The following is a 922,746-nucleotide window of genomic DNA, read 5'->3' on the forward strand; positions in this document are numbered from 1 at the left end:
TACCTTTAAAAAGTGCTGATATACGGCGCTTTTTTATACATAGATAATGGACGAACTTGAATTATTAATATAAGGTATGGATATTTTCCATACCTTTTTTGTTCTTTGCTATTTATAAATAGAGTACGCTCATGTTTGCTTTGCATAATAGCACTTTAATGGCACTTCTAGAAGAAATAAAAGCTAGTTTAATGAAAAAATAAGTTTCTTAGCGTCTTCAGAGCTATTCAGGATAATACTATTCGAATACATTAGGAAATAAAGTCCACTTCCACTAATCCTTAGCCAATGTTCCTACCAGCAAAATTTTACTCGTTGGAGTCATTGAAGAAAGGAGTAGATTGATGAATCACAAAGTTAAAGAAGCACCCAAGAATGATATAGGCATTATTGCTCTATTATATATATTTAAAAATTTACTAAACGTTGTTTCAAAGCTACTTAGTTTTCATAAAATATTTTTTGTTTCCGTTGGAATGGATAGGCTTTAATCTCATCTGTATCTAAATTTTCATGGAATAAATGAATGGCTATAATTTGTCTACAATCGTAGGTATGATAATAATATGTTCCAGACTCCATACACATTACACTTGTATAAATGGTATTATCTAATGCACCTTCTTCTGTTATTACTCCACCTTTAGGAACCTCGCAATTTGATAAGATATGAAATAGGGCCGATACTCCCTCTTCTTCACTATCTATACCTTGAATGTTTTGTTTGCCATATGCTGCCCGCACAAACCTTGATGGCGGGGTGAAATCCCCTGGAAGTCCCATTGAGCCTGAACCTTGACCAAAAGCACTTAATGGTAAGTTACTCCACTCAGTTGGCGCGAATGGCTGCGATTTAAGGCCAATATATTGTCTTAAATTTTGCAAATGCCAATTAAACTCCGGACTATTCGTCATCACTCCTAGTGGGTTGTCATACATTTTTAATCCTTCATTTGTCGGCTCCAGTACGATGCAATCTCCCCATTTATCCGCTAAAATCCAATGTAGTGGTGGCGTAAGTCCTAAATCCGGTAATGGTATATCCAAAAAGGTAAGGCTATCTACAGATTTCTTTAACTCTTTGACAGAATTGAATTGTGTCAGACTCCAAGTCACAAAATCAAATGGAGCTAAATTCGTTTTGTTGTCATCTATGCTTTGACTATAAGTAGCGAATCCTGGAAAATAGAGTGTTGCACATGTCATACCTGCTTCATTTACTCCGTCCGCCATAATGATCCTTCCTTGATGATTAATCCCCATTCCGACCGTAGCATGTTTCGTATTAATGATTTCACCAGTTATATTATTCCACTGGTAATGTCGAGGAATGATTATTACTTCTTGATTCAAATCTAATGTGAAATCCATCGTTCTTGCAAAAAGATGCTGACCATTTTTTGTCTGTAATGTCAAACTAGTACACATAAAGAACACCCCATTTTATGGCTTTATCTACACTTTACATAATTCTGATAAATCTGTAAATTAAAAACCCTTTCCTTACAAAAAAATAAAAAAACACATATAAATTACAAATAGGTTATCTCTAGTTTATAAATGAATTTTTAAAATATAGTTGCAAAAGAATTATATTAAAAAGGAGCGATTTGTTACTATCGCTCCTTTTTATTTCTCTCAATATTTTATTAAAATAACTGTAAAGAACATTGCTATTACATATTTATTTTCTTTCAACACATATAAATAATACTAGGCACTTTCAAACCGTTTCAAATAACTGGGAACGAACTTTTTCTCTTTGGACATTAACCCTACATAACCCTCTTAAACATCTTCTCCAACTCATAAGTAGAATGATGCACAAGAATTGGTCTTCCGTGCGGGCATGTGTATGGATTTGTTGTTGTACGTAGTTCTTCAAGTAAAGCAAATATTTGATCGTTCGTTAAATATTGATTTGCTTTAATTGAAGCTTTACAGCTCATCATAATCGCTGCTTCTTCGCGTAGTTTTTTTATATCTACTTTTTTCAGTTTTACAACTTGCTCCATCATTTCATCAATGATTTCTGTTTCTTGTCCTTTCGGGAACCACGTTGGGTGCGAGCGGACGATAAAGGATTGATGGCCAAACTGTTCTAAAAATAGTCCAACTTTTTTTAATTCTTCTAACTGCTCTTCGACACGTAAAAATTCAGTAAGAGATAAGTCAATACGGTACGGTACAAGTAGTTCTTGTACTTCTTGCGCTACTCTTCCTACTTTATCACGGAAATATTCATAATTGATACGTTCCTGCGCTGCGTGCTGATCAATCATATATAACCCATTATCATTTTGAGCAAAAATATATGTTCCGTGCATTTGTCCAATTGGATAAAGCGGTGGTAAATCATTACCGTTCATTTCAATCTCTTTTATTTCGTGAACTTCTTCTTCCAATTCCTCTAATTCAAAATCGTCATCGTTGCTAGTCCATTCCTTTTCCTCTCGAACCGTTTTTTCTATTACCGGCTTAGAGGATGGCTGCCAGCTTTGTTCTTCTCTTACGAGCGACTGTGGTGGTTGCCATTCTTGCTTCGGCGGTTGCCACAGTTGTGCTGGCTGTTTTACTGCCAGTGGTTCTTCTCGTTTTTCATCCATGCCCGTCGGTAAAATGATGTCCGGCATAGATGGCTCTTTCGGCTTCGCATGCTCAAATTGGAACTGTCCTTGCACACTTTCATCTTTTTCTTTTTTCTTCGTTGTTACACCTGCATCTGGAATGAGCTGTATTTTTTTAAATGCTGCTTGCAACGTTTCTTCGATAAGCTTTAGCAATTCTTGTTCTTTACTAAAACGAACTTCTAATTTCGCTGGATGTACGTTAACGTCAACAAGCATTGGATCCATTTCAATCGATAAGAAGCCTATTGGATATCGTCCAACTGGCAGTAATGTATGGTATCCTTGCTGAATAGCTTTCATTAATACGAAATTTCGAACGTAACGGCCATTCACGATCGTTGACATATAATTTCGAGATGCTCTCGTTACTTCTGGTAATGTTACATAACCTTTAATTGTGAAATCTAAAGATTCAGCTTCAATTGGAATAAGCTTCTTCGCAACTTGAATACTGTAAATCGATGCAAGTACTTGTCTTACATCACCATTTCCTGATGTGTGAAGCAATTTCTTTTCATTATGAAACAGCTTTAACGATACTTCTGGGTGTGACATTGCGATACGATACACGATATCTGTAATATTCCCAAGCTCTGTATGAATGGTCTTCATATATTTAAGACGCGCTGGTGTATTAAAGAATAAGTTTTGTACTGTAATATCTGTTCCTTTTCTGCTCGCTGTTTTCTCCTGCTTTATAATGTCTCCACCTTTAATCATAAGGTGTGTACCAGGCGCATCGCCTGTGCTAGTGATTAATTCTAATTCACTAACTGAGGCAATACTCGGCAATGCCTCACCACGGAAACCGAGTGTTCTGATGCGAAACAGATCGTTCTCATCTTTAATTTTGCTCGTCGCATGTCGTTCAAAAGCGACGATACAATCTTCTTCTGCAATGCCATCTCCATTATCAATGATGCGAATTTTCGATAAACCAGCTTCTTCTAAGTGGATTTCAATAGATGTACTATTCGCATCGATAGAATTTTCCACAAGTTCTTTTACGACTGAGGCAGGGCGCTCTACTACTTCCCCTGCCGCAATTAAGTTAGAGAGTTGGTCATCGAGTTTGCGAATTTTCCCCATCTACTTACTCATCCTTTCTTTAACTTTTTCTGCAAGCGATACAGTTCGTTCATCGCCTCTAAAGGTGTCATATCAAGTAAATCAATTTTTTTAATTTGCGCAAGTACTGCCGTTTCTTTTGCATCTAGAACTGAATTGTCTTGTTTTTTTGAAGACTGTTCTCCACCAAAGAATGATAATTGCGATTCTTCCTCAGTCTCTACTTTCGTCTCTTGTATTTCTGCTGGTTCTTCTTTTACAACAGCTGGTTCTGGAGCAACTTCTTGTACTTTCACTTCTGTACGCTTTGGAATAATAATTTCTTCTTGTCCTTCTAGTTGCGCTAACACTTCTTTCGCACGAGCGATTAAGCTATCTGGAAGCTCCGCAAGTTGCGCAACGTGAATTCCGTAACTTTTATCAGCTGCTCCATCTTGAATTTTATGAAGGAATACTACTTTTCCGTTCTCTTCAATAGCTGAAACGTGTACATTTTTTAGTTGGTCTAAACTTTCTTCTAACACCGTTAATTCATGATAATGTGTAGAGAATAATGTTTTCGCACCAATTTGGTCATGAATATGTTCAATGATTGCTTGTGCAAGTGCCATACCATCATACGTAGATGTACCGCGTCCAATTTCATCGAATAAAATTAAACTTCTTTCTGATGCATTTGCAATTGCATTTTTCGCTTCTAACATTTCAACCATAAATGTACTTTGACCTGAGATTAAATCATCCGCTGCACCAATTCTCGTAAAGATTTGATCGAATACAGGTAATACCGCTTCTGTTGCTGGTACGAAACAACCGATTTGCGACATAACAGTTACAAGTGCTAATTGTCTCATATACGTACTTTTACCAGACATGTTCGGTCCTGTAATTAAAAAGACATCCATCTTCTCCGGCATAATACAATCATTCGGTACATACAATTTCCCGTTCAATACTTTTTCAACGACAGGATGACGACCATCTTTAATAAAGATTTCGCGCTTAGTTGTTAAAACAGGTTTTACAAACTGTTCTTCTTCACTAACTGTCGCGAAACTTTGCAGTACGTCTAATTCACTAATTACTTTCGCTAAATGCTGTAATTTCGGAATAAATACTTTTACTTCTTCACGAAGCGCTGTAAATAAATCGTATTCTAGTTGTACAATTTTTTCTTCTGCTTCTAAGATTAACGTTTCTTTTTCTTTCAGCTCATCTGTTATGAAACGTTCAGCATTAGCAAGTGTTTGTTTACGCTCATAGCGGCCTTCTGGTAATGCTGCAAGGTTCGCTTTCGTTACTTCAATGTAATAACCGAAAATACGGTTGTACCCGATTTTTAATGATTTAACTCCTGTAATATCACGCTCTCGTTTTTCAAGCTCAGCGATCCACGTTTTTCCATTTTTACTAACGTAACGATATTGATCAAGCTTGTCATTATAACCGTCTTTAATAATATCTCCATCTTTAATAGAAAGCGGTGGGTTTTCTTGAATACTTCTTCCTAGTAATTCAGTTAAGCTCTCACATGGATCCGCACCTTGAATTAACCTTGCTGCATAAGCATTATCTAACAAACTAATCGCTTCTAAAATAGCTGGTACTTGAAGTAAAGATCGTCTTAACTGTAATAAGTCCCGTGCATTCACATTACCAAATGCAACTTTCCCTGCTAAACGTTCTAAATCATATACTTCTTTTAACTTTTCTTTTAAATCTTCACGTAAGAAGTAATCATTTACAAACGTTTCAACCATTTCTAAACGCTCTTCAACTTTTTCTTTTTGAATAAGTGGGCGTTCCATCCACTGTTTTAACATTCGACCACCCATAGCTGTTTTCGTTTTATCTAATAGCCATAATAATGATCCTGTTTTTTCTTTTGTTCGAAGTGTTTCTGTCAGTTCTAAATTTCGCTTTGAATGCACATCAATTTTCATAAATTGGTTCGTATAATAAATTTCCACTGGTTGCAAGTGATCTAATGAACGTTTTTGTGTTCTTATCACATAGTTAAATAAGCGTCCAATTGCTTTAATTAACTTTGCTTGTGAAACATTTTTCACAAGGTGTTCTAATCCTTCAGGAATAGTTATTGCATCTTCATACGAAATCGTCATTTTTAATGTTTCAGTTAATTTATTTAATTCATCTTTTGAAAATGTAGAGTCTACAACAATTTCTTTTGAACCAGTTGCATACACTTCTAATAAAATGTCTTCTACTGAACCTGTTAACAACGTTACTGTATTTTGTCCAGTCGTTAAATCATTACAAGCTAAAGCATACGATCCATCTTCAAAATGTGTTAATGCTGCTAAGAAGTTATTTTCTTTCTCATCAATCGTACGCCCTTCCATCATCGTTCCTGGCGTAATGAGTTGTACGACTTCACGGCGCACTACACCTTTAGCTGTTTTTGGATCTTCCACTTGCTCACAAACAGCTACTTTATATCCTTTTTCAACAAGTTGCTCAATATAATTTTTAGCTGCATGATGTGGTACACCGCACATCGGTATACGATCACTACTACCACCATCTCGGCTCGTTAATGTAATTTCAAGTTCATGAGCTGCTTTAACCGCATCTTCAAAGAACATTTCATAAAAATCACCTAATCGGAAAAATAAAAAGGCATCTTGATAGTCTGCCTTAACCTTTAAATATTGCTGTATCATAGGCGTATATTGCGTCATACTTATCCTCCATAATTCTTACATAATAATCTATATTCATATATGTCACACTTCACGGACATCCATATCTCCTATTTCAGGAGTCTTTCTTCATTATAGCACATTTCATAAGGAATCATGGTCATTCAAGCACTACTTATGTAAAGTAAAAAGCTAGGAAGAACTTCTCCCTAGCTTTCTATTACTCTTCTTCTGCATCAACGATAAAGTTCGGATCTAATTCTTCAAACTCATCATCATCGATTTGGAAATCTTCGTCTGATTCTACACACCCTTCAGGATTTACACTTACACAAATTTTCGTTTCGCCAACTACTTCTGTTACAAATTCACGTTCTACAGTCACAACGATTTTATTACCATTTGGTGATACAAGAGCTTCTAAACAATTTGGTGGCTGAATGACACGAGCAATAATTTCTAAATCATCACCAGAAAAGTTTTTATCACGATACCCAATACTCACTTCATCAGTGTAGTTCACACGTTCTGTTACAACTTCTGTCTTTGTATTACCATCAAACGAATACCAAGTGTTCACATCATAGAAACCTTCAATTTCCACATGCTTTCCATTCTTTCTTGCTTCGTACGAGTGGTTAATTACCCAGCACCCTAAAATACTTGTTGGCTCATTATTCGATTCACATGTATGCGTTGACTTTGTATACTTACGTCCTTTTCCAACCACTGCTTTTGTAATAATCTCTCTAAATTCGGACATTCGTAACCCTCCTCAATCACTATTCACTTAATCATATGCGTGACAATAGCGGAATGTGTCATTCTTTTTTCGAGAAGAACTTACGTTTAACCTACTAAAAAAAGAGATGTCAATTCGACATCTCTTTAACAACCACAATTTCCTTTTTTACTTTCTACCTCTGCGCCCGTTTCACCCTTCAATACATCACCATTAGTTGAAATTAATATTTCATCTGTTACGTTGTTAGAAATCGTACTGGCAACTAGCTGTAGTAAGTCATTTACATATGTTTGTGAAGATTTAAATTCTTGTACAACTGGGATACTATCCAACTTATCTTGCAATGCATCAATTTCAGCTTCTACTTTTTTCAAAGCTTCCCATTTCCCGTAATGCTGCAAGTTTACTGCTTGCTTTTGCAGTGCTTTAATTTCATCAATTGCGCGCTTTACATTTTCATTTTTATGAATTTGCGCCTCTGCTTTCTTAAAGAAATCAACTTCTTCTGTTTCAGAAATCATTTTTGCTAATTCTTTCGCTTGCTCAACAATTTCATCTTTCGTATATACTTTCATCTATTATTCCACCTCAATCGGCTCTTCAACTAATTCTCCGTTAAGAGACCAAGTTTTCGCATCCGTTACTTTTACTTTCACTAGCTGACCAATTAAAGATTTTGGCGCAACGAAGTTTACAAGTTTATTCGTACGAGTATAACCTGCAAGTACTTCCGCGTTATTTTTACTTTCCCCATCAACTAACACTTCTACAATTTGACCTTTATAACGATCATTCTTTTCAACTGCCAATTTATTTACTAATGTATTTAAGCGTTGAAGACGTTCTTTCTTCACTTCCATCGGTACATTATCTTTCATCTTCGCAGCTGGTGTACCTTCGCGCGGAGAATAAATAAAGGTAAAGGCAGTATCAAATCCTACTTCACGATATAACGACATCGTTTCTTCAAATTGCTCATCAGTTTCATTTGGGAAACCGACGATAATATCAGTCGTTAATACCGCGTTTGGAATTGCTTCTTTAATTTTTCTTACAAGCTCTAAATAATGCTCACGTGAATATTTACGCGCCATAATTTTCAACATCTCTGTGCTTCCAGATTGAACTGGTAAGTGAATATGTTCTACTAAGTTTCCACCTTTTCCAAGCACTTCAATTAAGTGATCATCGAAATCGCGTGGATGGCTCGTTGTAAAACGAATACGGGCAATATCAACTTTACGGAGTTCGTCCATTAAATCGCCAAGTCCGTATTCAAAATCTTCAAAGTCTTTACCATATGCATTTACGTTCTGTCCAAGTAACGTAATTTCTTTATAACCATTCGCAGCTAAATGGCGGATTTCTTGGATAATGTCTTCTGGACGTCTGCTTCGCTCTTTTCCACGTGTATACGGCACAATACAATATGTACAGAACTTATCACAGCCATACATAATATTTACCCAAGCTTTAATATCGCCACGGCGTACTTTCGGAAGGTTTTCAATTACATCCCCTTCTTTTGACCAAACTTCAACTACCGTCTCCTTCGAAAACATTGCATCCTTTAGAATGTACGGTAATCTATGAATATTATGCGTTCCAAACACCATATCTACATGCTGATTTTTTTGCATAATTTTATTTACAACGGATTCTTCTTGCGACATACAACCACATACACCAATTAAAAGGTCCGGATTTCTTCGTTTTAATGACTTTAAATGACCTAGTTCACCGAACACTTTATTTTCAGCATTTTCACGAATGGCACAAGTATTTAATAACACTACATCTGCATCTTCAGTTGAAAAGGTTGGCTCATATCCAAGTGCGGTAAAAATCCCCGCCATTACTTCCGTATCATGTTCATTCATTTGACAACCATATGTACGAATATAGAACTTTCTTCCTGTACCAAAATTGCGAAACTCTTCAGGTAAGCCAAAATCCCGTTCAATTTTAACTTCTTCTTTCCCTCGTTTTTTCGCGTCTTTTAAGGAAGGTGGTTGGTATACACTTTCAAAGTATTTACTATAATCTTTCTCTTCTTTTTTCATAGAGGAATTTGCTTGTTGACTTGCTAATCGTTGTTGCTCGTTCATCGGTAATCTCCTTTCACCCTTAACTATACACATTCTATAGTCCATTTTAATGCGCTTTGACTCACCTCAAAAATGGTTAGATAGCTTGAGAGATAACTTGTCCTTTGAAACTTGAGTAATCAATCTAATCATTCATAAGAATGAAGTCTTCCCCACACACAAATAGACATTCCCTTTTAACATTTCTTTTTGTCCTACCCAAAAGCATATTGCTTTATCCTTATAAACATTACCATAGTATGAAGCGTTTCGCCAATTTTAACAAGAAAGAGGCTCTGTTTGGATCTTACATTTCATATACAATGAACTCACCATTTTCATACAACGATTTATATATTATTTTACCATTCTGAATTTTCTAAGTAAATAAGACTGCCTTATATTTTTCTCATGAAAAAAGGTTGCCACATGGCAACCTCCTCTTCTTATATTACATAAATTCAGCAACAAGTTCATCAAACATTTTCTGATCCATATTTAAATCAGCTTGCACTAAAGGCTTCTCGCTATAGCCATTTACAAGTTCTTGGTAAGAAGGTTGCTTTGTATTTTGATAAATTAAACCTGTTACTAACCCGTTCTTTTCCATTAATGTTTGCATAGCCATCATGCGATTAGATGGATCATATCCCTCTACTGTACTTAGTTTCGTTAAATTCTCTTTAAACCAATCATAAGTATTTACTTTATTGTAAGTAACACATGGACTAAATACGTTAATTAATGAAAATCCTTTATGATTAATGCCAGCTTCAATAATTTGTGTTAGTTCTTTCAAATCACTTGAAAAGCTTTGCGCCACAAATGTCGCACCAGCTGTTAAAGCCATTTCCATAACATTTAGTGATGGTTCAATTGAACCTTGTGGTGTACTTTTCGTTTTAAATCCAGCTTCACTTCGTGGTGAAGTTTGACCTTTTGTTAATCCGTAAATTTGGTTATCCATTACAATGTACGTAATGTCAATGTTACGACGAATAGAATGGATTGTATGTCCCATACCAATCGCAAAACCATCACCGTCACCACCGGATGCAATAACTGTTAAATCACGATTTGCCATTTTCACACCTTGTGCAATCGGAAGAGCACGCCCGTGAATACTATGCAAACCATACGAATTAATGTAGCCTGAAATACGACCTGAACAGCCGATACCAGAAATAACAGCTAGCTCATCTGGATTTAAACCAACGTTAGCTGCCGCACGTTGAATCGCAGCCTGCACTGAGAAGTCTCCGCAACCTGGGCACCAGTTTGGTTTTACACTGTTACGAAAGTCCTTAAATGTTGCCATTTAATACAACCCCTTTTTTGCATTCGTTGTAAATCTCTTTCGGTAAGAATGGATTTCCGTCATATTTTAAAAGACTAGAAATTTTCTCACCATTACCAAGATTCATTTTCATAATGTTAGCAAGCTGACCAGTTGCATTATTTTCTACTACTACAACACGCTTCGCTTTTTTCACAAGTGGATCGATTTCAGCTGTTGGGAACGGATGAATTAAACGTACATGGGCATGGTTTACTTTCATTCCTTCTTGTTCCAAACGCTGCATTGCCTCTTCGATCGCACCACGAGTTGAGTTAAAGCCAACTAACAATACGTCTGCTTCATCATGCTTAGCATTTTTGTAAATAGGGGTATTAAACTGCAAGTTCGCCATTTTACGGAAACGTTTGTCCATTTGTTCTTTACGATTTAACGCTGATTCAGATGGTTTACCCGTTTCATCATGTTCTACACCTGTAACATGGTGAATACCATTTTTCATACCAGGTAAAACACGTGGTGAAATTCCATCTTCTGTTACTTCATAACGCTTGAAGTATGCTTTATTTTCACGTTCTGGTAATTCTACTTCTAAATCAAGCTTACCGCGACGAATTTCAACTTTATCTAACTTAAGTGGTTCTACTGTTTGCTTTCCTAAAGAAAGCTGTAGATCTGTTAAGAAGATAACAGGCACTTGATATTCTTCTGCTAAGTTAAATGCTTCTACAATATCATAGAAAGCTTCTTCAACTGTGCTTGGCGCCATTACGATTTTTGGAATTTCACCATGCGTTCCGTAAATCATAGCCATTAAGTCAGACTGCTCTTGTTTTGTTGGTAAGCCCGTACTTGGACCACCACGTTGTGTATCAATGATAACTAGCGGTGTTTCAGTAATACCTGCTAAACCTATTGCTTCCATCATTAAAGAAAGACCAGGACCAGCAGATGCTGTTAATGTACGAACACCAGCGTAGTTTGCGCCGATTGCCATTGTACAAGCTGCGATTTCATCCTCAGTTTGGATTACTGTCCCGCCGACTTTCGGTAACTTTTTAATTAAGTATTCCATAATTTCAGATGCAGGTGTGATTGGATATGCAGACATAAAGCGAGCACCACCAGCTACTGCACCAAATGCGATTGCGTCGTTTCCAATCATAAACATGCGTTTCTTACCGTCAGCTTTTTCAAGCTGCATCATGTTTACTTTTTCACCAAGCAATTCTTTCATATATTGAGAGCCGCGTTTAATGGCTTCCATATTCTTTTGAACGACTTGCTCTCCTTTACGACCAAAGATTTCTTCAACAACATCTAAATACGCTGTTTCGTCTAATCCTAATACCGCACTAGATGCCCCAACAGCAACCATGTTTTTCATTAATGATGTGCCTAACTCTGAAGCAATATCTGTAAACGGTATCACATATAGATTTACATCTGTATTATCAGGTATTGTTGGATTAAATTTCGCATCCGCAACTACAATTCCACCCGGACGTAGTTCGTGGAAGTTAAAATCAATTGTTTCTTGATCAAAAGCAATTAAAATATCTAAATCATCTGAGATCGCACGTACTTCTGTTGTACTTACACGAATTTTATTATTTGTATGGCCGCCTTTAATACGTGATGAGAAGTGGCGGTAACCGTATAGGTAATATCCTAATCGGTTTAATGCAATACAGAAGATTTCCCCTGTACTTTCAATTCCTTCACCTTGTTGGCCTCCAACTTTCCATGAAAGTTGACTAATCATCTCCTACACCCCTTTTGGCTGCATTCATTGTAGTGTATTTTTTTACAGTATTAGTTTAGCATTTTTTATACAAATAAACTACAATGGACGCAAATTATGCCTCTTCTGATTTCCCTGAATCTTTAGTATAAAGCTATTTCGTTTTCCATTCTAGTATTAGGTCTTAAAAAAATCAATAAATTCAAGTGAATTTATTTTAATTTTTCTGAATTTTTAAAACGCAATCTTTAGAACGTTACACAGTCAACAAAATTTTTATACAAAAATCGATCTACAGTTGATTCACTATACTTTTTACACAGGTGATTAATTATATTTTCATAATCCCTGTATGCTTCTACACCTACAACAGTTTCTAAAATCCCATCAAAATCCGAACCGAATCCTATATTTTTTTCTCCACCTAATGAACAAATATATTCCACATGTCTTAATATATCTGCTATATTCGCTTGTCTTTCATTCGTTAAAAACTGCGGTACGAATGTAATACCAATAATGCTATTTTTCTTTATGAGAGCTCTTATTTGTTCATCGGTTAAATTGCGTGGATGCCCACAAAGTTGATAACAGTTTGAGTGAGATGCAATTGGGTTTTTAGCTATATCTATAACATCCCAAAAGCTTCTTTCATTTAAATGAGACACATCGGTCCATAAATCTAACATATTAAGTTCTTGTACAACTTGTCTACCAAATGTAGTTAAGCCTGCACCACGTGTCTCTAGCGCCCCATCAGCTAATAAATTAGCATAGTTCCATGTTAATCCAAAGGAACGTACACCTAAGCGATAAAACAAACGTAATCTCATCGCTTCTTTTCCAATCGCTTCGCATCCTTCTAATGTTAATAACGCTCCAGTCTCGTCCTGTTTTAGCATGTTAATATCGTTTTTTGTCTGAATAAACTTCATTCCTGGTAGCGATAGAATTTCACTATGAAAAATATCTATCATTTGCAGTGCAACTTCAAAGCGCTTTTCATACGCTACTGTTTCTGGTACATATATCGCAAAGCATTGTATACTTCCTTTTCTTTTCTTTAATTGTTCAAATGTAATATGTAATTGTGAATCGTTTTGAAAGTCTTTTTTTCCCTTTGCACTCCATAACTGAAAGAGTACATCGCAATGAGCATCAAAAATTTTCATATTCATTCCTCCACTATAAAAACAACCTGTTTGCATACATGCAAACAGGTTGTTTCAACTTAACGAGGTTCTACAATTAATTTTATTGCTGTACGCTCTTCGCCATCAATCATAATATCTGTAAACGCTGGGATACAAATCAGATCCAAGCCACTAGGCGCTACAAATCCTCTTGCAATTGCTACTGCCTTTACCGCTTGGTTCAATGCACCTGCACCAATAGCTTGAATTTCTGCTGTTCCGCGTTCGCGAATAACACCTGCAAGTGCACCAGCTACAGAATTAGGGACCGACGTTGCTTTAACTTTTAATATTTCCATTCCGCGTTTCCTCCTCGTTTTTATAAAAAGTAATAGCAATTATTTCACTTTAACTTATATTCACGAGGAATGGCACGTATTCCTGCTAAATTTCTGTAATTTTTCTAAAAAATTAAAATATAATGACTTCTCTAACTTTTCGTTAAAAATTACTCAAAAAACGGCTGATCATCATTAATTAAAATGCGTTCAATTTTCTTCGCTTTCCCTGTATTTGGATCCACATCGATTAAAACTGCACTTAATTGCGTTCTGCCATTCGTTACTTCAAAACGTACTGGTAAGTTCGTTAAAAACTTCTTCAATACCGCTTCGCGATCCATGCCTAAAATACCATCATACGGTCCTGTCATACCAACATCTGTAATATAAGCTGTTCCGCTTGGTAAAATACGATTATCAGCTGTAGGAACGTGTGTATGTGTACCTACTACAGCTGTAGCACGACCATCTACGTACCAACCTAACGCCTGCTTCTCACTTGTTGTTTCAGCATGAAAATCAACAAAGATAATATTCGTACGTTTTTTTGCAATATTGATTAATTCATCCACTTTACGGAATGGACAATCAATTGGAGGAAGGAAAGTACGTCCTTGTAAGTTAATTACCGCAACTTCTGTTCCGTTACAGTTCACAAAGATAAGACCTTTTCCTGGCGTTCCTTCTGGGAAGTTAGCTGGTCTTGCAAGATATTTAGCATCATCAATAAATTCAAATACTTCACGATTATCCCAAGCATGGTTTCCAAGCGTAACTGCCTGTGCCCCGCACTCCAAAAAGTTTCGATATATTTTTTCCGTAATTCCACGTCCACCCGCAGCATTTTCTCCATTAATGATTGTTACTGTAGGTGTATATTTTTTCTTTAATGCCGGTACGTACTGTTGAATCATGTCTCTACCAGGAGATCCTACTACATCCCCAACAAATAATATTCTCATATGTCTTACCCTTTCTATGTACTACATTTTTTATTGCCTTACTCTAACAAGCAATTTCCTTATAATATTAAAATTTTACCTATTATAAGTTTCTTTCACTTGCATACTTCTCATAAATAATTTTCTTTATTTTACCCAATTCCAACACAAAAAAATAAAGTGGTATTTCACCACTTTATTTTGCGTATTCCACTGCACGTGTTTCACGAATAACAGTAACTTTAATATGTCCTGGATAATCCAGTTCATTTTCAATACGTTTTCGAATATCACGAGCTAAACGATGAGCTTCTAAATCATCAATTGTATCCGGTTTTACCAGAATACGAACTTCACGTCCTGCTTGAATTGCGAAAGATTTTTCTACGCCTTCATAAGACTCTGAAATTTCTTCTAACTTTTCAAGACGACGAATGTAGTTCTCAAGTGTTTCACTACGAGCTCCCGGTCTTGCAGCTGATAATGCATCTGCTGCTGCAACTAGAACTGCAATGATAGAAGTTGGTTCTGTGTCACCATGGTGAGATGCGATACTGTTTATTACAACAGGGTGCTCTTTATATTTCGTTGCGAGTTCAACACCAATTTCAACGTGGCTACCTTCTACTTCATGATCAATTGCTTTTCCGATATCATGTAATAGACCAGCACGTCTTGCTAGTTTTTCATCCTCACCAAGCTCCGCTGCCATAAGTCCAGTTAAATATGCAACTTCCATAGAGTGTTTTAAGACGTTTTGTCCGTAACTTGTACGGTATTTTAAACGACCTAAAATCTTAATTAAATCTGGATGTAAGCCATGAACACCCACTTCAAACGTTGTTTGCTCTCCGACTTCACGAATATACTCGTCCACTTCACGTCTTGATTTTTCGACCATCTCTTCAATACGCGCTGGGTGAATACGTCCGTCTTGTACTAGTTTATCAAGAGCGATACGAGCTGTTTCACGACGAATCGGGTCAAATCCAGATAGAATTACCGCTTCTGGCGTATCATCGATAATAAGGTCAATACCTGTTAACGTTTCTAGCGTACGAATATTACGACCTTCACGTCCGATAATACGTCCTTTCATTTCGTCGTTTGGAAGATTTACAACCGAAACGGTTGTTTCAGCAACATGATCAGCTGCACATCTTTGCATTGCAAGAGATAAAATCTCTTTTGCTTTCTTATCCGCTTCTTCTTTCGCACGAACTTCACTTTCTTTTACCATAACGGCAATTTCATGAGAAACTTCACTTTCTACTTTACCAAGAATAATTGCTTTCGCTTGTTCGCGTGTCAGATTGGAAATGCGCTCTAATTCTGTTTGTTGCTTTTGAACTAACTCTCCCACTTTGCTTTCCAACTCTTCAATCTGTTGTTGTTTCGCTACAAGAGAATCCTCTTTCTTTTCCAACTGTTGCTCGCGCTTATCGAGCGTTTCGTCTTTACGATCAAGGTTCTCTTCTCTTTGCATTAAACGATTTTCTTGTTTTTGTAATTCGCTTCTACGGTCACGAATTTCTAATTCAGCTTCTGTACGAAGTGTATGAATTTCATCCTTTGCTTCTAAAAGCGCTTCTTTCTTAAGTGCTTCTGCCTCACGATTCGCTTCGTCTAGAATACGTTTCGCTTCATTAGTTGCACCATTAATCTTCGCTTCAGCAATAGACTTTCGAACAAAAAAGCCAACAACTGCACCGACTGTTGTTGCAAGCAAAATGGAGATGAGTATCCAAACTGTACTACTCATGATTTCACCTCCCCTTGCTATGAATGAAAAAAGACTGTCGGCATGTACATTGAATAGCAACGTACAGCAAAGACCGTCGTCCCGCTTTTTTAAGGGACTTTCTTCATTTCACAATTAAAATGTCATATTATTATTTCGGCAAGATTTAAGTCTTACTCCGAATATTACTTCTCTTCTTGAGAAGAGTATATCGTATATAAGAAAAAATATACATTCTCATTGTATCTATCGCAATTTTCATTGTCAAGCGTTGTCTACTTTTACTTTCTTTACCTTCAGCCCTGAATCTTATCTGAATTCGAAAAGTAGGTAGCATATTATCCTGGAAAACCTTAGTAAATCCCATTGTCTTCACGTAAAATATATGAATATTCCTCTTTATACATAGCCTTTTGGATAGAATAAATATTTTATCTCCAACTATATACAACGCTTTCATAGCGAATTTAAAAATAAAAGACACGATTCCGTGTCTTTTATTTTTAATCTTAAAGGGTTGAATCTTCCGTGTCTTCAACACCAGAGTCTTCACCAATTCCATGATGTTCACGAACAAAGAAGGCAATTTCCTCTCTTAAATCCGTATTCTCTTTTAAGAATTGCTTCGAATTCTCACGACCTTGTCCTAAGCGTTCTTCATTATAAGAGTACCAAGCACCACTCTTTTGCACGATATCAAGTTCAGAAGCCATATCTAAGATTTCACCTTCTCTTGAAATACCTTCTCCGTACATAATATCAACTTCAGCAACACGGAATGGTGGTGCTACTTTATTTTTAACTACTTTTACTTTCGTTTTATTACCAACGATGTCGTTACCTTGTTTTAACTGCTCAGCACGACGCACTTCAAGACGGACAGTTGAATAGAATTTCAACGCACGACCACCTGGAGTTGTTTCTGGGTTTCCGAACATAACCCCAACTTTTTCACGAATTTGGTTGATAAAGATTGCGATTGTTTTTGATTTGTTGATTGCACCTGAAAGTTTACGAAGTGCTTGTGACATTAAACGTGCTTGTAAACCAACGTGAGAGTCACCCATGTCCCCTTCGATCTCAGCTTTCGGTACAAGAGCTGCTACAGAGTCAATTACGATAATATCAACCGCGCCACTTCGTACAAGTGCTTCTGCGATTTCTAGTCCTTGCTCCCCTGTATCAGGCTGTGATAATAGTAATTCATCGATGTTAACACCTAATTTTTGTGCATAAACAGGATCCATCGCATGCTCCGCATCGATAAATGCTGCTTGTCCACCTTGTCGCTGTACTTCCGCGATTGCATGTAATGAAACTGTTGTTTTACCTGAACTTTCAGGTCCGTAAATTTCAATAATACGGCCACGTGGGTATCCGCCTACCCCTAGTGCCACATCTAGTGCTAAAGAACCACTTGAAATTGTAGAAATTCTACGCTCCGCTTGTTCTCCTAATTTCATAATTGAACCTTTACCGAATTGCTTCTCTATTTGTTTTAACGCCATATCTAATGCCGCTTGACGATCACTCATTCATAACTCCTCCTTAACTGAACTGCTAATCTTATTATACCTATTTTCAATTCAATTTGCCAACAAAAATCGAACATTTATTCGATTTTTTTATTTTATATCGAATCAAACTAGATTTTCCCACAAAAAAAAAAAAACCAGAAGAAACTTATATCTCTTCTAGTTTTTTGTATAAATGATAAAACCCATATTTTGTAGAGCGCTCTCTAATTTGTTGACGACTTCCACTTAAATTAAGAGGGAAGACTTCAGTCGGTTCATCCTTAATCGCCAATCCAACAAATACTGTTCCTGGTTCTTTATACTCTGAAGCATCAGGTCCTGCCACCCCAGTAAAACTAATTCCGATATCTGCCTTTAACAGTTCCTTTACATTTTCAGCAAGATAACGAGCACATTGTTTACTAACCGCGCCGTCAGTACGTAACACTTCTTCAGGTACATGTAAAATTTGTTGCTTTACTTCATTTTGATAACAAACGACACCGCCTTTAAACACAGACGAAACACCCGCATTTTCTGTTACTTGATTTCCAAAGAGACCGCCTGTTAAACTTTCTGCACATGCTAAAGTTAACCCTTTTTCCTTCAATAACTCTATTGCCTTGTAATGAAGAAAATCTTGGTCATATCCATAGAAAAATTCTCCTACTCTTTCTAAAATCAAATTTTCCACATGTTGAATTAGTTTCTCCGCCTCATTCGCATCATGATGTTTTGCAGTTAAACGTAATGTCACTTCTCCATCATTTGCGAGTGGTGCAATGGTCGGGTTCGTTTGTCCATCAATTAAATCTTGAACTTTTACCTCTAATTGAGATTCCCCAATACCGAAAAAGCGAAGAACGCGAGAATAAATATTTTCCCCTGTTGTAAAGTTACGTAAAAAAGGCTCTACGTAACTTACATACATCGGCTTCATTTCTTTTGGTGGCCCTGGTAATAAAATATAAACTTTTCCGTTTTTATTTAACCCCATGCCAGGCGCCATACCGTGATCATTCGCAAACACAGTCGATCCACTTAGAACGAGCGCCTGCTTTTTATTATTTTCCGTAAATTCACGGCCTGTACGCTTAAAATAATCGCTTATAGATGTTAATGCTGTTTCATCATACACAAGCTCTTCACCTAAGCTAGACGCTATTGTTTCTTTCGTCAAATCGTCTTTTGTCGGCCCTAATCCGCCCGTAAAAATAAGCATATCAGCGCGCTCTTCAGCCAATTCAATTGCCTTTTGTAATCGCTTGTTATTATCACCCACAACAGTATGATAGTACACATTTATTCCAATTGAAGCTAACTTTTCAGATAAAAACTGGGCATTTGTATTTGCAATTTGTCCAAGTAACAATTCAGTTCCAACCGCAATAATCTCAGCATTCATCCCAATTCCCCCATAAAACTTCTATTTTGAGTTTACAAAAGCAGCCCTATTTTTCCAGAAATAATCCCATCCTGAAATAACAGTAAAGATTAATGCAATCCATATGAAAATATCAGCAACTGGGATATGGATTAAATTTAAAGGTACATCGTGTAATAAATACGCTGCAATCGCAATAATTTGTGTCCATGTCTTAATTTTCCCTAACTGATTTGCTGCCACTACTTCCCCTGTCCCAGCAAGTACAAGGCGTAAACCTGTTACTGCAAACTCACGGCTTATAATTACAATAACGATCCAAGCAGGTACATATTGCATTTCTACCAATGTGATAAGTGCTGCCGAAACAAGTAATTTATCCGCTAACGGGTCAAGGAATTTCCCTAAATTCGTTACAAGATTATACTTTCTTGCATAATGTCCATCAATCCAATCTGTAGCCGAAGCAATAATAAAGATAAGTGCCCCTACTAAATGTTGAATTGGTAACTCTACATCACCAATTATTAATGAGCCCCACTCAAAGGGCGCTAACATAATTACCATAAAAATTGGAATTAAGAAGATTCTAGATATTGTAATTTTATTTGGTAAATTCACAGCTATTCCTCCATCATATCAAAAACATTTGTTCATTGAAAAAAGTCATCGAAGCGATGACTGTTATTGTGCAGGTTGCCCTATCCCTTGGTTTTTTATCACCAATCTTTGGTGATATTCTTTTTCTGGATCCAATGGGAAAGCAACCACTTGGCCATTCAGTTTAATTTCAACATTCGGTGCACTTCCGATATTAAGTCGCACTTCTTTTACTGTTGATAAATCACGTTTTTCTGTTTGACCACCTTGTACTGTAGTGTTTAGAATTTCGTTACCCGCATCATCTTTAACATCTACATAACTCGCACCTTTACCCGATATTTCCAGTTCTAATGTTTTATTATTATGAATTTCCAAAGTAGATACCTTACCAGTTGTTCCAACTACTTTTATCTCTTGCTGTCCAGTTGGTTGTGCTGGTTGTTCCTCTTTCTTTGGCTCTTCTTTCTTTGGCTCTTCTTTTTTTGGTTCTTCCGCTTTCTCTTCATCTTTCTTCGTATCTAGCGGAGAATTTTTTGCTTTTTGAACTTCAATTTTCTCACTTTGAGCATTTGGAACGTGCCTATCATCTTTTCCAGTTAACGCTTGAATAACAAACCAGACTACCACTCCAAATGCAATTACTAATAACGCAATCAAAATTTTTGGCATATGATCTGCAATTGGCCATGATGAAGATTTTTGCATTGTTTCTTGTGTTTTCTGTCCAGTTGATACTTGTGGAACATCGTGTTTTTCAGATTGTGGTATCGTACTCTGATATTCTACAAGCAGTTCCTCTCCATTTAACCCAACCGCATCTGCGTGTTGTTTAATGAATGCACGCGCATAAAAAGCCCCTGGCAATACATCATAATTGCCTTCTTCAATCGCTACTAAATGGCGTTTTTGAATTTTTGTAATTTCATGCAGCTGATCAATAGACAAGCCTTTCGCTTCTCTTGCTTCTGTCAGCTTTTGTCCTAATTCCGTCACTACTAACACCTCAATATTTCTTTAAAAGTCAAACATAGAGAAATTATTTTGCGTACCTTGCTCAATTTCATCTACTAAATTATATTGAATTTCTTCATCATAATCGTTACGCAATTCGATAATATAATCAAAATCATCCAATGTGTATTCCGACTGACTCACAAATACATCTGGATGTTCCACAACTTTCGTTGCAGGCAACCTCATGATTTCACGAACAAGCTGCCAATGTCTTTCATTTGCACGCTTTGTTGATACAATTCCATCTAGTATGAAAATATTATCGTCGCTATACTCATCTTCAATCAATTGGCTACGAACAGTTTGCTTAATAAGAGTCGATGATACGAATAGCCATCTCTTATTTGCACAAACACTTGCGGCAACAATGGATTCTGTTTTTCCGACACGAGGCATTCCTCGTATCCCAATTAGCTTATGACCTTCTTTTTTCATTATCTCCGCCATAAAGTCTACAAGTAAGCCTAATTCATCACGTACAAATCGAAATGTCTTCTTATCATCTGCATCTCGTTGTATGTACCTACCATGTCTAACTGCTAGCTTATCTCTAAGCTTTGGCGGACGATATTTCGTTACCGTTATATTATCCATCGTATTTAGAATTGATTCAAGTCTAGAGATTTGCTCTTGATTATCACACATAAGTAGAAGTCCACGTCGTGCATTATCTACACCATTAATTGTGACAATATTGATGCCAAGCATACCGATTAACGAAGAAACGTCACCAAGTAAGCCAGGTCGGTTTTTATGTATTTCATATTCAAAATACCATTCAATCATCCAAGATCACTCCCCCACGCTTACTTTACACCTACGTACTATATTATATGATTTCACCTTAATAGGGAAGCTAAATGTATAATCTATCCCTCTTAATTATTATACAAAAAAAGTAGAGAGGAGTTTCTCCTCTCTACTTTTACTTATGTTGTACAAACTTCACCATTAAATTTGCGATCGTATGTTGCTCTTGTTCATCAGCAACTTTCCAAAGCTCAGACAATAATTTTTCTTGATCGTTGCGCGCTTCTACTTCATTTGCTAAATAATCACCAACACGAAATGCCATATCTGATACGGCACCACCATCAAGCCCTTTTCCTCCCGCTTGTTCTAAACGTTCTCCTAAAAAGCTCTTCCACTGATCAAAATTATCTAACACTGACATGTTTAAGCACCTCACTACTTAGTAATAGAATCATGCTTAATTTGTACATTTTTTTATTTTTTATGTAAGAAATTTTTAACAATGCCAACCGCCATTCACTCCAATAATTTGTCCAGTTATGTAAGATGCTCCTGGTGATACGAGGAATGATACCGTTTTTGCTACCTCTTCTGGTAATCCCAATCTACCTAATGGAATCTCTTCAGCAATTTCATTCTTATCCTCTTCTGAAAATACACTTAACATTTCCGTTTCAATTGCTCCTGGTGATACTGCATTAACACGTAATCCACTTAATGAAACTTCTTTTGCTAAAGCTTTTACATAAGAATTTTGCGCACCTTTTACCATTGAGTAAAGCACTTCACATGATGCGCCGATTTGTCCCCATATAGACGAAATAAGTACAATGTTACCGCTTTTTCGCTGAATCATTGGCGGAAGTGCCATTGATAGTAGTTTATAGATGCTCTTCACTTGAAGTTCCACCATATAATCCAATTCATCGTTTGTTACATCTGTTACTAGCCCAAAGATACTCTTCCCAGCTGCGTATACGATAACATCAATGGGATGTTTAATTTGTCCCCACAACTGCTCTGCTCCATCACTAGAAGCTAAATTTGCTTGAACAGGAATCACTTCAGCCCATTCCTTCTGTAACTCATTTACCTTCTCTTCACTGTTATTGTAATGAACATATACTGTATATCCATCCTGAATTAATTGTTTTGAAATAGCAGAGCCGATTCCTCCGCTCCCTCCAGTTACTAATGCATATTTTTTCATAATTTCCCTCTCTTATCTCTACAAGCTCATTTTTCATACAACTAAATAATACCCTCATCTTATAATTTATCAATGATAAGATGAGGGTATTATTATGAAACCTTTTATTTTTTCGGTAAAACTTGACAAACACTCATTTTTTCTTCTGATAATAATAATTTTGCTACTTCTTGTAAATCTTGAACAGTTAGACCTTCTAATACAGTCAATGCATCAAACAAGCTAGATTCATTAAACGCATATCGTGTAAATTGATTTGCAATATATTCCGGTGAATTCAACGATCGTAAAAAACCACCAATTTTCTTTTTCTTTACTCGTTCTAATGCTGCCTCATCTAATTGATCATAATTTGTGTTTAATAAAATACCTTTCAAACGCTCTTCCAATTCATCAGGTTGCTTCGTATCACCGCCAACCATTGCAAAACCGAAGTTATTCTCTTCCGTATAGTCATATGAGAACGAATCATCAATAAGCGCTTCATTATATAAAGCTTCGTAATGAACAGAACTTTTTCCAAATAAATAATCTAAAAGTAACGTAAGCGCAATTTCTTGTTTTAAAAGGGCTTTCCCTTTTTCTTGTAAATTCGTTGCTTTAATACCGACTAAACATTTTGGAGTTTGAACAGGCATTAAAATAATCTTTTTCTTTTCATTTACTTCTTCTGGTTCCTCTTCAAAAGAACGAACGATTTCCGGTTGGTTTTCGTAATCTTTTTTCTCTTGATTTTCACGAACTAAATCCATTGTTTTTTCAGGATCAATCGCTCCAACAACAAACAATAACATATTGCTTGGATGGTAAAAAGTCTCATAACACTCATACAATAGGTCTTTTGTAATTTTACTAATAGACTCAATCGTCCCTGCAATATCAATTTTAATTGGATGTTTCACAAACAAGCTATCGATTAATCCAAAATATAAACGCCAATCTGGATTATCTTGGTACATTTGAATTTCTTGGCCGATAATACCTTTTTCTTTTTCAACCGTTTTTTCCGAGAAATACGGTTCTTGAACAAAATTTAACAACGTATTTAAATTTCGCTCTACATTTGATGTACAAGAAAAAAGGTAAGCAGTTCTCGTAAAGGACGTAAAAGCATTTGCTGAAGCACCTTGTTTACTAAACAATTGAAATGCGTCATGGTCCTCCTTTTCGAACAATTTATGCTCAAGAAAATGAGCAATCCCATCTGGCACACGAGTCATTTCTTCTTTTCCAAGTGGGACAAACGTATTATCAACAGAACCGTACTTCGTCGTAAATGTCGCAAATGTTTTATTAAATCCTTGTTTCGGTAAAATGTATACATCTAAACCATTCGGAAGTTTTTCATAATATAGTGTCTCTTTTAATTGCTCATACACAATTTTCTCCATCTATTCTCCCTCCGTTCCATGTAAAAAGTAAATTGTATCTAGTTCAATATTTTTAGCAACTTTCACAATCTCTTCTTTCGTCACACTTTCTATACCCGTAAGCCATTCTTCAACTGGACGTGTACGATCTGAAATAACGCCATGATATAGCATTTCCACAAATCCACGCGGTGTATCAATTGCCTCTAATACTTGATTTTGAATGACACTTTTTGTTTGATGCATCTCTTCTTCAGAAAAATCACCATTTTGCATCGCTAGCATTTGTTCTTTTATAATTTCAACTGCTTTTTCATAATTTTTCGCTTCGATTCCTGACATAACAAACAACAAGCCTTTATGACTTTCAAAGCGTGATGCTGCATAGTACGCTAAACTATTTTTTTCACGCACATTTACGAATAGCTTCGAATGAGAAAAGCCTCCAAATAACCCATTGAACAATTGCAGTGCGAAATAATCTTCATCTTTATATGTGACAAACGTACGATAACCGATGTGTAATTTGCTTTGTTTTAATTCTTGTTTTTCAACAACTTCTTTTTCTTCATTATTTCGCTTATGAAGGAGTACATTTCTTTCTCTCACAGGACGCGCTGAAATAGAAAAATACTTACTTACAAGGTCAACTGCACTTTCTGAAATATCACCAATAATATATAGATCCATTTCATCTTCTGCTAACACTTTTTGATAATATTGATATAGACTTTCATTTGTAATAGAAGCAACACTCTCTTTTTTTCCATTTGCACTTAATCGATACGGTTCTACTTTGCACATTTCTTCGATTAAACGCTCGTTTGCATAGCGCATTTTATCATCATAAGTAGCTTCAATTCGCTGCAAGAGCGCTCTTTTTTCACTTTCTACGATAGAAGGTAGGAAACTATTCCCCTCTGTTGCTGGATGTAAAACAATATCTGATAACATAGAAAGCGCTTTTTCAAATAACGGTGGTGCATCATGTAAATATACTTCATTTGCGATATCTACATAAATAGAGATGATATGGTCTTCCCCTTTTTTACTTACATCTACCGCTAAAGAAGATCCATATAATTCTTCTAAATATTGACGAAGACGAATTACAGAAGGCAGTTTTTCTGTCGCACTTTGCAATACGTATGGCAATAGGGCACGCTCTGTCACCGTCTCCTCATTTAAAGGTGCTTTAAAACGAAATACAAAGGTATTTGTTTTATATTTATCAGTCGGAATAATATGTACTCGCAAGCCACCTAATTCATGTAGTTGCTGTTCCATTAGTTTCATTAATAGCCCTCCTTTACGTATGTAGGAATATTCCTCTTCAATATACAGTTTTTAGAAATAAAAAATCAACTTTTCTTCCTTATTATGCTTACATTTGAGTCTTTCTAAAAACTTTAATATGTAAGGAACATAGTAAATTTCCGTATTAAATATATTCTATGTAAAAAAGCCCGCACTAATGTGCGAGCTTTTCTTATACTTTCTAAATACTCATCGTTTTCCTTTTTCATAAGGCGTTCCTAATGCTTTCGGAGCTTCAGATCGGCCCACAAAACCAACAAGTGCTAATATTGTAAATACATACGGTAATATCGTTAAGAATACACTTGGAATTTCTTTTAATACAGGAATTGTACCACCTGTTATCCCAAGTGATTGAGCAAATCCAAAGAATAGAGCTGCTCCAAGGGCGCCTAGTGGATTCCACTTACCGAAAATCATAGCTGCTAATGCTAAGAAACCTTGTCCAGTAATTGTAGCACCTGAGAAGTTACCAGAAATCGACATTGCGAAGACCGCACCACCCACTCCTGCAAACATTCCAGATATACAAACTGCAATATAGCGCATTTTATATACATTAATCCCCATCGTATCTGCTGCCATTGGATGTTCACCAACTGCACGAAGACGAAGACCGAACGGCGTTTTATAAATAATGTACCAGACAACAAAAGCTAAAATAATAGCAATATATGATGTTAACGGTACATTTGAGAAAAAGATTTTCCCGATTACCGGAATATCTGAAAGTCCTGGAACATCAATTTTTTCAATACGGTATTGAATAAAATCAGTTTGTCCTTTACCAAAGATTTTCTTAATCGCAAATACAGTTAAACCGAGAGCCAAAAAGTTAATCGCTACTCCACTTACTACTTGATCCGCACGGAATGTAATAGATGCTACTGCGTGAAGAAGTGCAAATAACCCACTACCAATTGCTGCAAATAATAGTGCAATCCAAGGAGTCATCGCTCCCCACGTATCACCCATTAATAACGTTGTAACGATACCAGTAAATGCACCAAATAACATTAAACCTTCTAACGCTATATTTACAACTCCAGAACGTTCACTGAACACCCCACCTAACGCCGTAAAAATAAGTGGCGCTGCCGTATATAACGTACCAGTCACAAGAATGGCTAAAATATCAATAAAGCTCATTTATTTCCCCTCCTTGCTCATGCGTGTAAGTGCCCAGCGTAAAACATAACTGCAAGCAACAAAGAAAATAATGCATGCGATAATAACATTAATTAACTCAGAAGGTACATCTGCTTCAAAATTCATTTGCGGGGCTGCACTTTTCAAACCACCGAACAGTAAAGCCGATAATAATATACCAAACGGATTATTTCCTCCAAGAAGAGCTACCGCAATCCCATCGAATCCAATACCAGTAAACGACGTCATTGCTGTCATACTTTGGAATGTTCCTAGACCTTCCATTGCCCCACCAATTCCAGCAAAAGCACCAGCAATTGTCATTGATAATACAACATTACGAGAGACTTTCATCCCTGCATATTGCGATGCATTTTGGTTAAAACCAACCGATTTCAACTCATATCCTAACGTAGTTCTATCTAACAAGAACCACATTACAATAGCAATTATAATAGCTACAACAATTCCCCAGTGCAAACGAGATCCATCTGTCAATGAAGATAGCCAATCAGAAGCTAATGAAGCACTCGCCTGTACATCATAAGATTTCTCGTTACCTTCATGTATAAAACGTTTAATAAGGTCATACGTAACATAAAGCGCAATGTAGTTCATCATAATTGTTACAATTACTTCATTTACTTTAAGCTTTCCTTTTAAATATCCAGGTATAAAACCCCATAAACCACCAGCAATCGCGGCTACTAAAATAGATAATGGAATATGCAAAAATGCCGGTAGCGATACTGCATAACCAAACCAAACAGCGGCAAGCCACCCAACTAATAATTGTCCTTCTACCCCAATGTTAAAAAGACCGGTACGAAATGCAAATGCCACGGAAAGTCCTGCTAACACAAGCGGAATCATCGTACGTAACGTTTCACCAATCGCTTGCGGATTCCCAACCATTCCTTCCCAAAGCGCTGCATACCCAACAATTGGATCATATCCACTAACTAACATTACAATGGCACCAACAAGTAAACCAAAAATAACGGATAATACGGGAACTAAAATATTAATTGTTCGCTCCGTTAAAAATTTTTTAGCCATTTGTATTCACCTTCTCTTTCTCCGTTCCGCCAGCCATCAACAAACCAAGCTGTTGTTCATTTGTTTCTTTTGCATCGACAATCGCTACAATTTTCCCTTCATATATAACAGCAACTCGATCGCTAACATTTAAAATTTCATCCAGTTCTAACGATAGAAGTAATACCGCTTTCCCATTATCTCTCTGCTCGATTAACTTCTTATGAATAAATTCAATCGCACCTACATCTAAACCACGTGTTGGTTGCGCTGCAATTAATAAATCTGGATTACGATCTACTTCACGTGCAATGATAGCCTTCTGCTGATTTCCACCTGATAGAGCACGCGCTAATGTTTGTTCGCTAGGCGTACGTACATCAAACTGTTCAATAAGCGCCTTTGCTTTCTCTGTGATTTTACTAAAGTTTAAAATCCCCTTCTTTGAAAATGGATTTTTATAGTACGTTTGCAAAACTATATTGTCTTTAACAGAAAAATCAAGCACTAGCCCGTGTTTATGACGGTCTTCTGGAATATGACCAATTCCTTCCTCTGTAATTCTTCGAACAGGCCAATTCGTTATTTCTTTTCCTTTAATTGCAATAGAACCTGACTCAACTTTTCGTAAACCAGTAATCGCCTCTATTAATTCACTTTGTCCATTTCCATCAATCCCTGCAATCCCAACAATTTCTCCTGCACGAACAGTTAAGTCAAGGCCTTTTACAGCAGGTAATTGGCGTGCATCATGAACGACAAGATTCGCAACAGACAGAACCTCTTCTTTCGGTTTGGCCACTATTTTTTCTGTTTTAAAATTCACTTGACGTCCGACCATTAATTCTGCAAGTTTATGTTCATCCATTTTCGCAACGTCAACTGTACCAATCCCTTTACCTTTACGAATAATTGTACAACGATCGCAAACTTCCATAATTTCTTTCAACTTATGTGTAATAAGAACGATAGATTTCCCTTCTTGTACAAGTTTTTTCATAATTTGAATCAATTCATTAATTTCTTGAGGGGTTAACACCGCAGTAGGTTCATCAAATATTAAAATCTCCGCACCACGATAAAGTGTCTTTAATATTTCAACCCTTTGCTGCATCCCAACCGAAATATCTTCAATCTTTGCATATGGATCAACAGCTAAACCGTACTGTTCAGATAATTGTTTAATTTCTTTTGCAGCCTCTTCAACAGCGATTTTCCCTTTTCTCTTCGGCTCATTTCCTAGAATAATATTCTCTGTAACTGTAAAATTATGAACAAGCATAAAATGCTGATGGACCATCCCAATTCCAAGGTCATTTGCTATGTTCGGATTTGTAATTTTTACAGGTTTCCCTTTAATTTTAATCTCTCCCTGTTCTGGTTGATACAAACCGAACAGTACATTCATTAGCGTTGATTTCCCTGCACCATTTTCTCCAAGTAAAGCATGTATTTCTCCCTGTTTTACTTGCAGCGTAATATCATCATTCGCCACAATGCCTGGGAATACTTTTGTAATATTGTTCATCTCAATTACGTATTCCATTTTGTTCCTCCTTCTAGCAGGGAACACTCCCCAATTACACTCTATTAAAAGTAATTTTATATATACAAAGGTTAGTTCTAAGAACTAACCTTTGCTATTTCTCTATCATTATTTCTTTAGAGAAGCTTCGTATGCTTTATATTCCTCATCTGTCGCAGGTACTTTAATTTCACCAGCAGTAATTTTCTTCTCAAATTCTTCTACTTTTGTTAAAATTTCTGGGTTTACTTTTTTCACATTGTCAGTTGTTTTCGCAATACCGACACCTTCATCTTTTAAGCCAAACTCTTCTACTTTACCTCCTTTTAACTTACCATCTTTCGCTTCTTGTGCCACTTTTGCAACTGCAATATCAACACGTTTTACCATCGAAGTTAAAGTTACATTTTCAGGCATACCTTCTTGGTTTTGGTCACGGTCAACACCGATTACCCAAACGTCTTCACCTTTTTTCTTGCGGTTTTTCGCTTCTGTGAATACACCGTTACCAGTTGCACCTGAAGCGTGATAAATTACGTCAACACCTTGACCGTACATTGCTGAAGCTAATACAGATCCTTTTTCTGGCTTATCAAACGCATCAGCATATTGCGATACAATTTCGATATTTGGATTTACTGCTTTTGCACCAGCTTTAAAACCTGATTCGAATTTTGTAATTAATGGACTCTTCACACCACCAACAAAACCTACTTTATTTGATTTTGTTGTCATTGCTGCTACAGCCCCAACTAAGAATGAACCTTCATGGTCTTTAAATGTAATACTTGTTACGTTTGGCTTATCCACAACTGTATCTACAATCGCAAACTGTTCTTTCGGATACTGTTCAGCTACTTTTGTAATTGATTTTTCCATTAAGTAACCAATACCAAATGTTGTGTTATAATTATCTTTCGCAAATTTCGTTAAATTCGGGATATAGTCTGCATCTTTACTTGATTGAAGATAACGGTATCCTTCATTTTTCTTTAAATTGTTGTCTTTACCAAATTTCGTTAAACCTTCCCAAGCTGATTGGTTGAATGATTTGTCATCAACGCCCCCAACATCTGTAACCATACCAACCTTAAACTCTTTATCCCCTTTTTTGTCACTATCCGCTTTATCCGAGTTACCACATGCACCTAACACTGTACTTGCTGCTAATGTTAACGATAATAAAAGACCTGTTTTTTTCTTCATACTAGAAACCCCTCCTGAAATGTTTTGTCTAATGATTCATACGCTGCTGTCCCTTACTTCTTGCTGTCACCTCCCTAAAAAGGAACTTCCCTACATACGTTTTCTTAATACGTGGAAGCTAAATTTATCAGCTCTAAAGTAATTAATAGAATATAAGATTGGCTCATCATTTTGATCATAGTGCATTTGTTTTAAAACTAGCAGTGCCGTTTCAGGTTCACATTCTAAAATCGGTGAAATTTTCGGATGATAACCTATCGGCTCAATGTGAGCAACTGCGTATGTGATTCGCTTGTGCGTATTATTATGTATTACTGTAAGCAGCGATTCCTCATTGTATCCCGATAAATCTGGTAATATCTCTTTTGCCAGTTTATCAATGCAATATACAACTGGTTCCCCATCCGCTGTACGAACACGCTCGATCATTACTGCACTAAAGCCATCTTCACAATTAAACTTCTCTTTTTCTTCTTCTGTTAAAGTTGTTGTAGATGATGATAAAAAGATTGTTCCTGGTGTTTTCCCCACACTAGAAATCATATCTGTAATACTAGAAAGTTGCTCTATTCCAGAAGAAAATAACGGCTTCGCATTTACAAACGTCCCTACACCATGTCTACGAATGACAACATTTTCTTCTTCTAAAATACGCAGTGCTTCCCTTAAAGTTGCCCTACTTACACCAAGCTCTTTCGCTAGATCAAACTCTGAAGGTAACTTTTGCTTTTCTTTATAAGCCCCATCTTTAATTTTTCCTTTGATGTGATCAATCACCCGTAAATATAGGTGACGACTATCGGATTTTACTGACATAAGACTCCCCCGCATTTCAATTATTCGACCTCTGATGTAAGACTTCTTTTCTCTTTTTTCAACTTATAACACAGCATAATTACTAAATACTAAAAATAAGTGTAATTATCGAACAAATATTAATAATTTTTCAAGATGAAATTTTCACTCTTTATTCCATAAAAAAAACTTTGCACCATAAACATTCCTCATATCGAGAAAAAGTTCGGCACAAAGATACTTTACATCCTTTGTTACACACTTTTCCCCCATAGTCTAGCAATTCATGGTTGCCAGGTAGAAACTTATGGACCTTATCTCCAAGATTATATGAGGCAGTGATTCTTTTCGAAGTAATCTTACCACTTGCTCCCATATGTGTCAACAGAATTCAACATTTTTCTACATTAAATATCGAACGTTTCGAAAACCAAAACAATAAGCATTCGTATTCTAAAGAGCACCCGGTTATGTAAGCCCTTTCTTTTATATTGACTATAGTATATAACAAAAATAGCATATAAAAAAGCCTAATCGTAAAAACAATTAGGCTTTTTTTCAAGAACTTTTTTCTTGCACATCTTTAATGAGTACTTCCCTCGGTTTACTACCTTCATAAGGACCTACTACACCATTCATTTCCATAGCATCGATTAAACGAGCCGCTCGCGTATATCCTACTCTAAATCTACGTTGTAACATAGACACAGATGCTGTTTGCATTTCTACTACAAGTTGAATCGCTTCATCGTATAATTCATCTTCTACTTCCTGCTTTGTTTCAGGAACATCTTGCGGAATCATATCCTCTTGATATTGCGCTTTTTGTTGCGCAACAACATATTCTACGACTCTCTCAACTTCATCATCTGATAAAAATGCTCCTTGTACACGAACAGGTTTCGATGCACCAATTGGTATGAACAACATATCTCCACGCCCCAGCAGCTTCTCTGCACCACCACCGTCAAGAATCGTTCGAGAGTCTGTTTGGGAAGATACAGCAAATGCAATACGCGATGGAATATTCGCTTTAATAACACCTGTAATTACATCAACTGACGGACGCTGAGTCGCAATAATTAAATGAATACCAGCAGCACGTGCCATTTGAGCTAAACGCATAATCGCATCTTCTACATCAGAAGAAGCAACCATCATTAAATCAGCTAACTCGTCCACAATTACTACAATATATGGTAATTCAGGTTGTTTCGCTTCCGATTGGCTATTATGCTCTTTAATATGATCGTTATACCCTTCAATGTTACGCGTACCGCTATGCGCGAATAATTCATAACGACGCTCCATTTCACTCACAACTTTCTTCAAAGCCTGTGACGCTTTTTTCGGATCAGTTACAACTGGCGTTAATAAATGCGGAACACCGTTATATACATTTAACTCTACCATTTTCGGATCAATCATCATTAATTTTACTTCATGCGGTTTCGCACGCATTAAAATACTTACAATAATTCCATTAATACATACACTCTTTCCGCTACCAGTCGCACCAGCTACTAATAAATGGGGCATTTTATTTAAACGTGCCAATACAGCCTCTCCTGTAATATCACGTCCAAGACCGATTAATAACTTCTCTTCTGGATGGTTATTCGCCTTTGAATCAAGAACTTCTCTAAGCGTTACCATAGAAACTTCTGAATTCGGAACCTCAATCCCAACAGCTGATTTCCCGGGAATAGGTGCTTCAATACGAATGTCTTTCGCTGCTAAAGCAAGCGCTAAATCATCACTTAAACTAACAATTTTGCTTACTTTTACTCCCATATCAGGATACACTTCATACTTCGTAACTGCGGGACCTCTATGTACTTTTGTTACTTTCGCTTTCACACCAAAACTTTGGAATGTACGTTCCAATTTACGAGCATTTTCATAAATTTCCGCATTTTCATTTGTAACTTGCTTATTTTTTGGAAACTTTAATATATCAAGCGAAGGAAGCTTATAATCTTTATTTTCCACATTAGAAAATTGCATAGGAGGCGCTTTCGTTTCACCTTCTAGAGATTCAACGATTTTTTCTCCTCGTTTCTTTTGAGGGTGCTCTTCTGGTGTAGCCGGAACTGTCTCTTCAATAAACGGAGGAGTGATTAAATCATTTTCATTTTCTTCTATCCGCTTTTCCGTCTCTTCACTTACTGGATAATTCTCAGTAAAATTTGAAATAATTGGCGGTCCGATTTCTATCTCTTCTACTGGCTCAATAGCCTCTTCTTGTTCGGCAACTCGTTCACGCCTCTTACTTCTTGTTGTTTTTGTCTTTTCAGTTTGCTCAGCGACCCTTTTAGATCTCCAATCTTTATAATCCCCTTGCATTACTTCGAATTGACTTCTAAGAATTCGCCCTACAGGAGCAAGTACTTCTCCAATATGCTTATTTGTTATACACAGTATTCCGAGTATAACTAAAATAATTCCAATGATATATGCTCCTACTTCGTCAAATAAGAAATAACACGTTGCGAACATAAGCGCACCGAACATACCACCACCTAAATGAACACTATCTGGGCCCTTTTTCATTTCAAGGAAGAAGTAATCTTTTGTACTAACAATTACAGAAGTATTTTGCACAGCTCCATCTTTCGTAAGAAGATTAAATAATGTAATATGACTAAACATTAATATTGCTAATACAATTAAATAAACACCTATTAGCCGTTTATTTAAAAGGTTTGGCCATCCACGCTTTATAACAAACGCAACAGATAAAGCTATTACACCTAACACACCAATTATGTACCACTCACCAAAGAAGAAGCGAAAAAATAACACAAACGATTTCCCTACTACACCTAGCTGTAAAATCGTAATAATTGAAAGTGCAAAAAGAGTCAACCCGACGATTTCATAATACAAAGTTGGCTTTATCGTACGCCTTGCTTTTGCCTTCGTCCCTCTTTGCTTTTGTTTTGCCATTTCTTCACCTCGTGTTCTAAAAATTAAGTACAACTTCCTAAAAAAGCTCTACTTATATGTCTTTCTCTCTATTTTTCTGGTCTTTATATCTTCTATTTTTACACTTCTTGTAAAATGTTAAATAAACAGAAGAAAGCAGCCTACTCATGGCTGCTCAACCGTCTTGTTTTTTATATTATACCATAGCTTCTAAACAAAATCCTTCTTTTTGCTAAAAGGTAATTTTCTGTCCAGGCTCAAACTCTAGGTAGTGAGACGGATTCGTACTTAACACACGTACAATCGAGTAACATTGATTATCCTCCTCAGAAACCATTAATTCCACGCCATTTACATTCACAACTTTTTGACTTTCGCATTGTGAATAATCGGCCGGATATACAAGTTGCTCTGGCATAATTGTATATAAAATCATTGTAGCATTGTCCCTTCTGTCTGATTGTCCCCACGCGTATCAATTAATTCGTTTAACTTCCGCAGCGCGCTACCAATACCACCGACATCATCTATAAGACCATACTTCACTGCATCTCCACCTATTACATTCGTCCCAATATCTCGCGTCAAATTCCCTTTTGCAAACATAAGCTCTTTAAAACGATCTTCCGTTACTTTCGAATGCTTTGTCACAAATCGAATGACTCTTTCTTGCATTTTATCCAAATACTCAAATGTTTGCGGCACACCTATAACAAGACCTGTTAAACGAATCGGATGAATTGTCATCGTCGCTGTTTCGGCAATAAATGAATAATCAGTTGAGACCGCAATCGGTACACCAATTGAATGCCCTCCTCCTAAAACAAGAGAGACAGTTGGTTTTGAAATCGAAGCCACCATTTCAGAAATTGCTAACCCAGCTTCAACGTCACCTCCAACTGTATTTAATATTAAAAGTAAGCCTTCAATTTTCGGATTTTGTTCGATCGCGACAATTTGCGGAATGATGTGCTCATATTTTGTTGTTTTATTTTGTGGCGGCAACTGAATATGACCTTCCACCTGCCCAACAATTGTTAAACAATGAATACGCGATTCATTCATTTGCGGTACATTCGTCTGTCCAAGTTGTTGAATTTTCTCCACTATAGAAGCTTCTTTCGGAATTTCTTTCGGCTCAGCTTCTTTTTCTTCATTTGTATAACGATCACGTTCTGTCATATCGTATCCCCTTTCACTCGTATATAACTATTATTTCTTAAGTTATAAATTTCATTCGATAGGGTCAAAAAAGAAAAAGATCACCCGTAAAGGTGATCTTTTTTATACTTCCATAATAATCGGTAAAATCATTGGCTTTCTCTTCGTTTCTTCGTACAAGAACTGCCCTAATAATTCACGAATATTTTGTTTTAACATAGACCATTCAATTGAATATTCTTTAATAGATTGTTCAACAATCATACGTACAATATCTGTAGAACGTTCGATCAATGCTTCTGATTCACGTACATATACGAAACCGCGTGAAATAATTTCTGGACCAGAGATGATTTTCTTTTCATCTTTACCAAGTGTCACAACAACAACTAAAATTCCATCTTGAGATAACATCTTTCTATCTCGAAGAACAATATTACCAACGTCGCCAACACCTAATCCATCAATTAAAACATTGCCAGCTTGCACTTTACCAACTAAGTTTGCTTCTTCATCGCCAAAAGCAATTACATCGCCTTTTTCTACAATAAAGATATTTTCTCTCGCAATACCTACATCTTCCGCTAAATATGCATGTGCTTTTTGCATACGGAACTCACCATGTACGGGTACAAAATATTTCGGCTTCATTAAATTCAACATCAGTTTTAATTCTTCTTGGCTACCATGACCTGAAACGTGAACTTTTCTTTCACCGTAATAAATAACTTCAGCTCCAGCTCTAAATAACAAATCAATAATTTTCGATACAGATATTTCATTCCCTGGAATAGGAGAAGCTGCAATAATAACCGTATCACCTTTACGAATTGAAATTTGTTTATGAGCTTGCTTCGCCATTCTAGAAAGGGCTGCCATTGGCTCACCTTGACTACCTGTTGTTAAAATAGCTACCTTTTTCTCTGGGAAATTGTCCACTTCTTGTAATGAAATAATCATACCTTCTGGAACCTCTAAATAACCAAGACGTCTTGCAATGTCTACCACTTTTACCATACTGCGTCCTACTACCGCTACTTTTCGTCCTGTTTCACCAGCTGCATCAAATACTTGTTGGATACGATGTACATTCGATGCAAATGAAGCAACAATAATACGACCTTCTGCACTATAGAACACTTTTGAAATCTCTATACCAACTTCTTTTTCTGAACCTGTATAACCAGGACGTTCAGCGTTTGTACTATCAGATAGTAAGCAAAGCACGCCTTCGTTTCCGATTTGCGCCATTTTCCCAAGATCTGCTCCATTATTTCCAATTGGAGTTTGATCAAATTTAAAGTCTCCTGTATACACTACAGCACCTTTTGATGTATGGAAACAAACACCAACAGAATCCGGAATACTATGTGTCGTTCCAAAGAATGACACAGTTGTTGAATTAAACTCTATAGTTGAATTCGAGTCAATTGTTTTTAAGTCTACACGGCCTAACATCCCCGCTTCGCCAAGCTTTTCTTGTATAAGCCCTACCGTTAATTTCGTCGCGTATACTGGAATAGATAATTTGCGAAGTACATAAACAATTCCACCAATATGATCCTCATGACCGTGAGTAATGAATAATCCTTTTACTCGCTCTTGATTTTCTACTAAATATGTAATGTCAGGAATAACAATATCAATTCCAAACATTTCATCTCCCGGGAACATCAATCCTGCATCTACAATAAAGATTTCAGAATCAATTTCAACACAGTACATGTTTTTTCCGATTTCACCTACTCCACCAAGAGCAAATACTTTAACAGACTCATTCTCTTTTCTCTTCATGTTGTTGCCTGGTTTAAAAATCTTGCAAACACTGATTTCACCAAAATTGCAGAGACACCAGGGGAAACTCTGCAACCACCATATATTCACCGTCCAAGACGAATGTCCTTACCGTTATGCGATATCATGTTCTTGTTTATTTTTTAAACCAGGTTTCACCTCTCTTTCATTATATAAATCAAATATCTTATTCGATATGATATGAAAATTTCATTAAATCATAATTTTTTCCAATTTTGCTAAGCATACCCGTACTAAGCTACTTAGCCATATTATACCTGATACAAGAAATAGAACACAAGTTAAATTATGCGAAAGACAAGAGAAGACACTAAAATGAGGTTATAAATTACGAGGGCGAAATTCATATCATCTTTATTATTTTTCCTACTCCATAAGAGTCTAATGGAAAAATATTCATGCGATTTCTTTGCATGAATATTAAACTCTATGCACTAAAATGTTTCATAATATATTAACTCTGCAATCAGTTTATAACAAATTAAATGTTATTTCTGCTTCCCCTACAACCTATTAACTCTAGGTGAATTTACTTCACATAATTTAAAAAATAAAAATGACCTAGTTTCACACTAGGTCATTTTTATTAACGAGGAATAGATTGCATTACAGATTGTAACGTTACTCTTTCTTCTTCTGTTAATGGAAGAAGTGGTAAACGTACCGAACCTACATCTAATCCAACCATTTGCATTGCTGTTTTTACTGGTGTTGGGCTTGGCGCCATAAATAGTGCATCTGTTACTCTTACTAGTAATTGATGTAATTTCTGCGCTTTTTTGAACTCTCCAGCTTGGAATGCAGCAATCATTTCTTGCATTTCATTGCCGATAACATGAGATGCTACAGAAACAATACCTTTTGCTCCAATTGCCATAGCTGGTAACGTTAAACCATCATCACCGCTGTATACTGCAAAGTCGTCCGCTGTTTTTTCAATGATTTCTGTCATTGTTAGCACATCGCCGCCTGCATCTTTAATCGCAACAATGTTTTCTATTTCTGATAAACGAACAACTGTATCAACGGAGATTTGTACAATAGATCGTCCTGGAACGTTATATAGCATAACCGGAAGCGGAGTGCTTTCAGCAATTGTTTTAAAGTGCTGATACATCCCTTCTTGGCTCGGTTTGTTATAATACGGTGCCACTAGCATTACTGCATCAACACCAACTTCAGTCGCCTTTTTTGTTAGCTCAACAGAAGCATGCGTATTATTGCTACCTGTTCCAGCGATTACGGGCACCCTTTTATCGACAACAGATACGACATGGCGATATAACGCTACTTTTTCTTCTGAAGTTAATGTAGGAGATTCACCTGTCGTTCCTCCTACCACGATTGCTGTTGTACCGTTATCAATTAAATAATTTACCAATTTCGTTGTCTTTGCAAAATCGATATTCCCGTTTATATCAAACGGTGTTACCATCGCGGTTGCAATTGTCCCAAAATCTATCATGGTCTCACTCCTTATTGTTCCAGTTGCTTTTCTTTTGAAAGCTCAAACGCACTATGTAATGCATTTACAGCCTCCACTAAATCGGTTTCTTTTACAAGAACCCAAATTGTCGTATGACTATCTGCTGATTGCAGAATTTGAATACCTTTTTCCGCTAAAGCTGTAACGATTTTCGCAGTAACCCCTGGGTATCCTGCCATTCCAGCTCCTACAATAGATACTTTTGCACAATGCTCTGTCACAATTGGCTCATATCCAAGATTATTTAATAATTCAACTGCACGACTTGATACATTATCACTCACCGTATAAGCTACTCCAGTAGGTGAAATGTTAATTAAATCGACACTTATTCCTTCATTCGCCATTTCTTTAAACACATGCTGTTGCAAATCATATGCCGTTTCTTTTGCAAGCACTTTGATTTGCGTCACATTTGATACGTGAGCGATACCTGTAACAGGCCGTTCTTCTACATCACGGCCTTTTGTAGCACCGTCAGATGCTGAAATAAGCGTACCTTCACTATCAGAATACGTAGAACGTACACGAAGCGGCACTTTTGCATGCATCGCAATTTCAACTGCACGTGGATGAACGACTTTTGCACCTTGATATGCCATGTTACAAATTTCATTGTACGTTACAGTTTGAAGATGGCGTGCATCTTTCACAATACGAGGATCCGCAGTCATAACACCTTCTACATCTGTGAAGATATCGATATATTCAGCATGAAGCGCAACACCTAACGCTGAAGCTGAAGTATCGCTACCTCCGCGTCCAAGTGTTGTCGTATCACCTTTTTTCGTTTGTCCTTGGAATCCTGTAACGACGATTACATCTACATTTTTTAACTCTTCATGTACGCGATCACAATTCATTTCAATAATCTTAGCATTCGTAAAATCATCATTTGTTACAAAACCAGCTTGTGCACCATTTAACGCTGCTGCTTTTATACCGTTCTCATTTAACATATTAGAGAAGACGATTGCTGAGATTAATTCTCCGCATGATAATAATAAATCTTGCTCACGATTAGAAATGTTAGATTCCTCTTTATTTACAAGACTTAACAAAGTATCAGTTGCATATGGTTCACCTTTACGGCCCATAGCAGATACGACAGTAACTACTTTATAACCCGCATCTAACGATTTTTTTATATGATGAAGCGCATGCTTACGTCCATTTTCATCACGTACTGATGTGCCACCAAATTTTTGAACAATTATTTTCATATTTTGCACCTTCTCTTAGCCGTTTACACTAATTGTAATTTTACTAAGCGCTCTGCAATTTGAACCGAATTCCATGCAGCGCCTTTTAATAAGTTATCAGATACGACCCAAAGGTGGAATCCTTTATCGTTATTTAAATCTTTACGGATTCTTCCAACGAATACTTCGTTTTTACCTACTGCAGTAGCTGGCATTGGGTATAATTGTTCTGCTGGATTATCTTGCAGTACAATCCCTTCTGCATTTGCAAGTAAGTTCTTTAATTCTTCTACTGTAACGCCTTCTTTTTCCACTTCAATGTACACAGATTCCGAATGACCTGATACAACTGGTAAACGTACACATGTCGCAGCTACTTCTAGTTCTGGCATATGCATAATTTTTTTCGTTTCATTAATCATTTTCATTTCTTCAAATGTAAATCCATTATCTTGGAATTTATCAATCTGTGGAATAGCATTAAAAGCGATTTGGAAATGCTTCTCATCACCTGATACAGGTAAAACATTCGCTTTAACTTCTTCTCCATTTAAGATTGCTTGTGATTGTTCATGAAGTTCTTCAATAGCTGCTGCACCAGCACCTGATACAGCTTGGTATGTGGAAACGATTACTCGTTTTAAACCATATTGCTGACGAACTGGCTCAAGAGCTACTACCATTTGAATTGTAGAACAATTTGGATTTGCAATGATACCATTATGCTCTTTTAAGTCATTTTCATTTACTTCAGGTACAACAAGTGGCACGTTTTCTGTCATACGGAATGCGCTTGTATTATCAACAACAATTGCACCGCGCTTTGCTGCTTCTGGCGCTAATTGTTTCGATACAGATCCACCTGCACTAAATAGTGCAATATCTACTCCTTCAAAACTTTCAGGAGTTGCCTCTTGAACTGTAAATTCTTCGCCTTTAAATACAAGTTTCTTACCTGCAGATCGTTTAGATGAAAGTAACGTTAACTTCCCAATTGGAAATTCTCGTTTCTCTAAAGTATTTAACATTTGTTCACCAACTGCGCCGGTTGCTCCAACTACAGCGACATGAAAAGTTTTTTGCTTTTCCATCACTATGCCCCTTTCTAGATACCAATCCTTCTATAACTTAGAATTAGAAGGAGCTAAAAATGCCCCTCCCAATCTTAATAACGTTAATTTTATCATATTCTACAGTAAGAATGATGGTTTCATCAAAAATTGTCCGTTTTTTTTCGTTTTTTAATTCATATATCTGAATTTTTCTACAACAACAGGTTGCAATTGTTTCCCTTGCAGTGCTTCTAATACTGTATCTTCAAGTAACTCCATACGAGCTACCATTGAGTTCGGTTTTTTCTCTGGTGCATCTTGGCCGAATGGGACGAAGTAGATGTTTTTTGTAGCCATTAGGCGCATGAGGTTCACCCCATTAAGCCCTAAAGCATCATTCGTCGAAACAGCTAACACAACAGGCTTTCCATTTCTTAGCGTCGCTTTTGCTGCCATTAGTACTGGAGAGTCTGTCATTGCATTTGCAAATTTACTCATAGAATTTCCTGTTAGTGGTGCAATCACCATGCAGTCTAGTGGAATTTTAGGTCCTAGTGGTTCTGCGCCAACAATTGAATTAATTGCCTTAAAACCTGTTATTTCTTCAATCTTTTTAATCCACTCTTCTCCTTCTCCAAATCTAGTATTTGTTGATTGAACAGTGTAAGAAACAACGGGACGTACTTCTGCTCCCTCAGCAATTAATTTTTCTAAATGAGGCATCACTTCCTCATACGTACAATGTGAACCTGTAAAACCAAATCCTATTCTTTTCCCTTTTAAATTCATTCCCCATTCTCCTTTCTTGCTATTGCACCTTCTGCTAGTAACTGAGAAAGAACGTTCGCTAAAATTTGTCCGGCTGTTTTCGGAGCAACAATACCCGGCAAACCAGGTGCTAACAACGCCTTGACTCCTCTTTTTTCCGCATATCTAAAGTCGGTACCGCCTGGTTTAGAAGCTAAATCAATTACTAACGTATGAGCTGGCATTTTTGAAATAACATTCGCTGTCACAACGAGATGCGGAATTGTGTTAATCACAATATCGATATTACCTACTTCTTTTTCTATGTCTTGCATATGAAAAGGAGAAAACATCATTTCTGTAATACGAGCAATATGTTCCGATCGTCTCGCTCCTACTTTGACATGTGCTCCTAATGATTGAAAGGCTCTTGCTACACTCATACCAGTTCTACCAAACCCTAAAACCATTACATTCGATCCATGAATTGTATAATCAGTATGTTGAATAACCATCATTAGTGTACCTTCTACAGTCGGAATAGAGTTATAAATTGCAACATCATCACGATCAAATAATTTTACAAGTTTTCGATTCGTAGTAGATACAAGATTCTCCAAATAAGGTGTTCCGATACCTGAATATATAGTAAAGTGTTCTGGTGTCTTTTCAATTTGCTCTTGCGTTATAGAAACTTTTTCATTTGAAAAAATAGTATCTACTTCTCCTTTGGCATTCGTCCCTGCAACTGGCAAAATAATGGCATCTAAAGCAGCGAAATTTAAATCCTGTATACTTTCTTTTGCTGCCCCAGTGAAGCCATGATCTAGCTGTTCAAACCCTATTAATGAAAGTTTCGCATCTAGTTCAACTAACTTGCGAATTACTTCTAGCTGCCGTGCATCTCCTCCTATGACAGCGATATGCATCTCAGTCAACATTCCCTAATTCACCTTCTTTTTCTTTCATTTATAAGAAAAATGCCTACTTTTTCTTTTTCCTCCACATCATATGTAATGTACGAGTTTGAGGTGATTGAAAAACAAAAAGCACACATGATTTATCTTCTTTATATAAAGATAAAAAAAAGACAACCAAAATGGTCATCTTTCACTCTGATTTTGAATGGTTTGTAAAATCACAAAGTATCATATCATGTCCCACTTTCTTAATTTGGTTCCATTCGACCCTCACTTCTTGCTGTTCTCTTTTAAAACCTCCCCACTTCCCAGCAGGTATAATAAGAGCTTGTATTCGTCCATCTCGTTCATTAATTTCTAAATCTGCGTGTCCTAAAACTCCCATTCTTTCCGCTCTTTCTAAATCCACAATCTCTTTACCACTTAATTCACTTAAACGCATGAAATCTCCCCCTTATCTTTTTTATCAAAGCCTTCCTATAATAAGTACCTATTCTGCATATATAAAAAAAATAACCATATCTCCTTTAAAAGAGATACGGTTATTTCTGAAAACAAATGAATCACAACACCAATTAAAGTTTCATTCCTTTTGGTAGTTTTCCATCCGGACTAATAAGTGCTGCAGAGAATTCATCTGTAAACATGTTACGAATTAATTCGTCTACATTTTGTTTTGTTACAGTGTTTACACTTTCAATAATCTCATCAAGAGAACGATGTTTACGAAGAAGTAGTTCGTTTTTACCGTTACGGCTCATACGACTATTCGTACTTTCTAAACTTAACATTAAGTTTCCTTTTAATTGTTCTTTACTATTAACAAGCTCTTTTTCTGTAATACCTGTATTTTTCAACGTATTTAACGTCTCTTGCATTGTTTCATACAGTGTATCTAATTGTTGGCTACCTGTTCCACCGTAAAGCGTTAACATCCCTGTATCTTCATAAGAAGAGTGATAAGAGAATACTGAGTACGCCAATCCACGTTGCTCACGTACTTCTTGGAATAAACGGCTACTCATACTACCGCCTAAAACATTATTTAATACAATTAAGTTATAAATATCTTCGTGTCCCATTTGCAAGCCTTTATATCCTAAACATAAATGAGCTTGTTCTGTTTCCTTCTTACGTGCTACTTTATTGAAATGGAAAATTGGGCTATGTACTTGTTCACGATTTGTTGTACCTTCGTAATTACCGAAATATTGCTCTACAATTTGTAAAAATGATTCATCAATATTACCTGCAATTGATACAACTACATTTTCAGGTGTGTAATGATCTTTTATATATTGACGTAACGTATCACCTGTAAATGTTTCAAGTGTTTCTTCTGTTCCTAAAATAGGATATCCAAGCGGATGCGTTTCATATGTCGCTTTCGTTAACATATCATGCACAATATCATCTGGCGCATCTTCGTACATTTTTATTTCTTCACATACAACATTCTTCTCTTTTTTCAGTTCTTCCTCATCAAATGTTGAATTAAAGAACATATCTGCTAAAACGTCTAACGCGTATTTAGCGTGCTCATCTAACACCTTTGCATAGTAACATGTATATTCTTTTGAAGTAAAAGCATTTACTTGTCCGCCAATGCTATCAAATGATTCTGCAATTTCTCGCGCGCTACGTGTTTCTGTCCCTTTAAAGAACATGTGCTCTAAAAAGTGCGAAACCCCATTGTTTTTTTCATTTTCATTTCTTGAACCTGCATGGATCCATATACCAATCGCAACTGAGCGTACAGTTGGAATATTCTCCATAACAATTCTTACACCATTTTTACACGTATATTTTTTAATCAAAAACTTTCCTCCTAATGCCAGTTTCTCTAAATAATTGCTATTATTTAATGATAACAAGTTTAAGGATGAATGTCATGCAAATGTATTTAATCTACACGTTTTTCATCCAGTAATTCTGTTATATTCCCCACTTTATATCCTTGTTCCTTCAAATTTTTAATCATAGTTTCTAATGCTTCCGTTGTAGATGAAGTAGGATGCATCAGCACGATAGCACCTGGATGTATTTTCCGCATTACTCTCTGCAATAGTACGCCTGGTTCTGGTCGCTTCCAATCAATTGTATCTACCGTCCACATAATCGTACCCATTTGAAAATCATCTGCTATCTTTACTACCTCATCCCGAAAACTTCCACTTGGAGGAGCAAACCATCTCACCTTTTGATTCGTAGCTACTTCTATCATTTGATTCGTTTTTTGCAATTGCTCTCTTATTTCCTCCGAAGATAACGTTTTCATATTCGGGTGTGTGTAAGAATGATTTCCTACTTCTTGATTCGCATCTACAATCATTTTTGCAAACCTCAAATTTTCTTTCACCCAACGTCCTTCTAAAAAGAAAGTCGCCTTCACATCATGTTTTTTCAATATCTCTAATATACGAGGCAAATACTCATTGCCCCATGCCACATTAATTGTTAATCCCACCATTTTTTTATTTGGGTGCCCTCGATAAATGGGAGCTGGTGGTAAATCTTTTAGATGAACACTCGGTGATACTTCCTTGAATTTAAGTTGTTGTTGATCAAACTTCTTGAGCGTCTTCATATTATTGTAGGATGCTTCTACATCCACTTGTCTTCCATTATATCCTGGTGTCGCTTTCCAAATCTTATCAATCACCGCATTTTGCGGGACAACCTCATACTGTTTTGCATGTTTTTGAATTTCTTCATACAAACTATCTTGAGCAAAAACGGAATAAGAGCCTAAACCAACATATAAAGAAAATATTAATATGTATGCAAATATACGAACTTTCATATAAACCCTCCCATTAACTATATAAAAAGAAAACCATTTTCTTCTTATCTTTGTTAATTTGAGCGTTATGATGAAAACTATACCTATACTGACATAAAAATATATGCAAATCATGTTTTTTACATAACAAAAAAAGCCAGTTTAACTGGCTTTTACTTATTGCTGCTCTTGTTTATTTTCTTCTTTCGCAGCTTCTTTTTCTTGCTCTTCTTTTAGCAATACTTTTCTAGATAAGTTCACACGACCTTGCTTGTCAATCTCGATAACTTTAACTGTAATTACATCACCGATTTTCACAACGTCTTCTACTTTACCTACACGCTCAAGTGCCAGTTCAGAAATGTGGACTAATCCATCTTTACCGCTGAATAATTCAACGAAAGCACCGAATTTCTCAACACGTTTCACTTTTCCTTCGTAGATTTCACCTACTTGTACTTCACGAACGATATCTTCGATAATTTTCTTAGCTTTGTCATTCATTTCTTGATTTATTGAAGAAATGAATACTGTACCATCTTGCTCGATGTCAATTTTAACGCCAGTTTCTTCAATAATTTTATTAATTTGTTTACCGCTCGGTCCAATAACGTCACGGATTTTATCTGGGTTAATTGTCATTGTAATAATCTTTGGAGCATACGCTGATAATTCAGTACGTGGCTCTGCAATAACAGATAACATATGATTTAGAATGTGCACACGACCAACTTTCGCTTGTTGTAATGCCTCTTCTAAAATTTCACGAGATAGACCATCGATTTTAATGTCCATTTGCAGTGCAGTTACACCTTTTGCTGTACCTGCTACTTTAAAGTCCATATCACCTAAATGATCTTCCATACCTTGAATATCAGATAAAATTGTGTAATGCTCACCAGATTTAACTAGACCCATTGCAATACCAGCAACTGGAGCTTTCAGTGGAACACCCGCATCCATCATTGCTAAAGTACTACCACAAATACTTGCTTGTGAAGTAGAACCATTTGATTCTAAAACTTCAGATACAAGACGTACTGTATATGGGAAATCTTTTTCAGATGGAATTACAGGCTCAAGAGCACGTTCTCCTAGTGCACCGTGACCAATTTCACGACGACCTGGTCCACGCATCGGTCTTGTTTCACCAACACTAAATGATGGGAAATTGTAATGGTGCATAAAGCGTTTTGATTCTTCTACACCAAGACCATCTAAAATTTGTACATCGCCTAATGCACCTAATGTACAAATACTTAATGCTTGTGTTTGTCCACGTGTGAACAGACCAGAACCGTGTGTACGAGATAAAATGCCAACCTCTGATGCTAATGGACGGATTTCGTCACCTTTACGGCCATCTGGGCGGATTTTTTCAACTGTAATAAGACGACGTACTTCTTCTTTTACAATTTTATATAAAATCTCATTTACTTGTCCTAATGTGTCAGCGTCAGCTTCCTGCGCTTCGTAATGTTCAATTACACGCTTTTTCACTTCGTTAATTGCATTTTCACGTGCATGCTTTTCATGTACTTGAATCGCTGAATGCATATCTTTCTCAGCCATTTCACGTACAGCTTGATTAAGATCAGCATCAACTTCATAAAGTTTTACTGCTAATTTCTCTTTACCTACAGCTTGTACAATCTCTTCTTGGAATGCAATTAGACGTTTAATTTCGTCATGACCAAACATAATTGCTTCTAACATTGTTTCTTCAGGTACTTGATCTGCTCCTGCTTCAACCATGTTAATTGCATCTTTCGTACCAGCTACAACTAGGTGAATATCACTTTGTTCTTGCTGTTCTACTGTTGGATTAATAACGAACTCGCCATTAATACGACCAACTGTTGCACCAGCGATTGGGCCTTCAAATGGAATATCTGAAATCGATAACGCTAATGAAGAACCAAACATAGCTGCCATTTCAGAAGAACAATCTTGATCAACACTCATTACAATGCTGACAACTTGTACTTCGTTACGGAAACCATCTGCGAAAAGTGGACGAATTGGACGGTCGATTAAACGACTTGCCAAAATTGCTTTTTCACTTGGACGGCCTTCACGCTTAATAAAGCCGCCTGGAATTTTTCCGACTGCATATAAACGCTCTTCATAGTTTACTGTAAGCGGGAAGAAATCTACATTTTTTGGCTCTTTTGATGCAGTTGCTGTAGATAGAACTGCTGTGTCGCCATATCTTACTAATACTGCTCCGTTCGCTTGTTTTGCAAGCTGACTTGTTTCAATTGTTAGCTGACGACCAGCTAAATCTATCGAGAAGACTTGCTTTTCCTGACTCATTTAAGTACCCCTCTCAATTTAAAATATTCAATTCTTCTATGTAAATGGATAGTATATCACAATATTCTTTCCTCTAGTATTGCCGAAAATTTAATAAGCTATAAAGAGTAGAAGATATATTTTTACCTAACAAAAAAGCGGGAATATTCCCGCTTCTCTGACTATCGACGTAAGCCAAGCTTTGTGATTAATTCACGGTAACGTGTGATATCGCTATTACGAAGGTAAGTAAGTAAGTTACGACGTTTACCAACCATCTTTAATAGACCACGACGTGAATGATGATCCTTCTTGTGAGTACGTAAGTGCTCGTTTAGAGTGTTAATTTGCTCCGTTAGGACAGCAATTTGAACCTCTGGAGAACCAGTATCAGTCTCATGAGTTCTAAATTGTGCAATGATTTCATTTTTACGCTCTTGTGTTAAAGCCATCCTATTTCACCTCCTAATAATTAAACCCCCAATTACCTAGCAAGCGTCGGTGAGTCGCAATGCCAAGCAATGGTTGTCATAAAGTACATAACATAGAATACTACTTTTCATTTGAAAAAGCAAGTATATTCTTTGCGCTTGAAAAATATTCTTGGGCGATTTTCTTATCTTTCGCAATTTGTGCAACTAACTCATCAATACCATTAAACTTTTTTTCTTCTCTTATACGCATATGCCACTCCACCGTGACACTTTGATCGTATATATCTTTATTAAATTCAAATAGATGTACTTCAATAGATAATTGGCGTTCATTCTCTTTAAAAGTTGGTTTATATCCAATATTACATACGCCATCGTGCCATTCATCGTGAACTTTTAATCTCACTGCATATACACCTACAGGTGGGAGTAGATATTCATCACTTAAACCTACATTTGCAGTTGGAAAGCCAATTTGGCGTCCACGCTTATCACCGTGCACAACTGTTCCTTCTACCGTATAAGCTCTCCCTAAAATAGATGGAATCTGCTCCATTTCTCCATTTCGAATTAACTTTCGTAATGAAGTAGAACTTACTTTTTCTTCTTGATATTCAACTTTTTCGATCACGGTCTGTGTAAACTCCCCTCTTGCATGAAATGGTAAAGTCTCCATCTTCCCTTTCCCTAAACGTCCATATGAATAATCAAAGCCTGCTACTACATGCTTTACGTTTAAATCAATAATATAATCATCTACAAATTGTTGTGGTAATAATCCTGCAAATGATTCATCAAATTTAATAACATATAATATATCGATTCCTAAACTTTCGACTATTTTTTCTTTATCACGCATTGGTGTAATATACTCCACATGCGCTTCCTTTTTTCCTAAAACAACAGATGGGTGAGGATAAAATGTCATAACTGCACTTTTATATCCCCGTTCATCCGCTATTTGCTTCGCAGTTCGAATCACACATTGATGTCCTAAATGAATGCCATCAAAAAATCCTAATGCCATTACAGTAGGTGGTAATTCTAATTTATTTTGTTCATGTGGATGAGTTAAATGAATAAGTTTCACGCTTGAATTCACCTTTTTCTGTAATAATCCTTCCGATAATTCATTATAGCTTTAGTTCTTGATTATTCACAAGTACTTTCATTGGCTTTAGCATACCAGGGTGTTTTGGATGATGCTCATAAATCGCTAAGCAACAATCATTTTTATCAAATACTGTAATAAATGGTGCTGTTATTTCTAATTCATTCTTTAAGAACATACCATTTTTTATTTTTTCTGCTTGCTTTTCATCTACAACCATTTTTGGAAACTTACTTAACGCTTCATCGATTGAAATGAAGATAGACTCTACTGTTCCATTTTGCACGTTTTCTTCAATTTCTTCAAATGATATGCAATCTTCTAGTAAAAATTCACCAGATGCCGTTCTTACAAGATGGGACATGTGTGATGGAAAACCAAGTTTTTCACCAATCATTACTGCTAGCGTTCTTACATATGTACCTTTACTACACGTTACACGGAAACGGAATGAAATGTTTTCCCCTTCAAAAACTTCACGTTCATCAAGTAATACAAATTCGTGAATTGTAATTGTACGAACTGGACGTTCAACCTCTTGACCTGCTCTAGCATATTCGTATAGTTTTTTCCCGTTTACTTTTACAGCTGAAAACATCGGTGGCATTTGTTCAATTGTTCCTGTTAACTTTGCAAGAACATTTTCTACTTCTTTTCGTGTAATAACACGATCCACATTTTTCGTTTCTACAACTTCACCCGAAGCATCTTCAGTCGTCGTAGAAAATCCTAATGTTACTTCACCTTCATACGTTTTCGTCTCACTTGTTAAAAATTGTGCAATTTTCGTTGCTTTACCAACACAAATCGGTAATACACCCGTTACATCTGGATCTAATGTTCCCGTATGACCAATTCGTTTCTCACGTAAAATCTTTCTTAATTTAAATACACAATCATGTGACGTCATGCCTTTTGGCTTATGTAATAATACTACACCTTCCATATATGTTCACCTCATCATAATTCTTTCATAATAAATATCCAAAACTTATTTTGCATTGAAAAAATGGATAGACATATGTCTATCCATTATTCTTCACGTTTACCTTCTTTATTAATTTCATGTAAAAGTGTATCAATTCGATGACCATATCCGATAGACTCATCAAATTCAAAGGAAATTTCCGGTGTTTTACGAAGACGAATACGTTGGCCAATTTCTGAACGAATGAAGCCTTTTGCCTTCGCTAAACCTTTTAATGTACTTTCTTTCTGTTCTTCATCACCTAAAACAGAAATATATACTGTAGCAATTTGTAAATCTCCACTCACTTGTACATCTGTTACTGTAACAAATCCGACACGTGGATCTTTAATTTTACGACTGATTATGTCGCCTAATTCTTTTTTCATTTGCTCGCCTACACGGTTTGCACGTAATTTCATAATTCTTCACCTCATTCAGTACCATTCCAATTGTGTTATCGTACGTTCAATTTCAGGAAATGAATCGATGTACTCAAGTACACGATTCATTTCTTTTTCACAGATAACACGATTTGAGGATACGGAAACAATTGCAATTTCTGTACGTTGCCATACATCTTGATGCCCTACTTCTGAAACAGCTACGTTATAACGCTGCTTCACACGAGTTAGCACCCTTTGCAAAATTGCTCGTTTCTCTTTTAAAGAATGCACATCGTAAATCATACACTCGAATGAGAGTGAAGCGATAATCATCGCTTCACTTCTTCCATAATGTACGCTTCAATGATGTCCCCTTCTTTAAGATCATTATATCTCTCAATTGTAATACCACACTCATAGTTTTGTGCAACTTCTTTTACGTCGTCTTTGAAACGTTTTAACGTATCAAGTTGTCCTTCGAAAACTACTACGCCATCACGGATAATACGAACGCCACTATCACGTGTAATTTTACCGTCGATTACGTAACAACCTGCGATTGTTCCAACTTTTGTTACTTTGAACGTTTGACGTACTTCCGCTTGACCGATTACTTTTTCTTCGAATTCTGGATCCAGCATACCTTGCATTGCTGATTCGATTTCTTCGATTACTTTATAGATAATACGGTGTAAACGAACATCAACGTTCTCTAATTCAGCTGTACGCTTCGCATTCACATCAGGGCGTACGTTAAATCCAATTATAATTGCATTAGATGCAGAAGCTAAAATAACATCAGATTCTGTAATCGCACCTACGCCTGTATGGATAATTTTTACTTTTACGCCTTCAACATCAATTTTACGAAGTGATGCTGCCATTGCTTCTACAGAACCTTGTACGTCTGCTTTCACAATTAAGTTAATTTCTTTTACATCGCCCTCTTGGATTTGTTGGAATAAATCTTCAAGGCTTAATTTAGATTTCTCACCACGTTGAGCAAGTAACGCTTCTTGTGCACGTGATTCACCGATTTGACGAGCTTTCTTCTCATCAGCGAATGCCATGAAACGATCTCCGGCTTGTGGTACTTCATTTAAACCTGTAATTTCAACAGGAGTTGATGGACCAGCAACTTTTACACGACGACCAATATCACTTACCATCGCACGAACACGACCGAATGATGTTCCAACAACAATTGGATCTCCAACTCGAAGTGTACCGTTTTGAACAAGTAATGTCGCGATAGTTCCTTTACCTTTATCAAGCTGCGCTTCAATTACAGTACCAGTTGCATAGCGATTTGGATTTGCTTTATATTCTTCTACTTCACTCACAAGAAGAATCATTTCTAGCAAGTTGTCAATTCCCTCGCCTTGAATCGCAGAAATTGGTACGAAAATTGTGTCTCCGCCCCAAGCTTCTGGAACTAATTCATATTCTGTTAATTCTTGCATTACACGATCAGGATTTGCCGCTGGTTTATCCATTTTATTCACAGCAACAATAATTGGTACTCCAGCTGCTTTCGCATGGCTAATTGCTTCAACTGTTTGTGGCATAACACCGTCATCAGCTGCAACAACAAGAATTGTAATATCCGTTACTTGCGCACCACGAGCACGCATCGTTGTAAATGCTGCGTGACCAGGCGTATCTAAGAATGTAATTTTCTTATCATTTACTTCAACTTGGTATGCACCAATATGTTGAGTAATTCCACCCGCTTCGCCAGCAGTTACTTTTGAATTACGGATAGAGTCAAGTAAAGTTGTTTTACCATGGTCAACGTGTCCCATAATTGTAACAACAGCTGGACGCTCTTTTAAGTTTTCTTCATCATCTTGCTCATCGATGAATGTTTCAAATTCAGTTTCACTTACAACTACTTCTTCTTCTACTTCAATACCGTAATCAGTAGCAATTAACTCAATTGTATCTTTATCTAAGTCTTGGTTAATTGTTGCCATAATTCCTATCATGAAGAGCTTTTTAATAATTTCAGATGGCTCTTTGCTTAACTTTTTAGCAAGTTCACCTACTGTAAGGCTTCCAGAGAAAGTAATTTTATCTGGTGTTTCTACTATTTGTGTTTGTTGTCTTCCAGCAAAGTTTTCTTGACGTTTGTCTTCATTTCCTTTGCCTTTTTTCTTCTTCTTATTGCTGTTCTTTTTACTGCGAACAACTTTCTCTTCTACTTCAAACTCATCTGCAACAGAAGGTTTTTCTGCCCCAGTGTTATATTGATTATCTAATTTGTTTACTACTTCGTCTTCTAACATTGTCATATGATTCGAAACCTCGATATTCATCTCTTTTAGTTTTGTCATAAGATCTTTACTTGAGATATTATTTTTTTTTGCATATTCATGTACTCGAATTTTACTCATACCTTCACCCCCGGTAATTTGTATCGAGCATGCTACGTAGCTTTTTCGCAAAGCCTTCATCTAACACAGCTACAACGACTCGCTCGTCTCTCCCAATCGCATGCCCTAATTGTTGTCGATTTTCGACTTTTCTCATTGGTATGTTGTAGTACGTGGTTTTATCAATGATACGTTTTGTAGTGTTCGCTGACGCATCTTCAGAAAGCAATACTAGCTTTGCTTTGCCACTTCGTACTTCTTTTAAAACGAGTTCTTCACCCGAAATAATTTTTCGAGCGCGGTTTGCTAGTCCTAAAAACGATTTCCAATCGGACACTTACTTCGACTCCTTCTCAACAAGCTCAAGAAGCTCTTCGTACAGAGAACTGTCGATTTTCGCTTTTAGATGATGTTCCAAAATATTTTTCTTTTGGGCTTGAATAATGCATTCTTTATCTTTTGACAAATATGCACCTCGTCCTGATTTTTTTCCTGATAAATCAATAGACACTTCGCCCTCTTTGGAACGAACAATGCGAACGAGCTCTCGTTTTGATTTCATCTCTTGCGTCGCAATACATTTTCGTAACGGAACTTTTCGATTGCTCATACTCATCACCTCTATTCGATTTCGTCTTCAACTGAATCGAATCCGAATGCGATTACGCTATCTTCATCTGTTACAATACCAAGTTGTTTCGCATCAGACTCACTTTTAATATCAATTTTCCAGCCTGTTAATTTAGCTGCAAGACGTGCATTTTGTCCACGCTTACCAATTGCTAATGAAAGCTGGTGGTCTGGAACAACAACAGTTGTTGCTTTTTCTTCTTCATCTACAAGTACTTTAACAACTTGTGATGGACTTAAAGCATTTGCAACATATTCAACTGGATCATTTGACCAGCGAACGATGTCAATTTTTTCGCCTTTTAGTTCATCTACAATGCGTTGTACACGTTGTCCTTTCGGTCCTACACAAGAACCTACTGGATCAACATCGATATTCTCTGCATACACAGAAATTTTCGAACGATCGCCTGCTTCACGCGCTACAGAGCGAATTTCTACAGTTCCATCATAAATTTCTGGAACTTCCATTTCGAATAAACGTTTTAAAAGACCAGGATGTGTACGTGATACGTAAATTTGTGGTCCTTTCGTTGTTTTTTCTACTTTTGTAATAAATACGCGAATACGATCATGTGGTTTATATTGCTCATTTGGCATTTGCTCACTTACAGGTAATAAAGCTTCTACTTTCCCTAAGCTTACATAGATGAAACGAGCATCTTGGCGCTGTACAATACCAACCATAATGTCTTCTTCACGATCACTAAATTCTGAATAAATAACACCACGTTCCGCCTCACGAACTCGTTGTGTTACAACTTGTTTTGCAGTTTGTGCTGCAATACGACCAAAATCTTTTGGCGTTACTTCAATTTCTAGTACGTCGCCATCTTGGTAGTTTGGATTAATTTGTCTTGCCTCTTCTACAGAGATTTCAAGACGTGGATCAAACACATTATCGACAACGTCTTTACGTGCTAAAACTTGAATTGTTCCCACTTCTGGGTTAAAGCTCACACGAACGTTTTGTGCTTGGTTAAAATTGCGTTTATAAGCAGAGATTAATGCTGCTTCAATTGCATCAATAATAATATCTTTGCTAATACCTTTTTCTGACTCTAAAACGAGCAAAGCATCTAACAACTCAGTGCTCATGAAGATCCCCCTTCTTACTAAAACGTAACAGCAAGTCGCGCATTGGCAACTTTATCCATTGGAATTTGGATTTCTTTTTTACGTGTTTTAATTGTTAATAGTAGTGTAATTGTAATACCGTCGTAGGAAAGTAGCTTTCCTTCAAACATCTTTTCACCATCAATCGGCTCATATGTTTTAATTGCCACTTGTTTCCCTACCGCTTGCTGGAAGTCTTTCTCTTTCTTTAATGGGCGTTCCGCTCCAGGAGATGATACATCCAAAAAGTAAAGATGAGGAATTGGGTCCTCTTTATCTAAAGCTTCGCTTAAACGTTCACTTACCGCACCGCATTCTTCAATGTCGACTCCCTTTTCAGAATCGATGAATACGCGTAAGAACCAGTCTTGTCCTTCTTGCACATACTCTACATCTACAAGTTCAAGATTTAACTCTTCAACGATCGGCTGCGCAAATGCTTCTACAACTTCTGTGACTTTCTTATCCATAAACAGCCTCCTTCCTGCCGCCATGTACCATTTACAAGAAAAGATCCCGTTCATTAAGACGGTCTATCTTATTCTTTCTCGTTAGCTAACAAAAGCCCCTGCCGTTAAGCAGGGAATATCTGTCTTAGTATTACCAAATTTAAGAAGTAAAACTTGTAACAAAATATGTATATACGACAGAAATATCTTTACTATCCACATAAATAAAATGTAGATAGTAACACGAAAGAGTGGGTTTCCCCACTCTCTTTTTCACAAAATATACATGACATGGTTATCTCGGTTTATAGTATACCATAGCAAATATTGATTTGCAAAGACTTTTCCTACCTGTTAGAACAGTGATAATTGGTTTTGATCCGGTAAATCTCCTAGACAACCTTGACTATCTAAATACTCAATAATTGTTTTTGAAACCTTACTGCGCTGCTGTAAGTCTTCTTTTGATAGGAAGTCTCCATTTTTACGTGCTTCTACAATACTTAAAGCTGCGTTTGTACCAAGACCAGGCACTGCATTAAATGGAGGAATTAATGAGTCTCCATCAATAATAAATTCTGTTGCATGCGAGCGGTATAAATCAACCTTTTGGAATGAGTATCCACGCTCACACATTTCAAGTGTCATTTCTAGTACAGTTAATAAACTCTTCTCTTTCGGCGCTGCATCCAATCCTTTTTGAGCAATTTCGTCAATTTTTACGCGTATGGATGCTGAACCTTTCGCCATCGCTTCTACATCAAAATCATCTGCACGAACTGTAAAATATGCCGCATAGAATAAAAGTGCAAAATGCACTTTAAAGTACGCGATACGTACAGCCATAAGTACGTAAGCAGCCGCATGGGCTTTAGGGAACATGTATTTAATCTTCTTACATGAATCAATATACCAACCTGGTACATTATTATTTTTCATATCCTCTTCCCATTCTTCCGGTACACCCTTACCTTTACGAACCGACTCCATGATTTTGAAGGCTAACGATGGATCTAAACCTTGATAGATTAAATATACCATGATGTCATCACGACAACCAATAACTTCACTCAGCGTACATGTACCGTTATAAATTAACTCGTTTGCATTACCAAGCCATACGTCCGTACCATGTGATAATCCAGAAATTTGGACTAACTCAGAGAATGTCGTAGGTTTCGTCTCTTCTAACATCTGCCTTACGAATTTCGTACCAAACTCTGGTATACCAAGTGTACCTGTTTTACAGTTAATTTGTTCCTCCGTTACGCCTAACGATTCTGGCCCAGAGAAAATTTTCATTACTTCTGGATCGTCCGTTGGGATTGTTTTCGGATCAATACCACTTAAATCTTGTAACATACGAATAACGGTCGGATCATCGTGTCCTAGTATATCAAGTTTCAATAAATTATCATGAATCGAGTGGAAATCAAAGTGTGTCGTTCTCCACTCAGCACCTATTGAATCTGCCGGGAACTGAATTGGTGAAAAATCAAAAATATCCATGTAATCTGGCACAACGATAATACCACCTGGATGCTGTCCGGTTGTACGTTTTACCCCTGTACAACCTGCAACTAACCGATCTATCTCTGCATTTCGAATCGTTAAGTTATGATCATTTGCATAACCTTTTACATAACCATAAGCAGTTTTTTCCGCAACTGTACCAATCGTTCCTGCACGATATACATAATCTTCACCGAACAGTACTTTCGTATAGTTATGGGCACGTGGTTGGTATTCCCCGGAGAAGTTCAAATCGATATCGGGTACCTTATCTCCTTTAAATCCAAGGAACGTTTCGAACGGAATGTCATGTCCATCTTTTACATATGGAATATTACAAGCAGGACATTCTTTATCCGGTAAGTCAAAACCAGAACCTACAGAACCATCATTAAAGAATTCTGATTGCTTACACTTCGGACATACATAGTGTGGTGGTAATGGGTTTACTTCTGTAATTTCCATCATCGTTGCAACAAATGATGATCCTACCGATCCACGCGAACCTACTAAATATCCGTCTACTAACGATTTTTTCACAAGCTTATGTGAAATTAAATAAATTACGGCGAATCCATGCCCAATAATACTTTTTAATTCTTTTTCTAAACGTGCTTCTACAATTTCCGGTAGCTCTTCACCATAAATGCTACGCGCCATTTTATAACTCATATCACGCGTTTCATCATCAGCACCTTCAATTTTCGGTGTGTATAGATCGTCTTTTACTGGATGCACATCACCAATTAATGACGCAACCTTTTGTGTATTTGTTACAACAACTTCTTTCGCTTTGTCTTCACCTAAGAATGAAAAACATTCTAACATTTCATCAGTTGTACGGAAATGTACTGGCGGTAATGAATGTCGATTTAACGGATTGGCTCCGCCCTGCGAACTGACTAAAATTTTACGATACATTGCATCCTCAGGGTCTAAATAATGCACGTTTCCTGTAGCAACAACTGGTTTATCTAACGTCTCACCTAGTTTTACTAAGTTAGAAATAATTGTTTTTAATTGACCTTCATCTCGAACAAGTTCACGTTCTACTAAATGACGTAACACCTCTGGAGGCATTACTTCAATGTAGTCATAGAACTGGGCAATTTCTTCTACCTCTTCAGGTGCCTTTTGCATCATTGCCTCGAACACTTCACCTTTATCACAAGCCGTTCCTACTAAAATTCCTTCACGGTATTTTTTTAATAGTGACCTCGGCACACGTGGTACACGGTAAAAGTAATTTAGATGCGAATAGGAAACAAGTTTATAGAGATTTTTTAACCCCACATCCGATGTGGCAAGTAATGTCATATGACTTGGACGGCCACGCTTATACGCATCCCCTTGTCCCATGCTATCATTTAATTGATCATGATATTCAAATCCCTTTTCAATTACGTCTTTCAACATTTTCACAAGTAAATATCCCGTCGCTTCTGTATCATAAATCGCACGGTGATGTTGCGTTAATTCAATATCAAGTTTTTTACACATCGTATTTAATCGATGATTTTTCATCTCTGGGAATAGGAATCGTGCAAGTTCTAACGTATCAATAACTGGGTTATTCGTTTTTTCTAGTCCAGCCTTTTTAAAACCTACGTTAATAAAGCCCATATCAAAGCTCGCGTTATGGGCAACAAGTGTATGATCGCCCATCCATTCCTCAAACTTTTTAAACACTTCGTCCACTTCTGGTGCATCGGTTAACATATCATCTGTAATACCTGTTAATTCAATAATCGTCGCTGATAATGGTTGATGTGGATTTGCGAAAGATTCAAAGCGATCAATGATTTCGCCACCCTTTACTTTTACGGCAGCCAACTCAATGACTGTATCGTATACAGCTGATAAACCTGTCGTCTCAACGTCGAAAACAACATACGTTTCCTCTGCAAGTAAACGATGCGCTTCGTTATACGCTATCGGTACACCATCATTAACTAAATTCGCTTCTACACCGTATATAACTTTAACTCCAGCCTTTTTCCCCGCAGAATATGCCTCCGGGAACGACTGAGCCACAGCATGGTCTGTAACCGCAATAGCTTCATGTCCCCATTTACCTGCTTGGGCAACAAGCCTAGAAACAGGAGTAACAGCATCCATTTGGCTCATCGGAGTGTGAAGATGAAGTTCTACACGCTTTTCGCCTTCTGGCGCTTTATCTTTACGAGACGGCCCTGTTATTTCATTAATATCATTTGCAATCATTACTAAATCACGAACGAATGTATCGTTTTGAACAGAACCACGCGCTTTCACCCACATTCCTTTTTTCAAGGATTGCAGCATTGGAATATCTTCTTTGTCACGCGAGAACATTTTGATCATAATAGAATCCGTATAATCCGTTATTTTTAAAGTTAATAACGTACGTCCACTACGAAGCTCTTTTGTTTCTACATGGAAGACATATCCTTGAACCGTTTTTCTTCTTTCTTCATCTTGAATTTCTCGCATCGGTGTAATCTCTTCATCTGGCTTAATAAGATACCCGAGTGTAATCGGTCCTTCATACACAACGCTGCTTTCTTCAGCTTGCTTCTTCGCCATTTCTTCCATAGCTTGTATAACACGCTCGCGGTCTTCTTGCTGCGTTTGCTCACGAAACTTTTGCATTTCTTCTGTATTTTGCTGTATATGTGTGTCTAACTGGAAACGCGGGAATCCAAAAACTTCGTATTGATCCCCTACTGGTTTCGCAACGTTTTTCTTTAAAGCAGTAGACTCCAGCTCATTATTCACATTTATTAGCAACTTCACTCCATTCACCTGTGGAAGCTGCTTCTTTAAGTATGCGAACATAGGTGAAAATGTAATTCGTTCCGTACAAAGCGGCCAATACGCCCTCACTTCTTCTTCTGTAAATTGTTTATTCTCTGTTTCTAATGCAAATGTTGTTCTTGCAATATGAGAAAATGATTGCTTAAGCTTTGTTTCTAGCAATTCATATAATTCTGTAGGCAAAATACGTGGCACTTGTAAATCAAAATGCCAACTTTTATTCGCTTTATCAATAACGAGCCTTTCAATACCACCGCCTTGTAAATATTGATTTATAAGGTCGTCTGGTATTTGCAACTGCTGGAGCAAAATTTGAAATCGCTCTTGTTGTTCATTTGTTAATGACATATGCACTCTCCTTCCATTTGCTATTATAAATTGAATCGTACTACAAAGAAAGATTTCTCCCTTCTTCTTTTACGAAATACGTTTACAAAGAAAGAGAAGGTACCTCATAACGAGGTACCTCTTCTTATTTTAAAATATTAGCAATATATGTTTGAAGTTCTTCTACTTTCACTTCTACAGACTCACCTGTAGCACGTACTTTCACTTCTACAATACCTTCATCCGCTTTTTTACCAACTGTAACACGAACTGGAAGGCCGAATAAATCTGCATCAGCAAATTTAACACCTGCACGTTCTGCACGATCATCTAGTAATACTTCGTATCCTTGATCTTGTAATGAGTTGTAGATGTTTTCACCCATTTCACGTTGTGCATCAGATTTCATGTTTACTGGAATTACATGCACATGGAACGGTGCGACAGCTTTAGGCCAAACTAAACCGCTCTCATCATTAAACTGCTCTGCAATTGCTGCCACTGTACGAGATACACCGATACCGTAACAACCCATAATAAGTGGTTGTGTTTTCCCGTTTTCATCTAGGAATGTTGCATTCATTGCTTCGCTATAACGAGTTCCTAATTTGAATACGTGACCTACTTCAATTCCGCGTGCGAAAAGAATTGTTCCGTTTCCGTCTGGAGATTGGTCTCCTTCTTGAATGAAGCGTAAATCTGTATATTGACTTACTTTAAAGTCACGTTCTGGATTTACATTTACATAATGGAATCCTTCTTCGTTCGCTCCTGAACATCCGTTGACAATTGTTGCTACAGCATGGTCAGCAATAATTTCGATATCACCTGTTACACCAATCGGTCCTAAAGAACCAACTTCACAGTTTAATAACTCTTTTACTTCTTCATGCGAAGCAAGCTCAACGACTGAAGCTCCGTATAGATTCTTCACTTTTACATCATTGACTTCATGATCGCCACGAACAAGTACAACTACTAGTTTCTCATCTACTTTAAACACCATAGATTTAATGCATTTTTCCGCTGCAATATTTAAGAATGCAGATACTTCTTCAATAGCCTTTTGATCCGGAGTTGCTACCTTTTCAAGTGCTTGTTCAGCATCATCACTTTTCGTATACGTAGCAACAACAGGAGCCATTTCAATATTTGCCGCATAATTAGATGTATCAGAATACGCAATTGTATCTTCACCTACATCAGATAATACCATAAATTCATGTGTATCTTTTCCACCCATTGCTCCCGAGTCAGCAATAACAGCACGGAAGTTCAAGCCACAACGAGCAAAAATGTTAGAGTATGCATTGTATAAGCGATCATACACTTCATCTAAGCTCTCTTGCGTAGCATGGAAAGAATATGCATCTTTCATTAGAAACTCTCTTCCACGTAATAGACCAAAACGAGGTCTTTGTTCGTCACGGAACTTTGTTTGGATTTGGTATAATGTTAACGGTAATTTTTTATATGATTTCACTTCATCACGTACAAGATCAGTAATTACTTCTTCGTGTGTAGCTCCTAATGCAAATTCACGAGCGTTACGATCTTTCATACGCATTAATTCAGATCCGTAAGAATACCAACGCCCTGACTCTTGCCATAATTCCGCAGCTTGCATAGCCGGCATTAATAATTCTACAGCTCCTGCACGCTCCATTTCTTCACGAACAATACGTTCTACTTTGTGTAATACTTTTAAACCAAATGGTAGAAAACTATAAATACCAGAAGCATTTTGACGCATAAACCCTGCGCGAAGTAATAATTGATGACTTTTAATTTCAGCATCAGCTGGAACTTCACGTAATGTAGGACTGAATACCATACTTTGTTTCATTTATTCGCACCTCTTCATTTTACTCTTACACGCAACAAAACCCCTCACCTCGAGTTAGGTGAGGGATTTTATTGTACGAGCTCTATTTCATTATAAACTTCTTCTTATTTTACAAGAAAAACTTACGGATGTCATTCCATGTTACAACTAACATAAGCAACATTAATAATGCAAATCCAATAAAGTGAACCATTCCTTCTTTTTGACGATCAATCGGTTTCCCTCTTAATGCCTCAATTAAGAAGAAGAACAAACGTCCACCGTCTAAAGCTGGAACTGGTAATAAATTAAATAAACCAAGGTTAATACTTAAAACTGCCGCTAAACTTAGTACACGCGTAAATCCATAATCTACAACTTGATCTGTTAGATTATAAATTCCTACTGGACCTGACAACTCATTAATAGAAAATTGACCAGTTACTAATTTCACAAGAGAATCAAAAATTAGTTTCGTCCATTCGTACGTTTGTTCAAAACCTGATTTAATAGAACCCATCACTGTTTTCTCTACAGGAGAGTAAACACCAATTCTACCAACTTCTTCTTTTCCTTCTTTATCAACCGTTGGCGTTACTTTCACATTAATCTGTTCACTATCACGCTTTACTTGTAACGTAATTTCTTTATTCGGGTTTTCACGTACAATGTTAACAACATCTTTCCATGTACTTGTGTTTTTCCCATCAATAGCTTGAATTGTATCATTTTCTTTTAATCCAGCTTGCTGTGCTGCACTATTATCCATTACTTTTCCGACCATTGGTTTATCAACGGGAACCCCTTGTACAAATCCAAGAATCACAAAAATAACAAATGCTAGAATAAAGTTCATTGCAGGACCTGCAAAAATTGTTAACGCGCGTTGACCCAATTTTTTAGAGCCAAACTGTCTGTTAAACGGAGCGATTTGGATTTCTTCTCCCGCAGATATGATACGAGCTTTTTCATTCACTCGGAATGTTTGCAGCTCTTCCTCGTACTCTTCATATCCCGAAATTGTAAGATTATGCTCCAAATCAGCTTGTTCGACTTCAATAACACGAACATTTGGATATTTTTCATATCCATCAAAAACTAATTTCACAGCTTCGTCTTTTTCATTTAGCACAAGGCCAACCTTTTTCCCTGGCTTTAACTCAACTGTGTCCGCATCCTCGCCAGCCATTCTTACATAGCCACCAAGGGGCAGTAATCGAATCGTATACACCGTTTCATTCTTTTCAAATGAGAATATTTTTGGACCAAAACCAATCGCAAACTCGCGGCATAAAATACCCGCTCTTTTTGCGAAATATAGATGCCCTAGCTCATGGAAAAATACGAGTGCACCGAAAATTAATATAAAGGCAATCGCTGTATTCAATTCCATAACCACCTTTGCTAAATTTGTTCCATCACAAACCGTCTTGTGGCTGCATCAATTTCCAGAATTTCCTCTAAGCTCGGACGTGCAATGACATTGTGATGGTTCATTGCTTTTTCAATGAGGTCTTCCACTGTTAAGAAACCAATTCTCTTTTGTAAAAAAGCTTCAACAGCTACTTCATTTGCAGCGTTCATTACAGCTGGCATACTTCCACCTGTTTTCCCAGCTTCATACGCAAAACGTAGACAACGGAAACGTTCTTGGTTCATTTTTTCAAAATGCAATGTTCCCATTTCCCATAAGTTTAACTGTTTTGTGTCTGAAAGAGGTAATCTATCAGGATATGTAAGCGCGTATTGAATTGGTACTCGCATATCAGGTGAGCCAAGCTGTGCCATTACACTACGATCTTCAAATTCAACCATAGAATGAATAATACTTTCTTTATGTAAAACAACATCAATTTGCTCATAAGGGATACCAAAAAGCCAATGTGCTTCAATTACTTCTAGTCCCTTATTCATCATTGTAGCAGAATCAATTGTAATTTTCGAACCCATTGACCAGTTTGGATGTCGAAGCGCATCTTCTACGGTCACATGATGCAATTCATCTCTCGTTTTATCACGGAAACTTCCGCCAGAAGCCGTTATAATGAGTCGAGAAATTCTTTTTTCATTTTCACCATTCAAGCATTGAAAAATAGCTGAATGTTCACTATCTACTGGAAGTAACGAAACATTATGTTTTCGTGCCGCTTCCATTACTAGATGCCCTGCAGTTACTAACGTTTCTTTATTTGCAATTCCAATTGTTTTTTTCGCCTCAATTGCACGAAGTGTTGGTAACAACCCTACGCTACCTACAACGGCATTTACTAAAATCTCCGCATCTGGATGTAATGCTACTTCTAAAAGACCTTCACTACCATATACAATTTTTGTATTACCAGAAACAGCTTGTAATTTTATAACATCTTCTGCTCTTTGCACAGAAACAATTTGCGGAGAAAATTCTTGAATTACTTTTACTGCGTAGTCAATATTTTTCCCTACAGAAAAAGCAACGAGACGGAATTGGTCTGGGTGCGAGCGTAACACATCTAAAGTTTGTGTACCAATTGATCCGCTTGCACCTAATAAACTAATATTTTTCATGACTCCAACCCCTCGTTCATTTATTAATTGTATTGTAATAAGAAGTAGAGAATTGGTAACACAAATAACCAACTATCTGTTCGATCTAATATACCACCATGTCCAGGTAAAATTGTACCTGAATCTTTTACGCCATAGTGACGTTTAAATGCAGACTGTACTAAATCACCAATTTGTCCAAAAATAGAAATGATAATCGTCAGCACAATTAAAATCCCTACATTTGCTTCAACTGGGAAGAACATATTGTAAACAAGTGCAACAATAACTCCACAAACAATACCGCCTAATGAACCTTCAATTGTTTTATTTGGACTAATTTCTGGCCACAACTTTCTTTTTCCTAATGCTTTTCCTACGAAATATGCGCCTGAATCAGTAGCCCATATAACAAATAATGCGCAAAACACATATTTAATTCCTAATATTCTCGTTTCATTTAAATATAAGAATCCCATTGCAACATATGTCGTTGCCATAAGTAAAAATGAAGCATTATCAAAAGTAAATGTATTCTTAGAAAGGACTGTATATGATAAAAGTAATAAAACAATCACAAACGTAATTTCTAATTTACCTAATCCAATCCACCTAAACAGTTCTGATGCACTACTTGGAACTAAAATAACCCATAATAATACCGCAGCTAAAACTGTTGGTACCGAAATAAGCGTAAGCTTGTTCATACGAATTAATTCATATAAACCTATAGAAGCAAGTGCATACACTAAAACCGTAAAAGGCACGCCACCGTAAATTACGATGGGAATGAATAGCGCGGCAGCAACCACTCCAGTAATAATTCTCTGTTTCACTACCAAACCCTCTCTTTCTACACGCCTCCGAATCTGCGCCCTCTATGTTGAAAGTCTGTAATCGCATTAAGCAAATGTTCTTCCGTAAAGTCTGGCCAATACACATCCGTAAACCAAAATTCTGAATATGCAATTTGCCATAACATAAAATTACTAATACGTAGCTCTCCGCTTGTACGAATTAACAACTCTGGATCAGGTAAAGAACTCGTCATTAAGTAGGAAGAAATCATTTCTTCACTTATCTCTTCAGCACGAATTTTTCCTTCCTCACTATCTTTCATCATATGTTGCACAGCAGAAACGATTTCATCTCGACTTCCATAGTTTAACGCGAAATTAAGAATTAATCCCGTATTCTCTTGCGTATCTTCCATGGCTTTTTCCATCGCTCTGCGTGTATGCGTAGGAAGACGATCTTTTTGCCCTATTACTCGGACTTGTACGTTTTCTTCAATCAATTCTGGTAAAAATGTACCTAGAAATTCTTCTGGAAGCCTCATTAAATAGTCAACTTCCTTTTTCGGTCTTTTCCAGTTCTCAGTTGAAAAAGCATAAAGAGTTAACACTTTCACATTAAGCTTACTTGCAAATTTTGTAATTTTCTTTACAACTTGCATGCCTTCATGATGTCCCGCAATACGAGGCATAGCTCTCCTCTTTGCCCATCTTCCATTGCCATCCATAATGATGGCAATATGTTCTGGTATATATCCTTTTTTCACTTCTTCAACGAGATGATCAAACGATGCGTCCTTTTTACTTTTAAAAAAAGGAAAGTTTTTAAACATCATTCATACCCTCCAGCAAGCAGACGTATGCCTAAAAGTGTAAAAAGACCCCCTTAAGAAGAGGGTCATATTTGCGAAGTTATCGCTATTACACTTCCATGATTTCTTTTTCTTTGTTTTTTGCGATTTCGTCAACTTTTGCAATATATTTATCTGTTTCTTTTTGGATATCTTCAGTATATCCTCTTAAATCATCTTCCGTAATATCGCCAGCTTTTTCAAGCTTCTTAAGATCATCGTTACCGTCACGACGTACGTTACGAACCGCAACTTTTGCTTCTTCAGCATATTTTTTCACAACTTTTACAAGATCACGACGACGCTCTTCTGTTAATGCAGGGAATGCAATACGAATTACAGTTCCGTCATTAGAAGGGTTTAATCCTAAATCTGCTTTTAAGATTGCTTTTTCAATATCACCGATAGAAGTTTTATCATAGGGTTGAATTACAAGCAAACGTGCTTCTGGAACTGTAATGTTCGCTAATTGCACAACTGGTGTTGGTGCACCGTAGTAATCAACTTGTACCTTATCTAATACAGACGAGCTTGCACGACCAGCGCGAACTGTTGCTAATTCACGAGAATAAGCAGCAACTGCTTTTTCCATTTTTTCATTTGAAGACTTCAATACTTGTTGTCCCATATTTATTTCCCCCTTACAACTGTTCCAATATTTTCGCCTAAAACGGCACGTTTAATGTTACCTTTTTCCATAACTGAGAATACAATTAATGGAATATCATTGTCCATACATAAAGAAGAAGCTGTAGAATCCATTACACCTAAACCTTCTTTTAATACATCTAAGTAAGTAAGTGTTTCGTACTTTGTAGCAGTTGGATCAATAGATGGATCTGCACTATATACGCCATCCACATTATTTTTTGCCATTAAAATAACGTCCGCTTCGATTTCCGCTGCACGTAATGCTGCTGTCGTATCTGTAGAGAAGTATGGGTTACCAGTACCTGCGGCAAAGATAACAACACGTTTTTTCTCTAAGTGACGAATTGCTTTACGTCGAATGTAAGGCTCTGCCACTTGACGCATTTCAATTGAAGTTTGAACGCGAGTTTGAATTCCAATATTCTCTAAACTATCTTGAAGAGCTAGTGAATTCATAACTGTTGCTAACATGCCCATGTAATCTGCTCCTGCACGATCCATACCCATTTCGCTTCCAATTTTCCCACGCCAAATGTTACCGCCACCAACAACAACAGCAACCTCTACATCAAGTTCTGCAATTTCTTTCACTTGTTCCGCAACTGACTTAATAACAGTTGGGTTAATTCCAAATCCTTGCTCGCCAGCTAAAGCTTCTCCGCTCAGCTTTAAAACGACACGATTATATTTCGGTTTACTCATAATGAACCTCCAATTGCTTACATCTTTATTTTAAAAAAGGGAACACAATGTGTTCCCTAATCTGTATTAGTTGTTACCTTTTACTTGGTTCATTACTTCTTCAGCAAAGTTGTCTTCGCGTTTTTCGATACCTTCACCAACAGCGTAGCGAACGAATCCTTTTAATGTTCCGCCTTTAGACTCAACGAATTGACGAACTTTCATATCAGGATTTTTAACGAATGCTTGGTCAAGTAAGCAAATTTCTTCGAAGAATTTGCCAAGACGGCCTTCAACCATTTTTGCAACGATTTTTTCAGGCTTGCCTTCGTTTAAAGCTTGTTGTGTTAATACTTGACGCTCATGCTCAACTTCTTCAGCTGTTACAGCATCACGGTCAATGTATTTAGGGTTAACTGCTGCAATGTGCATTGCTACATCTTTAGCAGCTGCTTCGTCAGTAGAACCTTCAAGAACTGTTAATACACCAATACGTCCACCCATGTGTAGGTAAGCGCCGAATGCATCAGCATCAGTTTTTGATACGATTTCGAAACGACGAAGTGTAAGTTTTTCACCAATTTTAGCGATTGCTTCATTGATGTGCTCTTCTACTGTTTTACCGCCTTCAATTGTTTGAGCCATAGCTTCTTCAACGTTAGCTGGTTTGTTAGTTAATAAGTGAGCAGCTAATTCTTTAATTAAAGCTTGGAAACCTTCGTTTTTCGCAACGAAATCAGTTTCAGAGTTTAATTCTAAGATTAAACCGTCGTTACCGTTTGTTTCGATGAAAGTTAAACCTTCAGCAGCGATGCGGTCTGCTTTTTTAGCAGCTTTCGCAATACCTTTTTCACGTAAGAAGTCAATTGCTTTCTCCATGTCGCCGTTAGTTTCAGTTAAAGCCTTTTTGCAGTCCATCATACCTGCGCCTGTTTTTTCACGAAGTTCTTTTACCATTTGTGCAGTGATTGCCATGTTTTTCATCCTCCTAAAATATGTATTTATACCTTTTAAAAAGGTTTTTATACCTTAAAAAAGGTGATAAAAGGCCGAACCCCTTATCACCTTTCCAAATTTGTTACGCAGTAACAGTTTCTTCACCTTGTTTTGCTTCAAGGATCGCGTCTGCCATTTTAGATGTAAGAAGTTTTACAGCACGAATTGCATCATCGTTTGCTGGGATAACGTGATCGATTTCGTCTGGATCACAGTTTGTATCAACGATACCGATGATTGGAATGTGTAATTTGCGTGCTTCAGCAACTGCAATACGCTCTTTACGAGGGTCTACTACGAATAATGCACTTGGAAGACCTTTCATATCTTTAATACCGCCTAAGAATTTCTCAAGACGCTCTAACTCTTTTTTAAGTTGAACAACTTCTTTCTTAGGAAGTACTTCGAAAGTACCATCTTCTTGCATTCTTTCGATGTCTTTAAGGCGCTTGATACGCTTTTGGATTGTTTGGAAGTTTGTTAAAGTTCCACCTAACCAACGTTGGTTAACGAAGTACATACCAGCACGAGTTGCTTCTTCTTTAATAGCTTCTTGTGCTTGTTTTTTAGTACCTACGAATAAAATGTCTCCACCTTCAGCAGCGATGTCGCGCATCGTTCTGTAAGCTTCCTCAACTTTTTTCACAGTTTTTTGTAAGTCGATGATGTAGATACCGTTACGCTCTGTGAAAATGTAACGCTTCATTTTTGGGTTCCAACGACGAGTTTGATGTCCGAAATGAACACCAGCTTCAAGCAATTGCTTCATAGAAATTACTGACATAATTTAGTTCCTCCTAAATGGTTTTTGATATCCTCCGTTTACTTCATCTCTAAGCGAAACTACAAACGTAGCACCAACACTTAAATCAGTAAACGTGTGTACTTTGTACTGACACCACTGCTTACTATATCATACTGAAATATTACAATCAAGTCGAAAATGCGAACAATGTAAAACTTTCTTTTTTTCACGCTCAAATTCTAGTATTTCCAACCTTCACTTCCTTTAAGCAAGGAGGTGAAGGCTAATTAATAGTTTTCTAATGAACGCTGTCATGACGCCTTACGTAAGCAAAATCATTCTCTTAAAAAACAAAAAACTCTCCTCAACTGAGGAGAGTTTTTATATAAATTAGTTTGTTTTTAATTTAGCAAGTTCCTGTAGAAACTTGTCGTTTAGTACTTTAATGTATGTTCCTTTCATACCTAAAGAACGAGACTCAATAACACCAGCACTTTCTAATTTACGTAGTGCATTTACGATTACAGAACGAGTAATTCCTACGCGATCAGCAATTTTACTTGCAACAAGTAAACCTTCTGTTCCATTTAATTCTTCGAAGATATGCTCGATTGCTTCTAACTCACTGTAAGATAATGAGCTAATCGCCATTTGAACAACAGCTTTACTACGTGCTTCCTCTTCGATTTCTTCTGCTTTTTCACGTAAGATTTCCATACCTACTACAGTTGAACTGTATTCAGCAAGGATTAAATCATCGTCTAAGAACTCTTGACCAAGACGAGCTAATACTAACGTACCTAGACGCTCACCGCCACCAACGATTGGTACGATTGTAGTTAAACCTTGACCGAATAATTCTCTATTTTCTACTGGGAATGCTGTGTAAGCACTGTTTACATCTAAGTTAGAAGATGTTTCTGTAATGTTGAATAAGCTTTGTGTGTATTCTTCCGGGAATTGACGCTCTGCAAGCATTTGTTTCATACGCTCATTCTCAATTTGTTGGTGAATTGCATAACCTAGTAATTTACCACGACGGCTTACTACGAATACGTTCGCTTCGATTACTTCACACATTGTGTCAGACATTTCTCTAAAGTTTACAGGCTTTCCTGCTGCGCTCTGTAATAACGCATTTAATTTTCTTGTTTTTGCTAATAATTCCATTTCAAAAGTTCCTCCTACATATTACTCACATATTTTTTCATCACTTGGAAACTAGGGCGAGTCACCTGATGACACAATTACAAAATAAACTGGCTCACATCTTTATTTTTAGCAATCGTTGCTAATTTCTCCTCAACGTATTGAGGTGTTATCGTTATTTTTTCTAACGTAATTTCAGATGCTTCAAACGATAAATCTTCAAGGAGCTTCTCCATAATCGTATGAAGTCTTCTTGCTCCAATATTATCTGTATCCTGATTAACTTGATAAGCAATCTCAGCAATCTTACGAATAGCTTCGTCTGAAAATTCAATTTCTATACCTTCAGTCGCTAATAAAGCCATATATTGTTTAATTAACGCATTGTCAGGCTCGATTAATATTTTAACAAAATCATCTGTCGATAATTTTGTTAATTCTACTCGAATCGGAAATCTCCCTTGCAATTCCGGAATTAAATCCGACGGTTTAGACATATGAAACGCTCCAGCTGCAACGAATAAAATATAATCCGTTTTTACTGATCCGTATTTTGTCGCAACATTCGATCCTTCTACAATTGGTAAAATGTCACGTTGCACACCTTCGCGTGATACATCTACGCTATTCGACTGCTTACCAGCAATTTTGTCAATTTCATCAATAAAAATAATCCCGAGCTGTTCAGCACGATAAACAGCCTCTTGTGTAACTTCATCCATATCAATTAAGCGCTGTGCTTCCTCATTTGTCAAGAGTTTTCTTGCTTCTTTTACAGAAAGTTTACGTTTTTTCGTTTTTTTCGGCATAAAACTTCCTAATGCATCTTGGAAATTCATTCCCATTTGTTCCATGCCAGTTCCTTGTAACATATCAAACATGGAAGACTGTTGTTCAGTCACTTCAATCGATACAATTTCATCTTCAAGAAGTCCCGCAGCAAGCTTTCTTTCCACGTCTTGGCGTTTCTTTTCGATTTCAACATCTTCTTGTGTATCAGATGTTTGATTCGAATTTTGAGTACCGCCAAAAAGCATTTCTAATGGGTTTTTAAATCCAGATTGCTTCTCCGGACTCGGCACTAAAATTTCAACAAGACGTTGGTTCGCTTGCTCTTCTGCTTTATCTTGAACTTTAACTACCATTTCTTCTTTTACGATGCGTACTGACGTTTCTACAAGGTCACGTACCATCGACTCTACATCTCTACCTACATATCCAACTTCTGTGAATTTCGTAGCTTCAACCTTAATAAAAGGTGCTCCAACGAGTTTCGCCATTCGTCGTGCTACCTCTGTTTTACCAACACCTGTCGGTCCAATCATTAAAATATTTTTAGGTGCAATTTCATCACGTAAATTTTCAGCTAGTTTACTGCGACGATATCGATTTCTCAGAGCTACAGCAACCGCTTTCTTTGCATCTTTTTGACCGATGATGTATTGATCTAATTTTTCCACAATTTGGCGCGGAGTAAAATGTAAATGCATATAAAATGCCTCCCTTACGATTCTACAATTCTTCAACAATTATGTTGTGGTTCGTATAAACACAAATATCGCCTGCAATTTCTAAACTCGCTTTCGCAATCTGCTTCGCAGTTAAATGTTCACTTGCATATTGTTTTAAAGCACGACCTGCAGAAAGTGCATAATTTCCACCAGATCCAATTGCTAAAATACCATCATCGGGTTCAATTACTTCTCCTGTACCCGAAACAAGGAGCATAGTTGTTTTGTCCATGACAATGAGCATCGCTTCTAACTGACGCAGCATTTTATCCCCACGCCATTGTTTCGCCATTTCAACTGCAGCTCGCTGTAAGTTCCCGTTATACTCTTCTAATTTCCCTTCAAACATTTCAAAAAGAGTAAATGCGTCCGCAACTGAACCTGCAAAACCAGCTAAAACTTTCCCTTGGAAAAGTTTACGGACTTTACGAGCTGTATGTTTCATTACAACTGCATTTCCCATTGTCACCTGACCATCTCCAGCCATTGCACATTCTCCATTATGATGAACTGCAAATATCGTTGTAGCGTGGAAATTTCCCATAGAAAAAACTCCTTTATATGTTTTTATAGCTTTAAAAGCAATTTATGCCCGCGGGTGATGCTTCATGTAAACAGAACGCAATCTTTCTTTAGAGACATGCGTATAAATTTGTGTCGTCGACAAATTCTCATGGCCTAATAGCTCCTGGACAGTACGTAAATCCGCCCCTTCATCTAACATATGTGTAGCAAATGTATGCCTTAACATATGGGGACTTATCCGCATTGTCAGCGAAGCCTTTTTAATGAGTTCGTTTAAAACATAACGAACTCCACGACTTGTTAGCGGCGTACCTTTCGCATTTAAAAATACCATATGAGAGTCTTCATCAGTCTTATTAACTAACTGTTTTCTCCCATTCTCTATATAAGTAACTAAAGAATCTTGCGCATAGCTTCCGAACGGAATATACCTTTGTTTTTTTCCTTTTCCCATTACTAAAACTGTTCCCACCGCAAAGTCAATATCGGTAAGTTGTAAATTGACACATTCACTCACACGGATACCAGTCGCATACATCAACTCTAATAATGCTTGATTCCTTTGACCTAATGGTGTTTCCGCGTCAGAAACTTCAAATAATTCCTCTAACTCTTCAGCATATAAAAACTTTGGGATTGACAATTCTTTTTTGGGGAGTGACGCAAGTGCAAACGGATTATCTTTTTGATAACCTTCTCGCATCAAAAAACGATATAAACTTCGTAAACTTGATACTTTTCTTGCGACAGATTTACGGGCTAACTTTTCATCGTGCAACGTCGTTAAGTATAAACGAACATCCGCGTATGTAACATCTAAAAAAGAGGATATGCCTTCTCGCTCCATAAATTGCACAAAATGTTCTAAATCATTTTGATAACTTGCAATTGTATATTTTGAATAATTTCTTTCAATTTGTAAATATCCTACGAATAATTGTAACAATTTCTTCACATTCACATAACTCACCTCAATAAAGGCTACTAAATCGTATCACAACTTAGTAGCCTTTGCAAGAAATTTAACTAAATATTTACAAAATTTTGAATCGTTTCTAAAGCGCGTGTAGCATACGCTTCATTTCGCTCTTGTTTCTTTTTAATTTTCTTCTCTAACGGTGCAAATAGCCCGAAGTTTGCATTCATTGGTTGGAAGTTTTTCGCATTAGTCGCTGTAATATAATTTGCCATACTTCCCATTGCAGTTACAGATGGTAGTACAACTGGCTCTTCACCTTTTACAAGTCGAGCAGCGTTAATACCTGCCAGTAATCCTGACGCTGCCGATTCAACATATCCCTCTACTCCAGTCATTTGACCGGCGAAGAATAAATCATCGCGTTGTTTATATTGATATGTTGGACGAAGTAAGTTAGGCGAATTAATAAACGTATTACGATGCATTACACCATAACGTACAATTTCTGCGTTTTCTAGTCCTGGAATTAGCTGCAATACTTCTTTTTGTGGCCCCCACTTTAAATGTGTTTGGAAGCCTACAATATTGTATAACGTTCCTGCCGCATCATCTTGACGTAGCTGAACAACTGCATATGGTGTTTTTCCTGTTTTCGGATCTTCTAATCCAACAGGTTTCATCGGTCCAAATACTAACGTCTGTCTTCCTCTACTTGCCATAACTTCTACTGGCATACAACCTTCAAAGAAAATTTCTTTTTCAAATTCTTTTAAAGGCACTGTCTCAGCAGCAATTAATGCTTCATAAAAGCGATCAAACTCTTCTTCTGTCATTGGACAGTTTAAATATGCAGCTTCACCTTTATCATAACGAGATTTTAAATATACTTTATTCATATCAATGCTGTCTTTCTCAACAATTGGTGCTGCAGCATCATAGAAATAAAAATAATCTTCACCTGTTAATTCTTTTAATTGTGCAGCAAGATCAGGAGACGTAAGTGGACCTGTCGCGATAACAGTAGGTCCTTCTGGAATTTCAGTGATTTCTTCATTCATCACAGTTACGTTTGGATGATTTTTCACATACTCAGTTACCTTTGCCGCAAATTCATGACGATCTACAGCTAAAGCTCCTCCTGCTGGTACAGAGCACTCATCAGCTGCACGAATAATAACAGAATCCATTAGGCGCATCTCTTCTTTAATAACACCAACAGCATTTGTTAATGTGTTTGCGCGAAGCGAGTTACTGCATACTAGCTCTGCAAATTTATCTGTGTGATGAGCTGGCGTTTGCCTTACTGGTCTCATTTCATATAATCTTACTTGGACACCACGTTTTGCAATTTGATAAGCTGCTTCGCTTCCTGCAAGACCTGCGCCAATGACGTTTACTACTTGTGTTGTCATATATATCACCTTTCCTTTTCTTCCCGAAAAAAATGTGAGCAGTTACGCTCACATTTGTTGTTCTTCTTCATAATCACACGAAATACATTGTACTTGCACGCCTTTTTTCAACTTCTTCTCTACAAGCATACCTTCGCACTTCGGACATTTACGGCCAATTGGCTTATCCCAAGATACAAAGTCACACTCTGGATACGTACCGCACCCATAGAAAAGACGTTTCTTTTTATTACTTCGACGTTCAATAATCTGTCCTTTATCACACTTCGGACAAGTAACACCGATTTCTTTCACAATCGGCTTTGTATTACGACAATCAGGGAAATTCGAACATGCCATAAACTTCCCGTATTTACCCATTTTAAAGACCATTGGGTGCTCACATAATTCACAGTCTTCCCCAGCTGGTTCATCTTTAATTTCCACTTCACGCATTTCTTTTTCCGCTTTCTCTAAGCGCGGTTCAAATTCTACGTAGAAATCATCAACAATTTTCACCCAATTCGCATTTCCTTCTTCTACTTCATCAAGGCTTTGCTCCATATTGGCAGTAAATTCAATGTTAATAATTTCCGGGAAAAACTCTAAAATAAGTTCGATTACTATTCCACCAAGTTCAGTCGGAACGAAGCGTTTATTATCTAAACCAACGTATCCACGTTTTTGAATCGTTTCAAGTGTCGGTACATATGTAGAAGGTCTCCCAATTCCAAGTTCCTCAAGTGTTCTTACTAGACGAGCCTCTGTATAACGCGGCGGAGGTTGTGTGAAATGTTGCTTCGGTTCTATATCTTTTGAAAATACAGTTTCCCCTACTTCTAAAGGTGGCAACATTTTATCTTTTTCTTCCGCACCATCATCTTTCGACTCTACATACACTTTCATAAATCCTGGAAACTTTACAACCGATCCACTTGCACGGAACTGAACATTGTTATTAATGAGTTTCGCTGTAACAGTATCCATTATAGCAGATGCCATTTGACTTGCAACAAATCGCTCCCAAATCAGTTTATACAAACGTAGTTGATCACGACCTAAGAAACTTTTTAGTTCCTCTGGCTTTCTCATTACCGAAGTAGGACGAATCGCCTCATGCGCATCTTGTGCATTCGACTTTTTCGTTTCTTTCTTCTTCTCTGTCCCTATGTATTCCGCACCGAACGACTCTGTAATATAAGTACGAGCCTCTGTTTGAGCTGTTTCTGAGATCCTTGTTGAATCGGTTCTCATATACGTAATAAGACCTACAGTCCCTTGCTTTCCAAGATCTATCCCTTCATACAATTGCTGCGCAAGCATCATTGTTTTCTTTGCTCGCATATTTAATTTACGTGCAGCTTCTTGTTGCAAGGAAGATGTTGTAAACGGTAATGCCGGATTACGCTTTCGCTCTTTTCGCGTTACATTTTCAACCGAAAACGCATTATCTTTCATCTTTTCGATTATTTCGTTCACTTGTTCTTCGTTCGTTAATTGAACTTTTTCACCATCTACACCGTAAAAGCTTGCTTCAAATGTGTCTTTACCTTTCACAAATTCTGTTTTAATTGTCCAGAATTCTTCAGGTTCAAAGTTTTGAATTTCTTTTTCACGTTCGATAATTAAACGAACTGCTACAGATTGTACGCGTCCTGCACTTAATCCTTTTTTTACTTTCTTCCATAATAAAGGACTAATATTGTAACCAACAAGACGATCGAGTATACGCCTTGCTTGTTGCGCATCTACTAAATCCATATTAATTGCCCGAGGATGTTTAAATGATTCTTTTATTGCATCTTTTGTAATCTCATTAAATACCACTCGGCAATCTGATTCAACGTCCACATTTAACGTATTCGCTAAATGCCAAGCAATTGCTTCCCCTTCGCGGTCTGGATCGGCCGCGAGATAGACTTTCTTTGCTTTTTTTGCCGCTGATTTTAAATCTTTTAAAACGGGACCTTTACCACGAATGGTAATATACTTCGGGGTGAAGTTATTCTTTACTTCTATCCCCATTTGGCTTTTAGGTAAATCGCGAACATGTCCCATGGACGCAACGACTTTGTATTTTTTCCCTAAATATTTCTCAATGGTCTTCGCCTTAGAAGGCGACTCCACGATTACGAGGTAATCTGACATGCTAGTGCCTCCTTAAGAGGTGGATTCAAGTCTTCATTAATCTTATTGATTTCTCTTGTTTTTGTCAATCAAGAATGAATATACCATACAGTGACAATCTACCATTTGTCAATAATTGTTTAATAAAAACATAAAAATATAAGGTTAATTTATAATTTCCTCCAGGATATCCTCTGCATTTCGTACTAATTTTGCACCTTGTTGAATAAGATAATTCGTTCCTGATGCACTATCTATAAATATTGGTCCAGGAAGGGCAAATACCTCTCTATTTTGCTCTAATGCAAGGTCTGCAGTAATAAGTGATCCACTTCTCGATTTTGCTTCTACAACTAAAACCCCTTTACTTATTCCACTAATAATTCGATTTCTTTTTGGAAAATACCATTTTTTCGGTGCATAATGCGGAGGATACTCTGTCAATAGCAATATATAGTCTTTGCACGTGTCATATAAACGTCTATTCTCTTTCGGATACATATAAGATAATCCATGTCCTAAGATTGCAATAGTCGGGCAACGTTGACTTACTGTAACTTCGTGAGCAATTGTATCTATTCCTCTTGCAAACCCACTAACAATAAGCCATTCCTTTTCAAGTAAAGGGTGTAAAATAAATTCCATACTCTTCTTTCCGTATAAAGACGGATCTCTCGTCCCAACAATCGCTAATTTATTTACTTTACTAAGAACAGCCCTCTCCCCCTTTCCATATAAAATAAAAGGAGGATCTTGTATTTCTCGCAATAATTTTGGATAATCCTCATCCCATATAGTCATATAAAACATTCGATTTTTTTCTAAATAGGAGATATATTGCGGGAGACTTGCATTCTGAAGAAAATTTACTAGTTCTGAAGATTTTTTCGAGGATATTCCAGCGTAATATTCAAATTGCTTTGCACTAAAAGTGTACATCCCATTCAATTCTGGATCAACATATAGTATCCTCTCCATCGCTTTCCAATGATCCGCCAACATGTAATGTAGGTGCAATAATCGTTCTCTTTTCATCCCAATTCTCCTTACCCATAATTTTTATTATGTAAACAGAAAAAGTATAAAAAGACACCCTCAAACAAGAAGGTGTCTTTCAAAAAGATTAATAGTTTTTACAAGTTTCAAATAATCCCTTTTCTTTTAAAACAGAGATTAATGTTTCACCCATAACAGCTGGCGTTTCAGCTACTTTAATACCACAAGCTTCCATTGTTTTAATCTTTTCCGCAGCAGTTCCTTTACCGCCAGAAATGATTGCACCGGCATGGCCCATACGTTTACCTTCAGGCGCAGTTTGGCCACCAATGAAGCCGACAACCGGTTTTGTCATATTAGCTTTTACCCACTCAGCTGCTTCTTCTTCTGCCGTACCGCCGATTTCACCAATCATAATTACAGCATGTGTTTCTTCATCTTCATTAAATGCTTTTAGCGCATCAATAAAGTCTGTACCGTTAACAGGGTCCCCACCGATACCTACAGCAGTAGATTGGCCAATGCCTTCTTGTGTTAACTGATGTACAGCTTCATACGTTAATGTACCAGAGCGAGATACGATACCCACATGACCTTTTTTATGAATGTATCCTGGCATAATACCAATTTTACATTCATCAGGTGTAATGACACCAGGACAGTTTGGTCCAAGTAAACGTGTATGTTTACCTGCCATGTATCTCTTTACATTTACCATATCTAATACAGGGATTCCTTCAGTAATACATACTACTAAATCAATCTTTGCATCAACTGCTTCCATAATAGCATCAGCCGCAAAAGCGGGTGGAACGTATACAACTGAAGCATTTGCGCCTGTTGCTTTCACTGCATCTTCTACAGTATCAAATACTGGTACACCTTCAATATCAGTGCCACCTTTACCTGGCGTTACACCACCGACAATTTTCGTACCATATTCAATCATTTGTTTTGTGTGGAATAATCCTTGAGAACCTGTAATACCTTGAACAATAACTTTTGTATCTTTATTAACTAATACGCTCATTTTTCTCCCCCGCTTTCTATTAGCCCACTAGTGAAACAATTTTTTGTGCACCGTCTGCCATAGATTCTGCTGCAACAATATTTAAGCCAGACTCATTTAAAATCTTCTTACCTAACTCTACGTTTGTACCTTCAAGACGTACAACTAAAGGTAACTCAAGACCCACTTGCTTCGTTGCTTCAATAACACCTTCTGCAATAACATCACACTTCATAATGCCACCAAAAATGTTAACGAAGATACCTTTTACATTTTTGTCAGAAAGGATAATTTTGAATGCTTCTGTAACTTTTTCAGCTGTCGCGCCGCCACCAACATCTAAGAAGTTAGCTGGATCACCATGGTAATGTTTAATGATATCCATTGTAGCCATTGCTAAACCTGCACCATTAACCATACAACCGATATTTCCATCTAAAGGAATGTAGTTTAAGTCATATTTAGAAGCTTCAATTTCTTTTGAATCTTCTTCATCAAGATCACGAAGTTCTAAAATGTCTTTATGGCGATATAACGCATTAGAATCGAAGTTTAATTTCGCATCTAAAGCCATAACTTTACCGTCACCTGTTGTAACAAGTGGATTAATCTCAGCGATAGAGCAATCTTTTTCGATAAACGCACTATATAAGCCCATCATAAACTTCACAGCTTGTCCTACAAGCTCTTTTGGAATATTGATGTTAAACGCGATTCGACGTGCTTGGAAACCTTGTAAACCTACTGCTGGATCAATATATTCTTTAAAGATTTTTTCAGGTGTTTTTTCTGCTACTTCTTCAATTTCTGTTCCACCTTCTTCAGATGCCATTAAAACAACTTGAGAAGTTGCACGATCTAACACAAGACCTACATAATATTCTTTTTTAATATCGCAACCTTCTTCGATAAGTAAGCGTTTTACTTCCTTACCTTCAGGACCTGTTTGATGCGTCACAAGTGTAGTTCCTAAAATGCTTTCTGCATATGTACGAACTTCTTCTAAATTTTTCGCAACTTTTACTCCGCCAGCTTTGCCGCGTCCACCAGCGTGAATTTGCGCTTTAACTACACATACTTCCGTTCCTAATTCTTTAGCTGCTTCTACAGCTTCTTCTACTGTAAATGCAACCTTCCCGTTCGGAACGCTAACCCCATAGCTTCTAAGGACTGCCTTACCTTGGTACTCATGGATATTCATGGTCCCATCCTCCCCTGTTTTCCTGTTTTACTCGAAAAGTTTTTTAATGTTTAAAAAACATTACATTGCCATTGTATAAGATGATTGGCACGCTGTCTACAATAAAGTGTCAGAAAACTGAAATCGCTTTATTCTTTTTCGAAAATAATAATGTTCATATACCAAAATAAAAAAATAAGCTGTATATTCACAGCTTATTTTTAAATCATACCTTTAATTGGCGCAAATGATTTCCGATGTTCCTCTAACACTCCATGTGATTCAATCGCTTCTAAATGCTGTTTCGTCCCATATCCCATATGTTGTTCAAATCCATATGCAGGATACTTTTTACCTAACTCTTTCATTATACGATCTCTTGTCACTTTCGCAATAATAGATGCAGCTGAAATAGATATACTTTTCGCATCACCTTTAATGATTGATGTTTGCGGAATTGATGTAGGCAACTTCATCGCATCGATTAATAAATATTCTGGTGTACATGATAAATTGGCAACTGCATCTAACATCGCTTGCTTCGTTGCTTGATAAATATTGATTTCATCAATAATTTGTGGTGATACAATTCCAACTCCAATTGCAATTGCATGCTCTTTAATTTCATCATAAAAACGCTCTCGTTTCGCTTCACTCAACTTTTTCGAGTCATTTAACCCTGGAACATAAAACTCTTCTGGAAGGACAACAGCAGCCGTCACAACAGGTCCAGCTAACGGTCCTCGTCCCACTTCATCAATGCCAGCAATGTACATGATTCCTTTTTCACGCAAAGCATGTTCATACTTAGACATTTCTAGAAATTTTTCTTTTTCCTTGTGTGCTAACTCTTTTTGTTTATACCACTTCAAAATTAATTTTTGAACACCTTTTCTCTCGTCTTTCACTAACATTTGAAAACGCTCATCTTCTTCATTTATAATTTCTTGTAGTAAACATTCGGCTTCTTGTATAGTCATTTTTTGCATCTATCTACACTCCTTTTTAAACGTATCCAAAAAGAAAAGACGCACATACGCACGTCTTATACTTCTTCTACTTTTTCCACATCTTCTACCTGCTCTGCATACTCTTCTGGTGTTTCAAACGTCATTTTTCCAAGTTTACCACCACGAAGCTCACGAAGTACAAGTTCAGATGTTTTATCATAGTCAATCATGCCGCCGCCCATTAGGCAACCTCTGTTTTTTCCGATTGCATCAAATAACTCCACAATATCTTCTGGAATGTCATTTAAATTATATCGCTCTTTTAATCGTTCTGGATAATGTTTCTCCATAAAACGTAATGCATAAACAGCTACATCTTGTAGATTTAAAATAGAGTCTTTAATTGCACCAGTCGTAGCTAGACGTAAACCAACTAATTGATCTTCAAATTTAGGCCACAAAATACCCGGTGTATCAAGTAACTCCATTTCTTTTCCAACTTTAATCCACTGCTGAGCCGTAGTTACTCCAGGACGATCTCCTGTTTTTGCGATATTCTTCTTCGCTAATTTATTAATCAAAGTAGATTTACCAACATTTGGAATACCTACAATTAAAGCACGAATCGCTCTCGGTCTAATACCTTTAGCAACCATTTTATCAAATTTTTCTTTAACAAGTATTTTACAAGCTGCTGCAATTTCTTTCATACCTTGTCCAGCTTGCGCGTTAATTGAAATTGCCTTATGGCCCTTTTCTTTAAAATACGCGATCCATTGTTTCGTTAAACGATCGTCTGCCATATCTGCCTTATTTAAAACAACCAGTCTCGGTTTATGTGTAATAATTTCATCAATCATCGGATTTCGAGAAGATAAAGGTAATCGAGCATCTACAAGCTCAATTACAACATCGATTAACTTTAATTTTTCTGTTACTTGGCGTCTAGCCTTTGCCATATGTCCTGGGAACCATTGAATTGCCATGTTGCCACCTTCTTTTTCTGTTATTTCACAATACGTGCGTCTTTTAACGGCCAATATAACATATTTGCATTACCAATTACTTGGTCCACTGAAATGGTACCAATTGTCCGGCTATCTTTACTAAAACGGCGATTATCACCTAAAACAAATAATTGACCTTCTGGGACAGTTTTCTTTCCAGTCATTTCTTCAAGAGTAAAATCATATGTAAGCGGTCCGTCAGAAATTTGTTTTTTCTGTTTGTCTAAATACGGCTCCTCATAAGCTTTTCCATTAACGTATAGCGTATCATTACGATATTCGATTTCATCGCCTGGTAAGCCGATAATACGCTTAATATAATCTTTTTCTTCCGTCGCTCGAAATACAATAATATCAAAGCGCTTCGGATCACCTATGTGATAACCTATTTTATTAACAATCATTCGATCACGGTCATGTAAAGTTGGTGACATCGATACACCATCTACGAGAATTGGCGCAAAGAAAAACTGTCTAATAACGCCCGCTAATACAATAGCAATCAAAATTGCTTTGATCCATTCCCAAAGTGAACTCTTTTCTTTCTTCATGCATTTCCCCTCCACAATTATGTAAGCTGCTCGTATTATATCAAAATTTTATATAGATTGGAAAAAGGGAGCTTGTGCATTTACAAGCTCCCATACATGTCTTATCGAATTTCTTTAATACGTGCTTTTTTACCGCGAAGGTTACGTAAGTAGTATAACTTAGCACGACGTACTTTACCACGGCGAAGTACTTCGATGTTCGCGATTCTTGGCGTGTGAACTGGGAATGTACGCTCAACACCTACGCCGTAAGAAATCTTACGAACTGTGAATGTTTCACTGATTCCGCCACCACGACGTTTGATTACAACACCTTCGAAAAGCTGAATTCTTTCACGAGTTCCCTCAACTACTTTTACGTGTACACGTAAAGTGTCTCCAGGACGGAATGAAGGAAGGTCAGTTTTTAATTGGCCTTTTGTAATTTCTGCGATTAATTGTTGCATATTAAATTCTCTCCTTTAAACAGATGCTCTTATAAAGTCTTAATAAATTACAGCGGAACATCGTTAATACGGCTACTGATTTCAGTAGCACAAATGTTATAATAGCATATTGCTAGGACTGTTGCAATAGAAAATATATCAAGCCCTTATTGGTCTTTTTTAATTTGCTCCAGCCATTTCTCTTCCTGCTTAGGTAATTCTCGCTCTTCTAGTAAATCTGGTCTACGCGTATACGTGCGACGCAAGGATTCTTTATGGCGCCATTCATCAATGTTTTTATGATTTCCTGACATTAATACATCCGGTACCTTCATACCACGAAAATCAGCAGGACGTGTATAATGTGGATGTTCTAACAAGCCTGTGCTAAAAGAGTCTTCCACTTGTGACGTTTGATTCCCTAGCACTCCTGGCAGGAGACGTACAACACTATCAGTAATCACCATTGAGGCTAATTCTCCACCGGTCAATACGTAATCACCAATAGAAATCTCATCTGTTACAAGATGTTCACGAATTCGTTCATCGTACCCTTCATAATGGCCACATACAAAAATAACATGCTCTTCTTCAGCAAGCTCTTCTGCCTTCCTCTGCGTAAAACGCTCTCCTTGTGGACACATTAAGACGATTCTCGGTTTACGGTCTGTTTCCTTCGTTAACTCTTCCACCGCATCAAAGATAGGCTGAGGAGTTAATACCATCCCAGCTCCCCCACCATACGGATAATCATCTACACTATTATGCTTACTAGTTGTATAATCACGGAAATTGACAACACGAAGCTCTACCGCTTCTTTTTCTTGTGCTTTCTTTAAAATTGAAGACCCAAACACACCCGTAAACATATCTGGAAACAATGTTAAAATGTCAATTTTCATTATAGCAACCCTTCCATTACATGAATGGTTACTAATTTATTCTCAATGTTAACTTGTAGTACAACGTCATCGATATAAGGAATTAAAAGATCTTGACCTTTTGGACGCTTAATCACCCATACATCATTCGCACCAGGAGATAGGATCTCTTTGATCGTTCCTAACGCTTCTCCTTCTTCCGTTACAACACTGCAACCAATAATTTCATGATAATAGTATTCACCTTCAGCTAGTTCGCCTAACCGCTCTTCTGGTACTTTTATTAAAGAACCTTTCAACTTCTCTACTTCATCTACATTGTTGTAGCCTTCCAATGTTAATAAATCAAATGTCTTATGTTGACGATGAGAATTTACCTTCACTGGAAGATAGTCTGTACCTTTCTCATTACATATGTATAACGTGTTTCCTACTTTATATCGCTCTTCCGGAAAATCAGTACGAGAAATTACACGAATTTCTCCTCTTACGCCATGAGTATTTACAATTTTCCCTACGTTAAACCATTTTGTCATAAATAGTATGTCACCCCTGGTTTCTATATAAATTAAGCATCTCCATTTCATATATGGAACATGCAACTTCTCTTTAAATGTTAAAAAAGGGAGAGGAATTAACTCCTCGCCCTTTTTACGTTTATTGAATTTCCAGTGTTACTTTTTCATCATTATGATGTCCCACTGAATACAAGAGCATTCGAATTGCTTTCGCAACCTTCCCTTGCTTTCCAATGACTTTTCCAACATCCTCAGGATGTACAGTTAATCGATACTTTATCTCTCCGTTGCAAAGTTCCTGTGTAACTTTTACATCTTCAGGATGATCGACAAGAGGCTTGACAATCGTCTCGACTAACTTCTTCATAGTCATTGCCTCAATTACTTACCTTGTTTAGATAAGTGGAATTTCTCCATGATACCTTGGTTAGAGAATAGGTTACGAACTGTATCAGATGGTTTAGCACCGTTTCCTAACCATTTTAATGCTGCTTCTTCGTTGATCTTAACTTCAGCTGGTTGAGCAACCGGATTGTAAGTACCGATTTCCTCAATGAAACGTCCGTCACGAGGAGAACGAGAATCTGCAACAACTACACGATAGAAAGGAGTTTTTTTAGCTCCCATACGTTTTAAACGAATTTTAACTGCCATTTATAAAGCACCTCCGAATTTATTTCACACAGATAATTATATTAGCAAAAAGACTATTGCTTTGTAAAGTATTTTTTCTTAACAGAGCCATCTTTTTTCCTTACATGAATGGAAACTTCAATCCACCTAGTCCTTTTTTCTTACCTTTTTGCATTCCAGTCATCGTCTTCATCATTTTTTTCATATCATCAAATTGCTTGATTAGACGATTAATTTCTTGTACGGTTGTACCGCTACCTTTGGCAATGCGTTTTTTACGACTAGCATTGATTATTTCCGGTTGTTCTCGCTCTAATTTAGTCATAGAACGAATAATTGCCTCAATATGCCCAATTTGTTTTTCATCAACTTGTGCATTTTTCAGCCCTTTAATTTTATTTGCACCAGGAAGCATTCCTAACAATTCGTCAAGCGGTCCAAGTTGACGCACTTGTCCAAGTTGTTCTAGGAAATCGTCAAGCGTAAACGAAAGCGTACGCATTTTTTGCTCAAGTTCTTTTGCTTTCTCTTCATCAACTGTAGCTTGCGCTTTTTCAATTAATGTTAAGACGTCGCCCATCCCTAAAATACGGGATGCCATACGTTCTGGATGGAACGCTTCAATCGCATCTAGTTTTTCGCCCATACCAGCAAATTTAATTGGTGTGTTTGTTACAGCCTTAATAGATAATGCCGCACCACCGCGCGTATCACCATCTAATTTCGTTAATACAACACCTGTTAAACCTAACTGCTCATGGAAACTTTGTGCTACATTTACCGCGTCTTGTCCTGTCATCGCATCGACAACAAGGAAAATTTCATCCGGTTTCGCAACTTCTTTAACTTTCGCTAATTCATCCATTAGTTCTTCATCAATATGCAGGCGACCCGCTGTATCAATTAAAACATAATCGTGATGATCTTCTTTTGCTTTTGCAATCGCTTGTTTCGCAATTTCAACTGGACTTACTTTATCTCCTAAAGAGAAAACAGGCATGTCCAATTGCTTCCCTAATGTTTCAAGCTGTTTAATCGCTGCTGGACGGTAAATATCTGCTGCAACAAGCATCGGTTTACGATTATACTTTTTACGAAGTAAATTCGCAAGCTTACCTGTTGTCGTTGTTTTACCCGCACCTTGCAGACCAACCATCATAATAACAGTCGGTGGCTTATTAGCAACAGCAATTTTGCTTTGCTCTCCGCCCATAAGTTCTGTAAGTTCTTCCTGTACGATTTTAATTACTTGTTGTCCAGGTGTCAAACTTTTCATTACATCTTGTCCGACAGCACGCTCAGACACACGCTTTATAAAATCTTTTACTACTTTAAAGTTAACATCTGCTTCTAAAAGAGCTAGACGAACTTCTCTCATCATTTCTTTCACATCGGCTTCAGAAACTTTTCCTTTGCCGCGGATTTTTTGCATTGTCTGTTGAAGTCGGTCGGCTAATCCTTCAAATGCCATATTGCCGCCCTCCTAATCTAATTTTTCGATAGCTTCAACAACTTGTTTCATTTCTTCATTCACATGCTCTTCTTCGCTGATTAGCTGTTTTAGCTTTGCAACAAGTCGCTGTCGCTCTTGAAACTTTTGAAGTAATACTAATTTATCTTCATATTCTTCAAGCATCGCTTCAGTCCGTTTAATGTTATCATACACGGCTTGGCGGCTTACATCAAATTCTTCCGCAATTTCACCAAGAGATAAATCATCTAGATAATAAAGCGACATATAACTTCTTTGTTTTTGCGTTAACAACGATTGATAAAAATCAAATAAATAGTTCATTCTCGTTGTTTTTTCGAGCATGTTGGATCATCCTTTGTTAAGTGATTTCCCTTTACATGAATTAGTTTACATGGAGTATAAAAGAGTGTCAAGTTTTTTTCTTAACATCACATATTTTTTATAGAAAAAGAAGCGGAAATACCGCTTCTTTCACTTACACTTCTTCAGTTTCTACCAAGTTCGCGAATAAGCCATACACATATTGTTCTGGATCAAATTGCTGCAAGTCATCCATTTGCTCTCCTAGTCCAACAAATTTCACCGGTACATCCATTTCGTTACGAATTGCTAATACGATACCACCTTTAGCAGTTCCGTCTAACTTCGTTAAAACAATACCAGTCACATTTGTTGCCTCGCGGAATGTTTTCGCTTGACTTAAACCATTTTGTCCTGTTGTTGCATCAATAACAAGTAATACTTCATGAGGAGCTCCTGGTACTTCACGCTCAATTACACGCTTCACTTTCTCTAACTCTTTCATTAAGTTGACTTTGTTTTGCAGGCGTCCTGCTGTATCACATAGCAACACATCCACTTTACGAGCCTTCGCTGCCTGTACAGCATCGTACATAACAGCCGCTGGGTCAGACCCTGATCCTTGTTTAATTACTTCTACACCAACACGATCGCCCCATACTTCTAATTGTTCAATCGCCCCAGCACGGAATGTATCTCCTGCCGCCAATAGGACAGACTTACCTTCCGATTTAAATTTATGTGCAAGCTTACCAATTGTCGTCGTTTTTCCTACACCATTAACACCAACAAATAAAACAACTGTTAATTGATCCTCTTGTATATTAACTTCATTACTAAAGTCGCTATCACCTTTGTAAATTCCCACTAACTTCTCAGAAATCACAGCCTGTACTTCTTTTGGATCTTGAATGTTACGACGTTGCACTTCTTCTTTCAACTGATCAATTAATTCCATCACTGTCGAAACTCCAACATCTGCACTAATTAATATTTCTTCTAATTCCTCAAAGAAGTCTTCGTCTATTTTACGGTAACGATACACTAAATCATTTACTTTATCAGCAAATGAATTTCTTGTTTTTTCCAATCCTTGTTTAAACTTCTCTGTTACTGTATCCGTTTGTTTTGAAATCTTTTCTTTTAATTTTTTAAAAAAGCTCATACTTCCCATCCTTCCTATTTACTTGCTACAAGTTCTTCACCATCACCTAAACGAACAGAAACAAGCTTAGATACCCCTGATTCTTGCATTGTTACACCGTACAATACATCAGACTCTTCCATTGTACCTTTTCGGTGTGTAATTACAATAAACTGCGTTTCATCACTAAATTTCTTTAAATACTGCGCAAAACGAGCAACATTAGCCTCATCAAGAGCCGCTTCTACTTCATCTAGCACACAGAATGGGACTGGGCGTACTTTTAAAATACCAAATAAGAGCGCAATTGCCGTCAAAGCACGCTCTCCACCTGAAAGTAAACCTAAGTTTTGTAGTTTCTTCCCTGGCGGTTGCGCCACAATATCAATACCAGTATTTAATAAATCTTCTGGATTTGTCATTACTAAATCCGCTCTTCCGCCTCCGAATAATTCAGAGAATACAGATTGAAACTCCGTTCGAATTCCTTCGAATGTAGTAGAAAAGCGTTTTTTCATCTCTTCATCCATTTCCGTAATAAGTTGATGTAACGTCGATTTCGCTTCTTCCAGGTCATCTCTTTGCTCTAGTAAGAATGTATGACGTTCTGCTACACGTTCGTATTCATCAATTGCCCCTAAGTTTACTGCGCCTAACTCTTCAATGGATAGTTTAATTAATTTCACCTTTTTACGCGCATCTTCTGCAGGCATCGTCATTGTATACTTCAGTTTTGCTGCTTCAAATGAAATAGTATAAGTTTCACGTAAATGTTGCAATCTATTTTCCAACTCTACATCAAGTCGGTTAATTTTCACTTCTTGATCTTTCAACATCTCAAGAATATATTTATGTTTACCTATTGTTTCTTTCACACCGCGTTCTAAATGCTCCACTCTCTCTTGCAATGATACGCGTTGTTCACGACGCGAACGAATTAAATCCGAAGTTTGATTACGATCATACGCTTTCTTCTCTATCATATTCGTAATTTGGTCTTCGCCACTTGAATTAGACGTCATCTCTTGTTTTAAGAACGCTAAATCTTCTTTCGTTTTTACAAGTGTCGTATCAGTCTCTTCTTTTTCCTTCGTTAATCGTTCAACTTTTTCTTTTTGATTAGATAAACGTTGTTGTTGTTCAGCTGCTTGTACTTTTAGCTCAGTCATTTCCTTTTGAACTTTTTCTTTTGAAGAATGTTGCTCACTTTTTTGTTTCGTTAATGCGACGATTTTGCCATCTAATTCCGAAATCTCCGCTTGAAGAGTTGCTAAAATCTTTTCTAACTCTCCTTTACGCCCTTGCATTTTCACTTGATCTTGTAAAAATCCTTCTATCTCTAAATCGTATATAGATAAACGATCATTAATTCGATGTTCTTCTAATTCTAATCGATTAATTTCTTCTCTTAATTTCTGTTCATCTAAACGCTCAGTTTCTACGCCTTGGCGTAGTTCACGTATTTGTACTTCTTTTTCTTGAATCTCTTGCTTTACTGCTTTAACAAAGTTTTCTAGCTTCGTTGTTTTTTCTTCCATATCAGCTAGCTTTTTAGTCCATTCTTCAAGTTCACGCTGGCGCCCTAATAAAGAAGATTTCGCCTGTTTTACAGCTCCACCAGTCATAGAACCACCAGGATTCACTACGTCACCTTCAAGCGTTACAATACGATAGCGATATTGTAATTGTTTCGCTAATTCATTTGCACCGCGTAAATCTTTCGCAACAATAACAGTACCTAATAGGCTTGAAACTACATTCTCATATTTATTGTTGTACTGCACAAGTTCTGCCGCCACACCAACAAACGCTGGATGTTGATTCACAATACGTAATTGTTCAAATGATAACGATCTACTTTTAATAACAGCTTGAGGTAAAAACGTTGCACGACCATGTTTATTTTGCTTTAAAAATGCAATTGCATTACGAGCATGTTCTTCTGTTTGTACTACGATATGTTGCATCGCTGCCCCAAGGGCGATTTCCATTGCAATTTCATATTCTTTCGGCACAGTCAGAAGTTCTGCAACAGCTCCCTCGATACCTTGCAATCTATTTTCTCTAGCCTTTAATACTTCACGTACCCCTTGATAGAAACCAGAATAGTCCTCTTGCATTTCTTCTAGCATTTCTTTTCGAGAACGCGCCTGTTGCACAAATTGATACGCTTGATACAGTTTCGTTTCATTTTCACTATACTGAGACTTACATTTCCCAAGTGCCGTTTCTGTCTTCTGTATGTTAGAAATAATGCCAGCTACTTTCTCCTTCACTTGCTCATAACTTTCTACAAGTTTCGCTTTTTTCGCTGTAATTTCCATACGCATCTGTACATATTTTTCATTTTCTTCATCAAGGCGTTCATTTTTAGAATTTTGCTGTTTAGATTGTTCTTCAATCATAGATAATTCATTACGAAGACTTGCTTGTTGATTTAAAAGTTCAATATAATCACCTTTTAAATTCTCAATCTGTTCCTCTAGATTCACGGCAAAAGTTGCAAGTAGTTGCTCATTATCATGCAATTTCTTCTCCAACTCTTTTACTTGATTCACAAATTGCATTAACGCTTCGGTACTTGTTTCAATTTCGCCATCATAACTTTTAGCTTTCTCTACCAATTCAACAATTAGCTTTTCAAGCTGCGCACAATGCGTCGTCGCATTTTGCTTTCTTTCCTTTAACAACTCACGCTGCCCTTCTAGCTTTTCTAGCTCTTTACTAGAAAGAAGAAGAACTTCTTGTAAAGAGTTTACAGATTCATCAACCGCTTGTAATTGTCCGCGTAATTCCTCAAGCTCTTCTTCACTTTTTTGTAAATTCGTCGACATTTTAACTTCTTCATCTTTATTATGCCCAAATTGATTTCGAAGCGCTTCCCACTTTTCATGTAATTCTTCAATTTCATGTACAATAAGCGCCGCTTCTACTTTTTCTAATTCTTCTTTTTTCTCAAGAAAATCTTTCGCTATAGAAGCTTGTCTTTCTAGCGGCTCTACTTGACTACTCAATTCATGTATAATATCTTGCACACGATTTAAGTTTTCTTGTGTTTCTGCTAATTTCCCTTCGGCTTTCTTTTTACGAAGTTTGTATTTCAGCACACCCGCAGCTTCCTCAAATACCCCTCGACGTTCTTCCGATTTACTACTTAAAATCTCTTCGACTTTCCCCTGGCTAATAATTGAAAAAGCTTCTCTTCCCATACCAGAGTCCATAAATAAATCAATAATATCTTTCAGTCTACAAGATTGTTTATTAATATAAAAATCACTATCACCCGAACGAGATACACGACGTGTTACACACACCTCGTTATATTCAATCGGTAATCGTTGGTCTTCATTATTTAAAGTTAATGTTACTTCAGCAATATTAACCGCTCTTCTCGTATCACTACCTGCAAAAATAATATCCTCCATTTTTGCACCACGTAATGACTTTGCAGATTGTTCACCAAGTACCCAGCGAATCGCATCAGTAATATTACTTTTCCCGCTCCCGTTAGGTCCTACTACAGAAGTTACACCTGGAACAAAATCGACAGATACACGCTCAGCAAAAGATTTAAATCCTGCTATTTCTAATCTTTTTAAAAACACGAAAGGCCTTCCTCCTATTCTCCGTTGTTGTAAACATTGTCTGTACGAAAACAAGCTACTATACGGATTTCCCACTCCTTTTATTTATAAACAAAAGGAAAGTTTCATTCTATGCATAAGGAATCCCCCTCATTCAAAGGGGGATTCCTCATAATTGTTCTTTTAATTTTTTCAATGCTTCTGCAGCAGCTTGTTGCTCTGCCTCTTTTTTTGACTTACCACTCCCAAGACCTAATGCCTCATTATTTAAAGTTACACGTGACACAAATTCTCGGTTATGGGCCGGTCCTTTTTCTTGCAAAATTTGATACTCAATGTTCCCACTACCATCACGCTGAATCAATTCTTGCAATTGACTCTTATAATCCATCACATGAGAAAAAGCACCTTCATTAATTTTCGGATATACAACTTCTTTTAAGAATCCCCAAACTGTTTCAAGCCCTTGATCAAGATAAAGGGCACCAATAAACGCTTCAAAGACATCCGCTAATAAAGCTGGTCGTTCACGTCCACCCGTCATTTCCTCACCTTTCCCTAATAAAACAAGGCTACCAAATGACAATTCGTTTGCAAAACGAACAAGAGATGGTTCACATACAATAGCTGCACGTAGTTTTGTTAACTCTCCTTCGCTCATTGTCGGATATTTTTGAAACAGATACTGTGATACAGTGAGTTCCAATACAGCATCACCAAGAAATTCAAGACGCTCATTGTCCTCATGCGGTTTTTTTCGATGCTCATTCACATACGATGAATGCGTAAATGCTTGAATCAATAATTTTTCATCTGAAAACGTAATACCTATCTCTTCTTGAAATACTTTAAACGCTTCACGATATTTTATTTCGTATTTTTTTTCTCTATGTTTTCGGTACGGCATAGGTCCCTCCAGATATAAGCCGAGAAGCCCCGCTAAAAAACGGGACTTCACTTAAGCATTATAGATGACTCTCTATGTAAGTCACAGCATCGCCAACAGTAGCAATCTTTTCAGCATCTTCATCAGAAATTTCCATTTCGAATTCGTCTTCCAATTGCATTACAAGTTCTACTACATCTAGGGAGTCTGCGCCTAAATCTTCTTTAAAGCTAGCAGCCGGTACTACTTCAGTTTCTTCTACACCTAAACGATCAACGATGATTTTTGTTACACGCTCTAAAACATCTGCCATTCCATTCACCTCCCCTCAAATATTATATAAAATATTGTCCAAAAAAACTAGGTGAAATCGATTCTTTTATTACATTACCATTCCGCCATCAACATTTAACGTTTGTCCTGTAATATATTTGCTTTGATCAGCAGCAAAAAACGTTACAGTATTTGCGATATCTTGCGCTTCACCAAACTGAGCTGCAGGAATTAATTTTAACATTTCGGCTTTTATATTTTCATCTAATACATCCGTCATATCAGTCGCAATAAAGCCTGGAGCAATTGCATTTACAGTAATATTTCGGCTCGCTAATTCTTTTGCTGATGTTTTTGTTAATCCAATTACACCAGCTTTAGCAGCAACATAGTTTGCTTGTCCTGGGTTTCCTGTTACTCCGACAACAGAAGCGATATTAATAATACGTCCATGACGTTGACGCATCATATAACGAGATACTGCCTTCGTACATAAGAAAACACCTTTTAAGTTTGTATTAATAACTGTATCCCATTCTTCCTCTTTCATACGCATTAATAAATTATCTTTTGTTACACCAGCGTTGTTTACAAGAATATCTACTTGTCCAAACGTATCTACAGTTTGTTTCACCATACTCGTAACATCTTCAGCATTTGCAACATCTGCTCTTACTGCAATAGCATCTGAACCTAATTTCTTTATTTCATCGACTACTTCATTCGCCTTTTGCTCATTACCAGCATAATTTACTACAACATTTGCCCCTTGTTTTGCTAAATCAATCGCAATCGCACGACCAATTCCACGTGAAGCGCCAGTTACTAATGCTACTTTCCCTTTTAACATCAGTTTTCTCCTCTCAAATTTGAAATGGTATCTTTTAATGTCTCTTCGTCATATATCGCATATGCTTTCACAGAAGAGTCAATCGACTTCATAAGACCAGCAAGTACTTTTCCAGGGCCGATTTCAATAAATGTATCTACCCCTTGATTCACCATATACTCAATGGATGGATACCATAATACAGGCGAATAGAGCTGTTCAATCAGCTTTTCTTTAATATCTGTACCACGTGTAATAACGTCCGCTGTAACATTTGCAATAACAGGAATATTCGTGTCTTGAATTGTAATTTCATTTAAAACACTTTGGAATCTCTCAGCAGCTGGCTTCATAAGTGAGGAATGAAATGGTCCGCTTACTTTAAGAGGAATTGCTCTTTTAGCACCATTTTCTTTCGCTCTTTGAGAAGCAAGTTCTACTCCTTGATTTGTTCCAGAAATAACAATTTGCTTCGTGCTATTCATATTAGCAATTTGCACCGCATATCCTTCACTTGTTACTTCTTCTGTAACTTGTTTCAGCATTTCCGGATCAGCACCTAAAATAGCTGCCATTGCACCTTCCCCGCCCGGAACCGCTTCTTCCATATATTCCCCGCGTTTCCTTACAGCATATACAGCATCTTCAAAAGTTAATGCACCCGCTGCTACAAGAGCGCTATATTCACCTAAACTATGTCCCGCGACAAAATCCGGTATAATATCATACTCCTTCAAAGCTGTTAAAATTGCAAAACTCGTTGTTAATAAAGCAGGTTGTGCATTTGTCGTTAATGTTAGTTTTTCCTGTGGCCCTTCAAAAATCACTTCTGAAAGTGAATCTTGCAGCACCTCATCCGCTTTTGCAAACACTTTCGCAACCTCGTTATTATTCTCCGCTAACTGTCTACCCATTCCAACTGCCTGTGAACCTTGGCCCGGAAAAAGAAATGCTAGTTTTCCCATTTCAAATCCTCCTCTTATTGAAGCGGCTCTTTCTCCATTACATTTGAAATTGTAGGAATTACTTCTTTCGCTACCATTTCTCTTGTTTGACGAATCGCACTAAATATCGATTGGTCATTTGAAGAACCGTGAGCCTTAATGACAGGAGCTTTTAACCCAAACAATGCCGCTCCTCCATACTCCGAATAATCCATTTTATCTTTTAATACCATAAGTTTTGGTTTTAATACCGCTGCTGCTAATTTGCTCGTAAACGAACTCATTAATTGCTCTTTTAACATAGAGAATAATGCAAGTGCTGTTCCTTCTAATGATTTTAGAGCTACGTTACCTGTAAAACCATCACATACAACAACATCTGCTACACCTTGCAATAAATCTCTTGATTCAACGTTTCCAACAAAATTAATTGGTGCATCCTTGAGCATAGCAAAGACTTGTTTTGAAAGCTCGTTTCCTTTGCCATCCTCTGTTCCAACGTTTAAAAGTCCAACGCGAGGATTTTTAATTCCTCTTACCTTCTCTGCATAAACAGAGCCCATTACTGCATATTGATATAAATGGATTGGTTTTGCATCAACGTTTGCTCCAACATCTAACATCACAAAACCTTCTCCATCAACAGTTGGCATTGTAGGTGATAAAGCTGGTCGTTCAATTCCTTCCATACGACCAACAACAAATAATCCAGCTGCCATTAAAGCTCCTGTACTTCCTGCTGATATACAAGCATCCGCTACGCCGTTCTTTACTTGCTCTGCTGCCAGTACCATTGAAGCTTGTTTTTTTCGGCGAACCGCTCTTACTGGTTCATCTGTCGATTCGATTTTTTCGTCTGTATGAAGTATAGTAATTCGCTCTTCACTCGTTAAGTATTGACGAATTTCCTCTTCTTTCCCTACTAACGTAATATGTAAATCTGGGTATTCCTTAATAGCTTTCATTGCTCCTAATACTACAGCCTTTGGAGCATGATCGCCGCCCATTGCATCTATTGCGATTTTCATAAGTTGTTACCTTCCTCACTATAATTACTAGATCGATACATTTCAAAAGTGCCTGTGAAAACAAGTTCTTCTCCAACAAAGCTACGCACTTTGACAACCGTCCGTCCTTTATCATTCTCTACATCTTCAACACGTGCTTTTGCAACAACACGCTCTCCTAATTTTACAGGACGAATGTATCGAATGGTAGACTTTGCAGTTAAAGCTAATTCTTCATCAATAACCGCAACAGCTAGTGAGTTTGCTTGTGCAAACAAATGATGCCCACGAGCAATTTGATTTCTTTTAAATACATGTTCTACCTTTACTTCAAAGATAGAAATCGCATGTCTATCTAATTCTATATCGATAATTTCTCCGACAACCTCTTCTAACGGTAAAGATTTCACATCTTCTTCATGTTGTTTTGTAGCCACATGCTTAATTCGTTCTCTTAATTCAGGAATAGATAATTCCATACGATCAAGACGAACAGTTTGTATGCTCACTTGAAATTTTTCCGCTAAATCTTCATCCGTTATAAAAGGATTCGTTTCTATTGTTTGTTGTAATAATTCTTGTCTTTCTTTTTTACTTCTTCTTTTTTTCATACCGCACCATCCATTTTTATGACTAGGTACTAACAGTAGTATATAATCATTAAAAGTAGAATGCAACAAAAACTTTTGCAGACTACTCTTAGTCGAGCTTCTCTCCCTGGAACACACCTGTTCCGTCAAGATAAGCACGCAACGAAGCATACTGATCATTGCGCCAAAACGCTTCTGAATCAACTAGTATCGCCGCATCTTGTCTCGCTGTTTCTAACGCTCGATAATCATGTACCATATCAGCAACCTTAAACTCTGGCAGACCACTTTGCTTACTTCCAAAGAAATCTCCAGGACCTCGTAACTCTAAATCTTTTTCTGACAATACAAATCCATCATTTGTTTCAGTCATAATGCGCATTCTTTCTTTTCCCGTTTCTGATTTCGGGTCCGCAATTAATAAACAATATGATTGTTCACTACCACGCCCAACGCGCCCCCTGAGCTGATGAAGCTGCGATAAACCGAAACGCTCCGCGTCATAAATAACCATAACAGTCGCATTCGGTACATTCACACCTACTTCAACAACTGTTGTCGATACAAGAATTTGCACTTTATTTTCACTAAACTGTCCCATTATCTCTTCTTTTTCTTGAGATGATAGTCTCCCATGCATTAATCCAACTTGACATTTCCCTTGATAATGATGAGTCAGCATACTATGTAAGTCGATAGCATTTTGTACATCAAGCTTCTCAGACTCTTCAATTAGAGGACAAATAACATATGCCTGTCTTCCTTTTTTTATCTCTTTCTCCACAAAACCGAGAACACGATCTAACATATCATGTTTTGCCCAGTGCGTTTCGATCACCTTTCTACCAGCTGGCATTTCATCGATAATAGAAACGTCCATCTCTCCAAATGCAGTGATAGCTAACGTACGCGGGATTGGGGTCGCCGTCATAAACAACACATCTGGACTTTCACCTTTCTCACGTAAAACCCGGCGCTGCGCTACACCAAATCGATGCTGTTCATCAGTAATAACAAGACCTAACCTATGAAATATAACTTCATCTTGAATTAAAGCGTGCGTCCCAACAAGGATATCTACTTCCCCTTGCTCTAATCTCGCCAAAATTTCTCGACGTCTCGCACCTTTAACAGAACTTGTTAGCAGTTCAACCTTCATACCGAAATGTGAAAACGTCTCAGCGAGCGACTGATAATGCTGTTCAGCTAAAATTTCCGTAGGAACCATCATAGCACCTTGATAATGAGCTAATTTCGCTCCATAAAGGGCAATCGCAGCAACAACTGTTTTCCCAGAGCCTACATCCCCTTGCAATAATCGATTCATGCGATAGGGAGATGTCATATCTTTCATTATTTCATCTACAACCCGGCTTTGTGCGCCAGTTAACGGAAACGGAAGTGCATCAGTAAACTCTTGCAATTCTACTGACGAAATTTCTTTTTTCGTGCCCTTTGAATTTTCCCTTTCCATTTTCCGTAATGTTTGCATTTTCAACTGGAACAAGAAAAACTCCTCATATACAAAACGGCGCCGCGCTTGCTTTAAGTCTTCCTGTCCCACTGGAAAATGTAACGCCCTGAGCGCTTCATAACGTGGTAATAATTTATACCTACTTAACAAACCGTCAGGTAACACTTCAATTATAGAGTCTCCATATTCCTTTAAAGCCTGGGCAATAAAACGGCGCATCTGCTTTACTGTCAACTTCCCTTTCACTGAATACACTGGCTCTACTTCTTGTTGACGCACAACCGGTCCAAAGTGAAGTTCTGATACAGCGATCGTTTGGCGATGCTGATCCCATTTACCAGTAATCGTTACCGTCTCATCTAGCTTTAACTTTTGTTTATAATATGGTCTATTAAAACATACGGCTGTAATTAAATAACGCCCGACAAGAACACGAACTGTAAGACGCGACTTTTTCTTTCCATAATATTGAAGTAAAGGAGCGCTATGTACTTTCCCTTCAACCGTCACACGCTCATCATGCTTCACTTCAGCAAGATCTTTCATCGCATAGTCTTCATAACGGTACGGAAAATATTCTAATAGATGAGAAACTGTATAAATTCCCATCTCGTGTAATAACTCAGATGTTTCTCCTCCGATTCCCTTTACATCCGTAACAGGAACTTGTACAACTTCATTCAAGATTCTCACGCTCCGTCACATTATTTTCTTCGATTCATTCTATAGATTCTCCATTAACATCATCGACATCTATAATCGCTCTCTTTCACCCTATATATTCTATCATAGGCATTCTAAGAGAAACTACTCTAATCCCTCTATATAAAGTGAAACTATAATCAGTGGGGGGGTTGTTCATCCCCCACTGATTATTAGCCCTCACCAATCGGGCTTTTACGGGCAGTTAATCTCCCACCTAACTTCTTTGCTCCAGCCGAATTTAGGGGCGGAAATTTTACTACCCACAAATAGAGGGACAAAACAAAGATATACAACACGTAAGAAAAGAGCCTCACTATTAGCAGCAAGGCTCTTTTCTATCATCAATATGCTAGCCTTTTGAATAAAAACTAGTAATAAATTTCATATCACTACTTTTCATCCATTAGCAAGTAAGTAATCCATTTATTTTTAAAACGAATCTTTTCTTATTCTACAGAGAAGATGAAAGAATACACCGGTTGGTTCCCTGCATGTACTTCTACTTCTGCATCTTCAAAGTTCTCTTCAACAAACGCAACTAATTCAGCCACTTCTTCGTCTGTTGCATCTTCACCTTGTAGAATCGTTACGATTTCAGAATCCTCATCAATTAGTGCTTCTAGTAATTGCTTCGCAGCTCCTACTTTTTCAGCGTTTGTTGATACGATTTTTCCATCTGCAATACACATGAAATCATCTTTTTGAATTGCCACACCGTCAATTTCCGTATCACGAACAGCATACGTAATTTGACCTGTTTTCACATGAGATAAAGCTTCGTTCATGTTTTCTTTATTCTCTTCTAACGTTCCAACTGGATTAAATGCTAACATTGCAGCCATACCTTGAGGAACTGTTTTCGAACGAACAACAATCACTTCTTGATCTACTACTGAAGCTGCTTGTTCTGCTGCCATTACGATATTCCCGTTATTTGGTAAAATGATGATTTTTTCAGCATTCGCCTCTTCAATCGCCTTCACGATATCCTCCGTACTTGGATTCATCGTTTGGCCACCTTCGATAACTTTCGTTGCGCCAATGCTCTCAAATAAAGTTTTAATACCAGATCCCATAGCTACAGTCACAATACCATACGGTTGTTTCTCTTTTGGTTGATTCGTTTGTTCAGGCTCCATAGCAGGTTCATCTAATAAAGCCGTATGCTGTTCACGCATATTTTCTACTTTGATCTTAATTAGACTACCGTAGCGTTGTCCATAGTTCATAGGATCTCCAGGATGTTCCGCATGAATATGAACCTTAACAACCTCATCATCTGATACAACAAGTAGTGAATCTCCGTACACACTAATATCTTCACGGAATTTTTGTTCAGAGAAATTATGTTCCTTCATTTTTTCAGGCTCTAATTTCACCATGAATTCCGTACAATATCCATACTTAATATCTTCTGTACTCAATTGGCTTTGTACACTACGGTGATGTTCTGCGCGTACCATGTCATTCATAGATGGTTGCGTCTGCACATTAGAAGAAATAGTTTCTCCTTTTAAGTCAGCTAAAAATCCTTCATATACAACAACTAGACCTTTACCACCGCTATCTACAACGCCAACTTGTTTTAATACAGGTAATAAATCTGGCGTACGATTTAACGATGCATTCGCTTCTTTTACAACGTCTTCCATAAACAAAACAAAGTCGCGCTGTTTTTTCGCAACTGTCACTGCATATTTACCCGTTTCTCTTGCAACCGTTAAAATCGTTCCTTCAATTGGTTTCATAACCGCTTTATATGCTGCCTCTACTCCAGCTTCTAAAGCTGCAGCAAAATCAACTGTTGTTAATTCTTCTTTTTGTTCAATGGATTTAGAAAAACCACGGAATAACTGAGATAAAATAACCCCAGAGTTACCACGAGCTCCCATTAATAATCCTTTGGCTAAACTTACGCCGACTTTACCAGCATGCTGTGAAGGGTTTTCTTTCACTTCACGTGCGCCTGAAGTCATTGATAAGTTCATGTTTGTACCGGTATCGCCATCTGGAACTGGAAATACGTTTAATGCATCAACAAGCTGAACATTATTTGTTAAATTATTTGCTCCTTGAATGATCATTTGTGATAAACGTTTTCCATCAATTTTTTGAATTGACACAGATTTTCCTCCTTAATGCACATTACAAGTTTATTACTTTAACTCCTTGTACGTAGATGTTTACAGAATCTACTGCTAGTCCTACAGTTTGATCTAATGTATATTTCACTTTAGTCTGCACGTTATGTGCTACTTCTGAAATTTTCGTACCATAGCTCACAATAATATACATATCAATATGTACTTCATCTTCATCTTTACGAACAATAACACCTCTAGTGAAGTTTTCTTTTCGTAAAATGTCTGTTAATCCATCTTTTAACTGATTTTTTGATGCCATACCTACGATACCGTAGCAATCTACTGCGGCACCTCCAGCAATTGTTGCAATTACATCTGTACTAATATCAATTTGACCGTACTTCGTTTTAATTTCAATTGACATCTCGTTTCCCCCTTCATAAATGGTGAAAGTGAGCTAGACTACTTTAGTTACTATCATATAATCTTTTTAAAGAAAATTCCATCGTTCTTTCTTTTCACTCTCATATTTTATGTTTATACTACACTTTTCTATGATGAGCAAAATAGTCCATTGTTATTATACAACATGTACCACTATAATATGTCAAGCAATTTTTCTTGATTTCAGCTTTTCTTCATTGATATATGGTGTCAAGTAATTTTTCTTGATTTCTTTTTTCTACGGTGTTGCATTCTCTTTTTAGTTGTGTTAAATTATAGTAGTGTTTTTAGCATCGCAAAAAAGGCTAACATTGAAAAATTACGCATGGTAAGGTATCAAGGGAGGGAAATATAAATGGCTCGTGTTTGTGCTATCACTGGAAGAAAAGCTCGTTCTGGTAACTCTCGTTCTCACGCAATGAACGCTACAAAACGTAAATGGGGCGCTAACCTTCAAAAAGTTCGCGTACGCATCGACGGAAAAGTTCAACGTGTTTACGTTTCTGCTAGAGCATTAAAATCTGGCAAAATCGAACGTGTTTAATAATAAAAAAAAGAGCCGCTAGGCTCTTTTTTTATTATACCAATGGAAAAAGCACCGGTAATAGGTGCTTTTTTTAGTCTTTTTTGAAGGTATTTAACATCGCACGTACAATTCCACCAAGAAATTTAGGTAACTTAATTGTATAAAATCTCATGGTTTCCCTCCTAATCCCCATTACTCCACTTGTTTACTATATGATGCAAGGAGCAAAATTGTTTCTTCAATCAGTGCTTCTTATCATCATTAATATGCCAGAAGTAAATGAAAAATTACCTTTTTCCACAATGAGTTCATTACTAATACAAAGTGTCGATCCCCACTCTATTGTTTTGTTAGTAAGAGAGTACTTAAATCCACGTAATGTAATACCTTCAACTATTTCAGTAACCGGTACAAAGGATACATAAGGAAAGTTTTCATTTTCTTCAATTATATGTTTACCAACTTTTTTTACTGTTATTTCATTTTTATTGTCTACAATACACATTTCTATCTCTGCCGCTAAACCTTTTAAAAGCATTTGTATATTTGCCAAACCATGATCAAGCCTTCCACCAGTCGCGCCAAAAATACGAATGAATTTCGGTTTTTGTTCTAAAGCCCAGCTAATTGCAATTTCTAAATCTGTTTGATCTTTTTCTCGCGGAACAATATGTAACTCATTTGTTTGCTGCCTCATCCATGCTAACTCATCCTCAGTAACCGAATCGTAATCTCCAAATGCAACGGCTGGAGTGATTCCACTTTTTAACAAACGGTACACTCCCCTATCAACCGCCGCCCACACTACTTCTTCATTTTCATATCGAGAAAAATCTGCGCAGTATTCTACAGGTCCTCCTGCCAAAATATGAACAATCATTTTTTCTTCCCTTTCTATTGTAAAAAGGCAATCTGCCATTCGGTAGATTGCCTTTCTCCTTATTTTTCGCTCTATCCTGTATAAAATAGTGAAGTCTTAATTAACTAGATGCTTCACTAGAATAAAGGCCATTCATTCTTTATCCACGAATTATACGAATTGCTTCACCGCGGTCTTTTTGATTGTATACTGCTGATCCCGCTACAAGAACATTCGCTCCTGCTTCAACACAAAGTCTTGCCGTTTCAGCGTTTACACCACCATCAACTTCAATTTCTACTTCTAGATTTCGCTCTTTAACCATTTCTGCAACTTCTTTAATCTTCGGTAATACAGAATGAATAAACTTCTGTCCACCAAATCCAGGATTTACTGTCATTAGTAATACCATATCTATATCTTCTAATACATGTTCAATCACCGAAACTGGCGTATGCGGATTCAATACAACCCCTGCTTTAATGCCATGAGATTTAATTAACTGAATTGTACGATGTAGATGAGGACACGCCTCTACATGAACAGTAATAATATCCGCTCCCGCTTTTGCGAAAGTCGGGATATAGTTATCAGGATTTTCAATCATTAAATGTACATCTAATGGTAATGATGTAATCGGACGGATAGCTTCTACAATTAATGGTCCAATCGTAATATTTGGTACGAAATGTCCATCCATTACATCGACGTGAATGTAATCAGCTCCACCTTTTTCTACATCTTTAATTTCTTCCCCTAATTTTGAAAAATCTGCTGATAAAATCGATGGCGCAATTTTAATCATGACTAATACCTCGGCTTTCTCTCTCTAATTTCTTCTACGAATTGTTTGTAATTCTTATAACGATACTCGGTTATCTTTCCTTCTTCAACCGCAACTTTCACCGCACATTTCGGCTCAGAAAGATGTGTACACCCTCTAAATTTACAGTATTGGCTCGCTTCTTTCAACTCTGGAAAACAATATGTAAGATCTTCTACCTCTATATCTATGAAATCAAGCGAACTAAAACCAGGTGTATCCGCAACAAGTCCGCTCCCAACTGTAATTAATTCCACGTGTCTTGTCGTATGTTTCCCGCGCCCTAAATGTGAAGAAATATCATTTGTTTTCAATTCTAAATCTGGACGTAAAACGTTTAACATTGAAGATTTTCCAACACCAGATTGTCCTGCAACGACAGAAACACAGCCCTCTAAGAATGGTTTCAAAATATCGATACTTTCCGATGTATTTATAGAAGTAAACAATACATCATAACCCATTTCACGATAATCATTTGCAAAAGCTTCAACAGTTTCCTTCATTTTTTCATTCACTAAATCCATCTTACTAATACAAATAATCGGCTTAATATTATGATATTCAATTTGTACTAAAAATCGATCTAACAGTCCGGGATTAAAATCTGGTTCTACTGCAGAGAAAACGAGAATCGCTTGATCAACATTAGCAATAGGAGGTCTAACAAGTTCGTTTTTTCGATCAAATACTTCTAACACATATCCTTCACTCGGATTATCTGCTTGAAAAACGACTTGGTCTCCTACAAGTGGCGTAATTTTATTCTTTCTAAATACACCACGCCCGCGACATTGTGTAATTCCTTCTTCATGCTGCACATAATAAAACCCACTTAGAGCTTTTACAATTTTTCCTTCTGGCATATAATTCTCCTTTATTTTGTATAAAGTGAAACTGTAATTAATAATGAATTGACTAGAGTTCTTTAAACAATTATTTAAAAACTAACTAAATATACACCCAGTTAATATATTTAAACTACCATCACATTCAAAATATTATTCACAATCATATCACCTTTATAGCTTTTGAATCATATATTTTTGCCTGCTATACCATCCATTATATAGACAGATAACAGGCAAGAGTAATAAAGTGAAACTTTGATCATTGGGGTTTTATCGATCCCCTCTGATTAGTAAAAGCCCTCACCAATCGGGCTTTTACGGGCAGTCAATTCCTGTCTACCTTCTTTGCTTTACAGCCGAATTTTGAGGCGGGAGTCTTACTACCAACAGATAGCAGGACAAATTCCATCCTCTATTAAACAAGAATGGAATCCATTATTATTGAGCTGGATATGGTACTTCTTTTTCTATAATCGTTACTCCATCTCGAACAATTTTATAATGTCCCTTTGAACCTTCTTGAATTACAAATTCTAAAGAAATAGTCGCTGACTCAGTAATCGTTCTCGTTTCAACTGGTCTATCCATTTTTTGCTGCATATCTTCTTTATAAATTTCTATTGTTTGCGGTTTTTTCTCACCTGTTGCAGAAGCTTCATATGGGATAGAAATATTATCCACTTTTACTGTTTTCGTCACTTTGGGCTTCGGACCATCAGAGATAACAATCGTTACTTTATCTCCTTCTTTTAAAGGTGTCCCAGGTTTTGGAAATTGAGAAATAACAAGTCCCTTTTCAACAGTATCTGAATACTCCCTTTTTATATCAGAAACAAGCTTTCTTTCATTTAAGTAACCTTTTACACTATTTTCAGTCCATCCTGAAAAATCACCTGGCCTAATTTGATAAGGCCCTTTACTTACCCAAATCTTCAGTTCTTGTTCTGCCTCTACTACCATTTGATCAGGCGTTGGTATTTGCTCTACGATTTCACCTTTCGGCTTATCATTTTCAATAAAATTAATGGTAACCTGTTTATATTTTTCTTCTAACTCAGCTCTTATACTCTCGAAATCTTTTCCTGTGAAGTCACTCATTTTACTTTTCTTTTTTCCACCTGATTGATAGATAGTGATTTTAGAGCTTTCTTTCACTACTCTTCCGGCTATTGGATCTGTTTTTATCACTTTTCCCACTTCAACATTATCTGTATATACAATGTTAGGTTCTGTAACTTCAAAGCCTTTTTCAACTAATGTATTTACAGCTGTCGTATACTTCATACCAGCCACATCAGGAACCTTCACATCTTTCGGAATAAAGAAGCCTGGAATAACAGTAAGCGCTAATGTTATCCCTATCGCTAAAAGTAAAAATGTTGTAATTAAAACCTTCAGCCATTTGTTACTGCGCTTTTTCTTCTTACCTGATTCGGTCTCTTCTTTTCTTGCTTGTTCATCCACTTTACTTCCTTTTAGCACAATTGTTTCATCACTCACATTTTGGAATAATTGTTCTTGTTGAATGATTGGAATCGCTTTCGTTGCTTCCATATCTTCTGGTATGTAAAATGGTTGTTCATTTATTCTTTCTGGATATAGCGCTGTTTCAATATCCCGTTTCATCGCGTTAGCAGATTGATATCGATGGAACGGATCTTTCGCAGTTGCCTTTAATATAATATTTTCAACACTTTGTGGAATATTTTCATTCCATCTTTTTGGAGATGGTATTTCATTTTGTAGATGTTTTAAAGCTATTGCAACAGCAGATTCACCCGAAAACGGTTGTCTTCCTGTTAACAATTCAAACATAACAATCCCAAGTGAATAAATATCTGATTGTTTATTCGCTATACCACCACGTGCTTGTTCTGGTGATAAATAATGTACAGAACCGAGCACCGAATTTGTATGTGTAATTGTTGTTGCACTTGTAGCTGTCGCAATTCCAAAGTCTGTGACTTTTATCACTCCATCATCTCGAATCAAAATATTGTGCGGCTTTATATCACGATGCACAATCTCAAAATGATGGGCGTGTGCCATGGCGGACGTTAACTGCTCCATTATATCAAGAGCTTCTCCTATCGGTAACATCCCTCGATCAATTATGTATTGCTTCAATGTTCGTCCAGGTACATATTCCATTACAAGATAATATATACCATCCTCTTCCCCAACATCATACATATTCACAATATTTGGATGCGACAACGTTGTAACAGATTGCGCTTCTCGATGGAAACGTTTAATAAACTCTTCATTATTTGAATAGTCGAGTCTTAATATTTTTACCGCTACATCTCGGCCAAGTATTTCATCATGAGCTAAATATACATTGGCCATTCCTCCACCGCCAATCATTTTCAGCAGCTTATAACGGTCATTTAAGCGTTTTCCAATCAGCACGTTGCACTTCACCTACTTTCGTTTGCCGAATCCGCATAATCAATAATAACGAGGGTGATATTATCTTCTCCACCACGATCATTTGCTAATTGAATGAAATGCTCTCCCTTCGCCTCGAGCTGTTCATTCAATTGTAAAATTTGTTGCATATCAGCCATAGGGACTTTGTTAGACAATCCATCAGAGCAAAGAAGCAATTGATCATCTTCTTCTAGAACTAATGTTTTAACATCTAATCCAACTGTTTCTTCTGTACCTAACGCTCTTAATAGAACATTCTTTTTCGGGTGATATTCTGCATCTTCTTTTGAAATTTCACCGTGCCTAACAAGTTCATTTACAAGTGAGTGATCTTCCGTTATAAGCGACATTTCTCCCTCTGATACCATATAACAACGACTATCTCCTATATGACCTATTGTTACAAAACTAGGTGTACAAATCGCTACGATAACCGTTGTTCCCATGCCATTACATTCAACATGCTGCTTAGAGTAAGCATATATACGCTCATTAATAATTCCAACGTTAGTATGTAACCACTTTTCTACTTTTTTAGGCTCATTCATATTATGCGTTTGCTTCCAATAATCATGGAATAATTGAATAGCCATCGAACTAGCTACATCGCCAGCTCGATGACCTCCCATTCCATCTGCTACTACCGCTAAAATATTTCCATCTAAATTGTGAAAAACTCCTGCACTATCTTCATTATGTTGACGAACTTTCCCTTTATCCGATAGAAACACGGCTTTCATCTCGTCACCTCGTCTCTTCTTTGCGCTCCTTTGCACGCAACTGACCGCAGGCTGCATCAATATCATGACCTTGTTCACGGCGAATTGTTACATTCACTCCACGATCTTTTAGCGTCTTTTCAAATAAGAAAATTTGCTCTCGTGGCGTACGTACATAATCACGTTCTGGCACGTAGTTTACCGGAATTAAGTTTACATGACATTTTACACCTTTTAAGAGCGCAGCAAGTTCTTCCGCTTGCTCAACTTGGTCATTTTCCCCTCCAAATAAGCCATATTCAAACGTAATACGACGCCCTGTTCTATTTACATAGTATTTAACAGCTTCCATTAAATCTGGTAGCTTATAAGCACGGTTAATCGGCATTAATTTTGAACGTAACTCTGTATTTGCAGAATGCAATGAAATCGCAAAATTGATTTGCATATCTTCTTCAGCGAACTTATAAATTTTTGGAACAATTCCACTTGTTGAAACTGTCATATGCCTTGCGCCAATATGAATTCCTTTTTCATGATTTACAATGCGTAAGAATGACATTAAGTTGTCATAATTATCAAACGGCTCTCCAATTCCCATAACAACAAGAGAACTTACACGCTCTTCTGTTTCATCAAGCGCACGCTGAACTTCTACTACTTGCGCTACAATTTCTCCAGCTTCTAGGTTTCGTTTTAGCCCACCAAGTGTAGAAGCACAGAACGTACAGCCAATTCGGCAACCAACCTGTGTTGTTACACAGATCGAATTTCCATATTCATGTCGCATTAATACCGTTTCAATAGAGTATCCATCGTATAACTGGAATAAGAATTTAATTGTTCCATCCGAAGACGTTTGTTTTACTAATGTATTTAAAGTAGTAATATCAAAGGAATTCGACAATTTATCGCGCAATCCTTTAGAAAGGTTTGACATATCCTCATAATTTTTTACACGTTTTTTATATAACCAATCAAAAATTTGCCCTGCACGGAATTTAGGTTCCCCTTGTTCCTTTAACCAATCTTGCATTTCATGAAGTTGTAAAGAGTAAATTGACGGTTTCTTTGTTTCTAGATTTTTCTTTTGTTTTTTTACAGTTGTTTCCATGATGCTACACCTTCTTTCTTAAACAAGCAATATAAAAGCCATCTGTTGCAAAATAATGCGGTAAAATTTGTACTTGACCTTCATCAATGTACGGACTTAATTTTTCTGGCATACGTTCTTTTATCGTAGTATCCCACTCAAATTCAGGATGCTCTTGTAAAAAACGTTCTATTACTTGTTCATTTTCTATTTTTTCAATTGTACACGTACTATAAACAAGGCGACCACCTTGTTTTAATAATGGTGCTATTTTGTCTAATATCGCAAATTGAATCGTTGATAATCGTTCACTATCGCCCTTATCTTTCCCTAACTTAATATCAGGTTTACGTCTTATAACACCGAATCCTGAACATGGCGCATCTACTAATATTTTATCAAAGGTTTCATTTTCAAAATGCTCTTGAACTTTTCTAGCATCTAATGCCTTTGTTTCTACATTTTCTAGACCAAGTCGATCTGCTTGTTGTCTAATTAAACGCACTTTATGTGCATGTAAATCAAGGGACATTACCTTACCAGTTCCCTTTAATCGCTCTGCAATATGCGTTGTTTTCCCGCCTGGGGCAGCACAACTATCAAGGACTGCATCGCCCTCATTTGGTTCTAAAGCACGTGCCACCAGCATAGAGCTTTCATCTTGAATAGAGAGAAATCCTTTTTTAAACGCTTCTGTATGCGCTACATTCCCTCTTTCAATTTGAATTGCATCATCTGACAAATCGCCACGTTTCGCTTCTATACCCTCGTTTGCTAATAGCCCAATCGCTTCTTCCACCGTAACTTTATCAACATTCACACGTGCTGTCGGTACAGGTGGTAACATATTTACTTCACACATTTTCCCTGCTGTCTCTAAACCGTATTCAGATACCCAGTCTTGTACAAGCCAAGCTGGATGACTCGTTGTAATCGCAAGACGTTCTACCGGATCCTTGATTTCTTCTAACGACGGTACACCTTCTCGCTGAATTGAACGTAATACTCCGTTCACCATGCCTGAAATCCCTTTATGCCCACGACGTTTCGCAATCTCAACAGCTTCATGAATAGCCGCTCTTTCTGGAACTCGGTCTAAATATAGCATTTGATATAAAGATAGGCGAAGCAACACTCTTACCCAAGCCTCAACCTTCTTTTTTAAAAATGGTTGTAAATAGTAGTCTAATGTGTCACGACGTTGAATTGTTCCATATACAATTTCAGTTAATAAGCCTATATCTTTTCTATCAATTGCACTTTTTTCAATCAGGTTATTTAAAAGTAAGTTGCTATATGCGCCACTTTTTTCTACTTGAATTAAACCATCAAGAGCTAACTCACGAACATTTTGTCTCATTCATTTTCTCCTAACTTCGTGCCAATTTCAGGTTTTGTTCCACGTAAAAACTGTGAACAACTCATGCGCTTTTTACCAGACGGTTGTAATTCAGTAATTTTAACACCTGTCTCATTACCTGTTGCAACAACAAATCCATCTTCTTCATGAGCGACTATTGTACCTGGTTCAGCTTTCTCTGCCATAGAAACTTTCTCTCCCCACCATACTTTTACAACTTGTCCTGCTAAAGTTGTATAAGCAACTGGCCATGGATTCAATCCGCGAATGTGATTGTATACTTCTTCACCTGTTTTTGTCCAATCAATTTTCTCTTGCTCACGTTTTATATTATATGCGAACGTTACTTCATCTTCATTTTGTTTAATTGGTTCTAGCTTACCTTGGATTAATAAAGGTACTGTTTTAGATAGAAGATGTGCACCTGCTTCACTTAACTTATCGAATAACGAGCCCGTCGTTTCACGCTCGTCAATTTCCACTTCTACTTGCGTTAAGATATCACCAGCATCTAATTTTTCTACCATATACATAATTGTAATGCCTGTTTTCGCTTTTCCTTCCATAATCGCATAATGAATCGGTGCACCACCGCGAAGCTCTGGAAGTAATGATGCATGGACATTAATACATCCGTACTTTGGTGCTTCTAAAATTTCGTTTGGTACAATCTGACCGAACGCAGCTGTTACAATTAAATCTGCCTCTAGTGCTAATACTTTTTCATATTCGTCTTGTTCACGAATTTTCAGTGGCTGTAGCACCGGAATACCATGTTTCTCTGCTTCAACTTTAACTGGAGTAGGCGTTAAAACCTTTTTTCTACCTACTGGACGATCCGGTTGTGTTACAACACCCACTACGTCATATCCATCCTCGATAAGACGACGAAGCACCGGTACAGAAAAGTCCGGTGTTCCCATAAATACTACTTTTATCATTCAAAAACCGCTCCTTTTAACACCTATTCTAATTCGTTTTCTTCATAATATCTCGTCACTTTAGATGTAAATAAAACACCATGTAAATGATCGATTTCATGCTGAATCGCACGCGCTAAGAAGTCTTTTGCTTCTAATAAGAATATTTTCCCACGACGATTTTGCGCACGCACTTTAATGTAATCTGCACGCTCCACTTCACCATAAAGTCCCGGAAAGCTTAAGCAGCCTTCGGGACCTACTTGTTCACCACGTTTTTCTAAAATAACCGGATTTATTAATTCTATTTTACCCGTATCATCACCGATATCAACAACAGCAACTTGTAAGCTCACACCTACTTGTGGTGCAGCTAAACCAACGCCATCTGCAATTAACATTGTTTCATGCATATCTTTTAACAATTTCACTAACTTTTTATCAAAGTTAATTACTCTTTCGCATGGTGTTTCTAATACTTCATTTGGATGCTTTACAATTTCTAAAACTGCCATATTTCCCTCCGCTACATTAACATTGTTGGATTAAAATCAATTGAGATTTGTAGCTCTTTTTGCATTTCTGCTTGATAATGTTCATTTACCATTTTGAGCACGTTCTTTAAGTTTGGTTCCCGTTTGTATTTTATCATGCATTGGTAACGATATCTATCTTTTATCCTTGGAATCGCTGAAGCAACTGGGCCTAATACCATTGTTTGCTGTGAGCAATGCGTTCGTAAATGACCGACAATTTTTTCCGTCACTTGGACTGCCTTTAATAATTCTGGATGAGATACGGTTACAAGCACAACGTAATAATACGGCGGATATTGTCTTGTTCGTCTCATTTGCATTTCATGTTCAAAAAACACATCATATTGCTGATTCTTTGCTAATTCTACACTGTAATGTTCCGGTGTATACGTTTGAATTACAACTTCCCCTGGCAATTCATGCCTTCCAGCACGTCCACTCACTTGCGTCAATAGCTGATAGGTCTTTTCACTCGCTCGGAAATCAGGTAAGTGCAGCATCGTATCTGCCGTTAATACACCTACAAGCGTCACTTTCGGAAAATCAAGTCCTTTTGCAATCATTTGTGTTCCCAGTAATATATCTGCTTTCTCTTCCCCAAATGCCTTTAGTAATTTTTCATGCATTCCTTTACGGCTTGTTGTATCTACGTCCATTCGAATGACTCGCGCCTGTGGAAATAGTTTTGTGATTTCTTCTTCTACCTTTTGTGTACCAGTACCAAAAAAACGAATGTATGTACTATTACAAGCCGGACACTCTGTTGGCATACTTTCCTCATGGCTACAATAATGACATTTTAAACGATGATTCATTTTGTGGTATGTCAACGAAATATCACAATGCGGACATTGTACGACATATCCACAATCACGGCACATCACAAACGTAGAATGTCCCCTTCTATTTAAAAAGAGAACCATTTGTTCTTTCTTTTCTAATCGATCTGCTATTTTCTCATGTAGTGCCTTTGAAAACATTGAGCGATTTCCATCACGAAGTTCTTCACGCATATCTACAATTTCTACGGTCGGCAAAGCTTGTTCATTCATACGTTTCTCCATCGTCAGCAACTCATAGACACCCTTTTTTGCTCTAGCAAATGATTCAAGTGTTGGGGTTGCACTTCCAAGAACGATTGGGCACTTATGATATTGCCCTCTCCACACCGCTACATCTCTTGCATGATATCTCGGATTATCTTCTTGCTTATAACTCGATTCATGCTCTTCATCTATAATGATAATTCCTAAATTTTCAAAAGGAGCAAAAATAGCTGAACGTGCACCAACTACAACTTTCACTTCTTTTCTTAAAATCTTTCGCCATTCATCATATTTTTCACCAACTGAAAGCGCACTATGAAGAACCGCAACTTGCGAACCGAACCTACCTTTGAAACGATCTACCATCTGAGGCGTTAACGCGATTTCCGGAACAAGTACAATAGCTTCTTTTCCCTTTTTCAACACCGCTGCTATAGATTGTAAATATACTTCTGTCTTCCCACTTCCTGTAACACCATATAGTAAAAATGGATTATAAGTTTCATTTGCAATTGATGATAAGATCGGTGTAATAACTTGCTTTTGCTCCTCAGTAAGCGGAAATGGTTTCGTTTGTTCAAAATCATCATCGTCATATGGATTCCGATATACTTCCACATACTTTTCTGAGATTAGTCCCTTTTTAACAAGTGCTTTTATTGGAGCATCTGTTATTTGCAACTCTTCTGTTATCACTTTCAACGGTACACTTTTATAATTTTCCACAAAATAATAGAGTACATCTTGTTGTTTTTTACTTTTCAGTTCAAATGCCGCTAATTCTAATTTATCTTCTGGCAACTCCGGCTGTACTACTCTTTGTTTTTTCTTTTGCACTTTATCCTTTACCTGATAAACAACTTCAATCGTGCCATTTTTAATTTCTTGTTGAATAGTGCGGTATAGATGCGGCTGCGTCTCAATCGCTTCCCAATCTATCGCCTCTTTGTTTTGAAATAAAAACAGTAGTTCAGGTGCTACTTCTTCTTGTTTACGAAGTTGTATCCGTTTTTTATACGTCGCTTTTATCGCTGTCGGAAGCATCACTTGAAAAGCTGAAATCATATAACATAACGTTTCACTTGTAAGCCAATATCCAAGCCTTAATAATTCCTCATTTAAAACCGGAGTAACATCTAATATTTCATGGAGTGCCTTTAATTTTTTACTTTCTACCTCAGCCGAGTCCTTTATGCCAATAATAAAGCCTTGCAATTTTCTTGGACCGAATGGAACTACTACACGCATTCCTGTTTGCACGATATCTTCCCATTTTTTAGGGATGATATAATCAAACGGCCGATCTGTTTGACGTGCTGGTACATCAACAATTACACTTGCAAACTTCATACACAATCATCTTCTAACATCATTTCGATTTGCTTTAATATTTCACGAGCCACTTCTTTCTTTGTTAAAAGTGGTAACTCAATAATCTCTCCATCTTTTCTATACATTGTTACAATATTCGTATCTGTACCAAAGCCAGCTCCTTGCGCCTTCACATCGTTCGCAACAATCATATTTGCATTTTTCTCGCGTAATTTTTTCGTCGCATATTCTTCTATATTCGTCGTTTCAGCTGCAAATCCAATAAGTAACTGTCGCTCTTTTTTCTCACCTAATGTTCTTAAAATATCTACTGTTCTTTCCAATTCAATAACAGCATCGCCATTTTGCTTTTTCATTTTATTATCGTGAACATATTTTGGGCGATAATCTGCAACTGCCGCTGTCTTGATAACAACATCTACATTCTGATAATGTTGAAGAACTGCCTCTAACATATCTTGTGCAGATTCTACTTGTCTTGTTGTTACATGTAATGGCGGATTTAATGCTGTCGGTCCTGACACAAGTATGACATCAGCACCTAAGCTTGCTGCAACTTCTGCAATCGCATACCCCATCTTTCCAGAAGAAAAATTCGTCATAAAACGGACTGGGTCAATCTTTTCACGTGTCGGGCCAGCCGTTATTAATATTCGCTTTCCTTGCAATGGTTTTTGTTCTGAGAAAACCTCTTCTAACCTTCCAATAATCACCTCAGGTTCTTCCAGTCTTCCCTTAGCTACATAACCGCATGCTAAAAAGCCTTCGCCAGGCTCAATAAATGTATATCCTAACGCTTTTAACGTCATCATATTTTTTTGAACAATTTTATTTTCATACATATGCACATTCATAGCAGGCGCAATCCAAACTGGAGCTGTAGTAGCCAACAACGTAGTCGTTATCATATCATCCGCAATACCATTCGCTAACTTCCCAATGCAATTCGCTGTAGCAGGTGCCACAAGTACAACATCTGCCCAATCCGCTAAATCAATGTGAGCGATAACCGCTGAGTCTTTTTCATCAAACGTATCCGTATATACATCGTGGCGAGAAAGCGCTTGAAATGTAAGAGGTGTAACAAACTTCATTGCCGATTCACTCATCATTACTTTTACAGTAGCACCCGCTTGTGTCAATTTACTCGTTAACGCAGCTGCCTTAAAAACTGCAATGCCTCCTGTTACACATAGAAGTATCTTTTTCCCTTTTAGCATATGACTCGTCCTCTTTCTTTTTCAAACTTATTCTACTGAAATAGAATTTTCAGCTCGTCAGTACCAATATGTTGTTCCACCTTGTTACGATTATTTCTTCCCTATCGTAAAAAAATAACAACCTACTTGTAAATAGGTTGTTACCGTTACATAGAAAATTATAAAGTCTATGTTTTAATTTGTCGAAAAGAATGTCTTAATCGATGATTTTGTCTTCACTTGGTACATATTTTAATACTTCTGCATCGATTTCTTCTAATGATTTACCTACACATTTATGAGAAACAGGTTGCTCAATAACACAATTGTTCGCAAGTTGCATTTCACGCGCACGCTTCGCAGCTACTGTTACAAGCGTATATTTAGAATCGATTTTTGTTAATAATGAATCAATTGATGGATTTAACATAATTATAGACCCTCCGTCATTTCTTTATAATATTTTGCTACTCTTTCGCGGCGGCAATGTTCGCCAACCACAATTGCTTTAATTCTGTCGCAAGCTAATTCAACTTGATCGTTTTCTACAACATAGTCATAAGCGTCCATCATTTCGATTTCTTCTTTCGCTACAGTTAAACGATTTTCAATAACATCTTCAGTTTCTGTACCACGACCGACAATTCGGTTCTTTAGTTCAGATAAACTTGGAGGTGCTAAGAAAATAAATACACCTTCAGGGAAGGCTTTCTTAACTTGAATTGCTCCTTGTACTTCAATTTCTAGGAACACGTCTTTTCCTTCTTGTAATGTTTTTTCAACATAATCAATTGGTGTTCCGTAATAATTACCAACAAACTCAGCCCATTCAAGTAACTTTTCATTACGAATCATTTCCTCAAATTCTTCTCTCTCTTTAAAGAAATAATCCACACCATCTACTTCACCTTCACGCGGTTTACGCGTCGTTACTGAAATAGAATACTGAAAACGTGTATCCTCATGGCTAAATAGCTCTTTTCGAACCGTTCCTTTTCCAACCCCAGAAGGTCCTGAAAGAACGATGAGCAATCCTCTTCTACTTCTCATAAATATGTAAAACCTACCCTTCCTCACTTAAATCTTCTTTATTATTCAAACGATGTGCAATCGTCTCTGGCTGAATTGGACTTAATACTACATGCCCATCATCCATAACAATAACCGCCCTTGTTTTTCTCCCATACGTAGCATCAAGCAAAGCATTATGTTCACGTGCTTCCTGTACTGTTCGTTTAATAGGAGCTGACTCCGGACTTACAATAGCAATAATTCGATGAGCAGATACAATATTTCCGTATCCAATATTTAAAAACCGCATGGCCATAGTTTGCGCCTCCTAGTAAGTCTATCCGATTTCTCCACCACGTATAACTTTATATATTTTTTGAAAGCTACTCAATATTTTGTACTTGTTCACGAATTTTTTCAAGGTTATTTTTCATTTCTACAACATATTTTGAAATTGTTAAGTCATTTGCCTTAGAACCAATCGTATTAATTTCTCTATGCAGCTCTTGCACGATGAAGTCCATTTTCCTTCCAACAGGCTCTTCAATCTGCAGTGTTTCACGAAATTGATCTAAATGACTTTGTAAACGAACTAACTCCTCGTGAATATCACAACGCTCTGCAAACATTGCGACTTCTGTTAGCAATCTTTGTTCATCTAAATCTTGATTATGTAATTCTTTTAAGCGATTTTCTAATCGTTCACGATATTTTTGTGTAACAATTGGTGCATGTGGAATAATTGCATTTACACAATTGTGAATCTCTTGCAAACGATACGCTATATCTTTATGTAATCGTTCTCCTTCGCCATCTCTCATCGTTTTTAACATATGAGCAGCTTGGCGAACAGCCTCATATAAACTGTTTTCAAATTGTTCATTTACATTTTCTATTTCTTCAATTGCCGTTACTTCTGGCATTCCCATTAGTTGCCCGATTGTAATAGAATCTTGTAATTGAAATTTCCCTTTTATATCTTCCATAATGGATTGGTACTGCTTGAGAAGCTCCCAATTCACACTTAATTTTCTTTCAACAAGCCCTTCACCTGTTATACTAATAGACACTTCAATACGTCCACGGCGAACTTGTTCTGCAATTATTTTACGAATTCTGTCTTCAAACACCATCATTTGCTTCGGAAGTCGAATACTCATTTCTAAAAAGCGATGGTTCACCGACTTCATTTCTACTGTTATTTGAAAAGTATCATTTTCTACTTTCGACCTTCCAAATCCTGTCATACTACAAATCATCTTTATCACATCCAAGCCATGAAATAACTCAATGAAAAAGGTAATAGAGACAAGGCTCTACTACCTTCTGTAAATTATATCATATTTTCATATCATTGACTATTTCAAGTTTAGTCCCTTCTTATATAACAGTGGCTTTTTCTTTTTATCCTTCGTTCTTGTTAATAAAGATCCTACTAATAAGAAAGTCGGAATAGATGATAATCCTCCAATTAACAACCAATCTCGTGCTTGTATCGGCATTGTGCTAAAAATCGGCTGTAATGGTGGATAATATATAACTACAAGCATTAACAGTAAAGAAATAATAACCGCCCCTACTAAATATATATTTCCAAACGGGTTACGATGAAATATAGAATGTTCACTACGACAATCAAATACATGAATAAGCTGAGCAAGTACTAATGTTGCAAAAGCTACCGTTTGTGCATACTTTAATTCATTTGGATGCTGGTTAAATGCAATAATAAACGCTACTAACGTCACTGCTCCGATTAGAAAACCACGACTTATAATTTTCCACGCAAGCCCTCTAGCGAACACCCCTTCTTTCGGATGGCGTGGTGTTCTCTTCATGACATCTCCTTCAGGCTTATCCAAACCTAATGCCATCGCTGGTAAACCGTCAGTAACTAAGTTCACCCATAAAATTTGAATTGGAACCATCGGCAATGGCAGTGCAAGTAACATCGCAAATAACATAACTAAAATTTCACCAACGTTAGATGCTAGCAAATATCGAATAAACTTCCGAATATTTTCATATATGTTTCTACCTTCTTTAATCGCCGATTTAATCGTAGCGAAGTTATCATCTAACAAAACAAGTGAAGAAGCTTCTTTTGCAACATCTGTCCCTGTAATTCCCATCGCAATCCCTATATCAGCTGTTTTAATAGCTGGAGCATCGTTCACTCCATCACCTGTCATAGCTACTATATGCCCCTTATTTTGCAGCGCCTTAACGATTTTCAATTTATGCTCAGGAGACACTCGAGCGAATACATACGTATCTTCTACAATATCTTCTAATGCCTCTACATCCATATTCGCAAGTTCTACACCTTCAACAACGCGTCCACCAGCTGGTAAAACCCCTAACTGTTCCGCAATTGCCATTGCTGTCACTTTATGATCTCCCGTAATCATTACCGTTCTAATACCAGCTTCCTTACACTCCTTCACCGCTTGCGCCACTTCTGGTCTTGGCGGATCTATCATTCCTTGTATTCCAACAAGCATAAAATCCTGCTCTACTTCTCTTTCATGCTCAATTGAATCTGTAGCTTTTAACGGTTTAAATGCCACCGCAATCGTTCGTAAAGCTTGACTTCCTAGACTATGAATCGCTGCCTGCACTTCTTTTCGATACATTTCACTTAAAGGCTGCTGTTTATTCCCCCATAAAATCGTTTGGCTCATTTGCAATAGAACATCTGGTGCTCCTTTTGTAATAACAAATTTTTTCCCTTCACGATCACGAACGATAACGCTCATCATTTTTCTAGTTGAATCAAAAGGAAATTCACGAATGACTTCAAATTTCCCTTTAAGAGCTTCACGTGATATTCCCGCCTTCATTGCAGCAGCTACGAGAGCTCCCTCTGTTGGATCTCCATCTAACACATACGTCTTTTTCTTTTGAATAACATTCGCATTATTACATAAACAGCCAAATGTGAGTAGTTGATACAGTGATTTCGTCTTAGTAGGGTCAATTACTTCTTCACCTTTCATAAACGAACCCGTTGGCTCATAGCCTTGACCTGTTACTTTCCACAATTCTCCGCCTGACCACATATGTGTTACCATCATTTTGTTTTGTGTCATTGTTCCTGTTTTATCTGAGCAAATAACAGAAGCACACCCTAACGTTTCTACAGCTGGCAACTTTCGCACAATTGCTCTCTTTTTAATCATGCGCTGTACACCAAGTGATAGCGCAACTGTAACGATAGCTGGTAATCCTTCCGGAATAGCCGCAACTGCGAGCGAAACCCCAGCCAAAAACATGTGATACACTTCATTCCCCTGATATACACCAGCTAATACTACAAGAGCTGTCAAAATAAGAGCGACAATAATTAAAATTTTCCCTAGCTGTTCTAACCTTCTTTGTAATGGTGTTTCCATTTGCTCAGCATTTTGCAACATATTTGCAATTTGGCCCATAGCTGTATTCATTCCAGTCGCTATGACTACCCCTGTTCCAGCACCTCTCGTTATCATCGTCCCCATAAATGCCATGTTTTTTTGATCACCAATTGAAACATCTTGGCCTTGTAATGCTTCTACCTTCTTTTGTACCGGTACTGACTCCCCTGTAAGAGCAGACTCTTCGATATATAAACTTGAAGATTCCACAAGACGAACATCCGCGCCAATACGATCACCACTAGAAAACTTAATAATATCACCTAATACAAGCGCTTTAGACGGCGCTTTTACCCACTTCCCATTTCTTAGCACCGTAACTTGAGGAGCTGCCAACTCTTTTAAAGCTTCCAACGATTTTTCAGCTTTCCTTTCTTGGAAGAAACCAAGGATACCATTGATAATAACGATTGCAACAATTGCAATTGAATCGATATATTCTCCTAAAAAAGCTGAAATAATTGTTGCACCAAATAAAACAAGTACCATAAAATCTTTAAATTGCGCTAAAAACACCATAAGTGCAGAAGGCCGCTTTGCTTCTTGCAATTCATTTGTACCAAATTTCCTTAATCGCCCCTCTGCTTCTTGCTCTGTAAGACCTACCTCCACATTCGTATTCGTTCTTTCCTCCACTTCATGTGCTCGCATTTCATACCAATTCATCCTGCCATCGACCTCCTGATTCCAGACATACTCTAATGAAAGCTTATTCAGCCTCGTCCAAAAAAATGCTATAATTAACTTTTAGTTAGAAAGGAGTGTTCATTTATGGCATTCGATGGATTATTTACAAGAGCGATTACACATGAAATTGCAAATTCTCTTTACACGGGAAGAATTTCCAAAATATATCAACCTTCAAAATACGAGATTTTATTACATATTCGCGCAAACGGAAAGAATCAAAAACTGATTCTCTCCGCTCATCCGACATATGTACGTTTACACTTAACAAACCAAAATTACGATTCACCCGCACTTCCACCAATGTTTTGTATGCTTCTCCGCAAGCATTTAGAAGGTGGTTTCATTGAAAAGATTGAACAAATTGATTTAGAGCGCATTATTCAAATTACAGTTCGCAGCAGAAATGAAATTGGTGATGAATCGCTAAAGACATTAGTAATTGAAATCATGGGACGACATAGTAACATCATTTTAGTAGACACAAAAACAAACAATATTTTAGATAGCTTAAAACACGTTTCTTTAGCAGTAAACCGACATCGAACTGTATACGCTGGAGCTGAATATATTGCACCACCAGCACAACATAAAATTAACCCGCTTCAGATTGAAACAGATGATGAATTTATTAGACCGCTAGACTTTCTATCTGGAAACATGGATAAACAGCTTGTCGGCACCTTTACGGGAATATCACCGTTATTCGCAAAAGAAGTAGTGAAAAAAGCAGGTTTGGTAAATGAAAAAGCATTATCTGAAGCATTTTTCTCCATACAAAAGCCATTACTAACTCATACATATTCACCAACAATGAGTACTGCAAACGGGAAAGAATTCTTTTATCTTTTCCCTCTTACGCACTTACAAGGAAAAGAAAAAACATTCTCATCAGTAAGCGAATTGTTAGATCGCTTCTTCTTCGGTAAAGCAGAGCGCGATCGTGTAAAACAACAGGCGCATGATTTAGAGCGCTTTATGCAAAACGAAAAAAATAAAAATGAGAAAAAACTCATTAAACTAGAAAAAACATTACAAGATGCCGGGAAAGCAGATAAATATCAACTTTTTGGAGAGCTACTTACAGCCAATATGTATGCTTTGAAAAAAGGTGACAAAGATATTGAAGTCGTTAACTATTACGACGAAAATGGTGGGACTGTAAAAATCACATTAGATCCTTTAAAAACACCATCCGACAATGCACAACGCTATTTCCAAAAATATCAAAAAGCAAAAAATTCAGTTGTTGTTGTAGAAGAACAAATCGAAAAAACAAATGAAGAAATTCTTTATTTTGATAGCTTACTTCAACAAATGGAAGCTGCTTCTTCAAAAGACATCGAAGAAATTCGCGAGGAATTAGCCGAAGAAGGTTATATGCGCAATCGCAAAGCAAAAAATGCTAAGAAGAAACCAACTAAACCGGTATTGGACAAATATTTAGCTAGTGATGGAACAGAAATTTTCGTCGGCAAAAACAATAAACAAAATGATTATTTAACAACGAAATTTGCCCGTCGTGATGAAATTTGGTTACATACGAAAGACATACCTGGCTCTCATGTTGTCATTCGTTCTTTGGAACCCGCTGAAGAAACTTTACTAGAGGCTGCAAAAATCGCCGCTTATTACAGTAAAGCAAAAGAGTCTAGCTCTGTACCTGTTGATTTCACGAAAATACGTCATGTGAAAAAACCGAGTGGTGCAAAACTTGGCTTTGTTACATATGACAATCAGCAAACTGTATATGTAACACCGGATGCTGATACTGTAATGAAATTAAAAGCATAAATATTAAAAAATGCGTTGCTTGCAAGCGACGCATTTTTTATATGGTTTCAATTCAGTTCATATATCCATTCACTAATTCATAACATCTTTCTTCCCTTCAATATTGTCAAAAAAATTGACAGTGTCATTTCACATCTGTATAAATTTTTTTACAATATGTATATAAAGTGCACCTTCAATCAATATCTTTTCATCCCCCCACTGATTATTGAAGTAATCTTGACTTTATGAACAAACCGCCTCCCACAAATAGCGGGCTAATTTTTTATCTCCCCTAAAACACATGTAGTTCCTACTATCTTTTCTTCAAATATACATTTTGGCACGCTATTTGCTTTATTCAATACTGTGAAAAGGGGGAAATTAACATGACTTTAAGAATTAATAAAATCCAAAATCAACTACAAAAATATGAAATTGACGGATTACTTATTACAAAAAAAGAAAATCGTCAATATGCAACAGGCTTTACAGGCAGCGCTGGCGTCGTCTTAATCTCTGCGGATAAAGCGGTTTTTATAACTGATTTTCGCTACGTAGATCAAGCGAAATCACAAATAAAAGACGCTGAAATTGTTATGCATAAAGGAAATTTAGAGAAAGAAGTTGCAAATCAAGTATCGAAATTAAACATTCAAAAACTTGGAATTGAAGAAAATAACATGACATTACAACAATATAAAAACTTACAAAAATACATACATGCGGAAATGGTGCAAGTGTGTGAAATTATCGAAGATATTCGTATTATTAAAGACACACCTGAAATAGAAACAATGAAAATTGCGGCTAATATTGCTGACGACGCATTTCACCACATCCTTAAGTTTCTAAAACCGGGAATAAGTGAACATGATGTACGAGATGAGTTAGAATTTTTCATGCGAAAAAAAGGTGCTACATCCTCATCATTTCAAATTATTGTAGCTTCTGGCGTTCGTTCTTCACTTCCTCATGGAGTTGCATCAAATAAAATAATCGAACGAGGCGACATCGTTACATTAGATTTCGGTGCACTTTACGACGGATATTGTTCCGATATTACACGTACTGTAGCAATAGGGGAACCATCAGAAGAATTCAAAAAGATATACAATGTTGTACGAGAAGCGTTAAAACGTGGGACTGAAGCGATTAAGCCTGGAGAAACTGCGAAAAGTATCGATGATATAACGAGAGATTACATTACAGAACATGGATACGGTCAATATTTCGGTCACTCTACTGGTCATGGTCTTGGGTTAGAAATACATGAACCGCTTCGCCTATCCCAAGAAAGTAAGGCTACTTTAGAAGAAGGTATGGTTGTTACAGTTGAACCAGGTATTTATATACCAAACTGGGGCGGTTGTAGAATTGAAGATGATATCGTCATTACAAAAGACGGATATGAAGTTATTACAAAATCAAATAAAGAGCTAATTGTTATTCCTTGTTAATAGTTTAAAGTTTTTAACAGGATTTTTTCATTGCACATAAAATTCCTTCTCTGGGGTATTCATTTAAAGAGGGGGCATTTAAATTGAATTTTGTAATTGATAAAATAGATGGTTTACAAGTTGAATTTTCAAAACTTGTTTCCATGATGAATTACGCTCGCTATACAACAATGCAGGCTGTCGAAGGCTTAACAATTGAAGAACTTGATTATTTATATGATGATGAAGCAAATTCAATTGGTATGTTATTGTACCCTATGGCCGCTGTTGAATTTTACTACCAGATTCATACTTTTGAAGACCGTGAACCAACGGAAGCTGAATTAGAACGTTGGTTACCTGGTATTGAGTTAGGTGATCTTGGACGTGAGAAAATAAAAGGAAACGCTATAGAATTTTACATGCATACATTACAAGAAGTACGTTCCAAAACAATCGAAACTTTTCAAACGTTACCTGATGAATGGTTATTTAAAACGACAGAATTTTGGTATGACAAACCAGCAAATAACTACTTTAAATGGTTTCACGTATTTGAAGATGAAATCAATCATCGTGGACAAATTCGTTTAATTAAAAAGATGCAAAAAGCTCATGCAGTAAAATGAGAAAATGCCACCGAATAAGGTGGCATTTTCTTTTATTCATTAACGAATAGCTTTTCGTTTACTGTTTTAGTGACTACCGCTACCAACATTAAAATGCATATTAAATATAGCAATTTTGCAATAAATAACCACCCTTGAAACATTACAATTCCATCTATTATCTCATTTCCTTTCAATAACAAAAATGGAATCGTACCAATTATAATGACAAACTCGATACTGAAAACAATTTTCTTTTTTCGACTATATGCTTTCCATTCATCCCAGCGATACATGGGAGCAAAAATCAATACTCCTATACATAATATAACGCCTATCCATTCACTTTTAAGAAATTGTCCTGAAATGACTGATAATATTAAACAACCGAGCACACCATAATACCCTATTTTTTCTCTCATTCGCACTCCCCCCGTTCTATTCGCTCTTTAATATGTAACTCCCTATTCTTATCATGACTCCTAGAAAAATGACGACTACAATTACAAGATAAAGACCTTTCGCAGACGACATCCATTCTTGAAAAATAGACATTTTCTCCATTTGCCTTTGCCCCTCTATTAAAATAAACCCTACGACAAATGAACAAACAACAATGATACCTATCATAATTCCAATACTTTTCTTACTATATTGTTTCATGTCATCCCAACGATATAACAGTATAAAAACAAACCCGAGAACAGGTATAATACTTATCCATTCATTCTTTGTAAATAGATTTAAAATGATTAATAGACTACAAGATATAATAAATCCCCAAAAACCAATTTTTTTGTGCATAGCCCCTCCTTTAATTCCATTTTTAGGATTAATTGTATTGTAACATCCATTTTTAAGTCTTACCATTACAGTACATGAAATTTTATTTTTTTCTTTTTCCTATACTCACATACTTTCACTGCTTTCATACAATGAACTACACGAACGCCTAAGGATGTGAATGTTATGGGAGTTGAATTAACGCTTTTACACGCTCTCTATATTCTTTGTTTACTCACTATTATTACCTTCTTTATTTTTAGAAAAGATACGACGATCATTTGTATCGTTTTTATCTTTTTACTGGCATTAACCGCAACAAGTTCTATTCCTCTTGCCATTAGCGGTATTTTTCAAAGCTTCATCTACGCCATTACTGAACTATTACCAACTATATTAATCATCTCCATTATCGTATCCATGAGCAATCTACTCGTTCATACTGGCATAAATGATACAATGATTTCACCATTTACAAAGATGATTCGTACCCCTACCCTCGCCTACTGGATTATCGGCCTTTTGATGATGACAATTTCTTTCTTCTTTTGGCCCTCTCCTGCTGTCGCCTTAATGGGAGCAATTTTATTACCTGTCGCTGTACGTGTAGGCCTTCCGCCAATTGGGGTTGCGATTGCTATGAACTTATTCGGACACGGCATCTCCTTATCTGGTGACTTCGTTATTCAAGGTGCACCAAAATTAACCGCTGACGCTGCTGGGTTGCCTGTTTCTAGCGTTGTTTCTGCCAGTGTTCCCCTCGTTATCGTTATGGGTATTGTAACAACTTCTGTCGCATTCTTCTTCTTACGAAAAGAATTTCATACAGGCTTATCTATACAAGAATCTATTCCATCAACTGAGTCTTCTAAAACGCTCACTTCATTATCTTCTCGGACAACAAAATGGCTCGCTATTTGTATTCCGATCGTATATGCCATCGATATTCTTTGCATGATTCAATTTAAACTACAAGGAAGCGACGCAACAGCACTTATCGGCGGGACGACTGTTATTATGATTATCATCATTTCTCTCATCGCCTACAAAGGAAATGGACTAAATAAAACGACCGATTATTTTATAGAGGGGCTCCAATTTGGATTTAAAATTTTCGGGCCAGTTATTCCAATCGCTGCACTCTTTTATTTAGGAGATAGCGGCTTTGTAAAAATTATCGGGGACTATTTACCGAAAGGTTCACACGGAATTATTAACGACTTAGGAATCGCCTTATCTCAAACGGTTCCTTTAAATCAATATGTATCCGCAGGAACATTAACTATCGTTGGTGTTATAACAGGGTTAGATGGATCAGGTTTTTCAGGTATATCACTTGCTGGTTCGATTGCAAATCTTTTCGGCACAGCACTTGGTCATGGAACAGCTACATTAACAGCACTCGGACAAATTGCAGCTATATGGACCGGGGGAGGAACGTTAATTCCTTGGGCACTTATTCCTGCCGCTGCCATTTGTAAAGTTGATCCATTTGAACTTGCACGCCGAAACTTTTTACCGGTTGTGATTGGCTTAATTGTCACCACGATCGTTGCGATGTTTATTTTATAACGTAAGCAATTGTTCTCTTGCTTACGTTTTTTATTGTGAAATCCATCATGTATTACTGACTTTCAAAAGGGATTACGTATATGTTAGCGAAATTATATTAAGAGAGTATTTATTTCAAAACGTTTACGAGAAACAGATTACTTCCATTAGAAAAGGGGACATAACTATGAATGAATTGATTTTCGTCTTATTAATTTGTCCATTACTTATCTTTATCGTTTCTGTTATTGGAACACGTAGAACGAAAACGTATTACGTAATGCCGATTGTAACGTTTGCTAGTTTTTTAATAATAGGTGTTATCGCCCTTACTCCAAAATTTTTCTTTTGGGTTGGTATGTACAGCATCTTCTCATTTATTGTTTCTTATATGACTCTATTGTTTGTAAGAGGATATGAAGTTGCAGAAAACGCTAAATAGTTATTAGCAAGGAGATTATAATATGATTTTCTTTGATGTCGATGGAACTTTACTTGATTATGAGACTGCTGAGAAAAATGGTATCTCGCATTTCTTCCAACAGTATAATGATATTTTTTCAGGAAACGAATTAGAGGCCTCGAAACTATGGCATGAATTATCCGAACAATATTTCAACAAATTTTTATCCAAAGAATTATCTTTTCAAGAACAACAAGGGATGCGAATGTATCATTTATTTAAAACATATGGAGTAAACTTATCACCCGGGGAATCTCAGCACAAATTCAATCAATATATAGAACTATATAAGAACAACTGGACCGTGTTTGAAGATGTACTCTATACATTACAATCCTTACAGCAAAGAGGATATTCATTGGGCATCATTAGTAATGGCGACTATGAACAACAAATCGAAAAGTTAACTGCTCTAAACATTCTACAATATTTCAAATACATATTTACTTCTAGTGAAATTGGTATTTCGAAACCAGACCCAGAAATTTTCCACAGAGCCGGATTACAATCGAATCTTGAAATGAAAGATTGCTATTATATTGGCGATCGATTAGAAACAGATGCAATTAGTAGTACAATAGCTGGAATGCATGGGATTTGGTTAAACCGGAACGACTCACTGCTAAAATACGATGTGCCCACAATACGTTCTTTACGCGAATTTTTAACAAGGATATAAAAAGACGACCGCGTTCCCCCGCAGTCGTCTTTTTTCATATTACGCTGTAACCCAAGCCTCGTCCGCTGGATTTTTACGCCACTCTTGTAATTTTTTCGTTTCAGCTTGTCCAATCATACCTTTTTCTGCTGCAACTTCAGTTAATGCACTGTAATCACTTAAAGAATATGACGCTACGTTAGCTGCTTCTAATTTTTCTTTTCCTGACTCTAGCTCGTATGTGAAGATTGATACGATTCCTAATACTTCACAGCCAGCTTCGCGAAGTGCTTCTACACATGTAATTGCACTACCGCCAGTTGAAATTAAGTCTTCTACTACTACTACTTTTTGACCCTTTTCAGCTTTTCCTTCGATTTGGTTCCCTTTGCCGTGACCTTTTGCCTTACTACGTACGTAGCACATTGGTAAATCCATACGATCGCTTACCCATGCAGCGTGCGCAATACCAGCAGTTGCTGTTCCTGCAATAACTTCTACAGTTGGGAAGTGCTCTTTAATTAACTCTTCTAATCCAGCTGCAATCGCTTGACGTACTTTTGGATAAGATAAAGTTAAACGATTATCACAATAAATTGGTGATTTCATACCAGAAGACCAAGTAAATGGATCATTCGGTTGTAAAAATACTGCTCCAATTTCTAATAAATGCGATGCGATTTCTTTTTTCATACTGTTACACCTTCCCACTGTTGTTTTACTGTTTTATACGCTTCAAGCGGATTTTCTGCTTTTGTAATACTACGTCCAACTACGATGTAGCTTGAACCAAGTTCCCTCGCACGTTTCGGTGTTGCTACGCGCACTTGGTCATTTACATCATCGCTTGCAAGACGAATCCCCGGTGTTACTGTTACAAATTCATTTCCGCATACTTCACGTAATTTTGGAACTTCAAGTGTTGAACAAACAACTCCATCAAGTCCACTTTCTTTCGTTAATTTTGCATAATGAGCAACCGCTTCTTCTAACGTTTTCTCAATGCCGATCTCTTTTTTCATCATAGCTTCCGAAGTGCTTGTTAGTTGTGTAACTGCAATACAAATCGGTCTCTCTTTTCCTTCTTGCTTACCTTCCTCTAATCCCTCAATCGCAGCTTTCATCATACTGCTTCCCCCAGCAGCATGAACATTTACCATATCAACTTCTAGACTAGCTAGGCTACGCATAGCGCTTTTTACTGTATTCGGAATATCATGAAGTTTTAAATCTAGGAAGATCTTATGCCCTTTTTCTTTTAAGTACGTAATAATCGCAGGGCCTTCTTTGTAAAATAACTCCATACCAACTTTGACAAATAACTCTTCTCCTTCAAAGTGGTGTAAGAATTGTTCTACATCTTGTTTCCCTGGAAAATCTAGTGCAACAATTAACGACTGTGACATGTTTGCTTCCAGCTCCTTCCTTGACACTCCGAAATGTGATCAAATCCTAATTCATCTAGTAATGCTGGTAACTCTTCAATAATTGTCGGACATACAAACGGGTCTATGAAGTTCGCTGTACCTACTGCAACCGCGCTTGCACCAGCATAGAAGAATTCAATTACATCTTCCGCAGTTTCAATACCACCCATTCCGATAATCGGAATGTTAACCGCTTGACTTACTTCATGTACCATACGAATTGCTACTGGCTTAATCGCTGGCCCTGATAGTCCGCCCGTACGGTTTGCTAAAATCGGTTTTGCAGTTTTTAAATCTAGACGCATACCAAGCAATGTATTAATCATCGTTAAACCGTCCGCACCCGCATTTTCAATTGCTTTTGCAATCTCCACAATGTTTGCCACGTTGGGTGACAATTTCACATATACCGGTACTTCAGAAACCTCTTTTACTCGCTTCGTTAAATCAGCAGCAATTTCAGGATTTGTACCAAAAGCGATACCACCCGTTTTTACGTTTGGACAAGAAATATTTAATTCTAGCGCATGAACATTAGGTGCCTTTGAAATTTCCTTCGCAACTGCTACATAATCCTCAGCTTGTAAGCCAGCAACATTTGCAATAATCGGAAGATCAAATTGCTCGAGAAAAGGTAATTCAGAATTCATTACCTTTTCTAATCCAGGATTTTGAAGCCCGATTGCATTTAGCATTCCGCCTGGTGTTTCAGCAACACGAGGTGTTGGGTTTCCGTAACGAGGCTGTTCTGTTGTCGCTTTAATCATAATTGATCCAAGTACACTTAAATCATAGAACTGTGCATACTCACGACCAAATCCGAAGCAACCAGATGCTGGGATGATTGGATTTTTTAATGATAACCCTGGTAATTCAACTTGCAATCTGTTCATAGTACAACCTCCCCGATTGGAAATACTGGTCCGTCGCTACACACCTTCTTGTAAGAATGTCCACTCGGATCTGCTTGCAGATGGCATACACATGCGAAACATGCTCCAATACCACAGCCCATACGCTCTTCTAATGAAATGTAGGCTTTTCTCTCTTTATAGCGTCCTTCTAATGCACGAAGCATCGCTAAAGGTCCACATGAGTATAGAATGTCAAAGTCAATTCCATAGCTATCAATTACATCTGTTACAAAGCCTTCTGTACCATGCGTACCATCAACTGTTGCAACATACGTATCACCAAGCTCTGCGAATTTCTCTTCATAGAAGACAACATCTTTCGTTTGGAAACCTAAGATGTGAATAACGCGTACTCCCTTTGCTACAAGACGCTGTGACAATTCATATAGTGGTGGTACACCAATTCCCCCTCCAACTAATAGAGCCGTTTGTCCAGCTTCCGCTTCTTCTACAGGAAAACCATGTCCAAGTGGTCCTAACACATCTACAAGTTCGCCTTGTTTTCTTTTTGCTAATGTTTTTGTTCCTTGTCCTTCCGCACGATATAGCATTGTAAATTCGTTCTTATCTTGATCGACATTACAAATACTAATTGGGCGGCGCAGAAGGGGCGTGATGCCCTCTGCTACCTTAATGTGTACAAACTGCCCTGGGTCGTTCATTTGCTGCACAAGATCCCCTTGAAGCACTAATTCGTAAATATTTTTTGCGATTTCTTTTTGGTTAACGACGATCATATTTTGCTTTTGCATCATGCATGTACCACCTCGTGACGCTTCGTTTGCGTAATTTCTTTCATTGAATGAGCTGAGAATGTCATAGATTCTAATACTCGTAAGATTGCTCTCGTTGTATCAAGTGATGTTAAGCAAGCCACACCATTTTCTACTGATTCACGGCGAATGCGGAAACCATCACGCGCTGGTTGTTTGCCTTTTGTTAATGTATTGATTACAAACTGTGCTTTTCCTTGACGGATAATATCAAGTAAGTTGTAGTCTTCAGAATCAATTTTGTTTACAACTTGCACTGGGATATTTTGCTCTGCTAATGTTTGTGCCGTTCCAGCTGTTGCTAATAAATTGTAGCCAATTTCGTGGAAACGTTTTGCAATTTCCATTGCCTCTTCTTTATCTTTATCCGCTACAGTAATGATTACTGATCCGTGCGTTGGAATGTTAATTCCTGAAGCAACTAACCCTTTGTATAATGCTTTTTCAAGAGTTAAGTCTTTACCCATTACTTCCCCTGTTGATTTCATTTCAGGTCCTAATGTTGTATCAACTGAGCGTAGTTTCGCAAATGAGAATACCGGTGCTTTTACATACACTTCCTTCTCTTCTGGGTGATAACCAGTTCCATATCCTTGTTCTACAAGGTTTTGCCCTAAAATAACTTTCGTTGCAACATTCGCCATCGGTACGCCTGTAATTTTACTTAAGAATGGTACTGTACGGCTCGCACGTGGATTTACTTCAATTACATACACTTCATCTTTGAATACTACAAACTGAATGTTTAGTAATCCAATAATGTTTAATCCTTTTCCAAGTGCAATTGTATGTTCAATAATTTGTTCTTTCAGTTTTGCAGATAAGCTTTGTGGTGGATATACTCCGATTGAGTCACCAGAGTGAACTCCAGCGCGTTCAATATGTTCCATAATACCTGGAATGAATACATTCTCACCGTCTGAAATTGCATCTACTTCAATTTCTTTACCAACCATGTAACGGTCGATTAATACTGGGTGATCTGCGTGAACTTTAACCGCATTTTTCATGTAGTGCAGCAGTTCTTCTTGACGATATACGATTTCCATCGCACGTCCACCTAGTACGTAAGATGGTCTTACTAATACTGGGTAACCAATTTTGTCAGCGATTGCTACTGCTTGCTCTACAGTCGTTGCTGTTTTACCAACTGGTTGCGGAATACCAAGCTGTGTTAGAGCTGCTTCAAACTTATCACGATCTTCTGCACGGTCTAAATCTTCAAGTGATGTTCCTAAGATTTTCACACCGTGAGCCTCTAACTTAGCAGCTAAGTTAATTGCCGTTTGTCCACCGAATTGGACGATAACACCTTCTGGCTTTTCTAAATCGATAATGTGCATTACATCTTCGATTGTTAATGGCTCAAAGTATAATTTGTCAGAAATACTGAAGTCTGTTGAAACTGTTTCTGGATTGTTATTAACAATGATTGCCTCATATCCAGCTTCTTTAATTGCCCATACAGAGTGAACTGTTGCATAGTCAAACTCAACACCTTGACCGATACGGATTGGACCAGACCCTAGTACAACAACACTCTTACGATCTGTTATAACCGATTCATTCTCGTCACCATATGTGCTGTAGTAGTATGGTGTTGCAGATTCAAATTCTGCCGCACAAGTATCTACCATTTTATAAACAGGAGTTATATTGCTTTCTTTACGCATATCGTAAATTTCACGCTCTGTTTTGCTCCAAGCATTGGCGATGTAATGGTCACTGAAGCCCATTTCTTTCGCTGATTGTAATACTTCCATATTTCCTGCATTTGCTTTTACTTCGCGTTCCATGTTTACGATATTTTCAACTTTTTGTAAGAAGAAGAAGTCCATTTCACACCAATCGTTGATTTCTTCTTTCGTTACACCTTGACGGATTGCTTCTGCTACAATAAACAGTCGCTCATCATCAGCTTTTATAATGCGTTTTTTCATTGTCTCTTTATCAAGATCTTTTAAATGCTCTAACTCTAAGTGATAAACGCCAAGTTCTAAAGAACGAACCGCTTTTAATAATGATTGCTCTAAGTTACGTCCGATTGACATAACTTCACCAGTTGCCTTCATTTGTGTACCAAGCGTTCTGTTTGCTGATTCAAACTTATCAAATGGCCAACGTGGAATTTTTGAAACAACATAGTCTAATGCTGGCTCGAAACAAGCGTATGTCTTTTGTGTTACTGGGTTTATAATTTCATCTAATGTTAAACCGACTGCAATTTTTGCCGCTAATTTAGCAATTGGATATCCAGTTGCTTTAGATGCTAGTGCAGATGAACGACTTACACGCGGGTTTACTTCGATTACATAGTATTGGAAGCTATGTGGATCAAGTGCAAGCTGAACGTTACATCCGCCTTCAATTCCTAATGCACGAATAATTCTTAATGAAGTGTTTCGTAACATTTGATACTCACGGTCACTTAATGTTTGGCTCGGTGCTACAACGATAGAATCACCTGTGTGAACCCCAACTGGATCGATATTTTCCATGTTACATACTACAATCGCGTTATCATTCGAATCACGCATTACTTCATATTCAATTTCCTTGCAACCAGCAATACTCTTTTCTAATAAACACTGTGTCACTGGACTATGTTTTAAACCACCTGATACGATTTCAATTAATTCCTCTTCATTACTACAGATTCCGCCACCTGTTCCCCCCATTGTAAATGCCGGGCGAACAATAACTGGATAACCAATTTCTTTTACAAATTCATGTGCTTCTTCTAGCGTATGAATAATCGTACTAGATGGAATTGGTTCATTTAATTCCTGCATTAATGTACGGAATAAATCACGATCTTCCGCTTGCTCGATTGCTGATAATTTTGTTCCTAAAATTTCAACTCCACACTCTTCAAGTATGCCTGATTTCGCAAGTTCAACAGCCATATTTAGACCTGTTTGACCACCTAATGTTGGTAGGATTGCATCTGGACGTTCTTTACGAATGATACGGCTTACGAATTCTAATGTTAACGGTTCTATATATACTTTATCTGCTGTTGCAGTATCTGTCATAATTGTTGCTGGGTTAGAGTTAACAAGGATTACTTTGTAACCTTCTTCTCTAAGAGATTGACAAGCTTGTGTACCAGAGTAATCAAACTCTGCGGCTTGCCCAATTACAATTGGTCCTGATCCGATTACTAAAATTGTGTTAATGTCTAGGCGTTTTGGCATAACTCTTCCCCTTCTTTCTTGAAGTTTTCAATCATTTCTAAGAAATCTTCGAATAAATCATTTGCATCTTCTGGTCCTGCTGAAGCTTCTGGATGATATTGTACTGTAAATGCTGGGAACTTCGTATGACGAAGACCTTCTACTGTTCCATCATTTAAAGCGACATGTGTAATTTCAAGTTCTGTATTTTCAACTGATTCTTCTTCTACTGCGTAACCATGGTTTTGAGATGTAATTGCTACTTTTCCAGTTGTAAGGTTTTTTACTGGATGGTTTAAACCACGGTGACCGAATTTTAACTTACTTGTATTCGCACCAGATGCTAGTGCGAACAATTGATGTCCTAAGCAAATTCCGAATAAAGGAACTTTACCGATAATGTCTTTTAGCATTTCAATCGCTTCTGGCACATCTTTTGGATCTCCAGGTCCGTTACTTAACATAATTCCATCTGGGCTAAGGCGTAAAATCTCTTCTGCTGTTGTATTGTAAGGTACTACAATTACATCACAATCACGCTTATTTAATTCTCTTAAAATACCATGTTTCATTCCGAAGTCTACAAGTACAACTCGGTGTCCACGGCCTGGACTTGGGTATGGGTCTTTCGTTGATACGCGTTTCACGTGATCTGTAAATACTGTCGCTTTTAATTGACTCACGATGTATTCTACATCTGCATCCATGTTACATAGACGTCCACGTAATGTACCGTATTGACGAATTTTTCTCGTTAATTTTCTCGTATCAATTCCTGCTAACCCTGGGATGTTTCTTTCTTTTAAGTAATCATTTAACGAAATTTCATTACGGAAGTTTGATGGGTGATCACAAATTTCGTTTACGATTAAGCCATTTACAGATGGGTGAATCGATTCAAAATCGTCACGGTTGATGCCGTAGTTTCCGATTAATGGGTACGTGAATGTTACGATTTGACCGCAATATGATGGATCAGATAATGTTTCTTGATATCCAGTCATTCCTGTTGTAAATACAACCTCACCTGACTTTTCGATTTCTCCTCCGAAACCTTTTCCAATTAATACTGTTCCATCTTCTAAGATAAGTTGTCTTTTCATACTAATGCACTCTCCTTTTGCCATGCGATCTTACCACCAACGATTGTCATTACCGGCCACCCTTGGCATTTCCAACCTGCGAATGGTGTATTTTTTCCTTTTGATAAGAATGTTGTTGGATCAATCTCTTCTTCTTGTTCTAAATCAATGATTGTAATATCAGCTGTTCTACCTTCTTTCAGGCGACCTGCTTCTAAGCCGAATGTATCAGCTGGCTTTTCTGTTAAGAATTGAATTAACTGCTCTAATGTAATAATTCCTTTTTTCACAAGGTTTGTGTATAGAAGTGGGAATGCTGTTTCAAAACCAGTAATTCCGAATGGTGCTCTTTCAATTCCTTGTGCTTTCTCTTCCGCTGTATGCGGTGCATGATCAGTTGCGATCATATCGATTGTTCCATCTAATAGCCCTTCAATTAACGCTGCGTGGTCTTCTTTTCCACGAAGCGGTGGGTTCATTTTAAAGTTAGGATCAGCTGACGGGATATCATCTTCACATAACACTAAGTGATGCGGTGTTACTTCTGCTGTTACTTTGATTCCAGCGCGTTTCGCATCACGGATTACACGTACAGATCCTTTTGTACTTACGTGACATACGTGATAGTGACAATCTGCCGCTTCAGCAAGCAGTATATCCCTTGCAATATGTACAGATTCACATACTGATGGGATACCGTTTAGTCCGTGTTTCTCAGAAAACTTCCCTTCATGTACACAACCTTTATTAATAAGTGTATTCTCTTCACAGTGTGCAACTACTGCCATATTCAATTTCGCTGCACGCTTCATAGCAGCTAACATCATGCTCGCATCTTGTACGCCTACGCCGTCATCAGTGAAAGCAAATGCTCCAAGTTCTTTTAACGTTTCGAAATCTGTCATTTCAGAACCCGCTTGGCGTACTGTAATTGCTCCGTATGGTAGTACGTTGACATGTGCTTTTTCTTTAATACGTTTTTGCAAGTCTTCCATATGTTCTCTGCAATCTGGTACTGGGCGTGTATTTGGCATTGCACAAATTGTAGTGAATCCACCTTTTGCTGCTGCAAGTGTTCCTGTTTCAATTGTCTCTTTATGTTCACCACCTGGTTCACGAAGATGTACGTGTACATCTACTAATCCAGGTGCGATTAACTTTCCATTTACGTCGATTACTTCAGCATTATCTGCCGTAATATTTTCTGCTACTTTCGCAATTTTACCGTCTTGTACGAGAAGATCTGTTGCTACAATGTTTCCTTCTTCATTCATATAACGACCATTTTTAAACAAATAATTCATGTTTCATTCCTCCTAATACATTTGGTAAGGCGCGTTTTAGTACAGCCATTCTTACGTAAACTCCATTTTCCATTTGTTTGAATATGCGCGAACGCTCACACTCAACAAGTTCACTTGCAATTTCAACATCACGGTTTACAGGAGCTGGATGCATAATAATGCTTCCTTCTTTCATACGTTTTTCTCTTTCAACTGTTAATCCATGTTGCTTGTGATACTCTTTCATAATGTCTGTTTCATAATGATCATGACGCTCGTGTTGTACACGAAGTAACATCATTACATCCACTTCTGGAACAAGTTCATCTAATGATTTGTATGTTCCAAATGTGTTATCTTCATCTTTCCACTCTTCTGGGCTTGCAAAGTAAATTGTCGCGCCCAGTTTCGTTAATGCTTCTGCATTAGAACGTGCTACTCGGCTATGTCGAACATCTCCAACTATTGCAATCTTCAAACCTTCAAATCTTCCAAACTCTTGTTTAATTGTTAGAAGATCGAGCAGACATTGCGTTGGATGATTTCCACATCCATCTCCAGCATTCAAGATTGGAATGTTTACTTGATCTTTCAGCTCATCGAAGTAACGATCTTGCTCATGGCGGATGACTACCGCTTTTGTTCCGACTGATTCTAGTGTTCTTATCGTGTCGTATAAAGTTTCTCCTTTTTGTACGCTAGATGCATCTGCTGAAAAGTTTAAAACATCAAGTCCTAATCTCTTCTCAGCAACTTCGAAGCTAAATCTCGTTCTCGTACTATTTTCAAAAAACAAGTTTGCTACAAATGTTTGCTCTGTTGTTTTGCTCTCTTTTCCATTCGCAAAATCTTCTGCGTCTTTTAGGATTTCTGAAATTTCTAGTTCCGATAATTCACTCATCGTTAACAAATGGTTCATCGTCATCCCTCATCTTTCTGATTTTTATGTTATCACTTTTGTATTTATATAACAATATCTGTATAAAAATACCCTAGTCATGTGAGACTAGGGTGCAAGGAAGAAGCCACCCTTTTCTGTCTCACAGGACTGATTTAAAAGGTTGTTTTTATGAAGCAATCTGCTTAGATTGTTTTATTTGTTTTGTTTCTGGTAACAGTAGATTTAACAGTACACCTACAATCGCTGCTAGTGCCATTCCTTCTACTTGGAACGATTCTCCTACGTGAAGTACCGCTCCACCAATGCCGATTACTAGTATTACTGATGCAATCATTAAGTTTCGTTTGTCGCTTAAGTCTGTTTTATCATCTACCATCATGCGTAATCCGCTTGATGCAATTACACCGAATAGTAAGATTGATACGCCACCCATAACTGGTGTTGGTATGGAGTGGATCAGCGCGGAAATCTTACCGACAAACCCAAACACGATTGCGAATACTGCTGAACCGATGAATAAGTATACACTATACGCTCTCGTAATTGCTAGCACACCGATGTTTTCACCGTATGTTGTATTCGGTGGTCCACCGATCAGTGATGCGATTAATGTTGCTACACCATCACCGAATATCGAACGATGTAAGCCTGGTTTTTCAATTAAATCTCTTTTAATAACATTTCCAAGTACAATTTGATGTCCGATATGTTCTGAAATTGTTACTAGTGCAACTGGTACCATTAAAAGTACGATCTTCCACGAGAACTCCGGAGTGTATGTTACAAACGGTACTGTGAAATCTGGTACAACAAACCATTTTGCCTCAGCTACCGGCTTTAAGTCTACTAGCCCTTGGAAGTAAGCAAAGATATATCCGCCGATGATGCCAAGCAGTACTGGTATTATGCTGAAAAATCCTCTTCCGAATATAGAGCAGATAATTGTAATTGCTAATGTTACTAATGCTACTGAAAAGTGTGTAATGCTATACTTACCATCCGCACCGTTCATCGCCATGTTCACCGCTGTATGTGCTAAAGCTAAACCGATTACCATTACGACTGGTCCAACTACGATTGGCGGAAGTAATTTCATTATCCACTCTGACCCAGATTTCTTAATTCCGAGTGAGATTAAGATGTACACAAGTCCCGCTAGTAAACCACCAAGCATTGCTGCTCCCGGTCCACCTGCTGTTTTTGCTGTAATAATCGGTGCGATAAAGGCGAATGATGATCCTAGATAGGCAGGTACTTGACCTTTCGTTATAAGAAGAAACGCTAACGTTCCTAATCCACTTGATATTAATGCTACTGACGGATTCAATCCTGTTAAAAACGGAACAAGCACTGTTGATCCAAACATCGCGAACAAATGTTGTATACTTAAAAATAACCATTTTCCCGGTTTCGGTACTTCATTAACGTCTAACACTGGCTTTTGTTCCATTGTTACATCCTCCTTCAGTTTAATTCTTTGCAATAAAAAAACTCTTTGTGCCTGTGCACAAAGAGTCCTACACTTTCGTATGCCAAATTTGACATATGAAAGCCAAGACCCTTTGGCAGCCTCACAGGACTACATTTAAAAGGGCTTTACTTATCGTATATGCTTACTCGATCTTGTTGATCTGTCTCTTGCAAATCAACTTCGATACGCTCTTCACTAGATGTTGGAATGTTCTTTCCTACATAATCAGCGCGAATTGGTAATTCACGATGACCTCTATCAACAAGAACAGCCAATTGGATTTGTGATGGTCTACCTAAATCCATAAGAGCATCCATTGCTGCTCGAACTGTTCTTCCTGTATATAACACATCATCCACAAGGATAACTTTTTTCTTCGTAATATCTACAGGAATATCAGAACCTTTTACAAGTGGTTCTTTATGTTTCGATTGTAGTGTTAAATCATCACGATATAACGTAATATCTAACTCTCCTACTTCCATCTCTTTTCCTTCAATTTGACCAATTCGTTCTGCCAAACGTTGTGCAATAAAAATTCCACGTGTTTTTATTCCGACAAGAACACAGTTATCGACACCTTTATTTCGTTCCACGATTTCATGACTAATTCGTGTTAAAGCGCGGCGAATCATTTGGTCATCTAAAACGACAGCTTTCTCTTGCATGCTCTACACCTCCAAGCTTATTTTCTTGCGTGAGAGTAATGGTATAAAAAAAGTCCTCTCAGCGTGTGCGAGAGGACTTTTGAAAAAAGGGTACAGCATACCCTAAGTATTTCAAACCGTTACCTTCTCAACCTCACGGGGCTGTGTTAAAGGATCATTATTTAACTGTTGTCAGTATCTCAGTTTTCTTACGATTTGTCAATACTATTTCCGTAAAATATTTAGTGCTTCTTCAAACACTTCTGGAATCGGTGCTTCAAACTCAATATATTCACCAGTACGAGGGTGATCGAAACCTAAAATCCCTGCATGAAGTGCTTGCCCATTCATATCTAATGTTTTCTTCGGACCATACTTTGGATCTCCCGCAAGTGGATAGCCAATATATTTCATATGAACACGAATTTGGTGCGTACGTCCTGTTTCTAAGCGACATTCTACAAGTGTGAAGTCTTTGAAGCGCTCTAACACTTGGAAGTGCGTAACAGCATTCTTACCATTTTCATCAACTGTCATACTTTGACGCTCTTTCTTATCACGGCCAATTGGTGCATCTATCGTTCCCTTATCATGCGGAATAACACCGTGCACAATCGCTTTGTAACGTCTTGTTACTGTTTTTGCTACAAGTTGATTTACAAGTGATTCGTGCGCCATATCATTTTTAGCAACCATTAATAGTCCAGATGTATCTTTATCAATACGATGAACGATACCAGGACGCATTACACCATTAATACCTGATAGGTCTGTACAATGATGCATAAGTCCGTTTACAAGCGTACCACTTGTATGTCCTGGTGCCGGATGTACAACCATACCACGTGGCTTATTTACAACGAGTACATCTGCATCTTCATAATGAATTTCTAAATTCATATCTTCCGCTTTAATATCAAACTCTTCTGGGTCAGGAATTGTTACTGTAATTTCATCATTTCCTTTTACTTTATAATTCCCTTTAACTGATTTCCCATTTACTGTGACAACAGCATCTTTAATCCATTGCTGTACTTGTGAACGTGACCATTCACTGTTTATTTCTGCAACGAATTTATCAATTCGCTCGCTTTTTTGTTCTTCTGCAACTGTTACTTGTACTACTTCACTCATTCAATTACTCCTTCGTTTTCTTTCCTTCTAATACTGTTTGAATAATAATTAATACAACTCCAATACATAATGCTGAATCAGCTATATTGAATACTGGATAATTGTACGAGAAAATATACACGTGAATGAAATCCACTACTTCTTGTCTAAATACACGATCAATAAAATTACCAATTGCTCCGCCTAAAATCAGACCTAATGAAATACCTAGAAGTTTGTCCGTTTTTGCATATTTTTTCATATAAAATACGATAAATGCTACGAAAACGACTGTAATAATGTAGAAAAACCACATTTTATTTTCTAAAATACCCCAGGCAGCTCCTCTATTTCGATGTGATGTTATGTATAATACATTATCGATAATCGGAATGCTCGTACCCAATTCCATGTTCTTTACAATTAGCCACTTCGATATTTGATCGATGGCAATGACAAATAACGCTATTACATAATATATCATTTTCATTTCCCCCACAAAGACAGTGTACCTCAAAATTTTAGCATAGCTGCTACCTTTTCACAATGAACCTTTATAGAAGAATAAAATAAATTAAAAAAAGGTAATATAATATCGTTGTGCGCACTCATACATTTACCTTTTCATAGAAAAATTCATGAATCGTACGGGCAGTCGGCATTGTTTTCATTTGTTTTGTAGGAATTGCTCTCCCAGTTTCTTCACAAATACCGTACATATCTATTTCCATTTTAAACAATGCACGTTCTACATCTTTTAAATCCTCTTTTATATCATGTAATAGCAGTTTTTTCTTTATCTCTTCCTTAATTTCATATCCAAGCTCCCCGCTAAACTCTGTATCATATTTGTGCATGACTTCTTTAGCTAGTCTCTCTTGCAACTCTTTTCTCATCAATTGCAATTCTTCTTTTATTTCCATATACATTTCATTCACGTGTACATTCCTCCCAGCTGCAATGTACGATTAGTGTGTCCGAAATTCTCAGGCTTACCTCACACACATTTTTCCTTCATAGGAAAGAGAGTGAAAGTTATTTCAATATATTATCAACGAAAAAACAAAAAACTGACTGCACTTACGCGCAGTCAGTTTTTTATTATTTTACATAGTTTTCTTTAACAACTGTTGCACAACGCTCACATAATGTTTCATGTTCTGCATCTTTACCAATTGTTTCTGAAACAACCCAACAACGTTCACACGTCTCACCTGTCGCCTGTGCTACAACTACAGCTGTATGCTCATACTTTGGTGCTTCTGTTGGCGCTTCTTCAATTGTACCACCAAGTTTATACTCAGAAACGATGAATAATTGCTTTAAGTCTTCACTAATAGACTCTAACATAGCCTTCATTTCTGCAGTCGGATATAGCGTAATGCTCGCATTTAATGACTTACCAATTACTTTCTCATTACGAGCTACTTCTAACGCTTTTAAAACGTCATCTCGTAATGTCATAAATGCATCCCATTTTGCTCTTAACGCTTCTGAACCCTCTACTTCTGTAGCTTCTGGCATATTAGTTAACTGTACGCTTTCTTCTTCTGCACCAGGAACATATGGCCATACTTCATCAGCTGTATGAGGTAAGATTGGTGTTACAAGTTTCGTTAATGCAACAAGAACATCATATAATACAGTTTGAATTGCACGACGATCCGCGTGATTTGCACCTTCAATGTATAAAATGTCTTTTGCAAAGTCTAAGTAGAATGAACTTAGATCAATTGTACAGAAGTTGTGAATTGCATGATATACAGCAGCAAAGTCATATGTTTCATATGCATCTTTTACTTTTGTAATTAAGTCATTTAACTTCACTAACATGTAACGATCTACTTCACGAAGTTCAGCTACTGCTACTGTATTTTCACTTGGATTAAAGTCATCTAAGTTTCCTAATAAGAAACGGAATGTGTTACGGATTTTACGATACACTTCTGCTACTTGTTTTAAAATATCATCTGAAATACGTACATCAGATTGATAGTCAACAGAAGATACCCATAAGCGTAAAATGTCTCCGCCTAATTGATCCATAATTTTCTTCGGTACGACGATATTTCCAATCGACTTACTCATTTTACGTCCTTCACCATCTAATACGAAACCGTGGCTTAGTACGCCTTTATATGGAGCTTTACCTGTTACAGCAACCGCTGTTGATAATGAAGAGTTAAACCAACCACGATACTGGTCAGATCCTTCTAAATATAAATCAGCTGGACGTTGTAAGTCTTCGCGCTCTTCTAATACCGCTTGATGAGAAGAACCTGAATCGAACCATACATCCATGATGTCTGTTTCTTTACGGAATTCACCATTTGGGCTACCTGGGTGTGTAAAGCCTTCTGGTAATAGATCTTTCGCTTCACGCTCGAACCATACGTTAGAACCGTGTTCACGGAATAAATCTGCTACGTGGTTAATTGTTTCATCCGTAATAATTGGATCGCCATTCTCAGCATAGAATACAGGAATTGGTACACCCCATGCACGCTGACGAGAAATACACCAGTCACCACGGTCACGAACCATATTATGAAGACGAGTTTCTCCCCACGCTGGTACCCATTTCGTTTCCGCAACAGCTTCTAATAACTCTTTACGGAATGCTTCAATAGATGCAAACCACTGTGCTGTCGCACGGAAAATAATTGGTTTTTTCGTTCTCCAATCATGTGGGTATGAATGCGTAATGAATGTTAGTTTTAGTAACGCGCCTACTTCTTCTAATTTTTCTGTAATTGGCTTGTTAGCTTTATCATAGAATAAGCCTTCAAATCCAGGTGCTTCCTCTGTTAATACACCTTTATCGTCAACTGGACAAAGTACTTCTAATCCATACTTTTTACCAACAATAAAGTCATCTTCTCCGTGTCCTGGTGCTGTATGAACACAACCTGTACCTGCATCTGTTGTTACGTGATCTCCTAGCATAACTAATGAATCACGATCGTAGAATGGATGTTTTGAGACTGTGTACTCAAGTTCGCTACCTTTTACCGTTTTCACAACTTCAGCATTTTCCCACTCTAACGTTTTTGCAACTGTCTCAAATAGTTCAGAAGCAATAATATATTTTTCATCATTTACTTTTACGATGCTGTATTCAAGTTCTGGGTGAACAGAAATACCTAAGTTTGCAGGTAACGTCCAAGGTGTTGTTGTCCAGATAATAAATTTCTCATCACCTTCTAATACGTTCTTTCCATCTTTTACAGGGAATGCTACGTAAATAGATGCTGATTTTTTATCTTGGTATTCAATTTCAGCTTCTGCTAAAGCTGATTCACTCGTTGGAGACCAGTAAACTGGTTTTTGCCCTTTATAGATATAACCTTTTTTCGCCATATCACCAAACACTTTAATTTGTTGTGCTTCATAAGCTGGCTCTAAAGTAATGTATGGGTTATCCCAATCAGCACGTACACCTAGACGCTTAAATTGTTCACGTTGACGTTCTACTTGTTCATATGCATACTCTGCACATAACTTACGGAACTCAGCAACTGTCATTTCTTTACGCTTTACACCTTTATTTGTTAAAGCTTGTTCAATTGGTAAACCGTGCGTATCCCAACCTGGAACATATGGCGCAGAGTAACCAGTCATAGATTTATAACGAACAATAAAGTCTTTTAATACTTTATTTAATGCATGTCCCATATGAATGTCACCATTCGCATATGGAGGTCCATCATGTAGTACAAATAAAGGACGACCTTTTGTATGTTCTTGTACCTTTTCATAAATATTCATTTCAGCCCACTTTTCTTGCATTGCAGGCTCACGTTTTGGTAAATTCCCACGCATTGGGAACTCTGTTTTTGGCATTAGTAATGTATTTTTGTACTCCATGCTCAATTCCTCCTTACATGTATAAAAGAAAAGACCTAAAAAACGGAATAAAAAAGAGACTTTCTCATCCCAAAAAGGGACGAGAAAGTCTCCCGCGGTACCACCCTAGTAGATCCTATACGCATGTATACAATCCTCTTTATATTCTTAACGCGAATATAACGCCTACGCTTACTCTATTTGTTCAGCGCGGAACTCCAGGGTGATATTCCCATAATCTCCTTATCCTGAGCTTACACCATCCTCAGTTCGCTATATAAGGTATGAAAAAGGTACTTATCCCTATCTTCGTTTTTCTTAATAAATATGCTGTTTAAAATTATATGTAATAATGGGAAAAACGTCAAGCTTACACTGTTTCTTCTTTTTTCAACAGCTCGTCCACTTCGTCTTCTAACTCAATTAGTTTATCCCAATCATCGTTGTTTAACATTTCAAGCTGTGTTTCTAATAGCATACGGAAACGAGTACGGAATACTTTTGCTTGTTTTTTTAATTCTTCAATATCAAATGCCACTTTTCTTGATTTTACTAGCGCTTCGTTAATGATACGATCCGCATTCTTTTCCGCTTCACGTACGATTAATTTCGCTTCTTTTTGCGCATTACGTTTCACTTCTTCCGCTGCTTCTTGTGCAACAACGATAGATTTGTTTAGCGTATCTTCAATATTAGAAAAATGATCTAACTTTCCTTCTAATTGCGCAACCTTTTCTTCTAAAGTTTTTTTCTCACGAATGACTAATTCATAATCTTTGATAATTTGATCAAGAAACTCATTTACTTGATCTTCATCATAGCCACGGAATCCGCGACCAAATTCTTTGTTATGAATATCTAATGGTGTTAACGGCACAACGCCACCTCCAAGTAGTTATCTAAATTTCCTCTTTCAATTATATCTTTTCTTCGACAAAATAGGAGGATTTCCTTCTAAAAAACCAATCATTTTAGTATACCATACAAAATTCTCCATTTGTCGCGCTTCGTTTTACCTTCTACAGAAAATATTTTACTTCTTCCGTATCCTCTAACCGAGAATACATCTCCTGGAAAACATTCATACGCAGTTTGTTCTACTGTTTTCCAATTGACTTTTACTAAGCCACCTTTTATAAGAGGCTGTACTTTCTGCCTGGATATATGTAGCATTTCAGCTAACAAAACATCTAGACGAAGTGATGAAACTGTTCCAGATTTTTCTCCCCACTTTTCACCTACACACAAAATTTGTTCTGCTTGTACAGGCGTGAGAGATACTTTCACTTTCCCTATTGATTGTAAGTTCATTTCAATATAAGATGCAACTTCTTTTGCAACTGCAATTTGGGCACGATTTTCTTGAAGCAAAATATCACCACATTTTTCTCTGGTTAAACCAAGTGACATAAATGCACCTAATATTTGCCTGTGTTCTAGCGTATAAAATTTGGAAGGATAGTCAATTTCTAATACTTCTACTTGAAATTCTTCTTCATTTAATTCTAGATAGTCTGGATAAATTAGTGCTCTTTTTCGTTCAGATTCAGGCATCGCACCATCAAAGCGTACAGCAACCTCTCCTTGCCCTATTACCATAGAGACAATTTGTTGCTGTCTTGGATCAAGAAAATCTGTTAACTTGACTTGATGATACTCAGCCTCCTGTTTCCACTCTAATACTTTATCCACAAAGACCTCTTCATCAGGTCTAAAATGCTCATAGATGCTCATGTAAGTAACCTCTTATTATAAGAAATAGCGGAATAAACTTACTAAACCATTTGTAGCAAGCTTTAACGCAAGAATCGCAACGATTGGAGAGATGTCAATCATACCAAGCGGCGGAATAAACCTGCGAAATGGTTCTAAATACGGTTCACAAATACGTGCAAGAAACTCTCCAAAAGTTGATTCCTTTGCACCAGGAAACCATGATAGGAGAATGTAAATAATAAGTGCCCACGAGTAAATCTCGATAGCATAAAGTAAAACTGTTAAAACTGTTCCCATGGCGTATTACCACCTCTTTATATTTGTTTCTTCTTCTTCACCGAACAACTCTGAAATTGCACCAACAATATCTACATTTTCAGGTGTACACATAAATGTTTTTGGGCCTATCTTTTGAATATCCCCGTCTATAGCGTATACAGTACCACTTAAAAAGTCAACGATACGTACAGCTTGATCTGTAGACATTCTTTGTAAATTAATTACAACAGCTCGTCTACCTTTTAAGTGATCCGAAATGCCTTGTGCTTCCGAATATGTGCGTGGTTCTAGTAAAACAACTTTTGAAGATTGCTTCGCTGTTTCAATACTCACTACATTTTGCTTCGGTTGCATTTTCGCAAACGGAACATCTTGTTTTTCAGGGGGGTCTTGTTGTTTTTTCATGTCTGTTTGCTCCTTTTCATAACTATATTGAGCTGCTTCTTTTTCTTCCGGTGTGTCAAAAAAGAAGTATTTTACTTTTGACCAACTCATAATAACTTTCTCCTTCCTCTTACGCTTTTCCTACTAAAACCGTTCCCAAACGAATATATGTAGCGCCTTCCTCAATTGCAATCGTGTAATCATTTGACATTCCCATTGATAATTCTTTACATGGTGCATGTAATAATTCTAGCTCTTGCACCTCTGTTTGTAGCATGCGCAATTCCTTAAAGCAGCGACGAATCTCTTCCTCTTCTCCTGTAAACGGAGCCATTGTCATTAATCCTACCACTTCAATCTTATCCAATTCTTGCAAACTTTGAATAAAAGAAATTGTTTCTTCTATCGCCAATCCTTGCTTTGATTCTTCAGATGATGTTTTCACTTGAATAAAGCATTTAACTTTCTTATCAGCACGTTTTTGAATTTCTTTTGCAAGTGAGAGACGATCTAATGAATGTAAATAATCAATCTCATTAATGATTTCTTTTACTTTTCTCGTTTGCAATGAGCCAATAAAATGCCAATTCACGTTTGAACCGAAATGCTCGTATTTTTGTGAGAAACCTTCATTTCTATTTTCACCTAAATCAATAATTCCTGCTTCAATTACTTCGCTTGTTTTTTCAATTCCTACAGTTTTTGTAACTGCAACGAGCTTAATATCTTTCATCGAACGTCCAGCTCGTGCACAAGATTCTTTAATTGCTTCGTTTACACCTGCTAAATTCCCTTGCACTGTCACTTGCTTCACTCCTCCTTAAAACCTATGAAACTCAACATTCTCCCCGTCTTACCTTGATCACGACGATGAGAGAAAAATAATTGTTCTTCACAGCTTGTACAAAGAGATGACATTACAATATGTTCTTCTTTTATGCCTGCTTGTACACATAATATACGATTAACTTCTTTTAAATTAATTGCATACTGACCATCAGAAATTACTTTATAAGGAACAGGTCCGTTTACTACTTGCTGTGCTGCTGTTAATACACGATCATCAACAACATAACAACATGATCCGATCGCCGGCCCAATTGCGACATGAATTTCATCACTTGAAACACCTTCTGCATTCCACTTTTGAATCATTTCTTTCGCGATCTCTGTTACAGTCCCTTTCCACCCAGCATGCGCAAGTCCTATCATATCATGTGATGGTGCATAAAAATAGAGCGGAACACAATCAGCGTAACAAGATGTTAAGAGAACATCTTTGTTCGTCGTATAAATGCCATCCGTTTTTGGAATACCGTCTTCATATGAATAAACGCCTTTCCCTTTTTCTTGCAATCCTACTTTCTCAACATGATGGTCATGAACTTGTTCAGAGCAAATCCAGTTTTCTAATGGTTTTTGTAACTTATTTGCTAAAATGCGTCTGTTTTCATGAACGTTCTCCACGATATCATTCACATGTAATCCTAAATTCATCGCATGAAAGGAGCCTGTACTTACTCCACCATCTTTTGTCGTAAATCCAACAGTAATGTTTCCAAGTTCTTTCCACGCTTGTAAATACAGTATACCGTCCACATATTTAAATGGTTCTCTCATAACAAAGCGGCTCCTTTTAATTAAAATAACATAAAAAAGCATGGTACTTCCTGTCTATTTTACCATACTTTTATTTTTTCATAATGACAACTGAAAAAAAAGAGGAATTTGTAATATTCTTTAAGAAATTGTCGGTGTTTGTATTGATTCTGTTACAGAATTAATATTATCCACCCTCACAAGTATGACATCTTCCCCAATCTTCATAATTTGCTCCCAAGGAATTACAAATTCTACTTCCTTTCCAAAGAGTCCAAGCATTCGTGTCTGCTTGGAAATAATAACTGCCCTAATCTTCCCTGTGTCTATATCAAAATCAATATCTCCAATATTTCCAAGCCTTTTTCCATCTAAAACATTCACAACATCCTTCATTTGAAACTCCGAAATTCGAATCATATTCATCCTCTCCCTTATATCATGAATTGTAAGTACGCTCTCAAATAAAGTGCAACCTTAATCAGTGGAGATATTGCCCATCCCTACTGACTATTCCCCCATGCCAATCGGACTTTTACGGGCAACATGACTTCCACCTAACTTCTTTACTTCAGCCGAATTTAAAAGCGAATAAGCAGTATATAACTGCTACTAATAGAACATCCATTTTATTTTCATTATATGAACCGATCTACTTTACTATGAGCGCAAAATATTATATAAAAAAGGCCTCACCATAACTGGTGAGGGCCTTATCCTTGAATCGTCTTATTCATTTGCTTAATAGCAGACTTCTCCAAACGTGATACTTGCGCCTGAGAAATCCCAATTTCTTCGGCAACTTCCATCTGTGTCTTTCCTTGGAAGAAACGTTTTCGAATAATCATTTTCTCACGATCATTTAAACGTTTCATCCCCTCTTTCAACGCTAGTTCTTCAACCCACTGCTCGTCCTTTTGTTTTTCATCACTTAACTGATCCATAACAAAAATAGGATCTCCTCCATCATTATAAATCGGTTCAAACAATGAAACTGGGTCTTGAATAGCATCTAACGCAAAAACAATTTCTTCATGTGTCACTTCAAGAACTTTGGCAATATCCATTGCTGTCGGTTCTTTCGAGTTTTCAGCAATCAATTTCTCTCTTACTTGCAATGCTTTATACGCAATATCTCGTAACGACCGAGATACGCGAATTGGATTGTTATCACGCAAATATCTGCGTATTTCCCCAATAATCATCGGCACAGCATACGTTGAAAATTTTACATTTTGGCCTAAATCAAAATTATCAATGGATTTCATAAGTCCAATGCAGCCAACTTGAAATAAATCATCAACATATTCTCCTCTGTTATTAAATCTTTGGATGACGCTCAGTACAAGACGTAAGTTTCCATTCACTAATTTCTCTCTTGCGCTTATCTCTCCACTTTGCATTTCACGAAATAATTTACGCATCTCTTCATTTTTTAGTACTGGAAGTTTAGCTGTATCAACACCGCAAATTTCTACTTTGTTTCTCGTCAAAGTGTTCCCTCCTATCGGGAGTTGCTGTACAGTGTAAAGTATTTCCTTTGAAGGGGATTTTATGCATGTGGTTTTTCCATCATTTTTCACAAACATCATATTTCCTAATGCACAAAAAAGAATAGGACCAGTCTAAATACCGACTGGTCCTATTCTTCACACCATTTTATTAAATTCTTTTCGTAATCTTTTTATAATTCTTTTTTCCAAACGAGAAATATAAGACTGTGAAATTCCAAGCATATCAGCCACATCTTTTTGTGTCTTCTCTTCGCCACCAGCGAGTCCAAACCGAAGCTCCATAATTTGTTTTTCACGATCATTTAATTGATGCAATGCTTTCATTAAAAGATGACGATCTACTGTAGCTTCTAAATCTTTTGTAATAATGTCATCATCTGTACCTAAAACATCTGATAATAACAGTTCATTTCCGTCCCAATCAATGTTAAGAGGTTCATCAAACGAAACTTCCGAACGATTTTTATTATTTCGACGCAAATGCATTAAAATCTCATTTTCTATACAACGAGATGCATATGTTGCTAATTTAATTTTCTTTTCTGGATTAAATGTATTCACTGCTTTTATAAGACCAATTGTTCCTATACTAATTAAATCCTCAATATTTATCCCTGTATTTTCAAACTTTCTTGCTATATATACAACAAGCCGTAAGTTACGTTCAATAAGCAGTGACCTCGCCGCTTGATCTCCCTTTGGCAATTTATTCAAAAGAACTTCCTCTTCTTCTTTCGTTAACGGTGGTGGCAACGCTTCACTTCCACCAATATAATAAATTTCATCGGTCTTAATTCCTAATTTCAGCAATACTTTATACCAAAGGTATACCAAATAAAATTTTAATTTCATCATATTATCCCGCCTCTCATAATTAAGCTATTACCATCTTTTGCGAAATCAACATTTTCGGATGTACAATGCATTGATACTCTCCATTGCTAGATAATTGTTGTGTATTTAATCCAATCAATACTTTATTTACAACAATCGAACTATCTTCATGATAAACTTGCACACAATCTGGCTTAATTGCCCATAAAAATTGATTCTCTACTCCTACTGCTCGGAAAGGAATTAAACGCAGTTTCGTTGCCCATCCGGAATCATTTTCTGGTATTTGAGGAATTTCTGTTTTGGAATAAATTTGTTCTGTTAACCAAACTGGCAAACAATGTTCTAATGATGAAATATGCATAATCATAACGGGTGTTTTTGTTAACGGATCATAAAGTTGGTTCCCACTATCAATTAGACCTGCTAGTTCCAATTCCTCTCCAACTAATTGAATTTTCACTTTCACGATTTGATCATAGTGTATCTTTGTGACTTCTACGCTTTCTATACGCTTTTTAGAAAAGTAATAAATTACTGGAAAACCAAAAATCACAAACAACCAACTAATTGGATCACCGTAAGAAACTGATTTAGATTGAACTAATCCATTTACCATTTCGTTCGTTTGCAAAAAGAAATGAGTTCCAATTAATCCTCCACCAACCATAAAAGTGACAAAGTAAAAAGTAAAAACAGTTTGTGCATAATTTCTAAATGTTGAAAACCCAAATGCTGTATACACAATAAGTAACGAGTACAACAGTTTCATAATTGGATGTGTCATCATAGAAGCAAAAGGAGTAAAGGCGAAAATAACAATAGTTGAACCTATAAATGCTCCTAACACAAGCCTCCATCTTTTGATTCTCTTTTTTAACACGGTGGCTGTTAATAAAAGTAAAAGAAAATCAATGCAGGCGTTTAACAACCAAACAATGTCGGCGTAAACAACCAAACAATTCACCTCTTTTTTTAAGTTGAGACTAGTATAATGCATATCCAATAGGAAAGTGTGTCAATTGGTGGAGGGGTTTTTTTGTTATTTTGTGATTTCTAGACATAATCTGTCGGTAAAAAATAAAAGTGTATTTTTCATAGAATAATATGAATTTCTTACTTATATACATAATAATTGAATTATATGTAAGCAAATTTACATCCTCTTTCTCACAACTTCATCTACAAATAAAAAAAAGACCTGCTAAGCAGATCTTTTTCATTCCAATAATAAAAAAGGAGCATGAAAGCTCCTTTTCTTTTATCGTCTACGACGGTTACGTAAGAATGCTGGAATATCGATGTCATCTGAATCTGTATGACGATCATGCACAACCGGCTCTTCACGTTTCATTTCACGCTTAACTTCACGTTGTTTTGAAGGTTGAGCTACTGGTTGTTGTTGCTGTTGCGTGTGATTCGCAGTCGGACGAATAATTGGTTTTGGCGGCTGCGTCGCAGCACTATCATCAAAACCAGTTGCAATTACAGTGACAACAATATCATCTTTTAATCCTTCATTAATAACAGAACCGAAGATCATATTTACTTCTGGATCCGAAGCTGAAGCTACAATGTCTGCTGCTTCTTGTACTTCGTATAAGCTTAAGTTCGCGCCGCCCGTAATGTTCATAATAACACCTTGAGCTCCATCAATAGATGTTTCTAGTAATGGACTAGAAATAGCTTTCTTCGCAGCTTCAGCAGCACGATTTTCACCATTACCAGAACCAATACCCATTAAAGCAGAACCTCTATTAGACATAATTGTCTTTACGTCTGCAAAGTCTAAGTTAATTAAACCTGGTGTTGCAATTAAATCAGAAATACCTTGAACACCTTGGCGTAATACGTTATCAGCTTCACGGAATGCTTCTAACATCGGCGTATTTTTATCAACAATCTCTAATAAGCGATCGTTTGGAATTACAATAAGTGTATCTACATTTTCTTTAAATGCCGCAATACCAGATGCAGCTTGCGTCGCACGTTTACGTCCTTCAAATGTAAATGGACGTGTTACAACACCAACTGTTAACGCACCTAATTCTTTTGCAACTTGAGCAACAACTGGAGCTGCACCAGTTCCAGTTCCGCCACCCATACCAGCAGTTACGAATACCATATCTGCACCACGAAGTGCTTCTTGGATCTGTTCTTTACTTTCTTCCGCCGCTTTTTTCCCTACTTCAGGGTTTGCGCCTGCACCAAGTCCACGCGTTAATTTTCCACCAATTTGCATTTTTGTTTCAGCTTTTGATAGATTTAATGCTTGTGCATCAGTATTCACAGCGATAAAGTCTACACCTTGTACACCGTGTTCAATCATACGGTTTACAGCATTGTTTCCGCCGCCGCCGACACCGATAACTTTTATATTTGCTAATTGATCTTGAGTAGTATCAAACTCTAACATGTCGAAATCCCCCTAGAACCTCATTTTTCGTGTCCAATTTTAATCCCATAAATAACGGAATACACGTTTTACTTTTGACATCATACGGTCATCATTTTGATTATTATTGTTTTGATTACGAGTTTTTTGTTTCGCAGGTTGCTGTTGTACCGGCATTGGTGCTGGCACTGGTTCAAAATGCTCTTGCTTTTCCTGCACATTTTTTCCACGTAATTTAGCTTTTTGATATGAGTGTTTAATTAAGCCTACTCCCATTGTATATTGTGGCTCACGCACACCAATATAATCGGGAGTTGCTATACGAACATTTTCATGTAAGATATCATATGCAAGATCAAGAACACCTGGCATAGAAGCAATTCCACCAGTTAGTACATAGCCAGAAGCAACTTGCTTTATTCCTAACTTGTGCACTTCATCTTGAACAAACATTAAAATTTCCTCTACACGAGCCTCGATAATATCCGATAATTCCAATTGTGAATACTGTTCTGTTTGATCGCTTCCCATAATAGGAACCGTAAACATTTCTTCTTCAGATGCTGTATCATAAAAAGCATGTCCATATTTTAACTTAATTTGATCTGCATTTTCAGTTGAAGTTTTCAACCCAATCGCAATATCCTTCGTTATATGGTCTCCACCTAATGGTAATACGCTCGTTGCTTGTAACTCTCCATCTTTAAAAATAGATAAAGTTGTAGAGCCTCCCCCAATATCAACAAGGGCCACTCCTCTATTTTTTTCATCTGAAGATATTGCAACTGTTGCAGCCGCTAAAGGTTGAAGACAAATATCAACAATTTCAAGACCTGCTTTTTCTACACAACGAAGTAGGTTATGTAGTAAAGTTCTCGAGCCTGTAATAAGTGTACCTTCCATTTCTAATCTTACACCGATCATCCCGCGTGGATCGTTAATCTCGTCAAGACCGTCTACAATGAACTGTCGAGGTACCACATCAATAAATTCACGTTCAGGAGCAATTGACACAACTTGTGCTGCATCTAGAACGCGTAAGACATCTTCATTTCCGATTTCACGATCTTCATTTGAAACAGCGACTACTCCATGACAAGGAAGTAGCTGTACCTGGTTTGCATTGACACCCACTACAACTTGCTCAATGTGGATTCCCACCATACGCTCAGCTTGTTCAATTGCTTTTTTAATTGATCGAACAGTCTCATCTATATCGACTATCGATCCCTTCTTTAAACCATTTGATTTTACATTTCCAACACCAATTATGTTTAAGCTGTCATTAACCATTTCACCAATGATGACTTTAACATTGGATGTACCGATGTCAAGACTAACATATATTTCATTGCTGTTCATTCTTTGGCACCTCCTTCTTTATTTATACCATACAACTCAATATATGGAACAACAATCGCAACTTTACTATTTATAAGAAAAATATTCAACGTCTTTATACGTTTCCCTTTTTTAACCCTATATTTTTCTTATTTTTATTTAACATTCATTTAAGAATATCGCAGTAAACTGTGAATAACTGCTTATCTTGAAATAATTCTATTTCAAGTGTAAAGATTACCGCCAAGTATAAGTCTACACTAAGATGTACTCATAGAAAAGTGAAACTTGTACCAATCCTAGTATGAATCTAATAATTTTTACATATTTTTCATCAAATTAAGCATTCTTGCAAATTAGCATTCATATAAAAGAACATTCGTTTCATTTTATACGTAATAACGCAGTGAAAACTATCATTCTATTCTTTCTTTTCTTCAGCACCTAGTTCCTTCGTATAAGCCCCCACTTCTAAGTCAATTAATACCTTCTTACCAGGTTCAATTGTTTTTATAATAAGTGGATAAGCTTCCATTCGCTTTGCGAAATTTTGAATAGTAGTGCTCACTTCATATCCTTCATTCATATATAAAGTAAGATGATCTTCATTTGCGTTCGTTGGTGTATAACGAATTTCAGAAATAGACCTTAAAATAGTCGGCGTTAATTTTTCTAGTTCTGCAATTAACTCCTTCATTTTTTCCTCTTTAAACGGTTCAAAAATTGGTGCTGCAACTGGAAGTTTTCCATTTCGAAGTACATCTAGTGTTTTCCCATTTTCTAATAACGGTTGTAATTTCCCATCTTTGTTTATATAGCCGATGGTTAAATATTCTTCTATATGAACATCAATTTTGTTTGGGAAACGCTTTTTTACATTTACCGCTTTAATTTCTTTTCGTTTCGTTAAGTTTTCTTCTGCTTTATGTGCTGTTACTCGGAAATAACTCGTGTCATATGTCACACCTGATTCCTTCATAACTTGTTCATCTGTCATATAATGATTTCCAAACACACTTATCTTTTTTATATTACTAAGTGGAGACCGAAAGTAAATTAAAAAGAGTACTAATAAAAATAAAATCGATATGTATAAAATTAACCGATGATTAACAGGTTTTTTATTCTTTTTCTTTTGATTCTTTAGCTTTGGTACACGATCTTGTAGTTTAATCACTTTACTATTTTTCATGTACGATCCCCCTATGTAACATAAAAAACGGCATGTTCCTCATGCCGTTCTTATCTTCTTATTATAACATAAATGATAATGAGCGGAACGAATAACCGTTATCTTCCAATTATTTCTACTTCGGTATGCATATCAACACCAAATTTATCCTTAATTGTACGCTTTATCAATGCAATCAAGTCTAATACATCTTGCGCTGAGGCCACACCAGTATTAACAATAAAATTCCCATGCATTTCAGAAATTTGAGCCCCACCAATTGTATAACCACGAAGCCCTGCTTTTTCTATTAAATCTCCTGCAAAATATGGGACTGGATTTCGAAATATACTTCCTGCACAAGGATGATTCCAAGGCTGTGTTTCACGGCGATAATCTTTATTCTTTTGCATGCTTCTTACAATTTCCTTGCGTTCGCCTACCTCCAATTGGAATTCAGCTTCCAAAACAATACCAGGGCGCTTCGTTTGCAATACAGATGTACGATAAGAAAACCCCATTTCGGTATTCGTCAACCAATTAATTGTTCCATTTTCAAACAAAATACGAGCTTTCGTTAGTACACTCGATATATCGGACTTATGAGCGCCTGCATTCATATACACTGCACCACCGACACTTCCTGGAATACCACTTGCAAATTCCAAGCCAGCTAATCCCTGTCGACTAAGTAAAGTTGACAATTTAATAAGGGGATATCCAGCACCAACTCTTACTTTATGTTTTTCGACTTCTAAGTGGTCTAATCCTTCTCCTAAACGAATAACCACACCTTCTATACCTTGATCAGATACAAGAAGATTTGAACCACGACCAATTACAGTCCACCCTGCCTTGTACTTCTTTACTAACTTTAGCGTTTTCTCAATATCAGCAACATGCTTTGGCACAATTAAAATATCAGCTGGTCCACCTATTTTCATAGTCGTGTAACGCGCTAACGGTTCATTAGCTAACACGCGACCAACATTTGCTTCTAAAAGCTCTTTTACTAATTGTTCCATAGACAATCTCCCCCATATTAAGTCTCCTTATTACAGTAATATGCAGGGCGTTCACCTAATGTTATTTTTTAATAAGCTTGTTCATTACCTCATATAGCTTATTTGCTGCATCTGGAATACCAAGTTGCTTAGCAGCCAGTTTCATATTTTGTAATGTTTGTGTATCCAATAAAATTTCATCAATATCACGAATAAGCGTTTCAGATGTTAAATCTTTTTCAAGTAGCATTTTAGCTGCTCCTTTATCAACAACTGATCGTGCATTTTTTTCTTGATGATTATTTGTTACATACGGACTCGGAATTAATACACTTGGCTTTCCTAATGCCGTTAATTCTGCAAGCGTTGTAGCCCCTGCTCTTGAAACAACAAGATCTACACCAGTCAGTACCTCTGGCATATTATGAATAAAAGGTTTAATAATAACATTATTCGGATTCCCTTTTTGTTTCACAGCTTCCATAACTTTATCATAATGTACTTCGCCTGTTACATATAATACTTCGTAACTTTTATTCCCAAATTGTTCAATCGCTTCTACAAAAGCATCGTTAAGCGGTCTAGCCCCACGACTCCCACCAAAAATAAGCACGGATTTTTTAGAAAGGGATAGTCCTACCGAACGTTTTCCTTTCATTCCATTTTGGTCCAATACTTCTGATGCACGTGGATTACCTGTCATAACCACTTTTGACTGTGGGAAATGTTCTGCAGCTGCTTCAAAGCAAACTGCAACTTTATCGACATAACGACTTAAAAATTTATTCGTTACACCAGGTACACTATTTTGTTCATGTACAATAGTCGGAATACCTAATTTAGCCGCAGCATATACAACTGGCCCACATACATATCCACCCGTACCGATAACAATATCAGGATTAAAACGACGAATATATCGTTTACTATCTTGAACACCTTTTAGGAAACGCATCACCGTTTTTACATTATCAAGAGATATTTTCCGTTTAAATCCACTTATAACAATAGATTGGAACGGAATACCCGCTTTCGGTACGATGGTACTTTCTAATCCATTCTCTGTACCAATGTATAAAAACCTTGCTTCCGGATTTAATTTTTTTATTTCTCTAATTAAAGCAAGAGCTGGATAAATATGTCCTCCAGTACCCCCACCACTTACTAATACTCGCACTACTAATTCCTCCACTTCCCTGTTCTTATTCAATCGTATTTATTTCTATATACATATTGTATTTTCCACACATACGAAAAACCCTGTCTTTTAAACAGGGTTTAATAGCGAGAATGGCGACTTATATTCAATAATACACCTACTGCCATTAACATTAAGGTCAAACTTGATCCACCATAACTTAAAAATGGCAAAGTAATACCCGTAACAGGCATCAGTCCTGTTACAACACCAACATTAATCATTACTTGAATCGCAATCATCGCCACAATACCTACTGCTAAAAACGTACCATATAAATCTGGCGCTCCTAATGCTATACGAATCCCGCGCCATAGTAATAGACTAAATAATAATAACACAAATGAACCGCCAATAAAACCTAATTCCTCGGATAAGATTGCAAATATAAAGTCTGTTTGTGGTTCAGGTAAATAAAGAAACTTTTGTCTACTTTGTCCAAGTCCAAGCCCAAATAAACCACCAGGTCCAATTGCGAGTAACGATTGAATAATTTGAAATCCACTTCCAAGCGGATCCGACCACGGATCTAAATATGATGTGATGCGTTTCATTCGATATGGTGCTGATGCAATTAATCCTACAAATCCCGCTGCACCAAGCAAACCAAACATTGCAAAGTGAAAGACCCTTGCTCCCGAGATAAATATCATAATAATACATGTCCCAACCATTACCGTTCCCGTACCAAGATCTGGCTGTAACATAATCATCCCAAAAGCAAGAAATACAAAACTTAGAGCAGGTAGTAATCCACGTTTAAAAGATGTAATTAATTTTTGTCGTTCCGCTAAAAATTTTGCTAAGAAAATAATCATCGCGAATTTCATAAACTCTGACGGTTGAATGGAAAATGCCCCGATTCCAATCCAACTTCGTGCTCCCCCGCGAACGAGACCCACTCCTGGAATTAAAACGAGAATAAGAAGAACGAAACAAACTAGCAAAATTACTTTTGAATACGTGCGCCACACCCAATAATCAATTTTCATTATAAAAAACATAGCCACTACACCAATACTCGCAAACAACAACTGTCTTTTTGCAAAAAAGAATGAATCCCCCATTTTATAAGAGGCCCAAACTGCACTCGCACTATAAACCATAATCATTCCGATTGTTAACAACGCAAGTGTAACGATGATGAGAATAAAATCAGGCGTTTTCTTCATTATCCATGAACACCACCTCTTTAGGCAGAACCCTTTGCCCTATGTAACAAAACATCAGTAGGTGTTAGCCTACTGATGTTTTGATTTACTTTATATAAGTTTATGCACAGCTTGTATAAAAATGTCTCCTCTTTCTTCAAATGTTTTAAATTGATCCCAGCTTGCACATGCTGGTGAAAGAAGAATTACATCGCCATCCGTAGAATGAGCGTAAGCTTTCACTACTGCCTCACCTAAAGTATCGACACTTTCAATTACATCTAATCCTGCTTTTTCAGCCGCTCTTACTAATTTTGGCGCAGTTTGTCCAAATGTTACAATCGCTTTGACATGTTTAAAGTATGGAATTAAATCGTCAAATTCATTTCCGCGATCAAGTCCGCCAGCTAATAAAACAATCGGTTGTGTAAATGCAGACAATGCTTTTTCTGTTGCTAGCATATTCGTCGCTTTTGAATCATTATAAAACTTACGATTATTAATCGTTGTTACATATTCTAAGCGATGCTTTACACCTGTAAAACTTTTTAACACAGCAGTAATTGCTTCATTAGAAACACCTAGTAGCTTCGCAATACTCATCGCTGCTAAAATATTTTCTAAATTGTGCTTACCAGGTAAAACAATATCGCTTACTTCAACCACTTTTTCGCCTTTAAAATAAAGAGCGTTTTCTTTTATATATGCACCATCTTCAATTTCTTTCGTAGTCGAAAATAGTACTTTTTGTCCTTTACTTTGTGCCGATAACGTCATTACATCTGCATCATCCGCATTAATTACACTATAATCTGTTTCAGTTTGGTTTTTGAAAATATTCGCTTTTGCCAAACCATACTCTTCCTTCGTTCCATGGTAATCTAAATGCGCTTCAAATAAATTTAAAAATGCAGCAATTTTAGGTTGGAACGTCTCTACTCCCATCAACTGGAATGATGAAAGTTCTGTAACTACAACTTCATTTTCTTTTGCAGCTTGTGCAACTTCACAAGCTACTGTTCCGATATTTCCCGCAATAACAGGGTGCTTTTTGCCTTCTTTTAACATTTCAAACGCAAGCATTGTCGTTGTTGTTTTACCGTTAGATCCCGTAATTCCAACAAATGGAGCTTCTGAAATACGATATGCTAATTCAACTTCAGTGACAATCGGAATTTGCTTTTCTTTCGCCGCCACTAGTAGTGGATTAGAATATGGAATCCCTGGATTTTTTACGATAAGTGAAATGTTTCTTTCCAACAATTCTAACGGATGTCCACCACAAACAACATCCATACCCTTCGCTTGCAATTCAGCTGCAGGCACGTTACCCGCTAATGGTTTCCCATCATTTACAATAACGTTTGCACCTAATTCGTTTAATAAAGCAGCTGCTGCATAACCACTTTTAGCAATACCTAATACAAGAACATTTTTATTTTCAAATTCAGTTATAGTTTTCAATTACATCCACACCCCGATATAAATTCCTAACACAGCTAGTAAAAATCCTACAGACCAAAACGTTACAACAACGCGCCATTCTGACCAACCACATAATTCATAATGATGATGTAATGGACTCATTTTAAAGACACGCTTTCCTGTTGTTTTGAACGAAATAACTTGGATAATAACAGATAAAGTTTCTGCTACGAATACACCGCCAATAATAACGAGTAACAATTCTTGTTTTAACAAAATCGCTACAGCCGCAATTGCTCCCCCTAAAGCTAGAGATCCTGTATCGCCCATAAATACTTTCGCTGGATTCGCATTGAATACTAAAAAGCCTAGTACAGCTCCTACAACTGCCATACAGAAAATCGCTACACCAAATTGTTCTTGAGCCACAGCAATAATACTAAATGCCCCGAATGCAATAGCAGCTGTTCCTGATAATAAACCATCTAAACCATCTGTTAAGTTAACCGCATTCGATCCACCAATAAGCATAACTAATACAAGAACAAAGTATGCCCAGCCTAATTCGAATTCAACATCCGTTCCTGGAATCATAATATAAGTGTGAAATGCTTGCCCTTTTCCAATTAAAAAGAATGCAATAGCAATTACAAGCTGACCAATCAATTTTTGTTTTGATGTTAAACCAAGATTTCTTTTCTTAACTACTTTTATATAGTCATCTAAAAATCCGATTAATCCATATCCAAATGTAACTAATAATAATAATGATACTTCTGCACCTAAATTGTTAAATTTAATCGCCATAATGAGCGTAGTTACCATCATGGATACATATATGACAATACCACCCATCGTTGGTGTCCCTGATTTCTTTTGGTGTGACTTCGGTCCTTCGTCACGAATACTCTGTCCGAACTTTAACTTTCTTAAAAATGGAATAAATAATGGCGAAAGGGCAACAGAAATTAAAAATGCTACCCCGGCCGTTACTAATAAACCTTGTTCAAGCACATGTAGTCCTCCTCTCATGCTGTTACTCTTTGTTGTTTAAACGCTCCGTGATTGCTTCTTTAGCGACTTCACGATCGTCAAAATGATGAACTTCCTTACCAATAATTTGATATGTTTCATGCCCTTTACCAGCAATAATAATTATGTCAGCATCTTTTGCTTTAGCAATTGCACAATGTATCGCTTCTTTTCTATCAATAATTACCTCGTAATTATTCCCATTTGCACCATTTACCATATCATCTAAAATAGCCTTCGGATCTTCACTTCTTGGATTATCTGATGTATAAATTGCATGCGTTGCATATTCTGTTGCGACACTTGCCATTATCGGTCTTTTCGTTCTATCTCTATCACCACCGCAACCAACGATACAATATACATTCCCTTTTGCAAATTGTTTTGCTGTTTTAAGTACGTTCTCTAAGCTATCAGGTGTATGTGCATAGTCAACAATAACTGTGTAATTTTGTCCACCATCAACAACTTCAAAACGTCCAGGAACACCAGCAAGCTCTTTAATTACACCAATAATTGTTTGTAAGCTCACTCCTGAAACAAGACCTGCTGCTGTAGCAGCTAACACGTTGTATACATTAAACTTACCAATTAATTTCATCGTAACATTGACAGTTTCATACGGTGTTACAAGTGTAAATGTTGTACCGCCACTCGTCATTACGATATCTCGTGCCATAATGTCGCTTGCAACATCTATACCGTATGTTACAACAGTAGCTGCTGTACTTCTCATATACTCCTCTGCTACTGGATCATCACTGTTTAATATAGCGTATTTTTCACGATTATGATGATAACTATTGCCAAGCTGTGCAAAAAGCAACCCTTTCGCATGTTTATATTCTTCCATCGTTTTATGATAGTCTAAATGATCTTGTGTTAAATTCGTAAATACTGCAACATCATAATCACATCCGTGTACACGGCCAAGATCTAAAGCATGAGACGAAACTTCCATTACTGTGCTATCCACACCTTGTTCAACCATTTTTGAAAACGTCTGTTGAAGTGTTAGTGCATCTGGTGTTGTATTTTTCACCTCAAATGTTTCATCACCGATTTTCATATTAATCGTTCCAATTAGCCCTGTTTTATGACCATGTGCGCGCATAATTTCATCCATAATATGCGATGTTGTTGTCTTTCCATTTGTACCTGTAATACCGATTAAATGTAACTTGTGTGTTGGTTGGCCATAAAAATAATCAGCTAAAACCGCTAGCGAACGAAAAGTATTTTTCACAAGTACAACTGGAACGTCAACATCAATTGGTCTTTCCGCAACAATAGCAGCCGCTCCTTGTGCGGCTGCTTGCTTAGCAAAGTCATGGCTATCAACCGTATATCCTTTCATACATATAAATAAGCTTCCCTCTTTCACTTTACGTGAATCCGCTTCAATAGATGTTATTTCTGGATTTTCTTTTGGAACAACTGGAAAATCATGCAAACATGATAAAAGTGTATGCAACTTCATTTCACTAAACCCTCTCTACATTGTTTATTTATCTCTTATTTTAGCAAGTAACACGTTACCTCCTAGTTATATAAAAATAGGAGGTAAGTGCTACTATAGTCTAATCAATAGATTTATTTATTAATGAGACACATATCGTCTCAAATAAAGCAATTTTCTTATAAAAAACTCACTTCCACCAATTGTACCATAAAACACAATCAGTTACCTTTAATTCCCGAAGTAAATTCTAACTTTTGAACCCTCTTTTACTTTAGCTCCTGCTTCTGGTGATTGTTTAATTACTTTCCCACCATCACCACTTATATCAAGCTTCAAGTCTACAAGTTGCGTTTGTAAATCTTTCTTTTTCATACCAATTAAATTCGGAACTTCCACAGTTGGTGTATCGCCCCATTTATATTCTTTCTCAACTTGCTCTTTTCTCGGTTCCACTCCCATTACAGGAAGTGCGTCACGAAGAATATTCCCAACAATAGGTGCTGCTACAACTCCACCAAATTGAGTGACTCCTTTTGGGTTATCCACAGCTACATAAACAACAATTTGCGGATCGTCGGCTGGAGCAAAACCGATAAATGATACAATATAGTTATTATCTAAATATTTTCCGTCTTTTACCTTTTGAGCAGTTCCAGTTTTTCCACCTACACGATATCCATCAATATAAGCTCCTTTACCAGAACCTTTCGCTACAACATTCTCTAATGCGTAACGAACTTTCTCTGAAGTTTCCTTGGAAATAACTTCCCTTTTCGCAACAGGTGTCTTTTTGCTGACAACTTGATTATTCTTCGGATCAATAAATTCTTTCGCTATATATGGCTGATACAAAGTTCCACCATTTACAGCGGCCGCCACAGCTGCTACTTGTTGAATCGGTGTAACAGAAACACCTTGCCCAAATGAAGTCGTCGCTTGCTCGACTGGACCAACTTTATCTAAATTAAATAAAATCCCGCTACCTTCACCTTGTAAATCAATTCCGGTCTTCTGTCCAAACCCAAAATTGCGAATGTATTTAAACAATCGATCTTTACCAAGACGATCACCGAGTTCAATAAATCCTGGGTTACAAGAGTTTTGAACTACCTCTAAAAACGTTTGGCTACCATGGCCTCCAGCTTTCCAACATCGCAATCTAGCTCCACCAACTTCAGCTGCCCCATCATCATAAAACGTATCTTTCTCTAAGTCTACTAAATTTTCATTCAAGGCTGCAGCTAATGTAATAATCTTAAATGTTGACCCTGGCTCATACGTACTCCATACAGGTAAGTTTCTGTTATATACTTCCGGAGAAACACTTTGAAAATCTGCTGGATCAAAACTTGGCCGACTTGACATACCTAAAATTTCACCATTTTTCGGATTCATTGCAATTGCTATCATACCGTCGGGATTATACGTCGATTCTGCAATATTCATTTCTCTTTCCATAATCCTCGTAATGCGGGCATCAATTGTTAACCCTAAATTCAAGCCGGCTTCTGGTTTTTTGAAATCATCTCCAACGTTAGGCATTCTCTGTCCTTTCGCATCTGCAAAAAATCGCACATGACCTTTATCGCCATTTAACTCTTTATCATAATATTTCTCTAGTCCCATAAGCCCTTGATTATCACTGCCCGCAAATCCTAATACGTGTGATAAAAAATTACCGAATGGATAGTACCGGATAGAATCCTCAGCGATATACACACCCTTTAAACTTAATCCGCGTACTTCTTTCGCTTTGTCATGCGATATTTTCCTTCCGCCTTTATCAAGCCTTACAATCGACTCTTTTTTTGTAATCCGCGTATAAATATCATCTTTTTCCACACCTAATACTGCAGCTAACTTCTCTGCAGTCTCTGCTGGTTTTTCAATTTGCCTCGGCACAACAAAGACGGTCGGTGCACTTTTATTCGTAGCAAGCTCCACACCATTTCGATCTAAAATCTTCCCTCGCTCTGGTTCAAAAGTAATATTACGACTCCATGAATCCTTCGCACGATCTGTTAACATATTTCCAAGAAAAAATTGCACATATCCAAGACGAATATCGATGATGGTGAAAATGAGTATACCCGATATAAGTATAAAAATAAGTCGTTTCCTAACTGTTACATTTGATACACGCATATTGGAACAAGCCTCCCTTACGCCTAGCTTGTTCCAATATATGCTTGTACTTATTTAATTAGAACTTCTTCCCTATTACCATTATGGCTTTTCCGCTTCTTGCTGTGGCTCAAGTGGTGGTACGAGTGTTACACCTAGTTCTGTACCAGGTTGCAACAATGTTCCTTCCGCCACACTTTGTTCCGTTACATATCCTGTACCAGAAGGTTTTAAGTTAAGCTTTAATGTTTTTGCTAAATTCATAACATCACGCAGTGCCCATCCCTGTATATTTGGCATTGTAGGCTTATCTCCTACTAAGAAGACTCGATCACCTTTTAATGTTTGTTCAGTTGCTTTTGGCACTTGCTGCTGTACTTTCCCTTCACCTAATACAATTGGACGAAGTTTTGCTTTATCAATTGCTTTTTTCGCTTCATCCATCGTTTTTCCTGTTACATCAGGAACGACAGTTTGTTGCTCTTTCACATATTTCTTCGGATCCTTTACTTCATTTGGCTTAATCTTTAAATACTCTAAACTATTTTTCGTTACATATTTAAAGATATCAGCTAAAGGTTTAGCCCCGTTTTCATCATCTTTTAATTTCGGCTGTTTAACGGCCACATACACAACAAGTTGTGGATCGTCCATCGGTGCCATACCTAAGAATGAGAATATATAATTCTCTCTTCCTGTCATATAGCCACCTTTCCCGTCAGGAATTTGTGCTGTACCTGTTTTACCACCGACTGAATAGCCATCAATTTTATATGCAGTCCCTGTTCCTTTCGGTGATGTAACAACACGTTCTAGTAATTGTCTTACTTGCACGGCTGTCTCTTTGGTAACAGGTTTTCCTACTTCTTCTGGTTTATGCTCTAACTGTACTTTACCTGTTATTGGATCCACAATTTTATCAACTGTATAAGGTTTCATCATTTTACCATCATTTGCAATCGCTGTTGCAGCTTGTACAAGTTGAATTGGTGTAACTGTAGAACCTTGTCCAAATGCCGTTGTTACTTGTTGTATTTGTTGATCAAATAAAATTGTATTTGACCCTTCACCAGATAAATCAATGTTTGTTTTCTCATCTAATCCAAAACTGTGAATATATTTTCGAAAACGCTCTGCACCAAGTTTTTGATCCCCTAAAATTGCGAACGCTACGTTTGAAGATCGCTCTACCCCTTCATCAAAAGTAATAGAACCCCATCCAGCGCCGCCGTTATGATCTTTTATTTTGCGATTACCAACTTGATATGTACCAGACTGATAAAAATCTTGCCCATTGTATACACCTTCATTAATGGCCGCCGCTAATGTGAAAATCTTCATTGTTGATCCCGGTTCAAACGCATTTGCAATGGCGTCGTTGAAGAAATATTTAATTTGACGATCATTAGGGTCATAACTAGGTTTACTAGACATCGCTAATATTTTCCCTGTCTTCGGATCCGCAACAATCCCTATTAAATTTTCTGGTTCATAATGTTTACTCGCTTCTTTCATTGCGTCTTCTAAATAACTTTGAATACGTTGATCAAGCGTTAAATACACATTATCTCCATTTTTAGGTGCCTTTACATTCACTTTCCCACCGTCAAGAGATACTCCTTTACGGTCACCTGTATAAGCTACCTCACCATTAGAAGCACCTAAATATTTATCCAAACTCTTTTCTAAGCCAAATTGACCGACTGAGATTCCATTTTCATCAGGTTTCGCATGACCTATGACGTAAGATGCGAAATCACCGTTTGGATAAACTCTCGCATTTTCGGTAATAAAAGATATTCCCGGCAATTTCAATGCTTCTATTTGTTCTTTCTTTTCTTTCGTCAAGTCCTTACCCAATGTTCCAAATTCCACTTGACTTTTGCCTTCTTTATTTAAAGTAGCTAAAATTTTATCTTCATCTTTTCCGAGTACTCCTGCAATTTTCTTTGCAGTATCCTCTTTATCCTTAACGGCGTTGGCTCCTTTTAACTCGGCTACAAGTTTATAAGAATTTGCATCTTGCGCTAGGACATGACCATTTTGATCATAAATGGTTCCTCGATTCGCTTCGAGAACTCCCTTTTTACTATGTTTCTGCTCAGCAAGTTTCTTTAAATCATGATTGTCCACTGTTCCTGTTACTTGTATGTAAAAAAATCGGGCTAATAACAGCAAAAAGAGCAGGAGGAAAAATATCATAAAATAACCTGCTCCCTTATTGGTATGAAATTTGGTCATATTTCTCTTCATCTTTTCTTCACACCTATTTGCCTTACTTTAGGCCTTTCACGTTATTCGCATTAATTTCTAGCCCGTGTTTTTTTGCAACTTCAGCGATACGCTCATAACGACTTAACTTCTCTACTTCAGCCTGCAATTCTTGATTTTCCTTTTGTTTTTTCACAATTTGTTCTTCTATTGTCGCTGCTTCTACATTCACTTGATAAAGACCCGCTTTATTCCCAATAAAAGCTACACAAGCATATAATAAAAACCCAATAAACGTTACATACAATAGCTTTTCAATTCTTGTAATTTTCGCTTTAACTTTTGGCTTAACCATCTGCTGTGGCGGCGTTTGAATTGTTACCTCTTCTTGCGCCTGTTGTTTATACTTTACAGCTAAATTAGTCATACCTCTCTCTCCTTTTTATCGTTTTTCAGCGATTCTCAACTTCGCAGAACGCGCTCGATTATTTTCTTCTAATTCAATGTCAGAAGGTAAAATCGGTTTTCTTGTAATAAGCTTTAATTTCGGTTTAAATTCATCCGGAATAATAGGTAGTCCCGGTGGTAATTGTGGCGTTGTGCTATTTCGCTTAAACGTCGTTTTACAAATACGATCTTCTAAGGAATGGAACGTTATAACACTAACTCTTCCACCAGGCTTGACCATATCAATTGCAGACTCCAATGCCTCTTCAAATACTTTTAATTCATCATTTACAGCAATACGAATCGCCTGGAATACTCGCTTCGCAGGATGTCCACCTGTTCTACGTGCCGGAGCTGGAATACCTTCTTTAATTAATTCTACTAATTCTCCTGTCGTTTCAATAGCCTTATTCTCGCGATACGCTTCAATTTTCCTTACTATTTGCTTTGAAAATTTTTCTTCGCCGTATTGGAAGAAAATTCTTACGAGTTGTTCATATGACCAGCTGTTTACAACATCATATGCTGTTAATGGGGCATCTTGATCCATCCGCATATCTAACGGTGCATCATGATGATAACTAAAGCCACGCTCTGGTGTATCTAATTGTGGGGATGAAACACCTAAATCGAATAAAATCCCGTCTACTTCTGTGATACCTAATTCATGTAGTTTTTCAGATAAATAACGGAAGTTGCTCTTCACTGTTATAAATTGTTCACCATAAGAAGAAAATTTTTCCTTTGCATTTTGAATCGCTATTTCATCTTGATCAAATGCTATTAATTTTCCACCATCTGTTAGCTGGGATAATAAATAAGAACTATGTCCTCCTCCACCCAGTGTACAATCTACATATGTACCACTCGGCTTTATATCTAAGCCATCTACTGTTTCTTTCAAAAGTACTGTTACGTGTTTGAACATTGCTGCACCTACTCTTTTTCCAATTAATTATGTTAAATACATTTCTCACTCTACAAACATTATTTACTACTAGAGGATGAAATGCTAATAAAGAACGACTCATTTAACTTCCAACAAGGTAGCCTGCTATACAAATCGCTATTTTATTTTATTATATACTAAATTTTATCATTTTTTGCGGGAATTTAAACAAAAACCTGTCGAAAAAGATATTAATCCGTTTACATTTTGTGCTATTTTGTTATATATATAAACCTGGTACATAGCGATTCATTACACCAATATAAGATAGATAATTCAGAAATAATTCACTTCACAGTTAATTCAACGGAATAAAAATAAAATCCTGCTCAAAAGAGCAAGATTCTATAGTTTTATTACATGATGTTTTCCGTCCCACAAAAATGATTGTTCCATTACCTGGTCCACAAAATCAAGACCGAATTGATTTAAATAATAACAAACATTCCACACACGTTCTTGTGGTGCTCCTAATGGACGAAGCGCAAATTGCACCCGTCGGAATTTATTTAGTTGAACCTCATGCTTCTTCTCAACATTTCTTTTCAACATTTTTTCTAACAGTTCAATTTGTTCATTAATTTTCAGTTCATTTTTCCCTGCAAACTCATTTAATCCTGGATCTATTTTTTTCACGAATAGTTGTAATGATGTATGAATATCCATTATTTCTTTTTTCGCTTCTAGAAATCGTTCGTCTATCGGTTCCTCTATTTGATTAGAAAGCCAATTGTCACGCAAATTATCTACTTTATTTAGAAATGGATCAATTTCTTGCAAATCTAAATCGTATAAATCTGTCGCTATATCTCGCTCCATATAAGTAATCGTAAGCCGAGGAACGACAGGTGGCATTTGGAAACCGACAGTATGAAACACTTGTTGCAATTCACTCCAATAAGCCAACTCCCCCGGACCACCAATAAACGCTAACGTAGGAAACACATACTCTTGCATAAGAGGACGCGTTACAACATTATTACTAAAACGTTCTGGACTTCTTTCCATCTCTTCCATCAATTCTTCATACGAAAATGAATGCACTCCATCTTTCCCAATAAACTTCCCCTGATTCTCTTCAAGTAATACTCGCTCATTATCAATTTCCATAAATATATGTACTGCATTTGCCTTCGTTTCAATAATCGGTTTAAATCCTAATTCCTTAATTACTTCCTGTTGATTATGAAGGCCTACTTGAATTTCTTTATATTTACTTATTATTTGTTGTAAAAACGGTACTTCTAATTTTCTTAATGCAGGGTGATGGGAATCTACAAGAATTAAACCAGAATTTACGAACATTTTTGTAATAAGGTGCGCAAAGAAATCTACATATGTATGCGATTTATCTAAAGCATCCTCAACAAATTGTAATACATCCTTTGTAAAGTTCGTTTCCGGATATGTTTTAAAAATCTCTTCAATCCATTTTCTACAGTCTTCAATAGAAAGCTCTGACTCAGAAGCACTCGCTTTTTTCGGATGGCGATCATGAAAAATGGTCTTTTTTATTTTTTTATTTTTCGTTACAAATGTATGATTAATTTCATCCATATCATGATCTTCACCAGCAATCCAAAAGACCGGAACAACTCGAATCCCTAAGCTCTCTTCTTTTTCTTTTGCAAGCTGTAAAATCGAAATGACTTTATGCACTGTATAAAGTGGTCCAGTTAACAATCCAGCTTGTTGTCCAGCTATAACTACATATGTATTTTCATCTTCAAGCGCTTTTATATTTTGAATTGTAGATTCTCCCGCTTGCAATTGTGTATTATATTCTAATAAATGCGTTACTAAATCTTGACGGAAAAACTCTCTCTCACGTAAATCATGTAAACGCTGTTTAAAAGCATCTTCTGTTAACAAATAGTCAAAACATGACTCTATCTCTTTTTTACCGTTCACATAGTCCGCTACAACACCTTGTAGTGGAACAGAGATTTCTTTTATCTCCATATAATTCTCCCTTTCGTATCCTGTTCTCTCACCAACCCACATTGTAGTCAATGTTTCCCGTAAAAGCAAAGAAAAACACTTATAATTCCATCCCTTTTATTGCATCATACAAAAATTGAAGTGTCGGAACGGATTGGTGTCGTCCCTTCGCTTCTTCTAATACGTATCCGACAATCGCATTAATTTCCGTTTGTCTATTCTCTCTTACATCCGCTAACATAGATGATGTATTACGAGCTGTTTTTTCACATACTTGGCATACCATTTTCCATACCATTCTTTTGTCCTCTTCTTTAATAAGAAATGCGACTTCCTGAAATACTTGCTCCATCATTTGATAAAAAAACGGATTTGAAATTAACTCTCCGTTCTCAACCCGTAATAATGCGGTCAGTGGATTAATACATACATTCACCACTAATTTATTACACATAATCCCATTCCAATCATCTTCTACTTGAATTGGAAAATAATGAGAATAAAAATGATTCAACACCTTTTCAAAACCATTAGATTGACCACGCACTACACCAAACTTTGTAACACCTATTCCAGTATGATGAACTGTATGTTGCCCTTCTTTTTTCGCACCATGCTCCACGATCCCAACCGCTATACGTTCATTCCCTAATTTTTGCATAATGTGAAGGTGAGACATTCCATTTTGCAAAAAGATTAATGACGATTCAGCCTGCACAAAAGGTAATATGTCAGTTATATGATACTGCTTTACAGCAATAAATGTATAATCCAACTTCTCATCTCGCATACTTTCTATCGGTAACACAGTTGGAAATACCGTTTCACTTTCCCCATTTCTAATACAAGTTACACCTGTTACATTCAATTCCTCAGCCTGCTTAGCCGTCCTTGTAAACAACGTAACATCTTGATTGTTTTTTTGTAAATAAAATGTATATAGGAGACCAATAGCCCCTGGTCCAACAATTCCAATTTTCATCCTCACACAAGGAACTTATATTAAACAAGTGATGTAAGTTCCCTTGCTCTTCCCCCTTTACAGCTTATTAAATTATCTTTTAACAAATGCAACCTCTTCTTTCACTATGTATATACTACTTATATACATAGTTCTACTCTTAGTTTAGCAAATCCTCAAAAAAATAATGAAAGAAATATTCTATCTTCTTCATAAAAATTTAAAAATGAGTTATAATATTATTATAAATATTTTAATTTTTCTGCATTCAACAAGATATGAAAAGGATGTGATGTAATGGGATTCCCAAAAGTTGAGCGCTTGCTCATCAATTATAAAACATTAGATGAATTTAAAAAGTTTAAAGGTTGCGGAGCTCAAGAGCTATCCATGTTGGAAGAATTAGAAGCAAACATTATTGAAAATGATAGCGAATCTCCATTTTACGGTATTTATTACGGAGGATCGCTAATCGCACGTATGAGTCTATACATGAAAAGGAACGGCGGAGAACCATTTGAAATTACAGGACCTTACCTAGAACTTTATAAACTTGAAGTGTTACCGACTTTTCAAAAACAAGGATTCGGACAAATACTTGTTAACTATGCGAAGCAACTGAAATTCCCAATTAAAACGATAGCACGTATCCATTCAGCTGGTTTTTGGGATAAATTAAGTTTCCAACCAGTATCAGTAACTGATGGCGATTTTTATATTTGGCTTCCAGAAACAAATATGAATGCGGTTACAAATGGAGAATCTGCATAAGAAATAAAAAAAAACAGCTGCGTAACAGCTGTTTTTTTATTTCTTTACCTTCTCTAATTTCCCATTCGAGCAAGCACCATTTCTTTCCGCTACCATTACACTTCTTTTTTGATCGATATAATCAAGTAATGTTCTATATTCTTCCTCATATACTGATAATCGCTCCAGAAGACGTTCTCGCTCTGTTTGTAACGATTCAATTTGTTGTTGCAACACCATTAAAGAGTTTTCATCTTTATAATTTCGTAAGAAATCAATAACATCATTCAACGTAATAGATTTCGGCTCTAATACCTTTGTCTCTTTCACTTCATAATTTTCTACCTTACGAAGTTGCTTTGCTTCTTCAATACGTTCTTTATACTGCTTTCTAACGTAAGAATTCCACCTAAATCCACAAGCTGCAGGTGTACGAGACAAATGTCTCCCCACTTCTTTAAAAGCAGACAGTTGGGTCCCACCTTCACGAATATGCCGGAGTACTACTTCTGCCAGAAGCAAATCTTCATCATCAGTCCAAGCATCTTGTCTTGTTGTCGCCATCTCTCTAGTCCTCCCTATGCATTTTTTATTAAGCATATGCAGTTACTAGAAAAGATAGAATACAACAAATAAAGAATAAGACAAAAAAAATAAACGCAGAAGATATCTTCTACGTTTATTTCCCCGCAATTACTTGCTGATTACTTCTTTACCTTTGTAAGTACCGCATGCTTTACATACACGGTGAGCTAATTTCGCTTCACCACAGCTTGGGCACTCTACCATACCAGGTACTGATAATTTGAAATGCGTACGACGCTTTCTTTTTACTGTTTTAGAAGTTCTTCTAAAAGGTACAGCCATTCTTCCCACCTCCTTAAAAGAAATAGTTATTTTCATATGAAGGCCTAAACCAGTCTTCCGATTATTTGTCAAAAAACTTTGCAAGTCCTGCTAATCTTGGATCAACAGTCTTTTCTTTGTTTTCTTCCGAAATCACTTGCCAGTCTTGACCTTGCATCGGTGCTCCACCAGAAACATCATCACTGAAAATTTGCATTGGAATCTCCAAAAGTATATTTTCCTTGATTACGGGCAGTAAGTCAAGTACTTCTCCTTCTAAACAATGAATTTCAGCTTCTGTTTCAAATTCTTCTTCTGAAGTTTGGAACACCTCAGTTGTTTTAATGTCAAATGGTAATGTCACATCTACTAAAGAGCGAGAACATGGTAAAACCATGCTTCCAGTTATATGTAGATGAAACGTAAACTTACCGGAGCCAAAATCAACTCTTCCTGTTACATGAACGGGATTAATTTCACGAATATCTTTCTCGACCTCTTTTAGCTCACTTACATCTACCATTTCATTCAATGTCAATCCTTTATTTCTCAATTTATTCAATTGATGGATGGACCATTTCATATCATATCACCTCAAGGCAACAAACAAAATTATAGCTAGCCATTTTATATTTGTCAATGTTTTTTCTTTACACCTCTAAAGAAGCATTGTGTCCATTATGTGTTAAAACGTGCGTTTTTGTCCAGCTATATTTTCTATTTTAGACAAAATGGACATAAAGTATATAATAAATGTGGTACAAGTTGTGGTCAATGTGGTTTATGTGGTCAAAAGAGAGTGCGCATTTTATATGCCACTCTCTTCTTATATATATGACCACTGATTTTTTTTGATCTGTTTTTGGCCACATTCACTCACCTTTAATATCCGCGCTTTTTTCTCTTTTATTTATAACCGACAATACTCGAATGCTTAATTTATAGTTATCATAATCAATCCTAACAGGTTTATTTAACCCCTCACTCACAACATCCTCGACCTTCTGAATAATTTTACTCGGCATACCTACAGGTAATGTGTAAACATATGTTGTGCTGCGATCATCATCGACTTGTTTTTGAAACTTTGGGTAATGTAGTTTATCTTCTCTTTTAATAGCGATTCCGCTTACTTCAAAAAAGACCTGAATCTTCCTTTTATCATCATCTTTCCGTTTGAACTTATCACTTATTAATGCGTAAGTTAATGCTGCTGTAGGAACCATTAGTAACTCCAACATAAACATTCCCCCTTAAATATCCTATAAGGATATCATTGCACTCTTTTGGAATATAACGGGACGGGCATTTTCTTATGCCTTCCCTGTTGTCCCGCCCTTCCACGTTGTATTCCTTCATAGAAACATAACTAGAACATAACGTAGAAGATATAAGAACGAGCCTGTGAGCGTTGTGTACAATGTGATGCGTGGAAGCCAATATGGAACACTCTTCCCCATTTTTTCTGCTGCCTTCATCGCTATTACTGACAGGCCTGTTGCCGTCCAAATAATTATCGCTTCTCCTGCAAGTGTCATGATTATTCCTCCTCTTCCTTTTCACGAAATGAAATACCTTTTCTTGTAAGGACGACATCATAACAATCCATTAGAATTTCCCAGTTTAAAACATCTTCTTCCTCACCGTATAGATCCTCTTCGATAACCTGTGATAAACTGAAATATCTTTTATACTCCTTGTTATTAAACACTTCATGATTTTTCATGTGATTCATAATTGATTCTGTTTCTGCTCTTGATCTTGATTCATTGTACATACCCTTTAATTCTTTTGAAGGATGTAGATATGGTGTTGTGTTCAAGTGGTTATACTGCCAACGCATGTAACCATCTCCCCTTTTGATGTCCCTAGTTCCACTTGGTATTCCTCGTGGTCTTGATATAGGTATATGACTTAGAAGGAGTTATATTGCCTGTCCATTTAAACTTTTCTAAATGTTCGTTGATTAAATTAAAGGAGGACACATTTCCATATGCGAATTGTATATAATTAAAGAGGTGATATTGTGCGATTAAAATGTAAACTTCGTGTTATTTTTGCTGAAAGAGAAATACGTCAAAAGGAATTTTCAAATCTTATTGGAATTAGTCAAACTACAATGAGCTCCCTTGTTAATAACACGACGCTCCCTAGTTTTCTTACAGCTTACAAAATTGCAAAAGAATTAAAATTGCACATGGAAGAAATTTGGATAGAGGAGGATAATGAAAATGTATAAAAAACTTATAAGTCTTTGTGTCGGAAGTACCCTATTTTTAGGTCTAACAGCTTGTGATTCTTCCAAACAAAATGAATCAAGCGAAAAAACAAACGTCAAATCTCAACAAGAAACTAAAAAAGATTTAACATCTCAGGATGAATTAAATAAGAAGATAAAGCAAGATGCTGAAAAAGTTAGTTTTGTTAAAGCAAATGGGGATCAATACGAAAAAGGAAAAAGACTTAAAGCTACGGGAACGGTAGATTTATTACTTAAATCTTCAGCGCTACCTTCTTTTGTCATAAGTACAAATGAAAATGATGGAAAAGGTATGTACACTATTCAAATTGCACAAAGTGGTGTGCAATTAAACGAAAATGAAATAACACTCAAAAGCGGATTAAAAATATCTAAAGGTTCAACAGTAACGATTTATGGCGCCTACGATGAAAAAGATAAAACAGGAATGCCTAAAATTAGTGCAACAGTAATTGAACAATAAAAAAAGATGTAGGATGTGAAAAACTTATTTTATACAATCTAACACGTTGTGAAAGATCGGGCGATATAGACAACAGCTTTCGTAGCATATTGAATAGCTGTGTTTGTGAAGAGTGACATAGCCAATTTGTTAATATATTCTATAGTTGTACTACATACAATTATATCGACACCATAAACTATATAAAAAAACATCTCCCTCAGGAAGATGTTTTTTTGCTATCCTTACTGTACACATACCTAGTTTAGCAACGTGGAAGATGTAAGAAGTGTATAATTGCATTAAGAATCTGGTCTAATATTGGTGTAGTCATGAATTTCATCCCCTTCATTACTTTTTAACATTAATATGATCTCATAATTAACATATTAAATCCACATCATGTGGATCTATTCTATATTTATCAACAAAAGACAGATTTATTAGATAAAACAGATACTTTTAGAACAGAAAAACGAATACAACAGGGAGCATTCCTCCCTTAGAAAAAAATGCTCCTTGTTGTAAATATTGGAGTACCCTGCAAAAAAACTTCCTTAGCGATAATGCATAATGGATTGAACATGAAAAACTTTTAATCCCCGTTTCTTTATGTGCGGACATTAAAAGATTAAAATTGTAGAATATCTCCCTCTCCATCGCATATGTTTAAGAGTACTATTTTTCATGCATGACTATGTATATTGCGATTGTTTTTTACAGTTGCATCTCAGTTACCTGTATACCATGTTAGTAAGTTGTAAGATACATCCAAAAAGGAGAGGATATGAATGAAAAAAAGAAAAATTGCTTTGATGGTAACGATAGGCGTAGCATTAAGTGGTTTATCTATATCTCATGCGTTCGCAAAGAATAACCCTCAAAACTTTCCATCTAATGTGATATCAGCCGAAAAATTCAATAAAAAAATCGGATCACCAGAATTTAAATCAGGTCTACTTACAGAACCTTCTTCCAAAAGTCCAGAATCAATTGTCCTAGATTACTTCAATGCAAACAAAAACGTCTATAAATTCGGAAAAGGATCTGCTGAAGCATCCTTTAAAATAATATCGCAAGAAAAAGATGAGTTTGGCAATACAATTGTTCGATTACAACAAATGTATAATGGAGTTCCCGTATTCGGTTCCACGCAAGTGGGGCATGTAAATAAACAAGGGGTATTAACAGTAGTATCAGGATCAGTTATTCCAGACTTAGATAAACAAGCCAATTTAAATGCTGTATCAAAACAAAATGAAAAGGAAATAGTATCCATAGTTCAAAAAGATTTAGGGTACACACCAACGTATACTCAGGAACCAAAAGTACAATTAGTGGTATATACACATGAAAAAACAGCTACATTTGCATATCAAGTAAGTTTACATTTCCTTTCCCCAAAACCAGGTAACTATGATTATTTTATTGAAGCGAAAACAGGTAAGATTTTGAACAAGTATAATAAAATTCAAAACCCTACCAAAATAAAAAAAGAAAAAGATAGTAATAAATCAACCACTATACAAGAAACCTCTCTATCTCCTGACTTAAAAACGATAACTGGGACAGCTACAACAGGTACTGGAATTGGTGTACTTGGGGATACGAAAGCATTGAATATGGTAAAAAACACCAACGGATATTATTTACAAGACAATACACGAGGTAACGGGATTTTCACATACAATGCCAAGAATCTTACATCATTACCTGGTTCTTTATGGGTAGAGAAAACAAATCACTATACAACAGCATCTGATAGAGCAGCGGTAGATGCCCACTTTTATGCTGGTGTCGTATATGATTATTATAAAAAAGCATTTAATCGTAATTCATATGACAATAATGGCGCAGCGCTAAAATCTACTGTACATTACGATCAAAATTATGATAATGCATTCTGGGATGGAACAGAAATGGTATATGGAGATGGAGATGGCACAATGTTTACTGCTTTATCTGGTGGAATAGATGTGATTGGTCATGAATTAACACATGCAGTGACGGAACGCACTTCAAATCTTACCTATCAGGATGAACCAGGTGCTTTAAATGAAGCAATATCAGATATTTTTGGAACATTAATCGAGTTTTCTTATAAAGGGAATAAAGGGAATTATGAAATCGGAGAAGATGTGTATACACCAAATACACCAGGTGATGCGCTACGCTCGATGAGCGATCCAACGAAATACGGTGATCCTGACAACTACGCAGATCGCTACACAGGTACAGATGATAATGGTGGAGTTCATACGAACAGTGGTATTATTAACAAAGCCGCATATCTTCTAGCAGAAGGTGGAACGAGCTACGGTGTGACAGTTCCTGGTATTGGAAAAGATAAGCTTGGAAAAATTTATTACCGTGCAAATACAACATATTTCACTGAATCTACAACATTTAGTCAAGCTCGTGCAGCACTTGTGCAAGCCGCAGCTGACTTATATGGTTCCACGTCAGCTGAAGTGAATGCTGTGATATTAGCATATGATGCAGTTGGAGTAGAATAAGAATAGATTTTGATCGTACAGCGATTAGTATAACCCCATACTCAGAAAAAATAAGTTGGAAACTATTCTTCCTATGTGCTTATGGTCGTAAAATATGATTATGTAGCATACATTAAAAAGACACTTAGACTATAATAAGAAAAGGAGCATCTCTCCTTCTTTGGAAAGATGCTCCTTTCTATGCGAACGAATTGTTGGAGTGAGATGAGTTTACTTCACATACACATAAGCTCCATTTGTAGTTACATAATATGTTTGCCCTTTGTTGTGCACTTTAAATTGTGGTGATCCACTTACATTTACCTTCGCATCAATTGTAAATCCTTCTCCTACATCTACAGAAGCAACTATGCCTATATCAGCTCGTAAAAAATCATTCATAAAAGTACATGTTATTTATCTCAAAAACGTATTTGCTAATGTTAAATGTCCATTTTTGGAAAAGCCCACACTTTTCTCTTCTATTTTGTATATCCTGTAAAAGAGATATCAATATATCTCACTATTATTTCAATAGAACAACATATCAGAAAGGATGAATGAAATTTGGACAAACAAAGTAAAAAGGAAAACTATCTACAAAAACTTTTAGGCAAACGTGCAAAAGCACAATCTGCAGATAATTCTCTTCAAAAGAAAAAGGACTTAGACGATATTCTAGAAGAACTCGTAGCAGCTTTTCCTCCTGGATGTTTCTGTCCCCCATCCCAACAAACCATCACACAAATCGAAAACGCATTGAATGATTTATTAATATGGAGCACAACTGCACCTATTAGTTCGAGTTTAAAACTGGAATTACAAGATGCAGCTAATGCGGTGATAACTCAATTAAACGCAAATCCATTTTCATGCTGTGACACCATCAAAGCATTACAAGAACTTGAAGTGGTATTAAATAAAGTGGTATCAGCATTGCCTTCAGGACAACAATTGCATTTACTAGGTCTAGCACAGCAATTACAATCACTCTTTGTTGGTTATATAGCTTGTTTGGCTTGTACACCTGGGCCGACTGGACCAACTGGGCCGACTGGACCAACTGGGCCGACTGGACCAACTGGGCCGACTGGACCAACTGGGCCGACTGGACCAACTGGGCCGACTGGACCAACTGGGCCGACTGGACCAACTGGGCCGACTGGACCAACTGGGCCGACTGGACCAACTGGGCCGACTGGACCAACTGGGCCGACTGGACCAACTGGGCCGACTGGACCAACTGGGCCGACTGGACCAACTGGGCCGACTGGACCAACTGGGCCGACTGGACCAGGAAGAGTTGCATATGTGACAAATTCAAATGATAATACGGTCTCTGTCATTGATACTACCACAAATACCGTTGTTGGTTCTCCTATCCCTGTTGGAAGTCAGCCAACGCAAATCGCGATTGCAAATACATCTAGCGGAATTTTTGCTTATGTAACAAATTTCGGTGATAATACGGTCTCTGTCATTGATACCGCTACGAATACACTGGTTGGTTCCCCTATTTCTGTTGGGACTGAACCAAATGGAATCGCAATTGCATATAAATCAAATGGGGTTTTTGCTTATGTGACAAGTTTCAATAATAATACGATATCTGTCATTGATACCGCTACGAATACACTGGTTGGTTCTTTTAATTCTGGTGGGGTTGATTCAATTGGAATTGCAATTGCATATAAATCGAATGGGGTTTTTGCTTATGTAGTACTTGATGTTGATAATGCGGTATCCGTCATTGATACTGCTACGAATACACTAGTTGGTTCTCCTATTTCTGTTGGAAATGTACCAATTGGGATAGCGATTGCAAATACTGCTAGCGGGATTTTTGCTTATGTAACAAATTTAAATGATAATACGGTGTCTGTCATTGATACCGCTACGAATACACTGGTTGGTTCCCCTATTTCTGTTGGAAGTCAGCCAACGCGAATCGCGATTGCAAATACATCTAGCGGGATTTTTGCTTATGTAACAAATTTTCATGATAATACGGTGTCTGTCATTGATACCGCTACGAATACACTGGTTGGTTCCCCTATTTCTGTTGGGACTACACCAGACGGAGTTGCAATTGCATATAAATCGAATGGGATTTTTGCTTATGTGACAAATGTAGGGGGTACTACTGTATCTGTTATTGATACGGCTACAAACGCTGTTGTTGATACAATTTCTGTTGGTAACAGGCCTTTCGGTATAGCTATTAAGTAAACCTTGTATGTACAATCCAAAATTTATAGCACTCGATCTCTAGCATATCCGGTCAGTTTATTTAAATTTTGATTTCATAAAAACATTCTACAAATCATGAGCATATGCTAAAATGTTCAGAGAATCACCAACAGTTTAATACAATTAGAGTATCTTTCACTCTAAGATGCTCTTGCTGATAATTATTTAACGACTTTTTTTGCTGATTTGAGGTTATATGATGTAATTTTTTTGCATATATATTTAACAGGTTCAAGGGAAACCAAAGGAAAAAGAGTACGCCCTGGTCAGGCATACTCTTTTTCTGCTTTTACTTCACACATACAAAGGCTTCATTTGCTGTAACATAGTATGCTGCGCCTTTGCTATTGTGTACTTTGTATTGTGGCGAGCCATCCACAATGATTTTCTCATCAACGGTAAATCCATAACCAGCATCCACAGTACCCACTACATCTTCACTACTCCAAGAAGGACGATTGCGGAAATTTAGCCCGTTTACTTTGGATTCCACTCGTTTTCCTGCTACAGAGGAGAGGTTTGTTTGACCTTCCTTTTCAAAGCGAATATATGATGGATCGTTCTTAATCCACTGATCTCCACCAAGATTCAACCAACCATCCTTTTCAGCCCCGACAACATAAGATTCTGGTTTATTTAACTGACGAATCTTAGAATAACTTGTATCTGGCCCTTTACGTAAATTGACGTTGTAACCTTCAATATAAGCAATTCCGTCTGTTACTGCTGTCGGTACTTCTGCTGGTTTAGATGGCTTCTCAGGAATAGAAACATCTACACTAGAATTATTGTATGCTCGTTGTACGTCTGCTCTAAATTGAGCTTCTGAAACGCCATGAGACTTTAAGTAATCAAGGGGGTCTTCATGATCTGTACCGCCGAGATGATGCGTTACATCTCTATGCGTCCACAATCCTTTTTCTACAGACAAACCACGATCACGAAGGATTTTAGCAAGCAACTTCACATATTTATCATAGCTGCGTTTGAATTTTGTATAGTCCGCTGTTTCGCATAACTCAACATGTACAAATCGTTTATTAGCAGCAGGACCCCCACCATAAGCAATGTATTTTGTATCAGCAATTTGGATTGTTTCGTCCCAATCGACTGCATAGTGAACAAATGCATTTCTCCATGTACGAGACTCATATTTTTGAATGTTAATAGCTGGCGCTTCTGGTGTTGCTGTAGAATGTGCTACAACACCCTCATATGCACCTACACCATAGCGGTATGGCGTTTTAGGCAATCCATCAATAAGGAGTGTCCGATTAGCAAAAGCCCCTGTCGAAAAACTTAACAGAAGCATTAGGGTCATACATAAAGAGAAAACGAGTTTGATTGATTTTTCCATATTATTTCTCACCTTTCGTTCCAAGAATTTGTTTGATTTCTGATACTTCTTTAGATAAAGAACCGAATGCTTTTGCTTGTTCTTCGATGACTTCCTGGTTCTTTTCAATCACTTGTTGATACTTATCTTCACGCTCTTTATTTTCTTGTCGTGTCGATTCTAACAATTCTTTACTCTCCTTACGCGTGGAAAATAAAAGCCAAACAAAAAGAGCGCCAAAAGCGCCCTGTGATAGCATGACATTGAAAACTTGTTCTTCCATATCTCTCATCCCCTGTCAAAATAATAAGAGGAACAGTTAATTGTCCCTCTTTTGTTATAAAAGCCGTATTTTGTTAGAAATTATTTATTAAGAGCATTAACATGGGATGGTGTTTTTTCATAATTTGCACTCATTTTTTTCAGATATTTATATGCATCTAATATGAAACTATTTTCTCTAGTTTTTGTTTGTTTAAGTTTTTTTCTTTCCTCTACATTTTGCTTATCAGGAAATGGAATAACATTCATCACACTCACCTCACCTTATTACAAGCCTATAGATTTGATGTTTATATCAGCAATTTCCGAAATTTCTCTTTCAAGATGTGATTTTGCAAACTTCATTGTCTCCTTTTTATGACGAGAATTCCAAATTTCAAATAATTCTATGATATTACTAAAACCACTAGTTGAATTTTCTTTAACTCTATAATTACATATAACCGGATACAGGAAACAAACTACTGAACAATAAGGTTTAACAATAGGTTTATAAACAATTTCTTCATCAGCTAATCCATTTAAGACAGCTGCACTGAAGAATTCTAGACTATTCAACATATCTATAGCATCATTATTGTGTGCTTTTGCAATAAACGCTTGAACTTCTTTTGTTTTATGACTTTCATCAGGAAGGAACATTGGATTAATTGGATTTATTTTAACTTCCACATCATTGTCATCAAACTCACTTACCATCTTACTAAATTTTGGTAAATAGTCTGAAGAAAACCATTTAAGATATTCTATACTTTTTTCGACAGCTGCACGTTGATTTCTGGTATTCATATCTTTTTTAACAACCTGTAACTGTTTTAATCCAATTATTACAGTTGCAAATAGGCCAATGCTAGCAAGATAGTACAGTGTTTCTAATATTGGTTTAATTGAATTTAATACGTTTGTTAATAGCTCCATTTTTAGTTCTCCTTTTTCTTATAGAATGTTATTCTAATTTTATAAGAAAAAGGATGAACCTTCCAGTTAATATATATATAAATTATTTCATTTTTTTAGTCACTTTCACTTTACTTCATGAGCTTCTATATAATATTCATACTCTGATTCCGGATGTTTTTTTAATTTTTTACTATCATTAAGGTTTACAATGTAATTGCTCGCGTCTTCTTCCTCTTTAAATATCGCTACAATCTCACTTTCCCTGTAAATTGTTTGAATAACAATATACACCATCATATACATCCCTCATTTCATTCACTGTTAACCTTCTTCATAAACATCCACTGTACCTTGAAACTATTAAATTCTTACGCTTGTCCTTCTTCAAATACAGCGATTGCCCCTTTAAATTCATCTAATGTATTGGTATATAAATACGCTTGCTTGATAAAGTTTTGAGAACCGATAAGCACACTTGGTACGAAATGATACGCTCTTTGTTCCAGGTATGGTTTTCCTGATAGAAACGCTTCTCTAGACACGTAATAATTAAGTGTGAAATTTAAACCTAGCTTTGAACCATAAATACTATCAATTCGTCCATAAGCGCCGTCAACATCTAATCCAATATCTAATTTCTTGTTTATTTTTATACCCATGAAAACACTCCTTATTTTTTAAATTGATATTTGACCATAAGCTTTCCATACACCAGGTGTTCCGCCCACGATACATTTCCACCCTTCTTCTTTTCCGGCTACAGGAGGGAATTTTTCTATTTTATCCCCTGCCTCCCATGTACCCAAAGTAGGCGGTCTATCTCGCTTTAAAAATTGTAAATTACGTAACTTATTTTTAATTGTGGTTGCATAGTGAATATGTTCACGGCGAACTTCAATATATATCGTAATACGTTTGAATCGATCGCTATCTAACACTGTTCCTGGTTTTAAGATCATTCTAAATGTTGACGCATTCGCTGAAGTAACTGCAAATTCCGTACTCCCTATATTATTCAAGAATTTTTGTTTCTTATCTTCGCTATCCCAAATAGATCCAGAAGCATATATGGAATCTGATTCATTTAGAAGATTTCCCGACTTGTCATACGCTGCGACTTCCGGTCTGAAATAACTTCCATCTGTGGTATAACCAATCCTACGAATATATTGAGTTTCAAATGTCTGATTGAAAAATTCGCGCCATGAAAGCATTTGATATCCGTTATTTTGCTTTGTTAAAGCTTCGTAGTCTGGTATTTTTTGTTCACATTGGCCATGCCGAAAAAATGTATCTTCATCTAAAGTAAAAATAGGAATACGATAGTAACTTTGCTCGATTCTACTCATTACAAAATTTTCGAAACCATCATCTTTTTCTACTACACCCGCACCTTTTGCAAATTGTGGATTCGGAACGTAGTTGTCATAAATAACATTTCCACGAGTTTTTTTGTGAAAATAAAATTTTGTTTCGCCCTCTGTTCTCACATCATTAAAGATATTTCGATTACCTGAGAAAATACGAATAACCCCATGTTCTACACAAGGTTTGTAAAAGATATTATTGTTATGTGCATATCCGGTTCCAGAAGGGTTTCCAATTTTAATTTCTTTATATCGCCCACCGTAAAAATTGCAATCGGTAATCCAAGAATCCTGATCTTCACCATACAAATCAAGTGCATCTACCTTCCCGAACGCAAAATCACTATAGGAAATAGAAGTGATCCCTTCTATTTTTGCATTCGCATAAAGTTGCGTGTAGAAATCGTACATGATGGTTATTTTTGCATTTTTTGCTCCGATAATCTTAACACCAATATCATCAGAATTAAGCGCGTTTCCTTTTATTACCCTCGCAATATACGCCTGAATTGCTTCTGTTTTCGAACTATGGCCACCAATAATAATTGCGGGTTTATGATCAACAAACGATTTGATAGTCCCTTCTAGAGAAACATCAAGAATATCACTGAAATCCACCGTGCCATAGACCGCGATTAACATATTTTTAGGAATGAAGACTCCTAGTTTGTATGTTTTTGCGAAATCTGCTGCTTTTTGAAGAGGTATAGTCTCATCGCTTCCGTCACCTTTTATGCCGAACCATGAGACGTTAATACGTCTTTCTTTCAAATCCTTTTCGATATAATCTAATCGTGTACTTAAAAGCGGAAATTTTATAGATAGTAAGGAGCTATACCTAGAATCAATTACCTCTGGGTTGCTGTTGCCAGAACCTTCAATAACTAAGTTATCAATACGTTCATTCTGTGTTTTGACTGAGCCTTCCATATATTCCGTTTGATTATTGATTGCTTCCATTGTACGCACTTTATTCTCATTTTCTTTGTTTCGAAAATCTCGACCAAACGTTGCGTTCGTTGGAGTGATATGCAATTCCAGTTTATTCAAAATCGACACACCTCCCATTTTTTTGATTAAATTCGTTTTTTAAACTGTTTTATTTCCTTCTAACACTTTCACGCGATCATCTATTTTTTGTAGTTGTTGCGTTATTGTGAGGGTACCTTGCTCCAAACTACTGATTTTTTGCACTAAAATAGACAAGTCCACTTCGGCTTGTCCTGTGTATTTTATCTGATTCAGTTTTTTCTTATCAGCTGCACTCATTAATCCGTCATTTTTTTCGGTTGCAACTCCTGGTATGACAGGAATTTCTATACCGCCGACACTAGTTTCTAACTTGCTTACAGTCTGTTTAAGAGTTCGAATATCTCCACTTTGTTCACTGACATTTCTATTAGTCGTTTCGATGGAAGCTTTTATTTCTTGTAAACCTCCAGTAGTTGTTGAAACATCTTGTCTTACTTGCTCAACAGCTTGCTTCGTTTGTATTACGGTTACCTTTGTATCACCAATTTCTTTTTTTGCGGCTTGTTGTGAAGCTTTTAAGTCAACCATTATATCTGAAGTCTTACGCCTAATTTGTCCTAGTGTATAAATTGAAGATTTATTTCCATTGGAAAAATCCTCAACTTCAACAACACGTATACGTACATCTAAATCAAACGGATCGATAATACACCATACGTAATCACCTTTGTTAATATATTGCCAACCTAATTCTTCCGCTTCTATTGCTGTTAATTGAACTGAGATATCTATACTATCATGTAACTCGCGAATAATTCTTTGTTTTAAACTATCGTAATCTGTATATCTTTCATCTCGTACAGGTTTAGCGTGTTTGATACCATAAACTTTAGCAAGTGAACTCGTATATTCGGCTGTAACAACATAAGATCCATCTTCGTTTGGCTTACCATATCCCTTTATATATGTTGCAAATGAATTCGTATCAATATCTTGAGAAGGTTCTTTAATATTGAAGTAATATCGAAATTGTTCATCTGTATATGCGCCGATTTCTTTTGTAATGGTGATTTCATTCCCTTTGACTTCAAACTCTGCACCAAACTTCTCAAGTATTTTTTTCATTAACGCCAATGAGTTATCATCACCAAAGTTTTCTACCTCGACACTTAACGGTAACTGATTGTTGTATATAACAATCCTGTATCCTGTACCTTTTAAAGCGAACTCCAGTATTTTATCTAGCCGGAAAGTTCCACTTATTTGATCGTAAATATAGTTATCCGTTAAATCTTCAAACATACGATGAATCGCCTTACAAGTTCGTACTACTGTATTACCAATCGTTCTTTCATTAAAGTTTTTAATAATGTATTCGTCATCCTCATAAATAAAGATATTTTGATTGTAAACCAACGAATATGCGTGTTCATTTGTTTCTGTTTTAATAACTTTCACATCTATCAATTTATCCCCATTTACACCGTCTTTTCTTGAAACTTCAAAATCCGTTAACATTTCTTCAGTTCCGCTAATACTTCTGATATATAAATCAGTCATAACATCACCACTTATAAATAATAAAATCGAAAATCGAACTCAATTTGAAAAGCCCCTGATATACCCGACACAATAAAGTCGTTCCATCCAGGAGCTAACCTAATAACTTTTTTATTTGTACTTGTGAATACTGTATTTCCGTTTTTAAACACCCTGACTCGATTTAATTCAACTATATCACTTGTTGCTGTTGGGATATTGAGTTTAAATACATCACCTGTCGTTCGATTTGTGATTGTCAAACCATTTGTTGCACCTTTAATCCTAATGATTAATGGTAATTGCCTTGGATCAATTTCAATATAGCCAGCGTTATAAATGCGAAATGATGAAGTTTTATGTTTGTACTGTACATCTTCTGCAATTAACCCCTGTCCTAGTTGCCATAAACCAGAATCAAAAGTGAAATCATCTAATGTTGTACCTATAGATTCACAAAAAGGGGATGCGGATTTAAATATAATGTCAAACACACCATATTGTCCGAATCCCTGTGGCTCGATTTCATAAGTATTTGCAACCCTGACTTTCCAACGCTTTCCGGGTTGTCTATTGGTAATAATATAAAATGGTTCTTGGGAAGCGAACAATTTAAAGATTTCATCACGAAACAGATAAAAATCCCAAATGTCTTTTGCATAGAAAATGATTTTAGTACGAATGTTATCTCTTGCATCGAAACTCCCACCTAAATCGATTTGTCCATGGCTTCCGTCAATTTTTTCGTATTGAGCATTGTAAAATGGGGATGGTGGAAGAAAGTTTAATACTTCCATGTCAGTATTAGTTTCAATAATAAACTCTTCCCCATTATTTTTTACAACAGTTAAAGTTTGAGGGATCACTTACTTCCCTCCTTGCATAAACAATTGAGTACTGTACTGATTGTTTTGTAACAAATCTAATGGAGACAATAATATTTCTGCCAATGTCATCCCATCAATGTTAATTTGTATTGGATTTTTCTGCGCTAACTCTCTCTGAGTATACGGCATATTTTGTCCTCTATTCGAATTATCACTGTTAGATTTATATTGAACAACATTAGAATTATCTGATATCACTTTTCTCCATCTAGAAAGATTGCTCGCATCATACATTTCAATACCTTCAGAACTAAATATTTCTTTCGGATTTACCGAATGAATTCCCTCCATAGCGCCTGATACTGTATCTTGTAACGCATCTCGTACCAGAGAATATTGGCTTTTGATACCCGAAGCAATTCCTTGCGCCATTTGAACACCAGCAAATGCCAAATTGTTAGGATGTAGCGTATTTATAAGGGACTTATGAGCATTTTCACCAAGAGTACGGCTTTCATCTTCAGCCATGTAGGACATTTTTCTTATACCAAGTGCAAAACCTTCGCTAAAAGGCTTACCACCTTGATCACGTGTTAATTTCGATGGAGAGTTTACATCTAACGTGGCTTTTAACGCTTCAAATGCGCCTCGTGCCAAACTTGCTGCTACGTTTTGCACATTCCATTTACCATTAGAAATACCGCTAGCAAATCCACTAGAAAACGCTTCACCAGGGCTTATAGAACTAACACTTTTCAGACCAGAATTACCGCTTTCCGCTACATTAGAACCACTCGATCTCGCTTGTCCCCTTGTATTTTCCATTCCTTCAGCAAACTGGCTCCCGCCTTTTTGCCCTTGCGGAGTACCGTTGATTGTATTAAAGCCTCCATGAGCCGCGTTTACAGCTTCTAAAGCACTTCCTCTTATATAACCGCTTTGATTAACAATTCCACTACCAACACCTTGTCCACCTTGATTACCAGCTGGATTTCCATTAATAGTATTAAAAGCACCATGAGCACTAGCAACTACTTGCAAAGCACTTCCCCTAATATAGCCATCTTGGCTAACTATGCCTTGTCCTAGTTCACTACCACTCTTATTACCACCGCCACCATCAGTTGTACTACCCATAATTCCTTCCACAGCTTGCTTCTTCCCTGTTGCTGCTGTTTCAGGAGCTGTATTAGTAGATATCCCATTAGCTTGAGTTTGACTTATATCAAATCCAACTTGTGTTAAATCTAACTTTGCTCCATTTTCAACTAACAATGAAATTGCCTTCGCTGCTAGTTCAGCATTGATAGAACCATTTTGCATACCTTGAACAAGCGTCTGAACATTAAATTGTCCTGCTTCCCCAAGATCAACTTGAACATTGCTTTTAATATCTAATCCCATAGTCTGTGCGACTTGTGGTAATGATAACGCTCCAATTTGCATTCCGTTAATTAAGGTTTGTATGTTATTCTGACCTTCTTGAGTAGCATCAACTTTCATACCATTCTTAACATTTTGTTGAAAGAATTGGAATACAGTATCAAACGACAACGTTCCGGTTTGAAGACCTGTAATCCACGAATCCATCGTCATCTTTCCGTAGATTCCTAGATCGATAGTGGTATCACCTTGCATATTTTTATTTAAAAACTCTCTCACTTGACTGGTATCCTTTGTTTTAATACCATCAATCCATTTTTGCATGGATTCAATACCACTTTGTGAAAGATCTACTTTATAAACATCTTTCAATTTATTTGCATTCGCGGTTGCTACAGCTGAAGAATCTAATTCGCCTTTTTGAAGTTTCTGTAAGAAGGTATCGATCGTAAATTGCCCAGCTGGTCCTAAATCAATTTTCATTTTACCGTCAATTTCTGTTGCCATTGATTCCGCTAACAATCTAGACGACTCTGTACCTTTTTGAAGCTCAGAAAGATACATCCCTATGCTTTCAATCTTTGATTTTCCATATTGCAATTCATATCGAAGTAATTTATCTTGGTAATCTTTTTCTGCTTTTTCTTGATCACTTCTAAATCGTTGTTCTAAGTCAGCAGATTTTTCCCGGTATCCATACGCGGCTTTGAATCGTTCGCCCCATCCTTTGTCCTCCGCTTCAATTCTTTTAGCTTGTGATGCTAAGGTCTCTGCATCCTCCGATTTTAAATGTTGCTGTAACACTTTAAATCCATCGTTCCTGATTCCTTGTAGATCATTAACATGTTTTGATTCGTAAAGTGCAATAGCATCTAATGTAGCTTTTCTTTCCTCTGGTTTAATTTCACCAAGTTTAAAAGCCTTCTCTACATTTTCACGCCAACCTTTAGTTTGTTTTTCTAAAGATTTAACACCATCATCATATACTTTTATGATGCTTTCGAAACGCTTTTTACCAGCATCTAAAGATAACATTCCACCTGATTCAATTTCTTTTGAAATAGATGCTATTTCTTTAGATTTTGTATAAAACTGTTGGACATTCTTATCAGCAACCTGTAGAGCTTGATCAAACTTCTGAGCAAAATCTTTCGGCATTTTCATGGTATCTCCCTGATACCTTTTAATCCCCTCTTCTAAAATCTTCTCTGCTTGTGTAGCGACTTCGATTTCTTTATTTATAGATTCAATTACATTATTCTTAACCTGCTCTAAAGTTTCTTTCGCACTTTCAGGTACTGTTCCCATCAACTGACTAAACATCTTATTAAACTCACTTTTCTTTCCTTCTAACTCTTTGATGACTTCATTCGTCATTCTTTGAAAAGCTTTAATGGTTTCGTCAGCTGCTTTATTTGCTTCTTCACCTGTTTTAAGTTTCAAATCCATCATATTATTAATAGCTTTATCTTTTAAATCGACATAAGCACCAGCTGCTTTGCTTGTAGCATCACTTACATTCTGACCAAACTTAGCCATATTTGTTTGAGCTTGATTTGATTTTTCATTTAGATCAACTATTGCTATGCCAAGCGCTCCTACAGCAAGGACTGCTCCTGTAATCGCTAGAGCAATTGGATTTGCCAACAAAGCTCCGACACCCATAGCAAGGAATCCTACAGCTGCTGTTACTCCTGCTATCCCAAAAGCTAATAAAGAACTTTTAGCAATCATTTGTTGTGTAGATTCATCTAGATTATTAAACCAATCTACGACACCTTGAACACCGGATACTACATCAACTAAAATAGGTAACAACGCATCACCAAATGACTTTTTAAGAGTATCTACAGCACCACTTAATTCTTCAATCTTTCCTTTTGTTGTATTCATCTTTGTCTCAGCAACTTCTAATGCTGTTACCTTTGACATTTCTGTATACATATTTTTCACACCATTTGAGCCCTCTTTATAAAGAATATTAGCGGCACGAATAGCATCTGATCCAAACAATGTATACATGTATGATTGTCTTTGTTCTGCGGTTAATCCTTGCATTGCCATTTGAAGAATTTCAGCTATATCAGACATTTCTTTTAGGTTTCCATTTGAATCAAAAAAGGCGTTTGTCATAATACCAGTTGAAAAAGTTAACTTCTGGAATGCTTTTTCTGCCTTTTCAGATCCAACTTTTACACCAGCTTGTTTAGCCGCATATTCTGATAACGCTCCTGTTACATCTTTAAAGGAAGTTGAAGTTGGTTTAATCCCTTTTTCTCCGAGAAACTGCATTGCTTTTCCAGTATCAATTGTGATTAATCCTAATTCACTAAACATATCGTAAGCTTCATTAGATTTTGGTATTAAGTTTGCTAACATGGTTTTCAAAGAAGTACCTGCATCTGATCCTTTTAAACCATTCTGTGCAAATAAAGCTAATGCTGTTGTTGTATCTTTAAAACTAAGTCCCACACCAGCTGCAACCGCCGAAACCATTGATAACCCAAACTTCATTTCTCCAACACTAGTTGCTGAAGCATTTGCTGCACCAGCTAATAGATCAGCTGCTTGGGCTACTGATAAGTTATCATCCTTAAATGCATTTAGAGCTGTAGAAGCAATTTCTGCTGCATCCCCCAATTCTAATTCCCCAGCTGTCGCTAAGTTCAAGGCACCTTCTAAACCACCATTAATAATGTCCGTTAGGCTTACCCCTGCTTTAATTAGCTCTTCAATACCTTGCCCTGCTTCCACAGATGAGTATTTTGTTTTTTCGCCCATCTGTACAGCAAGTTCGCTAATTTTCTTCATTTCATCGCCAGTTGCACCAGAAACTGCTTGAATATCAGCCATCTTCTGTTCAAAGTTCATTGATTCTTTCACAGCCATCGCAAGTCCAGCACCAATAATCCCAGTCATGGCTGCAAAAGTAGTCCCCACTTGTCCGCCAACATCCTGCATTTTATTGCCTGTATCACGCATTCTTTCTCCAGTACGGTGAAGACGATTCTGTTGCTCGGCTAATTCACGGTTCGTTTCTCTTATTTCATTTTGAATCCGCTCTTGAGCTGTTTCAGCACGATTCATAGCAATCGTATTGTTATCGATTTGCGTATTTAATCGTTGAAGCGCTTGACCGTTTGACGTATATTCAGCTTGAAGTTGTTTTAATTCTTGCTTTAATTGTTTGGCTTCCTGGGAGTTACGACCGAAATTTTGTACAGCCTGATTATACTGCGTTTCAAGACGTTCCATCGATGCCGCTAATGTTAAATTTGAAGCTTGTAATTGCTCTTGTTTTTGTTTTGCTTGTTCAATTTTTTGACGATAATGCTCTACTTTTTGTCCCTGCAAAGTGAATTTTTCATTTAAATGCGTTAATTTATTTTGTAACTGCTCTACGGAACTTCCAAGTAACCTAGCCCGTTCGCTTGTTAAATTAAACTCGGAATCTAGTAATCGCAAACCACGATTAATCCCCGCAACACCATTTTCAAAACGTTGTGTATCAAGCGTGACCCGAGCTCCAATCTCCATATCTCCAGCCATTTATCTCACCTACCTTTATAACCAATCCGGGGCCTGATTTGCTGTTCGAACTACTTGTCTATCATCTTGATTTTTCTTATAAGCTAAAGTTTTAAAGAAAAGCACTAAATCCATTTGATTTATATCTGCTTGAGATATACCAGCATCTTGAAGCATGCTATAAATACCAAGCATCATTTCTGTTGGTTTGAATGGTTCCTTTTGTTTCTCACTCTCTTTTTTTTTGGTGAATTCGTCTTCGAATCAATAGCACTAATAATAGCGACCGCTTCCGCAATACGCCCTACAATTGCTAGACAAATAGAATAAATAGTTGATGTTAAAAACCAAGCGTGTATACCATCAAGGAAATCCTCTACGGTAAAACGGTTACCAAATACTTTGACGATAAATTGAGTAGCTTCTTTTAATAAATCGAATGGAACAGTTTCAGCACTTAATTTTTCTGTCCACTCTGCCGCTGCAAATGCATCAGTGGCTGAAAGAAAATTAGGTAGAAAGAACGTTTTTTTACCCGCGGATAAATTTAAAATTAATTTAAACGTTTCTGTTTTTTGTGTTTCTTGCATATTTTAATCTCCTTTCATAAATAAAAGGCACAGCATTTAGCTGTACCTTCTCTATGTTTTTATTTAGATGGTGCTGCTTCCGTTGGTGGTGCTGGAACTGTTTTAAACCAACTTGATGCAACCGCTGTATCGTAACCAATTTCTTCTTCATCTAGACGATGTCTCCAATTACCATCAGATCGTTGGATTGCTTTACACTTAATTTTTGCTGATTGGAAAGTTGGCTTATCCTCCGCTGTCTTATGCTCATCTTCTGGAATTTCGAATTTTGTTTTATAGTAGCAATAAAAACGATTTTTTCCATTATCTTTCGGTAAACGATATAATAATGCCACATATGGAGCGACATCATTTACGTTATCAATTACCTGCCCTTTAATTAGTTTCTTCCCTAACAACTCTGCGTAAGTAGTTAATGAAATATCTGCTGTTTCCAATTCAATTTCTACCCCACCAAACGCACTTGCTGTTGCTAGCGGTCCACCTTCCGCGTAGAACGTAACAGATTCATTTTTAGGAGAAGCTTTACCACTTACCGCATCTCCAATTTTTTTAGGTGTAGCATACGTAAACTTACCATCTGCTGCCTCTGTTAAAATTGCATAATGTAAATCCCTAAAATCGACTGCAATTGCCATACTTATTTTCCCCCTATACTTTTAATTCCGTACGAAACCTCATACCATAATGATATATTTTCGTATCAGATTCATATAAATTTGCTGTTGTAATACGCTTAAAGCCTATATTTTTCATAGAAGTGTTTACTGCTTCTTTTAGATCAGCCTTAACAGGCATAAAAGACCAAATATCAACTTGAAATAAAATAGTGCTGGTAGATTCCGCTCCTTCAGCGTATCTTCCAGCACTATTATCTAATTCAGAATAAGTGATCCATGTTTTGCCGTTGTCATCGCCACGAATCATGTTATAAATGTATTCTCCACCCAGCTTTTCCACAATAAAAGGAGTCGTAAGAGCACGTAACACATCTTTTTCTAGAAATCTCATACGATATGCAACGCCGCTACAAAGACATTTCTCATTTCATGAATTGCCTTTACTTCTGTATGGGTTACTGTTTTTTCTATAAATCCTTTATGCGGTGGATGTGGCATTTTACTGGTTCCCCAGTTTTGAAATTTCATATAAAAGTGTGGGGAATTATCATCTTTTTCCCATCCTACACTAATTGATTTGACTCCATTTCGAGTCTTCACTTTACCAACAAGAACTTCATTTTTTGCATGTTTCCCTGTTCGCCAAGATTCTTTGGGTGAAGGCGGTTTAGGAGATGCACTGACTGGACTTTCTACCTCTAATGCATCTTTCACTACTCCAGCGCCCTTTTTTAACGCTGCGTTTTCAATGGTTTTTACGTTTCTTCCTAACGCTTCGAAACGCTGAATAGCTTCCTGGATTCCAAAGGTCGTTACTTCTGCCATATGGACCGCTCCTCACACACTAAACAGATTTCTTTATGTTCTTCATCAACATCTACAACAGCTTTGATTTCAAAGAGCCTTCCAGCATATAGGACTTGCATTTTCGAATCGATTCCCCTGCGAAATCGCATAAAAAAATTCACTGTTCGTACCGCATTTTCGGTATTTCCAGCGAATATTTCATAGTTAAATCCCTTTCCAAATGGTGTTTTTGCTCTTGCCCAAACAGTGACAAGATCTTTCCATTCTGACGGAACTGGATTCCCATCTTCATCTTTTTTATTTGTTGTTTCTTGTTGAATTGTTATTCGTTTATTTAATTTACTTGGGTTCATGATTATCACCGGTATTATAGTCCCTTAATTGGAGTATAGTAGTTTCTAATGACTGTTTTAATGCAGGGACATTTAATGATTTATCTTGATTCTCATAGTTTAATAAAACATGTGTTATTACCGCAATCTTATATAGTGCCTTTTCACTTTCAGGAACACCAGCTCCTAATAAGGATTCTTTTGCTCCATCTATTAGAAGTTGAATATCTGTATCCTCTTCATCTCCATCGATTTTCATTTTTCTTTTTAATAGCTCTAACATATAATCACCTATGATCCTGAAGTATTGGTTTTCGCTGATAATTCAACGCTTAAAGGAGAATTTAATCCGTTATTTCCAACTACTTTCACTTGATAAGAATATGTTGTATCACCAGTTAATCCTGTGTCTTTATAGGTCGCCGTTACTGATGTCCCTACTTGTTTTCCATTGCGAAGTATTTGATATTCTTTAATGCCCCCATCGTACACAACAGGAGACCAACTAATGTTGGCCGTTGTTACTGTTGTAGAATCAACTTTTAATCCTGTTGGCGCTTGGGGTGGATTAGGGTGTAACTTTGACTTCTGCAATGCGGAATGCTGATTTCAGTTTAATTTTATGGTCAAACCAAGCTGTTAAAACAAATAGTTCAATGCCTGTTTTCACATCTTTATCGCGATCATAAATCATATTAGGATCATAGTTGAAGTGAGAATATCTGAAATCACCAACAACAGGATTTACCGCCGAATCACAAAATTTAACTGGCTTTCCTAAAACTTGCTCTGGTTGCGCATTATATAACGTAGCGCTACCATTAGCCAGCGTTTTAATGATTGCCATGTAGTCCGCATAACGCATTTCAATTGTTGCATTTTCACGGAAATCCTCATGCAAGTCTGCAACTGCTGCTGTAATAGCTTCATATAAATTCTGACCATTAACAGATTTAATGCCAGCTTTATAGAATGACATAGACTCTTCCCCAGCTTTAGGTGTTGTAGCAAATGCTACTTTCTTCTCTTTTGCTGCTAAACCACTTTCTAACGCTTGATCTACAGTTTGTACTAAGTTTGTATCAGTTGCTGCTAAAACAGTCTCTGAAATAGGCACAAACACCTTAAATTTATTACGTCCGAAAGTTACAACATCACCTTCTGCTTTCAATTCCTTTGCTGTTGCTGTATCAGCAATAAAATCATCATCATCTAATGTAAAAGTAACCTTAGGAATTTCAAGGTTTGTTACACTGGTAAATGTAGATACATCTCTTAACGGGTTTTTGACAAATGGTTCATGCAATAATTCATTTGTCATTGTAGTTGGAAGAATCTTTTCACCACCTGTTGAATTTTTATCACCAAGAGCTGCTCGTGCTTCTTGTGACAAGGTACCTCCACGAATTGTAGCTCGAACCAATTCTGCTTTCGCTGCAACTACCTTTTGTTTTGGATCTTCAATAGATTGCAAACCAGTTCGATTTTGAAATTGTGCTTTTTGTTCAGCTTCCATCGTGTCATGTTGTTCTTTAATTACATTAAAACGCATTTGAAGATCTTGCTTGGATTGTTGTAAGGCTTTAAGACTTTCCATAGTTGTAGATGGATCAATCGCATTCTGCGAAAGCTCACTCTCTACTTTTTGTAGCTGTTGACCAATAGTAGATAAATTTTGTTTTAATTCAAATAATGTATTTTTTGAAAAGTATTGAAAGTTACCAAGAGATAATCGAAAATTTTTTTTCATTTTCATGAATGAATTCCTCCTAAAATTGTCTTTATATAGTCCGCGTTAGCTTTCGCTTCTTCGGCAATTTTTTGTCGTTCTAACATTTCGTTTGGTGATATATTCGCTTGCGTATTTGCTAATTGTTGTGGAACATTTTTGTATTCCTTCATCCACTTTTCATCTAGACATGCTGCGGCATTATTCGCTGAGATAATTTCATCACAAAGTCCATACTCCATAGCCTCATCAGCCGATAACCATGTCTCTGCATCTAGTAATTGTTTTAATATATCTTCATCTAACTTATCACCAGCACGAGTTAAATAGTGTTGCACCATCGATTGGTTAATACGTTCGATGTCATCCGCTGCTTTACGTAGCTGATCAGCATTTCCTGATGCATATGTCCACGCATTGTGTACCATCAACATTGAATTAGCATACATAATGATTTTGTCTGAAATCATCGGTAATACTGATGCACAAGAAGCACCTATGCCATCAATATAGGAAATAACCTTCGCTGGATGTCGTTGTAACATTGCGATCATAGCCATTGTTTCAAAAACAGATCCACCGGGACTATTGATATATAGGTTAATCGTTTCAATTCCATCACCTAGTTCATCCAATTCATTTTTGAAAGTAATAGAAGATACTTCTCCATATTCCTCCCAGGCATACTTTGTAATTTCTCCATAAATAAAAACATCGGCCGATTTACCATTGGCAGATGCTTTCATTTGAAAAAACTTATTCTGTTTGTTCTTTGCCACCGTTTTTCACCCCCTTCCGTTGAGTTGGCTCCATGTCAATTGGATATAGATCACCACTTACCCAAAGTTTCGAAGCATTACCACCAACAGGTGGCTCGTCTTCTTTTTGGCGCACATCATCTTGTGATAACCATCCACTCCTAATTGCGGCTTGATAATAAGCTGTTCTTGAAGCTGTATCACCTCTTAACAGCCCTCCAAGGTTAAATTTAAAATAATGTCCCTCTTGCCGTTCTTTTTTATTCAGCAACTTACGGTTCATTTCTTGCTCATACTGACGAACAATAGGAGTTAGAGTCATTTGAACAAACTGAATCATCAACTGTTCATTACTGCTGTAACTTTGTCCTTCTGTATCATTTAAAAATGTGACTGGAACATTAAAAACGTTAGCAACTCGTGAACGTGTAATTCGTTCTGATGCTAACGTGTCTGAAGCAAAGTATTTCCGCTCCATTTCATCTATATTTACACCTGGTTCTCTAAATAAAATACCGCCATTTTCTTGGTAAAAACGTCTAAAGTCATCAATAATCCTTTGTCTCTTATCACTATCCACGTTTGCTCCATACTCTAAAATGAAGCTATCCTTCTTCTGCATTTCTGACAAACTAAATTCTTGTACTGCCTTATCATATTCAAGAGTATTTCGTAAAACATCAATTGGGCAAATACCTTTCCATCTTGAAATACCTGTGATGTGTTTTACATGAAACATGTTCATATTGTGGATGTAGTACGTACCTTCAATCCCACGTACCTCATACCACAAATTATTATCATCCGTGTTTAAAAAAGGCGTTACATAAGCGGATTCAATAGGGATTAATGATTCCACTTGAAATCGAATATCACGAATGATAGCTGCATATCCATTTCCAGTTTCATTTCTTGAAACTTCAATTTTATTTATCCATTCAAATCCCGTCATGTTTGGATTAGGTTCATTCATCACAACATCAGACACTTGATTAACAACAGTGTCATAATCCTTATAAAGCTTTAATGGCAAAGATGCTACCGTATTAGATAATCTACTAATCACACTAAAAATCGTCTCATTTGTAGCTAGCTTTGCATTATCAATACCCCAAAACTTTCTTCCAAACCATGAAGAGAAGTCAAATCCCGCGCCTTTCCACCCGGCGGCCGCACCTTTTAGTGCTCCCCTCACACGATCTAACATTTTCAATTTCTCACCGCCTTTCTATTTAAAAAGATCGCTAACTGATACAAATTCAATATTTCCATCACCTTGCAATTGAGTTAACATCGGGATTACTTCTGTGTGAGCATTTAGAAATGCTGCAAACCCATCAATCTTCCGGTATTTACTCTGTTTAGATGGTAAAAAGTTTCCATTACGATCTTCCACGAGTTTTACATTGTTCATGTACCAACGGAAAAGACGGTTTTTATTACTGATTATTTTTCCATCCAATAATAATTCTTTTACATCCTTTAATGCTGGACTTAAAGTTAAATGCCCTTGTCGAACTGATTCTGTATTAAATCCATATGCCTTCAAATCTTCATTTAAACGATACGCATTTGCTGGGTCATAAGTAATTTTCTTTATGAAATACTGTTCGGATTGTTCGACAAACCAATCATAAACATACTCATACTTCACATACTCACCAGGTATAATGGTGAGCCAACCTTTGTCTTTAAACTCTTTAAAATTAATATTCTCGTTATCACGATCTACTTTAGCTTGTGGAACCCAACTATGTGATAGTACAAAAACATTTCCATTATCTAAAGGAAACTCTAAACAAGCACTTGTAAAATCTTCTGTTGCAGATAAATCATAACCTGCAACACATTCTTTACCAGCTAATACCTCTATATCTATAATTTCATCGTTTCTTTTTAATATATCAATACCAACAAATGACATTTCATCATTATCGACAAAGATGTTAAATTGTTTTGTAATCCAATCGTTCTTTTCTGCATCTGTATGTTTGTCAGTATTCCAATCATCAATAAGCGATGGAAGGTCTAGTGAAACTCCCATATTAGGATTTGCTTTAATCCATAGTTCAGGGTTCTCAATTTCATCCACATTATCCATTTCAGCCATGAAATAGAACTTTCTATCTTGGTCAATAACCCCTTCCAAAACATCAGCTGCAATTTCATAGTATTGAACAAGTGGTCCTTCAAGCTGATATCCTGCCGTAGTGATGTAAACAATCATTGGCTGTTTACGTGCACCACGTGATTTTTTAATAACATTAATTAACTTAAAGTTTTTAAATTCATGTATTTCATCAAAAATACCAAGGTGTGTGTTTAATCCGTCAAGTTTCTTACTATCTGATGCACGAGGTTCAATTTTAGAATGAGTTTTATCATGAAAAATCCCTTTCTGATTTTCGCGTAAATGCTTCCGAAGAAAGGGGGATTTTTGAACCATTGCACGACTTTCATCAAATAATTCTCCAGCTTGTTGTTTTGTATTTGCTAAAACATAAACACGAGCACCTGGTTCATTATCTTTAACAACAGCATAATTAGATAAACCAGAAATCATTGTTGTTTTTCCGTTTTTACGGCCAATAAAAATAAGACCCTCACGAAAGCGCCTATAACCTGTATCTTTATGAATCCATCCATACAAAGAACCTATAACAAAATGCTGCCACGGTTGTAGAACTAACCTTTTATAGTCACCTTTTGACGGGCGACAAAACTTTTCAATATATCGTATAGGTCGATGAGCTTTTTCTTCATCGAATATCCAAGGAAACTCCTCAGTACCCTGTCTCTTCAAATCATTTAGATGTCGTTGACAAGACAAGATATTTTTCTTACTGGCTTTTATGTTTCCTTTCACAACTTGCTCTGCATACCAAGTTGTTCTTAGTTCAGGAGACGGATCTACTAAAATATAAAAATGCCTTATCTGTTCATTTCGCCAATTTTTATACCACTTGGCTATTTCAGATGGCTTAGAAGTCGTCGAAATCATCATCAGAGTCTCCAGTTAGCTCTTCCTGAAGCTTTTTACGGCTTGCCCCAGTCAATCCTAGCTCCCCTAAATATTGACGAATCTGCTGTAAATACTTAGGTATCTCTGATATCAAAGGGTGCTTAGTCAGATTTGTAGCATTGGCTTTATTTGTATGCTCCATTGTCAGCCCTTCTTTTTTAACATTAGCTGCCATCTCTCTAAACATTTGATAACTGAAGGCAATCGCTTCAACTACAATAGGATCATTGATATCAGCCTTCCCTTCACCTTCTAACACAGACCAAATACGAATCCAAGTATCTTTTCCTACCTTTTTTAAATGGGTAGGCGGTTTCCTCTCAATCAATCCTTTATCCACGATATCACCTCACTTACATTTTATGGATAAAAAGTACCTATTCAAAAATAAAAATCTCTTATTTTCAGGCTTTACCCCCCTTTAGAAAAATCACTTGCGCTACCCACGAAGGAGGCATCCGGTCTGGGCGGAAACGGCTCTCAACAATAAAAGGAGGGGGGCTATATAAATTCTTTGTTCGCTTTTACTTTTACGAACTGAATCTTCCTTTTATTTTTCTTTTTACCTCCACCCTTTTCAGGATGTTCTTTGTTATGACATGCATTACATAAACTAATTAAGTTATCTAATGTTAATGCAAGTTCAGGATAATCACTTCTTTCTTTGATATGATGAACCATATCAGCAGGTACTGGTATCAATGGTTCATGCTTCATACACTCTTGGCATCGGTAGCTGTCTCGTATAAGTGCGAGCTCTCTACACCTTCGCCAGGCTGTGCTGTCATAGAACTTCTTTGCTTCTTTATCCCGATTGTATTTATCGTAGAACTTACATTGTTGCTTCACTTTGCATCTTTCCATCGCCATAGTAAAACTCCACTTCCTCTTTTACAATTGGGTGATTATGTTGAATAATCTCAGTATTACAACGCTTGTTATCCGGTGGTATATGCTCAATATGAATGTATGTCTTATTGATTTTATCAATCGATCTCGTTTCCCAATCAAACCCGACTCTTACTTTCTTGTCTATCCATTCACCTTTGTAATAAACATCAGGTACAGAATCTATATCCGATAATGTAATTGTTACTAAAGGTTCTGGTTGCTTCATTTTATTAAGTAACTTTCTCAAAGCTTTCCCGTTTACTTCAGCATTAGGAATAGGTTCCAAGTCTAATAGTATCCTAGCTTCATTGACGTTCAACTTTCCTTCTTCAATCTTACTTTGGATAAGTTCAGCTTTATTCACACATCCTCACTCCTTATCATCACTGTCCGCATATAAATTTTCTTCCTTCATAGGCTTCACTAATATTGGCGTACCGAATATCCCATCCTCATTGCGTACAGCAAAATAGATTTCTTTTAAAACATCTTTAGTTGGCATCACTCATCCTCCTCCAAAATAAAAAGCACCCTAATGGATGCTTTTCTATCAATCATTTATTTATATTTCAATTTCGGTACGTGAAGTTTTATTCTTTTTCCAATCACCTAATGTTTTTACATTTATGTGTGCCAACATTATTAAGTAACTGGAAGAAGAGCAAAAGCCCCTCTCCGTTTACACAACAGATTTGATTTCGGAATCGAAAACAAGAAACAACATCTCATCCAATCCTCAACCATCACCCATAGCCTAACGATCCATTTGAGTTATAAAGGAATGTGAAAAATGTTTTCCGCCACTTCTCACAATACAAATATATCATGTTAAAAACCAAAGCGTGTCCGTAAATAGTTCGCAAATTGTCCGCGAATAGTTCGCGAAAATTGGTAAATCAATTCAACAACTTCTTATAATCTAGGATTTAATCCTGCCGCTTTCAATTCTTTAATTAATTCATAACCAACTTCTTCTACATTATGTTGTACTTTTTTATATACTAGTCCACTTATATCGTTAGGTGGTGTTACTCCTTCTTTATACAAGACGCAAACATTCCCTCTTCCTAACTTTCCGATAAAGAAGCCTAATTCAAATACAACGTTTTGCCTAGCTCTAAGCTCATATTCTTCAATAGGCTGGTCCTTATTTTTCACACTGCATCCTAGGTCATCAGGTGTTAGTAATACAATTGCATACTTAACATCTGAATGCTTCTCAAACTTCTCTAAAATTGTAAGACCCTGATCCGCTTGTTTATGTAGAATAATCGGCTTCAAGTCAACATCATTCAAAAATGACTCTACTTGATGCTTCAAAAGTTCATCATGACCATGTACAACGAAAACCTTAGACTGACTTTGTTCTATTTTACTAGTAACTACTGGTTCATGTGTAATCTTATCTTTTTCATAACCAGGAGGTCCTAAAATTATTTCATCCGTTATATCCTTTGTTCGATCTGCTGCTTCCCATTCTGTTGGATAACCACCAATAAATACAAAAGGACTGTTTTGCTCCTCACGTCTAACCTCGTATACTTGCTCTTGGAATTCTCTTTCTGTAGAGGTGTTAATTATTATTTGTTCTATATCCTGAGGATTTATAGTCCTACCGTTAAAGGTAAATCCATTGCCTTTTCGATAATCTGATAGATATCGATTTTCCAGCTCAGATTCTAATAACTTATATTTCGCTTCGTATGCTCCACTCTTCAACCTTAATCGCATATGATAAACATTCACAATACCACTCCTTCCTTTTACTATATTACATTATATAAAATAAACTTCTTTTAAGTAATTAAAATAGAACAAAAAACTATACTTTTTATCTATTTACATTCATATTTTATATTTTTGAATTAGCTATAACCTAGATTGTGTTGAGTTAGCCTATCCTGTTTTTTCTTAGAGCTATCAAGGTTTCTAGTATTTCATCAAAATGAATTTGACACTTTCAGTTTAAAGCTAATTCAATAAGTGATAAAAAAATAAAGGAATTAGATTCTAAATTTCCTTTGATAATCATTTAATGTATCTTGTTGGATTCCTATATATCTTAAAGTCTCTTTCTGATCTGTATGATTTAACATTTGTTGTAAAGCAACTACATCTTTAAACTGTTTATAATGATGGTACCCATATGTCTTTCTAAGCGAATGAGTTCCAATACGTTCTAATCCAAATTCTTGTGCTGCCTGATTCAATATGACATATGCCATCGATCTTGTAATAGGTCTGTTCTTTCCATTCCTACTTTTAATGAGAAATTCATTCTTCGGTTTTCCTTTTGTATAATCTCTTAATGCTTTCTTTAAATCAGAAGGCATCTTAACATCTTTAATTTTATTAGTTTTCTTTTCACGAATAAAAATATTCCACCCTTCAACATCACGTACTCGTAAACGTAGAATATCTGAAATGCGTAATCCTGTATTAATACCAAGAAGGAACAGAATGTAATTACGTTCATTCTGTTCCTTAAAATATTCTTTTAGTTCTTTAATCATTTCTTTATCTCGAATCGGTTGTACAATGTTCATACACTTTGCCCCTCTTTTTGTTTACGTGTTTTTAGATATACCTCTTTCTTTAGATTAAAAGCTAAACGTAATATCGCGCGTCCCTTTAACTTATAATACTTTGTTTTACCTATACCTAAATCCATCCAGATATCGGGATCGTATCCAATATCATCTTCCATATAAAATTTCACGATGACCTCTCGTTCATCATCTCTTAGACGATTCACAGCATCATACAACCAATTCATAAATTCATTTCTTTCTTGTTCATACTCAATTCTTTCAATTGCAATATTTTCAGTTGAACTATTAAACTCATTTGTAGTTGATGGAGGAACAATAGAATATGATGCTGTTACTTTTGGCAGCATATCACATGGCATTGTTGCTAAATACTTACGATACTCGTTGAATACTTTTTCAATTTCTTGTTTTGTTCTTTTCCCATCCACGATTGGCATTTTAAATGATAATTGTTTATTCATATTAAATTCCTCCATTGTTATTATTTTTGTCTTAAAGCTCCACGTCTACGTTCATAACGTGGTCCACGAATTCCCATTAAATCTTCTATGTCACGAGTACTTAATTTCTCTTTTCGTTTTTTCTTGCTTTTCTTTTTCGCTTGATTCGATTGCTTTTTCCATTCACGTAGCTGATCCTTTAACCCCTTCATTTCCCCATCTCCCTTTTCAAAATAAAAAGGACACCTATTCCTAAAACAGCTTTAATTGCTGCTTTAATGAATTGGTGTCCTCTAGTTTTCTAGCCGGACGATATTATTTTTTATTTTAAAATACCAGCTTGTACAAAGATGTTTCTCCAAGCTTTATTAACTTGATACTTCTCCACTTCTTTTGTGCGACGATCAATTGCTTTTCTGATTTTTCTTTTCTTTAAACTAGCCATTTCTCTTAACCTCACTTTCTATTTTCGACCGTATCTACATTTGGGAACATAGATAACACTGGTACCCTATAACCGCGTAGTTTAAATTCATATTTCTCTCCAGTATTAACTTTCGCCTGAACATCTGCTGAATCGAATTTCATCATAAACACACTATCTTTATTTACAATTACTTTTTCTGAACTATCATCTTGTTTTACAACAATATAAAATTTATCGTGATCGTTACTTCTCTTAGTATATTTATCAATTACTTCACCTTTAACTGTTGTTACATGCGTATAATTAATCACTTCAAAAACAATTGAAAACAATATTATTACAGCAATTGCTATAAGACCAAACCACTCTTTACTCTTCATCTTGTAACCTCACATTCTATTCAAAGGATTATTTTGTTGAGTTTTTGATCAATTCAGGATTTTTATAGATATTACCTATAATCTCTACATTGTCGTAATAATTATCGTGTTTATCTTTCGTCCCATGTAATCTCCACATCTCTCCGTGTTGAAATGCAGGGAATAAAATGAAACATGGCGCTCCTTCTTGTCTCCAACGAACTTCGAATGTACCGCACGAACCAGTAGACCAAGCTTTTACAATGTCACCCTCATAGATATCTGTTCCGTTTTTGTCTTTTAATCCTGTGTATTGAGTTACTTCGTATTCTTGATTGTCAATAAATTCACCAATATGGTAATCTCTGATAAGGTCTCCTTCGTGAAAATGTTTATATACTTTATCCCATGCACGAAACTTAATTTCTTTCATTTCCCTATCCCCCTGAATAAAATTCAATATTCCGTCAATACTGTAGACAACCCATTAAGTTACTTTCTCCTTGTTCCCCCTTGGAGATGAGCAGTTAGCTTTTGCTAGCTGCTTTTTTATGCTAATTCTGAAGTAATTAAAACTGTTTGGTTTTCATGACCATTAAAATCATTCAAATAATCTTGTAAGTTCTTACCTTTATTTTCTTCTAAATGAGCGACTGCATTTAAAAATTTCCCGAATGCAATTTCTTTTGTAACCTCTGTAATATCACCTTCACTTATAACACTTTGTGTTCCATTACCTGCAACTTCCTTCGCATATACTGTGTAAGCTCTACCTTTTGTTTCCGCCGCTACTAATGCCCAATATTCATGTTTATCAAACTCAAAGTATTTCATGTCCATTCTCCTTTTCTACAAAATGAAATTTTTGTTCGGTTTACTTATACCAGCATTCGTTTATGTGCCAAGCTCTATGCCATTCATCATTCATGGTTTTTAAAACTTTGTTATGGTCGTTAGGATCGACTGGCAAGAAATAAATTTTTGCATCATCTGGATCGTTTTCCTCATCTTCAATTTCAATTTGAGTAACTTTCAAATGATATTCCTCCATGGCATTATCAAAAACATCACCAACTGCAATATGCCAACCACTTGTTTCTAACTCTTCAACATATTTCATCTTCCATTCCCCTTTTCGATTAAAATAACGCTTTTGTTTAAAACTATCCCCAGATTTTCCACCATTTCTTTTTAGGTTCTTCCTTCTGTTTCTTCTCTAAAGGAGAAATCTCGATTCCGCACTGTTTCATTTTCTTTCTCATACATTCATGGCAACAGAACCATTCGTCACTCCACTCTTCTGATTTCGTATAACGTCTACCAGGCTCATATTCTTCCTTGCACCATTCACATCTATAGAAAGCTGTGTCCCAGTACATTGAATCCCCCCATTTCTTAACAAAATTCAAATTTGGCCTTACTTTACATCTACACGTGCTTGGCTTGCTTCTCGACTAAAACCATCCGGATATCTTTTAGCTAATTTTGCAATATTCATTTGAGCAATATCTTCTAAGGTATATCCCATTTCGTGAGACATGATCGAAATGTAGTACAAGATGTCTCCCAACTCTAAAGCGATTTTATGCGTATTCCCTTCTTCTTCTCCTGGACAATGAGCCGGATCAAATCCATGACCATGGAAAATAGCTTTTTTTACAATGTCAGCAACCTCACCAGATTCTCCCGAAAGTCCTAATGCTGCATTTAAAACACGCCCACCAAAATCCTGATTTGTATTCCATGTGCGTAATGCCGCTTCTTGATATTGATCTAATTCACAAATTTGATTGTTATTCATTAAGGTTTGTCCTTCCTTTGATTTACTGATTAATTTAGTTACTTCCATAACACTGTTTTTCATTGCTTTCATTTTGATTTCCCCTTCCTATTTAGCAAATTCCTAATCCTATCGGACGATTTTCAATCAAATACTTATCAGCCTGATCTATAACAAGGAGCGCAACCTCCGCTTGGTGTCTCCTTAGTTCTTCTGCCATCTCTGGTAAACTCATACCTTGATTCCACATTTCACGAAAACGAATTACATCTCTTTCATCCCAAATGAAGTTAGCTTCTTCTAAAGCGATGTATATTTTTAAACGTGACTCCTTCATCGCCTCGTGATTTCTTGCTACACTCATAAGCGAACCTACTTTCTAAAAATGATTATTTTATCTTTTCAGTAAACTTAGTATCCACACGATCTACTTTACCGTTTACCCAAACCGCGACTTGCTCACCAAATCCGCTCATTGGTGGATTTACTGCTGTTACATTTCCGTCCTTCACTATTAAAAGCTTGTTGCTGCTAACATCAATTTCTATTTTTTTCATATGTCCCTCTCCCTTTTACTACCGCATGTACTCGACAACATCAGGTTTAAAGCCACTTCCCAAATAAATCCGTACAGGAATAACTTCTTTTTTATCCCTTGCTGCCTTACATAACTCTTCCGCTGTATCCCAATTAAAAAACTTATCTACAGCCCGTTGGAATCTCCAAATTGCCATTACATATTGTTCAAAGATGTCATAACGATCATCTTGTTTAGTTGTGCGTGGTAATTCATCCGTACTTTTTGCATTATTTGGAACTTGGACGCGTACATCGGCGTATGTATTGCGCCCAGTTCCCTTCTTAACATTGGCTTTCATTACATCGAACTCACAAATCGCTGGCTCTACATCGAAAATATTTAGTTGCTTAGGCATGTACCTTCACACTCTTTTCAAGAGCATCAAGTAACTCACTTGCTCCCGCCTTACTCAAAAACATTCGACCTCCCAGTAATTCCATGTTTGATTCGGAAACCTCACCTGTTACAAAGCATGACTTTTCTTGTTTTCTTAAAACAATATTTTCACCCTCAACATGAAATCCCAGTGCCGTTCCTTCAGCAATCCCCAAAGTTCTGCGTAACTCAACTGGAATTACTACACGCCCTAGCTCGTCCACTTTTCTTGCAACACCTGTGTTCTTCACAGCTTTCTCCCCCTTGTTAACTAACTTTTTGTTCTTTATTACGTTGTAACTCTTGTTTCATTGATTCGAATTTTATTAACCATGCTTGCCAACGCTTATCATTTTCTGCTTGCTGTTGCTTTGCTACTTCACAATTACAACCGTTCGTTTCAACCACGCCTGGATAAGTTTCTTTACGAATAATTCCTGTATCATGACATAACACACACATGCTTATTCCTCCTTTTTAAAATTTCGTAATCTATAATTATCCCCATACATTTCTAACATTTCAGCGTTTTCCATCATCCGACTAAAATCACGTTCCCCATACATTCCTGCTAATTCATCGACCGTAAAATTAGTAGTAAATAATGTACTTTTACCTATACGGCTATCTACAATTTCATTTGTTTTCGTTTGTTTCCAAGTGACGCCTTCTTTATCTTTCTCTGTGAATTCCGCTCCAAAGTCATCGATAATCAAGACATCAACCTTCGCAAGAAGAGACATAAGCTTGTCCTCTGTCATTTCACTATTTTTATTCCAAGTTGATTTGATTTTGGTGAAGAGTTTATTCATTTGAATAAACATTGCGCTGTGACCTTTTTTCATCAGCTCTTTTGTAGCTGCCACACACAAATGACTTTTCCCTACTCCATAATCACCAGTAATAATCATGCTTGTTGGTTCTTCTTTATTGAATGAAGCAACAAAATTCATTATTGTTGCTTTTGCATCAGCTAAGTCTCTTTTGGTAGGTACATAATTTTCAAATGTAGCTTTTTTGAGTTTGTCATTTATTAAACTGTTATCAGCAAATGAATCATATAAATGAATGATTTCATTTTTCTTTTTTATAGCTAGTGTCTCTATAGCTAATTTCTGATCTTCCTTTTCGACCGATCTGCATTGAGGACAAAATTCCTCGTTTGTTTCTATATCTATCAACATGCGTTTACTGCAAACATCTTTAAATTTTTCTTTTCCTACTAAAAATACATTCGTGCATCTATTAGGCGACAACACATATCTTTGACTAGCGTTTCTTGAAGTCGTATTTGTTGATGAAGCTACTATCTTTTTGATCGCTTGCATTAGTTGAACCTCCTTTATAGACTCCTTTTCGTCGTATAGGTTTTTCATTTAAATAACTTTCGAATTTAGTTCCAAATAAAGTGATAGGTCTCAAATAGCCACTCATTTCCGTATTATCAATCCATTGTGAAGCCTTGATGTCAATTACCTGTTGGAAATGATTTAATCTGAAACCCTCTTTCCATCTTGTCCTAATTAAATCTTGTGTTTTTTTAGATGTATATTTGTAATTGGTTTTTGCTTTCATATTGAGATAATCAACAATTTCTTGATATGGAATAGATTGAACGATGTCCTGAGGTTTTTCAGGACTATAATTCTTTTTTATTTCTTTATCTAAATCTTTATCTAAATCTTTATCTATGTCCGTTACGTCATCGTTACATGTAACGTTACAACTAAGTGTTTGTTGTTTTTTTCTTTCTCGGTGTGCCGCTACGCGTTTTCTAGTGTCTTCCTTTATCTTTTCTAAACGGTCTAGATTCTGATGATTTCCCCAATTAACGACGTTGATGTAATGATTATCGTCAATATCAATCATTCCGAAATTTTTAAATACACCTAGTGCCATCCGAACTGTATTTAGAGGTCGATTGAATAGCGTTGCTAGCATATCTTCCGTATATGGGATATTCTCGTTTAAAAAAATATAACCACTTGCATTTGTTTTACCAGCTTGAGCTAATAACTTAATCCAAATGATTAATAATGTATCAGCTTCGGGCATGCTTTCAATTAGGCGTATTTTTTCATCCTCAAACATAGTTGTTGAGAGTTTAATCCATTTCACTTTTACTTCAGACATAGTCCTTACCTCCTCGTGCAAATTGCTATATGTGCTTGTCCATTTTTAATAATCCGTTGAATTTCATAATGCGGATAACCAATTTTGAAATACTGTTCAATCATTTGTTTTAATTCTTCTTTGCTTTTTGCTAAGTCCCAGAACTTATTAGGTAATAGCACTTGATATTCGATTAAATCCATGTACTATTTCCCTACTTTCCGTGATATACTTATAACAAGTGTTTTTTCTTAAAGGACCCACTGCTATGGGTCTTTTTATTTTGTTTTACATCACTCCAAGCCCATCGTTTTATTGGTTCGTAAGTAATGTAAAGCAACAATACACTGCATGCGATAAACATTGCGAATATAACTAACGATGTTGTATCTTCCACTAAATCACCTCCTTATTTATCAAACAGTAATTTTAACTAGCATTTGCTCCCACCTTTTGTGCTTCCACCCATTTAAGAAAATCTTCCGCTTTAACGCGCTTGCTTTTTCCTATCACAATCGTTGGGAAATCCTTTCGTTTCATAAGTGCATATGCTGCTGATCGAGAAATATTTAAGAATTCTTGTACATCCTCTGCTTTCAGTGAGAATGGTAATTGTTTTATTTGGTACATTTTATTCAGCTCCTTTTCAATTTTTTATATAAGACATAAACACTACATTTGAACTTCCTGAAATTAAGTTTGAGATTCTTGAACCTCAACACCTGAAAAAAGGTTATATATGTCTTCTTCTAATATTTGTGCTATTTGCATTGCATCATCTAATGCTGGAGTTGCGTAGCCAGTTTCCCAATTACTGATTACCGTTTTCTGTTTATTTATCAATGCTCCTAGTTGTTCCTGTGTGAATTTTTTACGCTTACGAGCTTTAATTAAATTATTTCGTTTCTTTCCCATGATGACACCTCCTAAAATCCAACTTTCTTGAACTTGTTACACTTATTATATGTCCAACTTTTTTGGACTGTCAATATTAATATTTGAGTTTTTTGTACTTTTAAACAAAATTTTAAAAAACTAATGCAAAACTTTTACAAACAAAGTACAATTTAGTTGTACTTTTAAATTTGAAATGCAGTTTACAGTTTTGGATATAATATATATACGGGGTGAGTTTGTGACTATTTTAGGGCAGAGGATAAAACTTTCTAGAAAACAACGTGGATTAACACAAGATGCTTTAGCGTTAAAAATAAAAGAAAAAATAGATACAGAAACTAAAGTAACAAAGACTACAATTTCTAATTATGAAACAGGCTATAGTTCACCATCTAATGAAACTTTAGTTATCATTTCAGATGTATTAAATGTATCTGTTGATTATTTATTAGGTCGTTCTGATGATCCGGAATTAAATGCAGTTCAGTTCACTGAATTAAGAAAAGAATTTAACGAGCTAATTGACATGTTAGAAAAAATGCCTAAAGAAAAACAAGATATGTTATTAGATATGATGAAGGCTGCTGTAGGCCATAACAAAAAATGATTGTCAGCAATTGGGCTAACAATCATTTTTTTCTTTTCTAACTATATTTTTAATACTTTCTACCACTTTTTTTTCATTTTCGTCTGTAGTTAATACTTCTAATTTCAACATTTCCCATAATGTGCTCTCTAGTGCATTACCCATTATCGTTCCCCCATCACCCTTAATTATTCAAAAATATCAAAATGTAGAAAATGAATAACCCTTTAAACGTACGAAATGCCATCGCATCCTTAGATGCAATGGCATTTTCATTTATTTATTATCCTAAAGTACCGGGATCCATTTTCATTAGTTGTACTTCTTTTACTTTTTCTGCGGCTTGATTCTCTTTATTCGGTACCGATCCAATCGACAACACTGATAATGCGAGCGTACATACAATAACCACCCTAGCAACTATTTTCTTCATTCTCACTATCCCTCACTTTAAGATATCAAAAATTTTTATGTAGAATAAGTTTCCGTCTTTTAAGAATCGATGATATGCTTTTCTGCGCAATTCTTCATCATTTGTTGCAATAGATAAATAAAAATCTTGAATTGCAGTTCGATTACTAATTTGATTTAATACTTCGCAAGCTTCATCGTTTTTATGTTGATGAATATACTGTAACGCAATTTCAGCATTATCATGTATATATTCTGATTTTACATGAACATTATGAATAATACAACAAAAAGCAGCTGTATTTTCCACTAATTTTCTTTTAAGTAATGATTTGTTATTTTTTATCTTCCTTAATTCTGAAAGCGAGAGTTCAAAAAAGTGCAACGCTTTATCAGGCTCACAGAAAATATAACTTTCAGCAAATATACTAAGAGCTGTAGCTTTCAACAAACGCGGAATCTCTTGTTTTTCTAGTACCTTCTGTAATAATTCTCTAGCCATTTTTACTTCGTCTTGCATTAAATATGCATATGCACAGATTATATTTAATTCTGCTTCGTTTAATGTCTTCTCCAATCCTCTTGGCATTTCATTAATTTTTTCTTGTATCATTCCTTGTAGCACTGTTAAAACGTTGTATGCGCCTAAATCGAAATAACCGTATATACTTAAAGAGTTTACAAGTATATTCACACCTGGTTTATTTAAATTTATCTTTGTGCGTAATTTTTCAATTTCTTTAAGAAATGCTCCTGATCTTAATGAATGAGTTTGTCTATCTAAACAGACACGGAATATATCTCTGTAATTATTAGTTACCGATTGTTTATATTCTTTCTCAACAAGATTGTGAAGTAATTCGGTATAACCTGAAAGATATAAATAATACATTGCAATTCTTATATCTGCCTCTTTATCTGTATACTTTAAAAATTCTTTAACTACTTCCATTTTCTGATTTTCAGAATCAAGTCCACTTAATATCTTAACTAATTTTGCGAAAGTCATAGGTACTTTCCCATTCAGTGTCTTCCACAAATTTGATTGTGATAAATTTGTTATTTTTGAAAGCTTTACTGAATTTAAGTCATCACCTGAAACAATGCCGCCTAAACTAGCTACCTTATTCATAATGAAGCCTCCTTTGAACGCGAGACACCTTCCCTGAATTTTCTCAATAGAAAAACTATACCATCTAAGTTTTTTAAAAGTTAATATGTTATACTTGTGCTGACTCATGGCAAGTGTTTTCCCTACCGTATTAGGGGAACAGCATAAGAGTGGCTGCACACTACTTTTGCTGCGCTATGGGTCTTTTTTGTCCTTATTTTTTCTTTAAAATCAGTTTATCACAAGATTAAGAATCTTCATTCCATTTATAGTCAAATCATGTTGAGAAAGTTTTTTTCGAAAAGTCCATTTTTTCGCTAAGAATATTTTACCACTAAAAGAACGTTTGTTCTATACTTTTTCAAGCTCGTTATCAATTTACGTGACAATTACTATTATACAGACAAAATTCATGACATATATAGTCTAAAAATTCTCCTGTATTTATACTGAAACTATGAATACATTTGGAGAAAATTTAAAAAAGTTTAGAGCAAGTCGTTCCCTTACTCAATCAGAGTTTGGTGAAAAAGTGCAATTAAGTCGTAGTCAGGTTGGCAATTTAGAGATTAATTATAACCAGCCTGATCTCGACACTTTGAATCGTATTGCATCATATCTAGGTGTATCTGTTGATGCTTTAATGGGAAGAACAACTACACCAAACGAGGAAAATATAACACATGCTCTCAATGAGATTCAAACGGTTTTCGCAGGCCTGGATGAGTCTCATCGAGAGCAATTCTGCAAGCAACTCGTTTTATATGCAAAATTTCTTAAAAATCATAACGAGCTGTTATGATTTGATTTTAGAAGAAATGATTTCCAATCGCAACGGTAAAAATTAACAAATTTTTATCAAAAAAAAAAGAGAGCCCTTAGCTCTCTTTTTTATATTCCCGTTCCTGGGTCTTTCATGTATCCTCCACCTGCACCAGGATCATACATACCCATTCCGCCACCTGGGTCTTTGGTATATCCTCCGCCCGGATTCGGATCATACTTCAACTGATTACCACCTAAACCACCTGGGTCAGTTGTATATCCACCGCCCGGTCCTGGATCGGAAATCCCCATACCTGTCCCTGGATCAGAAATCATCTTTGAACCACCTGGATCTTTTATGTACCTTTTCATTTCGTTATCCCCCTTTTCTTATATACCTGTCCCTGGGCCAGAAATCGTTTTCCAATCCGTCCCAGGGTCTTCGTTGTATTTCCAACCGCCACCGCCTGGTTCATTGTGCCAACCTACACCAGGATCAGCAACTTTATGACCACCAGGTTCTTTTGTAAACTCTCCCATTTTTTATCCCCCTTTCTTTTTTGTATATAAATATTGTAGCTCACTTGTTCTATATCTGTAAATTTCCTTTTACAGAAATTAGGCTTACATGCTATCATTTCTTATACCACTACCACATATCACAGCTTGTATCTAGAAAACGATTATGACGAGGTGAAAATCATGGCATACTTTCGCAAACGTGGTGAGAAGTGGTCTTTTACTATGGATGTTGGCAAAGACCCGCTCACAGGTAAACGGAAACAAATCACTAAAGGTGGTTTTAAAACAAAGAAAGCTGCTCAAGAAGAAGTGGCTAGAGTGACAAATGATTTAGCAAATGGGGATTATGAGAATAGTGATATTCGCTTTTCTCAACTCGTAGAAATCTGGATGCAAGAGAAAGAATCATCATGTAGACCTTCAACGTTGTATCAGTACAAACGTATTCTACGCTCGCGTGTCATGCCTGAATTTGCCGACAAGAGGTTATCTGATATAAAACCTCTAACAGTGCATAATTTTCACCAGAAGCTGCTTAAAGAGGGTCTAACCACAAAATACATTTCATCCGTTGATGTTATGTTAAAGCAAATCCTTGATAAAGGTGTAGAGTTAGAAATGATTAACTCTAATCCTGCTAAGAAAGCAAAGCGGCCAAAAGTTAAAAAGAAAGCGCAAGCTAGTTGGACAGTTGATGAAGCAATGAAATTTATGGAGTATGCAAAAATACAAGGAAGCTACTATATTACATTTGTTTTAGCGTTGCATACTGGCATGCGTATCGGCGAAGTATTGGCTCTACAGTGGGATGATATTAATTTCGAAACCAAGACTATTCATGTACAAAGAACGTTAACACTTGTGGATGGTAAGTATGAATTAGGTGAAACAAAAACTGAAGCATCTAATCGCATGATCCCAATGACAGAAGAATTAATGGAAGAGTTGTTAGAATATCGAAAGCACAAAAAGGAGAATTCTTTCGACCTATTAATTTGCACAAGAAATAAAAAAATCGTGCATCCATATACGATACGCTACCAAATGAAAGCTTTGTGCGAAGCAATTGGCGTACCGTATATTAGATTCCACGATATCCGAAGAACGTTTACAACTATTTTAATCGATTCTGGTGCAAATGCAAAGGTTGTTTCGAAATTACTTGGTCATACAAATGTTTCTACAACTTTAAATATTTATACTGATGTTTATGAAGAACGTCAAATTGAGGTAACTGAAATGCTAGGAAATGTTTTAAAAAGTGGTCGAAGTGGTCAAAAAGTGGTCAATGATGAAACTAAAGAGGGTTAAACCTCATGGTACAAGTGATATAATGCATATATAGTGTAAGTTTTTTCTTTACACTATAATGAAGTCATCATAGGAAATAATATATAGATTATCACGTTTTCCAAAAAGATGCTACATCGAAAGGAGAGATTACCATAAAAGCCAGTGGTATTGTTGTTGAATATAACCCTTTTCATAACGGTCATGCTTATCATGTGCAACAAACAAAAAAGTTAACACAGTCTGATATTATTATCGCCGTTATGAGTGGTCCTTTTTTGCAGCGCGGTGAGCCAGCACTCATCTCCAAATGGTATCGTACTAAAATGGCCTTAACAAACGGCGTAGACCTTATTGTAGAGCTTCCGTATGCATTTGCAACACAAAAGGCTGAAACATTCGCAAATGGCGCAATTTCCATTTTAAACGCCCTTCGTGTTTCTGAAATTTGTTTCGGTAGTGAAGATGGGCAAACTGAAAATTTTTATAATACCATTTCTGTACAAAAAAATGAAGAAGAGACTTTTAATCGTCTTGTAAAACAATTTATGAACGAGGGAAATAGTTACGCAAAAGCAACATCTGAAGCCTTTCTACACATTTTACCATCCGAAAAAAACATCGATATGTCACAACCGAATAACATTTTAGGCTTCCAATACATAAAAGCGATTCTCTCACAAAATAGTTCTATGCAATCACAAACTATAAAAAGATTTGCCTCTCATTATCATGATGAAACGTTTAATGACCAACATATTGCAAGTGCAACGAGTATTCGTAAACAACTTTTTAGCGAGAATGGTTCATTTACAGCAATTGAGCCTTTTATCCCGAAAGCAACCGCTTCTCTTTTAGCAAATTATAAACAAAACTACGGGTTATTACATAATTGGGAACAATACTTTTCATTTTTTAAATACAAACTCATGACGATGTCTCCAGAGGACTTACGACATATATATGAAATAGAAGAAGGTTTAGAGCATCGTATTTTATCAAAAATACAGGACAGTTCATCTTTCTATTCATTCATGGAAGCATTAAAAACAAAACGTTATACATGGACTAGATTACAAAGAGCTTGTACACATATTTTAACTAATACAACAAAAGAAGAAATACATAAAGCAAATATAGAACAGCATGCACCGTATATTCGTCTACTTGGCATGTCACAAAAAGGACAAACTTACCTTTCAAAAAACAAGAAAAAAATAGAGCTTCCAATCCTTACCCATACAAAAACATTTGACCATCCTACTTTAGATATAGAGCGAAAAGCAAATTCTGTATATTTCTCCATAATACAAGAACCATTACGGACACAACTACTAAAACAAGACGTAACACACCATCCAATTCGTTACAATGAAACAACTACAACATTTCTATAAGAAAAACCTCTCTATTTCAGAGAGGTTTATTTTTTCTTACCCATTTTTTCCAAATACATTAACGCATCATCCAGTGTATCCACCGGTACAATTTTCATCTTTGTTTTAATATCTTTCGCAGCCTCAAGAGCGTCTTTATAATTCGATTTCTCCGCACCCTTTTCATTTGGCGCAAAGAACACTTCAGCTCCCGCATCACTAGCAGCTACTACTTTTTGCTGAATACCACCAATGGGACCAATTTCTCCTTTTTCATTGATTGTACCTGTTCCAGCTATTTCATGTCCGTTTGTTAAATCTTCTTCAACGAGCTGATTATAAATTTCTAAGGTAAACATTAAACCCGCTGATGGCCCCCCTATTTCATGGGAATCAATTTTCACTTTCGGATCTACCACTAACTCTCTTTCTGTAACGATAGAGACACCTATTCCAACGCGGCCATTTCCATTAGGAATTGTCTTTACATTTAAATTTTCTTTAAACTGTTTTCCGCCTCTCTTGTATTCAATATTTACTGTATCTCCCTCTTTTTTCCCTGTCATATACTCAATAAATTGTTCCGTCTTTTCGAATGTTTTTCCGTCGACAGCTATGATAATATCTCCAAGCTTAAGTTTCCCTTCTGACGGCATTCCCTTTGCCACACCAGCAACTAGTACCCCTTTATTTTCAAAAGATACGGAACGATTTGCACGTTTATATGCATTATAAATTGCGGCGTTTTGTGAATCTTTCATTGCATAATTTTGACGAAATTGATATTCTTCATCACTCTCACCTTTTTGCAATATTTCTTCCGCCTTCGAAACGTGTGTATATTTATTAAATTGCGCGGCTATTAAATTCACAACATTTGCAGGCCCCATTGAGACTGTGACAAGCATAAAATCACCCGACTCTTTAGTTCCCCCATCAACTTGCACGTACGGCGCTAATTTCGCGGCCATACCTGGTTTTGTCACAAAGTATGGCAAACGCACATAAACAAGTAGCATCGCCAATATAACCCCTATTAAAATTGCATATATAAACCGAAAACGCTTAAACATTATGTTTCTCCTTCCACTGCTCAATTAGTAAATAAATGTTTGAAATATGTTTTTCTGCTTCCACTTCTCCGACCCTAATAATGTCTTCAATATGTGTAAAAGCACGCGAACTAAATTGTTCTACTGCTGGCTGCATCATTAAATCTGATGCTATTTGCCGATTCATCACAAGTTCATGTTGCATGATTTCAATACTCTGCATAATTACATCATAAATCGATGTAATCTCTCCATTCACCTTAATTGGAGATACATCAACAGCAATAACAATATCAGCCCCTAAATCTTTTACAACTGATACGGGAATACGGTCAATTACCCCTCCATCCACTAATAAGCGGCCATCTATTTTCTCTGGAACAAACACCCCTGGCACAGATATACTAGCTCGAACCGCCTCCGCAATCGGACCGCTTGTAAAAACAACTTTTTCCCCCTTCAAAATGTCAGTAGCCACAACAGCCGTCGGGATATCTAACTCTTCTAAATTTTTATTATATGTAAACATTTTAATCATATCTTTGATACGTTTTCCAGCAATAAATCCCATTTTAGGAACTGTCAAATCCAAATAATATTTCCTTTTAAAAACAGCGGCCAATCTATACAGCCTTTCAACGTCACAACTCGCTGCATAAAATGTACCAATTAATGCTCCTATACTACTACCTGCTACCATATGAATAGGGATGCCAGCTTCCCTTAACACTTTTATTACCCCTATATGAGCAAAACCTTTTGCACCTCCGGATCCAAGTGCTAAACCGATTTTTGGTTCCTTCATTTTTCTCACCCTTTAATTTTTTTCATTCCTTTTTCATACTTATGGTCTAAATTCACCACATATCCACGTATACTGAAATGAACGTTTTTGGGACAAAGGGGGATTTTCTTACATGTACGAAAAATGGAAAACTGCTTTTCTTACCATATCAATGCTGTTTTTAACCTTTTCTCTTGTACTCCACCCCCAAGCTGCTTTGCAAGCTTCAATTCGAGGGTTAAATATATGGTGGGAAGTTGTATTCCCTTCACTACTACCGTTTTTCATCATTGCGGAACTTCTAATCAGTATTGGTATTGTAAAATTTATCGGCGTTATATTAGAACCACTAATGCGTCCATTGTTTCGTGTTCCAGGGGTAGGCGGGTTTGTTTGGGCAATGGGAATGGCTTCAGGATTCCCCGCTGGCGCCAAATTAAGTGCTAGACTACGCAAGAGCAATCAACTAACACAAATTGAAGCGGAACGACTCGTATCTTTCACAAATTCTTCTAATCCGCTTTTTATTTTCGGAGCGGTTTCTATTGGTTTTTTCAATAATCCGAAATTAGGGCTCGTATTAGCAGCAGCACATTATATAAGTAACTTTACCGTCGGGTTACTGATGCGCTTTTATGGTAGTAACGATACTTACATAAAAGAAAAACATACGAATCAAAAACGTGCCTTTCAAAATCCTTTTTCCATTCTCCACCAAACACGTATGCAAGAAAAAAGGCCAATCGGAAAACTACTTGGTGACGCTATCGTTTCTTCTATTCAAACACTGCTCATGATTGGTGGGTTTATTATTTTATTCTCTGTTTTAAATAAAATGATTATTGTTTTCGAAATTACAGAAGCGCTTTCTTTTATTATGCAACATATTTTATCATTCTTCCAACTTACTTCCCAATTTAATATTCCGATATTATCCGGTATTTTTGAAATGACGCTTGGAAGCCAAATGATTAGCCAAATAAATGAAACAACACTTCTTCAACAAGCGATGGTAACAAGCTTCATTTTAGCATTTAGCGGTCTTTCTATTCAGGCACAAGTAGCAAGCATATTAGCGGAGACAGATATCCGTTTTAAACCATATTTTTTAGCTCGAATTATCCAAAGTATTATCGCTCCTATTTTCACTTTTATATTTTGGGAACCATTTTATGAAAAAGTTCATTCTGTCTCGCCTACACAAGAAGATATTCCCGTATTTTTATTGAATCATTCTTTTACACTAAATGATATTTGGATAGCATTTATACACTACGGACCAATCTTCACCTTATTTTGTTTATATTTATATGTTATCTTATTGTTTTTACGTATTTATAAAGAAAAACCCCGTTCACTTTAACGGGGTTTGAAACTTTTCTTTTAAAGCTCGCTCTACAATCGGAGGAACAAGGTCTACTACACTTCCTCCATATCTCGCAACTTCTTTCACAATACTTGAACTTAAAAATGAATATTGATTGTTTGTCATAATAAAAAAGGTTTCTATATTTTCATCTAATTTTCGATTCATTGAAGTAATTTGCATCTCATATTCAAAATCAGAAACCGCTCGCAAACCACGTAATATTGCATTTGCATTACGCATTTTTGCATATTCCACCAATAATCCACTATGTGAATCAACCTTTACATTCGGAATATCCTTTGTCGCCTCTCGAATTAACTCTAAGCGTTCTTCTACCGAAAAGAATGGTTTTTTTGATGAATTATTTAAAACAACTACATATACTTCATCAAATACTTTTGCTCCCCTTTTAATAATATCCAAATGTCCAAGGGTAATTGGATCAAAACTCCCTGAAGAAATAGCTATACTTGTCATTCCGTCCCCTCACCTTCATACTTATAAATCGAAATTGCTGTAATCCCATAGTTTTCTGCTCGTACTTTTACAAGTTCTCCTATAGAGTCAGGTAAAACCACGTCATCCCCATGCTCCGCCATAATGATTCCATCTTTATTTAACAATCCATGTTGGTCCATCACACTAACTAAAGACACAATTTTTTGAGCTTTATATGGAGGGTCTATTAGTATAAGATCGAATGATATTTCACGCTTTATAAGCGCCTTTACCGCACGTTCCGCATCATTTCGGTACACTTCAGCTTGTTCTTGTAGTCTACAGCTTTCTAAATTTTGATGAATGACTTTTATCGCCTTACTATCTCGGTCAACAAAAATCGCTTTATCAATCCCTCTACTTATGGCCTCAATTCCAAGACCACCGCTACCACCAAATAAATCAAGAGCGATACCACCATCATAATAAGGACCTATCATATTAAAAATAGATTCTTTCACTTTATCTGTCGTTGGACGCGTTGTATTGCCAGGTACCGCTTTAAGTGGGTGCCCTTTACATTTTCCTGAAACTACTCTCATCTGTTGTCACTACCTTTATTTCAATCTATAGAGCGATTACAGCAAATTCATTTCAATTCGGTAACCGCTACCAATTCATACTATTTCATACATTTTTCATTAATCTGTCGTTCGACTAATTGAAAACCTCAGTTAAAATAACTGCTCGCTACTTCTTCCAAATTCATTTCACTATTTGCAAGCAACAACCCTCTATGTATATCAGTTCCACTTTACCTTTTTTATCCTATCATAAAATAAAAAAAAGAAAAATAAAAAGCCTAACATAAATTTTTATTTCATTATGTATATCTTCATTTAGATTGGACATAAATAAATATAACAACATCACCTTCGATGTTGTTGCCAACCGCGGAGAAGACTTACGTTTCCCCATAAGTTCTTCCTCCGGTTTCTCCTCTCCCTTTGCCTTCTTGCTAGTTCATACTAGTATAAGAAGGGCCCTGCATTGCAGGGTTTTTTTCTTTGTCTACTTTTCATTTAAAAAGTGAGATGGTACAGTAAAAGAAAGAGGAGGAAAAAATATGATTCAACGCTTTATAGAACTCGGAGAAGGCTACTCTGATTTATATGAATTACTTGAAATTGCCAAAGCAAACAAAGAACGTATAACACATATGTTACAATTTGAAACTGTAAAAAACGAAAAAAAAGTGTGTTCACTTGTTGTAATACTAAAACCTACAACTACTGGTGATTTCCAGCCATTATACATATGTCGTGAAGGCATTCCTGTACTTGAAAATAAAAAAAGCAAACGTGTTATTTTATTTGAAGAAATGGCAGAACAATTAGGGAAAAAGGTTACTACCTTTACTGTAAAACCGTCGACAACTTTCCCTGAAAAAGAACTATTTTTTAATCATCTAATTGGTATTTTACGAATGAACAATTTCATTCCTCCAATGAAGTAACACGTTATTTTAAGTAAAAAATCCCCCGCTAAATTTAGCAGGGGATTTTTTTATTAGCTATAATCGTATTCCTTTGCCCGATCAGGACGTGAATTTTCGAATTCCGTTTTTAAAAATGGGCGATACGACTGTTCTACTTTTTTTACAAAAGGAAGTTTATTCAATTTTTGCATCATATGCTCAATTTGTTCCATATCACAATATACAACTGCATATTTCAATCGTTTTGATATGTAATGAATGTTACCATATTTCCTTAAAATCTTGGCATGTTTCAATGAATGTAAATAAACAATCATACTTTGTCGTTGCCCGAACATAATCTTCTCCATCTTCTCCTTTTAAAAACTTATATTCTTGTATTTTATGAAAACCAATCAGAAATTTATGACATTAAAGGACAAACTCTGTATACGTTTTCTTCTATATTCTAAAAAACAGGGTAAATTACCCCGTTTTTTTACAACCACAACCGCCTCCGGTACCACAACCACCGCCACAGCCACCCGCATCAAAAAACGGATTTCCTGTTGGAACTTTAACGGAAGGAGATACCTCAGAACCAATTGCTACACTAACTTCATCTAATAACTTTTGTAAAGCAGTTTCTGCTCTTTTAAAGGCTGCAACCTTATCATGCATATCTACAGAACGCTTTAATTCCCTCATTTTCGTCGAAACGAAAGTATAATCAGGATGATATTTACCAAAGCGTTGCACTTCTTCATATCGCTCTTTCATCGCTGTAAATTGCTGAATTAGCGTCTGGACTTCTATATCTTCTTGTAAATCCTTATAATACTTACGATAATCTTCTGCTATATCTGAACAGATAATCGCTTTTGCAAGCTGCTCTGCCTTATCTAAAATCAATACGCTTTCCAGCGTCGCTACAATCATGAGAGACACCTCCGAGTATTCATCATAACACATTTAGAACAGAACTACTAATTGAAGTGTCTCACCTAAAAGAAAGATATGATTCTAACTACTTTTCATACAATCCCCTTACACTCTTTATACACTAATATGCTCCGCAATATTATATTTAAGAACATCCCATTTCCCGCTATTCTCTTTCACATAGCTAATACATGCGTTTTTTAACGGCGTTTTAAATGTAATTTCATCTGGTGCAATTGCGTGTAAAATAGCTTTTATTGCATGTGAATGTGCAACAATGATAATACGTTTATCTCCATGTGCTGCTGCAACCTCTTGTAAAGCCGTAAAACAGCGCTCTACAATTTCTTCATCCTGCTCCATTCCTTCTACATTACCATCTGCAATTAACTCTCTAACGGCCGCAACTGGTTTCCCAGAAGCTTCCCCAAAATTACGTTCCATAAATCGCTCATCTAATAAAATAGATGGTAATCCAATAGCCCCAGCAATTTCCTTAGCTGTTTCTTGCGCTCTAATTAACGGGCTACTTATAAGGACATCCCACGATTCCGCTTGCAGGGCAGCTGCGCTTTGACTCGCTTGCTTTTTCCCAACTTCGTTAAGCGGAATATCTTCGCGTCCTTGAATAATCTCTTGAAAATTCCAATCAGTTTGTCCATGTCGTACTAAACAAATTTCCGTCATGCTGCAACTCCTTTTTAAATAATCCGATTCTATTGTAACAAAAGTTTTGCATGACGGACATAGTTTTCACCTTCCAATTACGTCACATTTTGCTGCTTCATATACTGAAACATATCAATCATAATTGAAGCCACCGCTAATTGGTTTTGAAATTTTTCCACTTTATCCGGTATTGTTTTTTTGAAATGCTGCATAGCAGCTAACTCAAAGGCTTCTTTTTCTTCTGGATTACGCGTTAATTTCCGATACCAGTACGGCTGTTCCCGGATATAACGAGTTAAATCCTCATCAGCTTTTATAAACTCCATAATATCTGCTCTCATCCTCTTTCCTCCTAATCCTTTTGAAAGAAAAATGGATTATTTTCAGAAGTACTTTGTTCTTCTTGCGCGCGGTTTCCTTGAAATTGTTGTATAACTTGTTGCACACTACCAATCGCACTCGTTACATTTGCTAAATGTTGCTGCATTTGTTCTACGTCTAGCTTTTTAAAAAAAGAAAGCATTTGTCCCATCACATCAGCAGTTTTTTCTTCTTCAGTTTTTTCTTCTTCAGTTCTATCTTCTTTTTTCTCTTTATTTTTTTTCACTGAAGAAAAAGTAGGTGCTCCATCAGGTCTATACGCTGCCCATATTCGATCCTCTTCACCGAGTAAGTACCATTCTTCATAAAATTGCTGCCAAGTTTTTTGGCCACCTCTAACCTCATGAACCATTTTAGGGTGATGGTTTACAAATTCTTTAAACTGCTGAACCGATGGATGCAACGGCCCTTTTGTTGTCGGCATAATCCTCACCTCTTCATGTATATCTACTATATTGTAAGAAAAAAAAGGCGCATGGTTCGCCCATTTTTAGACGATTCATGCACCTTTTTATTTTCGAATAAAGTTTTGAGTATAAAACTTATCGTATACCCCAACACCTAATCCAGTGAATTGCTCATTTAATAAATTTTTTCTGTGACCTTCACTATTTAACCAGCCTTGTACCGCTGCAATTCCATCACTATGTTGCGCCGCTATATTCTCACCAGCAAGTTGAAAAGCTACTTGACCACGTTGCAAGCGATCTCCTAACGTACCAAAAGTAGGCGAGTCATGGGAAAAATAATTATTATCCTTCATATCTTTACTATGGCCAAATGCAACGTCTGCCGTTTGTTGATCCCATGTTAACAATGGTAATTCATGACGACTTCGAATAATATTTGTTAAATCTAGAATTTGCTGCATATTTCCATTTTCTACTTGCTTCACTTTTTCTGGAGTCAATGGTTGTTCCGCTATTAATTCTCCTGAATAAACAAGCTGATAGGGTCTTTGGCGTAATAAAGTTTCATCATCCATATAACGAACACCAACAAGCTCATGAGTAAAATGATCAAAGTATAATTGTGCCCATCCATCTTCTACAGGTATTAGTGGTTGTTCCATTACTTCTGTATCAGATAACTCAAATTGATAACTATTTTTCCCTCTTTTTAATGAAATCTCATGTGAAATCGGATTCTTTTTATATACTTCTTCATACTTTTCATTTATATGATAAGGTGTCACCTTAACTTGTTCACCAGCAACATACGCCGTTACAACTTTACGTTCAGCAACTCCAAATTGAACATACTTAGTTAAATCTTGATTATATACCCACCATTCATATCCATAAGCAGACGGCTCTATTCGAGACGGTTCGCCCCACTTTGCTAATAAATTCTCAGAGTCCCCACCAATCATATTTAAAACTGTGTCTGAGGTTTCTTCATTTATTTGCTTTTTCTTTTTCACAATTTTATTTTCTTGCTTAGAGTGAGATGGGGTTAATATATATTGCGAAACGAGTAATTTCCCGTATAAATCCACAGCTAAAATTAAAAATGTAATGATTACGATACGTAATACTTTTTTCAAATGATATACCTCCTGAACAAAACATAAAATTGAGATATACACAAATCCTTTTCTTTCCTTTTTTGTGTGTACCGTACTCTTTTCACTATATCATATTTTCACGAAAAAAGTCTGGATTATCCCTTTTCTCTCAATATGAATTGCACTTTCTTATTATTCATACTATTATAAAAATAATAGTATAACATTAAGGAGGAGGTATTTTATGCAATTTACAAATACGAAGTTTAATGATGCAGTCGTAGATTTAACTCTTTTAACTGAAATCATGGAAAACAACCATTTTGTACTCGCTGGACAGTGGGATTATGAACGCATTACATATGATTATAAATTTGAAATCTTAAAGGATGTTTATTATTTACGTGTACAAGGTTTTGCTGTTGAGGGTGACATCGGCGGTAGACACGCTCAAGTAAAACTATTACCCCCCTTATTAGGAAAACATTATTATCCTCATGGCGTTGAATATGGTGATGATGAGATTTTCCCAACGAATGTACTTCAAAAAAGCGAACAACTCCTACAAAATATTGAAAAAGAATTGAAAGAATTTCAGATTATTGAATAACAAAAAACGAGAGCATCAATAAGATGCACTCGTTTTTATTTTGTCTGCAAATAAGGCGGTAACTCTTGCAACTGCTCTTTATCCTTTTCACGCTCTCTACGTGCCCATTTAAAGAACACATAGCCGATAATCGTACCGTACACTATTTCCTGGACAATTTTCATAATGATACCGCCTGTTTGTTGGTCTTGTACTACTGGCATCCAATGTAAAAATTCTGGTCCGGTTATATTTAAATCTGATAAAGTACCCGCTGGTACACAAAGTTCCATCGCCTTCATCCAAGCGGCCGGATCCGTATATGTTGCAAATAATGGTGCAGTCGCAAAAATTATTAATGCACAAGCTGGTGTTAATAAAATACCATTAGCAAACATGTAACCAAGCTTCTTTATATCACTTAACGTTTGATATTCCGGCAATGGATTCAACATCGGCCACCACATCATTATTGCTGCAAAAAACAATATAGCAAGGCAAATAGGATGCGCTATTTGACTTTGTTTTACTGTATCAAAAACAACTGGCAAATGATAAAAGGAAAACAGACCGTTAAATACGAACAACGCAATAAGCGGTTTTGCAAAAAACTTTAGCACAATTTGAACGAACTTAAAAGAAGTAATATATTGATATAACCATACAGGTATACCTAGCAGTAATAACGGGGGAACTGCAATATACATTATTGCCATTTCGAACATATGCGCGCTAAATATAATATGACCAATTAAATCAATAGGTCCTCCCTTTACAAAATACAAGAGGACAATCCCAGTCGTAAAATAAAAAATTTGCTTCTTACTTACCTTCGTCGCATTTTCAAATCGCGTTCTATATGGTCCAATAATTAAAAAGTACCCAATAAGAATCGAAAGCATAAATAATAAAAAGATCGGACTCCATAGAGCTTGAAAACCAAATATCCACAAGTTACTCATTGTCACACCCACCTTCTTAAGGTTATCCTTTCACATAATGTGAAGAGGGAGCTGTGACAACACAAGCTCCCTTATTTTTCACTTTTCAAATCCACACGATCGTCATAAAAGCTAAAATTGTAATTAACCCTATTAACAGACCAGAATAAAGAAAGAAACTTGCTGCTTCATGTCCTTTATGACTCATATGCATAAAATAATACAATTGAAAAATTACTTGTACCACTGCTAATAGTAAAATAAACGGTACAGAGAAAGTCGGACTAAAAGTTTTCGGATATGCAACTGCTACAAATGCAACTAATGTTAAAAAAATCATTAATGTAAACGTAATAACTTGATGCTTCATCTCCTCCGCACTTTTTCTCTTCCGATAAACAAGATCAACTTTAGGATTATTCGTTTGCCTTATCGCCATTGTTTATCCCACCATTCCCATTAAATATACTACAGTGAAAATAAACACCCAAACTACGTCAATAAAGTGCCAATAAATTGATGCAACATAAAACTTTGGTGCGTTGTATAAATTTAAACCACGCTTCGCATTTCTAAAGATTAATGTTAAAATCCAACATAATCCAAACAACACGTGGAGCCCGTGTGTACCAACAAGAGCATAGAATGCAGAACCAAATGCACTACTTCTCATAGTATGCTTAAATTCATGCGTATAATGATAAAACTCATATATTTCAAACCCCAAAAATCCTAAGCCTAGCAGCACTGTTACAAGTAACCAAAGTTGCATTTTCTTAAAGTTGAAATTTTTCATATGATACATTGCATATACACTCGTTAAACTACTTGTTAACAAAAGCATCGTCATGATGAAAACGAGTGGCATTTGAAACATCTCTTGAGATGTTGGTCCGCCATTTGTAGAGTTCTTTAACGCTAAATATGTGCCGAATAAGGAAGCGAACAACACCGTTTCGCCTCCAAGAAATAACCAAAAACCGACAAACTTATTTTTCCCCTCAAGGGTTGCTTTTTCAGGCTCTGCTGGAAATGTTTCATTCGTTAATTTTTCATCTACATGCATTATGCCTTGCCCCCCTTATCCTCTAAATCTTCTTTATGAATATGATATCCATGATCATCGACTACTGAGCGAAGGAACATTGTGCCAAATGTAATGATTAAACCAATAATTGCTACTAACAACCAAAACTTATCTTTTCCACCCTGCATATACATCGCACCAAACGCGGCTATAAATAAACCTAAAGAAATGATAAACGGTGAAAACGAAGGGTTTGGCATATGAATATCACCAACTGGTTCCGCAGCTGTCATCTCTTTATTACCTTCACGTTTTTCAATCCAAAACGGATCTAATCCGCGAACAAATGGTAATTGTTTGAAATTGTATTCCGGTGTAGGTGCTGGCATTGTCCACTCTAATGTACGTGCATCCCATGGGTCACGACCAGCCTTCTCTTTTGACACTGTCGTTTTAATTACATTGAATAAAAGAACGATTGTGCCAAGAGCCATAAATACTGCTCCAATAGAACTAATCATATTCCCCATTTCTAATCCTTGTCCCTCTAGGTATGTGTAATAACGACGTGGCATACCAATTAATCCAAGGAAATGCTGAATAAAGAACGTTAAATGGAAACCGATAAAGAATAACCAAAATGTTATTTTTCCTAGCGTTTCATTTAATACCTTATTAAACATAAGTGGCCAATAATAATGTGCACCTGCAAGTAAACCAAATACAACACCGCCGACAATTACATAATGAAAATGTGCTACTACAAAATAATTATCATGAAATTGATAATCAGCTGGTGCAGATGCAAGCATAACGCCTGTAACTCCACCCATAACGAATGATGGAATAAAAGCTACCGCCCACATCATTGGTGTCGTAAACCTAATACTTCCACCCCACATTGTGAAGAGCCAGTTAAATATTTTAATACCTGTCGGAACTGCAATTGCCATTGTTGCAACTGAAAAGATAGCGTTCGCGACAGGACCAAGACCAACTGTAAACATATGATGCGCCCATACCATAAACCCTAAAAAACCGATTAATACAGTCGCGAACACCATCGATGAATAACCAAATAATCTTTTTTTCGAAAATGTGGCGAAGATTTCTGAGAATATTCCGAAAGCTGGGAGTATAAGAATGTATACTTCTGGGTGACCGAAGATCCAGAATAAATGCTCCCATATAATTGTATTCCCGCCCAATGCCGGATTAAAGAAACTTGTGCCAAATAAGCGATCTAGCATTAAAAGACCTAATCCTACAGTTAATGGAGGAAATGCGAATAATATAAGTGACGATGTTACAAATGTTGTCCATGTAAACATCGGCATGCGCATATAGGTCATTCCTGGCGCTCGCATATTAATAATTGTAACTAGGAAGTTAATACCTCCAATTAATGTACCAATACCTGATATTTGCAAGCCGAGTACATAAAAGTCAACACCATGCCCTTTTGAGGCTAAAGCTAAAGATGCATACGATGTCCAACCTGCATCAGGTGCTCCTCCTAAAAACCAACTTAAATTTAAAAATACTCCACCAAAGAAAAATAACCAGAATCCGAGTGAATTCAAAAACGGGAACGCCACATCACGTGCTCCAATTTGAAGTGGTACTGCGGCGTTCATAAATGCAAACACGAGTGGCATAGCTGCGAGGAAAATCATTGTTGTACCGTGCATCGTTAATACTTGATTATAAGCATCCCCAACAAGAAAAGCATTGTTAGGAATCGCTAACTGAAGGCGAATAAATAGCGCTTCTATTCCGCCTATTATAAAAAATACTCCACCTGCAATTAAATAGAGAATGGCAATCTTTTTATGGTCTACTGTCGTTAAATAATCCCATATGACAGCACCCACCCCCTGTTTTTTTGCTACAGAACTCACGTTTTCAACCTCCCCTTCGCAAATGATCCCTCTTTACTTTTCAATCTTTAACGTTTGTAAATATGCATTTAATGCATTAATTTGATCATCCGTTAAGTTGCCATATTTACCAGTCATTTTATTACCTGGCTTCATATTTTCAGGATCTTTGAGCCATTTTTTTAAGTTCTCTTCATTGTTTTCGGCAATACCAGCAACTGTATCGCGATCTGCAAAGTTTGCTAGGTTCGGTGCGATACGAGCAGAAGGTGGTCTACTATCATTTGATCCAACCGCATGACAACCAATACAGCTTTTATTAAATATTTCTTGGCCTTCTTGCGCCTTTGTAGAAGCTACTTCTTTTTTTCCATCAATCTTCTTCATATCAGCAAGCCATTTTTTGTACTCGCTTTCATCCAGAGCTTTCACTTTGAATTGCATTAAAGAATGTGATGGGCCACAAAATTCTGTACAAAAACCATTATAAGTGCCCGATTTATCTGCCTTTAACCACATTTTGTTTACATTATCTGTATTTGTATCCATTTTCCCAGCTAAAGATGGAACCCAAAACGAATGTTTAATATCGGCACCCTTCAAATTCAAATACACTTTCTTACCTGTGGGGATGACTAAATCTTGAGAAGTTACTATTTTTTCTGATTTATAAGAAAATTCCCACCAATAAAGATTCGCTGTTACATCAACAACGATAGTATCTTTATCAATATTCTTTTTCTCCATCGCACTTACATCAGCAAGCTTGAATGTATATGTAACCGTCGGAACAGCCAAGATTAACAAAAGAATAATCGGAATAACTGTCCATATAATTTCTAGTTTGTGATTTCCTTCAACTTGCTCTGGAATATAATCTTCCTCACCCTTTTTTTGTCGGAAACGCACAATTACATATAAGAAAATAATAGTAACTACAAGTACTACTCCTATCATGATTGCACTCGCTAGTAAGAGCAAATCATATTGCATTTTCGCTACTTCTCCTTGCGGAATTAAAGTAGATTGAAAGGCTTTACCGCATCCCCCTAACAGTAAAGCCAGCAGTGAAACGAACGAAAGCAGTCGCCACTGTTTCTTCATACAAACAACCCCCACTTTCTTTGTGAATTAGATTGTACTTTATAGTTAAGTAAAGTAAATCTCAACGTAAAGAAATCCAATCATGTCGTTGTCTTAGAAGAATGTAACTACAATCATTGACACAAATAAGATTGTTAAGTAATTCAGGGAATAAACAAACATTTTTACGGACCATTTGATGTCATCTTGCTTACGGAAGCCATAAAACCCTAGTACGATCCATCCGATGTTAAGCAATGTTGCAATTACCATGAATGTTATTCCAAGCCCACTCATATAAAATGGTAGTGGTAATAAACATACTGTCCAAATCATAATCTGACGTTTCGTAATATCAAATCCCTGTACAACAGGAAGCATTGGGATTCCTGCATTTCGATATTCATCAACACGTTTCATCGCTAATGCGAGGAAATGTGGGATTTGCCAAATAAACATAATTAAAAATAACATCCAAGCAATTGGATGATTTAAAGACGGATCAATTGCCGCCCATCCAATTAAAGGTGGAACTGCTCCTGATATACTACCTACAACAGTATTTAATGTATATTTTCTCTTCGTCCATAACGTATATAAAACAACGTATGTGAAGGCACCAATAAATGAGATGAAGACTGCCATTGGTGTAGTAAGTAATAAAAATGCAAATCCAAGTAGTAAAATTACAAGTCCAAATGCCAGTGCAAATCCAGGTTTATATTTACCTGTTACCGTTGGACGATTTTTTGTTCTTTCCATTAATGGATCGATATCTCGGTCAATGTAGTTATTTAAACAACATACCCCTGCCATAATTAATGCAGAACCAACGATTGTGAAAAATAGCTTATCTAGATGGTCCATAACACTTAATCCATTAAAATGTAAAGCCAGCCAAAATCCTGTAAATACAGTAAGTGTATTTGAGTTTACAATCCCCATTTTAACGAGTGCTGATAAATCTTGTAACCGAGTTGTTTCCGGTACACTTGAAACAGCTGACTCATCATGCAGCTCACTTGTTGCATGGTTCATCACTTTAACCCCCTCTTAAACCTATCATCTTTCTTAGCTTTTATTTCATATGAAATATTTCGCTTTATATAGCAATATTATTACAGTAGAAATATTGTTAACCCATTCTACTACTAATCTACGCCCATACTCCAATATATTAAATCATATTTCCCGAACATTTTGTGAAGAAAACATGAACTTTTTGTGTCGAATGTTAAAAAACTTTATTCTACTCTATCCTTATCATAACACGATGTTATCTTCTATAATAAACTATTTTGTCATATTTAGCATGTATTCTCCCTATTTCTTTTTAAAATCTCCTTATTTTCCCCTAAAATATGTATGTTAATCCCCATTTTTTTCTTCGCGATACGTACATTGCCCACACCCTTCATTTCTTTGCTATTTTATTATTTTTTATATATCATAGGACTGTAGCACGTTTTATTCTATACATAATGGAATGAAAATATTTCGCAATAACTTCATAGCAGAAAGATGGTGAAAGAGATTGCAACGCTTTATTAAATGGTTAGCAGTCATTACAAGTCTCGATTTACTAATAGTTTTACTAGGAGGCGCTTTAGTTACAAAAACAGGGTCAGGCCAAGGATGCGGTAAATCATGGCCACTTTGTAACGGTGAATTGATTCCATCTAATTTATCAATGGAAACTATTATTGAGCTAAGTCACCGCCTTACATCAGGATCAGCAGGAATCCTTGTTACTCTTCTTTGTATTTTGTCCTGGAAATATTATAAACATGTGCGCGAAACAAAGACGTTAGCAATTTTATCCTTCGTATTTTTAGTGGCCCAAGCATTAATGGGAGCGGCGGCAGTTGTATGGGGACAAATGCCTGCTGTATTAGCTATCCACTTTGGTATTTCCTTAATTTCATTTGCTTCTGTTATCTTGTTAACGTGTCTTATTTTTGAAATTGATCAAAAATTCGATGCACGTTCTCTTATTATGGACAAAAAAATGAAATTTCATATTTACGGTGTAACAATTTACAGTTATATCGTTGTCTACACAGGAGCTCTAGTACGTCACGAACGAGCTAGCCTAGCCTGTCCAGACTTCCCTTTATGTAGCAAAAATAGACCTATGCCAACTCAACTACATGAGTGGGTTCAAATGGGACATAGAGTTGCAGCGATGTTAATTTTCGCTTGGATACTATATGCGATGATTATCGCTATTCGCCATTACAAGCAGCAACGTGTAGTATACTGGGGATGGATCATTTCATTTATCCTTGTTACACTTCAAGCTGTAGTAGGAGTTTTAGTCGTATTTACAAATGCTAGTTTAGCAATGGCATTATTACATTCACTCTTCATTTCTTGCTTGTTTGCTGTACTATGCTATTTAGTTATGTTAGGTACAAGAAGTACAGTCAATGCAAAAGAAGCTGAATTGACTTCCAAGCAAAATAAAACAAAGTAAAACTTTAATACCTTGCCGAATTGGCAAGGTATTATTTGTAATAAAAAAAGAGCTGCTTTCACACAGCTCTTTTTCTTTATTTTAATGATCTAATTCAATAAGTAAATCTCCCGTTTGAATTGCATCTCCATCATTTACATATACTTTTTTCACTTTACCATTAAATGGCGCTTGAACTGTCGTTTCCATTTTCATCGCTTCTGTAATTGCCATAGAATCGCCTTTTTTCACTTCATCGCCTTCTTTTACAACTACTTTAATAACTGTTCCCGGCATTGTTGCACTAATATGGTTTGGATTTTCACGATTCCCTTTCACACGTTGTGCAACTGTTGCTTTTACACTTTCGTCTTTCACAACAATCTCACGTGGTTGGCCGTTAAATTCCAAGTAAAGCACACGATTTCCATCTGGCTGAGGCTCTCCAATTGATACTAGTTTAACCATCAATGTTTTACCTTGTTCGATTTCCACATCGATTTCTTCACCTAGTCTCATTCCATAGAAGAATGTCGGTGTATCAAGCACAGATACGTTTCCATAAAGCTCAGCAACTTTTTCGTAGTCCATAAATACTTTTGGATACAACGCATATGCGACTACATCAAAAATCGTCACTTCGCGTCCAAGTTTATGGAATAACTCTTCTTGTAAAGCATCGAAATCTACTGGCTCTAATAATTCACCTGGTCTTACTGTTAATGGCTCTTTCCCTTTTAAAATTATTTCTTGTAATTTTTCCGGGAAACCACCATATGGTTGTCCTAAATCTCCCGAGAACATTTCAACAACAGATCCTGGGAAGTCCATAGAATGTCCACGCTCTAAAATATCTTGTTCTGTTAGGTGATTTTGAACCATAAATAATGCCATATCACCGACAACTTTAGATGATGGTGTTACTTTTACAATATCGCCAAACATATCATTAACACGGCGATACATCACTTTAACTTCATCAAAGCGATCTCCTAAGCCAACTGCTTTTGCTTGTTGTTGAAGATTACTATACTGTCCGCCCGGCATTTCATGCATATACACCTCTGTGTGAGGAGCATTCATACCACTTTCAAATGGAGCATAGTATTTTCGTACATCTTCCCAATAATGAGATAGTTTTTCTAATGAGTCTATATTAACATCTGGCTGTCTTTCGTTTCCACCTAACGCATAGTATAGTGTATTCGCACTTGGTTGTGACGTTTGACCAGCCATTGAACTCACCGCTACATCGACAATATCAACACCTGCTTCAATCGCCTTTGTATACGTTAAAATACCATTTCCACTCGTATCGTGTGTATGCAGATGAATTGGAATCGACACCGTCTCTTTTAATGCTGAAACTAAATCATATGCTGCGTTTGGCTTTAGTAAGCCCGCCATATCTTTAATTCCTAAAATGTGAGCTCCTGATGCTTCCAACTCTTTTGCTAAGTTTTTATAATAATTTAAATCGTATTTACTACGTAACGGGTCATGAATATCTCCTGTGTAACACATTGTTGCTTCTGCAATTTTACCAGTATCTCGTACAGCATCAATCGCAACTCTCATACCTTCTACCCAGTTTAAGCTATCAAAAATACGGAACACATCAATTCCAGCTTGAGCAGAACATTCCACAAATTTTTGAATTAAATTATCTGGATAGTTTTTGTAACCTACTGCGTTTGAAGAGCGAAGTAACATTTGGAATAAAACGTTTGGCATTTTTTCACGAAGATCTAGTAATCGTTCCCATGGATCTTCTTTCAAGAAACGATATGCAACATCAAACGTTGCACCGCCCCACATTTCTGCTGAGAATAAGTTTGGTAACATTCTCGCTGTCGGCTCTGCAATGTGATGTAAATCTTTTGTACGAACACGAGTTGCAAGTAATGACTGATGTGCATCACGGAATGTTGTATCAGTTAAAAGTACACGCTTTTGATCTTGTACCCACTTTACTAATCCATCCGCTCCACGCTCATCCAAAATTTGTTTCGTTCCATTTTGGATTGGCTCTGAGTGTATCACATTTGGTATACGAGCATCTGGGAAAATTGGTTTCTCTTTTTTCCCTACTCCTGGGAAGCCATTTACTGTTACTGTACCAATATAATTTAACATTTTTGTTCCACGGTCTTTACGTTTCGGGAACAAGAATAGTTCAGGTGACGCGTCAATAAATGAAGTGTCATATTCTCCTGATAAGAAGTTTTTATGTTTTACTACATTCTCTAGGAATGGAATATTTGTTTTAATACCACGAATACGGAATTCTTTTAAGTTACGTTCCATTTTTGCAGCAGCTTGTTCAAAAGTAAGTGCCCAAGTAGTAACTTTTACAAGTAAAGAATCGTAGTACGGTGTAATAACTGCACCTTGGAAACTATTACCTGTATCAAGACGAACACCAAAACCACCGCCTGATCGGTACGCCATAATTTTCCCTGTATCCGGCATGAAATTATTTAGTGGGTCTTCAGTCGTTACACGAGATTGGATTGCAAATCCGTGCACAACCACTTCCTCTTGCTTAGGAACACCTACCATTTTACTATGTAATGCATGTCCATCAGCTATTAAAATTTGCGATTGAACAATATCCACTCCTGTAATCATCTCTGTAATCGTATGCTCAACTTGAACACGTGGGTTTACTTCAATGAAGTAAAACTCATCACCTTTTACAAGGAATTCTACCGTTCCTGCATTTAAATAGTTTACATTTTTCGTTAACTTAACAGCAGCATCACAAATACGTTGACGCAAATCATCTGAAAGCGACACGCTTGGTGCAATTTCAACTACTTTTTGATGGCGACGTTGCACAGAACAGTCACGCTCGAATAAATGAACAACATTACCTTCTTCATCTGCCAAAATTTGTACTTCTATATGTTTAGGTTTTTCAACGAATTTTTCAACGTATACTTCATCATTACCAAAGGCTGCTTTTGCTTCTGATTTCGCGCGATTATACGATTCTCTTAACTCTTCACTAGCACGTACTATACGCATACCGCGACCACCACCGCCAAGCGATGCTTTAATAATAATCGGGTAATCATACTTTTCAGCAAATTCTGCGACTTCTTCTAATGAATTTATTGGACCATCACTACCAGGAATAACTGGAATTTGTGCTAACTGCGCTTGTGTTCTTGCTTTAACTTTATCTCCAAACATATCTAAGTGCTTACTTTTTGGACCGATAAAGATAATTCCTTCTTCTTCACAACGTTTTGCGAATTGAATATTTTCTGACAAGAAACCATATCCAGGGTGGATTGCATCTACATGATTACTTTTCGCAATCTCAATAATGCCTTCAATATCTAGATAAGCATCAATTGGTTTTTTCCCTTCCCCAACTAAATAGGACTCATCGGCTTTATAGCGATGATAAGAACCGCTATCCTCTTTCGAATAAATTGCAACTGTGTTTAATCCAAGTTCTGAACATGCTCGGAACACACGAATCGCTATCTCTCCACGGTTAGCTACCAATACTTTTTGAATACGTTGCAGCTTTGTCATGATTTTCCCCCTCTATTTTCCTACCACTCTAGAGATAAAATACATACACACTCTAAAGAGCGTGAAGTTCTTCACTTTCTACATTATATTATACTTAGAAAGCTTCACTTTATTTTTATCCATCATACCTTATTTTTCAACAAATGATAAGTTTTCTGATCAATTTGTTTCACAAAAATAGTATAGCATACCTCTTCCTTTTCTAACAACCTTATTGTATATCACATTATTTTTAATGTGATATATCTTTAATCGATATGACGAAATAGTATATCACATTAAAAATGAACGAAATAAAAAGCACACTGAGTTCTTCATCCCAGTGTGCTTTTTATTTTACAACAACAAGATGTGGTCCACCTTGCCCTATTTCTGTATTCATTTCATTCTGTAGTTTCTCTTGTCGTTTTACATGACTAGCAATATTTAACAGTATACCCATTGCAAGCAGATTAGCTAATAAAGAACTACCACCATAACTTACAAACGGTAATGGTACCCCTGTAAGTGGTATTAACCCAGACATACCACCGACATTAATAAAAGTTTGAACTCCAAACAAACTTGCAATTCCAATTGCAATTAAACTTCCAAACGGATCTTTACACTTTTGTGCAATTCTAAATGAACGAATAATAATGAGTAGTAAACAGATCAAAATGACAGCTATACCTATAAAACCAAGCTCTTCAGATATAATTGCCATAATAAAATCTGTTTGCGGTTCTGGTAAGTATCCATATTTTTGTACACTGTTTCCTAATCCTCGACCATTTAGCCCTCCTGAAGCAATTCCAATAAAAGAATTTATTAATTGAAACCCATCATTCTGAGGATCGTTAAATGGATCAAGAAAAACTGAAAAGCGAGCTTTTTGGTATGGACTTAACTTATAATTCCCAATAAAATATAGCGCTGGAATCCATATTATAGACGTTAAGAGGAATCGCTTTATACTTAAATTAACATTAACTCCTGAACAAAAGAACATAATCAGTACAGTTCCACCTATTAGTATATCGGTCCCTAAGTCATTTTGAAGTAAAATTAATCCCATCGATCCACCGACAACAGCTAGAGGAGGAATTATCCCTTGTACAAAAGGTGTTTGCGTTTCTTGTTTCTTAGCAAAAAAGTTTGCTAACGTAATAATAACCGTTATTTTCACAAACTCAGCTGGTTGTATACCTAATATCCATCCTTTTGCACCATTTACGTCCTTACCGAAAATCAAGGCTGCTAATAATAGACCAATACTCCCTATTCCCATTGCAATCAAAGCTATTCGCTTTCTCCACAACTTATAAGGAATAGCAACGATAATCGCTAACATTATCGTTCCAATAGCTAGAGCAATTAATTGTTTTTTAAAAAAGTAATTTGCTGGCCAGTTATGCCTCGAAATCGCAACAATGGAACTAGAACTATATACCATTATAACTCCCAACACACATAAGATAACAAGAGGAAGTAATAATGAATAATCCATTGATTTCCATACTTTTTTCATTTCATTTCCTCTTTCTGTTTCAATTTAATTATTGTTGTATTCCATATGTATATAGGTTCTTCCTGCTTTATTATACAAATAAAAAGCCCAAACTATTTCAGTTTGAGCCCCCTTATTTGAACCCGTTATTGTTGTTTGTTTGTAAATGCTTCATGAAGTGCAGACAACTCACGTTCGAGCTCTCCTAACATTGCTTTCCCTTGTTCTTCTGCAATAAGACCAAGGCGAACCGCAAAATCGACCTCGCGGGATAGTCCAAACATTTGTGTGTCTAAAACTTCTTCATATAATGGACATTGCGGCATTGTAAGATTGTCCATTTGTACCTTAATAAGTCTTAAAATCTTCTCTGCATCCGCTTGTAGAAGGGCTAGTGCCTTTTCCTGATGATTTGATACTGTCTCAGACGCCAAATTGATTCCCTCCGTTTCCGTCCTACTCTCTCATATCTATTAATATTAGCGATAGTTTTAATAAATTGCAATAGAAACATTTTTTGTGACAACAGTGTCTAATACTATTATACTGAAAAGTGGGAGTATAACACAAATGGGGGAACAACAATGAGCGAAATTTTATTTATTAACGGAAAAGTACGTTTTCCAATCACTATCGATCCAACTGTTTGGATTTTTGATGATCGAAAATTAGATTTGACAACTTACTTTGATGAAACTAGAGAAGAATCATCCGAATTAGAAACATACTTAAAACATACTTCAGAGCATTGGGATCGCGAAATCCGTGATGGCGCTGCCTTCCCGCCAATCCAACAAAGCGTAAAGAAATATAAAAAAGAACAGCTTATTAACGGAACATTTGGCATACCACTTCAGCCATTTCTTAAAAATGCTGAAATTTTAGAATGTGCTACTCAAGTCGAAATTGAAACTACAGACAATTTGATTACACTTCCGTTAGAAACAGCCAATCAAGCAATTCTCGGTTTTTCAAAAGAAGGTAAACCATTAAGAGAAGACGGGCCTGTTCATCTATATTTCCACGATGGATCTAATAGACAAAATCCGATTCGTAACATCCGTAAATTTACTATCATTTAAATTGTATAATTAAAAGGCAAAAAAGGAGTGAGCTGAGGCCCACTCCTTTTTATAATAAATCCGCTGCTAGTTGAGCTAAATTAGAACGCTCTCCTTTAACAAACTTTACATGACCACTAATACGTTGCTCTTTAAACTTCTCTACAACATATGTTAAGCCATTATTATATTCATCTAAATACGGGTGATCAATTTGCTGAGGATCTCCCATTAATACAATCTTACTTTTTTCGCCTACTCTTGTTAATATCGTCTTTACTTCATGCTTCGTTAAATTTTGTGCCTCATCAATTATAATGAACTGGTCTGGAATACTTCTCCCACGTATATAGGTAAGCGCCTCTACTTCAATCGAACCCATTCCAGCTAAAATAGCATCTAGCTCTCCAGGCTTTTTCGTATTAAATAAATACTCTAGATTATCAAAGATCGGCTGCATCCACGGTCTTAATTTTTCTTCTTTTTCTCCTGGTAAATAACCGATATCTTTTCCTACTGGAACGATTGGTCTCGCAACAAGTAGCTTTTTATATAACCCTAAATCTTCCGTTTGCATGAGCCCCGAAGCTAATGCAAGTAACGTTTTTCCTGTACCGGCTTTCCCTGTTAACGTTACGAGCGGGATATCTTCCCGAAGCAACAATTCTAATCCCATAATTTGCTGCACGTTTCGTGGGCGTATCCCCCACACTTGCTCATTGTGAAAAATAAGTTTCTTTACCTTCTTACCTAAATGATCCACAATCCCAAGTGCAGAACTAGAGCCCCCTAGCGCATCTTTCATTACAACAAACTGATTTGGATAAAAAGGATGATTTGCGATTTCAGATAAAGGTAGTTCACCTTTTTCATAAAAATAGTCTAACTGTTCTTTTGATATATATCCTTCTAAAAACCCTGAATATATATTTTCCACTTCAATTACTCGATCACTTAAATAATCTTCAGCCTTCAAACCAATTGCATCAGCTTTTACCCTTACGAGCACGTCTTTACTTACTAAAATAACAGACTTCCCGTCCTCTTTTTCTTGTTCTTCTAAAGATAGGTTTTTCGCTACCGCTAAAATTCGATTATCATTTGTTTTTTCTACAAAAATATCTTGCAGTTGAACAAATGAGCGATGATTTAATTCAATACGAAATGTACCGCCGTTTTCTAACGGAATACTTTCATGCAGCTTTCCTATTTCGCGAAATTTATCTATTAACTTAGACACATAACGAGCATTTCGTCCTACTTCATCCATATAACGTTTTTTCGAGTCAACCTCTTCTAATACAACTGCTGGAATCACTACTTCATTTGTTTCAAATGAAAAAATAGATAAAGGATCCTGCAAAAGTACATTCGTATCTAACACATAAATTTTATCCAACCTGTTACCCCCTGACTCCACTTTTAAATTTGTAGAACAAGGGTTTCATCCATAAAATATGGACGAACCATTGTTATAATTATATGTAACGTATAAACGAGGTAGAATCGAAATTCATAGAAATTAAACCTTTTCTTTATTTTTTATTCATTTCTATTCAATATATTACTTTTAATTATTATTTTTCACATTAAATCACAATACTCGATTACAAAAGTTAATGAACGACTTTCCTATTCATCCCATTTATAACTCTTTCATTCCTACCAACACTTGATTATCCAGCTTTTTCGCAGCTCGAAGATCATATGTTTTTTCATATACTGGTTCTGTAGTAAGTTTGGCTCCATAAAACATAACATCACGAACTTCTTGCACATTCACTTCTATTACAGTTAATTTTAGAGGAATCCCTTCCATTCTATCTGTTAAAATTTCACCTTCACCACATATGGAAAATACGGATTCATTCGCCAATATAGTCAATACTACCCCTATATTGCGCCGTATATTTTCCACAATACGTGAGCGTTGATCTACCGCAAATCGAATACTAGTTTCACTCACTGCATATACCCAAGAAATAGCACTTACGTTAGGAATTTGTTTTTCGAAATCTGTCGTTGCTACCATAACGATACACTCTTTACGTAACGATTGTACTAAATCATCTGTCAATGTAGGCTCTACTACATTCGCCATATCTCCACCTCCAAATAATCTTTCTATATCCCTATCATAACTTATTTTTCGAATTGCGAAAATATTATTTTTTCCTGCTATTATTCAAAAACATTATGCTTCCATGATATACTTATACTGATAGAATTCGTATTGAGGTGACGAAATGAGAGTCAGATGTATGATTTGTGATAAAAAAGATATGTTAGATGACGAAAATCCTATGGCAAAAAAACTGCGTAATCGCCCTATTCATACATATATGTGCATGGAATGTACGGAACGCATTGCAGAGCGTACTATGGAACGCCATGCAAGTGGTAATTTCCGATTATATCGTGATAAAAAAGTAGAAGACGATTGGTAAACCGTAAATAAGTCCTTAATCATATAGATAAGGACTTATTTGTATTTTTCTGGTTCACGATTCATCTGATCCAAAAAACAATCAATTGCTTCTACTGGAAATCTTGCACACCTTATTTCTCCATCAATTTCATATGTAATTAAATACATTTCCTCGTTCTTTTCCACTTCTACATTTCGTAATTTATGCTCTTCATATATCATATCTCGAAATAATACATATGTTTCTTGTGCAGCGCTATCATCTGGACGCGCTTCCGCAACAGTTTTAATTGTTAACCAATTATATAGTGCATCTTGTACCGAGCGCATGAAGCTCCCCCTTTTCACCCTGCTTTTTGTTGTTTTGCTTGATGTAAACGTAATCTATAAATTCCAAGTACAATTGCCGCTACAACAAGCCCCTCCCCCACAGGTAAAAAAACTGCAAAGAACGTTAAAACCGTACATCCAATCGCTAATGATATGTATATCACTATATTTTTTATTATCGACAGTTTTCTTGCGAATCCCAAGTTATACACAAGCGCACTTAATATGATAATGATGCCATACAGTAACCACATCCCTAGTTCTGGATTTTCGTCAACTTTACACAATTTCGCAAAAAACGACATTCTTTCTAACACTATTTATCCCCCTTCTCATAAAAAATAAAAACTCTTTATGTACTTAATACAAGAGTAACCCGCGAAAAAAATACTGTCCACAAAAAAGAGTAAATATTCTAAAAAATATACATAATAAAAAACAGCTACCTTTATCAAAGGTAGCTGTTTTATTATTTTACGCTTCTACAGATTTCTTTTTCTTAGCAGCTCTTTCGCGCTCGCTCTTATCAAGAATCTTTTTACGTAGACGAATTGATTCTGGAGTTACTTCACAGTACTCGTCTTCGTTTAAGTACTCTAATGACTCTTCTAAAGTCATTAAGCGTGGTTTTTTCATTGTTGAAGTTTGATCTTTCGTCGCAGAACGAATGTTAGTTTGTTGTTTCATTTTTACAACGTTAACTGTTAAATCATTTTCACGTGTATGTTCTCCGACAATCATACCAGCATATACTTCTGTACCTGGTTCAACGAAGATTACACCGCGATCTTCAACTTGCATAATACCGTATTGTGATGCTTTTCCTGTTTCAAGTGAAACTAGAACACCTTGGCGACGTCCACCAACTTGTCCAGCATGTACTGGTTGGTAGCAATCGAATGTGTGGTTTAAAATACCGTAACCACGAGTTAATGTTAAGAATTCTGTTGTGTAACCAATTAAACCACGTGCTGGAACCATGAAAGTAAGGCGAACTTGACCGTTTCCGTTATTCACCATATCTAACATTTCACCTTTACGTGCACCCATAGATTCCATAATAGAACCTGTGTATTCTTCAGGCACATCGATTTGTACGCGCTCTACAGGCTCACATCTTACGCCATCAACTTCTTTAATAATTACTTCAGGCTTAGATACTTGTAGTTCATAACCTTCACGGCGCATGTTTTCAATTAAGATAGATAAATGTAATTCTCCGCGTCCAGATACGATCCATGCATCAGGAGAATCTGTATTATCTACACGCAAACTTACATCTGTTTCTAATTGTGAACGAAGACGCTCTTCAATTTTACGAGATGTAATGAATTTACCTTCACGACCTGCAAATGGGCTGTTATTTACAAGGAATGTCATTTGTAATGTTGGCTCATCGATACGTAATAATGGTAAAGCCTCTTCATGCTCAACCGGACATACCGTTTCACCTACGTTAATGTCTTCCATACCTGAAACAGCTACTAAATCTCCAGCTTTTGCTTCTTCAATTTCTTGACGCTTTAATCCAATATAACCAAATAATTTAGTTACACGGAATTGTTTTACACTTCCGTCAACCTTCATTAATGCAACTTGTTGTCCTACTTTCATTGTACCACGGAATATACGTCCAACCCCGATACGACCAACATAGTCATTGTAATCAAGAAGCGCTACTTGGAATTGAAGTGGCTCTTCGCTATTATCAACTGGTGCTGGAATATGTTCAATGATTGTGTCAAACAATGATTTCATATTCTCTTCTTGATTTGCTGGATTTGAATCTAAGCTTGCTGTTCCGTTCATTGCTGATGCAAATACAACTGGGAACTCTAATTGATCTTCGTTTGCACCAAGTTCGATGAATAAGTCAACTACTTCATCAACTACTTCATCAGGGCGAGCGAAGTCACGGTCAATTTTGTTTACAACAACGATTGGCGTTAAGTTTTGCTCAAGAGCTTTCTTTAAAACAAATCGTGTTTGTGGCATACAACCTTCATATGCATCAACAACAAGTAGAACACCATCAACCATTTTCATGATACGTTCTACTTCTCCACCGAAGTCAGCGTGACCAGGTGTATCTAAAATGTTAATTCGTTTATCTTCATAGTGAATCGCCGTATTTTTTGCTAAAATTGTAATACCGCGTTCTCTTTCTAGATCATTCGAATCCATTGCACGTTCTTCAACGTGTTCGTTTGCACGGAAAGTCCCCGCTTGACGTAATAACTGGTCAACAAGTGTTGTTTTACCATGGTCAACGTGGGCAATAATTGCTATATTTCGTAAATCTTGTCGTTTTTTCAACATGTCCAACTCCTAATGTCTTTTTAATCCTTCTCTATTATAAGAGCGAAGGGGATACTATGGCAATCAAAATAAAATCAAGAATGAAAATATAGTTGTATTCTTACTTTTGTGAAAGTAAAATGAGATTGGAGGGTGAAGAAATGGAACACATTCAATATCGCTTTTTATTAACTGCAATTATCGGTGTTATTTTCTTAATTGGTATCGGTATTATGATTGCTGAAAATAGTCCCATCGGTGTTATCATTTGCATTATCGGCACATTTGTTACAGTTGGATACGGTTTTGTAACAAAAAGAAAAATGCGTAAATCGCAATAACGTTAAAAAGTAAGAAGCTTCTTTTATAGCCTCTTACTTTTTTTGTTACTGCGATACAAATGGTAATAACTCTTCGTATACTCCTGGTTTTGCAACTAACACACTGCTCTTCTCTATGATAGAAAGAGGAGTTCCAGAGAAGGTTGTTACTCTCCCGCCAACTTCTTCTACAATAATCTGTCCCCCGCCAAAGTCCCATGGCGATAAACGCGGTGTTACATACGCATCTAATCTTCCCGTTGCAACATATACCATTTCTAGCGCAGCACAACCATAAGACCTCGTTCCTCTTGCTTTCTTAACAAGCCTCATCATTTTTTTCGTATTCAGCAATGGATTATCAGTAAGCCATATCGCATTTAGAGCTATAATTCCCTGTTCTATTGTTCCTTCTTCTAGCATGGGAATAGGTAAATCATTACAAAAGGCCCCTTCTCCCTTTATCCCATGATATAATTCATCATGAACTGGATCATAAATAAGGCCAATTTTTCCGATACCGTTCTCATAAATTCCAATTGAGATTGCGAAATTTCTTTTTTGGTGAACAAAGTTCATCGTGCCGTCAATTGGATCAATTAACCAAACAACCCCATTAGAAGAAGTGATTTCATCTCCATAGCCTTCTTCTCCTAAAATATTATGGGCCGGGAATGTTTCTTTAATTCTCCCAATTAAAAACCGCTCCGTCTCTCGATCCATGTTTGTTACTAAATCCGCTGCATTAGATTTTGTTTCTATAATAAGTGCTTTTTTCAGCGATCCCATTAAACGTTCTCCCGCTTCTCGAATCCACTGTTTTGCGTGTGTATCAATATCTTTCCATATCTCGTGCATGTTTAAACACTCCGATCTATACTGTTCACAGAAAAAACGAACCCTTTATAAGGTTCGCACCAACTAATTTTTTATTCATATACTATTATTACGCTTCTAAACGAATCATTTCAAGTCTTAACACTTCTAATTTTTCTACGCACTCTTCTTTTTTCTGTTTGTCATTCTCCATCATTGCATCATATAAAGTTGCTAATTCATAATCTAGCTCCAAACGTAGCACCGGAATTCTTTTTTCAGCATCTGTTCTCTTTAACGCATTAATCACCTGTCTCATATTATTTGCCTCCTCCCAATATTCGTTTGCCCTCGGACTAGAATTGATTCAATTTTCTGATTTTTTGTTTTATACTATACTATGTTGGATAAATCATCTATGCAACAAAATTATATTTTTTTATTAAAATTTTTTTGTGCTGTTTTTTTTATGAATAGTACAAGCTATGCTAAAATAAAACAAAATAGGAGTTGGAGGAACAATCATGCCACTACAAACATTCACATCAACTGATTTTGAAGTTTTTACTGTTGATGGTCTTGAAGAACGAATGAGCGCAATTAAAACGAATATTCATCCTAAGCTAGAAGCTTTAGGGGAACAGTTTGCAGAATACTTATCAAAACAAACCGATGAAAACTTTTTCTACCATGTAGCCAAACACGCACGCCGCAAAGTCAATCCACCAAACGATACTTGGGTTGCTTTTTCAACAAATAAACGTGGATATAAAATGTTACCACATTTTCAAATTGGTTTATGGGGTACTCACGCTTTCATATACTTTGGTTTAATCTATGAGTGTCCACAAAAAGTGGAGACGGCTCACGCCTTCTTAGAACATTTAAATGATTTAAAAACGAATATTCCAAATGACTTCGTTTGGTCCATTGACCATACTAAACCAGGTGTAAAATTACATAAAACGCTTGAAACGGAAGACTTACAAAAGATGATTGAACGTTTAGCTACTGTGAAAAAAGCAGAATTATTAGTTGGTATTCATATATCACCAGAGGAGTTTTCAGCAATGACCAACGAACAATTCCTTGCTAAGATTGAATCTACGATGCAATCACTCCTTCCTTTATATGCGATCTCTAATCGATAAATCGATAGTAGAAAACGGACAATTTATATTGTCCGTTTTTAGTTGTTATCACATTATAGCACTTTGTATTTTATTTTTCAAAATATTTTTACATTTTTACAATCTTTTTTTCCGCTACTTCTTTTGTCTTTTGAATCGCACGATATATAGAATATCCACTTACTTCTTGAAATTCTTTATCAATTTTTTTCTCCGCTGCCTTCGATGGCACAATCTCTTTAAAACGACGATATAATTCCATCAAGTCTTCTCTCAAAACTCCTTTTTCATATACCTTTTCAATCGCTTCATAAAACTTTACAACTGCTACCATTTCTTCATTTGACCAATCGTAATCAAGTGGATATTGATATTCCATTTTTGCACCTCATTCAGTATTCTTTCTTTTTTCATTATGCTACCTTTAAAAGAACCTTTTATTCTTCACTATAGCCACTCTGCATTATACACCATTTATCCATTTCAATGGAATTGTCTTCCTCTTTGCGGTATTTAAAATATAACCATTAAACATACTCACCTTGAAAATGAGATTTTTCTATACATCTATAATTATTGGTGATATAATGCTTTTGTTTTATAGAAAGTAAAGTGAGACTACCATCCCCAAAAAAGCTTTTGTGAATGGCAGGAAAACAAGTCACGTTCTAAAAGTTAGTCATCTTAAATTCCTTTTAGAATGAGATGAAATCATATAAAACAAATTCTAATAAATATTACGAAGAAGAAGGGGTGTATAGATTGTCCCAATACGAAACACCATTGTTTACCGCTTTAGTTGAGCACAGTAAGCGAAATCCCGTTCAATTCCATATTCCAGGTCATAAAAAAGGACAGGGCATGGATCCAACATTTCGCGAATTTATTGGGCATAATGCATTAGCAATTGATTTAATTAACATTGCGCCACTCGATGATTTACATCATCCAAAAGGTATGATTAAAGAAGCTCAGGATTTAGCCGCCGCTGCTTTCGGTGCAGATCATACTTTCTTTTCTATTCAAGGTACAAGTGGTGCAATTATGACAATGGTGATGAGCGTTTGCGGCCCTGGTGATAAAATCCTCGTGCCACGAAACGTGCATAAATCTGTAATGTCAGCTATTATTTTCTCAGGTGCAAAACCGATTTTCATGCATCCTGAGATTGATCCGAAGCTTGGTATTTCACACGGGATCACAATGCAGTCTGTCAAAAAAGCTCTCGAAGAGCACTCAGATGCAAAAGGCTTACTTGTTATTAATCCAACATACTTTGGGTTTGCTGCAGATTTAGAGCAGATTGTAAAATTAGCTCATTCTTATGATATTCCTGTACTTGTTGATGAGGCTCACGGTGTTCATATCCATTTTCATGATGAACTACCAATCTCGGCTATGCAAGCAGGTGCAGATATGGCAGCAACAAGTGTTCACAAATTAGGAGGGTCTTTAACCCAAAGCTCTATTCTTAATGTAAAAGAAGGCCTTGTGAACGTAAAGCATGTCCAATCCATTATTAGCATGCTTACGACAACATCAACTTCTTACATTTTGTTAGCATCCCTTGATGTTGCTAGAAAACGTCTTGCTACAGAAGGAAAAGTTCTCATAGAACAAACAATACAATTAGCTGAACATGTTCGTGATGCTATTAATGCTATTGAGCATCTTTATTGTCCTGGAAAAGAAATGCTAGGAACAGATGCTACTTTTAACTATGATCCTACAAAGATAATTGTATCTGTAAAAGATTTAGGTATTACTGGCCATGAGGCTGAAGTATGGCTTAGAGAACATTACAACATTGAAGTAGAACTCTCTGATTTATATAACATACTTTGTCTTATCACTTTTGGAGATACCGAAAGTGAAACTGATACACTTATCACAGCATTACAAGATTTAGCAACAACATACAGAAATAGAGTAGATAAAGGTGTTCAAGTACAAGTAGACATTCCAGAAATACCTGTGCTAGCACTCTCTCCTAGAGATGCTTTTTATTCAGAGACGGAAGTCATTCCATTTGAAAACGCAGCAGGTCGTATAATAGCTGATTTTGTTATGGTTTATCCGCCAGGGATTCCAATCTTTACTCCGGGGGAAATTATTACACAAGAAAACTTAGAGTATATTCGTAAAAATTTAGAAGCAGGGTTACCTGTACAAGGACCCGAAGATATGACGTTACAAACATTACGTGTTATTAAAGAGTACAAGCCTATCAGTTGATAGGCTTTTCTTTCACCTTTTTTTCCTTTTCTCATACGATATTAAAGAATGTAACGTATAGGTGGGGATACTATTATGATTGTAATAGGCCGTTCTATTGTACATCCTTATATCACAAATGAATATGAGCCCTTTGCAGCTGAGAAACAACAAATTTTATCCATAATGGCAGGAAATCAAGAAGTTTATTCCTTCCGAACAGCTGATGAACTCAGCTTTGATCTTAATTTACGAGTTAACATTATTACTTCCGCGCTAGAACTTTTTCAAAGTGGATTTCAGTTTCGTACATTTCAACAATCTTTTTGCAACACTCAGTTTTGGGAAAGAACATCACTTGGCGGATTTAAACTACTTCCAAACATACCGCCTTCCATTGCCATCCAAGATATTTTCAAAAACGGAAAACTATATGGAACTGAATGCGCAACCGCTATGATAATTATTTTTTACAAAGCATTACTATCATTGTATGAGGAAAAAACTTTCAACCGGCTATTTGCAAACCTTTTACTTTATACATGGGACTATGATCATGATTTAAAGCTCATAACAAAAACGGGTGGCGATCTTGTTCCAGGCGATCTCGTTTACTTTAAAAATCCACAAGTGAATCCAGCTACAATCGAGTGGCAAGGAGAAAACACAATCTATTTAGGAAATTTCTTTTTTTACGGACATGGCGTAGGTGTAAAAACAAAAGAGGAAATTATCTACTCATTAAATGAACGACGAGTCCCTTATGCATTTATTTCGGCTTTCTTGACTGATACTATTACTCGTATCGATAGTCGTATTATGAGCCACTACAGTTCGCCTAGCACACCACAAACATCAATAGGATTTATTCCAATTAGAGATGATGCAATCGTTGCAACAGTCGGACATACAACTACAATCTATTAAAAAAACGCCTACATGTGTAGGCGTTTTTTCTTCATTATTAAGCTTTTGAGTGTTCCTTTTGGTCACATTCGCAATGAGATCCACATTTCCCATAAAGTACTGTTGATTTTTCATCTTCAAAATGTCCGATTGTTCCTTCACATACTTGGCATACGATTGTTCCCATTTTTCATTTCCCCCTGAGTTTTAATAATAATCTACTTATTTATAATTAAGCTTTCGCATTGTCTCTATTAGCACATTCACAATTTGTACCACATTTCCCGTAAAGCACTGTCGTTTTTTCATCTTCAAAATGTCCGATTGTTCCTTCACATACTTGGCATACGATTGTTCCCATTTTTCATTTCCCCCTAAGTTTATGGTCCTAAAAACTTTTAGCTGTCCATTTCCTATCAATTATTGGGCTTTTGTATGCTCTGTGTGATCACATCCGCAAGATCCACATTTCCCGTAAAGTACCGTTACTTTCTCATCTTCGAAGTGTGCAATTGTACCTTCACAATCTTGACATACGATTGTTCCCATTTTTCATTTCCCCCTAAGTTTATAATCCCAAAAACTTTTTGTAACCGCTTAACTTTCTGTCTTTATTTTAATATGTTATACTTTTTACGTCAATAGGTTTTTAGTATAACACATTAAATATTTTAAAATTAAATTAGTATGCGATATTAACACAAAAAAACAGTCATATCTCATACGTACGACTGTTTCTTGTTAATTATTCTTCATACTCCGCATGCAAAGAAGTAGACGGAACAAGAAATTTAAAAAACTGAGCTAGCTCCTCTGCCTCCTCTTCCGACCCTAACTTAAAAGTTTCTTGTATATAAGGAACATTTTCCACATCATCTCGTCCAAGCAAAGTAGATCTCCCTGTTTGCATACAAACAATAAGTGGCTTTCCAAAAAACATATTTGTATAAATAACTCCAAAATCATAACGTGTATCATGCGTCATAAATCCTAAAAATCGTACCTTCACACTTTCATGCTCATCATACAATTTTTCAAACATCAGTTTCCACCTTTCTCAATAACACTTCCTACTCAATAATATATTAAACAAAAAAAGTAATACTCCTTTTAATTGTCAAAAAATTCAGTAGGATGTAGAATGATATTATTCTACTAAACAAGGGGGTAAATTTGTATGCAACACGCCTTTATCACACTTGTACCTAAATCCAATCAACAATCTGTTTCAATAGAGGATGTCAAACATCTTTTTCATAACTATAAAACCGTTACTTCCAAGACTGGTGATCAAATTAATTACGCCTATACAAATACAGCTTTTCCTTATGAAATATTAGATACATCAGCAACAACATTAAAGCTCCAATCGAGTCACGACCGATATAATTCTATTTATGTGGGGATTGGAATAAAAAAGGAACAATCTTTCATACAGATTTCTTTACCCACCACAGCAACATTTGGCGATAAAGGAAAAGCAAATGAATTTAGCCGTTTTCTAGCGAAGAAATTGGAAGGAGAATTACAATTATTTAATGGAAGAACAATGTATTTCTATAAACGTTAATTTAAAAAATAGAGAATATGATTAAAAAAAGTATGCAATTTGAACACGTAAGGAATAATGCCTGTTTCCTTACGTGTAATACAAAACATGCAATCACATATGCCAAATAAAGAAATACGAAAAAGAGAATTACTTTATAATGAAACTTATCACCATTCGATAATGTTAATACGATGGAAAAACCACTCCATAATAGAAAATGATAAAATATAACATGTAATATTCTCATGGAACCTTCTCCTTTGACATGCTCTATTTTATTAATATATGGGATTAAGTTTGAATCAATTACATATTATATGAAAGTATATACTGCTTTTGGATTAACGTATGTTCTGACGATTCATTTAAAGTATTATATATATTCATTCGACAAGTACATATAAAGACCTTGCAAGCCATTATATTAAAATAAAAATAACCCATCTCTTTAAATAAGAGATGGGTTATTTACATTACTTAAATTATTTTACAATGTGAATTGGCATTCCAAGAGCAACTTCAGCTGCTTCCATTGTGATTTCACCTAATGTTGGGTGAGCATGGATTGTTTGAGCGATATCTTCTGCTGTCATTCCTGCTTCGATAGCTAAACCAATCTCAGAGATAATATCAGAAGCGCCTGCACCTGCAACTTGTGCACCTACAAGAAGACCATCTTCTTTACGTGTTACAAGTTGTAAGAAACCGTCAGTGCTGTTTAATGATAACGCACGACCGTTTGCAGCGAATGGGAACTTAGATACAGCTACTGTCATTCCTGCTTCTTCAGCTTGTTTCTTAGTGTAACCAACAGATGCTAATTCTGGATCAGTGAAGCATACTGCAGGAATTCCGATGTAATCGATAGCTGATGCATGGCCACTAATTGCTTCAACAGCTACTTTACCTTCGTAAGAAGCTTTGTGAGCTAATGGTGGTCCAGGAACGATATCACCGATTGCATAGATGTTTGGTACGTTTGTACGGCATTGCTCATCGATTTCGATGATACCGCGGTCAGTCATTTTAACTCCAACTTGCTCAAGACCGATTTCTTGAGTGTTTGGACGACGACCTACAGTTACTAATACGTAATCTGCTTCTACAGTTTGGATTTCACCTTTAACTTCGAAGCTAACTTTTACGCCAGTTTCTGTTTCTTCAACGCCTTTAGCCATAGCTTTTGTATGGATATTTACGTTACCTTTCTTTTGAAGAGCACGTTTAACAACAGAGCTCATTGCTTTTTCGAAACCAGCTAAGATTTCGTCGCCAGCTTCTACTACAGTAACTTCTGTACCGAAGTTAGCATATGCAGTACCTAATTCCATACCGATGTAACCGCCGCCGATTACAACAAGTTTTTTAGGAATTTCAGGTAAGCTTAAAGCGCCTGTAGAGTTGATAACACGTTTAGAGTATTTGAATCCAGGAATTTCGATTGGTGTAGAACCAGTTGCAAGAACAGCATTTTTAAACGTATAAGTTTGTGCTGCATCTTCAGTCATTACGCGTAATGTGTTAGCATCTACGAAGTAAGCTTCACCGCGAATGATTTCAACTTTGTTACCTTTAAGAAGGCCTTCAACACCGCCAGTTAATTTCTTAACTACGCCGTTTTTCCATTCTTGAACTTTTGTAAAGTCAACTTTTACGTTCTCTGCAGTGATACCCATGTCATCAGAATGCATTGCATTCTCATAACGGTGACCTGCATTGATTAACGCTTTTGAAGGAATACATCCAACGTTTAAGCATACGCCACCAAGGTTAGCTTTTTCAATGATTGCTACCTTTTGACCTAATTGTGCTGCACGAATTGCCGCAACGTATCCACCAGGACCTGCACCAACAACGACTGTATCTAATTCAATTGGGAAATCTCCTACTACCATTGTTATTACGCCTCCATTACTAATAATTGTGGGTCATTCAATAGACGTTTAATTTGGTTTAATGCTTTTTGAGCAGTTGCGCCGTCAATTAAACGATGGTCAAAGCTTAGAGATAATGCTAATACTGGAGCTGCAACGATTTCACCGTTTTTCACAACTGGTTTCTCAGCGATACGGCCGATACCAAGGATTGCTACTTCTGGGTGATTGATAACTGGAGTGAACCATTGTCCACCTGCAGAACCAATGTTTGTAATTGTGCAAGAAGCACCTTTCATTTCAGCTGGAGCTAAACGACCGTCACGTGCTTTACCAGCAAGTTCATTAATCTCGTTAGAGATAGTAAAGATAGATTTACGATCTGTATCTTTAACAACTGGTACTAATAGACCTTTGTCTGTATCAGCTGCGATACCGATGTTGAAGTAATGTTTATGAACGATTTCTTGAGAAGCATCGTCTAAAGCAGTATTCAACATTGGGAATTCACGTAATGCAGATGTTAAAGCTTTTACAACGTATGGAAGGTAAGTTAATTTAATACCTTTGTCAGCTGCAACAGCTTTGAACTTCTTACGGTGAGCAACAAGTTCTGTTACATCTACTTCATCCATTAATGTTACGTGAGGAGCTGTATGCTTAGAGTTAACCATTGCTTTTGCAATCGCTTTACGGATACCACTCATTTTCTCACGAGTTTCTGGATATTCACCAGCTGGGATTGGTTGTGCTTTTGGTGCTTCTTCTTTCGCTGCTGCTGGAGTAGCTTCTACTGCTGCTGGAGCCTCAGTTGCTGCTACAGTTTGTCCACCATTTGCAAATGCATCGATGTCAGTTTTCACAACGCGGCCGTTCTTACCAGAACCAGCTACTTTATGAATATCTACACCTTTTTCACGAGCATATTTACGAACAGATGGCATAGCGATAACGCGCTCATTTACTACTTCTGCAGTTGTTGCTGGAGTAGCTTCCGCTGCTGGAGCTTCTACTGCTGCTTCTTCAGCTGCTGGAGCCGCATCATGATCGTCACCTTTAAATTTAAGGTTTTCGTATCCAGGAGCATCAAATTTAATTAATGTATCTCCTACAATTGCAACTGTTCCTTCTTCTACAAGTACTTCAAGTACTTTACCTTTAACAGGAGAAGGGATTTCTACTACTGCTTTATCATTTTGTACTTCAAGAAGTACATCGTCTTCATTTACTTCATCGCCTGGTTTAATAAACCATTTTACGATTTCACCTTCGTGGATACCTTCACCGATATCTGGTAGTTTAAATTCAAATGCCACGGAATTCAGCCCCCTGATTCATTTCATTATTATGGAATATGTACAAAAGAAACCAGCATGTGCTGATTTCTTTTGCACATGAAAAACTAAAAATTAGAAGTTCATTACTTTGTTAACAGCTTCAACAATATCTTTGTGGTTTGGTAACCATACGCTCTCAGCTTGAGAGAATGGGAATACTGTATCAGCAGCTGCAACACGTACAACTGGAGCTTCTAAGTTTAAGATTGCACGATCATTAATTTCCGCTACAACGTTAGCTGCAATACCAGCTTGTTTTTGAGCTTCTTGAACTACAACTACGCGACCTGTTTTTTCAACAGAAGCGATGATTGTTTCGATATCTAATGGTTGAACTGTACGTAAGTCAACAACCTCTAAAGAGATACCTTCTTTTTCAAGTTCTTCAGCAGCTTTTAATGCAGCGTGAACCATAGCACCGTAAGCGATAACAGATACATCTGTACCTTCACGTTTGATATCAGCTTTACCTAAATCAATTGTGTAATCGCCTTCTGGTACATCTTGACGGAATGAACGGTATAATTTCATATGCTCTAAGTAAATAACTGGATCGTTGTCACGAATCGCAGAGATTAAAAGACCTTTTGCATCGTATGGAGTAGATGGAATAACAACTTTTAGACCAGGTTGTTGTGCCACTAATCCTTCTAAGCTATCAGCATGTAGTTCAGGAGTATGAACACCACCACCGAATGGAGAACGAATTGTTACTGGAGCAGTCCAACGTCCACCAGAACGGTAACGCATACGAGCTAATTGACCAGAAACTGAATCCATTACTTCATAAATGAAACCGAAGAATTGGATTTCTGGAACTGGACGGAAACCTTCAAGTGCAAGTCCAACTGCAAGTCCACCAATACCAGACTCTGCAAGTGGAGTATCCATTACACGATCTTCACCAAATTCAGCTTGTAAACCTTCAGTAGCACGGAATACTCCGCCGTTTACACCAACGTCTTCACCAAACACAAGTACGTTAGGATCATTTTTCATTTCAACGCGTAAAGCATCAGTGATTGCTTGAATCATTGTCATTTGAGCCATGGCTTACTTCGACTCCTTTTCTTTGTAAATTTCATATTGTTCAGCTAAGTTGTAAGGCATTTTTTCGTACATGATTTCCATTAAATCAGTAACTTTTTGTTTTGGAGCTTGGTCAGCCTTAGCAATTGCTTGTTTGATATCTTCTTTTGCTTCTTCGATTACTTTCTCTTCAACTTCTTGAGACCATAGGCCTTTGTTTTCTAAGAATGCACGGAAGCGTACGATTGGATCTTTTTGTTCCCATTCGTTTTCGATATCTTTTGTACGGTAACGAGTTGGGTCATCACCAGCCATTGTATGTGGACCATAACGGAATGTTAAAGTCTCGATTAAAGTAGGGCCTTCGCCGTTTACTGCGCGCTCACGAGCGAAAGCAGTTGCTGCGTATACAGCTAATGGATCCATACCGTCTACTTGAATTCCGTAAATACCTGCTGCTACTGCTTTTTGTGCTACAGTTTTAGCTGCAGATTGCTTTTCTACTGGAGTAGAGATTGCATAACGGTTGTTTTGTACAACGAAGATTGCTGGAGCTTTGAATGCACCCGCAAAGTTCATACCTTCGTAGAAGTCACCTTGTGAAGCACCACCGTCACCAGTGTAAGTAATTGCAACAGATTTTTTACCACGTAATTTCATACCTAACGCAACACCAGCAGTTTGGATGATTTGCGCACCGATAATGATTTGTGGAGCAAGTGCATTTACATTCTCAGGCATTTGGTTACCCATGAAATGTCCACGAGAGAATAAGAATGCTTGATATAATGGTAGACCGTGCCATACTAATTGTGGCACATCACGATATCCTGGTAAGATGAAATCTTCTGCTTCAAGTGCGAAATGACTTGCTAATTGAGAAGCCTCTTGTCCAGCAGTTGGTGCGTAGAAACCTAAACGTCCTTGACGGTTTAAAGAAATAGAACGTTGATCTAGTACGCGAGTATACACCATACGGCGCATTAATTCTTTTAATTGATCATCAGATAATTCAGGCATAGCTGCTTCATTCACAACTTCGCCTTTTTCATTTAAAATTTGTAATGTTTCAAATTGAGCTGCAATAGCTTTCATTTGCTCATCAACATTAAATAGGGTCTTTTTTGTTTTAGTACCCATTCCGTTCACCTCTTCCTCTCTTGAACCATATTCTGAAACGCTTTCACTATCTATTGGCTAGACTGAAAGCGCAACAATGTAAACCAACAAATTTGTCTGTCGGTTGAGAATAATTTTGTGTACCTAACAATCTGTACTAATGTTTTTTCAAAAACATATTAATACAATCTTGATCACGTTTTTTAGTTTACAACTATTCTAATTACGATGTCAATTACTTTGAATACGTTTTTTTATAAATAATATGCAGGTTTCCTCTACACAAACGTGTTTTTATTTTTCACATCTGTATTAGTAAGCAATAACCTACTGTTATATTATTCCCTTTTTAACTTATTTTTTCTCTTAGAATAATATGTAAACGATTTAATTCTCTTTAGTTTTTCTCTCTTCTCAATAAAATTATACAAACACTTCTTCCTTTTATAGGTAAATACCTATACATTTCTGACCCGTCCTCCATACATTATAGTAACCGCAGTATAGCGGGAAATGATAAAGGAGGTCATCTCATGTACGGATACTCATATTGCTATCCAACAACTTGTTCATATCCTTCCTACGGTTATGGCGGTTCTTGTGGCGGGTCTGGATGCGGCTTCGCCTTAATTGTTGTGTTGTTTATCCTTTTAATTATCGTTGGTGCTGCTTGCATTCGCTAATGTAAATTGAAACAACTATGGAAAGAAACAGACGGCTTTGCCGTCTTTTCTTTTTAATACATAACTTATCTATAGAAGATTTGTTTCCAAATAGCTCTTCCTTACTTGCCGATGACTTTTTTTATCTCCTTTGGTAGACTAAAGAAGAAAGGAGAGATTACATATGCTTACAATGAATGAGGTAATTCGTGAAGGAAATCCTATTTTGCGCAATGTCGCAGAAGAGGTCTCCTTACCTGCTAGCGAGAAAGATACAAATACCCTTAAAGAAATGATTGAATTTGTAATAAATAGCCAGGACGCTGAAATGGCTGAAAAATATAATTTACGCCCCGGAATCGGATTAGCGGCTCCGCAAATCGGTATTTCAAAGAAAATGATTGCGGTTCATGTAACTGATACGAACGGTACGTTATATAGCTACGCATTATTTAACCCAAAAATCATTAGTCATTCTGTTGAACGTACATATTTACAAAACGGTGAAGGCTGTCTATCTGTAGACCGTGAAGTACCTGGTTATGTCCCTCGTTACACAAGAATTACAGTAAAGGCAACAACTATTAACGGGGAAGACGTAAAACTGCGATTAAAAGGTTTACCAGCAATTGTATTCCAACATGAAATCGACCATTTAAACGGTGTTATGTTCTATGACCATATTAATAAAGACAATCCATTTGCGGCTCCCGATGATTCAAAACCTCTAGAGCGATAATAATAAAAAGGCGGAAGTTAACCTTCCGCCTTTTTATTATCTGAAATGGGTTCCATATTCACTTATAACAATCCAGCCCATTTTAATCCATGATATATACCGTCTTCACTTACATCGTTTGTCACATGATTTGCAAGTTTTTTCAAGTCTTCATGACCATTTCCCATCACAATACCTGTGCCTACTGCTTCAATCATTTCTAAATCGTTTAAGCCATCCCCAAATGCATACACTTGTTCACGGTTAAATCCTAATTTTTCAATGAACTTCTCAATCCCTTTTGCCTTAGAACCACCATTTGGAATGATGTCCATTGAATACGCATGCCAACGAATAAAATGAAAATCTGGATACTGATTAATGAACTTTTCCTCTTCATTTACTTCACAGAAAAGAAGCGTTTGATAAATATCACGTTTCTCATAAAAATCAGGTTCATATGCCGGATGATCAAATTGCAAGCTTCCAAAACCTTCTTTTACATAATCATGATATTCCACTGACGCTCTCATCTCTTGATGGTCAAGATATACAAGTGGATATCCTTCTTGTTTTGCAAACTGGGTAAACTTATGCAGAGCCGCTGGGTGTAACGGATTATTAAATATTGTCTCACCTTCAAATACAACGTACTGTCCATTAAAACTAACATAATTATGTATATTGAGTTCCTTACGAATATCTTCAAACATAAATGGCGCACGCCCTGTCGCGATTGCTACGTGCACACCTTTTTCTTGTAAATCTTTTACTGCATCACGTGTAGATTGTGGAATTTTTTTATCATGATCTAATAATGTTCCATCAATATCAAAAAAGACAATTTTATCATTCATTTGTCAAAATCCTTTCTGGCACTCTATATTCCTATTTTGATTATCACTTTTCAAATTTCAAAAAAAAGTATAACATATTAAACATCTGTGAAGAAAGCGTTCACTTTCTGACCTTATTTATGAAATATGCATATAATATTAGTAAAAAATGTGGATACTTGTTCGGATGAATTTTCTTTTCTATTCTTCCTCATACTATATCTATAACTAACGGCTACTAATCGTTACTACAGGATAACTTACACTATACTAAAAAGAACAAGATTCACTATTCACTTCTAATCTTCTTTCTTGTACGGGAGACGGAGTTATCATTAGTAACATGCATGTTTAAAATAAGGAAAGGAAGGAGTAATCATGCTGAAGAAGCTGAAGAAAAAGCTCAAGCGTTATTTAAACGATTTAGTCCGTAAGAAGACAATCGCTTAAATTGTGCCCATTTCGGGCTTTTTCTTCATTCTCGTTCGAAAAAACATGAAAATCATGACTGTTTGCTTTATAATAAGTAACAGATAATGCAAAACATAGACAAGGAGAGGTTTTCCCAATGATTTTTAAAGTATTTTATCAAGAAAAATTAACTGAGGTCCCAGTACGTGAAAATACAAAAGTTTTATATTTAGAGGCTACGTCTCAAAAGGATGTTCGTAAAAAATTACAAAAGTTCGCATATAATATCGAGTTCGTTCAGTCTGTTACTGGTGCTCATCTTGAATATGAAAAACAAAACGCTGATTTAATATTAGCGGAGATCGTATAGTCATATGAAATTCCTAAAAAATGATCAAGCTGCCGTTTTTGCCCTCGGTGGTCTTGGTGAAATCGGTAAAAATACATATGCTGTTCAATTTCAAGATGAAATTATTATAATTGACGCTGGAATTAAATTTCCAGAAGACGAACTCCTCGGGATCGATTATGTAATACCAGATTACACTTATTTTGTGCGAAACGAAGATAAAATTAAAGGGTTATTCATTACACATGGTCACGAAGATCATATTGGTGGAATTCCTTATCTATTACGTCAAGTAAACATTCCAATTTACGGCGGAAAATTAGCAATTGCCCTAATAAAAAACAAATTAGAAGAGCACGGATTACTTCGTAAAGCGAAACTTTATGAAATTCAAGAAGATGATGTTATTAAATTTAAAAAGACATCTGTTTCCTTCTTCCGTACAACTCACAGTATTCCAGATTCATACGGAGTTGTTGTGAAAACACCTCAAGGACAAGTCGTTCATACAGGTGATTTCAAATTCGATTTCACACCAGTCGGTGAGCCAGCAGATTTAACAAAAATGGCCGAAATCGGAAAAGACGGTGTACTTTGTCTCTTATCTGATAGTACAAACAGTGAAGTACCAAACTTTACGATGTCTGAGCGTCGTGTTGGTGATAGTATTCAAGATATATTCCGTAAAGTAGAAGGTCGTATTATCTTCGCAACCTTTGCATCAAATATCCATCGCTTACAACAAGTTGTTGAGGCCGCTGTTGAAAACAATCGTAAAGTAGCTGTATTTGGTCGAAGTATGGAAGCAGCTATTGAAATCGGACAAAACCTTGGTTATATCCGATGTCCAAAGGATACATTCATAGACACATCTCAGCTAAACCGCCTACCAGCTAATAAAGTTGTTATTTTATGTACAGGTAGTCAAGGGGAGCCGATGGCAGCACTTTCACGTATTGCCAATGGTACACATCGTCAAATTCAAATTATCCCTGGCGATACAGTTGTTTTCTCTTCTTCACCAATCCCAGGCAATACAATTAGTGTAAGTCGTACAATTAACATGTTGTACCGTGCTGGCGCTGATGTAATCCATGGTAAACTCTCAAATATTCATACGAGTGGACACGGTGGACAAGAAGAACAAAAGTTAATGTTACGTCTTATTAAGCCGAAATATTTCATGCCAATTCATGGTGAATATCGTATGCAGCGTATGCATATGAAATTAGCTAATGATTGTGGTATTCCAGAAGAAAATTGTTTCATTATGGATAATGGCGATGTTCTTGCTTTACGTTCTGATGAAGCAAGCGTAGCTGGGAAAATCCCATCTGGCTCTGTCTATATCGATGGAAATGGTATTGGAGATATCGGGAATATCGTATTACGTGATCGTCGCATTCTTTCTGAAGAAGGACTTGTTATTGTAGTTGTAAGCATTGATATGAAAGAATTTAAAGTTGCAGCAGGACCTGATATCATCTCGCGTGGTTTCGTTTATATGCGTGAAAGCAGCGATTTAATCAACGATGCTCAAACATTAATTACAACACATTTAGAAAAAGTAATGGAGCGAAAAACAACACAATGGTCTGAAATTAAAAATGAGATTACAGACACATTAGCACCATTCCTATACGAAAAAACGAAACGCCGTCCAATGATTTTACCAATCATTATGGAAATATAAGAAAAAGGACAATGCCTCCTCGGCATTGTCCTTTTCTCTTATCTTAAAAAATGCTTAAAACGATCTACTTCATCGTCATGACCAATTACAATTAATATATCTCCCGCTTGAATGTTTTCTGTAGCTCGAGGAGATACGATAACTTCTTTTCCACGTTTAATTGCTACAATGTTCAAACCAAACTTCGCACGAATATCTAATTCAATTAAAGAGTGCCCATCAATTTTTTTATTTGCAATAATCTCTACAATACTATGCTCATCTGAAAGCTCTAGGTAATCTAACACATTACTTGATGCGATATTATTAGCAATCCTTTTTCCCATATCTCGTTCTGGATGCACAATATGATCTGCCCCTATTTTACTTAACACTTTTTCATGATAGTCATTTTGAGCTTTCACAGTAATATTTTTCACACCTAATTCTTTCAAAATTAACGTTGTTAAAATACTTGAATTTAAATTATCTCCAATAGCAACGACTACATGATCAAAATTGCGAATACCAAGACTTTTTAATACCATCTCATCTGTAGAATCTGCAATTACGGCATGCGAAGCTATATTTGCAAACTCATTAATTTTATCCTCATCTGAATCAATTGCCATTACTTCCATACCTAATTGAGCGAGTTCTCGGCAAATACTTCCACCAAAACGTCCAAGCCCAATAACAGCAAATTCTTTCTCTTTTTCGCCCACAGGAATTCCTCCAATAACATCAAATACTATGTACTTTTATTGTAACATACTTTAGATTCGCTACAAAAACCTGTATATAATTCTTATTTTTGTTTTTGCATATAAAAATACTGTTGTAAATAAAATGCGATACCGAAAATTAACATACCGAATACAAATATATTTCCAAATGAACTAAATGTTTCAAAAACGAACAATAACGTTTCTTGTCCGAAAAAAGCAAATAATAATTGTGTAAATGCGAATAACAATGCCAATATATAATGATGTTGATGGAATAAATAATGTGTTGCGCCTAAAAAAGCTATAAACGAAACAATAAAAATCCACCAAGTTTCTAAAAACAGTTGCCAATTAGTAAATTGATATCCATTTACTAATATCGCAATAATTCCTATAACTGCCATCGTCGGCACACTCCATAATAATGCACGCCCTCTAAAGAAGCGTGTACCTTTTGCATCGCCTTTTTCATTTGCAATGTATGTTAGCACGACAGTACTTATATACAAAACAGACAGGATTGTTAAAACAATAATAAGCCAAAAATGTAATTGATAATATTCATGTTCTATATTCGTCACGATTGCAGCTAACATACATGGAATTAGCATTCCCGTCCAACCATCTACTTTTCTTTCATTCCAAAATACCGTATTACCAATCCGAATTCCTAATAGCATAAAAATAATGATACCTAGCACAAATAATGTAGTCTTATTCCCTACTAAGCTCGTTGAGAAAGCAATTAATCCAATAAATAAAAAAAGAACAAATCCATTCATAATTTCTAGTACAGGTGACAAATATCTTTTCACCCATTTGTATGTTTCTTCATATTCACTATTATTCGCTAAACGATAGGCGTAAAAACTTATCCCAAAATAAACCGCCGCAATAATAACATATGCATATAAGACGAAACATAAAATCGCACTGCTAATTTGCACGTAATTCCCCACCCTTTTTTCTATGTATCACATTAATTTTACACACTTTTCATACTAAAAGTAAACATATATAGGTAGTTAAATAATTATCTTCTCTATTAGCAATAATTAATAATGAGCAGTGGCTAAAAACCCCCTGCTCATTATTAAAACACCAAATGTAACTTTACTCATTTGTATGAAAATGTCTAACACTAACAAATATGAAAGTTATTTTCGTCTCGGAACTAAGAAGTCCCCACTCTAAACTGTTGCACAATTAGCGCGGAAGTTCACTTTCGATTTCCCTTCCACTTCACATATTGATTTAAAAATACAATCGCTTTCTCAATAGCCTCTTCGTCTGGTTTTAATTTCGCATGATGTAAACCATATTCTGAATTTACTCCAAGCCAAAACATAAATCCAGGTATCTCTCGAAGCATATAACCAAAGTCTTCACCTGTCATTGCCTCCGTGCATGTAATTACATCTATATTCGTTTGTTCACGAGTAAATTGCATAAACTCTCTCGTTAACTCTTCATGGTTATACACTTGATGATACATCGCTCCGTAGTCAATAACAGCTTCACATTGAAATGCAGCTTCTATTCCCGCAACAATTGCCTCAATTCGGCTTTTAACACGTTTCATTGAATCCACTGATAACGTTCGAATTGTTCCTTCTAAACGAGACTTTTCTGCGATGATGTTTTGGACTGTACCACCAGTGATTTTCCCAATTGTAATTACCGCACTGTCTAGAGGGTTCACATTACGACTAATAACTGATTGTAGTTGTGTAACGAGATGACTCGCTGCAACAATCATATCATTTGCTGTATGCGGATATGCAGCATGTCCACCTTTTCCTTTTAAATCAACGTATAACTCTGATGTATTCGCAAATAATAAACCTTCTTTTGTAGCAATTGTTCCCACAGAGTATTCAGGCGCAATATGAAGCCCAAGAATCATATTCGGCTTCCATTCTTTTAACTCTTCACTTTCTAACATAGGAAGTGCACCACCTGGACCTTCTTCAGCTGGTTGGAATATAAACACAAGATCATCGTCTATTCTTTCGCCTACAGCCGCTGTTAGAAGGCCTAAACCAATTGTTGTATGCAAATCATGCCCACACGCATGCATCATTCCCTCATGGATAGAAGAGAAGTCATATTCCGTTTCCTCTGTAATTGGTAGACCGTCTATATCTGCACGATAACCTATTATTTTTTCTGGATTTTTCCCATTTACTTTAACAATTACACCTGTTTTCCATGTTTTCACTTCCAAATATTCATTAGGAAGCGTTCCTATATAATCTAAAATATACTGTTGTGTTTTCCACTCTTTAAATCCGATTTCCGGAATTTTATGTAAATCTCTACGAACTTGGACAAACTTACTTACTGTCATTTTTACACCTCCATCTATAAAAAGCGTAAGAGCACATTCATGCTCTTACGCTTTTTGTTTTTTTATTTCTCTGGGTTTAATTGACGAAGCTCTTGTTTAATTTCAGTTTTTGCCTTTGTCTTCTCATCAATTTCTTTAATTACACGTGCTGGAGTTCCCGCAACAACTGTATATGGAGGTACATCTTCTGTTACAACTGCACCAGCTGCTACAACTGCACCTTTACCTACTGTAACGCCTTCTAGAACAACTACATTTGCACCAATTACAACATCGTCTTCAACGATAACTGGTTTTGCAGAAGGTGGCTCAATAACACCCGCAAGTACAGCACCTGCACCTACGTGACAGTTTTTGCCAACTGTTGCACGTCCACCAAGCACTGCGTTCATGTCGATCATAGTACCTTCGCCAATTACAGCACCGATATTAATTGTTGCATTCATCATGATAACAGCGTTGTCACCAATTTCAACATTGTCACGAATAATTGCGCCTGGCTCAATACGAGCTGTAATACCTTTTAAATCAAGCATTGGAATTGCAGAATTACGACGATCGTTCTCAACTACATAGTCAACAATGTGCTTGCTATTTTCATCAAGAATTGTCTTAATTTCAGACCATTCTCCGAATAATACACCAGATTTTTTATTTACAAATGCTTGTACTGTTTCAGGGAATGTTACTTCTTTTAAATCCCCTTTTATGTATACCTTTACAGGAGTTTTCTTTTCACTCTTTTGAATAAACGAAATAATTTCGTTAGCGTCCATCATTTTCATTCTTGTTGCCTCCTAAATCCATTTATAATGTTACTCTACCAAACGATAGGGCGAGTAGCAAGACAATAATCTTATTTTTCCATTTGAATTTCTTCTATAATTTCTAAAAATGCTTGCACTTGCTTCAACTGCCTTGCCGAGTCACTCGTCAATAACCATGTTTCTCTCGTTAATTGAACAGGTGTTTTATACATGTTTTCCTGCACTTCTTTTAAAACAGTCGAAGGTAAAAGAGCATAGCCTATACCATTTAAAACAAGCTGTTTGCACGTTTCAATTTGGTCAACTACAATCGTTCGCTTAGGTGGATTGGAAAATAATCCATACCACCAATTTTGTATTTGTCCATAGTAGGTCGAATCACTTTTAAATTGAATAAAAGGTCTATTTGTCTCTTTTAACATTGTAATATCTTTTATTTCTTTATCAACTAAGTATAATTCATCTTCAAATAATTGTTGCTTCTGACCTTTATATTCTTGTGTCCCTCTTAATATGGCGACGTGAACGTCTCCTTCATAAAATTGCTTTTGCACTTCACTACTCCAGCCAGTAAACAGAGATATCTTCACAGAAGGATACTTATGCACAAATTTTTTCAAAACAGGTGGAAGCCAATATTGACCAATGACTGACGCAACAGCTATTTTTAGCGTACCGTAGGTTTCCGTTCTAAAAAGAGCCAGTTCACTTTTAATATCCTCTTCTTTTTGTAACATTTCTTTTGCATAATTTGCAACTTTTTCCCCTTCAGGTGTAATTGTCAATCCTTTTTGTGAACGAATAAAAAATTTCATTCCCCATTGTTTCTCCATAGATTGTAATCGTTGACTAAGCGCAGGTTGGGAAACAAATAAACGTTCCGCCGCTTTTCTCATATTTGATTCCTGAGCTAACACAACCATCATTTGAAAATCATCGATTTGCAACTTTCTCCCTCTTTCCTTAGCTTCCATACACCTAATTTTAATAAGCATTTCATCTTTAATTTAATTGAACAATTTTATACATTAGAACCGTTTGTTAGTTCAAACTTTTCTTATGTTTTATGTCTTTTTAAATATAATACATACACAACTGATATGCACGAAAAAAAGTGACTTCTCCTTTTCTGTGAAGTCACTTTTCCTATGTTATCGATTATGCTGTCTCACTTTTTTATTCAACAATTTTAAAATAGCTCGACGTGTCAAAATACCCTCGAAGTAACCTTCTTCATTGACAGCGCAAATAAAAGGATGATCAATTGTCATTTCTAAAGCTTTTGCAAAGGAATCTTCTAACATAAGAACTGGAATCTCTTCCTTCATCACTTGTTCCACTTTCATATTCTCAAGTCTTTCAAACTCAATGCGCTCTAATCCTAAAATACCATCTAAAATCATAGCAGTACTAATCAACCCATGTAATTTATACGTAGGGTCTAAAACAGGAATCGCCGAATATCCAGATTTCACAAGAACGAGTAAAGCATGTTCTAAACCATTCCCTATTTGGACATGTGCTACTTTTTCTGATGAAATCATTAAATCCTTCACAAGAATTTGTTGAAACTCATCTTTCGGAATACTAATCATGTTACATCCCCCATTTTCCCTTTTTCCTGCTTACATTCTCTGATCCTATTCACATTTTATGATAGCGTTTTCATATTATTATTTTGTCCTGACATTCTTCTAATAAAAAAGATACACAGCTATTTTAGCATACAACATAAAAAAAAGACTACCATTCCGGTAGCGCTTAATACCCTTTATTTTTTAATCGGTAAAACAATCTTGTGATTTTTTTATATTGTGTCACATCTGTCTGTTTTAAACCATTCTCAATGTCTGTAAGCTCCACCGCTAAAATTTCGCTCGCATAATTTTGCTGAAACAGAATATCCAACAATAAATCTTCTTCTTCTCTCGTTAAAACAAATTCCTTTTCCATATGTCCCTCTCCTTGCCCTCACATCATCACTTTCATTATATAAAATTTTCAACTTATTTAATAGATGTAATATTCAGTTTTTAATAAAAGTATTTAATAACTGCGAATATATAGAAACCATTTCACATTATTTCGTATACCTGTTCGCATAACTAAACGCCGCATAAGCATCCGGTTTAATTTTTGCTGTTAATCCCATCGCTTGAATTTTCTTCGTCATATCTAAAATAAATTCTTTTGTTAAACCATCATTCCCAATATCTAAATGAATTTCCATTATGAATCCCGCTCCATCTTGAGCATATGGGTGCAATAAATCCCAGATTGTTTGTATATGATTTGGAGTAAATAGACAGGCAATTTCTTGACTAAACTGTGTTTCTAAATATATTTTCTCTCGCAAAGTTGCTGGCTTATTTTTTACTGATTTGTGATTCAAACATCCCCATGCTCCTTTTCCAACCCGATGAATATGTATCGCTGTAATAAACCTCGTATCCTTTTGATGTGCTTGTGAGTCTGTCCCAATAGATAAGCGATATAAATTTCGCGGATCCTTTTCAATGAAACTACAAATGCGGTTAAATACCATATCAAAATTCAAATGTCTCTCAGAAACATTATAAAATGTATGTTCACCGTCCACATAGTCACGTCCTTTCAATTAGACAGACCTTTCGTATTCTCATTGTATGGGACAAAAACAAAAATTATAACTCACTACCCTTTATTCGTTTCAATATTTCGGATTACATAATGACAAAACCTACACGTATAAATTACATTTTGATTAGACTGAGCAGTTAATACATGATTAATTTCCGCATGACTGTGACAATTAGGACAAATAACAATCGGTAAGCGTTCCATCCTTTTCACCTCCTATTACTATTTACTACCATTGTAGGAAAAATAAAAAATTCCTATACATATACATTTGTGGAAGTTCTTTTGTTTGATTGCGACTTCCACAAATGTATAGCCTATTAATTAATATAACTAAAAAAGGTACTGCCAAATGGCAGTACCTTTTTTATATGTATCAAGAAATGATGTCGTAAATCTCAATTGCAACCATGTCGATGTTGTCGAATTGATACACTTGAGGTTTTTCACCTTGTTGATACACTTCTAACTCATACATTTCACTTTTATCGAAAAATTTCACGCTACATTTGCGCTCACCGTTCACTTCAAAATAGCGTTGTGCTACTTCACCGCTTTCAGCTTGTTCTTGTAGACTAACAAGTCGAGTTAAAATTCCTTGGAGTAGAGACATGAAATCTCTCCTTTCTCTGATCTTCCTACCAATAGGTTTTACAGCTATACTCATTCTATCCGTCATAACAGAAAAAATGTTCCACACTCTAGGATAAAGGTTCTTGGCCAGAAACTCAACTAAAATTTGTCGAAATACGAAGGAAAAAGAAGAAAGAATATCTTTTTCCTTCTTTATTGCTCTTTTTATACTGACAGAATATAATAAAACACAGAAAAAGGGAGGAATTACAATGAAAAAAATTGAGGTTTATACACAGCCTGATTGTCCGCCTTGTACCATTGTGAAAGAATTTTTAAAACATAATGACGTTGCGTATGAAGAATTTGACGTAAAAAAAGACGCCGCTGCACGCAATCGTCTGTTATATGACTATGACTCCTATTCAACTCCAACAGTTGTAATTGACGGAGAAGTTGTCGCAGGTTTTCAAATTGAAAAATTACAACAGCTACTTGGTATAGAATAGGAATAGGGAGAAACCTATTCCTATTCTCATAATTGTTGTAACCTTTTTATTTCAGTCAAAAGTTCCTGACTTTCATGATACCCTGCTAATTTCCATTTCCCATTATCCTTTTGTAATGTCACAATTTGATATTGTCCACTTTTTGCCCGTTCATAGACATATAAATTTTTATGTTCCTCATCATATGACATTTTTGTTTCTGAATTAAAGGAAAACGGAGCTTCTTTTGCTGGAAGTAAATACTCACCACTTTGTTTTTCATTTCTACTGTTTTCATCTGTAAAAACTTGAAGGAAATTATTTGTAAAATATGGTGATAACGTCTCTATCATCTTATTCATTGGTATTTGCTTCCCTCGAATTGAAAATTGCGTCTCATAACCTTTTTGTATCGTTGTAAACACTTCTTTCCGATCCACTTTCACTTCTTCTTTCCCTAAAACAGTTGTGACACTATAGCCAACTAGAAAGGCAACACATATAAATAGAACAAACCATATTCCATATTTCCTCATTTTTTCACCTTCCTTTTAAAAGAGCTTGTCTTTGTAGTATTCATTGTAACAATGATTATGCAAAGACAGGGATGATTTCGTTCGTAAAATCTTTACAACGATAGACAGCATTTTCATTATTATTTTCACTATTACCAATTTATGATAAAAACAAACAAAAAAATGCACGAATCTCTTCGCGCATTAAAATAAAACGTCTTCTTCATATAAATATTCATAAGATAAATCTATAAATAAAAAGTTTTCATCATCAATCGGGAAAGAAAATGTTCGTACCATTTCACCAGTTTCAATATCGGCATATAAATCTGAAAGTCGCGCCTTATTTTCAAAACGCATTTTCATGATATTCTCGAGAAAATACGGACGCCAACTCCAGTTTTTCATATAATACTCCGGCATCACAATCCATTCCCCATCTTTTTTCATAACATTACCTGATTGCTGGAAACCATCTTCATTACAAATAAATATCCGAAAACTACATTGTGATACACTTTGGCTAAATTGTAATAACCAGTCATTTATATCTTCATTCTTTTTTTGTTTTGACAGAACATCACCAATTCGATCACGTAACATCTCTGTTAAATTATAAATTTTTTGCAACTTCTTCTTCTCATGCAGAATAAATTGATGACATTCATTACCAAGTCGCTCTTTTAAAACATTCGTTTCAATAAAATCCGGTAAACATTCTTTTAAATAATTACCTTGATAATATCTACCACCGTTTTTCCAAGCATATTGTAGTTGATAAAAAGCATCAATCTCTTCATATAACAATGTCGCACCAATTCTTCTAGCAAGTAAAGATAAGGAATATAAAATATCTTGATAAGATTGTAAAAGTGCAGTTTGCCTTAGGTTTGTTAAATCTACTTTTAAAATATCCGGTGCTAACACGCTAATACGTTCTAAATTACTTGTACCCGTTCCAACTTTATTAATCGAAATTTGAATACCATATGTACGATAATACATCAGCAAATGATTAAATTGCTCGATATCTTCTTTACATTCATGTTCTGTAATCTCTAAAACAATGTGGTTCAAATTTAAACCTTGTTTTTCATACATCAATAAAAGTTGAAGTAAACTTTCATCTTCATCATTCATTAATACATTAGCATTCCGATGTATAAATAATAATAATTTTTGATCTGTTTCTAAATACCTATTTAACGCTTTTTCTACTATGATATTATCTGCTTCCAGTTGGAACTCACTCGGAATAGAATCATCATGGAAGAAAGATGCTAAACTTTGTATGCCCTCTTCTGTTTGAATACGTCCTACAACTTCATATCCAATTACTGTATGCTCATCAGCACTAAAAATAGCTTGATAATAAGGAAGGACTTTATCCAAGTTACTCATTACATCTAATGCATCTATCAACGTGCTTCCCTCCCTTTACTTTTCAAAAATTATAACACGATATTTACGGAAAAATAATAAAAAATCCCTTCAGTTTTCCTGAAGGGATTAGAGGGGTAAAATGCTAAGGGGAATTAGCAATTCTACTATGAAGAAAAAAGAGGTCTTAAATATACCGTATATATTCCCCTTTGTAAACACCTTTCTCTCACGTGTCACAATTCCGTCACATTTTACCGGAGAAAAATGAATAAATCATTCATTTTTCATCCCTTTTAAAATGGATATTGGTGCAAATGCTGGCCACCATCCATTGTCATACAAGTACCATTTATGTATGCAGCTTCGTCTGAACATAAATAATAGGCTAGACCTGCGATTTCTTCTGGTGTCCCCAATCTACCAAGTGGGACACTCTGTATTGTACGCTTAGCCATTTCTTCTGAAATCCATAATTTATCGGCACCACCCGTACGTTCAATCGGTCCTGGTGCGATAGCATTAACTCGTATCCCATATTTACGTCCCCACTCAACAGCAAGCGTTTTAGTCATTGCTAATACACCAGCTTTAGCTGCTGCTGAATGAATAACCCCTGGCCCTGCATCCCATGCATATGTTGCCACCATGTTAATGATATTTCCTTTTATACCTTTTTCAATCCAATATTTTCCGACAGCCTGGCTACAATAAAATGTACCATTTAATACAATGTTAATTACCGAATTCCAGCCATTCACAGATAAGTCCTCCGCTGGACAAATAAAGTTTCCAGCTGCATTATTTATTAAAATATCAATTCGTCCAAACTTCTCATCAATATGCTCAATCATCTTTTGGATATCATCAGTATTTCGTACATCCATTTGTACAGGTAATACTTGCCCCGGAAACTGTTCAATTTCTAGCTTTGTTTCTTCTAGTTTTTCTTTTGTACGTCCTGTAATAACAACTCGTGCCCCTTCTTTCGCAAAACGAATCGCCATTCCTTTTCCCATTCCACTTGATCCACCTGTTATAATAACTACCTTCTCTTTCACATACATCCCCTCCAAAAAATGAATACACATTCATTTTATCATTTTATTTAACAGAAATCTTTATATTTTTAATATTTTCTGATATTTTAGCGTAAAGAGGTTTCTTTCCGTTCATTTTTTCGTAATCTATACTACTTTTTTAATATCCAAAATATATTTTTAAAAAACTGAAAGGAGATTCAAGTAACCTGTATATGAAAAAAATTACAAGAAGAAATTTTTTAAAAGCTGGAATACGCACTTGTCTATATTCATTTATCACCGCTAGCATCGGCTATTACTATGCTAAATATATAGAACCCTATTTACTTTCTTTTACCCAACACACACTTACATCACAACTCATACCAAAAGGTTTTCATGGTATGAAGATTCTTCAATTTAGCGATTTACACCTGGGATACTATTTCTCTCTCCAACATTTATCTCAAATCGTTTCCAAAATCAATGCTGAAAAGCCAGATATTGTCCTTTTTACTGGTGACCTCATTGATGATTATCAAACTTATACCGAGGCTCCTTTTGTGGCATCCATTTTAAAGAATATACAAGCACCCTTCGGTAAATTTTCCATTTATGGTAACCACGACCATGGCGGATATGGAACTGAATACTATGATCACATCATGCGTGAATCGGGATTTGAACTTTTACAAAATAGTGAAAAGCGAATTCGTTTACTGGATAATAGTGAAATTTCCATTTTCGGGCTCGATGATGTACTACTAGGCAAACCAAAAATAGCGGAAACTTTACAGCAAGCAAAACAAAATATTTATACAATTGTTCTCGTTCACGAACCAGATATCGCGCCACAAATCGCTACATATCCAATCAACCTTCAACTTTCTGGTCATAGCCATGGTGGACAAGTACAAATTCCTTTTTTAGGTGCTATTATTACCCCGTCGCTTGCAAAACAATATATTGAAGGTTTCTATAACATTCAGGATTTGACTCTCTATGTCAATCGAGGTATTGGAAGAACACGTGTCCCATTCCGCTTTATGTCAAAACCCGAAATTACACTCTTCACCCTACAACATTCGTAACAATTCGCCTATTTTCTTACTTATCCTTTCTTGTACTCGCTCATCCACGCTTGGTCTACCATATGATAAAAATGAGTCCAATAAAGGAGGTTTGTTCATGTATCCATATTATCAACCAATCCCAGTTCGTTCAGCACCTATTGGCCCAGCAGGCGACTCACGCTTCTTTCCATTTTTCGGTGTTCCATTTCTAGCCGGAATTGCTGGAGGATTACTCGGTGGGGCATTAGCTTTCGGCCCTAGACCGTTTTATCCGCCTTATCCACCGCCTTTCCCACCACCAGCACCCTTTCCTTGTTACGGAGGGCCTTGTCAGCAACCATACTATTACTAATTAAAAAAAAATTCTTCCAAATCTTATTCTCTCAAGGAACCGACTCATCACACGCTTATAATAAAAACTATTCTCTCTACTCATTCTTCCATTTTAGGAACATATGAGTAGAGAAAAAAAGTAAAAACCTCTTAATTGCACTAAGAGGTTTTTACTATATTCCCACTATTCAGCATCTGTATTTTGATAAGCCATCTTAAATAAACTCACTTGGCTATCAATTTCTTCTACACCACTATTAATAATATAATAATAGTCACCATCTTTATTTTGTTCACGTGTTTTCACATTATCAGCTAAAGTAAGCTGTAAGATTGCCTTTATTCTCGCTTTCATTTCAATATCTAAAATTGGGAAAGATATTTCTACTCGTTTTTCCATATTTCGTGTCATCAAATCAGCTGAAGATAAGTATATTTTCTCATCTCCATTATGATGGAAATAATAAATACGACTATGTTCTAAATATCTTCCCACAACACTAACCACACGAATATTTTCACTTACATTTGGAATCCCAGGTCTTAAACAACATGTCCCTCTAACGATGAGCTCTACCCTTACCCCAGCTTGCGATGCTTCATACATTTTTTTTATTAACGGTTTATCTGTTAACGAATTCATCTTAGCGATAATATATCCATTTCCATATTGTCTATGGTAACGGATTTCCTCATCTATTAAATCCATAAATTGCTCTCTTATATCAAATGGTGCAACAGATAAATGATGAAAATGCGGTTTCGTTGTATAGCCACTCAAATAATTAAAGAAGTTTGTTGCATCTATACCAAAGTCTTTTCGCGATGTAATATATCCAAAATCGGTATATAACTTCGCTGTTGCATCATTATAATTTCCGGTTCCAAGATGTACAAACCTTTCAATCTTTCCGTTTCTTCTTCTTACAACTAACGTAATTTTACTATGCGTTTTCAAGTGACTTACTCCGTAAATAACGTGACATCCGGCCTGTTCCAATTCTTTAGCCCAATGAACATTATTCTCTTCATCAAACCTCGCCTTTAACTCAACCAATACCGTCACTTGTTTCCCTTTTTCAGCCGCTACCTTTAGCGCCTGAATAATCGGAGAATCTCCACTTACACGATATAATGTTTGTTTGATTGCAAGTACATTCGAGTCATCTGCCGCATCACGGACAAAATCAACGACTGGCTGAAACGACTCAAAGGGATGGTGTAATAAAATATCATGTTCTATCGCTTTTTCAAATACATCTTCCTCATCACCTAAATCTTGAGGAGGTTGGGGAATAAGAGCCGGATATACTAGATGTTCATATAAAGGTGCTAGTTTTTTATATAAGGAGAATAAACATGTTAAATCTAACGGTCCATCCATCATGTACACATCTTCATCTTTTACTTCTAACACTTCATACAATAACGCTAACACTCTTTCATCAATGTGTTCTTTACCAACTTCTAAACGAACGGCAGCTCCCCACTTACGCTTTTTCAATTCTTTTTCAATTACTTTTAATAAATCGCGTGCACCTTCTTCATGGATTGTTAAATCCGCATTACGTGTAATACGGAAACGAGTAACAGGTGATACGTTATATCCTGTGAATAATTTATGCGTAAAACCACTAATTACATCTTCTAATAAAATAAATTTATGTTTTTGCCCTTCACTCGGTAAAAATATGAAACGCTCCAGCAAAGAAGGCACTTGGACAATTCCTAACTTCGTGCGATTTTCTTCCTCTGCCTGCTTCTCATCGTATAAAATAGTAGCTAAATTCAGGCTTTTATTTAATAACATAGGAAATGGACGATACGCATCAATAGCTACAGGAGTTAATACCGGAAAGATTTGTTCATCAAAATATTCTTCTATAAATTCTCTCTGCTCTTTCGTCAAATCATGGAATGTTAGACGCTCAATCCCCTCTAGTTCAAGCGCTGGCAATACATAGCCTTTAAACGTGTCATACTGTACAGTCATTAACTCATGAGCTTTTATCGCAATCTTATTTAACTGTTTCTTCGGTGTTAAACCCGCTTTATTTTCTGGCTGATTAAATCCAGCACTTACTTGATCTTTCAAACCTGCTACGCGCACCATAAAAAATTCATCTAAATTTGAACTAAAAATACTAATAAACTTTAATCTTTCTAAAAGTGGATTATTTTCATCTTGCGCTTCTTGTAGTACACGTTCATTAAAAGCTAGCCAGCTCAACTCACGGTTATTATAATAAGCTGTATCATTTAAATTTACTAAATTCCCCTTTAGCAATTCCATTCTCTTCACACTTCCCTTTGAAACTTTTTCACTATAATTTAGTTACTTTTATTTTATCAAATTACTATATTCCAAAGTGTTAATTTTTTGTAAAGACATCCGTACAACTTAACGTTTTGATTCAAATGATAAGTTAATATTCGTTTTCAATACTCTTTCCAGCTGCTTTTTTTGCTTTTCAGCTTGCACTTTTTCTGATAACGCCGATTGCTCACATACAATTCTAAATGTTAATCCTTCTTTACTTTCTGTTATAGATATCGTTTCAACAAGCGATCTTTGTCTCACATTTAAAGCAGCTGAAAATTGCAAAACAGCTCCTAATAACCGAATTTTTTTTTGTTCACTTTTCTCAAACCAACCTTCAAATGGAGCTAAATGTTGTTTAAATAACATTTTTGATTTGTATGAGGCAATAAGCGCTAATCTAACTCGGTCTTTATGCATCATACCATCAATTGTTTTATTCGCCAGTAAATAAAACGTATGTAAGCGGCTCGCTTCTTCATCTATGTACTTCCCAATATTAAATACTTTCGCCGCTTGATGGAATATTTCCCAGTCTTTTTCCGACATAGAAATAAGTCCTACTCCTTCAAGTTGTTTACAAATCAATGTTCCTTGTTTAATAAGTTGAATTACAAATTCCATATCCATTTCGTATTCAAATGATAATAGATGTAAACTTTCTTCTACTACGTTTGGATAGTATGAAATCCCCAAATCTTTCGTTAATTCTTCATAGAAAACACCTTCTCTTAATCCTTTTTTACTCAATACAAATGCCGGTGCCTCTATAACGTTAACCAGTATATGAAAGACTTCGATAGCTGGAATAATCGTATCCGCTCGATCTTTTGCTAACCCCTCTAACTTTTGAAGCTCTATGAACGACAATTCTTTTAATTCCTCTTTTACATGTTGAATATCTTCTTCTTTCATTTTGTATAAATGTAATCCAGCTATAGGATAACAAATTAAATTTTGATGGATTTTCACCAAGTTCCTCGCACTTCCACCAATTGCGATAAGGGGTAATTTTTTATCGATTAACCATGGTAACGTTCGAAATTGATTCCATAAATAGTTTTTAATTTTCTCTAACTCTTCTGTAGTAGGAATATCACCTTGAATAAATTGTTGCTTTAAAGAAAGTGCTCCAAAAGGAAAGCTATGATATTCTAAATTTTCTCTATTTCGGAAGTATGTAACTTCTGTGCTTCCCCCACCAATATCAACTGTAACTCCTTCTGAAAATGAAGTAGAATTCATAACTGCTAAATAACCGTAACGTGCTTCTTCATATTCTGATAAAACTCTAAGAGTAAAATCTGTTTGTCCTTCAACAAGTTTTTTAATTTCATCTTGATTCTCTGCCTGTCTAATTGTTGCCGTTGCGACACAAAGCACATGATGCAACTTATGAAATCGTGTACTTTCTTGAAATTGAAATAATGTTTGTAACAATACTTCTATTCCTTCTTCACTTAATACACCATCTACTAAGTAATTTCTTAACCTAGCGACCACTTTCGTATTTTCAATCTCTTTATAAAAACCTCCGCTTTGTTTTTCATAAATAACTAAGCGCATTGTATTAGAACCAATGTCTATAATGGCATATTGTTGTTTTAATATTTCTTTCAAACTTCTCACTCTTTCATTATCAAATTTCTGAAACATGTTCTATCACTATTATACAAAATAGTTGTTTTTTGTAACAATATTGCTTTAATATTGAAAATATATACAATTACTTTTTGCATATAATAAAAACCCATTTTATTTATGCTATAATAAGGAAAAATTGAAAGGAGATTCAATATGAAACCTTCACAACCACAATCTCAATTACATAACCAACATTCTATTAATAGACTAGCTCAATCTATTTTCGTTGTGAATCGTCATGCTAAAGCTGCAACTAACCCTAAGTACTTATACTGGTTAAAAAAGACTGCTTTAGAACGCTTAATTACTGAAAAGAAGGCTATCAAAGAAGGATTACATTTTTCTAGAAATCCACGTTTTAGTCAACAACAATCCGATGTTCTTATACGTTTAGGTGATTATTTTTTCCATATCCCTCCTACGAAAGATGATTTTCGCACCCTACCGCATCTTGGTCACCTTGAATCCTCCTATCGAAATCCGAAAACAACCTTATCTTTAACAATAGCAAAAAAAACACTGCAAGATTATATTGGTCCTGAAGCATTAAAACAAGAAAAAAAATTAAGCGAACCAGTTCCATGGTATAGTCGTACTTATACAAAAAAATAAAACAGTTTGGCCAAGTGTAGGCCAAACTGTTTTATTTTTTCTCTTCTTTAATTTTAATATTTGCTTGTTTATAAAAAGCTATTTTTTCTGTATTATAAGATTTCGTAAATTCATTAAACTTGTCTTTTTCTGATTCAATATCTTTATAAGATTGATTTACTACTTTTACTTTTTCACTAATATCTTTTAATTTTGTACCTTTATCTTGTAACATTGTATATAATTCTTTTTCTTGTTTTAACGATTTACTATAGCTATCATACATCTTGTTAAATGAATCATGTCGTTTCTCATATGTGCTTTTCACTTTATCCGCTTGATCTTTCAATTTCTTATCTTCAATTTTCTTTACATATTTATCTGCTGATTTCACTTCTTCTTGTGCTTTATTTAAAGATTCTTTTTCTTTTGTAAGCACTTTTTCTCGTTCATCTGTATTTTTCACTGCTTGATTCAGCTTTTCTTTAACAGTTTGATTATTATCTTTTCCTTCTTGAACAATCTGGTTATATAATTCTTGTCCCTCTTTCTCTAAAGTTTCAAGTTTTTTTGCATCTTCAAACATTGTTTTTTCTTGCTTTGCAGCATTTTCAAACGCAACATATAATTCCTCTTCTGGTTTCGGTCCGAAACAACCGGCTAGTAAAGTCAGTGATAATGCAGTTACAATTGCTAATTTATTATATTTCAACATCTTTTCCTCCTATTTAGTAAACGATCATCAATAATTATTTATACTACTTGTACAATTTTAGCATTTGAAATTATGTAATGTCTTAAAACATAAAGGTATTTACTGTAATCTTACCTACTGCAAGAAACACTATAATGTTTCACCTGATAAAAGATAATCTATAACCTCTCACGTCTATCATTCCCTTTCTCACTTTCTACCAAATAACCTCTTTGTCCATTTTACATAGTGCGAAGATGACCTCGCAACTCTTACAAAGATTCTTTTAATTTCTTAAAAAGGAAAAGTGTAGAGCACGTTTTCCTCTACACTTTTAAACTGAAAACATTGTGCAAAATGCATTGATACATCCACACACAATTATATGCTGATTCCATATATTTTTAAAGACTTTTGTTACAAAAAAAGTTTTTCTTGTAACAAAAGTCAAAAAAATGTTACAAAAAATTCTTTATATCATACTTCTTCAAATCAAAATTTCATTCATCACTTTGCAGGTTTCTATAATTATACAATTGATTTTGTGCTTTTCTAAGCAATTCTTCAAAAGTTTTTCCTTCTACTGGATAACTAGCAGCTCCAAATAATAGATTCATACTTAACAAGCCATTTTCTATTTCACTTTCAATATTTTTCATTAATCGGTTTGTTATTGTCGACTTTTCATGTCCGTTATCAATCGCCACAATAACATACTTATTTTCATCCCACTTAGTAACGACATCCCCTTTACGAATTGTCTTTACAATCGTACTCTCCAATTTTTTTCTTGTACTGTTTCTTTTAGTACTTTCCATTCTTTCACAGAAAGAATGTACACTGTAATATTATGAGAATCCCGTTCTGATAATGCAGCTACTTTCTCAAAAAAATCAACTACAAAATCATTACTTGCCATTCCTCCTATTTCCTTATCCATACGACCACTCGCTTTTTTATCATACCAATGTCCAAAATAATAGCTGAGTAACATTTGCAATATATAAATAATAAAGACGGTATAAAATGATCGCGAATCCAGTTTTGTAATTACATCCTGAAGCGCAATCCATTCTGTAACCGCCACTGTATTCCCAAGTAATAACCCACTAATTTTTCCTTTATGTTTCATATTTCCCCTCCTTTCTATACCAACATATGCTTCTATAACAATTATGTTTTTCTACAAAATAAAAAATGTACATATTGGGTGTACATTTCCGCTTAAGCTTGTCTACCATTTCTATTCTATTTCATATATATACTATATATCGTTTTAGAAAGAGGTGACCTATATGCTTCAAAAAGAAAATCTATCAGATATTATACGTTTTCTAGCAGGTTTTCTGTTAGCGTTAAAATTACTATTTAATTCTTTCGGAGTGAACTTTATTACAAACGATCAAATTGATGCTATTGTAAATGTTGCTTCCTTTCTTTTCATTCTATATTTTGGTTATAAAAACAATTATGTAGGAAAAAAAGGAATCGAGCAAAAAAAAGTACTCAAAAAACACAACCTTCACTAAAAAAGGAACCTTTCATACAGGTTCCTTTTTATCATTGCCGCACAACAACTTCATTTGTTTGCAGTGGACCATATGATAATCCTTTATATTGAAATGTATATGTAGCCTGAAATAATGCGTTTTTAAGTGCTTTATCTTTATTTGCTTTTATTTTACAAATTAGTTCTACCTTTTCATTCGGTAATAAATTTTCGATTCGCCACCTTACAAGCTGGAACAGAAACTCACTCATCCCCTTATCAACCTTTAATGAGTTTGGAATATATGCAAAATAATCTCGAATCATATGACTTACTACAACTCGTGAAATCATTTCCATTCCTTTATTTTCAACTTCAATTCGAATAATAAGTATGTCATTTACATCATAGGTCAGTTCATATGAAAATTTTTCTTTATACATACTACGGATTTGTAATGTAACTGCTACATTAGGACATTCGTTTTCCTTTTTTGAGCCATCAATCCATAACACCGGTTGTAGCGGTATTAAACGCCTTCCTTGATCCGAAATTCGTTTCCACATTTTCATAATAATATTCACCCCATTTCAGATGCATCATCCATACGACCTTATTCTGCCTCTCTACACGATATTAATAAAGCTTGTTACAAAAGATATATAGTTATTATTCTTCCTTTTATCCTATTCGACAATATAAAGAAAAAACCATTTTTCCTCTGTTAACAGAAGGTATTCTTACCGAAATATTTTTTTACAATTTCCTTCATTGACTTTATACCAATATTAAGTATTACTCACTCTTTCGCTGTCCATACAACAGAATATTTTGACGGAAGAAAAAGTTTGCCTTTTAGTCAAATTTGACTATAATATTCTTTATGGCTTTGTCAGTGCACTTGTGTAAATTGATTTGAAAGAACTATATTAATTTTTTATGCGCTGCACTCAAAACTTAATATAGTGTACTTATTATTAAAAGGAGGGTTATATTTGGAATCTCAATTATTAAAAAAAGACTCCAACAAGACAAAATTTGTTGTTGCTGGTTTACTACTTGGTATTTTAATGGCAGCAATGGATAATACAATCGTTGCAACAGCAATGGCAACGATTGTTGGAGATTTAGGAGGATTTGACAAGTTCGTTTGGGTCACGTCTGCATACATGGTAGCAACAATGGCCGGTATGCCTATTTTCGGTAAGCTATCTGATATGTACGGACGGAAACGCTTTTATATTGGTGGACTAATTCTTTTCTTATTCGGTTCTGCACTTTGCGGGACAGCGACAAGTATTGAACAACTAAGTATTTATAGAGCCATTCAAGGAATTGGCGGTGGCGCTCTGATGCCTATCGCATTTACAATTATGTATGATATATTCCCACCTGAAAAACGAGGTAAAATGACAGGTCTATTTGGTGCCGTTTTCGGAACATCTAGCGTATTTGGCCCTTTATTAGGCGCTTATATTACGGACTATATAAGTTGGCATTGGGTCTTCTATATTAATATTCCATTAGGGCTTATCTCCTTCTTCTTTATTACTAAATACTACAGTGAATCTCTAGAATTTAGAAAACAAAAAATTGATTGGGCTGGCGCTATTACACTTGTTATTAGTATCGTTTGCTTAATGTTCGCCTTAGAACTTGGCGGTAAAGAATATGCATGGGGCTCTAATGTGATTATTGGTTTATTTTCAACTGTTGTTATTATGCTTATTATTTTCTTCTTCGTAGAAAGAAAAGCAACTGAGCCTATCATTTCTTTCCATTTATTTAAAAAACCTTTATTTGCAGCTAGCCAAGGTGTTGCCTTTTTCTATGGCGCAGCTTTTATCATCTGTACAGTTTATATTCCAATCTTCGTTCAAGGTGTTCTCGGCGGTTCAGCCTCAAATGCTGGATTGATTTTAACACCTATGATGGTCGGCTCTGTAATTGGAAGTCAAACAGGTGGACAGTTAGCTTCTCGAACAAGTTATCGTAACATCATGATGGTGTCTGGTGTTTTCTTCGTTCTTGGTATTTATTTACTAAGCACCTTAACAATGGACACACCACGTGTACTCGTAACGCTATTTATGGTTCTCGCTGGACTTGGTGTTGGTTTCTCATTCTCAGTTTTAAGTATGTCTTCTATCCACAAATTAGAAATGAGAGACCGTGGTTCTGCTACATCAACAAACTCATTCTTCCGTTCACTCGGTATGACCCTTGGTGTAACGATTTTCGGTACCATTCAAAATCATATTTTTACAGATAAACTAAACACTGTGTTCCCTCCTGAACTAGCAAAATTAGCCCCAAAGGGTGGAGACACAAGTTTCTTATTATCACCAGGTGCTACCGATAAAATACCAGCTGAAATATTAACTGGTATTAAAGAAGCTCTTGCTACATCTATTGCCAGTACATTCTTCTGGGCACTTATCCCGGCTGTATTAAGTATTATTTGTATTTTACTTATGGGAAATGAACGCCTCTTTACCGGACCAAAAACGAAGCAAAAACAAAAGCAAGTAAGTTAGTATAGAAAAAAGAAACGGCATACCCTTTATGAAAAAGGGTATGCCGTTTATAATATATAAAGTAAAACTTTAATCAGCATAGGACCATTTCCACTAATTATAATCCCTCACCAATCGGGATTAAGTTTCTATATACAGGAGTTGAAACAGCATGAGCATGAAATTAGTCATTCTCGGCTTGCTACTCGAAGGGGATAAACATCCATATGAAGTGCAGCACATCATGAAAGAAAGACAAATGGATTGTTATATTAAATATGCAAAAGGATCACTTTACTACGCCTTCGAGCAATTAGAAAAGCAAGGTGCAATTAGTATTACAACTATTGTTCGAGATACCAATAGACCTGATAAAACAATCTTTCATATAACAGAAGAAGGAAAACGGTTATTTCACACGTTACTATTAAAACAATTCGAAGCAAAAAATCAAATATATAAACCAATTTATTCAGCACTCTCTTTCGCTCATTTTGGTGATGATCAAGAGTTAATTCCTATTTTAGAAAAGAAGAAAAATGATACCGTTCAATATTTACATAAAATGCAAACTATTTATGATTGTAGCAAAGGAAAAATTCCACGTGCACAACTATATATTTTGCAAAGCGTTATTGAACATATTACAGTTGAATTGCAATGGTTAAACACCCTCCTTACAGATGCAGTTGCAGGGCGACTTTCAGAAATTGATATAGATGAAGGTTAAGCTTGTAAAGAAGAGACTGTAAAAAGACAATAAAGTTATTTAATTTTAAAACCTAAGATAAACATACCCCCGTTCTAATTTAGGACGGGGGTATCATATAGTTGTTTAATTTTCGATATAGGATACTTCACTGTGCTCAAAAATATAACAATAAAATCGTTTGAAAATCTAAGATTTATTCAACAATAGTGTCCTATAATAGAATTTCGTTTCTTAAAATTCTATATAAAAAGGTTGTTGATTTTCATCCAAACTGTATTCAATTCTTTGTCTAAAATTCATAAAACTCACCATTTCTAACGCCTGTTCAATAGGATAAAACCCTACTTCCAAACTTTCTGGTGTAGTCGTTAATTTACCGCCAACTGGTCTAGCTAAAAATAACGTATTACATATTGAATGGTTCACATTTTGAAATACTCCACAAAATTTTAAAACTTCAATATCAATACCCGTTTCCTCTTTAGTTTCCCTTATTGCAGCATCTTTCAAAGACTCTCCTTCTTCAACTTGTCCACCTGGCATTTCCCACCCTCTTTTAGGTCCCTTGATTAATAGGATTTCTTTTTGTTCATTCATTACAATTGTCGCTGCTGAAACTATATGTTTTGGCGGTGAATAAATATTTTGTGTACTTTGTTCCAATTGAAATTCCCCGTTTCTATAAACTTAGTATATGCATCTTTATATAGCTATTTTGTTCTTTTTTTGTGATAACTTACTATTTCAAAATGAACTATCCAATTCCCTTCCTTATTCCAGAATATGGACCGGTTCTTAAATAACATAACTAGCATCTTATCCCTGTACAAGTACACAATTCTTTATAAGTTTAATCCAATTCCCCCCTCATAACTAGTCAGAAAAATAAGAATAATAAAAATAAAAAACTTTGGAATTTTCTTATTTTAAAACAGTAGACAAAATTCTAAAAATTGTGTTAGAATTTGTTTCAATATCATATCGCTTGTTAAATTCCTTTCAAAAGGAAAATGGGTACACGAACATTTTGTTTCGTGTTTAAAAGGGAAGCTTGGTGAAACTCCAACACGGTCCCGCCACTGTAAATGCTGAGATTTCTTTTCTATACCACTGTGAAAACGGGAAGGTGAAAGAAATTATATGAAGCATAAGTCAGGAGACCTGCCTGTTTTAGCAACACTGATAGATTCACGGATGATGATGAGGTGTTAAAACAAAAAGGAAGGCTTATTTTCTATGCCTTTGTACTTTTTGTTATAGGTATTTCCTAGTAAACGGAAATGCTTACTTTCAATTAGGGAGGAATTTGAAATGGCAATTCAAACAAGTAATTTAGGTTATCCACGTATCGGACTACAACGAGAGTGGAAAAAAACATTGGAAGCTTTTTGGTCCAATAAAATCGATGAAGAACAATTTTTAACAACAATGAAAGAAATTCGCCTTCAACACGTTAAAGCACAGCAAGAAAAAGGGATTGAACTCATTCCAATTGGCGATTTTACATATTATGATCACGTTTTGGATACTGCTTATATGCTAGGATTTATTCCATCACGTTTTTCTGAGTTTACATCTTACCTTGATGTATATTTCGCAATGGCGCGTGGCTCTAAAGATCACGTAGCTTCCGAAATGACAAAATGGTTTAATACAAACTATCATTATATCGTTCCTGAATATGAAGAGGGATTACAAATCTCTTTAAAAGATAATCGTCCACTTCGCTTATATGAAGAGGCAAAACAAGAATTGGGAGTAGATGGAAAGCCTGTTATTTTAGGACCATATACTTTCTTAAAATTAGCGAAAGGCTATACACAAGAGCAATTTGCTACGATTTTAAACCAATTAGTTGCACCTTACGTACAACTAATTTCAGAACTACATGCAGCTGGTGCACAAATCATTCAAGTTGATGAACCGATTTTCGCTTCTTTAACGAAAGAAGAAATTCAACATGCAAAAGAAATTTACGAAGCTATTCGTAAAGAAGTTCCAAATGCGACTCTTCTTTTACAAACATATTTTGATAGTGTAGAAGAAAACTATGAAGAAATCATTACATTCCCTGTATCTGGTATTGGATTAGATTTCGTTCATGGTAAAGAAGGAAATCTAAATGCTATTTCAAAATATGGATTCCCAGCTGATAAAATTTTAGCTGTCGGTTGTATAGATGGCCGTAACATTTGGAGAGCTGACCTTGATGAAGTTCTTACGTTATTTACAACGCTACAAAAACAAGTCCAAACGAAAGATTTCATCGTTCAGCCTTCTTGTAGCTTATTGCATACACCAATCGATAAAACAGAAGAAACTCACTTATCGACTGAGCTATTTGATGCGCTAGCATTTGCAAATCAAAAATTAGAAGAGTTAGTTCTTATTCATTCTGCTCTAACTCAAGGTACAGAAAGCCTTAGTAATGAGCTAGAAACATACCGAAACGTACATCATACAATTCGTTCATCTGCTGCACGTAACCGAGAAGATGTTAAAGCAGCACGAACAGCATTAAAAGAAGAAGATTTTTCACGTCCTCTTCCATTTGAAAAACGATATGAATTACAACAAGTCGCACTTCAGTTACCGTTGTTACCAACAACAACTATCGGTAGCTTCCCGCAAACAACAGAAGTTCGTCAAACGCGAAAAGAATGGCGTAACGGTGTTATTTCAAATGAACAATATGAACAATTTATTGAAAAAGAGACAGAAAAATGGATTCGTTACCAAGAAGAAATTGGTCTTGATGTTCTTGTCCATGGTGAATTTGAAAGAACTGACATGGTTGAATATTTCGGCGAGCGCCTTGCTGGTTTCTCCTTTACTAAAAACGGATGGGTACAATCATACGGTTCTCGTTGCGTAAAACCACCTGTTATTTATGGCGATGTTGCCTTTATAAATGGAATGACTATTAAAGAAACTGTATATGCACAAAGCTTAACAGAGAAAGTAGTAAAAGGTATGCTCACTGGACCTGTCACTATTCTAAATTGGTCATTCGTTCGAAATGATATTTCACGAAAAGAAGTTTCATATCAAATTGCACTAGCACTTCGTCATGAAATTGAATTACTTGAATCTTCCGGAATAAGAGTAATCCAAGTCGATGAGCCCGCACTTCGTGAAGGTATGCCGTTAAAAGAGAAAGATTGGGATGCATACATTACATGGGCAGTTCAATCATTCCTTTTAGCAACATCTTCTGTAGCAAACGAAACACAAATTCACACCCATATGTGTTACAGTAACTTCGAAGATATTGTAGATGCCATTCGTGCGTTAGATGCAGATGTTATTTCTATCGAAACATCAAGAAGTCATGGAGAATTTATTGATACATTAAAACATACAACATATGAAAAAGGAATTGGTCTAGGTGTATATGACATTCATAGTCCACGTGTCCCAAGTAAAGATGAGATGTTCGCAATCGTGGAACAATCTTTACAAGTATGTGATCCTAAATATTTCTGGATTAATCCAGACTGTGGTTTAAAAACTAGAAGAGCGGAAGAAGTTATTCCGGCTTTAGAACACATGGTGCAAGCAGCAAAAGATGCTCGTTCCCTTTTAAAAACAAACGCATAACAAAAATGGGTTATCCTCCAAAAGGATAACCCATTTTTTATACTTTACTTTCAAAAAAGAATTCATATTGTATTTTATATAATTCATCATCCGTTGGCTCTTCAAGAGGAATTGCCTGTAATACAACGGTATACTCACCATTTGGAATAGGGATCTGAAATTTATTTGAAAGAATACTCGTTACAACGATACATTCATTTTCAACTGTAAAAGGAACCGCAACCGTTCTAATCACTTCTTCTTTCTCAATATGTTTTCCACAAGTTACTTTTACTTCACAAGTATAATCAGAGAGTGCTTCAAAAATAACAGTTCCATCCGCCTTAGCATAACCTCTTTCAAAATCTTCATCTGTCCAATCTACGTAAGGCTGCTCACCGTCATAGTTCATCAACATTAATTGTGAATAAGAAATTGTTAACTCCATAGTTCCCTTCTCCTTCATTATGAAATATGCAACTACTACTTCACTTCAAATTTCACACGCGTACCATCTGGATATTTGTCTAGCTTATTCCCTACCCAAGAACCTGCACCGCGGTTATCTGCTGGACTTATATATTCAATATGAGCTCCTTTTCCGCCTTCCTTACACATCGCCATCGGCCATTCATCGCGATCATAACCTTTCTTCGTCGGATATGGCGCTAACGATAATTTCCTTCTATCCGCTGCACCATTACGATCAATTGTACACATTTCTGAATGCCCTTCTTTTATAGCATCCGCTATATGTTTCCCGGTCTCTGGATATCGTTCTTTCGGGAACTCTAAAATTTGATCATACGTAGTTGTTTTTTTAGTACTTGTCTCCTCTGGCACAAGTACTTCATATACTGCTACCAAAAGAGAAAGAATTGCAATAATTGAAATGATAATACCTTTTAATTGCTTCATGTGTACCTCCGTGTTCCTACCAATTTCTTTTCCTCAGCTATTATAACAAACTTCTTCTATGTATGTTTTCAGACATTATTTTAGCTCTTCCTCTCCATTCCGCCAAAAACATTCATTTTTCCTCATCTTTTCACTAATGCTGTAGAAAACTAATAACCTTCCGACATTCTTTTTCAAAGGAAGTCCTCATAAAAGATTGAAATGATATATACGATACTTTTTGGGGAGGAAATATCATGGAAGCTATTTATAAAACGAAAGATGTTACAAATAAAACAGGTATCCCAAAACATATAGTCCGAAAATATAGCCAACTCTTAGAGGAACACGGTTATATCATTTCAAAAACAGCTGATGCTCGTATTTATAAATTGGATGATTTAAAACTATTAAAATCTATACATGAAAGAGCTGCTACATTACAAGAAGATATTTCAGAAACAATACCTATTATTTTAAAAGAAAAAGAGGCCCCACCTGTACCTGTTATTCAAGATAAGCAAGAAATACAACCAAAAGAAAAAGAAGATGGGCGTAACTTTGAGGAGTTCATGTTAAAACTTGAAATGCTTGCTCAATTAAATGAAGCAATTATTCATCAAAACTCTACTCTCATTACACAAAATCGTTTAAAAGACGAGAAATTAGATGAACTTATGCAACAAGTTTATGTAAAGGAAGGATCTCAAGAAAAAATGTTACAAGATCTAGTTGATCACGCCGCTCAAACAGATGCACTTCAGAAAGAAAAGATGGACTTATTAATGAATCATATGTATAAGCGAGAATCTAAACAAGAAGAAAAAATGAATAAACTTGTCCATCAAATTTACAATAAAGACAGCAGCCGTGATGCACAACTTATGCAAGTTATTCGCGAAATTCAAGAAACAAAAAAATTAGTCGCCGCCTCAAAAGAGCAAAGCTTCTTTCAATCATTTAGAAGTTTATTCATTCGAACAAAACAAGAAAAAACAAATGAATAAACTTCTGTATATTTTCTAATGCACAATAAAATAAAAAGTTACCTTCTACCGGTAACTTTTATTCCTTATATCGTACAGCTGGCAATATAATAATAGCTTCAGTTCCTTTTCCGCTTTCACTTTTATATTCCAATGTACCATTATGCGCTTGTAAAATACTAAATGTTACCATAAGACCTAATCCTGTTCCTTTTTCTTTTAAAGAATAATACGGTTGTCCAAGCCTTGCTAACTGTTCTTTTGTCATCCCAACGCCACTATCTTTAACTCTTATTATTATCATTTCATCTTTTTGAATAGCCGTGACTTTTAAATACCCTTTGTTTCCTTGAATTGCTTCAATACCATTTTTAACAACATTCATAATAGCTTGCTTCAATTTCGTTTTATCACCGATAGTATAAAGGCTCTCAGAAATCTCAACTTGCAAATAAACGCCCTGCATCGCCGCAAACGATGACATAAGCGTTGTCATTTCAATTAATTGTGCTGATAAACAAATATGTTCTTTTTTTTCAATTTGAGGCCTTGCCAAATTTAAATAATCTGAAATAATCTGTTCAGCACGATCCAGTTCAGCTAATACGAGACGCATATAATCTTTGTTTTTTACGTCTTCCGTACTCTCTAACAATTGAATAAACCCACGTACCACAGTGAGCGGATTTCGAACTTCATGTGCAACACTTGCAGCTAACTCACTTACAATATTAAGTTTTTCTGATTTTTGCATTTCTGTACGTAATAATGCATTTTCGTTTAAATACTCAGTCAAATACACTTGAAACACCATTGTCATAACCATGATAAGTGATGCAAATATATACCCACTATATAGATTAGATATGTACGGTGTAAAACCTGTTTCTAAAAGGACATTCAACATCCCAAATACTAATGAAACAAGAACATAAAATGATGCAATCATAAAAGCTATTATTAACTTCTTATCTCTTGAAAAAAGAGACCATTTCTTTGACAAAAACAATGGAATTATTGAAAGAAATATAACTTCTACGATAGGTAACCAACTGAGCCCCTTAACAATCCATTCATATGCAACAAAAATAATGGCAGGGATGAGCCCAACAATCCCACCATATAAAAAGCCACTAACAATTGGGATTGGATGAAAATTGTATCCACAAATGGTACCAAAACAAATAGAGTATGTCATGGAGAGAACGAGTGTAACGCTAGATAAAAACATAATAAAGTAGCGATTAGGCTTCGGAAGCATTTCTTGATAGCGATTTAAACGAATCGCTTCATATAAAAATAGTGGTAAAATAATGATGGCAATTTGGATCATTAAATCACGAATCAGCTCCATAGCCTCTCATCCCCTATATGTATTTTGATATGATTATATCATTTTATAAGTTGATTTGTTTTAAAATTTTGATTTTTCTTAACATATTTGTTAATTATTTGTTAACAACTAATAATAAATGTTACAGATTTCCGAAATGATTGTAAACCCTGTACCAAATTTCCTTCATGCAGTATACAATGAATACGGATTACAAAGAAATTAAAAAACACTTCACTAGACGGACAACTATCGCAAAATACAGCATATAATCCATACTATCTATGTTTACAAATAAGTGATCATTACTTTAGTAGGAGGAAGATAAAAATGGCGGGTACTACGCTTGTTTTAAAAGAAGAAAATTTGGTTGTGCTAGAAAACGTTGAAAAATCAGTATACGAAGAACTGCAACATAAAGCAGGGGAAGATAACTGCACATGTGCTGTAAATGAATCCGTTGTCCATCTCGGCAAAGTATCTTCCGTACTTTGGAACGAAGATGAAATAGATTGGGAATACGGTTATTAAAAAGTCGCTTTCAGCGGCTTTTTTCTTTTCTCTCTTTCTAAATAACATATGCAAAGCGTAATCATAGAAAATATGATAAAATGGACTTAATTTTCAAACGGAAGAAAGGGAGATACAATGGAACAATTCATTAATCCTAGAGTGAAGGACATCCAAATTTCTGGAATTCGCCAGTTTTCTAATATGATTCAAAGCTATGATAATCTTATCTCTTTAACAATTGGGCAACCCGATTTCCCTACACCTTCTCTAGTAAAAGAAGCAGCTAAACGGGCCATTACAGAAAATTATACAAGCTATACACATAACGCTGGTTTACTAGAATTACGCAAGGCAGCTTGTAACTTTGTAAAGGACAACTACAATTTACATTATTCACCTGAAAACGAAACCATTGTTACAATCGGTGCTAGTGAAGCGATCGATGTTGCATTCCGAACTATTTTAGAACCAGGAACGGAAGTAATTTTACCTGCTCCTATTTACCCTGGTTACGAGCCGATTATTCGACTATGTGGTGCAACTCCTATTTTTATAGATGTTCGTGAAACTGGATTTCGTTTAACAGCTGAAGCATTGCAAAATGCAATTACAGAACGAACAAGATGCGTCGTTTTACCGTATCCTTCTAATCCAACTGGTGTTACCTTATCAAAAGAAGAATTAGAAGATATTGTATCTGTCTTAAAAGATAAAAATATTTTCGTTCTTTCTGATGAAATTTATAGTGAACTTGTATATGAAGAAAAACACACATCTATCGCTCATTTCCCAGAAATACGTGATAAGGCGATTGTCATTAACGGATTATCAAAATCACATTCTATGACCGGCTGGCGTATCGGACTTTTATTTGCTCCAGAATATTTAGCAAAACACATATTAAAAGTTCATCAATACAATGTTACATGTGCTACTTCAATCGCTCAATATGCTGCAATCGAAGCTTTAACAGCTGCTAAAGATGCCCCGAAGATGATGCGCTATCAATACAAAAAACGCCGTGATTACGTATATAATAGACTCATTCAAATGGGTTTAACGGTTGAGAAACCAACAGGTGCATTTTATTTATTCCCATATGTTGGACATTTAACATCTTCATCATTTAATTTTGCACTTGATCTTGTAAAAGAAGCCGGGCTAGCCGTTGTTCCTGGGACAGCATTTTCGGAATACGGTGAAGGCTACCTTCGCCTTTCCTATGCTTATAGCATCGAAACTTTAAAAGAAGGCTGTGACCGTTTAGAAGCCTTTCTAAAGCAAAAAGCTAAGAGTTAAACTCTTAGCTTTTTTCATGCATAACGATCACAAGTTTGACGCTTCAGTAATTTATGTGGAATAATGATACACTTTGCAGTTGACTCCGCATTCTCTACTTTATCAACTAAAGCTTTTGCTGCTTCATATCCTAGCTGATATATATTCACATCAACTGTCGAAAGCGGAGGACTCGCAATTTCTGATAATAAAGCATTATTAAAGCTTACAATAGAAACATCCTTCGGTACAACGAATCCTTTTTTAGAAAGTGCGCTTAATACACCAAGTCCAATTAAATCATCCGTTGCCATAATTGCCGTCGGTGGTTGCTTCAGTCCCATTAACTCCTCAACAGCTTGTTGACCACTTTCCCTTGAAAAATCAAAATGTAAAATATACTCTTTCGGTAATACAATGTCTGCTAGTTTTAAAGCATCACTCATACCGGCTAAACGATCTCTCGTTACAAGTAAATCTGATCCACCACCAATGAACGCGATCTGTTTATGGCCTAGTGAAATTAAATATTCTGCTACTTCTCTTGCAGCCGTATAATTGTCATTATCTACATATGTAATTTCATCTTTTCGATCATATGGTTTTCCAATTAAAACGAACGGGAAGTTTTGGTCATGCAAGTATTGAATAATCCGATCGTTCTCTCTTGAATATAAAAGAATAATACCACCGATTTGACGCCCTTGTACCATTTTTACAACACCATTAAAAATTTCATCTTCCGTTTCACCAGTCGACATATAAAGCGCGTACCCTTCTACATGTGCAAATGAACTAATTCCTCTTATAACTTCTGGGAAAAACGGATTTTGAAAAGCTTTACTTGCAGAGCTCGGCATAACAAGACCAAGTGTCTTCGTCGTTTGGTTCGCAAGGTTTCTTGCATTTAAATTTGGATGATACCCTAATTCACTCATTACTTTTCGAACACGGCGCTTTGTCTTTTCACTTATACTTGGATTATCAGCAATTACACGAGAAACAGTTGATGGTGCTACGTTCGCCTTCTTCGCCACATCTTTAATTGTAACTGTCATAAAAATCCCCTCCTTTCACGTCTCTGCCATTTTCATATATTTTATCCCGCTATTTGCCGGGCAGTAAGACCCCCACCTCAAAATTCAGCGAAAGCAAAGAAGTTAGGTGTGGGGTCGGGCTGCCCGTAAAAGCCCGATTGGTGAAGGCTAATAATCAGTGGGGATGAACAACAACCCCACTGATTAAAGCTTCACTTTATCTTGCACTCGTTGCAAGTCATAGGGTAAGTCATAAACTTTCATTTATTTATTCTATCTTGCAAAACTTATCATATTCTCCCTCTCCATGTATTGTAAGGGATATAGCTCTTTTTTCCTATACTATAATATACTATTTATTTCACTTCTTTTCATATGCGATGTCAAATCTCTTTTCATCTCTCTATAAATTTTTTTATAGAGAGATGAAAAGAAAAATGGGACATAATGTCCCATTTCTCATCCTTTCGTACCTCCAGCTGTTAAACCAGAAATAAAGTATTTTTGTAGTGATAAGAATAAAATCGAAATCGGGATTGCAATTAATACCGAACCGGCTGCAAACGTTGTAAATTCATTACCAAATTTCTTCGCTACCATTTCATAGAGTCCAACTGCTAAAGTATAATTTTCCGGTGTGCGCAAAATAATACTCGCTAAAATGAAATCTGTAAATGGACCGATGAAAGTGAATAACGCTACAACTGCCACGATTGGCTTTGCAAGTGGCATAATGATTTGCCAAAAAATACGGAAATGTCCAGCTCCATCCATACGAGCTGATTCATCCAACTCTTTCGGAATCGTATCAAAATACCCTTTCATAAGCCATGTATTCATAGGGATTGCTCCGCCTACATAAATTAAAATTAATGCAAGATGTGTATCGATTAATCCTGTTAACTGCGCTAATACGTATAGTGCGATTAACGCTGCAAAGTTCGGAATCATTTGCAGAATTAAAAATGTTAATAAACCATTCTTTCTTCCAACAAAACGATATCTCGAAAATGCATAAGCAGTAAAACTAATTGCTAACACTGAGAAAATCATCGTTAAAACACTTACTTTTAATGTGTTTTTATACCATAGTAAATAATTACTATTCTCTAAATCTAATAACTTACGATAATGATCTAACGTTGCATTTTGCGGAATAATACTTGATCCAGATAAACTATCACCCGGATTAAACGATGAGCCAATAATCCATAATAATGGATAGAAAATGATGGCACACATTACGAAAATAACGAAATAACTTAATGAGAGACGTAACATCTTTTGTCTTTTAATATTCATTTACATCATATCCTCTTCTTGGAATGATTTTGTTCTCTTAAATTGCCATAACGCAACTGTAATAACGATTAACGATAAAATCATTGTAAGAGCTGCGGCTTTCCCGTACTGCGCCGAAGTCATCGTTAACTTATAAATCCATGAAATTAAAATATCTGTTCCACCTGCATCTTGTCCAGCTACAGCAGGACCTCCGCCGTTAAATAGATAGATGATACTAAAGTTATTAAAGTTAAACGTATATTGCGTAATTAATATTGGTGCTGTTGCATATAGAACAAGTGGCAATGTAATTTTACGGAACTGTTGCCAAGCTGTAGCTCCATCTACTGTAGCCGCTTCATATAATTCTCCTGGAATCGATTGCAATATACCTGTCGTCATTGCGAAGACGAACGGGAATCCAAGCCACGTTTGAATCATAATTAAAGCGATTTTTGCCCAAAATGGATCTGTCATCCAAGCAATCTTTTCAATTCCGAATAAAGCTAATACTTGGTTATTAATTGCTCCAAATGTTTCATTAAACATACCAGAGAAGACAAGGATAGACACGAATGCTGGAACAGCCCACGGTAAAATGAAAATTGTTCGAATAACAGCCTTCCCTTTAATCCCAGGCTGATTTACGATAATTGCTAAAAAAATACCAAGTGCAACTTGTAGTGTTGTTGCAACGAATGTCCAAATGACAGTCCAAGAGAATACACTTAAAAATGTCTCTCTCCACATTGGTAATGTGAAAATATCAATAAAGTTTTTAAAGCCCACCCAATCTACTAATTTAGCTGGAGGAGAGTGATATAAATCGTAGTTCGTAAATCCAATTAAAATTACGAAAATGATTGGAAATACAACAACAAAGATAAGCAATAGAAAACCTGGTGAAACCATTAAATATGGAAAACCTTGATCTAATAAGTTACGATATTGCTCTTTTACTGAGTTTAATGGTGTTCCTATGTCACGCTTCTTTCCATTTTGGTATGCATCATATAAGTTAAATGCATATATCCCCAGTCCAAACACTATGACGATAAGTGCCAAAATCCCTTCTACTAATAGAAAGACAGAATGGTCACGTGGAACTTCTGTACCGAGTGTTACAATTCCCCATAACCCCATATTTAACAAATCAGCAAATGCTACAATGAACGAACCTGTTAATACTAGAAAAATAAGACCTTTAACATATTGTTTATTATATAGTTGACCAATGCCTGGAATAATTGATAACATGGTCGCCATTTTCCTATGCTTTGAACCGTTTAACTCTTTTGCTGGCTCCATAGATGTTTGCATGTTCCTTCCCCCTTTTTTCTTCCTACTTGGAAGGGAGAGAATTCGTGCCTCTTATATTCGAGGCACGAATTTCACCTTATTTTTTATTGCTGTGGTTTGCCTCAATATTCCCTTTAATTTGCTTCACTGCATTATCAAGTGCTGCTTTTGGTGCTTCTTTATCTGTAACAACTAACTGAAGAGCGTCTCCAGCTGGTTTCCATACTTCTTGCATTTCCGGAATATTCGGCATTGGAACTCCATTTTCTGATTGAGTTGCAACTGCTTTTGCAGCTTCATTATCTTTAATAATTGGATCTTCCATTACTGATTTTACTGGAGGAATTTCTTTTGTTTTCTCAAATCGAATTTTTGCATTTTCTTCATTAGTTACCCACTCAGTGAATTTTGTAGCTAAATCATTTTGTTTAGAGAAGCTTGTTACATGCCATCCTTTTACCCCAACAAATGTTTTCATCGGTTGACCATTTGGTAATTTCGGCATTGGAGCAACACCATAATCAATTCCGTTCTTTTCCATCGCTTGGAACGCCCACGGTCCGTTCATGATAGACGCTGCTTTTCCTTCATTGAATAATCCGTCAGCAGCAGGGCCACCAGATTCACCAATAATACCTTTCGGGAATAACTTTTCTTTGTACCATTTTTGAAGATATTCAGCACCTTGTACTGCTCCACTATTATTCAATCCAACATCACCTGCATTTGGCTTTCCGTCTTTCTCACCAAATACATATCCGCCCATACCTGCCATAAACGCGTTAGCAAAGTAGAAGTTATCTCCTAATGCTAAAAATCCGTACTTGCCATCCTTCGTAAAGTCTTTTGAGAAGTTAAACAGCTCGTCCATCGTTTCTGGTGCTTTTTGCATTAATTTTTTATTGTAAATAAAAACTGGTGTTTCAATTGCTTTTGGTAAACCATATAATTTTCCGTTATATGTCTGTGCTTCTATTGATAAGTCAGTAAATTTACTCTTCACAGCATCATCTGCTTTTACTTCAGAAAGTAAGCCTTCTGTTACTGCATTTCCAATTTGATCGTGTGGCAATGTTACAACATCCGGCCCCGTCCCCGCAGGTCCATCAAGACGTAACTTCTTCACTTGATCTGTCATTTGCATTTCAACAACTTTAACTTTTACTTTATATTTTTCCTCAAAGCTTTTCACGGCTGGTTCTAAACCAACACCTTTTTTATCATCTTCCCAGACGAGAAGGTCATAATCTTTCTTCTCTTTACTTGCTTCCTTTTTCCCTGAATCTTTCGGTCCACATGCAGATAACATACCGATTGACAATGCTGAAATCGTTAATAGTGATAATGCTTTCTTCATCCCAAAAAACCTCCCTAAATTGTCTATGTACCTAAGAAATTGAAAACGTTTGCATTCGATAGTTTAATAGAAGCGCAAACAATATCATAATCTATGAAAACGTTTGCGCTATTTGTCTATCATTATACATCCTTTTATTCATTTTGCAAATATTAATTTTCAAAATAATCTTCTCATACTCTTTATTCATTGACTTTATATAAAATGAATACTACTCTTATAAGCAATATTAAAGTTATGTGAAAGGAAATCGTTTGCAACATAATCTTTATTATTTCGTTTTAGGTAACAATATGTATAGAGATATTAAAGGGGGATTTTCTATATGCTTAAAGAAGCGATCTATCATAGGCCAAAAGATAATTATGCATACGCTTACGACGAAAAAACAATTCACATCCGAATACACACAAAAAGAGATGATGTTCACAGCGCCGCCCTCATCTACGGTGATCCATACGAATGGCAAGATGGGAAATGGATTTCAGCGAGTACACCGATGAAAAAAACCGGATCTACTGATTTATTTGATTATTGGTCGGTTTCAATCGAACCGAAATTTAAACGCTTACGATATGGATTCGAATTAAAAAACGACGTAGACACTCTTATTTATACAGAACGAGGATTTTTTTCTAACATTCCAAATGACGATGTCGGTAACTTTTTCTGCTTTCCATTCATTCATGCAAAAGACGTTTTCAGGGCACCATCTTGGATTAAAAACACAGTATGGTATCAAATCTTCCCGGAACGATTCGCTAACGGGGATAGCGCAATAAATCCGGCAAACACCCTTCCTTGGGGAAGTGCAGAGCCAACTGCTACTAATTTTTTCGGGGGTGATTTCGCTGGCATTCTTCAAAACCTTGATTACCTTGTGAAGCTTGGAATCTCTGGAATTTATTTCACTCCTATTTTCAAAGCTCATTCGAATCATAAATACGACACAATTGATTACATGGAAATCGACCCACAATTTGGGACGAAAGAAACTTTCAAAGAACTCGTTGAAGCATGTCATAAACGTGGTATAAAAGTAATGCTCGACGCTGTTTTTAATCATAGCGGATACTTCTTCGATAAATTTCAAGACGTGCTGAACCATGGTGAGAATTCCGCCTATAAAGATTGGTTCCATATTCATGAATTTCCAATTATAACTGAGCCGCTTCCTAATTATGATACTTTCGCATTTACACCATATATGCCTAAATTAAATACTGCTCATCCAGATGTAAAAGAATATTTACTTGAAGTAGGTCGTTATTGGGTAAGAGAGTTCCATATAGACGGTTGGCGCCTTGATGTCGCAAATGAAGTCGATCACAGTTTTTGGAGAGAATTCCGTAGTGAAATAAAAGCATTAAATCCTGAAGTATATATTCTAGGAGAAATCTGGCATGATGCACTCCCATGGCTACAAGGGGATCAATTTGATGCTGTAATGAGCTATCCTGTTACAAACGCCCTACTTTCTTACTTTGCTAACGAGTCCATTCATGCGAATGAATTCATGAAACAAATTACAGATTCTCTACATTCCTACTCTATGAATGTAAATGAAGCGGCATTTCATTTATTAGACAGTCATGACACACCTAGAATTTTAGCAACATGTAATGGGGATACAAATAAGTTAAAGTTACTCTATGTATTTCACCTTTCTTTCATCGGTTCTCCTTGTATTTATTATGGTGATGAAATCGGTATGGATGGTGGCATGGATCCTGGTTGTCGTAAATGTATGATATGGGATGAAAAAGAACAAGACACTCTTTTATTCACACATATACAAACATTAATTTCATTACGGAAACAATATAAATCATTTGGAGGACACGGTATTTTTCAATTTATCGAAGCAAATGATGAACATAATTATATTTCTTATACAAAAACATATGAAGATGAGACTATCTTTTTCGTTTTAAATCCTACTAACAGTGAAGTTACAGCTTCACTCCCTCTTCATATTACTGGGAAGAAAATACTTAACATTTATACAAACGAAGAATTTTCAGCGGAAGCAAGTGTATTACAAGTTACACTTCCACCGTACGGATTCTCTATTTTAAAATGGTAATAGAAAAAGCCTTATGCCAGGGTGGCATAAGGCTTTTTCTTATTTCAATTTAAATACCATTGCTTCATACGGTCGTAATATAATATTTTCTATCGATACATTTTCTACGTCATAATTGTGTATTAATAACTCTGATTCGTTATAAATAATGTCCTCAGGTAATTCGAATACACATTCATCCGCAGTGAAGTTTGCAATCACCAGAAGCTTTTCTTCTCCATATGTTCTTACATATGCAAAAATTGAAGGATTATTTTCTAGTATTAAATCGTATGATCCATACACAACTATTTCATTATTTTTACGTAATTCAATCAATTTTTTATAGTAATAAAAAATTGATTCTTCGTCTTGAATCGCCTGTTTCACATTAATTTCTTTGTAGTTAGGGTTTACCGCTATCCAAGGCTCACCCGTTGTGAATCCAGCATGTTTCTTATCATCCCACTGCATTGGCGTTCTAGCATTATCTCGGCCCTTTATATAAATAGATTGCATCACTTTATCTATATTTTCACCGTGCTCTATAACTTTTTCTTTATACATATTTAGCGTTTCAATATCTCGATATTCATCAATGGATTCAAATCGAACGTTAGTCATTCCGATTTCTTCTCCTTGATAAATATACGGTGTCCCCTTCATCATATGAAGTACTGTCGCTAACATTTTCGCTGATTCATTTCGATAAGCTCCATCATTCCCGAAACGTGATACAACACGCGGCTGGTCATGGTTATTCCAATAAAGGCTATTCCAGCCTGTTTGCTCTAATGCTTTTTGCCATTTTGTTAAGTTTTCTTTCAGAGTAAGGAGTGAGCACGGTTTTACATCCCATTTCCCACCTTCTCCAGAATCTAAATCCATATGTTCAAATTGGAATACCATTTGTAGTTCTTTTCTAGCTTCACCTGTATATAATTTAGCCTCTTCTGTCGTTACACCTGGCATTTCCCCAACCGTCATAATGTCATAATGAGACAATACTTCTTCATTCATTTCATGCAAATATTTGTGAATGTTCGGACCGTTCATAAAATGTTTATGCCCTGAAACATATCCTTCTTCATCCGTTTCAACAGCTGGTAAACCTTCTTCTTTAGAAATAAAATTAATAACATCCATACGGAATCCATCAATTCCTTTTTCTAACCAAAACTTCATCATGCCATAAACATCTTGTCTTACCTTTGCATTATCCCAGTTTAAATCTGGTTGTTTTTTAGAAAACAGATGTAGATAATATTCGTCTGTCATTTCATCATATTGCCATGCAGAGCCACTAAACGCTGCTCCCCAGTTATTCGGCTCTTTCCCTTCACTTCCAGGACGCCATATATAATAGTCTCTATATTTATTATCTTTCGATTGACGTGATTCAATAAACCAATTATGTTCATCTGAAGTATGATTAACAACTAAGTCCATCATAAGCTTCATATTACGTTTATGCATTTCATGTAATAGTTCATCCCAATCTTCCATTGTTCCGAACTCATTCATAATTTTACAATAATCACTTATATCATAACCATTATCATCATTTGGAGATTCATAGACTGGTGATAACCAAATTACATCAATACCTAATTCTTTTAAGTAATCTAGCTTTGAAAGAATGCCACGAAGATCCCCTATGCCATCACCGTTACTATCCATAAAACTACGAGGATAAATTTGATATACTACACTTTCTTTCCACCATTGTTTTTCCATTATGCTACCCCATTTCATCTATACTATAATTTTTTCTTTTTTAAGGCGCAAACGTTTTCATTACTGAATGATAACAGATTCTATCTTAATTTAAAATAGCGCTTACAATATTTATTCTTCTTTTTCTAAGAAAACGAGCGAAAGTTACTATATTTTCTTGCAAAAATGAAAACGTTTTATTTTTTTCTAGTGTTTTTATTTCTTTTTTGAATCTATTCGTTTATAATGAACTCAAAGAAAACGTTTGCATAAATTTCTAGGGGGAAATATCATGGCAGAACTTAAATTAGAAAATATTTATAAAATATATGATAATAACGTAACAGCCGTAACAGATTTTAACTTACACATTCAAGATAAAGAATTTATCGTATTCGTTGGTCCTTCTGGGTGCGGAAAATCTACCACATTACGAATGGTAGCTGGCCTTGAAGATATTTCAAAAGGAGAATTTTCAATTGATGGTAAGCTAATGAACGATGTTCCTCCAAAAGATCGAGATATCGCAATGGTCTTCCAAAACTATGCTCTTTATCCGCATATGAGTGTTTATGATAATATGGCATTCGGATTAAAACTTCGAAAAATACCGAAAGATGAAATCGATCGTCGCGTTAACGACGCAGCAAAAATTTTAGGGCTTGAACAATATTTAACTAGAAAACCAAAAGCGTTATCAGGTGGACAACGACAACGTGTTGCATTAGGCAGAGCAATTGTTCGAGACGCAAAAGTTTTCTTAATGGATGAACCATTGTCAAACTTAGATGCAAAACTACGTGTTGCAATGAGATCCGAAATTTCTAAATTACACCACCGCCTTGGCACAACGACAATTTATGTAACACATGATCAAACTGAAGCAATGACAATGGCTTCACGTCTTGTTGTTATGAAAGATGGAAAAATCCAACAAATTGGAACTCCAAAAGAAGTATATGAAACACCTGAAAATATTTTCGTTGGTGGTTTTATCGGTTCACCCGCGATGAATTTCTTCCGCGGAAAATTAACTGAAACCGATTTCGTTATAGACAATTCATTAAAAATCAAAGTATCTGAAGGAAAAATGAAATTATTACGCGAACAAGGCTATGTAAATAAAGAAATTGTTTTAGGTATTCGTCCAGAAGATATTCATGATGAACTATTATTTTTAGAAGCTTCGCAATCTACTACTTTCACAACAAAAATTGAAGTTGCAGAGTTGTTAGGGGCTGAATCTATCTTATATATGAAACTTGGAAATCAAGATTTTGCAGCACGTGTTGATGCAAGACATGCTTTTTCACCTGGAGATCAAATTAAACTTGCATTTGATTTAAATAAAGCGCATTTCTTTGACAGTCAAACCGAACAACGTATTCGTTAAAAAATAAAGTTCTATTATAGAACATACAAAAAAACCGTCCACATATATGCTGAGGGCGGTTTTCCATTATTATGCTAGGGCTTCTATTGTATGAAATGATTGTCCTCTCGTGCTAATAACACCAAAAACCGGTAAATCACTGAGCACCACTTCTTCTTGCTGTTTCATAAAAGATGACGTTAATTGTTTTATCTCTATCCAAACGTCATTAATACAAAGTACATTGGAATCGTTCTCTTGTCGGCGGGAAAAAATAGAATCTATTTTATATAGACCAGCATTTTGAAAAAGCATATCAACACGACTGTATGCCTCCATAGTAAAACTGATAACACGTTGCCAATCTCCTTGTTTTCCCATATCATAGGATACAAAAAGCGCCTCTCCGCCTAGATTCATAATTTCTTCCACTGTTGCTTGTCCACTTTCTTGATCAATGTCCGTCACAATTACTTTTGCGCCTTGTTTAGCCAACAAAAGAGCTGTATTACGTCCAATACCGATGCCACCGCCAGTTACGATAGCAACTTTTCCTGCAAGCTTCATTTTCATTACCCCTTCTATATGTCTTACCGTCATTCAGTATACTCCTTTATTAGATTAGTCCGCAAGCAGGAAAAGTTAACCTCATAACTTGTAAGCGATTACTTTTTTGTTTCTTTTTTCTTACTATTATATTGATCAAAGGTTAAACCGATAAAAATAAGAATCCCCCAAAATATTAAGCTACCTCCGGTCATTCCAAATCCCCCTTTGTTATATAACAATATTATTTATATTCATTATATCATTAACTTAATTTTCAATCTATTCAAACAGAAAATAGGATGTTTGAATTAGCCACCGCTTCTTTAAACATCTTCAATAACATGGCGAGTACTATATAGGAGATATCCAGCCTATATAAATTACATTTATCAAATTTCTAAAAAAAAATAAGACTTTTTATATGCAAACAATAAAAAGTCTTATTCCACTATTATAACGTATAATCTGAATGTTTCTTATACTAGACTCATCACTTTCGTTTTTGCAATTAAATCATGGAAACCACAATTATCTTTGCGGAATAACATCATATATACGTTACATATTAATGGAATTCCAAGTAACAATATGCTTGGTAATAACAATACAAAAAATCGTATTATTAATGTTTGTAACGTTAGTTTTTCACTTGTTAATGAAATTATTTTTGTTCTTGTTACCTTTTTACCTACTGTAGAACCGTTCCAAATAAAGGGTAACAAAATAAAATATATAGCCATTAGTATAAAAGCTACCGTAAGGTCATATCTATAGTCACCAAAACTTATATTAAAACGATTGAAAATAGCACTATAGTTTCCGGTGATAACAGCTACTATCGCACCGTACATAACCGAGATTAAAAACATGTCAATAAGGGAAGCACCTATGCGATTCATTACAAGCGCTGGACGATGCATCTTTAACTTCATTCTATGTCGACTCCTTCATATCCTTCTTTACCCGTTTCATCGTACCACTTCTAAAAAACATTGTAAACTAGCGTTTCTCTTACTTTTCTTGTACAATGTGTTACAACAGCACTATAAAGGAGGTTCCCATATTGAAAAGATGGATAATCCTATTTGCCGCACTCTTATTAACAGGTTGTACAGGCAATACAAACCATTTAACCTATACAATTAACGACGAATATGAACTCATACATACTTCTGGAGATGCATTTGAACTTTTCCCATCGCAAGATGCTGTATATGCTACACAATACATTCCTGCAAAAATCACAGAAATTGCTTGGGACGATAAATACATTATCACAAAACAAATTGAGGAAAAATCAGATCCAAATAATCCTGATGCAGCAATTACAAATAAAAAAAGTGAACATTATTGGATTATCGATGTAAAGCATAATAAACGATTCGGTCCTTATAATGAAAAACAATTTAACGAACAAAAAGATGCATTTAAAATTACAGTACCTTTTCAAAGTGTAGATTCATATGTGAAAGAGCTAAAAAAACAGTCAGCATAATTTTTATGCTGACTGTTTTTGTTTAAATACACACCTTACTTGGAAAGTGAGATATTGAAAGTTTGTGGCTCTTTAACAGCTTCATGAGTATCTCCTACCGCTAAATCATCTGTTGTAAACTTAATATCCTTTACCTTCTCTTTTCCATCATCAAGTATTAAACCGATAATTCCGGCTCGTGTCTCACCAGGCTTATAATCTTCCCTTGATACACTCTTTGTCCCCACCAGTGTGTCTTCTTCATATAAAAAGTTTTGAGTCGCTACATTAAAATGTTGTTTATCATTAATAATAACATCATTCATAGAGAAGAATTGCATGTTCTTATCTCCACTATTTTCTACCTTATATGTAATTTCAACATACCGAATCGTATCGCTAATCTCTGTTCCACTTAACGATGCATATAATTCAGCATCTTCTTGACTCACTTTATCTCCCAATCTACGCTTTACTTCTTCAGGAGTTAATGCCGTATACACTTTCAATGTATTTTTTGCATCTTTGCTCATTTGTGATAATGAGATAACTTTAACGTCTTGTACATGAATTTTCATTGGGGCTACTTCAAATGTTTGATTCACAGAATGAATCTGTTCTAATTCAAATGTCCCCCATCCTTTTTCTTTCACTTTTTGTCCTACTTTTTTAAGCTCACGCCCACCATACTCTTTTGTTTCTGGAATAGATTCTTTCTTTTTAGGTTCTGCCTTCTTTTCTTCTTGATGGAAGCAACCACTTAACATAAGAAGAAAACTACATAAAACAAAAATACTTTTCCATGCTTTCATCATTTAATTTCTCCTAACACTATCATTCATTAATATAAAGTGAAACTTTAATCAGTGGGGGTTTTGTCCATCCCCCACTGATTATTAGTTGAACCAATCCGGCTTTTACGGGCAGTTAATCTCCCGCCTAACTTCTGCGCTCCAACCGAATTTTGAGGTGGGAGTCTTACTGCCCACAAATAGCGGGGTAAATTAGTCCCTTGCTTTGTAAACTATAGAAACAATGAGAAGTCCACAAAACGAACTTGTCAGTCCAGATACTATTATACCCCCTATTTGGAAAATATGAAAATAGGGATCTATGAACGCATGAACGATAAATATAATGGCTGCCAAACCAATAGATAAAGACCAGTATTTCCTTTTTTCCGAAGTTAAACTAGTATCTCTATCCATTCTTCTATATTTCCATAGTACATATATTAGTAATAGTAGACCAAAACATGTACTCCCATGCTGTAAAAACTTATAAATCGGTATACTATATACTTCTTGCTGTAACAGCGGCATTTTCATAACAAAATAGCCAGTCTTATGAGTAAAAGCATCCCAAACGACATGCGTCGCCATACCGAATAAAGCAGAATAGCAAAATACAAAAAAATCTTTCCAAGTATAAAGCCCCCACTTCTCATCTACTACATATTTATAGTAACTAGCAAAAGGCTTAGGTAAATATGTTATAAATGGTCCTTTTAAAATACAATGATATACATATGCTAATAAAAAAATGAGTGGTAAATTCAAATATAAGAAACCAGCCCATGTATGGCCAATAATACCGTATGGCCTAAAATGTAAAAAATATTCAAAATCAGGTGCCATACTACCTAATATAAGAGCCGTTACTGAAATGTAACTAGATTTTTTCTTAGCAAAAGGGAGAACAGCTGCTGGATGCGCAAATGTAAACGGCATGTTTTAACTCCTTTTCATAATTTCAATAGAATACATACTATCATAACGACATGAATAATCTCCATGCAATATTTATTTTCACATTGGAATATGATAGTTTAAATGATATAATCCACATGAAATATTCAGAAAATAAAGAGGGGTTCATATGTCGTTAACATTTGTCTTTCTCCTTATTATTCCAATACCTTTAATAAGTGCATACATAGGATTTTTTCGATGGAAGCATTTAAAAATTATAAAGTATATACCGTAGTTGGCTTTATTAACAAGCTGTCTTACACTTGTATTCACTGCTTTTTCAGAATCAAAATCCGTTATGAATTGAGGTTTATATATTGATTGACGTACCCTTTTTAAAAAATGTCACATTAAAAAAAGAAAATATCCCTAGTTTTTCTGCCTATCCTTACTGTCTACCCGCTATCCGATCATTACAATCACTAGCTTTCCACCCAAATGTAACCTTCATTACTGGAGAAAACGGGACAGGTAAATCAACATTACTCGAAGCAATTGCAGTTGCTTTAGGTTTTAATGCAGAAGGTGGAACAAAAAATTTCCGCTTTAGCACAAATGATTCACATTCGTCTTTACATGAATATCTTCGAATTTCCAAAAGTTTCAATACACCAAACGACGGTTTCTTTCTTCGCGCTGAATCATTTTATAACGTTGCTTCTTATATCGATGAAATAGATGCTATAAAATCTTACGGCGGCGTTTCACTTCACGAACAATCACACGGCGAATCATTCTTCTCATTATTTATGAATCGTTTTTCAGGACAAGGTTTATACATTTTAGATGAGCCTGAGGCAGCTTTATCCCCGATGAGACAACTTTCAATGCTCATTCGAATGCACGAACTAGCTGAACAAGGTTCACAATTTGTTATTGCCACGCATTCCCCTATATTAATGGCTTATCCTGAATCTACTATATACTCTTTAACACAAGAGGGGATTCACGAATCATCTTTAGAAGAAACGGAGCATTACCAAACGACGAAACTTTTCTTTGAAAATCGCGATCGATTATTTCATCATTTATTTAAGTCATAAAAAAGAGGCAGCAATCGCTGCCTCTTTTTTATAATGCTTCTATAAATAAAGCTACTCCAATGCCGCCTCCAACACATAGCGAGGCAATACCTTTCTCTAATCCACGTCTTTTTAATTCATGAATTAAACTTACCGTAATACGAGCTCCTGTACAACCGATTGGATGTCCAAGTCCTACACCACTACCGTTTACATTCACTTTCTCACGGTCTAATCCTAACTCTTTCTCTACAGCTAGGTATTGTGCAGCGAAAGCTTCATTAATTTCAAGTAAATCTGCATCTTCTAATGACCAATCTACTTTTTCTAAGCCTTTGCGAATTGCTGGCGCTGGTCCAATACCCATAATTTTCGGATCTACACCCGCTACTGAATATCCAACAATTCGAGCTAACGGTTGTAGCCCTTTTTCTTTCGCTTTTTCCTCACTCATTAATACTAAAACCGCACTTCCGTCATTAAGACCAGATGCATTTCCTGCCGTTACCGATCCATCTTTACGGAAAGCTGGTTTTAATCCTGCTAATTTTTCCGCTGTAATATCTGCACGTGGATGTTCATCTTTCGAAAATACAACTTCTTTTCTACGTTCTTTTATCGTAATAGGAACAATTTGATCGTCAAAGTATCCAGACTCGATTGCTTGCAGTGCCAATGTATGACTGCGAAGCGCAACTTCATCTTGTTCCTCTCTTGTAATTTCATATTGTTCAACTAAATTTTCCGCTGTTTCACCCATCATAATATGATGAATCGGATCTTCTAGCACTTCCCACACCGTGTCACGAATTTCTCCGTGCTGTAGACGTTGTCCCCAGCGGTGCTGTTTCAATGCATAAGGGCTCGAACTCATCGCTTCTACTCCACCTGCAATAACAACATCACTCACACCTAATTGAATTTGCATTGCAGCTGACATAATTGCTTGCATACCTGAAGAACATTGGCGTTGGATTGTATACCCCGTAACTGTGTCAGGAAATCCTGCCGCTAATGCAGCCGTTCTCGCCGTATTTGCTTCATCAGTTCTTTGAATACAATGACCTAAAATTACTTCATCAACTTCATGTGGTTCTACCCCGCCTCGTTTTACAGCTTCCTGAAGTACAGGAACAGCTAATTCTACTGGCGTTACATTTTTTAGCGCTCCCCCAAAAGTTCCAATTGGTGAACGAACTGCAGCTGTAATAACAACATTATGCATTTTGTACTTGCCCCTCTCTTATGTACCCTAGTCAGTTTTTAGGTGAAATTCCATAAGATGTATATCTACAACTATCATACTATAAACATACTAAAAAATCAAAATATTTAATATAATAAAAATAGAAGGAATTAACCTTCTATTCTGTTAATGCGTATAGGAATTTTTGTAAAATCTTCTCCGTTGTTTTATTCAAATTCGGTAACTTATCTACCGGAAAATATTGAAGCTGTAATCCTTCATGATCAAGCTTAACTTCCCCACTCACATGATGACCCTGATACAGATGAATGACATTAAAAATTTCATCTCCATTTGGATATTGGAAGTACACTTCTTTTCCCGAAAGAACCCCAAGAAATTGCATTATTTTTGCACTTAGCCCCGTCTCCTCGAATAATTCTCTACGAGCAGTTTCTTCTGTCGTTTCTCCCAATTCCATTGCCCCGCCAGGCACACCCCAATCATATGTATCTGAACGATATTGAAGCAATACTTCTTGATTATCATTTAATATAATAATTGCTGACCCTACTAAAATAAGTGGTCTCGTACCAACTACTTTGCGTAACTCTTCAATATACCCCAATATGTAAACTCTCCTTTCCTCACCCTTCCTTATCATAACAAAATTCTCTACCTTATGTTGATGTAATTTTCAACAAAAAAGGAAGCTTTCGCTTCCTTTCTTCACCGTTATCCTGCTATTTGCGGGCGGTAAGCCCCCTACCTCAAAATTCAGCGAAAATAAAGAAGTTAGGTGGGGAATAAACTACCCGCAAAAGCCCCATTAGTGAGGGCTGATAATCAGCGGGGGATGAAGAACCACCCCACTGATTAAAGTTTCACTTTATTTCTTAAAGCTTTCGTACTTTACAGCTTCAAAAGCTTCTTCAATTTCCTCATTGCGATAATGGACGTATGTAAAACGCCCTAATTCTACTAATCTCGCTATTTCTTGTAGCGCTTTATGTTGATCATATGTTTCTTCAATTGTAATATGTACATAAAATTTCATTAATGGATGTTCATATAAAGGTTCTCCCACCTCTACAAATACATCTTCAACCCCTTGTACGACTCTTACATAACTCGCAAATTGATAAAGAGCTTCTCTGTCTGAAACGATTTTTAATGTATACATATATTCTCCCCCTTTCCTTTACTATATCAAAAAGATGACCACACTACGTTATAGAACTATGAAATTTTTTCGACTTGTAGTCTATATTTTCATGTAATAAACAAGGCGTTTATCCATACATAGCATCTTTTCCCCACATATATTATAGGAAGAATTTTTTCATTTGAGGTGTCCCTTATGGATCCATACGTCAATATATGTATTTGCATTACTCCAGGCGCTAATATTTCTGACGACCGCATCGCAAAAGATTTAGCAGTTGCAGAATCAATTTGGCATCCCATTACATTTCAAATTCAAGAAGTAATTGTGTTAAATGAGCTTTTCCGTTTTTCTGACCGTGAGATTAGTTATAAAAGTTCCATTCAAAGTCAGGAAAAATTAGCATCCTTTTTCCAAACGTGTGTAAATGAAGCTCCCGAATGTGATCTTTATATTTGTTATATTGGCAGTGATTATTTCAAAGAAACAGCAGTAATTGCCTGCGCCTACTCTTTAGCAAAACAACAACAACTTACTGGTTACATCGTTTTAACAAACTCAGCTGCTCCAATGAAAAATATATACACCCTCGCTCACGAAATTGGTCATATTTTATTTACAAGACGGATTCACGGAAAACTTACTCATGCAGATCCTCATTCCCCAACTGGCTCGGAGCACCATCCTTCCCCATCAAACCTTATGTATCCTATAGTTCCCCGCCCAGAAAACGTCCATATTCATTCCTTATTAACGAACGAACAAAAGGAACTCTCCTTACAAAGTTCTTTATTACAAAGAAAAAAACAGTAACTGTCGTGTTACTGTTTAAAACAACTTATTCCAATCAACAAACCAAATCCCGGCTGCAAAGGATACACTATACATCTAAGCGTAATCTCTCTTAAAATCAAAATATAGTATTTCTTTGGAAATAATTTTTTGCATATCCAGAGCAGCCACTTTTTTGAACTACTCGTTTACACTTTTTCTCTCTTCAATTTTTAAAGACCATCTCATTAATCCATATATACTTCCATACATAAGTAATATCTTTGCAATGCCCCAAAGTACATTTCTTTCTTCTAAGTCTTTAAATATAAACATAATCGCTAAAGGAACAATTAGCACCAGAACACCCATCCAACCAAGAACATACACTTCTCCAATGAAAAGTAATAAAAAGATACTTGCTGCTAATATATATGTTTGTATTGTCGACAATTGCAAAATAGGTGTACCGTACCATTTATCAATAAACATCAATAATACTAATAATAAGATGGGAACCATTACTATTACGTAAATAATCCCGAACTCTACAAACTTATTTTTAAAAGAAGACATTCTAAATGCAACAATTGTTCCAATAATCGTAATGATTAAGACGATAGGATATCCAATTAACTGCATATTCGTTAGTGTAAATTGCTGATTCGGATTATTAAATAAGATATGAGTTAATATCCAATACCCACCAATACCAATTATCATCGCAAGAATACTCTTTATACTCCCGCTTTTATCCTTCTCCATCTCTTTCGCCAATTCTTCCGCATACTCTTTTGGCGAATCACCAAATATATCGCTCACCGTCTTTCCCTTTTTCTCACCTTCTATTAAATGAAGTTCTGCATCTTCTAAAAAAGCGTCCACATCTTCTTCTTTAATTCCCTTCGTTATTAAATACACTTTCGTATCAATTAAAAACTTTTCTCCTTCTTTAGAAACCTTCATTATAACCCCTCCCTTATTAAACAGCTTCCCTTCTATTCATCTTCATCATAATTTCAAGGAAAATTAAAATAAACAAACTTCCATATAAACATATAATTTGAAATAACATTGGCACGAGGTCTTCCGATGTAAATGTTTTAAACACTAACATAATAGAAAGAGGAATAATTAAATATAAGTTTTTAAACCATCCATCAAAATATATATTTATCGCTACTGTGATGACAAATATACCTCCAGCTAATATATAACTTTGCACCCCAGTGAATGTAAACATTTTGGTAGGATATATCACATCTAATATCGTTACAGCCCCTATTAGAAACATTGGTACAATCATGACTAAAGACCACATAGCAAACCATGTTTTTGTAAAACTTGTTACGAAGGTCATTTTACGAAGTAAAAAATTAGGACCCATAACAACTAAAATCAATGAAAAACTATACCCAACGCACTGAATAAGTGACATCTGTAATAATCCGTTATTCACTATTAGGATAGAAGCAATAATCCAAAACGAAACGATATTCATTACTGTAAAACCAATTTGCTTCCACGTTTCCTGTCTATCTCTTTCCATCACTTTTACAAGTTCATTTGCATATTCTTTCGGTGAGCTTCCGAAAATTTCTTCTACACTTTTCCCATCAGTCTCACCTTCTATTAAATGAAGTTCTGCGTCTTCGATAAAGCTTTCAATATCGCTTTCTTTCACACTCTTTGCTGTCAAAAATAATCTCATATCCAATAAAAAATTTCGTGCTTCACTTGATAGCATTATTTTCTTCTTCCCTTCCCTTCAAGTAGACGTTCTACACTACTCTGCATCGCTTCCCAGCGCCCCATAAATTCATCTAGTTCATCTGCTCCCTTTTCTGTTAACGTGTAATACTTCCGTTTAGGGCCAGATGGAGATTCCTTCATTATACTCGTTATTAATCCTTCCTTTTGCATTCGTATTAATAACGGATAAATACTTCCCTCACTTGCCATTGTAAAGCCATACTTCGCTAGCCTTTCACTCATTTCATAACCGTATATTTCACCTTCAGAAATAATAGCAAGTAAGCACCCTTCTAAAATCCCTTTCAGCATTTGACTTGTCGACATAACTCAAATCCTCCCACTATCTTGTTTTACAAGATAGATAAGCGTAAGTATCTTGCTTTACAAAATAGTATAGCAAAGACTATTTTGCAAAACAAGATAGCTAACAATATTTTTCCAAATCTTTGCAGGATTTTTATTATCCACTCTCTAAATAGAGCAATATGAGAACTTTATTACGAAGGGATGTTTTTCATCATGGTTACAAATCAGGTTGTCTTTTTAACAGGTGCTGCAAGTGGGATTGGTTATGAAATGGGAAACGCTTTTGCAAAAGAAGGTGCAAAAGTTGTCATTACCGATCGTCTTGAAGAGCGGGCGAAAGAAGCAGCTAAACAATTACAAAAAGAAGGCTATCAAGCTATCGGTTTAAAATGTGACGTTACATCCGAAGAAGAGATTGCAGCAGCAATTTCACAAACAGTTACTCACTTCGGTTCATTAGATATATTAATTAACAACGCAGGAATGCAACATGTTTCACCGATTGAAGATTTTCCAACTGAAAAGTTCGAGCTGCTAATCAAAATTATGCAAATCGCTCCTTTCATCGCAATTAAGCATACCTTTCCGATTATGAAAAAACAAAAGTATGGTCGGATTATTAATGTCGCTTCCATTAATGGCCTTGTCGGATTTGCTGGAAAAGCTGCTTATAATAGTGCGAAACATGGTGTAATTGGATTAACAAAAGTGGCTGCTTTAGAGGGAGCAACTCATGGAATTACTGTAAATGCCCTTTGTCCTGGATATGTTGATACCCCTCTTGTACGAAATCAACTACAAGACTTAGCAACTACGCGAAATGTACCACTTGAAAATGTTTTAGAAGATGTTATTTATCCTCTCGTACCACAAAAGCGCTTGTTGCAAGTACAAGAAATTGCGGATTATGCTATGTTTTTGGCGAGTGAAAAAGCGAAAGGTATAACTGGTCAAGCTGTCGTTATCGATGGTGGTTATACTGCTCAATAAAGTGAAACTTTAATCAGTGGGGGTTTTACTGCCCGTTAATGTGGAATAAAAAATAAAGTTTGCTCACGAAGAGCAAACTTTATTTTTTATCCCGAGGATCTTTTTACTTTAGTAATTGTTTAGGGAGTTTCTCAATTGCAACAATTACCCCCTCTAATTTACTTTCAATACGATGGAGTAAATATAATGTTACAACAATTGGAAAGCCTACATTACCTACCATCCTGATCCACTCTTCCATCTTTCTCTCCTCCTTTCATTATATAAATAAGAGAAAAGAAGACATTTAGGCATAAAAAAACAAGCTATTATGTATTAGCTTGTTTTTTTAAATAATGATGCAATTTCCTGTTTATAATCTCCTCGTATAATACCTTTCTCGGTAATAATACCTGTAATTAATTCATTCGGTGTTACGTCAAATGCAGGGTTATAAACATCAGTTCCAATTGGTGCCACTTGTTTCCCAAAAATTTTCGTAACTTCTGTTTCATCTCTTTCTTCAATAATAATTTCAGCACCTGTTTGTTTCGTAATATCAAATGTCGATAGCGGAGCTGCAACGTAGAACGGGATATCGAAATACTTTGCTAATATAGCTAAATTCATTGTTCCAATTTTATTTGCTGTATCTCCATTTGCTACAATTCGGTCCGCTCCTACTATAATCGCATTTATTTCTTTCTTTTGAATAGCATGCGCTGCCGTATTATCTGTAATAAGTGTTACATCAATATTTGCCTGTTTTAATTCCCAGGTTGTTAAACGCCCACCTTGTAAAACCGGTCTCGTTTCACACGCATATGCATGTAAACTTACACCTTTTTCTTTCCCAATATAAAACGGTGCTAATGCAGTACCATATCTAGCAGTTGCAATACTTCCAGCGTTACAAATTGTTAAAATGTTATCACCGTCTTTAAAACATATTAATGCATGTTCTCCAATACTCCGGCATACCGCTTCATCTTCTTGCTGAATGAGAAGCGCTTCTTCTTCTAATTTTTTTTGCGCTTCTTTTATTGTAATAGTTTCTCGAATCGATTCTCTCATACGATCGATTGCCCAAAATAAATTGACTGCTGTCGGGCGTGACGTACCTAAATAATTACAATCTCTATTAAACTTCTTTTGAAATTCTTCAATATGTACAGTGTTATATTTTTTGGATGCAAGCGCCAAACCAAATGCAGCTACAATTCCAATTGCAGGCGCTCCTCGTACTTCTAGCATGACAATACTTTTCCATACCTCTTCAATCGTCGTTAATGTTTTGTATTCTGTGCTATGCGGCAACTTTGTTTGATTTAATACTGCAATAGCATCCCCTTTCCAACTGACAGACCTCGGAATAGTAACAATTGTACTCATACTTTTACCCCTCCAGAAACTGTCTGTTGGAATAGTGTTCGGAACAGTTGAATATCAGCGTTCTTGGATTCATATTTTATTAGTTCTTTGCCTAAGGATAACGCTTGCTTCTTAGCTTGAATTCTTTTTTCTTTATTTGCTATTTCATCTAAATCTGCTACATGAGCTAAGCCGATTGTTCTACGAATAAGTTCACATCCAGCAAATCCGACAGCATCAGTAAAGATATTTTGCAAAATAATTGGTAACCATTGTTTTTCTTTCGTATATGCTTCTACACCTTCTCCAATCCATAACCTCGTAAAAGCTTCTACAAAATAACTCCATGTCTTCTCTATATGGAAAAATAGTACATTTCTCTGCTCTTCTTCTCTTGATAAAGCATTTAATAATAAATTTGCAATAAATTGACCGATGTCAAATCCAAAGGGACCGTACGTTGCAAACTCTGGATCAATTACTTTCGTTTCAGAAGGTGATGAAAATATACTACCAGTATGTAAATCTCCGTGTATGAGAGCCTCTTTTCTCGTCAAAAACTTATACTTATACTGTGCTACTTTTAATTTTAAAGTTTTATCACTCCACAGCTCATCAACCGCTAGTTGTAACTCTGGTTCATAATCATTCGTATCATAATGACTAAACGGATCTGTAAACACTAAATCTTCTGTAATTTTGCTAAGGTCTGGGTTTACAAATGTACCCTCTAGTATCCTCTTCTCTTCTGACTGTAAACCGAAATCTGAAGTATAAAATAAAACATGTGCTAGAAAGCGACCAATGTGCTGGGATAAAAGAGGATACTCTTCTCCATCTATTAATCCTTTTCTTGTAATCGTTAGTCTTGATAAATCTTCTATTACTGTCACTGCCAACTCCTCATCATGACTGTATACTTTTGGAACGTATTCCGGTACATACTTCGCGAAAATTTGTAATGCCTTACTTTCAATCGTCGCTCTTTTTATAGACAATGGCCAGCTCTCACCAACTACTTTTGCATATGGAAGTGCTTGCTTTAATATAATCGTCTTTTCTCCATCCTCTAATTTGAACACGTAATTTAAATTTCCATCTCCAATTTCATGACAAACTACATTTGCTTTCTTTTCAAAGTAACCGTGTTCTTTCGCATATTGTATAGCTGTCGTTTCAGTTAATGAATAATATCCCATCGTCTTCTCCCCCTTTTTATTCAGAGGTTTTTCTAAAATAGAAAAACCCCTTTCCACAAAGAAAGAGGTTTGAAGTTTATCTTCTCCCCTCTTATCTGCCAGAAAGTTTTACTTTCTGCTGGAATTAGCACCGTGCCTTTTGGCGTAAATAAACGCCCCATTTCACAATGGTATTACGGTCGGTTGCTGGGCTTCATCGGGCCAAATCCCTCCACCTGCTCTTGATAAGAGTTGTATAATTTTTTGAATTTTTAACTTTATGTTGAAGACTATACCAAGAATAAAAATCACTTGTCAACATTTTATTTGTATAATTCTGGACGACGATCTGCAAAAACTGGAATTCCTTTGCGTACTTCTTTAATTTTCTCAAAATGAAGCTCTCCAAATAAAATTGATTCTTCTTCATTCGCTTCTACAACAACTTCCCCCCAAGGATCGATAATTAAAGAATGACCCGCAAACTCATTATTCGGATCCTTTCCTGCCCTATTACATGCAACAACATAACATTGATTTTCAACTGCTCTTGCTTGCAATAGCAAACGCCAATGTGCTAAACGAACTAATGGCCATTCTGCTACAACAAATAAAACTTTTGCACCTTTAGCAGTATGAACACGCATCCACTCCGGAAAACGAATGTCATAACAAATTGTACCAGCGCACTCTATATCATCTAACTTAAATTCGCCTGTACTATTTCCAGCGATTAAATATTTATGTTCATCCATGAGCTGAAATAAATGCACTTTACTATATTCATTGACTAGCTGACCTTTATTAGTTACAACATACATTGTATTTGTAACACCTTGATCTGTTTGCTTCGCTATAGAACCACCGACAATATGTACACCATATTGTTTCGACCACTCTTTCAGCTTTTCTTTCGTTTCTAATCCATCCCTATCTGCAATTTCAGAAAGCCTAGTTAAATCATATCCTGTTGTCCACAGTTCTGGTAAGACAATAACATCGGGTCTTTCTTTCATTGCTTCACTTATTTTATTTTTAGCATTCTCAATATTTTTTTCTACATCTCCAAAGACAATATCCATTTGAATACATGCGACTTTCATTTTGTCAGCCCCATTCTTAATTTTTTTCTTTACAAAATACTGGAAAGATTATATCATTTGTCACTAGAATTGTAACAACTTTCAAAAGAGGTGGAAAGTATGAAATTATTTCAACCTTCTGAGATATATAAGTCCTCTTTAAAAAATCGACATGTCTGCACGTTGAATACGACTGAGGATTGCCTCAGGATTTTTATCAATAGATTCTATAAATTGATAGATTGAATCCATCAAATGATCCATCGTTTCATGATAACAATTTGCTAATACATTTTCTTTCATTACCTTCCATACACGTTCAATCATATTTAAGTTCGGGGAATATGGAGGTAAAAACAGCAAAGTCAGACGGCGGTTATTTTCTCGCAAAAAAGATTTCAATAGCTTAGCATGATGATACCTTGCGTTATCTAACACAAGCACAACGTGCTTATTTTTATATTCTTTTAACACATATGTTAAAAATTGCTGAAACGTTTCAGCATTACAGCACTCTGCTTTTGTACAGAGAAATTTACCAGTGATTGCATCAATCGTACCGAATAAAGACGTTGAAATACGCTTTCCTAACACTGCAATTTTCTTTTGTTTCCCTTTTGCAAACCATGTAGCATGAACGGTTTGACTATCTCTAAAGTGACATTCATCTTGATATAAGAGTACAGTATTTTCATCAATTAAGTTTTTTTTATCATATCTAATTGTTTTTGAAACTGTATTTGTTTTTCTTTATTCGCTTTTTTCAATACATAAGTAGCATTTGTATAGGAAAAATTCATCCGATGTAACATTTTACGGATGCCTTCACGCGACATACAAATAGCAAATTTCTCTTTGATGACGTATTGGATATTGCGTGTATTCCAGAAAGCTTCTTGACCGAATTGCAACTCCGCTGGAGTTGTATTTAAAATGAGTTGCTTCAATTCTCCCTGTTGTTGCTTAGTTAAATACGGCTTTTTACCTGGGATTTGTTTGCGAGTAAGTAATCCTTCTAGTGCATGTTCTTTGAATTTTTTCACATAACGAGCAACGCTTTGACGATGCATACCAAGTATGGCCGCTACGTCCACCATTGTATATCCTTCCATTACCATTCGAACAGCTGTAATACGTCGTTGACGAGAAGTTTGTTTTTCTTTTTTCTCTAATTTTCGTAAATCTGATATTGTTAAAGGTTGTGATTTTTGTATTTTATGTGGCATAGCGTATCTTTCTCCCCTTATGCTTTTTACAAACATTATCGGGTATCCGGAAACGATTTATACATGATGATATTTTATAGTGGACTTATATAGTAACATCATTGCCAACACAATTTTTCGCTTCACTTGTTGCAAAAGTTAACAAAGTCGTTGCAGCAGGTCACGATGTTATTAATCTAGGACAAGGTAATCCAGATCAACCAACACCACAGCATATCGTAAAAGCTTTACAAGACGCTGCTGAAAAGGCCATTCATCATAAATACCCGCCATTTCGTGGACATGAAAGTTTAAAAGAAGCTGTGGCAACATTCTATAAACGTGAATACGGCGTAGAATTAAATCCAAAAACAGAAGTTGCTATTTTGTTTGGCGGAAAGGCTGGATTAGTAGAATTACCAATTTGTTTTACAAACCCTGGCGATACCATTCTCGTTCCAGATCCAGGATATCCAGATTATTTATCGGGAGTTGCTTTAGCAAAAGCACAATTTGAAACAATGCCGCTACTTGCAGAAAATAATTTTTTACCGGATTATACGAAAATTGATGACACTATCGCTGAGCGGGCAAAGTTAATGTTTTTAAATTACCCAAACAATCCTACTGGTGCTACTGCATCAAAAGATTTCTTTGATGAAACTATTCATTTTGCTAATGAACATAATATATTAGTCGTTCATGATTTCGCTTACGGTGCGATTGGATTCGATGGTCAAAAACCTGTTAGTTTCTTGCAAGCAGACGGCGCTAAAGATACAGGTATTGAAATTTACACTTTATCGAAAACTTTCAATATGGCTGGATGGCGTATTGCTTTTGCTGTGGGAAATGCAAGTGTCATTGAAACAATTAACTTATTACAAGATCATATGTATGTTAGTATTTTTGGTGCAGTTCAAGATGCTGCCCGTGAAGCACTATTAAGTTCACAGTCTTGCGTCGTAGACCTTGTAAATAGTTACGAATCTCGCAGAAACGCTCTTATTTCAGCTTGTCACTCAATTGGTTGGGATGTAGACATTCCAACAGGATCATTCTTTGCATGGCTTCCTGTACCAGAAGGTTATACATCTGAGCAATTTTCTGATATTTTACTAGAAAAAGCACACGTTGCAGTTGCCCCTGGTGTTGGATTTGGTGAACATGGCGAAGGGTATGTCCGTGTTGGCCTCTTACATACAGAAGATAGATTGCAAGAAGCCATTAATCGAATTGATAAATTAAATTTTTTCAAAAAGTCATTGACAACATGAAAAATATCTGACAAAATTCAGTTATCTTAAAAATTTAAACATTTCTAAATACTTCTTATCAAGAGCAGGTGGAGGGACGAGCCCGACGAAACCCGGCAACCGATCTACAATTGTAGACACGGTGCTAATTCTCGCAGCATTATGCTGACAGATAAGGAGCTGGTTGTAAAAAAACCTCTCCTTAGCTGAGAGGTTTTTTTATTTAACTAGGAGGTTTTAACAATGAGCGGAATTATAGCGACATATTTAATCCATGATGATTCACATAACTTAGAAAAAAAAGCTGAGCAAATTGCACTCGGTTTAACAATTGGATCTTGGACTCATTTGCCACACTTATTGCAAGAACAATTAAAACAGCATAAAGGCAACGTCATTCATGTTGAGGAATTAGCTGAACAAGAACATACCAATTCGTATTTACGTAAAAAAGTAAAACGCGGGATTATTAAAATTGAATATCCGTTATTAAACTTCAGTCCAGACTTACCAGCAATTTTAACAACTACATTCGGAAAGCTATCACTTGATGGCGAAGTGAAATTAATCGACTTAACTTTTTCAGACGAGCTAAAAAAGCATTTTCCTGGTCCAAAGTTCGGGATAGATGGTATTCGAAACCTACTACAAGTGCATGAGCGTCCTCTTTTAATGAGTATTTTTAAAGGAATGATTGGACGAAATATTGGGTATTTAAAAACGCAATTACGCGATCAAGCAATTGGTGGTGTAGATATTGTAAAAGATGATGAAATTTTATTCGAAAACTCATTAACACCACTTACAAAAAGAATTGAATCTGGGAAAGAAGTTTTACAATCCGTATATGAAACATACGGACATAAAACGTTATATGCCGTAAATTTAACAGGTCGAACTTTCGATTTAAAAGAAAATGCGAAACGCGCAGTGCAAGCCGGGGCTGATATTCTATTATTTAACGTATTTGCTTACGGACTAGATGTACTACAATCACTGGCAGAAGATAATGAAATCACAGTTCCTATTATGGCACACCCTGCTGTAAGTGGTGCTTACTCAGCATCCAAGTTATATGGAGTTTCCTCTCCACTATTACTCGGAAAACTATTACGTTATGCTGGCGCTGACTTTTCATTATTCCCATCTCCATATGGAAGTGTTGCACTAGAAAAAGAGGACGCTCTTGCTATCTCGAAATATTTAACTCAAGACGATCCATTTTTCAAGAAGAGTTTTTCTGTTCCGTCTGCTGGTATTCACCCTGGTTTCGTTCCCTTTATTTTACGAGATTTCGGTAAAGATGTTGTTATTAATGCTGGCGGTGGGATACATGGACATCCGAGTGGGGCGCAGGGCGGCGGTAAAGCTTTCCGTACTGCCATTGATGCTACTTTGCAAAATACACCACTTCATGAAGTAGATGACATAAATTTACATAGTGCACTACAAATATGGGGAAATCCCTCTCATGGGGTGAAATTATGAGTATTCAAGTATTTTGTGATTTCGATGGCACGATTACAAATAATGATAACATTATGTCCATTATGGAAAAATTCGCACCACCAGAAGCCGAAGAAGTAAAGAATAGAATTTTATCACAAGAGCTGTCTATTCAAGAAGGTGTTTCTCAATTATTTCAATTAATACCTACTAGTCTACACGATGATATGATTCAATTTTTAATAGAAACTGCTGAAATCCGTAGTGGTTTTCATGAATTTATACAATTTGTAAATGAAAATAACATTTCTTTTTACGTTATATCAGGTGGAATGGATTTCTTCGTCTATCCACTCTTACAAGGAATCATTCCAAAAGAGCAAATTTACTGTAATGAAACAGACTTTTCAAGTGAATTCATTACAGTTAAGTGGCCTCATCCTTGTGATCATCATTGTCAAAATCATTGCGGATTATGCAAATCATCTTTAATCCGTAAATTAAGTGATACGAATGACTTCCATATTGTGATTGGAGATTCAATTACTGATTTACAAGCTGCAAAACAAGCAGATAAAGTATTTGCCCGCGACTTCCTTATTACAAAGTGTGAAGAAAATCATATTGCTTATATACCGTTTGAAACATTTCATGATGTTCAAACTGAATTAAAACATTTGTTGGAGGTGAAATCATGAAACAACTTTTTCGTCAATGGTATGACTTAAGCGAGATAAAAAAAGAATTAACAACACGAAATTGGTTTCCAGCAACGAGTGGTAATATTTCTATAAAGGTTAGTCATGAGCCACTCACTTTTCTTATTACAGCAAGTGGTAAAGATAAAACAAAAACTACTCCTGATGATTTTCTATTAGTAGATCATCTAGGGGTTCCCGTATTAGAGACTGAATTACGCCCTTCAGCAGAAACAATATTGCATACACATATTTATAACAATACGAATGCCGGGTGTGTACTTCATGTTCATACAACTGATAATAATGTCATCACAAATTTATATAGTGATGCAGTCACCCTTCAAAATCAAGAAATTATTAAAGCTCTCGATATTTGGGAAGAAGGTGCAACAATTAACATTCCTATTATCGAAAACGATGCTCATATCCCAACGCTTGGAGAAAACTTCCGAAAGCATATACAAGGAGATTCGGGAGCAGTATTAATCCGTAACCATGGTATTACCGTATGGGGCCGAGATAGCTTTGATGCAAAGAAAAGATTAGAAGCTTATGAGTTTTTATTCCAATTTCATATAAAACTATTATCAATTCAAGGAGGCGTTTCTAATGGCGCAAATTCGTATTCATGAAGGAAATACTCGTATCGAAAATGAAGTGGAAGTATCTAAATTTCTACAAGAGGAAGGCGTTTTATATGAGAAATGGAACATTTTTAAGCTTCCTACTCATTTAAATAAAAATTATTCGTTAACAGATGAAAACAAGGCTGAAATATTAGCTGTGTTTTCAAAAGAAATTGCTGATGTTTCAGCGCGCCGAGGTTATAAAGCACACGATGTAATTTCACTTTCAAATAGCACACCTAACCTTGACGAATTATTAATTAATTTCCAAAAAGAACACCATCATACCGACGATGAAGTTCGCTTTATTGTCAGCGGTCATGGCATCTTCGCTATTGAAGGAAAAGATGGTCGATTCTTTGACGTTGAACTTGAGCCTGGTGATCTTATATCTGTACCTGAAAATGCAAGACATTATTTTACCTTACAAGATGATCGCCAAGTTGTAGCTATTCGTATTTTTGTTACAACAGAAGGTTGGGTTCCAATTTATTAAGGTAGCTAGTTGAATAAAAGATTGGAACCCCTTTTCCAATCTTTTATTCACTCTACATATATACATCCTCCTATGGAACAGGCTTATTTCATAACATTGAAGTAAGCCTGATTTTTTATTCACTAAAATAATTTGTCCCTTTCGTTTGTTCAAATCAAATACCTCAAATCACACTTCCACTTTATCAAGTACATTTCGGAACACTTTTTGAACATTTATTGAACTTTTTTGATTTTTTTCTGAAAATTCTGTTTTGCGTATGATATACTACAACTAATAATAAGGAAAAGAATATTGCAAGCAGAGGGGGATAATCATGAGTTTACTTATCGCACTTATACTAGGAGTTTCATGTGGAGCTATTCCTGTCATTTTAGGAGCTATTATGGAAGAATTAGAAGTTGGTGTTTTAGGTTTTGTTGCATCTTGTGTAAGCGCTTTATTTTTCGGTTTGTACGGTGCTATTCCTGTTGCTATCCTGTGCGCATTTTATATAGTACGCCATGCTCGCGCGAAACAGTTTGGTCCTAATCACATTGCACAAGTTATTCCATTCCCAATTGAACGATGCCGCCGCGCTTCCAACCTATAAATTATCCAACTTAAATATTATGCCTGCCTAAATAAATAAAAAGTCCTCAAATGAGGACTTTTTATTTATTTTCTTCTAGAAATTGAAACAATTCTTGCAAATGAAGTGCATCTTCATTATAGCTAACGGATACGTGACATGTCCCTTCAATCTCAGCATGCATATAAAGGGCAATTCCATCTCGATCATATTTCAATGCCAAATAAAACTCCATTTCCTCTAACATCTTTTTTGAAGTTCGGATAACATAATGCCCTTTCTCATCTCGTCCATATTCGAAACTTGGCTCAAAATCGTATTTTTGTTTAAAAGCTTCTTTTTGCTTATCATTAATCTGTACACAAGTTGATTGCTGCACAGCATCAATTATCTCGTCAAATTTTTGGAGATCCATCTCATTTACCCCTTTATGTATTTTTTGTATAATACTTGTGTTCCGCTATTCTCTTCTCCATCTGCGATTAGTTCCTCATACAATTCCTTCGCCAAAGTTAAACCAGGTACTGGTAATTGTAATTTGTCAGCTTCATCTAAAGCAATCTTCATATCTTTCATAAAATGCTTCACATAAAAACCAGGTTCAAAATCTCCCTTTAACATTCGAGGAGCTAAATTACTTAATGACCAGCTGCCTGCTGCGCCTGTCGAAATACTCTCTAATACTTTATCTGCATTAAGCCCGGCCTTTTTCGCATATGCCACCGCTTCACATACACCTATCATGTTAGAAGCAATTGCAATTTGATTGCACATTTTCGTATGTTGTCCACTCCCAGCTGGTCCTTGTAACTGAATATTTGTTCCTAGTTTTTCAAATAACGGTAAACATCTATCATATATGTCTTTCTCTCCACCGACCATAATTGCAAGCCTTGCTTCTTTAGCACCAACATCTCCTCCAGATACAGGGGCATCTAACGTAAATACATTCTTTCTTTTACCAACTTCATTTATACGTTTTGCCAATGTTGGTGTAGATGTCGTAAAATCAATGGCTATCGTGCCTTCATTTGCATTCTCTATAATGCCTTCACTTCCAAAGTAGACTTCTTCAACATCATGTGGATATCCAACCATAGTCATTACAACATCTACTTGCTTCACTAACTCTTTCGGTGTATCACACCAATTTGCACCATCTTGTACTAAAAAATCTGTCTTCGCTTTCGTTCTATTATATACATATACTTTATGACCGCCTTGCATTAAATGATGTACCATACTTTTTCCCATTACACCAATACCGATGAAACCTATTGATAAAGTTTTACGTTCCATTTTCTCATCCCCTTTGTTCTAATAAATCATTTACCATCTTTCGGAACTCTTTATTAAAATCATCATCCATACTATTTTTCACATTTGAAAATAAAATAACAAAAGTCCCTTTTTCTTTATTAAAATTATTGAAAGTGTTCCAACCAGATAATACACCATGATTATGAAAATAGTCCGGATATATATAAAAACTAAATGCATACTTCCGTTCTGCTGAAGGTGTAAACATCGCTTGTATACTTTGTTCAGAAAGAAGCTTTCCATTTATAATCGCTTCATCTAATTTCTTCATATCTCCTACTGTCGTATACATCTCACCAGAGCCATATAACCAGTCCATCCCTAATTTTTGCGCTGGTACAAGTTCTTGATCTTTCTTCACATAACCCTTCGTGAAGTTTTTATCTCCAGGCACCATATTTCCCATACCTGATTCATGCATCTCTGCCTTTGTAAATATATTTTCTTTTATATAATCTCCTAAAGGCTTTTTCGTTATGTTTTCTATAATATAAGCAAGTACCATATAATTATAATCCGTATACTTCCAACCTGTTCCTGGTGGAAAATCTAACTTTTGACTTCCAATCCAATTTATTAAATTGATACGTGAAGCTACATTAACCTTTCCTTTCCCATTTTCCGGTAAACCAGATGTATGCGTTAACAAGTGATATAACGTAATGTTTTTATCTGCTGGAAATGAAGGAATGTATTTATTTACATTATCTTGGATATTTAACTTCCCTTGTTCTTGTAGCTGTAAAACAGATGTAGCAACAACTGTTTTCGTAATAGAACCGATACGATATTTTGTTTGAGGCGTATTTTCTATTTTATTTTGAACATCAGCATATCCATATCCTTTATTCAATATAACATGCTCTTTATCTGTCACCAAAACTGTCCCATTAAATTGCTTTCCTACTAAATATTGATCTAACTTTTGAGATATACTAGCATAATCGATTTTTTGTACTTCTTCTATATTATCCTGTACCTCTGACTCAATAGCGGGAGTTACCTTTGTTGTTAATACTACTTGTTCCTTTAGATCGGGACTATAGAGAAAATAGTATACTCCGCCGCAAACTACAGCAGACAATGAAGCCATAATCATTATTTTTTTTTTCATATTGTTCCTCCATAATTACTTCGTGAAGAATGGTCCCCCACATTCTATTATCAGGCAATAAAAAAAAATCGCAACAATTTGTTGCGAAAAATCACATTTTTTCCTTTCTATATATACATACTTGATTTTTCCCATTTTTTTTTGCTTCATATAATGCAATATCCGCTCTTTGCATTAATTCCTCTTTAGTAATTCCTTGCTCATATAACGCAACTCCAAAACTCGCTGTTAATTTCGAAATTCCAGAAAATTGCTTTGTTTCAATGAAAAATCGTAACGATTCCGCAACTTGAAACGCTTCTTTTTCTACCGTATCTGTCACTAATATTATAAATTCTTCTCCTCCCCACCTTGCAAATATATGTTGATGTTCAAATTTAGATTTCATAAGATTTGCAAGTTGTACTAATGCTAAATCGCCAAAATCATGACCATATGTGTCATTTACTGATTTAAAGTTATCTATATCAAACAAAATAAGTGCTATTTTTTTATCATTACGTATTACATTCTCCCACTCTGTCTCCAATATTTGCTGGAATTTCAAACGATTATATATTTCTGTCAATGAATCTATCATAGCCAGTCTTTCTTGCTCTTGATAGATTTCATCTAATTCTGTAATCTCTGTGCATTTTACTATAAATCGCGATAAGTCTTCTGGTAATGGTGTCGCACGTAATAAAAAGGTAGAAGCTTCCCCTTCATAATTGTGCATCTTAATTCTTCTTCCATTTGATAAAGTATCATCCAGCCATGTTACATCGTGAGTCGTCGAATAATATCCAGTCTCTCTTATAAGATGTTCTGCAAACACTAAATGTTGTTCACGATAGGTAAATAAATTATCATATCCGAAAAACTCTAAAAAATTTGTATTACAATCAACAATCTCATCATCTTCTACTATAAATAATAAATCATTTTGAAAATCAAACATCGTTTGAAGTAATTCCTGTTGTAAACTTACTTGTCGCACTAAAGAAAGCTGATATAAACTCTTATTCACTTCCTCCAGTACTACTTGTGGGGTTACTGGTGCTATAACAATATTACGTATTCCTAACAGTAGTAAATCTGCAAACTCATTGTTTATCTGTTGATCCCAAATGATAATGAATGTGCTCTGTGAATTATATATATTCTTTATATATTTTATTTGAGCAAAATCTGTTACATACATAATTACAATATGCGGTCTAGTTCTATGAAACAACATTTCTCCTTCTTCAAAACTATTTGCTATAAACATACATTTTGGATGGACGTTTTCTATCGTTTGTTGATGTGTACATCCATCTTCTATATAAAGGACATTCAACTGAAGATCTTGTAATACATTTTGGAAAACAGTATTCTCTAATAAAAAATGTAGTATGTTCATCACTAGTCTTCACTCACTTCATATATCTTGTTCTACTGAATTCCTCGCAATCATTTTATAAAAAATAGTTCTCAAAAAAATCCGATTAGTGAGGAATGCATATTAACAAGCTAATTGAGAATGTTATCTTCGCTTATCTACTCTGGAAACTCCTTTTTTAGTGTATGATTATAGGAATTGTATCGTTTGTATGAATGCCCCATCTCGTTACTTAAAACTTGACAATTAAAATAAAGTTATTATATTCTTAAATTCAATAACTTACAAAATGTAAGTAGAATATATTACATTTATTTTATATTAAGTTGATATGTAATTTGGAGGATATATAATGACAAACAATGACTTTTTTAACGTTTTATATGAACGCACATCTACACGTGCATTCAACCCTGAAAAAGAAATTTCATCTACAGAATTACATGAAATTTTAAAAGCCGCTGCACAAGCACCTTCTGCTTGGAACTTGCAACACTGGAAATTCCTTGTTTTCCAAGGCGAAAACGTACAAAAACGATTACATCCAATTGCTTATAACCAACAACAAATTCTTGATGCTTCTGCCGTAGTCGCTATTTTAGGTGATTTAGAAGCATATAAAAATGTTGAACCTGTTTACGGTCCAATTGTTGAACAAGGATTTATGAAAGAAGAAGCAAAAGAGCGCTTAGCTAAAAACATTGAATCTGCATATACTCGTGAGCAATACCCACGAGATGCTGCCTTTTCAAATGCTGCTTTAGCAGCAATGCAACTTATGCTTGCTGCTAAAGCAACTGGTTGGGATACTTGCGCTATTGGTGGCTTCAACCCACAAGCACTAATGGAAGAATTTAATGTTTCATCTCGTTACGTACCAATTATGCTTATTACAATTGGTGAATCCACTTTAAAAGGTCACCCTGCACCGCGCATGAGCGTAGAACAAGTGAGTGAATGGGCGAAATAATAAAAAACGAAGGTAATTTCATTACCTTCGTTTTTTTATATTCTGTTACACATCCGTAATATTACAATGTATTATTCGACATCTATACGTAGAGAAATCGTAATTTTCATGCTATCCCCATAAACAAATATGGCGTTTTGTGTCGAAATTTGTTAAACCACCGAAAGATAACCGTGTGTTTTTGTTACAATTGTGATACAATGATAACAAATAGATAACAAGAGAGGGATTTTCATTGAGTTCATACGGAAGCTTTATCGCACTTTTAAGTTACATAGTAACTGTACTACTGCTATATTTTATTGGCGATGCTGCAAACATATCAGTGTTACAATTCCCAAAAGAAGAAGTGTTCCAATTAGAAGCAGAAAAACATACTGCACGATCCATTGCACCACTACTCCTAGCTCTTCCTGTATATATCATCGTTTTATATAAAAGCAAAAAAGTGTAAAGGCTACCTAATTTATTTCATTTCGGTGGTCTTTACATTTTTTTGTGATATTTCCCCTATTTTAAACATCATTCCATACTAAATACCCACCTAGTCATTTAAAATGAGAAAATCCCCTAGAAAAATTTTCATTATCTGTCCAGTCACCAACTACCGAACTTACATAGATTATAAGTGTGAAGGGGGTGATGAGGATTATGTTTGGATCATTTGGATGCTGTGATAACTTTAAAGAATGTCATCATCGTGAGAGAGAGAGAAGAAGTTAGACCACAACGACCTGCTGTATGTAACGTACTTGCTACTATTTCAGTTGGAACAGAAATTTCTCTTTTAAGTATTAGAGTCCATCAATCATTCCGCAATGTAATTTTTGAAGGATTCTGTAACGGTGTTGCTCTTTTCTCTGCTTTAGCTAATAACAACAAAGATAACAACAATAAAGACGATAAGAACAATCAAAATACTTTTACTGGCATTTTACGTGTATGCCCAACTGATATTATCGCAATCGCTATCTAATTCTGTTCCTTATCCTCTATAGTAAGAAAATAAGATTTACTTTTCTCATAGCAAAAACCTGAGACCGATTTCAAATCGACTCAGGTTTTTTTTTATTATATGCTTTTAACTAATTCAACAACTTCTTCAGCAGTTGACATTGTTAATGCTTTTTCTGCTAATGTTTCCATTTCTGCTTTTGACAATTTGCTTAATTGTGTTCTTGCAGGAAGGATAGATGTTGCACTCATACTGAACTCATCTAAGCCTAATCCTAATAATAATGGGATAGCAAGTGAATCTCCCGCCATCTCACCACACATACCAGCCCATTTGCCCTCTTTATGAGCAGCGTCGATAACCATTTTTACAAGACGTAAAATAGATGGGTTATATGGTTGGTATAAGTAAGCTACTTGTTCGTTCATACGGTCCGCAGCCATTGTGTATTGGATTAAGTCGTTTGTTCCGATAGAGAAGAAATCAACTTCTTTTGCGAATTGATCTGCTAATACTGCTGAAGCTGGAATTTCAACCATCATACCAACTTCAATAGAATCAGAAACAGTTGTACCCGCTTCTACAAGTTTTGCTTTCTCTTCTAATAAGATCGCTTTCGCTTGACGGAACTCATCAAGAGTTGCAATCATTGGGAACATAATTTTTAAGTTACCGTATACGCTAGCACGAAGTAATGCACGAAGTTGTGTACGGAACACATCTTGCTCATCAAGACATAAGCGAATTGCACGGTATCCTAAGAATGGGTTCATTTCTTTTGGTAAATGTAAGTATGGAAGCTCTTTATCTCCACCGATGTCAAGTGTACGAACAACGACAGGTTGACCTTCTTTTACACCTTCAAGAACTGCTTTATACGCATCGAACTGCTCTTCTTCTGTTGGAAGATTGTCACGGCCCATGTATAAGAATTCTGTACGGTATAAACCAACGCCTTCTCCGCCATTATCGATAATACCTTGTACATCATTTGGTGTTCCGATATTAGCAACAAGCTCAACGTGATGTCCATCGCTTGTTACAGTAGCTTGGTCTTTTAATTTTGCCCATACAGCTTTTTGCTCTTCAAATTTCGCTTTCTTTTCTTCAAACGAACGAAGAGTTTCTTCTGATGGATTTACAATTACTTCTCCATCTAAACCGTCAATGATTACGATATCGCCGTTTTGGATTTTCTCCATAACAACTTTCGTACCAACAACAGCTGGAATTTCCATAGAACGAGCCATAATTGCAGAGTGAGATGTACGTCCACCGATATCAGTTGTGAAACCTTTTGCATACTTACGGTTTAACTGAGCTGTATCAGATGGTGTTAAATCTTCAGCAATAATGATTACTTCTTCAGAAATTGTACCAGGATTTGAGAAGTTAATTCCTAGTAAATGTGCAAGAACGCGTTTTGTTACGTCGCGAATATCCGCAGCACGTTCTTTCATATATTCGTTATCCATGTTTTCAAACATAGAAATAAACATTGATGCAACTTCATCCATTGCAAATTCAGCATTTACTTTTTCGCTATTTACTTTATCTTTTACTGGATTTACTAATTCCGGATCATTTAATACTAATAAATGTGCTTCAAAGATAGCAGCTTTATCAGCACCTAACTCAGCAAAAGCGTGGTCCTTAATAGCTTCTAGTTCAGATTTTGCTTTCTCAAGCGCAGCGTCTAAGCGTGCAATTTCAGCAGCTTCGTTCGTAATTGATTTCTTTTCAATGTTAAATTCAGGATTCTCAAGTCTGAAAGCCTTTGCAATAGCAATCCCACTTGATGCAGCGATCCCTTGGATATTAAGAGTCATTATTCTCCTAATCCTTCGTTTTTCATAGTTTCTTCGATAGCTGCTAGTGCTTGAGCTGCATCATCACCATTTGCAGTGATCTTAATTTCCGCGCCTTGTTGAATTCCTAAAGACATAACACCCATGATTGATTTTAAGTTAACGTTTTTTCCGTTATACTCTAAGTTAATGTCAGAACCAAATTTGCTTGCAGTGTTTACAAGTAGAGTTGCTGGACGAGCATGAATTCCTGAATCGCTAGTTACTTTAAAGATTTTTTCCATGATAATTTATCTCCTTTAAATTACGTATTTTTTTAGTTGTATAGACGTGAGTACTACATCATCTATTGTATATAATAGGCGATGTTCGGTCAACCACATCGCCTATTATAATTATAAACATTTTGCGTCAAATTCCTATTGAATGTCAATAATAGCGTTTTCGCCCTTTTTAACATTTCCATCTTTTTTCAATTCGACTTGTTGCCCTTGTTGTAAATTCGTAAAGACGATTGGTGTAATAATAGATGGTGCATTTTCTTTTACAAATGCAAGATCTACTTTTAATAATGGTTGTCCTTGCTTCACTTTATCACCTTGTGCTATAAGCGCTTCAAAGCCTTCACCATTTAATTTTACAGTATCAATACCAAAGTGGATTAAAATTTCTTTTCCACCTTCAGACTGAATACCAATCGCATGTTTTGTAGGGAATACATTTACAATCTCACCATTAACTGGAGAAACTACTGTTCCTTCTGTTGGCTCAATCGCAAATCCATCTCCCATCATTTTCCCTGAGAATACTTGGTCAGGTACTTCTGTAATCGGTAAGATTTTCCCTTCAATTGGTGAAACGATTGTTTCATTTTCATCAACTTGTTGAGGAGTTTCTTCCACTTTTACAGGCTCTTCTTTTTCAACATGAGGTGTACGACCTGACATAATATCATGAATTTGTGATTTTAATGTGTCAGATTTCGGTCCAAAAATAGCTTGAATGTTATTTCCAACTTCAAGTACACCAGCTGCTCCAAGCTCTTTTAAGCGGTCTTTATTTACATTCTTTTGTTCGTTAACTTGTACACGTAAACGAGTAATACAAGCATCTAAAGAAGCGATGTTTTCTTTACCACCAAGTGCTACTAATACTTCACGTGGAAGTTCACCTGCTTCTGTTTTTCCTGCACCTTCATTCGCATTTGCTACTTCACGACCAGGTGTTTTTAAATCCCATTTACGGATTGCAAAGCGGAATCCGAAGTAGTAAATAACTGCTAGTACAAGACCAACAATAATTACCCACCACCATGCTGTACGGCCTGGTAGTACACCGAATAAGATAAAGTCGATTAAACCACCAGAGAATGTCATACCAATTTTAACACCTAAAATTTGCATTGTCATAAATGATAGACCAGCGAATACTGCGTGAATTCCGAATAATACTGGTGCTACGAATAAGAATGAAAATTCAAGTGGTTCTGTAATACCTGTTAAGAAAGATGTTAATGCAGCAGATCCTAAAATACCAGCTGCTAATTTTTTATTTTCTGGACGTGCTTCATGGTACATTGCTAAAGCGGCAGCTGGAAGACCGAACATCATGAACGGATACTTACCAGTTGTAAATGTACCTGCTGTTAATTCCACACCATCTTTTAACTGTGCCATAAAGATTTTTTGGTCACCGCGGATTAATTCGCCAGCTGCATTTGTATACTGACCGAATTCGAACCAGAACGGTGAATAGAAAATATGATGTAATCCAAATGGAATTAATGAACGTTCGATTAAACCGAATATAAATGCTGCTAACGTTCTATTTGCATCAATCATTTGATGTGAGAACGTATTTAAGCCACCTTGAATGTATGGCCAAACGAAGCACATGATAATACCTACTACTAAAGAGAATGTTGCAGTTGCGATCGGTACGAAACGCTTACCTGCAAAGAAACCTAAGTATGATGGTAATTCAATGTTGAAGTATTTATTATAGCAATATGCAGCTACTATCCCGACGATAATACCACCAAATACTCCTGTTTGTAGCGTTGGAATTCCTAATACGTTTGCATATGCTGGATCTGCAAATCCAATTTTCACTGGATCTGTTCCAGAACTTGTTACCTTCACTAGCTTATCTACTTCTAAGAACACACTCATCGTTTTGTTCATAATTAAGTAGCCGACGAATGCTGCTAAACCAGCTACTCCGTCTCCACCAGCTAAACCGATTGCTACCCCAACTGCGAATAATAATGCAAGGTTAGCGAAAATAATATCACCCGATTGTTCCATAATTTTTGCAACCATTACGAACCAATCTGCTTTTAAAGCAGGAATAACATTTGTTAACTGTGGATTTTGAAATGCATTACCAAATCCAAGTAAAATACCTGCTGCCGGTAAAATCGCTACTGGAAGCATGAGCGCTTTTCCGACTTTTTGAAGAACACCAAAGATCTTCTTAAACATGGAAACCCTTCCTCTCTTATCTATATTGATACTTTTCGACAAACGCCAAAAAGGCATGAGGAAAAAAAAGATAGAACGATAGCTATACAAAGGGTAGTATGTCCCTTTATTTAGCTTACATTCCCAACTTCTCTCCACTCATGCCTGATCGAATCAGTAACACGTGTCAAAAATAGGATTACGTATAAGTTCACTATAATTAAGGCAAACGTTTTCGTTACTTACCTTAATGTGTTTGTCGAATTTTGTATAACTTTGCAATAGTTATTATACATAACTATTGTAAGCGATTCAATCATTTTTTTTAACGTTTTCATTTTAGACAAAAATATATGTCTTTTTACACATGTTCTGCTTTCACTAATCGTTGTAAATGCATCGTTAAATAAATACTCTCCGCTTCATATACAGGGAGTTGCAATTCTTTCTGCATTACTTTGACTAGTTTCCACGCCAAATTATAACAAACTGGATATTCCAACTTTAATAAATCAGCAAAACTTTGTGCTTCTTCTACTTTTTCTCCTTTTTTCACCCGCTCAATAGCATATTGTAAATGGCGAATAAGGCGTAAATAATGAATGCTTTCTTGGTCTAATGTAATTTGTAAGCTTGTCTCAATTAAAGACACAAGTTGTGCAATAAGACGGGAATTTTGATTAACAGAAGATAAATCAGAGTTTGTAAGCGAGCTGTAAATGTGAAGTGCGATAAAGCCAACTTCCCCTTCTGGCAATGTAATTTGCAAACGAGAATTTAAAAGTTGCACAACGCCTTCAGCAATTTCATATTCCTCTGGATATAGCATTTTCGTTTCAACTAAAAAAGGATTATCTATTGTAAGTCCTTGTTTCAGCCTTTTAATTGCAAAAGAAATATGATCTGTTAAAGCGATATGAATATGTTCATTTAATGGAGATTCCGCTTTTTCTTGAATATATAACATAATATCATTCATCAATTCAATTAGCTTTTCACTCACATGTGGTACTAAAAGTTTGTATTGTTCTCGATCACGTTCATTTTTTAAAACAAACATTTTCTCAATTTGTTCTTGCTCCAACACATCTTCAGCCTTTTTCCCAAATCCAATTCCTTTACCGATCACTACTACTTCCTCGTGTTCAGGATGGCTAGCAATGATGACATTATTATTTAAAACTTTTTTAATTTCTAGATAATTACTCATATAACACCACCCTCGTACTTAAATAGCCTGCTTTTATGTTACAGAATATTCTTCTTTGTCGTCAATGTAAAACATCTACCATTTAATAAAAATTCATTTTTTAGACATGTTTATATATGATGCGTATAATGTAAGAGCAACTGTACATAGAAAGGAGATAGCAACATGATTAAAATGTTTGTAAGTGATATCGATGGTACAATGATGCAACACGGAGGTCTTATCGACGAACAGGATGTTATGGCCCTACGCAGTTTAGCTGAACAAAATGTAATTCTTTGTTTCGCTTCAGGAAGACTTGATAATGAAATTGCAGATTTGATGAAGGCAGTTAATACAAATTTCCACCGCATTAGTGTGAATGGTGTATTTGTGTATACAAACGATAATAAACAACTACTATCCGCTACATTCGACTCTAGTATTTTACCTGATTTATTAGCGATGACAAAAGAAGATCCTTACTTCCGTTATGTAAGCGATGAACATAATTACTACATTGAAGAGAAGACACCTTTTATACATGAGTTAGAAAAACAAATAACAATGACTTCTATTGAAGAACCAAATTTATTACAAAAAATTGATGATACCATTTATCCAAATAAAATTTCTGTCGGTGGAACGAAAGAGGATTTACAAGTTCTTCAGGAAAAGATTGACGAAAAATTCACTGGAAAAGTTAGTACTTTCATTTCAGCAGAACAATGTTTAGATGTGATGCCACCAAATATTAGTAAAGGTTCTGCTATTTCTATTTTATTAAAAGAATTTCAAATACAACCAGAGGAAGTTGCTTGTATAGGGGATTCTTATAATGATATTCCAATGTTTTCTTTAACTCCTCACAGTTTTGCTATGTCTCAAGCAGATGAGGCAGTAAAAAAGCATGCTCACTATGTAGTAGATACAGTCAAGGATGCTGTTAACCACGTGATTGCTCATAATAAAAATACGACTCGCTCCTTATAAGGATGAGTCGTATTTTTATTTCTTTACATGTTGAAAACATCAAAGTTCACTGTACTTCACAAACTGAAATATATTACTTGTTACGTGCGATGTTCGTAATAAACTTATAACGGTCACCACGATAAATACATTTCACATACTCTAACGGTAACTCACCTTCTGAATAAGACCATTGACGCATTACAAGTACAGGCGCCTTTTTAGGAATATGCAGATGTTCAGCTTCGTTATCCGTTGCAATTGAAGCCTCAATTGACTGAGTAGCGCGAACTAGCTTAAAGCCCAGTTTTTTCTCTAAATGTTCATATAAAGATTGTTGCAATATTTCTTCGTTAATATCTTTCACAAGAGTTGGCGACAAATATGTCGTCTCAAATGCAATCGGTTCGTCATCAGCTAAGCGAGTACGCCTCACCTCATAAACCGATTCTCCCTCTTGTATTCTTAGCCGGTCTGCTATTTTAGCAGTAGCTGGAACTAGGCGGAAACTTAATAACTGGCTGCTCGGTTTCATACCACGAGAAATCATATCTTCTGTGAATCCCGTCATCCCTTGCAACTTTTGCTCCACTTTCGGAAGTTGGACGAACGTTCCAATTCCACGCTTCCGGTATAAATACCCTTGTTCCACTAAGTTATTAATTGCCTGTCTGATTGTCATACGACTCACTTCGAACTTATCACAAAGTTCATTCTCAGATGGAATTTTATCTCCCGGCTTCCATTCGCCGTCCTCAATTAGCTGTTTCACCCACTCTTGAATCTGATAATAGATCGGAAATGGTGAATACTTGTCGATGTTCATCAGCAATCGCCTCACTGCATAAAGATAGAGCTTCTGGATCTGCGATTACGGTTACATTCGGATGACGTTGTAAAACTGTAGCAGGACACGCCTCACTATATTCACCTTGCAATAATTCTTTAATAGCTTCTGCCTTTTTAGATCCCATAGCAACAAGTAGAATTTGTTTCGCTTTCATAATGCTTCCAATTCCCATTGTAATCGCATGAGTCGGCACATCTTCTTCATTTTCAAAGAAGCGAAGATTTGCTTGGCGTGTAGATTCTGTTAATTCCACAATGTTAGTTGGAGAATTAAATGGTGTTCCTGGCTCATTAAATCCGATGTGACCGTTTTCACCGATTCCAAGAATCTGTAAGTCAACTGGGTTAGCTGCTAGAATGCCTTCATAACGCTTGCACTCTTCCTCTAAATCACTTGCCATCCCGTTTGGTACATAAGTTTGTTTAAATGGAAGATGATCAAACAACTGTTCTTGCATGAAATAGTGATAGCTGTTTTTATCTTCATGTGGTAAATTTACGTACTCATCTAAGTTTACAGTGGTTGCATGACTTGTATCAAGTTTATTTTTTCGCATTTCTGCATAAATACCTAATGGAGAGCTTCCTGTAGCCATTCCTAATGTTGGATTTTCTTTTGATTTTACAACCCCTTCAATTAACTTATAACCTGCTTCTGCTAATTCTTCTGGAGTTTTTACAACAAGAATATTCATTTAATTACTTCCCTTCCTTCATATGAATTCCTAAACGCACCGTATCATATACATGTAATTCTTCAGTCATAACAACAAAGTCTGCATCTTTACCTACCGCTAACGCACCTTTATTATTTAATCCAAACTCTTTTGCTTGGTTAACCGATGTCATGAGTACTGCATCCTCGATTGAACATCCTGTAAATTCAATTACATTTCGGAAAGCTTGATCCATTTTCAAAATACTACCAGCTAACGTTCCATCTTCTAATCGGGCACTACCATCTTTTACATGTACTGGCTGTCCGCCAAGCTCATATAATCCATCTTCAAGACCTTTTGCACGCATTGCATCAGTAATGACACTTACTTTTTTTGGTCCTTTTAATTTATATGCTAATTTCACCATATCAGGGTGAATATGAATACCATCTGTAATTACTTCAACCATTACATCTGGATTTAATAACACATGACCAACAACTCCTGGTTCACGGTGATGTAATCCACGCATTTGATTGTATAAATGTGTTGCATGTGTAATTTTTCTATTTTTCAGTTGTGCATCAATCGCATCTGTATGTCCCATTGTGCCAACAACGCCAGTTTCAGCAAGATACTGTTCAAACTCTAACGCACCTTCTTCTTCCGGCGCATATGTTACTAATTTAATTAGATTACCGCTTGCTTCCTGCCATTGTTTAAATTGCTCGATACTTGCAGGAACAATATGTTCAAGTGGTTGTGCACCCGCACGTTTTTTTGAAACATATGGTCCTTCTAAGTGAATATATTCGAAATGTGCTCCCTTATCTTTCGCTTCCTTGGCAGCAGTTAACGCTGCTTCAATCGCTTCTGGAGCTTGTGTCATCGTTGTTGGGAAGTAAGTTGTAACTCCTTCTTTTAACATTTCTTTACCAAGAGTTACTAATCCATCGCTATTTGCATCCATCGCATCAATATCGTATCCACCATGAATATGAACATCAATCATACCTGGAATCACAATCTTCCCTGCCGCATCTAAAACAGTTTCATTTTCTTGTGATACATATTGAGCCATCAAACCAATTTCTTTAATTGTTTCTGCGTAACGAATAAATCCGTTTTCCACTACTTCTTGACCTGTATAAATTTTGGCATTGATGACAACTTGCGTTTTCATTTTCATCGACCCTTTCCCATGAAATACCTACTTGTTATTATTACCTTATTCGCCTAATTCCATCTTAATATACACACGAGTAGTTGTCTATACATTCTAATGAAATTTCCTCTTTGTTCAGCAAAAAAGGAAATTAATTGTTTCTCTCTCAATTATAATATATGTTATTCATTTTTTCCAAAAAGGGAAAATAACCTCTTATATAATTAGTTACTTAAGTAATGGCATCAAGCCGCTCGACCACATTGCAATATGTTCACCATCTGTTTCTATTTCTACTGTTCGTTTGTTTGTTCCATATAGCATTATACCGTGCTGTTTTAATCGTTTCACTACACTTTGGTGTGGATGCCCATACGGATTTCTACTCCCGTACGAAAGAATAGCGAATTGTGGATCTACTTTTTTCAAGAACGTTTCACTCGTTGAAGTATATGAGCCATGATGCCCCACCTTTAATACATCTGCATGTACATCAAATTGCTCTAATATTTCATTTTCCGTCCGTACATCAGCATCACCCATTAATAAAAAGTCCGCTTTACCATAACGAATCTTTAACACAATTGAAGACTCGTTATTCTCATCTTTCGATTTTCCATTGTTCAATACTTGTATAGAAACATGTGGATCTAGCGGTATGTATTGTCCTTCCTTCACTGGAATGAAAGGAATGCCCCTTTTTTTAATGTTATTTCGATACGTATGATAAGTAAATGAACTATATGTTTTTCCGCTATCTAATACGAGGGAAACTGGCATTTGCTCTACAATTGGAATAAGTCCTCCTATATGGTCCATATCAGGATGAGTACTTACAATTACATCTAAATGATTAATTCTTTTTTCAATTAGTTTTTGAATAATGACCTCTCCCGCTTCATAAGGACCTCCATCTATTAACATCGTTTGACCATTTGGCAATGTAATAAGTGTCGCATCACCTTGTCCAACTTTTAAAAAACTCACTTTCATTTTACCAAAATGTTGCCGCTGCATATGTATAGAAGACGCAGTATGAATAGACATCATATATCTTTTAGCCGATGCGCTGTTTAACGAAAAACATAATAAAACAGAAACCAACAATAGAATATTCCGTACACCTCTCATAACTCGTCTCCTTTTTTCATTTAGTATGGCACGCTCTGTAATTGATATACAAAAAAAGCTTAGCAAAATGCTAAGCTTTTATTTTGATAATTCCTGTAAAGAACCGAAGAATAAATCTGCTTCATTCATTTGTTCATTTTCTTCAGAAAGGGCTGGTAAATCATCTAACGTTTTTAATCCAAACGTGTCCAAAAACTCTTTCGTAGTTCCGTATAAGATAGGACGCCCTGGGCCTTCCGCTCTTCCCGTTTCTTTTATAAGCAAGTGCGAAACTAACGTTTGTAATGCCTTGTCTGTTTTCACTCCTCGAATCTCTTCCATTTCTGTCCTTGTAATCGGTTGACGGTACGCAACGATTGCCAACGTTTCAAGAGCTGCTTGAGAAAGTGAAGCCGCTGTTGGCGTATCTATTAATTTTTGATAGTACGAAGCATGCTCTTTCTTTGTTGCAAAACGATATACTTTTGCATATTGCACAATTTGCAAACCGCGATGCGATCCTTCACATTCCTTCTGCATTTCCTCTATACTGTTTATTACTTCTTCCACTTCAATTTCAAGAACTTTCGCTATCTGTTCTGGATAAATACCTTCGTCACCCGCAACAAATAAAAGCCCTTCAATAATCGCTTTTTGTTCTCTTCTATCCATTTTACGAACTCCTTCCTCCTATTTCCCTATAAAAATACACATAAAAAAACCGAATCACAGTAAATGCGTTCGGTTCAATATTTCTTCTCTCGTTCCAAACGATACATTAAAACCTAACATGAGATAAAATATTTCTACCCCATCTTCACATGCTGGCTCTATACGGATTTATTAGAGCTTGATACGAAAATTTCATCAAAATTATGTTCTTGCTCAATTATGATTTGTTGATTTTTCATCAGTTCAAGAACCGCTAAAAATGTTACAACCATTATTTCACGTTCTTCATCAGCAAACAAATCATAAAAGCTTTGACGACCGCCTTTTACTTCTAACTGCTGTAGTATATCAGTCATTCGCTGTGCAATTGGTATTTCTTGACGAGTAATTCGCGTCGTTACGGGGTTCTTTGCTTTTTTACGGCGCATTAGCTTTTGAAATGCCGCTAACATATCATATAACGTAACATCAAGAGGTAAGCTCGTCTCCTCTTCTTGTTGAAATGATGTAAAATCAATTGGCGGACGTGTATATAGCTGTGCTCTTTCTTGTTCTCTTTCTTTTAACTCAGTAGCAACTTGCTTATATTTCTTATATTCAATTAACCTCTCCATCAATTCTTGACGAGGGTCGTCTATAAAGTCATCACCGTTATCAGGTACATCTTCTTCTTGTTTCGGTAGCAACATTTTACTTTTAATTTGTAATAACGTTGCAGCCATTACTAAATACTCACTGGCAACATCTAATTGTAGTTCTTTCATCGTATGGACATAAGATAGATATTGCTCTGTAATTTCCGCTACAGGAATATTATATATATCAATTTCGTAACGATGTATTAAGTGTAACAATAGATCTAAAGGCCCTTCAAAAGCCTCTACTTTAAAATTATACTGCACAAAGCATCCCACCACATTTTTTCTATAACAACATAAGTATAGAGCATACTCATGTTCTATCCAACCTTTTTAAGAAATTTAATTAAAAATAGACCTATGCCCATGTCATAATGCCCACCGCTTCATATGATAACAATGTAGTAAGAACAATGTAGGAGGTCAAAAAACTATGGGTCACGTTGATTGCGGTTTTAGCGGTGGATTCGCATTACTTGTTGTACTGTTCATTTTACTAATCATTGTAGGAGCAGCTTGCTTCTGCTAATATGAAGCAATAAAGCGACTAGGGATATTTCCCTAGTCGCTTATTGTTAATATTTCTATGATACACTGTACATATAACCGTTAGACAGGAGCGAAAAAAATGTATCCTACCGAGTACATGCAATTTTTAATTCATTTTCATGGAGACTATGATTATTTTGAATGTCATGAAATACTAGAAGAGTATTGGAAATTAAAGCCTAGAGGAGAACGTGACAATTACTTAGTCGGTCTCATTCAAATTGCTGTTTCCTTATACCATCATAGACGATCCAATTGGAATGGTGCAGAGAAGATGATAAAAAGCGCAATAACAATTTTAGAAAAGAACAGCGCGCAATTACATCAATTCGGAATAGATCATAAACAACTTACATTCTTATTAAATGAAAGATTACAATCTATCCACAAAAAGGAAAATTTTGCCCCGTTATTTTTACCATTATTAGACGTATCGCTAGAAAAACAATGCATACAGTTATGTAAGAAACAAAACCTCTCTTGGAAAGATGCGAACGTCATTCCTGGTGAATACATCATAAATAAGCACACATTGCGTGATCGAACAGAAGTCATTTCTGAACGACACGAACAACTACAAAAAAGAAAGCAGAGATAATAAACTACTTATCCCTGCTTTCATGAATGTATATTTTGTTCAAGCTCTTTACACTTTTTGCAAAAACTTGCTGTTTGCTCATTTCCGCAAATTGTAAACTCAAGAAATTTACTCTTAAGCTCTTGAACCATCTTCGTCCCAATACCCATATGACGGTGAGACGGATTCACGCTCAAATGCTGAATTTCCAATACCTGATCTTCTTTTTTTATAATCCCCATTATCCCAACAAAATCTTCATTTTGTTTCCACAAATACAATTGCCAATCCTCTTTCGCCTCATACTCTTTCATTGTCAATTGTAATGTTTTCACATCTTTTTCAGTTGGCATAAATGAAAGAAGCCCCATTGCAATTTTTTCATAACTTTTTTTAAAACGAATTAACATAACCCTTATCCCTTCTTACAAAAGTTACAAACTATTTATCCCCTCAGTCACTCTTTTCATATCACATTCATTCTACAATATTTTTAACAGAGTGAGAAGAGGCTGAAACAACTTGATAATCATACAAAGCGTTAAGAAGAAAGTCAAATATATGTTTCCACGCTATTTTTTTCTATTATACCGCTCAGAAAAGAGACAATACTGTATAGAAACTAAAAGGAGAATCCCCCTGCTCATCACATTTTAATTATTTTTGAACGAAATAGTTCTATTAAAAACAATATGTTGAGAGAAATCCATTTATTGAAGCATATAATCGGTACTCCATTCTATGTATTTTGTTAAAATTGTGTTCTCCTGCACAATATATTTTAACGTTAGTAGCCGTCCTATTTGCATCATATATTTCGAAATATATACCAATTACTGTTTATACGAAATAAAAAAAGAGAGCAAAATCGCTCTCTTTTTCTCGTAACTTATTCTTCCCAAACTTTAACTTCTTTCATTACATCGCCTTGACGCATGTTTAATACTGTTTCAATACCGCTTGTTGCTTTACCGAATACAGTGTGTACGCCATCTAAATGCGGTTGTGGCTCATGAACAACAAAGAATTGGCTACCGCCTGTGTTACGGCCAGCATGTGCCATAGAAAGTGAGCCAACAAGATGTCTATGAGGATTTCCATCAGTTTCACATGGAATAGAGTAACCTGGACCACCTGCTCCTGTTCCTGTTGGGTCTCCACCTTGGCTTACGAAGCCAGGAATAACGCGGTGGAATGTTACACCATCATAAAATCCTTGCTCTGCTAATTTTTTAAAGTTTTCTACTGTTTTTGGTGCTTCTTCTGGGAAAAATTCTAAATCGATTTTTTCACCATTTTCCATTAATATGTATCCTAAAGTTTTCATACGTATATGTCTCCTTTCAACTATCTCAGCACTATATTACCACATTCATGACTAGAAACAAAAAGAATCCGACAATCTACATACTTCTTTTTTGAAATGTGGAGAAAGCTAGGTGACAAATAAAAAATATATACTATAATAACTGTGTTGCCCGAAAATTTTAGAAAGAGAAAGGGAGCGATTTTTCGTGAAAACGAAATTACTAGCTCTGCTATTAGCTGTAACGGTATTTATGATGCCAACAGCTTCATTTGCAGACATCATTGAGGGAGAATCAATTGTTACACTAGGAGAAAACTTATCTGAACAACAAAAACAAGATCTGTTAAAAGAAATGAAAGCACCGAAAGATGCTACAATCATTACTGTGTCTAATGCGGAAGAACATAAATTTCTAGAAGGAATTGTTCCAAAAGCACAAATTGGTACGAGAGCAATTTCCTCTTCTATGATTACATACACAAAGCCAGGATCTGGCCTTATTGTACGCTCAAAAAATATTAATTCGATAACAGATGCGATGTACACAAACGCACTTATTACAGCAGGTGTGAAGGATGCAGAGATTCAAATTACTGCACCATTTAAAGTTTCAGGAACTGCTGCTTTAACAGGTTTAATGAAGGCCTATGAAACAACATCAAACAAAGCAATTCCTGAGGAAGTAAAAAAAGTAGCCAATGAAGAAATGGTGCAAACGGCCCAGCTCGGCGATAAAATCGGTGAAGAAAAAGCAGTTCAACTTGTTGCAAAAATTAAAGAAGAAATTGCCAAAGAACAGCCAAAAACGACTGAAGATTTACGTTCATTAATTAAAAAAATTGCGGATCAACTTGGTATTACATTAACGGATGAACAGTTAGATAACTTAGTTGCGCTATTTGATAAAATGAAAAATCTTAATATCGATTGGAATCAAGTTGGCAGTCAGTTAAATAAAGCAAAAGAACACGTTTCTGCCTTTTTAGGATCTGAAGAAGGGCAAGGATTCCTAGATAAAGTGAAAGATTTCTTCTCAAGTATCATTGATTTTGTTAAATCGTTATTCAAGTAAAAAGAAGCTCGTCAGTGACGAGCTTCTTTTTTATACAAGTAACGGCAATTTCATAACAGCTTCTTCAACCGAACGAACAATATGATTTGCCTTCTCCTTCACATATGGATGAGCATGATGAAGAGTAAATGAATGCGGAGTTACTTCAAACATAGAAATATCATTGAAAGAATCTCCAATGCATGCAACTTCATTTGCTTCAATTTGCAAATGTTCCATTAGCCGCCTTAAAGCACTCCCTTTACTTACTCCCCTTGGCATAATGTCAACATAGCGTTTACCAGACATAAAAACTTCTGCTTCGCTCTGAAATGTATCTCGTAACTCTTGATCTAATGCTGCAATTGTCTCTTCTTCTCCAAAAACAAACAATTTCGCAGGATGTACAGTCTTACCAAATTCCTCTTCTAATGCTTCTATCTCAGCAATATGTACGCCCATATACGTTTCAAAATTATGATGATGTTCATTCTTTCTTTTTGTATACCGTTGCTCATTTGCACAAACAATATCTGCTAGTCCCTTTTTATGGATATATCGATATATTTCCTGGGCAATCCCATCTTCAAAACTTGATTCATGAAATATTTTTCCATCCGGTAGTAACATCATCGCTCCATTTAAACTAGTTGTGTAATACGGGAATGCAAACCTATTTACGACTTCATCAATTCGATGAGTAAAGCGGCCAGAGGCAAAACAAATATTTGTCCCTTTTTCAGCTAACCAACAAAGTGCACGTTCATCTTCTTTTTGCATATGATTCACATTGTAAACGAGCGTATCATCTAAATCACTTACAAATAATTTAATCATGTCCTCTTCCCCTCTCATACACAATATCTACTCTAAGTGTACACAAAAAATGTTTGGTTTTTGTTAAAAAAAAATAAATTTTCAATAAAAAAATAAACGGGAGCATAATCCCGTTTATTTTTGTCTTCTTACATTTTGAGGTCGTACAATACTAGGACGCACTTTTAAACTCGACATAGTTGGGCGGAGTAAAATTTTCGTTAACGCACCCCAATCAAATGGTAAAAACGGCCATAAATACGGTGTTTGTAAACTTTTTATGGACGCTAAAAATAAAATCAACATCGTCATTCCGATTACAAATCCCATCTCATGAAAGATGCCGGTTAAAATAATGACAAATAATTTTCCTACCTTATTTCCAAGTCCAAGCTCATAACTCGGAGTTGCAAATGATCCAATCATAGAAACCGCTACATACAAAATAACTTCTGGTACAAATAAACCTACATCAATTGCAATTTGACCAATTAATATAGCTGAAATCAAACCTGCTGCTGACGACAATGGTGTCGGTGTATGAATAGCAGCCATCCTTAAAAATTCAAGTCCAATTTCAGCCATCAAAACTTGTAATAAAATAGGTAAATGTGTCATCTTATTTGGCCCAATGAAAGCGAGTTTCTCCGGTAAAAGCGTTGGATCAAATACAAACACTAACCAAAATGGCAATAAGAATAAGGAGAATATAACACCTAGAAAACGTACCCAACGTAAAAATGTACCTACAGCTGGATTTTGTCTAAATTCTTCAGCATGCTGTAAATGATGAAAATATGTTGTTGGCGTAATCATCGCACTTGGTGACGTATCAACGAGCACTAGTACATGTCCTTCTAATAGATGATTTGCTGCTACATCGGGCCTTTCTGTATATCGAATAAGCGGGAATGGATTATAACTTTGCCTTACAACAAATTCTTCTACCGTTTTATCCGCCATCGTAATCCCATCTACTTCGATGCTATTTAATTCTTGTTTTATAATCTTCACTAAATCCGGATTTGCAACATCTTGTACATATGTAATACAAATATCCGTTTGCGACCTATCCCCTACTCGGATCATTTCATTTCGAAGACGTGGATCGCGTATCCTTCTACGAATTAAAGCTGTATTTACAACGATATTTTCAACAAAGCCATCCCTTGCACCACGTACTACCTTTTCTGTATCTGGTTCTGTCGGTGTCCGGCCCGGATAACTACGAACATCTATTGCAAAAGCTTCCGTTTCACCTTCCACAAATATAATAATGAGTCCTGATAATACTTGAAGCATTACATCATCCATCGTTTTCACTTTACTTACTTGTTGATGAATTAAACGATTTTCTAAAAGCTTTACTGTATCTTCTTCTACATCCCTTATTTCATTTGTATCCACTGCTTCTTCTAAAATAGGGATAATATAATTCGTATCACAAAGTCCATTTACAAATAACACACCGATTTCTTTATTTAAAATTTGAAATTTACGAATACCAACATCGTATGTAACACCTAGTCCAACTGTTTGCTTTAAGTAATTTTCATTATCACTTAAAAAAGATGAAATCGGGATATTCACCTTTTTAGGCTTCGTCATAAAACCCACTCCTTTCCAAAATTAATTGAATCGCTTTTCTAGTAATAGGTGATCCTCTCTCCCATTCATCATTTCCACACATCTTACCAATATCACCGACCCCGACAATGACAGGGACGTTCAGATCATCTAAACAATAAATCGTATCCCCACTAATCCGGCCGATTTCACCATCTGGGAGTCCAAATTTATCAACACCGTATTCTGTCAAATTCCCATTCCGATCTACACTTACATCTACACGCGCCCATTCCCAATGATGTGTATTCGACGCTACTGCTAAAATACCCAGTACATCAACTTGTTTATGTGTTGCAACATACTTTAACGCCTTTTCACCAGATCCTTCTCCTATAAATCCGCTGTCATCAAACATGACAAATACAGGGTCATATGGCGTTTGCATAATAAGCTCAACAACTTTCTTCCCTGTCAATTTGGTCGGATTACTTTGCGATGCTGAAATACACCTTCCCCCAAATTCCTTTGTTAAAAGCTCAATTGTCCGCTTTGCATATTCATCTCCATCTGTGACCAAAACAACCCTTCGTCTCATTTGATTTATCCTTTCGGTTTACATATAAGTGCAACAAAAAATGAAAATAATATCGCCGCTGAAATCCCCGCAGACGTTAAGCTAAACATACCGATTCCAATCCCTAAATATCCATGTTTTTCTGCCGCATGCATTGCCCCGTGCAATAGTGAATGTCCAAAACTTGTAATAGGGACCGTTGCCCCAGCACCTGCAAATTTTATAAGCTTATCATACAATCCGAATCCGTCTAAAATAGCTCCGGCGACTACAAAAGTTGCCATTAAATGTGCCGGTGTTAACTTTGCAAAATCTAGCAACACTTGTCCAATGACACAAATAGCTCCTCCTACAAGAAATGCATATATAAAATCCACAATTCACTCTCCTTTAACTCTTTCAAACACAACACCATGCGCAATCGTTGGAATCGTTTCCTTCTGCTGTATCATCATCGGGCTTAATAAAGCTCCAGTTGCAACGACAAAAATTCGTTGTAAGTTCCCTTTTTGCATTTCACGCAATAAATGACCGTATGTTACAACAGCTGAACAAGCACAACCACTACCACCTGCAAACACTTCTTCTTGATTTGAATTGTAAATCATTAATCCACAATCGTTGTATATATGTCCAAGATTATACCCTTCCTCAAGTAAAAGTTGTTTCGTAATTGGTGTCCCCACAGCTGATAAATCACCAGTAACAATAAGGTCATAATCAGCGGCACTTCTTCTTAAATCTTCAAAATGCTGTTGAATTGTATGAGCAGCAGCTGGCGCCATTGCCGATCCCATATCTAGAGGATTAGCAATTCCTAAATCTTGTACTTTTCCGATTGTTGCTGCTGTTATTTTAATTGCACTTTCTTCATTGCTAATTAATATGGATCCTGCTCCGGTAACAGTCGAGTTTGCTGTCCCAGGCTTTTGTCCCCCGTACTCTGTTGGATTACGAAATTGTCTTTCAGCCGTCGCATTATGACTACTTACTGTCGCTAAGACACGATTCGCAAATCCACCATCTATAAATGCTGATCCAACCGCCAAAGTTTCCATTGACGTCGCACAAGCACTGAACATCCCTAAAAAAGGAATACCACAATCTCGAGCAACATAATTTGCTGTCACTGTTTGGTTTAATAAATCACCTGCTAAAAAAAAATCAATTTGTGATGGTTTTATATTTCCTTTTTGCAACGCTTGTTGAATCGAGTCTGACATTAACCTTCGTTCAGCAAGTTCCCAGTTTTCCTCTCCACAATGTAAGTCTGAATATGAAATATCAAAATCCTTTCCAAGAGGGCCTTCAGCTTCTTTCGGACCGACAGCGGTACCAGTTGCATTCACGAAGATATCATTTTGAAATACCCACGTTTGTTTTCCGGTCAATCTCATACCTATCCCTCCTTTAAGACATTAAAATTTGAAATGTATATCTTATTAATCCGATAATGTATGCACCGACCACTCCAAACACAATGACGCTTCCTGCGAGCTTAAACATGTTTGTAGCGATTCCTAGAACAATCCCTTCACTCCTATGTTCTATCGCAGCACTTGCCATAGAATTCGCAAATCCAGTAACTGGTACTGCTGATCCCGCTCCAGAAAACTGCCCGATTTTATCATAAACACCACATCCTGTTAAAATCGCTGATAGTAAAACGAGAGTTGCAACTGTAGGGTTTCCTGCCTCTTGCTCACTAAAGTGAAAGTAATGTATATAAAATTTCATCAATACTTCTCCGACGGTACAAATGAATCCCCCAACAAGAAATGCCTTCACACAATTTATTAAATAGTTCGGTTTCGGATGGTACTCTTTCACTTTATTTATGTAATCATCTTTCAGTTTTCGCCCTGCCATATATATATTGCCTCCTACTTTACGAAATAAATCCAGTGAAACAATGAGCCTATTACTTTTCCAAGTACAAGAGCAACGAGTAAAATAATAATTTTCCCCTCTACCCCTACCCGTTTCGCTAAAATAGGTAAAACGTTTAACACTTCCGTTAACGCCGCAGCTAGCATTCCAATGAATGTGCCACAAAATAACCCTAATATTACGAGCCAATATTGCGACGTTTGAAATGTAATATTCTTCAAACTACACCAAGCCCCTGTTAAAGTACCTGTAATGACTGCCCACTCAAAATATTGAATATGCTTTCCACTTCTCGTTAATTGAGCTAAACGAGGGATTATACCAAGTACAGCTAAAAACGCGACATATCCGCTACCTACTGCAATCCCTCCAGCTAAACCAATTAAAATCACGAATCCAGACTCAATCATCGGTAAGCTGTTTCATATTATCCTTGTTTTCATGAACAATTACATATTGATCAAGCGACTGTTGATATTGAAACATCTCAACTTCTAACGGACTAGGCTCTTCATTAATTCGCTTTTGAAATACATGATTAAAAAATAAAACCATACCTAACCCAAGACCTAATGAATAAGGAATTTGAAATAACAGTGGTTGCGCCTTAAATTCTCCAGTAATCATGTAATATAACCGTTGGTGTACTTGTTGCATGCTTACATCTTCATGAAAATAAATAATTGCAAGTGCTGCTCCAATGAAGAGTAACAACCATACAAGTCCGAAGAAAACCGGATGCACTTTCTTTTTTTCATATATAATTTCAACAAGAGTTTGTCCAGAACCAAGTAAATTAATTTGTAAGTGAGCCGCTTTTTGTTGAACAATCTCAATCACTTTCATAACATCAATTACAACATGTGTTTTATCATGCGCTGTTATTTTGTAAATTATCTCATTTTGTAACGACTCAACTACCAAAGAATCTCCAGCAAGTTGAGCAACATCGCTCAGTTTTACTTCATACGTAGGAGACACTTTTAATCGATTGCGCATTTTAATATAAATCATTTGTTCCAATTTTCATTCACCCCTTCACTCTTCCTCGTAGTTGTAGTATGGTTATTGGAATTTTTTCTAATACAATTTTTTCATAAAAAAACATCTGTACCGTTTTGGTACAGATGTTTTTCTGCTAAGCCTTTTTCTTAAATAAATTTGCAATGCTTAATGCGAGCCCTCCCCAAATGACTACCATACCTATAACCATCATCATAATCGCTGATCCGCTCATCATGAAACACCTCGATCCTTCCATTCTTTTTCAAGCTGGGCAGAGTCTGAATGTATTTGTGCATTCCATTTCTTCAGACTAATGACTAGTGCAACTATAAGAAATGCTGCTGCAATTGACCAACCATACGTTACAACAAACTCGGTTGGATAATCTCCGTAGTTCTTTTTAATATTTTGGATTGTGCCATCAATTAACATATACCCTAACATAAGCGGGGTAATAACGAGTAAACTCACTCTCCAAAACGTCCCTAACTTTATATCAGATACAAAGTTTGCGTGATTTTGATAAACTGGTAAACGGCGCAATATAAGGCCTATTGCAACTACTTCAGCTAGTGCAATTGTAATCAACCCAAAATTGTTAGCGAAATAATCAACAACGTCTAAGAACATAAGTCCACCACGCGTTGCAAAAACAAGAGAAACTAACACGAGAAGTGTTCCCATAATTCCAATCGTCTTTGGACGACTCAAGCTGAATTTTTCAGATACAGCAGCAAAGCATACTTCCGCAAGTGAAATGAGTGATGTAATTCCAGCAACGGTTAAAGATAAGAAAAATAATACTCCAAATAACGGTGACATCGGTAGTTCATTAATAATTTGCGGGAATACTACGAACGCAAGTCCCACACCAGCACTAGCTACTTTATCAACCGGTACCCCCATGTTATTCGCCATAAATCCAAGCGCTGCAAAGACCCCAATACCTGCTAATAATTCAAATCCTGAATTTGCAAATCCAGTAATAAAAGCATTATTTGTTGTATCTGAGTTTTTCGGTAAATAACTAGAATACGTAATCATAATTCCGAATGCTAAAGATAAACTAAAGAAAATTTGTCCATAAGCAGCGAGCCATACTTTCCCATCAAAAATACGACTCCAATCTGGTTTAAAGAATGCATCTAATCCTTGCATCGCACCTTCCATCGTCACTGCACGAACAACGATAATAAGAAACATAACAACTAATAACGGAATAAAAATGCGGTTAACAACTTCGATTCCTTTCTTAACGCCTTTAAATGCAACACCAAGTACAATAATCCAAACGAGCGCTAATGGAATTAATACTTCCGGTACAAGCCCTCCAAACTGCCCTGGCTTATCTGCAACATGTAAATATTCTTTAAATAAAAATGATTCCGTGTCTTTTCCCCATGCTCCAGTAATCGCAAAGTACGTATACGAAATAGACCAAGCAATAATTACTGCATAATATGTTGAAACGATAAATGTTACACACATTTGCCACCATCCAATAAATTCAGCACGTGGATGAATACGGAAGAATGTAAGTGGTGCCGAACCACGATGACGATGCCCAAGAGCAAACTCGAATGCTAATAATGAAATACCAGTTGTTAATAATGCGAATAAGTACGGTAAAAAGAATGCGCCTCCTCCGTTTTCATACGCTGTATAAGGAAAACGCCATATGTTTCCTAATCCAACGGCAGAGCCGATCGCTGCGAAAATAAATCCAGCCCTCGTTCCCCATTGTTGCCTCGTTTCCATGTTTCCTTCCCCCTTTGTGACAAGTTCATACTTGGATTATATTTTAAATTAACTAAATTATCAATAAATTCTGTAAATTATTTAACAATAGTTGGAATCTTCCCCTTTTCATGACAATAAAAAAAATCGAATAGATAGCTATTCATCTATTCGATCTTTCATCTGTTTCAATATTTTCTTTTCCAGTCTGGAAACTTGTACTTGTGAAATGCCTATGCGCTCCGCTACTTCTGATTGGGTTTGGTCTTTATAGTAGCGCAAATACACAATTAGACGTTCTCGTTCATCCAATTCTCTAATTGCTTCTTTTAAAGCAATTTTATCAAACCATTTCGTTTCCGATTGATCTGCAATTTGATCTAAAATAGTAATTGGATCTCCATCATTTTCATACACAGTTTCATGTATTGATGAAGGAGCACGACTCGCTTCTTGTGCCAGAACAACTTCTTCTGGTGTTAGTTCCAGAGCCTCCGCTACTTCATTAATCGTTGGAGCCCTTCCGAACTCTTTCGAAAGCTCGTCTCTCATCTTTCGAATTTTGTTTCCTGTTTCTTTTAAGGATCTGCTTACTTTCACTGATCCATCGTCACGTAAAAATCGTTGTATTTCACCAATAATCATTGGAACTGCATATGTTGAAAATTTCACGTCGAAAGATAAATCAAATTTATCTACCGATTTTAAGAGCCCAATACATCCAATTTGAAATAAATCGTCTGGTTCGTATCCTCGATTAAGAAACCGCTGCACAACCGACCATACGAGACGCATATTACTTTGAACGATTGTATCTCTCGCTTGTTGATCTCCATCTTGACTTTTTTGAATTAACGCTTTTAGCTCGTGGTCCTTTAACTGAGGTTTCTTCTTCTCTTTTCTGACCTCTATGTCCATTGGCTATTCTCCTTAATTGCATAGAGCGTTACTATTTGATAAGTACTTTGTCAAATGGATTGTTGTCCCGAAAGATTCGTTTGAAATAACTTCTACTTCATCCATAAAATTTTCCATGATAGTAAATCCCATTCCGGAACGCTCTAATTCAGGTTTAGTTGTAAAAAGGGGTTGTCTTGCTTCATCTAAGTTAAAGATACCAATCCCTTCATCTCGAATCGTGAGTTTCACCATTGCTTCTTCCAAAATCACTGAAATATAAACAACACCTTCTGCATTTCCTTCATACCCATGAATAATTGCATTTGTAACCGCTTCTGACACAACTGTTTTAATCTCTGTTAATTCTTCCATCGTCGGGTCTAATTGTGCAATAAAAGCAGCTACTGTAACGCGAGCGAATGATTCATTCTGACTTAACGCTGAAAATTGAAGGTTCATTTCATTTCTCATTTATGCCACCCCCAACGTCGCGAGCGCGTGCGCTTCACTTTCTTCTAAACGAACAATTTTGAATAGGCCTGACATTTCAAATAAACGTTTAACAGGCGGTGAAATTGCACAAACAACCATCTCTCCACCTAATCCCTTTACATGTTTATATCGGCCTAATATAACACCTAAACCAGAACTATCCATAAATGATAAGTTCTCCAGGCTCAAAACAATATGATGAACACCATGTGTCTCAATCATATCTGTTACTTTCGTTCGCAACTCTTCAGCAGTATGATGATCTAATTCACCCTCCAGCCTCACACATAAGACGTCACGTTTTACTTCTAAATGCATGGAAAGACTCACACGATTTCCTCCTTATGCTCAAACTTTACTCATTAACATAAGATTTTCGTGATATAAAATAAGAATCCTTCCTACTGACAAAAGAAGAACTATTTCGTCATAATGTGAAACCGTTCAGCAATTATTCCCGTACATACGAACAGAAAAGCGGCAAAATTTTTGCCGCTATTTTGATGTTGAAAACATCCCAAAACTTCTTTTAAATAACTCCCACCAACTCGCTGCAGCAACATCTTCTTTCGCTACAATAGTTTGTTTTAATAAAACATCTTTATCTTTTTTAATAACAAGTGTGCCAAGCGCGTCACCTTTTTTAATCGGTGCCTTCACTTTCTTTTCAGCGATTACTTCTTGTTTTACTTTGTCCATATTTTCGCCCTTCTTCATAAGAAGAGATACGTTGTCTGACGCAACTAAATCTACTTTTTCTTTTTTCCCTTTTCCTACTTGTACAGTCTTAATTTTTTCACCACGTGTATACAATTTCTTTGTCATATATTGTCCAAACGCATAATCAAGAAGCTTCGTCACTTGATTGTTCCGTTCTTTTGATGTAGGTGCTCCCATAACAACTGAAATAACACGCATTCCATTCTTTTCAGCTGATGCAGTTAAACAATATTTCGCTTCTGTCGTAAAGCCCGTTTTCACACCATCTACTCCAGGATAAAAACGTACTAACTTATTCGTATTAACAAGCCAAAACTTCTTATCCGTATCTTCACGTAAATAGTCTTCATATTTACCTGTGTATTTGCGAATAAGTGGATACTTCATCAATTCTCTCGCCATTATAGCCATATCATTTGCCGTGGAATAATGATCTTTTGCTGGAAGACCTGTTGGATTTTGAAAATGAGTATTTTTCAACCCTAAATCTTTCGCTTTTTTGTTCATCATATTTACAAAACCTTCTTCTGAACCAGCGATATGCTCCGCTACTGCAACAGATGCATCATTTCCAGATGCAATGGCAATGCCCTTTAGCATTTCATTTACGGTCATCTCTTCCCCAGGTTCTAAAAAGATTTGTGATCCACCCATTGAAGCTGCGTGTTCACTTGCTCTAACTTTATCGGTCAGTTTTAGTTTTCCTTTTTCAACTTGTTCCATAATTAATAGCATTGTCATAATCTTCGTCATACTGGCAGGTGGTAACTTTTCATTCGGATTTTTATCAAATAAAACTTTACCTGTATCTTGCTCAATTACGATTGCTGACGACGCTTGTTCCGCTAACTTCGGCGCGGTTCCTTCTGTTTTCTCCTGCTTCGTTTTCTCAGATTGTGCAAAACTAACTGAAGTACCAGAAAGCAATAACATGAAACAAACAAGTATTCCAAAAACTCGCTTCATGACTAACCCTCCATTCTATATCAAACCTATTTTTTCCAATTCTATAATTTTTAATACCATATTTTTCTATTAATTTCAGTTGACAAATAAATTCATTGCCGATATTGTATTAAGTGTATTACACACATTAGTACACCTAATACTCATTAGGAAGGAGACATTGCTCTTGCATATTCAACTTGATCCAAGAAGCAACACTCCGATATGGGAACAAATTGTTCAAAATATAAAAGAACTCGTATTGAAAAACATGCTAGCTCCAAGTGATAAGCTTCCTTCTGTACGCGAGCTCGCTTCATTGCTCGTTATAAATCCAAATACAGTTAGTAAAGCGTATCAAGAGTTAGAACGACAAGGGATTATTGAAACATTACGAGGAAAAGGAACATTTGTATCCCAATCGATTACCCCAACATTAGACGAAAGGAAAATCGCTATGGTTGAAAAGCAATTTCATCAATTACTACTAGAAGCCTCTTATCTTGGGATTACGAAAGATAAAATTCACGATTGGATAGATTCATACTACAAAGAGATTGGAGGAACTATGGATGCTGAAAGTGACAAGCTTGAAGAAAACAATTGATAATCAAACGATTTTAGATAATGTTTCTTTCACATTGCAAAAAGGTAGTATCGTCGGATTACTCGGAAGAAACGGTGCGGGGAAAACAACTTTATTACGAACGATGGTCGGCATTTTAGACCCTGATGCAGGAACTGTTACATATGAGGATACGAATATTCACCAACATCCTGAAACGAAACAAAAAATCGTATATGTTCCGGATTCTACTAACATACTGAACGGATATACAGTGAAAGAAATTGTAAAGTTTTATAAAGCTGTTTACACAGCATTTGATGAATCCTATTTCTACGAACTGCTAGAACGTTTCAACTTACCAAACAAGCGAATTCGTAGTTACTCAAAAGGAATGAAAGCACTACTTGCAATCATTTTAGCCGTTGCTGCAAAAGCAGAATATATCATTTTAGATGAACCGACAAACGGATTGGATCCTATCGTTAAAAGACAAATCCTCCAATTTCTAGTTGGAGAAGTTGCTGAAAAAGAGATTACTATTTTCATCTCAACTCATCATTTAGATGAAGTTGAACAAATCGCCGATACAATCATTATATTAAAAGGCCATACTATAGCTTCTATTACATCACTAGACGATGCAAAATCACGATTTGTAAAAATACAAGTAGCTTACGAACGTTCATTACCTCAAAAACTAGAAAACTTAAGCAATATTAAAATATTAAATCAAACAGGAAAAGTATATACAATCTTAATCGAAGGAAATATTGCTACAACGCTTGAGAAGTTTTATAAAGAGCAACCAATTCTCATTGAAGAATTAACAATGTCGCTTGAAGATATCTTCGTTACGACACTTGAGGAGGATGAGTATGTTTCATAAGGCGTTGTGGATGTGGAATTGGAAGCGCGGGAAATATGCTGTGTTACTCTTCTTCTTTAGTTCGCTTTACTTGTTATCTTTTGGCTACTATAAAAGTGCTCAGAGACAACTTGCTGAGTATTACGAGTTACAAGAAAAAGGTAAACAGTATTATTATTTTTATGGCTTTTCGCCAGGGGAAGGTAATAGTTTTTGGTTAACTGTTCTTATCATTGCTTTAGCCTGCTTATTGATAGGATGGGAACGTAGCAACCAATCTAATACACTACTTATGACGATGCCTTTTAAAAGAAAAGATGTCTTCTTATCTAAATGGGCTTTCGGTTCCTTTTGTATTGTAAGCTCGTTACTTATAAATTGGATTCTTATGTATGTTATTTATAGAACAACTATTCATTTTGATTATCAATCATTTAGTCCATTTCATCGATACTTTCTTTATGCGATTGTTTCTTATGCTGCAGTATATACAGCTGCACTATGCATCGGTACTTTTACTGGAAGCGTTGTTTCGCAGGTTGTTTTTTGTATTCCTTGGTTACTAATGGGGCTTACATTTATTCCACTAGTGTCCACTTTTACGATAAATCACTTAGAAGCTACCGATACTAAAAATTATAAGTTACATGAACAACTTTACAAAATTAATCAAAAAACAAATATAGTTGCACCAATATATAATTTCACGATTTATTACGATTATGATCCTGAATTACGTAAAAAAGAAAAGGACTCAACTACTTTAAGAGATCCAGCATCTTATCACTATTATTCAGCTAAATCGATGTTTGTCCCTATTTTTTATACAATAGTTAATTTGCTACTTGGCGCATATTTATATACACAATCGCCAAATGAAAACACTCAAAAAATATTTATTTTCCAAAAACATTTAAAAATATGGGTATGGGGGACAACCATTTACTTTGCATTACTAGGTGGCTATAAAATAAATCAATTTAGTTTCGTATTTAACTACTATATCGGTTTGTTTCTCGCTGGAATCATTACTTATGTTGTATTATCACGACTAACAAATTATAAAGTTTTTTAAAGGAGAGATCCTATGTTTCAAAAAGCACTATGGCTAAGAACGTATCAACAAAGTAAATATGTTGTATGGCTGTTTTGGTTCGTTAGCTTCTACAATTTGTCATACAAATACTATTTGGCATCGATTGAACAACAACACCTTCTGAAGATGCAAAAAGAAGGGGAATATGTATATCATTACAATTTTGGTTTATCACTTATGGACCCTGTCATCTTTCAAGGTGGTGCACTTATCATTCTGGCCTGTACGTTAATCGGCTGGGAAAGACAAAATAACTCTAGTGACTTGTTATGGTCTATGCCATTTAAACGTTCACACCTTTATATAACAAAATGGTTGTTTGGAATCTGTAATATCGCCACTGTTGTCGTTTTAAACTGGGGACTATTTGCTATTATGAAAAAGTTGACTTTTCATAATAAATATCAAGTATTCTCCCCATTTCATAGTTACTTTATATACATGTTAATTGTATTAATCGCTATTTATACACTTGCCTTATGTGTAGGTACAATTACAGGGAATATTATATCGCAAGGATTTCTCACTGCAGCTATATTAATCTTCCCAGCTTTACTTCCATCACTTATCTCAGGAGTCTTTGCTGTTCACTCAAACACTGACTTTCATGAGAACAATGGCCATATACATGATGTGATGGAAAACATCCGTATCTCTAATCCAGCAGAAGGTTTCAATATTGACTTTAATTATGATCCACAAAGTCATTATACCGATTCAGATGGAGTGCGTCATAACGGACCAAACTTTACAAAGATTCCATCGGTAAAAACATTGATTGGACCTATTGCACATGTCATTATTTTATTACCACTCGGTATATATTTATATGTTCGTTCAGTCAATGAGCGGAATGGTAGTTTCTTACTATATCCAAAGCTTCAAAAGATATTTATGGTCTGCGCTATTTTCTGTATCGGAATTAGCGGCGGTTTAATAATTGGCGGGACCCATTCGTTGCTTAATTTTTACGTTGGTTTGTTCGGAACAAGCATAATTAGCTATTTTCTTCTATCTAAAATATTGAGATTGAAGGTCTCTTGGAATTTCAAATAAAATAACCTCCTCACTAAGAGGAGGTTATTTTATTTTCTCTCTCCTATCTCCATACACCATCTCTTCTTTCATCCCAAACCCATCACCATTTTGCACAATTTGCTCTGTTGGTGCGACTACACTTTCAGCAATTTTCCATTCCCCGCGCTCTTTCATAAATACTTGCAGAAAATAGTTCATGCCATTTAGCTGATATGCATTTTCTTTTTTCACATTATAGTGCACCGCAATGTAGTACACTTGAATGTTTTCTTTCCCTGCTTTTGATACGTATTGCGATAATCTTGGAATGTACATTGATGCTTTCTTAAATGGTAAGTGCTTCGCTTTAACGAGCGATGAACTTGTTACATTACGTAATGTGTCCTGATTACGAATGTTATCACTATGATGAAATAATACTGCATTTTGCATAGAACGAACCCATAATTTCGAATACAAGACAGTATTATCATTTTCAATATACTTCACTTCTTTTTGCACCACTTGAATAGGGGTATCGGCGTACATGAATGTATTAAAGCAGAAAAAGCTTCCAAGTAAAACGGTAAGTGCCGCAATATATTTCATAATCTTTCCTCCGATCTTTTTAATTAAAGTATCGGAGTTTCAAAATATTTTTATTCAAAAGAAAAAGGATAGGAAAGCTCTTGCTTCCTATCCTCATTTATTATAAGACGCGGCCAAATAGTTCTAAAACCATTTCTATCTCTTGGTCGCTCCAACCTTTAAATCTCTCTTTATAATATTCTTTACGCACAGCTTCAAGTTTTTCAGTTACTTCTCGTCCGTTTTCTGTAATTTCTAAGTATACGATACGACGGTCTGAATTTGATCTCTTTCTTTCAACAAACCCTTTTCGCACGAGACGATCTGTTACAGCTGTAATATGACTGGAGGTTACGTTTACTTCACTCGCAATTTGCGAAGCCATCTGTGGACTTTTTAAAAATAACGCACGTAATACAGAGAATTCATTATATGGCATATGCTCTGAAAAACGTGTATTAATATCATTTTGTAATAAACGTATCATCTTTCGAAATGATGCAGATAAATCTAAAATCAGTGTTTCTCTATTTTCGTTCACTAGCCTCGTCCCTTTTTTATCATATTTATACATATTATAATCTATAAATACCTATGTTGTATATGCTTTCTTCCCTTAACATTCTCATTTATGTAACTTTTTTCATACGATTTTCTTTTTTGTTCACACATATACATATAAAAAAGGATGGTGAGCATAAATGCAAGGTGGAATGAATCCGTATTTACATAATATCCGTACGACAAATACTGGTAAAGAAGCTACTATTACTGTACAAGGAGAAGGCATTATAAAAGCCAAACCAAATGTTGTCATATTAACACTAGGCATTCGAACAGATAGTAAAAATGTAAAACAAGCGCAAGAAGAAAATGCAGTTCAATCGAAACAATTGCTTGATGCACTCAAACAGCTAGGTATTGCCGATAAAGATATAGAAACTATTTCTTATACGATTACCCCTCAATACGAATATGTAAATGATAAAGCCTTACTACAAGGCTACCGTGTGGAGCATTTGTATGAAATTACCGTTTTAAATGTACAAAAAGCAGGGGAAGTATATGATATAGCCGTGACGAATGGTGCAAACGTAGCAAAAGGTTTACGTTTTCGAATATCTCATCCAAATAAATATTATGAGCAAGCTCTCATTCAGGCTCTGCACCAAGCAGTAGAAAAAGCTCGTGCTATTGCGAGTACCTACAATTTAAACATTAATCCTGTTCCCCTCTCACTCGTTGAAGAATCTGCCCAATTACCACGGGAGGTTGCATCCTATGCTACTTTACATGCACAAGCAGCCCCGCCCATTCAATCTGGAGAACTAGAAATCATTTCAACCATACGAGCTATTTTTACGTATTTATAAATAATTTCGTTTATAAGTAAACGTTATCATTTTCGTTGTTGTAAAAACATGATGTTCTGATATAATAAAGGACGGTGAGCTCTTATATAAGAGATATCACGGGTGGGAGAGGGATATGAAAAAGAAGGTTTAACATGAAAGGAATACTTGAAAGAACATTTAAATTAGACTTACACCAAACATCACCAAAACAAGAAGTTTTAGCTGGAGTTACGTCATTTTTCACAATTGTTTATATTATGATTGTAAATGCGTCAATCTTATCAGATGCCGGCATTCCTCTTGAAGCTGGAATTTTAGCAACTGTTTTTAGTTCATTTGTCGGATGTCTACTTATGGCATTTTGGGCAAATGCACCTGCTATTCTTGTCCCAGGTATGGGTGTAAATGCATTCTTCACGTACACTGCTGTGCACACGCTCGGTCTAGCTTGGCAAGAAGCATTAGCAGCTGTTTTTATCGCCGGTATTATTTTTGCAATTGCTGCTTTTACACCGATTGCTCGCGTGCTTTCGGTATCGATTCCAAAGTCATTAAAGGAAGCGATCACTGTCGGTATCGGGTTATTTTTAGCTTTCATCGGCTTGCAAAAAGGTGGTTTAGTCGTTTCGCATCCTAATACTGCTGTTGCAATGGGGAAATTAAGTAGTCCTGTCGTTCTTGCAACACTACTTACTCTTATTGTGGCACTTGTGCTATTTGTGCGTAATGTACGTGGAAACTTTTTATGGACGATTGCAATTGGAACTGGTATTGCATGGCTATTTGGCCTTGTTGATACGAGTCAAGTGGGCAATAGTTCGTTTTCATTCGCTAATTACGGCGATGTGTTTGGAGCTATGTCATTTGGGAAACTTTCTTCCTTACCATTTTGGATTGCAACATTCTCCTTAAGCATGGTGCTTATTTTTGAGAACATGGGACTACTGCACGGTTTATTAGAAGATGACCGTAAATTCCCACGTGCTTACCAAGCAAATGCAATTTCAGCAATGACATGTGGTCTATTTGGCACAAGCCCTACCGTTTCAACAGTAGAGAGTGCCGCGGGTATTACTGCAGGTGGAAAAACAGGTCTGACGTCTATCGTTACAGGGTTGTTATTCTTCGCGTCACTGTTTGCACTTCCGTTTGTCAAACTAATTCCTGATAGTGCCATTGCACCAATCTTAATTATTATTGGCGGCCTGATGATTACAAGCATTCAACAAATTCCTCTGAACGACTTTTCAGAAGGATTTCCAGCGTTTTTAATTATCGTTATGATTCCGCTCACATATAGTATCGCTGACGGCATTGCGTTCGGATTTATTGCTTATCCTATCTTGAAAGTTGCTCTTGGAAAGCGTAAAGAAGTCGCACCGTCCATGTATATCATTACATGCTTATTCTTAGCCATGTTCGTATTACACGCTATTGGCTAGTTAAAAAACACCGAGGGAACCTCGGTGTTTTTTACTTAAACCAACCTTTTTTATAAAACCAAGCCATCATGCCCCCGCCAATTAACGCCATAATTAATAGACAAATAAAGTAACTATACTTCCCGCCAAGCTCTGGCATATGTGAAAAGTTCATGCCGTATACCCCTGCAATAAATGTTAACGGCATGAAAATAGTTGAGAAAACAGTTAATGTTTTCATAATATTGTTCATATGGTGGGAATTCAGTGAAAAGTAACTATCTCGAATATCTGCTGTTAATTCACGGCTTGCTTCAATCATCTCTGTCAGTTTAAGCAAATGATCATGTATATCTTTAAAATAAATTTCATGATCGCTTATACCGTAAAAACGAGTTGAATTTAAAATGCGGTACAATAAATCACGCATCGGAATAATCGTACGCCTTAGTTTAGATAAATCTGCACGAATATCAAATACCTCTTCTAGCACACTTCCTGCTGTCTCACCCGTTAAATTATCATCAATTGCATTTAAATGGTCTTCAATGTAATAAACAGGTGCGAAATAATCATCTACAATTTGGTCAATAATTGTATGTGCTACATTTAAAGGGCTCTTCTTAATACGTTTTTTCTCACCGAGCGTTTTCCATACTCTTTCAATCGCATTATTATGAGAGAAGTGGAAAGAGACTATATATCGATCACTAACAAATAAATCGATTTCATGCGGTTCTAATCCGTCTTCTCCGAATGCATGGAGAACTAAAAAGTTATATCCATCATAAAAATCTACCTTTGGTCTCTGTACATACTCTACACAATCTTCAATCGCAAGGGGATGGAACTTGAAGTGATCTTGTAAAATATATGTATACTCCTCTTTCGTCGGCTTATATAAATCAAGCCAATACCATACGATGTTTTCTTTTTTCGTGTCTTCCAGCGAAACATCATATAAAACTTCATTTTTTTTCGTTATTGCACAAATTCTAATCATAATTTCACCCATTATTATTATAAACAAAAAATAGTAAAAAAAGCCAAGGAGAAATACTCCTTGGCTCTTCTTTATTATTTAGTAACGATGCCGTGCACTAGTGTCGGCGTATCTACATGGTCTTTAGCGATTTTCATGTTCTCATAAATTTTCGCTTTTACATCTTCAACATTTTCGCGGTTTGCGTAAATTGTAACAAGAGAGTCACCTTTTTTCACGCTATCGCCTACTTTTTTGCGAAGCATTAGACCAACTGCTAAATCAATTTCAGACTCTTTCGTTGCACGCCCTGCTCCTAAAAGCATTGCTGCTGTTCCGATTTCATCTGCAACGATTTCCGATACGTAACCGTCTTCTTTCGCTTCCACTTCAATTTTAAATTGTGCTTGTGGCAATTTAGAAGGATCATCAACAACAGATGCATCGCCGCCTTGCGCTGATAAGAACGTTTTAAATGATTCTAGCGCTTTACCATTGTTCATTACTTCAATTAACTTTTCACGCGCATCTTCTAAAGATGAAGCTTGTCCAGCAAGGTACACCATCTGACTGCCAAGCGTTAAACATAACTCTTCTAAATCTTTCGGTCCTTTACCTTGTAATGTATCAATTGCTTCTTGTACTTCTAATGCGTTACCAATTGCTTCACCAAGCGGCTGACTCATATCAGAAATAACCGCCATCGTATTACGACCAACGTTATTACCGATTCGTACCATTGCTTCAGCTAAACGTTTTGCATCTTCATCCGTTTTCATAAATGCTCCTGCTCCAGTTTTTACATCAAGAACAATTGCATCTGCACCAGCAGCAATTTTTTTACTCATAATCGAGCTTGCAATAAGCGGAATTGAGTTTACTGTTGCCGTTACATCACGAAGTGCATATAACTTTTTATCAGCAGGTGTTAAGTTTCCACTTTGGCCGATAACAGCAATTTTATTTTCATTTACAAGACGCATGAATTCATCATTTTCAATTTCCACATGGAATCCTGGAACTGCTTCTAATTTATCAATTGTACCACCAGTATGTCCTAAACCACGTCCAGACATTTTCGCTACTGGTACACCTAAAGCAGCTACTAGTGGACCTAATACAAGTGTCGTTGTATCACCAACACCACCTGTTGAATGCTTATCTACTTTTACCCCTTCAATGGCTGATAAATCAATTGTATCACCGCTATTTACCATTGCCATCGTTAAATCCGCACGTTCTTGATCATTCATATCTTGGAAGAAAATTGCCATTGCAAGTGAACTTACTTGATAATCAGGAATATCACCATTTGTATATCCTTCAACAATAAAGTTAATTTCTTCTGTCGTTAATGCTTGTCCATCACGTTTTTTTGCAATTAGGTCCACCATTCTCATTGTGAAGTCACCCCTTCATTTGTTTTACGATTGCTTTTACTAATGCTAAGAAGTTAGCTTTAACACGTTCTGTCGTTTCAATTACTTCATCATGGTGAAGTGGCTGATCTAAAATACCAGCTGCCATATTTGAAATACAAGAAATACCAAGTACTTTCATACCAGCATGACGAGCTACAATTACTTCCGGTACTGTTGACATACCAACTGCATCTCCGCCAAGTGTACGAAGCATACGAATTTCAGCAGGTGTTTCATATACAGGACCTGTCATTCCAACATATACACCTTCTTGTACTTTAATGTTTAAGTCTGCTGCAACTTGTTTCGCCATTTCGCGAAGTTCTGTCGTATAAGATGTAGACATATCAGGGAAACGTACACCCATTTCAGAATCATTTGGTCCAATTAATGGATTCGTACCCATGAAGTTAATGTGGTCTGAAATTAACATAAGATCGCCTGGTTCAAATGATGTATTTACACCACCAGCTGCGTTCGTTACAACAACAGTTTCTACACCTAGTTCTTTCATAACACGAACTGGGAATGTTACTTTTTGCATGTCATATCCTTCGTAGAAATGGAAACGTCCTTGCATTGCTACTACAGGTACACCTTGAAGTGTACCGAATACTAGTTGACCTGCATGTCCTTCTACAGTTGATACTGGGAATTCAGGAATTTCGCTGTAAGGCACTGTTACCGCATTTTCGATTTCATCTGCTAATACACCTAGTCCAGATCCAAGGATTAGTCCTACTTGTGGTGTTTCTTGAAATTTCTCTTTTAAGTATGAAGCTGATTTTGTAATAAGTTCACGATTCATTTGTTTATCCCCCTATTTCTTTAGCTCGTTTAAAAAGCTTGTTCCGTATTCTGGCATTTTCACACCGAAGTTTTCTGCTACAGTTGCACCAATATCAGCAAATGTTTGACGAAGTGCTAATTCTTGTCCGCCTTCTTTCATGCTTGGGCTATATGCTAATAACGGTACATATTCACGTGTATGATCAGTACCAGGATGTATTGGATCATTACCGTGGTCTGCTGTAATTAATAATAGGTCATCTTCTTTTAGTTTTTCGAATACTTCTGGAAGACGTGCATCATATTCTTGCAGAGCTTCTCCATATCCTTGTGGATCACGACGGTGACCGAATAATGCATCAAAGTCAACTAAGTTTAAGAAGCTAAGACCTGTAAAGTCCATGTTTAATGTATCTACAAGCTTATCCATTCCATCCATGTTAGACTTCGTACGAAGTGATTCCGTTACCCCTTCGCCATCATAAATATCAGAAATTTTACCGATAGCAATTACATCGTAGTCACTATCTTTTAATTCATTCATTACTGTGCGACCAAATGGTTTTAATGCATAGTCATGACGATTTGGTGTACGTGTGAATTTTCCTGGTTCTCCAACGAATGGACGAGCGATAACACGTCCTACCATGTACTTCTCATCTAACGTTAGTTCACGGGCAATTTTACAAATTTTATATAACTCATCAAGTGGCACTACTTCTTCGTGTGCTGCAATTTGTAATACACTATCAGCAGAAGTGTAAACGATTAAAGAGCCTGTTTCCATTTGCTCTTGACCAAGCTCATCAAGAATTTCTGTTCCAGAAGCTGGCTTATTACCGATAATTTTACGGCCCGTTTTTTCTTCTAATTCATCAAGTAATTCTTTCGGGAATCCTTCAGGGAATACTTGGAATGGTGTATCAATGTAAAGGCCCATAATTTCCCAGTGACCTGTCATTGTATCTTTACCGGTAGACTTCTCTTGCATTTTTGTATAATATCCAAGCGGTTTCTCTACTTTAGAGATCCCTTTCATTTCACGAATATTACCAAGACCTAATTTCACCATGTTTGGCATGTTTAATCCATTCATATGTTCAGCGATATGACCAATTGTATCAGAACCTAAATCACCAAACTGCTCAGCATCAGGTGCCTCACCGATTCCCACAGAGTCCATCACGACTAGGAAAATACGTTTATATTTATTCATAACTGCGACCTCCTATATGTTCAGTTCTACTTCTTGTAGTATGTTCAAAACGCTATAAAGTGAAACTGTTATCAATGGGAATTATCTTTCGTCCTCATTATTAAACAGTACTGCTTTAAATCATTCTCTAACTTTTTCGTTTTACTTTCAAACGAATCAAAAAAATTTCTAATTTTTTCTAAGTCAGATGTCAGACATCTGATATTGATATCATAACATGTTTACGCTTTCTTTTTAATACATTTTCGTAGAATTTCTTATTTTATTCACACTTCTATTGTAATCCATTCTGCGAAGAAGTGCTAATTATTTTATAACATATTTCCTAATATAAAAATAAAAAGCAGCTCTAAAGAGCTGCTTTTTATTTTACTTCTACTGTTTCTTCTTTGTGTTCATGTAGTTCGCCTTTTCTTACATGAACTTTCACTTTATAAGCACCATTCTCTTTGAAAGTATGCTTACTTTCATATTCGCCTTTATTCCCCTCTTTTGCTGGAATAAATTCATGCTTTTCAACGCCGTCTTTCCAAATTTCAAGTTGTACTTCAGCACCAGTTAGTGCTTCTTCTTTTTGTTTTAAATGAACTTTCATTGTTGATTCAGCATTTGCTTTTATGTCACCAGCCATAAGGTGAATCATTGTGTCACTTTTATGATCGCCGTGTCCTGCACTGTGATCGCTATTTTCTTTTTTCGCATCTTCAACTTTCGCATTTCCCACAGCCACTTTTACTCCCGGCATAACATGCATTTCACGTGCATTTGTATGAGCAATAATATGATATACTCCATCAGTTTCGAACGTTTTCTCTACCGCATAAACACCTTTTCCTTTATGCTTACCATCTAACATCTCGTGTTTTTCGTCGCCTGTTTTCCAAATTTCAAACTTTACATCATCAGCATCTGTTACTTTTTCTTTTCCTTGTGTAACAAGTGCTTGTACTTCTGTTTTTTCACCAGGTTTAATTTCCTTCGGATTCGTTTGAACTGCTACTTCTACAGCTTCAAGTTTCTGTTCTTTTTTCGGTTCTTTTTTCGCTTCTTCTTTGTTTGTATTACAGCCAGCCAATGCTAGCATCGCGATAAATAGCGTCATAATAAGTTTTTTCATCATCATTTCCTCCTTCATACTTTCTTTAGTATAGAGGAAATACATTGTAATATTCCAGTCTTCTGCTGAAAACAATATACGAAATATTTGTGAAGTTTCTGTGAAACGGTTTGCTCTTCTTAATCTATGAAAAAAGAGCATAGTAACTATGCTCTCGGATGAAACTGTTTATATACATCTTTTAATCTAGTTTTTGAAACATGCGTATAGATTTGCGTTGTTGAAATATCTGCATGTCCAAGCATTTCTTGCACGGCACGTAAGTCTGCCCCATTTTCTAATAAATGCGTAGCAAACGAGTGACGCAACGTATGCGGTGTAAGCTCTTTTTCAATATTTGCTTCTTTCGCTAATCGTTTTAAAATTTTCCAAAACCCTTGTCTTGATAATCGATTACCATGATGGTTTAAAAAGAGTGCATCCACTGCTTTTTTACCCATCAGTTCTCTTCTTCCTTTTTCAATATACCTTTGAATTGCTTCCGTTGCTAAGCTTCCTAATGGAATAATTCTTTCTTTATTCCCTTTCCCTATACAGCGGACAAATCCCATAGTCAAGTGTACATCTTCTAAATTTAATGCAATTAATTCTGAAACACGAAGTCCTGTTGCATACAATAACTCCAACATTGCCTTATCACGAATCCCAAAAGCACTCACCGCTTTCGGAGTCTGAAGTAATGCTTCTACTTCGTCAATCGATAATACTTTTGGTAATTTCCGTTCCCCTTGCGGCGTTTCAATATGTACCGATGGGTCATGCTCCACCGCTCGTTCACGAAGTAAAAATTGGTGAAACGAACGAATCGATGCAATATGACGTGCCAATGTTTTTGAAGATTTTCCGTTTTCTTTTAAATACTGCAAAAAGTTAACAATGTGTATACGCGTCACTTCATGAAATGTCTTCGTCTGTTCTACATTTTGCAAATACTTCACATAGCTTTTCAAATCACGTTCATAAGATACAACTGTATTTTTCGCTAACCCTTTTTCAACAATCATATAATGAATAAAATCTTTTAATTGATCTTCCAATATACACTACTCCCCATTTTCATAGAAAAACATCATTCTATTTACGAAAGCATCCTTTGCCGGCTCCTCATTCCCTGATACTTTTTCTACAGTCTCTTCTTTTGGCTTTTCATAACGATGGTAACTTTCATATTCTTCATTTATCCATAGTATAGCGAAATAAAACAAAATCGTACAACTCGTAAATAATAAAAATACTTTCATCCCATCAAAAGTTAATTTTAAAGCTCGGCGCATTGTAAATTCCTCCAAAATATAAGTTATTACAACATATGCCAAGCTTTCACCAATTTATACCTTATTCAAATAAAAAACCTCTTCCTAGTTAAATAGGAAAAGGTTATTTTTCATCCGTTTCATTTTCTTGACAACTTTTACAAATCCCATGGAATGTTAAACGATGATCTTTCACCTTAAAGCTCCAGTCTCGTTCTACTTTATTCTCCACTTCACCAAGTAAATCTTCTTGTATTTCTTGTACAGCACCGCATTGTGTACAGATTAAATGGTGGTGGAAACGCTGTGCACCTTCTTGGCGTAAGTCATAGCGTGAAACACCGTCTCCGAAGTTAATCTTATCGACAACTTTTAACTCAGACAATAACTCTAAAGTTCTATAGACGGTTGCTAATCCGATCTCTGGCGACTTTTCTTTTACAAGGAGGTATACATCTTCTGCGCTTAAATGATCTTCTTCATTCTCTAGCAGCACACGAACTGTTGCTTCACGTTGTGGTGTCAATTTATAGCTCGCTGCATGTAATTGCTTCTTAATTCGTTCAATTCTTTCTTCCATTCGGTACTACTCCCTCCTCGCCACTCTTACACCATTATATCAGAAGAAGGGCTTCTGTCAAAAGAAAAACAATAAAAACAAATTGATAATTATTCTCAAAAAGTATTTATTGTTTATTAATAGCTTCCACGACTTCTTTCATTAAAACTGGTGATGCATATGCTTCGATACTAGAAGCAATAGCTAACACCGCTCCAATCACTAGAAAAAAGCATGTATAGCGAATTAGTAACGGTAATAGTGGCTCGGTTATTTTCCGGATAAATTGGTGCCTAATCATTCTCAAAGAAAAGCTTGCAGCAATTGTTGTCATAACGAGAAATACAGGAATTATAATTAGATTTTGTGGTAATACAGATACAAATGCTAATAATAGTCCATTCCATCCGTGCTGACTTACTAAAAAACCTACTGTAAATCCAACAACTACTCCTTTCAAAAATAGTAAAATAAAAATGAGTGGTAACCCAATAATCGAAATCCCCAAAATCCAAATAAAGCCGATGTATTTTAATTGCGAAAAGTAACTTTCTCGAAACATTTCGCCCGCAATAGCAAATTCTCCTTTAGAAACTTGTCCAAAAAAACGCTGTAAATAAAATGATAAATCTTGCTTTTGGTTTATTTGTAAACTATTCACAAGAATCGCTCCAAATATTACTCCCATCAATAATAAAACAGCATTAAATATATATAATGAAGAGTTTTCCTGTATGTGAGACATTACACGGTCTTGCCAAGTTTTTCGCCACATTTTCCTTCCCTCCGTTCACACTCTTACTAAAAATGTATGAAAGAAAGAAAAAAAGTATGACGAATTAACATTGAAATTCCGCTCTACTTTGCTAAACTAAATAGTAGAGAATAGGAGGGATTTCTCTTGAAACCATTATTATTAGATTTTCCAACATTATTTCAAACTGAGCGCTTGCAAGTACGTAAGCCGTTTCCAGGTGACGGTACAGAAGTATATGAAGCAATCCAAGCTTCTCTAGAAGACTTATTACCGTGGATGCCAATTACAGCTGAAACAGAAGAGAGTGCGGAAGAACTTGTTCGCGAAGCTCACGGACAGTTTTTACTTCGTGAAACACTTGATTTTCACTTATACGATAAAGTATCTGGTACATTCATCGGAGCTATTACTCTTAAGCCTGAAAACTGGGACATTCCAAAGTTTTCACTTCACTTCTGGTTACATAGCGCCTATACAAAACAAGGCTATATGACAGAAGCTGTTAAAGGTGCGATTCAGTTCGCTTTTGATAAGCTAGGTGCTAGAAGAATTGAAATTCGTACTGATGCAACAAACGTGAACGCATGTAACTTAGCAGAACGTCTAGAATTTATTTTAGAAGGTACTATGGAAAATGATTTCCTAGCACCAGATGGTAGCTTACGCGATGCACGTGTATATGCAAAAATTAATTAAAAAACACTCGCCTAAGGCGAGTGTTTTATTTTTGTAATTGTAAATATTGCACAGCGAACATCGTCTTCGCATCATGAATGCGAAGATCTTTCATAAGATCAATCGCTTCTTCTAATGACACTTCCATTAACTCCACAAATTCATCTTCATCTAAAGCTGCTTTATTTTCTTTTTGTTTTAATCCTGTCGCCTTATATACATATAAAATCTCATCTGCAAAACCAGGTGATGTATAAAAAGATGTAATAAGCTCCATATTTTCACATACATATCCTGTTTCTTCTTCTAATTCACGAACTGCTGTTACTTCTGGCTTTTCTCCAGGTTCTAACTTCCCAGCAGGGATTTCCACAATTGCCTTTTCAAGAGCTTTACGATACTGCTCGACAAGTACAATTTTCCCTTCATCAGTAATAGCAATAATAGCAACTGCCCCAGGGTGATTTACGATTTCACGTTTACTCATTTCTCCATTTGGTAATACTACTTCATCAACACGAACTTTTATAACTCTACCATCAAAAATCGGTTCAGTTTTTACTGTTCTTTCTGCAAGACTACTCATACTACTTCATCTCCCTGTTCTATTTCCTAATCGTTCTTCATACATTTTACCACATTGAAAGGAGCGTGATAGAAATGAAAGTTTATATTTTACCAAATCGCGTCACTTTAGTCGGCAAAGCGTGGCAAATTCGTCATAAGCTAAAACAATATGGAAAAGAGTATACAACTGTGCAAGAGTGGATTACAGCAAACAAAAAGTAAACGTTTGTCAACCTCCTTTCCCTTTCGTACAATAAAGATAAGGAGGTTGACCTATGAAAAAACGTCAATTAGGAAACTCAGATTTATATGTTACGGAAATTGGATTTGGCTGTATGTCTCTCGGTACATCTGAGGCTGAAGCTATGCGTATTATCGATGAGGCTATCGATTTAGGAATTAACTTTTTTGATACAGCGGATTTATACGATTATGGATTAAACGAAGAATTTGTTGGAAAATCCTTAAAAGGGAAACGAGACCAAATTGTTCTTACAACGAAGGTTGGAAATCGATGGACAGAAGAAAAAAACGGCTGGTCTTGGGATCCTTCTAAGGATTACATAAAGGCTGAAGTGAAAGAAAGTTTACGTAGACTTCAAACTGATTATATTGATCTTTATCAACTTCACGGCGGGACGATTGAAGATCCTATAGATGAAACAATTGAAGCCTTTGAAGAATTAAAAAAAGAAGGTATCATTCGCCATTACGGTATTTCTTCTATACGTCCAAATGTCATCCGTGAGTATGCCAAACGTTCAAATATCGTTAGTGTACTAATGGAATACAGCCTTTTAAATCGTCGCCCTGAAGAATGGTTCCCACTTCTAAATGAACATCAAATTAGCATTATTGCTCGTGGACCACTTGCAAAAGGAATTTTAACTAACAATAATGCAAGAAAGATAGAAAGAGTAAAAGAAAAAGATTACCTTTCTTATTCTTACGATGAATTATATACGACACTCGCGAGTGTAAAAGAAATAATCGGAGAAAGCTCTTTAACAGGAACAGCTATTCAATATTGCTTACATAACGAAACTGTTGCAGCTGTTATACCTGGTGCAAGCTCTATTCAACAATTGCAAGAAAATATACAAGCTAGTAAACAAACAGAATTAACAAAAGAAGAATATATACTGCTTCAGCAAATTGCTAAATGTGATACCTATACTTTACATCGTTAAAAAGACGCTACCAGATGGTAGCGTCTTTTTATAGCGTATCATATTTATCAGGATTCGTTCCTACATGTAAATTACGATTTAACGTATTAATTTGATCCATCTCTTCTTCAGTTAATGAAAAATCAAAAATAGTAAAGTTCTCTTTAATACGAGATGGCGTAACAGATTTAGGAATAGTCACAATCCCACTTTGAATATCCCACCTTAATATAACTTGTGCAGGTGTCTTTTCATATTTTTTAGCAATATCTTGAATAATTGGATGCTGGAATACTTCGCCGCCCCTCATTAAAGGACTCCAAGCTTCCATTTGAATTTGCTCACCTTGACAGAAATCACGCAATTCAAATTGTGCTAACATTGGATGAAGTTCCACTTGGTTTACCATCGGCTTCACTTTGCAATTTGGTAATAACAGTTCTAAATGATGTTTATGAAAATTAGAAACACCAATGGCACGCACTTTACCTTCTTCATATAGCTTTTCTAGAGCACGGTACGTATCAACATACTTCCCTCTTATCGGCCAATGGATTAAATATAAATCTACATAATCCATTTGTAATTTCTTTAAACTTTTTTCAAACGCCTCAAGAGTCTCCTCATACCCTTGATCGTCGTTCCAAACTTTTGTTGTAATAAACAAGTCTTCTCGCGGGATTCCAGATTCACGAACTGCTTCTCCGACACCGCTTTCATTTTCATATACAGTTGCTGTATCAATCGAACGATATCCAACTTCTAACGCTGTTTTTACTGCTTGTTTAACTTCGTCGCCTTCTTTCGCTTTATAAACGCCTAGACCAATCATCGGCATTTTCACACCATTATGAAGTGTAGTTGTTGGAATATGCACAGTCTTTCTCCCTTTCATTGTTACATTTTTATAAACCATAACTTTATTTCAACAAGATTCATCCAAAAAGTCAAAACATATGTACAGTTTACATAATAATTTTATACCCCTTTAGAAAGTAACATGAACTCAGTCGTTCACGTTACTTTCTATCCATTCTTTCGCTTTTTCATCAACATTACGTACAAACTCATTTTTTCCTTCTGTATACAACGTGCCATCATATGTATATTTTTCAGCTAGTTCTTTCTTTAAAGTCGCATACGCCTCTGCTTCTTCACAATGAACCATCATATAATCACGAAATGCTAAATGCCTTGTAATCTCAGGATTTCCTTTTTCAAACACGTGTAAGTGATACGAGCGTTTTTCCTCGGTTCCATGAATAAAAAAACGACGTCCTGAAATACCATTTTCCCCTTTTACGATGTATCCAAGCTCTTTAAAACGTTCATTCCAATGATCTACTTTGGTGATACTTTCTACTTCCATAATCATATCTATAATTGGTTTAGCTGCCAGTCCTGGCACTGACGTACTTCCAATATGATGGATTTTCACCGTTTCTGGCATTGCCAATTTTAATCTTTCGGCCTCCATTTGAAATTTCTCACTCCAATGATTTTCATACGGAACGACTACAATTTTCCTCATTCTAACTCCCCTTTTCTTACAAACTCGTCAAAAAAATGATCAGTGGCATCTCACTGATCATTTTTTATTATTTAAAGTCTTTCCAAGTAAGGTTACTTTCACTTAACAGTTCTTCAAATGATTTATTCTTTTCACGTTCTTTTTGTTCTTTACGTTTTCTTTCTTGCTCTGCTACCTCTTTTTTCTCTTCTCTCACTTGCAACTCTTTTTTCTTATTCTTTAATTGTTGCATTAACGAATCGTTCAATTGATCACCTAGTGTAAGCGATTCTTTCTCTGGTTGATTCATTTGAGAGTGTCTTTGCATTTGTCTTTGCATTTGTCTTTGCTTCTTTTTCTTCATACTACTCACCTTTTACTTTTTTCTCCATTATAGAGGATACACAGTGAAATCGACAATAAAAAAGGTGTATTACTCCCCGATTCTCTATTATTCTTTTTTTGTAAATATGTTAATTTTTCGAAAAAACTAAATTTTATTGTAGATATAATCCTAGTAATCTATTAAAATTATGTCGTATGATGTCAGATTATAAAAAAAGGAGAAATTAATTATGTGGAAAAAAATTATTCCTGCTGTCGCTATTTTAAGCACCATGACTTTTTCAAGCGTGTTCGCCGCTCCTCCATCTCAGACTCCTGCTGAACAAAACCGATACATAGACGTACAAATGCTTGGTATTAATGATTTCCATGGACAACTAGACACTGTAAAAAAAATTAACAATAAAGAAGCTGGCGGCGCTGATTATTTAGCTACTTATTTAAAAGAACGTAAAAAACAAAACCCTAATACACTTCTCGTACATGCCGGTGATATTGTCGGCGCCAGCCCACCAGTTTCCGCATTATTACAAGACGAACCAACAATTGAATTTTTAAATGACTTAAAGTTTGATGTTGGTACAATCGGAAACCATGAATTCGATGAAGGTATCGATGAAATGAAACGCCTCATTTACGGTGGTTACCATGAAAAAACAGGGAATTTCAAAGGAGCAAACTTCCCTTATGTCGCTGCAAACTTCTATAACAAATCAACTGGCCGCTTATTTTTACCACCATTTACTGTAAAAATGGTTGACGGAGTTCCTGTAGGATTCATTGGAGTTGTTACAACGGATACGCCAAATGTCGTTATGCCTACTATGCTTAAAAATGTAGAAATCACTGACGAAGTAGAGGCTATTAATAAATCAGCGCAACAATTAAAGCGTCTCGGCGTTAAATCTATCGTAGTCCTTGCGCATGTCGGCGGAACAACTGATGAGTCTGGTGTAACAAATGGAGACCTCACTCGAATTGCAAATGAAACAGATCCAGAAGTTGATGTTATTTTTGGTGGACATAGTCATACGTATGTAAATGGTACAGTTAATAATAAACTTATCGTCCAAGCGAACTCTTACGGAACGGCTTTCTCAGATGTAGATGTAACAATTGATCGTAAAACAAAAGATATTGTTAAGAAAAAAGCTGAAGTTATTACAACATATCATGAAGGTGTAGAGCCTGATAAACAAGTAAAACAAAAGCTAGACCAATATAAAGAAAAAATCGCACCGCTTGTAAATGAAGTTGTCGGAAAATCTACAGCAGCTATCGACCGTAAACAAAACGATGCTGGTGAGTCTACTCTTGGAAATGTAATTGCCGATGCACAGCGACAAACAATGCAAGCGCAAATCGCTCTTATGAATCCTGGCGGCATTCGTAATGACTTAGACGCTGGAGATATTACATGGGGCGAATTATACGGTATTCAGCCTTTCGGGAATCAATTAATTAAAGTAGATTTAACAGGTCAAGATATTCGCGAGATTTTAAATCAACAATGGCAAAAAGGTGCAACGAGAATGCTCCAAATCTCAGGTATTCAATATACTTGGGATGCAAATAAACCGAATGGTGAAAAGGTTACTAATATCCGTTTAACAAATGGTGAAGAATTAGTTTCCACGAAAACGTATAGCGTAGTTGCAAATGCTTTCCTAGCTTCGGGTGGTGATGGATTCGTATCATTTAAAAATGGAAAAAATGCTGAAACGGGGCCAAACGACTTTGAAGCGTTAGTCGATTATGTAAAACAATTGAAAGAGCCAATTCAGCCAATTATTGATGGACGGATTCAAAAATTAAATTAAATATTTTTCAAATAACTGTATGTGCTGTAAATGGGAAATGTCGTTCCCTATAAAAGGAGCACTTTTCATTACAAATTATACGCACATACCCTTTAACTTTTTCGTAATATACATGAACCTGAAAAAGGATACTCGTTCTTACTTTGAACATAGTATCCTTTTCTTCATTTATCTAAATGTGATACCTCATTAAAATCATATCGTTGCAAAAATTCCTGTAGTGCCTCTTCTACAATTTTAGACTTTTGAATCCCTTTAACTTCGGATATAACATCTAATCTCGCTAATATTTCCGTATTAATAGAAAAGGTTCGTTTCTTTTTCTCTGAAATTCCACTTATAATCGGCACGCTTACTTCTTCTCTTTTTCTTAACAATTCATAAATACTTTGCAATTGTTCATAAATTAGTAATTGATAATCCGTTTTTGCATATTGAAGGGCGGCAGTAGCTTCTTGGAGTTGCAAATGACGCGGTTCTTCTCCATCGCCTATAAAGACACGCTTTTTCTGCTCCCCATCATATTCATATCCAATCACCCTTAATTTTTTGGATAAAGTATAAGGGCTCATTTCAAGACGTTTCGCTATAATAGCGATTGATTCGCGTCTATTTAAAGAATCAATAATTTCTCCAATCGTCACATTCTCCCTCCTCCCTTAATTACCTAAACTTGAAATCACACCAGTATGTTATGATACAATGATTTTCTAGTAGTATATGCAACAGAAAGAGCCTGTGCGATTCATACCATTTAAGAAAAGGAGGTTTACATATGCTTTTTCGTAGCTATACACCTCAGTTTTATAACGAAAAGAAGCAATTAATCCCTAACAGTATCGCTACGATAGAAAGCGTTATGATTAATGACCGGAAACAATCTCTCCTTATACGCGGGCAAAACGTGGAACAGCCTATTTTATTATGCTGTCACGGCGGGCCTGGTATGGCACAAATTGGCTTTATTCGTCATTTTCAAAAAGAGTTAGAAAAGCACTTTATCGTTATTAATTGGGATCAACGCGGGGCTGGTAAATCCTTTTTATGGCGAGATATCCAAACAAATTTTACGATTAATCAATTTGTTTCAGATGCAAAAGAAGTCATTCAATATCTTCTTAAAAAGTTCAATAAGAAAAAATTAATTCTTGCCGGTCATTCATGGGGAAGTATTATCGGACTAAAAGTCGCTAGTCAATGCCCTGAATATATAGAAGCATACATCGGCATCGGTCAAATCGTACACATGAAGCAAAACGAAGAATTACTATATCAACATTTAATTAGCTCTGCAAAAAAACATGACCATAAAAAAGCATTAGCTTCTCTTTTAAAATTAGGGAAACCGCCCTTTTTAGATACACGACGTCTCATCATTCAAAGAAAGTGGCTTGGCACATTCGGTGGAGCAATCCAAAACGGATCTTCCTTTTCTTTCATACGAAAAGGTTTCTTTTCTCCTGAATATACGCTATTAGATTGGTTCAAATTTCTCGCAGGAAATTTAAAGTCAGGAGTTTTATGGGAAGAGATGCTAACAATCGATTTCTTTTCGTCTATTTCAAGTTTATCTGTTCCGGTTTATTTTTGTTCTGGTCGCTATGATTATCAAACTCCTTACGCACTCGTTCAACAATATTGCGATATTATTCACGCTCCGATAAAAAAAATGATTTGGTTTCCAAACTCGGCACACTCTCCAGATTTAGAAGAGCCTGAACTATTCGCTCAATCTTTACAATCAATTAAACAAGAGCTATCTTTTCAACATGCATAACGACAGGCTCTTTTACATTTCATAAAAAACATTTTATAATAATATGTCGCAAGTATATGTCACTGCAAACATTTGCTTGCCTTAACAGAATAAAAATTAGGGAGATTACATTTATTATGAACGCTGTACTCATCGCAGTAGCAGTCATGCTAGCGCTTAGTTTATTACGTGTCCAAGTCATTGTCGCCATTATCGTTGGAGCTTTAACGGGCGGACTTATCGGTGGACTCGGTATTTCAGAAACAATTAGTACTTTTACAGCCGGTCTTGGGAACAGTGCTCCTATCGCATTAAGCTACGCAATGCTCGGTGGATTTGCTATTTCACTTTCAAAAACAGGACTTCCTGATGCAATGATCCAATCAGCTTTAAAATGGATCGGCAACGAACAAGACACGAAAAAACAAGTCTATTCTAAAATACTCATATTATTTATCATTTTAACAATGGCTTGTTTCTCACAAAATATTATCCCTGTTCATATCGCCTTCATCCCGATCTTAATTCCAGCACTTTTAAAAGTATTAAATGAGCTGAAGGTGGATCGTAGGCTTGTAACATGTCTTATTACATTTGGATTAATTACCCCTTACATGTGGGTCCCAGCAGGATTCGGAAAAATTTATCATGACGTATTGCAAACAAATGCTGCGCAAAGCGGGCTTACATTTGATGTCGCTCTTATTCCAAAAGCAATGACTATTCCAGCAATCGGTATGATTATCGGATTATGTGTAGCGGTTTTCATTACATACCGAAAACCACGTACGTATGAAACGGAACAAGTTCATGCTACACAGAATGAAATCGTTCCCTATACAAAAAGAAGCATTACTTTTGGTTTATTATCAATAATCGCTACATTAACTGTTCAATTAGCAACCGAATCAATGATTTTCGGTGCTTTAGCAGGTATTATCGTCTTATCAGTTAGCGGTAGCCTCCCTCTTAAAGAAGCCGATGCTATTTTAACGAGCGGAATGCGTATGATGTCCTTTATCGGATTTGTTATGATTTCTGCCGCTGGATTTGGCGCTGTTCTTCGAAAAACTGGACATGTTGAATCTCTTGTGCAAACGAGTGCACATATAATCGGAAATAATAAACCGCTTGCTGCATTTCTTATGCTCATTATTGGACTTCTCGTTACGATGGGAATTGGTTCTTCCTTTTCAACCATCCCAATCTTAACAACAATTTTCGTACCATTATGCGTCCAGCTTGGATTTAGTCCAATGGCAACAATCGCAATTATCGGTACAGCTGGTGCACTAGGTGATGCAGGTTCTCCAGCATCTGATAGTACACTTGGACCAACGTCCGGTTTAAATGCTGATGGTCAGCACCACCATATATGGGATACGTGTGTTCCCACTTTTCTTCACTATAATATACCGTTACTTATATTCGGCTTTATTGCCGCAATTACACTATAAAAGGTGCGTTTTATAAACGCACCTTTTACTTTGTCGTTTCTCTCTCAATACATCTAAATTCTGTTTCCAATTCTTCCTGTCCCACTTGTTTCTTCTTTATTTTTCCTATTAACTGCTGAAATGCTATCTCCCCATTTTCTTCGATATAACTTCCAATCGTCGTTAATGATGGGCTTATCCATTCACCCTCTGCACTTCCGTTAAATCCAATGATTTGCAACTTATCTGGTATATGAATATTAAGCGTTTTCGCCGCCCTGATTAGCTCAATAGCGATCTTATCACTTGAAGCTACAACCCCATCTATGTATGGATGTTTTTGTAACAATTCAAGAAACTGTTGATTCGTATACCCTTGTACAATTTCCTCTCGATAAGAAAGTCCTTCTTTCCAAGCAGTATCTAAAAACCCTGCCACATGCTCTTCCATTTCTTCACTTTCTACTCCCTCGCCAATATAAGCAAGAAACTGGCAGCCTTTCTCTTTTAATAAAGAAACAGCTTTCTGCCCACTTTCATAATAACTAGTCAGAGATTGTCGTTCTTCAAGCACAGCGAAAGGCAGTGAGATTTCTCCTATACTTTGAAAAACAGATTTCGTCATTATAACGCCTGCAATGTTATTTTGCACCAACATATCTATGTATCTATTCTTATTTTCTATATTACAAACTACTACTTGATACCCTTCTTTATATGCTATTTCCTCAACGAAACGGAGCAAGGTGATGTATGATGGATTATGCAAATTATCTACCAGTAATGCAATCATCGTTGAAGGTTGCTTAAATAAAGGCTTTGCTGTAGCATTCGGTCTATATTGTAACTCTTCAATTGCTTGCTTTACTTGTTTTACCGTATCTTCATGGACATATCCTTTTTCATTAATAACTCTTGAAACGGTTGCAACTGAAACACCGGCCAATTTTGCAACATCACGTATAGTTGCCACATCGTCACCCCTTAATATGGTAATAGATTACAATTTTAAACTAAACCAAAATATAACATTCGTCAAGAATATTGTTTTATATTTCTGAAAGTTGTTACATAACTTTCACTTTACTTACAAAGTATACTCCAACTGAATTTCATGTGAAATTGCAATATTATCATAACCAATAAACGGAATTTCTTTCTTTATTTTTCGCGCCTCCTTTACGGCATCCATGTATAAGTTCGTCATTATAAAATTACGTTTTTGGTAAAATCGGAGTGCGTTCATATTATCATTCGTCGTAATGAGCCACACTTTTTCACACTCATTTTCCCTTGCCATTTGCAATACACAATCCACCAGTTTTGTTCCAATCCCATTTCCTTCCTCAAAACTATCTAACGATACAATTTCACACATGTTTTTTAGCACTTCACACGTTATAATTCCCACTATTCTGTCATTTTTAAGTGCGATAAAACCAGGTAATTGTTCTAATTGATGCGCTCTTCCTCGCGAGACCATCATTGAACTCCCCCAGTTTTCGCACATAAACCTCCGAATTGTTTCTTTCATTTCTGGTGTGATTTTTTGTATATGAACCATAGACGATTTCTCCCCTTTTTATATCATTGTGATACAATGTAAGTGTATCATATGTAGAGGTATTTGGAGGATGAGGTAAAGTATGAAACGTTTTTTTACAGCATTGTTTACTATACTAGGTGCACTAACTGCGATCGGGATTTTCTTTACAAATAAAGTTATGTACTTGAAGAAAAAAACAGAGGAAGAAGTTTTAGAACGCGAAACGAGAAAACATTTTCATTTGGACGATTTTAACGCGATTCAAAAAGAGGAGGTTCACATCCCTTCTCAATTCGGATATGAACTTCATGGATATTACATGCCAGCTGGTCATTCTAATAAATTTATGATTTTTTGCCACGGTGTGACTGTAAATAAAATGAACTCTGTTAAATATGCAAACTTATTTTTAAGCAGAGGATATAACGTATTTATTTATGATCATCGCCGTCATGGTAAAACTGGTGGTAAAACGACAAGCTACGGCTATTATGAGAAACATGATCTAAAGTCAGTAGTTGACTGGCTAAAAGATCGTTTTGGAACGAATATTACACTCGGAATTCATGGGGAATCTATGGGTGCTGCAACTCTTCTTCAATATGCGGGACTTGTAGAAGATGGTGCCGATTTTTATATTGCTGATTGTCCTTTCTCTGATTTTTATGGACAGTTACAACATCGTTTAAAGGTTGAATTTCATTTGCCAAAATGGCCTTTATTACCTTTAGCAAATGCCTTTTTAAAAGTTCGTGACGGCTATACAATTCGTGAAGTTTCACCAATTGATTGTATAAAAAACATTAATAATCCTGTTCTTTTTATACACAGCAAAGATGATGACTATATTTTATCTGATATGACGAAATCACTTTATGAAGCGAAAGAAAATAATAAGCAACTTTATATTGCAGAACATGGTGCACACGCTTGCTCTTATAATGAAAATAAAGAAGAGTACGAAGCTGCCATCGATCAATTTTTAAACACCTATGTAAAAGAAACAAAAAACAGGCTTGCATAAGCCTGTTTTTTTACTGCGCTAAAACGTCTGTAACTTGTTCCATATTTTCAGAAATCCACTTTATTGCCTCATCTAGCGTCGGAAATTCCGTCGTTTGAAAGGTCACCTCATCTTGCAGTAACCAAACATCTTTCGGTTCTTGTCCTACACCTGCGATTGACCAATGAAGTAAACTATATGGATGATTATCATTCAAAAATGATGCCCACGTGCGCTCATTTGCAATATTTTGTAGTGTTCGTAATTTTTTATCCATCTTTCGTCACCTTACTCTAGTCAGTTATAAAAACTATTATAACACTCTCTTCTCTCTCAAACAAAGTGCTCTTTTTGTCCCGCTATTTGCGGGCAGTAAGACTCCCACCTCAAAATTCGGCTTAGGCAAAGAAGTAAGGGGGGAGATTAACTGCCCGTAAACGCCCGATTGGTGCGGGCTGATAATCAGTGGGGGATGCCCCCCACTGATTAAAGTTTCACTTTATATTGTCAAGTACTCTCCCTGATTATATGATGGGATTAAGCGTTTGGGAAGGAGGGATAAGGTTGGCAAAAGTACAAATTAAAATAAATGATAATGGCTCTTTTCGCGTTACAGGGGACGTGGAATTAGTTGACTCACAAGGGAATCTATTCCCAGCAAAACCAGCATTTTCTTTATGTCGTTGTGGTTTATCGAAAAACATGCCTTATTGCGATGCTTCGCATAAAGGCAAATTCGAGTCTGTTGTTAGAGCACCAGAAGCAGAATAGTTTTGTACGTAACATGCACATTTTTTTGTGCATGTTTTTTCTTTTTAGCAACTCCGTTATATCCCTTCTCCTTACAACATTTCTCATACTTTTTTCCCCATTCCAGCCTACATATATTTTCACACAATTCTTCACATTCGAATATTTTTTTCTAGCCTTTTATTTTTTTTGTGCTATAATTTGAGCAAACAACATCCTTCGGGGTCGGGTGAAATTCCCAACCGGCGGTGATGAAGTGCAAACTTCTAAGTCCGTGACCCGTTTTCAACTCGAAAACGGTGGATCTAGTGAAACTCTAGGGCCGACAGTATAGTCTGGATGGGAGAAGGATATGTTTTCTAGTAATTTTATATAGCGAATACACTTTTATTTCAGTATGCATATTTTTAAAGTTTCATTTTGAACCTTTATATATGTTTTATTTTGTATACTTATGTTTCTATACTGAAATAAAAAGATACGACTAGCGTTGAAAGAATTTGATATTTTGCTAGGTTTTTTTCCTTATGCCAAAATATCAGTCATCGTTAGGTTTCTTTCCTATACTTTCGTATTCGAACTATATTTCTAGAAATCACGTCTCCCAAACCCCAAGGATTTTATATCCTTGGGGTTTTTTGATTTTTTCAGGAGAGGTGAAGAGAATGACAGATCAAGAATATATGAGGATTGCCTTGCAGTTAGCACAAGGTACAACCGGCCAAACAAGTCCCAATCCTATGGTTGGTGCTGTTGTTGTAAAAGATGGAAACATCATAGGAATGGGGGCTCACTTGCGCGCTGGTGAAGAACATGCTGAAGTTCATGCACTTCATATGGCTGGTGAAAAAGCAAAAGGTGCTACCGTTTATGTAACACTTGAACCGTGTAGCCATTTTGGAAAAACACCACCTTGCTGTGAATTACTCATTGAAAAAGGAGTCCAGCGGGTTGTAATTGCTACCCTTGATTGCAATCCACTCGTTTCTGGTAATGGAAAAAGGAGATTAGAAGAAGCAGGAATCGAGGTAACTACTGGTGTCCTTGAGGCGGAAGCAACTTTATTAAATCGATACTTTTTTCACTATATGAAAACGAAACGTCCCTTTGTAACAATAAAAACAGCAATGAGCTTAGATGGAAAAACAGCTACTGTAACTGGTGAAAGCCAGTGGATTACAAGTGAAGAAGCACGTGCTGATGTTCACCAATATCGTCATATGCATGATGCTATCTTAGTCGGTGTGAATACAGTTTTAACTGATAATCCACATTTAACAACAAGAATTCTAAACGGAGGTAAACATCCTATACGTGTTATTTTAGATACCCACTTACGAACGCCGCCATCTTCTCATGTCATAACAGATGGCTTAGCTCCGACATGGATTATTGTCGGTAAGGATGTAAATAAAGAGAAAATAGCGTCTTATGAATCTAACAATATAGTTGTATACCAAATGAAAACACAGCAAATTAAAATACAAGATGTCCTATCCCTACTCGGTGAGAAACAAATTCTTTCTCTGTTCGTTGAAGGTGGTCAAACGGTGCATGCAAACTTCTTAAAAACAAATAGTTTTAATGAAATTGTGACCTATATTAGCCCGAAATTAATTGGTGGAAAAGATGCACCCACCTTATTTGGCGGAGCTGGTTTTTCGAAGTTACAAGATGCACTTTCCTTAACAATTCAAGAGATGAAACAAATTGGTAATGATATAAAAATTGTTGCAACCTTAAAAAGCGAGGTGACAGAATGTTTACAGGAATCGTAGAAGAGTTAGGAACGATATCAAGCATGACTCAAAGTGGTGAAGCAATGAAGCTAACTATTAACGCAAATCAAATTTTATCAGATATCAAATTAGGTGATAGTATCGCAGTTAACGGCATTTGCTTAACAGTAACTACTTTTACGACTACTTCATTCACTGTTGATGCAATGCCTGAAACAATGAAAGCAACATCACTTCGTATGCTAAAGCCAAGTGCCAAAGTGAATTTAGAACGGGCAATGGCTGCAAACGGACGATTCGGTGGACATTTCGTCACCGGACATATCGATGGCATCGGTACGATTTTAACTAAAAAACAACATTACAATGCCATCTATTACAAAATAGCAATTTCTGATGAATTACTACGCTATTGTTTGCATAAAGGATCCGTTGCTATTGATGGCACTAGTTTAACAATATTTGATATAGACGAATCTTCAATTACAATTTCACTCATCCCCCACACAGTAAGCGAGTCTATAATCGGAGAAAAAAAAGCCGGGGACATCGTAAACATTGAGTGTGACATGATTGGAAAATATATTGAACGCTTTATTTCAAAGCCCACAAAAAGAACAGATTCAATGACCGAAAGCTTTTTACAAGAAAACGGATTTCTATAAGGGGGAAGCACAATGTTTCATCGTATTGAAGAAGCTCTAGAAGATTTAAAACAAGGAAAAGTCGTTATCGTATGTGATGATGAAAACCGAGAAAATGAAGGCGATTTTATTGCTTTAGCAGAGTACATTACACCAGAAACGATTAATTTTATGATTACACACGGTCGTGGTCTCGTTTGCGTACCGATTACGGAGAAATACGCAGAACGTCTACAGTTAGAACCAATGGTTTCTCATAATACAGATTCACATCATACTGCTTTTACAGTAAGCATCGATCACGTTTCTACAACAACAGGCATTAGTGCTCATGAGCGTGCTACGACAATACAGGAATTATTGAATCCCGCATCTAAAGGAACTGATTTTAACCGCCCTGGACATATCTTTCCATTAATTGCGAAAGAAGGTGGCGTCCTTCGCCGCGCAGGTCATACAGAAGCCGCTGTTGATTTAGCAAAACTTTGCGGAGCTGAGCCAGCTGGCGTCATTTGCGAGATTATAAATGAAGATGGGACGATGGCACGTGTACCTGATTTACTAGAGTGTGCAAAACAATTTGATATAAAAATGATTACAATTGAAGATTTAATTGCTTATCGCCGCCATCACGAAACACTTGTGACGAGGGAAGTGGAAATTACATTACCTACAGATTTCGGTACTTTTCATGCAATTGGCTATTCTAACTCATTAGATATGAAAGAACATATCGCGCTCGTAAAAGGTGATATTTCAACAGGCGAACCTGTACTTGTACGCGTTCATTCAGAATGCTTAACAGGAGATGTATTTGGTTCGTGCCGCTGTGATTGCGGACCACAGCTACATGCTGCACTTGCTCAAATTGAGCGTGAAGGAAAAGGCGTTCTTCTCTATATGAGACAAGAAGGACGAGGCATTGGCCTTCTTAATAAGCTTCGCGCTTATAAGTTACAAGAAGAAGGGTTAGATACTGTAGAAGCAAATGAAAAACTTGGGTTCCCAGCTGATCTTCGTGATTACGGTATTGGCGCTCAAATTTTAAAAGATTTAGGCTTACAAAGTTTACGATTATTAACGAATAATCCACGAAAAATTGCTGGCTTACAAGGTTACGATTTAGAAGTAACCGAGCGTGTACCGTTGCAAATGCCAACAAAAGCAGAAAATAAAACGTATTTGCAAACGAAAGTAAGCAAATTAGGACATTTACTAAACTTATAATTAAGGGAGAGATAAATTATGGTATTCGAAGGTCATTTAGTTGGTACTGGATTAAAAGTTGGGGTTGTTGTTGGACGTTTTAATGAATTTATTACAAGCAAGTTACTTGGTGGTGCTTTAGATGGATTAAAGCGTCACGGTGTAGAAGAAAATGATATTGATGTTGCATGGGTTCCTGGTGCATTCGAAATTCCTTTAATCGCTAAAAAGATGGCTAATAGCGGAAAGTATGATGCTGTTATTACATTAGGTACAGTAATTCGCGGTGCTACAACACATTACGATTACGTTTGTAATGAAGTAGCAAAAGGTGTTGCCTCTTTATCACTACAAACGGACATTCCAGTTATTTTCGGTGTATTAACGACAGAAACAATTGAACAAGCGATTGAACGTGCAGGTACAAAAGCTGGTAATAAAGGATATGAATCGGCAGTTGCTGCAATTGAAATGGCTCACTTGTCCAAACAATGGGCATAATAAAAAGAGGCTACGGCCTCTTTTTATTTCTTTACCTTTTTTCGTACATCTTTTATTAATTCATCCATCGATTTTCCTTCTGTTTTTATACGAAGAGCTTGTGCCGTTCTCCACACATTTTCTCTCTTTTTCGCTTCTTCTATAATAGAAATTTCCTTCCTCACTTCTTTTAAATCTTTTCCTTCTGTTTCAAGACCAAAATGTTCAGCTTTCGTTCGAAAATGTTGTTCAATTCTTTGTTGCATTTCTTTTTGTTCAGGATTTTCAGCCGCCTTAACTGGATCAGCACTTATCGCTTTTATTAAAATCAGACAAGTCATAATGGCTAATATGTATTTGTACATGTAAAATCCTCCGCCCCGATATAAATTACATTTTTACTATGTACAATTGGGGCTTGGAAAATTCGTCCACAAAAATTATTTTTTTCGCTCAAAAGCCACTACTATCAAGCCTCAATGGCCTTTTATTACATTTTATTTACAAAAAAAGCAAACCCTTTAAAGAGTTTGCCTTTCATCTATGTTATAGCGCACATTCTTCAATCTCAAAACCTAAGTCTTCAATCATACCCCAGTCCGCAGTCGGTTCTTGTCCAGCTGTTGTTAAGTAATCCCCTACGAAAATAGAGTTTGCCGCAAATAAACCGAGTGGCTGTACAGAACGTAAATTAAGTTCTCGGCCACCTGAAATACGAATTTCTTTTGTTGGGTTTACAAAACGCATCATTGCCAGCACTTTTAAACATTCTACAGGCGTTAATTCTTTTTGTCCTTCAAGTGGCGTACCCTTTACAGCGACAAGGAAATTACATGGAATAGAATCCGCATCTAAGCGTTGTAATTCAAATGCAATTTCAGCGCGCTGTTCAATCGTTTCTCCCATTCCGAAAATCGCCCCTGAGCATGGAGAAATGCCAGCTTGCTTCGCTTTTTGGACTGTATCAACACGATCGTCATACGTATGCGTTGAACAAATGCTATCGTAATTATTTTCATGCGTATTTAAATTGTGGTTATAACGATGCACACCAGCATCTGCTAAACGCCCTGCTTGATCTTCATTTAAAAACCCTAAACAACAGCAAATTTTCAACTCTGTTGTTTCACGAATTTCCTTAACTGCTCCAATAACGTGATTTACTTCTTTATCTGTCGGACGACGACCAGATGCAACAATACAATATGTACCTGCTTTACGACGAATTGCTTCGTGTGCTCCTTCAACAATTTTCTCTTGTGTTAACCATGCATATTTATCAATCGGTGCTTCTGAAATAATAGACTGTGAACAATAACCGCAATCTTCAGGACATAATCCAGATTTCGTATTTATAATCATGTTCAACTTTACTTTCTTACCAAAATGATGATGGCGAATGATGTAAGCTGCATTCATAATTTCTAAAACTTCTGTATCATCAGCTTCTAATATTGCAATTGCATCTTCTTTCGTAATCATTTTTTCTTCTACTACGTCGTATGCAAGTTTTTTCCAATCCCTTTTTGTTTGTACTTGTTTCATTTCATCTCTTCCCCTCTTTTGTTATATACGTAAATAAAGCATGATACGTTGCCATTATCCCTTCTTTTCCCGTGAAGTCTCTTTCGTATATACGAAGCATCGTACGAAAGAGTGATGGTTTTTGACAGTAAGACTCTTCATTACTATTGGTTGCCCCTACTTTTCGAATAGAATGTAGAAACTCCCTAACTTCTGTAAAGCTTTCTATGTAACACGTTTCAGAAACATGTACGTTTCCTAATGGATTTTTGCATATATTCACTAACTGTTCTTTCGAAACGAATCGTTGTCCAATTGAAGTACAATTGTGTATCCCCTTTTCTTTCTTAGCGCGTTGAAAAGATGTATGCAATTCTTGGAAAGTCGTATTACCAAACGTTGAAAATAATAATATGCCTTCTTCAGGCAAATAGTTAAATAAATTTTTCACTGTCGTTTTTAAATCATTAAGCCATTGAAATGTAGCATTTGAAATAATGACATCATATGAATCTTCTAATTTTAATTGTTCAATATCTTCACATCGGAACATCACATTTTCCACATTATTTCTAGTTTTCGCGACTGCAATCATCTCATCGGCAAAATCCACAGCTGTAATATGCGCTTTCGGAAATAAATTTGATAATTGCTCTGTTACATATCCTGTCCCGCATCCAAGTTCTAAAATACGTATCGATGATGTTTCACTGTATCGCCCCTTCAATATAGAAAGTAACGAATGCGCCATCTTTTTTTGTACATTTGCATATTGATCGTAGGATACAGCCGCCCCATTAAACCGTTTTTGCAGTAACGTTTTGTTGATCATGTCGTATCCCCTCTACAAATTGAATAATTTCGTTTGCGCAATATTCAAAATTCGTCACGCATAAAGCATGCCCAGCCTCGCTTACTACCTTTAACGTAGCATTCGTATTCTCTGTCATACTATGAGCTGCGGATAATGGACATATCACATCCTGTTCTCCATGAAGAAGTAATAAAGGGACTTTGACACTTGTTAATTCGTTTCTCATATCTGTTTCTATTAAATAATCTAAGCCTAATTGTAAAGACTGAATCGAGTCTCCTTTAAACTTCAGCGCAATCTCTTCAAAACTCGTATTCTCCCTCAGCTCACTTTTTGTAAACATGTTTTCATAGAAACGCTTTAAAGTATCTTCTTTCTTTCTCGTTAAATTCTTTTTCATACGTTCTACATGCAAGGAATTCCATCCATTTGTATAGTCACTTGTATTGGTAAATTTAGCGGTACCACCAATTAGTACCATACCTTGGGCCTTAATCTTTTTATAAGCTTGTACTGCTGCTAACGCTCCTAGTGACCATCCAACTAAAATTACATTCTCATCCTCTGCTACATCTATTATTCGCCCCGCAAATTCACTTTGTTCTTTCACGTTACGCCAATCTATGCATTGAACAGAATATCCTTTAAAATACGGCAGAACTAAAGTCCAAACACCTTCTTCCATTCCCCATCCTGGAATAAAAATAAGCTTTAGCTCTTTCATACTAAAAACCCCTCTTCTTTACCAATGCGTATAATATGCTGAATAGCCCATTTCAAATCGGCTATTGTATTTTGTGACGTAACTGCAAAACGGACTCGAGAACTACCAACCGGAACAGTCGGCGGACGAATTGCAATGGCTGCGATACCTACCTCTTGTAATCTTTCACTAAACCGTAAAGTATTTTCATTTGACCCAACTACAATCGGTACAATATGAGTTGAGCTACTCCCAATATCAAAACCAGCTTCTTGTAAATGCGTCCTGAAATATGCACCATTCTCTATAAGTCGCTCTCTTCTTTCGTTATCTTCTTTCACAATTTCAATTGCTTTTCGTATCGCCCCTAATGTTCCTGGTGGTAAAGCTGTAGTAAAAATAAAGCTTCTCATCATATTTTGTAAATACTCTATATAAATTGCATCGCCTGTCAAATACGCACCATAACACCCTAAAGCCTTACTAAACGTCCCCATATGTATATCAATTTTCCGAGTAATATCCTTTTCTATATGAGCTAATCCAGCCCCGCCAATACCATATATTCCACTTGCATGTGCTTCATCAACTATAATGATTGCCCCGTATTTCTCTTTAAGCTGAACTAAGCCTCTCAAATATGCAATATCTCCATCCATACTAAAAATCGTATCTGTTACGATTAATTTTCTCTTTTCTGGTGACGCTATTTGCAACATCTTTTCTAAATGATCCAAATCATTATGACGATATCTTTTATGCTCTGCTCCGCTTAATATAATCCCATCAACGATACTTGCATGATTTAATTTGTCACTAAAAACAATATCGCGGCGACCAACTAACGAAGAAATCGCTCCAACATTCGCGGTATATCCACTATTTACAATTAAGGCTTTTTCAGTGCCTTTCCAATCGCATATACTTCTCTCAACCTCTTCATACAGTGGATAATTTCCTACAACGAGACGGGATGCTGTCGCTCCAGTTCCATATTTTCTTGTACAGGCAATAGCAGCTTCTTTCAGCCTTTCATCTCCAGCTAATCCTAAATAATTATTCGATGCTAAATTTAGCATCTTTTTCTTATTTCGAATAAGCCATGTCTCTTCGGATCGCTCTGTTACATGTAAATTACGATACTGCCCTTGCTCCTTTAATTGTTCTACTTTAGATTGAAGATGCGCGCGCCACATTTGATCCATTTTGGATGAGCTCCTCTAATTTTGAAATCATAATATGCTCTTTTGCCGATTCTAATAATTCTTCCTTTGTAAACTCTCCTTCAAGGAATGGTAATAACCCTAAAACTGGCACTCCACTTAACTCCTCAATCATTATTTTATTTTCTTGCACTCTTTCTTTTTCATATTCTTTACATCCAGATAAAATTACACCTGCTACTTTTAATCCATGTGCTTTTGCATAAGAAATTGTTAAAATAGTATGATTAACTGTCCCAAGCGTAGGACGCGCTACTACAATAAGAGGAAGCTGTAATTCTTTTGCAAAATCAATCACTAAAGCATCTTCTGTATATGGGACGGCAAGCCCACCAGCCCCTTCTACAAATAGGCTATTAAACTCTTTTAATAGTTCATTATAGTGGTCAGTAATTTTTTTTAACGTTACTGTCCTTCCAGCTCTTTTCATAGCAAGTCTCGGAGCAAGTGGTTCTTCAATGGAATAAGGACAAATTTTATCTTCTTTTGTCGGTACACCCGATAACGCTTTTAATCTTGCTGCATCACCCTCAGGATTTGATGCAACATGTCCACTTTGCAACGGTTTATATACACCAACATTATGTCCACGCTCTCGAAATATACCTGCTAATGCTCCTGTCACTACCGTTTTGCCAACTTCTGTATCCGTTGCTGTTATAAAGAAACCACTCATTACTCTCCCTCCGTAACATCCGAGATTGCTTTATATAAAATGCGTAACATCTCATCAATCTCAGCCACCGTAGATGCAAGAGGAGGCATAAATACAATGGTGTTACCAAGCGGACGTAAAATCATCCCTAACTCTCTTGAGCGTTTACACACTTGAACACCGACTCTTTCTGTCCATTCAAACGATTCTTTCATTTCCTTATTCTTCACAAGTTCAATACCAACCATTAGCCCACACTGACGAATATCTCCTACGTGCTTATATTCATTAAGGGCTTCTAATTGTGCTGCTACATATTCTGCTTTATGCGCAACATCTTCTATTAAATTAGTTTTTTCATATAGTTCTAAATTTGCAATTGCTACGGCACACCCTAACGGATTCCCTGTATAACTATGACCATGGAAAAATGTTTTTTGTTCTTCATAGTCCCCTAAAAAGGCATTATAAATTTCATCTGTCGTTACCGTAATTGCCACCGGTAAATAACCACCTGTTAAACCTTTTCCCGCAGTTAAAATATCTGGCGTCACACCCTCGTGCTCACATGCAAACATTTTTCCGGTACGCCCAAATCCAGTCGCTACCTCATCTGTAATAAATAATACATTGTATTTTGTACATAAATCGCGAAGCCCTTTTAAGTATCCTTTTGGCATTGTAATCATCCCGCCAGCACCTTGCATTAATGGCTCCACAATAATAGCTGCTACTTCTTCATGTTTTTCTTGCAGCAATTCTTCCATTTCTTCTAAATGTTTCTTTACAATTTGTTCCTTATTATCTCCATAAGGAGAACGATATGTATATGGATACGGCATTTTAATTGCCTCAAATAATAGTGAACTATACACTTGGTGAAACAAGTCTATTGCTCCTACTGAAACAGCTCCTATCGTATCACCGTGATATGCTTCTTTTAATGTAACAAATCTTTGTTTTTTCGGTTTTCCTTTATGCTGCCAATATTGAAAAGCCATCTTAATTGCAATTTCAACAGCGGTAGAACCAGAGTCTGAATAGAATACTTTCTTCAAGCCTTCTGGTACAACATCAATTATTTTTTCTGCTAATAAAATAGATGGAACGTTAGCAAGTCCTAACATAGTAGAATGGGCAATTTTATTTAATTGCTCACGAATTGCCTCATCTAGTTCCGGTACTTGATGTCCATGAACATTTAACCAAATAGACGAAACACCGTCCCAATATTCATTTCCAATTACATCGTATAGCTTTCTTCCCTCTCCACGTTCAATAATGACAGGATCTTCTTCTAAATAATCTTTCATTTGTGTAAATGGGTGCCATACGTAATCTTTATTCTTCTTCGATAATTCTTCATATGTATAAGACGATTTTTCACTCGTGTTACTATTAACAGCCACAATTGTCACCCCTAATGTTAACTTGTTTATAAATACAGTTAACATTAAAAATAAATGACTGTCAATTATTTTTAAATCAAATAGTTCTTAAAAAAGAACAACTTATCATACGATAAGTTGTTCTACTTTCCATGTTGTATCTTTCCAATTTCTAAAATGATCTCTTCATCTTTTTTTCCTTCTGTATCAATTCCAAGTTGCTTAGCATGCTCAATTAACAAATTATGGCGCTGCTCAAATCTAGCGGTATCTACTTCTTTCGTAACCTCTTCTTTTGTTTTCCCATCAGTAGAAACTCCTAGTTTCGCAGCTGCTTTTTCCATCGATTTTTTCTCTTCAGTTTCTTTCACTTTCTTCACTTCTGACTGCTGTATTTGCTTTTGTTTCGACTGCTCTGATTCAGCTGCAAAAGCTGTGTAAATTCCAGCACTTCCGCCAACGACTAGTAAGGTGGTAAAAAGAATTATTTTTTTCTTCACTCTTTCCTCCCCTTTCAAATTCATTATAACGCACGTTTTTACAGTATTAAAAACATTTCTCCTTTATTTCCCTAAAAAAATATTGAACATTTTTATTGACATGTAAGACGAATATATGATAAAAATTTAACTAACATCATATGAATCGGCGTTGATAGGATTTAGTAGTATTTCGATTTCTGATTTCAGAGAGCTGGTGGTCGGTGCGAACCAGTACAGAGCGAATTATGAATTACCCCCTGGAGCTTCTTTTACGAAACGTGAGGAGTAGTAAAAGACGGTTATAGACCGTTATGTCTAAAGAGTGGTGAAACGACACTGTTTCACAATTTAGGGTGGTACCGCGAATTTTTCGTCCCTGCATATATTGCAGGGGCGTTTTTATTTTATTAGCGCATATCATACGACCCTTTATTTTGTGATACATTCATTTCACAAGCTAGGGTGGTACCGCGATTTCTTCGTCCCTGCATAATTATATGCAGGGGCGTTTTTTTATTCCGATCTTCATTAAGCGATTATCCTAAAAATTTGAGATAGGAGAGATACAAAGCTTGATAAATCCCGATTATTTAAACTTTATGATGAAAAACAATTACCGGTAATTTGTCACAAAATTCTAAATTTTAGAAGGAAATATACAATATTGGCGAATTTTATATAAAAAAGAGCTATTTTAAATTACTTAGGAGGGAAAAACAATGGTTTCAAAAATTGAATCTGTTCTTTTAACATTATTTATCTTTTTCTGTATTGGCTTTAGTGTTATCAAATTAGAAGTTTCACCACACATCCCAATTTTATTTGGTATTGTTCTTTTATTAGCATTTGGATTTATGAAAAAAATCTCTTGGTCTACTATGGAAAAAGGGATGATCAGTAGTATTTCAGCTGGTATTCCATCTATTTTTATTTTCTTACTTGTAGGCGTATTAATTAGTGTTTGGATCGCTGCTGGAACAATTCCAACTTTAATGGTATACGGCTTCCAGCTTGTATCTCCTAAAATTTTCGTCCCAACTGTTTTTGTTGTTTGTGCAATTGTTGGAACAAGTATCGGTAGTGCCTTTACAACTGCCGCAACTGTAGGACTTGCCTTTATGGGCATGGGTAGTGCTCTCGGATACGATCCAGCTCTGATCGCTGGTGCAATTATTTCTGGTGCATTCTTTGGAGATAAAATGTCTCCTTTATCTGATACAACAAACTTAGCTCCTGCTGTAACGGGTGTAGATTTATTTGAGCATATTCGTAACATGCTTTGGACAACAGTTCCAGCTTTCATTATTGCTTTTATCGCATTTTTCATTTTAGGAGGCGGCACTAGTGGAGACGTTGACTTTACAAACTTTATTAGCACATTAGAAAAAAACGCAACGATTTCTATCGTTACACTTATTCCAATTTTATTACTGTTCCTATTCGCATTTAAAAAAGTTCCAGCAGTTCCAACATTGCTTGCAGGAATTGTGGTAGGAATTATTATTCTCTTTATTTTTAAACCTAGCACTTCTTTAGCTGATTTAATGAAAATTATGCAAGACGGCTACGTTTCTAAAACTGGTATAAAAGACATTGATAGCTTACTATCTCGCGGTGGTCTACAAAGTATGATGATGTCGATTGCCCTTATTTTCCTAGCTCTTTGTATGGGAGGATTATTACAAGGAATGGGTATTATCTCGCAGCTGATGAATATCATCTCTAGCTTTGTAAAAAATAGTACACGCTTAATTATTTCTACTGCTTCAACTGCAATTGGTGTAAACTTCTTACTTGGTGAGCAGTACTTATCAATCGTTTTAACAGGACAAGCATTTGCTAATAAATACGATGAAGTCGGTTTAGAACGTCGTAATTTATCACGAGTATTAGAAGATGCAGGTACAGTTATTAACCCTCTCGTACCATGGGGAGTAAGTGGCGTATTCTTATCGAACGTCCTTGGTGTTCCGACATTTGATTACGTTCCATTCGCAATCTTCTGTTTAGCTTGTCCAGTCTTAACCATTATTGTTGGTTTCACTGGATTTGGCCTTTCATGGAAGAAAGAAAAAGCAGTACCAGTTTCATAATATAACAAAAAGGATTACCTCAATTGGTAATCCTTTTTATATTCCTCTTCTATCTATTTGCTTTCTTTCTTCTAAATAACAGAAGGAATCCTGCTCCAACAAACGCCAAACCTGCTCCAATTGTAGAAACAACACTTGTACCTGTTTTCGGTAAATCACGTTCTTCTTTATTTTCACTTACAGTTGTTGTTTCTTTTGAGTTTTGATTATCCGTTGTAGTTTGTCCAGATCCTGCATTATTTCCATCTTGTTTTGGTTCATTTCCATTATTATCTTCACCTGTTGGCGGTGTCGTTGGGTTTCCTCCATTATTGCCTTCACCTGTTGGTGGCGTCGTTGGATTTCCTCCATTATTGCCTTCACCTGTTGGCGGTGTCGTTGGGTTTCCTCCATTATTACCTTCACCTGTTGGTGGCGTCGTTGGATTTCCTCCATTATTGCCTTCACCTGTTGGCGGTGTCGTTGGGTTTCCTCCATTATTGCCTTCACCTGTTGGTGGCGTCGTTGGGTTTCCTCCATTATTGCCTTCACCTGTTGGCGGTGTCGTTGGATTCTCTCCACCAGTTTCCTTATCATCATTCTTCTTCGTTATATCAATTGCATATTTAGCAAATTCATTTTCAGATGGTCCAACATATGATATTTTCCCATCTTTCTTTATATGCTTTTGTGCATTTGGTGAAGAGTCAAATGTTGTATTTAATTTATCTGCAACAATTGGTTTAAATGTCCAATTTTGATCAGCTGCTGGATCAATAACTGGTGTTTCTTGCATATACTTCACAATGATTTGACGTGTTTCATCTTGTGATTGATATACAACTTCCCCTTTACTTACACCCGGGAACGTTTGGCTACTTCCACGATAGTTATTTGTAGCAACGATGAACTCTTGATTATCAGCTACTGGTTTACCTTCATATGTCATATTTACAATACGATTCGTATTTGCATTTACAACTTTTCCATCTTTATCATATTTCGCCGGCTGTGTCACGTCAATTTCGTATTTTAAGCCATCTAAAATATCAAAATTATATGTAGGATAGCCTACATTTACTAATGGTTGTTCTTCTGTTTTCGCTGCATCAATTTGATTAAACTGACCTGCAGACATTTCAAGCCATTCTTTCACTTGTGCCCCATTTACTTTTACAGCATATAATGTATTTGGATATACGTATAAATCCGCTACGTTTTTAATCGCTAAAGTTCCAGCTGGAATATCAGTATAATATGTAGCACCGTTTCGGCCACCCGCTTTAAATGGTGCCCCGGCAGATAAAACTGGAATTCCTTTATATTTACTGTATTGTCCATTTTCAGCAAATAATTTCTCAACATACCATTTTTGTGCATTTGTCACAAGTTGTACGGAAGGATCATCTTGTACTAATGAAAAATAACTATTAATTGGTGCTGTCGTTTTACCTACAGCTGTATTTACATAATCGATTGTCGCTTGATGATCATCTTTAATTTCATTAACTAATTTTTGATCAGATTCTACTAATGGGTTACCTTTACTATCAGCAATCGGACGAAGTTGTGGCTTAGACTGATCTTTTTGCACTTCCCATTTTCCGTTTACCTTTTTCAATTGCATATCAATAATACCTAAGTTACTACCAAAAACACCAGGCATTACAACTGGAACACCATTAAATATATCCTTCACTTCAGTATGTGAATGTCCCATTAATACTGCATCAACACCAGCAACTCCTGTTAAATAATATGATGCGTTTTCCATTCCAACATTGTATCCACTCTTATCAACACCTGAATGAGCTAGTGCAACGATAACGTCCGCACCTTTTGCTTTCATTTCTGGAACTAACTTTTCCGCTGTTTGAACAATATCTTTCGCTTTTACTTTTCCTTCTAAATTCGCTTTATCCCAGTTCATAACCTGCGGTGGAACAAATCCCATTACACCAATTTTCACTTTTTGTTTTTGGCCAGATTCATCCTCTACTTCTTTTTCAAAAATATGATATGGTTCAAAGTAATGCTTGTCATTCTCTTCAATACCATCATGATCATCTGTATAAACATTCGAGTTAATAACTGGAAATTCTGTTTTACTAATCACTTTGTTTAAATAATCTAAACCGTAGTTAAATTCATGATTCCCAAGAGAGATGACGTCATACTTCATTAAATTCATTAAACGATATAATGGATGTGTATAACTAGGATCCACAGGATTTTTCGGATCATTTATTTTATTCGCTACGTAATCTCCAAGCGGTGTCCCTTGTAATGCATCCCCATCATCAAATAGAACAGAGTTCTTCGCTTCTTCACGCGCTTTATTAACAAGTGTTGCAGTTTGCACAAGACCTACTTTATTATCTGTTTTCGTTTGATAATAATCGTAATTCATTAAGTTAACGTGAATATCTGATGTTTCTAGAATTCGTAAGTTAACTGTACTCTCCCCATTGTTCTCATCTGCATGAGCTGTTGTTGGCATTACTTGCGGTGCTATAACACCAATCGCAAGAGTTGCTCCAGCTAGCATTTTTTTTGACTTTTTCACAAAAAATCCCCCTTATACAATTACCAGAAATAATGAAATGAATCCCTATCTGTCTCTAACCACATACCTTTTTTCTTCTATTAGAGACACAATTTTCATTTCACCCTGCGCTAACGAGTAGTCCCCTTAAACGCCCGATTGATGAAGACTAACAATTAATAGGAAATAAAGCTCCCACTAATTAAAGTTTCACCTTATCTGACATTATCATATCTAAAGTTCTTTCATACCGTCAATATTTTTTGACATACTTCTACAAATTTTCTGTAAAGTTATTGTGAATTTTTCATAAATATATAATATGCCCTTACATTGCTTATACTGCTGAATATGATACAATTACCAATTACAAGGAGGATGAATTTATGAAAAAAGTCATCTTAACAATTGTTTGTCTCCTCCTTCTAATCATTTCTTGTTCTAATTTTGAAAAGAACGATGAAATAGAACAAAAAAAAACTGAAGGAAAAGCAGAAAAAACATCTGCTCCAAGTTGGATTGATAAGCAAACGAACGACTCCTTTTATCATCTCGTATTAGGTGATTCACTCGCCAAAGGATATGGATCTACACAAGGGGGATTTGCCGAATTAGCTTCTAAGCAACTAGAAGGACAAATTCATAAACCAATTATGGTAGAAAATCTCGGTGTAAACGGTCTCACTACAGGTCGTCTCGTAAAAAAAGTTCAGTTAGAAGAAGTACAACAAAAAATTAGGGAAGCCAATATCATTACTATTAATATTGGCGGAAACAATTTATTTCGCTTAAATCGTGATGTAGGTGTTATTGATGGTATTAAAATGTTAAATAAAGAAAAAACTCGTTTTGAAACGGATGTAAAAACTATTGTAAAGACCGTTCGAGATCAAAATCCGAATGCTTTACTCATTCTCTCTGAACTCTATAACCCTTTACAACTCGATGACTCCATCGCAAGTTATGCAGATAGGTTTTTAGATGGTTGGAATGATTCTATTTATTCTATTTCAAAAGCACATCAACCGTCGATTGTTTTACCAATTCGCAAATTAATATCGAATGATAAAAAAGATTTACTATTTGACCAAGTACACCCAAATGATAACGGTTATGCGATTATTGCCAATACATTTACAAAGCAAGTGTTATCCTACAAATATTAAGGCTACCATGAAACAATTCTATTTTTATACCTTGTCTTTTTTGTTACAATGATAGTGGAAGGGGGCCGTTATATGGAATCACGCGAGTGGGAACGTATTGTTGATCATCTTCTTTCGCTAGTGCCTCTTTTTTATCGCAAATTTATGCTTCCTGGAGAGTTTTCTTCTCAAAGACATATGCCGCCATCACATACGCAAGTGTTACTGCTTTTGCATGAAAATGGTACATTAGCAGTTTCAGAAATTGGCAAGCGGCTAGCGATTTCACGGCCTAACATGACCCCTCTATTAAACAAACTTATTCAAGAAGAACTAATAGAGCGTCATTATAGCGAAAAAGATCGACGGGTCATTTTAATTTCCCTGACAACTGAAGGGAAATTACTAGTAAATCAGTATCAGCAATTCATTTTAGACAAACTAAAAGAAAATTTTCAAACATTATCTGAGGAAGAGCGTGAAAAGCTCATTCATTCTCTTAAAACCATTCAAAATTTAATTTTGAAAACAAACGCATAAAGCTGCTTCTAAATAGAAGCAGCTTTATGATTCGTAATAATTACCATAGTATACATTTGAATACGGCCATGTCGTTAAATATGGTTTTTTCTCTTGATTAACCTGTTGCTCAGGTTGTTGTAGTTGTAGTTGCTGCACTTGCTGTGGTTGCTGATACACTCCGAATTGTCTCCTCATATCATGTATCGGATAATATGTTGGATACGAGTATACTTGAGGTACGTAATAATAATACATTCATTCTCTCCCCCTTTTTCTTAAACATATTCAAAGGAGAAAATGAATGTGACATTCTTTATATTTGCACGAGTGGTTCTCTCACCCGTTTCTTTCTTTTCTTCAAACGTAACTTACGATTCTTTTCATATAAATAATGCACAACGAAATATGAAATTACCCCAAACACAACTCCTATTATCGTCATACCAATTAATACATACACTTCACTCTGTAATAAGCTCTTTAACATTGTGAAAATATGGCTCGAAAACAAATCCGATATCGTAAATGGTTCATGGTGTATTTTTTTCACATGAAATGGATAAATCATTTTCCCTAACGCATAAGCAAACGGAAATAAAAATACCGGTAGAAACGATATTTTCCCAATAATATTACCAATAACTGCGGCTGGAAAAGACCCCTTTGCTAACCTGACAATTGGATAAAATATTAAATATACGAGTGATGCCGTATAAATTACTAACATTTCTAACCCAAATCCAATAGCAAAACCTAATGCTACTTTTTTTGCCCCTTCTGGTGATCGAAGCAACTTAAAATATTGAAACTTTAATATTCTCCACATCCGCTGAAAAAACGAATATGTCTTCTTAGTTGTCTTCACAATTATCATCTCTTTAACTATATTTTTTCTATTTAGTATGTCCTTACATCATATGAAAAACAAATTTAGTTTTCTCTTGTTATTATAAATGATATAGAGATGATTAACCAAATATACATCCGACATTTCGATATAAAAAAACCTTCCTTTTTAGGAAGGTTTTCCAGTAGTTTGAAACAAACTCACTAATAACGCTTTTTGAGCGTGCAATCGGTTACCAGCTTGCTCAAAAACGATAGACTGTGGTCCGTCTATAATCTCTCCAGTTACTTCTTCTTCACGATGTGCAGGTAAGCAGTGTAAGAAACGATACGTTTGCTTCGCATTTATAACAAGCTCTTTATTTACTTGGAACGGCTGGAATAAAGTATATTTCTCTTCTTCTCCTTCTTGCCCCATACTCATCCAAACGTCAGTATATATAAAATCTGCTTCACTTACTGCTAATTCAGGGTTATGCAAAATTTCAATTTCAGCCCCTGTTTCACCTGCAATCGCTAACGCTTTTTTTACAATTTCTTCATTCGGCTCATACCCTACGGGAGTTGCAACAGTCATATTCATTCCTACTTTTGCACTCGCTAACAATAGCGAATGACATACATTATTCCCATCACCTACGTAAGCTAATTTAATCCCTTTAAACGTATGAACTTCTTCATATATCGTCATTAAATCAGCCAATGCTTGGCAAGGATGATGATCATCAGTTAAACCGTTAATAACTGGGATACTGGACTCTTTCGCAAGCTCTTCTACATCCGCATGTGAAAATGTGCGTATCATAATTCCATCAATATAATGAGACAGTACTTTCGCAGTATCTGAAACCGTCTCTCCTCTTCCGATTTGCATCTCTTTCCCACTTAAAAACATTCCATGTCCTCCGAGCTGTACCATTCCTGCTTCAAAAGAAACACGGGTACGAGTTGAATGCTTATCAAAAATGAGACCTAATATTTTCCCTTCTAATAATGGTTCATTCTTATTCTTCTTTAAATATATAGCGAATTCAATTAAAGAAATGATTTCTTCTTGCGTCAGTTCCTCTAATGTTAAAAGATCTTTCGTATTTAATTTCGGTACTTGTACAGTTGACATGAAATCTCCCCCTTATATAATTGATACATTTTTTGTACAAACTACTTTTTTTATCATATATACTGCTTGTTCTAGCTCTTCATTCGTTACAATAAGTGGTGGTAATAGTCTTATGACATTAGGCCCTGCTTGTAATACGAGAAGCCCCTCCTTTTCTAATTGTTCTATGAAATTCGAAACTTCATGCTTGCATTCGATTCCTATCATAAGTCCCTTACCACGAATGTCTTGAATACATTCGACATATTGCAATTCATCTTGCAATTTCTTTAATACGTTCTCGCCCTTTTCATTTACTTCTTTAAAAAACGATGGTTCCTTAATTAATTGCAATACTTCTTTCGCTGCAGTCATGGCAATATAATTCCCACCGAAAGTTGAGCCGTGTGATCCAGCAGTAAAAGATGTGCCGAGTTCTTTCCGGCCAATCATCGCTCCAACTGGAATGCCATTTCCTAGTGCTTTTGCAACTGTAACGATATCAGGTTGTATTCCCATTTGCTCATATGCAAATAGCGTTCCGGTTCTCCCTATCCCCGTTTGTACTTCGTCTATAATAAAAAGAGCATTGTACTCATTACATAGCTTTTCAATTTCTTTCAAAAAGGATGGATTAGCTAATATTACCCCACCCTCACCTTGAACAACCTCCACCATTATTGCGGCAACTTCTTCAGTCATCACTTCTTTTAATGCTTGTATATCGTTAAAAGGGGTATGTAAAAAAGACGGAAGTAATGGACCAAATCCTTCTTTTACTTTATCTTGACCTGTTGCACTCATCGTTCCAAATGTTCTGCCGTGGAAAGATTGTTGACATGTTACGACGAGAGATTTCCCAGTATGTTTACGGGCTAGCTTTAAAGCTGCTTCATTTGCCTCCGCCCCGCTATTACAAAAAAACACATAATCCAACGCTGTGTCTTCTGTTAATAACGATGCAACCTCTTCTTGTAAGGAGTTCACGAATAAGTTAGATATATGCCATATGTTTCCGAGCTGTATTTCTACTGCCTTTATAACAGTCGGATGACAATGTCCTAAGTTACATACTCCAATACCAGAAGTGAAATCTAAATATTGCTCACCATTTTTATCAATAACTTTCGCCCCATTGCCCTCTACAAACTCAACATTTCTTCTCCCATACGTTTGAAAAAGATGACTCGTCATACGATACTCACGCCTTTCGTTACCGTCGTTCCGATACACTCTCCCGTAACCTCAGTAAAATCTTTTGTACCATTCACAATACTTACCTTTTGCACTCCCATTTTTAATGATGCCAGTGCCGCCTGTACTTTCGGAATCATCCCACCTGTAATAACTCCTTTTTCTATAAAAGTAGCAATTTCAAATTCATCCGTTTTCTTTACTAAATTCCCTTCATGTAATATCCCATCTACATCCGTAATAAAAATGAGTTCTTTTGCGGATAGCGCAGCCGCAATCCCAGCTGCAGCAGTATCCGCATTTATGTTATAAATTTCATTACCATTTACCCCTATTGGAGCAATAACAGGAATATACTCCATATTTATTAGTCCTTTTAATAAGGCTGTTTCTACATACCTTACTTCTCCCACATATCCTATCTCTTCGCAGATAGGTTGAACTTGAAGTAACTTACCGTCACACCCTGAAAGCCCAACTGCAAGTAAATGATGTTTTTGTAAATTCATTACGAGTTTTTTATTCGTACTTCCGCATAGCACCATTTGAACAATATCCATCACTTCTTTTGGCGTTACTCGTAATCCATTTTTCTTTTCTATCTTGATATTAGAGTTTTCTAACTTGGCATCAATTTCCGGGCCACCGCCATGGACAATAATAACCTTATACTTATTTTGCAATTTCTTTATGCACTCAAAAAACACACTATTTAATCGATTCAACATACTACCGCCGCATTTAACTACAATATAATCGCTCATCTTCTCTCCCCTTATGTACGATAACAAGCATTTATTTTCACATAGTCATAACTTAAGTCGCAGCCCCAAGCTGATCCTGTTTCATCTCCTAAATGCAAATACACATCAATTTTTATTTCGTGTTCTTGTAATTTCTTTGTCATTTCCTCTTCAGAAAACATTTGAGGCTCACTATTTTTTAATACGTCGATAGATTGAAGAGTTATATCAATTGTATTTGGGTTAATAGTTACTTCACTCTGCCCAATACTACTAATAATTCGTCCCCAATTTGGATCCTCGCCGTATATTGCTGTTTTTACAAGACTCGAACCGATTATTTGCTTTGCAATCTTCTTTGCCTCTTCATTTGTTTTAGCGCCTTGCACATTTACTTCTATTAACTTCGTAGCCCCTTCACCATCTTGTGCAATTTTTTTTGCTAAATCTTCACATACCTTCTGTAAAGCGAATACGAAAGTTTCCCAGTCTTTATGTTCCATATTCATCGTTTTCGTTTCTGATAATCCACTTGCCATAACGATGACCATATCATTCGTAGAAGTATCTCCATCCACCGTAATTTGATTAAACGTATGATTCGTAACCTGTGATAATGCTATTTGCAATACATCATGCTCTATATTGATATCTGTTGTAATAAAACTAAGCATCGTTGCCATATTCGGATGAATCATCCCTGAACCTTTAGCAACACCAGCAATCGTCACTTCTTTTCCATCAATGATCATCTCATAGCAAGTTTCTTTCGTTATAAGATCCGTCGTTAAAATCGCTTCAGAAAAAGAATGTGCTTCACTTACTTCCTTCGTCAGTACAAGAGATCCAACTCCCTTTCGGATTATATCCATCGGTAAAGGGACACCAATTACACCTGTTGAAGCTATTGCAACATAGTTTTCTTTCACTCCAAAATGTTCCGCCCCTAATGCGCGCATCTCGTATGCATCTTGTAACCCTTTCATTCCAGTACAAGCATTTGCATTTCCGCTATTGACGATAATTGCTTGTAATTTCCCCTCAGCCGCTATACTATCTTTCGTTACTTGCAGCGGGGCTGCTTGTATTTGATTTGTTGTATAGACAGCGGCGCATGATGCTGGCACTTCACAAATAATTGCACCTACATCCTTTTTCTCCTTTTTCAAACCATTTGCAGTACCGATTGCCGAAAAGCCTTTCGGCGTTACAATTGAACCATTTTCTAATTTTGTAATAGACTCTACTTTAATCATCACGTCCTCCTTATGGATAAAGCGGCATATGCTGTAAACCCGTTGTTTCTTCTAGTCCCGCTAATAAATTTGCATTTTGAATCGCTTGCCCAGCCGCGCCTTTCATCATATTATCTATAACAGAAACGACCGTAACTCTTTCTGTTCTTTCATCATAAGCCATCCCAATATCACAATAATTTGAGCCTCTTACTTCTTTCGGACTCGGAAATTCTCCTTGAGAACGAATTCGAACGAAAGCTGAGTTATGATACGTTTCTTCATACAACTTTTGAAGTTGCTCTATTTCCATTTCCATTTCCTTTTTCACTTTTGCATAAAGTGTAATCATAATCCCCCGTGATATCGGTATTAAATGTGTACTAAACGTGATTGGCTTCATTTCACTATTCCACTCTACAAGCATTTGCTCAATCTCAGGAATATGCTGGTGCTGATTTACTTTATAAATGTGAAGATTATCATATAGCTCCGGAAAGTGAGTCATTGTTGTTGGAGTTTTGCCCGCTCCAGATACACCTGATTTTGCATCAATGATAATCGAATCTGCTTCAATCATTCCGCTACGTACTAACGGTGCTATCGCTAATAATGCAGCTGTCGCAAAACATCCAGGGTTTGCAATTAAATTTGCATTTTGAATCTCAGGTCTTTTCCATTCACTTAATCCATATACTGCTTTCCTAAGGATTTCTGCTTCTGCAGCTGGCCGCTTATACCACATTTCATATGACGAAGGATCTATCATACGAAAGTCACCAGATAGGTCAATCACTTTTAAACCTACTTCTAATAATTGTGGCGCTAGCTCTGCCGATACTCCTGCGGGTGTTGCTAAAAACATCACCTCTGCTACCTTCCTTATTTCATCCACATCAATTTCTTGCAACTTATGAACGAGAATATTTCGCAAATGCGGATATGCATTCGCTATACACTCACCAACTTGCGAAAAAGAGTGAAGAGATGCTATTGAGAAGTATGGGTGTTGCTCTAATAACCTAATTAATTCAATACCCCCATATCCAGTTGCTCCAATAATTGCGACTTTCATAAGCTCCTCCTCATATCGATTCTTTAAATTAAGTATGATTATAATATTGTATAATTATAGAGTCAATTAAATATTTATTAATTTTTAAAACTTTAAAAACTTAATTTTACTAGAAAAACAATATAAACAATTGAATTTTTATACAAAGATAGTGTATATTAGTATTTTCATTTCACTTCAAGTACAATAAAACAATACATGTATACATACAGGCGGGGGAAAACATGAATGAAAAATTAATTGAGAAAATGATTACAAAAAGTTTTCGGCAATATCAATGTAATCCTGTTTCAAAAGAGGATCAGGAAATGCTAATTAAACATATTCAAATGTTAATTCATTCAAATATCAAAATTGATTTATACGAGGCAGTTGAGGATGTCGTTTACGATTATGTGACTGGAAAATAAAAAAATAGGAGATTTCCATATGGAAATCTCCTATTTTTTACTTAATGATTTGCCTGCAACACGTTCAAATAAACCCGGGAATAATGCATAGAGCTTTGGTCCCATTCCCATCCACTTCGGCAAGTTTACTTCACGTTTTTTCGTTTGCATCACCTTTACGATTTGTTCTGCTACATATGTTGGTTTTAACATGTAACGTCCCATATTTTTTACATATGTACCTGATTGATCGGCTATTTCAAAAAAGTTCGTATCTATCGGTCCTGGATTAATTGCTGTTACAAAAACATTTGTATTAGATAACTCCATGCGTAAACTATTTGTAAATCCTAATACAGCATGTTTCGTTGCAGCATAAGCACTAGACTTCGGGGTTGCAATTTTTCCAGCTAATGAAGCAATGTTAATAATTTGCCCTTCGTTCTTTTTTACCATATAAGGTAATACCGCTTTCGTACAAGCTACTAATCCAAATACATTTACTTGAAACATATCCTTTACTTCATCCATTGATGCATCTTGAAACGTTTTAAAGATACCAAATCCCGCATTGTTTACCAATATATCAATACGTCCTACTTCTTGTAATACCTTCGAAAAAACAGATTGTACTTTCGTTTCTTCACTTACATCTAATACATAGTAATAGCAAGGCGTATTATAAGTTGCTTTAATTTTTTCTGCTAATGCTTGTAGCTTCTCTTCTGTTCGAGCCATTAATACTGGCGTCGCCCCTTGCTCCGCAACCTGCATTGCAACTTGCTCCCCAATTCCACTAGAAGCACCTGTAATGACGATTACCTTTTCTTGTAAACGTCCAGTCATTGCTGTCACCTACTTTGCATAATAAATCCATTGTTGTGAAGATTCATCAATCATCACTTGTTGATTATATGCTAAAAAGTCTAATTGTCCAACAGTTTCTGAGATAGTAAGTGGCAATTGCTCTTTATATAATACCGGAAATAATTTTACACATACTTCAAATGCTGTCATTGGCTTTTCCTTTAATAGCTCCAGCACTTTAAAAGCACGTGTCTCTTGCTTTTGTAATCTTGTTTCAATAAGTTGTTTCACATTCAGAACATCTTCCCCATGCCCGGATAAAATGCGTGAAATATCCATTTCACTTAAACGTTTTAACGTTTGATTGTACTGCAATAAAGGACGTGCTCTTTCTGTTTGCCCTTCATATGGTGGTTCTAATATTGGATTTGAAGAAATATGACTAATGAGGGCATCCCCACCAATTAATATCCCATCTGATTCTCTATATAACGAAATATGAGTGGAAGCATGACCTGGGGTTTCAATCACTGTAAATCCAGGTAACGAATCTATACGATCTCCCTCTCTCACAGTATGCGTTAACGACCTATTACAAGAATATTTAAGTGTCCTCGTCGTCAATAACGCCTCACCATTCAAAAATGCTGCTGGAACGCCGAACTGCAAAGCCGTCTCTTTAAAAAATTCATGATACCGCTTTAAAAATTCGGCATTCTGCGTGATCCACGGTTCATTCCAAGGATGTCCAATAATCTTTGCTTTTTCAGAAAATGTATTTAAAAGTCCACAATGATCCGCATGGTGATGCGTAATCACTACCGTTTCAATATCTTCTATCTTATACCCTAATGCACCTAATTGACTTTCTAGTGCCTTCTTTGCTTCTTCTGTATTTGTCCCTGTATCAATTAACGTTAATGTTTCTCCCTCAACTAAAAACACGTTCACTGTCTCAACTGCAAATGGAACAGGAATCTCCATTCGATGAATCGCCGTCATGCTTAGCCCCCCTGTCTTTTTCCGGTTCAAAAATGAATACCTCTTCAGTTTACAACTTCCCTATAAATTTGTCATTATTTTCAGATAAAAAGAGGTGTTTTCCATAAAAAAACGAATGTATGTACATTTACAAGCATTTCTAACCAAATTTAAAGGAGGAACATCATGTCTATTCAAAACATTTCCTTTCTCGGTGCAGGCTCTATTGCCGAAGCGATTATTGGTGGTTTATTAAACGCAAATGTTGTTAAAGGGGAACATATTACTGTAAGTAATCGTTCTAACGAGACAAGATTACAGGAGTTACATACAAAATACGGTGTCAAAGGTACACATAATAAAAAGGAATTACTTGCTGATGCAAATATTCTTTTTCTAGCCATGAAGCCAAAAGATGTCGCAGAAGCGATGATTCCTCTTAAAGAATACATACATAATGACTTGCTTATTATTTCGTTATTAGCAGGTGTTTCTACTCATTCAATTAGAAACCTACTTCAAAAAGACGTTCCGATTATCCGTGCGATGCCAAATACATCTGCGGCTATTTTAAAATCCGCTACCGCTATCTCACCTTCAGAGCACACAACGGCAGAACATATTCGCATTGCAACATCGTTATTTGAAACGATTGGTCTCGTCTCTGTTGTAGAAGAAGAAGATATGCATGCTGTCACTGCATTATCCGGGAGTGGACCAGCTTATATTTATTACGTGGTAGAGGCAATGGAAGGGGCAGCAAAAAAAATTGGTTTAAAGGAAGATGTTGCAAAATCACTTATTCTTCAGACGATGATTGGTGCTGCTGAAATGCTAAAAGCAAGCGAAAAACACCCTTCTATTTTGCGAAAAGAAATTACTTCTCCTGGGGGAACAACTGAAGCAGGTATTGAAGTGTTACAGGAGCATAATTTTCAACAAGCATTAATCTCATGTATTACACAAGCAACGAAACGATCACACGATCTCGGAAAAACATTAGAAAAAATAGCAAAAGAAAAATAAAAAACGGAGCTCAACTTTATTTGAGCTCCGTTTTTACTTTAATCATATGATATGCTTTTAGTTATTACTCTTACCAAAAATCTCTTCTTGCAGACGACGACCTGTCGGTGTTGCTGCAAGTCCACCTTCTGCTGTTTCACGAAGTGCTACTGGCATCGTTTGTCCGATTCTAAACATTGCCTCAATTACTTCATCACATGGAATTGTACTCGTTACACCAGCTAATGATAAATCAGCTGAAATCATCGCATTTGCAGCTCCTGCTGCATTACGTTTTACACAAGGTACTTCTACAAGTCCTGCAACAGGATCGCATACTAAACCTAGCATGTTCTTTAATGAAATCGCCATCGCTGTAGCTGCTTGATCTTGTGTTCCACCAGCCAATTCAACTGCAGCCGCAGCCGCCATTCCACTTGCTGAACCAACTTCAGCTTGACATCCTCCCGCTGCACCAGAAATACAAGCGTTATTCGCAACAACCATACCGAAAGCTCCTGCTGTAAATAAGAATTCAATCATTTCTTCACGTGTAGGATGCAATTTTTCTCTTAGTGCAAATAGTACACCCGGCACTGTTCCAGCAGACCCTGCTGTTGGTGTTGCACAAATAATTCCCATCGCTGCGTTTACTTCATTTGTTGCAACAGCTTTACTCACTGCGTCCAAAATCGTATCTCCAGATAAGCCTTTTCCGCTCTCCATATACGCCTGAACTTTTACAGCATCTCCACCAGTTAAACCAGTTGGTGATTTCACACCGCGAATACCACGTTCTACTGCTTGCTCCATCACGACTAAGTTCTTTTCCATACCAGCAATTACTTCTTCACGTGAAATACTTCTAGTTTCCATTTCACATTGAATCATAATTTCTGAGATTTTTACATTTTGTTCTTTAGCTTGCGCCACTAGTTCCGCTGCGTTCCGAAACATGGTGTGTCCCCCCTGCAATTATTCCATAATAGTTACTTGACAAATATTTTGTTGCGCGTTTATTTCTTCAATTACTTCATCTGCTAATAATTCGTCTGTTTCAATGACCATAAGTGCTCTTCTTCCTTTTTCTTTACGAGAAACACTCATTGTACTAATGTTAATCTCATGCTTAGCAAGAATTGAAGCTACCGCTGCAATAGCACCAAAGCGATCGTTATTTACAATAAGTAGTGCTGGACTCGTGCCTGATAATTGAAGATCGAATCCATTTAATTCTACAACTTCAATTTTACCGCCACCAATTGAGCAAGCAACAACTTCAATTTCTTCCTCACCTTTATACAAACGAATTCTCGCTGTATTTGGATGAGGTGCATTTGCATCTTCTTCAATGAATTCCACTTCAATTTTGCGCTCTTTTGCTATGTCTAGCGCCTCTGGAATACGTAAGTCATCTGTTTCAAATCCTAATATCCCACCTATTAGCGCTACATCTGTACCATGCCCACGATACGTCTTTGCAAATGATCCATATAATGAAATGCTTACTCTTTCTGGTTCATGACGAAACAGCTGGCGAGCAACTTGCCCCATTCTTGCTGCGCCTGCTGTATGTGAACTTGATGGACCAATCATAACTGGACCAATAATATCAAATACTGAGCGATACTTCATCATAACTCCCCCTAAACCTCTATGAAAAAAATTTTACTATTCTATTAAGCTACCGAATCGGTTGCCGTTCCATTCGTACCACGAATTTGTTCCGCTGTACGAATGGAATCGTTTTTGCATAACAGTGAAGCAATATATCCTGAAATAATACTAGTTATCATAATAAATAAGAAACTTAGCATTACCTTCATTTAAAAATAATATAAGCTAATCCACAATAAAGTCTGGTAGCAATCCAAAGTTTAACACAGAACCCCTTACAAGGATAGCATAAACAAGTGAAACTCCCATTGCTTTCACACCTTTTGATGCTTTAAAGCTAAAACGTGAAAAAAGACTTAGTACAAATAATAGTAGTATCCTTCCTATTATAATTTCCCTGTTGCTCTCTCACGATTTAGTCAACTTCACTTGTTACGACAAATGGCTAAAACGCATGTAGCCTACAATAAATTATAATCTGCCCTCATTATAGCTTGTTTTTAATAAAACGCTTACTTTTAATGAATTTTAAAAGTTCTGAATAACAATTTGTTTTTGCTATTTGTACCACTCGTATGTCGTCTGACTTATATAACAGTTTTTCTAAATAATCGGTAATATGTATTTTTATCCTATATCTTCACATCATTAAAACTTTCTGTTTCATCCAATATAGACATAAAATGATAACAGTTTTATTTTAATTTTTTTTAGAAATAAAAAAATGGCAACTTTTCGTCACCATTTTTTCACACCATTATTATCTTTCTACTGGAAATAATTTCAAATCCATAGCTATTTCTGTATTTGAAAATAGCTCTCTTGCCTCTTTCAATAATTCCTTATATGTATCCCCTTGATAACGAGAACTAATATGAGTCAATATTAATCGTTTTGCATTTGCCTGAAGTGCAATACTCGCAGCTTGCTTAGATGTGGAATGAAAATAATCATACGCTTGTTGTTCATCTTCTGCCGCAAAAGTTGCTTCATGAACAAGTACGTCAGCGTCTTGTGCCAGCTCTCTACTCGCTTCACAATATCTTGTATCACCTAAAATAGTAATGATTCTTCCCTTTTGAGGCGGACCAATAAAATCTTTTCCATTTAGTATCGTACCATTTTCTAATTCAACTACTTCTCCATCTTTTAAACGTTTAAAGAGTGGACCGGGTTTCACACCCATCTCCAGCAATTTATCGACTAAAAGAGCACCCTGTATATCTTTCTCTACAATACGATACCCAAAACATTCAATACCATGTGACAATCTTTTCGTTTCCACATAAAATTCATTATCTTCAAACACAGTACCTTCTTCTGTTATCTCAACAACTTCAAGTGGGTATTTCACATGTGTCGTACTTACTGATAATGCCACTTCAATAAATTGTTTAATTCCTTTTGGCCCATACACTGTTAAAGGTGTAGTCCCTCCTTGAAACGAACGGCTTCCTAATAAACCAGGCAATCCAAAAATATGATCACCATGTAAATGCGTAATAAATATTTTTTCAATGCGGCGTGGACGTACTGATGTATGTAATATTTGATGTTGCGTCGCCTCGCCACAATCAAATAACCAAGTCTGTCCTCGTTCTTCTAGCAATTGCAGAGCAATCGCTGAAACATTCCTTCCTTTCGAAGGAACACCTGCACCAGTTCCTAAAAATACAAATTCCACTTTCTTTCCTCCAGCTCTTTATATAATCTACCTTTCATCTTACGGAATGTTATTTCAAATGGCAAATTGAATTTACATAACCAATCATCTAGACAACTATATAACACGAACGTTATACTCGAAAAACTTAGCAACCGTTCGTGTTTTATGTTAAAATGATTATACTACATTTTAAGGGAGCGTTTTATTATGAAAGAAGCATTTCGTTTACAAACTGATTTTTCATCTTCATTTGATCGCTGGGTAAGTTCTTTCGTGTCTGATCACCCAGCACAATTAGAATGGACGACTTTGAAAGAATTAATCCATGAATATACAACAACACATACAAATGATTCGTTACCAACATATATTTCTTCAGCTTTAACATATTACGCACAACGCGTTTCAACTACAAACAGTTCAGAGATTGTTATTTTTGAAAACCCTACAATCTCGTAATCTAAAATAAAAAAGCACTGATTACAGTGCTTTTTTATTTATATCCATTAAAGTATTTATTTTCCCACCTTATTCCCCCCAAAAAAACTCCTCTTATTTCTTACTATATAGCCATCATGAATCTATTTAATTTTTCAAAAAAAGATATTGACACTACAAATCTACAGTGCTAATATTCAACTTGTAATTGAATATGGTCTCTGTTAGGTGAGGCTCCTGTATAGAGAAACGCTGCTGCCCAAAAATGTCGAGAGACGCCAATGGGTCAACAGGAAAGGTCGGAATGAAGGCCTTTTTTAACGTAGCTGGTTTCAGTACCTATGCTATACAGTGCTAAAACTCAACGAGGGAGAGGTGCGTATGTTTTGTCATACACAAAAACTGTTTTTATCTATGTTTAATAACAGTCTTTGTTGTTGACTCTTTTTGACTGCGAATTCAGACCTTTACTCGTTTTGAGTAAAGGTCTTTTTTATATCTTTATGCACCTTACTATGAAACAAACATAGCATATTCAGAAACTATTAAATTGTACGGAGGTGAGGAACAGTGGCAAGTGATGATTCGGCCCAGATACCCATATGTTTTACGTTAATATTTCACCATGTAGGTAGGAAAGAAGCTGTTCCTCCCAATTTTAAATAGTCGAGTAACAGATTGTTTCCTCCTTCATGAAAGAGGAGGAACTACCGATGTTAAATTTACAAAGACAAGAAACGAAGCATGCTTACGATCAAGATAGCATGAAAGCAAATAACGAATTATTAGTGGAAGTTGCAACACAGGATGTATACTCTGCGTTAAAACTCTTAGAAACAACACAAGATGGACTCTCTAAACAAGAAGCGTCTCGTAGACTTTCTTTATATGGTCCGAACGAAATCGCTCATAATAAAACATTGCCGTGGTACATTCAATTTCTGCTGGCATTTAAAAATCCATTTATTTTTGTTTTATTAGCTCTTGGAGCACTCTCTTTTTTCACAGATGACATACAAGGAACAATTGTCGTATCTGTAATGGTACTGCTAAGTGCAACGATTCGCTTTCTACAAGAATTCCGCTCTCAGAAAGCGGCAGATAAGTTAAAGGCTATGGTTCGAACAACCGCGAGTGTCTTTAGAATAGATGGATTTATACATGAAACAAAAAACGTAACGAATTTAAATCGAAATTATACAATAGAAATTCCAATTGAAGAACTTGTTCCTGGCGATATTATTTCACTTTCAGCCGGTGACATCGTTCCAGCTGATGTGCGTATTTTATCGGCTAAAGATTTATTTGTTAATCAGTCTTCCTTAACCGGAGAAGCACTTCCTGTAGAAAAATACGAAAACTGCTACCATACGGAAAATAAACATATATTACCGAAAAACATGAAAAAAAATTACAATCCGCTCGATATGGAAAACCTTTGCTTTATGGGTACAAATATTGTTAGCGGTAGCGCAAAAGCTGTTGTTGTTTCAACTAGTACGGATACGTATTTCGGCTCTTTAGCAAATAAGGTTATCGGAAAACGTGCAGAAACAAGCTTTGATAAAGGCGTGAACAAAGTAAGTTGGCTCTTAATCACATTCATGCTTATTATGGCACCCATCGTCCTTCTCATTAATGGATTCACAAAAGGAGATTGGCAAGAAGCTTTCTTCTTTGCTATTGCCGTTGCAGTTGGTCTTACACCTGAAATGTTACCAATGATTGTAACTGCTAATTTGGCTAAGGGTGCCGTGAACATGTCCAAACAAAAAGTAATTGTAAAACAGCTAAACTCAATTCAAAATTTAGGTGCTATGAACATCCTTTGCACGGATAAAACTGGAACTTTAACAGAAGATAAAGTCGTCCTTGTTCGTCATTTAGATCCTAATGGAAATGAATGCAATCGCGTCTTACAATTTGCGTATTTAAATAGCTTCTACCAAACTGGATTGAAAAATCTAATAGATAAAGCTGTCATTGAACATACAGAGGAAAACCATAAGTTTGATCCATCAACTTTTCAAAAGCTAGATGAAATTCCATTCGATTTCGCTCGTCGCCGCATGTCTGTTATCGTGAAAGATATTTCAGGTGAACAGACAATGGTTTGTAAAGGTGCCGTAGAAGAAATTTTATCAATTTGTAATTACACTGAAGTGGATGGGCAAATTGTCCCTCTTACTGAAGAAATGAGAGCAAATGTAAAACATCTTAGCGAAACTTTAAACAGTGAAGGAATGCGTGTCATTGCTGTAGCATACAAGAAAGATAACAAACCTTATCATAAAGCTTATGCAGTACAAGATGAATCCGCTATGATCCTTACTGGATATATCGGCTTTTTAGATCCGCCTAAACCATCTGCTGCTTCTGCAATTCAAGCATTGCATAAACACGGCGTACAAGTGAAAATCTTAACGGGCGATAACGAAATTGTTACAAGAAAGGTTTGTAAAGAAGTGGGATTAAATATAGGTGAGCCTGTCCTCGGTTACGAAATTGATTCTTTACCAGATAAAGCATTAGCGAAACTGGCAGAAGAAACAACAGTGTTCGCAAAACTAAATCCAATGCAAAAGTCCCGCATCATTCGTGTATTGCAAGGTAATGGTCATACTGTAGGTTATATGGGGGATGGTATTAACGATGCCGTTGCACTACGTGATGCTGATGTTGGAATATCTGTTGATACTGCTACTGACATTGCAAAAGAATCTTCCGATATTATTCTACTTGAAAAAAGTTTAACTATATTAGAAGCAGGTATTTTAGAAGGACGCACTACTTTCGGCAATATTTTAAAATATATAAAAATGACAGCTAGCTCTAACTTCGGAAATGTATTTAGTGTATTAGTGGCAAGTGCTTTCATTCCATTCTTACCGATGCTTGCAATTCATCTATTAATTCAAAACTTACTTTATGATATTTCACAGCTTTCAATTCCATGGGATAAAATGGATAAGGAATTTTTAGAGAAGCCTAGAAAATGGGATACTGCAAACTTGCGTAACTTCATTATTTGCATCGGTCCAATTAGCTCTATATTCGATATTATCACATTCGTTGTCATGTGGAATGTATTCGGTGCAAATACACCTGGAGAACAATCACTATTCCAATCTGGTTGGTTTGTCGTTGGGCTACTAACTCAAACATTAATTGTCCATATGATCAGAACACAGAAAATTCCGTTCATTCAAAGTACAGCATCAATACCAGTTCTTTTATTAACCGCTTGTATTATGGCAATCGGAATTTATATTCCATTCTCACCACTTGGTGCAGCAATTGGTTTACAAGCATTACCACTAAGCTACTTCCCTTGGTTAGTAGGAATATTATTAGGTTATGCTTTCTTAACACAATTCCTGAAAAAACTTTATATTAAAAAATTTCATAGCTGGTTGTAAAAATGAGAATGAGTGGGTATTTCTCACTCATTCTTAAAAAACATAACACATACTTATATGTATGGAGGTGACCATGATGGTATGGTATGACATTGTATTAAGATTATTTATCGCAATTATTGTAGGAGCTTGCATCGGAATGGAAAGACAATGGAGACACCGGATGGCTGGGCTGCGGACAAACGCTCTCGTATCACTTGGTGCCTGTATATTTGTTTTATTATCTGTCATGCTTGATCATGATGCTAGCCCCTCACGTATTGCTGCTCAAGTCGTTAGTGGGATTGGTTTTTTAGGAGGCGGTGTGATTATCCGTGACGGTTTTAGTATTAGAGGTTTAAATACGGCAGCAACTTTATGGTGCGCAGCTGCTGTCGGTACTCTTACAGGCGCTGGTTTTCTCGTTGCAGCTATATTAGGTGCAGCCGGCGTTTTACTAGCAAATATACTACTTCGCCCAATCGCTCTCTTTATGAATAAAAAATCAAAAGAAGAATCACCTGAACAAACAAACTACTTCCTTTCTCTTACTTGTTCAGAAGAAAATGAAGCACATATTCGTTTTTTACTTATGCATATGGTAAGTACAGAAGGTCTCGGTTTAAAAGAGTTATATAGTGAAGATGTAGATTCTAATCAAAAAGTCTGTATACAGGCTACATTACATTGCAAGACAAATGCGGCTATCTTAATTGAAAAAATAGTAAGTAGAATGTTATTAGAATCTGGCGTTACTGCTGCTGGGTGGAAGACCTCTTTAGATTTAGAAGCGAGTTAAATATGAAAGGTGCCATGATATTTACTGCTTCATGACACCTTCTACATAAACTTATTTTCTAACTTTTGTTGAAACGACTTCTCTTGCTTACGCAGTAGTTGACTACCTCTCTGTAAAAGCGGTGTTCCATACTTATCATTAATTTGATCAATGACAGCAAGTAACGGTTCTTTTTTCGCATCCTCTTCAAATGAAAACAAATCTAATTGTTTCACCGATTCTGTCTTCCACTCTATTTCAGTAGCTGTAACACCTAGTAAACGAACGGAATCACCGTCCCAATGTTGCTTCCACAAACGGGATGCAGCTTGAAAAATATCGCATTCTTCCCAAATCGCATTTTTCAATTGCTTACTCCGTGTTACTGTTCGCCTATCATGGTATTTAATCATAATTTGTATATTATAGCTGACAAGGGTTCGCTTTTGTAACCTTTTACTCACTGACTTTGATAAACGTTCTAACATATCAAGTAATTCTTTCTCTTCATCCATATCCTTTGAAAAGGTCATCGAATTACCGACACTTTTATGCTGTCCCATTTGACTCGGATCAACTTCCCTATCATCCATACCTTTTGCACGTCTTTGTAAGTCAACACCGTGCTTTCCAATTTTAGCGCGAATGATATGCTCGTCTCCTCTTGCCAACTGTTCGATTGTCTGTATATGAATATCATTTAATTTTTCAGCTGTTTTCTCACCAATTCCATGCATGGCTCCAACTGGAAGTGGCCAAATTAATTCTGGAATGTCACGTTTTCGAAGCACAGTAATACCAAGTGGTTTTTTCATATCTGAAGCGGTCTTTGCTAGAAAAAGATTTGGAGCAATTCCAATACTACACGGAAGCTGTAACTCTGTTAATAACGCTTGTTGAATCATCTTTGCTATTTCAAGAGGCGAACCTAGTGCATAGCAATCTGTAATATCTAAATACCCTTCATCTATAGAAACTGGTTGTATCTTTTCTGTAAAACGTGAAAGAATTTGAAACATTTGAAATGAGGCTTCGCGATATAATGTAAAATTAGGACGCCTCACAACTAATTGCGGGCATAATCGCTTTGCTTCCCAAAGGGGCATCGTCGTACGTATTCCATATGCTCTCGCTTCATAACTACATGTTATGATAATCCCTTTTCTCTCTTTTTCATTCCCGGCAATCGCTAATGGCTTTCCTTGTAATGATGGGTCATGAGCAATTTCAACAGATGCGAAAAAACAATTCATATCTACATGTAAAATAACACGACCATTTTTCGGATACATTTCTCGCATAATACTCATCTCCTCCAAAGAACATCCGTTCCTTTATTATATCAAATTCATGTACAATATAATAATTACTTATTCTTTTTATCCTTATTTTTGCTATACTTAATACGAATGATGGATATTATTGTAAAAGGAGTGACTTATTATGAAACCAAATAGTAAGCTCAACTATACATTCGTTATTATTATTTTAATTATCTTAATCAATTATTTGCTACTTCCGATGTTCAATATTAATGTGGCTGGACTCCTTCCTCGTTTACTTAGCATCGCAACAACTTATGTACTCCCATGGATTTTCTTATACTGGCTTATCCGTCTTGTGAAAGCAATTGAATCAAAATAAAAAAGCGTGTAAATCACAATTGATTTACACGCTTTTTCTAGTTAATTACTTCGCTACTTCTTCAATAATAGCTACGACTAATTCTGCTGTTTTCGCTAATTCTTCAACAGGAATTTTTTCATTTGTTGTATGAATTTCTTCATAACCAACTGCTAAGTTAACTGTTGGAATACCGTGTCCTGCGATTACGTTCGCATCACTTCCGCCACCACTTTGGTGAAGAGAAGGTGTACGGCCAATGTTTTCAGCAGCGCGTTTCGCAACTTCTACAACGTGATCTCCATCAGCAAACTTAAAACCTGGGTACATAACATTTACTTCAACGTCTGCATGACCACCCATTTCTTTTGCAGTTGTTTCAAATGCTTCTTTCATTTTTGCAACTTGTGCTTCCATTTTCTCATTGATTAAAGAACGAGCTTCTGCAAAAATTTGAACATGATCGCAAACGATATTTGTTTGTGTGCCACCTTCAAAACGCCCAATATTTGCAGTTGTTTCAGAATCGATACGACCAAGTGGCATCTTTGCAATTGCTTTTGCTGCGATAGTAATTGCAGATACACCTTTTTCCGGTGCTACGCCAGCGTGCGCTGTTTTCCCACGAATAATCGCATTCACTTTCGCTTGTGTTGGAGCTGCAACAACGATTTCACCAACTTTTCCATCGCTATCTAATGCGTAACCATACTTCGCTGTAATACGCTCACGGTCTAACGCTTTTGCACCAATAAGACCAGATTCTTCTCCAACTGTAATAATAAATTCAATTTTACCATGAGGGATGTTTTTCTCTTTTAAAACACGAATTGCTTCAAACATTGATGCTAATCCCGCTTTATCATCCGCTCCTAAAATTGTAGTACCATCTGATACGATATATCCATCTTTAATAGAAGGCTTAATTCCATTACCAGGAACTACTGTATCCATATGAGAAGTGAAATAAATTGTATCAACACCGTCTTTTGTTGCTGGTAAAGTACAAATTAAGTTACCTGCACCATGACCAGTCACGCCCATCGTGTCATCCTCAAATACTTCTACACCTAAAGCAGTAAATTTCTCTGTTAACACTTTGCAAATTTCTGCTTCAAATTTTGTTTCAGAATCTACTTGTACTAACTCCATGAATTCATTTACTAAACGTTCTTGATTAATCATAAGACTGCGCCTCCTGCACTACCATTATGTATGTAACAATATTAATTATAACAGAATTTCGCAAAAGTTTCGAAATACAAGACAAAAAACAGATGGTTCATACATCTAGATACCCATCTGCTTTCTATTACTCGTTTAACAACACCCAGCGCATATGATCTTCCCAAACACCATTAACCATTAGCATTTTTCGAGATACACCTTCATATTGAAATCCTATTTTCGTCACTACTTGTATAGATGCTAAATTTCGTGGCATAATCGGCGCTTCTATACGATGTAAATGAAATTCTTTAAAGGTAACTTGAATTGCTTTTCTAAGCGCTTCTGTTGTGTAACCTTTATTCAATTCTTCCCTATCTAATTTATAACCAAGTACACAAGATTGATAAATTCCGCGAACAATTAGATTAAATGAAATACATCCAATAATTTTTGTATCATCACCCTTCTTAAAAATCCACAGCCTGATGATCTTACCTTCCGCGAACTCTTTTCTATCCTTTTGTAACTTTTTCTTTTGATAATCTAGCGTGAAAAAATCCTCCGGTCTATACTCTTCCCACGCTTTTAAAAACTCACGATTTTTGTCGTAATATTGAAGAACTTTTTCCGCATACGACTCATCAATTTCTCTTAAATGTAAACGCTCTGTTTCGTATATTTTCATCATCGTATCTCCATTCTTCATACTTGCATAACAAAAACTAATAATCTACCTTTTAACATATTCTCTACGTATGCTCAAATTTCCTGTTATATTTTGCAACCCCTTCCCGAATTTTGTCCTTTCTCTCCCCTTGTCCACAATTTCATTTCTCGTTACAATGAAATTGTACTGATTTGCAAGGAGGTTTAACGATGCATAAAAAAGCTCAAAAAATTATGGTTTATATAATGCTAATTTCTATGCTTGTAACAACACTACTTACTGGCGCAAGTATGTTTTGGTAAAAAGGACGATTCACTCGTCCTTTTTTTACTGTTTACACATACAAAATAGACCATCTCGAAGTCGAGATAGTCTACCTTCTAATGAATATTTTATTTTATATATAGTACAACTGCTACAATACTAAAGGAAAAAGCCATTACAAGCGCTATTACAAAGCTTGTATATTGTTTCTGCTGAAATGCCCCAATAACAAAAGTAAGATTGAGTAATGCCATAAATACAATCGCTACAACGTAAGAACATATATTAAAAGTTGCCAATATGAATGTAATAACAAATAGAAAACCCACAAAAAACTGCATATAAGAAATTTTCGGATTCCAGTACATATGAGCAACCCCTTTACCTATTTTTATCCCGCTATTCGCGGGCAGTAAGACTCCCACCTCAAAATTTGGCTAGGGCAAAGCAGTTAGGCGAGAGGTCAACTGCCCGTAAATGCCCGATTGGTGTGGGCTAATAATCAGTGGGTAATAACCTCCCACTGATTAAAGTTTCACTTTATCTTTCTATATTTTCATTAACGCATGGTTATGTACACATGTCAAGACAACTTATAATAAAAGAAAAAGCCAACTTTTGTGTCGGCTTTTTCATATGCAATGGCACCTTTTTCTTTTGCTAATTGCTGAAATGATTTTTTAGATTTCACAATCCATACTTTCGTTCCAATTGGAATACGATCAAATAAATATTCCACATCGTTTTTCTTCATTCTTATACATCCTTGTGAAATATACTTTCCAATTGAACTAGGTTGGTTTGTTCCATGTATTCCATATTTACTCCCATCAGTTCCTCTTGCATTAAATCCCATCCACCTTGATCCAAGTGGATTTTTTGGTGACCCACCTGGAATATCCTTTGCAATATAGTACGGATCCTTCGCCTTCATTACAATATCAAAAGTTCCTTCTGGGGTTAATTCATTCGTTTTGCCTGTCGCTACTGGAAAAACCTTTTGGATTTTCCCATCGTCAATATAAGCTAATTTATTCGTCGCTTTATTTACAATAATAAAAGGATCTCCGGTACGCGGATTATCACCAAGAGGCCAGATCGGTGATAAAGAAAGACATAATATGAAAGAGAGAAGATACGGCATATGTAATTCCTACCTTCTATATAAGTTCTTTTATATTATCCTTTCCCTTAAAGCGACTTTTAATGAGTAAATATTGCTCCATTTCATACACAAGTTGAACAAGTTTCGCACGTATTTCAAATTCTTCTCGCGAGACGGGTAAAGGCATTTCTCTAAATACTTCTCGCATTTCTTGAAGTTGCCTTAACGAAATAACCCCTGTACTTTCAGGACGAATAGAGTTCCCTATATTTTCAATTACATCTGCAATCATATCGGCTTGTTCATACGTCCAAGATAGTGACGCAGCTAATGGTATCATGCGCTCCAAAATTTCAAATTGTTGCATGCGCATATCAAAATAACGATAATAATAGTCATCTTCACGCATAAACTCATTCTCAAGTTTTTTAAATGATAAATCTTTTGCTTCTTTCAGCATCCTTTCTGTTTCAATTAATTCGGCTCCACTCCAATTACTATCTCGATTTCGTAAATAAACGACCATTTCAAACAAGATTGTTCTGAAATGCTCTTCTATTTTTTCTTGATACTCTTTCAGTTTATTCTCACTGCTTGGCATGTACATGTTTACTAATAAAGCGACGCTAATTCCAATCGTTAATATAGCAATTTCATTACCAACTATAGACCATGTAATTTGCTTTAATGAATACAGATGCATAACGATAACCGAACTCGTGACAATGCCTTCTTGAATTTTGCACATAACTGCAGTCGGAATAAAGGTAAGCAGTAATACGCTAATCGCAAGTGGTGTATAACCAATCGTTTCAAAAATACAAAACGCAAATACCATTGATAATACACAAGCTAAAAAACGGTGCAACGATACTTGAACGGATTTTCGTTTCGTATTTTGCACGCATAAAATGACTAAAATACCAGCTGAACTATAAAATTCTAATCCTAATAACTGAGCAATAAAAACTGCCGCCCCCGTTCCAAGCGCTGTTTTCACTGTACGGTATCCAATTTTAAACATATCATTACTCCTATATGTATAAATGTATTTAAAGTTAGTATAAAAAAAGGATGACGCGATGTCATCCTTTTCTACTTATTATTCACGTAACCTTTACATATTACAATATTTTTTGCAAAAATTCTTTTGCACGGTCACTTTTTGGTGCTGTGAAAAACTCTTCCGGATTGCTATCTTCTACAAGCTTTCCACCATCTAAAAAGAGAACGCGGTCTGCTACTTCTTTTGCAAATCCCATTTCATGCGTAACGATTGCCATCGTCATTCCTGTCGTAACTAATGATTTCATAACTTCTAATACTTCTTTCACCATTTCTGGATCTAGCGCAGATGTCGGTTCATCAAATAGCATAACTTCCGGTTCCATCGCTAATGCTCTCGCTATTGCTACACGTTGCTTTTGTCCCCCTGAAAGACGATTTGGATATGAATCTTTCTTATCAAGCAGTCCTACTTTATCCAAAAGCTCCTGAGCCTTTTTCTCAGCCACTTGCTTCGTTACTCCTTTTACATTGATAGGAGCATACGTAATATTTTCTAATACAGTCATATGAGGGAATAAGTGAAAATGTTGAAATACCATTCCGACATTTTCACGAACGTGCATAATATTTGTTTTCGGATTCGTTACTTCTTCCGCTCCAATCCAAATGTGACCATTTGTCGGTGCTTCTAGTACATTCATACAGCGTAAAAACGTTGACTTTCCAGATCCAGACGGTCCGATAATTGCAACAACTTCTCCTTTTTCAATCGTTGTTGTAATTCCTTTTAATACTTCATTTTTTCCAAATGACTTATGAAGGTTTTCAACTTTAATCACTTTTCTTCATTCTCCCTTCAATGGCTTTCCCGACTAATGTAAGAATAATTACTAATATATAATAAATAAGTCCAACAAACAGTAATGGTTCAAGATATTTAAATGTTTCACCGCCTACAATGTAAGCACGGCGCATTAAATCTGTTGCACCAATTACAGTTACTACAGCCGATTCTTTCGTAAGAGTCGCAAATTCATTTACAAGTGCTGGTAAAATATTTTTTAAAGCTTGAGGAAAAATAATATTTCTCATCATTTTCCCGTAAGGAATCCCTAAAGCCATAGCTGCTTCTGTTTGTCCTTTATCAACCGCTTGAATGCCGGCACGAATTACTTCTGACATATATGCACCTGAATTTAAACTAAATGCAAGTACAGCTGCTAAAAAGGCTGGTATCTCATATCCAATCATTTGTGGAACACCGAAATAAATAATCATTAATTGCAATACTAGCGGTGTACCACGAAATATTGAAGTATATATATCTGCTGCAATATTTAATGCTCGTATTCTAGCAATTTTGCAAAGTGCTAATAACGTCCCTAAAATAAATCCTGCTAAAGCTGATGCAGCTACAATTTTCAATGTAACTTCTAAGCCCTTTAATATATATGGTATTGAAGGCGTAATTGCTGAAAAATCTAAATTCATCCTTTTCATTCCCCTCACAGAAAAGTGAAAGGCAGCTTATTTTCCGCTGCCAAACCATTTCTTCACTAATTTATCCATTTCTCCATTTTCTTGCATTTTCTTAATTACTTTATTAAATTCTTCTGTTTTATCACTATTTTTTGGAAGAGCAATCGCTGCACCTACTTCTTCTGGTGCTTCTTGAATTTCAATCCCTTGTAGTTCTTTCATTTTTTCCAAATAATTTTTTGCAACCGTGTCTTCTATAATTGCAGCGTCAAAACGACCAGCTTTAATTTCTTGTACGATTTCTGGTATACGGTCACGTCCCTCAGCTTTGAAATCGACTTGTTTCTGAAATTCTTTTGCCTTTTCTTCTTGAATTGACCCTGTTTGTACCCCTACTTTTTTCCCTTTTAAATCTTCTAACGATTTAATATTAGAGCCCTTTTTTGAAACAATCATATTTTTAGCAACAAAATATATATCTGTGAAATCAGCATTATTTTTACGCTCTGCAGTTGGCGTCATACCCGCCATAACGAAATCAATTTTTCCTGAATTAAGAGATGCTAATAATCCACCAAAATCCATGTCTTTCACTTTCACTTCGTATCCAAGTTCTATTCCGATATATTTGGCAATATCAACATCAAAGCCGATAATTTCATCACTTTTTGAAGCTTCCACGTATTCATACGGTTTATAGTCTGCTGAAGTCCCCATAACGAGTACTTTTTTATTTTTGACATTCGCCTTTTCTTCCCCATTACTACAAGCACTGAACATACTTACAATTAAAATAAGTGCAAATGATATTGATAATAACTTCTTCATCTTTCTTCCCCCTAACGATGTATATTTAAAAGTTCAATAGTATATTTATTCGTTGTTTGTATTGTATCAGTACTTTTATTTTTATGCAACATTTAAAATAAAAATAAACACAAAAACATTATTAAGTTCGTTTTATATGCATAAAAACATGCATAAAATAACATTCCTATGCATGTCTAATCATTATAAAAACTAAATAAAAAAGCGGTACGTCCACTTGTTCGTGAACGTACCGCTTTTTCTCTTCCTTATAGTTCTTCGCAATTGTCTTCGAAGTAAGATTGTAGTTTTGCAATTACTTGCATTGGTTCATGACCTTCAATTTCATGACGTTCTACCATCGTTACAATTTTTCCATCTTTCAATAAAGCAAATGATGGAGATGAAGGTGGATACCCTTCAAAATATTCACGAGCTCTTGCTGTTGCTTCTTTATCTTGCCCCGCAAATACCGTTACAAGGTGGTTAGGACGTTTATCATAATGTACGGAATGTGCAGCAGCAGGGCGAGCAATGCCACCTGCACAGCCACATACAGAGTTTACCATTACAAGTGTTGTACCATTTCTTTTAAATGCTTCTTCAACTGCTTCTGGTGTCGTCAATTCTGTATATCCTGCAGATACAATCTCCTCACGTGCTTGACGGACAACATCATTCATAAAAAAGTTAAAGTTAATCAATCTTTTCCCTCCTCTAATTCTACCTATTTGTATCTTACCAGTTAATGTTTAGAGAATACAAGTAAGTTTACTTGTATTTCAGCATAGAAAAGGTGTTAGAGCTCTTGCTCTAACACCTTTTCTTAATGACCTCGATGTTTTTGCTTTGCCTTTTGTACTTTTATTAAACGTCTTCTTTGCTTTTCAGCCTCTCGTTTCTCTTTAGATTGCACTCGCTTTTCTTGTTTATGCAACTCGTAAGATAAACTAATTGCCTCCTGCGCCTTTGTAAAACGTTTTACAGTTACTTCTTTTGCTGCTTGTCGTATGATACGCTTTATACTTTTTGGACGCTGTTTTTCTTTAACTTCCACACCACATCTTGCAAAGTGCTGAAAATATGCTAACAATGGACCATTTACAAATATAAGCACTTCTTCGTCTGACGGTTCCGTTCCAAAAGTATACCTCGCACCATACAATTTACCTTTTTCTTTACATGTAATAATTCCTACAAAAAATTGACCATCATGATATACTGTCAACTCCATCGACAGCCCCTCCTAAAAAATATTAGAAATACTGGACATCCCGGAGGGGGAAGGTTACTGACATGAGATCATGCGTCTGGACTACCAACCAGAACTGTGTTTTTGTATTTCTTCTACTATTGTATCTTACTTTTCCATAATTTTCATATATTCAACAATCATTTTTTTATGCGATCCTACAATATAGTCGGGTAGTTCTGTTACTGGGAAGAATTTAAGCTGAACCGCTTCTTCTTTATTCATAACAAAGTTCCCTTCATATTCATCGGTATAATAAGCTGTCGTTACAGATTGAAATTCATCACCGTTTGCTAATTTTGTAAAATAGTTCGCTCCAGAAAATACATTGATTAATCGAAGGTTCTTTACTTCTATTCCTGTCTCTTCGTATACTTCACGGTAAGCTGTTTCCTCTGGTGATTCACCAAGCTCCATTAACCCGCCAGGCAGCCCCCATTTTCCGTAAGGCTCTGTTCTTTGCTGTAATAATACATATCCGCTTTCATTGATAACGAGTACAACAGCACCAACTAAAATTAAAGGGCGATGACCAACTATTTTTCGTAATTCTTCTACATATCCCATCGAATCGAATCGCCTCCTTTTTTGTTGTCCACACTATTGTATCATATGTATGAAACGACAAAATGCGTATATTTTTCATTTTTTTAACAAAATATTTATTTTATGAGCTTCATCTACTGTAGCTAACATAATGGATTCGACTTCTGCACTCTTCTCTAGAAATTCTCTCGCCCAATCTTCTGTTTTTCCTACTAAAGCAAGAACATCTTGCTGAATCCTCCCATCCTTTACTAGCACAAAAGAAACTGGAGATCTTCTTCCTGCCACTTTAAGATCACGCCGAGAAACTGCTTCGTATTCTGGATACTGAAATATAGAAACAACACCGCTTGCTTCCCATAATGCTAATTTAACCGTTTGAATATCGCTCACATTTCGCATGCGAAGTTCTGAAAATAAATATTCCACCGTAATTCTCGCTTTTTTTAAATTGCTAAAATCAATGGAACCATTATGTATAAGAATAATAGGTGCTGGCTCTAAAAAGCGTCTCCATCTATCCCATTTCAACATTAAAACAGAGCTTATTATGTGAAGTACAACGAGTATGAACGTTGTGATCATCGAACCGAGTAATCCGACCTTTTCGTCAGATAGCGCATTAGAAATATTCCCGCCAAGCAATAACACTAATACAACATCTAAAAAGCGAAGTTGTGCGATAGATCTTTGCCCCATCGCTTTCGCAACTAATATTAAAAATATGTACGCTATAATAGCCCGAGCAACCCATTCACTATTAGAAAGATGCCGTGCCCCTTCAAAAATATGCATATGCATCACTTTGCACTCCTTACCCGTCTCAAACTGCTATTCTGTTTTAGTTTGCAACGTTTAAGAGCATATATGTAAAAAAGCTGATTCGTTTAAAAACGAACCAGCTTTTTTTACTTAACTGAAAACATATATTTTTTATACGTTTTCCGTACCGATAATATGAGTCCCATCATAATCATATTCGAGAATAAGGAACTTCCCCCATATGATAAGAAAGGTAATGCGATACCTTTTACAGGCATTAATCCAACGATCATACCGATATTTTGGAATATTTGAACCGTTAGTATTCCTATTGATCCAGCACATAATAATGTACCAAATAAATTATCAGCAGAATAACCGATAATAATTGTTCGATATAGTAGCAATAGGAACAAGAACACGACTAACGCCGCTACTATAAATCCACCTTCTTCGGCAATTGTAGCGAAAATAAAGTCAGTATGCTTCTCCGGGATATAGACATTCCCTTCGCCAAATCCCTTTCCTTCCATACCTCCACTACCTACAGCTAAAATCGATTGCTGTGTTTGATAGCCTTGATCTGCATTTTCAAATGGATTTAACCAACCTACAATACGCGACTGTTGGTGAGGTTTTAGTAAAGTAACTAAATTATTAAAGAAGAAATCCTCATACCTTACGTAAATAAATATTAACGCGGATAATATGGTCACCGGAATAACTGTACATAACGCTATCAATTTCTTCTGAATACCTGACATAAATAAAATACATGCAATGGCAGCAGCATATAAGAACACCATACCTGTATCCGGTTGGCTATATACAACAGCCGTAGGAGGAATAGCTACTAACATTACCTTCCCTATTAATATTAGGTCTGTTTTAAATGTTCGAACCACATACTGTGCATTATGCTTTACTGCTAAATTTGCTACTAACATAACCAGTGCAATTTTGAAAAACTCCGACGGTTGAATAGATCCAATTACCGGAAACCTAAACCATCTTTTCGCCCCAAGTATCTCAGGTGTAAAGCTTGAAACTGGTAATATCTTCAACAAAATAATCGAAGCAAATGTAGCAATATACAATGGCCAAGATAGTTTTTGTAGCTGATCTGAATCAACACTTGCAACAAGAAGTAACATTACAATCCCAATTATGTAGTTAACACCTTGCTTCAGAGCAAAATTCTCAGCCCCATATTGTCCAGTTTGCTGACTGCTATATATAGCCGTTATACTTGTAACACATAGTGCAAACAAAATTAAAATTAATTTTACATCTAAACTCTTAAAAAACTCGGTACTTCTTTTCATGACATCCTCCTGAAACATTGTTACAGCAAAATAAAAAACCAGGAGTCAACATTCTTCATGTTTTGACGACTGATTACACATTATCTATAAAACACTTATATAGAATAACTCTCTTTTTCATACAATACAATATATTATACTACAGTTTCATCAGTAAGATTTGCCAAAAAAATTATTCTTTTCTTATTTTATATCTATATACCATATATCAGCAATGTATTTTCGTAAATTCCTAATACATAATCGTTCATTGTAAGATTACTGGGAAAAGTTTTGTACATATAGTAGGATGCAGATGAAGAAATAAGATAATAAAAAGCTCGCATAAGCGAGCTTTTTATTAATATACAGATGTATTATTTTCTGACATGTTTTCTAAAATTTCTTTTACACGTCCTAAGAATTTACCACAAATTAAACCATCAAGTACACGGTGATCAAGTGATAAACATAAGTTAACCATGTCACGAGCACCAAACATACCATTATCCATAATTACTGGGCGTTTTACAATTGATTCAACTTGTAAAATAGCCGCTTGTGGGTAATTAATAATCCCCATAGATTGAACGGAACCAAATGATCCTGTGTTATTAATTGTAAATGTTCCGCCTTGCATTTCGTCCGCTTTTAACGACTTCGTGCGTACTTTTCCTGCAAGTTCTGTAATTTCACGAGCGATGCCTTTAATCGTCTTCTCGTCCGCTTGTTTAATTACTGGTACAAATAACTCTTCTTCTGTTGCAACAGCGATAGAAAGGTTAATATCTTTCTTCTGAACAATTTTATCGCCAGCCCACATTGAATTGATTTGAGGATATTCTTTTAACGCTTGTGCTACTGCTTTTACGAAGAAAGCAAAGAACGTTAAGTTAAAGCCTTCACGCTTTTTGAAATCGCCTTTAATTGTATTACGGTATGACACAAGGTTTGTCACATCTACTTCAATCATCATCCAAGCGTGTGGCGCCTCATGTTTACTACGTAACATATTCGCTGCAATTGCTTTACGCACACCTGTTACTGGAATTTCGATATCTCCAGGCATTGTCGGAACAGAAACTGGTTTCGCAGCTTCTACTTTTTGTGCTACCGGCGCTGCTTTTGGTGCTTCTGGACGCGCTTCTACTACCACTGCTACAGCTTCCTCTTTTTTCGCACCAGCTTGCGGAATATTTCCAGATTCCACTAGCTTTAAAATATCTTTACGAGTAATACGTCCATTTGATCCTGTACCTTCTACTAGATCTAAATCAACATTATGCTCGCCCGCAAGTTTTAATACCGCTGGTGAAAAACGTGGTTTTCCATCAGTTGGTTGTTTCGCTTTCGGTGCTTTTTCAGGCGTAGTTACTTCTGCCTTTGGTTCTTCTTTCGTTTTTTCCTCAACAGCTGTTGCAGCTACTTCATCTGCGCCTTCTACTTGAATGACACAAACAACTTCACCTACAGCTAACGTATCACCTTCACCAGCTATTAACTCTTTCACAATACCCGTGAAAGAAGATGGTACTTCGGCATTTACTTTATCAGTCATTACTTCTGCAAGCGGATCATACTTATTTACGTGATCGCCAACATTAACGAGCCATTTACTAATTGTGCCCTCTGTAACGCTCTCCCCGAGCTGAGGCATTGTAATATTTTCTACAGCCATGTATAGTCCCCCCGATTAAAATTCCGCAAGTTCACGCATTGCTTTTTCAACTTTATCTGGATTTACCATAAAGAATTTTTCCATTGTTGGTGCATATGGCATTGCTGGAACATCTGGACCTGCAAGACGTGCAATTGGTGCATCTAAATCAAACAGGCAATTTTCAGCAATAATTGCTGCCACTTCACTTATAATACTTCCTTCTTTATTGTCTTCTGTTACAAGAAGAACTTTACCCGTTTTAGAAGCTGCTTCAATGATCGCTTCTTTATCTAACGGATATACAGTACGTAAATCAAGAATGTGTGCAGAGATGCCATCTTGTGCTAACTTTTCAGCTGCTTGAAGAGCAAAGTGAACACATAATCCGTATGTGATAACGGTAATATCATCACCTTCGCGTTTTACATCTGCTTTTCCGATTGGTAATACGTAGTCATCTTCTGGCACTTCACCTTTAATTAAGCGGTATGCACGTTTATGTTCAAAGAATAATACTGGATCTTCATCACGAATTGCAGCTTTTAGTAAACCTTTTGCATCATATGGTGTAGAAGGAATAACAATTTTTAAACCTGGTTGGTTTGCAAACATCGCTTCTACAGATTGTGAATGATACAATGCACCGTGAACACCCCCACCAAATGGCGCACGTATTGTAACTGGACAAGTCCAATCGTTGTTAGAACGATAACGAATTTTTGCTGCCTCAGAAACAATTTGGTTTACTGCTGGCATGATGAAATCAGCAAACTGCATTTCAGCGATTGGGCGCATACCATACATTGCCGCACCAATTGCTACCCCAGCAATTGCAGATTCTGCAAGCGGTGCATCAAGTGCACGATCTTCACCAAATTGATCATATAAACCGTGTGTCGCTTTAAACACGCCACCTTTTTTACCAACATCTTCTCCTAAAACGAATACTTTCTCATCGCGTTCCATTTCTTCGCGCATTGCTAATGTAATAGCATCAATATAAGACATTACAGCCATGAAACGTTCCCCCCTATTCTGCGTATACGTGCTTCAATGCATCTTCAGGTGCTGCATACGGAGCATTTTCTGCATATTCTGTTGCTTCATTTACGATATGCATAATTTCGTCTAACATTTGTTTTTCAAATTCCTCAGTTAACACGCCAGCTTCTTTTAAATAAGCTGCAAATGTTATAATTGAATCTTTTTTCTTTGCTTCTTCTACTTCTTCTTTATCACGATAAACACGATCGTCGTCGTCACTAGAATGTGCTGTTAAACGATATGATACTGTTTCAATTAAAGTTGGGCCTTCACCACGTCGGCCGCGGTCTGCTGCTTCTTTTACAGCTTTATATACTGCAAGCGGATCGTTTCCGTCTATTGTATATCCAGGCATACCGTAACCAATTGCACGATCTGATACGTTTTTACATGCTAATTGTTTTTCAACGGGAATAGAGATTGCATATTTGTTATTTTCACACATGAAAATAACAGGTAGTTTGTGTACACCAGCAAAGTTTGCCCCTTCATGGAAGTCACCTTGGTTTGAAGAACCTTCTCCAAATGTAACGAACGTTACTAAATCTTTCTTCTCCATTTTTCCAGCTAGTGCAATACCAACTGCGTGTGGTACTTGTGTTGTTACTGGAGATGAACCTGTAACAATACGATTTTTCTTTTGACCGAAGTGACCAGGCATTTGACGACCACCAGAGTTTGGATCTCCAGCTTTCGCGAAAGCTGACAACATAAGCTCTTTAGCTGTCATACCAAACGCTAGTACAACACCCATATCACGGTAGTATGGTAATGCATAATCTTTCTCTCTATCAAGAGCGAACGCTGCTCCAACTTGTGCAGCCTCTTGTCCTTGACAAGAAATTACGAATGGAATTTTACCTGCACGGTTTAATAACCACATACGTTCGTCGATTTTACGTGCAAGTAACATCGTACGGAACATTTCTAATACTTGCTCATCACTTAAGCCAAGCTCTTCATGGCGCTTTTCTTTTACTTCTGCCATTTTTCATAACCTCCTAAATCCACATTTTTATGCGTGTAACGCTTTTCCATCTACAGCTAGTGCTGCTTCACCAATCGCCTCAGATAATGATGGATGCGGATGAATTGTATGTGCTACTTCCCAAGGTGTTGCATCAAGTACTCTTGCAAGACCAGCTTCAGAAATCATATCTGTTACATGTGGTCCAATCATATGAACACCAAGAATGTCATTTGTTTCTTCATCAACTACAAGTTTTACAAATCCATCTGATTCTCCGTATACAAGTGCTTTTCCGATTGCGCGGAATGAGAACTTACCTACTTTTAACTTATAGCCTTTTTCTTTCGCTTCTTGTTCTGTTAAACCAACAGAAGCAACTTCTGGACTGCTATATACGCATTTTGATACCATAGAGTAATCAATTGGTGTAACTTCTTTCCCTGCAATATGTTCTACTGCAACAATTCCTTCATGAGAAGCAACGTGAGCAAGTTGTAAGCCACCGATTACATCTCCAATTGCGTAAATATGAGATTCTTTCGTTTGATAAAACTCATTTGTTTGAATGTATCCTTTTTCCACAACGATATCCGTATTCTCTAAACCAATATTTTGCGTATTGGCTTGTCTTCCTACAGATACAAGCATTTTTTCTGCTTTAAATTCTTTATTCTCACCGTTATGTTCAGCTTGAATTGTTACTCCATTATCTTTTACCAATGTTTCTGGTAATACTTTTGCACCAGTCACCACTTTAATACCTTTTTTCTTGAACAGACGTTGCATTTCTTTTGAAACATCCTGATCTTCTAGTGGTAAAATAGTTTTCGCATACTCTAACACTGTAACTTCTACACCGAAGTCAGCAAGCATCGATGCCCACTCAATACCGATTACACCGCCACCAACGATAATAATCGAGCTAGGAAGCGTTTCCATTTTCAGGGCATGATCTGAAGACATTACGTACTCTCCGTCTAATTCTAAACCTGGTAATGAATTTGGACGAGAACCTGTTGCAACAAGTACATTTTTTGGAATTAACATTTCATTCTCTTCTCCACTTGCAAGTTCAACTGAAATTGTCCCTGGCATCGGAGAGAAAATAGATGGGCCAAGAATACGGCCAATACCTTCAAACACATCAATTTTACCTTGTTTCATTAAATGTTGAACGCCTTTATGGAGCTGCGTTACAATCTTCTCTTTACGCTCTTGTACTTTTGCAAAGTTCAGTTCTACATTACTTGCAATAACTCCGAACTCTTCACTTTTTTTAGCAGTTGCGTATACTTCTGCACTACGTAAAAGAGCTTTACTAGGAATACATCCTTTGTGCAAACAAGTACCACCAAGATTTTCTTTTTCAACAAGTGCTGTTTTTAATCCTAGTTGTGATGCGCGAATAGCAGCAACATATCCACCTGTACCGCCGCCAACGATGACTAAATCATATTCTCTTGCCATTATCTCAACCCCTAGCTACTGTTTGTTTTTCTCTTACAACATACTCTTTCGGCGCTTCTTCTTCACGTAATACACGAAGTGCTCCTTCTGCTAACGCTTGTAACTCATCTTCTCCTGGATGCACAATAACATCTGCAATCCAGTCAACACGTTCTTTTATTTCATCGACAAGAATTTTACTGTATGCAAGTCCACCAGTTAATACGATTGCATCGATTTTCCCGTGAAGTACAGCACTCGCTCCGCCAATCTCTTTTGCAACTTGATATGCCATTGCTTTATAAATAAGTGTTGCTTCAGGATCACCTTTTTCAACCATTTGTTCTACTTTAATTGCATCGTTTGTACCGATTAGACTTACAAGTCCACCTTGTCCGACAAGTTTTTTAACCATTTCGTCTCGGTAATACTCACCAGAGAAACACATTTCAACTAATTGTCCTACTGGTACTGTACCAGCACGCTCTGGACTAAATGGTCCTTCTCCGTTTAAGCCGTTATTAACATCGATAACTTTCCCTTTTTTATGGGCACCAACTGTAATACCGCCACCCATATGTGTAACTAATAAATTTAAATCTTCGTATTTGTGATTTAATTGTTCAGCCACTTTACGAGCAACCGCTTTTTGGTTTAATGCATGGAAAATACTTTTACGTTCCATACCAGCAATACCGCTTATACGAGCAATTGGCTCCATTTCATCTACAACGACAGGATCCACAATGAATGCAGGAATATTTAATCCAGAAGCAATTTCATAAGCTAGAATGCCTCCAAGGTTTGAAGCGTGATGACCGCTGAACCCATTTTTTAAATCTTCTAACATTGCATCGTTTACTGTGTACGTACCGCCTTCGATTGGACGAAGTAATCCACCACGCCCACAAACAGCGTTTAATTTTGAAATGTTAATACCATGCGAATGTAAAACTTCTAAAATCGTTTCTTTTCGAAATTCATATTGATCGATAATTCGCTTATATTTTCCAATCTGTTCTTCATCATGACGAATTGTTTCTTCTAAAACGGGTCTTTCATTATCAAAAACACCAATTTTTGTGGATGTACTACCCGGATTAATAACAAGAATTCGATTTAAGGACAATGTTGCTACCTCCACTAATAAATTCAAAAGGAAGTGGAAACCTCATAAGAGGTAACCACACCTTTTGTAAAAGTTGTATATGAATGATTAGCGACGGCTAATAATGTCGTGACCGTTGCGTAAGTATGTGCTACGAGTGTTTTTCAAGCTTGCAATGCGCTCTTCAGCTAGACGATCTGCTGCTACATAAGTTGCTATGCCATCGCGTTTTGAAATTTCGATTACTTTTGCAATTGTGTCATAAATAGACTCAACACGTTTTAAGGCACGTTCTCTATTGTATCCATATAACTCGTCTGCTACGTTAATTACACCACCTGCATTAATAACATAGTCTGGTGCGTATACAATACCCATTTCATGAATGATGTCGCCGTGACGATCTTCTTTTAATTGGTTATTTGCAGAACCTGCGATTACTTTTGCTTTAAGTTGTGGAATAGTTTCATCATTAACTGTTGCGCCTAATGCACATGGTGCGTAAATATCACATTCAACACCGTAAATTTCATTTGGCTCAACCGCTGTTGCACCGAATTCTTCTACTGCACGTTGTACAGCTTCTTTATTAATATCTGTAACGATTAATTTTGCTCCTTCAGCGTGTAAATGTTTGCATAGGTGATATGCTACGTTACCAACACCTTGAACAGAAATTACTTTTCCTTCTAGACTATCTGTACCGAACGCTTCTTTTGCAGCTGCTTTCATACCACGGTAAACACCGTATGCAGTTACTGGAGATGGGTTACCAGAAGAACCGAATGAAGGTGAAATACCTGTTACAAAGTCAGTTTCTTCGTGGATAATATCCATATCATCTACTGTTGTACCAACATCTTCAGCTGTAATGTAACGTCCGTTTAGTCCTTGAATGTAGCGTCCTAATGCACGGAACATCGCTTCGCTTTTATCTTTACGTGGATCACCGATAATTACTGTTTTTGCACCACCTAAGTTTAAACCAGCTGCTGCATTTTTGTATGTCATCCCTTTTGCAAGACGCAATGCATCTTCAATCGCCGCTTCTTCAGAATCATATGTCCACATTCTTGTTCCACCAAGAGCTGGTCCAAGTGTTGTATCATGGATTGCAATGATTGCTTTTAAACCAGATTCTTTATCTTGACAAAATACCACTTGCTCATAATCATATTTTTCTAAGTATTCGAAGATTTCTAATGTCATTGTCGTTTCCCCCTAATTGTTTTACCCTATTTGGTTTATTTTGAAGCAGTCGCAACTGCCAATGCTAATGAATATACTTTTGTTTCTGCTGAATCAGCACGTGATGTTAAAACAATCGGTGCTTTAGCGCCTGCAATCATCGCCCCTACCTTTGCATTTGCAAAATAGACGAGTGATTTATATAGCACATTTCCAGCTTCAATCGTTGGGACGAGTAAAATGTCTGCCTTACCTGCTACATCACTTACTATGCCTTTATGTTCTGCTGCAATTTGTGATACTGCATTATCTAAAGCAAGTGGTCCATCAACGACACAATTTTTAATTTGTCCGCGGCGATTCATTTGAGTTAACATCGCTGCATCAATTGTCGCTTGCATCGCAGGATTAACAACCTCTACCGCTGCAATTGGCGCTACCTTCGGCAAATCTATTCCTATTGCCCGGGCAACTTCTACAGTATTTTGTATAATAGCAGCTTTTTGTGTTACATCAGGTGCAATGTTCATCGCTGCATCTGTAACAAAAATAAGATGATCGTAATTTGGAACTTCAAACGCTGCAACGTGTGAAAGTACGCTGCCCTTACGAAGTCCCCACTCTTTATTTAATACGGCTTTCAAAATATTTGCAGTTGGGATGTTCCCCTTCATAAGCACATCTGCTTCGCCATTTCTTACAGCTTTAACAGAAAGTTCTGCAGCCTCAGCACTTGACGTTGCTGCAATCACTTCAATATGTTCTGAAGTTTGTAATCCGTGCTCTTGTAGCATCCCCATTATTTTTTCTTGATTTCCATATAGACGAAATTGAGCTAGCTGTAGTTGAATTGCCTTCGCTACAGCTTCAATTACTTCATGATCTTCAGCTACTGCTACAGCCACAGTTTTTTTAGGCTGTCCTGCCGCTTGATCAATTAAATGTTCTAACTTCATATTTTGTAATCAACCCTTTCCGTCGTCCCTCGTCTATTCATTAAGCAAATACCGTGCCAACTTTTAAAAGTGGTCTTACCAATAATGAAAACGCATTCAAAATGCTGTAAAATCAATACTTTGGAAAACAACGAAATATTCTGTCTTGTTTTGTCGCTTTTTGTATACCATGCAATAAATTGCACGGTACGCAATTTATTGCATGCTATTTTTTGCACAGTCGTGCTTTTCTAGCTTGTAATATAAGTTTCGAACTGAAATCCCTAACGCTTTTGCAGTTTTCGTTTTGTTCCCCTCAAATTTCTCCAAATATTCACGTATAATATTCCCCTCAAATTCTGTCACTAAGTGTTCAAGGGCCTTCTCCTCTAATTCAGGTAATAAATTATTTTGTTTCGTCTCCACTTGTTCTTCTTTATGTAATAGGGGTAAATGATGTACATCAATGTATATCTCGTTATAATTCATAAAAATAATTGCTCGCCCTAGAATATTTTCAAGTTCCCTAACATTTCCTGGCCATTCATATGATTGTAAATACGAAACAGCTGAATCGGTGAGCCCTTCTACATTCCGGCCATAATCTTGGTTAATTTTTTGAATTAACCTTTCTGCAATCGCTGGTATATCTCCTTTGCGCTGACGAAGAGAAGGGATTTGAATCGGAATTTTATTTAAGCGGTAATATAAATCTTCTCGGAACTTTCCTTCTAAAATTGCTTTTTCTAAATTCACATGCGTCGCTGCAATTACTCGAACATTAATAGGTATCGCTTTCGTTCCACCTACTTTCACAATCTCTTTTTCCTGCAGTACTCGAAGGAGCTTTGCTTGCGTATTTGCAGATAATTCTCCAATTTCATCTAAAAAAATACTTCCATTGTTCGCTTCTTCAAAGAACCCTCGTTTCCCGCCTCTTTTCGCTCCCGAGAACGCACCTTCCTCATAACCGAATAATTCACTTTCTAATAACGTCTCGGAAATAGCAGCACAGTTTACTCTGACGAACTTATTGTATTTTCGATTACTACCATTATGAATAGCGTGTGCAAACAACTCTTTCCCTGTCCCTGATTCCCCTCTAAGTAGTACCGTTGCTGGTGTATTCGCTCCAAGTTTTGCTTGTTCAATAGCTGCTGTTGTTTCATCTGACTTCCCGACTATATCATCAAATGAATATTTCGCTTCTAATGTTCGGATGATTTGTCTTGCTCTATTTAATTCATTTGTTAATTTTTGAATTTCTGATACGTCACGAATTACCCCGACGCTACCTTTCAATATTCCATCTACAATAACTGGTGCTACGTTTACAATTACGTCGCGCTTCTTTTGCCCAATCTTCATATGTATTCCTCGTACCGCTCGGCGTGTCCGAAGTACTTTCATATGCATACTTTCACCTTCTACAATATCAGTTGTAGCTGGCTGCCCGAGAATATCTTCTTCCGTCAAACCTGTTAGCTTCGTATATGCAGGGTTTATAACTAACCCCCTTCCTTTCTCATCGACAACCGAAATCGCTTCTTCAGATGAGTTAATGATCGCCTCGAGTAGCGTTTGAATTTCTTTTAAGTCTGTAACTTCTTCCGCTAAATCTACAACTTCTGTAATATCTTTAAAAATCGCAAATGCCCCTTGAACCTCTCCGCCTTCTTTTAATATTGGTATACGCGTTGTAATGATCTTCTTGTCATTTTCTAACGTCAGTTCATGGTTCACTTCTATTTGTTTCGTACGTATAATACGGAGCAACTTACTCGTTGGAATAACTTCTAAAATATATTTCCCTACCGCTTCTTCTTTTTTATATCCGATAATACGCTCTGCGCTTTTATTAAACAGACGGACTTTTCCCTCTCGATCAATAACAATCATACCGTCATGTGTAGAATTTAAAATTAATTCTCCTTGTTGCGTTTGTTCCTCTAACTGCCCAATCAAACCTTCCTTCTCATGCGCTAATCTCGTAACAATTTTCGCAATATCCCCTGGTATAAGAAGAGTATCTTTATGCTTTTTCATTAATAAATCTTTATGTAAATCATCGTCACCTGTCATATCAAACATTACATCAATATGCATAGAAAGAAACGACGTTACGCTCTCTCCAATTGTAACCCCGTATTCCTTAGCCATTTGTAATCCTTTTGCAATCGGATTTATATCAATAATCCCTATAATTTGAAATATATTCGAACTTTGTAACAGATTCAGCAGTGTACTGCCACCTTCACCTGCACCAACAATTAAAACTTTTTGTTTCATATATTACACTTCCTCTCGAAGTATCTCTGCAAAATTTTTCACATTCTTATCTTACTCGTTCAGCAACCTCTTGACAAACCCCCATTCCATATAACATCATTAAAATACACAAAATAATCTGAAAAGGAGCGTTATTTATGCAGCGTTACCTCGCTCTATTATTAGCACTCATCCCCATTTCATTAGCCGTGCTTGGTATTAAACTAATGAGAGATACTGTATTTGGGATTTTGTTCTCCCCAATCCCTATATTGTGGTTACAATTTTTAATCGGCGCTCTTTGCTTTGCACTCGGGTTTTATATCTTCGGCGGCTTCGTCTTACACAGGGATCGTAAGAGAAATAAAGTACAAGCACGCTTCAGAAGATAAAACAAAGTTTTCACATATCATAAATAAAAAATGAGACCATTATATTAGGTCTCATTTTTTTATCGGTAATAAAGTTCTTGCTGTTTCAGGATAATCAGTAATAATCGCCGATATATTCATATCAAAATATTTACGCATAAGCGTTTCTTCATTTATCGTGTAAGGACGAACCTCCACACCACTTTCCATCGTTAATTCAGCGATAGCATCTTGAAGATAACGATAATTCGGATGTACTGCAGTAGCACCCATCTTTTTTGCATATGCCCACGGGCTATGCAAACCTTCACGATACAAAATAGCTGTTTGAATATCAGGAGCCATCATATGACACCGCTTCATACTGTAGTGATTAAAAGAAGAAAACACAATCCGATCCTCTAGACTAAACTTACGTACAAGTGTTATAACCTCTTCTTCTAAACCTCTGTATGGGATTTTATTATTTTTCAGTTCAATATTGAGTAGCAATTTCGTTTTTGCGAGCCATTCTAACACCTCTTCTAGAAGAGGTATTTTGCAAAAACCTACTTTGTCACCGAATTTATAACTCGCATCCAACTTGCATAAATCCTCATATAAATAATTTCGAACCGCACCTTTTCCATTTGTTGTCCGATCCACCGTTTCATCATGAATGACGACAACTTTTCGATCTTTCGTGAATTGAACATCGAGTTCAATTCCATCTGCTCCAAAAGCCTCCGCCGCTTCAAATGAAATCATTGTATTTTCCGGATACGTTCCCGCTGCACCACGATGTGCAAATATAAGAGTCATCCTCACTCCCCCAATCTTATGCTATACTATACGAAAAAGGAGGTACTTCTATGAGACCATTACAAATTTCTCCAGACACTGCAGTCCGCCTATCAAAAGCGTTAGGTGTTCCACTTGAACAACTTATGCATATGCCACAGCATATTTTAATCCAAAAGTTAGTTGAATTAGAAAAACAAAATAAAAACGAAGAATAATATAGTCCTGTTTTGCAGGGCTTTTTATTATCATCTATTATATCATGGATAACTTACCCACTAAAATTATGAATGCATGGAACAACAAAATAAAAAGCCTCTATAGAGAAGCTTTTTTCTACAAATTGCAAATTTTAAGTTCCACCAACATATTGAAGGTCTCCAGATTTATGTAATTCACCTGTTACTCCATCTCCAAAATTATTTAAAGAAAAAGTTTGCTCTTCTAGCGAATCCTTTTCGATTTAAAATTCGAAATCAGACAAAAAACACCGCCCTCTCGATAGTTTTAGTAACTACCAAAAGAACGGTGTTTATCACTCAAATGACCGTGTTATTTATCGGTCAAAGATATTTATTGCTCAACGTTCTCTAACGTTAAAGTCGCGTCAGATACTGTTATATCAACATTTAAGAAGCCTTATGTTCAAGTCTTAGCTTATCCGCAACCATTGCGATAAACTCGGAATTCGTAGGTTTTGCTTTTGACATCGATACAGTATAACCAAATAAGGACGAAATAGAATCAATATTCCCACGGCTCCAAGCCACTTCAATTGCGTGACGGATTGCGCGCTCGACACGACTTGCTGTTGTATTATATTTCTTTGCGATATCTGGATATAATACTTTCGTAATAGATCCTAGTAATTCGATATCATTGTACACCATAGAGATTGCTTCTCGTAAGTACATGTACCCTTTAATATGAGCGGGTACACCAATTTCATGAATGATACTTGTAATACTCGCATCTAAGTTTTTCGGTTTTCCATCGATCGTTGTTGCTGATCGGAAAGATGGTAATGGACGTTTAATGGTAGCATTTGCTTTACCACTCACTTGACGAATATGACTCGTTAAATTCTCCATATCAAATGGTTTTAATATGAAATATGATGCACCTAAATCAACCGCTTTTTTCGTCACATCTTCTTGTCCAAACGCTGTCAACATAATAACGCTAGGTTGTCTTAACCTTTCAATATGTCGCATTTTCTCTAGCACAGCTAGACCATCTAAATGTGGCATAATAATGTCTAAAACGAGTACATCAGGCTGCTTGTCTGTCAATAAGTTTAAACATTCTTGACCATTGTAAGCAGTTCCGATTACTTCCATATCATCCTGAGCAGCAACATAGCTCTCTAGCATTGATACCAATTCTTTATTATCATCCACAAGACATACTTTAATTTTCTCCACAGTTTTTCCTCCCTTACCGAATCGATTCTTCCGACATGTGTAAGCTTCTAGGCTACATGAATTGTTCGACAATTGTGTGAAAATTCCCTTTTAAAGTTTCTTACTTTCCGATAAAAACACAAAAAAATATATTTATCGCCCATTTACTTTCTTTCGCAACACATTCCATCATAGAATTACAACGAAACGTTCAACCCTTTTCTTATATTTTACAACAAAAAACAGCTCTTGCGGAGCTTTTACAAAATTTCAACGAATTTTTCAATAGAAAAGCGAGCTAATATGCATTAGCTCGCTTTTTTCTCTTGATCATAAATATTAATTCCAGCCTCATGTAACATCCATTCAATATGAACACCGTATCCTGACGTTGGATCATTTACAAATACATGTGTAACAGCACCAATTACTTTCCCATTTTGTACAATCGGACTTCCACTCATCCCTTGTACAATACCACCCGTTTTTGCTAGTAAACGTTTGTCTGTCACTTTTATAACCATACCTTTTGTAGCTGGGAACTTTTGCGGTACCGTACTAACAACTTCAATATCAAACGCCTCAACTTTATCTTGATCAATAACTGTTAATATTTTCGCTGGTCCTTCTTTTACTTGATGGGATAATGCGATAGGCATTGCTTTATCCATTATGCCGTTTGTCATATTTGTATTTAATTTCCCGAAAATACCATACGGGCTATTTACTGTAATATTACCAATCACTTCACGATCCGGTGAAAATCTTGCTAATTTTTCTCCTGGATTCCCGTGACTCCCTCTTTCAATAGAGGTTACGGTCGAGCGCATAATTTGTCCATCTTCTACTTGAATTGGTTTTTTTGTATCATTATCAGAAATGACATGACCAAGTGCCCCGTATTTCATGGAATCCGGATGAACAAATGTCATTGTTCCAATTCCAGCTGCCGAGTCACGAATATATAAACCAATACGATAAGACGATTCCCCGCTGTCTTTTTGTGGTGTTAACTTAGTGCGAATGTATTTTCCATCTCTTAGCAAAACAAGATTAAGCGGTTCACCTGTTTCTCCACTATTATGAATAAATGGTGCTACATCACTCATTCTTTCAATTGTTTTCCCATTAATTGCAGTAATCATATCCCCAATCTGTACACCAGCTGTTTCACCAGGAGATACTTTACCCTTTTCAGTTTGAATTAAATGATGGCCTACAACAAGTACACCTTTTGTGTTCAATTTCACACCAATCGATTGTCCACCGGGGATAACTTTAAAATCTTTCAATACTTTTACATTTACTTTTTTCACTGGAAAACCAGCGAGTTGAAACACCATATCAGCTTCACCATTTTGGTGAGAATTCACCATAAGCTCTTGTTCATTTGAACTTACTGTAAATACATTACGATTTGTAGATGAAGCCTTAAAAACTGGTAATGATGCTATTTCTGATTGTTGTCCTTCAAAAACAACAAGTTGTTTCGGGGATGAAATAAACGTTCGAAGCGGTTTAAAACATCCAATAAAAACTAAAGAAACAAGGAGACAAAGACCTATTATTTTTCGAAATCTTTCTAATTTCAATTTGTTCACTCTCCTCGCTCCTACCCCACATTCAGCCTCTTGGCTTCACTTTTTAATCTCTCCTTGCAGTGCTTTATTTATAACCGGAAGAATTAAGAAATCATCATTTGAGAAAAAAGCTATCCATTACTGGATAGCCTCTGCTGTCTGTTTGAAATGATGTGCTTGCGTAAGTAACTCTTTCGCATGTTCTGTCGTTAAATCTGTAATTTCTACACCAGAAATCATCCGAGCAATTTCTGTTACTTTTTCATCCGTACTTAGCACCGTAACAGATGTAATCGTCCGATCATTCGCCACTTGTTTTCTAATAAATAAATGCGAGTCCGCCATTGAAGCTACCTGAGGTAAGTGCGTAATACAAAGTACTTGCGAGTTTACCGATACACGATAGATTTTTTCCGCAATAGCCTGTGCAACCCGACCACTCACACCTGTATCCACTTCATCAAAAATAACTGAAGCAACACCTTGATGCTTAGAAAAAATACTTTTTAAAGCCAAAATAATACGAGATAACTCTCCGCCAGAAGCAACCTTTGAAAGCGGCTTTAACGGTTCACCAGGGTTCGTTGAAATATAAAACTCCACGTGATCATAGCCATCCGCCGTAAGTTTCACCGGTGTTCCTTCTACAAGAGGTTCTTCTGCATTTCCTTCCCTCTTCATTATTCTCACTTCAAATTTCGTTTTTTCCATATATAATTCTTTTAATTCTTGATGAATAGCGTTTGTAAGATGGTCTGCCAGTTCATGACGCATATCACTTAACAACGTTGCTTCTTTTAAAATAACACTTTCTAATTCCTTTAGCTGCTTTCTCGTCGTTTCAATATGTACGTCTTTATTTTCAATTGTAAAAATTTCTTGTTCAATTTTATCAGCATACGCTAAAATCTCTTCTACAGTATTTCCATACTTTCTCTTTAACATACGGATTTCATTCAACCTTGTTTCAATTTCATCTAAACGTTTCGGATCATATTCCATCATATCTAACTTTTCTCTAAGCTGATATGCAACTTCTTCTAATAAGTAATAGCTATTTGCAATTGAATCATGGTTTTCTTGATACGCCTCATCTAAATGCGTAATACTCTCCATTTGGCTCATTGCATTCCTTACATGATCTAACCCTTGGCTGTCCCCACTCAACGAACGATACGCATCCCCTAACGCTTTATAAATCTTTTCAAAATTGGATATTTTCAATCGTTCCTCAGTCAATTCATATTCTTCATCCATTTTTAAATCTGCCTTACGAATTTCTTCATGTTGGAATTGAATTAAATCTAGACGATGAGCCATTTGTTGTTCATTTTCACTTAAAGATTTCAACTGTTTTTTTAATTTTTCATAGTCTCCGTATACGTTCTGATATATGTCTAATTGCTTAACAATACGATCTCCATCAAAATGATCTAGCATAAACATATGACGCTCTTCATTCATTAAATCTTGCGTTTCATGCTGTCCATGTATATCAACAAGCGTTTTTCCAATCTCTTTTAATATACTAAGTGTAACAAGCTTCCCATTTACACGGCATACACTTTTTCCGTTCGCAGCGATATCACGTTTCAAAATAATCATGCCGTCTTCTATTTCTATATCTAATTCTTCTGCCTTTGCAATACACGGATGCTTATCATCTTCTACATAAAATAAACCCTCTATTTCAGCCTTTTCTGTTCCATATCGAACAAACTCCGCTGAACCACGGCCGCCAACAAGCAAACTAATCGCATCAATAATAATCGATTTTCCGGCTCCTGTTTCACCACTTAAAACGGTTAAACCTTTTTGAAAAGAAATATTTAATGCCTCAATAATAGCAAAGTTTCTGATCGATAATTCCGATAACAATGCCCCATTCACCTCGTTATAAACTAATCCCCTACTAAGGGCTTTTTTTAAGTACTCTTCATTCAAATAGTTATACTGTATGTTTATATGTATAAATTACTCATCTAACCCGCTCCATTGTACCAAACATTTGTTTTACGGGTCAATCCACCTATTTTCTAACTTTATTTAAAGAAAATATTATATTGCATTTAATAATTCATATTTTAACCAATAAAAATATCTTGTTTACTTTCCACTTTACAGAGGAAAGTAAACAAGATTTTTTTGTTACAGCATATTTAAGAAACGATCAGAGACAACACCTGTATCTTCAGGTGTACGGCAAATAATTAAGCAAGTATCATCACCACAAATGGTTCCGATAATCTCATCCCACTCTAAATGATCAATAAGTGCCCCAAGTGAATGAGCGTTACCAGGCAATGTTTTTAGCACAAGCATATGTCCTGCCGTGTCTAATTTTACAAATGAATCCACTAGATTTCGTTTTAATTTTTGCAACGGGTTAAATCGTTGATCTGCTGGTAAGCTATATTTATAGCGTCCATCATGTAATGGCACCTTAACTAAGTGCAGTTCTTTAATATCGCGCGATACTGTTGCTTGCGTTACATTAAATCCCTCATTACGTAAAATATCAACTAGTTCATCTTGTGTTTCAATTTCTTTGTTCGCAATAATTTCCCTGATTTTAATATGGCGCTGACCTTTATTCATACATTTGCACCTCACACTATCTCTTACCATAGTTTAAACATTGGTATACTTCACTTATTTATGTTAACGTATAATTCGTTTCTTGTACACAATTGTTTTTACAATCATTATACAATTACAACAAAAAGAGGAACAACATATGTTATTCCCCTTTCCCTTTTTGTTTTAGAACGTCATGTGCTTCTGTAACAACTTGCTCAATAGAAACCGGCGAATGGTTTTCGCCATTCTCACGCTCTCCATGCCATTTTAGATGGATTAAAAATTCAATATTACCATCCCCGCCCGTAATTGGCGAGAATGTTAAACCTTCGACATCATAGCCTTCCTTCAGAGCAAAATCGACAATCATTTCCACGACAGCTTCATGTACTTTTCTATCACGAACAATGCCTTTTTTCCCAACTTGTTCTCGTCCAGCTTCAAACTGCGGTTTAATTAATGCAGCTACGTCACCATTTAACATAAGCATTGTTTTTAAAACCGGCAATATTAGCTTTAATGATATAAATGAAACATCGATACTTGCAAACTGAGGTAAACCGCGCTCTAAGTCTGCCGGTGTCACGTAACGGAAGTTCGTTCGTTCCATCACAACAACACGCTCATCTTGACGCAATTTCCACGCAAGTTGATTATAGCCTACATCTAATGCATAAGATAACTTCGCTCCATTTTGAAGCGCACAATCTGTAAAGCCACCAGTTGATGAACCAATATCTATCATAACTTTATCTTGTAAATCAAGTTGAAATGTCTCTAATGCCTTTTCAAGTTTATAACCACCACGGCTTACATATGGCATAACTTGCCCTTTCACCGTAATCTCTGTATCTTGTGAGATTTTCTCTCCTGGCTTATCGAGTCTCATTTCATTCGCATATACGAGCCCTGCCATAACAGCACGTTTAGCCTTCTCGCGCGTTTCTATAAGTCCTCGCTCTACTAATAGTACATCTACTCTTTCTTTTTTTACGCTCATTTGTTACGCCCTTTTTTGTTTTGATGGAATCATTGTATGAATACGGTCTACAACAGCATCTGTCGTTAAACCAATTTCTTCTAATAATTTTGTTACACTACCATGCTCTATGAAACGGTCTGGAATACCCATTCTTTCAATTAATGCACTGTGGTATCCATTTTCAGATGCAAATTCAACTACTCCTGTTCCAAAACCTCCGATTAAACACGCTTCTTCAATCGTTAAAATCGGTATATTTTTCCCTAAAAGCTCATGTAAATATGCTTCATCCATTGGTTTAATAAAGCGAGCATTCACTACTTTGACTGAAACTCCAGCCTTTTCAAGACGCTCAGCTGCTTCCATTGCCATCGGGATTGTCGTACCAAACGTTAAAATTGCTGCTTGTGTGCCTTCTTTTAACGTTTCCCATGAACCAATTGGAATCGCCTTTAATTCTTCATCCATATGAACGCCAAGTCCATTACCGCGCGCATAACGCAAAGCAATCGGTCCATCTTCATATTGCATCGCCGTATAAACTAAATGTTGACCTTCATTTTCATCTTTCGGCATCATAAGCACCATATTCGGCAAGTGACGTAAAAACGCGATGTCAAATACCCCTTGATGCGTTTCACCGTCTGCTCCTACTAATCCAGAGCGATCTATTCCAATGAAAACATTTAAATTTTGACGACAAATATCATGAACAACTTGGTCATATGCTCTTTGTAAAAATGTTGAATAAATTGCTAAGAATGGCTTCATCCCTTGTGTTGCCATACCAGCCGCCATTGTTGTAGCATGCTGTTCCGCAATACCTACATCAATCATGCGATCCGGAAATTCTTTTTGGAATTTCTCAAGTTTCGATCCAACAGGCATTGCAGGCGTAATTGCAACGATACGTTCATCCGTTCTTGCTAGATTAAGTACAGTATCACTAACAACAGCACTCCATGCTGGTGCAACTTCCTTCGGTTTAACGAAGTCACCTGACTCGATTTTATACGGTCCTGTTCCATGCCAAGTTCCAATAACGTCACTCTCAGCTGGTTTATAACCTTTTCCTTTTTTCGTAATTACATGAACAAGTACTGGGCCTTTTGTTTTCTTTGCATATTGCAACGTTTCGAATAACTTTTCATAATCATGCCCATCGACCGGACCTAAATATGTAAAGCCTAATTCTTCAAAAAAGACGCCTGATACTAGTAAATATTTTAGACTATCCTTTATTTTCTCTGCTGTCGCAGCAACTTTCCCGCCAACTGCTGGGATTTTCTTCAATATATACTCTAATTCATCTTTTACCCAATGGTACTTCCCTGCGGTACGTAAACGACCAAGTACATTATGAAGCGCACCGACGTTTGGTGCAATTGACATTTCATTGTCATTCAAAATAACAATCATGTCCGTTTTTTCATGACCAATATGGTTTAATGCCTCTAAAGCCATTCCGCCTGTTAATGCACCATCGCCAATGATTGGTATAACGTATTCTTCCGTTTTCTTTAAATCACGCGCTAGAGCCATTCCCATTGCAGCAGATAATGACGTCGAACTATGACCAGTTTCCCAAACATCATGCTCACTCTCGCAGCGTTTTGGGAAACCACATAGACCTTGGTATTGCCTTAATGTGCCGAATTCTTTCGCACGCCCTGTTAAAATTTTATGTACATAGGATTGATGTCCTACATCCCATAAAAACTTATCTTTCGGACTATCAAATAATTTATGCAGAGCAATTGTGAGTTCTACTACACCTAAATTAGGTGCAATATGTCCACCTGTTTGAGAGAGCTCTTCAATTAAAAATTTACGAATATCCTCACTCAATCCCTCTAGTTCGCTAATAGACATATCTTTCAAAAAACTAGGGTTTTGAATTTGCGTTAGATCCACACGGATCACTCACTTTCATTTCATAATCTGTCAACATGTCAAATATTATAAGAAATATTTACACAACACAAGAAATTCTCTTTCTATTCTTTTTATCTTGTCCTGCTTTCAGAAAACACTTCCATTTTTTTCACTTATCATATTATACATCATATTTCTTTACGCGATGAAAAAAATAGCCGCTAACACGAAGTGATAACGGCAATGTAATCTACATATATTTTTGCCAATAACAAGAAAAGAAAAACCTTTTCCTACATTTATATCATAAAATGATGAATGACTCAACAAATGAAAACGCTGTTATATTAGTTATTACGTTTTGCGATCAAATCACAAATAGATAGTAAATATTCATCTTGTAATTGCAAGGAGCTAATAGAATCTTTTGCTTTTGCAATTTTTTCCTCTAAAATAGATTTTGCTCTATCTACAGTAAATAACGTCGTATATGTACTCTTTTCATTAGAAACATCACTACCAATCGGTTTTCCAATCTCTTCTTCGATGCCTTCTACATCCAAAATATCATCTCTAATTTGGAAAGCTAGACCGATATATTTCGCAAATGCAAGTAACTTCTCTTCCTGCTCTTCTGTAGCATCAGAAAGTATCGCTCCTGCAAGTACAGCAAACTCAAGCAGTTTACCTGTTTTATGCTTATGGATGTACTCTAATTCATTAATTGTAAGTCGTTTTCCTTCAGCTTCCATATCTGCCACTTGTCCAGCAACCATTCCTTCAGGTCCTGCTGCTTTCGCAAGCTCAAGTACAAGTCTTACTTTCTTTTCAGCAGAGATTTCTTTATGCTCATATGCCATAATGACTTGAAAAGCATATGTTAACAAACCATCTCCTGCTAAAACTGCCATTGCTTCACCAAATACTTTATGATTTGTAGGCTTTCCTCGTCTTAGATCATCATCATCCATACAAGGTAAATCATCATGAATTAACGAATATGTATGAATCATTTCAAGGGCACAAGCTGCACCCACTCCAAGATTTTTTTCTTTCCCAAACGCTTGTAACGTTGCAAATAAAAGTAACGGGCGGAGACGTTTCCCACCCGCTTCCAAAGAATATGCCATCGCTTCACGAAGCACATTTGGACATTGTAATTCATTTGCATAGCTTACAAGCTTTTCTTCTACGAAAGTTTTACTCTCTTTCAAAAAAGCATCAAAAGCTATATGTGTCACTATGCTTCATCTCCTAAAGCAGTAAACGGTTTAAGCTCTCCATCTTCCCCAAGGATAACTGCCATTTGTTCTTGTACATCTTTCAATTTCTCATCACAAAGCTTAGATAATTCCATGCCTTCTTTAAAATAAGAAATCGCTTCCTCTAAAGGTACATCACCTTGTTCAAGCTTAGAAACGAGGTGCTCAAGCTGCGAAATCGCTTCTTCAAAGCTTAACTTATTTTCCATTATTCAATTCACGCTCCTCTATGCTTGATACGCTACAATCTAGTATTCCATCTTGTAATTGAACTGAAACAGCATCTCCAAGGCTAACATCTTTCACGCTTTTTAATACTTGTTTCTCTTCATCGTATACAAGCCCATACCCTCTCATCATTACTTTAAGCGGGCTTAATACCTCAAGCTTTTGAGCCGCTCTCACAAATACGAACTCCTTCGTTTGAAGTAATGTTTGCATTTCACGTTGCAACTGCTTTTGCAACGTTTCAATTGCCGTTTTCGTTTGTATAATTTTTTGAGATGGGTGGTGCTTTTCTAAATAAAATGAAAGTTGCTTTAATTGATTTACTTTTTTATCTATATAACGCTCTTTCGCTAAAACAAGTTGTTCAAGAGCCCTGTCTAACTGCTCTTCTTTTTGTTCATACACTTGCCTTGGATAACGGAACGCATAAGATTTTTGTAACACTTGCAGTTTTTCTTCTTTTTTATGTACTCTCTCTCTCATTGCTCTTTGCAATCTCAGAGTTCTTTGTAATACCTTTTCTTGTAACTCTATAATATTAGGTACCGCCAGCTCAGCTGCTGCAGTCGGTGTTGGTGCACGTAAATCCGCGACAAAATCTGCGATTGTAAAATCTGTTTCATGGCCTACAGCCGAAATAATCGGAATCTCACTTGTAAAAATTGCTCTTGCAACTACTTCCTCATTAAAGGCCCATAATTCTTCAATAGAGCCTCCACCACGTCCAACAATTAAAACGTCAATATCTCCCATTTCATTCGCTGTACGAATCGCTTGTACAATCGAGGGAGCTGCTGACTCCCCTTGTACAAGTACTGGAAACACAATAACATTCCCAATTGGGTAACGACGTTTAATCGTTGTAATAATATCACGAATTGCTGCTCCTGTTGGCGACGTGATTACACCTATTGTTTTAGCATACGGAGGAATTATTTTTTTATAAACTTGAGAAAACAACCCCTCTTCCTCTAAACGAACTTTTAACTGCTCATAAGCTAAATGCAAGTTTCCAATTCCATCAGGCTGCATGTCTTGAATATAAATTTGATAAGAACCACTCGCCTCGTAAACAGAAATCTTTCCTTTTACAAGTACTTTCATTCCATTTTCCGGTCTGAATTTAATGTTACGATTATGACCCGCAAACATAACCGCTGCAATTCTTGCATTTTCATCTTTCAATGTAAAATACATATGACCACGACTATGATATTTAAAGTTGGAAATTTCTCCTTTTAACCAAACAGACTGCAAATGCGGATCATACTCTATTTTTGTTTTAATATAGCGTGTTAATGCTGTAACGGTTAAATATTGTTTCTCCATTGCTCTCTCCTCATAGCCGATTCAACTTATTTACAAACAACACCTGCACGCTTTGCGGACTCAACAGTGTTGTGAAGAAGCATTGTAATAGTCATTGGACCGACTCCTTTTGGTACAGGTGTAATGTATCCTGCAACGTCTAATACATTGTCAAAATCAACATCACCACAAAGTTTGCCTGTTTCTAAACGGTTAACACCAACATCAATTACAACTGCACCTTCTTTAATATAATCAGCTGTTACCATTTTCGCTCTTCCAACAGCTACGATTAAAATATCAGCTAACTTCGATAATTCTTTTATATTTTGCGTCTTTGAATGACAATATGTGACAGTTGCATTTTCATTTAAAAACAGTTGTCCCACCGGTTTACCAACAATATTACTTCTTCCGATTACAACAACATGTTTTCCAGAAATATCAAGATTTGTTTCTTTTACTAATTCCACAATACCGTGCGGTGTACATGGAAGGAATGTATCTTGTCCCGTCATCATACGTCCAACGCTGATTGGGTGAAATCCATCTACATCCTTTTCAGGTGAAATTCTTTCAATGATAGCTTTTTCTTCAATATGTTTTGGTAAAGGTAATTGTACTAATATGCCATTAATACGGTCGTCTCCATTTAAGCGATCGATTTCAGCAAGCAAACGCTCCTCAGTAATCGTTTCAGGAAGTTCAATTAGCTCTGAATAAATTCCTACTTGCTCACAGCCCTTTTCTTTTCCTTTTACATAAGAACGCGATGCTGGGTCTTCTCCAACTAAAATAACTGCTAATCCTGGTACAATCCCTTGCTCTTTTAACTTCACAACTTCTTCTTTCAATTGTGCTCGTTTTTTCTCCGCAACTTCATTTCCTTTGATGATTACTGCTACCATTTTAAGATTCCCCCTTAAAGAAATTACAGTGTATCTTTTATATTAGATAAAACGCCGTTAATAAAACGACGAGATTCCTCATCCCCAAATGTTTTTGCAATTTCAATCGCTTCGTTAATTGTTACATTGTGTGGAATTTCTTCCATGTATTTCATTTCATACACAGCTACACGTAAAATACTGCGATCAACAATACTAATACGCTCAAGCTTCCACTTCTTTAAATTTTGACGAATTGCTGCGTCAATCTCTTCTTTGTTGTCTACAAATCCTACAACAAGTGATTCTAGAAACTCATTTGTTTCTTCACCTTCATCTAGCGTATTTTCCACCGCTACTTTCGGTTCTAATTCACCTGTAATATCCATTTGGTATAATGCTTGCATAGCTCTTTCTCTAGCCGTCCTACGTTTCATTGTAACTCTCCTTTATACTTCAAGTCTTTCCTTATGCTTTGTTATATTATTATAATTTATAAGCCGTCAATTCACTTACTCTTGTAGTTTTCATTGATTTTCCAACCTTATAATACAATGATAATAACACAATTTATCGTTTCACACACGGGGTACAAGGCTGAAAAATAATAAAAAGATTAACTTCAAGTTCCATATCTTATCACAATGTACGTTTTTTGGAAAAATGAAACATTCTCTTTTATGTTTCTTATTTTTTGAAATAGTATAATAATTTAGAGGTTTTTAATTTGTGAAGAAATGAAACGATAAAAAAGGCACCTATGTTACTAGGCACCTTTTTCACTCTTACACTGGTTCGATTTCTGTTTTTTGTGTTTCGAATGTTACGCCAACGATGTGAACATTCACTTCTTTTGGCTCAAGTCCTGTCATTGTAAAGAGTGCCTGGCGTATATTGTCTTGAATTTTTTGTGCAACAACTGGAATTGCTACACCAAAATACATAACAACATAAAGGTCAACAATAATATCTTCGTTTGCTAGCTCAACCTTTACACCTTTACCGTGATTTTTCTTACCTAACTTCTCAACAACATCTGTAGCAAAATTACCACGCATTGCCGCTACACCTTCTACTTCAGCAGCTGCAATACCTGCAATTACTTCGATTACTTCTGGTGCAATTTCTACTTTTCCAAGAGTTGTATCTTGACCCATATCTAACATATGTTCAGCCATGAAAAAAACCTCCTTTAATGTATCACTGCGTCACAAGTTCATGCTCTTCCAAAAATTTCGTGTTAAACTCACCTTTTACAAAATCAGGATGATCTAGCAATTGCAAATGGAACGGGATTGTTGTATGTACGCCTTCAATGACAAACTCACTGAGTGCTCGCTTCATTTTTGCAATTGCCTCTTCACGTGTTTTTCCGTGAACAATTAATTTAGCAACCATCGAATCATAGAAAGGTGGAATTGAATATCCCGGATATACAGCTGAATCGACGCGAATACCAAATCCGCCTGGTGGCAAGTACATTTCTACTTTACCTGGAGATGGCATAAATTTTTTGGCAGGGTTTTCCGCATTAATTCGACATTCAATTGCCCAGCCATTAAATTGTACTTCTTCTTGCTGTAACGATAACTTTTCTCCAGAAGCAACACGAATTTGTTCTTTAATTAAATCCATCCCTGTTACCATTTCTGTAACTGGATGCTCAACTTGAATTCTCGTATTCATCTCCATGAAATAAAAGCTTTTCGTTTTATATTCATAAATAAACTCAACCGTACCAGCACCTGTATAATCAACCGCTACCGCTGCTTTAACTGCTGCGTCACCCATTTGCTGACGAATATTTTCATCAAGTGCAGGTGATGGACTTTCTTCTAATAGTTTTTGCAAACGGCGCTGAATTGTACAATCACGCTCTCCCAAATGAATGGCATTTCCATGTGTATCTGCCATTATTTGAATCTCAACATGGCGGAAATCTTCAACGTACTTTTCTAAGTATACACCAGGGTTCCCAAAAGCGGTACTAGCTTCTTGCTGTGTAATTTGAATTCCTTTTACAAGCTCTTCTTCATGGCGAGCAACACGAATACCTTTTCCGCCGCCACCTGCAGTCGCTTTAATAATAACTGGATATCCAATTTGATTAGCAAGCTCGATCGCTTCTTCGGTATTTTTAATAATCCCTTGTGAACCTGGTACAATCGGAACCCCTGCTTCTTTCATTGTATCACGTGCAACGTCTTTTGTGCCCATCTTTGAAATAGCTTCTGGGCTTGGACCGATAAAAATCAAGTTACACTCACGGCACAATTCTGCAAAATCCGCATTCTCTGCTAAAAATCCATATCCCGGATGAATTGCATCACAACCTGTTAATTTCGCAACACTAATAATGTTCGTCAAATTTAAATAGCTTTCTTTCGAAATCGTTGGTCCAACACAATACGCTTCATCTGCAATTTGCACATGAAGTGACTCTTTGTCTGCTTCTGAATAAATTGCAACTGTTTCAATATCCATTTCTTTACAAGCTCGAACAATTCGTACAGCAATTTCCCCACGATTGGCTATTAATACTTTTTTTATCATCACAAAGACTCCCTTATTACGCTTTTACAAGAAATAGCGGTTGTCCATACTCAACAAGCTGTCCGTTATTAACAAGAATTTCAACAATTTCGCCCTCTACATCTGCGTCAATTTCGTTAAATAATTTCATAGCTTCAACAATACATACGATAGAATCTTTCGATACTTTGTCCCCAACACTTACATATTGAGGTGTATCAGGCGAAGAAGAGGAATAAAATGTTCCTACCATCGGTGATGTGATTTTATGTAGGTTTTCATTTTGAACAGCTGTCTTCTCTTCTTGTTTTGGCACTTCTACTTGTGCTGCCGCTACTGTTGTTTCTACTTCAACAGGTGCTGCTGGTTGCATGACTTGTTTCGTTACGGGCGCTTGCACAGTAACTACTTCATTACCACGTTTTTTCATTTTAATTGTTGTACCGTCTTTTTTGTATTCAAATTCATCAATATTAGAGCTATCAATTAATTTAATTAATTCACGAACTTCTTGAATTTTAAACATGTAAAATCCACTCCCATACTCTTGTTTGTCCCGTTTTTACAGATTCTCATCACTAAAACTAGATTGACTGTAAAAATACGATGTATTCTATTAGAAAATTTATTTCATTTACTAATAGAAATATTTACTATTCCCATCTTACGATAAATTTTTTAAACATTCCAATTTATATTTCTTTGTAATAAATCGAAACTCCTGTAAAAATATTATTCCACTAAAAAATTATTACCTAGTAATAATACCAAGTTTCACACAAAATTGGCAAGACCACTTCCTAAAAAAACATTTTTCACTTTTTCAAAACTTCACATTGTAAACACGTAATTCCCTAACCACTCTTCTTTTTTCTAAGATAAAAAACATATTTTTACCAAATATTATTTTTTTGTTTACGTGCCGTTCATTCTTCCTTCATATAAGAATAGTATGTTCAAAGTGTATAAAATTTATTGTAGTGAGGTGTGGACATATGATATGGCTCATTCTATTCTTACCTGCCGTAGTGATTTGGGCATTGGTCCTCTTCATCCACGTCAAATCTGGAAAAAGTAATCACCATTATCATGAACCATTAATCTTTTACTCACAGCGTATTTCCCCGTTTCCAATTGAAAAGACTAAATACAACAACAAAGATGAAATAGAAAAAAGCTATCGAAATCGATAGCTTTTTTCTATTATTCTTTTATCTCATTTGAAACAGCAACACCTATTATAATTTCAATTTATTTTACTGATGGGTCAAATTTCACACCTACATCTTTTGAACCACCTTCACTTCTTACAAGCTGAATAATTTTATTCGCTTCTTTTTGTGAATGCTTTGCCGCTTTAACTGTCACTCTAATGTCAGTTCCATCAGCTCTTACAAGAGCGTCTTTATATCCACCTTGAGACTTAATCACTGTTTCAAGTAATTCTTGCTTCGTTTCCATTGTAGTGATTGCATCTAGATTATCTTTCGCTTTACTCTTTTCTTCTGCTGAAGATTTTGATGAATTCATTACACCTTGTAATTTTTCTTTCTCTGCACTACGCTGATCTTCCATTTGCATACGTAAAGCTGTGAAATTCTCATCGCTTGATTGAACTGATACGTTAGCATCCTTTTTACTTGTCTCTTTTTTAGCATTCTCTTTTTTGTCTGTTTCTTTATTTGTAGTTTCCTTACTTGTATTTTCTTTTGTTGTTTCTTTATTTGTAGTTTCTTTCGTTGTTTCTTTTGTGACTGCTTTGTCAGCACCTTGTTTTTCTTGTCCCATCTTTTCACCCACTGTTGGTGCTGCAGTATTTTTATTCTCAGGAGTTGTCACGTAATAAACAGATAGTACAACAACTAAACTTAACATCGTTAATAGCCAAACTGTTTGTTTTTTTAACACTTTATTTCCTCCCTATCAATTTTTCGGTGATACTGAAACGCGATGAGCTGGCACATCTAACAATCGCGTCACAGCCTCTTTTACCATTGCTTTTATTTGTATATTATCCACTCCCTTTGCTACGACAAGAACACCTCGTACTTTCGGTTTCTCTGTTCGTAAAACAATTGGAGTTTCTTTATCCCCTTCACGTATAATGACTGTTTTTTCATCAAGAGACTCGTCCTCTACTTCTCTTTTCCCACCTGTTTTATCAGTTTCACCTGTTGTTTGTGAACGCTTTACTGTATTTTTCTCTAGTATTTTTTCTTCAGATGAATCTAAGTTTACTTTAATCGTTACATCTTTTACTCCCGCTATCTCTTCTAAAGAAGCTTTCAATTCTTGCTCATACGCTTTTTCATATTTTTCTACATTTGACATATTATCGTTATTTTTTTGTCCGAAAGTTGCTACGTCCTTTTCTTGGTTTTGAGTTTTTTGTTCTTTAAACACAGGTACTTCTTCTTTTCCTGAAAAGAACTTACTAGAAAACATAAGCAAAATCCCAAGTATAAGTAGGACAAGTAAAAACTTAGGTGTTACCTTTTTTCCCTTCTCATTACTTTCTTTTTCATCCCCATTTAATAAGTTGCGGAAAAATGAGAACTTCGAATTTTTATCTTTATTGTCCATTTACTCTACCTGTCCTCCCTTCCATTTGAACTTGGATTTGTTTATCCTCTAGTTGCCACCTGCTTGAAAAGAAACCTTTCATTTCTACATTCGTTTCTTCTATTTTTTTTGGAGGTTCTTTCGTATTAATTTCAACTGGCTTTACTGTTTCAATTGCATCATTTTTACTACGTTCTTTTTCTTTCAACGTCACAACAACAGATTGAATATCTTTCGCTGACTTTACTTCCCCTGCATGTTTCACTGCGACTATTTGTATTTCAGAGACTGTCATACCATACTTTTTCTCAAACTCTTTTCCTACGTCTTTTTTCATTTTGGTAGCCATCTCTTCTAAACTATATGCACGTGTTAGAGCTTGTATTTCTTTTTTCTTCGAATCTATCGAATTTTTTACCGATCCATCTGCTACGTACTTTTCTTCATTGAAATTTGCGATAACTTCATTTACATCTGTTTGTAACAACTTAAATAGAGGCGTTAAAATTAATACAACTAACAATAGACTTACAACGAATTTAACGTACTTTTGTAAATTTGAATTCGGAAGAATAAGATGAAGCATTGTCGCTAAGAGTAAAAAAACGATAATATTTCTAATCCACTCTGTAACAAATTGCATACTCTTCACCTCCTATCGCATCATGAGCGTAATGTTCCCCGCAGCAATAATAATCGTGATACTTAAAAAGAACATAAACGACACGATAGCTAAACAAGCAAATACGTAAATGATACTTCGTCCGATAATATCTAAACATTGAATAATTGCGCCTCCGCCAACTGGTTGCAATACTGCCGCTGCGAATTTATAAATAAATGCGATACAAAATATTTGAATCGCTGGAAAAGCGACAATTAAGCACAGAATGACGAGCCCGATAATCCCGACTGTGTTTTTTAATAATCCAGATGCACTAATAACGGTATCCGCTGCCTCAGTAAACATCCTTCCTACTACAGGAATGAAGTTTCCTGTTACAAATTTAGCAGTTTTCACAGCTATGCCATCAGCAACGGCTGAAGCGGTTCCTTGTACAGATAATACCCCTAAAAAAACCGTCAAAAAGATACCCATAATCCCAACACTAACGTTTTGCAAAAGCTTGGACAATTTCGTAACTTTATATTGATCACTCATCGTACTTACAATACTTAATATAGTTGCAAGTAATAAAAGTGGTAGAACAATATAATTCATAAGAAGACCACTCGTGTTCATTAAGAAAATGATGATTGGATGAAAAAACGCTACAGACACGACACCGCCACCGGTTGCAATGAGTGCAAGTAAAATTGGTAATAATGCTAGTATGAAATCTACCATTGTTTGTATCGTCTCTCTTGCATATGTCATAACAACATAAAAACTATTTAAAGCGAAAATAATAAGTACCATGTATACGACTGCATCCGCAATTTTACTTACACTACTCTTTGAAAAAGAAGATTGTAGTGATTGCAACAATGCACTGAAAATCGTAAGCATAATGAGCGTTCCAAGTAACTTTCCATTTGCAACAAGCTCGTGAAATAAATATTTTAATAGACCTATCATCCACTCTTTTATGGAGAACTCTTTTTCTCCCTTTACAAACTCCATAAAGCTTCCTTTTTGACTCTCTGGTAAATAGCCTCCGTACTTTGTAACAAGCCCGTCCCAAAATTGCTTCACATCTTCAATTCCGAGCTTATCCAATTGTTGATCAACGACGTTTGTTTCTATAGGAGAAGCTTGTACAACAATCGGTAAAGAAAAGAAAAGGAAGCAAGCAAATAGCAGCTTAGCTCCGAACTTCCTCAACATTCACTCCCCCTTATCCCGTAGGTAAAAATCCGAGAATTGTTTCAATTACAACCGTCAAAATGGGAATTGCCATAACGAGAATCAAAATTTTTCCAGCTAATTCAATTTTCGAGGCGATTGCACCTTGACCAGCATCTTTTGTAATTTGTGCACCAAACTCAGCGATATAAGCAATCCCTATAATTTTCAATAATGTTTCTACATATACGTTGCTAACCTTTGCTTCACTCGCCACTCTCTCAATCATTTGCAAGATAGAATGAATTTGATCGATTAAGAGAAGAAACATTACGCTACCAACGAACACAATAAATAACGATGTAATACTAGATTTATGCTGATTTAAAACAGCGGCTAAAAACGTAGCAACGAGGCCTAATCCGACAATTTGTATAATTTCGATTCGAACCGCCTCCTTTACTGGAAGAGAAAGACACTTTTAATCTTGTCGAACAGAGTATTAATTAAAAATGCAACATGAAATAAAATAACGACAAAACCGACAAGGATAACCCAATTTGCAATATCCTCTCGCTTTAATTCTTTTAGTACGGTATGAATGAAAGCTAAAACAATGCCGATTCCGGCGATTTGAAATATTAATCCAACATCAATGGACATCGCCTTTCTCCCCCCTATAGCAGTAAAATTACGATAAGTAGCCCTGCTAGCACTCCTAAACTCTTTATCATTTTTTCGTATTGTAGTTGTAAAGCTTTTGCTTCTCCTTCTTCTCTCTCCAAATGTGTAATACATAACCGAATATGTTTTTGTTGTGATTCACGATCATGTTGTCCAAGTGTTTCACCAAATTGTTGCAGTATTTCATACTCGGTTTGTTTAAACGCCGTTAATGTCCAGTTCTCTTTCAAACTATCGATCCAAGCCTCTCTAACTGTTTGTTCTCCGTTCTCTAGACGCCTCGCAAAGCTTTGAAATATCCAATTTAATGGCTTCGGCATTTGTTTAACCAATCGCTCAGCCGCTTCAGATAAAGGCGTGTGCCCATACATAATTTCCGCTTCTAATGATTGCAATGCCGCTTTCAATAATCTAAGTTGCCGCGGTCTCTCGCTGTATCGTTTAGCGTATGAAAATCCGAAAAAGGTACTGACCGCAACTATTAATACCGCACCAAATATTTTCACCATACGCCTTGAGCCTTTCTATGAGGTAATACTGGTTTTCCATCTCTGTCTTTCACTTGCATAACCGTTCCTGGTCCTCTCGCTTTTGACAATTCTACAAACCTATCAAATACACCAAGTTCCAGCACCGCCTGTAACGATGGACGTTTCACAACATCATCATAAGAAAATCCGTGTGCACTTATAAAAAGCTGAACGCCAGCATGCACCGCCTCCATAATCGCTTCACTATCTTCTTTACGTCCAATTTCATCTACAATTAATATGTCTGGACTCATAGAACGAATCATCATCATCATTCCTTCAGCTTTTGGACAAGCATCTAATACATCTACTCGCGTGCCAAAGTCATATTGCGGGATCCCTTTCACACAGCCCGCAATTTCTGATCGTTCATCCACAATTCCCACTTTACATGAAGGAATTTTCGAAGCACTCACACCTTGACTCATACAGCGTGCTACATCTCTTAAAAGTGTTGTTTTCCCCGTTTGCGGTGGACCAATTACCATCGTGTTTAACCATCGTGATTCATAAAGATATGGCAGGAGCGGCTCAGCAATCCCTATTTTTTGACGGGCAATACGAATATTAAAAGAAGAGACATCCCTAATCATTTTCACCGCACTTTTTTCTGTAATGACTTTTCCGGCTAGGCCAATTCTATGTCCTCCTCGTAGTGTCACATATCCACGTTTCAATTCCTCTTCCATCGTATAAATCGAAAATTGACTTAATTTATTCAATAAGTAGAGTGCATCTTCCGCTGTAGCGATATAGTCATAAAAAAACACTTCTCCATGTGCGATACACTCTAGCGGCCTTCCAATTCGAACGCGAATTTCTTCTAGAGCATCGTATTGCTTACAACCTTCAACTAACTGTTTCATCGTTTTCGGTAATACCTCTAATACTTCTTTCATAAGCTTCTCCCCACTATACTCGACTTACTATTTCAACAACGCGATAAAAATGCAGCCAATTCCAAGCGCTAGAAAAAAGAGTTTCAGGAAAGAAATTTCACTTGCTACACTCGCTATGCCAATTGTCATTGTTAAAATCAATACGGTCGGTCCAACAAACGCCAACATACCATTTATAAACAATGCTTTCTTCGCATCATTCACATAAAGCATAAGCAAAGCGGCGAATATTTCCGCGCTACCTGAAAACAACCGAAGTAATCCCATCACAAGCACGGATGTTTCCATTGCCGCTAGCCACTGTTTCATTCTCTCACCTTCTCCCATAACGGTTACTAGTTCCTTATTCTAAAAAAGAATATATTTGTACAACCATATGCAGAGGTTGTCTATTTCAGAAGTAAAAACATAATTTTCCTATTCCGATCTTATTAGAATCTGAATATTCTTATTTTTTATGATATATTTAATAGAAAAGGAGTATGGACGATGCAGCACGTTACTTTATTACCACTCGATTTTCGCTATGCAAATGTGATTTTCGAGCTATCAAGCAATCCACATGTAAAAAATGCATTAGGGATACAGGTAGAAAAAATCGAAGACACGAAGGCGTTTCTTCTTTTCGCAATAGAAGAAGAACGCCAAAAGAAGTCTTTATCCAGAATGATTGTAAATGAAAAAAATGAAATAATTGGCCTCACCACACTTAAACATATTAATTATGAGAAGAAGCAATCTCATATTGGTAGTTGGATTGGCTATCCATACTGGGGAAAAGGCTATAATGAGGCCGCTAAAAAAGAAATCTTCAAAGTCGCTTTCCTAGACTTACAACTCACATACGTATTCGCGGGTGCTAAAACGACTAACATTCGCTCTTTAAAGGCGCAAGAGAAACTACCTTATATTTCATTGCATGTGGAAAACAAGTTTCCCGGCGAACACGCTGCACTTGAGAAAGAAGTAAAGTCACCTTGCTCACTACATGTCGTATCACGCAAGAATTTTTTAAATTGGCTGGACGTACAAAATGAGGGGGGAAAACATGAAGGTATTGAAAATTAGTTTAACAATTGTAGTAGAATTAGCTATTATTTATCTTTTTTCAAAGATGGTCTCTTGGTCATTTATGGAGAGTTTTTTCCTTGGCAGCTTAGCAATATTTGCAATTACGTGGTTAATTATTATGAGTAACCATAGAAATAACATTACAGATCACGCAGTAAGTAAGACATTAACTGGTGTTGAAACTGGTGAAATAAAACCATTCCAAATCGTTTTCACTCCATATATCGCGGGTACTCTTTCTCTTGTCTTAGTTAGTTTTGTTATAACTGCCATTTACTATCTACCCTACTTTCTATAAAAAAAGCACTCGTGATAATCACGAGTGCTTTTCTACTATGCACGAGAAACGTATTTACCTTCACCAGTGTTGATGATAAGCATTTCGCCTTCGTTAATGAAGATTGGTACTTGTACAACAAGACCAGTTTCTAATGTAGCTGGTTTTGTTACGTTAGAAGCTGTGTCACCTTTAATACCAGGTTCTGTCTCTGACACTTTTAATTCAACAGTATTCGGAAGTTCAACACCAAGTACTTCATCTTGGTATGTCATAATAGATACTTCCATGTTTTCTTTTAGGAATTTTAATTCGCGCTCAATTTGGTTTTCACCAAGTTCGATTTGCTCATAAGTTCCGTTATCCATAAATACGTGAGACTCACCACTCGCGTATAAGTATTGCATACGACGGTTTTCGATGTGTGCTTTTTCTACTTTTTCACCTGCACGGAATGTTTTCTCTTGAACAGATCCTGTGCGAAGGTTACGTAGTTTAGAGCGAACGAATGCAGCACCTTTACCTGGCTTTACGTGTTGGAAATCCATTACTTGCCAAAGGGCATTGTCCACTGAGATTGTTAAACCTGTACGAAAATCGTTTACTGAAATCATGTAAAAAAATCCTCCTGTGTATTACAAAATAATAAGTTCTTTTGGTGATTTCGTTATTACTTCATTACCTTCACTTGTTACAATGATATCATCTTCAATACGTACCCCGCCAACACCTGGAATATAAATACCTGGTTCTACTGTTACAGCCATACCTGGTTCAAGTAATGTATCAGAACGGAACGCTAAACCTGGTGCTTCATGGATTTCAAGACCGATTCCATGACCAGTAGAGTGTCCGAAGTATTCACCATATCCTTTTTCCGTTATGTAATCACGCGTTAATGCATCAGCTTCACGGCCCGTTAAACCAGCTTTAATACCGTTCACACCACGTAGTTGTGCTTCTAAAACGATATTATAAATTTCTTTTAATTTATCAGACGGTTCACCGACTGCAATCGTACGAGTAATATCAGAGCAATATCCTTTGTAATAAGCGCCGAAGTCTAATGTAACGAAATCTCCTTTTTCTATCACTTTTTCAGATGCCACGCCGTGCGGTAATGCCGAACGAAGACCTGAAGCAACGATAATATCAAACGAAGAAGATGTCGCTCCTTGTTTTCTCATGAAAAATTCAAGTTCATTTGACACTTCAATTTCAGATACTCCCGGGCGAATGAATGATAGAATATGCTCAAAGGCAGCATCTGCAATCTGTGCAGCTTCCTTTAATATCTTAATCTCTGAATCAGTCTTTATCAAGCGTAACTTTTCTACAAGCCCAGAAGTTGGGATAAATTCAGCTTCGATCGCTTCATTATGCGTTACGTAAGAGCTATATGTAAGAGTATCTTGTTCAAATCCTAGTTTTTGAATTCCTAGTTCTTTAACTTGTTTCGCAACTTCATCAAGAATTAATCCTGCATGCTGTACAATTTCATATCCAACCGCTTGCTTACTAGCTTGCTCTACGTAACGGAAATCTGTAATAAATAGAGCACGTTCTTTTGAAATTAGTACAACACCAGCTGTTCCTGTGAAATTCGCCATATATCTACGGCTATGTTCATTCGTTAATACGATACCGTCAATACCAGCCTCATCAAAAGCACTTCTTAATCTCTCGATCTTTCCCATTACTTTATGCCTCCCTCAATTTCTCCATTAATGCAAATAACGCTAGCTTATAGCCATAAAAACCAAATCCAACAATTTGTCCTGCACAAACAGCCGCCGTCACAGATTCGTGACGGAACGATTCACGCTGGTGAATGTTAGAAATATGTACTTCAATAACCGGAATCGAAACACTTGCGATAGCATCCCGAATCGCATAGCTATAATGCGTAAATGCACCTGGATTTAGAATGATTCCTTCATATATGTCATCAGCCTCATGAATAATATCAATAATAGCTCCTTCATGATTCGATTGAAAACATTCTAACTCCACTCCCATTTTCTCTGCTTCTTGTTTCATATCTGTTTCAAGCGTCGCTAACGTTCCTTCTCCATATACATTTACCTCTCTGACACCAAGGCGATTTAGGTTAGGACCATTTACGAGGAGTAACTTTTTCATTTTCTTAAAACTCCTTAATATTAAAGAATGTCTATACGACATTTTAACATACGAATCACTTATTTGAATAGTTTGTCTTCTCGAGCCCTTCTCCTCTATTTGTATTGTTCGCTTCGAATGCAACAGAGTATGAAATAAAGACACCATATAATATAAAGATACATGCTGTTGTTACAATTGTTCCTTTCGGTAAATGAAGTGCACTTTTTATAACTGGTGCCATTATCCCCATTCCCAAAAATAATAATGCCCACCAAAATAAACCGTATAGTATACCAGGTAGTACGCCTTCAAACTTTTTAAAAAGAGCTTTATAGAGCAAGGCCACTAAAATTGAAAGAAGTCCCATACAAACGATGCCTAGCATATTTCCCCAAACCCCTTCTTTCCAATCTCCAAACGCAAACGGTAAAAGGAAATAATTAGGTCCAGCTTCTGTAAACGAGAATATATGAAGGAAATACCATATACTTCCCCAAAACAAGCCTCCAAATAAACCAATTTGTACAAAGTTCCTTATCGTTGATTGTTCTTGATTCACATTGACACCTCCGCTCAATAGTATGCCCGAAACTATTTTGAAGCATGTTTAAATTCTGCGAAATTTGTCTATAAAAAGAATAAGAAATGTCCTACTCTCGTAACATTTCCCCTTGTCATCTGCTTGTATTTGTCGATAAAATAAAGGAAACTCGGTGATTGTCTCATTTCAAAATGGCAGGACCAAGTATGACAATTACCTCTTTTTCTACATAAGAGAGAAACAAATACAGGTTGGTGTTAACATGGCAGAAGAGTCAAAACAAATATATGGCGGGCAAGCAGTCATAGAAGGAGTTATGTTTGGCGGTAGAGAATATACTGTTACAGCGGTTCGTCGTAAAGATAAATCGATTGAATTTTATCGATTACCACGCGTTCGTAATAAAGCATTATCTATCCTAAAGAAGATTCCATTTATACGAGGTATTGCCGCTATCGTGGACGCAAGTGCGAATGGAGCGAAGCATTTAAACTTTGCTTCAGAACGATTTGATGTCCACCCAGAAGAAGATGAACAAATTGCAAATAAAAAAGAAGAACAATCAAAATTAACGATGATATTAGGAGTTGCAGCAGTTGGCGTTTTATCGTTCATATTCGGTAAAGTAATTTTCACAGCAGTTCCTGCACTATTAGCTGAACTAACGAGACCGATTTTCCCATCTCATACAGGGCAAATCATTGTCGAAAGTGTCATTAAGCTCATGTTATTATTGAGCTATATATACTTTATTTCTTTAACCCCACTTATTAAGAGGGTGTTTCAGTACCACGGTGCAGAGCATAAAGTAATTAATGCTTATGAGAATAATCTTCCACTAACTGTAGACAATGTTCAAAAGCAAACTCGCCTCCATTATCGCTGTGGCAGTAGCTTTATAATATTTACAGTTATTATTGGAATGTTTGTTTATTTCCTAGTTCCTACAGATCCACTTTGGGCAAGGGTAGTAAACCGAATTTTATTAATTCCAGTTGTTCTCGGCATTTCTTTTGAAGTATTACAATTTACCAATCGATTACGAGATGTCCCTGTTTTGCGAGTACTTGGATATCCAGGATTATGGCTGCAACTATTAACAACGAAAGAACCAACAGATGATCAAGCGGAAGTTGCAATCGCATCGTTTGAAGAATTATTACGTTTAGAAAACAAACAATAATTATTTAAAAATGGTGTTCAACTCCTTTCCTCATCGTTAATATACTAATTTTAATATATGTTTTTAGGAGGTGTCCCTTATGAACGGTCGTTCGTTTACATTCGCTATATTTGTGCTTATTATCGGATTAGCAATATTCGGCCTTGTTTCATCTGTTATTACAGATCCAATGGGAATATTGAAAAACATTGGTATCATGTTAGCTGTCGTCGGTATCTTTTACTTACTCTACAAAATGTTTACAAACTCTAGTGGTTCTGCAAATTCGCAAAGCTCATATAAGCGTGCAGCGAAACAATCGAACCGCAAACACGGGAAACAAAATGTAGCACCCCTAAGTAATTCTTTCTTGAAACGAAATGCTTCTGATGACAAGGGGAAAAAGGGTAATTCTCCATCGTTGAAAAGAAAAAGAAAACAATCTCATTTAACTGTCATTGAAGGTAAAAAAAACAAAAAGAAAGACCGTGCTTCCTTTTAGGAAATACGGTCTTTTTTTATCTCAATTAGTATGGGCAAATAATCAGTGGGGATGAGAAAAGCCCCGATTAATTAAAGTTTCACTTTATATATTGAAGTACTTCTTTCAAACTTTTTTCTTTCATACTTTCGATACGAAGGTGATGGTTTTCAAATTGTAGATTTCTTGTCACATCATTAGGTACGACGACACATTTTAATCCTGCTGCAATTGCTGCTTTCAATCCATTTAATGAATCTTCAAATACAACAGCTTCCGATGGTTCAACTCCTAATTCTTCTATCGCAACTTTATAAAGAGCGGGATCTGGTTTTACCTTCACGACATCTTCTCTCGTTTTAATCACTTCAAAATACTCTCTAATCTGTAGCTCTTCTAAAAAACGAACGACCCACTCTCTAGATGAACTGGAGGCTAATGCGATTTTTAATCCAACTTCTTTCGCTTCTTCTAAATATTCTTTTACACCGTCACGTGCTTTCGGTATTTTCATTTTTTCTTTATGTAAAGTTGTTACTTTTTCCTTTAATGTACGCTCATTAAACTTTTCTTTTAATTGCTCTTTTAAATATGCATAAAGCACTTCATCTGTCGTTCCAATACATTTTGCAAATTCCTCTAAAGGTAACTCGCCGCCGTATTCACGAACAGCATCTCTAAAAGAGTGAAACCATATTGTTTCTGTGTCCACAATTAATCCATCAAAATCAAAAATAATCGCTTTCATTATTCTCCCGTCCTTTTCGATTGAAATAAAAAAGGAAACGCCATACGTTCCCCTTAATTACTTTTCTCTTCATTTGCTTTTTGAACACCACGAAGTGTTTCTACTCGAACTTCATCTTGTTCAAAGTATTGTACTAAATCACCGATACGGTCAATTGATTCCCAACTTAAATGATGTTCAATTCCTTCTACATCATTATAAATTTTGCTTTCATCCACACCGATAATGCGCATAAACTGTTCTAACAATTCATGACGATATACGAGACGTTCTCCGATTTTTTTACCTTTTGATGTTAATACAAGCCCTCTATATTTTTCATAAATTAGATATTCGTCCTTGTCTAATTTTTGTACCATTTTTGTTACAGAGGATGGATGTACACTAAGCGCTTCAGCAATATCAGATACACGGGCATAACCCTTTTCATCAATCAACAAATAAATTTGTTCAATATAATCTTCCATACTAGGGGTAGGCATCGGTTTCCTCCATCCAATTTCATTTTGCTTATTCCGTACGAAGCAATCAATAAAATGATACACCAGAAAGAATAACGTGACAAGGTGGAAACGAGCCTAAATATATAAAACAAAAAAAGAATCCATATTCGCATACAGATTCCCCTTATGTAAAATATTGAATTTCTGCATCGGGAAAATACTCATATATATAACCTCGTATTGTTTCTTCTAATACTTCCACATCATCCTTTTGATATACATATTTTCCAATACCGTATCGTCCCCATTTATATTTCCGCTTCTCTTCATCCATTTCAAGTTTCGTATTTGGATAACGCTCTTGAATGACCTTTTTTGCCGGTTTCGTAAAGCGATGTTGAATTAATTCGAACGTTAAATTTGGTATCGTCATATCTTTTAACGCATTGTACAACCGTTCAAACAATTCACGGTACCCTTCTTCCCACCCTTCATGCATATAAATTGGCGCAACAATAAAACCAAGAGGGTAATTAGCCCCCGCCACTTTACGTGCAGCCTCAATTCGTTCTTCAAATGGCGATGTCCCTGGTTCAAAATTTTTAATCACATAACGTGAATTAATACTAAATCGAAAACGCGTTTTCCCATTATGCCTTGCATCTAATAAATGATCAACGTGCGAATATTTTGTAACGAAACGTAAACGTCCATGTTCACTGTCTCCGATAAACTCTATCGCCCGCTTTAATGCATGTGTTAAATGATCAATTCCGACGATGTCTGATGTACACGCCGCTTCAAATCTTGTTATTTCAGGGGCCCTTTCATCCATATATTGCTTTGCCTTCTCAAATATTTCATCTAGATTCACATACACCCTTACGTAAGGTTTACTACCAAGTGTCGTTTGCAAATAACAATAATGACAATGTCCCATACACCCTGTTGCAAGCGGGATTGCATATTCAGCTGACGGCTTTGATGTATCAAACTTTAATGTCTTCCTCACCCCAACGACTAGTGTCGCTTTTGCATTACGATACTTTTGCAATTCATTTTCGCCTGGCAAATTTCTAATTTGATTGTGTGATGTCGTTTCACGAATTTCTAATCCCATCTTCGTAAACTTCTCATAAAGCTCTTTTCCAAGCGGATATTCGAGTTCCCTCGGTTCAAAGTAAACGAGTTTTGGCATAAATGGTTTCATATGCTTCCCTCCTCTCGTTAGTATGGGAAACAAAGTAAAATTAACACAGATTAAAGTTTTCCACTTCAGTAACTTGCGTTGCAAGTTACTGAATGTTATAATTTGGATACCAGCTACCTTGCAATGCAAGTTACCTGGATAAAAGGTGGTGAAATCATGCACAGCCAAATGTTAAAAGGTGTACTAGAAGGGTGTATTCTATACATCATTTCACAAGAAGAAGTGTACGGATATGAACTGAGTACAAAATTAAATAAACATGGCTTTACATTCGTAAGCGAAGGAAGCATATATCCGTTATTGTTACGCATGCAAAAAGAGAAACTTATTGAAGGTACATTAAAGGCTTCCTCTCTTGGACCGAAGCGAAAATATTATCACGTAACTGATACGGGATTAGAACAGCTTGAAGAATTTAAAAAAAGCTGGGGAATGGTTTCAACGACGGTAAACAATTTATTACAAGGGGAGTGATAGGGATGAATGCGCAAGATTTAATCGAACTAAATAATCAAAAGCGTAAATTATTAACTACAGAAAATGAAACCGCCTATAGTGACATGTTAATATACATCCGCTTAGCTAAAGTACCAGAATACCACACAGAAGAACTGCTAATTGAAATTCTAGATCACCTTATCGAAGCCCAGCAAGAAGAAAAAAATGCTTATGATATTTTTGGCGACGACTTACAGGCGTACTGTGACGAGCTAATCGCTATCCTACCGAAGCAAAGTTTATGGGAACAATTATCGATTCCTCTATTTATAACTTGTTACCTGTTAGCAATATACTTTGCTATTTCGTCTGTGATTGCATTTATATTACCCCTATTTTCCAATGAAGCACGTTTTAAATTTGTACACATTGATTTCATTTATCTGCTTGCATTTATACTGTCCGTACATCTCATCATACGTTTTGTCTTCGATTTTATTAACACGGATTTATTTAAAAACAAAACAACTATTTGGAGGCATATAGGAAGTTTTTTAATCCGCCATTGCCTATGGATACTATTAATCGGTATTTCCTTTTTATTTATTAAACAGCCCTATACTACTTTGCAAACCTCACCTTTGATCGGCACTTTACTGGCCATCTCTTGCTATGTACTATATAAACTTTTCTTCAAAAAAGAATACTTAGAATTTAAAAAGGAGTAATGAGGTTATGACCGAAAAAGAAATGGTTAAGTTAAACAATGAAAAAAGAAAGCTATTATCACCTGAAAACGAAGCTGCTTATGGTGATATGCTTATTTATTTACGTTTTACTAGCGTTCCGCAAAATCAAATGGAAGAATTGCTTTTAGAAATATTGGATCATCTTTTAGAAGCGCAAGAAGATGGTAAAAATGCACATGATATTTTCGGAGAAGATTTAAAAGCTTACTGCGACGAATTGATTAACTCTTCAGAACATCAAAATTCTTTCCAACAAGCTACCGTTATTGGATTTGCAGTTAGTTTATTATTAGCTATTCAAATTGGATACGATACATTCACTACTCTTATGCAAAAACTATTTTCAGATACAAACACTTCAGGAATTCCATTTAGTATTCCTGGAACAATATTATCTGCTATCGTTTTAACAATTGGTGCTTTCATAACTTTTTCGTTATTTAGACGGTTTTCTTTTACAATACTAGTTTCCTGGAAACAAAAAGCACTTCTCTTATTATCAGTATTCATACCTTTTGTCTTATCAGTTTTTTCAAACGTATTTTTTAAAACACAACCGTACTTATTTTATAATTTATCTATTTGGCAAGGTACTCTTGTGACACTTTCTTTTTATATTCTATACAAATTTTTATATAAAACGTCTAAATTTTAACAGCCTTTCAAAAGGCTGTTTTTCTTCTGTCTAATTTTACAAATTGAAAAATTTCATAAAGAAAATAAGAAAAATGCAAAATAATTAAAGTTAATTGTTGACGTGATGCTTTTATTATCGGTATCATAAATCTTCGTGAGCAATTATTTTTCGTTATACGATTTTTTTATTATTACTGAATTTTTGAGAGGAGAAATTAGATGTCAGTTAAGAAGAAAACGCAAGTACGCACCGGCAAAATGGTACGTGAACTAATGTTAGCAGACGAAGATGTAAATGCTTCGCTAATTATGGTATATAGTGAAAACGGTGTAAACGCAGAAATTAAAATCGAGGGCTTAACGCCGAAATGTAACGAAGAATTATTTTTGAGCGGAAACGTGGATTGGAACAAGAGTGTTATTTATAAAATTGTTGATTTCACTGGGAACGCTGAAGTTGGTAAAGTTACATTAACAGCGATGAACAAAAATAATGTTTCTCTAGAAGTTGAACGCGTTATGTGGAGCAAAGAAAATAAAGAAGCTGCTGAGCAAGAAGAAACAGTTGCAGAAGCTACTCCGAAAAAAGAAGTAGTTGTAGAAGCTCCAAAAGCAGTTACACCTGCTCCAAAACCTGTTACGCGAGTAGAAACACCTGCTATGGCGCCTAAACCTACTCCGGTACCAACACCGAAGCCAGTAAGTGTTGAAGCAGCTGTAGAACTATCTACTCCAGCACCTATGAAAAAAACAGTACCTACTCCAGTTACAAAGCAAGAGACAGCACCGGTTACTCCTGCAAAACCAAAGCAACCTGCTTTGACTGAAACAAATACAAAACTACAAGAAAATTATGTTAAACTTGTGAAAAAGACAATTGAAGTTTGTCAAGATTACGAGCTTGGCATCGACATAGATGATTCTATTGAAGGATTAAAAGAAGAGCTACAAAGCCAAGGTATTAGCGTTACATTCGACAAAGAGATTATGGACGTTGTAAATCGCCTTCGTTCTTTACAAGATAAAGGAATCAAAGTAGAAAAAGTACTTAATTTACTATAAAAATAAGGAGATGGCGGTCGCCATCTCCTTATTTTTTATAATTCCATTCATTACTTTCATACTTCTCTTTTGCTAACGTTTGAACTTCATGAAGCTGTTCTTCTGTTAGTTCATACGGCACAAGCTCTATATCTAATCCTTTTTCAAATCCAGTTTCAAACGCTTTAATTAACTGTTCAATCGTAAATGTACGATCTGTTAATTCATTAATCGCTACCGCTTTAGAAGAAAACATGTTTTTCATACGCTCTTTTACACGTTCATTCGAGAATAAAAATAGATCGTATAACTCATCTAAATCTATTTCTAACGGAATAGAACCGTGCTGTAAAATAACACCTTTTTGACGTGTTTGAGCACTACCTGCGATTTTTCTTCCTTCAACTACAATTTCATACCAAGATGGTGCATCAAAACATACTCCTGAACGCGGATTTTTCAAATTTTCACGATCCGCTTCTGTTTTCGGAACTGCATAATATGCTTCTAATCCTAATGCCTTAAAACCATCTAATAAGCCTTGCGAAATAACACGATATGCTTCTGTAACTGTTTTTGGCATATTTGGATGATCTTCAGACACAATAACACTGTACGTTAATTCTTTATCATGTAATACACCCCTGCCGCCTGTTTGACGACGAACGAAACCATATTCTTTTTCGTTAACTACATCCATATTAATGTCTTTTTCAACACGCTGAAAATACCCGACTGTTAATGTCGGCACTTCCCATTCATAAAAACGAATTGTTGGCGGCATTTTCTTTTCACTTTGCCAATTTAATAAGCATTCATCTAACGCCATATTAAATGCTGGTGAACATTGACCAGAGTTAATATAACACCATTTTTCTTTTCCCATCCTGCACCTCATATAACCAATTATTTTTCACATTCTCTAGTCTACCAAATTCGACAAAATTTGTGAAAGAATACGAAATTTCTTCTTATATGCGAATGAATCTGTTGCATAAATACATATGGGCATTATAATATTGAAAGTAGGATTAGAAAAAAGGGAGCGATAGAACCGTGTCAACAAGTTGGATTATTTTATTAGCCGTAATCGTAGCGTTCATCGGTTACACTGTATGGATGTATTTCTATCAGAAAAAATTAATTAAAACTCTTACAGAAGAAGAATTTCGCGCTGGCTACCGTAAAGCACAGCTTATCGATATTCGCGAAGCAGACGAATATAACGCAGGGCATATTTTAGGTGCACGTAACATTCCGTTATCACAAGTTCGCCTTCGTCATAAAGAACTTCGTAAAGATCAACCTGTTTACTTATACTGCCAAAGCGGATTCCGTACAGGTCGTGCAGCACAATACTTAAAAAAACAAGGCTACAAAGATTTCTACCAATTACAAGGTGGATTTAAATCTTGGACAGGCAAAATTAAAAAGAAATAACATACAAAAAACTAGCTGTGTAATTCAGCTAGTTTTTTCATTCCATATTGTTCGCAATGTATAATAAATTTTGCTTGATTACATCTTCATCTTTCTCGTCTACATTACGATATAATAGCTGATATTCAATTCCCTGCTCTTGCCATATAAGCGTAGCGAATTCATCTCCTCGTTCGTAATCATCCTTATTTTTAAAATAAGCAGGCGCTCCATTATTCAGCCTCATTTGTTCTTGAAATCGATTCTCTTCTACGAGGTATGGAAAACTGTAAGAAAAGTTTGCTACTGTTAATTCTATATAGTCGCGCCTTCCTTTCTCTTGTTGCTTATATTTAATCGTTACGACAACATTCTTCTTGCCCATCATCCTTACCTCCCCCATCACATCACTCGTAATGTCATAAGGTAAAAATGTTGGAACTTTGAACTTCGCTGGAAAATATTTCGGTAGCTCCTTTAGCGGGATAGGATCAGTAACACGATCCTTAGCCCCCCCTGTTGTTCCCACAAATGTTTTTTCTTCTTGCATCGTTTGCTGAAATGAACATGAGCTAAGTAATACACTAGAAAACACGAAACAAACGATTCCTTTTTTCAATTTGTTTCCGCCCTTTCATACCGCCCTCTTAACGACCGAAGCGTTTATACTCTCTTCATATTCGCTTCGTTATGAAACGCCTCCTCCGAAAACTTTCCACGTTATTCTCACACATTTTGACAAAAACTCTTTGCAAACATACAAAAAAGACCCCGCTACTCTCACGCCCAAATAAAAAGGTTACGCGAATAACAGAAGTCATGTTTATAACATAGTTTGTGAAAAGCTTTTCAGGTCAAGATTTTTTCATTCTTATTATTTTCCCCTTATAATTAAGTAAAGAGGTGATACATATGGCCAATATAAAACAGATTGCAAAAACTGCTGGTGTATCCATAGCAACTGTTTCCCGCGTCCTTAATAATCACCCTTACGTAAAAGAAGAAAAACGTAAGCGTGTTCTAGATGCAGTTGAAGAATTGAACTATGCAAAAAATATTAATGCTATTCATTTAATAAAGGGAAAAACATATACAATCGGGGTTATGCTCCCTTTCATTAATGTTCCATACTTCAGTACCATTATTGAAGGAATCGGAAACGAAGCATTAGCAGCTGGATATCATATTAATTTATGCCAAACGAATTACGATAGTATTGAAGAAATTCGCGTTCTTGAAATGATGAAAATGAAACAATTCGACGGGATGATTATTTGCTCTCGAACGAGTTCATGGGAACAAATTGAACCGTTCGCAAAATTTGCCCCCATTATTTCATGTGAAAAAATGAAACATCCGCTCATTTCATCTGTCTTTGTAGATCATTATGAAGGATTCCGCCTTGGTACTTCCTATTTACTCAGTAAAGGTCATGAAAAAATCGGCATTTGTTTAGCAAGAAAAACAAGTGTTAATTCAATCGAGCGTAAAAAAGCTTTCGCCGATACTCTTCGTCACGAAGGAAAAACAGTGCACCCTGATTGGATTTTCCATCAATGTTATACGATGCAGGACGGGGCAAAAATACTTCATCGTATTTTAAACATGAAAAATCGTCCAACCGCTATTTTTACAGCGAACGATCAAGTTGCAGCTGGTTTATTAACAGAGGCGCGAAAACATGGCATTCGAATACCCGAAGACCTCGCTATCCTCGGATTTGATAACCATGAAATTTCAAAAGCATTAGAAATTACAACTATTGAACATCCCGGTCTCACAATGGGCTCACATGCTTTTTCTTTATTCCATAAACAAATTCAAAGTGAACAAATTATCGGCAACGCAGAAGAACTTTCATTCCATTTAATTGAGCGAGAAACAGTCTAAAAAAGAGCGTTAACTATAGCGCTCTTTTTTCAACTCTTCACCTATTGACTTTATATTTTCCATCTCATATAATTAACCTAACGAACGGTAGGTAGGGGATGAAAATGACAGCAAACCGCATTAAAGCTGTAGCACTTTCTCATTTCGCACGCTACGGCTACGAAGGAACTTCATTAGCAAATATTGCTCAAGAAGTTGGGATTAAAAAACCATCGATTTACGCACACTTTAAAGGAAAAGAAGAGTTATATTTCACATGCTTAGAATCCGCTCTTCAAAAAGATTTGCAAAGCTTCACAGACGATATCGAAAATTTTTCAAAATTGTCCACTGAAGAATTACTAGTAAATCTGTTAAAAGGTTATGCAAAACGATTTGGTGAAAGTGAAGAATCAATGTTTTGGTTACGGACTTCTTATTTTCCGCCGGATGCATTTCGCGAACAAATTATCAATAAAGCGAATGTACACATTGAAAACGTCGGAAAACTTTTATTCCCTGTATTTAAAAGGGCAAGCGAGCAAGATGAGCTGCATAACATTGAAGTAAAAGATGCCTTAGAAGCTTTTCTATGCTTACTTGACGGTCTTATGGTTGAACTACTATACGCAGGTTTAAATCGTTTTGAGACACGTTTAGACGCCTCTTGGAAAGTATTTTGGCGCGGACTTTCAAACTGACGGATTGCTCCTTTGCAATGCGTCGTTTTTAAGCCCTTTACCTAACGACTGGTAGGAAGGAGAAATGACATATGGCATGGATTTATGTAATCTTAGCTGGTATTATTGAAATCTTTTGGGTAATTGGACTAAAACACGCGGAGACACCACTTGAGTGGATAGGTGTCGCTCTATTAATTACAGTAAGTTTCGTCTTATTATTTAGAGCTTATAAAGATTTACCTGTCGGTACTGTGTACGCAGTCTTTACAGGAATCGGCGCAGGCGGAATCGTTCTTACAGAGATTTTCATCTTCGGAGAACCATTCTCTATTGTAAAAGTATTATTAATCGGTTTAATCTTCTTCGGAGTAATTGGTTTAAAACGAGTAACAGAAGAAAAAGAAACGAAGGAGGCTGCATAAAATGGCTTGGGTATTTTTAATTCTAGCTGGTATTTGTGAAATTATTGGTGTACTCTTTATGAAAGTAGCCACTGAAAAGAAAGGCTGGGCACCAAAAGTTATTTTAATCGCTAACTTCGGCGTAAGCTTCTTCTTCTTATCCCTTGCGATGGACACATTACCGATGGGAACTGCTTACGCGATTTGGACTGGAATCGGAACTGCTGGTAGTGCACTTCTAGGTATTCTTATTTTCCGCGAATCAGCGGATTGGCGTCGTCTTGCCTTCTTAAGCTGCATTCTATGCGGCGCTGTTGGCTTAAAACTATTAAGCTAACGTGAGGTAAATGTCATGTGGAAAGAAAAAGGAAAACAAATGTTAGCATGGATTACACTTGGTATCGTCATTCTATTACAGATAAGTTTTCATATAATAGAATCATTGTTTCATAAAGTAGTATCCATTCTCACATTCCTTCCTAACATGACACTTGAAATTGTATCAATTGTTTGGTCCATTATTGCCTCCATTGCAATCGTTATTATATGGAGTATCGCCAAGCTATGGAATAAGTTATTTAAAAAGGACAGTTCTTCTGAAAAGAAGTAACTGTCCTTTTTTTATCCCGCATTAACGGGCAGTAAGACCCCCACCTCAAAATTCGGCGAATGCGAGGGAGTTAGGTGGGAGATCAACTGCCCGTAAACGCCCGATTGGTTCAGCTAATAATCAGTGGGGATGGACAAAACCCCCACTGATTAAAGTTTCACTTTATATTCATTCAGATTTTCTATAGAAATTTGATGCGATCAGACAAAGCAGACCAGCTATGACAACACTCATACCAATCCCTTTATGCAAATTAGGAAATGGCGATGGTATATCTGAGTAAAAATTTACTAATATGAGACCAATTGAAAATAAAAGGACTCCTATTCTATATAACCATTTTCTTTTTTTCATCATTCTCCCTCCTAAAATTTTTCATACCCTTCTTTCTTTTGGACATACTACCTAAAAAAGGAGTGGATAGTATGCAGAATTCTATACATAAGCAAATCCTATTTTTATTTTTCCTCTTTCTCATTCTCGTTATCGTTTTCAGCTTTATATTACATACTCCGAAAGATGTACCTATTAGCGTTTCTTTGTATAAACTTTTGCTCTCGTATTGTCGTTATTGAAGAAGGTGCCTTTTAAAATTCTTGGCAAGAAAAAAAGACCAACATTTTCCTGTTGGTCTTTCGTATATGTATCACTTTTCAAAGCGATCTAACATTTCGTCTCTCATTCCGAAACTAACAACCGCAATTCCTACATACATAAATAGAAGGAATGCCGGATGAACTGTATTGTACCAGCTGCTATCAACAATTAAATAAATTGTTAACGCCACAACAAGAACAAAAGCTAAAATAAACATATAAAAGTGTCTTGTACTACCCATGATAAACTCCTCTCTGCTCTCTTCACCATTCAACAGTATATTTTATCGAATAATTCGATATGACTCAAGGCTAACTTTCTGTTATGTAATCAAGTTCTACCTTTACAATGTCCTCACACGCTATTGAAATGATCGTTCCCTGCTTATCAATCGCTGTCACTTCTCTATTGTCCATTACACGATGAGCTACTCTTTCTAGCACTTTCCCTTGGTCTCGGTAACAAAATTCTTTTATATCTTTAATTGTTTCTCCATTTTCTAAATGGTATACCATTCTATAACATCGATATCCCACACTTTCACCCCCATATTGCTCGTTTTTTCACATATACATAAAAATGAGTAATTTTTTCCTCATCACATCTTCTTAATTTCAATAAAATTCTAACAAAAATAAATACTTTTATCAAACCGACTTTTTCAACAAAATCGGCTATAAAACTGCTTCTTTACAGCAATATGAAACAAAAAATAATAATTTTTAACACTTTTTTCATCCTACCTGCACAAAAAAAAGAACCCGCATATTGGAGTGACCCCTGTCAAGTAGACAGTATTCAAAAAACACAATTAAGCAACCTGAGTTCTATATTTATATGGACTCAGGTTATTTAGTTTCTTTTGGAACCTGTGGTGATTATAAAAGTATATATATTTGCGCACAGCAAACTTAACCTCATCAGCTGTGCGGAAAGAGTATAGGTGAAAACACTCTGACTTAAAGTGACTGAAGAAGCTTTCTATACAAGCATTGTCCCAACAGTTCCCCTTTCTGGACATACTAGCCTTCATCTGATATTTTTTGAGTAGTTGAGTATATTGACGAGATGTGTACTGGAACCCCTGATCACTATGCAGGAGAATCCCTTTCACGTTTCGTTTTTTTCTTGCCTTTTTAAGTGTGTCTAGTACTAGTTTCAGGTCATTTCTACGGCTAATTTCATAGGCAACAATTTCATTGTTGTATAGGTCTTTAATAGCGGATAAGTACAATCTCTGTCCATTGAAAATCAAATAGGTAATATCTGTTACCCATTTTTCGTTTGGTTTGGAAGCTTGAAAATCCCTGTTCAGATGGTTATCTGAAATCACGTAAGCCTCTTTCTTCCCGTAATAAGGTCGTTTTCTCCTAATAATGGCTTTGATACCTAGTTCACCCATCAACCTTTGTATACGTTTGTGATTAAAATGAAGGTTATAAGTAGCTTTCAGCCAAACTTGTACTCTCCTGTATCCATAAATCCCTTTAAGTTTTTTATGACACTCCAATACCTTCTTTTTTATTTCGGTATCCTCCAATTGTTTTTCAGAAGGCATCAACTGTCGCTTTATCCATTTGTAGTACCCACCTCTAGTTACTCCAGCGATATCACATAGAATGGTAACTGCATAACCTTTTTCTGATAGCCCTTTGATGGCTTCAAACTTCTTCGTTTTTGGTACAGATTCCACTCCTCCTTTTACATCCCTAAGAGCTTTTTTAACATTTCATTCTCCGCTTCTAATCGTTTCATTTTAGCTTCTGGATCTTCTGGATTGGTTTTTGGTCTACCTATACCTGGACCTTTCGTTTTACCACGTTTTTCTTCTAGTCCTTTGATACCTTCAGCTTCAAAGTGTTTCACCCAACGTCTTACTACCGAGTGATCAATTCCTAATTCTTTAGCAACCGTTTTGTATCCCATTCCTTCTTTCAAGTATAAATCTACTGCTTTTTTCTTAAATTCTATATCATAAGTTACTCTAATTTTGCCCATAGAAAAATCCCCTCCATAGTAAACAGATTAATGTGCTTTCTTTTTACTGTCTACTATAAGGGGATCATATCATATAGCGAGTTCTTTTTTATTCTAATCAAACTTGTACAGGAGCTAGCTTTTCATAACGTAAAATAGGTTTACGTGCAGCCATCGTTTCGTCTAAACGTTTAATGACTGTAGTATGCGGTGCTTCTTGTACAACTTCTGGATTTTCTTCTACTTCTTTAGCGATTTGAATCATCTTATCAATGAAACCATCTAACGTTTCTTTTGATTCTGTTTCTGTTGGCTCAATCATAATACATTCTTCCACATTTAATGGGAAGTAAATTGTTGGTGGATGGTAACCGAAATCAAGCAGACGTTTTGCAATATCTAACGTACGTACACCAAGTTTCTTTTGACGACGACCTGATAATACAAATTCATGCTTACAATGTCTATCGAACGGAAGATCATAGAATGGTGCTAATCTTCTCATCATGTAGTTCGCATTTAATACAGCATACTCAGTTACTGCACGCAAGCCATCTGGACCCATAGAACGAATATATGTGTATGCACGAACGTTAATTCCGAAGTTACCATAGAATGGTTTCACACGCCCAATTGCTTCTGGACGATCATAGTTGAAGTGATAGCCATTTTCCGTTTTCTCCAAAATCGGTTTTGGTAAGTACGGAATTAAATCAGCTTTCACACCTACTGGACCAGAACCTGGACCACCGCCACCATGCGGACCTGTAAATGTTTTATGAAGGTTTAAATGCACAACGTCAAATCCCATATCTCCTGGGCGTGCTTGGCTTAATACCGCATTTAAGTTTGCACCATCATAGTATAATTTACCGCCTGCGTTATGGACGATTTCTGCCATTTCTAAAATATTTTCTTCGAATAGGCCTAATGTATTTGGATTTGTTAACATAAGTGCTGCTGTTTCTTCGTTTACAACACGTTTTAAGTCTTCTAAATCAACAAGACCATGTTCATTTGATTTTACTGTAATTGTTTCAAAACCAGCTACTGTTGCAGATGCTGGGTTCGTTCCGTGAGCAGAGTCAGGAACAATTACTTTCGTACGGTTAAAGTCACCATTTGCTTCATGGTATGCACGAATTAACATTAAACCTGTCCATTCTCCGTGTGCACCAGCTGCTGGCTGTAATGTAACAGTATCCATACCTGTAATTTCAATTAAATGCTCTTGTAAGTCGTACATTAATTCCATTGCACCTTGCACTGTCTTTTCATCTTGAAGTGGATGAATATTTGCAAATCCTGCGAAACGAGCTACGTTTTCATTAATTTTCGGATTATACTTCATCGTACAAGATCCAAGTGGATAGAATCCAGAATCAACGCCGTGGTTACGGTTTGAAAGTGCTGTATAGTGGCGCATAATGTCAAGTTCAGATACTTCTGGTAGCTCTGCATCTTCTACTCGAATATAATCGCTCTCAAACACATCTTCTAGTTTCACTTCTTCTACATCTAATTTGGGTAAGCTGTATCCTACGCGTCCTTCTTTAGTCACTTCAAAAATAAGTGCTTGGTCTTGGTTCTTCATTGGATAGCCCCCATTTCGTTTACAAGTGTGTCAATTTCCTCTTTTGTACGAAGCTCTGTTACTGCTACAAGCATATGATTTTCATGCTCTTTATAATCACGGCCTAGGTCGTAACCGCCGATAATATTCTTTTGTAATAGTGCATCATTTACTTCTTTAACTGGACGTTTGCAATCTACAACGAACTCATTGAAGAATGGACCAGCGAACGTTACAGTGAAGCCTTTCGCTTCGAATTGACGTTTTGCATATTGTGCTTTAGAAATGTTTTGACGTGCCATTTCTTTCACACCTTGTTTTCCAAGCGCAGTCATTGCAACTGATGCTGCTAATGCATTTAATGCTTGGTTTGAACAAATGTTAGACGTCGCTTTATCACGGCGAATATGCTGTTCACGTGCTTGTAACGTTAATACAAACCCACGTTTACCATTTGAATCTACAGTTTGTCCAACAAGACGTCCTGGAATTTTACGCATAAATGCTTTCGTTGTTGCAAAGTAACCACAGTGCGGTCCACCAAACTGCGTTGGGATACCAAATGGCTGTGCATCACCGATTACAATATCAGCACCAAATTTCCCTGGTGGTGTTAATGCGCCTAATGATAATGGATTTGAAGAAACGATAAATAATGATTTTTGTTGATGAACGATTTTTTCGATATCAGCTAACTTTTCAACTTGTCCGAAGAAGTTTGGATATTGAACAATTACACAAGCAACTGTATCATCTACTTCACTTTGTAATACTTCTAAATCTGTTACACCGTTTTTATGATCAATTTCAACAACTTCAAGATGTTGACCTTTTGCATATGTTTCAAGTACCGCTCTTGATTCTGGATGAACTGCGCTAGATACAAGAATTTTCTTTTTACGAGTATGGCCAGCCGCTAACATTGCCGCTTCAGCTAAAGCCGTACCTCCGTCGTACATAGAAGAGTTCGCTACATCCATTCCTGTTAATTCACAAATCATTGTTTGGAATTCAAAGATTGCTTGTAATTCCCCTTGTGAAATTTCTGGTTGGTATGGTGTGTAAGCTGTATAAAACTCTGAACGAGAAATAACATGATCAACAATTACTGGAGCGTAATGATCGTATACGCCTGCTCCTAAGAAAGAAGCGTATTCTTTTAAATTAGCATTTTTACTAGCCATTTGAGATAACTCTTTTAAAAGCTCTGGCTCTGATTTTGCTTCTTTAATTTTTAAATCCCCTTTAAAACGAACACTCTCTGGAATATCAGAGAATAACTCATCAATCGTGTGAACGCCGATTGTTTGTAACATTTCTTTTTTGTCTTCTTCTGTCATTGGAAGATAACGATGCAACATGAAATCTACCCCTCTCCCCGTTACTTTGAACGTTTATAAAATGGTGTTGGAACAACTACTGCTTTGACGCGTTTATTACGAATTTCAATTTCTACTTCTGTATCAACTGCTGCGTATTTTACATCAATTAGTGCTAAACCAATGCTTTTCTTTAACGTTGGAGATTGTGTACCACTCGTTACTTCCCCGATTTTTTCTTCTCCTATAAATACAGGGTAATGCGTACGAGGAATACCACGTTCGATTACTTCGATGCCGACTAACTTACGAGATGCACCGTTTTCCTTTTGCTCTTTTAACGTTTCTTTTCCAAAGAAGTCTGCTTCTTTATTTGGTTTTACCGCAAAGCCAATTCCTGCTTCAATCGGTGTAATATCTTTTGATAATTCTTGACCATAAAGTGGTAATGTTGCTTCGAAGCGAAGTGTATCACGAGCACCTAAACCACATGCTTTTAAGCCTTCTTCTGCTCCAACTTCAAGAAGTTTCTCCCAAAGCTTTGCAGCATCTTCACTCTTACAGTAAATTTCAAATCCATCTTCACCTGTGTAACCTGTACGAGATACAAGTGCTGGAATTCCATCTACAAGAATATCGTTTTTAAATTTAAAGAACTTAATTTCTTTCAAATCTTCTGACACAACTTTTTGTAAAATGCCTTCTGCTTTTGGTCCTTGAATTGCAAGCTGTGCAACTTCACTAGAAACATTGACTACTGTCGCATCGCCAATTACATGGCTAGCTAACCATTCGTAATCTTTCTCGATATTTGATGCATTGATTACTAATAAATAGTCTTCTTCACCACGTTTGTAGATTAATAAATCATCTACTGTACCACCATTTTCATAGCACATAGCTGTATATTGTGCGCCCCCTACCTTTAAGGTAGATACGTCATTTGTAACAACACGTTGTAAAAATGCTAAACTATCTACACCCTTTACCTCTACTTCTCCCATATGAGATACATCGAACAAACCTGCCGCTGTACGTACAGCTTCATGCTCTTCTTTAATGCTTGAAAATTGAACTGGTAATTCCCAACCACCGAAGTCGATTGTTTTTCCACCATACTTCGCGTATACATCAAATAACGGTGTACGTTGTAATGTAATCATGCTCTTTCCCCCTTATGCTCTGACAAATCAATAAAAGTTGCTTTCCATATCTAAACATTTTCATTCTGAAAAGATAGGATATACGGAATCTCATTATATTTTTTTATGAAAGCGTAAATAAAAAATCACTTTCTTGGATAAAATACGAAAGATTCCATACATTTCACACCATTATCCTAACATTATTCGCTATATTTCATCAATATTCTAGCATAAAAAATAATTTAGAATTTTTTATTCTTATTCTTATTAAATACAACTTTTGAGATTTATCCCTTTATCACTGCTTATTCTTTAACTTTTAGTAATTGTGATAATGCCTTATAACAAGGCTTATAATAAAGATTTTTTTAATAATCACTTTAGTTTATAAAAGGTGGGAGCGTCTGAATGAATGTCGATATTTCCGTAGATCGAACGTGGCAAAATAATTTTTTAAAAAGAATTGATGAAGATGGTCCTTGGACAAATTGGGATTTATATCAATTAGCTTATAAAACTGAAAAATCATTACTCGTCCCTACTTTTGATGGATTACAAGCACCAAAACACTTATCACATTTCACGCCACTTCCGCATCAATTAGAAGTTGCTCAAAATGTTATTGAACAAATGAATGGTAAAGCGATTTTAGCAGATGAAGTTGGACTTGGTAAAACAATCGAAGCTGGTCTTATTTTAAAAGAATATATGGTGCGGGGGCTTGTAAAAAAGGTACTCATTCTAGTTCCAGCTTCGCTCGTATCTCAGTGGGCATATGAACTAAATACAAAATTTTTTATTCCTGCGGTCGCTCAAAAGAAAAGTTATTCTTGGGAACAAGCTGATGTCATCGTTTCATCAATTGATACTGCGAAACGGTCGCCGCATCGCGATATCGTTTTAAACTTAGAATATGACCTTATTATTATTGATGAAGCACATAAACTAAAAAATAATAAAACAAAAAACTATGAATTTGCACAACGATTAAAAAAGAAGTTTTGTTTATTACTAACCGCTACTCCTGTTCAAAATAAAATCGATGAAATCTTCAACCTCGTTTCTTTATTAAAACCAGGTCATTTAGGCAACCAATCTAATTTTGAAGAATATTATGCTTCAAAAAATCGCTCGGCTGAATCTGATGAAGATTTAAAAGCTCTCATCAACAAAGTAATGGTCCGAAATCGACGTCATAATACTGGAATTGATTGGCCAAAAAGGCATGTACGTACAATTTTTGTTGAGTTTAATGAAGAAGAACAAGCGTTATATAACGCGATTGAAAATTGGCGAGGTCAAGATGCCTTCACGTCGGCTTTCTCATCTTTAACTTTAAAACGGGAAGCATGTAGTAGTCGCGAAGCTGTTTACTATTCATTAAAAAAACATGTAGAAAAAAGACAGAAAGAAAATGAGCACTACATAAAGGAACCACATATCGATGTGCTAATGGACAAAATTAATCATATTCCTTTCAACTCAAAAGCAAATAAAGCTCTAGAGCTTATAAAAGAAATCGACGATAAAGTTGTCATTTTCACTGAATATAGAGCATCGCAAATGTATTTACAATGGTTCTTACAACAACATGGAATTTCCTCTGTTCCATTTCGTGGTGGATTTAAACGGGGAAAGAAAGATTGGATGAAGGAACTTTTCCAAAATCATGCTCAAGTGTTAATCGCGACCGAAGCCGGCGGTGAAGGAATTAATTTACAGTTTTGTAGCCATATGATTAATTATGACTTACCGTGGAATCCAATGAGACTCGAACAAAGAATTGGGCGTATTCATCGTCTTGGACAAAAAAATGATGTTCATATTTATAACTTAGCAACCAAGCATACTGTTGAAGAGCATATTTTAAAACTGCTGTATGAAAAAATTAATTTATTTGAACGAGTAATCGGTGAACTCGATGAAATTTTAACGAGAATCAACATGAAAAATATCGATGCGCATATTCAAGAAATTTTCGCACAGTCAAAAAGTGAAGGAGAAATTCGAATCAAAATGGAAAATTTAACATCTATTATCGATTTTGCGAAGCGCAATGAAGCAGAGGTGCAGGGATATGCAGCAAAATGAAATTCATAATTACTTATATAACTTTTTTGAGGCGAATAACTGCGAAATTTTAGAACGTTCCCCTCACTTATTAGACGTGCAGTTAACAATTGAAATGGATAAATTATTAATGAACCGTCCTTTCTATTGGCACTATCTTGAAAAAACAGGAGGCGTTCCGAATCCGATGCGCCTTACTCTTATTACAAATCCAGAAAACGAAGAAAACGATGGTGAACTTATTCATTACGGTTCACCACGTTTGCATCAAATCTTTGAAACGACAAAAGAACTAGGCTCATACATACGGTTATACGAGGACGTGAAACATAGCGGGGCAACACATACCCCACTCCACCCTTGGCTTGGTGTAAATATTAAAGTATCTTATCAATGTGACCGAAAAAAAGACATCCTTCACTCCATTGGTATTCATCTCATTTCTGGCACAATGATTGCAAACTTTCATGAAACATTAACAAGCATTAAACTTACACCGAAAATACCTGACTTTTGTTTTACACTCTCGCCTATCATTAAACCGCAAAGCGGTTTACAACGTATAGAGGACGCTTTAAAGAATATAATTGCAGAAGATGACCATACGTGGGCGAAAGAAGCAAGAGTGCGCTGGAATCACGATTTAGATCTTTTAAATCGTTTTTATGAAGAAAGTGATGAACTTCCCGAAAGCTATGAAATTGAAAAACAAGCCTTGCAAGAACAATATGAACCCCGCATTACAGTACAAATTATTAACGGTGGGCTCTTTTATGTTACCGCGAATCATTTTCTATCTTAAAGAAGCTCCTTCTGCTTTAGAAGGAGCTTTATTTTGAGTTACTCTCTATCTTCATTACGCTCTTGTTGTTTTTGCTTTGCCATACGTTTTTGATACGCACGATCCTTTGCGCTCACATGATTTGCATCGGTTGGAAGGTTTTCTTTTGAACGTCCAATACCATTACTCATCTGTTCCACTCCTTCTTATGTCTTTCAAAATACACCCTTATTTTCAGCTAGAGGCACAATCCTTATACAAAAAAAAATAAGAGCAGCCATTGGCTACTCTTACTTACTCACTCACATATTTTTGAAACATATCATGGATGCCTTTATTTACGAGGTTCGAGATCTGCTCGTCAGATTTATTCGGATAACGATCACGCAATCTGATAGATGCCTTCACCATTAAATTTTCTAATACAGAACGGCCACCTTCTCCATAAATAATTTCAGCGTACTTAACAAGCCTACCATCCTCTAGTGTTGCTGGATTATGATTGAAGAAAAATTTACTCATTGTCTCCACCTCTCTTTGGTAACGTTTACATTTATATAGATTATTTATGTTATTTATTTCACAATATTGTATGCATGTATATTTAATTAGTTTCATTATAAAGCAACATATCGATAGTAAATATGTGATTTTCCGTCCATTTTGTGAACAAAACAAAAAATGAAAGCGTTTCCTTTATTATATACTAAAAAAACTTACTACGCTAGGGGCAATTTTTTCAATCTACTAATCCCTCAAAAAGTGATTTATTTTTTCTTTTCCCATTAAACCTTATACAATTTTCAGAAATTATATTATAAAATATATATATGACTTAAGGAGGCTGTATATGAATCAAAATAAAAAAGCTATATTAGATCTTGTCTTTTATCTCGTATTCCCATTCCTCATTTGGAAATTCGCAAAACCTTATATCGATCCTTATTACGCGATGTTAATTTCCTCTGCTCCGGGGATTATTTATACACTGTATACCTTTAAGAAAGAAAAACAGTTTAACATAACAGGGTTCTTTATTTTAATTACACTCATTTCTAATACAACAGTAGATTTATTATCTGGATCAGCTGAACGAATGTTGTGGAACGATGCGTATTATCACATCGTACTCGGTATTATCGTTATATGTACAATCTTTATAAAAAAACCACTGATGTTATATTTCGCTGCAGACATTGCTGCGTTGCAAGGTCATGACCGCGATAAAAGTCGTGAGCTTTACCGAGATAGCCGTATATATCCAGCACTGCAATATTTAACACTATTTTTCGGTCTTCAATTTATATTAAAAAGTTTCTTAAAAATCTATTTCATCTCTGTTTTCGGTGTAGATGGATATGGTGAAATGAGAGCTATTATGACCGCTGTTGGGTGGGGCATTTCTATTTGTATTGGAATTGGATTTGTATGGGTAAACAATAAAATACATGCAGTTACGGAGGAAAAAGAATCCGTACAGTAAATGAAAATCCCCTAGTAGTATGATACTACTAGGGGATTTTCATTTTGCTACACATATTACGAAAGAGTTAACTTGATTTTTTTCTTTTATTTTTTACGTTTCGATAAAACAAAGCTGCACTAAGCGGCATCACACCAAACCACTTATTCATAAATGGCTCTTTTTCAGCACGGCGCTGTTCTTTCTTTTGTTTACGATCCTCTTTTGGAGCATCCATATACGACACAAATTGCTGTGTCACAAAGCGTACATAATCATTAGTAGACATATTATCATCACCTCTACTTGATTAGTATGTCCACTTTTTTATTCATTAATCTTTTCCTTTAATTCATTCATGATTTGCTTTACCGACTTACTTGTCGTATCGATATGAATATGTGCCTCTTCATAATAAGCTCGGCGTGATTCGAATTTCGTTACAAATGCATCTATATTTTTCTTCTGAAATAGTGGACGTGTCGTATCTTCACGAAGCCTTTCTGCAATTACATGTGGATCACAATATAAATATATGACAGTTCCATTTTCCTTCATCCACTTTCGATTTTCCTCTCGTTCAATAATCCCTCCACCAGTTGTAATAATTACATTCTGAACCGGTAGTGAACGTAACATTTCACTTTCACATTCCCGAAAAGCCATTTCGCCTTCTTCTGCAAAAATATGCCGAATTGCCTTCTCTTTCTTCTCTTCGATTTTTTGATCTGTATCTACAACATCGATATGAAGTTCTTTACTTAACGCTTTTCCAATTGTTGTTTTCCCGGCTCCCATATAGCCAGTTATGTATATAGATTTCATTTTCGTTCCTCTCAATCATCCGTTATTATTTGTTATTATAACGAAAGTTGTTGCTTTATTTAATAAAAAAACGTTTTGTTCTTCTTATACTATGAAGAACAAAACGTAACATACTCGCTATTTTCTCGCAATCAAACAAGCTGGTCACTTTTACTTATAAGTACCTCTTCTCACCCACTGCGTCGCAATCCACTTCTCACCTTTCGTAACAGGTGCCCCTCCATGTAACGTAAGCTCATTTAGTGATTGGTCTTGATAGAAATACTCAAAGTATACTGCCATTCCCTTTCTAGGATGCACAGAAAGATTTAATTTCGGAAAGAATGTTTCCCCGCCTTCTTCTACATCATTTAAGTATATGACAAGCGTACTAATACGATTATTAGCAGCTGATCTACTATGTTCCGCAAAATAATCATAGTGCGCTTTATATTGTTGATCCACTTCATAATTTAAAATGTGTAATCCTTCTCCATGCGACGCAGGAACATTCATGATAGATGAAATTCGTTTTTCAATCTTCTCAGTAAGTTCATTATCGTCCAAAAATGCACCACGACTCGTTCGAATATCATTTACATCACGTGATGAACCAACTTTTGAACGTGCTAACTTACTTTTAGACAATTCAATTAATTCGTCGCATTCTTCATCACTTAATACATTTCCTAACACGACAATAAGAGGCTCTTCGAATTTTGAAATAATTTGTATTTCCCTATCCTCTGTCATAATCGTATTTCCTTTATGATCAAAAATAGTTTGTTCCTTATTTTCACCTATTTGATTGTTATTTGTCATTTCCTTATCTCCCTAGAAAAAATGATTGGATAGCATGAATATATCATATTCTTTCTACCTTTCTCTTTTTTGAGAAAATTTAAACTTTTGACTATCGTTTTATCCCTTTCCTCAAAGAAATTAACTCACTCCACAATAGGAATTAGTGGTTCTCTCCCGCTTATTTTACACACTATCCTTCTACCCAATCAAATATTTTATTATCCCTTTTCCTATAGCGAAAGCTCACTGTATAGAAAACTCTCTGCTTTGTAACACATTGCAACGAAATGATAATAACATCATTTTCAAAGATGTACTTTCCACTCACTTCTCCTCTTTCATACTGAAACAAAAAAATATCCTCTTTTTCTTTTTGCTGTAAGTCTCTTTTTATATCTGAAATAGCTCGATCAATAAGTTCCTCCATGAAAAAATTTTGTTCTATTTCAGCATAAAATTTTTTATCCAAAAGTAACATATTCGTTTCGCACATCAAAAAAGAAATTAATAAAATAAGAAAAATAATTGTTCCTGGCATTGCAAATCCATCTTGTTTTCTCATGTTTCTGTCTCAATTTCACTATAGCGTACAACCACGCCTTCATATATTTCACCACCTATATCTTTCACACGTATATATAGCAACTGAGGTGTTAATTTATACGAAATCGCTTCAATCCTTTGTAATATAACTTCCCTTCCACGCATATTTACTTTTCTTATTAAATTACTATTCACTTTTTCATACGTCACCTCATCATCATTACGAAGTTGGAAACGCAAAATATTCCCATCATTTTCTCGTTCTATCTTCCTCCCACTTATTACTTCACGAAACTCTAATTGCATTTGCCCTAAAAACACATCCCACTCCCAGTCATTTAATCCTTTTGAATGTGTATTTTCTACCCCCATAATATGAAGACGCGGTAAAATTAAAAAGAACATCGATAAAAGCAACAAACATGCAATCATTTCTATTAATGTAAATCCCGCTTCCTTTTTATCTTTGTTCTGCATAAAGGCATTGCTCCATCGCTTTTCCTCTCATATCTTTCCACACCGCACAAACTTCATCTCCTCTCCAATATGTGTAATATACAATCCCTTTTATGACTTGCTCTTTTTCTCGCTTTTCCCCATCCTCATACTTAAACAAGGCCGCTTCTTTTTTTAATAATATTAATGCTTTATAGCTCATGTTTATATTTTTTCTTTCCTGCATAATTAATAATGTTTGCGGGAGTAATAACGATACCGCCACCATTATTAAACTTAACGCTACAACCATTTCAACCATTACTGATCCTTTTTGACACTTCACGATACGTAAATCTCCCTCTTCCAAGCTGAAATACAATCTCATATTTATACCCTTGATAGGAAAGTAAAATCGTACCACCTCTATTAATATTTCCGCTCGGATTATATGTCATTGGATTTGGAAAGGTATGCAAATCAAATTGGATATCTTTATTGTATTCTCTCTTAACAATTAAAAAATCCGTCTCTGATTCCGAAATATAATACATCTGTTTCCCTTTAAACCAGCGTAACGTATAATGTTTTTGACGCTTAATTGCCAACTGCTGCATATACAAAACATCATTTGAAAACTGTTTTAAAAACTGCTCAACTCTTTGTTTTTCATGTAATGAAGTAACGTTAAAATGCGTAACAACACTCAGTACAGAAATAGCAAATAAGACAAGTAGCATCTCTAAAAGAGTAAAACCTTTTTGCTTCACGATTTCCCTGCTGATACCGTGCCATCATCAGAAATATGGATTGGTTTACCTTTCGGACATTCATCAACAGCAATATATTTTTTAGTTTTTAATTCCTCGATTGTAGGTATTTTATTATTTTCGAGTTGATATGCCTGTATTTGTGCTTCTACAGATTTCACGTAGGCTTCACACCCTTTTTCCTGCACCGAGGATCGCTGCTTAACTACATTTGGAATAATTAATAGTAATAATACAGTTATGACAACCATAACTAACAACATTTCTAAAAGAGTAAAACCTTCTTCATTCTGCATGTAAATGCCCCCTAAATAGAATTCATCATTTGAAACATCGGCATAATCATCGCTAAATACATCAGAATGACTATAACCCCAAGACATGTAAATAAAATAGGTTGAATCACAAATAACATACGTTTAATTTTTTGTTCTACCTTTTCAATAATGAGCTCACTGTAATCACCAAGCTCATTTGCTAAATTACCGTTTGCTTGTCCATGCGTAATGATATAAGAAAGTTCTTTCTCGTAATAACCGTTTTTATCAATAATAGATTGTAACGGTTCTCCTGCAATTAATTGCCGCTTAATTCGGGCTGCTTCATACTGAAAGAACGGATGATACTTTTGCTTCATCATTATTGTTAATGCTTCGTGTACTGACAATCCACCGTGTAATAAACCACTTAATTGAGCGGAAAAATAATGCGAATGATTTAAAATAAGAAATGTTTTCATAAGGGGAATACGGATCATAATCTTTACCTTTTGAGTAGGCGGAAGTTTCCGAAAATAAAATATATATAAACTAAAGCCTGTTATAACGATAAGAAAAATGCTATAAATGAAGTAGGGTAATAATTTAATTGCAACTAAAATTTGTTCCGTAAGTGGTGGTGCTGTAGAATGTAAAGAACTATACATCATTTCAAACTGAGGCAATAAAATGAGGTTAAAAACAGAAAGCATAATCATTAAAAAGAACGATAAAAACATAGGATATCGTATTACTTTCATCATATCTTTCCTATATTTATCCTTCTTGTAAAGAAGTACACTCCCTTGTCGCAAAGCAAAAGACATGTCACCATGTCGCTCTGCATAAAACAAATAACTTAACACCTCAGGGTGAAACATTAATTGGTGAAAAGAAGCGTGCAAACTTTGTCCATTTTGCAATCCCTCGATCATACGCTGTAGCTGTAGTTTCTTCCCTAATGGTAGTTGCAACTGCAAAAATTCTAACGCCTGCAAAAGTGAGTAACCTTTCTCTAATAAATCACTTAATCTTTTCCATAATAATGCTTGATCACTTAAACTCCATTTTCTCTTAAACATATACATCTTCTTCTAAAAATCCTAAAGCATACCCTTTTCGAACCGATGATTCCAACGTTTCATAGTGATACGTAACATGTTCTCCACTTGCTTCTTTAATCGCTTGTTTTAATTCATATCCATATAACAGTTCATAAATACTTGCCTGTCTCACTTGCCTCATTGATTTACATAAAGTTGAACACTTCCCTCTGCAAAATGGACATTTTAATTCGACGAGCCGCTGAGCAGCTACTGCTAATAATGATTGTTCAATTTCTTGCCTTGTAATACCATAATCCATGAATCGTAGTATCGCTCCTTTCGCATCATTTGTATGCAAGGTTGTCATTACTAAATGTCCCGTCAAACTGGCCCTTATAGCTACTTTTGCTGTTTCTTCATCACGAATTTCGCCAACTAAAATAATATCTGGATCATGACGCAAAATAGCCTTTAATCCCGTTTTATATGTGATACCAGCTTTTTCGTTTATTTGAATTTGTAATAAACCGTCTTTTCTTTGCTCAACTGGATCTTCCAGTGTAATGATGCGACGTGTTTGCCATTTTCTAGCTACTTCTAATAACGCATACATTGTTGTTGTTTTTCCAGAACCAGTCGGCCCAGTAAATACGAGTAACCCATGCGAATGCTTTAAAAAAGAGAGTAATTTTTCCGCTGAACTTGGAAATAACGAAAGGTGAGACAACGGCTGAGCAGATACTTGTAAATGGAGACGAATAACGAGACTTTCTTGATATACTGTTGGAAGTGTTGAAAGGCGTAAATACACTTCTGATCCATCAATTTGCAAATATAATGAACCATTTTGAGGCTTTCTCCTCTCTCCTATATCCATTGATGCTAAAAACTTAAAGTGCGAAACAAGCTTTTCTCCAAATTCCTTTTCAATACACCGTTTCGTAATTAAATCTTTTCCTATCCGTAATTGAATCGCCACATCCTTCTGCCTGGGCACAATATGTAAGTCCGATGCTTGCACCCCACAAGCTTCTTTCATAATCATATTTGCAAAAAGCTCGATACCATTCATCAAATTTCCCTCCTCACCATGTATATATCATGAAAAGCTGCAAAACAAAAATTAGCAATTTTTTATTTTCACTAAGATAAAAAGGGAAAATATGTTTGTGAAATTATGAACAATTTCCGAATTATTGTCTGAAATTACCTATATAGAAGTTTATCTGTATTATAATGTTAATATCTTGGATAAAGTGATAAAGGTGGAGATCCTAATGGAACAAGCTTTAAAAATTACAGGTGTGTTATCTGACCCTACTCGTTATTACATTTATAAATATATTTCTCAAAAGCATAGTTACGTAACTGTACAAGAAATAGCAGATGAGTTTGACATTCATCCAAACGTAGCTCGTTTACATTTATCTAAATTAGAAGATGTTAATATGCTAAAATCAGAAACAAAAAAAACTGGGAAAGGCGGCAGGCCAAGCAGACTATACGTCTTGTCTCAAGATGTCATCCAGTTACAATTCCCATTTCGCGATTATCAATTATTAGCACAGATAGCATTTAATTCACTGCTAAGCTTAGGTAGCGCTGGTGAAAAAGCGCTATATGAAACAGGGAAACAATTCGGCAAAGAATTAATGCAACAACATATGCATCGCTTAAATGTAAGTGCAGAAGCATTGACGGTAGAACAAAAAATGCAAATCGCAAAAGAAGCATTCTCAACAGCTGGTTTATCTCCTGCTTTTGAAATAAGTACGGATGGTACAAAAATTTTCTATGATGTACACAATTGCCCATTTAAAGAAGTTGCTGCGCATCATCCAACTGAAATTTGTAATATGCACGGAGATATGATGAAGGGAATTTTTGAAATCCTATTCCCGAACGTAGAATTAACTCGAAACGATAGTCTACTAGATGGATGCAAATCTTGTAACTATAAAGTGAAACTTTAATCAGTGGAGGTTTTGTTCTTCCCCTACTGATTATTAGCCCGCACCAATCGGGCGTTTACGGACTGCCCGACTCCCACCTAACTTCTTTGCTCAAGCCGAATTTTGAGGTGGGAGTTTTACTGCCCGGCAAATAGCGGGATAAAGTTCAAATTTAGTTTTTCAACTAAGAAGAAGTCAATATTATAATTGGCTTCTTTCTTTTATATGAATGAATATTTACAATAGTTAGAAAAATAAACTATAATGAATAGAGGTTTTACTTTTTTAGAAAAGGAGGGAGATGGCATGGAGCGCATGTTTCGCGTTCTCGGCTTTTGGACTGGAATTTTCTCGGTTATGTTTTACGTAGGGGATATGCATTCGACCGCACTACTATTTTTAGGACAAACAGGATTTTTCGTACTTTTAAGCTATTTAAAATTAACAGAGCGTATGTATATATACGTATTCGGGGCATATTTAACCGTTTTCTTCATCGGATTTACATACTACACGACGTTTTTACTTGTCCCTGGAGCTGGACATTAAAGGGTGGCGCAATTTGCCATCTTTTTTTAATTCCGTAATTTCCTAGTTGACTTATAGGTTTTATTACCTTATATTCTATATAACAGATTGGAATTAGGGGGAATTATCATGAATACACTGCTTGTCGGAATTAACGTTGCAGTCATGCTCATTTTAGTTGGCGTATTATATTATATGCAACGTAAGCATGTATCTTTTAATAAACGTGTATTTACCGCTTTAGGAGTCGGAATTATATTTGGTCTTATATTACAATTTATTTATGAGCCTACTTCTACAGTAATTATTGAATCAAATACTTGGTTTGGTTTAATCGGTAACGGTTATGTGAAATTGCTTCAAATGATCGTTATGCCACTTATTTTAGTATCTATTATTTCAGCATTTACAAAATTACAATTAACGAAAAACCTTGGTAAAATCAGTGGTCTTATTATCGGCATTTTAATTCTTACTACAGGTATTGCTGCAGCTGTCGGTATCGCAGCAAGCGCAGGATTTGATGTATCAGCAACAGGATTACAACAAGGCGATGCAGAATCTGCTCGTCTGAAATTAGTAGAAGAAAGATTTACTTCTATTGAAAAGACAACAATTCCAGACAAATTATTAGAACTGTTGCCTACAAATCCGTTTCTTGATTTAACAGGTGCTCGTCCAACATCAACAATTTCTGTTGTAATATTTGCAGCATTTATCGGTATTGCCTTTCTCGGTGTAAAAAGAAAGCATCCAGAACAAGCGGAGCTATTTAAAAAGATGCTTGATGCTGTATATGCAATCGTAATGCGTATGGTAACGTTAATTTTACGTCTTACTCCATACGGCGTATTAGCCCTTATGGCAAAGACAGTTGCTGGTAGCGATATAAATGCTATTTTAAAACTTGGTAACTTCGTGTTAGCATCTTACGTAGCTCTTATCGTAATGTTTATCATTCACTTATTATTAATCGCACTATCTGGTTTAAATCCAATTCAATATTTGAAAAAAGTGTTCCCTGTATTAACATTTGCATTCACATCCCGCTCTAGCGCCGGTGCAATGCCATTAAATATTGAAGCACAAAAAGAAAAACTTGGTATTTCTGAAGGCATCGCTAACTTCGCAGCATCCTTTGGGGTATCTATCGGTCAAAACGGTTGCGCAGGTATTTATCCAGCAATGCTTGCTATGATGGTCGCTCCAACTGTAGGAATTGATCCATTACAACCACAATTTATTTTAACTTTAATCGCTGTCGTTGCTATTAGTTCATTCGGTGTTGCCGGCGTTGGTGGCGGTGCAACATTCGCAGCATTAATCGTATTATCTACAATGAACTTACCAATCGGTATTGTCGCTCTAGTTATCTCAGTTGAGCCATTAATCGATATGGGGCGTACAGCTCTTAACGTAAGTGGTTCTATGACAGCTGGTCTTATTTCTAGTAAATGGCTTGGTGAATTAGATCAAGATACGTACAATCAAGATGATGTAAAAACTGGTGAGATTGCTTCATAATAAAAAAAGACGCTAACAATTTATACTGTTAGCGTCTTTTTTATTATGTTCCATCTCTATACATCTTATCTTGAAAGTTATCACTCCAAGTATTCTTCTAGTTGCTCTTTTAACTCCTCTTCAATCTCATAGTAAGATCCATCAACAAGTTCCCCTATTTTCTTACTCCCCAAAATTCTCGATTGAATTGGCATCCCTAAAAAAACATTTTCGCATTTCCAAATTGGAATGATATAAAATTCAATCATCTCCTCTTCTTCATCTAATACCGCTATGGAAACTGATGAACAATAGTCCGCTTCAAAGGGATTCTCCTTATCCCTTGCAAATTCCATACATAATTTCATGTTTTTTTCTATGTATACATGTGAATACTCTTCAAAAAGTTCAAGTGATATTCGCTCTATTTCATTCTCCATACATTGAATCTTCTCTTTCAACTCCAATGTAAGCTCCTGTGCTTTATATTTCATTTCCGCCTCCTTAAACATAGAAAAAGAGAATACAATAACATATTCTCTTTTTCTCAAATATATTTCATTATCTCACAGCCCGTCCCTTTCACAAATAACCATTTTGCTCGCACCATGTATGAAATTGTCCTACGTCTACTCCAACTAATACGATATCCTTTAGCTCTACATCAATACTTTGTTCTCCAATTACAATAGCAAAGTGGGATTCTAATTGTTTTTCGTTTTTCTTTACAGTTCCAATTCGGTTCCGATACGGTCCGTCTTTTATATATGCTTTTTGTCCTACAATATCAAAGTTCAAGATTCTCACCTCTTTTACTGCGCTCAAATTGGAAATACAATCTCCACCTCGAAAAATTTCCTTTCATTGCACTATTTCTCTATATATATGACGAAACAATAAAAGAGTCCTTCCTTCTTTACAATTATTTTTTCTTTGTTTCATTTTTATGATTGAAACGTAAAGTTTATAATAAAATACACTTGGAAGCGCTTTCTGTGCAATTTTTTATGTTATAATATAAAAGTAGAACTTCGTAAAGAGGGTTAAAAAATGAATACAAACATGATTAAAAAAGTAATTGAAGCATTAAAAGTATATGGCTTTCAGGATGTATCATTCTGTGAAGAAACGAAGCAATTCTTATTTCATAACGAAACCGATATTATGAGCGGCTATGCAAAAATAACATATAGTAGTCAATTCGAAAAATTCAACGTACAAATTCATCCAATTGAAACACATCACCAAGCAGAGTTACAAGAGGTTGAAAGACATATACAAGCTTGCATACGAAAAGTAGAGTATTTAAATGCACTTCTTACTGGACAAACAAAGCTAGATGATAAAATTATTATTATGTAAAAAAAAGAACGTGATATCCTCACGTTCTTTTTCTTTATATTTTCATTTTTTCTTTCAGTTGTAATCCTGTAACGGATTGTAATACATCCATTACCTCTCCAAAAGTCATATCAAAAATCGTTTTATCTTCTATGTACGGGAATTGTTTAAAACGCTTTTCTAACATTTTCACTGCATCCGATGTGAAATTTGCGCTATCAATGCCAAATTCTGTTTCAAGAAGCACGATCCAATCTAACACGTGAAAACCTAATCCATTTACGAATGAAATAAGTTTTTCTTCTGGCTGTGAAGCTAAGAATACGTTTCGCTCCATCTCACTAAATAGTTCTTCTCCTAAAATTTCTGCTAACTCATCATCATGTTCGCGTTCAATAATCTCTTCGTAACCGTAATCATCAACAAGCTCTTCTACTTCTTCGCTCTCCTCACAAAGCAATTGGCTAAGAAGTGCATCTTTCTTAAATTCACTGTTTTGTACAACTTCTAAAAAACTTGTTTCCCATCCATTTTCTAATTTCATATGTATAACTCCTTTATATACTTTACTTATCATCACTGTACCCAAAAGATCACTTTTATAACCTTTAGGTAATTACTATTATTCCATATGATTTATAACATAAGATGCAAACTCAGCTGCATCTCCTTCAAAAACATTAACCTCTGGCAAATGGTAAAACGTTGTTTGGAGCGGGTTTCCTTCATGATACATATATACCTTTTTCTCTAGCGCAATCGCCATTCCAAGCTCTGTATGACTTCCGTTTCCGCCATCTAATATAAGAGCCTGTTTATAGTCTTATCTTTTTATTAAAATAGCGAGAAATCCTAGGACAACCATTTGTTTACTTGTTTCTAGTTTTCTCTCTACATTTTTGAACAATCGTCTGTATTTTTCTAACCAAGCAAATGAGCGCTCTACGATCCATCTTTTAGGGATCACTTGAAATTGATGCAATTCGGACCGCTTGGCAACTTGTACTTCAGCATTCAATAGCTTTTGAATTTCTTTTTGAAACTTTTCTCCTGTGTACCCACCATCCGTGAGGATGGCTTCTATGGTTTCTTTCAATTCAGGATATTGCTCGTACATTTCGAGTGCGCCTTTTCGATCTGTGACATTGGCAGTGGTAACATGGATTGCATGGGGAAATCCAAGAATATCTACACTGATATGTCGTTTAATACCAGAAACTTTCTTACCACCATCATAACCTTTTTGTTCAGCCGTATCTGCATTCTTAACACTTTGGGCATCGACAATATTAAAGCTAGAGCTTTTGGGGCGATTCACTGCTTCCCTTATTTGCCCAACAATTTTTTTAATAAGGTCTCTAATAGACTACTACCTTCGGCATTGGATTTACTCCATTTTGCATAGTAGCGGTAAACATTTTGCCATTTGGGATAATCTTTTGGTAAAGCACGCCACTGGCAGCCTGTACTCAGAACATAGAGTAGTGCATTGAACACATCATAAAGGTCATACTTTCGCGGACTTGTGCGTTTGCTAAACGTTTCTAGTTCCTCACGAATGATCTCGAATTTTTCACGGCTGATATCACTTGGATAAGACATACACTCATCTCCTGTTTTTGCATACATCCTAACATATTTATAAGACTATAAACAGGCTCTAAGTAAAAAGACATCTGCTTCTCGGATCGCTTTTTGTTCTTCTTCACCAATTTTTTGCAATTGTTCTCTATTAGTTGCTCTTTCATTTTTCGTCCAATCATATGTATGATGCCATCCTACTTCTTTCAACTGGCTTGATACGAAACGTACAAGATGCTTATTTTGAAATCCCGAAGCAATATAAAATTTCATCTATATCCACTCCTTATATAAATGGGGAAACTCCGTTTTAGCGTTAATAGGATTTTTTTCAAAAAAAATCCCCATCTTTAGAACTTATTTGCGTTTAAATGATGGGGTGCTTCATGGTCTTCTTTTATTTTTTGTTTTTTATAACTTTCATCAGCTAACATTTCTAGTTCAGCTGTTATCTCTGATTTTTCAAGCTCTCGTTCTTGTGAAAATTTCCTTGAAATATAAACAATAACACTACCAACGTACAACACAAAGCATATAATAAGTGCAGTATTTTCATAGAGACTTAGCTCCAACACAGTCACTCCTAATCCATTCGTATTTTCACGCTTCATTAATTGGAATTTCCCTATTAACCATTTGTTATTGTAACATAAAAATATCAATTCTTGGAATCTTTCAGCCTACTAAAAGAGGCATGATTGTTTCATCATGCCTCTGAAATATGGTGAATGATTGTTTTAATCGCTTCTTTTCCATTGTATTTTTTTAATGCTGTTTTATACGCCTCATTATTTTGATGCAACTCTTCGACATGCTTTATAAGAGATTTCACAGTTACATCTTCTTCATACAATACGGAGGCATATCCTTGCTTTTCGAAGGACTCTGCATTTAAAATTTGATCTCCACGACTGGCAAATTTTGATAGCGGAATTAAGACCATTGGCTTTTGTAATGTTAAAAACTCAAAAATCGCATTGGAGCCCGCACGTGAGATAACAAAATCTGTTGCCGCTAATACATCTGGTAACTCTCCATGTACATATTCAAATTGTTTATATCCTTCTTTATTTTGTAAACTTTCATCAAGATTACCTTTTCCGCAAAGATGAATAATTTGATACTTTTTAAGAAGTTCTAGTAACGCTTCTCGAACCGTTTCATTAATTTTCTTTGCGCCCAAACTTCCTCCCATGATTGTAATAACTGGCTTTTTACGTGAAAAACCTAAAAACGCTACACCTTTTTCACGATTTCCCTTTAACACTTCTTCACGTACAGGAGATCCCGTATATATTACTTTTTCTTTCGGTAAATGTTTCGCTGCTTCTTCAAACGTAACAAATATTTTCGAAGCGAAACGGAGCGCAATTTTATTTGCTAGTCCCGGCGTCATATCAGATTCATGTAATAAAACTGGTACTCTATTTAGCCACCCTCCAATTACGACTGGTACAGATACGAAACCGCCTTTTGAAAAAATTACATCCGGTTTTAATTTTCGAATCCTTACATACGCATCCATAACACCCTTCATTACGAGAAAAGGATCTTTAATGTTTTTCAAATCAAAATAACGGCGTAGCTTCCCGCTCGCAATACTATAATACGGAATGCCTTCCTTTTCTATAATCGTTTTCTCAATCCCTTGATGAGAACCAATATAAGAAATGTCCCAATTCTGTTCTTGTAAATATGGAATAATGGCTAAATTAGGTGTTACATGTCCTGCCGAACCGCCACCTGTAAAGACTATTTTTTTCATACGTCTCCCCCTTCTACACTATAGTACACTAAAATACCTTGCCTCAGGGTGAGAAAATACCATAGCCGTTACAGACGCTTCTGGCTCCATCATAAATCCTTCTGTTAATGTAATGCCTATTTCCTCTGGTTGAATTAAACGGAACAATTTTTCTTGGTCAGCTAGTTCTGGACAAGCTGGATAACCAAAGGACACACGTATTCCTCTATATTTCGTGCGGAAACGTTCTTCCATCGTCAATTCAGGTGAATCTGGAATTCCCCAACGATCGCGAATGAGCATATGTGTTTTTTCAGCAAGTCCTTCTGCTAATTCAAGCGCTAACGATTGAATGGCGTGACTGCGTAAATAATCACCTTTCGCCTTCCACTCTTCAGCAATGTCCCGAACTCCTTCCCCAACAGTAACAGATAAGAAAGCCACATAGTCCATCTCATCTCCAATAGGGCGTAAATAATCACCTAAAGTACGATATGGTGCTTTTCCTTGTCTTGGGAATGTGAAACGCTCTATAATACGCGTATGATCTTCTGGGTCATATATTACAATGTTTTGTCCGTCGCTTTGCGCTGGGAAAAATTGATACACGGCTTTCGGTTTTAACCAAGATTGTCCTTCTCGCAATAATTCGTCTATTAAATCATTTAATTCGTGCGCTCTTTTGTCTCCCTCTTTCAAAAGCTTCTTCACATTTCCTTTTAATCCAAGGTGATGTCCAAGGAGCATTTGTCTATTTAGAAACGGAGCAAGATGTGCAACGGGTATATCACGTAATACAATTCGTTTTGTTGAGTCCGGCACTATAACCGCCGATTTTGGCAATGGCTCAATTACTGCTGGAATTTCTACTTTTTTCTCTTCTTTTGTTACGATATGAAGATGACGTTCTTTTTTATCCTGTTTCATCTTCTCACGCTCTTCTTCTTTTTGAAGCTTATTAATAATATCAAGACCTGTCATTGCATCACTCGCATAACATACGAGCCCTTTATATGATGGAGAAATACGATTATCTGTGAACTTTCTCGTTAGTGCTGCGCCACCTACAACAATTGGAATATCAATATTCGCCGCTTTTAGATCTTCAGCAGTTGTTACCATTTGTTGTGCCGACTTTACTAACAGGCCAGAAAGACCAATAATATCAGGTTTCTTTTCTTGTACTTCTTGAACGATTCGATCCGATCGGACATTAATTCCTAAATTAATAATTTCATATCCGTTATTCGATAAAATAATTTCAACAAGATTTTTCCCAATATCATGTACGTCCCCTTTAACGGTCGCTAATAATACTTTCCCTTTTTTCGCACTTTCGCTAGATTCCATATGTGGCTCTAAATAACTTACAGCAGCTTTCATACTTTCAGCACTTTGCAATACTTCAGCAACGATCAGCTCATTATTATTAAATAATCGTCCCACCTCATCCATTCCTGTCATAAGTGGACCATTAATAATATCAAGAGGTTTTCTTCCTTCTGCAAGTGCGAGACTTAAATCTTCGTGTAATCCTTGTTTCGTACCTTCTACAATATAGTTGGCTAGTCGTTCATCAAGCGTAAGCGTTTCTTGTACAATAACATCTTTCTTTTTCGCCACGCGATAAAAGTTTGTAAATTCTTCTAACGTCTCTTTCGTCGTTTCAAATAATAACGCATCCGCAAGACGCTTTTCTTCCTCTGGAATTGACGCATAGCGCTCTAATTTTTCCGTATTAACAATCGCGTAATCTAACCCTGCTTTCGTTGCATGATATAAAAAGACAGAATTTAATACTTCACGTCCAGCTGGTGGTAAACCAAACGATATATTACTCACGCCTAAAATCGTTAAACATTCTGGTAACGCTTCTTTTATAAGACGAATTCCTTCTATCGTCGCTGCTGCTGAACCGATATATTCTTCATCGCCTGTCCCTACAGGAAACACGAGCGCATCAAATATAATATCAGACGGACGTATACCATACTTCTTTGTAAGTAATTCATAGCTTCTTTTCGCAATTTCTATCTTTCGTTCTGCACTAACGGCCATACCATCTTCATCAATTGTTCCGACAACTATAGCAGCACCGTATTTTTGAAGAAGAGGTGTCACTTTCTCAAAACGCTCTTCTCCATCCTCTAAATTAATAGAGTTGATAACAGCTTTTCCTTGAATATAAGTAAGAGCTCTCTCCATCACATTTTCATCTGTTGAATCAATCATAATCGGTACTTTTAACACTTTCGTAACTTCTGCCAAGAAATTTTCCATATCTTCTATTTCATCACGATCAGGGTCCGCCATACAAATATCAATAATGTGAGCATTTTTCTTCACTTGTGCTCTTGCCACTTCAGCGGCCTCTTCAAATTTCCCTTCTGCTACTAATCGTTTAAATTTACGCGATCCAATAACATTCGTTCTTTCACCTACAAATAAAGGTCTCATAGAATCATCATACTGCAATGCCTCTAATCCACTAATTCCATGCCCTTCTCGTTCATGATGTTCACGCGGATTAAGAGTTGCTAGCGCTGCTTTCATTGCTCTTATATGTTCTGGTGTTGTACCACAACAACCACCAATAATGTTAACCCAACCTTCTTCGGCAAATCGCTTTACTTTTTCCGCGAGAGAAGATGGAGATTCATGATAATGTCCATCTTCATCAGGAAGACCTGCATTTGGATAGCAAGAAATATAACACTCCGATAAATTAGATAATGAACGAATATGTTCCCTCATAAATTCCGGACCAGTCGCACAGTTTAATCCAACCGATAACGGCTTCATATGCTCTATCGATAAATAAAAGGCTTCTATCGTTTGACCCGCTAAAGTCGTTCCCATCGGTTCAATCGTTCCAGAAATCATAATAGGAACCGTTTTATTTAGTTCATCAAAAGCTGCTTGAATTCCAATATAAGCAGCTTTCACATTACGCATATCTTGACTCGTCTCCACAAGTAATACATCAATTCCGCCCCTCAATAACCCTCTCGCCTGCCTTGTATAGGCTTCAATCAGTTCCTCAAATGTAACTCCTCCTGTAACACTAATCGCTTTCGTTGTCGGCCCCATCGCACCTGCAACATATACTTCCTTCCCGCTTTCTTTAACAGCTTGCTTCGCCAATAGTGCTGCCTTTTCATTTAGTTCTTCATCTAAATGAGACAACTCATAATCACTTAATACGATATTCGTCGCACCAAATGTATTTGTTTCAATGATGTCAGCTCCAGCTTCAATATAAGCTTTATGAATCTTTAAAATAACATCTGGTCTTGTTTCTACTAAATATTCATTACACCCTTCGTACTCTTCTCCTCCGAAATCTTCCGCAGTTAAGTCCTCTTGCTGTATCATCGTCCCCATTGCACCATCTAATATTAGAATGCTATTTTGTAATCTTTCTTCTATACACTTCATCAATTAATACCCTCTTTCACTTCTTGCTTTTCTCTTACATATTTCACGAGATGTTCTGTAATTTCATATTTTAAAAATGGTGTAATAAGATAAACACCGTTAAAGTATTTCATTGCCGTATCGATTAACTCTTGTGAAATACGAATCCCTTCCTCAATAGCCGACTCTTTCGTTTCGTGCCCATCCATTCTCTCTCGTATTTCTTCAGGAAGAGTAATACCTGGCACCTCAAAATGAAGAAAATCTGCATTCCGCTTACTTACTAAAGGCATAATTCCAATAAAGATAGGTTGTTCCAAATGCTTTGTCGCTTCATACACTTCCTCAATTAACGCTATATCGTAAATTGGCTGAGTTAAGAAATATTCCGCTCCGGCATCTATTTTCCGTTCCATTCGCTTAACCGCTGCTTTTAAATGTCTTACATGCGGATTAAACGCACCGCCGACAGAAAATCTTGTTGCTGGGCCAATTGATTTCCCTAAAATGGAACGCCCGTCGTTCATTTCTTTAATCATTTTAATTAACTCAATAGAGGACAAATCATATACAGAAGTTGCACCTGGGAAATCGCCAACACGCGCTGGATCACCAGTTAAAGCTAGCACTTCCTCCATCCCTAACGCCGATAAACCTAATAAATGAGATTGTAGCCCAATGACGTTATGGTCTCTACACGTTAAATGAGTCAATACTGGAATATCATGCTTCGTTAATAATGCACCCATTGCCATATTAGAAACGCGAGGCGATGCTAGTGAATTATCTGCTAGAGTAATAGCGTCTGCCCCAGCTCTTTTCAATGCTCTTGCCCCTTCAAAAAAACGCTGCGTGTCTAATGTTTTCGGTGGGTCTAGTTCCACTACAACTGTCGTTTGTTTCTTTGCTTTCTCTGCTAGAGTGACGTGAGATTTCGAACGTTTCTCGTGTGTATGAACTACTTTTGGTCTTTGAATCGTGTCCTTTTCTATTACAGGCGTAACATTTAGAGTAGCACGCTTCATACTTTCAATATGTTCTGGAGTAGTACCACAACAACCACCCAATAACCGAATACCTTGCTCAATAAATTTCGGTGTCATCGCTTCGAAATAAGCCGGACTTCCCTCATATACGTAACGTCCCTCCACATAATTCGGGAGACCTGCATTTGGATATGCTGACAAGTAGCCATTTTGAGGAATCGATATCATTTTAAAAGCTTCCGTCATATGAAGTGGTCCTAGTTGGCAGTTCAATCCAACAACATTCGCACCGTAATCTAAAAGCTGTTTTAATATTTCATTTACATCATTTCCATTTTGAGTCGTACCTGCCTCATGTAACGCTAATTGGGCTACAATTGGAATATTCGTTTGTTTTCGTAACACCTTAACAGCATGAAGTAATTCAAATTCATCATAGAAAGTCTCTAATAGCAATCCATCAACCTGTTCTTCTAATAAAGCACCTGCCTGCTCAAGTAACATAAACTCCCTTTCCATATCAGTTGTTGTAACAGCTCCGATATGTTTCATACCACCAATTGTTCCTAAAATTGCATTTCTTTCTGTAACAGATGCTTTCGCAATCTTCACTGCTGCTTTATTAATTTGAACAACTTGATTCTCTAAGCCATACATACGTAATTTCGCTTCATTTGCCCCATACGTATTCGTTTGGATAACATCCGCTCCAGCAGCTACATATTGTTTATGAATCGATATAATTAAGTCCGGATCAGACAAATTCAATTCTTCAAAACTACTTTGTAAACCATGCGAATGTAATAATGTTCCAACTGCACCATCACCTATTACAATTCCTTTTGATAATAAATCTAGTAATTTCACGAATCTCCCTCATTTCTATCAATATAAAAACCCCCTCTTCACTTTGAAGAGGGGGACATAATTATTCCTCCTCTTATTATGCAAAACATTCGTTTTGCAGGTATTAGCACCGTTTCAAACATTTCGTTTGAAGGTTGCCGGGTTTCACAGGGCCTTTCCCTCCACCGCTCTCAATAAGAGTTGTCTTTATTATTTTATTTATGTAGCTAAAAGGAAATGCGTTCCCCTTTTAATAATGTTTGTTAATTTTTTATAAATTTAGCATGCACAAATATAAAAGTCAATGACACTTGCGGGAAAATAAAAATTATTTAAAATAAAGTTGCAATTCAATTAACTTTTGTTGTAAAGTTAAAAACATAATAAAAATTTCATACGAACATTCTTATCTAGAGAGGTAGAGGGACTGGCCCTATGACGCCTCAGCAACCATTAACAATTTGTTAATAAGGTGCTAATTCCAGCAAACTGTTAAAGATTTGACAGATGAGAAGAAGACTCTATTCAATCCGAAAGCCTTCTTCTTAGAAGGCTTTTTTTATTTTATATTCAACTACTCGTTCAATTTAAAAAGGAGGAATTTTCACATGTCAACTATCGAAACAAAACTAGCACAAATCGGAAATCGTAGCGAAACCACAACAGGAACTGTTAATCCACCCGTTTATTTCTCAACCGCTTATCGTCACGAAGGACTTGGTAAATCTACCGGCTTTGACTATTCACGAACTGGAAATCCAACTCGTGGTCTTTTAGAACAGGCAATCGCAGACTTAGAATATGGCGAACAAGGTTATGCCTGTAGCTCAGGAATGGCCGCTGTTCTCCTCGTCCTTTCACTATTTCGTTCCGGAGACGAACTTATTGTGTCTGAAGATTTATACGGGGGCACTTATCGATTATTTTCTGAGCATGAAAAAAAATGGAATGTTCGATGTAGATACGTAAATACACAATCTATTAAACAAATTGAGAAAGCTATCACAACTGAAACGAAGGCTATTTTCATAGAAACGCCGACTAATCCATTAATGCAAGTTACTGATATTGCCACTGTCGCAAGTGTAACGAAAAGACACGGACTACTTCTTATTGTAGATAACACATTCTACACTCCTTATATACAGCAACCATTAACAGAAGGTGCCGATATCGTACTTCACAGTGCAACGAAGTATTTAGGCGGGCATAACGATGTACTAAGCGGACTTGTCGTGGCAAAAGGAAAAGAACTTTGTGAAGAAATTGCTCATTATCATAATGCCTCCGGTGCTGTCTTAAGCCCATTTGACTCATGGCTATTAATTCGTGGTATGAAAACTTTAGCGCTTCGCATGAGACAACATGAAGAAAATGCGAAAGCCATTGTTGCTTATTTAAATGATGAAGACGGTGTGACAGATGTATTTTATCCAGGAAGAGGCGGTATGATTTCGTTTCGCCTTCAAGATGAAACATGGATTAATCCATTCTTACAATCTTTATCCTTAATCACATTTGCTGAAAGTCTTGGTGGTGTAGAGAGTTTAATGACTTATCCAGCAACGCAAACGCATGCTGATATTCCTGAAGAAATCAGAACGGCAAACGGTGTATGTAATCGCCTTCTTCGGTTCTCCGTCGGCATTGAAAATAGTAACGATTTAATTCAAGACTTAAAGCAAGCCATTAAACTTGTAAAAGAAGGTGTAAGAATATGAGTTATTCTATCGATACACTCTTACTACACAACCAGTATAAACATGATACTCAAACAGGAGCTGTTAACGTTCCCATTTATAACACATCAACATTTCACCAGTTTGATGTAGATACTTTTGGCAAATACGACTATAGCCGATCTGGAAATCCAACTCGTGAAGCTCTGGAAGATATCATTGCTTTATTAGAAGACGGAACAAAGGGGTTCGCCTTTGCATCAGGCATTGCAGCGATTTCTACTGCTTTTCTACTGCTTTCACAAGGCGATCACGTACTCATTTCAGAAGACGTATACGGAGGTACTTACCGGATTATAACTGAAGTTCTCTCTCGTTACGGTGTTTCACATACATTTGTTGATATGACCAATTTAGAAGCAATAAAACAAAATATCAAATCGAATACGAAGCTCTTTTATGTAGAAACACCATCTAACCCACTTTTAAAAGTAACAGATATTCGCGAGGTTTCTAAACTCGCAAAATCTATTGGTGCTCTTACATTTGTTGATAATACATTTTTGACACCACTATTCCAGAAGCCGCTTGATCTTGGCGCCGATGTCGTTCTTCATAGCGCCACAAAATTTATTGCTGGTCATAGTGATGTTACTGCCGGATTAGCAGTCGTAAAAGATGCTGAACTCGCTCAAAAACTTGGATTTTTACAAAATGCATTTGGCGCTATTTTAGGTCCTCAAGATTGTTCTCTCGTACTTCGCGGCCTAAAAACATTGCATGTACGTCTTGAGCACTCAGCTGCAGGTGCCAATAAAATTGCACATTATTTACAAGAGCACTCTAAAGTCCAAAATGTCTATTATCCTGGATTACAATCACATCTTGGCTATGATATTCAACAATCTCAAGCAACATCAGCTGGGGCTGTCCTATCTTTCACTTTACAATCAGAAGATGCACTCCGCCAATTTTTATCGAAAGTTAAACTACCCGTTTTTGCGGTTAGTCTAGGGGCTGTTGAATCTATTCTTTCCTATCCCGCAAAAATGTCACATGCAGCTTTATCACAGGAGGCACGTGACGAAAGAGGCATTTCTAATTCATTGCTTCGCTTATCTGTCGGTCTTGAAAATGTTAACGATCTAATATCCGATTTTGAAAATGCTCTTTCTTACGTAGAAGAACCTGTAAATGCATAGAGAAAAAAGAAGATATGAAATTAAGTTATCATATCTTCTTTTTATGCTGTCTAGCATATTCATTTTAATGTTTTTTCTTTTTGTATAGTTCATTAAAAAATAAAAGTATATCATCTATTTCCAAGTAATGGATTTATTGATATATTAAGAAATAAAAAGGGGTAAAAATAATGGATACTTGTGCAGATATTTTAATCGTTATCGATTTACAAAATGGGGTATGTTATAGCGGAGAACATTTATTTGATTTACAAAATTTACTTACAAAAGTAAATAAAAGAATTTCTTCATATAGAAAATCAAATAAACCAATCCTTTTTGTCCAACATTGCGATGATGATTTAGTACCCGAAAAAGAACTTTGGGCTATTCATACCGATCTAGATGTTCAAGAACAAGATTTTTTTGTAAGTAAAACACATGCCAATTCATTTTATAAAACAAACTTAAAAGAGATTTTAGATCAATTATCTGTACATCGTATTGAATTTTGTGGTGCCCAAACAGAGTACTGTATGGATGCTACAATTAAATTTGCCCACGGACTGAGATACGAAAATTTCATGGTACAGAAAACAACCTCTACGTTAAACAATCCATTTATGTCCGCAAAAGAGACAATTGATTTTTATGAGAATATATGGAATCACAGATTTTTAACGTTGATAAAAGATGAGCTCTAGAATAAATGACTCATAACTTGATCATTCTAAGATTTATCAGCTACACTCAAATATTTAATCATCACCATAAGGAAGCTGATTATAATCAGCTTCTTTTAACCTGTTTTATATTCTATATATATCATTATAATTCCTTTGTCATATTATTTTAAAAATTTCGTATATTCATTTGAAAGAATAAGAAAATCATGATAAAATTGTGTTACAAATATATCTATATCTTTCAATTTTTAAAACGCATCAAAATTTTCACCCAAAAGTGTCATTTTACAAAACCGTACAAATTTATCTATTTTATTTACATCAGGGTCTCTTTTCTTACAATTTCTTTACTTTAGGACTTTTTTTCTGCAACAACTGTTTTCTTTTCTTTAATTTTTTGGTATGTATAGTATGGTATAACAGCTCACACGGAGGTGGAAAAGAACATGTTAGAAACCTTTCAAAAAGAAATAGAACTATATGAAAGCAATGCAGAATTATTGAAAGTGCTTGCTCATCCTGTTCGCTTATGTATTGTAAAAGGATTAATTGAACGTGGCCCAAGCAATGTTTCTACAATGTACACTGGCTTAAACATGCCACAATCTACAATTTCACAGCATTTAGCAAAGTTAAAAAGTGCTAAAATCGTTTCTAGTGAAAGAAAAGGATTAGAAATTTACTACAAAGTAGAAAACGAAACAATTATTCAACTCGTTCGTGTATTATTAGGTTAGGGACTAATAGACAGAGAAAAAGGACGTATTCTATATATTTCATCTCATATCTTTAATATAAATATATATCATGAGAGGAAATATATAATACTACATAAGTCGTATTAAAAAACAAGACACAGAAATATACTGTGTCTTGTTTTTTCATATTGTTAAATATCGATTCAACTGTAAATTCTTCATATCTTTCGTGTGCATAACAATATCAAAGGCACTTCCTAAGCCTCCGTTCAAAATCATAGAACGAACTGCTCGATTTCGTTTTTGAGTTTCAGAAAAAGGATTTGTATCTTGATGACTCGTAAGATGTTCTAATATCCCTGCCGCTAACAAAAACTCTGATTGCTTCCTATGCCATATCGTATGAATCCCTTGTAGCTCGAAAATCACCTTCAACTCATCCCAATGAACATGGGTAGTTAAATCCATTTCTCCTGGATATGCAAGAGGGTTACGAATTAGCTTATGCTTATAATATCCTCTTAAACTTCCTTCATGATGTGCAGGATGCATCCATTCTTCTCTTGTATAACCATAATCAACTGTAATACATATACCTCGCTGGAACCATTCCGCAATTTCTTCTATATACTCTTCCATTGCAATAGGTACCTCAAATCGCTGCCCCTCTGCAATATGAATATTATATTTCAATAAGTATCGACCAATTTTTTTCTCTACTGGCCTAAATACTTCTGCAAGGTCCCCTTCCTCTGTATACGTGATACGTACTTCATACAAAATTCCATTTCTTTTCTCAACTACTTCAACAGGAAACGCATCAAATAGTTCATTCGAAAAAATAATTCCTTCGAAAGACTCTCCCATTTCAATATACGATGTATAATACGATACATTATCAAATGAGCAAAGACTCTCCTGCTGTAATCTTCTATGAAAAGGGCTCACTTCAACAATTGAATAGTTTAAACTACTAAAGGTTTCCGGAGATAATTGTTTCCATTCTTGTAAAACATCATGGGCAAACTTTCCCGTTCCCCCACCAACCTCACAAATATTTGAAGAAACTTCTCCATTTTCAACAAGCCGAATAAAAAACTTAGCAAAAGTCTTCGCAAAGACAGAAGATACATTACTACTCGTAAAAAAATCTCCTTGTCTTCCAATTTTTTCACGTTCTCTCATATAATATCCATGTCCTTCTGTATATAATACGAGGTTCATATACGTACTGTATGAAATTGAATAATCCTTTTCTTTCCCCATCCATTCTCTTAAAATGAGCTCCATCCCCATAATAACTCCTTATTGTAAAAATGGATTATTTTCTTTTTCAAATCCAATGCTTGTCTCTGGACCATGCCCACATAGCACTGCTGTTTCATCTGGTAATACAAATAATTTCTCTTCAATACTTCCAATTAATTCAGCAAAGCTTCCGCCAGGCAAATCTGTTCTTCCAATACTCATTTGGAATAATACATCACCAGAAAATACGGCATTCGCCTCTTTACAATAATAAGAAATACTTCCTGGAGAATGTCCTGGTGTCTCAAAAATTTCAAAGTTAAAAGAACCGATCGTTAATGTACCTTCTGCATCAATAATTTGATCTGCCGGTTTCGCTGTAATACTGCGGTTCATCATAAAAATTTGCGATCCATTCACAGTTGCATCTCCTAACCAATCCGCTTCTTCTTTATGTACGTATACCGGAATACGAAAAGCATCTCTCACGGCATCAACAGCACCAATATGATCAAAGTGAGCATGCGTTAATAAAACCGCAAGGGGCTTTAACTGCGCTTCTTGTAAATATGTAACAAGTTTCTCTCCTTCATGACCAGGATCAAAAATAATACACTCATTTTGATCATTCGTTAAAATATAAGCATTTGTTTGTAATGGGCCTAAAGGCATTTGTGTCCATTTCATATAAAAATCTCCTCCAGTTATTGAACTTACTTTCAATGATACAACATTTCTTTCTCTTAGGAAAAGAAAGGATGCTATCTCGACATTCATTTTTAAAACATGTACAATATAAAAGAGTAAATATTCCAAAAACTCATCGTAAGAAATAAGAAGACAGAGGAGGATATTGTATGGGCCTTGTTATTATTTTTGCGCTAGTCACTCTGTTAGCTGTATTTGCTACGCTTAGAACACTTCGCGAAAAGAACTTTTTCGCGGGCGGTTTTGCAATTGCAACCGTACTCGTTTTCGGATGGTTTACAATCATGACTGTTCTATATAATGGGTACCCTCCAACAGCTTAATTCATTTACATGGAATTCTTCATCAAGATTTTGCATAAAAAGAGGAAGGGGTGCCCCTTCCTCTTCTCATATTTCACAACTTATATCATCTTCGCTTCGTATTTGTGCTTTTTTACAAGCCAAGCTCCTCCGATAACACCTGCGTCATTACCAAGTGTCGCAATTGCTAACTTTGTGCTCTTTACAGCACGTGAGAAAGCATATTGCTCGAAATAGCGTTGAATTGGTTCTAATAACGCATCTCCAGCTTTAGACACGCCACCACCAATAACAATTTTCTCTGGATTCAATGTGCTAGAAAGGTTTGCTACAGCTAATCCTAAATAAGAAGCCACCTTTTCTACTACTTCGCCTGCTAGCTCATCACCTTGTCCATGCGCTTCGAATACATCTTTTGATGTAATACGCCCTTCTTCTGCTAACATAGAACGTAAAATACTCTCTTTATCAGTCTCTTGTATTTTTTGCATAGCAACACGCACAATACCCGTTGCAGATGTTACTGTCTCTAAACAACCAGACTTTCCGCAATTACATGGGAAAGCATTCTCTGTAACTACTGTAATATGTCCAATCTCACCTGCAGCACCACTTACACCGTGTACAATCTCACCATTGGCGATTACACCGCCACCAACACCCGTGCCAAGTGTCATGCAAATTAAATCTTTTGCTCCTTCACCAGCACCTTTCCACATTTCTCCAAGCGCTGCTAAGTTTGCATCATTATCTATCACAACAGGTAATCCTGTTTCTACTTCTAGTAAATCTTTTAACGGATAATTTTTCCAACCTAAATTAACCGCTTCATAAATCATTCCAGATGCGACATGTACAGGACCAGGAGCTCCCATACCAACACCAATTAACTTGCTTTTTAATTCACCTAACTCTTCTAACTTTTTATCAATAGCTTTCGCTACATCAAGTGTAATATGTTTTCCTTGCTCATTTGTATTCGTAGGGATTTCCCACTTATGTAAAATTTCACCGTACACATTAATAAATGCTAATTTAATCGTTGTACCACCAAGATCAACACCAACTAACCATTTCTCTTCCATGTTGCTTACCTACCTTTATCTAATTCTTATTTATCTCTTTTTGAATTTCTTGCTTCAATAAAAATAAAGCTGTTTGATAGTCTTGTGGATCGATTAGCTGTGATTGATTTAATTCACGCAATTCATCTTGCATTAATTGTAAATCTGCAATTCGATCACCTGTGTAAATAATCGTACCAAATTTCTTTAGCAATTGTTGAATATCATAAATGGATATCATTTCATCACCCTCTATGCTTACTTACTATAAAAAATTATAATAAGAAAACGTTCACATATTTTATTATAATCAAGAAGAAAAAGCCTCGTCAATTTTTATTTGTCTATACAAGCCCATTTATAACCATTGTTCCTTTTTCTGTAATAATTTTTTCTACATTTTTATCAAATGGTTCAACAGGAATATGTTTTACCATTTGATAATCATAAGCTAATGATAGCGTTTTCCCTTTATAATGCACGAGATAACGATCATAGTAGCCGCCACCATATCCAATCCGTTCCCCTCGCCCTGTATAAGCTACTCCTGGCACGATAAGAAGATCAATTTCACACGCATTCACTTCTTCCGTAAACGCTGGAATCGGTTCACGTAAATTCATATATACTGTTTCTAATTGATCAAAATTACTAATTTTCCGGAAAGACATCGTTCTTGTCCCTTTATTACACTTTGGAACAACAATTTTCTTTCCTTCTTCCCAAGCTTTTTCGATAATAGGATATGTATTCACTTCATGTTCCATCGAGAGAGTGATTCCAATTGTTCTAGCTTCAATCCACTCTTTTTGCCCATACAACGAAACTGCAATTTGTTCCGATAAAGTTGTATACTGTTCTTCAGATAAAGAATTCATGCGTTCTATTATTTGTTTACGTAAACGTATTTTCTCTTCTTTCACACACTTTTCCCCCTTACAGTGACACTTTACTCTACGAGGATAGTGTATCACTTTTACATAGGAATCGCATAAAAAAAAGAAACAGTAGGAAAATATTCCTACTGCTTACTTTGTTTCACGGTGTAACGTAGACTTCTTGTCACGCTTGCAATACTTTTTAAGCTCGATACGCTCAGCGTTGTTACGTTTATTTTTCTTTGAGATATAGTTACGATCTCCGCATTCTGTACATGCTAGAGTAATATTCACACGCATTCTTATTTCCCTCCAGTACTAATAACTTAAATCAGACTATACTATAATACCACTTTTAAAATAAAAATTCTACACCTTTTGATATTGTCTAATTTTTTCTATAAGATTTTTCATGTTTTCCCTTGCTATCACTGGGTTTCTAGCATGTGAATACACTAAAAATTTTGGTTGTTTTGCGTCAGAAACGATATAAGACCACTCTTTTTCTGTATATTTGAACTGTACTCCTTCTAATATCCCGTCTTCTTTTCTTTCCATATCAGCCAATAATTTCCGCATTACTTTCCCTTTTTCCTTCCACGAACACACAACTTCATCACAAAGTAAATAGAGCGGAGGTGATTGCTCTATTATGCTGAGAAATGTTTTTCCCTGCAGTGCTATTAACTCAAATAATTTTCCTATTCGATATAAAATATCTCGCTTCCATCTTATTTGAAAAGACTTTTTTTCATCATGCATATAAAATAGAAGATAACAACCGCCCAATTTCAAAGACATTGGGTAAATTTCACCTGCTGATTCAAATAATAAATCAGGAATATCTACTTCTTCAAAATCAGTTCCTTGGTAAATATTACTATGATTATCATATAAATCGAATTGATTTCCTTGTTCAGAAAACATAAGCGCCATATTTGCTTTACTCGATTTCATCAAAGCTTTCACATGATCTTTTTGTTCCCCCGCATAAATCCATGTAACTGTGCACCCAAGCCTTTGCAGAAAGAGCATAAGTAACTGTTGTAACATATCATTTCTCTTATTAATAAGAAGATGGAACTTCTGTTTTTGTATTTTCTCTATATCAATGTGTTCTAATACTGCTTCTATATAATTATTTAAAGAAACATGAACCTGCTTACTTCGCCCCATTTCTTTCTCACATACGTAACGAAACGACTCAGACATATATAGTTGTTCGATCATTTTTTGCTGCTTATACGATAACATTCCATCCCTGCCATACATCTTTATAACAATCCCTCTATCACTTTCTACTTGAATAAAAACCCCACCTGCACAGTTCAAATTATGAATGGCATACTGAAAAAGTGACTCGTTCATTTCTTTACATTCCATCGTATGAATCCCAATACCATGAATAGCATGGAGGAATAAGTTTTTATAGGACGTTGTTTCTATATTTTCTTGACTTCCGATTAATATACTCTCTCCTTTTACAAAAAGAGAACCATAAGCCATTGCGGCTTTCACAATAAATTGAGGGGTAATCTCAACATTGCCTCTTCCTACAATCCGGCTTTTTTGTAACCATCCTGCCCCCTTTTCACTCTCTTGAACACCAGCAGAGCCTACTATTGAATGACTATCTATCACCTTATATGGCCATAGTTTTCCTTTTTGCTTAATTACTGTACTTTTCCCTATATGGCAACGGTCCGCTACGATACTTTTTTGAAAAAGTGTAACATCATCTTCAACCATTGTATGCTCTCCAATTGTTGTTTCTAGCAACTCACAATATTTTCCGATACGGGCGTTTGCAAAAACGATGCTTTTTTGAAGATGAGAATAACTTGAAACGATACTATTTTTCCCTATAATAGAGTACGGTTCAATTACAGCACCAGCACCAATTATTGCTCCTTCTCCAATAAAAGAAGGACCATGAATTTTCGTCCCTTTTCCTATCGTTACGCCTTCTCCCATCCACACCATTGGTAATACTTCTGTATATGGAATAGGCACCTTCAATTTTTTCGTCAACAAATCGAATTGAGCTTGCCGATATTGATCAAATGTACCAATATCTAGCCAATAGTCTTCTGATAAATATGCAAATAACGTATTTTTATTTGCCAATAATGGGAATACATCATGACTGAAATCAAAAAATCCCATGGATGGTATGTAAGAAAAAATTTCCGGCTCCATTATATAAATACCTGTATTCACAACATTAGAAACTACCTCATTCCAACTCGGTTTTTCTATATATCGTATAATTTCTTGTTCTTTATTCGTTACAACTAACCCAAATGAGAGTGGATTTTCTACTTCTTTCACAAACATCGTTACCATTCTCTTCTTCTGTTCATGAAATGCAATTCCTTCTGATAATTGAAAATCAGTTAGTGCATCCCCACTAATAACAACAAATGTTTCATCTAAAAAACTTTCCGCTTGCTTAATACTCCCTGCGGTTCCAAGTGGGGGAGAGTCTTCAAAATAATACAAGTTAACTCCCCATTTACTACCATCACCAAAGTACTGCTTAATAGCTGTACTCATATATTGAACGGTAATTGCAATTTCACGAATTCCATGCTGACGTAATAATTCAATATTATATTCAAGAACCGGCTTTTCTAACAATGGTAACATCGGTTTTGGAGTATTACATGTTAATGGTCTAAGGCGTCTTCCCTTTCCTCCAGCTAAAATAACCCCCTTCATATACTTCAGCCTCCACTTATATAATGTTCAAGAACTCCGTATACCACATATATATCATTTATCCCTCATTAACTGCAGTAAACGCCCGACTCCCACCTAACTTCTTTGCTCCAGCCAAATTTTAAGGTGGGAGTTTTACTGTCCGCAAATAGCGGGATAAATAAATGTACCTTTTAACCTTAGCAAAAAAGAAAGCGCTTACTATTAACTTAGCAAAATATTTAATAATACGTAATTAACACATATGTACTTATTTTTCCATTAATTATGATACATCTTATCATCATAAACTAAAGGAAACAACGAGCTTTTTTTGTCATGTTTTGACTAAAAAAAGCAGGTGATTTCTCATCACCTACTCTTTTCCTACTCATTCAATAAATAATGCTTTCCTTTTACTAAATAAAATACATTCTCAGCAATATTGGTAACATGGTCTGCTACACGCTCAATATATCTTGCAACAAAGGATAGTTGTGTAATTTGTGTAATCGCTTCTGGTTGTCCAGGGATAGAGGAAATAAATTCACGAATCGCCTTCCCATAAATTTCATCAACTGAATCATCCATTTCAGCAATTTGTCTAGCAAAAGTTAAATTTTCTTGCTCGTATGCTTCTAATGCTAAATTTAACATTTTATGAGCAATCTCAAACATTTCATCAAGATTCTGCAAGCTAACAACCACTTCTTTTTCTCCAAGACGAATTGTTGATTTCGCAATATTAACAGCGTGATCTGCAATTCGTTCTAAATCTGTCGCTGTTTTAATTGAAATGAAAATTCTTCGTAAATCACTTGCTACAGGCTGCTGCTTTGTAATAAGCATAAGTGCAAGGTCATTTATTTCTTCTTCTAAATTATCCATGCGATAATCACCATCAATGACCTCTAATGCTTTCTCTACATCTCTTTTGTGAAGCCCTTCCATAGCAATCAATAAAGCTTCCCTTGCTAATTCACCAAGTTCAACTACCTTTTGTTGTAACGTCTTTAAATCATATTGAAACTGTTCTCTTACCATTGCTTCTTCCCCCTCAATATTATGTGCATTATATATAAATCCCCTCCACAGCCTCTTGTACGTTTATTAAGCCTTGAGAAAAGAGAAATATTACTCCCCTATTTAAAATGAGGTGAAAGTGAGGAATGCCCTCTATTAAGAGGACATTTCCTCTTAGCCTTACAACGATATCAACCAAATCGTCCTGTAATGTAGTCTTCTGTTCGCTTATCTGCAGGTGTTGTAAATAATTTATTTGTATCTGTATATTCCACAACTTCTCCACTTAAGAAGAAGGCAGTTTTATCTGAAATACGTGCTGCTTGTTGCATGTTGTGCGTTACAATAACAATACTAAAATCTTTCTTTAACTCCTGAATTAGTTCTTCTACTTTTAATGTTGAAATTGGATCTAACGCTGATGTTGGTTCATCCATTAAAATTACGTCTGGCTCAATCGCTAAGCAGCGTGCAATACATAGACGTTGTTGCTGCCCACCAGATAAACCATATGCATTATCGTGCAAACGATCTTTTAACTCATCCCAAATGGCTGCTCCGCGCAAGCTTTTTTCAACGATTTCATCAAGTGTTTTTTTGTCACGAACACCATGAATTTTCGGTCCATATGCTACATTTTCATAAATAGATTTCGGGAATGGATTTGGCTTTTGGAATACCATACCCACATGCGTACGTAATTCTTCAACGGGATATGCTTTATCGAATATATTTCGTTCTCTATATTCGATAACTCCCGTAGTTCGAACGATAGGTACTAACTCTACCATACGATTTAACGTTTTTAAGTATGTTGATTTCCCGCAACCACTTGGACCGATAATCGCTGTTACTTCATTCTCATGAATACTTAAGTTGATATCTTTTAAAGCATGGTCTTCTCCGTACCATAAATTTAAATTTTTCGTATCAAACACTACTTTTTTTGGTGCTGCCTCAATCTTCTTCTCATTTTTCACCTGTACATTTACTACTGTTGCTACCATTTGAATTCCCCTTTCATCCACTTCCAACTTATTTTCGATTTCGTAACCATAAGACAAATATATTTATAAAGAGCAGCAATCCTAGCAAAACAATCATCCCAGCTGCTGCTACATACTGAAATTCCTCTTGTGGTCTACTCATCCAATTAAAAATTTGAATTGGTAAAACCGTAAATCTATCGAACATACTAAACGGAACATAATTTGCAAATGCAAGTGCCCCAATAACTAACAACGGTGCTGCTTCTCCGATTGCTCTCGATACCGCTAACGTACATCCTGTTAAAATCCCTGGCAAAGCTACTGGCAGTACAATTTGATACATCGTTTGCCATTTCGTAGCACCTAATCCGTAAGAAGCTTCTAATAAGGAACTTGGTACAGATCGAATCGCTTCTTGGCTAGCCACAACAACTGTTGGTAAGACGAGTAAACTCATCGTCAGTGCCGCTGCGATTATACTCTCTCCCAAATGGAGGGCGTATACGAAAATAGTTAATCCGAGTAAACCAAACACAACGGAAGGTACTCCCGCTAATGTTTGATTATTCAATTCTATTAATTTTTTAAAAACGGACTCTTTCGCATAATGCTCTAAATAAAGAGCTGTTCCGACCCCAAATATAAAAGAGACCGGTATAACAATACTCATAAATAATATTGTCCCTGACAAAGCAGCAGCAATCCCAGCTTCTTTCGGATTACGTGAAGCGAAGTTTGTAAAAAAATCTATTGAAAGATAACTCATACCTTTTTCAAAAATTTGAAACAATAAAATAAACAGAATTACGATTGAAAACAAAATCGCTATATAAAATAATGATTTGTAAATTCTATCTTTTAAAAAACGTGATGCCATATTTTCTTGTATTTTTTTATGATCTAACATTCGCATATTATGTCACCCTCCTAAAACGGCGCATAATATACTGCGAAATGATGTTCATAATAAAAGTAAACATGAATAAAGTCGCACCTACAGCATACATGCTGTAATAAGTAAGCGTTCCATGCGGAGCATCCCCTAAACTCACTTGTACAATATAAGCTGTTAATGTTTGAATGGAATGAGTCGGATCTATCGATATATTAGGTGTTGATCCAGCTGCAATAACAACAATCATTGTTTCACCAATCGCCCGAGAAGCTGCCAATATAATCGCTGCCATAATGCCCGTAAAAGCCGATGGAAATACTATTTGTTTTACCATCTCAAAACGAGTTGCCCCTAGCCCTAGTGAAGCTTCTTTAATTCCTTTCGCTACAGCGCTCATTGCATCTTCAGAAAGCGAGGCAACCGTAGGTACCATCATAAATCCAATCACAATGCCTGGGCTAATAGCATTAAAAAACTGCAAATCTGGTATGATCCGTTGTAAAAGTGGCGTAACAACTGTTAATGCGAAAAAACCATATACAATTGTTGGGATACCTGCTAGTAGCTCTAACAACGGTTTTAATATTTTCCGAGCACCATTTGAAGCATATTCGCTCAAAAATACGGCACACCCTAAACCGATAGGAATTGCTACAACCATAGCAATTGCTGTTACAAGAATTGTTCCACATATAAGTGGTAATATACCGAATTTAGGATCTTCAAAAAAAGGTAACCATTCTTGCTCCGTCAAAAAGGAGTATAATGATATTTTTTGAAAAAACATGATTGTTTCATTAGCCAACGTAATAATAATTCCAAGTGTCGTCACTATAGACACGCTAGCAATTATTTTTAGTAATAACGGAACTATTCGATTGATTCGCTGCGCTTTTTTTCTTCTATTTGTATTTCTCTCAATCAAATGTTGTACAGAAAATGTAATTTGACTTTTGTCATTATGAGCCAAAGATGAAAACCCCTTTCCACCCTGACATTACCTTTTTATTTCTGTTAACATCCGCAGCTGTTCATTGTATTTTTCTTTTGGCAATTTTACATATCCGACCTCTTCAGCGAGGTTGCCAACATGTTTAATCATAAACTCAACATAATTTGCTACATTCATTTTATTTCGGATAGATGCATCATTTACATAAGCAAATAGCGGTCTAGCTAAAGGCTTATACGCACCTGACTGAATGGTCTCTTTCGTTGGAAATACACCATTCACCTTTATTGCTTTCACCTTATCTTGGTTAGCCATATAATAAGCATATCCTACAAAAGCAATGGCATTTTTATCATTCATTACCCCTTGCATAATCACTTGATCGTCTTCAGACAAAGAGACCGTTTTTACAAGGCGACTATTTTGTAAGACAACATTTTGAAAATAATCATAAGTACCAGAGTCTACGCCTGGCGCATAAAATTTAATTTGTTCACGTGGCCATGATGAATGAATTTGCGACCATCGTTTTGAACTTCCATCTTCACCCCATAGTAGACGTAACTCGTCTATCGTTATATTGTTTACCCACGTATTTTGACGATTCACAACAATCGTAAGACCATCATAAGCAACCTCAAATGGCGTAAATTGAATGGAATTTTTCTTCATTGCATTTTCTTCTACACGCTTCATCACTCTCGAAGCATTGTTTATATCTACTTCTCCTTTACTGAAGCGATTAAATCCTCCTCCTGTCCCAGAAATGCTAATAGAAATTTTCACGTTTGGATGAGCCTTTGTATATTCTTCTGCTACTGCCTCTATAATAGGAAAAACCGTTGAGGATCCATCAACTCTCACTTCTCCCATTTCATTTGTAGCGAATGCAGTAGACATGTTATAAAAAAGAATACATGCCGATAATGTCAAAATCTTAATCGATACACTCATCCATTTCACGTGTTCTTCCTCCTAGAAGTAACCGGAAATAACAGGATTACAGATATAAGAATACTGCTAAACTATTAATTCGGTTTTAATTGTTTGTAAAAGTTTTGTAAAGTTCCACAAAAACAACTGTATACACAAACTTGATTTTCATTTTTGTACTTTAGATGCAGTAAATTTTCTAATCATCCATACAACTGCCATCTCCTAGTACATAAGACGAATTTAAAGCGTGTGCACCAATCTTGTTGTGTTCATCTTTTTTGAAACTACATGTTTCTTCAACATTTTACGCTTGTCCACATTTACTAAACCATATGCATAAAGCATAAAAAAAAGCACACTATCTTTTCAGATAGTGTGCTTTTTTTACAGCTTTTTTATTCATCATCTTGTGTATTACTTTTTTTCTCTTTTTCATCTTTTGGAGCTTCACCAGTTAATGCTTGTTTTTTCAAATCATAGTAAGCGTCCATAATTTCACGACCGATATATCCATTGATTCCTGTTTTATCATCATGTACCCATGGCACAACAACAGAAAATGCTACTTCAGGGTCTTCAAGTGGCGCATAACCTACTAATGTTAAGTTATATGTTTCAATACGCTCACCTTTTGCATTTCTACCAATCTCTTTATCTCCGCCATATACAGTTTGAGCTGTACCTGTTTTCCCAGCAGCTTTATATGGTGCGCCTGCAAAGTATTTCGTAGCTGTACCACCTGAATCGTTATACACTTGTCTAAATCCTTCTTGAACACGTTTAATTTGCGATTCAGGCATATCAACGCGATTTAATACTTTCGGTTCCATGGATTGAACAACTTTTCCAACTTCCTCTGGCTTCGCCGATGGCTCACGAATTTCCTTTACAACTTGAGGTTGCATACGATATCCACCATTTGCAATCGTCGAAATATATTGCGCTAATTGAAGAGGTGTATACGTATCATACTGTCCGATTGCTAAATCTAATAAGAAACCTGGTTGATTTCCTCTACCCATTTGACCAGCCGTTTCATTTGGTAAATCAATACCTGTTTTTACACCCAGCCCAAACTGACCAAAATAATAACGCATCGTATCAAATGCTTTTTGCGGGATATCTAAAGTACCGCCTCGTACGTATGGAACCCCTGCAATATTCATCGCAGTTTTAAACATATAAACGTTAGAAGACATTTTTAACGCTGTAAGGTCATTAATATACCCCATCGTTTTCCAAGATGACTTCGTAGGTGTCCCTTTTAATTTAATCGGTTCATCTAACAGTACGGATCCAGGTTGAATTGCACCAGTTTGATATCCCGTAAGTACTGTCGCACCTTTTACAGTTGAACCCATCGGATAAGAACTTGTCATCGTTCCTAATGCGAAATCTTTTACTTTCGTTTCGCCGCCCTCATTCACTAATTGTTTCCCCGCCATAGATAAAACCTCACCATTTTTCGGGTTCATCATTACAACGAATGCGCGGTCTAAAAGAGGTTCGCCCCCTTTAAATCTCATTAAGTTTTTCGCAAGAATTTCTTCTACGCGCTTTTGTAATTCCATATCGATTGTTAAATTCAGGTCGTTACCTCGTTGTCCTTGTGACACATTAATAGTTTCTAAAATATTACCATCTTTATCTGTAACATTTCTAACTTCAGCTTTTGTGCCATGTAAGCTATCTTCATATTGTTGCTCAAGGTAACTTTTTCCTACGCGATCGTTACGATTATAATCGCGAACAAGATAGTAATCTAATCGCTCTCTCGGTAACCCTTCATCAGAAGTCGTTACACCACCAAGTACACTTCGGAACATATCATCATACTTATATTTTCGTTCCCAGTCGACATTTGTATCTACACCTGGCAATTTCGCCAAATTTTCACTAATAATCGCGTATTCTTCTTCTGTTGCACCTTTTTTAACGATTTGCGGCGTCATTGCATATCCGCTTTCCATCTTACTTTTGATCGCCAATATTTCTAAATCTTTTGCTGACAGTTGATTAATCTCTTCTTCTGTTACACGATTTCGTTGACGTTCATCTAGTTCTTTATCGTCAATTTTATTCACTTTAAACTCTTCACGATCTTTTTTTGTGATTTTTGCCTCTGCTTCTTCTTTATGTAAAGCAAGCCAATAGTCTTTTTTATCGCGATCCGTTAACTTATCTGTCGGGACTTCAATTAAATCTGCTAACTTTTTCGCTGTTTCTAAGCGATCTGCTGCAGTTGATCCCTTCATTTTTGTAAATGTAATTGTACGAATAGGCTCATTATCTACGACCGCTTCTCCATTACGATCAAATATTTTCCCACGCGGTACAGGATTACTTATCGTTGAATTTTCTTTCTTCTCAACTTCATTTTTATATTCCTCACCACGAACAATTTGTACGTATCCAAGTCTTACAATAACCGCGGAGAACATTAAAAACACGCAAAAAAACAACACGTTTAACCGAAAGGGAACGTGGGTCTTTGTCTTTGTCTGGTTCTTTTTCTGCTTCTTGCTCATACAAACCCCCTCTACCAACAGCTATGTAATGTGAAAGGGACACCTTCATACAGGTGCCCTCACTGCTGTCTTACATCTTTTTCTATTCTAGCATAAAACACACGATAAGTTAACCTTCTGGTTCAGTTTGATTCTGTGTGGTTTCTTGTGCTACAACGCTGGTTTTGTTCACATTTCCCTCATCATATTTGACATTTTTAACCGCAAAATAAATAAGGAAATGTCCAGCTCCTAAAATACATAGTAAGAAAGGTAAGCTTTTTTCAGGTGGAAAGAATATAACAGCACATAAAAAACTTAAAATGGAACAAATTCTTCCAGCATTTAACCATAATTCCCTGACCACTACATATTCTACACGCCATTCTCTCGCCTGTTTTGCTCTACCAATTACATCGTATGTCATGGAGCCGTACGGAACGAGTAAAATGGGATATGCAACCGCAATACATGCTGCATAAATAAGTAATTTCGTATATGTAACATTGAAAATAACTAAAAATACAACCGCGTATAAAATAATACCACCGAGTAAAATTGCTTTTTTTCGCCATTCTTTCTTTAACATACGAGCAACTAAATAATAGCATACAAATGATACTGCAGAATTCACTAAACTATATTTCCCTAGTGCTAACTCGCTACCAGATGCTAAATAGACGTATACCGAAATAACGAAAATAAACGTTCCTTCTCTTAAACCTTGGAAGAAATGAGCGCGTGTAATTCTTCCCCAGTTTTCATCAACTCGCCGCTCTTTCAATACTTGTACAATTTCATAGCGCCCTTCACATTCTCTCTTTGATAAAAAAAAGCTTAAAACAACTGCAATCGCAAATAGCATTAACGAGAGGAAAAAAACGACAGTATAACCACTCCATTTTTCCATACGTGAAATTGTATATCCGGCTGCTATTGGCCCAATCATTCCAGAGAACGATGTAAGAAGTCCGAGAAAACCATTAAAAAAATCTCTTGTTTCTGGTTCTGTAATCTCAAAAGTCAACAAGTTAAATGCGAGCCAATAAAAACCATAACCAACTCCCAAAAGAGCTCCCATTAGTAAAATATAGTGAGAAGCACTTTTTCCCGCTACTAAAACGACGATAAAAAAAACAGCTAACGTGCCTACACCTATTCGTAATAAAATTGAACGATCAATACGTTTCGCTAATTTTCCGCCTACAAGAAATGTTAGGGGTTGCAATACCACGCTGGCCAAAGTATACAAGCCTAGATTCACATAATTTTGTGTTTGCTTCCATAAATAAATGTTTACAAACGTATTCGATAAAGAAATTGCGAGCGTGTATAAACCTCCTATAACGAGCAATAATACTAAATCACGATTCACTTCAACATCACCAATTACATGTTTCCACTTCATACACAACTCTCCTTTACTTCATGTTCTAGTCTTCCAAAGACAAGCTCAATTATGTAAAAGGAGAGCATAGAAAAAAGCTAAGAGAAAACTCCTAGCTTTTTTCTAGCTGTATTAACTTTAATTATTTTGCTTCTTGGTAAAGTTTTTCAGCAACGTTCCAATCTACAACGTTCCAGAATGCACCGATGTAGTCAGGACGACGGTTTTGGTAATTTAAGTAGTAAGCATGCTCCCAAACATCTAAACCGATAACTGGAGTTTTACCTTCAGTTAGAGGAGAATCTTGGTTTGGAGTGCTTGTTACTTCTAACTCACCATTGTTTACTACTAACCAAGCCCAACCAGAACCGAAGCGAGTTGCGCCAGCTTTTGCAAATTCTTCTTTGAATGTATCGAAGCTACCGAATTTCGCTTCAATCGCAGTTGCAAGTTCACCTACTGGTTGTCCTCCGCCGTTTGGAGATAGGATTGTCCAGAAGAATGTATGGTTAGCATGTCCGCCACCATTGTTACGTACTGCTGTACGGATTGCTTCAGGTACTTCGTTTAAGTTTGTTACTAATTCTTCAACGCTTTTGTCAGCTAATTCTGCATGACCTTCTAAAGCAGCGTTTAAGTTTGTAATATACGTGTTGTGATGTTTTGTATGATGGATGTTCATTGTTTCTTTATCAAAGTGAGGTTCTAAAGCATCATACGCATAAGGTAAATTTGGTAATTCGTGTTTTGCCATTGTTATATTCCTCCCGGTTTATGTATTGTCACTACATATGTGACATACAACTTCATTCTACCCTAATTGCCATAGGGTGCAAACAAATAAATCACATTGTCTTGCTATCATTAAAGTAGCAAAATTCCCACTTCTTTTCAATTAAAATGCTCATATATTCCGTAAAAAAAGCTTCCTTCTACAAGGAAGCTTCCTGCCGACATAATAAACATGCGAAATGGATATGGACCCTGTAGGACTCGAACCTACGACCGGACGGTTATGAGCCGTCTGCTCTAACCAGCTGAGCTAAGGGTCCACAATTATGTATGTAACATTAAAAATAACTAAATTCCCATCGGATATATCGTTTGAGAAATGTAAGATAAATTTACCATATACAAAAGAAAAGTGTCAATTGTATTTTTCTCTCCTAAAAGAAGAAAATTAAGTAAGAAGAAATTTAGTCCTCTCTACTATATGTAAATATAATATATCTTGAGCTTCTCTAGATTCGTACGTTACAATGAATTTATACATACATAAAGGAAGTGAATCTATGTCCATTTTTAAACAGCTAGCAAAAAGCGTATATTCGCCTAAAGATATGGCGCTTTTCCGTTTTCAAAAAATCGGTAAAACCATTTTGTATATTATACTTCTTTGCCTAATCACTACTATTCCAAGAACTTTCTTGTACGGTAGCGTTATCCAAGATGGTGTTAACATGGTAAATAAAGTGATTGAAAAAGATTTACCTGATTTCAAAATTGAAAATGGCGAACTAACAGCTGATATTGACCAACCTATCGAAAAAGAAGATGGAAATGCCCTTTTCGTATTTGATCCAAATTCAACAGACTTAGAAAAATATCAAAATAAAACAGGTTTATTCGTTTTAAAAGATAAAGTAGTCTCCATGGGAAATGGCCAAACACAAACATACTCTTATAATGATTTATTAGGTGCATCTCTTGAAAAGAAAGATTTACAAGATTTCATTTCGTTATTTGACAGTATTTATCCAATCTTACTATTCGTTATTGGGTTCTTACTGTACTTGTTCCAATTATTTATTACCTTTGTAGGAGTTACATTACTTGCCTTCATCGGTTCTGCAATGAGCGGTCAACGCAAATTATCTTATAAACAAGTTTGGACGTTAACTGCTTACAGCTACACAATTCCAACGATCTTCTTTATGGTTATGGATTTATTCAAAATAAACGTACCTGGAGCAACATTCATTTACATTGCAGTTGTTTTAATCGTTCTATACTTAACAATTAAAGAAGTTCCAAAACCAAAAGATAAACAAGAACTATAAAAAAATGCCTAAATAGGCATTTTTTTTTTGGACAAGCATATATTCCTAGCAAAGGAGTGAAGGATATGAAGAGATTAGGTGTACTCTTATTCGTGCTTGTCCTCGGCTATATATTTTATTACGACATTAAAATCGGTACTTTACCGATGTTAAGTTCATACAAAAAAACAACAGCTGCCGAAACGATAAAAAAAGAAAATGCAGATACAAAGCAAAATAACGAGAAAGAAACAGAAAAAGAAACGGATACAGCTTATAAAGCAATTGAAGTAAAAACTGGTGATACAGTCCTTTCTATTACAGAAGCGATCAATAAGAAAAAAATTCCTTCTATTGAAAAAGTAATTGATGATTTTAAACAATTAAATAAAAATACATCTGCTACAAAAATCCAAATTGGAAAGTCTTATAAATTCCCGTTATATCAATAAGCCATCACTTAATCCTTGTCAATTACATAAAGGCGCTGATACAATAGTAAAAGCGAAACCGAGTACTTTGGTTTCTATAGCCCTTTCTCACACATACTATCATTGATGTAAGGGACTAAAATAAGAAACTTCTTTTATAAGGAGAGCGATCTACTCGTGAATGAAATGACTCATCGTACAAAAACACGTCCAGTTAAAGTCGGTAATTTAACAATTGGCGGTAACAATGAATTAATTATACAAAGTATGACGACAACAAAAACACATGATGTTGAGGCTACAGTTGCTGAAATTAAACGTTTAGAAGAAGCAGGCTGTCAAGTCGTTCGTGTTGCTGTTCCAGACGAGCGCGCAGCAAATGCTATTGCTGATATTAAAAAACAAATCAACATTCCACTTGTTGCTGATATTCATTTTGATTATCGCCTTGCTTTAAAAGCAATAGAAGGTGGCATTGATAAAGTACGTATCAATCCAGGTAATATTGGACGTCGCCATAAAGTAGAAGCTGTTGTAAACGCAGCGAAAGAGCGCGGCATTCCAATCCGTATCGGCGTAAATGCAGGTTCATTAGAACGTCACATTTTAGAAAAATATGGATACCCAACTGCTGATGGTATGGTCGAGAGTGCACTGCACCATATTAAAATTTTAGAGGACTTAGATTTCCACGATATTATCGTATCAATGAAAGCCTCTGATGTTAACTTAGCAATTGAAGCATATGAAAAAGCCGCTCGCGCTTTTGATTATCCATTACATTTAGGTATTACAGAATCAGGAACTTTGTTTGCTGGAACTGTAAAAAGTGCTGCTGGTCTTGGAGCAATTTTAAATAAAGGTATCGGAAATACACTACGTATTTCTTTAAGTGCTGATCCAGTGGAAGAAGTAAAGGTTGCACGTGAACTATTAAAGTCATTCGGTCTTGCATCTAATGCCGCAACACTTATTTCTTGTCCAACTTGTGGTCGTATTGAAATTGACCTAATTAGCATCGCTAATGAAGTAGAAGAATATATCTCTACACTTCAAGTTCCAATTAAAGTTGCGGTACTTGGCTGCGCTGTAAACGGTCCTGGTGAAGCTCGTGAAGCTGACATCGGTATTGCTGGTGCACGCGGAGAAGGTTTATTATTCCGTAAAGGGCAAGTTGTTCGTAAGGTACCAGAAGAAACTATGGTAGAAGAACTGAAAAAAGAAATTGATGTAATCGCTGCTGAAATGGCTGCCGAACGAGAAAAAGAAAAAGAAAAACAAGAACAATAAAAAAGACGGTTGCCCACAATTTTTGTGAGCAACCTTTTTTACATTTAAATTAAAAACTCGTCAGTTAATAACCGACGAGTTCTCTCATTTTGCACATTTTGGACAACGACCATATATTTCGAACTTATGTCCCGTTACCTCATAACCTTTAAAATCTTTATTCATAAAATCCATTGGGCAAGAAGTGATTTCTTTCGTACCACCACAATCTAAACAAATAAAATGATGATGATGTTCCATAATAGAGCACGTAAAACGAAAATGTTTTTCACCATTTAATTCCGTTTGCTCTAAAACTCCAATTTCAGCGAATACCGTTAAGTTACGATAAATCGTATCGAAACTAAGTCCTGGATAATCATCCTTCATATGCTCTAAAACGTCTTTCGCAGTTAAATAACGATTATGTGCCGCGAATAGCCTTAGCATCTCTTCCCTTTTCCCCGTATGTTTATATCCTTTTTCCTTCATTAGGCGTAAAGCTTCTGTTAGATTCATACCTATCCCTACTTTATGCAGTTTTTTTCTTCTTCCATAAAATCGCACCGATTAAAATAAGAACCGCTATCATAACAATTGTACCACCTGGTGCTAGATCAAGTTGATACGAAGCAAACATTCCACCAATTACTGCAATTTCACCAAATAAAATAGAAAAGAAAATTGTTTGTTTAAATCCTTTTGCAATACGAATACTTGCTGCAACTGGTAACGTCATTAAAGATGATACGAGAAGAACACCTACAACCCGCATTGATACCGCAATTACAAGAGCAACTAATATAATGAAAATAAAGTGAATCCACTTTGCACTCAAACCGGTTGATACAGCGTATTCCTCATCAAATGATAGTAAAAACAACTCTTTGTATAATAAAACAATCGTTATAATTACTACAATTGCTACTATACCAATAATAATTAAATCCGCACTTGTCACAGCACTTACACTACCGAATAAATAACTAAATAAATCCGTATTGAATCCATTAGCAAGTGAAATGAAGATAACTCCAATCCCCATTCCTGCTGAAAGTATAATCGGAATTGCTAACTCTTGATAATGTTTATATACAGTACGTAATTTTTCAATTAGCAATGCTCCACCGATTGAAAAAAACATTCCCATATATAAGGGGTTTAAAAACCCACCGGTAAAGATTGTCTTTTCAAGTAATAAACTTGCTGCAATTCCCGATAACGTCACATGACTTAACGCATCTGCAATAAGCGACATACGACGAATTACAACGAACACGCCGATAAGCGGTGCGACAAGCCCTATTAAAACACCAGCGTATAAAGAATTACGTAAAAAATCATATTGTAAAAAATCCTGTATCATTATATCCTCCCGTGATGCCCATGTTCATGTTCTAAGCGATGAACATGATGTCCATATAAAATCGACATTTCGGCATCTTCTAACTCTCGGAATTTCTCTACATTCCCATGGAAATGTAGATGCTGATTTAAACATGCAACATGCGTCACCTTCTCTGTTACAGCACCCATATCGTGCGTAACAAGAATTAACGTGATCCCTAGCCTTTTGTTTAAATCCTCTAGTATCTCATAGAAGCTTTCCACATTTTTCACATCAATCCCAACAGTAGGCTCATCCAAAATAAGTAATTCCGGATCACTTACAAGTGCACGAGCAATAAATACACGTTGTTGTTGTCCACCAGAAAGCTCTCCAATGTTGCGACCTTGAAACTCGCTCATCCCTACATCAGCAATCGCTTTTTCTACTTTCACCTTATCGTCTTTCGTAAAGAAGCGAAAAAGACCTTTTTTGGAAACAAGCCCCATTGAAACAACTTCAAAAACAGTCGCCGGGAAACCTGAGTTAAAGCTATTTGCCTTTTGAGATACATAACCAACTTTATTCCACTCTTTAAACTTTTTACTATCAATGCCAAACAATCTAATACTTCCTTGCTTCGGCTTTAAAACACCCAATAAACATTTAAGTAAAGTCGATTTCCCTGAACCATTCGGTCCAACTAAACCTAAAAAAGCTCCCTTCGGAACTTGCAAATTAATATCTTCTAACACATTTCGATCTTCATACCGAAACGTAAGTCCTTCTATTTCTAATATATTATTCATTACACATCACCTATTTTAATTCAGAATGATTCCGATTTATCTCTATTTGAATTATAGTACAGCTTATTATAGTTGTAAACCAATCTGCCCAAAATATATTCTTTATTTCCAGAAACCTTACTATTATAACAAAAAGCAGAGAAAATTTCTCTGCTTTCAAAAGATATTGGAATTAATTTTTTAGTGAATCGCTGATTTAAACTTACCGCCATTCGTCTCTTGCGTACTCATAATCGTAACAAAGGCATTTTCATCAATTTCATGCACAATCGACTTTAACTTCGTCACTTCAAGACGCGTTACAACTGCATAAATAACTTCTTTTTCTTTATCTGTATAGCCACCTTTAGCAACAAGTTTTGTTGTTCCACGGCCAAGGCGGTGTAAAATTGCATTTGATACTTCTTCATATTGATCTGACACTATTAAAACCGCTTTCGTTTCGTCTAATCCTTGAATTACTGTATCAATTGTTTTGAATGCGATATAGTACGTCATAACAGAATACATGGCCTGTTCAACACCAAATACAAATGCTGCCCATGCAAAAATGAATAAATTCACAAACATTACAAATTCACCAACAGAGAAAGGTAATTTCTTCGTTAATAAAATCCCCATAATTTCTGTTCCGTCCATTGATCCACCATGGCGAATAACAAGCCCTACACCAAGACCTAAAATAAGCCCTCCAAAAACTGTTGCTAAAATTGGCTCAGTTGTAAATGGCGGGACAGCGTGCAACGTCGATTCAATAAATGCTAAAGCAACGATTCCGAACGCAGAAGATAACATGAATGTTTTTCCAATTTGTTTATAACCCGAGTACATAAACGGAATGTTAAGGATAACAACTAAAGTAGAAAAACTTAACCACCAAATATTAGGAGTAAGATAATCTAATATAAGAGAAACACCAATAATTCCACCATCAATAATTTTATTTGGCATTAAAAATAGTTCAATCGCTACCGCCGCACACGCTGCTCCAAAGAGAATCATAACTAAGCGATATATAAGATGAATAACACTTTCTTTTCGATGTTGCTTTTTTTCCATAAGTCCTCCTTATACTCTTTATCTATAGTTTTGTTCTTATATTATAGCATAAGCTTCTTTTTCACATGGAAAAAACGAAACTCTATAAGAATATATACAAGCTATGTGCACATATATTTCGATAGTAGAACGTGTGAAGGAGGACAACACGATGAACCTCATCAAACAAATTGTTAATAAAAAATTAAACCATATTTCTACAAAAGAGCTATTAAAATATAGCAAAGAATATGAAGTTCCAATTACAACTGCACAAGCTGATAAAATTGTTGTACTTATGAAAGGAAAGAATATTAACATTTACGATAATGACGAACGACTAGAGCTCTTAAAACAAATAGCAAAAGTAACCTCCCCTGCTACTGCCCAACAAGTAAATACTTTATTTCAGCAACTACTAAAATAAGGAGGGGAAAACCCCCTCCTTATTGTGCTTTAATTTTTTCAAGAATCCCTTCATCAAAAGTACCATTCTTCAGCATTTCGATTTCTAATTTATATGGTGGCTTCTTGTCTTTTTTATCTTCACCTACATACGGCGTTTCAAGAATTTTTGGTACATTTGTAAGTTGTGGGTGATGCACAATATGATGTAGCGCCTTATATCCAATATGACCAAAACCAATATTCTCATGACGGTCTTTTCCGGCTCCGCGTACATTTTTGCTATCGTTAATATGAAGTACTTGTAAACGGTCTATTCCAACAATCTTATCAAATTCGTTTAATACACCGTCAAAATCATTTACAATATCATAGCCTGCATCGTGTGTATGACACGTATCAAAACATACAGATAACTTTTCATTATATTTTACGCCATCAATAATTTTCGCAATTTCTTCGAAGCTACGACCGCACTCCGTTCCTTTTCCTGCCATTGTTTCTAGCGCAATATTAACTGTTTGTTCTGGCGTTATTACTTCATTAAGCCCTTTAATAATTTGTTGAATACCAGCATCTGCCCCTGCACCAACGTGAGCTCCTGGGTGAAGAACAATTTGTCTCGCCACACCTAACGCTGCCGTTCTTTCAATTTCCATACGAAGGAAGTCAACACCTAATTGAAACGTCTCAGGTTTCGTCGTATTCCCAACATTAATAATATAGGGAGCATGGACGATAATTTCTTCAATACCGTTCAGTTCCATATGTTTTCTTCCTGCTTCTATATTCAATTCTTCAATTGGTTTTCTTCGTGTATTTTGCGGTGCACCTGTATAAATCATGAACGTTGTTGCACCGTACGAAACAGCCTCTTCACTTGCTGCTAATAACATCTTCTTACCACTCATTGAAACATGAGATCCAATCTTTAACATACAATCACCTCTTCAATATACAATAGATATAATGATAGCATAATTTGTAGAAACATGTAGTGAATTGTTTGTTCGCAAAAAAGGAACTACACAAATTTATATGACTATTTAAACAAGCTATACTCTATATTTAACTTAACTAGATTAGGCGAAACTTTAATCAATATTTTTCTATCCTTACTGAATACACGCTCTCACAAATAGCGTGATAAAAAAAGATAAGGGAAAATCCCTTATCTTTTTTTATTGCTATATTTTCTCTTAACTTTATCACGTTCTGTTGCAAGTTTTCGTTTATAGTTTGGTTTTACTTTCTTAGGCTTTTTAACAACCTTTGTTGCCATAACATCTAGCCCATCATTTGGTTTTTTACGGCTCTTACGACGACGACGGTCACCTAAATCCGCCCACTCATCTCCGCGTAAATCTACATGCTTAAACTCGATATGACGTTGTTTTTCCAAACTATCTAACGCTTCTTCATTTGCTGGATCATAAATTGTCACTGCAATACCTGAATGACCCGCACGTGCAGTTCTTCCAACACGGTGAACGAAGAAATCTAAATCTGATGGAAGTTCATAGTTAATAACATGACTAATTCCTTCAATATCAATACCGCGTGCTGCTAAATCAGTCGCAACAATATATTGGAATTCAAGATCACGAATTTGTTTCATCATTCTTTTACGATCACGTGGTGATAAATCTCCGTGAATTCGTCCAACTTTTAAGCCACGCTCTGTTAATCCATCAGCAACTTGGTCTGCCATTTTCTTCGTGTTAGTGAAGACAATTGCTAAATACGGCTTAAATTGAAGCAACATCTTGTTCACTAAATCAATTTTGTTACGATGTCTAGAAGGCACTAAATAATGCTCAATATTTCCAGCCGCAACTTGTTTCGGATTAATATGAATATGCTCTGGATTCTCCATATATTTCTTCAAAAATGGTTTTAATTTTTGAGGAATTGTTGCAGAGAAAACTAGCATTTGTAAGTTTTTAGGCATACGTCCTGCAATTTTATCTACATCTTGAATGAATCCCATATCAAGCATTAAATCTGCTTCATCGACAATAATAGTATTTGCTTTATAAACAAATAGCGCTTTTTCTTCTACTAAGTCTTTAATACGTCCTGGTGTTCCAACTACAATATGAGGTTGTTTTTTCAACTTTTCAATTGATCGTTGTTTATCAGTTCCACCAATTAAACAACGTGCTGTAATCATTTGATCTTCTGCACAGAACTTTGTTAATTTCACGATTTCTTCGTAAATTTGTTGTGCTAACTCACGAGTAGGCGCTGTAATAACAAGTTGTACTTCTTCACGACTTGCATCAATTCTGTTTAATGTAGGAAGTAAGTATGCATGGGTTTTCCCAGAACCTGTTTGGGATTGTCCAATTACACTCACACCTTTTTTCACAACCGGGAAAATTTTCTGTTGAATTCCTGTCGGCTCTGAAAAGCGTAGTTCACGAACTGCATCTATTAAAAATGGTTTAAAATCATACTGTGTAAAAGTTTGTAGTGTCATAAGTTACACCTTCTTTCTAAAATTTCTACTGCGCGCACAAATCAAGTCAAGTCTACATTATATCGAAATCTACAAGTAAAATCCATCTTTAGTTTAGGTTTTTACTTCAAAAACTAACCTTCTTCCCTTTCATTGCATATTGTATGTGTATATACCTAACTGAAGAAAGGAGGATTTCCCACATGTTTCCGAAATCCCCTATAAGACAAATGTACCCGAATCGAGGACAACAATCTTACACACCATATCCGATTCCACAACTACCACCGATGGCTCAAAAAAAGAAAGGTTTCCTTGCTAAACTCTTTAAAAAACACGATCCAACCGAACCTTTCATGCAAATGGTCCCTCCTTATCGACAAATGGAAGGGCCACCGATGATGCACCAACAACCGCCGCACCAATATCAACAGCAACAGCCATACCAACAACAATATACACAACAATATCAACCATACATGCAGCAATATCCTCAACAGATGATACCACCTCAAATGTATGAATCAAATGATACACGTGGTGCTGCGTCAGCTACAACTGCAGCGGCATCTAGCAGCGGCATCGGTAGTTTTTTTTCAAATTTAATTACGAACCCAACTAATATGATAAATAATATCGAAAAAGTATCCCAAGTTGTTCAATCTGTAGGGCCTGTTGTCGAGCAATACGGTCCAATTATGCGTAGTCTACCAAGCATTGTTAAAATCCTCACCTCTGGAAAAAGCACGGAGGAAAATCAAACTGAAGATGCAACAGAACAGGTTGAGGTAGCAACTCCACCTCCTCCAAAAAGGAAACGAAAACAAAAAAAAATAGTGCTTGAACCTGTAATAGAAAAAGAAGTTCCGAAAGAACCCGTTCAACAATCAGCAACAAAACCAAAACTATATGTGTAACAATCCTTTGTTTTCTATCCACTCCTCCTTTATAATGTAATGGACTATGCACAAAAGTATCCCTTGTTTAGAAGGAGAGGATTACTCACATGAAGATTGTTAAAATTTCCCCTCGTGGTTATTGCTACGGTGTTGTTGACGCAATGGTTATTGCACGTAACGCCGCATTAGATAAATCATTACCGAGACCCATTTATATTTTAGGTATGATTGTTCACAATAAGCATGTCACAGATGCTTTCGAAGAGGATGGCATCATTACATTAGACGGTCCAAGTCGATTAGAAATTTTAGATAAAATCGATTCTGGTACTGTTATTTTTACTGCTCACGGTGTTTCTCCTGAAGTTAAACAACGTGCAAAAGAAAAAGGTTTAACGACAATCGATGCAACTTGTCCAGATGTTACAAAAACACATGACCTTATTGAAGCAAAAAAAGCTGAAGGATACCATGTCATTTATATCGGCAAAAAAAATCATCCAGAACCAGAAGGCGCGGTTGGTATTGCACCTGATATCGTTCATCTTATCGAAAGAGCTGATGATTTAGAAACACTAGAAATTCCAACGGATAAAATTTTAGTTACGAATCAAACAACAATGAGTCAATGGGATGTTCAACATTTAATGGAAGACATTCAAAAAAAATTCCCAACAGCAGAATTTCACAAGGAAATTTGTTTAGCAACTCAAGTTCGCCAAGAAGCTGTCGCTAAACAAGCTGATGTTGCAGATTTAACAATTGTTGTCGGTGATCCGAAAAGTAACAACTCAAACCGTTTAGCACAAGTATCACAAGAAATCGCTGGTACGAAAGCTTATCGTGTTGCGGATGTAAGTGAAATTCAATTAGAGTGGCTACAAGGTGTAGAAAACGTAGCTGTTACAGCAGGTGCTTCTACTCCAACGCCAATTACAAAAGAGGTTATCGCTTTCTTAGATCAATATGACCCAATGAATCCGGCTACGTGGGAAAGAATTCGAAAAGTACCACTTCAAAAAATCTTACCTCGTGTAAAAGTGAAAAAAGAACAATAATAAAAACCGTTGCCTATATGAGCAACGGTTTTTATTTTTCTTATACAAATGTGAATGGATCTGTATGTAACTGCGAAGCATGAATTTGTACATTGAATTTCTTCGCATCTACTTTTTCTTGCAGTTGCTTTTGCACACCTTGCTTCATTACCTTTTCAACGTTATGTCCTGGGTCAACTATATTTAAACCGAGCATCATCGCATCATGAGCGACATGGTAATACATGTCACCTGTTACATATACATCTGCCCCTTTAAATTTCGCTTGGTTTATATATTTATTACCGTCTCCACCAAGTACAGCGACTTTACGCACTTTATCATCTAACTTGCCGACAACTCTTGCGCCCTTCACATCTAATGATTGTTTCACATGTTCAGCAAACTGTCTAAGTGTCATTTCTTCTTGTAAATAGCCTATTTTTCCAAGCCCTAACGTTTCACCTTTATTATCAAGAGGATATACATCATATGCCACTTCTTCGTATGGGTGAGCTACCAACATCTCTTTCATAACTTTTCTTTGTAGTGAAGCTGGAATTATCGTTTCGATACGTACCTCGTCCACACGTTCTAACTGCCCAGTTTCCCCGATATAAGGATTTGTTCCCTCCTGAGGTACAAACGCGCCTGCTCCCTCACTACTGAACGTACAGTGGCTATAATTGCCGATATGACCAGCGCCTGCGTCTCCTAATGCTTTACGAACCTCTTCTGCATGAGTTACTGGCACAAACACAACAATTTTTTTCATTTCTTCTGCGTATGTCGGAGCTAATACTTCTGTATCTTGTAATCCTAACGCATCAGCAAGTAAATCATTTACCCCACCCTTAGCAATATCTACATTTGTATGTGCTGCATAAATCGCAATATCATTTTTAATACACGCTTCAATAATTCTTCCGTACGCCTTATCTGTATGAATCGCTTTTAATGGACTAAAGATTAAAGGATGGTGCGCTACAATGATATTCGCTCCTAATTGGATTGCCTCGTCCACAACTCCCTCCGTTACATCTAACGCGATTAGTACGTGCTGCACAGGTTTATTAAGTGCCCCAATCTGCAGGCCGATTTTATCCCCTTCCATCGCTAAATGCTTCGGATACATACTTTCAAATAAAGAAATAACCTCATGAGCATTTGGAATTTTACTCATGATAAAATCTCCCCTATCATTTTCATTTTCGCTTCTACTTCTACACGTTTCGCTTTTGTTTCTTCAGAATCTGCTGCACGTTCTAATTGTTTTAAGATATTTTGGAAGTTTTTCAATTCTCCTTCCCACTTTTCAACAAAAGCCTCACCTTTTTCTTTTATTAAAAATGGACCCATAAATAATTCAGCTTGTTTATTATCTGAGTAAGATTCTGCAATATTTCCTCGTTCCCCAACTAAAATTTCGTAAATTTTCCCGTCTTCTTTTACGATTTTTTCATGGATAAGCTCCCAGCCATTTTCAATAAACCATTCACGAATGTGATGTGCTGCAATGTTCGGCTGTAAAATTAAACGTGTTACACCTTCTAATTTTTCTTTACCACTTTCTAAAATGTCACGAATTAGTGCTCCACCCATACCAGCAACTGTAATCACATCTACTTCCCCTGGCGCTATAACAGCTAATCCATTCCCTTTACGAACGTCTACTTTATCTTGTAAGCCACTTTCAGCTACAGTTGCTTGCGCAGAACGAAACGGCCCATCCACAACTTCTCCTGCAACTGCTTTTGTAGCAATATTATTTATAATTGTATAACACGGTAAATACGCATGATCCGATCCAATATCAGCTACTGTAGATCCTACTGGAATCTCGCGCACAACTTCTTCTAATCGTTTTGAAAGCTTTACTTCATTCATGTATTTCCATTACTCCTTCTCTTGTCAGTCTGTCTCCATGATAATGAATTTATAGTTGTTGTTGCAAGCCCATAACAACAATTCCATTCTCTATTACTCATCGTATTTTAGAAAGTATAGAAAAACAAGCCTTTTGCACAAAAGCAAAAGGCTTGTTTTTCTATACTTTATTTTTTCTGTGATAACCAATCAGCTACTTTAGCCGCTTGATCAGCCGGAACTATATTTGGCGGCATGTTTCCTTTTCCTTTCGAAAGAATTTCTTTAATTTCATCCTTTGAAAGTTTCCCACCAATTTTTTGTAAATTAGGTCCTACCGCTCCTTGTAACTGATCACCGTGACAGCTCGTACAGCTTTGCTTTACAATATCCTCTGGCTTTGATGCTGTTTGCGCTGGTTTCCCACCATTTTTTGCATCAGCTAACTCTTTAGATTTATTTAGCCCCTGAAATGAAAATACAAACATAACGATAATACCTAATGCTGCAATAAGAGCGAACGGAATCAACGGATTACGTTTCATATCTCTTCTCCCCCCTCTATACCCCTAAATAGTTAGATGATTCAGTCATTTTTATTGTACTTGAAAACGTTCTATCAGAAAAGAGTAAACTAATATTTGTTAAAAATATTCCATAAATTCAGTTTATTGATTTTCACTATTATATCGCATATTATTTCGATAATTACTAACGTTTCTCATCATATTTTTTACTTTTCTACATATTATTTTGTATATAATAAACAAAATAAATCGAAAAATCGAAAAATGAGCATTTGCAAATCAAAAGACAATTCTGTAAAATAAATTACAAGAAATTGTAATCGTTGCCGATAGCTAAATTTTAACAAAAATTAACAAAATAAAAAAGTTTACTTCACAAAAGTGAAGTAAACTTAAAGGTAGCCTATTCTAAGAAATCCTTAAGACGCTTACTACGGCTTGGATGTCTTAATTTGCGAAGTGCTTTCGCTTCAATTTGACGAATACGTTCTCTCGTTACGCCGAATACTTTCCCAACTTCTTCAAGCGTACGAGTTCGTCCATCATCTAAACCAAAACGAAGACGCAGAACATTTTCTTCACGATCTGTTAGTGTATCTAACACATCTTCTAATTGTTCTTTTAGCAACTCATACGCTGCATGGTCCGCAGGCGATGTTGCTTCTTGGTCTTCAATAAAGTCACCTAAATGGGAGTCATCTTCTTCACCAATTGGTGTTTCAAGAGAAACTGGCTCCTGTGCAATTTTTAAAATTTCGCGTACTTTTTCTGGAGCAAGATCCATTTCTTCACCAATCTCTTCAGGAGATGGTTCGCGTCCTAAATCTTGTAATAATTGACGTTGTACACGGATTAACTTATTAATTGTTTCAACCATATGAACTGGAATACGAATTGTTCGCGCTTGGTCTGCAATCGCACGTGTAATAGCCTGGCGAATCCACCAAGTTGCATACGTACTAAATTTAAAACCTTTACGGTAATCGAACTTTTCAACTGCCTTAATTAAACCCATATTTCCTTCTTGGATTAAGTCTAAGAAAAGCATACCACGGCCCACGTAGCGCTTTGCAATACTTACTACAAGACGTAAGTTTGCTTCAGCAAGACGGCGTTTTGCTTCTTCATCGCCTTCTTCAATACGTGTCGCAAGTCGAATTTCTTCTTCTGCAGATAGTAAGTCTACACGACCAATTTCTTTTAAGTACATACGAACAGGATCATTGATTTTCACACCTGGTGGCACACTTAAATCATTAAGGTCAAATTCTTCTTCCGTTTTTGTAATTTGGCGATTATTAGGACCTTCGTCGTTGTCATTGTCACCAACTAAGTCAATCCCTTGTTCACCTAAATATTCATAGTATTCATCCATTTGATCGGATTCAATTTCAAATCCATTCATGCGTTCTGCAATCTCTTCATATGTAAGAACGCCACGTTTTTTTCCAAGCTCAGTGAGTTGTTCTTTCACTTGCTCAAGGGTCATTTCAGTTTCAATTTGTTTAGAACGAGCTGGTTTGTCAGCCATCTGTTCCCCTCCTTACGCGAGATACAAACATTCATTATACTAAAATTTTATCAAAAAAGCTATTTTCTTGCTTTTTGATTTTGTAAATATGCCACATAATATTTAGCAGCCTCTACAGGATCTGTTTTTTCCATTTGTTTTACTTTAAAGATGATTTCCATCTTTTCAAGTTTTTCCTGATGACGTTTGAGCGTCTCCAAATGACCTTGCAACACTTCTTCTGTGTATTCTGGATTAATAAATTCATCCGTCGAAATATCAGTGATAATATTTTTCAACTTTTCATCAGAGAGCCAACTTAAAAATGTTCCGACTGAAGGTTCATTTCCCTTTTCATAATATGCGTATAGTTCATATAAAATCCCTTTATGTTCTTCTGTATGAAAATCTTCTATATGGGGTTCCATACGAACAGCCACTTCTGCACTTTGCAACATATGGTAAATAATTTCTCTTTCTGCCCTTTCAAAACCTGTTAACTTCGGTTTCGTTTGAACAATTTGAGATGGCTTAGAAACCTGCTTTATTTGTTTTTGCTGTACCTTTTGTTCTTTGCGATATTGGTGCAATTGATTCAAAAGTGTTTCCATTGAATACGAAAATTCTTGCGATAATGACTTTAAATATGATTCAGCCTGCATCGCATCCTGTAGCAATGATAACTCTTTTAAAACACTTTTTACATATTCTTCTTTGCCAGACTCATCTTGCAAATTTTTCCCTAAACGCAAATAATTTATTTTGAAACCAACAAAACTTATACTTGATTTCACAAGATTTTCAAAAGCAGTTGTCCCATATTGTTGCACATATTCATCAGGATCAAGCTTATCTGGCAAGGGTGTGACTTTCACTTGGCAACCAACTTGCAATAACAACCGCCCTGCTTTCATCGTCGCTTCTCGCCCTGCTTTATCACCATCATAGCAAAGAACAACAGTTTCAACGTTACGTCGCAGAAGTTTCGCTTGTTCTTCAGTTAAAGCTGTTCCCATTGTCGCAACAGCTTCTTCCACACCACTTTTTACCGCGGCTAGTACATCGGCATATCCTTCAAAAAGGACAACCTGCCCACGTTTTCTAATAAACGGCCTTGCTTGGTGGAAATTATACAACAACTTACTTTTATGAAAAATTGGTGTTTCAGGACTATTTAAATATTTCGGAGTATCATCTCCTAGCGCCCTTCCACTAAACGCTATCACCTTACCTTGTAAAGTGTAAATTGGAAACATAACCCTTCCACGGAAGCGGTCATAATGACTACCATCCTTCTCGCTTCTTATAAGAAGACCGGCTTGTTCCATACTAGATAGCGAAAAACCTCTTTTTTGCAAAATTTTTGTCGCTGCATCCCAAGCTGGTGATGCATAACCAATTTCAAACTTCTCAATCATTTCTTTTGTAATACCACGTTTTAATAAATAAGAAAGTGCTTCATTTCCTTCTTCTGTATTTACTAATAAATGGTGATAATACTTTTTCAAAAGTTCATGAGCCTGTTGCATGATGACAGTGTCATCAGATATGTTTTCTTGTTGTCCTTGCCCTGATGTATATTCTGCAACTGCAATTCCATTTCTTTCACCCAGCTTTTGAACAGCCTCGGTGAAAGCAAGTCCTTCCATTTTCATAAGAAAAGAAAATACATTTCCACCTTCTCCACATCCGAAGCAATGAAAAATTTGCTTATCAGATGAAACAGAGAACGAAGGGGAATTCTCACCATGAAATGGACAAAGACCGAAATAGTTACGCCCCTGCTTTCTAAGTTGAACATACTCACCTATCACTTCGACAATATCGGATGACGTCCGAATCTGTTCAACAACTTCTTCGGGAATTCTGTTCCCCATAACTCCATCTCCGTGTCGTATTTTGTATTCGATATTAATTACAAGATTCCTTTATAATTCGACAATATTTTTTCTAAATTTATTAGAAAGTGCTGTCGATCACGTTGTGTAAACTATTTTGGGCCTTTTGTATAAGCCCCTTGCCTGCGTAACTTCACAAATACATACCTACTATATAAAATTGTATCCATTTGCTCATCTTTTACAAATGTACTTCGTGGAGACAATACATGTACTCCTTTTTTCAAAAGAAGACTAGCAAGCCACATATCCTATGTGATCACGAAATCTGTAGCTTTGGCATGTTGATAAATATAAAAACCGACTTCATCTTGCTTAAAATCTACATAGACCCAATTATCTTGCTGTTTTCTTAAACGATGAGCCTACGATACGACAAACAAAATTTCGACATAAATTTTTGTTCTAACGTGCACAATTTCATCCTTCACGGGACATGCATCTGCATCAACTAATATCTCACTGATGTTTTGCATATTTCTGTATTCTACATCCCTTCTGTGAATCCTTCCATAATGTGCGTTTTCTTGTCTAGATTTTGTCGATTTAACGTAAATACATGTCTTTTTCGCAAATCCTATCCCTAGTTTATTCTGAAAAATTAAAGTCTAAACGTAAAATATAGGTTTTTATCACAATTTTTTATTATAATATATTTTCTTCAACTACGCTACATATCCCTTTAATTTTCATTTTACATTTAAAGATAACTAAATCGTTCCTTCAACATAATAAAAAAACAGAAGAATATAAGTATAACCATTACACTGTATTCTATTACTAAATCGACAGTTATTGTCCTACTTCTCACGAGCGAAAAAAGCACATTCACCTGTGGTAAATGTGCTAAAACATTTTTTGGTTTTGCACTGCATTCACAATAATATTAGCTGTTTCTTCAATCGCCTTATTTGATACATCGATCACTTGACAATTTATTTTACTCACTACATTCTCAAAATGAACGATTTCTTCTTTAATACGATTAATATTCGCATATGTTGCTCCATCACTTAATCCAAGTGATTTTAATCGTTCTTTTCGAATATGATTTAACTTATCCGGTGTAATTTTCAAACCGAAACATTTCTCTTTTGCCACTTTATATAATTCCTCAGGCGGATCCACTTCTGGTACAAGTGGTACATTGGCAACTTTCAAGCGTTTGTTATGCGCTAAATATTGTGAAAGTGGTGTTTTTGATGTACGTGAAATTCCAATCAACACGATATCGGCTTTTAAAATACCACGTGCATCTCTACCATCATCGTACTTAACAGCAAATTCAATCGCTTCAATCTTTTTAAAGTACTCTTCATCTAATCTTCGAACGACACCTGGCTCATACCTTGGTACTTGTCCTGTAATTTCTTCAATTTGATCGATAAGAGGTCCGATAATATCGTATGCCTCTACCCCTTCTTTTGCCGCCTCTGTCAATAAATATTGACGCATATCAGGCTTTACTAACGTAAAACAAATAAGCGCCTGATTGCTCTTGGCAATCGAGATCACTTCTTTTAACGTCCCTGTATCTTCTACATAAGGTACACGTCTAATATCAGGAGCGAATGGGAACTGTCCCATTGCCGCTCTAACAACCAAATCAGCCGTTTCTCCTACAGAGTCAGATACGACATATACGATTTTATTATCCATTACATTACCTCACTTTAAACAAATTACACTTATTCGTTATTTACTAAATTTACAAACGCACGTGTAATATTTGTTTTTGTAATTCGCCCAATCACTTCTAGACCTTGTTTCGTGTCCTTTACAACTGGCATTGCATCAATCTGTCTTTCTATTAATTCCATCGCAATATCATATAAAGAATCCTCCCTGCGACACATCGCAATGTTTGGCATCCTTGTCATGATAATATTAACCGGGAGAGAGGTTAAATCCTGCTTTCCTAAGCTAGCTCGTAATAAATCTTTACGAGATACAACGCCAACCAATAAAGTAGCTTGATCTACAACAAACAATGTACCAACATCCTCTAGAAACATAGTACAGATTGCATCGTATACTGATACATTTTTATCAATTACAGCAGGTCTAGATTGATAATCTTGCACTTTAATTTTTTTAACAGCTTCAGATAATAGCTGCCCCCCAGTTTTACCCGTATAAAAATAACCTACGCGTGGACGCGCTTCTAAATAACCAGCCATCGTTAAAATTGCTAAGTCTGGTCTTAGCGTTGCACGTGTTAAACCCAATTGCGCAGCAATTGACTCCCCTGTAATAGGACCGTGATCTTTTACAATCTGAATGATATGTTCTTGCCGTTTATTCAGCTCTATGATAATCACCACCTTTAATGCACAACGAAAAAAGTTATACTATCTCTTAAATATTATATACTAAATATGCTATTCGAAAAAGAAAGTATGTAAAAAGGACCGTATACGGCCCTAATTATATTTGAAATTTATCAAGTTGTTCTAAGAAACGCCTTGATTTCAAATAAATCCCACAATATTCATCATAATATGTATTCAATACTGTGCGCATTTGTTTTTTTGTACTATCCTTTACCGATACATTACCGAGCCGGTGTAGATCGAAGTGAAAAAAGAGACGTAATAATTTATGAACAGCCTCTCCCACCGGAATACGATACTGATCTTGCTCTGCATGACGCGAGCACAGAAAACCGCCTTCCCGAACAGAGAAGGCGACAAAATCTGTTTCTTGATGACAAATAGCACATGTATCAAAGTACGGGCGCATCCCTAATACCGGAAGCATTTTCGTTTGATAAATTAATGATAATACTTCAGGGTCAACACCCTCACACATATAATGCAACGTTTGATATAACATTTCAAATAAATATGGATTATTCTTCTTATCTTCTGTTGCTTTATCAGTTAATTCAATAATAAATGATGCATAAGCAGTTAAAAATATATCCTCACGAATTTCTTTCATAGATGAAATGATCTCGCCTTGTTGCAAAGTTCCAAGTCCAGATCCTATTTGAATAAGAAAATGACCATGTGTCATAAGTTGCGAAACAGCTGCTAACCGACTCTTCGGTTTTTTCGCCCCTCTTGCCATTGCACTTACCTTACCAAATTCCCGTGAGAATATTGTAACAATCTTGTTCGTTTCTCCGTAATCTGTCGTACGGATAACAATGCCCTCAACTTTTTGAAACATGTTCGTCACCATCCAAGGTTTGAACAAAACGGGTCAAGAAATTGGAGAGTCTAGATGCGCTAACTCCTCTTCATGTTGATCCATCTCATCGTTTACGTCTTTTTCCATTTCTTTCAAAAGCAAATACGTTTCAATGCTTCCTGTTTTGGAGAAAAACTTCCAGGTAAAATCTAGCATAAGAATCCACCTTTCTCAATAAGCGTAGCCTATAAACCAATTTCCTTTGTTGTTATTAAATTGACCCATTTTGTTCATTTTCATGTGAGAAAAATTTTTCCTAATTTATCAAGGTTCATAAAAACCAATAATCAGTGGATGAATGAACCATCCACTGATTACAACTTTACTCCATATTAATACTCGTCTTCACGGAAACCAAGGTCACGGAGCTGCGACATCTTATTACGCCAATCTTTTTGCACTTTTACCCATACTTCTAAAAATACTTTAGAACCAAGTAGTGCTTCAATGTCAAAACGAGCTCGCTTACCGACTTCTTTTAACATCTTCCCTTGCTTACCTATAATAATTCCTTTTTGTGATGCACGTTCAACAACAATCGTTGCGTTTATATAAACCGCTCCGCCCTCACGTTTTTGAATCGCATCAATAACAACCGCTACAGAGTGCGGCACTTCTTCACGTGTTAAATGTAATACTTTTTCACGAATAAGCTCTGAAATAATAAATCGCTCTGGATGATCCGTTACTTGATTATCTGGGTAGTATTGCGGTCCTTCTGGTAAATACTTTTTAATTGTTCCAATTAAAGCGTCCACATTATTACCGTCTAATGCAGAAATTGGTACAATCTCTGCAAACTCATATAGTTTACGGTATTGATCAATTAACTCTAATAATTGCTCTGGATGAAGTTGGTCAATTTTATTAATTACTAAAAATACTGGTTGTTTCGTTTCTTTTAATTTCTCAATAATGAATTCCTCACCACGACCAAATCCTTCAACTGCATTGACCATAAACAGAACAATATCAACTTCTTTTAATGTCGTTTGAGCCATCTTCACCATGAAGTCGCCTAGTTTATGTTTAGGTTTATGTATTCCTGGTGTATCAATGAAAATTACTTGTGAATCATTTTCTGTATATACGCCTTGAATTTTATTACGAGTTGTTTGTGGCTTGTCACTCATAATGGCAATTTTTTGGCCGATAATACGATTTAAAAATGTAGATTTTCCAACATTCGGTCTGCCAATAATAGAGACAAAACCTGATTTATAACCTTTTCTATTCATGTAAATCCTCCGCTAAAAATGCTCCTGGTAACAATTCTCCAACTGTAGTCTCTTGAACGTCACCATGTAAATTTGACAGGTATACTTTCGTATCCTGTTTACATAATTCTACCATAACTTGTCGACATGCTCCACAAGGAGGTACCGGACGCTTTGTATCCGCTACAACTGCAATAGCTATAAACCCTTTATCTCCTTCAGAAATCGCCTTAAATAAAGCTGTTCTTTCTGCACAGTTACATAAACCATATGATGCATTTTCAACATTACATCCACGATATATTTTTCCATCCTGAGTTAGTAAAGCTGCACCTACTTGAAATTTAGAATATGGTACGTACGCTTGTTTACGCGCTTCGATTGCTTCTTGAATTAATTGTTTGCTATTCATATTCCCGCATCCTTTCCGTTCACAGCTGTGAATAGATACATTCTTCTATTAAAGGCCCTCACGGCGCTCCCAAAGCTTAATAAAAACTTTGGAATGCAACTATACCATATACGGTAAGAAGATAATAGCACCAATTACAACAGCTATAATCGTAAATAATAAAACTGATCCCGCTGCAACATCCTTTGCGTTTTTCGCAAACGGATGAATATCGGTGGTTGCTAAATCTACTGTTTTTTCAATAGCCGTATTCACCATCTCCAAACTCATTACAATTCCAATCACAATAAGTAATACAATCCATTCTATTTTTGTAATATGGAAATAAAAGCCGCAGCATATGACAATGACTGCGGCTAAATAATGAATTTTCATATTTCGTTCATGACGAAGACAAAAGTATATACCAGCTATAGCATATCCAAAACTATTTATAAGTTTTCCTTTTTTCATCGCCCTAATCCAAATGCCTCTAAAATTTCTTTTTGTCTTCCAAACATTTCTTTTTCATCTTCTTCTGTCATGTGATCATAACCAAGCAAATGTAAAAAGCCATGTAACGCTAAAAACCCAAGTTCACGATCAAAAGAGTGTCCATATTCCTCAGCTTGCTCTTTCGCTCTTGGAATAGAAATAATAAGATCCCCTAACATACGTGGCATCTCCGCACCGATAATTTCCATTTCGCCTTCTCCCATTTCTTCCATAGCAAAAGAAATAACGTCCGTAGGCTGATCCTTATCTCGGTAATCACGGTTTATTTCACGAATACGTTCATTATCTACAAATGTAACCGATAATTCTGCGCCTTCTTCTATGTTCTCCATTTGGGCCGCTTTCTCTACTAAACCTCGAATCAAACTTATATATTCGTCTTTCACTTCTTCTGTTTCATCAATAAAATCAATTAATAAACTCATTCTTTCTCCTTTTCTTCCGGCGGTTCCGGATATGTAATACGGGAATGGAAAATACCATTTAACGTTTCACATAACGTTTTTCCAACGATTTGTAGTTCCTTAAATGTCAAATCACATTCACTAAATTGACCGTCTTGCAAACGATCTCTAATAATACTTTGCACTAAATTATTAATCTGATCTGGCGTTGGATGGTTCATCGAACGTACCGCCGCTTCTACACTATCAGCAATACCAACGATTGCTGACTCTTTAGAAGTTGCTTTTGATCCTGGATAGCGGAACATTCCCTCCGTATATTTCTCTTTATCTTCTTTAATCGCCTTATAGTAAAAATATTTAAGTAACGTTGTACCATGATGCTGTCCAGCAATATCGATAATTTCTTGAGGTATATGGTGTTCCTCTAACATTCTCACCCCATCGGTTACATGAGCAATTATAATATCTTTGCTCGTTACAGGGTCTAATCTATCATGCGGGTTTTCAATACCCATTTGGTTTTCAATAAAAAACTGTGGTTGTACCGTTTTCCCTACATCATGATAATACGCCCCTACACGCGCTAATACTCCATTTGCTCCAACTGCTTCACAAGCAGCTTCTGAGAGATTAGCTACCATTACACTATGATGATATGTACCTGGTGCTTCTAATAAAATTTTACGCAAAAGTGGGTGATTCGGACTTGAAAGTTCCATCAACTTCATACTCGATACAATCCCAAGACCACTTTCTAAATACGGTAAAATCCCCATAGCTAGAACAGAAGAGATAATACCCGAAACAGCAGCCATTAATAATTGCACCCCAATTTCAAGAGGCGAAAAATTCCCGTTACGTAATAATAGCAAAGCCGCTAATACGACTACATTTAATACAGAAACGAGTATACCAGCTTGTAAAATCATCGTACGACGATTTTTTTCTCTCAAGAAAATACTAACTGATAATGAACTTAATAAAACATAAATCCCCACACTATAATTCAGTGTACTCGTTACACCTTCATTAAACATAATACTTCCGCATACAGAAAAGATCATACTCGTTAAAAATACAAATCGATCACCAATCATTAATTTTACAAGTATTGTTCCCATGGCAACTGGAACAACATACGCGATTCCTGCATATTCAAGCTTTTGAAACAAACTAATGATTTTCATTAAAACAATCGTGATAGACAAAATTGTAATATACGCTAAGACATACGGCCTATCTTCTCTTTTCCGCTGTAAAAACACTTCAAACTGCTTATGCATAAAGTACAATAACACACAAATGAGTACCGCTAGACCAACATAAGGTTGGAAGGTATTGCCCTTCTCTAACAATCCTGCTAACTTCAACTGCTCATATGCTTCTCGTGAAATCGTATCGCCTTCTTTCACAAGAACTTGCCCTTGAAGGATAAAAACTGATGCAACTGAATCTTCCGCTATTTTTTTACTATCTTTCGTCGCAGCTGAATCATAAAAATAGTTCGCTGTAACCGCATACTTCCCTAGTGTATTCACCGCGTCTTTTAAATCACTACTTATACTTACGCTACTCATTTCAGTAACAAACTGTTCTCTTGCAGCTTCTTCTTGATCCATCTTGATGTGTTCCCTCATAATTTTATTAACCGCTGTTACAGCCGCATCCTTTGCCAATGACAATTGACTTGAATCAGCATTAATAAATTTCAACAAAATCGGATCGGTTAAACTTTTTGCTAAATCTGTTGGTAATTTCTTCTTTAACTTGTCCAATTTGTCCACATCAGAAATTTTTTTATACTCGTCTGGGCCAGTTGATTTAGCCTCTGCCTCTACTTCACTTACCGCATCAAAGACGGAAGTTACAATATCCACTTTATTTTGCTTATATTCGCTTTTATATGTATATTTATCCTCAACCTTTTGAGCGGCTTCGTTTTTCTTTTTCGCCGTTGCGGCTTTATCTTCAATTTTAATAGGAGAGTGAATTGTTTTTTTAGCAATTTCGAGCTCTTTAACATCTAATTGCTCTGGCTTTACATTATTCATAAGTGCAAAAAACAGTACTGCTCCCAATAATACGTAAGAAACCCAACTTAGTTTTTTCGAATGTTGTATATTACGAAACCACTTAAAAATTTCTTGAGATCTTGACATGATTTCAATACCTTCTCCTCTCCAGAAATAAAGTGAAACTATTTATAGCTTTCATTTCTTCTAGGCAACGATAATTTTTGGACAACATTTTTATCCACTATCACCTATAGTTCATTTCCCTCGTCTTTAATGATAGTAAAAAATATGTCATTCGCCAACCTTATCATACAAAAAGAAATGACCCTGACAAATAGGATCATTCCATTTTATCATATGCCTCAATAATACGTTGCACTAATGGGTGTCTCACAACGTCTGTTTGTTCCAGTGTTATGAACGAAAAACCTGATACACCAGATAAAATATTAGCAGCAATAGAAAGACCTGATTTTACCCCTTTTGGCAAATCTACCTGTGAGGGGTCTCCCGTAATAACCATTTTAGAACTAAAACCTAATCGTGTTAAAAACATTTTTATTTGAGCACCAGTTGTATTCTGTGCCTCATCTAATATAACAAATGAATCATCAAGAGTACGTCCTCTCATATAAGCAAGAGGTGCAATTTCAATTACACCACGTTCCATCATACGCTGTGTGTATTCTTGCCCAAGAATATCGTGCAACGCATCATACAACGGACGTAAATACGGATCTACTTTTTCTTTCAAATCACCTGGTAAAAAGCCTAAACTCTCTCCAGCCTCTACAGCAGGTCTTGTTAAAATAATTTTCTTCACATACCCTTGCTTTAAAGCTCTCACAGCCATTACTACAGCTAAGTATGTCTTCCCTGTCCCAGCAGGTCCTATCCCAAATACAACATCATTCTTTTTCATTGCATGAATATATCTTCTTTGTCCCATCGTTTTCACACGAATGGATTTACCTTTTGCTGTTTTAAAAATTTCCTCTTCATATAACTCTTCGAATTGAGCAATTTTCCCTTGTTTTCCAAGCTGAATTGCGTACGCAACATCTCTTTCCGAAATTGATACACCTTTACGGATAACAACAAGTAGCTGTTGTAAGATTTTTTCTACGAGCACTACAGCTTCATCTGCCCCAGATACACGAACAGACTCTCCTCTAGTTATAATCGATACACTAAGTTCTCGTTCAATTACTTTTAAATGAGCATCATTTACCCCAAATAGAGCGATTGCCTCGTTAGGATTTTCCAATTGTTGGTTCATTTCTACTAATTGTTCTGCCATCACTCAGTCTCCTTGAATATCGGATTCAGATATTGGTTGCGGCTCTGCAATATTTTCAATCACTGTGTAATGTAACGTGACCTTTAAGTGATCCGCCTCAATCTCTTTACTCAAAATCTTATCACTTACAATCATAGCATGTTCATCCAATTTTTTCTTTAGTTCTTTTTCTGCCATCTCTTTTGCCACTTTCATCGCTTGTTTTTCAGTATATTCTCGGTTTGCTTCTTCTTCTTCTCGTACAATATCTTTTTCGTACGCAATCGGTAATGTGAAGCCAAATAATTTCACATCATGTTTTACACTTTCAGTACGAGAGCGCTTATACTTATCATGTTGAAATCCCCATATTTTTATTTTAACACTACCAAATTCAAGAAAATATTCATTATAAGAATTACCAGTATACACTTGAAATTGTGTCTTTAACGGAACATCAACCTCAGATTTGTACCAAGTTTCCCCGTATACAATACCTTTAGCCGAAACAACCGTCGGATTCTCCTCATTACCATACATCCCCGATACGAGAAGCTGTCCCTTTTCTACATGGTCATTTTTCATAACGACCGGTTTTCCTACCTCCACAAACGTTTTCGTAATAGTTGCTTCTTTTTTCGCAATTAAATTTTGCGGCCTTTGTTCCTTTTCTTTTTTCGGCTCGTTTTTTTCAACAATTTTAAAATGATATGTTGTCCCTCTTATTTCCAATCCTGCCCAAGTAATTGCATTAATATTGTCCGTTAAATGCCGCTGAACATTTTCTACACTAGGCATTTGAAACTGTAATTTCCCTTTTTTAATACCCATTTTGTCCAATTCTTTCATCAATATATATTCCGTTTCAGGTTTTGCTCCTGTAATTTCAATTTTCCAAACCATATTTGATAATGTAATCATTCCGAAAAAAAATATTAAAAACCCAATTAAAAATCCACTATTTTTAATTAAACGCTTATTCCAAAATGGAAAACCGTAACGTCCAATAAAATATAATTTACATTCATTCTTTCTATAAATTGGTTTTATCTTTTTCACATCTCGTAATAACATGCAAAAAACTAACGTTTCATCCGCTATCTTCTTTACATCCCAAACTAATAAATTCCTACGTACACATTCGTTAACGAAGCGTTCTGCTCCTCTACCTTCAATTCGCACTTTTACATACCCAAGCCATTTTATAAACCATTTATTTTTCATCGACTACCTTCACTACCTTTCTAAAAGTAGATACAACACTTTTCACTTTAAGCATCAAATAGCTCGTACTAATCGAAGCTTTAATCGGTGAGGTTTTTCTCCTCACTAATCGGGCATATGCATAGGATGAAAGTTTAATAAGTGGAGGTTTTGTCCATACCCACTGATTATTAACGCACACCCCTCGAGCTTTTACGGGCAGTAACTGCGGGATAAAGTGAATATTAAGGTCAGATCACTAAAATAAAGAAGAAAAACTTCACAAACGGAAGTTTCCCTCACTCCTCTTTCTTTTCATTTTCTAAAAACATCACTTGTTCGATAATCCCTTCAAGCAAAAGTTCTTCCGGGAGGATTGTTTTAATAACAAAGGATTGCCCCTTAATTAATAGTTGACCTTGTTTTAATAACAACCTTACTTCTTTATCTGAAAACACTAATAAACCTCGATGATTTTCTATATAGATATGCACTTGCCCAACAAGCGTAATCCGAGGTAGATCCATTAGCACATCCACTGGCAGGTCTATTTGCTTCGTTAACCAATTCTTCATTTGTTCTAATTTTTTCATCTCAAAAGACCCCCTCTCATCCCATATGTATGAAAAAAGAGCTTGTAATATCACGTCCAAACTGAAAAAAGCATAAAAAAACGTCTCATACGAAATGAGACGCTTTTTTATGCTAATAGCTGTATAACCAGCTTATTCACAAGCGATCCGTCTGTTTTACCTTTTACTTTCGGCATAACAGCAGTCATCACTTTACCCATATCTGCTTTAGATGTAGCACCAACTTCAGAAATAACTTGCTTAATTATATCCGCTAGTTCTTCTTCTGTTAATTGCTCCGGCAAATATGCGCTTAAAATCTGAATTTCACTTTGCAGTTTATCAACAAGGTCTTCACGACCAGCTTTTTTAAATTCAAGGAGGGAGTCCTTATACTGTTTTACTTCACGAGCTAAAACTGTTAATTCCTCTTCTTCAGTAAGAGTATGCTGCAGTTTAATACCTTCATTTTGTAAAGCAGCCTTAACCATACGAATAACGGTTAATTTTTCTTTTTGTTTATTCTTCATCGCTTGTTTCATATCATCGTTTAAACGACCGAGAAGACTCATCACTTACACCCTCTCTTAGAACTTACGCTTTCTTGCCGCTTCAGATTTCTTCTTACGTTTTACACTTGGCTTTTCATAAAACTCGCGCTTTCTTGCTTCAGCAAGTGTACCAGTTTTAGAAACCGATCTTTTAAAACGGCGAAGTGCATCCTCCAAAGACTCGTTTTTACGAACGACTGTTTTTGACATTCTCTTTCCCTCCCTCCGAAACATCACACTTACATACTAACTTCAGCATGCAAAAAGAAACACTTCTTCAGCATGTCTTTTACGATTATAATACATTTTATCACTTCAGGTCAACTATTTGACAGAATAAAAGAAGACTAGATGCTCTTCCTTTTTCAAAAATCTATGTAAACAGCCATTATCGCTTCCACCTCAAAACAAATATATTTTTATCACGCAAATTTTTTCATACAAAATTTGCTAAATAACCACTTATTTTATGGCACTCCATTGCATCCATTTCAATACTTAACTTCTCCTCGAAAGAAAAAAGCATGCAAACCATTTTCGGTTGCATGCTTTTTATTATGCGCTTGCTGATTCTTTTTTCACATCATCTTCAAGAACACGAACAAATTGCGCTTCGTTATATGGATAACCAGCTTTCGTAATTTTCACTTTCACTAGCTTACCAATTAATTCTTCTGACCCTTCAAATACAATTTTCAAATAGTTATCTGTATAACCTACATATAACCCTTCACGGTCGCCATCTTTAAATTGCTCTTCCGGGATAATTTCAAGCACTTCGCCTTCGAACTGTGAAGCATACTCTTTCGCTAATTGATTAGATAGTTCAATTAAACGGTGAACACGATCGTTCTTCACATCTTCAGGAACTTGATCTTCCATACGCGCTGCAGGTGTTCCTGTACGTTTTGAGTAAGGGAATACGTGTAACTCAGAGAAGCGATTCTCTTTAATGAAATTGTATGTTTCCATAAATTCTTCTTCTGTTTCACCTGGGAAACCAACGATTACGTCTGACGTAATCGCAAGACCCGGTAAAGCTTCTTTCAAACGATCTAAACGCTCTTGGAAAAATTCCATCGTATACTTACGACGCATACGTTTTAATACAGTATTAGATCCTGATTGCAATGGAATATGCAAGTGGCGTACAACTACTTCAGATTTATCTAACACTTCAATTACTTCATCTGAAATTTGACTCGCTTCAATAGAAGAAATACGAAGACGTTTTAATCCATCTACTTCTGCTTCCATATCACGAAGTAATCCAGCTAAGTTATAATCTTTAATATCTTCACCGTATCCACCTGTATGAATACCAGTTAATACGATTTCTTTATAGCCTGCGTCTACTAATTGCTGCGCTTGTTTAATAACTTCTTTTCCATCACGAGAACGCATTAAACCACGCGCCCAAGGAATGATACAGAACGTACAGAAGTTATTGCAACCTTCTTGTATTTTTAATGAAGCGCGTGTACGATCCGTGAAATACGGCACATCAAGTTCTTCGTACACACGTGTTTTCATAATGTTACGGACAGCATTAATTGGTTGACGCTCTTTACGGAATTCTTCAATGTATCCTAACATCTTTTCACGATCCTGTGTACCAACTACAATATCTACACCTGGAATCGCCATAATTTCAGCTGGAGATGTTTGTGCATAACATCCAGTTACACATATTACTGCATCTGGATTTTGACGTACAGCACGTCTAATAACTTGACGGCTTTTTTTATCTCCAGTATTTGTTACTGTACATGTGTTAATAACATATACATCAGATTTCTTTTCATATTCAGTTCTTTCATAACCACCTTGTTTAAACAATTGCCAAATCGCTTCTGTTTCATAGTGGTTTACTTTACAACCTAACGTGTGGAACGCAACAGTTGACATTGATCATCACCCCATCAATTCAAAATGATAAGAAGCAGCACTTAACGCATAAAGCGGTGCCGTTTCCGTTCTTAAAATCCTTGGTCCTAAACTACATGGTACAAATTTATGTTCTCGAAGCGCTGTAATCTCTTCCTCAGCTAAGCCACCTTCTGGGCCAAATACAATCAATAGCTTTTGACCTGGTTTCATTGTCGTTAAAGCTTTCGCAAAATTAGATTTCTCGCCTTGTTTCGCTTCCTCTTCGTACGCAACAAGACAAACATCATATTCACCACTCATTGAAAGCAATTGCTTAAACGATGCTGGAGCATATACTTCTGGAACTTCACTTCTATGCGATTGTTCCGCAGCTTCTTTCACAATTTTTCTTAAACGCTCAACTTTTTTATCAGCTTTTTTCGCATCCCATTTTACGATAGAGCGAGATGCTTGAAATGGTAAAAATGCGGCTGCCCCAAGCTCAGTTCCTTTTTGGAAAATTAACTCTAGCTTGTCTCCTTTTGGCAGTCCACTTGCAATCGTCACGAACACAGGAAGTTCACTCGATGCCTCTACCCATTCTACAATAGCTGTCTCAACAAATTCACTGGTAATTTCATCAATTGAACATACCGCTGTTTTTCCGTTTACACAGCAATAAATATGATCACCAGCTGACATACGCATCACTCTCACGATATGATGTACGTCATCACCTACAATACGAATACTTGTCTCATTTACATATTTCTCTTCTACAAAATAACGTTGCATATAATCACCTTAGTAGAGTTTCGTTCCTTTCGTAAGTCAACACTTACGAAAAGAACGAAACGTTATCATTTTTCATATAACAAACGGCAAGTCCCTCACCTTATAGTGAGAGACTCCCCCTTTTCATTATAAACTAAAATCTATATTACGCATTTCGTGCAATAATTGCTACCCAATCATCCATTCGTAACACTTCTTCAATTGTAAATCCAGCTTTTTCTAACGCCTCAGAAATTACTTTTTCTTTCGCAGCAATAATACCAGATGTAATGAATAATCCACCTGATTTTACAACTCTTGCTGCATCTTCAGGGAACAGAAGAATAATTTCTGCTAATAAATTCGCTACGATTAAATCAACAGGTCCTTCAATACCTTCTAAAAGACTATTTTGTCCAACAGACACGATATCATCTGTTTTATTTAAACGTACATTCATTTCTGCACTTTCCACTGCAACTGGATCTAAATCATATGCTTGAACAGAAGACGCACCTAATTTTGCCGCTGCAATACTAAGTACACCAGAACCTGTTCCTACATCAATGACAGTATCACCTGATTGAACTGTTTTTTCTAAAGCACGAATACACATCGTTGTTGTTGGATGAGTTCCTGTACCAAACGCCATACCCGGGTCTAATTCAATGATTTTTTCATCCGGAGAAGATGGTGTATATTCTTCCCACGTCGGCACAATTGTGAATGTATCAGAAATTTGAACTGGATGATAATACTTCTTCCAAGCAGTAGCCCAATCTTCCTCATCGACTTCATTAATTGTAATATTACCGGTACCAATTTCGATGTCGAAAGATGGTAGTGCATCAATAGATGATTTTACACCCGCAACCGTTTCGTGTAAAGAATCCGTTTGTGGAAAATATGCTTTCACTAAAACACCTTCACTTGGGTATTCATCAGGGTTAAGTGCATAAATCTCACCGTATTGTTGCTCACGCTCTTTCGTTAACTCCGCCGGGTCCTCAATTGCAACCCCGCTAGCGCCTGCTTCATGCAAAATATGAGAGACAGCTTCTACTGCTTCTTCTGTTGTATGAATACTAATTTCTGACCATTTCACAATTTACCAACTCCATTTTTTATTTCCATTATTCCCCTTTGAAAGCACGTTTAAGCTTTCCGAATAAGCTATCATCTTGATTTTCTTGACCAGCGAACTCACGCAATAATTCTTTTTGATGCGAAGTTAATTTCGTCGGTACAACAACGCGAACTACTACGTATTGATCTCCTTGACCATATCCACGTACGTTCGGAGCACCTTTTCCTTTTAAACGGAATTCCGTTCCTGTTTGTGTTCCTGCCGGAATTTTCAACTTCACTTTTCCGTGAACTGTAGGCACTTCTACTTCAGCACCAAGCGCTACTTGTGCGAATGTCAATGGCATTTCACAAATAATATGATCACCATCACGTTCGAAGAATTCATGATTTCTCACATGAACAACTACATATAAATCACCTGCTGGTCCACCATTCACACCTGCCTCACCTTTACCAGAGACGCGAATTTGTTGGCCATTATCGATACCCGCTGGAATTTTAACGTTAATTTTTTTACGTTTACGTACTTTACCTGAACCGTGACATGTCGTACATTTTTCTTTAATCATTTGACCAGTTCCTGAACAATGACCACAAGCTTGACGGTTTACAATACGACCAAACGGTGTATTTTGTTCTACACTTACTTGACCTGATCCTGAACAATGTTTACATGTTTCTTTTGAAGTTCCTGGTTTCGCTCCGCTACCTTTACAAGTATCACATGGATCTTCTACTGGAATTTCAACGTTTAACTCTTTACCAAAAATAGCTTCTTCAAAATCTAAAGTGACTTGATATTGTAAGTCAGCACCTTGGCGCGGAGCATTTGGATCACGACGTCTGCCGCCACCGCCAAAGAACGAACTAAAAATATCTTCAAAACCGAAGCCACCGCCGAAGTCTCCCCCGCCGCCAAAACCTTGATTTGCACCAGCATGACCAAACTGATCGTACTGCGCACGCTTTTGATCATCACTTAATACTTCGTATGCTTCTTGTACTTCTTTAAACTTTTCAATTGCATTTTCTTCTTTACTTACGTCTGGATGGTATTTTTTAGCCAAACGACGATACGCTTTTTTAATTTCATCTTTTGAAGCGCCCTTGCTAAGTCCAAGGACCTCATAATAGTCTCGTTTATTCATAAATTTGTAACCCCCGAATCTTTCACATAAACGTAATTTTAACACCGAAAGAAAGTGCTTTGCAACAATGTTTCCTCACTTACAATATGCAAAGCCTAAAACTTAAGATCTTCTCAAGAATGCCTTAACACAAATAACCACTTTTTTCTTATTCGTGAAAAAAGCCAAAGCCAAGGCACGCTTGACTTTGACTTTTTGTCATCTTACTTATTTATATTACTTGTCTTCTTTTACTTCTTCAAACTCAGCGTCAACTACATTGTCTTTTTTCGCGCCAGCGTCTTGTGCTCCTTGTGCACCTTCTGCTTGCCCTGCAGCCGCTTGAGCTTGCTCATATAATTTAACAGTTAATTGTTGTACGATTTCTTGAAGAGCATCTTTTTTCGCACGGATTTCATCAAGTTCGTTTTTCTCGATTGCCGCTTGTAATGCTTCTTTCGCTTCTGTTGCTTTTGCTACTTCAGCTGCATCGACTTTACCTTCTAAATCTTTTACAACTTTATCTGTTTGGAATACAAGTTGGTCAGCTTCGTTACGAAGTTCAACTTCTTCCTTACGTTTTTGGTCAGCATCAGCATTTGCTTCTGCTTCTTGTACCATACGATTTACTTCATCATCAGAAAGACCTGAAGAAGATTGGATTGTAATAGCTTGCTCTTTGCTTGTTCCTAAGTCTTTCGCACGTACGTTAACAATACCGTTCGCATCGATATCGAATGTTACTTCGATTTGTGGGATACCACGTGGTGCTGGCGGAAGGTCTGTTAATTGGAAACGACCTAGTGTTTTGTTATCAGCTGACATTGGACGCTCACCTTGTAGCACGTGAATGTCTACCGCTGGTTGGTTATCAGCAGCTGTTGAGAATACTTGTGATTTACTTGTTGGAATTGTAGTGTTACGTTCGATTAATTTCGTGAACACACCACCCATAGTTTCGATACCTAAAGAAAGTGGAGTTACGTCTAATAATAGTACGCCTTCTACATCACCAGTAAGTACGCCACCTTGAACTGCAGCACCTAATGCTACAACTTCATCAGGGTTTACGCCTTTGTACGGCTCTTTACCAGTTTCACGTTTAATAGCTTCTTGTACAGCTGGGATACGAGTAGATCCACCAACAAGGATAACTTTATCTAATTCGCTTGGAGCAAAACCAGCGTCTTTTAATGCACGACGAGTTGGCTCTAACGTTCTTTCAACAAGACCTGCTGAAAGCTCTTCGAATTTCGCTCTTGTTAACGTTAATTCTAAGTGTAATGGACCAGCAGCTCCAGCACTAATGAATGGTAATGAAATTTGTGTTTGTGTTACACCTGAAAGATCTTTTTTCGCTTTTTCAGCTGCATCTTTCAAACGTTGAAGTGCCATTTTATCTTGGCTTAAATCAATGTTGTTTTCTTTTTTAAATTCAGCTACTAAGTGATCGATGATAACTTGGTCAAAGTCATCTCCACCAAGACGGTTGTCACCAGCAGTTGAAATAACTTCGAATGTGCCGTCTGCTAACTCAAGGATAGATACGTCAAATGTACCGCCACCTAAGTCATATACTAAGATTTTTTGTTCTTCATCTTGTTTTTCTAAACCGTAAGCAAGTGCTGCTGCTGTCGGCTCGTTAATGATACGCTCAACTTCTAAACCAGCGATACGACCAGCATCTTTCGTTGCTTGGCGCTCTGCATCGTTGAAGTATGCAGGTACTGTAATAACAGCTTTCGTTACTGTTTCACCTAAGTATGCTTCAGCAGAAGCTTTTAAGTTTTGTAAAATGATTGCAGAAATTTCTTGAGGTGTATAATCTTTACCTTCAACTTCTACTTTATAGTCTGTACCCATATGACGTTTAACAGACATAATTGTATTTGGGTTTGTAATTGCTTGACGTTTCGCAACTTCCCCAACTTGACGCTCTTCATTTTTGAAAGCTACAACAGAAGGTGTTGTACGGTTTCCTTCTGGATTTGGGATAACCTTTGGTTCTCCACCTTCCATAACAGCTACACAAGAGTTTGTTGTACCTAAGTCAATACCGATAATTTTACTCATGGCGATTCCTCCTACTTTTATGTATATTATTGATTTACTTTTACCATTGATGGGCGAATCACACGGTCTTTTAGTTTATAACCTTTTTGGAATTCCTCCACAACCGCGTTTGATTCAAATTCACTGTCTTCCACTTGCATAATAGCTTGGTGCTCATTAGGATCAAACTGTTTACCAACAGATTCAATCACTTCAACACCTTCTTTAGTCAACGCTTCTAACAATTGACGATGCACCATTTCCATACCTTGTAACAAGGATTTCGTTTGCTCATCAGTTGCTTCCACTTGCATCGCTCTTTCAAAATTATCAAGAGCTGGCAAAATATCTGAAACTAAACTTTGTGCTCTATATTTTTCAGCAGCCTGTTTATCCATTTGGACACGGCGCTTATGATTTTCAAAATCAGCTTGTAGACGTAATGTGCGACCTTCCGTTTCCGTTAGTTTCGCTTGTAACTCATCTACTTTTTCTTGTAAAAGAGCAGCCTCACTTTTTTCTTCTACAGTTTTTTCACTGTTTTCTGGCGTGACAGCTTCTTCAACTTGCGCTTCTTTCACTTCTTCTACCACTTGTTCGTTACGCTCTTCCACAATTTTCACCTCCTTAAAAGGTATTAGGTATCATGTATAGCATGGTTACCTAAGCATTATATATTACACACAGCAATGAAAGTTTCATCACTTGAGCGAATGTATTACTCTCATTTATTTTTTAAGTCCGTCTGTAAATTGTCTTGTAAATAACTGCAACAAACTAATTACACGAGAATATTGCATTCTCGTCGGACCTAAAATCGCAATTGTTCCTAGTTGCTCTTCTCCAATTGAATACGTTGCAGAAATTAAACTACAATCTTCCATAGCTATTGAAGAATTTTCCCTGCCAATTTTCACTTGAATACCAACTTGTTTATGACGCAAAATATCATAAAACTCAGCTTCGTTATCAATCATCGTCAGCAAGGACCTTACTTTTTGAATGTCATGGAACTCTGGTTGCGAAAGCATATTTGCTTTTCCTCCAAAGTATATCTTTTCCGATAAAGGAACTTGAAATGTACCATCTAACATTTTTATTGCACTATCGTAATTATGAACATACCCACGCAAGACCGTAACAATCTCTTTAAAGATCTTATTATGAAGTTCCGACATAGGTACACCCGATAGCTTTTCATTTAAAATATTAACCATTTTTTCTAAATCTGATAAATCAACAGATTCCGGAACGGTAATCGTTTTACTTTGTACATGCCCTGTATCCGTTACAATAATAGCGACTGCTGTTTGACGATCAAGCGGTACGATTTGTACGTTTTTAAGTTTATTTGTACTTAACTTAGGCCCAAGAACAATAGCCGTATAGTTCGTAAGCTCTGATAAAATTTGAGCAGATTGCTGTGCAACTTTTTCTGCTTCAAAAATTCTTTCAGCAAATAAATCTTTAATTTGTACAATCTCATCGTTCGGTAAGTTTTGTGGTGCTAAAAGATGGTCTACATAAAATCGGTATCCTTTCTCAGAAGGAACACGTCCAGAAGAACTATGCGTTTTTTCAATAAAACCTAATTCTTCTAAATCAGCCATTTCATTTCGAATAGTAGCTGAACTAAATGTAATTTCCTCTTTTTTAGCCAACGTTCTAGACCCAACGGGCTGCGCTGATCCAATAAAGTCATCAATAATTGTTTGTAAAATTAAGAGCTGACGTTCCGTAAGCATCTCATCATCACCTCTGTTAGCACTCTTTGTCTTCGAGTGCTAAATCTATTAATAACTTACCAAAATTGACATTCAATTGTCAACGGAAACGTCACGAAATAATGAAACTTTTTCACGTTTATGGAACATTTAATTAGTCAATCAAAAATGATTGGAACACTTCATTCCCCAATAATTTTCCTTTTCGTGTTAAACGCACATATCCATCTCTCTCTTCAAGCAATCCTTGTTCTTGATTGCTTTGTAACTGCTTCGCGAAAACTTGATCCATCTCCATATTGAATTTCTTTTGGAACGCTATTTTAGACACACCTTTTGTTTTTCGAAGCCCTAAGAACAACTCTTCTTCCATTCTTTCTTTCTCCGTCACTGCGTGAACATCTAAATACGGAAATCCTGTTTCATCAATTTTCGTGAAATATTGCTTGAGCGGCCCTACATTTTGGATACGTTCCCCATTTACATAACTATGCGCTCCAGCTCCAAATCCATAATACTCTTCATTATTCCAGTATGTGAGATTATGTCTACTTTCATTATCACCTTTTGAGAAGTTGCTAATTTCATACTGGCTATAACCATGTTTCTCCATTTCATCCATTACCATTTCATACATTTTCGCTTCATGGTCTTCACCCGGAAGTCTCAACTTCCCTTTATTCATTAAGTTATAAAATACAGTCTTCGGTTCCACAATTAATGAATACGCTGAGAAATGTTGTACACCAAGCGTGAAGGCAATATCTAATGTTTCTTTTACATCTTCTATCGTCTGTCCTGGCAAAGCATAAATTATATCTACATTAATATTTGTAAAGCCAACGTCCTGCGCTTCTCGAATTGCTACAAACGCATCTTCCCTCGTATGTTTACGTCCAATCTTCTCAAGTAGCTCATCACGAAACGTTTGCACACCAAAACTAATTCGGTTTACTCCACCTTCTAGTAATAAGTTCAACTTCTCTTTCGGTAAGTCACCTGGATTCGCTTCAAACGTTAATTCACAATTCGGAGCAAACGGACGCAAACGACGATTAATGATATCGAGTAGTTTTTTTGTCTGTTCCATATTTAATGCTGTCGGCGTTCCTCCACCAACAAAAATCGTTTTCATACTATCAAACGGTACTTTTTGAACCGTGTTTATTATTTCTTTCTCTAAATACTCTAAATATTGATCTACCGGCTGGCGTTCAATAAACACTTTATTAAAATCACAATAGTGACAAATATGCTGACAAAATGGAATATGAATATATGCAGCTTGTACCAAATATAACTCCTACCTTTCTAAAAAGAAAACCTCCGCACTCCGGAGGGTTCTCTACTTCTCTAACGTATTACGGATTTGTTCCATTCGCATTTTTCCCCAATCATACATCATTTCAACGATTGGTAAAAGCGACATGCCTAGTTCCGTCATATAATACTCAACACGCGGAGGAATTTCTGGATATACTGTTCGATCAACAATCCCATCCTCCATTAACTCTTTTAATTGGTTCGACAAAACTTTATGAGAAATGCTCGGGAATAGTCGTTGCAATTCACTAAAACGATGTGACCCTTCCACACCTAAGTGCCACAATATCACAACTTTCCACTTCCCACTAATAATAGAAAGCGTCAATTCCTTTTCACAATTAAAATTACCATTTTGTATTTTACCTTGAATATCTTTTCGAATATTTTCGGACATTAATAGTCTCCTAACTCTAGATCAATCACTAAAAAGCTCTCTCATCATTGTAAATGAGAGAGGCTAAGATGTCTAAAAAGTAATTATACAGAAAAAAAGAAGCCGCATAAACGACTCCTTTTTTATTTTAATTATTAGTTGTCATCCATTTTCAGTACAGCCATGAATGCTTCTTGCGGTACTTCTACAGAACCAACAGACTTCATACGTTTTTTACCTTCTTTTTGCTTATCAAGAAGTTTACGTTTACGAGAAATGTCACCACCGTAACATTTTGCAAGTACGTTTTTACGCATCGCTTTAATTGTAGAACGGGCTACAACTTTATTTCCGATAGTAGCCTGAATTGGTACTTCGAACTGTTGTCTTGGAATTAATTCTTTTAATTTCTCTACGATTACTTTACCACGGTCATATGCTGAATCACGGTGCACGATGAATGATAAAGCATCCACTTGTTCATTATTTAAAAGAATATCCATTTTCACAAGTTTAGATGGTTTATAACCAATTAACTCGTAGTCAAATGATGCATATCCTTTCGTATTTGATTTCAATTGATCGAAGAAATCATATACGATTTCTGATAACGGGATGTCATATGTCAATGTAACACGTGTTTCATCTAAATACTGCATATCAATAAACGTTCCACGTTTACCTTGGCAAATTTCCATTACAGCTCCAACATAGTCATTCGGAACCATAATTGCAGCCTTCACAAACGGCTCTTCTACACGATCAATAGACTGTGGATCTGGCATATTAGATGGATTATCAACAATAACATCTTCACCGTTTGTTAAATAAACTTTATAAATAACGCTTGGCGCTGTTGTAATTAAGTCAATCTTAAATTCACGTTCAATACGTTCTTGAATAATTTCCATGTGAAGAAGTCCTAAGAAACCACAACGGAAACCAAATCCTAGCGCTTGAGATGTTTCTGGTTCAAACTCAAGAGCAGAATCATTCAATTCTAGTTTTTCTAATGCATCACGTAAATCGTTATAGCGAGCAGAATCAATCGGATATAAACCACAGAATACCATTGGATTTAACTTACGATATCCTGCTAACGCCTCTGTAGCTGGACGTTTCGCATGTGTAATCGTATCACCAACGCGTGTATCACCAACGTTTTTAATAGATGCTGCTAAGAAACCTACATCACCTACTGTTAACTCGTCACGTTGCGTTGTTTTCGGTGTAAACACACCTACTTCTGTTACTTCAAATTCTTTTCCAGTTGCCATCATACGTACTTTATCGCCAACTTTTACCGTTCCATTTACAACACGGATATAAGCAATTACACCACGATACGGATCATATAAAGAGTCGAAAATCATACATTGTAACGGCTCTTCTGAATCACCTGTTGGAGCTGGTACTTTTTCAACGATTTGTTCTAAAATTTCTTCAATACCAATTCCAGCTTTTGCTGAAGCAAGTACTGCTTCTGATGCATCTAAACCAATTACATCTTCTACCTCTTGACGTACACGTTCTGGGTCCGCACTTGGTAAGTCGATTTTATTAATAACTGGTAAAATTTCTAAATTGTTATCAAGCGCTAAATATACGTTTGCTAACGTTTGCGCTTCAATACCTTGTGCTGCATCCACAACAAGAATTGCACCTTCACAAGCCGCTAAACTACGAGATACTTCGTACGTAAAATCGACATGTCCTGGTGTATCGATCAAGTGAAGAATATACTCTTCACCGTCTTTCGCTTTATACGTTAATTGTACTGCATTTAATTTAATTGTAATACCGCGCTCACGCTCTAACTCCATAGAGTCAAGTAATTGTGCCTTCATTTCGCGCTGTGTTAACGCGTTTGTTTTCTCCAAAATACGGTCTGCCAACGTTGATTTCCCGTGGTCAATGTGAGCAATGATGGAGAAGTTACGAATTTTCGACTGTCTTTTTGCTCTTTCTTCTTTATTCATCTATGTTCTCAACTCCTAATAGTCTCGCCAATATACACTAGCACTGATTATATCAATAGAGCAGCAAAGATTCAATGAAAACTCGTGCTGCTTACAAGACAAATCATTCTATCTATATCTTATGCGAACAAACCATAAGAGACAAACTTTTTTCAAATTTAAAAACGGTTGTCTTTCAAATCTATCAGACAACCGTCCTTCCCACTCTCCTTAACTAAAAATCCCTTTTAGCTTCCCAACAACTATATCCGTTCCAAACTTAGTTATATCGTAAGTAACACTTGCTATCGCCATACCAATACCTTCTACGACGTTGAAACTCTTTAAGTTTTCTAACTGTTTTTGTTTTTCAACAGCTGAAAATGCCTCGCCCAAAATTTCCGATTCAGCTCCTGCACCTTCTGTTCCTGTCATATGAGCAATTTGTTCATATGACAGCTGACGGTATCCCTTCATACTTTTCAAACCATGATTAGCGAGTCCTACTCCAGCTATCATCATAAGTAAACATACGACTGTACCGCATATACACAAGAGCGCAAATCGACTCCAACTATTGTCATCTCTATCCATCAATGTGTATATGCCCCTGTATTATCCTGATCAATTTGATGATGCAGCGCTGCATTTAAACCACTTGCTATTACATTTGCCATATCCTCGATAAACGTATCTACTTCTTTTGGCGTCACCATTAAATTATGACCAAGGGGAGATAACACTTCATAAATTAATTTTCTCTTTTCTTCTTCTTCTAACGTACCAATAGCACCTAAAAACATATTCCGGCTCTTTTCGTCAGGCATATCTTCTTCTGTTAATTTTTTCTTTTCTCCAAATGTAAAACCTGCTGGCAATAAAGAGCGTGATGGTTTGTTTCCTTCTTTCATTTCCCGTCCAAAATGTTTCAAAATGAAATCAATTGTATCACTTGTAATCGATACAGCATCGACCACCGTCGGAACACCTATTGCGATAACAGGGATACCTAACGTTTCTTTACTTAGTTCCTTACGTTTATTTCCAACACCAGACCCAGGATGAATTCCTGTATCAGAAATTTGTATCGTGCTATTTACTCGTTCAATAGAGCGCGCAGCTAATGCATCAATTGCGATGACAAAGTCTGGTTTCGTTTTCTCAATAATCCCATAAATAACATCACTCGTTTCGATTCCTGTAATCCCCATTACTCCTGGACGGATTGCACTAACAGGTCTAAATCCCTCTTCTACACTTTCAGGCTGTAATTGAAATAAATGTCTCGTTACCAGTACGTTTTCTACGACTATTGGTCCGAGCGCATCTGGCGTTACATTCCAATTCCCAAGACCAACAATTAAACAACTCGCTTCTTTTGAAACTCCAACATCCTCTAGGAAATAAGAAAATTCCTTCGCGAAAATACGCTCTACTTTTTGTTGAAGTTCTGTATCTTGTTGACGTATACCTTGCACTTCAAGAGTTAAATAATTTCCAGGTTTTTTCCCCATCGATTCAGATGCAATTTCATCAATAGTTACTTTCGTAACAGTAACACCCTCTTCTTCTCTCTCCTTTACAATAACTCCTTGTATCCCTTTTTGCTCTTCTTGGCGCTCTTGCAACATTTGATGTGCCTCTACAGCAAGGTCGGTTCTAACATTATATTTACTTAAATCTAATGGTTCTTTCATCGTATCTCCTCCGTAATTCATAGTAAATATCGTTAGATTTCCCAAAGTTATATAAGGTCATTCTTTCCTTTACGTGAAATTCCATTGATATACTATTGCAATTCTCTTCACCGTTTGATAGAATATCACTTGTTCTATGTAAGAATCGAGTCATTCGATTGCACCAGGGAGGTGAAAAGTATGGCAAACATCAAATCTGCTATCAAACGCGCTAAACTTAGCGAAGAGCGTCGTGCACATAACGCTTCTATCAAGTCTGACATGCGTTCTGCTGTTAAAACTGTAGAAGCTTTAGTTACTAATAACGATCTTGAAAATGCTAAAGAAGCTTTCAAAACTGCTTCTAAAAAACTTGACAAAGCAGCTCGTAAAGGTCTTATCCACCAAAACGCTGCAGCTCGTCAAAAATCTCGCTTAGCGAAACAAGTAAACGCGTAAGGCGTTTAAAAACGATCCATTCGGATCGTTTTTTTATATACAAAAAAGTTCATGTAACAAGTACATGAACTTTTTTGTATCATTACAGATGATTTAACCGCATTAAGAAAAACTCGAGCACAAGTTTCTTATCCATTTTTCCAGTCTTCATACTGTAATCAGCTTCCGCTAATTCTAAAATAACTCTTTTTAATTCTTCAAAAGAGAAAAATTTCGTTTGATTCATCGCCAACTTTACACGATACGGATGTACACCAATATGGGAAGCAATTTGATTTTGTCCATAACCGCGCTGCTGTAACTCCTTTACCTGATTCAGCAAACGGAATTGACTTACTAATAATGCGAGTAACTTAATTGGTTCTTCCTGCTGTGTGAATAATCCATCCAAAATTTGCATCGCACCTGCGATATCTTTTTTTACCACTTTTTCTGTCAAAGCAAACACATTTTGCTCAACGGATTTTGGTACAAGTTCCGCCACAAGTTTCGATGTAATTTCCCCGCCCATACCGACGTATAACGTTAGCTTGTCCATTTCCTTCGCCAACATCGTGACGTTACTTCCCACAAGCTCTAATAACAAACTAACAGCCGCGTTATCAACATATACATGCGCCTCTTCCGCACGAGAAACAACCCACTTCTGGACATCTTGCACTTGCATCGCATTCGCTTCTACTACATCCGCTGTTTTCTTTAATAGTTTCGTAATTTTTTTTCGTTCATCTAATTTTTCATAAGGCGCAACGAAAACAAGAATAGAAAAAGGAGAAGGTTCTCCGATATATTCTTCTAAAATTTTTATATTTTGTTCTAATTTTTCTTTTTGTGCCGTTAAAAATAATGGTGATTTTATTAATATAACTTTACGATCTCCAAAGAATGGAAGGGTACGTGCATCCTCAACCACGTCTTCTAAATACGCTTCTTCCAAATCATATGTCACAACATTAAACTCTCGATCTTCCTCTTCAAGTGCTTCCGTTGTAATCAGTTTTATCGTTTCATTTATAAAATACGCTTCCGTTCCATACAGTAAATACAACGGAGCAAACTGTTTCTTTTTAATTTTCTTATGTATATCACTCATACTTTTTCCTACTCCCTAACTTGGCAATATATATTTATACTAATGCCCTAGCTTTTGTTTTACAAGTACAAAGGAACAGGCTTTATAACCCGTCCCTTTATTTATATAAAACGCCACACAATAAGCCCCGGGTTTCTTATTGGTGTGCGGTAATCACCTTCCCTTTATTATTTACAATAGTAATCCAAGTATAAGTGCCAACTGTTAACATGCTTGGAAACGAAAAACTCTTGTTACTTAGCTAACAAAAAGAGTATATATGCTCTTTTTCTCTCCATTTATAAATTGTAGATTTTTTTCTGACAATATTTTATACTAAAGTGGAATGTTGGGGAGGGATTCTAAATGAATAATTTTGAACAAAACGTTCAAAGCAAACGCAATGACGCTATTGATTCAGGGGTAGGATTTATCGTCTCATTTGGTTTTTTCGCAACACTTTTCATTATTGCAACTGTTATTAAATTTATCGGTTCTTAAAGGCTGCTGCTTAATGGCAGTCTTCTTTTTTATCTATTATGTGTTTCATCATATGTGATTTTACTGCGAAAGGTTCCTTTTTCCCCTTTAAAAACATAAGAAATAGCACCTTGCTTATCCGTACGCCATATTTCAATACCATTCTTCTTAAAACTCTCTATAACTTCCTTATGCGGGTGCCCATACCTATTACGCTCCCCAGCAGAAATAATCGCTATACTAGGCTGTACAAGGCTCAAAAAAGGGTCGGTAGATGACGTTTTACTCCCATGATGCGCAACCTTCAAAATGTTAGCCCTCAGCTCCGGATATGTTGATACTACAAGCCGTTCACCTTCTTCTTCTAAGTCACCCGTGAATAACCATGTTAACCCTCCTAATTTCGCCCATATTACAACCGAGGAATCATTTCCCTCTTTTTCTTTTCCTTTTGGAGCTAATACAAAAAATTCCGCTTCATTTACTCTCCATCCCTCACCCTCTCCTACTACACTTACCTTCACTCTCTTTGCTAACGCTGTTTTCTTTAACGCTTTTTCTAATACAGCATCTTGGTCCTTTCTCCCAAATACAACTTCTTTTATAGTAATAAATGATAATAAATCCTGCGCAGCGCCTATATGATCCGCATCTCCATGCGTTACAATTAATTTATCAATTGTTTTAATACCTTCCTTTTGTAAAAAAGGAATAAGAATATCATGTCCAACAGAAAATTCATGCTTTTTTTCTTGCCACGCTTCCTTCTTGATATGAAGCGCTCCACCTGTATCAATAAGATAGACCCCTTTATCGTACGGGAGACGAATTAATATCGCATCTCCCTGTCCAACATCAAGAAATGTAATACTCCCACTTTCGCGAAAATATGGTGATACATAATGACACGTACAAATAAAAAGAAATACGCCTACAACCATGAAAAAAATCCTTTGGGATATTCTCTTTTCCCAAAACACCAATATGCTAATAATGCTAAAACAATATATAATCACAAGAATTAAGGGTGTTTGACCGAAAGTAAGGCGGATAAACGGGAAATTTTCACAGTAGCTTAAAAAATTATTAGAAACGGTTAAACATATCGATAATACATATGCAATTCCTTTCGCAAGAAATGGAATGATCGGCATACATAGAAGGATAACAATGCTACAGGGTAATACAAAAATAGATAGAAACGGAACATACAAAAGGTTGAGGAAAATACTATAAGGAGAAAAATAACCAAAATGATATAGCAAAATTGGGGTGCTAACGAGCTGTGAAACAACAGAAATATAAATCGCATTTCGGATTGCTCCGTTACTACGCGCTAGTAATATTGGAGCAGATAACAGTAAGGAAAAGCTACCTACAAATGAAAACTGGAATCCAATATTGAAAATAAGATACGGATCGTATATAAGCATACATATAGCAGTTATACTTAATGCATCTAAGCTAGATAAGCGAACAGAACATATGAAAGCTACTAGCAACAATACTCCTGTTATAGAAGCCCTTACGACAGACGGTGATGCACCTGCTATGATCATATACAGAGGAATACAAACTATAAGACATACTGTTGCTCTCTCCTTCGTTACACCACTTCTTAGTAAAACAAAATACATTATAACTATCAGCAATACGATATGCGAACCTGAAATTGCCAACAAATGTATAAGACCAAATTGTTGATATTGTTCTTCTACTTCAAACGACATTTGTTGTCGATCTCCAAATAATAACGCGTTCATAAAAGCACCTGACTGTTCCGGAAATATTTCTGTAACTTTCGAGATTGCTTGTTGCCTAAAAAAGAAAATCCACTGCACGAGAGACAACGATGTTTTATGGCATTCAGAAATATCTATCACATTGAATATAAAATGTATTTTTTGCTGGTATAAATAATCACGATAATCAAAAGCATGAAAATTCCTGGCAGTTTGCGGTTCTTGCTTCTCCCCTTTAAATGTACATGCTATTCCTGCAAATAATTGACGCAGTTGCTCCTTTTCTGATGCAGATTGAATTTTATAGTTCAACTGCACTATATCCTCATTTTGATCTTTTATTTGAAAAGAAAGGCGATCCCCATTAATAAAAGGTGTATTTTGTATAACACCTCGTGTAACTTCGTAGGACCCTCCTAGAGGCTTATTTTGACTTTGAACATACGCGGTATACATAGCGCCACTAAAACACGCTAACATACAAATGATGAAGGTTATATGAGAGGTACGATACAAATAAAATAAAGCATAACCAACGAAACAACAAGCAGTCAACAAATACGACGAGGAAAAGGCAATTGCAATCCCCATTATAAACGAGATTGCAACATAGCCCGATTGTCCCTGCAACTCATACCCACTCCTTATAGCATCATTTTTGCTTTAGTGAATACATGCTGTAATTCTTCCATTGACAAACTATCTTTTTCGAAAGATGAGAATAGTTCTTTTAACTGCAAATGACGCTCTTGCTCCTCTAGCGAGGCAATATCGTATTCTAGCGGAACGTGTTTCACTGTCACATTTGCTTGTTCAAACAACTCTATGGCATACGGATGGTTTTTATAATCCTGTGCATAATAAACAGCTGTAATACCACTTTGAATAATCGCCTTGCAACATTGCAAACAAGGGAAATGCGTAACGTATATTTCCGATTCCTCTGTTTTCACACCAAACTTCGCACATTGCAATAAAGCATTCATTTCAGCATGAATTGTACGAACACAATGATTATCAATGACGTAGCAACCATCGTCTATACAATGCACACCACCTTTAATTGAACCATTATATCCGCCAGCAATAATTCGTTTATCACGAACGATTGTCGCTCCTACCGCAAGCCTTGTACATGTACTACGCAAAGATAATAAATGGCTTTGCGTCATAAAATATTGATCCCATGAAATTCGTTCCATATCTTCACCTACTTTTTTGTCTACTTGTAGTGTAGCGAAAAAAGAAAAACTTCGTCAATCTTTTACGGAATAATTATTTGATCTTTTATTTTCTCAAGTGACTTCGTTCCAATCCCGTCAATCTCCAATAAATCTTCTATTTTCTGAAACGGTCCGTGTTCTTCTCGATATTTCAAAATACTTTCCGCTTTCCGGGAACCAATACCTGTTATTTTTTCAAGTTGTTCTTTAGAAGCTGTATTTATTTGTACTTTCCCCTCTTTTTTTGAAGAAGCAGCCCCCTCTTGCACTGGTTCATTTTTGTTAGGAATATAAAGAAGCATTTGATCTTGTACAACTTGTGCCAAATTCACTTTCTTTATCTCTGCATCCGGTAAAAAACCACCTGCTTTTTCAACCGCATCCTTCACCCGCTCCCCTTCCTTCATTTCATACACTCCCTCTTTAAAAACAGCTCCTTTTACATCAATTACAATGTTTTTTTTCTGCTCCTTTGTGCCCAACTCTTTCGGTTTCCCTTTCTTCTCCACCTCTTTCATTTGGACATCTGTTGTCATAATTGTTTGCTCTGCATGCTGGTTCGTTTTCCAGAAAAGAAGAAAAATTGCAGTTCCAATAATAACCACTAACCCCAACCATTTCTTTGGAAAATCCCACATCATTTTACACCTCTAATCATAAATTCATAACATCATTCATATTGTTTAGGAGAAAGCCGTTACGAAGGAGGGATGAAACATTGAACATAGGAATTATAGGGACAGGGAACATGGGGAATATACTAATCGATGCTTTTTTAGAAACCCGTGCTGTCAAACCTTCGTGCCTTACTATTATTAATCGGACGCCTGACAAAGCATATCATATAAAGGAAAAATACCCTTCTGTTCATATAGCCCAAACAATCCAAGAGGTAATCGAACACTCCCAGCTTATTTTCATTTGCGTAAAACCGATAGATATATACCCTATCCTACAAAAATACGCTGAACATTTTTCAGATGAAAAGTGCTTAGTTTCTATTACAAGCCCAATATCTCCATCACAATTAGAAACGCTTATACCTTGCCATATCGCACGAATCATTCCAAGTATTACAAACCGCGCTTTATCTGGCGCATCACTATTTACATTTGGAAATAACTGCTCTGAAGAATGGAAACAAAAACTACTTCATCTATTCAAAAACATTTCTACTCCCCTTGTTATAGAAGAAGATATAACGCGCGTTTCATCTGATATAGCAAGCTGTGGCCCTGCTTTTTTTAGTTATTTATTACAATGTTTTATTAACGCTGCTGTAGATAAAACAAACATTACACATGAAGAAGCGACTACTTTAGTAAGTGAAATGGTCATTGGAATGGGGAAATTACTTGAAAAAGAAATTTTCACATTACCCACTTTACAAGAAAAGGTATGTGTCAAGGGCGGTGTTACAGGAGAAGGTATTCGCATTTTAGAAGCGCACGTTGGGGATATGTTTCATAAATTAATCGAACGGACACATGAGAAATTTGATGAAGATTTAAAGTGCGTTGAGCAGCAATTCAATAAACACACATAATAAATACGCCATCGTAATTCCAAATCCTTTAATTAATACTTATCTTTTTCATACTACATTTTCACTAAAACTAGCATTTTTACACTTTACACATATCATCTTTTTATTTTTCTAGAACTAAAACTACATCTTTTCTATAAAACAAAAGCAACCTTAGCGGTTGCTTTTGTTTTATCCATTCTTCTTCGCCATAAAAAAGATGCGCTCTGTCTGTTCTGTCACTTCAATTCGTTCAAAGTCACCTGTGACGCGAAGCACTGTAAACCCAGCTTCTTCAAGCCATTTCGTTAATACTTCAACCGAATATGCACGTTGCACGTGACATTCGTCAAAACGATGATACACATCTTCTTCTGAATCTTGTACAAAGAATGTCAAATCATGTTCCACACTATCTGATTCTTCTCCAGGGAAGCAGTTCCAAATAAGTGATATTTCTTCGCCATTCACTGTATACGTTTCATTTTGAAATACATGATGTATTTTATATAAAGAGTGTACATCGAATAAAAACAAGCCATCTTGACGTAAATGGTGGAAAACTCTTCTAAATGTTTCTTGTACTCCATCTTCTTGCAAGACATAATTTAATGAGTCACAAAAGATTGTCACACAATCAAATTCACCAGGAACATCAAGCTCTCTCATGTCCTGTTGGTAAAAAGGAATAAAGTAACCTTCTCCCCCCAATTTCTGCTGTGCAACAGTTAACATTTCTTCAGATAGATCTACACCAATTAAATCATAACCTTTTCGCACAAGCGGAAGTGTTACGTTACCCGTTCCACATGCTACGTCAAGAATTTTCGCCTCTTTCATAGATGCCTGTTGCAAACTTTCTTCTGTGAATTCCACCCATTTATCATAAGGGACATCATTCATCAGTTCGTCATACAGCAAAGCAAATTGTTCGTAGTTCATTGATCTAGCTCATCTGCGATATCTTCACGAGGTACATCGCCCCATAGACGCTCTAAATTATAGTGATCACGCTCGTCTTTATGGAATACATGAGCAACCACATCACCAAGGTCTACTAAAACCCAACGCGCTTCATCAAAACCTTCCATACGTTGTACATTAATTTCGAACTCATGTGCCTTTGCTTTAATTTCACGTGCAATTGCTTGCACTTGCTTGTCTGAATTTCCGTGACAAATAATAAAATAGTCTGCAATCGGTGAAATACCTTGCATATTTAGTACAACCATATCTTCTGCTCTCTTATCATCAGCTGCTTTTGCCGCTAATACTAATAACTCTTTATCTTTCATTTATTAATTTCCTCCTTGATAACTGCGTTGTATGTTTGGAATGTTAATGGATAAATCGTTTGATCTTTTTCCATTAAAAATTGAATTGTTCGCTTTAAAGCAAACAGTAAAGCTTGATTTATATCTTTATATGCGAGTTCCCTCGCCTCTTCCACACCAGGAAACTTACGTCCTGGTTCAATGTAATCTGCTACATAAATAACTTTATCTAACATTGTCATTTTTTCATGACCACTTGTATGATATGTAATAGCTTGTAGAATTTCAGAATCAGTAATGCCTACTTCTTTTTCTACTAAGTATGCCCCAACAGGTGCATGCCATAACTCTTTGTTATAGCGAAGTAGATCCTTCGGCAAATCTTCTCTCTTAATAATCTCTTCCATTTCTGGAATCGCTCTACATTTTGCATAATCGTGAAATATAGCAGCTGTCTCTGCCTTCTTCTCATCTACACCATATAACCGAGCAAGTTCAATCGCTGTTTCCATTACACCAATCGTGTGTATATAACGCTTTTCATGCATTTGTTGTTGGACAATACTAAGTGCTTCCTCACGATTCATACAACCCATTCCTCTCGATATATACCTGTACTTTTTCAGGGAGTAAATATTTGCACGTTTTCTTCGTCATATATCTCTCACGTAACAGAGAAGAAGAAACTGCAAACTCCGGAATTTCCACTTTTACGATATCATAAGGCGTATTTAATGTATAACCTGGTCTTGCAACTCCAACGAAAGTCACAAGCTTAAGTAACTTTTCAATGTTATACCACTTCGGCAAATACTCAACCATGTCTCCGCCAATAATAAAGTGAAACTGCACATCCGGATACTTCTCCGTTAATTGTACCATAGTGTCGTATGTATAAGATGGGCCTTCTCTGTCTAGCTCTTCTAAACAAATTGAAAAGCATGCTTCTTCCTCAGTCGCTATTTGCAGCATGTTTAATCGACTTTTCACACTCGTAATGTTACGCCCTTGCTTGTGTGGTGGAATTTGATTCGGCAAAAACCATACCTCTTCCAACCCTAAAGCATGATACACTTCATTTGCAATTAACAAATGCCCATTATGAGGTGGATCAAACGTGCCACCAATAATTCCAATTTTTCTCAAAAGAAACGCTCCTTCCTTTTACATACAGCAACTCTCCCCATAAATATTCGAAGAGAGTCTACTGTTAATATAAAAGTTCAATTGGTTTCACTTTCTACATATCAAGCGTCCACTACGAAATAACTCACGTATACCTTTTATCGTGGAAGCTTAATCTGCTTATTTTCTCTTGATTCTTTGTATAAAACAATTGTGCTCCCGATTACTTGAACGATTTCAGCTCGTGCACCTTGTGCAAGCTCTTCTGCAACTTCACGACGATCAAATTCACAGTTTTGTAATACGCTCACTTTAAATAGTTCACGAACTTCTAACGCTTCTCCAATTTGTTTCACCATATTTTCATTTACGCCACCTTTTCCTACTTGAAAAATCGGTGTTAAATGATGTGCCTTTGCACGTAAAAATCTTTTTTGCTTTCCTGTTAACATATAATTAGCCTCCAAGCTCTCTCATTACTAATTGTTTCATTCTATCAATATTCGGCACGCACCCTGTCCACATTTCAAATGCAAGTGCGCCTTGATAAACGAACATATCGATTCCATTTTGAATTATTGCACCTTGTTCTTTCGCATCGCCTAAAATTTTCGTCTCAAATGGATTATAAATAATATCAGAAACAATCGTTCCTTGTTTCAACGAACGAATTTCTAGCGGTGCATATTCAACATGCGGATGCATGCCTATCGTTGTTGTTTGGATGATAATATCATATTCCCCTTGGATTTCCGCTGCGCGTTCTAGCGATAGAGCATGTGAACTAACATTTCCCATGCATCCAGCAATAAGAATTTCCGCCTTATCTACAGTACGATTAGCAATATCAATTGCTTTCACACCTACATCTGCAAGCGAAAAGTAAATAGCTCGACTAGCACCGCCTGCACCGATTAATAAAATACGTTTCTCTTGAAGTGGATCTTCACTAATTGACTGAAGGGCACGAACAAAACCAATTCCATCCGTATTATACCCAATCAATTTTCCATCTCGATGGACTACCGTATTTACTGCACCGATTTGCTCTGCTAGCGGGGCAACTTCATCTAGATACTCCATAATTGCAACTTTGTGAGGAGTCGTTACATTAAATCCTGAAATGCCTAATGCTTTTAAACCTTTTACTGCTTCCCCTAACGCTTCTTCTTCTACAAGAAACGCATGATAATGGGCATCCATATTCAAGTGTTCAAATGCATCGTTATGCATAACGGGTGATAATGAATGTCCAATTGGATTTCCGATTACACCATATAATTGTTTCATAAATCCCTCTCCATATTAAATTAAAGATTTACGTAATGAAACACTTACTCCTTTTGGTACATGAGCAACAATTTTCGCTCCTGATTCATTTACAGTAACCCAGCCCAATCCAGAGAATACAACGTCCGTTTTCGGCTCACGAATATTAAATTCATATTTCACAAACTCAGGCATATTTTCTAATTCTTCTGGTGTCGGTGGATTCAATAATTCCCCAGCATGTCTCTCGTACAATTCATCAGCCTTTTCAAGCTTTGTGCGATGGATTGTTAAACGGTTTGAGAAATGACAAGTGAATGCACGACGGCCTCCACTTACATAATCAAATCGTGCTAATCCGCCAAAGAATAATGTTTGTTCCTCATTTAATTGGAATACCATTGGCTTAATCTCTGTAGTTGGTGTAATAAGCTTTAAGCTTTGTTTCCCAACATAATGTGCCATTTGATGATGGTTAATAATACCTGGCGTATCAAATAAAGAAGATTCTTCGTCTAATGGAATATCAATTAAATCAAGTGTTGTTCCCGGGAAATGTGATGTTGTAATTACATTCTCAGTCTCATCACTAAACTCTTTAATCATACGGTTAATAAATGTTGATTTACCAACATTCGTACAGCCAACAACATAAACATCTTTGCCTTCACGGTAATACTCAATTGCATCCGCAAGTTCAGTGATTCCTTGCCCTTTAGCTGCACTGATCAAAAAGACATCTTCTGGTTTTAAACCAAGTTGCTTTGCACTATAACGCATCCAATGTTTTACTTTATCATGCTTAACTGACTTTGGAATTAAGTCAGCCTTATTCCCAACAAGTAATACTTTATTATTCCCTACAAAACGATGTAAGCCTGGTAACCAGCTACCATTGAAATCGAAAATATCTACGATTTTGACCACTAGTGCGTCCGATTGTCCAATTCCATTCAAAATACGAAGGAAATCATCATCCGTTAAAGATACATCTTGAATTTCGTTATAATGTTTCAAACGAAAACAACGTTGGCAAATTACTTGTTCTTTTTCTAAAGATGATGCAGGAGCGTATCCTACTTCATTTTTATTTTCTGTTTGAATTTCTACACCGCAACCAATACATTTAATTGTTTCAGTCAAACTTTATTCCTCCCAATTAATTAAGCCTTTTTTCTTCATGTTTCTCATAATTCTTCGTTCAATTTTTCGATTAAAGCGTGTTACCAATCCGTCTGTTTGCGCTACTGGTACAACTAAAATTGTATGAAGTCCCACACGATTCCCACCGAGCACATCCGTTAGTAACTGATCTCCAATTACTACAACTTCATCTGGTTGTAAATGCATCTCTTGTATTGCGCGCTTAAAGGCACGAACAAACGGTTTACGCGCACTATGAATAAACGGAATACCTAATGGGTCAGCGAAGTCTTTAACGCGTTGCTCGTTATTGTTTGAAACGACCGTTACTTGAATATCATTTTCTTTCATTTTCAAAAACCACTCTTCAAGCTGTGGTGTTGCGTTTGGACGATCCCATTCAATTAAAGTGTTATCTAAATCAGTAATAACTCCTTTAATTCCACGCTTTTTCAAATCTTCTGGTTGAACATGATATACATTTTTCACATATTCATTTGGTAAAAATAACTTCAATTTCTTTCACCTCTTTGAGGATTTTTCATAAAATTTTTCGACAACATTTTTCGATAGATAACCTGTGGATAAACTTGTACACACTTTCCACATTAATTTTTCAGTTAATTTGGAATTTACTAACATTCTATACACATTTTATCCACTGCGGTATGTGGATAACCTCTTGTTTGTGACTGTCATATTTTTTTGGTACATTAAATGCAACAACGAATCAATCCTTATATTATTAGGAGGTGACTCACCTTGAAAACAAAACATATGGAACAGTTATCTACTGAGTTACTCACTGAGTCTTATTATAAAGCAAAAGAACTAAAATTAAATCCCGACTTCATTTTACTTATAAAACAAGAAATTATTCGACGCTCGTTAGAGGACAAGCTCGTCAAATCTTCTTGAGTACATATAGATTGCTGATTGACCTGTAAAAAGAGCCATCCTGCGATGGCTCTCGAATAAACAAGTACTCCCATCTAGGGGATTTCTTCATTAAGCATCTTTGTCCATATTTCTTAATTAGAGCTTCATAAGCATATTATAAAATCTTTTCTTTACTTATGAGATAATCGTGTTGCAATTTTTTCACCCAGACGCAGCTCTTGTCCACTTGTCAATTCCTGCACTGCTTCAATCATATCTTTTTCAAATAATAAAACAACTGTTGAACCAAATGTAAAGTATGCCATCTCTTCACCTTTTTGAACAGTACTTCTTTCATGAAGGAGCTCAATACTATTAACAAACATGGCACCTACTTTTACAAGCGCCATATGTTCACCTTCACTATTTACTTCTGTAACAGAGCGATAATTTTTTGACAATGGTTCTTTCCCATACTCCATACCCGCTGCATTTACCGGATATGATTTTCTGCCAAGTACAAATCTTTCAGTGACAGATCCAGAGAGCGGACTATGAATACGATGATAATGACTTGGACTCAAATAAATTACCATGTATGTACCGCCTGCATATCGCTTTGCACGCTCTTCATTACCTAGCATATCCACAATTGAATAACGCTTTCCTTTTATATCGAATGTTTTTGTATCCTCAATAGGACCTTGATCAGCAAAAACACCGTCAACAGGACTAACGATACTCGATGCATCTGCATCAATACTACGCTTTCCTTCTTTTAGCCTACGCGTAAATAAATCATGCAATGTTTGATATTCCTTCAAACCCTTTTCCATCTCATCTTGATTAATTTGAAAAACTTTCGCATACGATGGAATAATGATAGAGCTCAAACGAGATTGTGCAAATTTACGTAATATATAAGAAGTAAAACGACCATTTGTAAGTTCGATCATAAGTCGATATAATGTACGTCGCAAATTACGAAACCTCCTAACCAGTCTATAACTTTAGTTTCTCCTTCTTTTCTCTCTATATCATATGTAAAATTGGTTCTTATTCCCACATATAGCATGGAGCCGTCTCGTTATACATGAAGAAAAACTAAGTATAATTTTTATTCTTAAATTGTTTAGCACCTTCTAATATTACAGATAGAACCCGCCATTTTCAACAGTGAACATGTATTTCTTCTTAGAGCAGCTCGTTTTCTTTCCTTTTTACAGAAGAAAAAGCAGCCGCTTTTGAAATACGGTTGCCTTTCCTATACTCTATTCTTTTGCTTTCTTCTCTTTCTCAGCCCGCACAAATTCATGGAACATTTTCATTAAAGCACGCTTTTCAATTCGCGATACGTAGCTTCTTGAAATACCGAGTGCCTTCGCAATCTCCCTCTGTGTTTTCTCTTTATCAAGCCCTAGTCCAAAACGCTTCACAATTACTTCTTTCTCTCGTTCGTCTAAAATATCGATATACTCTTTAATCTTTTCTAACTCCATACTAAGCTGAATCATATCAATTACATCTTCAGATTCTGACTTTAATATATCAATAAGCGATATTTCATTGCCCTCTTTATCTTGCCCGATTGGATCATGAAGTGAAACATCTTTTTTCGTCTTCTTCAGCACACGTAAATGCATCAAAATTTCATTTTCGATACAGCGTGCTGCATATGTCGCAAGCTTAGTTCCTTTCCCTGCAGAATAACTCTCGATCGCTTTAATGAGCCCAATTGTACCAATTGAAATTAAATCTTCTGCATCTTCACCGGTGTTTTCAAATTTCTTAACGATATGAGCTACAAGCCGTAAATTATGTTCAATTAAAAGATTTCTCGCTTGAGCATCACCTTGCTCCATTAACTCTAAGTACTTTCTCTCATCATCTGATGATAACGGCTGCGGGAACGCATTGTTCTTCACATAAGAAACAAATACAAACACTTCTCGAACCATATATCCAATTGCGGCGAATAGACTCAAACCTTTCACCTCCGCCAAAATAGTGGTCTTTATTATGTGTATGTGGGCGTGAGGTTGTTTGTGTCTGTACGATGTTTTTAAGCTTAATATTTGTCTCACAAAGCCTCAATACGTATACTTAAACAACAGATAGGAGGGTAAAATGTGAAATTATTTATTACCTTCTTGTACCTGAGTAGCTTGTAAGAGATGAACTCCTTGTACGCTCTTGCAAGCTGCTTGTACTACAAGGAGGGATTACATATATGAAATTTGAAAGAACACGTGCTTATACAAGACACCAACGTCAGCGTACGATGCGCCGAAAGATGATTATCGCAAAACACGCATGGGGACATACTCCTGAAACAGCTGGTATTTTTGCAAAAGGAAAAATTCACTGCTCCTGTGGAATGTGCACAATAAAATGGAGAACAGAAGGACCACCTGCTAGTGTACAAAAGTGGTTATACAAAATTGATACATACGAAGAATAAATCGTTCTTTCTAAAAAAGGGCTTCTCTCGAAGACCTTTTTCTCTATTTAAAAGCTTATTTGCTCCAAATTTTCTCCCCAGTACGCGCATCGATATAACGAATTTCTCGACTACAATCGAAAGGTTCTTTATGATTTTCATCCGTCGTTTGTTTATACAGCAGCTTGTATTTCGTTTCCTCTGCAGCATTATCTAAAGACCATTCTAGTCTAACTCGGATGGCCCCTCTGTATATTTCTAACGCTTTTTCTTTTGCTACTGTTGGTGTTGTTTCATATGTGAGCAAGTCTTTTATAAGATTACTAGATTCTCCTGAGTAATGCATCACAGCACCATTCTCTGCATTGATGTTGACCATTATATATTCTCCCTCTACATGAATGTCATTTACATATATCGAAAAGGAAAATCTCTCTATCCCTTCTTCTTCCTCATCATGTTCATCCCAAAGACGAAGATATTCCGTAACATCTGGAGTAACTCGTTCTAAAAATTGAAGTGCTTTTTGTAAACATTCCTCTCTAGATAATATTTGTTTCGCTTCTTTATCTTCTGTCAGTTTTATAAAACCAATTAATGCATTGGTTGATTTATCCCTAGTAGTTCCAACTAAATTATTATATTTTAACATCGGTAAATGCTTTTTAAAGAATTCATTCATTAAATATGGATTCTTTTCTTCTTTCTGTTTTTGCAACTCCTCTTCCGGGACAAATTTCATCCTTATTGCATCTTCTTTTTCCGTCTCATCTACTTTTGTGAAACTTTCTTTATCCCAGTCAAACAAATCGAATATATCATCTTGTCGACTACTTTTTTCCGGTTTGGTAACAGCTACTGTTGGAGATAATTTATAGTGATCTGGTCCAAACAAATTCTTACCTGTACTTGCATCAATAAACGCATGACTAGGTTCCGGTTCATATACAAGATGGTACCCTTTTACTTCTTCTCCATTTTCATATTCACATGAGGAGTATGTTAAATCAGCAAATACAAGTCTCATATCTTGTCTAGCCTTGAGGTTATCTAAAACAATGCTCTCATCAACAATTTCAATTGGCCATAACGGTTTTTCCTGTATACTTTCCCCTCCGTTATAATGCAAGTTCACAACATTACCTGAAGGATGAACTCGCACAACACATCCTGTATCCGGTAATAGATATCCTTTCACTTCCTGCATATAATTTATTTCTTTCCAACCACGCCAGTCATCCTTAATTGACACATATGTATAAAATTCTAATCCGTCTTCCACATATTTTTTATAAATACATTTGCAACCTCTCTTGCCTTATTCTCCTCTATCACTTCTTTATCACTCGAAAAATAATTTTCATCATCTATCCTGAATTCAAATAGATTACCAGTATGCCTATTTAATGAAATTTGTATCTGTTTCTCCTCATCCTCTTTATGCCCCCACCATAATAAATGATGCGGATCATCCACTCCTTCTTGATCATCTACAACAAGACTGTATTCATCTGGAATTTCAATAATATGAGCCACTTGCTCTTTTCTTTCTTTATCTTTTTGATTCATCATACCCTCCTCCTTATTACAATTTAAGGTAATTATAACAAAAAAAGACTAGAGGAATCTCTAGTCTTCTACTTCGTTTCACGATGTAACGTAACTCGCTTTAATCGTGGACAATATTTTTTTAGTTCAATGCGCTCTGGATTGTTTCGTTTATTCTTTTTAGAAATATAGTTACGATCACCGCACTCCGTACAAGCTAATGTAATATTTACACGCATATGTATTCTCCTTTCTTTCAAAGATTGCAACTAAAACGTAATGATTACGATTTATATATTATATAACTTCATTCTATTTGTCAATTGCAAAACAAAAGGATTCTATATGTCCTTCTCAACAATCATAAATTCGAATTTATATTAATTTATGAAGATGAATAACTGAAATTAAAACCTTTAAATTGCGACAATAATTTTTATTTACAAAAAAAAGACAAAAAACTGAAACAATTAGTTCATACGAATTTCACATGAATCTATTACTATAGGAATTGTACATAGCGAACTTACTAACAACTGCGTTTATTAATATATAAAATTTCATTTGAAAGGAGTTGAAAATATGAAAACTAAATATCGCTTTATGATTTCATCATTTGCTGCTTGCGCCTACATGATTTGGTGTTTAGTATAATAACAACTTCACTTGTAAATAAGAAAAGGTGTGTATATAAATGGAATATAACCAATCAACAGTTAACTACTGGAAAGCTTTTGTACTACCTTATACATTCGCTTTAGAAGAGTTAAAAACTAAATTTGAAATTATGAACCGGGAAGCTCAATTTTTAGAGGATTACAACCCGTTTGAACATATAAAGACGAGACTTAAACAACCCGAAAGTATCATTAGGAAGCTTGAGCGTAAAAACTTATTACCAACAGTTGAAAATGCTCAAACACAATTACAAGATATTATTGGTATCCGTATTACATGTTGCTTTGTAGAAGACATTTACCATTTAAAAGAGGTTATTGAAAATCGTGAAGATATGGAAATTGTAGAAGTAAAAGATTATATCGCTAACCCAAAACAAAACGGATATAAAAGTCTACACATGATTATTAAATATCCGTTATCACTAAATTCTGGTACGAAAGATGTCTTTGCTGAAATCCAATTACGTACACTTGCGATGGACTTTTGGGCAAGTTTAGAACATAAACTGTACTATAAATATGAAGGAAATATACCTGATTATTTGAGAGATGAACTACATGATGCGGCTATGAAAGCTGAAGATCTCGATAATAAAATGGCGACAATCCGTCAAGATATTGATGATATTGAAGCATGTTCAAATCAAATTTTATTACCACTTTAAAAAGGTTCTCTCTACGAGAACCTTTTTTATTTCTTTTCTATCGTACGAACCTCTTCAATTTTCCAGCCTGCCTCTTCTTTTCCAAGTGCATACTGTACTTTCTTCTGCAAAATAACTCCCCCGTCTACTTCTTTTTCCTCTGTTTCAACGATAACAAGTCCCTCTTTAAGAGCTTTCATATTCATACGCTCTAATTCAATTTTCTTATTTCCCTTTTGAAACGCTGCTTCCTTTTGTGTTTTTAAGTCTTCAGCACTAGGCATCTTCTTTGAAAATAACTCCATATGTTCAGCAAGATTTTTTTCATTCGTCGTCCGTACAAATGCCTCAATAACATCTTGAATGGATTTCTCTTCTTCTTTCGTTATATGTACCTTTTCCTCAGTTTTTTTAGCAGATTTTTGTTCTATATTATTCTCTTGAGATTGACATCCAACTAGCAATAATACAAATACTAAAAGGAATCTTACTTTCCCTAAAAAAATCCTCATCTTTCCATCTCCTAAAAAGAAAAGTGAGGCATTTCGCCTCACTTTCATTTATAATTAGCGTCTTCCTTTATTCGGATCGCCACCGCCAACAATGTCAAAGACACGTTTAGCTATATTTGTATTCTCTTGAACACCAGAGAATAAGTATTTACCTGGGCCAAATGCATACACGTTCACATCTTCACCTGTATGTCCACCCGTTGTCCAGCCTGTAACCGAACGCTTATTGAAGATATCTTCAATTGCATTATCAATCTTTGTTACATCTTTTGATGGAGCTATATCATTTACAGCTTTAATTTCTTCTGGTGTTAACTGTAAATCAATATACTTTTTCAATGTTTCTTCTACATTTGCACCTTTTGCAATCTCATTTGCCATAAAGTCTGGTGTACGTTTCGCAGCTTTAATCGGTTCTACTTTAAAGTTATACTCACCATTCGCACCTAAAGATAAACCGCCAGTAGAATGATCCGCAGTTGCAACAACTAATGTGTTCTTATCTTTTTTCGCAAACTCAATTGCTGCTTTAAATGCTTTTTCGAAGTCTTCCATTTCACTCATTGCACCGACAATATCATTATCATGTCCAGCCCAATCAATTTGACTACCTTCGACCATTAAGAAGAAACCATCTTTATTTTTGTTCAAGCGCTCAATCGCCGCATTTGTCATCTCTTCTAATGACGGTGTTTTATCATTACGGTCAATCATTTTATCTAAACCACCTGGTGCAAATAAACCAAGAACTTGATCACTTTTATCATTTAATAATTGATTACGATCTGTTACATAACTATAACCGGACTTCTTAAACTCTTCTGTAAGATTGCGGTCTTTTCTAACAAAGTTATTGACGCCACCGCCAAGCATAACATCTATTTTATGCTTACCTTTAATTTTCTCATCAAAGTAATCATTTGCAATTGCATCCATATTTTTACGACTAATATCATGTGCACCGAAAGCGGCTGGCGTTGCATGCGTAATTTCAGAAGTCGCAACGAGCCCCGTTGATTTCCCTCTTTCTTTCGCTTGCTCCAACACTGTTTTCACTTCAGCTTTATCATTATCAACTGCAATTGCTGCATTATATGTTTTTATACCTGCTGACATCGCAGTTGCTGCCGATGCAGAGTCTGTAATATTTTCATGTTCATCTTCTGGATATGTTTTTTGTGTTCCTACAAGATGCTTATCAAATTCTGTAGATTCCATCTCAAATGTTTTTGGATTATCTTTCATATAACGATGAGCTGTCATATATGAAGGCCCCATACCATCCCCAATTAATACAATGACATTTTTAATTTTTGCATTGTTTCCGTTCTCATCTGCATTAACCTCACTAGAACGCGTAAAATTCCATGTCGCTACCGAAGTAACTGCTAACGACGCCACAACTGCAAATGGCCATGCTTTTTTTACAAACTTTTTCACTGTCTTGTCCCCCTAATTAGGTTATTCATTTCCCACTATTCAATCTAATAGAAGACTATTAAGATAAAAGTAGTTATATGTAAATTTTTTGTTAACTTATGTAAATATCAGTTATAATTTGTATAACTTTGTCCTTTCATATCAAGCATAATGTCCTTTACAAACTAAATATAAACAAATTGGATTTCTTTTAACGTAAATCGATTACTTTACATTTTGTAACATTCTGTTCTCTACTTTTTTTCTAATTTGAATAGAAATGTGGTGAATCTTTATGGAAACAGTAAAACTAGACAAATCTGCCATTCCAGATTTACTCTCTCTTTGCGAATCTATCGGATGGTTACAACATGAAGCCTTTATGAAAGAACAATTCCATATGTATCTTTCAATTGGTACAATTTTTGGCTATGTACATAAAAATAAACTTATTGCAGCTGGAGGGGTATTTCCATTTGATCGTGGATTTTCTTCTATCGGTATGTTAATCGTACATCCTGATTTTCAAAGACAAGGAATCGGCCGTATTTTGCTAAACAACAGTTTAGCTCTAACTCATTCATCGCTTCCTATTCTGCTCATTGCAACAAAAGCTGGTGAACCTTTATATCAATCATATGGATTTCAATCAATAACAACAATTCATCGTTTCGAAAAACAAGCGAATCACATAAGTACAAAGTCTGTTCCCATAAAACAAATTCAGAAAAATGATCTTCCTTCTCTTGTTTTTCTTGATCAAACTGCGACTGGTGCTCATCGTTCTAAGCTTTATTCATCGCTACTATCGAGAGCAACCTACTCATTTAAAATAGAACGGGATAATCAAATCGATGCTTTTGCTTTATGCATACAAAAAGGAGATGTGCTATGTATTACTCCACTTATTTCAAAAACAGAAGAAGACTCTATTCACTTATTAGAAATAATTTGTAAATCGTGGAATGGGACAATACGCATTGATGTCCCGCATTCACAATTCATATTCCGCCAATTTCTTCAAACAGCAAATTTCCATGAAGTACTTCTTTCACCTCTTATGATAAAGAATGGTGATCAACTTCCTGGAAATCGTAATATGCTATTTGCTATGATAGATGCAGCGTTATGTTAGAAAGGGGACAACTAATTGAAGCGACTTAGCTATTTTATAGCGAGCTGTCTGACTCTTACATTACTAGTAGGATGTAGTGCAGCAGAAAAGCCCGTAGAACAAGTAAAAAATACAATTACCGCGAAATTAACTACAGAAGAAAAAATGGTTGAAATAGATGGACAAACTATTTACTTTAAGCAAATTGGCAGCAAGAAACCACCTTTACTTATGATCCATGGATTTGGTGGATCATCAGATGGATTTCAAAAGATTTACTCAGATTTAGCAAAAGATCATACGATTATTTCTGTTGACGCCTTAGGATTCGGACGTTCCTCTAAGCCGATGGATTTTTATTATTCTTTCCCAACTCATGCAAATTTGTATTATAAGCTAATGAAAAAACTAGGTTATGATACATTCGCAATACTTGGTCACTCCATGGGCGGAGAAATTTCTCTTAATTTAACATACTTATATCCTGATGCGGTTACCCATCTTATTTTAACTGACGCTACAGGCGGGCCTCACTCATTAGTGAATAAGCAGGGATCTCCTAAACCACAATTATCGACTGATTTAAGTACAGTTTCTTCTATTGCAGACTATGATGAGAGCAAAGTTAACTTCAAGCGTAATGATGAAGAACATTATAATAAAATGAAGTTGTGGCCTAGACGTCTTCAAATCAATGCAAATGAAATTAAGCAGCCAACTTTAATTATATGGGGAAGAAATGATAGTAGCGTTTCTTGGAAAGAAGGAGAAACTTATCATCAATTCTTAAAAAATAGTACTTTCCATATTATCGAAAAAGGTTATCACGCACCATTTCGTCAAGAGCCACAAGAATTTGTAGGGTATGTAAAAGATTTCTTCGAAAAAAATCCTATAAGTGCTGAAAAATAAACGGGTATCTCATGTTGAGATACCCGTTTTCATATATTAAGCAGCTTGCTTTTGGCGTTTTGGCGTTTTTGATCCTAGTACTTTTGGAATAATGAAGCCATCAACTCCAATTTTCCCAGCATTCATACCAGAAACAAGAACGAACATCGATAAAATAACCATCTCAGGGTTCACACCAATTGACCCACTAAACATATAGGAAAAGTTCATTACAAGACCGAAAAAGACCGCTGTTTTTGTTAAACAGCCTACAATTAAACCAATTCCGACTAAAATTTCTCCCCACGTCACAAGTGTATTAAATAAATCAACGTTTGGAATTGCAAAATCTTGTAAGAATGATGCCCACCAAGATTGAACAGCTGGTTGTGCTCCTTTAGATTTTTCAATTGCACCTTGTAAATAACCAGTTGCATCGAATCCCTTGCCTTGTAGTTTACCGATTCCAGCCATTACCCATGTGTAACCAAGATACACTCGAACTATCGCTAATACAAAAGAAACTGCTTTGTTTTCTCTTAAAAATTGAATAATCATATCTTCCTCCTAAAGTTGTAATTAAGTCAGTTACAGATAATATAATAACATTAGTTGCTTACTTTTGAAATGTTAATTATGAATAATTTGTGAAACACATAAAAAACATTAAATACTAACGTTTATATAGTAACTTTTATTACCCGCAAAAACTTGAACATATCATACCACAAGTGATAATCATTTTCATTGAAGAAAATGTAAAAAAAATGTGAGTTAAATGTGAAACACATTCATTCGAATATAGAACAAATGCGTTTCACGTTGTTTATATACTCGAAATGTACATGTCCCCTCATCGATTAATCTCGCTTCTCGAACAGCTTCTCCTAACGTGTTGTCATGGTTAATAAGCCTGTAAAATACGCGTATTGTAAACATAAGTCCTAAGTTTCCACCTACATAATCTATCGATCTAACATACGATTTTGCATCATCATGTAAAATTGATTCTACTAGCTTCAGCTCCCAAAATTTACACCAACCATTTACAATATGTATAATATGCAATTTTGCATATTACTTAATTTCCGCTACGCCAAAGTATACCCTCTGCTCGTTTAAGTCGTATACATTCCCCCTAACTCTTCCATTACAAATCCCCTACCCTATAAGTCAATTTCATACATACCCGTTTCTTTCAAAAAATCTGCTCTAGTTAAAGCAACTTTCTGTAAATATTGCCTATACGCTGTAATTGTTCCATCATGTGAAACGATACAAATTTTTTCTGCTTTTAACTGATCGCACCAATGCAGAAATGCATCTACTATTTGCTGAAATTCCTTCTCTGAGATGATATTGATTCCCTCATTCCATAACAATTCATTTGTACTTTCTTCTAATGAAAAATATGGAAATGAATTTTTAATTATCTTTCGATCTAACAATTGATCGCATGGCAATGTTTGGGCGGATTCCCGATAAGGAAAAATACGCGGGGATACATATGGATGAACAATTTTTTGACAAGCAACTTCCGCACTCCATATTGTCGCAGTTTGTAAAGTTCGAAGTGTAGGACTAACGATTAATATATCCTTTTCTTGTAATGGTACATCGCGCTGAAGCAATTTTGCCTGCTTCTTTCCCACACCCGTCAATGACGGATTCACCACTTGTAAACTTAATGATAAATCTTTCGTATGCTCACCTTCACCATGCCGAACAAAGACAAGTTTCATTCTCCTCTTCCCCTCACTATGAAATAATCTCACATATTTCTTCCCTATTTTTTTCTTTACTCCTGCTATTTTAAAAAGCAGAATGTAAAAAGTATTTGACATCAATATTTGGAAAACATTACAATTATATATGTAAAATACTTTTTACAATAAGGGGAGGAATACAAATATGAAATGGATTATCATCTTTATCGGAATAATCATATGGGGATACATAAATGGCTTCTTTATTAGTGATAAAACTGCTAATCCCTGGATTACAGATGATGAACGTAAAACGAAAATTAAACAAAAAGCAATTATCGCAAGCTGGTCCGGTGTTTTCATATTTTGTATCATGAACCTCTTAAACAAATGGTTAGGTTTAGGAACGAGCGATACATCACCTTATTTACCAAATCCTGTCGCAACTATTTTTAAAGAAAATGTAGAGTTACAAATTTTACTTATGTTATTCATTACGTATGGACTATTTTACTTATACTACCGAAGAAAATTAAGCGCTTAACTTTTATCTCATGATTATCCTCCTAAATGGTTATAGTAACTAGGACGCAATGAAAAAAGGAGAGATATAAAAAATGAGTAAATCAAATGACTTTTTAGATACATTACATGAAAAACAAGCAAAAGATGAACAAAATAGAAAGCACCAAGGTAACGGAAACCCTGCGAAAAAAAAGCCAAATAAAACACATAAGTAACATTGAAAAACCAGCCTACAAATTATATTTTAGGCTGGTTTTTTTACTCGTCTTTAACCGAAACGACATCTTCCCAATTCCATTTCTCATAATACCACTCTGGTACATCTATATTTTCAATCCACTTCTTTTCATGTTTTCCATCGTTATGAGCAAGCCATGCATCAGCTTTCTTACGATTCGAACGGAGCCACATTAATTGGTTGCTCTTCTTAATAAAAATAGGATTATAATCACCTTGGCTATTAGGTGGCTTTGTAATTTGATTTTGTTCATCGTTTATACTATTTACTTCATATAAAGATGGTAGTGGTCTTTTTTCTAGAGGGACCGATAGCTCTGCTTCCTTTGCCCTTGAAACGATAATTACATTATCGTTCTTCCATGTGAAATCCCAATCAACATAGCCTTTTGGAGTAAATGTGTGCTGCTGTAATGCCGGCAGTTCTTTTACTTTTAAATGTTTATTCTCTAATGCAACTCTCCCGCTTCCTTCAATATAGGCTAATATATTTTTTGATGGCGCCCATTTGAACCATTGTGTGTTTAATAACATTTGATCTACTGTTTCAAAACGACTGCCGTCTGATCGAATTAAGCAAAGTGTATTACTATCCGCTGACAAAGAAGCTGTTGGTACTGCCAAAAACGAAATCCACCTTTGATCTAGCGACCACTTAAATCCACTTCCAACTAATGCTAAAAAGTCATCATGCTCATTCGGTAGTGCATATAAATGTTTCATCTTATGAGGATTCATATTTGCATCCTTTTGTATTTCATATAACTGAGCACCTGTCCATCCTGTTGGAATCAAGTGCGCTTCTGATGATACAAGAAATTTCTTACCATCAGGATACCATGCATAGTCACCTACACCATTGGCTACATTTTCAAAATCTGCTTTCTTTTTTTCAGCATCAAATATATTTAATGTACGTGCAAATACAAAGGCAATTATATTCTCTGTTGGTGACCATTGATAATTCGATGCTTCTGATTGAGATGGTGTAACTTTCTTTCCATCTTTCAACCGATACAGTTCGAAATGATTTCGCTTCTTTCCTTTTGCATATGCAAGCCACTCTCCATTATGTGACCATTTCGGCCCTGTTATGTACTCTCCTTTTGTAATTTGTTTTTCTTTCTCACCAACTTTAATCCATAGATTATGATTACGAATAAAGGCAACTTTCACTTCATGGTTTTCTGCGCCTTTAATCGAACTGGAACAGAAAAAAAGGAACAAAATCATGATTACACTTACTATAAATCTTTTCATATAGCACCCCCATTTTCCATCTTTAGCATTCCTCATATTCCGCTTACTATATGCAAATTTTACCCATTCGACATAATCCCCAAAAATTTCTTGGGAAATTTTCAATTCAAAGAGGATTGGTATGAATTATGTCGAAAATATAGTTTAGACAACATTCGTTTTTATATTTAATGATAAAAATGTAAGATAACTTTTCTGAATATTGGCACTTTTTATTAGGGGGAGTTTCAATGAAAAAGACTACATCTACACTATTAAGTATGGCGCTCGTCTTTTCGAGTTTTGGAGCTTTAAGCGCCCATGCTGAGTCACTGCAAAAAGAGAAGCAATTTAGTCCACAGTTAAAAGCGAATATTGAACAATGGGGCGAAAACAAAATCGCGCAAAATGTTGAAACAAAAACATCAAAAGAAATTTCAGTCATTGTAGAATTGCAACATGCTCCACTCGCTTCACAAAGTAACATTCAGCATGCTCCAGACCTAAAAAATAGCAATGTGCAATCATACCATGCACAACTAAAAAAGGCACAAGAGGATACAACAAAAAAAATTAAAGAAAAAGCACCGAAGGCAACGATAAAAGAAACATATAGTACATTATTTTCTGGTTTTTCTATTTCTATCCCAGGAGATCAAGTTGCTGCTTTAGCTTCTTTACCTGAAGTAAAAGCAATTTATCCAAACTTAACATATAAGTTACATGAAACATCAAAAAGCCCAGCGGATCAAGAAACACCAAATGTTGGAGGTCCTACAGTTGGTGCACCTGAGGCTTGGAATTTAAAAGATCCAACTGGCAAACCCCTTGATGGAAAAGGGATGAAAGTCGCTATTATCGATTCAGGTGTAGACTATACCCATCCTGATTTACAAGCAAATTATATTGGTGGCTATGATACAGTAGATGAAGATAATGATCCGATGGATGGAAACGTCCACGGTACCCATGTTGCTGGAATTATTGCTGGTAACGGAAAAATAAAGGGAATTGCTCCGAACGCTTCTATACTCGCTTACCGTGTCATGAATGATGGTGGCACTGGTACGACAGAAGATATTCTTCAAGGTATTGAGTGCGCTATTCAAGATGGCGCTGACGTTTTAAATTTATCTCTTGGTCAAGATTTGAATGTCCCTGATCAACCTGTAACAATGACGTTAGAACGTGCAGCAAAACTTGGTGTTACTGCAGTTGTTTCAAATGGAAATGATGGACCAAAGCCTTGGTCTGTTGATGCTCCTGGTAACGCAAGTAGTGTCATCTCTGTTGGCGCATCTACTGTTTCTATTCCATTCCCAACATTCCAAGTAGCTGGTTCAAATAAATCTTACCAAGGATTACCGTTATCAAAAGCAGATTTCCAAGTAGGAAACGATGCTCAGCTTGTCTATGTTGGCTACGGTAATTCAAGCGATTACGCGAAACAAGATGTGAAAGGTAAGTTCGCCCTTGTTTTACAAGGAACTTCGAGCACGTTAGTAAAGGCAGAACAAGCAAAACAAGCTGGCGCTCTCGGTGTGCTACTAATTTCTAACGAAAAAGAAATTAATATTATGCCCGAATATTTGGGCCGTGAAGATATAGCTCTTCCAGTTATGCAACTATCAAATACAAATGGCGAAGAGTTAAAAACTTTAATTACAAAACGAAAGAAAAATATAAAAATTGGACAACCAAACAAAACCGAACTGATTGGTAACTTCAGTTCAAGAGGACCATCACAAGGTAGTTGGCTTATAAAGCCTGATATTGTTGCACCTGGCGTACAAATTACTAGTACTGTCCCAAGAGGTGGCTATGAATCTCATAATGGGACAAGTATGGCTGCGCCGCAAGTAGCAGGAGCTGTTGCCCTGCTCCGTCAAATGCACCCTGATTGGACGACAGAACAATTGAAAGCAGCTCTTGCCAATACTGCAAAAACATTAAAGGATGTCAATGAAAATACATATCCTGTCATGGCACAAGGATCTGGTTTAATTAACATTCCAAAAGCAGCTCAAACAGATGCATTAGTGCAACCTAACAATGTAAGTTTCGGTCTTATTAAACCTAATAGCGGTAAAGTGAAGTTAACACAAAATATTACGTTACAAAATCTTTCTAACAAAAAGAAAAACTTTTCAACTCGTATTGAATTACTAGATACAAAAACAAAAATCCAAACTTCTTTCCCTTCTTCTATTAGTTTGAAACCAAATAGTAACATCGAAAAGCCTTTTACTATTACTGTAGATAGCTCCTTACCACAAGGCGTATATACAGGAAATCTATATGTAAAAGAACAAGGAAAAACTGAAGAAATGCGTATTCCGTTTACATTTAGCATCGATCCGAAAGAATACAAACGTATTGATGGCCTTGAAATCGTTAACTCTACTTTCAGTCCAAATAATGACAAAATACTAGATGACAACCTAATCAATTACTATTTAGTTACACCAGTTGAGGACATAGCGTTTCATGCCAATTTAATTACGAAAGACCGTGTGACATATCAAGGCACGGTATATCAAGGTAAAAACGAAACACCAGGTTATAAATCTTTCAAATGGAATGGTACAAAAACTGACGGATCTCCTCTACCTGATGGCTTATACCAAATCGAAGCTGTTGCTTCTAACTCTGGTGGAGAAACGAAACAAACAGGGGCTGTATTTGTCGATCGCACTGCACCGAAGTTATCGTCTGAAGTAGATCAAGAAAACCTCGTAATTAGAGGGAAAGTAGATGATATACTTTTAGATTGGATGACAGAATCCGGATGGGTTGCTCCAGGACATCCAGTAACGATACAATATGAAATTAACGGAAATGGTGTGTGGGAAAGTGCGTTCCTGAACCCTTGGGAGAAAAGTTACGACATTTATTTCGATCGTAACCAATTACAACAAGGAAAAAATATAATTCACATTGTAGCAACTGATGCAGCCGGAAATATAACCAATTTAAACGTTGATTTGGAAGTAAAGTAATAATTTTTTGTTGACAATCTTTTAAAAATAGTTTTATAATACGAAACATAGTTTAGTTGAACGAATTATATATCGGCTTTGAAGGAATACTAGTAGCGACTTATATCCCTGTCTCAGAGAACTGATGGTTGGTGCAAATCAGTACATATACAAGCGTGAATTACAATTCTGGAGCTTCTTTCCCGTAGTGCACATAATGCATGAAGAGGAAGACGGAGTTTTTCCGTTATCTTAAAGTGAGTGGTAAACAATTTTTATGTTTACAATTAGGGTGGTACCGCGATTTTTATCGTCCCTATCGGATTTTCCGATAGGGGCTTTTTTGCGTCCTTCCCTTTTATACAACTTCATATATACGCATTGAAAGAATCGCAGTAGTATATTATATCCCTGTTACAGAGAGCTAGTGGTCGGTGGAAATTAGCACATATATAAGTACGAATTACAATTCTGGAGCTTCTTTTTCGTAGTGCTTTTATGCATGAAGGAAAAGACGGAGTTTTTCCGTTATCATGAATTGAGATGTAAGTGTATTTTCACTTACAAATAGGGTGGTACCGCGATTCTTTCGCCCCTATCGGATGTTCCGATAGGGGCTTTTTCTATTTCTCACAGAAACAAATGTTAAATAATTCCGAATCTTATGATAAAATTTTATAAACGCTTACAATTTTGAGGGGGTGGTACAAGCTATACGAAACCGATATTTAATTTTATAGAAAAAAAGGAGGATGTCTAAATGACAAAGAAAACAGAAATTCCATCGCATTTAAAACCATTCGTATCCACACAGCATTATGATCAATACACACCGGTGAATCACGCTGTATGGCGTTACATTATGAGACAAAATCATAGTTTCTTAAAAGATGTTGCTCATCCAGCCTATGTGAATGGACTACAATCATCTGGTATTAATATAGATGCAATCCCAAAGGTAGAAGAAATGAATGAATGTTTAGCACCAAGCGGCTGGGGAGCTGTAACGATTGACGGACTTATTCCTGGCGTAGCATTCTTCGATTTTCAAGGACACGGATTACTACCCATCGCAACGGATATTCGTAAAGTAGAAAATATTGAGTACACGCCGGCTCCAGATATCGTACACGAAGCAGCAGGACATGCACCGATTTTACTTGATCCTACATATGCAAAATATGTGAAACGCTTCGGACAAATTGGTGCGAAAGCTTTCTCCACAAAAGAAGAACATGATGCGTTTGAAGCTGTCCGTACATTAACGATTGTAAAAGAAAGCCCTACTTCTACACCTGATGAAGTTGCCACTGCTGAAAATGCGGTAATCGAAAAACAAAACTTAGTTTCTGGTTTATCAGAAGCTGAACAAATTTCACGTCTTTTCTGGTGGACAGTAGAGTACGGCTTAATTGGAAATATTGACGATCCAAAAATCTACGGTGCTGGCCTTCTTTCCTCTGTCGGCGAAAGCAAACATTGCTTAACAGATGCTGTAGAAAAAGTTCCTTTCTCAATTGAAGCTTGCACAGGGACAACTTATGATGTGACAAAAATGCAACCACAGCTATTTGTTTGTCAATCATTTGAAGAGTTAACTGAGGCGCTTGAGACGTTCTCTGAAACGATGGCATTCAAAACAGGTGGCACAGAAGGATTAGAAAAAGCAATTCACTCCGAAAACCATGCAACAGCTGAGCTAAATAGTGGATTACAAATTACAGGCACATTCAACGAAACAATTGAAAACGATGCAGGTGAAGTTATTTACATGCGCACAACTTCGCCAACGGCATTAGCACTTCATAATAAACAATTAGCGAATCATTCTACATCTGTACACAGTGACGGCTTTGGAACACCAATTGGATTACTCAATGAAAATACTGCATTAGAAAATTGCACAGACGAACAACTACAATCATTAGGAATTACAATTGGAAATATTACAGAGTTTACTTTTGCAAGTGGTATTCATGTAAAAGGAACAGTAACAGCTATTGTAAAAAACGATAAGAAAATTGCTCTTATCTCCTTTATCGATTGCACAGTTACTTATAACGACCGCTTATTATTTGATGCTTCATGGGGCGCATTTGATATGGCTGTTGGCTCAAAAATCACTTCAGTATTCCCAGGAGCAGCAGATGCAGCATCGTTTTTCCCAACTAATGAAGAAACAGAAGAAACTCCAACACCTCTTACATTAACTGAGCTGGATCGTATGTATCAAACGGTTCGTGATATTCGAGGTGAAGGTACTTTACACGACGCGTATGTCGAGCAATTAGTAGCAATTCAAGAGGTATTAAATAAATTTTATGCGAAAGAATGGCTGCTTCGCCTTGAAATATTAGAACTACTTTTAGAACATAACAAAGGGCATGAAACATCAGCAGCATTATTAAAGCAACTTTCTACTTTCACAACTGACGAAGCTGTAACACGCCTTATTAACAATGGTCTTGCGCTACTACAGGTAAAGGATGTGAAAAATGATGCTACGATTAACTGAAGAAGAAGTTCAAGAAGAATTATTGAATGTAGATAAATGGATGGTAAAAGATGAAAAATGGATTGAAAGAAAATATATGTTTTCCGACTACTTAAAAGGAGTCGAATTTGTCTCTGAAGCCGCCAAACTATCAGAAGAACATAATCACCATCCATTTATCCTTATCCAGTATAAAGCAGTTATTATTACTTTGTCATCTTGGAATGCAAAAGGTTTAACGAAACTAGATTTTGAACTTGCGAAGCAATTTGATGAACTATTTTTACAAAATGAAAAAGCAATTATAAGAAAGTAAAAAAGAGAAGCCTTTTTTAGGCTTCTCCTTTTATTTTGAAATGGATACAATGTCCAAACGGATCCTCGGCCTGTAATACTCCATCTTTATACGTAGCAAACACGCCAATATATTTTAAACTTTCACATACTTGCTCTTTTTGTTTTTCATCTGCTAATACAATAGTGAAATATTTCAAGCCGACGGAATTTGGCATTTGTGGTGGTATATCTTCACCTTGCCATGTATTTAAACCGATATGATGATGATAACCACCTGCTGATACGAACAACGCTCCATTTCGAGCTGGGATTGTTACATCAAAACCAAGACCGTCAACATAGAAACGTTTCGCTTCTTCTAAGTCAGCTACATGTAAATGAATATGCCCCATCACAGTACCAGCTGGGAATCCATTCCATGTACTGCCTTGCTGTAATAATCCTTCGCCGTCTAACGGGTTACTAACAAATGGTAGCTCTCCATTTTCATCATGCCAAACTTCTTTTTGGCGATCATGATAAATTTCAATCCCGTTTCCATCTGGATCAGCTAAATAAAGAGCTTCACTAAAGTAATGGTCAGCCCCACCATGTAATGGGTGTACTCTCTCAACAAAATGACGAAGAATATTTGCTAAGTCTTGTCTGTTTGGTAATAAAATTGCATAGTGATATAAACCAGTTCGACCTCTTTGCTTCGGAAGAGCGTCTTCCTTTTCTTCTATGATGAGAAGTGGCTCATTTTCCTCATTACCAAACGTAACGATTGTACTTTTTTCTTCCAATACCTTCATACGCAATACTTCTGTATAAAACTCTAGCGATTTCTTTAAATTTGATACATATAAATGAACAACCCCAAGTGTTGTTTCGGGATGAAGTTGAAAGCCCATTTTGTTATACCCCCATTTTAATTAATTCTTCTTTAACATTTTCTCTTTTAAGAAATTATCTACAAAACCATCAGCTTTCGCAACAAATAAGTATGCACCCATCGCTAATAATGCAAGTTCTAACTCAAACCCAGGATTTTTCCCGTCTCCTAACAAGCCAGCTGACCATTTTACTTTCACAATCGCTCCAACCATAACAAGTGCAAATAATAAGCCAATATATCTTACACCTAAGCCTAGAATTAACAATAGACCTCCAACTAATTCAAATGTTGCTACACCGTATGCAAGTCCTCCCGGTAAACCAATGCTTGTAAACCACCCTGCAATATTGTCAATTCCTGATTGGAATTTTGTTAAACCGTGCATAAAGAACGTTACCCCTAACACGATACGAATAATTAAGTTACCAATATGTTGATTCATTTCTTTCTCTCCTTTATAGTTTTCTTATACAAAACTTTTATTTACATTACAAAACATACACTAATTATTTTTATTCGTCAATTCATTTTTCATGAGAAAAAATATTTTTTTTTTGCTATGATACAAATAGTTGTTTACAAAAAAGGAGCATGATTTTATGAATATCGGTTCTGCAATTCGTGAAATTCGTCAACGTAGAGGTATTACGATTGCCCAAATCTGTGAAGGAACAGGTCTTTCTAAAGGCTTTATGAGTCAAGTTGAAAACAATAAAACATCACCATCTATCTCAACTTTAGAAACGATCTCTAATTTTTTAAATGTTCCCCTTCCCTATTTATTGTTAGAACAAAAAGATCGTTTGAAAATTGTAAAAAAAGAAAAACGTAAATACAGTGTTTATGGAAAAGATGAACAAAGAATTGAGCATGTTGCGGAGCAAGGTGGCCTTCGCCTAAATCTCGTAGAAATTCCTGCTGGGTTTCCAAAAGAAAACTCACCAAATGCTCATGAAGGCGAAGAGTGTCATCTTGTATTACGCGGAAAACTAGAAATTCAACATGGTGAAGATATTGCAATTGTAGAAGAAGGTGATTCTTTCTCCTGGAATGCATGCGTTCCTCATATTGTTCGTAATATAGGTGAAGAGTCTGCGTTATTACTTATCTCTAGTCATGCGGAAAATCGAAAACGCGTTTACTAATTGACAAAAAAAGAAGCCTGTTTCGTAACAGGCTTCTTTTTTATCCCCTTATAATTCCATAACTTGTCCCAACTAGTACGGTCTTTTCATGTTGATTACGATATACTGACTCAATTGAAACTTTTTTATATCCTTCCATTTGTTCAATATTTGTTAAAGTTAATTCACAAGTAATCGTATCCCCTGTAAAAACTGGCCTAATAAATTCACTTACTAATTCCCTTGCTATGTAATGTAACTCTTCGCCTACTTTCGTCCCAATACTAGCCGTCAATAAACCATGAACCATTAACCTTCCATTCTCATCATATTCCATATGATGCCTACCTTTATCGCCTGTAATATTGGCAAATTCGAAAACTTCTTCCTCGGTAAATCTTCTTTCATATTTAAATACATCCCCAACTTTTACATTCATTTTTATCCCCCGTTTAATAAACTGAATTTTCTTTTATTTTATCATAAAATGAGTCTCAATTCAGTTTATATTATTAAAATAGCAATCCTTTTTCTTCACTACCTTATAAGTTTATCGGTGCCCATCCTTTTTTGCTACTTGATACCCGTAGTACGCACATGTCCCATTTCTTGATAACTCTCTTACTTCAAAACCACAACTTCTATAAAAATCAAAATTATTAGCGGCTGTATGTGCAAACCAATCACCATGAGGAAGCTTTTGCAAACAAAGAGCTACTAGTTTCTTACCTAATCCTTTCCCTCTATACTCATACTTCACAACTAAATTTACTATATTAGCAACCATGATTTGATCAGAAATTACTCTAACCATCGCGACCATCTCTTCTTCATCCCAAATTGTGAAAGCCCATGTTGAATTTTCAAATGCTATCGAAAATTTTTCAATTTGCCAAGAAGGGATATTATCATTACTCCAACCAGCATCTTCAAATAATGTTTTAATTGCATATGCTGGCACTCCATTCGTTCCTTCACGAATAATTAGTCCATTATGATAAATATACATGTAATCCCTCCTTTTATTTTTATATACCATTCTTCAAAAAGTATATTTCACCTTTAAAAAAGTGAACTTTTTCATCCAACTCTCTTAATAGAATAAACTAAGACATCAATCCCATGAAATGCAGTTGTTTTTTCATAGCTAAGTCCTGTTTTTCTAGCTACAAATATTGAAGCTGGGTGGTTCGGATTAATAAGCGAAATTAATTTATTCATTTGTAACGCTTGGAAACCGTAGTCTCGAAATGCTGCTGCTGATTCTTTCGCATACCCTTTCCCCCAATACTGAGGAAGTAGCCAATAACCAATTTCGATTTCCTCTTTTCCATCTACCTTCTGCTTAACAAGTCCTGCATGACCAATTCGTATCCCAGTTTCCTTTTCAATCATTACAAATAAACCGAGACCATTTTTATAACTTGGAAGCACCCACTCCTCCAAACTTTTTTTACATTGCATATATGTTTTTAACGTCCCATTTCCAATATAGCGCATTACTTTCTCGTTCCCCCATAACGAAGCGTAGAACTGTAAATCATCCATTGTATATTTGCGAAATTGTAGGTGATCTGTATGGAACATTTTTAAACTCCTTCCCAGCATTCTGTTCTTTATTACACGATCATATTTTGTATGTATAGTAAGTGTTACTCTCTATTATAAATGAACCAACATCAAAATATAGAATATTCACTCTTTACAAACGTAAAAAAAGCAGTAGACAAATATTGTCTACTGCATCCATATCATAACTAGCAAAAAGAAAACTACAATTGAGGGGGGTGTAGGATTTTCAAATATACTAGATACTTATCCCGTTCTAACGGGCGGTAAACTTTCCAATTATATTAAAGTGAAAAGTTTACCGCACATAAGAACTTTTACGGTTATTAAGAGAGCACCGTTAAGTACTCAAATACACGCTGTGCTTTTTCTCCACCCATTCGAGCATGTTGAAGAAGGGAAATACCATGTGGACCAGATGCACGTAATGCTTCTGGTTGTGCCACTAAAATAGCTTGTACAACTTCTAACTCTCCAAGCATAGCTGCTACGAAAATATCCATCCGAGCACCCTTTTCTAGTAAATAAAGAGCAATATCTTTACGACCTACATGTGCTGCTGCTCCTAAAGCACTTTCCCAATCTGAACCGCCCCAATTATAAGAAGCATGAAGTAAGCTAGGTGATTCGAACAAAAGCTCCTGTACCCTTTCTAGATCTCCATGAGCTGCCATAACAAATTCCCTTACTAATTCAGTGGTAATACGTTCTTCTGTTTGCATCGCTCTTCTCCTTTTTTAGAAATTCGTTTCGGTGTAAAAAATGGCTTGTCGCTTCCTTGAAAAATATCTACTTCTATGCCAAATACATGTTGAAACATTTGTTGACATAATACTTCTTCTGGTATACCGTCATACTGAATCTTGCCTTGCTTTAATACGAGTAAACGATCACTATATTGAGCCGCTTGGTTAATGTCATGTAAAACCATTATAATTGTCATACCAAACTCCTCGTTTAATCGTTTCACAAGTTCCATTACTTCCAACTGGTGAACGATATCCAAAAAGGTTGTTGGTTCATCTAATAATAAGACATTTGTACGTTGTGCTAGCGTCATCGCAATCCAAGCACGTTGTCTTTCTCCTCCTGACAAAGACTGTAAAAGACGATATTCATACCCTTCAAGATTTGTAACAGACAATGCCCAATCAACAATTTCTTCATCTTCTTTATTCAAGCGACTACTCCATGATTTATGAGGACCTCTTCCGAACTGTATTAACTCTTGCACTGTTAAATCTAATTGATGATCATGCATTTGTGGTAACATCGCTAATTGCTTCGCTACATCCGCACTCTTCATCGTATGAATATTTTCCCCATCTAAAATGATATCCCCTTCACTTTGTTTAAGTAGCCTTGCTATTAAACGAAGCAAAGTAGATTTCCCCGATCCATTCGGACCAATTAAACTAACGATTTCTCCAGCTTTAATATGTACATTCATATTTTGCATTTGAAATCTTTCGGAATGTGCGTAAAACACTTTGTTAACGGAAATCACGTCGTTTTCCTCCTCTATGAATTAAATATAAGAAGAACGGACCACCTAAGAAGGACAATAATATACCAACAGGCAATTCAATTGGATCGAACCAACTTCGAGCTATCGCATCCGCGAAAACAAGTAATATCCCTCCGCCAAGGCATGATAACGGCAGTAAATATTTATAATCATTTCCTACTAATAAACGTAACATATGTGGTACAACAAGACCGACAAATCCAATAAGTCCGGAAACACTAACCGCAATTCCAGCTAATAATGTACTTACTACTATTAAATAAAACCGACTTCTCTCCACGTTATGCCCTAATAATTTCGCCATTTCATCTCCTAGCATTAATACTCGAATATGCTTAATGCCAAAGAAAGCCAATATAATAGCGAATATTGCATAATAAATAATCATATTTAAATGTGCCCAACTTACACCACCAATGCCACCAGCTAACCACGGTAACACAGATTGTACTTTATCACTATGTAGTAACATTAATGCTGACGTTGCTGCACCAATTAATGCATTGATTGATACACCTACTAAGACGATTCTTGAAGGTGGTGCCCCTTTTTGCCATGATAAAGCATAAATAACCATCGCTGTTATGAACGCTCCTAAAAACGCCCCTAGTGGTAAAAAAGCCATATGTTGTGGGAATAAAATCATAATTATTATTGCTACAAGGCCTGCTCCTGATGAAACTCCGATAATTCCGGGGTCTGCAAGAGGGTTTCTCATTACCCCTTGCAATAACGCTCCTGATGCAGCTAAACATGTTCCTACAATAAACCCAACGAGCACTCTAGGTATACGAAGATCCCATACAATTCGATGAACTGTCGAACCTTCATCTTGTATCCCTGTTAGAATGTCTCCTAAAGAAAATGATAAACTTCCTGCAAAAAGACCATAAAAAAGACCTAGCATCGTTAATACAACTAAAGTAACTGCTGTTACCCATCTTTTTTTCGCAAAAGGATGTTCCTTTTCTCTTACTATTCCACTACTCTCCATGCTTATCATTTCCTTACATCTTGTATACTTTTATACATAAAGTCCATCGCTTCTGTCACTTTTGTTCCAGGATTTGAACCAAATAAATCTGGTGGTAAAATAACAACGCGATTTTGTTTGACTGCCTCTAAATTTTTCCACGCTTCATTTTTCATCATTTCGCCTTCAAATGCTTTTTTCACACTATTTGGATCTCCGTGTGTAATTAAATAAATTACATCTGGGTTCGCCTCAATAATGCGTTCTACACTTAGCTGTGCATATTGCGGATATTCTTTCATTTCTGGGAAACCAGCTGCAATATTTTTGCCGCCCGTTTTTTCTAAAATATCACCTGACAGAGATGTTGGTAATGCCGCTAAATAAGTGCCTGGTGCTCCATATACTAGCAATGCTTTAACGTCACTCTTTTTCTCATATTTCTTCATTTGATCATTAATTTTTTGATTAAGTTCTTTTGCTTTATCTTCTTTCTTCATCACTGTTCCATACATTTCAATACTCTTTTGAATATCTTTTACAGAATTGGCTGAAGAAATGATTACTTTTGTTCCTTGTCCTTCAACCGTTGGAATATTTTTTTGAAATCCATTATTTGCAACAAGTACGTCTGGTTTTAAGCTAGCAATTTGTTCAAAGTTTGGCTGATGTGCATTTCCAATTACTTGCGTTTTTTGCAAATCTTCTGGAAGGGGAATTTTTGCATCTGGACGACCGACGATTTTCCCTCCTAAAGCATCGATAACATTCATATCACCCATACTTAACGTTGCAAAACTTTCAGGAACTTTATTGAACGTTACCTTTCTGTTTGAGAGATCGGTAATTTCGATTTTGTCTGTTCCTTTTTCTGTTTTTGTTGCAGATGCTTTTTCGTTTTCCTTTGCACTGCAACCTATTAACAAGAAAAAAATAGATAAGATCGCTGTGAACAGTGTAATAGATTTTTTCATTCTTCCACCTCTAATTGATAATGATAATCATTCACTACTATTCTACTTTAATTGATAAGGATTATCATTGTCAATATAGAACGCATACATTTTCTACAAAAAAAACAAAAAACGCTACAAAAAGATTTCTTCTTTTCGTAGCGCCCTATTTAACAATTTTCTTCATATTCGCTCTCCTCTAATTGATCACGCATCGTTCTAACACGCTTAAAGAAGAAAAAAGCAAGAACTAAAAATACAATAATACTTCCCATCATAACAAAAGACTGTACCATACTTTTTATTCTACTTGGAATTAATAAACCGATCATTAAAAATGTACTTATAGCTAAAAGTACTTGTGCAAACCGGGTATAATCTGCTATTTTTTCTTGTAATTCTTTCATCTGCTTATCACTCCCATCCTCACTTTATCACATTCTATCAAGCTTAAAGACAAGTAAATAGAACCAATCTGGGAGATGTTTTCCAAAGTAAAAAAGAGCCGCTTACTCGCGGCTCTTTTTTATCTATTATACGCCTTTATATGCTTCCATATAGATTTCTTTCAGCTCTGAAATGAGCGGTAATTTTGGATTAGCTGTTGTACATTGATCTTCAAAAGCTCTTTCTGCTAATAATCCAACAACCCCTTCAAATTGGTCTTTAGTAACCCCTTGTCCTGCAATACTCATATTTATATTTAAGCTTTTTCCAAGCTCAATAATTGCTTGGACGAGTGATTCCACACCTTCCGCCGCCGAACTTGCTGGAAGCCCGAGCGTTCTCGCAATATGTGCATAGCGTTCATCAGCCACAAAGTGCTCATATTTTGGGAACAATGCGTGTTTTCTTGGCTTAATAGCATTATAGCGAACTACGTGCGGCATAAGAATTGCATTTGCACGCCCATGCGGAATATGGAATTCTGGTCCAATTTTATGCGCTAAACTGTGATTAATACCTAGGAAAGCATTTGCAAATGCCATCCCTGCGATTGCGGAAGCATTATGCATTTTTTCTCGTGCTTCTTCATCATTTCCATCTTTATATGCTCTCGGTAAATATTTAAATACGAGATCAATTGCTTTTAATGCTAAACCATCAGTATAGTCATTTGCCAGAACAGACACATACGCTTCAATTGCATGTGTTAATACGTCCATACCAGTATCTGCCGTCACATAAGGTGGTACTGTCATTACAAATTGCGGATCAACAATCGCTACATCTGGTGTTAATTCATAATCCGCAAGCGGGTATTTAATATTATTTTTCTTATCTGTAATAACCGCAAATGGCGTCACTTCTGATCCCGTCCCCGATGTTGTTGGAATGGCAACAAATTGCGCTTTATTCCCCAGATTCGGATACTTACATGTACGTTTTCTTATATCTAAAAACTTCTGTTTAATTCCATAGAATGTTGTTTCTGGATGCTCGTAGAATAGCCACATCCCTTTCGCTGCATCCATAGCTGAACCACCACCAAGTGCGATAATTACATCTGGTTTAAAGCTTTTCATCATTTCCGCACCTTTAAATACAGTTTCATCTGATGGATCTGGCTCGACCTCAAAGAAAACTTCAACTTTCACATCATTTGCATGTTTACGTAAATAATGTGTAACCGTATCTACATATCCGTGCTCAACCATTCCTGGATCCGTTACAATAAATGCACGTGAAATGTTAGGCATGTTTGCTAAATATGCTGTCGCATGTTTTTCAAAATAAATTTTTGGTGGCAATTTGAACCACTGCATATTCTTTTTTCTATTTGCCAACCTTTTTATATTTAATAAATGCGCCGCTGTTACGTTTTGAGAAACTGAGTTTTTCCCATACGAGCCGCAACCAAGCGTAAGTGATGGAATAAATCCATTATATATGTCACCGATTCCACCTTGTGATGAAGGGGCGTTTACAATAAGACGGCAAGCTTTCATACGTAATCCAAATTGCTTTTGTACTTCTTTATTTGTAGAATGAATGACTGCTGAATGTCCTAAACCACCGAGGTCTAACATGTCTTCGCAATATGTAAGTCCTTCTTCTAATGAATTTGCTTTTACACAAGCTAATACTGGACTCAACTTTTCACGAGATAGTGGATATGCTGCTCCGATACCTTGTATTTCAGCTACAAGCATTTTTGTATGTTCAGGTACAGTAATTCCTACTAATTCAGCAATATACTGTGCTGATTTCCCAACAATATCACTATTTACTGCACATGTATTTTCATTAATAACAAGCTTTTCTAATTTTCTTCTCTCTTCTTCTGTTACAAAGTAACAATTGTTTGCAATCATTTCTGTTTTCACATCATCATAAATTTCCTTGTCTACAATGATTGCTTGTTCTGATGCACAAATCATACCGTTATCAAATGTTTTTGATAAAATTAAATCATTAACAGCTCGTTTTATATGCGCTGATTTCTCTATATAGCATGGTACATTACCAGGACCTACACCTAGCGCTGGTTTTCCAGTGGAATAAGCTGATTTCACCATACCTGCTCCTCCAGTTGCCAAAACAAGCGCAACACCTTCATGGTTCATTAATTGTTTCGTTGCTTCTACAGAAGGTTTTTTAATCCACTGAATACAATGTTTTGGTGCCCCCGCCTTCACCGCTGCATCATATAATGTTTTCGCCGCTGCAATGGAACAGTTTTGTGCTGAAGGATGAAATGCGAAAATAATTGGATTTCTCGTTTTTATCGCGATTAATGCTTTAAACATTGTTGTCGACGTTGGATTCGTTACTGGCGTTACCCCAGCTACTACACCGACAGGTTCTGCAATTTCTATTACTTCTTCATGAGGATCTTCATGAATTATTCCTACCGTTTTATCTTTCTTTATACTATGCCAAATATATTCAGTAGCAAAAATATTTTTAATACATTTATCTTCATATACACCACGACCCGTTTCTTCAACAGCCAACTTCGCAAGCGGCATATGTTGATCAACACCTGCTAATGCCATTTCATGAACAATGTTGTCAATTTGCTCTTGTGTAAAACTTTCTAATGCTTGTAAAACCTTTTGACCGTTATTCACTAACGTATCAATCATCTCTTTTACTTCCTGCATTTCATTTACAACCTTCTCTTTGACTACCATGTAAATTCCTCCTATTCTACTACCTTGGACTAAATAAGACCCTATAGGTCGTAATAAGTCCCGATTATCGCAAAAAAATAGAGTTGCTTTCCTACATGAACCTCATCATTTGTGAAATATTTCACAAGTTTGTTCGTGAGTAACATTTCATGAACTTAATATACATGAAATTATTTCATTTGTGTATGTCTATTTTGTGAAATGTTTCACAAAATAATGTAATAAAAATGCACTGCCTATATTAGCAGTGCACTTTTATTACGCTAACGCTTGTGCTAGATCTTCAATTAGATCTTCACCGTCTTCAATACCGACAGAAATTCGAATTAATGTATCTGTAATTCCTAATTCTTTGCGACGATCTGCTGGGATTGATGCATGTGTCATTTGAGATGGGATAGAAATTAAACTTTCCACTGCTCCTAAACTTTCAGCCAGTGTAAAGTATTGTAATTTCTCAAGTACTTTATTTAATGTTTTTTCGCTATCTACATCAAATGAGATAATAGCACCAAATCCGTTCGCTTGTTCTGTTGCTAGTTCATGGTTTTGATGTGACTCAAGACCTGGGTAATATACTTTATTTACTTTTGGATGGTTATTTAAAAACTCAGCAATTGCGCGTGAATTCGTTTCATGCTCTTCCATTCGAATTCCTAATGTTTTTAAACCACGAAGCAGTAAGAAGCTATCTTGTGGGCCAAGAATACCTCCTGTTGAATTTTGTACAAAGTGAAGGTCTTCTGCTAATTGCGGGCTATTTACAACTACTAGGCCTGCAACTACGTCACTATGTCCTCCTAAATATTTCGTTGCACTATGAAGCACAATGTCTGCTCCTAAAGAAATTGGCGACTGCCAATATGGCGTCATGAATGTGTTATCAATAATTGTTAATAAATCTTTCTCTTTAGCAAGAGCAGATATTTTCTTAATATCAGTAATTTTTAGTAATGGGTTCGTTGGTGTTTCTACATAAATCGCTTTCGTATTTGGACGAATCGCTTCTACAACTTCCTCTAGATTTGTTGTATCTACAAATGTATGCTCAATACCGAAACGGTTTAATACTTTCGTAATAACACGGTACGTTCCGCCATAAACATCATCTGTTAAAATGACGTGGTCACCTTTTGAGAACAACATAATTGTCGCTGTAATAGCAGCCATTCCTGAACCAAATGCAAATCCAGCATGACCATTTTCTAATACAGCAATCATTTCTTCTAAAGCTGCACGTGTTGGGTTGCCTGTACGTGAATATTCATATCCTTGATGCTTACCAACTGCTTCTTGTTTATACGTACTTGTTTGATAGATCGGTACGTTTACAGATCCAGTTGAAGGTTCTCCTATGCGAATACCATGAATTAACTTTGTCTTTGCTCTCATTTTTTATTCCCATCCTTTGTATATGTCTTTGCTTAAATAGCGCTCACTACTATCAGGAAAAATCGTTACAATATTTGTACCTGGTGTTGCTTTCTCTGCCTCAAGTAAGCTCGCATGAAATGCTGCTCCTGAAGAGCTCCCAACGAGAAGGCCTTCTTTTTGCGCTAACTCTTTCACTCGTAAAAATGCATGTCGATCAGAAATTGTATGAATTTCATCAAAATAAGATGTTTTTAAAAATGGCGGGATGAATTCAAGACCAATCCCTTCTGTTTCATGTGAACCAGCTTTACCACCATTTAAAATAGATCCTTCTGGTTCTACAATAACCGTCTTAATATCAATGTTTTTCTCTTTTAAATAAGACGCAGTTCCCATAAACGTACCGCCAGTTCCTGCCCCTGCAACAAATATGTTAATTTCTCCATTCAATGCATCCCAAAGTTCAGGACCTAATGTTTTGAAATAAGCACGAGGGTTTGCTTCATTCGCAAACTGACTTGGAGAGTATGAATTCGGTATTTCATTTACTAATTCTTTTGCCTTTGCAATTGCGCCAGTCATTCCTTGCTCAGTCGGTGTATGCACGACCGTTGCACCTAGCGCTTTCATTAATTCTTGCTTTTCAACACTAAATTTCTCTGGTACACAAACGATGACGCGTAAATCATGTTCTAACGCTGCAAGTGCCAGTCCAATGCCAGTATTTCCAGCCGTCGGTTCAATAATTGTTCCGCCCTGGTTAACAAGCCCTTTTTCTAAGGCATCCTCGATTAACTCTCTTCCTAAACGATCCTTAACGCTTCCGCCTGGGTTGTAAAATTCAAGCTTTGCAAATAAACGGACTCCTTTCGGAAGTGAAAAACGAGTAATTTCTACGATTGGTGTATGGCCAATCAACTCATGAACTCCACGATATACATTCATCGTGTTCTCCCCCTTATTTGCCAATAAAGAAAAGGCAACTGTATGTATTTTCTTTATATGAGACAGTTGCCTTTTTGTTACATTACTTTAACTCTTCTAGTACTTTTACGATAAAGTTTGTAGAATGAAGAGCTGCTTGATCTAAAAATTGATCAAATGAAACATTTGATTCTTTACCAGCAATATCAGAAAGTGCACGAATAATAACAAACGGAACTTCATATTGGTGGCATACTTGCGCAACAGCTGCTGCTTCCATTTCTACTGCATAAAGATCTTCAAATTTATCACGAATTGCCGCAACGCGGTTCGGATCACTCATAAATGAATCGCCTGTTGCAATCATACCTTTTACAACTTGAATATTTTCTTCTGCCTGCATACATTTCTCAGCTAATGCAACTAATGCGTCATCAGCTTTAAATCCAGGCGGCATTCCTGGCACTTGACCATATTCATAGTTAAATGCTGTTACATCTACGTCATGGTGACGAACTTCTGTTGAAATAACCACATCTCCAACATTTAAAGAGTGATGGAATCCACCAGCTGAACCAGTATTAATTACTTTTTCAGGCTTATATCTTTCTAATAAAATCGTCGTTGACATCGCTGCGTTTACTTTACCAATACCAGACTTTAACAAGATTACTTCATGTCCTGCTAATAGCCCTTTCGTAAATTCACAACCTGCAACAGTTTCTGTTTCTGCTTGTTCTAGTTTGTCACGTAAAATACGTACTTCTTCTTCCATTGCTCCAATTACAGCAATTCTCAATCTAATCCCTCTTTCTATTGCTTAGTTGCCTCCATTACCCAAACGAAATGATTTAATCTCGTGAACGTTACATGGAAGCCATTGTTTTCAAAAATAGATTGCATGATAGGAATACGTGTATAGTATTCTGTTTGCAAATCGTTTGCTAACTGATGAAAACCTCTTTGTTTTGCTACTTCGACAGTTTTATCATATGCATCTTGATCTGCAAATATTGTATCAGCAAACACTATTTTACCACCTTTGTTTAGCAATTGACTATACTTCGCAATCGCTACGTCTTTTTCTTCATCTGTTAAATGATGAAATGCATAGGTGCTCACAATGGTATCAATTGAATTTGGAACTTCGAATGAAAGAAAATCACCTTCTGTAATTGAAAACTCTTGCGGCAATTTTTCTTTAGCAATAATGCGCATTTCACGTGACGGTTCTATACCGTAAACTGTACGACCAGCAAGTAATAATTTATTTGTTAAATTGCCAGTACCAACACCAAATTCTAATACGTTACCAAATGACTTGTTAACTACATCCTCTAAAATGTCCTCATAACGGGCGAAAACTTCTTTATATTGTATATCTTCACCTTGTACGAATGAGTCGTACGTATGAGCCCACTCATCAAATAAACCATTAAATTCTGTACCCATAAAAATTCCCCTTTTTCTTATCGGTTTTATCAGTATAATATGCCCTCTTTCTAAAAATGTCAATTGAAATGTACATGGCATTTCCTTCTTTTCTTTGTTACACTATAGGTGATTACATAGGAGAGGGGTCGTCTTCGTGTCATTTACCTTTGAAATGTTAGAAGATAAAGTAGAGTTTTTTGAAGCGGGAGACTTAGCTTCTTTAGAACGAAAAATTAGTGAACAAATCGATAATAATAAAGCACTTATGCTTGAGGTTCATCACATCTCGCATCAAATGGTTATGGATCCGGAAAGCAAAAGACCATATTATAGCGCGGTTGTTCATTTTAAATTAAAAAAATTACGCTAACTAAAAAAGAGAAGCTCATAAGAGCTTCTCTTTTTTAGTTTAGAGTTTGAACAAGTACTGGTTTCCAGCCTTCATTGTCTACCCAATCAATATTTACATAATATTTTTTACCTGATTGTTTATCTTGTACGTTACCGTAAGCTTTATTCTTACCGTTATTTCCGATTCTATGAATAACTAATTGCTCTACTGGAACGTCAATTGCAGCGGAAATTGCTTGATTCATCTCATTCCAATCTGCTGTACCTTTTTTAAACGTCATCGCAGGTGTTGCGCCTTGCTCTGTACCTACTGGCTTCCAAGAAGATTTCGTATAAGCATCGGTTGCCTTTGGCTGTGTTTTTTCAGCTGGTACTTTCTCGTTAGCTTTCGCTTCTTCTTCAGCTTTTTTCTGTTCTTCTTCAGCCTTTTGCTTCTCTTCTTCCTTCTTCTTAGCCTCTGCCTTCTCTTGCTCGTTCTTCTTCGTCTCTTCTTTACCTTTAGCTTTCTCAGCTTTATTCTCTTTTGTTGTTTGCTGAGCTACTTTTTTATCACTAGAAGACGCTTGCTCTTTTGTGTCAGGAACAAACAATTGATATGCTACAATAGCTACTGCTATTAATACAATAGCAATTGCAATATTTAAAACACCGTTTTGACGACGTTTTTGTTGTTTCTGTTGAAATCTAGATCCTCCTGCCATTCTTCAAACCTCCATGCAGTTTTTCATACTTGCTATTGTAACATTAAATCTAGAAAGGTTGAACATTTACAATAATATTTTCACGAAATGAAAACATTTCATAAATAATTGCAAGATTACTTTTCATTTTCTAATCTATGAATTGCTTCTACCAGTTCTGTAAAAACGGGTGTAACTACATTTTTGTTACTATCTGTTTCTATATCAACTACAACTAAAGCATATCTTGGATTTTCATATGGAAAATAACCTGCAAACCAGCGATTCACCTTTTCTCCTTTTCCTGTTTGTGCCGTTCCAGATTTTCCGGCAACGTTTAGTGGTAACGAACGGAACACTGTTCCCGTTCCTTTCTCCGCCGTTACAACAGCCCTTAATAACTCTTGTAGTTTTTTCACCGTTTCATAAGAAAGCTGTTTCCCAGTTAATTTATGATTTTCAAATGTAAAAAAGTCGGTTCCATTTTTATATACTATTTTTTTTACAGCTTTCACTTCCAACTTCTCTCCATCTCTAGCAATTGTCGCCATCATATTCGCTATAGCTAGAGGCGACACCCGTACATCTTTTTGTCCAATCATCGTTTGAGCAATGGCTTTTCTACTAACTTTATTTTCTTCACTCCTCCAAATAACAGCATTCTTTTCTTCTGGCAATTGTTCAAATTCTGGTGCATGAAATACTGAACCTTTCCAACCAACCGTCTTACTTGCCCCTAGGGCCTCTAAATACGTCTCTAACACTTCTTTATCCTTTTGTATTAGTTCATTACCTAATAGGGCAAACGTCCGATTACAGCTTCTAGCAAAGCTTTCCTTAAAGTTTAATGACCCCATCATAACTTGTGGAAGATTTTCACCATATAAATCCGTATTACAGTTAAATACACGGTTAAATCGCACCAAATTTTGATCAATTACCGCCGCTGCAACTACTGTTTTAAAAACAGATCCAGGAAAATGAGGAGTTAACATTTGATTTTCAAGTGTTGCTTTATATGCGCTCCTATCATTCATCTGTAAAGATGGCTTACTTACCATTGCTAAAACTTCACTATTTTTTATGTCTAGTAATACTAACCCACCTTTTTTTATTCCGTTTTCATTTATAATCTTTTCAGCTTGCCGTTGCAACGTTTTATGTAGCGTTGTTTGAATAGTAACTGGATAAAATGGATTTCCTGGTGAAGTGTATTTTGCCTGTTTCCCGAAAATCGGCTCTCCTTGCCGATCCACTTGATATAGTACTTTTGCCTCTCCATCAGTAAGTAAAAATTCATCAAATGATTGTTGCAATCCGGAAATACCAATTGGCGTTTGTTCCGAAAGTTTTTTCATTTCTCCATAGCGCTTTTGAAATTCCTGTTCATTCTCTCCCACATCTCCAATTAAATGATTTGCCTCTCCCGTTTGCTTCAATCGAACTTCTGCTGCTACAATGCCTAAAGTATCTAACTGATTTACCTTCTCCATCTGCTCAACCGTTAATTGAAATGGGATATTCCCCCTTTGTAATATAAATGCTTTATTCTTACTTTTCATTTGCAGTCTTATCTCTTGTCTCGACAAACCAATGATATGCGAAATTTTCTCTAACATGTCATTTTTTATTTGTAAAAATGGAAAAATAATTAGAACTGGATATTTCTCTTCACCGATTTCCTTACCATTTCGATCTGTAAAGTGCCCTCTTCCATTATCTACTGTAAGTGATTGCGTTCGTTGCGTAACACTTTTTTCAATTAAATTGATATTTTGGTCAGTAAATGATTCCGTATCTAAAATCTGTATTTGGATTAAGCGACAAAGTAGTAAAAACATTACACCCATAAAACAAATTAACACAACTGTAATTCTCCGTTTTATTTTCATAAAAAACACCTCGTCTCATGTAGTTTAGACGAGGTGTTTCATCTTTTATACAAATAAAAAAATCACCCGTTTTTACACGAGTGATTTTTACGTTATTTTACAGAGATAATCTCTACTTGCATTTCTCCACCTGGAGTTTGGATTGCTACCTTCTCACCAATTTGCTTACCTAATAAGCTTTTTGCGATTGGAGAATCGTTAGAAATTCTTCCTTCAAATGGGTCTGCTTCTGCGCTACCTACGATTGTGTAAGATTCTTCATCTCCACCTGGTAACTCTTTAAATGTTACTGTTTTACCTAATGTAACAACTGTAGATTCTTCGCCGTTATCTGTGATGATAACTGCATTACGAATCATGTTTTCTAATTGTGTAATACGTCCTTCTACGAACGCTTGCTCATCTTTCGCCGCATCATACTCAGAGTTCTCAGAAAGATCTCCGAAGCTACGTGCAATCTTAATGCGCTCTACAACCTCTTTACGTTTTACCGTTTTTAAATCCTCAAGTTCGTTCTCTAGCTTTTGCTTACCCTCTTGCGTCATTGGGTATGTTTTTTCTGTTGCCATATTTTCCACTCCTTTTATATACCAATCCCCCGAAAAAAAGAGGAGTTCCATATGAAAACTCCCCCGCTTATATGTGTAGCGGAGGTTTCTAGCACGCCTGTACTAGCGGAGTTGTCACATACAACCCCTTATTCCCAATTCTTCTTTATATAAAGAAGATATGTATGGAAAGTTGATATAAATATGCCCTCACCTATATATAGATGAGGTTGCATGTTTCATTGTATTCGATAGGAAGGGAAAAAATCCCTTCCTATCGTATATCTTTTACTATGCTATTACAAATTTACTTTTTGTTCAAGAATTGTTGCAATTTTTGTCACCATAATATCAATTGCAACATGGTTTTGTCCACCTTCAGGGATAATAATATCCGCAAATTTCTTAGAAGGCTCAATAAATTGATTGTGCATTGGACGTACAACAGTTACGTATTGATCAATAACTGAATCCATCGTACGACCGCGCTCTTCAATATCACGCTGCATACGGCGTAAAATACGAAGATCCGCATCTGTATCAACGAATAGCTTAATGTCCATTAACTCACAAAGACGTGGGTCTTCTAAAATAAGAATTCCTTCTAAAATGATTACATCTTTCGGCTCAACTGGAATAATTTCTTCTGAACGCGTATGCAATGTATAGTCATATACAGGCTTATCAATTTGCTCATATGCAAGCAACTGCTGCAAATGTTCAATTAACAGATCATTATCAAACGCAAGCGGATGATCATAATTTGTTTTTAAACGCTCTTCCATTGGTAAATGGCTTTGATCTTTGTAATAATAATCTTGCTCCAAGATTAAAATGGAATGACCTTTAAAATGGTCAAAAATCGCTTTCGTTACACTTGTTTTTCCTGATCCTGAACCACCAGCGATTCCAATTACAACAGGCTTATTCGTCCCCATTCGACTACCACTCTTTCTTATTGAAGTATGTTTTTTCGCATCATATTATTCACATACACTGGTTGATCCACTTTGAATTTCACGATTTGCAACGGATGTCTCGCTGCATCTAATTCGTTTCCATCCTCATCCCAAATTTTCTCCACCGTCTGCGTAAAGTTTTCTATTTCTGGTCCAAAGAACTCCACTTCATGTCCTGGTTTGAAATGATTACGTTGCTCAAGCGTTACGATGCCCGTTTCTTCATTATAATCTAACACTAAACCAGCGAAATCATACGTTGTTTTCTTACTATGATTTCCAAACATTTGCTCTTGATGTCCTGGAACCCCTTCAAAGAATGCAGGAGCTGTGTCACGATTTGCACATTTATCAAGCTCATCTAACCACTCTTGTTTAAACTCAAAGTTATCCGGATCCGCACAATACGCATCAATTACTTTACGATATACAGTTGCTACAGTCGCTACGTAATGGATAGATTTCATACGTCCTTCAACTTTTAAGCTATCAATTCCTATTTCAATCATTTTCGGAATTGATAAAATTAAATTTAAATCTTTTGGACTCATCGCAAAGTGAGCATCTTCTTCTTGGAATAAAGGAAGCTCTTTTGCATCTTTATGTTGTGATACCGTTTGAACTAAATCATAGTCCCAGCGACAAGATTGACAACAACCACCACGGTTAGAGTCACGCGCTGTCATATGGTTACTTAATGTACATCTTCCAGAATACGCGATACACATTGCACCATGGACGAATGCTTCAATTTCAATATCAACTTTGTCTTTAATTTCTTTCATCTCTTCATAGCTTGCTTCACGAGCTAATACAAGACGATGTAAACCCTCTTCTTTCCAATACTGTGCTGCTTTCCAGTTGGATAGTGATTGTTGTGTACTTAAATGCACCTCAACAGAAGGCGCTACACGTTTACATGTCTCAATAATAAGCGGATCAGCAACGATAATTCCCGTTACGCCAGCTTTTTCAATCCCTTTTAAATATTCCTCTAGCCCGTCCATATTTTCATTATGTGCAAAAATATTTGTTGTTACATATATTTTTGCTCCATATTTCTTTGCAAATTCAACGCCTTCTGCCATGTCTTCCAGCGTAAAGTTACCTGCATTCGAACGAAGACCAAATTCTTGTCCACCTAAATATACAGCATCTGCCCCATAATGGATAGCTACTTTTAATTTTTCTAAGTTACCCGCAGGGATTAACAGTTCAGGTTTCTTCACAATAACGCGTTTGCCATCGATCACTCGTGAAATTTCTTGTACAGTCATTTCCTACACCCTCCTCGTTTAGTAAACCGTCTCTTTAAAGAAGAATCCTGTATCTAACGGACGATTTACTGGTTGCATTTCTTCTATCTCTTTATATAAATCGTCTTTCACGTCATAATACGCATCACGATCTTCTATACATAAATCAATTGCTTTACGATATTTCTTCGTTACCTCAATAATGTATTCAGAACTTTTTAGGACACCATCAATTTTTAAACTACCGACTTCAGCATCGATTAGTTCCTCTAACTCATCAATGAAACAAATATCATTCGGACTCATAATGTGAGTACCATTTTCATCCTCATAAATTGGATATTTATTATTACGCTCTGGATCATACAAGAACATATTCTCTTCATACTTTTTCTTTTCAATGTCGAGATTACGGCCTTGATACTCAAAGTAGTTTCCTACTAATGAACGCTTTGATTGGAACATGCAAGTCATACCGTGAATTTGCACTTCAAGTTCCACTTCCGCATTTTCTTTTAATTCAACAATTTCATCTAAGCTAAGTTCACGAGCTAATACAGCGCGTTTCGCCCCTCTTTGCCCCCAATAGTTACAAGTAAACCAGTTTGTTGCTGTCGTTTCTGTATTCCAGTGCAACTTCATGTTTGGTGCAACTTCACGAACAGCCATTAATACCGCTGGATCTCCGAAAACAATTGCATCTACATTTATCTCATTTAAAAATGCAACGTATTCCGTTAATTCTTCTACTTTATCATTATGGAACATCGCATTCATTGCAACGTATACTTTCACACCATTTTCATGTGCAATGTTTACAGCTTGTTTCACATCTTCACGTGAAAAATCTCCTGCTAAACGTAAACCAAACTTTTGTTCACCGATCATTACTGCATCTGCTCCTGCTTTTGCAAGAGGTTCGATATCCGCCACTGCTCTAGGCGTTATTAACAATTCAGGTTTCTTCATACCTTTGTCACCCTTTCTTTTTACTTACAGCCACTCCATCACCAATCGGGAAAATCGTTGTATCATATCCTTCATGGTTCATAAGCCATTCATTGTACGTCTTAATACGACGAATCAAACCACGTGTACGTCTATTTTCAATTTTCTCTTTTGTCGTTACAAGCCCATGGTACATAACATTATCTGAAATAATAACGCCACCAGGATTTAATAACGGTTCATATAAGTCAAAAAAGCGACGGTATTGCCCTTTCGCTGCATCAATAAAAATAACATCAAATGTTCCATGCTCATTCACTTGTTCGCCTGTTTCTAAAGCATCACCGTAAATAACAGAAATGCGATCTGTTACTGGAGAACGTTCTATATATTCAAGTGCCTTTTCATATCGTTCACGATTGCGCTCTACTGTCACAATACGTGAATTTGGAATAGCTTCCATCATACGAATACTAGAATAACCGATTGCTGTTCCAAGTTCTAAAATGCTTTTCGGTCCAATTAAACGTAAAAATTGCAGCATAAATTCCATTCCAAGTCGATCCATAATCGGCACATGGTTTTCTGTTGCATACTCTTCCATTTCAAGAATTAATTTATCTTTTGGATCAATAAATGATAATAGGTACTCGTTAACTGCATCCTCCATAATTGGTCCTCCTTATTTACATGGAGAAGTGCCTCTATGACGCGTCAATCTTTGTCTTTTCACACATAGAATGCAATAAAAATACAAGCCAGCTTCACCCTTAGCTTGTACGTCCCGTTTTGATATTAAAAACGATTCTTCTGCCAGTTTTTAACCCGATATATTTTACCACAAAAAAGAGGGATGCGCGACCTTTTTCGCTACCCCTCCCCATTTCACTGTTTTTTCGTAATATATTTTTGCTTTAATGCATTATGTTCTTCTAATGTTTTCGCATAATACACTTCACCACTCGGTGCAGCTAAGAAATAATAATACTCTGTTTGCGCAGGCTCTAACGCCGCTTCCACTGAATGTTTCCCTGAGTTTGCAATCGGCCCAACTGGCAATCCTTTCACAACATACGTATTGTACGGTGAGTTTACTTTTAAATCCTCATATAATACGCGTTGTTTATGCTTTCCAAGCGCGTATAACACTGTCGGATCTGTTTGAAGTGGCATACCTTTTGCTAAACGATTATAGAAAACACTAGAGATCTTTTGACGATCTGTAAAGCCCGTTGCCTCTTCTTCAATAAGTGAAGACAATGTTAAAAGCTGATGAACATCCCAGTTCTTCGCTTTCATTTTCGCCTCGTTTTGAACAATGATTGCATTCGTTTTCTCAAGCATTGGAATTACGATTTCTTCTAACGTCGTATCCTTCTTATAGAACGAATACGTTGCAGGGTATAAATAACCTTCTAACGGGTATTTAATATTGCCGTCAAAGATTTTGTCCGTTAATAACTTCGGATACTTTTGCTGCATTTTTTGAACGAATGCTTTATCGTTTAATTGACGCACAACATCATCTTTATTCCACTTTAACTCTGTCGCAATTGCCTCTGCAATTTCGGTTACTTGTGCTCCTTCTTTTATCGTCACTTTATACAGAGCTGGACGATGTACATTACCAGATGACATTTGTTCCATGACATCTTTCGCACTCATGGAAGGATTCAACAAATATGTACCAGCTTGTAAATTTTTCGATTTAGCTTTTGCATAAAAACTAAAGACTGTACCGTTTTTCACAGCACCTTTTCCTTCTAAAATCTCACCAATTTTACTCGTAGATGAGCCCTTAGGAATCTCTACTTCAACCTCTTTTTTATTCCCGCTATCAACCGGTCCTAACGCCGATGAAATATACGCATAGACTGAACCACAAACTAAGAGCAGTGCAATAATCGAAAATAAAAAAATGCGTCTACGCTTCTTTTTCACTTGATTCTCTACCAAAACTCTTCCTCCTTATTCAATTGTAAACCGTATGTACATATTTCTATACAACACGATATAAAAACACAATAAATTTACTTATCTTCTTTAGATAGACATTTTACCCCGCATTAACGGGACGGTAAGACTCCCCTCAACAATCAGCTAGCGTAAAGAAGTTAAATGGGAGTCTAACTGCCGGTAAAAGCCCGATTGGTTCAACTAGTAATCATTGGGGGATAGCCCCCAATGATTACAGTTTCACTTTATTTTTTCTACAATCCGTCTCATTATACTACAAAGGGTTGCGCAGTTTCGACAAAAAATCATTCATTTTACATATGAAAACAAAAAAGATGGACTGTATGTCGTCCATCTTTTCAGTACTTATTATTCTGCTTCTTGCTCATCAGCAAGAGTGTTGAACATTTCTTGTACCATTTCCCACTCTTCTTCAGATTCGATTGGAAGTAAAGTTCCGCCCTCTTCTTCATTTTGCTCATAAGCCATTGCATCATAAATTTGGTCTCCATCTTCGTCTACTTCACCGATTGGAGAGAAGACTACGTATGATTTTTTGCCAAATTTTTCAGCATCAAAAGTGAAAACAATCTCACATAAATGTTCGTTACCTTTTTCGTCTACAATTGTAATTTGATTTTCTTCCATTTTGGTCACCTCTTATTTACTATCTAAAAATCCTTGTAAGATTACGACTGCAGCCATCTTATCGATTACTTGCTTTCGCTTCTTACGGCTTACATCAGCTGAAATGAGCAGACGTTCCGCTGCCATCGTCGACAAACGCTCGTCCCACATTACAACGTCTAATTGTAACAGCTCTCGTAGGTTTTCTGCAAATTGCTGGCACGCTTCACCACGAGGGCCAATTGTACCATTCATATTTTTAGGTAAACCTACTACTATTTTGTCCACACCATACTGTTTTACTAACTCAGAAATACGATCAAAACCAAATTGACCTCGCTCTTCGTTAATCTTGATTGTTTCTAGTCCTTGTGCTGTCCAGCCCATTTCGTCACTAATTGCAACTCCGACTGTTTTTGTACCTACATCTAAACCTAATATCCGCATAAACTACTCCTCACGATGATGTTTCAAGTAAGACTTCACAAGCTCTTCAATTATCTCATCACGTTCAAGCTTGCGAACGATGCTTCGTGCATCTTTATGGCGAGGTATGTATGCTGGGTCTCCACTTAATAAATAACCGACGATTTGGTTAATCGGATTATAGCCTTTTTCTTGAAGTGCATCATACACAGTTAAAAGTACATCATTTACATGGACACTCTGTTTTTCATCTTGAATGCTAAACTTCATTGTTTTATCAAAACCGTCCATTTCAAGCACCTCACTTGTAAGTAGTAAGTATAGGGAGAAGAACTTCTCCTCTCCCTACCATTGTACACTACTATCTCTTTATTTTGAAACAGATTTAACGTACTCTTGTACAAACGCTAAAGCTTCCTCAACTTGAGCTGGGTTTTTACCGCCTGCTTGAGCCATGTCAGGACGGCCACCACCGCCACCACCGCAGCGAGAAGCCACTTCTTTCACAAGCTTACCTGCATGGTAACCTTGGCTAATTAAATCTTTCGTTACGCCAGCTAAAATGTTTACTTTATCATCATTTACAGACGCTAATACAACAACTGCAGACTCTAATTTATTTTTTAGGTCATCCATCATTGTACGTAAGTTGTTCATATCTGCAACATTTACTTTCGCCGCTAATACGTTCACGCCATCAACTGTCATTACTGAATCAGTTAAGTTTCCAGCTTCGATATTGCTTAATTTCGCAGCAAGAGATTCATTTTCTTTTTGAAGTTGTTTCACTTCAGCAAATAAACCATCAACTCTTGTTAAAATATCTTTCGGATTTGTTTTCATTTTACCTGCTGCTTCTTTTAATAAACCTACTTGATCGTTCATTAATTCGTATGCAGACTTACCTGTTACTGCTTCAATACGACGAGTTCCTGCACCGATACCAGACTCAGCAACAATTTTGAAAATACCGATAGAAGCTGTGTTATCAACGTGACAACCACCGCAAAGCTCTAAGCTGTAACCGCCAACTTGTACAACGCGCACCACATCTCCGTATTTTTCACCGAATAATGCCATTGCACCCATTTCTTTCGCTTCTTCGATTGCTTTTTGAGAAATCTCAACATCAATACTTTCCCAAATTTTTTCGTTTACAATACGCTCAATTTTTTCTAATTCATCAGCTTGTACTTGGCCAAAGTGAGAGAAGTCAAAGCGTAAACGTTCAGAAGTTACAAGAGAACCAGCTTGGTTAACATGCATTCCAAGTACGTCTTTTAATGCTTGGTGCAGTAAGTGAGTTGCTGTATGGTTTTTCACAACGCTACTACGGTTCTTCGTATCAATAACAGCTTTTACAGCCGCATCTTTCGTTAATGTACCCTCTTCAACAACAACTTTGTGTAAGTTTTGGCCATTTGGCGCTTTTTGTACGTCTTTTACAAGAACTTTCACACCGTCAGCAAGAAGATAACCACGGTCAGCAATTTGTCCACCGCTCTCAGCGTAGAATGGCGTTACATCAAGCATTAACTGTCCTTCTTCACCAGCTTGTAAGCTATCTGTATACTCACCATTTTTCACAAGTGCTACAACGTTACTTTCTGTTGCAACTGTACCGTAGCCAACGAATTCGCTTGCTACTTTAACTTCACCAAGTACACCACCTTGAACTTGCATAGAATCAACGTCTTGACGAGCAGCACGTGCACGCTCACGTTGTTTTTCCATTTCAGCTTCAAAACCTTTATGGTCAACTGTCATACCAGCTTCTTCTGCATATTCTTCTGTTAATTCAATTGGGAAACCGTATGTGTCGTATAGACGGAACGCATCTACGCCAGAAATAACAGTTGTTTTTTCTTCTTTCGCTTTTGCAATTACTTCAGCTAAAATTGCTTCACCATCATGAAGCGTTTCATGGAAACGCTCTTCTTCGTTTTTCACAACTTTTGCGATGAAATCTTGCTTTTCAAGTACTTCTGGATAGAAGTCTTTCATTACTTCTCCAACAACCGGCACTAATTCAAACATGAATGGACGGTTGATGTTTAATTTCTTCGAATAACGAACAGCACGGCGTAATAAACGACGTAATACATAACCACGGCCTTCGTTAGATGGAAGAGCACCGTCACCAACAGCGAATGTTACTGTACGGATATGGTCGGCAATTACTTTAAACGCCATATCTTTTTCTAAGTCGCCATTACGATACTTCTCACCAGAAATTGATTCTGTTGCACCAATCATTGGCATAAATAGGTCTGTATCAAAGTTCGTAGGCACATCTTGAACGATAGATGTCATACGCTCTAGACCCATCCCTGTATCGATGTTTTTCTTAGGAAGTGGCGTATATGAACCGTCTGGATTATGGTTAAATTGAGAGAATACAAGGTTCCATACTTCTAAGTAACGCTCGTTTTCTCCGCCTGGATATAATTCTGGGTCACTAAAGTCATTACCGTAAGCTTCCCCGCGATCATAGAAAATCTCTGTATTCGGTCCACTTGGTCCTTCACCGATATCCCAGAAGTTTTCTTCTAAGCGGATGATGCGCTCTTTTGGAACACCCATTTTCTCATTCCAAATTGTGAATGCTTCTTCATCTTCTGGATGGATTGTAACTGATAGTAATTCTTTATCGAATCCGATCCATTTGTCGCTCGTTAAGAATTCCCAAGCCCAAGTAATTGCTTCTTCTTTGAAGTAATCACCGATTGAGAAGTTTCCTAACATTTCAAAGAATGTATGGTGACGAGCTGTTTTCCCTACGTTTTCAATATCGTTTGTACGAATTGATTTTTGAGCATTTGTAATACGTGGGTTCTGCGGAATTACGCGTCCATCAAAATATTTTTTTAATGTTGCTACACCACTGTTAATCCATAGAAGAGATGGATCCTCATGTGGAACTAGTGATGCACTAGGTTCTACTGCATGTCCTTTTTCTTGGAAAAAGTCTAAAAACATTTGACGAATTTGTGCGCCTGTTAGTTGTTTCATTGTATTTTCCTCCTTAAATATAAAAAACTCCCGCCCCTATAAAAGGGACGAGAGTTAACTCGCGATACCACCCTAATTATGAATTGATTATTATAACAATCAATTCATCACCTCATGGTGCCGTAACGTGGCAAGACGGCAGTGATTAGCTGCTCTCAGGATTAGCTTTCTGTTACCCTTCATTTAAAGCTTCTTTCAGCCAGTGGAAGCTTCTCTCTACAAATGGACTGTAACGTACTTGTTCCGTCATTGATTTAATGTATTATATGACTAAATATAATAGAATTCTCTTAAGTTTGTCAATGTAGATAATCATTTATATTGTGTCAATTGCTTATTAACCATAATTATTCTACTATTCATTTTTAACAGCCTTTCGATATATTATGCATTTACTACTAAATAGGAATCTCTTCATAAAAAATATCCCTATACAAATTTCTAGATATTACATTATTTGTTATAATTAAATTATTAACAATAAAGGAGCGATTACAATGACAACTTTATTGAATCAAGCTAAAGCAATGTTAGCTACCGACGAAAAAATCCTTTTTTACGCAGCATGTTCATTAAATATATTTATATATCGTTCCGTCGCAAGGCCAGGCCTGTTAATCTTAACGAACAAAAGGCTCTTCTTTTATGGACCAGATGTAAGCAAGAACCCATTATTTGAGGAGTACTCTTTCGCAAAAATTTCTAATCTAAAAGAACAAAAACGACTTTTCAGCAATCAAATTGTATTTCTTTATGATACGGAATGGAAAAAAATAAAACATATTCAAACAAATGATGTTAGCTCCCTCGTTCAAAAAATAAACGAGCAACTCCCTAAATAAGCAAATGATTAGCCCTCTATTTCATAAATAGAGGGCTAATCATTTAAACATCTTCTTTTTTCCAAAGAGGCCTCACATGAACAATCACTGTACGAATGACTGCTAAAACAGGAACTGATATTAGCAATCCTACAATACCTGCTACTTCTCCTCCAACTAGTAATGCAAGCATAATAATAACAGGGTGCATACGAAGCGACTTACCAACGATGTAAGGAGATAAAATGTTACTTTCCAAAAATTGCAAAATAGCAATCGTAATCCCCGCCTTAATGAGTAAACTCGTTGATACCGTTGCAGCAATCATCAACGCCGGAATTGCCCCTAAAATAGGACCAAAGTACGGGATTATATCCGTTACCCCAATAATAATGCCGAGTAATAACGGATATTTCATACCGATAAACCAAAAAGAAAGAACAGATACTCCTCCTAATACTAAGCAAACAAATAACTGTCCTCGAATATAACTTCCAAGTGACTTATCAATTTCTTTCGCAAGCATTTGCCCCGTACCACGCCATTTACTCGGGACTAATTTCCAAAAGATATGATAAAACTCACCGTAATCTTTTAATATGTAAAATACAATGAATGGAATTAAGAAAATAATGAGTAACGAATCCAGTACACCACGAGCTGTGCTCATGACTTTATTTAAAAGCGCTTGAATCTTCGTTTCTACACCACCAAAAATTTGTTTCACCTTTTCATGAATAAATGATGGGAAATTCGCTGTTTGTTCCGTTACCCCATCCATCCAAGAATCGTACATTTTTGTAAACTGCGGAAATTGTTCATTAATCTCTTGCAACTGCTTAATAACAATTGGCGTTCCTTTATAAATTCCATAGCCAATCCCGCCGAAGAAAAGTACGTAAATGAGCAAAATGGCAAGTGTGCGAGGCATTCCTTCTTTATGGATTTTTTCAATTAAAGGATGCAATAAGTACGCAATGAAACATGCGATCAGAAACGGTGTAATTGCCACTTTAAATACAAAAATAATCGGTGCCCATAATGGCTTAATTTTCAAAAAGACAAGCAAACAAAGAAAAACGAGTAACAATAATCCTAAACGATATATCCAAATGATTTTAAGATTCTTCACACGAAAAACCTCCTCCACCTTTATTTTGAAAATAAATAGGTTAGGTTATGTGCAAAAGTTTTAAAATCTTTTTATACAGACCATACTGTTTTTTAAAGACGTACATATATTTAACATAATAAGGACAACCATCCCTGAAAATACAGAACGCCAAAATATAATCAGGAGGGCTAATTATGGTTTTATTTATGCTCGTATTATCAGCACTTTTTATGATTCTTGAATGGATTTGTATTGGGTTTGGTATTTGGAAAGGTTTCTTTATTCGTTCCTCGCGAAAAGAACGGGCGAAGCAATTATGGCATTATGGAATGCTTGGCGTTGGATGTTACGGTCTATCTTATCTCTTCTCAGAAATCGGACTTTTATATTTGCATACAAATGCATAAAAAACTCCCTTATCCTGAAGGGAGTTTTTCACTTTATCAAAATTATAAATAAGACTTAATCATCTTACGTGCTTTTTTCATATTGCGTTTAGAAAATACATCTTGCTTACGAGCATATTGATATGCTGCAGCCCCAACACCTAATGCGATTAATGAATTGCGTAGATTCAAAGTAAATCCCCCTTTTCGTTATCCGATCGTTCTTTCATTTTCATCAAATAAATCATCAAGAGAGCTTAATGAACCATCTTCCTCTACTTGATGCGTATGGATTTTCCCCTTTGAAACCGATAATTCGATATAACAACTCCAGCAGTAAAATTGGTTGACACCTATCTTTCCAATGTCTTTCCCTTTGCAATTTGGACAACTGAACATATGGCTTTCATCTCCTTACAGTCTCCCAGATTCTATTTGCCATTATGTCCAAACTGCATTCATTTATACATGCTAGAGCCTTTCAACGTTATACGTTTGAAAGTTTCACTATATAATTTCACCTTATTACATAAAATCATACGGTGAAATGTTTTCCACGTCCATTTCTTCACCATTAACCGTCACCATCTGTACCTCTCCTTGTGATTCTTGCAATCGACCAGCTAAAGTCGTTTGACGCATTGCATCATCAAGGCGATTTACACCAGATTGAAAAGCTGCTTCTTCTCCGCAAATGATAAGAAATTTTTTGCTTCTTGTAATACCTGTATAAATTAAATTACGACGTAACATACGATAGTAGCTCTTTACAATCGGCATAATAACAATTGGAAATTCACTACCTTGTGATTTATGAATCGAACAGCAATACGCATGTGTAATTTGGTTCAAATCAGGTTTTGTATACGTTACTTCAATTCCATCAAATGAAACGATAATCATATCTTGTTGCTCGACATTTTCTTTCGCATAAAACACCGAAACAATTTCTCCAATATCACCATTAAACACTTGGCTTTCCGGCTGATTGACTAGTTGAAGTACTTTATCACCCCTCCGGTATACAACGTCACCGTAGGCAATTTCTTTACTCTTTTCTCTTTTCGGGTTAAACACTTCTTGTAGAGCTTCATTTAACACATTAATACCTGCTGGTCCGCGGTACATGGGTGCCAATACTTGTACATCTCTTGCGCTAAACCCTTTCGTCTTCGCGTTTTCACATACTTTTTTTACAACTTCAACAATTTGAGCCCCTGCACAGCTAATAAATGAACGATCTTTTTTATTTTGCGCTAAATCTGGTGGGAGCGTCCCATCTTTTATCGCATGGGCTAGCTGAATAACAGACGAACCTTCTGCCTGACGATAAATTTCTGTAAGTTTTACCGTCGGGATGGCACCTGCATTTAATAAATCTTTTAACACTTGTCCAGGTCCTACAGATGGTAATTGGTCTTCATCACCTACAACGATTACCTGAATATTCGTCGGCAAGGATTTAAACAATTGATTTGCCAGCCAAATATCTACCATCGAAAACTCATCAATAATAAGAAGCTTTCCTTGAACCGGATCAGTTTCATTGCGCTGGAAAGACCCTTCTGGCGTCCAACCAAGCAAGCGATGAATTGTGCAAGCTGGAAGTCCTGTTGATTCACTCATTCGCTTCGCCGCTCTTCCTGTTGGAGCCGTTAATAGTATTGGAAATGGGTTGTCATCACTATATTCATTTAGATTTAATGATAATCCGTGAAGTGACGCATACATTTCAACAATTCCTTTAATAACTGTTGTTTTCCCTGTTCCTGGTCCACCTGTTAATAGCATCATCGGCTTATGAAGGGCAGTTTGAACTGCTTCTTGCTGAAGTGGTGCATACTGTACCTTCAGCTGCTCTTCAATTTGCCCTAATGTCTTTAATACTTCCGCTTCAGGGAATGAAGGAGTTTCTTCTTGATTCATAAGACGACGAATTGATTTTACAACGCCCTTTTCAGAGTAGAATAACGAAGCCAAATACACTCGCTCTTCTTCTATAATGACTTTCCCTTCACCTTGCATCATTTCAACGCAGCCTACAATGTCTTCCTCAGTCACTCTGCCTTCTTGATTATTTAAAAGTGACATCGTTTCTCTTACAAGCTGACCTTTCTCCATATACACGTGACCAAATTGCAATGAAACATTCTCTAATGTATAAAAACACCCCGCACGTACACGATCGTCGTGATTACCCGATATACCTAATGCACGTCCTATATCATCTGCTCTTCCAAATCCAATTCCGTCCACTTCTTCAATAAGCTGATATGGATTATTACGAATCACTTCTAATGTCATCTCTTTGTATTGCTGATAAATTTTAATAGAAAGCTTCGTCCCAAAACCATAACCATTTAAAAAACTCATAACTTTTTCAAGCCCTTGATGCTCAATAATCGTCTCATATATTTCCTGTGCTTTTTGCTTATTTACAACACCATTTAGCGCATCAGGATCATCCATAATTTTAGAAATAGCATGTTCACCAAGATGATCTACAATTTTTTCAGCTGTACGCTTTCCAATCCCTTTAAATAAATCGCTCGCTAAATATTGCACCATACCTGCTTTTGTTTGCGGCAATTCTTTCTTAAACGTTTCAACTAAATATTGTTTCCCATACTTTGGGTGATCTTTAAAATGACCTGTTAATGTAAACACTTCATCTTCATGCATACGGGGAAAATGACCATTTATCATCACTTTTTTTTCGTCGTATGTTTCATTTGTTTCAATGATTTTCATACTAACAACGGAATAGAGGTTTTCTTCGTTGTGGAAAATGGTATGAAGAACTTGCGCTTTTATAAATTTTTTCTCTTCCTCAAACAAATCCATTGCATGTTGATTTCCCATCTTTCCTCTCCTTTCCGAGTTCTTTTCACTTTAATGAGCAGTACATCCCCCACCTCTTTCATACTATTTAGATGAGGGGTAACTGCGCATTAAACTATAATTTCACTTTATTCAGCTTCTTGCTCTAATAAACGAACGCCATTACCAGCTAAAAAGTGATCTGGCTGAATTTCAGTTGCTTTCTTAAATAAAGCAAGAGCTTTCTCATTATTTTCTTCAAATACGTACGCAACACCTAAATTATAATACGCATCTGCATGCTCTTCATCCATTTCTAATACCTTTTCAAAATAAGGTTTTGCCTCTTGAATATGTTCTAGTCGTGCGAAGCAAAGTCCGCATTGGAAAACAGCTTCTACATCACTTTCATCTAATTCAGTTGCTCTTTGTAAAAATGGCAGTGCAAGACGATCATTTCCAAGTTGCACGTTTGTGATACCTAACATAAACGTTACATCAGCTGATTGTAATCCAGCTTGCATTGCTTGTTCAAATACAGCCTTTGCCTCTGCAAATTGCTCTTGGCCGTAATATACATTTCCTAAGCCATAATAGGCAGCCGCAGATTTATCATCTAATTCTAATGCACGTTTGTAAAATAAAATTGCTCGCTCACTATCACCTAATACATCTAATAAATTCGCAAAGTTAATGTATCCTAGCGAATCTTTCGGATTTTCTTCGATTGCTTCCGTAAAATTTTTGGCTGCTTCTTCCCAGTTTCCTTCTTGCATATATTGAATACCTGTTTCAAGTTTGTTTGACATGTCCTTCACCTCTACAACAAATTATAACAAAGAATGTATTTTTCAAGCGAACGAAAATTCGCTTTATGTAAAAGAAACCTCTAACCGCTAATCGGCAGAGGCTTCTCATTTTATCCTAAATAATCTAATTTCTTACCACTATGATATACTTCATCAATTGTAGCGCCGCCTAAGCACTCATCTCCATCATAGAAAACAACTGCTTGGCCTGGCGTAATCGCACGAATTGGCTCGTCACAAAGAATACGAACTGTATTTTCATCAACGATTTGAACCGTTACTTTATTGTCTGCTTGACGATAACGGAATTTCGCTGTGCATTTAAATTCTGTTTCTTTTGCTTTGTTACTTACCCATCCTACATTCGTAGCAATAACTTCATCGCCATATAAAAGTTCGTTATGGAATCCTTGATCAACATATAAAATGTTGTCTTTTAAGTTCTTCCCAACAGCGAACCATGGATCACCGTTACCACCAATACCAAGGCCATGACGTTGTCCAATTGTATAGTACATTAAACCGTCATGTTTTCCTTTCACTTCACCAGATAATGTTTGCATTACACCTGGCTGAGCTGGCAAATAGTTACTTAAGAAATCTTTAAAGTTACGCTCACCAATGAAGCAAATACCAGTACTATCTTTCTTCGCTGCTGTCGCTAAACCAGCTGCTGTCGCCATTTCGCGAATTTGCGGTTTCTTTAATTCACCTAGCGGGAACATTGTTTTTGATAATTGTTCTTGGCTTAATTGATTTAAGAAATATGTTTGGTCTTTATTGTCATCAACGCCGCGAAGCATTTTATATTCGCCGTCCATATAAGCAACGCGTGCGTAATGACCTGTCGCTACATAATCAGCGCCAAGTGCAATTGCATGCTCTAAAAATGCTTTAAATTTAATTTCTTTGTTACACATTACATCTGGGTTTGGTGTACGACCAGCTCGGTACTCATCTAAGAAGTACGTAAATACTTTGTCCCAGTATTGTTTTTCAAAGTTTACTGCATAATACGGAATACCGATTTGGTTACACACTTCAATTACGTCATTGTAATCTTCAGTCGCTGTGCAGACACCATTCTCATCTGTATCATCCCAGTTTTTCATAAAAATTCCGATTACATCATAACCTTGCTCTTTTAATAAAAGTGCCGCTACAGATGAATCGACGCCACCGGACATCCCGATGACAACGCGTGTTTCGTGAGGTAGTTTGTTCATCATGTCACCTCCCATACTAATTTTGTGTTAATCGTTTCACGATTTTCACTGTTTCGTACGCCGCTTTTTCAATTTGCTCTTTCGTATTTCCAAGTCCGAAACTAAAGCGTACGGATGAACGTATTTGATCGGAGTCTTTTCCGAACATCGCTACTAATACATGTGATGGATCAATCGAACCAGCTGTACAAGCAGAACCACTTGATACTGCAATGCCAGCTAAGTCTAAGTTCACAAGAAACGGTTCAATATTCATTCCTGTAAAACTTATATTCAACACATGTGGTAAGCGATATTCCAAATTTCCGTTTACCTCGAAAGTAATGCCTTCATTTTTGAAGACAGATACCATTATATCTTTAAACTCTTCATATTGGGCATTTTTTTGCTCACGATTTTTTGCAGCTAGCAAAATCGCTTGCTGCAGTCCAGCGATACTAGGTACATTTTCAGTACCAGCACGGCGTTTTCTTTCTTGCTCTCCGCCTATTAATAACGGTTCAAATTTCACATTTGCACCAGCATATAGGAACCCGACACCTTTTGGTCCGTTAATTTTATGAGCTGATATTGATAGTAAATCAATGCCAAACTCTTTCACATCAATTTCTACTAAACCGTAAGCTTGTACTGCATCTGTATGAAAATAAGCTTGATGTTCTTTTAACAGCTTACCTATTTCCGCAATTGGTTGCATTGTCCCTACTTCATTATTCCCAAACATAACAGATACGAGAATTGTCTCATCCGTTAATGCCTTTTGTATGTCAGAAACTTGAACACGGCCTGTTTCATCAACAGGTAAATACGTCACTTCAAATCCTTCACGCTCTAGCAATTCACACGTATGCAAAATCGCATGATGTTCAATTTGCGTTGTAATAATGTGGTTACCTTTATGACGGTTCGCACGCGCTACACCTATAAGCGCTAAATTATCAGCTTCCGTACCACCGCTCGTAAATATAATTTCATTCGGACTCGCGTGAATGCTACGTGCACACACACGTCTCGCCTCATCTACTGCATGGCGCGTTTGACGCCCATAAAAGTGAATACTAGACGGGTTTCCAAATGTTTCTGTCATATATGGAATCATCTTTTCGACCACTTCTGGGTGAGTCGGAGATGTCGCAGCATGATCTAAGTAAATGCGTTCCATTAAATCTCCTTCTTTCCAAATCGTTTCACAAGGAATTAAATGTAAAACATATAGCCCCCGTGATTTTCTTCCTCATAACGTACTAGGTCTTCTAAAGTTGTACTATCTAACACTTCTTGCACCGCATCACGAACACGCATCCATAATTGGCGTTGTGCTGGTTCTTCTTCCTCTATCATTTCTACAACACTAATCGGACCCTCTAATACACGGATTACATCCCCAGCTGTAATGTTAGCAGGCTGATCTGATAATACATATCCACCATATGCACCACGCGTACTCTTTACAAGACGAGCATTACGAAGTGGTGAAATTAATTGCTCTAAGTAATGTTCTGATAAGTCATGTGCTTGTGCGATTGATTTTAATGAAATCGGACCTTCACCAAACTTTTTTGCAAGATCGATCATAATTGTTAAGCCGTAGCGGCCTTTTGTTGAAATCTTCATCTATTTTGCACCTCTTTTCAAATTTTCACTTCTATTGGTTATATCTTATTTATAAAAGAACACAATTTAAAATCCTATGAAATTATAGCATAATATAGTATTATAAGAAATTTCAACTTGTGTATCAAAATGATAACATAAAATCACATTGAAAAACTCGGAAATTATTACAATTGAAAGAAAAATGAAAATATTCATATTCATTTTTCCCACAAAGCAACATCTTATTTCAAATTTCATTAAAAAAAATGATACGATAGAGTGAGATTATACATTAAGGGAGAAGGTCAAAATGAAACAACCACTCGCACATCGAATGCGCCCTACGAATATTCAAGAAATTATCGGACAACAACATTTAGTTGGTGAAGGAAAGATTTTATGGCGAATGGTCCAAGCGAATCATTTTCAATCTATGATTTTATACGGTCCTCCAGGCACAGGAAAAACATCGATTGCTAGTGCAATTGCAGGAAGTACCGGAACCCCGTTTCGCCTATTAAACGCTGTTACTCACAATAAAAAAGATATGGAAGTTGTCGTACAAGAAGCGAAGATGCATCGACACCTCGTTTTAATTTTAGATGAAGTTCACCGTCTAGATAAAGCAAAGCAAGACTTTTTATTACCTCATTTAGAAAGTGGACTTCTTACTTTAATTGGTGCAACGACAAGCAATCCGTTTCATGCGATAAACTCCGCTATTCGAAGCAGGTGTCAAATTTTCGAATTACACGCACTAACAGAAGATGATATTTTAATTGGGTTAAAAAGAGCTTTAGAAGATAAAGAAAAAGGACTTGGGGAATATGCTGTAACGGTAACAGATGAAGCAATGTATCACTTTGCAAACGCCTCTGGTGGTGATATGCGTTCCGCTTATAACGCACTTGAACTTGCTGTATTATCTAGCTTCACTACAGACGATCGAGCGGCTGAAATCACACTCGAGATTGCAGAAGAATGCCTACAAAAAAAGAGCTTCGTTCACGACAAAGGCGGAGATGCTCATTATGACGTATTATCAGCATTTCAAAAATCAGTGCGCGGAAGTGATGTAAATGCAGCGCTCCATTATTTAGCACGCCTTATTGAAGCAGGTGATTTACAAAGTATTGGTAGACGCCTTCTTATTATGGCTTATGAAGATATTGGACTTGCTAGCCCACAAGCTGGACCGCGTACACTAGCCGCAATTGAATCAGCTGAACGAGTTGGATTCCCAGAGGCACGTATACCACTTGCAAATGCGGTTATCGAGCTTTGCCTATCACCAAAATCAAATTCAGCTTATAAAGCACTTGATGCCGCATTACACGATTTACGTAACGGTCAAACAGGTGATATTCCAAGTCATTTAAAAGATAGTCACTATAAAGGTGCCGAATCACTCGGAAGAGGCATTGGATACTTATATCCACACGACCATCCAAATGGCTGGGTACAACAACAATACTTGCCTGATAAAATAAAAAACAAGCAATATTATAAACCGAAAACGACAGGGAAATTTGAACAAGCACTTTCTACTGTTTATGAAAGATTACAAAGTTCGAATAAAACGAAAAATAAAGGGTAACATAAACGAAAACGTCACCATTACGGAGGCTTCGCTTATGAAAACACGTCAAGATGCATGGACAAGAGAAGACGATCTCCTTTTAGCAGAAACTGTTTTACGACATATTCGCAGCGGAAGTACACAAATAAAAGCGTTCGATGAAGTTGGCGATACATTAAACCGTACTTCCGCAGCTTGCGGATTTAGATGGAACGCTGAAGTCAGACCGAATTACGAAGATGCGGTGCAGATTGCAAAAAAACAACGTAAAGAATTAAAACGTTCTGAAGCTAAAATAGAAAAAGAGCAGTTTACACAAACTCGGCAGCTCGTAATCGACGCTGAGTTTTCAGAAGATATTACGCCAAGTAAACAGGAACTTACAATGCAAAATGTCATCTCATTTTTGCAAAACATGGAACATAGTAACCCTTCAATCGCAAAGTTGCAAACTGAAAATGGTGTATTACAAGATCAGCTCACTTCCCTACAAAAAACGAATAATGAACTTGAAGCAAAATTAGCGGTACTCACAAAAAAACAACAAGCAATCGAAGAAGATTACGCAATGCTTGTTAGAATTATGGACCGTGCTCGAAAACTTGTTTCAGTTGAAGAGCAAGAGGAACAGATTGCTCCAATCTTCAAGACTGATCAAAACGGAAACTTAGATATTATATATTCCGCAGAGAATTAAAAAACAGGGGTGTCACTTTTTGACTAAGTGACATCCCTGTTTTTTTTGATTCACAATTCAACAGTAAATGAAATTATATTAACGGTTTTTCGAATATATCTATCACAACTTAAAATATATCAACAATTCGACAAGGAATATCGATTTAACGACAAAGATTAACAATAATAAACCTCTCGAAAAAAATTGGATATTTTTTACTTAAATATTATTGTAAATATATACGCTTGAAGGGAGATGGTTGCTATTTCATTAATAGTATTCAAAATAACACTCGGTGTTCTAGTCCTAGCGTTAGGTCTTTTTACAATTCATAGTTTAAAAAAGACCTCTGCCTACAAATCAGACAAATACGATTATTCTTTATTAGGATTACTTACATTTGAATTATTAGTATTGCAAATATCAACAATTCTTTAAAACATAAAAAAGCATATATCCGAAATGAATATATGCTTTCCTTTTATTCTTGCCCTACACGCTTCACTTCTACGTTTTTAATACGCTCACGTACAACGTGACTTGCCATAATTAAGCCTGCCACAGATGGTACAAATGCATTTGAAGAAGGCGGTAATTTCGCTTTACGAATTTTTGCATTTTCGTCTGGTACGATTTCTTTACGTACTTCTTCACGAATTACGATTGGGTTTTCGTCAGAGAAGACAACTTTTACACCTTTTTTAATACCCTCTTTACGAAGCTTCGTACGAATTACTTTCGCAATTGGATCTGTATGTGTTTTAGAAATGTCCGCAATACGGAAACGAGTTGGGTCCATTTTATTTGCAGCACCCATACATGAGATAATTTTAATTTTACGACGTAAACATTGTTTAATTAAATGAATTTTAAACGTAATCGTATCAGATGCATCCACTACGAAATCCAAGCCGTGTTTGAAGAACTCTTCATATGTTTCATCTGTATAAAACATCTCTAATCCAATTACTTCACACTCTGGATTGATGTCTGCAATACGCTCTTTCATTAATTCTACTTTTGAACGCCCTACAGTAGATACTAAAGCGTGAATTTGACGGTTTACGTTTGTAATATCTACAACATCTTTATCAACTAATACAAGACGTCCTACGCCAGAACGTGCTAACGCTTCTGCCGAAAATGACCCTACGCCGCCAATTCCTAAAATACCGACTGTACTATTTTTTAATATTTCAAGGCCTTCTTTTCCAAAGGCTAATTCATTACGTGAAAATTGATGTAACATTCAGCTCTACACTCCTATTACAAAAATGGTCTACCATGTATTCTAGCGTTTTTCCGACTATTTGTATAGAAAAAGTTATAGAATTCCTAAAAATACATATTTCAAGAAGGAAAACATAGTGTAAACTGTGCTTTCACTTCTTCTCTCAATCATCCATTAAAAAAGTCTAGATGGTATTAGTATAACCATCTAGACCCTATTTTTACTTCTCTTACTTCTCTTCTTTCACGTTCAACTTCAAGTTCAGTTCTTCAAGCTGTGCTTCTGCAACTGGGCTTGGAGCTTCTGTTAATAAGCAGCTTGCGCTTGCTGTTTTCGGGAATGCAATTGTATCACGAAGGTTCGTACGACCTGCAAGTAACATAACAAGACGGTCTAAACCTAATGCAATTCCGCCGTGTGGTGGTGTACCGTATTCGAATGCTTCTAATAAGAATCCGAATTGCTCTTGTGCTTCTTCTTGTGAGAATCCAAGTGCTTTGAACATTTTTTCTTGTACGTCACGCTCGTAAATACGAAGTGATCCACCACCAAGCTCATAACCGTTTAATACAAGGTCATATGCTTGTGCGCGTGCTTTTTCTGGTGCTGTTTCTAATAGCTCAACATCTTCACGGAATGGCATTGTGAATGGGTGGTGAGCTGCGAAGTAACGATCTGCATCTTCATCGTACTCAAGAAGTGGCCAATCAGTTACCCATAGGAAGTTAAATTTACTTTCGTCAATTAACTCAAGCTCTTTACCTAAGCGTAAACGAAGTGCACCTAAGCTATCTGCCACAACGCTCTTCTTATCTGCTACGAATAGTAATAAGTCGCCAGCATTAGCTTCTAATGTACTCATTAACACATTTGCATCTTCTTCACCGAAGAACTTTGCAATCGGTCCTTTTAGGCCGTCTTCTTCAACTTTCAGCCAAGCTAGACCTTTTGCACCATATACTTTTACAAATTCAGTTAATGCATCGATGTCTTTACGAGAGTATTTGCTCGCAGCACCTTTTGCATTAATTGCTTTTACTTGTCCGCCGTTTTCTACAGCACTTGTAAATACTTTGAAACCACAACCTGCTGCAAATTCAGATAGGTCTGTTAGTTCCATTTCAAAGCGTGTATCTGGCTTATCAGAACCGTATCGAGCCATTGCATCAGCATATTTCATACGAGGGAATGGTGCACTAACTTCTACACCTTTCGCATCTTTCATGACTTTCGTCATCATACGCTCCATCATTTCTAAAATTTCATCTTGTGTTAAGAATGATGCCTCGATATCGATTTGTGTAAATTCTGGTTGACGATCCGCACGTAAATCTTCGTCACGGAAACAACGTGCTACTTGATAGTAACGCTCAAATCCGCCGACCATAAGAAGCTGTTTAAATAACTGCGGAGACTGCGGTAATGCATAGAATTCACCATCATGCACACGGCTTGGTACTAAATAGTCACGAGCTCCTTCTGGTGTGCTCTTCGTTAAAATTGGTGTTTCAACTTCTAAGAATTCTTCTGTATCTAAGAAGTTACGAATTGTTTTTGTTACGTCGTGACGCATTTTAAATGTGTTGAACATTACAGGACGACGTAAGTCTAAGTAACGATATTTTAAACGCACATCTTCTGATGCATCTGTGTCATCAGAAATAATAATTGGCGTTGTTTTCGCTGCATTTAATACGTTTACTTTCGTTGCTTGTACTTCAATACGACCAGTTGCCATATTGTCATTAATGGCACCTTCGCCACGTTCAACAACTGTACCTTCTACGTGTAATACGTATTCGCTACGAATTGTTTCTGCTACTTCTAGCGCTTCTTTTGATGTTTCTGGGTTAAATACAACTTGTACGATACCTGTACGGTCACGTAAGTCGATAAAGATTAATCCGCCTAAGTCACGACGTTTTTGTACCCAACCTTTTAATTGAACTGTTTGTCCAACAGCTTCTACCGTTACTTTTCCACATGCATGTGTTCTTTCAGCCACTGTAAGTTCCCCCTATATTAATTTCTCTGCTACGTATGAAGCGAATACATCTAACGCTACTTCTTCTTGTCCGCCTGTTTCCATATCTTTCAAGTTAATGATGCCTTTATCTAGCTCATCTTCTCCTAATACAGCTACATATTTCGCATTTAAACGATCCGCTGATTTAAATTGTGCTTTCATTTTGCGATCTAAATAATCTTTTTCAACTGACAATCCAGCTTTACGAAGATCAAACGCAACTTTCGCAGCATGGTCTTTCGCTTTTTCACCAAGCGCTACAACGTAACAATCGATACTATGTTCAATTGGCAATTCAATGTTTTCAGCTTTCAGCGCCATAATTAAACGTTCAATACTCATCGCAAAACCGATACCAGGCATTTCCGGTCCACCGATTTCTTGTACAAGTCCGTTATAACGACCACCGCCACTTAATGTTGTGATAGCACCGAAACCTTCTGCCTCACTCATAATTTCAAAAACAGTGTGTTGATAGTAGTCTAAACCACGTACTAAGTTCGGATCTTTTTCAAATGGAACATCCATCATCGTTAATAGCTCTTGAACTTTGTCGTAGTATACTGCTGAATCTTCGTTTAAGTATTCTGTAATAGATGGTGCTGTACTCATTAGTTCATGATTACGGTCCTTCTTACAGTCTAAAATACGAAGAGGATTTTTTTCTAAGCGAGATTGGCAATCAGAGCAGAATTCTCCGATGCGCGGCTCAAAGTGTGCAATTAATGCATCGCGGTGCGCTTGACGGCTCGCTGCATCACCTAAGCTGTTTAATACAACTTTAATATTTTTTAAGCCCATGCCGCGGTAAAACTCTACAGCAAGTGCAATTACTTCTGCATCAATTGCAGGATCGTTACTACCGATTGCTTCAATACCGAATTGCACGAATTGACGATAGCGACCTGCTTGTGGTCTTTCATAACGGAACATTTGACCGATATAGTATAATTTCGTTGGTTGTGTTGCATCACCGAACATTTTGTTTTCAACGTAAGAACGTACAACAGGTGCAGTACCTTCTGGACGTAACGTTAAACTACGCTCTCCACGGTCTTGGAATGAGTACATTTCTTTTTGTACGATATCTGTCGTATCACCAACACCACGTAAAAATAGCTCTGTGTGTTCAAAAATTGGTGTACGAATTTCTTTATAATTGTAACGACGGCAAATTTCGCGCGCTTGCCCTTCGATATACTGCCATAACTCTACACTACCTGGAAGAATATCTTGCGTTCCGCGTGGGATTTGAATAGACATATTCAGTTCCTCCTCAAATTGTTTTAATCTTAATAAAAATAAAAAAACTCCCGCCTCTACTGTTTGAACAGTAGGGACGAGAGTATTATACCCGTGGTGCCACCCTAATTGAAGCACGTATGCTTCCACTTTTTTAATAACGCTTAAATGTGCGTTCATCTCTACTAGGCGTATAAGCCTTTCAAGTTGAAACCTACAGAGTGTCATTCAATCAGTCATCATGTAGAAATGTTTTCAGCCTAGGACATTTCTTCTCTTTCCATGTGTATCTCATTTACTCTTCTCTATCAACGGCTATATTCATATGTAAATATAAAATTACTATACGTTTGTTGAGTAGGATTGTCAAGTGCTCTAAGAGCGCTCAATTTGCTTCTTTAGGCGCTTTACATCTTGCAGTGAAATTCCGAACTCTGAAGCAAGCTCCATTGAAGTATTGTTTTGCTCTTTTGAAATAAAATCATGAAAATTCACGTTAAACAGTTGATTTGCACCATTTGTAACAGAATGCCCTTTTTCATTCATACGCATACGTATATCCCTCACATTCAATATGGATGTTTTACTTGTTATTGTTCCATATTGATGAAAGAGTTATACATAACTGAAAACAGCTATTGATTCCAAATAAACATAAGAATGCGATTAACAATAATAACAGTAGCCAATCCACTCGCAAGTAAAGGGTGCTTTAAATGATATAACGCTGCAACACCTACTCCAAAAACGCTAATTTCTAACAATACATGCAATATACCACGCACTTCCCACTCTGCGTGTGGAGCTCCAAATAACCCCCATATGACAGCAACAACAATCGGAAGAATAATAGCCAGTATAATTTTCACAACAGGTATTTCTCCTATTCGAAACCCCCAGTACCCAACAATCCCAAGAACTCATAACTCTAGCATAAAACGCAAAGCTATATTGAATTCTTGAAGCATGCTACACCTTCTTTTTCTTTTATTCCCCTTCACAATCATCCTATGTTAAAGTGAAATTTTAATCAATGGGGGTTTTGTCCATCCCCCACTGATTATTGGCCTTCACCAATCGGACTTTTACGGGCAGCCCACAAATAGCGGGATAAATGAACAAAACATACAATAATGTATAAAAAAGAGAGGGTCATATAACCCTCTCTTTTTTAACAATACTATTTACTTTCCACAATTAAGGTCACCGGACCATCATTGATTAAAGAAACGTCCATCATTGCTCCGAACTTCCCTGTTTCTACATGTAATCCTTGTTTACGAACCTCTTCGTTAAAGAAATCATATAAACGCTCTGCATAGTCAGGTTTCGCAGCATCCATAAAGTTTGGACGTCTCCCTTTACGGCAATCTCCGTATAATGTAAATTGCGAAATAGATAGAACTTGTCCTTCTACATCAAGTACAGAGTGGTTCATCTTTCCGCTCTCATCTTCAAAAATGCGTAGGTTTGCAATTTTTTCTGCAATATAAGTTGCATCTTTTTCTGTATCTTCATGCGTAATGCCCACTAGTAATGTTAAGCCGAATGGAATTTGTCCTACAATCTCACCATCTACTGTGACAGACGCTTCCTTTGATCGTTGTAAAACAACTCTCATCTTTTCTACACTCCCTATTAATGCATCATGCGTCGTACTGCATAAATTTCTGGAACACGTTTAATGCGCTCTACTACTTTTTTCAAGTGCTGTAAGTTTCGAATAGAAATCGACATGTTAATCGTTGCCATCTTATTACGATCACTTCTACCAGAAACAGCTGAGATATACGTTTTCGTTTCTGTAACAGCTTGCAATACTTCATTCAATAAACCACGGCGATCATAGCCTGAAATTTCAATATCAACATTGTATTCAATTTCTTTTTCAGGGCTACCTTCCCACTCTACTTCTAGTAAACGCTCTACAGCTTCTTCTGTATGCACATTGACACAATCACGACGATGAATCGATACACCTCGGCCTTTCGTAATATACCCAACGATATCATCACCCGGAACTGGGTTACAGCATTTTGATAAACGAATTAGTAAATTATCAGCACCGCTTACCTTTACACCAGAATCCCATTTTCGAATTTTCATCGGTTTACGAACTTCTTTAACTTCAACGATGTCTTCTTCTTCACGTTGTTTACGGAACTTGTCCGTTAGTCGCGTAACAATTTGCGCCGCTGTAATTCCGTTATATCCAACTGCTGCAAACATATCTTCTTCATTTGCAAAGTTAAACTTCTCAGCAACACGTTTTAAATTGTCAGGAGCTAACACTTCTTTCATCTCATACTCTAGACCACGTACTTCTTTTTCAACAAGTTCACGGCCTTTTTCAATATTTTCGTCTCTACGCTGTTTCTTAAAGAATTGACGTATTTTATTTTTCGCATGAGATGTTTGAGCAAGTTTCACCCAATCTTGGCTTGGGCCATACGAATGTTTCGATGTTAAAATTTCAATGATGTCACCCGTTTTTAATTTATAATCAAGGGTTACCATTTTTCCATTTACTTTTGCACCAATTGTTTTATTCCCGATCTCTGAATGGACACGATAAGAAAAGTCAATTGGAACAGATCCAAGTGGTAATTCCATTACATCGCCTTTCGGTGTGAAGACGAATACCATGTCAGAGAATAAATCAATTTTTAATGACTCCATAAACTCTTCTGCATTAGAAGCTTCATTTTGCCATTCTAATATTTGACGGAACCACGTTAGTTTCTTCTCTAATGTACCTGTTGTTTCTGCTGTCTTTCCTTCTTTATACGCCCAATGTGCCGCGATACCGAATTCTGCAATTTCGTGCATTTCTTTCGTACGAATTTGCACTTCTAGCGGATCACCTTTCGGTCCAATTACAGTCGTATGAAGAGATTGATATAAATTTGCTTTCGGCATTGCAATATAATCTTTAAAACGACCTGGCATTGGTTTCCAGCACGTATGAATAATTCCAAGCACCGCATAGCAATCTTTAATACTATTCACAACGACACGTACGGCTAGTAAATCGTAAATTTCATTGAATTGTTTATTTTGCAATGCCATTTTACGATAAATACTGTAAATATGTTTTGGTCTTCCAGAAATCTCAGGTTGAATTGAAACCTCTTTTAATTTCTCGCGAATACCAGTCATTACTTCGTCTAAATATTCTTCACGCTCTGCACGTTTACGCTTCATTAAATTCACAATACGATAATATTGCTGCGGGTTTAAATAGCGAAGTGACGTATCCTCTAGCTCCCATTTAATAGTACTAATTCCGAGTCTATGTGCTAAAGGTGCAAAGATTTCTAACGTTTCATTTGCAATGCGTCGCTGCTTCTCTTGAGGCAAATGTTTCAATGTACGCATATTATGAAGACGATCAGCTAGTTTAATTAAAATAACTCGAATATCTTGAGCCATTGCGATAAACATTTTGCGATGGTTTTCTGCTTGTTGTTGCTCATGAGATTTATATTTAATCTTTCCGAGCTTTGTAACACCATCGACAAGCATAGCGATTTCTTTATTAAATTCCCGTTCAATATCTTCTAATGTAATTTCTGTATCTTCCACTACATCATGCAAGAAACCTGCCGATACTGTAGCCGGATCCATGTGTAAATCAACTAAAATACCTGCAACTTGAATTGGGTGAATAATATATGGTTCACCCGATTTTCTATATTGTTCGCTATGCGCATCACGTGCATATTCATAGGCACGTGCCACTAGCTCAATATCTTCATCCGCTAAATATTGACTTGCTTTCTCGAGTACCTGTTCAGCTGTTAGTACTTGCTCATTTGCCATCGAATCACCTTTTATTGAAAATTGACTTTATCTTTATTAAATAGAATAAATTATATTCTATCATTATAACCCAATGATTGTGAATTGTGAAAAGGAAAAGATTTTACTGACATTTCACCATAATTTTTTGTTCAATTATACAAAAGTACCCGATCCTCTCCAAGAGATTCACGGGTACTTTTTATCACCGTAGTTTTACTATATAGTGATTAGTATTTTTCTAATACTAATACATCGTAACCATCTAACATTTTACGACCATCTAAGTAAGTAAGCTCTACTAAGAATGCAATTCCTGCTACAACTCCGCCAAGTTCTTCAACTAGCTTAATTGTTGCTTCAATTGTTCCGCCTGTAGCTAATAGATCATCTGTAATTAATACGCGTTGACCCGGTTTAATTGCATCTTTATGGATTGTTAAAACATCTGTACCATATTCTTTGCCGTAGTCAACTGTAATTACTTCACGTGGTAATTTTCCTAATTTACGAACTGGCGCAAATCCTACTTCTAATGCATAAGAAACTGGGCAACCGATAATAAAACCACGAGCTTCTGGTCCTACTACAACATCGATATCTCTTTCTTTTGCATACTCAACGATTGCATCTGTTGCTGCTTTGTATGCTTTACCGTCGTTCATTAAAGGTGTAATGTCTTTAAACACAATACCTTCTTTCGGATAATCCGGTACAATTGCGATATGTTGCTTGAAATCCATATTTCTGAATCCTCCTCAGATATAAAAGGTTTGTAAATACAAATCCTTTACCCTAACTGTTCTACTTATTTATGATTACGAATCGTTTCAAACCATGTATATAGTTGCTGATATGTGCTATAAACCAATTCTTTTTCTAATTGTAAGTGGTTCATTTTCTCACGATATGTGTTCGATTCAATTAAATCACGCTTTTGTTTTTGTTCGGCCATAAAAATGACACCGTCTTTTATTGTAACAAATTCTAACTCAAAAAACACCTGTGTCATGAAATTTACTGTATCTTTCGACCAACCTTTATGACGACATAGTTGTTCCCCATATTGTCTTAAAGAAAATGGTGCTTTTTGGTTCAAGAAAGAGTAGTACCATTTAAAATGTTCCCTCGTTGGGACTGTACTAAATAAATGGTTATTCTCTTGATAAAATAACGTATAAATTCGCGATGGGAATCCCATTTTAAATAGGTCACGTAATTCATCTGTTCCTTTCGGCAAATCAAGCAAAACGATGTATTGATCATCTAACTGTGTGACCTCTGATGCATGCACGAGATGTTCTTTATAGTCTTCTAAAGAAAACTTATTCAATACCTCTTCAGAAAAATACACCATTGTTATTTTTCCTTTCGGAAGTTCTGCTAAATTTGCTTCCACATTACGCATACTACGCCAATCAAATAATTGCCATGCCTCTACAGCAATATCTTGTACCATTAATTGTGGCTTCTTAAAATTATTCCATTCATTAATGGATGCCTCTCCTATTACAGAAACTTTCGCAACTGGAGAAATTTCTTTCGCATACGCACCAAATCCGAATCCAATTGTATCCAGTATTGCCTGTCCGTCACGAAGTGCCATTTTCAAATGTGAACCATCTGATCCGATTGCACGAATACTTTCCAAATCAGCATCTTTTACCGCAATACGTGGTTTTGGATTTCCAACACCAAACGGCGCTAACTTTTGCATATCCTCAATTGCAGCAAGAGTTACATCCTCCACCTTACAAAAAGCATCAACTGCTGTAATTGGAATAAAATCTTCCTCAGTTAAAATCACATCAGCTTGCTCATTTAACCTACGTCTTAATTCATCTACATCATTCATATGTAGCGTCATTCCGGCTGCCATCGGGTGTCCCCCGAAGTGTGGCAATAACTCTCTACAATCAGACAAGTTAGCAAATAAATCAAACCCTGCAATACTACGCGCTGAACCCTTTGCCGTTTCTTTTATAGGGTCAATGCTCAATACAATCGTTGGACGATAAAAACGTTCAACTAATTTAGAAGCAACAATCCCAATTACACCTGGATTCCAGCCTTCTTTTGCAAGCACTAACACTTTGTTTTCTTCTGGCGGGAAATTATTTTCCACTTCAGCGATAGCCTCTTCTGTAATTTGCTTTACAATATCTTTTCGAAGTTTGTTCAGCTCATCAATTTCTTCAGCAAGCTCTTTCGCTTCTTCTGGATCGTCTGATAATAATAAGTGAACAGCAGGTGTTGCATCTTCTAAACGTCCCACCGCATTAATACGCGGTGCAATTGAGAAGCCAATACTTTCTTCTGTAATTTCACTTTGCGAAACGTTAGCAACTTTAAATAAAGCTTTCAAACCAATATTTCTTGTCATACGCATATGTTTAAGCCCGCGCTGTACTAACAATCTGTTTTCACCATGTAGCGATACTAAATCAGCTACTGTACCGATTACTGCGATTTCCAATAAATGTTCTGGAACGCGCCCTAAAAGTGCATGTGCAACTTTAAACGCAACACCAACACCCGCTAAATAGTGAAACGGATAAACACCGCCTTCTAATTTCGGATGAATAATTGCAAGTGCTTCTGGTAATTCTGGCGGTGGCTCATGGTGATCTGTAATAATAAGATCTATTCCAAGGTCCTTCGCTACCTTCGCTTCATGTACAGCTGCAATACCAGTATCTACGGTAATAATTAGCGAGAACCCAGCGCTATGCGCCCAACGAAACGCTTCTTCGTTTGGCCCATACCCTTCTGTAAAACGGTTTGGAATATAAAATTCTACCTCTGCACCTAATTCTTGAAGCGCAAGATATAAGACAGTCGTACTACTTACCCCGTCCGCATCGTAATCACCAAATATTAATATTTGCTCTCCATTTTGAATCGCCTTATTTACACGTTCTACCGTTCTATCCATTCCTTCTAATAAAAATGGATCGTGAAATTCTTGATTTTCTGTATTTAAAAAATCTAAAATCTTATCTTCTGTATCTAATCCTCTACCGAGGAATAACGAAACAACAAGAGGTGATAATTGCAATTTACTTGCTAATTCACTCACTCGCTCTTCACTATATTCTTTTTCTTTCCAACGCGTCTTCGGTTGTAACACGAAATCACCCCTTAACCTATCCATTATACAAGACAGATTAAGGGGTGACAATATGATGCAAGCTACGATGCAATATCCATATACTAAAATATTAATGCTATTTAATTTGGAGAATACGGATTTATATGTACAAACACATTTTGTACGTTATCTTGTTTCATAAGTGTTTCTTTCACATGCTTTCCGATGCTATGCCCTTCTTCTACAGTGATATATGGATCTACAGATACTTTAATATCAACGATTACATAGTGACCATGTTCCCTCGCATATAAAGAACCTATTTTCTTCACACCTTCCACTTGAAGAACTGCTTCTCTAAACGGAATAACATCCTCCTCATGAAGCACATGATCAAGCGTTGCGTGAATCGCTTCCGCCCCAATACTCCACGCCATTTTCGCAACAAGAATTGAAACAAATAATCCTGCAATCGGATCGGCATATACAAGCCAATCTAAACCTAATTTACCACCGATGATAGCTGCACAAATGCCGATTAAAGCTGCAATTGAGGAAAACACATCCGAACGGTGCTCATATGCATTTGCAATAATTGCATCACTATTTATCCTTTTCCCTAATCGGAATTTATATTGAAACATTCCTTCTTTCACGACAATAGAAAAAATGACAGCAAAAATCGTAATTCCCTTCGGCGGTTCTAATTCTTGTGAAAAAGCTTTTATAGACGAAATCGCTATCTCTAGTCCAACAATAAATAATAATACCGCTACAATAATCGCTGAAATCGATTCCGCTTTACCATGACCGTACGGATGATCTTCATCAGGCGGCTGCTTCGCTGCTCGCAATCCAAAAAGTACAGCTAGCGAACCGATTACATCTGATCCAGAATGCACTGCATCCGCCAATAGTGCCTTACTGTTTCCAATATAACCAATTACCGCTTTTATAATCGCTAATATAATATTACCAACGATACCGACAATAGCACCAAACTCAGCCTGTTTAAAACGTTCATCTTTTTCCATAATTAAAATCCCTTCTTTTCTTAACCTATCTTTTTATCCCGCTATTTGTGGGCAGTAAGCCCCCCACCTCAAAATCCGGCAAATAAGAGGAAGTTAGGTGGGAGTCGGGCTGCCCGTAAAAGCCCGATTGGTGGGGCTAATAATAAGTGGGGATGAATAAAACCCCCCACTTATTAAAGTGTCACTTTATTTTAACAAAAACAGCGATAACCTTACCGCTTTCTTCCACTTTCTTCTTTCAAAAGTTGCTACCTTATTGTATCCACAAACGAAAAAAGAGATGCCTCATAAAGAGACATCATCTTTTTTATACTTGCGGTTCAGATTCTACTTTCTCAACCTTCTTCTTGTTTTTCCCCTTTTTCAAACGACGGTTTTCAAGTAGTAACCAAATTTGAGAGGCAACGAAAACAGAAGAATACGTACCTACGATTAATCCAACAAGTAACGCAAACGAGAAATTACGAAGTGACTCACTACCGAAGATAAGTAACGCAATTACCGGGAATAACACTGTTAATACTGTGTTAATCGAACGACCAAGCGTTTGACGAATACTTGCATTTACGATTTCTTCTAGGTCTTTTATATCACGAACTCGTTTTTTCTGTTTGTATAATTCACGGTTTCTATCAAAGGTAACAATTGAGTCATTAATAGAATAACCGATGATTGTTAATACCGCAGCGATAAACGTTAAGTCTACTTCTATCTGGAAAAGACTAAACATAACAACCATAACGAATGCATCATGTAGTAATGCAAGTACTGCAGATAATGCATACGTAAATCGGAATCGAATACTTACGTATAAGATAATAACTACCGAAGCAATTAATACTGCGATAAATGCATTTCGTGCGATTTCTTTACCGATTGTTGGTGAAACTGTACTTACGTTTGGCTCTGTACCATATTTATCATGGAAGAATGTTTTTGCTTTCGCAATTTCATCTTTTGATAAAACTCCTAATGTACGAACGGCGAAACCTTTATTGTCGTCCCCAGTCGGTACAATATCTTCTTCCTTCACATCAATTTTCAATTCTTCCAAATCTTTATGAACATCTGACACAGTAAGTGCTTGTTTAGATTGCAAGTCGATACGTGTACCACTTGCAAAGTCAATCCCAAGATTCAGTTTGAAAATTGGTAGTATAATTGCACCTGCAATTACAACTACCATCGAGAAGATAAGGAATTTATGACCGATATTTACGAAATTAATACGATCAAATCTTGTCGGTGGATGTACTACACCTTTTGTTAATGGAATAATATCCTTTTCCTTAACACCAAAGTAAGATGGTTTTTTATCGAAGTAACGGCTCTTTACAAGTAAACCTAGTAAGAAACGAGTACCGAATACGTTCGTAATGAAACCGACTAAAATACTAACAATTAAACTTGTTGCGAATCCTTTTACAGAGCTATTACCATAAACGAATAATACACCAGCTGCTGCAAGTGTTGTAATGTTCGCATCTAAAATTGTTGCTAATGAACGATGGTTACCAGCACGAAATGCTGACATCATGGACTTACCAATTTTCAGCTCTTCTTTCAGTCTCTCGTACGTAATAATATTCGCATCAACTGCGATACCTACCCCGAGCACTAACGCTGCAATACCTGGCAACGTAAGAACCGCATGCATCCAGTTAAAGACAAGCAATGTAACGAAAATGTATAAGCCTAGCATAATAACCGCTACAAGTCCTGGTAAACGGTAGAATACAAGCATAAATAAGAAAATAAGAGCGATACCAATCGCACTAGCGAAAATCGTTTGCTCTAATGCTTGTTGACCAAATTTCGCTCCAACAGATGTTGAATACATTTCTTTTAAATCAACAGGAAGTGCACCTGCATTTAATAAAGATGAAAGTTCTTTCGCACTTTCCACTGTAAAGTTTCCACCTACGATAGATACTTGAGCTTGGTTAAATACTTGGTTTACTGTTGCTGCTGATAAAAACTTCGGATTCGGTTTTGCAGACTCTGCTTTATACGAATCTTTTCCTTCTTCAAAATCAAGCCAAATTACCATTAAATTCGTTGGTGGTGGCATTTTTGAAATTTTTTCAGTTACTTCACGGAATTTGTCAGCGCTTTTTAGTGTAAGACCTACGCTTGCACGGCCTTGCTCATCAAATGTTTGCTTTGCTCCGCCGCCTTTTAAATCCGCTCCGTCCATAAGAAGGTTGTCATTCACATCACGGAATGTTAATTTTGCTTGTGTTGATAACATGTCACGTGCTTTTTGCTGATCTTGTACACCAGCAAGCTGTACGCGAATTCGATCTTCTCCTTCGATTTGAATGTTCGGCTCACTTACACCGAGTGCATTGACACGATTTTCAAGAGCACCTACTGTACTGACAAGTGCATCACGATCGATTTTATCACCTTTTTTGGCTGGTTTTACTTCATACAGAATTTCAAAACCACCGCGAAGGTCTAGTCCTAGACTAATTCCTTTTGCTATGTCTTTTCCTGCCGCACCAATCACTCCACCAATTAATAAAACGATGAGGAAAAAGGCGGCAATTCTTGTACCACGCTTTGCCATATGTACCCTCTTTCTGCTACTAACACTTTCAATAAATCTCTTACGATTCATTTTTACACGTGTGCATACGCCTAGTTAGTAGACTTCCTTTCTATAAAATACATGTATTTCCGCTAGTTCATCACTAGCTGTGTCGGTAAGCTTGTCACCATACCTACACTTTCATTATTTATTTTTCCTCTTCACTACCTCCTTTATATATAATCTTAGACATAATTCTTTCCTCTTTATCAATACCTATCATTATACTGCAAAAGGAAGAACAAACCAATTACAGTCAGTTATTTATTTTCATATTCATCAAATGACCAAAGTGGCGCTTGATATGCTTCAACAGTTAAATAAGTCATATATTCATTAGTACTTACTCTTAATACATCATTTACTAATTCATATAACCTAACATCACTGTCTATCTTCTTCCACTTTTTCACCTTGAGAAACTTCCAAATATCATTATCTGTCACTCGGTCATAACCAAACATGTGAAACTCTTCTACTTTACTTTCTAAAACGACTTGTAACTGTCCGCGGTATGATTCTACCAAAGCCTCTTTATCCAACATATATAACATCTCCTTCTTATTTCAGCACGAAAAGTCGCTTTTACTCCCGCTCTAATGGACAGCAATAACTACTTCCAAGAGTACCATTCATACTTTACTCTCTTAAATGCTTGTCATTCTTGTCTCATACGTGCATATAAATTATTGTAAATCATTCCATTGATTTTGAGAAGGTAGGAGAAGAGTATGACGAGACAAAGCTTTTTAAAAGGTGCATTTATTTTAATGATAGCTGGCTTTATTACAAAAATCCTTGGATTCATTAACCGCATTGTAATGGCACGTATTTTAGGAGAAGAAGGCGTTGGCCTTTATATGATGGCTGTCCCCACCTTCATTTTAGCAATTACATTAACACAAATAGGTCTTCCCGTTGCAATCGCAAAATTTGTAGCAGAAGCTGAAGCAGTAAACGATAAACAAAGAGTTAAAAAAATCTTAACAGTCTCGCTAGCCATTACATCCATTATTAGTATCATTTTAACAATTGGGATTATGCTCCTCACACCTATTTTAGCAAAAACATTATTAACTGATGAAAGAACGTACTATCCGTTAATGGCTATTTTACCTGTCGTCCCTGTTATTGCCGTTTCTTCCGTTTTACGTGGTTATTTCCAAGGGAAACAAAATATGAAGCCTAGCGCTTATGCCCAAGTCCTAGAACAAGTTGTCCGCATTACAATTATCGCTGTATGCATTCGGTTATTTTTACCTTACGGCGTAGAATATGCTGCAGCTGGCGCTATGTTATCAGCCGTTCTTGGCGAAGTTGCATCTTTATTATTTTTACTTACTTTATTCCAACGCGAAAAACATCTATCTATACGCTCTGGGTTTTTCACTACGGTAAAGGAGAGCAAAAATACATTTTATTCTCTTATGGATATCGCACTTCCAACTACAGGAAGTCGTTTAATCGGTTCCGTTTCATATTTCTTTGAACCTATCGTTGTTATGCAAAGCTTAGCAATTGCCGGGGTTGCTGCTTCTGTCGCAACACAGCAATACGGTATATTGAACGGTTACGCCTTCCCGCTTCTATCACTACCTGCCTTTATTACATACGCTCTTTCTACAGCACTCGTCCCTTCCATTAGTGAAGCAATGGCAAAGAGACAGCACAAATTAGTGGAACACCGTTTACAACAAGCACTTCGAATTTCCTTAATTACTGGTGGATGGTCAGTCGTTATTTTATATGTATTTGCTTCACCCGTCTTAACGCTTATGTATGGATCGGACAGTGCAACAGCGTTCATCCAACTTCTTGCACCTTGCTTTTTATTTCATTATTTTCAAAGCCCACTTACATCTGTGTTGCAAGCTTTAAACTTAGCAAGAGCTGCTATGATGAACACATTTATTGGCGCTATCGTAAAATTAATCGTTATTTTTGCACTCGCTTCGCGCCCAGAATTCCAAATGATGGGGGTTGCTCTCGCAATCGCAGCAAATATAGTGACGGTAACATTCCTTCACTATGCTACTGTTTTAAAGAAAATTAAATTTACCATTTATGCAAAAGACTATATTTTTGGAGGACTTGCCATCGGTATTGCAGGCGCCTTCGGTTTTTACCTTCATAAGTATATTATTTTCTCTCATTCACTTGGCGTACAAACATTATGGGAAATCACTTTAACAACAATCGTTTATATTTTCCTCCTCTTTGCTTTCAAACTCATTCGAAAAGAAGAGTTGAGTCGCCTCCCTATCATTCGGAAACTTTCATTTTTGAAGTAAATAGGCTTACTATTTAATCTGGTAAGCCTCTAGTTTTCTTTCAAATCAACAAAAAATTGGCCATTTTGAAAGCTGCAGTATAAAATTTGTGTTATATCGTTATAACCTAAGTTTTTTAATTTTCCAATGAGCCATTCATCTGTGTGTTCAATCATTTGCAAATGATTGAATTGAATTTCTCCATCAATAATTAATGGGAGTGTAAAAATTGGCATATCATTTTTACTCTTTTTACTTTTTTGTTTTTGAAAAACAGACAACTTCCCTGACGGTTCTAAAATAGCATATTCCACATCCCGCACATCCCCGACCCCTTGCTCCCTTAGTTGCATCATTAAATCGTCTATGTTATAGCGCTGTTTCCGCATCTTTTTTTCATCAATCTTTCCCGCATTTATAAGGATAGCCGGTTCCCCTTCTATTAAATGTCGAAAACGTTGAAACTTTAAAGATATAACTGACAAAATGATTTGTATGCACATAAGAAAAATCATTGGAACTAATTGATGCCAAAGTGATTTATCGGTATTTTCAATTGCTACTACGGCCATTTCTCCAAGCATAATGAATACGACTAGATCTAATACACTTAACTCTCCAATTTCACGTTTACCCATAAAACGGAAAATAATTAAGATAATGATATACAAAAGCATCGTCCGGCCAATTATTGATACCCATTCCATTTCTACATCTCCTTTTTTATTTATAGATTCCCCTACAAAAAAGAAACTAGTCTAACTTGATCAAAATGAAAATATGCTTGTATTAAAAAGGGGGAATTCATAAATGGATGGAACGAAAAAATTATCAACTGCAATCGGCTTCGGTATTATTGCCCTACTTATCCTCGCATCTATTACTAGCATGGTTATAGCTCTATTATTAAAGTTTACAAATATGAATGAAGGGACATTAACCGTTACTATTTTGATACTAGCTCTTCTATCTATGCTTATGTCTGGGTTTATTGCTGGCAAAAAAGCGCAAGGGAAAGGCTGGCTAGTAGGTTTCACAACAGGACTTACATTCGCCATACTTGTTTTTCTAGTTAACTATTTAGGTTTCTCTCAAACTTTATCGAACTCACAGTTACTTTACCAATTAGCATTAATGGGCGCGAGTACACTCGGTGGTATTTTCGGTGTAAATATGTCAAAACAAAATAACTAAAAAAGGCCCTGCACATTTCATGCAGGGCCTTCATCATTAGTTTTTCACAACTTCACGAATCGCATTGCGATCGAAAGTTAAGTGTGAACCACCAGATTTAATAACGATTTTCGTTTCATCTACTGATTCGATTGTACCGTGTAAGCCACCAATTGTTATGATAGCATCACCTTTTGACAACTCGTTTTGCATTTGAGCAACTGCTTTTTGACGCTTTTGTTGCGGGCGAATTAATAAGAAATAGAAAATCGCAAACATCGCAACGATCATAATGATATTCATCATACCTGGATTCATCTTTTGTTCCTCCTTTTAAATTATGTATTAGAAGTTTTTAGCATTCGGTTTATTAAAGCCATACTGTTCAAAGAACTCTTCGCGGAAATCGCCAAGACGGTCTTCACGAATAGCTTGTCTCACCTGCTCCATTAAGTTTAACAGAAAATGAAGGTTGTGATAAGACGTTAAACGAATTCCGAACGTTTCATCACATTTCATTAAGTGACGAATGTACGCACGAGAGTAATTTTTACATGTGTAGCAATCACAGTTAGGATCAAGCGGGCCGAAGTCTCTAGCAAATTTCGCGTTTTTCACAACTAAGCGACCTTCACTTGTCATACATGTACCATTTCGAGCAATACGAGTTGGAAGTACACAGTCAAACATATCAACACCGCGAATTGCACCATCAATTAACGAGTCAGGAGAACCTACTCCCATTAAGTAACGCGGCTTATTATCTGGAAGAAGTGGTGTTGTAAATTCAAGTACACGGTTCATAATATCCTTCGGCTCACCAACAGATAGACCGCCTATAGCATATCCAGGGAAGTCCATTGAAACAAGATCTTTCGCACTTTGACGACGAAGCTCTTCAAACTCTCCACCCTGTACAATACCGAATAAACCTTGGTCTTGTGGACGCTCATGCGCCTTTAGGCAACGCTCTGCCCAACGGCTCGTACGTTCTACAGACTTTTTCATATATTCAAAAGTAGCTGGGAATGGTGGACACTCATCAAATGCCATCATGATATCTGAACCTAATGCATTTTGGATTTCCATCGCTTTTTCTGGAGATAAGAATAATTTATCTCCATTTAAATGATTACGGAAATGAACGCCTTCTTCTTCAATACGGCGGAAGTCACTTAAACTAAATACTTGAAAACCACCAGAATCTGTTAAAATTGCACGATCCCAGTTCATAAATTTATGCAAACCGCCTGCTTCGCGTACAATTTCATGACCTGGACGTAACCATAAGTGATACGTATTACTTAAAATAATGCCCGAATCCATTGCCTTTAATTCTTCTGGTGACATCGTTTTAACTGTTGCAAGTGTACCAACTGGCATAAATGTCGGTGTATCAAATGAACCGTGCGGCGTATGCACACGACCTAAACGCGCACCCGTTTGTTTACAAGTTTTAATAAATTCATAACGAATTGCTGTCATAATTTACTCCTTTTATTTGTTTCTCATTTTAGCGTGAGATGCAACGAACATTGCGTCACCGAAGCTAAAGAAACGATATTTTTCTTTTACTGCTTCATTATAAGCATGAAGTACATTATCTCTATTTGAAAATGCACTTACAAGCATAATTAGTGTTGATTTCGGCAAATGGAAGTTTGTAATTAAACCATCAATTGCTTTAAATTCATATCCTGGGTACATAAAAATATCTGTCCATCCAGAAGCGGCACAAAGCTCACCATCATGATCTGTCGCAATTGTTTCTAATGTACGAGTTGATGTTGTACCTACAGTAATAATACGTCCACCATTCTCTTTCACACGATTTAATAATGCCGCTGTCTCTTCAGACATATGGTAATATTCTGCGTGCATATGGTGCTCTTCAATCGTATCTGCAGAAACCGGTCTAAATGTTCCAAGTCCTACGTGAAGTGTAATAAATGCTAACTGAACGCCTTTTTGCTTTAACTTCTCAAGTAACTCTTCTGTAAAGTGAAGTCCTGCTGTCGGTGCTGCTGCTGAACCGATTTCTTTCGCATATACTGTTTGATAGCGATCGCGATCTTCCAGTGTTTCTTTAATATATGGAGGAAGTGGCATTTCCCCAAGTTCATCTAAAATTTCATAGAAGATGCCGTCATATGAAAATTCAAGCTGACGTCCACCTTGATCTGCAGTTCCTGTGCAAGTTGCTTTTAATTTCCCTTCACCAAAAGAAATTACAGTTCCTTCTTTTACACGTTTCGCTGGCTTAACAAGCGTTTCCCACTTATCGCCTTCCTCTTGTTTCAAAAGAAGCACTTCAATGTGCGCGCCTGTATCTTCTTTTACACCGTGCAAGCGAGCAGGCATAACTTTCGTTTCATTTAAAACTAAACAATCCCCCTCATGTAAGTAAGAAAGAATGTCCGTAAAATGTTTATGCTCAATATCACCAGTTTCACGGTCTAACACCATCAATCTTGATGTTTCACGCTCTTCAAGCGGGACTTGCGCAATAAGTTCTTCTGGTAAATGAAAATCAAACAGATTAATATCCATAACTGTATCCACCTATTTCTTATTTGAATCGATTTATTATATACATAATAAAAGATAATACAATACTTAACACAATACATGTAATGATCGGAAAATAAAAGGTAACGTTACCTTTTTTCAAAAAAATATCGCCTGGAAGCCTTCCAATGAACTTCCAAGCTAGACCAACAACAATGAGTAAAATACCGGCTGTAATAAGCAGCTTTGGCATCTCCGTCATGCTTTTGGCATCTCCATTCCGAAATGTTCATATGCAAGCGGAGTTACAATCCGGCCTCTTGGAGTTCGTTGTAAAAAGCCAATTTGTAATAAATACGGCTCATACACATCTTCAATCGTATGAGATTCTTCCCCAATCGTCGCCGAAACTGTTTCTAGTCCAACTGGACCACCACGGAACTTTTCAATAATACCAAGTAATAATTTATGGTCAATATGATCAAGACCTAATTTATCTACTTGCAGTAGTTCTAACGCCATTTGTGTAATTTCCATTGCAATTGTTCCGTCGCTGCGAACTTGTGCGAAATCACGTACACGTCGTAATAAACGATTCGCTATACGAGGTGTACCACGAGCACGTCTTGCAATTTCTAGTGCAGCTAATGAGTCGATTTCAACTTCAAACACTTCTGCTGTACGTTCAACAATCGCAGAAAGCTGATCCACTGTATAATACTCTAATCTTGAAAGTACACCGAAACGGTCACGGAGCGGCGCTGATAATGCTCCGGCACGTGTTGTCGCTCCAACTAATGTAAATGGAGGTAAATCTAAGCGTACAGACCGTGCTGACGGTCCTTTTCCAATTACGATATCAAGACAAAAGTCTTCCATCGCAGGATATAGTACTTCTTCAATTGATCTATGCAAACGGTGAATTTCATCAATAAACAATACATCTCCAGGTTGAAGTGCTGTTAATACCGCTGCTAAATCTCCTGGTCTTTCAATTGCGGGACCTGACGTCGTTCGAATGTTAACACCCATTTCATTGGCAATAATATTCGCAAGCGTCGTTTTACCAAGTCCAGGTGGTCCATATAAAAGTACGTGATCTAACGTTTCTTCACGCATTTTCGCCGCTTCAATAAACACTTCTAAATTATGTTTCGCTTTATCTTGGCCAATATACTGACGGAGCGTCTGTGGCCGTAATGAATACTCTAAATCCGCATCTTCGTATCCAGATTCCCCTGAAAGGAGACGTTCGTCCATTATACTCACCTCTTACCATTTAGTAAAAGACTAAGTGCCTTTTTAATATATTGATCCGTCGTTAATGATTCTTTTAATAACTCTGGTACAACACGAGAAACTTCCCGTTCTGCATAACCAAGTGCACGCAGTGCCTCCAGTGCTTCATCAAGTTCAACTGAGGAACCTTTCTTCTCATCAAAACTTTCAACATCTGAGAACAAATCAACAAACGCATCTGGTACAACATCTGCTAGTTTTCCTTTTAAATCTAAAATCATTTGGCGCGCTGTTTTCTTTCCGACGCCCGGGAACTTCACTAAAAACTTCTCATCTTCATGTTCAATCGCTTGAACGACCTGTCCTGTTTGACCAGAAGCTAAAATTGCAAGAGCGCCTTTTGGCCCAATGCCAGACACACCTAACAACTTTGTAAATAATAAACGCTCTTCACGTGTTTTAAATCCGTAAAGTGCCATAATATCTTCTCTTACATAATGATATGTATAGACACGAATTTCTTGCTTACTTCTTTGAAATACATACGGATTTGGTGTGAAAATTTGATAACCAATTCCATTATGATCAATTACGACATATTCCGGTCCTACATATTCCACGTAACCTATAACATATTCAAACAAAATACGATCTCTCCCTCTCAAATCATGTATTCCATTTTAACATATTTAACAATAGAAAAGCGAGAATGCCCCAACAAATGTTCTCTATTTGAAACTTCTGTTATTTTCCATTGACAGAAAGTATAAAGCCCCTTAATATACAGAGGTCGATAATGATTATCAATATTAATTAAAGGGGTTACATCAGGATGAAACAAAAGCTATTTATTTTATTTACTATTATGCTAGTTGTTCTTTCTATCGTTGGCTGTTCTTCTCAAAAAGAAGAATCAAAAGCAAAAGAACAACCGAAAACAAAAGTTGTAAAACATGCTAAAGGGGAAGCAACAATTCCAGTTAATCCAAAGAGAATTGTTGATTTATCTGGATCAACAGAGGAATTATTAATCCTTGGACATAAACCTGTTGGCACAGCAAACACGTATAAAGATAAAATCCAAAATCACTTAACGGACAAGCTAGACGGCGTAAAGGCAGTCGGCTGGTACTGGGCGCCTAAAGTTGACCTAGAGGCTGTTACAGCTTTAAAACCAGACTTAATTATTTTAAACAATCGTCAATTGAAAATTTATGATCAACTAGAAAAAGTTGCACCGACAGTTGTTCTAGAAACAAATCTAGAAGACTGGCGTGGTAAGTTTAAAGAAGTAGGTAAACTATTTGACGAAGAAAAGAAAGCTGACAAATGGATTGCAGACTACGATAAAAAAGCAGACTCTTTATCAAAAAAAATTAAAGAAAAAACAAAAGATGAAAACTTTATGTTCGTCGCAGTTACACCTCAAAACTTCCGTGTATACGGTAGCTTCGGATACGGTGACATCATCTTTAACGATTTAAAACTTCCAGCAACAAAAGGTACAGATTTAAAACAAACGATGGCACAAGTATCACTAGAAGGTCTTGTTGCATTCCAGCCTGACCAAATGTTTATCGTAAACTTCGGCGGTGAAGCTGATAAAGTGTACGAAGACTATAAAAACAGTGCCGTTTGGAAAGACAATAAAGCAGTAAAAAGCAATCACGTATACGAAGTATCAAATGAAGTCTTCAATACGAAAGCATTCAACCCAATCGGAAAAGATATGCTGATTGATGAAATTGCAAAAGAAATTTTAGCTAAAAATAAATAAGAAAAAGCAGCTCACCATGAGCTGCTTTTTTTCTTATTTTGTACTGCATACTGCTTCATTTTTTCGATTGTCTTCACAAAACCTTCTTTTGATTTTATGCGAATACCACGTTTCAATTTCGCACGTTCATAACTCTCAAGTTTTTTCATATCAATTTGAAAAAAGGAGTGGATCGCGTTATCACTTTTCGGTACCCCTTTGAAAATTTGTAATATCCCTTCCTCTGAAACACCAAAATAACCGCTCGTTTTCAGTAAAGGAGAAATATCATCAACTTTCTTTTGTAATACAATTTGTACATCATCACGATCAACAAGTTGCCATTCCTTATATTGCTGCAAAAACTTTTCTAAATCCGCTACTTTTTCTGTCAGTATTTCCTCACTTACTTCTCCATCAACATACATGCGCTCTAATAAAATTGTAACTTGAGGTTCTTTTTCTACTACTTCTGCCCTCACATCGGATCCATAAGCTAAGCAAAACATCATAACGAAAGCTTGCAATGCAATTAGTATCCATTTCATTTCCGTTCACCTCTTCTAGGCAAAATCATACTTTCATTTGTAGTTTTTCCGGAAATGGGGGTTTTATCCCTAATTCATAGAATGCTCACATTAAGAATTATAGAGTTCCATTATTTCTATTTACTTAGAAACGCGTTGATTATGTGAAACCTTCTTTATAGCTTTATTGGATTGCATCGTTGCTATGTAAACACCAATTAGCACAATTATCATTCCAACTATTTGTTGCCATGTAACAGTTGCTCCATATAATATAACCGATATACATGTAGCCACAATGGGTGTTAGATTTAAATACATACTAGCTTTACTTGCACCTAGCTCTTCTACCCCTTTATTAAACACGATATATCCAATTAACGTACCGCATACCACCATGTACAACATCTCTATCCATCCCTGTAAAGAAAGCGTCACAACCTTTCCCCAGCCATCTTCATACAGAGAAAGTCCTGCTAAAAAAACAGTTCCTAATACCGTCATACTCACTGTAGTTAACAAGGGTGATACACCACGCATAACTTTTTTCCCTGTTAAGCTATATAACACCCCACATATTAAAGCAGCTATAAATAAAAGATCCCCCTTATTAAATGATAAAGACATAAGTTTATGTACTGAACCACCCGTAATAACAACTATTACACCAATAAGAGATAAGATTAAACTTATTCCTATTTTTAAATTCCAAGATTCTTTAAAAAATAATATTGCTCCTAATGTCACAAAGACGGGTATTGTAGCAATGATAAGTGAGCCATTCATAGTAGAAGTATAGTGAAGTCCCATAAAGAAAAAAACATTGTAACCAAAAATACCTGTTAACGATACAAATAATAGCCCTCGCCAATTTTCAGCTAACAAACTTGTATCCCACTCAGATTTCATCAAGACTATCCCCATCAAAATAAAACCAGCTAAGCCAAAACGAATTGTCGCTGCGGTAATGGGTGGTATCTCTGTAATAATATGCTCTGCTGTTGCAAAAGAGCCACCCCAAAATAAAGGAACAAGTAACATAATTACGTACATACGATTTACATTGTTCATTCTTATTACCCCTTTTCACAAAACAAGTTTATAAGTTTAAACTTGTTTACTTATTGATCAAAAAAAATTAGTAATTTGACTCTATCGCTTGAAGTAAATCCTTCACTTGTTTTAAAAATTCTCCAGCTACTATAGAATAAAAAATTTCTTTTCCACTCCGCTCCGCTACAATTAATTCTGCTTGTTTTAAAATTTTCAAATGATGCGAAACAGCCGGTCTAGAAATCCCCATTTCATCTGTTATTTGCGTTACATTCATCTGTTTGTTTTTTAATAACAACATAATAATTTGCTGACGATTCTCATCTCCCAGTGCCTGAAATATAGGTGTTACGACCTGAAATTTCTCTAATACAACTTCTGTATTTCTACATTCAAAACTCTTCATATCCTCTTCATCCCAACTATATATAAAAATATGTAATATATTACCATTCAATAATAACTCTTTTACATGCACTTGTAAATAACTTTATTTTCTGACTTTAAAACCAACAAAAAAAGAGAAGCCTGGATTCCTCCAATCTTCTCTTTATATTCATATAAAATGAAAGACGCCTGCAAAGCAGGCGTCTTGATGCGTTTACGGCGAGAGACCAGGCGACCACATTCGCGTGTTTAGCACTTAAGCATATCTCTCGTCTTACGTAAATTAGCTCATCGCTTTGCTAATATAACATTAATAAGATAGAAGCGCAACATGTTTATAAAAATATTTTATTTCCTCTTTCATCCAAACGGACTTTGCGCAAATTATAAATTGATAAATGCAATATATATGTTACAATCAATATAACAGCGAAATCATAATAAACTGGAGATGGATATTGTGAAAAAAATAAAGGATGAACGTCTCATTCTTCAAACGTTAAAAAACATACGTATTGCCTTTCTTTTTCAATCACTTGGTATAATTGGAATTTTAGGATATATCGGATTCACTGAAGGAGTGGATCAAATTACGAAATCTCCCTTGTGGTTATTATTTATGCTTACGAGTATAGTACTTAGTTATTTACAGTTAAGTATTTCAATCGATGTAGAAGAAAGTGAAAAGGAAATAAAGTTAACTCCTTATTACAAACTTGTTTTACGCTCTCTTATTGTTGGAATTATCATAGCTATTATTTATATTATTTTCAGTCCAGAAAGACCTCTGTTTGAAGCTATTCTTACAGGTAGTATTTTCTTCATATGCTTTTTAGCGTCTTACTCCGTTAGTTATTTTATAAAAAAACGCCGTTTACAAGACGACGATGAATAAAGAGGAAGGGCTACCCCTTCCTCTTTTGTTTTGCTATCGTACTGTACCAGTCAGACCGTAACGAATATCTCGGAACATATTTGTTATGTCACGATTAAAATCGTTTGTAGCTGTGCCGTTACGTAAACGTGTACTCATTGCATCGACACGAGTAAACATGTCATTTCTTACAGAAACATATACGTTTCTATTTCCAACTTCATTTGCAACAGCTTGACGAATTTCGTTCGCCATCGCTGTTTCATTCGTCGCTGTATTACGTGGTTTTACCGCAATCGCTACATCGTTTCCATATACAACTGTAGAAACTCGGTCTACGTTATTCATACGTTTCACACGATTCGTAATTTTCTCCGCAGTTTTACCATCATTGTTAATGTATGAATTGTTCATTGTAATATTACGAGTTGGATGCGGATTAGCAATTTGCCCATTGTAATTTACATCGCGGTAATAATTGTACCCTGTATCGTTACGACCGTTTTTATATGTTACATAATCTGTATAGCGATCGTTACGCGCTACATTATCACGATACTGGTGTGTATCATTATAAGATGTACGCTCGTAATTGTAGTTACGTCCATCCATAGCATTATTGTTTTTTGGTGTACCACATGCAGCTAATGCACTGGTAACTAACAAAGAAGCAGCAATCACTTTTACTTTCGTATTCAATACAAAAACCCCCTCTGTTAGAATGAACTTCTCTTCTGAAAAGCTCCCTCTTATGATGAGTAACAAAGAGGTTTTTTACACTGTTAATATTTCACTAGGAATTTTCTAACACTTGATGAAAAAACTTTATTTTTTTAATTAACATAAATGCAAAAAAGGCGGGAATAATCCCACCTTTTTTAAACTTCCTCTTCGTCCTCTTCTTCCAAAACTGGCTCTCCAAATACATTTGGTGGATCTGGTTGATAATACATCGTTCCTGGCTGTGGTGCATATGCTGGCTGAGTTGGTTGATAATATAATGGGTTAGCATATTGCGGTCCACCTGGTTGTGGGCTATATAACCTACTTTCTCCTCCGCATCCACAATCTTCTTCACCTTGCACGAGTGGCGGCATATTATTATCCATTGGCATCATATTCGAATTTGGCATAGAAGTATATTGCGGCGCCATTTGTTGATACGGCATTTGATTGTATGGATTTTGTTGCTGATACTGCGGATATGGCGGCATCATTGGCTGTTGATACGGCATTTGATATGGCATCATATTTGGTGGTTGATTGTTATCCATTATCGGCATCATATTCGGCGGTTGATTGTTATCCATTATCGGTATCATGTTTGGCATTTGATTGTTATCCATTATCGGCATCATATTTGGCATTTGATTGTTATCCATTATCGGCATCATATTTGGCATTTGATTGTTATCCATTATCGGCATCATGTTTGGCATTTGATTGTTATCCATTATCGGCATCATATTTGGCATTTGATTGTTATCCATTATCGGCATCATGTTTGGCATTTGATTGTTATCCATTATCGGCATCATGTTTGGCATTTGATTGTTATCCATTATCGGCATCATGTTTGGCATTTGATTGTTATCCATTATCGGCATCATATTTGGCATTTGGTTGTTATCCATTATCGGCATCATGTTTGGCATTTGGTTGTTATCCATTATTGGCATCATATTTGGCATTTGGTTGTTATCCATTATTGGCATTATATTTGGTGGTTGGTCGTTATCCATTATTGGCATTATATTTGGTGGTTGGTTATTATCCATTATTGGCATTATGTTCGGCACTTGTATATTTGGCGGTATTACTTGCGGAATAGTAACATTTTCTTTTGATACGTTTGGTGAGACTATATTCCCTATGTTTTCTTTCTTCACTTGTGGTGAGACTATATTTCCTACATTTTCTTTCTTCACTTGCGGTGAGACTATGTTCCCTATATTTTCTTTTGATACGTTTGGTGAGACTATATTCCCTATGTTTTCTTTCTTCACTTGCGGTGAGACTATGTTCCCTATATTTTCTTTCTTCACTTGCGGTGAGACTATATTCCCTACATTTTCTTTCTTCACTTGCGGTGAGACTATGTTCCCTACATTTTCTTTCTTCACTTGCGGCGAGACTATATTCCCTACATTTTCTTTTTTCACTTGCGGTGAAATTATGTTTCCTACGTTTTCTTTTTTCACTTGTGGTGAGACATTTCCTATATTGTCTTTTTTCGTTTGCGGCGAAATGACGTTGTTAGGTTTCATTTTATTAATTTGAGGAGCAATTAACTCGCTTCCCTTTTTTATTACATCTGAAATTTTATATTCTTTTTTCGCTTTAATTGGCGGTTGCGGTGGCTGTGGCAATACATTAATGGAAAATTTAGTATTCTCCTTCGTAGTTGGCTTTTGCTTTTCTACTTTCTCTATAACAGGTGGTTTTTGAATAACAGACGGCTTTTCAACTGGTTTTTCTTTTTGAATCGGCTTTTCTTGTTGTACTTCTTTTTGCGGCTTCACCTGTATTTCTTTTTGTGGTTTCACTTGCATTTCTTTTTGCGGTTTTACCTGCATCTCTTTTTGCGGTTTTACCTGCATCTCTTTTTGCGGTTTTACCTGCATTTCTTTTTGCGTTTGTTGCATAGCTGGCTCTTGTGTAATCGGTGCTGATTGATACGTAATTTCCTCTTCATCTTCTATTCCAAGTGGAGTTGGTGTTGATGCAAACTCTTTTTGTTGCACCTCTTTTACATATTGTTTTGGCGGCGTAGAACCCGCTCCAGGCTGTTGTTTCACATGAACGCCGTTTGATGGTACTTTAATTTTCATACCTGGCATGATTAAATCTGGATTACTAAGCTGTGTATTTGTTTTTTTCAGCGTGTCAAAATCCACTCCGTACTTTTTCGCAATTTTCCAAAGGGTATCCCCTTTTTGCACGATATGAATTTTCAAATTTTCCCCCTCCTGTATAACTTATCTATAAGTAACAAATCTCATGAAGTAACCCTTTCTAAATAACATTAACTTCTTTTCACTTTTATCACTTCTTCTATTTTCAATATAGTTCGAAGTGGAATAAGCATAAAAACCACAATGATTTCTTCAAAACAATGTATGCCTATTTCGCTCTCGTTATGATTATATGTATGAAAAAAAGCAACGGAAATCCCGTCGCTTTAAACACGTTCTAACATACGATTTAATGCAAGAATCGCTTCTTCTGTTACTTGATTTTCTACACGGATAACGTTAATTTCTTCTCCTCTTTCTATATTCTCGAGCGCCCATAGTAAGTGAGGTAAATCAATTCGATTCATCGTTAAGCAAGGACACATAAACGGATTTAGCGACATAATTTCTTTATCTGGATGTTGCTGAATAATTCGATTTACTAAATTCATCTCTGTACCAATCGCCCACTTACTTCCCGCTGGAGCAGCTTCAATCATATCAATAATATATTTCGTTGACCCTGCATAATCGGAAGCAGCAACAACTTCATAACAACATTCAGGGTGAACAATAACATTCATATTCGGATGATTTTTTCGCACGCTTTCAATGTTTTTCACAGTAAAATTTTGATGAACAGAACAATGACCTTTCCATAAAATCACTTGAATTTCTTCTATATCTCCATCGTACTCTAATGAATCTGTATGTGGGTTCCATACTGCCATTTTATCTAACGGGATGCCTAAGTCGTACGCTGTATTTCTTCCTAAATGTTGGTCTGGTAAAAAGACGAGACGTTCTTTTTGTGTAAACGCCCAAGACACCATTTGTTTTGCATTAGAAGAGGTTACTGTTGCCCCTCCATTACGACCGCAAAATGCTTTAATTGCAGCTGTTGAATTTACATACGTTAGTGGAATCATCGTATCCCCAAATAATTTCGCGAGCTCTTTCCACGCTCTTTCTGTTTGTTCAATATCTGCCATATCCGCCATTGAACACCCTGCACGCATATCTGGTAAGATGACAACTTGATCCTCTGTCGTTAACATATCTGCTGTTTCCGCCATAAAGTGCACACCACAAAACACAATATATTTCGCCTCTTTATTACTCGCCGCAACTTGTGCAAGTTGCAACGAATCCCCTGCCGCATCTGAAAATTGTACCACTTCATCTTTTTGATAATGATGCCCTGGGATAAATAGCAATTCACCCATTTTTTCTTTAATTTCGCGAACACGCTCTTCCATTTCTAATGTAGACATCGTTTGATAACGCTCTGGTAACATTACTTCGATTGGCTGCACTTTCTCTAAAATACCCATTTATGATTCTCCCCCTCTAAACCACTCTCATCACGCCTCAATATTAAAACTAATATCAAGTGCTTTCACTGAATGTGTTAACGCCCCAAGTGAAATATAATCCACTCCTGTTTTTCCGTATTTCGATAAATCTTCAATTGTAATGCCACCTGAAGCCTCCGTAACGATGGCACTCGGTACAATTTTTGAAAACTCACGAATCTCATCTGGCGTGCGATTATCGAACATGATAATATCTGCGCCGGCCTCTACCGCTTCTCTCACTTGCGCCTCCGTCTCTGTTTCGACTTCTACTTTCACCATATGTCCCAATCTTTCTTTCACCGATGTAACAGCTTTTGTAATCGATCCAGTAAACGTAATATGATTGTCTTTAATCATGACACCATCATACAAACCGAATCTGTGGTTAAATCCACCTCCGCACACTACCGCATATTTATCAAACATACGTAGTCCCGGCATCGTTTTTCTCGTATCACAAATACGCGTATGATTGCTATCTAACGTAAGTACTGCTTTACGAGTCATCGTTGCTATCCCGCTCATACGCTGAATAATATTTAATATAACGCGCTCCGCTGTTAATAAAGATGCAATAGGCCCTTTAGCTGTTGCTATAATTTCACCTTTTTCTACTAAGTCCCCATCTTTTTTATGGAGTGTAACTTCAATTTTTTCATCAATTAGTTTAAAACCCTCTTCTATTACTAAACTCCCAGCAAAGACCCCTGTATCCTTTACAAGAAACGTTCCTTTCGCAAGTGCATTATCAGGAAAGATAAGCTGAGATGTTACATCTCTTTCTCCTATATCTTCTAGAAAAAATCTATTTAGTGCTTCCTTAACTTTTAATGTGTTCATAAAACCCCTCTTCTCCTCATTAAACAAGTTGTAGTTTTCTTCTCACTCGAATAAATTCTTTCCTTACTTTATTTCTTTCTGGATAATCACTGCGATAATGACCACCAATACTTTCTTCTCTTTGCAACGCTGATACTGTTATAAGCTCACAAACTGTTAACATATTAATAAGCGTAATTTCTTCATTTGTAAGAGCATCATATTGTAATATCATATTTCTCACACCGTACCTACTAAACCATCTCGTAGCATATGATAAATCTTTCTCTGTTCGCACAATCCCAACATACTTCATCATGTATTCTTGTATTTCTTCTTTCAACGGTAAACCATTAAGAGCTATAAAACTTTTTTCCCTCTCTTCTGATATACTTTTTCTTTCTTGTGCTGGTCTAGCTAAAATGTGTTTTCCTGTCCGCCTTCCGAACACAAGACCTTCCAATAATGAATTGCTCGCCAATCTGTTCGCACCATGAACTCCATTACACGCCACTTCACCGACCGCATATAAGTTGGAAATGGACGTCTCCCCATCACAATTCGTCTTCACGCCGCCCATATGAAAATGAGCACCCGGTACAACCGGAATAAGGTTCCCTTTTAGGTCAACGCCATTCTTTTTACATAATGATGAAACGGTCGGAAAACGCTGTTCAAAGTCTTGAATAGTTTCGATGCTTAAGTACACTTTTTCACCCGCAAGAAGTTGTTCATGAATAGCTCTTGCCACTACATCACGCGGAGCAAGATCTTTCCCGGGATGTATATCCATCATAAAACGCTGTCCCTTTTCATTGATAAGGACAGCTCCTTCCCCGCGGACTGCTTCAGAAACGAGACCACAACATCGCTCGCCCACGTATAACATTGTCGGATGAAATTGTACAAATTCTAGATCAACTAGTTCACCACCAGCTCGATATATCATCGCAAGTCCATCGCCTGTAATTGTCTCGTCATTCGACGTAAAGGCATACAAACCACCTATTCCGCCTGATGCTAACACCGTATAATCAGCATAATAACGCTTCAGCTCTCCTTCACTATTTCGTGTTAAAGCCCCTATGCATTTATTATTTTCTATCATAAAATCGAGCACCATCTCTTGCTCTACAACAGTAACGTGCGGAACTACTTCTTGAATTAAATGTTCTAATAAATTTTTACCAGTTGCATCTCCTCCCGCATGTAAAATACGACGTTTTCGATGCGCTCCTTCTTTACCAAGGTGGAGCTCTTTTTCATCCCCATCAAATTTCATCCCATTTGTAATAAGCTTATTTATTTCTTTCGGCCCCTCTTCAACTAAATACCGAACTGCTTCTTCATTGTTATAATGACAACCTGCCACTAATGTATCTTCAAAATGCCCACTCGGATCGTCATATGCAGCAACAGCCGCTGCAATTCCCCCTTGAGCTAAATGCGTATTGTTATTGCGTCCTGTTTTTTTTGTGATAATTATCACATTCTTTTCGTGACAAAGCTCTTTTGCAACACGAAGTGCCGCAACGCCACTTCCAATAATCAAGACATCTGCACTTGGCATAATTATTGCCTCCTACTTTACACTTTTCAACTGTCTTGACACCTATATTTACATAGTTTTAAAATAATGACAAGAGTTTTTTTACAATTCTTATTTTCAATATCATTCTCAAAACGAAAATAAACATCACTCTTACTGAAGAGAGGAATTCACATGATGATATATCTTGATTACGCAGCAACAACACCTATGAGCGAAGAAGCTTTAGAAACATATATACAAGCGACAAAAACATATTTCGGAAACGAACAAAGTTTACACGATATTGGCGGAAGTGCATCTTCTTTATTACAAGTTTGTAGAGAAACATTTGCAGAAATGATCGTGGGGAAGGAACAAGGTGTATTCTTCACAAGCGGTGGTTCAGAGTCTAACTATCTTGCGATTCAATCACTTCTAAATGCTAGAAATGAGAAACATATTATTACGACACCTATGGAACACGCATCGATTCGAAGTTATTTTCAATCCTTACAATCGCAAGGCTATACAATTACTGAAATTCCTGTTGATAAAAGTGGGCTAATTCATTTAGCAGATTTAGAAGCAGCTATTACGGAAGATACTGTTCTAGCAAGCGTACAGCATGGAAATTCTGAAATCGGAACCGTTCAAAACATCGCAGAAATCGGGGCACTTTTAAAAAAATATAATGTTTTATTTCATTCGGATTGTGTTCAAACATTTGGTAAACTTCCAATAGACGTTACAACGATGTCAATTGATAGTCTCTCAGTTTCAGCCCATAAAATATACGGACCAAAAGGTGTCGGCGCTTGCTATATAAATCCGCAAACGCGCTGGGAACAAGTATTTCCGGGAACTTCTCATGAAAAAGGGTTTCGCCCTGGTACAGTGAACGTTCCTGGCATCGCTGCTTTTTTAACGGCTGCAGAGCATATATTAAAAAATCAAAAGAAAGAGAGCTTCCGTTTTCAAGAGTTACGATCCTATTTTTTAAAGCAATTTCAAACACTTCCTCTAGAAATTGAAGTAGAAGGTCATTCTACTTCTTGTTTACCACATATTATTGGGGTTACAATAAAAGGAATAGAAGGTCAATATACAATGCTAGAATGTAATCGTCATGGTATTGCCATTTCCACCGGAAGTGCTTGCCAAGTCGGTAAACAAGAACCTTCAAAAACAATGGTCGCAATTGGAAAAACGTATGAAGAGGCAAAACAATATGTCCGCTTTTCTTTCGGACATCACACAACGAAAGAACAAATTGATACAACTATTCATGCACTACACACAATTGGAAATCAATTTTATAGAGGTGTTAAATCATAATGAAACAAAATGATCAAAAAAAGATTTTAGGTGAAGAAAGACGTCAGCTTATTCTTCAATGGCTTCTCGCTGCAAATGAACCATTATCAGGGAGTGAGTTATCTAAAAAAACAAATGTAAGTAGGCAAGTTATCGTACAAGATATTTCCTTACTAAAAGCACGAAATGAACCCATTATTGCGACTGCTCAAGGATATTTATATTTAAAACCACAAGCGAAGCAACAAGCTTTTGAACGCGTAATTGTATGCCAACACAAACCAGCCGAAGTACGCCAAGAACTTACAATGTTAGTGGACCACGGTGTTACGATTAAAGACGTAAAAGTTGAGCATCCTGTATACGGTGATTTAACAGCATCGATCATGGTAAGTAATCGCTTTGATGTAGAGCAATATTTACAAAAAATCGAAAACACAAACGCTTCCTACCTTTCGCAACTAACAGATGGTATTCACTTACATACAATCGAAGCAGATTCTAAAGAGAAATTAGATGCTGCTTGTGAGGCACTAGACCGTGCTGGATTTCTCGTTTATTAATTAATGTAAAGCACAGAGTTTTTCATCATTCTCTGTGCTTTTATTTTGTAAATGATATAATATTGTAATCAATTGTAAAGGAGGTCAAATATGGGAATTGAACTCGTTCACTTTAGCACCGGTAAACCGAAACAAATGAAATATGGCGAAGATAAAGAAATGATAACAGGTATATGTAAAGATCCTACAGAAGAGGCCTTTCTCTCAAAAGACGGATTCCGTGGTGATGATGTAGCAGATTTAAAACATCACGGGGGACCTGACCGCGCAGTTTGTGTGTACCCACACGAGCATTACGCACTATGGGAAGAGGAATTTCAAACTACGCTTCCAGCTTCCACATTTGGCGAAAACATTACCGTAACAAATATGTTAGAGCGTGATGTTTGCATCGGAGATACATATCAACTAGGTGAGGCAATCATTCAAGTGACACAATCGAGAGTACCTTGTAGCACAATTTCAAAACGTCTTGGCATCCCTGGCATACTGCCGCGCATTGTAGCAACTGGATTTACTGGCTACCTATGCCGCGTTCTTCAAGAAGGTACTGTACGTCAAGATTCTAAAATTACATTACTAGAGCGTCCATCAAACAATGTATCTGTTTTGTTCTCTAACGAAATTTATTTTCATAATAGGAAAGATAAAGATGGCATTGAGAAGATTCTTGCTGTACCAGAACTAGCTGATATTTGGCGTGGTCAGTTAGAGGATCGTCTTGCGAAGTTGAAATAAAGAATCCCACCTTCTGCAGGTGGGATTTTATTAATCTAGCAAAATTATTTCTGTTGATTCAATAGAATAGACAGCTTGCTCTGCCCCAAACCGATAATACGTTTGAATTAATTTCATACGTAACCGTTCTAAAAGTTTACGCGAAGGTATATTAGCCATTTGTGTTACTGCAATTACTTTTGATAAATGTAATTCCCGAAAACCATACTGAATTACAGCCTGAACAACTTCTGTTGCATAGCCAACTCCCCAGTACATCGGTAAAAATTGATAAGATACTTCAATATCTTTATTAACATCATTTGGATCGAGCGATACTACTCCCAAAAATGCTTTTGTTTCCTTCTCTTTAACAATCCAATACCAACAGTTTTCTTCCGGATGCAACATATCATTCAAAACATCTCTAATCGACTCTTCTTCACGCGGTCCACCAAGATATTTTCTCACTTCTTCATTTAAATATAGTTCTTTTATACTTTCGTAATCTAATTCATGAACTGTATTTAATAAACAACGTTTCGTTTCAAGCAAGTTTAACAGCCTCCTCGCTTTTTACAACCAATAAGAAGAATAACTTCCCAGCACAGTAACAGAAAAACCAAGCGCTTCAAGCTCCATCGTTACGCCTGGCAGTAATACGTCATCGTATGCTTTATCGACATCGATTAAGAAAAAGTAATTTCCAAGACCTGTTTTCATCGGGCGAGATTCGATTTTTGATAAGTTCAATTTTCTCCATGCGAAAGCTGATAACACTTGATATAGCGCTCCTGCATAATCTGCAGGTAACGTTATCATAAGCGTCGTTTTCTCTCCGCGATTTTCTCCGTTTTTCGGGAGTACTGCTTTCTTTTTCTTATGCAGAACAAGGAAACGCGTATGATTGTTTTTGTGCGTATGAATGTCATGCCTTACAATTGTTAATCCGTATTTTTCTGCCGCTGCTTCATTTGCAATGGCGGCGATTTTTTCTTCAGGATGTTCTTTCACATATTGCGCAGCAGCGCTTGTTGATGTCATATCGCGAACTGTTACCCCTTTTAATTCTTCATTTAAAAATTTATGGCACTGTGCAATAGCATGTGGATGAGAATGTACAGCATATACTTCTTCCCACACTTCTGCATACTGGGGATGTACGAGTAAGTGTTGCTGAATCGGTACTGTAATTTCTCCTACAATAGAAAGTGGTTGCTCATGTACGAGGTAATCAACCGTTATATTTACTGAACCTTCAATCGCATTTTCTAACGGTACAACTGCAAAGTCTACATTTTCATTTGCAGCTGCATCTATACAATCTGGAATCGTTCGGTACGGCACATGCTCTGCTTCCGGAAAAAAACGACTCACCGCCATATTTGTAAATGTTGCCTCTGGTCCTAAATATCCTACTCGAATCATCGTCTTTTCCCCTCTTTTTCGTTTTCTTACTGTTATACCATAATTTTTTATATTCTTCTATGTAAATTTCGAATATTAAAAAAAGACTAGCATTTGCTAGTCTAAATGTTTCTTATATTCTCTTTGAGCGAAGAAGAAATAAATGATACATGCTGCGATATAAAACAGAATGAACAAACCTACTTTTCTTAATGATCCATCCATAAAGAACGTATTATGAAACGTATATAACGCAACTGCACTATGCATACTTCCTACTATAATTGGCGCAAAAAATAGCATACACAATTGCCAACGAGAAATTTTCCACACTTCTTCCTTCGTCATTCCAAGTTTGGAGAGCGCACCATACTGCTTTCGATCCGATGCAATATTATGAAACCATTTAAAATATACGATACTACATGAAGTGAGAAAGAATAATATACTAATGAATGAACCTAAAAATAGAGTAATATCGCCGCCTTCTTTCATATTCACATATAACTCCATATTACTTCGAAATGCATCATTATTATCTTGTTTCATATGTTTCCGTAAATCTTCATTTAATTTCTTCGTATTTTCAATATTTGGTAATGTGTAGCCTCTATATATCATTTTTTCAGAATCCGGAATTGTATTTGCTATACTGTCAAAATCCGCATCATTCATGACGAAGAACAGACCATTAATGTGCGCAGGGTGATAGTTAAATTTCACCCCTTCTTTCTGACCATTAAATACGAATGGATACGTTTGATTCATTACTTGTAATTGAATCTCTTTTTGATTATATACATTCGGATAATTACTTTTATTATAATAAACAAGTGTAACGGTTCCTGTTTTAGGATGATACGTTTTCTGCTTTTGTTTTCTTGCCTCTTGATTGTATTCACTTTCCTTTATAAGCGGCGCTACTTCTGTTTCTCCCTTATTGGATTGAAAGGATGCATACACTCCAACAAAACTCATAAATTGAAAATCATCATACCCATATTGATGTAGTAATTTTCCAACCGCCCCCTCCTCAAAAACTTCATGGGAAGAAGCACCTTTTTCTATGTACGAAAATGAGTGTACTCCTCCATCCCGCCACATATCTTGCATACTAGAAAAATATAAGAACACTGTACCTGTTGCTGTAACTACAAACGTCGTTGCCATAGACAGCATGAAGAAAAAGCGACCATTTTCCTTCATTCGATGTGATAATTGATTCACTATAAACAAATACGGATATGTATACATAATCTTTTTATTTCGTTTTATCATTTCTAATATTTGAGCAGTGCCGTGTGTAAAAGAAAAATACGTTCCGAAAAAGACAAGTATAGCCACAGGAAAAAAATAGAATGCTATCGTTGACATCGTCGTTTGTAACGCTAACGCATATCCTATCCCTAAACAAATAAAGCCGAATATACAAAGCCACATTGATGTTTTCTTCTCTTTTTTATCTGCTCGAAATTCTTTCAATAACCGAATGATTTTTATATTCCATATTCGTAAAGCACTTATAAAAGATAATAGAATAAAAACGACCATATATATAACAAACGTTACACCAATCGCCCTCACGTCAAATATGACAGGGAGTTCTTTCGGAAGACGAAGTAACATACTAAACACCATGAAGAAGAGCTTTAAAAAGATCATGCCAAGCCCAATACCGAAAAAATTAGCAAACATTCCAATTAATATTTGCTCGGTCATAATCACTCCTATTACGTTAGATTTCGTTGCTCCCATTAACATATATAACCCTAGTTCTTTCTTACGCGCTTCTATGAAAATAGAAGTAGAGTACAAAATAAATATGATAAAAAAAGAAATAATTATAATGTTACATATGATAAGACCCCAGCGTACATTTTGATACCACATCGTCTCTTGCATATACGGATGTACAATGATAGACATATATGCAAAAGACGCAAATATTGCAAAACAACTACTTAAGAAAAACACTTTATAATTACGCCAATTCCCCTTTATATTTTGCAGCGCTAGTTGCCGAATGTTCATCTATCGTCCCCCTGTAACTTACTACATAGGCAAAAAGCTAGAGGTTTCCCTAGCTTTTTACGTGTTTTAAATATCCTCTTTGCGCGATCATAAAGTAAATGGCAGAAGCTACAATGTATGCGCCAATTACGATCGCACCTGATTTCCATAAATCAATATAAAGCATTTTCCCTAACGTATGAAGAGCAAATCCACTATGAATTGTACCGATTAAGATTGGGATAAAGAAGATAACGCCCATTTGTCGAATTGCAATTTTATGAATTTCTTTGTCTGTCATACCGATTCTCTTTAACGATTTAAACTGAATACGGTCTTGTTCTTTATCGTTAAACCATTTAAAGTATGTCATGCTACAAGCGAAGAAGAAGAACAGTACTGCTACGAAGAAACCGATGAACATTGTAATTGCTCCTGATTCTCTTATATCTTTATAAGCAAACACTGAATTTTTCAGTTCTCCTTGCTTTTCTGGCGCAATTTCCTTTTTCAAATCTAACACAAGGTCTTCAGTACTCTTCCAATCTTCAATATAATAACCGTAATATTTCGTCTTTTCTTCATCTGGTACGAGCTTTGCATATTTCTCAAAATCTTGATCATTCACAATAAGATATTCATCATCATTAAAAACAGAATATGAAGTTGGTTCATTTAACTGAACAGACTGTTTTTGCCCATTAATTGTAATTTCATATGGCTTCGCACGATCTATCTTCACTAGATCATTTGTCATATCACTCATGATCATCGTCGCACTACCTGGTGCATTATGAACTTCTCTAACTTCTTCCCTTTTTTGTTTACGCACTTCCGCATTATATTCTTTCTCTGCAATAATCGCTGTTGGCACTTCATGTTCACTGTTAAAAAACGTTATTTTCTGTGTTGCAGGTAGTTTTACGTAGGTTATTTTTCGTGCATCTTCAAATCCATTCTTTTTTAATAATACCTGTACTTTTTCCTCGTTAATAATGGTATGCGTATTTATACCCTTTTCCTCATATGAAATAGCATGTGGCGTAAGATCTATCGTTTTCGCACTCATATTTTCAAAATATACATAAAGCGTACCAACTGCTGAAGAAACAACAGCTGTAATGATAGAAATAACAAATAGAAAACGAGCATTATCTTTCATTTTATAAATAAGATTGCTAAGGACGAACATGTTTGGATATGTATAAAATGATTGTTTTCTTTTTTGCAATGCTTTTAAAACGACTGTACTACCTTGTGTAAATAGTAAATACGTTCCTCCAATTGTCAGTCCGACGATTGGTAAGAAATACATTATAAAATTCATAATTGTTACTTGGAAACAAAGGACATACGCTGCAATAATACATCCTATTCCTGCTACACATAACCATGTAAATGCAAACGGCTCTACTTTTTGTTTTCTAGCTTCCCTTAATAAATCAATAATTTGCAAACGTCCTACTGTCCAAACACTAAACAATGATAGGATTAAAAAGAGGATAAAGTATATGCCAGCTGTAATAAGAACTGCTTTTCCATTCCACACAAGCGGCAATGTTTTATCAACTTTTAGTAAGACACTGAGTGCTTGGAAAAATAGTTTTGAACAAAGCATTCCAATCCCGATACCTACTACAATTGCAGTACTACCTAACATAAGTTGTTCTAATATAATCATTCTGCCAAGTTGAGACTTTGTTCCGCCTATTAATGTTAATAAACCGAATTCTTTTTTTCTTGCTCGTAAAAACGTTGAATTTGCATATAAAATAAAGAGTGCTGAGAAGATGACTACGATGTAATTCATTGATTCTAACCCTTTTGTAATCATCGTCTTCATACTAATATTACCGCTTACGACATCTGGATGATAAATGAAGGAAGCATACATGAAAAATACGACAATCGATAAACAACTACTAATAAGGAATGCTTTATAATTACGCCAATTTCCTTTTACGTTATTAAGCGCGAGCTGGCGAAAGTTCATGATATTCTCCTCCTAGCATCGCAAGTACGTCTAAAATTTCTTGGAAAAAGGCTTGCTTCGTTCTTCCTTTGTGTATTTCTGAGAAGATCTCTCCATCACGTATGAAGAGGATGCGTTCACAATAGCTAGCCGCTACTGGATCATGCGTAACCATTGCAATCGTTACTTTCTTTTGCTCATGCAAATCTTGAAGTGCTCCCATTAATGATTTCGCTGACTTAGAATCTAAGTTTCCCGTTGGCTCATCCGCTAAAATTAACGTCGGTTCATGAATGATTGCTCTCGCAGCTGCTGCACGTTGTTGTTGTCCGCCTGATACTTCATATACTTTTTTATTTAAAATTTCTTCGATGTTTAAAAACTTCGCAATTTCCAGTACTTTTGTATCGATTTCATTTACAGATTTCTTCGCCATTACAAGCGGTAAAATAATATTTTCTTTAATCGATAACGTATCAAGTAAGTTAAAATCTTGGAAAATGAATCCTAAATGTGTACGGCGAAACTCTGCTAATTTTGCTGCACGCATTTGATTAATTTCTTCACCATTTACAAGCACATGACCTGAAGTTTGCTTATCAATTGTTGCTAATAAATTTAAAAGCGTTGTTTTTCCGCTTCCTGAAGGACCCATAATCCCTACAAATTCGCCTTCTTCAATTTTAAAATTTATATCATTTAAAGCAGTCGTCGCTACTGAACCTTTCGATTGATACACCTTTGTTAAGCCTTTTACTTCAAGAACACTCATTTCTAATCCCCCTATGTGTTTTCTTCTTACATTTACTATAAGAAAAATAAGAAAAAGAAACGAGTGATTTTCCTTACAAAACGTTTTGTTATCTTACAGTTTTGTCATTTTTCTCATCAATGCATGATATTCTTCATCTTTTGCAAATTGGAATGTGAATGTCGTTCCTTCTCCTTCAGCCGATTGAACATACATTCCATGATGTAAATTATCGCAAATTTCCTTCGTAATATATAAACCCATTCCAGTCGCTTCTCTCGTTTTACGGCCGTTTATTCCCGTAAAGAATGGATCAAATATGCGCTTTACATCTTGCTCTGGAATACCGATTCCATTGTCCTTAATATGTAGTAACACCTTTTGATCTTTCTCTTCAATTTGAAATTGAATTTCTTTTTTCTCTGCTTCTGCAATTTTTGTATACTTAATTGCATTTACAACAATTTGGCTCATGGCGATACTAAGCCACTTTCTATCAGACGCAATCATACAAGCTTCTTCTTCAACCATCAGTTTCGGAAATACAGACGATTGAATGAACGACTTTCGATTTTCATTAATAATATCTCGAATGACATCTATAACATTTACTACTTCTACTTTATAATCCTTCGCAAACTGATCTAATCTTGCCATATGTAACGCTAAATCTAAGCCATTTAAAATACGGTTATTTTCTTCACGAATACTTTCAATCGTTCCCCTTGCCTCACGATGTTCCTTACCATATTTCTGTAACAATAATTCAATAACCGATACTGGTGTTTTCATTTGATGAATCCATTGGTTCATAAATATCATTTGCTGTTGCTCTTTCGCATGCTGTTTATGAACTTCATTCATATATTGCTGCCTTAATAGCGTAAACGATTCGACGACCATCTCTTGTTCTGACGTATAAGAAGTATCGATAAGTAAGGAGTCATGTAATGTATTTCCGCCAGTAACATACTTTTCGATCCTCTTTAAAAACACACTCCGTTTTCGGTAATCGTAAATGAGGTATACAGTAAACACAACTGTCCCTAATAAAAGTCCGTATAACCACGTGCTCCAATCAATGGATTTCTTTTCTAAAAGACTTTGCAACTGCAAAACGAGCCCAAATAAACAAAGGCTAACAATATAAGAAAGAATTAAAGAAAAGCGGTCCATGAGGTAATTTTTAACCTTCATGCCCTTCGCCCCACTCTGTAAGAAGCGCATAACCATATCCACGTTTCGTTACAATTGCATTTTTAATGCCTAACTCCTCTAGTTTCTTCCTTACACGTTTTACATTTACGGTTAATGTATTATCATCAACAAAGGCTACTTCATCCCACAGGGCCTCTAATAGTTCTTCGCGCGTTACGTATTGATTCGCCTGTTTCATTAAACACTCTAATAAGTAAAATTCATTTTTTGTCAGTTCTGTTTGTTGCCCTTGCCACTCAACAACGTGTTGAGAAGGGAATAACAACAGTCCATTTACACCTAAACAATCACTCTCAGCAGCAGCAGCATACTCACCATACCCACGGCGAAGTGCACTTTTCACCTTTGCCATTACAATATCTAAGTGGAATGGCTTCGTAATGTAATCATCTCCACCATTTTCAATCGCCATTACTTGATCCATTTCCCCTGTTCTTGCAGAAACAAAAATAATCGGCGCATTCGATACAGTGCGGATTTGACGACACCAATAGAAACCATCAAAGTACGGTAAATTAATATCGAGTAACACTAGATGTGGATTTATTTTTACGAACTCATCTTTTATATGACGTAAATCACTTACTCTAAATGATTGATAGCCATACCTTTCTAAATGCTCCTCTAATATTCCCGCGATTTTCTCATCGTCTTCTACAATTAATATTTTATACATGTTCTCTTTCTCCCCATAAATATTCTTCTAAAATTACTTCTTTTTCTATTATAAATTGAAAATTTGATTAGTGGAGATTTTTTCCTATAAGAATCAGACTTTTACGATATAAAGTGAAACTTTAATCAGTGGGGCTTTTGTTCCTCCCTCACTGATTATTAGCCCACACCAATTGGGTGTTTACGGGCAGTAAGGCTCCCCCTTAACTTCTTTGCTCCAGCTGAATTTTGAGGTGGAAGTTTTACTGCCCACAAATAGCGGGATAAAAAAAAGACTGCCATATTTCGGCAGTCTTAATCGATAAATTCAAATTGATATTCAAGAATTTTTACAATATCTCCGTCTACTGCACCACGTGCACGAAGAGCTTCATCAATACCCATTCCACGCATTTGACGAGCAAATCGGCGTACAGATTCATCACGTGAGAAGTCTGTCATTTTGAATGTTTTCTCAATATCATAACCAGAAATAACAAATGTGCCATCACTTTCGCGTGTAATTTCAAAATTAGATTCAGATTCAAATTTGTACATTACACTTGCTTCAGATTCTTCTACATCATCGTACATTGGGAATTCTGGTGTTGTTTCTAATAAGTTCGCTACTTCAAATAGTAAGTCACGAACACCTTGTTTCGTTACAGCTGAGATTGGGAAAATTTTCACTTCGTCTCCCAATTTTTCTTTAAATGCTTGTAAGTTTTCTTCTGCACCTGGCATATCCATTTTGTTTGCAACAACAACTTGTGGACGCTCAGTTAAACGCATATTGTATTCTTTTAGTTCACTATTGATTGTTACATAATCTTCATATGGCTCACGGCCTTCTAAACCAGACATATCGATAACGTGCACGATTACACGTGTACGCTCAATATGACGTAAGAATTGGTGTCCAAGTCCGACGCCGGCATGTGCGCCTTCAATTAGTCCAGGAAGGTCAGCCATAACGAAGCTGCGGTTATCACCAGTTTCAACAACACCAAGATTTGGAACGATTGTTGTAAAGTGATACTCTGCAATTTTCGGACGCGCTGATGATACAACAGATAATAATGTAGATTTACCTACACTCGGGAATCCAACAAGTCCAACATCTGCTAGTACTTTAAGTTCTAGCGTGACATCACGTTCTTGACCTGGTTCCCCGTTCTCAGCGATTTCTGGCGCTGGGTTCGTCGGTGTTGCGAAACGTGAGTTACCACGGCCACCGCGGCCACCTTTTGCGATTACAGCTGTTTGTTCATGCGTTACTAAATCGGCAAGAATTTCACCTGTTTTTTCATCTTTTACTATTGTTCCCGGTGGAACCTTTACGATTAAATCTTCAGATTTACGACCGTGCTGACCTTTACTCATTCCGTGCTGACCACGATCAGCTTTGAAATGACGTTGGTAGCGGAAGTCCATTAATGTACGTAAGCCTTCCTCAACAACGAAAACAACATCTGCACCTTTACCACCGTCGCCACCTGCTGGGCCACCTTTAGGTACATACTTCTCACGACGATACGCAACCATTCCGTTACCACCGTCGCCGCCTTTTACATATATCTTGACCTGATCTACAAACATTATTTCACCACACTTTTTTCGATTGGTTGTAATATAACTGAGACTTCTTCGTCTCGTACTGTATAAGAAATGGAATACCATTTATTGTTTTGGTTCGCAAGCCAATTCTGTAGTTCTTCTACACTCGTTAGCTTACCACGAAAATCAAAAAAGAAACGAGCATTCTCCGCGTCACATTCAATTGTGATACAAACATAATTTTCAACATATACGTCTAAACTATGCTGAAGCATTGAGAAAAATTGATTCGTCCATGTACATACAGTCTCATCTAAGTGAGATAAGTTATGTAATTTCCCTAATACTTCGTACTCCAATAAGCACGGCTGCTGTTTCCAATTATATGTTAAAATCCACTCTGAAAATAAAGGCATTGATAGCCCTATCAGATTGGATTCTTGTCTCGCTTCTTGGACAAAACGATCGATGAGCCTATGAATCTCTTCCACTTTTCCAAGGGAAAGGTTTCCTTTAACCATCTGCATACGATTGAGCCAATCATGTCTTGAATGGCGCAACGCATCTATAATTGTCCATTTTTCATTCATTTAGATACCCCTTAATATAGAAAAACTCTAACCTGCACTCAGGTTAGAGTTTTCCGTGAGTTCTTATGCTTCTTGAGCAACAGGATATACGCTCACTTGTTTGCGGTCACGGCCAAGACGCTCAAAGCGTACTACGCCGTCAACTTTCGCGTATAAAGTGTCATCGCCACCACGACCAACGTTAACACCTGGATAAATTTTTGTACCGCGTTGACGGTAAAGAATTGAACCACCTGAAACCGTTTGACCATCTGCGCGTTTAGCACCAAGACGTTTTGACTGAGAGTCACGACCGTTCTTTGTACTACCTACACCTTTCTTAGATGCGAAAAACTGAAGATCTAATCTTAACATACGTTACACCTCCTGCACTTTTTCTATTAAACGGATATACTTTCCGTAATCAAGTTCGATCGTCTTTAGCGAAACAACCAATCCTTCTAAAAGCGTTTGTGCTTTTTCTGCTGCATGAACGTCTAAATCATTAGGCAATTCATACGTTAAGAATCCGCCATCACTTCCGAGTTCAATAGTTGCCTGCACATTACAAAGTTCTTCCACTGCATTTATAGAACCAAACACAACCGCTGTAGTTCCAGCACAGACAAGGTCTTGTCCATGTGGCGCATAATCGGCATGTCCAGTCATTTTAAATGATTGGATACTTCCTAATTTCGTGCGACTTATCGTAATTTTAATCATGTTAACCTGAATTAAGCGTTGATAGCTTCAACAACTAGCTTAGTGTAAGGTTGACGATGACCTTGTTTCTTACGATTGTTCTTTTTCGCTTTGTATTTGAAAACGATGATTTTCTTAGCGCGACCTTGTTTTTCAACTTTAGCAGTCACTGTTGCGCCTTCTACAACTGGGCTACCAACTTTAACGTTTTCGCCACCAACGAAAAGAACTTTGTCAAAAGTAACAGTTTCACCAGCTTCAACATCTAATTTTTCAATGTAGATTGCTTGACCAGCTTCAACTTTAATTTGTTTTCCACCTGTTTCGATAATTGCGTACATACTTGCACCTCCTCTTAATTACTAAGACTCGCCAAAAACGAGGTAGACATACATGTCTTTAGGGAACCTGTTTTGTGCGGTTGTAGCATATAGCCGTTTAGGTGCTATAAACTATAACATAAAGATGTTATCATGAATCATAGACTATTGTCAATAAATGTTCTGCTAACTATTTTTTCCGTTCTACAATTTCTTTCTTACTTCCAAATCGGATAATAGCGTACTTTTCGATAATATCATCTTTGAAATAAATTTCAAATGGAAGATTTTTTTGTAATTCTTTTTGTAGAAAATGCTTTTGCAAAATTTTCGGTGCAGCGATTAATACTGCTTCATCTTCTATATTGCCATATGTAATTAATTCTCTCTCTAACTCATACGCAATTGTTTCATAAGACATGACATATCCCGTCGCTTTACATGGTACACATTCTTCTAATAATACGTCACGTAACGAATGTTTCTTACGTTTACGCGTCATCTCTAAAATTCCTAATTCCGTAAATCCGAGTACTCTCGTATATGTACGATCATCTTGTAAAGCTAACATTAAACTCTCTCTTACCTTCTCTTTATCTTCTCGTCTTTTCATATTAATAAAATCAATTAATATCATACCGCCAATATCACGCAGTCTTAATTGACGAGCAATCTCTTCAGCAGCCGCTTCATTTGTGCGAAGTACAGTATCTTGTAAATTTTGTTTTCCAGTAAATTTGCCTGTATTCACATCAATTACAGTCATCGTCTCCATTTGTTCTACAATTAGATACGCACCATTTGGTAGCCACACAATTTTTTGAAGTGCTTTCTCGATTTCACGATCTATTCCAAAATGGTTAAACATCGAAGATTTTTCATTGTAAAAGGATACTCTTTCTTCCCCTACTTTTTCTTCTAATTCTTTTACTACACTTCTCGTATCTGCAACTACTTTTTCAATCGTTTCAATTGGGTTCTCCTGAAATACACGATCTAAAAACGTCGCTGGTCGATGAAGTAGTAACGGCGCCTTTCCTTGCTCTTCTCTTCTTTTTAATTCTTCATATAACTGCTGCAACCCTTGCATTTCAGCTTGTATTTCATCAATTGTTCCTTTTTCAGAAGCAGAGCGGAAAATGTATCCACCCATTCCTTTCACTTCAACTCCGAGCAACTGTTGTCTTCTTTTGTTATTTTTTATTTTCCGAGAAATAGCGCGCATTTCATCATACGGCATGTAAACAACATATTTTCCGGTAAATTCTATATTCGCTGTTAACTTAGGACCTTTCGTATCAATTGCTTCTTTCACAACTTGTACAAGTATCGCCTGTCCTTCATGTATGCGATATGAAGATGGTACATCATCATATGAAAGATATGCATGTTTTTCTAATCCGATATTTACAAAGGCTGCGTTCATTCCAGCAATTGTTCTTACGATACGCCCAACATAAATATGCCCGACAATCTCCTGCTCTTCATTCCTTTTCCATAAAAGCTCGACAATTTTTTGTTTCTCTTCTATCGCAACACGCTTTTCCGAACCAGTGTAGTTTATATATAACGTCTTCAAAATTTTTTCCTCACTTTTCACTTCTTTTCCTTACAATATAAAAGGTTAGTGTCGTCGTCAACACTAACCAATTAATTCTTCAACAGACGAAGTTGTTCGTTTTTCAGCAAAATACGCATAGAGCAATTCATTTTCGTCCAATGTGTAATGCTCTTTATATTTTCCATGGACGATAATAGAGTGTTTATATCCTCTACGAAATTTTGTAAAAATCGTATACAAGCGATCTTCTGTTTTCACCTCAATAGGTGCAATCTTTTCAATATCTCTTTTATTCCCATAATAACGTTCTAATAAAAAACGCATAAATGCGTACCTTCTTTGTTTCCATTCTTGATACAAAGAAATCGCTAGAAAAACGAGTAATACCCACATCATAATGTTATTACTATTCCAAAGTAACTGCCATCCTAATATTACACTAAAAAAAACACATGACAATTTCATCATCTTTTCATGTGCTTGTAAATACGGAAAACGATATGATAATACATTAAATAATACTTTTCCGCCATCAAGTGGCCAAATAGGCAATAAATTAAATCCTAAGATAATGACATTATTCCATACAAAGAAATGGTACAAATCATCAGTTACCCAGCCCGCTTGATACAAAATATAGGCGACTGCAATCATCCATATATGCTGAATTGGTCCCGCCATAACGACAATCAATTCTTCTTTTAATGATTTATTCCCATGTTCCTCCATCTCAGCTACGCCACCAAACGGCAAAAGCTGAATTTGTTTAATACGCCAATTATAATATGCAGCTGCAAAAGCATGCCCCAATTCATGAACTAAAACGATACAAAATAGTAATAGTAACTCTTTAAAACGCGCTGTAAAAATACCAATAACGATAATAACCCAAAACAATGGATGCACCGTAATTTTCGTTAAAACATCTCTATATTTAATCAAATGAAATCACCTGAATAGGATCAATAAATTTTTCATTCTTTTTCATCGCGAAATAAAATTTACCGTTTTTATTATTTTCGTCACTATTCACCGTTCCGATTTTTTGTTTTTTTGAAACGTAATCATATAATTTTACTGACATATCGTTTAAATTTCCATACCAAGACTCCGTGCCATCAGCGTGTTGAATTTGAACTGTATTTCCAAGTTCCTCTTTCTTGCCCGCAAAAACAACTACACCTTCATTTACTGACTCAACCGTTGCATTTGTAGCCGTTTGAACAAATACACCTTGGCCATTTTTTTGAAACCCTTGCATCACCTTTCCAGAGGCAGGAATCGCATAATCCTTTTGCTGAATAGTCTTTTCTTTTTTCTCATTTGGAGAAAAGAAAACGAGAGGTTTTCCAAACTGCTTTTCATACCATTTCGATATAGTAGCAAATTGAAATTCTTCTTGCATAACTTTTTCTGTGACAGCTCTAGTACCATCAAAAGAAGAAGGTGCATTTTTAAATAAAATAGCAACTGAGAGAACTAATATTGCTGATAGCAAAACTTTGAAGAGAAAAACTTCTTTTCGAAATAGAGGGTGAATTTCCTTCTCTCCTTCTTCAATAAATACCGTGTCACTATCAAAGTCCCCTCCAGCAAAATACTGATCTTCCTCCATCCTTTCTTGCTCTGCTTTCCTTTTCGCAATCCGCTTTTTAATTTCTTCCACACGTCTATTCTTCATACTGTCTCCTTTCTTTAGTGAGCCTTATTCAAATAGAAACAGTTATATACAGTTTGTACATATGTATGAGTTATGGAAGAAAGATATTCATGCGAAGAAAAAAAGAAAGCACTCCGCATATATGCGAAGTGCTTTTAACGAATCCCAAAGAAATTTTTCATCTTTGTAAATACCGATACTTTTTCTTGTTCAAATGCTTGTAATGGCACATTCTCACCTAACAAACGTCTTGCAATATTGCGATAAGCTAGTGCTGCTTTTCCGCTCGGTTGCAACGCTACAGGTTCGCCTGTATTCGTAGCACGAATAACTTCATCATCATCTTCGACAACACCAAGAAGCTCGATTGACAATGTACGTACGATTTCATCAACATCTAACATATCCTGTTCATGAAGCATATGACTACGCACACGGTTAATGACAAGTTTCGGCGGTTCAATATCCTCTTTCTCTAAAAGCCCGATAATACGATCTGCATCACGCATTGAGGATACCTCTGGCGTCGTTACTACGATTGCTTTATCCGCACCTGCTACAGCATTTTTAAATCCCTGCTCAATCCCCGCAGGACAATCAATTAATATGTAATCATAATCTTGACGTAATACTTGTATTAATTCATCCATTTGTTCAGGTGTTACCGCCGATTTATCGCTCGTTTGTGCTGCAGGTAATAAATAAAGATCATCAAAACGCTTATCTTTAATAAGAGCCTGAGGTAAACGACAACGCCCTTCAACGACATCAACAAGATCAAATACAATACGATTTTCCAGCCCCATTACTACGTCTAAATTGCGTAAACCGATATCTGTATCAATTAAACACACTTTCTTTCCAGATAACGCAAGGGCTGTACCAATGTTCGCAGACGTTGTAGTTTTACCTACGCCGCCTTTTCCAGATGTAATTACTATTGCCTCTCCCACAGCTATACAATTCCCCTTTCTAACTTTGTTAAATTAGGTCTAAGATGAGTGAGAAGTTGCAGGCGATCGACAACAATGTGATTGTTCTCATTAATATACGCACATTCGGCCGCCTCCGCTCCGTCCTCTTTCTCTTCCGGAGCCCGCATTGTCACATCACTAATTCGGAGTTGCATAGGGTTCATAATAGATGCAGCAATAACAGCTTCTGAATCTCCATCATACCCCGCATGTGCAATCCCTCTTAGTGATCCCACGACAAAAATATTCCCCCCAGCGATAACCGTTCCGCCTGGATTAACATCTCCAATTAATAATAAATTTCCTTTTACATGTAACACTTGTCCAGAGCGAACAATTTTGGAAATAGGGACAATTTCTGTTTCTTCTTTCCAAGCTATTGCTTCTGCTTTTGTTATAACATCACTATCAATTGATTCCACAACAAGATTCTTCTTATTGCGAATTAACGTACGAATCTCTTCTTGTTGTACTTCTGTTAAATAACGATTTCCTACTTTAACACGCACTTCAATCAAAGAACGTCCGTCACCATCATAGTAATGTGTAGAAAGCTTTTCATCCAATTCTTTTAATAGTTCAGAGAATGAACAGCAATCATCTAAATGAAGTGTTATTCCATCTTTTGTCCCTTTTATCGTTACATTTTGTTGCTTTTTTTCTTCCACTAAAGTTCACCCCACCGATTCAATTCGACATAAAATTAGAAAATCCTTTTTTCTTTTTCTTCCATCGCTTTTGAAAGACGCACTAAATATCGTCTCAGTGGGAAACAAACTATCAATAAGAAAATTCCATTTAGCAATAAAGTAGCAAGGAGACGATCGGTGAAAAAGACATACGCCGACATGTGAGTACGCCCTAACAAAGTTAAAAATCCATACACATAATACTCTAATGCTGCAATACTAGCTAATACGATAGAAACAACAATAAATAAATTCAATTGCAATATCTTCATCGTACTATAAACTAAATATGCCAAAATTGGATAGGCAAATATATATATACCAACAAGTTCTGTGTATACGGTATCAAATAAGAAACCAAATAATAGTCCGTAGTAAATCCCTTGAACCGGACCATAGTACACTGTAATAAAACATAACACAATTATAAAGAAATGCGGTGCTGCTATACTGTCTTTCCAAAAAACGTCTGTTGGAACAACAGTAGAGAACATATTTTCAAATAAAAAAACAAAAAGGAGCAAAAGAGGAAGAGCTGCTCTTTTTAAAATCTTCATCATCTCTTCTTCCCCTCCTATTCTAACGGCGCCGAAGGCGTGTCACGTTTGACAACCGTAATATGCTCTACGTCATTTAAATCAGCAGCAGGTTTTACATAAGCTGTTTTTGTTAAACCGTATGGATCAGGCTGAACATCAACGATTTTCCCAATTACAAGACCTTTCGGGAAAATATCACCAAGTCCAGATGTTACAACTAGTTGATCTTTCTCTACCTTAGCATCAGAGCCAATCTTTGTAAAAAGAAGTAAGTGCTTTTCTTTATCGTAACCTTCAATCAATCCAAAGATTTTCTCATCACCTTGTACAATAGCAGAAACACGATTTGTTCGGCTCATAGAGCTTAGTAACTCTACTGATGATGTAAACTGAGATACACTTTTCACTCGTCCAACTAAACCTTGTGAAGTTACTACAGCCATATCCTTTTTAATTCCTTGCTGTGCCCCTTTATCAATTCCAATTAAATCGTACCATTTATCTGGATTACGAGAAACAACAGTAGCTGGAATTTCAGTATAACCGCTATTTAACGCTGTTTTACCAGTTAACTCTTGTAATTTCTTTTTATCATCTTCTAATTGTTTTACTTTTCCTGATAGGTCTGCATAATTATCTAATTTTGCTTTTAATTCTTTATTCTCTTCATACGTGCGCTTTACATCTTCTACGTTTTCGAAGAATCCGGCAACATAATTCGCTGGCTTTTGGAATACACGTTCTACAACACCAACAGTATCTTTTATAAACTGCTCTGGCCATGTTAAACTGTTCCGTTCTTTCAATGAGATTCCAATCAATGCCACGAGAAGAATAATACTAACTAACAAAACAATTAATCTTTTGTTTAAGAAAAACTGTGGCACGTTCACACCCTCTTAATTTCATTGATTTTTATTTTGCAATATTATCGAGCAGCAGTTTTGAAAAGGTCGATATTGTCTAATGCTTTACCCGTTCCAATTGCTACGCAATCTAATGGATTTTCTGCAACAAGAACTGGCATATTTGTTTCTTCACTAATAACTTTATCTAAGTTACGTAGTAATGCCCCGCCACCTGTTAATACGATACCACGGTCCATAATATCTGCCGCTAATTCAGGTGGAGTTTTCTCTAACGTATTTTTAACTGATTCTACAATCGCATCTACTGTATCTTTTAATGCATCTGCAATTTCTTCTGGTTGAATTAGTACTGTTTTTGGTAAACCACTTACTAAATCACGACCGCGAATTTCCATAGGTTCAATACCTTCTGGCTCGCCTGCAGAACCGATTTCTAATTTTAATGCTTCTGCTGTTCTTTCACCGATCATTAAGTTATAGCTCTTCTTAATGTATTGAATGATTGAATCATCCATATCATCACCAGCAACACGAACTGATTGGCTTGTTACAATACCGCCTAAAGAAATAATTGCAACTTCTGTTGTACCACCACCGATATCAACAACCATACTACCAGTTGGTTCCCAAACAGGTAAGTTCGCACCAATCGCTGCTGCAAATGGCTCTTCAATTGGATATGCATCACGAGCACCAGCTTGACGAGTTGCATCGATTACTGCACGTCTTTCTACAGCTGTAATACCAGATGGTACACATACCATTACGTATGGTTTACGTGAGAAGAATCCATTTGATTTTTGAGCTTGTTGAATGTAATATTTCATCATTGTTGCTGTTGTTTCGTAATCAGCAATTACACCGTCTTTCATAGGGCGAAGTGCCACTACGTTTCCTGGTGTACGACCAATCATTTGTTTTGCATCGCTACCTACTGCAACGATTTGTTTTGTATCAGTTTGTAATGCTACTACTGAAGGCTCACGTAAAACTACACCTTTTCCTTTCACATATACAAGCGTGTTCGCAGTTCCTAAATCTATTCCAAGATCGCGAGTAAAGCCACCAAATCCAAACATATTATTTATCTTCCTTTCTTGTTTTCACGGACTCATTTTTTCTTACTTTATATGATAAAAACAGTACGTTTTTTTATATCTGTATCCTTTTTGCAGATAATTTTCTACAAAAAACTCATAAATCACATTATAAAACAAAATAAGTAAAAAGCATAGTCTTAAATATGACCTTTTTCCTTTAAACTCACGAATTTATGGTCACCTATTATAATATGATCAAGTACTTCAATTCCGATAATCTGGCCGCATTCTACTAAACGTTTTGTTACTTCAATATCTTCTCGGCTCGGCGCCGGATCTCCTGAGGGATGGTTATGAAGACATATTATAGAGGCTGCTGCACGACGGAATGCTTCTTTAAAAACTTCCCTCGGATGCACAATCGACGTATTTAAACTTCCAATAAAAATCGTTTGCCTATGTATAACTTGATTTTTCGTATTCAAATATAAACACACAAAATGCTCCTGCTGTAAAAAACGCATCTCTTCCATCATATAACTCGCACAATCTTCCGGGCTTCGAATGCTATATCTATTTCGATATTCTAAACGAACCATTCTTCTCCCTAATTCAAAAGCAGCCATAAGTTGCGATGCTTTTACGATTCCAACACCATGAATGCTTATTAGCTCTTCTAACGTCGCGTCTTTCAACATTCGTAAACCATCAAAATGGTGTAAAATTTTATCTGATAACGTTAAAACTGTATCTTCTTTAGAACCTGTTCTGAGTAATACTGCAAGAAGCTCTCGATTCGATAAACTTCCTGCTCCTTCTAATAATAAACGCTCCCGTGGCTGTTCCTCTTTCACAACATCACGAATACCGTTCATTTCTTCACCTCTTTTTTATTAGTTCTCTCAAAGAAAACCCCATGCAATTTTACGCATGGGTTACATCGCTACCAAACTGTTTTAATTCACGAACAAGACGTGCAATTGGCAAGCCTACTACACTATAATAATCCCCTTGAATGTGTTGAACAAAAATAGATCCTTTCCCTTGGATCCCATAACTTCCTGCTTTATCAAGTGGTTCCTTCGATGCAACATATGCGTCAATTTCCTCTTCTGTTAATTCCCAAAATGTAACTTCTGTACGCTCGTAAAAAGTGATTGTTTTGTCTTTTGATATAATCGCAACACCAGTATATACTTCATGTGTTTTCCCTGATAATAATCGTAACATTTCTTTCGCCTCAGCCTCATTAGACGGCTTTCCAAGAATACGTGACTCATATGTAACAATTGTATCTGCACCTAACACAATATCATCACTATAATTTTCTGCTACGGCAGATGCTTTTTGTAAAGCAAGCGACATAACAATATCAGAAGGTGATGAATATGCACCAATCGTCTCATCTACTTCACTAACAACAACTTCAAATGGCACATCAGCCAATTCAAGCAGCTCCTTCCTCCGAGGTGATCCTGAAGCTAAAATAATTTTTTTCATGTTTTCTCCTTCCTTTCTCATATGAAGCAGAACAATCCCTATCAATCGTATCAAAAGAATAGTTTCCCCACAAATTAGAAAAATATCATTTTCTCTAAACAAAATAATATTTTTTTAATACGATTATACTCTGCTCACAAAGAAAGCATTTTGCTCTAAATTCAAAAGAAAAGAAAGAAGTGTACGTACTTCTTTCTCCTTCATCTCATTATCTTATTATTTTACTTTTTGTGAAACCATTTTTTCGTACGAAAGTAACCCATCAATAATAACTTGATTTAATTTAGCTACAGATTCCTTATCGCTCTTTCCTTCCTTAATCGTTTGCATAGCCACAGATATATACGTATAAAGCTTCTTCGCATCTTCACGCTTCATACTTTTCCCTTCCTTTTCAATCGCTTTCCATTCTTTTTCAATCGCTCCTATATCTGTTGCATTACTTTTTCCACTAACTTGTACGCTGGAAGCATATTTTGCTAAATGAGTATATAATGGCTGTACTTTTGTTAAAAACGCCCCTATTTCTTTATCATCTTTAAGTAACACTTTATCTGTTATATCCCAGTTCTTTTTCAAAACGGAGACACCCTCGTTTTTATACTGAGTCATTAATTGATTTACGGCCTGTTCATCGCTCGCAATCCCAACGACTAATGCATACTTATCACCGCTCGGTTTCAAAGCTGCAACGCCCCCATTACCTTTCCATTCTTCAAGAGCGGCCTGTCCCTTTTCTTCAGAAGAATAAATCCCTCCTTGAACAAAAAATAAATTCATCGGATCTAATGACGTTCCTACCTGTGCTTTTTTGTTTCCCTCTTTTGGTGCTGGTGTTTGTTCTGCCGTTCCACCCACCTTTGATTCTTCATTCGAAGTCTGCTTCGAGGTTGTTACTTCGCTTCCTCCTGTCGCACCTTGTCCAGTGACATGAAGCATTCCCATTCCCAACGCCGTACCAATAATAATCGCAGTTGCAACGATTGCAATTAACGTATTGCTCCACTTCTTTCGTTTTTTTTCCGTAGACATTAATTTCGCTTTTTGAAACGGAACAACGTTTTTGGGTCTTTCACTTTCTACTACCATCCATTCAAACTCATCTTTCTTCTTTTCTTCATACTTCGCTTCTGTTCCATTTACTTTCACTGAGATCGTTCGTGATTGCTTGTCCATACACTCACACCTCACCTCTTATCGTTGTCCGCATCATATCATATTCATTTCACAAAAAAACGAGATATTTGTCAGAGGAATTCGCCAAATTACCCTATATAATTATCTTATATGTATGCATTTGACTTCATTTGTAGAACAAAAAACTAGATAGCAAATACTATCTAGTTTTTTTCGCAAATATATTTTCGAACTTCAGAAATGAAATATAGAGAACCAGTTATGATGAAGACATCATTTTTTCCTATCATTTCAATCTTCTTATCAATTGCCTCTTTCCAATCTTCAAAAATTAATTTTGATTCTTTTTGCGAATACGATGCAAGTTTGTCAGCAGAAATGGCACGATCAAAGGCAAATGTCGTAAATATTATTTCATCAGCAACTTCTTCTAATTGCCCTACCATGTTATGTAACTGTTTGTCACCAAGAGCAGTAAATAAAACTATTACATTTTTATCTTTGTAATGCGCCTCTACTGTTTTCACAAGACTTTCAATACCCTCTGGATTATGAGCACCGTCTATTATAATATCTGGATTACTTTGTAACTTTTCAAATCGACCAATCCAGTATGCTTCTTGTAATCCAGCTTTCATTTCCTCTTCATTAATTAAAAATGATAAATATGTTTTTAAATACATTACTGCCATAAGCGCTACTGTAGCATTGCCTACTTGATGAATACCCTTCATTGAAATCCGAACATCTTTAAATGAGGCGAATGGACAAGCAAAATCAAAATGTTCCCCATCTTCATTAGAATGTTTATGTAGTGATGTAAATTGTTTTTCAAGTTCATATACGTTTGCATGATTTTCCTTCGCAACCTTTTGAATGACTTGCAATGCTTCTTCATCTTGTACACCAGTAATTACTGGAACACCTGACTTAATAATCCCTGCCTTTTCATATGCAATTTCTCCTAGTGTATCCCCTAAAATATGCATATGATCGTGACCGATATTCGTAATAATCGTGAGAACAGGATGAATAACATTTGTAGAATCAAACCTTCCCCCAAGCCCTGTTTCAAATAAAACAACATCACAGAAATTAACTTTACCGAAATAACAAATTGCCATAACAGTAATAATTTCAAACTCAGTTGCTTCTCCTAAATCCGTCTCGTCTAATTTTTCAACGACTGGCTTTACCATCTTTACAAGTTCCGCAATCTCTTCATCTGCAATTGGCGTTCCGTTCACACTAATACGCTCATTAAATGTTTCAATGTAAGGAGAGGTAAATGTTCCAACCTTATATTTTGCGTCTTCTAGCATGTAGCGCATATACGTTAAAGTTGAACCTTTTCCATTTGTACCAGCAAGATGAACACATTTTATATGACGCTCTGGATTTCCGAGCTCTTCTAACATCCATTGCATTCTTTCTAGTCCTGGTTTTATCCCAAATTTCAATCGGCTATGAATCCATCCTATCGCTTCTTCATATGTATGTATCACGTATGTTATTCCCCTTTCAAAAGACAACCTTCATACTTCTATTATACGCAAAGAAAAGAGACTCACCAATATAGTGAGTCTCTGAAAAAATATTTTATTTCTCAAGATCCGCTAGACGTTGACGAACTGCTTCACGTTTTTCTAGGTAATCTTGCTCTTTCGCACGCTCTCCGTCAATAACTTCTGCAGGAGCTTTCGCTACGAATCCTTGGTTTGAAAGTTTCTTCTGTACACGTTCTACTTCTTTATCGAACTTCTCAAGTTCTTTTTCAAGACGCGCTTTCTCTTCATCAAGATTGATAAGATCAGCTAATGGTAAGAATAACTCTGCACCTGATACGATTGCAGTCATCGCTTTTTCTGGCGCTTGTAAATCAATCTTAATTGTTAGTTCACTTGGGTTACAGAAACGCTCAATGTAAGAACTGTTTTTCGTAAGCTGAGCTAGTACTGCCTCATCTTTTGCTTTAATTTGCATTTGAACTTTTTTGCTCATTGGCGTATTTACTTCAGCACGAATGTTACGAACAGAGCGAATGATATCAACTAGAAGGTGCATTTCTGCTGCCGCCTCTTTATCTTGTAAATCTTCGCGAACTGTTGGCCATGCCGCTACTGTAATAGACTCGCCTTCATGCGGTAAATGCTGCCAGATTTTCTCTGTTACGAATGGCATGAATGGGTGTAATAGACGCATTGTTTGGTCTAATACGTAAGCTAAAATAGACCGAGTTGTTTTCTTAGCTACTTCATCTTCACCGTATAGTGGAAGTTTCGCCATCTCAATGTACCAGTCACAGAAATCATCCCAAATGAAGTTGTATAATGAACGACCAGCTTCACCGAACTCATATTTATCCATGTTACGTGTTACGCTTTCGATTGTTTCGTTTAAGCGAGTTAAAATCCACTTATCCGCAACTGATTTTTCACCAGTTAAATCGATTTCTTCATACTTCATGTCATCCATGTTCATTAATACGAAACGTGATGCGTTCCAAATTTTATTAATGAAGTTCCAAGTAGATTCTACTTTTTCCATGCTGAAACGTAAATCTTGGCCTGGTGCACTTCCTGTTGATAAGAAGTAGCGCATTGCATCTGCACCGTATTTCTCGATAACATCCATTGGATCAATACCGTTACCAAGAGATTTACTCATTTTACGTCCTTGCTCATCACGAACTAAACCGTGAATTAATACATCTTTGAATGGGCGCTCACCTGTAAACTCTAAACCTTGGAAAATCATACGAGATACCCAGAAGAAGATGATGTCATAACCAGTTACTAGTGCATCTGTTGAATAGTAACGTTTAAAGTCTGCTGAATCTTCATTTGGCCAACCAAGTGTTGAGAATGGCCATAATGCTGAACTGAACCATGTATCCAGTACATCGTTATCTTGATTCCAGTTTTCAATATCTGCTGGCGCTTCTGTACCTACGTATACTTCACCAGTTTCTTTATGATACCAAGCTGGAATGCGGTGTCCCCACCATAATTGACGAGAGATACACCAGTCATGAATGTTTTCCATCCAGCGTAAGTATGTGTTTTCAAAACGTTCTGGTACGAACGTTACTTTTTCTTCTTCTTTTTGTTGAAGTTCTACTGCTTTTTCAGCAAGTGGAGCCATTTTTACGAACCATTGTGTTGATAAGTAAGGCTCAACAACTGCACCACTACGCTCACTATGACCTACTGAATGCATATGAGGCTCAATTTCTACTAATACGCCAGCTTCTTGTAAATCTTTTACTAACGCTTTACGACATTCGAAACGATCCATGCCGTTATACTTACCAGCTTTTTCGTTCATCGATCCATCTTCATTCATTACTAAAATACGTGGTAAGTCATGACGGTTACCTACTTCAAAGTCATTCGGGTCATGAGCTGGTGTAATTTTTACAACGCCTGTTCCGAAGTCTTTTTCTACGTACTCATCAGCAATAATCGGAATCTCACGGCCTACGATTGGAAGTGTAACTGTTTTACCGATTAAGTGTTTGTAACGATCATCTTCTGGATGAACTGCTACTGCTGTATCACCAAGCATTGTTTCTGGACGAGTAGTTGCAAGACGAATGTGACCAGAACCATCTGTTAACGGATAGTTCATATGGTAGAATGCACCTTGAACTTCTTTATGAATTACTTCAATATCAGAAAGAGCTGTGCGTGTTGCTGGATCCCAGTTGATAATATATTCACCACGGTAAATTAAGCCTTTTTCGTATAATTGAACGAATACTTTATTAACCGCATCAGATAAACCTTTATCTAATGTGAAACGTTCACGAGAATAGTCTAGTCCTAAACCAACTTTTCCCCATTGTTGACGAATGTGAGAAGCGTACTCTTCTTTCCACTCCCAAGCTTTTTCAAGGAATTTCTCACGACCAAGATCGTAACGTGAAATACCTTCTTCACGAAGTTTCCCTTCTACTTTCGCTTGTGTTGCGATACCAGCATGGTCCATTCCTGGAAGCCACAGTACATCGTAACCTTGCATACGCTTCGTACGAGTTAAAATATCTTGAAGAGTTGTATCCCAAGCGTGACCTAAGTGTAACTTACCAGTTACGTTCGGAGGTGGAATTACAATTGTATACGGTTGTTTCTTCTCGTCTCCTGTTGCTTCGAAATATTTTCCTTCAAGCCACCATTGGTAAAGGCCTTCTTCAACGGACATATGATCATATTTAGTTGGTAAATTCTTTTCCGTGTTTGACATTATTTTCCCTCCTTAAAATAAAAAATGTCCCTCATCCAAAAAAGGACGAGGGACATCGCGGTACCACCTTTATTTACAAACAAATTCAGAATTTGCTTATACTCTTAATTTGATAACGGACAAATCCGTCTTTTCCTAATGAGAACTATTCCGTTCAGAAAAGATGCTCCAGGGCTACCTTCTAACATAACTATCTAGAGAATCTCCCAGCTAATGATTCTCCTCTCTGAAGACGTTTCATGTCATACTCTTCCCCTTCAATGCATTTATATGATTGTTAATTATTATATACAATAGTGTAAAAAACGAAACCTTATTCGTCAAGATAAATTTGAAACTACGGCTTTTATCTCTTTATGGAACTAATAAAAAAGATAAGCAGGGTTCTCCCTACTTATCTTCTTCATCCGTTCCCTTGCTGGGCAGCTTGTAATTGCGAAAGGAAATATTCTGTATTGCTAACGAGCCAATGCGATTGCTGCAAACTTTTCACCCCGCGGAGCTCATTTTCTTCATTACGACTCTTTCTTCTTTTCGTATACGACTGAATTTGCCGAATAAAATGCGACGGATACGTCATATATGCAAACATAAGAAGCTGCTCCTCTTTCGTAAACGGGAAATTTTTTTGATACATTTGATACCATTCAAAGCGGTCACTCCGTGCAATTGGATATGTGTTTAAAGACCGAGAATAAAAACCTACTATATCTTGCACGGGCGTTGCAAACTGCGATTTTTCTAAACTAATAAAATAGCCGTTTCGCTCATAATCAAATAAAAAATGATTAAGCGATACATTCCCATGAATGAAAGTAGTACGTGTTGTTTCCTTTTCTTTCATCGCATCATGCCATTCATTTAATTGCTTTGTTGCGAACTCGCGAGCTCTCATAACATGGTGATAATACGTACAATATTGTAATTCAAACGGAGACATATACCACTTCGCTTCAGATTCTACAAGAAACTCTTCTAACATCTCACCATCATTTTCCCAACGGTCGGATATATTTGTATAATGTTTTTCTAATTCTTCTTCTGTATACGTCTCCTCTTTCACCGTTTTTTGATGCAACGTTCCGAGCGTCTGAAACATTTTGTGATATTGATCGTTATCCTCACCGTTTCCTTCCGCACGCTCTAACCAAGGCATTAAATAATAACTATATGTCCCATCACTTAAGACATAATTTCCGTCCGTCGCATGATAAATAGGTACATAATTCGAAAAACCTTTCTCTTTCAAATATTGAATGTGATGCAAAAAATTATTCCGCTCTAATTTTCTATCTTGTATTTTCTTTAACGCATACGGACCTTGATTCGTATAAATTTTCATTACACTTCCGTGCTCTTCCATATGCTGCGTATCCAATCTATATTGCCTAACAATGGGTTCATAGCGATTTCGTAATTCAATATCCATACGAATGACCCTTTCTTATTCAAAACATAACTTTTAGGAAAAGAAAAGAGGTGAGTGAAAAAAAACACTCACTTATTTCGCCTTTGCTTTTGAAACAGGAATATATATAATTTGCCCTGTAGTTAAATATATATCTTCTGATTGATTTACACGATATAAATTTTGCACAGACGTTTCATAACGTTCTGCAACAGATTCGATTGTATCCCCTTCTTGCACAAAATACATTCTTAACTTTGTAAATTCTTCTTCCGGTTCTTTCGTAAATATTTTTGTTAAATAAAGCGCATTTTCATCTCGCTGTGAGTACGCTTCTTCTTCTTGTTCCTCCTGCTTTTTCGCTTTTTCTTTCTTGAAATCTTTTCGTCCGAACAATTCAAATTGTGGAGTTGCTTCTTTCTCCTCTTCACGCTCCACAAATTCATGTTCTTCTATTTCCTCTTCCTCTAATTTCTGCTCTTTTCTTTCTTCTAGTTGGAACGGTTCAAATGCGTAATCTTCCCACTCATCCGATTCCTTATAGACTGGTTCTTCTACATGCGTTGCAGGTCTATTTTCATCCTCTTCAGCTGGCTCATCTTCTAACTCAGCATACACCGTTTCTTCCTCTTCATCCTCGATTCTTTCTTCATCACATAAACCTGTAATAGATATATCCGCTAACAATTGTAAGCAACCATTTTCCTTTAATTCATAATCAAATTCCTCGATTGATACATATAATTCTTCAATGACTTTCACTCGATTTCTTGGAATTGATATTTCAAGCGGAAAGGAATGGACAAGCTCATTAACCCCATCTTCCCTTGTTTCTACATAATCAATTGCCTTTGCTGGTGATAGCTCTCTTAATGAATAAGCTGAATCATCTTGCCTTACAACATACTCTCCCGTTAAATCTAACTGCCCTCTCACGATAACTTCATGATCAAGCTCTTCTATCTCAACGTCTGGATCTAACGAAATTGACAAAAGTTCTTCGACTTCCTGTCCTTTTTGGAACCAAACAGATTCTTTTAATGAAAATCGTAATGAATGATCTGTTGTCACTTCTTTTCCCCCTCCCAAACTATATGTCATTACAGATTTATGTATGGAAAGCCTACTTTATGAATAAAAAAAATCGCTCCCCTTATGGAGAGCGATTTTCTTTATTAAATTAAGCTTTTAATTTTGACATTGCAATTTCAGCCGCTACAATCGTCGCTTCAATATCTGCATCACTATGTGCTGTCGATAAGAATAAACCTTCGAATTGAGATGGTGGTAAGAATACACCTTGTTCTACCATTTCACGATAGTAAGCCGCAAAGAATTCTAAGTTTGAAGATTTTGCTGCATCGTAATTAATAACCTGCTCAGCTGTGAAGAAAATACCAATCATAGAACCAGCACGGTTAATATAATGCGGAATGCCATGTTTTTCAGCCGCTTTACGTAAGCCAGCTTCTAACATTTCAGCTTTACGCTCAAATTCTACATATGATTCTGGCGTTAATTGTACTAACGTTTCATAACCTGCTGCCATCGCAAGCGGGTTACCTGATAAAGTACCAGCTTGGTAAATCGGTCCGCTTGGCGCAACTTGGCGCATAATTTCTGCTTTACCACCGTATGCTCCTACTGGTAACCCACCACCGATTACTTTACCTAAACAAGTTAAATCAGGTGTTACACCGTAATAACCTTGTCCACAATTATAAGCAACTCGGAATCCTGTCATTACTTCATCAAAAATAAGCAATGAACCGTTTTGCTCTGTTACTTCACGAAGACCTTCTAAAAATCCAGGTTGTGGAGGAACAACACCCATATTGCCCGCTACTGGTTCTACAATTACACAAGCAATATCATCACCGAATTGTTCAAAAGCGTATTTCACACTTTCTAAATCATTATAAGCTACTGTAATCGTATTTTTCGCTACCCCTTCTGGTACACCAGGGCTATCTGGTAAACCTAGCGTCGCCACACCAGAGCCTGCTTTAATTAATAACGAATCGCCATGACCATGGTAACAACCAATGAATTTCAAAATTTTGTTACGGCCTGTATAACCACGAGCTAAACGTAGTGCACTCATTGTCGCTTCTGTTCCAGAGTTAACCATACGTACAATCTCAATTGATGGTACGCGCTCAATAACAAGTTTTGCTAATTTATTTTCAATTTCTGTTGGTGCACCGAAGCTTGTACCTCTTTCAGCAACAGCTTTTAAAGCTTCCACAACACGATCATTTGCATGGCCATGAATTAAAGGACCCCATGATAATACGTAATCGATGTATTCATTTCCATCGATATCATATACTTTAGAACCTTTTCCACGCTCCATAAACAACGGATTCATACCGACAGATTTAAAGGCACGAACAGGGCTATTTACGCCACCAGGCATTAAGTCTTGTGCCTCTTCAAACGCCGCAATCGACTTATCAAACTTTTTCATTATTTAGCGCCTCCTTCTTGTAACCATCTTGCTGCATCTTTTGCATGATACGTAATAATTAAATCTGCTCCTGCACGTTTCATGCTAATTAATTTTTCAAGTACAACTTCTTTTTCATTAATCCAACCATTTTGCGCCGCCGCTTTAATCATTGAATATTCACCGCTTACGTTATAAGCAACGACTGGTAAATTAAAGTTATTTTTCACATCACGAACGATATCTAAGTAAGAAAGAGCTGGCTTTACAATTAAGAAATCTGCCCCTTCCATTACATCTGATTCTGCTTCACGGAACGCTTCCATACGGTTCGCTGGGTCCATCTGATATGTTTTGCGATCACCAAATTGTGGTGCACCGTGCGCCGCATCACGGAATGGTCCGTAAAATGCTGATGAATATTTCACAGCGTACGACATAACTGGCACATGACCAAAACCATTTTCATCTAATGCATGGCGAATTGCTGTTACGAATCCGTCCATCATGTTTGATGGTGCAATAATGTCCGCTCCTGCTTTTGCTTGGCTTACAGCTGTTTTCGCAAGAACTGCAAGAGACTCGTCATTTAAAATAATACCATCTTCAATCACACCGCAATGACCATGGCTTGTGAATTGACATAAACATGTATCCGCAACTACTACTAGCTCAGGGAAATCACCTTTAATTTGCTTAATTGCACGTTGCACAATTCCATGGTCACAATATGCTGATGACCCAACTTCATCCTTTTCAGCAGGTAAACCAAATACAATAACAGAACGAATACCTAAGTCAACAACCTCTTGCATTTCAGCTTGCAATAAATCTAAAGACATTTGATATACGCCTGGCATAGAAGGAACTTCATTACGAACATTTTCACCTTCTAATACAAAAATAGGGTAAATAAAGTCTTCCGTATGTAAAAACGTTTCACGCACAAGCGCACGCAAATTACCGCTTTGTCTTAAGCGACGATGACGATTAAATTGTAAAGAATTCATAGATTTCTATCCCCATTCTTTTATTTTGATTATGCATGTAAAATAGATTCACAAATGCATTGTATTAACGATTCTATTGTGTATTCTTCTGGCACGATAACTTCTGAGAAATAACTTCTTGCCTCTTTCGCTGTTATCGGTCCTATACAAGCAATTGTACATTTTTTTGTCCATTCTCTCCAGTTTGTACCCTCAAGTAAACGGACAAAACTATTAACAGTTGAAGGGCTCGTAAATGTAATAATGTCTACTTTCCCAAACTTCAACGCTGTTATCAGTTCTTGTTTTTTCTCTACATTTTCTTTCGTACCGTATACGATTAGCTCCTCTAGAGAAACACCCATTTCCCGGAGTTTAACCGGAATAACATCTCTTGCTAAATTCCCTTTCGGAAATAAAATACATTCGTTTCCACTTAGTTTTTTTACAAACTCTTCTGCAAATACTTCTGCAACAAATGCGGTGGGAACAAAATCTACTTGATAGCCTCGCTTTTCTAACTCTAACTTTGTTTTCACGCCTACTGCAGCAATTTTAATCGTTCCGGGGAGCTTCTTTCTCAAACTATCTAGAAAAAAAGCTACACCATTTCTACTCGTAAACATAACCCAGTCATACGAATGTAGCTGCCCTGCTATATGTTGAATTTGCCTATGAGACATACCTTCCATACGCAAAAGCGGAATTTCCAATGGAATTCCGCTCCTTTCTTTCACCGCTACACTCATTTGTTTCGCTTGGTGCTGGGCACGTGTAATCAATACCGTTTTGCCAACGAGAGCGTTCATATTTATTGTTGCCCCTTATTCGCAGCAAGGATGAGCTCTTTTGCTCCTTGTTTAATTAAACGATCCGCAGCCTCTAATCCTACTTCCTTTGGATCAGTACCTACTACTGTCTCTTTTAATAAAACAGAACCGTCCATAGAACCAACAAGGGCTGTTAATTCGATTGCATCATCTTCTTTAAGAGTTGCATATCCAGCGATTGGAACTTGGCATCCACCTTCAAGTTTGTGAAGAAATACTCGTTCAGCAGCCACTGTTCTTTCTGTTACTGCATCATTAATATGTGCTAACAACTGAAGTAAATCCTTATCGTCCTCACGACATTCAATCGCTAATGCACCTTGTCCTACAGCTGGTACACATAACGTTTCATCTAAATGTTCTGTAATAACTTCATCGTCCCAGCCCATTCTCTGTAATCCAGCTGTCGCTAAAATAATTGCATCGTAATCTTCATCTTTTAACTTACGTAAGCGTGTATCGATATTTCCGCGGATCCACTTCACTTGTAAATCTGGTCTCGCAGCTAGTAGTTGTGCACTACGTCTCAAACTACTCGTCCCTAAGATTGCACCTTTTGCTAAGTCTTTAAACGATTCTCCGTTTTTAGAAATAAAAGCGTCACGAGGGTCAACACGCTTTGGTGTACAACCAATCGTTAATCCATCTGGAAGTACAGCCGGCATATCTTTCATACTATGTACAGCCATATCAATTTCTTTCGTAAGTAACGCGTGTTCAATTTCCTTTACAAATAAACCTTTTCCGCCTACTTTTGAAAGAGTAACATCTAAAATAACATCACCTTTTGTTACGATTTCTTTCACTTCAAATTCATATGGTAAACCAAGCGCTTTTAATTGATCGATAAACCAATTTGTTTGTGTTAATGCTAGCTTACTCTTTCGTGAACCTACAATAATTTTGCGCATAATTCTCTCTCCTCATTATAAATACCAAAAGTGGAAATTAGATAAACTACTTAATAGAAAAATGTTAACTAGCATTACGAGAAATGCCCCTACATTCCACAGCACAATTTTCTTACCTTGCAACACATCTGCCGCTCGTAAATACAAGCCCGCACAATATACAAATAGAACAACAAACGAACCGATTACTTTCGTATCATACCAATGGAAATTATCCAATTTTGTATATCCCCATATGCATCCTAATATAATTGCTAATAAGAAAAACGGAACAGAAAATAAATTTAATCCGTAAGACATAGATTCAAGCTTCGGCAAATTTCCTAACCTTCTTAATCTCGCATTCCATTTTTTCTTTTTTAATAGCCGATATTGCAATAAATACATAATAGAAAAAATGAACGATACAGTAAACGTTGCATAAGAAATAATCGCCATACCGACATGCACGTATACAAGCTCTGAAACTAATTGCTCTGCAAGTACTGGCGACATCTTTCCGAGTGGTGTAAAAATAGAAAAAGCGCTTACGCCAAATGCTACAACATTTGTAAAAAAGACTAAAAAGTCAATGCGCATAAATCGATTAATGACTAATGACATCGTAATCAATAACCAAATATAAAAATAAATCCCTGACAATAAAGTTAAAATAGGATTCGTTTCTGAATCTGTAGCCCTAAGCAACATAAAGATAGACTGCAATACCCATACAATCGCAAGTAACCAAAAAGCAAATCGGTTCGCCTTTCGGTTACTTTGGAAATAATCTATAAAATATAAACTAATGCTACAAGCATATAAAATAATTGCAATATGATAAATAATACTGTTATTTAAAAAACTCATCCGATCATCCTTCCAAATTATAAAGATGGAACGGATGGTGTCCACGCTCTTTTATGTTCTACTTCTTCCGTATTTCCCGCTTCTTCTACTTCTAAATCAAAAATCTTCGCAAATAAGGCTAATTTTTCACTTGCTCCCTCTTCAGCAGCTAGTTCTTTCGCTACTAAAATTGGGTCTTTTAGCAATTGATTAATAATACTTTTCGTATGTTTACTAATTACCTTTTTCTCACGATCACTAAGATTTGGTATTTTTCGTTCAAGGCTTTCCATCGTATCACTTTGAATTGCTAGCGCCTTATCACGTAGAGCCGATATTAACGGTACAACACCAAGCGTACTTAACCACGTTTTAAATAAAACCATTTCCTCTTCAATCATAAATTGAATTTTCTCTGCTTCCTTCAAACGCTCGGCACGGTTTGCTTCCACTACACCTTGCAGATCATCAATGTCATATAAGAAAGAGCCTTCTAATTCATCAATCGCAGGATCAATATCACGCGGTACTGCAATATCAACCATAAATAACGGACGACCAGAGCGCATTTTCTCCACTTTCGTCATCATCTCTTTCGTAATGACATACTCTGATGCACCCGTCGAACTAATTAAAATATCCGCTTCCAATAATGCACATTGCAATTCACTTAAAGGCTTTGCATGTCCCATATATTTCTCAGCCATTACTTCTGCTTTCGAAAGCGTTCTATTCATAACTGTTACTTTACGAGCACCGCTTCCATATAAATTTTGCAGAGCAAGTTCACCCATCTTACCAGCACCAAGAATAAGTACATGACAATCTGTTAACTCACCAAATATTTTCCTTCCAAGTTCAACAGCAGCATAACTAACAGACATCGCACTTTCACCAATCGTTGTCTCTGAGTGCGCACGTTTCGCTAACGTAACCACTTGCTTAAACAACTCATTAAAAATTGTGCCTGTCGTTTTTACTTGCTGCGCTTCTAAAAAGCTATCTTTTATTTGGCCTAAAATCTGTGTTTCTCCAACTACCATAGAATCTAAACCGCACGTTACGCGGAATAAATGATCTATTGCACCATCTTGTTCAAAAATAGTTAAGTATGGTGCGACTTCGTCTATTTCAAGCTGAAACCAATCAGCTAAAAACTTCTTAATATAATACCGTCCCGTGTGTAATTGATCGACGACAGCGTAAATCTCAGTGCGATTACAAGTTGATACAATGACATTTTCTAGCACGCTCTTTTGATTTTGTAATGTAGTCATTGCTTGCTCTAGCTCTGCTGCCTGAAATGTGAGTTTCTCACGAAATTCTACAGGGGCTGTTCGATAATTTACACTAACAACAAGAATATGCACGCAGCATGTCCCCCTTCACCCGTTTTATCACTTTATCTACTATCATAATACAACTTTCCTCTTATGAATCTGACAATCGTGTGAACAACCGATTATTTTTTATTTATTCTCCGTATGTTAACGAAGGAGATTCCGTATAACTAATAAAAAACTTTCTACTTTATAATGATTATAAATTAATAACTCTATTTGTACGTTACCAAAAAAAGTCCTCATAATCAAGTGATGGAAACTATTCCATATTAATTATAACATCATCTTTTCTATCTTCTTTCATCATGAAGGAAAATATGTATGATTGTTCCAAAATATAGTACTCACTTTCTCAATGCAATGTATTTGACATCGTATTTATTTTTCGTTATATTGGTTTTACAAAATTAAATTGTGCACAATTTAAAAGAGAGGTGTTGCTGATGAAAGAAGATTCTTTGCAACTAGATAACCAACTTTGTTTTTCTATTTACGCTTGTTCAAGAGAAGTTACCCGTTTTTATCGGCCCTATTTAGAAGAAATGGGCATTACGTATCCCCAGTACATTACGTTACTCGTACTATGGGAGCAAGACGGACTAACAGTAAAAGAAATTGGCGAACGCCTATTTTTAGATTCCGGCACTTTAACACCCATGTTAAAACGCATGGAATCATTAAAACTTGTAAAACGTGTTCGTTCAAAAGAAGATGAGCGAAAAGTTTGTATTGAATTAACAGAACAAGGCAAGGATTTAAAAGAAAAGGCTTGTTCATTACCGACAACGATGGCTACAAATTTAGGAATTACAGAGCAAGAATATCGTTCTTTATTAATTCAATTAAATAAACTAATTGAAACAATGAAAACCATTAATGATAGAAAAGGGGAATAAACATGGATAAATTATATACTGCTTCAGTAACAGCAACAGGTGGAAGAAACGGGAAAGTAGTTTCAGATGATGGCATATTAAACCTTGATGTAAAAATGCCGAAAGCACTAGGTGGTGCAGGCGGAGAGGCAACAAATCCAGAACAACTATTTGCTGCTGGTTATGCAGCTTGCTTTGATAGTGCATTACAACTTGTCATTCGTACAAAACGTGTGAAAGTGGAAAGTACAGAAGTAACTGCTCACGTTTCTATCGGAAAAGATACAGATGGTGGTTTCGGCCTATCTGCTGTACTTGATGTACATGTCGCTGGCGTTTCACATAGTGAAGCACAAGAACTTGTAGAAGCTGCTCACGGGGTGTGTCCGTACTCTAAAGCAACACGAGGGAATATTGAAGTAACATTAAACGTACGCTAAAAGTGTATAAAGAAAAAAACGCGCGACATTCGTCACGCGTTTTTTGTTTTTGTCATTTTATGAATTGCTTTCCATGCCTCTTCTTTTCCAAGTCCTGTTTCAGAAGAGAATAGAACGATTTCATCGCCAATTTCAACAGCAAGCGTTTCTTTTACAACTTTTAAATGCTTTTGCCATTTCCCTTTCGGAATTTTATCGGCTTTCGTTGCAATAATAATTGTTGGGATTTCATAATGCTTTAAGAAATCATACATCATCACGTCATCTTTTGTTGGCTGGTGACGTAAATCAACTACTAATACAGCTGCGTCTAATTGCTCACGTGTTGTAAAGTACGTTTCAATCATCTTGCCCCATGCCGCGCGCTCCGTTTTAGATACTTTCGCATATCCATAACCTGGAACGTCAACAAAATGCATCATTTCATTGATTAAGAAAAAGTTCAGTGTTTGCGTTTTTCCTGGTTTAGAAGAAATACGTACTAACTTTTTACGATTTAAAATTTTATTAATGAAGGAAGACTTCCCGACATTTGAACGACCTGCTAATGCAATTTCTGGTAAATCACTGTCTGGATATTGTTCTGGTTTAACAGCACTAATTACAATATCTGCTTTTGTTACTTTCATTGTTTCACTCCTACTAATGCGTGCTCCAATACTTCATCTAAATGAGATGCAAGCACAAACGTAAGGTTTTCTTTTACGCTCTCTGGAATATCATCTAAATCTTTCTCGTTTTCTGCTGGCAAAATAATTTTTGTTAAGCCTGCGCGGTGAGCACTTAATGTTTTTTCTTTTAAACCACCAATTGGTAATACACGACCACGAAGTGTAATTTCACCTGTCATACCTACTTCTTTACTTACAGGAATACCTGTTAGTGCCGAAATAAGTGCCGTTGCCATCGTAATACCTGCTGACGGTCCATCTTTTGGAACTGCTCCTTCTGGAACATGAATATGAATATCATTTTTCTCATGGAAATTCGGATCGATCTGCAACTCTTCTGCACGAGAACGAATATAACTAAACGCTGCTTGTGCTGATTCTTTCATAACATCCCCAAGTTTCCCTGTTAAAATTAATTTCCCTTTACCTGGCGCTACAGACACTTCAATAGCAAGTGTATCACCACCAGCTGCTGTGTAAGCTAAACCAGTCGCCATACCAACTTGGTCTGTCTTCTCAGCTTGTCCGTAACGGAATATGTGCTTGCCAAGTAAATCAACAACATTTTTCTCCGTTACAACAATTCGCTTGCGTTCTGCTGTAACAATGATTTTTGCTGCTTTACGACAAACTTTTGCAATTTGACGCTCTAGTGTACGAACACCAGCCTCACGTGTATAATAACGAATAATTTCAAGAAGCGCTTCATCACGTACTTGTAAATTACCTTTTCGTAAGCCATGCTCTTTTAATTGTTTCGGCAGTAAATGTTCACGAGCAATGTGTACCTTTTCAAGTTCTGTATAACCAGCAATCGAAATGATTTCCATACGGTCAAGCAACGGACCTGGAATACTTGAAAGTGTATTAGCAGTTGCTACAAACATAACTTTCGATAGATCATATGGTTCTTCAATGTAATGATCACTAAAGTTATGGTTTTGTTCTGGATCTAACACTTCAAGTAATGCTGCTGATGGATCTCCACGGAAATCGTTAGACATTTTATCAATCTCATCTAATAAGAAGACTGGATTAACTGTTTTCGCCTTTTTCATACCTTGAATAATGCGTCCCGGCATTGCTCCAACATACGTACGGCGGTGACCACGAATTTCAGACTCATCACGTACACCGCCAAGGGATACACGGACAAAGTTACGATTCAATGATGTTGCGATAGAACGAGCTAACGAAGTTTTTCCGACCCCAGGAGGTCCTACTAAACAAAGAATAGGGCCTTTTAATGAGTTAGTCAATTTTTGTACAGCTAAATATTCAAGCACTCGCTCTTTTACTTTTTCAAGGCCGTAATGATCTTTATTTAAAATCTCTTCAGAATGAACAAGATCAATCATATCCTCTGTCGCTTCTGTCCACGGAAGAGCTAATAACCAATCCATATAATTGCGAATAACACCGCTCTCCGCAGAACTTGCTGGTAACTTTTCATAACGGTCTAATTCCTTCAGTGCAGCCTTCATTGTTTCTTCAGGCATTCCTGACTGTTCAATTTTTTCACGAAGTTCTTCAACTTCCCCGCCCTTACCTTCTTTATCGCCAAGTTCAGTTTGAATCGCCTTCATTTGCTCACGTAAGAAATATTCTTTTTGCGTGCGCTCCATTGAACGTTTCACTTTTTGTCCAATTTTCTTTTCTAGGCTAAGCAACTCTTGTTCATCTTGAATAATTGAAATAAGTGTATGTAATCGTTCCTTCACAGATACAATCTCTAAGATTTCTTGTTTCTGCTTCGTTTTAATCGGCAAGTGAGAAGCAATTAAATCAGCTAGCCTTCCCGGTTCTTCTACATCAGCTACCGTTGCAAATGTTTCATTTGAAACTTTTTTCGAAACTTTAATATATTGTTCGAAATGCTCCAGTAACGTACGCATAAGAGCTTTCTCTTCTAAATCATCTTCTACTTCTTCCGTTACCGTTTTAATTGAAACTTGCACTATATTTTCTTCTTCGATAAACTCTACTACTTCTGCTCTATGTAAACCTTCCACAAGGACACGAAGCGTACCGTTCGGCAATTTAAGCATCTGCTTCACTTTCGCCACTGTACCTACACTATATATGTCATCTTCTTTCGGATCATCGATATTCATTTCTTTTTGCATTGCTAAAAAGATGATATTTTCATCCATTGCCGCCTGCTCTAGTGCTTGTATCGATTTATCACGTCCTACATCAAGATGCAGAACCATCGTTGGATATACGAGAACGCCTCTTAATGGTAGGAGGGGCACAATTCTTTCGTTCGTATTCATACTAGACATAGCACCTCCATAATAAATTAAACTCCTGTTCAACTATTTTATATTACAATACATCTAGATGCAATTGCAGAGATTATCCGCAATTGTTAATATCTTGTTTTTTCTCCCTTATGAAAAGAAAAAAGACTCCGCTTAAGCATACAAACTTAAACGAAGTCTGGCAAATTTTATTATCGTTTATTCTTACATTGATTGTGCATCTGTTTCGTCCAAAGCAGTCTGTACATCAATCTCACGATGCATATTTTCCTGCATAAATGTTAATTCAAATACTTCTTTTAATTTACGGACAGGAATGATTTCAATTCCCTTTATTGTATACAAAAATGGTTGCATGTTTTCAGCCGGAATAATGACTTTCTTAGCCCCCGCTTTTTTCGCAGCTTTTATTTTTGCGTACACACCACCAATAGGCTTCACTTCTCCGTGGATACTTATTTCACCTGTCATCGCTACTTCATTATTCACATATGTACGATGCACCGCTGAATAAACACCCGTTGCCATAGCAATCCCTGCCGAAGGACCATCAATCGGGATACCGCCCGGAAAGTTAATATGTATATCATAGCCTTCTGGAAGTACATCTAGAGAACGGAGTACTGTTAATACGTTATCAACAGAACCTTTCGCCATACTTTTACGGCGGATTGATTTCGTTTGACTCCCAATACTTTCCTCTTCCACAATACCAGTTACATTTACTGATCCTTTATCTTTCGCAGGAATAGCTGTTACCTCAATTTCTAATAAAGCACCTGTATTCGGTCCATATACAGCAAGCCCATTCACAAGGCCAATCCTTGGAATTGGATAAATGTGCTTTTCATACTTTGGTGTAAGTTGGCTCGAATGAACAACCCACTCAATATCTTCATCTTTAATGAAAGAACGTTCTTCATTTATCGCCATACCAGCAGAAATTTGTACGAGATTAATCGCTTCCCGTCCATTTCTTGCATACATTCCAATCATTTCAATACCGTTCTCACCTATTTGCATTTCCACTTTGTCAGCTGCATTCTTCGCTACTTTTTGAATTTCTTCTGTTTCTAACTCCCGGAAGAACACTTCTAAACACCGCGACCGAATTGCAGGAGGAATTTCCTCTGGCGAACGAGTCGTTGCACCAACTAAGCGAAAATCGGCTGGTAAACCTTTTTGAAAGATATCATGTATATACGTTGGAATCATCGAATTTTCTTCACTATAGTACGCACTTTCCAAAAATACTTTCCGATCTTCTAACACCTTTAACATTTTGTTCATTTGAATCGGATGTAATTCACCAATCTCATCAATAAACAAAATGCCTCCATGTGCATCTGTTACAGCCCCTTTTTTCGGTTGCGGGATACCCGCTTGCCCCATTGCACCCGCTCCTTGATAAATTGGATCATGGACTGAACCAATTAAAGGATCTGCAATACCACGTTCATCAAACCTAGCTGTCGTCGCATCAAGTTCAATAAATGTTGCATTCGTACGAAATGGTGATTTCGGGTTTCGTTTCGCTTCTTCTAATACAAGGCGTGCTGCCGCTGTCTTTCCGACACCTGGCGGACCATATATGATTACATGTTGCGGATTAGGACCACAAAGAGCCGCTTTTAACGACTTAATCCCGTCTTCTTGCCCTACAATGTCTAAAAAGGATGTAGGACGCACCTTTTCCGCAAGTGGCTCTGTTAAAGAAATCTCACGCATTTTACGAAGCTGCTCCAATTCTTTTTTCGATTCTCGATCAATTGAAACTTTTTGTGTTCGCTGATTTCGAAGTAAATGCCAAAAGTACAATCCGACAATTACACCAAAAACAAGTTGAACAAGTAAAAATATATTTGTCCAGCTCATAATTCATTTCCTCCCGCTATGTTTTATTATTTAGTATTTCCTGGGAGGAATAGTGCTAAACATAAAGAAAAACAGCAATTATAAAAATTGCTGTTTCTTCTTCGCATTATGCAGATGTTTTTGTATCAAGTACAGTACCGTCTTGTAACACCAATTTTGGCGGTGCATTATCAGCTACTGTTTCTTTTGTAAGAACACACTTCTCGATATCTTTGCGAGATGGAAGTTCAAACATTACATCAAGCATTAAGCCTTCAATAATAGAACGAAGTCCACGAGCACCTGTCTTACGTTCAATTGCTTTTTTCGCAATCTCAACTAGTGCACCTTCTTCAAACTCTAACTCAACATCGTCAAGCTCCAATAATTTTTGGAATTGCTTAACAAGTGCATTTTTCGGTTTAGTTAAAATATCTACAAGAGCATCTTCATCAAGCGGCTCTAGATTCGCAATAACTGGAAGACGACCGATAAACTCCGGAATTAAACCGAATCTTAAAAGATCCTCTGGTAAAACGTGAGATAAAACATGCTTCTCATTTACATCAGCATTTTTCTTCTCAGCACCAAATCCAATTACTTTCTCACCAAGGCGACGTTTAATAATAGGCTCGATGCCATCAAACGCTCCACCACAAATGAATAAGATGTTCGTTGTATCAATTTGAATAAACTCTTGATGCGGGTGCTTACGACCACCTTGAGGTGGAACGCTTGCTACAGTACCTTCTAGAATTTTCAGAAGTGCCTGCTGTACGCCTTCACCAGATACATCACGTGTAATTGATGGATTTTCGGACTTACGTGCCACTTTATCAATCTCATCAATATAAATGATTCCTTTTTCCGCTTTCTCTACATCATAATCAGCTGCTTGGATTAATTTTAGTAAGATGTTTTCTACATCTTCCCCTACATATCCAGCTTCCGTTAAAGATGTTGCGTCCGCGATCGCAAATGGAACATTTAAAATACGCGCTAATGTTTGTGCCAATAATGTTTTACCACTACCAGTTGGCCCAATAAGTGAAATATTACTCTTCGCTAATTCTACATCATCAATTTTGCTGTTAGAATTAATGCGTTTGTAATGGTTATATACCGCTACCGCTAGTGCTTTTTTCGCGTTATCTTGTCCGATGACATACTCATCTAAGATTTCACGAATTTCTACCGGTTTCGGTACATCTTTGAATTCTACTTCTTCGTCCTTCGCAAGCTCCTCTTGTACAATTTCAGTACAAAGCTCGATACACTCGTCACAAATGTAAACACCTGGACCTGCAACTAGCTTTCGAACTTGCGTTTGTGTTTTACCACAGAAAGAACATTTTAATTGACCTTTTTCATCATTAAATTTAAACATATTTTCACACCCCTTACAAAGTGCTAATCTCTTGCCTTCGTATGTACACGATAAATGTATCGTATGTAAATACATATTATGTCACTACGTGGCGAGAAATACAAATAATATGACTAGTTATGTACAAATAAAAAAATTTTAAAACTTTTGAAATATGTATATTCGACTTACAAAGGAACTTTTCCTTCTTCATCAAAAAGTTTTATAAATATATTTCTATATTTATAAAACAAGGCACGATTAAAATCGCGCCTTGTTATTTTATTATGCAGCGTTGTCTACTAAGAAGTCTACAGCTTTACGCACTTTAAGATCTTCAGATAAAGCGTCTACGCTTCCAAGAGCTTGCTTGATAGCGTCTACTGGCATACCGTACATTTCAGCCATTTTTTCAACTTCTGCAGTTACTTCTTCTTCAGTAACTTCGATGTTTTCAGCTTCAATGATAGCTTCAAGAACAAGATTGATTCTTACACGTTTTTGTGCATCCTCTTTCATTTGCTCTTTTAACTTGTCAGCGTCAGTACCTGTGAATTGGTAGTAAAGCTCAAGGTTCATACCTTGTTGGCTTAAACGTTGCTCGAATTCACGAACCATACGATCTAACTCAGTGTCGATCATAGCTTCTGGAATGTCGATTTCAGCGTTAGCAGCAGCTAATTCTACTACTTCGTCACGTACTTTGTGCTCAGCTTCGTGCTTTTTGCCTTCTTCTAAGTTTGTGCGAAGTTTTGTTTTTAATTCATCAAGAGTTGCAACTTCTTCGTCAGCATCTTTAGCGAACTCGTCGTTTAACTCAGGAAGTTCTTTTGTTTTGATTTCGTGAATTGTTACTTTGAATGTTGCTGGTTTGCCAGCTAATTCAGCAGCATGGTACTCTTCTGGGAATGATACTTCAACGTCTTTAGAATCACCAGATTTAAGACCAATTACTTGCTCTTCGAAACCTGGGATGAAAGTACCAGAACCGATTGCAAGAGAGTAGTTTTCGCCTTTTCCGCCTTCAAATGCTTCGCCATCAACGAAACCTTCGAAGTCGATTACAGCTGTATCACCGTTTTCAATAGTTCCTTCTTCTTTAACAACTAGTTCAGCTTGACGCTCTTGTAAAGCTTTTACTTCGTTCTCTACATCTTCGTCAGTTACAGTTGTTTCAACTTTTTCTACTGCTAAACCTTTGTACTCACCTAATTTAACTTCAGGTTTCACTGTAACTTTTGCAGTGAAGATAAGGTTAGCATTTTTTTCGAACTTCTCGATGTCGATTTCAGGATGATCAACTGGGAAGATACCAGCTTCATCGATTGCTTCACCGTATGCTTTTGGTAAGATGATATCTAAAGCATCTTGGTATAAAGATTCAATACCAAAGCGTTGTTCGAATAATGGACGAGGCATTTTTCCTTTACGGAAACCTGGTACATTAATTGTTTTTACTACTTTTTTGAACGCAGCGTCGATAGAGTTGTTTACTTCTTTAGCATCAACTTCGATTGTTAAAACGCCAACGTTACCTTCTAATTTTTCCCATTTTGTAGACATTTATTCTTTCCCTCCAACTATAATAATGTATGCACATACCTCTATAGATTAAGACCTTCATTATCTCTTTTTTGAAATAACAAATGTACAAATAATCTTCTAGCAAAAGCTTTCAGATATAATGTTCCAATCTACTAATTGTCTAAAAGACAATTACGGTATATTTTGTTCGAGAATAATATGAAACATATTAAGTAAGAGAATTATACTTCTCTTCTCTTACAAACAGGCAGATTTCTGCCTTTTGCAACCCTTACATTATAACATAGAATATGCTCGTTTCAATAACTGAACGATTCTTTTTCATAATTATACGGGCAAATACCCTTCTCTTTCAATGCGTAATAACCATTGATAAGCAATATGAAATTCCTCAAATTCAATATTGTATGCTGTCATAAGTTCTTCTTCATCAATAGCTAATCCGAAACGCTTTCTTCCAATTCTCTCTAAGACGGCAGCCCAAATTTCTACTTTATCCATTAATAGAGGGAATGGGAAGGTGCTAATTTGTAATTCTTTCCAGTATGTAACCATTGCATCAAATATATCCGGATAATTTTGCTCTAATCGGCTTGATAATTTATGTATTATTTTATCGGATTGCTCCTCATTATGACCTGTAAATGCCGGAATCACCTTTATCGTATTTCCAAACTTCTCTACTTCTATCTCTTCTTCTATTTGATTTTCTACCATCTTATACAAAATAGAAGTTTTCAAATAAGGGTGTTGCTTTTCCTCTATTAAAAATTTCTTTAAAGCAGGAAGTGCAAGATCCAGGTCTTTTAATGAAAGTTTCTGGATCACTCTTAGCTTTTGACCAAAGTTCCCTCCAAAAAGTTCATTAGTAAACTCGTCTAATTCAAAATCCGAATCAACTAGCGACGCGTCTTCCTCATTTAGCATACCTTCTGCAAATAAAGCGAGCTGCGCTAATTTTTCCTTTTGCTCGGGCATTATGTCTTTCGTTTGCAAAACTTTTTCGACAGTTTCAATAACACCTTCATAATCATTTGTTTGAACTAAAATCGTCACATACGTTTCAAGAATGTCACCAAATAATACAGCTCCCGTTTCAAGCAACTGCTCACATTTTTCTTTCGCTTCTTCCATATGCTTTAATTCTAACAAACAAATAACCGAAGCTAATTCTGTTTGTTCCGTTTCCGCATTATACTGACGTAATATTTCAAAGCAGCGCAATGCATCTTCGAATTTCCGCTCTTTCAACGCTAAAAAACCTTCATCAATATAGCGTGCTGATAGTTGCGGAAACAATACGACCGTATTTTCTTTTTTATCCATACGTTCGCCTCTTTTTCTAGATTTTAATTATCTTCAAAGTAAATATATCAAATGCGTAATGAGAACACAACATTCCAAAACCATTCGTTTGAAATATAAGAATATTTAATTTTTATATCAGAAAATCAACAACCTTTTAAATAAAATTCATTTTTCACAAACAAAAACCCTCAGCAACAGAAGCAGAGGATTCATCATTAATGGAAAGCATTTATAATTGTGGGGTATATAACAAGGGTAATAATTTGGAGAACAATAATTGCCATAACAATCATGCTAAAGTAGAAGATTGGTTTACTTCGCTTCATTAAAAACATAATAATAAGCATCGTACAAGCAAACAAACTTAAGAAGAACAAACTCGTTGTCGAACTAAGTATACCACTCGGGACAAAGAACAATAATACTACACTACAAGTACCTATAATTCCGAATAACCATTCCATTCATTCACTCATTCCCTTTCCCTCTCATGGTAGTTTTTTCTAAGCGATTAAATGTTTTACAACATCAACTACATACGTTAATTTCTCATACGCTACAAATCCAAAAGCAACTGTTAAACCCGTTACGATTAATCCCTTCATCATTTCTTCCTCCTCGTTTTATCGTTGTTACCTTCATTATAGAGGATTAGTAATTTGTTACCATCGAACTTCCTTACACTTACCTTACAGAATTGTAAGCTTTCCAAAAATGAAAAAAACACCTCATATTACTCGAGGCGTTTTCCGGAATTTCTCTATATTCATTTACAATTGATGCATTTTTATAGTTTTTTATTTCACGCTATTAATTAACTCACTCATGCCGCGTGAATGAACCATCATTATTCAAATCGGTAACTTTTACCACCTTTGATCTCGGATCATATATAGAATGAATCGCAGAGTACAGTTTCCCCATCGATATAATTAACAGTCACACTCGTAATTGACGCAGAATATTCATACCGAACAGCTTCTTTTCCATCTACTGTAGCCCACGAACTAGACTCCGCATTCTTTTGCAACTTTCCCGTGACTTCTTCCGCCGTCATACCTACGGATAAAGCATTAAAACTTCCAATGTTTAGCATACCACGATCACAATACTTCCCGTTCGAATCACACGTATTGAACGTTTGAAGTTCAGGCTTTGGCTTCACCGATTCCTCGGAATTTTTTACATTTTTTGCTTCATCCACCTTTTTATCAGTAGACTTCCCCTTCTTTTCAACCTGTTCACTCTTCTTTGGCGTTTCCTTTCCCATAGAAGTGTTATCTTGTGCGCATCCGACCAATAAACTTAACATCAGCACCCCTACTACAAAATACTTTTTCATATTCATTTCTCCTGTTTATGTTGTTAATTATGTAATAATAGCTATTTACTCCTAATAGCACCTTAATTTCTATATGGTAGTATAGCAAAAAAACAAAATATATATCCACACAATCACTATAGCTACAGCGATTCCAAATGTTTTTATTACGACTCATAGTTTAGTTATTTCCAATTTTTATTTACACACATCACTTTTAGACAAACAAAAAACCTTGTTATCAAAAGATAACAAGGTTTTTTTAGCGTCCCAGGAGAGATTCGAACTCCCGACCCGTCAATTACCGATATATAAACGATTCTTTCATCGCTTACTGAACGTTCATTTGTGCGGTCAACTGACCATTTTTGTTAATTAATATTATACGCTATATAGTAGTTCTACATCAATGTTGAATACCTTTTTGTTCTATCGATTCCCTATCGAAAATTCTGACGCATTTAGATGAATCCCCTTATCCACGGAATAAAAAATAATCGTCTTAAAATGCGAATCTCGGCGTACCTTTCCGCACTATTTTATATATTTTGATTGCAGTCTTAATATATCTTCCTCTTCGCGAATGCCTGCCGATCCCTTCCTCACATTTTTTACGACAGTCCAATTCGGGTTAGTTTCATCACCGATGTTCTGTACTGTAAAGTTGCCGTCACCATATTTTCGGTGACCTTCTGCCAATTTCTCCGTTAAATCATTTTCTTTTGATCTCGCCATATTTGCGCCATCTCCCTTTTTTATACAACCTTCTTAAACTGTCCAATCAATCACACGTCCAGTCAATTGGAGATCCTCACTTTCCGCTTCTATTAATTCTAACACACTGCCGGGGATAAGTTCCGATAACGGCTGCCCAATCGTACTAGAAACGTTATTTTCTTTGAATTTGAATGATCTGACGCCAGTTACGCTAAATGATACGATTCCTTGCCGCTGCATTTTGTTTGTATCGTTATAAACAATTACTAAGTATGCGCTGAATTCACATATCGCATTATAGGGGATATCATATCCTTCGAATTGATTGTACAACGTTCGATCCGCCGAGTTCATTAATCGTACTTTCTTTTGATCGTCCGCATCGTGCCAGTCTTCGTTGCTGATAACGTATGTGTCGATATGTTGTTTTAACAGAATTCGATAAAATAGCTAACGAACTAGAAAGAGCTACGGAAAAATTTCGCACGGCGGATGCTGAATACGAAGATAATCCAATCAAAGGCGAGATAACAAATACTGTGGCTTCTTCAGAAAAAAGCCTTCTCCGAAATTGCGGAATCAGGTACCATTGTTAAAAGTAGGAACAAACCGCCATTTGAACATTTATTAGAAGAGATTCCACCAACGAAAATAAATGTAATAAGAAAAGAAGAATAAGGAGGCTTTTATATGGCATTACACGATACGGATCAAGTCGATTTAGTATTAATAGACGAGGATAATAAAGATAATGTGTACTTAACAACCTTTGATGCTTTAGAGTGGAATAAAAGCGAAGAACTTGACGATAAACACATTTTACTTTTACAAGACAAAATCAATACATATTTAGGATTCATTGAAAGTGATGAAATTTATGAAAAAGTTCCAAGTACAATAGGAAGAACACAATTTATTATACAAGTGTATCCGCAGAATGAACCTAGTTTTTATGGGAAAAGTTTTATAATATTGTAAGTGAACAATTAGGAGAATCTGGATATGGATTTGAGTTCCATCATAAACCTATTGATTCTTTAAATTAAATAAGAGGAATAGGGCGCATAAATGGTGCTCTTTTTTTAATGTACTTTAATCTGTTACATATACTCATTAACATATATTCCGTTGTAGTATTTTCACACCTCTTGCACATACATCAATTTTTAGACAAACAAAAAACCTTGTTATCAAAAGATAACAAGGTTTTGTTAGCGTCCCAGGAGAGATTCGAACTCCCGACCGACGGCTTAGAAGGCCGTTGCTCTATCCTGCTGAGCTACTGGGACATGGAGCGGGTGAAGAGAATCGAACTCTCGACCAGAGCTTGGAAGGCTCTTGTTTTACCACTAAACTACACCCGCATATGTTATTTTATTTTTCTTCGTTAGCGCCGTTGCCCTATCGACAATATTTATTATATTCATAACCACTTATAAAGTCAACACTTTTTTAAAAGAGGATAATTTTTATTATCCTCTTTTAAAAATTGCTTGTTCAACTAGCTGTCCGTCTAATGTTTCAAAACGAACTTCTATATGATTTTCATCCATTTCTAATAAAGCGAATGTCTTTTCCACACGAGAGCGCGGGAGCAAAATACTTCCTGGATTAATAAATAAAATCCCATCAAGTAATTCTGCCCCTAGTACATGAGAATGTCCAAAGCACGCTACTTGTGCTCCTACTTCTTCTGCATGATACGCTAACGTTTGTAACGTCATTTTCACATTATGACGATGACCGTGTACAACTAAGAAACGAATTCCATCTACATCAGTTACAATTTCATCTTGAAAGTTAGCATAATCACAATTCCCTTTTACAACATGGAAACCTTGTAGCTCTTCGTGAGCAGGCGTTAGCTCTGAATCACCACAATGAATCATGACATCTACTTTCCCTTCATATTTCTCTTTTAACTGCTGTAATTCCTTCACAGAGCTATGACTATCGCTTACGATTAAAGCTTTCATCAATTTCTCTCCCTTATTCTTCTAAAAACCATTCTGGGATTTTCTCTTCTAATTTACGAAGAGCGCGTCCACGGTGGCTAATGGCATTTTTCTCATCTGAGCTTAGCTCCGCCATCGCTTTTTTATATTCTTCTACATAAAAAATCGGATCGTATCCAAAACCATTTTCCCCGCGGCGCTGTTCTAAGATTTTTCCTTCACACGTTCCGTTTACAATAACAGGCTCTTTATCTGCTTCAGGGAAAGCAACCGCTAGCGCACAGTAAAAACGAGCTGTACGTTTTTCTAAATCGATGTCAGTTAACTCTTGCAACACTTTATCGATATTCGCTTGGTCATCTTTCGGCTCTCCAGCAAAACGAGCTGAATATACACCCGGCTTCCCGTTTAAGGCATCTACAATAAGACCAGAGTCATCCGCAATTACGATGGAATTCAACTGTCTACTAAGACTGTCCGCTTTCAAAATTGCATTTTCTTCAAATGTTTCACCAGTTTCTTCGACTTCTTCAATATGAGGAAAATCGTGTAAAGATTTCACTTCTAAATCAAATCTCTCAAATAACTCAGCAAACTCACGTACTTTCCCAAGATTTTTCGTCGCTACAACAACTTGCTTCATATTTTCCACCTCTACTCTATATGAGATACGATGTCACCTAACGCTTCTTTTTGCTTTTCAACAAGTTGGAAGATCCCTTGTTCCGCAGCATCAAGTAGTTCATTTAATTCTGCTCTGCTAAACGTCGCTTCTTCTCCAGTTCCTTGCACTTCAACAAACTGACCTTTTCCAGTCATAATAACGTTCATATCAACATCCGCTTTAGAATCTTCGGCATAATTTAAATCTAAAACGACACCTTGCTCTTCAACAACACCTACTGACGTTGCCGCTAAATAATCTTTTACAGGAATTTTAGATACTTTGTCTGCTTGCAATAATTTTTCAAAAGCTAATACCATCGCTACATAAGCACCTGTAATTGAAGCTGTTCTCGTTCCGCCATCCGCTTGAATTACATCACAGTCAATCCAAACCGTTCTTTCGCCAAGCGCTTCTAAATCGACAACCGCACGTAATGCTCGTCCAATTAAACGCTGGATTTCCATTGTACGCCCTGTTACTTTCCCTTTACTTGACTCCCTGATTGTACGTTGCTCTGTCGCACGTGGAATCATTGAGTATTCTGCTGTTACCCAGCCTTTTCCTTCTCCACGCATAAACGGCGGTACACGCTCTTCAATTGTCGCTGAACAAATTACCTTTGTATCCCCAACTTCAATTAGTACCGATCCCTCTGGATGTTTTAAATAATTTGTATGAATATGTATATGGCGTAACTCTGCTTGTCCTCTACCATCTACTCGCATAAAAATAACCCCCTCATAAATACTCTCATTAGTATAGCCAAATTTAAATGTACGATATGTATAACAATAAAAGAAGGGGAACTCAAAAAGCAATCCCCCTTTCTTACATAATTATATCAAATTATTCACGATTAAAAACTACCTGTATTCACGTTTTGTGGACGATCAACAGGTTTTGTTAACTTTTCACCTTTTTCATCCATCAGATTCGCTTTCCCATTCACTTCAATAGAAACATTTTTCACACCTTGTTTTTCCGTTAAAGATAAGACTAACGACTTCAATACGTAATTTGAAATCACACTCTTGTCTTGGTTCGCAAATATATTTTCATTAAAGTTTAATGTAAGATTTCCATTTTGTAATTTCGGATTCGTAATAAGCTTAACTCCTGGATTAAAATCATTCAGAAGCGATTGATGAATCGGTCCTTTTACAAGTTCATCTATAATTGCTGCATAATCATTTTCTTTCCCTTCTACAACGCGTCTTGTTACCGGTACGTAATATTGCTGCTTATTATTATTTTGCGCCATAAAGTAAAGTGTAACCGGTTTTGTATGCGTTACATCTGCTACTTGTTCATCATCAAAGTTAATTCCATTCGCACGACTTACACCTTCACCAAGCGGTGTACCCGCAACAGGCATCTTCGCTAACTTTTCACCATTTATTTGGAACTGCACTTGTTTTATTTCTGTAAATTGAGTCAAAGTCCACGCTACTGATTCAACAATTTGACGCTCTTCTTCCTTTGAATAATTTTTCATTTCTTTAGAGAAATCAATTACCGCTGTCCCACCTTTTTTCAAATCCAAGGTCATCGTCGTATTCGCTGGAAGGACTGCTCGAAATCCATTCGGCAATAAATTTGTGACTGGTCCATCTTTCACAAGATACTCTAACGTTTGCTTTACAACTTCATTCGCTTTCGGAGTAGGCATTGCAATAGTTTGCGGTACGACATATCCATTTTTATCAACGAGGTATAACTCTCTATTTACTGTTTGCCCTTGTTTATCTTTTTTAGCTGTTTCTTTCTTTTCACCTTCTGTATACGTAACTTTTTTCGGTGGATCAATTTGTTCTGTTGCTTTCTCTTGATTTAATAAGCCACACCCTGATAATAAAATCGCACTCACAGTAGCACCAACAACCCATTTAAAAGTGGATTTAGGCATGCCATTCCCCCCTAAAATCTAAGTTTGTACTATTATGTATACGAGCTGTTTCATATTTTAGAACAAGCTATAGCTACTTACACAGAAAAAACCCCTGATTTCTCAGGAGTTCTCTTATATGAATCTACTATTATTCTGTTTCTAAATTAATATGCTTCACATTTTCAATCGGCTGACCAAACCACTTTGATGCAATTTCTTTAAACAGACCTATTTTACCAGTCGTTAAGAAGAGGTGATCACTTTGTTCTTCTCCCTCGTTTAACATCTTACTATGGTATAAAATCGTACTTACCTCACGAGCTGTTTCATCACCCGAACTAATTAATTGCACTTGATCTCCCATTACCTTTTTTATAACAGGACCTAAAATCGGATAATGTGTACACCCTAAAATAAGTGTATCAATGTCTGTACTTTTCAACGGTTGCAATGTTGCTCTTACAACCTCATACGCCATTTCGCTTTCGAAATTCCCACTCTCTACAAGCTCAACGAAAGGTGGGCACGCTAAACTTTCTACCATAACACGGTTATTAATAGATTTTAGCGCCTCTTCATAGGCACCACTTTTTACTGTTCCAATCGTCCCAATAATCCCAACATGATACGTATTTGTCACTTTTAAAGCTGTACGTGATCCTGGATGAATAACTCCAACTACTGGAATTGGCAACTGTTTCTGCATTTCTTCCAACACAACCGCAGTTGCTGTATTACACGCAATCACTAACATTTTGATATTTAAATCTAATAAATGCTCCGTCATTTCCCACGTAAATTGACGCACTTCTTCACGAGAACGCGGACCATAAGGGCAACGTGCTGTATCCCCTAAATATATAATACGCTCTTTCGGCAACTGACGAATTAATTCCTTCGCTACTGTTAAACCGCCAACTCCTGAATCGATTACACCGATCGCTCTATTCAACTTAATCACCCGTTTTCTCATTCATCATCTTATTTTATGTTTATCATTATATTTTACGCACTTTAAGTTCGCTCACTTAAAATGCTCCTGTATGAAATTTTTTTATCTGTATCTGCATAGACTAGGACCTTTTTTATTTTGCTCCTTTTTTTCATAATTTGCAAGACAGAAAAATAAACGATCCTCTATATGAAAATCGGTTTCTTCTATATAAAATACGTATTCATTACGACACTTTTCTCTGAACAGAAGACATTCCTATTAATAAGAAGAAATGAGCAGAAAGTAAACTCCCCACCACTCAGTATCTCTTACAAGCTTACTTGAAGTGGGGACTTCTCGGTTCATCGTTACTTTTGATAGTTAACGAATTTGCCTTAGGACAGCCGAGCTAACTCCCTTGTTCCAAAGGTTATTTCTTACCATTTATATCAATTTATTTCAATTTCAATCTAGGCTATACATAAAAGTACCCACTACCTTTGTTAGTAGCGGGTACTTTTTCTATAATTTATTTACAGCTCTTTTTATAGCCTTACCTATTTCTATACTAGACTGCGGATTTTGCCCTGTAATTAAATGCCCATCTACTACTACATGTGGTGTGAAATTTGGAGCAACATAAAACAAAGCCCCTTCTTCTTTCAATTTACTTTCTAATAAAAACGGCACTCTCTTTTCTAAATGTACAGCTTTTTCTTCATCGTTTGTATAACCTGTTATACGCTTACCGGCAACAAAAAACGAGCCATCTTTATTTTTCACACCGACCAAAGAACTTACTCCGTGACAAACAGCCGCTACAATCCGGTTATTGTTGTACATGTTCTCAATCAAATTCGCTACATATGGATTACCAGGAAAATCCACAATAGCCCCGTGTCCACCACCAAATAAAACTGCATCATAATCTAAAAAGTGAACAGTAGATATTGGTTTTGTATTTTGCAACAAAGAAGCGACATGCTTAAATTCACGAGGTATACCATTTGGAATTGATACTCTATCAATAGGCACCCTTCCACCTTCTATAGATACAAGATCAACATCGAACTTAGCCTTTTTAAATAAATTATACGGAGCTGCGAGTTCTTCAAGCCATAAACCAGTCGGGTGTCCATTCATATCATGAGCGCTTGTTGAAACTAATAATACTCTTTTCAACACATCCCCTCCTTACTACCTATTTATGTATGAAACATTCTTATCATTCATATAGCACGTGAAACAGACAGAAAAATAGCCGACTCTTCATATAAAAGTCGGCTGCTTTCTTATAGTTCGAGTTCTCCCATACGAAGAAGCTCTACAACTGCTTGTGAACGTCCTTTAACCCCTAGCTTTTGCATTGCGTTTGAAATGTGATTGCGTACTGTTTTTTCACTTATAAAAAGTTCACCTGCAATTTCCTTCGTCGTTTTATCTTGAACGAGTAATTCAAATACTTCTCTTTCTCTCTTTGTGAGTAACGGTTTAGATTGATACGCTTTTTCCTTCAACTGGTATAACCCTCCTTGCTTAAGCCAGAGCTGTATATGTGTAAGTTGGGTGTTTATTTAGTCAAGATATTGTATGAACGAAATGTGCAGGTGGTGAATGAAAATGGGCTTTATTTCTTATGTTATTTTAGACTTTTATACAGTGCATACACTCGATTTATCCACTTACTTTCCAGTACGCCATATTTGTTCTAGCAATATACTTACAACAGTACCTACAAACAAACCATTACCGAATACATATTGCATAACAGAAGGCAATGATTGAAGTGCTCCAGACGGTAAAAACATAACGCCGCAGCCAAACAATACCGCGACTCCTAAGAGCCTGTTTATAGTCTTATCTTTTTATTAAAATAGCGAGAAATCCTAGGACAACCATTTGTTTACTTGTTTCTAGTTTTCTCTCTACATTTTTGAACAATCGTCTGTATTTTTCTAACCAAGCAAATGAGCGCTCTACGATCCATCTTTTAGGGATCACTTGAAATTGATGCAATTCGGACCGCTGGGCAACTTGTACTTCAGCATTCAATAGCTTTTGAATTTCTTTTTGAAACTTTTCTCCTGTGTACCCACCATCCGTGAGGATGGCTTCTATGGTTTCTTTCAATTCAGGATATTGCTCGTACATTTCGAGTGCGCCTTTTCGATCTGTGACATTGGCAGTGGTAACATGGATTGCATGGGGAAATCCAAGAATATCTACACTGATATGTCGTTTAATACCAGAAACTTTCTTACCACCATCATAACCTTTTTGTTCAGCCGTATCTGCATTCTTAACACTTTGGGCATCGACAATATTAAAGCTAGAGCTTTTGGGGCGATTCACTGCTTCCCTTATTTGCCCAACAATTTTTTTAATAAGGTCTCTAATAGACTACTACCTTCGGCATTGGATTTACTCCATTTTGCATAGTAGCGGTAAACATTTTGCCATTTGGGATAATCTTTTGGTAAAGCACGCCACTGGCAGCCTGTACTCAGAACATAGAGTAGTGCATTGAACACATCATAAAGGTCATACTTTCGCGGACTTGTGCGTTTGCTAAACGTTTCTAGTTCCTCACGAATGATCTCGAATTTTTCACGGCTGATATCACTTGGATAAGACATACACTCATCTCCTGTTTTTGCATACATCCTAACATATTTATAAGACTATAAACAGGCTCTAAGATCGTTACATTCCGTTCGCTAAGTGGCACTTGTTTTATATTATGAAATCCAATTCCAATGAGTTGCACGAACGAAGCCATTAAAACCGCAGATGCGACCGCGGATGGCAGAGAGGCTAAATAACGAATAATACTTGGAAATAGCGACATAACGACTAATAGTACACAGGCCAATAAGAATGAACGCATATACTTTTGATTTGTTAAACGTATGAAACCTGCTGTTGCCGGTAATGGAACGACACCTACTGTTGAAAATAAAGAAGAAATCATATGCGAAATCCCTCCAACCCACGTACCGTTTCTCAACTGTTTTTGTTCAATAGTCGCTTTATGAATGGTAGCTTGATTAATTGCTATAATAGCTGCCACTGTATTTGAAACTAAAATACATACCATAACGAAACTTGATACAGCCATACCTGTATTCCATTTTGGAAGTCCCCAAGCAAATATATGTGGAAATTGTACAAAATGAGTTACTTGAGACGGAATCGTCACTTTCCCTACGATCAGAAAAATAATCCAACCGCTAATCAATCCTATTAAAACCGCATAACTTTTAACAAAACCTTTTCCAAAATTCGAAAGTATGACTACGAACAAAAATATGCCAAAAGCGATCAATGCTGTAAATCCATCAATTTGAGAAACAGTAGCTGTAATTCCTAACATTCCTTTTAAAAATACACCACTTAATTGCAAACATAATAGAAGCAAGAACGTCCCTGTAACGAGCGGTGTAAATAAAAATAAAATGCGCCCTATAAAACCCGTTACCCCTAATCCTATTAAAATAACTCCGGAAATCATCATCCCTAATTCTAATATTTGCAACGTACTATGTAGTTGATCCTGCCCGACAGTTGCATAAGCAAGTACGGTAAATACACCAACCCAAGATCCAGCTGGCCCATCCGCAATTGGTAATCTATGCCCAATCCATCCTTGTAAAAAAGAAGATATACCCACTACAAAAAACGTACGCTGCATTAAATAAAATACTTCTTCCGTCGTAAGATGAAATAATCCGCCAACGACAATTGGTAGTGCGATCGAATTCGCTAATAAAAAAATAAACCATTGCAAGGTTCCCATAATATGATTTTGGTTATGTTGATTGTCCAAATTTTTCATCCTTTCTAGCTTTCCTATAAGGAAGTATAGCGTTATCCTGCTTCTACTAAACAAAAAAGAAGAGTTCTATTTTCACGATTAGAACCCTTCTCAAAACATTTAAATGATTCCTCTATACAAGATTATCCGATTTTACTTTCTTTAAATCCCCTATAACAACATTCCCTTTATGCATAACTACACACTTATCGGTTTGACGTGCTACTGCTTCAGCGACACATGTTGCATTCGTCAAAACAAAGCTCGCTTCATCCCCTACATTTGGCCACGCTCGCTTCCCTTCATTATTTAACGTTTCTTTTCCTCCCGTAATAAAGCGCAGCGCTTTTCCTAAAGATCTTTCGTCACTCCATCCAAAACGCTCTGCTAATCGATTTACCTTTTGAAGCATATCACCTGTTCCGAACGGTGACCAATGATCTGTAATACTATCATTTCCTAATGAAACTTTAACACCCTTTTTATCTAATAATGGAATTGGGATTACCTGTTTACCAATTGGCACGGTTGAAGTAATATCAATTTTTAAAGCTGCTAGTCTTTCTGCCACTTCTTCAGCTTCTTTATCAGTAACACCACCAAGTCCAAGCGCATGACTAATTGTTACACGACCTTGCCACCCTGCTTCTTCTGTTAGACTTGCCAATCTCTTCATCGTAAACATACCAAGGTTATTCGCATCATGCAGATGAATATCAACATCCGCATTAAACTCTACTGCGATATCCATAATCGTATGTAATGATTTTTCAATGTCATTATCTACTGTAGCTGGATCCACTCCGCCGACTAGATGCGCACCCATACGCATCGCATTTTTCACAAGTTGCACAGAATTACTGCGCAATAATCCATGTTGCGGAAAAGCAACGATTCTACCAGACAATCGATCTTTATATGTTTCTAAAGCCGCTAACGTTGCTTCCAAATTACGAAGTCCAATAATCGGATCAACATTACAATGTGTTCTAATATTCGTTGCACCATTTTGGAGCAATAATTCTAACATATTTTCCGCCCTATGTTGAGCAGTTGCTAATTGCTTTGGCAAAATCGTTTCTTCTTCTTTAAAACGCGTAAAAATATTTTCTGCTGGCACACTAGCTTTCCAAGGACCACTATAATATGTTTTATCAATATGAATGTGCATCTCTTCGAAAGCTGGCAAAATTAATAAGCGATTGGCATCAAGAGTTACTATCCCTTCTTCTTGTACAACACCCGCTATGATTTTTTTAATTCGTCCATCATCAATGAGTAAACTACATAATTCTGTTTCTGTTTGTGAAATTTCTCCTTCTTCATATGTATACCCTGATTCAAGCATTACATTAGTCAACCAATATACTGTCATCTCTATTTCCCCACCCTTTATTAAAAATCATCTCATACCTCTTACTATAATTTTAATATCAACTGAAAATTAAGACAATTAATACGACTGTTTCCTCAAAAAAATGTAATACAACCTCATAGTCTTCTCATAAAATTCCATATAGAATAGAAGTATACAGTTTGCTATAAAAAGGAGTGGATTGGACAATGTCAAAAAGATTATATAAATCCGAAACTGATAAAATGTTATTTGGTGTATGTGGTGGTTTAGGAGAATATTTTGATATTAGCTCTACTCTCATTCGCATACTTTGGGTTATTGCTATTTTATGTTTTGGAACGGGTTTTTTAGTTTATTTCATTTGTTTATTACTTATGCCACGCTCTTACTAATAACTTCATTCAATACATTTGAACAAAACGTATAAAAAATCCCCTATAGTTTTTTCTATAGGGGATTTTTTCATGAAGAGTATTTCATCGTTAAATGTAATACTGCCACTTCATCTTCTTCATTCTTATAACTATGTTTCTTATTCGCTTCAAATTGAATGGAGTCAAACTCATTTAGCTCATACACATCATTCTCCACTTGAATAGATACTTTCCCTTTCATTACCGTTACAAGCTCAATAGCACCTTCATGATGAGCTTCCGGTTCATATATACTATTCGCTCTTAAACAAGCACGGTGCATTTCCATCCCTGTTTCTTTCGTGTAACGGAACATCGTTTCTAAATGCCATGCTTGTCCTACATCTACTGCAAATCCCTCTCCGCAGCGCGCAACAGCTACAGGTTCTCCAACAACCATTAATCTTGATAAAGGAATCGATAACCCTTTCGTTATTTTCCAAATGACAGCTAACGTTGGATTCGTTTCCCCTCTTTCGATTTTTCCTAATGTCAATTTACTAACCCCTGTTTTTTGGGCTAATTCTTCTAAACTTAGTTTTTGTTCATTTCGAATTTGTCTTAATAACTGACCTACTTGCTGGATCACTTCTTTTGTTTGCATATCCTCATTTTCTTTCATCTATAAAACCACCTTAAAATATAAAATAGTTTACTTTTATTGCACTTAAGTATATTATACTATACATAATTATTTAATTCCGAAAGGAGTGCTATATTTCATGCGCGCAATATTATTAGGCCTTTTATCATCAGCCTTCTTTTCTGCAACCTTTATTATTAATAGAGCGATGAACGTATCTGGAACAAGCTGGGCTTGGACAGCTTCCTTCCGTTTTTTATTTGCTCTCCCTATTTTATTCCTTATCGTTTTATTTCGCAAAAACTTAAGGGGGTTATGGGCAGAGTTAAAGAAACATCCATTTGCATGGATCGGATGGGGTTCCGTTGCAGGGATTGGTTTCTATTCTTTATTAAGTTTCGCCGCTGTCTTCTCTCCAGCTTGGCTCGTTGCTGGAACTTGGCAAGTTACTATATTAGCAGGTTTGCTTTTATCGCCATTATTTTTCATTAAAATAGAAACAAAATCAGGTACAAAACTTGTACGTGGAAAAATTCCACTACGCAGTTTATACGTCGCTTTATTTATTTTACTTGGTGTAATTTGTATGCAAGCGACTGAAGCAGGCCACATTACAATGAATCAGTTCATTTCAGGCTTTTTACCTGTCGTTTTAGCAGCTTTCTTATATCCCTTCGGCAACCGAAAAATGATGGAACTTGTTGGCGGACGTCTTGATACATTCCAACGTGTATTAGGAATGGCAATTGGAAGTCTTCCTATTACAATTCTCCTTGGGATATACGGATTTTCCACTACTGGTATTCCATCATCAACTCAAATGCTTCAAGGATTTTTGTTAGCACTATGTTCTGGAGTTATTGCGACGATGACATTTTTCTTTGCTACTGATTTAGCAAAAGACAATCTTGCTTTACTTGGAGCTGTTGAAGCAACACAAGCTGGAACGATGGTCTTTACCGTGCTTGGTGAGATTATTTTCTTAAATGGTTCATTCCCTAGTGGTCTGTCACTGATTGGGATGATTATTATCATGTTAGGAATGGTCGTAAATAGCGTTTTAAACCGTTCTGTTCCAGTTATTAAACAAAAAAATCGGCATAAAAATAGATATGGTTCTTCTTCATAGAACCATATCTATTTTTATTGTCTCCCTATTTCGCCTTATCAGAATAGTATTTCATTAGCTGTTTATACTAAAACTTATGTTATAATACGTTTCATGCGCATTAATAGGAGGTAAATTATGTTAAAAAAAGCAATCGCTGAATTTATTGGTACATTTGTACTTGTATTATTCGGAACTGGAGTAGCTGTTACTGGCGGCGGAATTGAAGGAATTGGAACACTAGGTATCGCTATGGCTTTCGGTCTATCTATTGTAGCTATGGCATATAGCATTGGAACAATTTCTGGATGTCACATTAACCCAGCAGTATCAATCGCTATGTTCATCAACAAAAGAATGAACGCTATGGAACTTTGTTATTATGTATTAGCTCAAATTTTAGGTGGTTTATTAGGAACTGCAACGTTAGTAACAATTTTACGCTCTGCTAAAACACCTTTAGATAATTTAGGACAAAATAGTTTTGGAACTCTTGGTTTATCTGGAGCATTTCTAGTTGAATTCATTTTAACTTTCGTATTTGTTTTAGTTATCGTTGCTGTAACTGGTAAAAAAGGAAGTTCTTCTTTAGCTGGACTAGTAATTGGTTTCACATTAGTATTAATTCACTTATTAGGCATTCCGTTAACTGGAACATCTGTTAACCCAGCTCGTAGTATCGCACCAGCTCTATTCGCTGGCGGAGAAGCACTTTCTCAACTATGGGTATTCATCGTTGCCCCAATTCTTGGTGGTATCGTAGCAGCTGTTGTAGGAAAGTTTATTTTAAATACTGAAAAATAGAATTTTCAATATTTCCGAATAAAAAAAGCGAGCCCTCATTATGAGGAAGCTCGCTTTTTTATTTTTTAATTTTCGACTTTAAATTTGTAACTAACTGCTCTACCGTTACATTTGCAAGTACGTTTTCCATCGCTTCTTGCGATTGCATTAAAACAATCTCTAATACCGATTGAATATTAGCTCCTACTGGACATTCAATGTTGGGATTTTCATGGAAAGAAAATAGATGTCCTTCTTCTACAACTTCCACAGCTTTATATACATCAAGTAATGTAATTTCATCTAAATCACGAGCAAGTGTCGTACCACCTTTACCAGCTTGTACATCAACAAGTCCTGCTCTCTTCAGCATTCCTGTAATGCGACGAATCACAACTGGATTTGTATTCACACTACCAGCAATCCATTCAGAGGTACAGCGAGAGTTTCGATCTATCGCAAGTAACGTTAACATATGAACACCTACTGTAAAACGACTACTAATTCCCATCTGCACACCCTCCTTTTTATTCATTCTATTAAAAGACAACTCTTATTATTATATACTATTTTTAATTTATACATAAAGAAAAAGCATGATTCCATTAGAAAATCATGCTTTTCTCCCATTATTGACGCTTTATAAATTTCGCTAAATCTTTAAACTTCACTTTGTCGGAGTAATTCATTACACCGTTTACGTAGATACGGCTTGTAACAGCGTTTAATATACCGATTGTCGCCAATAAGACTACTAATGTTATCGTAATTTCCAACATACCTGCTTCACCAGCTACAATCCGTGAAAATGTGACCATAGGAGTAAAGAACGGAACATATGAACTTACAACAACGATAGTACTATTCGGATCACTTAATGATTTAATACTAATAAAGAATGCAGCCATGATTAAAATCATTACTGGGAAAGATACAGCTTGTAAATCCTCCGTCTTAGACACGACAGCTCCAGCAGCTGCATACATCATCGCATATAGTAAATACCCCGTAATGAAATACACAAGGAACATGCTTATAACCTTTGCATCTAATTTGGTAAAGTCAATTGGAATACCAAATAATGAGGCACTTTCTAAATCGACCCAACCTAACAAATAAGGAATAAGGTAACCACACGCCAATATTACAAGTTGCAATAACGCCGTTGAAACAACCGCTAAGATTTTCGCATACATCATCGTAAGTGGCTTTACTTTCGGAAGCATTACTTCCATTACACGTGACGCCTTTTCAGATGCAATATTCATTGCAATTGTATTTCCGAAAGCTACAATAAACATATACAAAGCAAATGTAAAGAAATACGCAATTCCGAAAGAAGATGTACGATCTTTTATCGCTTCTTGCTTCACTTGAATTTCTGCTTGTAATTGCTGCGCAATTTCTGGTGAAACATTATTTTTTGCAATCGTCACCATCGTATATTGTTGTTTTAAATAGCCTGCCATAATTGCAGAAGTTGCTTGGCTTGGAAATCCATTATACATATATGTAACCGCTGGAGTCCCATCCTTTTCCGTCACATGGAATAGACCATCTAAATCACCTTCTTCTACTTGCTTATGCAGTTTATCAAAATCATCCTTTGAACCAACCGTTATTTTTGCTGATGGCAATAGCTTATTTAGCTCTTCTTTTTGTACTTTGTATGTGGAGCTCTCTACTACAACTGCAATTTTATCTTTATCCTTATTTTTATCATCACCTGAAGTAAAATGATTAAATGCAAAAATCCCAAACACAACTAAAAATAAAATCGCACTCGTAATTAATGATTTTTTAGATAAAAACGCTTCCCTAAAATAAAATGAAAATACATGAGAAAATTTACGCATCGTTATTTCGCCCTCTCTACAAAGATTTCGTTCAACGTTGGCTCTAACATTTTAAATTGTCGTAAGCTAACACCTTGTTCTTGCAATTGTTGCAAAATCTTTAGAGCTTCTGCATCGTCTTGTACTTTTACATAAAGAAGGCCTTGTTGTTTTTCATACGGGACTTGTATAGCTTCTAATCCCTTTTCATTCTCTGCTATATCTTCAATCGTTAAATTACGGAAACCGTATTCCTTCTTAATATCACTTAACTGTCCCTCTACAACTGCTTCACCCTTTTTCAAAATACATACATGCTGGCAAAAAACCTCTACTTGCTCCATACGGTGACTTGATAAAATAATTGTCTTTCCGCTCTGTACTTGTTCTCCAATAATACTAGCTAGCATTCCAGCATTAACTGGATCAAGTCCGCTAAAGGGTTCATCCAAAATAAGGAGTTCTGGATCGTGAAGAAGAGCAGCTATCAATTGAATTTTTTGCTGATTCCCTTTTGAAAGTTCTCCAGCCGTTTTAAATTTATATTCTGGAATTGCTAAGCGTTCTAACCAGTAATCAATTGCAAGATCCACTTCTTTTTTCGTCATTCCTTCTAATCTACCAAAATATCGCAACTGATCTATTACTCTACTTTTTGTATATAGTCCTCTTTCTTCTGGTAAATATCCAATTGTTACCCCGCTATCACCAAATGTTTTTCCATCCCACGTAATAGAACCTTCATTTGGCGTTAATAAACCTAGTAACATTTTAATTGTCGTTGTTTTCCCTGCACCATTTCGGCCAAGTAACCCTAACACTTCACCTTTCGGTAACGAGATTTGCAAACCATTAACTGCTTTAGATTCTCCGAATATTTTTGTTAAGTTTTGAATTTGTAAACTCAATGTATAAAGCCTCCCCTTTAGTATCATTCGTACCCTCTGTTAAAGCCTATGATTGTTCAGGATGAAATATAGTACTATATTTCATTCTCTTATATGTATCGCTACACCTAACCCATCATTTGTTTCATTTAGTTAAAATTGTAAATAAAAATCCTGTTTTCGTCAATTATACTTGTCATTACGACAATAAAACTTGTCAAAACAATTATTATTATTTGACTCATCTTTCTAATATAAGACAAACTACTACATATACAAAAGACAATATGCAAATGTTCATATAAAAATATTATATTTTAATATATAATATAAAATGATTTTCTAACATCAAGGAGGATACATATGAAGATGAAGAGGGGTATTACCACTTTATTATCTGTAGCCGTTCTTTCCACATCGCTTGTAGCATGTTCAGGAACAGCTGAGAAAACAGTGGCGAAAGAAGAAAAAGTAAAATTAACAGACCAGCAATTGATGGCTGATTTATGGTATCAAACAGCTGGTGAAACGAAAGCACTTTATTACCAAGGATACAATATTGGTCAATTAAAGCTTGATGCAGCTCTTGCAAAAGGCACAGAAAAAAAACCTGCTATCGTACTTGATTTAGATGAAACTGTTTTAGATAACAGTCCTCATCAAGCTATGAGCGTAAAAACAGGAAAAGGCTATCCTTACAAATGGGACGATTGGATTAATAAGGCTGAAGCTGAAGCCCTTCCAGGCGCAATTGATTTCTTAAAATATACAGAGTCTAAAGGTGTAGATATTTACTACATCTCAAATCGTAAAACGAATCAACTAGATGCAACTATTAAAAACCTTGAGCGCGTAGGTGCTCCTCAAGCAACGAAAGAACATATATTACTACAAGACCCGAAAGAAAAAGGAAAAGAAAAACGCCGTGAACTCGTTTCTCAAACACATGATATTGTTTTATTCTTCGGTGATAACTTATCTGATTTCACTGGTTTTGATGGAAAATCTGTAAACGATCGTAATCAAGCAGTGGAAGAATCAAAAGCACAATTTGGTGAGAAATTCATCATTTTCCCTAACCCAATGTATGGTGATTGGGAAGGCGCTTTATATGACTATAATTTCAAAAAATCAGATGCAGAAAAAGATAAAATCCGTCGTGACAACTTAAAATCATTTGATGCAAAATAACAAAGAGGATGGCTTTCGCCATCCTCTTTCATTTTCCCTTCTCTGTTAAAGGCAAGATAAACACTTCCACACGTCTATTCTTTGCCTTTCCTTCTTGTGTATCGTTCGGAGCAATTGAACGATATTCTCCGTAACCAATTGTACTAAATTTTTCTGGTTGCAATTCTTTATTTTGGAGTAATACTTGCATAAAATTAACTGCACGCTGCGTACTTAATTCCCAATTCGATGCAAACTGCGCATTGGCAATCGGGACATTATCAGTATGACCAGCTACTGTAATTTCACGAGGTGACGCTGAAACAAGTAGGTTAGACATCTCTTTTGCAATCCCTAAAGATTCTAATTTCACATCTGCTTTCCCCGAATCAAACAGCACATTCTCTAGTATTGTCACCATTAATCCCTTTTCAGTTAATTCAGTTTGAAAAGCAGAGGATAATTGCTTCTTATTAATATATTGATCAATCTTTTTTTGTAATGATTTTAACTCATCCATTTCTTTTTTTTCTTCGGCTCTAGCTTCTTTTTGTTTTTTTTCTTGTTCCGCCTCAAGGCTACTTGCTGATAATTCTTTTTCATCATTTGGCTTTTGATCACTTAAAAACTCTTTATTTCCTGTTCCACCTGCTAGTTCACTGCTAAAAGCAACTGCCATCTGTTTAAATTTCGCAGCATCTATACTACTCATTGCAAATAAAACAATAAACAATGCAAACAACAGCGTTAGCATATCAGAATACGGAATTAACCACGTTTCATCAATATGTTCGTCATGCTTTTTCTTTTTATTTCTTCTATTCTTCCTACTCCGCATTTTTTCCCGCTCCTTTTTCTAGCTTTTTACGCTCAGTTGCAGAAAGCGCACCTAAAATGCGGTTTTTCATAATAAATGGATATGTACCTTCTTGTAATATTAATAAACAATCAATAATTAAACGTTTCTTCTCTAATTCAGCGGCAGACTTTTGCTTTAATTTATTTGCAAATGGATGCCATAACACGTAACCTGAAAAGATACCGAAAATCGTTGCAATAAATGCACCTGAAATAGCATGTCCTAACTTTTCAATATCAGTTAAATTTCCAAGTGCAGCTACAAGACCAATAACAGCACCTAAAACCCCTAATGTCGGTGCATATGTACCAGCTTGAGAAAAAATTGCCGCTCCTTTTGCATGCCTTTCTTCAATTGATTCTAATTCAGCTTCTAAAATTTGTTCTAAATCTTCTGCGGATACGCCATCAATCACAAATTTCATACCACGTAAAAGAAACTCATCCTCAATTTTATCTAATTGTTGTTCTAAAGACAAAATACCGTATTTTCTACTCTCGGATGTCCAATGAACAAATAACTCTAGTAACTGTTCATAGCTTAAATCTTTTTTATTTGAACCAAAAAGAACTTTAAATAATTTTGGAACTCTTTTTAGTTGATTCATCGGAAATGCAATACATACTGCAGCAAATGTACCGACAAAAATAATTAGTGCCGCGGCAGGATTCAGTAAGGCCATTACGTCAGCGCCCTTGACGACCATTCCTACTACTACCGCCAATACTCCTAAAATGATTCCAATAATTGTTGCAAAATCCATTCCCATTCACTCCTAGTCTATACAAGAAGTCCTTTACTCTCATAATCGTTATATCTTCTTATATATATATATATATATAACATAAAAAATGAATTTCGTGAAAGATAAGAAATGAATTATATGAAAAAACACTACAATTTCACACATTTTCTGACATTTTCTTTGCATTTCTATTACGTTATGACTCTTATATTTCTTTTTCAATAAACTAGACTTATAATAACAACGATACATATTTTATTAAGAAAGGACTGTGATTACAAGGCATCATGAAAAAGATAATAATTGTTTCTGCCGCTACTATTGTAATCGGTATCACATCTTTCGCTTACTTTGGTTCTAAATCACCACTACAAAACGAGGTAAAGGCTGTCGAAAGTCAAAAACATAGTAACCATCAAAAAGAAGAGATTCCTGCTTTTCCAAAAGCTAATCATAATGCAAAGAAACTAGACAATAATTTTTCAGTTGTAACAAATCCAGATTCTGCTCTTGTATTAGTTAATAAACATCGAAAACTACCAGATGGGTACATTCCAAAAGATTTAACGAAACCGAACGTACCATTTACTAGTCCAAAAGATAAAGAGAAAACATTACTTCGTAAAGATGCTGCAGATGCGCTTGAGAAAATGTTCCAAGCAGCGAAAGACGAAGGATTAGAACTTACAGCAGTTTCAGGTTACCGTTCTTACAAACGTCAACAGTCATTACATAATACATATATTAAGCGCCAAGGAAAAACTGAGGCTAATTCGGTAAGTGCAATTCCTGGAACAAGTGAGCATCAAACTGGTCTAGCAATGGATATTAGCTCAAAATCTGCTAAATTCCAATTAGAACCAATCTTCGGAGAGACAGCAGAAGGAAAATGGGTCGCGAAACATGCTCATGAGTTCGGATTTGTCATCCGTTATTTAGAGGATAAAACAGAGACTACAGAGTATTCATATGAACCGTGGCACTTGCGATACGTTGGTAATCCATACGCTACATACATATATAAACATCATTTAACATTAGAAGAAGCGATGGAAGGCAAAAAATAAGAGAGCAATTTGCTCTCTTATTTTTCTTTCACTCTATCACTGTAGTAATTTTCTCTTCCATTCTTCAGGCCACGGTTCGCCTCTTCCCGTTTTTTTCGATGCTTGAACCATCATACCGCGTCCAACTAAACACACTTCCCCTTCTGCATTTTTGACCATATAGTGTAAATCTAAAGAGGAATTCCCAACCGCTCCAGCCTTTACATATACTTTCAACTGCTCATCAAAATAAATTTGTTTAATAAAATTACATTGTAGATCTGCAACAACGATCATCGTTTCTGATGATTCATGTGTCCATTCTTGCATAAATCCGAGCTCTTTAAATAATGCGATACGAGCTTCTTCAAAATAAGTAAAAGCAACGACATTATTTACATGTCCAAACATATCGACTTCACCAAAACGAACTTTCACAGGATTGTAAAATGAAAAACCACTTTCCCATTGCTCAAAGTCTTCGATATAAGAAATCCTCTTCATTGCTACCTCTCCTTTTCACTTTTAAAATAAACAGAATAAACAGAAAAATAAAGTTATAAATATTGCCTCTTCAACATGAAGAGGCAATATTTATTAATAGTTATTGTCGCTACCAAAGAAATCTTTGAACGATTGAATTGTTGTATCACGGTTTAATGCTGCAATTGAAGTTGTTAATGGAATACCTTTCGGACATGATTGCACACAGTTTTGAGAGTTACCACAGTTGGCAAGTCCTCCATCTCCCATAATTGCACGTAAGCGATCTGCTTTATGCATTTCACCCGTTGGATGTGAGTTGAATAAACGAGCTTGTGATAACGGTGCTGGTCCAATAAAGTCAGATTTACTGTTTACGTTTGGACATGATTCTAAGCAAACACCACATGTCATACATTTTGAAAGCTCATAAGCCCATTGACGCTTTTTCTCTGGCATTCTTGGTCCTGGTCCTAAGTCATACGTACCATCAATTGGAATCCAAGCTTTAACGCGTTTTAGAGCATTAAACATGCGACTACGGTCAACTTGCAAGTCACGTACAACTGGGAATGTCTTCATCGGCTTTAAGCGAATTGGTTGTTCTAACTGGTCAATAAGAGCTGTACATGATTGACGTGGTTTTCCGTTAATCACCATCGAACAAGCACCACATACTTCCTCTAAACAGTTCATATCCCATGCAATCGGAGTCGTTTGGTTCCCTTTTGAATCAACAGGATTACGACGAATTTCCATCAGCGCTGAAATAATATTCATATTTGGACGATACGGAATTTCAAACTCTTGGTCAAATTCTTGTGCATCTGGTCCATCTTGTCTCGTAATGATGAGGCGGATTGTTTTCTCAGACATGTTGCTTATCCCCCTTCTCTTCACCCTTAGCAGCTACATCGTGTTTTGAAGAATAGTCACGTTTACGTGGTTTAATTAATGAAACATCCACTTCTTCGTAATGGAATGCTGGTGCATTTCCTTCTCCTTCAAATTTCGCCATCGTAGTTTTTAAGAAGTTTGCATCATCACGATTTGGGAATTCTGGTTTGTAATGAGCTCCGCGGCTTTCATTACGGTTATATGCCCCAATTGTAATAACACGTGCTAACTCAAACATATTTGCAAGTTGGCGTGTAAACGAAGCACCTTGGTTGCTCCATCTTGCAGTATCGTTAATGTTAATACGTTTGTAACGAGCCATTAACTCTTCAATTTTCGCATCTGTTTCTAGTAATTTTTTATTTTCACGAACTACTGTAACGTTATCTGTCATCCATTCTCCAAGCTCTTTATGAAGAACATATGCATTTTCATTACCATCAAGCGTTAAAATATTGTTAAATTTCTCTGTTTCGATTAATTCATTTTGCTCATATACAGTAGATGAAACAGCATCAGATGATTTAGAAAGACCTTTCATATACTCAATTGCGTTTGGTCCTGCTACCATACCACCGTAAATTGCTGATAATAGTGAGTTCGCACCTAGACGGTTACCACCGTGCATAGAATAATCACACTCACCTGCTGCAAATAAACCTGGAATACTTGTCATCTGCTTGTAATCAACCCATAGTCCGCCCATTGAATAGTGAACCGCTGGGAAGATTTTCATTGGTAGTTTACGAGGATCATCACCTGTAAACTTCTCATAGATTTCAATAATTCCACCAAGTTTAATATCTAGTTCTTTCGGATCTTTATGAGAAAGATCTAGATATACCATGTTTTCACCGTTAATACCTAGTTTTTGCTCTACGCAAACATCAAAGATTTCACGCGTTGCAATATCACGAGGTACAAGGTTTCCGTAAGCAGGATATTTTTCTTCTAAGAAGTACCATGGCTTACCATCTTTATATGTCCAAACACGCCCACCTTCACCACGTGCAGATTCACTCATAAGACGTAACTTATCGTCTCCAGGAATTGCCGTTGGATGGATTTGAATGAACTCACCGTTCGCATAATATGCACCTTGTTGATATACAGCAGATGCTGCTGTACCTGTATTGATAATAGAGTTAGTTGATTTTCCAAAGATGATACCAGGGCCCCCTGTTGCCATAATCACGGCATCAGCTTGGAAACTTTTAATCTCCATAGTCTGTAAGTCTTGTGCGACGATTCCTCGGCACACACCTTCATCATCAACAACAGCTCGTAAGAAATCCCAACCTTCGTATTTCGTTACAAGTCCTGCTACTTCATGACGGCGTACTTGCTCATCTAATGCATATAGTAATTGTTGACCAGTTGTTGCGCCAGCAAATGCTGTACGGTGATGTTGTGTTCCACCAAAGCGACGGAAATCAAGAAGTCCTTCTTCCGTACGGTTGAACATAACACCCATGCGGTCCATTAAATGAATAATACCTGGTGCTGCTTCACACATTGCTTTAACTGGCGGTTGGTTCGCTAAGAAGTCCCCACCATAAATTGTATCGTCAAAGTGGATCCATGGAGAATCCCCTTCACCTTTTGTATTTACGGCACCGTTAATTCCACCTTGGGCACATACAGAATGTGAACGTTTTACTGGTACTAAAGAAAATAGTTCAACATTTACTCCTGCTTCTGCCGCTTTAATCGTTGCCATTAAGCCGGCCAAGCCACCGCCGACTACTATAAGTTTCCCTTTCATGCTCTCCCACTCCTTACTGGTTTGCTAGCTGTGGATCGATGAACGCTAATAATGCACTCACACCTACATAAGATAGACCTAAGAAAATAGCTAATGTTACATAAGTAGAGATTCTTTGTGAACGTGGAGATACTGTAATTCCCCAGCTTATGCAGAATGTCCATAGTCCATTTGCAAAGTGGAAAATCGTTGAAACAACACCAACTAAATAGAAACCAAACATAAATGGGTTGTTTAAAATATCTGCCATCATATCATAGTTTACCTCTTTACCTAACATTGCTTGAATACGAGTTTCCCAGACGTGCCAAGAAATGAAGATCAGCGTAACGATACCTGAAATTCGTTGGAAGACGAACATCCAGTTACGGAAATAACCGTAAGATACCGCATTGTTCTTAGCTGTAAATGCAATATATAAGCCATATATAGCATGGTACAGTATAGGTAAAAAGATGATGAAAATTTCTAGCGCATACCGGAATGGAAGGAGCTCCATAAAGCCTGCAGCTTTGTTAAAAGCCTCTGCTCCTCTTGTTGCAAAGTTGTTTACAATTAGATGTTGCGTCAAAAAGACACCAACCGGGATGACCCCCATTAATGAGTGCCACTTACGAAACGTATACTCGCGGCCTTTCATGTCCCCATTACCCCCTTGAATGTTTGACTGCTGTTTTCAGATTAATTTACAACAATAATGTTTTTTCACTATTGGCATAAGAAAAACTGAAAAAATTATTCGAAATATTTCAGCATAATTTGATAACAAGTTCATTTTACCCCTATTTTTGTCGAAGCGTCAAGAAAACGTATACATAATTTGCATATAATTTGCCAATTCTTTTTCCCTTCTTATATATTCAGATTTCCCTAAAGAAAAATCTGTTTTTATAAATGAAAAATGTTATATAATAATCCCTATAGAAAGAGGGGAATATTGTGAGTAAAAATACAATCGATACAACATCTTTAGAAGATGTTTCATTGAACGCCTTCGCTTATGAATTGCTACGTGAAGAATTACTACCTGATTTAATCGGTAACGATTTAGATGGTATTTTATACTGGTCTGGTAGAAACCTTGCAAGAAAATATCCGCTAGAAACAATTGAAGAAGTCATTCAGTTCTTTGAAAAAGCTGGCTGGGGCACTTTAAGCATTATTGAACATAAGCGTCGTGAAATGCAGTTCCAACTTAAAGGCACACTCATCGCTGAACGTCAAAAACAAAACAGACATTCTTCTTATCAATTAGAAGCTGGATTCATCGCTGAACAAATTCAAAAGCAACGAAACGTCGTTGCAGAGTCCTATGAAGAAAAGAAAAAGCGTTCAGACTCTATTACATTTCTTGTGAAATGGGATATAAAAGATCTCATTGAAGTGTAACCTTTCCCACGGTCAACTAGACATATAAGTTTAGTTGACTTTTTTGTATTTTCATTCATATGCATTTATTTTAAATCTTCAGAAATTATACCAAAAAACAGAAGACGTTGTAAACTACAACGTCTTCTTATCTGTTAAATACGTATAAATCGTCTCTGCGACATTTTTCGGCATACCTGCTTCGACAAATTCTGTTACAGAAGCTTCTTTCATCTTTTTTAATGAGCCAAAATGTTTTAACAATACCTTTTTCCGTTTATCACCGATTCCTGGAATATCATCCAACGCTGATTGAATGACCGATTTCCCATGCAACTGGCGATGGAATGTAATTGCAAATCTATGCACTTCATCTTGAATGCGTTGCAATAAATAAAATTCTTGGCTATTCCTCTCAAGCATCACAGGTTCAGGCGGATCTCCAATAATTAAATGTGATGTTTTATGTTTGTCATCTTTTACAAGCCCTGCCATTGAAATATATAATCCTAGTTCATTCTCCAGAACATCACTTGTAGCGGCCAGATGGCCTTTTCCACCATCAATAATGATTAAATCTGGTAAAGGTAAATTCTCTTTAAGCGCCCTCGTATAACGGCGTCTTACAACTTCCCTCATAGATTCGTAATCATCAGGACCTTGAACTGTTTTAATTTTATATTTCCGATATTCTTTCTTTGCTGGTTTCCCATCGATAAAAGCAATCATTGCGGACACGGGATTTATCCCTTGAATATTCGAGTTATCAAACGCTTCAATACGATATGGGGTTTCAATACCAAGCTGCTTCCCTAAATTATCAATGGCTTTAACCGTCCGCTCTTCATCACGTTCAATTAAGTAAAATTTCTCTTCTAGTGCAATTTTTGCGTTTTTATTTGCTAATTCTACAAGGTCTTTTTTCTTACCACGTTTCGGCTGTGTCGCTTCAACTTCTAAAAAGCGTTCTACTAATTCTGAATCTATACTTCCTGGAACGACAATTTCCTTCGGTTTAAAGTGACTACTGTTTTCATAAAATTGACCGATAAACGTTAAAAATCCCTCTTCTGGTTCATCATAGATTGGAAACATAGAAACATCACGCTCAATTAACTTTCCTTTTCTAACAAAGAAAACTTGAACACACATCCATCCTTTATCAACCGCATATCCAAACACGTCACGATCCACTAAGTCACTCATAATCATTTTTTGTTTTTCCATAATTGCATCAATATGAGCAATTTGATCGCGCAACTCTTTCGCCCGTTCAAATTCTAGTTTCTCTGAAGCCTCATACATCTTTGTTTCTAATTCTGATCGAACTTCTTTATGTCCACCATTTAAAAACTTAATAATTTCATCTACAATTTCTTTATTTTGCTCTTCCGTTACTTCTTTCACACAAGGCGCTAAACATTGGCCCATATGATAATACAAGCAAACTTTATCTGGCATATTTGAGCATTTACGAAGCGGATACATACGATCTAATAATTTCTTTGTTTCATGAGCTGATTGCGCATTTGGATAAGGACCAAAATACTTTCCTTTATCCTTTTTTACATTTCGCGTAATGAGTAAGCGCGGCTGTTTTTCAGCTGTAATTTTAATGAAAGGATATGTTTTATCATCTTTTAATTGAATATTATATTTTGGATCATATTTTTTAATTAAATTTAACTCTAAAATAAGAGCCTCCAAATTTGAGGAGGTTACGATATATTCAAAGTCAACAATTTCTCCTACAAGCCGAAGTGTTTTCCCATCATGCGAACCAGTAAAGTACGAGCGCACACGATTTTTTAGTACTTTTGCCTTACCGACATATATAACCGTTCCTTGCTTATCTTTCATTAAATAACAACCAGGTTGATCTGGTAAAATAGCCAACTTCTCTTTCAAATGTTCGTGCACTCGTTACCCTCCATTTCTACATGCTTAGCATTTTTATTTTCACATGAAAACATACTATGCCAAAACACCCAACATACGTTCTTTTATTGTAACGGAAAGGTTATAAAAAAGAAAATAAAAAAAGCTACCAAATGGTAGCTTCTTTATTTTAGAAGTGTTTAGAAACTAATTCTACTAACGCTTCTTTCGGTTTATAACCTAACGTTTGATCAACTACTTTACCGTCTTTTAATACGAAAAGAGCTGGAATACTCATTACTTCGAATTGACGAGCAGTTTCTTGGTTCTCATCAACGTCTACTTTTACTACTTTTACTTTCTCGCCTAACTCTGCATCGATTTCTTCTAATACAGGAGCGATCATTTTACAAGGTCCACACCAAGGTGCCCAGAAATCTAATAATACAACACCTTCGCCAGTTTCAGCTGCGAAGCTTTGGTCGTTTGCATTTACAATTGCCATTTTATTTCCTCCTTCAAGTATATTCTACCAAGAGTATAACATTAACTTATATACGTGGCGAATATTATGTATCGTTATGTATTGTAACAAAAAAATGTCCCTTTATACTATATAAAAATACGGATTAAATACTAAAAAGGTGAGAGACAGGGGATCCCTCACCTTTTTCTATATATAGGGGTACTTCACTTAGAACTCAAGGGTACTCAAATCATGAATGTACTTTTAACTTTTTAAATTCTTCTGTTAAAAGAGGTACAACTTCAAATAGGTCACCAACAATACCATAGTCAGCTACTTTGAAGATACTTGCTTCTGGATCTTTATTAATCGCAACAATTATTTTCGAGTTAGACATACCAGCTAAATGCTGAATCGCACCAGAGATACCGCACGCAATGTATAGGTCTGGCGTAACAACTTTACCAGTTTGACCAATTTGTAATGAGTAATCACAATACTCAGCGTCACAAGCACCACGAGATGCCCCAACAGCGCCGCCTAGCACGTCAGCTAACTCTTTTAATGGTTTAAATCCTTCTTCACTCTTCACACCGCGTCCACCTGCGATAATAACTTTCGCTTCAGAAAGATCTACACCTTCTGCAGTTTTACGGACGACATCTTGAATGATTGTACGTAAATCTTTTACATCAACTGTAATAGAAGATACATCACCGATGCGAGATTCATCTTTTTCAAGCGTTGTAATGTTATTTGGACGCACTGTCGCAAATAAGATACCATCTGTTACAATCTTCTTCTCGAACGCTTTACCAGAGTAAATTGGACGAGTGAAGATAACATTTCCACCTTCAACTTCTAAAGCAGTTACGTCAGAAACTAAACCAGCTTCAAGCTTCGCTGCTAATTTTGGTGATAAATCTTTACCAAGTGCTGTATGTCCAAATACAATACCTTCTGGATTTTCTTCAGCATATACAGCTAAAAACGCTTGCGCATAACCATCAGACGTATATGATTTTAACTTATCATTTTCAACTGTCACAACGCGATCTGCACCGTAATGAATCAATTCATTTGCAAAAGAGGCAACGCTGTCTCCAACTAGAAGACCTACCACTTCACCGCCTTCTGCAATTGTTTTTGCTGCTGCTACCGCTTCAAATGAAACGTTACGTAGCGATCCATCACGAACTTCACCCATTACTAATACTTTACGAGCCATAGATTTTCCCTCCTGCATATATAATTTCGTATTTTATTAGATTACTTTCGCTTCTGTGTGGAGCAACGATACAAGTTCTTTTACTTGATCTTGCAGCTCGCCTTGTAACACTTTTCCTGCATCTTTCTTAGGAGGCAAATAGATTTCAATTGTTTTTGTTTTTGCTTCCACATCATCTTCTTCTAAATCTAAATCATCTAATTCTACTTCTTCTAGTGGCTTTTTCTTCGCTTTCATAATACCTGGAAGTGATGGATAACGCGGTTCATTTAAACCTTGTTGCGCTGTTACTAAAACTGGTAATGATGTTTCAATTACTTCTGTATCTCCTTCAACATCACGCTCAATCTTCACATTTGTACCGTCAATTTCAAGCTTTGTAATTGTCGTTACGTATGGAATGTTTAACGCTTCAGCCACGCGTGGACCAACCTGTCCAGATGCACCGTCAATCGCAACGTTTCCGCCTAAAATTAAATCTGCATCTTTATCTTTTAAATACTCAGCAAGTACTTTTGCTGTCGTGAACTGATCACCATTTTCAACATCATCTTCAATATTGATTAATACCGCTTTATCGCAGCCCATCGCTAACGCAGTACGAAGTTCTTTCTCACTATCCTCGCCACCAACTGTTACAACAGTAACCTCTCCACCTTGTGCATCTCTTACTTGAATTGCTTCTTCAATCGCATATTCGTCGTAAGGGTTGATGATGAATTCCGCTTCGCCATCGTAAATTGCACCGTTTTTAATTACGATTTTTTCTTCTGTATCAAATGTTCGTTTCATGAGTACGTAGATGTTCATTCCATTTACCCCCTTATTTTTCAGAAAGATTCTATCAATTTTAAAATTCTGTTAATTTATATTAAAAAAATAATTGGACTACCTACCACTAAATGAAGGCTTACGTTTTTCTAAAAACGCTGCTACACCTTCTCTTCCATCTTCACTCGTAAACACTTCACCAAAAATCTGTGATTCACGCTGTACACCTTCATAATAATGAGACGATTTTGTCGTTTGTAATAACTCTAGCACAGCACGAGTTGTTGCTGGACTTTTTCCAGCAATCTGTTTTGCAATTTTAAGCGTATCTTCTAAAATAGATTCTTCAGAAAATACCCCGTTAACAAGCCCCCATTGTAATGCTTCTGCACCAGTAATTGGTGTACTTGTTAACATCATTTCACAAGCTTTCGCTTTACCAACATAACGCGGTAAACGCTGTGTACCTGCAAAACCAGGAATTAATCCAAGTGTTAATTCAGGTAAACCAAGTTTTGCACTTTCAGTTACAAAGCGCATGTGGCAAGACATAGCAAACTCAAGGCCGCCGCCAAGTGCCGCTCCATGAATTGCCGCAATAACTGGTTTTGAACATTTTTCAACACGCTCAAACGTAACTTGTCCAAGCTGTGCTAATTCTGTTGCTTGCTTCGCTTCAGTAACAGATGTAAATTCTTTAATATCTGCTCCTGCTGAGAAGAAACGCCCTTCACCATGTAGAACAACAACACGAATGTTATCATCCTTTTCCACTTGATCGATTAATTCAGTAACGTCATGCATAACTTGTGAAGACATTGCATTAGCTGGCGCATGATTTAACGTCGCCACCGCAATATGGTCTTCAACTTTTACAGATAGGAATTTCAACATGATCCCTCCCATTATTGACGATAACCACAAGCTGCACTAAGTAGCCCATGTACCGTTTTCGAAAGTGCGACCAGATCATACTTATGATCGCTCATTACCCAATTGGTCACAACTTCATCCACTGTTCCAAAGATCATTTGTCTTGCCACGCGAACATTTAAATCCGCCTGGAATTCACCTTGCTTTATACCTGTTTCTAAAATCTCATCCATAACTTGTAAGTAGCCTTTTAATACTTCATTTATTTTAAGGCGCAAGTCTTGATTGGACTGTCTTAGCTCTAATTGCGTAACTATAGCAAGAGGATCATTTTGCGACAACAGCAAGAAGTGCGTTTCTACCAACATGAATAACTTCGCTACAGCGCTTTCAATTCCTGCTGTTTTTTGACGAATTGTTTCAACAAATTCTCCCATCTTCTCTTGGAATAAGGATATTAATATATCTTCTTTATTTTTAAAATATAAATAAATCGTGCCATCAGCTACCCCAGCTTGCTTTGCAATTTTAGAAACTTGCGCTTGATGGTATCCATTCTCTGCAATCACAATGACTGCTGCATCAATAATTTGATTGTATTTCGGTCTATTTTTCTTCACTTTACTGTCCCCTTCAAGAAGATGACTGAATGAATAGTCATTCATATTCTTATAATACTGACTATTTAGAAAAGTGTCAATCCTATTTTTTCAAAAAGAAAGGGCCTTAGCCCGTTTGCTCATCCTCATTCTTTCTTTTCTCTTCATCTATTAGGACACGGCGTAAAATTTTTCCGACTGTCGTTTTTGGCAGTTCATCTCTAAACTCATATACTTTCGGCACTTTATAAGCCGCTAAATATTTACGCGCAAACTGGTTTAATTCTTCCTCAGAACACTCCATACCTTCTTTTAACACAACAAATGCTTTAACTGTTTCTCCTCGGTACGGATCGGGAATTCCAATCGTCACTACTTCTTGCACTTTTTCATGCTCATATAATACTTCTTCTACTTCACGAGGATACACATTAAATCCACTCGCAACAATCATATCTTTCTTACGATCTTTCACATAGAAAAATCCATCTTCATCCATGTAACCAACATCCCCTGTATGGAGCCATCCGTCTTGTAATACAGCTGCTGTTTCTTCTGGCTTATTCCAATACCCTTTCATAATTTGAGGACCCTTTACAACAATCTCACCAATTTCACCCGGAGGTAAAGCCTCTCCAGTTTCAAGTGACATAATGTTTGCCTCTGTATCTGGCCACGGCACACCAATACTTCCTGGCACGCGTTTTTCCCACAAAAAATTCCCATGTGTAACTGGCGACGACTCCGTTAATCCATAACCTTCTACCAATTTTCCACCTGTAACTCTCTCAAACTCTTCCTGTACTTCTACAGGAAGCGGGGCAGATCCACTAATACAAGCCTCGATAGAAGAAATATCATATTCTTTTAAGAGGGGACTATTTAATAGAGCAATATAAATGGTTGGTGCCCCTGGAAATAGTGTGACTTTATGTTTTTTTATTGCTTCAAAAACCATTTTCATATCAAACTTCGGAATCAGCACCATTTTATATCCTTGCATAATACTTAAATTCATTACAGCTGTCATCCCATACACATGAAAGAACGGGAGAACACCAAGAATTACTTCTTCTCCTTCTTTACAATTATATAGCCAATGAGCTCCCATTAAAGTGTTCGAAACAAGGTTTTTATGCGTCAACATAACCCCTTTTGGAAATCCCGTTGTCCCCCCTGTATACTGCAAAAGAGCTAGATCATTTTCAGGATCACAAGGAACTTCAACATTAACATTACTTTCTCGTTCTACTGATTTCCATAGATGAATCGTTTCACTTTCCGACACATTCACCACAAGATTTGCCTGCTTTTTTTGTACAAATGGATAAAGTAAATTTTTAGGGAAGGGTAAAAAGTCCGCAATACGGGTTACGATAATATGTTCAATTTTTGTAGCAGCTTGAACATTCGTTACTCTTGGAAACACTAAATCGAGACAAAGAATTACTTTTGCTCCCGAGTCATAAAGCTGGTATTCTAACTCTCTTTCTGTATATAGTGGATTTGTTTGTACTACGATACCTCCCGCAAGTAATGTACCATAATAACCAATTACAGATTGCGGACAGTTCGGCAACATAATAGCAACTCGATCACCCTTTTCCACACCTAGCTTTTGAAGATAATTTGCAAACCTCTTTACCTTATCGTGGAAGTCTGAAAATGTAATATCCTTCCCTAAAAAGTGAAGCGCTTTCTTTTCTGGATAACGAGAAGCCACCTGTTCCACATATCCATGAAGCGGCTGAATATCATAAGAAATCGTACTTGGAATTTCCTCTGGATAACTTTTCAACCATGGTTTTTCCACCTTCATTCCCCCTTCAAATACATAAAAAATAAATGAATGTTCATTCATGATGGTTGTTTTCATTATATTATAGTCGCCATAGCGTTACAATCATAATATTCTGACTCTTATATAACTATGCTTCACTCCATTAACTTCTTATTATATGTATAAACTCTCCTAATCTATAAAAGAATAAGAGAGTTATTATTTAGCTTAATCTTATTATCGTTAACACAGCTCCTGGTGTAGTTGTTGATAATGTGGCAACAGCTAACAAACCAAATAGTTGCAAACTAATAGCATCTCCTGCTGCAAGAGTTGTAATAATTGTTGCACTAAATGATGTGGTTGCTAACGCAGGAGCATTGATAGTCCCAGCAAGCGCTGCTCCATTAATTGTAATTCGCGAACTGACTAATAATGAAGCAGTAATATTAATCGTATATGAAATATAATAATTCCCAGCATTCGCAACCGTAAATACTGTATTTCCGCCAGACACTGTAATTCCTGGACCGATATTTTGATTATTCGGAAGTGGGACATTCGTTCCACCAAGAAGTACCGATATCGCTGTTCCCGACGTATTATTTGCAAATGCATACGTCGCCGTGATACTCGTACCTGTTACTCCCGTTGGACCCGTTGCTCCTGTTGCTCCCGTTGCTCCTGTCACTCCCGTTGCTCCTGTTGAACCCGTTGCTCCTGTTGCTCCTGTTGCTCCTGTTGAACCCGTTGCTCCTGTTATTCCTGTCGCTCCCGTTACTCCTGTTGCTCCTGTTGAACCCGTTGCTCCCGTTACTCCTGTCGCTCCCGTTACTCCTGTTGCTCCTGTTGAACCCGTTGCTCCTGTCACTCCCGTTGCTCCTGTCACTCCCGTTGCTCCCGTTGGACCCGTTGGACCCGTTGCTCCTGTTGCTCCTGTTGCTCCTGTTGCTCCTGTTGCTCCTGTCGCTCCTGTCGCTCCCGTTGAACCCGTTGCTCCTGTTGAACCCGTTGCTCCTGTTGCTCCCGTTGCTCCCGTTGCTCCCGTTGAACCCGTTGCTCCCGTTACTCCTGTTGCTCCCGTTACTCCTGTTGCTCCTGTTGCTCCTGTTGCTCCCGTTACTCCTGTTGCTCCTGTTGCTCCTGTTGCTCCTGTTGGACCTGTTGCTCCTGTTGAACCCGTTGCTCCTGTCGCTCCCGTTGAACCGGTTGCTCCTGTTATTCCTGTCGCTCCCGTTGGACCTGTTGCTCCTGTTGAACCCGTTGCTCCCGTTACTCCTGTCGGACCCGTCGCTCCCGTTGCTCCCGTTGCTCCCGTTACTCCTGTCGCTCCCGTTGGACCTGTTACCCCCGTTATTCCTGTCGCTCCCGTTGGACCTGTTGCTCCTGTTGAACCCGTTGCTCCTGTTGTTCCTGTTACTCCCGTTGCTCCTGTTGAACCTGTTGAACCTGTCGCTCCCGTTGAACCTGTTGTTCCTGTTACTCCCGTTGCTCCCGTTGAACCCGTTGCTCCTGTTGCTCCCGTTGGACCTGTTGCTCCTGTTGCTCCCGTTGGACCTGTTGCTCCTGTTGAACCCGTTGCTCCTGTTGCTCCCGTTGGACCTGTTGCTCCTGTTGAACCCGTTGCTCCCGTTACTCCTGTCGGACCCGTTACTCCTGTCGCTCCCGTTGGACCTGTTGCTCCTGTTATTCCTGTTGCTCCCGTTGGACCTGTTGCCCCCGTTATTCCTGTCGCTCCCGTTGGACCTGTTGCTCCTGTTGAACCCGTTGCTCCTGTTGAACCCGTTGCTCCCGTTGGACCTGTTGGGCCTAGCTTAGGAACTGTCCCATCGCAACTAAAACAGCATGAATCAACATGTACACCGTTTTGATTATTACACCCATAATTATCGCTCCATAAAGACATGCTGATCCCTTCCTTCGTGTTCAATCTTTTAAGTACAGCCAACTAATTAAAAATATCTTTCTAATAAAAATCAGTTTTTATTTCCCCTATCAACTACCCGCTCTGGAACAAACCTTTTATAAACAAAGTTTTTTCCTTACATTCTAATAAATATTACATGCAATACGCTCTCCTTTCGCTTGTACTTTCGCCTTCCTAATTAAAGGAATTTCAGCTCCTTCAACTTTGATACACGTATGCATTTTAATAAGGTATATTAAAATGCGTATAAATCGTTATTTTTTTCGTCAAAATTTTTTAACATATCAACACTTAAAATGCCCTCATAGTATGATTTGGTCGTTGTAATTGATAATGATTTTCACCATCGTACATATTGCAAATAAAACATTTTATTTTTGGGCAGAAGATGAAGAAAATTATCGGTATTTTCATAGTAGTTCTTCTATTCGATGTTGGATGTGGGCAGCAAAAAGAGAAGAAAACAGAAACGAAAGTGGACAATATAAATCAAGCTATAACAATTAAACACGCTGAAGGAGAAACGAAGTTAGATAAACCAGCGAAAAAAGTTGTTGTACTTGAGTGGAGATATTCAGAAGACTTATTAGCACTTGGTGTTCAGCCAGTATGGATGGCAGACATTAAGAATTATAATAAAATGAAACAACTTGACGTTCTTGTACTTGGAGATGATTTAGCAACCGGACTCGGGCAGCCTGCAAATAAAACGCGTCTTGCTCTAATTGTGTTAGCGACACTACTTACATCAATTAACATTGCTGCTGTCGGTACAATTGCCTTTTTAGGTCTTGTTGCACCTCACTTAGCACGAATCGTCGTTGGTATGAATTATCAAAGACGATTCGTTTGTTCAGCACTGTTTGGAGCAACACTTCTTTCCATTGCTGATTTACTCGGACGAACGATTGCATATCCGAAAGAAATCCCTTCTGGTCTTGTCGTTGCTGTACTTGGAGCACCTTATTTCTTGTGGTTGATGAGGAGAAGTGGGAAGAAGGTTAATTAAAAGCTGGCTTCATATATGAAGCCAGCTTTTCTATTATGGCATAAAGCGAAACTTTAATCAGTGGGGGTTTTACTGCCCGTTAATGCGGGATAAAATTAATATAAGCTTTGTACATAAAGTATATAACAATTGAATACATGATTATATTAAACACACTTCGTTTTAAAGTTAACTGTCTCTTTAATTTCTTATCCTGTAACCTTAGTTCTATTCCGCTTGCTATTTTCAATCCACCTACTATTTGAAATAGCTCTCTGTAATCATCAGCATTTCCTAACAATACGTATTCTCTATTATTTTTATACTTTATATATAGAAATTCACTTCCACCTTTACGGTCTAATATTGTTTTCATAGAAGCTATTTCATTTAATAAACATACTTTTAGATCAACGTCATTATAATAACGATCAACAAAAAACACGTACAATCGTTCATTTGTAACGATTAGCATATTATTAATACCGAAGTTCATCGCAAGAACGCCTACCCCTAAGCTCATCGCTGTTCCTGTCTGCCAATTTTTCACGCGAGGATTTTCAGCAAACATACTATATAAAATTTCTTCCCTTCCCTGTAATCCTTCTTGTACAACCTCATGACATCGCTTCATTAAAATTTTTTTTGTTACAACTTCTTTTGTACGATTTATTTTCTTTTCATCTATTTTTTCATCATTTATATCGTCATCTACAAAATCATCACTATACTGCAAATTATTTAATTCCTGAAGGAACTTTTCTTTATTCATCCCTATTCCCTCCCAACATCTTCTTCAATTTTTTTCTCCCTCTTGAAAGCCTGCTATACACCGTATCTCGTGTCATACCGAACTCAAGCGCTATTTCTTGTACACTATATTCATCTAAATACCTTTTTATAAAAATTTTCTTATCTTCTTCGTTCAATTCTTTAATCAAAACGAAAAAATTACAATCTAGCTCTTCTTTTGTTAAATTAACATTTTTTCCTTCTACATATATGTCTTGCTGAAACTCTTGTAATTGATAGACCTTATTACTTTTTCGTTTATAATCAATGGCTTTAAATTTCGCAACAGATATAAGCCAATTTCTAAACTTCCCACGATTTTCATCATAACTATTAATGTTGTACCAAACGATTAATAAAATATCGTCAACACATTCATCCACTAGCACCTTACTCTGTGCCGTATCTAAAACACTATGAACCACCTTATAAATTAAATCTCCATATTGATCAATGACTGTATGTAACGCTAACATATCTTGTTTTCGAAGACCTTCTACTATTTCTATGTCCTTCACCCTTATCACCACTCTTTACTCTTTACTCCATTCTCTATTCATTATATATACGAATGAATAGAGCGGTTTTCTGACACTTTTACAAATATTTTCTAATTATTTTTTATATTGTAGCAATGCTTAATTAAGTATTTCTTATGAAACAGGGATTATATTATCTCTCACGAATTTAATATACGAGCGAAAAACAGGAGGGATAACTATGTACCAAACAATTGAAGATTTTTTAACATCATGGACATACGAGGCTGAGTCTACTCAAAAGATGCTCGATGCATTAACCGATGAATCTTTATCACAAGAAATTGCACCTGGGCACTGGACGTTAGGCAGAGTTGCTTGGCATATCGTGACTGCAATTCCTGTTATGCTATCTGGAACAGGGCTTAAGTTTGAAGGAGAAACGAAAGATTATCCTGTACCAACTTCAGCAAAAACAATTGCAGATGAGTATCGCAAAGTGAATACGGCTTTTATTGAAGCACTTCAAAGTGAGTGGACTGATAAAGACTTAGCTACTATTAATAACTTCTTTGGTCGTCCTATGCCGAATTCTATATTTTTAATGACACTCATCAATCATCAAAATCACCACCGCGGACAGATGACTGTTTTAATGCGTCAAGCTGGCTTAACAGTCCCTGGCGTTTATGGTCCTGCAAAAGAAGAATGGGCTGCTACTGGAATGGAAGCTCCCCAAATGTAACGCCAGAAAAAGACAAGGTGTTTATGCACCTTGTCTTTTCTGTAACTTGTTTCATGTGAAACTATTTTCTACTAAATGGTATTTTATGAGAAAATACGTTAAGATAAATTCATATTAATTGGGGAACTAAATTGAATACAAAAAACAAAAAAATAACAATAAGAACTCTCTTACTAACTTCTATCATTGGAGTTATCGGTGTATCTCTTTATTTCACAAGTTATGGTACCCCTTGGGGAAAACAAACAGCAATTACAGAATCAAAAGAATATATTACAAAATACTTTAATCTAGACGCGAAAGTCAAAAATACTTCTTACGATTCTAAGATGGATAGCTACGCAATCGCCTTTGAAACAATTGAAGATGGCGAGTTTACTATCAAATATAAAGGTCCTAATAACTTTAACATTTCTCCAGGAGTTCAAGAGTATTTAAGCAAACATTACAAATTTACAGAGTAGTAACGAAGCATACATATACAAAAAAAGAGTTGGTGTAACGCCAACTCTTTTTTACTTATTCTTGTCATACTGTTATATCTTCCTTCTCTATATTTTTAATTCCGTAATATGCAATCGCAACTCCAATTGCTGCCAATGCTAGTTGAAGGGGAAGAAAAGTTGCTGTAGGAAACGTTGGGCTGCTATTCATTGAAATTGATACAACGATAAGAGATGAAACAATTGTAGTTGGCACTGAATGTTTACGCATTCCAAAATATAATGGGATTAAACTCATTCCCGCAGTTGCAATGGCTAAAGGAATAAGATTTATCCCTTCTTGAATCAATTGATCTACTGTGAATGAATTAGGAAGAATTGAAAAATAACTATCTATCCCAAAGAAAATTCCTACTACTAAAATGTTCGATAAAATAACTGTTATAAATGTTAATGTCGCTGTAATAGCCAACTTACTAGCCATCATTTTCTTTCGGTTAATTGGATAAGAAAACATGAGTAGTATTGTTTTACTTTTATATTCATCAATTATTAACTTGGCTATTAGTACGCCACCAAAAATAATAAATGTTGCTCTTACTAACGCACTAGCCATCGACAAAATTATCTGCGGATTCCTTATTTCTGGATCCCCTTCTATTTGAGCAACGATACTAACGAAGATTAGTAGTGCCAGTATAACGATATTCGCAATAACCGCTCTCTTCACATACCATCCAAGCTTAAACTTCCTCAATTCTAGCTTCATAAGACGTAGCATGATAGTCCTCCTTCTTCATAAGACTTAATCAATATAAATTACTCCTGTTTTACTTAAAATCTTCGCTTCATTTTTTGCATCACCAATAGTTCCTTCTTTTATCTTTTCTGTATTTTTATCTTTCTTAAGTCCTTTTAAATCTATCATTATGTCAGTCGAATTACTTTTGGCCGTAAGTTTCAATGAAGCTGAGACATCTTTATACCTTACGCCAATGTCGCCTGATTTTGTTTCTACAAATAATGATTTTCCTTCTGTCATATCTTTCAGTAATACTTCCCCAGATGTTGAAGTGATGTTCATATTTTCGTTTTTTACATTTTTCACATAATTATCGCCAGTAGTAGAAGTTATATTTACTTCTTGTAATGAGCTATCTTTTAAAATTAAATCTCCACTTTCGGATGTGAACTCCCCCTTCTCTGCCAATAGTCCTGTAATCATTTCATCTCCCGACTTGCCTTTTGTCACGATATTTTTTACTACTATATCGCTTATTCTCACATCACCCGATTTATTATTTAATACAATTTTATCTATTTCTTTCTTCGGAATAGCTATAGATATACTATTTTTCTTCCTAAACGTAAAACCATTAAAAAATCTGGTCACCTTTTGTTTTTGCTTAATCACAATTTTATTTTCGTCATTTTCCATTTTGACGGGATCTATCTCTTTATCTACTTGTTGACCTTGAGCAGAAATTACTATTTTATTAGAGTCTGTACTTTTAAATTCAATATCCCAGTTTTCATTGTCTACTTCTATTTCTTTTATATTATTTATCTCAAAAGACTTTTCTTTCTTAAAATCTTTCCCCTGAAATACCTTAAAACCAAAAACCGCACTAGCAATTGTAATGACTAATATTGCAATTACTATTATTTTTTTCACCATTCATACCCCAGCTCGTTGTTGTTTTAAGCTTGCTTCACACCACATCGATCTTGTCGATTTTACGATACGAAAGATAACTAATAAAAATCCCTAATAAACAGAGCACTATTGGGATAGCTATAAAATTAAACATACTTACTTGACCGTTTCCAGGACCAAAGTTACTACTAATTAGTATTCCGATTATTACTGCAGAAGTAATTGTTGTCGGTGTCGATTTCTTTCTCATCCCAAAAAATAAAGGAATTAAACTTATACCAGATATCATAAATGCATTTATAAAAGTAGCTGGAACGATAGCTATTATTTCACCTATCGTAGCTGGCGTTTCAATCAGTCCCATCATTGGACTCACAAAATATGCGAGTAAACTAATACTGAAAGTAGCGATAATCGTGCTCACAAAACAAAAACAAAAAACAATTGTTAATTTCGCCCTCATTAGCATTTTTCTTTGCAGTGGGTACATAAACGATAGTTGCATTGTTTTGTTCTTATACTCATCAATTATTAAACGTGATAAAATGACCGAACTAAAAGTAATGAATGTTATCCTAATAAAAGTGTTTATTAAAACCATTTGTTGCGTGAAGTCAGAGAATAGCCCATCTACCTCGTCTTTCACTCCCAACGCCATAAGATTTACTACAATAAAAATTGCTATAATACAAATTGCTACAATTTTAAAGTAACTAGATAATTGATGTTTTTTCCACTCTAGCTTCATTAATCTAAGCATACAAACCACGCCTCCATTCTTTATATAACTCTCTCTACGCTGCTAACATTCTAATTCCAGCAGTAACTACGCTTAACATTCCTATCACTAGTACAATTAACAACCATTTCCGCTCTGGTTTCCTATAATATAAAATCCCACTTATGAACATTACGACCAATCCACTTACTAGATTCACTAACAATCCATTAAGCATGAATGCCCTCTCCATCCATTACATTTAAGAAATACTCCTCTAAGGAACTATGTTTCTTATTAATACTTTCAATTTCCACATCGTTCATAATAAGTGCTTTTGAAATAGCTTGCTGAGACGCTGCCGTATCATACACACGAATCATATTTCCGCTCATTATTTTGTAATTTTTTATGCCGAGTTTATCTTCTAAAATATAAGCTGCACGTTTCACATCAGGAACAGTAATTTCAATGTACTCTGTTTGTTTTCCGTTAATACTCTTCATTGAAACTTCTTTTATTAGTTTTCCATTTTGAATCACACCAATTGTATCCGCCATTAGTTCCATCTCACCTAAAATATGACTAGAAACTAATAATGTAATACCATATTCTTTGCAGAGTATTTTAAATAAGTCTCGTAACTCTTTAATACCAATTGGATCTAAACCGTTAATCGGTTCATCTAAAATGAGCAATTCTGGCTTTGTCACGATTGCCCTTGCAATACCAAGTCGTTGTTTCATTCCCAATGAAAAATCTTTTACTTTTTTATTATCTATCCCTTGTAGCTTCACTAAATGTAAAGCATGGTCAATTGCGTTTTTATCGTAATAGCCCATATATTCACAATGTAATTCTAAGTTTTCTTTCGCCGTTAATTTATCATAAAAGATTGGATATTCAATAATTGTCCCCATTCTTTTTAATACTTCATAAGATGTGTCTATTAACTTCTCACCGAAAATTTCAATGTCACCGCTCGTCGGTTTTATTAAATTTGTAATCATTTTCATAATCGTTGTTTTACCTGCACCATTCGGTCCTAAGAAACCATATATCTCCCCTTTTTTCACATGCATGTTAACGCTAGAAATGACTTCTTTTCCTTTAAACACTTTCGTTAACTGATTCGTTTTTAATATATATGTCATGTCACTTTCCCCTTTCGCAATACTCTATATTTCTATAATAGCCAACGGAAATCTCTTTTTTCTTACCCGTTTCTTACAAATTCCTTACGCTGCAAAAAAGCTTGTAGAATCTACTTCTCTACAAGCTAAAACTGCATCTTTTTTAATACAACTGTAAAAATTGTTTTTTTATACGGCTTACTAGAAAGGTGAATTTTTCCATCCATCGCTTCCACAAGCCGTTTCGTAATCGTTAATCCTAGACCGCTTCCTTGGTACAATCTATTTCTTGAATCTTCAAGTGTGTACATACGCTCAAACACTTTATCAATATGAGACTCATCAATTCCTTTTCCTGTATCCCATACGTCTATATACACACTCGTTTCATCATCCCTTAAAGTCATACCGAGCACCTTTCCATCGTCTCCATATGTAATCGCATTTGATATTAAATTATTCAATACCCTGCCTAATACTTCTACATTTCCAAGTGCATATATATTTCTTTCTGGTATATCGATATGAACATGAAAACCTTTCGTCGTCACTAAATCATAAAAAGATAAAATCTTTTCGCGACAAACTTCATTCATACTTACTTTTGTCATCTCGATTGCCTTGTCACCAGATTCTAATTTTGCCAAATCAAAAAACTTATGAATCAGTTCCATCACTTCCAGCGTTTTCACATGCACCTTTTCAAGTAATATTCGCTGTTCTTCTTCACTTATTGTTTTATCCTTATTTAACATTTCTGTATATCCAAGAATAACTGTTAGTGGTGTTTTTAAATCATGTGAAATATTTGAAAGCATTTTTCTCATCGAAATTTCTACTTTCGCATGATCTGCATTCGTTTTCTGTTTTGCATCTAATAAATGATTAATTGCCACTAATAACTTTTGCAATTCTAGATCATCTGTCATAACGAGTAACTTCTCACCTGTTTTTTCATGTACAATGTCTTCTAATTTTTCATATGTGTATCGTAAATTCTTGCTACTAGTTTTCCTCATTTTATACTGTATGTAAACAACACATAGCAATATAAAAATAATGCCCATTAACAGCTTGACCATACTACATCACTTCCAACTTATAGCCGATGCCCCATAACGTTTTAATATATTCTGGATTAGATGGATCACTTTCGATTTTCTCACGCAATCTTCTCATATGAACATTAATAACGTTATCATCACCATAATATTCTTCATTCCAAACAAGCGTATATATTTGCGCTTTCGTAAAAACACGATTTTGATTCTTCACGAATAGCTTTAAAATCTCAAATTCTTTTAAAGTAAGTTTAAGCTGTCTTCCCTTTTTTTCCACAGTAAAATTAATTGGGTCAATTATTAAATCACCAATCTGAATGGCCTCATCTTTTGATTCCACAGCTGAATACTTTGTAGACCTTCGAATAGCGGCTTTTACACGTGCTGCCAATTCAATCATAGAAAATGGCTTACAAATGTAATCATCTGCTCCAAGTCCTAACCCAACAGCTTTATCAACATCTGTATCTTTTGCCGACATCATTAAAATCGGCACCGCACTTTTTTCTCGAATGATTCGCACAACCTCTAAGCCATCTAACTTCGGCATCATAATATCGAGGATAATCAAATCAAATGAACCTTTTAAAAATGCGTTAACTCCTTCTTCTCCGTCAGATGCGATTGTAACTTGAAAACCTTCTTTTACTAAATATGTTTCAACCATCTCTTGAATTGAGATGTCATCTTCAACTAATAAAATATGATGTGACATATTTCTATCCCCTTTTTTTACAAACATTAACATTTTAATTGTATCGTAACGAAGGAATGCTGGAAAGAATTATATGAATTTTCAAACCAACTTCCCTTCCTTCCCTAACAATGATATGATAAAATTCACTACTATTGTTCATAATTAACTTTATATAAAGGAGACTTATCATGTCAGAAAACAAAAAAGTAAGCTTAGCTGATTTAATGCGCGAACAACTTGCAAAGAAAAAGCAAGGAAATGGAAATGCTGCAAACAATACGAATCAAAGCCAAGCAACGAAAAAATTACAAAACCAACAAACGAAGAAAACAAACAACCAACGTAGACGTACAGGTGTGTAAATGAACGGACAAAAACGATCTAACATTTCATCAGGTCTTGAAGTTGATATTGTATTAAAACAAGATCAACGTACAGGCAAGCTAACAAGAGGAATTGTAAAAGATATTTTAACTAACTCTCCCTCTCATCCTCACGGTATTAAAGTACGATTGCAGGATGGGCAAGTTGGCAGAGTACAAAATATCGTTCAATAAGAAAAGGAGCTCAAGTAAACTCGAGCTCCTTTTTCTTTATTACCCTTTAATTTTCTCGATGAAAACTACTTTTAAATAGTCTCCCTCTTTAAACTGATCAATTGTACGGAAATCTTCTGGTAAAGAGTGTTCTTCTAATATTTTATATTTGCCATTCATTTCTTTAAATGCTGTATCGATAAAACCTTTAAACTTTTTCATATCGAACGCGCTACAATTTGTAGAAGCAACGATAATACCGTTATTTTCTGTAATCGCGATTGTTTCTTTTAATAAGTTTTTATAGTCTTTCGCTGCGCTAAATGTATATTTTTTAGAGCGTGCAAAACTTGGAGGATCAAGTACCACCATATCAAATTTCATCTTTTTCTTAGCTGCATATTTGAAATATAAAAATACATCTTCTACGATAATGTCTTGTGCTTCGTAATCAATTTCATTTACACTAAACTGCTCAATTGTTTTACTTAAACTACGATTGGCAAGGTCAACACTTGTTGTTTTACTTGCGCCGCCAAGTGCTGCAAATACAGAGAATGCTCCTGTATAAGAGAACATATTTAAAACCGTTCTTCCTTGTGCATATGTATCACGAATTTGTTTTCGAACGTTACGCTGATCTAAAAATACACCAACCATCGCCCCGTCATTTAAATATACAGCAAAGTTTACACCGTTTTCTTTTACGATAAGTGGGAACTCACCGCGCTCTCCTGCTACGAAATCATCGCCTTCAATGTATTTTCCTTTCGTATCAAAACGCTTTTTCTCATAAATACCTTTAAAGTTTGCTACTTTTTGAAGAGCTGCTATAATCTCATCTCTGAAAGTATAAATCCCTTCACTATACCAACTTACTACGTAATAACCGTCATAATAATCGATGATTAAGCCGCCAAGACCATCACCTTCACCATTTAGGGCACGGAATGCTGTCGTATCATTTGATTTGTAAAACTGTTTTCGTTTATGTAAGGCAGATTTGATTTTACTTTCAAAGAAAGATTGATTAATTTGTTCACTCTCTTTTCTCGTTAAAATCCAGCCGTATCCTTTATTTTGTTTTCCGTAATAGCCTTTTCCGATGAATTGGTTCTTCTCATCTACTACTTTGATGATTGTCCCTTCTTCACGTACATCATTTAAATTTTGAATAGCATCTTTTAAAATAAGTGGATATCCACTTTTAATTTCTTTTATAAATTTCGGTTTTATTTTTATAGTTACTTCAGATCTCATGTAATGTCTTCCTTTCCATTTGAATGCTTTCTAATTAGTAGGAAGCATGTAAAAAACGAGGCCGAAAAACAGCCTCGTTTCACTATACCATATTATCGCTTTGCTAGTACAACCCGCTCAGCCTTACACCTAATCGCGATATATTTACTAACTTATGAAATAAACATCATACTTTCAAAAAAAATTTTATATATTTCATTATTGTCATTGACAATGATAATGATTTTCATTATCATTTAATGTATATGGGTTCTTGAAAATATAGCTACATTTATAGGAGGAAGAAACATGATTATTGTTACAAATACAGCTAAAATTACAAAGGGAAATGGACATAAATTAATTGAGCGTTTTAATAAAGTAGGTCAAGTCGAAACGATGCCAGGCTTTTTAGGATTAGAAGTGCTTTTAACGCAAAATACAGTTGATTATGATGAAGTAACAATTAGCACACGCTGGAATGCAAAAGAAGATTTCCAAGGTTGGACGAAGAGCTCAGCATTTAAAGATGCTCACTCACACCAAGGCGGGATGCCAGAATATATTCTTGATAATAAAATCACTTACTACAATGTTGAAGTTGTACGTATGCCAATGGCTGCAGCACAGTAAACATATTTCTTTTTTAAAGTATAGAATATGAGAAGCGTTACCACTTCTCATATTCTATACTTTTTATTTACTGTCTTTTTACTAGTTTCGCATGCACGACTAACCTTCCTGCTTCCGGATCAAGTGCATAGTCACACGTCGAAAGTGTTACGATTTGATCACTTGCTGTCACTTTTGTATCCGTTTTGTACAGCGATTTTTCTTGAATTTTCTCCAAAAATGATGTGTATTCCGTATCACTACTAAAATCCGTTTCAATGTAATAAAAATCAGTTGTTGTCGTATACACTGAAAATACTTCGACATCGTACCCTTCAAATAAAGTATCGTAATATAATTTGCGGTGCGACATAAAAAAACCTTCATCTAACATTTTTTTTAGGCTTGCGAACATAGAACCATCTTTCATACGATGACCGTATAAAATTGTATTTCGATTTTGCGACTTCACATCATTACGATAGTCCATAAAGATACTGCCTGCTCGCATATCCTCACCTTTATAATTACGGTATAAATAGTAATCATTGTCTTTAGCTTGAACAATTGGATAATTAATTTGTGTATCATCCATCGTAATCCATCCAACTATTTCTGGGTTGATTTTTTGTAACGCTTGAAACTGTTTTCGTATCTCTCCGTCTTTTGCCTTTTCTTCTACCGGGCTCCGCTCATAAATTTCTTGTGCCTCAGCCATTACTTTACGATTTTCATAGTAGTCCATAAAAATGCCGCCTAATTCATACATTGAGTAGAAAAAGACACCTAAAAAAACAACTGTAAGTATTCGTTGAAAAAAAGGATTCTTTTTCCGTTTTTTTGTACTACTCAAATTATCACCTCAAAACAGATTGCGATCAGCGCTTAAATTCCCATCGGTACCATATACAATCCTGTATCTTCATCATGCTTTACAACAACATCTACACCGTATATCGCTTTAATCATATCCTCTGTTACTACATCATTCGGATTACCTTTCGTAACGATTTCACCATCTTTCATAACAATAATGTGATCACTATAGCGAATCGCTTGATTAATATCGTGCAGTACCATTACAATCGTCAATCCATACACTTCATTTAATTCTTTCACTAACTCTAATATTTCAAGCTGATAATAAATATCTAAATATGTTGTCGGCTCATCTAAAAAGAGCATCGGTGTCTTTTGCGCTAAAGTCATCGCAATCCATACCCTTTGTCTCTCACCGCCAGATAAAGCATGAATTGGCTTATCTCGCTTACTCTGTAAATTCGTACAAGTAAGTGCCTTTTCAATAGCTTCTCTATCTTCATCATTGTGTGAAGAAAAAATATTTTTATATGGCATACGACCAAAACTCGTTAATTTTTCAACAGTAATATCTGCCGGCGCCTCATTTTGTTGATGAACAACCGCTAGTTTTCTAGCAAACTCTTTCGGTTTATACGCACTAATTGCTTTTCCATCAAGTATTACTTCCCCACTACGAGGAGTGTGATTTCTTGACATAACACCAAGTAATGTCGATTTCCCGCAACCGTTTGGGCCAATAATGGTTGTAATTTTCCCCATTTCTATTTCACTACTAACAGACTTTAAACGATCTGTTACATTGTCATACGAAAAGGTTACATTTTTAATTTCCATGAACTTTATCACTCTTTCTAAGCAAGAATATTAAGAATGGACCACCAATAACCGCCATAATTGTTGCTGCTGGAATTTCATTAGGTGGCACAATTAACCTCCCGATCGTATCCGCCGTCAAAATTAATAATGCACCTGCAAGCGCTGAAAATGGAATCAATACTTTATGGTCTGAACCGACTAGTTGTCTTGAAATATGCGGAACAAGTAACCCAACGAAAGCAATAACACCTGCAATCGCTGTCGATACTGCGGCTAAGAGTACTGCAATGGCAGAAATAATAAGACGAACTCTCGTCACGTGCAAGCCTAAGTTTTTCGCAGTCTTATCTTGTAGCGATAATAAGTTACACCAAGCTCCTACAAACAGAGCGAGAATAAGGCCAATCGTCCCATATGTAACCATTATTTCTACATCTCCCCACGTCTTCATCGTTATATTAGAAGTCGTCGTTTGCTTAATACTCTTAATAAAATATCCGCAAATCGTAATGAACGATTCATTTAATCCAGTAAACATCGCATTAATAGCTATACCAACTAAAATAATGCGAAGTGGACTTAACCCTGACTTCCATGAAAATGTATAAACGAGATAACATGCAAACGCACCACCTAAAAAGGCGAATACTGGTGTCCAGAAAAAGAATTGCGGGAACAACGTAATAATAACGAGTGTCATAAAACTTGCTCCAGAAGATATACCGATTACCCCAGCATCAGCAAGTGGATTTTTCATAACAGCTTGAAAAAGCACACCTGAAACAGCCAGAGCTGCTCCAGTAAATAGTGCAATAATAATACGTGGGAAACGTAAATCTTTAATCACTTCAACATCTTCATTTCCCCCTGTAAATATCCCTTGTACAAGCTCAACAATACCTACTTCTAAACTACCTTTCATCGCTGACAATGATGTCATAACAATAAGCAATGCAGTAACAATGAGGAAACTCCAAGTTTTTTTATTCATTCCACTCTTCCTTTATATTAAAATGCATCACTGATACATCATTTTTTTCAATTCATCTAACGCTTCAATTGCTGCTAAATTACCTGTCGTTCCAAATAAACGCTCTTCTAAATCGTAAACACGGTTATTTTTAACTGCAGCGAAGTGCTTCCAAATGTCATTTGTTTTAAATTCTTTATCAAACATTTTTACAACTTCATCAGGCATACCATGAGCTGCTCGTAAAATAATATCTGGATCAGCTTTCTTTAAATACTCTGTATTAGAGGCTAAATACTCTACTTGTTCACCTTGCACAATATTTTTACCACCTAGTTGTTTCACTAAATCTCCAATATAAGAATGCTCTGTTGCTACTAAATAACTCCCCGGCACACCTAATAAAATAAGCACTGTCGGTTCTTTCTTTCCTTTTACTTCTCTTTGAATGCTAGCAACCTTTTTATCTAACTTAGTTACAACTTCTTCAGCCTGCTTTTCGCGTCCATATTTCTTACCTAAATCGCTAATGGAATTTTGCATATTTTTTAAGCTTGTTAAATCTAAAAAGTTTGCTTTCATACCCACACCATCAAAAACTGGCTTTAATTCATATTTAAGTGTTGTCACAGATAACACTTCTGACGGCTTTAATGATTTTACCTTTTCCATATCAGGACTCATTGGATTCCCAACTTCAGGTAAACCTTTATATCGCTTCGGTAAAGTTTTAGAACTTGTTGGGACACCAACTAACTCTACTTCTAACGCATCCATAATTTCAGTAACAGCAACTGTCGTTGCAACAATTCGCTCTTTACTATCACTCTTTACCTGCTTCGCTGTTTCTTTTTTTGGTGATGAGCACCCAGCTATACTCATTAACAGAATGATAGCCATTAGTACACTTGTGATTTTCTTCACTCTCAATCACCACTCCTTTCCAAACAATATGAAACAAGTCTTGATGCACGCGAACACGCATCAAGACTCCAAAAATTACAATCTACCAGCTCTATATTTACGAACTAATAAAGCAAGTGACCCTAGCAGTAGCACCATGTATAAACCAAGTTGTGCTGTGTCTGCAGTTTTTGAGTTTTTCTCTTTTTTCGAATCATTTTTTTGATCTTCTTTTTTCTTCTTATCATCCGCATTTCGGTTGAAATCAGGAGTACTTACTGTTTTTACATTATCTACTTTCGGTGTAGTCACTGGGGTTTTTGGTTCATTCTTTGGCTCTTCTTTTACCGTTCCTATAGCACCAATCTTCGTCGTATCAAATTGAATTTGTACGTCATAGAAGTGATGGTAGTTCATTGAATCGATATCTACTTTTACTTTTGCATTTAATTTTGCAAATAAATCAGCTACTTCAAACTCTACTACTCTTGTATTGGCAGCCTTATCTTCACTTACTACTTTTGCATCAACAAATGCACCAGCGTTTTCTGTTTGGAACTTCGTAATCCATGCACTATCTTTCAGTGTCACCGCAACATATTTTTTGCCATCTTTCACTGTTAATCTCGCTGGATTTAGAACATATTGATTCATCATTGAAATCTCATCAGTTTTATCTTTTAACACTTTAAAAGCAATATCGTACTGACCGTCTTTTAAATTTTTCGGATCAACTGTTACGTGTCCATTTTGGTTATTATTTCCGTCTTGATTGTTACTTCCGCCTTGATTATTGTTTCCATCTTGGTTATCGTTTCCGCCTGGAATGTTGTTTCCATCTTGATTACCTAAAGCTTTAATACTACCTTTATCAAATGCAAATTGAATATCGTAGACATGATGATAGTTCATTGCATCGATATCTACTTTCACTTTTGCATTTAGCTTTTTCGATAAATCATCTACTTCCACTTCTACTACTCTTGTATCTTGCTCTTTACTTGTACCTAATACCTTTGCATCGACGAACGCGCCATTCTTTTCAAACTCAAATTTTGTAATCCATGAGCTATTCGTTAATGTGAATGATACATACTTCTTACCATCTTTCACTTTTAATACGCCCGGACTCTTCGTATATGTGTTCATCATTGAAATTTCTTCGGTTTTATCTTTTAACACTTTAAAACCGATACTGTATTCACCGTCTTTAAGAGCATTTGGATCAATTGTTGTATTGTCTTGGTTGTTGTTTCCGCCCTGGTTGTTGTTTCCGCCTTGGTTGTTGTTTCCACCTTGGTTGTCGTTTCCGCCTTGGTTATCGTTTCCGCCTTGGTTATCTAAAGGTTGGATGCTGTCTTTATCAAATGCAAATTGAATATCGTAAGAATGATGGTAATTCATTGAATCGATATCTACTTTCACTTTTGCATTTAATTTCTTAGATAAATCATCTACTTCCACTTCCACTACACGTGTATCAGCTTGCTTATTCTCACTTAGTACATTTGCATCAACAAATGAATTATTCTTTTCAAATTCAAACTTTGTAATCCAAGCACTATTCGTTAACGTAAATGATACATACTTCTTACCATCTTTTACTTTTAACACACCTGGACTTTTTGTATATGTGTTCATCATTGAAATTTCATCTGTTTGATCTTTTAATGTTTTAAAATTGATGCTGTATTCGCCATCTTTAATTGTTTCAGCATCTGGTTGTTTCTCGCCTTCTGGTTTCTTATCTCCATCCGGTTGTTTTTCGCCTTCTGGTTTCTTATCTCCGTCTGGTTGTTTTTCTTCACTTTTAATTGTTTCAAGTTTGTCTTGTTCAAATACAAGTTGTACGTCATGCGTTTGCTTGTAATTTCTTGATGCCATCTCAATAAATACTTTTGTATTTAGTTTTTTTGATAAATCATCTACATCAAATTCTACTACTCTTGTATCGTTTTCTTTATCTTCACTCACTACTTTTGCATCAACAAATGCACCATCTTTTTCCGTTTGGAAATTTTTAATTAATGAGCTACTTTTTAGTGTTACAATCGCTTTTTTCTTACCATTTTCTACTTTCAATACTCCTGGATTTACCATGTAAGTATTCATTTTAGATTCTTCATCTGTTTTATCTTTTAACACTTTAAATGGAATGCTGTACGCACCATCTTTAATTGTGTTAGAATTTGGTTGTTGATCTGAGTCAGGCTTTTGGTCGGGCTTCTGACTTGGATCCGGATTTTCATTTGGATCTGGCTTATTAGCTGGGTCCTCTTTTTCATTTGGTTTTTCTACATGAATTGGTGTAATGCTATTTTGATCGAATGAAATACGAATATCATAGTAATGATGATAATTAAAAGCATCAATATCAACTTTTACTTTTGCATTTAATATTTTTTCTAAATCTTCTACATCAAATTCTACTACTCTTGTATCGCTTTCTTTATCTTCACTCACTACATTTACATCAACGAATTGGCTACCTTTTTCTGTTTCAAACTTCGTAATCCATGAACTATGTGTTAACGTAAAGGATACTTTCTTTTTCCCATCCTTCACTTTCAAAGTCCCCGGGCTTACAGAATATTGATTCATCATTGATTCTTCATCTGATGTATCTTTCAAAACTTTGAAACCAATTGAATATTCACCGTCAGCTAAAGTTGTAGCTGCTTGAACTGCAAGTGGTTGTAGCGTTGATACGAATGTAAAAATCGTTAGAAACATTGCAACAACAATCTTAAGATACCTGTTCAATGGAATGACTCTCCTTTTTAAAATTTATTTACTGAACTTCACTTTACGAACTAAGAAAATACCTGAGATTAAAACTAACGCTGCAAATAATCCGATACGTGCTTCGTCGCCTGTTTTTGGGTTATCTGTTTTTTCAGCCTTGCCACTCTCATTTGTTCCTTTATTTGCGTCTTTGTTTGTTTCTTTACTCTCTTCTTTCTTTTGCTCTTCTTTTACTTGTCCATCTTTTTTAGTTTGGCCATCAGTTTTCGTTACACCAGCTGCTTCGTTATCGCCACCTACAGCTTTTACATTTGCATCAAATGCAAAGCGAACTGTGTAATGATGGTCGTAGTTTGCACTTGGTACAACAACATGAATTTTTACTCCTAACGGTGTAGATAAATCATCAACTTTAAATTCAACCGTTCTTTTATCTGCTGCTTCGTCTTTGCTAATTACTTTTGAATCAACGAAATTACCATTCTCTGGTGCTTTAAATTCTGTAATCCAAGCACTATGATTCATTGGAACTTGTACTCTCATCTCACCATTTTTTACAATTAACTTAGCTGGTTTCTCAAAATAATCATTTGCCATTGAAGCTGAATCATCTTCCGCCTTTTTGATAACGTAGTTAATATCGTAAGTACCGTCAGCTAATTTTGCTGAAGCTTGTCCAGATGGCATTACGAGAAAAGCTAGCATACATACTAACGTTATAATAAATGCGGGTAATACTGAAAACTTTCTCATTTTGCTTACTTCCTCCTTGTTTATCCTTCGTTTTATATTTCGAAAATGATAATTATTCTCAATTTATAAGAAAAAAAATAATCTCTTCTACCTTTATTTAATTGTCATTACTTTATGTAATATAAGTATTATTGATTATCATTCTCAATAGAGGTCAAAAAATATAATATCCCTCAATCTTCCCTATAAAAAGCACTCTAAAATACTTTAATCAATTCACTGATTATCATTCTCAACAGACTACAAAAAAATAAACTACCTATTCTATTGTTCTATCACCTCTTCTTCCAAAAATGATATAGTCATAGAAAACCTCTTCCCTTGCTCCCGTCACTTCCCTTCTAACATTTCCACAACTAAGTCAATCTCAGCCTACTCATATTTTTTTTGTCAACTATATTACGTATAAAATTTTTAATATCTAAATTTCCCTATATATAATTTTCCCTACAAAAAAGAGACCTTCTTTCACAGAAAGTCTCTTTTCTCTATTTTTCTACAGCAATTTCTTGCTTTTGAAACTTAGAAACTATATAACCAATTCCTATACCGATCATACCTGGAACTAACCAGCCAATCCCTACACTATATAGTGGAATCTTATCTAGAATAGGTGCTAATGCTGCAATTTGCAGATTCGCATTGTGCAATCCATCAAAGAAGCTAATTGCGAACGCTCCTATAATACCGCCTACATACATTGCTAATGGAAGACGAACATAGTTTTCAACGAGTGACAATACAATAAGTACGATCCCAATTGGATAAATTGCGATTAAGATTGGTAATGCTAATGCGTTTAACTGAGTTAAACCAAGATTTGCTACCATAAATGCTAATACACAGAAAATGAAAACAACTTTTTGATATGAAAGCTTCGGTAATAAGGAAGAAAAGTATTCTCCACAAGCAGCAACAATACCTACAGAAGTTGTTAAACACGCTGCTGTAATTGCGATACCTAGTAATAATGTTCCGTAGCTACCAAATAAATGATTCACGACGTTTGTTAAAATAATTCCTCCATTTGCTCCCATTCCAAGTGAAACACTAGAAGCTCCAAGGTAAGCAAGTGCTAAATAAACTAATAGTAAACCAAGTGCTGCAATAAATCCTGCAAAGATTGTTACTTTCGCAATACTGTTCTTATTTGTAATGCCTTTTGCTTTTAAAGCATTGATCACAACATTTCCGAAAACAAGTGCTGCAAGTCCATCTAAAGTTAAATATCCATCAATAAAACCTTTAAAGAGTGGAGCACTATACGCTTCTGTCGGTGCACCAAACTCTCCAATTGGTGTCATAATTGCTTTCGCTACAATAATTGCAATGACCGCTAATAAAATTGGTGTTAACACTTTACCGATGCGTCCCACTAATTTCGAAGGGTTTAAAGATAAATAGAAAGTTACCGCAAAGAAAATAAATGTAAAGATAACAAGTGGATATGATTGACCAGCTACCTCACTTGGTAAAAACGGTGCAATGCTCATCTCATAAGCAACTGTTCCTGTACGTGGTACACTTACAAATACACCTAAACATAAATAAATTACTGTGATAAAAACTAGTGCGAATAAAGGATGTACACGTCCTGCTAGTTCATTAATATCCCCTTTTAGAGCTATAACAATTACCCCTAATAAAGGTAAACCAACGCCTGTTACGATAAAGCCAAATAACGCGATCCATACATCAGTTCCAGCACCTTGTCCTAACGCTGGTGGGAAAATCATATTACCTGCACCGAAAAATAGTGCAAATAACATTAAACTTATTGCGAACATCTCAGAAAACTTTAAAGATGATTTCATTTCTACTAACCTCCTAATTATTTAATTAACAAAATATTCTGAATTAAAATCCGTCACATATCCTCTTTCAAGCATACTTCCCCGTAAAAGAACGCAAAAAACACCCGTCCCTAACAAAGGGACGAGTGTTGAAATCGTGGTTCCACCCTTATTCTAATAAAATGAATTTATAACGAAATAAGCTCATTTTATAGCTCGTGTAAATTGATAACGGTTTTATCCGCCAAGAATTACAATGCATCATGCATGCAGTTCACTCTTGAAGTTTAGAGGTGGTAAGCTTGTCTTTTCGTATTAGGAAGCTCACAGCCTAAGGCTTCCCTCTCTGAGAATCGTAGAAAACAACTCATGTCCTCATCATTACTTTTATAAAATATCTTGTCGAAACTTGTTGTTTTTTATTATATGGGCTATTTTTTAAAAAATCAATAGTTTTATTTTTTCTGACAAAAAAATATAGGGAGAAAATTTTTCCTCCCTATAACTGTCCTATTAATAATTCTAATTCTTCAGCTGTAATGTCTCGCCACTTTCCTACTTCAAGATCACTTAGCTTTATATTCATAATACGTTCTCGCTTTAATTTTGTCACAGTGAATCCGAAAGCACGGCTCATTCTACGAATTTGTCTGTTCATCCCTTGCGTTAAAACGATGCGAAATGTTGATTGATCGACTCTCGTCACTTTACATGGCTTCGTCATTCCATCTTTAATCTTTACACCGCTGGACATCTCATCAATAAACCAATCAGTAAAAGGCTTATCGACCGTCACAACATATTCTTTCTCATGCTCATGATCTCCGTGTAAAATTTGATTCGCAATCGCACCATCGTTCGTTAATAAAATAAGTCCTTCTGATGCTCTATCTAATCGTCCAACAGGAAAAATTCGCTCTGGGTAATTGATATAATCAATAATATTATCTTCAATATGATCGGCTGCTGTACAAGTAATTCCGACTGGTTTATGAAAGGCGATATACACTTTTTCTTTCTCTTCTTTTGCAATAACCTGTCCATCAATCGTTACAACATCACCATCGCTCACGAGTGCACCGTGCGTACATATTTCACCGTTAATAGCCACGCGTCCCGCTTTAATGAGACGGTCTGTTTCGCGTCTTGAGCAGGATTTTGCTTCGCTTATGTATTGGTTGATTTTCATAGCTTATTCCTTTTCATATATATTAAAAGCGTCAATCTATGGCGATGTCATTATGCCACGATTGACGCTCCTTTACTTCGCAAAAACAACTAAATAAATAACCCCAATCACCAAAAATATTCCACAACAAGCTAACAATGCTTTTGCAAGTTTGTCCATAAACATATAATGGTTTCCCCTTTTGTTTGGTTGTTTGCTATTTTAATTCGACAACTGTTACGCCTAGGCCTCCCTCGCCCATGTCACCGTAGCGGTAGTTTTTCACGCCGCGATGTTTCTTCAAGTAATCTTGTACACCTTGGCGAAGTGCTCCTGTTCCTTTACCGTGAATAATTGATACACGCGGATAGCTTGCAAGCTGTGCATCATCTAAATATTTTTCAACGCGCATCATTGCATCTTCATAACGTTCACCGCGAAGGTCAAGCTCTAACGACACGTGATAATCTCTACCCTTCACACTTGCGACTGCTTTTTTCTCTGTTTGCTTCGGTGTATTAATGTATTCCATATTGGATTCTTTCACTTTCATCTTCAGAATACCAATTTGTACGCTCCACTCTGTATCACTTACTTTTTCAAGTAATTGACCTTTTTGGCCGAACGTTAATACTTTTACTTCATCGCCTGCACGTAATTGTTGTTTTGGCGCTGTGTTTTTCACGTTCACTTTTTGTTTCTTCACAAGCTCTGGCACTGCGCCTTCTAGACGGCTCTTCGCTTCAATAAGCTCGTGATCTTTCACGTTTATAAGCTGCGCTTTACGCAATTGACGAAGTTCGTGAATAATGCCCTCTGCTTCTTTCTTCGCAGCTTCGACTTTTTCTTCCCCTTCTATTTGCGCTTTTAATAATTTTTCATCACGCTCTTCGTTAAATTCAATAATTTGACGCTGTAATTCGCGATGAAGTTTTTCAGATTGCTTACGAAGCGCTTCTGCTTCGTTCCAGTCACGCTCTGCGTTCTTTTGACTTTCTTCTAACTTCGCAATCATATTTTCAATTTTATTTGTATCCGTACTAATATGGTTACGAGCTTGGTCAATAACGCGATCAGATAATCCAAGACGCTTCGAAATTTCAAAGGCGTTACTACGTCCTGGTACACCGATTAATAATTTGTACGTTGGGCTTAATGTGTTCACATCAAACTCCACGCTCGCATTAATAACTTGCTCACGGTTGTATCCGTATGCTTTTAATTCTGGATAATGCGTTGTAGCAACAACGCGAGCACCACGATTACATACTTCATCTAAAATTGAAATTGCTAGTGCAGCCCCTTCTTGCGGGTCTGTTCCAGCACCTAATTCATCAAATAAAACTAAGCTTTCAAAATCAGCTTTTTCTAAAATATCTACAATATTCACCATATGTGAGGAGAACGTACTTAAACTTTGTTCAATCGATTGCTCATCACCGATATCAGCGAAAATATTTTTAAATACACAAATCTCCGATTCATCCATTACTGGAATGTGAAGACCAGACTGCGCCATTAATACACAAATACCGACTGTTTTCAGCGTAACTGTTTTACCACCTGTATTCGGTCCTGTAATAACAATTGTCGTGAAATCTTTACCTAACATAATGTTATTTGGCACGATGATTTCTGGATCAATAAGCGGATGACGTGCTTGTCTTAAATCCATATAGCGCTCGTTATTTACGATTGGCTTAGTTGCTTTAATACGCTTCGCATAAAAAGCTTTCGCAAATATGAAGTCAAGATTCGCAACTACTTCTACGTTAGATAAAACGATATCCGCTTCTACTGCCACTTCTTCTGTTAACATCAATAAGATGCGTTCAATTTCTTGTTTTTCTTTCACTCGTGCTTCTTGAAGCGCGTTATTTAACTCTACAATGACTTGTGGTTCAATAAATAACGTTTGCCCAGAAGCTGATTGATCGTGAACAATACCACCATATACGCCGCGGTATTCTTGTTTTACCGGGATTACGTAACGTTCGTTACGAATCGTTACAATCGAGTCAGACAGCATCTTTTGCGCGTTTGAAGAACGCGTCATGTTTTCTAACTTTTCACGAATACGGCTTTCTGCAGTACGAATTTGAGTACGAATACCACGCAGTTTATCACTTGCGCTATCGACTACTTCACCACCGTCACCGATGCAATTAGTAATTTTCTTTTCTAAATCATATAAAGATACAATTTGAGCGACATGAGTTTCTAAAATTGGAAGCTCGACACCATTATCAACCATATCTTCAATGAAACGTTTCATATTGCGACTACCATACATCGTATTGGCAATATCAAGTAGTTCATTTGGGCTTAACATACTTCCAATCTTTGCACGCTTCACATTTGGGCGAATATCCGTAATACCACCTAATGGTGCACTACCTTTTAAACGAATAACTTTCGCCGCTTCATCCGTTGTATCTTGCAGTTCTACAATTTCTTCAAAATCAGTGCTGGGCACTAAATTCTTCACCTTGTCACGACCAAGTGAAGAGGCTGTATGTTCAAGTAATTGTTCTTTTACTTTATTGTATTCTAATACACGCAACGTTCTTTCTAACATGTTGCAGGTCCCCCTTGTGTTACTTATTACGTTTAATATAGTCTAATAAACGTTCAATATCCCATGTGTTAATTACGTTATCTTTTTGAATCCAACCTTTACGTGCTGCTGCTACACCTGTTTCCATATCTTCTAACATTTCAAGTGTATGAGCATCCGTATTAATCGCTACTTTTACACCAGCATCTTGTGCTTGTTTTAATAATTTCGCGCTTAAATCTAGACGGTTTGGGTTTGCATTTAATTCTAAAACTGTATTTGTTTCTTTTGCGAGCTGGATTAATAAATCTGTATCTACATCGTAACCCTCGCGGCGCCCAAGAAGACGACCTGTCGGATGGGCAATCATAGTGACATGCTTATTCTCAAGCGCAGTGCGAAGACGTTTCATAATCGTTTCACGGTCTTGTGAGAAGCTAGAGTGAATCGCTCCAATGACATAATCTAGTTCTGCTAATACTTCATCATCAAAATCAAGCGAGGCATCTGGTAAAATGTCCATTTCAATTCCCCGTAAAATTGTAATGTCTGGATACTTTTCATTCATACGCTCAATTTCTTTCGCTTGCTCGCGAAGACGCTCTTTCGTTAAACCATTCGCTACTTTCAAGTATTGTGAGTGGTCCGTAATCGCCATAAACTTATATCCACGAGCGCGGCATGCTTGTACCATTTCTTCAATTGAAAAGGCACCGTCACTCCATGTTGTATGCATATGTAAATCACCTTGTATGTCAGAGAACTGAATTAAGTTCGGATACTCTTTAATTAATTCAATTTCCTTTCCATCTTCACGTACTTCTGGCGGAATAAACGGAAGACCGAAATGAGCAAAGAACTCCTCTTCTGTTTCAAATGTTTTTACTTCACCTGTTTCCAGATTCTCTACACCGTACTCACTAATTTTCTCACCTTTATCTTTGGCGATTTGGCGCATTTTTACGTTATGATCTTTTGATCCTGTGAAATGGTGAAGAGTTGTAATAAACTCTTCTGGTTTTACTAAGCGGAAATCAATTGAAATATCGTATTCATATTGAAGACGAACAGAGACTTTCGTATCTCCACTTGCAATCACTTCAATCATATTATCAAACTGTAATAAATGTTCACGTACTACTGCTGGCTCCGTCGTTGCAATAATGAAATCTAAATCTTTCACTGTCTCACGAACGCGGCGTAAACTACCAGCGCGAGAGAAACGAATCACTTCAGCAATATTCGACAATTTCTCCTCTATTTCCCCGGCAATAGGCAATACCATCGCAATTGGTAAACGCTCTGGACGAGATCCTACTTGATCAATTGCTTCTAATATTTTCTCTTCTGTTTTCTTACCGAAACCTGCTAAAGCTTGTACTTTATTTTCCTCGCAAACAGCTTTTAGCGATTCCATATCAACAACACCAAGTTCTTTGTATAACTTAGCTACCTTCTTACCACCAAGGCCCGGAAGTTTTAATAACGGTAATAAACTGCTTGGTACTTCTTTTTCAAGTTCCTGTAATACTTCAGATGTTCCCGATTCTATATATTCTTGAATAACTGCTGCTGTTCCTTTTCCAATACCCGGAATCTTCGTGAAATCTTCAATCTCAGAAAGACTACGATCATCACTCTCTAATGCTGCTGCTGCTTTACGGAATGCAGATATTTTAAATGGATTCGCGCCCTTTAGTTCCATAAACAGGCCGATTGTCTCTAATAATTTAATAACTTGTTTTTTATTTATTTTCATCATTGCCCCGCCTTTCTTTCATAGAAAAAAACTTCTCTTTCTGAAAAAAGAGAAGTTATACTTTGCTACCTGTCTGCCATAGCTCCTTCACCTTTTCAGAAAGAATCGGTGTATCGTCTACAATTATTTTGCTAATTGATGATTTTTGTAATGGTGTTTGTATTTGCTCAATTGGAAGGATGTTTCCAACGATAATTAAAACAAACAAAATAATATATACTTCTAAAAATCCGAGGATTGCCCCCGCGAACGCATTGACTTGCTTTAAAACCGGTATTTCTGCAAACATATTTAACAAATTACCAAGTAATGAAAGTGCAATTTTTGTAATAATAAACAATATGATAAACGCAAGTGCTTGATAAAATACTGTTTCAATATTATTTGCATCAATCCATTCTGGAACAGATACGTTTTTATCAAATGGATACGGAATAAATTTCGCAAGCGCTGGCGCTAAATCTTTACAGTACCAGTATGCAACAAGGTATGCGATAATAAAGCTTGTTAACTTTACAAGTTGCAGAATAAACCCTCTGCGTAAGCCGAGGAAAAATCCCATAACAAGCAGTAAAATGATAATAATATCAATCATGTTATTCCATTCCTTTTTTTGTCATACTTTCTTTCAATTTCTCATGTTCTTCTTTTAATTTTATGTAATCGTGTATGACGTTTACCGCCGTCAATACCGCTAGTCTACTCGTGTCAAGCGAAGGATTCTTGGCATTGAGTTCGCGCATTTTATCATCCACAATCGCTGCTACCATGCGGATATGACTTGTACTTTCATCGCCAACAACTGAATATTGCTGACCATAGATTTCTACATTAATTCGACTTTTCTTTCCCTTTTGTTGTGACAACTCACCGGCCTCCAATCACGTACAGAATCCTAAAGTTTATCATACCATGAACCTTCATAATATGGAAACAGAAAGAACAATCCGATATGATAAAAATAACAATATAAAAAAAGGGGTGACCATTATGTCAAATTCTATCGTAATTCAAACAAATTCTACAGTAATTGAAAACATGAAACAACAATATAAACAAGCGCTTAGCCCGAAAATTCCACAAGGCGGGATCTTCATGGCAAAGGTGCCATCTTGCACAATTACAGCGTATAAATCTGGAAAAGTAATGTTCCAAGGAGGCCGCGCTGAAGCAGAAGCTTCTCGTTGGCAAACTGTCTCTCAAACACCGAAAACAGCTGTAAAAAAATCTGTCGATTCACACCGTTATGCACCGCCTACTTCCATCAGTACAATGTCTATCGTAGGGTCAGATGAAGTTGGTACTGGTGATTTCTTCGGACCGATGACAGTAGTTGCTGTATATGTGGATGCAAAGCAAATTCCACTACTAAAAGAACTTGGTGTAAAAGACTCTAAAAACTTAAATGACGATCAAATTACTGCCATTGCAAAACAACTTCTACACGTTGTTCCTTACAGCTCTCTTGTCCTTCACAATGAAAAATATAACGAGCTATTTGATAAAGGAAACAACCAAGGTAAGTTAAAAGCCTTACTACATAATAAAGCTATTACAAACTTATTAGCTAAAATTGCACCTACAAAGCCTGAAGGCGTCTTAATCGATCAATTCACACAACCTGATACATACTACAAATATTTAGCAAAACAAAAACAGGTACAACGTGAAAATGTTTACTTCGCGACGAAAGGCGAAAGCGTCCATTTAGCAGTAGCCGCTGCTTCTATTTTAGCTCGTTACTCATTCGTAAAACAGTTTGACGAACTAAGCAAAAAAGCTGGTATGCCACTTCCAAAAGGTGCCGGTAAACAAGTTGATATTGCCGCTGCTAAATTAATTCAAAAGCTTGGTAAAGAACGATTACCTGAGTTTGTGAAAATGCATTTCGCTAATAAGGAGAAGGCGTTTCGCTTATTAAAATAGTATCGACAAAAACAGGAGCCTACAAACTCCTGTTTTTTGTTTCCCCCTACTATAGGCCTTATATTTTTGTTACAATTATAATATACAGATTATTCTAACATAGGAGGAGTTTCCCATTGCTACTTCTACAAATGATTCTAAATATTTTACTAGGTGATCCACATGAAAGACAATTCGAAATTAGGGGAAATATTCAATTACTCAGTGAGCAGCAGGAGTTTCAAAACTTGATTGAAAGATATGGTAGATCATTCCTATTAAACTTACGAATTCGAAAGTTTATTGGGAAACACGATGCCCGCTTGTTAATACACAATCCAGCAAAACTACAACACTTCTGTAAGGAACTTGAATTTATGATTAGAAAAAGGAGGTATTTCATATGAACGCTGTAAAAGTAAAAAAGGTATTATATGCTTTCGTACACCTCGTAGGTCCACTTTCTTACTTCATTATTTCTACCATTTGGGGAGTTTTTTTCACTACTAAATCCATATTCGAGAATATATCTGATAATCTTGGCGTTATGGCTATCTATTACGTGTTCATTAGCTTAGTGTGGTTTTTCTATTTAGGTCGATTAGACAAAGATGTAGATAAAATCACAAAAGAAATTAACGATAATAAGATGTAATACATAAAAAAGGAGTGTCGCCAAGACTCTCCTTTTTTATGTTAGCTTCGTTTCTGCTTCTTATTAGATGAAGATACTTTATGAGAGCCTGTTTCATGTGTTGTCGTTCCTTGTCCTTCTACTTCTGGAGAACCTAGGCCCGATCTTGAATGATCTTTTTTCACTTTTTTACTCATTTATATTCACCCCTTCGCGTTACTTTTTGCTATGAGGTAATAAACTATGCAAAATAAAAAGCGAGAGGAAATCCTCTCGCTTTTTTCACATTTTAGAATTCAGAAGAACCTGGAGTTCTTGGGAATGGAATTACGTCACGGATGTTAGCCATGCCAGTGATGTACATTAGGAAGCGCTCGAAACCTAGACCGAATCCAGCATGTTTTGTACCGCCGTATTTTCTAAGTTCTAAGTACCACCAGTAATCCTCTTCGTTCATACCTAGTTCTTTAATTCTGTCTACTAAAACGTCCATTCTTTCTTCACGTTGACTGCCACCGATTAATTCGCCGATGCCAGGAACTAGAAGGTCAGTAGCAGCTACTGTTTTACCATCTTCATTAAGACGCATGTAGAATGCTTTAATGTCTTTCGGATAGTCAGTTACAAATACAGGGCGTTTGAAGATTTCTTCTGATAAGTATCTTTCGTGCTCTGTTTGTAAGTCAATACCCCATTCTACTGGGTATTTGAAGTCAGCACCTGACTCTTGAAGCACTTTAATTGCTTCTGTATATGTGATGCGACCGAAGTCAGAGTTAATTACGTTGTTCATGCGCTCTAGAACTGTTTTGTCAACGAAACTGTTGAAGAATTCCATTTCTTCTGGTGCATGCTCTAGTACGTATTTCATTGCATATTTTAGCATATCTTCTGTAAGGTTCATTACGTCACCTAATTCAGCGAATGCAATCTCAGGCTCAACCATCCAGAACTCAGCTGCGTGGCGAGTTGTGTTTGAGTTTTCTGCACGGAATGTAGGTCCGAATGTGTAAACATCACGGAATGCTAACGCATAAGCTTCAGCGTTCAGCTGTCCACTTACTGTTAAGTTTGTTTCTTTACCGAAGAAGTCTTTTGATTCATCAACTTGTCCGTCTTCACCTTTTGGTACGTTGTTTAAATCTTGCGTTGTTACGCGGAACATTTCGCCAGCACCTTCTGTATCACTACCAGTGATGATTGGTGTGTGAACATGTACGAATCCACGCTCTTGGAAGAATTGGTGAATCGCAAATGCTGCGATAGAACGTACACGGAACGTTGCAGAGAATGCATTTGTTCTTGGACGTAAATGAGCGATTGTACGTAAGTATTCAAACGTATGACGCTTCTTTTGAAGTGGGTAATCAGAGTCTGATAAGCCTTCGATATCAATTTTTTCTGCTTTAATTTCAAATGGTTGCTTCGCTCCAGGCGTTGCAATTACTTTACCTTCTACTTTAACTGAAGAGCTAAGTGGAAGTTTTGCAATTTCTTTGAAGTTCTCTAATTCTGTATCGAAAACGATTTGAACGCCTTTGAAGAAGCTACCGTCGTTTAATTCGATGAAACCAAATGCTTTTGAATCACGTAAGTTACGAATCCACCCTGATACTTGTACTGTTTGATCTGCATACTTTTCTGTATCTCTATACAGACTTTTTACTAATGTGTTTTCCATAGTGAAATTCTCCTTTGCTGATATATTTAAATACAAAAAAACCTTTCATCCATAAAGGGACGAAAGGTTAAACTTCGCGGTACCACCCAATTTGTCATAAAGACCAACTTTAACTCGTATGTAATACATACTTCCCGGTTTGTAACAGGCCGGATTCCCGTCTAAGTCTACTCTTGAATACAAGATCCAATTTCGGTTAGCAACTCCAAGGTGTTCTTCATATATACCGCCTCATCAGGCTCTCACCGTCCCTGACTCGCTTTGGATTATAGTATATACTACTTTTCCTTATCATCGTCTTTCGTTTTGTTAAACTAAAATTAATGTACTACATTCGAGGGAAAGATGCAAGATGTCGGAAAATATATCAGTATTTTTCTTTCTTCAACAACATATATTTAAAAGCTTTCCTTGTACAGACCAATCCCCTGCCGTATTATGCTAATTTGCTTCTAATAATGCTTTCATCTTCATTTCTGTATCTTCCTCTGTACGAGGCTGGTAAATTGTAAGCTTTAATTCAGGTGCGTCATAAACCTGGAGTGTGACATGATCCATAATCAACGTTCCAGCGACAGGATGTAAAAGTATTTTCCGACCAATAGGTGTTCCTTGTACTTCATGATTTGACCACCACATACGAAATTCGCTACTTCTTTCCGTAAGTTCTTCAATTATATTTTTAAACCACTCATCCCCAATAAACTGTGTATATGTAGAACGGAACTGTGCAATTAAACGTTGCGCATGGTTTTCCCAGTTTTCAAATAGTTCACGGTATTCTTTTGATGTAAAACAACGCCAAACTGCATTTCGATTTCTCTCATCCATTTCGCCAAAATCACCAAATACAACGCTTGCTGCTTTATTCCAATGAACAATGTTTAGTTTCTCATCAATTACATAAGTAGGACAAAATTGTAATTGATCTAATAGCCCCTCTAAAATCCCATTTATGTGTCCAGCAATCGGTTTCCTTATTTGAGAAGGTAGTGAATGATTTGCTAATAAAAGCAAATGTTTTTTCTCTTCCCCCTCCAACTGAAATACACGAGAAATTGACTCTATAACTTCTTGAGAAACTTGGATATCACGCCCTTGTTCTAACCATGTATACCATGTCAATCCAATTCCAGCTAATTGCGCAACTTCTTCTCGTCTTAATCCTTTTATTCTTCTTCGTTGACCAATTGGTAAATTAAATTGCTCAGGAGTCAACCTAGCGCGGCGGCTTTTTAAAAAATCAGCTAGTTCCTTCCTTCTATCTGCATCGCTTAACATATAATGTTCCCCTTTATTAGTGGTAGTTTTTATACCAGTATAAATACACTCCTATTTTCATTATAAACCTACCTTTATCTTAATAAGTAAAGGAGGTGAATTTTATGATAATAAAAAATACAGAAACGCATTCTTTCGAACTGACACAGCGATTTGTTTTATTCATGGCGATAATATGTGGTTTTACAGTAGCAAACGTGTATATAAATCAAACCCTTTTAGTAAGTATGGCTCATACTTTTCATGTTTCAGAAACTAGAATCGGTATTGCTGCTACTGTAACCCAAGTCGGGTATGCATTAGGAAACCTCTTCCTAGTTCCTTTAGGAGATATGCTTGAGAGAAAAAAATTAATTTTAAGTTTATTGTCCCTCGTTTGTATCAATTTAGCTTTATCCGCTTTATCGACAAGTGCGAATTGGCTAATTGCATCCAATTTTATTCTTGGATTTGTTACAATCATCCCCCAGATTGTAATCCCTTTTGTCTCTCAATACGCCACTGATCAAAATAGGGGGCGAATTTTAGGCAATGTGTCTATCGGTCTAGTTTGCGGCATTTTAGGTGCTCGATTAATTAGTGGATTTATTGATATTCACTTCGGATGGCGAGCTGTTTACGGAAGTTTTTTCATAAGTACATCCATTCTTATTTTATTGGTGAAAATATATTTCCCTAAGGGAGATACGATTCACCACATGCAGTATAAAAAGCTGTTTCATTCTTTCCTTCCACTTTTGTTGCAAGAAAAAATATTGCGAAAGGCTTGTTTAAGTCAAGGAATGATATTTGGAGCTTTTAGTGTCTTTTGGACTACACTTATTTTCTTATTAACCACACCTCCTTATCATTACGGAAGTTCTACTGTTGGATTAATCGGTTTAGTAGGAATAGTAGGGGCATTTGCAACACCTATAATTGGGCGCATTATAGATAAAAAAGGAGCCGTATTTGCTAGTACTTTATGTACATCTATTTCATTTTTTTCTTTTTTACTATTTTTATTTTTAGGGTACTGGTTACCAGGACTAATTATAGGAGCCCTTCTACTTACAGCCAGTACTCAAGCAAATCAAGTCGCTTGTCAAGCACACATTTTCCAATTACACCCTGAGAAACGAAGTAGTTTGAACGGCATATACATGGTGGCTACATTCCTTGGTGGATCTATTGGTTCTTACTTGGGACTACTCGCCTGGAGCAAATGGCAGTGGACCGGAGTATGCATTCTTGGAATTTCCATGATAAGTATTGCAATAATCTCGTTTATAAAAATACCTAACTATACTAGAAAGGGAGATATATGTAATGAAAAATCCTAGTGTAAATTATGAAAAAGGAATGAAAGTTTTAGCAAAAATCGCTCCAGAACATTATCAAAATATTGTAAATAACTTTGCAGATTCTATTGCGCCTGATTTAGGAACATTAGCTGTAGAATTTAACTACGGTCAAATTTTCGCCAGACCAGGTCTTGACTTAAAATCTCGATTACTTGCGACCGTTGCTGGATTAACAGCTTTAGGCAATACTGAGCAGCTAAAATTTTATATAATCGGAGCATTAAACGTCGGATGGACAGAAGAAGAAATCATTGAAGTAATGATGCAAATGATTATTTATGCCGGATTTCCTGTAGCATTAAACACCATTTTAACGGTTGCTACCGAGGTATTTACAGAACGAAAAACAGCTGAAATTTAATTAAAAATAAAAAGGTTGAGCCTCATGTAATTAGCACTCAACCTTTTTATTTAAAAATTACTTACGTAACTCCGCACCAAATTTCTCTTCTACCGCTGTTAATACACGGTTATGTGCTTCTGTTACTTCTTCATCTGTTAATGTACGTTCTGCATCGAAGTAGTTCATAGAGAATGCAAGTGATTTCTTGCCTTCTTCCATTTTTTCACCTTCGTATAAGTCGAATAGTGTTACATCTTTCAGAAGTTCTCCGCCAGCTTCAGCAATGACTTGCTTCATTTCACCAGCTTTTGTTTCTGTTGTTACGACAACAGCCATATCACGTGTCATAGATGGGAAACGTGGAATTGCTGAGTAGTAAGTTTCCTCTGCGTCTGCACCGAATACTTTTACAAGAGATAGTTCGAATACGAATGTATCTTTCACATCTAATTGTTTTTGCGCTTCAGGGTGCAATTGACCGATGAATCCAATTACTTCGCCATCTAATACGATGTCAGCTGTACGTCCCGGGTGCATACCTTCACGTTTTGCTGGTGCATATGTGATTTGGTTAGCAACGCCTAGTACGTCGAATAATCCTTCTAGCACGCCTTTAACAACGAAGAAGTCTACAACTTTCTTCTCACCTTGCCATGCATGGTGAAGAGCAAGACCTGTCATAACACCTGCAAGATGTTGTTCTTCTTTCGGAAGTTCTCCTGCTTCTGTTGGTAAGAAGACAGAACCTACTTCGTATAAAGCAACGCTATCGTTTTTACGTGCAACATTGTATGAAACTGCTTCTAACAATTGTGGCACTAAGCTTAAACGAAGTTGGCTACGCTCTTCGCTCATTGGAAGTGCAAGATTTACAGGAGCTTTTTCGTTTGGCTCAACCATATATTGTTTCGCTTTGTCAGCGCTTGTTAATGAATACGTGATTGCTTCATATAAACCAGCGCCTTCTAGGAAGCGGCGTACTTTACGACGTTTCGTTTGTGCCGATGTTAATTTACCACGTGTCATTGTTCCAGAAGGTAATGTAACTGGAATGTGGTCATAACCGTATAGACGACCCACTTCTTCTACTAAGTCTTCTGAAATTGTAATATCAGGACGACGTGCTGGCACATTTACATGGAATGTTCCTTCTACTTCTGTGAATGGGAATTTTAAGTTTGTGAACATTGTACCCATTTCACTTGCAGAAATATCTGTACCTAATACACGGTTTACTTTTTCAGCAGTAACAGATACTGTACGCTCTTCTACTTGTAAGTTATCAGCTTCTACTACACCTTCAAGTGCTTCACCGCCAGCGTATTTTGCCATTAAAGCAGCTGCATGTTGAATCGCTTCAAATGTGCGTGTTGGGTCAATCCCTTTTTCGAAACGTGCACTTGATTCACTACGAAGACCTAAGTCTTTTGATGTACGGCGCACAGTTTGTCCTGCAAAGTATGCAGACTCGATTAGAACGTTTACTGTGTCATTTGTAACTTCAGAATCAGCTCCGCCCATAACACCAGCAACAGCTAAAGCTTTTGTGCCGTTTGTAATTACAAGGTGGTGGCTTTGTAATGTACGTTCTTGATCATCTAATGTTTCAATTTTTTCGCCTTCTTTTGCAAGACGAACAACGATTTCTTTTGAACCTAATTTATCGTAATCGAATGCATGTAACGGTTGACCGTATTCCATTAAAATGTAGTTTGTAATATCAACAACGTTGCTAATTGGACGAATGCCAGCTGCCATAAGGCGCGTTTGCATCCACATTGGTGATGGACCAATCTTTACGTTCTTAACCATTTTTGTAATATATAATGGGTTTTCTTCTTTCGCTTCTACACTTACAGAAATGTAATCAGAAGTTTTTTCTGCTGTTTCTTGTAAGTCGATAGCTGGAAGTTTCACTTCACGGCCGTAAATAGCGGCTACTTCATATGCAACACCTAACATGTTTAAGCAATCTGCACGGTTTGGTGTTAAACCAAGCTCAAGTACTTCATCGTGTAAGTTTAAAATTTCAAGTGCATCTGCACCAACTTCAGCGTCACTTGGGAAGATGAAGATACCATCTGCATATTCTTTTGAAACTAACTTTCCATCAATACCAAGCTCTTGAAGAGCACAAACCATACCGTGAGAAGCTTCACCGCGTAGTTTTGCTTTTTTAATCTTGAAGTTACCAGGAAGTACAGCGCCAACTTTTGCAACTGGTACTTTTAAACCTTTTGCAATATTAGCAGCACCACAAATAATTTGTACTGGTTCTTCTTCACCGATATCGATTAAGCATTTGCTTAATTTATCAGCTTCTGGGTGTTTTTCACATTCTAATACGTGACCAACTACAACACCTTTTACACCTTTATTTAATACTTCAACGCCTTCTACTTCAATACCACTTTTCGTGATTTTGTCTGCTAGTTCTTGTGCCGTTACATCTTTAATATCTACATACTCTTGTAACCAACGATATGATACGAACATATTTATCCTCTCCTTCCCTTACGCTCGTTTGAATTGTTGTAAGAAACGTACATCATTTGTATAGAAATGACGAATGTCATCTACGCCGTATTTCAACATTGCGATACGCTCTGCGCCCATACCGAATGCGAAACCTTGATATTCTTTTGAATCATAACCAGCCATTTCAAGTACGTTCGGATGAACCATACCTGCGCCTAAAATTTCGATCCAGCCAGTCCCTTTACAAGTGCCGCAACCTTTACCGTGACACATCATACAAGAAATATCCATCTCTACAGATGGCTCTGTGAATGGGAAGAAACTTGGACGAAGACGGATTTCACGGTCTTCACCGAACATCTTTTTCACGAATACTTGCAGTGTACCTTTTAAATCACTCATACGAATGTTTTTATCAATTACAAGACCTTCAATTTGCATGAACTGGTGTGAATGTGTCGCATCATCGTCATCGCGGCGATACACTTTACCAGGACAAATAATTTTGATTGGACCTTTTTCTTTATTATTTTCCATTGTACGTGCTTGCACAGAAGATGTATGTGTACGTAGTAACGTTTCTTCTGTAATGTAGAATGTATCTTGCATATCACGTGCTGGGTGATCTTTCGGTAAGTTTAGTGCCTCGAAGTTGTAGTAGTCTTTTTCTACTTCTGTTCCTTCAGCTACTTCATAACCCATACCGATGAATACATCTTCAATTTGTTCAACAACAGCTGTTAACGGATGGTGACACCCTGTTTCAACAGGACGACCTGGCAGTGTAACATCAATTGTTTCAGTAGCTAATTTCGCTTCAATTACTGCTTTTTCTAAGTTACCAATTTTGTCATCTAGACGCGTTTGAATCGCTTCACGTACTTCATTTACTAATGCTCCCATACGTGGACGCTCTTCTGCTGATAATTTTCCCATGCCGCGTAATACTTCTGTAATTGGGCCTTTTTTTCCTAAATACGCTACGCGTACGTCGTTTAAGCCCTTTAGCTCTTTCGCTTCTTCAATAAGCTCTAACGCTTTTTGCTTTAGCTCTTTTAAACGTGCTTCCATTTGGAACCCTCCTAATTTTAAAAATAAAAAAACCTCGCTCCCAAAAAGGGACGAGGTAAATTCGCGGTACCACCCTAAATTGACAGAACAAGTCTGCCCACTCATTAGTTATAACGATCAATTCTGACCGGAACGCCTTTACATATAAATGGTCCTGGCGTCAACTCCAGAGGTGAATTCACTTCCGTCTACCATAAGAATGCTTTCAGTCTACGGCACTCTCTCCCTATATGGCGATTTTGTAAGCTACTCTTCTCTATCAACGTTTTTCGTTATTTAACTTTTATTGTATGTTCATTTCAAACATATACTTCAACTTATTATAAGAAGTTTTTTATTTGTTCGCAACTGGGCTTTGTAAATAATACGTTAAAACCCCTGCTGCAACCGCAACATTTAATGATTCTGCCCCGCCGTAAATTGGAATATACAAGTTTTGATCCGTTTTCGCAAGAATTTCTTGGCGTACGCCGCTTCCTTCATTTCCTACAATTAATGCAAAAATTCCGGCTGGTGTTACTTCACCGTAAGGAACTCCATTTTCAAGAGCTGTTCCATATACAGGAACGTTATTTTCCTTTAACTTGTCTACCCATTCTTCTAAGTTCCCTTTTACAACCGGTAAGTGGAAAATAGAGCCTTGTGTAGAGCGGAGTACTTTACTATTATATGCATCAACGCATCCTTCTCCAAGCACAACGGCATGAATACCAGCTGCATCAGCTGTACGAATAATTGTCCCTAAGTTACCTGGGTCTTGAAGACCATCTAATAAAAGAAACTTCCCATCTGCAAGAGCTACTTCACTCTCGTGTTTCTCACAAACAGCAAATACACCTTGCGTCGTTTCTGTTTCACGAAGTACTTTTACGATTGCTTCAGGTACGATATACATTTCCACATCATTAACTGTCCAATCTTTCGGAAGATCTGTCTGATCTGAAACGATAAGTTCCGTTACGACGCCTGCCTTTAAAGCTTCTTCCACTAAGTGGAACCCTTCAACAAAGAACAACCCTTGTTTATCGCGCTCTTTTTTCGTCTGCAGCTTTTTCCACTGCTTCACACGCGGATTTTGTACTGAATCAATGTTTTTCATAATATGTATTTCCCTCTCTTCTTGTCTTATCATTATAGCCTATTTTTCATACATATTTACATAAAAAAGAACAAAAACTAACGTCAGTTTCAATTCTGAAGAAGAGGTGAAAATCATGAGCTTTAATTTACGCGGCGCTGTATTAGCGAATGTAACTGGAAATTCACAAGACCAATTACAAGAAACGATTGTCGATGCAATTCAAAGCGGTGAAGAAAAAATGCTTCCAGGTCTTGGCGTTTTATTCGAAGTCATTTGGAAAAATGCTGATGAAAATGAAAAACACGAAATGTTAGAAACACTGGAGCAAGGATTAAAAAAATAAGCAATTTGAAAATCACCTTAGCATAAGCCGAGGTGATTTTTTTACGAAAAAATTTTTTTCTTCTCCTAAACATTTCTACTTTACTAACGCTGATTGATGGAGTACAATGTTCAAAATACATTTAAACCGATCGATTTTCTTCATATACACCATTAGATAAAAGGAGTGAATGTTTTATGCACCGTATTACGCTTGAACAAGTTTTTAAACATCACATTACACAAAAATATGTAAACCGTTCTGGAATGGTCCACGCGATTGCTGTCGCTTACCATGCGTTTCACCTAGCTAAAAAGCATCACGCCTCAGTCGATGCTGCGACAAAGGCTGGTTTCCTTCATGATATCGGACACCATACGTGGTACACAGGTGGCGAATGGGACTATGACTTGTATAAAAAGAATGATATACATGCAATTAAAGGAGCAGAAAGAGCTCATAAATTGCTTATTAGATTAGGAGAACATCCGAAACTAGCAAAAGAAATTTCTGTTGCAATTCTTCTGCACACCGATTCTTTCCTACTAGAACAAACGCTTGAAAGAACACCTCTACAAAACGTTATTAAGTGGGCGGATGAAGCCGATGAAGAACCGGGCGGGGCACATCATTATAGAACGATTTCTTATGAAAAAGCATTGAAAGCAATTCAACAATTAGACCGATTGGTAGAGCGTGAATTGCAAATAGAGCAATCGAAATCGAATAACAAGGCAGAACGCATTTACCAATGAGAAAGAGGCATCACTACAGAGTGATACCTCTTTTATTATTTTCCCCTAAAAAACACACGGAATATTTCAAATTTGAATCTTGTATGTAATATTTAAACGTAACATTCCAAATTCAAATCAACTATAATTTTATATATAAATATAAAGAGGTGATTTGAACATATGCAACCCGCTACACAAATTCCAAACGAACAGAACAACTCCATGTCATGGTTACAATTTCTTGGAGTTTTATTCATTCTCTTCCCATGTCTCTCATTAATAAATATACTCCTTACACTTTTACCTATTGAGTTATATGGATACATTAACCCAGATACAAATAAATTTTTGCTTGATTCTATAGAAAATGTAAGTTATGAATTAGTTGCTTTACTTTTACTAATCGTATTTACCACGAAATATAAACCACTGAAAGAACTAGTATTGCCTATATTTGATTTTCGAGTTTTAAAATCTTTTCAGATGTACATCTATGTTCTCATTTATTATGTACTCACTCTGTTTGTAGATATGTTTGTGTTAGATAAATTATTCCCTTCATCCGTACAAGAACAGTCTGATGCATTGCAACTTTCAACACTAGAGCATTATCCACTTCTCTTACTTCTAGCTGGCGGGATTTTTGCACCTATTTTTGAAGAGCTTGTATGCAGAGGTATTCTTCTTCGTTTTTTCGAAGAGAAGTTTACCTTTTGGCCAGCTGTAATCCTCTCAAGTTTAATTTTCGGTATTGCCCATACGTACTCTGTGGGAGTTATGATTAGCGCATTTATGACGGGAATATTTGCTTGTTTATTGTACAAACAAACTAAATCTATTATTCCAGCTATACTATTACATATTTTGACTAATGTAATCGCCTTTTCAACGTAAAAAAGAGGTATCATCCCGATACCTCTTCATTCTTTTATAACAACTTCAAACTCTTCTTCTGTTAACACTTTTCGATCATTCGTATCGTTACTACTCATTTCTATCAAATTATTCATATTCATTAACAATATCCAAAATAAACCTCATGTAGTAAAATGTTACTTAATTAATATAAAGGAGTTTATACACATTCAGTATTATTTGGATGCTTTTTATGCCGCTTCTCATGTTGTGCGGAATTTCTGGTGGTATTTTTTTAGTGGTAACCGGAATTATTCATCGTAAATTCCTTGCTATTTTAATGGGGATTATTTGCTGCTCATTCGTTATAATGCCTTTTATTTTTTTGAACAAAGGTATAAACGGAGAGGATATTCTTCATATTCCAGCGGTTCTATATTGGGTGCTTTTCTCTCTAGCTGGTTTATTAGCAGGAATTAATGGGGCACGTTCAAAAATTAAAAGTATACGTAATACGGGATTCATTATTTTCTCGGTAGGACTGTTCGCAGCTATTTGTTATCAGCTCATGTCTATGCCTGATTCATATTTCATTCGTTAAGGAGTTGTTACACATGGAAGCTACCGGATTATTAGTTTGGATTATTTTAGGCCCTATTTTGATGCTATGTGAAGTCATCGTTGGCATTTTTTTAATTATTGCTGGAATTAAATATCGGAAATTACTTACTTTTATAGCGGGATTGATTAGCATATTACTTATCGTTGTTCCTATCATTTGTATAGGCTATGGAATAGATTTAGAGCGGATGCTTCCAATTTCAGGAACTTTATATTGGAGCTTCTTCCCTTTAGCCGGACTATTAGCTATTATAAGTGGAAGACAATTAACACATATTCGTTCTATGGGGATAATTTTGTTTATAACGGGATTATGCTCTTTGACTGCTTATCATCTTTTATATTTAACTACATAAAAACATAAAAAAGCAGGGAAATTAATTCCCTGCTTTTCTATTTGGTTTATTGCCTGATGGTAAGAAGAACGATAATACCCAAGCAACACCTGCTAATATCGTTGCAATTAAGAAGGCATCGTTAATACCATTAATTGCAGATAGCTTTGAAATTTGTCCGAATAATAGTTGCGTACTCATCGCATCTCCTGCTTGAGCTGATCCAGCTAATGCCGCTAAACTTTGGCCCATACCGTGCACTTTATCAACTAAAATTGGGTTTGACGTTGTTAACATATTGCCGTAATCCGCTACGTGAGCAGTTGTTTGTTGCGTCATAAGTGTAATTAAAATCGCTGTCCCAATTGAACCAGCTACTTGTCTTGACGTATTTTGCGTTGCTGTACCGTGAGAAATTAATTTCATCGGTAACGCGTTCATACCAGCTGTCATAATTGGCATCATAATGAATGACATACCAATTGAACGTATAATATAATCCGTCATAATAACGCTATACGGTGTATCCATCGATAACGTCGTAAATTTATATGTTGCAAATGTTGTAATGGCTAATCCGACAATTGCTAACGGACGAATACCATACTTATCAAATAGTTTACCTGCAACTGGTCCCATAATCCCCATAATTAATGATCCCGGAAGGAGTAGTAGACCAGATTCCATCGGCGTAAAGCCGCGAATATTTTGCAGATATACTGGAAGTAATAACATACCTCCGAATAATGCCATCGTTACGATTGCGTTAATTAATAATGTGAAAGTGAACGTTGGATATTTAAACACTTGTAAATCAAGCATTTTATTGTCCGTTGTTAACTCTCTCCAAATAAATACTGCTAAACCAATAACACCGATGATAAGTGTTATAACAACTTCTGCACTAGTCCAGCCATTATTTCCAGCTTCACTAAATCCGTACAATAAGCTTCCTAGTCCAATACTTGAACTAATAACACCAAATACATCTAACTTTGTTTTAGACACCGGCTGTGCTAGTGTGAAGAATTTTAAAGATAAGAACGTAATAATTAAACCGATCACAAACATACCGTAGAACATTAAGTTCCAGCTATAATTTTCAATCACCCAACCTGTTATAGTTGGTCCAATAGCTGGCGCTAAAATCATTGCTACCCCTAGTAATCCCATCGCTGCTCCGCGCTTATGAGGCGGGAATAATGTCATGAAGATATTCATACCAACCGGCATTAAAATACCTGCACCGACCGCTTGAATAATGCGGCCTGTCATCATCATTGTAAAGTTACCTGATGTAGCACAAATGATAGATCCTACCGTGAAAAATAACATTGCCGCTACGAATAATTTACGATACGTAAATCGTGAAACTAAAAAGGCACTAATCGGTACTAAAATTCCGTTTACAAGCATGAAGCCTGTAATTAACCATTGGGCCGTTGAAGTTGATACGTTAAATTCGTTCATTAATGGAGGCAATGCAACATTAATGATTGTTTGGTTTAAAATAGAAACGAACATACCAAGAATTAATACAGCTACAACTGCCTTTACATTCACATTCTCTACCGGCAATTGTCTCTTCAGCATTTCTTTTTCCTGCTTTACTTGCTCTTGCTTCCCTATTTCTAATTCCACTACGTTAGAAGCTTCTATTTCTTGTTTTTGTTCAAGTTCTGTTTCTGTTTTTATTTCTGTTTTTGTTTCTGTTTCTGTTACCTCTATTTTACTTACGGCTGGGACTTGTTCTTCTCCCATATTCGTTTTTTTCTTTCGTAAAAGACGATTTACAAGGAAGAAGACGATTATACAAAATAGTGCATATCCTACAATTGCAATTGAGGACATCTCATCTCCCCCTTACTTATGAATACGAACTGACACATTCATTCCAGGAACAATATTTACTGATTTACTATGGTCTAAAGAAATTTTAACTGGTACAACTTGCTTTACTTTCGTATAGTTCGCTGTTGCGTTACTTGATGGTAACATTGAGAATGTATTTGCTGTTGTTAATCCAACTTGTTCTACTTTTCCTGTTAACGTTGTATCTGGGTATGCATCTACATACACATCTACTGTTTGGCCTTTTTGAACATCATCAATAGTTGTTTCTTCAATGTTTGCTGTTACCCATAAATTATTCATATCAAATGCGTAAGCAATTGGGCTTCCCGCTCCAACGAATGCATTTGTTGTTGCGTTTGATTGTACAACTGTCGCATTTTGTGGAATCGTTACATCTACTGTTTGTTCTCCATTTGCTGCCGCTACAGTAACAGCACCTAATTTATCGTTCTCATTGTAATTTTTGCCTACTTCAGCTTTCCAGTCTGTTAACTTACCCGCTACTGGTGACGCAATTGGAATTACCTTTCCGTCAATTTTTGCATTGTCTGTTTTTAAATAGTTTTCCGTTTGATTGTAATAGTAATAACCGCCAATACCGCCGCCAACTAATACAATTAATGTGATAATGTTGATAATTACCATTCTTCGAAACTGATTCATTGCATTCCTCTCCTTATATCGCATATAATTTTTTTCTAAACTATTTACATCCTTTTTGTTTAGATTGCTTAATTGTTAATTATATTAACTTTTAACCAAAAAAATCACACCCTTTGCAGTACAAACCTTATTTCGTCTGTCTGCGAGCGGTGCTGATTTCTAAAGGACTATCGTTTATAATTATAAATAATTATGCCGAATCTACAACCGACAATTTAAGTATGAAATGTTGCTTAAACAACAATACAATATCATTGTGTTGTTTAAGTGCAAAAAATTAAACAAGGAGAAGTAACAATGTCTATTAAAAATACAAATGATCCACGTGTAAAACGAACGAGACAACTCATACAGGATGCTTTTGTCGCTTTAGTAGGCGAAAAAGGATTTGAAAATGTAACTGTCCAACATATTGCAGAACGTGCTCCTGTAAATCGCGCTACGTTTTATAGCCATTACCAAGATAAATATGACCTATTAGAAAAAAGTATCGAAGAAATGTTAGAGAAGTTAACAGAAGTAATTAAGCCTAAAAATAAAAATAAAGAAGAGTTTCAACTGACATTCGATTCACCATATCCGACATTTTTGGCTTTATTTGAGCATATCGCAGAAAACGCTAAATTCTATAACGTTATGCTTGGTGATAAAGCAGTTGGAAACTATACTCATAAAATGATGAAAGCAATTCAAACACATTTAACATTAAGCTTATCTATTTCCCAGCCAGATGATGAAGACCTTATGGTCCCTCGTGATATTCTTATTAGTTATGTTACAGGCGCTCATATCGGAATGATTATGTCATGGTTAAAAAGAGGCATGATTTATACCCCACATTTCATGGCAATGCAATTAACTCGCTTAATTATTTTAGGAGCTCATACTGCAGCAGGATTAGAAAGACCGTTTTAAAAATGAAAAAAGCGAAGGAGGTTATCCTTCGCTTTTTTCTATTAATTAAATGTAATGTTATGTACAGCCTCTTTATCAAGACGTTTAATAACTTCTACAATTAACTTCACTGCATTTTCATAGTCATCACGGTGTAACATTGCCGCATGAGAATGAATGTAGCGTGTCGCAATCGTAATTGCCATAGACGGAATACCGTTTACAGAAATGTGAATTGCTCCTGCATCTGTTCCCCCGCCGGCTACAGAATCATACTGATATGGAATTTGTAATTCATCAGCAACATCAACTACAAAGTCACGTAAACCTGTATGACCAATAACAGAAGCATCATATAAAATGATCTGCGGTCCATCGCCCATTTTACTTTGCGCTTCTTTTGACGTTACACCCGGTGTATCTCCAGCGATACCAACATCTACTGCGAACGCGATATCTGGTTTGATATAATTCGCAGATGTTTTCGCACCACGAAGACCAACTTCTTCTTGTACAGTCCCAACGCCGTATACAACGTTTGGATGTTTTTCATCTTTTAATTGTTTTAATACATCAATTGCAATTGCACAACCAATTCGGTTATCCCATGCTTTTGCAAGTAACATCTTTTCATTCTTCATTACTTGGAATTCAAAGTAAGGTACAACTTGATCTCCTGGTCTTACGCCCCACTCCATTGCCTCTTCTTGGCTAGAAGCACCAATATCGATGAACATGTCTTTAATGTCAACTGGCTTTTTACGAGCTTCTGGAGGTAAAATGTGCGGTGGTTTCGAACCAATCACACCTGTTATATCTCCTTTACGCGTTACAATTGTTACGCGCTGTGCCAGCATAACTTGCGACCACCAGCCACCAACCGTTTGGAAACGAAGGAAGCCTTTGTCATCAATTTGCGTAAGCATAAAGCCAACTTCATCTAAATGACCTGCAACCATAATTTTCGGGCCATTTTCTTCCCCAACTTTTTTCGCAACTAAACTTCCTAAATTATCAGTAGAAAGTTCATCTGCAAACGGCTCAATATATTTCTTCATTACTTCACGTGGTTCGCGCTCATTACCCGCAATACCGCGTGCGTCTGTTAATTCTTTTAGCATTGTCAATGTCGCGTCTAATTTTGTCATTGCCAACACCCTCCTTTTTCTTCAGTCACTTTATTATACAAAAGGAAATTGAAATATTCAAAAATTAAATTAGTATCCTTGTGTTTGACGCTGATGATTTACTTCATTTTTGTCTAAATACGCCTTTTCAATCTCTTCTTGTTCAAATTCAAGCGCTTGTCCAAGGCGAAGATAACTTGTAAATAGTTCAATATAGTTCGTAATAGAAGGTTGATCTGTAAATCGAATCACTTTTGCATATGTGTCTAAGAAAATTTCTACTTGCGTTTTATTCGTTTGCGCACATTTATAGAATAAGAAGTTTTTATCAATTCCTAAATCGATTCCGATTGATAAGATAAAATGTAAACCATCTACGTATTCTTCTAATATTACTTCACGCTCTGATGCTGGTTTATTGCTCCAATATTTAAAACAACGTGTTTCATTTGCAAGTTCTCCAATTTCTACAAGAAGAGCTAACATTTTTTCTTTTAACAATTTTTTTGGTTGTAAGTCATGTTCTTTCACAATACGGTCATCTAATTCTTTTTGTAGTTTAAATAGTTGTAGTAAGTCCATTCTATTGTCCTCCTCCAACATCGCATTTTACGCAACAATGTTGTTTCATCTCAAAGTTCATTATTATTTTTCAGTTCTTATTAATAAGTCAGCTACCTAACTCTTTATAAAATAGCTTGTCCTTAATTTGCAAATACGTTTCAATCATCGCTATTCGATTGTTCACCTCATTGGTGATGGCTAATATTTAGCCGAGGATAACACCTCACTGATTAAAGTTTTACTTTATCTGATGAAAGTTCCATATCATCTTTCCATTATAGCAGTGTCGTTTCTGCTAGGAAAGATACTCTTCTTTCCAAAGGAGCATAAATAAAAAAAGCCAGGAGGATTCTCCCGACTTTATACACATATTCTTCTATATCACTATAGTTTTCGCATTGATTTTGTCATATCGATAACGATAATACTGAAGGATTTTGCAAATCATTGAATATTTACAATAAATGTAAACAAAAAACCTTAGAAGAAAAATCTTCTAAGGCTTCAACTAATTAATTAGTTAATGTTGTTTTTTGCAACTGTTGCTAATTCAGCGAAAGCTTTTTCGTCATGAACAGCTAAGTCAGCAAGCATCTTGCGGTTAACTTCGATGCCAGCATTTTTAAGACCGTGCATTAAGCGGCTGTAAGAAAGACCATTCATACGAGCTGCTGCGTTGATACGTGTAATCCATAATTTACGGAAGTCACGTTTCTTTTGACGGCGGTCACGGAATGCATACATTAGAGATTTCATAACCTGTTGGTTAGCAACCTTGAATAATGTATTTTTAGAACCGTAATAACCTTTTGCTAATTTTATTACTTTTTTACGACGTTGACGAGTAACTGTACCACCTTTTACTCTTGGCATAATATTACCTCCTAATTGTTCTATATATCAGCCGAACTTATTTTAAGTTGTCAAGCATTTGACGAATGCGTTTGAAGTCACCAGCGCTTACTACACCAGCTTTACGTAGTTTACGTTTAGCTTTTGTAGATTTGTTAGCAAATAAATGGCTTGTGTAAGCGTGAGAACGTTTCAGTTTACCTGATCCAGTCTTTTTGAAACGCTTTGCAGCGCCGCGATGAGTTTTTTGTTTAGGCATAGGTATTTCCTCCTCTATCTATTACTTATCGTTTTTCGGTGCTAAAACTAAGAACATACTACGTCCTTCCATTTTAGGCTTAGATTCGATTGTACTAACTTCAGCACAAGCTTCTGAGAAGCGATCTAAAACACGTTGACCGATTTCTTTATGAGTAATGGCACGTCCTTTAAAGCGAATTGACGCTTTAACCTTGTCGCCTTTCTCTAAAAACTTGATAGCATTACGAAGTTTTGTGTTAAAGTCGTGTTCATCAATTGTTGGACTTAAACGAACTTCTTTCATGCTGATTACTTTTTGATTTTTGCGCTGTTCTTTTTCTTTCTTCTGTTGCTCAAAGCGGAATTTACCGTAGTCCATAATGCGGCATACTGGCGGTTTCGCATTTGGAGCAACTAATACTAAATCAAGATTAAGACTTGCAGCTAAGTCTAAAGCGTCATTACGAGACTTGATTCCAAGTTGATCGCCATTTGCGCCAACTAAACGTACTTCACGTGCACGAATTTGCTCGTTAATCATCATATCCTTGCTAATAGTAAGCCACCTCCAAGGTTTTTTCAGAATATGTTTTGTAATTGTAGAACCCGAACAAAAAAAAGTGCGGGCATACGGCACCCACACTTGTAATATCTTAAGTAAGAAATACATTTACCTGCTAACTGCGAATGCGTCCATCAGGTGAGAAGCGGGTGCTTCTACTTGTTCCAAAACCATATTCTATTATCCTTGATGAGTTTATCATAGGACATGACGTCTGTCAAGAAGACGCGATGTGTTTTACTAACAACAAGAAGTATTGTAACAAACAACTAACATACTTGCAATACTTTTTTATGATAAGTGTTACATGGTTATTTTTTCTAATTTTTTTCACTTATATTACATAGAAAAGCCGCGGTATACCGCGGCTTTTTCTTATCGTTTTCCTTCTACTTTAATCATGTCAACAAAAGCATCTAATGCAATTGTTTCTGATTTTTGTTCACCATATTTACGTACGTTTACGCCGTTTTCAGCCACTTCATTGTCACCTACTACAAGCATGTACGGGATTTTTTGCATTTGTGCTTCACGGATTTTGTAACCAATTTTCTCTTCACGAGTGTCTAATTCAACACGGATACCAGCACGTCGTAATTCATCTTGTACTTTCTTCGCATAGTCTAAATGCACTTGCGGAGAAACAGGAATTACTTGCGCCTGAACTGGAGCTAACCAAGTTGGGAATGCGCCTTTGTATTCTTCAATTAAGAAGGCTACGAAACGTTCCATAGTTGATACAACACCACGGTGGATTACAACTGGACGATGTTGTTTACCGTCTTCACCAACGTAAGTTAATTCAAAGCGTTCCGGAAGTAAGAAGTCTAATTGTACAGTTGAAAGTGTTTCGTCTTTTCCAAGAGCAGTACGAACTTGAACGTCAAGTTTTGGACCGTAGAATGCCGCTTCACCTTCAGCTTCATAGTAATCAAGACCCATTTCATCCATAGCTTCTTTTAACATACCTTGTGCTTTTTCCCACATCTCATCATCAGCATAATACTTTTTAGTATCTGCTGGGTCACGATAAGATAGACGGAATGAATAGTTTTCTAAGCCGAAATCTTTGTACACTTCTAAAGTTAAGTTTACAACACGTTTTAACTCTTCTTTAATTTGATCCGGACGAACGAAAATGTGCGCATCATTTAAAGTCATTCCGCGTACACGTTGTAATCCAGATAACGCACCTGACATTTCATAGCGGTGCATTGTTCCAAGTTCCGCAATACGGATTGGTAATTCACGGTAGCTGTGAATATCATTTTTATAAACCATCATATGGTGAGGGCAGTTCATTGGACGAAGAACTAACTCTTCATTATCCATTTCCATTGATGGGAACATGCCATCACGGTAGTGATTCCAGTGACCAGAAGTTTCATAAAGCTCTCTGCTTCCTAGCACTGGAGTGTATACGTGATCATAGCCTAAGCTCGCTTCTTTATCAACGATGTAACGCTCGATAATACGGCGGATTGTTGCACCTTTTGGTAACCAAAGTGGTAAGCCTTGTCCTACTTTTTGACTATTAGTAAATAGTTTTAACTCTTTACCTAGTTTACGGTGATCGCGCTCTTTCGCTTCTTCAAGCATGCGTAAGTGCTCATCTAATTCTGTTTTCTTAACGAATGCAGTACCGTAAATACGTTGTAACATTTTATTATTGCTGTCGCCGCGCCAGTAAGCACCTGCAACACTTAATAATTTAAATACTTTAATTTTCCCTGTAGATGGAAGATGAACACCACGGCAAAGGTCGAAGAATTCGCCTTGCTCATAGATTGAAATAACTGCATCTTCTGGAAGATCGTTAATTAAATCTAATTTTAACTCATCGCCGATTTCTTCAAAGCGACGAAGTGCTTCTGCACGTGGTACTTCATGACGAACGATTTCTAAGTTCTCGTTTACAATTTTTTGCATTTCTTTTTCGATTTTCTTGAAGTCTTCAACTGTAATCGCTTCTTCCATATCGATATCGTAGTAGAAGCCATTTTCGATTACTGGACCAATGCCAAGCTCAAGCTTAACATCTTTATATAAACGTTTTAACGCTTGTGCTAAAAGGTGAGCTGTTGAATGGCGTAAAATGTATAAGCCATCTTCAGAATCTAATGTAATAATAGAAACTGCACCATCTTCTTCGATTGGTGTAACAAGATCGATCATCTCATCGTTTAATTTTCCAGCCACAGCTTTTTTCTTTAAGCCTGGGCTAATAGAAGCTGCGATTTCTTCAGTTGTTACGCCTTTTGGAAACTCCTTCACAGCTCCATCAGGGAAAGTAATTTTAACTACGTCTGCCATCACTGGTCACTCCTCTTTTTTTTCAAAATAAAAAACACTCATCCCGTAAAAAGGGACGAGTGTTGAATTCGTGGTTCCACCCTTGTTCCAATTAACCTTATTGTTAATTGCTCAAGTTCAACATAACGGTGTTGTCCGTTAGCAATTACTAGAAAAACGTTCACTGCTAAAGTTTAGAGGTGGTAAGTAATAATCCCGTACTAGGAAGCTCACACCCTAAGGCTTCCCTCTCTGAAAATCGTAGATAACTACTCATGTCCTCATCATGACATTTCAATATATTTCATTTATGTAGGTAATTATATGCTCAAAAACTTAGAAAATCAAGGGCGTTACCTTTATTTTTTAAATTTTTCACATTGCGCTCAAACTCATGTAATCCATGTAATTGGACCCGTTCTTGAAATACATTTCGCAAAGTAATGATCATATTATGATCTTGTTCTTTCGTATATAAATAAATCTTTTTCGGCGAAATAGAAAGAAGTGGCGCAATTACTTTCGTATCGATATATACATCCTTTTGCTTTAATAATTCCTCATCTATATATTGGACCAACCTCTCCTGTTTTAAACGTCTACCTTTATCATCATAGAAAATAAAACTTTCATCAAAAATAAGATGCACACAGGACAAACGTGATTTCCGGCTACTTACTTGTTGACGAAGGGTCTCAATGAACATTTGGTATTCTTGCTCCATTTTATACTCATCAATTGCAACTTCAGCAAGCCTAGCTACCATTTCCCTATATGTACGAAGACGAAAACGAACATATGATGAAAACGAGAATGAAAGCGGATCACAAAGCCAATCATTTAAAGATGACATAATATAGGTCTCAAATTTATGACGCGTTAAATCACGAGCCACTCCTTTTCTTCTTTCTTTTAATATCTCCTGTGCCATATGCAAGATTTGATGACACTCTTCTTGTTCTTCGTAAAAAAACTTTTCCTTTAAAATGGTATGAATCCATTCATTTTGTTTCACATTCATAATGAAATATAGTAGTACTGGCAATAAAATCTTTTCAATATAATTCGATTCACATAATGGTATATGAATAATAACCTTTTGCCCATCTAAATATACACTTGTTTCCTTGTATAAAGATTCCGTTCTTTTCGTTAGTTGTCTGTATACGTGCGCAGCATCATTTTTTTCTTCGAAGCAAATTTCAATCACTTTTGTCCCCCCTTTTATCCCCGCTCTAAAGGATTGCATCTATACGTTACAAATCCTATAAGAGTCCGATCTGTGGAAGTTCACTCTTAGTAGAAATATATCTCCCATCGTTAGAAAATCCACTCGATATGGCTTGCTAATTTTATATATATTAAGGGGGAGAGAAAAAAATGATACAAGCTACTATGAATTTTCAACAATTTGACCATTATGATAAAGTGAAACTTTAATCAGTGGAGGTTTTGTTCGTCCCCCACTGATTATTAGCCTTCACCAATCGGGCGTTTACGGGCAGCCCGACTCCCACAAATAGCGGGATAAAGTGAAACTTTAATCTGTGAAGGCATCCTCATTCCCTACTAATTATTAGCCCTCACGAATTAGGATAAACGGACGGTATTAAGATGTTTGAGTATATACATTATAAAAATCAAATCGAAAGGTTCCTTCGTCATATGTAAACTGCTTAAGAGTTACTACATCGTTATGAAGAAAGTGTTAGTTTTAGACACCTTGAATACTTTGATCTTATCTCCAAAACATCATCACTATAACAAAAAAGAGCAAGCTTCTCAGCTTGCTCTTTTACTTATGACGACGGTTCTTCCCACCAATTGGAATTGGCTTCGCTAAATATTTAATTCGTTCCATAATACGTGCTGCTTTCATTTGCTCTGCCTCACCGCGTTGTGTATACGTTAAATGATGTTCCAACTCCTTGAAATCAAAGTTAGACGTAAAGAACGTCGGTAAGTTTTCTAACATACGGAACTGCAAGATTGCGCCAAGCACATCATCACGCACAAAACTTGACATCGCTTCTGCTCCGATATCATCTAACATTAATACTTGTACGCGTTTAACCGCATCAATCTTTTCACCAATCGAATTATCTTGAATCGAACTTTTAATTTCACGTAGAAATTCAGGGAAGTATACGAGCATCGAACTAATTTTCTTTCGAGCAAGCTCATTTGCAATTGCCCCTAAAAGATACGTTTTCCCTACACCAAATTTACCGTACAGATATAAACCTTGTACTTTTTTACCCGGTTCGTATGTGTTTAAAAATTCATTCGCTGCACCTATTGCATCAATACGTGCATCTAACTCTGAAGGGTCTAAATTTTCCATAGTTGCCTGTAAAATGTCAGCTGGCATATATACACTTTGAACAAGTTTTTCATATTTTTTTCTCTCATCATATGCTACTTTTCTAATGCAACGATCGTATTGAATATCAATCATCTTACCTTGGATGACGAGCTTCGGCTCATATCCTTGTAGCATGTTTTTACATGAACCTAAATCCGGACAATCCGCACACCCTACACTTTGTCCAATATATTCATACAACTTCACAAGACTTCGTTCAATCATCGAAGTCGTTACTTCACCTTTATGTTCGTCTATAAATTCTTTCACACGCGGGTGCGCCATCACTTCTGTCTTTAAGACTTCATATCTATTTTTAAAATTTTTATTTTCCATTAATTTCGCAAATGAATTTTGAATATGCTCCATTTCCTCACCTCAAAGAGCGTTCATTCTTTTTTATTAATCACGCTTATATTTTTTCAACACTTCTTCTAATCGCTTCCGCTCATCTTCTAACGAACTTGTATTTTTCTTAACACTCACGTCCGTTTTCACAGTTTCTTTCACTTCTTCTTTCGGCTCTTCTTTAAGCCAATCTGGTACCATTTCTCTTCGTACCGTTTTCTTCGCCGTACGACCTTTTTTCTTCGTCTCAGCCCACTCTTGATATTGGCGGTTTTCTTCTTTCGCTAATGCCATCGCTTCAGCTACTGTACCGACCTTTTTTCGTGCCCAATGTCCAGCGATCTTCTCAACATACGTTTTCGCAAGTTTCATATCTGAGCGTAGCATAACATAATAAATAAGTACATTCACAACCCCTGGCGTTAACTTTTGGTTTATCATTACATCCTCGACAATTTGCAAGTCTGCTTTCGTTGCTTCTGCACCGCCTGAAATCTCTTTCAATAGTTGTTTTGGCGATATTTCCTCTAACTGCTTCATTAGCATTTCTTCTTGCGTAGATGGCTCTTTCTCTTTCATCGTACGTGCAGCATGAGGTTGCACTCTTTCACTTAATACAGGTAATGCTTGACCATTTTCAAATTGATACCAATCGCGAGCTCCTTTTCGAAGTCTTTCGATATCAATTGTTTGCATCTCTGTCACCGTACCAAGAACGATATTTTGCATTGATAACACATCCACACCGTACACATAAGCGAGTGTAATGACACATTCTCGTACTTGATCTGTAATCGCCTTTTTAGGAACAAGCGCTGATAACCCTTCCACAAATAAAGGAAAATCAAAGAAATCATTCCAAACTTTCGGAGCATCCCCCTTCTCGTTACTTGGCATAGTTGTCGTTTTGGGGATACGAAGTTCTTCTTGCGCATGCTCAAACTGACCTGGGTTAAATGAATCAAATACATCATTGAAGGAGCGCGTAACATTTTCATAAGAAGTAAAATCGAATTCTTCTTCTAAGAAATATTGCTTTATTTGGTTATATTTTGTCCGACTCAATCGATTGTATAAAAAGATACTTAAAACAATATCATCAAAAAACTGCTTCGGAGATAACGGTGGTTGCAACTCATATATAAACATTCGAATATCTTTTTCTTTTTTAATATATACATTTAAAAGCCCAATCGCCTCTAACTTTACTCGTTCCTCATATATTTCAGGAAGTTGCATTTGCATGGTCACCATAAGGGAGTGATGTGTATTCTCTTTTCCAAATACACGATCTTGCTCAAGCTCCCCCCATAGCGTCATGTATAAGCTAAAAGCTCTACTACCTATTAATGGCTGATACAACATTGTTAAAACTTTCCGGTCGTAATTATGTAACAACCCTTTCGCACTTACCTTATAACGATCAATCGGCAATAGCTCCATCCATGACTGTTTTTCCATTCTTGCTTTTCCTTTCTCTTATCCAATCTAACCTATATTTCACTCGTTCTATCTTTATTATATAATTTCTTAGCGAAAAAGAGCTATTAGCTTCCGCTTCTAGCTCTCTTATCTCATTTACTTACAGTATATAAGGAGAATATACTACACCTTCTACTCTCTCTCTTTTTGCAGTATATCTTTTAATTCTTCAATAAATACATTTAAATCTTTAAATTGACGATACACAGAAGCAAAACGTACGTAAGCAACATCATCAATATCACGAAGTTCTTCCATAACAATTTCACCAATCATATCACTTTTCACTTCTGATATACCTAAGTTACGAAGTTCACGTTCCACACTTTGTGTTACTTCCTCTAACTGTCTTAAAGATACAGGTCTTTTTTCACACGCTTTAATTAAACCGCGTAAAATCTTCTCTTTATTAAACTCTTCTCGTGTTCCTTCTTTTTTAACAACGATAAGAGGTGATTCTTCTACTCTTTCAAATGTTGTAAAGCGACTTAAACAACTTTCACACTCTCTTCTTCTTCGAATAGAGCGCCCCTCGTCTACCGGACGCGAATCTAACACTCTTGTGCCATTATGAAAACAGGATGGACAACGCAATTCATTCACTCCTTTACAATATAATCTTTATTTTTTCGCTACTCACCTACATGTGAAAATATATATACAATATTATATAACTCATTCTTATACACTGACCACTCTAAGTTATTACACATCATGATCCTATTTTATATAAACTAAAAAAGAGGTGCATTATACACCTCTTTACATTTTAAATCAATTATGTTCTTTTTTAAAGAGCTTTTGTTTCTCTCTGCTTAATTTCGAAGCTACCAGTGCCTCGAGGAAGCTCGATGCTCTCACGCGTTTTCGCGTTTAAACCTTCTGCAATATATTCTGCAGCAACATTTGGATCAATACGATCCCCACAAGTATAAACATCAATACTTGCGTAACCGTGCTCCGGAAAGCTATGAATTGTTAAATGTGATTCCGAGATAATTACTACTCCACTTACACCTTGTGGTGCAAATTTATGAAAAGCAACCTCACGTACTTCAGCACCAGCTCTTAGTGCTGCATCCACAAATAATTGTTCAATATACGGCATGTCATTAAGCTTGTCGAAATCGCAATCCCAAAGTTCAGCAATCACGTGACGACCCATCGTATCCATAGTATCCATTCTACAGTTCCCCCTTGTAAATTTATTCTAACTGTTCGAATTGAAAACTAATTTGCAATTTGGCTTGCTCCACTACCACGGGGGAAAGTTAGTCCAGAGAGGTCCTAACCCTTTAAGTAGTGACTACGTACCTCAGCTCTTAAGTTTACGAGTGTTAGTATACTTTGTTTATTTTCATTTTGCAACAACAGTTTTTTCGATTTTCTGTCATATTTTCCTCTTTACTTTTCCCTAAAAAAAATTAATGATTCACGAATACAGTAATCCCAACGTTTCGTGGTATGTCCACTATTTGAAAATATACTTATATAATTTTTTTCCTTTTCAGAAAAAAATAAAAAAGAGAGCAAATTTTCACTTGCCCTCTCTCTCTCGTCCACTTAAATATGTTGCACATTTTTTTGTTTCGCTAATTCATCAACAACTAACGTTACAAGATCTACAACACGACGAGAGTAGCCCCACTCGTTATCATACCAAGCAAGTACTTTCACTTTACGATCACCCATTACCATTGTAGACAAACCATCAATAATAGCTGAGTGTGTATTTGTATTAAAATCGATAGACACTAAAGGCTCTTCGCTGAATTCTACAATTCCTTTTAATGCACCGTTTGCAACAGTTTTGAACGCTTCATTAATATCTTCAACTGTTACATCACGTTTCACGTCCACTACTAGGTCAACAAGAGACACGTTTGGTGTTGGTACACGAAGTGCCATACCATGAAGTTTGCCGTTTAAGTGCGGAAGAACTTTTGATAGCGCTTTCGCAGCACCCGTCGTTGTCGGAATGATAGACTGTCCGCAAGCACGTGCTCTTCTTAAATCTTTATGTGGGTTATCAATATTTTTTTGGTCATTTGTATAAGCATGAACAGTCGTCATTAAACCGTTTTCAATTCCGAACTGCTCATCTAACACCTTTACAACAGGTGCTAAACAGTTTGTTGTACAAGATGCATTTGAAATAACAGTATGTTTTGTAATATCTAATTGGTCTTCGTTCACACCAACTACAATTGTTACATCTTCATTTTTACCAGGCGCTGTTAAAATAACTTTTTTCGCTCCAGCTTCAACGTGAAGAATTGCTTTTTCTTTCGAGTTAAATTTACCAGTTGCTTCAATTACAACTTCAACACCTAAATCTGTCCAAGGCAATTCCTTTGGATCGCGGTTGTTTAAAAGGCGAATCATTTTCCCATCAACTAATAAGTGATCTTCAAATGCTTCTACTGTTCCGTCAAACTTACCATGAACTGTATCATATTTAATTAAATGTGCTAACGTTTCTGATGGATAGCTTGCATTGATTGCTACAATTTCGAATGCGCTTTCTTTTATTGCTTGACGAAATACCATTCTCCCAATACGTCCAAATCCATTAATTGCCACACGAGTCATAATATGTTATCCCCCTTGAATGCGTTATACTATTTATCTCCAATCCCAATAATAGTATAACACAAAAAGGGGATATGTCACTAAGCATTTTCATTAATTTCACAATTTTTTAGTTAATAATGTTCCACTTCTTTAAAATTACCTGTAATTGTGTTTTCGTTCCCATAATTGTGCCATCATTATTTATCACTTCATCTGCACGCTTTACTTTTTCTTCCAATGGCATTTGAGATTGAATACGCGCCGTTGCTTCTTCTTCTGAAAAATTATTCCGTTTCATTAAACGTTCTAATTGCGTACTCGGCATAACTGCTACAACTAAAACACGATCAACGAGATTTGTTAAGTTACTTTCAAACAAAAGAGGGATATCTAACACAACCGCTTGCATACCTTCTTTTATGTACATCTCCTTTTTCGCATTCATTTCTTCACGTACCGCAGGATGCACAATTTTGTTTAACTGCAATCGTTTTTCTTCATTATAAAAAACGACACTTCCTAATTTAGGTCGATCAAGCTCCCCATCTTCTTGTAACACTTCCGTTCCAAACACCTCTACAATTTTGTTATATGCTGGCTTTCCTCGTTCTACAACTTCTCGTGCAATAATATCAGCATCAATAACTGGTATATTTAGTTCACGAAACATTTCTGATACCGTACTTTTTCCGCTTGCAATACCTCCCGTTAATCCAATTACCACTGTCATAATAATCCTCCTCACAATATAAAAGGCGCGAAACTAATGTTCCACGCCCATACTTACATTTTCCAAATTCCAATAATAATGAGTAATACCCCAGGCAGGAATGTAAATTTTTGTAACCACTTCATATTCGACAAAACCGTGCCAAGCTTCATTCCAATAAATAAAAATAAAGAACTCATAACCGCGACTAATATCGCCATCATAGCAGGTGCATAACCTAATAAGGATGCACCAATTCCAGCACCAAACGAATCGATAGAAAGAGCAATACCGAGAAGTAGCGCTTCACCTGCAGATATAGTTCCTGATTTATCAAAATCCGCAACAGTCGGTTTCCTCAAAATTTGAATCACTAGCCCTAGAGAAGCAATTTCTAATTTCCAAACCTTCTCCTCTTGCTTCAGTTCTTCTTTTTTATCACTCCGAAAAAATTGATATAATACCCAAATCCCGATTCCAATAAGAACAAGCCCACCGATACGCGTTGCGATAACTGGTGAAAATATTTTCGCGATCATATGTCCAATTCCCATGGATACGAGCATGACAGCTGCTGAACAGATCCCGATAATTATAATTGATCTTAGTGGAATTCTTACACTCCTTAATCCGTATGTTAGCCCTACACTACAGCTATCTAAGCTTAATGTAAAAGCTAATAAAATAAGAGATAAATAAAGGTACATCGGTAAGCTCCTCCCTTATACATAGCTCTGCTGTATGTATATGACAAATGCCTATCCGATGTTATCTCTTTTCTATATTCTCGGCTGACAAATCGGGCAGTAATGCGTTCCTCTTCCGCCAACAACTGTTTTTTCTAATATCGTACCGCAAGTCACACAAGGTTCCCCTTTTTTTCCGTATACATTTAGAAGTTCTTGGAACGAACCAATTTGCCCTTGTGAGTTGATATACGTTCGAATTGTACTTCCGCCACGCTTCACTGCTTCGCCTAGCGTTGTAACAGTCGCCTCATAAATCCGTTCAATTTCTTCTACTGTTAAAGATGACGCTTCTCGTTCCGGATGAATTTGAGAACGGAATAAAACTTCATCTACATATATATTTCCAAGCCCTACTAAAAGACGCTGGTCTAATAATACAACTTTTATTTTACGATTTGTTTTTTGCAATCTTTCTTGTAAATACTGCGGTGTCAATTCAGCATCAAATGGCTCCGGGCCTAAGTCAGCAAGAGGCATTTGATTCAACTCTTCACCTTTCTTAAAGAGATGCATCGTACCAAACTTTCTCACATCTTTATAATGTAATTCAGTTCCATCTGTAAATAAGAAACGGACGTGCGTATGTTTATCAATTGGCTCACCCTCTTGATGAAGTAAAAACTTACCTTCCATACGCAAATGTGAAACAATGACATAATTCGTTACATATAAAAGCAAAAACTTTCCTCTTCGCTTTATATTTTCAATTGTCTCGCCTCTTAGCATTTCTTTAAAGATTTCTGCATCATCCGGTCGTTTTACTATTTTGGGATAAGTAATAACGACATCTTCAATCGTTTTTCCTGTTACAAGATTTTCAAGCGTCCGTCTAACGTTTTCAACCTCTGGTAATTCCGGCATTTCATCACGTCCTTATTTTGCATCGTACCAAGTTGGACCGTAAGAATAATCAACTTTCAATGGAACGGCTAGTTCAATTGCATGCTCCATTACTTCAGGTACAAGCTTCTCTAATTTTTCAATTTCTTCTTTTGGTGCCTCAAATATCAATTCATCGTGTACTTGCAGAAGAAGACGTGCTTGTAATCCTTCTTCTTCTAAACGATCTGCCATAATAATCATCGCTTTTTTAATAATATCAGCCGCACTACCTTGAATTGGTGTATTCATAGCTGTACGCTCAGCAAAGCTACGTAAATTGAAATTACGACTCGTAATTTCCGGAATATAACGGCGACGATTTAATAATGTAACCACATACCCTTTTTGTTTCGCATCTTTTACGATTTCATCCATGTATTCTTGTACACCAGGGAAACTTTCTAAATACTTTTCAATAAATTCCGCTGCTGCTTTTCTTGTAATTCCTAAGTTTTGCGAAAGACCATAATCACTAATGCCATACACAATTCCGAAGTTAACAGCTTTTGCTTGTCGCCTCATGTTAGATGTTACTTCATCTTTCCCAACACCGAATACATCCATAGCTGTTTTCGTATGAATATCCATGTCATGTTGGAATGCTTCAACTAACCCTGGATCATTTGCAATATGAGCAAGCACACGAAGTTCAATTTGTGAATAATCAGCCGCGTACATGATCCATCCTTCTTCTGATGGAACGAATGCCTGACGAATTTTTCTTCCTTCTTCTAATCGAATCGGGATATTTTGTAAGTTCGGATCTGTTGAACTTAATCGACCTGTTTGCGTTAACACTTGATTGAAACGAGTATGGATTTTAGATGAATCTTCATGTACAACTTTCAATAAACCTTCAATGTAAGTTGAATTTAGCTTTCCTAATTGACGATAATGTAAAATATTTGGAATAATTTCATGATGATCCATAAGTTTATCTAATACATCCGCCGACGTAGAATAACCTGTTTTCGTCTTTTTAATAACTGGTAAGTTTAAGTTCTCAAACAGAATAACCCCAAGTTGCTTCGGTGAATTAATATTAAATTCCGTTCCCGCAAGCTTATAAATTTCCTGTTCCATTTCCTTTAATCTACCTGCAAGTTCTTCTCCCATATTACGAAGACGCTCCGTATCAACTTTTACACCTTTTACTTCCATATCAGCTAATACACGCGCAAGTGGTAATTCTAACTCTGTAAACAATTCATATTGCTCGTTCTTTTTTAATTCTTCTAAGAACGTTTGCTTTACATCATATAATACATGCACTTTACGAGCTACATGCTCCGCTACTACATCTAACTCTGGAACTGCACGCTTCGCACCTTTTCCGTAAACTTCTTCATCCGATTTCACGGCATGCGTTTCTTTCATTTTCGCTACAGTACGGAAATCTTTATCCGTATCAGCTGGATCAAGTAAATAAGCAGCGATTAATAAATCAAAGTCAATTCCTTGAATATCTACACCGTTCCATTTGAGTGCAACGATAGCTCGCTTCGCATCAAATGTATGCTTTCTCATTTCTCCATTTGCAAGCCATGCTTTGAAAGCATCTGATTTAAGAGCAATGTCTGCCGAAATAAAGTAACAACCACTTTCATTTTGAATACCAAAACCTTGAATATCCGCTTTATGATAGTTATCTTCTTGCACTTCTACAATAAGCGCACTATCTTGCTGAAGCATTTCTTCTGTAACTTCTTCCACAATATCAAATGTAATATCATCTAATTCAGCTGGAGCTGTTTCTTCAGGCGTAACACCTAGCTTATTTAAAAGAGATGTAAATCCTAAATTCTCAAACATTGGAATAACATCACTTGGTTCATACCCTTTATATGCCATATCATCTACATGCACAGTAATTGGTGCGTCTGTAATAATCGTCGCAAGTTCTTTACTCATAAGTGCTTGTTCTTTATTTGCTTCTAACTTTTCTTTTAATTTCTTTCCGCTCACTTGATCTAAGTTTTCATATACTGCTTCAACCGTTTCAAATTGCGTTAATAATTTAATGGCTGTCTTCTCACCAACACCTGGTACACCTGGAATGTTATCTGATTGGTCTCCCATCAAACCTTTCATATCGATAATTTGCTTTGGTGATAAGCTATATTTCTCAAATAAAGCTTCTTTCGTATATTCATCTACTTCTGTAATCCCTTTGCGCGGAATACATACAAGTGTATTATCAGAAACAAGTTGAAGTAAGTCTTTATCTCCTGAAATAACTTTTACATAAGCCCCTTGCTCACTCGCTTCCTTCGCTAGGGTTCCCATAATGTCATCCGCTTCATAGTTTTCTAATTCATAGCGCGGAACATTAAATGCATCAAGTACTTCGCGAATAAATGGGAATTGCTCTGATAACTCAGGTGGAGTCTTTTGACGTCCTCCCTTGTAATCACTATACGTTTTATGACGGAATGTTGTTTTCCCCGCATCAAACGCCACAAGCATATGCGTCGGTTTTTCTTCCTCTAGTATCCTCATTAACATCATTGTAAAACCATAAATTGCGTTCGTATGTATACCTTTGTCGTTATTTAAAAGCGGTAGTGCAAAGAAAGCACGATACGCGATATTATTACCATCTACTAATACGACTTTTTTTTCCAAACTACAAACCTCCCCATACATATTTGAAACGATTTTTTCCACAGAAAAAAAACCGTTCCTGTCCTCTCTCTATATTAACATGACTAATAGAGAGAAGAAAAATAACGGCTATTTTCTATCATATATACAAACGTTTACTAACATAAAAGGGAAGTGACGAGAACAGCATAACTATTCTCGTCCAAAATTACTCCTTGGATGAAGGGGTTTTCATCTATTATATTAACAGAGCTTTATTAATATTTAATTAAGCCATTGTTAATATATTGTAAATATCCTTCATCCTATTTTTCAGTAGCTGATTTTGGCAAAACAACCGTAAATGTTGTTCCTTCCCCAACCTCACTATCCACCGTAATCGTACCTTGATGCGCTTCAACTAAATGTTTCACAATTGATAAACCAAGACCCGTTCCACCCGTATTTCTACTTCTTGCTTTATCCACTCGGTAAAAGCGTTCAAAAATACGTGGGATTTCCTCTTTGCTAATACCAATTCCAGTATCAGATACTTTTATATAAGCATTATATTTATCTTCTGCCAATTCAACAGAAACAACGCCTCCAGCCGGTGTATATACAATCGCGTTATTAATTAAATTAATAAAGATTTGTTTCAAGCGGCCTGGATCACCAATGACAGAGACACGTTTTAATGCATTCACTTGTAAAGAGATTTCTTTTTCTCCTGCTTTATTATCAAGCACCATATGAATATCTTCAAGAAGTCCCTTCATATCAACGGTCCCCATATTTAGTTTAAACCCTTGTTGCTCGATCTTTGACAAGTCTAATAAATCTTCAATTAATCCTTGCATGCGTTCACTTTCTTTTAAAATAATATGTAAGAAATGTTCACAGAATTTTTTATTATCCATAGCCCCATCCAAGAGCGTTTCTGAAAAACCTTTAATAGAAGTAATTGGTGTCTTTAGTTCATGAGAAACATTCGCTAAAAAGTCTTTTCTCATTTGTTCTAATTTCTTTAACTCTGTTATGTCATGGAATACAAGAACAATACCTTTCCATTCATGGTTCGTCCCGATAATCGGCGCTCCATATACTTCAAAATGCTTTCGCTCAATTCCAAGCGGCAATAACATTTGTTTACGCACTTTCACTTCTGTCATAAAGATTTCTTCCACAAGCTCAATAATTTCTGTATGATGAAACGATTCATAATATAAACGATCTAAATATTCTTCATCTGTTACGTGGAAAGTTTCCTTATAAGAACGATTTACAAGGTTTATATAACCGCGGCTATCAATTAAAATCATTCCACTTCCCATATTTTCAATTAACGTATGCAGACGATCCTGTTGCATTTCCTGCTCAAGTGTCATCTCTTGTAAATTACGAGCTAAAATATTAATCGCTTTACTCAGCATCCCTGTTTCATCCGAATGACTTTCATAAGCGCGTGCTTTATAATTTCCCTTTGCTAATTCAATGGCAACTTTCGTAACCGATTCAATCGGCCTAATATATTGCCCCGTAATTTTCATACCTAAAAATACGACTACGAGACAAGCGATAACAAATCCGATAATTAATAATCCCCACGTTTTTTGATGTACGTCTTTCAATGGCTCAATTGTACTTTTTACCAAAATGTATCCTTGTTTTCCTGCTAGATCTTGAACGAACACCGCATGATAAAATTCATTCTTTTGATCTGTTTCTTGCGTAATCACTTTACTTCGTTGTTTTGCTGCTTCCGAAGAAAGCTCTTTAATCGTCTCTTGACTAAATACAGATTGTTGCCCTTTGCTATATTGAACTCTCTTTTTTTCATCCACAAATACAATAGAAGCTGGTATTTTTTCTTCTAACTTTTCAAATACATATGGCTTTTTTAAAACATCATCAAAACCTTGTTCTTCTGCTAATACTGCAACATACTCTGTCTCTCGTACCATTCTCTCTTTCGAATGATCTATATAATAGTTTTCAAACACAGTTTCTAGTAATAAACCGAGTCCGACTAAAATAAATACAATAAGAGAAACAAATGTAAAAAGAAGCCTGGAACGAAATTTATTCATCCCCTTTTGGCTCCTCTAATTTATATCCTAAACCACGTATCGTTTTAATGTACGTCGGTTTTTTCGTATTTTGTTCAATTTTATCGCGTAAGTGGCTAATATGAACATCAACAATTCGTGTATCACCAGCAAAGTCATAATTCCATACAGCACTTAATAATTGATCACGCGTCAACACGCGACTTTTATTTTTCGCAAGATAAACAAGTAGTTCAAATTCTTTTGGGGTTAATTCAAGCTTTCTTCCTTGGAAATAAGCCTCATAAAACTCCGGTAAAATTTTAAGGTCTACAATTGTGATACTATCTTCATCCGGCGCTTCTGCAGCTTGTTCTTCATGTTGTAATTTCGTACGGCGCAAAATCGCCTTCACACGCGCAACAACTTCCCTTGGACTAAATGGCTTCGTCATATAATCATCTGCCCCAAGTTCAAGACCTAGCACCTTATCAAATTCATCATCTTTTGCTGTTAACATTAAAATCGGCGTCATAACACGCTGCAATCGTAATTCTTTACAAACTTCCATACCATCCATTTTCGGAAGCATTAAATCTAATATAATTAAATCTGGGCGTTCTGTTGTCGCTTTTTGAAGCGCCATTTCTCCATCCATCGCTGTTATAACTTCAAACCCAGCTTGTTGTAAATTAAATTCAATTAAAGTTAAGATAAACTCCTCATCATCAACTACTAAAATACGATTGTTCATTCTTTTCCTCCAAGTTATAGACTTGAAACCTTCTTCATCCTAGTATTTTCCCCGTTATTCTCATCATACTAGAAAACAAGGTCCCCCTCAATATAATTGTCTATTTGTGGAGTTAGATTACAGTAGAGTTACTCTAGAAAATCGAAATAATTACACTTTCGCTATTCATTTGCTATCCATACCCTGTAAATCATCCTATCTTCTTCACAAATCACCCCTGTACAAACTGTGAAGCCTTGATTTTGTGCTAAAAAAAACGCAAGAGCATACGCTATTTTATAATCCGGTGTTTCATACCCGCCAAATACTCTCCCGTACATTTCATTCGCGATTGAATCGGCCCACACTTCAGCTTCTCTTATCGTTTCAAAAATAATGTCTTCCCTTTCCCATTTCACAGTTACATCACCCCTCTAAACAAAAAGTAGCGCTAGCATATCCTTAATAAGAATATGACCAGCGCTACTTTTATATCATTCTAACTTTCATTTTTTAAAAATTATCTAATGCTTTTTCCATAATAGAAACAGATTTAAAAGGTGGCGTTACTGTTAATGAACCTTTTACAACATGCTCTCCTTGTTCATCATAAGCTGATACGAGCATATCAATTGTATGTTCCTCCTCTGAAACAGCCACAACTTCAAAGTGGATTTGTAACGTTTCATAATGGTGAACATGTTTCACGAACGTAAGGTCCTTCCTAGTAATATGACTACCTGGACCTGGTAAATATTTCGTAACCGCCGTTGTAATCAGCCCTGTTAGCATAATGCTTGGTACAATCGGCTTTTCATACGGAGTTTGGGATGCGTAATCATGCTGAATATATAATGGATTGGCATCATTCGTTAACCCTAAGTACAATAACAAATCTTTATCCTCAATTTTTTCAGTGATAGATAATTTCTCTCCTACTGTAATTTCATCCATTCTACGACCAATTTGAACTTTTTTCTTTAACATGTTACATCCCCCTCCGATTTTTTCACCTTATTATCCTACTAAAAGCGATACCTTATCCGAAATTTACTATGATGAGGGCAATATATAGTATAAGTCTATAGTTCCATTATAGGATACACCGAATGATAGCGTTTTCATATTATTCCAAAAAAACATTTCAATAAATAGTAGAAAAAGATTCGGGACCCCGAATCTTTTTCCGCTTATATTTAATTATTAAACAAGAACTTTCATAACGTTACGTACAGATTCTACAGAGCGATCTAACGCTTCTTTTTCATCTTCAAGAAGTTCTAATTCAATAATTTTTTCAATTCCGTTACCACCTAGAATTACTGGTACCCCTAAGTAAAGGTCACTATAACCATATTCACCTTCAAGGTAAGCAATAGCTGGTAATACACGGCGTTGATCTTTTAAGATTGCTTCTGTCATTTCAACTAAAGACGCAGCTGGTGCGTAATATGCACTACCGTTTCCTAATAAGCCTACAATTTCGCCGCCACCTTTACGTGTACGTTCTACAATTTCCTCTAAACGCTCTTTCGGAATTAATGTTTCTAACGGAATGCCACCTGCATAGGAATAACGTACAAGAGGTACCATATCGTCACCGTGTCCACCAAGAACAAATCCTGTAATGTCTTTCACAGAAAGATTTAATTCTTGTGAAATGAATGTACGGAAACGAGCTGTATCTAATACGCCCGATTGACCGATAACACGCTCTTTCGGGAATCCTGCTTCTTTAAATACAGAATATGTCATTGCATCAACCGGATTTGTTAATACAACAATAATCGCATTTGGTGAATGTTTTGCAATGTCGCGCGTAATACTTTTCATAATTTTAGAGTTTGTTGCTACTAAGTCATCACGGCTCATACCAGGCTTACGCGCAATACCAGCTGTAATAACGACAACGTCAGAATCAGCAGTATCTACGTAATCAGATGTACCAATAATGTTAGCATCAAAACCTTGTACTGGGCTCGCTTCTAACATATCTAACGCTTTCCCTTTTGTTGGATTTTCCAGCTGTGGAATGTCCACTAATACAACATCTGCAAGTTCTTTTTGTGCTAATAAGAATGCTGTTGTTGCTCCTGTAAATCCTGCACCGATGACTGAAACTTTCTTGCGTTTGATTGTCATAATTTACCCCCCCGCTTTAATTATGCGTTTTTGATTATCGCTACATCCATGTTTTTAATAAGTTCATTAGCGAACTCAGAACATTTCACTTCTGTTGCACCTTCCATTAAACGTGCGAAATCATATGTTACTACTTTTGAAGCAATTGTTTTCTCAACTGAATCAGTTACTAAATTCGCAGCTTCGTTCCATCCTAAGTGCTCTAATAATAGTACACCTGAAAGAAGAACTGAAGATGGGTTTACTTTATCTAAACCTGCATATTTTGGAGCTGTACCATGTGTAGCTTCAAAGATAGCATGTCCAGTCACATAGTTAATATTTGCACCAGGTGCAATACCAATTCCACCTACTTGTGCAGCAAGTGCATCAGAGATGTAGTCTCCGTTTAAGTTCATTGTTGCAACAACATCAAACTCACGTGGACGAGTTAAAATTTGTTGTAAGAAGATATCTGCAATAGAATCTTTTACGATGATCTTTCCAGCCACTTCTGCGTCTGCCATCGCTTTATTCGCTGCATCTTTTCCATCTTTTTCAACGATACGATCATATTCAGCCCAAGTAAATACTTTGTCGCCGAATTCTTGTTCAGCTACTTCGTAACCCCAGTTCTTGAAAGCACCTTCTGTAAATTTCATAATGTTTCCTTTATGAACTAATGTAACAGAAGAGCGTTTTTCGTTAATTGCATATTGAATTGCAGCACGAACAAGACGCTTTGTCCCTTCTTCTGAGATTGGTTTAATACCAATGCCAGATGTTTCTGGGAAGCGGATTTTATTAACACCCATTGCTTCTTTTAAGAAAGCAAGAACTTTCTCTGCTTCTGGAGAACCTTGTGCATATTCAATTCCAGCATAAATGTCTTCTGTATTTTCACGGAAAATAACCATATCAGTATCTTCCGGACGTTTTACAGGTGAAGGAACACCTTCAAAGTAACGAACTGGACGTAGACATACATATAAATCTAATTCTTGACGAAGCGCTACGTTTAGAGAACGAATACCACCGCCAACTGGAGTTGTAAGTGGACCTTTAATTGCGATTAAATATTCACGGATTAAATTTAAAGTCTCTTCTGGTAACCACTCGCCTGTTTGGTTGAATGCTTTTTCCCCTGCAAGCACTTCTTTCCAAACGATTTTCTTCTCACCATCATAAGCTTTTTCAACTGCTGCTTCTAGTACGCGAGATGCTGCAGCCCAAATATCAGGACCAATTCCATCTCCTTCGATAAATGGAATAATCGGATTGTTTGGTACATTCATAACACCATTAGTTACAGTAATTTTTTCACCTGTCGTCAATGTGATAACCCCCATGTTTGAAATTTCATATGTATGAAACTGAGGGAATAACCCCTCAGTTCAAACCGTTAGTCAAATTTAAATATTCTAATCATTACATCTTCCCGGAAAAATCAGACTTTTGAAAGCGTATTTTCACTATCAAAATAGTGTTTTTCGCTTATCGTTGTGCAATTGGAACATACACTTGATGTGTTGGTCCATTATAATCAGCACGTGGACGGATTAAACGGTTATTTTCATATTGTTCTAGAATATGAGCTAACCAGCCTGACATACGGCTAATTGCAAAAATAGGTGTAAATAAGTCATGGTCAATTCCTAAACAGTGGTATACAGAAGCTGAATAGAAATCAACATTTGGTGGAAGACCTTTTTCTTTTGTTACAATGTCTTCAATTTTGATAGACATATTATACCATTTGTCTTCGCCTAAAAGCACGCATAATCTCTTAGACATTTCGCGTAAGTGTTTCGCGCGTGGATCACCATGCTCATATACGCGATGACCAAATCCCATAATTTTCACTTTATTTTGAAGAGCATTATGAATATATGCTTCTACATTTTCTTCTTCGCCAATTTCAGTTAACATCTTCATTACATTTTCATTTGCCCCACCGTGAAGAGGACCTTTTAATGCACCGATTGCTGCTGTAATACCAGAATACACATCTGAAAGTGTAGCTACGCAAACACGTGCAGTAAATGTAGAAGCGTTTAACTCATGATCTGCATGAAGTACAAGCGCCTTATCAAAAGCTTCAATTTCAACTTCATTTGGCTCACGATCATTTAACATGTACAAGAAGTTTGCAGCTAATGATAAATCTTTTCTCGGCTCAACAATATCTAAACCTTTACGGATTCTTGCATAAGCAGCAATTAGAGTTCCTACTTGAGCCTGTAATTTAACCGCTTTCAAATAATTGGACTTTCCGTCCATTATTTCAGCGCTCTCATCGTATAATGATAGCATGGAAATCGCAGTTCGTAAAACAGACATCGGATGCGCGATTTTTAAATCTACTTGTTTCAAATATGTTAAAATTTCACCTGGTACTTTATAGTATTCAGATACAGTTTCACTAAATTCCGCTAGTTCTTGTTCGTTAGGAAGCTTGCGGTGCCATAATAAGTACACTACTTCTTCAAATGTAGCATTCTCCGCTAAATCATCAATATTATACCCAACATAAGTTAATGTATCATCAATAATAGAGCTCACAGATGATGTTGTTGCTACTACCCCTTCTAAACCTCGAATAACAGTCATGACATTCTCTCCTTTTCCTGAAAATTCTCCCAACCTTGCTCCTTATATCTATTTGCTCCCCTTATAAATTATGAACGCTCGTTCACTCTTTAGGCAAGCAAAATGCACGTTCATGCAAATTTGTTGCGATGTTCCCCTCTTATTGTCCATTGCTACATGGAAAGCATGAGCGTGAATGTCTCCCCGAATCCTCACGCTCAGAACAACAAGTTAGTGAGGAAAATGAATTCCGAAGAGTTTTATGATAAAAACAACATAAAACAATATCATTATAAAATTGTTTTATGTTGTTTTTATTTTATCTGGTGTATAGTCTCTGCTGTTATGTAACTTTTCAAAGTTTCTAATCCTATTATAAACAATTATCTGACTTTTGTGAACAGAAAGAATTCAAAAATTTTATATTACTATAAAATTTCTTATTTAAACATTTGTATAATACTCATAACTGCATAGGCAATTCCAGCCCCAATTAATGGACCTACAGCGACCCCATTAAATAAAGCTACAGCTATAATTGTCCCAAAAACAAGTGCAGTTGTAATATGAGGATCCGTCGTTAATAATTGCACCCCACCTTTCGCCAATAAAGCAACCGCCACTCCTGAGGCTAAAGCAATCCATGCATAATATGATTTCGCCGCTTCTCCGAGTTGTTTAAACCCTATTTCCCCCGTCGCAATTGGGACGAGCACCGCAATTGTAATAACCGTCACACCAAGGTTAATTCCTTTCGTTTGTAAATAAGGAAAGACTTTATCGCCTAAAAACGTAAACTTCAATAAAAATAAAACTCCAATAGCTACAGTAAGCGATTGATTTTTAGCAATTAATCCTATAATAAGTAGTATGAATAAAAATAACGTTGACTGACTAATCATGATTGCACTTCCTTTCTGAAAATAATGAACTTGTTTCCAAATAAAAATACCTTTAAACCTATCGTTATACATGTCATATCGATGTCTATTTGCCAATGAGAATAAGGCAACAATTTCATTTTTGCATGCATTTTTAACTTACAGAATGAAACTGTAACCAAAAAAATCAAAGCATGTATACATTTTTGAAAACGATTGTCTCTCCTTTCTTTTCTAACAAGAAACAGGTAAAATAAAAAGAAGAGAAAATGAAGTTTTTACCATATAGTAGAAGCATCATCAACAAGCTTTTACAGTCGTTCATGTACTGAAAAAGCAGGGAAAATCCATCATTCCACTATAACATAAAAGTGAAACTTTAATCAGTGAATGCTACTCGTTATAAGTTGAACGAATTAGGCTAATACAAATTGGAATGGGAGGTATACATCTTTGAACCGAAACTTACTATATATGATATTGCGACTCATATTTGTCATTGTAGCAACGGTAGCTGGGTTCTATGTATTACTATACATGTCAGGACTTATCTATCCTTTTATTATCGCTTTTGCATTCGCTTATTTGATTAATCCTGTCGTCAATTTCCTTAATCAAAAACTACAATTCCCTCGTGCATTAGCAGTACTCGTTAGCTTAATTCTCGTATTCGGGGCTATCGTCGGACTTGTTACATACCTTGTAACTGAAGCAATATCCGCCACAACATACTTACTTCAAATTGTTACAGTTAAGTTCCCAGATATCGTTGCATTCGCTCAACAATTTGCACTTAATCATATTATGCCTCTCTACGATGATTTAATCTCTAAATTTAATCATCTCGGAGAACCACAACGATATACTATTACACAAAACATTCAAAACTTAGGCACTGAAGCAACCACACAAATGAAAGAACTTTTAACCGCTATTATAAGCGGATTAACAAATTTCATTAGCGCATTACCAACAACTTTAACTGTTCTTGTATTCATTTTATTAGCAACTTTCTTCATTAGTTACGATTGGCACCATCTTGCTCATAAAGTAAGAAAACTTTTACCTAATCGTGTACACGGATACGGAAAAACTATTTTTGTCGATTTAAGAAAAGCTTTGTTTGGTTTTGTTAAAGCGCAACTTACACTCGTATCTATGACAACTGTCATTGTACTAATCGGCCTTTTAATATTACGCGTGCCATACGCAATTACTATCGCGATTATTACAGGAGTTGTAGATTTGCTCCCATACTTAGGAACTGGAGCCGTCTTCGTTCCTTGGGTTATATACGTATTTTTCACAGGCGACACCGCATTCGCCATCGGTCTTCTCATCTTATACATCGTCGTGATTGTCCAAAGACAAATCATGGAGCCGAAAGTACTTTCATCTAATATTGGACTTGATCCATTAGCGACACTCATCGCTTTATTTGTCGGCTTTAAGCTCTTTGGTTTTTTAGGATTAATCATCGGTCCAGTCACATTAGTACTACTTAACACATTACACAAAGCCCACGTTTTCCATGACTTATGGAAATTCATTAAAGGCTCACCATCAAAATGATATTTTCTAATTCACATACAACAAAAAACTTAACTGTAATCAGTGGGAATTTCCCACTGATTATTCACTGTACTCATTTTTATACTAACTACATTTCAAACGAGAGGATTTCCTAAAAAAGGATAATTCTCTTGTTTTTTTCATGAAAAATGCATATTTCATGGTATTTTTACATTTTTATTCTATTTTTTTCATAATTATTACTTACATTTATTACTTTTTATGTAAATGAATAAATATACAAATTAGGGCGAAATGCTCCTTTAATCAGTAGTTTTTTCTCTCATCTAACTTTTTCACACTAATCGAACACTAACAACACAAAAAATATTACCCTGACGTAAAACTTCCAATCCGTAACCCCCTGTATTCTACCTAGCATTAACTACCAGAAGTATAAATAGAAAATATAATAAAAAAATAACACTTAGATCGCTATAATCTAAGTGTTATTTCTGAACAATAATAGTAGCCTTCTTTCTCAATTTCCAATCAATCCACTTCATAACAATCGGCTTCAATAAAGCCCTCGTTACAGGGATAACAAAGATAAAACCTATTATATCCGTCACATATCCAGGAAGCACCAAAAGAATACCTCCTATAAAGACAAAAATACCATCTAGGACGGCATTACCCGGCATCTCTCCTCTATTTAACCTAAATTGAATCTCTCTAACTATTTTAAACCCTTGTCGTTTCGCCAAATACACGCCTACAATACCTGTAAATACAATCATAGCAAACGTAGACCATAAACCTATTACATGACTCGATCCAATTAAGACCGTAATTTCGATCGCCGGTATTAAAATAAGCAAGAATAGTAACCACTTCATAACTCGCACTCCTTCATATTTCATTTCAAAGGTTTAAGTATCTTCCTTTCAACTTACCAAGTCCCTTATAAGCCCCTTACGACGACCGTATAAGCCTCGAAAAAGATAAGTAACCCTCTTCCAACAAACGTTATAACAAACGTTCCCTGAAGTGATTTCAGGTGTTTAAAGCTATCTCTATCTATCCTTTTTTGTGTAAAAAAAAGAGAAGGACTCCGCTCCTTCTCTCCGTATTACTTCTTATAGCACTTCCGCATGTCCATTATAAACAATTCCGCGTGCTGCATCAACTGTTACTTCTTGGCCATTTTTTAAAGTTGTTGTTACGCCGTTTACACCAACGATAACAGGAATACCGATAGATACACCTACAACAGCCGCATGGCTTGTTAAACCGCCTTCTTCAACAACTAAAGCAGCAGCTTTTTCAATTGCAGGAATCATATCTTTATCAGTGCTTGTTGTAACAAGGATATCACCTTTGTTTACGTTCGCTACAGCTTCAGCAGCTGTTTTTGCTATAACTACTTTACCTTTTGCAGCTTTACGACCAATTCCTTGCCCTTTAGCAACTTCTTCACCAACAACGTGGATCTTCATTAAGTTTGTTGTACCAGTTTCAGCAACTGGTACACCAGCAGTGATTACTACAGTGTCTCCAAGTCCGATTAGACCTGCATCCATACCTGTTTGAATCGCAGTATCTAACATTTCGTCAGTAGACGCTGCACGTTTTCCAGCCATAAACGCTTGCACACCCCAAACAAGTGCAAGACGACGTCCTACTTGCTCATCAGTTGTTACAGCTACGATTGGAGATTTCGGACGGTATTTAGAGATCATTTTCGCAGTATATCCACTTTCTGTTGGAGCTACGATTGCAGCTACATCAAGAGCAAGTGCTGTGTGCGCAACAGATTGACTAATTGCATCTGTAATTGTTGGAGTGAACTCTTTAATACGTTTTTTGAACATATCTTCATATTGTAATGATTTTTCAACACGCACTGCAATGTTAGCCATCATTGTTACAGCTTCTACTGGGTATTGACCCGCAGCAGTTTCACCTGAAAGCATAATTGCATCTGTACCATCGAAGATTGCGTTAGCTACGTCACTTGCTTCCGCACGAGTTGGACGTGGGTTACGTTGCATAGAATCTAACATTTGCGTTGCAGTAATAACTGGTTTGCCTAATACGTTACATTTTTTGATTAGACGTTTTTGCACTAACGGTACTTCTTCTGGTGGAATTTCTACACCCATATCACCACGAGCAACCATTAAACCGTCAGAAACTTCTAAGATTGAATCGATATTGTCGATACCTTCTTGGTTTTCGATTTTTGGTACGATTTGGATGTATTGAGCGTCATGTCCTTCTAATAATTCACGAATTTCTAATACGTCAGATGCTTTACGCACGAAAGATGCTGCGATGAAATCAACTTTTTGTTCGATACCGAAAACGATATCTTTTACGTCTTTTTCAGTGATACCAGGAAGCTTAATGCTTACGTTTGGTACGTTAACACCTTTTTTATTTTTTACAGTTCCGCTGTTTAATACTTTTGTACGGATGTTTCCGTCAGCTTTTTCGATTACTTCTAGTTCGATAAGACCGTCATCGATTAGAATGCGAGAACCTGGGTCTACATCGTCATAAAGACCTGCATAAGATACAGAGAATTTCTCTGCAGTACCTAATACTTGCTCAGTAGAAAGAACTACTTCTGCACCTGTTACAAGCTCAGCTTGTCCGTCTACGAAGTCGTGAGTACGGATTTCTGGACCTTTTGTATCAAGTAAGATACCAACTGTTTTACCAGTTTTCTTTGAAGCTTCACGAATGTTTTTAATACGAGCGCCGTGCTCTTCATGGCTACCATGAGAGAAGTTTAAACGAGCAACGTTCATACCTGCTTCGATTAATTGCTCTAATTTCTCAATACTTTCACTAGCAGGACCTATAGTACATACAATTTTAGTTTTACGCATATTGCACCTCCGAAAATTATGAAACCGTTCCCAAATACAAGGCATTAAGCCGATTAGATGGATAATTCTTTAGATAATTGATACATATCTTTATCGATTGTATGCTTTTGAGCTAACGCTTCGATAATGTCATGATCAACAAGTTTATTGTTTTGGATACCTACACAGCGTCCACCTCTGCCATCAATTAGCAATTCAACTGCGCGCGCGCCAAGGCGACTTGCTAATACACGGTCTTGTGCACTTGGTGATCCACCACGTTGTACGTGACCTAATACCGTTACACGAGTGTCAAAGTTTGTTGCTTCTTCAATGTGTTTACCGATGTCAATTGCACTTCCAACACCTTCAGCTACAACAATAATACTGTGCTTTTTACCACGTTCACTACCGCGTTTCAGACGAGCGATAACATCATCCATGTCATACTTCTCTTCTGGAATTAAGATCGTTTCTGCACCATCAGCTAAACCAGCCCATAATGCGATATCTCCAGCGTGACGTCCCATTACTTCGATAACATATGTACGTTCATGAGATGTAGCTGTGTCACGGATTTTATCAATTGCATCAATAACAGTATTTAAAGCTGTATCGAAACCAATTGTGAAGTCTGTTCCAGGAATATCATTGTCGATTGTACCTGGTACACCAACACATGGGAATCCTTGTTCAGTTAATTTTTTAGCACCTTGGTAAGAGCCATCTCCACCAATAACAACAAGTCCTTCGATACCGTGTTTCTTTAATTGCTCGATACCTTTTAGTCGTACTTCTGGGTCTTTAAACTCAGGACATCTTGCTGTATATAATTTCGTACCACCGCGGTGGATAATATCGCCAACAGAACCAAGTTCTAATTTTTCAATGTGACCAGAAATTAAACCAGCGTATCCATGGTAAATACCATATACTTCAATATCATGGAAAATCGCTTTACGAACAACTGCACGAATGGCAGCATTCATACCAGGTGAATCTCCACCACTTGTTAATACACCAATACGTTTCATTTGTACTCACCTCATAAAGATTATTTGCCTTATAATAAAATAACACGAAAAAATATAAAAACACAATGGAGAAGATGTGTCTTTTCATAATAAAAACGTGCATTCGCGAAGAGGAACGCACGCTTTTCTTATTTTATCCCAATGGAAGCGTTTGAAAACGAAACTTGCCCAATTTTCATATATTTTTCATAACGTTTTTCGATTAATTCATCTTTCGAAATTCCGTTTAATTGTTCAAAAGTTTTTCTAATCATTAAGTCTATATTTTCTGACTGTTTCAAAAGATTACGGTGAGCTCCACCTTTTGCCTCTGGAATAATTTCATCAATTACACCTAATTCTTTCAAATCTGCTGCCGTAATTTTCATTGCTTCTGCAGCTTCCTTCGCTTTTCCTGCATCTTTCCAAAGAATTGCCGCTGCACCCTCTGGTGTAATAACAGAATAAGTGGAATTTTCTAGCATATGAATGTAATCTCCTACTCCAAGACCTAGCGCACCACCGCTACCACCTTCGCCAATAACGATACAAATAACTGGTACCGTTAAACCTGCCATCTCAAATAGATTGCGGGCAATAGCTTCACTTTGTCCACGTTCTTCAGCTGCTTTACCAGGATAAGCTCCCTTCGTATCGATGAAACAAATAATAGGACGATTAAACTTTTCCGCTTGTTTCATGAGACGCAGTGCTTTTCGATATCCTTCTGGATGAGGCATCCCAAAATTACGACGAATATTTTCTTTCGTATCTTTTCCGCGTTGATGCCCAATTACAGTTACAGGCATCCCCTTATATTTCGCAATGCCGCCGACAATCGCTGCATCATCACCAAATAGGCGATCTCCATGACATTCAAAAAAATCAGTAAATAAGTGCTCAATATAATCGAGCGTTGTCGGTCGTTCTGCATGACGAGCAATTTGAACACGGTCCCATACTTTCATATTGCCGTATATATCTTCCTCTAAATTTTCTAGCTTATCTTCCAAAATACGAATCTCCTCACTGAAGTCCATCTGGCTGTTTTTCGTATAGTCTTTCAGTTCACGAATCTTATTTCTTAGCTCAACAACTGGTTTCTCAAATTCTAGCTCTGCCATACAGCCATTTCCCCTCCTTGATGAACTTCTAAAATCTTACGGAGCGATTCTCTCATATCATCACGATGCACAACCGCATCTAATTGACCATGTTCTAGTAAAAATTCTGCCGTTTGGAAATCCTCTGGTAGCTTCTCACGCACCGTTTGTTCAATTACACGTCTACCAGCAAATCCGATAAGTGCACCTGGCTCTGCAAGATTATAATCACCAAGTGAAGCGAAACTCGCTGAAACCCCGCCCGTCGTCGGGTGAGTCATAACAGAAATAAATAGTCCTCCTGCATTACTATGCTTTTTCAAAGCTACGCTTGTTTTTGCCATTTGCATTAAACTTAATATCCCCTCTTGCATACGGGCACCACCCGAAGCAGTAAAGATAATAAATGGAACTTGTAAGTCGTATGCCTTTTCAACCGCACGGGCAATTTTTTCTCCTACAACAGAGCCCATGCTCCCCATTCGAAAACGAGAATCCATTACTGCAATAACAACAAGCATGTCATCAATTGTTCCTTCACCAGTTACAACCGCTTCATTCAACTCAGTCTTCTTACGATCGTTTTCTAGTTTCTCTTCATACCCTGGAAACTCAAGTGGATTTAATGAAACCATCTCTTTGTCATACTCACGAAATGAGCCTTCGTCCAATATACTATCAAGGCGTTCCCATGCATTCATCGGATGATGATATCCACAATTCACGCATACTTTTAAATTTTTAAGTAACTCTTTCGTATACATGATTTTTTTACATTTCGGACATTTTGTCATAACGCCATCTGGTACATCTTTCCGTACTTGTTCTGAAGGTATTGCAGCGTACTTTTTCTTTTTCACGAATAAATCTCTTAGCACAATTTGACCCCCTTCGTTGAGAGCTAAGGTTAGCGTAAGAAGAAAATGGGGCTAACACCAAAGTTTGATGTTAGCCTTATCTTCTCAATCTGTCTAATAACCTCTCTCTTTACGTTTAACTTTAACCGCTATGCGGTAGAATGTTTGTCATAACGTGTCATGGTCATTTCGACAAATTTTATACATTACGAGTGAAACTGTATATTCTCTACTAATTCATCGTAAATTTTTAACGCATCATTTTCTTGCTTCTCTTTCAAGACAGCATAAAGCTTTCTATACATTTCGATAGAATCTCCTGAAATTTCACAAGAAAGAGTTGCAACATAATCATTTACGATCATCCAAATGCGATAAAGTAAATAATTATCGAATTGTTCAATAAGTGTTTTAAAGAACGTTTGATGAAGCATTGGAATTGAGCCTTCATTTTCTTCAAGCACTTGGTGTAATTTACTTAGCACTTTAGAAAACGTTTCTTTCGGTAAATTACATACAAGTCGAATCATATCTTTCTCAAGCAATCTTTTTGTTTGTAATAAATCACGAATTGTTTTCTCATCTTGCAGCAAGAACGGAGCAATTAATTGTACAAGACCGTTATCGTAAAAGTTTCGAATAAACGTCCCCTCACCACGTCTTGTTTCAATTAACCCTACAAGTTCTAAAGCACGCAATGCTTCTCTTACAGAGGAACGGCCAACGTTTAAGCGTGAACTTAACTCACGCTCAGACGGCAAACGATCCCCCGCTACTAAACCATCCTCTTCCATTATGGAACGGATTTTTTTTACAATTTCGAGATATACTTTTGTATTTGATGATGTCAATGGAAATTCCTCGCTTATTCTTTACCAATCAGCGCTAATTGTTTTGTTTTCTCAGCGACTTCATTTGGATCTACTTGACGGCGAGCTACTCCTGTCTCCATTGCCGCTTTCGCAACGTAAGCCGCTACTTGAGGCGCTACACGCGCGTCAAATGGCGCCGGAATGATATGGTCCGCATTCAACTCATCTTCTGATACAAGCTCTGCAATAGCTTGTACAGCTGCCATCTTCATTTCTTCATTAATTTGTGTCGCATGTACATCAAGTGCACCGCGGAAAATACCAGGGAACGCTAGTACATTATTTACTTGGTTCGGGAAGTCAGAACGACCTGTTCCAACAACAGCTGCGCCCGCTGCTTTTGCCAATTCTGGCATAATTTCTGGAACCGGATTCGCCATTGCAAAAATAATTGCATCGTCATTCATTGTACGAACCATCTCTTCAGTTAATGCACCCGCTGCAGATACACCAATGAATACGTCCGCACCTTGTAAAACGTCAGCTAAAGAACCTTCAATACGATTCTTATTTGTATATTTTGCAACTTCATCTTTCACCGGATTCATACCTGTAGGGCGACCTTCATAGATTGCCCCTTTACGGTCACACATAATAACGTCACGTACACCATAGCGATATAAAAGTTTAATGATTGCAATACCCGCTGCACCTGCGCCATTTGCGACAACTTTAATGTCAGACATTTTCTTTCCAACTAATTTCAGCGCGTTCACAAGGCCCGCTACTGTTACGATAGCTGTTCCGTGTTGATCATCATGGAAGATAGGAATATTTGTTTCTTTTTTCAAACGTTCTTCAATAACGAAGCAGTTTGGTGCTGCAATATCTTCTAAGTTTACACCGCCAAAAGTTGGCTCCATTAATTTTACAGTTTCAACAATTTTATCTACATCGTTTGTATTTAAGGCAATCGGAAATGCATCTACACCAGCAAAGCTCTTGAATAATACAGCTTTACCTTCCATTACTGGAAGAGATGCTTCAGGTCCAATGTTACCAAGACCAAGTACAGCTGTTCCATCCGTCACAACTGCTACCATATTTCCCTTCATTGTATATTCATATACCTTACTTTTATCGTCATAAATTTCTTTACAAGGCTCTGCAACCCCTGGAGAATATGCAAGACTTAAATCTTTTGCATTTTCTACTTTTACTTTTGATACAGTTTCTAATTTTCCTTGATGCACTTTATGCATGTGAAGTGCTTCTTCACGAAGTGTTGACAAACTATCCACTCTCCTCAAATTATTCTTGCTGATATCAATTTCTCCAAGTGGTCTGACCACGAACACTACTACTATAATAATCGAAGTGTAGGGAAATTGTCCATTATATTTTCACAACGACATTTTCGTCGCCGACAATTTCACGAAGTGCTCCTAGACATTCTTCACTCGGATGAATTGATAAACTTCGAGATAATTGTACCATTTTATGTTCCTTTTCATAATAAATTAGTACTTTCGCAAAACCTGAATAGTCAAACAATATTTTCGTAACTTGATTTACAAGCTTTTTTTCATATTGAGACGGCAATTTCACGTAAACAGATGCTTCTTTCATTTCTTCATAAACATCCATTTCTTCTAGCGGATATACTCCATTCACAATCCATTGCAGTTTATGGTTTCTTTGCTCGATCGTACCATCAACTAAAACAATTGCCCCTTCTTGTAACCTGTCCGAAAAATGTATATACGTTTCTGGAAAAATAACGGCTTCCATTTCATCATTTTGATCACAGAATGTAATAAACGCCATCTTTTGTAACTTTTTCGTACGAATCACTTTCACACTTGTTATATATACGATCGCTCTTTGTACTTTTTTCTTATGTCGCATCGCCTGAGCGAGAGATGGGATTTCTAATTCTTTTCCTAACTTCGCATACTGTGCTGTCGGGTAGCTAGATAAATAAAAACCGAGGGCTTCCTTCTCTTTATTTAACTGTTCAATAAAGGATAGCTCTTCTCCTTTTACATATTTTGATTTCGGAACAGCATCACCTAAATCACGTGCAAGGTTCGCGTACTCTAGCGCTCCTTTAAGACTTTTCCATAAATTCGTTCTCGAAACACCAAAATCGTCAAAACAGCCCGACCAAACAAACGCTTCTAAATTTCGCTCCGTTACAAACTTTGATGGCATACGAAGACAAAATTCAAATAAATCTTCGAACATTTTTTCTTCTCGTTCTTCGAGTAACGCTGTCACTGTAGCCATCCCGATATTTCGAATTGAAAGTAAACTGTAACGTATCGCATTCCCTTCTATTTGGAAGTTATAACCACTTCTCTGAAGAGACGGCGGCAAAACATGAAATCCTTTTCGTTTCGTTTCTCGTATATACTGCACAATCTTATCTTCATTTCCAATTGCACTTGATAATAGTGCTGTCATAAATTCTAGCGTATAATTCGCTTTTAAATAGGCAAGCTGGTATCCGATCATACTGTAAGCTACAGCGTGACTTCGGTTAAAACCGTAGTTCGCAAATCTTACAATCAAATCGTAAATTTGTTCTGAAGCTGTCTCATCGTATCCGTTTTTCAAACACCCTTGCACAAAATGCTTACGTTCTTGATCTAAAATATCACGATTCTTTTTACTCACTGCACGGCGCAGTAAATCCGCTTCTCCAAGCGAAAAGCCGGCTAACTTCGATGCGATTTGCATAATTTGTTCTTGATATACAATTACGCCATATGTTCTTTCTAAAATCGGTTTTAAGTCCGGATGTAAATATTCAATTTTTCTTTTTCCGTGCTTTGATTCAATAAAGGTTGGAATTTGTTCCATCGGTCCTGGTCTATATAACGAGTTAACAGCGACAATATCTTCAAATTCATTCGGTTTTAACCCTCGAAGTACATTTCGCATACCACCTGATTCAAGCTGGAATACACCTGTTGTATCCCCTCTTCCTAACAATTGAAACGTCTTTTCATCTTGAAGAGGTAAGCTTCTTATATCAATGTGTTTCCCCGTTTTTTTCACAATAAACTTTATAATATTTTCAAGTAACGTTAAATTACGTAATCCTAAAAAGTCCATCTTGAGCAACCCAAGCTCCTCTAATGCATCAGCTGGATATTGCGTAACATAAACATCGTTATGTCCTTCTTGAATTGCTACACTTCCCGTTAACGGTTCTTGACTCATAATAACGCCGGCTGCATGAATAGACGTATGACGCGGTAATCCCTCTACACGTTTTGCGATTTCAAACACACGTTCATGCAAAAGATTCCCTTGTATAAACTCACGGAGTGATTGCGATTCCTCATATGCATCTTTTAACGTTATACCAAGCTTTGATGGGATAAGTTTTGAAAATATGTCAATATCTCGCGGCGGGAGCCCCATTACACGAGCGATATCTCTAATTGCGGCTTTCGCTGCAAGAGTTCCGAACGTTACAATTTGAGCAACACGAAGCTGACCATATTTATCTTTCACATATCGAATCATCTCATCACGTCTTATATCCGGAAAATCAATATCAATATCTGGAAGTGTCACACGTTCAGGATTTAAAAACCTTTCAAATAGTAAGTCATATTCAATCGGATCCACATCTGTAATTTCTAATACGTAAGAAACGAGTGAACCAGCTGCCGATCCACGTCCTGGTCCTGTTAAAATATGATTTTCATGCGCATACTTCATAAAATCCCAGACGATGAGGAAATAATCACTAAATCCCATACTAGAAATAACGTTTAATTCATGATTCAAACGCTTTATATGTACTTCTTTGGGCGTACCATAACGTTTCTGCAACCCTTCTTCACAAACGCGGCGTAAATACGTATCATTCGTCTCGTTAGATGGAACAGGGAATTTCGGTAATTGATTTACATGAAACGGTATTTCTACTCGGCAACGTTCTGCAATTTCTACTGTATTGTGAATCGCCTCTTCTACGTGAGAAAATAGTGCTTCCATCTCATCCGATGACTTTAAATAGTATTGGTCTGTTTTCATCCTCGGTCTATCTGGATCAGTCATTTTCGTTCCACTTTCAACAGACAATAAGCACTCATGAACAAGTGCGTCGCTTTGATTGATGTAACGTACATCGTTTGTTGCAACAAGTGGGACATTTATCCTACTCATAAATGCAGGTAATTTCTCTTGTAAAAGCAGTTCATCTTGAATCGCATGATGCTGCAAACTCATATAAAAATTGCCGAACATATTTTGATATGTGCGAGCTACTTCTTCAGCCTGACTTTCTTTGTCTTCTAATAATAATTGTTCAATTTCTCCATCTTTACCTGGTGAAATAGCAATTAATCCTTTCGCATAATGCGCAAGCCACTTTTTAGGAATACCTCCTTTTGACTTCGTCATAATGCTACTAGAAATCTTTAATAAATTTTGATAACCCATTTCATTTTCAGCAAGTAAGACAAGTGGATAAGACTTTTCTTCTTCTTCACTAAAAATAGAAGCTGTTAAGCCGATAATAGGCTGTATACCATTTTTCTTACATGCTTTATAAAACGGAATAACTCCATACATAACATTTTCATCTGTAATGGCCAGCGATGAAAATCCAAGCTCTTTCGCCCGAATGACAAGCTCATCAATTTTACAAGCACTTTTTAATAAACTAAAAACGGTTTGACATTGTAAATGCACAAACTTCACTGTTGTACCCTCTCTTTACCTATTTGACTACTTTTATTATAGGTGATGAGGAAAGCGGAAATCAAAACATACTTCTCATACTTTGTCCATATATATGAAGAAGAAAGGGGAATGACGATGGATGTAAGAGAACATACTTTTTTCTCTCTGCTTATTATTAGTTACTTTATTGCCTTTGGAGTTATACTTGGTGGTTCATTAATTGGCGGATTTGGTGCATTTCTCATTGGAAAACCAGCTCTAACTTATATTAATCAATTTGCCCAAAATTTAAGAATTTGGGCACTCGTTGCAGCGATTGGTGGAACGTTCGATACCTTTTATAGCTTTGAAAGAAGCTTCTTTGGCGGAGATATGAAAGATATCGTAAAACAAATTCTCCTTATTTTTTTTGCAACTGGTGGTATGCAAACTGGTCTTATTATTATTAAATGGCTAACGCAGGAACATGTATGAGAGTACCAAGTGCCAATACAGCCAAAAGATGGTATTTAGTTTTAGCAGGTGCTGCTGTTGGCGGCGTTTTGAGCTGGTTTATTTTTTTGTACATATATGGTGTTTTTCAGCAGGAACAAGCTAGTAAAATAGCAGAACAAAGAGAAATTATAGAAAAACAAGAAGCAAAACTCCACGTCCTTCTCGAAGATCAAGAAAAATTGAATACAGAAAATAAGCGGCTCTTAACAATTCAAGAAATTAAAATAAAAATTATAAATCGAGAAAAATATGATTTAGACAACCTTACACTCGAAAACATGACCACTTCTATCCATAATGATCTCCAGCATCTTTTAACGAAAAACATTCAAAGCATCGCAAAAAATAAAGACCTACTCAAAAAAGTAATCGAAAATAAAACGTACAAACATTACGATCGTATATATCGCTTTAAAGTAGACACAGTTTCTTTTGATACCGTACTGGAAATTAGTATCGTTATAGAGAAAGAAAAATAAACGAAAAGAAGGAGGGCTTCTATGCCTCTCCTTCTTTTCGTTTTAACATATAATCTCTTATCTGCACAGCTCACGTAAATCAGCAAAAAGACGATCCGCTTCTTCCCAAGAAGATGCTTTTGCACCAGAAGCCATCGGATGTCCTCCGCCATTATATTGCATTGCTAATTTATTAATAACCGGTCCTTTTGAACGAAGACGAACACGAATCACATCGCCTTCCTCTAAAAATAGAACCCACGCCTTTAATCCGTCAATATTACCAAGCGCTCCGACAACACCAGATGCTTCAGACGGAAGTACATCAAATTCTTCTAGTACCTCTTTCGTTAATTTAATGTACGCTGCGCCTTCTTCTACCATCGTAAAGTTTTGTAAAATATAACCGTTTAAACGAGCAATCTTTTCTTTCGTCTTATACATCTCATTGTATAAATCTGTGAATTTCACACCCATGTCAACAAGCTCACTTACGTAACGAAGTGTTTTCGCTGTTGTATTCGGAAATAAGAAACGACCTGTATCCCCAACAATACCCGCTAAAATAAGACGAGCTGCTTCTTTTGTTATCTGTAATCCTTTATCTTTTCCATAACTGTAAAACTCATAAATCATTTCACTTGTAGAACTTGCTGTCGTATCTACCCACGTAATATCTCCGTACGGATCTTCATTCGGATGATGGTCAATTTTAATTAACATCTTCCCTTTTGCGTAGCGTTGATCGTCAACACGTTCTTGGTTCGCAGTATCACATACGATAACAAGTGCATTTTCATATACACTATCTTCAATATCATCCATTACTCGTAAGTATGCTAGTGACGGTTCATTGTACCCAACCGTATAAATATTTTTCTCTGGAAACGATTCTTGTAAAATTGTACTAAGACCGCCCTGTGAACCTAACGCATCTGGATCCGGACGCACATGACGATGAATAATAATTGTATCAAACTCTTTAATTGCTCCTAAAATTTGCTCATGCATATGTATAATCTCCTTTTTATTCAACTTCTTCACTTTAACGTGCAGTAAAAGCCCAATGGATGTGGCTAATCATTAGCGCGTGGAAACATCCCCACACTAATTAAAGTCTCACTTTATCCTCCATTATAACGGAAAGTATTTCATACATGCGAACAATTGCTTTATAATAAAAGTTAGAAAGTTTAGATTTTTCTTTTTTCTCCACTATTATTTTTCATAAAGCGATGGGAGTGTGCATTATGCCAGTATTAGTCTTCTGTATTATCGTCTCATTTATGTTGTACCTCTTCTACAAAACAAAATACTTTCGTACAAACCGCCCAATGGAGAAAGGTTGGCTCTCAGGAAAATCCGCAATGGCACTCGGTTCATTCGTCTTATTCTTTGGGATAAACCAATTCTTTTTAGAACTTTCAACCGCTCGTATTATCGTTGGTGTTTTATTTGTTCTATTTGGTAGTGCAAGTGTATTTAATGGATTTCGCCAATACAAACATTTCTTACCATTAGCAGTTGAAGAAGCCGAAGTCTATGAAGCAACGTAAAAAAAGCATCAATATTGTGATGCTTTTTTACGTCCTCTAACTTTTAAAATCATGTATGCGACAAACGCAGAAGGGATATTGAATGGATTGCCTTGCACATGAAAATGTAATTGCTCTTCTTCAAAAGACATCTGTTTGTATAGTTCTTGCTGAGATAATCCTGTCCGTTTCTTTTTTTCATTTAAACCTTGTAAGTATAAATATTGAATCGGTATCATTACAAGAAAGTAAAATAGTGCGATACCAACAAAAAAGAATAATTCTGATGACATATTGCATACCACCTTCCGAAATCCATTATCTTACAATCTAATTATAGCACAGTATACAATCTAATTGAGTTAATATTCTGTTTTATTATTTTACAATTGTCTCTCCGCATAGCTCTTCTTCAGCATACTGAATATATCGCCGAATAAAATTCCCAGGATTTTTTCTAATTGGTTCAATATCAAGTCTTAATGGTATTTTTCCTGCCATATAAAAAATTCTCAAAGCAGTCCCAAGTCGAATGGCTGCTTCCGAAATATTTTCCCCATATCCCATCATGAAGTTCCCCCATACTTCTTTTAACTGTCCCGAAGCAATTAAATGCAATCTCGGAACACCAATATCAAACTCTTTATACCCAAATCCACATTCATCAAAATCGAGTAAATACCAATCCTCTTTGTCTACAAGAACATTGCCAAAGTGCATATCGCCATGAACAAATTGTTTTTCTCCTAGTTGAGTTGAATTTGTAAGCTCTTGTATTCTTTCTGCAATTCTCAAGCATTTATTTTTATCCGCATAAGATAAAAACGAAGTATTTAATAAACGTTGTAAAGGCTCGTGAATTGTCTTTTTCTCGGTATATACAGGCCTTTCATAACCTCTCCAAGTTTGCGGTATTCTTTTGAGCACTCCATTTGCATTTTCATGAAACTTTCGCATTAATGATCCAAGTTTTTCATAATCTTTATCCTTCGGTTCTAAAATTTCGCTTCCGTTTATAAACCTAAAGACAACAAAATACTGGATACTCCTCTCATCTTTCATAACAGGTGTGATCCAGTCACCATTTTTATTTACAACTACTTCTGGTACTAACATTTGTTTTTGTAACGCTATTACCCAATGTATTTCAGCCTCTATTTGCTCGGCTGTATAACGTCCTTCTCTATACTGTCTAACTACAAATTTATTTTTGTCCGATTCAAATATATATGTTTGATTTTCTCCCCCATGCAACAATGAAACTTTCGTAAAATTATTTAAATTATATTGCTTACATAACTGCTCTTTAATGTAAAAATCCATTCTTCTCCCCCTAGTTCGTATAGTGAAGTATAGTTTCTCCATTCAATGACACTATTTTGATCTCTTCCTCATTGATCTTATCGACTAATAACCAATCCTTTAACCTAAAATAGATTAGCTAAAGACTACAGCATATCCTGCTATTTTTTCACTTCTCTACTAAAACTCTCACCGAGCTTAAGTAATAGCTTCAAAATCCAATAAAACAAAATAAAGTTAAAGAAAAACCCTAATGGATTAAACCAGACTTCCCAACCACCATAATAAACAAACGTTTCAGCTGGTACACCAAAATAAAGGAAATCAGGCTCATCTTCTCCTGATATAGGAATAAAGGAACCAATACTTGCGAGAATCAAACTTACAAAATACAACTTCTTTTTAATACCATTCATTCTTCTGTGTGTTAACACATGAACAATTATGATACATACAACAACTAAAAAGAAAATTATCCCTCCCATTCAGCACCTCCTTATCACTCACTACGACATTTCCTCCACTTTCAAATTCCCGAGTATTTCTACTATGAATATGAAATAATACGCAATTTATTTTCTTTTTTAATTCTATCCTTTCAACAAAAAAAGATGGAACAAATCAAAACGATTTGTTCCATCTTTTTATTTATCGATTAACTGCACCATAAGTAATGCTTTTCCAACGACATTACCTTCATGGTGTACTTCTACATCAACCTTACCAAATTTACGGCCAATTTCTAATACTTTCGGATGAACGGATACAACATTATCAATCTGAACCGGCTTTACAAAATAAATTGTTAAATTCTCAACAATTGAATCGCTCTTCTTCTGCGCACGAATGACACGGTTTGTTGCTTCTGTCACAATTGTTGCAAATACACCGTAAGATAATGTTCCGATTGAATTCGTCATTTGTGGTGTCACTGAAAATTGATACAAATGCTCATTTTTTGCTTCTTTCGGCGTCATAAATTGATTCGTTACAATATCATCAATCGTTTCACCAACTTGTGGTTGACGCTGAATCATTTGCAGCGCCTGAAGTACATCTTGACGACTAATGATACCTTGCAATTTATTTCCATCTTCCACAACAGGAAGTAATTCAATACCTTCCCACACCATCATACGCGCTGCAGCTGCGACAGACATCTTTCCATTTACCGTAATAGGATGTTTCGTCATTACTTTATCAATTGGTGTATCTTTCGCAACACCAATCATATCTTTCGAAGTTACGATACCTAACACCTTTTTATTTTCATCCACAATTGGATAACGTCCATGCATCGTCTCCTCATTGTACTCATGCCATTTCTGTACGATGTCACTAGGGTTTAAATATAGTGTTTCTTCAATCGGTGTTAAAATATCTTCAACGAGTACAATTTCTTTCTTAATAAGTTGATCATAAATTGCACGGTTAATTAACGTTGCGACCGTAAATGTATCATAGCTACTCGAAATAATTGGCAACTTCAATTCGTCTGCTAACTTTTTCACATGCTCTTCTGTATCAAATCCACCTGTAATTAATACAGCGGCCCCTGTTTCTAATGCTAATTGATGTGCATTCGTACGGTTCCCGATGATAAGCAAGTTCCCGGCTTCTGTATAGCGCATCATCGCTTCTAATTTCATAGCCCCGATTACGAATTTATTTAATGTTTTATGTAGTCCTTCTCTGCCTCCAAGTACTTGACCATCGACAATATTAACGACTTCTGCATATGTCAGCTTTTCAATATTCTCTTTCTTCTTTTGTTCAATTCGAATTGTTCCGACACGCTCAATCGTACTAACATATCCTTTATTTTCTGCATCTTTAATTGCACGGTAAGCTGTCCCTTCACTTACACTCAAATCTTTTGCAATTTGCCTTACAGAAATTTTATGGCCTACTGGCAGACTATTAATATGTTCTAAAATTTGGTTATGCTTGGTAGCCAAATGGTTTCACCATACTTTCTTTTCCCTAAATTCTTCATGTGTTGTATTTTCAGTATACTATATTTTCAAAACTGTTACACTCTCTCTTTATATACCTGTATTATTTTTTTTATAACAAAATACGCCTTACATTACACCACTTCTACCATTACAACAATGTAATGGTATTGTCATCTCGTTCGATAGTTTGTCCAGCCGCTTCAATATACAATGAAGACAAGAAATGAAACAAAGGAGCGAATACATGATGAAAAAATTATTAGAAGTAGTAGGTGCTGTATTTTTAGCTTTCGTAGACGGGAAAAAAGTTGCAATGGAATTGAATGAAACACCTGAACAGCCACTTCCAAAAAGAAAAGAATCATCAAAACAAGTACAACCTTTAAAAGCTGTCCTACACACATAAAAAACCCTTCACTTGTCTTTTCAAATGAAGGGTTTCTTTTCTATAGTGTAATACTTTCTCCAGCTTCTAATACTTTCCCTGTACAATTTTGTAGCTTTTCTACAAATTGATATGGATCTTGTTCAATTACTGGGAACGTATTGTAATGCATCGGTACAACAGTTTTCGCCTGAATCCATTTTGCTGCTAAAACCGCATCTTCTGGTCCCATTGTGAAATTATCGCCAATTGGTAAAAATGCTACATCAATGTTATTCAGTTCCCCAATTAATTTCATATCAGAGAATAGAGCGGTATCTCCTGCATGGTACACAGTTTTCTCTTCTGCTGTAAATAAAATACCCGCTGGCATACCTGTATATGTAATCGTCTTATTTTCTTCATCGATATAACTAGAACCGTGGAATGCTTGTGTAAATTTCACTTTTCCGAAATCAAATTCATGTGAGCCTCCAATATGCATCGGATGTGTATTTACACCTTGCCAACTTAAAAATGTCGCTAGTTCAAATGGTGCTACAACAACTGCATTATTTTTCTTCGCAAGCTCTACTGTATCTCCAACATGATCACCATGTCCATGAGATAAAAGAATTGCATCTACTTTTACATCTTCAGCCTTTAAATCTGTTTTCGGATTTCCCGTTAAAAATGGATCAATTAAAATAACTTTTCCATTCGTTTCAATCTTTACAACTGAATGCCCGTGATAAGATACTTTCATCATTACATTCCTCCCCTATTCACATTCACACTTTTTATTCTACATGATTTCTTAATTCCCTGTCTTTTCTAACATCTATTTACTTGTCATAACGCTTTCATCCGATGTAAAGTTATATTTGTAATTAAATATCTCGGGGGTGCCAATCGATGAATGCTAGATTAGAAAATTTAATGCAATGGCTAAAAGAAAAAAACGTAGAAGCTGCGTTCTTAACTTCTACACCAAACGTTTTCTACATGACGAACTTCCATTGTGAACCACATGAAAGACTACTTGGTATGTTTGTATTCCAAGAAAAAGAGCCTATTTTAATTTGTCCTAAAATGGAAGAAGGCCAAGCACGTAACGCTGGCTGGGCACATGAGATTATCGGATTTACTGATACTGACAAACCATGGGATATGATTGCAAAAGCAATTAAAGACCGCGGTATCAATGCAAATGCAGTTGCAATTGAAAAAGAACATTTAAACGTAGAGCGTTACGAAGAATTAACAAAATTATTCCCAAATGCAGCTTTCAAATCAGCTGAAGAGAAAGTTCGCGAGCTTCGCTTAATTAAAGACGAAAAAGAACTTTCTATTTTACGCGAAGCAGCTAAAATGGCAGACTATGCTGTTGAAGTTGGGGTAAATGCAATTAAAGAAAACCGCAGCGAACTAGAAGTATTAGCAATTATTGAGCACGAATTAAAAACAAAAGGCATCCATAAAATGTCATTCGATACAATGGTATTAGCAGGTGCTAACTCTGCTCTTCCACATGGTATTCCAGGTGCTAACAAAATGAAGCGCAGCGATTTCGTACTATTTGATTTAGGTGTAATCATTGACGGCTATTGCTCTGACATTACACGTACAGTAGCATTTGGTGATATTTCCGAAGAACAAACTCGCATTTACAACACTGTACTTACTGGCCAACTACAAGCAGTTGAAGCGTGTAAACCAGGCGTTACATTTGGTGCAATCGACAACGCTGCTCGCTCTGTCATCGCAGATGCAGGTTACGGAGACTTCTTCCCTCACCGCCTTGGTCACGGACTTGGAATTAGCGTACACGAATATCCAGATGTAAAAGAAGGCAACGAATCTCCATTAAAAGAAGGTATGGTCTTCACAATCGAGCCAGGTATTTACGTACCAAACGTAGGTGGCGTTCGTATTGAAGATGATATTTATATCACAAAAGACGGATCAGAAATTTTAACGAAGTTCCCGAAAGAATTACAATTTGTAAAATAATAAAAAAGGCAGCGTGATTGCTGCCTTTTTCTATTTCTCTACTATTTCAAATTTCTCTATAATCATTTTTGATGGATAGCTTTCAAGTATTTGAGAAGGCCATACTTTTATTTTATCCCCTGTTTTTAATTGATTATATGCGTCTTTATTCTTAAAACTCAAGACTATATCTGATGGATGATCTTTATTCATTTGTTGCTCTATATACTTTTGCAACTCTACTTTTGTTTCAAACATTTTATCACCGACAAAAAATACTGTATCATTTCTTAATATGACATACCCTTCTTTAGATACTTTTTTGACCGCTACTCGCTCTACTGTTTTTGTAGTACACGATGGTAATATGATTAGAAATACACTTAAAAATATATACGTAGAAATTTTCATATTCCTATTCATTTTTAATCCCTCACTCTACGCTATTTCCGCTTTAAAACCATCTTCTCTTCATACTTATCATCCCATTTAATCACAACCTCTATCGGTTCATCTTTAGAGAGAGGCGCACAACTTACACAAGAAGACTTCATTTCAACCTTTGCTCCTTTATGACTTTCTGACGTTTGTGTCATTGTACGAAACGCTTCATTAATAGTAATCTCTAAATTTTTAAATTCCGTATTCCCATCTCCGCCCTTATACTGAAACGTAAACATTCCATCTTCACTGTCATCCTTAATATGACCTTTATATTGCCCCGTCCAACTTTTGCTCTCGCTAGAAAAAGTAACATACGAAATCGAACAACTTCCTAAAAAGAAAATACTAATGAAAAAGAATAATGCTCTCTTCATAATACCCTCCATTCAAAAGCACTTATTTATCCCGCATTAACGGGCAGTAAGACCCCCACCTCAAAATTCGGTGAAAGCAAAGAAGTTAGGCGGGAGATCAACTGTCCGTAAAAGCCCGATTGGTTCAACTAATAATCAGTGGGGATGAACACCCCCCACTGATTAAAGTTTCACTTTATTGTCTATTTCTGCATTTTATTATACTATTAAAATGCAGAATTTTCTAAAATAGGAGGTTTATATGTTACAACAACAGTTAGAAGAAATTCGTAATAATAATTACATAATGGATAACACACTTAACTTTGATTCTTTAAGCTCCAATATGCTCGAGCAAATCGGTGTTACTGATAGCTATTTAAGAGACAAACTTATTTACTCTACTTTTTACCATCTCATCAAAAAGGACTACCTTTCACACACACAATTACAGAAACTATTATTAGAAAGCATTAGTGAAAAATATTTATTTTATAAAATTCATTCAGATGACGATGATGCTGTATTTACTCGTGCATTTACCACATTATTAATTGCGCTCATTATTGATGCTGATACAAATCATAATTTCTTATCACAGGCTGATCTTTTACATGTAAAAGATCGATTAATTATATATATGAACAACGAACATGATTTCCGTGGATATGTGCAAGACCACGGCTGGGCACATAGTATCGCTCATGCTTCCGATACATTTGAGGCGCTTGTTCATAGTCCTAAACTGGAAGCTTTACATTACGAAAAAATATTACAAACTTTATTACACAAAGTTTGTGTCCATTCTATTTACTACAAATATGAAGAAGACGAGCGACTCGTTTATCCGATTGTCTCAATGCTACAAAATGACCTAAAGGAAGAAGTACTCATATTAGCCCTTCAGGATTTAGTAGCTCAATTACCCGTCAAAAAACAAACATTACATATTAAATCGTACGAGTTTCTATACGGAAATATAAAATCTTTCTTACGCAGCTTATTTTTCAGACTACGTACACTTTCTATATGTGAAGAAACCGAATGCGAAATTGAAAAATTGCTACAAGAGCTTCCCAAATATTATTAAAAAAAGAAGGCACTTTAAAAAGTACCTTCTTCTATTTCACTAATATTTATTTGAAATTTCACGATCCAAACTGAGAAAAGGTGGACAAGAAACGCAATCACCATACATGCTCCACTCAAAAAGGTTAATACAGGATGCGAATACACATGCCCTAAACCATAAGATGCTCCTACGAAAAACATTGTTATGTAAATATAAATTGCTCCATGTATTTGCCTCATATAAACCTCCTTTTCCCATATTATAACATAAATTTTCTGATTATTCACATTAATTACTTGTAATCAATATTTCTCAACTGTTACACCTCTAACAGCAGCCTTAACATATGGTGCTCCTTGTAAACTTTGTAAATCTTCTGTTTTGCCTGTTACAACTACACCGTACATTGGTAGGTCTTTTGGTTTGATGTTTTTCATCTCATTATAGTTTGTCCTAAAATATTCTTGATATCCCCCTTTATTTTCACTTAAAGATTTCATAGAACCAATAAACTCTATAGAGTTTATTTTAATATCCTCGCACTCATCTTTCTATCAGCATAACCCCCCCTGAAATCCAAACACCGCTTTTGATTTCTCTATCAATAATGATTCAAACGTATCATGGCTCATCTAGCTCTCCTTTCTATATACTCAACGTTTGAGAGCGTAAAATGTATACAGCTTTTCTAAAAATATTTTCATAATAAAAAAGCACATCTTCAATGTGCCCTCTCAAAAATATTATTCTATTATTTCATCGCTTCCTTCACAACATCTTGAATCATAACAACTTCTGTTTTCATATCAACAGATGGTACTTCCTCATCAATACATTCATACCAAAACGCTAAATGCTTTTTATCAATTTCATGATGAGAATTTTCGACAAGAGCCCCATCTTCTCCTTGCACAGAATACCAATATAAGTACTCTTCTCCATCTCTTATTTCCCGGAAAATTGTCTCTACATACATCTTTTCGTCGTTTAATGTCAAAAGTACTTCTTTCATATTGTCATTAAGAAGCTGCATCCATTCATCTACACGATAACTTTTACCTTGTTTCACTTTAAATCTCGTTAATTCCACATTCATTTTTATTCCCCTGTTCTCTTACGTACAAATAAACTATATTCTACTGGATTATGAAAACTTAATTTACTAGCTAATTTTTGCGAAGGTATATTATCTGCATTACAATCCCAGCACGGTATAATATCATTTTGCATGCAATTTTCAATAAACCTTGTTGCAGCAGCTTGAGCTAATCCTTTCCCTTGATATACTTCATGTGTTGCAATATCAATTTCAGCAAAACCATTCCCACTAAATATTGAGACGCATTCGGCTACAATCACCCCATCTTGTTCTATACAAAAACCAAAGCCGTTATTTAAAAACACTTCTTTTGATCCCCAATATTCTTTGTAATAATCCTCTGTAAATTCATTACTTCGTTCTATATCACTTTTATCAATACGTTCAATTTCATATGTATTTTTGTTTAATTCTATTTTTCCATATTCAAAAACTTCTCTTTGAAATTGAAATGTCATTCGTGGGATTTTCCGAAATGCATTACTAAAGCACTCTTCAATCATCATTTCCCACTCTTCACTCGAAGTGAACAGTGTAAATCGTTTCTCTGTTTTTTCAATGGCTGTTTTTATATACGAAAATAGATCTTCGTTATGACTTTGGTCTTGAGTGTCACCAAACAAATAATAAATACCATTAGTGGTGACAATTAGTCCTGCTGTTAACTTCTCATTTATAAAAATCTCACCATCTATGGTCTGATCACAAACTGCATACGCAAAAGTTGTTGTTCGTTGATTCCCTTCTAAAAGTGAACTTACTTTATCGTATTCTTCAATCTGTAACCTTCTCATACGACCTCCACAATTACTGTATCCGCCTCTATATTTTCAAAACAAAGATTTACCGTTCTCTTCAACGCTCTCGTTCTATGAATTGTACATGCTGGAATTAAAATTGAATCATCTGGCTTTAAAACTGCTGTCTCTCTATCTTGAAAATCGATAAGTAATTCCCCCTCTAACACAATGAATAATTCATCCGAATTAGAATGGTAGTGCCAATCATATTCACCGGTAAATACGGCGATTCGTAAGCAATGATTATTTATATTTGAAACGACGAAGTTTTTATGTTGATCTTTAATATCTCTTGTTAATTCTAATAGATTTACTGTTTCCATAGTTCTCCACACCCAATCCCCTCTATCGACTTTTATTTTTCGTTTAATTCCAAATTATCACAAAAAACATCATCATAACAAGCTATATTTCACGTAAAGTTTTGTTTACTTTTTGTAAAGTTTTATTTACTTATTACCTAAAAATGGATATAATAAATGTAACAAATTTACAAAAAGGAGACTTTGTATATTTGATTAAAAATAAGGTGAAACAATTCCGCGTCGTTAGAGACATCACCCAAGAACAATTAGCTTCCTCTGTTCAAATCACTAGACAATCCCTCATCGCTATCGAGAAGAATAAATACAACCCAAGTTTAGAATTAGCATTGAAATTATGTGAGTTTTTCAACTGTAAAGTAGAAGATTTATTTCAATTAGATAAAACTGGGGAGGAAAAAGAATGAAAAATACTTTTAATCAAGAGTTCATTTCGCATCTTACCATTTTATTGTTAGGTTCAACTTTTCTTTATTTCAATAGTAATGATGAAGAAAAAGCTAGTTCTATCCTTCTATTCGCTGGCGTATACATACTCTTAGCCTTGATACTATTAGTAGTGAAACGAATATTCTTTAAGAAAAAAAAGAACGATGCAGAGAAATATCCATTACCTGAGATGGATGAAAGAATCGAGAAGATGAGTTTAAAACTTATGGCACAAATTTTCGGTCTCTCTCATTTAATCGGCTCTGCGATACTATTTATTTTATATCTCACTGACAAAAACTCGATGATACGAGTTGAATATGCCTTGTATTACTTGTTCGGCATTCTTTTCTTCACGATGATGTTCGGCTTGAAAATTGTGAAGAAATTAGATAATTAGTTTAAACAAAAAGACCCTTCCTACAAAGGAAAGGTCTTTATTTTATTCCTATTATGATAAAGCAGGAGCTTTTTCAAGAAGCTCTTTTGCATCAGCGTATTGTAAGCCGTGAGCTTCTGCAACTGCTTCGAATGTTACATATCCATCTAATGTGTTAATACCTTTTAATAATGCAACATTGCCTAGGCAAGCATCTTTGTAGCCTTTGTTAGCAATTTGTACTGCATATGGTACTGTTACGTTTGTTAATGCAAGAGTTGATGTACGTGGAACCGCACCTGGCATATTTGCAACTGCATAGTGAACAACGCCATGTTTTTCATAAGTTGGGTTGTCGTGAGTTGTAATACGGTCAGTTGTTTCAAAAATACCACCTTGGTCAATCGCGATATCTACAACGACAGAACCTGGTTCCATTGATTGAATCATTTCTTCTGTTACAAGTTTTGGCGCTTTTGCACCTGGGATTAATACTGCACCGATTACAAGATCAGATTCTTTTACAGCTTCTGCAATGTTATACGGGTTAGACATTAACGTTTTTACTTGGTTTCCGAAAATGTCATCTAACTGACGAAGACGTTCTGCACTTAAGTCGATGATTGTTACATCTGCACCTAAACCTACTGCAATCTTCGCTGCGTTTGTACCAGCTTGACCACCGCCGATAATTGTTACTTTGCCGCGTTTCACCCCTGGAACGCCTGCAAGCAAGATACCTTTACCGCCTTTGTTTTTCTCAAGGAATTGTGCACCAATTTGTGCAGACATACGACCAGCTACTTCACTCATTGGTGCAAGTAATGGTAATGAACGATTGTCTAATTGTACTGTTTCGTATGCGATTGATACCACTTTGTTATCAATTAATGCTTTCGTTAATTCTGGTTCTGGAGCTAAGTGTAAGTATGTGAATAAAATTAAACCTTCACGGAAATAGCCGTATTCACTTGCAACTGGCTCTTTTACCTTCATAACCATATCTTGATTCCATGCTTCTTCAGCAGTTTCAACAAGTTTCGCACCAGCTTGTACGTATTCTTCATCTGTAAAGCCTGATCCTATACCTGCTCCTTTTTGAACAAAAACTTCATGACCATTTTGTACTAAATGTACAGCTCCCGCTGGCGTCATTGCCACACGGTTTTCATTGTTTTTAATTTCTGTTGGAATACCGATACGCATTATTAGTTCCCCCTTGAGTTATGAAATGACCCCTGAATCATTTTTTAAAGCGCTTTCTACGCTCTTATATTCTAACATAATATCTCAATATTTGACAAAAAATAATACAAGTTTTCCGATAGATTTAATCTCACATGAAAGGACAGTATTATCCGTACCTCTCAGTATGAAGGATAAACTGTCCAATTATTCGAAACTTCACTTTATTTAATTCTATCGATGTCTATGAATAACATCAACAGCACCTGTTACTTCAATAATCGTGCCAGTAATCATATCAGAATCGTCCTCACATAAAAACGAAATGGTTCTTGCGATATCTTCACCTGTTCCAGATCTACCAATTGGTGTGTTACTACCTTTCAGATTTCGTGCTTCTTCAATCGTTGCCTCTTTCATTTCACCAATTATATCACCAGGACATACCATATTCGCAGTAATACCGTATTCAGCTTCTTCATATGCGACTGTTTTCGTTAATGAAACAAGCCCTACTTTTGCTGCGGCGAAAGCTGAGCGATAAATCCATCCCGGTGCACTATCTGCCCCTTGAAATCCGTAATTGATAATACGGCCAAAGTTCTGTTTTCTCATGACCGGAACGACAAGTTTTAATAAATGAAATACCGCTGTTAAATTGCCCTGGATCATTTCATTCCATTCGTCTTCTTCGTAATCGACTAATTTTTTCCTTTCAAATACGTAAGGACCAGCATTATTAATTAAGAAGTCAATTTTGCCAAAACGGCTCATCGCTTCCTCTACTATTTTATGTAAATCTTCCTTTTTCGTGACATCAGCTTGCACGAACTGTAGACGTTCTTCCATATTTTTATATGTTTCTTTCATTGTTTCCATAGCACTTGTATCGCTATGATACGTTACTGTTACTGAATACCCTTTAGCCAATAACTTTTCTGTTACTTGCTTTCCTAAACCTTTCGTACCGGCTGTAATGAGCGCATGTCTCACAAAACTGCCTCCTTTTAAATTGCTATACTCCATATGTAACAAGTTCTCGCTCCAATTACAACTAAAATGAATTAAAACAAAGTTTTCAAAATTCTGTAACGTTTCCGACAAGCACATTACCAAAATTTGTTTTATAATAAAGTTGTAAACGGTAATAAAAATGATTGGGAGGAATTTACTATGAATAATACATATACAAATATTTTAATTGCGGTGGACGGTTCTAAAGAAGCAGAAAAAGCCTTTAAAAAAGCAATTCAAGTTGCAAAACGAAACAACGCAACATTAACAATTGCTCATATCGTTGATGTAAAAGCATACTCAGCAGTAGAGGCTTATAGCCGTGCAATTGCTGAACGTGCAAATCTATTTGCAGAAGACTTATTAGAAGACTACAAAAAAACTGCGCTTGAAGCTGGTCTTGAAAAAGTGGAAACTGTATTAGAATTTGGTAATCCTAAATCTAAAATTTCAAAAGAAATCGCTCCAAATCATAAAGTGGATTTAATTATGTGTGGTGCAACTGGTTTAAATGCTGTAGAACGTTTCCTAATTGGTAGCGTCTCTGAACATATTATTCGCTATGCGAAATGCGATGTCCTTGTTGTTCGTGGTGACGAGGAGCAAGGTGATCTTTAATTTATAAATAAAACACCAAGTCCACATGGGCTTGGTGTTTTTCATTTCACAAACTTCACTATAAATACAAAACAAGCCACAACAACAACGGTAACTGCCAACACATAGGGCGGAAGGAACTTCAAAGACCATAGCGCCATCATTATCGTCGCAACCGTTAAGTACGTTTGCTTTGCATCTTCTGTCATTTTTTTACGAAGGAAGAAAACATACAAATAACCGATTGGCGGCGTAATGAAGCAAAGAACATATATAATTTTTGATTTTAAATACCACTTTTGTTCTCCAAGTTTCTTTATGTCTTCTTCTATTCTCTTATGCTCTTGTTCTCTCGCTTCTTCTACAAGCGGATCTTCCTCTTCTCCTCGCTTTTCTTTCATATACGGAAGAAAGTGCATGAAAAAATAGTATGCAAATACGAACGCTCCAAATCCAATATTTAATCTTTCTAATGGAATATGCTCACTTAAAAAAGCAGCAGCAATCACTAAAGATAAACAATACGTCGTTACCCAAAATGAACGTTTTCTCTTTTTTCGTTCCATTTCTTTTTTATCTTGTACATGTTTTCTTTTCGAAAGCCATATCGAAATACAACAATCTACTACAAACAGAATAAAGATAAATATCGCAACGTGTACTGTTTCTACATCCTCAAATGAAAATACGCTTGGGAATGCAAAGTGTAATACAATTAGCGTGTACAAAATTAACCCTACAAAATAAATACGTCTCATTTTCCATTCCTTTCTTATTTCCTAACTTTAGGTTAACATACATTTTTTAGAAATAGATGGACAAAATATATATGTTTAAAAAAGGAGGATGCTACATGGGTGATTCCGAACGCATTATTTTAGATGTGAATGGGAAAGAAATTGAAATGCTAGATACGATTCGTACTCATTTTAAAGAGAAGCATGGCGTGGAACTAAGTAATGGTGCATTACTTAGAGATTTGATGGATATTGAGTATATTCGAATTACGGAAGATCGGCATAAGTATGATTAATCGATACATTTTAAGCCTAGAACAAATTGCTCTAGGCTTACTTACATCCACACGAAAAATGTTATAATTAGGAAAAAGTGTGGAGGATACAAAAATATGAAATCTGAAAATATCACAAAACATTTTCATACATTACATGCACAAAGGAACAAGTTCCTTCCTCATCTCCATTCACTATCACAAGAACAACTATGGTATAGAAAAGAGGACAAAAAATGGTCTATTGGTGAACACTTTTATCACTTATATTTAATTGCAAGGATGCTCAAGGTAGCGATTAAATTCTCTCTCACTCTTATCCCTTATGCAAAACTAAGAAAAAATGCCCCATTTGCAACTGACATACACGACATTTATGCCGAATATAAAGAAAAGCATGATAAAGGAATGAAAGCACCTTGGATTTTAATCCCCCCCAAAAAAGTCTATCACTCTATGAATGTAACTGAATTAGAAGAATTCCTTGCACGTGAAACAGATGAAATAAAAAAGCTCGTTCAAAATATAGAAGAAAATATTGCAGGACATATCGTATTTTTCGATCCAATTGCTCACTATCCTAATTTAATTCAATCTATTCAACTATTGGCGATACATGAGAAACATCATTTTATGATTATGAAAAATAATTATGAAACGATAGATACTCCGCTAAAGGTCTAAATACAAAAAGGTAAGGTGCTTTCTAAAAAAGCACCTTACCTTCTATGCTATGCATCATTTAATTCCAGCAAACTCCACAGTTAATCCTTTCGCCTTCTCCAAAGCTTTCTCAATTTGCTCAAATCCTGTCCCACCAGCACTGTTACGGCGCTTTACAGCTGCATATGGTGAAAGAACTTCATATAAATCTTCCTCAAATAACGAGCTCATTTCCTTATACGTTGCAAGTGGTACATCTACTAAGTAAATTCCTTTTTGTGTGCAGTGTAGCACTAGCTTCCCAACAATTTCATGCGCTTGACGGAATGGTAGTCCTTTGCTTGCTAAGTAGTCAGCAATTTCTGTTGCGTTTGAGAAATCTTGCGTTACAGCTTGCCCCATCTTTTCTTTGTTGACAGTCATCGTTTCTAGCATGCCTGCCATAATATGAAGGCATCCTTCTACTGTTTTTACTGTATCAAACATTCCTTCTTTATCTTCTTGTAAGTCTTTATTGTAAGCGAGCGGTAATCCTTTCATTACTGTAAGTAAACTAAATAAATTACCGTATACTCTGCCTGTTTTACCGCGGATTAATTCCGCCATATCCGGATTTTTCTTTTGCGGCATAATGCTGCTTCCCGTTGCGTATTGATCACTCATTTCAATAAATTGAAACTCTTGGCTACTCCATAAAATAAGTTCTTCGCAAAAGCGTGATAAGTGCATCATAAGCATAGATGAGTTACTTAAAAACTCCAATATGAAATCACGATCGCTTACCGCATCTAAACTATTTTCATATATTCCATTAAATCCAAGAAGCTCCGCACTATATTCTCGGTCAATCGGGAATGTTGTACCAGCTAGTGCTCCTGCTCCTAATGGTGAAATGTTAATACGCTTTAACGAATCTTCATAACGATTCACATCGCGCTCTAACATCCAAAAGTAAGCAAGAATATGATGCGCAAATGAAATCGGCTGCGCACGCTGCAGGTGCGTATAGCCGGGCATAATTGTTTCAATGTTATTTTCCGCTTGATGGACAAGAACGGTTTGCAACTGTTTTGTAGCTTTTATAATATGTTCTACTTTTTCCTTTAAATATAAATGCATATCTGTCGCTACTTGATCGTTACGACTTCGGCCTGTATGAAGTTTTCCTCCTACTTCACCGATTTTTTCAATTAACATCTTTTCGATATTTAAATGAATGTCTTCAGCTTCAACCGAAAAATAGAGCTTATTTTGTTTTGCTTCTTCTAATAAATATTGAAGCCCTATCTTTATTTTCTCTGCCTCTTCTTTCGTAACGATGCCTTGCTTTGCCAGCATCGTTACGTGCGCAATACTCCCTTTTATATCTTGATTAACTAATTGTTGATCAAAGGAAATGGATGCTCCAAACTCTTCAACCCACGCTTCCGCTTCTTCTGTAAAACGTCCGCCCCAAAGTTTGCTCACGCTTCCACCTTCTTTTGATTCACTTGGCTGTATACTTTCGTAGGTAAACCAAATAATGAAATGAATCCAACTGCTGCATCATGATTAAATTCATCCTGGGCAGTATATGTTGCTAGCTTCTCATCGTATAGAGAGTATTCAGATTTACGTCCTTCTACAATCGCATGCCCTTTAAATAATTTCACACGCACCGTACCTGTTACATGCTTTTGCGTTTCCTGTAAAAACGCATGGAGCGCTTGTTTTAAAGGTGAGAACCATAAGCCATTATAAATAAGTTCTGTTATTTTCTGTTCAATCACTGGTTTAAAATGCGCTACTTCTTTTACGTGTGTTAAATCTTCTAACTCTTTATGGGCAGTTATTAACGTCATTGCTGCTGGGCATTCGTATACTTCACGAGATTTAATACCGACAAGACGATTTTCTACGTGATCGATACGTCCAACGCCATGTTTTCCAGCAAGTGCATTTAACGTTTTAATTAATTCTGAAAGTGGATATGCAGTGCCATTTAAAGTCGTTGGTACGCCTGCTTCAAATCCAATTTCTACAAATTCTGGTTTATTCGGTGTATCTTCTAATGCCAATGTCATCTCGTATGCATCTTCTGGCGGCGCTGCCCATGGATCTTCTAAAATTCCACATTCGTTGCTGCGTCCCCATAAGTTTTGATCAATTGAAAATGGGCTATCTAAATTAATTGGAATCGGTACATTGTTTTCTTTTGCATATGCAATTTCTTCTTCACGTGACCATTTCCATTCACGTACAGGCGCAATCACTTCTAAGTAAGGATTTAATGCTTGAATAGAGACCTCAAAACGAACTTGATCATTCCCTTTCCCTGTACATCCATGTGCAACTGCAGTTGCGCCTTCTTGTTCTGCGATTTCTACTAATTTTTTCGCAATAAGCGGACGAGATAGTGCAGAGACAAGAGGATATTTCCCTTCGTATAATGTGTGTGCTTGCATCGCCATCAATGCATATTCATTCGCGAATTCTTCTTGAACATCAATCATATATGATTTAATTGCACCCACTGAAAGTGCTTTTTCTTTTACAAACGCTAAGTCTTTACCTTCCCCTAGATCTAAGCAAAGTGCGATAATATCATAGTTTTTCTCTTGTAACCATTTAATTGCAACGGAAGTATCAAGACCTCCGGAATATGCTAACACAACTTTTTTCTTCTCCATTTTGCATCCCCCTAAAGAATAAATATTCATTTTCTTTTATAATAATTCATACTTTAACACCTTTTAAAAAATGTATCAAGGGTCATTTTCAAATTTTTTCAAACAATTTCGTCGAACTTCTTTCTTTTTTTATGTAAAATAGAGGCAGGAAAATGGAGGGGTGTCTATGAAAAAGTATTTTATATACAATGAACATCTAGGAATTGAAGTGCCGAACATACAAGAAGCATGGGAAGACATCTCTGAAAAAACGCAGCATGGTATTTTATTAAAGTGGGAGCAAGTTCGCGGAAAAATACCTGATCGTATAAAAGAGCTTGAACATCACATTAATCAAAAACAACATCGTTTAAATAACGAAGATAATTTTGAAATTTCCTGTAGGCTTAATTCTGAAATAGCTGATCTTGCTTCAATTATTAATGACCTTTGGCTTTGGTATCGTCTTACTCAAAATGTGTCTGAGGGAAAAGCACACCAATGAAAAAAGCATGCCCCTCATTCGCTTTGGGTCATGCTTTTTTGTCGTAACAAGCTTTGCAATATATTTCTTGGGCTGTTTTTGCTAAACATACATCAAAAGGACCTACTAATAAATTCCTTTCTTTCGGTAACTTCACAAAGGCAACAAGCTCTTCTTCATATTGAATCTTTTTCTCGCAAACAGCACATACTAATTCTTTTCGTTTGAACATATCTTTGAACACTTTCCATCCTCCCTTTTCATCTATTTATATTAATATATTCTCACAACAAGGAATTCTTGTAAAAAATGACACATTACTAATCACCTTGTTCATATACTAATGAAAATATGTATGAATGAAAAGAGGCCCAAATGTATGCGTGCTTTCATTATTATCACTTTAACTTTTTTAAGTGTGATTAGCTGGGATACATTTTTTAAAGATAAAAATGATGAGAACAATACAATTGAATAAAAACTCTTCTTTTCTTACTTATTGGACAAACTTCTAAAAACTGTCCAGTTCTACGAAATAACTTAGGCTTTTCTACAAAAATATTTAAACATAACAATTTTTGTAGATTCCCTTCAGTTATTGTCGGTTTCCATCCGCATACATTTTTTGAAAGTATGATATAATAATATAAATCTTGAAGGAAGGGATTTTGATATCATGATCGCTCGAAGGAGCATGTGGCATCGTATTGACGAATCATACACGTAGCGTATTTTTCAGCTCAGATACTTTAGTCTAGCGAAAAAAATACGAGAGTGGGGAAATTATGATTGCCCGAAGGATAATTTGGCAAAAAAAAGACTCTTCTTACACATAGCGTTTTGTTTAGGACTTAATTGTTACTAGCTAAACAAAACAAAGAAGAGCAGGATTGCTAAATGACGAATCCTACTCCACGTTTTGTTTAGTCGTTTTAAGACTTAAACTAAAACGAAGGTAGGGAGAATTGATGGACGAGAGGATTATTCGTTATTTCTTCAGCGACATATAGCGTAGTTAGTTTTACGTAAACTAACTGAAAGCTACATGTGAGCTCGTAGTTAGTTTACAACACCAAAAGGACTACTAACTACGGAAAGAAGGAATAACGATGAGGAACATCCAAAGTCGACAAATTATTAAAGAAATTTTTATGGTTTTAATCGGTTCATTTATTTTAGCAGCAGCGCTATATCACATTCACTTCCAAAACCACTTAACAGAAGGTGGCTTTGTAGGAATTGCACTATTTATCCAAAATTTTTATGATATTTCACCATCTATTTCAACTGTATTAATGGATATCCCTATTATTTTACTATGTGCTTCATTTTTAGGTAGAAAAATGGTTGGCTATTCATTCTTAGGTTCACTTTCATTCGGAGCATTTTATTCCCTTATGGAAAATTATTCTCCTTTTACGGTAGATTTATCAAATAATTTATTTGTAGCTGCAGTAGTTGGCGGTGCGTTAGCTGGTATTGGACTCGGTTTTATATTGCGATTTGGCGGTGCAACCGGTGGAGACGATATTTTAACAATTGTATTAAGTAAACGAACTCGTTTTACAATTGGGCAAATTTTCTTCGTCTTTGACGCGATTGTTCTTGCGCTTTCATTATATTATTTAAATTGGACAGAAATTGCTTTCACTATTCTTTCGATTGCCGTCCAGGCAAAAACATTGGATTTAATTTACTATCCAAAAACAGAAAAGAAAGCAGCAAAGCAACCAGTATCTATTCCAATGTCCAAAAAGCATGCGACAAACTAAAAAGCGAAAGGCTTCGGCCTCTCGCTTTTTTTATGATCTTTTTTCTTTTTCCATTATGTGGCGTACTTGATAGAATCGATTTGCAAATTCAGTAACATTCCTTGTTAAACGATAATTCACTGTAGATCCGATTGCCATTCCGATTACCGGAATGCCTTGGAATAATTTACGACGAAGAGCATATATCGAAAACGTCTTCAAAATTTGTTTTAACACAACCTCAGTAGAAGCTGGCTTTAACACTTCTTCGTCTCCTTCATAAAAGAATGAATCTTCTTGCTCGAGTTCTCTCAGCAAATTGTACCATGCATATTGCTGAAGTCTCGCCGGCAATAATGCTGCATAGAATACTTTTAACGCAAGCATCATTTCATACGGCTTGTTCACATCATGCCCAAATGATGTAGCAATAAGTTGTACGGCCTTCACATTTAACGCAATCATAACCGGAAAATCAGCCGTTAATAATAATAAACCACCAGCACCTGTTGCTCCGCCTTGTACGAATGAATATAGGCGATGACGTGCTGTTTGCTGCTCTGCTATGTATGTTAATTGATCAATAGATAACGCCTTCAAATCTTCAAGTTGCTCAATCGATTCATCAAATAATCTCGACGTTCCTAAAATACGATTACGTGCATCTAGCTGTGATTGTGAACTTTGAATAAGCGCATGTAAATGAAAGAGCCATCCATCTGCTTTCGTAAAAAAGTCTTTTCGTTTTTTCTCAGGTAGTTTTGCAATCGTAGTATGCAACCACTTATCAAACACCTTTTGAAAATCGGTCGCTTCCTGCTCTACTAATTGCCCTTCCCACTCTTTTATATTGTCTAAAATGGCTTGTTCTCGCTTCGATCGCATCGCAACAACCACCTCGTTCGATTTTTTTCCATTGTAACATATTTCCGCTTGTTCTTTGCAAATATGCTTGTCTATTCTTTATTCACATACCATTTTTTAATGACATAAAATATTAGCAAAAAGGATGAGATGACTCTCATGAATCTATCCAATATAAAACAAAATTATAATGCAGTATTCAGCTTAGGACAAAACTGTTGGCCTGCTTGGGCATTATTTCAATTCAAATTATCACCCTTTTTTGGTGTTATTGATTTTATGCTAAGTCCTTCATTAGAGAAAGTAAATTTATTATTACAAAATCGCTTTCACCGCTTTTTAGAATTAGAAAATTTGTCTTTCATCTCATTTTGGGATGATGATGCTAAGTTACGACTAAGAGACAACCTTTATGAAATCGACTCCTGTCATGACTTTAAAACAGATGTAAATACACCCACTTCTTGGCCTTCCTATACAGATATTAAATTGAATTATGAGCATCGGATTAATCGTTTTCTAACTACAATTGAAATAGAAGAATCAATATTATTTATTCGAACTGGAGGAACATATGAAGAAGCACTTTCTCTTGAACAAATTTTATCTCAAATGGTCAAACATAAATTCTCCGTCCTTTTACTACTTCCTGCCGATGTACCAACTATTGCCCAAGAAGATTGGGGATTACAAAATATTTGTGTTATAAAATGCCCTATTATGGATATATACCAGTACAATGAGGCATTTTGGAAAGAACTATTAGACGGTATTACCATTAGCTCAACATCTTGAATAAAGTGAAACTTTAATCAACCCTCACCAACCAGGCGTTTACGGGCAGCAGGGCTTCCACCTAACTTCTTTGCTCCAGCCGAATTTTGAGGCGGGAGTTTTACTGCCCACAAATAGCAGGATAAAAAGGTGATTTCCTCCATATTTCAAATTATAATTATCCATATACAAATGAATAAGGAGCGATCACATTCATGTACCCACGTGCAAAATCCTTTGGTATTGTTATACATCACGATCGACTTCTCCTACAAGAATATAATATAGCCAATGAAACATATTACCGACCTCTTGGCGGATCAATTGAACTTGGTGAAAAATCAGCACATACTGTTATTCGTGAATTTAAAGAAGAGCTTCATACAGAAGTAGAAATCACCAATTATTTAGGATGCTTAGAAAACATCTTTCATCTAGATGAGGAAATTGGTCATGAAATCATTCAACTATATTCTTTATGCTTATTAGACACGTCACTATATGAAACGGAAATACTCAATATACAAGATGAACAAACAATGTCATATGCAAAATGGGTTCCCATTACTGCATTCATTCAGAAGGAAAAAGTACTATATCCGGATGGAATTTTGAAATATATCCAAAAGAAAAAAGACGAGATCCTATAGGATCTCGTCTTTCTTTTCAAATAGTATATTAACCAATATTTCCAAGACGTAGTACGTCACGAGCGATCATAACTTCTTCGTCAGTTGGAATTACGATAATTTTTACTGGAGAGTGTGGGAAGCTGATGAATGCTTCTTCACCGAATACATTATTACGTTTTACGTCGAAGTATACGCCCATGTACTCAAGGCCTTCTAATACGCGCTCACGAATAATCGCACTGTTTTCACCTACACCAGCTGTGAAGATGATTGCGTCTACACCTTTCATACGAGCAGTGTAAGAACCGATGTATTTGTGGATACGGCTTACGAATACATCAAGTGCTACTTTCGCACGGTGGTCGCCTTCTTCTTCTTTCGCAATGATGTCACGTAGGTCACTAGAGTAACCAGTAAGACCTAACATACCACTCTTCTTGTTTAATACGCTAACTACTTCTTCTACTGTTTGGCCTGTTTTTTCCATGATGTATGGAATTAACGCAGGGTCAATGTTACCAGAACGTGTACCCATTGTTACACCAGCAAGTGGAGTGAAGCCCATAGAAGTATCGATTGATTTTCCGCCTTCTACTGCTGCGATACTTGCACCGTTACCTAAGTGACAAGAAAGTAGGCTTAAGTTTTCAATTGGACGACCTAATAATTCAGCCGCACGCTCAGTTACGTATTTATGAGAAGTTCCGTGGAAACCGTATTTACGGATACCGAATTTTTCATAGTACTCATATGGTAAGCTGTATAGGAATGCAGATTCCGGCATTGTTTGGTGGAATGCTGTATCGAATACTGCTACTGCTGGTACGTTTGGTAGTACTTCTTGGAATGCTTTAATACCAACAAGGTTTGCTGGGTTGTGAAGTGGTGCTAAATCGCTTAATTCTTCGATATCAGCTAATACTTCATCAGTAATTAAAACAGAATCAGCAAATTTTTCGCCGCCGTGTACAACACGGTGACCGATACCGCCAATCTCATCAAGAGATTTTACGATTCCGTTTTCAGTTAACTTCTTAAGAAGCATATTAACTGCTACTGCATGATCTGGGATGTTTGTAATTTCTTTTTGTTTTTCGCCATCTACAGTAATAGTGAAGATACTATCTTCTAAACCGATACGTTCTACTAAACCTTTTGTTAATACTGTTTCACTTGGCATTTCAAATAATTGGAATTTTAAGGAAGAGCTTCCTGCGTTAATCGCGATGATTTTTGACATCTAGTCTTTCGCCCCTTTTTCTCTTGGTAGTTGTGTGGATCATTCCACAAACCGCTCGATTTTATCTAATTAAATTCACTCAATATGAAAACGTTTCATCATCAGTAAATTTTATACTCACGATTTTAATTTAAACATCGTCCGACATATATTTCAAGTGAAAAAATTGTAACACCAAGAAAAAAAATATATTACAGATTTCAAAAAAATTCAGTTAAATCTTGTATATATTAAAAAATATGACAAATCCTATACATCTGTACTACATTAATCACTACCCCTGTTACATATAACTTACCTTATTTATGTGTTGCAAACCAAGTGTTCAATTGATCCATAATGTTCTCCATAGCCTTCATGTTAGAGAATTTAGGTAATTCCACTAGTAGCGCCTGTTTCGGCATTGTTACACCTTGGCCTTTCTTTTGGAGAACAAATATACTTTTTGCATTTTTCTCGTTTTTAAACATGGAAACAGGTAGTTGTAACAATCCTTGAATAAAGCATGTTTCTTTAATAAATGCATGTAGTTTTGGCGCTTGAGCACTTTCAAAAATAAAGTTTGGTACTAAGAAGAATAAGTACCCGCCTTCTTTCGTATGTTTCACACTTTGTTCAATAAATAAGTGATGCGCATATGACATTCCTTCATCTGCTTTTAGCGTATATTCACTTGCACCGATTTCGTTTGGATAGTAACCAATTGGTAAATCTGAAACGACTGCATCAACTGGATCAATATAAAGTGGTGCTAGTCCATCTTGATGGAAGAATTCGATTGCATGCTTTTGTAAATTCGCATTTACTAAAGCAAGTTTGATTAGCACTTCATCCACTTCTACTCCAAATCCACTCATTGCTAGTTCTTCTTTGGCGTTATTAAACACTGTAGTCATTAAGTTACCTGTTCCAATTGCAGGGTCTAAAACAGTAATTTCTTTTTGACCTTGCATAAATTTATGGAATAAGTAGCTCATGAACATTCCAACTGCATCAGGCGTCATTTCATGATTCGCTTGCACGCCTTCTTTCATTCCTTTTAAAATGGCTAGCTGAAATGCTTTACGAATTTCTTCCCCTTTATATGTTTCTTCATTAAACGTACTATATTCACGATTCAACCTTTCAATTGTTGATTCGGATAATTCCTCTTGTAAAATCGCTCCCTCAAACAAGTTATCACCTGTTTCTACAAGCGCCTCTAAATATGTTACATCTAATTCTTTACGTAAAACTACCGTAGAAGAATCAAAAATAGAAAATAATGTTTCTACTGCCTGACTCACGTACATTCCTCCTTCTCTCTTTTACACATAACTTATATCATACCACAAAGTGATTTTTCCCAAAAAGAAAAAGCGACCTCTTGTAAAGAGCTCCCCTTCAAGTTGTTTTATGATGTAACGTCTTTTCTCATATATTAGTACCATTGTGCAGCAATATATGAGAAAAAACGACCTCTTTATAAGAGGTCATTTCCTTCACATTACTTCGCAGATTTAGCTGCTTCTAATGCTGCTTCATAGTTTGGATGGCTTGTACCTTCGCCTACGTATTCTGCGTAAACTACTTTGTCATTGCTATCTACTACGAATACTGCACGAGCAAGTAAACGAAGTTCTTTCATTACTAGGCCGTAAGCTTCACCGAATGAAAGGTCACGGTGATCAGAAAGTGTCGCAACGTTTTCTAAACCGTTAGCTGCACACCAGCGTTTTTGAGCGAATGGTAAATCAGCGCTAATTGTTAATACTTTCGCGTTTTCAATACCTGCTGCATCTTGGTTAAAACGACGAGTTTGTGCATCACATACACCTGTGTCGATTGAAGGTATAACACTAATTAATTTCACTTCACCTTTGTATGTTTCTAAACTTACTGGAGATAAGTCATTTGCTAACACTTGGAAGTTAGGCGCTTGATCGCCAACTTTAACTTCTGTTCCAACTAAAGTCATTGGGTTACCTTTAAAAGTTACATTTGCCACTTAAAAATCCTCCCTTATTTAAACAAAATATGTACAATGTAAATGATAGTTTGTCCCTATCGATAATGCAAATAAAATCGCTTTATTTACAAAAAAATAAAGAAGCTAATCCATTGATTAGCTTCTTTACTCGTTAAATTTGAAATTCCGGATCATCTTCTTTTCGTTTATCCATCATTTCTTTCACTTTATCAACAGCTTGTGGTGCTAATTCAATTATTTTGTCAATGACATGTGTTTGTTTATCTAAATGTAAAACTTTCACACCTTCTCCATTTATAACGAGAAAGGCAACAGGATTAATGGAAACTCCACCACCGCTACCTCCTCCAAATGGATGACGGCCTGAATGCTCTACCTTGCCAAATTCACTTCCACCAGCAGCAAAGCCAAAACTTACTTTCGAAACGGTAAGAATTACACTTCCGTCTGCTGCTTTAATCGGGTCACCAACAATTGTATTTACATCAGTCATTTGTTTTAAATGCTGCATTGCGGTTGTCATTAAACCTTGAATTGGATGGTCCATTCTATATCCCCCCTATGCTTGAACAGATTTATCTGTCATACCAGACTTTTGTTTTCTCATAAACATGAGTAGTTTTACCGCTGTTTTCACAGTACGAAATATACGAAAGGAAGCTGTTAATTCACATCTTGATGCAAATCCTTTCCCTTGAAAAACAGGGGTAATTTCAAATTCTGGTATGTCGACAATATGCATATATTGTCCTACAACTCCAGCAGCCATTCCTTTTGTCCCCCATGCATACCCAGTGACAATTCCAGTACTAGCCGCATCGCCTGCTCCAATTTGTGAATGCCACTTCCAACTATTGATTTTCACTCGTTTGAGAAAATCTTTAACAATAGTATGAACTTCTTGAAGCTTTTTTATCAGTTCTCCAATGCTATCAAGTTGTGCCATAATTTTATTATCTATTCCGCCATCTTTCTCAGCTTTTTCGATTTTCTGCCCCGTTTTTTTCTGTTGTTTTTCAATTCTTTCCAATACATCAAATGTATATCGAATCATCCATATTTTTACTTGAAATAAACATTGCTTTTCCATTTCTGAATATAAAAACGTCACCTTAAGCGATATTTTCGATAATAGTATTAGCAAAATAAAAAGTAGAAGAATTATCATTCCAATTACGAGCCATTTCATTCGTACCATCCTTTCACTCCATACCCATTATCGACAAGTTTATTCATCATTAAACAACCTTTTATAAAATTGAATATAAAAATTTTTCTAAAAATAAAAAGGAATTTTGACATTTTATATCGAAATATACTATTTGAGCATATCATTCAGAACACACTCTGATGGTATGCAGCACTAAGACTAGAAAATTTAACTGCAGTGGAGGGATACATAATGGCAAATCGTCGCAATTTATTTTTCTTTTATGGTGATGACAAAGTAACACTCGTTGAAAAAATGAAACCAATATATCGTATTTTAGAGGAGAATGGATTTACCATATTAGATCATCCAAAAAATGCAAACGCTATCGTCAGCGTTGGAGATGATGGAACTTTCTTACAAGCCGTTCGTAAAACTGGTTTTAGAGAAGATTGCTTATACGCAGGTATTTCTACGAAAGATGAAATTTCTTTCTACTGCGATTTCCACATCGATCACGTTGATACAGCCCTTCAAGAAATTACAAAAAACGAAATTGAAGTGCGAAAGTATCCAACAATTAAAGTTGATGTAGATCACGGTACATCATTCCATTGTTTAAATGAGTTCTCATTACGCTCTAGCATCATTAAAACATTTGTCGTAGATGTACACGTCGACAATTTACATTTTGAAACATTTAGAGGTGATGGATTAGTTATCTCCACACCAACAGGAAGTACCGCTTACAATAAATCATTACATGGTGCAGTTGTCGATCCACTTATCCCATGTTTCCAAGTAAGCGAACTAGCATCTTTAAATAACAACACATACCGTACACTCGGATCACCGTTTCTTTTAAATCACGAGCGCACGTTAACTTTAACACTTAAACCAGATGGCAATGATTACCCTGTCATCGGAATGGATAACGAAGCACTTAGCATTAAGCAAGTGGAGAAAGCCGTTGTTCGTTTAAGCGATAAACAAATTAAAACTGTTAAATTAAAAAACAACTCTTTCTGGGAAAAAGTACAGAGAACATTTTTATAGTATTAAAATAACCGCAGAATTATGGGATTCCATAATTCTGCGGTTATTTATTTAGCACCTGCAACTTAACGCTGTTTCAAATATATCTATCACAACTCACAATATATCAACGATTTCATCCAAAATATCGATTTACCGACAAAAAGTGACTACATCATCAACCTATCTAAAAAGAGGAAGCATCACCAAAATGTATTTTCGGAACCGCTCCTTCAAACTTTTAGACGTCTTTTCTATAAACAATCTTCCCATCAATGACGGTCATTTCTGCCTGTACTTCTTTTATTTCTTCCGCCTCAATTTCAAAAACATCGCGGTCTAATATCGTAAAGTCTGCTTCATATCCTTTTGTAATTTGTCCTCGCTTTGCTTCTTTTCCAATTGCATACGCACTTCCTGTTGTAAATAAAGAAACAGCCTCATATACCGTTAATCTTTCTTCTGGCATATAGCATACACCATCAATAAAGCTTCTACGTGTAACCGCACTATATATACCTAAAAACGGATTCACTTGTTCAATTGGAGCATCAGATCCCCCGTTACAATGTAATCCTGCGTCCAGCAATGTCTTCCAAGCGTATGCGTAACGAAGACGATGCTTTCCTAGTTTTTCAATGACTGACGGAAAATCTGATGAAACAAAGACCGGTTGAATATCAATAATAGCTGGCAAGTGTTTCATTCTTTCAATCAACTCTTCACGAGCTAGCTGACAATGAATAATACGGTCACGTAACCCTTCTGCTGGTGGATATAATTCAAGCGCATCAATGACATATTCTAGTGATAAGTCACCGATTGTATGAATTGCAACTGGCATATGTAAATCACGTGCTTTCTTCACTAACCCTGCAAGCTCTTCACGTGAGAAAATCGCAACTCCATTCGTTTCCTGCGCATCTTCATACGGCTCACTCAATAAAGCTGTTCTTCCGCCAAAAGAACCGTCAGAAAAAATTTTCATCGCACCAAATTCAATATAGTGCTCATCTTCATATTCTTTTCGCTCATTCGCTACTTCATGATGAACGAGCAAATGTGCTTTAAATGGCATTTCTTTTATAACGTGTGAAAACGCATTGTAAGTTTTTTGAAAGCCGCCATAATAATTTAAATCTTCCGTATGTCCACCAACTAACCCGTATTGCCAGCAGTCTGAAATCGCTGTTTGCAACGCTCTTTGCAAATACGCTCCATCTATTTCAGGTTGGACATGTTTAATTAACTCTTGTCCTTGTTCATATAAAAGCCCTGTTAATTTATTTAATGAGTCCCGGCCAATTTTCCCGCCTTTCGGGTCTTGCACCGCTTCTGTTATTTTCGCTTGTTCCAATATGTATGAATTCACCCATGTCACGTGACGACAAACGCGCTTTAATAAAATCGGATGCTCTTTAGAGATTTCATCTAAATCACGTACATGAACTTGTTTTGTATCTGTAAAATTATTTTCATTCCATCCTTCTCCGATAATCCAAGAGCCTTTTGGCGCTTCTTCTACTCGCTTCTGAACAAGGGTAAGCACTTCGCTATAAGATTTGCAATTTGATAAATCTAGACGAAGTAACCTCTCCCCATGGCCAATAAGGTGCATATGGCTATCAACCAGCCCTGGAATCATCGTTTTCCCTTTTAGGTCATATAACTTCACTTCTGAATATCGGTTTTCTAACTCTTCTTTATTCCCCATATCAACAATGACGCCATTTTCAACGTAAATAGCTTCTACTTTTTCATTCTCTTCTCGCATAGTGTAAATGGTGCCGCCATACCAAATTTCTCCCATATACTCATCCCCTTTTTCCTTTAGTCTACGAAATTAGAGCGTATAAAAAAAGCACCATTTCGATTAAAAATGGTGCTTTTCCAAAAATTATTTTTGTTCAGTAGGATTCGTTGTAATTTGCCATTCAATGCTAAATTTATCTTTTACTTGTCCGTATGCTGGGCTCCAGAAAGTTTCTTGAAGTGGCATAATAACTTCTCCACCTTCTTGTAACTTATCGAATACTTCTTTTGCTTTTTCTGCATTACTAATTTGAATTGCGATTGTTACTTGAGATCCGATCGCATGCCCTTGACCTGGGAATGTATCAGAAATCATAAGTTCCGTATTACCAACTTTTAAAGTAGCATGTGCAACGCGCTCTTTCGCTTCAGCTGGAATCGGGTATTCTGGATTTTCAGGCATATCACCAAAAGTTTGCATTACTTCTACTTTTGCATCTAACGCCTCTTTATAAAACTGTACAGCTTCTTGCCCACTACCATCTAAAACTAAGTACGGATTAATACCTAAAATCATACGGACACCTCTTTTTTCAATTTATAAAAATCGAACTTATGTTCGATTTTTATAATATCATACATGTAACATTTCATTCAACTATTTACTTCACTATTTTCAAAATTATTTTGAAGGTAGTTCCATCTCTTGTTTTCTAAGTTCAATACGGCGAATTTTTCCAGAAATCGTTTTTGGTAGTTCATCTACAAATTCAATTTTTCGAGGGTATTTATATGGTGCAGTCAGTTCTTTGACGTGTTGTTGGAGCACTGGAATTAATGTTTCTTCGTTCTTTTCTATATTCTCTCTTAATACGATAAATGCCTTCACGACACTTCCACGAATTTCATCTGGACTTGCAACAACCGCACATTCTCTTACGTAAGGATGTTTTACGAGTGCATCTTCTACTTCAAACGGCCCGATTGTATAACCAGAGCTAATAATGATATCATCTCCGCGTCCTTCAAACCAGAAATAGCCGTCTTCATCTTTTTTCGCCTTATCACCGGTAATATAATAATCACCACGGAATTGCATCGCTGTGCGCTCATCATCTTTATAATATTGCTTAAAGAGTGCTGGTGTTTCAATGTGAACTGCAATATCACCAACTTCTCCTACCTGTACCGGAATACCTTCTTCATTTACGATATCAACATGGTTTCCTGGCGTTGGTTTTCCCATTGATCCTGGTCTAATATCCATCCCTTTCATTATCCCAACGAGCAATGTGTTTTCCGTTTGCCCATAACCGTCTCTTACCGTAATATCAAAATGCCTTTGGAACGTTTCAATGACTTCTCTGTTTAACGGCTCACCAGCTGATACAGCGCTATGTAACGCTTCTAAATTATACTCATTTAAGTTTTCTACCTTTGCCATTAATCTATACTCAGTCGGCGTACAACAAAGCACATTCACCTTATTATCGCCTAATAAACTCAAATACGTTTTCGGTTCAAATTTACCATGGTATACAAATCCTGTTGCACCTGAACCGAGAGTCGCTACAAACGGGCTCCAAATCCACTTTTGCCAGCCAGGACTAGCTGTTGCCCATACAACATCATTCTCTTCAATTCCGAGCCAATTTGGGGCACTCGTACGTAAATGAGCGTATGCCCACGCATGCGTATGAACGACACCTTTCGGATTTCCTGTCGTCCCTGACGTGTAAGATAAAAAGACCATATCTTCTTTATCTGTCTTCGCCATTTCTAACATGTCACTTTCTGTTTCTAATGCTGTTTTTAAATTCGTCCAACCATCTACTGAACGCTCGCTCAAGACGAATTTTTGAAGAGATTCCACCGCTTCTACGCCGTCAAATTGTCCAATATACGGTTCGTAACTTACGATAGCCTTTACTTCTCCGTGCCCAATACGATACTCAATATCTTTTTTACGCAACATTTCTGAGCTTGGAATAACGACAAATCCTGCTTTAATCGCAGCAATATACGTCATGTAAGCTTCAATTAAGCGCGGCATCATAATAAGGAGCTTGTCCCCTTTTTGTAAGCCACTTTTTATAAAAGCGTTTCCAATTCTATTCGCACCTTGCATTAATTCAAAATATGTAATCTCTCGTCTATTCCCTTTATCATCTTGCCAAATTAAAGCAAGCTTCTCTTTATCATTCGTATATTTCTCTATTTCCGAAACTAAGTTATAAGACGGCGGCGCCAACAATTCCTCTCTCTTCATAAACATCCTCCTTTATTTCTATGCCTCTCTTATATAATAAAGAATTTTCAGTAAATTTTGAACCCTCTTCTTTTGACAATTTTTTTATATTTATGTCGAACCGTTGAATAATTTTATATCGATTTATCGATAAATAATGACAAAAAAAGAAAGAGCGGGAGAACCCGCTCTTTCTAAGCCATCGTATATGGGATTATTTTTGGTAACCGCCTAATTGTTGCTCAGCTAGTGAAACTAGACGTTTAGTGATTTCGCCACCAACAGAACCGTTAGCGCGAGATGTTGCATCAGCTCCAAGTTGAACACCAAACTCTTGAGCGATTTCGTATTTCATTTGATCTAATGCTGCTTGAGCACCAGACACTGCTAATTTATTTGTGCTTGCCATGTTGTATCACCTCCTTGTGAGTATAGAGTGTGATAAACAACATGACTTCATACACATTTGAATGTGGTAATTTATGGGTTTAGAAAAGTTCTTCGAATTTTTCTTCTTCCGCCACTACTTCTACTGTTTGTAATACCATTTGTTCTGTGTTTGCTACAGCTTCTTCGATTAACGGAGTGAAGTCATATTTCGCTTCAAAACGATTTGCTTTCTCTCGCTTCGGTTTCGTCGCTGGGCTTGCTGGTGTGAATACTGTACAGCAATCTTCATATGGACGGATTGAAATATCGTACGTTCCGATTTCTTCTGCAATTTTAATAATCTCTAATTTATCCATCGTAATAAGCGGACGAATAACAGGATAGTTTGTTACTTCGTTAATCGTATGCATACTATCTAACGTTTGGCTCGCTACTTGTCCAAGACTTTCACCAGTTGTAATCGCAAGTGCGTTACGCTCCTCTGCGATACGCTCTGTAATACGCATCATCATACGACGCATAACCGTCATAGAATAGCTAGATGGAATTTCTTTATTAATCGTTTTTTGCACTTCAGTAAATGGAACAAGGTGAAGTGTTACGCGTTTACAGTATTTCGTTAACTCTTGTGCTAAATCGATTACTTTTTGTTTCGCGCGCTCACTTGTGAAAGGTGGGCTATGGAAGTGAACTGCTTCCACAGATACGCCGCGTTTCATCGTTAAGTAAGTTGCTACCGGGCTATCGATACCACCAGAAAGAAGTACCATTACTTTTCCGCCAACGCCAACTGGTAAACCGCCAGCTCCCATGTGCTCACCACACATAATATAGCTGTAACCACTGCGAATTTCTACACGTACATTCACATCTGGATTATGAACATCTACTGTGATATCCTCTGTATTTTCTAAAATGTGCCCACCGATTTCTGGAAGTAATTCCATCGTCTTCATTGGGAAGCGCTTATCAGAACGGTGCACTGTAATTTTAAATGTTTTCACATCGCCTTTTACTTGTAGGAAAGCTGCTAATGCACCTTTTTTAATATCTTCTAATTCTGATGGTACTTTCATCGCTAAGTTAAACTTATGAATACCAAATACATCTTTCAATCTTTCAGAAATTGCTTCATGGTCTTCGCCATTTAATTGGATGTACATACGATCATGTGTTGCATCGATTTTAATATTTGGGAATTTTTTCAGTTTGAACTTCACGTTATCTTTTAATGTGCTTACAAATTTAGAACGGTTCTTACCTTTTGTCGTCATCTCTCCATAACGAACTAAAATATATTCATATGTCATCATATTTCTTTACCTCATCACTTCATATAATTTTGGCATTGTCTCTTTAACAATACCTTCAAATTGTTTTACTTCTTCCATCGTATTTTCCGGTGCTAGACTAATGCGGATTGCGCTTGCAGCTGCGGCATGCGGTATCCCCATTGACACTAGTACTCGGCTCACTTCATTTGCTTTTGAAGAACAAGCAGACTTCGTTGATACATATACACCATGCTCTTCTAAAGCATGAACGACCACTTCTGGTTTTAAACCAACAAATGATACATTTAAAATGTGCGGTGCCGCATATTCAAGTGACGTATTAATCGTTACATCTTCCATCTCTTTAAAGACACGGACAAGCTCTGCTTGTAAATTTTGCAAATGAACTACCTTTTCTTTCACTTGCTCCATCGTCATACGAAGTGCTTTTACCATCGCTACAATACCAGGTAAGTTTTCTGTTCCTGAACGATACTTAAGCTCTTGTTGACCACCTGATAAGATTGGATCTAACCTTACACCATCACGTACGTAAAGAAGACCTGTCCCCTTTACGCTATGAAATTTATGCCCAGATATTGAACAAAGGTCAATATGAGAAGCGTATAAATCAAGCGGTACTTTTCCTATCCCTTGCACATGGTCCACGTGGAATCTTATTTTCGGATAGTTCGATAATAATGTTCCAATTTCAGCAACAGGCTGAATCGCTCCAGTCTCGTTGTTCACGTGAATAATTGACACAAGAATCGTATCTTCACGAAGCACTCGTTTTACATCCTCTACCGATACAACACCGTGCTCGTTAACCGGTAAATATGTTACATCAAAACCGAGATCTTCTAATTGTTTATATGCCTCAAACACAGACGCGTGTTCAATATTTGTTGTAATGATATGTTTACCGCGCGAACGATTCCTCATCGCTATTCCTTTAATCGCAAGGTTATTCCCTTCCGTTCCACCCGATGTGAAAATAATTTCAGAAGGCTTAACGTGAAGGAGCTGTGCTGCAATCGTTCTCGATTGTGTTAATAGACGCTCTGCCTCTCCTCCAAGCGAATGAATAGAAGAAGGATTTCCAAAATATTTCCCTGCAACCGTTACATACGATTGAAGAGCTTCTGGATATGGCTTTGTCGTCGCACTATTATCAAAATAGATCATCGTTCTTCCCCTTTCAGCGCTGTCACATCGTATAATCATATCATAAATACGTGTAATTACGCTAAAACTACTCAAAGGTTCCGTTATATTTTAAAACGAATAACCTTACTGTATTCCGCTATTCATTATAGCAACATCGCCTCCAAAATTACACAAAAAAACAAACCCTTTATTAAAGGGTTTGTTCATTGTCTACATATTCAGCTATTTTTTGAACAACGCCAGGTTCAAGTTGCTCTAGTACAGAAGCCGCTTGTTCTAAAGCTGCATCGTATTGATATTCACGGAATAATTTCTCCGCATAATCTAAGCTTTCTGCAAGATTCTCATCATGACTGCGGTAACGATTACCGTATTGAATTAATTTTTCAACTAAATATGCTTGTCCAATTAACTCTTCCGTCATTTCAGATACACCATTAACAGTTGTGTACGCCTCTTCTAAACTGCTATTTACAGCATTCATATTTAACGGCTTTATTTCTAATTGATCATATACAGCGTGCATTGCCATTTGTCCTCTTTGTAAATCTTCCATAATGCTCTCTGGAAGACCTGGCAAATTCGACTTTTGCATAAAGCGTTTCGTTTCTAAAATTGTATTTCGCATTTCTTGTAATTTCTCACGCGCTTCAAATTCTTCTTTACGCATCGTCTGCAGCATTTCTTTATATTCTGCATGAAGTACTTTTAAAGTTTCACATTGCTCATAAACCTCTTCTAGTTCCTCACGAATAATAGAGAATGCGATATCTTGTTCAGCAACGCGTATTTGCAACACTTCAAAACGTTTCATTAAAATATGCATTTGCTTTTCAATTACTTTTTGCGACTCAATGTCTTTGTCTTGTAATTGATAACTTTGTTTTACAAGTTGTGTTTCTGTTTTCGTTTCAATTGTTTCAGTGCGAATTTCTTCTAAATCTTCATAAACAGAAAATGTTTTTTGCTCCACATAATGTTTCGCATGCACTTCTTGTTCAAGTTGATCATAAAAACTATCTAAACGAGTTTTTAAGTTCTCTACTTTTTCTGCTGCTTCCGTTATATGAAGCTCCTGTATATCCATTAAACATGTGTGTAGTTGTGTCGTCATATCGCGGACTTCTTTAGGAATTTCCAAATACTCTAATACATAGCCTTGTCTTATCATATCATCATGACCTTGTAATAAGTCTTCCAGCTGAACTGGTAATGTCGCTTGACACTCTACTAATAAATCTGGAATTTGATGAATGATGATTTCTAAACTTGCTAAACCTTCTTCTAAACTAATAACAATTTCTCTCGCTTTTAAATAATCACCATTATCTGTTGCCTCTTCAAAAGTTTTGAACTTCTCTGATTCAACGTCTAACATCTCTTCGATCCTTTGCTCAGCTGCTCCATACATGTGTCGATGAGCAAGAACGCTCTTTTTCATACTACGATATGTATCACGTAACCCTTCAATTTCCGAGCTATTTTTCTCATGGCTTTCTAACAGTTGCTGTAATTCATTTAAAATGTCTGTAATACGATTATCAGCGTCATCTAAACCACTTATGGATTCTTTCATCGCATGCTTTGCTTTGCGGAAGGAGAATTGCGAGGCGAATTTTCGCGCTTGCCCTAAATCTTTTTCAGCTTTTGGAAGAGTTGTTGATACAATTTCATCCCACTCTTCACGCCATTTACCAAACAGTTCTTCTGTTTGACCTGTCATATTTAAATCTTTCACCCGCTTTAGTTCATCTGCCACAGGTTTATCTTTTATTTCTTGTTTCCACTGCTCCAGTGCTTCAATATCTTTATATGAACGATTTCTTATCACAAGCTCTATCATGAGCAGCACTAGAATAGAGCTTACTACAATGATAACGATCGTCAGGATAGAATCCATGCAAAAAAGCCTCCTAGTTATATCTCTTTTTTTGTCCGTTCCGTTTATGAAATGGAAGGCATTATGTATAAAAAGGGAATCCCCCTATATTTAACAACTAACAATGTACTAATCATACCATGTAATGACGTGTTTTTGACCTAGTTTTTTTTAAAATTTCATGTTTCTTTAAATGCACTTGTAATCTTTCTTAACATTCCGCTTTTTTTATTCTTCAGCCTCAAATGAATGCAATAAAGAGCACTCTTTCAGATGAGATACGAAATAAATCTTTCGCATTAGTGGCGGTTCTACAGAAATCGCACGCACGTTACCTTGCATTACCGCTTGCTGTACCGCTGTTTCCGGAAGCAACGTTATACCCAGTCCAGCTCCTACCATCGCAATCATCGGTTCTGCATAAGATGTTTCAACTGCAATTATCGGTTTCGTACCCATACATTGAAACACATTCATAATCATTTTCCTTACATCGCATATTTCTGGGTATACGATTAACTTTTCATTTTGCAACTCTTCCATTCGGATTACCGTTTTCTCTTTATACGGATGATTATTTGAAACGGCACAAACGATTTTTTCTTCCCGTATTTCTTTTATATACGTAGCGCCTTCTATTACTGAATCAATAAACATTGCTTCAATTTTTCGCGCTTTAAATAATTCCATTAATACTTTCGTATGCTCAATTTGCCATTCTATTTCATATGTATCCGCTAATAAGTCTTTACACTTTGATATGTAATGAGCCGCTAAACTCGGCAATATACCTATTGAAATTTTCTGCTTCTCTTGATATCCCTTCATTTCCGTTTTCACTTCACTTATTTGTTCCAAAATCGGTAACATTCTTTCTATAAATAATTCTCCAGCCTTTGTTAATTCTACTCCTTGAGCAGAACGCTTGAGTAGAGTAATCTCTAAATCCGCTTCTAATCTTTGAATTTGTTTACTAAGCGCTGGTTGTGAAATATGTAAAAGTTTACTCGCCTTTGATAAACTTCGCGTTTGCTTTACTTCAATAAACGATCGTACTGCCTCCAAATCCATCATACACACCTCTAACAAAAAGTTATAACTGCCATAAAAAATCGATATTTCCTTCTACAAAGAATTACTCTTTATACTTATTTCATCAACTTACTATAACGAAGTAAAAAGGAGAATGATACTCTTGGCCAAAAAACAAATGCTACTCGGATCCCTTCTATGCTTACTTGCTGTAACAGCTTGGGGATTTATGTTTCCTGTAATGGCAAATGCCTTGCAATTTATCGACCCATTCTTCTTCACAACTATCCGATACGGATCAGCAGCTATCATTTTTCTTATTTTGCTATTAATCACTGAGGGGAAAAATTCTCTCCGCTTAGAAAAACGAACACTTTCGTTATTCTTTTATGGAACAGTCGGTTTCGCTGGGTATGGCTTTCTAATTTTTTATGGTCAACAGCTTGCCGGGCCTTCTGGAGCCATCCATGCCGCGATGATTCAGTCTCTTATGCCACTCATCGCTTTATTATTGCAGTGGATAACAAAAAACAAACGCCCACAAAATTACACATTTCTTTGTATGTTCGTTGCATTACTCGGTGTTATGCTCGTCATTTCAAAAGGAAATATTCATTTATTATTTGGAGCAGCAAGCCACTTATCAACAAATATATTTATGTTATGCGGCGTTACTTGCTGGGTAATTTACACGAACGGCGGTGCTCGTTTTCAATCTTGGTCACCACTCAGGTATACGACGTTAACTTGTTTATTCGGCTCAATTTCACTCATCATTATTGTCACTTTCTTTACTTACACAAACGTCGTTAATGTACCATCATTATCTACAGTTATGAGCGTTCGTTTTGAGCTCTTTTATATGTCGATTATCGCCGGCGTTATAGCTGTATTTTGCTGGAACACAGGAAATCGATATATTTCATCTATTAACGGCATATTATTTATGAATTTAGTTCCTGTACTTGCACTTATCGGCTCTATCTTTCGAGGTTACACAGTCGACAAAATTGAAATTGCCGGCGCCTCATTAACAATTATTGCGCTATTATTCAACAATTTATGCCAAAGAAAACAAGACATAAAAATCCCCACCTCAGTTCGTTAGGTGGGGATTTTTCACATATGAACAGCTCTTGGCCATTCATAGTACATATTCGCTTTATATAATGTTTGTTCCATCCATTGCTCAATTTCTTTCGTGTACATTTCTAGGAAAAATGTCTCGGACGGAAAAGAATGCAACACTTCTGATATATATTGCGGATATAAAAACGGCATATTTATCATGCCTTTTAATTGCGTCATAAACATTGTAAAAGATACCTTTTTAAACTCTTGTTTCATTTGTCCCTGTTTAATGATTTGCTCTATATAATATCTTTCTCTAGAAAAATAAACGGTCATCACTTCACGAATTAATGTCGTATCAAGCGAAAGCTCTCTATAAAAAAAACGTGTCAGTTCTCTATTATCAAATTGATATCGTAAAATCCCGCGCACCATTTGCACCATCACATCTTTAGCCGATAAATATTCTCTCTGTTCAAATGACGTTTCAATTACATGAATATATCCTTCTAAAAAATCAGTAATCAGCTGTTCTAATAACCCTTGCTTTCCAGCAAAATAATATGAAATATTCGCTACATTCACATCCGCTCGCTTTGCAATGTCTCGCACCGATGTCCCGTCATAACCTTTCGTATTAAACAACGATATTGCCGCATCAATTACCTTTTGTTTCGTCTGCTTCATGCGCTCACTTCCCCTCACTGAACAGCTATAGTTTAAATTTCTTGACTTTTAAGACAAATTCCTTTAATTTTCTATCGACAAAGTCATGTGAAATACATCGTATTTTGCTATCATTTTACATATCTCGCTAAAAAGGGAGTTGTTTCCATGTTTACAAAAGAAAGTTATGCAGGATCTCGTGAAGAGCAATATGAGACAGTAATTAAACAACTGGATGCATTATTAACTGGCGAACCAAACGTAGTCGCAAACTTATCAAATGCGTCCGCACTATTAAACCAATTTTTAGATCGCGTTAATTGGGTTGGCTTTTATGTAACAGAAGGAAATCAGCTTGTTCTTGGACCATTCCAAGGAATGCCTGCTTGCGTGCGCATTCCATTTGGACGAGGCGTTTGCGGCGCAGCAGCTGAAACGAAAACAACGCAGCTTGTGGCGGACGTCCATCAATTCCCAGGACATATCGCTTGCGATAGTGCTTCTAATTCAGAAATCGTTGTACCGATTCTAAAAGACGGAAATGTCATCGGTGTACTTGATATTGATAGTCCTGAAAAAAATCGTTTTGACGAAGTAGATCAGCACTATTTAGAAAAGTTTGTGGAAACACTCCTAAAACATATTTAAAAAAGAAAAGAGCGAGTTGTCGATTTAGTACGTTATGTACGAAACCGATAACTCACTCTTTTTTATTGATTAACAGTAGATATTTTCTTTAACGCTTGCTCTAAATCCGAAACGATATCTTCCCATGATTCTAAACCGACAGATAAGCGTATTAAATTATCAAAAATACCCATTTCTTTTCTTAGTTCAGCTGGAATCGCAGCGTGCGTCATCGTTGCTGGATGCTGAATTAATGTTTCTGTATCACCTAAACTTACCGCAATCGTAATAAAGTGAAGGTCATTGATAAACGCTTGCGTCTCTTCTTTTCCGCCTTTTATTGAAAAAGAAATAACACCGCCGCCCCGTTTCATTTGACGGGATGCTAACTCCCCTTCTGGATACCAAACACCTTCTACCGCATCATGATTTTTCAGGAACGATACAATTTTTTCTGCATTATCACAATGGCGATCCATTCTTACCGCTAACGTCTTTAACCCGCGTAATAATAACCACGCATCAAACGGCGCCATAATACCACCGATATCTTTTCGCATCGGACGGATTTTTTCAGCTAGTGCTTTCGTTTTACAAATTGTTACACCAGCTACAACATCACCGTGGCCACCAATATATTTTGTTGCACTATGAACAACAGCGTCACAGCCAAGTTCAAGTGGTCTTTGTAAATAAGGTGAACAAAACGTATTATCAACAATAACAAGTAAACCATTTCGCTTCGCAACCCGAATAACCTGTTTTAAATCAATTAATTTCATTGTTGGATTAATTGGTGTTTCAACGAAAATGAGCTTTGTATTTGGGCGGATTTTATTTTCAATATCAGCCTCTGTTTCCATATCACAAAACGAATGCGTAATCATAAATTTCTCTTCTAACACTTCTAAAAAACCGTAAGTACACCCATATAATCCATTTGAACAAATAATATGATCTCCAGCTTTTAGAAAGCCAATTAAAGTTGCTGAAATAGCCGCCATGCCTGATCCGAAAGCAAGCGCTTCTTCTCCTCCTTCTAACACCGCCATACGTTCTTCAAATAATTTCACAGTTGGATTTCCAAGTCTTGAGTAAATATACGATGGATCCACTCCCGCAAAACTCGCCTCTCCTTGCTGTGCAGTTTCAAATGTAAATGTGGAAGTTTGAAATAAAGGCGGTGTTAAACTCCCTTTATTGTCCTTTGATTCATAACCGTGATGAATTAATACTGTCTCCATATGTTTCTTTTTCATAAAAACATCCCCCTTATGTTTTTATTGCCACATATCCACCAGTAAAAAAACTGATGAACGTTTTTACTATATTTTATGTAAGCGTTTTATTTGTGTTTCTATCTCTTCTTTTATATTGTTTTAAATTCCTTCTTGTTAATTTCCAAAATTTATATGCATAAAACAAAAAGGGAGTCGCTTGACGAAACTCTGGGTAAAAGATATAATAGCGTTTGTGTAAAATAAAAAGGCAGCCTTGTAATGTGAGTTTATCGTTTGTATTTTGTTCCTCTACGGAGGTGTATCTCGTAACTCCCTGCTGCTGGAGCGAAGGTACATGAAAACAAAATGCCCGTAAATATCGATTACGTCTGTTTTTATTTTACGTAAATAAAAACATTTTTAAAGGAGGAGTCAACTATGGCTCGTTATACAGGTCCAGCTTGGAAACTGTCTCGTCGTCTTGGAATCTCTCTAAGCGGCACAGGAAAAGAATTAGAAAAACGCCCTTACGCACCAGGTCCTCACGGTCCTAACCAACGTAAGAAACTTTCAGAATACGGTTTACAATTACAAGAGAAACAAAAACTTCGTCACATGTACGGCATGACTGAGCGTCAATTCCGTCGCACATTTGACCAAGCAGGTAAAATGCCTGGTAAGCACGGCGAAAACTTCATGATCCTTCTTGAAGCTCGTCTTGACAACTTAGTTTACCGTATGGGCTTAGCTCGCACTCGTCGCGCAGCTCGCCAATTAGTAAACCACGGTCACATCATGGTTGATGGAGCTCGCGTAGACATCCCATCTTACCGTGTAAAACCTAACCAAACAATCAGCGTTCGCGAAAAATCTAACAGCCTTGTTGTTGTTAAAGAAGCGATCGAAGTTAACAACTTCGTACCAGAATACTTAACTTTCGATGCTGATAAGTTAGAAGCTACTTACACTCGTCACGCTGAGCGTTCTGAGTTAGCAGCTGAAATCAACGAAGCATTAATCGTAGAGTTCTACTCTCGTTAATGACAAAAAGCCAATCCTGTGGATTGGCTTTTTTCGTTTATATATAAGATAAAATTATTTATTTTCGAGGAACCTTTGGGATAAAATAAGCATGAGTAAACGCTATTCCCCTAGATTTTTTAACATACATATATATCCCAAAAATAATAAAAAGCCACACTCTATTGAATGTGACTACATTAATTTTTCAATTGATTTATTTTCTTCTTCAATTTATAATATCTTAACAGCAAAAGTACCCCTAAGGGTACTTTCTGATTCACATTTTCACTCTTCTTGTCTTTCTTGTCTTTCTTGTCTTTCTTGTCTTTCTTGTTCCCTCGATTTCTTCTGTTTCTTCTTCCTGTTCCGTTTTTATTGTTGATACTCTATCGTACAGATCCATTATTTTCTTCGTCACATTAATTCCTCCCACAACAATTCCAAGCAAACCAATATAAATCAACACAGTAGTTTTATTGTCCACTACTGAAACGATTACAGTAATTACACCACCACAACAAGTCAACATACTTCCCATGACATCCATGTATTCTCGGAATTTAACACCTGCTTTCCGATAACGTCCATACCACCACAAAACTAGTACCACTCCAATAACAAATGCTCCTGTCCACATCACCATGTTAAATCCTTCCAATAAATCCCTCATATAATTACTCCCTTTCCATAAATAAATTTTTGCTGCCTTTTTCTATTTACGGAAAATAATTAAACACCTTCTTTTTATTTTTTAAAAAAGACTTTTTTTAATTTACATCTAATAATTACAGTTAAAACTACGCGTATAATAACAACATTTTCTCTTTGATTTATCGACGACGTCCTTAGACAGATTTATTCTTTCTAGCTAAAAAAGACTGTTTAAAGCAACTAAACAGTTACTTCAAACAGCCTTCATTTTTATATATAAAATAAAATTATTTAGTTTCCTCTTTTTGAACATATACATAAGCATCTTTCTGCTCTTTATGTATATCAACCTTCGTGTTCTCTGCAAGCTGACCCGCATTTAGCAAAGAAAAAATAATGAGCGCTTCTAGTGACATTTTGTTTTACCACTCCTTTCTAGTTGTTATACGTTTATCATACCGCTTACATGTGATTTCCGTATGAACTCGAAAAGGAGATTACAACAAAAAGATTACAGGAATGCTAATGCACGCTATAATAACCATAAAATAGGAGGTGGATTCTTTTTGACAATAAACCAAATGGTTCAACTCGGAAGTTCATTTATGCTATTTATTACTTCAGCACTCGCTAGTTGGTATCAGGGGAGTAATTTGATAGATTATCCTGATGAATGGAAATATAGCGCTAAGTTTACGAATTACTTTAAAGGCACCGTTTCAAATTACCAAGATATTTATCAAATCGATTTCTTTATATATGCGGCAAAATTTTATCCAACAGCATTTATTGTTATGCTTATTAGTTTACTTTATATGCTCGTATTAATTCTTCATATTCTATTTACAAGAACTCGTGAGGTAATCTAAATTCATACATAAAAACCCCGAATCATAAACTTTTCAGCCTACAATTCGGGGTACTATTTGTTTATATTCGTTTCTGATTAGTAACGAATTAAGAAATATTTCTTTTTACCGCGGCGAATGATTGTGAATTTGCCTTCGATGCGGTCGTTTTCTGTTACAACGCAGTCTAATGCTTGTGTACGCTCACCGTTTACGTAGATTGCACCGTTCGTCACATCTTCACGTGCTTGACGTTTTGATGGAGAGATTTTACTTTCTACAAGTAAGTCGATTAATACTGTATCTTCTGCCGTACGTTCTACAGATGGTACGTCTTTGAAGCCTTGTTCGATTTCGCTTGCAGTCAGTTCTGCTACAGAACCGCTGAATAGTGCAGCTGAAATTTTAATCGCTTGCTCTAATGCTTCTCCGCCGTGAACAAGTTTTGTCATTTCAGAACCTAATGCTTTTTGTGCTGCACGTTTTTCTGGTGCTTCAGCTACTTGCTTTTCAAGCTCAAGAATTTCTTCATGAGATAAGAATGTGAAGTATTTTAAGTATTTAACTACGTCGCGATCATCTGTGTTAATCCAGAATTGGTAAAACTCGTAAGGAGTTGTTTTCTCTGGGTCTAACCAAATTGCGCCGCCTTCTGTTTTACCAAACTTCGTACCGTCAGATTTTGTAACAAGTGGAATTGTTAAACCGAATGCTTTCGCATCTTCTTCTGATTTACGGATTAATTCAAGACCAGCTGTAATGTTACCCCATTGGTCACTACCACCGATTTGTAGGCGGCAATTATGGTTTTGGTATAAGTTTAAGAAGTCGTATGATTGTAAAATCATATAACTAAACTCAGTGAATGAAATACCAGTATCTAAACGAGAAGCTACTGTATCTTTTGCTAACATATAGTTTAAACCGAAGTTTTTACCGATATCGCGTAAGAATGAAATTACATCTAAGTTACCAAGCCAATCATAGTTGTTAGCCATTGTTGCTGGGTTGTCCACGTTTTCGAACTCTAAGAAGTTTGAAAGTTGGTTTTTAATGCTTTCTGTGTAGTAAGCAACTGTATCTTTCGTATTTAATGTACGCTCTGCTTTTTTACCACTTGGGTCACCGATCATACCAGTACCACCGCCAACAAGTGCGATTGGTTGGTGACCAGCTAATTGGAAACGACGTAACATTAATACTGGTAACATATGACCGATGTGTAAGCTATCCGCTGTCGGGTCGAAACCACAGTATAATTTAACGCTTTCTTTTTCTAATAATTGCTCAAGTCCCTCAGCATCTGTTTGCTGATTAATTAGACCGCGAAATTCAAGATCTTGTAAAATACCCATATCCTACATACTCTCCTTTAAGTTCATTACTGGCGTGAAGGTTGAAAACATAAAAAAATCGCCCCTTCAAATAAGGGACGATTTTGATTATCGCGTTACCACCCTAGTTGCAGGCAAAAAAAAGCCTACCACCTTATTTACATAACGGCTTAGCACCGTCTTTTCCCTTTTGAATATAATTCAATCGAAAAAAGATGCTCTAGGGGCGTAATTCGCGATCATCTATGTGCTGATTTCCACCGACCATCAGCTCTCTAAAACAGGGAAATGATCACTACTTCTCCCTTTCCACGCTCAATTATTCATATACTTTTCTTTATACCATCATTTATATAGGCGTGTCAAATAGAGGTCGAATTTCTATCCTTTACAACGTCGCAAAGAGTATCGTAATAAGAGAAAGAATTGGAACTCCAACTAGTAACGAGACATGAAACACAACTGATAAATCATTCCCAATTGTCGCCTCCACAGGATCTTTCGCTGGAGAACCAAGAAATCCGATTAATCGATCGAAGCGACTTACCGTTTTTGGAAAGTCCGGTATTTCTACATAGTCACTGTCTAAATGCTGCTGTAATTTATATTCACTCTTAAAGGGATTTTCGCTCAATTTCATCCACCTCCAGCAATTGTTTTAATTTCTTTATCCCGTTATGAAGTCTCGATTTCACTGTTCCAATCGGAATGTTTAATATCTCTGCAATCTCTTTTTGCTGCATATCATGATAATAAGAAAGAATGAGGACCGCTCGCTGTTCTTCAGGAACTTTCAAAATTGCTTCTCTTACTGTGAGCCGATCTTCGTGAGAAAATTCTTTTTCCTGAATCGGCACTAAAAATGGCAAAAGTGTACGCCACTTTTTTCTTCTATTTAATTTATTAATCATAAGACGATAACCAATTTGAAATAAATACGTTTTTATTTTTCCTTTTTCAAGTTCATACATATGCTTCTTTCGTTCTAATGTCAAAAACGTATCTTGCACGAGGTCGATACTTAATTGTTCATCTCGGTTAAATCGATATAAAAATGTGTATAGCGCTGGTTTGATTAAAACATATAGTTTTTCCCCAGCCTGCTTATCTCCACTTTGATACGCAAGCATGAGCTCCTCCTCAATCCCAATCAGCGCCATGATTTTTGATCTCCTTTATTCCTTTTAACGTTAATGAAATACGGGAAATTAAATAGCAACTAGCGACAATAATCCATACTTGCGATTGATTCGTAAAAAATTGAACATACGGGTTTTGAATTGTCTGTCCGGTTGAAACTAAAATATTTAATGCTTGCACACATACGCATGCATACACTGCAAGACAAGCCGAAATCGTATCAAATACATTCCAGCGAAAATACACTTTTGTTTTTGTAAAATCAATTTTATATCCATTTTTCCGTACTATATGTTTTCTATCAAATGGAATGATGATTGAAAACATAACAATCATCATGACCCCAGCTGTAATCATTGATACTTTAAATCCAATTGGCATCGGTAATAGCAAACCACAAGAAAATACAACTATAACTCCAATTAAAGCAAAAGTAAGAAGTAATTTATTAGACATATAAAAGCCTCCCTCATCTATTCTTTCATAAATGTATACAGACGAGGAAGGCGCTTCGTTCAAATATTATTTTATTTTTTTAATAATCTTTGCAGGATTCCCGCCAACTACTACATTATCAGGCACATCTTTCGTTACAACGGCGCCAGATGCGATAACCGCATTATCTCCAATTGTTACACCTGGATTAATAATTGCTCTTCCGCCAATCCATACGTTATCGCCGATTGTAACTGGTTTTCCGTATTCTGATCCGCTTATGCGTTCTACTGGATCGAGCGGGTGCGTTGCTGTATAAATGTGAACACCTGGAGCTAACATACAGTTCACTCCGATTGTAACGGGACATACGTCTAAAATCGTACAATCAAAGTTCGCGTAAAAATTTTCGCCAACATGAATGTTATAGCCGTAATCACATCTAAAAGAAGATTCAAGATGAATGTTATCTCCTGTCGTTCCGAATAGTTCTTTTACAATTTCGCTACGCTCTTTTAATTGCACTTCTGGCGTATCATTTAATTTTCTCGTTAATATACGAGCTTGCTCCCTGTCTTGTACTAAAACTGGATCAGCTGGTATGTACATTTCCCCTAGTATCATCTTTTCTTTTTCTGTTTTCATTTTATCACCCCCCTTAACTTATATATATAAGTTAATAATAACATAAAAAAAGATCTGAACGTTGTTTCGTTCAGACCTTTCTCTCTTAATCTTCCATCGTTGACAAATCACCTGTTGGTAAGTTTAACTCCCACGCTTTTAATACGCGGCGCATAATTTTACCACTTCTCGTTTTCGGTAATTTATCTCTAAATTCAATTTGTCTTGGCGCTGCATGAGCTGCTAGGCCTTTCTTTACAAATTGACGAATCTCTTCTTTTAGTTCTTCAGATGGCTCGTATCCTGCGCGAAGCGCGATAAATGCTTTAATGATTTCACCGCGAACTGGGTCTGGAATACCAATTACACCAGCTTCTGCAACAGCAGCGTGCTCGATTAATTTGCTTTCTACTTCAAACGGACCAACGCGCTCACCTGACGTCATAATTACATCGTCAATACGTCCTTGGAACCAGAAGTATCCGTCTTCGTCCATATATGCAGAGTCACCTGATACGTACCAATCCCCTGGCATGAAGTAAGACTCATATTTTTGCTGGTTATTCCAGATTCCACGCATCATAGCTGGCCAACCTTTACCAATCGCTAAGTTCCCCATTGTGTATGGAGGTACTTCATTTCCTTCATTATCAACAATTGCTGCTTTCACACCTGGAATTGGTTTACCCATTGAACCTGGACGGATTTCCATACAAGGGTAGTTACAAATAACTTGTCCACCTGTTTCTGTCATCCACCACGTATCATGAATACGAAGTCCAAATGCGTTCATACCCCAGCGAATTACTTCTGGATTTAATGGTTCACCGACGCTTAATACGTGACGAACTTGTGATAAATCATATTTTTTAATTGCGTCTTGTCCAGCTCCCATTAACATACGGAACGCTGTTGGTGCGCTATACCAAACTGTTACACCGTAATCTTGCAGTGCTTCATACCACGCTTCTGGACTAAAGCGGCCACCTAAAATAACATTTGATGCTCCGACTAACCACGGTGCGAAAATACCGTAAGCCGTTCCAGTTACCCAGCCTGGGTCAGCTGTACACCAATATACATCATCTTCTTTTAAATCTAATACCCATTTCGCCGTTTGATAGTGCTGAACCATTGCGTTTTGTGCATGAAGAACACCTTTTGGCTTACCAGTAGAGCCAGATGTGTAATGAAGGATTAAACCATCTTCACGGCCTAACCATTCGATATGTAATTCTTTTGAAGCTTGTTCAAATAAAGGGTTGAACGCTACAAGTTTACCGCCCTCTTCTGCATTGTCTCCAACAAGAAAGACTGTTTTTAAAGCTGGTAAATCATTTAATGGTATGCGCTCTAACAATTCAGGCGTTGTAATTAACACCTTTGCTTCGCTATCTTCTAAACGATCGCGAACTGCGCCTTCCATAAACGCTTCAAATAGTGGCCCAACAATTGCCCCTAATTTTACCGCACCTAAAAGTGCGAAATATAATTCTGGAGAACGCGGCATAAAAATAAAAACGCGATCGCCTTTTTCAACATCGCCATAATTTTTCAGAACATTTCCTGCTTTATTAGAAAAATCCTTCATTTCCTTAAATGTATATTTCTCTTTACGAGATCCATCTTGATAATAAAGGGCTACTTTATTTTTTCGATCGGATTTCGCATGCTTATCAATTGCCTCATACGCCATATTCACTCGGCCTGTTTCATTCCAAGTAAAATTTTTATTAACCTCTTCCCAGTTAAAATTCGCATATGCCTCTTCATAATTCGGCAAATTATTTTTTCCTTTAATGACAGGAAGCGTTTCTATTTTCATACTTTACATCCCCCTCCTATGTATTCTATTATCTATTATAATGATATTATTTAAAATTTTCAGTATATTTGTTGATTTTTAGACAAATTTTTACTGACAAAATTCGATTCACATCGCATATATTATAAAGTACGATATTAATAGATTCACAAACCCTCAAGGTGGTGAGCAATACATTGATTCATAAAAAAATATATAATGCTAGAAACTTAAAAACAGCGAAGGGCACTTTAATTATTGAAGGTCCTGTCTCTACACATAATCTTGAAATGTATGAATTCCATCCAGATTTAGTTGCGTTTCGTCCTGCCGAACAGCAATATAAAGCAATTGTCGAAATTTCTAAATTACCAGAAGCTCGTCTCATTATTGCTAGACATGACCAAACGATTGTTGGATATGTTACATACTTGTATCCTGATCCGCTCGAACGATGGTCAGAAGGAAAAATGGAAAACTTAATTGAGCTCGGGGCAATTGAAGTCGTCCCAGCCTTCCGTGGATGCTCTGTCGGAAAGAACTTATTAGAAGTGTCTATGATGGACGATTATATGGAAGATTATATTATATTAACGACTGAATATTATTGGCACTGGGATTTAAAACAAACAGGCTTAAATGTTTGGGAATACCGAAAAGTAATGGAAAAGATGATGAATGCTGGTGGGTTACAATGGATGGCTACAGATGATCCTGAAATTTGTTCACACCCTGCTAACTGTTTAATGGTCCGGATTGGAAAACGTGTTGATACGGATTCCATTCAAGCATTTGATCGTCTACGTTTTCACAATCGCTTTATGTATTAATAAAGGGGGCAACTGGAATGATTGTAGAAGAAATTATGAATCAAAATGTAGTTACACTACATCCAAACGATACAATCGAAACAGCAATCCGAACGATACGCACGAAAGGCATTCGGCACATTCCAATTGTCGATCAAAATAATCATGTCGTAGGCATTATTTCTGATCGGGATGTAAGAGATGCAAGTCCGTCTATTTTAGATGAACAAGTTTCACTCGATATGCTACGGCAACCGCTTGAACTTATTATGAAACATCCTGTTATGACTTGCCATCCTCTCGATTTCGTTGAGGAAATCGCTACGTTATTTTTTGAAAATAAAATTGGCTGTCTTCCTGTTACAAAGGCTGGGAAGTTAGTTGGAATCATTTCTGAATCTACAGTCTTGCACACGTTAGTGAAATTAACAGGAGCACATCAACCAAGTTCACAAATTGAAATTCAAGTAAAAAATGAACCTGGTATTCTCGGAAAAGTCGTTGCTATCTTTAGTGATTTACAAATAAATATCGTGAGCGTTCTCGTCTACCCAGCAAAAGATGAGAATGATAAAGTACTCGTTTTCCGCATTCAAACGATGAATCCGCTAAAAGTGATTGATGCACTTGAAGCAGAAGGCTACCGCGTATTATGGCCGAACATTATGGGGATGCAAGCATGAGTAGCGCGTTTATTTATTCGGATGACTTTCGGGGCTATTCGTTTAGCCCTGATCATCCTTTTAACCAACTGCGCGTCACACTTACGTATGATTTATTACAAAAGAGCGGTTTTATCTCTCCCTCTCAAGTCATCCCGCCACGGATGGCTACAGATGAAGAGATTGCCTACGTTCATACAGAGGAGTACATAAATGCGGTAAAACGTGCTGGAGAAGGTAAGTTAGAAAAATCGATTGCGATGACATATGGACTCGGAACAGAAGATACACCGATGTTTCCAAATATGCACGAAGCAAGTGCGTTACTCGTTGGCGGTACGTTAACAGCTGTTGACGCTGTTCTTTCCGGAAAAGTAAAGCACGCGCTTAATTTAGGCGGCGGCTTACATCACGGCTTTCGCGGCAAGGCATCCGGATTTTGCATTTATAACGATAGTTCCATCGCAATGAAATATATTCAGAAAAAATACGGTTTACGCGTTTTATATATTGATACAGATGCTCATCATGGTGATGGTGTACAGTGGTCTTTTTACGATGATCCTAACGTATGCACCATTTCATTACATGAAACTGGGCGTTATTTATTCCCTGGAACTGGCGCTGTAAATGAACGCGGACAAGGTAATGGCTATAGTTATTCTTTTAACGTTCCACTCGATGCTTTTACAGAAGACGAATCGTTTTTAGAGTCATATCGAACTGTCGTAAAAGAAGTTGCAGCATACTTTAAACCGGATATTATTTTAACGCAAAATGGCGCTGACGCACATTATTATGATCCACTTACACACCTTTGCGCGACGATGAATATTTACCGTGAAATACCGAAGCTCGCTCGCGAAATCGCCAATGAATATTGCAACGGTCGCTGGATCGCTGTCGGCGGCGGTGGCTATGACCACTGGCGCGTGGTCCCAAGAGCTTGGGCACTTATTTGGCTCGAAATGAACAACATCCAAAACATCTCAGGTTATCTCCCTCCAGAATGGATTGACGCTTGGAAAGGACAAGCCGAAACAGAGCTTCCCCTCACATGGGAAGATCCAGACAACATGTATAAACCTATCCCCCGTAAACCAGAAATTGAAGAAAAGAATGCATTAACTGTAGCGAAATCCCTTGAAATTATTCGGAATAATATGACAAAATCTTTGTACTAAACAAAAAGGAGGCTCGTTTTGAATAGCCTCCTTTTATTTATTGTCGTTTTCTGTCGGTAAGTCGATATATTTCGAGAATCGCCGATATATCTTGAGATTCGCTGATATATTTTAATAATCGCTGATATATTTTATTTAATAATTAACTGGTCCAACTTTTATGAGAAAAGGGCGTGATATTATGTGGACACAACAAATGATCCCCACAAAACGCGGCACATTTGAACTATTTACAAAAGGAAATGGCGAACCGCTTTGTATTACACATCACTATTCACAATTTAATGAAACTGGCGATTACTTTGCGGATGTTTTCACTTCTACGCATCGTGTATTCCTCATTAATTTACGAGACGCTGGTAACTCTGTAAAAGCCAATTCAGAAAAAGAATTAAGTATGATTGAAACCGTTCACGACTTAGAAGCAATACGAGAAGCTTTACAACTCCCAACATGGCATTTCACTGGTCATTCAACAGGTGGTATGCTTGGACTTTTATATGCGATTACATATCCAAATCCCTTACAATCATTAGTCGTAGCGGGAGCCGCAGCAAGTAACTATACCGAAACACCATTTTGTATTTATAACCCAGCACATCTGCAGTTTCATTATATGCAACAACTCATCGAAAACTTAAAAAGCCCTGACCTTACAAATGAAGAACGAAAGGAACTCTCTACTAAGAGGACAAAATTATCTTTGTATAAACCTGAAAACTACAACTCTTATTTTTGTAAACCAATCAAAAAAACAATGTCTGTTAGCCGGATGAATGCTTTCTCTCACGAATATCCTTCATTTGATTTAAGAAAGTACTTACCTTCTATCAACATAAAAACGCTAATTATTTGCGGAAGGCACGATGTGCAGTGCCCAATTCAATATTCTATCGAAATGCATGAGGGCATTCGTAATTCTATTTTTGTGCCGTTTGAGGACAGTAACCATTATCCTTTTTTAGAAGAAGCCAGTCGGTTTACTTCTATTACTCAAGAATTTTTTGGGATTAAAAAGAAAATTAAGGACTCACAAAGGCAATAAGTCTAGGAAGAGAGAACAAGTTTATTAGTGCTGTTTTGCTAAAGGAGGAAAATAGGGTGAAAGAAAAATTATTAAGAGTTGGAACGACTTATATTCCAGTTACCAACGTAGAACTTTCTTCAAATTGGTATGTGAACAAATTGGGAGCAGAGTTGAACTTTAAAAACGAAGACAAAGCTATTATTAACTTTGCAAATCAAAGCTTTTTTCTAGTTAAATCCCAAGATAATCAAACCTTAAATTTTTTTGATTTTCACGGTGAAGAACGCTTTTCTATAACATTCGAAGTTAACGGATTACATGCTCTAGAATCAATTCATAGTGAATTTATTGAAAAGGAAATTCTAGTTGGAGAGATTGAAAACAGAGGGCATGCTGGGAAGAATTTTGTTTTTTATGATTTAGATGGCAATAAATTTGATGTTTGGAGTGAATTAAGTCCTATTTTCAAAGAAAAATACCTAATATAGAGTGATTTTTTACAATCAAACGTAAGTATTAAATAACATAGAAAGATACGAGGCTTATTCCATTAAAGCCTCGTTAATGAATATATTAACCTTCAAGAAAAATATTTCACTCTAGAAACAACTAAAAGAAGAACAAAAAAAACTACTAAACCTAAATCGATAAATACTGCCTTTTTATCTCCTTCTTTTAAACTTATCATAAAACTAGAAATTATTTTAATTGCAAAAAAGACCATCATAAAGAACCAACCGAAATGATCATTCGTAGAATCTTCATCATAAAACATTTGTATTGCACCAATAATTAATAAAATAAGTACGATATTAGTTCCAATCTTTAAAGCCTTGTTTGATTTATTATCTTTTGATGTATCTCCCAAAATGTAGCACACCCTCCCATGCTTTCCTATGTTTTATCTCTCTTTATATTTTAACACGAATTACCTATTATTCCCTTTTAATTCGAATAACATAAAAAACCTGCCAATAACTCGGCAGGTACATTACACGTTAAAGCGATAACCAGCTCCCCACACCGTTTCAATATATTGCGGGTGAGCAGGATCTCTTTCGATTTTTTCACGTAACTTTCTAATGTGAACAACGACAGTGGCTAAATCGCCAGCTGAGTCTAGTCCCCAAATACGTTCAAATAACTGTTCTTTATTTAATACTTGGTTTGGATGCGTTACAAAGAATGTTAATAAATCAAATTCCTTCGTTGTGAACGCGATTTCTTCATTGTTTATAAAAACTTTCCTCGCTCGTTGATCGATAGAAATTCCGTGAATATATAACGTATCACGTTGCTTACTTACATTTCCTGATAATCTTTCATAACGGGCAATATGTGCTTTTACTCGCGCGACTAATTCGCTTGGGCTAAACGGTTTCGTTATATAATCATCCGCTCCTAATCCGAGTCCGCGAATTTTATCTATATCTTCTTTTTTTGCTGAAACAAGTAAAATCGGAATATCTTTTACAGCACGTATTTGTTTACAAATTTCGAATCCGTTCATTTTCGGGAGCATAATATCTAAAATAATTAAATCATAATCTTCTTGCAGGGCTATTTGTAAACCTGTTTCTCCTGAATGCTCTACATCAACTTGGAAATCATTAATTTCTAAATAATCTCGCTGTAATTCTGCAATACTTACTTCATCTTCTATTAGTAAAATTCTTTTCAATTTACTCACCACATTCCTGTACTTTTTTCAATGTGAAGAAAATGCTCGTGCCTTTCCCAAGCTCGCTTTCCGCCCAAATATTCCCGCCATGCTCTTCAACAATTTGCTTCGCGATCGCTAAGCCAAGTCCACTTCCACCTGTACTAGAATTTCGCGATTGCTCTGCACGATAAAAACGTTCAAAAATGTAGGGAAGTGTATCCGATTCAATACCTGATCCGTTGTCCATCACTTTCACAATCACTTTATTATTATCATTCAATACTGTTACAGTAATTTTCTTCTCTTCTTTATCCATGTATTTCACACTATTATGAATTAAATTTGATATCACTCTATTTATCTTTTCGCAATCAGCCGTTACATATAGTGGTGATGCATGTAATTGTAAGTTAACTTCTATACCTTCCTTACTTAAATCCATCTGCATCTCTTCTATTAATTCTTGCATAAACATATTTAATTCAACCGTTTCAAACTGAAAGGGAACTCGATTCAAATCGAGCTTTGAAAATAAAAATAGTTCGTCAATCAGTGTATCCATATGTCTTGCTTTCGTATGGATAGTTGTTAAGTACTTATCCATTTTTTCTGGCGTATTTGCGACCCCGTCCTTTATTCCTTCTACATATCCAATAATAGATGTAATCGGTGTCTTTAGATCATGAGATATATTGGAAATGAGCTCTTTTCGATTTTCTTCATACTGCGTTTGTACTTCAATCGATTCTTTTAACTTCTTCCTCATTTCCTCAAATCCTTGATTTAATTGCCCGATTTCATCGTGCGATGTAACTGGAATTTGAAAATCTAAATTTCCTTCTTTAATTTTCTCAGTCGCATCTTTCAATACAAAGATTGGTTTTATTACACTTCTTGAGACGAGGTAACTTAATAATCCAATAAGCAAAATGGCTAACAGTAAAAGTGATACGAACAAAATCGGAAATAATTTTTGTGTAAGATCGACAAATGAACTTTGCTTTTTTAATACAAATATACTCCCCTCTTCTTCCTGAGGAAAATAAAAATCAAATTTTACATATCGATAAAAGGTATCGCCTAGTTCCGTTGTACCACGACTATTAATATTTGCTGATTCAAATTTCGGAAGAGCTTCTTTTAAAGGTACACTTTCAAATATTTTTGTAGCATAAGAAATGGTTTCTCCCTTTCTTACAACTATTTTCACACCTTCTTTTTCAAGCGATGAAACGAACGATTCATCTAATAATTGAGATTGATGTTGCTTTGCCGCTAATTTTAATTCAAGATAGGCATTCTCTTCTTCTGGCGTAAGCGGCTTTTGAATATAAGAACTTTTATAGAAATTTTTCACTGATTCCAAGTCTCCTGTTATGGAAAAAACAATTAAAAATCCCGCGACTAATATGAGCGTAATGGAAACGAGAATAACAGCAATATAAGAAAATAAAAACCTTGTTTTAATAGACATCATTTACATCCTCACTTTCCCCCGCTATTTGTGGGCAATAAGACTCCCACCTCAAAATCCGGCGAATGCGAGGGAGCTAGGTGGGAGTCGGACTGCCGGTAAACGCCCGATTGGTGAAGGCTAATAATCAGTGGGGGATGAACCCCTCCCCACTGATTAAAGTTTCACTTTACCCACCCTTCATATTCATAAGCATAAAAATATATGTTCAAATACTCAAGTGATTTTATAGTAATTTTAGCTTCAGTTTATAAAAATTTAATGTTCTTATTTTACAGTTGAAATTAGGAGGTTGAAATTCCATGTTCAAAAAAACATTAAGCATGATCTGTTGCGTAATTTTTTTGCAAGGATGCTCGCAAGAACAAGAAGTTACAAAGGAGATGACAACCATGGAAACAGCGTTACTAACAGCTACTGAGAAACAGGAAACAAACACTGTTATATCGTTACTCAAAAAAGGGGCTGACATAAATATAACGGACAATAAAGGACGTACTCCTCTTATGATTGCTACATACAAAAATGATATAAAAACCGCAAAAACGCTTATCAAAGCCGGCGCTGACGTAAATATCCAAGATGATATGAAAAACAATCCATTTCTATACGCCGGTGCGGAAGGTTACTTAGACATTTTAAAACTAACGATTGATGCTGGTGCGGATCCAGCGCTTACGAATCGGTACGGCGGAACAGCTCTTATTCCCGCATCAGAACACGGATATATTGATGTTATAAAAGAACTCCTTAACCGAACAAATATCGATGTAAACCATGTAAATAACCTCGGATGGACAGCTTTAATGGAAGCCATCGTACTAAGTAACGGAGATGAAACACAGCAACAAGTCATTCGCCTTCTTATCGAGCACGGTGCTGATGTAAATATTCCAGACAACGATGGTGTTATCCCGCTAGAACACGCTCGCGCTCATAACTTTGAAGCGATAGAGAAGATTTTATTAGAAGGACGTAAGTAAAAAGCTATTTTTTGCCTTCCTCCCCCACCCTATGCTACATTTAACCCGTTACATTAATATTAATAGGGTGGGAATAAACATGAACAAACCTAAAATTGGGATGATTGGACTTGGAAGTATTGCACAAAAAGCCTATCTTCCAACACTTACAAAAGAAACAGATTGGGATTTTGTAGGGGCGTTTACACCTAACGCAGAGAAAAGGAAACAAGTTTGCCAGCAATACCGTATTCAAGACTTTCATTCTATGGAAACATTAGCTTCTGAATGTGATGCAATTTTCGTTCATAGTTCAACTGCTACACATTATGAAATCGTTTCTGAACTTCTGAAAAAAGGCATCGATGTTTATGTTGATAAGCCGCTAGCAGCTACAGTGGAACAAGCTGAGAAACTAGTCGAGTTGAGCGAGAAGTATAATCGAAAGTTAATGGTCGGATTTAATCGCCGATTCGTTCCTATGTACGTTGCTGCCAAAGAGCAAGCTAATGATATTTCATGGATTCGAATTGAAAAGCACCGCACAAATAAAGTGGGGCCATATTCGTACGACTTTACTATGTTAGATGATTACTTACATATTGTAGATACTGCTCGCTGGTTAGCTAATGATGACCTTAACGTCGTTCACAATATGATGCAAATCAATGAAAAAAATGAACTTCTTTACGGGCATCATACATATACAACTGCAAATGGACTATTACTTTCTACAGCGATGCATCGCCATGCAGGTACAAATTTAGAACAAATTGAACTTGTAACAACAGGTAAAATCATTCGCGTAAAAAATATGAACACATTTGAAGTTGAGCAGGAAAATTCAGTTTCACAGATTGGTTCACCATCATGGGACACGACGCTAAAACAGCGTGGTTTTGAAGATGCGGTTCACCATTTTATCGAATGTGTACAAGGTAATACAAGGCCGGTTATAGATGGATTAGAAGGGTTAAAAACACAGCAATTGCTCCAATCTCTACTGCAAGCTGTAAGCAAAAATTAAAACGGATACATTTTTCATAATTTACTTTCATTCCCATTTCCTCTTTATTTCTATCACAAATTTCTATAGAATATGTTGATAGGAATTATAAATTTCATAATGAATCGTGGAAAGGATGGGATTGACACATGTGGAACGAGTTTAAAAAATTCGCGTTCAAAGGGAATGTAATCGATTTAGCTGTCGGGGTTGTAATCGGTGCTGCATTCGGTAAAATCGTTAGTTCTTTAGTAAAAGATATCATCACACCATTACTTGGTATGGTATTAGGTGGCGTTGACTTTACAGATTTAAAAATTTCATTCGGTAAATCATCTATTATGTATGGTAACTTCATCCAAACTATTTTTGATTTCTTAATTATTGCAGCTGCTATCTTTATGTTTGTTAAAGTTTTCAACAAACTAACATCTAAAAGAGAAGAAGAGGAAGAAAAGACAGAAGAAATTCCAGAACCAACAAAAGAAGAAGTTCTTCTTGGCGAAATTCGCGACTTACTAAAACAACAAAACTCTTCTAAAGATAGAGCATAATTGAACGGATAAAAGGCATGCCCCTTAGGGACATGCCTTTTTTTATGCTATAACGTTTCCGAATTCATATGAATAAATATAATAATACCTGCAACCATAAGTACCATAATGCTACCTGCAAATAGTGTAATACCGATAAACATTAAACTCGTACTTACATCTATCGAAATACTTTCAGTAAAAATTGAAATTACATACGTGATAAGGGCGATTCCTGCAAGAATACTTCCTGGAACAAATCGCTTTAAGCCATTTTGTTTTAACGTCATATATGCAAAAATAGCGGTCATACAAAGCGTAATTATCCAAAGAACGATCATCTCTTTTCCCCCCTCACAAGCCTTTTCTTTCTATTATACATGACATTGCCCTATAATAGGTGAATTTGCACTTATGTGACATATAACAAGGAATCTCCCCCACTGTAGCGAAAGCATTACAACATACACTTACACAATAAGGAGGCTTTCATTTGGAATACACTACCACATGCAATTTGGAACTAGCCGAACGATTCGATTATGTTACGATTGACTTAGAAAAACAGTTTTTTGCATCGAAGTTGTAAATTTACAAAGCAATACAGCTGTACTAAAAATATCAATTAACTTGAAAAAAAATGAAACAATGATAAAGGGAAATATAGTTCAGTACGATACTTTGTACATAGACGCATTATTACAAGGATTAAAATGTATTGCTCAAACATGTATTGATCGCAAGTTAAAAAACCAAGAGGAACTGTTCGCATTTTTAGAAGAAAATTAGTTCCAACAAAAAAAGTTTTTTCTTTTTATTGATATATACAAATTCTATTTACAAGGCGTGTTCATAATGATTTGGATTTCACTAATTGTATTAGCCTATTTCATCATTCTCGTCCCAACACAGTATAACTACATTAAAATGCTCAAAGAAAAACAGAAAAAAATGAACGTCTCACAAAATGAACTATACGATAAAATGTCTTATGAAGGATCTCAAGTACATTACCATTATCAAAGTTACGTATTTACCCTACCTGCTTCACTTGTCGCAAATATTGTTTACAAATTAAAACATTCAGCATAAGGAGGTTCTCACATATGTACGCTGTAAAATTATTGTTTGAATCTGTTCATTCAGGTGAGCCTGATCCTAGTAAAATGGATGAGCATTATGAAGAGAATCACGATACGCTTTTTGAAGAAAGTATTATTCTCGTTAAAGCAAACAGTTTAGAAGAAGCTCATGAGCTAGGAGAAAAGGTAGCTATACAATCTGTAGATACGTACGATAATATGTACGATCAGCAAGTAACGTGGAAATTTCGAAAAGTGCTTCATGTTTTCGAGTTAGACGATACGCCATTTGATACAGGAAAAGAATTGTACGCAAGATTTTTACATGTTAAGAAAAATGAAACTGTAGATACAGTAGTAAAAAAATACTACCCTGAATATGAATAAAAGCTCACAGCAATCGCTGTGAGCTTTTTTATTCTTACTTCGTTGAATCTCTAAATTGGATACGGTGAGGTAAGATAACAGTGTGATCTTCCACTTTTTCTTTGTTCATATACTTTGTTAATAGACGCATTGCTACTGCACCGATATCATACATTGGTTGTACAACTGTTGAAAGCTGTGGACGTACCATTAATGCAAGGCGTGTGTTATCAAAGCCAAGCACTTCTACATCAGTTGGTACGTTTAATCCAGCGTCTTGTGCTGCATGGATTACACCTAGTGCCATTTCATCAGAAGATACGAAGATTGCTGTTGGCTTTTCATCACTGCTCCAAAGCTTTTCAAATGCTTCGATACCTGAATCATATGTGTAATCTCCATCGATTACAAGATTTTCATCATATGAAATACTTGCTTCTTCTAAAGCTTTTTTATAACCTTGTAACTTCTTCGCGCTTCCTGCTTTATCAATGAAAGGACCAGAGACGAAACCGATACGTTTATGTCCTTGCTCAATAAAGTGCTTCATTGCATCGTAAGCTGCTTGTGTATAATCAATATTTACTGATGGCGTTTCATTTTGCTCATCAAATGATGCTGCTAATACAATCGGTACTGGAGATTTTTTGAATTCTTCAATGTGAACATCTGTAATATCTTCACCCATGAAAACAATCCCGTCCACTTGTTTCCCAAGCATCGTATTTAATAAGTGGAACTCTTTCTCTTTGTTTTGATCAGAGTTACTTAAAATGATGTTATATTTGTACATTGTTGCGATATCTTCAATTCCACGAGCAAGTTCTGCATAAAACGTATTTGAGATATCAGGAATAATAACACCCACTGTAGTTGTTTTCTTACTTGCTAGTCCACGTGCTACCGCATTTGGGCGGTATCCTAAACGATCAATTGCTTCTAATACTTTCTTTCTTGTTGTAGGCTTTACATTTGGGTTACCGTTCACAACACGTGATACGGTAGCCATTGAAACATTTGCTTCACGAGCTACATCATAGATTGTTACGTTCATCTCTTCGCACACTCCTTCTATTTATGTTATCTATTTTTATGTATCGGTTCACTTGAATGAAAAAAAGACATCAACTCTATTTGCAGATGCCAACAATCGTCCCGAGTTCTTCCTTTTACTAATGATACGATAAAAACGCAGGCTCATACAATATTTTCCCGCAAAAGTTTCGAAAAAATTCGCTTCTTTTCTCGTATTTTCGTATTTTTTATGCAAAAAAGGGCAATTTTTGTAAAAAGTCTATGTAACAAAGCCTACATAGACTAAAAAATCTTTTTATAATTTACTTCCGAATGCTTTTAATTCTTTCATAAACTCATTGAATTCTGGAATATCCATTTGTTGTGCTGCATCTGATAATGCAACTGCTGGGTCCGGATGCACTTCAGCCATAATAGCATCAGCACCAATTGCCATAGCAGCTTTTGCAGCTGGTAATAGAAGGTCACGTCGCCCTGTAGAATGCGTTACATCGACAACGACAGGTAAATGTGTTTCTTTCTTTAAAATTGGCACAGCGGAAATATCAAGCGTATTACGCGTTGCTGTTTCATATGTGCGAATACCTCGTTCACATAAAATTATATTACCGTTCCCCTCTGCCATAATATATTCTGCCGCATTAATAAATTCTTCAATTGTTGCGGATAAACCACGCTTTAATAATATCGGCTTATTTACAGCACCAGCTGCTTTTAATAGCTCGAAGTTTTGCATGTTGCGAGCGCCAATTTGAATAACATCAACATAATCTAATGCCATTTCAATATCATTCGGATTTAAAATTTCACTAATAACAGCTAAATCATATTCATCTGCAACTTGGTGTAAAATTTGCAATCCTTCTAATCCAAGACCTTGAAAATCATATGGAGATGTACGAGGCTTGAAAGCACCACCACGCATTAGTTTCAGACCTTGCTCTTTCATTGCTTCTGCAACTTGGCGTACTTGTTCATAACTTTCTACAGCACATGGTCCCATAATAAAATGTTGGTTTCCATCGCCAATTTTCTCTCCATTAATCTCCACAATCGTATCTTCTGCTTTTTTCTTACGAGAAACAAGTAGCGCTTTGCGATGATCGTCTTCTTGTAGTTCTAAACCAGCTTGAAAAATTTGTTTAAAAATATGTTGTAAGGTCGATGTTTCAAATGGACCATTATTATTCTCCGCAAGTAAATTCAACATTTCTCTTTCACGTACAGGGTCAAAACGTTTCACACCTTGTACTTCTTTTAAGTTTCCAACCTCTTGTACGAGACGGCCTCTTTCATTCAATAACTCTAATAATTGTAGGTTGATTTGATCGATGCTAGAACGTAATCGATCTAACTCTTGTGATGCCATAAGAAAGCCACCTCTTTTAAATTTCTTCATTAACTTTTTTAAGATAACTTATTATAGCTGATACATACGAGGTTGTCACACGATATACAACATAGAATAATGTATGAAAAAGATAGAAAAAAGACGTGGAAATAGCATAATAAGAAAGCAGAAAATCCGTAGTATAAATTAAAATTACTGTATTCCGGAAAATTTATAAAATAAAAAAGACAGCTTAAAAACTGTCTTTTTTATTTTATAGGAAAGAAACGAACGGTTTATCGCTGTTCTTCTCTTTTATAATAACAGCCTCGATTTTACTCTCAGACTTTATCTGTAATTGAACTTTAGCATCTTTAGGGAATTTTTCTACCATACTTTGAGCAGCCATTTGAGAAAGCGCCATTAATTCTGACTTACCATTATATTTAACGACAATATCCATCTTTAATTTATCCATCTTATTTTGCTTATAAGAAATCTTAGCATTAACAGGGATATAATCTCCTGGAGAGAATTTCTTTATTGCTTCTGAAAAATCATCTAACTTTTTATTGTCTTCTCCTTGTGCTCCCGCAAATTCTTGAGAAGGATACGAATACGATTTTTCATCAATAGTATCCCAATTTCCAAGGTTAGTCTCATTCTTTTGAACAGTAGCGTTTGAAATATAAGTACCATTCTTTAAAGAGCTTGTGCTTTCTTGCTTAAATATAGCAAACGTAATTGGAGATTTGTTATATTTATCATTTTTATTAATAGCTTCTATAAGTTGCTTGGCAACTTCAGTACCTTTAGAAATAGCTTCCTCATTAGATACACTTGAAGACATAGATAAACCAATAACTACACCAGATAAGCTTAGTTCATTTGAATTCTGTTTGCCGAAGTAGTCTTGTTCTATAATATTAGTCAAAACTGGTACTTCTTGTTTCGTAACTAATTCATCAATTGTTTTCTCTGGAATATATTGATTTAATTGTAATACGTAATTTTCTGTATCAAATTGTTTTGAAGCAATATTCATTAAACCATTTTCATATTCTGCTAAATCTAGTTTAGAATTAGTTTTAACATTAACTGTATTAATTACCTTTTGGTCTTTTAAAGGAATAACAGTTCTATAGTAATCCTTAGAAACAGCAGTTCTCGGAATCATACTTTTTTCTTTCGTATCTTTCTGCACAACTTCATCTTTCTTCTCAATAGTATTATTGCTGCAAGCCCCCAGTAATAAACTTAAGCTTGCGATGAATAACGCCATTTTCTTCATTGCTTAAAACCCACTTTCAAAAGTCAATTTACTTAGTTTTAATGTATCTATAGTGTACCATAAATATATTGCAACAAAATAAAAAAGAAGCAAGCCCTTCGCTTGCCTCCCCTATTTTACATTCTCTTCTAAAGCTTCTTTTTTAATATTCCAATGCGATGTATGCCATACTACCATTCCATCTTTTATGTATAGCACTTGCGGAGATTCATGTTTAATGCTGTACTGCTCTGCAACATGGTTCGAAACATCTCTCGCATCTTGTACGTATAAGTAATATGCTGGCACTTCTCTTTCTTCACGGCAATACGCTTGAAACTCAGTATATGCACCGTGACTAATTGGGCATGTCGTACTATGCTTAAAAAGAACGTAAGGCTCGTTCTTTTCTACTAACGCTTCAAGTTCTTCAATCGTTTCAATCTTCATCATACTCATCGTTACTCACCTCTCATGCGAAGTCTAGAGCGTTTTTCTCTCTTTTCAGCCTTCTGCTCAGCTCTCTCAAGTTTACGCTCTTCTTTTTCAACCTTTTTATCTTGTCTCGTAGCACGGTAATGATTGTATACTTCGATTGCTGCGCTGCTCCATTGTACAACTTGTGCTACTTTATCTGCGTTATTTTCAATTTCGTCCGTAACAGACTCTGATACATTGCGAAGCTTCGTATTTAAAGAGTGAATCGTCGTTCCGATTCCATCTACACCTTCTACTACTTTATTTAGCGACTGTGACTTCTGTTGAATATCATCAGCTAACGCATTTGTCTTATGTAATAATTGCTCCGTCTCTACGCTTATTCCTTGCATTTGCTTTTCTAAACCTTCTAATGTGCTCGCAACGTTTTCTAACGTTTTCTGAACCGATAACAACGTTCTGCATACATACACTACTAATACAGCGAAAGCAACCGCGATAACAGCCGCACTTACATATAAAAGAACTTGCATTTCATCACTTCCTTTATCTTTTTCATACTTTCTCCCATTATACAATCATTTTCCGTTTCGTTCTAATCCCTATCTTTTCATTAGAATTTTCATACTTATTCGTTAACTTTAACATAAATCATTCAACAAATTCCACTAAGTAGGTTACAATAGGAAGGGATACATAATTAGTAGGGAGGCTTTACATATGAAAGATCCACGCATTGAAAAGTTAGCATACAATTTAATTAACTACTCTATCCGCTTACAAAAAGGCGAAAAAGTATTAATTGAAAACTTTGGCTTACAAAAAGAACTTGTAACTGCACTTGTAAAAGAAGCATATGCAGCTGGTGGTTTCCCATTCGTTTCTTTAAAAGATCATCAAGTAGATCGCTCTTTATTAATGGGTGCTACTGAAGAACATTTCGAACAAATCGCTGCATATGAAGCGAGCGTAATGAAAGATATGGACGCTTATATCGGTCTTCGCTCTGGTGATAACATTAACGAACAAGCTGACGTTCCAAGTGAACGTATGAAAGTTCACGGCCAAACAGTTGGTAAAAAAGTTCATAGAGACATCCGCGTTCCGAAAACGCGCTGGGTTGTTCTTCGCTACCCAAATGCTTCTATGGCGCAGCTTGCTAAAATGAGCACAGAAGCTTTCGAAGACTTCTACTTCGAAGTTTGTAACTTAGACTACGGTAAAATGGATAAGGCGATGGATAGCCTTGTTACATTAATGAATAAAACAGATAAAGTTCGCCTAACTGGTCCTGGAACTGACTTAACATTCTCTATTAAAGACATTCCAGCTATTAAATGCTCAGGTCATTTAAACATTCCAGACGGTGAAGTATATTCTGCACCAGTTCGTGATTCTGTTAACGGTACAGTTTCTTACAATACACCATCACCTTACAACGGTTATACATTTGAAAATGTACAACTTAAGTTTGAAAACGGCCAAATCGTTGAAGCAACTGCAAACGATTCAGAGCGCATTAACAAAATCTTCGATACAGACGAAGGCGCACGCTACGTTGGTGAGTTCGCGATTGGCGTAAACCCATACATCTTACATCCAATGGGAGACATCCTATTCGATGAAAAAATCGATGGCAGCTTCCACTTCACACCTGGACAAGCTTATGACGATGCATGGAACGGCAACAACTCTAACATCCACTGGGATTTAGTATGCATTCAGCGCCCTGAATACGGCGGCGGCGAAATTTACTTCGACGACGTATTAATCCGTAAAGACGGACGCTTCGTTGTATCTGAACTAGAAGCTTTAAACCCAGAGAACTTAAAATAATAATAAAAACGCTCGGAAGACACTCCGAGCGTTTTTTTATTAATACTTTAATAAATCTTTCACCACATCTTCTGGCACTTTAAAACTCATTTTCTTATTTTTCATTTCAACCTCAACATAAGGGACATCTTTATAGACTGTCATAGTACCAATTTCATGCAACTCTTTTTTATCTTTACTCGAATCCAATAATTTCGGTGTATCCTCTTGATACATTTTAAACGTTTTCCCTTGCGGAGTATCTAAAGGAGCCGATTCCATTTCCCACTTATCCATTTTCATTCCTTCAAACAACTTTTTAATTTCTTTCTTATCAGTAATTGTTTTTTTATCACTCGAATCAGTAAGCGATTCAATTTCAATTTTTTGTGCTTTTTCTAAGTTCATATCTGCCTTTTCCTTCTTCGTACTACATCCTATTAAAAGAATAGATGTGGTTAGCAGAAATAAAAACAACATACAGATTTTTTTCATTTCTAATCCCCCTGCTTCTTTAGTCCATAAAAATGGAAGTAGTGAGTACCATCAATAGCCATTACTTCCCTACCATTTCTATTTTTACATATGGATTTTCTTTCTCAATAAGCGCCAAGAATTCATCCGTATCTTGCGGCATTGCAATCATATGTACTTTATATGCATTCGTCGTAATTTCAAGAGACTTCCCAACTTGGCGAATAATTCTAATATCTTTCAATACAACATCTTCATTTAAAACGCCGTATTTTAGCACACCATTTTCGATTTTATGTTTTTTAATAAATATTTCCCAAACGAGAGGGCCATTTACAATGAAGCATAACCCCACCCCAATTAGAGCTGAAACCCAATCCCCTTTTCTTGTAAAGAACATTACAATCGGATATACCACCATGAAAGCTAACGTTAGACTAACGAAAATTATTGCAGACTTACTTCTTTGAATTGGAAAGTTCATACCTACACCACCCAACCTAAATTATACCATTATTTCCATTTTAGTTCATAAAAAAAGATCATTTATAAATGACCTTTTTAAACGATATATCTATAAAATTTCTTATCTACCTCTAACACCGGAAAACTTTTTGGTAACCCTTCTATACTCACGCTTTGAAAACCATTCTTTTCGTAAAAACGGTGTGCTGCTAGAAATTTAACTGTTGTTCCTAAATAAATGTCTTCCAAGTTCTTTTCCTTCGCCCAAGAAATTGCCGTTTGAAGTAACATATGTGATGCACCCCATTCTTTTCCGCGGAACTCTTTCTTCACGAACATTTTTCTTAATGCTACTTGATCATTCCCAATATCTAATAAAGCTACCGTTCCAACTACTTTACCATCATAAGTTGCTACCCAAAAATTTCCGTTGTCCCTTTGATAGAACGTTTCTATTTCTAGTAAGTCCGGCTGCTCTTCTTTCGTAATTGGGACATTGTACTCTTTTTGCTGAATATGAACAATGAGATCTACTACTTCATCTTGAAACTTATTTTCATAAGAAATAATACAAATCTTCTCGTTCATCGAATCTTCTTCCATTCTGAAGCTAGTAAACTATACACAGCGATATCTTGAAAATGATCATATACCCATTCTTCATCTCTTAAAACCCCATCTAACTTAAACCCTAAACGTTCTGGGATTGCACGACTTTTCACATTTTCAACACCGCACCTGATTTCAATTTTATTCAGCTTTAAATTTTCAAATGCATAGTGAAGCACAGTTTTCACACTTCGCGTCATAATACCTTTTCCACCAGCATCTTCTGCAAGATAATATCCAAGGCTCGTCGCTTTTTTACCCCAGCTCACCGGATGAATCCCCACCATCCCAACGAGCTTTCCTTTATAACGTATACCAGTTTCAAACCCATCTCCTTCTGCAAATTTCTTTAACCACATCGGAAAAATCTCATTATACGCATCAGCAGATTTCGTCCCATCTACCCATGGAAGCCATCTTCTTAAATGGGTACGATTCTGATCTATTAATTCATATAGTTCCTCTTTATGATGTTTTTCTAATAGTTGTAGTTCAATTTCATCATCTACTCGAAGTGTGAACATGTTTTTTATCCCCTTTTAGTTTTCTTATTATTCTAACACTTAAAGGTACAAAATGTTAAATATTCATACTTTTTTTGGTTTTATTTGTATAAAACCAGAAGAATACAATACACCCGTAACAACTAATATCATTCCTACGGATTGTGCGGGCGTTATATTCACTCCTTCAATAAAAGAAATAAACATTGTAACAACAGGTACTAGATTAAAAAATAAGGATGTTCTTGCTGTCCCAATTTGAGCAATTCCATTATTCCACCATAAGTAACCGAGCACACTCATTCCAATTGCCATAAAAAGAATCGCTCCCCAAGCTAACAAAGGAATTTCCAAAACTGGTACTATACTTTTTTGAGTGAAAGATATCACAATAAAAGCAAGGGCACCAATAGTCATCGTATATGTCGTAGTTTGTATTGGGCTACCAGTTTTAATAAACCTTCTGCCTAGCACACCGTATAACGCCCAGCAAATATTCCCTAACAAAATATAAAAATCTCCTTTTGAAAATGATAAATTTTGTAGTATTGCAAACGAACCTTGTGTAAGTACAAAGACAACACCTAGTAATGCAAGTAACATTCCGATACCTTGGCGCTTTATGATTTTCTCTCGTAAAATGACACTTGCTAACAGCGTCGTAACGAACGGGTTCGTCGCCATAATCAGTGCACCATTAATAGCTTCTGTATGTTTCATACCTAAAAAGAAAAAGAAGTTAAAACCGAATACACCAACAATACCTAGCAAAAGGTAATAAGTCCTATTCTCCCTCCATACCGCTACCTCAAAATCTTTTCGTATTTTTAACAAACATAACATCACAAATGCAGCAATTCCAAAGCGCCATGCTGCTATATGAATCGCTTCAAAATACTGCACGGCATATTTCGAAGCATTAAATGTCCCACCAGTGAAAATTGCAAATCCAAGTAACTGAGCGTATACTTTATTCTTCATTGTCAGCCTCCGATTTTTCCCCTTCTAAAAAACCGTAATAAATTTCTAGCTTCTCCTCCGTTAACTGAACAACTTTTTGCAATTGTTCCTGCTGTTCTTTTAATCGCTCCAAGTGAGTTGTTAAAATTGAAATTCTCTTTTTTACTTTCGCTGGTACTTCCTCTTTTCTCTGCCTAATCTCCTCTATAATACATCCATCACTTGCAAACTCAGCCATCTCTTCTAATGACATTCCAGTTTGTTTTAACGAATATAAAAATTTTAATAGACGCACATCACCTTCTGTATATTGACGAATCCCGCTATTTCGCGTTGGTGGTGGTAATAATCCTAATTTCTCATAGTAACGCAAAGTATGAATGCCCATCCCTGTTAATTCTGCTACTTCACCGATTTTATACATGTTCTCTCCCCCTTATTTTATATTTTCATCTTACAACCTAGAGTTAACTCTAGGTCAATACGTAAATAAAAAACCAACTATATATGATTGATATCTAGATATGAATCATATATAGTTAAAGTATGGAAAAAAATGATAATTTTATAATTCAATTAAGAAAAGGTGTTTTTGATCTCGCTATTTTGTCTTTAATAAGTAAACAACCTATGTACGGATATGAAATCACAAGCGCATTACAAGAAATCCCTGTATTCCATATTCCAAATGGTTCGATTTACCCTATATTAAATCGAATCACAAAAAACAATTGGGCTGTTTCCTATTGGGAAGAGTCTGGTGATGGCCCAAAAAGAAAATACTATCGAATTACAGACGAAGGGAGAGAAATTTTATATAGTCGCTTACATGATTATGATGCAGTGTATCAAGCTCTAATGTTACTAGCTAAAGGAGAGGATAAAAAATGAACAAAGAACAATTCTTTGCAAATGAACTCATTACTTCTTTCTTACAGGATTTCCACAAAGGTTTAATGAACTTACCTACGTCAGCAAGAGAACAACATGTGCTCGAAATCAAATCCGATTTATATGAAAATGCATTAAGTAAAGAAAGTGAAGGGATACCATCAGCAAGCATTCCTTCACAAGTGATTGAAGAATTTCTTCCTCCAAAAGAATTAGCACAGGAAATTGCAGTAGAATATACAGATGTTATTCAACATGCACAGCAATCTACAAATACATTTATCAAATACTTTACTGGGTTCTCAGTTGCTCCACTCGGTGCTCTATCAACGCCTATCGCACTAGGTTTTATAAATATTTCAGCTAACTTACCATTTTTGTTAGCCTTTATTGCAAGCAACATTTGGTTCATCTATAGGGAAAATCATTGGAATACAGATTTATTAAAGTTTTTTAAAACAGTTATTACCTTTAGTTCTAGCGTTTTAATTGCTCTTCCATTTGCATTTTTCGCGATTCGAATTATGATAACAAAACAATTCGATATGTTTTCATTCTATTATTTAATTGGATATGTACTTTTTAGTTCACTATATATGGTTTTATTAAAACAACTATACAAAAAGAATAAACAATACCAACATATCAACGCTTTTTAAAATATATCAAACACAATAAAAAAAGACGCACAGCTAATGAACTGCACCCCAATTGTTAGACACGACTAACAATTGGAGGTGCAGTTTTTTTATGGCTAAATTTTCTTCAAAAGAAAAAATACAAGCAGTAAAACGATATTTAGAAGGCCCAGAAGGCGGGACAAGCATTGCTAAATCTATAGGCGTGGATCAGCGGGTATTTTATCACTGGATTAGCCGATATGAATATTCCGGTGAAAAAGCTTTTGAAAAACGCTATACATCTTACTCTACGCAATTTAAACTAGACGTACTTAACTATATGATTGAAAATAGGACGTCTATCAGGGAAACAGCGGCAATTTTTAATATTCCATCTTATGAAACGGTTCGTAAATGGAAAGTAGCTTATGAAACAGAAGGATTGGATGCCCTACAACTTAAAGAAAAGAGGCATCCGTCTATGAATAATAAAAATCACAAAATAGTGAAAAAGCAATTACCAGTCGAAGGCTCCATTGAAGAACTCCAAGAGGAGTTAGAAAGGTTACGTATGGAGAATGCGTATTTAAAAAAGTTGAATGCCTTAGTTCAAAACAAACAGAAGTCACAAAAAAAGACAAAGCGCAAGTAGTTTATGAATTAAGGCATCAATTTCCGGTACAATCACTTTTAGTGCTTGCCAATATTCCACGTAGCACATATTATTATTGGTTAAAAAATGCCAAACGTCCGGATCCAGATGCAGATTTGAAAGTATTAATTCAAGCTGTTTATCATGAACATGAAGGCCGTTATGGTTATCGCCGTATTCGTGATGAACTTACTAATCGTGGACATAAAATAAATCACAAAAAGATACAACGCATTATGAAAGAATTAGGATTAAAGTGTTTGGTCCGTATGAAGAAATATCGCTCTTATAAAGGAACTGTTGGAAAGATTGCCCCTAATATTTTAGAACGTAATTTCAAAGCAGAAAGGCCAAACGAAAAATGGGTCACGGATATTACGGAGTTTAAATTATTTGGAGAGAAATTATATGTATCGCCAATGTTGGACTTGTTTAATGGTGAAATTATCACGTATACAATTGGTTCAAGGCCAACCTACGCCCTTGTTTCTAATATGTTAGACCAATCCTTTGAACGCTTAACAGATGAGGATGCCCTCCTTATTCATTCCGATCAAGGTTGGCACTATCAAATGAAAAAATACCGTGATTCTCTTCATAAACGTGGTATTACACAAAGTATGTCTCGGAAAGGGAACTGTTACGATAACGCAGTTATCGAAAATTTCTTTGGTATTATGAAATCTGAATTTTTATATCGAAAAGACTTTAAGAATATGGAACATTTTGAACAAGAACTAGCAAAATATATATCTTACTATAATCATAAGAGAATTAAGGCAAAATTAAAGGGTATGAGTCCGATACAATACCGGACCCACGCCCAAAACGCTGCCTAATGAAATAACCATGTCTAACTTTTAGGGGTCACTTCATAAGCTATGCGTCTTTTTTATTACTTCTCTGCAACTTGAACTTCTTTTACGTAAGCTGCTTCGAATTTTTGGATGTCTCCTGCGCCCATGAAAATTAAAACGCCGTTTTTATGTTTCTTTAATACATCCGTTGTTGTATCTGTAATTAGTTCTGCACCGTCAATACGCTTTTGCAGATCTTCAATTGTTAATTCACCTTTGTTTTCGCGCGCTGATCCGAAAATATCACATAAGTATACTTGGTCAGCTTTGCTTAGGCTTTCAGCAAACTCATCTAAGAACTTTTCTGTACGTGAGAATGTGTGCGGCTGGAATACAGCGACAACTTCACGCTCTGGATGTTTTTGACGAGCTGCTTCAATCGTTGCATTAATTTCTGTCGGATGGTGTGCATAGTCATCGATGATAACTTGCTCTCCCATTGGCTTTTCATTAAAGCGACGTTTTACGCCTTCAAAAGTTGTTAGCTGATGCTTAACTGCTTCTACATCAACGTTTTCATAATGGCAAAGCGCAATTACTGCTAATGCATTTAATACGCTGTGATCGCCATATCCTGTGATTTTGAACGTATCATAATACGTATTACGAACAAATACATCGAATATAGTACCATCAGTTCTCTTTTGGATGTTACGTGCTTGGAAATCATTATCTTCTCCAAATCCATAGAAAATAACAGGTACTTTCGCTTGAATTTTTTGAAGTTCTTCATCATCACCACATGCAATAATGCCCTTTTTCACTTGCAATGCCATCTCTTGGAATGCACTGAATACATCATTGATGTCTGAAAAATAATCCGGGTGATCGAAATCAATATTTGTCATGATTGCATAGTCTGGATAGTAAGACAAGAAATGACGACGATACTCACAAGCTTCAAATACAAAATACTTACTATTTTCTACCCCATGCCCAGTTCCATCTCCAATAAGGTAAGATGTTGGGTGTGCGCCTTGCATTACATGGGCTAACAAACCTGTAGTTGATGTTTTTCCATGTGCACCAGTTACAGCAACACTTGTGTACTGATTCATAAGATCACCTAAGAAGTGATGGTAACGATGTACTGGGATATTTAATTCTTTTGCTGCTACGATTTCTTCATGCGTATCAGGAAATGCATTTCCTGCGATAATCACTTGTCCTTCTTTAATATTATTTTTATCAAAAGGAAGGATGGAAATACCACGCTTTTCCAATGCTGTTTGTGTAAAGAAACGCTTTTCATAATCAGACCCTTGAACAGTATGCTTCATGTCATGAAGAATTTGCGCTAATGAACTCATTCCTGTTCCTTTAATTCCTACAAAATGGTAAACTGTCATCTTAAAGAACCTCCAACATTTCGAACTAATACAACGGCCTATCTATAAGACAGTATATGAATCTTTTCTTATTTTGGTAATCATCATACATTTCTGATAAGCGAAGTTTTCTTTAATCTTCACTTATCAGGATAACCACGTACGTACTTCTTTTTATGTCCATAACAAACTTATTATAGCAAAAAATCAGCTGTTATACTATGATAACAGAAAAACTGATAGGGTCAATCACCTATCAGTTTTTCTCATTTTTACATATCTTCTTTTGTTTCTAATTGAACACGCTCTAGACGTGGATTTGGACGGTATTTACGACCAGCTTTTGCTTCTGGTTTTCCATTTAATTCTACGTTATCACCAGTAAAGCCAATATTCATTTTTAATAAGCTACTTCCTACTCCGTATATATCGACAGGAACATTTTGAGCTTCAAATTCACGAATACGCTTCTCATCAAAACCACCAGTTACAACGATATCTACATGTTGGAACCCTTCCTCATCAAGAGCCTTACGAAGTGCAAATACAAGCGATGGATTTACACCACGTGGATCAAATGTTCCAAGTACTTCTGGGTGACGAATGAAGTATTGATCAATCATTGTACGAGACGTATCGACACGCACACCTTTTAATGTTGATCCAAATTCACGCGCTACGCGAAGTGCATCTGTAATGACATCATTATTGTAATCAATTAATACAACTAATTCATCTTCTGGGAATTTTTTATGATACGCTTTTGCAGCTTCAACAACATCACCATTAAACATTTGAATTAATGCGTGAGGCATCGTCCCCATACCACTTCTGCCCCACCACTCATTCATTGCATGCGTCGCTTGTGCGCTCATACCTCCGATGTATGCCGCATAACCGTCACCAGCTTGTTGCGTATAATGATCATCACGATCTCCCATGAAAATAACTGGTTTTTCTTTATCTACACTACGTGCAGCTTGGACAACGTTATATACGTTTGTCGCAACTGATGTACGACGAGCTAAAATCCCATCAATTACACCTTCTAAAAATCCGAAATTTTCATAAGGACCATGAATTGTTAAAACAGTTTCAAACGGACTAATATTATCGCCATCCTTTAAAGAATAAATTTCTAATTCCTCAGGATTTTTGGCAAATGTTTGTAGCAATGCGATTACCTCATCTGTTCCGCAAAGAACCGCATGTTCTTTTTGGAAAAACTGCATCGTTACAACACTTTTCGGGCGAAATTCTTCAATGATTTCTCTAGTTTTTAAAAAGTAAACGGCAGAGAACCAACCTTCTCCAACACGTTCATCAAATTTAAATGTTTTATTTGTTAGTCGATTTATTTCACCTTTTAATTTTAATTCAATTTCTTTCATGTCGCTTTACTCCCTACTTTACTATCCAACATTTTCTCTTAGTATACAGCAAAACCGTTTCCTATACATTTGTTTCCTGCATAGCAGCAAATTCATCCTCAGAAATAAGGACATCTCTCGGTTTCGTTCCTCTTCCTTCAGAAATAATCCCTTGCGATTCCATCTCTTCAATGAGACGTGCCGCGCGATTATAACCGATGCGGAATTTTCGCTGTACAGAAGATGTGGACGCTCCCCCTTGTTCTACAACAAATTGACATGCATCAAAGAACAATTCGTCTTCCGACTCAGCTTGTTCTGTTTTCGCTAATAAATCCTCTTGCTTAAATAAGTAATTCGGCTTCATTTGCTTTCTCACATGATCAACTGTTTTCTCAATCTCATCATCCGATACATATACACCTTGTACACGAACCGGTTTAGACGTACCGTTTCCTAAGAATAACATATCACCACGACCAAGTAATTTCTCCGCGCCCCCAATATCGATAATCGTACGCGAATCAACTTGAGATGATACTGTAAACGCAATACGCGTTGGAATGTTTGATTTAATTAAACCTGTAATAACGTCTACAGATGGTCTCTGCGTCGCAACTAATAAGTGAATACCACAAGCACGAGCTTTTTGTGCAATACGACAAATCGCTTCCTCAACATCACCAGGAGCAACCATCATTAAGTCAGCTAACTCGTCAATGACGATTACAATATAAGGTAATGTCTCACCTGGGATTTCTCTCCCACTTACAATCGTATTGTAACGAGTTAAATCACGAGCACCAGCATGCGCAAATAATTCATAACGGCGTTCCATCTCTTCGACTGCCCACTTTAAAGCCGCTGTTGCTGCTTTTACATCTGTAATAACAGGCGCTACAAGATGTGGAACAGAATTGTATGGTGCAAGCTCAACCATCTTCGGATCGATTAACATTAACTTCACTTCATGCGGTTTCGCTTTATATAAAATGCTCGTTAAAATTGCGTTAATACACACACTTTTCCCAGAACCTGTTGCACCCGCAATAAGTCCGTGTGGCATTTTCCGAATATCAGTTACAATTGGATCGCCTGAAATATCAAGCCCGAGCGCAACTGTAAGCGGTGATTCGCTCTTTGTAAACACAGGACTTCTTAAAATTTCACGAAGAAACACTGGCTTACTTTCTTTATTTGGAACTTCGATTCCAATCGCACTCTTCCCTGGAATTGGCGCTTCAATACGAATATCTTTCGCAGCTAAGCTTAACTTAATATCATCACTTAAATTTGTAATTTTATTTACTTTCACACCTGGGTCTGGCTGTACTTCAAAACGAGTTACTGCTGGACCTTGCGATACGTTAATAACATGTGCACCAACATGGAAATTATTAAATGTCGTATTTAATAATTCTTTCTGTTCATCCAACCATTCCGTATTATCTAACGCTGCTTGCTGCGGAATTGACAACAATGTTAATGGCGGAATTGCATATGTCGGTGGTGTTTGCAATACATTTCGCATATCGTTCTCTCTTTGATTTACAACATATGCTTTCTCTTGTACTTGCTCTACTACCATTTGCTGCACTGGCTTTTCTTCCACTTGCGGTTCTACTACCACTTGCTGCATTGGCTTTTCTTCCACTTGCGGTTCTACTACCACTTGCTGCATTGGCTTTTCTTCCACTTGCGGTTCTACTACCACTTGCTGCATTGGCTTTTCTTCCACTTGCGGTTCTACTACCACTTGCTGCATTGGCTTTTCTTCCACTCGTTTACTGGCAGTTGATTGCATTACGTTCGTTCTTGCCGCATGTCTTTCCATTAATTTCTTTCTGTCTTGCTTTAACATGACAACATTAAATGGGACATGACGTTTTTTCTCACGTTTCGGTTCTTCTATTTGTAAAGCAGGCTGTTCTTCAGCAACTTGCTTCTTTTCTTCCGCTTCTTCAATTAAAACGTTCGCAAAGTTTTGAACATCTTTCTTTGTTTGCTCATCCGTTTCTGAAACTGGTACGAATACTTCACTTTCTTCCTTGAACGTAATTGTTTCTTGTTGAAAAATCACTGGTTGCCCTGCAACTGGTGTATTTCCCACTAAATCTGTATTCATCGTTTCTTCAATTACTGTTTCTTGAGAAATTGGTTCTTCTTCCTTAGTTTCTTCTAACTCCGCAACTTCTTCTGCCACTTCCTTAGTTTCTTCTAATTCCACAACTTCTTCTGCCACTTCCTTAGTTTCTTCTAACTCCGCAACTTCTTCTGCCACTTCCTTAGTTTCTTCTAATTCTGCAACTTCTTCTGCCACTTCCTTAGTTTCTTCTAACTCCGCAACTTCTTCTGCCACTTCCTTAGTTTCTTCTAACTCCGCAACTTCTTCTGCCACTTCCTTAGTTTCTTCTAACTCCGCAACTTCTTCTGCCACTTCCTTAGTTTCTTCTAACTCCGCAACTTCTTCTGCCACTTCCTTAGTTTCTTCTAACTCCGCAACTTCTTCTGCCACTTCCTTAGTTTCTTCTAATTCTGCAACTTCTTCTGCCACTTCCTTAGTTTCTTCTAATTCTGCAACTTCTTCTGTTGCTCCCTTAGCTTCCTCTAATTCTTCTTCAAAAGCATCTGGTATTTCTATAGTGATTGTTTCTTGAAGCTTTTCATCTGTTTTTACAATTACTACATCTTCTGAAGATTCCTCTTCAATTTGATTTGCTACAACTTCAGCAATAGTTTCTTCTATTTCTGTACTACATTCGATTTCTTCTCTTAATATCGTTTCCACGTTCTCTACTTTAGAATCTATTGACTCTTCTTGTAGAGTTTCTTCGTTATCTTCTATATGCGATAACTCCACTACATCTTGTTCTTGCTGTAAGGCTTGTACAGTTGTATGAAGCAACTGATCACTCTGGCTTTCTTCTAATGAAGGAACTTGACTCTCAATCTCGTAACCATTTTTCTCTAACCATGCATCCACAACCGATTTTTCTTTTACTTTACTATTTTTTTGTGTTTGTTCGTTCAGTCCTTCCTTATTAGACGAACCTTCTTTTTTGCCTTCTGAAAAATCGGATAATGTGTAGCCCTTTTTCTCTAACCATGCGTCCACAACTGATTTTCCTTCAATGGATATTTCAAGATCTTCTCTTTCTTTTTCTTCCTCCTGTACAACCTTCTTTTCTACTGAAGGACGATTATATCCATAAATCGGTGAAATCATCTCTGTTGGACGAAATGGTCTACGGTTACTTTCTTGTGATGGGACGGATGCTTTTTTTACGATAGGCTCTTGTTCCTGTTCATATTGCAATTCCGGCTCTTCATATGTAGGAACTGCTTTTTCCACATATAGTCGTCTGCTTCTTTCCACTTTTATTCCGCTTTGAGCAGACGGCTCTTCGTATGTTACTACTTGAACAGGTCGTTCTTCAAAGTGCTCTATTTCTCTTACATCCTCTTCATCGAACCCATTATCCGGTATTAATGGAAAACGGCATTTCCCTGCATTTCGACTTGCCATTTGTGCTTCTCTTGCTTCAGTGTAGTGGTTTACACGAGGAATTTTCGGCTGACTTTCAATTTGTGCCGACACTTCTTTATTCATCACTGTTTTTTCTTCCTCTTTGTTAAACAGCTTTTTCATCCAATCTAACATGCTTACCACTCTTTCTACTAAATAGTAACATCCTTTATTGTATCAGCATTCGGCAAAAAGTGCAGGTAAAATTAAGCATGTCATATTTATCCATAATATTCTAATTTACGAGTGTTTTCACATGGAAAAACGCAGCCTCTCATGTAAGACTGCGTTTAAGCTTTACTCTTCCGATATTCATCTACACTATCCGTTACGCTTTGTAATAAAGAATTCACATACTGCGGATCAGATAATTTTTTATCTTCTTCAGGATTTGACATAAATCCAAGTTCTAATAGAACGCCAGGAACTTTTGCCCAATTAAACCCAGAAAGATCATCTCGATATTTAATTCCATTTACTTTCACTTGATGATTCTCTCTCATTTTATTTACTATCGTTTGAGAGATTTGAAGACTTTCCGCATAAATCTCTTTCGTATACGGACTTCCTTCTGCCGGCGTCAATACAGCAAATCCACTTTGGTTTGGATTTTCCGAACCATCTGCATGAAGACGTAAAAACAAATTCGCCTTATGATCATTTGCGAATGTCGCACGTTCTTTATTGCTTATATCAACATCTTGTGACGTTCTCGTCATTAATACTTGCATACCTTTTGCTTCCAACTTTTCTTTTAATATAAAAGCCATTTCTAACACAAGGACAGACTCTCTCTTTTTTGTTACAACACCTGTTGTCCCATCTGTCACTTTATATTTTTGAGTAGTTGCTCCTGGACCAATCGGCTCTAAATTTAAATTCGCTTTTTGTTGATGCCCTGGATCAATGACAACGAGAAACTTTTCTTGCTTCTCCTTACTCTCTATTTTTTGTTCATTATTTTGTGCTGGTTGCTCTGGTGGCTGCACCGGCGTAGTTTCCTCTTTCTTTTCCTCTGCCGACGCTTCCTCCTGCTTAGGTTCTACTTGCTCATTCGTTTGAATTGCTTGTGGTTCTTCTTTCTTTTCTTGTTCTTCTTGCTGTTTTTCTACCGGTGCGTCTTCCTTTTTCTCTTTGCTTGTTTCTCTTACAGAAGATGATGCTTCTTTTTTCGGCTGCTCCTGTGAGCAACCTCCCATATATATGCCAATAAATGCAATCATGCCCATTATTTTTATATACTTCATGCTTCTCTCCCATCACTTTGCACCGGACTCAAAGTTTTACTTATAATTGGTTTATAATCTCATCCATATTTCCAATATAAACAGGCTGCCACGTTTCCGTACCACGCTCTGCAGTATACACTGGATACATATTATCATCCACATTCACGAAAACTGGATCGCCCATATCCGTTTCATATCCAATCACAATCCATCCTTCTTGCCACTTTCCATTCTCTTCACTTACTAATGAATTTTTATGTTTATCATATCGATAACCGATTTGTCCTTTTTCTAATTCATTTTCACTAAATACATATATTTCATAGGAACCTAACTCGATATCTTGCTGTTTTGAAGTTTCAATTCGTTTCAGAAGTTCTGCGATTTTTAGTTGTTGTTTCATACGTCTATCCCCTTCTATTTTTCTAAATTTTACCTAATTTATTTTTAAAATACAATATAGTTTTTAAAGAGAAACGTTACAATCCTAGGAATTTCACACAAAAAAAAATAGCCCCACATATGCGAGGCTATTTTCTCTTACATCAATTAAAATTTGAACTCTTGTCCAACTTCAAAGCTATCTTCTAATACAAGAATACCTTTTTCTTGTGGAGCATCTGGAAGCTCTAATTCACGTGCAGAGCAAATCATTCCAGAAGAAGGAACACCGCGAAGCTCAGCAGGTTTAATTAACATACCGCTTGGCATTACAGCGCCGATTTTTGCAACAACAACTTTTTGTCCTGCATCAACGTTTGGTGCACCACATACGATTTGTAATGTTTCTGTACCGATTTCTACTGTACAAATGTTTAATTTATCAGCATTTGGATGCTTCTCTTTTTCAGCTACATAGCCTACAACAAATTTCGGCGTGAAATCAGCTTCTACTTTTTCTTCAAAGCCATTCTTCGCTAAAATTTCGTTAATTTTTTCAACAAACTCTTTTGTTAATGTAACGTTTCCGTTATCTGTTACTTCTACATAAGAAGATGCATTAAAGATGTTGAATCCTGCTGTTACGTTGCTTTCACGATCGTATACGCGAGCAACATCTCCTTTGCGGTCAAATGTACGGTTTTCTAAAGTAATATCTTGTAAGGTAACAATTAAAGTGTCACCAATTCCTTCAAGGTTGTAAAAAACGTTCACTTCGTTCATCCTTTCTCTTTTCCATCTGTCTTCTTCCGATTCTTCGCTAAAATAAAGATTGGTTCGAAGTCCCCATCTTCATATACGAATGAAAGTGATGTAATCGGAACATGCCCTTCGGCAAAAAATTTCATTGTCATTTGTGCAATAATATCATAACCGATTTCGTTGACGATATCAGCAATAATTAATACATCTTGGTGAGGAACTGCCACAACCATGTCACCAGAGATCTTTTCACGCATCGATTGTAGTAACGATTCGTTTAAAATACGAGTCGCATCATACCCATCATTTGTGTTTAAAAAGTAGAATGTATTACCTGCTACTGTGTCCTGCTTAAATTCATAACCTAATGAGCGAGCATTAAATAATGCCATTTCACGTACTTGTTGCTCTGTAAGCTCTAATTTTTGCAATAAGCGCTCATCAATTAATCGATACGTTTTATTAGAATCTAGCGCATAGTAAATACGTGTTTCCGCCGTGTGGTCCGTCATAATAAACGGATTTCCTTCTTCTGATTGTTTCGGGAAAGAAGTAGAGCGAATAACAGGTAAAATTTTCGCCGTGCTATTTTCTTCTTTATGCATTGCAATTAGCGCTTCTTGTACGTAATAAGCGACCTCTTCAATCGCTTTTTCTTTGTTCACTTCCCATTTTGCTACTACTCCTGGAAGTGATACGTTAATACCTTTTTTCGAGTCTGTTTGTTCAATACGAAGAACTTCTTTCTCGCTATCATAATGAAAATCCCATTCTGGTCGAGATAATTTCTTCATTAACTCGTCTTTCATCTTTTTACTTGTCATTTTCATCTCTTTTTCCTCCCTTCCAAAAAAACAACCTCCCCCGCGAAGGTAGAGGTTGTTTTTACAATTCAATTGGCTAATTGTCTTATTTTAAACCTTCAATAAACTCTTCGATTTGCTCTTGTGTTTTACGATCTTTGTTTACATAGCGTCCAGTTTCTTCACCTTTATTGTACGCTACAAAGCTCGGAATGCCAAATACGTCTAATTTCACGCATAGATCAATAAATTCATCACGATCTACATAGTAAAATGAGAAATCACTATACTTCTCTTCTACTTCTGGCATAAATGGATCAACGAAACGGCAATCTGGGCACCATTCTGCTGAGAACATGAAGACTACATTCTCTTCATTTTTTAATTCTTGGAATTGTTCCATGCTTTCTAATGATTTCATCTATATTTCCTCCTCTAACGAGTGCACTTTTTCACACTATAATCTTTTCTTTATACTACCATACATCGCGCATGGTGCAAGGTTTATGCTTGCTTTTCATCATACTTATATTGCCCAACAAGTAACTTAACAACGTGTACAAATAATTCAGTTCGGTCGACATAATCATCTGTAAAAATACCGATAGCACCTTCGTGACTACGAATATCTTTCCGCTCTACAAACTCTTCCATCACTTCACTTAACTCTTTGCCATCTTCAAGAGGCGCTAAAAAATCGTCTGGTAACTTAATACGCGCTCCTCCTGCAACGAATATCTTATCGTCACTCGTTGCGAGTGCACCCCAGTTACACATAAATAAACCGTGCTCCGTTTTCATTACACCGCCTTCTAGCCCAATACCGATTTGAGCTTCTCCTTCTTGCAGCGCTCGCTTCGCTCTATTTACCGCTCCTTGCATCGTCTCTTCATCTGAGAAAGGCTGGTTTGCTACTCCTGACGGAACAGAAAGAGATGTAACTTCAGCATCATTCCAAACCTTCTCCACAGCTCCAACCTTCGTTTTATTCTTCGATCCAACTACTACTTTCATTTTGTTCACCTCTATATAAATTCATCATTTTGTTCTAATATCCGCTTCGGCACAAATTAAGTACCAACCACATATCACCTAGGAATCCCTGCCATTTATAAAAGAAGCTTGCTTTCCACAATATGACCGATTTCGAACTCAAAACCAGCCTTCCTACCCGCGGTCTTAATACATCGCTCGAGCACCAACTAGGTACTGACCGCTCCCACTCATCGCTGGGTCATCTATTCAACCTAAAAAAAGAAGGGTTTTCCACCCTTCCTCCTTACGCGTTATTCTTAATCGTTTCTAACGTCGTTTTGTCCGTTGCTCTTACAAGCTTTGTAATAAGTTCTTTTGCTGCTGCATAATCATCAACATGTAAAATAGAAGCATGCGTATGAATGTAGCGAGCACAAACACCAATTACTGCTGATGGGATACCTGAGTTACTTGTATGTACACGGCCCGCATCTGTACCACCCTGTGAAATAAAGTATTGGTACGGAATATTGTGTGTTTCTGCTGTATCTAAAATGAATTCACGCATTCCTCTATGAGTTACCATCGTGCGGTCGTAAATACGAAGAAGCGCACCTTTTCCTAATTGACCGAACTGCGTTTTATCACCAGATGCATCGTTTGCTGGGCTTGCATCAAGCGCATAGAAAATGTCTGGTTGAATCATATTTGCAGCTGTTTGTGCTCCGCGAAGACCTACTTCTTCTTGTACAGTAGCACCAGAGTATAATGTGTTTGGTAATGTTTCATCTTTTAATTCTTTTAATAACTCAATAGCAAGGCCACATCCATAACGGTTGTCCCAAGCTTTCGCCATAATTTTCTTCTCATTTGCCATCGGCGTGAACGGACAGATTGGCACGATTTGTTGTCCTGGTTTTACGCCAATTTCAATCGCATCTTCATAGCTATCTGCACCTATATCAATTAACATATTTTTCATATCCATCGGTTTTGCACGTTGCGCATCACTTAATAAATGAGGAGGGATAGAACCAACAACCCCAATAACAGGACCGTTCTTCGTCATAACTTGTACGCGCTGCGCTAATAGTACTTGGCTCCACCAACCGCCTAACGTTTGAAAACGAAGCATCCCATTTTTCGTAATTTGCGTAACCATGAAACCTACTTCATCCATATGACCTGCTACAAGAACGCGTGGGCCAGTTTCGTCCCCTTTTTTCAGACCAAATACGCTACCTAAACCGTCTTGCACAATTTCATCAGCATATTTGCTTAATTCTTGCTTCATAAAACGGCGCACATCATGTTCAAAACCTGATGCACCTTGTAATTCTGTTAACGTACGAAATAATTGTAATGTCTCTTTATTCACGAAGTCCCCTTCTTTCAAACCTTAGTAGAATACCTCTTTTATTGTAACGAAATTTTCGAAATGTTTCTAGTTTCTTCTTTTTTAGTTGCGTTTGCATTATAATTATTATCGGTACACTATTTTTATTTTACAGAATTGAGGTGAATATATGAGCTGGAAAGGTTTAGTAGCAGGTCTTGGCGTTGGGTTCGCAGCTGGTTATTTCGTTGCAAACAAAGTACAAGAACAATCCCATATTTCTTCAGAAAAAGCATTGAAAATGGTGAAACAAGCATTAAGTCATAAAGGTGAAATTACTGGCTCTTGGGTACATATGGTTCCAGAGACATTTGAAAAATATGATGTCGCATATGAAGTTTATCGCGGCGGTCTTACAACAATGTTAGATGATATACAAGAACGATTTGAATTTTTAGTTGATGCAAAAACAGGCACTGTTTTAGAGGTTATAGCAGCATAAAAAAGAGGGTTCCCATTAGGTGAACCTCTTTTTTTTTTTGAAATTGTGGGTATTGATTAAAATTATATCAGCGATTTTTCGAATATATCAGCGCAACTCAAATTATATCGGCGATTTTTTAAATATATCGGCGCAACTCGATTTATATCAGCGATTATTGAGATATATCGACTTATCGACAAAATCCGACAATAAAAAAGAGGCTGCTCCAATAAATATGATGGAACAACCTCCTATTTTTATGCTTCTATACTCGTTTTCCGTTCTATTTTTTCTATGATATGCCCTTCCTCATTCCACTTCACAGCACGATAATATGCGTCATGATAAAACGTAAACCATGCTTCTTTCTCAGCACCATACTTCATCCACTTTTGTTTATGTTCAATCGATGTCATTGGATAGTCATCGTAGGCCATTACCCATAATACATTTTGATGTGCATGCGTCGGTAAAATATCCGCTAAATGAAGCATCGTTTCACCCTGACTTTCAAGGACGACAACGGCATGTCCATCACTATGACCACCCGTATGCTCCATTTTTATTTCATCCGTAATTTCTATTTCTTGCTGGAAGGTAACAACTTTATCTACAATCGGCTCCCAATTTTCCGTCCAGTATGTATTACGCGATCTAATATTTGGATTCCTCATTTCATTCCATTCCGTTTCACTTACATAAACTTTCGCATTCGGAAACGTCGGCACAAGGTGATCTCCTTCCCGCCTTGTTAAACCAGATGCATGATCGAAATGAAGATGCGTCATTAAGACGTAATGAACATCTTCAGGCTTTAGACCCAGTTTTTCTAACGATTCATAAACCGATGATTCTTCTGTTACACCTTGATTTCGCTTCATTTTCTCATTCAACTTACCGTTTCCTATTCCAGAATCAATAAGCATGTTTCCTTCTTTCGTTTGCAAAAGTAACGGATCTGTTCGTAAATAAATATGGTTTGTATCATTATGTTGATATTTGCGTGACCAAAGTACTTTCGGCACAACTCCAAACATTGCACCTCCATCTAAATGTGTATTCCCACCTTTTAGCCATGTCACTTTTATATTTCCAACTTGTAACTGTTCCATCTTTCATCCCCCTTTCTTTTTAATATTAACATAAAATTCTGATTGTTTTAGCTACAAAAAAACCTATGCATTACTGCATAGGCTCTGTGCGATATTTCGCTTCAACTCGGTAAATACGATGACCTTTACTAGAGAACTTCTCTTCGTACTCTGTCATAATGTTTCCTTCATAATCACTATTATGAAGATCTAAGCTAAGGTAAGTTAATAACATACCATACTCAGCCATACTCATAAGAGAATATTCAAATAAACCTTGGTTATCAGTT

982 protein-coding genes, 3 tRNA genes, 18 pseudogenes, 8 riboswitches and 14 other annotated features (1 of these 1025 only partly in view) are annotated in these 922,746 nt (G+C 36.3%); of the genes and pseudogenes, 215 read left to right on the forward strand and 788 right to left on the reverse strand.

All coding sequences use genetic code 11. The features are described 5' to 3' along the window. Positions 1-441: 441 nt before the first annotated feature. The 89 genes from ACP6L7_RS15360 to ACP6L7_RS15800 all read right to left on the reverse strand — a co-directional run bounded on the left by ACP6L7_RS15360 (position 442) and on the right by ACP6L7_RS15800 (position 100,321). Positions 442-1,428, reverse strand: a complete 987-nt coding sequence (locus tag ACP6L7_RS15360) for a choloylglycine hydrolase family protein (RefSeq protein ID WP_088064271.1) — start codon at positions 1,426-1,428, stop codon at positions 442-444. Between the two features lie 347 nt (positions 1,429-1,775). Then, a complete protein-coding gene (mutL, locus tag ACP6L7_RS15365; protein WP_097830999.1) occupies positions 1,776-3,719 on the reverse strand; it encodes a DNA mismatch repair endonuclease MutL in 1,944 nt (647 codons plus the stop codon). Positions 3,720-3,727: 8 nt separating this feature from the next. After that, positions 3,728-6,400: a DNA mismatch repair protein MutS gene (gene mutS / locus ACP6L7_RS15370; protein ID WP_097830998.1), complete on the reverse strand. Its 2,673-nt coding sequence runs from the start codon at positions 6,398-6,400 to the stop codon at positions 3,728-3,730. A 181-nt stretch (positions 6,401-6,581) separates the two neighbouring features. After that, the gene (gene cotE / locus ACP6L7_RS15375; protein ID WP_001288800.1) at positions 6,582-7,124 is read right to left on the reverse strand and encodes an outer spore coat protein CotE; all 543 of its coding nucleotides are present in this window, start codon (positions 7,122-7,124) and stop codon (positions 6,582-6,584) included. Between the two features lie 125 nt (positions 7,125-7,249). Continuing rightward, on the reverse strand, positions 7,250-7,681 hold the full coding sequence (locus tag ACP6L7_RS15380) for a YlbF/YmcA family competence regulator (protein WP_097830997.1): 432 nt from the start codon (positions 7,679-7,681) through the stop codon (positions 7,250-7,252). A 3-nt stretch (positions 7,682-7,684) separates the two neighbouring features. Beyond that, positions 7,685-9,214 carry a tRNA (N6-isopentenyl adenosine(37)-C2)-methylthiotransferase MiaB gene (gene miaB / locus ACP6L7_RS15385; RefSeq protein ID WP_097830996.1) on the reverse strand — a complete coding sequence of 510 codons (1,530 nt, stop codon included), beginning with the start codon at positions 9,212-9,214 and terminating at the stop codon, positions 7,685-7,687. A 430-nt stretch (positions 9,215-9,644) separates the two neighbouring features. Then, positions 9,645-10,511, reverse strand: a complete 867-nt coding sequence (locus ACP6L7_RS15390) for a 2-oxoacid:ferredoxin oxidoreductase subunit beta (protein WP_097830995.1) — start codon at positions 10,509-10,511, stop codon at positions 9,645-9,647. After that, a complete protein-coding gene (locus ACP6L7_RS15395; protein WP_097830994.1) occupies positions 10,498-12,255 on the reverse strand; it encodes a 2-oxoacid:acceptor oxidoreductase subunit alpha in 1,758 nt (585 codons plus the stop codon). Before ACP6L7_RS15395 ends, ACP6L7_RS15390 begins: the two co-directional genes overlap by 14 nt. 227 nt (positions 12,256-12,482) lie before the next feature. Further along, entirely contained in the window at positions 12,483-13,406 is a 924-nt protein-coding gene (locus ACP6L7_RS15400; protein ID WP_097830993.1) for a dipeptidase, read from the reverse strand. 59 nt (positions 13,407-13,465) lie between these two features. Continuing rightward, on the reverse strand, positions 13,466-13,726 hold the full coding sequence (gene spoVS, locus ACP6L7_RS15405; RefSeq protein WP_000404341.1) for a stage V sporulation protein SpoVS: 261 nt from the start codon (positions 13,724-13,726) through the stop codon (positions 13,466-13,468). Between the two features lie 149 nt (positions 13,727-13,875). Continuing rightward, positions 13,876-14,670 carry a TIGR00282 family metallophosphoesterase gene (locus ACP6L7_RS15410; protein ID WP_001221088.1) on the reverse strand — a complete coding sequence of 265 codons (795 nt, stop codon included), beginning with the start codon at positions 14,668-14,670 and terminating at the stop codon, positions 13,876-13,878. Between the two features lie 175 nt (positions 14,671-14,845). Beyond that, a complete protein-coding gene (rny, locus tag ACP6L7_RS15415; RefSeq protein ID WP_071746754.1) occupies positions 14,846-16,411 on the reverse strand; it encodes a ribonuclease Y in 1,566 nt (521 codons plus the stop codon). A gap of 488 nt (positions 16,412-16,899) precedes the next feature. Continuing rightward, positions 16,900-17,925 (reverse strand): recombinase RecA, encoded by a 1,026-nt coding sequence (gene recA / locus ACP6L7_RS15420; RefSeq protein WP_097830991.1) that lies wholly within the window; start codon positions 17,923-17,925, stop codon positions 16,900-16,902. Between the two features lie 148 nt (positions 17,926-18,073). Beyond that, on the reverse strand, positions 18,074-19,312 hold the full coding sequence (locus ACP6L7_RS15425) for a competence/damage-inducible protein A (RefSeq protein ID WP_097830990.1): 1,239 nt from the start codon (positions 19,310-19,312) through the stop codon (positions 18,074-18,076). A 21-nt stretch (positions 19,313-19,333) separates the two neighbouring features. After that, positions 19,334-19,912: a CDP-diacylglycerol--glycerol-3-phosphate 3-phosphatidyltransferase gene (gene pgsA, locus ACP6L7_RS15430; RefSeq protein WP_097830989.1), complete on the reverse strand. Its 579-nt coding sequence runs from the start codon at positions 19,910-19,912 to the stop codon at positions 19,334-19,336. A 63-nt stretch (positions 19,913-19,975) separates the two neighbouring features. After that, positions 19,976-20,887, reverse strand: coding sequence for a helix-turn-helix domain-containing protein (locus ACP6L7_RS15435; protein WP_097830988.1), 912 nt, complete (start codon positions 20,885-20,887; stop codon positions 19,976-19,978). A gap of 21 nt (positions 20,888-20,908) precedes the next feature. Then, complete coding sequence (locus ACP6L7_RS15440) at positions 20,909-21,694, reverse strand: DUF3388 domain-containing protein (RefSeq protein WP_000574107.1); 786 nt, start codon at positions 21,692-21,694, stop codon at positions 20,909-20,911. A gap of 139 nt (positions 21,695-21,833) precedes the next feature. After that, positions 21,834-22,082, reverse strand: coding sequence for a DUF3243 domain-containing protein (locus tag ACP6L7_RS15445; RefSeq protein ID WP_000114449.1), 249 nt, complete (start codon positions 22,080-22,082; stop codon positions 21,834-21,836). A 75-nt stretch (positions 22,083-22,157) separates the two neighbouring features. Next, positions 22,158-22,871, reverse strand: coding sequence for an elongation factor P 5-aminopentanone reductase (gene ymfI, locus ACP6L7_RS15450; protein ID WP_097830987.1), 714 nt, complete (start codon positions 22,869-22,871; stop codon positions 22,158-22,160). A gap of 104 nt (positions 22,872-22,975) precedes the next feature. After that, positions 22,976-24,262, reverse strand: coding sequence for an EF-P 5-aminopentanol modification-associated protein YfmH (gene yfmH, locus ACP6L7_RS15455; RefSeq protein WP_097830986.1), 1,287 nt, complete (start codon positions 24,260-24,262; stop codon positions 22,976-22,978). Then, entirely contained in the window at positions 24,263-25,537 is a 1,275-nt protein-coding gene (gene yfmF / locus ACP6L7_RS15460; RefSeq protein ID WP_097830985.1) for an EF-P 5-aminopentanol modification-associated protein YfmF, read from the reverse strand. A gap of 210 nt (positions 25,538-25,747) precedes the next feature. Beyond that, positions 25,748-26,707: an ABC transporter permease gene (locus ACP6L7_RS15465; RefSeq protein ID WP_000008059.1), complete on the reverse strand. Its 960-nt coding sequence runs from the start codon at positions 26,705-26,707 to the stop codon at positions 25,748-25,750. Further along, positions 26,708-27,766, reverse strand: a complete 1,059-nt coding sequence (locus tag ACP6L7_RS15470; RefSeq protein ID WP_001074493.1) for an ABC transporter permease — start codon at positions 27,764-27,766, stop codon at positions 26,708-26,710. Then, on the reverse strand, positions 27,759-29,291 hold the full coding sequence (locus tag ACP6L7_RS15475) for an ABC transporter ATP-binding protein (protein WP_097830984.1): 1,533 nt from the start codon (positions 29,289-29,291) through the stop codon (positions 27,759-27,761). The genes ACP6L7_RS15470 and ACP6L7_RS15475 overlap by 8 nt, the downstream gene beginning before the upstream one ends. A 108-nt stretch (positions 29,292-29,399) precedes the next feature. Next, positions 29,400-30,476: a BMP family lipoprotein gene (locus ACP6L7_RS15480; protein WP_097830983.1), complete on the reverse strand. Its 1,077-nt coding sequence runs from the start codon at positions 30,474-30,476 to the stop codon at positions 29,400-29,402. A gap of 90 nt (positions 30,477-30,566) precedes the next feature. Continuing rightward, a complete protein-coding gene (locus tag ACP6L7_RS15485) occupies positions 30,567-31,292 on the reverse strand; it encodes a GntR family transcriptional regulator (protein WP_002121705.1) in 726 nt (241 codons plus the stop codon). A gap of 231 nt (positions 31,293-31,523) precedes the next feature. Further along, positions 31,524-31,625, reverse strand: a riboswitch (purine riboswitch). 204 nt (positions 31,626-31,829) lie between these two features. Beyond that, positions 31,830-34,220, reverse strand: a complete 2,391-nt coding sequence (locus tag ACP6L7_RS15490; protein WP_097830982.1) for a DNA translocase FtsK — start codon at positions 34,218-34,220, stop codon at positions 31,830-31,832. Between the two features lie 211 nt (positions 34,221-34,431). Further along, on the reverse strand, positions 34,432-34,635 hold the full coding sequence (locus ACP6L7_RS15495) for a YlzJ-like family protein (RefSeq protein WP_000605032.1): 204 nt from the start codon (positions 34,633-34,635) through the stop codon (positions 34,432-34,434). Beyond that, positions 34,632-35,381 (reverse strand): translocation-enhancing protein TepA, encoded by a 750-nt coding sequence (gene tepA, locus ACP6L7_RS15500; protein WP_097830981.1) that lies wholly within the window; start codon positions 35,379-35,381, stop codon positions 34,632-34,634. The genes ACP6L7_RS15495 and tepA overlap by 4 nt, the downstream gene beginning before the upstream one ends. 102 nt (positions 35,382-35,483) lie before the next feature. Next, on the reverse strand, positions 35,484-37,154 hold the full coding sequence (locus tag ACP6L7_RS15505) for a ribonuclease J (RefSeq protein WP_097830980.1): 1,671 nt from the start codon (positions 37,152-37,154) through the stop codon (positions 35,484-35,486). A gap of 607 nt (positions 37,155-37,761) precedes the next feature. Further along, positions 37,762-38,640: a 4-hydroxy-tetrahydrodipicolinate synthase gene (dapA, locus tag ACP6L7_RS15510; protein ID WP_097830979.1), complete on the reverse strand. Its 879-nt coding sequence runs from the start codon at positions 38,638-38,640 to the stop codon at positions 37,762-37,764. An 11-nt stretch (positions 38,641-38,651) separates the two neighbouring features. Further along, entirely contained in the window at positions 38,652-39,884 is a 1,233-nt protein-coding gene (gene dapG, locus ACP6L7_RS15515; protein ID WP_097830978.1) for an aspartate kinase, read from the reverse strand. A gap of 23 nt (positions 39,885-39,907) precedes the next feature. Beyond that, a complete protein-coding gene (gene asd / locus ACP6L7_RS15520; RefSeq protein ID WP_097830977.1) occupies positions 39,908-40,954 on the reverse strand; it encodes an aspartate-semialdehyde dehydrogenase in 1,047 nt (348 codons plus the stop codon). Positions 40,955-41,104: 150 nt separating this feature from the next. Then, positions 41,105-41,704, reverse strand: a complete 600-nt coding sequence (dpaB, locus tag ACP6L7_RS15525; RefSeq protein ID WP_001049482.1) for a dipicolinate synthase subunit B — start codon at positions 41,702-41,704, stop codon at positions 41,105-41,107. Further along, a complete protein-coding gene (gene dpaA / locus ACP6L7_RS15530) occupies positions 41,701-42,603 on the reverse strand; it encodes a dipicolinic acid synthetase subunit A (protein WP_016130177.1) in 903 nt (300 codons plus the stop codon). The genes dpaB and dpaA overlap by 4 nt, the downstream gene beginning before the upstream one ends. A gap of 169 nt (positions 42,604-42,772) precedes the next feature. After that, positions 42,773-43,024 carry a YlmC/YmxH family sporulation protein gene (locus tag ACP6L7_RS15535; RefSeq protein WP_098361638.1) on the reverse strand — a complete coding sequence of 84 codons (252 nt, stop codon included), beginning with the start codon at positions 43,022-43,024 and terminating at the stop codon, positions 42,773-42,775. 133 nt (positions 43,025-43,157) lie between these two features. After that, positions 43,158-44,399 (reverse strand): M16 family metallopeptidase, encoded by a 1,242-nt coding sequence (locus ACP6L7_RS15540; protein ID WP_071746773.1) that lies wholly within the window; start codon positions 44,397-44,399, stop codon positions 43,158-43,160. Positions 44,400-44,485: 86 nt separating this feature from the next. After that, on the reverse strand, positions 44,486-45,385 hold the full coding sequence (locus ACP6L7_RS15545) for a polysaccharide deacetylase family protein (protein WP_000868213.1): 900 nt from the start codon (positions 45,383-45,385) through the stop codon (positions 44,486-44,488). Positions 45,386-45,541: 156 nt separating this feature from the next. Then, entirely contained in the window at positions 45,542-47,680 is a 2,139-nt protein-coding gene (gene pnp, locus ACP6L7_RS15550) for a polyribonucleotide nucleotidyltransferase (protein ID WP_097830976.1), read from the reverse strand. 161 nt (positions 47,681-47,841) lie between these two features. Then, positions 47,842-48,111 (reverse strand): 30S ribosomal protein S15, encoded by a 270-nt coding sequence (gene rpsO / locus ACP6L7_RS15555; protein ID WP_001229392.1) that lies wholly within the window; start codon positions 48,109-48,111, stop codon positions 47,842-47,844. Positions 48,112-48,211: 100 nt separating this feature from the next. Further along, positions 48,212-49,183 (reverse strand): bifunctional riboflavin kinase/FAD synthetase, encoded by a 972-nt coding sequence (ribF, locus tag ACP6L7_RS15560; protein ID WP_000766725.1) that lies wholly within the window; start codon positions 49,181-49,183, stop codon positions 48,212-48,214. A gap of 43 nt (positions 49,184-49,226) precedes the next feature. Then, positions 49,227-50,150 (reverse strand): tRNA pseudouridine(55) synthase TruB, encoded by a 924-nt coding sequence (gene truB, locus ACP6L7_RS15565; protein ID WP_071746777.1) that lies wholly within the window; start codon positions 50,148-50,150, stop codon positions 49,227-49,229. A gap of 86 nt (positions 50,151-50,236) precedes the next feature. Then, a complete protein-coding gene (gene rbfA, locus ACP6L7_RS15570; RefSeq protein WP_000776443.1) occupies positions 50,237-50,593 on the reverse strand; it encodes a 30S ribosome-binding factor RbfA in 357 nt (118 codons plus the stop codon). Positions 50,594-50,608: 15 nt separating this feature from the next. Continuing rightward, positions 50,609-50,890 (reverse strand): DUF503 domain-containing protein, encoded by a 282-nt coding sequence (locus ACP6L7_RS15575; RefSeq protein WP_000582364.1) that lies wholly within the window; start codon positions 50,888-50,890, stop codon positions 50,609-50,611. After that, positions 50,887-52,953: a translation initiation factor IF-2 gene (gene infB / locus ACP6L7_RS15580; protein WP_097830975.1), complete on the reverse strand. Its 2,067-nt coding sequence runs from the start codon at positions 52,951-52,953 to the stop codon at positions 50,887-50,889. The genes ACP6L7_RS15575 and infB overlap by 4 nt, the downstream gene beginning before the upstream one ends. 4 nt (positions 52,954-52,957) lie before the next feature. Next, positions 52,958-53,269, reverse strand: coding sequence for a YlxQ family RNA-binding protein (locus ACP6L7_RS15585; RefSeq protein WP_001286519.1), 312 nt, complete (start codon positions 53,267-53,269; stop codon positions 52,958-52,960). Beyond that, a complete protein-coding gene (rnpM, locus tag ACP6L7_RS15590) occupies positions 53,270-53,542 on the reverse strand; it encodes an RNase P modulator RnpM (protein ID WP_000071123.1) in 273 nt (90 codons plus the stop codon). An 11-nt stretch (positions 53,543-53,553) separates the two neighbouring features. Continuing rightward, a complete protein-coding gene (gene nusA, locus ACP6L7_RS15595; RefSeq protein WP_097830974.1) occupies positions 53,554-54,660 on the reverse strand; it encodes a transcription termination factor NusA in 1,107 nt (368 codons plus the stop codon). 17 nt (positions 54,661-54,677) lie between these two features. After that, a complete protein-coding gene (rimP, locus tag ACP6L7_RS15600; RefSeq protein ID WP_097830973.1) occupies positions 54,678-55,148 on the reverse strand; it encodes a ribosome maturation factor RimP in 471 nt (156 codons plus the stop codon). A gap of 333 nt (positions 55,149-55,481) precedes the next feature. Next, positions 55,482-59,783 (reverse strand): PolC-type DNA polymerase III, encoded by a 4,302-nt coding sequence (locus tag ACP6L7_RS15605; RefSeq protein WP_097830972.1) that lies wholly within the window; start codon positions 59,781-59,783, stop codon positions 55,482-55,484. A gap of 124 nt (positions 59,784-59,907) precedes the next feature. Continuing rightward, a complete protein-coding gene (locus tag ACP6L7_RS15610; protein WP_097830971.1) occupies positions 59,908-61,608 on the reverse strand; it encodes a proline--tRNA ligase in 1,701 nt (566 codons plus the stop codon). 109 nt (positions 61,609-61,717) lie between these two features. After that, on the reverse strand, positions 61,718-62,974 hold the full coding sequence (gene rseP / locus ACP6L7_RS15615; RefSeq protein WP_141533254.1) for an RIP metalloprotease RseP: 1,257 nt from the start codon (positions 62,972-62,974) through the stop codon (positions 61,718-61,720). 17 nt (positions 62,975-62,991) lie between these two features. Then, positions 62,992-64,134, reverse strand: a complete 1,143-nt coding sequence (gene dxr / locus ACP6L7_RS15620; protein WP_097830969.1) for a 1-deoxy-D-xylulose-5-phosphate reductoisomerase — start codon at positions 64,132-64,134, stop codon at positions 62,992-62,994. A gap of 23 nt (positions 64,135-64,157) precedes the next feature. Then, entirely contained in the window at positions 64,158-64,949 is a 792-nt protein-coding gene (gene cdsA / locus ACP6L7_RS15625; protein ID WP_097830968.1) for a phosphatidate cytidylyltransferase, read from the reverse strand. A 17-nt stretch (positions 64,950-64,966) separates the two neighbouring features. After that, positions 64,967-65,743 carry an undecaprenyl pyrophosphate synthase gene (gene uppS, locus ACP6L7_RS15630; protein ID WP_097830967.1) on the reverse strand — a complete coding sequence of 259 codons (777 nt, stop codon included), beginning with the start codon at positions 65,741-65,743 and terminating at the stop codon, positions 64,967-64,969. 85 nt (positions 65,744-65,828) lie between these two features. Then, complete coding sequence (gene frr / locus ACP6L7_RS15635) at positions 65,829-66,386, reverse strand: ribosome recycling factor (protein ID WP_000531504.1); 558 nt, start codon at positions 66,384-66,386, stop codon at positions 65,829-65,831. Between the two features lie 2 nt (positions 66,387-66,388). Then, complete coding sequence (gene pyrH / locus ACP6L7_RS15640; protein WP_097830966.1) at positions 66,389-67,111, reverse strand: UMP kinase; 723 nt, start codon at positions 67,109-67,111, stop codon at positions 66,389-66,391. Between the two features lie 66 nt (positions 67,112-67,177). Continuing rightward, a complete protein-coding gene (tsf, locus tag ACP6L7_RS15645; protein WP_097830965.1) occupies positions 67,178-68,065 on the reverse strand; it encodes a translation elongation factor Ts in 888 nt (295 codons plus the stop codon). A 103-nt stretch (positions 68,066-68,168) separates the two neighbouring features. Then, positions 68,169-68,870, reverse strand: a complete 702-nt coding sequence (gene rpsB / locus ACP6L7_RS15650; RefSeq protein ID WP_000111485.1) for a 30S ribosomal protein S2 — start codon at positions 68,868-68,870, stop codon at positions 68,169-68,171. Positions 68,871-69,221: 351 nt separating this feature from the next. Continuing rightward, positions 69,222-70,001 (reverse strand): GTP-sensing pleiotropic transcriptional regulator CodY, encoded by a 780-nt coding sequence (gene codY / locus ACP6L7_RS15655; RefSeq protein WP_000421290.1) that lies wholly within the window; start codon positions 69,999-70,001, stop codon positions 69,222-69,224. A 77-nt stretch (positions 70,002-70,078) separates the two neighbouring features. Next, a complete protein-coding gene (gene hslU / locus ACP6L7_RS15660) occupies positions 70,079-71,470 on the reverse strand; it encodes an ATP-dependent protease ATPase subunit HslU (protein WP_000550087.1) in 1,392 nt (463 codons plus the stop codon). A gap of 22 nt (positions 71,471-71,492) precedes the next feature. Then, complete coding sequence (hslV, locus tag ACP6L7_RS15665) at positions 71,493-72,035, reverse strand: ATP-dependent protease proteolytic subunit HslV (RefSeq protein WP_000526272.1); 543 nt, start codon at positions 72,033-72,035, stop codon at positions 71,493-71,495. Between the two features lie 42 nt (positions 72,036-72,077). Further along, positions 72,078-72,977 (reverse strand): tyrosine recombinase XerC, encoded by a 900-nt coding sequence (gene xerC, locus ACP6L7_RS15670; RefSeq protein WP_097830964.1) that lies wholly within the window; start codon positions 72,975-72,977, stop codon positions 72,078-72,080. Positions 72,978-73,042: 65 nt separating this feature from the next. After that, positions 73,043-74,347, reverse strand: coding sequence for an FADH(2)-oxidizing methylenetetrahydrofolate--tRNA-(uracil(54)-C(5))-methyltransferase TrmFO (gene trmFO, locus ACP6L7_RS15675; RefSeq protein WP_097830963.1), 1,305 nt, complete (start codon positions 74,345-74,347; stop codon positions 73,043-73,045). A 48-nt stretch (positions 74,348-74,395) separates the two neighbouring features. Beyond that, positions 74,396-76,474 (reverse strand): type I DNA topoisomerase, encoded by a 2,079-nt coding sequence (topA, locus tag ACP6L7_RS15680; RefSeq protein WP_097830962.1) that lies wholly within the window; start codon positions 76,472-76,474, stop codon positions 74,396-74,398. A 144-nt stretch (positions 76,475-76,618) separates the two neighbouring features. Further along, positions 76,619-77,488, reverse strand: coding sequence for a DNA-processing protein DprA (gene dprA, locus ACP6L7_RS15685; RefSeq protein WP_098361637.1), 870 nt, complete (start codon positions 77,486-77,488; stop codon positions 76,619-76,621). Between the two features lie 88 nt (positions 77,489-77,576). Then, on the reverse strand, positions 77,577-78,479 hold the full coding sequence (gene sucD / locus ACP6L7_RS15690; protein WP_000115185.1) for a succinate--CoA ligase subunit alpha: 903 nt from the start codon (positions 78,477-78,479) through the stop codon (positions 77,577-77,579). A 19-nt stretch (positions 78,480-78,498) separates the two neighbouring features. Beyond that, complete coding sequence (gene sucC / locus ACP6L7_RS15695; protein WP_001020797.1) at positions 78,499-79,659, reverse strand: ADP-forming succinate--CoA ligase subunit beta; 1,161 nt, start codon at positions 79,657-79,659, stop codon at positions 78,499-78,501. 200 nt (positions 79,660-79,859) lie between these two features. Continuing rightward, positions 79,860-80,627: a ribonuclease HII gene (gene rnhB, locus ACP6L7_RS15700; protein WP_430529300.1), complete on the reverse strand. Its 768-nt coding sequence runs from the start codon at positions 80,625-80,627 to the stop codon at positions 79,860-79,862. A 56-nt stretch (positions 80,628-80,683) separates the two neighbouring features. Next, positions 80,684-81,574 carry a ribosome biogenesis GTPase YlqF gene (gene ylqF, locus ACP6L7_RS15705; protein WP_097830959.1) on the reverse strand — a complete coding sequence of 297 codons (891 nt, stop codon included), beginning with the start codon at positions 81,572-81,574 and terminating at the stop codon, positions 80,684-80,686. Between the two features lie 20 nt (positions 81,575-81,594). Beyond that, entirely contained in the window at positions 81,595-82,146 is a 552-nt protein-coding gene (lepB, locus tag ACP6L7_RS15710; RefSeq protein WP_097830958.1) for a signal peptidase I, read from the reverse strand. A gap of 101 nt (positions 82,147-82,247) precedes the next feature. Then, positions 82,248-82,592: a 50S ribosomal protein L19 gene (gene rplS / locus ACP6L7_RS15715; RefSeq protein WP_001186517.1), complete on the reverse strand. Its 345-nt coding sequence runs from the start codon at positions 82,590-82,592 to the stop codon at positions 82,248-82,250. Positions 82,593-82,738: 146 nt separating this feature from the next. Next, entirely contained in the window at positions 82,739-83,473 is a 735-nt protein-coding gene (gene trmD, locus ACP6L7_RS15720) for a tRNA (guanosine(37)-N1)-methyltransferase TrmD (protein WP_430529301.1), read from the reverse strand. After that, positions 83,473-83,988 carry a ribosome maturation factor RimM gene (gene rimM, locus ACP6L7_RS15725; RefSeq protein ID WP_430529302.1) on the reverse strand — a complete coding sequence of 172 codons (516 nt, stop codon included), beginning with the start codon at positions 83,986-83,988 and terminating at the stop codon, positions 83,473-83,475. The genes trmD and rimM overlap by 1 nt, the downstream gene beginning before the upstream one ends. A 121-nt stretch (positions 83,989-84,109) precedes the next feature. Beyond that, positions 84,110-84,337, reverse strand: a complete 228-nt coding sequence (locus tag ACP6L7_RS15730; RefSeq protein WP_000737392.1) for a KH domain-containing protein — start codon at positions 84,335-84,337, stop codon at positions 84,110-84,112. Positions 84,338-84,351: 14 nt separating this feature from the next. Next, the gene (rpsP, locus tag ACP6L7_RS15735) at positions 84,352-84,624 is read right to left on the reverse strand and encodes a 30S ribosomal protein S16 (protein WP_000268750.1); all 273 of its coding nucleotides are present in this window, start codon (positions 84,622-84,624) and stop codon (positions 84,352-84,354) included. A gap of 100 nt (positions 84,625-84,724) precedes the next feature. Then, entirely contained in the window at positions 84,725-86,074 is a 1,350-nt protein-coding gene (gene ffh, locus ACP6L7_RS15740) for a signal recognition particle protein (RefSeq protein ID WP_097830956.1), read from the reverse strand. A gap of 12 nt (positions 86,075-86,086) precedes the next feature. Next, on the reverse strand, positions 86,087-86,419 hold the full coding sequence (locus tag ACP6L7_RS15745; RefSeq protein ID WP_000891061.1) for a putative DNA-binding protein: 333 nt from the start codon (positions 86,417-86,419) through the stop codon (positions 86,087-86,089). A gap of 133 nt (positions 86,420-86,552) precedes the next feature. Continuing rightward, the gene (gene ftsY, locus ACP6L7_RS15750; RefSeq protein WP_000007653.1) at positions 86,553-87,542 is read right to left on the reverse strand and encodes a signal recognition particle-docking protein FtsY; all 990 of its coding nucleotides are present in this window, start codon (positions 87,540-87,542) and stop codon (positions 86,553-86,555) included. Between the two features lie 14 nt (positions 87,543-87,556). Continuing rightward, positions 87,557-91,126 carry a chromosome segregation protein SMC gene (smc, locus tag ACP6L7_RS15755; RefSeq protein WP_097830955.1) on the reverse strand — a complete coding sequence of 1,190 codons (3,570 nt, stop codon included), beginning with the start codon at positions 91,124-91,126 and terminating at the stop codon, positions 87,557-87,559. 148 nt (positions 91,127-91,274) lie between these two features. Further along, the gene (rncS, locus tag ACP6L7_RS15760) at positions 91,275-92,012 is read right to left on the reverse strand and encodes a ribonuclease III (RefSeq protein ID WP_097830954.1); all 738 of its coding nucleotides are present in this window, start codon (positions 92,010-92,012) and stop codon (positions 91,275-91,277) included. Between the two features lie 58 nt (positions 92,013-92,070). Continuing rightward, complete coding sequence (gene acpP, locus ACP6L7_RS15765) at positions 92,071-92,304, reverse strand: acyl carrier protein (RefSeq protein ID WP_000786062.1); 234 nt, start codon at positions 92,302-92,304, stop codon at positions 92,071-92,073. A gap of 69 nt (positions 92,305-92,373) precedes the next feature. Then, a complete protein-coding gene (gene fabG / locus ACP6L7_RS15770) occupies positions 92,374-93,114 on the reverse strand; it encodes a 3-oxoacyl-[acyl-carrier-protein] reductase (protein WP_097830953.1) in 741 nt (246 codons plus the stop codon). Next, positions 93,114-94,058 (reverse strand): ACP S-malonyltransferase, encoded by a 945-nt coding sequence (fabD, locus tag ACP6L7_RS15775; protein ID WP_097830952.1) that lies wholly within the window; start codon positions 94,056-94,058, stop codon positions 93,114-93,116. The genes fabG and fabD overlap by 1 nt, the downstream gene beginning before the upstream one ends. 14 nt (positions 94,059-94,072) lie before the next feature. After that, positions 94,073-95,065 carry a phosphate acyltransferase PlsX gene (gene plsX, locus ACP6L7_RS15780; RefSeq protein WP_097830951.1) on the reverse strand — a complete coding sequence of 331 codons (993 nt, stop codon included), beginning with the start codon at positions 95,063-95,065 and terminating at the stop codon, positions 94,073-94,075. Beyond that, positions 95,062-95,655: a transcription factor FapR gene (fapR, locus tag ACP6L7_RS15785; protein WP_000747352.1), complete on the reverse strand. Its 594-nt coding sequence runs from the start codon at positions 95,653-95,655 to the stop codon at positions 95,062-95,064. Before fapR ends, plsX begins: the two co-directional genes overlap by 4 nt. 88 nt (positions 95,656-95,743) lie before the next feature. Then, positions 95,744-97,792: an ATP-dependent DNA helicase RecG gene (gene recG / locus ACP6L7_RS15790; protein ID WP_430529303.1), complete on the reverse strand. Its 2,049-nt coding sequence runs from the start codon at positions 97,790-97,792 to the stop codon at positions 95,744-95,746. Positions 97,793-98,259: 467 nt separating this feature from the next. After that, entirely contained in the window at positions 98,260-99,936 is a 1,677-nt protein-coding gene (locus ACP6L7_RS15795) for a DAK2 domain-containing protein (RefSeq protein WP_097830949.1), read from the reverse strand. A 22-nt stretch (positions 99,937-99,958) separates the two neighbouring features. After that, positions 99,959-100,321: an Asp23/Gls24 family envelope stress response protein gene (locus ACP6L7_RS15800; RefSeq protein WP_000021109.1), complete on the reverse strand. Its 363-nt coding sequence runs from the start codon at positions 100,319-100,321 to the stop codon at positions 99,959-99,961. A gap of 375 nt (positions 100,322-100,696) precedes the next feature. Here ACP6L7_RS15800 and rpmB point away from each other — a divergent pair, with 375 nt between their 5' ends. Beyond that, positions 100,697-100,885 (forward strand): 50S ribosomal protein L28, encoded by a 189-nt coding sequence (gene rpmB, locus ACP6L7_RS15805; RefSeq protein ID WP_000124776.1) that lies wholly within the window; start codon positions 100,697-100,699, stop codon positions 100,883-100,885. A gap of 73 nt (positions 100,886-100,958) precedes the next feature. Here rpmB and spoVM read toward each other — a convergent pair whose 3' ends face one another. The 17 genes from spoVM to ACP6L7_RS15890 form a co-directional block, all read right to left on the reverse strand. Further along, a complete protein-coding gene (gene spoVM, locus ACP6L7_RS15810; RefSeq protein WP_001213599.1) occupies positions 100,959-101,039 on the reverse strand; it encodes a stage V sporulation protein SpoVM in 81 nt (26 codons plus the stop codon). Between the two features lie 66 nt (positions 101,040-101,105). Beyond that, positions 101,106-101,786: a thiamine diphosphokinase gene (locus ACP6L7_RS15815; RefSeq protein ID WP_141533253.1), complete on the reverse strand. Its 681-nt coding sequence runs from the start codon at positions 101,784-101,786 to the stop codon at positions 101,106-101,108. 100 nt (positions 101,787-101,886) lie between these two features. Continuing rightward, positions 101,887-102,531 carry a ribulose-phosphate 3-epimerase gene (rpe, locus tag ACP6L7_RS15820; RefSeq protein WP_000589964.1) on the reverse strand — a complete coding sequence of 215 codons (645 nt, stop codon included), beginning with the start codon at positions 102,529-102,531 and terminating at the stop codon, positions 101,887-101,889. 2 nt (positions 102,532-102,533) lie between these two features. Continuing rightward, positions 102,534-103,415, reverse strand: a complete 882-nt coding sequence (gene rsgA, locus ACP6L7_RS15825; protein ID WP_097830948.1) for a ribosome small subunit-dependent GTPase A — start codon at positions 103,413-103,415, stop codon at positions 102,534-102,536. A gap of 423 nt (positions 103,416-103,838) precedes the next feature. Continuing rightward, complete coding sequence (pknB, locus tag ACP6L7_RS15830; protein ID WP_097830947.1) at positions 103,839-105,812, reverse strand: Stk1 family PASTA domain-containing Ser/Thr kinase; 1,974 nt, start codon at positions 105,810-105,812, stop codon at positions 103,839-103,841. 8 nt (positions 105,813-105,820) lie between these two features. Further along, positions 105,821-106,573 carry a Stp1/IreP family PP2C-type Ser/Thr phosphatase gene (locus ACP6L7_RS15835; RefSeq protein ID WP_097830946.1) on the reverse strand — a complete coding sequence of 251 codons (753 nt, stop codon included), beginning with the start codon at positions 106,571-106,573 and terminating at the stop codon, positions 105,821-105,823. 4 nt (positions 106,574-106,577) lie between these two features. Beyond that, on the reverse strand, positions 106,578-107,666 hold the full coding sequence (gene rlmN, locus ACP6L7_RS15840; protein ID WP_000450535.1) for a dual-specificity RNA methyltransferase RlmN: 1,089 nt from the start codon (positions 107,664-107,666) through the stop codon (positions 106,578-106,580). Between the two features lie 4 nt (positions 107,667-107,670). Then, positions 107,671-109,005, reverse strand: coding sequence for a 16S rRNA (cytosine(967)-C(5))-methyltransferase RsmB (gene rsmB / locus ACP6L7_RS15845; RefSeq protein ID WP_097830945.1), 1,335 nt, complete (start codon positions 109,003-109,005; stop codon positions 107,671-107,673). Further along, a complete protein-coding gene (fmt, locus tag ACP6L7_RS15850) occupies positions 109,002-109,946 on the reverse strand; it encodes a methionyl-tRNA formyltransferase (protein WP_097830944.1) in 945 nt (314 codons plus the stop codon). Before fmt ends, rsmB begins: the two co-directional genes overlap by 4 nt. A gap of 23 nt (positions 109,947-109,969) precedes the next feature. Continuing rightward, entirely contained in the window at positions 109,970-110,440 is a 471-nt protein-coding gene (gene def, locus ACP6L7_RS15855; protein WP_002173124.1) for a peptide deformylase, read from the reverse strand. A gap of 11 nt (positions 110,441-110,451) precedes the next feature. Then, a complete protein-coding gene (gene priA, locus ACP6L7_RS15860) occupies positions 110,452-112,857 on the reverse strand; it encodes a primosomal protein N' (RefSeq protein ID WP_097830943.1) in 2,406 nt (801 codons plus the stop codon). After that, positions 112,854-114,059 (reverse strand): bifunctional phosphopantothenoylcysteine decarboxylase/phosphopantothenate--cysteine ligase CoaBC, encoded by a 1,206-nt coding sequence (gene coaBC / locus ACP6L7_RS15865; RefSeq protein ID WP_097830942.1) that lies wholly within the window; start codon positions 114,057-114,059, stop codon positions 112,854-112,856. Before coaBC ends, priA begins: the two co-directional genes overlap by 4 nt. Positions 114,060-114,255: 196 nt before the next feature. Further along, entirely contained in the window at positions 114,256-114,468 is a 213-nt protein-coding gene (gene rpoZ, locus ACP6L7_RS15870) for a DNA-directed RNA polymerase subunit omega (protein WP_000933968.1), read from the reverse strand. Between the two features lie 2 nt (positions 114,469-114,470). Next, positions 114,471-115,088, reverse strand: coding sequence for a guanylate kinase (gmk, locus tag ACP6L7_RS15875; RefSeq protein ID WP_001257739.1), 618 nt, complete (start codon positions 115,086-115,088; stop codon positions 114,471-114,473). Between the two features lie 13 nt (positions 115,089-115,101). After that, complete coding sequence (remA, locus tag ACP6L7_RS15880) at positions 115,102-115,365, reverse strand: extracellular matrix/biofilm regulator RemA (RefSeq protein WP_001251456.1); 264 nt, start codon at positions 115,363-115,365, stop codon at positions 115,102-115,104. 67 nt (positions 115,366-115,432) lie between these two features. Continuing rightward, the gene (locus ACP6L7_RS15885; protein WP_097830941.1) at positions 115,433-116,308 is read right to left on the reverse strand and encodes a YicC/YloC family endoribonuclease; all 876 of its coding nucleotides are present in this window, start codon (positions 116,306-116,308) and stop codon (positions 115,433-115,435) included. A gap of 99 nt (positions 116,309-116,407) precedes the next feature. Beyond that, the gene (locus tag ACP6L7_RS15890; protein ID WP_097830940.1) at positions 116,408-119,131 is read right to left on the reverse strand and encodes a calcium-translocating P-type ATPase, SERCA-type; all 2,724 of its coding nucleotides are present in this window, start codon (positions 119,129-119,131) and stop codon (positions 116,408-116,410) included. A gap of 105 nt (positions 119,132-119,236) precedes the next feature. Between ACP6L7_RS15890 and ACP6L7_RS15895 the strand changes: the two genes are divergently transcribed. The 3 genes from ACP6L7_RS15895 (at position 119,237) to ACP6L7_RS15905 (ending at position 122,993) form a co-directional block, all read left to right on the forward strand. Next, positions 119,237-120,946 carry an Rqc2 family fibronectin-binding protein gene (locus tag ACP6L7_RS15895; RefSeq protein ID WP_430529304.1) on the forward strand — a complete coding sequence of 570 codons (1,710 nt, stop codon included), beginning with the start codon at positions 119,237-119,239 and terminating at the stop codon, positions 120,944-120,946. A 368-nt stretch (positions 120,947-121,314) separates the two neighbouring features. After that, positions 121,315-122,385 carry a M24 family metallopeptidase gene (locus tag ACP6L7_RS15900; protein ID WP_097830938.1) on the forward strand — a complete coding sequence of 357 codons (1,071 nt, stop codon included), beginning with the start codon at positions 121,315-121,317 and terminating at the stop codon, positions 122,383-122,385. An 83-nt stretch (positions 122,386-122,468) separates the two neighbouring features. Further along, positions 122,469-122,993, forward strand: a complete 525-nt coding sequence (locus tag ACP6L7_RS15905) for a DinB family protein (RefSeq protein ID WP_097830937.1) — start codon at positions 122,469-122,471, stop codon at positions 122,991-122,993. Positions 122,994-123,025: 32 nt separating this feature from the next. Here the strand turns inward: ACP6L7_RS15905 and ACP6L7_RS15910 are convergent, their stop codons facing one another. Continuing rightward, entirely contained in the window at positions 123,026-123,394 is a 369-nt protein-coding gene (locus ACP6L7_RS15910) for a YoqO family protein (RefSeq protein WP_097830936.1), read from the reverse strand. 16 nt (positions 123,395-123,410) lie between these two features. Then, positions 123,411-123,842, reverse strand: coding sequence for a YoqO family protein (locus tag ACP6L7_RS15915; protein ID WP_170960990.1), 432 nt, complete (start codon positions 123,840-123,842; stop codon positions 123,411-123,413). A gap of 99 nt (positions 123,843-123,941) precedes the next feature. Here ACP6L7_RS15915 and ACP6L7_RS15920 point away from each other — a divergent pair, with 99 nt between their 5' ends. From ACP6L7_RS15920 to ACP6L7_RS15930, 3 genes are all read left to right on the forward strand, one after another. Further along, positions 123,942-125,327 (forward strand): hypothetical protein, encoded by a 1,386-nt coding sequence (locus tag ACP6L7_RS15920; RefSeq protein ID WP_097830934.1) that lies wholly within the window; start codon positions 123,942-123,944, stop codon positions 125,325-125,327. A 166-nt stretch (positions 125,328-125,493) separates the two neighbouring features. Then, the gene (locus ACP6L7_RS15925; protein ID WP_097830933.1) at positions 125,494-125,748 is read left to right on the forward strand and encodes a YbeF family protein; all 255 of its coding nucleotides are present in this window, start codon (positions 125,494-125,496) and stop codon (positions 125,746-125,748) included. A 22-nt stretch (positions 125,749-125,770) separates the two neighbouring features. Then, positions 125,771-126,448, forward strand: a complete 678-nt coding sequence (locus tag ACP6L7_RS15930; protein ID WP_097830932.1) for an HAD family hydrolase — start codon at positions 125,771-125,773, stop codon at positions 126,446-126,448. Between the two features lie 39 nt (positions 126,449-126,487). On the opposite strand, the gene pyrE is transcribed toward ACP6L7_RS15930, so the two are convergent. The 39 genes from pyrE to panE all read right to left on the reverse strand — a co-directional run bounded on the left by pyrE (position 126,488) and on the right by panE (position 170,225). Next, a complete protein-coding gene (pyrE, locus tag ACP6L7_RS15935; RefSeq protein WP_000711455.1) occupies positions 126,488-127,120 on the reverse strand; it encodes an orotate phosphoribosyltransferase in 633 nt (210 codons plus the stop codon). Then, positions 127,117-127,833, reverse strand: coding sequence for an orotidine-5'-phosphate decarboxylase (gene pyrF, locus ACP6L7_RS15940; RefSeq protein WP_097830931.1), 717 nt, complete (start codon positions 127,831-127,833; stop codon positions 127,117-127,119). The genes pyrE and pyrF overlap by 4 nt, the downstream gene beginning before the upstream one ends. After that, the gene (gene pyrD / locus ACP6L7_RS15945) at positions 127,818-128,747 is read right to left on the reverse strand and encodes a dihydroorotate oxidase B catalytic subunit (protein WP_430529305.1); all 930 of its coding nucleotides are present in this window, start codon (positions 128,745-128,747) and stop codon (positions 127,818-127,820) included. Before pyrD ends, pyrF begins: the two co-directional genes overlap by 16 nt. Further along, positions 128,744-129,523 carry a dihydroorotate oxidase B electron transfer subunit gene (pyrK, locus tag ACP6L7_RS15950; protein ID WP_000983346.1) on the reverse strand — a complete coding sequence of 260 codons (780 nt, stop codon included), beginning with the start codon at positions 129,521-129,523 and terminating at the stop codon, positions 128,744-128,746. The genes pyrD and pyrK overlap by 4 nt, the downstream gene beginning before the upstream one ends. After that, positions 129,520-132,738, reverse strand: a complete 3,219-nt coding sequence (gene carB, locus ACP6L7_RS15955) for a carbamoyl-phosphate synthase large subunit (RefSeq protein ID WP_430529306.1) — start codon at positions 132,736-132,738, stop codon at positions 129,520-129,522. Before carB ends, pyrK begins: the two co-directional genes overlap by 4 nt. Then, positions 132,723-133,820 carry a carbamoyl phosphate synthase small subunit gene (locus ACP6L7_RS15960; RefSeq protein WP_097830929.1) on the reverse strand — a complete coding sequence of 366 codons (1,098 nt, stop codon included), beginning with the start codon at positions 133,818-133,820 and terminating at the stop codon, positions 132,723-132,725. Before ACP6L7_RS15960 ends, carB begins: the two co-directional genes overlap by 16 nt. Continuing rightward, positions 133,817-135,103, reverse strand: coding sequence for a dihydroorotase (gene pyrC, locus ACP6L7_RS15965; RefSeq protein ID WP_097830928.1), 1,287 nt, complete (start codon positions 135,101-135,103; stop codon positions 133,817-133,819). Before pyrC ends, ACP6L7_RS15960 begins: the two co-directional genes overlap by 4 nt. Next, positions 135,087-136,001: an aspartate carbamoyltransferase gene (pyrB, locus tag ACP6L7_RS15970; protein WP_097830927.1), complete on the reverse strand. Its 915-nt coding sequence runs from the start codon at positions 135,999-136,001 to the stop codon at positions 135,087-135,089. The genes pyrC and pyrB overlap by 17 nt, the downstream gene beginning before the upstream one ends. Before the next feature lie 148 nt (positions 136,002-136,149). Next, positions 136,150-137,433 carry a uracil permease gene (uraA, locus tag ACP6L7_RS15975; protein ID WP_141533252.1) on the reverse strand — a complete coding sequence of 428 codons (1,284 nt, stop codon included), beginning with the start codon at positions 137,431-137,433 and terminating at the stop codon, positions 136,150-136,152. Between the two features lie 146 nt (positions 137,434-137,579). Continuing rightward, on the reverse strand, positions 137,580-138,122 hold the full coding sequence (gene pyrR / locus ACP6L7_RS15980; RefSeq protein ID WP_001156489.1) for a bifunctional pyrimidine operon transcriptional regulator/uracil phosphoribosyltransferase: 543 nt from the start codon (positions 138,120-138,122) through the stop codon (positions 137,580-137,582). Positions 138,123-138,326: 204 nt separating this feature from the next. Continuing rightward, positions 138,327-139,235 (reverse strand): RluA family pseudouridine synthase, encoded by a 909-nt coding sequence (locus ACP6L7_RS15985; protein ID WP_097830925.1) that lies wholly within the window; start codon positions 139,233-139,235, stop codon positions 138,327-138,329. Positions 139,236-139,239: 4 nt separating this feature from the next. Continuing rightward, positions 139,240-139,698, reverse strand: coding sequence for a lipoprotein signal peptidase LspA (gene lspA / locus ACP6L7_RS15990; RefSeq protein ID WP_000642178.1), 459 nt, complete (start codon positions 139,696-139,698; stop codon positions 139,240-139,242). A gap of 124 nt (positions 139,699-139,822) precedes the next feature. Continuing rightward, entirely contained in the window at positions 139,823-140,152 is a 330-nt protein-coding gene (locus tag ACP6L7_RS15995; RefSeq protein WP_097830924.1) for a TraR/DksA C4-type zinc finger protein, read from the reverse strand. 163 nt (positions 140,153-140,315) lie between these two features. After that, complete coding sequence (gene ileS2, locus ACP6L7_RS16000; RefSeq protein ID WP_430529307.1) at positions 140,316-143,081, reverse strand: isoleucine--tRNA ligase; 2,766 nt, start codon at positions 143,079-143,081, stop codon at positions 140,316-140,318. A 72-nt stretch (positions 143,082-143,153) separates the two neighbouring features. Continuing rightward, positions 143,154-143,379, reverse strand: a binding site (T-box leader). A gap of 51 nt (positions 143,380-143,430) precedes the next feature. Beyond that, positions 143,431-143,937, reverse strand: coding sequence for a septum site-determining protein DivIVA (gene divIVA, locus ACP6L7_RS16005; protein ID WP_097830922.1), 507 nt, complete (start codon positions 143,935-143,937; stop codon positions 143,431-143,433). Positions 143,938-144,026: 89 nt separating this feature from the next. Continuing rightward, positions 144,027-144,794: a YlmH family RNA-binding protein gene (locus ACP6L7_RS16010; RefSeq protein WP_097830921.1), complete on the reverse strand. Its 768-nt coding sequence runs from the start codon at positions 144,792-144,794 to the stop codon at positions 144,027-144,029. A gap of 15 nt (positions 144,795-144,809) precedes the next feature. Beyond that, positions 144,810-145,073 carry a YggT family protein gene (locus tag ACP6L7_RS16015; RefSeq protein ID WP_097830920.1) on the reverse strand — a complete coding sequence of 88 codons (264 nt, stop codon included), beginning with the start codon at positions 145,071-145,073 and terminating at the stop codon, positions 144,810-144,812. Between the two features lie 6 nt (positions 145,074-145,079). Continuing rightward, a complete protein-coding gene (locus ACP6L7_RS16020; protein ID WP_097830919.1) occupies positions 145,080-145,550 on the reverse strand; it encodes a cell division protein SepF in 471 nt (156 codons plus the stop codon). Between the two features lie 19 nt (positions 145,551-145,569). Beyond that, complete coding sequence (locus ACP6L7_RS16025; RefSeq protein ID WP_097830918.1) at positions 145,570-146,244, reverse strand: YggS family pyridoxal phosphate-dependent enzyme; 675 nt, start codon at positions 146,242-146,244, stop codon at positions 145,570-145,572. A 5-nt stretch (positions 146,245-146,249) separates the two neighbouring features. Beyond that, entirely contained in the window at positions 146,250-147,059 is an 810-nt protein-coding gene (gene pgeF / locus ACP6L7_RS16030; protein WP_097831050.1) for a peptidoglycan editing factor PgeF, read from the reverse strand. Positions 147,060-147,179: 120 nt separating this feature from the next. After that, positions 147,180-147,458 carry a YlmC/YmxH family sporulation protein gene (locus tag ACP6L7_RS16035; RefSeq protein ID WP_097830917.1) on the reverse strand — a complete coding sequence of 93 codons (279 nt, stop codon included), beginning with the start codon at positions 147,456-147,458 and terminating at the stop codon, positions 147,180-147,182. Between the two features lie 293 nt (positions 147,459-147,751). Beyond that, positions 147,752-148,531: an RNA polymerase sporulation sigma factor SigG gene (gene sigG, locus ACP6L7_RS16040; RefSeq protein ID WP_000197755.1), complete on the reverse strand. Its 780-nt coding sequence runs from the start codon at positions 148,529-148,531 to the stop codon at positions 147,752-147,754. Positions 148,532-148,687: 156 nt separating this feature from the next. Then, the gene (sigE, locus tag ACP6L7_RS16045) at positions 148,688-149,407 is read right to left on the reverse strand and encodes an RNA polymerase sporulation sigma factor SigE (protein ID WP_000976948.1); all 720 of its coding nucleotides are present in this window, start codon (positions 149,405-149,407) and stop codon (positions 148,688-148,690) included. A 19-nt stretch (positions 149,408-149,426) separates the two neighbouring features. Next, positions 149,427-150,344, reverse strand: a complete 918-nt coding sequence (gene spoIIGA, locus ACP6L7_RS16050) for a sigma-E processing peptidase SpoIIGA (RefSeq protein ID WP_141533251.1) — start codon at positions 150,342-150,344, stop codon at positions 149,427-149,429. 303 nt (positions 150,345-150,647) lie between these two features. Beyond that, on the reverse strand, positions 150,648-151,802 hold the full coding sequence (gene ftsZ / locus ACP6L7_RS16055; protein WP_097830915.1) for a cell division protein FtsZ: 1,155 nt from the start codon (positions 151,800-151,802) through the stop codon (positions 150,648-150,650). 39 nt (positions 151,803-151,841) lie between these two features. Further along, on the reverse strand, positions 151,842-153,143 hold the full coding sequence (ftsA, locus tag ACP6L7_RS16060; RefSeq protein ID WP_097830914.1) for a cell division protein FtsA: 1,302 nt from the start codon (positions 153,141-153,143) through the stop codon (positions 151,842-151,844). 400 nt (positions 153,144-153,543) lie between these two features. After that, positions 153,544-154,314 carry a cell division protein DivIB gene (divIB, locus tag ACP6L7_RS16065; RefSeq protein WP_097830913.1) on the reverse strand — a complete coding sequence of 257 codons (771 nt, stop codon included), beginning with the start codon at positions 154,312-154,314 and terminating at the stop codon, positions 153,544-153,546. Between the two features lie 98 nt (positions 154,315-154,412). Continuing rightward, positions 154,413-155,318 (reverse strand): UDP-N-acetylmuramate dehydrogenase, encoded by a 906-nt coding sequence (gene murB / locus ACP6L7_RS16070; protein ID WP_097830912.1) that lies wholly within the window; start codon positions 155,316-155,318, stop codon positions 154,413-154,415. 61 nt (positions 155,319-155,379) lie between these two features. After that, positions 155,380-156,474 carry an undecaprenyldiphospho-muramoylpentapeptide beta-N-acetylglucosaminyltransferase gene (murG, locus tag ACP6L7_RS16075; protein ID WP_097830911.1) on the reverse strand — a complete coding sequence of 365 codons (1,095 nt, stop codon included), beginning with the start codon at positions 156,472-156,474 and terminating at the stop codon, positions 155,380-155,382. Between the two features lie 101 nt (positions 156,475-156,575). Then, entirely contained in the window at positions 156,576-157,667 is a 1,092-nt protein-coding gene (gene spoVE, locus ACP6L7_RS16080) for a stage V sporulation protein E (RefSeq protein WP_000753514.1), read from the reverse strand. A 90-nt stretch (positions 157,668-157,757) separates the two neighbouring features. Then, entirely contained in the window at positions 157,758-159,110 is a 1,353-nt protein-coding gene (murD, locus tag ACP6L7_RS16085) for a UDP-N-acetylmuramoyl-L-alanine--D-glutamate ligase (protein WP_097830910.1), read from the reverse strand. Continuing rightward, on the reverse strand, positions 159,111-160,085 hold the full coding sequence (mraY, locus tag ACP6L7_RS16090) for a phospho-N-acetylmuramoyl-pentapeptide-transferase (protein WP_097830909.1): 975 nt from the start codon (positions 160,083-160,085) through the stop codon (positions 159,111-159,113). A 22-nt stretch (positions 160,086-160,107) separates the two neighbouring features. After that, positions 160,108-161,583 carry a UDP-N-acetylmuramoyl-L-alanyl-D-glutamate--2,6-diaminopimelate ligase gene (murE, locus tag ACP6L7_RS16095; RefSeq protein WP_097830908.1) on the reverse strand — a complete coding sequence of 492 codons (1,476 nt, stop codon included), beginning with the start codon at positions 161,581-161,583 and terminating at the stop codon, positions 160,108-160,110. Positions 161,584-161,793: 210 nt separating this feature from the next. Beyond that, positions 161,794-163,710, reverse strand: a complete 1,917-nt coding sequence (locus ACP6L7_RS16100) for a stage V sporulation protein D (protein WP_002121911.1) — start codon at positions 163,708-163,710, stop codon at positions 161,794-161,796. A gap of 81 nt (positions 163,711-163,791) precedes the next feature. Further along, a complete protein-coding gene (locus ACP6L7_RS16105; protein ID WP_097830907.1) occupies positions 163,792-165,942 on the reverse strand; it encodes a penicillin-binding protein in 2,151 nt (716 codons plus the stop codon). A 22-nt stretch (positions 165,943-165,964) separates the two neighbouring features. After that, entirely contained in the window at positions 165,965-166,327 is a 363-nt protein-coding gene (ftsL, locus tag ACP6L7_RS16110; RefSeq protein WP_097830906.1) for a cell division protein FtsL, read from the reverse strand. Between the two features lie 15 nt (positions 166,328-166,342). Then, the gene (gene rsmH / locus ACP6L7_RS16115) at positions 166,343-167,275 is read right to left on the reverse strand and encodes a 16S rRNA (cytosine(1402)-N(4))-methyltransferase RsmH (protein WP_097830905.1); all 933 of its coding nucleotides are present in this window, start codon (positions 167,273-167,275) and stop codon (positions 166,343-166,345) included. Between the two features lie 366 nt (positions 167,276-167,641). Next, positions 167,642-169,258, reverse strand: coding sequence for a bacillithiol biosynthesis cysteine-adding enzyme BshC (gene bshC, locus ACP6L7_RS16120; RefSeq protein ID WP_097830904.1), 1,617 nt, complete (start codon positions 169,256-169,258; stop codon positions 167,642-167,644). A gap of 79 nt (positions 169,259-169,337) precedes the next feature. Continuing rightward, complete coding sequence (gene panE, locus ACP6L7_RS16125; RefSeq protein WP_097830903.1) at positions 169,338-170,225, reverse strand: 2-dehydropantoate 2-reductase; 888 nt, start codon at positions 170,223-170,225, stop codon at positions 169,338-169,340. Positions 170,226-170,495: 270 nt separating this feature from the next. On the opposite strand from panE, the gene ACP6L7_RS16130 reads away from it, so the two are divergent. After that, positions 170,496-170,969, forward strand: coding sequence for an N-acetyltransferase (locus ACP6L7_RS16130; protein WP_097830902.1), 474 nt, complete (start codon positions 170,496-170,498; stop codon positions 170,967-170,969). A 36-nt stretch (positions 170,970-171,005) separates the two neighbouring features. On the opposite strand, the gene ACP6L7_RS16135 is transcribed toward ACP6L7_RS16130, so the two are convergent. From ACP6L7_RS16135 to ACP6L7_RS16160, 6 genes and pseudogenes are all read right to left on the reverse strand, one after another. After that, positions 171,006-171,512 carry an RsfA family transcriptional regulator gene (locus tag ACP6L7_RS16135; protein WP_097830901.1) on the reverse strand — a complete coding sequence of 169 codons (507 nt, stop codon included), beginning with the start codon at positions 171,510-171,512 and terminating at the stop codon, positions 171,006-171,008. A 129-nt stretch (positions 171,513-171,641) separates the two neighbouring features. After that, positions 171,642-171,815 (reverse strand): 50S ribosomal protein L32, encoded by a 174-nt coding sequence (gene rpmF, locus ACP6L7_RS16140; protein WP_001984764.1) that lies wholly within the window; start codon positions 171,813-171,815, stop codon positions 171,642-171,644. Positions 171,816-171,876: 61 nt separating this feature from the next. Continuing rightward, complete coding sequence (locus ACP6L7_RS16145) at positions 171,877-172,377, reverse strand: YceD family protein (RefSeq protein WP_000872151.1); 501 nt, start codon at positions 172,375-172,377, stop codon at positions 171,877-171,879. Between the two features lie 340 nt (positions 172,378-172,717). After that, positions 172,718-173,035, reverse strand: a pseudogene (locus ACP6L7_RS16150) (FtsK/SpoIIIE domain-containing protein); the annotation flags it as partial. 114 nt (positions 173,036-173,149) lie between these two features. Beyond that, positions 173,150-173,332: a hypothetical protein gene (locus ACP6L7_RS16155; RefSeq protein WP_430529308.1), complete on the reverse strand. Its 183-nt coding sequence runs from the start codon at positions 173,330-173,332 to the stop codon at positions 173,150-173,152. A 2-nt stretch (positions 173,333-173,334) separates the two neighbouring features. After that, positions 173,335-173,637: a hypothetical protein gene (locus tag ACP6L7_RS16160; RefSeq protein WP_430529309.1), complete on the reverse strand. Its 303-nt coding sequence runs from the start codon at positions 173,635-173,637 to the stop codon at positions 173,335-173,337. A gap of 183 nt (positions 173,638-173,820) precedes the next feature. Between ACP6L7_RS16160 and ACP6L7_RS16165 the strand changes: the two genes are divergently transcribed. The 3 genes from ACP6L7_RS16165 to ACP6L7_RS16175 all read left to right on the forward strand — a co-directional run bounded on the left by ACP6L7_RS16165 (position 173,821) and on the right by ACP6L7_RS16175 (position 177,012). Continuing rightward, complete coding sequence (locus tag ACP6L7_RS16165; RefSeq protein ID WP_001237240.1) at positions 173,821-174,033, forward strand: helix-turn-helix transcriptional regulator; 213 nt, start codon at positions 173,821-173,823, stop codon at positions 174,031-174,033. Beyond that, positions 174,026-174,517, forward strand: a complete 492-nt coding sequence (locus ACP6L7_RS16170) for a hypothetical protein (RefSeq protein WP_430529310.1) — start codon at positions 174,026-174,028, stop codon at positions 174,515-174,517. Before ACP6L7_RS16165 ends, ACP6L7_RS16170 begins: the two co-directional genes overlap by 8 nt. Positions 174,518-175,287: 770 nt before the next feature. Further along, entirely contained in the window at positions 175,288-177,012 is a 1,725-nt protein-coding gene (locus ACP6L7_RS16175; protein WP_430529311.1) for a M4 family metallopeptidase, read from the forward strand. A gap of 210 nt (positions 177,013-177,222) precedes the next feature. Here the strand turns inward: ACP6L7_RS16175 and ACP6L7_RS16180 are convergent, their stop codons facing one another. Then, the gene (locus ACP6L7_RS16180) at positions 177,223-177,393 is read right to left on the reverse strand and encodes an N-acetylmuramoyl-L-alanine amidase (RefSeq protein ID WP_430529312.1); all 171 of its coding nucleotides are present in this window, start codon (positions 177,391-177,393) and stop codon (positions 177,223-177,225) included. A gap of 165 nt (positions 177,394-177,558) precedes the next feature. Between ACP6L7_RS16180 and ACP6L7_RS16185 the strand changes: the two genes are divergently transcribed. Beyond that, a complete protein-coding gene (locus ACP6L7_RS16185; RefSeq protein ID WP_430529313.1) occupies positions 177,559-179,220 on the forward strand; it encodes a hypothetical protein in 1,662 nt (553 codons plus the stop codon). 310 nt (positions 179,221-179,530) lie between these two features. Here ACP6L7_RS16185 and ACP6L7_RS16190 read toward each other — a convergent pair whose 3' ends face one another. The 48 genes from ACP6L7_RS16190 to ACP6L7_RS16425 form a co-directional block, all read right to left on the reverse strand. Then, positions 179,531-180,598: an N-acetylmuramoyl-L-alanine amidase gene (locus tag ACP6L7_RS16190; RefSeq protein ID WP_430529314.1), complete on the reverse strand. Its 1,068-nt coding sequence runs from the start codon at positions 180,596-180,598 to the stop codon at positions 179,531-179,533. Position 180,599: 1 nt separating this feature from the next. Further along, a complete protein-coding gene (locus ACP6L7_RS16195; protein ID WP_086401138.1) occupies positions 180,600-180,860 on the reverse strand; it encodes a BhlA/UviB family holin-like peptide in 261 nt (86 codons plus the stop codon). An 80-nt stretch (positions 180,861-180,940) separates the two neighbouring features. Further along, on the reverse strand, positions 180,941-181,111 hold the full coding sequence (locus ACP6L7_RS16200) for a hypothetical protein (RefSeq protein ID WP_430529315.1): 171 nt from the start codon (positions 181,109-181,111) through the stop codon (positions 180,941-180,943). A 15-nt stretch (positions 181,112-181,126) separates the two neighbouring features. After that, complete coding sequence (locus tag ACP6L7_RS16205) at positions 181,127-181,777, reverse strand: DUF4760 domain-containing protein (protein WP_430529316.1); 651 nt, start codon at positions 181,775-181,777, stop codon at positions 181,127-181,129. Positions 181,778-181,882: 105 nt separating this feature from the next. Further along, on the reverse strand, positions 181,883-182,056 hold the full coding sequence (locus ACP6L7_RS16210; protein WP_430529317.1) for a hypothetical protein: 174 nt from the start codon (positions 182,054-182,056) through the stop codon (positions 181,883-181,885). 71 nt (positions 182,057-182,127) lie between these two features. Beyond that, positions 182,128-182,418 carry a hypothetical protein gene (locus ACP6L7_RS16215; RefSeq protein ID WP_430529318.1) on the reverse strand — a complete coding sequence of 97 codons (291 nt, stop codon included), beginning with the start codon at positions 182,416-182,418 and terminating at the stop codon, positions 182,128-182,130. A gap of 18 nt (positions 182,419-182,436) precedes the next feature. Further along, positions 182,437-184,176, reverse strand: a complete 1,740-nt coding sequence (locus tag ACP6L7_RS16220) for a hypothetical protein (RefSeq protein WP_430529319.1) — start codon at positions 184,174-184,176, stop codon at positions 182,437-182,439. Positions 184,177-184,215: 39 nt separating this feature from the next. Next, positions 184,216-185,658 carry a phage tail protein gene (locus tag ACP6L7_RS16225; RefSeq protein WP_430529320.1) on the reverse strand — a complete coding sequence of 481 codons (1,443 nt, stop codon included), beginning with the start codon at positions 185,656-185,658 and terminating at the stop codon, positions 184,216-184,218. 11 nt (positions 185,659-185,669) lie between these two features. Then, entirely contained in the window at positions 185,670-186,503 is an 834-nt protein-coding gene (locus tag ACP6L7_RS16230) for a phage tail family protein (RefSeq protein WP_430529321.1), read from the reverse strand. Then, positions 186,504-191,396 (reverse strand): phage tail tape measure protein, encoded by a 4,893-nt coding sequence (locus tag ACP6L7_RS16235; protein ID WP_430529243.1) that lies wholly within the window; start codon positions 191,394-191,396, stop codon positions 186,504-186,506. A gap of 15 nt (positions 191,397-191,411) precedes the next feature. Then, positions 191,412-191,552: a LysR family transcriptional regulator gene (locus ACP6L7_RS16240; protein ID WP_430528991.1), complete on the reverse strand. Its 141-nt coding sequence runs from the start codon at positions 191,550-191,552 to the stop codon at positions 191,412-191,414. A 17-nt stretch (positions 191,553-191,569) separates the two neighbouring features. Then, positions 191,570-191,965 (reverse strand): phage tail assembly chaperone G, encoded by a 396-nt coding sequence (gene gpG, locus ACP6L7_RS16245; RefSeq protein ID WP_430528990.1) that lies wholly within the window; start codon positions 191,963-191,965, stop codon positions 191,570-191,572. A gap of 59 nt (positions 191,966-192,024) precedes the next feature. Further along, positions 192,025-192,603, reverse strand: coding sequence for a major tail protein (locus ACP6L7_RS16250; RefSeq protein ID WP_430528989.1), 579 nt, complete (start codon positions 192,601-192,603; stop codon positions 192,025-192,027). A gap of 13 nt (positions 192,604-192,616) precedes the next feature. Continuing rightward, complete coding sequence (locus ACP6L7_RS16255; protein ID WP_430528988.1) at positions 192,617-192,976, reverse strand: structural protein; 360 nt, start codon at positions 192,974-192,976, stop codon at positions 192,617-192,619. Beyond that, positions 192,973-193,410, reverse strand: coding sequence for an HK97-gp10 family putative phage morphogenesis protein (locus ACP6L7_RS16260; protein ID WP_430528987.1), 438 nt, complete (start codon positions 193,408-193,410; stop codon positions 192,973-192,975). The genes ACP6L7_RS16255 and ACP6L7_RS16260 overlap by 4 nt, the downstream gene beginning before the upstream one ends. Further along, a complete protein-coding gene (locus tag ACP6L7_RS16265; RefSeq protein ID WP_430528986.1) occupies positions 193,398-193,745 on the reverse strand; it encodes a phage head closure protein in 348 nt (115 codons plus the stop codon). Before ACP6L7_RS16265 ends, ACP6L7_RS16260 begins: the two co-directional genes overlap by 13 nt. Further along, positions 193,732-194,007 (reverse strand): head-tail connector protein, encoded by a 276-nt coding sequence (locus ACP6L7_RS16270; RefSeq protein WP_430529322.1) that lies wholly within the window; start codon positions 194,005-194,007, stop codon positions 193,732-193,734. The genes ACP6L7_RS16265 and ACP6L7_RS16270 overlap by 14 nt, the downstream gene beginning before the upstream one ends. Positions 194,008-194,015: 8 nt before the next feature. Then, positions 194,016-194,318, reverse strand: coding sequence for a fibronectin type III domain-containing protein (locus tag ACP6L7_RS16275; RefSeq protein WP_430529323.1), 303 nt, complete (start codon positions 194,316-194,318; stop codon positions 194,016-194,018). After that, positions 194,293-195,480, reverse strand: a complete 1,188-nt coding sequence (locus tag ACP6L7_RS16280) for a phage major capsid protein (RefSeq protein ID WP_430529324.1) — start codon at positions 195,478-195,480, stop codon at positions 194,293-194,295. Before ACP6L7_RS16280 ends, ACP6L7_RS16275 begins: the two co-directional genes overlap by 26 nt. Beyond that, the gene (locus ACP6L7_RS16285; protein ID WP_430529325.1) at positions 195,477-196,232 is read right to left on the reverse strand and encodes a head maturation protease, ClpP-related; all 756 of its coding nucleotides are present in this window, start codon (positions 196,230-196,232) and stop codon (positions 195,477-195,479) included. The genes ACP6L7_RS16280 and ACP6L7_RS16285 overlap by 4 nt, the downstream gene beginning before the upstream one ends. Continuing rightward, a complete protein-coding gene (locus ACP6L7_RS16290; RefSeq protein ID WP_430529417.1) occupies positions 196,210-197,418 on the reverse strand; it encodes a phage portal protein in 1,209 nt (402 codons plus the stop codon). Before ACP6L7_RS16290 ends, ACP6L7_RS16285 begins: the two co-directional genes overlap by 23 nt. Before the next feature lie 21 nt (positions 197,419-197,439). Next, positions 197,440-199,212 (reverse strand): terminase large subunit, encoded by a 1,773-nt coding sequence (locus ACP6L7_RS16295; RefSeq protein WP_430529418.1) that lies wholly within the window; start codon positions 199,210-199,212, stop codon positions 197,440-197,442. Beyond that, positions 199,193-199,573, reverse strand: a complete 381-nt coding sequence (locus tag ACP6L7_RS16300; protein WP_076855602.1) for a phage terminase small subunit P27 family — start codon at positions 199,571-199,573, stop codon at positions 199,193-199,195. Before ACP6L7_RS16300 ends, ACP6L7_RS16295 begins: the two co-directional genes overlap by 20 nt. Positions 199,574-199,734: 161 nt before the next feature. Beyond that, positions 199,735-200,097: an HNH endonuclease gene (locus ACP6L7_RS16305; RefSeq protein ID WP_430529419.1), complete on the reverse strand. Its 363-nt coding sequence runs from the start codon at positions 200,095-200,097 to the stop codon at positions 199,735-199,737. Continuing rightward, positions 200,066-200,488 (reverse strand): hypothetical protein, encoded by a 423-nt coding sequence (locus ACP6L7_RS16310; protein WP_430529326.1) that lies wholly within the window; start codon positions 200,486-200,488, stop codon positions 200,066-200,068. The genes ACP6L7_RS16305 and ACP6L7_RS16310 overlap by 32 nt, the downstream gene beginning before the upstream one ends. 6 nt (positions 200,489-200,494) lie before the next feature. Continuing rightward, positions 200,495-200,626 carry a hypothetical protein gene (locus ACP6L7_RS16315; protein WP_430529327.1) on the reverse strand — a complete coding sequence of 44 codons (132 nt, stop codon included), beginning with the start codon at positions 200,624-200,626 and terminating at the stop codon, positions 200,495-200,497. A gap of 410 nt (positions 200,627-201,036) precedes the next feature. Beyond that, positions 201,037-201,870: a TIR domain-containing protein gene (locus tag ACP6L7_RS16320; RefSeq protein ID WP_430529328.1), complete on the reverse strand. Its 834-nt coding sequence runs from the start codon at positions 201,868-201,870 to the stop codon at positions 201,037-201,039. Positions 201,871-202,127: 257 nt separating this feature from the next. Further along, the gene (locus tag ACP6L7_RS16325; RefSeq protein ID WP_001028525.1) at positions 202,128-202,670 is read right to left on the reverse strand and encodes a site-specific integrase; all 543 of its coding nucleotides are present in this window, start codon (positions 202,668-202,670) and stop codon (positions 202,128-202,130) included. Then, positions 202,667-203,137: an ArpU family phage packaging/lysis transcriptional regulator gene (locus ACP6L7_RS16330; protein WP_059303842.1), complete on the reverse strand. Its 471-nt coding sequence runs from the start codon at positions 203,135-203,137 to the stop codon at positions 202,667-202,669. The genes ACP6L7_RS16325 and ACP6L7_RS16330 overlap by 4 nt, the downstream gene beginning before the upstream one ends. A gap of 20 nt (positions 203,138-203,157) precedes the next feature. Next, positions 203,158-203,328: a hypothetical protein gene (locus ACP6L7_RS16335; RefSeq protein ID WP_430529329.1), complete on the reverse strand. Its 171-nt coding sequence runs from the start codon at positions 203,326-203,328 to the stop codon at positions 203,158-203,160. A 110-nt stretch (positions 203,329-203,438) separates the two neighbouring features. Further along, positions 203,439-203,561: a DUF3983 domain-containing protein gene (locus ACP6L7_RS16340; protein WP_283502539.1), complete on the reverse strand. Its 123-nt coding sequence runs from the start codon at positions 203,559-203,561 to the stop codon at positions 203,439-203,441. 11 nt (positions 203,562-203,572) lie between these two features. After that, the gene (locus ACP6L7_RS16345; protein WP_367083756.1) at positions 203,573-203,923 is read right to left on the reverse strand and encodes a hypothetical protein; all 351 of its coding nucleotides are present in this window, start codon (positions 203,921-203,923) and stop codon (positions 203,573-203,575) included. A gap of 28 nt (positions 203,924-203,951) precedes the next feature. Further along, positions 203,952-204,335, reverse strand: a complete 384-nt coding sequence (locus ACP6L7_RS16350) for a YopX family protein (RefSeq protein ID WP_430529330.1) — start codon at positions 204,333-204,335, stop codon at positions 203,952-203,954. A 116-nt stretch (positions 204,336-204,451) separates the two neighbouring features. Beyond that, positions 204,452-204,736: a hypothetical protein gene (locus ACP6L7_RS16355; protein ID WP_098393646.1), complete on the reverse strand. Its 285-nt coding sequence runs from the start codon at positions 204,734-204,736 to the stop codon at positions 204,452-204,454. Between the two features lie 40 nt (positions 204,737-204,776). Further along, positions 204,777-205,022 carry a hypothetical protein gene (locus tag ACP6L7_RS16360; RefSeq protein ID WP_098603143.1) on the reverse strand — a complete coding sequence of 82 codons (246 nt, stop codon included), beginning with the start codon at positions 205,020-205,022 and terminating at the stop codon, positions 204,777-204,779. Between the two features lie 43 nt (positions 205,023-205,065). Next, on the reverse strand, positions 205,066-205,281 hold the full coding sequence (locus ACP6L7_RS16365; RefSeq protein ID WP_430529331.1) for a hypothetical protein: 216 nt from the start codon (positions 205,279-205,281) through the stop codon (positions 205,066-205,068). A gap of 38 nt (positions 205,282-205,319) precedes the next feature. After that, positions 205,320-205,775: a nucleoside triphosphate pyrophosphohydrolase family protein gene (locus tag ACP6L7_RS16370; RefSeq protein WP_430529332.1), complete on the reverse strand. Its 456-nt coding sequence runs from the start codon at positions 205,773-205,775 to the stop codon at positions 205,320-205,322. Between the two features lie 19 nt (positions 205,776-205,794). Then, positions 205,795-206,046 carry a helix-turn-helix domain containing protein gene (locus tag ACP6L7_RS16375; protein ID WP_306007387.1) on the reverse strand — a complete coding sequence of 84 codons (252 nt, stop codon included), beginning with the start codon at positions 206,044-206,046 and terminating at the stop codon, positions 205,795-205,797. A gap of 25 nt (positions 206,047-206,071) precedes the next feature. Beyond that, positions 206,072-206,239 (reverse strand): DUF3954 domain-containing protein, encoded by a 168-nt coding sequence (locus tag ACP6L7_RS16380; RefSeq protein WP_000717826.1) that lies wholly within the window; start codon positions 206,237-206,239, stop codon positions 206,072-206,074. 18 nt (positions 206,240-206,257) lie between these two features. After that, on the reverse strand, positions 206,258-206,617 hold the full coding sequence (locus ACP6L7_RS16385; RefSeq protein ID WP_430529333.1) for a cell division protein SepF: 360 nt from the start codon (positions 206,615-206,617) through the stop codon (positions 206,258-206,260). Beyond that, positions 206,610-206,888 (reverse strand): AbrB/MazE/SpoVT family DNA-binding domain-containing protein, encoded by a 279-nt coding sequence (locus ACP6L7_RS16390; RefSeq protein ID WP_430529334.1) that lies wholly within the window; start codon positions 206,886-206,888, stop codon positions 206,610-206,612. The genes ACP6L7_RS16385 and ACP6L7_RS16390 overlap by 8 nt, the downstream gene beginning before the upstream one ends. A 16-nt stretch (positions 206,889-206,904) precedes the next feature. Beyond that, positions 206,905-207,099 (reverse strand): hypothetical protein, encoded by a 195-nt coding sequence (locus tag ACP6L7_RS16395; protein ID WP_430529335.1) that lies wholly within the window; start codon positions 207,097-207,099, stop codon positions 206,905-206,907. Positions 207,100-207,101: 2 nt separating this feature from the next. After that, complete coding sequence (locus tag ACP6L7_RS16400) at positions 207,102-207,965, reverse strand: ATP-binding protein (RefSeq protein WP_430529336.1); 864 nt, start codon at positions 207,963-207,965, stop codon at positions 207,102-207,104. Next, on the reverse strand, positions 207,907-208,770 hold the full coding sequence (locus tag ACP6L7_RS16405; protein ID WP_430529337.1) for a phage replisome organizer N-terminal domain-containing protein: 864 nt from the start codon (positions 208,768-208,770) through the stop codon (positions 207,907-207,909). Before ACP6L7_RS16405 ends, ACP6L7_RS16400 begins: the two co-directional genes overlap by 59 nt. A gap of 5 nt (positions 208,771-208,775) precedes the next feature. Then, positions 208,776-208,952 carry a hypothetical protein gene (locus ACP6L7_RS16410; RefSeq protein ID WP_172552579.1) on the reverse strand — a complete coding sequence of 59 codons (177 nt, stop codon included), beginning with the start codon at positions 208,950-208,952 and terminating at the stop codon, positions 208,776-208,778. A gap of 29 nt (positions 208,953-208,981) precedes the next feature. After that, on the reverse strand, positions 208,982-209,146 hold the full coding sequence (locus ACP6L7_RS16415; RefSeq protein ID WP_430529338.1) for a hypothetical protein: 165 nt from the start codon (positions 209,144-209,146) through the stop codon (positions 208,982-208,984). Positions 209,147-209,178: 32 nt separating this feature from the next. Beyond that, entirely contained in the window at positions 209,179-209,379 is a 201-nt protein-coding gene (locus ACP6L7_RS16420) for a helix-turn-helix domain-containing protein (RefSeq protein ID WP_000284332.1), read from the reverse strand. A gap of 63 nt (positions 209,380-209,442) precedes the next feature. Next, entirely contained in the window at positions 209,443-209,664 is a 222-nt protein-coding gene (locus tag ACP6L7_RS16425; RefSeq protein ID WP_430529339.1) for a helix-turn-helix transcriptional regulator, read from the reverse strand. A 220-nt stretch (positions 209,665-209,884) separates the two neighbouring features. On the opposite strand from ACP6L7_RS16425, the gene ACP6L7_RS16430 reads away from it, so the two are divergent. After that, complete coding sequence (locus ACP6L7_RS16430; RefSeq protein WP_097908733.1) at positions 209,885-210,253, forward strand: helix-turn-helix domain-containing protein; 369 nt, start codon at positions 209,885-209,887, stop codon at positions 210,251-210,253. A gap of 15 nt (positions 210,254-210,268) precedes the next feature. On the opposite strand, the gene ACP6L7_RS16435 is transcribed toward ACP6L7_RS16430, so the two are convergent. The 3 genes from ACP6L7_RS16435 to ACP6L7_RS16445 form a co-directional block, all read right to left on the reverse strand. Continuing rightward, a complete protein-coding gene (locus tag ACP6L7_RS16435) occupies positions 210,269-210,397 on the reverse strand; it encodes a hypothetical protein (protein ID WP_430529340.1) in 129 nt (42 codons plus the stop codon). Positions 210,398-210,515: 118 nt separating this feature from the next. Further along, complete coding sequence (locus ACP6L7_RS16440; RefSeq protein ID WP_430529341.1) at positions 210,516-210,665, reverse strand: hypothetical protein; 150 nt, start codon at positions 210,663-210,665, stop codon at positions 210,516-210,518. A 12-nt stretch (positions 210,666-210,677) separates the two neighbouring features. Continuing rightward, positions 210,678-211,775: an AimR family lysis-lysogeny pheromone receptor gene (locus tag ACP6L7_RS16445; RefSeq protein WP_430529342.1), complete on the reverse strand. Its 1,098-nt coding sequence runs from the start codon at positions 211,773-211,775 to the stop codon at positions 210,678-210,680. 436 nt (positions 211,776-212,211) lie between these two features. Here ACP6L7_RS16445 and ACP6L7_RS16450 point away from each other — a divergent pair, with 436 nt between their 5' ends. Then, on the forward strand, positions 212,212-212,556 hold the full coding sequence (locus ACP6L7_RS16450; protein WP_430529343.1) for a helix-turn-helix domain-containing protein: 345 nt from the start codon (positions 212,212-212,214) through the stop codon (positions 212,554-212,556). Positions 212,557-212,711: 155 nt separating this feature from the next. Here the strand turns inward: ACP6L7_RS16450 and ACP6L7_RS16455 are convergent. Both ACP6L7_RS16455 and ACP6L7_RS16460 read right to left on the reverse strand, forming a co-directional pair. Then, positions 212,712-212,891, reverse strand: a pseudogene (locus ACP6L7_RS16455) (hypothetical protein); the annotation flags it as partial. 18 nt (positions 212,892-212,909) lie between these two features. Next, positions 212,910-213,059 (reverse strand): hypothetical protein, encoded by a 150-nt coding sequence (locus ACP6L7_RS16460; protein ID WP_222654877.1) that lies wholly within the window; start codon positions 213,057-213,059, stop codon positions 212,910-212,912. Positions 213,060-213,221: 162 nt separating this feature from the next. Here ACP6L7_RS16460 and ACP6L7_RS16465 point away from each other — a divergent pair, with 162 nt between their 5' ends. Further along, complete coding sequence (locus ACP6L7_RS16465; RefSeq protein ID WP_088028588.1) at positions 213,222-214,352, forward strand: site-specific integrase; 1,131 nt, start codon at positions 213,222-213,224, stop codon at positions 214,350-214,352. A gap of 149 nt (positions 214,353-214,501) precedes the next feature. Then, positions 214,502-215,728 (forward strand): nucleotidyltransferase, encoded by a 1,227-nt coding sequence (locus ACP6L7_RS16470; RefSeq protein ID WP_097830900.1) that lies wholly within the window; start codon positions 214,502-214,504, stop codon positions 215,726-215,728. Between the two features lie 26 nt (positions 215,729-215,754). Here ACP6L7_RS16470 and ACP6L7_RS16475 read toward each other — a convergent pair whose 3' ends face one another. Both ACP6L7_RS16475 and ACP6L7_RS16480 read right to left on the reverse strand, forming a co-directional pair. Next, complete coding sequence (locus ACP6L7_RS16475; RefSeq protein ID WP_097830899.1) at positions 215,755-216,780, reverse strand: SepM family pheromone-processing serine protease; 1,026 nt, start codon at positions 216,778-216,780, stop codon at positions 215,755-215,757. Beyond that, entirely contained in the window at positions 216,773-217,564 is a 792-nt protein-coding gene (locus ACP6L7_RS16480) for a patatin-like phospholipase family protein (protein ID WP_097830898.1), read from the reverse strand. The genes ACP6L7_RS16475 and ACP6L7_RS16480 overlap by 8 nt, the downstream gene beginning before the upstream one ends. 112 nt (positions 217,565-217,676) lie before the next feature. On the opposite strand from ACP6L7_RS16480, the gene ylbJ reads away from it, so the two are divergent. Then, positions 217,677-218,906 (forward strand): sporulation integral membrane protein YlbJ, encoded by a 1,230-nt coding sequence (ylbJ, locus tag ACP6L7_RS16485; RefSeq protein WP_097830897.1) that lies wholly within the window; start codon positions 217,677-217,679, stop codon positions 218,904-218,906. On the opposite strand, the gene coaD is transcribed toward ylbJ, so the two are convergent. Both coaD and rsmD read right to left on the reverse strand, forming a co-directional pair. After that, positions 218,898-219,389, reverse strand: a complete 492-nt coding sequence (gene coaD / locus ACP6L7_RS16490; protein ID WP_000200601.1) for a pantetheine-phosphate adenylyltransferase — start codon at positions 219,387-219,389, stop codon at positions 218,898-218,900. The genes ylbJ and coaD overlap by 9 nt on opposite strands. Further along, complete coding sequence (rsmD, locus tag ACP6L7_RS16495) at positions 219,386-219,952, reverse strand: 16S rRNA (guanine(966)-N(2))-methyltransferase RsmD (protein ID WP_001266992.1); 567 nt, start codon at positions 219,950-219,952, stop codon at positions 219,386-219,388. Before rsmD ends, coaD begins: the two co-directional genes overlap by 4 nt. A 524-nt stretch (positions 219,953-220,476) precedes the next feature. Here rsmD and ACP6L7_RS16500 point away from each other — a divergent pair. After that, entirely contained in the window at positions 220,477-220,866 is a 390-nt protein-coding gene (locus tag ACP6L7_RS16500) for a DUF7147 family protein (RefSeq protein WP_097830896.1), read from the forward strand. 53 nt (positions 220,867-220,919) lie between these two features. Here ACP6L7_RS16500 and ACP6L7_RS16505 read toward each other — a convergent pair whose 3' ends face one another. The 6 genes from ACP6L7_RS16505 to ACP6L7_RS16530 form a co-directional block, all read right to left on the reverse strand. After that, positions 220,920-221,186, reverse strand: a complete 267-nt coding sequence (locus tag ACP6L7_RS16505; RefSeq protein ID WP_002088292.1) for a YlbG family protein — start codon at positions 221,184-221,186, stop codon at positions 220,920-220,922. A 127-nt stretch (positions 221,187-221,313) separates the two neighbouring features. Then, on the reverse strand, positions 221,314-221,766 hold the full coding sequence (locus ACP6L7_RS16510) for a YlbF/YmcA family competence regulator (RefSeq protein WP_070144653.1): 453 nt from the start codon (positions 221,764-221,766) through the stop codon (positions 221,314-221,316). 117 nt (positions 221,767-221,883) lie between these two features. After that, a complete protein-coding gene (locus ACP6L7_RS16515; RefSeq protein ID WP_097830895.1) occupies positions 221,884-222,456 on the reverse strand; it encodes a histidine phosphatase family protein in 573 nt (190 codons plus the stop codon). Positions 222,457-222,533: 77 nt separating this feature from the next. Further along, positions 222,534-222,779, reverse strand: coding sequence for a YlbE-like family protein (locus tag ACP6L7_RS16520; protein ID WP_097830894.1), 246 nt, complete (start codon positions 222,777-222,779; stop codon positions 222,534-222,536). An 11-nt stretch (positions 222,780-222,790) separates the two neighbouring features. Beyond that, positions 222,791-223,243 carry a YlbD family protein gene (locus ACP6L7_RS16525; RefSeq protein WP_097830893.1) on the reverse strand — a complete coding sequence of 151 codons (453 nt, stop codon included), beginning with the start codon at positions 223,241-223,243 and terminating at the stop codon, positions 222,791-222,793. A gap of 87 nt (positions 223,244-223,330) precedes the next feature. Continuing rightward, positions 223,331-224,365, reverse strand: a complete 1,035-nt coding sequence (locus tag ACP6L7_RS16530; RefSeq protein ID WP_097830892.1) for a CAP domain-containing protein — start codon at positions 224,363-224,365, stop codon at positions 223,331-223,333. 205 nt (positions 224,366-224,570) lie between these two features. On the opposite strand from ACP6L7_RS16530, the gene ACP6L7_RS16535 reads away from it, so the two are divergent. Next, positions 224,571-224,936: a YugN family protein gene (locus tag ACP6L7_RS16535; protein ID WP_097830891.1), complete on the forward strand. Its 366-nt coding sequence runs from the start codon at positions 224,571-224,573 to the stop codon at positions 224,934-224,936. A gap of 35 nt (positions 224,937-224,971) precedes the next feature. Here the strand turns inward: ACP6L7_RS16535 and ctaG are convergent, their stop codons facing one another. From ctaG to ctaB, 6 genes are all read right to left on the reverse strand, one after another. Beyond that, positions 224,972-225,877 carry a cytochrome c oxidase assembly factor CtaG gene (gene ctaG, locus ACP6L7_RS16540; RefSeq protein ID WP_097830890.1) on the reverse strand — a complete coding sequence of 302 codons (906 nt, stop codon included), beginning with the start codon at positions 225,875-225,877 and terminating at the stop codon, positions 224,972-224,974. 85 nt (positions 225,878-225,962) lie between these two features. Next, positions 225,963-226,295: a cytochrome c oxidase subunit IVB gene (gene ctaF, locus ACP6L7_RS16545; protein ID WP_097830889.1), complete on the reverse strand. Its 333-nt coding sequence runs from the start codon at positions 226,293-226,295 to the stop codon at positions 225,963-225,965. Positions 226,296-226,298: 3 nt separating this feature from the next. Continuing rightward, positions 226,299-226,922: a cytochrome c oxidase subunit III gene (ctaE, locus tag ACP6L7_RS16550; protein ID WP_000557861.1), complete on the reverse strand. Its 624-nt coding sequence runs from the start codon at positions 226,920-226,922 to the stop codon at positions 226,299-226,301. Beyond that, positions 226,922-228,784 (reverse strand): cytochrome c oxidase subunit I, encoded by a 1,863-nt coding sequence (gene ctaD / locus ACP6L7_RS16555; RefSeq protein ID WP_097830888.1) that lies wholly within the window; start codon positions 228,782-228,784, stop codon positions 226,922-226,924. Before ctaD ends, ctaE begins: the two co-directional genes overlap by 1 nt. Before the next feature lie 33 nt (positions 228,785-228,817). After that, positions 228,818-229,867 (reverse strand): cytochrome c oxidase subunit II, encoded by a 1,050-nt coding sequence (coxB, locus tag ACP6L7_RS16560; protein WP_071746861.1) that lies wholly within the window; start codon positions 229,865-229,867, stop codon positions 228,818-228,820. Positions 229,868-229,960: 93 nt separating this feature from the next. Next, positions 229,961-230,884, reverse strand: a complete 924-nt coding sequence (gene ctaB / locus ACP6L7_RS16565; RefSeq protein WP_071746862.1) for a protoheme IX farnesyltransferase — start codon at positions 230,882-230,884, stop codon at positions 229,961-229,963. A gap of 496 nt (positions 230,885-231,380) precedes the next feature. On the opposite strand from ctaB, the gene ctaA reads away from it, so the two are divergent. Further along, positions 231,381-232,322 carry a heme A synthase gene (gene ctaA / locus ACP6L7_RS16570; RefSeq protein ID WP_097830887.1) on the forward strand — a complete coding sequence of 314 codons (942 nt, stop codon included), beginning with the start codon at positions 231,381-231,383 and terminating at the stop codon, positions 232,320-232,322. An 81-nt stretch (positions 232,323-232,403) separates the two neighbouring features. Here ctaA and pyc read toward each other — a convergent pair whose 3' ends face one another. The 3 genes from pyc to ACP6L7_RS16585 form a co-directional block, all read right to left on the reverse strand. Next, positions 232,404-235,850 (reverse strand): pyruvate carboxylase, encoded by a 3,447-nt coding sequence (gene pyc / locus ACP6L7_RS16575; protein WP_097830886.1) that lies wholly within the window; start codon positions 235,848-235,850, stop codon positions 232,404-232,406. 331 nt (positions 235,851-236,181) lie between these two features. After that, positions 236,182-237,360: a putative lipid II flippase FtsW gene (gene ftsW / locus ACP6L7_RS16580; protein WP_097830885.1), complete on the reverse strand. Its 1,179-nt coding sequence runs from the start codon at positions 237,358-237,360 to the stop codon at positions 236,182-236,184. A 125-nt stretch (positions 237,361-237,485) separates the two neighbouring features. After that, positions 237,486-237,773: an Fpa/YlaN family protein gene (locus ACP6L7_RS16585; RefSeq protein WP_000135698.1), complete on the reverse strand. Its 288-nt coding sequence runs from the start codon at positions 237,771-237,773 to the stop codon at positions 237,486-237,488. A gap of 150 nt (positions 237,774-237,923) precedes the next feature. On the opposite strand from ACP6L7_RS16585, the gene ACP6L7_RS16590 reads away from it, so the two are divergent. Further along, a complete protein-coding gene (locus tag ACP6L7_RS16590) occupies positions 237,924-238,421 on the forward strand; it encodes a hypothetical protein (RefSeq protein WP_097830884.1) in 498 nt (165 codons plus the stop codon). Between the two features lie 49 nt (positions 238,422-238,470). Here the strand turns inward: ACP6L7_RS16590 and ACP6L7_RS16595 are convergent, their stop codons facing one another. Both ACP6L7_RS16595 and ACP6L7_RS16600 read right to left on the reverse strand, forming a co-directional pair. Next, entirely contained in the window at positions 238,471-239,799 is a 1,329-nt protein-coding gene (locus tag ACP6L7_RS16595; RefSeq protein ID WP_000358083.1) for a PhoH family protein, read from the reverse strand. Positions 239,800-240,045: 246 nt separating this feature from the next. Then, entirely contained in the window at positions 240,046-240,501 is a 456-nt protein-coding gene (locus ACP6L7_RS16600; protein WP_097830883.1) for a pyridoxamine 5'-phosphate oxidase family protein, read from the reverse strand. 145 nt (positions 240,502-240,646) lie between these two features. Here ACP6L7_RS16600 and ACP6L7_RS16605 point away from each other — a divergent pair, with 145 nt between their 5' ends. Beyond that, positions 240,647-240,847: a YlaI family protein gene (locus ACP6L7_RS16605; protein ID WP_002094429.1), complete on the forward strand. Its 201-nt coding sequence runs from the start codon at positions 240,647-240,649 to the stop codon at positions 240,845-240,847. Between the two features lie 35 nt (positions 240,848-240,882). Here the strand turns inward: ACP6L7_RS16605 and ACP6L7_RS16610 are convergent, their stop codons facing one another. The 3 genes from ACP6L7_RS16610 to typA form a co-directional block, all read right to left on the reverse strand. Continuing rightward, positions 240,883-241,158, reverse strand: coding sequence for a hypothetical protein (locus ACP6L7_RS16610; protein WP_097830882.1), 276 nt, complete (start codon positions 241,156-241,158; stop codon positions 240,883-240,885). Between the two features lie 14 nt (positions 241,159-241,172). Further along, positions 241,173-241,475 carry a YlaH-like family protein gene (locus ACP6L7_RS16615; protein ID WP_097830881.1) on the reverse strand — a complete coding sequence of 101 codons (303 nt, stop codon included), beginning with the start codon at positions 241,473-241,475 and terminating at the stop codon, positions 241,173-241,175. Positions 241,476-241,632: 157 nt separating this feature from the next. Next, positions 241,633-243,477 (reverse strand): translational GTPase TypA, encoded by a 1,845-nt coding sequence (gene typA / locus ACP6L7_RS16620; RefSeq protein ID WP_071746870.1) that lies wholly within the window; start codon positions 243,475-243,477, stop codon positions 241,633-241,635. Between the two features lie 140 nt (positions 243,478-243,617). Here typA and ACP6L7_RS16625 point away from each other — a divergent pair, with 140 nt between their 5' ends. After that, positions 243,618-243,797, forward strand: coding sequence for a DUF5325 family protein (locus tag ACP6L7_RS16625; RefSeq protein ID WP_071746871.1), 180 nt, complete (start codon positions 243,618-243,620; stop codon positions 243,795-243,797). 45 nt (positions 243,798-243,842) lie between these two features. On the opposite strand, the gene ACP6L7_RS16630 is transcribed toward ACP6L7_RS16625, so the two are convergent. After that, positions 243,843-244,634 (reverse strand): inositol monophosphatase family protein, encoded by a 792-nt coding sequence (locus ACP6L7_RS16630; protein WP_097830880.1) that lies wholly within the window; start codon positions 244,632-244,634, stop codon positions 243,843-243,845. A gap of 88 nt (positions 244,635-244,722) precedes the next feature. Next, a complete protein-coding gene (locus ACP6L7_RS16635) occupies positions 244,723-244,911 on the reverse strand; it encodes a hypothetical protein (protein WP_001250167.1) in 189 nt (62 codons plus the stop codon). Positions 244,912-245,116: 205 nt separating this feature from the next. On the opposite strand from ACP6L7_RS16635, the gene ACP6L7_RS16640 reads away from it, so the two are divergent. Continuing rightward, positions 245,117-245,743, forward strand: coding sequence for a YktB family protein (locus ACP6L7_RS16640; RefSeq protein ID WP_071746873.1), 627 nt, complete (start codon positions 245,117-245,119; stop codon positions 245,741-245,743). 88 nt (positions 245,744-245,831) lie between these two features. On the opposite strand, the gene ACP6L7_RS16645 is transcribed toward ACP6L7_RS16640, so the two are convergent. Next, complete coding sequence (locus ACP6L7_RS16645; RefSeq protein ID WP_097830879.1) at positions 245,832-246,101, reverse strand: UPF0223 family protein; 270 nt, start codon at positions 246,099-246,101, stop codon at positions 245,832-245,834. A 383-nt stretch (positions 246,102-246,484) separates the two neighbouring features. Here ACP6L7_RS16645 and speA point away from each other — a divergent pair, with 383 nt between their 5' ends. Both speA and ACP6L7_RS16655 read left to right on the forward strand, forming a co-directional pair. After that, positions 246,485-247,957, forward strand: coding sequence for an arginine decarboxylase (gene speA, locus ACP6L7_RS16650; RefSeq protein WP_141533250.1), 1,473 nt, complete (start codon positions 246,485-246,487; stop codon positions 247,955-247,957). Between the two features lie 75 nt (positions 247,958-248,032). Continuing rightward, the gene (locus ACP6L7_RS16655) at positions 248,033-248,863 is read left to right on the forward strand and encodes a protein-glutamine gamma-glutamyltransferase (RefSeq protein ID WP_097830877.1); all 831 of its coding nucleotides are present in this window, start codon (positions 248,033-248,035) and stop codon (positions 248,861-248,863) included. Between the two features lie 37 nt (positions 248,864-248,900). On the opposite strand, the gene ACP6L7_RS16660 is transcribed toward ACP6L7_RS16655, so the two are convergent. The 4 genes from ACP6L7_RS16660 to ACP6L7_RS16675 form a co-directional block, all read right to left on the reverse strand. Beyond that, positions 248,901-249,029, reverse strand: a complete 129-nt coding sequence (locus ACP6L7_RS16660) for a GapA-binding peptide SR1P (protein WP_000536797.1) — start codon at positions 249,027-249,029, stop codon at positions 248,901-248,903. Positions 249,030-249,074: 45 nt separating this feature from the next. Then, entirely contained in the window at positions 249,075-249,203 is a 129-nt protein-coding gene (locus ACP6L7_RS16665; RefSeq protein ID WP_000536808.1) for a GapA-binding peptide SR1P, read from the reverse strand. Between the two features lie 59 nt (positions 249,204-249,262). Then, positions 249,263-249,391 (reverse strand): GapA-binding peptide SR1P, encoded by a 129-nt coding sequence (locus ACP6L7_RS16670; protein ID WP_000536778.1) that lies wholly within the window; start codon positions 249,389-249,391, stop codon positions 249,263-249,265. Positions 249,392-249,587: 196 nt separating this feature from the next. Continuing rightward, positions 249,588-249,884 (reverse strand): DUF3055 domain-containing protein, encoded by a 297-nt coding sequence (locus ACP6L7_RS16675; protein WP_000462037.1) that lies wholly within the window; start codon positions 249,882-249,884, stop codon positions 249,588-249,590. 135 nt (positions 249,885-250,019) lie between these two features. Here ACP6L7_RS16675 and ACP6L7_RS16680 point away from each other — a divergent pair, with 135 nt between their 5' ends. Beyond that, positions 250,020-250,412: a DUF1885 family protein gene (locus tag ACP6L7_RS16680; RefSeq protein ID WP_097830876.1), complete on the forward strand. Its 393-nt coding sequence runs from the start codon at positions 250,020-250,022 to the stop codon at positions 250,410-250,412. Position 250,413: 1 nt separating this feature from the next. Here ACP6L7_RS16680 and ACP6L7_RS16685 read toward each other — a convergent pair whose 3' ends face one another. The 5 genes from ACP6L7_RS16685 to pdhA all read right to left on the reverse strand — a co-directional run bounded on the left by ACP6L7_RS16685 (position 250,414) and on the right by pdhA (position 255,774). Then, a complete protein-coding gene (locus ACP6L7_RS16685) occupies positions 250,414-250,641 on the reverse strand; it encodes a hypothetical protein (RefSeq protein ID WP_002088334.1) in 228 nt (75 codons plus the stop codon). A 235-nt stretch (positions 250,642-250,876) separates the two neighbouring features. Beyond that, positions 250,877-252,289: a dihydrolipoyl dehydrogenase gene (gene lpdA / locus ACP6L7_RS16690; RefSeq protein ID WP_061678278.1), complete on the reverse strand. Its 1,413-nt coding sequence runs from the start codon at positions 252,287-252,289 to the stop codon at positions 250,877-250,879. Between the two features lie 5 nt (positions 252,290-252,294). Further along, positions 252,295-253,584, reverse strand: coding sequence for a pyruvate dehydrogenase complex dihydrolipoyllysine-residue acetyltransferase (gene pdhC / locus ACP6L7_RS16695; RefSeq protein ID WP_097830875.1), 1,290 nt, complete (start codon positions 253,582-253,584; stop codon positions 252,295-252,297). A gap of 93 nt (positions 253,585-253,677) precedes the next feature. Next, positions 253,678-254,655: a pyruvate dehydrogenase complex E1 component subunit beta gene (pdhB, locus tag ACP6L7_RS16700; protein WP_000068162.1), complete on the reverse strand. Its 978-nt coding sequence runs from the start codon at positions 254,653-254,655 to the stop codon at positions 253,678-253,680. Between the two features lie 3 nt (positions 254,656-254,658). Then, positions 254,659-255,774 carry a pyruvate dehydrogenase E1 component subunit alpha gene (pdhA, locus tag ACP6L7_RS16705; protein WP_000536893.1) on the reverse strand — a complete coding sequence of 372 codons (1,116 nt, stop codon included), beginning with the start codon at positions 255,772-255,774 and terminating at the stop codon, positions 254,659-254,661. Between the two features lie 512 nt (positions 255,775-256,286). Between pdhA and ACP6L7_RS16710 the strand changes: the two genes are divergently transcribed. Both ACP6L7_RS16710 and def (ACP6L7_RS16715) read left to right on the forward strand, forming a co-directional pair. Next, positions 256,287-256,436 carry a YjcZ family sporulation protein gene (locus ACP6L7_RS16710; RefSeq protein ID WP_025147739.1) on the forward strand — a complete coding sequence of 50 codons (150 nt, stop codon included), beginning with the start codon at positions 256,287-256,289 and terminating at the stop codon, positions 256,434-256,436. Positions 256,437-256,599: 163 nt separating this feature from the next. Next, a complete protein-coding gene (def, locus tag ACP6L7_RS16715; protein WP_097830874.1) occupies positions 256,600-257,154 on the forward strand; it encodes a peptide deformylase in 555 nt (184 codons plus the stop codon). 62 nt (positions 257,155-257,216) lie between these two features. Here the strand turns inward: def (ACP6L7_RS16715) and ACP6L7_RS16720 are convergent, their stop codons facing one another. After that, positions 257,217-257,990: a Cof-type HAD-IIB family hydrolase gene (locus ACP6L7_RS16720; RefSeq protein WP_097830873.1), complete on the reverse strand. Its 774-nt coding sequence runs from the start codon at positions 257,988-257,990 to the stop codon at positions 257,217-257,219. Positions 257,991-258,537: 547 nt separating this feature from the next. Between ACP6L7_RS16720 and ACP6L7_RS16725 the strand changes: the two genes are divergently transcribed. After that, complete coding sequence (locus ACP6L7_RS16725; RefSeq protein WP_000576437.1) at positions 258,538-258,750, forward strand: DNA-dependent RNA polymerase subunit epsilon; 213 nt, start codon at positions 258,538-258,540, stop codon at positions 258,748-258,750. Between the two features lie 4 nt (positions 258,751-258,754). Beyond that, positions 258,755-260,422: a ribonuclease J1 gene (rnjA, locus tag ACP6L7_RS16730; RefSeq protein ID WP_000670372.1), complete on the forward strand. Its 1,668-nt coding sequence runs from the start codon at positions 258,755-258,757 to the stop codon at positions 260,420-260,422. A 38-nt stretch (positions 260,423-260,460) separates the two neighbouring features. Here rnjA and ACP6L7_RS16735 read toward each other — a convergent pair whose 3' ends face one another. The 10 genes from ACP6L7_RS16735 to ACP6L7_RS16780 form a co-directional block, all read right to left on the reverse strand. Then, on the reverse strand, positions 260,461-261,126 hold the full coding sequence (locus tag ACP6L7_RS16735) for a potassium channel family protein (protein ID WP_000504032.1): 666 nt from the start codon (positions 261,124-261,126) through the stop codon (positions 260,461-260,463). Between the two features lie 83 nt (positions 261,127-261,209). After that, positions 261,210-262,076 carry a cytochrome C oxidase assembly protein gene (locus ACP6L7_RS16740; protein ID WP_097830872.1) on the reverse strand — a complete coding sequence of 289 codons (867 nt, stop codon included), beginning with the start codon at positions 262,074-262,076 and terminating at the stop codon, positions 261,210-261,212. Between the two features lie 272 nt (positions 262,077-262,348). Next, positions 262,349-263,479: an N-acetyldiaminopimelate deacetylase gene (locus ACP6L7_RS16745; protein WP_430529344.1), complete on the reverse strand. Its 1,131-nt coding sequence runs from the start codon at positions 263,477-263,479 to the stop codon at positions 262,349-262,351. Between the two features lie 62 nt (positions 263,480-263,541). Beyond that, complete coding sequence (dapD, locus tag ACP6L7_RS16750; RefSeq protein ID WP_097830870.1) at positions 263,542-264,264, reverse strand: 2,3,4,5-tetrahydropyridine-2,6-dicarboxylate N-acetyltransferase; 723 nt, start codon at positions 264,262-264,264, stop codon at positions 263,542-263,544. Between the two features lie 71 nt (positions 264,265-264,335). Next, positions 264,336-265,220 (reverse strand): transcriptional regulator CcpC, encoded by an 885-nt coding sequence (ccpC, locus tag ACP6L7_RS16755; RefSeq protein ID WP_097830869.1) that lies wholly within the window; start codon positions 265,218-265,220, stop codon positions 264,336-264,338. Positions 265,221-265,397: 177 nt separating this feature from the next. Beyond that, entirely contained in the window at positions 265,398-265,841 is a 444-nt protein-coding gene (gene cbpB, locus ACP6L7_RS16760) for a cyclic-di-AMP-binding protein CbpB (protein ID WP_000623577.1), read from the reverse strand. A 166-nt stretch (positions 265,842-266,007) separates the two neighbouring features. Then, entirely contained in the window at positions 266,008-266,199 is a 192-nt protein-coding gene (abbA, locus tag ACP6L7_RS16765) for an antirepressor AbbA (RefSeq protein ID WP_071771533.1), read from the reverse strand. A gap of 127 nt (positions 266,200-266,326) precedes the next feature. Then, positions 266,327-266,845, reverse strand: coding sequence for a ribonuclease H-like YkuK family protein (locus ACP6L7_RS16770; protein WP_097830868.1), 519 nt, complete (start codon positions 266,843-266,845; stop codon positions 266,327-266,329). A gap of 74 nt (positions 266,846-266,919) precedes the next feature. Next, positions 266,920-267,069 (reverse strand): hypothetical protein, encoded by a 150-nt coding sequence (locus tag ACP6L7_RS16775; RefSeq protein WP_071746889.1) that lies wholly within the window; start codon positions 267,067-267,069, stop codon positions 266,920-266,922. A gap of 172 nt (positions 267,070-267,241) precedes the next feature. Further along, a complete protein-coding gene (locus tag ACP6L7_RS16780) occupies positions 267,242-267,478 on the reverse strand; it encodes a YkuJ family protein (protein WP_000055151.1) in 237 nt (78 codons plus the stop codon). 232 nt (positions 267,479-267,710) lie between these two features. On the opposite strand from ACP6L7_RS16780, the gene ACP6L7_RS16785 reads away from it, so the two are divergent. Next, positions 267,711-267,947 (forward strand): glutaredoxin family protein, encoded by a 237-nt coding sequence (locus tag ACP6L7_RS16785; protein ID WP_097830867.1) that lies wholly within the window; start codon positions 267,711-267,713, stop codon positions 267,945-267,947. 26 nt (positions 267,948-267,973) lie between these two features. Here the strand turns inward: ACP6L7_RS16785 and ACP6L7_RS16790 are convergent, their stop codons facing one another. From ACP6L7_RS16790 to fadH, 3 genes are all read right to left on the reverse strand, one after another. Further along, on the reverse strand, positions 267,974-268,462 hold the full coding sequence (locus ACP6L7_RS16790; protein WP_097830866.1) for a DUF3993 domain-containing protein: 489 nt from the start codon (positions 268,460-268,462) through the stop codon (positions 267,974-267,976). Positions 268,463-268,645: 183 nt separating this feature from the next. Then, on the reverse strand, positions 268,646-269,863 hold the full coding sequence (locus ACP6L7_RS16795) for an EAL domain-containing protein (RefSeq protein WP_000564312.1): 1,218 nt from the start codon (positions 269,861-269,863) through the stop codon (positions 268,646-268,648). A 254-nt stretch (positions 269,864-270,117) separates the two neighbouring features. Next, a complete protein-coding gene (fadH, locus tag ACP6L7_RS16800; RefSeq protein WP_097830865.1) occupies positions 270,118-270,882 on the reverse strand; it encodes a 2,4-dienoyl-CoA reductase in 765 nt (254 codons plus the stop codon). A gap of 194 nt (positions 270,883-271,076) precedes the next feature. Between fadH and ACP6L7_RS16805 the strand changes: the two genes are divergently transcribed. Continuing rightward, the gene (locus ACP6L7_RS16805) at positions 271,077-271,934 is read left to right on the forward strand and encodes a metallophosphoesterase (RefSeq protein ID WP_097830864.1); all 858 of its coding nucleotides are present in this window, start codon (positions 271,077-271,079) and stop codon (positions 271,932-271,934) included. A 97-nt stretch (positions 271,935-272,031) separates the two neighbouring features. Further along, positions 272,032-272,268 carry a hypothetical protein gene (locus tag ACP6L7_RS16810; RefSeq protein WP_000283735.1) on the forward strand — a complete coding sequence of 79 codons (237 nt, stop codon included), beginning with the start codon at positions 272,032-272,034 and terminating at the stop codon, positions 272,266-272,268. Positions 272,269-272,433: 165 nt separating this feature from the next. On the opposite strand, the gene ACP6L7_RS16815 is transcribed toward ACP6L7_RS16810, so the two are convergent. Both ACP6L7_RS16815 and ACP6L7_RS16820 read right to left on the reverse strand, forming a co-directional pair. Next, on the reverse strand, positions 272,434-274,542 hold the full coding sequence (locus tag ACP6L7_RS16815) for a polyphosphate kinase (protein ID WP_097830863.1): 2,109 nt from the start codon (positions 274,540-274,542) through the stop codon (positions 272,434-272,436). 108 nt (positions 274,543-274,650) lie between these two features. Then, positions 274,651-276,225 carry a Ppx/GppA family phosphatase gene (locus tag ACP6L7_RS16820; protein ID WP_141533249.1) on the reverse strand — a complete coding sequence of 525 codons (1,575 nt, stop codon included), beginning with the start codon at positions 276,223-276,225 and terminating at the stop codon, positions 274,651-274,653. A gap of 141 nt (positions 276,226-276,366) precedes the next feature. Between ACP6L7_RS16820 and ACP6L7_RS16825 the strand changes: the two genes are divergently transcribed. Further along, entirely contained in the window at positions 276,367-276,825 is a 459-nt protein-coding gene (locus ACP6L7_RS16825) for a YkyB family protein (protein ID WP_000804854.1), read from the forward strand. A 31-nt stretch (positions 276,826-276,856) separates the two neighbouring features. On the opposite strand, the gene ACP6L7_RS16830 is transcribed toward ACP6L7_RS16825, so the two are convergent. Then, positions 276,857-277,519: a YkyA family protein gene (locus ACP6L7_RS16830; RefSeq protein ID WP_097830861.1), complete on the reverse strand. Its 663-nt coding sequence runs from the start codon at positions 277,517-277,519 to the stop codon at positions 276,857-276,859. A 479-nt stretch (positions 277,520-277,998) separates the two neighbouring features. Then, positions 277,999-278,630 (reverse strand): annotated as a pseudogene (locus ACP6L7_RS16835) (diguanylate cyclase domain-containing protein). A gap of 163 nt (positions 278,631-278,793) precedes the next feature. Between ACP6L7_RS16835 and ACP6L7_RS16840 the strand changes: the two are divergent. Then, entirely contained in the window at positions 278,794-279,027 is a 234-nt protein-coding gene (locus ACP6L7_RS16840; RefSeq protein ID WP_097830860.1) for a phage holin, read from the forward strand. A 31-nt stretch (positions 279,028-279,058) separates the two neighbouring features. Here the strand turns inward: ACP6L7_RS16840 and ACP6L7_RS16845 are convergent, their stop codons facing one another. Beyond that, positions 279,059-279,559: a hypothetical protein gene (locus ACP6L7_RS16845; protein WP_097830859.1), complete on the reverse strand. Its 501-nt coding sequence runs from the start codon at positions 279,557-279,559 to the stop codon at positions 279,059-279,061. Between the two features lie 423 nt (positions 279,560-279,982). On the opposite strand from ACP6L7_RS16845, the gene ACP6L7_RS16850 reads away from it, so the two are divergent. After that, positions 279,983-281,524, forward strand: coding sequence for an MDR family MFS transporter (locus ACP6L7_RS16850; RefSeq protein WP_097830858.1), 1,542 nt, complete (start codon positions 279,983-279,985; stop codon positions 281,522-281,524). Positions 281,525-281,675: 151 nt separating this feature from the next. Beyond that, positions 281,676-282,233 carry a PadR family transcriptional regulator gene (locus tag ACP6L7_RS16855; RefSeq protein WP_097830857.1) on the forward strand — a complete coding sequence of 186 codons (558 nt, stop codon included), beginning with the start codon at positions 281,676-281,678 and terminating at the stop codon, positions 282,231-282,233. Between the two features lie 213 nt (positions 282,234-282,446). On the opposite strand, the gene ACP6L7_RS16860 is transcribed toward ACP6L7_RS16855, so the two are convergent. Further along, positions 282,447-282,878, reverse strand: a complete 432-nt coding sequence (locus ACP6L7_RS16860) for an NUDIX hydrolase (protein WP_071746900.1) — start codon at positions 282,876-282,878, stop codon at positions 282,447-282,449. A gap of 332 nt (positions 282,879-283,210) precedes the next feature. Beyond that, positions 283,211-283,398: riboswitch (cobalamin riboswitch) on the forward strand. A 128-nt stretch (positions 283,399-283,526) separates the two neighbouring features. Here ACP6L7_RS16860 and metE point away from each other — a divergent pair. After that, complete coding sequence (gene metE, locus ACP6L7_RS16865; protein WP_097830856.1) at positions 283,527-285,815, forward strand: 5-methyltetrahydropteroyltriglutamate--homocysteine S-methyltransferase; 2,289 nt, start codon at positions 283,527-283,529, stop codon at positions 285,813-285,815. A 37-nt stretch (positions 285,816-285,852) separates the two neighbouring features. Here metE and comJ read toward each other — a convergent pair whose 3' ends face one another. Together comJ and nucA are read right to left on the reverse strand one after the other, a co-directional pair. Then, complete coding sequence (comJ, locus tag ACP6L7_RS16870) at positions 285,853-286,242, reverse strand: competence protein ComJ (RefSeq protein WP_097830855.1); 390 nt, start codon at positions 286,240-286,242, stop codon at positions 285,853-285,855. A gap of 35 nt (positions 286,243-286,277) precedes the next feature. After that, complete coding sequence (gene nucA / locus ACP6L7_RS16875; RefSeq protein ID WP_000811509.1) at positions 286,278-286,712, reverse strand: DNA-entry nuclease; 435 nt, start codon at positions 286,710-286,712, stop codon at positions 286,278-286,280. 236 nt (positions 286,713-286,948) lie between these two features. Between nucA and ACP6L7_RS16880 the strand changes: the two genes are divergently transcribed. Then, positions 286,949-287,698 carry a DUF3967 domain-containing protein gene (locus ACP6L7_RS16880; protein ID WP_097830854.1) on the forward strand — a complete coding sequence of 250 codons (750 nt, stop codon included), beginning with the start codon at positions 286,949-286,951 and terminating at the stop codon, positions 287,696-287,698. 58 nt (positions 287,699-287,756) lie between these two features. Here the strand turns inward: ACP6L7_RS16880 and ACP6L7_RS16885 are convergent, their stop codons facing one another. Then, entirely contained in the window at positions 287,757-289,031 is a 1,275-nt protein-coding gene (locus ACP6L7_RS16885) for a sensor histidine kinase (protein ID WP_097830853.1), read from the reverse strand. Positions 289,032-289,340: 309 nt separating this feature from the next. Between ACP6L7_RS16885 and ACP6L7_RS16890 the strand changes: the two genes are divergently transcribed. Both ACP6L7_RS16890 and ACP6L7_RS16895 read left to right on the forward strand, forming a co-directional pair. Next, entirely contained in the window at positions 289,341-289,541 is a 201-nt protein-coding gene (locus ACP6L7_RS16890; protein WP_000929279.1) for a hypothetical protein, read from the forward strand. A 117-nt stretch (positions 289,542-289,658) separates the two neighbouring features. Next, positions 289,659-290,822, forward strand: a complete 1,164-nt coding sequence (locus tag ACP6L7_RS16895; RefSeq protein WP_430529345.1) for an aminotransferase A — start codon at positions 289,659-289,661, stop codon at positions 290,820-290,822. Between the two features lie 14 nt (positions 290,823-290,836). On the opposite strand, the gene malR is transcribed toward ACP6L7_RS16895, so the two are convergent. The 4 genes from malR to ACP6L7_RS16915 form a co-directional block, all read right to left on the reverse strand. Next, a complete protein-coding gene (gene malR / locus ACP6L7_RS16900; RefSeq protein ID WP_097830851.1) occupies positions 290,837-291,859 on the reverse strand; it encodes a maltose operon transcriptional repressor MalR in 1,023 nt (340 codons plus the stop codon). Between the two features lie 438 nt (positions 291,860-292,297). Beyond that, positions 292,298-293,140 carry a maltosaccharide ABC transporter permease MalD gene (gene malD, locus ACP6L7_RS16905; RefSeq protein WP_001022595.1) on the reverse strand — a complete coding sequence of 281 codons (843 nt, stop codon included), beginning with the start codon at positions 293,138-293,140 and terminating at the stop codon, positions 292,298-292,300. Beyond that, a complete protein-coding gene (gene malC, locus ACP6L7_RS16910; RefSeq protein ID WP_097830850.1) occupies positions 293,141-294,442 on the reverse strand; it encodes a maltosaccharide ABC transporter permease MalC in 1,302 nt (433 codons plus the stop codon). A 76-nt stretch (positions 294,443-294,518) separates the two neighbouring features. After that, the gene (locus ACP6L7_RS16915; RefSeq protein ID WP_097830849.1) at positions 294,519-295,778 is read right to left on the reverse strand and encodes an extracellular solute-binding protein; all 1,260 of its coding nucleotides are present in this window, start codon (positions 295,776-295,778) and stop codon (positions 294,519-294,521) included. 325 nt (positions 295,779-296,103) lie between these two features. On the opposite strand from ACP6L7_RS16915, the gene ACP6L7_RS16920 reads away from it, so the two are divergent. Beyond that, a complete protein-coding gene (locus tag ACP6L7_RS16920; protein ID WP_097830848.1) occupies positions 296,104-297,864 on the forward strand; it encodes an alpha-glycosidase in 1,761 nt (586 codons plus the stop codon). Positions 297,865-297,903: 39 nt separating this feature from the next. Here the strand turns inward: ACP6L7_RS16920 and malL are convergent, their stop codons facing one another. Further along, the gene (malL, locus tag ACP6L7_RS16925; protein WP_097830847.1) at positions 297,904-299,580 is read right to left on the reverse strand and encodes an oligo-1,6-glucosidase; all 1,677 of its coding nucleotides are present in this window, start codon (positions 299,578-299,580) and stop codon (positions 297,904-297,906) included. 271 nt (positions 299,581-299,851) lie between these two features. On the opposite strand from malL, the gene ACP6L7_RS16930 reads away from it, so the two are divergent. Beyond that, on the forward strand, positions 299,852-300,952 hold the full coding sequence (locus ACP6L7_RS16930) for an ABC transporter ATP-binding protein (protein ID WP_097830846.1): 1,101 nt from the start codon (positions 299,852-299,854) through the stop codon (positions 300,950-300,952). 69 nt (positions 300,953-301,021) lie between these two features. On the opposite strand, the gene ACP6L7_RS16935 is transcribed toward ACP6L7_RS16930, so the two are convergent. From ACP6L7_RS16935 to ACP6L7_RS16945, 3 genes are all read right to left on the reverse strand, one after another. Next, the gene (locus ACP6L7_RS16935; protein WP_097830845.1) at positions 301,022-301,531 is read right to left on the reverse strand and encodes an SDR family NAD(P)-dependent oxidoreductase; all 510 of its coding nucleotides are present in this window, start codon (positions 301,529-301,531) and stop codon (positions 301,022-301,024) included. A gap of 65 nt (positions 301,532-301,596) precedes the next feature. Continuing rightward, positions 301,597-301,692, reverse strand: a complete 96-nt coding sequence (locus tag ACP6L7_RS16940) for a hypothetical protein (protein ID WP_000145641.1) — start codon at positions 301,690-301,692, stop codon at positions 301,597-301,599. A gap of 264 nt (positions 301,693-301,956) precedes the next feature. After that, complete coding sequence (locus ACP6L7_RS16945; protein WP_097830844.1) at positions 301,957-302,412, reverse strand: RDD family protein; 456 nt, start codon at positions 302,410-302,412, stop codon at positions 301,957-301,959. A gap of 131 nt (positions 302,413-302,543) precedes the next feature. Between ACP6L7_RS16945 and ACP6L7_RS16950 the strand changes: the two genes are divergently transcribed. Then, positions 302,544-302,975 carry a DUF3997 domain-containing protein gene (locus ACP6L7_RS16950; RefSeq protein WP_002033805.1) on the forward strand — a complete coding sequence of 144 codons (432 nt, stop codon included), beginning with the start codon at positions 302,544-302,546 and terminating at the stop codon, positions 302,973-302,975. A gap of 35 nt (positions 302,976-303,010) precedes the next feature. Here ACP6L7_RS16950 and ACP6L7_RS16955 read toward each other — a convergent pair whose 3' ends face one another. Together ACP6L7_RS16955 and ACP6L7_RS16960 are read right to left on the reverse strand one after the other, a co-directional pair. Continuing rightward, a complete protein-coding gene (locus tag ACP6L7_RS16955) occupies positions 303,011-303,769 on the reverse strand; it encodes a hypothetical protein (protein ID WP_097830843.1) in 759 nt (252 codons plus the stop codon). 189 nt (positions 303,770-303,958) lie between these two features. Beyond that, positions 303,959-304,684 carry a DUF4184 family protein gene (locus ACP6L7_RS16960; RefSeq protein ID WP_097830842.1) on the reverse strand — a complete coding sequence of 242 codons (726 nt, stop codon included), beginning with the start codon at positions 304,682-304,684 and terminating at the stop codon, positions 303,959-303,961. 338 nt (positions 304,685-305,022) lie between these two features. On the opposite strand from ACP6L7_RS16960, the gene ACP6L7_RS16965 reads away from it, so the two are divergent. Beyond that, on the forward strand, positions 305,023-305,748 hold the full coding sequence (locus ACP6L7_RS16965; RefSeq protein WP_097830841.1) for an AAA family ATPase: 726 nt from the start codon (positions 305,023-305,025) through the stop codon (positions 305,746-305,748). 28 nt (positions 305,749-305,776) lie between these two features. Here ACP6L7_RS16965 and ACP6L7_RS16970 read toward each other — a convergent pair whose 3' ends face one another. From ACP6L7_RS16970 to ACP6L7_RS16980, 3 genes are all read right to left on the reverse strand, one after another. Beyond that, on the reverse strand, positions 305,777-306,952 hold the full coding sequence (locus ACP6L7_RS16970; protein ID WP_097830840.1) for an acetyl-CoA C-acetyltransferase: 1,176 nt from the start codon (positions 306,950-306,952) through the stop codon (positions 305,777-305,779). A gap of 139 nt (positions 306,953-307,091) precedes the next feature. Next, a complete protein-coding gene (locus tag ACP6L7_RS16975) occupies positions 307,092-307,541 on the reverse strand; it encodes an NUDIX hydrolase (RefSeq protein WP_141533248.1) in 450 nt (149 codons plus the stop codon). 261 nt (positions 307,542-307,802) lie between these two features. Next, positions 307,803-308,096: a DUF3928 family protein gene (locus ACP6L7_RS16980; RefSeq protein ID WP_097830838.1), complete on the reverse strand. Its 294-nt coding sequence runs from the start codon at positions 308,094-308,096 to the stop codon at positions 307,803-307,805. A 177-nt stretch (positions 308,097-308,273) separates the two neighbouring features. On the opposite strand from ACP6L7_RS16980, the gene ACP6L7_RS16985 reads away from it, so the two are divergent. Beyond that, entirely contained in the window at positions 308,274-308,891 is a 618-nt protein-coding gene (locus tag ACP6L7_RS16985) for an ImmA/IrrE family metallo-endopeptidase (RefSeq protein ID WP_000371627.1), read from the forward strand. Positions 308,892-308,906: 15 nt separating this feature from the next. Here the strand turns inward: ACP6L7_RS16985 and ACP6L7_RS16990 are convergent. From ACP6L7_RS16990 to ACP6L7_RS17005, 4 genes and pseudogenes are all read right to left on the reverse strand, one after another. After that, a pseudogene (locus ACP6L7_RS16990) lies at positions 308,907-309,043 on the reverse strand (DNA-binding protein); the annotation flags it as partial. A gap of 7 nt (positions 309,044-309,050) precedes the next feature. Then, positions 309,051-309,815 (reverse strand): DUF1129 domain-containing protein, encoded by a 765-nt coding sequence (locus tag ACP6L7_RS16995; RefSeq protein ID WP_097830837.1) that lies wholly within the window; start codon positions 309,813-309,815, stop codon positions 309,051-309,053. Between the two features lie 16 nt (positions 309,816-309,831). Further along, the gene (locus tag ACP6L7_RS17000; protein WP_097830836.1) at positions 309,832-310,596 is read right to left on the reverse strand and encodes a DUF1129 domain-containing protein; all 765 of its coding nucleotides are present in this window, start codon (positions 310,594-310,596) and stop codon (positions 309,832-309,834) included. Next, the gene (locus ACP6L7_RS17005) at positions 310,596-310,928 is read right to left on the reverse strand and encodes a PadR family transcriptional regulator (protein WP_097830835.1); all 333 of its coding nucleotides are present in this window, start codon (positions 310,926-310,928) and stop codon (positions 310,596-310,598) included. Before ACP6L7_RS17005 ends, ACP6L7_RS17000 begins: the two co-directional genes overlap by 1 nt. A gap of 195 nt (positions 310,929-311,123) precedes the next feature. Between ACP6L7_RS17005 and ACP6L7_RS17010 the strand changes: the two genes are divergently transcribed. Beyond that, a complete protein-coding gene (locus tag ACP6L7_RS17010) occupies positions 311,124-311,900 on the forward strand; it encodes a 3-hydroxybutyrate dehydrogenase (RefSeq protein ID WP_097830834.1) in 777 nt (258 codons plus the stop codon). Between the two features lie 103 nt (positions 311,901-312,003). On the opposite strand, the gene ACP6L7_RS17015 is transcribed toward ACP6L7_RS17010, so the two are convergent. The 6 genes from ACP6L7_RS17015 to ACP6L7_RS17040 form a co-directional block, all read right to left on the reverse strand. After that, positions 312,004-312,141 (reverse strand): YvrJ family protein, encoded by a 138-nt coding sequence (locus ACP6L7_RS17015; protein ID WP_097830833.1) that lies wholly within the window; start codon positions 312,139-312,141, stop codon positions 312,004-312,006. A gap of 74 nt (positions 312,142-312,215) precedes the next feature. Next, positions 312,216-313,271 carry an S-methyl-5-thioribose-1-phosphate isomerase gene (gene mtnA, locus ACP6L7_RS17020; RefSeq protein WP_097830832.1) on the reverse strand — a complete coding sequence of 352 codons (1,056 nt, stop codon included), beginning with the start codon at positions 313,269-313,271 and terminating at the stop codon, positions 312,216-312,218. Next, complete coding sequence (gene mtnK, locus ACP6L7_RS17025; RefSeq protein WP_097830831.1) at positions 313,268-314,449, reverse strand: S-methyl-5-thioribose kinase; 1,182 nt, start codon at positions 314,447-314,449, stop codon at positions 313,268-313,270. Before mtnK ends, mtnA begins: the two co-directional genes overlap by 4 nt. Before the next feature lie 88 nt (positions 314,450-314,537). Then, positions 314,538-314,680, reverse strand: a riboswitch (SAM riboswitch). A gap of 71 nt (positions 314,681-314,751) precedes the next feature. Beyond that, the gene (locus tag ACP6L7_RS17030; protein ID WP_097830830.1) at positions 314,752-315,531 is read right to left on the reverse strand and encodes a carbon-nitrogen family hydrolase; all 780 of its coding nucleotides are present in this window, start codon (positions 315,529-315,531) and stop codon (positions 314,752-314,754) included. 138 nt (positions 315,532-315,669) lie between these two features. Beyond that, positions 315,670-316,233 carry an IS630 family transposase gene (locus ACP6L7_RS17035; protein ID WP_137059045.1) on the reverse strand — a complete coding sequence of 188 codons (564 nt, stop codon included), beginning with the start codon at positions 316,231-316,233 and terminating at the stop codon, positions 315,670-315,672. Continuing rightward, positions 316,209-316,736 carry a helix-turn-helix domain-containing protein gene (locus tag ACP6L7_RS17040; RefSeq protein WP_430529346.1) on the reverse strand — a complete coding sequence of 176 codons (528 nt, stop codon included), beginning with the start codon at positions 316,734-316,736 and terminating at the stop codon, positions 316,209-316,211. The genes ACP6L7_RS17035 and ACP6L7_RS17040 overlap by 25 nt, the downstream gene beginning before the upstream one ends. A gap of 89 nt (positions 316,737-316,825) precedes the next feature. Between ACP6L7_RS17040 and ACP6L7_RS17045 the strand changes: the two genes are divergently transcribed. The 6 genes from ACP6L7_RS17045 (at position 316,826) to ACP6L7_RS17070 (ending at position 321,832) form a co-directional block, all read left to right on the forward strand. Next, the gene (locus tag ACP6L7_RS17045) at positions 316,826-317,992 is read left to right on the forward strand and encodes a pyridoxal phosphate-dependent aminotransferase (protein WP_430529420.1); all 1,167 of its coding nucleotides are present in this window, start codon (positions 316,826-316,828) and stop codon (positions 317,990-317,992) included. Positions 317,993-318,044: 52 nt separating this feature from the next. Further along, a riboswitch (SAM riboswitch) is annotated at positions 318,045-318,150 on the forward strand. Positions 318,151-318,214: 64 nt separating this feature from the next. Continuing rightward, entirely contained in the window at positions 318,215-319,459 is a 1,245-nt protein-coding gene (gene mtnW / locus ACP6L7_RS17050; RefSeq protein ID WP_097830828.1) for a 2,3-diketo-5-methylthiopentyl-1-phosphate enolase, read from the forward strand. Continuing rightward, complete coding sequence (gene mtnX / locus ACP6L7_RS17055; RefSeq protein WP_097830827.1) at positions 319,456-320,115, forward strand: 2-hydroxy-3-keto-5-methylthiopentenyl-1-phosphate phosphatase; 660 nt, start codon at positions 319,456-319,458, stop codon at positions 320,113-320,115. The genes mtnW and mtnX overlap by 4 nt, the downstream gene beginning before the upstream one ends. After that, positions 320,112-320,750 carry a methylthioribulose 1-phosphate dehydratase gene (locus tag ACP6L7_RS17060; RefSeq protein ID WP_097830826.1) on the forward strand — a complete coding sequence of 213 codons (639 nt, stop codon included), beginning with the start codon at positions 320,112-320,114 and terminating at the stop codon, positions 320,748-320,750. Before mtnX ends, ACP6L7_RS17060 begins: the two co-directional genes overlap by 4 nt. Continuing rightward, a complete protein-coding gene (locus ACP6L7_RS17065; RefSeq protein ID WP_097830825.1) occupies positions 320,728-321,240 on the forward strand; it encodes a 1,2-dihydroxy-3-keto-5-methylthiopentene dioxygenase in 513 nt (170 codons plus the stop codon). Before ACP6L7_RS17060 ends, ACP6L7_RS17065 begins: the two co-directional genes overlap by 23 nt. A 316-nt stretch (positions 321,241-321,556) precedes the next feature. After that, positions 321,557-321,832: a hypothetical protein gene (locus ACP6L7_RS17070; protein WP_097830824.1), complete on the forward strand. Its 276-nt coding sequence runs from the start codon at positions 321,557-321,559 to the stop codon at positions 321,830-321,832. Positions 321,833-321,893: 61 nt separating this feature from the next. On the opposite strand, the gene ACP6L7_RS17075 is transcribed toward ACP6L7_RS17070, so the two are convergent. The 4 genes from ACP6L7_RS17075 to ACP6L7_RS17090 all read right to left on the reverse strand — a co-directional run bounded on the left by ACP6L7_RS17075 (position 321,894) and on the right by ACP6L7_RS17090 (position 325,629). Beyond that, on the reverse strand, positions 321,894-322,226 hold the full coding sequence (locus ACP6L7_RS17075; RefSeq protein WP_097830823.1) for a DUF3909 family protein: 333 nt from the start codon (positions 322,224-322,226) through the stop codon (positions 321,894-321,896). A gap of 5 nt (positions 322,227-322,231) precedes the next feature. After that, positions 322,232-323,110, reverse strand: a complete 879-nt coding sequence (locus tag ACP6L7_RS17080; protein ID WP_097830822.1) for an NAD(P)-dependent oxidoreductase — start codon at positions 323,108-323,110, stop codon at positions 322,232-322,234. Positions 323,111-323,114: 4 nt separating this feature from the next. Further along, entirely contained in the window at positions 323,115-324,245 is a 1,131-nt protein-coding gene (locus tag ACP6L7_RS17085) for a serine hydrolase domain-containing protein (RefSeq protein WP_128853534.1), read from the reverse strand. A 91-nt stretch (positions 324,246-324,336) separates the two neighbouring features. Continuing rightward, on the reverse strand, positions 324,337-325,629 hold the full coding sequence (locus ACP6L7_RS17090) for a GGDEF domain-containing protein (RefSeq protein ID WP_141533246.1): 1,293 nt from the start codon (positions 325,627-325,629) through the stop codon (positions 324,337-324,339). 331 nt (positions 325,630-325,960) lie between these two features. Between ACP6L7_RS17090 and ACP6L7_RS17095 the strand changes: the two genes are divergently transcribed. The 3 genes and pseudogenes from ACP6L7_RS17095 to ACP6L7_RS17105 all read left to right on the forward strand — a co-directional run bounded on the left by ACP6L7_RS17095 (position 325,961) and on the right by ACP6L7_RS17105 (position 327,554). After that, positions 325,961-326,578, forward strand: coding sequence for a nitroreductase family protein (locus ACP6L7_RS17095; RefSeq protein WP_071746939.1), 618 nt, complete (start codon positions 325,961-325,963; stop codon positions 326,576-326,578). A 235-nt stretch (positions 326,579-326,813) separates the two neighbouring features. Further along, the gene (locus tag ACP6L7_RS17100) at positions 326,814-327,032 is read left to right on the forward strand and encodes a hypothetical protein (RefSeq protein ID WP_071746940.1); all 219 of its coding nucleotides are present in this window, start codon (positions 326,814-326,816) and stop codon (positions 327,030-327,032) included. Between the two features lie 197 nt (positions 327,033-327,229). Beyond that, positions 327,230-327,554, forward strand: a pseudogene (locus tag ACP6L7_RS17105) (DUF3915 family protein). A gap of 95 nt (positions 327,555-327,649) precedes the next feature. Here the strand turns inward: ACP6L7_RS17105 and ptsP are convergent. From ptsP to glcT, 4 genes are all read right to left on the reverse strand, one after another. Continuing rightward, positions 327,650-329,362: a phosphoenolpyruvate--protein phosphotransferase gene (gene ptsP, locus ACP6L7_RS17110; RefSeq protein ID WP_000174202.1), complete on the reverse strand. Its 1,713-nt coding sequence runs from the start codon at positions 329,360-329,362 to the stop codon at positions 327,650-327,652. Then, positions 329,362-329,625 carry a phosphocarrier protein HPr gene (gene ptsH / locus ACP6L7_RS17115; protein WP_000411079.1) on the reverse strand — a complete coding sequence of 88 codons (264 nt, stop codon included), beginning with the start codon at positions 329,623-329,625 and terminating at the stop codon, positions 329,362-329,364. Before ptsH ends, ptsP begins: the two co-directional genes overlap by 1 nt. A gap of 135 nt (positions 329,626-329,760) precedes the next feature. Then, entirely contained in the window at positions 329,761-331,824 is a 2,064-nt protein-coding gene (ptsG, locus tag ACP6L7_RS17120; protein ID WP_097830820.1) for a PTS glucose transporter subunit IIABC, read from the reverse strand. Between the two features lie 340 nt (positions 331,825-332,164). Then, positions 332,165-333,013, reverse strand: a complete 849-nt coding sequence (gene glcT, locus ACP6L7_RS17125) for a glucose PTS transporter transcription antiterminator GlcT (RefSeq protein WP_097830819.1) — start codon at positions 333,011-333,013, stop codon at positions 332,165-332,167. Between the two features lie 165 nt (positions 333,014-333,178). Here glcT and ACP6L7_RS17130 point away from each other — a divergent pair, with 165 nt between their 5' ends. Continuing rightward, positions 333,179-333,985 carry an HAD family hydrolase gene (locus ACP6L7_RS17130; RefSeq protein WP_097830818.1) on the forward strand — a complete coding sequence of 269 codons (807 nt, stop codon included), beginning with the start codon at positions 333,179-333,181 and terminating at the stop codon, positions 333,983-333,985. 73 nt (positions 333,986-334,058) lie between these two features. Here ACP6L7_RS17130 and phnF read toward each other — a convergent pair whose 3' ends face one another. From phnF to ACP6L7_RS17160, 6 genes are all read right to left on the reverse strand, one after another. After that, positions 334,059-334,790 carry a phosphonate metabolism transcriptional regulator PhnF gene (phnF, locus tag ACP6L7_RS17135; RefSeq protein ID WP_071746946.1) on the reverse strand — a complete coding sequence of 244 codons (732 nt, stop codon included), beginning with the start codon at positions 334,788-334,790 and terminating at the stop codon, positions 334,059-334,061. Further along, on the reverse strand, positions 334,720-335,508 hold the full coding sequence (nagB, locus tag ACP6L7_RS17140) for a glucosamine-6-phosphate deaminase (RefSeq protein WP_097830817.1): 789 nt from the start codon (positions 335,506-335,508) through the stop codon (positions 334,720-334,722). Before nagB ends, phnF begins: the two co-directional genes overlap by 71 nt. 4 nt (positions 335,509-335,512) lie before the next feature. Next, positions 335,513-336,655 (reverse strand): N-acetylglucosamine-6-phosphate deacetylase, encoded by a 1,143-nt coding sequence (gene nagA, locus ACP6L7_RS17145; RefSeq protein WP_097831048.1) that lies wholly within the window; start codon positions 336,653-336,655, stop codon positions 335,513-335,515. A gap of 210 nt (positions 336,656-336,865) precedes the next feature. Beyond that, a complete protein-coding gene (locus ACP6L7_RS17150; RefSeq protein ID WP_097830816.1) occupies positions 336,866-337,768 on the reverse strand; it encodes a ComEC/Rec2 family competence protein in 903 nt (300 codons plus the stop codon). A gap of 78 nt (positions 337,769-337,846) precedes the next feature. Further along, positions 337,847-338,419 carry an SMC-Scp complex subunit ScpB gene (gene scpB / locus ACP6L7_RS17155; RefSeq protein WP_097830815.1) on the reverse strand — a complete coding sequence of 191 codons (573 nt, stop codon included), beginning with the start codon at positions 338,417-338,419 and terminating at the stop codon, positions 337,847-337,849. Positions 338,420-338,577: 158 nt separating this feature from the next. Further along, complete coding sequence (locus ACP6L7_RS17160; RefSeq protein WP_097830814.1) at positions 338,578-339,321, reverse strand: segregation/condensation protein A; 744 nt, start codon at positions 339,319-339,321, stop codon at positions 338,578-338,580. Between the two features lie 169 nt (positions 339,322-339,490). Here ACP6L7_RS17160 and ACP6L7_RS17165 point away from each other — a divergent pair, with 169 nt between their 5' ends. Continuing rightward, the gene (locus tag ACP6L7_RS17165; RefSeq protein ID WP_000510194.1) at positions 339,491-339,586 is read left to right on the forward strand and encodes a YjcZ family sporulation protein; all 96 of its coding nucleotides are present in this window, start codon (positions 339,491-339,493) and stop codon (positions 339,584-339,586) included. Between the two features lie 99 nt (positions 339,587-339,685). Further along, positions 339,686-340,204, forward strand: coding sequence for a DUF309 domain-containing protein (locus tag ACP6L7_RS17170; protein WP_097830813.1), 519 nt, complete (start codon positions 339,686-339,688; stop codon positions 340,202-340,204). Positions 340,205-340,224: 20 nt separating this feature from the next. Here ACP6L7_RS17170 and ribT read toward each other — a convergent pair whose 3' ends face one another. Next, a complete protein-coding gene (ribT, locus tag ACP6L7_RS17175) occupies positions 340,225-340,593 on the reverse strand; it encodes a GNAT family N-acetyltransferase RibT (RefSeq protein WP_000908403.1) in 369 nt (122 codons plus the stop codon). 479 nt (positions 340,594-341,072) lie between these two features. Next, on the reverse strand, positions 341,073-341,510 hold the full coding sequence (locus ACP6L7_RS17180; protein WP_000853785.1) for a peptidylprolyl isomerase: 438 nt from the start codon (positions 341,508-341,510) through the stop codon (positions 341,073-341,075). Between the two features lie 187 nt (positions 341,511-341,697). Here ACP6L7_RS17180 and ACP6L7_RS17185 point away from each other — a divergent pair, with 187 nt between their 5' ends. Further along, positions 341,698-342,564: a DUF1002 domain-containing protein gene (locus ACP6L7_RS17185; protein ID WP_000850509.1), complete on the forward strand. Its 867-nt coding sequence runs from the start codon at positions 341,698-341,700 to the stop codon at positions 342,562-342,564. Positions 342,565-342,594: 30 nt separating this feature from the next. On the opposite strand, the gene ACP6L7_RS17190 is transcribed toward ACP6L7_RS17185, so the two are convergent. The 14 genes from ACP6L7_RS17190 to dacF all read right to left on the reverse strand — a co-directional run bounded on the left by ACP6L7_RS17190 (position 342,595) and on the right by dacF (position 353,212). Further along, positions 342,595-343,398 carry a Cof-type HAD-IIB family hydrolase gene (locus ACP6L7_RS17190; protein WP_141533245.1) on the reverse strand — a complete coding sequence of 268 codons (804 nt, stop codon included), beginning with the start codon at positions 343,396-343,398 and terminating at the stop codon, positions 342,595-342,597. A gap of 96 nt (positions 343,399-343,494) precedes the next feature. Beyond that, positions 343,495-344,967 (reverse strand): spore germination protein SpoVAF, encoded by a 1,473-nt coding sequence (spoVAF, locus tag ACP6L7_RS17195; RefSeq protein ID WP_097830812.1) that lies wholly within the window; start codon positions 344,965-344,967, stop codon positions 343,495-343,497. Then, the gene (spoVAEA, locus tag ACP6L7_RS17200) at positions 344,954-345,523 is read right to left on the reverse strand and encodes a stage V sporulation protein SpoVABEA (protein ID WP_001254419.1); all 570 of its coding nucleotides are present in this window, start codon (positions 345,521-345,523) and stop codon (positions 344,954-344,956) included. The genes spoVAF and spoVAEA overlap by 14 nt, the downstream gene beginning before the upstream one ends. 5 nt (positions 345,524-345,528) lie before the next feature. After that, the gene (spoVAE, locus tag ACP6L7_RS17205) at positions 345,529-345,879 is read right to left on the reverse strand and encodes a stage V sporulation protein AE (protein ID WP_002014916.1); all 351 of its coding nucleotides are present in this window, start codon (positions 345,877-345,879) and stop codon (positions 345,529-345,531) included. A 3-nt stretch (positions 345,880-345,882) separates the two neighbouring features. Continuing rightward, complete coding sequence (spoVAD, locus tag ACP6L7_RS17210) at positions 345,883-346,899, reverse strand: stage V sporulation protein AD (protein WP_097830811.1); 1,017 nt, start codon at positions 346,897-346,899, stop codon at positions 345,883-345,885. A gap of 13 nt (positions 346,900-346,912) precedes the next feature. After that, complete coding sequence (gene spoVAC / locus ACP6L7_RS17215; protein ID WP_097830810.1) at positions 346,913-347,371, reverse strand: stage V sporulation protein AC; 459 nt, start codon at positions 347,369-347,371, stop codon at positions 346,913-346,915. Between the two features lie 14 nt (positions 347,372-347,385). Continuing rightward, positions 347,386-347,802, reverse strand: coding sequence for a stage V sporulation protein SpoVAB (gene spoVAB, locus ACP6L7_RS17220; protein WP_097830809.1), 417 nt, complete (start codon positions 347,800-347,802; stop codon positions 347,386-347,388). Continuing rightward, a complete protein-coding gene (locus tag ACP6L7_RS17225; protein WP_097830808.1) occupies positions 347,795-348,415 on the reverse strand; it encodes a stage V sporulation protein AA in 621 nt (206 codons plus the stop codon). The genes spoVAB and ACP6L7_RS17225 overlap by 8 nt, the downstream gene beginning before the upstream one ends. Before the next feature lie 115 nt (positions 348,416-348,530). Next, complete coding sequence (locus ACP6L7_RS17230; RefSeq protein ID WP_002094424.1) at positions 348,531-348,632, reverse strand: methionine/alanine import family NSS transporter small subunit; 102 nt, start codon at positions 348,630-348,632, stop codon at positions 348,531-348,533. Next, positions 348,629-350,155, reverse strand: a complete 1,527-nt coding sequence (locus ACP6L7_RS17235; protein WP_097830807.1) for a sodium-dependent transporter — start codon at positions 350,153-350,155, stop codon at positions 348,629-348,631. The genes ACP6L7_RS17230 and ACP6L7_RS17235 overlap by 4 nt, the downstream gene beginning before the upstream one ends. 138 nt (positions 350,156-350,293) lie before the next feature. Next, complete coding sequence (gene sigF, locus ACP6L7_RS17240) at positions 350,294-351,052, reverse strand: RNA polymerase sporulation sigma factor SigF (protein ID WP_071746962.1); 759 nt, start codon at positions 351,050-351,052, stop codon at positions 350,294-350,296. 12 nt (positions 351,053-351,064) lie between these two features. Beyond that, positions 351,065-351,505: an anti-sigma F factor gene (spoIIAB, locus tag ACP6L7_RS17245; RefSeq protein ID WP_001243400.1), complete on the reverse strand. Its 441-nt coding sequence runs from the start codon at positions 351,503-351,505 to the stop codon at positions 351,065-351,067. Beyond that, entirely contained in the window at positions 351,506-351,856 is a 351-nt protein-coding gene (gene spoIIAA, locus ACP6L7_RS17250) for an anti-sigma F factor antagonist (protein WP_000059128.1), read from the reverse strand. Positions 351,857-352,021: 165 nt separating this feature from the next. Beyond that, positions 352,022-353,212 (reverse strand): serine-type D-Ala-D-Ala carboxypeptidase DacF, encoded by a 1,191-nt coding sequence (dacF, locus tag ACP6L7_RS17255; RefSeq protein ID WP_097830806.1) that lies wholly within the window; start codon positions 353,210-353,212, stop codon positions 352,022-352,024. A gap of 166 nt (positions 353,213-353,378) precedes the next feature. On the opposite strand from dacF, the gene ACP6L7_RS17260 reads away from it, so the two are divergent. The 4 genes from ACP6L7_RS17260 to ACP6L7_RS17275 are packed head-to-tail and all read left to right on the forward strand — an operon-like array spanning position 353,379 to position 356,776. Then, positions 353,379-353,798 (forward strand): GntR family transcriptional regulator, encoded by a 420-nt coding sequence (locus tag ACP6L7_RS17260; RefSeq protein ID WP_097830805.1) that lies wholly within the window; start codon positions 353,379-353,381, stop codon positions 353,796-353,798. Further along, positions 353,764-354,645, forward strand: coding sequence for an ABC transporter ATP-binding protein (locus ACP6L7_RS17265; RefSeq protein ID WP_097830804.1), 882 nt, complete (start codon positions 353,764-353,766; stop codon positions 354,643-354,645). Before ACP6L7_RS17260 ends, ACP6L7_RS17265 begins: the two co-directional genes overlap by 35 nt. Next, complete coding sequence (locus tag ACP6L7_RS17270) at positions 354,635-355,699, forward strand: ABC transporter permease (RefSeq protein WP_097830803.1); 1,065 nt, start codon at positions 354,635-354,637, stop codon at positions 355,697-355,699. Before ACP6L7_RS17265 ends, ACP6L7_RS17270 begins: the two co-directional genes overlap by 11 nt. Positions 355,700-355,711: 12 nt before the next feature. Next, the gene (locus ACP6L7_RS17275) at positions 355,712-356,776 is read left to right on the forward strand and encodes an ABC-2 transporter permease (protein ID WP_097830802.1); all 1,065 of its coding nucleotides are present in this window, start codon (positions 355,712-355,714) and stop codon (positions 356,774-356,776) included. Positions 356,777-356,800: 24 nt separating this feature from the next. Here the strand turns inward: ACP6L7_RS17275 and ACP6L7_RS17280 are convergent, their stop codons facing one another. Together ACP6L7_RS17280 and ACP6L7_RS17285 are read right to left on the reverse strand one after the other, a co-directional pair. Next, positions 356,801-357,346: a hypothetical protein gene (locus ACP6L7_RS17280; RefSeq protein WP_097830801.1), complete on the reverse strand. Its 546-nt coding sequence runs from the start codon at positions 357,344-357,346 to the stop codon at positions 356,801-356,803. 100 nt (positions 357,347-357,446) lie between these two features. Further along, a complete protein-coding gene (locus ACP6L7_RS17285; protein WP_001004995.1) occupies positions 357,447-357,866 on the reverse strand; it encodes a MarR family winged helix-turn-helix transcriptional regulator in 420 nt (139 codons plus the stop codon). A gap of 160 nt (positions 357,867-358,026) precedes the next feature. Between ACP6L7_RS17285 and ACP6L7_RS17290 the strand changes: the two genes are divergently transcribed. Together ACP6L7_RS17290 and ACP6L7_RS17295 are read left to right on the forward strand one after the other, a co-directional pair. After that, positions 358,027-358,698: an SIMPL domain-containing protein gene (locus ACP6L7_RS17290; protein ID WP_097830800.1), complete on the forward strand. Its 672-nt coding sequence runs from the start codon at positions 358,027-358,029 to the stop codon at positions 358,696-358,698. A 134-nt stretch (positions 358,699-358,832) separates the two neighbouring features. Next, entirely contained in the window at positions 358,833-360,122 is a 1,290-nt protein-coding gene (locus tag ACP6L7_RS17295) for an NCS2 family permease (RefSeq protein ID WP_000676230.1), read from the forward strand. Between the two features lie 31 nt (positions 360,123-360,153). Here ACP6L7_RS17295 and corA read toward each other — a convergent pair whose 3' ends face one another. From corA to spoIIM, 9 genes are all read right to left on the reverse strand, one after another. Continuing rightward, positions 360,154-361,116: a magnesium/cobalt transporter CorA gene (corA, locus tag ACP6L7_RS17300; protein ID WP_141533262.1), complete on the reverse strand. Its 963-nt coding sequence runs from the start codon at positions 361,114-361,116 to the stop codon at positions 360,154-360,156. A 62-nt stretch (positions 361,117-361,178) separates the two neighbouring features. Then, positions 361,179-362,483, reverse strand: coding sequence for a pyrimidine-nucleoside phosphorylase (locus ACP6L7_RS17305; RefSeq protein ID WP_097830798.1), 1,305 nt, complete (start codon positions 362,481-362,483; stop codon positions 361,179-361,181). 7 nt (positions 362,484-362,490) lie between these two features. Further along, the gene (locus ACP6L7_RS17310; protein ID WP_071746972.1) at positions 362,491-363,312 is read right to left on the reverse strand and encodes a purine-nucleoside phosphorylase; all 822 of its coding nucleotides are present in this window, start codon (positions 363,310-363,312) and stop codon (positions 362,491-362,493) included. Positions 363,313-363,324: 12 nt separating this feature from the next. Continuing rightward, positions 363,325-364,509 carry a phosphopentomutase gene (gene deoB, locus ACP6L7_RS17315; RefSeq protein ID WP_097830797.1) on the reverse strand — a complete coding sequence of 395 codons (1,185 nt, stop codon included), beginning with the start codon at positions 364,507-364,509 and terminating at the stop codon, positions 363,325-363,327. Between the two features lie 364 nt (positions 364,510-364,873). After that, complete coding sequence (locus tag ACP6L7_RS17320) at positions 364,874-365,629, reverse strand: FixH family protein (protein ID WP_141533244.1); 756 nt, start codon at positions 365,627-365,629, stop codon at positions 364,874-364,876. A gap of 143 nt (positions 365,630-365,772) precedes the next feature. Then, a complete protein-coding gene (gene xerD, locus ACP6L7_RS17325) occupies positions 365,773-366,663 on the reverse strand; it encodes a site-specific tyrosine recombinase XerD (RefSeq protein WP_097830795.1) in 891 nt (296 codons plus the stop codon). A gap of 6 nt (positions 366,664-366,669) precedes the next feature. Then, positions 366,670-366,900: a YqzK family protein gene (locus ACP6L7_RS17330; protein ID WP_001250436.1), complete on the reverse strand. Its 231-nt coding sequence runs from the start codon at positions 366,898-366,900 to the stop codon at positions 366,670-366,672. Positions 366,901-367,003: 103 nt separating this feature from the next. Beyond that, on the reverse strand, positions 367,004-367,459 hold the full coding sequence (gene fur, locus ACP6L7_RS17335) for a ferric iron uptake transcriptional regulator (protein WP_097830794.1): 456 nt from the start codon (positions 367,457-367,459) through the stop codon (positions 367,004-367,006). A gap of 106 nt (positions 367,460-367,565) precedes the next feature. Beyond that, positions 367,566-368,213, reverse strand: a complete 648-nt coding sequence (gene spoIIM / locus ACP6L7_RS17340; protein ID WP_097830793.1) for a stage II sporulation protein M — start codon at positions 368,211-368,213, stop codon at positions 367,566-367,568. A 126-nt stretch (positions 368,214-368,339) separates the two neighbouring features. On the opposite strand from spoIIM, the gene ACP6L7_RS17345 reads away from it, so the two are divergent. Then, positions 368,340-368,891 carry a GNAT family N-acetyltransferase gene (locus ACP6L7_RS17345; protein WP_097830792.1) on the forward strand — a complete coding sequence of 184 codons (552 nt, stop codon included), beginning with the start codon at positions 368,340-368,342 and terminating at the stop codon, positions 368,889-368,891. Positions 368,892-368,916: 25 nt separating this feature from the next. Here the strand turns inward: ACP6L7_RS17345 and ACP6L7_RS17350 are convergent, their stop codons facing one another. Next, positions 368,917-369,456, reverse strand: coding sequence for an NUDIX hydrolase (locus tag ACP6L7_RS17350; protein ID WP_097830791.1), 540 nt, complete (start codon positions 369,454-369,456; stop codon positions 368,917-368,919). A gap of 74 nt (positions 369,457-369,530) precedes the next feature. Here ACP6L7_RS17350 and mciZ point away from each other — a divergent pair, with 74 nt between their 5' ends. Both mciZ and ACP6L7_RS17360 read left to right on the forward strand, forming a co-directional pair. Next, positions 369,531-369,659: a Z-ring formation inhibitor MciZ gene (gene mciZ, locus ACP6L7_RS17355; protein WP_000870295.1), complete on the forward strand. Its 129-nt coding sequence runs from the start codon at positions 369,531-369,533 to the stop codon at positions 369,657-369,659. A gap of 53 nt (positions 369,660-369,712) precedes the next feature. Continuing rightward, entirely contained in the window at positions 369,713-370,627 is a 915-nt protein-coding gene (locus ACP6L7_RS17360) for an aldo/keto reductase (RefSeq protein WP_097830790.1), read from the forward strand. A 28-nt stretch (positions 370,628-370,655) separates the two neighbouring features. On the opposite strand, the gene ACP6L7_RS17365 is transcribed toward ACP6L7_RS17360, so the two are convergent. The 3 genes from ACP6L7_RS17365 to ACP6L7_RS17375 form a co-directional block, all read right to left on the reverse strand. Continuing rightward, a complete protein-coding gene (locus ACP6L7_RS17365; RefSeq protein ID WP_000548008.1) occupies positions 370,656-371,483 on the reverse strand; it encodes an aldo/keto reductase in 828 nt (275 codons plus the stop codon). Positions 371,484-371,612: 129 nt separating this feature from the next. Next, positions 371,613-372,137, reverse strand: coding sequence for a GrpB family protein (locus ACP6L7_RS17370; protein WP_097830789.1), 525 nt, complete (start codon positions 372,135-372,137; stop codon positions 371,613-371,615). Positions 372,138-372,204: 67 nt separating this feature from the next. Next, positions 372,205-372,480, reverse strand: coding sequence for a YqkE family protein (locus ACP6L7_RS17375; RefSeq protein WP_430529347.1), 276 nt, complete (start codon positions 372,478-372,480; stop codon positions 372,205-372,207). A gap of 211 nt (positions 372,481-372,691) precedes the next feature. On the opposite strand from ACP6L7_RS17375, the gene ACP6L7_RS17380 reads away from it, so the two are divergent. After that, the gene (locus ACP6L7_RS17380) at positions 372,692-374,281 is read left to right on the forward strand and encodes a bifunctional metallophosphatase/5'-nucleotidase (protein WP_071746979.1); all 1,590 of its coding nucleotides are present in this window, start codon (positions 372,692-372,694) and stop codon (positions 374,279-374,281) included. 164 nt (positions 374,282-374,445) lie between these two features. Here ACP6L7_RS17380 and ACP6L7_RS17385 read toward each other — a convergent pair whose 3' ends face one another. Next, a complete protein-coding gene (locus ACP6L7_RS17385) occupies positions 374,446-374,925 on the reverse strand; it encodes a ribbon-helix-helix domain-containing protein (protein ID WP_097830788.1) in 480 nt (159 codons plus the stop codon). A 131-nt stretch (positions 374,926-375,056) separates the two neighbouring features. On the opposite strand from ACP6L7_RS17385, the gene ACP6L7_RS17390 reads away from it, so the two are divergent. Both ACP6L7_RS17390 and ACP6L7_RS17395 read left to right on the forward strand, forming a co-directional pair. Then, a complete protein-coding gene (locus ACP6L7_RS17390; protein WP_097830787.1) occupies positions 375,057-376,058 on the forward strand; it encodes an alpha/beta fold hydrolase in 1,002 nt (333 codons plus the stop codon). Positions 376,059-376,174: 116 nt separating this feature from the next. Then, the gene (locus ACP6L7_RS17395; protein WP_097830786.1) at positions 376,175-377,494 is read left to right on the forward strand and encodes a Na+/H+ antiporter family protein; all 1,320 of its coding nucleotides are present in this window, start codon (positions 376,175-376,177) and stop codon (positions 377,492-377,494) included. A 25-nt stretch (positions 377,495-377,519) separates the two neighbouring features. On the opposite strand, the gene ACP6L7_RS17400 is transcribed toward ACP6L7_RS17395, so the two are convergent. Continuing rightward, the gene (locus ACP6L7_RS17400; protein ID WP_097830785.1) at positions 377,520-378,446 is read right to left on the reverse strand and encodes a LacI family DNA-binding transcriptional regulator; all 927 of its coding nucleotides are present in this window, start codon (positions 378,444-378,446) and stop codon (positions 377,520-377,522) included. A gap of 114 nt (positions 378,447-378,560) precedes the next feature. Then, complete coding sequence (locus tag ACP6L7_RS17405; protein ID WP_097830784.1) at positions 378,561-379,037, reverse strand: GNAT family N-acetyltransferase; 477 nt, start codon at positions 379,035-379,037, stop codon at positions 378,561-378,563. An 82-nt stretch (positions 379,038-379,119) separates the two neighbouring features. Between ACP6L7_RS17405 and ACP6L7_RS17410 the strand changes: the two genes are divergently transcribed. Next, positions 379,120-380,043, forward strand: a complete 924-nt coding sequence (locus ACP6L7_RS17410) for an alpha/beta hydrolase (protein ID WP_071746985.1) — start codon at positions 379,120-379,122, stop codon at positions 380,041-380,043. A 10-nt stretch (positions 380,044-380,053) separates the two neighbouring features. On the opposite strand, the gene ACP6L7_RS17415 is transcribed toward ACP6L7_RS17410, so the two are convergent. Further along, on the reverse strand, positions 380,054-380,299 hold the full coding sequence (locus tag ACP6L7_RS17415) for a YqkC family protein (protein WP_000358701.1): 246 nt from the start codon (positions 380,297-380,299) through the stop codon (positions 380,054-380,056). 287 nt (positions 380,300-380,586) lie between these two features. On the opposite strand from ACP6L7_RS17415, the gene ACP6L7_RS17420 reads away from it, so the two are divergent. The 5 genes from ACP6L7_RS17420 to ribH all read left to right on the forward strand — a co-directional run bounded on the left by ACP6L7_RS17420 (position 380,587) and on the right by ribH (position 384,862). Next, a complete protein-coding gene (locus ACP6L7_RS17420) occupies positions 380,587-380,793 on the forward strand; it encodes a CDGSH iron-sulfur domain-containing protein (RefSeq protein ID WP_097830783.1) in 207 nt (68 codons plus the stop codon). A gap of 190 nt (positions 380,794-380,983) precedes the next feature. Further along, a riboswitch (FMN riboswitch) is annotated at positions 380,984-381,127 on the forward strand. 310 nt (positions 381,128-381,437) lie between these two features. Beyond that, positions 381,438-382,550 carry a bifunctional diaminohydroxyphosphoribosylaminopyrimidine deaminase/5-amino-6-(5-phosphoribosylamino)uracil reductase RibD gene (gene ribD / locus ACP6L7_RS17425; RefSeq protein WP_097830782.1) on the forward strand — a complete coding sequence of 371 codons (1,113 nt, stop codon included), beginning with the start codon at positions 381,438-381,440 and terminating at the stop codon, positions 382,548-382,550. Continuing rightward, a complete protein-coding gene (ribE, locus tag ACP6L7_RS17430; protein WP_097830781.1) occupies positions 382,532-383,176 on the forward strand; it encodes a riboflavin synthase in 645 nt (214 codons plus the stop codon). The genes ribD and ribE overlap by 19 nt, the downstream gene beginning before the upstream one ends. Positions 383,177-383,188: 12 nt before the next feature. Continuing rightward, entirely contained in the window at positions 383,189-384,382 is a 1,194-nt protein-coding gene (gene ribBA / locus ACP6L7_RS17435; protein ID WP_097830780.1) for a bifunctional 3,4-dihydroxy-2-butanone 4-phosphate synthase/GTP cyclohydrolase II, read from the forward strand. Positions 384,383-384,400: 18 nt separating this feature from the next. Further along, positions 384,401-384,862 (forward strand): 6,7-dimethyl-8-ribityllumazine synthase, encoded by a 462-nt coding sequence (gene ribH / locus ACP6L7_RS17440; protein ID WP_000230892.1) that lies wholly within the window; start codon positions 384,401-384,403, stop codon positions 384,860-384,862. A gap of 23 nt (positions 384,863-384,885) precedes the next feature. Here the strand turns inward: ribH and ACP6L7_RS17445 are convergent, their stop codons facing one another. The 8 genes from ACP6L7_RS17445 to ACP6L7_RS17480 form a co-directional block, all read right to left on the reverse strand. Then, the gene (locus ACP6L7_RS17445) at positions 384,886-385,206 is read right to left on the reverse strand and encodes a hypothetical protein (protein ID WP_000280031.1); all 321 of its coding nucleotides are present in this window, start codon (positions 385,204-385,206) and stop codon (positions 384,886-384,888) included. A 181-nt stretch (positions 385,207-385,387) separates the two neighbouring features. Further along, complete coding sequence (gene bioB, locus ACP6L7_RS17450; protein ID WP_097830779.1) at positions 385,388-386,386, reverse strand: biotin synthase; 999 nt, start codon at positions 386,384-386,386, stop codon at positions 385,388-385,390. A gap of 1 nt (position 386,387) precedes the next feature. Next, positions 386,388-387,197, reverse strand: coding sequence for a malonyl-ACP O-methyltransferase BioC (gene bioC / locus ACP6L7_RS17455; protein ID WP_097830778.1), 810 nt, complete (start codon positions 387,195-387,197; stop codon positions 386,388-386,390). Further along, on the reverse strand, positions 387,163-387,903 hold the full coding sequence (locus tag ACP6L7_RS17460) for an alpha/beta fold hydrolase (protein ID WP_097830777.1): 741 nt from the start codon (positions 387,901-387,903) through the stop codon (positions 387,163-387,165). Before ACP6L7_RS17460 ends, bioC begins: the two co-directional genes overlap by 35 nt. Beyond that, positions 387,900-389,087, reverse strand: coding sequence for an 8-amino-7-oxononanoate synthase (gene bioF / locus ACP6L7_RS17465; protein WP_097830776.1), 1,188 nt, complete (start codon positions 389,085-389,087; stop codon positions 387,900-387,902). The genes ACP6L7_RS17460 and bioF overlap by 4 nt, the downstream gene beginning before the upstream one ends. Then, on the reverse strand, positions 389,053-389,781 hold the full coding sequence (bioD, locus tag ACP6L7_RS17470) for a dethiobiotin synthase (RefSeq protein WP_097830775.1): 729 nt from the start codon (positions 389,779-389,781) through the stop codon (positions 389,053-389,055). The genes bioF and bioD overlap by 35 nt, the downstream gene beginning before the upstream one ends. Further along, complete coding sequence (gene bioA, locus ACP6L7_RS17475) at positions 389,781-391,214, reverse strand: adenosylmethionine--8-amino-7-oxononanoate transaminase (RefSeq protein WP_141533242.1); 1,434 nt, start codon at positions 391,212-391,214, stop codon at positions 389,781-389,783. Before bioA ends, bioD begins: the two co-directional genes overlap by 1 nt. Positions 391,215-391,291: 77 nt before the next feature. Further along, entirely contained in the window at positions 391,292-391,648 is a 357-nt protein-coding gene (locus tag ACP6L7_RS17480) for a hypothetical protein (RefSeq protein ID WP_128853492.1), read from the reverse strand. Positions 391,649-391,790: 142 nt separating this feature from the next. Beyond that, positions 391,791-392,011, forward strand: a binding site (T-box leader). Positions 392,012-392,349: 338 nt separating this feature from the next. On the opposite strand from ACP6L7_RS17480, the gene nhaC reads away from it, so the two are divergent. Continuing rightward, entirely contained in the window at positions 392,350-393,723 is a 1,374-nt protein-coding gene (nhaC, locus tag ACP6L7_RS17485) for a Na+/H+ antiporter NhaC (RefSeq protein WP_097830772.1), read from the forward strand. Positions 393,724-393,772: 49 nt separating this feature from the next. Here the strand turns inward: nhaC and cpdB are convergent, their stop codons facing one another. Continuing rightward, positions 393,773-396,268, reverse strand: a complete 2,496-nt coding sequence (gene cpdB, locus ACP6L7_RS17490) for a bifunctional 2',3'-cyclic-nucleotide 2'-phosphodiesterase/3'-nucleotidase (protein ID WP_098361630.1) — start codon at positions 396,266-396,268, stop codon at positions 393,773-393,775. 365 nt (positions 396,269-396,633) lie between these two features. Here cpdB and ACP6L7_RS17495 point away from each other — a divergent pair, with 365 nt between their 5' ends. Further along, the gene (locus tag ACP6L7_RS17495) at positions 396,634-397,413 is read left to right on the forward strand and encodes a GDSL-type esterase/lipase family protein (RefSeq protein WP_097830771.1); all 780 of its coding nucleotides are present in this window, start codon (positions 396,634-396,636) and stop codon (positions 397,411-397,413) included. A 72-nt stretch (positions 397,414-397,485) separates the two neighbouring features. Further along, a complete protein-coding gene (locus ACP6L7_RS17500; protein ID WP_002111682.1) occupies positions 397,486-397,932 on the forward strand; it encodes a MarR family winged helix-turn-helix transcriptional regulator in 447 nt (148 codons plus the stop codon). Positions 397,933-397,956: 24 nt separating this feature from the next. Here ACP6L7_RS17500 and ACP6L7_RS17505 read toward each other — a convergent pair whose 3' ends face one another. From ACP6L7_RS17505 to argC, 7 genes are all read right to left on the reverse strand, one after another. After that, entirely contained in the window at positions 397,957-398,169 is a 213-nt protein-coding gene (locus ACP6L7_RS17505) for a hypothetical protein (protein WP_097830770.1), read from the reverse strand. 58 nt (positions 398,170-398,227) lie between these two features. Further along, on the reverse strand, positions 398,228-398,779 hold the full coding sequence (locus ACP6L7_RS17510) for a DUF2062 domain-containing protein (protein ID WP_141533241.1): 552 nt from the start codon (positions 398,777-398,779) through the stop codon (positions 398,228-398,230). A 150-nt stretch (positions 398,780-398,929) separates the two neighbouring features. Further along, positions 398,930-399,880 carry an ornithine carbamoyltransferase gene (argF, locus tag ACP6L7_RS17515; protein WP_097830768.1) on the reverse strand — a complete coding sequence of 317 codons (951 nt, stop codon included), beginning with the start codon at positions 399,878-399,880 and terminating at the stop codon, positions 398,930-398,932. Between the two features lie 12 nt (positions 399,881-399,892). Continuing rightward, complete coding sequence (argD, locus tag ACP6L7_RS17520; protein WP_097830767.1) at positions 399,893-401,053, reverse strand: acetylornithine transaminase; 1,161 nt, start codon at positions 401,051-401,053, stop codon at positions 399,893-399,895. Beyond that, a complete protein-coding gene (gene argB / locus ACP6L7_RS17525; protein ID WP_097830766.1) occupies positions 401,050-401,817 on the reverse strand; it encodes an acetylglutamate kinase in 768 nt (255 codons plus the stop codon). The genes argD and argB overlap by 4 nt, the downstream gene beginning before the upstream one ends. Positions 401,818-401,828: 11 nt before the next feature. After that, the gene (gene argJ / locus ACP6L7_RS17530) at positions 401,829-403,052 is read right to left on the reverse strand and encodes a bifunctional glutamate N-acetyltransferase/amino-acid acetyltransferase ArgJ (RefSeq protein WP_141533240.1); all 1,224 of its coding nucleotides are present in this window, start codon (positions 403,050-403,052) and stop codon (positions 401,829-401,831) included. A gap of 10 nt (positions 403,053-403,062) precedes the next feature. Further along, positions 403,063-404,106, reverse strand: a complete 1,044-nt coding sequence (gene argC, locus ACP6L7_RS17535; RefSeq protein ID WP_097830764.1) for an N-acetyl-gamma-glutamyl-phosphate reductase — start codon at positions 404,104-404,106, stop codon at positions 403,063-403,065. Between the two features lie 224 nt (positions 404,107-404,330). On the opposite strand from argC, the gene ACP6L7_RS17540 reads away from it, so the two are divergent. Next, the gene (locus tag ACP6L7_RS17540; RefSeq protein ID WP_097830763.1) at positions 404,331-404,516 is read left to right on the forward strand and encodes a YqzH family protein; all 186 of its coding nucleotides are present in this window, start codon (positions 404,331-404,333) and stop codon (positions 404,514-404,516) included. A 30-nt stretch (positions 404,517-404,546) separates the two neighbouring features. Here the strand turns inward: ACP6L7_RS17540 and ACP6L7_RS17545 are convergent, their stop codons facing one another. Together ACP6L7_RS17545 and ACP6L7_RS17550 are read right to left on the reverse strand one after the other, a co-directional pair. Then, positions 404,547-405,341 (reverse strand): SDR family oxidoreductase, encoded by a 795-nt coding sequence (locus ACP6L7_RS17545; protein ID WP_097830762.1) that lies wholly within the window; start codon positions 405,339-405,341, stop codon positions 404,547-404,549. A 9-nt stretch (positions 405,342-405,350) separates the two neighbouring features. Further along, on the reverse strand, positions 405,351-406,304 hold the full coding sequence (locus tag ACP6L7_RS17550; protein WP_097830761.1) for an MBL fold metallo-hydrolase: 954 nt from the start codon (positions 406,302-406,304) through the stop codon (positions 405,351-405,353). 165 nt (positions 406,305-406,469) lie between these two features. On the opposite strand from ACP6L7_RS17550, the gene proI reads away from it, so the two are divergent. Continuing rightward, complete coding sequence (gene proI / locus ACP6L7_RS17555) at positions 406,470-407,309, forward strand: pyrroline-5-carboxylate reductase ProI (protein WP_097830760.1); 840 nt, start codon at positions 406,470-406,472, stop codon at positions 407,307-407,309. Between the two features lie 57 nt (positions 407,310-407,366). On the opposite strand, the gene sdaAA is transcribed toward proI, so the two are convergent. From sdaAA to rnz, 3 genes are all read right to left on the reverse strand, one after another. Beyond that, positions 407,367-408,245 (reverse strand): L-serine ammonia-lyase, iron-sulfur-dependent, subunit alpha, encoded by an 879-nt coding sequence (sdaAA, locus tag ACP6L7_RS17560; protein ID WP_097830759.1) that lies wholly within the window; start codon positions 408,243-408,245, stop codon positions 407,367-407,369. A gap of 18 nt (positions 408,246-408,263) precedes the next feature. Then, positions 408,264-408,923, reverse strand: coding sequence for an L-serine ammonia-lyase, iron-sulfur-dependent subunit beta (gene sdaAB / locus ACP6L7_RS17565; protein WP_087966079.1), 660 nt, complete (start codon positions 408,921-408,923; stop codon positions 408,264-408,266). A gap of 742 nt (positions 408,924-409,665) precedes the next feature. After that, positions 409,666-410,589, reverse strand: coding sequence for a ribonuclease Z (gene rnz / locus ACP6L7_RS17570; protein ID WP_097830758.1), 924 nt, complete (start codon positions 410,587-410,589; stop codon positions 409,666-409,668). Positions 410,590-410,778: 189 nt separating this feature from the next. On the opposite strand from rnz, the gene ACP6L7_RS17575 reads away from it, so the two are divergent. The 3 genes from ACP6L7_RS17575 (at position 410,779) to ACP6L7_RS17585 (ending at position 415,206) form a co-directional block, all read left to right on the forward strand. After that, entirely contained in the window at positions 410,779-411,030 is a 252-nt protein-coding gene (locus tag ACP6L7_RS17575; RefSeq protein ID WP_044442673.1) for a DUF3932 family protein, read from the forward strand. A gap of 192 nt (positions 411,031-411,222) precedes the next feature. Next, positions 411,223-411,390: riboswitch (M-box (ykoK) riboswitch) on the forward strand. Positions 411,391-411,722: 332 nt separating this feature from the next. Beyond that, complete coding sequence (mgtA, locus tag ACP6L7_RS17580) at positions 411,723-414,428, forward strand: magnesium-translocating P-type ATPase (RefSeq protein WP_141533239.1); 2,706 nt, start codon at positions 411,723-411,725, stop codon at positions 414,426-414,428. Between the two features lie 76 nt (positions 414,429-414,504). After that, a complete protein-coding gene (locus ACP6L7_RS17585; RefSeq protein WP_071747052.1) occupies positions 414,505-415,206 on the forward strand; it encodes an MgtC/SapB family protein in 702 nt (233 codons plus the stop codon). Between the two features lie 41 nt (positions 415,207-415,247). Here the strand turns inward: ACP6L7_RS17585 and ACP6L7_RS17590 are convergent, their stop codons facing one another. Beyond that, entirely contained in the window at positions 415,248-416,486 is a 1,239-nt protein-coding gene (locus tag ACP6L7_RS17590; protein WP_097830756.1) for a DNA polymerase IV, read from the reverse strand. A gap of 142 nt (positions 416,487-416,628) precedes the next feature. Here ACP6L7_RS17590 and ACP6L7_RS17595 point away from each other — a divergent pair, with 142 nt between their 5' ends. Beyond that, positions 416,629-416,829 (forward strand): hypothetical protein, encoded by a 201-nt coding sequence (locus tag ACP6L7_RS17595; RefSeq protein WP_097830755.1) that lies wholly within the window; start codon positions 416,629-416,631, stop codon positions 416,827-416,829. Positions 416,830-416,874: 45 nt separating this feature from the next. On the opposite strand, the gene ACP6L7_RS17600 is transcribed toward ACP6L7_RS17595, so the two are convergent. Together ACP6L7_RS17600 and ACP6L7_RS17605 are read right to left on the reverse strand one after the other, a co-directional pair. Further along, positions 416,875-417,993: a tripeptidase T gene (locus ACP6L7_RS17600; RefSeq protein WP_097830754.1), complete on the reverse strand. Its 1,119-nt coding sequence runs from the start codon at positions 417,991-417,993 to the stop codon at positions 416,875-416,877. Positions 417,994-418,120: 127 nt separating this feature from the next. Next, positions 418,121-418,666 carry a GNAT family N-acetyltransferase gene (locus ACP6L7_RS17605; RefSeq protein ID WP_128853575.1) on the reverse strand — a complete coding sequence of 182 codons (546 nt, stop codon included), beginning with the start codon at positions 418,664-418,666 and terminating at the stop codon, positions 418,121-418,123. A gap of 188 nt (positions 418,667-418,854) precedes the next feature. Between ACP6L7_RS17605 and prli42 the strand changes: the two genes are divergently transcribed. Continuing rightward, on the forward strand, positions 418,855-418,947 hold the full coding sequence (gene prli42, locus ACP6L7_RS17610) for a stressosome-associated protein Prli42 (RefSeq protein ID WP_000549036.1): 93 nt from the start codon (positions 418,855-418,857) through the stop codon (positions 418,945-418,947). A gap of 90 nt (positions 418,948-419,037) precedes the next feature. On the opposite strand, the gene ACP6L7_RS17615 is transcribed toward prli42, so the two are convergent. The 19 genes from ACP6L7_RS17615 to ACP6L7_RS17705 all read right to left on the reverse strand — a co-directional run bounded on the left by ACP6L7_RS17615 (position 419,038) and on the right by ACP6L7_RS17705 (position 437,812). Continuing rightward, the gene (locus ACP6L7_RS17615; protein ID WP_097830752.1) at positions 419,038-419,277 is read right to left on the reverse strand and encodes a DUF3894 domain-containing protein; all 240 of its coding nucleotides are present in this window, start codon (positions 419,275-419,277) and stop codon (positions 419,038-419,040) included. Between the two features lie 215 nt (positions 419,278-419,492). Continuing rightward, positions 419,493-420,053 (reverse strand): L,D-transpeptidase, encoded by a 561-nt coding sequence (locus ACP6L7_RS17620; RefSeq protein ID WP_097830751.1) that lies wholly within the window; start codon positions 420,051-420,053, stop codon positions 419,493-419,495. Between the two features lie 16 nt (positions 420,054-420,069). After that, positions 420,070-421,038 (reverse strand): aromatic acid exporter family protein, encoded by a 969-nt coding sequence (locus ACP6L7_RS17625; RefSeq protein ID WP_097830750.1) that lies wholly within the window; start codon positions 421,036-421,038, stop codon positions 420,070-420,072. A gap of 100 nt (positions 421,039-421,138) precedes the next feature. Further along, on the reverse strand, positions 421,139-421,861 hold the full coding sequence (locus tag ACP6L7_RS17630; protein ID WP_097830749.1) for an amino acid ABC transporter ATP-binding protein: 723 nt from the start codon (positions 421,859-421,861) through the stop codon (positions 421,139-421,141). Next, positions 421,854-422,513 (reverse strand): amino acid ABC transporter permease, encoded by a 660-nt coding sequence (locus ACP6L7_RS17635; protein WP_001046912.1) that lies wholly within the window; start codon positions 422,511-422,513, stop codon positions 421,854-421,856. The genes ACP6L7_RS17630 and ACP6L7_RS17635 overlap by 8 nt, the downstream gene beginning before the upstream one ends. Positions 422,514-422,549: 36 nt before the next feature. Continuing rightward, entirely contained in the window at positions 422,550-423,329 is a 780-nt protein-coding gene (locus tag ACP6L7_RS17640) for a transporter substrate-binding domain-containing protein (protein ID WP_097830748.1), read from the reverse strand. 248 nt (positions 423,330-423,577) lie between these two features. After that, complete coding sequence (locus ACP6L7_RS17645) at positions 423,578-423,991, reverse strand: BrxA/BrxB family bacilliredoxin (protein WP_002015097.1); 414 nt, start codon at positions 423,989-423,991, stop codon at positions 423,578-423,580. A 143-nt stretch (positions 423,992-424,134) separates the two neighbouring features. Next, a complete protein-coding gene (locus ACP6L7_RS17650) occupies positions 424,135-424,542 on the reverse strand; it encodes a YjdF family protein (protein WP_097830747.1) in 408 nt (135 codons plus the stop codon). A 126-nt stretch (positions 424,543-424,668) separates the two neighbouring features. Continuing rightward, a complete protein-coding gene (locus tag ACP6L7_RS17655) occupies positions 424,669-425,127 on the reverse strand; it encodes an NUDIX hydrolase (protein WP_071771625.1) in 459 nt (152 codons plus the stop codon). Between the two features lie 75 nt (positions 425,128-425,202). Next, the gene (locus tag ACP6L7_RS17660) at positions 425,203-425,907 is read right to left on the reverse strand and encodes a DUF421 domain-containing protein (RefSeq protein ID WP_097830746.1); all 705 of its coding nucleotides are present in this window, start codon (positions 425,905-425,907) and stop codon (positions 425,203-425,205) included. Between the two features lie 107 nt (positions 425,908-426,014). Then, entirely contained in the window at positions 426,015-427,193 is a 1,179-nt protein-coding gene (locus ACP6L7_RS17665) for an FtsW/RodA/SpoVE family cell cycle protein (RefSeq protein ID WP_097830745.1), read from the reverse strand. 340 nt (positions 427,194-427,533) lie between these two features. Then, a complete protein-coding gene (locus ACP6L7_RS17670; RefSeq protein WP_430529348.1) occupies positions 427,534-428,850 on the reverse strand; it encodes a dihydrolipoamide acetyltransferase family protein in 1,317 nt (438 codons plus the stop codon). A gap of 15 nt (positions 428,851-428,865) precedes the next feature. Next, on the reverse strand, positions 428,866-429,849 hold the full coding sequence (gene bfmBAB / locus ACP6L7_RS17675) for a 3-methyl-2-oxobutanoate dehydrogenase subunit beta (RefSeq protein WP_000290070.1): 984 nt from the start codon (positions 429,847-429,849) through the stop codon (positions 428,866-428,868). A gap of 13 nt (positions 429,850-429,862) precedes the next feature. Further along, positions 429,863-430,864 carry a 3-methyl-2-oxobutanoate dehydrogenase subunit alpha gene (bfmBAA, locus tag ACP6L7_RS17680; RefSeq protein ID WP_000852549.1) on the reverse strand — a complete coding sequence of 334 codons (1,002 nt, stop codon included), beginning with the start codon at positions 430,862-430,864 and terminating at the stop codon, positions 429,863-429,865. 27 nt (positions 430,865-430,891) lie between these two features. After that, on the reverse strand, positions 430,892-432,313 hold the full coding sequence (gene lpdA, locus ACP6L7_RS17685) for a dihydrolipoyl dehydrogenase (RefSeq protein WP_000090438.1): 1,422 nt from the start codon (positions 432,311-432,313) through the stop codon (positions 430,892-430,894). Positions 432,314-432,317: 4 nt separating this feature from the next. Then, positions 432,318-433,421 (reverse strand): butyrate kinase, encoded by a 1,104-nt coding sequence (gene buk, locus ACP6L7_RS17690; RefSeq protein ID WP_097830743.1) that lies wholly within the window; start codon positions 433,419-433,421, stop codon positions 432,318-432,320. 87 nt (positions 433,422-433,508) lie between these two features. After that, positions 433,509-434,609, reverse strand: a complete 1,101-nt coding sequence (locus ACP6L7_RS17695; protein ID WP_097830742.1) for a leucine dehydrogenase — start codon at positions 434,607-434,609, stop codon at positions 433,509-433,511. Between the two features lie 35 nt (positions 434,610-434,644). Then, a complete protein-coding gene (gene yqiS, locus ACP6L7_RS17700; protein ID WP_097830741.1) occupies positions 434,645-435,544 on the reverse strand; it encodes a phosphate butyryltransferase in 900 nt (299 codons plus the stop codon). A gap of 195 nt (positions 435,545-435,739) precedes the next feature. Further along, on the reverse strand, positions 435,740-437,812 hold the full coding sequence (locus ACP6L7_RS17705; protein WP_097830739.1) for a sigma-54 interaction domain-containing protein: 2,073 nt from the start codon (positions 437,810-437,812) through the stop codon (positions 435,740-435,742). A gap of 137 nt (positions 437,813-437,949) precedes the next feature. Between ACP6L7_RS17705 and ACP6L7_RS17710 the strand changes: the two genes are divergently transcribed. Continuing rightward, the gene (locus tag ACP6L7_RS17710) at positions 437,950-438,183 is read left to right on the forward strand and encodes a DUF2627 domain-containing protein (RefSeq protein WP_001190193.1); all 234 of its coding nucleotides are present in this window, start codon (positions 437,950-437,952) and stop codon (positions 438,181-438,183) included. A 51-nt stretch (positions 438,184-438,234) separates the two neighbouring features. Here the strand turns inward: ACP6L7_RS17710 and ACP6L7_RS17715 are convergent, their stop codons facing one another. Beyond that, on the reverse strand, positions 438,235-438,963 hold the full coding sequence (locus ACP6L7_RS17715; RefSeq protein ID WP_097830738.1) for a glycerophosphodiester phosphodiesterase: 729 nt from the start codon (positions 438,961-438,963) through the stop codon (positions 438,235-438,237). 50 nt (positions 438,964-439,013) lie between these two features. Between ACP6L7_RS17715 and ACP6L7_RS17720 the strand changes: the two genes are divergently transcribed. Then, the gene (locus ACP6L7_RS17720; RefSeq protein ID WP_097830737.1) at positions 439,014-439,160 is read left to right on the forward strand and encodes a YycC family protein; all 147 of its coding nucleotides are present in this window, start codon (positions 439,014-439,016) and stop codon (positions 439,158-439,160) included. 411 nt (positions 439,161-439,571) lie between these two features. On the opposite strand, the gene spo0A is transcribed toward ACP6L7_RS17720, so the two are convergent. The 14 genes from spo0A to accB form a co-directional block, all read right to left on the reverse strand. Continuing rightward, on the reverse strand, positions 439,572-440,366 hold the full coding sequence (spo0A, locus tag ACP6L7_RS17725; protein WP_000411416.1) for a sporulation transcription factor Spo0A: 795 nt from the start codon (positions 440,364-440,366) through the stop codon (positions 439,572-439,574). 287 nt (positions 440,367-440,653) lie between these two features. Beyond that, positions 440,654-441,946, reverse strand: a complete 1,293-nt coding sequence (gene spoIVB, locus ACP6L7_RS17730) for a SpoIVB peptidase (RefSeq protein WP_098361628.1) — start codon at positions 441,944-441,946, stop codon at positions 440,654-440,656. A 117-nt stretch (positions 441,947-442,063) separates the two neighbouring features. Then, complete coding sequence (gene recN / locus ACP6L7_RS17735) at positions 442,064-443,803, reverse strand: DNA repair protein RecN (RefSeq protein ID WP_097831045.1); 1,740 nt, start codon at positions 443,801-443,803, stop codon at positions 442,064-442,066. Positions 443,804-444,073: 270 nt separating this feature from the next. Beyond that, a complete protein-coding gene (gene argR, locus ACP6L7_RS17740; protein WP_001032581.1) occupies positions 444,074-444,523 on the reverse strand; it encodes an arginine repressor ArgR in 450 nt (149 codons plus the stop codon). 142 nt (positions 444,524-444,665) lie between these two features. After that, positions 444,666-445,505 (reverse strand): TlyA family RNA methyltransferase, encoded by an 840-nt coding sequence (locus tag ACP6L7_RS17745; protein WP_097830735.1) that lies wholly within the window; start codon positions 445,503-445,505, stop codon positions 444,666-444,668. Between the two features lie 3 nt (positions 445,506-445,508). After that, positions 445,509-447,401, reverse strand: coding sequence for a 1-deoxy-D-xylulose-5-phosphate synthase (gene dxs, locus ACP6L7_RS17750; RefSeq protein WP_097830734.1), 1,893 nt, complete (start codon positions 447,399-447,401; stop codon positions 445,509-445,511). 308 nt (positions 447,402-447,709) lie between these two features. Beyond that, positions 447,710-448,603 carry a (2E,6E)-farnesyl diphosphate synthase gene (ispA, locus tag ACP6L7_RS17755; protein WP_097830733.1) on the reverse strand — a complete coding sequence of 298 codons (894 nt, stop codon included), beginning with the start codon at positions 448,601-448,603 and terminating at the stop codon, positions 447,710-447,712. Next, positions 448,603-448,833 (reverse strand): exodeoxyribonuclease VII small subunit, encoded by a 231-nt coding sequence (gene xseB, locus ACP6L7_RS17760; protein WP_000428422.1) that lies wholly within the window; start codon positions 448,831-448,833, stop codon positions 448,603-448,605. Before xseB ends, ispA begins: the two co-directional genes overlap by 1 nt. Then, a complete protein-coding gene (gene xseA, locus ACP6L7_RS17765) occupies positions 448,823-450,181 on the reverse strand; it encodes an exodeoxyribonuclease VII large subunit (RefSeq protein ID WP_097830732.1) in 1,359 nt (452 codons plus the stop codon). Before xseA ends, xseB begins: the two co-directional genes overlap by 11 nt. 26 nt (positions 450,182-450,207) lie before the next feature. Beyond that, positions 450,208-451,068 carry a bifunctional methylenetetrahydrofolate dehydrogenase/methenyltetrahydrofolate cyclohydrolase FolD gene (gene folD / locus ACP6L7_RS17770; RefSeq protein ID WP_071718655.1) on the reverse strand — a complete coding sequence of 287 codons (861 nt, stop codon included), beginning with the start codon at positions 451,066-451,068 and terminating at the stop codon, positions 450,208-450,210. A 23-nt stretch (positions 451,069-451,091) separates the two neighbouring features. Further along, positions 451,092-451,484, reverse strand: a complete 393-nt coding sequence (nusB, locus tag ACP6L7_RS17775; RefSeq protein ID WP_000830246.1) for a N utilization substance protein NusB — start codon at positions 451,482-451,484, stop codon at positions 451,092-451,094. Positions 451,485-451,832: 348 nt separating this feature from the next. Then, positions 451,833-452,225 carry an Asp23/Gls24 family envelope stress response protein gene (locus tag ACP6L7_RS17780; RefSeq protein ID WP_000807630.1) on the reverse strand — a complete coding sequence of 131 codons (393 nt, stop codon included), beginning with the start codon at positions 452,223-452,225 and terminating at the stop codon, positions 451,833-451,835. 22 nt (positions 452,226-452,247) lie between these two features. Further along, on the reverse strand, positions 452,248-453,600 hold the full coding sequence (accC, locus tag ACP6L7_RS17785; RefSeq protein WP_071747080.1) for an acetyl-CoA carboxylase biotin carboxylase subunit: 1,353 nt from the start codon (positions 453,598-453,600) through the stop codon (positions 452,248-452,250). Between the two features lie 16 nt (positions 453,601-453,616). Further along, entirely contained in the window at positions 453,617-454,105 is a 489-nt protein-coding gene (gene accB / locus ACP6L7_RS17790) for an acetyl-CoA carboxylase biotin carboxyl carrier protein (RefSeq protein ID WP_000472877.1), read from the reverse strand. A gap of 469 nt (positions 454,106-454,574) precedes the next feature. Here accB and ACP6L7_RS17795 point away from each other — a divergent pair, with 469 nt between their 5' ends. After that, positions 454,575-454,772 (forward strand): hypothetical protein, encoded by a 198-nt coding sequence (locus ACP6L7_RS17795; protein ID WP_002094415.1) that lies wholly within the window; start codon positions 454,575-454,577, stop codon positions 454,770-454,772. 58 nt (positions 454,773-454,830) lie between these two features. Here the strand turns inward: ACP6L7_RS17795 and ACP6L7_RS17800 are convergent, their stop codons facing one another. Genes ACP6L7_RS17800 through ACP6L7_RS17840 form a run of 9 tightly spaced genes read right to left on the reverse strand, consistent with a single transcriptional unit; the run spans position 454,831 to position 460,349 of the window. After that, complete coding sequence (locus tag ACP6L7_RS17800) at positions 454,831-455,487, reverse strand: SpoIIIAH-like family protein (RefSeq protein ID WP_097830731.1); 657 nt, start codon at positions 455,485-455,487, stop codon at positions 454,831-454,833. A gap of 15 nt (positions 455,488-455,502) precedes the next feature. Next, the gene (spoIIIAG, locus tag ACP6L7_RS17805; RefSeq protein ID WP_097830730.1) at positions 455,503-456,162 is read right to left on the reverse strand and encodes a stage III sporulation protein AG; all 660 of its coding nucleotides are present in this window, start codon (positions 456,160-456,162) and stop codon (positions 455,503-455,505) included. Further along, on the reverse strand, positions 456,152-456,784 hold the full coding sequence (spoIIIAF, locus tag ACP6L7_RS17810; RefSeq protein ID WP_097830729.1) for a stage III sporulation protein AF: 633 nt from the start codon (positions 456,782-456,784) through the stop codon (positions 456,152-456,154). Before spoIIIAF ends, spoIIIAG begins: the two co-directional genes overlap by 11 nt. A 12-nt stretch (positions 456,785-456,796) precedes the next feature. Next, the gene (gene spoIIIAE, locus ACP6L7_RS17815) at positions 456,797-457,969 is read right to left on the reverse strand and encodes a stage III sporulation protein AE (protein WP_071747085.1); all 1,173 of its coding nucleotides are present in this window, start codon (positions 457,967-457,969) and stop codon (positions 456,797-456,799) included. 10 nt (positions 457,970-457,979) lie between these two features. Further along, positions 457,980-458,363, reverse strand: a complete 384-nt coding sequence (gene spoIIIAD / locus ACP6L7_RS17820) for a stage III sporulation protein AD (protein WP_079998460.1) — start codon at positions 458,361-458,363, stop codon at positions 457,980-457,982. Between the two features lie 23 nt (positions 458,364-458,386). Further along, complete coding sequence (gene spoIIIAC, locus ACP6L7_RS17825; RefSeq protein WP_000020914.1) at positions 458,387-458,590, reverse strand: stage III sporulation protein AC; 204 nt, start codon at positions 458,588-458,590, stop codon at positions 458,387-458,389. 14 nt (positions 458,591-458,604) lie between these two features. Beyond that, the gene (spoIIIAB, locus tag ACP6L7_RS17830) at positions 458,605-459,120 is read right to left on the reverse strand and encodes a stage III sporulation protein SpoIIIAB (RefSeq protein ID WP_002122444.1); all 516 of its coding nucleotides are present in this window, start codon (positions 459,118-459,120) and stop codon (positions 458,605-458,607) included. Next, the gene (spoIIIAA, locus tag ACP6L7_RS17835) at positions 459,114-460,040 is read right to left on the reverse strand and encodes a stage III sporulation protein AA (RefSeq protein WP_097830728.1); all 927 of its coding nucleotides are present in this window, start codon (positions 460,038-460,040) and stop codon (positions 459,114-459,116) included. The genes spoIIIAB and spoIIIAA overlap by 7 nt, the downstream gene beginning before the upstream one ends. Before the next feature lie 27 nt (positions 460,041-460,067). Beyond that, a complete protein-coding gene (locus ACP6L7_RS17840; protein WP_000816054.1) occupies positions 460,068-460,349 on the reverse strand; it encodes a YqhV family protein in 282 nt (93 codons plus the stop codon). Positions 460,350-460,529: 180 nt separating this feature from the next. On the opposite strand from ACP6L7_RS17840, the gene ACP6L7_RS17845 reads away from it, so the two are divergent. Next, entirely contained in the window at positions 460,530-461,108 is a 579-nt protein-coding gene (locus ACP6L7_RS17845) for a GNAT family N-acetyltransferase (RefSeq protein WP_097830727.1), read from the forward strand. Next, positions 461,089-461,409 carry a hypothetical protein gene (locus ACP6L7_RS17850; protein WP_097830726.1) on the forward strand — a complete coding sequence of 107 codons (321 nt, stop codon included), beginning with the start codon at positions 461,089-461,091 and terminating at the stop codon, positions 461,407-461,409. The genes ACP6L7_RS17845 and ACP6L7_RS17850 overlap by 20 nt, the downstream gene beginning before the upstream one ends. A 35-nt stretch (positions 461,410-461,444) precedes the next feature. Here the strand turns inward: ACP6L7_RS17850 and efp are convergent, their stop codons facing one another. Genes efp through ACP6L7_RS17870 form a run of 4 tightly spaced genes read right to left on the reverse strand, consistent with a single transcriptional unit; the run spans position 461,445 to position 464,071 of the window. Continuing rightward, positions 461,445-462,002, reverse strand: a complete 558-nt coding sequence (gene efp, locus ACP6L7_RS17855; protein ID WP_000626521.1) for an elongation factor P — start codon at positions 462,000-462,002, stop codon at positions 461,445-461,447. Between the two features lie 21 nt (positions 462,003-462,023). Further along, positions 462,024-463,085: a Xaa-Pro dipeptidase gene (gene pepQ, locus ACP6L7_RS17860; RefSeq protein WP_097830725.1), complete on the reverse strand. Its 1,062-nt coding sequence runs from the start codon at positions 463,083-463,085 to the stop codon at positions 462,024-462,026. 4 nt (positions 463,086-463,089) lie between these two features. Continuing rightward, positions 463,090-463,530, reverse strand: a complete 441-nt coding sequence (gene aroQ / locus ACP6L7_RS17865; RefSeq protein WP_000735138.1) for a type II 3-dehydroquinate dehydratase — start codon at positions 463,528-463,530, stop codon at positions 463,090-463,092. A gap of 55 nt (positions 463,531-463,585) precedes the next feature. Continuing rightward, positions 463,586-464,071, reverse strand: coding sequence for a YqhR family membrane protein (locus tag ACP6L7_RS17870; protein WP_128853427.1), 486 nt, complete (start codon positions 464,069-464,071; stop codon positions 463,586-463,588). Between the two features lie 244 nt (positions 464,072-464,315). Here ACP6L7_RS17870 and ACP6L7_RS17875 point away from each other — a divergent pair, with 244 nt between their 5' ends. After that, positions 464,316-465,236, forward strand: coding sequence for a DUF1385 domain-containing protein (locus ACP6L7_RS17875; protein ID WP_097830723.1), 921 nt, complete (start codon positions 464,316-464,318; stop codon positions 465,234-465,236). A gap of 79 nt (positions 465,237-465,315) precedes the next feature. Next, on the forward strand, positions 465,316-465,717 hold the full coding sequence (locus tag ACP6L7_RS17880) for an SA1362 family protein (RefSeq protein ID WP_097830722.1): 402 nt from the start codon (positions 465,316-465,318) through the stop codon (positions 465,715-465,717). Positions 465,718-465,796: 79 nt separating this feature from the next. On the opposite strand, the gene ACP6L7_RS17885 is transcribed toward ACP6L7_RS17880, so the two are convergent. The 3 genes from ACP6L7_RS17885 to splB all read right to left on the reverse strand — a co-directional run bounded on the left by ACP6L7_RS17885 (position 465,797) and on the right by splB (position 468,097). Continuing rightward, positions 465,797-466,444 (reverse strand): HAD family hydrolase, encoded by a 648-nt coding sequence (locus tag ACP6L7_RS17885; RefSeq protein ID WP_141533238.1) that lies wholly within the window; start codon positions 466,442-466,444, stop codon positions 465,797-465,799. A gap of 53 nt (positions 466,445-466,497) precedes the next feature. Next, positions 466,498-466,926, reverse strand: a complete 429-nt coding sequence (gene mntR / locus ACP6L7_RS17890; protein WP_001143080.1) for a transcriptional regulator MntR — start codon at positions 466,924-466,926, stop codon at positions 466,498-466,500. Between the two features lie 145 nt (positions 466,927-467,071). Then, entirely contained in the window at positions 467,072-468,097 is a 1,026-nt protein-coding gene (gene splB, locus ACP6L7_RS17895; RefSeq protein ID WP_097830720.1) for a spore photoproduct lyase, read from the reverse strand. 156 nt (positions 468,098-468,253) lie between these two features. Between splB and ACP6L7_RS17900 the strand changes: the two genes are divergently transcribed. The 4 genes from ACP6L7_RS17900 to ACP6L7_RS17915 all read left to right on the forward strand — a co-directional run bounded on the left by ACP6L7_RS17900 (position 468,254) and on the right by ACP6L7_RS17915 (position 470,982). Then, entirely contained in the window at positions 468,254-468,571 is a 318-nt protein-coding gene (locus ACP6L7_RS17900; protein ID WP_097830719.1) for a PadR family transcriptional regulator, read from the forward strand. Between the two features lie 5 nt (positions 468,572-468,576). After that, positions 468,577-469,263 carry a DUF1129 domain-containing protein gene (locus ACP6L7_RS17905; protein ID WP_097830718.1) on the forward strand — a complete coding sequence of 229 codons (687 nt, stop codon included), beginning with the start codon at positions 468,577-468,579 and terminating at the stop codon, positions 469,261-469,263. A gap of 7 nt (positions 469,264-469,270) precedes the next feature. Then, complete coding sequence (locus ACP6L7_RS17910; RefSeq protein ID WP_097830717.1) at positions 469,271-469,939, forward strand: DUF1048 domain-containing protein; 669 nt, start codon at positions 469,271-469,273, stop codon at positions 469,937-469,939. Between the two features lie 200 nt (positions 469,940-470,139). Further along, complete coding sequence (locus ACP6L7_RS17915; protein WP_097830716.1) at positions 470,140-470,982, forward strand: hypothetical protein; 843 nt, start codon at positions 470,140-470,142, stop codon at positions 470,980-470,982. Between the two features lie 28 nt (positions 470,983-471,010). On the opposite strand, the gene ACP6L7_RS17920 is transcribed toward ACP6L7_RS17915, so the two are convergent. After that, positions 471,011-471,847, reverse strand: coding sequence for a lipoate--protein ligase family protein (locus tag ACP6L7_RS17920; RefSeq protein WP_097830715.1), 837 nt, complete (start codon positions 471,845-471,847; stop codon positions 471,011-471,013). Positions 471,848-472,017: 170 nt separating this feature from the next. Between ACP6L7_RS17920 and ACP6L7_RS17925 the strand changes: the two genes are divergently transcribed. Beyond that, a complete protein-coding gene (locus ACP6L7_RS17925; protein ID WP_097830714.1) occupies positions 472,018-472,401 on the forward strand; it encodes a rhodanese-like domain-containing protein in 384 nt (127 codons plus the stop codon). Between the two features lie 37 nt (positions 472,402-472,438). Here ACP6L7_RS17925 and ACP6L7_RS17930 read toward each other — a convergent pair whose 3' ends face one another. Then, positions 472,439-472,975, reverse strand: a complete 537-nt coding sequence (locus ACP6L7_RS17930; protein WP_141533260.1) for a DNA polymerase III subunit delta — start codon at positions 472,973-472,975, stop codon at positions 472,439-472,441. Positions 472,976-473,292: 317 nt separating this feature from the next. On the opposite strand from ACP6L7_RS17930, the gene ACP6L7_RS17935 reads away from it, so the two are divergent. The 5 genes from ACP6L7_RS17935 (at position 473,293) to ACP6L7_RS17955 (ending at position 475,943) form a co-directional block, all read left to right on the forward strand. Next, positions 473,293-474,270 (forward strand): LacI family DNA-binding transcriptional regulator, encoded by a 978-nt coding sequence (locus ACP6L7_RS17935; RefSeq protein ID WP_097830712.1) that lies wholly within the window; start codon positions 473,293-473,295, stop codon positions 474,268-474,270. 98 nt (positions 474,271-474,368) lie between these two features. Beyond that, the gene (locus ACP6L7_RS17940) at positions 474,369-474,950 is read left to right on the forward strand and encodes a TetR/AcrR family transcriptional regulator (RefSeq protein WP_128853419.1); all 582 of its coding nucleotides are present in this window, start codon (positions 474,369-474,371) and stop codon (positions 474,948-474,950) included. Between the two features lie 71 nt (positions 474,951-475,021). After that, positions 475,022-475,354: a DMT family transporter gene (locus ACP6L7_RS17945; RefSeq protein ID WP_002145771.1), complete on the forward strand. Its 333-nt coding sequence runs from the start codon at positions 475,022-475,024 to the stop codon at positions 475,352-475,354. Between the two features lies 1 nt (position 475,355). Next, positions 475,356-475,670, forward strand: coding sequence for a DMT family transporter (locus ACP6L7_RS17950; protein WP_000312621.1), 315 nt, complete (start codon positions 475,356-475,358; stop codon positions 475,668-475,670). A gap of 15 nt (positions 475,671-475,685) precedes the next feature. Next, positions 475,686-475,943 carry a DUF3975 family protein gene (locus tag ACP6L7_RS17955; RefSeq protein WP_097830710.1) on the forward strand — a complete coding sequence of 86 codons (258 nt, stop codon included), beginning with the start codon at positions 475,686-475,688 and terminating at the stop codon, positions 475,941-475,943. A gap of 168 nt (positions 475,944-476,111) precedes the next feature. On the opposite strand, the gene ACP6L7_RS17960 is transcribed toward ACP6L7_RS17955, so the two are convergent. From ACP6L7_RS17960 to gcvT, 8 genes are all read right to left on the reverse strand, one after another. Beyond that, positions 476,112-476,297 carry a hypothetical protein gene (locus ACP6L7_RS17960; RefSeq protein ID WP_141533236.1) on the reverse strand — a complete coding sequence of 62 codons (186 nt, stop codon included), beginning with the start codon at positions 476,295-476,297 and terminating at the stop codon, positions 476,112-476,114. A gap of 292 nt (positions 476,298-476,589) precedes the next feature. Beyond that, positions 476,590-476,781, reverse strand: coding sequence for a hypothetical protein (locus tag ACP6L7_RS17965; RefSeq protein ID WP_000535934.1), 192 nt, complete (start codon positions 476,779-476,781; stop codon positions 476,590-476,592). A 70-nt stretch (positions 476,782-476,851) separates the two neighbouring features. Next, positions 476,852-477,055, reverse strand: coding sequence for a DUF3929 family protein (locus ACP6L7_RS17970; protein WP_000262494.1), 204 nt, complete (start codon positions 477,053-477,055; stop codon positions 476,852-476,854). A 296-nt stretch (positions 477,056-477,351) separates the two neighbouring features. Then, the gene (locus ACP6L7_RS17975) at positions 477,352-478,233 is read right to left on the reverse strand and encodes an IS3 family transposase (protein WP_430528867.1); all 882 of its coding nucleotides are present in this window, start codon (positions 478,231-478,233) and stop codon (positions 477,352-477,354) included. Between the two features lie 8 nt (positions 478,234-478,241). Then, positions 478,242-478,538, reverse strand: a complete 297-nt coding sequence (locus tag ACP6L7_RS17980) for a transposase (RefSeq protein WP_000516528.1) — start codon at positions 478,536-478,538, stop codon at positions 478,242-478,244. Between the two features lie 97 nt (positions 478,539-478,635). After that, positions 478,636-480,111 (reverse strand): aminomethyl-transferring glycine dehydrogenase subunit 2, encoded by a 1,476-nt coding sequence (gcvPB, locus tag ACP6L7_RS17985; protein WP_000795709.1) that lies wholly within the window; start codon positions 480,109-480,111, stop codon positions 478,636-478,638. Continuing rightward, positions 480,108-481,451 carry an aminomethyl-transferring glycine dehydrogenase subunit 1 gene (gene gcvPA, locus ACP6L7_RS17990; protein WP_097830707.1) on the reverse strand — a complete coding sequence of 448 codons (1,344 nt, stop codon included), beginning with the start codon at positions 481,449-481,451 and terminating at the stop codon, positions 480,108-480,110. Before gcvPA ends, gcvPB begins: the two co-directional genes overlap by 4 nt. 20 nt (positions 481,452-481,471) lie before the next feature. Then, positions 481,472-482,572, reverse strand: coding sequence for a glycine cleavage system aminomethyltransferase GcvT (gene gcvT / locus ACP6L7_RS17995; RefSeq protein WP_000631767.1), 1,101 nt, complete (start codon positions 482,570-482,572; stop codon positions 481,472-481,474). A 390-nt stretch (positions 482,573-482,962) separates the two neighbouring features. Here gcvT and ACP6L7_RS18000 point away from each other — a divergent pair, with 390 nt between their 5' ends. Both ACP6L7_RS18000 and ACP6L7_RS18005 read left to right on the forward strand, forming a co-directional pair. Continuing rightward, on the forward strand, positions 482,963-484,645 hold the full coding sequence (locus ACP6L7_RS18000; protein WP_097830706.1) for a DEAD/DEAH box helicase: 1,683 nt from the start codon (positions 482,963-482,965) through the stop codon (positions 484,643-484,645). Next, a complete protein-coding gene (locus ACP6L7_RS18005; protein ID WP_097830705.1) occupies positions 484,632-485,426 on the forward strand; it encodes a YqhG family protein in 795 nt (264 codons plus the stop codon). The genes ACP6L7_RS18000 and ACP6L7_RS18005 overlap by 14 nt, the downstream gene beginning before the upstream one ends. Positions 485,427-485,464: 38 nt before the next feature. Here the strand turns inward: ACP6L7_RS18005 and ACP6L7_RS18010 are convergent, their stop codons facing one another. Together ACP6L7_RS18010 and ACP6L7_RS18015 are read right to left on the reverse strand one after the other, a co-directional pair. After that, positions 485,465-485,596, reverse strand: coding sequence for a hypothetical protein (locus ACP6L7_RS18010; protein WP_000064668.1), 132 nt, complete (start codon positions 485,594-485,596; stop codon positions 485,465-485,467). A 103-nt stretch (positions 485,597-485,699) separates the two neighbouring features. Next, entirely contained in the window at positions 485,700-485,927 is a 228-nt protein-coding gene (locus ACP6L7_RS18015) for a hypothetical protein (protein WP_071747114.1), read from the reverse strand. A gap of 70 nt (positions 485,928-485,997) precedes the next feature. Between ACP6L7_RS18015 and ACP6L7_RS18020 the strand changes: the two are divergent. Together ACP6L7_RS18020 and ACP6L7_RS18025 are read left to right on the forward strand one after the other, a co-directional pair. Further along, positions 485,998-486,115: pseudogene (locus ACP6L7_RS18020) on the forward strand (GTP pyrophosphokinase). Positions 486,116-486,255: 140 nt separating this feature from the next. Beyond that, a complete protein-coding gene (locus tag ACP6L7_RS18025) occupies positions 486,256-486,888 on the forward strand; it encodes a VC0807 family protein (RefSeq protein WP_097830704.1) in 633 nt (210 codons plus the stop codon). Positions 486,889-486,955: 67 nt separating this feature from the next. On the opposite strand, the gene ACP6L7_RS18030 is transcribed toward ACP6L7_RS18025, so the two are convergent. The 10 genes from ACP6L7_RS18030 to comGA all read right to left on the reverse strand — a co-directional run bounded on the left by ACP6L7_RS18030 (position 486,956) and on the right by comGA (position 492,598). Further along, a complete protein-coding gene (locus tag ACP6L7_RS18030) occupies positions 486,956-487,156 on the reverse strand; it encodes a YqzE family protein (RefSeq protein WP_000106081.1) in 201 nt (66 codons plus the stop codon). Positions 487,157-487,194: 38 nt separating this feature from the next. Then, positions 487,195-487,692 carry a shikimate kinase gene (locus ACP6L7_RS18035; RefSeq protein WP_097830703.1) on the reverse strand — a complete coding sequence of 166 codons (498 nt, stop codon included), beginning with the start codon at positions 487,690-487,692 and terminating at the stop codon, positions 487,195-487,197. Between the two features lie 150 nt (positions 487,693-487,842). Beyond that, positions 487,843-488,493, reverse strand: coding sequence for a 2OG-Fe(II) oxygenase (locus tag ACP6L7_RS18040; protein WP_097830702.1), 651 nt, complete (start codon positions 488,491-488,493; stop codon positions 487,843-487,845). 172 nt (positions 488,494-488,665) lie between these two features. Then, positions 488,666-489,037, reverse strand: coding sequence for a competence type IV pilus minor pilin ComGG (gene comGG / locus ACP6L7_RS18045; RefSeq protein WP_097830701.1), 372 nt, complete (start codon positions 489,035-489,037; stop codon positions 488,666-488,668). Further along, positions 489,034-489,495 carry a competence type IV pilus minor pilin ComGF gene (gene comGF, locus ACP6L7_RS18050; protein WP_097830700.1) on the reverse strand — a complete coding sequence of 154 codons (462 nt, stop codon included), beginning with the start codon at positions 489,493-489,495 and terminating at the stop codon, positions 489,034-489,036. Before comGF ends, comGG begins: the two co-directional genes overlap by 4 nt. Further along, positions 489,479-489,775: a competence protein ComG gene (locus ACP6L7_RS18055; RefSeq protein WP_097830699.1), complete on the reverse strand. Its 297-nt coding sequence runs from the start codon at positions 489,773-489,775 to the stop codon at positions 489,479-489,481. Before ACP6L7_RS18055 ends, comGF begins: the two co-directional genes overlap by 17 nt. Beyond that, entirely contained in the window at positions 489,768-490,223 is a 456-nt protein-coding gene (comGD, locus tag ACP6L7_RS18060; RefSeq protein ID WP_097830698.1) for a competence type IV pilus minor pilin ComGD, read from the reverse strand. Before comGD ends, ACP6L7_RS18055 begins: the two co-directional genes overlap by 8 nt. Next, positions 490,220-490,519: a competence type IV pilus major pilin ComGC gene (comGC, locus tag ACP6L7_RS18065; protein WP_002145747.1), complete on the reverse strand. Its 300-nt coding sequence runs from the start codon at positions 490,517-490,519 to the stop codon at positions 490,220-490,222. The genes comGD and comGC overlap by 4 nt, the downstream gene beginning before the upstream one ends. An 11-nt stretch (positions 490,520-490,530) precedes the next feature. Then, a complete protein-coding gene (gene comGB / locus ACP6L7_RS18070; RefSeq protein WP_430529349.1) occupies positions 490,531-491,568 on the reverse strand; it encodes a competence type IV pilus assembly protein ComGB in 1,038 nt (345 codons plus the stop codon). Further along, positions 491,555-492,598 (reverse strand): competence type IV pilus ATPase ComGA, encoded by a 1,044-nt coding sequence (comGA, locus tag ACP6L7_RS18075; RefSeq protein ID WP_097830696.1) that lies wholly within the window; start codon positions 492,596-492,598, stop codon positions 491,555-491,557. Before comGA ends, comGB begins: the two co-directional genes overlap by 14 nt. Positions 492,599-492,803: 205 nt before the next feature. On the opposite strand from comGA, the gene ACP6L7_RS18080 reads away from it, so the two are divergent. From ACP6L7_RS18080 to ACP6L7_RS18090, 3 genes are all read left to right on the forward strand, one after another. Continuing rightward, complete coding sequence (locus tag ACP6L7_RS18080) at positions 492,804-493,499, forward strand: helix-turn-helix transcriptional regulator (protein WP_097830695.1); 696 nt, start codon at positions 492,804-492,806, stop codon at positions 493,497-493,499. A gap of 285 nt (positions 493,500-493,784) precedes the next feature. Further along, positions 493,785-494,027, forward strand: a complete 243-nt coding sequence (locus tag ACP6L7_RS18085) for a DUF2626 domain-containing protein (protein ID WP_000440713.1) — start codon at positions 493,785-493,787, stop codon at positions 494,025-494,027. 108 nt (positions 494,028-494,135) lie between these two features. After that, positions 494,136-495,530 carry an L-cystine transporter gene (locus ACP6L7_RS18090; RefSeq protein ID WP_097830694.1) on the forward strand — a complete coding sequence of 465 codons (1,395 nt, stop codon included), beginning with the start codon at positions 494,136-494,138 and terminating at the stop codon, positions 495,528-495,530. 80 nt (positions 495,531-495,610) lie between these two features. On the opposite strand, the gene ACP6L7_RS18095 is transcribed toward ACP6L7_RS18090, so the two are convergent. Next, entirely contained in the window at positions 495,611-496,021 is a 411-nt protein-coding gene (locus ACP6L7_RS18095) for a hypothetical protein (protein ID WP_141533531.1), read from the reverse strand. A gap of 70 nt (positions 496,022-496,091) precedes the next feature. Further along, the gene (locus tag ACP6L7_RS18100) at positions 496,092-496,307 is read right to left on the reverse strand and encodes a DUF3912 family protein (protein WP_141533532.1); all 216 of its coding nucleotides are present in this window, start codon (positions 496,305-496,307) and stop codon (positions 496,092-496,094) included. A gap of 252 nt (positions 496,308-496,559) precedes the next feature. On the opposite strand from ACP6L7_RS18100, the gene ACP6L7_RS18105 reads away from it, so the two are divergent. Then, a complete protein-coding gene (locus tag ACP6L7_RS18105; protein ID WP_001095549.1) occupies positions 496,560-496,871 on the forward strand; it encodes a hypothetical protein in 312 nt (103 codons plus the stop codon). Positions 496,872-496,905: 34 nt separating this feature from the next. Here the strand turns inward: ACP6L7_RS18105 and ACP6L7_RS18110 are convergent, their stop codons facing one another. The 8 genes and pseudogenes from ACP6L7_RS18110 to ACP6L7_RS18145 form a co-directional block, all read right to left on the reverse strand. After that, entirely contained in the window at positions 496,906-497,394 is a 489-nt protein-coding gene (locus ACP6L7_RS18110; RefSeq protein ID WP_141533533.1) for a hypothetical protein, read from the reverse strand. A gap of 78 nt (positions 497,395-497,472) precedes the next feature. After that, positions 497,473-497,658 (reverse strand): annotated as a pseudogene (locus tag ACP6L7_RS18115) (group-specific protein); the annotation flags it as partial. 15 nt (positions 497,659-497,673) lie between these two features. Beyond that, positions 497,674-498,452 (reverse strand): IS5 family transposase gene (locus ACP6L7_RS18120; protein WP_430528891.1). Its coding sequence is split into 2 segments (ribosomal slippage): positions 497,674-498,191 and positions 498,191-498,452, totalling 780 coding nucleotides; the frame shifts between segments, so codons are not numbered across the junction. A gap of 60 nt (positions 498,453-498,512) precedes the next feature. Then, positions 498,513-498,704 (reverse strand): annotated as a pseudogene (locus tag ACP6L7_RS18125) (group-specific protein); the annotation flags it as partial. A gap of 77 nt (positions 498,705-498,781) precedes the next feature. Then, complete coding sequence (locus tag ACP6L7_RS18130; protein ID WP_083596079.1) at positions 498,782-499,042, reverse strand: DUF3966 domain-containing protein; 261 nt, start codon at positions 499,040-499,042, stop codon at positions 498,782-498,784. A 95-nt stretch (positions 499,043-499,137) separates the two neighbouring features. After that, positions 499,138-500,196, reverse strand: a complete 1,059-nt coding sequence (murG, locus tag ACP6L7_RS18135; RefSeq protein WP_430529350.1) for an undecaprenyldiphospho-muramoylpentapeptide beta-N-acetylglucosaminyltransferase — start codon at positions 500,194-500,196, stop codon at positions 499,138-499,140. 18 nt (positions 500,197-500,214) lie between these two features. Further along, positions 500,215-503,613 carry a methionine synthase gene (gene metH / locus ACP6L7_RS18140; protein WP_097830688.1) on the reverse strand — a complete coding sequence of 1,133 codons (3,399 nt, stop codon included), beginning with the start codon at positions 503,611-503,613 and terminating at the stop codon, positions 500,215-500,217. Next, positions 503,613-505,445 carry a bifunctional homocysteine S-methyltransferase/methylenetetrahydrofolate reductase gene (locus ACP6L7_RS18145; RefSeq protein WP_097830687.1) on the reverse strand — a complete coding sequence of 611 codons (1,833 nt, stop codon included), beginning with the start codon at positions 505,443-505,445 and terminating at the stop codon, positions 503,613-503,615. The genes metH and ACP6L7_RS18145 overlap by 1 nt, the downstream gene beginning before the upstream one ends. Before the next feature lie 70 nt (positions 505,446-505,515). Next, positions 505,516-505,625: riboswitch (SAM riboswitch) on the reverse strand. 202 nt (positions 505,626-505,827) lie between these two features. Further along, positions 505,828-505,938: riboswitch (SAM riboswitch) on the forward strand. 94 nt (positions 505,939-506,032) lie between these two features. Here ACP6L7_RS18145 and metI point away from each other — a divergent pair. The 4 genes from metI to ACP6L7_RS18165 all read left to right on the forward strand — a co-directional run bounded on the left by metI (position 506,033) and on the right by ACP6L7_RS18165 (position 509,707). After that, complete coding sequence (metI, locus tag ACP6L7_RS18150) at positions 506,033-507,145, forward strand: cystathionine gamma-synthase/O-acetylhomoserine thiolyase (RefSeq protein ID WP_097830686.1); 1,113 nt, start codon at positions 506,033-506,035, stop codon at positions 507,143-507,145. Next, positions 507,142-508,305 (forward strand): cystathionine beta-lyase, encoded by a 1,164-nt coding sequence (gene metC, locus ACP6L7_RS18155; protein ID WP_097830685.1) that lies wholly within the window; start codon positions 507,142-507,144, stop codon positions 508,303-508,305. The genes metI and metC overlap by 4 nt, the downstream gene beginning before the upstream one ends. Positions 508,306-508,475: 170 nt before the next feature. After that, positions 508,476-508,988: a cysteine hydrolase family protein gene (locus tag ACP6L7_RS18160; protein ID WP_097830684.1), complete on the forward strand. Its 513-nt coding sequence runs from the start codon at positions 508,476-508,478 to the stop codon at positions 508,986-508,988. 428 nt (positions 508,989-509,416) lie between these two features. Beyond that, complete coding sequence (locus ACP6L7_RS18165) at positions 509,417-509,707, forward strand: ArsR/SmtB family transcription factor (protein ID WP_000894375.1); 291 nt, start codon at positions 509,417-509,419, stop codon at positions 509,705-509,707. A gap of 144 nt (positions 509,708-509,851) precedes the next feature. Here the strand turns inward: ACP6L7_RS18165 and ACP6L7_RS18170 are convergent, their stop codons facing one another. Together ACP6L7_RS18170 and ACP6L7_RS18175 are read right to left on the reverse strand one after the other, a co-directional pair. Continuing rightward, positions 509,852-510,964 (reverse strand): class I SAM-dependent methyltransferase, encoded by a 1,113-nt coding sequence (locus tag ACP6L7_RS18170; protein WP_097830683.1) that lies wholly within the window; start codon positions 510,962-510,964, stop codon positions 509,852-509,854. Positions 510,965-510,973: 9 nt separating this feature from the next. Next, a complete protein-coding gene (locus tag ACP6L7_RS18175) occupies positions 510,974-511,603 on the reverse strand; it encodes an MBL fold metallo-hydrolase (protein ID WP_044737737.1) in 630 nt (209 codons plus the stop codon). 170 nt (positions 511,604-511,773) lie between these two features. Between ACP6L7_RS18175 and ACP6L7_RS18180 the strand changes: the two genes are divergently transcribed. Then, the gene (locus ACP6L7_RS18180) at positions 511,774-511,947 is read left to right on the forward strand and encodes a DUF2759 domain-containing protein (protein ID WP_097830682.1); all 174 of its coding nucleotides are present in this window, start codon (positions 511,774-511,776) and stop codon (positions 511,945-511,947) included. An 80-nt stretch (positions 511,948-512,027) separates the two neighbouring features. Here ACP6L7_RS18180 and glcK read toward each other — a convergent pair whose 3' ends face one another. The 14 genes from glcK to ACP6L7_RS18250 form a co-directional block, all read right to left on the reverse strand. Continuing rightward, on the reverse strand, positions 512,028-513,011 hold the full coding sequence (gene glcK, locus ACP6L7_RS18185) for a glucokinase (protein WP_097830681.1): 984 nt from the start codon (positions 513,009-513,011) through the stop codon (positions 512,028-512,030). Between the two features lie 19 nt (positions 513,012-513,030). Beyond that, entirely contained in the window at positions 513,031-513,231 is a 201-nt protein-coding gene (locus ACP6L7_RS18190) for a YqgQ family protein (RefSeq protein ID WP_002173470.1), read from the reverse strand. Between the two features lie 103 nt (positions 513,232-513,334). Continuing rightward, positions 513,335-513,913 (reverse strand): 5-formyltetrahydrofolate cyclo-ligase, encoded by a 579-nt coding sequence (locus ACP6L7_RS18195; RefSeq protein ID WP_097830680.1) that lies wholly within the window; start codon positions 513,911-513,913, stop codon positions 513,335-513,337. A gap of 105 nt (positions 513,914-514,018) precedes the next feature. Continuing rightward, a complete protein-coding gene (rpmG, locus tag ACP6L7_RS18200) occupies positions 514,019-514,168 on the reverse strand; it encodes a 50S ribosomal protein L33 (protein ID WP_001265616.1) in 150 nt (49 codons plus the stop codon). A 69-nt stretch (positions 514,169-514,237) separates the two neighbouring features. Beyond that, positions 514,238-516,589, reverse strand: a complete 2,352-nt coding sequence (locus ACP6L7_RS18205) for a sugar phosphate nucleotidyltransferase (RefSeq protein ID WP_097830679.1) — start codon at positions 516,587-516,589, stop codon at positions 514,238-514,240. Between the two features lie 366 nt (positions 516,590-516,955). Continuing rightward, the gene (phoU, locus tag ACP6L7_RS18210; RefSeq protein ID WP_097830678.1) at positions 516,956-517,612 is read right to left on the reverse strand and encodes a phosphate signaling complex protein PhoU; all 657 of its coding nucleotides are present in this window, start codon (positions 517,610-517,612) and stop codon (positions 516,956-516,958) included. 170 nt (positions 517,613-517,782) lie between these two features. Next, positions 517,783-518,598 (reverse strand): phosphate ABC transporter ATP-binding protein, encoded by an 816-nt coding sequence (pstB, locus tag ACP6L7_RS18215; protein ID WP_097830677.1) that lies wholly within the window; start codon positions 518,596-518,598, stop codon positions 517,783-517,785. A gap of 28 nt (positions 518,599-518,626) precedes the next feature. Then, positions 518,627-519,493 (reverse strand): phosphate ABC transporter permease PstA, encoded by an 867-nt coding sequence (gene pstA, locus ACP6L7_RS18220; protein ID WP_097830676.1) that lies wholly within the window; start codon positions 519,491-519,493, stop codon positions 518,627-518,629. Between the two features lies 1 nt (position 519,494). Then, a complete protein-coding gene (pstC, locus tag ACP6L7_RS18225; protein ID WP_097830675.1) occupies positions 519,495-520,445 on the reverse strand; it encodes a phosphate ABC transporter permease subunit PstC in 951 nt (316 codons plus the stop codon). Positions 520,446-520,472: 27 nt separating this feature from the next. Continuing rightward, the gene (locus ACP6L7_RS18230; protein WP_098361906.1) at positions 520,473-521,390 is read right to left on the reverse strand and encodes a PstS family phosphate ABC transporter substrate-binding protein; all 918 of its coding nucleotides are present in this window, start codon (positions 521,388-521,390) and stop codon (positions 520,473-520,475) included. Between the two features lie 368 nt (positions 521,391-521,758). After that, entirely contained in the window at positions 521,759-523,891 is a 2,133-nt protein-coding gene (locus tag ACP6L7_RS18235) for a peptidoglycan D,D-transpeptidase FtsI family protein (protein WP_097830673.1), read from the reverse strand. A gap of 109 nt (positions 523,892-524,000) precedes the next feature. Further along, the gene (locus ACP6L7_RS18240; protein WP_430529351.1) at positions 524,001-525,278 is read right to left on the reverse strand and encodes an MFS transporter; all 1,278 of its coding nucleotides are present in this window, start codon (positions 525,276-525,278) and stop codon (positions 524,001-524,003) included. Between the two features lie 121 nt (positions 525,279-525,399). Then, complete coding sequence (gene sodA, locus ACP6L7_RS18245; RefSeq protein WP_071771673.1) at positions 525,400-526,011, reverse strand: superoxide dismutase [Mn]; 612 nt, start codon at positions 526,009-526,011, stop codon at positions 525,400-525,402. A gap of 224 nt (positions 526,012-526,235) precedes the next feature. Next, a tRNA-Ile gene (locus tag ACP6L7_RS18250) sits at positions 526,236-526,309 on the reverse strand. Positions 526,310-526,549: 240 nt separating this feature from the next. On the opposite strand from ACP6L7_RS18250, the gene ACP6L7_RS18255 reads away from it, so the two are divergent. The 3 genes from ACP6L7_RS18255 to ispG all read left to right on the forward strand — a co-directional run bounded on the left by ACP6L7_RS18255 (position 526,550) and on the right by ispG (position 529,017). Next, complete coding sequence (locus tag ACP6L7_RS18255) at positions 526,550-527,317, forward strand: DUF1189 domain-containing protein (protein ID WP_097830671.1); 768 nt, start codon at positions 526,550-526,552, stop codon at positions 527,315-527,317. Positions 527,318-527,382: 65 nt separating this feature from the next. Continuing rightward, positions 527,383-527,748 carry a hypothetical protein gene (locus ACP6L7_RS18260; protein ID WP_097830670.1) on the forward strand — a complete coding sequence of 122 codons (366 nt, stop codon included), beginning with the start codon at positions 527,383-527,385 and terminating at the stop codon, positions 527,746-527,748. A gap of 165 nt (positions 527,749-527,913) precedes the next feature. Next, on the forward strand, positions 527,914-529,017 hold the full coding sequence (gene ispG / locus ACP6L7_RS18265; protein ID WP_165616075.1) for a flavodoxin-dependent (E)-4-hydroxy-3-methylbut-2-enyl-diphosphate synthase: 1,104 nt from the start codon (positions 527,914-527,916) through the stop codon (positions 529,015-529,017). Between the two features lie 84 nt (positions 529,018-529,101). Here the strand turns inward: ispG and ACP6L7_RS18270 are convergent, their stop codons facing one another. The 4 genes from ACP6L7_RS18270 to ACP6L7_RS18285 form a co-directional block, all read right to left on the reverse strand. After that, on the reverse strand, positions 529,102-529,515 hold the full coding sequence (locus ACP6L7_RS18270; protein ID WP_071747162.1) for a Fur family transcriptional regulator: 414 nt from the start codon (positions 529,513-529,515) through the stop codon (positions 529,102-529,104). A 13-nt stretch (positions 529,516-529,528) separates the two neighbouring features. Further along, positions 529,529-530,362 carry a metal ABC transporter permease gene (locus tag ACP6L7_RS18275; protein ID WP_000613830.1) on the reverse strand — a complete coding sequence of 278 codons (834 nt, stop codon included), beginning with the start codon at positions 530,360-530,362 and terminating at the stop codon, positions 529,529-529,531. Continuing rightward, a complete protein-coding gene (locus ACP6L7_RS18280) occupies positions 530,362-531,132 on the reverse strand; it encodes a metal ABC transporter ATP-binding protein (protein WP_097830669.1) in 771 nt (256 codons plus the stop codon). Before ACP6L7_RS18280 ends, ACP6L7_RS18275 begins: the two co-directional genes overlap by 1 nt. Positions 531,133-531,312: 180 nt before the next feature. Next, entirely contained in the window at positions 531,313-532,191 is an 879-nt protein-coding gene (locus tag ACP6L7_RS18285; RefSeq protein WP_097830668.1) for a YitT family protein, read from the reverse strand. Between the two features lie 151 nt (positions 532,192-532,342). On the opposite strand from ACP6L7_RS18285, the gene ACP6L7_RS18290 reads away from it, so the two are divergent. Next, entirely contained in the window at positions 532,343-532,597 is a 255-nt protein-coding gene (locus ACP6L7_RS18290) for a DUF2624 domain-containing protein (RefSeq protein ID WP_097830667.1), read from the forward strand. Between the two features lie 19 nt (positions 532,598-532,616). Here ACP6L7_RS18290 and ACP6L7_RS18295 read toward each other — a convergent pair whose 3' ends face one another. Then, a complete protein-coding gene (locus ACP6L7_RS18295) occupies positions 532,617-533,513 on the reverse strand; it encodes a deoxyribonuclease IV (RefSeq protein WP_097830666.1) in 897 nt (298 codons plus the stop codon). A gap of 233 nt (positions 533,514-533,746) precedes the next feature. After that, positions 533,747-535,057: a DEAD/DEAH box helicase gene (locus tag ACP6L7_RS18300; protein ID WP_097830665.1), complete on the reverse strand. Its 1,311-nt coding sequence runs from the start codon at positions 535,055-535,057 to the stop codon at positions 533,747-533,749. A 182-nt stretch (positions 535,058-535,239) separates the two neighbouring features. Between ACP6L7_RS18300 and vrrA the strand changes: the two genes are divergently transcribed. Both vrrA and ACP6L7_RS18310 read left to right on the forward strand, forming a co-directional pair. Continuing rightward, positions 535,240-535,953: a VrrA/YqfQ family protein gene (gene vrrA / locus ACP6L7_RS18305; RefSeq protein WP_097830664.1), complete on the forward strand. Its 714-nt coding sequence runs from the start codon at positions 535,240-535,242 to the stop codon at positions 535,951-535,953. Between the two features lie 89 nt (positions 535,954-536,042). After that, positions 536,043-536,993 (forward strand): 4-hydroxy-3-methylbut-2-enyl diphosphate reductase, encoded by a 951-nt coding sequence (locus ACP6L7_RS18310; protein ID WP_097830663.1) that lies wholly within the window; start codon positions 536,043-536,045, stop codon positions 536,991-536,993. A gap of 40 nt (positions 536,994-537,033) precedes the next feature. Here the strand turns inward: ACP6L7_RS18310 and ACP6L7_RS18315 are convergent, their stop codons facing one another. From ACP6L7_RS18315 to gpr, 32 genes are all read right to left on the reverse strand, one after another. After that, complete coding sequence (locus ACP6L7_RS18315; protein WP_430529352.1) at positions 537,034-538,155, reverse strand: Nif3-like dinuclear metal center hexameric protein; 1,122 nt, start codon at positions 538,153-538,155, stop codon at positions 537,034-537,036. After that, positions 538,152-538,859, reverse strand: a complete 708-nt coding sequence (locus ACP6L7_RS18320) for a tRNA (adenine(22)-N(1))-methyltransferase (protein WP_097830661.1) — start codon at positions 538,857-538,859, stop codon at positions 538,152-538,154. Before ACP6L7_RS18320 ends, ACP6L7_RS18315 begins: the two co-directional genes overlap by 4 nt. Positions 538,860-539,026: 167 nt before the next feature. Further along, positions 539,027-539,383, reverse strand: coding sequence for a cytochrome c550 (gene cccA / locus ACP6L7_RS18325; RefSeq protein WP_097830660.1), 357 nt, complete (start codon positions 539,381-539,383; stop codon positions 539,027-539,029). A 385-nt stretch (positions 539,384-539,768) separates the two neighbouring features. Next, positions 539,769-540,896: an RNA polymerase sigma factor RpoD gene (gene rpoD / locus ACP6L7_RS18330; protein ID WP_000764062.1), complete on the reverse strand. Its 1,128-nt coding sequence runs from the start codon at positions 540,894-540,896 to the stop codon at positions 539,769-539,771. 59 nt (positions 540,897-540,955) lie between these two features. Then, positions 540,956-542,752: a DNA primase gene (gene dnaG / locus ACP6L7_RS18335; RefSeq protein ID WP_097830659.1), complete on the reverse strand. Its 1,797-nt coding sequence runs from the start codon at positions 542,750-542,752 to the stop codon at positions 540,956-540,958. A 113-nt stretch (positions 542,753-542,865) separates the two neighbouring features. Then, complete coding sequence (locus ACP6L7_RS18340) at positions 542,866-542,979, reverse strand: hypothetical protein (protein ID WP_097830658.1); 114 nt, start codon at positions 542,977-542,979, stop codon at positions 542,866-542,868. Positions 542,980-543,619: 640 nt separating this feature from the next. After that, positions 543,620-544,432 carry a pyruvate, water dikinase regulatory protein gene (locus ACP6L7_RS18345; RefSeq protein WP_071747361.1) on the reverse strand — a complete coding sequence of 271 codons (813 nt, stop codon included), beginning with the start codon at positions 544,430-544,432 and terminating at the stop codon, positions 543,620-543,622. A gap of 29 nt (positions 544,433-544,461) precedes the next feature. Continuing rightward, positions 544,462-545,094 (reverse strand): transcriptional regulator CcpN, encoded by a 633-nt coding sequence (ccpN, locus tag ACP6L7_RS18350; protein WP_083596090.1) that lies wholly within the window; start codon positions 545,092-545,094, stop codon positions 544,462-544,464. Between the two features lie 106 nt (positions 545,095-545,200). Beyond that, positions 545,201-545,947, reverse strand: a complete 747-nt coding sequence (gene recO / locus ACP6L7_RS18355; protein ID WP_000487006.1) for a DNA repair protein RecO — start codon at positions 545,945-545,947, stop codon at positions 545,201-545,203. 33 nt (positions 545,948-545,980) lie between these two features. Continuing rightward, positions 545,981-546,124, reverse strand: coding sequence for a YqzL family protein (locus ACP6L7_RS18360; protein WP_000883924.1), 144 nt, complete (start codon positions 546,122-546,124; stop codon positions 545,981-545,983). A gap of 176 nt (positions 546,125-546,300) precedes the next feature. Continuing rightward, entirely contained in the window at positions 546,301-547,206 is a 906-nt protein-coding gene (gene era / locus ACP6L7_RS18365; RefSeq protein WP_001080239.1) for a GTPase Era, read from the reverse strand. Beyond that, positions 547,199-547,597 carry a cytidine deaminase gene (locus ACP6L7_RS18370; protein WP_097830657.1) on the reverse strand — a complete coding sequence of 133 codons (399 nt, stop codon included), beginning with the start codon at positions 547,595-547,597 and terminating at the stop codon, positions 547,199-547,201. Before ACP6L7_RS18370 ends, era begins: the two co-directional genes overlap by 8 nt. 99 nt (positions 547,598-547,696) lie before the next feature. Next, entirely contained in the window at positions 547,697-548,050 is a 354-nt protein-coding gene (locus ACP6L7_RS18375; protein ID WP_000715486.1) for a diacylglycerol kinase family protein, read from the reverse strand. Then, positions 548,047-548,517 carry an rRNA maturation RNase YbeY gene (gene ybeY, locus ACP6L7_RS18380; RefSeq protein WP_000054678.1) on the reverse strand — a complete coding sequence of 157 codons (471 nt, stop codon included), beginning with the start codon at positions 548,515-548,517 and terminating at the stop codon, positions 548,047-548,049. The genes ACP6L7_RS18375 and ybeY overlap by 4 nt, the downstream gene beginning before the upstream one ends. Next, entirely contained in the window at positions 548,514-550,658 is a 2,145-nt protein-coding gene (locus ACP6L7_RS18385) for an HD family phosphohydrolase (RefSeq protein WP_097830656.1), read from the reverse strand. Before ACP6L7_RS18385 ends, ybeY begins: the two co-directional genes overlap by 4 nt. 196 nt (positions 550,659-550,854) lie before the next feature. Further along, complete coding sequence (locus ACP6L7_RS18390; RefSeq protein WP_430529353.1) at positions 550,855-551,814, reverse strand: PhoH family protein; 960 nt, start codon at positions 551,812-551,814, stop codon at positions 550,855-550,857. 3 nt (positions 551,815-551,817) lie between these two features. Continuing rightward, positions 551,818-553,017 carry a sporulation protein YqfD gene (gene yqfD / locus ACP6L7_RS18395; RefSeq protein ID WP_097830655.1) on the reverse strand — a complete coding sequence of 400 codons (1,200 nt, stop codon included), beginning with the start codon at positions 553,015-553,017 and terminating at the stop codon, positions 551,818-551,820. Positions 553,018-553,295: 278 nt separating this feature from the next. Further along, positions 553,296-553,589 (reverse strand): sporulation protein YqfC, encoded by a 294-nt coding sequence (gene yqfC, locus ACP6L7_RS18400; RefSeq protein ID WP_000732268.1) that lies wholly within the window; start codon positions 553,587-553,589, stop codon positions 553,296-553,298. Between the two features lie 107 nt (positions 553,590-553,696). After that, entirely contained in the window at positions 553,697-554,140 is a 444-nt protein-coding gene (locus tag ACP6L7_RS18405) for a GatB/YqeY domain-containing protein (protein ID WP_000054578.1), read from the reverse strand. 15 nt (positions 554,141-554,155) lie between these two features. Further along, complete coding sequence (gene rpsU / locus ACP6L7_RS18410; protein WP_000048061.1) at positions 554,156-554,329, reverse strand: 30S ribosomal protein S21; 174 nt, start codon at positions 554,327-554,329, stop codon at positions 554,156-554,158. A 345-nt stretch (positions 554,330-554,674) separates the two neighbouring features. Next, a complete protein-coding gene (gene mtaB / locus ACP6L7_RS18415) occupies positions 554,675-556,027 on the reverse strand; it encodes a tRNA (N(6)-L-threonylcarbamoyladenosine(37)-C(2))-methylthiotransferase MtaB (RefSeq protein ID WP_097830654.1) in 1,353 nt (450 codons plus the stop codon). 6 nt (positions 556,028-556,033) lie between these two features. Beyond that, positions 556,034-556,783: a 16S rRNA (uracil(1498)-N(3))-methyltransferase gene (locus ACP6L7_RS18420; RefSeq protein WP_097830653.1), complete on the reverse strand. Its 750-nt coding sequence runs from the start codon at positions 556,781-556,783 to the stop codon at positions 556,034-556,036. A 145-nt stretch (positions 556,784-556,928) separates the two neighbouring features. Next, positions 556,929-557,867: a 50S ribosomal protein L11 methyltransferase gene (gene prmA, locus ACP6L7_RS18425; protein ID WP_097830652.1), complete on the reverse strand. Its 939-nt coding sequence runs from the start codon at positions 557,865-557,867 to the stop codon at positions 556,929-556,931. A 28-nt stretch (positions 557,868-557,895) separates the two neighbouring features. Next, on the reverse strand, positions 557,896-558,999 hold the full coding sequence (gene dnaJ, locus ACP6L7_RS18430) for a molecular chaperone DnaJ (RefSeq protein WP_097830651.1): 1,104 nt from the start codon (positions 558,997-558,999) through the stop codon (positions 557,896-557,898). Positions 559,000-559,215: 216 nt separating this feature from the next. Further along, positions 559,216-561,051 (reverse strand): chaperone protein DnaK, encoded by a 1,836-nt coding sequence (gene dnaK, locus ACP6L7_RS18435; protein ID WP_002173509.1) that lies wholly within the window; start codon positions 561,049-561,051, stop codon positions 559,216-559,218. 26 nt (positions 561,052-561,077) lie between these two features. Next, positions 561,078-561,644, reverse strand: a complete 567-nt coding sequence (gene grpE / locus ACP6L7_RS18440; protein WP_002122597.1) for a nucleotide exchange factor GrpE — start codon at positions 561,642-561,644, stop codon at positions 561,078-561,080. Positions 561,645-561,758: 114 nt separating this feature from the next. Further along, complete coding sequence (gene hrcA, locus ACP6L7_RS18445; protein WP_097830650.1) at positions 561,759-562,775, reverse strand: heat-inducible transcriptional repressor HrcA; 1,017 nt, start codon at positions 562,773-562,775, stop codon at positions 561,759-561,761. A 133-nt stretch (positions 562,776-562,908) separates the two neighbouring features. After that, the gene (gene hemW, locus ACP6L7_RS18450; RefSeq protein WP_097830649.1) at positions 562,909-564,048 is read right to left on the reverse strand and encodes a radical SAM family heme chaperone HemW; all 1,140 of its coding nucleotides are present in this window, start codon (positions 564,046-564,048) and stop codon (positions 562,909-562,911) included. 51 nt (positions 564,049-564,099) lie between these two features. After that, entirely contained in the window at positions 564,100-564,474 is a 375-nt protein-coding gene (locus ACP6L7_RS18455; protein WP_097830648.1) for a winged helix-turn-helix transcriptional regulator, read from the reverse strand. Between the two features lie 134 nt (positions 564,475-564,608). Further along, positions 564,609-566,432, reverse strand: coding sequence for an elongation factor 4 (gene lepA, locus ACP6L7_RS18460; RefSeq protein WP_097830647.1), 1,824 nt, complete (start codon positions 566,430-566,432; stop codon positions 564,609-564,611). Positions 566,433-566,642: 210 nt separating this feature from the next. Next, entirely contained in the window at positions 566,643-567,008 is a 366-nt protein-coding gene (locus ACP6L7_RS18465) for a YqxA family protein (RefSeq protein ID WP_170961039.1), read from the reverse strand. Beyond that, positions 567,005-568,108, reverse strand: coding sequence for a GPR endopeptidase (gene gpr / locus ACP6L7_RS18470; protein WP_097830645.1), 1,104 nt, complete (start codon positions 568,106-568,108; stop codon positions 567,005-567,007). The genes ACP6L7_RS18465 and gpr overlap by 4 nt, the downstream gene beginning before the upstream one ends. Before the next feature lie 180 nt (positions 568,109-568,288). Between gpr and rpsT the strand changes: the two genes are divergently transcribed. Then, complete coding sequence (gene rpsT, locus ACP6L7_RS18475; protein WP_001274011.1) at positions 568,289-568,546, forward strand: 30S ribosomal protein S20; 258 nt, start codon at positions 568,289-568,291, stop codon at positions 568,544-568,546. A gap of 82 nt (positions 568,547-568,628) precedes the next feature. Here rpsT and holA read toward each other — a convergent pair whose 3' ends face one another. Next, entirely contained in the window at positions 568,629-569,639 is a 1,011-nt protein-coding gene (holA, locus tag ACP6L7_RS18480) for a DNA polymerase III subunit delta (RefSeq protein WP_097830644.1), read from the reverse strand. 345 nt (positions 569,640-569,984) lie between these two features. Between holA and ACP6L7_RS18485 the strand changes: the two genes are divergently transcribed. Then, on the forward strand, positions 569,985-570,119 hold the full coding sequence (locus ACP6L7_RS18485) for a YqzM family protein (RefSeq protein WP_001058627.1): 135 nt from the start codon (positions 569,985-569,987) through the stop codon (positions 570,117-570,119). Between the two features lie 29 nt (positions 570,120-570,148). Here ACP6L7_RS18485 and ACP6L7_RS18490 read toward each other — a convergent pair whose 3' ends face one another. The 3 genes from ACP6L7_RS18490 to ACP6L7_RS18500 all read right to left on the reverse strand — a co-directional run bounded on the left by ACP6L7_RS18490 (position 570,149) and on the right by ACP6L7_RS18500 (position 573,704). Beyond that, positions 570,149-572,470 carry a DNA internalization-related competence protein ComEC/Rec2 gene (locus ACP6L7_RS18490; protein ID WP_097830643.1) on the reverse strand — a complete coding sequence of 774 codons (2,322 nt, stop codon included), beginning with the start codon at positions 572,468-572,470 and terminating at the stop codon, positions 570,149-570,151. A gap of 14 nt (positions 572,471-572,484) precedes the next feature. Beyond that, positions 572,485-573,042 carry a ComE operon protein 2 gene (locus ACP6L7_RS18495; protein ID WP_000439790.1) on the reverse strand — a complete coding sequence of 186 codons (558 nt, stop codon included), beginning with the start codon at positions 573,040-573,042 and terminating at the stop codon, positions 572,485-572,487. A 62-nt stretch (positions 573,043-573,104) separates the two neighbouring features. After that, positions 573,105-573,704 carry a helix-hairpin-helix domain-containing protein gene (locus tag ACP6L7_RS18500; protein WP_097830642.1) on the reverse strand — a complete coding sequence of 200 codons (600 nt, stop codon included), beginning with the start codon at positions 573,702-573,704 and terminating at the stop codon, positions 573,105-573,107. A 77-nt stretch (positions 573,705-573,781) separates the two neighbouring features. Here ACP6L7_RS18500 and comER point away from each other — a divergent pair, with 77 nt between their 5' ends. Further along, positions 573,782-574,609 (forward strand): late competence protein ComER, encoded by an 828-nt coding sequence (gene comER, locus ACP6L7_RS18505; protein ID WP_097830641.1) that lies wholly within the window; start codon positions 573,782-573,784, stop codon positions 574,607-574,609. Positions 574,610-574,780: 171 nt separating this feature from the next. Here comER and ACP6L7_RS18510 read toward each other — a convergent pair whose 3' ends face one another. From ACP6L7_RS18510 to ACP6L7_RS18545, 8 genes are all read right to left on the reverse strand, one after another. Continuing rightward, positions 574,781-575,530: a class I SAM-dependent DNA methyltransferase gene (locus ACP6L7_RS18510; protein ID WP_097830640.1), complete on the reverse strand. Its 750-nt coding sequence runs from the start codon at positions 575,528-575,530 to the stop codon at positions 574,781-574,783. After that, positions 575,527-575,883 carry a ribosome silencing factor gene (gene rsfS / locus ACP6L7_RS18515; RefSeq protein WP_097830639.1) on the reverse strand — a complete coding sequence of 119 codons (357 nt, stop codon included), beginning with the start codon at positions 575,881-575,883 and terminating at the stop codon, positions 575,527-575,529. The genes ACP6L7_RS18510 and rsfS overlap by 4 nt, the downstream gene beginning before the upstream one ends. After that, positions 575,880-576,449 carry a bis(5'-nucleosyl)-tetraphosphatase (symmetrical) YqeK gene (gene yqeK / locus ACP6L7_RS18520; protein ID WP_097830638.1) on the reverse strand — a complete coding sequence of 190 codons (570 nt, stop codon included), beginning with the start codon at positions 576,447-576,449 and terminating at the stop codon, positions 575,880-575,882. The genes rsfS and yqeK overlap by 4 nt, the downstream gene beginning before the upstream one ends. After that, positions 576,439-577,008, reverse strand: coding sequence for a nicotinate-nucleotide adenylyltransferase (locus ACP6L7_RS18525; RefSeq protein ID WP_097830637.1), 570 nt, complete (start codon positions 577,006-577,008; stop codon positions 576,439-576,441). Before ACP6L7_RS18525 ends, yqeK begins: the two co-directional genes overlap by 11 nt. 137 nt (positions 577,009-577,145) lie before the next feature. Then, positions 577,146-577,439 (reverse strand): ribosome assembly RNA-binding protein YhbY, encoded by a 294-nt coding sequence (gene yhbY, locus ACP6L7_RS18530; protein WP_000955223.1) that lies wholly within the window; start codon positions 577,437-577,439, stop codon positions 577,146-577,148. 4 nt (positions 577,440-577,443) lie between these two features. After that, entirely contained in the window at positions 577,444-578,277 is an 834-nt protein-coding gene (aroE, locus tag ACP6L7_RS18535; protein WP_097830636.1) for a shikimate dehydrogenase, read from the reverse strand. Positions 578,278-578,292: 15 nt separating this feature from the next. Beyond that, entirely contained in the window at positions 578,293-579,399 is a 1,107-nt protein-coding gene (gene yqeH, locus ACP6L7_RS18540) for a ribosome biogenesis GTPase YqeH (RefSeq protein ID WP_000140802.1), read from the reverse strand. 3 nt (positions 579,400-579,402) lie between these two features. Beyond that, entirely contained in the window at positions 579,403-579,915 is a 513-nt protein-coding gene (locus tag ACP6L7_RS18545; RefSeq protein WP_097830635.1) for a YqeG family HAD IIIA-type phosphatase, read from the reverse strand. 246 nt (positions 579,916-580,161) lie between these two features. On the opposite strand from ACP6L7_RS18545, the gene ACP6L7_RS18550 reads away from it, so the two are divergent. Continuing rightward, positions 580,162-580,317 carry a sporulation histidine kinase inhibitor Sda gene (locus tag ACP6L7_RS18550; protein ID WP_000850094.1) on the forward strand — a complete coding sequence of 52 codons (156 nt, stop codon included), beginning with the start codon at positions 580,162-580,164 and terminating at the stop codon, positions 580,315-580,317. Between the two features lie 152 nt (positions 580,318-580,469). On the opposite strand, the gene ACP6L7_RS18555 is transcribed toward ACP6L7_RS18550, so the two are convergent. Together ACP6L7_RS18555 and sigK are read right to left on the reverse strand one after the other, a co-directional pair. Next, positions 580,470-581,258 carry a phosphatidylserine decarboxylase gene (locus ACP6L7_RS18555; protein ID WP_071747392.1) on the reverse strand — a complete coding sequence of 263 codons (789 nt, stop codon included), beginning with the start codon at positions 581,256-581,258 and terminating at the stop codon, positions 580,470-580,472. Positions 581,259-581,549: 291 nt separating this feature from the next. Further along, positions 581,550-582,263 carry an RNA polymerase sporulation sigma factor SigK gene (gene sigK, locus ACP6L7_RS18560; protein WP_000051382.1) on the reverse strand — a complete coding sequence of 238 codons (714 nt, stop codon included), beginning with the start codon at positions 582,261-582,263 and terminating at the stop codon, positions 581,550-581,552. Positions 582,264-582,508: 245 nt separating this feature from the next. Here sigK and ACP6L7_RS18565 point away from each other — a divergent pair, with 245 nt between their 5' ends. Next, positions 582,509-582,739, forward strand: a complete 231-nt coding sequence (locus ACP6L7_RS18565) for a hypothetical protein (protein ID WP_097830634.1) — start codon at positions 582,509-582,511, stop codon at positions 582,737-582,739. Positions 582,740-582,794: 55 nt separating this feature from the next. On the opposite strand, the pseudogene ACP6L7_RS18570 reads toward ACP6L7_RS18565, so the two are convergent. Both ACP6L7_RS18570 and rpmG (ACP6L7_RS18575) read right to left on the reverse strand, forming a co-directional pair. Continuing rightward, positions 582,795-584,290, reverse strand: a pseudogene (locus tag ACP6L7_RS18570) (YcdB/YcdC domain-containing protein). Between the two features lie 65 nt (positions 584,291-584,355). Continuing rightward, entirely contained in the window at positions 584,356-584,505 is a 150-nt protein-coding gene (gene rpmG / locus ACP6L7_RS18575; RefSeq protein ID WP_001265617.1) for a 50S ribosomal protein L33, read from the reverse strand. A gap of 455 nt (positions 584,506-584,960) precedes the next feature. Between rpmG (ACP6L7_RS18575) and ACP6L7_RS18580 the strand changes: the two genes are divergently transcribed. Continuing rightward, positions 584,961-585,611: a GTP pyrophosphokinase gene (locus tag ACP6L7_RS18580; protein ID WP_097830633.1), complete on the forward strand. Its 651-nt coding sequence runs from the start codon at positions 584,961-584,963 to the stop codon at positions 585,609-585,611. Between the two features lie 26 nt (positions 585,612-585,637). Here ACP6L7_RS18580 and ACP6L7_RS18585 read toward each other — a convergent pair whose 3' ends face one another. Continuing rightward, on the reverse strand, positions 585,638-586,102 hold the full coding sequence (locus ACP6L7_RS18585; protein WP_097830632.1) for a hypothetical protein: 465 nt from the start codon (positions 586,100-586,102) through the stop codon (positions 585,638-585,640). 54 nt (positions 586,103-586,156) lie between these two features. Beyond that, on the reverse strand, positions 586,157-587,542 hold the full coding sequence (locus ACP6L7_RS18590; RefSeq protein WP_097830631.1) for an alkaline phosphatase: 1,386 nt from the start codon (positions 587,540-587,542) through the stop codon (positions 586,157-586,159). 274 nt (positions 587,543-587,816) lie between these two features. Here ACP6L7_RS18590 and ACP6L7_RS18595 point away from each other — a divergent pair, with 274 nt between their 5' ends. Together ACP6L7_RS18595 and ACP6L7_RS18600 are read left to right on the forward strand one after the other, a co-directional pair. Continuing rightward, complete coding sequence (locus ACP6L7_RS18595; protein WP_097830630.1) at positions 587,817-588,656, forward strand: GNAT family N-acetyltransferase; 840 nt, start codon at positions 587,817-587,819, stop codon at positions 588,654-588,656. A gap of 15 nt (positions 588,657-588,671) precedes the next feature. Further along, positions 588,672-589,547 (forward strand): alpha/beta fold hydrolase, encoded by an 876-nt coding sequence (locus ACP6L7_RS18600; RefSeq protein WP_097830629.1) that lies wholly within the window; start codon positions 588,672-588,674, stop codon positions 589,545-589,547. Between the two features lie 36 nt (positions 589,548-589,583). Here the strand turns inward: ACP6L7_RS18600 and ACP6L7_RS18605 are convergent, their stop codons facing one another. The 3 genes and pseudogenes from ACP6L7_RS18605 to ACP6L7_RS18615 all read right to left on the reverse strand — a co-directional run bounded on the left by ACP6L7_RS18605 (position 589,584) and on the right by ACP6L7_RS18615 (position 591,268). After that, a complete protein-coding gene (locus ACP6L7_RS18605; RefSeq protein WP_097830628.1) occupies positions 589,584-590,084 on the reverse strand; it encodes a DoxX family protein in 501 nt (166 codons plus the stop codon). A 216-nt stretch (positions 590,085-590,300) separates the two neighbouring features. Continuing rightward, positions 590,301-590,683 (reverse strand): annotated as a pseudogene (locus tag ACP6L7_RS18610) (hypothetical protein); the annotation flags it as partial. A gap of 9 nt (positions 590,684-590,692) precedes the next feature. Continuing rightward, positions 590,693-591,268 carry a histidine phosphatase family protein gene (locus ACP6L7_RS18615; RefSeq protein ID WP_097830626.1) on the reverse strand — a complete coding sequence of 192 codons (576 nt, stop codon included), beginning with the start codon at positions 591,266-591,268 and terminating at the stop codon, positions 590,693-590,695. A 169-nt stretch (positions 591,269-591,437) separates the two neighbouring features. Between ACP6L7_RS18615 and ACP6L7_RS18620 the strand changes: the two genes are divergently transcribed. Both ACP6L7_RS18620 and ACP6L7_RS18625 read left to right on the forward strand, forming a co-directional pair. Beyond that, complete coding sequence (locus ACP6L7_RS18620) at positions 591,438-591,776, forward strand: phosphoglycerate mutase (protein WP_097830625.1); 339 nt, start codon at positions 591,438-591,440, stop codon at positions 591,774-591,776. 73 nt (positions 591,777-591,849) lie between these two features. After that, positions 591,850-591,972: a DUF4023 domain-containing protein gene (locus ACP6L7_RS18625; protein WP_097830624.1), complete on the forward strand. Its 123-nt coding sequence runs from the start codon at positions 591,850-591,852 to the stop codon at positions 591,970-591,972. A gap of 43 nt (positions 591,973-592,015) precedes the next feature. Here the strand turns inward: ACP6L7_RS18625 and ACP6L7_RS18630 are convergent, their stop codons facing one another. Further along, complete coding sequence (locus tag ACP6L7_RS18630; RefSeq protein WP_097830623.1) at positions 592,016-593,254, reverse strand: TolB family protein; 1,239 nt, start codon at positions 593,252-593,254, stop codon at positions 592,016-592,018. Positions 593,255-593,484: 230 nt separating this feature from the next. Between ACP6L7_RS18630 and ACP6L7_RS18635 the strand changes: the two genes are divergently transcribed. The 3 genes from ACP6L7_RS18635 (at position 593,485) to ACP6L7_RS18645 (ending at position 599,021) form a co-directional block, all read left to right on the forward strand. Next, positions 593,485-596,232 (forward strand): S8 family serine peptidase, encoded by a 2,748-nt coding sequence (locus tag ACP6L7_RS18635; protein WP_097830622.1) that lies wholly within the window; start codon positions 593,485-593,487, stop codon positions 596,230-596,232. Between the two features lie 69 nt (positions 596,233-596,301). Then, positions 596,302-596,532 (forward strand) — a binding site (T-box leader). Positions 596,533-596,583: 51 nt separating this feature from the next. Beyond that, positions 596,584-596,811 (forward strand) — a binding site (T-box leader). A 160-nt stretch (positions 596,812-596,971) separates the two neighbouring features. Then, positions 596,972-598,726 (forward strand): aromatic amino acid hydroxylase, encoded by a 1,755-nt coding sequence (locus ACP6L7_RS18640; protein WP_097830621.1) that lies wholly within the window; start codon positions 596,972-596,974, stop codon positions 598,724-598,726. Further along, positions 598,707-599,021, forward strand: a complete 315-nt coding sequence (locus tag ACP6L7_RS18645; RefSeq protein ID WP_097830620.1) for a 4a-hydroxytetrahydrobiopterin dehydratase — start codon at positions 598,707-598,709, stop codon at positions 599,019-599,021. Before ACP6L7_RS18640 ends, ACP6L7_RS18645 begins: the two co-directional genes overlap by 20 nt. Positions 599,022-599,037: 16 nt before the next feature. Here the strand turns inward: ACP6L7_RS18645 and ACP6L7_RS18650 are convergent, their stop codons facing one another. Both ACP6L7_RS18650 and ACP6L7_RS18655 read right to left on the reverse strand, forming a co-directional pair. Beyond that, positions 599,038-599,895, reverse strand: a complete 858-nt coding sequence (locus ACP6L7_RS18650; RefSeq protein WP_097830619.1) for a VOC family protein — start codon at positions 599,893-599,895, stop codon at positions 599,038-599,040. Between the two features lie 21 nt (positions 599,896-599,916). Next, on the reverse strand, positions 599,917-600,321 hold the full coding sequence (locus tag ACP6L7_RS18655; RefSeq protein WP_002145660.1) for a DoxX family protein: 405 nt from the start codon (positions 600,319-600,321) through the stop codon (positions 599,917-599,919). A gap of 157 nt (positions 600,322-600,478) precedes the next feature. On the opposite strand from ACP6L7_RS18655, the gene ACP6L7_RS18660 reads away from it, so the two are divergent. After that, positions 600,479-601,024: a helix-turn-helix domain-containing protein gene (locus ACP6L7_RS18660; protein WP_097830618.1), complete on the forward strand. Its 546-nt coding sequence runs from the start codon at positions 600,479-600,481 to the stop codon at positions 601,022-601,024. Between the two features lie 40 nt (positions 601,025-601,064). Here the strand turns inward: ACP6L7_RS18660 and ACP6L7_RS18665 are convergent, their stop codons facing one another. From ACP6L7_RS18665 to ACP6L7_RS18725, 13 genes are all read right to left on the reverse strand, one after another. Further along, a complete protein-coding gene (locus tag ACP6L7_RS18665) occupies positions 601,065-601,442 on the reverse strand; it encodes a hotdog family protein (protein ID WP_071747409.1) in 378 nt (125 codons plus the stop codon). 111 nt (positions 601,443-601,553) lie between these two features. Then, on the reverse strand, positions 601,554-602,012 hold the full coding sequence (locus ACP6L7_RS18670; RefSeq protein WP_097830617.1) for a GNAT family N-acetyltransferase: 459 nt from the start codon (positions 602,010-602,012) through the stop codon (positions 601,554-601,556). A gap of 71 nt (positions 602,013-602,083) precedes the next feature. Next, the gene (locus tag ACP6L7_RS18675; protein WP_141533499.1) at positions 602,084-602,611 is read right to left on the reverse strand and encodes a GNAT family N-acetyltransferase; all 528 of its coding nucleotides are present in this window, start codon (positions 602,609-602,611) and stop codon (positions 602,084-602,086) included. A gap of 287 nt (positions 602,612-602,898) precedes the next feature. Next, the gene (locus ACP6L7_RS18680; protein WP_097830615.1) at positions 602,899-603,294 is read right to left on the reverse strand and encodes an ankyrin repeat domain-containing protein; all 396 of its coding nucleotides are present in this window, start codon (positions 603,292-603,294) and stop codon (positions 602,899-602,901) included. Then, positions 603,261-604,079 carry an ABC transporter ATP-binding protein gene (locus tag ACP6L7_RS18685; protein WP_097830614.1) on the reverse strand — a complete coding sequence of 273 codons (819 nt, stop codon included), beginning with the start codon at positions 604,077-604,079 and terminating at the stop codon, positions 603,261-603,263. The genes ACP6L7_RS18680 and ACP6L7_RS18685 overlap by 34 nt, the downstream gene beginning before the upstream one ends. Then, positions 604,066-605,094, reverse strand: a complete 1,029-nt coding sequence (locus ACP6L7_RS18690) for a FecCD family ABC transporter permease (RefSeq protein WP_141533498.1) — start codon at positions 605,092-605,094, stop codon at positions 604,066-604,068. The genes ACP6L7_RS18685 and ACP6L7_RS18690 overlap by 14 nt, the downstream gene beginning before the upstream one ends. A gap of 5 nt (positions 605,095-605,099) precedes the next feature. After that, on the reverse strand, positions 605,100-606,047 hold the full coding sequence (locus tag ACP6L7_RS18695) for a helical backbone metal receptor (RefSeq protein ID WP_097830612.1): 948 nt from the start codon (positions 606,045-606,047) through the stop codon (positions 605,100-605,102). 149 nt (positions 606,048-606,196) lie between these two features. Further along, positions 606,197-606,433, reverse strand: a complete 237-nt coding sequence (locus ACP6L7_RS18700) for a YrhC family protein (protein WP_097830611.1) — start codon at positions 606,431-606,433, stop codon at positions 606,197-606,199. A 126-nt stretch (positions 606,434-606,559) separates the two neighbouring features. Further along, positions 606,560-609,163, reverse strand: coding sequence for a bifunctional acetaldehyde-CoA/alcohol dehydrogenase (adhE, locus tag ACP6L7_RS18705; RefSeq protein ID WP_097830610.1), 2,604 nt, complete (start codon positions 609,161-609,163; stop codon positions 606,560-606,562). A gap of 258 nt (positions 609,164-609,421) precedes the next feature. After that, positions 609,422-610,555, reverse strand: a complete 1,134-nt coding sequence (locus ACP6L7_RS18710) for a bifunctional cystathionine gamma-lyase/homocysteine desulfhydrase (protein ID WP_097830609.1) — start codon at positions 610,553-610,555, stop codon at positions 609,422-609,424. A 3-nt stretch (positions 610,556-610,558) separates the two neighbouring features. Beyond that, complete coding sequence (locus ACP6L7_RS18715) at positions 610,559-611,482, reverse strand: O-acetylserine dependent cystathionine beta-synthase (protein ID WP_097830608.1); 924 nt, start codon at positions 611,480-611,482, stop codon at positions 610,559-610,561. A gap of 82 nt (positions 611,483-611,564) precedes the next feature. Next, entirely contained in the window at positions 611,565-612,260 is a 696-nt protein-coding gene (gene mtnN, locus ACP6L7_RS18720) for a 5'-methylthioadenosine/S-adenosylhomocysteine nucleosidase (protein ID WP_001217032.1), read from the reverse strand. Positions 612,261-612,274: 14 nt separating this feature from the next. Then, positions 612,275-612,913: a class I SAM-dependent DNA methyltransferase gene (locus tag ACP6L7_RS18725; protein ID WP_097830607.1), complete on the reverse strand. Its 639-nt coding sequence runs from the start codon at positions 612,911-612,913 to the stop codon at positions 612,275-612,277. A gap of 136 nt (positions 612,914-613,049) precedes the next feature. Here ACP6L7_RS18725 and ACP6L7_RS18730 point away from each other — a divergent pair, with 136 nt between their 5' ends. Next, entirely contained in the window at positions 613,050-613,265 is a 216-nt protein-coding gene (locus ACP6L7_RS18730; RefSeq protein ID WP_000010984.1) for a YrzA family protein, read from the forward strand. A gap of 34 nt (positions 613,266-613,299) precedes the next feature. On the opposite strand, the gene ACP6L7_RS18735 is transcribed toward ACP6L7_RS18730, so the two are convergent. The 12 genes from ACP6L7_RS18735 to alaS all read right to left on the reverse strand — a co-directional run bounded on the left by ACP6L7_RS18735 (position 613,300) and on the right by alaS (position 625,550). Beyond that, the gene (locus ACP6L7_RS18735; protein WP_097830606.1) at positions 613,300-613,947 is read right to left on the reverse strand and encodes a YrrS family protein; all 648 of its coding nucleotides are present in this window, start codon (positions 613,945-613,947) and stop codon (positions 613,300-613,302) included. Between the two features lie 116 nt (positions 613,948-614,063). Beyond that, entirely contained in the window at positions 614,064-615,818 is a 1,755-nt protein-coding gene (locus tag ACP6L7_RS18740) for a peptidoglycan D,D-transpeptidase FtsI family protein (RefSeq protein WP_097830605.1), read from the reverse strand. A 92-nt stretch (positions 615,819-615,910) separates the two neighbouring features. Further along, positions 615,911-616,387 carry a transcription elongation factor GreA gene (gene greA / locus ACP6L7_RS18745; protein ID WP_000179964.1) on the reverse strand — a complete coding sequence of 159 codons (477 nt, stop codon included), beginning with the start codon at positions 616,385-616,387 and terminating at the stop codon, positions 615,911-615,913. A 278-nt stretch (positions 616,388-616,665) separates the two neighbouring features. Further along, positions 616,666-617,304 (reverse strand): uridine kinase, encoded by a 639-nt coding sequence (udk, locus tag ACP6L7_RS18750; RefSeq protein WP_000537077.1) that lies wholly within the window; start codon positions 617,302-617,304, stop codon positions 616,666-616,668. Between the two features lie 17 nt (positions 617,305-617,321). Continuing rightward, the gene (locus tag ACP6L7_RS18755; RefSeq protein ID WP_000217960.1) at positions 617,322-618,602 is read right to left on the reverse strand and encodes a peptidase U32 family protein; all 1,281 of its coding nucleotides are present in this window, start codon (positions 618,600-618,602) and stop codon (positions 617,322-617,324) included. Positions 618,603-618,620: 18 nt separating this feature from the next. Beyond that, positions 618,621-619,550, reverse strand: a complete 930-nt coding sequence (locus ACP6L7_RS18760) for a peptidase U32 family protein (RefSeq protein WP_097830604.1) — start codon at positions 619,548-619,550, stop codon at positions 618,621-618,623. Between the two features lie 7 nt (positions 619,551-619,557). Then, the gene (locus ACP6L7_RS18765; RefSeq protein WP_097830603.1) at positions 619,558-620,199 is read right to left on the reverse strand and encodes an O-methyltransferase; all 642 of its coding nucleotides are present in this window, start codon (positions 620,197-620,199) and stop codon (positions 619,558-619,560) included. 215 nt (positions 620,200-620,414) lie between these two features. After that, positions 620,415-621,485: an endolytic transglycosylase MltG gene (gene mltG, locus ACP6L7_RS18770; RefSeq protein WP_097830602.1), complete on the reverse strand. Its 1,071-nt coding sequence runs from the start codon at positions 621,483-621,485 to the stop codon at positions 620,415-620,417. Positions 621,486-621,854: 369 nt separating this feature from the next. Next, the gene (locus ACP6L7_RS18775) at positions 621,855-622,133 is read right to left on the reverse strand and encodes a DUF1292 domain-containing protein (RefSeq protein ID WP_000392249.1); all 279 of its coding nucleotides are present in this window, start codon (positions 622,131-622,133) and stop codon (positions 621,855-621,857) included. 12 nt (positions 622,134-622,145) lie between these two features. Then, on the reverse strand, positions 622,146-622,559 hold the full coding sequence (gene ruvX, locus ACP6L7_RS18780; RefSeq protein ID WP_097830601.1) for a Holliday junction resolvase RuvX: 414 nt from the start codon (positions 622,557-622,559) through the stop codon (positions 622,146-622,148). A gap of 3 nt (positions 622,560-622,562) precedes the next feature. Further along, a complete protein-coding gene (locus tag ACP6L7_RS18785; RefSeq protein WP_000348591.1) occupies positions 622,563-622,829 on the reverse strand; it encodes an IreB family regulatory phosphoprotein in 267 nt (88 codons plus the stop codon). Between the two features lie 78 nt (positions 622,830-622,907). Further along, positions 622,908-625,550 carry an alanine--tRNA ligase gene (gene alaS / locus ACP6L7_RS18790; protein WP_097830600.1) on the reverse strand — a complete coding sequence of 881 codons (2,643 nt, stop codon included), beginning with the start codon at positions 625,548-625,550 and terminating at the stop codon, positions 622,908-622,910. Between the two features lie 40 nt (positions 625,551-625,590). Beyond that, positions 625,591-625,809 (reverse strand) — a binding site (T-box leader). A gap of 238 nt (positions 625,810-626,047) precedes the next feature. Between alaS and ACP6L7_RS18795 the strand changes: the two genes are divergently transcribed. Next, the gene (locus ACP6L7_RS18795; protein WP_097830599.1) at positions 626,048-626,392 is read left to right on the forward strand and encodes a PH domain-containing protein; all 345 of its coding nucleotides are present in this window, start codon (positions 626,048-626,050) and stop codon (positions 626,390-626,392) included. Between the two features lie 43 nt (positions 626,393-626,435). Here the strand turns inward: ACP6L7_RS18795 and ACP6L7_RS18800 are convergent, their stop codons facing one another. After that, the gene (locus ACP6L7_RS18800; RefSeq protein ID WP_097830598.1) at positions 626,436-627,503 is read right to left on the reverse strand and encodes an AI-2E family transporter; all 1,068 of its coding nucleotides are present in this window, start codon (positions 627,501-627,503) and stop codon (positions 626,436-626,438) included. Between the two features lie 176 nt (positions 627,504-627,679). On the opposite strand from ACP6L7_RS18800, the gene ACP6L7_RS18805 reads away from it, so the two are divergent. Beyond that, complete coding sequence (locus ACP6L7_RS18805) at positions 627,680-627,892, forward strand: hypothetical protein (RefSeq protein ID WP_097830597.1); 213 nt, start codon at positions 627,680-627,682, stop codon at positions 627,890-627,892. A gap of 42 nt (positions 627,893-627,934) precedes the next feature. Here the strand turns inward: ACP6L7_RS18805 and ACP6L7_RS18810 are convergent, their stop codons facing one another. From ACP6L7_RS18810 to cymR, 7 genes are all read right to left on the reverse strand, one after another. Next, a complete protein-coding gene (locus ACP6L7_RS18810; RefSeq protein WP_001053553.1) occupies positions 627,935-628,063 on the reverse strand; it encodes a YrzQ family protein in 129 nt (42 codons plus the stop codon). 18 nt (positions 628,064-628,081) lie between these two features. Continuing rightward, the gene (locus tag ACP6L7_RS18815; RefSeq protein ID WP_097830596.1) at positions 628,082-628,270 is read right to left on the reverse strand and encodes a hypothetical protein; all 189 of its coding nucleotides are present in this window, start codon (positions 628,268-628,270) and stop codon (positions 628,082-628,084) included. A gap of 126 nt (positions 628,271-628,396) precedes the next feature. Continuing rightward, positions 628,397-630,733 carry an SF1B family DNA helicase RecD2 gene (recD2, locus tag ACP6L7_RS18820; protein WP_097830595.1) on the reverse strand — a complete coding sequence of 779 codons (2,337 nt, stop codon included), beginning with the start codon at positions 630,731-630,733 and terminating at the stop codon, positions 628,397-628,399. A 107-nt stretch (positions 630,734-630,840) separates the two neighbouring features. After that, positions 630,841-631,500 (reverse strand): tetratricopeptide repeat protein, encoded by a 660-nt coding sequence (locus ACP6L7_RS18825; protein ID WP_097830594.1) that lies wholly within the window; start codon positions 631,498-631,500, stop codon positions 630,841-630,843. A gap of 110 nt (positions 631,501-631,610) precedes the next feature. Continuing rightward, complete coding sequence (mnmA, locus tag ACP6L7_RS18830; protein WP_097830593.1) at positions 631,611-632,726, reverse strand: tRNA 2-thiouridine(34) synthase MnmA; 1,116 nt, start codon at positions 632,724-632,726, stop codon at positions 631,611-631,613. Between the two features lie 16 nt (positions 632,727-632,742). Next, positions 632,743-633,888 (reverse strand): cysteine desulfurase family protein, encoded by a 1,146-nt coding sequence (locus ACP6L7_RS18835; RefSeq protein WP_097830592.1) that lies wholly within the window; start codon positions 633,886-633,888, stop codon positions 632,743-632,745. 35 nt (positions 633,889-633,923) lie between these two features. Beyond that, positions 633,924-634,340, reverse strand: coding sequence for a cysteine metabolism transcriptional regulator CymR (gene cymR / locus ACP6L7_RS18840; protein WP_000704116.1), 417 nt, complete (start codon positions 634,338-634,340; stop codon positions 633,924-633,926). Between the two features lie 292 nt (positions 634,341-634,632). On the opposite strand from cymR, the gene ACP6L7_RS18845 reads away from it, so the two are divergent. Together ACP6L7_RS18845 and ACP6L7_RS18850 are read left to right on the forward strand one after the other, a co-directional pair. Continuing rightward, positions 634,633-635,919, forward strand: coding sequence for a replication-associated recombination protein A (locus ACP6L7_RS18845; protein ID WP_097830591.1), 1,287 nt, complete (start codon positions 634,633-634,635; stop codon positions 635,917-635,919). A gap of 37 nt (positions 635,920-635,956) precedes the next feature. Next, the gene (locus ACP6L7_RS18850) at positions 635,957-636,598 is read left to right on the forward strand and encodes an RsfA family transcriptional regulator (protein ID WP_071771713.1); all 642 of its coding nucleotides are present in this window, start codon (positions 635,957-635,959) and stop codon (positions 636,596-636,598) included. Positions 636,599-637,061: 463 nt separating this feature from the next. Here ACP6L7_RS18850 and ACP6L7_RS18855 read toward each other — a convergent pair whose 3' ends face one another. The 12 genes from ACP6L7_RS18855 to ACP6L7_RS18910 form a co-directional block, all read right to left on the reverse strand. Beyond that, entirely contained in the window at positions 637,062-637,829 is a 768-nt protein-coding gene (locus ACP6L7_RS18855; protein ID WP_000903182.1) for a tRNA threonylcarbamoyladenosine dehydratase, read from the reverse strand. Between the two features lie 211 nt (positions 637,830-638,040). Continuing rightward, the gene (gene aspS, locus ACP6L7_RS18860; RefSeq protein ID WP_071747437.1) at positions 638,041-639,816 is read right to left on the reverse strand and encodes an aspartate--tRNA ligase; all 1,776 of its coding nucleotides are present in this window, start codon (positions 639,814-639,816) and stop codon (positions 638,041-638,043) included. Positions 639,817-639,828: 12 nt separating this feature from the next. Then, on the reverse strand, positions 639,829-641,100 hold the full coding sequence (gene hisS / locus ACP6L7_RS18865; RefSeq protein ID WP_097830590.1) for a histidine--tRNA ligase: 1,272 nt from the start codon (positions 641,098-641,100) through the stop codon (positions 639,829-639,831). 69 nt (positions 641,101-641,169) lie between these two features. Then, positions 641,170-641,400: a binding site (T-box leader), on the reverse strand. Positions 641,401-641,454: 54 nt separating this feature from the next. Beyond that, positions 641,455-641,631: a hypothetical protein gene (locus ACP6L7_RS18870; protein ID WP_001242605.1), complete on the reverse strand. Its 177-nt coding sequence runs from the start codon at positions 641,629-641,631 to the stop codon at positions 641,455-641,457. An 83-nt stretch (positions 641,632-641,714) separates the two neighbouring features. After that, positions 641,715-641,990, reverse strand: a complete 276-nt coding sequence (locus tag ACP6L7_RS18875) for a YrdB family protein (protein WP_257127375.1) — start codon at positions 641,988-641,990, stop codon at positions 641,715-641,717. A gap of 269 nt (positions 641,991-642,259) precedes the next feature. After that, the gene (locus tag ACP6L7_RS18880; protein WP_001266956.1) at positions 642,260-642,700 is read right to left on the reverse strand and encodes a D-tyrosyl-tRNA(Tyr) deacylase; all 441 of its coding nucleotides are present in this window, start codon (positions 642,698-642,700) and stop codon (positions 642,260-642,262) included. Positions 642,701-642,717: 17 nt separating this feature from the next. Next, entirely contained in the window at positions 642,718-644,901 is a 2,184-nt protein-coding gene (gene relA / locus ACP6L7_RS18885) for a GTP diphosphokinase (protein ID WP_071747440.1), read from the reverse strand. Positions 644,902-645,110: 209 nt separating this feature from the next. Further along, positions 645,111-645,623 (reverse strand): adenine phosphoribosyltransferase, encoded by a 513-nt coding sequence (locus ACP6L7_RS18890; protein ID WP_000346217.1) that lies wholly within the window; start codon positions 645,621-645,623, stop codon positions 645,111-645,113. Positions 645,624-645,688: 65 nt separating this feature from the next. Then, positions 645,689-648,010 carry a single-stranded-DNA-specific exonuclease RecJ gene (recJ, locus tag ACP6L7_RS18895; RefSeq protein ID WP_097830589.1) on the reverse strand — a complete coding sequence of 774 codons (2,322 nt, stop codon included), beginning with the start codon at positions 648,008-648,010 and terminating at the stop codon, positions 645,689-645,691. Positions 648,011-648,111: 101 nt separating this feature from the next. Beyond that, positions 648,112-649,005: a cation diffusion facilitator family transporter gene (locus tag ACP6L7_RS18900; RefSeq protein WP_097830588.1), complete on the reverse strand. Its 894-nt coding sequence runs from the start codon at positions 649,003-649,005 to the stop codon at positions 648,112-648,114. Positions 649,006-649,312: 307 nt separating this feature from the next. Then, positions 649,313-651,577: a protein translocase subunit SecDF gene (gene secDF, locus ACP6L7_RS18905; RefSeq protein WP_097830587.1), complete on the reverse strand. Its 2,265-nt coding sequence runs from the start codon at positions 651,575-651,577 to the stop codon at positions 649,313-649,315. Between the two features lie 281 nt (positions 651,578-651,858). Then, positions 651,859-652,143, reverse strand: a complete 285-nt coding sequence (locus ACP6L7_RS18910; RefSeq protein ID WP_097830586.1) for a post-transcriptional regulator — start codon at positions 652,141-652,143, stop codon at positions 651,859-651,861. 186 nt (positions 652,144-652,329) lie between these two features. On the opposite strand from ACP6L7_RS18910, the gene spoVB reads away from it, so the two are divergent. Continuing rightward, positions 652,330-653,889 (forward strand): stage V sporulation protein B, encoded by a 1,560-nt coding sequence (spoVB, locus tag ACP6L7_RS18915; RefSeq protein WP_097830585.1) that lies wholly within the window; start codon positions 652,330-652,332, stop codon positions 653,887-653,889. A gap of 29 nt (positions 653,890-653,918) precedes the next feature. Here spoVB and ACP6L7_RS18920 read toward each other — a convergent pair whose 3' ends face one another. After that, positions 653,919-654,575 carry a DUF421 domain-containing protein gene (locus ACP6L7_RS18920; protein ID WP_097830584.1) on the reverse strand — a complete coding sequence of 219 codons (657 nt, stop codon included), beginning with the start codon at positions 654,573-654,575 and terminating at the stop codon, positions 653,919-653,921. A gap of 103 nt (positions 654,576-654,678) precedes the next feature. Between ACP6L7_RS18920 and ACP6L7_RS18925 the strand changes: the two genes are divergently transcribed. Next, a complete protein-coding gene (locus ACP6L7_RS18925; RefSeq protein ID WP_000349126.1) occupies positions 654,679-655,062 on the forward strand; it encodes a TIGR04086 family membrane protein in 384 nt (127 codons plus the stop codon). Between the two features lie 36 nt (positions 655,063-655,098). Here ACP6L7_RS18925 and yajC read toward each other — a convergent pair whose 3' ends face one another. The 6 genes from yajC to ruvA are packed head-to-tail and all read right to left on the reverse strand — an operon-like array spanning position 655,099 to position 659,432. After that, on the reverse strand, positions 655,099-655,359 hold the full coding sequence (yajC, locus tag ACP6L7_RS18930) for a preprotein translocase subunit YajC (protein WP_097830583.1): 261 nt from the start codon (positions 655,357-655,359) through the stop codon (positions 655,099-655,101). A 27-nt stretch (positions 655,360-655,386) separates the two neighbouring features. Beyond that, positions 655,387-656,526 carry a tRNA guanosine(34) transglycosylase Tgt gene (tgt, locus tag ACP6L7_RS18935; protein WP_000125371.1) on the reverse strand — a complete coding sequence of 380 codons (1,140 nt, stop codon included), beginning with the start codon at positions 656,524-656,526 and terminating at the stop codon, positions 655,387-655,389. 12 nt (positions 656,527-656,538) lie between these two features. Then, on the reverse strand, positions 656,539-657,591 hold the full coding sequence (queA, locus tag ACP6L7_RS18940; protein WP_097830582.1) for a tRNA preQ1(34) S-adenosylmethionine ribosyltransferase-isomerase QueA: 1,053 nt from the start codon (positions 657,589-657,591) through the stop codon (positions 656,539-656,541). Between the two features lie 19 nt (positions 657,592-657,610). Next, a complete protein-coding gene (locus tag ACP6L7_RS18945) occupies positions 657,611-657,811 on the reverse strand; it encodes a DUF2905 domain-containing protein (protein ID WP_000138159.1) in 201 nt (66 codons plus the stop codon). After that, positions 657,808-658,809, reverse strand: coding sequence for a Holliday junction branch migration DNA helicase RuvB (gene ruvB / locus ACP6L7_RS18950; RefSeq protein ID WP_000344469.1), 1,002 nt, complete (start codon positions 658,807-658,809; stop codon positions 657,808-657,810). Before ruvB ends, ACP6L7_RS18945 begins: the two co-directional genes overlap by 4 nt. A 5-nt stretch (positions 658,810-658,814) precedes the next feature. Then, positions 658,815-659,432: a Holliday junction DNA helicase RuvA gene (ruvA, locus tag ACP6L7_RS18955; RefSeq protein WP_430529354.1), complete on the reverse strand. Its 618-nt coding sequence runs from the start codon at positions 659,430-659,432 to the stop codon at positions 658,815-658,817. A gap of 188 nt (positions 659,433-659,620) precedes the next feature. Here ruvA and ACP6L7_RS18960 point away from each other — a divergent pair, with 188 nt between their 5' ends. Next, complete coding sequence (locus tag ACP6L7_RS18960) at positions 659,621-660,565, forward strand: iron-hydroxamate ABC transporter substrate-binding protein (protein WP_071747451.1); 945 nt, start codon at positions 659,621-659,623, stop codon at positions 660,563-660,565. An 11-nt stretch (positions 660,566-660,576) separates the two neighbouring features. On the opposite strand, the gene ACP6L7_RS18965 is transcribed toward ACP6L7_RS18960, so the two are convergent. The 3 genes from ACP6L7_RS18965 to ACP6L7_RS18975 form a co-directional block, all read right to left on the reverse strand. Next, positions 660,577-661,092, reverse strand: coding sequence for a BofC C-terminal domain-containing protein (locus tag ACP6L7_RS18965; RefSeq protein ID WP_097830581.1), 516 nt, complete (start codon positions 661,090-661,092; stop codon positions 660,577-660,579). 120 nt (positions 661,093-661,212) lie between these two features. Beyond that, positions 661,213-662,142 carry a DMT family transporter gene (locus tag ACP6L7_RS18970; RefSeq protein ID WP_097830580.1) on the reverse strand — a complete coding sequence of 310 codons (930 nt, stop codon included), beginning with the start codon at positions 662,140-662,142 and terminating at the stop codon, positions 661,213-661,215. 67 nt (positions 662,143-662,209) lie between these two features. Further along, the gene (locus ACP6L7_RS18975; RefSeq protein WP_097831044.1) at positions 662,210-662,530 is read right to left on the reverse strand and encodes an ArsR/SmtB family transcription factor; all 321 of its coding nucleotides are present in this window, start codon (positions 662,528-662,530) and stop codon (positions 662,210-662,212) included. A 441-nt stretch (positions 662,531-662,971) separates the two neighbouring features. Here ACP6L7_RS18975 and ACP6L7_RS18980 point away from each other — a divergent pair, with 441 nt between their 5' ends. After that, the gene (locus ACP6L7_RS18980; RefSeq protein WP_141533497.1) at positions 662,972-663,406 is read left to right on the forward strand and encodes a branched-chain amino acid ABC transporter substrate-binding protein; all 435 of its coding nucleotides are present in this window, start codon (positions 662,972-662,974) and stop codon (positions 663,404-663,406) included. 33 nt (positions 663,407-663,439) lie between these two features. On the opposite strand, the gene ACP6L7_RS18985 is transcribed toward ACP6L7_RS18980, so the two are convergent. From ACP6L7_RS18985 to nadB, 5 genes and pseudogenes are all read right to left on the reverse strand, one after another. Beyond that, on the reverse strand, positions 663,440-664,084 hold the full coding sequence (locus ACP6L7_RS18985) for a YhcN/YlaJ family sporulation lipoprotein (RefSeq protein WP_097830578.1): 645 nt from the start codon (positions 664,082-664,084) through the stop codon (positions 663,440-663,442). Between the two features lie 2,065 nt (positions 664,085-666,149). Beyond that, positions 666,150-666,342, reverse strand: a pseudogene (gene safA, locus ACP6L7_RS18990) (SafA/ExsA family spore coat assembly protein); the annotation flags it as partial. 224 nt (positions 666,343-666,566) lie between these two features. After that, the gene (gene nadA / locus ACP6L7_RS18995; protein ID WP_097830576.1) at positions 666,567-667,673 is read right to left on the reverse strand and encodes a quinolinate synthase NadA; all 1,107 of its coding nucleotides are present in this window, start codon (positions 667,671-667,673) and stop codon (positions 666,567-666,569) included. A gap of 30 nt (positions 667,674-667,703) precedes the next feature. Further along, on the reverse strand, positions 667,704-668,537 hold the full coding sequence (nadC, locus tag ACP6L7_RS19000) for a carboxylating nicotinate-nucleotide diphosphorylase (RefSeq protein ID WP_097830575.1): 834 nt from the start codon (positions 668,535-668,537) through the stop codon (positions 667,704-667,706). Positions 668,538-668,556: 19 nt separating this feature from the next. Beyond that, positions 668,557-670,086, reverse strand: a complete 1,530-nt coding sequence (gene nadB, locus ACP6L7_RS19005) for an L-aspartate oxidase (RefSeq protein ID WP_097830574.1) — start codon at positions 670,084-670,086, stop codon at positions 668,557-668,559. 153 nt (positions 670,087-670,239) lie between these two features. Between nadB and ACP6L7_RS19010 the strand changes: the two genes are divergently transcribed. The 3 genes from ACP6L7_RS19010 to ACP6L7_RS19020 all read left to right on the forward strand — a co-directional run bounded on the left by ACP6L7_RS19010 (position 670,240) and on the right by ACP6L7_RS19020 (position 672,662). Further along, positions 670,240-671,382 carry an IscS subfamily cysteine desulfurase gene (locus tag ACP6L7_RS19010; RefSeq protein WP_097830573.1) on the forward strand — a complete coding sequence of 381 codons (1,143 nt, stop codon included), beginning with the start codon at positions 670,240-670,242 and terminating at the stop codon, positions 671,380-671,382. Next, positions 671,382-671,924, forward strand: coding sequence for a transcription repressor NadR (locus ACP6L7_RS19015; protein WP_071745750.1), 543 nt, complete (start codon positions 671,382-671,384; stop codon positions 671,922-671,924). Before ACP6L7_RS19010 ends, ACP6L7_RS19015 begins: the two co-directional genes overlap by 1 nt. A gap of 90 nt (positions 671,925-672,014) precedes the next feature. Further along, entirely contained in the window at positions 672,015-672,662 is a 648-nt protein-coding gene (locus ACP6L7_RS19020; protein ID WP_097830572.1) for an MOSC domain-containing protein, read from the forward strand. A 30-nt stretch (positions 672,663-672,692) separates the two neighbouring features. Here the strand turns inward: ACP6L7_RS19020 and ACP6L7_RS19025 are convergent, their stop codons facing one another. The 33 genes from ACP6L7_RS19025 to hemA all read right to left on the reverse strand — a co-directional run bounded on the left by ACP6L7_RS19025 (position 672,693) and on the right by hemA (position 706,800). Continuing rightward, the gene (locus ACP6L7_RS19025; RefSeq protein ID WP_071771729.1) at positions 672,693-673,196 is read right to left on the reverse strand and encodes a GNAT family N-acetyltransferase; all 504 of its coding nucleotides are present in this window, start codon (positions 673,194-673,196) and stop codon (positions 672,693-672,695) included. A 21-nt stretch (positions 673,197-673,217) separates the two neighbouring features. Further along, positions 673,218-674,069: a prephenate dehydratase gene (pheA, locus tag ACP6L7_RS19030; RefSeq protein ID WP_097830571.1), complete on the reverse strand. Its 852-nt coding sequence runs from the start codon at positions 674,067-674,069 to the stop codon at positions 673,218-673,220. A gap of 96 nt (positions 674,070-674,165) precedes the next feature. Continuing rightward, positions 674,166-676,079, reverse strand: a complete 1,914-nt coding sequence (locus tag ACP6L7_RS19035) for an ABC transporter permease (RefSeq protein WP_097830570.1) — start codon at positions 676,077-676,079, stop codon at positions 674,166-674,168. 49 nt (positions 676,080-676,128) lie between these two features. Then, complete coding sequence (locus tag ACP6L7_RS19040) at positions 676,129-678,051, reverse strand: ABC transporter permease (RefSeq protein WP_097830569.1); 1,923 nt, start codon at positions 678,049-678,051, stop codon at positions 676,129-676,131. Further along, on the reverse strand, positions 678,026-678,802 hold the full coding sequence (locus ACP6L7_RS19045; protein WP_088230692.1) for an ABC transporter ATP-binding protein: 777 nt from the start codon (positions 678,800-678,802) through the stop codon (positions 678,026-678,028). Before ACP6L7_RS19045 ends, ACP6L7_RS19040 begins: the two co-directional genes overlap by 26 nt. Before the next feature lie 93 nt (positions 678,803-678,895). Beyond that, positions 678,896-679,978, reverse strand: a complete 1,083-nt coding sequence (locus ACP6L7_RS19050; protein ID WP_097830568.1) for a HAMP domain-containing histidine kinase — start codon at positions 679,976-679,978, stop codon at positions 678,896-678,898. Beyond that, complete coding sequence (locus tag ACP6L7_RS19055) at positions 679,968-680,675, reverse strand: response regulator transcription factor (protein WP_098361859.1); 708 nt, start codon at positions 680,673-680,675, stop codon at positions 679,968-679,970. Before ACP6L7_RS19055 ends, ACP6L7_RS19050 begins: the two co-directional genes overlap by 11 nt. Before the next feature lie 293 nt (positions 680,676-680,968). Next, on the reverse strand, positions 680,969-682,252 hold the full coding sequence (gene obgE, locus ACP6L7_RS19060; protein WP_000497117.1) for a GTPase ObgE: 1,284 nt from the start codon (positions 682,250-682,252) through the stop codon (positions 680,969-680,971). After that, positions 682,252-682,800: a sporulation initiation phosphotransferase B gene (locus ACP6L7_RS19065; RefSeq protein ID WP_097830566.1), complete on the reverse strand. Its 549-nt coding sequence runs from the start codon at positions 682,798-682,800 to the stop codon at positions 682,252-682,254. The genes obgE and ACP6L7_RS19065 overlap by 1 nt, the downstream gene beginning before the upstream one ends. 63 nt (positions 682,801-682,863) lie before the next feature. Continuing rightward, positions 682,864-683,154, reverse strand: coding sequence for a 50S ribosomal protein L27 (rpmA, locus tag ACP6L7_RS19070; RefSeq protein ID WP_000944957.1), 291 nt, complete (start codon positions 683,152-683,154; stop codon positions 682,864-682,866). Between the two features lie 3 nt (positions 683,155-683,157). Further along, positions 683,158-683,502 (reverse strand): ribosomal-processing cysteine protease Prp, encoded by a 345-nt coding sequence (locus tag ACP6L7_RS19075; protein ID WP_001973720.1) that lies wholly within the window; start codon positions 683,500-683,502, stop codon positions 683,158-683,160. 11 nt (positions 683,503-683,513) lie between these two features. After that, on the reverse strand, positions 683,514-683,822 hold the full coding sequence (gene rplU, locus ACP6L7_RS19080) for a 50S ribosomal protein L21 (protein WP_000270907.1): 309 nt from the start codon (positions 683,820-683,822) through the stop codon (positions 683,514-683,516). A 14-nt stretch (positions 683,823-683,836) separates the two neighbouring features. Then, positions 683,837-683,914: a sequence feature (ribosomal protein L21 leader region), on the reverse strand. Positions 683,915-683,991: 77 nt separating this feature from the next. Then, on the reverse strand, positions 683,992-685,380 hold the full coding sequence (locus ACP6L7_RS19085) for an Rne/Rng family ribonuclease (protein WP_097831043.1): 1,389 nt from the start codon (positions 685,378-685,380) through the stop codon (positions 683,992-683,994). 63 nt (positions 685,381-685,443) lie between these two features. Further along, positions 685,444-686,304: a M50 family metallopeptidase gene (locus ACP6L7_RS19090; protein WP_097830565.1), complete on the reverse strand. Its 861-nt coding sequence runs from the start codon at positions 686,302-686,304 to the stop codon at positions 685,444-685,446. Next, positions 686,297-687,043, reverse strand: a complete 747-nt coding sequence (locus ACP6L7_RS19095; RefSeq protein WP_097830564.1) for a M23 family metallopeptidase — start codon at positions 687,041-687,043, stop codon at positions 686,297-686,299. Before ACP6L7_RS19095 ends, ACP6L7_RS19090 begins: the two co-directional genes overlap by 8 nt. Positions 687,044-687,177: 134 nt before the next feature. Continuing rightward, positions 687,178-687,975, reverse strand: a complete 798-nt coding sequence (gene minD / locus ACP6L7_RS19100) for a septum site-determining protein MinD (RefSeq protein WP_000503310.1) — start codon at positions 687,973-687,975, stop codon at positions 687,178-687,180. A gap of 2 nt (positions 687,976-687,977) precedes the next feature. Further along, a complete protein-coding gene (gene minC, locus ACP6L7_RS19105; protein WP_000391519.1) occupies positions 687,978-688,664 on the reverse strand; it encodes a septum site-determining protein MinC in 687 nt (228 codons plus the stop codon). A 35-nt stretch (positions 688,665-688,699) separates the two neighbouring features. Then, positions 688,700-689,245 (reverse strand): rod shape-determining protein MreD, encoded by a 546-nt coding sequence (gene mreD, locus ACP6L7_RS19110; RefSeq protein ID WP_097830563.1) that lies wholly within the window; start codon positions 689,243-689,245, stop codon positions 688,700-688,702. A 14-nt stretch (positions 689,246-689,259) separates the two neighbouring features. Then, positions 689,260-690,111, reverse strand: a complete 852-nt coding sequence (gene mreC, locus ACP6L7_RS19115; protein WP_097830562.1) for a rod shape-determining protein MreC — start codon at positions 690,109-690,111, stop codon at positions 689,260-689,262. Positions 690,112-690,152: 41 nt separating this feature from the next. Then, positions 690,153-691,172 carry a cell shape-determining protein MreB gene (gene mreB / locus ACP6L7_RS19120; protein WP_000466738.1) on the reverse strand — a complete coding sequence of 340 codons (1,020 nt, stop codon included), beginning with the start codon at positions 691,170-691,172 and terminating at the stop codon, positions 690,153-690,155. A gap of 158 nt (positions 691,173-691,330) precedes the next feature. Beyond that, entirely contained in the window at positions 691,331-692,008 is a 678-nt protein-coding gene (radC, locus tag ACP6L7_RS19125; RefSeq protein ID WP_097830561.1) for a DNA repair protein RadC, read from the reverse strand. A 49-nt stretch (positions 692,009-692,057) separates the two neighbouring features. Continuing rightward, positions 692,058-692,633 (reverse strand): Maf family protein, encoded by a 576-nt coding sequence (locus ACP6L7_RS19130; protein WP_097830560.1) that lies wholly within the window; start codon positions 692,631-692,633, stop codon positions 692,058-692,060. Between the two features lie 216 nt (positions 692,634-692,849). Further along, positions 692,850-693,809, reverse strand: coding sequence for a stage II sporulation protein B (locus ACP6L7_RS19135; RefSeq protein WP_097830559.1), 960 nt, complete (start codon positions 693,807-693,809; stop codon positions 692,850-692,852). 164 nt (positions 693,810-693,973) lie between these two features. Then, positions 693,974-695,275 (reverse strand): bifunctional folylpolyglutamate synthase/dihydrofolate synthase, encoded by a 1,302-nt coding sequence (locus ACP6L7_RS19140; RefSeq protein ID WP_097830558.1) that lies wholly within the window; start codon positions 695,273-695,275, stop codon positions 693,974-693,976. Between the two features lie 94 nt (positions 695,276-695,369). Further along, positions 695,370-698,015 (reverse strand): valine--tRNA ligase, encoded by a 2,646-nt coding sequence (locus ACP6L7_RS19145; RefSeq protein WP_097830557.1) that lies wholly within the window; start codon positions 698,013-698,015, stop codon positions 695,370-695,372. Between the two features lie 38 nt (positions 698,016-698,053). Continuing rightward, positions 698,054-698,285 (reverse strand) — a binding site (T-box leader). 133 nt (positions 698,286-698,418) lie between these two features. Then, positions 698,419-699,444: a spore coat protein YsxE gene (gene ysxE / locus ACP6L7_RS19150; RefSeq protein WP_097830556.1), complete on the reverse strand. Its 1,026-nt coding sequence runs from the start codon at positions 699,442-699,444 to the stop codon at positions 698,419-698,421. Positions 699,445-699,516: 72 nt separating this feature from the next. Beyond that, entirely contained in the window at positions 699,517-700,524 is a 1,008-nt protein-coding gene (spoVID, locus tag ACP6L7_RS19155) for a stage VI sporulation protein D (protein WP_141533496.1), read from the reverse strand. A gap of 79 nt (positions 700,525-700,603) precedes the next feature. After that, entirely contained in the window at positions 700,604-701,893 is a 1,290-nt protein-coding gene (gene hemL / locus ACP6L7_RS19160) for a glutamate-1-semialdehyde 2,1-aminomutase (RefSeq protein ID WP_097830554.1), read from the reverse strand. Then, positions 701,893-702,882, reverse strand: a complete 990-nt coding sequence (gene hemB / locus ACP6L7_RS19165; protein ID WP_097830553.1) for a porphobilinogen synthase — start codon at positions 702,880-702,882, stop codon at positions 701,893-701,895. The genes hemL and hemB overlap by 1 nt, the downstream gene beginning before the upstream one ends. A gap of 29 nt (positions 702,883-702,911) precedes the next feature. Beyond that, positions 702,912-703,670 (reverse strand): uroporphyrinogen-III synthase, encoded by a 759-nt coding sequence (hemD, locus tag ACP6L7_RS19170; RefSeq protein ID WP_097830552.1) that lies wholly within the window; start codon positions 703,668-703,670, stop codon positions 702,912-702,914. 2 nt (positions 703,671-703,672) lie between these two features. Next, the gene (gene hemC / locus ACP6L7_RS19175; protein WP_097830551.1) at positions 703,673-704,602 is read right to left on the reverse strand and encodes a hydroxymethylbilane synthase; all 930 of its coding nucleotides are present in this window, start codon (positions 704,600-704,602) and stop codon (positions 703,673-703,675) included. 15 nt (positions 704,603-704,617) lie between these two features. Then, positions 704,618-705,451 carry a cytochrome c biogenesis protein gene (locus ACP6L7_RS19180; protein WP_430529355.1) on the reverse strand — a complete coding sequence of 278 codons (834 nt, stop codon included), beginning with the start codon at positions 705,449-705,451 and terminating at the stop codon, positions 704,618-704,620. 17 nt (positions 705,452-705,468) lie between these two features. Next, positions 705,469-706,800 carry a glutamyl-tRNA reductase gene (hemA, locus tag ACP6L7_RS19185; RefSeq protein ID WP_097830549.1) on the reverse strand — a complete coding sequence of 444 codons (1,332 nt, stop codon included), beginning with the start codon at positions 706,798-706,800 and terminating at the stop codon, positions 705,469-705,471. 416 nt (positions 706,801-707,216) lie between these two features. On the opposite strand from hemA, the gene ACP6L7_RS19190 reads away from it, so the two are divergent. Both ACP6L7_RS19190 and ACP6L7_RS19195 read left to right on the forward strand, forming a co-directional pair. Further along, entirely contained in the window at positions 707,217-707,669 is a 453-nt protein-coding gene (locus ACP6L7_RS19190; RefSeq protein WP_097830548.1) for a MarR family winged helix-turn-helix transcriptional regulator, read from the forward strand. A gap of 2 nt (positions 707,670-707,671) precedes the next feature. Continuing rightward, entirely contained in the window at positions 707,672-708,088 is a 417-nt protein-coding gene (locus ACP6L7_RS19195; RefSeq protein WP_000359781.1) for an organic hydroperoxide resistance protein, read from the forward strand. 32 nt (positions 708,089-708,120) lie between these two features. Here the strand turns inward: ACP6L7_RS19195 and ysxC are convergent, their stop codons facing one another. The 10 genes from ysxC to ACP6L7_RS19245 all read right to left on the reverse strand — a co-directional run bounded on the left by ysxC (position 708,121) and on the right by ACP6L7_RS19245 (position 719,488). Next, a complete protein-coding gene (gene ysxC / locus ACP6L7_RS19200; RefSeq protein ID WP_000869121.1) occupies positions 708,121-708,717 on the reverse strand; it encodes a ribosome biogenesis GTP-binding protein YsxC in 597 nt (198 codons plus the stop codon). Next, complete coding sequence (gene lon / locus ACP6L7_RS19205) at positions 708,714-711,044, reverse strand: endopeptidase La (RefSeq protein WP_097830547.1); 2,331 nt, start codon at positions 711,042-711,044, stop codon at positions 708,714-708,716. Before lon ends, ysxC begins: the two co-directional genes overlap by 4 nt. A 183-nt stretch (positions 711,045-711,227) precedes the next feature. Next, entirely contained in the window at positions 711,228-712,898 is a 1,671-nt protein-coding gene (gene lonB, locus ACP6L7_RS19210; RefSeq protein WP_141533495.1) for an ATP-dependent protease LonB, read from the reverse strand. Between the two features lie 106 nt (positions 712,899-713,004). Beyond that, a complete protein-coding gene (gene clpX, locus ACP6L7_RS19215) occupies positions 713,005-714,264 on the reverse strand; it encodes an ATP-dependent protease ATP-binding subunit ClpX (RefSeq protein WP_097830545.1) in 1,260 nt (419 codons plus the stop codon). Between the two features lie 264 nt (positions 714,265-714,528). Next, a complete protein-coding gene (gene tig / locus ACP6L7_RS19220; RefSeq protein ID WP_097830544.1) occupies positions 714,529-715,806 on the reverse strand; it encodes a trigger factor in 1,278 nt (425 codons plus the stop codon). A gap of 309 nt (positions 715,807-716,115) precedes the next feature. After that, positions 716,116-717,114: a hypothetical protein gene (locus tag ACP6L7_RS19225; RefSeq protein ID WP_097830543.1), complete on the reverse strand. Its 999-nt coding sequence runs from the start codon at positions 717,112-717,114 to the stop codon at positions 716,116-716,118. A 197-nt stretch (positions 717,115-717,311) separates the two neighbouring features. Continuing rightward, on the reverse strand, positions 717,312-717,560 hold the full coding sequence (locus ACP6L7_RS19230; RefSeq protein ID WP_002094402.1) for a hypothetical protein: 249 nt from the start codon (positions 717,558-717,560) through the stop codon (positions 717,312-717,314). Positions 717,561-717,982: 422 nt separating this feature from the next. Continuing rightward, positions 717,983-718,438, reverse strand: coding sequence for a hypothetical protein (locus ACP6L7_RS19235; RefSeq protein WP_097830542.1), 456 nt, complete (start codon positions 718,436-718,438; stop codon positions 717,983-717,985). 513 nt (positions 718,439-718,951) lie between these two features. Then, a complete protein-coding gene (locus ACP6L7_RS19240; protein ID WP_097830541.1) occupies positions 718,952-719,152 on the reverse strand; it encodes a cytoplasmic protein in 201 nt (66 codons plus the stop codon). Between the two features lie 33 nt (positions 719,153-719,185). Beyond that, on the reverse strand, positions 719,186-719,488 hold the full coding sequence (locus tag ACP6L7_RS19245) for a hypothetical protein (protein WP_255290731.1): 303 nt from the start codon (positions 719,486-719,488) through the stop codon (positions 719,186-719,188). A 336-nt stretch (positions 719,489-719,824) separates the two neighbouring features. On the opposite strand from ACP6L7_RS19245, the pseudogene ACP6L7_RS19250 reads away from it, so the two are divergent. Continuing rightward, positions 719,825-720,180 (forward strand): annotated as a pseudogene (locus ACP6L7_RS19250) (DUF6572 domain-containing protein). Positions 720,181-720,349: 169 nt separating this feature from the next. Here the strand turns inward: ACP6L7_RS19250 and ACP6L7_RS19255 are convergent. The 13 genes and pseudogenes from ACP6L7_RS19255 to ACP6L7_RS19315 all read right to left on the reverse strand — a co-directional run bounded on the left by ACP6L7_RS19255 (position 720,350) and on the right by ACP6L7_RS19315 (position 729,767). Continuing rightward, positions 720,350-720,423 (reverse strand) — tRNA-Arg (locus tag ACP6L7_RS19255). Between the two features lies 1 nt (position 720,424). Beyond that, positions 720,425-720,498: transfer RNA gene (locus tag ACP6L7_RS19260), tRNA-Gly, on the reverse strand. 108 nt (positions 720,499-720,606) lie between these two features. After that, a complete protein-coding gene (locus ACP6L7_RS19265; protein ID WP_097830540.1) occupies positions 720,607-721,110 on the reverse strand; it encodes a metallophosphoesterase in 504 nt (167 codons plus the stop codon). A 13-nt stretch (positions 721,111-721,123) separates the two neighbouring features. Beyond that, positions 721,124-721,732: an XTP/dITP diphosphatase gene (locus ACP6L7_RS19270; protein WP_002143277.1), complete on the reverse strand. Its 609-nt coding sequence runs from the start codon at positions 721,730-721,732 to the stop codon at positions 721,124-721,126. A gap of 11 nt (positions 721,733-721,743) precedes the next feature. Next, positions 721,744-722,481 carry a ribonuclease PH gene (rph, locus tag ACP6L7_RS19275; RefSeq protein ID WP_001261778.1) on the reverse strand — a complete coding sequence of 246 codons (738 nt, stop codon included), beginning with the start codon at positions 722,479-722,481 and terminating at the stop codon, positions 721,744-721,746. Positions 722,482-722,612: 131 nt separating this feature from the next. Next, positions 722,613-723,662, reverse strand: coding sequence for a GerMN domain-containing protein (locus tag ACP6L7_RS19280; RefSeq protein WP_097830539.1), 1,050 nt, complete (start codon positions 723,660-723,662; stop codon positions 722,613-722,615). Positions 723,663-723,792: 130 nt separating this feature from the next. Further along, entirely contained in the window at positions 723,793-724,605 is an 813-nt protein-coding gene (racE, locus tag ACP6L7_RS19285; RefSeq protein WP_000593836.1) for a glutamate racemase, read from the reverse strand. A gap of 495 nt (positions 724,606-725,100) precedes the next feature. Beyond that, entirely contained in the window at positions 725,101-725,763 is a 663-nt protein-coding gene (locus ACP6L7_RS19290) for a type 1 glutamine amidotransferase domain-containing protein (RefSeq protein WP_097830538.1), read from the reverse strand. 107 nt (positions 725,764-725,870) lie between these two features. Continuing rightward, on the reverse strand, positions 725,871-726,095 hold the full coding sequence (gene gerE / locus ACP6L7_RS19295) for a spore germination transcription factor GerE (RefSeq protein WP_000659484.1): 225 nt from the start codon (positions 726,093-726,095) through the stop codon (positions 725,871-725,873). 165 nt (positions 726,096-726,260) lie between these two features. Next, positions 726,261-726,422: pseudogene (locus ACP6L7_RS19300) on the reverse strand (purine/pyrimidine permease); the annotation flags it as partial. Between the two features lie 13 nt (positions 726,423-726,435). Further along, positions 726,436-727,214 (reverse strand): IS5 family transposase gene (locus ACP6L7_RS19305; RefSeq protein WP_430529356.1). Its coding sequence is split into 2 segments (ribosomal slippage): positions 726,436-726,953 and positions 726,953-727,214, totalling 780 coding nucleotides; the frame shifts between segments, so codons are not numbered across the junction. 59 nt (positions 727,215-727,273) lie between these two features. Then, positions 727,274-728,413: pseudogene (locus tag ACP6L7_RS19310) on the reverse strand (purine/pyrimidine permease); the annotation flags it as partial. Positions 728,414-728,525: 112 nt separating this feature from the next. Beyond that, positions 728,526-729,767: an amidohydrolase family protein gene (locus tag ACP6L7_RS19315; RefSeq protein ID WP_430529357.1), complete on the reverse strand. Its 1,242-nt coding sequence runs from the start codon at positions 729,765-729,767 to the stop codon at positions 728,526-728,528. A gap of 188 nt (positions 729,768-729,955) precedes the next feature. Between ACP6L7_RS19315 and ACP6L7_RS19320 the strand changes: the two genes are divergently transcribed. Continuing rightward, a complete protein-coding gene (locus ACP6L7_RS19320) occupies positions 729,956-730,141 on the forward strand; it encodes a PspC domain-containing protein (protein WP_097830535.1) in 186 nt (61 codons plus the stop codon). Positions 730,142-730,211: 70 nt separating this feature from the next. Here the strand turns inward: ACP6L7_RS19320 and ACP6L7_RS19325 are convergent, their stop codons facing one another. Next, positions 730,212-730,784: a helix-turn-helix domain-containing protein gene (locus tag ACP6L7_RS19325; protein ID WP_097830534.1), complete on the reverse strand. Its 573-nt coding sequence runs from the start codon at positions 730,782-730,784 to the stop codon at positions 730,212-730,214. A 100-nt stretch (positions 730,785-730,884) separates the two neighbouring features. Between ACP6L7_RS19325 and ACP6L7_RS19330 the strand changes: the two genes are divergently transcribed. Both ACP6L7_RS19330 and ACP6L7_RS19335 read left to right on the forward strand, forming a co-directional pair. Continuing rightward, positions 730,885-731,874, forward strand: a complete 990-nt coding sequence (locus tag ACP6L7_RS19330) for a DMT family transporter (RefSeq protein ID WP_097830533.1) — start codon at positions 730,885-730,887, stop codon at positions 731,872-731,874. 117 nt (positions 731,875-731,991) lie between these two features. Next, positions 731,992-732,657 carry an MIP/aquaporin family protein gene (locus ACP6L7_RS19335; RefSeq protein WP_097830532.1) on the forward strand — a complete coding sequence of 222 codons (666 nt, stop codon included), beginning with the start codon at positions 731,992-731,994 and terminating at the stop codon, positions 732,655-732,657. A gap of 58 nt (positions 732,658-732,715) precedes the next feature. Here ACP6L7_RS19335 and ACP6L7_RS19340 read toward each other — a convergent pair whose 3' ends face one another. From ACP6L7_RS19340 to ACP6L7_RS19350, 3 genes are all read right to left on the reverse strand, one after another. Further along, positions 732,716-733,147, reverse strand: coding sequence for an Rrf2 family transcriptional regulator (locus ACP6L7_RS19340; RefSeq protein WP_097830531.1), 432 nt, complete (start codon positions 733,145-733,147; stop codon positions 732,716-732,718). A 118-nt stretch (positions 733,148-733,265) separates the two neighbouring features. Further along, entirely contained in the window at positions 733,266-734,492 is a 1,227-nt protein-coding gene (locus tag ACP6L7_RS19345) for an ABC transporter permease (RefSeq protein ID WP_097830530.1), read from the reverse strand. A gap of 2 nt (positions 734,493-734,494) precedes the next feature. Beyond that, a complete protein-coding gene (locus ACP6L7_RS19350) occupies positions 734,495-735,379 on the reverse strand; it encodes an ABC transporter ATP-binding protein (protein WP_141533494.1) in 885 nt (294 codons plus the stop codon). Between the two features lie 342 nt (positions 735,380-735,721). Between ACP6L7_RS19350 and ACP6L7_RS19355 the strand changes: the two genes are divergently transcribed. Further along, positions 735,722-736,549 (forward strand): 5'-nucleotidase, lipoprotein e(P4) family, encoded by an 828-nt coding sequence (locus tag ACP6L7_RS19355; protein WP_097830528.1) that lies wholly within the window; start codon positions 735,722-735,724, stop codon positions 736,547-736,549. Between the two features lie 28 nt (positions 736,550-736,577). Here the strand turns inward: ACP6L7_RS19355 and motB are convergent, their stop codons facing one another. Continuing rightward, on the reverse strand, positions 736,578-737,366 hold the full coding sequence (gene motB / locus ACP6L7_RS19360) for a flagellar motor protein MotB (RefSeq protein WP_097830527.1): 789 nt from the start codon (positions 737,364-737,366) through the stop codon (positions 736,578-736,580). After that, entirely contained in the window at positions 737,356-738,150 is a 795-nt protein-coding gene (motA, locus tag ACP6L7_RS19365; protein ID WP_097830526.1) for a flagellar motor stator protein MotA, read from the reverse strand. Before motA ends, motB begins: the two co-directional genes overlap by 11 nt. A gap of 269 nt (positions 738,151-738,419) precedes the next feature. On the opposite strand from motA, the gene ACP6L7_RS19370 reads away from it, so the two are divergent. After that, a complete protein-coding gene (locus tag ACP6L7_RS19370) occupies positions 738,420-739,199 on the forward strand; it encodes a M15 family metallopeptidase (protein WP_097830524.1) in 780 nt (259 codons plus the stop codon). A gap of 36 nt (positions 739,200-739,235) precedes the next feature. Here the strand turns inward: ACP6L7_RS19370 and ACP6L7_RS19375 are convergent, their stop codons facing one another. The 4 genes from ACP6L7_RS19375 to sdhC all read right to left on the reverse strand — a co-directional run bounded on the left by ACP6L7_RS19375 (position 739,236) and on the right by sdhC (position 742,963). Beyond that, positions 739,236-739,682 carry an acyl-CoA thioesterase gene (locus tag ACP6L7_RS19375; protein ID WP_097830523.1) on the reverse strand — a complete coding sequence of 149 codons (447 nt, stop codon included), beginning with the start codon at positions 739,680-739,682 and terminating at the stop codon, positions 739,236-739,238. Positions 739,683-739,775: 93 nt separating this feature from the next. Next, on the reverse strand, positions 739,776-740,537 hold the full coding sequence (gene sdhB, locus ACP6L7_RS19380) for a succinate dehydrogenase iron-sulfur subunit (protein ID WP_001291830.1): 762 nt from the start codon (positions 740,535-740,537) through the stop codon (positions 739,776-739,778). Then, positions 740,530-742,323 (reverse strand): succinate dehydrogenase flavoprotein subunit, encoded by a 1,794-nt coding sequence (sdhA, locus tag ACP6L7_RS19385; RefSeq protein WP_000676749.1) that lies wholly within the window; start codon positions 742,321-742,323, stop codon positions 740,530-740,532. The genes sdhB and sdhA overlap by 8 nt, the downstream gene beginning before the upstream one ends. A gap of 13 nt (positions 742,324-742,336) precedes the next feature. Further along, positions 742,337-742,963, reverse strand: coding sequence for a succinate dehydrogenase cytochrome B558 (sdhC, locus tag ACP6L7_RS19390; protein ID WP_000678357.1), 627 nt, complete (start codon positions 742,961-742,963; stop codon positions 742,337-742,339). A gap of 299 nt (positions 742,964-743,262) precedes the next feature. On the opposite strand from sdhC, the gene ACP6L7_RS19395 reads away from it, so the two are divergent. Further along, on the forward strand, positions 743,263-743,712 hold the full coding sequence (locus ACP6L7_RS19395; RefSeq protein WP_000042225.1) for a YslB family protein: 450 nt from the start codon (positions 743,263-743,265) through the stop codon (positions 743,710-743,712). 114 nt (positions 743,713-743,826) lie between these two features. Here the strand turns inward: ACP6L7_RS19395 and uvrC are convergent, their stop codons facing one another. From uvrC to ACP6L7_RS19435, 8 genes are all read right to left on the reverse strand, one after another. Next, positions 743,827-745,611 (reverse strand): excinuclease ABC subunit C, encoded by a 1,785-nt coding sequence (uvrC, locus tag ACP6L7_RS19400; protein ID WP_097830522.1) that lies wholly within the window; start codon positions 745,609-745,611, stop codon positions 743,827-743,829. A 148-nt stretch (positions 745,612-745,759) separates the two neighbouring features. Continuing rightward, positions 745,760-746,074 (reverse strand): thioredoxin, encoded by a 315-nt coding sequence (trxA, locus tag ACP6L7_RS19405; RefSeq protein ID WP_097830521.1) that lies wholly within the window; start codon positions 746,072-746,074, stop codon positions 745,760-745,762. Between the two features lie 211 nt (positions 746,075-746,285). Continuing rightward, positions 746,286-747,263 (reverse strand): electron transfer flavoprotein subunit alpha, encoded by a 978-nt coding sequence (etfA, locus tag ACP6L7_RS19410; RefSeq protein WP_097830520.1) that lies wholly within the window; start codon positions 747,261-747,263, stop codon positions 746,286-746,288. Positions 747,264-747,299: 36 nt separating this feature from the next. Beyond that, entirely contained in the window at positions 747,300-748,073 is a 774-nt protein-coding gene (gene etfB / locus ACP6L7_RS19415) for an electron transfer flavoprotein subunit beta (protein ID WP_001029031.1), read from the reverse strand. Between the two features lie 78 nt (positions 748,074-748,151). Beyond that, positions 748,152-748,928, reverse strand: coding sequence for an enoyl-CoA hydratase (locus tag ACP6L7_RS19420; protein ID WP_097830519.1), 777 nt, complete (start codon positions 748,926-748,928; stop codon positions 748,152-748,154). Between the two features lie 11 nt (positions 748,929-748,939). Next, complete coding sequence (fadR, locus tag ACP6L7_RS19425) at positions 748,940-749,527, reverse strand: fatty acid metabolism transcriptional regulator FadR (protein WP_000742219.1); 588 nt, start codon at positions 749,525-749,527, stop codon at positions 748,940-748,942. Between the two features lie 106 nt (positions 749,528-749,633). Further along, positions 749,634-751,319 carry a long-chain-fatty-acid--CoA ligase gene (locus tag ACP6L7_RS19430; RefSeq protein WP_141533493.1) on the reverse strand — a complete coding sequence of 562 codons (1,686 nt, stop codon included), beginning with the start codon at positions 751,317-751,319 and terminating at the stop codon, positions 749,634-749,636. Between the two features lie 190 nt (positions 751,320-751,509). Further along, positions 751,510-753,192 carry a BclA C-terminal domain-containing protein gene (locus ACP6L7_RS19435; RefSeq protein WP_430529358.1) on the reverse strand — a complete coding sequence of 561 codons (1,683 nt, stop codon included), beginning with the start codon at positions 753,190-753,192 and terminating at the stop codon, positions 751,510-751,512. A gap of 409 nt (positions 753,193-753,601) precedes the next feature. Between ACP6L7_RS19435 and ACP6L7_RS19440 the strand changes: the two are divergent. Both ACP6L7_RS19440 and ACP6L7_RS19445 read left to right on the forward strand, forming a co-directional pair. Then, a pseudogene (locus ACP6L7_RS19440) lies at positions 753,602-753,857 on the forward strand (ABC transporter substrate-binding protein); the annotation flags it as partial. Next, positions 753,854-754,222: pseudogene (locus ACP6L7_RS19445) on the forward strand (FecCD family ABC transporter permease); the annotation flags it as partial. The pseudogenes ACP6L7_RS19440 and ACP6L7_RS19445, both read left to right, overlap by 4 nt. Positions 754,223-754,301: 79 nt before the next feature. On the opposite strand, the gene ACP6L7_RS19450 reads toward ACP6L7_RS19445, so the two are convergent. Further along, the gene (locus ACP6L7_RS19450; protein WP_097832049.1) at positions 754,302-754,973 is read right to left on the reverse strand and encodes a septation ring formation regulator EzrA; all 672 of its coding nucleotides are present in this window, start codon (positions 754,971-754,973) and stop codon (positions 754,302-754,304) included. Continuing rightward, positions 754,966-755,520: a sigma-70 family RNA polymerase sigma factor gene (locus tag ACP6L7_RS19455; protein WP_097832050.1), complete on the reverse strand. Its 555-nt coding sequence runs from the start codon at positions 755,518-755,520 to the stop codon at positions 754,966-754,968. The genes ACP6L7_RS19450 and ACP6L7_RS19455 overlap by 8 nt, the downstream gene beginning before the upstream one ends. 193 nt (positions 755,521-755,713) lie before the next feature. Between ACP6L7_RS19455 and ACP6L7_RS19460 the strand changes: the two genes are divergently transcribed. Beyond that, entirely contained in the window at positions 755,714-756,217 is a 504-nt protein-coding gene (locus ACP6L7_RS19460; protein ID WP_097832051.1) for a DinB family protein, read from the forward strand. Positions 756,218-756,348: 131 nt separating this feature from the next. Further along, a complete protein-coding gene (locus tag ACP6L7_RS19465; protein WP_097832052.1) occupies positions 756,349-756,681 on the forward strand; it encodes a YfjL-like protein in 333 nt (110 codons plus the stop codon). Between the two features lie 64 nt (positions 756,682-756,745). On the opposite strand, the gene ACP6L7_RS19470 is transcribed toward ACP6L7_RS19465, so the two are convergent. From ACP6L7_RS19470 to ACP6L7_RS19500, 7 genes are all read right to left on the reverse strand, one after another. Then, positions 756,746-757,441: an ABC transporter permease gene (locus ACP6L7_RS19470; RefSeq protein ID WP_097832053.1), complete on the reverse strand. Its 696-nt coding sequence runs from the start codon at positions 757,439-757,441 to the stop codon at positions 756,746-756,748. Between the two features lie 24 nt (positions 757,442-757,465). Then, on the reverse strand, positions 757,466-758,338 hold the full coding sequence (locus ACP6L7_RS19475) for a DUF4097 family beta strand repeat-containing protein (protein WP_430529359.1): 873 nt from the start codon (positions 758,336-758,338) through the stop codon (positions 757,466-757,468). Between the two features lie 34 nt (positions 758,339-758,372). Further along, positions 758,373-759,077 carry an ABC transporter permease gene (locus ACP6L7_RS19480; RefSeq protein ID WP_097832055.1) on the reverse strand — a complete coding sequence of 235 codons (705 nt, stop codon included), beginning with the start codon at positions 759,075-759,077 and terminating at the stop codon, positions 758,373-758,375. A gap of 34 nt (positions 759,078-759,111) precedes the next feature. Next, complete coding sequence (locus tag ACP6L7_RS19485; RefSeq protein ID WP_170961037.1) at positions 759,112-759,273, reverse strand: hypothetical protein; 162 nt, start codon at positions 759,271-759,273, stop codon at positions 759,112-759,114. Then, positions 759,266-760,189 (reverse strand): ABC transporter ATP-binding protein, encoded by a 924-nt coding sequence (locus ACP6L7_RS19490; RefSeq protein ID WP_097832057.1) that lies wholly within the window; start codon positions 760,187-760,189, stop codon positions 759,266-759,268. Before ACP6L7_RS19490 ends, ACP6L7_RS19485 begins: the two co-directional genes overlap by 8 nt. A 125-nt stretch (positions 760,190-760,314) precedes the next feature. Further along, positions 760,315-761,250 carry a HAMP domain-containing histidine kinase gene (locus ACP6L7_RS19495; protein WP_097832058.1) on the reverse strand — a complete coding sequence of 312 codons (936 nt, stop codon included), beginning with the start codon at positions 761,248-761,250 and terminating at the stop codon, positions 760,315-760,317. A gap of 1 nt (position 761,251) precedes the next feature. After that, positions 761,252-761,944 (reverse strand): response regulator transcription factor, encoded by a 693-nt coding sequence (locus ACP6L7_RS19500; RefSeq protein WP_097832059.1) that lies wholly within the window; start codon positions 761,942-761,944, stop codon positions 761,252-761,254. 170 nt (positions 761,945-762,114) lie between these two features. On the opposite strand from ACP6L7_RS19500, the gene ACP6L7_RS19505 reads away from it, so the two are divergent. Then, the gene (locus ACP6L7_RS19505) at positions 762,115-762,288 is read left to right on the forward strand and encodes a hypothetical protein (RefSeq protein WP_071748244.1); all 174 of its coding nucleotides are present in this window, start codon (positions 762,115-762,117) and stop codon (positions 762,286-762,288) included. Next, complete coding sequence (locus tag ACP6L7_RS19510; RefSeq protein WP_001014316.1) at positions 762,289-762,483, forward strand: YwbE family protein; 195 nt, start codon at positions 762,289-762,291, stop codon at positions 762,481-762,483. It begins immediately after the preceding gene. A 39-nt stretch (positions 762,484-762,522) separates the two neighbouring features. Here ACP6L7_RS19510 and ACP6L7_RS19515 read toward each other — a convergent pair whose 3' ends face one another. Continuing rightward, positions 762,523-763,722: a class I SAM-dependent rRNA methyltransferase gene (locus ACP6L7_RS19515; protein ID WP_097832060.1), complete on the reverse strand. Its 1,200-nt coding sequence runs from the start codon at positions 763,720-763,722 to the stop codon at positions 762,523-762,525. A gap of 288 nt (positions 763,723-764,010) precedes the next feature. Here ACP6L7_RS19515 and isdG point away from each other — a divergent pair, with 288 nt between their 5' ends. Further along, positions 764,011-764,334, forward strand: a complete 324-nt coding sequence (isdG, locus tag ACP6L7_RS19520; protein ID WP_000587825.1) for a heme oxygenase — start codon at positions 764,011-764,013, stop codon at positions 764,332-764,334. 67 nt (positions 764,335-764,401) lie between these two features. Here the strand turns inward: isdG and srtB are convergent, their stop codons facing one another. From srtB to zapA, 12 genes are all read right to left on the reverse strand, one after another. Continuing rightward, complete coding sequence (gene srtB / locus ACP6L7_RS19525) at positions 764,402-765,166, reverse strand: class B sortase (RefSeq protein WP_097832061.1); 765 nt, start codon at positions 765,164-765,166, stop codon at positions 764,402-764,404. A gap of 32 nt (positions 765,167-765,198) precedes the next feature. Then, entirely contained in the window at positions 765,199-765,969 is a 771-nt protein-coding gene (locus tag ACP6L7_RS19530; RefSeq protein ID WP_097832062.1) for an ABC transporter ATP-binding protein, read from the reverse strand. Then, positions 765,959-766,942, reverse strand: coding sequence for a FecCD family ABC transporter permease (locus ACP6L7_RS19535; RefSeq protein WP_097832063.1), 984 nt, complete (start codon positions 766,940-766,942; stop codon positions 765,959-765,961). The genes ACP6L7_RS19530 and ACP6L7_RS19535 overlap by 11 nt, the downstream gene beginning before the upstream one ends. Before the next feature lie 27 nt (positions 766,943-766,969). Next, positions 766,970-767,851, reverse strand: a complete 882-nt coding sequence (gene isdE, locus ACP6L7_RS19540; protein WP_141533475.1) for a heme ABC transporter substrate-binding protein IsdE — start codon at positions 767,849-767,851, stop codon at positions 766,970-766,972. A 69-nt stretch (positions 767,852-767,920) separates the two neighbouring features. Further along, the gene (locus ACP6L7_RS19545; protein ID WP_097832065.1) at positions 767,921-770,587 is read right to left on the reverse strand and encodes an NEAT domain-containing protein; all 2,667 of its coding nucleotides are present in this window, start codon (positions 770,585-770,587) and stop codon (positions 767,921-767,923) included. A gap of 24 nt (positions 770,588-770,611) precedes the next feature. After that, a complete protein-coding gene (gene isdC, locus ACP6L7_RS19550) occupies positions 770,612-771,322 on the reverse strand; it encodes a heme uptake protein IsdC (RefSeq protein ID WP_097832066.1) in 711 nt (236 codons plus the stop codon). Positions 771,323-771,810: 488 nt separating this feature from the next. Then, a complete protein-coding gene (gene brnQ6, locus ACP6L7_RS19555; RefSeq protein ID WP_097832067.1) occupies positions 771,811-773,136 on the reverse strand; it encodes a branched-chain amino acid transport system II carrier protein BrnQ6 in 1,326 nt (441 codons plus the stop codon). Positions 773,137-773,250: 114 nt separating this feature from the next. Next, positions 773,251-773,506: a binding site (T-box leader), on the reverse strand. A 108-nt stretch (positions 773,507-773,614) separates the two neighbouring features. Further along, positions 773,615-774,304, reverse strand: coding sequence for a 23S rRNA pseudouridine(2604) synthase RluF (locus ACP6L7_RS19560; RefSeq protein ID WP_097832068.1), 690 nt, complete (start codon positions 774,302-774,304; stop codon positions 773,615-773,617). Positions 774,305-774,500: 196 nt separating this feature from the next. Further along, positions 774,501-776,861, reverse strand: coding sequence for an endonuclease MutS2 (locus ACP6L7_RS19565; protein ID WP_097832069.1), 2,361 nt, complete (start codon positions 776,859-776,861; stop codon positions 774,501-774,503). 19 nt (positions 776,862-776,880) lie between these two features. Further along, the gene (gene polX, locus ACP6L7_RS19570) at positions 776,881-778,599 is read right to left on the reverse strand and encodes a DNA polymerase/3'-5' exonuclease PolX (protein WP_097832070.1); all 1,719 of its coding nucleotides are present in this window, start codon (positions 778,597-778,599) and stop codon (positions 776,881-776,883) included. 55 nt (positions 778,600-778,654) lie between these two features. Continuing rightward, on the reverse strand, positions 778,655-779,194 hold the full coding sequence (locus ACP6L7_RS19575; RefSeq protein ID WP_000565410.1) for a CvpA family protein: 540 nt from the start codon (positions 779,192-779,194) through the stop codon (positions 778,655-778,657). A 1-nt stretch (position 779,195) separates the two neighbouring features. Further along, entirely contained in the window at positions 779,196-779,465 is a 270-nt protein-coding gene (gene zapA / locus ACP6L7_RS19580; protein ID WP_000082701.1) for a cell division protein ZapA, read from the reverse strand. A gap of 124 nt (positions 779,466-779,589) precedes the next feature. Between zapA and rnhC the strand changes: the two genes are divergently transcribed. From rnhC to ACP6L7_RS19595, 3 genes are all read left to right on the forward strand, one after another. Beyond that, a complete protein-coding gene (rnhC, locus tag ACP6L7_RS19585; protein ID WP_097832071.1) occupies positions 779,590-780,525 on the forward strand; it encodes a ribonuclease HIII in 936 nt (311 codons plus the stop codon). A gap of 116 nt (positions 780,526-780,641) precedes the next feature. Beyond that, complete coding sequence (locus ACP6L7_RS19590; RefSeq protein ID WP_098361818.1) at positions 780,642-780,911, forward strand: hypothetical protein; 270 nt, start codon at positions 780,642-780,644, stop codon at positions 780,909-780,911. Then, positions 780,908-781,159 (forward strand): hypothetical protein, encoded by a 252-nt coding sequence (locus ACP6L7_RS19595; protein WP_097832073.1) that lies wholly within the window; start codon positions 780,908-780,910, stop codon positions 781,157-781,159. Before ACP6L7_RS19590 ends, ACP6L7_RS19595 begins: the two co-directional genes overlap by 4 nt. A 41-nt stretch (positions 781,160-781,200) precedes the next feature. Here the strand turns inward: ACP6L7_RS19595 and ACP6L7_RS19600 are convergent, their stop codons facing one another. The 3 genes from ACP6L7_RS19600 to ACP6L7_RS19610 form a co-directional block, all read right to left on the reverse strand. Continuing rightward, positions 781,201-781,335 carry a YuzL family protein gene (locus ACP6L7_RS19600; protein WP_000039590.1) on the reverse strand — a complete coding sequence of 45 codons (135 nt, stop codon included), beginning with the start codon at positions 781,333-781,335 and terminating at the stop codon, positions 781,201-781,203. A 92-nt stretch (positions 781,336-781,427) separates the two neighbouring features. Then, positions 781,428-782,819, reverse strand: a complete 1,392-nt coding sequence (gene asnS, locus ACP6L7_RS19605) for an asparagine--tRNA ligase (protein WP_097832074.1) — start codon at positions 782,817-782,819, stop codon at positions 781,428-781,430. Between the two features lie 52 nt (positions 782,820-782,871). Then, positions 782,872-783,123, reverse strand: a binding site (T-box leader). Between the two features lie 137 nt (positions 783,124-783,260). Continuing rightward, entirely contained in the window at positions 783,261-784,100 is an 840-nt protein-coding gene (locus ACP6L7_RS19610; RefSeq protein WP_097832075.1) for a helix-turn-helix transcriptional regulator, read from the reverse strand. Between the two features lie 104 nt (positions 784,101-784,204). On the opposite strand from ACP6L7_RS19610, the gene ACP6L7_RS19615 reads away from it, so the two are divergent. Further along, positions 784,205-785,422 carry an MFS transporter gene (locus ACP6L7_RS19615; protein ID WP_097832076.1) on the forward strand — a complete coding sequence of 406 codons (1,218 nt, stop codon included), beginning with the start codon at positions 784,205-784,207 and terminating at the stop codon, positions 785,420-785,422. Next, positions 785,409-785,804 carry a carboxymuconolactone decarboxylase family protein gene (locus tag ACP6L7_RS19620; protein WP_097832077.1) on the forward strand — a complete coding sequence of 132 codons (396 nt, stop codon included), beginning with the start codon at positions 785,409-785,411 and terminating at the stop codon, positions 785,802-785,804. Before ACP6L7_RS19615 ends, ACP6L7_RS19620 begins: the two co-directional genes overlap by 14 nt. A gap of 57 nt (positions 785,805-785,861) precedes the next feature. On the opposite strand, the gene pheT is transcribed toward ACP6L7_RS19620, so the two are convergent. The 3 genes from pheT to ACP6L7_RS19635 form a co-directional block, all read right to left on the reverse strand. After that, positions 785,862-788,282, reverse strand: coding sequence for a phenylalanine--tRNA ligase subunit beta (gene pheT, locus ACP6L7_RS19625; protein WP_097832078.1), 2,421 nt, complete (start codon positions 788,280-788,282; stop codon positions 785,862-785,864). 18 nt (positions 788,283-788,300) lie between these two features. Further along, positions 788,301-789,335, reverse strand: a complete 1,035-nt coding sequence (gene pheS, locus ACP6L7_RS19630) for a phenylalanine--tRNA ligase subunit alpha (protein ID WP_000388217.1) — start codon at positions 789,333-789,335, stop codon at positions 788,301-788,303. Between the two features lie 43 nt (positions 789,336-789,378). Then, positions 789,379-789,607: a binding site (T-box leader), on the reverse strand. Between the two features lie 62 nt (positions 789,608-789,669). Then, positions 789,670-790,467 carry a TrmH family RNA methyltransferase gene (locus ACP6L7_RS19635; protein WP_141533474.1) on the reverse strand — a complete coding sequence of 266 codons (798 nt, stop codon included), beginning with the start codon at positions 790,465-790,467 and terminating at the stop codon, positions 789,670-789,672. Between the two features lie 82 nt (positions 790,468-790,549). Here ACP6L7_RS19635 and sspI point away from each other — a divergent pair, with 82 nt between their 5' ends. The 5 genes from sspI (at position 790,550) to ACP6L7_RS19660 (ending at position 793,307) form a co-directional block, all read left to right on the forward strand. Next, a complete protein-coding gene (sspI, locus tag ACP6L7_RS19640) occupies positions 790,550-790,759 on the forward strand; it encodes a small acid-soluble spore protein SspI (RefSeq protein ID WP_000009515.1) in 210 nt (69 codons plus the stop codon). 176 nt (positions 790,760-790,935) lie between these two features. After that, on the forward strand, positions 790,936-791,493 hold the full coding sequence (locus ACP6L7_RS19645) for an HD domain-containing protein (protein ID WP_071771029.1): 558 nt from the start codon (positions 790,936-790,938) through the stop codon (positions 791,491-791,493). A gap of 162 nt (positions 791,494-791,655) precedes the next feature. Next, the gene (locus ACP6L7_RS19650) at positions 791,656-792,369 is read left to right on the forward strand and encodes a CPBP family intramembrane glutamic endopeptidase (RefSeq protein ID WP_097832080.1); all 714 of its coding nucleotides are present in this window, start codon (positions 791,656-791,658) and stop codon (positions 792,367-792,369) included. Between the two features lie 214 nt (positions 792,370-792,583). Next, positions 792,584-792,931: an ammonia permease gene (locus tag ACP6L7_RS19655; protein ID WP_097832118.1), complete on the forward strand. Its 348-nt coding sequence runs from the start codon at positions 792,584-792,586 to the stop codon at positions 792,929-792,931. 13 nt (positions 792,932-792,944) lie between these two features. Next, positions 792,945-793,307, forward strand: coding sequence for an ammonia permease (locus ACP6L7_RS19660; protein ID WP_097832081.1), 363 nt, complete (start codon positions 792,945-792,947; stop codon positions 793,305-793,307). A 21-nt stretch (positions 793,308-793,328) separates the two neighbouring features. On the opposite strand, the gene ACP6L7_RS19665 is transcribed toward ACP6L7_RS19660, so the two are convergent. Both ACP6L7_RS19665 and ACP6L7_RS19670 read right to left on the reverse strand, forming a co-directional pair. Beyond that, positions 793,329-795,137 (reverse strand): DHA2 family efflux MFS transporter permease subunit, encoded by a 1,809-nt coding sequence (locus ACP6L7_RS19665; protein WP_097832082.1) that lies wholly within the window; start codon positions 795,135-795,137, stop codon positions 793,329-793,331. 12 nt (positions 795,138-795,149) lie between these two features. Next, positions 795,150-795,803 (reverse strand): HlyD family secretion protein, encoded by a 654-nt coding sequence (locus tag ACP6L7_RS19670; RefSeq protein ID WP_071771032.1) that lies wholly within the window; start codon positions 795,801-795,803, stop codon positions 795,150-795,152. 297 nt (positions 795,804-796,100) lie between these two features. On the opposite strand from ACP6L7_RS19670, the gene ACP6L7_RS19675 reads away from it, so the two are divergent. Beyond that, positions 796,101-796,718 (forward strand): TetR/AcrR family transcriptional regulator, encoded by a 618-nt coding sequence (locus ACP6L7_RS19675; protein WP_097832083.1) that lies wholly within the window; start codon positions 796,101-796,103, stop codon positions 796,716-796,718. A 41-nt stretch (positions 796,719-796,759) separates the two neighbouring features. On the opposite strand, the gene ACP6L7_RS19680 is transcribed toward ACP6L7_RS19675, so the two are convergent. The 24 genes from ACP6L7_RS19680 to ACP6L7_RS19795 form a co-directional block, all read right to left on the reverse strand. After that, the gene (locus ACP6L7_RS19680) at positions 796,760-797,845 is read right to left on the reverse strand and encodes a M42 family metallopeptidase (RefSeq protein WP_000163562.1); all 1,086 of its coding nucleotides are present in this window, start codon (positions 797,843-797,845) and stop codon (positions 796,760-796,762) included. A 69-nt stretch (positions 797,846-797,914) separates the two neighbouring features. Next, a complete protein-coding gene (locus tag ACP6L7_RS19685; RefSeq protein ID WP_000365057.1) occupies positions 797,915-798,406 on the reverse strand; it encodes a dUTP diphosphatase in 492 nt (163 codons plus the stop codon). A gap of 498 nt (positions 798,407-798,904) precedes the next feature. Continuing rightward, a complete protein-coding gene (gene rplT, locus ACP6L7_RS19690) occupies positions 798,905-799,261 on the reverse strand; it encodes a 50S ribosomal protein L20 (protein ID WP_001138362.1) in 357 nt (118 codons plus the stop codon). A gap of 37 nt (positions 799,262-799,298) precedes the next feature. Then, on the reverse strand, positions 799,299-799,499 hold the full coding sequence (gene rpmI / locus ACP6L7_RS19695; protein WP_001125945.1) for a 50S ribosomal protein L35: 201 nt from the start codon (positions 799,497-799,499) through the stop codon (positions 799,299-799,301). A 21-nt stretch (positions 799,500-799,520) separates the two neighbouring features. Then, on the reverse strand, positions 799,521-800,024 hold the full coding sequence (infC, locus tag ACP6L7_RS19700; RefSeq protein WP_170960745.1) for a translation initiation factor IF-3: 504 nt from the start codon (positions 800,022-800,024) through the stop codon (positions 799,521-799,523). A gap of 64 nt (positions 800,025-800,088) precedes the next feature. Beyond that, positions 800,089-800,209: a sequence feature (ribosomal protein L20 leader region), on the reverse strand. A 208-nt stretch (positions 800,210-800,417) separates the two neighbouring features. Then, complete coding sequence (thrS, locus tag ACP6L7_RS19705; RefSeq protein ID WP_097832084.1) at positions 800,418-802,355, reverse strand: threonine--tRNA ligase; 1,938 nt, start codon at positions 802,353-802,355, stop codon at positions 800,418-800,420. 48 nt (positions 802,356-802,403) lie between these two features. Next, positions 802,404-802,631 (reverse strand) — a binding site (T-box leader). 31 nt (positions 802,632-802,662) lie between these two features. Beyond that, a complete protein-coding gene (ytxC, locus tag ACP6L7_RS19710; protein WP_097832085.1) occupies positions 802,663-803,544 on the reverse strand; it encodes a putative sporulation protein YtxC in 882 nt (293 codons plus the stop codon). Positions 803,545-804,129: 585 nt separating this feature from the next. Beyond that, positions 804,130-805,068: a primosomal protein DnaI gene (gene dnaI / locus ACP6L7_RS19715; protein ID WP_097832086.1), complete on the reverse strand. Its 939-nt coding sequence runs from the start codon at positions 805,066-805,068 to the stop codon at positions 804,130-804,132. A 33-nt stretch (positions 805,069-805,101) separates the two neighbouring features. Next, positions 805,102-806,508, reverse strand: coding sequence for a replication initiation and membrane attachment family protein (locus ACP6L7_RS19720; RefSeq protein WP_097832087.1), 1,407 nt, complete (start codon positions 806,506-806,508; stop codon positions 805,102-805,104). Between the two features lie 153 nt (positions 806,509-806,661). Next, positions 806,662-807,123, reverse strand: coding sequence for a transcriptional regulator NrdR (gene nrdR, locus ACP6L7_RS19725; protein ID WP_001203686.1), 462 nt, complete (start codon positions 807,121-807,123; stop codon positions 806,662-806,664). A gap of 196 nt (positions 807,124-807,319) precedes the next feature. Then, positions 807,320-807,703 (reverse strand): adenosylmethionine decarboxylase, encoded by a 384-nt coding sequence (speD, locus tag ACP6L7_RS19730; RefSeq protein WP_002003660.1) that lies wholly within the window; start codon positions 807,701-807,703, stop codon positions 807,320-807,322. Positions 807,704-808,092: 389 nt separating this feature from the next. Further along, complete coding sequence (locus ACP6L7_RS19735) at positions 808,093-809,121, reverse strand: glyceraldehyde-3-phosphate dehydrogenase (protein WP_097832088.1); 1,029 nt, start codon at positions 809,119-809,121, stop codon at positions 808,093-808,095. Between the two features lie 109 nt (positions 809,122-809,230). Then, positions 809,231-809,833: a dephospho-CoA kinase gene (coaE, locus tag ACP6L7_RS19740; RefSeq protein WP_097832089.1), complete on the reverse strand. Its 603-nt coding sequence runs from the start codon at positions 809,831-809,833 to the stop codon at positions 809,231-809,233. 53 nt (positions 809,834-809,886) lie between these two features. Further along, positions 809,887-810,519, reverse strand: a complete 633-nt coding sequence (gene ytaF, locus ACP6L7_RS19745) for a sporulation membrane protein YtaF (protein ID WP_097832090.1) — start codon at positions 810,517-810,519, stop codon at positions 809,887-809,889. Between the two features lie 72 nt (positions 810,520-810,591). After that, positions 810,592-811,422, reverse strand: a complete 831-nt coding sequence (gene mutM, locus ACP6L7_RS19750) for a DNA-formamidopyrimidine glycosylase (protein ID WP_097832091.1) — start codon at positions 811,420-811,422, stop codon at positions 810,592-810,594. A gap of 12 nt (positions 811,423-811,434) precedes the next feature. Then, positions 811,435-814,068 (reverse strand): DNA polymerase I, encoded by a 2,634-nt coding sequence (gene polA, locus ACP6L7_RS19755; RefSeq protein ID WP_141533473.1) that lies wholly within the window; start codon positions 814,066-814,068, stop codon positions 811,435-811,437. Between the two features lie 284 nt (positions 814,069-814,352). Beyond that, positions 814,353-816,116: a sensory box histidine kinase PhoR gene (gene phoR / locus ACP6L7_RS19760; RefSeq protein WP_097832093.1), complete on the reverse strand. Its 1,764-nt coding sequence runs from the start codon at positions 816,114-816,116 to the stop codon at positions 814,353-814,355. Beyond that, entirely contained in the window at positions 816,109-816,828 is a 720-nt protein-coding gene (phoP, locus tag ACP6L7_RS19765) for a two-component system response regulator PhoP (RefSeq protein ID WP_097832094.1), read from the reverse strand. The genes phoR and phoP overlap by 8 nt, the downstream gene beginning before the upstream one ends. 161 nt (positions 816,829-816,989) lie before the next feature. After that, positions 816,990-817,226 (reverse strand): hypothetical protein, encoded by a 237-nt coding sequence (locus ACP6L7_RS19770; protein ID WP_097832095.1) that lies wholly within the window; start codon positions 817,224-817,226, stop codon positions 816,990-816,992. 94 nt (positions 817,227-817,320) lie between these two features. Next, positions 817,321-817,794, reverse strand: coding sequence for a MaoC family dehydratase (locus ACP6L7_RS19775; RefSeq protein ID WP_000914188.1), 474 nt, complete (start codon positions 817,792-817,794; stop codon positions 817,321-817,323). 216 nt (positions 817,795-818,010) lie between these two features. Further along, positions 818,011-818,949 (reverse strand): malate dehydrogenase, encoded by a 939-nt coding sequence (gene mdh / locus ACP6L7_RS19780; protein WP_097832096.1) that lies wholly within the window; start codon positions 818,947-818,949, stop codon positions 818,011-818,013. Between the two features lie 20 nt (positions 818,950-818,969). After that, complete coding sequence (gene icd / locus ACP6L7_RS19785) at positions 818,970-820,262, reverse strand: NADP-dependent isocitrate dehydrogenase (RefSeq protein WP_000206900.1); 1,293 nt, start codon at positions 820,260-820,262, stop codon at positions 818,970-818,972. A 160-nt stretch (positions 820,263-820,422) separates the two neighbouring features. Continuing rightward, positions 820,423-821,571, reverse strand: a complete 1,149-nt coding sequence (gene citZ, locus ACP6L7_RS19790; protein WP_141533472.1) for a citrate synthase — start codon at positions 821,569-821,571, stop codon at positions 820,423-820,425. Between the two features lie 386 nt (positions 821,572-821,957). After that, positions 821,958-822,419: a DUF441 domain-containing protein gene (locus ACP6L7_RS19795; RefSeq protein ID WP_000625507.1), complete on the reverse strand. Its 462-nt coding sequence runs from the start codon at positions 822,417-822,419 to the stop codon at positions 821,958-821,960. Positions 822,420-822,851: 432 nt separating this feature from the next. On the opposite strand from ACP6L7_RS19795, the gene ytvI reads away from it, so the two are divergent. Continuing rightward, positions 822,852-823,970 carry a sporulation integral membrane protein YtvI gene (ytvI, locus tag ACP6L7_RS19800; RefSeq protein WP_097832098.1) on the forward strand — a complete coding sequence of 373 codons (1,119 nt, stop codon included), beginning with the start codon at positions 822,852-822,854 and terminating at the stop codon, positions 823,968-823,970. Between the two features lie 449 nt (positions 823,971-824,419). On the opposite strand, the gene ACP6L7_RS19805 is transcribed toward ytvI, so the two are convergent. The 8 genes from ACP6L7_RS19805 to dnaE all read right to left on the reverse strand — a co-directional run bounded on the left by ACP6L7_RS19805 (position 824,420) and on the right by dnaE (position 835,293). Beyond that, the gene (locus tag ACP6L7_RS19805; RefSeq protein ID WP_097832099.1) at positions 824,420-824,809 is read right to left on the reverse strand and encodes an FxsA family protein; all 390 of its coding nucleotides are present in this window, start codon (positions 824,807-824,809) and stop codon (positions 824,420-824,422) included. A 240-nt stretch (positions 824,810-825,049) separates the two neighbouring features. Beyond that, on the reverse strand, positions 825,050-826,807 hold the full coding sequence (pyk, locus tag ACP6L7_RS19810; protein ID WP_097832100.1) for a pyruvate kinase: 1,758 nt from the start codon (positions 826,805-826,807) through the stop codon (positions 825,050-825,052). Between the two features lie 53 nt (positions 826,808-826,860). Beyond that, positions 826,861-827,820 carry a 6-phosphofructokinase gene (gene pfkA / locus ACP6L7_RS19815; protein WP_097832101.1) on the reverse strand — a complete coding sequence of 320 codons (960 nt, stop codon included), beginning with the start codon at positions 827,818-827,820 and terminating at the stop codon, positions 826,861-826,863. A gap of 128 nt (positions 827,821-827,948) precedes the next feature. Next, complete coding sequence (accA, locus tag ACP6L7_RS19820) at positions 827,949-828,923, reverse strand: acetyl-CoA carboxylase carboxyl transferase subunit alpha (protein ID WP_000818790.1); 975 nt, start codon at positions 828,921-828,923, stop codon at positions 827,949-827,951. After that, positions 828,911-829,780: an acetyl-CoA carboxylase, carboxyltransferase subunit beta gene (accD, locus tag ACP6L7_RS19825; protein ID WP_000942863.1), complete on the reverse strand. Its 870-nt coding sequence runs from the start codon at positions 829,778-829,780 to the stop codon at positions 828,911-828,913. The genes accA and accD overlap by 13 nt, the downstream gene beginning before the upstream one ends. Positions 829,781-829,965: 185 nt before the next feature. Then, entirely contained in the window at positions 829,966-830,610 is a 645-nt protein-coding gene (locus tag ACP6L7_RS19830; RefSeq protein ID WP_097832102.1) for a FadR/GntR family transcriptional regulator, read from the reverse strand. Between the two features lie 14 nt (positions 830,611-830,624). Then, positions 830,625-831,833 carry an NADP-dependent malic enzyme gene (gene ystJ / locus ACP6L7_RS19835; RefSeq protein WP_165444500.1) on the reverse strand — a complete coding sequence of 403 codons (1,209 nt, stop codon included), beginning with the start codon at positions 831,831-831,833 and terminating at the stop codon, positions 830,625-830,627. Positions 831,834-831,966: 133 nt separating this feature from the next. Beyond that, positions 831,967-835,293: a DNA polymerase III subunit alpha gene (gene dnaE / locus ACP6L7_RS19840; RefSeq protein WP_097832103.1), complete on the reverse strand. Its 3,327-nt coding sequence runs from the start codon at positions 835,291-835,293 to the stop codon at positions 831,967-831,969. Between the two features lie 42 nt (positions 835,294-835,335). Between dnaE and ACP6L7_RS19845 the strand changes: the two genes are divergently transcribed. Together ACP6L7_RS19845 and ytrI are read left to right on the forward strand one after the other, a co-directional pair. Continuing rightward, a complete protein-coding gene (locus tag ACP6L7_RS19845; RefSeq protein WP_002034291.1) occupies positions 835,336-835,749 on the forward strand; it encodes a YtrH family sporulation protein in 414 nt (137 codons plus the stop codon). Continuing rightward, complete coding sequence (gene ytrI / locus ACP6L7_RS19850; RefSeq protein WP_071748289.1) at positions 835,746-836,249, forward strand: sporulation membrane protein YtrI; 504 nt, start codon at positions 835,746-835,748, stop codon at positions 836,247-836,249. Before ACP6L7_RS19845 ends, ytrI begins: the two co-directional genes overlap by 4 nt. A 57-nt stretch (positions 836,250-836,306) precedes the next feature. On the opposite strand, the gene ACP6L7_RS19855 is transcribed toward ytrI, so the two are convergent. Continuing rightward, positions 836,307-837,239, reverse strand: coding sequence for a DHH family phosphoesterase (locus ACP6L7_RS19855; protein ID WP_097832104.1), 933 nt, complete (start codon positions 837,237-837,239; stop codon positions 836,307-836,309). 239 nt (positions 837,240-837,478) lie between these two features. On the opposite strand from ACP6L7_RS19855, the gene ACP6L7_RS19860 reads away from it, so the two are divergent. Beyond that, on the forward strand, positions 837,479-837,784 hold the full coding sequence (locus ACP6L7_RS19860) for a YtpI family protein (protein WP_097832106.1): 306 nt from the start codon (positions 837,479-837,481) through the stop codon (positions 837,782-837,784). A gap of 8 nt (positions 837,785-837,792) precedes the next feature. Here ACP6L7_RS19860 and ACP6L7_RS19865 read toward each other — a convergent pair whose 3' ends face one another. The 4 genes from ACP6L7_RS19865 to ACP6L7_RS19880 form a co-directional block, all read right to left on the reverse strand. Further along, positions 837,793-838,056 carry a DUF3949 domain-containing protein gene (locus tag ACP6L7_RS19865; protein ID WP_097832107.1) on the reverse strand — a complete coding sequence of 88 codons (264 nt, stop codon included), beginning with the start codon at positions 838,054-838,056 and terminating at the stop codon, positions 837,793-837,795. Between the two features lie 85 nt (positions 838,057-838,141). Beyond that, positions 838,142-839,086, reverse strand: a complete 945-nt coding sequence (locus ACP6L7_RS19870) for a phosphotransferase enzyme family protein (protein WP_097832108.1) — start codon at positions 839,084-839,086, stop codon at positions 838,142-838,144. A gap of 140 nt (positions 839,087-839,226) precedes the next feature. Next, a complete protein-coding gene (locus tag ACP6L7_RS19875) occupies positions 839,227-839,550 on the reverse strand; it encodes a hypothetical protein (protein WP_097832109.1) in 324 nt (107 codons plus the stop codon). A gap of 159 nt (positions 839,551-839,709) precedes the next feature. Further along, complete coding sequence (locus ACP6L7_RS19880) at positions 839,710-841,023, reverse strand: DRTGG domain-containing protein (protein WP_097832110.1); 1,314 nt, start codon at positions 841,021-841,023, stop codon at positions 839,710-839,712. Between the two features lie 244 nt (positions 841,024-841,267). Here ACP6L7_RS19880 and ACP6L7_RS19885 point away from each other — a divergent pair, with 244 nt between their 5' ends. Continuing rightward, positions 841,268-841,429 (forward strand): hypothetical protein, encoded by a 162-nt coding sequence (locus ACP6L7_RS19885; protein ID WP_000976301.1) that lies wholly within the window; start codon positions 841,268-841,270, stop codon positions 841,427-841,429. 40 nt (positions 841,430-841,469) lie between these two features. Here ACP6L7_RS19885 and ACP6L7_RS19890 read toward each other — a convergent pair whose 3' ends face one another. Then, positions 841,470-842,153 (reverse strand): metal-dependent hydrolase, encoded by a 684-nt coding sequence (locus ACP6L7_RS19890; protein WP_097832120.1) that lies wholly within the window; start codon positions 842,151-842,153, stop codon positions 841,470-841,472. Between the two features lie 149 nt (positions 842,154-842,302). Here ACP6L7_RS19890 and pepQ (ACP6L7_RS19895) point away from each other — a divergent pair, with 149 nt between their 5' ends. Further along, positions 842,303-843,400: a Xaa-Pro dipeptidase gene (gene pepQ / locus ACP6L7_RS19895; RefSeq protein ID WP_097832111.1), complete on the forward strand. Its 1,098-nt coding sequence runs from the start codon at positions 842,303-842,305 to the stop codon at positions 843,398-843,400. Positions 843,401-843,430: 30 nt separating this feature from the next. Here the strand turns inward: pepQ (ACP6L7_RS19895) and ACP6L7_RS19900 are convergent, their stop codons facing one another. Both ACP6L7_RS19900 and ACP6L7_RS19905 read right to left on the reverse strand, forming a co-directional pair. After that, positions 843,431-843,802: a DUF3221 domain-containing protein gene (locus ACP6L7_RS19900; protein ID WP_097832112.1), complete on the reverse strand. Its 372-nt coding sequence runs from the start codon at positions 843,800-843,802 to the stop codon at positions 843,431-843,433. A gap of 20 nt (positions 843,803-843,822) precedes the next feature. Beyond that, positions 843,823-844,197 carry a hypothetical protein gene (locus ACP6L7_RS19905; protein WP_141533470.1) on the reverse strand — a complete coding sequence of 125 codons (375 nt, stop codon included), beginning with the start codon at positions 844,195-844,197 and terminating at the stop codon, positions 843,823-843,825. Positions 844,198-844,438: 241 nt separating this feature from the next. Between ACP6L7_RS19905 and ACP6L7_RS19910 the strand changes: the two genes are divergently transcribed. Continuing rightward, positions 844,439-845,266: a DUF2785 domain-containing protein gene (locus tag ACP6L7_RS19910; RefSeq protein ID WP_098361816.1), complete on the forward strand. Its 828-nt coding sequence runs from the start codon at positions 844,439-844,441 to the stop codon at positions 845,264-845,266. Positions 845,267-845,280: 14 nt separating this feature from the next. Here ACP6L7_RS19910 and ACP6L7_RS19915 read toward each other — a convergent pair whose 3' ends face one another. From ACP6L7_RS19915 to ACP6L7_RS19935, 5 genes and pseudogenes are all read right to left on the reverse strand, one after another. Next, positions 845,281-845,487, reverse strand: a complete 207-nt coding sequence (locus ACP6L7_RS19915) for a hypothetical protein (RefSeq protein WP_001248910.1) — start codon at positions 845,485-845,487, stop codon at positions 845,281-845,283. A gap of 63 nt (positions 845,488-845,550) precedes the next feature. Then, positions 845,551-845,799: pseudogene (locus tag ACP6L7_RS19920) on the reverse strand (anti sigma factor C-terminal domain-containing protein); the annotation flags it as partial. A 200-nt stretch (positions 845,800-845,999) separates the two neighbouring features. After that, on the reverse strand, positions 846,000-846,344 hold the full coding sequence (locus ACP6L7_RS19925; protein WP_097832114.1) for a DUF6176 family protein: 345 nt from the start codon (positions 846,342-846,344) through the stop codon (positions 846,000-846,002). Positions 846,345-846,346: 2 nt separating this feature from the next. Then, the gene (locus ACP6L7_RS19930; RefSeq protein WP_098361815.1) at positions 846,347-847,141 is read right to left on the reverse strand and encodes a GNAT family N-acetyltransferase; all 795 of its coding nucleotides are present in this window, start codon (positions 847,139-847,141) and stop codon (positions 846,347-846,349) included. Beyond that, complete coding sequence (locus tag ACP6L7_RS19935; protein WP_097832116.1) at positions 847,138-847,470, reverse strand: cupin domain-containing protein; 333 nt, start codon at positions 847,468-847,470, stop codon at positions 847,138-847,140. Before ACP6L7_RS19935 ends, ACP6L7_RS19930 begins: the two co-directional genes overlap by 4 nt. Positions 847,471-847,613: 143 nt before the next feature. Here ACP6L7_RS19935 and ACP6L7_RS19940 point away from each other — a divergent pair, with 143 nt between their 5' ends. Beyond that, a complete protein-coding gene (locus ACP6L7_RS19940) occupies positions 847,614-847,877 on the forward strand; it encodes a helix-turn-helix transcriptional regulator (RefSeq protein ID WP_002003636.1) in 264 nt (87 codons plus the stop codon). Further along, entirely contained in the window at positions 847,874-848,299 is a 426-nt protein-coding gene (locus tag ACP6L7_RS19945; RefSeq protein WP_097832117.1) for a hypothetical protein, read from the forward strand. The genes ACP6L7_RS19940 and ACP6L7_RS19945 overlap by 4 nt, the downstream gene beginning before the upstream one ends. A gap of 51 nt (positions 848,300-848,350) precedes the next feature. Here ACP6L7_RS19945 and ald read toward each other — a convergent pair whose 3' ends face one another. Both ald and ACP6L7_RS19955 read right to left on the reverse strand, forming a co-directional pair. Next, the gene (ald, locus tag ACP6L7_RS19950; RefSeq protein WP_264448309.1) at positions 848,351-849,484 is read right to left on the reverse strand and encodes an alanine dehydrogenase; all 1,134 of its coding nucleotides are present in this window, start codon (positions 849,482-849,484) and stop codon (positions 848,351-848,353) included. Between the two features lie 213 nt (positions 849,485-849,697). After that, entirely contained in the window at positions 849,698-850,489 is a 792-nt protein-coding gene (locus ACP6L7_RS19955) for an SDR family oxidoreductase (protein ID WP_097833122.1), read from the reverse strand. Between the two features lie 147 nt (positions 850,490-850,636). Between ACP6L7_RS19955 and ACP6L7_RS19960 the strand changes: the two genes are divergently transcribed. Then, the gene (locus ACP6L7_RS19960) at positions 850,637-851,095 is read left to right on the forward strand and encodes a universal stress protein (protein WP_001066676.1); all 459 of its coding nucleotides are present in this window, start codon (positions 850,637-850,639) and stop codon (positions 851,093-851,095) included. Positions 851,096-851,136: 41 nt separating this feature from the next. Here ACP6L7_RS19960 and ACP6L7_RS19965 read toward each other — a convergent pair whose 3' ends face one another. After that, entirely contained in the window at positions 851,137-851,832 is a 696-nt protein-coding gene (locus ACP6L7_RS19965; protein WP_097833064.1) for a hypothetical protein, read from the reverse strand. Between the two features lie 95 nt (positions 851,833-851,927). On the opposite strand from ACP6L7_RS19965, the gene ACP6L7_RS19970 reads away from it, so the two are divergent. After that, positions 851,928-852,107 carry a ProA domain protein gene (locus tag ACP6L7_RS19970; protein WP_128856656.1) on the forward strand — a complete coding sequence of 60 codons (180 nt, stop codon included), beginning with the start codon at positions 851,928-851,930 and terminating at the stop codon, positions 852,105-852,107. Between the two features lie 96 nt (positions 852,108-852,203). Beyond that, positions 852,204-852,770 (forward strand): DinB family protein, encoded by a 567-nt coding sequence (locus ACP6L7_RS19975; protein WP_097833066.1) that lies wholly within the window; start codon positions 852,204-852,206, stop codon positions 852,768-852,770. 54 nt (positions 852,771-852,824) lie between these two features. Here the strand turns inward: ACP6L7_RS19975 and argH are convergent, their stop codons facing one another. Then, the gene (argH, locus tag ACP6L7_RS19980) at positions 852,825-854,216 is read right to left on the reverse strand and encodes an argininosuccinate lyase (RefSeq protein WP_097833067.1); all 1,392 of its coding nucleotides are present in this window, start codon (positions 854,214-854,216) and stop codon (positions 852,825-852,827) included. Then, positions 854,213-855,418 carry an argininosuccinate synthase gene (locus tag ACP6L7_RS19985; RefSeq protein WP_097833068.1) on the reverse strand — a complete coding sequence of 402 codons (1,206 nt, stop codon included), beginning with the start codon at positions 855,416-855,418 and terminating at the stop codon, positions 854,213-854,215. Before ACP6L7_RS19985 ends, argH begins: the two co-directional genes overlap by 4 nt. 166 nt (positions 855,419-855,584) lie before the next feature. Here ACP6L7_RS19985 and ACP6L7_RS19990 point away from each other — a divergent pair, with 166 nt between their 5' ends. Further along, on the forward strand, positions 855,585-855,902 hold the full coding sequence (locus ACP6L7_RS19990; RefSeq protein ID WP_097833123.1) for a radical SAM protein: 318 nt from the start codon (positions 855,585-855,587) through the stop codon (positions 855,900-855,902). A gap of 28 nt (positions 855,903-855,930) precedes the next feature. Here the strand turns inward: ACP6L7_RS19990 and ACP6L7_RS19995 are convergent, their stop codons facing one another. Beyond that, positions 855,931-856,125, reverse strand: coding sequence for a hypothetical protein (locus tag ACP6L7_RS19995; protein ID WP_097833069.1), 195 nt, complete (start codon positions 856,123-856,125; stop codon positions 855,931-855,933). Between the two features lie 865 nt (positions 856,126-856,990). Here ACP6L7_RS19995 and ACP6L7_RS20000 point away from each other — a divergent pair. Then, entirely contained in the window at positions 856,991-857,653 is a 663-nt protein-coding gene (locus ACP6L7_RS20000) for a YitT family protein (RefSeq protein ID WP_097833071.1), read from the forward strand. 30 nt (positions 857,654-857,683) lie between these two features. Here ACP6L7_RS20000 and ACP6L7_RS20005 read toward each other — a convergent pair whose 3' ends face one another. Next, positions 857,684-858,517: an EcsC family protein gene (locus ACP6L7_RS20005; RefSeq protein WP_430529360.1), complete on the reverse strand. Its 834-nt coding sequence runs from the start codon at positions 858,515-858,517 to the stop codon at positions 857,684-857,686. Between the two features lie 138 nt (positions 858,518-858,655). On the opposite strand from ACP6L7_RS20005, the gene ACP6L7_RS20010 reads away from it, so the two are divergent. Together ACP6L7_RS20010 and ACP6L7_RS20015 are read left to right on the forward strand one after the other, a co-directional pair. Next, positions 858,656-859,291, forward strand: a complete 636-nt coding sequence (locus ACP6L7_RS20010; protein WP_097833073.1) for a DUF1796 family putative cysteine peptidase — start codon at positions 858,656-858,658, stop codon at positions 859,289-859,291. 194 nt (positions 859,292-859,485) lie between these two features. After that, the gene (locus tag ACP6L7_RS20015; protein ID WP_097833074.1) at positions 859,486-859,920 is read left to right on the forward strand and encodes an NUDIX hydrolase; all 435 of its coding nucleotides are present in this window, start codon (positions 859,486-859,488) and stop codon (positions 859,918-859,920) included. A gap of 28 nt (positions 859,921-859,948) precedes the next feature. Here ACP6L7_RS20015 and ackA read toward each other — a convergent pair whose 3' ends face one another. From ackA to ACP6L7_RS20040, 5 genes are all read right to left on the reverse strand, one after another. Then, on the reverse strand, positions 859,949-861,142 hold the full coding sequence (gene ackA / locus ACP6L7_RS20020) for an acetate kinase (protein WP_097833075.1): 1,194 nt from the start codon (positions 861,140-861,142) through the stop codon (positions 859,949-859,951). Positions 861,143-861,441: 299 nt separating this feature from the next. Next, positions 861,442-862,428 carry a class I SAM-dependent methyltransferase gene (locus ACP6L7_RS20025; RefSeq protein WP_141533384.1) on the reverse strand — a complete coding sequence of 329 codons (987 nt, stop codon included), beginning with the start codon at positions 862,426-862,428 and terminating at the stop codon, positions 861,442-861,444. Positions 862,429-862,628: 200 nt separating this feature from the next. Continuing rightward, entirely contained in the window at positions 862,629-863,129 is a 501-nt protein-coding gene (gene tpx, locus ACP6L7_RS20030) for a thiol peroxidase (RefSeq protein WP_071748319.1), read from the reverse strand. Between the two features lie 133 nt (positions 863,130-863,262). Beyond that, positions 863,263-863,658, reverse strand: a complete 396-nt coding sequence (ytfJ, locus tag ACP6L7_RS20035) for a GerW family sporulation protein (protein ID WP_000350005.1) — start codon at positions 863,656-863,658, stop codon at positions 863,263-863,265. Between the two features lie 12 nt (positions 863,659-863,670). Further along, a complete protein-coding gene (locus ACP6L7_RS20040) occupies positions 863,671-864,309 on the reverse strand; it encodes a DUF2953 domain-containing protein (protein ID WP_097833077.1) in 639 nt (212 codons plus the stop codon). 204 nt (positions 864,310-864,513) lie between these two features. Here ACP6L7_RS20040 and ACP6L7_RS20045 point away from each other — a divergent pair, with 204 nt between their 5' ends. Beyond that, on the forward strand, positions 864,514-865,317 hold the full coding sequence (locus ACP6L7_RS20045; protein WP_071748321.1) for an NAD kinase: 804 nt from the start codon (positions 864,514-864,516) through the stop codon (positions 865,315-865,317). A gap of 220 nt (positions 865,318-865,537) precedes the next feature. Here ACP6L7_RS20045 and ACP6L7_RS20050 read toward each other — a convergent pair whose 3' ends face one another. From ACP6L7_RS20050 to ACP6L7_RS20085, 8 genes are all read right to left on the reverse strand, one after another. Then, positions 865,538-867,106, reverse strand: a complete 1,569-nt coding sequence (locus tag ACP6L7_RS20050; protein WP_097833078.1) for an amidohydrolase — start codon at positions 867,104-867,106, stop codon at positions 865,538-865,540. Positions 867,107-867,193: 87 nt separating this feature from the next. Further along, positions 867,194-867,625, reverse strand: coding sequence for a VOC family protein (locus tag ACP6L7_RS20055; protein ID WP_071748323.1), 432 nt, complete (start codon positions 867,623-867,625; stop codon positions 867,194-867,196). Between the two features lie 105 nt (positions 867,626-867,730). Then, positions 867,731-869,317 (reverse strand): acyl-CoA synthetase MbcS, encoded by a 1,587-nt coding sequence (gene mbcS / locus ACP6L7_RS20060; RefSeq protein ID WP_097833079.1) that lies wholly within the window; start codon positions 869,315-869,317, stop codon positions 867,731-867,733. Between the two features lie 193 nt (positions 869,318-869,510). Beyond that, positions 869,511-869,705 carry an alpha/beta-type small acid-soluble spore protein gene (locus ACP6L7_RS20065; RefSeq protein WP_000168891.1) on the reverse strand — a complete coding sequence of 65 codons (195 nt, stop codon included), beginning with the start codon at positions 869,703-869,705 and terminating at the stop codon, positions 869,511-869,513. Positions 869,706-869,784: 79 nt separating this feature from the next. After that, on the reverse strand, positions 869,785-870,999 hold the full coding sequence (gene thiI / locus ACP6L7_RS20070; RefSeq protein WP_097833080.1) for a tRNA uracil 4-sulfurtransferase ThiI: 1,215 nt from the start codon (positions 870,997-870,999) through the stop codon (positions 869,785-869,787). A 6-nt stretch (positions 871,000-871,005) separates the two neighbouring features. Beyond that, positions 871,006-872,148: a cysteine desulfurase family protein gene (locus ACP6L7_RS20075; RefSeq protein WP_098361712.1), complete on the reverse strand. Its 1,143-nt coding sequence runs from the start codon at positions 872,146-872,148 to the stop codon at positions 871,006-871,008. A 172-nt stretch (positions 872,149-872,320) separates the two neighbouring features. Beyond that, positions 872,321-874,030, reverse strand: a complete 1,710-nt coding sequence (ezrA, locus tag ACP6L7_RS20080; protein ID WP_097833082.1) for a septation ring formation regulator EzrA — start codon at positions 874,028-874,030, stop codon at positions 872,321-872,323. Positions 874,031-874,237: 207 nt separating this feature from the next. Continuing rightward, a complete protein-coding gene (locus tag ACP6L7_RS20085) occupies positions 874,238-875,083 on the reverse strand; it encodes a LysR family transcriptional regulator (protein ID WP_141533383.1) in 846 nt (281 codons plus the stop codon). A 121-nt stretch (positions 875,084-875,204) separates the two neighbouring features. On the opposite strand from ACP6L7_RS20085, the gene ACP6L7_RS20090 reads away from it, so the two are divergent. Continuing rightward, the gene (locus tag ACP6L7_RS20090; RefSeq protein ID WP_097833084.1) at positions 875,205-876,149 is read left to right on the forward strand and encodes a DMT family transporter; all 945 of its coding nucleotides are present in this window, start codon (positions 875,205-875,207) and stop codon (positions 876,147-876,149) included. A gap of 11 nt (positions 876,150-876,160) precedes the next feature. On the opposite strand, the gene refZ is transcribed toward ACP6L7_RS20090, so the two are convergent. Further along, complete coding sequence (gene refZ / locus ACP6L7_RS20095) at positions 876,161-876,799, reverse strand: forespore capture DNA-binding protein RefZ (RefSeq protein ID WP_071748330.1); 639 nt, start codon at positions 876,797-876,799, stop codon at positions 876,161-876,163. A gap of 147 nt (positions 876,800-876,946) precedes the next feature. Between refZ and ACP6L7_RS20100 the strand changes: the two genes are divergently transcribed. Then, on the forward strand, positions 876,947-877,426 hold the full coding sequence (locus ACP6L7_RS20100) for a GAF domain-containing protein (RefSeq protein WP_097833085.1): 480 nt from the start codon (positions 876,947-876,949) through the stop codon (positions 877,424-877,426). A 62-nt stretch (positions 877,427-877,488) separates the two neighbouring features. Here ACP6L7_RS20100 and megL read toward each other — a convergent pair whose 3' ends face one another. Beyond that, on the reverse strand, positions 877,489-878,664 hold the full coding sequence (gene megL, locus ACP6L7_RS20105) for a methionine gamma-lyase (RefSeq protein WP_097833086.1): 1,176 nt from the start codon (positions 878,662-878,664) through the stop codon (positions 877,489-877,491). A gap of 399 nt (positions 878,665-879,063) precedes the next feature. On the opposite strand from megL, the gene rpsD reads away from it, so the two are divergent. Continuing rightward, positions 879,064-879,666 (forward strand): 30S ribosomal protein S4, encoded by a 603-nt coding sequence (gene rpsD, locus ACP6L7_RS20110; RefSeq protein WP_097833087.1) that lies wholly within the window; start codon positions 879,064-879,066, stop codon positions 879,664-879,666. 259 nt (positions 879,667-879,925) lie between these two features. Here rpsD and ACP6L7_RS20115 read toward each other — a convergent pair whose 3' ends face one another. Both ACP6L7_RS20115 and ACP6L7_RS20120 read right to left on the reverse strand, forming a co-directional pair. Then, a complete protein-coding gene (locus tag ACP6L7_RS20115; protein ID WP_098774758.1) occupies positions 879,926-880,318 on the reverse strand; it encodes a hypothetical protein in 393 nt (130 codons plus the stop codon). A 268-nt stretch (positions 880,319-880,586) separates the two neighbouring features. Beyond that, on the reverse strand, positions 880,587-880,715 hold the full coding sequence (locus ACP6L7_RS20120; RefSeq protein WP_097833089.1) for a transporter: 129 nt from the start codon (positions 880,713-880,715) through the stop codon (positions 880,587-880,589). Between the two features lie 150 nt (positions 880,716-880,865). Between ACP6L7_RS20120 and ACP6L7_RS20125 the strand changes: the two genes are divergently transcribed. Then, on the forward strand, positions 880,866-881,168 hold the full coding sequence (locus tag ACP6L7_RS20125) for a YjdJ family protein (RefSeq protein ID WP_141533382.1): 303 nt from the start codon (positions 880,866-880,868) through the stop codon (positions 881,166-881,168). A 77-nt stretch (positions 881,169-881,245) separates the two neighbouring features. On the opposite strand, the gene tyrS is transcribed toward ACP6L7_RS20125, so the two are convergent. The 6 genes from tyrS to acsA form a co-directional block, all read right to left on the reverse strand. After that, the gene (gene tyrS, locus ACP6L7_RS20130) at positions 881,246-882,502 is read right to left on the reverse strand and encodes a tyrosine--tRNA ligase (RefSeq protein ID WP_430529361.1); all 1,257 of its coding nucleotides are present in this window, start codon (positions 882,500-882,502) and stop codon (positions 881,246-881,248) included. A 70-nt stretch (positions 882,503-882,572) separates the two neighbouring features. Continuing rightward, positions 882,573-882,802 (reverse strand) — a binding site (T-box leader). 67 nt (positions 882,803-882,869) lie between these two features. Next, positions 882,870-883,115, reverse strand: a complete 246-nt coding sequence (locus ACP6L7_RS20135) for a hypothetical protein (protein ID WP_097833092.1) — start codon at positions 883,113-883,115, stop codon at positions 882,870-882,872. Continuing rightward, entirely contained in the window at positions 883,096-883,641 is a 546-nt protein-coding gene (locus tag ACP6L7_RS20140; RefSeq protein ID WP_097833093.1) for an RNA polymerase sigma factor, read from the reverse strand. The genes ACP6L7_RS20135 and ACP6L7_RS20140 overlap by 20 nt, the downstream gene beginning before the upstream one ends. Next, positions 883,622-884,077 (reverse strand): hypothetical protein, encoded by a 456-nt coding sequence (locus ACP6L7_RS20145; protein ID WP_097833094.1) that lies wholly within the window; start codon positions 884,075-884,077, stop codon positions 883,622-883,624. The genes ACP6L7_RS20140 and ACP6L7_RS20145 overlap by 20 nt, the downstream gene beginning before the upstream one ends. A 66-nt stretch (positions 884,078-884,143) precedes the next feature. Beyond that, the gene (locus ACP6L7_RS20150; RefSeq protein ID WP_097833095.1) at positions 884,144-884,701 is read right to left on the reverse strand and encodes a maltose acetyltransferase domain-containing protein; all 558 of its coding nucleotides are present in this window, start codon (positions 884,699-884,701) and stop codon (positions 884,144-884,146) included. Between the two features lie 85 nt (positions 884,702-884,786). Beyond that, positions 884,787-886,505 carry an acetate--CoA ligase gene (acsA, locus tag ACP6L7_RS20155; RefSeq protein ID WP_097833096.1) on the reverse strand — a complete coding sequence of 573 codons (1,719 nt, stop codon included), beginning with the start codon at positions 886,503-886,505 and terminating at the stop codon, positions 884,787-884,789. A gap of 176 nt (positions 886,506-886,681) precedes the next feature. Here acsA and acuA point away from each other — a divergent pair, with 176 nt between their 5' ends. The 5 genes from acuA to ACP6L7_RS20180 all read left to right on the forward strand — a co-directional run bounded on the left by acuA (position 886,682) and on the right by ACP6L7_RS20180 (position 890,654). Then, entirely contained in the window at positions 886,682-887,314 is a 633-nt protein-coding gene (gene acuA, locus ACP6L7_RS20160; RefSeq protein WP_000581397.1) for an acetoin utilization protein acetyltransferase AcuA, read from the forward strand. A 17-nt stretch (positions 887,315-887,331) separates the two neighbouring features. Further along, on the forward strand, positions 887,332-887,976 hold the full coding sequence (locus tag ACP6L7_RS20165; protein WP_002145365.1) for an acetoin utilization AcuB family protein: 645 nt from the start codon (positions 887,332-887,334) through the stop codon (positions 887,974-887,976). Further along, entirely contained in the window at positions 887,973-889,139 is a 1,167-nt protein-coding gene (gene acuC / locus ACP6L7_RS20170) for an acetoin utilization protein AcuC (protein WP_097833097.1), read from the forward strand. The genes ACP6L7_RS20165 and acuC overlap by 4 nt, the downstream gene beginning before the upstream one ends. A gap of 160 nt (positions 889,140-889,299) precedes the next feature. Continuing rightward, the gene (locus ACP6L7_RS20175; protein ID WP_170961011.1) at positions 889,300-890,184 is read left to right on the forward strand and encodes an alpha/beta fold hydrolase; all 885 of its coding nucleotides are present in this window, start codon (positions 889,300-889,302) and stop codon (positions 890,182-890,184) included. Between the two features lie 56 nt (positions 890,185-890,240). Continuing rightward, positions 890,241-890,654, forward strand: a complete 414-nt coding sequence (locus ACP6L7_RS20180; RefSeq protein WP_430529362.1) for a VOC family protein — start codon at positions 890,241-890,243, stop codon at positions 890,652-890,654. A gap of 92 nt (positions 890,655-890,746) precedes the next feature. Here the strand turns inward: ACP6L7_RS20180 and ACP6L7_RS20185 are convergent, their stop codons facing one another. From ACP6L7_RS20185 to ACP6L7_RS20195, 3 genes are all read right to left on the reverse strand, one after another. Next, positions 890,747-891,034, reverse strand: coding sequence for a hypothetical protein (locus ACP6L7_RS20185; protein WP_097833100.1), 288 nt, complete (start codon positions 891,032-891,034; stop codon positions 890,747-890,749). A gap of 123 nt (positions 891,035-891,157) precedes the next feature. Continuing rightward, on the reverse strand, positions 891,158-891,847 hold the full coding sequence (locus tag ACP6L7_RS20190) for a response regulator transcription factor (RefSeq protein WP_097833101.1): 690 nt from the start codon (positions 891,845-891,847) through the stop codon (positions 891,158-891,160). Position 891,848: 1 nt separating this feature from the next. Next, complete coding sequence (locus ACP6L7_RS20195) at positions 891,849-893,303, reverse strand: sensor histidine kinase (protein ID WP_097833102.1); 1,455 nt, start codon at positions 893,301-893,303, stop codon at positions 891,849-891,851. A 302-nt stretch (positions 893,304-893,605) separates the two neighbouring features. Here ACP6L7_RS20195 and ACP6L7_RS20200 point away from each other — a divergent pair, with 302 nt between their 5' ends. The 3 genes from ACP6L7_RS20200 to mscL all read left to right on the forward strand — a co-directional run bounded on the left by ACP6L7_RS20200 (position 893,606) and on the right by mscL (position 895,825). Beyond that, positions 893,606-894,286 (forward strand): ankyrin repeat domain-containing protein, encoded by a 681-nt coding sequence (locus ACP6L7_RS20200; RefSeq protein ID WP_097833103.1) that lies wholly within the window; start codon positions 893,606-893,608, stop codon positions 894,284-894,286. 79 nt (positions 894,287-894,365) lie between these two features. Beyond that, a complete protein-coding gene (locus tag ACP6L7_RS20205) occupies positions 894,366-895,292 on the forward strand; it encodes a Gfo/Idh/MocA family protein (RefSeq protein WP_097833104.1) in 927 nt (308 codons plus the stop codon). A gap of 128 nt (positions 895,293-895,420) precedes the next feature. Further along, a complete protein-coding gene (gene mscL, locus ACP6L7_RS20210; RefSeq protein ID WP_097833105.1) occupies positions 895,421-895,825 on the forward strand; it encodes a large-conductance mechanosensitive channel protein MscL in 405 nt (134 codons plus the stop codon). A 47-nt stretch (positions 895,826-895,872) separates the two neighbouring features. On the opposite strand, the gene ACP6L7_RS20215 is transcribed toward mscL, so the two are convergent. Beyond that, on the reverse strand, positions 895,873-896,145 hold the full coding sequence (locus ACP6L7_RS20215) for a DUF3917 domain-containing protein (RefSeq protein ID WP_071748348.1): 273 nt from the start codon (positions 896,143-896,145) through the stop codon (positions 895,873-895,875). A 152-nt stretch (positions 896,146-896,297) separates the two neighbouring features. Between ACP6L7_RS20215 and dhp61 the strand changes: the two are divergent. The 3 genes and pseudogenes from dhp61 (at position 896,298) to ACP6L7_RS20230 (ending at position 897,273) form a co-directional block, all read left to right on the forward strand. Continuing rightward, positions 896,298-896,593: pseudogene (gene dhp61 / locus ACP6L7_RS20220) on the forward strand (protein Dhp61). 66 nt (positions 896,594-896,659) lie between these two features. Then, the gene (locus tag ACP6L7_RS20225) at positions 896,660-896,896 is read left to right on the forward strand and encodes a DUF3949 domain-containing protein (RefSeq protein WP_097833106.1); all 237 of its coding nucleotides are present in this window, start codon (positions 896,660-896,662) and stop codon (positions 896,894-896,896) included. Between the two features lie 14 nt (positions 896,897-896,910). Next, on the forward strand, positions 896,911-897,273 hold the full coding sequence (locus tag ACP6L7_RS20230; RefSeq protein ID WP_097833107.1) for a DUF4288 domain-containing protein: 363 nt from the start codon (positions 896,911-896,913) through the stop codon (positions 897,271-897,273). 34 nt (positions 897,274-897,307) lie between these two features. Here the strand turns inward: ACP6L7_RS20230 and ccpA are convergent, their stop codons facing one another. The 5 genes from ccpA to ACP6L7_RS20255 all read right to left on the reverse strand — a co-directional run bounded on the left by ccpA (position 897,308) and on the right by ACP6L7_RS20255 (position 901,858). Next, positions 897,308-898,306 (reverse strand): catabolite control protein A, encoded by a 999-nt coding sequence (gene ccpA / locus ACP6L7_RS20235; RefSeq protein ID WP_097833108.1) that lies wholly within the window; start codon positions 898,304-898,306, stop codon positions 897,308-897,310. Positions 898,307-898,582: 276 nt separating this feature from the next. Continuing rightward, positions 898,583-899,656, reverse strand: coding sequence for a bifunctional 3-deoxy-7-phosphoheptulonate synthase/chorismate mutase (locus ACP6L7_RS20240; RefSeq protein ID WP_097833109.1), 1,074 nt, complete (start codon positions 899,654-899,656; stop codon positions 898,583-898,585). Positions 899,657-899,891: 235 nt separating this feature from the next. After that, positions 899,892-900,908 carry a CamS family sex pheromone protein gene (locus ACP6L7_RS20245; RefSeq protein WP_097833110.1) on the reverse strand — a complete coding sequence of 339 codons (1,017 nt, stop codon included), beginning with the start codon at positions 900,906-900,908 and terminating at the stop codon, positions 899,892-899,894. A gap of 111 nt (positions 900,909-901,019) precedes the next feature. Then, positions 901,020-901,346 carry a bacillithiol system redox-active protein YtxJ gene (ytxJ, locus tag ACP6L7_RS20250; protein ID WP_097833111.1) on the reverse strand — a complete coding sequence of 109 codons (327 nt, stop codon included), beginning with the start codon at positions 901,344-901,346 and terminating at the stop codon, positions 901,020-901,022. Positions 901,347-901,348: 2 nt separating this feature from the next. Continuing rightward, positions 901,349-901,858, reverse strand: a complete 510-nt coding sequence (locus tag ACP6L7_RS20255) for a DUF948 domain-containing protein (protein WP_097833124.1) — start codon at positions 901,856-901,858, stop codon at positions 901,349-901,351. A gap of 187 nt (positions 901,859-902,045) precedes the next feature. Between ACP6L7_RS20255 and ACP6L7_RS20260 the strand changes: the two genes are divergently transcribed. Then, positions 902,046-903,161, forward strand: a complete 1,116-nt coding sequence (locus tag ACP6L7_RS20260; protein ID WP_000654730.1) for an aminopeptidase — start codon at positions 902,046-902,048, stop codon at positions 903,159-903,161. A gap of 39 nt (positions 903,162-903,200) precedes the next feature. Here ACP6L7_RS20260 and ACP6L7_RS20265 read toward each other — a convergent pair whose 3' ends face one another. The 6 genes from ACP6L7_RS20265 to ACP6L7_RS20290 form a co-directional block, all read right to left on the reverse strand. Continuing rightward, positions 903,201-903,635: a hypothetical protein gene (locus tag ACP6L7_RS20265; RefSeq protein WP_097833112.1), complete on the reverse strand. Its 435-nt coding sequence runs from the start codon at positions 903,633-903,635 to the stop codon at positions 903,201-903,203. A 61-nt stretch (positions 903,636-903,696) separates the two neighbouring features. Then, positions 903,697-904,098, reverse strand: a complete 402-nt coding sequence (locus ACP6L7_RS20270; RefSeq protein ID WP_097833113.1) for a PH domain-containing protein — start codon at positions 904,096-904,098, stop codon at positions 903,697-903,699. 77 nt (positions 904,099-904,175) lie between these two features. After that, a complete protein-coding gene (locus ACP6L7_RS20275) occupies positions 904,176-904,667 on the reverse strand; it encodes a GNAT family N-acetyltransferase (RefSeq protein WP_097833114.1) in 492 nt (163 codons plus the stop codon). Further along, on the reverse strand, positions 904,664-905,212 hold the full coding sequence (locus ACP6L7_RS20280) for a GNAT family N-acetyltransferase (RefSeq protein ID WP_097833115.1): 549 nt from the start codon (positions 905,210-905,212) through the stop codon (positions 904,664-904,666). The genes ACP6L7_RS20275 and ACP6L7_RS20280 overlap by 4 nt, the downstream gene beginning before the upstream one ends. A gap of 63 nt (positions 905,213-905,275) precedes the next feature. After that, on the reverse strand, positions 905,276-906,172 hold the full coding sequence (locus ACP6L7_RS20285; protein ID WP_097833116.1) for a DMT family transporter: 897 nt from the start codon (positions 906,170-906,172) through the stop codon (positions 905,276-905,278). Then, positions 906,162-906,575 (reverse strand): MerR family transcriptional regulator, encoded by a 414-nt coding sequence (locus ACP6L7_RS20290; protein WP_097833117.1) that lies wholly within the window; start codon positions 906,573-906,575, stop codon positions 906,162-906,164. The genes ACP6L7_RS20285 and ACP6L7_RS20290 overlap by 11 nt, the downstream gene beginning before the upstream one ends. A 122-nt stretch (positions 906,576-906,697) precedes the next feature. Here ACP6L7_RS20290 and ACP6L7_RS20295 point away from each other — a divergent pair, with 122 nt between their 5' ends. The 3 genes from ACP6L7_RS20295 (at position 906,698) to ACP6L7_RS20305 (ending at position 909,153) form a co-directional block, all read left to right on the forward strand. Continuing rightward, positions 906,698-907,042: a PadR family transcriptional regulator gene (locus ACP6L7_RS20295; RefSeq protein ID WP_097833118.1), complete on the forward strand. Its 345-nt coding sequence runs from the start codon at positions 906,698-906,700 to the stop codon at positions 907,040-907,042. Next, positions 907,039-907,701, forward strand: a complete 663-nt coding sequence (locus tag ACP6L7_RS20300; protein WP_097833119.1) for an HAAS signaling domain-containing protein — start codon at positions 907,039-907,041, stop codon at positions 907,699-907,701. Before ACP6L7_RS20295 ends, ACP6L7_RS20300 begins: the two co-directional genes overlap by 4 nt. A gap of 91 nt (positions 907,702-907,792) precedes the next feature. Then, positions 907,793-909,153, forward strand: a protein-coding gene (locus ACP6L7_RS20305; protein ID WP_430528870.1) for an IS3 family transposase whose coding sequence is annotated in 2 segments (ribosomal slippage) — positions 907,793-908,249 and positions 908,249-909,153 — 1,362 coding nt in all. Because the reading frame shifts where the segments join, the coding sequence is not laid out codon by codon here. Between the two features lie 56 nt (positions 909,154-909,209). Here the strand turns inward: ACP6L7_RS20305 and murC are convergent. From murC to ACP6L7_RS20355, 10 genes are all read right to left on the reverse strand, one after another. Continuing rightward, entirely contained in the window at positions 909,210-910,520 is a 1,311-nt protein-coding gene (gene murC, locus ACP6L7_RS20310) for a UDP-N-acetylmuramate--L-alanine ligase (protein WP_097833120.1), read from the reverse strand. A 251-nt stretch (positions 910,521-910,771) separates the two neighbouring features. Beyond that, positions 910,772-911,890 carry a nicotinate phosphoribosyltransferase gene (locus ACP6L7_RS20315; protein ID WP_097833121.1) on the reverse strand — a complete coding sequence of 373 codons (1,119 nt, stop codon included), beginning with the start codon at positions 911,888-911,890 and terminating at the stop codon, positions 910,772-910,774. Positions 911,891-911,951: 61 nt separating this feature from the next. Further along, positions 911,952-915,530, reverse strand: coding sequence for a DNA translocase FtsK (locus tag ACP6L7_RS20320; RefSeq protein WP_430529363.1), 3,579 nt, complete (start codon positions 915,528-915,530; stop codon positions 911,952-911,954). Between the two features lie 155 nt (positions 915,531-915,685). Beyond that, positions 915,686-916,642 (reverse strand): N-acetylmuramoyl-L-alanine amidase, encoded by a 957-nt coding sequence (locus ACP6L7_RS20325; protein ID WP_141533565.1) that lies wholly within the window; start codon positions 916,640-916,642, stop codon positions 915,686-915,688. Between the two features lie 40 nt (positions 916,643-916,682). Then, complete coding sequence (locus ACP6L7_RS20330) at positions 916,683-917,027, reverse strand: thiamine transporter (RefSeq protein WP_097829042.1); 345 nt, start codon at positions 917,025-917,027, stop codon at positions 916,683-916,685. Between the two features lie 146 nt (positions 917,028-917,173). After that, positions 917,174-917,788: a YtpR family tRNA-binding protein gene (gene ytpR / locus ACP6L7_RS20335; protein WP_001006780.1), complete on the reverse strand. Its 615-nt coding sequence runs from the start codon at positions 917,786-917,788 to the stop codon at positions 917,174-917,176. Continuing rightward, complete coding sequence (locus tag ACP6L7_RS20340) at positions 917,785-918,597, reverse strand: DUF1444 domain-containing protein (RefSeq protein ID WP_097829041.1); 813 nt, start codon at positions 918,595-918,597, stop codon at positions 917,785-917,787. The genes ytpR and ACP6L7_RS20340 overlap by 4 nt, the downstream gene beginning before the upstream one ends. 79 nt (positions 918,598-918,676) lie before the next feature. Further along, a complete protein-coding gene (locus tag ACP6L7_RS20345; protein WP_000838192.1) occupies positions 918,677-918,991 on the reverse strand; it encodes a thioredoxin family protein in 315 nt (104 codons plus the stop codon). Positions 918,992-919,074: 83 nt separating this feature from the next. Then, positions 919,075-919,584 carry a DUF84 family protein gene (locus ACP6L7_RS20350; protein ID WP_097829040.1) on the reverse strand — a complete coding sequence of 170 codons (510 nt, stop codon included), beginning with the start codon at positions 919,582-919,584 and terminating at the stop codon, positions 919,075-919,077. A gap of 265 nt (positions 919,585-919,849) precedes the next feature. Beyond that, positions 919,850-920,923: a M42 family metallopeptidase gene (locus tag ACP6L7_RS20355; RefSeq protein ID WP_097829044.1), complete on the reverse strand. Its 1,074-nt coding sequence runs from the start codon at positions 920,921-920,923 to the stop codon at positions 919,850-919,852. Between the two features lie 148 nt (positions 920,924-921,071). Here ACP6L7_RS20355 and ACP6L7_RS20360 point away from each other — a divergent pair, with 148 nt between their 5' ends. Continuing rightward, positions 921,072-921,383: a PepSY domain-containing protein gene (locus tag ACP6L7_RS20360; RefSeq protein WP_000118537.1), complete on the forward strand. Its 312-nt coding sequence runs from the start codon at positions 921,072-921,074 to the stop codon at positions 921,381-921,383. Between the two features lie 239 nt (positions 921,384-921,622). Here the strand turns inward: ACP6L7_RS20360 and ACP6L7_RS20365 are convergent, their stop codons facing one another. Together ACP6L7_RS20365 and trmB are read right to left on the reverse strand one after the other, a co-directional pair. Next, positions 921,623-922,477: a YtnP family quorum-quenching lactonase gene (locus ACP6L7_RS20365; RefSeq protein ID WP_097829038.1), complete on the reverse strand. Its 855-nt coding sequence runs from the start codon at positions 922,475-922,477 to the stop codon at positions 921,623-921,625. A 70-nt stretch (positions 922,478-922,547) separates the two neighbouring features. Further along, a protein-coding gene (gene trmB, locus ACP6L7_RS20370) for a tRNA (guanosine(46)-N7)-methyltransferase TrmB (protein ID WP_097829037.1) crosses the window boundary here: on the reverse strand, positions 922,548-922,746 show its end. Its footprint extends 455 nt past the window's final position; the window shows 199 of its 654 coding nt (coding positions 456-654); its start codon lies beyond the right edge, outside the window; its stop codon occupies positions 922,548-922,550.

It is taken from the genome of Bacillus silvicola (assembly GCF_050524305.1).
Lineage (GTDB): Bacteria > Bacillota > Bacilli > Bacillales > Bacillaceae_G > Bacillus_A > Bacillus_A cereus_AT.

Excerpts from the sequence above, each read along its gene's own strand:
- ACP6L7_RS18605 (WP_097830628.1), bottom strand. The coding sequence starts at position 590,084 with ATGATTATTCAATTTTTAAGAGAAAACAAAGCAGTTTCTTTTGTATTA.
- ACP6L7_RS17190 (WP_141533245.1), bottom strand. The coding sequence starts at position 343,398 with ATGAGAGGGGAAGAGGACATGATTAAATTATTTGTAAGTGATTTAGAT.
- ACP6L7_RS18855 (WP_000903182.1), bottom strand. The coding sequence starts at position 637,829 with ATGTTACATCAATTTTCACGTAATGAATTAGCCTTTGGAAAAGAAGGC.
- ACP6L7_RS17645 (WP_002015097.1), bottom strand. The coding sequence starts at position 423,991 with ATGAATGATGTTGTCCGTCAAGCACGTGAGGAGATTGTATCTGCAGGA.
- ACP6L7_RS16020 (WP_097830919.1), bottom strand. The coding sequence starts at position 145,550 with ATGAGTTGGTCAAAAGTAAAATACTTCTTTTTTGACACACCGGAAGAA.
- ymfI (WP_097830987.1), bottom strand. The coding sequence starts at position 22,871 with ATGAAAAAATATGCATTAGTAACTGGAGGGAGCGGAGGAATCGGCTCT.
- ACP6L7_RS16450 (WP_430529343.1), top strand. The coding sequence starts at position 212,212 with ATGAATACATTTGGAGAAAATTTAAAAAAGTTTAGAGCAAGTCGTTCC.
- mreD (WP_097830563.1), bottom strand. The coding sequence starts at position 689,245 with ATGATGAAGATTTTAAAAAGAGCAGCTCTTCCTCTTTTGCTCCTTTTT.
- ACP6L7_RS20055 (WP_071748323.1), bottom strand. The coding sequence starts at position 867,625 with ATGATTTTAGGTATTAATCCGTACTTAGTTTTAGATGGTAGTGGGCAA.
- rplU (WP_000270907.1), bottom strand. The coding sequence starts at position 683,822 with ATGTACGCAATTATCGAAACAGGTGGAAAACAAATTAAAGTTGAAGCT.
- ACP6L7_RS19900 (WP_097832112.1), bottom strand. The coding sequence starts at position 843,802 with ATGAATAGGAATATGAAAATTTCTACGTATATATTTTTAAGTGTATTT.
- ACP6L7_RS18255 (WP_097830671.1), top strand. The coding sequence starts at position 526,550 with ATGTCCATTTTTAAACAGCTAGCAAAAAGCGTATATTCGCCTAAAGAT.
- ACP6L7_RS19470 (WP_097832053.1), bottom strand. The coding sequence starts at position 757,441 with ATGCTACGTCTTATGAAGCTAGAATTGAGGAAGTTTAAGCTTGGATGG.
- ACP6L7_RS20240 (WP_097833109.1), bottom strand. The coding sequence starts at position 899,656 with ATGGCATCACAAGAGTTAGATCGATTACGTTCTAGCATCGATCAAATC.
- ACP6L7_RS15495 (WP_000605032.1), bottom strand. The coding sequence starts at position 34,635 with ATGATTTTATATACAATTATGCCAGAGCAACTTGTATATCCGGCCGAT.
- ACP6L7_RS20215 (WP_071748348.1), bottom strand. The coding sequence starts at position 896,145 with ATGATCGTTCTTTGGATAATTACGCTTTGTATGACCGCTATTTTTGCA.
- ACP6L7_RS19055 (WP_098361859.1), bottom strand. The coding sequence starts at position 680,675 with ATGTATAAAATATTAATTGTAGAAGACGATGAGAAAATCGCGGGAATA.
- nadC (WP_097830575.1), bottom strand. The coding sequence starts at position 668,537 with ATGAACACATTAAAAGTTAAGGAAGCACTAAATAGATTTTTTCTAGAA.
- pheA (WP_097830571.1), bottom strand. The coding sequence starts at position 674,069 with ATGATTCGAGTAGGATATTTAGGACCAGAGGCAACATTTACAAATATG.
- ACP6L7_RS16460 (WP_222654877.1), bottom strand. The coding sequence starts at position 213,059 with ATGGGAGAGTTTACAAAAGAACCTGGTGGTCATAAAGTTGCTGATCCT.
- ACP6L7_RS16745 (WP_430529344.1), bottom strand. The coding sequence starts at position 263,479 with ATGACAGTAAGTAAGTTTGTCCAAGTTCGTAGAGATTTACATAAAATT.
- rpe (WP_000589964.1), bottom strand. The coding sequence starts at position 102,531 with ATGATTAAAATTGCGCCATCGATTTTATCAGCAGATTTTTCAAAATTA.
- fmt (WP_097830944.1), bottom strand. The coding sequence starts at position 109,946 with ATGATAAAAGTAGTATTTATGGGAACACCGGACTTTTCTGTACCGGTG.
- ACP6L7_RS16505 (WP_002088292.1), bottom strand. The coding sequence starts at position 221,186 with ATGTTCGGGCAACGACAAAGTATGATTGTTTATTTACATTCATTGAAA.
- ACP6L7_RS17460 (WP_097830777.1), bottom strand. The coding sequence starts at position 387,903 with ATGAAAGAGCTAAAGCTTATTTTTATTCCAGGATGGGGAATGGAAGAA.
- vrrA (WP_097830664.1), top strand. The coding sequence starts at position 535,240 with ATGTTTCCGAAATCCCCTATAAGACAAATGTACCCGAATCGAGGACAA.
- ACP6L7_RS16250 (WP_430528989.1), bottom strand. The coding sequence starts at position 192,603 with ATGGCAATTGCAGTCGATTTTAGGGATTTACATTATGCAATTTTAACA.
- asnS (WP_097832074.1), bottom strand. The coding sequence starts at position 782,819 with ATGGAAAACACATTAGTAAAAAGTCTGTATAGAGATACAGAAAAGTAT.
- dnaG (WP_097830659.1), bottom strand. The coding sequence starts at position 542,752 with ATGGGGAACAGAATTCCCGAAGAAGTTGTTGAACAGATTCGGACGTCA.
- hslV (WP_000526272.1), bottom strand. The coding sequence starts at position 72,035 with ATGGGAAATTTCCACGCTACAACGATATTTGCAGTTCATCATAATGGA.
- coxB (WP_071746861.1), bottom strand. The coding sequence starts at position 229,867 with ATGAAGAAACAGTGGCGACTGCTTTCGTTCGTTTCACTGCTGGCTTTA.
- ACP6L7_RS18315 (WP_430529352.1), bottom strand. The coding sequence starts at position 538,155 with ATGAGTAAAATTCCAAATGCTCATGAGGTTATTTCTTTATTTGAAAGT.
- ACP6L7_RS20100 (WP_097833085.1), top strand. The coding sequence starts at position 876,947 with ATGTTTACAAAAGAAAGTTATGCAGGATCTCGTGAAGAGCAATATGAG.
- ACP6L7_RS18835 (WP_097830592.1), bottom strand. The coding sequence starts at position 633,888 with ATGGAACGCATTTACTTAGATCATGCTGCGACATCTCCGACTCACCCA.
- rpsU (WP_000048061.1), bottom strand. The coding sequence starts at position 554,329 with ATGTCAAAAACAGTCGTTCGTAAAAACGAGTCTTTGGAGGATGCACTT.
- ACP6L7_RS17955 (WP_097830710.1), top strand. The coding sequence starts at position 475,686 with ATGTGGAAAGAAAAAGGAAAACAAATGTTAGCATGGATTACACTTGGT.
- ribD (WP_097830782.1), top strand. The coding sequence starts at position 381,438 with ATGACAGATCAAGAATATATGAGGATTGCCTTGCAGTTAGCACAAGGT.
- ACP6L7_RS18420 (WP_097830653.1), bottom strand. The coding sequence starts at position 556,783 with ATGCAACGTTATTTTGTAGAAGAGAAATATGTAAATGAGACAAGTATT.
- ACP6L7_RS18805 (WP_097830597.1), top strand. The coding sequence starts at position 627,680 with ATGGTTTTATTTATGCTCGTATTATCAGCACTTTTTATGATTCTTGAA.
- metI (WP_097830686.1), top strand. The coding sequence starts at position 506,033 with ATGTCAACTATCGAAACAAAACTAGCACAAATCGGAAATCGTAGCGAA.
- bshC (WP_097830904.1), bottom strand. The coding sequence starts at position 169,258 with ATGGAGATAAAAGAAATCTCTGTTCCACTACAAGGTGTTGTAGCGGAC.
- ACP6L7_RS17960 (WP_141533236.1), bottom strand. The coding sequence starts at position 476,297 with ATGAAAAAAAGAAAATGGTTATATAGAATAGGAGTCCTTTTATTTTCA.
- pyrB (WP_097830927.1), bottom strand. The coding sequence starts at position 136,001 with ATGAACCATTTGTTAACGATGAGTGAATTATCGGAACTAGAAATTTCA.
- sdaAA (WP_097830759.1), bottom strand. The coding sequence starts at position 408,245 with ATGTTTCGGAACGCAGCGGAACTAGTGGCGCAAGCTAAAGAACAAAAT.
- ACP6L7_RS18170 (WP_097830683.1), bottom strand. The coding sequence starts at position 510,964 with ATGGGGATGGAGCTCATTTTAAGAGAATGGATGGGGAAAGAAAAGGAT.
- sigF (WP_071746962.1), bottom strand. The coding sequence starts at position 351,052 with ATGGACATAGAGGTCAGAAAAGAGAAGAAGAAACCTCAGTTAAAGGAC.
- ACP6L7_RS18005 (WP_097830705.1), top strand. The coding sequence starts at position 484,632 with ATGCAGCAAAATGAAATTCATAATTACTTATATAACTTTTTTGAGGCG.
- spoIIIAB (WP_002122444.1), bottom strand. The coding sequence starts at position 459,120 with ATGGTGAAAATATTTGGTGCGGTATTAATAGTTGCGGTCAGTACCTTT.
- ACP6L7_RS20350 (WP_097829040.1), bottom strand. The coding sequence starts at position 919,584 with ATGAAAGTAGTAGTTGGATCGAAGAATAAAACGAAGGTTGGAGCTGTG.
- ACP6L7_RS17600 (WP_097830754.1), bottom strand. The coding sequence starts at position 417,993 with ATGATTAATCAAGAACGTTTAGTAAATGAATTCATGGAGTTAGTACAA.
- rpmB (WP_000124776.1), top strand. The coding sequence starts at position 100,697 with ATGGCTCGTGTTTGTGCTATCACTGGAAGAAAAGCTCGTTCTGGTAAC.
- ACP6L7_RS15895 (WP_430529304.1), top strand. The coding sequence starts at position 119,237 with ATGGCATTCGATGGATTATTTACAAGAGCGATTACACATGAAATTGCA.
- ptsP (WP_000174202.1), bottom strand. The coding sequence starts at position 329,362 with ATGACTCTTAATATCCAAGGGATCGCTGCATCAAGTGGGATTGCTATT.
- coaBC (WP_097830942.1), bottom strand. The coding sequence starts at position 114,059 with ATGCTAAAAGGGAAAAAGATACTTCTATGTGTAACAGGAGGCATTGCA.
- aroQ (WP_000735138.1), bottom strand. The coding sequence starts at position 463,530 with ATGAAAAAGTTACTCCTCGTAAATGGTCCTAACCTAAATCGCCTTGGT.
- ACP6L7_RS18110 (WP_141533533.1), bottom strand. The coding sequence starts at position 497,394 with ATGAAATTAGAAAATGGATGGGAAACAAGTTTTTTAGAAGTTGTACAA.
- ACP6L7_RS16340 (WP_283502539.1), bottom strand. The coding sequence starts at position 203,561 with ATGGCTAGTTTAAAGAAAAGAAAAATCAGAAAAGCAATTGATCGTCGC.
- ACP6L7_RS17935 (WP_097830712.1), top strand. The coding sequence starts at position 473,293 with ATGGCCAATATAAAACAGATTGCAAAAACTGCTGGTGTATCCATAGCA.
- ACP6L7_RS19685 (WP_000365057.1), bottom strand. The coding sequence starts at position 798,406 with ATGGACTTACTACAACTATTTAAACTACAAAAAGAATTAGATGACCGT.
- fabG (WP_097830953.1), bottom strand. The coding sequence starts at position 93,114 with ATGTTAAAAGGGAAAGTAGCATTAGTAACTGGCGCTTCACGTGGAATT.
- yhbY (WP_000955223.1), bottom strand. The coding sequence starts at position 577,439 with ATGTTAACAGGAAAGCAAAAAAGATTTTTACGTGCAAAGGCACATCAT.
- rnhC (WP_097832071.1), top strand. The coding sequence starts at position 779,590 with ATGTCAAATTCTATCGTAATTCAAACAAATTCTACAGTAATTGAAAAC.
- pyrD (WP_430529305.1), bottom strand. The coding sequence starts at position 128,747 with ATGAACAGATTGCAAGTTGAATTACCAGGGTTATCATTAAAAAATCCA.
- ACP6L7_RS18630 (WP_097830623.1), bottom strand. The coding sequence starts at position 593,254 with ATGAAAAGATTTATAGTAAGTGTAATCATGATTTTGTTCCTTTTTTTC.
- acuC (WP_097833097.1), top strand. The coding sequence starts at position 887,973 with ATGAGTAGCGCGTTTATTTATTCGGATGACTTTCGGGGCTATTCGTTT.
- spoIIIAF (WP_097830729.1), bottom strand. The coding sequence starts at position 456,784 with ATGCAATTTGTTACAGAGTGGATTAGAAATATTATCGTTTTTTTACTC.
- ACP6L7_RS17015 (WP_097830833.1), bottom strand. The coding sequence starts at position 312,141 with ATGGAAGAGTGGATCAGGATGGTAGGTAATGTAGGCTTTCCAATTGTT.
- ACP6L7_RS18180 (WP_097830682.1), top strand. The coding sequence starts at position 511,774 with ATGGGCCTTGTTATTATTTTTGCGCTAGTCACTCTGTTAGCTGTATTT.
- ACP6L7_RS19065 (WP_097830566.1), bottom strand. The coding sequence starts at position 682,800 with ATGAATGAAAAATGGACAATTATAGATGCGTTGCGCCATTCAAGACAT.
- ACP6L7_RS16255 (WP_430528988.1), bottom strand. The coding sequence starts at position 192,976 with ATGAGATTTCTAGAAAAAGATGTGTTACGTGCTCTTACGACTCCTTTT.
- ACP6L7_RS18900 (WP_097830588.1), bottom strand. The coding sequence starts at position 649,005 with ATGGAAAAAGATGAACGTTTTAAACAGGCTGAGTTTGGTGCTATTGTC.
- ACP6L7_RS16130 (WP_097830902.1), top strand. The coding sequence starts at position 170,496 with ATGGGATTCCCAAAAGTTGAGCGCTTGCTCATCAATTATAAAACATTA.
- ACP6L7_RS15545 (WP_000868213.1), bottom strand. The coding sequence starts at position 45,385 with ATGAAAGTTCGTATATTTGCATACATATTAATATTTTCTTTATATGTT.
- ctaE (WP_000557861.1), bottom strand. The coding sequence starts at position 226,922 with ATGCATGTAGATGAAAAATTAACGAATGAAACATTTCCAGCAGAGCCT.
- ACP6L7_RS17085 (WP_128853534.1), bottom strand. The coding sequence starts at position 324,245 with ATGAAAAAAAAAATAATGATTATGGCTTCATTGTCTGCTGTAGTTTGC.
- ACP6L7_RS20245 (WP_097833110.1), bottom strand. The coding sequence starts at position 900,908 with ATGAAGAAAATGGCGTTATTCATCGCAAGCTTAAGTTTATTACTGGGG.
- nadA (WP_097830576.1), bottom strand. The coding sequence starts at position 667,673 with ATGGGTATTTTAGAGAAAGTGCAGCCAATCGAAGTAATGTTACCAGAG.
- hrcA (WP_097830650.1), bottom strand. The coding sequence starts at position 562,775 with ATGCTTACGGAACGTCAGCTCTTAATTTTACAAACAATTATTGATGAC.
- bioB (WP_097830779.1), bottom strand. The coding sequence starts at position 386,386 with ATGAAACAAGTACAAACAAAAAGGGATTGGAAAAAACTTGCATACGAC.
- ACP6L7_RS16675 (WP_000462037.1), bottom strand. The coding sequence starts at position 249,884 with ATGTTTGAAAAATTGTATGATGAGCATGAAAGTGTGAAGGTACGATTT.
- ACP6L7_RS16920 (WP_097830848.1), top strand. The coding sequence starts at position 296,104 with ATGCTTAAAGAAGCGATCTATCATAGGCCAAAAGATAATTATGCATAC.
- ribT (WP_000908403.1), bottom strand. The coding sequence starts at position 340,593 with ATGTTAATTCGTTTTAAAAAAAGTTATGAAAAAATTGCAATGGGGCTT.
- ACP6L7_RS17945 (WP_002145771.1), top strand. The coding sequence starts at position 475,022 with ATGGCATGGATTTATGTAATCTTAGCTGGTATTATTGAAATCTTTTGG.
- malR (WP_097830851.1), bottom strand. The coding sequence starts at position 291,859 with ATGACAGTTACAATTAAAGATGTGGCGAAGAAGGCGAACGTAGCACCA.
- ACP6L7_RS19315 (WP_430529357.1), bottom strand. The coding sequence starts at position 729,767 with ATGACAGTATATTGGTTGACTAATGTAATGCTTGAATCAGGGTATACA.
- ACP6L7_RS16435 (WP_430529340.1), bottom strand. The coding sequence starts at position 210,397 with ATGGGTAATGCACTAGAGAGCACATTATGGGAAATGTTGAAATTAGAA.
- ACP6L7_RS15400 (WP_097830993.1), bottom strand. The coding sequence starts at position 13,406 with ATGAAAATTTTTGATGCTCATTGCGATGTACTCTTTCAGTTATGGAGT.
- spoIIIAE (WP_071747085.1), bottom strand. The coding sequence starts at position 457,969 with ATGTTGAGGAAGTTCGGAGCTAAGCTGCTATTTGCTTGCTTCCTTTTC.
- ACP6L7_RS17165 (WP_000510194.1), top strand. The coding sequence starts at position 339,491 with ATGGGTCACGTTGATTGCGGTTTTAGCGGTGGATTCGCATTACTTGTT.
- dapD (WP_097830870.1), bottom strand. The coding sequence starts at position 264,264 with ATGAAAATGATGGACGCTAACGAAATTATTTCGTTTATTCAAAAGAGT.
- dxr (WP_097830969.1), bottom strand. The coding sequence starts at position 64,134 with ATGAAAAATATTAGTTTATTAGGTGCAAGCGGATCAATTGGTACACAA.
- ACP6L7_RS20005 (WP_430529360.1), bottom strand. The coding sequence starts at position 858,517 with ATGCGATCGAAGCGAGAACAAGCCATTTTAGACAATATAAAAGAGTGG.
- ACP6L7_RS20145 (WP_097833094.1), bottom strand. The coding sequence starts at position 884,077 with ATGTCTAATAAATTACTTCTTACTTTTGCTTTAATTGGAGTTATAGTT.
- phoU (WP_097830678.1), bottom strand. The coding sequence starts at position 517,612 with ATGGTAAGAGAACAGTTTCAATATGATTTAAAGACGTTACAACAAAAG.
- ACP6L7_RS17005 (WP_097830835.1), bottom strand. The coding sequence starts at position 310,928 with ATGTCGACAAGTCAAATGCTGAAAGGGATTTTAGAAGGGTGCTTACTT.
- rplS (WP_001186517.1), bottom strand. The coding sequence starts at position 82,592 with ATGCAACAATTAATCGCAGAAATTACAAAAGGCCAATTAAAAACTGAC.
- yfmF (WP_097830985.1), bottom strand. The coding sequence starts at position 25,537 with ATGAAACTAATGGAACAGCAACTACATGAATTAGGTGGCTTGCGAGTA.
- ACP6L7_RS18785 (WP_000348591.1), bottom strand. The coding sequence starts at position 622,829 with ATGGACGGTTTTGATAAAACAATGAAGTTTAGCATTCAAGATGAAAAA.
- ACP6L7_RS16295 (WP_430529418.1), bottom strand. The coding sequence starts at position 199,212 with ATGATTTCGACGACTTCTAAGCCATCTGAAATAGCCAAGTGGTATAAA.
- ACP6L7_RS16645 (WP_097830879.1), bottom strand. The coding sequence starts at position 246,101 with ATGGAATATCAATATCCACTTGATTACGATTGGTCAAATGAAGAAATG.
- ACP6L7_RS20075 (WP_098361712.1), bottom strand. The coding sequence starts at position 872,148 with ATGATCTATTTTGATAATAGTGCGACGACAAAGCCATATCCAGAAGCT.
- ACP6L7_RS18580 (WP_097830633.1), top strand. The coding sequence starts at position 584,961 with ATGGAATATAACCAATCAACAGTTAACTACTGGAAAGCTTTTGTACTA.
- ACP6L7_RS17655 (WP_071771625.1), bottom strand. The coding sequence starts at position 425,127 with ATGGGATATGTAGAAGAATTACGAAAAATAGTTGGTCATCGCCCTTTA.
- pdhA (WP_000536893.1), bottom strand. The coding sequence starts at position 255,774 with ATGGGTACTAAAACAAAAAAGACCCTATTTAATGTTGATGAGCAAATG.
- coaD (WP_000200601.1), bottom strand. The coding sequence starts at position 219,389 with ATGACAAGTATAGCTATTTCTTCAGGGAGTTTTGATCCAATTACCCTT.
- mtnW (WP_097830828.1), top strand. The coding sequence starts at position 318,215 with ATGAGCGGAATTATAGCGACATATTTAATCCATGATGATTCACATAAC.
- ACP6L7_RS16445 (WP_430529342.1), bottom strand. The coding sequence starts at position 211,775 with ATGAATAAGGTAGCTAGTTTAGGCGGCATTGTTTCAGGTGATGACTTA.
- ACP6L7_RS16825 (WP_000804854.1), top strand. The coding sequence starts at position 276,367 with ATGAAACCTTCACAACCACAATCTCAATTACATAACCAACATTCTATT.
- cbpB (WP_000623577.1), bottom strand. The coding sequence starts at position 265,841 with ATGATTAGTATTCCGAAAGATGAGTTTCAACAAATTCTTGTGAAGGAT.
- ACP6L7_RS19565 (WP_097832069.1), bottom strand. The coding sequence starts at position 776,861 with ATGTTAGAAAGAACGTTGCGTGTATTAGAATACAATAAAGTAAAAGAA.
- ACP6L7_RS18765 (WP_097830603.1), bottom strand. The coding sequence starts at position 620,199 with ATGGAGGATGCAGTTAACGAGTACCTATTATCATTTATTGATCCAAAA.
- ACP6L7_RS19320 (WP_097830535.1), top strand. The coding sequence starts at position 729,956 with ATGTCAAAAAGATTATATAAATCCGAAACTGATAAAATGTTATTTGGT.
- ACP6L7_RS19680 (WP_000163562.1), bottom strand. The coding sequence starts at position 797,845 with ATGACAAAATTAGACGCGACATTGACAATGCTAAAAGAATTAACAGAC.
- lonB (WP_141533495.1), bottom strand. The coding sequence starts at position 712,898 with ATGAGCTGGACAAATATATTTTTACTTGTTCAACTTGTTTTTGGTGTA.
- ACP6L7_RS16940 (WP_000145641.1), bottom strand. The coding sequence starts at position 301,692 with ATGACCGGAGGTAGCTTAATATTTTGGGGGATTCTTATTTTTATCGGT.
- dacF (WP_097830806.1), bottom strand. The coding sequence starts at position 353,212 with ATGAAGCGAGTTTTTGGAATACTTGTTTGTTTCATGTTATTGCTTTCT.
- ACP6L7_RS19600 (WP_000039590.1), bottom strand. The coding sequence starts at position 781,335 with ATGAGTAAAAAAGTGAAAAAAGATCATTCAAGATCGGGCCTAGGTTCT.
- ACP6L7_RS18360 (WP_000883924.1), bottom strand. The coding sequence starts at position 546,124 with ATGCTAGATTTTACCTGGAAGTTTTTCTCCAAAACAGGAAGCATTGAA.
- ACP6L7_RS17970 (WP_000262494.1), bottom strand. The coding sequence starts at position 477,055 with ATGGTATACCATTTAGAAAATGGAGAAACAATTAAAGATATAAAAGAA.
- fabD (WP_097830952.1), bottom strand. The coding sequence starts at position 94,058 with ATGGGAAAACTAGCATTTCTTTTTCCGGGCCAAGGTTCACAGGCAGTT.
- nagB (WP_097830817.1), bottom strand. The coding sequence starts at position 335,508 with ATGAATATTCTTGTTGTAAAAACTCCAGAAGAATTAGCAGAAGCAGGT.
- spoIIAB (WP_001243400.1), bottom strand. The coding sequence starts at position 351,505 with ATGAGAAATGAAATGAACCTTCAATTTTCAGCGTTAAGTCAGAATGAA.
- ACP6L7_RS20270 (WP_097833113.1), bottom strand. The coding sequence starts at position 904,098 with ATGAACTTTCCAATTCAAAGAAGTAAGTCTGCAATAATTTTCGTTAGT.
- ACP6L7_RS15730 (WP_000737392.1), bottom strand. The coding sequence starts at position 84,337 with ATGAAGAAGTTAGTCGAGACGATTGTCAAGCCTCTTGTCGATCATCCT.
- ysxC (WP_000869121.1), bottom strand. The coding sequence starts at position 708,717 with ATGAAAGTAACAAAAGCAGATATTGTAATTAGTGCTGTTAAACCAGAA.
- ACP6L7_RS20255 (WP_097833124.1), bottom strand. The coding sequence starts at position 901,858 with ATGCAAGTTCTTTTATATGTAAGTGCGGCTGTTATCGCGGTTGCTTTC.
- ACP6L7_RS19340 (WP_097830531.1), bottom strand. The coding sequence starts at position 733,147 with ATGGGAATTAGTAGTCGTTTTACAGTAGGTGTTCATATGTTAACGTTA.
- ACP6L7_RS17910 (WP_097830717.1), top strand. The coding sequence starts at position 469,271 with ATGACCGAAAAAGAAATGGTTAAGTTAAACAATGAAAAAAGAAAGCTA.
- rpoZ (WP_000933968.1), bottom strand. The coding sequence starts at position 114,468 with ATGTTAAATCCATCAATTGATTCATTATTAACAAAAATCGATTCTAAA.
- ACP6L7_RS20200 (WP_097833103.1), top strand. The coding sequence starts at position 893,606 with ATGTTCAAAAAAACATTAAGCATGATCTGTTGCGTAATTTTTTTGCAA.
- xseB (WP_000428422.1), bottom strand. The coding sequence starts at position 448,833 with ATGGAAAATAAGTTAAGCTTTGAAGAAGCGATTTCGCAGCTTGAGCAC.
- queA (WP_097830582.1), bottom strand. The coding sequence starts at position 657,591 with ATGGATATTAATCTGTTTGATTTTCATTTACCAGAAGAACTTATTGCG.
- ACP6L7_RS18235 (WP_097830673.1), bottom strand. The coding sequence starts at position 523,891 with ATGAGCAAGAAGCAGAAAAAGAACCAGACAAAGACAAAGACCCACGTT.
- ACP6L7_RS19955 (WP_097833122.1), bottom strand. The coding sequence starts at position 850,489 with ATGGAGTATAGCAATTTAAAAGGAGGCAGTTTTGTGAGACATGCGCTC.
- splB (WP_097830720.1), bottom strand. The coding sequence starts at position 468,097 with ATGAAACCATTTATGCCAAAACTCGTTTACTTTGAACCGAGGGAACTC.
- bfmBAA (WP_000852549.1), bottom strand. The coding sequence starts at position 430,864 with ATGGCAGAAGTAAAAGAAAAGCGCCATGAAGAGCTTGGCTTAAGTGAT.
- ACP6L7_RS20010 (WP_097833073.1), top strand. The coding sequence starts at position 858,656 with ATGAATCTATCCAATATAAAACAAAATTATAATGCAGTATTCAGCTTA.
- ACP6L7_RS17545 (WP_097830762.1), bottom strand. The coding sequence starts at position 405,341 with ATGACTGGACGTTTACAAGAAAAGGTAATCGTCATTACAGGTGCTTCT.
- ACP6L7_RS15930 (WP_097830932.1), top strand. The coding sequence starts at position 125,771 with ATGATTTTCTTTGATGTCGATGGAACTTTACTTGATTATGAGACTGCT.
- ACP6L7_RS15390 (WP_097830995.1), bottom strand. The coding sequence starts at position 10,511 with ATGGCAACATTTAAGGACTTTCGTAACAGTGTAAAACCAAACTGGTGC.
- ytxJ (WP_097833111.1), bottom strand. The coding sequence starts at position 901,346 with ATGAGTATGATGAAGATTGAAACGATTGAAGAACTTGAAGCGTTAGTA.
- ACP6L7_RS15925 (WP_097830933.1), top strand. The coding sequence starts at position 125,494 with ATGAATGAATTGATTTTCGTCTTATTAATTTGTCCATTACTTATCTTT.
- ACP6L7_RS16345 (WP_367083756.1), bottom strand. The coding sequence starts at position 203,923 with ATGAAGAGTAAAGAGTGGTTTGGTCTTATAGCAATTGCTGTAATAATA.
- ACP6L7_RS18190 (WP_002173470.1), bottom strand. The coding sequence starts at position 513,231 with ATGATATCCATTTATGATATTCAACAATTGCTAAAGAAATTTGGTACG.
- ACP6L7_RS17590 (WP_097830756.1), bottom strand. The coding sequence starts at position 416,486 with ATGCGAGAAATGTATCCGAAAAATGGTCGTGTTATTTTACATGTAGAT.
- ACP6L7_RS19490 (WP_097832057.1), bottom strand. The coding sequence starts at position 760,189 with ATGACATATATATTAAAAACGAATCAGTTAACGAAAGTGTTTAAAGGA.
- ACP6L7_RS18130 (WP_083596079.1), bottom strand. The coding sequence starts at position 499,042 with ATGAAGCGTGAAAATACGAATGGATTAGGAGTGACTGTGTTGGAGCTA.
- ACP6L7_RS20315 (WP_097833121.1), bottom strand. The coding sequence starts at position 911,890 with ATGAAAGAAATTGAATTAAAATTAAAAGGTGAAATAAATCGACTAACA.
- dpaB (WP_001049482.1), bottom strand. The coding sequence starts at position 41,704 with ATGAATTTAAAAGGGAAAAGAATAGGATTTGGTTTTACAGGTTCACAT.
- argB (WP_097830766.1), bottom strand. The coding sequence starts at position 401,817 with ATGAGCGATTATATTGTAGTTAAATGCGGCGGTAGTATGTTGAATCGA.
- ACP6L7_RS15835 (WP_097830946.1), bottom strand. The coding sequence starts at position 106,573 with ATGAAAGCCGTGTTTCTATCGGATAAAGGGAAAGTTCGTCAACATAAT.
- ACP6L7_RS18390 (WP_430529353.1), bottom strand. The coding sequence starts at position 551,814 with ATGGCAGAACAATTAGTAGAAATGAACCAACAATTGGAAAATCCTAAC.
- ACP6L7_RS19795 (WP_000625507.1), bottom strand. The coding sequence starts at position 822,419 with ATGATTAGTCAGTCAACGTTATTTTTATTCATACTACTTATTATAGGA.
- ACP6L7_RS17060 (WP_097830826.1), top strand. The coding sequence starts at position 320,112 with ATGAAACAACTTTTTCGTCAATGGTATGACTTAAGCGAGATAAAAAAA.
- pstA (WP_097830676.1), bottom strand. The coding sequence starts at position 519,493 with ATGCGAATGTTAGATCATAAAAAAATACAAGAAAATATGGCATCACGT.
- ACP6L7_RS19370 (WP_097830524.1), top strand. The coding sequence starts at position 738,420 with ATGAAAAAGATAATAATTGTTTCTGCCGCTACTATTGTAATCGGTATC.
- ACP6L7_RS19355 (WP_097830528.1), top strand. The coding sequence starts at position 735,722 with ATGAAGATGAAGAGGGGTATTACCACTTTATTATCTGTAGCCGTTCTT.
- rpsD (WP_097833087.1), top strand. The coding sequence starts at position 879,064 with ATGGCTCGTTATACAGGTCCAGCTTGGAAACTGTCTCGTCGTCTTGGA.
- ACP6L7_RS17075 (WP_097830823.1), bottom strand. The coding sequence starts at position 322,226 with ATGGATCTCCAAAAATTTGACGAGATAATTGATGCTGTGCAGCAATCA.
- ACP6L7_RS17900 (WP_097830719.1), top strand. The coding sequence starts at position 468,254 with ATGCACAGCCAAATGTTAAAAGGTGTACTAGAAGGGTGTATTCTATAC.
- thiI (WP_097833080.1), bottom strand. The coding sequence starts at position 870,999 with ATGATGACATATGAATATATTTTAGTTCGTTATGGAGAGATGACGACA.
- ACP6L7_RS19480 (WP_097832055.1), bottom strand. The coding sequence starts at position 759,077 with ATGCTTAGATTAATGAAGCTAGAGTGGAAAAAACATCAATTATCTAGT.
- pyrK (WP_000983346.1), bottom strand. The coding sequence starts at position 129,523 with ATGATGCAAAAGCAAAATATGATCGTCGTTAACCAAAAAGAAATCGCA.
- ACP6L7_RS18310 (WP_097830663.1), top strand. The coding sequence starts at position 536,043 with ATGAAGATTGTTAAAATTTCCCCTCGTGGTTATTGCTACGGTGTTGTT.
- ACP6L7_RS20195 (WP_097833102.1), bottom strand. The coding sequence starts at position 893,303 with ATGTCTATTAAAACAAGGTTTTTATTTTCTTATATTGCTGTTATTCTC.
- ACP6L7_RS16365 (WP_430529331.1), bottom strand. The coding sequence starts at position 205,281 with ATGTACTGGGACACAGCTTTCTATAGATGTGAATGGTGCAAGGAAGAA.
- ACP6L7_RS18680 (WP_097830615.1), bottom strand. The coding sequence starts at position 603,294 with ATGCAAACAGAAGAACGTATTACCACTGAATTAGTAAGGGAATTTGTT.
- ACP6L7_RS18030 (WP_000106081.1), bottom strand. The coding sequence starts at position 487,156 with ATGTCTACTAATGATTATGTACGCTTTGTGACACAGCAATTTGTGTCG.
- bioA (WP_141533242.1), bottom strand. The coding sequence starts at position 391,214 with ATGTTAACTGTATTTATAAACAAGTTAACATTAGGGGTGACAATTGTG.
- acsA (WP_097833096.1), bottom strand. The coding sequence starts at position 886,505 with ATGAAAATAGAAACGCTTCCTGTCATTAAAGGAAAAAATAATTTGCCG.
- mgtA (WP_141533239.1), top strand. The coding sequence starts at position 411,723 with ATGTTAAATTTACAAAGACAAGAAACGAAGCATGCTTACGATCAAGAT.
- ACP6L7_RS17595 (WP_097830755.1), top strand. The coding sequence starts at position 416,629 with ATGAAACCAAATAGTAAGCTCAACTATACATTCGTTATTATTATTTTA.
- murC (WP_097833120.1), bottom strand. The coding sequence starts at position 910,520 with ATGACAGTTTACCATTTTGTAGGAATTAAAGGAACAGGAATGAGTTCA.
- lon (WP_097830547.1), bottom strand. The coding sequence starts at position 711,044 with ATGTCTAGTATGAATACGAACGAAAGAATTGTGCCCCTCCTACCATTA.
- pstB (WP_097830677.1), bottom strand. The coding sequence starts at position 518,598 with ATGGTAGCAACAGTAGTAAATGTACAGGTGAAAAATGAGAAGAAGATT.
- ACP6L7_RS19435 (WP_430529358.1), bottom strand. The coding sequence starts at position 753,192 with ATGTCTTTATGGAGCGATAATTATGGGTGTAATAATCAAAACGGTGTA.
- ACP6L7_RS20290 (WP_097833117.1), bottom strand. The coding sequence starts at position 906,575 with ATGTATAAAATCGGTGAAGTAGCAGAATTAACAGGGATGGGCATTCAT.
- clpX (WP_097830545.1), bottom strand. The coding sequence starts at position 714,264 with ATGTTTAAATTTAATGATGAAAAAGGTCAATTAAAATGTTCTTTCTGT.
- rpmG (WP_001265616.1), bottom strand. The coding sequence starts at position 514,168 with ATGCGTGTGAATATTACTCTAGCATGTACAGAATGCGGAGATCGTAAC.
- rpsB (WP_000111485.1), bottom strand. The coding sequence starts at position 68,870 with ATGTCAGTAATTTCTATGAAGCAATTGCTTGAAGCTGGTGTTCATTTC.
- accC (WP_071747080.1), bottom strand. The coding sequence starts at position 453,600 with ATGATAAAAAAAGTATTAATAGCCAATCGTGGGGAAATTGCTGTACGA.
- ACP6L7_RS16510 (WP_070144653.1), bottom strand. The coding sequence starts at position 221,766 with ATGATTGTAGCGACGCTGGAAAGCGTATTGATTTTAGATAAGGCAGAG.
- ACP6L7_RS16955 (WP_097830843.1), bottom strand. The coding sequence starts at position 303,769 with ATGATGAAAGCATGGAAAAGTATTTTTGTTTTATGTAGTTTTCTTCTT.
- lpdA (WP_061678278.1), bottom strand. The coding sequence starts at position 252,289 with ATGGTAGTAGGAGATTTCCCAATTGAATTAGATACAGTCGTTGTTGGT.
- ACP6L7_RS16790 (WP_097830866.1), bottom strand. The coding sequence starts at position 268,462 with ATGAGGAAATATGGAATATGGTTTGTTCTATTTATATGTGTTGCCTTT.
- ACP6L7_RS15360 (WP_088064271.1), bottom strand. The coding sequence starts at position 1,428 with ATGTGTACTAGTTTGACATTACAGACAAAAAATGGTCAGCATCTTTTT.
- ACP6L7_RS16385 (WP_430529333.1), bottom strand. The coding sequence starts at position 206,617 with ATGCCTAAGCAACTAAATATTTTCGATGTAGAGCCAGCGATTTGTGAG.
- ftsW (WP_097830885.1), bottom strand. The coding sequence starts at position 237,360 with ATGAAAAAAGTATGGAAATCAATGGATTATTCATTATTACTTCCTCTT.
- pgeF (WP_097831050.1), bottom strand. The coding sequence starts at position 147,059 with ATGAGAGAACCATTTAAATATGTGGACGGTATACTGTATTTACAAGCG.
- ACP6L7_RS18010 (WP_000064668.1), bottom strand. The coding sequence starts at position 485,596 with ATGAGTAATGGTATTGGACGTTCAAAAGAAAACCTTCCAACCGATGCA.
- asd (WP_097830977.1), bottom strand. The coding sequence starts at position 40,954 with ATGGAAAAGCAAAAAACTTTTCATGTCGCTGTAGTTGGAGCAACCGGC.
- ACP6L7_RS15490 (WP_097830982.1), bottom strand. The coding sequence starts at position 34,220 with ATGGCAAAACAAAAGCAAAGAGGGACGAAGGCAAAAGCAAGGCGTACG.
- cccA (WP_097830660.1), bottom strand. The coding sequence starts at position 539,383 with ATGAAACGTAATCCGTTGATTCCGTTCGCTCTTATTGCAGCATTAGGT.
- spoVM (WP_001213599.1), bottom strand. The coding sequence starts at position 101,039 with ATGAGATTTTATACAATTAAGTTACCTAAATTTCTTGGTGGAATTGTA.
- comGA (WP_097830696.1), bottom strand. The coding sequence starts at position 492,598 with ATGAATGGTATCGAGCTTTTTGCAAATATGATTATGAAAGAAGCTTGT.
- ACP6L7_RS16985 (WP_000371627.1), top strand. The coding sequence starts at position 308,274 with ATGGATCCATACGTCAATATATGTATTTGCATTACTCCAGGCGCTAAT.
- ACP6L7_RS17695 (WP_097830742.1), bottom strand. The coding sequence starts at position 434,609 with ATGACATTAGAAATCTTCGAATACTTAGAAAAATATGATTATGAGCAA.
- ACP6L7_RS16315 (WP_430529327.1), bottom strand. The coding sequence starts at position 200,626 with ATGCCAACTAAAGATGTTTTAAAAGAAATCTATTTTGCTGTACGCAAT.
- ACP6L7_RS17840 (WP_000816054.1), bottom strand. The coding sequence starts at position 460,349 with ATGAAACAGTGGCTAGCGGCAATGGAAACATCCGTGCTTGTGATGGGA.
- ACP6L7_RS20115 (WP_098774758.1), bottom strand. The coding sequence starts at position 880,318 with ATGAGGGATTTATTGGAAGGATTTAACATGGTGATGTGGACAGGAGCA.
- ACP6L7_RS16810 (WP_000283735.1), top strand. The coding sequence starts at position 272,032 with ATGTATCCATATTATCAACCAATCCCAGTTCGTTCAGCACCTATTGGC.
- ACP6L7_RS16100 (WP_002121911.1), bottom strand. The coding sequence starts at position 163,710 with ATGCGTGTATCAAATGTAACAGTTAGGAAACGACTTATTTTTATACTT.
- ysxE (WP_097830556.1), bottom strand. The coding sequence starts at position 699,444 with ATGGATATTGAATTACGAAATCGCTATGAACCCATTGTTAGGCAATAT.
- ACP6L7_RS17095 (WP_071746939.1), top strand. The coding sequence starts at position 325,961 with ATGACAAACAATGACTTTTTTAACGTTTTATATGAACGCACATCTACA.
- ACP6L7_RS19335 (WP_097830532.1), top strand. The coding sequence starts at position 731,992 with ATGTTAAAAAAAGCAATCGCTGAATTTATTGGTACATTTGTACTTGTA.
- ACP6L7_RS16105 (WP_097830907.1), bottom strand. The coding sequence starts at position 165,942 with ATGAAGAGAAATATGACCAAATTTCATACCAATAAGGGAGCAGGTTAT.
- ACP6L7_RS17305 (WP_097830798.1), bottom strand. The coding sequence starts at position 362,483 with ATGAGAATGGTGGACCTAATTGCAAAAAAACGTGATGGACAAGCATTA.
- spoVS (WP_000404341.1), bottom strand. The coding sequence starts at position 13,726 with ATGGAAATATTAAAAGTTAAAGCAACGTCGGTCCCTAATTCTGTAGCT.
- ACP6L7_RS16215 (WP_430529318.1), bottom strand. The coding sequence starts at position 182,418 with ATGGGTATAAAAATAAACAAGAAATTAGATATTGGATTAGATGTTGAC.
- ytfJ (WP_000350005.1), bottom strand. The coding sequence starts at position 863,658 with ATGGACCATCCAATTCAAGGTTTAATGACAACCGCAATGCAGCATTTA.
- ACP6L7_RS18370 (WP_097830657.1), bottom strand. The coding sequence starts at position 547,597 with ATGAATAGCAAACAATTAATTCAAGAAGCAATCGAAGCGCGTAAACAA.
- ACP6L7_RS19775 (WP_000914188.1), bottom strand. The coding sequence starts at position 817,794 with ATGTTAAAGAAAAAAGTTCAAATTGGTCGTAGAATGGATGAAATTACA.
- mtaB (WP_097830654.1), bottom strand. The coding sequence starts at position 556,027 with ATGTCAACTGTTGCGTTCCACACGTTAGGTTGTAAAGTAAACCACTAT.
- ACP6L7_RS16290 (WP_430529417.1), bottom strand. The coding sequence starts at position 197,418 with ATGTTAGATCGTGTGAGGGGAGCACTAAAAGGTGCGGCCGCCGGGTGG.
- ACP6L7_RS17950 (WP_000312621.1), top strand. The coding sequence starts at position 475,356 with ATGGCTTGGGTATTTTTAATTCTAGCTGGTATTTGTGAAATTATTGGT.
- ACP6L7_RS16635 (WP_001250167.1), bottom strand. The coding sequence starts at position 244,911 with ATGAGACAGGTGATTAATGCGTTAAAGAGAACAGATGCTGAAAAAAGA.
- rpoD (WP_000764062.1), bottom strand. The coding sequence starts at position 540,896 with ATGGCTGACAAACCAGCTCGTTCTAAACAAATTGAAACTGAAATGACC.
- ACP6L7_RS18825 (WP_097830594.1), bottom strand. The coding sequence starts at position 631,500 with ATGTCAAACAAACTTGAAACAGGTATTCAATATATGCAAGAAGGAAAC.
- ACP6L7_RS18945 (WP_000138159.1), bottom strand. The coding sequence starts at position 657,811 with ATGACGGAGATGCCAAAGCTGCTTATTACAGCCGGTATTTTACTCATT.
- ACP6L7_RS20225 (WP_097833106.1), top strand. The coding sequence starts at position 896,660 with ATGATTTGGATTTCACTAATTGTATTAGCCTATTTCATCATTCTCGTC.
- ACP6L7_RS18970 (WP_097830580.1), bottom strand. The coding sequence starts at position 662,142 with ATGAACAATGTAAATCGTATGTACGTAATTATGTTACTTGTTCCTTTA.
- ACP6L7_RS16355 (WP_098393646.1), bottom strand. The coding sequence starts at position 204,736 with ATGAAATACTTTGAGTTTGATAAACATGAATATTGGGCATTAGTAGCG.
- dapG (WP_097830978.1), bottom strand. The coding sequence starts at position 39,884 with ATGAAAATAATTGTTCAAAAATTTGGTGGCACATCAGTACGTGATGAA.
- dprA (WP_098361637.1), bottom strand. The coding sequence starts at position 77,488 with ATGAAAAGAGAACGATTATTGCACCTACATTACATGTTGGCGGATCAT.
- ACP6L7_RS18175 (WP_044737737.1), bottom strand. The coding sequence starts at position 511,603 with ATGAAATGGACACAAATGCCTTTAGGCCCATTACAAACAAATGCTTAT.
- ACP6L7_RS19235 (WP_097830542.1), bottom strand. The coding sequence starts at position 718,438 with ATGAAAAAGTATTTTGTAGTAGGGGTGCTGATGTTAAGTTTATTGGTC.
- ACP6L7_RS18925 (WP_000349126.1), top strand. The coding sequence starts at position 654,679 with ATGGATGGAACGAAAAAATTATCAACTGCAATCGGCTTCGGTATTATT.
- ACP6L7_RS19225 (WP_097830543.1), bottom strand. The coding sequence starts at position 717,114 with ATGGATAAAAAAGAAAATACGGTCGTATTGTTTCCGCAACTATCAGCA.
- spoVAF (WP_097830812.1), bottom strand. The coding sequence starts at position 344,967 with ATGACGAAGCCTAAAAAGGTGAATATCCCGATTTCATCTTTTTTAAGT.
- ACP6L7_RS17780 (WP_000807630.1), bottom strand. The coding sequence starts at position 452,225 with ATGGCTGAACATATGTTAGATATGGGTCAAGATACAACTCTTGGAAAA.
- ACP6L7_RS17320 (WP_141533244.1), bottom strand. The coding sequence starts at position 365,629 with ATGATGAAAAAACTTATTATGACGCTATTTATCGCGATGCTAGCATTG.
- ACP6L7_RS20280 (WP_097833115.1), bottom strand. The coding sequence starts at position 905,212 with ATGTTCACACTTCGAGTAGATGATGAAATTGAACTACAACTATTAGAA.
- ACP6L7_RS20040 (WP_097833077.1), bottom strand. The coding sequence starts at position 864,309 with ATGGTACGAATGAAATGGCTCGTAATTGGAATGATAATTCTTCTACTT.
- ACP6L7_RS16360 (WP_098603143.1), bottom strand. The coding sequence starts at position 205,022 with ATGAAATATGTTGAAGAGTTAGAAACAAGTGGTTGGCATATTGCAGTT.
- rsmD (WP_001266992.1), bottom strand. The coding sequence starts at position 219,952 with ATGAGAGTAGTTTCAGGAAAATGTAAAGGGCACCCACTTAAAGCGGTA.
- nucA (WP_000811509.1), bottom strand. The coding sequence starts at position 286,712 with ATGAAGCAATTAAAAGGTATTATCATTTCAATTATTGCAATTCTTTCT.
- spoIIIAA (WP_097830728.1), bottom strand. The coding sequence starts at position 460,040 with ATGAAAGAAGTATTAGAGGTATTACCGAAAACGATGAAACAGTTAGTT.
- ACP6L7_RS18740 (WP_097830605.1), bottom strand. The coding sequence starts at position 615,818 with ATGAAAATAAAACGGAGAATTACAGTTGTGTTAATTTGTTTTATGGGT.
- rnhB (WP_430529300.1), bottom strand. The coding sequence starts at position 80,627 with ATGCAAAAAATGACTATACAAGAAGCCGAATGTTTACTACAAGAAATT.
- ACP6L7_RS18290 (WP_097830667.1), top strand. The coding sequence starts at position 532,343 with ATGAACCTCATCAAACAAATTGTTAATAAAAAATTAAACCATATTTCT.
- nusA (WP_097830974.1), bottom strand. The coding sequence starts at position 54,660 with ATGAGCACTGAGTTGTTAGATGCTTTGCTCGTTTTAGAGTCAGAAAAA.
- ACP6L7_RS15910 (WP_097830936.1), bottom strand. The coding sequence starts at position 123,394 with ATGAGAGAAAAAATAGGGTATTATGGTGTGCTCGGTTGTTTAATATTA.
- ACP6L7_RS16665 (WP_000536808.1), bottom strand. The coding sequence starts at position 249,203 with ATGGGAACAATCGTATGCCAAGTATGTGAAGGAACAATCGGACATTTT.
- rpsP (WP_000268750.1), bottom strand. The coding sequence starts at position 84,624 with ATGGCAGTTAAAATTCGTTTAAAACGTATGGGAGCTAAAAAAACTCCT.
- lspA (WP_000642178.1), bottom strand. The coding sequence starts at position 139,698 with ATGATATATTATGTAATAGCGTTATTTGTCATTGCCATCGATCAAATA.
- recA (WP_097830991.1), bottom strand. The coding sequence starts at position 17,925 with ATGAGTGATCGTCAAGCGGCATTAGATATGGCGTTAAAACAAATAGAG.
- ACP6L7_RS16670 (WP_000536778.1), bottom strand. The coding sequence starts at position 249,391 with ATGGGAACAATCGTATGTCAAGATTGTGAAGGTACAATTGCACACTTC.
- ylqF (WP_097830959.1), bottom strand. The coding sequence starts at position 81,574 with ATGGCAATTCAATGGTTCCCAGGACATATGGCAAAGGCTAGACGCCAA.
- spoVE (WP_000753514.1), bottom strand. The coding sequence starts at position 157,667 with ATGAAGAAAACGCCTGATTTTATTCTCATCATCGTTACACTTGCGTTG.
- ACP6L7_RS16350 (WP_430529330.1), bottom strand. The coding sequence starts at position 204,335 with ATGAAAGAAATTAAGTTTCGTGCATGGGATAAAGTATATAAACATTTT.
- ACP6L7_RS17845 (WP_097830727.1), top strand. The coding sequence starts at position 460,530 with ATGCAGCACGTTACTTTATTACCACTCGATTTTCGCTATGCAAATGTG.
- mtnX (WP_097830827.1), top strand. The coding sequence starts at position 319,456 with ATGAGTATTCAAGTATTTTGTGATTTCGATGGCACGATTACAAATAAT.
- ACP6L7_RS17880 (WP_097830722.1), top strand. The coding sequence starts at position 465,316 with ATGAACGGTCGTTCGTTTACATTCGCTATATTTGTGCTTATTATCGGA.
- ACP6L7_RS18000 (WP_097830706.1), top strand. The coding sequence starts at position 482,963 with ATGAATGTCGATATTTCCGTAGATCGAACGTGGCAAAATAATTTTTTA.
- mtnA (WP_097830832.1), bottom strand. The coding sequence starts at position 313,271 with ATGAGTACAATTGTTACTATTCCGAGGTCTGTCAGTTGGAAAGGGGAT.
- rsmH (WP_097830905.1), bottom strand. The coding sequence starts at position 167,275 with ATGTTCAAACACGTAACAGTACTTTTGAAAGAAACAGTAGATGGCTTA.
- ACP6L7_RS18160 (WP_097830684.1), top strand. The coding sequence starts at position 508,476 with ATGGATACTTGTGCAGATATTTTAATCGTTATCGATTTACAAAATGGG.
- ACP6L7_RS19265 (WP_097830540.1), bottom strand. The coding sequence starts at position 721,110 with ATGAAAGCTTTAATCGTAAGCGATAGTCATAGCTCTGTGAAGGAATTA.
- relA (WP_071747440.1), bottom strand. The coding sequence starts at position 644,901 with ATGGCAAATGAGCAAGTACTAACAGCTGAACAGGTACTCGAGAAAGCA.
- rpmG (WP_001265617.1), bottom strand. The coding sequence starts at position 584,505 with ATGCGTGTAAATATTACATTAGCTTGTACGGAGTGCGGTGATCGTAAC.
- ACP6L7_RS17625 (WP_097830750.1), bottom strand. The coding sequence starts at position 421,038 with ATGTTTAAAATTGGATACCGTACAGTGAAAACAGCGCTTGGAACGGGG.
- ffh (WP_097830956.1), bottom strand. The coding sequence starts at position 86,074 with ATGGCATTTGAAGGATTAGCCGACCGACTTCAACAGACAATGCAAAAA.
- ACP6L7_RS17265 (WP_097830804.1), top strand. The coding sequence starts at position 353,764 with ATGCTGAAAGTGACAAGCTTGAAGAAAACAATTGATAATCAAACGATT.
- yqiS (WP_097830741.1), bottom strand. The coding sequence starts at position 435,544 with ATGAAGTTAGAACATTTAATTGATCAAGCGGCAGGACAGCCTAAAAAA.
- greA (WP_000179964.1), bottom strand. The coding sequence starts at position 616,387 with ATGGCAACAGAAAAAACATACCCAATGACGCAAGAGGGTAAGCAAAAG.
- ACP6L7_RS16270 (WP_430529322.1), bottom strand. The coding sequence starts at position 194,007 with ATGTTAGAGCTATTAAAAAGAAAAATGAAAATCGATGGAGATGAAGAG.
- ACP6L7_RS16605 (WP_002094429.1), top strand. The coding sequence starts at position 240,647 with ATGAGAGTCAGATGTATGATTTGTGATAAAAAAGATATGTTAGATGAC.
- rpmF (WP_001984764.1), bottom strand. The coding sequence starts at position 171,815 with ATGGCTGTACCTTTTAGAAGAACTTCTAAAACAGTAAAAAGAAAGCGT.
- ACP6L7_RS18105 (WP_001095549.1), top strand. The coding sequence starts at position 496,560 with ATGAATACAAACATGATTAAAAAAGTAATTGAAGCATTAAAAGTATAT.
- ACP6L7_RS16475 (WP_097830899.1), bottom strand. The coding sequence starts at position 216,780 with ATGTTTAAGCGTTTTCGGTTTATATATGCAATTTTAATAGGGGTTATA.
- ACP6L7_RS17615 (WP_097830752.1), bottom strand. The coding sequence starts at position 419,277 with ATGTACTGGAATCCGAAAATTTCTTATATGCAGTTTTTTGTGGGTTTT.
- ACP6L7_RS18405 (WP_000054578.1), bottom strand. The coding sequence starts at position 554,140 with ATGAGTCTTCTCGGTCGTTTAAACGATGATATGAAACAAGCGATGAAG.
- ACP6L7_RS19050 (WP_097830568.1), bottom strand. The coding sequence starts at position 679,978 with ATGAAGGTTAAAAATTACCTCATGGACCGCTTTTCTTTAATTCTTTCT.
- isdC (WP_097832066.1), bottom strand. The coding sequence starts at position 771,322 with ATGAGAAAGTTTTCAGTATTACCCGCATTTATTATAACGTTAGTATGT.
- megL (WP_097833086.1), bottom strand. The coding sequence starts at position 878,664 with ATGAAAAAGAAACATATGGAGACAGTATTAATTCATCACGGTTATGAA.
- topA (WP_097830962.1), bottom strand. The coding sequence starts at position 76,474 with ATGTCAGATTACCTCGTAATCGTGGAGTCGCCTTCTAAGGCGAAGACC.
- gmk (WP_001257739.1), bottom strand. The coding sequence starts at position 115,088 with ATGAGAAGTAGAAGAGGATTGCTCATCGTTCTTTCAGGACCTTCTGGG.
- ACP6L7_RS20285 (WP_097833116.1), bottom strand. The coding sequence starts at position 906,172 with ATGAAGAATAAAGTATACGCTCAGTTACTTGGATTTGCAATTTTCACT.
- nhaC (WP_097830772.1), top strand. The coding sequence starts at position 392,350 with ATGGTTTCAAAAATTGAATCTGTTCTTTTAACATTATTTATCTTTTTC.
- ACP6L7_RS16890 (WP_000929279.1), top strand. The coding sequence starts at position 289,341 with ATGGCGGGTACTACGCTTGTTTTAAAAGAAGAAAATTTGGTTGTGCTA.
- ACP6L7_RS17650 (WP_097830747.1), bottom strand. The coding sequence starts at position 424,542 with ATGGAGTTGACAGTATATCATGATGGTCAATTTTTTGTAGGAATTATT.
- sodA (WP_071771673.1), bottom strand. The coding sequence starts at position 526,011 with ATGGCAAAACACGAATTACCAAATTTACCTTATGCGTATGATGCTTTA.
- tepA (WP_097830981.1), bottom strand. The coding sequence starts at position 35,381 with ATGACAGAACGTGATCGTTATACAAATGAAGAAAAAGAAGCTGAGCCG.
- udk (WP_000537077.1), bottom strand. The coding sequence starts at position 617,304 with ATGGGGACGAATAAGCCTGTTGTAATTGGAATCGCTGGTGGTTCAGGA.
- typA (WP_071746870.1), bottom strand. The coding sequence starts at position 243,477 with ATGTTGAAAAAACGACAAGATTTACGAAATATAGCAATTATTGCCCAC.
- ACP6L7_RS16820 (WP_141533249.1), bottom strand. The coding sequence starts at position 276,225 with ATGTTTCAGAAATTTGATAATGAAAGAGTGAGAAGTTTGAAAGAAATA.
- rnpM (WP_000071123.1), bottom strand. The coding sequence starts at position 53,542 with ATGAGCAATCGAAAAGTTCCGTTACGAAAATGTATTGCGACGCAAGAG.
- ACP6L7_RS17415 (WP_000358701.1), bottom strand. The coding sequence starts at position 380,299 with ATGGATAAAAAATTACGAACACTACAAAATATTGCAAATGAGCGCACG.
- refZ (WP_071748330.1), bottom strand. The coding sequence starts at position 876,799 with ATGAAGCAGACGAAACAAAAGGTAATTGATGCGGCAATATCGTTGTTT.
- rny (WP_071746754.1), bottom strand. The coding sequence starts at position 16,411 with ATGAGTAGTACAGTTTGGATACTCATCTCCATTTTGCTTGCAACAACA.
- ACP6L7_RS16305 (WP_430529419.1), bottom strand. The coding sequence starts at position 200,097 with ATGGAAAGATGCAAAGTGAAGCAACAATGTAAGTTCTACGATAAATAC.
- ACP6L7_RS17605 (WP_128853575.1), bottom strand. The coding sequence starts at position 418,666 with ATGATGAAAATATACGAAACAGAGCGTTTACATTTAAGAGAAATTGAT.
- ACP6L7_RS16325 (WP_001028525.1), bottom strand. The coding sequence starts at position 202,670 with ATGAACATTGTACAACCGATTCGAGATAAAGAAATGATTAAAGAACTA.
- ACP6L7_RS18595 (WP_097830630.1), top strand. The coding sequence starts at position 587,817 with ATGGAAACAGTAAAACTAGACAAATCTGCCATTCCAGATTTACTCTCT.
- ACP6L7_RS18660 (WP_097830618.1), top strand. The coding sequence starts at position 600,479 with ATGAATATCGGTTCTGCAATTCGTGAAATTCGTCAACGTAGAGGTATT.
- tgt (WP_000125371.1), bottom strand. The coding sequence starts at position 656,526 with ATGACAGCAATTCGTTATGAATTTATTAAAACTTGTAAACAAACGGGT.
- ACP6L7_RS18280 (WP_097830669.1), bottom strand. The coding sequence starts at position 531,132 with ATGAATAATATATTAGAAATAGAAGGACTTACGTTTCGGTATGAAGAT.
- ACP6L7_RS19075 (WP_001973720.1), bottom strand. The coding sequence starts at position 683,502 with ATGATTAAAATTACGATAAGTCGCACGAAATTAGGAAGTATCCAATCA.
- ACP6L7_RS19245 (WP_255290731.1), bottom strand. The coding sequence starts at position 719,488 with ATGAACTCGGCGGATCGAACGTTGTACAATCAATTCGAAGGATATGAT.
- ACP6L7_RS19610 (WP_097832075.1), bottom strand. The coding sequence starts at position 784,100 with ATGTTAAGCGATGCAGATAGAAGGAAGGAACTAGCTGATTTTTTAAAA.
- ACP6L7_RS17795 (WP_002094415.1), top strand. The coding sequence starts at position 454,575 with ATGATATGGCTCATTCTATTCTTACCTGCCGTAGTGATTTGGGCATTG.
- ACP6L7_RS15575 (WP_000582364.1), bottom strand. The coding sequence starts at position 50,890 with ATGATTATCGCTTCACTCTCATTCGAGTGTATGATTTACGATGTGCAT.
- deoB (WP_097830797.1), bottom strand. The coding sequence starts at position 364,509 with ATGAATAAATATAAACGTATTTTCCTAGTCGTGATGGACTCTGTGGGA.
- ACP6L7_RS18815 (WP_097830596.1), bottom strand. The coding sequence starts at position 628,270 with ATGTTCAGTTGTCCAAATTGCAAAGGGAAAGACATTGGAAAGATAGGT.
- pheS (WP_000388217.1), bottom strand. The coding sequence starts at position 789,335 with ATGGAAGCACGTTTAAAAGAGCTAAAGCAAAAAGCGTTAGAGCTTATT.
- ACP6L7_RS17540 (WP_097830763.1), top strand. The coding sequence starts at position 404,331 with ATGAATGAAAAATTAATTGAGAAAATGATTACAAAAAGTTTTCGGCAA.
- ACP6L7_RS19915 (WP_001248910.1), bottom strand. The coding sequence starts at position 845,487 with ATGAGGCAAATACATGGAGCAATTTATATTTACATAACAATGTTTTTC.
- ACP6L7_RS19035 (WP_097830570.1), bottom strand. The coding sequence starts at position 676,079 with ATGAACATTCGGCAACTAGCGCTGCAAAATATAAAGGGGAATTGGCGT.
- ACP6L7_RS20345 (WP_000838192.1), bottom strand. The coding sequence starts at position 918,991 with ATGAAATCATTAGAAAGCATGGAACAATTCCAAGAATTAAAAAATGAA.
- ACP6L7_RS15920 (WP_097830934.1), top strand. The coding sequence starts at position 123,942 with ATGGGAGTTGAATTAACGCTTTTACACGCTCTCTATATTCTTTGTTTA.
- ACP6L7_RS17665 (WP_097830745.1), bottom strand. The coding sequence starts at position 427,193 with ATGAAAAGAAGTACCGAGTTTTTTAAGAGTTTAGATGTAAAATTAATT.
- ACP6L7_RS19970 (WP_128856656.1), top strand. The coding sequence starts at position 851,928 with ATGGGTGATTCCGAACGCATTATTTTAGATGTGAATGGGAAAGAAATT.
- ccpC (WP_097830869.1), bottom strand. The coding sequence starts at position 265,220 with ATGGAAGCTAAGGAAAGAGGGAGAAAGTTGCAAATCGATGATTTTCAA.
- sdhA (WP_000676749.1), bottom strand. The coding sequence starts at position 742,323 with ATGAAAGGGAAACTTATAGTAGTCGGCGGTGGCTTGGCCGGCTTAATG.
- ACP6L7_RS18085 (WP_000440713.1), top strand. The coding sequence starts at position 493,785 with ATGGAGCGCATGTTTCGCGTTCTCGGCTTTTGGACTGGAATTTTCTCG.
- ACP6L7_RS19460 (WP_097832051.1), top strand. The coding sequence starts at position 755,714 with ATGTACCAAACAATTGAAGATTTTTTAACATCATGGACATACGAGGCT.
- sdhB (WP_001291830.1), bottom strand. The coding sequence starts at position 740,537 with ATGTCTGAGAAAACAATCCGCCTCATCATTACGAGACAAGATGGACCA.
- ACP6L7_RS18635 (WP_097830622.1), top strand. The coding sequence starts at position 593,485 with ATGAAAAAGACTACATCTACACTATTAAGTATGGCGCTCGTCTTTTCG.
- trmFO (WP_097830963.1), bottom strand. The coding sequence starts at position 74,347 with ATGACAACACAAGTAGTAAACGTCATTGGCGCAGGTCTTGCAGGAAGC.
- ACP6L7_RS16175 (WP_430529311.1), top strand. The coding sequence starts at position 175,288 with ATGAAAAAAAGAAAAATTGCTTTGATGGTAACGATAGGCGTAGCATTA.
- ACP6L7_RS18760 (WP_097830604.1), bottom strand. The coding sequence starts at position 619,550 with ATGAAGAAACCTGAATTGTTAATAACGCCTAGAGCAGTGGCGGATATC.
- ACP6L7_RS20265 (WP_097833112.1), bottom strand. The coding sequence starts at position 903,635 with ATGAAAAAAATCTGTATGTTGTTTTTATTTCTGCTAACCACATCTATT.
- ACP6L7_RS16930 (WP_097830846.1), top strand. The coding sequence starts at position 299,852 with ATGGCAGAACTTAAATTAGAAAATATTTATAAAATATATGATAATAAC.
- ACP6L7_RS19990 (WP_097833123.1), top strand. The coding sequence starts at position 855,585 with ATGAAAAAGTATTTTATATACAATGAACATCTAGGAATTGAAGTGCCG.
- ACP6L7_RS19330 (WP_097830533.1), top strand. The coding sequence starts at position 730,885 with ATGCGCGCAATATTATTAGGCCTTTTATCATCAGCCTTCTTTTCTGCA.
- ACP6L7_RS17850 (WP_097830726.1), top strand. The coding sequence starts at position 461,089 with ATGAAGGTATTGAAAATTAGTTTAACAATTGTAGTAGAATTAGCTATT.
- spoIIIAG (WP_097830730.1), bottom strand. The coding sequence starts at position 456,162 with ATGGACAATAAAGATAAAAATTCGAAGTTCTCATTTTTCCGCAACTTA.
- mutM (WP_097832091.1), bottom strand. The coding sequence starts at position 811,422 with ATGCCGGAATTACCAGAGGTTGAAAACGTTAGACGGACGCTTGAAAAT.
- ACP6L7_RS19190 (WP_097830548.1), top strand. The coding sequence starts at position 707,217 with ATGAAAGAAGATTCTTTGCAACTAGATAACCAACTTTGTTTTTCTATT.
- ACP6L7_RS20260 (WP_000654730.1), top strand. The coding sequence starts at position 902,046 with ATGAAAGATCCACGCATTGAAAAGTTAGCATACAATTTAATTAACTAC.
- hslU (WP_000550087.1), bottom strand. The coding sequence starts at position 71,470 with ATGCATTTACATTTTACTCCGCGCCAAATTGTGGAAAAATTAGATCAA.
- ACP6L7_RS19510 (WP_001014316.1), top strand. The coding sequence starts at position 762,289 with ATGAACGGACAAAAACGATCTAACATTTCATCAGGTCTTGAAGTTGAT.
- ACP6L7_RS17330 (WP_001250436.1), bottom strand. The coding sequence starts at position 366,900 with ATGCGCCGAGCTTTAAAATTAACTTTTGATGGGATGAAAGTATTTTTA.
- ACP6L7_RS15480 (WP_097830983.1), bottom strand. The coding sequence starts at position 30,476 with ATGAAGAAAAAAACAGGTCTTTTATTATCGTTAACATTAGCAGCAAGT.
- ACP6L7_RS20330 (WP_097829042.1), bottom strand. The coding sequence starts at position 917,027 with ATGAAACAACAACTAAAAATCGCAGAACTTCTGAAACGAATTGAAACT.
- ACP6L7_RS19595 (WP_097832073.1), top strand. The coding sequence starts at position 780,908 with ATGAACGCTGTAAAAGTAAAAAAGGTATTATATGCTTTCGTACACCTC.
- pyrC (WP_097830928.1), bottom strand. The coding sequence starts at position 135,103 with ATGAATTATTTGTTTAAAAATGGTCGTTATATGAATGAAGAAGGAAAC.
- ACP6L7_RS16135 (WP_097830901.1), bottom strand. The coding sequence starts at position 171,512 with ATGGCGACAACAAGACAAGATGCTTGGACTGATGATGAAGATTTGCTT.
- ACP6L7_RS16995 (WP_097830837.1), bottom strand. The coding sequence starts at position 309,815 with ATGAAGGTTTCTAAAGAAGGAGAAAAGTTTTTAATTGATACGAAAGTG.
- ACP6L7_RS16035 (WP_097830917.1), bottom strand. The coding sequence starts at position 147,458 with ATGATTCGAATTTCGGAGTTTCAAATGAAGGATGTTGTGAATGTTTTA.
- ACP6L7_RS17150 (WP_097830816.1), bottom strand. The coding sequence starts at position 337,768 with ATGAGAGGTGTACGGAATATTCTATTGTTGGTTTCTGTTTTATTATGT.
- sucC (WP_001020797.1), bottom strand. The coding sequence starts at position 79,659 with ATGAATATCCATGAGTACCAAGGTAAGGCAGTCCTTAGAAGCTATGGG.
- ACP6L7_RS17390 (WP_097830787.1), top strand. The coding sequence starts at position 375,057 with ATGCTTTTTCGTAGCTATACACCTCAGTTTTATAACGAAAAGAAGCAA.
- ACP6L7_RS16640 (WP_071746873.1), top strand. The coding sequence starts at position 245,117 with ATGCCACTACAAACATTCACATCAACTGATTTTGAAGTTTTTACTGTT.
- ACP6L7_RS17550 (WP_097830761.1), bottom strand. The coding sequence starts at position 406,304 with ATGACGGCGATTCATCGAATGGAGATTCCTGTTCCATTTGCAGTTGAG.
- spoVAEA (WP_001254419.1), bottom strand. The coding sequence starts at position 345,523 with ATGAGACGAAGGGTTGTTTTGGTCACAGATGGAGATGAATATGCAAAG.
- ACP6L7_RS19675 (WP_097832083.1), top strand. The coding sequence starts at position 796,101 with ATGTCTATTAAAAATACAAATGATCCACGTGTAAAACGAACGAGACAA.
- ACP6L7_RS19890 (WP_097832120.1), bottom strand. The coding sequence starts at position 842,153 with ATGAAAGTATCTTATCACGGGCATTCAGTTGTAAAGATTGAAACGAAT.
- metC (WP_097830685.1), top strand. The coding sequence starts at position 507,142 with ATGAGTTATTCTATCGATACACTCTTACTACACAACCAGTATAAACAT.
- pyk (WP_097832100.1), bottom strand. The coding sequence starts at position 826,807 with ATGCGTAAAACTAAAATTGTATGTACTATAGGTCCTGCTAGTGAAAGT.
- ACP6L7_RS17030 (WP_097830830.1), bottom strand. The coding sequence starts at position 315,531 with ATGAAAGTCGCATGTATTCAAATGGATATTGTCTTTGGAGATGTAGAA.
- remA (WP_001251456.1), bottom strand. The coding sequence starts at position 115,365 with ATGGCCATGCGGTTTTTAAATATTGGATACGGAAATATTGTATCTGCT.
- ACP6L7_RS17445 (WP_000280031.1), bottom strand. The coding sequence starts at position 385,206 with ATGTACAAATACATATTAGCCATTATGACTTGTCTGATTTTAATAAAA.
- ACP6L7_RS19515 (WP_097832060.1), bottom strand. The coding sequence starts at position 763,722 with ATGAGATCTGAAGTAACTATAAAAATAAAACCGAAATTTATAAAAGAA.
- divIB (WP_097830913.1), bottom strand. The coding sequence starts at position 154,314 with ATGAAAAATAGTAAAGTGATTAAACTACAAGATCGTGTACCAAAGCTA.
- ACP6L7_RS16785 (WP_097830867.1), top strand. The coding sequence starts at position 267,711 with ATGAAAAAAATTGAGGTTTATACACAGCCTGATTGTCCGCCTTGTACC.
- argR (WP_001032581.1), bottom strand. The coding sequence starts at position 444,523 with ATGAATAAAGGTCAGCGCCATATTAAAATCAGGGAAATTATTGCGAAC.
- ACP6L7_RS19735 (WP_097832088.1), bottom strand. The coding sequence starts at position 809,121 with ATGACTCGTGTGGCAATTAATGGATTTGGACGTATTGGGAGAATGGTA.
- pyrF (WP_097830931.1), bottom strand. The coding sequence starts at position 127,833 with ATGTCACAGTCGTTAATTGTTGCACTAGATTTTCCAGGGAAACAAGAT.
- argD (WP_097830767.1), bottom strand. The coding sequence starts at position 401,053 with ATGACGAGTCATCTTTTTCAAACGTATGGGAGAAGAAATGTTGAGTTT.
- ACP6L7_RS19040 (WP_097830569.1), bottom strand. The coding sequence starts at position 678,051 with ATGAACTTTCGCCAGCTCGCGCTTAATAACGTAAAAGGAAATTGGCGT.
- ACP6L7_RS15440 (WP_000574107.1), bottom strand. The coding sequence starts at position 21,694 with ATGATTGAATGGTATTTTGAATATGAAATACATAAAAACCGACCTGGC.
- spoVID (WP_141533496.1), bottom strand. The coding sequence starts at position 700,524 with ATGACATATAGTTTGGGAGGGGGAAAAGAAGTGACAACAGATCATTCA.
- ACP6L7_RS16240 (WP_430528991.1), bottom strand. The coding sequence starts at position 191,552 with ATGCTTCAAGATGCTGGTATATCTCAAGCAGATATAAATCAAATGGAT.
- ACP6L7_RS20000 (WP_097833071.1), top strand. The coding sequence starts at position 856,991 with ATGAGGAACATCCAAAGTCGACAAATTATTAAAGAAATTTTTATGGTT.
- ACP6L7_RS16410 (WP_172552579.1), bottom strand. The coding sequence starts at position 208,952 with ATGGATTTAATCGAATATCAAGTGCTATTACCTAATAAGTTCTGGGAC.
- ptsG (WP_097830820.1), bottom strand. The coding sequence starts at position 331,824 with ATGTTTAAGAAGATCTTTGGTGTTCTTCAAAAAGTCGGAAAAGCGCTC.
- spoIIIAC (WP_000020914.1), bottom strand. The coding sequence starts at position 458,590 with ATGTCCATTGATGTTGGATTAATATTTCAAATCGCCGGAATCGGCATT.
- hemC (WP_097830551.1), bottom strand. The coding sequence starts at position 704,602 with ATGCGCAAAATTATTGTAGGTTCACGAAAGAGTAAGCTAGCATTAACA.
- ACP6L7_RS16420 (WP_000284332.1), bottom strand. The coding sequence starts at position 209,379 with ATGTACCAAATAAAACAATTACCATTCTCACTGAAAGCAGAGGATGTA.
- yqfD (WP_097830655.1), bottom strand. The coding sequence starts at position 553,017 with ATGAAAAATAAATGGTTTATAAAATGGCTTGGGTATGTAAAAGTGCGA.
- xseA (WP_097830732.1), bottom strand. The coding sequence starts at position 450,181 with ATGGAGAAACAATATTTAACCGTTACAGCATTAACACGCTATATTAAA.
- metH (WP_097830688.1), bottom strand. The coding sequence starts at position 503,613 with ATGAAGTGTATAGAAGAAAGATTACAAAATAGCATTCTAATATTAGAT.
- mtnK (WP_097830831.1), bottom strand. The coding sequence starts at position 314,449 with ATGGGATATTATTCATTAACTGAAACGACAGCTATACAATATGCGAAA.
- ACP6L7_RS18920 (WP_097830584.1), bottom strand. The coding sequence starts at position 654,575 with ATGGAATGGGTATCAATAATTGGCCGGACGATGCTTTTGTATATCATT.
- bioF (WP_097830776.1), bottom strand. The coding sequence starts at position 389,087 with ATGGATCAAATGTGGCGCGCGCATCTTCAATCTAAAGTAGAACAATTA.
- comGF (WP_097830700.1), bottom strand. The coding sequence starts at position 489,495 with ATGCAGAACAAAGATAAAAAGGAAGCGGGATTTACATTAATAGAAATG.
- ACP6L7_RS15395 (WP_097830994.1), bottom strand. The coding sequence starts at position 12,255 with ATGATTAGTCAACTTTCATGGAAAGTTGGAGGCCAACAAGGTGAAGGA.
- ACP6L7_RS20150 (WP_097833095.1), bottom strand. The coding sequence starts at position 884,701 with ATGAAAACAGAAAAAGAAAAGATGATACTAGGGGAAATGTACATACCA.
- ACP6L7_RS16395 (WP_430529335.1), bottom strand. The coding sequence starts at position 207,099 with ATGTGTGTGTTATGTCATGATACAGGAATTATTCGTAAAGAAACTTAT.
- secDF (WP_097830587.1), bottom strand. The coding sequence starts at position 651,577 with ATGGCAAAGCGTGGTACAAGAATTGCCGCCTTTTTCCTCATCGTTTTA.
- hemD (WP_097830552.1), bottom strand. The coding sequence starts at position 703,670 with ATGAACGCTCTCGTTGGCAAAACGGTATTGATTACACGTGCCCAGCAC.
- rimP (WP_097830973.1), bottom strand. The coding sequence starts at position 55,148 with ATGGATAAGAAAGTCACAGAAGTTGTAGAAGCATTTGCGCAGCCGATC.
- ACP6L7_RS17640 (WP_097830748.1), bottom strand. The coding sequence starts at position 423,329 with ATGAAGAAGTTATTATCAATATCATTTGCACTTATTTTAATTGTAAGT.
- ACP6L7_RS15470 (WP_001074493.1), bottom strand. The coding sequence starts at position 27,766 with ATGGCTAAAAAATTTTTAACGGAGCGAACAATTAATATTTTAGTTCCC.
- ACP6L7_RS16655 (WP_097830877.1), top strand. The coding sequence starts at position 248,033 with ATGATTGTAATAGGCCGTTCTATTGTACATCCTTATATCACAAATGAA.
- hemL (WP_097830554.1), bottom strand. The coding sequence starts at position 701,893 with ATGAAAAAGTTTGATAAGTCGATTGCGGCGTTTGAAGAGGCACAAGAC.
- ACP6L7_RS17370 (WP_097830789.1), bottom strand. The coding sequence starts at position 372,137 with ATGAGGAAAATTGTAGTCGTTCCGTATGAAAATCATTGGAGTGAGAAA.
- ACP6L7_RS18890 (WP_000346217.1), bottom strand. The coding sequence starts at position 645,623 with ATGGATTTCAAGCAACATATCGCAATTGTACCGGATTATCCGAAAGAA.
- ACP6L7_RS18205 (WP_097830679.1), bottom strand. The coding sequence starts at position 516,589 with ATGAAGGGGGTTATTTTAGCTGGAGGAAAGGGAAGACGCCTTAGACCA.
- ACP6L7_RS19325 (WP_097830534.1), bottom strand. The coding sequence starts at position 730,784 with ATGAAAGAAAATGAGGATATGCAAACAAAAGAAGTGATCCAGCAAGTA.
- ystJ (WP_165444500.1), bottom strand. The coding sequence starts at position 831,833 with ATGCATAAAGTGCATCAAGGAAAATTAGAAACTGTATCAAAAGTAAAA.
- mutS (WP_097830998.1), bottom strand. The coding sequence starts at position 6,400 with ATGACGCAATATACGCCTATGATACAGCAATATTTAAAGGTTAAGGCA.
- tig (WP_097830544.1), bottom strand. The coding sequence starts at position 715,806 with ATGTCTACAAAATGGGAAAAATTAGAAGGTAACGTTGGCGTTTTAACA.
- obgE (WP_000497117.1), bottom strand. The coding sequence starts at position 682,252 with ATGTTTGTAGATCAGGTCAAGATATATGTAAAAGGCGGCGACGGTGGT.
- ACP6L7_RS19870 (WP_097832108.1), bottom strand. The coding sequence starts at position 839,086 with ATGGATTTTTACATTAAAGAGCAGTTATGTAAGCAATATAATTTAAAT.
- efp (WP_000626521.1), bottom strand. The coding sequence starts at position 462,002 with ATGATTTCAGTAAACGATTTTCGTACAGGTTTAACAATCTCAGTGGAC.
- frr (WP_000531504.1), bottom strand. The coding sequence starts at position 66,386 with ATGGGACAACAAGTATTGAAGTCTTCAAATGAAAAAATGGAAAAAGCA.
- ACP6L7_RS18485 (WP_001058627.1), top strand. The coding sequence starts at position 569,985 with ATGAATAATTTTGAACAAAACGTTCAAAGCAAACGCAATGACGCTATT.
- glcT (WP_097830819.1), bottom strand. The coding sequence starts at position 333,013 with ATGAGTAATTATCTAGAAATTAAAAAAGTTTTAAATAATAATGTCATC.
- ACP6L7_RS18690 (WP_141533498.1), bottom strand. The coding sequence starts at position 605,094 with ATGGAGAGTAGTGGAATAGTAAGAGAAAAGGAACATCCTTTTGCGAAA.
- rsfS (WP_097830639.1), bottom strand. The coding sequence starts at position 575,883 with ATGAAAGATAAAGAGTTATTAGTATTAGCGGCAAAAGCAGCTGATGAT.
- ctaG (WP_097830890.1), bottom strand. The coding sequence starts at position 225,877 with ATGAGTAACTTGTGGATATTTGGTTTTCAAGCTCTATGGAGTCCGATC.
- ACP6L7_RS19615 (WP_097832076.1), top strand. The coding sequence starts at position 784,205 with ATGATAATAAAAAATACAGAAACGCATTCTTTCGAACTGACACAGCGA.
- ezrA (WP_097833082.1), bottom strand. The coding sequence starts at position 874,030 with ATGGATTCTATCCTGACGATCGTTATCATTGTAGTAAGCTCTATTCTA.
- ACP6L7_RS16225 (WP_430529320.1), bottom strand. The coding sequence starts at position 185,658 with ATGACTGATTTATATATCAGAAGTATTAGCGGAACTGAAGAAATGTTA.
- corA (WP_141533262.1), bottom strand. The coding sequence starts at position 361,116 with ATGGGTGAAATTATGATTAGAATTTGTGCAATAACGAAAAAAAATGAA.
- ACP6L7_RS15505 (WP_097830980.1), bottom strand. The coding sequence starts at position 37,154 with ATGAAGAGAAAAGAGAATGAGTCTGTTAAAGTATTTGCTCTTGGTGGA.
- sdhC (WP_000678357.1), bottom strand. The coding sequence starts at position 742,963 with ATGAAAGGCCGCGAGTATACGTTTCGTAAGTGGCACTCATTAATGGGG.
- pyc (WP_097830886.1), bottom strand. The coding sequence starts at position 235,850 with ATGACAAAGCTGCAACGTATTCAAAAAGTATTGGTAGCTAACCGTGGA.
- gcvT (WP_000631767.1), bottom strand. The coding sequence starts at position 482,572 with ATGATTACATTACAACGTACACCGTTATTTGATGTATACGCGAAGTAT.
- ACP6L7_RS19965 (WP_097833064.1), bottom strand. The coding sequence starts at position 851,832 with ATGAGACGTATTTATTTTGTAGGGTTAATTTTGTACACGCTAATTGTA.
- rsgA (WP_097830948.1), bottom strand. The coding sequence starts at position 103,415 with ATGCCAGAAGGAAAAATTGTAAAAGCTCTAAGTGGGTTTTATTATGTG.
- ACP6L7_RS18880 (WP_001266956.1), bottom strand. The coding sequence starts at position 642,700 with ATGAGAGTTGTTTTACAACGATCAAAGGAAGCGTCTGTCACAGTAGAT.
- ftsL (WP_097830906.1), bottom strand. The coding sequence starts at position 166,327 with ATGACTAATTTAGCTGTAAAGTATAAACAACAGGCGCAAGAAGAGGTA.
- ACP6L7_RS19985 (WP_097833068.1), bottom strand. The coding sequence starts at position 855,418 with ATGGAGAAGAAAAAAGTTGTGTTAGCATATTCCGGAGGTCTTGATACT.
- ACP6L7_RS16980 (WP_097830838.1), bottom strand. The coding sequence starts at position 308,096 with ATGTATACATTAAAAATCGTTTCAGACAGAGAAGCTCTTTATCAATTT.
- ACP6L7_RS17980 (WP_000516528.1), bottom strand. The coding sequence starts at position 478,538 with ATGGGCAAAATTAGAGTAACTTATGATATAGAATTTAAGAAAAAAGCA.
- ACP6L7_RS17090 (WP_141533246.1), bottom strand. The coding sequence starts at position 325,629 with ATGAACATACTACATTTTTTATTAGAGAATACTGTTTTCCAAAATGTA.
- malC (WP_097830850.1), bottom strand. The coding sequence starts at position 294,442 with ATGCAAACATCTATGGAGCCAGCAAAAGAGTTAAACGGTTCAAAGCAT.
- pyrH (WP_097830966.1), bottom strand. The coding sequence starts at position 67,111 with ATGAGTAAACCGAAATATAATCGTGTCGTTTTAAAGCTGAGCGGAGAA.
- ACP6L7_RS16500 (WP_097830896.1), top strand. The coding sequence starts at position 220,477 with ATGATTCAACGCTTTATAGAACTCGGAGAAGGCTACTCTGATTTATAT.
- ACP6L7_RS19940 (WP_002003636.1), top strand. The coding sequence starts at position 847,614 with ATGGATATAATAAATGTAACAAATTTACAAAAAGGAGACTTTGTATAT.
- ACP6L7_RS17885 (WP_141533238.1), bottom strand. The coding sequence starts at position 466,444 with ATGAAAGCGATTATTTTTGATTTTGATGGATTAATTGTGGACACAGAA.
- ACP6L7_RS20165 (WP_002145365.1), top strand. The coding sequence starts at position 887,332 with ATGATTGTAGAAGAAATTATGAATCAAAATGTAGTTACACTACATCCA.
- ACP6L7_RS16935 (WP_097830845.1), bottom strand. The coding sequence starts at position 301,531 with ATGACGGTAAGACATATAGAAGGGGTAATGAAAATGAAGCTTGCAGGA.
- ACP6L7_RS19375 (WP_097830523.1), bottom strand. The coding sequence starts at position 739,682 with ATGAAGAGGATTTCTTATATCGAAGACTTTGAGCAATGGGAAAGTGGT.
- ACP6L7_RS20205 (WP_097833104.1), top strand. The coding sequence starts at position 894,366 with ATGAACAAACCTAAAATTGGGATGATTGGACTTGGAAGTATTGCACAA.
- ACP6L7_RS17875 (WP_097830723.1), top strand. The coding sequence starts at position 464,316 with ATGGCAGAAGAGTCAAAACAAATATATGGCGGGCAAGCAGTCATAGAA.
- nagA (WP_097831048.1), bottom strand. The coding sequence starts at position 336,655 with ATGAAAACGCAAGTTGTCATCAATGCCAAAATTTATACAGGTCAAGAA.
- rsmB (WP_097830945.1), bottom strand. The coding sequence starts at position 109,005 with ATGAGACAAAATGTTCGTGAGTTAGCTCTTGATGGTTTAATTCAAGTA.
- ACP6L7_RS19935 (WP_097832116.1), bottom strand. The coding sequence starts at position 847,470 with ATGGAAACAGTAAATCTATTAGAATTAACAAGAGATATTAAAGATCAA.
- ctaF (WP_097830889.1), bottom strand. The coding sequence starts at position 226,295 with ATGGCGATAAGGCAAACGAATAATCCTAAAGTTGATCTTGTTTATCGG.
- ACP6L7_RS18035 (WP_097830703.1), bottom strand. The coding sequence starts at position 487,692 with ATGAAATCTATATACATAACTGGCTATATGGGAGCCGGGAAAACAACA.
- ACP6L7_RS20230 (WP_097833107.1), top strand. The coding sequence starts at position 896,911 with ATGTACGCTGTAAAATTATTGTTTGAATCTGTTCATTCAGGTGAGCCT.
- motA (WP_097830526.1), bottom strand. The coding sequence starts at position 738,150 with ATGGATTTTGCAACAATTATTGGAATCATTTTAGGAGTATTGGCGGTA.
- ACP6L7_RS17170 (WP_097830813.1), top strand. The coding sequence starts at position 339,686 with ATGTATCCTACCGAGTACATGCAATTTTTAATTCATTTTCATGGAGAC.
- rnjA (WP_000670372.1), top strand. The coding sequence starts at position 258,755 with ATGAAATTCCTAAAAAATGATCAAGCTGCCGTTTTTGCCCTCGGTGGT.
- ACP6L7_RS19670 (WP_071771032.1), bottom strand. The coding sequence starts at position 795,803 with ATGAATCAGTTTCGAAGAATGGTAATTATCAACATTATCACATTAATT.
- ACP6L7_RS15605 (WP_097830972.1), bottom strand. The coding sequence starts at position 59,783 with ATGTCATTAACAAATGAACAACAAGAGCGATTTCAAATTTTGCTCCAG.
- ACP6L7_RS17660 (WP_097830746.1), bottom strand. The coding sequence starts at position 425,907 with ATGCATATGCATATTTTTGAAGGGGCACGGCATCTTTCTAATAGTGAA.
- ACP6L7_RS18455 (WP_097830648.1), bottom strand. The coding sequence starts at position 564,474 with ATGTCCGAAAATATTCGAAAAGATATTCAAGGTAAAATACAAAATGGT.
- ACP6L7_RS18040 (WP_097830702.1), bottom strand. The coding sequence starts at position 488,493 with ATGACAAATAACAATCAAATAGGTGAAAATAAGGAACAAACTATTTTT.
- gcvPA (WP_097830707.1), bottom strand. The coding sequence starts at position 481,451 with ATGTTGCATCGTTATCTTCCAATGACAGAAGAAGACAAAAAAGAAATG.
- ACP6L7_RS19620 (WP_097832077.1), top strand. The coding sequence starts at position 785,409 with ATGAAAAATCCTAGTGTAAATTATGAAAAAGGAATGAAAGTTTTAGCA.
- ACP6L7_RS18565 (WP_097830634.1), top strand. The coding sequence starts at position 582,509 with ATGAAATTTGAAAGAACACGTGCTTATACAAGACACCAACGTCAGCGT.
- sdaAB (WP_087966079.1), bottom strand. The coding sequence starts at position 408,923 with ATGAAGTATCGCTCAGTATTTGATATTATTGGTCCAGTTATGATTGGT.
- spoVB (WP_097830585.1), top strand. The coding sequence starts at position 652,330 with ATGACGAGACAAAGCTTTTTAAAAGGTGCATTTATTTTAATGATAGCT.
- mscL (WP_097833105.1), top strand. The coding sequence starts at position 895,421 with ATGTGGAACGAGTTTAAAAAATTCGCGTTCAAAGGGAATGTAATCGAT.
- ACP6L7_RS18285 (WP_097830668.1), bottom strand. The coding sequence starts at position 532,191 with ATGGAAAAAAAGCAACATCGAAAAGAAAGTGTTATTCATCTTATATAT.
- ACP6L7_RS18755 (WP_000217960.1), bottom strand. The coding sequence starts at position 618,602 with ATGACTGTACAAGAAATTTCACGAGTGATCGATGGCAAACGCGTTATT.
- dnaJ (WP_097830651.1), bottom strand. The coding sequence starts at position 558,999 with ATGAATAAACGAGACTATTATGAGGTCCTTGGACTTAGCAAGGGCGCT.
- ACP6L7_RS18645 (WP_097830620.1), top strand. The coding sequence starts at position 598,707 with ATGATGCTACGATTAACTGAAGAAGAAGTTCAAGAAGAATTATTGAAT.
- argJ (WP_141533240.1), bottom strand. The coding sequence starts at position 403,052 with ATGATTAAAGTAGAGTCTATTACAAAATTAGAAAATGGTTCAATTGTA.
- gpr (WP_097830645.1), bottom strand. The coding sequence starts at position 568,108 with ATGAAAGAACCATTAGATTTAAGTAAATATAATGTTAGAACCGACCTT.
- bioC (WP_097830778.1), bottom strand. The coding sequence starts at position 387,197 with ATGATCAACAAAACGTTACTGCAAAAACGGTTTAATGGGGCGGCTGTA.
- ACP6L7_RS17715 (WP_097830738.1), bottom strand. The coding sequence starts at position 438,963 with ATGACTCTTATATTTGCACATCGTGGTGCAGCGGGAACGTATCCGGAA.
- ACP6L7_RS17290 (WP_097830800.1), top strand. The coding sequence starts at position 358,027 with ATGCAAGGTGGAATGAATCCGTATTTACATAATATCCGTACGACAAAT.
- ACP6L7_RS16775 (WP_071746889.1), bottom strand. The coding sequence starts at position 267,069 with ATGGAACGCTTACCGATTGTTATTTGTCCTAATTGTCACAGTCATGCG.
- ACP6L7_RS18510 (WP_097830640.1), bottom strand. The coding sequence starts at position 575,530 with ATGAACTACGAACAATTTGCTTTGCTGTATGACGAACTGATGAATGAT.
- ACP6L7_RS19645 (WP_071771029.1), top strand. The coding sequence starts at position 790,936 with ATGCACCGTATTACGCTTGAACAAGTTTTTAAACATCACATTACACAA.
- ACP6L7_RS19855 (WP_097832104.1), bottom strand. The coding sequence starts at position 837,239 with ATGCATGAGCAAATTTTAGGAGCAATTAAAGAGTTTGATACAATTATT.
- ACP6L7_RS16235 (WP_430529243.1), bottom strand. The coding sequence starts at position 191,396 with ATGGCTGGAGATATGGAGATTGGAGCTCGGGTCACGCTTGATACACAA.
- ACP6L7_RS15425 (WP_097830990.1), bottom strand. The coding sequence starts at position 19,312 with ATGAATGCTGAGATTATTGCGGTTGGAACTGAATTGTTACTTGGACAA.
- ACP6L7_RS15485 (WP_002121705.1), bottom strand. The coding sequence starts at position 31,292 with ATGTCAGTAAAATCCGATAGTCGTCACCTATATTTACGGGTGATTGAT.
- rph (WP_001261778.1), bottom strand. The coding sequence starts at position 722,481 with ATGCGAGTAGATGGTAGAGGACAAGCAGAGTTACGCCATATACATATT.
- proI (WP_097830760.1), top strand. The coding sequence starts at position 406,470 with ATGTCTATTCAAAACATTTCCTTTCTCGGTGCAGGCTCTATTGCCGAA.
- dnaI (WP_097832086.1), bottom strand. The coding sequence starts at position 805,068 with ATGGAGCATATTCAAAATTCATTTGCGAAATTAATGGAAAATAAAAAT.
- ACP6L7_RS17080 (WP_097830822.1), bottom strand. The coding sequence starts at position 323,110 with ATGGAACGTAAAACTTTATCAATAGGTTTCATCGGTATTGGTGTAATG.
- ACP6L7_RS20300 (WP_097833119.1), top strand. The coding sequence starts at position 907,039 with ATGAACAAAGAACAATTCTTTGCAAATGAACTCATTACTTCTTTCTTA.
- ACP6L7_RS18585 (WP_097830632.1), bottom strand. The coding sequence starts at position 586,102 with ATGAGGATTTTTTTAGGGAAAGTAAGATTCCTTTTAGTATTTGTATTA.
- prli42 (WP_000549036.1), top strand. The coding sequence starts at position 418,855 with ATGCATAAAAAAGCTCAAAAAATTATGGTTTATATAATGCTAATTTCT.
- ACP6L7_RS17310 (WP_071746972.1), bottom strand. The coding sequence starts at position 363,312 with ATGAATCGTGAACTTATTACAAAATCAGCTTCATACTTAAAAGAGAAA.
- ACP6L7_RS18385 (WP_097830656.1), bottom strand. The coding sequence starts at position 550,658 with ATGTCAAGATCTCAAGAAATTTTTAAGTGGTTTCGTAATATACAACAT.
- nadB (WP_097830574.1), bottom strand. The coding sequence starts at position 670,086 with ATGCCAAGTGCAGATGTCTTGATTATTGGAAGTGGCGTTGCGGCACTT.
- ACP6L7_RS16375 (WP_306007387.1), bottom strand. The coding sequence starts at position 206,046 with ATGAGTGTAGCAAGAAATCACGAGGCGATGAAGGAGTCACGTTTAAAA.
- ald (WP_264448309.1), bottom strand. The coding sequence starts at position 849,484 with ATGCGTATCGGTATTCCAACAGAAATTAAAAACAATGAAAACCGTGTG.
- ACP6L7_RS16780 (WP_000055151.1), bottom strand. The coding sequence starts at position 267,478 with ATGTCTCTACTCCAAGGAATTTTAACTCGACTTGTTAGTCTACAAGAA.
- ACP6L7_RS20360 (WP_000118537.1), top strand. The coding sequence starts at position 921,072 with ATGAGCTGGAAAGGTTTAGTAGCAGGTCTTGGCGTTGGGTTCGCAGCT.
- sspI (WP_000009515.1), top strand. The coding sequence starts at position 790,550 with ATGAGCTTTAATTTACGCGGCGCTGTATTAGCGAATGTAACTGGAAAT.
- rlmN (WP_000450535.1), bottom strand. The coding sequence starts at position 107,666 with ATGGAAACAACTGTAAAAAAACAAAAGAAAAATCTAGAAACAAAGAAA.
- ACP6L7_RS15535 (WP_098361638.1), bottom strand. The coding sequence starts at position 43,024 with ATGCGTTTAAGTGAATTAAGTGGTAAAGAGATTGTGGATTTAGAAAGA.
- carB (WP_430529306.1), bottom strand. The coding sequence starts at position 132,738 with ATGCCAAAACGCCTAGACATTAACACAATTTTAGTAATCGGATCAGGA.
- argC (WP_097830764.1), bottom strand. The coding sequence starts at position 404,106 with ATGAAAGTCGCAATTATTGGAGCAACTGGATATGGGGGTATTGAATTA.
- ACP6L7_RS19495 (WP_097832058.1), bottom strand. The coding sequence starts at position 761,250 with ATGGTCAAGCTGTTAATGGGCATTATTTTTATATTGCTATGTGTTGTT.
- ytrI (WP_071748289.1), top strand. The coding sequence starts at position 835,746 with ATGAGAGTACCAAGTGCCAATACAGCCAAAAGATGGTATTTAGTTTTA.
- aroE (WP_097830636.1), bottom strand. The coding sequence starts at position 578,277 with ATGAAACAATTATATGGTGTAATCGGAAATCCAATTGGACATTCATTA.
- ACP6L7_RS16710 (WP_025147739.1), top strand. The coding sequence starts at position 256,287 with ATGTACGGATACTCATATTGCTATCCAACAACTTGTTCATATCCTTCC.
- rncS (WP_097830954.1), bottom strand. The coding sequence starts at position 92,012 with ATGCCGTACCGAAAACATAGAGAAAAAAAATACGAAATAAAATATCGT.
- ACP6L7_RS17235 (WP_097830807.1), bottom strand. The coding sequence starts at position 350,155 with ATGGAAACGAGGCAACAATGGGGAACGAGGGCTGGATTTATTTTCGCA.
- ACP6L7_RS18275 (WP_000613830.1), bottom strand. The coding sequence starts at position 530,362 with ATGATACAGGATTTTTTACAATATGATTTTTTACGTAATTCTTTATAC.
- fapR (WP_000747352.1), bottom strand. The coding sequence starts at position 95,655 with ATGAAAAAAAGAAGAAGTAAAAAAGAAAGACAAGAATTATTACAACAA.
- gcvPB (WP_000795709.1), bottom strand. The coding sequence starts at position 480,111 with ATGAAGAACCAAGACCAAGCACTTATTTTTGAAGTGACTAAAGAAGGA.
- ACP6L7_RS19500 (WP_097832059.1), bottom strand. The coding sequence starts at position 761,944 with ATGTCACATCATATTTTATTAGTTGAAGATGACATCTCAATTCAAGAG.
- ACP6L7_RS18270 (WP_071747162.1), bottom strand. The coding sequence starts at position 529,515 with ATGAATCTAACAGAAGCTTTACGCCTAATGAAGGAAAAAGGATATAAA.
- ACP6L7_RS16805 (WP_097830864.1), top strand. The coding sequence starts at position 271,077 with ATGAAAAAAATTACAAGAAGAAATTTTTTAAAAGCTGGAATACGCACT.
- comGG (WP_097830701.1), bottom strand. The coding sequence starts at position 489,037 with ATGAGAAAACAAGATGGATTTGCAATGCCAGGAACAATTATTTTTCTT.
- yqfC (WP_000732268.1), bottom strand. The coding sequence starts at position 553,589 with ATGAAAAAATTAGAACAAATGAAGAATTGGTTAACGAAGCAAATAGAC.
- ACP6L7_RS19805 (WP_097832099.1), bottom strand. The coding sequence starts at position 824,809 with ATGAAGTGGTTACTATTCTTGCTTATTTTAATACCGGCGATCGAAATT.
- def (WP_002173124.1), bottom strand. The coding sequence starts at position 110,440 with ATGGCAGTTTTAGAAATTGTAAAGCATCCAAATGAAGTATTAGAAACA.
- ACP6L7_RS16160 (WP_430529309.1), bottom strand. The coding sequence starts at position 173,637 with ATGCGTTGGCAGTATAACCACTTGAACACAACACCATATCTACATCCT.
- ACP6L7_RS17920 (WP_097830715.1), bottom strand. The coding sequence starts at position 471,847 with ATGGGAAAAGAAAAATGGTGTTATATTAACTCTGGTCAATGTTCACCA.
- ACP6L7_RS19650 (WP_097832080.1), top strand. The coding sequence starts at position 791,656 with ATGCAACCCGCTACACAAATTCCAAACGAACAGAACAACTCCATGTCA.
- ytpR (WP_001006780.1), bottom strand. The coding sequence starts at position 917,788 with ATGAACGAAGTGAACGTTTTTTACAACCTTGAAGGAATTGGTGACACT.
- recO (WP_000487006.1), bottom strand. The coding sequence starts at position 545,947 with ATGTTTCAAAAAGTTGAGGGCATTGTTATCCGTACGACAGATTACGGA.
- ACP6L7_RS19575 (WP_000565410.1), bottom strand. The coding sequence starts at position 779,194 with ATGATTGATATTATTATCATTTTACTGCTTGTTATGGGATTTTTCCTC.
- ACP6L7_RS18295 (WP_097830666.1), bottom strand. The coding sequence starts at position 533,513 with ATGTTAAAGATTGGATCTCATGTTTCAATGAGTGGTAAGAAGATGTTA.
- truB (WP_071746777.1), bottom strand. The coding sequence starts at position 50,150 with ATGGAAGGTGTAGTATTATTACATAAGCCAAAAGGCATGACGTCACAT.
- ACP6L7_RS16520 (WP_097830894.1), bottom strand. The coding sequence starts at position 222,779 with ATGAGAGCAGATATTATGGAGTTTATAAAAGCTGATGAGGATTTAACT.
- cotE (WP_001288800.1), bottom strand. The coding sequence starts at position 7,124 with ATGTCCGAATTTAGAGAGATTATTACAAAAGCAGTGGTTGGAAAAGGA.
- radC (WP_097830561.1), bottom strand. The coding sequence starts at position 692,008 with ATGAACGGTATTCGTGATGTTGTGAAAGAGGAACAGCCACGGGAGCGT.
- ACP6L7_RS16380 (WP_000717826.1), bottom strand. The coding sequence starts at position 206,239 with ATGAAAAAAATAGAAATTGATGTTAGCAGCAACAAGCTTTTAATAGTG.
- pnp (WP_097830976.1), bottom strand. The coding sequence starts at position 47,680 with ATGAGTCAGGAAAAGCAAGTCTTCTCGATAGATTTAGCTGGTCGTCAG.
- ACP6L7_RS17395 (WP_097830786.1), top strand. The coding sequence starts at position 376,175 with ATGAACGCTGTACTCATCGCAGTAGCAGTCATGCTAGCGCTTAGTTTA.
- ACP6L7_RS19010 (WP_097830573.1), top strand. The coding sequence starts at position 670,240 with ATGATGATATATCTTGATTACGCAGCAACAACACCTATGAGCGAAGAA.
- acpP (WP_000786062.1), bottom strand. The coding sequence starts at position 92,304 with ATGGCAGATGTTTTAGAGCGTGTAACAAAAATCATCGTTGATCGTTTA.
- phnF (WP_071746946.1), bottom strand. The coding sequence starts at position 334,790 with ATGAACATCGACAAGTATTCACCATTTCCGATCTATTATCAGATTCAA.
- ACP6L7_RS17180 (WP_000853785.1), bottom strand. The coding sequence starts at position 341,510 with ATGAAAACTTTAGGATACATATTAATGGAAAATGGTGAAAAAATCGAT.
- bioD (WP_097830775.1), bottom strand. The coding sequence starts at position 389,781 with ATGAGTGGTTTCTTTATAACAGCAACGGATACAGAAGTTGGCAAAACG.
- ACP6L7_RS16425 (WP_430529339.1), bottom strand. The coding sequence starts at position 209,664 with ATGGGAAAGAAACGAAATAATTTAATTAAAGCTCGTAAGCGTAAAAAA.
- ACP6L7_RS16515 (WP_097830895.1), bottom strand. The coding sequence starts at position 222,456 with ATGACGGAAATTTGTTTAGTACGACATGGACAAACTGATTGGAATTTT.
- plsX (WP_097830951.1), bottom strand. The coding sequence starts at position 95,065 with ATGAAAATCGCAATAGATGCAATGGGCGGCGATCATGCTCCAAAGGCT.
- mreB (WP_000466738.1), bottom strand. The coding sequence starts at position 691,172 with ATGTTTGGATTTGGTGGCTTTACTCGCGATCTTGGAATAGATTTAGGA.
- ACP6L7_RS19240 (WP_097830541.1), bottom strand. The coding sequence starts at position 719,152 with ATGGCGAGATCAAAAGAAAATGATTTAACGGAGAAATTGGCAGAAGGT.
- ACP6L7_RS20365 (WP_097829038.1), bottom strand. The coding sequence starts at position 922,477 with ATGGAACAGTTACAAGTTGGAAATATAAAAGTGACATGGCTAAAAGGT.
- ACP6L7_RS16915 (WP_097830849.1), bottom strand. The coding sequence starts at position 295,778 with ATGAAGAAAGCATTATCACTATTAACGATTTCAGCATTGTCAATCGGT.
- ACP6L7_RS19535 (WP_097832063.1), bottom strand. The coding sequence starts at position 766,942 with ATGAATAAAAAAACTTGGAGTTTCCTCATTGTTACTGCATTGCTTATT.
- ACP6L7_RS18055 (WP_097830699.1), bottom strand. The coding sequence starts at position 489,775 with ATGGTTGAAATGGTTGTAGCGTTAAGTTTAATAATGGTGGCGGTATCG.
- ACP6L7_RS18710 (WP_097830609.1), bottom strand. The coding sequence starts at position 610,555 with ATGAGAGCAAAGACAAAGTTAATTCATGGTATTCGCATAGGAGAACCT.
- tyrS (WP_430529361.1), bottom strand. The coding sequence starts at position 882,502 with ATGGGTATTTTACAAGATCTTGAATTTCGCGGTCTAATTAATCAGCAA.
- hemB (WP_097830553.1), bottom strand. The coding sequence starts at position 702,882 with ATGAATTCTTTACAATTTAATCGTCATCGTCGCTTAAGACAAAGCGGT.
- ACP6L7_RS19930 (WP_098361815.1), bottom strand. The coding sequence starts at position 847,141 with ATGAGAAGGTTACAGATTGAAGAATACGATAAAGTAAGTTCACTTTTA.
- ACP6L7_RS18090 (WP_097830694.1), top strand. The coding sequence starts at position 494,136 with ATGAATACACTGCTTGTCGGAATTAACGTTGCAGTCATGCTCATTTTA.
- ACP6L7_RS17000 (WP_097830836.1), bottom strand. The coding sequence starts at position 310,596 with ATGCTATCAAGTGAAGCACGAAATTTTTTATTGGATATGAGATTATTT.
- ACP6L7_RS19095 (WP_097830564.1), bottom strand. The coding sequence starts at position 687,043 with ATGAAGAATAGACGTGTGGAAGAAATTAAAAAGCGGATTGCGAAAAGG.
- metE (WP_097830856.1), top strand. The coding sequence starts at position 283,527 with ATGGCAATTCAAACAAGTAATTTAGGTTATCCACGTATCGGACTACAA.
- ACP6L7_RS18715 (WP_097830608.1), bottom strand. The coding sequence starts at position 611,482 with ATGAATGTATATCGTGGAGTTCATGAGTTGATTGGCCATACACCAATC.
- spoVAC (WP_097830810.1), bottom strand. The coding sequence starts at position 347,371 with ATGGCAGGGCGAAAACTGAAAGATGATTACATAAATAAAGTGAAAGAG.
- ACP6L7_RS19230 (WP_002094402.1), bottom strand. The coding sequence starts at position 717,560 with ATGGAATGGTTATTCGGAATTATAGGTACTTGTAGTGTAGTATTATTG.
- ACP6L7_RS16720 (WP_097830873.1), bottom strand. The coding sequence starts at position 257,990 with ATGAATGATAAAATTGTCTTTTTTGATATTGATGGAACATTATTAGAT.
- ACP6L7_RS19530 (WP_097832062.1), bottom strand. The coding sequence starts at position 765,969 with ATGGAAATTAAAAATGTAACCTTTTCGTATGACAATGTAACAGATCGT.
- bfmBAB (WP_000290070.1), bottom strand. The coding sequence starts at position 429,849 with ATGGCTGTAATGTCTTATATTGATGCTATTACATTAGCAATGCGCGAA.
- ACP6L7_RS17500 (WP_002111682.1), top strand. The coding sequence starts at position 397,486 with ATGGAATCACGCGAGTGGGAACGTATTGTTGATCATCTTCTTTCGCTA.
- ACP6L7_RS18975 (WP_097831044.1), bottom strand. The coding sequence starts at position 662,530 with ATGAAGAGTTTTGAATGTAGAAATACAGAAGTTGTATTAGAGAAATTT.
- ACP6L7_RS16960 (WP_097830842.1), bottom strand. The coding sequence starts at position 304,684 with ATGCCGTTTACATTTGCGCATCCAGCAGCTGTTCTCCCTTTTGCTAAG.
- ACP6L7_RS19135 (WP_097830559.1), bottom strand. The coding sequence starts at position 693,809 with ATGGACAAGCAATCACGAACGATCTCAGTGAAAGTAAATGGAACAGAA.
- ACP6L7_RS17405 (WP_097830784.1), bottom strand. The coding sequence starts at position 379,037 with ATGGTTCATATACAAAAAATCACACCAGAAATGAAAGAAACAATTCGG.
- ftsY (WP_000007653.1), bottom strand. The coding sequence starts at position 87,542 with ATGAGCTTTTTTAAAAAATTAAAAGAAAAGATTTCAAAACAAACGGAT.
- ACP6L7_RS18675 (WP_141533499.1), bottom strand. The coding sequence starts at position 602,611 with ATGCTGGGAAGGAGTTTAAAAATGTTCCATACAGATCACCTACAATTT.
- ACP6L7_RS19450 (WP_097832049.1), bottom strand. The coding sequence starts at position 754,973 with ATGAATAAAGAAAAGTTCCTTCAGGAATTAAATAATTTGCAGTATAGT.
- ACP6L7_RS16525 (WP_097830893.1), bottom strand. The coding sequence starts at position 223,243 with ATGCCGACAACAAAAGGGCCGTTGCATCCATCGGTTCAGCAGTTTAAA.
- nusB (WP_000830246.1), bottom strand. The coding sequence starts at position 451,484 with ATGAAACGTAGGACGGCTAGAGAAAGAGCTATGCAAGCATTATACCAA.
- ACP6L7_RS16625 (WP_071746871.1), top strand. The coding sequence starts at position 243,618 with ATGGAACACATTCAATATCGCTTTTTATTAACTGCAATTATCGGTGTT.
- ACP6L7_RS18300 (WP_097830665.1), bottom strand. The coding sequence starts at position 535,057 with ATGACACTACAAACTTTTACACAGTATGATTTTAAACCATTTTTAATA.
- recD2 (WP_097830595.1), bottom strand. The coding sequence starts at position 630,733 with ATGGGAAATCAACATGCAATGGATTTGTTTGAGGAAGAGAAAAAATTT.
- ACP6L7_RS17505 (WP_097830770.1), bottom strand. The coding sequence starts at position 398,169 with ATGTATTATTATTACGTACCTCAAGTATACTCGTATCCAACATATTAT.
- ACP6L7_RS17350 (WP_097830791.1), bottom strand. The coding sequence starts at position 369,456 with ATGAGTAGTCTTGCAGAAAGAACAGTAAAAACTGAACCGATTTTTGAT.
- ACP6L7_RS19905 (WP_141533470.1), bottom strand. The coding sequence starts at position 844,197 with ATGAAGAGAGCATTATTCTTTTTCATTAGTATTTTCTTTTTAGGAAGT.
- ACP6L7_RS15985 (WP_097830925.1), bottom strand. The coding sequence starts at position 139,235 with ATGAGTGAAGTAGTACAAGTAACAGTTGCAGAAGAACAAAAAAGCGAG.
- ACP6L7_RS16280 (WP_430529324.1), bottom strand. The coding sequence starts at position 195,480 with ATGAAAATGAAAAAAAATTTTCGATTATCTCTTGGTAACTTTCAATAC.
- ACP6L7_RS17710 (WP_001190193.1), top strand. The coding sequence starts at position 437,950 with ATGCAGCGTTACCTCGCTCTATTATTAGCACTCATCCCCATTTCATTA.
- ACP6L7_RS16145 (WP_000872151.1), bottom strand. The coding sequence starts at position 172,377 with ATGAAATGGTCCATCCATCAATTGAATAAATTGAGAAATAAAGGATTG.
- ACP6L7_RS17010 (WP_097830834.1), top strand. The coding sequence starts at position 311,124 with ATGGTTACAAATCAGGTTGTCTTTTTAACAGGTGCTGCAAGTGGGATT.
- ACP6L7_RS18735 (WP_097830606.1), bottom strand. The coding sequence starts at position 613,947 with ATGGCAGGAGGATCTAGATTTCAACAGAAACAACAAAAACGTCGTCAA.
- trxA (WP_097830521.1), bottom strand. The coding sequence starts at position 746,074 with ATGGCAATTGTAAATGCAAACGACCAAAGCTTCGCAGCTGAAACTGGC.
- ACP6L7_RS18625 (WP_097830624.1), top strand. The coding sequence starts at position 591,850 with ATGAGTAAATCAAATGACTTTTTAGATACATTACATGAAAAACAAGCA.
- ACP6L7_RS15610 (WP_097830971.1), bottom strand. The coding sequence starts at position 61,608 with ATGAAACAAAGTATGGTATTCAGTCCTACATTACGTGAAGTTCCAGCT.
- ACP6L7_RS15800 (WP_000021109.1), bottom strand. The coding sequence starts at position 100,321 with ATGTCAATTGAAATTAAAACGAAGTACGGTCAAATTGATATTAGTACA.
- ACP6L7_RS20120 (WP_097833089.1), bottom strand. The coding sequence starts at position 880,715 with ATGTCACTAGAAGCGCTCATTATTTTTTCTTTGCTAAATGCGGGTCAG.
- spoIIM (WP_097830793.1), bottom strand. The coding sequence starts at position 368,213 with ATGTGGCGAAAAACTTGGCAAGACCGTGTAATGTCTCACATACAGGAA.
- ACP6L7_RS16260 (WP_430528987.1), bottom strand. The coding sequence starts at position 193,410 with ATGGCAGAAGTAACGACCTTTGGAATCCAGGAAGCTATTCAGCGTTTC.
- speD (WP_002003660.1), bottom strand. The coding sequence starts at position 807,703 with ATGGATACGATGGGTCGTCACGTGATTGCTGAACTTTGGGATTGCGAT.
- lepB (WP_097830958.1), bottom strand. The coding sequence starts at position 82,146 with ATGAAGAAAGAAAAGAGTTCACTTTGGGAATGGATCAAAGCAATTTTG.
- ACP6L7_RS15900 (WP_097830938.1), top strand. The coding sequence starts at position 121,315 with ATGACTTTAAGAATTAATAAAATCCAAAATCAACTACAAAAATATGAA.
- ACP6L7_RS16205 (WP_430529316.1), bottom strand. The coding sequence starts at position 181,777 with ATGGAGCTATTAACAAACGTATTAAATTCAATTAAACCAATATTAGAA.
- ACP6L7_RS18025 (WP_097830704.1), top strand. The coding sequence starts at position 486,256 with ATGAATCAAAATAAAAAAGCTATATTAGATCTTGTCTTTTATCTCGTA.
- spoVAD (WP_097830811.1), bottom strand. The coding sequence starts at position 346,899 with ATGAGATTGACCGGAAAACAAACGTGGGTATTTCAAAATGATATCTTC.
- ACP6L7_RS18495 (WP_000439790.1), bottom strand. The coding sequence starts at position 573,042 with ATGGAACGAATTTCATGGGATCAATATTTTATGACGCAAAGCCATTTA.
- ACP6L7_RS15885 (WP_097830941.1), bottom strand. The coding sequence starts at position 116,308 with ATGATTTGTAGTATGACAGGATTTGGAAGGTCGAAAGTAGAAAATGAT.
- isdG (WP_000587825.1), top strand. The coding sequence starts at position 764,011 with ATGATTATTGTTACAAATACAGCTAAAATTACAAAGGGAAATGGACAT.
- ACP6L7_RS19560 (WP_097832068.1), bottom strand. The coding sequence starts at position 774,304 with ATGAAAATCAACCAATACATAAGCGAAGCAAAATCCTGCTCAAGACGC.
- lepA (WP_097830647.1), bottom strand. The coding sequence starts at position 566,432 with ATGAATAAAGAAGAAAGAGCAAAAAGACAGTCGAAAATTCGTAACTTC.
- ACP6L7_RS15960 (WP_097830929.1), bottom strand. The coding sequence starts at position 133,820 with ATGAAAAGACAACTTATCTTAGAAGATGGAACAGTATTAATTGGAAAA.
- ACP6L7_RS17230 (WP_002094424.1), bottom strand. The coding sequence starts at position 348,632 with ATGATGAGCGGATCAGCGATTATGATGATGGTTATAGGTATGGTAGTC.
- ACP6L7_RS16180 (WP_430529312.1), bottom strand. The coding sequence starts at position 177,393 with ATGAATGATTTTTTACGAGCTGATATAGGCATAGTTGCTTCTGTAGAT.
- rpsT (WP_001274011.1), top strand. The coding sequence starts at position 568,289 with ATGGCAAACATCAAATCTGCTATCAAACGCGCTAAACTTAGCGAAGAG.
- malD (WP_001022595.1), bottom strand. The coding sequence starts at position 293,140 with ATGAATATTAAAAGACAAAAGATGTTACGTCTCTCATTAAGTTATTTC.
- yajC (WP_097830583.1), bottom strand. The coding sequence starts at position 655,359 with ATGAATCCAGGTATGATGAATATCATTATGATCGTTGCGATGTTTGCG.
- trmD (WP_430529301.1), bottom strand. The coding sequence starts at position 83,473 with ATGAAAATTGACATTTTAACATTGTTTCCAGATATGTTTACGGGTGTG.
- murE (WP_097830908.1), bottom strand. The coding sequence starts at position 161,583 with ATGAAGTTGCATACACTTTTATCATGTTTGCATGATTTTCCAGTTGTT.
- ACP6L7_RS19660 (WP_097832081.1), top strand. The coding sequence starts at position 792,945 with ATGGAAGCTACCGGATTATTAGTTTGGATTATTTTAGGCCCTATTTTG.
- ACP6L7_RS15445 (WP_000114449.1), bottom strand. The coding sequence starts at position 22,082 with ATGTCAGTGTTAGATAATTTTGATCAGTGGAAGAGCTTTTTAGGAGAA.
- ACP6L7_RS18345 (WP_071747361.1), bottom strand. The coding sequence starts at position 544,432 with ATGGATAATAAAATCGTATATGTCGTATCTGACTCTGTAGGAGAAACG.
- mciZ (WP_000870295.1), top strand. The coding sequence starts at position 369,531 with ATGAAAGTTTATATTTTACCAAATCGCGTCACTTTAGTCGGCAAAGCG.
- ylbJ (WP_097830897.1), top strand. The coding sequence starts at position 217,677 with ATGTACGAAAAATGGAAAACTGCTTTTCTTACCATATCAATGCTGTTT.
- ACP6L7_RS16895 (WP_430529345.1), top strand. The coding sequence starts at position 289,659 with ATGGAACAATTCATTAATCCTAGAGTGAAGGACATCCAAATTTCTGGA.
- ACP6L7_RS16970 (WP_097830840.1), bottom strand. The coding sequence starts at position 306,952 with ATGCATAATGTTGTTATTACAGCTGCAGTTCGTTCACCAATTGGAACT.
- ACP6L7_RS16465 (WP_088028588.1), top strand. The coding sequence starts at position 213,222 with ATGGCATACTTTCGCAAACGTGGTGAGAAGTGGTCTTTTACTATGGAT.
- ACP6L7_RS15815 (WP_141533253.1), bottom strand. The coding sequence starts at position 101,786 with ATGGCAGATTGCCTTTTTACAATAGAAAGGGAAGAAAAAATGATTGTT.
- comGC (WP_002145747.1), bottom strand. The coding sequence starts at position 490,519 with ATGCAGAATGAAGAAGGTTTTACTCTTTTAGAAATGTTGTTAGTTATG.
- ACP6L7_RS15475 (WP_097830984.1), bottom strand. The coding sequence starts at position 29,291 with ATGGAATACGTAATTGAGATGAACAATATTACAAAAGTATTCCCAGGC.
- ptsH (WP_000411079.1), bottom strand. The coding sequence starts at position 329,625 with ATGGAAAAAATCTTTAAAGTAACTAGCGATTCAGGAATTCATGCTCGT.
- ACP6L7_RS16480 (WP_097830898.1), bottom strand. The coding sequence starts at position 217,564 with ATGAAGGAACCAAAAATCGGTTTAGCACTTGGATCCGGAGGTGCAAAA.
- malL (WP_097830847.1), bottom strand. The coding sequence starts at position 299,580 with ATGGAAAAACAATGGTGGAAAGAAAGTGTAGTATATCAAATTTATCCT.
- ACP6L7_RS16685 (WP_002088334.1), bottom strand. The coding sequence starts at position 250,641 with ATGAGAATATTACATGTTATATTTTATCATTTTCTATTATGGAGTGGT.
- ACP6L7_RS16195 (WP_086401138.1), bottom strand. The coding sequence starts at position 180,860 with ATGGAAGAACAAGTTTTCAATGTCATGCTATCACAGGGCGCTTTTGGC.
- rpmI (WP_001125945.1), bottom strand. The coding sequence starts at position 799,499 with ATGCCTAAACAAAAAACTCATCGCGGCGCTGCAAAGCGTTTCAAAAAG.
- accA (WP_000818790.1), bottom strand. The coding sequence starts at position 828,923 with ATGGCAGAGCTAGAATTTGAGAAACCAGTTGTTGAGCTAAGAAATAAG.
- ACP6L7_RS19420 (WP_097830519.1), bottom strand. The coding sequence starts at position 748,928 with ATGTTGAAATTCCTATCTGTAAAAGTTGAAGACCATATTGCGGTGGCG.
- ACP6L7_RS17130 (WP_097830818.1), top strand. The coding sequence starts at position 333,179 with ATGATTAAAATGTTTGTAAGTGATATCGATGGTACAATGATGCAACAC.
- ACP6L7_RS18700 (WP_097830611.1), bottom strand. The coding sequence starts at position 606,433 with ATGAAAGAATTACAAGAAAAAATAGCAGATTATACCCGGTTTGCACAA.
- rpmA (WP_000944957.1), bottom strand. The coding sequence starts at position 683,154 with ATGTTAAGATTAGATCTTCAGTTTTTCGCATCTAAGAAAGGTGTAGGT.
- accB (WP_000472877.1), bottom strand. The coding sequence starts at position 454,105 with ATGTTTAAAATTCAAGAAGTTCGTGAATTAATTAAATTAATTGATAGC.
- ACP6L7_RS19960 (WP_001066676.1), top strand. The coding sequence starts at position 850,637 with ATGAATAATACATATACAAATATTTTAATTGCGGTGGACGGTTCTAAA.
- ribBA (WP_097830780.1), top strand. The coding sequence starts at position 383,189 with ATGTTTCATCGTATTGAAGAAGCTCTAGAAGATTTAAAACAAGGAAAA.
- ACP6L7_RS16815 (WP_097830863.1), bottom strand. The coding sequence starts at position 274,542 with ATGGAATTGCTAAAGGGGAATTTAGTAAATTTAAATGATACAGCTTAT.
- ACP6L7_RS20050 (WP_097833078.1), bottom strand. The coding sequence starts at position 867,106 with ATGGGAGAAATTTGGTATGGCGGCACCATTTACACTATGCGAGAAGAG.
- ACP6L7_RS17705 (WP_097830739.1), bottom strand. The coding sequence starts at position 437,812 with ATGAAACAAAAAGTTTTAATTGTTGGTGCAGGTGAAGGTGGCAGTACA.
- ACP6L7_RS18240 (WP_430529351.1), bottom strand. The coding sequence starts at position 525,278 with ATGAAGTGGAAACATGTAATTGGTGATGTTGAAGTGAATCGTGATTTA.
- ACP6L7_RS20340 (WP_097829041.1), bottom strand. The coding sequence starts at position 918,597 with ATGAAAATGACAAGTAAAAAGATGAAAGACGAGTTAATGAAGAAATTA.
- ACP6L7_RS16010 (WP_097830921.1), bottom strand. The coding sequence starts at position 144,794 with ATGAGCATCTATGAGCATTTTAGACCTGATGAAGAGGTCTTTGTGGAT.
- ACP6L7_RS15380 (WP_097830997.1), bottom strand. The coding sequence starts at position 7,681 with ATGAAAGTATATACGAAAGATGAAATTGTTGAGCAAGCGAAAGAATTA.
- ACP6L7_RS17040 (WP_430529346.1), bottom strand. The coding sequence starts at position 316,736 with ATGCCACATAAAATACAAAAATCACAACCTTTAACAATATCAGATTTA.
- dnaK (WP_002173509.1), bottom strand. The coding sequence starts at position 561,051 with ATGAGTAAAATTATCGGTATTGACTTAGGTACAACAAACTCTTGTGTA.
- mutL (WP_097830999.1), bottom strand. The coding sequence starts at position 3,719 with ATGGGGAAAATTCGCAAACTCGATGACCAACTCTCTAACTTAATTGCG.
- ACP6L7_RS19865 (WP_097832107.1), bottom strand. The coding sequence starts at position 838,056 with ATGTCATCAGAATTATTCTTTTTTGTTGGTATCGCACTATTTTACTTT.
- comGB (WP_430529349.1), bottom strand. The coding sequence starts at position 491,568 with ATGTATATGTTTAAGAGAAAATGGAGTTTAAGTGATCAAGCATTATTA.
- ACP6L7_RS18375 (WP_000715486.1), bottom strand. The coding sequence starts at position 548,050 with ATGAAAAAAGGAAAACTTATAAATAGTTTTGGATATGCTATAGCTGGT.
- ACP6L7_RS17495 (WP_097830771.1), top strand. The coding sequence starts at position 396,634 with ATGAAAAAAGTCATCTTAACAATTGTTTGTCTCCTCCTTCTAATCATT.
- ribE (WP_097830781.1), top strand. The coding sequence starts at position 382,532 with ATGTTTACAGGAATCGTAGAAGAGTTAGGAACGATATCAAGCATGACT.
- pyrE (WP_000711455.1), bottom strand. The coding sequence starts at position 127,120 with ATGAAAAAAGAAATCGCATCGCATTTATTAGAAATTGGAGCAGTATTT.
- ACP6L7_RS19195 (WP_000359781.1), top strand. The coding sequence starts at position 707,672 with ATGGATAAATTATATACTGCTTCAGTAACAGCAACAGGTGGAAGAAAC.
- ACP6L7_RS16330 (WP_059303842.1), bottom strand. The coding sequence starts at position 203,137 with ATGAATAAACAATTATCATTTAAAATGCCAATCGTGGATGGGAAAAGA.
- ACP6L7_RS16335 (WP_430529329.1), bottom strand. The coding sequence starts at position 203,328 with ATGAAGGGGTTAAAGGATCAGCTACGTGAATGGAAAAAGCAATCGAAT.
- ACP6L7_RS20140 (WP_097833093.1), bottom strand. The coding sequence starts at position 883,641 with ATGGCGCTGATTGGGATTGAGGAGGAGCTCATGCTTGCGTATCAAAGT.
- polX (WP_097832070.1), bottom strand. The coding sequence starts at position 778,599 with ATGAAAATAAATAAAAAACAAGTTATTAAATTATTAGAGACAATCGGC.
- ACP6L7_RS19270 (WP_002143277.1), bottom strand. The coding sequence starts at position 721,732 with ATGAAGCAAGTTGTTGTAGCGACGAAAAATCTTGGGAAAGTACGTGAG.
- pepQ (WP_097832111.1), top strand. The coding sequence starts at position 842,303 with ATGAATGCTAGATTAGAAAATTTAATGCAATGGCTAAAAGAAAAAAAC.
- ACP6L7_RS17380 (WP_071746979.1), top strand. The coding sequence starts at position 372,692 with ATGTGGAAAAAAATTATTCCTGCTGTCGCTATTTTAAGCACCATGACT.
- ACP6L7_RS16535 (WP_097830891.1), top strand. The coding sequence starts at position 224,571 with ATGCAATTTACAAATACGAAGTTTAATGATGCAGTCGTAGATTTAACT.
- infB (WP_097830975.1), bottom strand. The coding sequence starts at position 52,953 with ATGAGTAAAATTCGAGTACATGAATATGCAAAAAAAAATAATATCTCA.
- ACP6L7_RS19975 (WP_097833066.1), top strand. The coding sequence starts at position 852,204 with ATGAAATCTGAAAATATCACAAAACATTTTCATACATTACATGCACAA.
- yqeK (WP_097830638.1), bottom strand. The coding sequence starts at position 576,449 with ATGAATCGTGAGGAAGCACTTAGTATTGTCCAACAACAAATGCATGAA.
- mntR (WP_001143080.1), bottom strand. The coding sequence starts at position 466,926 with ATGCCTACCCCTAGTATGGAAGATTATATTGAACAAATTTATTTGTTG.
- ACP6L7_RS18640 (WP_097830621.1), top strand. The coding sequence starts at position 596,972 with ATGACAAAGAAAACAGAAATTCCATCGCATTTAAAACCATTCGTATCC.
- thrS (WP_097832084.1), bottom strand. The coding sequence starts at position 802,355 with ATGGCAGACGTAGTTAAAATTACTTTCCCTGATGGAGCTGTGAAGGAG.
- ACP6L7_RS18965 (WP_097830581.1), bottom strand. The coding sequence starts at position 661,092 with ATGAAATGGATACTAATTGCATTGCAAGCTTTCGTTATGATGTTTTGC.
- ftsZ (WP_097830915.1), bottom strand. The coding sequence starts at position 151,802 with ATGTTAGAGTTTGATACTACTCAAGATCAATTAGCAAATATAAAAGTT.
- ruvB (WP_000344469.1), bottom strand. The coding sequence starts at position 658,809 with ATGGACGAACGTCTCCTTTCAGGGGAATCTGGATACGAAGATGCGGAT.
- ACP6L7_RS19875 (WP_097832109.1), bottom strand. The coding sequence starts at position 839,550 with ATGGGAGGGATAATTTTCTTTTTAGTTGTTGTATGTATCATAATTGTT.
- ACP6L7_RS20325 (WP_141533565.1), bottom strand. The coding sequence starts at position 916,642 with ATGAAGTATATAAAAATAATGGGCATGATTGCATTTATTGGCATATAT.
- etfB (WP_001029031.1), bottom strand. The coding sequence starts at position 748,073 with ATGAACATCTACGTACTCATGAAACGAACATTTGATACAGAAGAAAAA.
- pheT (WP_097832078.1), bottom strand. The coding sequence starts at position 788,282 with ATGTTCGTATCATATCGTTGGTTACAAGAGTATGTAGATATTAAAGAT.
- ACP6L7_RS17670 (WP_430529348.1), bottom strand. The coding sequence starts at position 428,850 with ATGGCTGTAGAAAATATTACAATGCCTCAGCTCGGGGAGAGCGTTACA.
- ACP6L7_RS18725 (WP_097830607.1), bottom strand. The coding sequence starts at position 612,913 with ATGGGTACAGAATTTAATGGTTTATTTGATGAGTGGGCTCATACGTAC.
- ACP6L7_RS19925 (WP_097832114.1), bottom strand. The coding sequence starts at position 846,344 with ATGAATGTGGAATTAACGAGATTTAAAGTGAAACAAGGTAAAAGTTAT.
- ACP6L7_RS18695 (WP_097830612.1), bottom strand. The coding sequence starts at position 606,047 with ATGAAAAAATCTATTACACTGTTCACAGCGATCTTATCTATTTTTTTC.
- ACP6L7_RS17295 (WP_000676230.1), top strand. The coding sequence starts at position 358,833 with ATGAAAGGAATACTTGAAAGAACATTTAAATTAGACTTACACCAAACA.
- ACP6L7_RS17070 (WP_097830824.1), top strand. The coding sequence starts at position 321,557 with ATGAGTTTACTTATCGCACTTATACTAGGAGTTTCATGTGGAGCTATT.
- ACP6L7_RS17745 (WP_097830735.1), bottom strand. The coding sequence starts at position 445,505 with ATGAGCGTAAAAAAAGAAAGAGTAGATGTACTATTAGTAGAGCGAGGA.
- ACP6L7_RS17575 (WP_044442673.1), top strand. The coding sequence starts at position 410,779 with ATGAAAGAAGCATTTCGTTTACAAACTGATTTTTCATCTTCATTTGAT.
- ftsA (WP_097830914.1), bottom strand. The coding sequence starts at position 153,143 with ATGAACAGCAATGAAATATATGTTAGTCTTGACATCGGTACATCCAAT.
- pdhB (WP_000068162.1), bottom strand. The coding sequence starts at position 254,655 with ATGGCTCAAATGACAATGATTCAAGCAATCACTGATGCTTTACGCGTT.
- mdh (WP_097832096.1), bottom strand. The coding sequence starts at position 818,949 with ATGACAATCAAACGCAAGAAAGTTTCAGTCATCGGTGCAGGATTTACA.
- ACP6L7_RS16400 (WP_430529336.1), bottom strand. The coding sequence starts at position 207,965 with ATGCAAGCGATCAAAAAGATAGTAGCTTCATCAACAAATACGACTTCA.
- ACP6L7_RS19145 (WP_097830557.1), bottom strand. The coding sequence starts at position 698,015 with ATGTCAAACACGGAAAAGAATTTACCAACTAAATATGATCATATGTCC.
- ACP6L7_RS16885 (WP_097830853.1), bottom strand. The coding sequence starts at position 289,031 with ATGGAGCTGATTCGTGATTTAATGATCCAAATTGCCATCATTATTTTA.
- lpdA (WP_000090438.1), bottom strand. The coding sequence starts at position 432,313 with ATGGCAAGAGAATATGATTTAGTCATCGTTGGCGGCGGTACAGGTGGA.
- ACP6L7_RS16600 (WP_097830883.1), bottom strand. The coding sequence starts at position 240,501 with ATGGCGAATGTAGTAGAGCCTACATTGACAGATGATTTAGTACAATCG.
- ybeY (WP_000054678.1), bottom strand. The coding sequence starts at position 548,517 with ATGAGTTTATTAATTGATTTTATTGATGAAACAGAAGAAGTGAAAGAC.
- ACP6L7_RS16610 (WP_097830882.1), bottom strand. The coding sequence starts at position 241,158 with ATGCGCTCGGTACAAGATGCACTATATAATTGGTTAACAATTAAAACT.
- ruvX (WP_097830601.1), bottom strand. The coding sequence starts at position 622,559 with ATGCGGATATTAGGTTTAGATGTAGGTACAAAAACAGTCGGAGTTGCA.
- folD (WP_071718655.1), bottom strand. The coding sequence starts at position 451,068 with ATGGTAGCAGTAATCATCAAAGGAAATGAAGTTGCGGAGAAAAAACGA.
- sigE (WP_000976948.1), bottom strand. The coding sequence starts at position 149,407 with ATGATGAAATTAAAATTTTATTTGGTATACCTTTGGTATAAAGTATTG.
- etfA (WP_097830520.1), bottom strand. The coding sequence starts at position 747,263 with ATGGCTCGTAAAGTATTAGTAATGGGTGAAGTTCGTGATGGATCGCTA.
- brnQ6 (WP_097832067.1), bottom strand. The coding sequence starts at position 773,136 with ATGAAATCATCTTTAAAGTTTTCTGAGATGTTCGCAATAAGTTTAATG.
- murB (WP_097830912.1), bottom strand. The coding sequence starts at position 155,318 with ATGGAACAATTAGTAAAAGAGCTTTTAGAAGCAAATGTTGGTCGCGTG.
- ACP6L7_RS18165 (WP_000894375.1), top strand. The coding sequence starts at position 509,417 with ATGTTAGAAACCTTTCAAAAAGAAATAGAACTATATGAAAGCAATGCA.
- ACP6L7_RS18095 (WP_141533531.1), bottom strand. The coding sequence starts at position 496,021 with ATGTTTAAGGAGGCGGAAATGAAATATAAAGCACAGGAGCTTACATTG.
- ispG (WP_165616075.1), top strand. The coding sequence starts at position 527,914 with ATGACTCATCGTACAAAAACACGTCCAGTTAAAGTCGGTAATTTAACA.
- ACP6L7_RS19345 (WP_097830530.1), bottom strand. The coding sequence starts at position 734,492 with ATGCGTAAATTTTCTCATGTATTTTCATTTTATTTTAGGGAAGCGTTT.
- argF (WP_097830768.1), bottom strand. The coding sequence starts at position 399,880 with ATGTCAACTGTACAAGTACCGAAATTAAATACGAAAGATCTTTTAACA.
- ACP6L7_RS19130 (WP_097830560.1), bottom strand. The coding sequence starts at position 692,633 with ATGAAAAAAATTATTTTAGCTTCAGGATCACCTCGGAGGAAGGAGCTG.
- spoVAB (WP_097830809.1), bottom strand. The coding sequence starts at position 347,802 with ATGATTGAGTCTGGATTCGTGATTTTAATTGGTTTAGCTGGAGGGATT.
- gpG (WP_430528990.1), bottom strand. The coding sequence starts at position 191,965 with ATGCAAGAAACACAAAAAACAGAAACGTTTAAATTAATTTTAAATTTA.
- rimM (WP_430529302.1), bottom strand. The coding sequence starts at position 83,988 with ATGACAAAATGGTTTAACGTAGGGAAAATTGTAAATACTCATGGCGTA.
- ACP6L7_RS16880 (WP_097830854.1), top strand. The coding sequence starts at position 286,949 with ATGGAAGCTATTTATAAAACGAAAGATGTTACAAATAAAACAGGTATC.
- comJ (WP_097830855.1), bottom strand. The coding sequence starts at position 286,242 with ATGGAGTTAACAATTTCTTATTCACAATTAATGTTGATGAACTATGAC.
- ACP6L7_RS19655 (WP_097832118.1), top strand. The coding sequence starts at position 792,584 with ATGCCGCTTCTCATGTTGTGCGGAATTTCTGGTGGTATTTTTTTAGTG.
- ACP6L7_RS19505 (WP_071748244.1), top strand. The coding sequence starts at position 762,115 with ATGTCAGAAAACAAAAAAGTAAGCTTAGCTGATTTAATGCGCGAACAA.
- ACP6L7_RS19720 (WP_097832087.1), bottom strand. The coding sequence starts at position 806,508 with ATGGAAAAACAGTCATGGATGGAGCTATTGCCGATTGATCGTTATAAG.
- ACP6L7_RS16190 (WP_430529314.1), bottom strand. The coding sequence starts at position 180,598 with ATGGAAAAATCAATCAAACTCGTTTTCTCTTTATGTATGACCCTAATG.
- rbfA (WP_000776443.1), bottom strand. The coding sequence starts at position 50,593 with ATGAAATTACGTGCAAACCGTGTAGGCGAGCAAATGAAAAAAGAATTA.
- murG (WP_430529350.1), bottom strand. The coding sequence starts at position 500,196 with ATGAAAAAAATAGTCTTTACAGGTGGCGGTTCGGCAGGACATGTAACA.
- yfmH (WP_097830986.1), bottom strand. The coding sequence starts at position 24,262 with ATGGAGAAAATTGTGTATGAGCAATTAAAAGAGACACTATATTATGAA.
- ACP6L7_RS16170 (WP_430529310.1), top strand. The coding sequence starts at position 174,026 with ATGTATAAAAAACTTATAAGTCTTTGTGTCGGAAGTACCCTATTTTTA.
- ACP6L7_RS16590 (WP_097830884.1), top strand. The coding sequence starts at position 237,924 with ATGAGCGAAATTTTATTTATTAACGGAAAAGTACGTTTTCCAATCACT.
- ACP6L7_RS16660 (WP_000536797.1), bottom strand. The coding sequence starts at position 249,029 with ATGGGAACAATCGTATGCCAAGTATGTGAAGGAACAATCGGACATTTT.
- ACP6L7_RS16845 (WP_097830859.1), bottom strand. The coding sequence starts at position 279,559 with ATGAAAATGTGGAAACGAATTTCGGATCAAGGAAGGCGTTTAATACCG.
- alaS (WP_097830600.1), bottom strand. The coding sequence starts at position 625,550 with ATGAAACAACTAACAGGCGCACAAATTCGTCAAATGTTTTTAGACTTT.
- ACP6L7_RS17065 (WP_097830825.1), top strand. The coding sequence starts at position 320,728 with ATGGCGCAAATTCGTATTCATGAAGGAAATACTCGTATCGAAAATGAA.
- dpaA (WP_016130177.1), bottom strand. The coding sequence starts at position 42,603 with ATGTTGACTGAGATGCATATCGCTGTCATAGGAGGAGATGCACGGCAG.
- phoP (WP_097832094.1), bottom strand. The coding sequence starts at position 816,828 with ATGAACAATCGTATTTTAGTAGTTGATGATGAGGAGTTTATCTTAACT.
- ACP6L7_RS15890 (WP_097830940.1), bottom strand. The coding sequence starts at position 119,131 with ATGAATTGGTATGAAATGCGAGCACATGAAGTGGAGGAAAGAACGAAT.
- ACP6L7_RS18015 (WP_071747114.1), bottom strand. The coding sequence starts at position 485,927 with ATGAGTAAATTTTTCTTCAATCATAATCCAGCAACACTAGAGGATGGT.
- uraA (WP_141533252.1), bottom strand. The coding sequence starts at position 137,433 with ATGGAACAAAAGCCAGTGTTAGACGTTAATGAAGTACCGAAACCGGGA.
- rpsO (WP_001229392.1), bottom strand. The coding sequence starts at position 48,111 with ATGGCTTTAACACAAGAGCGTAAAAATGAAATCATTGCACAATTTAGA.
- ACP6L7_RS17905 (WP_097830718.1), top strand. The coding sequence starts at position 468,577 with ATGAATGCGCAAGATTTAATCGAACTAAATAATCAAAAGCGTAAATTA.
- ACP6L7_RS18850 (WP_071771713.1), top strand. The coding sequence starts at position 635,957 with ATGAAAACACGTCAAGATGCATGGACAAGAGAAGACGATCTCCTTTTA.
- ACP6L7_RS19885 (WP_000976301.1), top strand. The coding sequence starts at position 841,268 with ATGATGAAAAAATTATTAGAAGTAGTAGGTGCTGTATTTTTAGCTTTC.
- ACP6L7_RS17410 (WP_071746985.1), top strand. The coding sequence starts at position 379,120 with ATGAAACGTTTTTTTACAGCATTGTTTACTATACTAGGTGCACTAACT.
- ACP6L7_RS17375 (WP_430529347.1), bottom strand. The coding sequence starts at position 372,480 with ATGAAGAAAAAGAAGCAAAGACAAATGCAAAGACAAATGCAAAGACAC.
- scpB (WP_097830815.1), bottom strand. The coding sequence starts at position 338,419 with ATGGATAGAAGAGAACAAAAAGCGATTATTGAAGGGCTTTTATTTGTT.
- ACP6L7_RS17915 (WP_097830716.1), top strand. The coding sequence starts at position 470,140 with ATGTCAGTTAAGAAGAAAACGCAAGTACGCACCGGCAAAATGGTACGT.
- ACP6L7_RS18080 (WP_097830695.1), top strand. The coding sequence starts at position 492,804 with ATGGAACAAGCTTTAAAAATTACAGGTGTGTTATCTGACCCTACTCGT.
- ACP6L7_RS16440 (WP_430529341.1), bottom strand. The coding sequence starts at position 210,665 with ATGAAGAAAATAGTTGCTAGGGTGGTTATTGTATGTACGCTCGCATTA.
- ACP6L7_RS19485 (WP_170961037.1), bottom strand. The coding sequence starts at position 759,273 with ATGCTTAATGGATTGTTAGTGAATCTAGTAAGTGGATTGGTCGTAATG.
- ACP6L7_RS18655 (WP_002145660.1), bottom strand. The coding sequence starts at position 600,321 with ATGAATCAACATATTGGTAACTTAATTATTCGTATCGTGTTAGGGGTA.
- ACP6L7_RS19020 (WP_097830572.1), top strand. The coding sequence starts at position 672,015 with ATGGGAATTGAACTCGTTCACTTTAGCACCGGTAAACCGAAACAAATG.
- ACP6L7_RS16630 (WP_097830880.1), bottom strand. The coding sequence starts at position 244,634 with ATGCACGAGATATGGAAAGATATTGATACACACGCAAAACAGTGGATT.
- ACP6L7_RS15745 (WP_000891061.1), bottom strand. The coding sequence starts at position 86,419 with ATGCTCGAAAAAACAACGAGAATGAACTATTTATTTGATTTTTATCAA.
- ACP6L7_RS17270 (WP_097830803.1), top strand. The coding sequence starts at position 354,635 with ATGTTTCATAAGGCGTTGTGGATGTGGAATTGGAAGCGCGGGAAATAT.
- ACP6L7_RS18320 (WP_097830661.1), bottom strand. The coding sequence starts at position 538,859 with ATGAATGAAGTAAAGCTTTCAAAACGATTAGAAGAAGTTGTGCGCGAG.
- ACP6L7_RS17620 (WP_097830751.1), bottom strand. The coding sequence starts at position 420,053 with ATGCCGTATCTTCTCTCTTTCATATTATGTCTTTCTTTATCACCGATC.
- pfkA (WP_097832101.1), bottom strand. The coding sequence starts at position 827,820 with ATGAAACGTATTGGTGTATTAACAAGTGGTGGAGATTCACCTGGTATG.
- ACP6L7_RS15915 (WP_170960990.1), bottom strand. The coding sequence starts at position 123,842 with ATGGTAAGACTTAAAAATGGATGTTACAATACAATTAATCCTAAAAAT.
- ACP6L7_RS17280 (WP_097830801.1), bottom strand. The coding sequence starts at position 357,346 with ATGAAATATATTGCGGCACTTACCGTTTTACTTGGAAGCTTTTTCTGC.
- ACP6L7_RS16945 (WP_097830844.1), bottom strand. The coding sequence starts at position 302,412 with ATGAAGTTAAAGATGCATCGTCCAGCGCTTGTAATGAATCGCATAGGT.
- ACP6L7_RS17940 (WP_128853419.1), top strand. The coding sequence starts at position 474,369 with ATGAAAATGACAGCAAACCGCATTAAAGCTGTAGCACTTTCTCATTTC.
- ACP6L7_RS17720 (WP_097830737.1), top strand. The coding sequence starts at position 439,014 with ATGAGACCATTACAAATTTCTCCAGACACTGCAGTCCGCCTATCAAAA.
- pepQ (WP_097830725.1), bottom strand. The coding sequence starts at position 463,085 with ATGGGAAAGATCGAGAGATTAAGAAGTGCTTTTGATGAGGCTGGTATT.
- ACP6L7_RS20295 (WP_097833118.1), top strand. The coding sequence starts at position 906,698 with ATGGAAAAAAATGATAATTTTATAATTCAATTAAGAAAAGGTGTTTTT.
- uppS (WP_097830967.1), bottom strand. The coding sequence starts at position 65,743 with ATGATGTTTAAAAACTTTCCTTTTTTTAAAAGTAAAAAGGACGCATCG.
- hisS (WP_097830590.1), bottom strand. The coding sequence starts at position 641,100 with ATGTCTATTCAAATCCCACGCGGAACGCAAGATATTCTTCCAGGTAGT.
- ACP6L7_RS18500 (WP_097830642.1), bottom strand. The coding sequence starts at position 573,704 with ATGATGTGGGATTTTCCAAAGAAATGGTTGGGGTTAGTGGTTATTATT.
- holA (WP_097830644.1), bottom strand. The coding sequence starts at position 569,639 with ATGAGTGATATACATAAGAAAATTAAAAAGAAACAGTTTGCTCCGTTG.
- ACP6L7_RS19665 (WP_097832082.1), bottom strand. The coding sequence starts at position 795,137 with ATGTCCTCAATTGCAATTGTAGGATATGCACTATTTTGTATAATCGTC.
- ACP6L7_RS18260 (WP_097830670.1), top strand. The coding sequence starts at position 527,383 with ATGAAGAGATTAGGTGTACTCTTATTCGTGCTTGTCCTCGGCTATATA.
- motB (WP_097830527.1), bottom strand. The coding sequence starts at position 737,366 with ATGCGGAGTAGGAAGAATAGAAGAAATAAAAAGAAAAAGCATGACGAA.
- rplT (WP_001138362.1), bottom strand. The coding sequence starts at position 799,261 with ATGCCAAGAGTAAAAGGTGGTACAGTTACTCGTCAACGTCGTAAAAAA.
- ACP6L7_RS20320 (WP_430529363.1), bottom strand. The coding sequence starts at position 915,530 with ATGTTAGATTGGATGAAAAAGCTGTTTAACAAAGAGGAAGAAAAAACA.
- priA (WP_097830943.1), bottom strand. The coding sequence starts at position 112,857 with ATGAAGTTTGCAAGTGTAATTGTTGATGTACCAGCACGTCAAACAGAT.
- codY (WP_000421290.1), bottom strand. The coding sequence starts at position 70,001 with ATGGAATTATTAGCAAAAACAAGAAAATTAAATGCGTTATTACAGAGC.
- ACP6L7_RS18620 (WP_097830625.1), top strand. The coding sequence starts at position 591,438 with ATGAAATGGATTATCATCTTTATCGGAATAATCATATGGGGATACATA.
- ACP6L7_RS16830 (WP_097830861.1), bottom strand. The coding sequence starts at position 277,519 with ATGTTGAAATATAATAAATTAGCAATTGTAACTGCATTATCACTGACT.
- ACP6L7_RS18870 (WP_001242605.1), bottom strand. The coding sequence starts at position 641,631 with ATGCGTATGAATGAAAAAGGGCATTCTGTTACAAATGGTGCAAATCAA.
- ACP6L7_RS16370 (WP_430529332.1), bottom strand. The coding sequence starts at position 205,775 with ATGAAAGCAATGAAAAACAGTGTTATGGAAGTAACTAAATTAATCAGT.
- ACP6L7_RS16265 (WP_430528986.1), bottom strand. The coding sequence starts at position 193,745 with ATGAACCCAAGTAAATTAAATAAACGAATAACAATTCAACAAGAAACA.
- ACP6L7_RS15465 (WP_000008059.1), bottom strand. The coding sequence starts at position 26,707 with ATGAGCTTTATTGATATTTTAGCCATTCTTGTGACTGGTACGTTATAT.
- ytaF (WP_097832090.1), bottom strand. The coding sequence starts at position 810,519 with ATGTACCTTTATTTATCTCTTATTTTATTAGCTTTTACATTAAGCTTA.
- ACP6L7_RS19860 (WP_097832106.1), top strand. The coding sequence starts at position 837,479 with ATGCCAGTATTAGTCTTCTGTATTATCGTCTCATTTATGTTGTACCTC.
- ACP6L7_RS17965 (WP_000535934.1), bottom strand. The coding sequence starts at position 476,781 with ATGGGTAGTACAAGACACTTTTATATGTTTATTTTAGCTTTTGTTCTT.
- ACP6L7_RS17360 (WP_097830790.1), top strand. The coding sequence starts at position 369,713 with ATGAAAAAACGTCAATTAGGAAACTCAGATTTATATGTTACGGAAATT.
- ACP6L7_RS19910 (WP_098361816.1), top strand. The coding sequence starts at position 844,439 with ATGTTACAACAACAGTTAGAAGAAATTCGTAATAATAATTACATAATG.
- ACP6L7_RS16840 (WP_097830860.1), top strand. The coding sequence starts at position 278,794 with ATGCTTCAAAAAGAAAATCTATCAGATATTATACGTTTTCTAGCAGGT.
- mbcS (WP_097833079.1), bottom strand. The coding sequence starts at position 869,317 with ATGAAGAGAGAGGAATTGTTGGCGCCGCCGTCTTATAACTTAGTTTCG.
- ACP6L7_RS16015 (WP_097830920.1), bottom strand. The coding sequence starts at position 145,073 with ATGGGAACAGTTTTAACAGTTTTACTTTATGCTATCGAGATTTACTCG.
- ACP6L7_RS16725 (WP_000576437.1), top strand. The coding sequence starts at position 258,538 with ATGATTTTTAAAGTATTTTATCAAGAAAAATTAACTGAGGTCCCAGTA.
- def (WP_097830874.1), top strand. The coding sequence starts at position 256,600 with ATGCTTACAATGAATGAGGTAATTCGTGAAGGAAATCCTATTTTGCGC.
- ACP6L7_RS18615 (WP_097830626.1), bottom strand. The coding sequence starts at position 591,268 with ATGAAACTTGTCTTTGTTCGGCATGGTGAAGGTGAGCATACGAAAGAT.
- ACP6L7_RS19635 (WP_141533474.1), bottom strand. The coding sequence starts at position 790,467 with ATGATAAGACAAGAAGAGAGGGAAATACATATTATGAAAAACATTGAT.
- ACP6L7_RS16210 (WP_430529317.1), bottom strand. The coding sequence starts at position 182,056 with ATGATGGTGTATATTGTTATTCAAACAATTTACAGGGAAAGTGAGATT.
- ileS2 (WP_430529307.1), bottom strand. The coding sequence starts at position 143,081 with ATGGAGTACAAAAATACATTACTAATGCCAAAAACAGAGTTCCCAATG.
- ACP6L7_RS20175 (WP_170961011.1), top strand. The coding sequence starts at position 889,300 with ATGAGAAAAGGGCGTGATATTATGTGGACACAACAAATGATCCCCACA.
- ribH (WP_000230892.1), top strand. The coding sequence starts at position 384,401 with ATGGTATTCGAAGGTCATTTAGTTGGTACTGGATTAAAAGTTGGGGTT.
- phoR (WP_097832093.1), bottom strand. The coding sequence starts at position 816,116 with ATGAATAAATTTCGTTCCAGGCTTCTTTTTACATTTGTTTCTCTTATT.
- ACP6L7_RS16405 (WP_430529337.1), bottom strand. The coding sequence starts at position 208,770 with ATGTCTGAAGTAAAAGTGAAATGGATTAAACTCTCAACAACTATGTTT.
- mnmA (WP_097830593.1), bottom strand. The coding sequence starts at position 632,726 with ATGAACAAACTACCTCACGAAACACGCGTTGTCATCGGGATGTCCGGT.
- ACP6L7_RS18670 (WP_097830617.1), bottom strand. The coding sequence starts at position 602,012 with ATGTATATTTATCATAATGGACTAATTATTCGTGAAGGAACGAATGGA.
- fur (WP_097830794.1), bottom strand. The coding sequence starts at position 367,459 with ATGGAAGAAAGAATTGAACGAATTAAGAAGCAATTACATGCAGCGAGC.
- ACP6L7_RS19045 (WP_088230692.1), bottom strand. The coding sequence starts at position 678,802 with ATGAGTGTTCTTGAAGTAAAAGGCTTAACAAAGGTGTATCAATCGAAA.
- ccpA (WP_097833108.1), bottom strand. The coding sequence starts at position 898,306 with ATGAACGTAACAATCTATGATGTAGCTCGTGAAGCAAATGTTTCAATG.
- glcK (WP_097830681.1), bottom strand. The coding sequence starts at position 513,011 with ATGGAAGAGAAATGGTTAGTTGGTGTTGATCTTGGTGGTACAACGATT.
- ACP6L7_RS18960 (WP_071747451.1), top strand. The coding sequence starts at position 659,621 with ATGAAACAAAAGCTATTTATTTTATTTACTATTATGCTAGTTGTTCTT.
- ACP6L7_RS20065 (WP_000168891.1), bottom strand. The coding sequence starts at position 869,705 with ATGGCAAGCACAAATAAATTAGCAGTGTCTGGTGCTCAAGCAGCATTA.
- dapA (WP_097830979.1), bottom strand. The coding sequence starts at position 38,640 with ATGATAGATTTTGGGACAATTGCAACCGCGATGGTAACACCGTTTGAT.
- cymR (WP_000704116.1), bottom strand. The coding sequence starts at position 634,340 with ATGAAGATTTCAACAAAAGGCCGCTACGGCTTAACAATTATGATCGAT.
- ACP6L7_RS18795 (WP_097830599.1), top strand. The coding sequence starts at position 626,048 with ATGACAACTTTATTGAATCAAGCTAAAGCAATGTTAGCTACCGACGAA.
- sucD (WP_000115185.1), bottom strand. The coding sequence starts at position 78,479 with ATGAGCGTATTAGTTAATAAAGATACAAAAGTTATTGTTCAAGGTATT.
- ACP6L7_RS16680 (WP_097830876.1), top strand. The coding sequence starts at position 250,020 with ATGCAACACGCCTTTATCACACTTGTACCTAAATCCAATCAACAATCT.
- ACP6L7_RS15410 (WP_001221088.1), bottom strand. The coding sequence starts at position 14,670 with ATGAGAATATTATTTGTTGGGGATGTAGTAGGATCTCCTGGTAGAGAC.
- pyrR (WP_001156489.1), bottom strand. The coding sequence starts at position 138,122 with ATGCAAGAGAAAGCTGTCGTTTTAGATGACCAAATGATTCGCCGCGCT.
- ACP6L7_RS18650 (WP_097830619.1), bottom strand. The coding sequence starts at position 599,895 with ATGGGCTTTCAACTTCATCCCGAAACAACACTTGGGGTTGTTCATTTA.
- ACP6L7_RS19015 (WP_071745750.1), top strand. The coding sequence starts at position 671,382 with ATGAAACAAAATGATCAAAAAAAGATTTTAGGTGAAGAAAGACGTCAG.
- ACP6L7_RS18775 (WP_000392249.1), bottom strand. The coding sequence starts at position 622,133 with ATGGAAGAAAATCAAATTACAATTGTAGACGAAAAAGGTAACGAACAT.
- coaE (WP_097832089.1), bottom strand. The coding sequence starts at position 809,833 with ATGACAGTGGTAATTGGATTAACGGGAGGTATTGCAAGCGGAAAAAGT.
- ACP6L7_RS19280 (WP_097830539.1), bottom strand. The coding sequence starts at position 723,662 with ATGCCTAAATCCACTTTTAAATGGGTTGTTGGTGCTACTGTGAGTGCG.
- ACP6L7_RS16155 (WP_430529308.1), bottom strand. The coding sequence starts at position 173,332 with ATGACACTTGCAGGAGAAGCGATAATTATTTGGACGGCAACAGGCCTG.
- ACP6L7_RS16855 (WP_097830857.1), top strand. The coding sequence starts at position 281,676 with ATGAGCATGAAATTAGTCATTCTCGGCTTGCTACTCGAAGGGGATAAA.
- ctaB (WP_071746862.1), bottom strand. The coding sequence starts at position 230,884 with ATGAACCATGCAACAAGTGAGCTGCATGATGAGTCAGCTGTTTCAAGT.
- ACP6L7_RS18665 (WP_071747409.1), bottom strand. The coding sequence starts at position 601,442 with ATGAATGTAAAAGTTGGGGATGTATTTAAATATGAAAGAAGATTTACC.
- ACP6L7_RS19180 (WP_430529355.1), bottom strand. The coding sequence starts at position 705,451 with ATGAGTTTTTTAAATAACAGTATTATTTATCATATTGCAATTATTTTA.
- ACP6L7_RS20045 (WP_071748321.1), top strand. The coding sequence starts at position 864,514 with ATGGCAAATCGTCGCAATTTATTTTTCTTTTATGGTGATGACAAAGTA.
- era (WP_001080239.1), bottom strand. The coding sequence starts at position 547,206 with ATGAATAGAAAAGGTTATAAATCAGGTTTTGTCTCTATTATTGGCAGA.
- ACP6L7_RS17635 (WP_001046912.1), bottom strand. The coding sequence starts at position 422,513 with ATGAATTTAGATTTTTCAGCAATTACGCCTTCAATACCATATATATTA.
- abbA (WP_071771533.1), bottom strand. The coding sequence starts at position 266,199 with ATGGAAAAGGAATTTGTTTTAACGAGAGAAGAAGAAGATTTATTGTTG.
- miaB (WP_097830996.1), bottom strand. The coding sequence starts at position 9,214 with ATGAACGAGCAACAACGATTAGCAAGTCAACAAGCAAATTCCTCTATG.
- ackA (WP_097833075.1), bottom strand. The coding sequence starts at position 861,142 with ATGTCAAAAATCATCGCGATTAACGCAGGAAGCTCTTCCTTAAAATTC.
- ACP6L7_RS17585 (WP_071747052.1), top strand. The coding sequence starts at position 414,505 with ATGGTATGGTATGACATTGTATTAAGATTATTTATCGCAATTATTGTA.
- ACP6L7_RS19475 (WP_430529359.1), bottom strand. The coding sequence starts at position 758,338 with ATGGTGAAAAAAATAATAGTAATTGCAATATTAGTCATTACAATTGCT.
- adhE (WP_097830610.1), bottom strand. The coding sequence starts at position 609,163 with ATGGTAGTCAAAGAGAAGGTTGTAAATGAAATGCAGGAAGTAAAAGAG.
- ACP6L7_RS20275 (WP_097833114.1), bottom strand. The coding sequence starts at position 904,667 with ATGAACGAGAAGATTTGTATTATTTCTTATGAAAATAAGTTTCAAGAT.
- infC (WP_170960745.1), bottom strand. The coding sequence starts at position 800,024 with ATGATGATTAACGAGCAAATTCGTGCACGTGAAGTACGTTTAGTTGGC.
- ACP6L7_RS17275 (WP_097830802.1), top strand. The coding sequence starts at position 355,712 with ATGTTTCAAAAAGCACTATGGCTAAGAACGTATCAACAAAGTAAATAT.
- ACP6L7_RS19945 (WP_097832117.1), top strand. The coding sequence starts at position 847,874 with ATGAAAAATACTTTTAATCAAGAGTTCATTTCGCATCTTACCATTTTA.
- ACP6L7_RS18845 (WP_097830591.1), top strand. The coding sequence starts at position 634,633 with ATGAAACAACCACTCGCACATCGAATGCGCCCTACGAATATTCAAGAA.
- ACP6L7_RS20085 (WP_141533383.1), bottom strand. The coding sequence starts at position 875,083 with ATGATGGATTTGGAGGCAGTACGATCGTTTATTGAAGTAAAGCAAACG.
- tsf (WP_097830965.1), bottom strand. The coding sequence starts at position 68,065 with ATGGCAATCACTGCACAAATGGTAAAAGAACTTCGTGAAAAAACAGGC.
- ACP6L7_RS20015 (WP_097833074.1), top strand. The coding sequence starts at position 859,486 with ATGTACCCACGTGCAAAATCCTTTGGTATTGTTATACATCACGATCGA.
- ACP6L7_RS18910 (WP_097830586.1), bottom strand. The coding sequence starts at position 652,143 with ATGTTGGATAAAGAGGCTTTGGTAGAATCATACCGCGGACAGTTACAA.